Below are 922,746 nucleotides of genomic sequence, written 5' to 3'. Positions count from 1 at the left end.
ATTCCCGAAAGAATTACTTGATGAATTAGAAGAAAAAACAGGTCGTAAAATCATCGGTAATAAACCGGCTTCTGGAACTGAGATTCTTGATGAACTTGGCCAAGAACAAATGGAAACAGGCTCTTTAATCGTTTACACTTCTGCTGATAGCGTATTACAAATCGCAGCACACGAAGAAGTAGTGCCACTTGATGAGTTATATAAAATTTGTAAAATTGCACGTGAATTAACGTTAGATGAGAAGTACATGGTAGGTCGTGTTATCGCTCGTCCATTCGTTGGTGAGCCTGGAAACTTTACACGTACACCAAACCGTCATGATTATGCATTAAAACCATTCGGCCGTACGGTGATGAATGAATTAAAAGATAGTGACTACGATGTGATTGCTATCGGTAAAATCTCTGACATCTATGATGGTGAAGGGGTAACTGAATCACTTCGTACGAAGTCTAATATGGATGGAATGGATAAGCTTGTAGATACATTAAATATGGACTTTACAGGTCTTAGCTTCTTGAACTTAGTTGACTTTGATGCATTATTTGGACACCGCCGCGATCCACAAGGATACGGAGAAGCTCTACAAGAATATGATGCTCGTCTTCCAGAAGTATTCGAAAAACTAAAAGAAGATGATTTATTATTAATTACAGCAGACCATGGTAATGATCCAGTTCACCACGGTACCGATCATACACGTGAATATGTACCGTTATTAGCATATAGCCCAAGCATGAAAGATGGCGGACAAGAATTATCACTTCGCCAAACATTTGCTGATATTGGTGCAACGGTAGCAGAAAACTTCGGCGTGAAAATGCCAGAACACGGAACAAGCTTCTTAAACGAGCTAAAGAAATAGGGGGATAAACAAATGAATCGTGAACTTATTACAAAATCAGCTTCATACTTAAAAGAGAAATTTCAAGATACGCCACAAGTAGGACTAATCCTTGGATCAGGACTAGGTGTATTAGCAGATGAAATCGAGAACGCAGTAACAGTACCTTACAGTGAAATCCCTGAATTCCCAGTATCAACTGTAGAAGGACATGCAGGTCAATTAGTATTCGGTACACTTCAAGGTGTAACAGTAGTAGCAATGCAAGGACGTTTCCACTTTTATGAAGGATACGACATGCAAAAAGTAACATTCCCAGTTCGTGTTATGAAAGAACTAGGTGTAGAAACAGTTGTTGTAACAAATGCAGCTGGTGGTGTAAATACATCATTCGAGCCAGGCGATCTTATGTTAATTTCAGATCATATTAACTTCATGGGTACAAATCCATTAATCGGACCAAATGATTCTGAGATGGGTGTACGTTTCCCTGATATGTCTACATCATATACGACAGGGCTTCGTGAAATGGCGAAACAAGTCGCAGCAGACTTAAATATTAAAGTACAAGAAGGTGTATATGTTGGAATGACAGGTCCTGTATATGAAACACCTGCTGAAATTCGTATGCTTCGTACACTTGGCGGAGATGCAGTTGGTATGTCAACAGTACCTGAAGTAATTGTAGCGCGTCATGCTGGTATGAAAGTACTTGGTATTTCTTGTATTTCAAATATGGCAGCTGGTATTTTAGATCAGCCACTTCACCACGATGAAGTAATCGAAACGACAGAACGTGTTAAAGCTAACTTCTTAGCATTAGTAAAAGCAATTGTAAAACAAATGAAGGGGTGACCTCACAATGAGAATGGTGGACCTAATTGCAAAAAAACGTGACGGACATGCATTAACGACAGAAGAAATTAACTTTATTGTTGAAGGATATACGAATGGTGATATTCCTGATTATCAAGTAAGTTCACTTGCAATGGCAATTTTCTTCCAAGATATGAACGATCAAGAGCGTGCTGATTTAACGATGGCAATGGTAAATAGCGGTGATACAATCGACTTATCAGCTATTGAAGGAGTAAAAGTAGATAAGCACTCAACAGGTGGCGTTGGTGATACAACAACACTTGTATTAGGTCCATTAGTAGCCGCTTTAGGTGTACCGGTTGCAAAAATGTCTGGACGTGGTCTAGGACATACTGGTGGTACAATTGATAAATTAGAAGCAGTTCCAGGATTCCATGTTGAAATCGAAAATGATGAATTCATGCGTCTTGTAAATGAAAATAAAATCGCAGTTATTGGTCAAAGTGGAAACTTAACACCTGCGGATAAAAAATTGTATGCACTTCGTGATGTAACGGCAACAGTAAACTCAATTCCGCTTATTGCAAGCTCGATTATGAGTAAAAAAATTGCTGCTGGTGCAGATGCAATTGTTCTTGATGTAAAAACTGGAGCAGGTGCATTTATGAAAACAGATGAAGATGCAAAACGTTTAGCAGAAGCAATGGTGCGCATTGGTAATAACGTTGGTCGTAATACGATGGCTGTTATTTCTGATATGAGTCAACCACTTGGTGAGGCGATTGGTAACGCACTTGAAGTACAAGAAGCAATTGATACGTTACAAGGTAAAGGACCGAAAGATTTAGAAGAGTTATGTTTAACACTTGGAAGTCAAATGGTATACCTTGCTGGACAAGCTTCATCTTTAGAAGATGCACGTGAGAAATTAATTGAAGTCATGAACAACGGTAAAGCGCTAGAATCATTTAAAACGTTCTTATCAGCGCAAGGCGGCGATGCATCTGTTGTTGATGATCCTTCTAAATTACCACAAGCACAGTTTAAAATTGAAGTAGAAGCGAAGGAAGACGGTTATGTATCAGAAATCGTTGCAGATGAAATCGGAACAGCAGCAATGCTTTTAGGAGCAGGACGTGCGACGAAGGAATCTGAAATTGATTTAGCAGTTGGCTTAATGCTTCGCAAAAAAGTAGGGGACAGCGTGAAAAAAGGTGAATCCCTTGTTACCATTTACGCAAACCGTGAAAATGTGGAAGATGTAAAAGCAAAAATTTATGAGAACATGAAGATCTCTACAGACCACGTAGATGCACCAACTTTAGTGCATGGTATTGTAACGAAGTAATAAAAAAGGGCCAAGGAGTATTTCTCCTTGGCTTTTTTTGCTATTTTTTGTTTATAATAATAATGGGTGAAATTATGATTAGAATTTGTGCAATAACAAAAACAAATGAAGTATTATATGATGTTTCGCTAGAGGAAACAAAGAAAGACCATATTGTGTGGTATTGGCTAGATTTATATAAGCCAACGAAAGAAGAGTATACATACATCTTACAAGATCATTTTAAATTCCATCCTCTTGCGATTGAAGACTGTATAGAATATGTACAGAGGCCAAAAGTTGATTTTTATGATGGATATAACTTTTTAGTTCTTCATGCATTTGGTGAGGATGGATTAGAACCGCACGAGATTGATTTATTTATAAGTGATCGTTATATTGTTTCTTTCCACTTTTCTCACAATAATGCAATCGAACGAGTGTGGAAAACACTTGGAGAAAAGAAGCGTATTAAAAATAGTCCCCTGCACGTAGCACATACCATTATCGACCAAATTGTGGACGACTATTTTGCGCCTGTATATTACATTGAGGATCATTTAAATGCCATTGATGATAATTTAACGGGTGAGACAGCAGGAAGTGTGCTAGAAGAAGTATTTGATATACGTGCAGATTTATCGAAACTAAGACGTACAATCATTCCGATGCGTGATTTATTGTATCGTATTTTAAATTCGACTCGTTTTTACGGTATAAGTGATCATGAAATTTACTTTAAAGATATACATGATCATTTACTGAAACTGACAGAAATGATTGAGGCAAGCCGGGAGTTAACGGCAGATATTCGAGATAGCTATTTTTCATTAAACTCACATCATATGAATAACATTATGAAAACATTAACTGTATTCTCGACTATCTTCATGCCATTAACATTTATTGCGGGAGTATACGGAATGAACTTTACGCATATGCCAGAGCTTGGTGGACAATATAGTTATTTTGTTTGTCTACTTCTAATGGCACTAATTGGCGGTGGCATGATGGCTTGGTTTTATAAAAAAGGATGGTTTAAGTAAAAAAACACCGAGGAATTTTCCTCGGTGTTTTTACTTAACCAATAGCATGTAATACAAACATGGCTAAGAATAAGCATGTAACGATATACATAGACGGTGCGACTTCTTTACGCTTTCCAAGAGCAACTTTTAAGATAGGATAAGCAATAAATCCGAACGCAATGCCATCAGCGATACTATATGTGAGCGGAATCATGACGATAATTAAGAACGCTGGAAATCCTTCTGAAAAATCGTTCAGAGGAATTTGCTGAATGCTTGTAATCATCAGGCCGCCAATAATAATTAAGATTGGTGCAATGGCACTATCAGGAATTAGTTTGACAAACGGAAGTGCGAACAGTGATGCAAAGAATAACAACCCTGTAATGATAGACGTCAGACCTGTCTTTCCACCTGCAGTAATACCTGCGGCACTCTCTACTGTCGATACGGTAGGGCTTGTGCCAAATAGACCACATGTCATTGCTGAAATTGCATTGGCTTGGTAAGCACGTGGGAATTTACGGTCATCTTCTAATAAACCGTGCAGAAGTCCCATGTTCTCAAAAATAAGCACCATGCTTAAGGAGAATGTTGCAATCCAAAACGGTAAGGAAGAAAGTTTGCCAAATGACATAGCTCCAAACACATCGCCGTAACTCGCGAATGAGAATGAACTATTTCCGATTTGACTTGTATCAACAAGACCAAATAGCCATGCAATACCAGTTCCTATTGCAATCGTCCATAAAAAGCTTCCACGTACGTTACGAATAAATAGTACAAGTGCAATGATAAGAGTAAGTATTGTCGCAAGAACGACAGGGCTACTTAATTTACCCATTGCAACAGCAGTATTTGGATTCGAAACAACTAAACCACCTTTTTGCAATCCGATAAATGCTAAAAATAATCCGATGCCGACAGTAATAGCTTCCTTTAATGACTTTGGAATCGATACTGAAAGCACGCGAGCGATTGGTGTAAACGCAGCAATTGCAAAAATGATACCAGAGATGAAGACAGCCGCTAAAGCTTCCTGCCAAGTTAATCCGAGCGTATGCACAGCAGTGTACGTGAAGAATGCATTTACACCCATACCAGGGACAAGAATAGCAGGTGCATTTGCCCAAAATGCCATGAGCAGACATCCGACAAATGAACTGAAAACAGTTGCTAAAATTCCAGCTTCAAGAGGAATGCCAGCATCGGATAAAATGGATGCATTTACAATCATAATATATACGATCGTGAAAAATGACGTAACTCCAGCTAAAACTTCTTGTTTTGGTGATGTTTCGTGTAAACCTAATTTAAATGTTCTTTCAAGTATTCCTTTCATGTTAAACCTTCTTTTTCATATCCCTCTCCCACCCGTGATATCTCTTTTGTAAGAGCTCACCGTCCTTTATTATATCAGAACATCATGTTTTTACAACAAGGAAAATGATAACGTTTACTTATAAATGAAATTATTTATAAATACGTAAAAATCGCTCGTATTGTTGAAATGATTTCTAATTCTCCCGATTGAATGGGCGGAGCTGCTTGCGCATGTAAAGTAGCAAAGGACGCAACTTCTCGTGGTAATTGAGCAGATTCTTCAACGAATGAGAGTGGAACAGGATTAATGTTTAAATTGTATGTACTCGCAATAGCACGAGCTTTTTCTACCGCTTGTTGCAGAGCTTGAATGAGAGCTTGCTCATAATATTTATTTGGATGAGATATCCGAAAACGTAAACCTTTTGCTAAGTTTGCTCCATTTGAAACGGCTATATCATATACTTCCCCTGCTTTTTGTACATTTAAAACGGTAATTTCATACAAATGTTCCACACGGTATCCTTGTAGTAATGCTTTATCATTTACATATTCGTACTGGGGCGTAATCGTATATGAAATGGTTTCTATATTTTTGTCGGCAATACCTAGTTGTTTTAGTGCATCTAATAATTGTTGTGATTGCACTGCATTTTCTTCTTGTGCCTGCTTTACATTTTTATGATCTGTACGAATACCAATCGTTAATATAACAACATTTGGTTTTGCTTTTACAACACCTTCACCTTGCACTGTAATGGTAGCTTCTTTTCCAGTATTAGCTGTACGTACATTGTGTAAATAAGGGTTCATTCCACCTTGCATTTTCCATCACCATCCTTATTTATATGTATATGTGTGAACAAAAAAGAAATTTGTATGAAAAAGTTACATAAATGAGAATGTTAAAGAAAGAAAGCATATACAACGAGGGTATTTATAGATTATAATATGTGTAAATATGATAAAAAAGGGACGAGGCTAGTGAACGAAAAAAGAGAAACACTGATTTTAGAGTTATCCGGATCATTTCGAAAGATGATACGTTTATTACAAAATGATATTAATACACGTTTTGCAGAGCATATGCCATATAATGAATTTTCTGTATTACGCGCGTTATTTTTAAAGAGTCCACAGATGGCTTCGCAAATTGCGAGTGAAGTAAACGTAACCTCTAGTCATATTACAGCTGTTACTGATCGTCTCGTACGAAAAGGGTTTGTAGAAAGAAAGCGTTCAAATTCAGACCGTCGTATCGTGTACTTAGAAATTACAGAACACGGAAGAGAAGTAACTGAAAAACTTGAAGCTGTGCGTAAAGAGTATTATAAAGAGAGATTTAAAGGTTGGAGCGACCAAGAAATAGAAATGGTTTTAGATTTATTTGGCCGCGTATTATAATAAATGAGGATAGGAAGCGAAAGCTTTCCTATCCTTTTTCTTTTGAATAAAAACATTTTGAAACTCCAATACTTTAATTAAAAAGAATCGGAGTGAAAAATTATGAAACGTATTTCTATGCTTTTCATTATGATTGGAAGTTTTTTCTGCTTTAATCAATTCGCGGATGCCGCAACGCCTCTTCAAGTCGTTCAAAAAGAATTACAACATATTTCAAATAAGCAACCTGTTTTATATTCAAAACTATGGATTCGTTCAATGCAGAATGCTATTTTATTTCATCATAGTGATAACATTCGGCATGAAGATACGATTAGTAATGTAACAAAGTCTTCTCTTGTAAAAGTAAAACAACTTCCACTTCAGAAAGCATCGCAGTACATCCCGAGATTATCACAATATATTTCTAAGTTTGAGGCTGAGAATGTGCAAGTGTATTATGTTGCAGCTCGTTATGAAGTGAAAAAAGAAAATCCATATCAGTTAAATGGAATGAATTATTTTATGCAGGTGTTTATTCAACAAGGCGGAGAATGGAGAATTGCTGAAAGTATAGTTGCTCCAACAGATCAAATCGTGGCAAATGGTGACGGGTTTGGAACGAAGCAAGAAAAAGAATATGGGAAAAGAAGAGAGAATGTGAAATAACCTCCTTTTGAAGGAGGTTATTTCGTACGAAGTAAAAATTTTTTATTTATGAAATAGTTAAGTATTACATAGCTAAATACCCCTATTATTATGAATCCAGCATAATAACTTAATATCGGGTCATTTTTTCCACCTGTTAACCGGCCCCCTAATAGTGCGAAACATATTGTGACACACGGCATAAATAGACGGTGTAGTTTAGTGAATAATAATATTTTACCGTTATTTTCATTTTTTGTTCGATTATAGAAAAATACTCCTAACGGTAAAAGAATAAGAATATACAGAATCGGAGTGATAAGTTTCCAGATGGGTTGGAATTGGTGGTGTACCTTAACGGATTCTTTTAGATTATTAATGTTTACTTCTTTTACTTCTGGATTGAATGTATAAGATATATAAGTATTATTAGTAGGTGCAAAAACTTCAATGTTCTCTACATATGATGTGTAATTCGCTTTCTTAAGGAAAAATTCAGTTGTAGATATATTTGTGTGAATCCAAGTGAAATGAAACAGCAACATGCTTAGTCCAGATGGTAATATAATAAAAACTAAGCTTAATATACTATGTGAAATGACATTCCCAGCAATTGTTCCAATAAAAATGGCTATTGTAAAAATCGCAATCCATGTAATGGTAACATAACATAATAATGTAAGTATTGGCCCGAAAGATTGATATTGGTTAAACAGATTAATCTTTAGGGTAAAATACATTAAGATGATATTAAGGCTCATTATGAATATAATTGCAATTGTCCCGAACAGCCATTTAGAAAGAAAAAGTTCTTTTCTCGTGAATGGCATTGCGAATAACAGATAATCTGTTTGATTTTGTCTTTCCCAACTTATTAATGAACAAGCGAGTAATATGAAAGTTGGGATGAAGGGGATGATAAGAGTATCCCCATTTAAACTATAGCTGAAATAGTTTAAATGGTTTGCTGAAAGACTTGTTAGTTGAATCTGTAAATCATTAAAATAGCTAATAGGTAAAAACCAAAAACTACTACAAGCAAAGAGTAAAAGAATATACTTACTTTGCTTGTAATGATGTAACCATAAAGCCTTATAAAACATGTTATTCCTCCAATACCCAACATGTGATTATGTTGAATTTAGTTAATATTCCAAGTAAACTTCCATTTTAATATTTTAGGTAGGAAGAAATACATAATGAAACTAGTCACTAAAAATCCGATGTAAAAGCTAGACAATGACTGCGCGCGACTTAGCATTAAACCTCCAACAATCCCACCAAAGAAAATCGCACAAGCTAAAACTACCTTTTGTAGTTTCGGATATAATAAGTAGTTACCATTTCGCTCATTGGCTGAACGGGCATATAAATATATACCGAGTGGTAATAAAACAATGATATGCGCGATAGGTCCAATCAATGTTTTTGCCGATGGAATCTTTGTAAAGTTTGGTTCGTTATGACGCACTCCATCCTCATCGGTATAAGCATTTTGAGGATTGTAATCAAAGCGAATAGTAAAATCTTCTGCTGGACTAGAAATAAGTATGTTTTCCATAATATCATGTATACTACCAGTGTTCTCATGAAAGTCGGCATTCGAGTGAACAGCAATGACGCCTGAAATAAGTACTGGAAGTAATACTGGGAACATGAATAGAGCTGCAGTGAGAAATCCTTGCGATATAACATTTCCAGCGATTGTTCCTATACATAAGGCAAGTGTATAAATAGCGATTAATACAATTAACATGTATATAAAGTAACTATGGAATGGGGAGAATACTTGATATTTATTATGAAAAGTCAACTTTTTCATAATAGCAAGTAGTCCCCAGTTTAAAATGACAACAGCGACGATATTACAGATTCCAAACAACCACTTTGTTATATAAAGGTGTGAACGTTTAAATGGCATAGACCATAACAAGTCGCTAGCGTTATTTTGTCTTTCCCATCCAATTAACGTACAAGCTAGCAAGATAAGCACACTACCTAACAGTATGACGGGATTTATGAGTGTTAAATCAAAATTGTAATGATATACATAGTTCCATTTTTTATTGTCATTTAGAAATTGCTGCTGTTGAATAGAAGTCATATAGTAGTAATAGGACAAAGTATAGAAGCTGACGAGCCAAAATAACCATACAACATATTTACTTTGTTGATATGTTCTTAGCCATAGTGCTTTTTGAAACATAGGATCTCTCCTTTAAAAAACTTTATAATTTGTTAGGCGTGATAATACAACATAAGTAATGATTCCGGTTAGAAACAAACCGATATAGTAGCTAGGTAAGAAAGAAAAATGGTTTATTTTATAGCCGCCTAGTAATGCAAAGTAAATGGTTGTTCCCCATATCCATATTTTTAAATGTTTTTGGAAAATAAATATTTTTTGAGTGTTTTCATTTGGTGATCGTGTATACAAATATGTTCCAAGTAGTAAGTAAACTATTGTATAAAAAATAGGGACTAACATTGATTTTGCTAAATAATACGTATGAGATGCTGGATCCCTTAAAGTAGTTGAGTCATTTTCCTTTTTACGTGATTCAGGATTATAATGGTAATAAATCGTGAAGTTATATATTGGTGCAACTATATTTGTTTTTTTATTGATTTCATAAAGTTGTTCATATAGCTTATAATTTTTAGGGCCGGTAGCTTCTAAATGATTTATCGTAAAAGTGTACACTAGTGGAATAAATGTAAGTCCCATTAGTAGCCATGGAATACAAAAAACAATCTGGGAAATAATGCTTCCAGTAAAAGTACCGATGCAAAGTGCAGCTGTATAGACTGCAACATAAGAAACAATTGCATAAAGAAAGTATCGATGAAACGGACTAAATGATTGATAATCAAAATGAATAGTTGTTCTATAAATAACATACATAAGAATCCAATTTATAAGTAATGAGCTCACAATACAAAAGGAACCGAAAGCCCATTTAGATAAGAAAACATCTTTTCTTTTAAACGGCATCGTCATAAGTAGTGTATTAGATTGGTTACTACGTTCCAAACCTATTAATAAGCAGGCTAAAGCGATGATAAGAACAGTTAACCAAAAACTATTACCTTCTCCTGAAGTAAAGGTATAAAAATAATAATACTGTTTCCCTTTTTCTTGTAATTCGTAATATGCATCGAGTTGTCTTTGAGCACTGCTATAGTAGCCAAAAGATAACAAGTAAAGCGAACTAAAGAAGAATAGCAACACGGCATATTTCCCACGCTTCCAATTCCACATCCACAACGCCTTATGAAACATACCCATCCTCCTCTAGTGTCGTAACGAAGACATCTTCAAGTGACATTGTTAATTCTTCAATGAGTATAGGTTGCTCTTTATAAAACTTCTCCAGTGTTGTAGCCACATTTCCCTCGATTAAGATTGTATATACTTTTCCTGTTTGGTTTAATATTTTAATATTGCTTAAGTTTTCTAGTTTTTGAGGTAATGACCGCTCATAAGCTACTTGTATTTTTGCAAATCGTGATTTTGCATCGTCTAGTGATGTAATAGAAGATATAGTATGGCCTTTTAATATAATGATTGTATCTGCAATTTGTTCCACTTCATCTAAATGGTGAGTTGAGATGAAAATGGTAATCTCTTTTTCTGCAACCTCTCCAACGAGAAACTGTAAAATTTGCCTTTTCACAATAGGATCAAGTCCATTTGTCGGTTCATCTAAAATGATATATTCTGCCTTTGTAGAAACGGCTAAAATGATGGCAAGTAGTGCTTTCATTCCTTTTGAATAGCTACGAATTCGTTTGTTAGGTAAGTTAAAACGTTCTAATAGTTCATAGAAATATGCTTCATCAAATGCGGTATAAACTTCTTTATAAAATTTTACAATTTCTTTTACCGTATATCCGTTCAATATGTTAGTAGAATCAGGGACATATACGATTTTTTGCTTTATTTCAGGACTCTGATGAATGTTTGTATCTTCATATGTAACAGTCCCTTCATCAGGATCTAAAATACCGACCATCGTTCGTAATAAAGTTGTTTTCCCCGCACCGTTTCTTCCGAGTAATCCGATGATACTTCCTCTTTGTAATGTGAAAGAAACATCATCTAAAATCGTTTGATTATCAATTGTTTTCTTCAAGCTCGTCACTTTCAGCATCCGCATTTCCTCCAATCTCTTTGTAGTATGAATCTATCCAATCATGAATTTTATCTTTCGTAACACCAAGATAAGAGGCTTCTAATAGTAATTGATGAAATTGCTTTTCAACCATAGCGATTTTCCTTTCGTCTAATGTTGGGGTAATCGATTGGGATACAAATGTTCCTTTTCCTCGTAATGTTTCAATAATCCCTTGTCGCTCTAACTCTTGGTACGCTTTACTCACTGTATTTGGATTTATAACGAGTAAAGAAGCGAGTTCGCGTACAGAAGGTAGTTTGTCACTTGGAGCTAACATGTTCTTTAACACGAGTTCTTTTATATTTTGAACAATTTGTTCCCATATCGGAGTGTTGCTTCTTGGATCAAGTTGAATATGCAAGAGCAATGTCTCCTTTCTGACTTGTATTAAGTGTACTACTGTGTGTAATACACTTAATACAATATAGGTGATGAATGTATTTGTCAACTTGAAATTTTAGAAAAATATGGTATTAAAAAATAAAAAATTGGAAAAAATAGGTCTGATATAGAATGGAGGGTTAGTCATGAAGCGAGTTTTTGGAATACTTGTTTGTTTCATGTTATTGCTTTCTGGTACTTCAGTTAGTTTCGCACAATCTGAGAAAACGAAGCAGGAGAAAACAGAAGAAACAACGCCGAAGTTAGCGGAACAAGCGTCGTCAGCAATTGTAATTGAACAAGATACAGGTAAAGTTTTGTTTGATAAAAATCCAAATGAGAAGTTACCACCTGCTAGTATGACGAAGATTATGACAATGCTATTAATTATGGAACAAGTTGAAAAAGGAAAATTAAAACTAACCGATAAAGTTAGAGCAAGTGAGCATGCAGCTTCAATGGGTGGGTCACAAATCTTTTTAGAGCCTGGGGAAGAGATGACTGTAAATGAAATGCTAAAGGGTATTGCCATTGCATCTGGAAATGATGCATCTGTTGCAGTAGCGGAGCATATCGCTGGTTCAGAAGAAGGTTTTGTAAATATGATGAACAAAAAAGCGAAAGATTTAGGATTGAAAAACACTCATTTCCAAAACCCAACAGGTCTTCCGGCTAAAGACCATTATTCTACAGCAAATGATATGGCTATAATGGCGAGAGAATTAATGAAGTACCCACTTATTCGCAAATACACAGGTAAATATGAAGACTATTTACGTGAAGATACGGATAAGAAGTTTTGGCTTGTGAATACGAATAAGTTAGTACGTTTTTATCCTGGAGTAGATGGCGTGAAAACGGGCTTTACGACAGAAGCAAAATATTGTTTAACAGCATCGGCTGAAAAGAATGGAATGCGTGTTATTTCAGTTGTTATGGGTGCACCTACATCGAAAGAACGGAACAATCAAGTAACGAAGCTTCTTGACTATGCATTTGGTCAATATATGACAAAGAAATTGTATACACGAGGCGAAAAAATTAAGACTGTCCAAGTAGGAAAAGGGAAAAAAGAAAAAGTAGATTTAGTTGCGTCAGACAATGTGTCTCTTCTTATGAAGAAGGGCGAAAATATGGACAAAGTAAAGCAAGAAGTAATTGCTGAAAAGAAAGTGAAAGCGCCGATTAAAAAGGGCGATGCACTAGGTACACTTGTTATTAAAAAAGATAAAGATGTTTTATTAAAACAAACAATTGTAGCAAAAGAAGATGTTGCTGCAGCGAGCTGGTGGGAGTTATTTAAAAGAAGTTTTGGGATGTTTTCAACATCAAAATAGCGGCAAACATTTTGCCGCTTTTCTATTCGTATGAAAGTAAATAATTGCTGAATGGTTTCACTTTATGGCGAAATAGTTCTTCTTTTGTCAGTAGGAAGGATTCTTATGTTGAATCACGAAAATCTTTATGTATGTAAATGAGTAAAGTTTGAGCATAAGGAGGAAATCGTGTGAGTCTTTCCATGCAATTAGAAGTAAAACGTGACGTCCTATGTGTGAGACTAGCGGGTGAACTAGATCATCATACTGCTGAAGAGTTGCGAACGAAAGTAACAGATATGATTGAGACACATGGTGTTCATCATATTGTTTTGAGCCTAGAGAACTTATCGTTTATGGATAGTTCGGGTTTAGGTGTTATATTAGGCCGATATAAGCATGTAAAGGGATTAGGTGGAGAAATGGTTGTTTGTGCAATTTCACCGCCTGTTAAACGTTTATTTGAAATGTCGGGCTTATTTAAAATTGTTCGCTTAGAAGAAAGTGAAGCGCATGCGCTCGCGACGTTGGGGGTGGCATAAATGAGAAATGAAATGAACCTTCAATTTTCAGCATTAAGTCAAAATGAATCGTTCGCTCGCGTTACAGTAGCTGCTTTCATTGCGCAACTAGACCCAACGATGGAAGAACTTACGGAGATTAAAACAGTTGTGTCAGAAGCAGTTACAAATGCAATTATTCATGGGTACGAAGGAAATGCAGAAGGTGTTGTTTATATTTCTGTAATTTTGGAAGAAGCAATGGTGAAACTCACGATTCGAGATGAAGGGATTGGCATCTTTGATTTAGATGAGGCAAGACAACCCCTTTTTACAACTAAACCTGAATTAGAGCGTTCCGGAATGGGATTTACTATCATGGAAAATTTTATGGATGAAGTAGAAGTTATTTCAAACGAATCTTTCGGGACAACAATCCATTTGACAAAATACTTATCAAATAGTAACGCTCTATGCAATTAAGGAGAATAGCCTATGGACATAGAGGTCAAAAATGAGAAGAAGAAACCTCAGTTAAAGGACCACGAGCTAAAAGCGTTAATTCAACAAAGTCAAGATGGAGATCAACAAGCGAGAGATACAATCGTTCAAAGTAATATGCGTCTCGTATGGTCGGTTGTGCAGCGTTTTCTTAATCGAGGATACGAACCAGACGATTTATTTCAAATTGGATGTATTGGGCTCTTAAAATCGGTAGATAAATTTGATTTATCTTTCGACGTGAAATTTTCAACATATGCAGTTCCAATGATTATTGGAGAAATACAACGATTTTTACGTGATGATGGATCAGTGAAAGTAAGTAGATCTTTAAAAGAAACAGGAAATAAAATTCGAAAGATGAGAGACGAGCTTTCGAAAGAATTCGGAAGGGCCCCAACGATTAATGAAGTAGCCGAAGCGTTAGAACTAACGCCAGAGGAAGTGGTTCTTGCGCAAGAAGCGAGTCGAGCTCCTTCATCTATACATGAAACGGTGTATGAAAACGACGGGGACCCAATTACTATTTTAGATCAAATTGCAGATCAATCTGAAACGAAATGGTTTGATAAAATTGCTTTAAAAGAAGCAATTAGAGAATTAGATGAGCGAGAACGTTTAATTGTGTATTTGCGCTACTATAAAGACCAAACGCAATCGGAAGTAGCGGAGCGAATAGGTATTTCGCAAGTACAAGTTTCAAGACTTGAAAAGAAAATATTAAAACAGATGAAAGATCGAATAGATGAATAGCTATTCGATCTTTTTTTATGCCTTTACTAGGAGGAGATTGTAAACTTTCGTAAAAATTAACAGAATTTATTGATAATTTAGTAAATTTAAAATATAATCCAGGTATGAACTTGTCACAAAGGGGGAAGGAAATATGGAAACGAGGCAACAATGGGGAACGAGGGCTGGATTTATTTTCGCAGCGGTCGGCTCTGCCGTTGGATTAGGAAACATATGGCGTTTTCCTTATACAGCGTATGAAAATGGAGGAGGCGCATTCTTTTTACCGTACTTATTCGCATTATTAACGACTGGTATTTCATTATTAGCGTTTGAATTTGCTCTTGGGCATCGTCACCGTGGTTCAGCGCCACTTACGTTCTTCCGTATTAGTCCGCGTGCTGAATTCATCGGATGGTGGCAAATGTGTGTAACGTTTATCGTTTCAACATATTATGCAGTAATTATTGCTTGGTCTATTTCATATACGTACTTTGCAATTACTGGAGCATGGGGGAAAGACACGCAATCATTTTTATTTAAAGAGTACTTACATGTTGCAGATAAGCCAGGGCAGTTTGGGGGGCTTGTGCCGGAAGTATTAATTCCATTAGCTCTCGTTTGGATTATTGTGCTTGGCGTTGCATTCAAAGGAGTTAAAAAAGGAATTGAAGTGGTTAACCGCATTTTCATTCCTTTACTAGTTGTTATGTTCCTTATTATCGTAGTTCGTGCAGTGACGATGGAAGGTGCGATGCAAGGATTAGATGCATTCTTCAAACCAGATTGGAGTCGTATTTTTGATGGGAAGGTATGGCTTGCTGCTTATGGTCAAATTTTCTTTAGTTTATCTTTAGCATTTGGAATTATGATTACGTATTCTAGTTATTTACCGAAAAACTCAGATACAACAAATAATGCCTTTATTACTGGCTTTGCAAACTCAGGATTTGAATTATTAGCAGGGATTGGGGTCTTTGCAGCTCTTGGATTTATGGCAAACAATATGGGGGTACCAGTTGATAAAGTAGCAAGTGCTGGTGTAGGACTTGCATTCGTAGTATTCCCGCAAATTATTAATGAATTACCGATGTCACCGTTATTTGGCGTATTATTTTTCTTATCATTAACGGTTGCCGGGATTACATCTCTTATCTCGCTTGCCGAAGTATGTTTTGCTGCCGTATCTGAAAAGTTCAGCTTAAGCCGCCAAAAAACAATTGGAATTATGGGGACGCTTCTCGTACTAGTTTCTCTTGTTTTTGCAACACGTGGCGGGCTTATGTTCCTAGATGTTGTTGATTATTTCGCTAATAACTTCGGATTAATTTCAATTGCATTAGCGGAAGTAGTTACGATAGGGCTCATTCTACGCCGTTTACCAGTTTATCAAAATCACGCAAACTTCGTATCTGATATTAAGTTAGGGACGTTTTGGAGGGTGAGTTTACTCGTTATTACCCCGCTTATGTTAGGGTACATGTTAATTGATGGTACAATCCAAAATATTAAAAAGAACTACGGAGATTATCCAACGGAGTTTGTCGTAACATATGGTTGGTCAATTGCAGCAGCATTCCTTATCGTTGCACTAATTATTAGTCTAAAGAAATGGAATGCACAAATACATTCAGATTCTGCTAAGCTTGAAAAAGAATGGAAAGATCGGGGTGTTTCATAATGAGCGGATCAGCGATTATGATGATGGTTATTGGTATAGTAGTCATTTGGGGAGGACTCGCATTAAGTATTGCAAATTTATTTAAGAAAAAGGCATAAACAAAAAACATCTGTACCGAAACGGTACAGATGTTTTTTTGTGAAAAAATTGTATTAGAAAAAAATTCAATAACCATACTACAACTACGAGGAAGAGTGAAGAGGTGAATGGAAATTGGAACAAACAATTTATATTAAAATGCGTAATCGATTAAAAGTTTCGCCTACGTATGAAGTGAAGCTGGGTGATGTTGCTCAACTTGCGGGAGATGCTCTCGTAGTTCAGTCGCTACAGGATGAGGTAATTTACAAAATAACAGCGCATGATAAGACGCATGTCGTAATTGATGTGATGAAAATAATTGAGATTATTAGGCAAAAAGTGGCCCATATACAAATTAATTTACTCGGTTCTGGACAAACTCTTGTTGAAATTATATATGAAAAAAAGAAAGTACATCCAATTTTCTTCGGACTTGTATGGTTGTTACTGTTCATTGGAGCGGCCCTTGCGATCATTTATTTTCATGAAGATGTAAGCATGCAACAAGTGCACCAGCGCCTATATTACATGATTACGGGAGAATTTAAGGCACAACCACTTTTATTTCAAATTCCTTATTCATTAGGTCTTGGGTTAGGTATGGTCTTATTTTTTAATCATGTATTTCAAAAGCGAATTAATGAAGAGCCGAGTCCGTTAGAAGTGGAGATGTTCCAATATCAGCAGTCACTTGACCAATATGTAATTGTTCATGAAAACAAGGACAATATGAAACAACTTGCCGATGATTGAGTCTGGGCTTGTTATTTTAATTGGTTTAGCGGGAGGGATTGCAGTAGGTAGCGGCTATGTCGCATTTTTAGCTGTACTTGGTATAATCCCTCGTCTAGCTCAATTAACGAGAAGTGGAAAGCACATTCAATATTTTGAGTGGGCAGTTATCGCAGGTACGTTAACAGGGGCTTGGTGTAGTTTGAAAAACATTACATTTCAAACGTCGCAATATTGGCTTGTTATATTAGGGATATTTTGTGGCACATTCGTTGGAATGCTTGCAGCCGCATTAACAGAAGTGTTAAATGTTCTACCTATTTTAGCGAAACGAGTAGGGGTAGAGGAGAAAATTGTTGTTTTACTCGTTGCTCTTGTACTCGGGAAAGTAATAGGCTCGTTGTTTCACTGGATTTATTTCGTAAAGTAGGAGGCAATATATAAATGACAGGGCGAAAACTAAAGGATGATTACATAAATAAAGTGAAGGAGTACCATCCGAAACCAAATTATTTCATAAATTGTGTTAAAGCATTTCTTGTAGGTGGACTCATTTGTACTGTCGGAGAAGTATTGATGAAATTTTATATACATTATTTTCATTTCAGTGAACAAGAGGCAGGAAATCCGACAGTTGCAACACTTGTATTGTTATCGGCGATTTTAACAGGTTGTGGTGTATATGATAAAATCGGTCAATTTGCTGGAGCGGGATCGGCAGTACCGGTTACAGGATTTGCGAATTCTATGGCGAGCGCTGCGCTAGAACATAAGAGTGAAGGAATTGTGCTAGGGGTTGCTACAAATATGTTTAAGCTGGCGGGAAGTGTTATCGTTTTTGGGGTCGTTGGTGCATACGTTATTGGGTTAATAAGATATACTTTTAACATTTTTATGTCTTAAAGGAGGGGCTAGTATGAGGTTGACTGGAAAACAAACGTGGGTATTTCAAAATGATATTTATGTGAATGCAACCGGTACTGCTGTCGGTCCAAAAGAAGCTGAAGGCCCTCTTGGAAAGGATTTTGATATTTCATACGATGATTTACATTGCGGAGAGGAAAACTGGGAACTTGCTGAACGAAGATTAATGTCAGATTCAATTCAACAAGTCTTGCAAAAAGGAAATGTAAAAACATCACAAATTGATTTCTTTTTAGCGGGTGATTTATTAAATCAAACAGTGACAGCAAATTATGTTGCGCGTAAGTGGGGGATTCCCTTTTTAGGGATGTTTAGCGCTTGTGCAACCTCGATGGAGACTTTAGCGGTTGGATCAGCCTTTATAGATGGTGGATTCGCAAATCGTGTTTTAGCGACAGTAAGTAGTCATAATGCGACGGCTGAAAGACAGTTCCGTTATCCAACAGAGTATGGGGGACAAAAACCAGGAACAGCAAATTCCACTGTTACAGGTGCGGGATCCATATTAATTAGTAAAGAAAAAAGTGCTATTAAAATTACGGCAGCTACGATTGGAAAAGTGCAAGATTTAGGGATTGCAAATCCTTTAGATATGGGATCAGCGATGGCACCTGCTGCTGCTCACACAATTCAACAACATTTTGAAGATTTGAAGAGAAGTGCAGCAGATTATGATTTGATTGTTACCGGTGATTTATCAGCTATTGGGACACCAATCGCGAAACAACTGTTACTGGAAGAAGGTTATGATATTGGGCATATATATAATGATTGCGGATTAATGATCTATAATTCCGATCAAGAAGAAGTATTTGCAGGTGGTAGTGGCTGTGCTTGTTCAGCTGTTGTTACGTATGGTCATTTATTAAGCGAGATGCAAAAAGGGAATTTACAACGGATTTTTGTTGTTGCTACTGGTGCGTTATTAAGCCCGATGATGATGCAGCAGAAAGAAACCATTCCAACAATTGCACATGGTGTTGTATTTGAGAGAGTGAAGGGAGAGTGAATTGTGGATTTTATATATGCATTTCTTGTAGGAGGCGCTATTTGTGTAATTGGACAGGTATTGCTAGATTTCGCAAAGTTAACACCAGCCCATTTAATGGCTACCTTTGTAGTACTAGGAGCAGCTTTAGATGGATTTGGATTGTACGATAAGCTTATAAAGTTTGCAGGTGCTGGGGCGACAGTTCCGATTACAAGTTTTGGGCATTCCCTATTACACGGGGCAATGCATGAGGCAGAAAAACACGGATATATAGGGATTGGTATGGGTATGTTTAGTTTAACGTCTGCAGGCATTTCGGCAGCGATATTATTTTCATTTTTTATAGCACTTATATGTAAACCGAAAGGATAAATCAAATGAGACGAAGGGTTATTTTGGTCACAGATGGAGATGAATATGCAAAGCGAGCAATTGAGCTTTTAACGAAGGAATTTGGGGGAAGGTGTATTTCAGCATCACAAAGTAATCCAACCAAATTGACAGGGAAGAAAGTTGTTGAGCTTATTATGCAAACGCCATATGACCCTGTATTTGTTATGTTTGATGACAGTGGATTTATTGGAGAAGGATCTGGTGAAAAGGCTTTAAAATATGTAGCTACACATAAACAAATTGATGTACTGGGGATTTTGGCAGTAGCGTCTAATACACATCATTGGGAATGGGCACGTGTAGATGTAAGTGTAGATCGAAACGGGAATTTAACCGAATACGGTGTTGATAAATTTGGACTTCCAGATGGTGAAATTGGCAGAATTAGCGGAGATACAATTTATTGTTTAGATGATTTGAATGTCCCTGTCATTGTTGGAATTGGTGATATTGGTAAGATGTGTGGAAACGATGAATGGGAGAGAGGATCACCTATTACTAGAAAAGCAATTCAATTAATTTTGGAAAGGAGTGGATTTTATGACGAAGCCTAAAAAAGTGGATATCCCTATTTCATCTTTTTTGAGTGATAATGAAAATTATTTAAAGCAAACAGTTGGGCTAGGGGTTACATATGATGTTGGCATACGTAAATTTCAAATTTTAAATAAAGAAATTGGTGTGTTGTTTGTAAATGGACTTTGTGATACGAATTATATTATCCCTATTTTAGAAGAAGCGGTGGATACAAATGAAATAAGGGATGTAGAAGAAGATACAGTGAAGCTTTTAGAGAATCGCTTAATTCATCAACAAGTAAGTAAAGTGAAAACGATGGATGAAGTAATGCTCCAAGTATTATCAGGACTCATCATTATATTTGTGGAAGGTGAAACGGAAGCGTTTGCAATAGATGTTCGTAGTTATCCGGGCCGAACACCGACAGAGCCAGACACCGAAAAAGTAGTGCGCGGTGCGAGGGATGGATTTGTTGAAAATATCGTTGTAAATACAGCGTTAATCCGTAGAAGGATACGTGACCCGCGTCTTCGAAATGAAATGATTCGAGTAGGAGATAGATCGCAAACGGATATTTGTATTACATATGTACAAGATGTTGCAAATCCGGATTTAGTTAAGATTATAAAACAAGAATTAAATAACATCGATGTCGATGGAATTACGATGGCGGATAAAACAGTGGAAGAATTTGTTGTAAAGCAAAGCTATAATCCATTCCCACTTATTCGGTATACAGAAAGACCAGATGTGGCGGCGAATCATATATTAGAAGGACATGTGCTAGTACTAGTTGATACATCACCAAGTGCTATGATTACTCCAACAACATATTTCCACCATTTACAGCATGCAGAAGAATTTAGGCAAAATCCGGCTGTCGGTACATTTTTACGCTGGGTACGCTTTTTAGGTGTCTTATTCTCCTTGTTTTTACTACCATTTTGGTTAGTATTTGTATTTGATCCAACTCTTTTACCAGCAAATCTTGCTTTCATTGGGCCGAATAAGATGACGCATTTACCGATTTTATTACAAGTGTTGATGGCCGAAATCGGACTTGAGTTTTTAAGGATGGCAGCCATTCATACTCCAACGCCGTTATCGTCTGCAGCAGGATTAATTTCCGCTATATTAATTGGTCAAATAGCAATCGATGTAGGTTTGTTTGTACCAGAAGTTATTTTGTATGTAGCAGTTTCTATGATTGGTGCATATGCAACACCGAGTTATGAATTAGGACTTGGAAATAAGATTGGAAAATTATTTGTTATTATTTTAACCGGTCTCTTCCATGAGATGGGATTTGTAATTGGTATGACGATATTGCTTTTATTTTTAACATCGATAAAGAGTTTACAAACACCATACTTATGGCCATTTCTACCATTTGATTGGGGAGCTTTAACGAAGATTCTAATCCGCCCAACAATGTCTAGTTTAAAAGTGCGTCCAAGTATTGTAAGACCTCAAAATGTAAAAAGACAAAAATAAACGGGATTATACACCCGTTTATTTTTTTAGCAAAAATTTATTGTTTTTTAACAAAAATCAAACATTTTTTGTGTACACTTAGAGTAGATATTGTGTATGGAAGGGGAAGAGGACATGATTAAATTATTTGTAAGTGATTTAGATGATACGCTCGTTTACAATGTGAATCATATGCAAAAAGAAGATGAACGTGCAATTAGTTGGTTAGCTGAAAAAGGGACAAATATTTGTTTTGCCTCTGGCCGCTTTACTCATCGAATTGATGAAGTCGTAAATAGGTTTGCATTCCCGTATTACACAACGAGTTTAAATGGAGCGACGATGTTACTGCCGGATGGACAAATATTTCATGAATCAAGTTTTGAAGATGGGATTGCCCAGGAAATATATCGATATATCCATAAAAAAGGACTAGCAGATATTGTTTGTGCAAATGAGCAACGGTATACAAAAAGAAAGAATGAACATCATCATAATTTTGAAACGTATATGGGCGTGCATATTGCTGAGATAGAAGCATTAGAAGAGGAATTTGGTAAGACTGTACATCCTGCGAAATTGTTTGTTTTTGGGGAAGAAGAGACAATTGCAGCATTAGATAAAGAATTACGCGATACATTTCAGAGCGAAGCAGAAGTTTTTATGTCTGGTAAACGCTATGTTGACATTATGCCAAGGGGAGTAAGTAAAGGGAGTGCTTTAAGGCGACTGATGGAACATTTGCAAATTGAAGCAAATGAAGTTGCATGCATTGGAGATTCTTTCAATGATATTTCTATGTTTGAAGTAACCCCGCATTCATTTACTCTTCATCATGCTCATCCATATGTGAAGGAGAAGGCAAATCATGTTGTTCGTTCGGTTGAAGAAGCTGTTATGAAATTGCCGTTACTTGTATAAAAAAAGAAGCTCGTCACTGACGAGCTTCTTTTTACTTGAATAACGATTTAACAAAATCAATGATACTTGAGAAGAAATCTTTCACTTTATCTAGGAAACCTTGCCCTTCTTCAGATCCTAAAAAGGCAGAAACGTGTTCTTTTGCTTTATTTAACTGACTGCCAACTTGATTCCAATCGATATTAAGATTTTTCATTTTATCAAATAGCGCAACTAAGTTATCTAACTGTTCATCCGTTAATGTAATACCAAGTTGATCCGCAATTTTTTTAATTAATGAACGTAAATCTTCAGTCGTTTTTGGCTGTTCTTTGGCAATTTCTTCTTTAATTTTTGCAACAAGTTGAACTGCTTTTTCTTCACCAATTTTATCGCCGAGCTGGGCTGTTTGCACCATTTCTTCATTGGCTACTTTTTTTACTTCCTCAGGAATTGCTTTGTTCGATGTTGTTTCGTAGGCTTTCATTAAACCGGTTAAAGCAGCAGTTCCTGAAACTTTAAATGGTGCAGTAATTTGAATTTCTGCATCTTTTACACCTGCTGTAATAAGTGCGTTTGTGTACATTGCATCTGTTATTGAATTAATGTTTTTTGAACGTACAATGAGACCAGATCCTGGTTTTGTGTATGTAATCATAGAAGAGGAAATTGCTCTCGTACCAATTTGCGCTTTTGGAACAATCCCTTCTAGAAATTTATGTTCTTCCGCATTAGACACAGTAATGATTGTAGCATCTTTTGGTGCTTTCATTTCTTTTAACAGATCTTGTTTTTGTTGTTCAGACAAGTTTTCTCCTAGTGTAACAATTGATTCTCCTTCGATGATGTCTGCAAACGAAGCTGTTGGCATCATAAATACCGTTACAGCTAATAGCAGAGCTAGTAATTTCGTTTTCACGAAAAATCGCTCCCTTTCTCTTTCTAAAATTTTCGGGCAACACAGTTATTATAGTATATATTTCTTATTTGTCACCTAGCTTTTTCCACATTTCAAAAAAGAAGTATGTAGATTGTCGGATTCTTTTTGTTTCTAGTCATGAATGTGGTAATATAGTGCTGAGATAGTTGAAAGGAGACATATACATATGAAAACTTTAGGATACATATTAATGGAAAATGGTGAAAAAATCGATTTAGAATTTTTCCCAGAAGAGGCACCAAAAACAGTAGAAAACTTTAAAAAACTAGCAGAGCAAGGATTTTATGATGGTGTGACATTCCACCGCGTTATTCCTGGCTTCGTAAGCCAAGGTGGAGATCCAACAGGAACAGGTGCAGGTGGCCCAGGTTACTCTATCCCATGTGAAACTGATGGAAATCCTCATAGACACCTTGTAGGATCACTTTCTATGGCTCACGCTGGTCGTAACACAGGTGGTAGCCAATTCTTTGTTGTTCATGAGCCACAACCACATTTAGATGGTGTACATACTGTATTCGGTAAAGCGACAAGCGGTATTGAAACAGTATTAAACATGCGTCAAGGCGATGTAATGAAAGAAGTTAAAGTTTGGGAAGAATAAGTTAATGGGAAAAGAGAGCTATGGCTCTCTTTTTTGTTTTTTTTAATAGGAATGGGGATTTCGTTTGCGGTACATGATACAAGTAGTACTGTTATTGTAGTGAAAATATGGCGCGTATGAGAACAAAATTTTAACATATTACATAGAATACATTAGATTACATGTTTCAATAAATATTTTTTATTACATTTATTTCGCTAGAATTCATTTGCTCTCAGATGATGAATATTGAAGTGATAATGAGCGGTGGATGTTTCTTTTCGCTTTCATATAACAACGTTTCACCTTCTATCTATTTAGAAAAAATAGTACTGAAACATATATTTGACTTTCTTCTTTTCGCTTTGTATGATTATCAAGTTGTTTTAAGCCCTTCTCACTCTGTTGAAAATATTGTAAAATGAATGTGATATGAAAAGAGTGGTTGAGGGGATTAATAGTTTGTAACTTTTGTAAGAAGGGATAAGGGTTATGTTAATTCGTTTTAAAAAAAGTTATGAAAAGATTGCAATGGGGCTTCTTTCATTTATGCCAACGGAAAAAGATGTGAAAACATTACAATTGACTATGAAAGATTATGAAGCAAAAGATGATTGGCAATTGTATTTGTGGAAACAAAACGAAGATTTTGTTGGGATAATGGGGATTGTAAAAAAAGAGAATCAAGTTTTGGAAATTCAGCATTTGAGTGTGAACCCATCTCATCGTCATATGGGTATTGGGACGAAGATGGTACAAGAGTTAAAGAGCAAATTTCTTGAGTTTACAATTTGCGGAAATGAGCAAACAGCAAGTTTTTGCAAAAAGTGTAAAGGGCTTGAACAAAATATACATTCGTGAAAGCAGAGATAAGTAGTTTATTATCTCTGCTTTCTTTTTTGTAATTGCTCGTTTCGTTCAGTAATGACTTCTGTTCGATCACGTAATGTGTGCTTATGTACTATATATTCACTAGAAGAAGCATTCACGTCTTTCCAAGGGAGGTTTTGTTTCTGACATAATTCCATGCAATGCTTTTCTAATGTTGTATCTGATAATGGTAAAAATAACGGTGTGAAATTTTCTTCTTTCTGTATAGATTGCAATCTATCCTTGAGTAAGAATGGGAGTTGTGTGGCATTTATTCCTAAACGTAGTAAAGGTGCACTGTTTTTTTCTAAAATCGTTATGGCACTTTTCATCATCTTTTCTGCGCCATTCCAGTTAGAGCGTCTTTGATGGTATAAAGAAACTGCAATTTGAATGAGACCAACTAAATAATGATCGCGATCTCCTCTTGGTTTTTCTTTCCAATATTCTTCCAGTATTTCATGGCATTCAAAATAATCATAATCTCCGTGAAAATGAATTAAAAATTGTATGTATTCGGTAGGATACATGTTCTTCACCCCTGTTTAACGGTTATAAATACAAGTGTATCATAGAAATATGAACAATAAACGACTAGGGAAATTTCCCTAGCCGTTATTGTTCATATTAGCAGAAGCAAGCTGCCCCTACAATAATTAGTAAAATAAACAATACAACAAGTAATGCGAACCCACCGCTAAAACCGCAATCAACGTGACCCATAGTTTTTTGACCTCCTACATTGTTCTTACTACACTGTTATCATATGAAGCGATGGGCATGATGACATAGGCATCGGTCTATTTTTAATTAAATTTCTTAAAAAGGTTGGATAGAACATGAGTATGCTCTATACTTATGATGTTATAGAAAAAATGTGGTGGGATGCTTTGTGCAGTATAATTTTAAAGTAGAGGCTTTTGAAGGGCCTTTAGATTTATTGTTACATTTAATACATCGTTATGAAATTGACATATATAATATTCCTGTAGCGGAAATTACAGAGCAATATTTATCTTATGTTCATACGATGAAAGAACTACAATTAGATGTTGCAAGTGAGTATTTAGTAATGGCTGCGACTTTATTACAAATTAAAAGTAAAATGTTGTTGCCGAAACACGAAGAAGATGTACTTGATAACGGTGATGACTTTATAGATGATCCTCGTCAAGAATTGATGGAGAGGTTAATTGAATATAAGAAATATAAGCAAGTTGCTACTGAACTAAAAGAAAGAGAACTAGAAAGAGCACAGCTATATACACGTCCGCCAATTGATTTTACATCATTGCAACAAGAAGAGGAGACAAACTTGCCTCTTGATGTTACGTTATATGATATGCTAGCGGCATTTCAAAAATTAATGCGCCGTAAAAAAGCAAAGAAACCAGTAACAACACGTATTACTCGTCAAGAAATACCAATTTCACAGCGCATGACTGATATTTTAAAGCAGTTAGAAATACAAGGTGGTCGTCAAAGTTTTTATGATTTGTTTGTTGATGATGAACGGGAAATAATGGTTGTAACATTTTTAGCGGTTCTTGAGCTTATGAAAAATCAACAAATTATAATTGAACAAGAACATAATTTTGATGAAATTTTCGTATCAAGCTCTACTAAATCTGCATAGAGTTAGTATGGTAAATGAGATAGAAATAGTTATATCTCATGCTAGGTTTGAATGTATCGTTTGGAACAAGAGAAAAAATATTGAACCGAACGCATGAATTGTGATTCGGTTTTTTGATGTGTATTTTTATGGGAAAAATAGGAGGAAGGAGCTCGTAAAATGGATAGAGCAGAACAGAAATCAATCATTGAAGGGCTTTTATTTGTGTCTGGTGATGAAGGAATTTATCCAGAACAAATAGCGAAAGTCCTTGAAATTGAAGGAAATGAAGTAATCGATATTTTAGAAGAAATGCAAAAAGAATGTGAAGGTGTACACCGCGGCTTGCAAATTGTACAGTATGCAAAAGTATATCGTTTTGCTACAAAGAAAGAACATGCTTCATACTATCAAAAATTAATAGATATTCCAACAGCTGCTTCACTCTCTCAGGCTGCTCTAGAAACGTTAGCGATTGTGGCATATCGTCAACCGATTACAAGGACTGAAATGGAAGAGATTAGAGGCGTAAAAACCGATAAGGCGTTACAAACGTTAGTTTCACACTTACTTATAAAAGAAATGGGAAGAGCAGAAGGGCCCGGGCGTCCTATTTTATATGGAACAACGAAAGAATTTTTAGATACATTTGGACTGAAAACATTAGATGATTTACCGGCACTTTCTGAAGAGAATGAACAAATGAATGAAGCAGATTTATTCTTTGGTTCTTTACAGGAGATATCGAAATAAAAGCTTAGCATTTTGCTAAGCTTTTTTTGTATATCAATTTTATACCGTGCCATACTAATTGAAAAAAGGAGACGAGTTATGAGAAGTATGCGAAGTATCTTATTGCTAATTTCTGTTTTGTTATGCTTTTCTTTAAATAGTACATCGGCCAAAAGATATATGATGTCTATTCATACCGCGTCTCCTTTACATACGCAGCGGCAACATTTTGGTAAAATGAAAGTGAGTTTTTTAAAAGTTGGCCAAGGTGATGCAACACTTATTACATTGCCAAATGGACAAACGATGTTAATTGACGGGGGACCTTATGAAGCCGGTGAGGTTATCATTCAAAAACTAATCGAAAAAGGGATTAATCATTTAGATGTTATCGTCAGTACGCATCCTGATATGGATCACATTGGAGGATTGATTCCGATTGTCGAGCAAATGCCGGTATCACTTATATTAGATAGTGGAAAGACCTATAGTTCTTTTACGTATCACACATACCGGAATCATATTAAAAAAAGAGGAATTCCTTTCGTTTCAGTAAAAGAGGGACAATACATACCACTAGATCCGCATGTTTCCATACAAGTATTAAACAATGGGAAATCAAAAGATGAAAATAATGAATCTTCAATTGTGTTAAAGGTACGATACGGAAAAGCGGATTTTTTACTAATGGGTGACGCTGATGTGCGGACGGAAACGGAAATATTAAAGCAATTTGATGTACATGCAGATGTGTTAAAGGTGGGACATCATGGCTCATATACTTCAACAAGTGAAATGTTTCTTAAGAAAGTAGAGCCGCAGTTCGCAATTCTTTCATATGGAAGCAGAAATCCGTATGGGCATCCGCACCAAAGTGTAGTGAGACGCTTAAACAGACATGGTATAATGATATATGGAACAAATAAACATACAGTAGAAATGGAAACAGACGGCGAGCATATTACAATAGGCACTAGTGGATTAATGCCGTTACTTAAATGAGTAATAGGATACGAGGATATTCTCCCTTTTTGGAAAACTGAATAACATATATTATAATTGAGAGAGACGCAGCAAGTGTCCTTTTTGTTAAACAAAAAGGAAATTTCATTCGAATGTCTAGACAACTACTCGTGCATATATTAAGATGGAATTAGGCGAATAAGGTAATAATAACAAGTAGGTATTTCATGGGAAAGGATCGATGAAAATGAAAACGCAAGTTGTCATCAATGCCAAAATTTATACAGGTCAAGAAGTAGTGGAAAACGGATTTATTCGTTACGCAGAAACAATTAAAGAAATTGGTTTGATGGCTCAATATGTATCACAAGAAAATGAAGCGGTTTTAGATGCGGCAGGTAAAATTGTGATTCCAGGTATGATCGATGTTCATATTCATGGTGGATACGATATTGATGCGATGGATGCAAATAGCGATGGATTAGTAACTCTAGGTAAAGAAATGTTAAAAGAAGGAGTTACAACTTACTTCCCAACAACAATGACACAAGCTCCAGAAGCAATCGAAGCAGCACTACATGCTGCGAAGGAAGCGAAAGAAAAAGGAGCACATTTCGAATATATTCACTTAGAAGGACCGTATGTTTCAAAAAAACGTGCAGGTGCACAACCACTTGAACATATTGTTCCTGCGAATATTGAGCAATTTAAACAATGGCAGGAAGCAAGCGGGAATCTCATTAAATTAGTAACATATGCACCTGAAGAAGAAGGTGCGTTAGAGTTTGAGCAGTATCTTGCTGAAACTGGTGTTGTTGGCACAATGGGACATACAGATGCAATTGATGCGCAACTAAAAAATAGAAACATTACACATGCAACGCATTTATACAATCAAATGCGTGGATTACATCACCGTGAACCAGGGGTTGTTGGTCATGTGTTATTAAATCCAGATGTAATGGTTGAAGTAATTACAGATGGTATTCACATTCACCCTGATATGGTGAAATTAGCATATAAATTAAAAGGACCGAAAAAAGTAAGTGTTATTACTGACGCAATGCGTGCAAAAGGTCTTGAAGATGGATTATATGAGCTTGGCGGACAGCCAGTACATGTAAAAGATGGTAGTGCTCGATTAGAAGATGGAACGTTAGCTGGTAGTATTCTAAAAATGGATCAAGCTTTCCGAAATGTAATTGAATTTACAGGTTGTTCAATCGAAGATGCAGTACTAATGACATCAGTTAACCAAGCAGAAGAGTTTGGATTAAATCATAAAGGTGCATTAGCGGTAGGCAAAGATGCAGACTTTGTTGTGATGAATGAAGATTTACATGTATATGATACGGTTCGTTTAGGAATTCATATGAAGGAAGGGAAGTAATTAAATGAATATTCTTGTTGTAAAAACTCCAGAAGAACTAGCAGAAGCAGGTTATAAATTAATTGAAGAAGTTGTAAAAACAAAAGAAAATCCAACATTAGGAATGGCTACAGGAAGCTCTCCATTAGGTATTTATGCAGAAATGCGAAAAAATAAACTTGATACAAGCCGTGTAACCACTGTAAACTTAGATGAGTACGTAAATTTACCACATGAAGATAAAAACAGCTATCACTATTTTATGCAAGAACAGTTGTTTGATCATCTTCCATTTAAACAAACTTATGTACCAAACGGGATGGCAAGTGATTTAGAGGAAGAGTGCAAGCGTTACGAGGGCATTCTAGCTGCTAACCCAGTTGACCTACAGATTCTTGGAATCGGTGAAAACGGTCACATCGGATTTAACGAACCAGGAACACTGTTTAATTCTCCAACAAACATTGTTGAATTAACAGAATCTACACGCCAAGCAAACCTTCGCTTCTTCGAAAAAGAAGAAGATGTGCCAACTCATGCGATTACAATGGGAATCGGAAGCATTATGAAAGCGAAACAAATTCTACTTGTTGCTATGGGTTCTAAAAAGGCAGAAGCTGTTAAAGAATTATTGCAAGGTGAATATAGTGAAGCGTGTCCTGCTACAGTTTTACAACGTCATCCGAATGTAACCGTAATCGCTGATCAAGAAGCTCTATCTTTATGCAGTGAGGCGATTGCTGATGAACATCGACAAGTATTCACCATTTCCGATCTATTATCAGATTCAAGAGTGGGTGAAACAGCTAATTGAGGACGGCGAATGGAAGCCGGGAGATAAAATCCCATCTGAGAATGAACTTTGCGATAAGTTCGAAGTGAGTCGTATGACAATCAGACAGGCGATTAATAATTTAGTGGAACAAGGTTATTTATATCGGAAACGTGGAATCGGTACGTTTGTCCAACTTCCGAAAGTGGAACAAAAATTGCAAGGAATGACGGGATTCACAGAAGATATGATTTCTCGTGGGATGAACCCAAGTAGTCAATTACTTAGTTTCCGCCTAGTTCCAGCTACTGCGAAAATCGCAGACCGGTTGAGAATACAGGAGGGAGAGTCGGTTTATGAAGTGAGGCGTATTCGCTTAGCTGATGATGAACCGATTGCTTTTGAGACGACATATTTGTCGCCAGCTCTTGTAAAAGATATTAACGAAGAAATATTGCAACAATCTTTATATGAACATTTAGAGAAGAAACTGGGCTTTAAACTTGTTAGCGCTACTCAATCAATTGAAGCTTCAATTGCAACGGATAATGAAGCGGAACATCTGCATATTCCTAAAAAGGCGCCAGTGCTTGTAATGCGTCAATGGTCATATTCAGAAGGTGAAGTACCGTTAGAGTATGTGAAATGTATTTATCGTGGGGATCGTTATAAGTTTATTACAAACATCGCACGTAACAAATAATATATTTCAGTTCGTGAAGTACAGTTAATGTCAAATTGTTTAACATGTAAAGAAAAAATACGACTCATCCTTACAAGGAGTGAGTCGTATTTTTATTATGAGCAATTACTTGGTTAACAGCATCTTTAACTGTATTTACTACATAGTGAGCGTGTTCTTTTACTGCTTCATCTGCTTGAGACATAGCAAAACTGTGAGGAGTTAAAGAAAACATTGGGATATCATTATAAGAATCCCCTATGCAAGCAACTTCATCTGGTTGTATTTGAAACTCTTTTAATAAAACAGAAATAGCAGCCCCTTTACTAATATTAGGTGGCATTACATCTAAACATTGTTCTGCTGAAATGAATGTACTAACTTTTCCGTGGAATTTTTCATCAATTTTTTTCTGAAGGAGTTGTAAGCTTTCCTTTGTTCCACCGACAGAGATTTTATTTGGGAAAATTGTATCATCAATCTTCTGTAATAGATGCGGTTCTTCAACAGAAGTCATCGTGACTTGTTGTTCGAGCTCATGAATAAACGGTGTTTTCTCTTCAATGTAATAATTATGCTCATCACTTACATAACGAAAATAAGGATCTTCATTTGTCATTGCTAACAGATCAGGTAGAATACTTGAATCGAATGTTGCGGATAGTAGTTGCTCGTTTTCATGTGTGTACACGAAAACACCATTTACACTAATTCGATGGAAATTTGTATTTACAGCTTTCATTAAGTCTGCAATTTCATTATCAAGTCGGCCAGAAGCGAAACAAAGAATAACATTTTGCTCAGCAAGACTACGAAGTGCTACAAGATCCTGTTCGTCAATTAATCCTCCGTGTTGCATCATTGTACCATCGATATCACTTACAAACATTTTAATCATGTTGTTATCCCCTTTCTATGTACAGTTGCTCTTACATTATACGCATCATATATAAACATGTCTAAAAAATGAATTTTTATGAAATGGTAGATGTTTTACATTGACGACAAAGAAGAATGTTCTGTAACATAAAAGCAGGCTATTTAAGTACGAGGGTGGTGTTATATGAATAATTATCTAGAAATTAAAAAAGTTTTAAATAATAATGTCATCATTGCTAGCCATCCTGAACACGAGGAAGTAGTAGTGATTGGTAAAGGAATTGGATTTGGGAAAAAAGCGAAAGACGTATTGGAGCAAGAACAAATTGAGAAAATGTTTGTTTTAAAAAATGAACGTGATCGTGAACAATACAAACTGTTAGTGCCGCATATAAGTGAAAAATTAATTGAATTAATGAATGATATTATGTTCTACATTCAAGAAAAAGCAAAATCACCATTGAATGAACATATTCATATCGCTTTAACAGATCATATTTCTTTTGCAATTAAGAGATTAAAACAAGGACTTACAATTGATAATCCTTTTTTAGTTGAAACGAAAATGCTCTATCCAGAGGAATATGAAATTGCTGAAGGTGTTGTAGACCTTTTAAATTCTCGTTTGCAAATTATATTGCCAGAAGGAGAAATTGGGTTCATTGCACTCCATATTTACAGTTCACTTACAAATTCAGATTTATCTTCAGTTAATCAAAACTCCCGTCTTATTGCACAGCTTGTATCTTTAATTGAGACAAACTTACAAATTACATTAGACCAAGAAAGTATCCACTACTTACGCCTTATCCGTCATTTACAATATGCTATTGAACGGGTGAAAAAAGGGGAGAAAGTAGAGGAATCACAAAGCTTTGCTGATTTATTAAAGGCGGAATATCCCGTCTGTTATAATTTAGCTTGGAAGCTAGTAAAGGTCATGCAAAAAGAATTGCAACTTCCTGTGTATGAAGCAGAGAGCATATATTTAACGATGCACCTGCAGCGCTTAGTGAAAGCAGAGCATGTGTAAAAAGACATATATTTTTGTCTAAAATGAAAACGTTAAAAAAAATCATTGAATCGCTTACAATAGTTATGTATAATAACTAATGCAAAGTTATACAAATTTCGACAAACACATTAAGGTAAGTAACGAAAACGTTTGCCTTAATTATAGTGAACTTATAAGTAATCCTATTTTTGACACGTGTTACTGATTCGATCAGGCATGAGTGGAGAAAAGTAAGGAATGTAAGCTTGAGAAAGGGATATACTACCCTTTGTATAGCTATCGTTCTATCTTTTTTTCCTCATGTCTTTTTGGCGTTTGTCGGAAGGTATCAATATAGATAAGAGAGGAAGGGTTTCCATGTTTAAGAAGATCTTTGGTGTTCTTCAAAAAGTCGGAAAAGCGTTAATGCTTCCAGTAGCGATTTTACCGGCAGCAGGTATTTTACTTGGATTTGGTAATGCATTTCAAAATCCACAGTTAACAAATGTTATTCCTGCTTTAAAAGCAGATTGGTTCGTAATGGTAGCAAAAATTATGGAACAATCTGGTGATATTATTTTCGCTAACCTTGCATTATTATTCGCAGTTGGGGTAGCAATTGGTTTAGCTGGTGGAGACGGAGTAGCTGGATTAGCAGCATTCGTCGGCTACTTAATTATGAACAAAACGATGAGTGTGTTCTTAGAAGTAGATAAGCTAGTGAAAGTAACAAGTTCTGGAGCAGATCCAGTAAAAATTGGATTTGCTGATCCAGCATATGCAAACGTATTAGGAATTCCAACGCTACAAACGGGAGTATTTGGTGGTATTATCGTCGGTATAGTAGCCGCATATTGCTACAATAAATACTTCAACATTGAATTACCATCATACTTAGGTTTCTTCGCAGGTAAGCGTTTCGTACCGATCGCAACTGCAACGTTCTCTTTAGTAGTAGGTATTATCATGTGTTTCGTTTGGCCATACATTCAAGGTGGCTTAAATACGTTCTCACATCAAATGATTGATGCAAATAGAACAGTAGCAGCATTCATATTCGGTTTAATTGAACGTTCATTAATTCCATTTGGATTACATCACATTTTCTATTCACCGTTCTGGTTCGAATTCGGTCAGTACACAAATGCAGCTGGCGAATTAATCCGTGGTGATCAAAAAATCTTTATGGCACAGTTAAAAGACGGTGTAGAATTAACAGCAGGTACATTTACAACTGGTAAGTATCCGTTCATGATGTTCGGTCTTCCAGCAGCAGCATTAGCAATGTACCATGAAGCACGTCCAGAAAATAAAAAATTAGCAGCTGGTATTTTAGGTTCTGCTGCATTAACATCTTTCTTAACAGGTATTACAGAACCACTTGAATTTTCATTCTTATTCGTAGCACCAGTACTATTCGGAATTCATGCCGTATTCGCTGGTCTATCATTTATGACAATGCAAATTTTAGGTGTTAAAATTGGTATGACATTCTCTGGTGGTTTAATCGACTTTATGTTATTCGGGGTACTACCAGGCCGTACAGCATGGTGGTGGGTAATTATTGTTGGTCTTGTGCTAGCAGTTATTTACTACTTCGGATTCCGCTTTGCAATCCGTAAATGGGATTTAAAAACACCTGGTCGTGAAGTAGCAAATGCGAATGACGGTGCAGGAAAAACTGAAGCGGGTGAACTTCCTCGTGAAGTATTAGTGGCACTTGGTGGTAAAGAAAACATTGCTTCTTTAGACGCTTGTATTACTCGTTTACGTGTTCAAGTTAACGAACAAAAGAACGTAAACAAAGATCGCTTAAAAGAGCTTGGAGCAGCTGGTGTACTTGAAGTAGGAAATAACATTCAAGCTATTTTCGGACCGAAATCTGACACATTAAAATCACAAATTCATGATATTATGTCAGGTCGTACACCTCATGTTGAAAAAGAAGAGCCTGTAAAAGTAGAAGAAGCTCCTCAGCAAGTTGATGAAAACGAAACAATCGTTTCACCAATTGAAGGGAAAATCTTACCGATTACAGAAGTACCTGATCAAGTATTCTCAGGAAAAATGATGGGAGACGGATTTGCAATCGAGCCAACAGAAGGAACAGTAGTTTCTCCAGTTAATGGTGAGATTGTCAATGTATTCCCTACAAAGCATGCAATTGGCATTCAATCTGAAGGCGGAAAAGAAATTTTAATCCACTTCGGTATTGATACTGTAAAATTAAATGGTGAAGGTTTTGAAGCACTGGTAGCACAAGGCGACAAAGTGAAACAAGGACAACCATTATTAAAAGTAGATCTTGCATTTGTAAAAGAAAATGCACCATCTATCATTACACCAATTGTCTTTACGAATTTACAACAAGGACAACAAGTCGAATTGAAAAAAGATGGAAATGTTAAGAAGGGCGAAAACGCTATTATTGACATTCAGTAGGAATTTGACGCAAAATGTTTATAATTATAATAGGCGATGTGGTTGACCGAACATCGCCTATTATATACAATAGATGATGTAGTACTCACGTCTATACAACTAAAAAAATACTGTAATTTAAAGGAGATAAATTATCATGGAAAAAATCTTTAAAGTAACTAGCGACTCAGGAATTCATGCTCGTCCAGCAACTCTACTTGTAAACACTGCAAGCAAATTTGGTTCTGACATTAACTTAGAGTATAACGGAAAAAACGTTAACTTAAAATCAATCATGGGCGTTATGTCTTTAGGCATTCAACAAAACGCAGAAATTAAAATCACTGCAAATGGTGATGATGCAGCTCAAGCACTAGCAGCTATCGAAGAAACTATGAAAAACGAAGGATTAGGAGAATAATGACTCTTAACATTCAAGGGATCGCTGCATCAAGTGGGATTGCTATTGCAAAGGCTTTCAGACTTGAGAATCCTGAATTTAACATTGAAAAGAAATCAATTACAAACGAAGCTGCTGAAATTGCACGCTTAGACGCTGCGCTTGAGAAAGCAAAAACTGAATTAGAAGCTATTAAGGACCACGCTTTTGCTGAGCTGGGTGCTGATAAAGCTGCGATCTTTGAAGCACATTTATTAGTGTTAAATGATCCAGAACTAGTAAACCCAGTAAAAGATAAAGTAAATAGCGAAAAAGTAAATGCTGAATTTGCAATGGATGAAGTTGCATCAATGTTTATTTCTATGTTTGAAAACATGGATAACGAATATATGAAAGAACGTGCTGCGGACATTCGAGACGTAACAAAACGCGTTCTTGCACATTTACTAGGAATTAACTTCTCAAACCCTGGTACAATTTCTGAAGAAGTAATCATCATTGCTGAAGATTTAACACCATCTGATACAGCTCAGTTAAACCGTAAGTATGCAAAAGGTTTTACAACTGATATTGGTGGACGTACATCTCACTCTGCAATTATGGCTCGTTCTATGGAAATTCCAGCTGTTGTTGGTACGAAAGTTGTTATGGAGAAAATCCAAAACGGCGATATCGTAATCATCGACGGTTTAGATGGAGAAGTAATTGTTAATCCATCAGAAGAAACTCTTCGTTCTTTTGAAGAAAAGAAAGCGAAATTTGAAGAGCAAAAAACTGAATGGGCAAAATTAAAAGACCAAGCTACTGTAACAAGTGATGGACATCACGTTGAGCTTGTTGCAAATATCGGAACACCAAATGATGTACAAGGTATTATCGATAATGGCGGAGAAGGCGTTGGTTTATACCGTACAGAATTCTTATACATGGGCCGTGACAATCTTCCAACAGAAGAAGAGCAGTTCGAAGCGTATAAAGCAGTTCTTGAAGGTGTAAAAGAAGGTCAACCTGTTGTTGTTCGTACACTTGATATCGGTGGAGATAAAGAGCTTCCATACTTACATTTACCAAAAGAAATGAACCCATTCTTAGGATACCGTGCAATTCGCTTATGTCTTGATGAGCAAGATGTGTTCCGTACACAACTTCGTGCATTACTTCGTGCTAGCGTATACGGTAACTTAAAAATTATGTTCCCAATGATTGCAACTCTTGATGAGTTCCGTCAAGCGAAAGCAATCTTATTAGAAGAGAAAGCGAAACTTGTAGAAGCGGGTACAACTGTTTCAGATTCTATTGAAGTGGGTATGATGGTTGAAATCCCAGCTTCAGCAGTATTAGCAGATCAATTCGCGAAAGAAGTTGATTTCTTCTCTATCGGAACAAATGACTTAATTCAATACACAATGGCTGCAGACCGTATGAACGAACAAGTAGCTTACTTATACCAACCGTATAACCCATCTATTTTACGTCTTGTAAAAATGGTTATCGATGCTGCTCATAAAGAAGGAAAATGGGCTGGTATGTGTGGTGAGATGGCGGGAGATTCACTTGCTATCCCATTATTATTAGGATTAGGTTTAGATGAGTTCAGCATGAGTGCAACATCTATTCTTCCTGCGAGAACACAACTAAGCAAGTTGTCAAAAGCAGAAATGGAAACATTAGCAGAAAAAGCATTAATGATGTCAACTGCTGAAGAAGTTGTTGAACTAGTTAAAAGCATATAATCAATAAAAAAACCTGAGTCGATTTGAAATCGGTCTCAGGTTTTTTCTATGAGAAAAGTAAATCTTATTTTTTTACTATAGAGGATAAGGAACAGAATTAGATAGCGATTGCAACGATATCAGTTGGGCATACACGTAAAATACCAGTAAAAGTATTTCGGTTTTGATTGTTCTTATCGTCTTTATTGTTATCTTTGTTATTGTTATTACGAGCTAAAGCAGAGAAAAGAGCAACACCGTTAGCGAAACCTTCAAAAATTACATTGTTGAATGTGCCGTTACCTCTAATGCTTAAAAGAGAAAGCTCTGTTCCAACTGAAATGTTAGCAAGTACGTTACATACAGCAGGTCGTTGTGGTCTAACTTCTTCTCTCTCTTTCTCGCGATGTTCGCGATGGTCACACTCTCTTTCACGATGATGACAGTCTCTAAAGTTATCACAGCATCCAAATGATCCAAACATAATCCTCATCACCCCCTTCACACTTATAATCTATGTAAGTTCGGTAGTGAGTGACTGGACAGAGAGTGGAATTTTTTCTAGGGGATTTTCTCATTTTAAATGACTAGCTGGGTGTTTATTACGGGATGATGTTTAAAATAGGATAGATATCACAAAAAAGTGTAAGGACCACCGGAATGAATGAAATAGGTAGCCTTTACACTTTTTTGCTTTTATATAAAACGATGATATATACAGGAAGAGCTAAGAGTAGTGGTGCAATGGATCTTGCAGTATGTTTTTCCGCTTCTAATTGAAACGCTTCTTCTTTTGGGAATTGTAACACTGATATGTTTGCAGCATCGCCAATAAAATATAACAGCAGTACAGTTACTATGTAGCTTAAAAGTGCGATAAAGCTTCCGTATGAACTCAATGAAAATCCCTCTCTTGTTATCTATTTGTTATCATTGTATCATAATTGTAACAAAAACACACGGTTATATTTCGCTGTTTTAACAAATTTCGACACGAAACGCCATTTGTATTTATGGAAATAGCATAAAATTTACTATTTCTTTATGTATAGATGTCGAATAATACATTGTAATATTACGGATGTGTGACAGAAGAAAAAGAAACGAAGGTAATGAAATTACCTTCGTTTCTTTTTTATCCCGTATTAACAGGCAGTAAGGCCCTCGCATTGGTTAAAGGTTCACTTTATTATTTTGCCCATTCACTCACTTGTTCTACGCTCATTCGTGGTGCAGGGTGGCCTTTTAAAGTTGATTCACCAATTGTAATAAGCATAATTGGTACGTAACGAGATGAAACATTGAATTCTTCTATAAGTGCTTGTGGGTTGAAACCACCAATAGCACAAGTATCCCAGCCAGTTGCTTTAGCCGCAAGCATAAGTTGCATTGCTGCTAAAGATGCATTTGAAAAGGCTGCATCTCTTGGGAATTGCTCACGAGCATATGCAGACTCAATATTTTTAGCTAAGCGCTCTTTAGCTTCTTCTTTCATAAATCCTTGTTCTACAATTGGACCATAAACTGGTTCAACGTTTTTATAAGCTTCTAAATCACCTAAAATAGCGACTACAGCAGAAGCATCAAGTATTTGTTGTTGGTTATAAGCAATTGGATGTAATCGTTTCTGTACATCTTCACCTTGGAATACGAGGAATTTCCAGTGCTGCAAGTTCCAAGCAGAAGGTGCTTGAGCAGCTCCCTTTAAAATCTCGTGTAACTCTGTAGATGAAATTTCTTTCTCAGGGTTGAATGCACGTGTAGATGTGCGTTCATATAGAACATCAAAAAAATTATCGTTTGTCATTATATATCCTCCAAATTACATATCAAATTATGAAAAAATACATGTAGCATATTCTACTTACATTTTGTAAGTTATCGAATTTAAGAATATAATATCTTTATTTTAATTGTCAAGTTTTAAAGCGGAAGCTAGGGCATTCATACAAACGATACAATTCCGATAATCATACACTAAAAAAGGAATTTATAGAGTGAAAAAGAAAAGAGAACATTCTCAATTAGCTTGTTAATATGTATCCCTCACTCATTAAAATTTTTTGAGAGCAGCCTTTTATAAAATGTTTGTGAGGAATTCAGTAGAACAAGATATATGAAGTGAGTGAAGACTAGTGATGAACATACTACATTTTTTATTAGAGAATACGGTTTTCCAAAATGTATTACAAGATCTTCAGTTAAATGTCCTTTATATAGAAAATGGATGTACACATCAACAAACGATAGAAAATATTCATCCAAAATGTATGTTTATAGCAAATAGTTTTGAAGAAGGAGAATTATTGTTTCAGAGGACTAAACCACATATTGTAATTATGTATGTAACAGATTTTTCTCAAATAAAATATATAAAGAATATGTATAATCCACAGAGTACATTTATTGTCATTTGGGATCAACAGATAACAAGCGAATTTGCAGAGGTGCTTACGTTAGGAATACGTAATATTGTAATAGCCCCTGTGACTCCACAAATGGTGTTAGAGGAAGTGAATAAGAGTTTGTATCAGCTTTCTTTAGTACGGCAAGTAAGTTTGCAACAAGAACTACTTCAAACGATGTTTGATTTTCAAAATGATCTATTATTTATAGTAGAAGACGATGAGATTGTTGATTGTAATACAAACTTTTTAGAGTTTTTCGGATATGAAAATTTGTTTGCCTATCGTGAGCAACATTTAGTATTTGCTGAACATTTTATTAGAGAAAATGGATACTATTCAACAACCCATGATATAACATGGTTAGATGATACATTATCATATGATAGAAGAATTAAGATGTCCAATTATGAAGGGGAAGTGTCAACTTTTTTATTGCGTGCGACACCACTGCCAGAAGATTTATCAAGATTTATTGTGAAGTGTACAGAGATTACAGAATTAGATGAAATCTATCAAGAGCAAGAAAGGCTTGCGATGATAGATTCGTTAACAGAGATTTATAATCGTTTGAAGTTCCAGCAAATACTAGAGGCAGAATGGGATAATGCAATGCGTAACGATGAAAAAATAGCACTCATTTTATTTGATATAGATAATTTTAAAACAGTAAATGACACGTATGGTCATGATTTTGGTGATTTAGCGCTAATTCAGCTTGCAGAGCTTATGAAATCTAAAGTGGAGCAGCAACATGTATTTGCAAGGTGGGGAGGAGAAGAATTTATTATATTAGTAACGAATACAGTAGAAAAAGAGGCATTTCAGGTTGCGGAATCATTACGATTTTTCATCGAAACAAAGCAATTCTCAGGAATTTCGAAATTAACAGCCAGTTTTGGAGTTGCATTATATGAACAAGGGATTACAAGAGAAGAATTAATGCAACGAGCGGATATTGCATTATATGAAGCGAAAAAAAATGGAAAAAATCAAGTATGTGTATATAGAAAAGAAAAAAAATAATTTTTCGCAACAAATTGTTGCGATTTTTTTTTATTGTTTGATAATAGAATGTGAGGGGGATTTTGAACGAAGGAATTATGGAGGAACAATATGATAAAAAAAATAATGACGATAGCTTTGCTGTCTGCTGTAGTTGGTGGTGGAGTATACTATTTTCTCTATAGTCCCAATATAAAGGAAAGCACTGTATTGGCAACTAAAGTGAATCCTACTATTGAATCAGAAGTACAAGAGAATATAGAAGAAAAAGAAGAACAACAAATTGATTATGCTAGTATATCTCAAAAGTTAGATCAATATTTAATAGGAAAGCAATTTAATGGAACAGTTTTAGTGACAGATAAAGAGCATGTTATATTGAATAAAGGATATGGGTATGCTGATGTTCAAAATAAGATAGAAAATACGCCTCAAACTAAATATCGTATCGGTTCTATTACGAAAACAGTCGTGGCCACATCTATTTTACAGCTGCAGGAACAAGGGAAGTTAAATATTCAAGACAATGTAAATAAATATATTCCCTCTTTTCCGGTAGATAAAAATATCACCTTATATCATTTGTTAACACACACATCAGGTTTACCAGAAAGCGGAAAAGGGAAAGTGAATGCCGCTTCTCGTATAAACTTAGTAAATTGGATTGGAAGTCAAAAATTAGAATTTCCACCAGGCACAGGTTGGAGATATACAGATTATAATTATATGGTGCTTGCCTATATTATAGAAAGCATATCAAAAAAACCTTTAGGAGATTACATAAAAGAAAATATATTTACTAAAGCAGAAATGCATGAATCTGGTATGGGAAATATGGCTCAGGGAGATCAGTATTTTGCTAAAGGATATGTAAAGAAAGAGAATGTACTTGAACCTGCACAAAAATTGTTAATGGAGTGGTTATACGGATGCGGTGAGATGTATACGACAGTTGGTGATATGAAGAAATTAGACGAAGCGATTATAAATGGGAAACTTCTTTCTGAACAAAGTATACAAGCGATGTTTTCACCTTCAACAGAACGAAAATATGCATTTAGTTTTTACATATATCCGGATTATTTTCATAATCATGGTGTACTATCTGGTTGGAACACTTTCAATAATTTTAATAAAGAAAAAGGCACTTTTGTTATTTTATTTTCAAATGTGAAAAATAGTATAGATGATGATTTTAATAATGAGTTTCGAAAGATGGTAAGTGATTTATTAGAACAAAGGGGATGAGAAAATGGAACGTAAAAATGTATCAATAGGTTTCATCGGTATTGGTGTAATGGGAAAAAGTATGGTGCGTCATTTAATGCAAGACGGTTATAAAGTATATGTATATAATAGAACAAAAGCGAAGACAGACTCGTTAGTGCAAGATGGTGCAAATTGGTGTGATACACCGAAAGAGTTAGTAAAACAAGTTGATGTTGTAATGACTATGGTTGGATATCCACATGATGTAGAAGAAGTATACTTTGGGATAGATGGAATTTTGGAGAATGCAAATGAAGGTACGATAGCAATTGATTTCACGACATCTACACCAACATTGGCAAAACGTATTAATGAAATTGGTAAAAGTAAGAATATATATACGTTAGATGCACCTGTATCTGGAGGAGACGTTGGTGCGAAAGAAGCAAGACTTGCAATTATGGTCGGTGGCGAGAAAGAAATATACGAAAAATGTTTACCTTTATTTAGAAATTTAGGAACGAATATTCAGTTGCAAGGGCCAGCTGGAAGTGGACAACATACAAAAATGTGCAATCAAATAGCGATTGCTTCAAATATGATTGGAGTATGTGAAGCTGTTGCTTATGCGAAAAAAGCTGGACTAGATCCAGATAAAGTATTAGAAAGTATTTCAACGGGAGCAGCAGGTAGCTGGTCATTGAGTAATTTAGCTCCTCGAATGTTAAAGGGAGATTTTGAACCAGGGTTTTATGTAAAGCATTTTATGAAAGATATGAAGATTGCTTTAGATGAGGCTGAAAAATTGCAATTACCAGTACCAGGTTTAAGTTTGGCGAAGGAATTGTATGAAGAGTTAATGAAAGATGGGGAAGAGAATAGTGGAACACAAGTGTTATACAAAAAGTACATAAGGGGGTAAATGAGATGGATCTTCAAAAATTTGATGAGATGATTGATACTGTACAACGAGCAACTTGTATACAAATTAATGAAAAACAAAAAGAAGCTTTTAAACAAAAATATGATTTTGAGCCGAAATTCGAATATGGAAGAGATGAAAAGGGGCATTATGTTATTCGATCTTCAAAAAAGATGTTAGAAGAAATGGAATTTTATTTGGCATTGAAATATGATCGAGATGGAGTTGATCTATATATGCAAGCTGAGATTGACGGTATATGTCACGTATCTGTTAGCTATAGTGAAGACGTCTTGCACCTACAAGAATTGTTTCAATTTCTAGAAGAAAATAAATAAAAGTCCTCATTTGAGGACTTTTATTTATTTTTAATTTTATAATTATAAGCTAGAAGCCCGGCGGCATCGTTCGATTGGGAATGGAATAACTTGTGCGATATGATTAGGACCGAATTGTTTTGCACGAGCATGGCGTACTATATAAAATGCACACAGAATTGAAACAGGAATAGCACCGAATAAGCCGAAAAATAAAGCGCTTACACAAGATGCGACAAAACCTAAAACACCAACTTCCAACTCTTCCATAATAGCTCCTAGAATAACAGGAAGTGCTCCACACGTAACCCCTAGTATAAGTGCGATAAGTAAACTCATGATTATCCCCCTCTGTTTGCGATATTCTTTTCCTTATTAGTTAATTGTAGTATATCATATACAAAACAGAATTTTCAGAAAAAATTCAAAAAAAGTTCAATAAATGTTCAAAAAGTGTTAAAAAATTCGCTTAAAAAATAGAAGGAGAGATTGCTTTTGAATAGAAGGACTCATATGTTTGAGAAAATAAAAAATCAGGCTTATTTCATTTTTTGAAATAAGCCTGTTCCATAGGAGGATGTATATATGTAGAGTGAATAAAAGGTTGGAAAAGGGGATCCAAGTCCTTTTATTCAACTAACTACCTTAATAAATTGGAACCCAGCCTTCAGTTGTAACAAAAATACGAATAGCTACAACTTGACGATCATCTTGCAAGGTAAAATAATGTCTTGCATTTTCAGGAACAGATATGAGATCGCCTGGCTCAAGTTCAACGTCAAAGAACTTTCCATCTTTTCCTTCAATGGCAAAGATGCCATGACCACTAACAATAAAGCGAACTTCATCATCAGTATGATGGTGTTCTTTTTGGAAATTAATTAATAATTCGTCAAGGTTAGGTGTGCTATTTGAAAGTGAAATTACATCATGTGCTTCATAACCTCGGCGCGCTGAAACATCAGCGATTTCTTTTGAAAACACAGCTAATATTTCAGCTTTGTTTTCATCTGTTAAAGAGTAATTTTCATTTAAATGAGTAGGAAGTTTAGAAATGTTCCATTTCTCATATAAAACGCCTTCCTCTTGTAGAAATTTATATACTTCCACTTCATTTTCAATGCGAGTATTTACTTCATGAATACGAATTTGCGCCATTAGAAACGCCTCCTTGAATTGATAATAGTTTTATATGAAATTGGAATAAAAACTCATAAGCTTCTAATCTTTTCTTTGCATCAAAGCTATCTCGGCCCCATACGGTAATACCGTGGTTACGGATTAATACTGCTCCCGAATCTCCTTGTATGTGCTCGCGGAAGTTTTCTCCAAGCGTTGGGATATGGGCATGGTTTTCGATAATAGGAATGTGAATGGTTGCGCCTTCTTCCCAAATATCGAGAGCCTTAATAATTTCTTGGTTTTGAAGGGTGACTGCATCACTATATAAGTTTGTAATGACATTATTATCAGTTGTATGAACATGAAGTACGCACCCGGCATTCGTATTGTTATAAATATGTGTATGTAATATTGTTTCTGCTGAAGGGCGTAATTCAGTCTCTAATACGGGAACCCCTAGATGATCTACTAATAGAAAATCATCTGGAGTAGTTTTTGTTTTATCTTTACCACTTGCTGTAATAAGAAAAGTAAGTGGCTCATGGCTAACCTTTATAGAAATATTACCACTCGTTGCTGGAAACCAATTTCGTATTGTTAACTCTTTTTTTATCTCGCTTAAGTCATACCATTGACGAAAAAGTTGTTTCATGATTTTACCTCCACCAAATGTTTTAATTCAGTTTGAACATCATGGAATGTTTCAAACGGTGTATAAGCAATATCATTCTCTTCACACTTTGTAATAAGGAAGTCACGAGCAAATACTTTATCTGCTTGTTTCGCAGCTTGTAAATCAGTAATTGAATCTCCAATCACAATATGGAAGTCATTCGTATCACTTAATTTACGGATTAACGATGATTTGCATAATCCGCAATGATTTTGACAATGGTGATCACAAGGATGAGGCCACTTAACGGTAATGAATTCACTTGAAAAGTCTGTTTCATTACAGTAAATTTGCTCTTTTGGAATGATTCCTTGTAAGAGTGGATAGACGAAGAAATCCATTCCACCTGATATAACGTAAAAAGAAATGTTGTTTTCATTTACAAATTGTATAAATTCATGAAAGCCACTACGGATTTCAGCAGTTTCTATTAAAAATTGAATCATATCATCGTGTAGACTAGTAGGTATTAATTGAAATAATTGAGAAACACCTTCTTGAATAGACAGCTCTTGTGATAAAATTCTATTCTTTACTTCTTCCGCTTCTGGTGGTGCAAATTTTTCCATAATGGACATAATGTTATCATTATTTGTAATCGTGCCATCGAAATCACAAAATACTTGAATACTCATAATCTCACCCCATGAGAAGGATTTCCCCATATTTGTAGTGCACTATGCAAATTTATGTCATCTACTTCATGGAGTGGTGTATTTTGCAAAGTAGCATCAATTGCAGTACGGAAAGCTTTACCGCCGCCTTGCGCCCCGCTTGGATGTCCATGTATCCCGCCGCCCGCATTAATAACAACATCTTTACCGAAATCTCGTAGAATAAAGGGAACGAAACCAGGGTGAATACCAGCAGACGGAACAGAAAAACTCTTCTTGAAAAATGGATCGTCTTCAGTTAAATATTTTGTGATAGCAAGAGCTTCCTCTTTTTCTAGTGCAACACTTCCGTATGGAGATGGGAATAATGAAAAGTCAGCCCCAGCATAACGTAATAGCTTTCCAAGTAATAATGGAGATGAAACGCCATATAACTTGGATGCTGAGTAAGCACCACTTACAGCAGGGTGTGCCATAATAGGAACTGGGATTTCATCATCTTCTGCTAGTGATTGTAGTACATCTAGTCCGTAAGCAAATACGTTAAATAATAGAATATCAGCCCCAGCTTGCACGGCGCGTTTCGCATTTTCTTTTAAATCAAAAGTTCGACCTGTTAAATTTACGGCATATAACGTTTTATGGCCGTATGTTTCATATACGGATTGTAAAACCTCTTTTCCAGATACAATGCGTTTCGTAAGTGGTGTTAATGTATTCTCAAATAATATTTCATCATCCTTTACGATATCTACACCACCAATTGCTTGATCACGTAATTGCGTTTTTAAATACCCAATATTTCGTCCAATCATTCCTTTAAAAATGCTCATTAAAAGGGGACGCTCATGTACTTGTAAAAGATTTCGAATACCATCTATCCCGAACTTTGGACCAGGGAAATACTTTTTTAACTCGTCTGAAAATGTTAAGTCAATTAATTTCACTTCACCATCAAGTGACAGTTTTCCGAATGTAGTTGTTAAAATTGCTGGTAAGTCTGGACTGAAGTTTAATAACGGATATTCGATTTTAATAATCCCGCGTTTAACTTTTTTACGTAAATACGAATTGGTATGTTCTTGTTCAGCTAATTCTTCAACATGAATGACGTTGCCTTTATGCTGTTTTAATTGTTCTTGCAGTAAGTGTGGCAAGTGAGTCCAAGAGCCAATTGTTAAACCGAGTGCAATTTGCTCGGCCTTTTTTTCTAAGTTATGTGAATCATCATGGATTAAATACGTTGCTATAATTCCGCTCATTGTTAAAACCTCCTAGTTAAATAAAAAAACCTCTCAGCTAAGGAGAGGTTTTTTTACAACCAGCTCCTTATCTGTCAGCATAACGCTGCGAGAATTAGCACCGTGTCTACAATTGTAGATCGGTTGCCGGGTTTCGTCGGGCTCGTCCCTCCACCTGCTCTTGATAAGAAGTATTTAGAAATGTTTAAATTTTTAAGATAACTGAATTTTGTCAGATATTTTTCGTGTTGTCAATTACTTTTTGAAAAAATTTAATTTATCAATTCGATTAATGGCTTCTCGTAATCTATCTTCTGTATGTAAGAGACCAACACGGACATACCCTTCGCCATGTTCACCAAATCCAACACCAGGGGCAACTGCAACGTGTGCTTTTTCTAGTAAAATATCAGAAAATTGCTCAGATGTATAACCTTCTGGTACAGGAAGCCATGCAAAGAATGATCCTGTTGGAATGTCTACATCCCAACCAATTGAGTGACAAGCTGAAATAAGGGCGTTTCTGCGAGATTCGTAACCATTTACAAGGTCTACGACGCAAGATTGTGAACTTAATAGTGCTTCACGGGCAGCATCTTGAACTGCACCAAAAATACTAACATACATATGATCTTGTAATAAGTTAATTGTTTCAATGACACTTGCATTTCCCACAGCAAAAGCAATACGCCATCCAGCCATATTGAAAGTTTTTGATAAAGTGTAAATTTCAATACCTATATCTTTAGCACCGTCTGCTTGCAAGAAACTAACAGGCTTTTGACCATCGAATCCAATCGCACCGTAAGCAAAATCATGAACGACTAATATATTATGTTCATTAGCAAAATGAATCGTTTCATCAAAGAAATCTTTTGATGCAGTAGCACCAGTAGGATTGTTTGGATAATTTAAAAACATTAACTTTGCACGTTCAGCGATAGTGTCATCAATTTTCGTATAATCTGGTAAAAAATTATTCTCTGCAAGTAGCGGCATTGTTTCAAAATGTGCTTTTGCTAAAGCAACCCCCGATAAATAATCTGGATATCCTGGATCTGGAACGAGAATGGTATCGCCAGGGTTTGTAAAACAAATTGGTAATTCTACTAATCCGGCCTTTCCGCCAAACAAAATAGCAACTTCTGTTTTTGGATTTAATTTTACGCCGTATTCACGATTATAGAATGTTGCCACAGCTTCTTTTAAACTTTCATGTCCACGAAATGGCGGATATTTATGATGAATGGCCTTTTCAGCAGCGTCTTGCAAAGCTTTTACGATATGCTGCGGTGTTGGTTGATCTGGATTACCTTGTCCTAGATTAATAACATCGTGACCTGCTGCAACGACTTTGTTAACTTTTGCAACAAGTGAAGCGAAAAATTGTGTTGGCAATGATGTTACTATCTCAGAAGGTTGAAATAATTTCATACTTTCCACCTCTTTTGAAAGTTGTTACAATTCTAGTGACAAATGATATAATCTTTCCAGTATTTTGTAAAGAAAAAATTAAGAATGGGGCTGACAAAATGAAAGTCGCATGTATTCAAATGGATATTGTTTTTGGAGATGTAGAAAAAAATATTGAAAATGCTAAAAATAAAATAAGTGAAGCGATGAAAGAAAGACCAGATGTGATTGTCTTACCAGAACTGTGGACAACAGGATATGATTTAACTAGGCTTTCTGAAATTGCAGATAGGGATGGATTAGAAACGAAAGAAAAGCTGAAAGAGTGGTCGAAACAATATGGTGTACATATTGTCGGTGGTTCTATTGCGAAGCAAACAGAGCAAGGTGTTACAAATACAATGTATGTAGTAACTAATAAAGGTCAGCTAGTCAATGAATATAGCAAAGTGCATTTATTTCAGCTCATGGATGAACATAAATATTTAATCGCTGGAAATAGCACAGGCGAATTTAAGTTAGATAATATAGAGTGCGCTGGTACAATTTGTTATGATATTCGTTTTCCGGAGTGGATGCGTGTTCATACTGCTAAAGGTGCAAAAGTTCTATTTGTTGTAGCAGAATGGCCATTAGTTCGTTTAGCACATTGGCGTTTGCTATTACAAGCAAGGGCAGTTGAAAATCAATGTTATGTTGTTGCATGTAATAGGGCAGGAAAGGATCCGAATAATGAGTTTGCGGGTCATTCTTTAATTATCGATCCTTGGGGTGAAGTTGTTGTAGAAGCGAATGAAGAAGAATCAATTTTATTTGGAGAGCTTACATTCGAGAAAATTAAAGAGGTACGCAAAGGAATTCCAGTTTTTGCAGATCGTCGTCCAGAACTATACAAATAAAATGTTGACAAGTGATTTTTATTCTTGGTATAGTCTTCAACATAAAGTTAAAAATTCAAAAAATTATACAACTCTTATCAAGAGCAGGTGGAGGGATTTGGCCCGATGAAGCCCAGCAACCGACCGTAATACCATTGTGAAATGGGGCGTATATTTACGCCAAAAGGCACGGTGCTAATTCCAGCAGAAAGTAAAACTTTCTGGCAGATAAGAGGGGAGAAGATAAACTTCAAACCTCTTTCTTTGTGGAAAGAGGTTTTTCTATTTTAGAAAAACCTCTGAATAAAAAGGGGGAGAAGACGATGGGATATTATTCATTAACTGAAACGACAGCTATACAATATGCGAAAGAACACGATTATTTTGAAAAGAAAGCAAATGTAGTTTGTCATGAAATTGGAGATGGCAATTTAAATTACGTGTTCAAATTAGATGATGGAGAGAAGTCTATTATAATAAAACAAGCACTGCCATATGCGAAAGTAGTTGGTGAGAGCTGGCCATTGTCTATAAAAAGAGCAACGATTGAAAGTAAAGCATTACAAATTTTTGCGAAGTATGTGCCGGAATATGTGCCGGTAGTGTACAGTCATGATGAAGAGTTAGCAGTAACAGTTTTAGAAGATTTATCAAGACTAACAATTACAAGAAAAGGATTTATAGATGGAGAGGAGTACCCACTTTTATCCCAACATATCGGTCGTTTTCTAGCACATGTGTTATTTTATACTTCAGATTTCGGGTTAGAGACAGAAGAGAAAAGGGTACTAGAAGGTGCATTTGTAAACCCAGACCTTTGTAAAATTACAGAAGATTTAGTGTTTACAGATCCGTTTGGTCATTACGATACGAATGATTATGAACCAGATTTGCAGCTAGCTGTAGATGAACTATGGAGTGACAAAACTGTCAAACTAAAAGTGGCACAGTATAAATATAAATTTTTAACGAGAAAAGAAGCACTCATTCATGGAGATTTACATACGGGAAGTATTTTTTCATCACCTTCTGAAACGAAAGTGATTGATCCAGAATTTGCAACATATGGTCCATTTGGATTTGATCTTGGTCAATTTATTGCAAATTTATTATTAAATGCGTTATCACGTGAAGAGGAAAAAAGAAATGTGCTATTTTTCCATATTGAAAAAACATGGAGTTATTTTGTAGAAACTTTTACGAAGTTATGGATTGGAGAAGGTGTAGAAGCATATACGAAAGAGAAACAATGGTTGCCAATTATTTTGCAAAATATTTTTACGGATGCCGTTGGATTCGCTGGATGTGAGCTTATCCGTAGAACGATTGGCTTAGCGCATGTAGCTGATTTAGATGAAATAGCAAATAAAGAAACGAGAATTCAGGCTAAGAAACAAGCGTTATCCTTAGGTAAAGAACTAATAAAATATGAATCTAAGAACGCTGATATTCAACTGTTCCGAACACTATTCCAACAGACAGTTTCTGGAGGGGTAAAAGCATGAGTACAATTGTTACTATTCCGAGGTCTGTTAGTTGGAAAGGGGATGCTATTGCAGTATTAAATCAAACAAAGTTGCCACACAGTATAGAATACAAAACATTAACGACGATTGAAGAGGTATGGAAAAGTATTATCATGCTAGAAGTAAGAGGGGCACCTGCAATTGGAATTGTAGCTGCATTTGGTTTGGCGCTTGCATCCAAAAAATATAACACTGTACATATTGAAGAATTTCAAAAGAAGTTTAATAGAGATTGTAATTATTTAGGAACGTCACGCCCAACAGCAGTCAATTTATTTTGGGCAATCGATCGTATGAGAGAATCTATTCGAGAAATTACTACAATAAAAGAAGCACAAAAAAAATTAGAAGAAGAAGCGCTTCTCATTCAGCAAGAAGATGAAGCCGTATGCCGGAGTATTGGAGAACATGCATTAACATGTTTTAAAGACGATGATAACATTTTAACAATTTGTAACGCTGGCAGTATTGCAACTGCTAGATATGGTACTGCATTAGCACCGTTTTATATTGGGAAAGAAAAAGGTGTACGTTTACATGCGTATGCGTGTGAAACGAGACCGGTTTTACAAGGTGGGCGTTTAACAACCTGGGAATTAAAACAGGCAAATATTGATGTAACACTTATTACAGATAATACGGCAGCTCATGCTATTCAAACGAAAGAAATAAACGCGATTATAGTAGGAGCGGACCGAATTGTCGCAAATGGAGATACAGCAAATAAAATTGGAACAATGAATTTAGCTATATTAGCAAAGTATTTTGATATCCCGTTCTATGTTGCAGCTCCGCTATCGACATTTGATATTACGAAACAAACAGGTACTGAAATTGTTATTGAAGAAAGAGATGAAACAGAAGTTACGAAAATTTTTGGAAAACAAGTGGCGCCGATTGGAACTGATGTTTATAATCCTGCATTTGACGTAACGCCGAATGAATTAATTACAGGTATTATTACCGAGAAAGGCATTATACGAGGAGATTATGAACAGGAAATTGCATCATTATTTGAAAGACAAGCTAATACATAATAGCTTGTCTTTTTATGCCTAAATGTTTTCTTTTCTCTTATTTATATAATGAAAGGAGGAGAGAAAGATGGAAGAGTGGATCAGGATGGTAGGTAATGTAGGTTTTCCGATTGTTGTAACATTATATTTACTCCACCGTATTGAAAGTAAATTAGATGGGGTAATTGTTGCAATCGAGAAACTCCCTAAACAGTTACTAAAGTAGGAGGGCCCCTGGGATAAAAAATAAAGTTTGCTCTTTGTGAGCAAACTTTATTTTTTATTGAGCAGTATAACCACCATCAATAACGACAGCCTGACCAGTTATACCTTTCGCTTTTTCGCTCGCTAAAAACATAGCATAATCAGCGATTTCTTGTACTTGTAATAAGCGTTTTTGTGGTACAAGCGGATAAATAACATCTTCTAATACATTTTCAAGTGGTACATTTCGTGTAGTAGCTAAATCTTGTAGTTGATTACGTACAAGAGGGGTATCGACATAACCAGGACAAAGCGCATTAACGGTAATTCCGTGAGTAGCGCCTTCTAAAGCGGCAACTTTTGTTAATCCAATTACGCCATGCTTCGCGCTATTGTAGGCTGATTTTCCTGCAAATCCAACGAGGCCATTAATGGAGGCTACATTAATAATTCGGCCATACTTTTGTTTTTTCATGATTGGGAAGGCGTGCTTAATTGCGATAAAAGGAGCGATTTGCATAATTTTAATAAGTAATTCAAACTTTTCGGTTGGAAAATCTTCAATTGGTGAAACGTGTTGCATTCCTGCGTTATTAATTAATATATGTAATGAACCGAAATGATTAACCGTTTGAGAAATTGCAGCTGTAATTTCTTCTTCAGATGTAACATCACATTTTAAACCGATAGCCTGATAGCCTTCTTTTTGTAATTGTTCAGCAGCTTCTTTTGCACGGTCTTCAAGGCGATCGGTAATCACAACTTTTGCACCTTCTTTTGCAAAAGCGGTTCCCATTTCATAACCAATGCCACTTGCAGCACCTGTTAAAAAGACAACACGATTTGTAACCATGGTGAAAAACATCCCTTCGTAATAAAGTTCTCATATTGCTCTATTTAGAGAGCGGATAATAAAAATCCTGCAAAGATTTGGAAAAATATTGTTAGCTATCTTGTTTTACAAAATAGTCTCTGCTATACTACTTTGTAAAGCAAGATACTTACGCTTGTCTATCTTGTAAAACAAGATAGTGGGAGGATTTGAATTATGTCGACAAGTCAAATGCTGAAAGGGATTTTAGAAGGATGCTTACTTGCTATTATTTCTGAAGGTGAAATATACGGTTATGAAATGAGTGAAAAGCTAGCGAAGTATGGCTTTACAATGGCGAGTGAGGGAAGTATTTATCCGTTATTAATACGAATGCAAAAGGAAGGATTAATAACAAGTGTAATGAAGGAATCTCCATCTGGCCCAAAGCGAAAATATTATACATTAACAGAAAAAGGCGAGGAAGCACTTAATGAATTTATGGATCGCTGGGAAGCGATGCAAAGTAGTGTAGAGCGTCTACTTGAGGGGAAGGGGAGAAAAAAATAATGCTATCAAATGAAGCACAAAAGTTTTTATTAGATATGAGATTATTTTTAGTGGCAAAGGGTGTGAAAGAAAGCGATATTGAAAATTTTATAGAAGATGCAGAACTTCATTTAATCGAGGGTGAGAGTGATGGGAAATGTGTAGAAGATATTTTTGGAAGCTCACCGAAAGAATATGCAAATGAACTTGTAAAAGTAATGGAAAAGGATAGACAGGAAACGTGGAAGCAAATTGGTTTTACAGTAATGAATATCGTATCATTTTGGATCATTGCTTCTATCTTAATAGTGAATAACGGAATGTTACAGATATCAATTATTCAGTGCGTGGGGTATAGTTTGTCATTGATTTTAGTTGTTATGGGTCCTAATTTTTTATTTCGTAAAATGACCTTCGTAACAAGCTTTACAAAAACGTGGTTTTCTATGTGGTTTTTAGTTATGATTGCGCCAATGTTTTTAATAGGAGTTGTTACGATATTAGATGTGATTTATCCTACAAAAATGTTTACATTCACCCAAACGCAAAGTTATATATTAGCTGGAGCTATTTTTATTATTACAATAGCAATAAATATATATTTTGAAGGATGGTTTAAAAACTTATATTTAATCATTCCACTTTCAATTATGTTACTGTTTAAAACATTTACTTCGGAAGATCTCATGCCAATGTTATTTCAAATTATATGTTTATACGGAAGTTTGTTTATTTTAATTTTCCTTGAAATTATGCTGAAGACGAATAGAAGAGAAGCGGTTAAATAAGGGAGGGGTTATCATGCAGATTTCTAAAGAAGGAGAAAAGTTTTTAATCGATACGAAAGTGTATTTAATAACAAAAGGAATGAAAGAAGAAGATGTAGACGCCTTTCTAGAAGATGCAGAACTTCATTTAATAGAAGGCGAGAAAGATGGAAAGACGGTAAAGGATATATTTGGTGATTCACCAAAAGAGTATGCGGAAGAATTAGCGAAAGAGATGGAAAAGTATAAAGGCGGGAGTATAAAGAGTATTCTTGCGATGATAATTGGTATTGGCGGATATTGGCTACTAACTAATATATTATTTGAAAATCCTAATCATGAATTTACATTAACAAATGTACAGTTGATTGGGTATCCAATTGTTTTAATGATTACGATTGTAGGGACTATATTTGCTTTTAAAATGTCTTCATTTAAGAGCAAAGTAAAAGAATTTAGCATTATTTATGTAGCATCTTTGCTGCCAATTTTATTACTAGTATTATTAATGTTTATGAATAAATGGTACGGGACACCTGTATTGCAATTAACTACTATGCAAAGTTATATACTAGCTGGAGTGATTTTATTAGTGCTATTAATAGGTGAAGCGTACATACTTGGATGGATTGGAATATTAGCTGTTATCGTACCGTTATTTATTATGTTTGTATTTAAAGGGTTAGGAGAGAAAAATCCATACTGGGGAATGTTAGAATCTTTACTTCTGTACGGAAGTTTATATGTATTAATGCGATGGTCTTTTAAAAATGAAGAGAAAAAAACTGTAAGCTAGCTTTATATTAATAGAGAGCGAACTGAATTTTTTATTATAGAAAAAGGGCTGCTCTGGATATACAAAAAATTATTTCCAAAGAAATACTATATTTTGATTTTTAGAGGGATTCGGTTTAGGTGTATAGTGTATCCTTTGCAGCCGTGTTTTTGTTTATGGATTGGAATAAGTTGTTTTAAACAGTAACATGACGGTTACTGTTTTTTTCTTTGTAATAAAGAACTTTGTAAAGAGAGTGCTTTTTGTTCGTTCGTTAATAGTGACTGAATATGGACATTTTCAGGACGCGGGACTATCGGATACATAAGATTTGATGGAGAAGGATGGTGCTCCGAGCCAGTTGGGGAATGAGGATCTGCGTGAGTAAGTTTTCCATGAATACGTCTTGTAAATAAAATATGGCCGATTTCATGAGCGAGCGTATATATATTTTTCATAGGGGCAGCCGAATTTGTTAAAACGATATAACCAGTAAGCTGCTGTTGTTTTGCTAAAGAGTAAGCGCAGGCAATTACGGCTGTTTCTTTGAAATAATCACTGCCAATATAACAAATGTAAAGGTCGCATTCAGGAGCTTCATTTACACACGTTTGGAAAAAGGATGCTAATTTTTCCTGACTTTGAATAGAGTTTTTATAACTAATTTCACGGTCAGAAAAACGAAAAAGTTCATTTAAAATAATTACGTCTTTAATTTGAAATGTAATGGGGTGCCAAATTGATTCTGCAACTGCTAAATCTTTTGCGATGCGGTCATCAGAAATATCGGCGCCTGGAGTAATGCAAATACATATATTGACGTATGGATCCATAAGGAACACCTCAACTGAAAAAATTCTTCTTATAATATATGTTGGGAAAAGACCCGATGTATGGATAAACGCCTTGTTTATTACAAGTCGAAAAAATTTCATAGTTCTATAACGTAGTGTGATCATCTTTTTGATATAGTAAAGAAAAGGGGGAGAATATATGTATACATTAAAAATCGTTTCAGACAGAGAAGCTCTTTATCAATTTGCAAGTTATGTAGGAGTTGTACAAGGGGTTGAAGATGTATATGTAGAGGTGGGAGAACCTTTATATGAACATCCATTAATGAAGTTTTATGTACATATTAAGCTGGAGGAAACATATGAGCAACATAAAGCGTTACAAGAAATAGCAAGATTAGTAGAGTTAGGGCGTTTTACATATGTTCATTATCGTAATGATGAAATTGAAGAAGCTTTTGAAGCTGTAAAATATGAAAGTTTTAAGAAATAAGGGTGAAAAAAGGGAGGCGAAAGCTTCCTTTTTTTTCTTGGAAATTACATCAACAAAAGGAGAAAAATTTTGTTATGATAAGGGAGGGTGAGGAAAGGAGAATTTACATAATGGGGTATATTGAAGAGTTACGTAAAGTCGTTGGGACAAGACCACTTATTCTCGTTGGATCAGCAATAATTATACTAAATGATAATCAAGAAGTATTGCTTCAATATCGTTCAGATACATATGATTGGGGTGTACCTGGCGGCGCGATGGAACTAGGAGAAACGACGGAAGAAACTGCTCGCCGAGAATTATTCGAGGAGACGGGATTAACTGCAAAAATAATGCAATTTCTAGGTGTCTTATCAGGAAAAGAAGTATATTTTCGTTATCCTAATGGAGATGAAATTTTTAATGTTATTCATCTGTATCAGGGGCATCATGTGAGTGGAGAATTAAGGCTTGATCATGAGGGATTGAAGCTTCAATATTTTCCGGTAGATAAGTTACCAAAATTGAATGAAACGACAGAGAAAATTTTACAAAAATTTTTATATGCATTAACAGAATAGAAGGTTAATTCCTTCTATTTTTATTATATTAAATATTTTGATTTTTTAGTATGTTTATAGTATGATAGATGTAGACATACATCTTATGGAATTTCACCTAAAAACTGACTAGGGTACATAAGAGAGGGGCAAGTGCAAAATGCATAATGTTGTTATTACAGCTGCAGTTCGTTCGCCAATTGGAACTTTTGGAGGAGCGCTAAAAAATGTAACGCCAGTAGAATTAGCGGTTCCTGTACTTCAGGAAGCTGTAAAACGAGGCGGGGTAGAACCACACGAAGTTGATGAAGTAATTTTAGGTCATTGTATTCAAAGAACTGATGAAGCAAATACTGCAAGAACAGCTGCATTAGCGGCAGGATTTCCTGACACAGTTACGGGTTATACAATCCAACGCCAATGTTCTTCAGGTATGCAAGCAATTATGTCAGCTGCAATGCAAATTCAATTAGGTGTAAGTGATGTTGTTATTGCAGGTGGAGTAGAAGCAATGAGCTCAAGCCCTTATGCATTAAAACAGCACCGCTGGGGACAACGTCTACAGCACGGAGAAATTCGTGATACGGTGTGGGAAGTACTAGAAGATCCGATTCACCATATTATGATGGGTGAAACAGCTGAAAATCTAGTTGACCAATATGAAATTACAAGAGAGGAACAAGATGAAGTTGCGCTTCGTAGTCATACATTGGCGCTGCAAGCAATTGAGTCTGGATACTTTGACGATCAAATTGTTCCTATTACGATAAAAGAACGTAGAAAAGAAATAGTATTTTCGAAGGATGAACATCCACGTGCAGATATTACAGCGGAAAAATTAGCAGGATTAAAACCAGCTTTCCGCAAAGACGGATCAGTAACTGCAGGGAATGCATCTGGCCTGAATGACGGAAGTGCGGTTCTAGTATTAATGAGCGAAGAAAAAGCGAAAGAAAAAGGCTTACAACCGTTAGCTAGAATTGTTGGATACTCAGTAGCTGGAGTAGATCCGAAAATTATGGGTATTGGACCAGCACCAGCAATTCGTAAAGGATTAGAAAAAGTAGATTGGTCATTAGAAGATGCTGATTTACTGGAAATCAATGAAGCTTTCGCGGCTCAATACTTAGCTGTAGAGAAAGAATTAGGTTTAGACCGTGAAAAAGTGAATGTAAACGGTAGTGGTGTAGGACTTGGACATCCAATCGGTTGTACAGGAGCTCGTATTACGGTAAGTTTAATTCATGAATTGAAAAGACGCGGGTTAGAAAAAGGAATTGCCTCTCTATGCGTCGGCGGCGGTATTGGGGTAGCGTTATTTATAGAAGCACTATAAAAAAGAAGCAGCGATTGCTGCTTCTTTTTTACGATTCAAATAGATGCTGGAATAGTCGATCACGGTTTTCAAAGAACAGTTTCATCGTGTGATAATGCTCAGTGTCTTCTAATGTGGATTCATGAATCCCTTCTTGTGTTAAAGAGTATATAGTAGATTCAGGATAAGCCATTAAAATAGGAGAATGCGTCGCAATAACAAATTGCGAACCTTGTTCCGCTAGTTCGTGCATTCGAATGAGCATGGAAAGTTGTCTCATTGGTGATAGAGCGGCCTCAGGCTCATCTAAAATGTATAAACCTTGTCCTGAAAAACGATTCATAAATAAGGAGAAAAATGATTCACCGTGTGATTGGTTGTGGAGTGAGGTACCGCCATATGAGTCAATAATTGGATTTCCGCGTGCTTCTAAATCGGCATCCATTTCATCAATATAAGAAGCAACGTTATAAAATGATTCAGCGCGAAGAAAGAAACCGTCGCTTGGTGTATTGAAACTTTTGGAAATTCGCAGGTATTCATGTAAAGATGAATGTGAATCGTTTGTACTAAAGCGGAAATTCTTCGTTCCACCTTCTGGATTAAATCCTAAAGCAATAGCAATAGCTTCGAGTAATGTTGATTTACCGGTTCCGTTTTCTCCAATAATGAATGTTACATTTGGATGAAAAGCTAGAGATTGTAATGTTCGGATAGCGGGTAAACAGTAAGGATATGCGGAAAAACTAGGGATATTTTCTTTTTTTAATGTGACATTTTTTAAAAAGGGTACGTCAATCAATATATAAACCTCAATTCATAACGGATTTTGATTCTAAAAAAGCAGCAAATACAAGTGTAAGACAACTTGCGAATAAAATTGTATATTGAAGTGCACCAAAACCGATACCTTCCCAGCCAAAAGACAGTCTCTTCCATATGAAAATAAAAAGAACGCTTATAAAACCAACGAGAGCAGGCATGTATTTTATAATCTTGTAGTGCTTCCATAGAAAGAAGCTAATGTATGTACTTAAAAAAAAGATAAACAGAACAAGAAAAAAGACAAGTGTTAATGACACGTGAACCCTCCTTATTTTCTGAATATTTCATGTGGATTATAACATGTAAACTACCATATTCCAATGTGAAAATAAATATTGCATCAAGATCAATTCTCTCGTTATGATAGATGGTATTCTATTGAAGATATGAAAAGGAGTTAAAACATGCCGTTTACATTTGCACATCCAGCAGCAATTCTTCCTTTGGTGAAAAAGCGTTCTCAATATATTTCAGTAACGGCTCTTATATTAGGGAGTATGGCGCCTGATTTTGAATATTTTTTACACTTTAGACCGTATGGTGTTATTGGCCATACATGGCTTGGGTTCTTATATTTTAATTTACCTCTTGTATTTTTACTCGCATACATATATCATTACATTTTAAAAAAGCCGTTTATAACACATTTACCTAAACCGTTTGCTGGCTACTATACATATGCAGTAGATGAGAGGTGGGGGCTTCATACATGGAAGGATTTCTTTGTATTTTGCTATTCCGCTTTATTTGGTATGCTCACGCATGTTGTTTGGGATGCGTTTACTCATCATACAGGCTACTTCGTTATGAAAATAGCATTGTTACAAAGAGAATTACATAGTATTCCAGTGTATAAATACATGCAACACGGAAGTACATGTGTAGGTTTATTATTACTATTATACGTACTATGGAAGTATAAAGATGAAACAGGGAAAGATATTATGATAGCTTCAGAAAAAAGGAAGTATTGGGTTTCGTCAATCATTGTCGCAGCTCTAGTATTTATCGTTCACGCGTTTATAGATCCCTATTTTCATATTTTCCAAATAGGAGGTATAATAGTATCTGGACTGACAAGTTCGTTTTGTGGACTTCTCATTGTTTCTATAGTTTACAAAGCAAGGGACTAATTTACATTACTGAATGATAGTGTTAGGAGAAATTATATGATGAAAGCATGGAAAAGTATTTTTGTTTTATGTAGTTTTCTTCTTATGTTAAGTGGTTGCTTCCATCAAGAAGAAAAGAAAGCTGAACCGAAGAAGAAAGAATCTATTCCTGAAACAAAAGAATATGGTGGGCGTGAGCTGAAAAAAGTAGGACAAAAAGTGAAAGAAACAGGATGGGGTACTTTTAAATTAGAACAGATTCATTCGGTGAATCAAACATTTGAAGTAGCACCAATGAAAATTCACGTACAAGATGTGAAAGTAATCTCTTTATCGCAGATGAGTAAAGATGCAAAAAATACATTAAAAGTATATACGGCATTAACTCCTGAAGAAGTAAAGCGTAGATTAGGAGATAAAGTAAGTCAAGAAGATGCGGAGTTATATGCATCAATCAGTGGTACTGAGATTAGTGATACGATTCGTTACGTTGAAATAACATATAAGGTGGAAAATAGCGGGAATAAAAATATGCAATTTTTCTCTATGAATGATGTTGCGATTAATGATAAGCAACATTTTAAAGTAGCAACTCAAAACTTTTTATATGATGAAGATACGCTCGTTGGTACAAAAAATGTATCAAGAGAAGACTATAAGCCTGGTGAAACAAGAGATGGTATTATCGGCTTAATACTTGATGATGGAAAAGAAAAGGTAAAGGATATTAAGTTTACAACAGATAATGTAATCGCAGCAGATACAGAAACGCAAGATGTTGTAAAAGAGCCACAAACTTTTAACATCTCACTTTCTGAGTAAGAGTTTTTTTAAAATATGTAAGAAAAAACAGTCAGCGCTTAAACTATTATGCTGACTGTTTTTTCTGTTCTTCTATGTATGAATCTACACTTTGAAAAGGAACTTTAATTTTAAACGCATCTTTTTGTTCATTAAATTGCTTTTCATTATAAGGGCCAAACCGTTTATTATGCTTTACATCAATAATCCAATAATGCTCACTTTTTTTATTTGCAATTGCCCCGTCAGGGTTATTCGGATCTGATTTTTCCTCAATTTGTTTTGCAATAATGTATTTATCATCCCAAGCTATGTCTGTAAGTTTTGCAGGAATGTATTGCGTGGCATATACAGCATCTTGCGATGGGAAAAGTTCAAATGCATTTCCAGAAGTACGTATGAGTTCGTATTCATCGTTAATCGTATAAGTTATATGATTTGTATTTCCAGCACAACCGGCTAATAGGAATGCGACGAATAGGATTATCCATTTTTTCAATATGGGAACCTCCTTTATAATGCTGTTGTAACACATTGTACAAGAAAAGTAAGAGAAACGCTAGTTTACAATGTTTTTTAGAAGTGGTACGATGAGACGGGTAAAGAAGGATATGAAGGAGTCGACATAAAATGAAGTTAAAGATGCATCGTCCAGCGCTTGTAATGAATCGCATAGGTGCTTCACTAATTGACATGTTTTTAATCTCGGTTATGTATGGTGCAGTAGTAGCTATTATGACCGGAAATTATAGTGCTATTTTTAATCGCTTTAATATTAGTTTTGGTGATTATAGATATGATCTCGCAGTAGTTTTTATATTAATGGCGATATATTTTATTTTGGTACCCTTTATTTGGAACGGTGTTACACCTGGTAAAAAGGTAACGAGAATAAAATTAATTTCATTGAAGAGTGAAAAGTTAACATTACAAACATTAATTATAAGATTTTTTGTATTGTTATTACCGAACATATTGCTACTTGGAATTCCGATATTATGTAACGTATATATGATGTTATTCCGCAAAGATAATTGTGGTTTTCAAGATTTAATTACAAAAACAAAAGTGATAAGTCTTGTATAATAAAACAGAGACCTTTTTATACATAAAATAAGAGGGTCTTTTTTTATCCCGCTTTAATGGGCAGTAAGACCCCTACCTCAAAATTCAGCGAAAACAAAGAAGTTAGATGGGGGCCGGGCTGCCCATTAAAGTCCGATTGGTGAGGGCTAATAATCAGTGGGGGATGAAGAAAACCCCCACTGATTAAAGTTTCACTTTATTATTCAAATATATTTTAAAGGATATATAATAGGAAAAAGTTAATCCATATCATTTTTGGATTTAATAGATTGAAAATTAAGAAAATGTTATAATAATTAAAATAATATCTTTATATAATAAGGGGGAAATTGAAATGACTGGAGGTAGCGTAATCTTTTGGGGGATTTTAATTTTCATCGGTTTAGTTTTCGATCAGCGTAATAGTAAGAAAAAAGAAGAAAAAAAGTAACCGCTTACAATTAAATAAGCAACTTTTCTTGCTTGCAGACTAATCTCATAAAGCAGTATACTGAATAACGGTAAGACTTATAGAAGGGGTAATGAAAATGAAGCTTGCAGGAAAAGTTGCTATCGTAACTGGCGGTGGCATCGGTATTGGACGTAATACAGCTCTTTTGTTGGCTAAACAAGGCGCAAAAGTAATTGTGACGGACATTGATCAAGAAAGTGGACAAGCAACAGTAGAGGAAATTACGAATCTAGGCGGAGAAGCCCTTTTTGTATCCTATGATATGGAAAAGCAAGGAGATTGGCAACGCGTTATCAGTATTACTTTGAATGCATTCAGTCGCATTGATATGCTTTTTCAAAATGCTGGTTTATATAAAATAGATTCTATTTTTTCTCGCCAACAAGAGAACGATTCCAATGTACTTTGTATTAATGACGTTTGGATAGAGATAAAACAATTAACGTCATCTTTTATGAAACAGCAAGAAGAAGTGGTGCTGAGTGACTTACCGATTTTCGGTATTATTGGCACGAAAGGACAATCATTTCATACAGTAGAAGCCCTCGTATAATAATGAAAACCGCCCTCAAAATATGTGGACGGTTTTTTTGTATGTTATATAGTAGAAAATTACTTTTTAACGAATACGTTGTTCAGTTTGGCTATCAAAGAAATGCGCTTTATTCATATCCAATGCTAGTTTAATTTCGTCACCAGGTGAAAATGTATGTCTTGCATCAACACGTGCTGCAAAATCTTGATCTCCAAGTTTCATATATAAAATAGATTCAGCACCTAGTAACTCAGCAACTTCGATTTTTGTTGTAAAGGCAGTAGATTGTGAAGCTTCTAAAAATAAGAGTTCATCATGAATGTCTTCAGGACGAATGCCTAAAACAACTTCCTTATTTACATAGCCTTGTTCACGTAACATCTTCATTTTTCCTTCAGATACTTTGACCTTTATTGTATTGTCTATAACGAAATCGTTTTCAGTTAATTTACCACGGAAGAAATTCATCGCTGGAGAGCCGATAAATCCACCAACGAAAATATTTTCAGGTGTTTCATATACTTCTTTTGGAGTTCCGATTTGTTGAATCTTTCCATCTTTCATAACAACAAGGCGTGAAGCCATTGTCATTGCTTCTGTTTGATCATGTGTTACGTAAATTGTTGTCGTTCCAAGACGGTGGTGTAATTTAGAAATTTCTGAGCGCATTGCAACACGTAATTTCGCGTCTAAGTTAGATAAAGGCTCATCCATTAAGAAAACTTTCGCGTCTCGAACAATTGCTCTACCTAACGCAACACGTTGACGTTGTCCACCAGATAACGCTTTCGGTTTTCTATCTAAATATTGTTCCAGTCCTAAAATTTTTGCTGCATCTTTCACACGACGATCGATTTCATCTTTTGGTATTTTTCTAAGTTTTAATCCAAATGCCATATTATCATACACACTCATATGTGGATATAGGGCATAGTTTTGGAAGACCATTGCGATATCGCGATCTTTTGGAGGGACATCATTCATTAGCTTACCATCAATTGAAAACTCTCCTTTTGAAATATCTTCAAGCCCAGCCACCATTCGTAATGTTGTAGATTTTCCGCATCCAGAAGGACCGACGAATACGATAAACTCTTTATCTTGAATGTGTAAATTGAAGTCTGTTACAGCTGTTACGTTATTATCATATATTTTATAAATGTTTTCTAATTTCAGTTCTGCCATGGTATTTCCCCCTAGAAATAATTATGCAAACGTTTTCTTTGAGTTCATTATAAACTAATAGATTTAAAAAATAAACAAAAAAATAAAACGTTTTCATTTATTAGAGGAATATGAGTAATTTTCATATGTTTTCTTAGAAAAATAAGAACAAAAGTTGTAAGCGCTATTTTAAATTAAGATAGAATCTGTTATCATTCATTAATGAAAACGTTTGCGCCTTAAAAAAGAGAAAATCGAATTATTAATGAAATGGGGTAGCATAATGGAAAAACAATGGTGGAAAGAAAGTGTAGTATATCAAATTTATCCTCGTAGCTTTATGGATAGTAACGGTGATGGTATTGGGGATCTTCGTGGTATTATTTCAAAGCTAGATTACTTAAAAGAATTAGGGATTGATGTCATTTGGTTATCGCCAGTCTATGAATCTCCAAATGATGATAATGGTTATGATATAAGTGATTATTGTAAAATTATGAATGAGTTCGGAACGATGGAAGATTGGGATGAGCTACTACATGAAATGCATGAACGTAATATGAAACTTATGATGGACTTAGTTGTTAACCATACTTCTGATGAACATAATTGGTTTATTGAATCACGTAAATCAAAAGATAATAAATATAGAGATTACTATATATGGCGTCCTGGAAAAGAAGGAAAAGAGCCGAACAACTGGGGAGCAGCTTTTAGTGGATCAGCATGGAAGTATGATGAAATGACAGATGAATATTATTTACATCTGTTTTCTAAAAAACAGCCGGATTTAAATTGGGATAATGAAAAGGTAAGACAAGATGTTTATGAAATGATGAAGTTTTGGTTAGAAAAAGGAATTGATGGCTTCCGTATGGATGTTATTAATTTTATTTCTAAAGAAGAGGGCTTACCAGCTGTTGAAACAGAAGAAGAGGGATATGTTTCAGGTCATAAGCATTTTATGAACGGTCCAAACATTCATAAATATTTACATGAAATGAATGAAGAAGTATTGTCTCATTATGATATTATGACGGTTGGTGAAATGCCTGGTGTAACGACAGAAGAGGCGAAAATGTATACTGGGGAAGAACGAAAAGAACTGCAGATGGTATTCCAATTTGAACATATGGATTTAGATTCAGGAGAAGGCGGGAAATGGGATGTAAAACCATGTTCACTCCTTACTTTAAAAGAGAATTTAACGAAATGGCAAAAAGCATTAGAGTATACTGGATGGAATAGCCTGTATTGGAATAACCATGATCAGCCTCGCGTTGTATCTCGTTTTGGTAATGATGAAATGTATCGCATTGAATCTGCGAAAATGTTAGCGACGGTGCTTCATATGATGAAAGGAACACCGTATATTTATCAAGGAGAAGAAATCGGAATGACAAACGTTCGATTTGAATCGATTGATGAATATCGAGATATTGAAACATTAAATATGTATAAGGAAAAAGTGATAGAGCGCGGTGAAGATATAGATAAAGTGATGCAGTCTATTTATATAAAAGGCCGAGATAATGCTAGAACACCGATGCAGTGGGACGATCGGAATCATGCTGGATTCACAACAGGTGAGCCTTGGATTTCGGTAAACCCTAACTATAAAGAAATCAATGTGAAACAAGCGATCCAAAATAAAGATTCAATTTATTATTACTATAAAAAATTAATTGAGTTACGTAAAAATAATGAGATTATTGTGTATGGATCATATGATTTAATATTAGAGAATAACCCTTCTATTTTTGCATACGTAAGAACATATGGAGAAGAAAAACTTCTTGTCATTGCAAACTTTACGGCGGAAGAATGTGTATTTGAATTGCCTGAGGACATTAAGTATAGTGAAGCAGAGTTGTTGATACACAATTACGACGTAGAGAATGGATCGATAGATAACATGACATTACGTCCGTATGAAGCGATGGTATTTAAATTGAAATAAGAAAAATCCTTATACCACTTGGTATAAGGATTTTTTATTACCATTTTAAGATTGAGAACCCATATGGAGGAAGTGTAACTTGTAATACACTTGCTTCCGCTGAAAATTCTTCGTTTGTATAAATGTTAATAATTTTCTTTCCAGTAACATGGAGAGGGAGTGAAGCTGTAACATCACTATTAGTCGGATTTAAAACGAAAAAGATAGTTTCATCTTCATATGTTTTCGTATAAGAAATATAATTATGTTCATCATTTGCTTCGATGAATTGGAAAGTACCATGTCCTCCAAATGCTGTATATTGCTTTCGTAATGAAATTAATGTTTGTACATGTGTAAATAATAGATGATCTTGTTCTTTTGTATCCCAAATCATACATTTGCGGCAAGCTGGATCCATACCGCCGTCCATACCAATTTCGTCTCCATAATAAATACAAGGAGAGCCGATGAAAGAAAGATGGAATACATAAAGTAATTTTAATTTATTTTTATCTCCGTTACATGTTGTCAATATTCTTGGTGTATCATGGCTGTCTAATAAATGAAATGCTGCTTCATTTACGTTCATAGAGTAGGAATGTAGAGATTCTGTAATTTGTTTCATAAATTCATTTGCTTTAATGGAATCGTTAGCAAAGTAAGACAGTAGAGCGTTTGTAACAGGATAGCTCATTACAGCATCAAATTGATCTCCTTGTAGCCATGGAAGTGCATCGTGCCAAATCTCTCCTAAAATATATACTTCAGGATTTAATGTTTTTATCTCACTTCGGAATTCTCTCCAAAAGCTGTGGTCGACTTCATTTGCTACATCAAGGCGCCAACCGTCTATATTGAATTCTCTTACCCAGTAACGCCCAACTTCAAGTAAGTATTCTTTTACATCTGGGTGTGCTGTATTTAATTTAGGCATATACGGTGTAAACGCGAAAGTATCATAATTCGGAAGTGGCTCAGTTCTAATTGGAAATTCATGAATATGGAACCACTCTTTATAAGCAGACTTCTCGCCGTTTTCTAGTACGTCTTGGAATTTATCGAAAAAGTATCCACTATGATTAAACACGGCATCGAGCATTACTTTTATACCGTGTGTATGACATGCCTGAACGAGTTCTTTGAACGTTTCTTTCGTCCCGAATTGCGGATCGATTTCCATATAGTCAATTGTGTCATATTTATGGTTTGAATGTGCTTTGAAAATAGGTGTAAAATATATTCCTGAAATTCCAAGCTTCACAAGGTAATCAAGGTTTTGAATAATACCAGCAAAATCTCCGCCGAAAAAATTAGTTGGAGTTGGCTCAGCGCTGTCCCAAGGAAGAGTGTTTTCTGGATTTAGTGCACGATCACCATTCGCGAACCGTTCTGGGAAAATTTGATACCAAACGGTGTCTTTAATCCAAGAAGGTGCTTTGAATACATCATTTGCATGAATAAATGGAAAACAGAAAAAGTTACCAACGTCATCATTTGGAATGGTAGAGAAAAATCCGCGTTCTGCATAAATAAGCGTTTCTGTATCATTTTTTAATTCGAATCCATAACGTAAGCGCTTAAATTTCGGTTCGATAGAAATGGACCAATAATCAAACAATGCGGTAGAACCAGTTTTTTTCATCGGTGTATTTGATGTAATCCATTTCCCGTCTTTCCAGTCATAAGGATCACCGTAAATAAGAGTGGCGCTTTGAACATCGTCTCTTTGAGTACGTATTCGGATGTGAATCGTTTTTTCATCGTAAGCGTATGCGTAATTATCTTTTGGCCTATGATAAATGGCTTCTTTAAGCATATAGAAAATCCCCCTTTAATATCTCCATACATATTGTTCCCTTAAATATAATAATAAAGTATATGTTGCAAACGATTGCTTTTTGCATAGCTTTAATATTGCTTATAAGAGTAGTATTCATTTCATATAAAGTCAATGTATAAGGAGTGTAGTAATAATATTTTTAAATTAATATTTGCAAAATGAATAAAAGAATGTATAATGATAGACAAATAGCGCAAACGTTTTCATAGATTGAGATAGTGTTTGCGCTTCTATTAAACCATTCAATGCAAACGTTTTCAATTAGTAGGGTACATATACAACTTAGGGAGGTTTTTGGGATGAAGAAAGCATTATCATTATTAACGATTTCAGCATTATCAATTGGTATGTTATCTGCATGTGGACCGAAAGATTCAGGGAAGAAAGAAGAAAGTAAAGCAAAGAAAGATTACGATCTTCTCGTTTGGGAAGATGATAAAAAAGGTGTTGCTTTAGAACCAGCAGTGAAAAGCTTTGAGGAAAAATATAAAGTAAAAGTAAAAGTTGTTGAAATGCAAATGACAGATCAAGTGAAGAAGTTACGCCTTGATGGACCAGCGGGGACTGGACCAGATGTTGTAACATTGCCACATGATCAAATCGGAAACGCAGTAACAGAAGGTTTACTTTCAGAAGTGAAAGCTGATGATGCTGTAAAGAGTAAATTTACTGATTCATCAATAGCAGCACAGACATATAACGGGAAATTATATGGTTTACCAAAAGCAATTGAGACACCAATCTTTATTTACAATAAAAAATTAATGCCAAAAGCACCAGAAACGATGGACGAGCTGTTTAACTTCTCGAAAGAATTTACGAAGGATGGCAAGTACGGATTTTTAACACTAGGAGATAACTTCTACTTTGCTAATGCATTCATGGCAGGTATGGGTGGCTATGTGTTTGGTGAAAAAGATGGAAAGCCAAATGCAAGTGATGTTGGATTAAATAATAGCGGAGCAGTACAAGGTGCGGAATACCTTCAAAAATGGTACAAAGAAAAGTTATTCCCGAAAGGTATTATCGGTGAATCTGGTGGACCTGCTGCTGATGGACTATTTAACGAAGGAAAAGCAGCATCTATCATGAACGGACCTTGGGCGTTCCAAGCAATGGAAAAGAACGGAATTGATTATGGTGTTGCTCCAATGCCAAAATTACCAAATGGTCAACCAATGAAAACATTTGTTGGGGTTAAAGGATGGCATGTAACAAGTTTCTCTAAACAAAATGATTTAGCTACAAAGTTCACTGAATGGGTAACGAATGAAGAAAACGCAAAAATTCGATTTGAGAAAACAAAAGAAATTCCTCCAGTAAAATCAGTAATGGAAGATCCAATTATTAAAGATAATGAAGCTGCAAAAGCAGTTGCAACGCAATCTGAAAATGGAATTCCAATGCCAAACATTCCGGAAATGCAAGAAGTATGGAAACCAGCTGGAGATGCGCTTCAATTAGTTGTTACGGAGAAAGAGGCACCAAAAGCAGCACTTGATAATGCAGTGAAGCTAATTAAAGGTAATATTGAGGCAAATCATAGTAAGCAAAAATAAGGTGAAATTCGTGCCTCTAATATGAGAGGCACGAATTCTCTCCCAGAAAAAAGGGGGAAGGAACATGCAAACATTGGAACCAGCAAACGGCTTAAACGGTTCAAAACATAGGAAAATGGCAACCATGTTATCAATCATTCCAGGAATGGGCCAAATGTATAATAAACAATTTGTAAAAGGTCTTATTTTTCTAGTATTAACAGGTTCATTTATTGTAGCATTTGCTGATTTATTAAATATGGGATTATGGGGAATTGTAACGCTTGGTACAGAAGTTCCACGTGACCATTCTGTCTTTCTATTAGTAGAAGGAATCTTGGCACTCATTGTCATCGCGTTTGGACTCGGAATATATGCATTTAATTTATATGATGCATACCAAAACGGGAAGAAACGTGATATAGGAACTCCATTAAACTCTGTAAAAGAGCAATACCGTAATTTACTAGATCAAGGTTTTCCGTATTTAATGGTTTCACCAGGTTTTCTATTACTTATCTTTGTAGTTGTATTTCCAATCATTTTCGTAATTTTAATTGGATTTACGAATTATGATTTATACCACTCTCCTCCAGCTAAATTAGTAGATTGGGTGGGCTTCAAAAACTTTATTGATATCTTTACATTACCTATGTGGAGAGAGACATTTTTAAGCGTATTTTCTTGGACTGTCATTTGGACATTCGTTGCAACGACATTACAAGTTGCGCTTGGTATTTTCTTAGCGATTATCGTAAATCAGCCTGGTATTAAAGGGAAGGCAATTATTCGAACAATCTTCATTTTACCGTGGGCGGTCCCAGCATTCGTATCTATTCTTGTTTTCTCTGGTATGTTTAATGAAACATTTGGAGCGATTAACAATCAAGTATTGGCGTTATTCGGAATCGAAAAGATTGCTTGGATGACAGATCCGTTTTGGGCGAAGATTGCTTTAATTATGATTCAAACGTGGCTTGGATTCCCGTTCGTCTTTGCAATGACAACAGGTATACTGCAATCGATTCCAGGGGAGTTATATGAAGCTGCTACAGTAGATGGAGCTACAGCTTGGCAACAGTTTCGTAAAATTACATTGCCACTTGTTCTATATGCAACAGCACCAATATTAATTACGCAATATACGTTTAACTTTAATAACTTTAGTATCATCTATCTATTTAACGGCGGAGGTCCTGCTGTAGCTGGACAAGACGCAGGTGGAACGGATATTTTAATTTCATGGATTTATAAGTTAACGATGACTTCAGCGCAGTACGGGAAAGCAGCAGCTCTTACAATGATATTATCGTTAATCGTTATTACAGTTGCGTTATGGCAATTTAAGAGAACAAAATCATTCCAAGAAGAGGATATGATGTAAATGAATATTAAAAGACAAAAGATGTTACGTCTCTCATTAAGTTATTTCGTTATTTTCGTAATGTGTGCCATCATTTTCTATCCGTTATTATGGATTATTGGCTCATCGTTTAATCCAGGTGATAGTTTATCTGGATCAAGTATTATTCCACAAAATGCAACGTTAGATCATTATCGTAAGTTATTAGATTTAGAGAATAGTAATTATTTACTCTGGTATAAAAACACATTAAAAGTAAGTGTTATAACGATGATTTTCTCAGTGTTAGCAATTAGTTTTACTGCTTATGCATTTTCAAGATACCGTTTTGTTGGAAGAAAAAATGGTTTATTAACATTTTTAATTCTGCAAATGATTCCAAACTTTGCAGCGCTAATCGCTCTATACGTATTAGCACAGTTAACAGGGTTAATCGATACGCACATTGCATTAATTTTAATTTATGTAGGCGGGGCAATTCCAATGAATACATGGCTTATGAAAGGATATTTTGATACGATTCCGAAAGAATTGGATGAGTCAGCTCGTATGGATGGGGCAGGACATTTCCGTATTTTTTGGCAAATCATTATGCCACTTGCAAAGCCAATCGTAGCGGTTGTGGCGTTATTTACTTTCATCGGTCCATTTACAGATTTCATTTTAGCGAGTGTTATTTTGCGCACACCAGAAAATTATACGTTAGCAGTTGGCTTATATGAAATGGTAGCGAAGAAATTTGGTAATGAATTTACAACGTTCGCAGCGGGTTCAGTATTGATTGCAATCCCAATTTCAATTTTATTCCTATCACTACAAAAATACTTTATCTCTGGTTTAACTGCTGGAGGTACGAAAGGATGAAAAATGGGACGTTACGTCCCATTTTTCTTTTCATCGCCCTATAAAAAATTTTATAGGGCGATGAAAAGAGATTTGACATCACATATGAAAAGAAGTGAAATAAATAGTATATTATAGTATAGGAAAAAAGAGCTATATCCCTTACAATACATGGAGAGGGAGAATATGATAGGTTTTACAAGATAGACTCAATAAAAGTTAATGACTTCTCCTATTACTTGCAACGGGTGCAAGATAAAAATATATATAAAATGGCAGAGAAGTGAGAGGAGGGGGATTTTTATGACAGTTACAATTAAAGATGTGGCGAAGAAGGCTAATGTAGCACCATCTACCGTTTCTCGTGTAATTGCTGATAATCCAAGTATAAGTGAAAAAACAAAGCGTCGTGTTCGGAAAGTAATGAGTGAACTAGGGTATCATCCCAATTTAAACGCAAGAAATCTAGCTAACCAAACAACGAAAACACTTGGACTTGTTATGCCAAGTTCTGCAAGTAAAGCTTTTCAAAATCCGTTTTTCCCAGAAGTTATAAGAGGGATTAGTTCATTTGCACATGTGGAAGGATATGCGCTTTATATGTCGACAGGTGAAACGGAAGATGAAATTTTTAATGGTGTTGTAAAGATGGTACAGGGACGTCAAATTGGTGGCATTATTCTTTTATATTCAAGAGAGAATGATCGAATTATTCAATATTTGCATGAACAAAATTTCCCGTTTGTTTTAATTGGGAAACCATATGATCGCAAAGATGAAATTACATATGTAGATAATGACAATTATACAGCTGCAAGAGAAGTAGCAGAATATTTGATTTCATTAGGTCATAAACAAATCGCGTTTATCGGCGGTGGATCAGATTTACTTGTAACGAGAGATCGTTTGGCTGGTATGAGTGATGCTTTAAAATTAGCAGACATTGTATTACCAAAAGAGTATATTTTACATTTTGATTTTTCAAGGGAAAGTGGTCAACAAGCCGTTGAGGAGTTAATGGGGCTGAAGCAACCACCGACAGCAATTGTGGCAACGGATGATTTAATTGGACTTGGTGTGTTAAGTGCGCTTTCTAAAAAAGGATTCGTTGTACCGAAGGATGTTTCTATTGTAAGCTTTAATAATGCTTTATTATCAGAAATTGCGAGTCCGCCACTTTCGACAGTTGATGTGAATATATATCAACTAGGGTATGAGGCAGCAAAAGCTTTAGTGGATAAAGTAGAGAATGCGGAGTCTACTGCAAAGTGTATTATTATTCCTCATAAATTACTGAAGCGCCAAACTTGCGATCATTATGCATAAAAAAGCTAAGAGTTTAACTCTTAGCTTTTTGTTGTAGAAAGGCCTCTAATCGATCACAGCCTTCTTTTAAAGTTTCAATACTATACGCATAGGACAAGCGAAGATACCCTTCACCATATTCAGAAAATGCTGTCCCAGGAACGACAGCTAATCCAGCTTCTTTTACAAGATCAAGTGCAAAATCAAATGATGAAGATGTTAAATGTCCAACATATGGGAATAAGTAAAATGCACCTGTTGGCTTTTCAACTGTTAAGCCCATTTGAATGAGTCTATTATATACGTAATCACGGCGCTTTTTGTATTGATGACGCATCATTTTTGGTGCATCTTTAGCAGCTGTTAACGCTTCAATTGCAGCGTACTGAGCGATTGAAGTAGCGCACGTTACGTTGTACTGATGAACTTTTAGTATATGTCCTGCTAAATAGCTTGGTGCGAATAATAGACCGATACGCCAGCCAGTCATAGAATGAGATTTTGATAAACCATTAATGACGATAGTTTTTTCACGCATTTCTGGGAAATGGGCGATAGACGTATGCTTTTGTTCATATACAAGTTCGCTATAAATTTCATCAGAAAGGACGAAAACATTTTTATCTTTTAAAACATCTACAATATCTTGTAGTTCTTCTTTTGATAAAGTTACACCAGTTGGATTAGAAGGATACGGCAAAACGACGCATCTTGTTTTTTCTGTAATAGCATTCTCTAGTGCTTCGGCTGTTAAACGGAAGCCAGTTTCACGAACATCGATAAAAATAGGTGTTGCGCCGCATAATCGAATAATTGGTTCGTATCCTGGATAAATAGGCGCAGGTAAAATAACTTCTGTTCCTGGCTCTAAAATTGTTCGGAATGCTACATCAATAGCTTCACTGGCACCGATTGTAACGATGGTTTCGTTTTCAGGTGAATACTGTAAATCGTAGTTATCTTTTACAAAGTTACAAGCTGCCTTGCGTAATTCTAATAAACCAGCGTTATGTGTATAGCTCGTGTAATTTTCTGTAATAGCCCGTTTTGCCGCTTCTTTTACGAGAGAAGGTGTAGGGAAATCGGGTTGTCCAATTGTTAAAGAGATAAGATTATCATAGTTTTGAATCATGTTAGAGAATTGACGGATTCCAGAAATTTGGATGTCCTTTACTCTAGGATTAATGAATTGTTCCATTGTATCTCCCTTTCTTCCGTTTGAAAATTAAGTTCATTTTAACATATTTTCTATGATTTCGCTTGCGTATATGTTATGTAGAAAGAGAGAGAGAATAGAAAAAAAGCCGCTATAAGCGACTTTTTAATATCCGTACTCCCAATCTATTTCATCTTCATTCCATAGTACAGAGGATACTTTGCCAAGGTGAACAACTGATTCATTCACAGCACATGTGCAATTTTCATCTCCTGTTTTATGCTGTAACTCTTCATATACTGATTTTTCAACATTTTCTAGAACGACCAAATTTTCTTCTTTTAAAACAAGCGTAGTACCCGCCATATTTATCTTCCTCCTACTAAAATAATGATCACTTATTTGTAAACATAGATAGTATGGATTATATGCTGTATTTTGCTATAGTTGTCCGTCTCATGAAGTATTTTTTATTTTCTTTGTAATCCGTATTCATTGTATACTGCCCGGCAGAAATTTGGTACAGGGTTTACATTCATTTCGAAAATCTGTAACAATTATTATGTGTTGTTAACAAAGAATTAACAAATATGTTAAGAAAAATCAAAATTTTAAAACAAATAAAGCCGTAAAATGATATAATCATATCAAAATACATATAGGGGATGAGAGGCTATGGAGCTTATCCGTGATTTAATGATCCAAATTGCCATCATTATTTTGCCACTATTTTTATATGAAGCGATTCGCCTAAATCGTTATCAAGAAATGCCTCCGAAGCCGAACCGCTACTTTATTATGTTTCTATCTAGCGTTACACTCGTTCTCTCCATGACATACTCTATTTGTTTTGGTGACATTTGTGGGTATAACTTTCACCCAATCCCGATTGTTAGTGGTTTTTTATATGGTGGGATTGTTGGTTTAATCCCGGCCGTTATTTTTGTTTCATATGAATGGGCACTAAAAGGAATGAACCTTCTTCCAGTCATAGAAGTAATATTTCTATTAATCGTTCCATTATTTTTATCAAAGAAATGGTCTCTATTTTCAAGAGATAAGAAGCTAATTTTAGCATTTATGATTTCATCACTGTACGTACTTGTTTCTCTAGTGATTGGCATGATTACTGTTCTGTTAGAAACGGGGTTTACACCATATATTTCGCACATATATAGCGGATATATATTTGCTTCGCTTATTATGGTTATGACAATGGTATTTCAGGTGTACTTAACAGAATATTTAAATGAAAATGCAATACTGCGTACGGAGATGCAAAAGTCAGAAAAGCTTAATATTGTAAGTGAGTTGGCAGCAAGTGTTGCACATGAGGTTCGAAATCCGCTCACTGTTGTTCGTGGCTTTATTCAATTGCTAGAGAGTACGGAAGATGTGAAGAATAAGGATTATATGCGTCTCGTATTAGCAGAATTGGACCGGGCAGAACAAATTATTTCAGATTATTTAAATTTAGCAAGGCCACAAATTGAGAAAAAAGAACACATTTGCTTATCAGCTCAATTGATAGAAATGACAACTCTGATGTCATCATTTGCAGCGATGCAAGGTGTATATTTGCAAGTTGAGATTTCTGAAAGTCTTTATACGATCGGTGATAAGACGAAATTGAAGCAAGCTATTATGAATGTTGTTAAAAATGGTATTGAAGCAATTCAAGGAAATAAAGGATATTTAAAAGTAACGGCTATGCAAAAAGATGAAACGATTGTAATAAGAGTTAAAGATAGTGGTGTTGGAATGACGAAAGAACAGTTAGCAAGGCTAGGACAACCATATTATTCTTTAAAAGAAAAAGGAACAGGATTAGGGCTTATGGTAACATTTAGTATTTTACAAGCGCATAATGGTACGCTGGAATATAAAAGCGAAAGTGGGAAAGGGACTGAAGCGATTATTATATTGCCAGCTGTACGAAATAAGGAATAAAAGTTACCGTTGGAAGGTAACTTTTTATTTTATATAGGAAAAAATATATGATATTATTCAGTTGTTTTTTCTTGTTTTGTTCGGCTAAATAAACTTCTAAATGATTGGAAAAAGCTTTGTTCTTTTGAAGCTGCAACTAATCGTTTTGTTTCTTGAATTTCACGAATTACTTGCATAAGCTGTGCATCGCGGTTGCTGTCTTTATTATAAATTTGATTTACGAGTTTATTCATTTTTTCTTCTTGCTTAGATTCTCGTTTATACATATGATTCATTAATAAGTCCATCTTTTCTTTTTGCAGGGCATCTGTTTGAGCGGCATGATCTACTAACTCTTGTAGCATTTTTTCTTGAGAGCCTTCTTTTACATAGACTTGTTGCATCAATTCATCTAGCTTTTCATCTTTTAAACGATTTTGGGTAATAAGGGTAGAATTTTGATGAATAATTGCTTCATTTAATTGAGCGAGCATTTCAAGCTTTAACATGAACTCCTCAAAGTTACGCCCATCTTCTTTTTCTTTCGGTTGTATTTCTTGCGTATCTTGAATAACTGGTACAGGTGGGGCCTCTTTTTCTTTTAAAATAAGGGGTATCGTTTCTGAAATGTCTTCTTGCAATGTTGCAGCTCTTTCATGTATGGATTTCAATAGTTTTAAATCGTCCAATTTATAAATACGAGCATCAGCTGTTTTGGAAATCATATAACCATGTTCCTCTAGCAGTTGACTATATTTACGGACTATATGTTTTGGGATGCCTGTTTTATTCGTGACATCTTTCGTTTTATAGGTAGCTTCCATAATATTTCCTCCCCAAAAAGTATCGTATATATCATTTCAATCTTTTACGAGGACTTCCTTTGAAAAAGAATGTCGGAAGGTTATTAGTTTTCTACAGCATTAGTGAAAAGATGAAGAAAAAATGAGAGTTTTTGGCGGAATGACGAAGAAGAGCTAAAATAATGTCTGAAAACATATACAGGAGAAGTTTGTTATAATAACTGAGGAAAAGAAACTGGTAGAATCATGGAGGTATACATGAAGCAATTAAAAGGTATTATCATTTCAATTATTGCAATTCTTTCTATTGTAGTAGCGGTTTATGAAGTACTTGTTCCAGAGGAGACAAGTATCCAAAAAACAAATGCGTATGATCAAGTTCTAGAATTTCCGAAAGAGCGATATCCAGAGACAGGGAAACATATTACGGATGCTATAAAAGAAGGACATTCAGAAGTTTGTACAATCGACCGTGGCGGTGCTGCGGATAGAAGAAAATTATCGTTAGCTCCATACCCATCAAAAAAAGGGTATGATCGTGATGAATGGCCAATGGCGATGTGTAAAGAAGGCGGAAAAGGAGCACATATTGAATATATAAGTCCGGCAGATAACCGCGGGGCAGGGTCTTGGGTAGGAAATAAGTTAGATAAATACCCAGATGGTACGCGTGTGAAATTTGACGTAAAGTAGTAGTTACATATTTCATAATGAAGGAGAAGGGGAACGATGGAGTTAACAATTTCGTATTCGCAATTAATGTTGATGAACTATGACGGTGAGCAGCCGTACGTTGACTGGACAGATGAAGATTTTGAAAGAGGTTATGCGAAGGCGGATGGAACTGTTATTTTTGAAGCACTCTCTGATTATACTTGTGAAGTAAAAGTGACCCAAGGGAAACATATTGAAAAAGAAGAAGTGATTAGAACGGTTACAGTTCCTTTCACAGTTGAAAATGAATGTATCGTTGTAACAAGTATTCTTTCAAATAAATTTCAAATCCCTATTCCAAATGGTGAGTATACAGTTGTATTACAAGCAACTCCTCTTGAAGAACCAACGGATGATGAATTATATAAAATACAATACGAATTCTTTTTTGAAAGTAAAGAATAAAAAATGGGTTATCCTCAAAAGGATAACCCATTTTTGTTATGCGTTTGTTTTTAGTAGGGAACGAGCATCTTTTGCTGCTTGCACCATGTGTTCTAAAGCTGGAATAACTTCTTCTGTTCTTCTCGTTTTTAAACCACAATCAGGATTAATCCAGAAATATTTAGGATCGCATACTTCTAAAGATTGTTCTACGATTTTATACATTTCATCTTTACTCGGTACACGTGGGCTATGAATATCATATACACCCAGACCGATGCCTTTTTCATATGTTGTATGTTTTAATGTATCAATAAATTCACCGTGACTTCTTGAAGTTTCGATAGAAATCACATCTGCATCTAATGCACGAATTGCGTCAACAATATCTTCGAAGTTACTGTAACACATATGAGTATGAATTTGTGTTTCATTTGCTACAGAAGAAGTTGCTAAAAGGAAGGATTGTACTGCCCATGTAATATAAGCGTCCCAATCTTTTTCTTTTAGCGGCATTCCTTCACGAAGTGCTGGCTCATCGACTTGGATTACTCGAATTCCGGAAGACTCAAGTAATTCGATTTCGTGACGAAGAGCTAATGCAATTTGATACGAAACTTCTTTTCTTGGAATGTCATTTCGAACGAAGGACCAATTTAAAATTGTAACAGGTCCAGTTAACATTCCTTTTACAACTTTCTCTGTTAAGCTTTGTGCATAAACAGTTTCCTTAATAGTCATTCCGTTAATAAAGGCTACATCACCATAAATAACAGGTGGTTTTACGCAACGGGAACCGTATGATTGTACCCAACCGTTTTTAGTGAATGAGAAACCAGCAAGACGCTCACCGAAATATTCGACCATGTCAGTTCTTTCAAATTCACCATGTACAAGGACATCAAGACCAATTTCTTCTTGGTAACGAATCCATTTTTCTGTCTCTTTTTCAATAAATTGTTCATATTGTTCATTTGAAATAACACCGTTACGCCATTCTTTTCGCGTTTGACGAACTTCAGTTGTTTGCGGGAAGCTACCGATAGTCGTTGTTGGTAACAATGGTAACTCCAGGGCAACTTGTTGTAATTCGTAGCGCTTTTCAAATGGAAGAGGACGTGAAAAATCTTCTTCTTTTAGTGCTGTACGTGCTGCTTTCACATCTTCTCGGTTACGTGCAGCAGACGAACGAATTGTATGATGTACATTTCGGTATGTTTCCAGCTCATTACTAATGCTTTCTGTACCTTGAGTCAGAGCGGAATGAATAAGAACTAACTCTTCTAATTTTTGATTTGCAAATGCTAACGCATCAAATAGCTCAGTCGATAAGTGAGTTTCTTCTGTTTTATCGATTGGTGTATGCAATAAGCTACAAGAAGGCTGAACGATGAAATCTTTCGTTTGGACTTGTTTTTGTAACGTTGTAAATAACGTAAGAACTTCATCAAGGTCAGCTCTCCAGATGTTACGGCCATCTATACAACCGACAGCTAAAGTTTTATCAGCTGGGAATCCGTATTTTGAAATAGCATTTAGATTACCTTCTTTACCATGAACGAAATCTAATCCAATACCAGAGACAGGGAATGTAATAATTTCTTCATAGTTTTCTTCTACACTATCAAAATATGTTTGTAAAAGAAGAGTCGCATTTGGAACATCTTTACGAATAGCTTCATAAATTTCTTTTGCTTGTTGCACTTCTTCTTTCGTTAAAGAAGCGAAAATCGGTTCATCAATTTGAATGACTTGTGCACCAGCTGCATGTAGTTCTGAAAGCAGTTGTACGTATGGTGCAACTAATTGTTTTAAAATAGTAGCGAATTGTTCTTGTGTATAACCTTTAGCTAATTTCAGGAAAGTATATGGTCCTAAAATAACAGGCTTTCCATCTACTCCTAATTCTTGTTTTGCCTCTTCGTATAAGCGAAGTGGACGATTATCTTTTAAAGAGATTTGTAATCCCTCTTCATATTCAGGAACGATATAATGATAGTTTGTGTTAAACCATTTTGTCATTTCTGAAGCTACGTGATCTTTAGAGCCACGCGCCATTGCGAAATATACATCAAGGTAAGATGTAAACTCAGAAAAACGTGATGGGATAAATCCTAGCATATAAGCAGTATCCAAAACGTGATCATAATATGTAAAGTCGCCAACTGGAATGAGTTCAATCCCTTTTTCTTGCTGTACTTTAACGTGTTGAAGGCGAATTTCTTTCATCGTTGTTAAAAATTGTTTTTCATCGATTTTATTGGACCAAAAAGCTTCCAATGTTTTTTTCCACTCTCGTTGTAGTCCGATACGTGGATAACCTAAATTACTTGTTTGAATTGCCATTTCAAATTCCTCCCTAATTGAAAGTAAGCATTTCCGTTTACTAGGAAATACCTATAACAAAAAGTATAAAGGCATAGAAAATAAGCCTTCCTTTTTGTTTTAACACCTCATCATCATCCGTGAATCTATCAGTGTTGTTAAAACAGGCAGGTCTCCTGACTTATGCTTCATATAATTTCTTTCACCTTCCCGTTTTCACAGTGGCACTAAAAAGAAATCTCAGCATTTACAGTGGCGGGACCGTGTTGGATTTTCACCAATCTTCCCTTTTAAACACGAAACGAAATTTTCGTGTACCTATTTTCCTTTTGAAAGGAATTTAACAAGCGATATGATATTGAAACAAATTCTAACACAATTTTTGGAATTTTGTCTACTGTTTTAAAATAAGAAAATTCTAAAGTTTTTTATTTTTATTATTCGGATTCTTCTGTTTTTTCAGGCGAAGGGAAATGAAATGAAGAGCGATTAAGCATACAAAGAAGTATGTACTTGTATAGAGATAAGATGCTAGTTATGTTATTTAACAATTTGTCCGTATTCTGGAAGAAGGGAGGGAATTGGATGGCTCATTTTGAAATAGTAAGTTATCACAAGAAAGAACAAGGCTTCAAAGGTACATATACTAAGTTTATAGAAATGGGGAATTTCAATTGGAACAAAGTACACAAAATATTTATTCACCGCCAAAACATATAGTTTCAGCAGCCACAATTGTAATGAATGAAAAAAATGAAATCCTATTAATTAAAGGACCTAGAAGAGGATGGGAAATGCCAGGTGGACAAGTTGAAGAAGGAGAGTCTTTGAAAGATGCTGCAATAAGGGAAACGAAAGAGGAATCGGGTATTGATATTGAAGTTTTAAAATTTTGTGGAGTATTTCAAAATGTGAACCATTCAATATGTAACACATTGTTTTTAGCTAGACCAGTTGGAGGTAAATTAACGACTACACCAGAAAGTTTGGAAGTAGGGTTTTATCCTATTGAGCAGGCGTTAGAGATGGTGAATTTTATGAATTTCAGACAAAGAATTGAATATAGCTTGGATGAAAATCGACAACCTTTTTATATAGAGTTTTAAGAAATAATCTTCCATTATGGGACTATGGTGATGAAGAAATCCTTGTTATATTTTTGAGCGCAGTGAAGTATCTTATAACCAAAATTAAACAAGCATAATCCGTCCTAAATTAGAACGGGGCTATGCTTGTTTTAGATTATAAAATGAAATAACTTTATTATCTTTTACAGTTTCTTCTTTATAACCTCAACCTTCATTTTTATCAATTTCTGAAAGGCGTCCTGCAACTGCATCTGTAAGGAGGGTATTTAACCATTGTAATTCAACTGTAATATGTTCAATAACGCTTTGTAAAATATATAGTTGTGCACGTGGAATTTGTCCTTTGCTACAATCATAAATAGTTTGCATTTTATGTAAATATTGAATGGTATCATTTTTCTTTTTTTCTAAAATCGGAACTAACTCTTGGTCATCACCAAAATGAGCGAAAGAGAGTGCCGAATAAATTGGTTTATATATTTGATTTTTTGCTTCGAATTGTTTTAATAGTAACTTGTGAAATAATTGTTTACCTTCTTCTGTTATATGAAAGATTGTTTTATCTGGTCTATTCGTATCTCGAACAATAGTTGTAATACTAATTGCACCTTGCTTTTCTAATTGCTCGAAGGCGTAATAAAGTGATCCTTTTGCATATTTAATATAACAATCCATTTGTCTTTCTTTCATGATGTGTTGCACTTCATATGGATGTTTATCCCCTTCGAGTAGCAAACCGAGAATGACTAATTTCATGCTCATGCTATCTCAACTCCTATAAATAAAAACTTTATACATATTATAAACGGCATACCCTTTTTCATAAAGGGTATGCCGTTTCTTTTTTCTATACTAACTTACTTGCTTTTGTTTTTGTTTCGTTTTTGGACCTGTAAAGAGGCGTTCATTTCCCATAAGTAAAATACAAATAATACTTAGTACAGCGGGGATAAGTGCCCAGAAGAATGTGCTGGCAATAGATGTTGCTAGAGCCTCTTTAATACCAGTTAATATTTCAGCTGGAATTTTCTCGGTAGCACCTTGTGATAATAAGAAACTTGTGTCTCCACCTTTTGGAGCTAATTTTGCTAGTTCAGGAGGGAATACAGTGTTTAGTTTATCCGTAAAAGTATGATTTTGAATGGTACCAAAAATCGTTACACCAAGAGTCATACCGAGTGAACGGAAGAATGAGTTTGTTGATGTAGCAGAACCACGGTCTCGCATTTCTAACTTGTGGATAGAAGACATACTTAAAACTGAGAACGAGAAACCAACTCCAAGTCCAGTGAGAACCATAAATAGCGTTACAAGTAGACGAGGTGTATCCATTGTTAACGTGCTTAGTAAATAAATACCAATTACGAAGAAAACACCAGATACCATCATGATGTTACGATAACTTGTTCGAGAAGCTAACTGTCCACCTGTTTGACTTCCAATTACAGAGCCAACCATCATAGGTGTTAAAATTAACCCAGCATTTGAGGCCGAACCGCCAAGAACACCTTGAACGAAGATTGGGATATAAACTGTACAGATAATAAAAGCGGCACCATAGAAAAAGGCAACGCCTTGGCTAGCTGCGAATAAAGGCCTTTTAAATAGATGGAAAGAAATGATAGGTTCAGTTGCTTTTCGTTCTACGAAGAAGAAAATAATAAGCATAATAACTACTGTTGTAAATAAACCGATAATTACAGTGGAATTCCATGCATATTCTTTACCGCCAAGTTCTAAGGCAAACATTAAGCACACGATACTAATAACAAGTGTAATAGCGCCGGCCCAATCGATTTTTTGTTTTCTAAATTCTAGAGATTCACTGTAGTATTTAGTAATGAAGAAGAAGGAGATAAGTCCTAATGGAATATTAATATAGAAGACCCAATGCCAACTTATATAGTCTGTAATATAAGCACCTAATAGAGGACCGAATACACTAGATGTCCCGAAAACCGCACCGAATAGCCCTGTCATTTTTCCGCGCTTTTCTGGTGGGAATATATCGTACATAATTGTGAATGCGATAGGCATAAGAGCACCGCCACCGATTCCTTGAATTGCTCTATAAATACTTAGTTGCTCAATACTAGATGCTGTTCCGCAAAGTGCAGAACCGAATAAGAAAAGAATAAGACCACCAATATAAAATCGTTTCCGTCCGTACATATCAGAAAGTTTTCCGAAGATAGGCATCCCTGCCATTGTTGCTACCATATATGCAGACGTGACCCAAACGAACTTGTCAAATCCTCCTAGGTCCCCAACAATCGTTGCCATTGCTGTTGCAACGATTGTATTATCCATTGCCGCCATTAAAATACCAAGTAATAAACCTGCAACAACAAATTTTGTATTGTTGGAGTCTTTTTTTGATAATTGAGATTCCAAATATAACCCTCCTTTAATAATAAGTAAACTATATGAAGTTTTGAGTGCAGCGCATAAAAATGTAAAGTATAGTTCTTTCAAATCAATTTACACAAGTGCACAAGCCATAAAGAATATTATAGTCAAATTTGACTAAAAGGCAAACTTTTTCTTCCGTCAAAATATTCTGTTGTATGGACTGTGAAAGAGTGAGTAATACTTAATATTGGTATAAAGTCAATGAAGGAAATTGTAAAAAAATATTTCAGTAAGAATACCATCTGTGAACAGAGGAAAAATGGTTTTTTCTTTACATTGTCGAATAGGATAAAAGGAAGAGTAATAACTATATATCGTTTGTAACAAGCTTTATTAATATGGTGTAGAGAGGCAGAATAAGGTCGTATGGATATGATGCATCTGAAATGGGGTGAATATTATTATGAAAATATGGAAACGAATTTCGGATCAAGGAAGGCGTTCAATACCGCTACAACCAGTGTTATGGATTGATGGCTCAAAAAAGGAAAACGAATGTCCTAATGTAGCAGTTACATTGCAAATCCGTAGTATGTATAAAGAAAAATTTTCATATGAACTGACCTATGATGTAAATGACATACTTATTATTCGAATGGAAGTTGAAAATAAAGGAATGGAAATGATTTCACGAGTTGTAGTAAGTCATATGATTCGAGATTATTTTGCCTATATTCCAAACTCATTAAAGGCTGATAAGGGGATGAGTGAGTTCCTGTTTCAGCTTGTAAGATGGCGGATTGATAATTTGTTACCGAATGAGAAGGTAGAACTAATTTGTAAAATAAAAGCAAATAAAGATAAAGCACTTAAAAACGCATTATTTCAGGCTACATATACATTTCAATATAAAGGAGTATCATATGGTCCACTGCAAACAAATGAAGTTGTAGTGCGGCAATGAAAAAAAGGAACCTGTACGAAAGGTTCCTTTTTTTAATGGAGGTTGTGTTTTTTGAGTACTTTTTTTTGCTCGATTCCTTTTTTTCCTACATAATTATTTTTATCATTTCCCGACAGAAAACTCCCACCTCAAGGGATGGGTAGGACATGTTCCAATGAGTAGGTGGGAGCTGAATGACGGTTAGGCAACAGCCTAAAGGTTTTTCTTGGTGAAGAATCAGTATAAGGTACCGGTATCGTAATCAGTTCGTTCCTATAGAAAGAAAATGTTATAGCTCAGAGGAATTTTTACATCTACTAAATTGTTTCATTTGTATTTTTTTGAAAGGGACAGAGGACTTTCGACAAAAAAGAAGAAATAATACGTGATTAGTATTATTTGGTTATATCATGATATCGTTCTCATGCATATCGTGAAAAAGATTGTAAACAAATAAAAAAAGGAAGTGAGGTGAAAAGCGGTGCTTATCCATAAAGCGTATCAGTTTCGGATCTATCCTAGTTTAGAACAAAAAATAGCTATTACGAAAACAATTGGTTGTTCACGATTTGTATTTAACTACTTTTTGGAAAAGTGGAATGATAGATATAAAGAAACAGGAAAAGGGTTATCCTATGGTACTTGTTCTTCGCAATTACCTACTCTCAAAAAAGAATTTGTATGGCTAAAAGAAGTGGACAGTATCGCTCTTCAATCTTCTCTTCACAACCTAGCTGACTCGTATGCAAGATTCTTCAAAAAACAAAACAAAGCACCTCGGTTTAAATCGAAAAACAATAAAGTCCAATCCTATACAACGAAACATACAAATGGAAACATTGCGATTATAGATAATAAATTGAAGTTACCGAGACTTGGTCTTGTCAAATTTGTCAAAAGTCGTGAGATAGAAGGACGAATTTTGAGTGCTACTGTCAGAAGGAATCCAAGTGGAAAATATTTTGTCTCGATTCTTGCTGAAGCAGAAGTACAAGAATTGCCGAAGACCGATTCCGCTGTTGGTATAGATGTTGGTGTGAAAAACTTTGCTATTCTTTCAACGGGTGAGGTATTCGGTAATCCAAAATGGTCTCGGGTATTAGAAAAGAAACTCGCTCATGCCCAGCGTATTCTATCTAGACGTACAAAAGGCGGAGCGAATTGGAATAAACAGCGAATGAAAGTCGCTAGTATTCATGAACGAATCAAAAATGCAAGAACAGATTACTTGCAAAAACTCTCTACAAGGATCATCAAAAACCACGATGTGATTGGGATAGAAGATTTGCAAGTATCGAATATGTTACAGAATCACAAACTAGCGAAAGCGATTCAAGAAGTATCGTGGTCACAATTCAAAGCGATGTTGTTGTATAAGGCATGCTGGTATGGGAAACAAGTGATTGTGGTGTCAAAAACATTCGCTAGTTCCCAAACTTGTTCGTATTGCGACTACAAAAATAAAGATGTGAAAAGCCTGAACCTGCGTGAATGGAAGTGTCCTTCTTGTGGTATGTACCATGATAGAGATGTGAATGCAGCGGAAAATCTGAGAAAAGAGGCCATAAGGCTCCTAACCGTAGGGATTACGGGGATTGCCTACTCATAAAACTGAGGGATACCTTAGTGTTCGTAGGAATCCCCCACATCAAACAGTTCGTTAGAGTGTTAAGTGGGGGTAGTTCAAAACCACAATATAGGATAAAAAGAAAGGAAGCAACATTTACAATAGCGTCTATTTGATCGTTGGTAATAAAGTTCACTCCGAAAGAATTAAACAGTAATTTTAATGATAATAGAAAGCCTGCTAGTAAACGTATAATATCTGATAGATTTTCTTTTTGTAGCATACAAATCACCTCTTCCTAAAAACGATATATAGTATATATATGAAATGGAATAGAAATGGTAGACAAGCTTAAGCGGAAATGTACACTCAATATGTACATTTTTTATTTTGTAGAAAAACATAATTGTTATAGAAACATATATTGGTATAGAAGGGAGGGAAAGTATGAAACATAAAGGAAAGATTAGTGGATTATTACTTGGGAATACAGTGGCAGTTACAGAATGGATTGCGCTTCAGGATGTAATTACAAAACTGGATTCGCGATCATTTTATACCGTCTTTATTATTTATATATTGCAAATGATACTCAGCTATTATTTTGGACATTGGTATGATAAAAGAGCGAGTGGGCGTCTGGATACGGAAGTAGGAGGAATGGCAAGTAATGATTTTGTAGTTGATTTCTTTGAGAAAGTAGCTGCTTTATCAGAGCGGGATTCTCATAATATTACAGTGTACATTCTTTCTGTGAAAGAATGGAAAGGACTAAAAGAAACAGTGCAAGAAAAAAAATTGGAGGTGTTAGTACAAAAATTGGAGAGTACGATTGTAAAGACAATTCGTAAAGGAGATGTCGTTACTAAGTGGGATGAAAATAAGTATGTTATTGTGGCGATTGATAACGGACATGAAAAGTCGACAATAACAAACCGATTAATGAAAAGTATTGAAAGCGAAATAGAAAATGGCTTGTTAAGTATAACCTTATTATTTGGGGCTGCTAGTTATCCAATAGAAGGAAAAACTTTTGAAGAATTGTTAAGGAAGGCACAAAATCAATTGTACCAACATAGGGATTTGTAAGAAAACGAGTGAAACTTTGATTTAAAGAAATATGATATGAAGAAGTTTTAAATGTAACATTTTTTTGACTTTTATTACAAAAAGAACTTTTATTGTAATAAAAGTCTTTAAAAATATATGGAATAAGCATATAATTATGATGGATGTGTCAATGCATTTTGCACAATGTGTTTCATTTTAAAAGTGTAGAGGAAAGCATGCTCTACACTTTTCCTTTTTAGGGGATAATAAGAATAATTGTAAGTTGTTGCAAGGTAGCATTTAAACTGTGTAAAATGAACAAAGAAATTATTTGATAGAAAGCGGAAAGGGAATGATAGAATGATAGACGTGAGAGAACAACGAACATCTTTTATCAGGTGAATTATTACTGTTGTTCTTCAAATTATTATAGCTGTGATGAATTCCGTTGTACTTTTATGTAATACATAGTATGAACAAGTTTAAAAAGGTGCCAAGTAAAAGTATATGTAAAGATGGATACGAAATTACTATTGAGTTCAAAGAAGTAAAATGTAATTTCAAGTAATACAATTTGACAAGTATTAATAAATAATATCAATGATTTTCGTAGAAAAGGTGCGAGTGTGGAGTTTATAGAAGCGTATATAATTTTCATAGCTTTTTACACGATGATCGTATATAAGTAGGAGGAAAAGATGTTGAAGTATAGTAAATTAGCAATTGTAACTGCATTATCAATGACTTTATTAGCCGGTTGTTTCGGGCCGAAACCAGAAGAGGAATTATATGTTGCGTTTGAAAATGCTGCAAAGCAAGAAAAAACAATGTTTGAAGATGCAAAAAAACTTGAAACTTTAGAGAAAGAGGGACAAGAATTATATAACCAGATTGTTCAAGAGGGAAAAGATAATAATCAAACTGTTAAGGAAAAACTGAATCAAGCAGTGAAAAATACAGATGAACGAGAAAAAGTGCTTACAAAAGAAAAAGAATCTTTAAATAAGGCACAAGAAGAAGTGAAATCAGCAGATAAATATGTGAAGAAAATTGAAGATAAGAAATTGAAAGATCAAGCAGATAAAGTGAAAAGCACATATGAGAAACGACATGATTCATTTAACAAAATGTATGATAGCTATAGTAAATCGTTAAAACAAGAAAAAGAATTATATACAATGCTACAAGATAAAGGTACAAAATTAAAAGATATTAGTGAAAAAGTAAAAGTAGTAAATCAATCTTATAAAGATATTGAATCAGAAAAAGACAAGTTTAATGAATTTACGAAATCTTATAATACAGAAAAAATAGCGTTTTATAAACAAGCAAATATTAAAATTAAAGAAGAGAAAAAATAAAACAGTTTGGCCTACAATTGGCCAAACTGTTTTATTTTTTTGTATAAGTACGACTATACCATGGGACAGGTTCACTTAATTTTTTCTCTTGTTTCAGTGCTTCAGGACCAATATAATCTTGAAGTGTCTTTTTTGCTACTGTTAAAGATAAGTTTGTTTTCGGATTTCGATAGGAGGATTCAAGATGACCAAGATGTGGTAGGATTCGAAAATCTTCTTTTGTAGGAGGAATATGGAAAAAATAATCACCTAAACGGATAAGAACATCCGATTGTTGTTGGCTAAAGCGTGGATTTCTAGAAAAATGTAATCCTTCTTTAATAGCTTTTTTTTCAGCAATTAAGCGTTCTAAAGCCGTCTTTTTTAACCAATATAAATACTTCGGATTAGTTGCAGCTTTAGCATGACGATTCACAACGAAAATAGATTGAGCTAGTCGATTAATAGAATGTTGGTTTTGTAATTGAGATTGTGGTTGTGAAGGTTTCATATGGAATCTCCTTTCAATTTTTCATTATTATAACATAAATAAAATAGATTTTTATTATATGCAAAAAGTGATTGTATATATTTTCAATATTAAAGCAATATTGTTACAAAAAACAACTATTTTGTATAATAGTAATAGAATGTGCTTTAGAAATTTGATAATGAAAGAGTGAGAAGTTTGAAAGAAATATTAAAACAGCAATATGCAATTATAGATATTGGATCTAATACAATGCGTTTAGTTATTTATGAAAAGCAAAACGGTGGTTTTTATAAGGAGATTGAAAATACGAAAGTAGTTGCTCGGTTAAGGAATTACTTAATCGATGGTGTGTTGATTGAAGAAGGAATAGAGGTATTGTTACAAACATTATTTCAATTTCAAGAAAGTACACGATTCCACCAGTTGAATCATGTACTTTGTGTTGCAACAGCAACAATTAGACAGGCTGAGAATCAAGAGACTATTAAAAAGCTTGTTGAAGGACAAACAGACTTTACTCTTAGAGTATTATCAGAATATGAGGAAGCGCGTTACGGCTATTTAGCAGTTATGAATTCAACTTCGTTCTCTGAAGGAGTTACAGTAGATATTGGTGGAGGAAGTACGGAAGTTACATACTTTCGAAATAGAGAAATTTTAGAGTACCATAGCTTTCCTTTTGGAGCACTTTCTTTAAAGCAACAATTTATTAAAGAGGATATACCTACTGAAGACGAGTTGGAAAAGATTCAAACGTACTTAGAATATCAATTTCGAACATTACCATGGTTAATTGATAAGAAATTGCCTCTTATTGCAATTGGCGGTAGTGCGAGGAACTTAGTGAAAATCCATCAAAATTTAATTTGTTATCCTATAGCAGGGGTACATTTATATAAAATGAAAGAAGAAGATATTAAAAATGTGAAAGAAGAATTGGAAGCATTGTCGTTCATAGAACTTCAAAAATTGGAAGGATTGGCAAAAGATCGAGCAGATACAATTATTCCAGCAGTCGAAGTTTTTCATACGCTTGTTAACGTTATAGAGGCACCAGCATTTGTATTAAGTAGAAAAGGGTTACGAGAAGGTGTTTTCTATGAAGAGTTGACAAAAGATTTGGGGATTTCATATTATCCGAACGTAGTCGAAGAAAGTCTGTATTTATTATCACATGAATATGAAATGGATATGGAATTTGTAATTCAGCTTATTAAACATGGAAGATTGATTTGTCAACAGCTTGAGGAAACAGGGCTAATTTCTATGTCAGAAAAAGACTGGGAAGTATTCCATCAAGCAGCGAAAGTATTTAATATAGGTAAATATATAGACGAAGAAGCGAGTCGCTTACATACGTTTTATTTATTAGCGAATAAAACAATCGATGGTATGATGCATAAAGAGCGAGTTAGATTAGCGCTTATTGCGTCTTATAAATCAAAAATGTTATTCAAACAACACTTGTCCCCATTTGAAGGATGGTTCGATAAAAATGAACAAAAAAAAATTCGTCTATTAGGGGCTGTTTTACAATTTTCAGCAGCTCTAAATATAAGGCAAAGATCGCTTGTTGAATCGATATCTATAACAGATAGTAAAGATGGATTAGCATTTAAAATTGTATGTGAGCAATCGGCATTAGCGGAAAAAGTGCAAGCTGAAAAGCAAAAAAAGCAGCTGGAAAGAGTGTTGAAAACGACTATTCACTTATCCTTCGAATCAAACTGTTAAGTTGTACGGATGTCTTTACAAAAAATTAACACTTTGGAATATTGTAATTTGCTAAAATGAAAGTAACTAAATTATAGTAAAAAAGTTTCAAGGGAAGTGTGAAGAGGATGGAAATGTTGAAGGGGAATATAGTTAATTTAAATGATACAGCTTATTACAATAATCGAGAATTAAGTTGGTTAGCATTTAATGAACGTGTACTGCAAGAAGCACAGGATGAAACGAATCCGCTCTTGGAAAGATTAAAGTTTATTAGCATTTTCAGCTCAAATTTAGATGAATTCTTTATGGTACGCGTGGCAGGATTGAAGGATCAAGTGAGTGCTGGGTTTAACCAACCAGAAAATAAGGCTGGTTTAACACCAAAAAAGCAATTAAACAAAATTGCGATAAAGGCCCATGAATTAATGACTGTACAATATAATACGTTTAAAAATTATGTGTTGCCAGCGCTGGAGCTAGAAGGAATTGAGCGTTTAACATTCCATGATTTGACGAAGGAACAGAGAGAATTTATAGAAGAGTATTTTGATGAGCAAATTTTCCCAGTCTTAACACCTGTAGCTATCGATGCATATCGTCCATTTCCAATGTTATTAAATAAAAGTTTGAATTTAGCTACTCTTTTATATGATGAGAAACAAGTGGAGGAAGAAAACCGTACGAAGTTAGGAATTGTACAAGTTCCTTCATTACTCGAACGTTTCATATTTTTACCGAGTGAAGGGCAAAAGCATAAATTTATTTTATTAGAAGATGTAATTAGTGGTTTTACTCATAAATTATTTACAGGATATAATGTATCATCTGTTACTCGTTTCCGTATTACACGCAATGCGGATTTAACAATTCATGAAGAAGGTGCGAGGGATTTATTAAAGGTAATTGAAAAAGAATTAAAGAAGCGTAAGTGGGGAGCTGCTGTACGTTTAGAAGTTGGCAAAGAGCATATTGATGAAAGAGTATTAGCATTATTATATGAGGTGTTGGAAGTAAAAGATGAAGATGTGTATATAATGGATGGACCGCTAGATTTAACATGTCTATTTTCTTTATATAAAAAACTAGCTCCTTTATATGAACATTTAGTATATCCGGCTCTTATTCCGCAAAGACCTCAAGACTTAGGGGATGCGGAAGATGTATTTGAAAAAGCAATTGAGCATGATATTTTATTACATCATCCCTTTGAATCGTTTCAGCCAGTAGTTGATTTTGTCCGTGATGCGGCAGACGATCCGAATGTACTTGCGATTAAACAAACATTATATCGAGTAAGCGGGGATTCGCCGATTATTCAGGCGCTAAAAGTAGCGGCTGAAAAAGGAAAGCAAGTGACGGTATTAGTTGAGTTAAAGGCAAGATTTGATGAAGAAAATAATGTGCATTGGGCTAAAGAATTAGAAAAGGCAGGCTGTCACGTTATTTACGGTGTAAGTCATTTGAAAACACATAGTAAAATTACGCTAGTTGTAAGAAGAAAAAACGGAAAAATTGAAAGGTTCGTACATCTTGGGACTGGAAATTATAATGATGCAACAGCAAAGTTATATACTGATTTCGGGTATATTACATCACGAAAAGACTTTGGAGTCGATGCAACAAATTTCTTTAATTATTTGAGTGGTTATACAACAAAGCCACATTTTCATCATTTATCGGTTGCACCATTTGATATAAGAGAGCAATTTATGGATTTAATAGATGAAGAAATTCGTTATCATAGGCAATATGGAAATGGATATATTATTGCTAAGATGAATTCATTAACAGATAAACCATTAATAAAAAAAATGTATGAAGCATCACAAGCTGGAGTGAAGGTAGAGCTCATCGTTCGAGGAACATGTTGTTTAAGGCCTGGTATTCCAAATGTAAGTGAAAATATTCGGGTAGTTAGTGTTGTCGGGAGATATTTAGAACATAGCCGAATTTATTATTTCCATCATAATGGAGAGGAAAAGATATATTTATCTTCAGCTGATTGGATGACGCGAAATATGGAAAAGCGAGTAGAAATATCTTTCCCGATATTAGATATTGAAATGAAGGCGAGAATTAAGGCGATTTTACAGCTTACATTAGCTGATAATGTGAAAACGCGTGAACAAAATAAAACCGGTGACTATTATTATGTTATTAATAGTAGTACAGAAGAAATTGATAGCCAAGTGAAGTTGTTTAAGATGGCATATCAAAACACGGATGCTGAATAATGAGAACAAAGTAAAAAAACCTCTTAAAAAAAGAGGTTTTTTTACTTTGTTCTCTACTTATTATATGTTCTCTAAATAGAAGAATCTGTAGAGAGAATAGTTTTTATTGTAAGCATGTTAATAGATCATGGATTGGTTAAGAGAGGGAATAACATTGGTAGAATTGTTACAGTACATTAATAATAGTATGGTTGTTGACAAGGTCCACCATAACAAGGGAAAGGTGTTGGCGGTGGGAAAGGTGGTGAATATGGTGGGTAATACGGTCTAGGACCGAAAGCCAATGCTCCGCCGAGCAGTCCACCAGCAATGCCAGCTAGAAATGGGACGCCAAAAAACGGAAAGAAGCGTGAGTCGCCTACTGGACCAATAGGTGCTGAACGGACTGGGATTGGTTGATAATATGGATACATGAACAAACCTCCTTTATTGGACTCACTTTTATCATATGGTAAATGAAACGTGGATGAGCGCGTACAAGAAAGGATATGTAAGAAAATAGGCGAATTATTGCGAATGTTGGAGCGTGAAAATCGTAATTTCAGGTTTTGACATAAATCGGAATGGGACACGTGTTCTTCCAAGGCCTCGATTGACATAGAGAGCTAAATCTTGAATCGTATAGAAGCCCTCAACATAGTTTTTAGCAAGTGATGGGGTAATAATAGCGCCTACAAAAGGAATTTGTACTTGTCCGCCATGGCTATGACCAGAAAGTTGCAAGTTAACTGGATACTTCGCTATTTGAGGTGCAATATCTGGCTCATGAACAAGAACAATGTTATAAGTGTGTTCCCTTGCGTGCTGTAGTGTCTCCTCTAATTTAGGTTTCCCTAGTAGTATATCATCGAGCCCAAAAATGGAGATTTCACTATTATCCAGTAGACGAATTTTCTTTTCGCTATTTAGTAATAGTTCAAATCCAGATTCACGCATGATGTGCTCGTAGTATTCCGTCCCATATCCACCGTGATCGTGGTTACCATAAATAGAAAATTTACCGAAGGGTGCTTGTATATTTTTTAAAATAGATGCAACGAAAGGAGTGTCAGTATATGTTTGATAATTATCAATGAGATCACCAGTAAAAAGAACAATATCTGGCTTTACATCATTAATTTTAGAAACAATTTGAGATAAATGCTGGAGAGAGAAATAGTATCCAAGATGTAAATCGCTAAATTGAAGAATCTTCATACCATGAAAACTTTTTGGTATGAGCTGTGATGTAAGTGTATGTTCTGTCAAAGCGAGTAAATGAGGCTCAATATATTTAGCGTAATAGTATCCGATGCTAGTGGTTATAAATGAATATAGACAAGTGCGCATGCCAGTTTTTAAAAAATCTCTTCTTGTAATTTTCTTCATAAAAATATGAGTATACCTATTTGACTTATATGACATATGTTCGTTATATTTACAGGTTACTCAAATCTCCTTTCAGTTTATTTAAAATATATTTTAAATAATAAAAAAGTAGTATAGATTACGAAATAAACAAATGAAAAGAAACCTCTTTACGTTAAAATATCAGAAAAGTTTAAAAATATAAAGATTTCTATTAAATAAAATGATAAAATGAATGTGTATTCATTTTTTGGAGGGGATGTATGTGAAAGAAAAGGTAGTTATTATAACAGGTGGATCAAGCGGAATGGGAAAAGGAATGGCGATTCGTTTTGCAAAAGAAGGGGCACGAGTTGTTATTACAGGACGTACAAAGGAAAAACTAGAGGAAACAAAGTTGGAAATTGAACAATTTCCAGGACAAATATTACCTGTACAAATGGATGTAAGGAGTACGGATGATATTCAGAAAATGATTGAACAGATTGATGAGAAGTTTGGACGAATTGATATTTTAATAAATAATGCAGCTGGAAACTTTATTTGTCCAGCAGAAGATTTATCCGTAAATGGCTGGAATTCGGTCATTAATATTGTGTTAAATGGTACATTTTACTGTAGCCAGGCTGTCGGGAAATATTGGATTGAAAAAGGTATAAAAGGGAATATCATTAACATGGTAGCAACATATGCATGGGATGCAGGTCCAGGAGTTATTCATTCGGCTGCAGCGAAGGCTGGAGTATTAGCAATGACGAAGACGCTTGCTGTTGAGTGGGGACGTAAATATGGAATACGAGTAAATGCTATCGCACCAGGACCAATTGAACGTACGGGCGGTGCTGATAAATTATGGATTTCAGAAGAAATGGCTAAGCGCACGATACAAAGTGTTCCGCTTGGAAGGCTGGGTACGCCAGAAGAAATCGCAGGTCTAGCTTATTATTTATGTTCAGATGAAGCTGCGTACATAAATGGAACTTGCATGACAATGGATGGCGGACAACATTTACATCAATATCCATTTTAAAAGGGATGAGAAAAAATGAATGTTTGATTCATTTTTTCTGTGGTTAAATGTGACGGAATTGTGACATATGGAAGAAAAGTGTTTACAAGAGGTCATATATACGTTATATTTAAGACCTCTTTTTTCTTCATAGTAGAATTGCTAATTCCCCTTAGCATTTTACCCCTCTAATCCCTTCAGGAAAACTGAAGGGATTTTTTATTATTTTTCCGTAAATATCATGTTATAATTTTTGAAAAGTAAAGGGAGGGAAGCACGTTGATAGATGCATTAGATGTAATGAGTAACTTGGATAAAGTCCTTCCTTATTATCAAGCTATTTTTAGTGCTGATGAGCATACTGTAATCGGATATGAAGTAGTAGGACGTATTCAAACAGAAGAGGGCATACAAAGTTTAGCTTCTTTCTTTCATGATGATTCTATTCCAAGTGAGTTTCAACTGGAAGCGGATAACATTATAGTAGAAAAAGCTTTAAATCGTTATTTAGAAAGTGATCAAAAACTATTATTATTTATACATCGGAATGCTAACGTATTAATGAACGATGATGATGAAAGTTTACTTCAACTTTTATTGATGTATGAAGAGCAAGGTTTAAATTTGAAACACATTGTTTTAGAAATTACAGAACATGAATGTAAAGAAGATATAGAGCAATTTAATCATTTGCTTATGTATTATCGTACATATGGTATTCAAATTTCGATTAATAAAGTCGGAACGGGTACAAGTAATTTAGAACGTATTAGCGTGTTAGCGCCAGATATTTTAAAAGTAGATTTAACAAACTTAAGGCAAACTGCACTTTTACAATCTTATCAAGATATTTTATATTCTTTATCATTACTTGCTAGAAGAATTGGTGCGACATTGTTGTATGAAGAAATAGATGCTTTTTATCAACTACAATATGCTTGGAAAAACGGTGGTAGATATTATCAAGGTAATTATTTGAAAGAGTGCTTACCTGATTTTATTGAAACGAACGTTTTGAAAGAACGACTTGGTAATGAGTGTCATCAATTTATTCAACATGAGAAGAAGAAATTACAAAAAATTTATAATTTAACAGAAATGTTACGTGATCGAATTGGTGATGTTCTAGCTAAACAGAAAAAGAATGAAGATATAAATGATTGGTTATTACAATTTAGCCAAAGTGTATCACAGTATAGTTTCCGCATATTTATTTGTAACGAAGATGGTTTTCAACAATCAGGAAACGTTATGAAAAAAGATGGGGAATGGATTGTGATGCCTGAGTATTATATGAAGAACTGGAGTTGGCGTCCGTATTTTCTAGAAAATATTATGAAAATGCGTTTTGAGAATAAGGCCAGACTTTCAGATTTATATGCTGATATTGAAACCGGTGAGATGGTACGAACATTTTCTTTCCCAATTGATGATGAAAACTTTTTATTTATAGATTTATCGTATGAATATTTATATGAAGAAGATGTTTTATTTTAATGCACGAAGAGATTCGTGCATTTTTTGTTTGTTTTTATCATAAATTGGTAATAGTGAAAATGGTGATGAAAATGCTGTCTATCGTTGTAAAGATTTTACGAACGAAACCAGCCCTTTCTTGGCATAATCATTGTTACAATGAATACTACAAAGACAAGTTCTCTTAAAAGGAAGGTGAAAAAATGAGGAAATATGGAATATGGTTAGTTCTATTTGTATGCGTTGCCTTTCTAGTTGGTTATAGTGTCACAACTGTTTTAGGAAAAGAGGAAGTGAAAATCGATCAGAAAGAAGTGTTTACAACGATACAAAAAGGCTATGAAACCCAATTCTCAATTCGTGGGAAGCATTTGCCGATGAATAAGATGATAGAAACGTTATCACCATATTTTACAGAGAATTTCCTTCAAGTATTTACAGATGAAAATAGTAGAAGTGATAAACAAAGTGGTGAATATTTACTTCCGGCAAAAGAAGCACCGTTTTCTTTTCATTCAGAAACAAAAATGTCATATGATGAAGAGCATAAAATTTTATATGTATATGAGCGGGCAAAAAGTGGACAATATCAAATTGTAACATTGCAAAGAGATCAAGGGAAATGGAAAATGGCTGGATATCATGAAAGTCAAGAGCTTTTAACTGAAATAAAAAGATTACAACAATTATAAAGTAAAACTTTAATTGGTGGGGGATATTCACTTCTCACTGAGTAATAGCCTGTACCAATCGGGCTATTACTACTCACAAATATTGAATAAGAATAGGTTTTTACCTATTCTTATTCAATATTGAGTAGCTGTTGTAATTTTTCAATTTGAAAACCAGCAACAACTTCTCCATCAATTACAACTGTTGGAGTTGAATATGAATCATAGTCATATAAAAGACGATTGCGTGCAGCGGCGTCTTTTTTTACGTCAAATTCTTCGTATACAACGTTATTATGCTTTAAAAATTCTTTCACAATGACACATGGCGGACAATCAGGTTGTGTATAAACCTCAATTTTTTTCATTGTAATTCCTCCTTTTTTCTGTTTTTTATTATATTCTTCCAGTATAAAAATCGCAATAAAGAAGGGAAAAGATGTTCTTTCTGTTTTTTCCTTCGCATTTCGACAAATTTTTAGTTGAGTTTCTGGCCAATAACCTTTATCCTAGACTGTGGAACATTTTTTCTGTTATGACGGATAGAATGAGTATAGCTGTAAAACCTATTGGTAGGAAGATCAGAGAAAGGAGAGATTTCATGTCTCTACTCCAAGGAATTTTAACTCGACTTGTTAGTCTACAAGAACAAGCTGAAAGCGGTGAAGTAGCACAACGCTATTTTGAAGTGAACGGTGAGCGCAAATGTAGCGTGAAATTTTTCGATAAAAGTGAAATGTATGAGTTAGAAGTGTATCAACAAGGTGAAAAACCTCAAGTGTATCAATTCGATAATATCGACATGGTTGCAATTGAGATTTACGATATCATTTCTTGATACATATAAAAAAGGTGTTGCCATATGGCAACACCTTTTTTAGTTCTATTACTTTTTAGCATATATGTATAGGGATTTTTCATTTTTCCTACACTGGTAATAAAGTAACATTGTAATCAGTAGGGATTCTTCGTCCTATACTGATTATTAGCCATCACCAATTGGCTGTTTACAGATAGCAAAAGCGGGATAAAGATAACGAGGAGGTGTGTTGTATGGAACGTTTACCAGTTGTGATTTGTCCTAAATGTCACAATTCTGCTGAGATTATTCATGTATTAACGGCTCAATCGAATCAAAATGTAATTTATACGTGCCAAGTTTGCCATTATGTAATTCGAAATATTGAAACGAATAAAGGATAGGAAGTTATAATTTTTATTTTTGTCCCATACAATGAGAATACGAAAAGTCTGTCTAATTGAAAGGACGTGACTATGTGGCCGGTGAACATACATTTTATAATGTTTCAGAGAGACATTTAAATTTTGATATGGTCTTTAGCCGTATTTGTAGCTTCATTGAAAAGGATCCACGAAATTTATATCGCTTATCCATTGGGACAGACTCGCAAGCACATCAAAAGGATACGAGGTTTATTACGGCAATTCATATACATCGCGTTGGAAAAGGTGCCTGGGGGTGTTTACACCATAAATCAGTGAAAGATAAGCCAGCAACTTTACGTGAGAAAATATATTTAGAGACACAGTTTAGCCAAGAAATCGCATGCCTATTTACTCCAAAACATATACAAACAATATGGGATTTATTGCATCCATATGCTCAAGATGGGGCTGGATTTATAATGGAAATTCACTTGGATATCGGAAATGATGGTTTAACAAAAGAATTTATTCTAGATATGACAGCGAAAATTCAAGCAATGGGATTAACTGCAAAAATTAAGCCAGATGCTTATGCGGCGTTTAGTTATGCAAATCGATATACGAAATAAAAACAAATTTTATATATCTTTCACTAAAAACTGAATATTACATCTATTAAATAGGCTGGAAATTTTATATAATAAGAGTAACGATGCGAGTATAAGGAGAGGGGTATATGAAAAGGGAAGTTGTTTTAACAGAAGAAGAAGAGAGTTTGTTACTAGATATTTTATTTCAGCAAAATTATGCGAGTGAAATTTTAGCTGTGGAACTTACAGATATTGAGAATGGTTTAAAACGGACAGATGTGACGCAATATAAAAAAATTACAAGGTTATTTTACAGATTAAAAAATAAGGGGTATTAAGCGCTACCGGAACGGTAGTCTTTTTTTTGTGTTGTATGCTAAAATAGCTGTGTAATTTTGTTTTTATTGAAATAAAGTAAGGACAAAATAATAATATGAAAACGCTATCATAAAATGTGAATAGAGTCGGTGATTAAAAGTAGGAAAAAGGGAAGATGGGGGATGTAACATGATTAGTATTCCGAAAGACGAGTTTCAACAAATTTTTGTGAAAGATTTAATGATTTCATCAGAAAAAGTAGCACATGTCCAAATGGGGAATGGTTTAGAGCATGCTTTACTCGTTCTTGTGAAATCTGGATATTCGGCGATACCTGTTTTAGACCCGATGTATAAATTGCATGGGTTAATTAGTACTGCTATGATTTTAGACGGTATGTTAGGGCTAGAGCGCATTGAGTTTGAAAGACTTGACGAAATGAAAGTAGAACAGGTGATGAAGGAAGACATTCCGGTTCTTAAGTTAGAAGATTCATTTGCAAAAGCTTTAGAAATGACAATTGATCATCCTTTTATTTGCGCTGTCAATGAAGAGGGATATTTTGAGGGGATTTTAACGCGTCGAGCTATTTTAAAATTGTTGAATAAAAAAGTAAGACAACATAATCGATAATGTGAGAAAAGTGACTTCATAGAAGCGGAGAAGTCACTTTTTTTTCGTGCATATCAGTTGTGTATGTATTATATTTAAAAAGATAAAAAATATAAGAGTATATAGTTAAATTAAGGATGAAAAGCTTATTGAGATAAGGTGTATGGAAGCTAAGGAAAGAGGGAGAAAGTTGCAAATTGATGATTTTCAAATGATGGTTGTGTTAGCTCAGGAATCAAATATGAGAAAAGCGGCGGAACGTTTATTTGTTTCACAACCTGCGCTTAGTCAACGATTACAATCTATGGAGAAGCAATGGGGAATGAAGTTTTTTATTCGCTCACAAAAAGGATTGACAATTACACCTGAAGGGGAAAAAGTCGCAAATTATGCAAAAGAGATGTTACAAAAAGAAGAGGATATTAAAAGTGAGCTAGCTGTTTTTAGAACAGAAACTCACGGAACGTTAAAAATAGCTGTTGCATCAGTTATTGGTCAATATTGGCTTCCGCCCGTTTTGAAGAAGTTTGTACATAAATACCCTTCTGTGAAAATATCGCTGTTTACTGGCTGGAGTAGTGAGGTGCAAAAGCAATTTTATGAAGGGGACGTTCATGTTGCTATATTGAGAGGCACACAAGAATATAAAGGTCAGAAACAACAATTATTTGAAGATGAACTTTATTTAGTGGACAAAGAAATAAAAGATATTTCGATGTTAAAAGAAACAAATAGACCATTTATTCAATTTAAAAGTGATTCGACTTATTATGGACAAATACAAAATTGGTGGTATGGTTTATTTTCTAATCCGCCTAAGAGAACAATTGTGGTTGATCAAATTGAGACTTGCAAACAACTCGTTTTAAATGGTATAGGTTATGCTCTTTTACCTTCTACTGTTTTAAAAGAAGTACAGGAAAATATGTATAAAACACCTGTTCAATTAACGAGAGAAACATGGTTATTGACGAGTGAATCGGCCAGACAATTGAAGCAAGTACGGGCGTTTTTAGAAATTATAGAAGAAATTCAAATGGAAAAATAGGATTATTATCTTGCTACTCGCTCTATCGTTTGGTAGAGTAACATTATAAATGGATTTAGGAGGCAACAAGAATGAAAATGATGGACGCTAACGAAATTATTTCGTTTATTCAAAAAAGTGAAAAGAAAACTCCTGTAAAGGTATACATAAAAGGGGATTTAAAAGAAGTAACATTCCCTGAAACGGTACAAGCATTTGTAAATAAAAAGTCTGGTGTATTATTTGGAGAATGGTCTGATATTAAGACAATTCTTGATGAAAATAGCAAGCACATTGTTGATTACGTTGTTGAAAATGACCGTCGTAATTCTGCAATTCCAATGCTTGATTTAAAAGGTATTAAAGCTCGTATTGAGCCAGGCGCGATTATTCGTGACCACGTTGAAATCGGCGACAACGCTGTTATTATGATGAATGCAACAATTAATATCGGTGCTGTAATTGGTGAAGGTTCTATGATCGACATGAACGCGGTACTTGGTGGACGTGCAACTGTTGGTAAGAACTGTCACGTAGGTGCGGGTGCAGTACTTGCAGGTGTTATTGAGCCGCCGTCAGCAAAACCAGTTATTGTTGAAGATGATGTTGTAATTGGTGCTAACGTAGTTGTGTTAGAAGGCGTTACAGTAGGTAAAGGTGCAGTTGTAGCAGCAGGCGCTGTTGTAACTGAAGATGTGCCTCCATATACAGTTGTTGCGGGTACTCCAGCACGTGTAATTAAAGAGATTGATGAGAAGACAAAAGCAAAAACTGAAATTAAACAAGAGCTTCGTCAATTAAACCCAGAGAAATAAAAACAAAAAAAGCGTAAGAGCATAACTGGCTCTTACGCTTTTTATAGATAGAGGTGCAAAAAATGGCAGTAAGCAAATTCATTCAAATACGTAGAGACTTACACAAAATACCGGAAATAGGATTTAAAGAGTGGAAAACACAACAGTATATTTTAGATTACATAGGAACGCTTTCGAGTGAGTATGTGGAAGTGAAAGTATGGAAAACGGGTGTCATTGTTAAAGTAAATGGAAAAAATCCAGAAAAAATTATCGGTTATCGCGCAGATATAGACGGTTTACCAATTACCGAAGAAACTGGATATGAGTTCGCTTCTATTCATGAAGGAATGATGCATGCATGTGGACATGATTTACATACAACAATCGGTTTAGGCCTTCTAACAGCAGCTGTAACAGAAAGAATAGATGATGACCTTGTGTTTCTATTCCAACCAGCTGAAGAAGGTCCAGGAGGGGCTCTTCCTATGTTAGAGAGTGAAGAGTTAAAAGAATGGAAGCCGAATATAATTCTTGGTCTTCATATTGCACCTGAATATGCTGTAGGAACAATTGCAACAAAAGAGGGGCTATTATTTGCGAATACATCAGAGTTATATGTTGATTTAAAGGGGAAAGGTGGACATGCAGCCTACCCACATACTGCAAATGATATGATTGTTGCAGCAAGTCACCTTGTTACACAACTTCAATCCGTTATTAGTCGTAATGTGAATCCTCTTGATAGTGCAGTAATTACAATCGGAAAAATAACAGGTGGTACAGTTCAAAATATCATAGCAGAAAAGTCTCGGTTAGAAGGAACGATCCGAACGTTATCAGTGGAATCAATGAGTCGTGTTAAAAGTAGGATTGAGGCAATTGTTGCAGGTATAGAAGCTTCCTTTCAATGTGAAGCGGCCATTGACTACGGGGCGATGTATCATCAAGTATATAACCATGAAGCATTAACGAGAGAGTTTATGCAGTTTGTAAGTGAACAAACTGATATGAATGTAATTACATGTACTGAGGCAATGACAGGGGAAGATTTTGGTTATATGCTTCAAGAGATTCCTGGATTTATGTTTTGGCTTGGGGTAAATTCAGAATATGGTTTACACCATGCAAAATTAAAACCAGATGAAGAGGCTATTGAGAAAGCTATCGCATTTTTAGATCAATATGTGAAGTGGAAAGGGACTAGAAAGTAAACTTACTCGCCAAATTTGCGAAAATTTAAAGTGGGTACTTGTTAGTTCCAAGATGAAAACATCTTTTATATTTGTTTTGGATATACATCGGCATACAAATGGATAAAGTAATGAGCAGTGGTTTTGAGCCGCTGCTCATTATTCATTCTCGCTTATTGAGAAGATGATTAGTTAACTAGCTTATATATGTTTACATTTCGTGTAGAAAGTGTGTAAAATCAATGTGAAACATAGAAAAAAGGGTGGGGAATTACGTGCAAATTAGCAGTGCAATGTTGTGTTTCGTCTTATATGCGTATGTAATTATTGCGGCGGTGTATTTTGGAATAAGTTTTTATGCCTACCGTTTAGTAGATAATCATGAATATGACGAAACATATAAATGGGTGAAGAGATATTTATCACCTGTATTAGAAATTATGAATGGGTTTGTGCTTTTTTTATTTATTGGATTGATTGCTTTCTCAACGAGTTTAGTAGGGAATAAAACGACATTATTTGTACTAGGTATCATTATTTTTATGTTGTTAGGAATACGGATTGGTAACACGGTGTTTTGGAATGAAAGAAAAGTAGATGGTTGGACTGGAATGCTAATCCCGTGTATGTTAGCGGCTATCGTGACAAACATAGAGCATGAGTATTATCAATTGCATTTTTGGCTTATTATCGTTTTAACAATTCTTTCAGTTTTGTATATAAGTACGGTAGTACTAACATACATTGCACATGAAAAAGGTGATGTTAAAGGAACTCTCTTCTTTAGAGGACGAGCATTATTTTGGAGTGTTCCAACGATGGCGGTTATAGGGATTATTGCAATATTAGTAAATGGATACCAATTTACTAATTGGCAACTGTTTTTAGAGAATTGGTGGATTTTCATCATTTCGTTTATCGCTTTTTTAGGTGCAACACATTATTTATTCCATCAACATCATTATATATTGGCATTGCTATTCGCATTTACACAACTATTATTTGCTTTCTTCGGACAAGAAACGTTATTATTCGTTTTTGAAACATTTAGTTCATTTGGAAATATATTTGTATTTGGTATGTTAATTTTCAGTATCGCATTTTATTTACAACAGTATTTTTATATGCAAAAACAAAAATAAGAATGATATACAGGTTTTTGTAGCAAATCTAAAGTATGTTACAATAAAAATACATAGTATTCGATGTTATTGGAGGAATTCCTGTGGGTGAAAAAGAGAAAGAATTTGCTGTCATTGGGCTTGGACGTTTTGGTGGAAGTATTTGCCGGGAACTCGCTCAATTAGGTATGGAAGTAATGGCAATTGATTCAGATGAGGATAAAATTAATGAGTTTGCAAATATAGCTTCACATGCTGTAATCGCAGATTCGACAGATGAGATGGTATTAAAAAGTCTTGGTATTCGTAATTTTGACCATGTAGTCGTTGCTATTGGAGACAATTTAAATTCAAGTATTTTAACAACATTAATTCTGAAAGAGTTAGGTGTAAAAAATATTACTGTAAAAGCTCAAAATGATTACCATGAAAAAGTGTTAAGTAAAATAGGGGCAGATCACATTGTGCACCCAGAGCGTGATATGGGAAAAAGGATTGCTAATAATATTGCATCAAGTAATGTATTAGACTATCTTGAGCTTTCAGATGAGCATAGTATTGTAGAGATTATTGCAAATAAAAAAATTGATGGTCATTCTTTAATCGAATTAGATATTCGTGCGAAGTTTGGATTGAATATTGTAGCGATTAAACGTGGTAAAGAAGTTATTGTATCTCCTCGAGCTACGGAAAATATTCAAGCGGGAGATATATTAATTGTAATTGGTCATGACGATGAAGTAGATCGTTTTAAACACTTTTTAAGATAAGAGAAAAGGACAATACCATGAAGGTATTGTCCTTTTTCTTATATTTCCATAATGATTGGTAAAATCATTGGACGACGTTTCGTTTTTTCATATAGGAATGGTGCTAATGTGTCTGTAATTTCATTTTTAATTTCAGACCATTGTGTTGTTTTACGCTCCATTACTTTTTCTAAATGAGTTGTAATTAATGTTTGAGCATCATTAATTAAATCACTACTTTCGCGCATATACACGAAACCACGTGAGATAATATCAGGTCCTGCTGCAACTTTAAACTCTTTCATATCAATGCTTACAACTACAATAACAAGTCCTTCTTCAGAAAGAATACGACGATCGCGTAATACGATATTACCGATATCTCCAATACCATTTCCATCAATATAGACAGATCCGGATGGTATTTTACCAGCTACGCTTGCTTCATCTGAACGAAGAGCAAGAACATCTCCATTATCCATGATGAAACAGTTTTCTTCTGGAATACCACAATCATTTGCTAACTTCATATGCATACGTTGCATACGATATTCACCATGAATTGGCATGAAATACTTCGGTTTAATTAGACGAAGCATTAGTTTTTGTTCTTCTTGTCCACCGTGTCCACTTGTATGAATGTTTGACAGTTTTCCATGGATTACATCAGCACCAGCACGATACAACATGTTAATTGTACGGCTTACACTAATTGTGTTACCAGGGATTGGTGAAGAAGAGAAAACAACTGTGTCGCCAGGAATGATTTGAATTTGACGATGAGTACCATTAGCAATACGTGAAAGTGCTGCCATTGGTTCACCTTGACTACCTGTACATAAAATAACAACTTTATTAGCCGGCAGGCGGTTTAGCTGAGATGTATCTATGAATGTATCTTTCGGACAGCGAATATAACCAAGGTTTTGTCCGATTTCAATCGCTGCTTCCATACTGCGACCGAATACAGCAACTTTACGATTGTTTTCAACAGCGGCTTCAACAACTTGTTGTAGACGATGGATATTTGATGCAAAGGTTGCGAAGATAATACGACCTTCTACTTTGCGGAAAATATCTTGAATGCTATCACCAACACGGCGCTCAGACATTGTAAAGTTTGGAACTTCACTGTTTGTACTATCAGATAAGAGACAAAGTACACCGTCTTTTCCGATTTCAGCCATTTTTGTTAAGTCTGCTGGTTCACCAACTGGTGTGAAATCAAATTTGAAATCACCAGTATGAACAACTTGTCCTTGAGGTGTTTTCACAACAACTCCGTATGAATCTGGGATACTGTGAGTTGTACGGAAGAAGGAAACAGATGTCTTTTTAAATTTAATAACATCATCTTCTTGAATTTCATAAAGTTTTGCTTTACGAAGTAATCCGTGCTCTTCTAATTTGTTTTTGATTAGCGCAATTGCTAATTTCCCACCATAAATCGGGATGTTTACTTGACGTAATAAGTAAGGAATTCCACCGATATGATCTTCGTGACCATGTGTAATGAATAATCCTTTAATTTTATCTTCGTTTCGCACAAGATAAGTGTAATCTGGTATTACATAATCGATTCCGAGGAGTTCGTCTTCTGGGAATTTAATTCCAGCATCAATAATAATAATTTCATCTTGAAATTGAACAGCATATGTATTTTTACCGATTTCACCAAGTCCACCTAAAGCAAAAACGGCAGCCTGATCATTCTTTAGAAATTTCATATGACTATACGATTTCCGCTAATGTTAAATCAGCGTTTTCTTTTTCATATTCAAGATGAGCACCAGTAACAGACTGAACGAACTCGATATTATATGCGAACTTATTTAATTTCTTACGAACATCCTTTTCAGACGTAGCCTCTAAATATAAAACTTTTGTATTTTCACGTACTGGAACCTCAGTCATTTTGTCTTGATAAAATACTTTAAAAATCATTTGGAAAACCTCTCCTTGTCTATGTTTTGCATTATCTGTTACTTATTATAAAGCAAACAGTCACGATTTTCATGTTTTTTCGAATGAGAATGAAGAAAAAGCCCGAAATGGGCACAATTTAAGCGATTGTCTTTTTACGGACTAAATCTTTTAAATAACGCTTGAGCTTTTTCTTCAGCTTCTTCAGCATGATTACTCCTTCCTTTCCTTACTTTAAACATGCATATTACTAGTGAAAACTCCGTCTCTGATATAAGAAAGAAGACAAAAGTGAATGTTGAATCTTGTCCTTTCTCATACAGGGAAAGTTATTCTATAGTAACGATTAGTAGCCGTTAGTTATAGGTATAGTATGAGAAAGAATAGAAAAGAAAATTCATACGAACAAGTATCCACATTTTTTACTAATATATATATGCAGGTTTCATAAATAAGGTCAGAAAGTGAACGCTTTCTTCACAGATGTTTAATATGTTATACTTTTTTTTAGAATTTGAAAAGCGATAATCAAAATAGGAATATAGAGTAACGGAAAGGATTTTGACAAATGAATGATAAAATTGTCTTTTTTGATATTGATGGAACATTATTAGATCATGATAAGAAGATTCCGCAATCTACACGAGATGCAGTAAGACATTTACAAGAAAAAGGTGTGCATGTAGCAATTGCGACAGGACGTGCGCCATTTATGTTTGAAGATATTCGTGAGGAACTCAATATACACAATTATGTTAGCTTTAATGGACAGTACGTAGTATTTGAAGATGAGGTAGTATTTAATAACCCATTACATCCAGCTGCCTTACATAAGTTTACTCAATTTGCAAAACAAGAAGGATATCCACTTGTATATCTGGATCATCAAGAAATGAGAGCATCAGTGGAATATCATGATTATGTGAAAGAAGGTTTTGGAAGCTTAAATTTTGAGCATCCGGCATATGAACCTGATTTCTATGAGAAACGTAATATTTATCAAACGCTTCTTTTCTGTGAAGTGAATGAAGAGGAAAAGTTTATTAATCAGTATCCAGACTTTCATTTTATTCGCTGGCATGCATATTCAATGGATATTATTCCAAATGGTGGTTCAAAGGCAAAAGGAATTGAGAAATTCATTGAAAAATTAGGATTTAACCGTGAACAAGTGTATGCATTTGGAGATGGCTTAAATGATTTAGAAATGATTGAAGCAGTTGGGACAGGTATTGTGATGGGGAACGGTCATGAAGACTTGAAAAAACTTGCAAATCATGTGACGAAGGATGTTAGTGAAGACGGCATATATCATGGCTTAAAATGGGCTGGATTGCTATAAGTGAATATGGAACCCATTTCATATAAAAAAGGCGGAAGGTTTACTCCCGCCTTTTTTTATCGCTCTAGAGGTTTTGAATCGTCAGGAGCAGCAAATGGATTTTCTTTATTAATGTGGTCATAGAACATAATACCATTTAAATGGTCAATCTCATGCTGAAATACGATTGCTGGTAAACCTTTTAAACGTAATTTTAATTCCTCGCCGTTGATAGATGTTGCTTTCACTGTAATTCTTGTGTAACGAGGGACATAACCAGGTACTTCCCGGTCTACCGATAGACAGCCTTCCCCACTTTGTAAAAATGTACGTTCAACAGAATGACTAATGATCTTTGGGTTGAATAATGCATGACTATATAACGTACCGTCCGTATCTGTTACGTGAACTGCAATCATTTTCTTTGAAATACCGATTTGCGGAGCAGCTAATCCGATTCCAGGGCGTAAACTATATTTTTCAGCCATTTCAGGATCTTGGCTATTGATTACAAATTCAATCATTTCTTTAAGGGCAGTTGTATCTTCTTCGCTCGCCGGCATTGATACCTCTTCTGCAACTTTTCGCAAAATAGGATCTCCTTCGCGAATGACATCTTTCATTGTAAGCATATGTAATCTCTCCTTTCTTCTTTAGTCTACCAAAGGAGATGAAAAAAGTCATCGACAAGTAGGGAAGCACTTTGGAAAGCGTTTTACTATAGAATATTTATGTATATAAGTAAAAAAACAGACGGCAAAGCCGTCTGTTTTTTTCCATAGTTGTTTCATTTTACATTAGCGAATGCAAGCAGCACCAACGATAATTAAAAGAATAAACAACACAACGATTAAGGCAAAGCCGCGTCCAGACCCACCACAAGAATCGCCATAACCGTAGGAAGGATATGAACAAGTTGGATAGCAATATGAGTATCCGTACATGAGATGACCTCCTTTATCATTTCCCGCTAATATTGCGGTTACTATAATGTATGGAGGGAAGAGTAGAAATGTATGGGTAATTACCTATAAAAGGAAGAAGAGTTTGTATATTTTTGTTAAGAAGAGAGAAAAACTAAAGAGAATTAAATCGTTTACATATTATTCTAAGAGAAAAAACAAGTTAAAAAGGGAATAATATAACAGCAGGTTAATGCTTACTAATACAGATGTGAAAAATAAAAACACGTTTGTGTAGAAGAAACCTGCAGATTATTTATAAAAAAACGTATTCAAAGTAATTGACATCGTAATTAGAATAGTTGTAAACTAAAAAACGTGATCAAGATTGTATTAATATGTTTCTGAAAAAACATTAGTACAGATTGTTAGGTACACAAAATTATTCTCAACCGACAGATAAATTTGTTGGTTTACATTGTTGCGTTTTCAGTCTAGCTAATAGATAGTGAAAGCGTTTCAGAATATGGTTCAAGAGAGGAAGAGGTGAACGGAATGGGTACTAAAACAAAAAAGACCCTATTTAATGTTGATGAGCAAATGAAAGCTATCGCAGCTCAATTTGAAACATTACAAATTTTAAATGAAAAAGGCGAAGTTGTGAATGAAGCAGCTATGCCTGAATTATCAGATGATCAATTAAAAGAATTAATGCGCCGTATGGTGTATACTCGCGTACTAGATCAACGTTCTATTTCTTTAAACCGTCAAGGACGTTTAGGTTTCTACGCACCAACAGCTGGACAAGAGGCTTCTCAATTAGCAAGTCATTTCGCACTTGAAGCAGAAGATTTCATCTTACCAGGATATCGTGATGTGCCACAATTAGTATGGCACGGTTTACCATTATACCAAGCATTCTTATTCTCTCGTGGACATTTCATGGGTAACCAAATGCCTGAGAATGTAAATGCACTTGCTCCACAAATCATTATCGGTGCGCAAATCATCCAAACTGCTGGTGTTGCGTTAGGTATGAAACTACGTGGTAAAAAATCTGTTGCAATTACTTACACTGGTGACGGTGGTGCTTCACAAGGTGACTTCTACGAAGGTATGAACTTTGCAGGTGCTTTCAAAGCTCCAGCAATCTTCGTTGTACAAAACAACCGTTATGCAATCTCTACTCCAGTAGAAAAGCAATCTGCAGCTAAAACTGTAGCACAAAAAGCAGTAGCAGCAGGTATTTACGGAATTCAAGTAGACGGTATGGATCCATTAGCTGTATACGCAGCAACTGCTTTCGCTCGTGAGCGTGCAGTAAATGGCGAAGGCCCTACTTTAATCGAGACTTTAACATTCCGTTACGGTCCACATACAATGGCTGGTGATGACCCAACTCGTTACCGTACAAAAGATATCGAGAACGAATGGGAACAAAAAGATCCAATCGTACGCTTCCGTGCATTCTTAGAAAACAAAGGCCTATGGTCTCAAGAAGTTGAAGAGAAAGTAATTGAAGAAGCAAAAGAAGATATCAAACAAGCAATTGCTAAGGCTGACCAAGCTCCAAAACAAAAAGTTACTGATTTAATGGAAATCATGTACGAAAAAATGCCTTACAACTTAGCTGAACAATATGAAATTTACAAAGAAAAGGAGTCGAAGTAAGCCATGGCTCAAATGACAATGATTCAAGCAATCACTGATGCTTTACGCGTTGAAATGAAAAATGACCCTAACGTACTTGTGTTTGGTGAAGACGTTGGTGTAAACGGCGGTGTATTCCGTGCTACTGAAGGTTTACAAGCTGAATTCGGTGAAGATCGTGTAATGGATACTCCACTTGCAGAGTCTGGTATTGGTGGACTTGCAGTTGGACTTGCATTAGAAGGTTTCCGTCCAGTTCCAGAAATCCAATTCTTCGGTTTCGTTTATGAAGTAATGGATTCAATTTCTGGTCAATTAGCTCGTATGCGTTACCGTTCTGGTGGACGTTGGACTGCTCCAGTAACAGTTCGTTCTCCATTCGGTGGCGGTGTTCATACTCCTGAACTACATGCTGATAGCTTAGAAGGATTAGTGGCTCAACAACCTGGTCTAAAAGTTGTTATTCCATCTACTCCATACGATGCAAAAGGTCTTTTAATCTCTGCGATTCGTGACAACGATCCAGTTATCTACTTAGAGCATATGAAATTGTACCGTTCATTCCGTCAAGATGTACCAGAAGGCGAATACACAATTGATTTAGGCAAAGCTGATATCAAACGTGAAGGTACAGATGTATCTGTTATCGCTTACGGTGCTATGGTTCACGCTGCATTAAAAGCTGCTGAAGAACTTGAAAAAGAAGGTATCTCTCTAGAGGTTGTTGACTTACGTACAGTTCAACCATTAGATATCGAAACAATCATCGCTTCTGTTGAAAAAACAGGCCGCGTAGTTGTAGTTCAAGAAGCGCAAAAACAAGCTGGTATTGCAGCTAACGTTGTAGCGGAAATTAACGACCGTGCAATCTTAAACTTAGAAGCTCCAGTTGTACGTGTTGCAGCTGCTGATACAGTATTCCCATTCTCTCAAGCTGAGAGCGTATGGTTACCAAACCATAAAGATATTGTTGAAGCTGTTAACAAAGTAATGAACTTCTAATTTTTAGCTTTTCATGTGCAAAAGAAATCAGCACATGCTGGTTTCTTTTGTACATATTCCATAATAATGAAATGAATCAGGGGGCTGAATTCCGTGGCATTTGAATTTAAACTACCAGATATCGGTGAAGGTATCCACGAAGGTGAAATCGTAAAATGGTTTATTAAACCAGGCGATGAAGTAAACGAAGACGATGTACTTCTTGAAGTACAAAATGATAAAGCAGTAGTAGAAATCCCTTCTCCTGTTAAAGGTAAAGTACTTGAAGTACTTGTAGAAGAAGGAACAGTTGCAATTGTAGGAGATACATTAATTAAATTTGATGCTCCTGGATACGAAAACCTTAAATTTAAAGGTGACGATCATGATGCAGCTCCAAAAGCTGAAGAAGCAGCAGTAGAAGCTCCAGCAGCGGAAGCTACTCCAGCAGCAACTGCAGAAGTAGTAAATGAGCGCGTAATCGCTATGCCATCTGTTCGTAAATATGCTCGTGAAAACGGCGTAGACATTCATAAAGTAGCTGGTTCTGGTAAGAACGGCCGTATCGTTAAAGCTGACATCGATGCATTTGCAAATGGTGGACAAGCAGTAGCAGCAACTGAGGCTCCAGCAGCAGTAGAAGCTACTCCAGCAGCAGCGAAAGAAGAAGCACCAAAAGCACAACCAATCCCAGCTGGTGAATATCCAGAAACTCGTGAGAAAATGAGTGGTATCCGTAAAGCGATTGCTAAAGCAATGGTTAACTCTAAGCATACAGCTCCTCACGTAACATTAATGGATGAAGTAGATGTAACAGAACTTGTTGCTCACCGTAAGAAGTTCAAAGCTGTTGCAGCTGACAAAGGTATTAAATTAACTTACCTTCCATACGTTGTTAAAGCTTTAACATCTGCATTACGTGAATACCCAATGTTAAACACTTCTTTAGATGATGCTTCTCAAGAAGTAGTTCATAAACATTACTTCAACATCGGTATCGCAGCTGATACAGACAAAGGTCTATTAGTACCAGTTGTTAAAGATACAGATCGCAAGTCTATCTTCACTATTTCTAACGAGATCAATGATCTTGCTGGTAAAGCACGTGATGGTCGTTTAGCTCCGGCTGAAATGAAAGGTGCTTCTTGCACAATTACAAACATTGGTTCTGCAGGTGGACAATGGTTCACTCCAGTTATCAACCACCCAGAAGTAGCAATCCTTGGTATCGGCCGTATCGCTGAGAAGCCAGTTGTGAAAAACGGTGAAATCGTTGCAGCTCCAGTATTAGCATTATCTCTAAGCTTTGACCATCGTTTAATTGACGGCGCAACTGCTCAAAAAGCATTAAACCAAATTAAACGTCTATTGAATGACCCACAATTATTAGTAATGGAGGCGTAATAACAATGGTAGTAGGAGATTTCCCAATTGAATTAGATACAGTCGTTGTTGGTGCAGGTCCTGGTGGATACGTTGCGGCAATTCGTGCAGCACAATTAGGTCAAAAGGTAGCAATCATTGAAAAAGCTAACCTTGGTGGCGTATGCTTAAACGTTGGATGTATTCCTTCAAAAGCGTTAATCAATGCAGGTCATCGTTATGAGAATGCAATGCATTCTGATGACATGGGTATCACTGCAGAGAACGTAAAAGTTGACTTTACAAAAGTTCAAGAATGGAAAAACGGCGTAGTTAAGAAATTAACTGGCGGTGTTGAAGGCCTTCTTAAAGGTAACAAAGTTGAAATCATTCGCGGTGAAGCTTACTTCGTAGATGCTAACACATTACGCGTAATGACTGAAGATGCAGCTCAAACGTATACGTTTAAAAATGCTGTTCTTGCAACTGGTTCTACACCAATCGAAATTCCAGGATTCAAATACTCTAAACGTGTTATCAACTCTACAGGCGCTTTAAGCTTACCTGAAATTCCTAAAAAACTTGTTGTAATCGGCGGCGGTTACATCGGTATGGAATTAGGAACTGCATATGCTAACTTCGGTACAGAAGTTACTGTAGTAGAAGCTGGCGACGAAATCTTAGCTGGTTTCGAAAAAGCTATGAGCTCTGTTGTTAAACGTGCTCTTCAAAAGAAAGGTAACGTTAATATCCATACAAAAGCTATGGCTAAAGGCGTTGAAGAAACAGAAACTGGCGTAAAAGTTAGCTTTGAAGTTAAAGGTGAAATCCAAACTGTAGAAGCAGATTACGTATTAGTAACTGTAGGTCGTCGTCCAAACACTCAAGAAATCGGTCTTGAGCAAGTTGGAGTTAAAATGACTGACCGCGGCATCATCGAAATCGATGAGCAATGTCGTACAAACGTACCAAACATCTATGCAATCGGTGATATCGTTCCTGGACCACCATTAGCTCACAAAGCTTCTTACGAAGGTAAAGTAGCTGTTGAAGCGATTAGTGGCCATGCATCAGCAATCGATTACATCGGAATTCCTGCAGTATGCTTCACTGATCCAGAATTAGCATCTGTTGGTTACACTAAGAAACAAGCAGAAGAAGCAGGAATGACAGTAGCTGTATCTAAGTTCCCATTCGCTGCAAACGGTCGTGCGTTATCATTAAACAGCACTGACGGTTTCCTACAACTTGTAACACGTAAAGAAGACGGTCTTCTTGTAGGTGCTCAAGTTGCAGGTGCAGGCGCTTCTGATATTATCTCTGAGATTGGTTTAGCTATCGAAGCTGGAATGACAGCAGAAGATATCGCTCAAACAATCCACGCTCACCCAACATTAGGTGAGATCACAATGGAAGCAGCTGAAGTTGCTCTTGGAATGCCAATTCACATTGTAAAATAATTACAAAAAAACGTCTTCTAAATTTAGAAGACGTTTTTTCTGTGTTATATGCATAGAAAAATAAGAGGTGAATCTCTTCGATTCACCTCTTATTTTTATTCTTTATTTTCAAATTGATACATTTCTTTATTTGTACTAGTGTCATTATAAAGGAATAACACGATATCAGCATTTAGTTTTTCGAGGTCTTGTTTTATATTTTTACTTGCCGCAAATCGTGGATCAATAAATGTTGTTTGTTCAAACTCTTGTGCAAATAAAGGATAAGTTGCATCAGCATAAGAATCTTTAATAATGACAGCATGTAGTTTGTTTTTTGCATCTGGATTTAAGATATTTATCTGTGCATAGTCTGTTTGGTAAACAGAACTATAGTCTGGTGAAAGCTTATTTTTGTCCGCTGCAAAGAATTCCTTCATTGGCATTTGCATCGATTCTTCTGATTTTGGACCGAGATACACAGTGTAATTATCCCACATATTTGGGTTTTGCTTTAATTGTACATATGGGATTGTTTCAGGTGTTTTTATTAAATTGTACAGTTGTTTATTCCAACTACCGATAAATTGTCCATTCGGTTTTTCTGTAGTGATTTTATAATCATCTCGATTAACAGCATTACCTTTAACTATTTTAGATTCATTAGTAAGGTGATTCATTGTTTGTTCGTATGCATAAAATGCACCTTTCATATTCCAATGGTGATCGGTTTTAAAGTATAGATCTTCTAATTGTTCATGAGTAAATTCTTTTTGAAAAGTAGGAAGAACATCAATAACAGGAAAATTTATTTTCTGTAACTCTTGTACAAAGTAATCGCGATGCTTTTGATCGTACCCACGATCTACATATGGCGGGTATTTATACGAAAATGCCGTTAGTTTACTTGGAGCTAACAAGAAATAAAATTCTGTTTTTGGAAATTGAGTTTGTAAGTTTTCTAATTCATTAACAGATTGTTTAATTTGATTACGCATATCTATTTTGGTAGGTGCAGATAAAATGAAACCGTCATCTGCAACATAATTGTTATTTACGAAAGTTCGATTGAATTTCATTTGTAACTTTGTGTATGTTTCAATAAATCTGTCTCGTGCTGCAATGTGATCTGTAAAATGTAACTCAGTATCTTTGAAATATTTTCCGGATTTTATAGTATCGATAGTTAGGACTGGATTCAAAGCTAATTCTCTATTTTCAAAATCAGAAAAACTTTTTTTGTCCCAATATATTATTTTTCCGGTCCATATACACATTCCAAAAATAATAGCGAGAAATCCTGTAATTAATATACGATTAGTGAAATTTTTCATAGTTAGCCCTCCTTTAGAAGCGGAAGTAAATAAATGGATTGTAAGTTGCATTCGTTAAATACATCATAGTTATAATTAAAACACTCAAGTAATAAAGTGGAGATAAAATGACGACCTTTTTATTTGCTAATAGATTCTTGATCCAAGAGAAAATTGGAGCTGATGTAATAATAGCAAGTATAAAGATTCCCCAATAATTCATTACATAGAAATAACTCGTAATGTCAGTTAACGATCCATTTAATCCGAACATTGCTTGTAAAAATTTTGAGCAGTAGCTAAAATTATCAGCGCGGAAGAAAACCCAACCAATAATCACTAAAAACATAACGTATATGTGTTGAATCGGCCACCATAATTTTTGTAATATTTTTTCGAAACCAGCCTTTTCTAAAGCAATTAAACATCCGTAATAAATACCCCAAATCATAAATGTCCAACTAGCTCCATGCCAAAATCCGGTTAACGCCCATACGATGAAGAGATTACGATAGATTTTCATCGTAGATACTCGATTCCCGCCTAATGGAATATAAACATAATCACGGAACCAAGAACCAAGTGAAATGTGCCAACGACGCCAAAATTCAGAGATGGATTTGGAAATATATGGGTAATTGAAATTTTCTAAGAAATCAAATCCAAACATTTTTCCTAATCCAATTGCCATATCACTGTAACCTGAAAAGTCGAAATAAATTTGTAATGTGTAAGCGATCGCGCCAATCCAAGCGGTAGATACGCTCATTGTTGCTGGGTCCATCGCAAATATTTCATCAGCAATAGCTCCCAATTGATTCGCAATTAAAACCTTTTTTCCCAATCCAATGATGAAACGACGAATTCCTTCTGAAAACTTATCAGCAGTAACTGTTCTAACATGTAATTGATGAGAGATTGTATTATATCGAACAATTGGTCCTGCTACTAATTGTGGGAAAATGGTAAAGTATAGTGCGAGATCAAATAGATTTCGCTGGGCTGCTACTTTTTTCTTATAAATATCGATAATATAACTCATTGCATGGAAAGTGAAAAATGAAATTCCAATTGGCAAGGGGATTTTTTCGAGTACAATGTTTGTATGAAAAATTCCATTTATATTATCTACTAAGAAATTAGCGTATTTAAAATATCCTAGTATAGCAATGTTGACAACGATTGCTATAGTAAGAATGACTTTTCTATTTGCACTAGACAGTTGGTCCTTATTAAGCCAAATTCCGAACCAATAGTTGATGAAAATAGAAAAAAGCATTAGGAAGACATATATTGGTTCTCCCCAAGCATAAAATAATAAACTAAACAATAGAAGAACTATGTTTTGTAATTCTTTCCGTACGGAGTAGTACACGAAAAGAATGGCAGGTAAAAACAGGCATAAGAAAAACAAATTGCTAAATACCATGTATCATTAATTCCTTTCTATCTTATCTCTTTAAGGAGTATATCATGCGATAAATGAATAATCTATCTTATAGGAGATATAAGAGAAGTTATTGTTAAAAACGAGGGATATTCGCATTTGAATAGTTGGAGAATTTACAAAAGAAAAAATCCAACGATGAATTAGGTGGATTTTGGAAAAGTCTACTTTCAAAATGTTAAGAGGGAAGAGCTGAAGCATATAATAGGAAGAAGAAGGGGGTAACGCTATGAAAATTACGCTAGCTTCATTTTTTCATCTAGTTTTATGGAGTGGATTTTCAGCAGTGTTATTATTGTCAAGTCGTGATAAATTACATTATAAAATTTTTCTTTTTCTTATATTTTTGTACTTAGCGTATGTCATAGCGTATGTCATACTAAGTGCAAGGAGAAAAGCAATACTTCTTACTTGCACAAATAGTATGATCTTTCTAATCGTTTATTTTTGTTTTTAAATTAACGTTTATAGAAATACATTGTTCTTCCATTAAATAATTGTAATTCTCCTTCTAATTTCTTCGCTAGAAAACGGCAAAATTCATTTGCTTTTCCTTTATCACCAAATGTTGCATTAGGTGGTAAAGAAATCTGAATAAAAGATTGTTCCTTTTCTATACCAACACCAACATAAATGGAGTCATATCGATCGTGAGTAGATTGTAGTTTTAATGTTGTTGCTGATGTTTCTAAAATTTCATAAGGAAAAGCGGTATTTGTATAAGCGTAATTAATTTGAACACCAGTTTTGGAAGTAACTGTTTGATAGTAAAGAAAAAGTTGTTTTATATCATCTATTGAAACAGATTGTTGATTGGATTTAGGTACAAGCGTAATAAAGGCATGTTGCATATAAGTTCCCCCTAACTTAGTAGAATACTATTATTCTACATCCTACTGAATTTTTTGACAATTAAAAGGAGTATTCCTTTTTTTGTTTAATATACTAATGAAAGATGATGTAGAAAGGTGGAAACCGATGTTTGAAAAATTGTATGATGAGCATGAAAGTGTGAAGGTACGATTTTTGGGGTTTATGACACATGATACTCGTTATGATTTTGGTATTATTTATACAAATATGTTTTTTGGAAAGCCACTCATTGTTTGCATGCAAACAGGAAGATCTACTTTACTTGGACGAGATGATGTAGAGAATGTGCAACATATACAGGAAGTTTTCAAATTAGGATCAGAAGAGGAAGCGGCAGAGTTAGCTCAGTTTTTTAAATTTTTAGTCCCATCTACTTCTTTGCATGCGGAATATGAAGAATAATTAATATGAAACAGTCGTATGTATAAATATGGCTGTTTTTTCGTTTGAATATCGCATACTAATTTAAATTAAAAATATTCAATGTGTTATACTAAAAACCTATTGACGTAAAAAGTATAACATATTAAAATAAAGACAGAAAGTTAAGCGGTTACAAAAGTTTTTGGGATTATAAACTTAGGGGGAAATGAAAAATGGGAACGATCGTATGTCAAGATTGTGAAGGTACAATTGCACACTTCGAGGATGAGAAAGTAACGGTACTTTACGGGAAATGTGGATCTTGCGGATGTGATCACACAGAGCATACAAAAGCCCAATAATTGATAGGAAATGGACAGTTAAAAGTTTTTAGGACCATAAACTTAGGGGGAAATGAAAAATGGGAACAATCGTATGCCAAGTATGTGAAGGAACAATCGGTCATTTTGAAGATGAAAAAACGACAGTGCTTTACGGAAAATGTGGTACAAATTGTGACTGTGCTAATAAAGACAAAGCGAAAGCTTAATTATAAATAAGTAGATTATTATTAAAACTCAGGGGGAAATGAAAAATGGGAACAATCGTATGCCAAGTATGTGAAGGAACAATCGGACATTTTGAAGATGAAAAATCAACAGTACTATACGGGAAATGCGGATCTCATTGCGAATGTGACCATAAAGAACATACAAAAGCTTAAATAAGAAGAAGCGCCTACATATGTATATGTAGGCGCTTTTTTAATAAATTGTAGTTGTATGGCCAACTGTTGCAACGATTGCATCATCTCTAATCGGAATAAATCCTATCGATGTCTGTGGAGTGCTAGGCGAGGCGTAGTGGCTCATGAGGCGGCTATCAATACGGGTAATAGTATCGGTCAAGAAAGCTGAAATAAAAGCGTAAGGGACGCGTCGTTCATTTAACGCGTATATAATTTCTTCTTTTGTTTTTACACCTACGCCATGTCCGTAAAAAAAGAAATTTCCTAGATAGATAGTATTTTCTCCTTGCCACTCAATTGTAGCTGGATTCACTTGTGGATTTTTAAAATAAACGAGGTCGCCGGGAACTAGATCGCCACCCGTTTTTGTTATGAGCTTTAAATCTTGATCGTAGTCCCACGTATAAAGTAAAAGGTTTGCAAAGAGACGGTTGAACGTTTCTTCCTCATACAAGGATAGTAAAGCTTTGTAAAAAATAATGATCATAGCGGTGGCACATTCAGTTCCATATAGTTTTCCGTTTTTGAAAATATCTTGTATGGCAATGGAAGGGGGTATGTTTGGGAGGAGCTCGAATCCCCCAAGTGACGTTCTTTTCCAATATTGGGGGTTGCAAAAGGACTGTTGAAATGTGCGAAACTGAAATCCACTTTGAAAAAGTTCTAATGCAGAAGTAATAATATTCACTCGCAAATTGAGATCAAAGCTGAGTTCATCAGAGGTTCGGAAGGAATAAATTTCTTGATTTCCTGCCATTATCGATAAAATTTGTTGTTTCTCAGCTGCAAATGGCTCATATTCATTTGTGATATAAGGATGTACAATAGAACGGCCTATTACAATCATAATAGTATCCCCACCTATACATTACATTACTTCATATCGTATGAGAAAAGGAAAAAAGGGTGAAAGAAAAGCCTATCAACTGATAGGCTTGTACTCTTTAATCACACGTAATGTTTGTAATGTCATATCTTCAGGACCTTGTACAGGTAAACCCGCTTCTAAGTTTTTACGAATATACTCTAAGTTATCTTGTGTAATAATTTCCCCCGGAGTAAAGATTGGAATCCCTGGCGGATAAACCATAACGAAATCAGCTATAATACGACCTGCTGCATTTTCAAACGGAATGACTTCTGTTTCCGAATAAAAAGCATCTCGAGGAGAAAGTGCTAGCACTGGTATTTCTGGGATTTCTACTTGTATTTGAACACCTTTATCGGCTTTATTTCTAAATGTTGCTGCTAAATCTTGTAATGCTGCAATAAGTGTATTTGTCTCACTTTCTGTATCTCCGAAAGTGACAAGGCATAGTATGTTGTATAAATCGGAGAGTTCTACTTCAATGTTATATTGCTCTCTAAGCCATACTTCAGCCTGATGGCCTGTAATACCTAAATCTTTTACAGATACAATTATCTTTGTAGGATCATAGTTAAAAGTAGCATCCGTACCTAGCATTTCTTTCCCAGGACAGTAAAGATCCTCAATAGCATTAATAGCATCACGAACTTGTTCCGCTAATTGTATTGTTTGTTCTATGAGTGCTGTTCCTTCTGTAGCAAGACGTTTTCTAGCAACATCTAGGGATGCTAACAAGATGTAAGAAGTTGATGTCGTCGTAAGCATGCTAATAATAGATTGAACATGTTTTACGTTTACAAGGCCTTCCTTCACGTTAAGAATAGAACTTTGCGTTAAAGACCCTCCTAATTTGTGAACACTTGTTGCTGCCATATCTGCACCGGCTTGCATCGCTGACATCGGCAATTCATCGTGAAAATGAATATGAACACCATGGGCCTCATCAACGAGTACAGGGATATCGTAAGAATGTGCTAATTGGACAATCTGTTCTAAGTCTGCAGCAAAGCCAAAGTATGTTGGGTTAATAACAAGTAAGCCTTTCGCATCTGAATGCTCTTCAAGTGCCTTTTTGACAGATTGAATTGTGATTCCATGCGAAATACCGAGTTTTGGATCGATTTCAGGATGCATGAAAATCGGTTTTGCACCTGAGAAAATAATAGCTGACATTACTGATTTATGCACGTTTCGTGGCACTAGGATTTTGTCACCAGGACCGCAAACGCTCATCACCATTGTCATTATTGCACCACTTGTACCTTGAATAGAAAAGAAAGTATGATCCGCACCAAATGCAGCGGCTGCTAAATCTTGTGCTTCCTTAATCATACCTTTTGGATGATGTAAATCATCGAGCGGCGCAATATTAATTAAATCAATTGCTAATGCATTATGCCCAATAAATTCGCGAAATGTAGGATCCATACCTTGTCCTTTTTTATGACCAGGAATATGGAATTGAATTGGATTTCGCTTACTGTGCTCAACTAAAGCGGTAAACAATGGTGTTTCGTATTGGGACAATCTATACACCCCTTCTTCTTCATAATATTTAGTATTATTTGTTTTATATAATCCTGTTCTAAAAAAAGTTAAGTTCTTTTTTAGTATGAGGTTTGTTTTTCTGCCATTCACAAAAGTGTTTTTGAGATGGTAGGTTCACTTTGTTTTCTATAAAACAAAAGCATTATATCACCAATAATTATAGATGTATAGAAAAAAATATTTTTACAGTGGGTATGTTAAATAGTTATTTCCAATTATCTTATAGAGGAAGACAATTCCATCATAAGGAATAAATAGTGTATAATGCAAAGTGGCTATAGTGAAGAAGAAAAAATTCCTTTAAGATAGCATATTGAAATAAGAAGAAATGATAAATGAGGTGCAAAATGGAATATCAATATCCGCTAGATTATGATTGGTCAAATGAGGAAATGGTTGCAATTGTGAAGTTTTATGAAGCAATTGAGAAAGCATACGAAAAAGGAATTATAAGAGAAGAATTAATGGGATTATATCGTCGTTTTAAAGAGATTGTTCCATCTAAAGCAGAAGAGAAGAAAATTGATAAAGAGTTTCAAGAAGTAAGTGGATATTCTATATATCGTGCGATTCAAAGGGCAAAAGAAACTGAAGAACAAAAGCTTGTGAAAATGTAAAAAATATTTTGAAAAATAAAAACTGAAGTGATATAATGTGATAACAACTAAAAACGGACAATATAAATTGTCCGTTTTCTACTATCGATTACAAAGTGCATATAAAGGAAGGAGTGATTGCATCGTAGATTCAATCTTAGCAAGGAATTGTTCGTTGGTCATTGCTGAAAACTCCTCTGGTGATATATGAATACCAACTAATAATTCTGCTTTTTTTACAGTAGCTAGACGTTCAATCATTTTTTGTAAGTCTTCTGTTTCAAGTGTTCTATGTAATTTTACACTTGGTTTAGTATGGTCAATGGACCAAACGAAGTCATTTGGAATATTTGTTTTTAAATCATTTATATGTTCTAAGAAGGCGTGAGCCGTCTCCACTTTTTGTGGACACTCATAGATTAATCCAAAGTATATGAAGGCATGAGTACCCCATAATCCAATTTGGAAATGTGGTAGCATTTTATATCCGCGTTTATTTGTTGAAAAAGCAACCCAAGTATCGTTTGGTGGATTGACTTTGCGACGTGCATGTTTTGCTACATGATAAAAAAAGTTCTCATCAGTTTGTTTGGATAAATACGTTGCAAACTGTTCCCCTAAAGCTTCCAGCTTAGGATGAATGTTCGTTTTAATTGCACTCATTCGTTCTTCGAGACCATCAACTGTAAAGACCTCAAAATCAGTTGACTTGAATGTTTGTAGTGTCATGATTGTTCCTCCAACTCCTATTTTGCTTTTATTTTAGCATAGCTTGTACTATTCATAAAAAAAACAGCACAAAAAAATTTAAATAAAAAAATATAATTTTGTTGCATAGATGATTTATCCAACATAGTATAGTATAAAACAAAAAATCAGAAAATTGAATCAATTCTAGTCCGAGGGCAGACGAATATTGGGAGGAGGCAAATAATATGAGACAGGTGATTAATGCGTTAAAGAGAACAGATGCTGAAAAGAGAATACCGGTGCTACGTTTGGAGCTAGATTATGAATTAGCAACTTTATATGATGCGATGATGGAAAATGATAAACTGAAAAAAGAAGAGTGTGTACAAAAGTTAGAAGTGTTAAGACTTGAAATGATTCGTTTAGAGGCGTAATAATAGTATATGTATAAAAAATTAGTTGGTGCGAACCTTATAAAGGGTTCGTTTTTTCTGTGAACAGTATAGATCGGAGTGTTTAAACATGCAAGAAGTATGGAAAGACATCGATGCACACGCCAAACAGTGGATTCGAGATGCAGGAGAGTTTTTAATGGCATCAATGGAAAAAGCACTTATTATAGAAACGAAATCCAATGCAGCTGATTTAGTAACAAATATGGACCGAGAAATAGAACAGTTTTTAATTGGGAAAATTAAAGAAACATTCCCGAACCATAATATTTTAGGAGAAGAAGGTTATGGAGATGAGGTAACTTCGTCTGATGGGGTTGTTTGGTTAATTGATCCAATTGATGGCACGATGAACTTTGTTCATCAAAAAAGAAATTTCGCAATTTCAATTGGAATTTATGAGAACGGTATCGGAAAGGTTGGACTCATTTATGATCCAGTTCATGATGAATTATACCATGCGGTAAAGGGAGCTGGAGCATTTTGTAATGAAGTACCAATACCTTTATTGGAAAAAGGAACTATAGAGCAAGGTATTGTAGCTTTAAATGCGATATGGCTTACCGACAATCGATTGCTGAATAAGGAAAGTATGATGGCACTGGTTAAGAAAGCAAGAGGCACGAGATCATATGGTTGTGCAGCGTTAGAGATGGTATACGTTGCAACAGGAAGAATAGATGCATATGTAACGCCGAGATTATCACCATGGGATTTTGGTGGGGGACAGATAATTGTAGAGGAAGTTGGAGGCAAGGCGACAACATTTGCTGGATCCTCGCTTTCTATCGTAGAGAAGAGCAGCGTATTAGTTGCAAAACCAGGAGTGTATGAAGAGGTGTTACGATTTATAGCGGAGTAACAAAAAAAGTAAGAGGCTGTATAAGCGCTTCTTACTTTTTGACGTTATTGCGATTTACGCATTTTTCTTTTTGTTACAAAACCGTATCCAACTGTAACAAATGTGCCGATAATGCAAATAATAACACCGATGGGACTATTTTCAGCAACCATAATTCCGATACCGATTAAGAAAATAACACCGATAATTGCAGTTAATAAAAAGCGATATTGAATGTGTTCCATTTCTTCACCCTCCAATTTTATTTTACTTTCACAAAAGTAAGAATACAACTATATTTTCATTCTTGATTTTATTTTGATTGCCATTGTATCCCCTTCGCTCTTATAATAGAGAAGGATTAAAAAGACATTAGGAGTTGGACATGTTGAAAAAACGACAAGATTTACGAAATATAGCAATTATTGCCCACGTTGACCATGGTAAAACAACACTTGTTGACCAGTTATTACGTCAAGCGGGGACGTTCCGTGCGAATGAACATATTGAAGAACGCGCAATGGACTCAAACGATCTAGAAAGAGAACGTGGTATTACAATTTTAGCGAAGAATACTGCGATTCACTATGAAGATAAAAGAATTAACATTTTAGATACACCTGGTCACGCTGACTTCGGTGGAGAAGTAGAACGTATCATGAAAATGGTTGATGGTGTTCTACTTGTTGTTGATGCATATGAAGGTTGTATGCCACAAACACGATTTGTTTTAAAGAAAGCTCTTGAGCAAAATTTAACTCCAATCGTTGTTGTAAACAAAATTGACCGTGACTTCGCTCGCCCTGATGAAGTAGTTGATGAAGTAGTTGACTTATTCATCGAACTTGGTGCAAACGAAGATCAATTAGAGTTCCCAGTTGTATTTGCATCAGCAATGAACGGAACAGCAAGCTTAGATTCAAATCCAGCAAATCAAGAAGAGAATATGAAATCATTATTTGACACAATTATTGAACATATTCCAGCACCAGTTGATAACAGCGAAGAGCCACTTCAATTCCAAGTAGCACTTCTTGATTACAATGACTATGTTGGTCGTATCGGGGTTGGACGCGTATTCCGTGGTACAATGAAAGTAGGACAACAAGTTGCATTAATGAAAGTTGACGGAACTGTAAAACAATTCCGTGTAACGAAATTATTTGGTTACATTGGATTAAAACGTCAAGAAATTGAAGAAGCAAAAGCTGGAGATTTAGTAGCTGTTTCAGGTATGGAAGACATTAACGTAGGTGAAACAGTATGTCCGGTTGAGCATGAAGAGGCTTTACCATTATTACGTATTGATGAGCCGACACTACAAATGACATTCCTTGTAAATAACAGCCCATTTGCAGGTCGTGAAGGTAAATTCATTACATCTCGTAAAATTGAAGAGCGTCTTCGTTCACAATTAGAAACAGATGTAAGTTTACGTGTAGATAATACAGATTCTCCTGATGCGTGGATAGTATCTGGACGTGGGGAATTACATTTATCTATCCTAATTGAAAACATGCGTCGTGAAGGTTATGAACTACAAGTATCTAAGCCTGAAGTAATTATTAAAGAAGTTGATGGCGTAAGATGTGAGCCTGTAGAGCGCGTACAAATCGATGTACCTGAAGAATACACTGGTTCTATTATGGAATCTATGGGTGCACGTAAAGGTGAAATGTTAGATATGGTGAATAACGGAAACGGTCAAGTTCGCCTTACTTTCATGGTTCCAGCACGTGGTTTAATTGGTTACACAACAGAATTCTTAACATTAACTCGTGGTTACGGTATTTTAAACCATACATTCGATTGCTACCAACCAGTACACGCTGGACAAGTTGGTGGACGTCGCCAAGGTGTTCTAGTTTCACTTGAAACAGGAAAAGCATCACAATACGGTATTATGCAAGTTGAAGACCGTGGTGTAATCTTCGTTGAACCAGGTACAGAAGTATATGCTGGTATGATTGTCGGAGAACACACTCGTGAGAACGACTTAACAGTTAACGTTGTGAAAATGAAACAACAAACTAACATTCGTTCTGCGACGAAAGATCAAACTTCAACAATGAAAAAACCACGCTTAATGACTTTAGAAGAGTCATTAGAGTACTTAAACGATGATGAGTTCTGTGAAGTAACTCCAGAATCAATTCGTTTACGTAAAAAGATTCTTGATAAGAGTGAGCGTGAAAGAGCTGCTAAGAAAAAGAAATCTGTAGAAGCGTAAAATAATAGAACAGCTACCTTTGAGGGGTAGCTGTTTTTTTATTGTATTTATTTTTGGAATATTTACTCTTTTTTGTGGACAGTATTTTTTTTGCAGGTTACTCTTGTATTAAGTACATAAATAAAATTTGTTTTTTGTGAGAAAGGGGGATGAATGATGTTAGAAAGAATGTCATTTTTTGCGAAATTATGTAAAGTTGATGAAAATCCAGAACTAGGGATGTGGTTACTATATGGCACCATTATTATATTAAGCGCACTTGTGTATAATTTAGGTTTTGCAAGAAAACTATCAATAATAAAAAATATAGTGATATATATATCGTTAGCGATTGGGTGTACAGTTTTAACTTTCTTTGCAGTTTTTTTACCTGTTGGAGAGGGGCTTGTTGTAGCGGCAATTGTACTTGGGATTTATAGGTTGCGTTTACGTCAAGCAAGACAACAAAAAGCAGGGTGAGGGGGCGGATTTTTATGCGTTCAGTACAAGATGCACTATATAATTGGTTAACAATTAAAACAGTTGCCGAAGCACGTCCAGATGATCGTGCTGCAAAGGAAACATATTTGTTATTTCAAAATATGATATATGAAGAACATAAATTAAAAAATGTGGAGGTTAAAAAGAACGAAGAAATGTATTTGATTACATATGAAATGAATGAAGAAAAAAAAACTGCCAGGTTTCCATTAGAAGCTATTGATTGCTTTTTGGATCAAATGAATCGTGAACCTGAAAAATATAAATAAGTCCTTATCTATGTGATTAAGGACTTATTTACATTTTACCAATCGTCTTCGACTTTTTTATCACGATATAATCGGAAATTACCACTTGCATGACGTTCCATCGTACGTTCTGCAATTCGTTCCGAACATTCCATGCACATATATGTATGAATAGGGCGGTTACGCAGTTTTTTTGCCATAGGATTTTCATCATCTAACATATCTTTTTTATCACAAATCATACATTTGACTCTCATTTCGTCACCTCAATACGAATTCTATCAATATAAGTATATCATGGAAGTATAATGTTTTTGAATAATAGCGGGAAAAAATAATATTTTCGCAATTCGAAAAATAAGTTATGATAAGGATATATTAAGTATATTTGGAGGTGGAAATATGGCGAATGTAGTAGAGCCTACATTAACAGATGATTTAGTACAAACGTTACGTACAGAATGTATTGTTATGATAGCAACAACAGACTTCGAAAAACAAGTTCCTAACGTAAGTGCTATTTCTTGGGTGTATGCAGTGAGTAAAACTAGTATTCGATTTGCAGTAGATCAGCGTTCACGTATTGTGGAAAATATACGGCATAGTACTGGGGTGGTATTGACTATAATGGCGAATGAATCCGTATTTTCCATAAGTGGTGCAGGTGAAATTTTGACTGATAGAATGGAAGGCATTCCTCTAAAATTAACTGTAATAGAAGTAAATGTACAAGAAGTACGTGATGTTATGTTTTATGGAGCGAAACTTGCAACTGAACCAACGTATGAAAAAACATATGATATTCGCGCAGCGAAGAAGCTGGATAACCAGGTGTTAGTAGGAATAAAAGAATTATAAATGTGATAAATAAGAAAGTCAGTTATTAACTTTTGTAATCAGTTATTGTGATTTTATGTTAATAATTATAATTAAAAGTAATATATTGAATAGAAATGAATAAAAAATAAATAAAAGGTTTAATGGCTATGGATTTCGATTCTACCTCGTTTATACGGTACATATAATTATAACAATGGTTCGTCCATATTTTATGGATGAAACCCTTGTTCTACAAATTTAAAAGTGGAGTCAGGGGGTAACAGGTTGGATAAAATTTATGTGTTAGATACGAATGTACTTTTGCAGGATCCTTTATCTATTTTTTCATTTGAAACAAATGAAGTAGTGATTCCAGCAGTTGTATTAGAAGAGGTTGATTCGAAAAAACGTTATATGGATGAAGTAGGACGAAATGCTCGTTATGTATCTAAGTTAATAGACAAATTTCGTGAAATAGGAAAGCTGCATGAAAGTATTCCGCTAGAAAACGGCGGTACATTTCGTATAGAATTAAATCATCGTTCATTTGTTCAACTACAAGATATTTTTGTAGAAAAAACAAATGATAATCGAATTTTAGCTGTAGCAAAAAATTTATCTTTAGAAGAGCAAGAAAAAGAGGATGGGAAGTCTGTTATTTTAGTAAGTAAAGACGTGCTCGTCAGGGTAAAAGCTGATGCAATTGGTTTGAAGGCGGAAGATTATTTAAGTGATCGTGTAATTGAAGTAGATAATATATATTCAGGATTTTTAGAAGGGTATATATCAAAAGAGCAATTGGATTATTTTTATGAAAAAGGTGAATTACCTTTATCCGAAATTGCAAATCACCCTTTTTATCCAAATCAATTTGTAGTAATGAAAGATGCATTAGGGGGATCTAGTTCAGCACTTGGTATTGTGGATCACTTAGGTAAGAAGGTAAAGAAACTTATTTTTCACAATGAACAAGTATGGGGGATACGACCACGAAATGTGCAGCAAATTATGGGATTAGAATTGTTGCTTCGTGAAGATATTCCGCTAGTAACGTTAACAGGGAAAGCTGGTACAGGAAAAACATTACTAGCTTTAGCCTCGGGGCTCATGCAAACTGAAGATTTAGGGCTATATAAAAAACTACTCGTTGCAAGGCCAATTGTTCCAGTTGGAAAAGATATCGGTTATTTACCAGGAGAAAAAGAAGAAAAGTTAAGACCGTGGATGCAACCGATTTTTGACAATCTAGAGTATTTATTTAATACGAAAAAGCCAGGAGAGTTAGATGCTATTTTAGCTGGAATGGGTTCGATTGAAGTAGAAGCTCTTACCTATATACGCGGGAGAAGTATTCCGGATCAATTCATTATAATTGACGAAGCACAAAATTTAACGAAACATGAAGTGAAAACGATACTAACGAGAGTAGGAGAAAAAAGTAAAATCGTATTAATGGGAGATCCTCAGCAAATTGATCATCCGTATTTGGATGAGTATAATAACGGTTTAACATATGTTGTAGAGAAGTTTAAAGAGCAGCGTATTAGTGGGCATGTAAAGTTTGTTAAAGGGGAGCGATCGAATTTAGCTCAACTAGCAGCAGATTTATTATAAAAGGAGTGAGCTGAGGCTCACTCCTTTTTCTTCCAAGTATACACTTTAAATAATTGTAAATTTACGGATGTTACGGATTGGATTTTGTCTATTAGATCCATCATTGTAATATAGATGAACAGGTCCATCCTCTTTTAATGGCTTTCCTTCTTTTGAAAAACCAAGAATAGCATTTTCTACAGTTTCTAATGGAAGTATTATTGTTTGATCTACTGTTTCAATTTCGACTTGCGTAGCGTCATCTGAAATTTCGGCGTTAGCAAGGAATGGATGAAATGGTATACCGAACGTTCCAGTAATTAGCTGTTCTTTTTTATATTTCTTTACACTTTGTTGTATCGGTGGAAACGCAGCACCATCACGGATTTCGCGATCCCAATGTTCTGAAGTGTTTTTTAAATAAGCTTCTAGTTCTGATGTGTGTTCTCTTGTTTCATCAAAGTAAGTTGTTAAATCAACTTTTCGATCATCAAAGATCCAAACAGTTGGATCGATAGTGATTGGAAAACGAACTTTTCCATTAATAAATAAAATTTCGCTCATTGTTGTTCCCCCATTTGTGTTATACTCCCACTTTTCAGTATAATAGCATTAGACACGGTTGTCACAAAAAATGTTTCTATTGCAATTTACTAAAACTATCGCTAATATTAATAGATAGGAGAGAGTAGGACGGAAACGGAGGGAATCAATTTGGCGTCTGAGACAGTATCAAATCATCAGGAAAAGGCACTAGCCCTTCTACAAGCGGATGCGGAGAAGATTTTAAGACTTATTAAGGTACAAATGGACAATCTTACAATGCCGCAATGTCCATTATATGAAGAAGTGTTAGACACACAAATGTTTGGACTATCCCGCGAGGTCGATTTTGCAGTTCGCCTTGGTCTTATTGCAGAAGAACAAGGGAAAGCAATGTTAGGAGAGCTTGAACGTGAGTTATCTGCACTTCATGAAGCATTTACAAACAAACAACAATAACGGGTTCAAATAGGGGGGCTCAAACTGAAATAGTTTGGGCTTTTTATTTGTATAATAAAGCAGGAAGAATCAATGTACATATGGAATACAACAATAATTAAATTGAAACAGAAAGAGGAAATGAAATGAAAAGAGTATGGAAATCAATGGATTATTCATTATTACTTCCTCTTGTTATCTTATGTGTGTTGGGAGTTATAATGGTATATAGTTCTAGTTCCATTGTCGCGATTTCGTCGAAATATAACTGGCCAGCAGATCACTTTTTTAAAAAACAATTAGTTGCTCTTGCTATTGGAACGGTAATACTAGTGATTGTCGTTATAATCCCTTATAGATTTTGGAGAGAACAAATCGTTCTAGCAGCAATCGGGTTAGGGAGTCTTACCTTACTGACAGCAGCCTTAGTTTTCGGGCAGGTCATAAATGGTGCAAAAGGATGGATATTAGGTATACAACCGGCTGAGTTTGTAAAAATAACGGTTATTATTACGCTAGCAGCTTTTTTTGCTAAGAAACAAGAGAGGCAAACCCCTTTTTTCCAAGGAATAATACCTCCCTTAGTTATTGTCGGTGGATCGATGGTATTAATTTTATTACAAAATGACTTAGGGACTGACATATTAATAGGTGGAACAGTGTTAATCATGTTCTTCTGTTCAGGAGTTAATGTGAACTTGTGGATAAAAAGATTTTTATTAACATCTATCGTCTGGATTCCGGCGTTGTATTTTATCGGAAATTATAAATTAAGTAACTACCAAAAAGCTCGATTTTCAGTTTTTCTTGATCCATTTAACGATCCTCAAAATGATGGATTTCAATTAGTTAATTCTTTTATTGGAATTGCCTCAGGTGGATTAGGTGGTAGGGGATTAGGGAATAGTATACAAAAGTATGGCTATTTACCAGAGCCGCAAACGGATTTTATTATGGCGATTATATCTGAAGAACTAGGTTTTATAGGTGTAGCTATCATTTTAATCTGTCTACTACTTATTATTATTCGTTCGTTTAGAGTGGCACAAAAATGTAAAGATCCATTTGGAAGTTTAGTTGCAATTGGAATTGCAAGCTTACTTGGGATACAAACTTTTATTAATGTTGGTGGTATGTCTGGATTAATACCGCTTACAGGAGTGCCTTTACCGTTTATTAGTTATGGTGGTAGTTCTTTATTGGCTAATCTAATCTCGATGGGTATATTATTAAATATTGCTAGTCATGTAAAACGACAAGAGAAACAGCAAAATGAGGAAATGAAAGAAAGAGAGCAAGATGGACCACGTCTTGTTGTTGTAAAATAAAAAACACATTGTGCTTTAGAGCGCGATGTGTTTTTTATTTTTTAAAAATATTAAATATGATACATTAATTAGTGTTTACGATAAAAAACATATCACATTAAATCTAATGTGATATACAATTAAGTTGTTAGAAAAGGAAGAGGTATGCTATACTATTTTTGTGAAACAAAATGATCAGAAAACTTATCATTTGTTAAAAAATAAGGTATGATGGATAAAAATAAAGTGAAGCTTTCTAAGTATAATATAATGTAGAAAGTGAAGAACTTCACGCTCTTTATGGTGTGTATATATTTTATCTCTAGAGTGGTAGGAAAGTAGAGGGGGAAAATCATGACAAAGCTGCAACGTATTCAAAAAGTATTGGTAGCTAACCGTGGAGAGATTGCAATTCGTGTGTTTCGAGCTTGTTCGGAACTTGGATTAAAAACGGTTGCAATCTATTCTAAAGAGGATAGTGGTTCTTATCATCGTTATAAAGCCGATGAGTCCTATTTAGTTGGGGAAGGGAAAAAGCCAATTGATGCTTATCTAGATATTGAGGGCATTATTGAGATTGCGAAAAGTAATCATGTAGATGCAATCCACCCTGGATATGGTTTCTTGTCAGAAAATATTCAATTCGCAAAACGTTGTGAAGAAGAAGGGATTATCTTTATCGGTCCAAAGAGTAAGCATTTAGATATGTTTGGAGATAAAGTGAAAGCAAGAACACAAGCGCAGCTAGCACAAATTCCAGTTATTCCTGGTAGTGATGGGCCAGTAAATTCAATAGAAGAAGTCGAAGAATTTGCTGAAAAATATGATTACCCGATTATTATTAAAGCTTCCCTTGGCGGTGGCGGTCGTGGTATGCGTATTGTACGTACTAGTGAAGAATTAAGAGAGTCGTATAATCGAGCGAAGTCAGAAGCAAAAGCAGCCTTTGGTAATGATGAAGTATACGTAGAAAAATTCGTTGAAAAACCTAAACATATAGAAGTTCAAATTTTAGCAGATGAAGAGGGCAATGTTGTTCATTTATATGAGCGAGACTGTTCTGTACAACGTCGTCATCAAAAAGTTGTAGAAATTGCACCTAGTGTGTCACTTTCAGATGATTTGCGTCAGCGTATTTGTGATGCTGCTGTTAAGTTAACGAAAAATGTAAATTATTTAAACGCAGGAACAGTAGAATTTCTTGTAAAAGGTGATGAGTTTTACTTCATAGAAGTAAATCCACGTGTTCAAGTTGAACATACGATTACAGAAATGATTACAGGAGTGGATATCGTTCAATCGCAAATTTTAATAGCTGATGGACATGCATTACATAGTAAAATAGTGGGTGTTCCGAAGCAAGAGGAAGTAGTTGTACATGGATTTGCAATCCAATCTCGTGTAACGACTGAAGACCCATTAAATAATTTCATGCCGGATACAGGGAAAATTATGGCATACCGCTCAGGTGGTGGTTTCGGTGTTCGTCTTGATACAGGTAATAGTTTCCAAGGTGCTGTTATTACACCGTACTACGATTCTTTACTTGTAAAAGTTACAACATGGGCACTTACTTTTGAACAAGCTGCTGCGAAAATGGAACGTAACTTAAAAGAATTCCGTATTCGTGGTATTAAAACAAATATTCCATTCTTAGAGAATGTAGTAAAACATAAGAACTTCTTATCAGGAGAATATGACACTTCATTTATTGATGCGTCACCTGAACTATTCTTGTTCCCGAAACGTAAAGACCGCGGAACGAAAATGTTAAATTACATTGGGACAGTAACAGTAAATGGCTTCCCAGGAGTAGGAAAAAAAGAGAAACCAATTTTCCCGGATGCTCGTATACCGAATGTATTACACTCAGAGCCGATCCAAAATGGAACGAAACAAATTTTGGATGAGCGTGGAGCAGACGGATTAGTAAAGTGGGTACAAGATCAAAATCGTGTACTTTTAACGGATACAACATTCCGTGATGCGCATCAGTCATTACTTGCGACGCGTATTCGTACAAAAGATTTACATCAAATTGCAGAGCCGACAGCGAGAATGTTACCGAACCTATTCTCAGCGGAAATGTGGGGCGGTGCAACGTTTGATGTTGCATATCGTTTCTTAAAGGAAGACCCATGGGAACGATTACTAGATCTTCGTGAAAAAATGCCAAACGTTTTATTCCAAATGTTACTGCGTTCTTCAAACGCAGTTGGTTACAAAAACTATCCAGATAATTTAATTCAAAAATTTGTGGAATGTTCTGCTCAAGCTGGAATTGATGTGTTCCGTATTTTTGATAGCTTAAACTGGGTAGAAGGTATGAGAGTTGCGATTGATGCTGTGCGAGATACTGGTAAAATTGCAGAAGCAACAATGTGCTACACAGGAGATATTCATGATCCGTTACGTAGTAAATATGATTTAAATTACTATAAAAACTTAGCAAAAGAGTTAGAAGCATCAGGAGCACATATATTAGGAATTAAAGATATGGCAGGCTTATTAAAACCTAATGCAGCATATGATTTAGTTTCTGCATTAAAAGAGACGGTATCGATTCCGATTCACTTGCATACACACGATACGAGTGGAAATGGTATATTAACGTATACAAAGGCAATTGAAGCAGGTGTTGACATTGTCGATGTAGCAGTAAGTTCTATGGCTGGTCAAACGTCACAACCAAGTGCGAACACGCTATACTATGCATTAGGTGGAAACGAAAGACAGCCAGACGTTAATATAGATTCATTAGAAAAATTATCTCATTACTGGGAAGATGTACGTAAATACTACGCACCGTTTGAAAGTGGTATGAATGCACCCCATACAGAGGTATACATGCACGAAATGCCAGGCGGACAGTATAGTAATCTACAACAACAGGCGAAAGCGGTTGGTTTAGGAGATCGCTTCGATGAAGTGAAAGTAATGTACCGCCGTGTGAATGATATGTTTGGAGATATTGTTAAAGTAACGCCATCATCTAAAGTTGTCGGTGATATGGCATTATTTATGGTTCAAAACCACTTAACAGAACAAGATATTTTAGAGCGTGGGCATTCTATGGACTTCCCGGGATCTGTTGTTGAAATGTTCTCAGGAGATTTAGGTCAACCATATGGTGGTTTCCCGAAACAATTACAAGAAATTATTTTAAAAGGGAAAGAGCCATTAACAGTAAGACCGGGTGAATTATTAGAGCCAGTAGATTTCGACGCGTTAAAAGAAGAGCTATTCCATAAACTTGGACGTGAAGTGACGATTTTTGATGTCGTTGCATATGCATTATATCCAAAAGTATTTATGGATTACGAAAAAGTTGCTGAGCTTTATGGAAGTGTATCTGTACTTGATACACCGACATTCTTCTATGGTATGAGACTTGGTGAAGAAATCAATGTGGAAATCGAACAAGGTAAAACATTGATGGTAAAACTAGTATCAATTGGAGAGCCTCAGCCAGATGGAAATCGTGTTCTTTACTTGGAGTTTAACGGTCAACCACGTGAGATTGTTGTGAAAGACGAAAGTGTGAAAGCAACAGTGGCACAACGTGTGAAAGGAAACCGTGAAAATCCAAACCACATTAGTGCAACAATGCCAGGAACGGTTATTAAAGTAGTTGTTAAAGAAGGCGATGAAGTGAAAAAAGGCGATTCTATGGCAATTACAGAAGCGATGAAAATGGAAACGACAGTTCAAGCGCCGTTCAATGGTAAAGTGAAAAAAGTATATGTTAACGATGGAGATGCAATTCAAACGGGTGATTTACTGATTGAATTAGATCACTAAAATAGAAAAAGAGCTGTGTACATGCAGCTCTTTTTCTTTAGCCCGCTATTTGCTGGGCGGGCTAATAATCAGTGGAGGATGAAGCCCTCAATTGATTAAAGTTTCACTTTATCGCAAAAAATACCTTGCCAATTCGGCAAGGTATTTTAATTTGAATTTATTTTGTTTGTTTAGAAGTTGATTCAGCTTCTTTTGCATTCGCTTTACTTCTTGTACCTAACATAACTAAATAGCATAGTACAGCAAACAAGCAAGAAATGAATAGTGAATGTAATAATGCCATTGCTAAACTAGCATTTGTAAATACGACTAAAATTCCTACGATAGCTTGAAGTGTAACAAGGATAAATGAAATGATCCATCCCCAGTATACGACAGGCTGTTGTTTGTAATGGCGAATAGCGAGAATCATCGCGTATAGTATCCAAGCGAAAATTAACATCGCTGCAACTCTATGTCCCATTTGAACCCATTCATGGAGTTGAGTTGGCATAGGTCTATTTTTGCTACATAAAGGGAAGTCTGGACAGGCTAAGCTAGCTCGTTCGTGACGTACTAAAGCTCCTGTGTAGACAACGAGATAACAGTAAATTGTTACACCATAAATATGAAATTTCATTTTTTTGTCCATAATAAGTGAACGTGCATCAAATTTTTGGTCAATTTCAAAGATAAGACACGTTAATAAAATAACAGAAGCAAATGAAATTAAGGAAATACCGAAATGGATAGCGAGTACAGCTGGCATTTGTCCCCAAACAACTGCTGCAGCCCCCATTAATGCTTGTGCAACTAAAAATACGAAGGATAAAATTGCTAACGTTTTTGTTTCGCGCACATGTTTATAATATTTCCAGGACAAAATACAAAGGAGAGTGACAAGAATTCCTGCGGATCCTGATGTAAGGCGGTGACTCAGTTCAATAATAGTTTCCATTGATAAATTAGATGGAACAAATTCACCGTTACAAAGTGGCCATGATTTACCGCAGCCTTGGCCAGAACCCGTTTTTGTAACTAAGGCGCCTCCTAGTAAAACTATTAATAAATCAAGACTCGTAATGACTGCTAACCATTTAATAAAGCGTTGCAATCTCTTTCACCATCTTTCTGCTATGAAGTTATTGCGAAATATTTTCATTCCATTATGTATAGAATAAAACGCGCTAGTTCCTATGATATATAAAAAATAATAAAATAGCAAAGAAATGGCGGGGGAAGACAGGGGAGAGAAAATGGGTGTAGAAATAGGATATATAAGGAAAATTTTAGGGGGAAAATAGGCTATTTTGAAAAGAAATGGGGAGAATACGTGTTAAATATGACAAAAAAGTTTATGATAGAAGGTAACATCATGTTATGATAAGGACAAGTAAAAATTAAGTTTTTTATGTTCGACACAAAAAGTTCATGTTTTCTTCACAAAATGTTCGGGAAATATGATTTAATATATTGGAGTATGGGCGTAGATTAGTAGTAGAATGGGTTAACAATGTTTCTACTGTAATAATATTGCTATATAGAAGCGAAATATTTCATTCGAAATAGGCGCAAAAAGAAAGATGAAAGTTTTAAGAGGGGGTTAAAGTGATGAACCATGCAACAAGTGAGCTGCATGATGAGTCTGCTGTTACAAGTGTACCGGAAACAACTCGGTTACAAGATTTAAAAGCACTCGTTAAAATGGGGATTGTAAACTCAAATACACTTACTGTATTTACAGGATTTTGGTTGGCATTACACTTTAATGGATTAAGTGTGATGGACAATCTGGATAAGTTATTTTTTACAATCGTTGGTTCTGGATTAGTTATGGCAGGGGTATGTTGTTTAAACAACTACATTGATCGAGACATCGATCCATTAATGGAAAGAACAAAGACCCGTCCAACGGTTACTGGAAAGTATAAACCAGGATTTGCACTTACATTTGGATTAGTTATATTACTTCTGGGGTTTGTATTTTTATTATTAACAACACCAATGGCAGTGTTAATGGGGTTTATTGGTGCTTTCACATATGTTGTTCTATATAGTTTATGGACAAAGAGAAAGTATACACTAAATACTGTTGTAGGTAGTATCTCTGGTGCAGTTCCACCTTTAATTGGATGGGCAGCAATCGATCCATCTTTAGGCCATCCAATTGCTTGGATGCTATTTTTGATTATGTTTATTTGGCAAATCCCACATTTCCTTGCATTAGCAATGAAACGTGTTGATGAATATCGAAATGCAGGAATTCCAATGCTTCCTGTAGTTCATGGATTTGAAATTACGAAACGCCAAATTATGATTTGGACAGTATGTTTATTACCACTACCATTTTATATGAGTGGTCTAGGGATAACATTTATGGTAATTGCAACATTGTTAAACATCGGATGGATCGTTTTAGGATTTTATGGCTTCCGTAAGAAAGATGACATCAAATGGTCCGTACAAATGTTTGTTTATTCCCTAAATTATTTAACAATCTTATTTGTATCAATGATTGTAGTTACATTCTTCTAAGACAACGACATAATTGGATTTCTTTACGTTGAGATTTACTTTACTTAACTATAAAGTACAATCTAATTCACAAGGAAAGTGGGGGTTGTTTGTATGAAGAAACAGTGGCGACTGCTTTCGTTCGTTTCACTGCTGGCTTTACTGTTAGGGGGATGCGGTAAAGCCTTTCAATCTACTTTAATTCCGCAAGGAGAAGTAGCAAAAATGCAATATGATTTGCTCTTACTAGCAACTGCGATTATGGTAGGAGTAGTACTAGTAGTTACTATTATTTTTTTATATGTAATTGTGCGTTTCCGACAAAAGAAGGGTCAGGAAGATTATATTCCGGAGCAAGTTGAAGGGAATCACAAACTAGAAATTATTTGGACAGTTATTCCGATTATTCTTTTGTTAATCTTAGCTGTTCCGACGGTTACATATACATTCAAACTTGCTGATGTAAGTGCGATGGAGAAAAAGAATATTGATAAAGATACTATCGTTGTTGATGTAACAGCGAATCTTTATTGGTGGGAATTTTCTTATAAATCAGAAAAAATAGTAACTTCTCAAGATTTAGTCATCCCCACAGGTAAGAAAGTGTATTTGAATTTGAAGGGTGCCGATATTAAACATTCGTTTTGGGTTCCGTCTTTAGCTGGGAAAATGGATACAAATACAGATAATGTGAACAAAATGTGGTTAAAGGCAGATAAATCGGGCACTTATAATGGTTTTTGTACAGAATTTTGCGGCCCATCACATTCTTTAATGCAATTCAAAGTGAAAGCTTTAGATGAAAGCGAGTACAAAAAGTGGCTTGCTGATATGAAGAAGATTGATGGGAAGAAAGAAGTAGCTTCAACAAAGGCGCAAGAGGGCCAAGAAATATTTAATAAAAGCTGTATTGGTTGTCACGCAGTTGGATCTAATGATAGTAGACCACCTTCCGCTCGTATCGCACCAAACTTAGCAAACTTTGCGGATCGCGATATGGTTGCCGGTATTGCCGAAAACAATGAAGAAAACTTAAAAAAATGGCTGAAAGATCCTGAAAATATGAAACCAGGAAATAAAATGACTGGTAAATATGGCAACTTAACGGATGATCAAATTGATGCATTAAATGCATACTTACAAACGTTAAAAGTTGAAAAGTAAAGAGGGATTATTCGCGAAGGGGAGGTTGAAAACGTGAGTTCTGTAGCAAAAAAACAGGGGATGGGTGCTGTCATATGGGATTATTTAACGACAGTAGACCATAAAAAGATTGCCATTCTCTATTTAATTGCAGGTGGATTGTTTTTTGTAATAGGCGGAATAGAGGCTCTATTTATTCGCCTTCAATTAGCGATTCCTAACAATGCTTTTCTTGTTGGGGATGCTTATAATCAAGTATTAACGATGCACGGTACAACAATGATTTTCCTCGCAGCTATGCCACTCGTGTTCGCATTTATGAACGCTGCTGTACCACTTCAAATTGGTGCACGCGATGTAGCGTTCCCGTTTTTGAATTCACTCGGATTTTGGTTATTTTTCTTTGGTGGAGTATTTTTAAATTTAAGTTGGTTTTTAGGTGGAGCACCTGATGCAGGATGGACATCTTATGCATCTTTAGCTTTAGCCTCTAAAGGCCATGGTGTTGATTTTTATGTACTCGGATTGCAAATCTCCGGTATTGGTACATTAATTGGAGGTATTAACTTCCTTGTAACCATTATTAATATGCGTGCGCCAGGAATGACGTATATGCGTATGCCGATGTTTACATGGACGACATTTGTAACATCTTCGCTAATATTATTCGCTTTTCCGCCATTAACTGTAGGATTAGGACTTTTAATGTTAGATCGTTTATTTGGAACAAGTTTCTTTAATCCAGCATTGGGCGGGAATACAATTATATGGGAGCATTTATTCTGGATTTTCGGTCATCCAGAAGTATATATTCTTATACTCCCAGCTTTCGGAATATTCTCAGAAATCTTCGCGACATTTTCGAAAAAGCGATTATTTGGTTATTCATCGATGGTATTTGCGACAGTATTAATTGGATTCTTAGGATTTATGGTATGGGCGCATCATATGTTTACTGTTGGGCTTGGTCCAGTTGCAAATGCTATTTTCTCAGTTGCAACAATGGCGATTGCGGTTCCGACCGGTATCAAAATATTCAACTGGCTCTTTACAATGTGGGGCGGAAGTATTCGTTTTACGACACCGATGATGTGGGCAGTAGCTTTCATTCCATCATTCGTAATGGGTGGAGTTACAGGTGTTATGCTAGCCTCTGCACCAGCTGATTATCAATTTCATGATAACTATTTCGTAGTAGCACACTTTCATTATGTAATCGTTGGTGGTGTTGTATTTGGTTTACTTGCAGGGGCTCATTATTATTGGCCACTGATGTTTAATAAAGTATTGAATGAAACGTTAGGGAAGATAACGTTTTGGCTATTCTTTATCGGTTTCCATTTAACGTTCTTTATTCAGCATTTCCTAGGGTTAATTGGTATGCCACGTCGTTACTACACATATCTTGAAGGGCAAGGATTGGAAATGGGGAATATGATCAGTTCTATTGGAGCGGTGTTTATGGCTCTTGGAACGATTGTTCTTCTATTCAATGTAATTAAAACAACAGTATCAAAAGAAAAGGCTGGTCGTGATCCATGGGATGCACGTACATTAGAATGGACAATGCCAGCACCTACACCGGAATATAACTTTAAACAATTGCCATTTGTTCGCGGATTAGATCCGTTTTGGATTGAAAAACGTGAAGGGAATAAAGAGATGACAGCGGCGGAACCAGTTGGTGATATTCATATGCCAAATCCATCGTTTTCACCATTTGTCATTTCTTTAGGATTATTTATAGCGGCATTCGGTGCAATGTATATGCAGGGCGGAAAAGATAAGTTTTGGTTATTAGTAGCAATTATTGGTTTAATCATTACATTTGGCACGATGTTCCTACGTTCAGTAATCGATGATCATGGATATCATATTCATAAGGAAGATTTAGAAGATAAGGGGGGCAAGGCATAATGCATGTAGATGAAAAATTAACGAATGAAACATTTCCAGCAGAGCCTGAAAAAGCAACCCTTGAGGGAAAAAATAAGTTTGTCGGTTTTTGGTTATTTCTTGGAGGCGAAACAGTATTGTTCGCTTCCTTGTTTGGCACATATTTAGCGTTAAAAAATTCTACAAATGGTGGACCAACATCTCAAGAGATGTTCCAAATGCCACTCGTTTTCATTATGACGATGCTTTTATTAACGAGTAGCTTAACGAGCGTATATGCGATGTATCATATGAAAAACTTTAATTTTAAGAAAATGCAACTTTGGCTACTAGTAACAGTGTTGCTAGGTTTAGGATTTTTAGGGTTTGAGATATATGAGTTTTATCATTATACGCATGAATTTAAGCATACTATGAGAAGTAGTGCGTTTGGTTCCGCGTTTTATGCTCTTGTTGGTACGCATGGACTCCACGTATTGTTTGGATTGTGTTGGATTTTAACATTAATCTTTAGAAATGCGAAGAGAGGGTTAAATTTATACAATGCACCGAAGTTTTATGTTGCATCGATTTATTGGCATTTTATTGACGTAGTTTGGGTGTTTATTTTCACTGTAGTATATTTGATGGGAATGGTGGGATAAACAATGGCGATAAAGCAAACGAATAATCCTAAAGTTGATCTTGTTTATCGGAAGAGAAAAAGTGCGGAGGAAATGAAGCATCAAGTTATTACATTTGCATTAATGATTTTTTTAACATTAGTTGCATTTGCAGCAGTAGCATATCCGAAAACTTTTAGTCCGACTTTCTCAGTACCATTTATTTTACTATTAGCAGTGGTACAAGTAATTTTTCAATTGTATTATTTTATGCATATGAGTCATAAAGGGCATGAAGCGGCAAGTTTCTTTCTTTATTCTGGTCTGTTAATTGGGTTAATTACAATTTTAGCTTTTATGACAATTGTGTGGATTTGAAAAGTGAAAAATAAGGGAGCTTGTGTTATCACAGCTCCCTCTTCATATTATGTGAAAGGGTAACCTTAAGAAAGTGGGTGTGACAATGAGTAACTTGTGGATATTTGGTTTTCAAGCTTTATGGAGTCCAATCTTTTTATTATTTATGCTTTCGATTCTTATTGTGTACTTTTTAATTATTGGGCCATATAGAACGCGATTTGAAAATGCGACGAAGGTAAGTAAGAAGCAAATTTTTTATTTTACGACCGGGATTGTTCTTTTGTACTTTGTAAAGGGAGGGCCTATTGATTTAATTGGTCATATTATATTTAGTGCACATATGTTTGAAATGGCAGTCATGTATATTGCAGTTCCGCCGTTATTGTTACTTGGTATACCAGTTTGGTTATATAGTTATATTACTTCTTTTAAGTTCGTTCAAATTATATTAAAGGTATTCGCTAAGCCGCTAATTGCATTGTTTGTATTTAATGGCCTGTTTTCTTTTTATCATTTACCAGTTGTTTTCGATACAGTAAAACAAAGTCAAATTGCTCATCCTATTTGTCTCGCTATACTGTTCTTTACGGCAATCATGATGTGGTGGCCGATGCTAAATCCATTACCAGAATATCAAACGTTAAGTGATATAAAGAAACTTGGTTATATGTTTGCTAACGGTATATTATTAACGCCAGCTTGCGCGTTAATCATTTTTGCGACTGCGCCGTTATTTGCAACGTATACGGATCCGGCTGCTTGGATGAAGGCGATGGAACTATGTGTACCGGCGGGAACTTTATCAGATTTAAATATAACAGGACCAGAATTTTTACACTGGATGCCAGTCGTACAAGACCAACAAACAGGCGGCATCATTATGAAAATTGTCCAGGAAATAGTGTATGGTACAATTATCGGCTATGTGTTCTTTCGATGGGCGCGTCGAGAGCGTGAAAAGGATAAAGAGCAGTTACAGCAATTGCCGCCGTATTTGCAGACGAAATAAAAGTGAGTGCATCATAGATGCACTCACTTTTATTTTATTCAATGATTTGGAACTCTTTTAACTCTTTTTCGACATTTTGTAGGAGTTGTTCGCTTTTTTGAAGTACATTCGTTGGGAAAGTTTCACCATCGCCATATTCAACGCCGTGAGGATAATAATGTTTTCCTAATAAGGGAGGAAGTAGCTTTACTTCAGCGTGTCTGCTACCAATGTCGCCTTCAACAGCAAAACCTTGTACACGCAAATAATAAACATCGTTTAATATTTCGAATTTATAATCGTATGTAACCCGCTCATAATCCCATTGTCCAGCAAGTACAAAATGGTTCTTTTCCATAATCTCTGTTAATAGTGTTAAATCAACGACTGCCCCATTTAATTTCGTATTTGTAAATTGCATATAATACCTCCTCTTTTCATGTTATGTCATTATTTTTATAATAGTATGAATAATAAGAAAGTGCAATTCATATTGAGAGAAAAGGGATAATCCAGACTTTTTTTGCGAAAATATGATATAGTGAAAAGAGTACGGTACACACAAAAAAGGAAAGAAAAGGATTTGTGTATATCTCAATTTTATGTTTCGTGCAGGAGGTATATCGAGTGAAGAAATTATTGCGTATCGTAATGATTACATTTTTAATTTTAGCTATTGATTTATACGGGAAATTACTCGTTTCACAATATATATTAACCCCATCTCAATCAAAGCAAGAAAATAAAATTGTGAAAAAGAAAAAACAAGTAAATGAAGACTCTTCCGATACTGTTTTAAATATGATTGGTGGGGACTCTGAAAATTTATTAGCAAAATGGGGCGAACCATCTCGAATAGAGCCATCTGCTTACGGATATGAATGGTGGGTATACAATCAAGATTTAACTCAGTATGTGCAATTTGGAGTTGCGGAACGAAAAGTTGTAACGGCGTATGTTGCTGGAGAGCAAGTTAAGGTGCCGCCTTATTATATAAATGAAAAATATGAAGAAGTGTATAAAAAGAATCCACTCTCGCATGAGATTTCGTTAAAAAGAGGGAAAAATAGTTATCAATTTGAGTTATCTGACACGGAAGTGATGGAACAACCATTAATACCTGTAGAAGATGGCTGGGCACAATTATATTTTGATCATTTTACACATGAGCTTGTTGGTGTTCGTTATATGGATGATGAAACATTATTACGCCAAAGACCGTATCAGCTTGTTTATTCAGGTGAATTACTAGCTGAACAACCATTGACTCCAGATAAAATGAAACAAATAGAGAATGGGAATATGCAACAAATTTTTGATTTAACAAATATTATTCGAAGTCGTCATAAGTTACCGTTGTTAGCTTGGGATCAACAAACAGCAGATGTGGCTATAGGGCATAGTAAAGATATGAAGGATAATAATTACTTTTCACACGATTCACCTACACTAGGTACATTAGGAGATCGTTTACAGCGCGGGAAAGTAGGGTTTCAACTTGCGGGTGAGAACATAGCGGCGCAACATAGTGATGGAATTGCGGCGGTGCAAGGTTGGTTAAATAGTGAAGGGCATAGAAAGAATGTATTAAATGAACAATTTACAGGATTAGGTGTTGGGGTATACGATAAGTTTTATACACAAAACTTTATTCGAAAATAAAGTGAAATTTTAAGTTGTGTAGGGGACACCTCACGTTAAAGTACTTTGTATTCACTGAATTGTATGTGGAAATCTTACCGTATGCAAATAGCAGGATAAAAAGGTGCATGAATCGTCTAAAAATAGGCGAACCATGTGCCTTTTTTTTCTTACTATATAGTAGATATACATGAAGAGGTGAGGATTATGCCAACAACAAAAGGACCGTTACACCCATCGGTTCAACAGTTTAAAGAGTTTGTAAACCATCACCCTAAAATGGTTCATGAGGTTAGAAGTGGTCACAAAACTTGGCAACAGTTTTATGAAGAATGGTACTTACTTGGTGAAGAAGATCCAATATGGGCAACTTTCAGACCGGATGGAGCGCCAGCTTTTTCTTCGGTAAAAGAAAATAAACAAGAAAAGGAAAAAGAAAAAGATAATCGAACAGAAGAGGAAAAAACTGCTGATGTGATGGGACATATGCTTTCTTTCTTTAAAAAGCTAGATGTGGAGCAGATGCAACACCATTTAGCTAATGTGACGAGTGCTATTGGTAGTGTGCAACAAGTTTTTCAACAATTTCAAGGGAAGCCCGCGCGGCAAGAAGAAAGTACTTCCGAAAATAATCCATTTTTCTTTCAGAAGGATTAGGGGGAAAGCGGATGAGAGCAGAAATTATGGAGTTTATAAAGGCGGATGAGGATTTATCTCGCTATATTAGGGAGCAACCGTACTGGTATAGAAAATTAACGCGAAACCCTGAAGAAAAAGAGGCATTTGAGTTAGCGGCTATGCAACATTTCAAAAAAACGATACCAGATAAAGTTGAGAAATTTCAAAACCAATTGGCAGTGGCTTCCATTATGATCGATATGTTTCAGTATATGAAGCAGCAAAATACAACATAATTGGAAGGGAAAACTATGTCCGTCATGCAGAACTTTTGATACAATAGAAGCGGATTATTTAAAAAGGAGTTGCAGCATGAGCATGACGGAAATTTGTTTAGTACGACATGGACAAACTGATTGGAATTTTCAAGAGATTATTCAGGGACGTGAAGATATTCCACTTAATGAAGTAGGAAAGAAGCAAGCGAGTCAAAGTGCAACTGCTTTGCAAGCGGAAGCATGGGATATAATTATAAGTAGCCCATTAATTAGAGCACACGAAACAGCTAAGGAAATTGCAGGGGCTACAGGACTGGAATCGATTTTATTAGATGAGCGATTTGTTGAACGTAATTTTGGTGAAGCTTCTGGGAAGCCAGTTGCGACTGTTAGGGAGCTAATTGCAGAAGGTAAAGTAGAAGGTATGGAGCAAGATGAAGAGATTGTAACTCGTTGCTTTGCTGCTGTAAAAGATGTTGCAGAAACTCATTCGGGTAAACGTATTATCATTGTAGCTCATTCACATGCGATAAAAGCAATTTTACATGCAATTGCACCGGAAGATATTTCGTTTAAGACACCATTAAAAAATGCATGTATTAGTTACGTGAAAGAAAATAGTGGGAAATGGGATGTTCTGAAATATAATATTGCGGAACATATTAATGTATAATTATGTGCTAGAATTATATGGAAAATAGTTAGAGTGATATCTTTCTGTTTAGTGAGGCACTTCAATTAGTAGTTCTATTCTAAATGTGGTATGATGAATACTCGGAGGTGTCTCTCATGATTGTAGCGACGCTGGAAAGCGTATTGATATTAGATAAGGCAGAGCAGCTTGCAAAAGCGATCATCTGTTCAGATATAGCAGAAGATTATCGTAAGTGTTATAAAGAATTGCATGAAGATATGGAAGTTCAGACGTTAATTCAGCAATTTACAGCGATGAAAGAACGATATGAAGAAGTGCAACGTTTCGGTAAATACCATCCTGATTATACTTTCGTTTCGACGAAAATGAGGGAGTTAAAGCGTTCTATAGACTTACATGATAAGATTGCAGCTTTTAAACGAGTAGAAACAGCTTTGCAAAAGTTGTTAGATGAAGTTAGTGTAGCAATCGGTTCGGAGGTGTCTTCTTCCATCAAAGTTCCAACAGGAAATCCATTTTTTGATGCTGGTGGCTGTGGTGGTGGTTGTGGTACCGGCGGAGGTTGTGGCTGTAAAACGGGGTAAATCACCCCGTTTTTTAGAAGGTAGAAGAAAACGTATACAGAGTGTGTCCTGTAATGTCATAAATTTCTGATTGGTTTTCATAAAATATAAAATATATGTTTTTAAAAGGAGAAGATGGAGAAGATTATGTTCGGGCAACGACAAAGTATGATTGTTTATTTACATTCATTGAAACATGCCAAGATTTTAAGGAAATATGGTAACATACATTACATATCAAAACGCTTAAAATACGCAGTAGTATATTGTGATATGGAACAAATTGAGCATATGATGCAAAAGTTGAACAAACTTCCTTTTGTGAAAAAGATAGAACCGTCGTACCGCCCGTATTTAAAAACGGAATTTGAAAATTCACGTCCTGATCGGGCAAAAGAATACGATTATAGCTAATAAAAAAATCCCTTGCTAATTTTAGCGGGGGATTTTTTATTTGAAATAAATTGTTATTTCATTGGAGGAATGAAATTATTCATTCGTAAAATACCAATTAAATGATTGAAGAACAGTTCTTTTTCTGGGAAAGTTGTGGATGGCTTTACCGTAAAGGTAGTCACTTTTTTTCCTAGTTGTTCTGCTGTTTCTTCAAATAAAATGACGCGTTTACTCTTTTTATTTTCAAGTACAGGAATGCCTTCGCGACATATGTATAATGGCTGGAAATCACCAGTAGTAGTCGGTTTTAATATTACAACAAGTGAGCACACTTTTTTTTCATTTTTAATCGTTTCAAATTGTAACATATGTGTTATACGTTCTTGATTTGATTTGGCAATTTCAAGTAATTCATATAAATCAGAGTAGCCTTCTCCGAGTTCTATAAAGCGTTGAATCATATTTTTTCCTCCTCTTTCTTTTACTTACTGTACCATCTCACTTTTTAAATGAAAAGTAGACAAAGAAAAAAAACCCTGCAAAGCAGGGCCCTTCTTATACTAGCTTGTACTAGTAAGAAGGCAAAGGGAGAGGAGAAACCGGAGGAAGAACTTATGGGGAAACGTAAGTCTTCTCCGCGGTTGGCAACAACATCGAAGGTGATGTTGTTATAATTATTTATGTCCAATCTAAATGAAGATATACATCATGAAATTAAATTTTATGTTTGGCTTTTTATTTTTCTTTTTTTTATTTTATGATAGGATAAAAAAGGTAAAGTGAAATGAATAGTTCGTGTTAGCGAATAGTGAGATGAATACATAAAAATGCTGAGCGGTTATTTTAAGCTAAGTTCTTCTAGTGTTCGTTGAAAGATGAATGGAATCGTATAGTTTGGTAGCGGTTACTGAATGGAGAAAGGCTTTCTATAATTGCTCGATAGATTGAAATAAAGGTAGTGACAACAGATGAGAGTAGTTTCAGGAAAATGTAAAGGGCATCCACTTAAAGCGGTGCCAGGTAATACAACACGTCCAACAACAGATAAAGTGAAAGAATCAATTTTTAATATGATAGGCCCTTATTTTGATGGCGGTACCGCCCTTGATTTATTTGGCGGTAGTGGTGGTCTTGGAATCGAAGCAATAAGTAGAGGGATTGATAAAGCAATCTTTGTTGATCGAGATAATAAAGCGATAAAGGTAATCCATCAAAATTTAGAAAGTTGTCGAATCCAGGAACAAGCTGAAGTATATCGAAATGATGCAGAACGTGCGGTAAAGGCTCTTATAAAACGTGAAATATCATTCGATCTTATATTAATTGATCCTCCATATAAAGATCAAAAAATTGTATCTTTAATTAGTGTGATGGATCAACATGGATTGTTACATAGAGATGGATTAATTATGTCAGAGCATGGTAATGATGTGGTTTTACCTGAGTCTATAGGGAGACTTGTAAAAGTAAGAGCTGAAAATTATGGGATTACAGCAATATCGATTTATAAGTATGAAGGTGAGGGGACGGAATGACTAGTATAGCTATTTCTTCGGGAAGTTTTGATCCAATTACCCTTGGGCATCTGGATATTATTAAAAGGGGAGCAAAAGTATTTGATGAGGTATACGTAGTAGTTTTAAACAACTCGTCAAAAAAACCGTTCTTTTCTGTTGAAGAGCGCTTAGATTTAATTCGAGAAGCAACAAAGGATATCCCGAATGTAAAGGTAGATTCACATAGTGGACTATTAGTGGAGTATGCGAAAATGCGTAATGCAAACGCGATTTTACGTGGGTTAAGAGCGGTTTCTGATTTTGAATATGAGATGCAAATTACTTCTATGAATCGAAAATTAGATGAAAATATTGAAACATTTTTTATTATGACAAACAATCAGTATTCATTTTTAAGCTCGAGCATTGTGAAAGAAGTTGCGAGATATGGCGGAAGCGTAGTAGATCTTGTACCTCCGGTTGTAGAACGTGCTTTAAAAGAAAAGTTTCAAACCCCGTTAAAGTGAACGGGGTTTTTCTTTGTTGCTACGAAAAAATAATAAGATAACATATACATATAAACAAAATAATGTGAATATCGGTCCATAGTGCACAAAAGATGTCCAAATTTCATGCAATACAGAAGAATGATTTGGTAAAAATACGGGGATATCTTTTTGTATAGGTGAAAAAGAGGTTACTTTTTCATAAAATGGTTTCCAAAATATAAGAGTAAAAATAGGAGCAAGAATACTTTGAATAATTCGCGCGAAAAAATAGGGCTTAAATCGGATGTCTGTTTCAGCTAATATGCTAGCAACTTGTGCCTGAATAGAAAGGCCGCTAAATGCTAAAATAAAGCTTGTTACCATAGCTTGCTGCAGGAGGGGTGTTTCATTTACTTGACTAATCATTTGACTTCCGAGTGTCATTTCAAAAATGCCTGATAATATCGGAATGCTAAATTCTGTAGTTAGTTGGAAGAATGATAAAATATGTTGCATAATAAAAGAAAGTGATGCTGTAATATGAAATACAGTAATCATTTTATTTAAAACAGAGAATAAAATAATAAATCCACCAATCATAAGTAACGTTTGAATAGAAGAAACGATAGCGTCCCCAAGTAATTTTCCTATTGGTCTTTTTTCTTGCATGCGTGTCTCGTGTAGGATTGAAAAAGGGTTTTGAAAAGGACGTTTTTTAGTAGTATGTTTATCATTCGTGGGAACGTTGTTATTGCCGTAAAAACGCATCAATAACCCGACGGCAAAGTTACTTAAATAATGCGCGGCAGCTAATACGATTCCTAATTTTGGATTATTGAAAAAACCGATAGAAACAGCTCCAAAAATAAATAGTGGATTAGATGAGTTTGTAAAAGATACGAGGCGCTCTGCTTCGATTTGTGTTAGCTGATTACTTTTACGCAGTCTAGCGCTTAATTTGGCGCCAGCAGGGAATCCTGAAGCCATTCCCATTGCCCAGACAAATCCGCCTATCCCTGGAACGCGAAAAAGTGGTCGCATGAGTGGTTCTAATATAACACCTATAAATTTTACAACACCAATACTAATTAGAAGTTCCGCAATGATGAAAAACGGTAAAAGTGAAGGGAATACAACTTCCCACCATATATTTAACCCTCGAATGGAAGCTTGCAAAGCAGCTTGGGGGTGGAGTACAAGAGAAAAGGTTAAAAACAATGTTGATATGGTAAGGAAAGCCGTTTTCCATTTTTCATACATGTAAGTAAATCCCCCTTTGTCCCAAAAAACGTTCATTTCAGTATACGTGGATACGTGGTGAATTTAGACCATAAGTATGAAAAAAGGAATGAAAAAAAATAAAGGGTGAGAAAAATGAAAGAACCGAAAATTGGCTTAGCTCTTGGGTCTGGGGGCGCAAAAGGATTTGCTCATATTGGTGTTATAAAAGTTTTAAGGGAAAATGGTATACCGATTCATATGATTGCAGGAAGCAGTATGGGGGCTTTAGTAGGTACGTTTTATGCAGCTAGCTCAAACGTTGAAAGGCTGTATAAACTGGCAAATGTTTTTAAGAGGAAATATTATTTAGATTTTACGGTTCCGAAAATGGGATTTATTGCTGGAAAACGTGTCAAAGATATGATTAAAATGTTTACATATAATAAAAATTTAGAAGAGTTAGATATCCCGACGGCTGTTGTGGCTACTGACATCTTGAAGGGGGAAAAAGTAGTTTTTACAAGTGGTCCTGTTGCAGAGGCGGTGAGAGCTAGCATATCTGTACCTGGAGTGTTTGTACCAGAAAAAATAGATGGACGATTATTGGTGGATGGCGGAGTGATTGATCGCATTCCAGTATCGGTTGTGAAAGAGTTAGGTGCCGATATTGTTATTGCTGTTGATGTATCCCCGATTAAAGTGAATGGAGAGGTTACGTCTATTTATGATGTAATTATGCAGAGTATTGAAATTATGCAACATGAGCTTGTGATGAATCGGCAAATTGCATCGGATTTAATGATGCGACCAGCTGTAGAACAATTTAGTTCACGTGCTTTTACAAATATTGAAGACATTATTCGAGTTGGAGAAGTAGAAGCTGAAAAACATGTTGCAAATATTTTTTTATTAATTGAGCAATGGAAGGAGAAACATAATGTTTAAGCGTTTTCGGTTTATATATGCAATTTTAATAGGGGTTATATTGGCGATGTTACTTGTTTACGTACGTTTACCGTATTATGTAACAAAACCAGGAATGGCGGCCAAATTAGAGCCTTACGTTCAAGTGGAGGGTGGAACGAAAGAATCTGGTGATTTTATGCTGGTTACGGTTTCAATGGGACCAGCAAATGTGGTGAATTTAATAGCGGCACAGTTTAATAAATATACACATATTTCGAAAGCAGAAGAAATATTGCAAAAAGGTGAAAGTGATGAAGAATATCAATTTCGCCAAAATTATGCGATGAAAGATTCGCAAAATGCAGCGATCTATAATGCTTATAAACGTGCAAATCGTACTGTTTCTTTTGAAAATAAAGGTGTATTGGTTGCTGGTGTAGCGAAAGGGATGCCGTCAGAAGGAAAGCTTAAACTTGGCGATGTTATCGTAGCTGTCGACGGAAAAACATTTGAAAAGACGGAGCAATTTATTGAATATATGACAGGGAAAAAAGAAGGAGATACAGTAAATGTTGAGTACAAGAGGAATGGAAAACAGTTAAAAGAAGATCTAAATGCAAAGACCATTCCAAATGGAAATGGACGCGTTGGTATAGGGGTTTCTATCGTTACGGAAAGAGAATTAGTGGTAGATCCGAAAGTGAAAATTGATTCTCATGAAATAGGTGGACCATCGGCGGGCCTAATGTTTACATTAGAAATATATAATCAACTTGTGGAAGATGATTTAACAAGAGGGCATGAAATAGCTGGAACAGGGACGATTAATGAAAAGGGAGAAATTGGCCCGATTGGTGGTATTCAGCAAAAAGTGGTCGCTGCAAGTGATGCTGGTGCTGAAGTGTTCTTTGCGCCAAATGAAAAAGGTGCGGAGAAATCAAATTATAAAGATGCACTTGAGGCTGCGAAAGATATTAAAACAAAAATGAAAGTTGTGCCAGTTGATACGCTGGATGATGCATTACTGTATTTGGAAAAAATGGGCGAGAAAAAATAAACCTCTCTGAAAAAGAGAGGTTTTTTTATAGAAATTTTGCAGTTGATTCATCATAACGAATTGGATGGTGTGTTGCATCTTGTTTTAGTAGTTGTGTTCGTAATGGTTCTTGCATGATGGAGAAATATACAGAATTGGCTTTTCTCTCTATATGTAAAGTAGGATGGTCAAATGTTTTTGTATGGGTAAGGATGGGAAGTTCTATTTTTTTCTTGTTTGTTGAAAGGTAAGTTTGTCCTTTTTGTGACATGCCTAGTAGACGAATGTACGGTGCATGCTGCTCTATATTTGCGCTATGTATTTCTTCTTTTGTTGTATTTGTTAAAATGTGTGTACAAGCTCTTTGTAATCTAGTCCACGTGTAACGCTTCGTTTTTAATGATTCCATGAATGAATGGAAGGAAGAACTGGTTTGTATTTTTGATAAAATACGATGCTCTAAACCTTCTTCTATTTCATATATATGTCGTAAGTCTTCTGGAGACATCGTCATGAGTTTGTATTTAAAAAATGAAAAGTATTGTTCCCAATTATGTAATATCCCGTAGTTTTGTTTGTAGCTTGCTAAAAGAGAAGCAGTCGTTTTTGGGATAAAAGGTGCAATTTCTGCAAAAGAACTATTTTCGCTAAAAAGTTGCTTGCGAATACTAGTTGCGCTTGCAATATGTTGATCGCTAAATGTTTCATCATGATAATGAGATGCGAATCTTTTTATCGTTTGTGCTTGCATAGAACTATTTTGTAAGAAAATTGATTTCATGTATTGGAATCCTAATATGTTATTCGGTTGTGACATGTCTATGTTTTTTTCGGATGGTAAAATGTGTAGGAAGGCGTCAGATGTAGCTTTTGCGTAACTGTTACCCGCATTCATAAATTGCTTTACAAGACGATTAAAAGTCTCTTCTTCATTTTTTTGCACAGAGATGGTGTTATGAAAATTTTCGATTTGTCCATCTTCACTACCGAAACAAATTTCAGAAACGTGTAGGGCGTTTAAAATGGAAATAGCACCATTTGCAAAGGTTTCAGCCTTTTGTGTTGAAAAGGCGTATGGAAGCTCTACAACAAGGTCTACACCGCATGATAAGGCCATTTTGGTACGATACCATTTGGATAGGAGCGCTGGCTCACCACGCTGTAAAAAAGGGCCACTCATAACAGCGATTGTAATATCAGCGTGTGTTAACTTTTTTGTTTGTTGCACATGATAATCATGACCGTTATGAAAAGGGTTATATTCAACAACAATACCACTGGCTTTTATGGTAATCTCTCCTTTCGATGTAGCATCTTTTTGAAAAACGTGATACTCTATATATTATTTACTATGATGACTTCATTATAGTGTAAAGAAAAAACATTGACAAATATAAAATGGCTAGCTATAATTTTGTTTGTTGCCTTGAGGTGATATGATATGAAATGGTCCATCCATCAATTGAATAAATTGAGAAATAAAGGATTGACATTGGATGAGATGGTAGATGTAAGTGAGCTACAAGAGGTCGAGAAAGATATTCGTGAAATTAATCCTGTTCATGTAACAGGAAGGGTTGATTTTGGCTCCGGTAAGTTTACGTTCCATCTACATATAACTGGAAGCATGGTTTTACCATGTTCTCGCTCTTTAGTAGATGTGACATTACCATTTGACATTAAAACAACTGAGGTGTTCCAAACTTCACAAGAAGAATTTGAAACTGAAGCTGAAATTCATTGTTTAGAAGGAGAAGTACTTGACTTACTGCCCGTAATCAAGGAAAATATACTTTTGGAGATTCCAATGCAAATTTTCAGTGATGATGTTTCTGGTGGAGCACCGATGCAAGGTCAAGACTGGCAAGTGATTTCGGAAGAAAACAAAGAAAAGACTGTTGATCCACGATTAGCAGGACTTGCAAAGTTTTTTGACAAATAATCGGAAGACTGGTTTAGGCCTTCATATGAAAATAACTATTTCTTTTAAGGAGGTGGGAAGAATGGCTGTACCTTTTAGAAGAACTTCTAAAACAGTAAAAAGAAAGCGTCGTACGCATTTCAAATTATCAGTACCTGGTATGGTAGAGTGCCCAAGCTGTGGTGAAGCGAAATTAGCTCACCGTGTATGTAAAGCATGCGGTACTTACAAAGGTAAAGAAGTAATCAGCAAGTAATTGCGGGAAATAAACGTAGAAGGTATCTTCTACGTTTATTTTTTTTGTCTTATTCTTCATTTGTTGTATTCTATCTTTTCTAGTAACTGCATATGTTTAATAAAAAATGCATAGGGAGGACTAGAGAGATGGCGACAACAAGACAAGATGCTTGGACTGATGATGAAGATTTGCTTCTGGCAGAAGTAGTACTCCGGCATATTCAAGAAGGTGGAACGCAATTATCTGCCTTTAAAGAAGTGGGAAGACATTTATCTCGTACACCAGCAGCATGTGGCTTTAGATGGAATTCTTACGTTAGGAAGCAATACAAAGAACGTATCGAAGAAGCGAAGCAACTACGTAAAGTAGAAAATTATGAAGTGAAAGAGACAAAGGTATTAGAGCCCACGTCAATTACATTGAATGATGTTATTGATTTCTTGCAAAATTATAAAGATGAAAACTCCTTAATGGTGTTGCAACAGCAAATTGACTCGTTACAAACAGAGAGAGAGAGTCTTTTGGAGCGATTATCAGTATATGAGGAAGAATATAGAACATTGCTTGATTATATCGATCAAAAAAGAAGTGTAATGGTAGCAGAAAGAAATAGTGCTCGTTCGAATGGGAAATTAGAAAAGTTAAAGAAATAAAAAAACAGCTGCTATGTAGCTGTTTTTTTATTTCTTATGCAGACTCTTCATTTGTAACCGTATTCAAATTTGTTTCTGGGTTCCAAACATAAAAATCACCATCGGGTACTGATACAGGCTGGAAATTTAATTTATCCCAAAAACCAGCTGAATGGATACGTGCGATCGTTTTGATTGGGAACTGTAGCCCCTTCGCATAATTTACAAGCATTTCTCCAAATCCTTGTTTTTGGAAAGTTGGTAACACTTCAAGTTTATAGAGTTCTAGGTAAGTACCTGTAATTTCGAATGGTTCCCCGCCGTTCCGTTTCATATATAGACTCATACGTGCAATTAGTGATCCGCCATAATAAATACCGTAAAATGGAGATTCACTATCATTTTCAATAATATTTGCTTGTAATTCTTCTAACATGGATAGTTCTTGAGCTCCGCAACCTTTAAATTTTTTAAATTCGTCTAATGTTTTATAATTGATGAGCAAGCGCTCAACTTTTGGGAATCCCATAACATCACATCCTTTTCTTGTCTCGTTGAATGCAGAAAAGTAAAAATATTTATAATAATATTATAACTCATTTTTTTATTTTTATGAAGATTATAGTATATTTCTTTTATTATTTTTTTGAGGATTTGCTAAACTAAGAGTAGAAGCATATGAATAGGTAATATATACATATTGAAGAAGAGTTTGCATTTGTTTGTCAAAGAGCAATAAAATTGTAAACTGTATTCATATAATTGAGGAAGATAAAGTGAAACTGTAATCGGTGGGATTTGTTCACCTGTAGTTAATTATGATTCCGCACCAATCAGGTTTTTGCGGGATGAAAAGGGGGAGAGAAAAGGGACTTATGTATCGTGTTCGTACGAGTTCCTTGTGTGAAAATGAAAATCGGAGTTGTAGGACCAGGAGCTATCGGTTTATTGTATGCATTTTATTTAAAAAAAAGTAAGCAAGATGTTACGTTGTTTACAAGGACAGCTAAACAGGCTGAGGAATTGAATGCAACGGGTGTAACTTGTATGAGGGAGGGGAAATGTGAAACGGTATTCCCGCCTGTTTTACCAGTAGAAAGTATGATAGACCAGCAGTTAGACTATATATTTATTGCTGTTAAGCAATATCATATAACTGACATACTACCTTTTGTGCGAAGGGAATCCTCATTAATCTTTTTGCAAAATGGAATGTCGCATCTTCATGCTATGCAGCAAATCGGGAATGAAAATATTGCGGTTGGGATTGTAGAGCATGGTGCGAAAAAAGAAGAAGAACATATCGTTTATCATACAGGGATAGGTGTAACGAAGTTTGGAATCGTGCACGGCAAGTCTATGCAGTTTGAAAAAATATTTAATTGTTTTCCTTTTCCTCATTTTCCGATTCAAATAGAAGATGATTGGAAGAATGTTATGCACAAAAAATTAGTAGTTAATGTATGTATTAATCCGTTGACAGCATTATTACAAGTTCAGAACGGAGAGTTGATTACGAACCCTTTTTTTTATCGATTGATGGAACAAGTATTTCAGGAAGTCGTCTTTCTCGTTAAAGAAGAAAAAGAAATGGTATGGGAAATGGTACGCCGCATATGTGAAAGAACGTCTCATAATACATCATCTATGCTGGCAGATGTCAGAGCGAATAGACAAACGGAAATTGGTGCGATTGTTGGATATGTGATAGAAGAAGCTAAGAAACAGCAACGATCCGTTCCGACACTTCAATTTTTGTTCGATGCAATAAAAGGATTAGAAGTAAAAGAATAAGTGTAATTCTTTGCTTTTACGTGCAACATTGACTACAATGTGGATTGGTGAGAGAACAGGATACGAAAGGAAGAATTATATGGAGATAAAAGAGATCTCTGTTCCGCAACAAGGTGTTGTAGCGGACTATATGAACGGTAAAAAAGAGATACAGTCGTGTTTTGACTATATGTTAACAGAAGATGCTTTTAAACAGCGTGTACATGATTTGCGTGAGAGGGAGTTTTTCCGCCAAGATTTAGTAGCGCATTTATTAGAATATAATACAAAATTACAAGCGGGAGAAGCTACGATTCAAAATGTAAAAGCGCTTGGAGATGAAAATACATATGTTGTTATAGCTGGACAACAAGCTGGGTTATTAACTGGACCACTTTATACAATTCATAAAATCATTTCAGTTTTACAGCTTGCGAGAGAAAAGGAAGAAAGTTTAGGTGTTAAAGTTGTTCCTGTTTTCTGGATTGCTGGTGAAGACCATGATATGGATGAAATTAACCATACTTTTGTAACGAAGAATAAAAAAATAAAAAAGACTATTTTTCATGATCGTAATCCGAAAAAAGCGAGTGCTTCAGAGTCTGAGCTTTCTTTGGAAGACTGTAGAAAGTGGATTGAAGAAATTTTCAAAACATACCCTGAAACGAATTTTACAAAGGATGTATTGCAATTTATTGATGATTCTTTGGGGAAATCGAATACGTATGTAGATTTCTTTGGCCATCTTATTATGAAAATGTTCGTGAATTCTGGTTTAATTCTTGTCGATTCGCATCATCCTGAATTAAGAAAATTAGAAGTGCCGTTTTTCAAGCAAATTATAGGTAAGTATAAAGAAGTGCAAGAGGGGCTTCATAACCAACAGGAAGTAATTAAAGAATTAGGATATAAACCGATTATTGAAACAAAGTATAATGCAGTGCATATATTCATGGAAATTGATAACGAGCGAGTGTTACTTGAAGATAATCAAGGAAAGTTCGTTGGGAAGGATGGAGCGTATTCCTTTTCGTATGAGGAATTGATGGAAGAGATGGAGAGAAGCCCGGAACGCTTTAGTAATAATGTCGTAACGCGTCCTCTTATGCAAGAGTATGTATTTCCTACGCTCGCGTTTATTGGAGGGCCAGGGGAATTAGCTTACTGGAGTGAATTACAACAAGTCTTCCATACTATCGGTTTCCGAATGCCACCTGTCGTTCCGCGTATTACAATCACTTATATAGAGAGGGATATTGCGACAGATTTACACGATTTACAATTGCAAGACAGTGATCCGTTTTTAAATAACGTAGATACGCTGCGTGAAAACTGGTTATCTAATCAAATAGAGGAACCGATAGATGATCGATTTGTAGAGGCGAAAAAAGAAATAATTGATATTCATACCTCATTACAACAATTTGTGAAGAAAATAGATCCTGGATTAAGTACGTTTGCAGGGAAAAATGAATTCAAAATTAATGAACAAATTGAACTGTTGGAAAGAATGTTGAAAAGAAATGTTGAGAAAAAACATGAAGTGCAGTTAAATAAATTCCGTCGCATACAATTTGCGCTTCGTCCATTAGGGGCGCCGCAAGAGCGTGTGTGGAATGTATGTTACTATTTAAATCAGTTCGGTTTGGATTTTGTTGATCGTGTAATGGAAAACCGGTTTTCTTGGGATGGAAAACATCATGTTATAAAACTATAGAATCTTGCTCTTAGGAGCAGGATTTTATTTTTGTTCCGTTGAATTTACTGTGAAGTGAAATTTTTCTGAATTATTAATTTAAAAACGATGAATATCGTAATTATGCAGGATACTTAAATATATGACAAAATAGCACAAAATGTAAACGTATTATTATCTTTTTCGACAGTTTTTTATTTAAATTCCCGCAAAAGATGATAAAATTTAGTATATAATAAAAGAAAATAGCGATTTGTATAGTATGCTGCCTTTGTAGGCAAGTTAAATGAGTCGTTCTTTCATAGTATTTCGTTCTCTAATCGTGAAATGTGCGTTTAGGGGAAGAGATGCATTCAACATAATTAATTGGAAAAAGAGTAGGTGCAACAATGTTTAAACACGTAACAGTGCTTTTAAAGGAAACAGTAGACGGCTTAGATATAAAGCCAGGTGGTACATATGTAGATTGTACACTGGGGGGAGGAGGACATAGTTCTTATTTATTATCCCAATTAACTGAAGGCGGAAAATTAATCGCGTTTGATCAAGATGAGATAGCGATTCAAAATGCGAAAGAAAAGTTCTCTTCATACGGTGAGCAGTTCATAACAGTAAAAAGTAATTTCCGTTATTTATCTGAAAAACTACAGGAATTAGGTATAACAGAAGTAGACGGTATTTTATTTGATTTAGGTGTTTCATCCCCGCAATTAGATACACCAGAGCGTGGCTTTAGTTATCATCATGATGCACCGTTAGATATGCGAATGGATCAAGATGCCCCCTTAACAGCATATGATGTTGTAAATAGCTGGTCATATGAGCAGCTTGTAAGGATTTTCTTCCAGTATGGTGAAGAGAAATTTTCAAAACAAATAGCTCGGAAAATTGAAGCATATCGTGAGAATAAAGCTATTGAAACGACAGCGGAATTAGTAGAACTAATTAAAGAGGGTATTCCAGCTCCTGCTCGTAGAACGGGTGGACATCCTGCGAAGCGAGTGTTCCAAGCAATCCGTATTGCCGTAAATGATGAATTGAAAGTATTTGAAGAAGCGTTGGAATCTGCAATTGAGATGGTCAAGCCAGGCGGAAGAGTTAGTGTTATAACATTCCATTCTTTAGAAGACCGTATTTGTAAAACGACGTTTAAGCGAAATAGTACAACGCCACAATTGCCGCCAGGATTACCAATTATTCCTGATGAATTTAAGCCGAAATTAAAGCTTATTACAAGAAAACCGATTTTACCTTCTGATATAGAGTTAGAAGAAAATAATCGAGCGCGTTCTGCGAAATTGAGAATCGCTGAAAAACGATAAAAAGGGGAGAGAGGTATGAGTAACTTAGCTGTAAAGTACAAACAACAAGCGCAAGAAGAGGTACAGATTCAAACGCCCCCACAGCAGATGGTTCAACCAAAAGCTAAAGCGAAGATTACAAGAATCGAAAAACTGTTGTATGTAGCATTTATTGGCTTTTTATTGTATGCCTGTGTAGCGTTTATTGGAAATAAAGCAGGCCTTTATCAAGTTAATGTAGAAGCGGCGACGATAGAACAGAAAATTGTACAGCAGCAAAAAGAAAATCAAGAGTTACAGGCTGAAGTAGAGAAGTTGAGCCGCTATGAACGAATCTCTGAAGTTGCAAAAAAACACGGGCTAGAAATTAATGCGAATAATGTGAAGGGCCTCAAATAAGGCAATAGGTGTGAAGGGAAAATGAAGAGAACTATGACTAAATTTCATACCAATAAGGGAGCAGGGTACTTTATGATTTTATTCCTCCTGCTCTTTTTGCTATTGTTAGCCCGATTTTTTTACATACAAGCAACAGGATCTGTTCATAATCATGATTTGGATGAACTTGCTAAGCAAAAGCATAGTAAAACAGGAGTTCTAGAAGCGAATCGCGGGACGATTTATGATCAAAACGGTCATGTATTAGCGCAAGATGCAAACTCTTATAAACTTGTAGCGGAATTAAAAGGTGCGAATCCGGTTAAGGATAAAGAGGATACTGCAAAGAAAATTGCGGGAGTACTTGGAAAAGGTGAAGAGAAGATTTTAGATACGTTAAATAAAGAAGGTAGAAGTCAAGTGGAATTTGGGAAATTAGGCAAGGGCTTGACGAAAGAACAGAAGGAACAAATAGAAGCATTAAAATTGCCCGGCATATCCTTTATTACTGAAAATGCAAGAGTGTATCCAAACGGTGATTTCGCATCTTATGTCGTAGGTCATGCAAGACCTGATGATAAGGGGATTGCTATAGGGCAATTTGGTTTAGAAAAGAGTTTGGATAAGTATTTAGGAGCTTCTAACGGAAAAGTAGCTTATACAGGCGATCGTAAAGGTGTGTCTCTTGACGGCGGGAAAGTGAATGTAGAGGCACCTAAAAATGGAGATAATGTATATTTAACGCTTGACCAGCGTATTCAAAGTTATTTAGAAGACGCAATGAAAGAAGCGAGTAAACATTATGAACCAGAAAGTTTAATAGGGATTGTTGCGGATCCAAAAACAGGGAAAATACTAGGGATGTCTAGTAAGCCTAGTTATGATCCGAACCAAGAGAATAATAAGTACTTTTATAATGACGCAATTGCAAATGCATTTGAACCTGGATCAACAATGAAAATATTCACGCTAGCAGCAGCTATTAATGAAGGTGTGTATAAAGGGCAAGATTATTATCAGTCTGGTACATATCAAGTCGGAAACCGAAAAATAAAAGATCATAACGGCGGCGCTGGATGGGGATCTATCACATTTGATGAAGGGGTAGAGCGCTCTTCAAACGTAGCGTTTGCGATTTTAGGGGATCAAAAACTTGGTCCAGAACGTTTCCGAAAGTATATTCATAGCTTTGGATTAGATGAAAAAACGAACATTGATTTACCTGGTGAAGGTTCAAATACAATTATATTCGATCAGCAAATACAGCAAGTAACAACAGCATTTGGACAAGGTTCTACTGTAACACCAATTCAGCTTGTGCAAGCTGCAACTGCTATTGCAAATGATGGAAAAATGATGAAACCTTATACAGTTGATAAAATTGTAAATCCAATAACAGGCGAAGTGAAATTAGAACATAAGCCAGAAGAAGTGGGAAAACCTGTTACAAAAGAAACAGCAGCGCAAGTAAGACAGTTATTAGAACGCGTTGTTACATCGCCGAAAGGAACAGGAACTGCTTATAAAGTCGATGGTTATTCAGTTGGTGGTAAAACAGGAACAGCGCAAATTCCGGATGGAAAAGGTGGCTATATGACAGGAAGAGAGAATTATATATTCTCGTTCTTAGGTATGGCACCTATGGATGATCCGCAGCTTGTTGTATATGTAGCCGTTAAACGACCGAAATTGAAAGATGATGAGAGTGGCGCACAACCTTTAGCTGATATTTTTAAATATGTAACGAAGAATAGTTTAGAGTATTTAAAGATTAAGCCTAATGAAGTGAAAGATCCGAAGAAATATGTGAAGGAGCAGCAAACTGCTGTTCCAGATGTAACCGGAAAAACGATGGAAGAATCGAAAAAAGCTATTGATAAAGCAAAACTTCGTCCAATCGTATTAGGTGAAGGGAAAGTGCAGCAGCAAGTGCCGAAAGCGACTGAGCAAACATTGAAGGGTGACCGAGTCTTCTTAGTAGGAGATAAACCTACAATGCCAAATATACAAGGCTGGGCACTGCGTGATGTTATGAATTTAGCAAAAACGTTAAAGCTCAACTTAAAACCTACTGGTACCGGATACGTAACTGAACAAAGTGTGGCAGAAGGAACATTGTTGCAACCTGGTACAGAGTTAGGTGTAACACTTGTACCGCCACTTGAACCACAACAAGAAGCAGAAAAACCGTAATGGTAAAAGAGAAGAAGTTCTAATTAAATAAGTACAAGCATATATTGGAACAAGCTAGGCGTAAGGGAGGCTTGTTCCAATATGCGTGTATCAAATGTAACGGTTAGAAAACGACTTATTTTTATACTTATATCAGGTATACTTATTTTCACTATCATCGATATTCGTCTTGGATATGTGCAATTTTTTCTTGGCAATATGTTAACAGATCGTGCGAAGGATTCATGGAGTCGTAATATTACTTTTGAACCTGAACGTGGTAAAATTTTAGACCGAAATGGTGTGGAACTTGCTACGAATAAAAGTGCCCCAACTGTCTTTGTTGTACCGAGGCAAATTGAAAAACCAGCAGAGACTGCAGAGAAGTTAGCTGCAGTATTAGGTGTGGAAAAAGATGAGATTTATAAAAGAATTACAAAAAAAGAATCAATTGTAAGGTTAGATAAAGGTGGAAGGAAAATATCACATGATAAAGCGAAAGAGGTACGAGGATTAAGTTTGAAAGGTGTTTATATCGCAGAGGACTCGATCCGGTACTATCCATTTGGCAACTTTTTATCACACGTATTAGGGTTTGCAGGTAGTGATAACCAAGGTCTTATGGGACTAGAAAAATATTATGATAAAGAGTTAAATGGTGATGACGGTCATGTGCGTTTTTTTGCAGATGCAAAAGGACAAAGGATGCCTAATGTTGGTGATGATTTCAAAAAACCAGAAGCTGGTTTGAATTTAGGTTTAACAATTGATGCACGTATTAATAGAATTATGGAAAGAGAAATGAATATTGCAGAGTCGACATATAATCCAGATGGTATGATTGCGATTGCAATGAATCCGAAAAATGGTGAAATTTTAGGTATGTCGAGTCGGCCGAGCTTTGATCCAGCAGATTTTCAAAGTGTTTCTCCAGAAGTGTATAATAGAAATTTACCAGTATGGAGTACGTATGAGCCTGGTTCAACATTTAAGATCATTACGTTAGCAGCAGCCTTGAATGAAAATTTAGTAGACTTAGAGAAAGATACGTTTTATGATGATGGAGCAGCTGAAGTGGGTGGAGCTAGATTGAAATGCTGGAAAGCGGGAGGCCATGGTAGCCAAACGTTTTTAGAAGTAGTTCAAAACTCATGTAACCCAGGATTTATTGAACTTGGTGATCGTCTTGGTAAAGACCGATTGTTTAAATATATTCGTAATTTCGGCTTTGGACAGAAAACCGGAATTGATTTGCAAGGTGAAGGTAGTGGGATTTTATTTAATTTAGATAAAGTCGGTCCAGTCGAGCAAGCGACAACTTCATTCGGTCAAGGTGTTTCTGTTACGCCAATTCAACAAGTAGCGGCAGTAGCAGCGGCTGTAAATGGTGGAACATTGTACCAGCCGTATATAGCTAAGGAATTTATTGATCCGAAGAACAATCAAGTTGTAAGTAAAAAGACACCTGTGGAAAAAAGAAAAGTTATTTCCAAGGAAACTTCAGAAAAAGTTCGGTATGCACTAGAGAATGTTGTAGCAAAGGGATCTGGTAAAGGTGCTTTCATTGATGGGTATCGTGTAGGTGGAAAAACAGGTACGGCTCAAAAAGTGAAAGATGGTAAATATTTAGAGAATAATTATATAGTATCTTTTATCGGTTTTGCTCCAGCGGATGATCCGGAAATTGTTGTCTATGTTGCTGTTGATAATCCGAAAGGTGTAACGCAATTTGGTGGAGTGGTAGCAGCGCCAATTGTTGGGAACATTCTTCGTGATGCACTTCCTGTTATGGGCGTGAAACCGAGAACAGAACAAGTTGAGAGAGAATATAAATGGGGCGATATACCAACTGTGGAAGTTCCGAATTTAATTGGTATGAAAAAGAAAGATTTACAGACGCAACTCGTCGATTTGAAGCTTGATATAAGCGGAGACGGAGATAAAGTTATTAAACAATCCCCAGAAGCAGGAGCTAAAGTGAAAGAGGGCTCAAAAATTAGAATTTACTTCGGGAATTAAAGGTAACCTAGTACGTTTTATGGTACAATTGGTGGAAGTGAGTTCTTTATAGAAGAGTTACTTAATTTGAGACCGTAAGAGTTTCAATTATAAATAAGTCTATTTATTAGACACAGTAGCACTTACCTCCTATTTTATATATTTAGGAGGTAACGTGTTGCTTATTAAAAAAGAGATAAATACACAATGTAGAGAGGGTTTAGTGAAATGAAGTTGCATACACTTGTATCATGTTTGCATGATTTTCCAGTTGTTCCAAAAGAAAATCCAGAAATCACATCTATAGAAGCGGATTCACGTAAAGTGAAAGAGGGAAGCTTATTTGTATGTATGAAAGGATATACGGTTGATAGCCATGATTTTGCTAAGCAAGCAGCGGCACAAGGAGCGGCTGCTATTGTTGCGGAAAGACCAATTGATGTTGACGTTCCAGTTGTACTTGTGAAAAACACTTTTCGTTCGTTAGCGGTTTTAGCTGATTATTTTTATGGTCAACCAACACACAAGTTACATTTAATCGGAATTACAGGTACAAATGGAAAGACAACAACATCGCATATTATGGATGAGATTATGCGCGCACATGGTCATAAAACGGGGTTAATTGGAACGATTAATATGAAAATCGGTGATGAAACATTTGAGGTGAAAAATACAACACCAGATGCACTAACACTTCAACAAACATTTTCAAAAATGGTTGAGCACGGTGTAGATAGTACAGTAATGGAAGTTTCGTCACATGCTTTAGATCTTGGTCGTGTACACGGATGTGATTACGATGTAGCAGTATTTACAAATTTAACACAAGATCATTTAGACTATCATAAAACGATGGAAGAATATAAACATGCAAAAGGGTTGCTATTTGCACAACTTGGCAATAGTTATTATCATAATCGTGAAAAGTACGCGGTACTGAATAACGATGATGCAGTAACTGCGGAGTATATGAGAAGTACTGCGGCGACTGTTGTAACGTATGGAATTGATACAACAAGTGATATTATGGCCAAAGATATCGTTATGACGAGTGGTGGAACTACATTTACGCTTGTAACACCGTATGAAAGTGTAAATGTTACGATGAAATTGATTGGGAAATTTAATGTATATAACGTACTAGCGGCAACAGCGGCAGGACTTGTTTCAGGCGTAAGTTTAGAAACGGTTATTGATGTAATAAAGCAACTAGCTGGAGTTCCAGGACGTTTTGAAGTAGTTGATGGTGGACAAAATTATACAGTTATTGTTGATTATGCACATACACCAGATAGCTTAGAGAATGTATTAAAAACAGCAAAACAGTTTGCAAAAGGCGATGTATATTGTATCGTCGGTTGTGGCGGAGATAGAGATCGAACAAAGAGACCAATCATGGCAAGGGTTGCAACAAAATATGCAACTCACGCAATTTACACTTCAGATAACCCAAGAAGTGAAGAGCCAGGGGCTATTTTAGATGATATGGTGCAGGGTGCAAATGGGAATAATTATGAAGTAATTATTGATAGAAAAGAAGCGATATACCATGCAATTGCTAATGCGAAAGCTGAAGATATCATCATTATTGCTGGTAAGGGTCATGAAACGTATCAAATTATAGGTAAAGACGTTCATCATTTTGACGATCGTGAAGTCGCTAAAGAAGCAATTACAGAGCGTTTAAACAACGAAGAGTAACAACGTGAGAGGAGGACTACATGTGCTTGAGCAAGGTTTATTAGTAACGGCTGGGGTAGCATTCTTAATTTCTGTTGCCCTTTCGCCATTGTTTATTCCATTTTTAAGGAAATTAAAGTTCGGACAGAGTATTCGTGATGAGGGACCAAAGTCACATCAAAAAAAATCAGGGACACCGACAATGGGTGGTATTGTCATATATGTATCTATGATGGTAACTTCACTTATTATGGCAATTAAATTTAATCATTTAGGTGCAGAGGTTTCGTTATTATTATTAGTGACATTTGGCTACGGATTAATTGGATTTTTAGATGACTACATAAAGGTAGTTAAGAAGAGAAATCTTGGTTTAACATCAAAGCAAAAATTAGTAGGTCAGCTTGTTATTGCTATTGCGTTCTTTTTAATTGGAAAAGGGCAAGCGTTCCACACATACATCATGATTCCGGGGACAGACGTTAAGTTTGAACTAGGTTGGGCGTATTTTGTACTTGTATTATTTATGCTTATTGGTGGATCAAATGCAGTTAACTTAACTGACGGTTTAGATGGTTTATTATCAGGAACAGCTGCTATTGCATTTGGAGCGTTTAGTATTATTGCAGTCGCACAAGAGCAATTTGGAGTAGCGATATTCTGTATGGCAGTTGTAGGAGCTGTACTTGGATTTTTAGTATTCAATGCAAATCCAGCGAAAGTGTTTATGGGAGATACAGGTTCTTTAGCTTTAGGTGGAGCCATTGCAGCTGTAGCGATTTTATTAAAACAAGAATTACTACTTGTAATCATTGGTGGAGTATTCGTAATGGAAACTTTATCTGTTATTATTCAGGTCATTTCTTTTAAAACAACAGGAAAACGTGTCTTTAAAATGAGTCCATTACACCATCATTATGAATTATGTGGTTGGTCAGAGTGGCGTGTTGTTGTGACGTTTTGGTCTGTAGGATTTTTATTAGCTGTGTTAGGAATTTATATCGGGGTGTGGATGTAATTGAAAACTGTAACTGAATTTCAAAATAAAAATATTCTTGTATTAGGCATTGCAAAAAGTGGTTATGCAGCAGCTACGCTGTTACAAAAATTAGGGGCAAATGTTATTGTAAATGACGGAAAGCCTTTAGCGGATAATGTACTTGCTGCAGAATTACAAGCAAAAGGAATGGACGTTGTATGCGGTGGTCATCCTTTAGAATTGTTAGAGAGAAATATTTCTCTTGTAGTAAAAAATCCAGGGATCCCGTATTCTAATCCAATATTAGTAGCTGCGAAAGAAAAGCAAATTCCGATTGTTACGGAAGTTGAATTAGCATATCGTATTTCAGAAGCTCCATTTGTTGGGATTACGGGGTCTAACGGTAAAACGACGACGACAATGCTTACATTTGAAATGCTAAAAGAAGGACAAAAGCATCCTGTAATTGCAGGGAACATTGGAACTGTAGCGTGTGAAGTAGCACAGGATGCAAAAGAAAATGAAGTTGTAGTTACAGAACTTTCATCTTTCCAATTGATGGGAGTAGAATTGTTCCAACCTAAAATTGCTGCGTTTTTAAATTTATTTGAGGCCCACTTAGATTATCACGGGACGAAGAAGGAATATGGTTTAGCAAAAGCAAATATTTTTAAAAACCAAACAGAAAATGATTATAGTGTAATAAATGCAGATGATGCAGATGTTATGGCTTTATCTGCTTATAGTAAAGGGCAAAAAGTACTATTCTCGACAACGAAAGAACTTGAAGATGGTGCGTGTATAAAAGAAAATGCTCTTTATTTTAAAGGTGAAAAAGTTGTTGAAGTAGGCGATATCGTTTTACCTGGTCAACATAATTTAGAAAATATTTTAGCAGCGATGAGTATCGCAAAATTATTGGGTGTTTCTAATGAAGCGATTACGGCGGTGTTAAAACGTTTTACAGGTGTAAAACATCGTTTAGAATATGTAACAACTATTAACAATCGTAAGGTTTATAATGACTCAAAAGCAACGAATATGTTAGCGACTGAGAAAGCTTTATCTGCGTTTACACAACCGATTGTGTTATTAGCAGGTGGGCTTGATCGTGGAAATGAATTCGATGATTTAATTCCGTATTTCAAAAATGTAAAAGCGATTGTGACATTTGGACAAACAGCTCCAAAATTAGTAAGAGCTGCAGAAAAAGCGGGATTAGATACAATTGAAAGTGTCGATACTTTAGATGAAGCTGTAGTGAAAGCTTATGCTCATTCTACAGATGGCGATGTAATCCTTCTTTCTCCAGCATGTGCAAGCTGGGATCAATTTAAAACATTTGAAGAAAGAGGAGACATTTTTATACAAGCTGTGCATAAACTTATATAAAGTAAATCAAAACATCAGTAGGCTAACACCTACTGATGTTTTGTTACATAGGCAAAAGTTTCTGCCTAAAGAGGTGGTGTTTATGGGTAATGAAGAAAACGCCTGATTTTATTCTCATCATCGTTACACTTGCGTTGTTAACAATCGGAATGATTATGGTGTATAGTGCGAGTGCGGTTTGGGCCTCTTATAAAATGGGGGACTCATTCTTTTTTGCAAAAAGGCAATTGCTATTTGCAAGTCTAGGTGTAGTGGCTATGTTTTTTATTATGAAAATTGATTATTGGGTGTGGCGTACGTATTCAAAAGTAATTTTGCTAGTTTGCTTCATTCTTCTTATTCTTGTTCTTATTCCTGGAGTAGGACTTGTTCGAGGAGGAGCGCGAAGCTGGATTGGAATCGGGGCATTTTCCATTCAACCGTCAGAATTTATGAAGTTTGCGATGATTATTTTTTTAGCGAAATTTTTAGCGGAACGACAAAAATTAATTACCTCATTTAAACGTGGTTTACTACCAGCACTAGGTTTTGTATTTCTTGCTTTTGGAATGATTATGTTACAGCCAGATCTTGGGACAGGAACGGTAATGGTTGGGACATGTATCATCATGATATTTGTCTCGGGAGCAAGGGTCTTTCACTTTGCAATGTTTGGTTTGCTTGGTGTAGCAGGATTTGTAGGGCTAATTGCATCCGCACCGTATCGGATGAAACGTATTACATCATATTTAGATCCGTGGTCAGATCCGCTTGGAAGTGGATTTCAAATTATTCAATCGTTACTCGCAATTGGACCTGGTGGATTATTCGGGCTCGGACTTGGACAAAGTAGACAAAAATTTCTTTATTTACCTGAACCACAAACAGACTTTATATTTGCAATCTTATCTGAGGAATTAGGTTTTATTGGTGGTTCATTTGTGTTATTATTATTTAGTCTGTTATTATGGCGTGGGATTCGTATAGCTTTAGGAGCGCCAGATTTATATGGTACGTTTTTAGCAGTAGGTATTGTGGCGATGATTGCGATTCAAGTAATGATTAATGTTGGTGTTGTAACAGGATTGATGCCTGTTACGGGTATTACTTTGCCGTTTTTAAGTTATGGTGGATCAAGTTTGACATTAATGTTAATGGCAGTAGGTGTATTATTAAATATAAGTCGCCATTCTCGCTACTAAACCCTGTTTTATAAGACAGGGTTTTTCGTATGTGCGCGAAGAAACATGATGTATATAGAAATAAATACGACTGAAATCAGAAAAGAGAAGCGGAGGAGTTAGTAGTGCGTGTATTAGTAAGTGGTGGGGGCACTGGAGGTCATATTTATCCGGCTCTTGCTTTAATAAGAGAAATAAAAAAATTAAATCCGGAAGCAAGGTTTTTATATATTGGTACGGAGAGTGGATTAGAGAGCACAATCGTTCCAAAAGCAGGTATACCGTTTCAATCTATTGTTATAAGTGGATTTAAGCGTAAAATATCGTTAGATAATGTGAAAACGGTGATGCGTTTCCTAAAGGGTGTACAAGATAGTAAACGATATATTCGTCGTTTTAATCCGGATATTGTGATTGGAACGGGTGGATATGTATGTGGACCAGTTGTATATGCTGCGGCAAAATTAGGTATTCCAACTATTGTACATGAACAAAATAGTGTACCTGGTGTAACGAATAAATTTTTAAGCCGCTATGTTGATAAAGTTGCAGTTTGTTTTGAAGCGGCTGCAGAACATTTTCCACAGCCAAAAGTGGTAATGACAGGAAATCCACGAGCATCAGAAGTAATGGATCAGAATGGAATGAAAGGAAAACGTTCAGTAGGTTTATCTCTTCCTAAAAAGTCCGTACTTATTTTTGGTGGAAGTCGTGGGGCTAGACCGATTAACGATGCTTTCGTAGAGGCAATTGAACAGTTTGGAAATAAAAGTTACGAAATATTGTATGTAACCGGTGAAGTTCATTATGACAAAGTGATGGAAGCTGTGAAGCAAAAAGGGAATCCGAATAATGTTATTATTAAACCTTTCATTCATAATATGCCAGAGGTACTTACAGGTGTAGATCTTGTTGTTTCAAGGGCGGGAGCAACAACGCTTGCAGAATTAACAGCGCTAGGCAAGCCAAGTGTGTTAATTCCGAGTCCTTACGTAACAAATAACCATCAGGAAAAAAATGCGCGTTCTGTTGTCGATAAAGGAGCAGCAAAAATGTTACTTGAAAAAGATTTAACAGCAGAAACGCTTATTCGTGATATTGATGAAATTTTATTAGACGCCCAAACATTACAAAATATGAAGCTGGCTGCGGCAAAATTAGGTATTCCAGATGCAGCAAATAAGCTGTATGAAGTAATGAATAAGCTTGTAAAAAAATAACGTTAGGTGAACGCCCTGCATACTACTGTAATAAGGATAATTAGTATGGGGGAGATTGTTTATGGAGCAATTAGTAAATGAGCTTATAGAAGCAAATGTTGGTCGCGTGTTAGTGAATGAAGCGTTAGCACGTTATACCACTATGAAAATAGGTGGACCAGCTGATATTTTAATTGTGCCAAAGCATGTTGCCGGTATTGAAAAAACGTTGCAGTTAGTAAAAAAATATAAAACAAAGTGGACTGTAATTGGTCGCGGTTCGAACCTTCTTGTATCTGATCTAGGTATAGAAGGTGTCGTTATTCGTTTAGGAGAAGGATTAGACCACTTAGAAGTCGAAAAACATAGAGTAAGAGTTGGTGGTGGGTATCCCCTTATTAAATTATCAACTTTACTTAGTCGTCAAGGGTTATCCGGCCTGGAATTTGCCAGTGGTATTCCAGGAAGTGTCGGTGGTGCAGTGTATATGAATGCAGGAGCACATCAATCGGATATATCAAACATTTTATCAAAAGCTCTTATTTTGTTTGAAAACGGAACAATTGATTGGTTAACGCATGAAGAAATGGAGTTTTCCTATCGTACTTCTGTATTGCAAACGAAACGTCCTGGTATTGTTTTGGAAGCCGAGTTTCAATTGCAGGTAGGAGAGCGTGAAGGAATCGTAAGCGTCATGCAAAAGAATAAAGACTACCGCCGTGAAACACAGCCGTGGAATCATCCTTGTGCAGGAAGTATATTTCGGAACCCAATCCCATACTTTGCAGGAAACTTAATAGAAAAGGCGGGGCTTCGTGGTTATCAAATAGGTGGAGCTCAAATTTCTGAAATGCATGGAAATTTTATTATTAATACTGGGGGAGCCAGTGCGCAAGATGTCTTATCTTTAATTGCATTCATAAAACAAACAATCAAGGATAAATTTGGCGTAGAAATGCATACAGAAGTAGAAATCATTGGAAGATAACGGTTATTCGTTCCGCTCATTATCATTTATGTTATAATAAGAAGATAAGAACGGCATGAGGAACATGCCGTTCTTTATGTTACGTAGGGGGATCGTACATGAAAAATAGTAAAGTGATTAAACTACAGGATCGTGTACCAAAGTTAAAAAATCAACAGAAGAAAAACAAGAAAAATGTTAATCATCGGTTGATTTTATACATATCAATTTTATTTTTATTAGTGCTCTTTTTAATTTACTTTCGGTCTCCACTAAGCAATATCAAAAAGATAAGTGTGTTTGGAAATCATTATATGACAGATGAACAAGTGATGAAGGAATCAGGTGTGACGTATGATACAAGTTATTTCCGAGTGACAGCACATAAAGCCGAAGAAAACCTAACGAAACGAAAAGAAATTAAATCGGTAAATGTAAAAAAACGTTTTCCAAATAAAATTGATGTTCATATTGAAGAATATTTAACGATTGGTTATATAAACAAAGATGGGAAATTACAACCGTTATTAGAGAACGGGAAAACACTCGATGTACTTCCGAACGGAAAACTCCCTGTTGCAGCGCCAATTTTTGAACCTTTTAAAGAGGAGAAAATGAAGGAGTTAATTGCTGAGCTTGAAAAATTAACACCAACTATTTTAAGATCTATTTCTGAGATTCGTTATTCACCGACGAATGCGAATGAAGATCATCTTACTTTATATATGAACGAAGGATACGAAGTGAGCACTACGATTCAAAATTTCGCAAAGCGTATGGAAGCTTATCCGCTTATCCTAAAAACAATTGAGCCGGGTAAAAAGGTGTTAATTGACTTAGAAGTAGGGGCATATACGAAAGAATTAGGAGCGGAAGAAAAGAAAGAATAGAAAGATAGTTTTCACTACGTCATGGTAGAAAAAACGAAACGAATGTTCTGCTTGATGCATCTGAATTTACAAGAATGGTTCATTTGATGAAAAAGATGTAAAAATTCTTAGATTCATACTAGGATTGGTACAAGTTTCACTTTTCTATGAGTACATCTTAGTGTAGACTTATACTTGGCGGTAATCTTTACACTTGAAATAGAATTATTTCAAGATAAGCAGTTATTCACAGTTTACTGCGATATTCTTAAATGAATGTTAAATAAAAATAAGAAAAATATAGGGTTAAAAAAGGGAAACGTATAAAGACGTTGAATATTTTTCTTATAAATAGTAAAGTTGCGATTGTTGTTCCATATATTGAGTTGTATGGTATAAATAAAGAAGGAGGTGCCAAAGAATGAACAGCAATGAAATATATGTTAGTCTTGACATCGGTACATCCAATGTTAAAGTCATCATTGGTGAAATGGTTAATGACAGCTTAAACATTATTGGTGTTGGAAATGTAAAATCAAATGGTTTAAAGAAGGGATCGATAGTTGATATAGACGAGACTGTTCGATCAATTAAAAAAGCAATTGAACAAGCTGAGCGCATGGTGGGTATCCACATTGAGCAAGTTGTAGTAGGTGTCAATGCAAACCAGGTACAGCTACTTCCTTGTCACGGAGTAGTCGCTGTTTCAAATGAAGATCGTGAAATCGGGAATGAAGATGTCTTACGCGTTCTAGATGCAGCACAAGTTGTGTCAATTGCTCCAGAACGTGAGTTTATTGATGTGGTACCTCGACAGTTCATTGTAGACGGTCTTGACGAGATTAACGATCCACGCGGGATGATCGGTGTAAGATTAGAAATGGAAGGTACACTTATAACAGGCTCGAGAACTTTACTACATAACCTACTTCGTTGTGTAGAAAAAGCAGGTCTTGAAATAGTTGATATTTGTCTTCAACCTTTAGCGGCTGCAACAGTTGCTATATCTTCAGATGAAAAACATAGAGGAGTAGCCCTTGTTGATATGGGGGGAGGATCTACAACTTTATCTATTTTTAAAGATGGAGAGTTACAAGCGACGAGCGTATTACCGTTAGGTGGAGACCATATAACAAAGGATATTGCGATTGGGTTGAAAACTTCAACAGAAAATGCAGATCAAATTAAGTTGAAATATGGACATGCTTTTTATGATACAGCATCTGAAGAAGAGATGTTTACGGTTCCTATTATGGGAAGCGATCAAACAGAACAATATTCTCAGTTGGAATTATCGGATATAATAGAGGCTCGTGTAGAGGAAATTTTAATGTTTGTTCAAGATGAAGTGCGTAAGTTAGGAGTAAAGCAAGTAGCTTCTGGTTATGTACTAACTGGTGGAATTGCTTCTATGCCGGGTGTTCTTGATCTTGCATATGATATTTTACATGAAAATGTTCGTATAGCGACTCCTGATTATATTGGTGTGCGTGAGCCCCAATATACAAGCGGAGTAGGATTAATTAAACATTCTTATCAAAAAGCTAAATTACGTGGGAAAAATGTGCAGGAAAAGCAAGAACATTTTGAACCAGTACCAGCACCAGCACCAACGCCGGTACAACAGCAACCTGCGAAACAAAAAACTCGTAATCAAAACAATAATAATCAAAATGATGACCGTATGATGTCAAAAGTAAAACGTGTATTCCGTTATTTATGGGATTAAAATTGGACACGAAAAATGAGGTTCTAGGGGGATTTCGACATGTTAGAGTTTGATACTACTCAAGATCAATTAGCGAATATAAAAGTTATTGGTGTCGGCGGTGGCGGAAACAATGCTGTAAACCGTATGATTGAACACGGTGTACAAGGTGTAGACTTTATCGCTGTGAACACTGATGCACAAGCATTAAATCTATCAAAAGCTGAAACAAAAATGCAAATTGGTGGAAAATTAACACGTGGACTTGGTGCAGGTGCAAACCCTGAAGTAGGGAAAAAAGCTGCAGAAGAAAGTAAAGAACAGATCCAAGAAGCACTTCGTGGTGCAGACATGGTCTTCGTAACTGCTGGTATGGGCGGCGGAACTGGAACTGGTGCAGCTCCAGTTGTTGCTCAAGTTGCAAAAGAATTAGGTGCATTAACAGTTGGTGTTGTAACACGTCCATTTACATTTGAGGGACGCAAGCGTGCAACACAAGCAGCATCTGGTATTGCAGCATTTAAAGAAAATGTAGATACACTTATTGTAATTCCAAATGATCGCTTATTAGAGATTGTTGATAAAAATACGCCGATGTTAGAAGCGTTCCGTGAAGCAGATAACGTATTACGTCAAGGTGTTCAAGGTATTTCTGATTTAATTGCAACACCAGGTTTAATTAACTTAGACTTCGCAGACGTAAAGACAATTATGTCTAATAGAGGTTCTGCTTTAATGGGTATTGGTTCTGGTAATGGAGAAAATCGTGCTGCTGAAGCTGCGAAAAAAGCGATTTCTAGTCCATTATTAGAAACATCTATTGATGGAGCTCAAGGTGTTATCATGAACATTACGGGTGGAGCTAACTTAAGCTTATATGAAGTACAAGAAGCGGCAGACATTGTAGCTTCAGCTTCAGATCCAGAAGTAAATATGATCTTCGGTTCTGTTATTAATGAAGGATTAAAAGATGATATCGTTGTAACTGTAATTGCAACTGGTTTTGATGATAGTGCTGCGACGCAGCCACCAAAACCAATTATCCGTCCGACTGCGAATCACACGCAACAACAGCAACAGCAAGTAGCTCAACCTTCAAAACAACGTGAAGTTAAGCGTGAAATGAAACGTGAAGAGCCGGTTGTGCATGAGCGTCATACAGATTCAGATGACATCGATATTCCAGCATTCTTACGTAACCGTCGTAGACGATAAAAGAAAAGGAGCTTTCATGCTCCTTTTTTGTTTTATACAGGAAAAAGATCTGCTAAGCAGGTCTTTTTTTATTTTATATATATCGATTTATCCGGCTGTTTTTCGGGCAGTAAGACCCTCACCTGAAAATTCAGCGAAAGCAAAGAATTTAGGTCGGGGGCGGACTGCTCGTAAAAGCCTGATTGGTGAGGGCTGATTAAAGTTTCACTTTATATGTAAGCAAACAAGTATAGTATTCTATGAAACATATACTTTTATTTTTTACCGACAGATTCTGTCTAGAAAGCACAAAATAACAAAAAAACACCTCCGCAAATTGACACACTTTCCTATTGGATATGCATTATACTAGTCTCAACTCAAAAAAAGAGGTGAATTGTTTGGTTGTTTACGCCGACGTTGTTTGGTTGCTAAACGCCTGCATTGATTTTCTTTTACTTTTATTAACAGCTACCGTGTTAAAAAAGAAGATCAAAAGATGGAGGCTTGTGTTAGGGGCATTTATAGGTTCAACCATTGTTATTTTTGCCTTTACTCCTTTTGCTTCTATGATGACACATCCAATTATGAAACTACTGTACTCGTTACTAATTGTGTATACAGCATTTGGGTTTACAACGTTTAGAAATTATGCACAAACTGTTTTTACTTTTTACTTTGTAACCTTTATGGTTGGCGGAGGGTTAATTGGCACTCATTTCTTTTTGCAAACGAATGAAATGGTAAATGGATTGGTTCAATCTCAATCCATTTCTTATGGTGATCCAATTAGCTGGTTGTTTGTCGTTTTTGGTTTTCCAGTAATTTATTATTTTTCTAAAAAGCGTATTGAAAGCGTAGAGGTTACAAAAATACACTATGATCAAATTGTGAAATTGAAAATTCAATTAGCTGAAGAGGAACTAGAACTTGCAGGTTTAATTGATAGTGGGAACCAACTTTACGACCCGTTAACAAAAACACCCGTTATGATTATGCATATTTCATCATTAGAACATTGCTTGCCAGCGTGGTTAACAGAGCAAATTTATTCCAAAACAGAGATTCCTCAAATACCAGAGAATGATTCTGGGTGGGCGACAAAATTACGATTAATTCCTTTCCGAGCAGTAGGAGTAGAGAGTCAATTTTTATGGGCCGTTAAGCCAGACAGTGTGCAAATTGATTATGAAGGTAGTTCTATTGTAGTCAGCAAAGTATTGATTGGATTAAATACACAACAGTTGTCAACCAATGGAGAGTATCAATGTATTGTGCATCCGAAAATGTTAATTTCGCAAAAAGTAGTAATTGCTTAATAATGGGAGGCGGGATAATATGATGAAATTAAAATTTTATTTAGTATACCTTTGGTATAAAGTATTGTTGAAATTAGGAATTAAGACCGATGAAATTTATTATATTGGTGGAAGTGAAGCGTTGCCACCACCGTTAACGAAAGAAGAAGAGGAAGTTCTTTTGAATAAATTGCCAAAAGGAGATCAGGCAGCAAGGTCGTTACTGATTGAACGAAACTTACGGCTAGTTGTATATATAGCAAGAAAGTTTGAAAATACAGGGATAAATATTGAAGATTTGATTAGTATTGGAACAATCGGCCTTATTAAAGCGGTTAATACATTTAATCCAGAAAAGAAAATAAAATTAGCAACATATGCCTCACGTTGTATAGAAAATGAAATTTTAATGCATTTGCGCCGGAATAATAAAAACCGATCAGAAGTTTCTTTTGATGAACCGCTTAACATTGATTGGGATGGAAATGAACTTTTACTATCGGATGTATTAGGTACAGACGATGATATTATTACAAAAGATTTAGAAGCTACTGTAGATCGTCATCTTCTAATGAAAGCATTGCATCAATTAAATGATCGTGAAAAACAAATTATGGAACTCCGGTTTGGGCTTGCTGGCGAAGAGGAAAAGACGCAAAAAGATGTGGCAGATATGCTTGGGATTTCACAGTCATACATTTCGCGTTTAGAAAAAAGAATTATAAAAAGATTACGAAAAGAATTTAATAAAATGGTGTAAAGAATAAGACCAGCCGTTATCTAGGCTGGTCTTATTCTCTTTCGTTGTATGGGAAGAGACAACGAAAATGAAAAATGAAGAGAAAACCGCATGCATAAAATCCCCTTCAAAGGAAATACTTTACACTGTACAGCAACTCCCGATAGGAGGGAACACTTTGACGAGAAACAAAGTAGAAATTTGCGGTGTTGATACAGCTAAACTTCCCGTACTAAAAAATGATGAAATGCGTAAATTATTTCGTGAAATGCAAAGTGGAGAGATAAGCGCAAGAGAGAAATTAGTGAATGGAAACTTACGTCTTGTACTGAGCGTCATCCAAAGATTTAATAACAGAGGAGAATATGTTGACGATTTATTTCAAGTTGGTTGCATCGGACTTATGAAATCCATTGATAATTTTGATTTAGGCCAAAATGTAAAATTTTCAACGTATGCTGTGCCGATGATTATTGGGGAAATACGCAGATATTTGCGTGATAACAATCCGATTCGCGTATCTCGATCATTACGAGATATTGCGTATAAAGCGTTACAAGTAAGAGAGAAATTGATTGCAGAAAATTCAAAAGAACCAACAGCAATGGATATTGCAAAAGTGCTTGAAGTGACTCATGAAGAAATTGTTTTTGCTTTAGATGCGATTCAAGATCCAGTTTCATTATTTGAGCCGATTTATAACGATGGGGGAGATCCTATTTTTGTTATGGATCAGTTAAGTGATGAAAAACAAAAGGACGAGCAGTGGGTTGAAGAGTTAGCATTGAAAGAAGGAATGAAGCGTTTAAATGATCGTGAGAAAATGATTATTCGAAAACGTTTTTTCCAAGGAAAAACACAAATGGAAGTCGCAGAAGAAATTGGGATTTCTCAAGCGCAAGTGTCCCGCTTAGAGAAATCGGCTATTAAACAAATGAATAAGACGATTCAAGGATAAGGTTTCACCATTTATGGTGAAACCTTTTTATATGTAATATAGTTTGTCTTCGCTCATAGTAGGGAAGCTGTGTTCATATAATGAAAACCATATGGGGTTAGTGGAGGGTGCTTCCTGCAAATTTGAGAAACGGTGTTTTTTCAATTCGTCATATATAAGGGAGAGGATGAAAGTGATAAGAATTTCGGAGTTGCAGATGAAAGAGATAATAAATGTTTCAGATGGAAAAAGGCTTGGAAATATTGGAGATATCGAAATCGATATAAACACAGGGAAGATTGGGTCTATTATTATTTCCAAACAGGCACGCATGTTTGGGATTTTTGGGAAAGATGTAGAAATTGTAATTCCTTGGAAGGAAATTGTGAAAATTGGGGAAGATGTCATACTTGTTAGAGTAAATTCTGTTAATTCTGTAACAGAATCAATACAAACACCGACAATTTCATAAAGAATATTACAAATTCCTCTTTTTTTTCTGTTGGGATTATGAAAAAATAAAAGTATGGTAAAATAGACAGGAAGTACCATGCTTTTTTATGTTATTTTAATTAAAAAGGGGTCGCTTTGTTATGAGAGAACCATTTAAATATGTGGACGGTATACTGTATTTACAAGCGTGGAAAGAACTTGGAAACATTACTGCTGGATTTACGACAAAAGATGGTGGGATAAGTACGGGCTCTTTTCATGCGATGAATCTAGGATTACATGTGAATGATATCGTGGAGAACGTTCATGAAAACAGACGTATTTTAGCAAATAAGTTACAAAAACCATTAGAAAACTGGATTTGCTCTGAACAAGTTCATGATCATCATGTTGAAAAAGTAGGACAACAGGAAAAAGGAAGTGGCGTCTATTCATATGAAGACGGTATTTCAAAAACAGATGGCATTTATACGACTGATAATGATGCTCTTTTAACATCATGTTACGCGGATTGTGTTCCACTCTATTTTTATGCGCCATCACATGGTATGATAGGACTTGCGCATGCTGGATGGAAAGGGACTGTAAAAGAGATTGCAAAGGAAATGATTCAAAAATGGAATGCAGAAGGGATTTCAAGTGATGAAATTCATGTTGCAATTGGACCAGCAATTGGATCTTGTTGTTACGTTGTTGATGATAGAGTGTTAACAGCAGCAGAGCAAGTAGTAAACGGTTCTGTCCCTTATAAAAAAATTTCTGATGGGCAGTACGCAATTAATTTAAAAGAAATTAATCGTATATTATGTGTACAAGCAGGCATAAAAGAAGAGAATATTGTAATGTCATCTCTTTGTACAAGCTGTGAAGAGCAACTATTTTTCTCTCATCGTCGTGATCAAGGTAAGACAGGGAGAATGTTGAGTTTCATAGGTTTTAAGGAGGAAGAAAGCAAGTGACAGTACAAAAAAATTTAACAACTGTAAACGAAGCAATTAAGCAATCTTGCACACGAGCAGGACGTTCGTTGCAAGATATTAAACTCGTTGCAGTTACAAAAACGGTAGGAATTGAAAAGACAAACGAAGTTATTGAAGCTGGAATTATTGATTTAGGTGAAAATAGAAATGAAGGTTTCTTACAGAAATACGAACATTTCGGTTCAAAAGTGAATTGGCATTTTATTGGATCATTACAAACGAGAAAAGTAAAAGAAATCATTAATGAAATTGATTATTTACATTCGTTAGATCGTCTTTCACTTGCAAAAGAAATCCAAAAACGTGCTGATAAGAAAGTGAAATGTTTTATTCAAGTGAAAACATCATCTGAAGAATCAAAGCAAGGATTGGCAATAGAAGAAACTATTTCTTTTATTCAAAGTTTGCAAGAACTGGATAAGATTGAAGTGGTTGGACTAATGACAATGGCTCCGTTTACAGAAGAAGAGGAAGAAATCAGACGCTGTTTTAAGGAGTTACGTAAGCTACAAACAGAGGTGCAGGAGCTAGAATTATTACATGCGCCATGCAGAGAGTTATCAATGGGAATGTCTAATGATTACACGATTGCAATTGAAGAAGGTGCTACATATATTCGTTTGGGGACGATTTTAGTAGGAAAAGCGTAAAAGGAAGGAGAATCTTATTATGAGTTGGTCAAAAGTAAAATACTTCTTTTTTGATACACCGGAAGAAAAAGAAGCAGCTCAATATAGTTATGAAAAGGAGCAAACAGACATGAAGAAGCAGCAAGATCCGCCAGAACAACAAGATGTTACGTTTCCAAAAGTGCAACCGAAACAAAATGTTGTGAGCATTGAAACGGCAAAACAATCTTCAAAAGTTGTTTTATTAGAACCACGCACATATTCAGAAGCGCAAGGGATTGCGGACCATTTAAAAGGTAGACGAGCTGTTGTAATTAATTTACAACGAATGTCTACTGATCAAGCTGTACGTATCGTTGACTTTTTAAGTGGTACTGTATACGCTATAGGCGGGGACATTCAAAAAATAGGACCGAAAACATTTATGTGTACCCCTGAAAATGTAGATATTGTTGGTGCAATTTCAGAGTTGTTCGGTGAAGAAGAAGACACAAATATAAAGAGGTGGTAATACGCCATGGAAACAGTTTTAAGGCTTTTAGTTTATGCTATCGAGATTTACTCGTGGGCACTTATTATTTACATTCTCCTATCATGGTTCCCAGGTGCAAAGGAATCAACTTTTGGAGATATTCTTGCGCGTATTTGTGAACCGTATTTAGAACCATTTCGCAGATTTATCCCGCCGCTTGGTATGATTGATATCTCTCCACTCGTTGCGATTTTTACATTAAAGCTTGCTACGAAGGGTTTAGTAAGTATATTCGGTTATTTCTTATAGTAAGAGGTTAAATACATGAGCATCTATGAACATTTCAGACCCGATGAAGAGGTCTTTGTGGATAAGGTGTTAGAGTGGAAGCGAGTAGCGGAGTACCATCAAGTGAAGTTAACAGACTTCCTTGATCCAAGACAACAACAAATTGTCACTATGGTGATAGGACAAGGGGATGTTTCTGTACAGTTTGATGGTGCAACGCCTCATGCAGAGCGCAAAAGAGCACTCATTTATCCGGACTATCTAGTAGTAAATGAAGAAGAATTTCAAGTAGAAGTATTGGAAATTGACTATCCTTCCAAGTTTTATACGCTAGAACATAGGCAAATATTAGGTACATTTATGTCTCTCGGTTTAACGAGAGAAAAGTGTGGTGATATTTTGCTTCAAGAAGATCGTGCCCAAATTGTAGTCGCAAAAGAAGTTGTATCTTATATTGAGATGAACTTACAATCTATAGGGAAAGCGAAAGTTTCCTTATCGCCAGTGCAAGGAGAAAAAATTCTACAGATGCAAGAAACGTGGGGAGAGAAATCTGGAACGGTTTCTTCACTTCGTTTAGATGTTATGTTAGCTGAAATGTTACATATATCCAGACAAAAAGTACAACCTTTCATAAAAAATGGTTTAGTAAAAGTGAATTGGAAAACAGTGGAGCAAACTTCTTATGAATGTTATCCAGGAGATGTTTTTTCAGTGAGAGGATATGGGCGAAGTAAATTGTTTTCTGTAGAAGGTAGAACAAAGCGCGACAAATGGAGAATTTTGTATGGTATACTAAAATGATTGGTTTTTTAGAAGGAAATCCTCCTATTTTGTCGAAGAAAAGATATAATTGAAAGAGGAAATTTAGATAATTACTTGGAGGTGGCGTTGTGCCGTTAACACCATTAGATATTCATAACAAAGAATTTGGTCGCGGATTCCGTGGCTATGATGAAGATCAAGTAAATGAGTTTCTTGATCAAATTATCAAAGATTATGAATTAGTCATTCGTGAGAAAAAAGCTTTAGAAGAAAAAGTTGCGCAATTAGAAGGAAAGTTAGATCATTTCTCTAATATTGAAGATACGTTAAACAAATCGATCGTTGTTGCACAAGAAGCAGCGGAAGAAGTAAAACGTAATGCGCAAAAAGAAGCAAAATTAATCGTACGTGAAGCTGAAAAGAATGCAGACCGTATTATTAACGAAGCGTTAGTAAAATCAAGAAAAGTTGCTTTTGATATTGAAGAGCTAAAGAAACAAGCGAAAGTATTCCGCACTCGTTTCCGTATGTTACTAGAAACACAGCTTGAAATGTTAAACAACGATGATTGGGATAAACTAATTGAGTTAGAAGACGAAGTAGATGAACTGTTGAAAAAAGAAGAAACAGTGTAAGCTTGACGTTTTTCTCATTATTACATATAATTTTAAACAACATATTTATTAAGAAAAACGAAGATAGGGATAAGTACCTTTTCATACCTTATATAGCGAACTGAGGATGGTGTAAGCTCAGGATAAGGAGATAATGGGAATATCACCCTGGAGTTCCGCGCTGAACAAATAGAGTAAGCGTAGGCGTATATTCGCGTTAAGAATATAAAGAGGATTGTATACATATGTATAGGATCTACTAGGGTGGTACCGCGGGAGACTTTCTCGTCCCTTTTTGGGATGAGAAGGTCTCTTTTTTATTCCGTTTTTTAAGTGTTTCTTTTATACATGTAAGGAGGAATTGAGCATGGAGTACAAAAATACATTACTAATGCCAAAAACAGAGTTCCCAATGCGTGGGAATTTACCAAAACGTGAGCCTGCAATGCAAGAACAGTGGGCTGAAATGAATATTTATGAAAAGGTACAAGAACATACGAAAGGCCGTCCTTTATTTGTATTGCATGATGGCCCTCCATATGCGAATGGTGACATTCATATGGGACATGCGTTAAATAAAGTGTTAAAAGACTTTATTGTTCGTTATAAATCAATGACTGGTTACTGTGCACCATATGTACCAGGTTGGGATACACACGGTTTACCAATTGAGCAAGCTTTAACAAATAAAGGTGTAAAGCGTAAAGAAATGACAGTTGCTGAGTTCCGTAAGTTATGTGCAGAGTATGCATATGAACAAGTAGAACGTCAACGTGAACAATTTAAGCGTTTAGGTGTACGTGCTGATTGGGATAACCCATACATTACTTTAGAGCCAGCTTATGAAGCGCAACAAATTAAAGTGTTTGGTGATATGGCGAAAAAAGGTTATATCTATAAAGGGCAAAAACCAGTTTATTGGTCTCCAACGAGTGAATCTGCTTTAGCAGAAGCTGAAATTGAATACCAAGATAAAAAATCAGCATCTATTTACGTAGCATTCCCTGTAAAAGACGGAAAGAACGTATTAGAAGGTGATGAGAAATTCATTATCTGGACAACAACACCTTGGACGTTACCTGCAAACTTAGGTATTTCTGTTCACCCAGAACTTGAATACGCTATTGTAAAAGTAAATGATGAAAAATATATTATCGCTTCTGAACTATTTGAGACAGTTGCAAAAACGTTAGAGTGGGAAAATACTGAAGTTGTGAAAACGGTAAAAGGTAGCGAACTTGAGTATACAGTTGCAAAACATCCATTCTACGATCGTGATTCATTAGTTATGCTAGGAGAACACGTAACGACAGATGCAGGTACAGGTTGTGTTCATACAGCACCAGGACACGGGGAAGATGACTTCGTTGTTGGTAAAAAGTATGGATTAGAAGTACTTTGTCCAGTTGATGATAAAGGTGTATTAACAAATGAAGCACCTGGATTTGAAGGCTTATTCTATGATAAAGCTAACAAGCCAATTACAGAGAAATTAGAAGAAGTAGGCGCGTTACTGAAATTAACATTCATTACGCATTCATACCCACATGATTGGAGAACAAAAAAACCAATTATTTTCCGTGCGACAGCACAGTGGTTTGCATCTATTGAAGCGTTCCGTAAAGAATTATTAGAAGCTGTTGCGGAAACAAAATGGGTACCAGCTTGGGGAGAAACTCGTCTTCATAATATGGTTCGTGACCGTGGTGACTGGTGTATTTCTCGTCAGCGTGCATGGGGTGTGCCAATCCCTGTATTCTATGCAGAGAATGGTGATCCAATTATTACAGATGAAACAATTAACCATGTAGCAGATTTATTCCGTGAGCACGGTTCTAACGTATGGTTCGAGCGTGAAGCGAAAGATCTATTACCAGAAGGATTTACACATACAGGTAGCCCGAATGGTGAATTCCGCAAAGAAACAGACATCATGGATGTATGGTTCGATTCAGGTTCTTCTCACCAAGCGGTATTAGAAGAGCGCGATGACTTACAACGTCCAGCTGATTTATATTTAGAAGGATCTGACCAGTATCGTGGTTGGTTTAATTCTTCATTATCAACAGCAGTTGCTGTAACAGGTAAAGCTCCATATAAAGGCGTACTAAGCCATGGTTTCGTATTAGATGGTGAAGGACGTAAAATGAGTAAGTCGATTGGAAATATCGTCGTACCGAAGAAAATTATGGATCAATTAGGCGGAGACATTTTACGCTTATGGGTATCTTCAGTTGACTATCAATCTGATGTACGTATTTCAGATGATATTTTAAAACAAGTAGCAGAAGTATATCGTAAAATCCGTAACACATTCCGTTTCTTATTAGGAAACTTAGATGACTTTAAGCCAAGTGAAAATACAGTAGCTGTAGCTGAACTTCGTGAAGTAGATCGTTACATGTTAGTGAAATTAAATGACTTAATTACAAAAGTAAAAGAAGCATATGAAACATACGACTTTGCGGCTGTATATCATGCAATTCATAACTTCTGTACAATTGATTTAAGTTCATTCTACTTAGACTTTGCAAAAGACATTTTATACATTGAAGGTGCAAACCATGAAGATCGTCGTGCAATTCAAACTGTATTATATGATGTTCTTGTTGCGTTGACGAAACTTGTAACACCAATCTTACCGCATACGGCTGATGAAGTATGGCCATACGTTCCAGGTGTAACAGAAGAAAGTGTACAATTAACTGATATGCCAGAAGCTGTACAATTAGATGGTGCGGAAGAATTAAAAACAAAATGGGATGCATTTATGACATTACGTGATGACGTATTAAAAGCGTTAGAAGTAGCTCGTAATGAAAAAGTAATTGGTAAGTCATTAAATGCAAGCATTACATTATATCCAACTGCAGAAATGAAAGCTATGTTAGAGTCTATTAGTGAAGACTTAAAGCAATTATTCATCGTCTCTGAGTATAAACTTGGTGGCATGATGGAAGAAGCGCCAACAGATGCGCCGAAGTATGAGCATACAGCGGTTGTTGTTGCTCAAGCAACTGGTGAAACATGTGAACGTTGTTGGGTAGTTTCAGAAACAATTGGTAAAGATGCTGAACATGAAACATTATGTGAGCGTTGTGCAACAGTTGTTAAAGAAAACTATGTAAAATAATAAAAAAAACTGACTGTGCCTAAGTGCAGTCAGTTTTTTTATTGACGATATATTGAAATAACTTTCACTCTCTTTCCTATGAAGGAAAAATGTGTGTGAGGTAAGCATAGAAATTTCGGACACACTAATCGTACATTGCAGCTGGGAGGAATGTACACGTGAATGAAATGTATATGGAAATCAAAGAAGAATTGCAATTGATGCGAAAAGAGTTACAAGAGAGGCTAGCCAAAGAGGTCATGCACAAATATGATACAGAGTTTAGCGAAGAGCTTGGATATGAAATTAAGGAAGAGATAAAGAAAAAACTCCTATTACATGATATAAAAGAGGACTTAAAAGATGTAGAACGTGCATTATTTAAAATGGAAATAGATATGTATGGTATTTGTGAAGAGACAGGGAGATTAATTTCGGTAAAACAAATGAAGACGATGCCCACTGCCCGTACCATTCATGAATTTTTCTATGAAAAAGTAAATGTATGAATGCGCACAACGATATTATATTACCTTTTTTTAATTTATTTTATTCTTCTATAAAGGTTCATTGTGAAAAGGTTGCAGCTATGCTAAAATTTTGAGGTACACTGTCTTTGTGGGGGAAATGAAAATGATATATTATGTAATAGCGTTATTTGTCATTGCCATCGATCAAATATCGAAATGGCTAATTGTAAAGAACATGGAATTGGGTACGAGCATTCCGATTATCGATAATGTATTATACATAACATCACATCGAAATAGAGGAGCTGCCTGGGGGATTTTAGAAAACAAAATGTGGTTCTTCTACATTATTACAGTCGTTTTTGTAGCATTTATCGTAATTTATATGAAAAAATATGCGAAAACAGACAAACTTCTAGGAATTTCATTAGGTCTAATATTAGGCGGAGCAATTGGTAATTTCATTGATCGTGTATTTAGACAAGAAGTAGTGGATTTCATTCACGTGTATATTTTCTCGTACAACTATCCAGTATTTAATATAGCTGATTCAGCATTATGTATTGGTGTTGTATTAATTATTATTCAAACATTATTAGAAGGCAAGAAAACGAAGGAGTAATTGAATGAGCGAAGTAGTACAAGTAACAGTTGCAGAAGAACAAAAAAGCGAGCGAATTGATAAATTCGTTGCAGAAATAAACAGTGAATGGTCACGTTCACAAGTACAACAATGGATTAAAGATGATGTTGTTACAGTTAATGGAAAGTCGGTAAAAGTGAATTATAAAGTTAGAGAAAACGATGAAATTACAGTAACGATTCCTGATCCAGAAGAGTTAGATATTCAAGCAGAAGATATGAACTTAGAAATTTATTATGAAGATGCAGATGTACTCGTTGTTAATAAGCCGCGTGGTATGGTTGTACATCCAGCACCAGGTCATACAAGTGGTACGCTTGTGAACGGTCTTATGCACCACTGTACAGACTTATCAGGCATTAACGGTGTAATGCGTCCAGGTATCGTGCATCGTATTGATAAAGATACATCAGGCCTATTAATGGTTGCTAAAAATGATGTGGCGCATGAATCACTTGTAAATCAACTTGTAGCAAAAACAGTAACAAGACGTTACAAAGCGATTGTACACGGTGTTATTCCGCATGATAAGGGAACAATTGATGCTCCGATTGCTCGTGATAAGAAAGAGCGTCAAAGCATGACGGTTGATGAAAATGGTAAGCATGCTGTTACGCATTTCCAAGTGTTAGAGCGATTCAAAGATTTCACACTTGTAGAATGTCGCTTAGAAACAGGACGTACGCACCAAATTCGTGTTCATATGAAATATATTGGTTATCCACTTGCTGGAGATCCAAAGTATGGTCCGAAGAAAACATTAGACATGAATGGACAAGCACTTCACGCAGGTATTTTAGGATTTGACCACCCTCGTACTGGTGAATATATTCAGTTTGAGGCACCGATTCCAGAAGTGTTTGAAGATGCATTAAATATTTTACGAAAATAGTATTGACAAATCATAAGAAAACTGAGATACTGACAACAGTTAAATAATGATCCTTTAACACAGCCCCGTGAGGTTGAGAAGGTAACGGTTTGAAATACATAGGGTATGCTGTACCCTTTTTCAAAAGTCCTCTCGCACACGCTGAGAGGACTTTTTTTATACCATTACTCTCACGCAAGAAAAAAAGCTTGGAGGTGTAGAGCATGCAAGAGAAAGCAGTCGTTTTAGATGACCAAATGATTCGCCGCGCTTTAACACGAATTAGTCATGAAATCGTGGAACGAAATAAAGGTGTCGATAATTGTGTTCTTGTCGGAATTAAAACTCGTGGAATTTTTATTGCACAACGTTTGGCAGAACGAATTGGTCAAATTGAAGGAAAAGAAATGGAAGTTGGAGAGCTAGATATTACGTTATATCGTGATGATCTAACACTACAATCGAAAAACGAAGAACCACTTGTAAAAGGTTCTGATATTCCTGTAGATATTACAAAGAAAAAAGTTATCCTTGTAGATGATGTATTATATACAGGAAGAACAGTTCGAGCAGCAATGGATGCTCTTATGGATTTAGGTAGACCATCACAAATCCAACTGGCGGTTCTTGTTGATAGAGGTCATCGTGAACTACCAATTCGCGCTGATTATGTAGGAAAGAATATTCCAACATCAAGTGAAGAGCGTATCGAAGTTGATTTGCAAGAGACAGATCAACAAGATCGAGTAAGCATATACGATAAGTAAAGCCCTTTTAAATGTAGTCCTGTGAGGCTGCCAAAGGGTCTTGGCTTTCATATGTCAAATTTGGCATACGAAAGTGTAGGACTCTTTGTGCACAGGCACAAAGAGTTTTTTTATTGCAAAGAATTAAACTGAAGGAGGATGTAACAATGGAACAAAAGCCAGTGTTAGACGTTAATGAAGTACCGAAACCGGGAAAATGGTTATTTTTAAGTATACAACATTTGTTCGCGATGTTTGGATCAACAGTGCTGGTTCCGTTTTTAACAGGATTGAATCCGTCAGTAGCATTAATATCAAGTGGATTAGGAACGCTAGCGTTTCTTCTGATAACGAAAGGTCAAGTACCTGCTTATCTAGGATCATCATTCGCCTTTATCGCACCGATAATAACAGCGAAAACAGCAGGTGGACCTGGAGCAGCAATGCTCGGTGGTTTGTTAGCGGGACTTGTATACATCTTAATTTCACTCGGAATTAAGAAGTCAGGATCAGAGTGGATTATGAGATTACTTCCGCCAATCGTAGTTGGTCCAGTAGTAATGGTAATCGGTCTAGCTTTAGCACATACAGCAGTTAACATGGCGATGAACGGTGCGGATGGCAAATATAGCTTTACACACTTTTCAGTAGCGTTAGTAACATTAGCAATTACAATTATCTGCTCTATATTCGGAAGAGGGTTTTTCAGTATCATACCAGTGTTACTGGGCATTATCGGCGGATATATCTTCGCTTACTTCCAAGGGCTAGTAAACTTAAAGCCGATAGCTGAGGCAAAATGGTTCGTTGTACCAGATTTCACAGTACCATTTGTAACATATACTCCGGAATTTTCGTGGAAGATTGTACTCTTGATGGTACCAGTTGCACTAGTAACAATTTCAGAGCATATCGGACATCAAATTGTACTTGGAAATGTTATTAAAAGAGATTTAATTGAAAAACCAGGTTTACACCGTTCAATCTTCGGTGATGGAGTAGCAACATTAATCGCATCACTTATCGGTGGGCCACCGAATACAACGTATGGTGAAAACATCGGTGTGCTAGCAATTACGAGAGCATACAGTGTATACTTATTCATCGGTTCAGCAGTGTTCGCAATCATGTTCGGGTTTATCGGTAAGATTTCTGCACTGATTCATTCGATCCCAACACCGGTTATGGGTGGCGTATCAATCTTACTATTCGGTGTAATCGCATCAAGCGGATTACGCATGATGGTAGATGATAAAACAGACTTAAGTGACAAACGAAACTTAATGATTGCATCAGTAATACTAGTAATCGGTATTGGTGGAGCGGTACTTCACGTAGGAGAATCGTTCCAAGTAGAAGGAATGGCACTGGCAGCAATTGTAGGTGTACTGTTAAATCTACTACTACCAGAAACGAAACAAATAACACAATCTAAGCAGATTGCTTCATAATAATAACCTTTTAATTCAGTCCTGTGAGACCGGAAAGGGTGGCTTCTTTCTTGCACCCTAGTCTCACATGACTAGGGTATTTTTATACAAAGGTTGTTATAAATATACAAAAGTGGTAACATAAAAATCAGAAAGATGAGGGATGACGATGAGCCATTTGTTAACGATGAGTGAATTATCGGAAGTAGAAATTTCAGAAATCCTAAAAGACGCAGAAGATTTCGCGAATGGAAAAGAGAGCAAAACGACAGAGCAAACTTTTGTTGCGAACTTGTTCTTTGAGAATAGTACGAGAACGAGATTTAGCTTTGAAGTTGCTGAGAAGAGATTAGGACTTGAAGTTTTAAACTTTTCAGCTGATGCATCTAGCGTACAAAAAGGAGAAACTTTATACGATACGATAAGAACACTAGAATCAATCGGAACAAAAGCGGTAATCGTCCGCCATGAGCAAGATCGCTACTTCGATGAACTGAAAGATCAGGTAAATATCCCAATCTTAAACGCTGGAGATGGATGTGGAAACCACCCAACGCAGTGCCTACTCGATCTTCTTACAATTAAACAAGAGTTTGGAAGATTTGAAGGATTAAAGATTGCGATAGTAGGAGATGTTCGTCATAGCCGAGTAGCACGTTCTAATGCAGAAGCATTAACGAAACTGGGTGCAACAATTTACTTTGCAAGTCCAGAAGAGTGGAAAGATGAAGACAGCACATTTGGAACATACAAACCATTAGATGAACTTGTTCCAGAAGTGGATGTAATGATGTTACTTCGTGTACAACATGAGCGTCATGATCATTATGAAACAGACATTATGAAAGAGTATCATGAGAAACACGGATTAACAGTGGAAAGAGAAAAGCGTATGAAAGAAGGAAGCATTATTATGCATCCAGCTCCTGTAAACCGTGATGTTGAAATTGCAAGTGAACTTGTTGAGTGTGAGCGTTCACGCATATTTAAACAAATGGAAAATGGAGTTTACGTAAGAATGGCTGTACTAAAACGCGCCTTACCAAATGTATTAGGAGGAATGAAACATGAATTACTTGTTTAAAAATGGTCGTTATATGAATGAAGAAGGAAAAATCGTAGCAACAGATCTTCTCGTACAAGACGGTAAAATCGCTAAGGTAGCAGAAAATATTACGGCAGATAATGCTGAAGTAATCGAAGTGAACGGAAAGTTAATCGCACCTGGATTAGTAGATGTACACGTACATCTTCGTGAACCAGGTGGTGAACATAAAGAAACAATTGAAACAGGTACACTAGCAGCAGCAAAAGGTGGATTCACTACAATTTGTGCAATGCCAAATACACGCCCAGTACCAGATTGCAGAGAACATATGGAAGACTTGCAAAATCGTATTAAAGAAAAAGCGCATGTCAACGTACTACCATACGGAGCAATTACAGTACGCCAAGCGGGTTCTGAAATGACAGATTTCGAGACGTTAAAAGAACTTGGAGCATTTGCTTTTACTGATGACGGTGTAGGCGTACAAGATGCTAGCATGATGTTAGCTGCTATGAAGCGTGCAGCGAAATTAAATATGGCAGTGGTTGCGCACTGTGAAGAGAATACTCTTATTAATAAAGGTTGTGTACATGAAGGGAAGTTTTCTGAGAAACACGGATTAAACGGTATCCCATCAGTATGTGAATCTGTACATATTGCAAGGGATATACTGCTTGCTGAAGCGGCAGATTGTCACTATCACGTATGTCACGTAAGTACGAAAGGATCTGTACGTGTAATCCGTGATGCGAAACGCGCTGGAATTAAAGTAACAGCAGAAGTAACACCTCATCATCTAGTGTTATGTGAAGATGATATTCCATCAGCTGATCCTAACTTTAAAATGAACCCACCGCTTCGTGGAAAAGAAGATCACGCGGCATTAATTGAAGGTTTACTAGATGGAACAATCGATATGATCGCGACTGACCATGCACCGCATACAGCGGAAGAGAAAGCACAAGGAATTGAAAGAGCACCATTCGGAATTACTGGTTTTGAAACAGCATTCCCACTTCTATACACAAACCTTGTGAAAAAAGGAATTATTACATTAGAACAGTTAATTCAATTCTTAACAGAAAAGCCAGCTGATACATTCGGCTTAGAAGCAGGTCGCCTGAAAGAAGGCAGAACAGCTGATATTACAATCATTGATTTAGAACAAGAAGAAGAGATTGACCCAACAACATTCTTATCAAAAGGAAAAAATACACCATTCGCAGGTTGGAAATGCCAAGGATGGCCGGTAATGACAATCGTTGGTGGTAAGATCGCATGGCAAAAGGAGAGTGCATTAGTATGAAAAGACAACTTATCTTAGAAGATGGAACAGTATTAATTGGAAAAGGTTTCGGAGGAGAAATCGAAAAGTCAGGTGAGGTTGTATTTACAACAGGAATGACTGGATATCAAGAAACATTATCTGATCCATCATATTGCGGTCAAATCGTAACATTCACGTACCCATTAATCGGAAACTACGGCATCAACCGTGACGATTTTGAATCGATTCATCCATCTGTAAATGGTTTAATCGTAAACGAAATTTGTGATCACCCATCAAACTTCCGTAATGAAATTTCGTTAAATGATTACTTAAAAGAAAGAAATATCCCAGGCTTAGCAGGAATTGATACGAGAAAATTAACGAGAAAAATTCGTCAATACGGTACATTACGTGGACGTCTATGTAACATGGATGCAGATGTAGAATACATCGTGAGCCAATTAAAAGCGACAGTATTTACAGATCACGTGAAACGTGTATCAACGAAAGATCCATACCCAAGCCCAGGCCGTGGACACCGAGTTGTACTTGTAGACTTCGGAATGAAACATGGTATTTTAAGAGAATTAAATAAACGTGATTGTGATGTAATTGTAGTACCTTACAATACAACAGCAGAAGAGATTTTACGCCTTAGCCCAGATGGAATTATGTTAAGTAACGGACCTGGAGATCCAAAAGATGTACCAGAAGCAATTGAAATGTTAAAAGACATTATCGGTAAAGTTCCTTTATTCGGAATTTGCCTAGGACATCAATTGTTCGCTCTAGCATCGGGTGCGAATACAAGTAAGTTAAAATTCGGTCACCGTGGTTTAAATCATCCAGTAAAACATCTTGCAACTGGAAAAGTAGCAATTACATCTCAAAACCATGGTTACGCAGTAGAAGAAGAATCAGTTAAAAATACAGAACTTGAAATTACACATGTCGCTTTAAATGATGGAACAGTAGAAGGTCTTCGTCATACGAAGTTCCCAGCATTTACAGTACAATATCATCCAGAAGCTTCAGCAGGACCAGAAGATGCAAATGATTTATTCGAAGATTTCTTAGCAATGATTGAAAACTTCAAGAAAGAAGGGGAAGAGTTATGCCAAAACGCCTAGACATTAACACAATTTTAGTAATCGGATCAGGACCAATTGTAATTGGGCAAGCAGCAGAGTTTGACTACTCTGGTACACAAGCTTGTCAATCTCTTAGAGAAGAAGGTTACAAAGTAATCCTTGTTAACTCTAACCCAGCAACAATTATGACAGATACTGCAACAGCAGATAAAGTATACATTGAGCCTTTAACATTAGAATTCGTAAGCCGAATCATTCGTAAAGAACGTCCAGATGCAATCTTACCAACATTAGGTGGTCAAACAGGCCTGAATATGGCTGTTGAACTTGCGAAATCAGGCATACTTGAAGAGTGCGGAGTTGAAATTTTAGGAACAAAATTATCAGCAATTGAGCAAGCGGAGGATCGTGATTTATTCCGTACATTAATGCAGGAATTAAATGAACCAATTCCATCTAGTACCATTATCCATACGCTAGAAGAAGCACATGAATTTGTAAAAGAAATTGGATATCCAGTTATTGTTCGCCCAGCATTTACAATGGGGGGAACAGGTGGCGGAATCTGTAGTAATGAAGAAGAACTAATTGAAATCGTATCAGGTGGATTAAAACATAGTCCAGTAACACAATGTTTATTAGAAAAGAGTATTGCTGGTTGTAAGGAAATTGAATATGAAGTAATGCGTGATTCAAATGATAACGCGATTGTAGTATGTAACATGGAAAATATCGATCCAGTTGGAGTTCACACAGGTGATTCTATCGTTGTAGCACCGAGCCAAACATTAAGTGACCGTGAATATCAAATGTTACGAAACACTTCATTACGAATTATTCGTGCATTAGGAATTGAAGGTGGATGTAACGTTCAGCTTGCACTTGATCCACATAGCTTCCAATACTATGTAATCGAAGTAAACCCACGTGTAAGTCGTTCATCTGCACTAGCATCTAAAGCAACTGGATATCCAATTGCGAAGCTAGCGGCAAAAATTGCAGTCGGTTTAACATTAGATGAAATTATAAATCCAGTAACACAAAAAACATACGCTTGTTTCGAACCAGCATTAGACTATGTTGTTTCAAAAATTCCGCGCTGGCCATTTGATAAGTTTGAATCAGCAAACAGAACGCTTGGAACGCAGATGAAAGCAACTGGTGAAGTTATGTCAATCGGACGTAACCTAGAGCAATCATTATTAAAAGCGATCCGTTCTTTAGAACTTGGCGTTTATCACTTAGAGTTAGCGCATTTAAAAGAGCTTGATAAAGAGACAATGAAAAAACGCATTATAAAAGCTGATGATGAGCGACTGTTTATTGTAGCAGAAGCAATTCGTCAAGGTGTAACGAAAGAAGAGATCAACGATTGGTGTGAAATGGACTTCTTCTTCTTACAAAAAGTTGAAAACATCGTAAATATGGAACGCGAAGTAAAAGCAAATGTAGGAAATATGGAAGTACTACAATCTGCGAAAGAAATGGGCTTCAGTGATCACTACGTTGCAGCAGCTTGGAACAAAACAGAGCGTGAAATTTACGATATGCGTAAAGAAAGCAACATAACTCCTATTTATAAAATGGTAGATACTTGTGCGGCAGAGTTTGAATCTGCAACACCATACTATTACAGCACATATGGTGACGAGAATGAATCGGTTAGAACAGATCGTAAGAGTGTTGTCGTACTAGGGTCTGGTCCAATCCGTATCGGTCAAGGTGTTGAGTTTGACTATGCAACAGTTCACTCTGTATGGGCAATTAAAGAGGCTGGATATGAGGCAATCATTGTTAATAACAACCCAGAAACAGTTTCAACAGACTTCAGTATTTCTGACAAATTATACTTTGAACCATTAACAATCGAAGATGTAATGCACATTATCGATTTAGAAAAGCCAGAAGGTGTTATCGTCCAATTCGGTGGACAAACGGCAATTAACTTAGCTGCTAAATTAGAAGCTCACGGTGTGAAAATCTTAGGAACATCACTTGAAGATTTAGACCGTGCAGAAGATCGTGATAAGTTTGAAGCAGCTCTAACACAGCTTGGTATCCCGCAACCAGTTGGTAAAACAGCAACGACTGTAGAGCAAGCGGTAGCAATCGCTGACAAAATTGGGTACCCAGTATTAGTAAGACCATCTTACGTACTAGGTGGACGCGCGATGGAAATCGTATATCGTCAAGAAGAACTGCTGCACTACATGAAAAATGCGGTAAAAGTTCACGCTGATCATCCAGTATTAATCGATCGTTACATGGTTGGTAAAGAAATTGAAGTAGATGCAATTTCAGACGGTGAGAATGTATTCATTCCAGGTATTATGGAACATATTGAACGCGCTGGAGTTCACTCTGGTGACTCAATCGGAGTATATCCACCACAAAGCTTATCTGCAAAACTGAAAGAACAAATTATTGAACATACAATTGCACTTGGAAAAGGTTTAAATATTGTTGGATTACTAAATATCCAGTTTGTAGTATTTGAAGATCAAGTGTATGTAATTGAAGTAAACCCACGTGCGAGCCGTACAGTACCATTCTTAAGTAAAATTACAGGTGTACCGATGGCGAATGTTGCAACGAAAGTTATTTTAGGTCAAAATCTTGTAGAACAAGGATACGGAACTGGTTATCACCCAGAAGAGAAAGAAGTGTATGTAAAAGCACCGGTATTCTCATTTGCGAAACTACGTTCAGTTGATACAACATTAGGACCTGAAATGAAGTCAACAGGGGAAGTAATGGGGAAAGACTTAACACTTGAAAAAGCATTATACAAAGGGTTAGTTGCTTCTGGAATTAACATTCCAACGCACGGATCAGTAATCATTACTGTAGCGGATAAAGATAAAGAAGAGGCGATGGAAATTGCAAAACGTTTCCATGAAATCGGCTATAACTTATTAGCAACAGCTGGAACAGCACAATCGTTAGCAGAGCAAAACATTCCAGTACAAGTTGTAAACAAAATTGATTCTGAAGACTACAACTTACTAGACATTATCCGTCAAGGAAAAGCACAGTTTGTAATCAATACATTAACAAAAGGCAAACAACCAGCGCGTGATGGTTTCCGCATTCGCCGTGAATCAGTAGAAAATGGTGTGGCTTGCTTAACGTCACTTGATACAACGAGAGCAATCTTACGAGTACTAGAATCTATGACATTCTCAGCTCATTCAATGAAAGAAATTACGCAAACAAAGCGTCACGAGGTGGTACATGCATGATGCAAAAGCAAAATATGATCGTCGTTAATCAAAAAGAAATCGCAAAAAACATTTACGAATTAGTGCTTCAAGGAACGTTAGTACAGCAAATGAACGAACCAGGGCAGTTTGTACACATTAAGGTAGCAGAGGGCATTGCGCCCCTTCTGCGCCGCCCAATTAGTATTTGTAATGTAGATCAAGAGAAGAACGAATTTACAATGCTATATCGTGCAGAAGGACAAGGGACAAAAACATTAGCAACTAGAAAACAAGGTGAAATGGTAGACGTACTAGGACCACTAGGACACGGTTTTCCTGTAGAAGAAGCAGAAGCTGGTCAAACAGCTTTACTAGTCGGCGGGGGGATTGGCGTACCACCACTTTATGAATTATCACAGCGCCTTGTTGCAAAAGGTGTACGCGTAATTCACATCTTAGGTTTTCAAACGAAAGATGTCGTTTTCTATGAAGAGAAATTTGCAGAACTTGGTGATACGTACGTTGCGACAGTAGACGGTACACACGGCACAAAAGGATTTGTCACAGATGTAATTGATAATTATGGAATTGACTTTGATATTCTTTATTCATGTGGTCCGTTAGCGATGCTTCGTGCATTAGAAGGACGTTACAAAGAGAAAAAAGCTTATATTTCTTTAGAAGAACGTATGGGCTGTGGTATTGGAGCTTGTTTCGCATGTGTATGCCACTTACAAGAAGATCCAAGTGGACATTCTTACAAGAAGGTGTGTAGCGACGGACCAGTATTTCCAATCGGGGAGGTTGTACTATGAACAGATTGCAAGTTGAATTACCGGGATTATCATTAAAAAATCCAATTATACCGGCATCTGGATGCTTTGGATTTGGTCGTGAATATGCACAGTTTTACGATTTAAGTGTACTAGGATCAATCATGATCAAAGCGACGACAGAACAACCACGTTATGGAAACCCGACGCCTCGTGTTGCTGAAACACCGGGCGGCATGTTAAATGCAATCGGACTTCAAAACCCAGGGTTAGAAAAAGTAATGAATTCTGAATTGCCATGGTTAGAACAATTCGATCTTCCAATCATTGCGAACGTTGCAGGCTCACAAGCTGAGGATTATGTAGCGGTTGCAAAGGAAATTTCTAAAGCGCCTAATGTCCACGCGCTAGAATTAAATATTTCTTGTCCGAACGTAAAAACAGGTGGTATCGCCTTTGGTACAAATCCTGAAATTGCTGCTGATTTAACGAAGCGAGTAAAAGAGGTTTCTGAAGTACCTGTATACGTGAAGTTGTCACCGAACGTGGCAAACATTGTGGAAATTGCAAAAGCAATTGAAAATGCAGGTGCAGATGGTTTAACGATGATTAATACATTGCTTGGTATGCGTCTAGATTTAAAAACAGCTAAACCAATTTTAGCAAACCGTACAGGCGGATTATCAGGTCCTGCGATTAAGCCAGTAGCGATTCGTATGGTACATGAAGTAAGTCAAGCGGTTAACATTCCAATTATCGGAATGGGTGGTATTGAAACAGCGGAAGATGTAATAGAATTCTTCTACGCTGGTGCAAGCGCAGTTGCAGTAGGTACAGCGAACTTTATCGATCCGTTCGTATGTCCGACAATTATTGAAGAGTTACCAGCACTATTAGATGAATTAGGATTTGATCACATTTCGGAATGTCAAGGAAGGAGCTGGAAGCAAACATGTCACAGTCGTTAATCGTTGCACTAGATTTTCCAGGGAAACAAGATGTAGAGCAATTCTTGCGCCACTTTGAAGGGGAAGAGTTATTTGTCAAAGTTGGTATGGAGTTATTTTATAAAGAAGGCCCTGCAATTATTACGTACTTAAAAGAAAAAGGACATAAGATCTTTCTAGATTTAAAACTTCATGATATTCCGAATACAGTAAAAAGCGCTATGCGTAGCCTAGCTAGTCTAGATGTTGATATGGTAAATGTTCATGCTGCTGGGGGAAGCAGCATGATGAAAGCTGCGATTGAGGGATTAGAGGAAGGTAAGCAAGAAGGAAAAGAGAGACCGATTTGTATTGCAGTTACACAACTAACAAGCACTTCGGAAGCTATGATGAAAAAAGAGATCGGCATTGAGAAAACGTTAGAAGAAGCGGTTGCTCATTATGCAAAACTAACGAAAGAAAGTGGACTTGATGGCGTTGTTTGTTCAACACTTGAAGTTCCAAAATTACGTGAAGTATGCGGAAATGAATTTGTAACAGTAACACCGGGGATTCGTCTTGCAAGCGATGATGTAAATGACCAAGTGCGCGTAGCAACACCGAAACGTGCGAGGGAACTTGGCTCAAGCTACATCGTAGTTGGACGTAGTATTACAAAAGCAGAAAATCCGCTTGAAGCGTATAAAACAGTAAAACAACAGTGGGAAGGTGTAACAATATGAAAAAAGAAATCGCATCGCATTTATTAGAAATTGGAGCAGTATTTTTACAACCGAATGATCCATTCACTTGGTCTTCAGGTATGAAATCACCAATTTATTGTGATAACCGTTTAACTTTATCTTATCCAAAAGTACGTCAAGCAATTGCAGCTGGATTAGAAGAGTTAATTAAAGAGCACTTCCCAACTGTAGAAGTTATTGCAGGAACAGCAACTGCTGGTATTGCGCACGCTGCATGGGTAAGCGATCGTATGGATTTACCAATGTGCTACGTACGTAGTAAAGCAAAAGGTCACGGTAAAGGGAACCAAATCGAAGGAAAAGCTGAAAAAGGTCAAAAAGTAGTAGTAGTAGAGGACCTAATTTCAACTGGCGGTAGTGCAATTACATGTGTAGAAGCACTTCGCGAAGCTGGCTGTGAAGTATTAGGAATCGTATCAATCTTCACATACGAGCTAGAAGCAGGAAAAGAAAAACTAGAATCAGCTAACGTAGCATCATATTCTTTAAGCGACTACAGTGCATTAACTGAAGTAGCAGCAGAAAAAGGTATGATCGGACAAGCTGAAACGAAAAAATTACAAGAGTGGCGTAAAAATCCAGCTAACGAAGCTTGGATCACAGCGTAACACGAAAAAAGACGACCGCGGGGGAACGCGGTCGTTGTTTTTATATTATTGTTAAAAATTCATGTAAAGAACAGATAGTAGGAACATCACAATTGAGTTGCAAGTTATCCCGATTTAACCATACCCCTTGCATTCCAGCTGCTGTACTACTAATTGCATCTGTTTCTAATCGATCGCCAATATAATAGCAATCTTTCATTTCAAGATTCGATTGTAATACAGCTCTTTGAAAAATTTCAGGGTTTGGTTTCGATATACCAATTTCACTAGAAGTAAATATGCATTTGAAATATTGTAGAATGTTTAGAGCGGTTAATTTTTCGACTTGTTGTTCATAGTCACCATTACTAATGATACCTAGTGAGTGTCCACCATGCTGCAAGGTCTGTAATGTATAGTGTACATCTTCAAACAAGGTCCAGTTGTTCTTATATAGTTCTATATATTGATTGAATCTGTGCTGAGATTCTTCGGGTGATAAGTTTAATCCATATGTTTTAAATAAATGATACATTCGCATCCCTTGTTGTTCTTGAAAAGATAATTCCTTGGATAAAAATTTGTTGAAATATTCTTCGGATAATTCATGCCAGACTTTCGTGGCCTCTAATTCATTATCTGAAAAAATAGTACTATGTACTTGAAAGAAATCTATAATACCATTTCTTTCCGCGGCCTCATAATCAAGTAAAGTTCCATCAATATCAAAGAAAATCATATGACAATCTCCTCGTTAAAAACTATTTAGCGTTTTCCGCAACCTCATATCCTCTTACAAACAATAGTGTCATATAAGAAACAATAAATGAGAAGATGCTGTACATGCCAACCCAAAAGAAAAATTTTGGAGTAAAGGCGATAACACCTATTATTAAAAAACTAGCAAACGTTACAATCGGCATGACGTAATACGTTTTCGTCTTGCGTGTTCCAATAACAGAAACGATAAAGATAAGTAATGGACAAATTAATAAGACGAAAATCAATTCATTCATAGTTATGTCCCCTTTTCGAATGGAAGTAATCTGTTTCTCGTAAACGTTTTGAAATAAATACTCTCCTAATATAACTTCGCTAACATATACATAATCCCTTTTGAAAGTCCGCAATAAATGATTGATTTCACAATAAAAAAGTAAGCAAGAGAACACTTGCTTACTTTATAGCATAAACATCGCAACGATGGTGGTGACAATTAAGCCAATCACAACTGGTAAAAAGTTTCGGCGTGCAAGTTCAAACGGATCCACTTTACAAATGGCAGCGGCAGGAATAAGTGCCCAAGGAATTAAAGTCCCGCCTCCGGTCCAGATTGCAGCAATTTGCCCAAGTGCTGTTAATGTAGCTGTTCCATGCCCAAGTGCTGTTCCGAAAAGATTGGCAATTGAACCAGCAAGTGATATACCGGAAAAGCCAGATCCATCTAACCCTGTTATGACACCAACGATAGTTAATGTTCCCGCTGATACATATTGGTTTAAAGGAACAGTTTGAGATAAGGCGATTCCTAAGTCGTTAATGATTCCGTGTGAACCTTTCGGTAAATAATCCCCGATAATTTTTACAAAGCCGCTATCTCCTAAATAAAAGAGTGCAGCAATTGGAATAACTGGACCAAAGATTTTAAATCCAAACTGGAGCCCTTCTATAAAATAATCGGTCGTTTTATTTAGTCCATTACCTTTGTAGGCGATAAGGGAAATGATGATAATCATAATAACAGTCGTCCCACCGATAAGTGCAGTTGCGTCGCTGCCTTGTAGTTTAAATTGAATCATGCAAAGGATATCGATGGCATATATGATCGGAATGCAAATAGCGAGCCATTTTTTTGTCCGAGGAGATAATGAAGTGACCGTTTTAGAAGACTCAGTTGATGGAATAGACTCTTGCATTGATAAGCCTGTATGAAATTCTTTTCGTAAGAAGAAAAATGCGACCGAAGTTGTCACAATACCCATAATGATAACGAGGGGAACACTGGCAGAAACAACGCTTGAAACAGGAAGACCAGCAGCATCCGCTGTTAATTTCGGTGCACCTTGAATAACGAAGTCACCAGATAAGGCGATGCCGTGTCCGAATAAGTTCATAGCAATGGCAACTCCAATTGGCGGAAGACCGACGCGTACAGCGACGGGTAATAAAATAGCTCCCATTAAGGCGACAGCTGGAGAAGGCCAAAAGAAGAAAGAAATAGTCATCATTAAAAGGCCGATAATCCAGTAGGCGAGGGTAGGGGTACGAATCATCTTTGTAAATGGTGAAATCATCGTATCATTTATGCCGGTATGAACGAGTAGATTGCTCATTGATACGATAATGGAGATGATTAATATAGTTGGTAATAGCTCAGTAATAGCGTAAATGAAACTTTGAAAAATACCGCTAATGGCAAGAGGGATAGAACTTGTAGCGGTTAATGCCAATAGAAAGATAAAAACGATACAAATAATCGTCGTATCTTTCCGGAGAATAAAAAAGGCGATAATAGTGAGTAAACAAAGAATATAGAGAGCATGCAACAGCGTTAATTCAACTCCCATAACATTCACATCCTTTAGGCATTCGTGTAGTTTATTGTATGAAAGCAGTGAAAGTATGTGAGTATAGGAAAAAGAAAAAATGAAATTTCATGTACTGTTATGGTAAATGGATGTTACAATACAATTAATCCTAAAAATGGAATTTAAGGAGGGCTTATGCACAAAAAAATTGGGTTTTGGGGATTCGTTATATCTTGTAGTCTATTAATCATTTTAAACCTGTTTACAAACAATGAATGGATCAGTATCATACCTGTTTTCGGGTTTGTGTTTATACTTTTATATAACTGGGATGATATGAAACAATATAGTAAGAAAAGTATTGGAATTATGATAGGTATCATTGTTGTTTGCTCATTTTTCGTAGGGTTTATTTTAATAGAAGGGCAGAAACAAATGGAGAAAATGTCTATTTTTCAACAATGGATGTCGTCTGCAAAAGGTCTTTATATTGTCATTGTAGTAGTTATTTTTCTAAAAATTGTTATAAGCATAGCAAGTTACATATTAAAGAAGAAGTAGAATGGGGTAGTACGATTGAGAGAGAAAATAGGGTATTATGGCGTGCTCGTTTGTTTACTATTATCAGTTGTTTCAGGGCAATTTTTTAAAAGTGAATGGGTGCCAGTTATATTATGTATAGGAGTATTGATTTTTGCACCTATGTATCGCTGGAAAGAATGGAAGGCATATAGCCGAAAAAAGAAAATTGTTTTCAGTATCGAGTTTGTCGTTATAATTAGCACGATTCCATTTTTGTTATTGAAAGGAAATGAGATAATAGATGGAATTGTAATGTTTCAAGGCTGGTTATTTATTGCGAAATTGCTATATTTAATATGCATTATAATATTGGTAGCGGGAGTCGCTAAAAAAGTAAACGAAAAGTTATTCGTTAATGAATAAAAGAAAATGCCACCTTATCTGGTGGCATTTTCTCATTTTACTGAATGAGCTTTTTGCATCTTTTTAACTAAACGAATTTGTCCTCGATGATTGATTTCATCTTCAAATACGTGAAACCACTTAAAGTAGTTATTTGCTGGTTTGTCATACCAAAAGTCTGTCGTTTTAAATAACCATTCATCAGGTAACGATTGAAAAGTCTCGATCGTTTTGGAACGTACTTCTTGTAATGTGTTTATGTAAAATTCTATAGAGTTTCCTTTTATTTTCTCGCGGCCAAGAGCTCCTAACTCAATAGCAGGTAACCACCGTTCTAACTCAGCCTCCGTAGGTTCACGGTCTTCAAAAGTATGAATCTGGTAGTAAAATTCAATAGCGGCCATATGGTACAAAAGCATGCCGACTGAATTTGCTTCTTCATCATACAAATAATCAAGTTCTTCAATTGTTAAACCTTCCACCGCTTGCATTGTTGTATAGCGAGCATAATTCATCATGGAAACAAGTTTGGAAAATTCAGGCTGTAAACCATCTATTTTATCAATTACAAAATTCAATTTAAATTCCCCCTCTTTAAACGATGACTCCAGAGAAAGAATTCTATGTGCAACGAAAAACTCCTTTAAAAAGGCTATGATTTTAACAAGGGATAACAATTAGTTCCCGATTTGATTTTGTAATAACTTCATATCCGTCTTTTGTGATGACAATATCATCTTCAATTCTACAACCGCCCCAGTTTGGTATGTAAATACCAGGTTCAACGGTAACGACCATACCTTCTTCTAAAGTAGCTTTACTTTCTTGGGATAAGCGGAGAGGTTCATGAATTTCTAACCCAAGACCATGACCAGTAGAGTGTCCAAAATATTGACCGTATCCATGTTCTGTAATGTAATCTCTCGTTATATCATCGATACTTTTCGCAGTTTCCCCAGGTCTAATTGCTTCCGTCCCACGTTTTAATGCTTCTCGTACAATATTGTATATCTTTTTGAATTTTTCTGATGGTTCCCCAATTGCTACAGTACGCGTTATATCGGAACAATATCCATCGTAAAGTGCACCGAAATCTAATGTAACGACGTCGCCTCGTTCGATTATTTTATTTGATGCAACTCCATGAGGAAGTGAAGAACGGACGCCAGAAGCTACAATGATTTGGAAGGAAGAGGATGTAGCCCCTTTTTTTCGCATGAAAAATTCTAACTCATCTCTTACATCATTTTCACTAATTCCTGGTTTTAGAAACGTAAGGATGTGGTGAAATGCTTCGTCAGCAATATTAGCTGCGATTTTCATTGTTTCTATTTCAGGCGTGTCTTTAATGATACGAATATTTTCGATGATTTCGCACACTTGAACCATTTCCGCATGTACGTATTTTTGTAAGTTTTTATATTGTTGCAATGTCATGTTGTTTTCTTCAATTCCGAGTTTTTGAATGTTTAATTTCGATACTTGATTTGCAATTTCTTTTTCTAAATTTCCTGTATGCATAATAATTTCAGCATCTTTTATTTGTGATTTCGCTTGATCTACATAGCGAAAATCAGTGATAAAAACAGCTTTATCCGCAGAGATTAAGACGACGCCAGCGCTACCTGTAAAGCCTGTTGCATATTGGCGATTTTCTTTTTTTGTAATCAGTAATCCGTCAATTTCATAGTTTTGTAGTTGATTTTGAATTTTATTAATTTTCAAAGCCATGTTAATTCCCCCTATTCACAGTATTGAATAAAGCAAATAGCGTGCCAAAAAAATATTTTTAGAGAGAAGATAAAAGAAATTGCATATATTTTAGGTAGGGAATTTAGCCCATTATTTGTGGGTGATGGGCTGCTCGTGAAATACAGATTATTTCAATTATCAGTGGGAGAATGAGAAAATATCGACCGAAATTTCACTTTCTTTACAAGGTGTCAAAAAATTTATACAAATTCGAAATAGCACTGTCAATTTTTTTGACAATATGGAAGAGAAGGATAAGAGATTTTTTAGTATATATTTTGAAAGTATGTCCTTTGTTTTGTTCTAATATAAAATTTAATATATAAATAAATGATTGTTGTTGATATAATAGGTAATTGTTGGATTTCTCACGGAGATAGGGAAACGTAACGAATATGAAGGAATAAGGATTGTGGGTATATGAAGAAATTAAGTAAAGTAATGTCATTTTGCTTGGCGGCTAGTATGCTAGTTGTAACAGGTTGTGAAAAAAGTGAAAATAAATTTCAAGTAAATGAAACGATTGAACAGCTTAATGAAGCGCCAGAAGTGACAGAAAAAGAAGCGAAAAAGATTGTAAGAAAGAATGTAGATGCAATAGCAAATGCATTTAATGAGATGGAAAAAGAAAATGGATGGAGCCGAAATAATCCTGGAGATTTAGGAACAGCTAAAAAAGGCGTTAAGGGGTTAGTTTCAGATAAGTTTGTGGAGAAGGAGCTTCCAGGATTGCTTGATACATTTAACAGATCAAGAGAAACTGATATGCTACCATTTCCGATTCATATTGAGCCGGACGTGAGGATAACTTATTCACAGAAAAATGATGTTTTAAAGATTGAGACGCTTACTCTTGCAAATGATATGGGGAATGAAGCGGAGATGTGGGAATTTGTTTTAGTGTATACTGATGGAAATTGGTTAATGGATAAATGGTCATCAAATACGCCAGTAGATTTAAATTTAACTAAAGAAGAAGCTAAAGAACTTCTTAGAGTACAGGGTTTCAAGAATGTCTCTTTCGTTAGAGAAGAGAATAGTGGAAATAAAAAATATATTTTTAAAGAAAGTAACGGAGTAGTTGCTGTTGACGCCAAAAACTCGGTTATTACTCACAATGTAGATGATGAAGAGCAAGAAAAGGTAACGAAAAAGGATTTTATTCAAGAGCAAGAAACAGTTAAGGGGAATGATTCTAGTACTTATACTAGTTCAAAAAAAGAACCTTCGTTAGCGGTAGGTAAAACTAAGGTTTTAAATGAGTTAGCAGCTCTAGAAAACCAAGAAAAACATATAAATGCTATATCAACAAATGACATAGTAAATGAAATAGAAGAAAATTATCAACTGTGGGATAATAAACTAAATGAAATTTACAGCACATTAAAAAATACGATGTCAGCTGATGCGTTTCAGTCGTTGAAAACGAAACAAGTTGCATGGGTTAAAGAAAAGGAAAGTAAGGTTAAAGCCATTGCTACGGATGAAAATAATGGAACGATGAAATACATTGAAGCTGCAGATGAAAAATATAAGATGACAAAAGAAAGATGTTATGAATTAGTGAATGGGTACATGAACTAGTGTGAACGAATACAAAAAATGCGTTGCTCATAAGCAACGCATTTTTTTATATTTACGCTTTTAATTTCATTACAGTATCAGCATCCGGCGTTACATATACGGTTTGCTGATTGTCGTACGTAACAAAACCAAGTTTTGCACCACTCGGTTTTTTGACATGGCGTATTTTAGTGAAATCTACAGGAACAGAACTAGAATCTTTTGCTTTACTAAAATAGGCAGCGATTTTAGCAGCTTCTAACACAGTTTCTTCGGTAGGTTCAAGAGAACGAATGACAACATGAGACCCAGGGATATCTTTCGTATGTAACCAAATTTCATCACGACGGGCAAACTTCGTTGTTAAATAATCATTTTGTTTATTGTTTTTACCAACGAAAATCTCTGTACCATCACTTGCAAAATATTTATCTAATACTGGTTTGGTAGGCTTTTTCTTTGCGTTTTTCGTTTTACGATTGCGCATATAACCTTCTTCAGCTAATTCCTCACGAATTTCTTCAATATCTTTTGAAGAAGCAGCTTCCATTTGTTGAAGTAAGCTATCAAAATAAAGAATTTCTTCATTTGTTTTTTCGATTTGTTCTTCTACAACAACAACTGAATTTTTCGCTTTTTGGTACTTTTGGAAATAGCGTTGCGCATTGTCAGATGGTGTTTTTAAAGGATCTAATGTGATTTTTACAGTTCCGCCATTTTCGTCGTAATAGTTAACGACTTCAATATCTTTATCACCTTTTTTCAAAGCGTACATATTGGCTGTAAGGAGTTCTCCAAATAGTTGATATTTATCTGCTTTTCCGGCATCTTGTAATGTTTTTTCTAGTTTAATGAGCTTCTTCTCATTTTTATTTTTTTCGTTTTGCATAAAGCGCTCTAAATCATAAGCTTGTTGTTTTACACGGTCGCGCTCTGCTTTTCCGAAAAAGAAACGGTCTAGCAATTCACTAACAGATGAGAAGGTCTTGTCTTCTCCTTGCAAGTGTGCAAGAGGGAAAAGATAAAAGAATTCTTTCCCATTTGAAGTAGTCATTGTTGGTGAATATGTATGAGTTAGTAATGGTTTTTGTATGGAGAAAAATGCATCCGCTAATGCTTTTTCATTTACCATACCTGCTTTTTTTACTACTTCTTTTGCGAATAACGGCGATATTCCCGTAAAGGTGCCGACAAGCTGTTTATCCATGTTTCCAGATAGAAAGTCTAGCGGTCTAATAAATTCGTCATTTGTTTCAATCTGAAGTGGGTTAATTTTATGTTGTGCTGGTGGTGCAACATATTCCGCCCCGGCGTATACAGTTCGATGTCGGTTTACTGCTAGAGAAACGTGTTTTAAGCTATCTAAAATATTGTTTGTTTTTGTGTCTACTAAAATGATGTTACTATGTCGTCCCATTATTTCAATTACTAATGTTTTTAGCGATTCGTCACCAATTTCATTTCTGCTGCGAACTGTAATTTGAATAATGCGCTCTAAATCAATTTGTTCAATTTTTTCAATGAATCCACCTTCTAAATGCTTGCGAAGAAGCATACAAAACATTGGCGGAAGTGCGGGTGAATCGTAATTTTGATTTGTTAAGTGTAAACGTGCATATGTCGGATGAGCGGAAAGAATCAGTTTTTGATTTTTTCCGTTTGCTCGAATATGTAATAAAATCTCGTATTTTGAAGGTTGGTATATCTTAGAAATTCTTCCTGTGTAAAGAGAATTTGCAATTTCATGTGTAATTGCTCTTGTAAATAATCCATCGAATGCCATAAATGAACACTCCTTTCTAACTAAAAGTTAATTATAGCATTTTTTTGGACGAGGCTGAATAAGCTTTCAATAGAGTATGTCTGGAATCAGGAGGTCGATAGTGGGATGAACTGGTATGGAATGCGCGCACATGAAGTGGAAGAAAGAACGAATACGAATGTGAAGGTTGGACTTACAGAGAAAGAAGCAGAAGGGCGAATGGAAAAATTTGGTACAAATGAATTGGATGAAGCAAAAAGGCCTTCTGCACTGATGGTGTTTTTGGCGCAATTTAAAGATTTTATGGTACTTGTTTTATTTGGTGCAACAATAGTTTCGGCTTTTTTAGGTGAATACATTGATTCTATTGCGATTGTGGCAATTGTTATTATCAATGGTATTCTTGGTTTTTTTCAAGAAAGAAAGGCTGAAAAGTCATTGGAAGCTTTAAAAGAGCTAGCCGCCCCGCAGGTTACTGTGCTGCGGAATGGAAAGTGGGTAAAGGCACCGTCTAAAGCGCTCGTTTTAGGGGATGTTATTAAATTTTCTAGTGGTGATCGTATTGGGGCGGATGTACGTCTTGTTGAGGCATCAAGTTTATATATCGAAGAATCAGCTTTGACAGGAGAGTCAGTACCGGTGCAGAAGAAGGTAGAAGCTTTGCAAGGGCAAGATGTTTCAATTGGTGATCAAAAAAATATGGCTTTTATGGGTACGATGATTACACGAGGAGCTGGAACAGGGGTCGTTGTAGCAACTGGTATGAATACAGCGATGGGTCAAATTGCAAATATGTTACAAAATGCAGAGCAAATGGAAACACCACTGCAAAGAAGATTAGAGCAACTCGGAAAAATATTAATTATTGTGGCACTTATTTTGACAGCGCTTGTCGTATTAGCCGGTGTGTATCAAGGGAATGAAGTATATCATATGTTTTTAGCAGGCGTGTCGCTAGCTGTTGCTGCGATTCCTGAAGGATTACCAGCAATCGTTACAGTAGCTTTATCGCTTGGCGTACAGCGTATGATTAAAAAGAGGGCAATTGTAAGGAAGTTACCAGCGGTAGAAACGTTAGGGTGCGCTTCTGTTATATGCTCTGATAAAACAGGAACAATGACGCAAAACAAAATGATGGTAACACATATGTGGTCAGGTGGAGAATTATGGAAAGTGACGGGGCAAGGATATGAACCTAATGGCTCTTTTTTGAAAGGTGAAAAAGAATTCGATCCGGCTAAAACAAAAGCACTGTATCAACTACTTACATTTGGCTTACTATGTAATAACGCAAATATTATTCAAAAGAAAAAGGCGTATGTATTAGATGGAGATCCAACTGAGGGAGCGCTTGTAGCTGCAGCAATGAAAGCGGGGATAACGCGTGAGGCACTGAAAGGGAAATTTGAAATTATTCGTGAATTTCCATTCGATTCAACTCGGAAAATGATGAGTGTAATTGTGCGAGATAGAGAAGGGAAAAAGTTTCTTGTTACGAAGGGAGCACCAGACGTCCTCCTGCAAATGAGTCAAACGATTTTATGGGGAGATAAGCAACAACCGTTAAGTGAGTTATATAGAAAAGAAGTACAGGCAGCTATTCATAGTTTAGGTAGTCAAGCGCTTCGAACAATTGCAGTAGCATTTAAGCCGTTAAAAGTAACGGATTCTATTGAACATGAAAGAGACGTTGAAAAAGATTTTATGTTGGTCGGGATACAGGGAATGATTGATCCGCCAAGACCAGAGGTAGAACAGGCTGTAAAAGAGTGCAGAGAAGCTGGTATTCGAACAGTGATGATTACAGGAGATCATAAAGTGACAGCAATGGCAATTGCGGAACAATTAGGGGTTTTACCACCTGGTGGACGTGTTGTTGAAGGAGTAGAACTCGCGAATATGGATGTAGAGGAACTAGAAAGTGTTGTAGAAGATACGTATGTATTTGCTCGAGTATCACCCGAACATAAATTAAAAATTGTTAAGGCGTTGCAAAATAAAGGGCATATAGTAGCGATGACAGGTGATGGAGTAAACGATGCTCCAGCTATAAAAACAGCGGATATTGGGATAGCGATGGGAATTACAGGAACAGACGTTGCGAAAGAAGCTTCTTCTCTTGTTTTGCTAGATGATAATTTTGCTACGATTAAATCAGCAATTAAAGAAGGTAGAAATATATACGAGAATATACGTAAGTTTATTCGTTATTTATTAGCATCGAACGTAGGAGAAATTTTAGTCATGTTATTTGCAATGTTACTTGCATTACCGCTGCCGATGGTTCCCATTCAAATTTTATGGGTGAACTTAGTTACTGACGGTTTACCGGCGATGGCATTAGGATTGGATAAGGCGGAAGGGGACGTGATGAAGAGAACGCCGCGTCATCCGAAAGAAGGGGTATTTGCTAGAGGGCTTGCCTGGAAAATTATAAGCCGTGGTTTTCTAATTGGAGCAGTGACGTTAGTGGCGTTTATTATTGCATATAATCAACATCCAAATGAGCTGAAATATGCACAAACTGTGGCGTTTGCGACGTTGGTACTTGCACAACTTATTCATGTATTTGATTGCAGAAGTGAACATTCTATCTTCCACCGTAATCCGTTTGGGAACGTGTATTTAGTAGGAGCGGTTATCATTTCTTTACTGTTAATGTTAGTGGTTATATATTACCCACCGCTACAACCGATCTTTAGTACAATGCCAATACAAGCGAGAGATTGGTTGTTAATTGGAGGTTTGTCATCAATTCCGACCTTCTTATTAGTAGGTTCTTTATTAACAGGGAAAAAGGGGAAGAAGGAAAAGCCAGTATTATATAAGAAGGGATTAAACTTGAAATAGTCAATGATATGAAAATGTGATATAATTTACAGAAGGTAGTAGAGCCTTGTCTCTATTACCTTTTTCATTGAGTTATTTCATGGCTTGGATGTGATAAAAAATGATTTGTAGTATGACAGGATTTGGAAGGTCAAAAGTAGAAAATGATACTTTTCAAATTACAGTAGAAATGAAATCGGTGAACCACCGTTTTCTAGAGATGAGTATTCGACTTCCGAAGCAAATGATGGTATTTGAAGACAAAATTCGTAAAATAATTGCAGAACAAGTTCGACGTGGACGCATTGAAGTGTCTATTAGTATAACGGGTGAAGGGCTTGTTGAAAGAAAATTAAGTGTGAATTGGTCGCTTCTTGAGCAGTACCAATCGATTATGGAAGATATAAAAGGAAAATTTCAATTACAAGATTCTATTACACTTCAGCAATTAATGGCAATGCCAGAAGTAACAGCGATTGAAGAAGTAGAAAATGTAAATGAACAATTTGAGAACAGTTTATATGAGGCTGTTCGCCAAGCTGCTCATATGTTAAAAACGATGAGAGATGGCGAAGGAGAACGATTACATAAAGATATAGCGTATCGTTTACAAGAGATTCACAATTGTGTAAATGCAATTATTCCGCATGCACCGATTGTTACGCAAAAATATCGTGAACGATTAGAAAATCGCTTAAAAGAATTACATAATCAAGAACTAGATGAACAAAGATTGTTAACAGAAGTCGCAATCTTTGCAGAGCGTTGTGATATTCACGAAGAGTTAGTTCGTTTGCAAAGTCATTTAGAACAATTTCGTGAAACACTGCAGATTGAAGAGCCTGTTGGAAGGAAAATGGATTTCATCGTGCAAGAGATGCATAGAGAAATTAATACGATTGGTTCTAAGGCAAATGACTTAACAATTTCAAAATATGTTGTAGAAATGAAAAATAACCTTGAAAAAATTCGTGAACAAGTACAAAATATTGAGTAGCTTTCAAAAAATATATAAAGTTATACGTGGTGGAGAAATCGGATAGACTTACTAGGAGGCGCAAACTATGGCCATGCGGTTTTTAAATATTGGATACGGAAATATTGTATCTGCTCATCGAATTATTGCTATTGTAAGTCCGGAGTCAGCTCCTATTAAACGAACAGTACAGGAAGCACGCGAACATAATGCTTTGCTTGATGCTACGTATGGGAGAAAAACAAGGGCGGTTATTGTTATGGATGATGGGCATGTGGTATTAAGTCCAATTCAGCCAGAGACGATTGCACATCGTTTGAATAATAAAGAAGATTTAAGTGAGGAAGGGTAGGTTTTACATATTTATGAGAAGTAGAAGAGGATTGCTCATCGTTCTTTCAGGACCTTCTGGGGTTGGTAAAGGAACGGTTCGAAAAGAGCTGTTTAGTCATGAGGATACACGTTTTCAGTACTCCATTTCAGTAACGACACGTAAGCCACGTGAAGGTGAAGTAGATGGTGTGGATTATTTCTTTAAAGAGAGAGAAGAATTTGAGGAAATGATTCGTAATGAAAAATTACTTGAGTGGGCTGAGTTTGTAGGTAATTATTACGGAACACCGATTGACTATGTTGAAAAAACATTACAAGAAGGAAAAGATGTATTCTTAGAAATTGAAGTGCAAGGAGCAATTCAAGTTAAGAAAGCATTCCCAGAAGGTGTATTTATTTTCTTAGCACCTCCAAGTTTATCTGAACTAAAGAACCGTATTGTCGGTCGTGGTACAGAAACTGAAGATGTTATTGAAAATCGTTTAACGGTAGCGAAAGAAGAAATCGAAATGATGGACGCTTACGACTATGTTGTAGAAAACGATCAAGTTGAACTAGCTTGTGAAAGAATTAAAGCAATTGTGGTTGGTGAACATTGCCGCCGCGAAAGAGTAGCAAAATATTATAAAGAAATGACGGAGGGTCTATAATTATGTTAAATCCATCAATTGATTCATTATTAACAAAAATCGATTCTAAATATACACTTGTAACAGTAGCTGCAAAACGTGCGCGTGAAATGCAACTTGCTGATAACTGTGTTATCGAGCAACCTGTTTCTCATAAATGTGTAGGTAAATCACTAGAAGAAATCGATGCAGAAGTATTAAAATATGTACCAAGCGAAGGCAAAATCATCGATTAAGACATTCTTTTCGACAAATTAAAACATAGACTTTATAATTTTCTATGTAACGGTAACAACCTATTTACAAGTAGGTTGTTATTTTTTTACGATAGGGAAGAAATATTGGTACTGACGAGCTGGGAATTCTGTTTCAGTATTATAAGTTTGAAAAAGAAAGAGGACGAGCCATATGCTAAAAGGGAAAAAGATACTTCTATGTGTAACAGGAGGCATTGCGGTCTTTAAAGCGGCTGCGTTAACTAGTAAATTGACACAAACTGGTGCTATTGTAAAAGTAATGATGAGTGAGTCGGCAATGAAGTTTGTTACGCCTCTTACATTTCAAGCACTTTCTCGCCATGACGTATATACAGATACATTTGATGAGAAAGACTCAGCTGTTATTGCACATATCGATTTAGCAGATTGGGCAGATGTAGTACTTGTTGCACCTGCTACTGCCAATTGTATTGGGAAGTTAGCTGCCGGTATTGCAGACGATATGATTACAACTACTTTGCTAGCTACTACAGCCCCAGTGTGGATTGCACCTGCTATGAATGTGCATATGTATGAAAACAAAATTGTTCAAAAAAACATGATGACTTTAAAAACGTTAGGATATAAATTTATTGAGCCTGGAGAAGGTTTTTTAGCGTGTGGTTATGTAGCGAAGGGAAGACTAGAAGAACCGGAAGCAATTATTGCACGGTTAGAAGAGGCTTTTTCAGAACAAAAACCATTGCAAGGAAAAAAAATATTAATAACTGCTGGCCCAACTCGTGAAAAGATTGATCCAGTACGTTTTATGACCAATTTTTCTTCTGGGAAAATGGGATATGCAATAGCAGAAGTGGCAGCGAACTTAGGTGCTGATGTCATACTTGTTTCGGGACCGACAGCATTAAACCCGCCATTACATGTGAATACGGTACAAGTGGAATCTGCACAAGATATGTTGGAAGTAGTTCTGCAACAGTATCCAAACGTAGATGTTGTCATTAAAACAGCAGCAGTTGCAGATTATCGCCCGAAATATGTTCATGATAATAAAATGAAAAAGAAAAATGGTGATGCTGTAATCGAACTCGAGAGAACAGTAGATATTTTAAAAACGTTAGGTGAGATGAAGGACAAACAGTTACTAATCGGTTTTGCGGCTGAAACGACAAACGTAGAGGAATACGCAACAAAAAAATTACGTGAGAAAAATGCGAATATGATTGTTGCGAATGATGTAAAGGCGCAAGGAGCTGGATTTGGTACAGATACGAACATTGTAACAATGTATAGAAAAGATGGAGAAGTTATAGAGTTACCACTTTTAACGAAGAAAGAGGTTGCTCGTGAAATATTAAAGCAAATTGAAATGATGTTAGAAGATGATCGTCTATGAAATTTGCAAGTGTAATTGTTGATGTACCTGCACGTCAGACAGATCGACCATTTGATTATATTATTCCTAAAAAGTGGGAAGATATTGTCCAGACAGGCATGCGTGTAGTAGTTCCATTCGGCCCAAGAAAATTGCAAGGCTTTATTATTGGGATCAAAGATTCGGCTGAAGTAGAAAGTAAGAAATTAAAGACAATCCATGAAATATTAGATGTAACACCAGTTTTAAACGAGGAATTATTAAAGCTTGGATATTGGCTTACAAGCGAAACGTTATGTTATATGATTTCAGCTTTTCAAGTCATGCTCCCAACGGCGATAAAAGCGACGTATAAAAAGCGTCTACAACTTCGTAAACAAGAAGAAGTAGCACCTGAACTACTGTTTTTATTTCAGGATAAAGAAGCGATAGATTGGGAAGTTATTGAGACGCAGCCACATCTATATCGCACGATTCAACAAGAAATTAAAAATGGCACGATTGAAGTTGTTTATCAGGTAAAAGATAAAGTGCAAAAGAAGAAACAAAGAGTCGTCCAACCGGAGTTGCCAGAAGATAAATTAGAATTAGCAGCATTCGAACTGAAAAGCAAAAAACAACAAGATGTACTCTATTATTTTGTGGAAAATTATAAAAGTGTGCCGTTGAAAGTGATAACAGAAGAGTTGCAAATAACAGATGCTCCGATTAAAGCACTTGTTAAAAAAGGGCTTATCTCAGAAAAGTATGTGGAAGTATATCGGAATCCGTATGACGAGGATGATTTTGAACAAACGAAACCATTCCCACTTACGGAGGAACAAAAGCAAGTTATTACACCGATTTTATCATCAATTACAAATGAAACTTACAATCCATTTTTACTATATGGTGTTACAGGAAGCGGAAAAACAGAAGTGTATTTACAATCTATAGCAGCGGTGCTCGCGAAAGGGAAAGAAGCTATTGTGCTTGTTCCTGAAATTGCACTAACGCCTCAAATGGTAGATCGTTTTAAAGGTAGATTTGGCTCGCAAGTTGCGGTTCTTCATAGTGCGCTGTCTGTTGGAGAAAAATATGATGAATGGCGTAAGATTTTAAGAAAAGAAGTAAAAGTTGTAGTTGGTGCACGTTCAGCCGTATTTGCACCTTTTGAAAATTTAGGGATTATTATTATTGATGAGGAGCACGAATCGAGCTATAAGCAAGAAGATAATCCGAGGTATCATGCAAGGGATGTAGCTGTGTGGAGGGGACAATATCATAAATGTCCTATCGTTCTTGGTAGTGCAACACCGACACTTGAATCGTTTGCAAGAGCGAAAAAAGGTGTGTATGAATTACTAACGATGGAAAAACGTATGAACGAACAAGCTTTACCAACAGTAGAGATTATTGATATGCGTGAGGAACTTCGTGACGGGAATCGTTCAATGTTTTCGAAGGCACTGCATGAAAAAATAGCAGATCGATTAGAAAAGAAAGAACAGATGGTGCTCTTTTTAAATAGAAGAGGTCATTCTACATTTGTTATGTGCCGTGATTGCGGGTATGTTGTACAATGTCCGCATTGTGATATCTCGCTGACATACCATAAAATGAACCATCGTTTAAAATGTCATTATTGCAGTCACGAAGAGAATATGCCGACTGAGTGTCCTGCTTGTCAAAGTACATATATTCGTTTCTTTGGTACAGGTACACAAAAGGTAGAAGAAGAAATTACAAAACTATTTCCAGAGGCACGAGTCATTCGAATGGATGTAGATACGACAAGTCGCAAAGGAATGCATGAAAAATTATTAAAGGCGTTCGGGGAAGAAAAAGCAGATATACTACTTGGAACACAAATGATTGCGAAAGGATTAGATTTCCCTAAAGTAACGCTTGTCGGGGTTTTAACTGCAGATACGATGCTTCACTTACCTGATTTTCGAGCGAGTGAAAAGACGTATCAGTTATTGACGCAAGTAAGTGGACGGGCAGGCAGACATGAATTGCCAGGGGAAGTTATAATTCAAACGTATACGCCAGAACATTACAGTATAGAATTAGCAAAGAACCAACATTATGATGTGTTTTTTGATCAAGAAATGCAAATGAGACGAACAAGACAATATCCACCTTATTACTATGTTGTACTTGTAACAGTATCTCATCCAGAATTATTAAAGGCGGTGCAAGTGACGGAAAAAATTGTCGGTCATTTACGGGCGCACTGCACGCAGCAAACGATGGTGTTAGGACCGGTTGCTTCAGCAATTCCAAGGATAAAAGATAGATATCGTTATCAATGCATGATAAAATACAAACGGGAACCAAACTTAAAGAACGTGCTCAAAATGGTAAATGAACATTATCAAGCAGAAATGCAAAAAGAGCTACAAATCTCAATTGATTTTAATCCAACAATGTTAATGTAGCGGAGGGAAATATGGCAGTTTTAGAAATAGTAAAGCATCCAAATGAAGTGTTAGAAACACCATGCGAAAGAGTAATTAACTTTGATAAAAAGTTAGTGAAATTGTTGAAAGATATGCATGAAACAATGTTAATTGCGGACGGAGTCGGTTTAGCTGCGCCTCAAGTAGGTGTAAGCTTGCAAGTAGCGGTAGTTGATATCGATGATGAAACTGGGAAAATCGAGTTAATCAATCCATCGATACTAGAAAAACGTGGTGAACAAGTAGGTCCCGAAGGTTGTCTAAGCTTCCCGGGACTTTATGGTGAAGTGGAACGTGCGGATTATATTAAAGTACGTGCGCAAAATCGCCGAGGTAAAGTATTTTTACTAGAAGCAGAAGGATTTTTAGCACGTGCCATTCAACATGAAATCGATCATTTACACGGTGTGTTATTTACATCGAAAGTGACAAGATATTACGAAGAAAACGAATTAGAATAGGTATTAAAAGGAGCGGTTTTTTAATGACAAAAGTAGTATTTATGGGAACACCGGACTTTTCAGTGCCGGTGCTTCGTCGTCTTATCGAAGATGGCTATGATGTAATAGGTGTTGTGACGCAACCCGATCGTCCAGTAGGTAGAAAAAAAGTATTAACACCTACACCTGTTAAAGTTGAAGCAGAAAAACATGGTATTCCGGTGTTACAACCGTTAAGAATTCGTGAAAAAGCCGAATATGAACAAGTCTTGGCATTAGAGCCAGATTTAATTGTAACAGCTGCTTTTGGTCAGATTGTACCAAATGAAATTTTAGAAGCACCGAAGTATGGATGTATTAACGTCCACGCTTCTTTACTACCTGAACTTCGTGGTGGTGCACCAATCCACTATGCAATTATGGAAGGTAAAGAAAAAACGGGTATTACAATTATGTATATGGTAGAGAAATTGGATGCTGGTGATATCTTAACGCAAGTAGAAGTGGAGATTGAAGAGCGTGAAACGACAGGTTCTTTATTCGATAAGTTAAGTGAAGCGGGGGCACACCTTCTATCTAAAACAGTACCTTTATTAATCCAAGGTAAGTTAGAACCAATTAAACAAAATGAAGAAGAAGTAACGTTTGCATATAATATAAAACGTGAGCAAGAGAAAATTGATTGGACAAAAACAGGTGAAGAAGTATACAATCACATTCGCGGATTGAATCCATGGCCAGTTGCTTATACGACTTTGGCAGGACAAGTTATTAAAGTATGGTGGGGAGAGAAGGTCTCTATTACAGAGAAAGCTGAACCAGGTACAATAGTAGCTCTTGAAGAAGATGGATTTGTTGTTGCAACAGGGAATGAGACAGGTGTTAAAATCACTGAGTTGCAACCTTCTGGTAAAAAACGTATGAGTTGTTCACAATTTTTACGCGGCACAAAACCTGAAATTGGAACGAAGTTAGGAGAAAATGCATGAGTAAAAATGTTCGTGAGTTAGCTCTTGATGGCTTAATTCAAGTAGAAAAAAGTGGTGCATACAGTAACTTACTTTTAAACAATCTAATTGAAAAAAATGCAATTGATAGAAAAGATATTGGTTTGTTAACTGAAATTGTATATGGAACGATTCAACGTCGTGACACATTAGATTATTATTTACAGCCTTTTTTAAAAAAGAAGGTTGAGGCGTGGGTAAGAGTATTACTTCGTTTATCTTTATACCAAATGATTTATTTAGATCGAGTGCCCGAAAGAGCGGCTATTCATGAAGCAGTTGAAATTGCAAAGCGTCGCGGGCATAAAGGGATTGCTGGTATGGTAAACGGGGTATTACGTTCGATTCAGAGAGAAGGAGTACCTTCTGTAGATGAAATCAAGGATCCAGTAGAACGTTTGGCAATTGCAACAAGTCATCCAATGTGGCTTGTTCAAGACTGGGCATCTGAATATGGTTTAGAGACAGCAGAGAAAATGTGTGAAGTGAACATGTTACCCCCAGTACCAACAGCGCGTGTAAATGTTGATAAAATAACAGTAGAAGAAGCGATTGAGTTGTTGGCTAGTGAAGGTATTGAAGCGAAGCGCGGCGATTTATCAGAGGATGCAATTCAAATTGAAAGAGGGAATGTAGCGCATACAGATGCGTTCAAAAAAGGTTTTCTTTCTATTCAAGATGAAAGTTCTATGCTTGTAGCGCGCGCTTTAGAACCAAATGAGGGAGATGTAGTTCTTGATAGTTGTGCTGCTCCGGGCGGAAAAACAACGCACATTGCAGAGCGATTAAAAGGAACAGGTCAAGTTATGTCTCTTGATTTACATGCACACAAAGTACGTTTAATTAAACAACAAGCAGAGCGACTTGGTCTAGAAAATGTCGAAACAAAAGCATTAGATGCTAGAAAAGTGCAAGAACACTTTGCAAATGAAACATTTGATAAAATATTAGTAGATGCACCATGTTCTGGATTTGGTGTGATTAGACGTAAACCTGATATTAAGTTAGGTAAAAATAAAGGCGATAGTGAAAGATTATCGACGATTCAACTTGCAATACTAGAAAAAATAGCACCATTGTTAAAACAAGGTGGTCGCCTTGTTTATAGTACGTGCACAATAGAAAAAATAGAAAATGAACAAGTAATTAAGCAATTTTTACAAGAGCATCCTGAATTTGAATGGGATACTACGATAAAAGATCGCATGCCAGAAAAGTTAAATCCGTATATTGATGAAGGTCAAGTACGAATTTTACCGCATTATTTTGCAACAGATGGCTTTTATATTGCTTGTTTAAGGAAGAAGGTGTAGCATCGTGGAAACGACTGTGAGAAAACAAAAGAAAAATCTAGAAACGAAGAAACCATCAATTTATTCTTTACAACTTCATGAAATGCAAGATTGGTTAAAGGAACAAGGAGAACCAAAGTTCCGTGCAGGACAAATCTTTGATTGGCTATATAAAAAACGTGTGAAAAATTATGACGACATGTCGAATCTTTCTAAAGGATTACGCGATAAATTGTCGAATTCCTTTGATATTACTACTTTAAATACATTAGTAAAACAAACGTCTTCTGATGGAACAATTAAATTCTTATTCCAATTATATGATGGTTATTCTATTGAAACAGTGTTAATGCGACATGAATATGGAAATTCTATTTGTGTAACAACACAGGTCGGATGCCGTATTGGTTGTACGTTCTGTGCATCTACACTTGGTGGGTTAAAACGAAACTTAGAGGCTGGAGAGATTGTAGCGCAAGTAGTAGAAGTGCAACGTGCACTAGATGAAACAGAAGAACGTGTAAGTTCACTTGTTGTTATGGGAATTGGAGAGCCGTTTGATAATTACGACAACTTAATGTCATTCTTACGCATTATAAACCATGAAAAAGGAATTCATATTGGCGCAAGACATATGACAGTTTCAACAAGTGGAATTGTTCCAAAAATTTATAAGTTCGCTGAAGAAGATATGCAAATTAATTTTGCGATTTCATTGCATTCTGCAAATACAGAGTTACGTTCAAAATTAATGCCGATTAACCGTGCTTATAAGCTACCAGACTTAATGGAAGCTGTTAAATACTATGTAAATAAAACAGGGCGTCGTATTACGTTTGAATATGGCTTATTTGGAGGAGAAAATGACCAAGTTGAGCAAGCAGAAGAACTTGCTGCGCTTTTAAAAGGTGTAAAATGTCATGTAAACTTAATTCCGGTAAACTACGTACCTGAACGTGATTATGTACGTACGCCACGTGAACAAATTTTCTTATTTGAAAAAACGTTAAAAGATCGTGGAGTGAATGTAACAATTCGCCGTGAACAAGGTCATGATATTGATGCAGCCTGCGGTCAGTTACGTGCGAAGGAGCGTAAAGAAGAGACGAGGTGACGAGATGAAAGCCGTGTTTCTATCGGATAAAGGAAAAGTTCGTCAACATAATGAAGATAGTGCAGGAGTTTTTCACAATTTAGATGGAAATATTTTAGCGGTAGTAGCAGATGGAATGGGAGGTCATCGAGCTGGTGATGTGGCTAGCTCGATGACCATTCAATTATTCCATGATTATTGGAAGCAAACGCATAATATGAATGAACCAAAAAAAGTAGAAGAGTGGTTACATACGAGTGTTGGGATTATTAATGAGCGTATATATGAGTACTCTAAACAACATGTAGAATGTAATGGTATGGGAACAACACTTATAATAGCGATTTGTACGCCAAACTTTGTGACAATAGGTCATATAGGAGATAGTCGTTGTTATATGGTATCAGAGGGGAAAATCTCGCTTGTAACGGAAGATCATTCCCTGGTAAATGAACTTGTGAGACATGGTGAAATTTCAAAAGAAGACGCAGAATATCACCCGAAGAAGAATGTTTTGTTAAGGGCATTAGGAACAGAAGAAAAAGTCGGATTAGATGTGAAAACATTAGTGCTTGAGGAAGATGATCAGTTACTTCTTTGCTCTGATGGATTATCTAACAAAGTTTCTATTGCTGATATGCAACAAATTTTACAGCTAAATGAACAGCTTGAAACTAAGGGACAACGTCTCATTCAATTGGCGAATGATCGTGGCGGGGAAGATAATATCACCCTTGTTCTTATTGATTATGCGGGTTCGACAAACGAAAGTAGGTGAAGTGCAACGTGCTGATTGGAAAACGCTTAAATGACCGTTATAAGCTACTGAAAATGATTGGTGGCGGTGGAATGGCCAATGTGTATTTAGCTCATGATGATATACTTGGCCGAGATGTAGCGGTAAAAATATTAAGACTCGACTATTCAAATAACGAAGAGTTTATTAAACGTTTCCATCGAGAAGCGCAGTCTGTTACAACGTTGTCGCATCCAAATATTGTGAATATGTATGATGTCGGAGAAGAAGACGGTATATATTATCTTGTAATGGAGTATGTACCAGGACAAACATTGAAGCAATACATAATTGAGAGAGGGATGTTACCTATAGGAGAAGCTCTTGATATTATGGAGCAGTTAACATCCGCCATGGCACACGCCCATCACTTTGAAATTGTGCACCGTGATATTAAACCGCACAATATTTTAATTCGAGCTGATGGAGTAATAAAAGTAACAGATTTTGGAATTGCGACAGCTACAAGTGCAACAACAATTACACATACAAATTCGGTACTCGGTTCGGTGCATTATTTATCACCAGAACAAGCGCGCGGCGGGATAGCAAATAAACAATCAGATATTTATTCTCTAGGAATCGTTATGTTTGAGTTGTTAACAGGAAGACAACCGTTTTCTGGCGAATCTGCTGTTGCTATAGCTTTAAAACATTTACAAAGTGAAATTCCGTCTCCAAAGAGATGGAATGAAAATATTCCGCAAAGTGTCGAAAATATTATATTAAAGGCAACTGCGAAAGATCCGTTTCACCGATATCAATCTGCCAATGCGATGAAACGAGATATTGAAACTGCGCTATATCCAGAGAGGATAAATGAGCAGCCATTTTACATACCGGAAGATATGGAAGCGACAAAAGCGATTCCTATTATTCAACAAGAACAATTATTCGAAAGTGTAACTGATGAAACAATTGTTTTAAAAGGAAATAAAGTGGACGAACAAAAAAGAAAAGAAGAAACGGAATTAAATAAGAAGAAAAAAAGAAGTAATAAATGGATTAAAGTTTTAATAACGACATTTTTACTTTTAGCAATTGGAATAACGTTAGCGCTTACTGTTATTCCGGGATTCTTTATTCCAAAAGATGTAAAAGTCCCTGATGTGGCGGGTATGAAGTATGCGACAGCAGTAAATAAATTAGTTGAAAAGGGTTTTGAGGTTACGGAACCTAATATTGTATATACAGATGATGTTGAAGCCGGTGATGTGATAAAAACAGACCCTGTGGCAGGAAGAGTCGTGAAAGAAAACTCTAAAATTACTATCTATCAATCAGGCGGAAAAAAGAAAAGTAAGATGAGTGATCTCACAGGAAAAGATTTTGAGAGTATAAGGGCTGAATTAGAAGAAAAATATAAGCAAGTTACAATAAATTATATTGAAAATGATAGGCCAAAAGGTGAAATCGTAGAGCAAATTCCGACGCCGGATCAAATGGTAGTAGAGGCGGAACAAGAACTGAAAATTTGGGTAAGTAAAGGTCCTTATCAAATTAGACCAGGTGATTTCTCAGGATGGACTGAAAATAGCGTAAATGGTTATTTGAATGAGAGAAAACTAACTCCAGATATAAAACGAGAGTATTCCGATACTGTTGATAAAGGACTTGTAATTTCGCAATCTCCAAAACCAGGAACACCGTTAAAAGAAGGAGATAAAGTGACGATTGTCATCTCAGAGGGTCCTAAGCCGAAAGTAACGAAAACAGTGAAAGTGGATAATATTTCTATTCCGTATGAGTCTTCTATAATAGGTGAGAAAAAACCGCAAACAATAGAAATTTATAAAGAAGATATGCAACAAAAAATGGATAGACCAATTGAAACTAGAACAATTTCAGAGTCGGCAACTATTTCTTTAGAATTTGTAATTCAAGAAGGTACAAAAGGACACTATAAAATTGTACGAGATGGTATAACGATTATCGACAAAGAAGTACCATACCCAACTCAATAATAATGACTTCCATTTTCTTTCTAGAGGGGATGGAATGTATTACTCTTGCCTGTTATGCTGTCCACTTATAGTGGAATGTATAACAGGCAAAAATATATGATTCAAAAAGTTATAAAAGTGATACTGTTATAAATAATATGTTGAATTTGATGGTAGATTAAATATATTAACTTGTATATATGACGGGTTTTGAAATAAGTATTTAAAGCATTCTAATCCATTCAATATGAATTACAGGTTCACTTTATACAAAATAAAGGAGAATTATATGCCAGAAGGAAAAATTGTAAAAGCTCTAAGTGGGTTTTATTATGTGCAGCATGAAGAAGGGATTACCCAATGCCGCGGGCGTGGTGTGTTCAGAAAAAATAAAATTACACCACTGGTAGGAGACCAAGTTGTTTTTCAAGCAGATAATCCAAGTGAAGGATACGTGCTTGAGGTATTTGATCGAAAAAATGAACTTGTTAGGCCTCCTATTGCTAATGTTGATCAAGCAATTCTCGTTTTCTCAGCAGTAGAACCAGATTTTAATCCGGGACTGTTAGATCGATTTTTAGTGCTGATTGAATATCATAATATTAAGCCGATTATTTGCATTAGTAAGATGGATTTAGTGGATGAAAGAATGAGAGAGACTGTTGAATCTTATGCGAATGACTATCGTGAGATGGGATATGATGTATTATTTACTTCTATAAATACATCGGAAAGTATTGATATTTTAAAACCATTCTTAGAAGGCTGTGTTTCTGTTGTAGCAGGGCAATCTGGTGTTGGAAAATCTTCTATGCTTAACGTTTTACGCCCAGATTTAGAATTGAAAACGAATGATATTTCCTCGCATTTAGGACGCGGGAAACATACGACAAGACACGTAGAATTAATTGCGGTTGGAAGCGGACTAGTTGCAGATACACCTGGTTTTAGTTCACTTGATTTCATAGATATAGAGGTAGAAGATCTTACATATTGTTTTCCAGAGTTGAAAGAAGCGAGCCAATACTGTAAATTTAGAGGGTGTACACATCTTTCCGAACCGAAATGTGCTGTGAAGGCTGCGGTTGAAGAAGGAAAAATTACAGAATATCGTTATAAGAATTACAAACAATTCGTAGAAGAAATTAGAGAGAGAAAGCCGAGGTATTAGTTATGATTAAAATTGCACCATCGATCTTATCAGCAGATTTTTCAAAATTAGGGGAAGAGATTAAAGATGTAGAAAAAAGCGGAGCGGATTACATTCACGTCGATGTAATGGATGGACATTTCGTACCAAATATTACGATTGGACCATTAATTGTAGAAGCTATCCGTCCGATTACATCGTTACCATTAGATGTACATTTAATGATTGAAAATCCTGATAACTATATCCCGACTTTCGCAAAAGCGGGAGCGGATATTATTACTGTTCATGTAGAGGCGTGCCCTCATCTGCATCGTACAATTCAGTTAATTAAATCTCATGGCATTAAAGCGGGAGTTGTATTAAATCCGCATACGCCAGTTTCAACGATTGAGCATGTATTAGAAGATATAGATATGGTATTACTTATGACAGTAAACCCAGGATTTGGTGGGCAGAAATTTATCCATTCTGTATTACCGAAAATTAAACAAGTTGCAGAAATGGTTAAAGAGCGCAATCTAGAAGTAGAAATTGAAGTTGATGGTGGTGTAAATGCTGAAACAGCAAGACTTTGTGTTGAAGCAGGAGCAAATGTGCTTGTAGCTGGATCAGCAGTATACAATCAAAAAGACCGCGGTGAAGCAATTCGTGTCATTCGTGGATAATGAATGAACGAGTCTTTATCCCAGTGAAACTTCTAGTGTAGTAAGTTTTCACTATTTATAAAGGATAGAGAAAAAATATGTAAAAAGGCAATCTACCGAATGGCAGATTGCCTTTTTACAATGGAAGGGGAAGGAAACATGATTATTCATATTTTAGCGGGCGGACCTGCGGAATATTGTGCAGATTTTTCTCGATATGAAAGTGAGAAAGTAGTGTGGGCGGCAGTTGATAGAGGCGTATATCGTTTATTAAAAGGAGGAATTACTCCAGCTGTTGCGTTTGGAGATTACGATTCAGTTACTGAAGAAGAATTAGTATGGATGGGCCAGCAAACAAATGACTTACATATTGTTCCTCGTGAAAAAGATCAAACAGATTTAGAAATTGCGATTAACTGGGCGTTAGAACAAAATCCGACATTGATTCGTATTTTTGGTGCCACTGGTGGAAGGCTGGATCACGGTTTAGCAAATATACAGATGCTTTTAAGAGGGTTAGAAGTAGAGATAGAAATGTGTATTGTAGACAATAAAAATGAAATAAGCGTGAAAAAAGTGGGTACACATATAATTGAAGACAATAAAAATTTCCCTTATGTATCTTTTGTGCCGGTTACTGAAATAGTGGAAGGGATTACATTGCTTGGATTTAAGTATCCTCTAACTAATAAAACAATAGAATGGGGATCAACACTTTGTATTAGTAATGAACTCGTTGAGGAAAAAGGTACTTTTTCATTTACTTCTGGCATATTAATGGTGATAAGAAGCACTGATTAAAGAAACAATTTTGCTCCTTACATCATATAGTGAACAAGTGGAGTAATGGGGATTAGGAGGGAAACCATGAGATTTTATACAATTAAGTTACCTAAATTTCTTGGTGGAATTGTTCGTGCCATGTTAAATACCTTCAAAAAAGATTAAAAAAAGCACCTATTACCGGTGCTTTTTTCATTGTCATAGTAAAAAAAGAGCCTAGAGGCTCTTTTTTTTATTATTAAACACGTTCGATTTTGCCAGATTTTAATGCTCTAGCAGAAACGTAAACACGTTGAACTTTTCCGTCGATGCGTACGCGAACTTTTTGAAGGTTAGCGCCCCATTTACGTTTTGTAGCGTTCATTGCGTGAGAACGAGAGTTACCAGAACGAGCTTTTCTTCCAGTGATAGCACAAACACGAGCCATTTATATTTCCCTCCCTTGATACCTTACCATACGTAATTTTTCAATGTTAGTCTTTTTTGCGATGCTAAAAACACTACTATAATTTAACACAACTAAAAAGAGAATGCAACACCGTAGAAAAAAGAAATCAAGAAAAATTACTTGACACCATATGTCGATGATGAAAAGCTGAAATCAAGAAAAATTACTTGACATATTATAGTGGTACATGTTGTATAATAACAATGGACTATTTTGCTCATCATAAAAAATGTGATTTAAAACATAAAATATGAGAGTGAAAAGAAAGAACGATGGAATTTTCTTTAAAAAGATTATATGATAGTAACTAAAGTAGTCTAGCTCACTTTCACCATTTATGAAGGGGGAAACGAGATGTCAATTGAAATTAAAACGAAGTATGGTCAAATTGATATTAGTACAGATGTAATTGCAACAATTGCTGGAGGTGCCGCAGTAGATTGCTACGGTATCGTAGGTATGGCATCAAAAAATCAGTTAAAAGATGGTTTAACAGATATTTTACGAAAAGAAAACTTCACTAGAGGTGTTATTGTTCGTAAAGATGAAGATGAAGTACATATTGATATGTATATTATTGTGAGCTATGGTACGAAAATTTCAGAAGTAGCACATAACGTGCAGACGAAAGTGAAATATACATTAGATCAAACTGTAGGACTAGCAGTAGATTCTGTAAACATCTACGTACAAGGAGTTAAAGTAATAAACTTGTAATGTGCATTAAGGAGGAAAATCTGTGTCAATTCAAAAAATTGATGGGAAACGTTTATCACAAATGATCATGCAAGGAGCGAATAATTTAACAAATAATGTTCAGCTTGTTGATGCATTAAACGTATTTCCAGTTCCAGATGGCGATACCGGTACAAACATGAACTTATCAATGACTTCAGGCGCACGTGAAGTGAAAGAAAATCCTTCACAGCACGCTGGTAAAGTCGGCGTAAGTTTAGCCAAAGGATTATTAATGGGAGCTCGTGGTAACTCTGGTGTTATTTTATCTCAGTTATTCCGTGGTTTCTCTAAATCCATTGAACAAAAAGAAGAATTAACAACAGTTGATTTTGCTGCAGCTTTAGATGCTGGGGTAGAAGCGGCTTACAAAGCGGTTATGAAACCGATTGAAGGAACGATTTTAACGGTTGCAAGAGAAACGGGTAAATATGCAGTGACAGTTGCGAAAAAACAGCGCGACTTTGTTTTGTTTATGGAAGACGTTGTGAAAGAAGCAAATGCATCGTTAAATCGTACGCCAGATTTATTACCTGTATTAAAACAAGTTGGCGTTGTAGATAGCGGTGGTAAAGGTCTTGTTGTTGTATATGAAGGATTTTTAGCTGACTTAAAAGGAGAAACGATTTCTTCTAATGTGTCTGCCCAACCATCTATGAATGACATGGTACGCGCAGAACATCACCGTAGTGTACAAAGCCAATTGAGTACAGAAGATATAAAGTATGGATATTGTACGGAATTCATGGTGAAATTAGAGCCTGAAAAAATGAAGGAACATAATTTCTCTGAACAAAAATTCCGTGAAGATATTAGTGTATACGGAGATTCACTACTTGTTGTATCAGATGATGAGGTTGTTAAGGTTCATATTCATGCGGAACATCCTGGAGATCCTATGAATTATGGACAACGCTATGGTAGTTTAATTAAGATTAAAGTAGAAAATATGCGTGAACAGCATACTGCTTTATTAGATGAGCCTACTATGATGCCTGAGCCGACTAGCCAGTCTAAAGAGAAACAACCGTACGGTATCGTAACTGTAGCTATGGGATCTGGTATCAAAACTTTATTTGAGAGCATTGGCGCGACGAAAGTGATCGAAGGTGGCCAAACGATGAATCCAAGTACGGAGGATATTGTGAAGGCGATTGAAGAAGCGAACGCTGAAAAAATCATTATTTTACCGAACAACGGAAATATCGTGATGGCAGCAGAACAAGCAGCGTCAGTTGTTGATCAAGAAGTGATTGTGATTCGTTCGAAAACAGTTCCTCAAGGTATGGCTGCAATGTTAGCATTTAATCCAGTTGGAACGTTAGAAGAGAATGAAGAAAACATGAAAGAAGCTTTATCTCATGTGAAAACCGGTCAAATTACGTATGCGGTACGTGATACGGAAATTGATGGTGTAGCAATTCAAAAAGATGATTTCATGTGTATCGCAGATGGAAAAATCGTATCAACAAATGCTGAAAAAGTAGGGGCTGCAAAGCAATTACTAGAAGCACTTATTGATGAAGATTCTGAAATCGTAACGATTCTACAAGGTGAAGATGCGACTGACGAAGAAGTAGCTGAGTTAGTTGAATTTGTAGAAGAGAATTTTGAAGATGCAGAAGTAGAAGTACATGCTGGAAACCAACCGGTGTATTCTTTCATCTTCTCTGTAGAATAAGAAAAAATTCGTTTTGAAAATAAATGGATTACTTACTTGCTAATGGATAAGAAGTAGTAATATGAAGTTTATTACTAGTTTTTATTCAAAAGGCTAGCATATTGAAGATAAAAAAGAGCCTTGCTGCTAATAGTGAGGCTCTTTTCTTTCGTGTTGCTTATGATGGATTTGAGTAGTTTCTCTTAGAATGCCTATGATAGAATATATAAGGTGAAATAGAGCGATTACAGATGTCAATCGCGTTAATGGATAATGAATCAAAGAAAATAATGTGACGGAGCGTGAGAATCTTGAATGAAGTTGTACAAGTTCCTGTTACGGATGTAAAGGGAATCGGAGGAGAAACATCTGAATTACTACACGAGATGGGAATTTATACAGTTTCTCATCTATTAGAACATTTTCCGTACCGTTATGAAGATTATGCGATGAAAGATCTTGCTGAAGTAAAGCATGATGAACGGGTAACAGTTGAAGGGAAAGTTCATAGTGCTCCTTTACTACAATATTACGGGAAGAAGAAGTCGCGTCTTACGGTTCGTGTCCTCGTCGGTCGTTATTTAATTACAGCTGTATGTTTTAATAGGCCGTACTATAAGCAGAAGTTAAATTTAGATGAAACGGTAACGATTACTGGTAAATGGGATCAGCATCGTCAAACGATTGCGGTATCAGAGCTTCATTTTGGACCAGTTGCACGTCAACAAGAAGTAGAGCCTGTATACTCAGTGAAAGGGAAACTTACAGTAAAGCAGATGCGCCGTTTTATTGCCCAAGCATTCAAGGAGTATGGAGAATCTATAGTTGAAGTACTGCCTGATGGATTGCTTAGTCGATATAAATTATTGCCGCGTTATGAAGCGCTTCGGGCATTGCATTTTCCAGCAGGGCAGGAAGATTTAAAACAAGCACGTCGCCGTTTTGTATATGAGGAGTTTTTCTTATTTCAGCTGAAAATGCAAACATTACGGAAAATGGAGAGGGAAAATTCGAAAGGGACGAAAAAAGAAATTCCTTCAGCGGAATTGCAAGAGTTTATCGATGCACTTCCGTTTCCGTTAACTGGTGCACAGAGCCGGGTAGTAGATGAAATTATGAAAGATATGACATCTCCTTATCGGATGAATCGTCTGTTGCAAGGGGATGTAGGTTCTGGGAAAACAGTCGTTGCAGCGATTGGCCTTTATGCAGCGAAATTAGCACATTATCAAGGTGCTTTAATGGTTCCTACAGAAATTTTAGCGGAGCAACATTATCAATCGCTCGCAGAGACGTTCTCACACTTTGGCATGAAGGTTGAATTGCTAACAAGTTCTGTTAAAGGTGTAAGACGTCGAGAGATTTTGGCTAAATTAGAACAAGGAGAAATAGATATCCTTGTCGGAACACATGCTTTAATTCAAGATGAAGTTATCTTTCATAGGTTAGGTCTCGTTATTACTGATGAACAACATCGATTTGGTGTAGCGCAGCGACGGGTTTTAAGGGAGAAAGGTGAAAGTCCAGATGTATTATTTATGACAGCGACCCCAATTCCACGCACGTTAGCAATTACTGCATTTGGAGAGATGGATGTTTCTATAATCGATGAGATGCCAGCTGGTAGAAAGGTAATTGAAACATACTGGGCCAAACATGATATGTTAGATCGAGTTCTCGGTTTTGTAGAGAAGGAGATAAAAAAAGGGAGACAAGCATATGTAATTTGTCCCCTTATTGAAGAATCTGAGAAACTTGATGTACAAAATGCGATTGACTTACATAGTATGCTGACTCATCACTATCAAGGGAAATGTCAAGTTGGATTAATGCATGGAAGATTATCATCTCAAGAAAAAGAAGAGATAATGGGACAATTTAGTGAAAATAAAGTGCAAATTCTTGTGTCGACAACAGTTGTTGAAGTAGGTGTGAACGTACCGAATGCGACTGTAATGGTTATTTATGATGCAGAACGTTTCGGTTTATCGCAGCTTCACCAGCTCAGGGGACGTGTTGGGCGTGGTAGTGAACAATCATATTGTTTATTAATCGCGGATCCAAAATCGGAAACGGGAAAAGAGCGAATGCGTATTATGACCGAAACGAACGATGGATTTGTATTGTCAGAAAAAGATTTAGAGTTAAGAGGTCCTGGAGATTTCTTTGGAAGTAAGCAAAGTGGTTTACCAGAATTCAAGGTTGCTGATATGGTACATGATTATCGAGCGTTAGAAACTGCAAGACAAGATGCAGCATTACTAGTAGATTCTGAAGCGTTTTGGCATAATGATCAATATGCTTCGCTGCGTACTTATCTTGACGGGACAGGTGTGTTCCAAGGAGAGAAGCTCGATTAAAGGGAGGCGACAAAAGTTTTTGTTGCATTCTACTTTTAATGATTATATACTACTGTTAGTACCTAGTCATAAAAATGGATGGTGCGGTATGAAAAAAAGAAGAAGTAAAAAAGAAAGACAAGAATTATTACAACAAACAATAGAAACGAATCCTTTTATTACGGATGAAGATTTAGCAGAAAAATTTCAAGTGAGTATACAAACCGTACGTCTTGATCGTATGGAATTATCTATTCCTGAATTAAGAGAAAGAATTAAACATGTAGCTACGAAGCAACATGAAGAAGATGTGAAATCTTTACCGTTAGAAGAGGTTGTCGGAGAAATTATCGATATAGAATTAGATAGACATGCGATTTCTATCTTTGAAGTGAAGGTAGAACACGTATTTAAAAGAAATCAGATTGCCCGTGGGCATCATTTGTTTGCACAAGCAAACTCACTAGCTGTTGCAGTTATTGATGAAGAATTAGCTTTAACTGCAAAGTCTACCATTCGATACATTCGTCCTGTAAAATTAGGAGAGCGTGTTGTTGCAAAAGCACGCGTTGAAGATGTAGAGAATGATAAAGGACGGACCGTTGTAAAAGTGCGTAGCTTTGTTGGAGAAGAACTTGTTTTTACAGGCACTTTTGAAATGTATCGATCTAGTAATTATAGTGAGGAAGGTAACAACTTATGAAAATCGCAATAGATGCAATGGGCGGCGATCACGCTCCAAAGGCTGTCGTATTAGGAGCAATGAAAGCTATTAAGGAATATTCTGATTTACATATTACGTTAGTAGGGAAAGAAGAGGAAATTCGTCAATACTTAGCGAGTGAAGAACGAATTACTATACTTCATACAGATGAAAAAATCGAATCGACAGATGAACCAGTAAGAGCGGTTCGTCGAAAAAAACAAGCTTCAATGGTACTAGCAGCGCAGCAAGTGAAAGACGGCGTAGCGGATGCTTGTATATCAGCTGGTAGTACAGGAGCTTTAATGGCGGCTGGATTGTTTGTTGTAGGTCGTATGGAAGGAATTGAGCGACCAGCTTTATCCCCTACAATGCCAACTGTTGATGGAGAAGGTTTTGTTATGTTAGATGTTGGAGCGAACGTTGATGCAAAACCAATTCATTTATATCAATATGCAGTAATGGGATCTGTATACGCTGAGAAAGTAAGGGGAATTAAAAATCCTCGCGTTGGACTTTTGAACGTTGGAACAGAGGATGGCAAAGGGAACGAGCTTTCAAAACAAGTCTTTGCAATGCTTAAGGATGCCCCAATTAATTTCGTTGGGAACGTTGAATCAAGAGATTTATTGCAAGGTGTAGCAGATGTTGTTGTGTGTGATGGTTTTACAGGGAATGTAGCGCTAAAATCATTAGAAGGAACGGCACTTGCATTATTCTCTATGTTAAAAGAGCAGTTAATGAGTTCGTTTACGAGTAAATTAGCAGCAGCGGTATTAAAGCCAAAACTTATGGTATTAAAAGATAAAATGGATTATTCGGAGTATGGGGGAGCGGCATTGTTTGGATTGAAAGCTCCTGTCATTAAGGCTCACGGTTCTTCCAATGACCAATCGATATTTAGTGCGATTCGTCAAACGAGAGAAATGGTAGCGAAAGAAGTAATTCCTACTATTTCAAGTGTAATGGAGAAAGAGCCACTCCAATAAGAGGAGGATTTGAAATGGGAAAACTAGCATTTCTTTTTCCAGGCCAAGGTTCACAGGCGGTTGGAATGGGTAGACAGTTAGCGGAGAATAATAAAGAGGTTGCAAATGTGTTTGCAAAAGCAGATGAGGTGTTGCAAGATTCACTTTCAGAAGTGATTTTTGAAGGACCGCAGGAAAAGCTTACGTTAACGACAAATGCGCAGCCTGCCTTATTAACGACGAGTTTTGCTATTTTGACAGCTTTGAAAGAGTATGATATTACACCAGACTTTGTTGCAGGACATAGTTTAGGTGAGTATAGCGCTCTTGTAGCAGCGGGTGCAATAACTTTTGAAGACGCTGTATACGCTGTAAGGAAACGTGGGGAATATATGGAAGAAGCTGTTCCTGGCGGAGAAGGTGCAATGGCGGCTATTTTAGGTGCTGATCCACATATGCTGAAACAAGTTACAGAAGAAGTAACAAGTGAAGGATATGCGGTACAAATTGCTAATATGAATAGTACGAAGCAAATTGTGATTTCTGGAACGAAGCAAGGAGTCGAGATTGCTTCTCAAAGAGCGAAAGAAAATGGTGCAAAGAGAGCAATTCCGCTTAAGGTAAGTGGACCGTTCCACTCTTCACTTATGAAGCCGGCAGCTGAGAAGTTCCAAAGTGTCCTAAATGAAATTACAATTCAAGATACGAATATTCCTGTTATCGCAAATGTAACAGCAGACGTTATTACAAGCGGTACACATATTCAAGAAAAGCTAATTGAACAGCTCTATTCGCCTGTCTTATGGTACCCGTCCATTGAAAATATGGTGAGTCAAGGGGTAGATACATTTATTGAGATTGGACCTGGGAAAGTACTTGCTGGACTTATGAAGTCAATTGATTCATCAGTGAAAGCATATGCGATATATGATGAAGAGACATTAAAAGATACCATTTCAAATTTGAGAGGAGAAAACTGATGTTAAAAGGGAAAGTAGCATTAGTAACCGGCGCTTCACGTGGAATTGGTCGTGCAATTGCGATTGATTTAGCGAAACAAGGGGCAAATGTTGTAGTAAATTATGCTGGTAATGAGCAAAAGGCAAATGAAGTAGTTGATGAAATAAAGAAATTAGGTTCGGATGCAATTGCTGTAAGAGCAGATGTTGCAAATGCTGAAGACGTTACAAATATGGTGAAACAAACTGTAGATACTTTTGGACAAGTTGATATTCTTGTAAATAACGCAGGTGTAACAAAAGATAATTTATTAATGCGTATGAAAGAAGAAGAATGGGATACAGTTATTAATACAAACCTAAAAGGTGTATTCTTATGTACGAAGGCAGTATCTCGATACATGATGCGTCAACGTCATGGGCGTATTATTAATATCGCTTCTGTTGTTGGAGTAACAGGTAATCCAGGACAAGCAAACTATGTTGCTGCTAAAGCGGGTGTAATTGGATTAACAAAAACATCCGCAAAAGAGTTAGCGAGCCGTAATATTACTGTAAATGCAATTGCTCCTGGGTTTATTGCTACAGATATGACAGACGTATTAGATGAAAATATAAAAGCTGAAATGTTAAAATTAATTCCTGTGGCTCAGTTTGGTGAAGCGGAGGATATCGCAAATGCTGTAACGTTCTTTGCTTCTGATCAAAGCAAATATGTTACAGGTCAAACGTTAAATGTTGATGGCGGTATGGTAATGTAATAAAAGAATTGATTTCAGCTAGTTTTTTTGGCCAATATTTAATATAATATTTGAGGGGAGGTGAATGGAATGGCAGATGTTTTAGAGCGTGTAACAAAAATCATCGTTGATCGTTTAGGTGTAGAAGAAACTGAAGTAGTACCAGCTGCGAGCTTTAAAGAAGATTTAGGCGCAGACTCCCTAGATGTAGTAGAACTTGTAATGCAATTGGAAGATGAATTCGAAATGGAAATTTCTGATGAAGATGCTGAAAAGATTGCTACTGTTGGCGATGCTGTGACTTACATAGAGAGTCATCTATAATGCTTAAGTGAAGTCCCGTTTTTTAGCGGGGCTTCTCGGCTTATATCTGGAGGGACTTATGCCGTACCGAAAACATAGAGAAAAAAAATACGAAACAAAATATCGTGAAGCGTTTAAAGTATTTCAAGAAGAAATAGGTATTACGTTTTCAGATGAAAAATTATTGATTCAAGCATTTACGCATTCATCGTATGTGAATGAGCATCGAAAAAAACCGCATGAGGACAATGAGCGTCTTGAATTTCTTGGTGATGCTGTATTGGAACTCACTGTATCGCAGTATCTGTTTCAAAAATATCCGACAATGAGCGAAGGAGAGTTAACAAAACTACGTGCAGCTATTGTATGTGAACCATCTCTTGTTCGTTTTGCAAACGAATTGTCATTTGGTAGCCTTGTTTTATTGGGAAAAGGCGAGGAAATGACGGGTGGACGTGAACGACCAGCTTTATTAGCGGATGTCTTTGAAGCGTTTATTGGTGCCCTTTATCTTGATCAAGGGCTTGAAACAGTTTGGGGATTCTTAAAAGAAGTTGTATATCCGAAAATTAATGAAGGTGCTTTTTCTCATGTGATGGATTATAAGAGTCAATTACAAGAGTTGATTCAGCGTGATGGTAGTGGCAATATTGAGTATCAAATTTTGCAAGAAAAAGGACCGGCTCATAACCGAGAATTTGTGTCACGTGTTACGTTAAATAACGTGGCCCTAGGTCTTGGTAGTGGCAAGTCGAAAAAAGAAGCAGAGCAACAAGCTGCTGCAGAAGCATTGAAAAAATTAAAAGAACAACTATAAGGAATCCCCCTTTGAATGAGGGGGATTCCTTATGCATAGAATGAAACTTTCTTTTTGTTTGTGAATAAAGGGAAGGGAAATCCGTATAATAGCTCGTTTTTGTATAGATAACAGTTATAACAACGGAGAATAGGAGGAAGGCCTTTCGTGTTTTTAAAAAGATTAGAAATAGCAGGATTTAAGTCGTTTGCTGAGCGCGTATCTGTTGATTTTGTCCCAGGTGTAACTTCTGTAGTAGGACCTAATGGAAGTGGGAAAAGTAATATTACTGATGCGATTCGCTGGGTACTTGGTGAACAATCTGCAAAATCATTACGTGGTGCAAAGATGGAGGATATTATTTTTGCGGGCAGTGATACGAGAAGAGCAGTTAATGTTGCTGAAGTAACATTAACTTTAAATAATGAAGATCAACGTTTACCGATTGAATATAATGAGGTGTGTGTAACACGTCGTGTATCTCGTTCTGGTGATAGTGATTTTTATATTAATAAACAATCATGTAGATTGAAAGATATTATCGATTTATTTATGGACTCTGGTATGGGAAGAGAAGCTTTTTCGATTATTAGCCAGGGGAAAGTTGAAGAGATTTTAAGTAGTAAATCGGAAGAACGTCGTGGTGTATTTGAAGAAGCTGCTGGAGTGCTGAAATACAAACTTCGTAAAAAGAAAGCTGAAGCAAAATTAGCAGATACACAAGAAAACTTAAATCGTGTACAAGATATCATTCACGAATTAAGTAGTCAAGTAGAACCTTTAGAAAGACAAGCTTCTATTGCGAAAGATTATCTTGAGAAAAAAGAAGAATTAGAGAAAGTAGAAGCGGCGCTTATTGTACATGAAATTGAAGAATTACATGAGAAATGGGAAGCGCTTCGAAATCAGTTTGGACATAATAAAAACGAAGAAGCTAAAATGTCAACGCATTTACAAAAAGGTGAAGAAGAGCTAGAGGAATTACGAGGACAATTACAAGCAGTAGATGAGTCTGTAGATTCCTTGCAAGAAGTACTTCTTCTTTCTAGTAAAGAGCTAGAAAAGTTAGAAGGACAGCGTGAGTTATTAAAAGAGAGAAAACAAAATGCAACGACGCATTGTGCGCAACTAGAGCAGTTAATTGTTGAATTAACAGAGAAAGCTACAAGTTATGATGGTGAAATTGAATCCAGTACAGGAGTGTTGATGCAATTTGTAAATCAAGTAAAAGAGTTGGAGACGAAATTGCATGATAATGAGTTACTGCTTGCAACTTTTGCTGACAATTTAGAGGAACAAATTGAGAATTTAAAAGGTGACTATATTGAACTTTTAAATCAACAAGCTAGTCATCGCAATGAGTTATCTATGATTGAAGAACAATCTAAACAACAAAACTCTAAAAATGAACGCCTCGATGAAGAAAATGCGAAATATGTAGAAATGCGTATGGAAATTACCGCGAAAAAGACGAAGCTTGTGGAAAGTTATGAACAAGTGAAAGAAAAAGTAGCTGGTATCCTTTCGAATATACAAAAGACAGAAGCAGCACTTGGGAAATGCAAGACGCAGTATAGTGAAAATGAAACAAAACTGTATCAAGCGTATCAATTTGTACAACAGGCACGTTCTCGAAAAGAAATGCTAGAAGAGATGCAAGAAGATTATTCTGGTTTCTATCAAGGAGTACGTGAAGTATTAAAAGCTAGAGAAAATAAATTGCAAGGTATCGAGGGTGCTGTTGCAGAACTGCTAACAGTACCGGAAGAATATGAAATTGCAATGGAAATTGCTCTAGGTGCAGCAATGCAGCATATTGTCGTACAAAAAGAAGAACATGCTCGTAATGCAATTGCGTTTTTAAAACAAAACAAACATGGGCGAGCAACGTTTTTACCGCAAGCTGTTATTAAAAGTAGATCGTTATCATTTGAACAATTACGTATTGTAAATCAACACCCATCGTTTGTAGGTGTGGCCGCAGAACTTGTGCAATATAACAATAAATATGAAAATGTAGTTTCGAATTTATTAGGTACTGTTATTGTTGCAAAAGATTTACGCGGGGCAAATGAGTTAGCGAAACAACTGCAATACCGTTATCGCATTGTAACAATCGAAGGTGATGTAGTGAACCCTGGTGGTTCTATGACAGGTGGAGCGGTAAAACAGGCGAAATCTTCTTTATTAGGACGCCAACGTGAACTAGAAGAGTGGACGAGCAAGTTAACTGATATGGAAGAGAAAACAACGAAGTTAGAAAACTTTGTTAAAGCAGTAAAGCAAGAGATTCAAGAAAGAGAAGTGCAAATACGCGAACTAAGGCAAAGTGTAGAAGTAGAGCGTGTAGATGAACAGAAATTAAGAGAAGAAATTAATCGCTTAGAATTAGAAGAACATCGTATTAATGATCGTTTATCTATTTACGATTTAGAGATTGAAGGATTCTTACAAGATCAAGTGAAGATACAAGGGCGTAAAGAAGAGCTAGAAAAGATTTTAGCGACTCTTCAAGCAGAGATTACGGGATTAGATAGCAAAATTGTCGCTTTAACAAAACAAAAAAGTGAGCAGCATTCTTCGAAAGAAAAAGTTCAAAAAGAAATGACTGAGTTAAAAGTGTTGGCGGCTGAAAAGCAACAACGCTTATCTAATCAAAAAGAAAAAGTTGAACGATTGACGAAGGAAAAAGAAGAAACGGATGCAACGCTTGTCAAAACGAAAGAGGATTTAGCATTCTTAAAACAAGAAATGACATCGAATTCAAGTGGTGAAGAGCAAATTACGAATATGATTGAGAAGAAAGCATATGATCGTAATCAAACTTCAGAGTTAATTCGCTCTCGTCGTGAACAACGTATATCGTTACAAGAGAGAGTAGAACAGTTAGAGCGTAATCTGAAAGAAACAACAGGTAAGCATAAATACATTCTTGAGATGTTGAAAGATCAAGAAGTAAAAATAAACCGACTTGATGTAGAGTTAGAAAATAGATTACAACATTTACGTGAAACATATACAATTTCATTTGAAGCAGCAAAATTGAAGTATACAATGATAATGCCTGCTGAGGATGCACGTAAAAAGGTGAAACTAATTAAACTATCCATCGAAGAGCTAGGCACAGTGAACTTAGGGGCAATTGAAGAGTATGAGCGTGTAGCAGAGCGTCATACATTCTTATTGGAGCAAAAAGATGACCTAGAAGAAGCGAAAACGACATTGCACCAGCTTATTACTGAAATGGATGAAGAGATGAAAAAACGTTTCTCTACTACGTTTGAAGGAATCCGAATGGAGTTTCAATCGGTATTCTCTGAATTATTTGGAGGCGGTAGAGCGGATTTAGTCATGACGAATCCAGAGGACTTATTAAATACGGGTATTGATATTGTAGCGCAACCGCCAGGGAAGAAACTACAAAACTTAGGTTTACTTTCAGGTGGAGAGCGTGCTTTAACAGCAATTGCGCTGCTATTTGGTATTTTAAAAGTGCGTCCAGTTCCGTTCTGTGTACTAGATGAGGTAGAGGCGGCTCTTGATGAGGCGAATGTTGCCCGTTTTGCACAGTATTTAAAGAAATTTAGTGATGAGACACAGTTTATTGTCATTACACATAGAAAAGGTACAATGGAAGAGTCTGACGTATTGTACGGTGTAACCATGCAAGAGTCAGGGGTATCTAAACTTGTTTCGGTTCGTTTAGATGATGGAGAAGAACTAGTGGCAAGTAATTAGGAAGGATGGGACAGTATGAGCTTTTTTAAAAAATTAAAAGAAAAAATTTCAAAACAAACAGATACGGTAACAGAGAAATTTAAACAAGGGTTAGAAAAGACGAGGAATTCGTTTGCAGATAAAGTAAATGATTTAGTTTATCGTTATCGTAAAGTAGATGAAGATTTCTTTGAGGAACTAGAAGAAATTTTAATTGGTGCAGATGTCGGAGTTTCGACGGTAATGGAATTAATTGATCAATTGAAAGAAGAAGTGCAGCGTCGTAACATCCAGGATCCAAAAGAAGTACAAGCTGTTATTTCAGAAAAGTTAGTAGGAATTTACAAAGGTGACAGTGAATTTAGTAACGAAATTAATATGCAAGAGGATCAATTAACAGTTGTTTTATTTGTCGGTGTTAATGGCGTAGGAAAAACTACGACGATTGGTAAACTAGCACATAAATTCAAAACAGAAGGTAAGTCTGTCCTATTGGCGGCAGGAGATACATTCCGCGCGGGAGCAATTGAACAATTAGAAGTATGGGGCGATCGCGTTGGTGTAGAAGTGATTAAACAAGGATCAGGATCTGATCCAGCGGCGGTTATGTATGACGCTGTACAAGCTGCGAAAGCACGTAAAGTAGACGTATTACTATGTGACACAGCAGGGCGCTTACAAAATAAAGTAAACTTAATGAAAGAGTTAGAGAAAGTGAAGCGTGTAATTGAGCGTGAAGTACCGGGGGCTCCTCATGAAGTATTACTTGTTATTGATGCAACAACAGGACAAAACGGTTTAAGTCAAGCGAAAACATTCCGTGAAGCAACGAATGTTACGGGTATTGTTTTAACGAAGTTAGATGGAACTGCTAAAGGTGGTATTGTATTAGCGATTCGTAACGAAATGGATGTACCGGTGAAATTTGTTGGATTAGGGGAGCAAATGGATGACTTGCAGCAGTTTGATCCAGAACAATATGTGTATGGTTTATTTGCGAACTTAGTAGAAACAGAAGAAGTGTAAGTGAAAGAAGCGGTATTTTCCGCTTCTTTTTCTATAAAAAACATGTGATGTTAAGAAAAAAACTTGACACTCTTTTCTACTCCATGTAAACTAATTCATGTAAAGGGAAATCACTTAACAAAGGATGATCCAACATGCTCGAGAAAACAACGAGAATGAACTATTTATTTGATTTTTATCAATCGTTGTTAACGCAAAAACAAAGAAGTTATATGTCGCTTTATTATCTAGATGATTTATCTCTTGGTGAAATTGCGGAAGAATTTGATGTAAGTCGCCAAGCCGTGTATGATAACATTAAACGGACTGAAGCGATGCTTGAAGAATATGAAGATAAATTAGTATTACTTCAAAAGTTTCAAGAGCGACAGCGACTTGTTGCAAAGCTAAAACAGCTAATCAGCGAAGAAGAGCATGTGAATGAAGAAATGAAACAAGTTGTTGAAGCTATCGAAAAATTAGATTAGGAGGGCGGCAATATGGCATTTGAAGGATTAGCCGACCGACTTCAACAGACAATGCAAAAAATCCGCGGCAAAGGAAAAGTTTCTGAAGCCGATGTGAAAGAAATGATGAGAGAAGTTCGTCTAGCTCTTTTAGAAGCGGACGTTAACTTTAAAGTAGTAAAAGATTTTGTAAAGCGTGTGTCTGAACGTGCTGTCGGACAAGATGTAATGACAAGTTTGACACCTGGACAACAAGTAATTAAAGTCGTACAGGAAGAACTTACAGAACTTATGGGCGGAGAGCAAAGCAAAATTGCTGTTGCTAATAGGCCACCGACTGTTATAATGATGGTTGGTCTGCAAGGTGCGGGTAAAACAACGACGACAGGTAAGCTTGCGAATTTGCTTCGTAAAAAGCATAATCGTAAACCGATGCTTGTTGCAGCGGATATTTACCGTCCAGCAGCGATTAAACAGCTTGAAACATTAGGGAAGCAATTGGACATGCCTGTATTCTCTTTAGGAGATCAAGTAAGTCCTGTTGAAATTGCGAAACAAGCGATTGCAAAAGCAAAAGAAGATCATCACGATTATGTTTTAATCGATACAGCAGGTCGCCTGCATATTGATGAAGAACTAATGGATGAATTAGCGAAAGTGAAAGAAGTTGCGAAACCGGATGAAATTTTCCTTGTTGTCGATGCGATGACGGGTCAAGACGCGGTAAATGTTGCACAAAGTTTCCATGAACAGTTAGGTTTAACAGGTGTTGTATTAACGAAATTAGATGGTGATACGCGCGGTGGTGCGGCATTATCTATTAAAGCTGTAACAAATACACCGATTAAATTTGCTGGTATGGGTGAAAAACTAGATGCGATTGAAGCGTTCCATCCAGAGCGTATGGCATCCCGTATTTTAGGGATGGGAGACGTCTTAACATTAATTGAAAAAGCGCAAGCTACAGTTGATGAAGAGAAAGCAAAAGAACTTGAGCAAAAAATGCGTACGCTTTCGTTTACGCTTGACGATTTCCTAGAACAACTTGGACAAGTGCGTCAACTTGGACCGCTTGATGAATTGTTAGGAATGCTTCCTGGTGCAAATAAAATTAAAGGGCTGAAAAATGCGCAAGTTGATGAAAAACAAATTGGGCATATTGAGGCAATTATTCGTTCTATGACTAAATTAGAGCGAGAACAACCGGAAATAATCAATGCTAGTCGCAAAAAGCGCATTGCCAAAGGTAGCGGTACAACGGTACAAGAGATCAATCGTTTAATCAAGCAATTTGATGATATGAAAAAGATGATGAAAACGATGACTGGAATGCAAAAAGGTAAGAAAAAAGGACTAGGTGGATTGAAGTTTCCATTCATGTAAGGAAAAAAGATGGCTCTGTTAAGAAAAAATACTTTACAAAGCAATAGTCTTTTTGCTAATATAATTATCTGTGTGAAATAAATTCGGAGGTGCTTTATAAATGGCAGTTAAAATTCGTTTAAAACGTATGGGAGCTAAAAAAACTCCTTTCTATCGTGTAGTTGTTGCAGATTCTCGTTCTCCTCGTGACGGACGTTTCATTGAGGAAATCGGTACTTACAATCCGGTTGCTCAACCAGCTGAAGTTAAGATCAACGAAGAAGCAGCATTAAAATGGTTAGGAAATGGTGCTAAACCATCTGATACAGTTCGTAACTTATTCTCTAACCAAGGTATCATGGAGAAATTCCACTTATCTAAACAAGGTAAGTAATTGAGGCAATGACTATGAAGAAGTTAGTCGAGACGATTGTCAAGCCTCTTGTCGATCATCCTGAAGATGTAAAAGTTACACAGGAACTTTACAACGGAGAGATAAAGTATCGATTAACTGTACATCCTGAGGATGTTGGAAAAGTCATTGGAAAGCAAGGGAGAGTTGCGAAAGCAATTCGAATGCTCTTGTATTCAGTGGGACATCATAATGATGAAAAAGTAACACTGGAAATTCAATAAACGTAAAAAGGGCGAGGAGTTATTTCCTCTCCCTTTTTTAACATTTAAAGAGAAGTTGCATGTTCCATATATGAAATGGAAATGCTTAATTTATATAGAAACCAGGGGTGACATACTATTTATGACAAAGTGGTTTAACGTAGGGAAAATTGTAAATACTCATGGCGTAAGAGGAGAAATTCGTGTTATTTCTCGTACTGATTTTCCAGAAGAGCGATATAAAGTAGGAAACACATTATACATAAGTAACGAGAAAAGTACAGACTACCTTCCGGTGAAAGTAACTTCTCATCGTCAACATAAGACATTTGATTTATTAACATTTGAAGGATACAACAATGTAGATGAAGCAGAGAAGTTTAAAGGTTCTTTAATAAAAGTACCAGAAGAGCAGTTAGGTGAACTAGCTGAAGGCGAATACTACTACCATGAAATTATTGGTTGCAGTGTTGTAACGGAAGAAGGAGAAGCGTTAGGAACAATAAAAGAAATTTTATCTCCTGGTGCAAATGATGTTTGGGTAATTAAACGTCCAAAAGGTCAAGATCTATTAATTCCTTATATTGATGATGTTGTACTTCAAGTTAACATTGAGAATAAATTAGTAACCATTCATGTAATGGAAGGATTGCTATAATGAAAATTGACATCTTAACATTGTTTCCAGATATGTTTACGGGTGTGTTTGGATCTTCAATTTTAAAGAAAGCACAAGAAAAAGAAGCGGTAGAGCTTCGTGTTGTCAATTTCCGCGATTATACAACGAGTAAGCATAATAGCGTAGATGATTATCCGTATGGTGGTGGAGCTGGGATGGTATTAACCCCTCAGCCTATCTTTGATGCAGTGGAAGAGTTAACGAAGGAAACAGACCGTAAACCGAGAGTTGTTTTAATGTGTCCACAAGGAGAGCGTTTTACGCAGAAGAAGGCAGAAGAGCTTGCTGAAGAAGAGCATGTTATTTTTGTGTGTGGTCATTATGAAGGGTACGATGAACGAATTCGTGAGCATCTCGTAACAGATGAGATTTCTATTGGTGACTACGTATTAACCGGCGGAGAGTTAGCCTCTATGGTTATTACTGATAGTGTCGTGCGTCTTCTGCCAGGAGTGTTAGGAAATCATGCTTCACAAGTTGAGGATTCGTTTAGTACAGGTTTATTAGAACATCCTCATTATACACGTCCAGCTGATTTTCGTGGTATGAAGGTACCGAATGTATTAATGTCAGGAAATCATAAAAATATTGATGAATGGCGACACAAAGAATCACTACGTCGTACGTACACGCGTAGACCGGATTTACTGGAAGAACGAGAGTTATCTAAGCAAGAAGTGAAATGGCTAGAACAGATTAAAGAAGACAAGTAAGGGCTAGATATATTTTCTATTGCAACAGTCCTAGCAATATGCTATTATAACACTTGTGCTACTGAAATCAGTGGCCGTATTAACGATGTTCCGCTGTAATTTATTAAGACTTTATAAGAGCATCTGTTTAAAGGAGAGAATTTAATATGCAACAATTAATCGCAGAAATTACTCAAGGCCAATTAAAAACTGACCTTCCTTCATTCCGTCCTGGAGACACTTTACGTGTACACGTAAAAGTAGTTGAGGGAACTCGTGAAAGAATTCAGCTTTTCGAAGGTGTTGTAATTAAACGTCGTGGTGGCGGAATCAGTGAAACATTCACAGTTCGTAAGATTTCTTACGGTGTAGGTGTTGAGCGTACATTCCCAGTTCACACGCCAAGAATCGCGAAACTTGAAGTACTTCGTCGTGGTAAAGTACGTCGTGCTAAGTTATACTACTTACGTAACCTTCGCGGTAAAAAAGCACGTATTAAAGAAATTCGATAAGACATGTATGGGAGCTTGTAAATGCACAAGCTCCCTTTTTCCAATCTATATAAAATTTTGATATAATACGAGCAGCTTACATAATCGTGGAGGGGAAATGCATGAAGAAAGAAAAGAGTTCACTTTGGGAATGGATCAAGGCAATTTTGATTGCTGTTGTATTAGCGGGTGTTATTAGACAGTTTTTCTTTGCGCCAATTCTCGTAGATGGAGTGTCGATGGCGTCTACTTTACATGATCGCGATCGAATGATTGTCAATAAAATTGGTTATCACATAGGAGATCCGAAACGATTTGATATTATCGTATTCCGAGCTACGGAAGATAAGGATTATATTAAGCGCATTATCGGTCTGCCAGGCGATGAAATAGAGTATCGTAATGATAAACTATATGTTAACGGAAAGGCTTATGAGGAGCCGTATTTAGACAAGCAGAAAAAACAAATTGCTGACGGACCGCTTACATATGATTTTACTCTTGAAGAAATGACAGGGAAGAAAACTGTTCCAGAAGGTCAATTATTTGTTTTAGGTGATAATCGTCGTTTTAGTAAAGATAGTCGCTCAATTGGTACAATTTCAATGGACCAAGTGATTGGAAAAGCAAATATACTATACTGGCCGTTAAAAGATGCTCGTATTGTGAAATAAAAGAAAAAGAAGGTGGCAACATGGTAATTCAATGGTTCCCGGGACATATGGCAAAGGCTAGACGCCAAGTAACAGAAAAATTAAAGTTAATTGATGTTGTAATTGAGCTTGTAGATGCTCGATTACCTTTATCTTCTCGAAATCCAATGATCGATGAGATCATTACACATAAACCGAGGCTTGTTGTTTTAAATAAAGCGGATATGGCAGATGATCGTTTAACAAAGCAATGGATCGCATATTTTAAAGAAAAAGACCAAATGGCAATTTCAATTAACGCACAAGCTGGACAAGGTATGAAGGAAATTGCAGCAGCTTGTAAAGTGTTGGTGAAAGAAAAATTTGATAAAATGGCTGCAAAAGGTATTAGACCGAGAGCGATTCGTGCATTAATTGTAGGTATACCGAATGTTGGTAAATCTACGTTAATTAATAAGTTAGCGAAGAAAAATATTGCTAAAACAGGAGATCGCCCTGGTGTGACAACAGCTCAACAATGGATTAAAGTTGGGAAGGAAATGGAACTGTTAGATACACCTGGTATTTTATGGCCTAAATTTGAAGATCAACTAGTGGGTCTTCGTTTAGCGACAACAGGCGCAATTAAAGATTCAATTTTAAATTTACAAGATGTTGCTGTTTATGCACTACGTTTTATGGAGAAACATTATCCAGAACGTCTGAAAGAACGATATAATTTAAATGAAATTCCAGAAGATATTGTAGAGTTATTCGATGCAATTGGAAAAAATAGAGGCTGTTTAATGGGCGGCGGAATGATTGATTATGATAAAACATCTGAGCTTGTACTTCGTGAGCTTCGCGGTGGAAAACTTGGAAAAATGACGTTTGAAACACCGGAAGAGTTTGCAGAGCAGACAGAAGATGTAGAAAAAATAGAAGAAGTATAAGACGTGCGTTAGTGCGTCTTTTCTTTTTTGTATATAAAGGGAGTGGCATGAATGCAAAAAGTGACTATTCAAGAAGCTGAACGTTTACTGCATGAAATAATGAGTGAAGAAGATGATCGCTTTCAACTATTAATGAAAGACGAGCGGAAAGGGATACAAAAGCTCATTTTGAAGTGGCATAAACAAAAAGAGCTAGCGCAGAAAGAAAAAGAAAAGTTTTTCGAAATGTCTAGGTACGAGATTGCATTACGTGAAAAAGGGCTCACACTTATCGCGGGTATAGATGAAGTAGGGCGTGGGCCACTAGCTGGGCCTGTCGTGACGGCAGCTGTTGTCCTTCCGGAAGATTTTTATATTCCAGGGTTAAATGACTCGAAAAAGCTGAGTGAGGCGAAGCGAGAGCGTTTTTATGATGAAATCAAAGCACAAGCAATTGCAATTGGAGTTGGAATTGTATCACCACAAATTATTGATGAGATAAATATTTATCAAGCGACGAAACAAGCGATGTTAGATGCTGTTGCGAATTTATCTTGTGCACCAGAATATTTATTAATTGATGCGATGAAACTTCCTACACCAATTCCGCAAACATCCATTATTAAAGGTGATGCGAAAAGTATTTCTATTTCAGCTGCATCCATTATTGCGAAGGTAACGAGAGATCGTATGATGAAAGAACTTGGAGAAAAGTATCCTGCATATGGATTTGAACAACATATGGGATATGGTACAAAACAACATTTAGAAGCGATTGAAGCGCATGGAGTATTAGAAGAACATCGGAAATCGTTTGCGCCAATTAAAGATATGATTCAAAAATAAGCTGCGAATATGCAGCTTATTTTTTTATTTTGGTATATGAACATTACTATTTTCAAAAAAGAATAAAGCGATTTCAGTTTTCTGACACTTTATTGTAGACAGCGTGCCAATCATCTTATACAATGGCAATGTAATGTTTTTTAAACATTAAAAAACTTTTCGAGTAAAACAGGAAAACAGGGGAGGATGGGACTATGAATATCCATGAGTACCAAGGTAAGGCAGTCCTTAGAAGCTATGGGGTTAGCGTTCCGAACGGGAAGGTTGCATTTACAGTAGAAGAAGCTGTAGAAGCAGCGAAAGAATTAGGAACGGATGTATGTGTAGTAAAAGCACAAATTCACGCTGGTGGACGCGGCAAAGCTGGCGGAGTAAAAGTTGCAAAAAATTTAGATGAAGTTCGTACATATGCAGAGAGCATTTTAGGAACTACACTTGTGACACATCAAACAGGTCCTGAAGGTAAGGAAGTAAAACGCTTACTTATCGAAGAAGGTTGCGATATTAAAAAAGAATATTATGTTGGTCTAGTTTTAGATCGTGCAACTTCTCAAGTTGTTTTAATGGCATCTGAAGAAGGTGGAACAGAAATTGAAGAAGTAGCAGAACAAACACCTGAAAAAATCTTTAAAGAATATATTGATCCAGCAGTAGGCTTACAAGGCTTCCAAGCGCGCCGAATCGCATTTAACATCAATATTCCAAAAGAGCTTGTAGGACAAGCTGTGAAGTTTATGATGGGCTTATACCGTGCGTTTATCGAAAAAGATTGCTCTATCGCGGAGATTAATCCACTTGTTACAACAGGTAACGGTAAAGTTATGGCATTAGATGCGAAATTAAACTTTGATTCTAATGCTTTATATCGCAATAAAGACATTTTAGAACTTCGTGATCTTGATGAAGAAGATTCAAAAGAAATTGAAGCTTCTAAATATGACTTAAACTACATTCCTTTAGATGGAAATATCGGTTGCATGGTTAATGGTGCAGGTTTAGCGATGGCTACAATGGATATCATTAAACATTACCATGGCGATCCAGCTAACTTCTTAGATGTTGGTGGCGGTGCAACAGCTGAAAAAGTTACAGAAGCATTCAAAATTATCCTTTCTGACAAAAATGTAAAAGGTATCTTCGTTAACATTTTTGGTGGCATTATGAAGTGTGATGTTATCGCAGAAGGTGTTATTGAAGCGACGAAACAAGTAGGTCTTGAATTGCCTTTAGTTGTACGTCTTGAAGGTACAAACGTAGAGTTAGGTAAGAAGATTTTAAATGAGTCTGGCTTAAATATTGTTGCAGCAGAATCTATGGCAGACGGTGCACAAAAAATTGTTTCACTAGTGGGCTAATAGAAAGCGGGGGAGAAAAATGAGCGTATTAGTTAATAAAGATACAAAAGTTATTGTTCAAGGTATTACAGGTTCTCAAGGATTATTCCACACAAAACAAATGATTGAATACGGTACGAAAATTGTCGGTGGTGTAACGCCAGGTAAAGGTGGCACTGATATTGAAGGTGTACCAGTATTTGATACTGTAGAAGATGCAGTGAAAGCAACAGGCGCAAATGCTTCAGTTGTATACGTTCCACCCGCTTTTGCGGCTGATGCAATTATGGAAGCAGTTGATGCAGAAATCGATTTAGTAGTATGTATTACTGAAGGAATTCCTGTATTAGATATGGTAAACGTAAAGAGATATATGGCAGGTAAACATACACGTTTACTTGGACCAAACTGTCCTGGTGTTATTACGCCTGATGAATGCAAAATTGGTATTATGCCAGGTTACATTCATAAAAAAGGCCATGTAGGTATCGTATCTCGCTCTGGTACATTAACGTATGAGGCTGTACATCAGTTAACACAAGAAGGTATTGGCCAATCTACTGCTGTAGGTATCGGTGGGGACCCAGTTAACGGTACGGACTTTATTGATGCGTTAAAAGCATTTAATGAAGATGAAGAAACGCATGCTGTAATTATGATTGGTGAAATCGGTGGTACAGCGGAAGAAGAGGCAGCTGAATGGGTGAAAGCTAATATGACAAAACCTGTTGTAGGCTTCATTGGTGGCCAAACAGCGCCTGCAGGCAAACGTATGGGCCATGCTGGTGCAATCATTTCTGGTGGTAAAGGAACTGCTGCTGAAAAGATTAAAACGATGGAAGCTTGTGGTATTAAAGTAGCGGAAACTCCAGCGGTTATGGGCGAAACGCTAATCTCTGTCTTAAAAGAAAAAGGTCTATTTGAGACTTGTAAAAACTACTAATCTGTTGAAAGACACCTTCTTGCTTGAAGGTGTCTTTTTACGTAATTCTTGTTTACATAATAAAAATTATGGGTAAGGAGAATTAAGATGAAAAGAGAACGATTATTACATCTTCATTATTTTTTAGCAGATCATTGGAAGGCGATGGAAAGACTACTATATGTCGATCCTGAATTGAAGGGAATATACACTTTTAATGCAACACAAGTGGAATACTACACTGGAATATCCTCGAAAAAATCTTCAGAATTAGTACGTTTTCTTCAAAGTTCAAATCTCTCGCAATATATATCTTATTTAGAGAAAAATCGAATCTTTTATATGACTATCTGTGATGAAGATTATCCACAATTATTACGTGAAATACAAGATCCGCCCTTTGTGTTATATGGAAAAGGTGAGAAGGATTTTCTCAATAAGGCGAATAAATTAGCGGTTATTGGAACGAGAGAACCGACTTTATATGGGCATGAGAGTTTACAATTTATTTTACACCCATTATTAGAAAGAGAATGGCTTATTGTCAGTGGGTTTGCAAGAGGGATAGATACAATGGCTCATGAAATTACAGTAAGACGGCATTGTCCGACTATTGCAATACTAGGACATGGATTATCGTATATGTATCCAAAAGAGAATAGACATTTATATGAAACATGGAATGAATATATATTGTTATTAACAGAGTATCCGCCGCACTATGCACCGAAAAAATGGTATTTTCCAAAAAGGAACCGAATCATTAGCGGTATAAGTAAGGGTGTTTTAGTTGTAGAAGCGAAATCAAGAAGTGGAACACTTATTACTGCGGACCTTGCTTTAGAGCAAAATAGAGAGGTATTTGCACTTCCTGGACCTATATTTATAGATAGTGCATCAGGAACGAATCATCTAATTCAACAAGGAGCAAAACTAGTAAGAAATGCAGAAGATATCTTGGAAGAGATTTTAAATTAACCTTATATTTTCATGTTTTTATTAAACAATTATTGACAAATGGTAGAAAGGCACTGTATGGTATATTCATTCTTGATTGACAAAAACAAGAGAAATCAATAAGATTGATGAAGACTTGAATCCACCTCTTAAGGAGGCACTAGCATGTCAGATTACCTCGTAATCGTGGAGTCGCCTTCTAAGGCGAAGACCATTGAGAAATATTTAGGGAAAAAATACAAAGTTGTCGCGTCTATGGGACACGTTCGCGATTTACCTAAAAGCCAAATGGGGATAGAAGTAAAGAACAACTTCACCCCGAAGTATATTACCATTCGTGGTAAAGGTCCCGTCTTAAAAGATTTAAAATCAGCGGCAAAAAAAGCAAAGAAAGTCTATCTCGCGGCCGATCCAGACCGCGAAGGGGAAGCAATTGCTTGGCATTTAGCCAATACGTTAAATGTGGACGTTGAATCAGATTGCCGAGTTGTGTTTAATGAGATTACAAAAGATGCAATAAAAGAATCATTTAAACATCCTCGTGCGATTAATATGGATTTAGTAGATGCACAACAAGCAAGACGTATACTAGATCGTCTTGTGGGTTACAATATTAGTCCTTTATTATGGAAGAAAGTAAAAAAAGGATTAAGTGCAGGACGCGTACAATCTGTAGCAGTTCGTTTAATTATCGAACGTGAAAAAGAAATTCAAATCTTTGAGCCTGAAGAATTCTGGACAATCAAGACAGAATTTGTGAAGGGGAAAGACACATTTGAAGCAAGTTTTTACGGTGTAGATGGTGAAAAAGTTCAATTAACTAATGAAACGCAAGTGAATGAAATAATTGAACAAATGAAAGATAATGCGTTTTCAGTTGAAAATGTAACGCGAAAAGAGCGAAAACGTAATCCTGCATTACCGTTTACAACATCTTCCTTGCAACAAGAGGCAGCTCGTAAGTTAAACATGCGAGCAAAGAAAACAATGATGCTCGCGCAGCAATTGTATGAAGGGATAGATCTTGGCAAGCAAGGAACTGTAGGTCTTATTACGTATATGAGAACTGACTCAACACGTATCTCAGAAACAGCTCAAACAGAGGCGCGTACTTACATTACTGAGGCGTTTGGTGCGGAATACATAGGAACAGAAAAGAAGAAAGAAACGAAAAAGTCGAACGCACAAGATGCGCATGAGGCAATTCGTCCTACTTCGGTAATGAGAAGGCCAGAGGAACTAAAGAGTTTCTTAAGTCGTGATCAACTTCGGTTGTATAAACTGATTTGGGAGCGATTTGTTGCAAGTCAAATGGCGTCTGCTATAATGGATACTGTGACAGCTAGACTCATTAATAACAATGTTCAGTTCCGTGCAAGTGGATCGGTTGTAAAGTTTCCAGGATTTATGAAAGTGTATGTAGAGTCGAAAGATGACGGGGCTGAAGAAAAGGATAAAATGTTGCCACCTTTAGAAGTAGGGGAAACGGTATTTTCGAAGGATTTAGAACCGAAGCAACACTTTACACAACCTCCGCCGCGCTATACAGAGGCTCGTCTAGTAAGAACACTTGAAGAGCTTGGAATTGGAAGACCGTCGACTTACGTACCGACACTTGAAACGATTCAAAAACGTGGATACGTAGGTTTGGATAATAAACGCTTTGTTCCAACTGAACTTGGTGAAATAGTAATTGAACTTATTTTAGAGTTTTTCCCAGAAATTATTAACATTGAATTTACTGCTAACATGGAGCAAAGTCTTGATGAAGTAGAAGAAGGAAATGCGAATTGGGTAAAAATTGTTGATGATTTCTACGTAGGCTTTGAACCGCGTTTAGAAAAAGCGGAAAAAGAAATGCGTGAAGTGGAAATTAAAGATGAACCAGCTGGGGAAGACTGTGAATTGTGTAATCACCCAATGGTCTTTAAAATGGGTAAATACGGGAAATTTATGGCTTGTTCGAATTTCCCAGATTGTCGTAATACAAAACCGATTGTGAAAGAAATCGGTGTTACTTGTCCGAAGTGTGATAAAGGTCAAATTATTGAACGCCGTAGTAATAAAAAGAAACGTCTTTTCTATGGATGTGGTACGTATCCAGAGTGTGACTTTGTATCTTGGGATAAACCAATTGGTCGTAAATGTCCGAAGTGCGAAGGTATGCTTGTAGAGAAGAAGTTGAAAAAAGGCGTGCAAGTACAATGTATTTCGTGTGATTATGAAGAAGAACAACAAATGTGAGCGTAACTGCTCACATTTTTTTCGGGAAGAAAAGGAAAGGTGATTAATATGACAACACAAGTAGTAAACGTCATTGGCGCAGGTCTTGCAGGAAGTGAAGCAGCTTACCAAATTGCAAAACGTGGTGTCCAAGTAAAATTATATGAAATGAGACCAGTAAGGCAAACACCGGCTCATCACACAGATAAATTTGCAGAGTTAGTATGCAGTAACTCGCTTCGCGCAAACACATTAACAAACGCTGTTGGTGTTATTAAAGAAGAAATGCGTCTAATGGACTCTGTTATTATTCGTGCAGCTGATGAGTGCTCTGTACCAGCAGGAGGGGCTTTAGCTGTAGATCGTCATGAATTTGCGGCAAAGGTAACGGAGTATGTGAAAAACCATCCGAACGTAACTGTGATGAATGAAGAAATTACTGAAATTCCAGAAGGGCCTACTGTTATCGCGACAGGTCCACTTACGTCTCCTGATCTTGCTGCACAATTAAAAGAATTAACAGGTGAAGATTATTTTTATTTCTATGATGCTGCAGCACCGATTGTTGAGAAAGACAGCATTGATATGAATAAAGTATATTTAAAATCTCGTTACGATAAAGGTGAAGCTGCATATTTAAACTGCCCAATGACGGAAGAGGAATTTGACCGTTTTTACGAGGCTTTAATTGCTGCTGAAACAGTACCTTTAAAAGAATTTGAAAAAGAAATTTTCTTTGAGGGTTGTATGCCAGTAGAAGTTATGGCAAGTAGAGGAAGACAGACGTTAGTATTTGGACCGATGAAACCTGTTGGATTAGAAGATCCGAAAACAGGGAAAACGCCATATGCTGTTGTTCAGTTACGTCAAGATGATGCAGCAGGAACGTTATACAATATTGTAGGTTTCCAAACGCATTTAAAGTGGGGACCACAAAAAGAAGTGTTACAGTTGATTCCAGGACTGGAAAACGCAGAGATTGTACGTTATGGTGTAATGCATCGTAATACGTTTATTAATTCACCTAACTTACTTCGTCCAACATATCAATATAAACAACGTGATGATTTATTCTTCGCTGGTCAAATGACTGGAGTAGAGGGATATGTTGAATCGGCAGCATCAGGATTACTAGCAGGTATTAACGCTGCTCGACTTGTGAAAGGTGAAGAGCCGGTTGTATTACCATCTGTAACTGCAATGGGAAGTATGGCGAATTATATTACTGCGACAAATGCGAAAAACTTCCAACCAATGAATGCAAACTTCGGTCTGTTTGCACCGTTAGAGAAGAAAATTAAGAAAAAAGCAGAACGAAATGAAGCCTATGCAACACGCGCTTTAGAAACAATTCAAAATTTTGTAAATATTTAGTTAAATTTCTTGCAAAGGCTACTAAGTTGTGATACGATTTAGTAGCCTTTATTGAGGTGAATTGTGTGAATGTGAAGAAATTGTTACAATTATTCGTTGGATATTTACAAATTGAAAGAAATTATTCAAAATATACAATTGCAAGTTATCAAAATGATTTAGAACATTTTGTGCAATTTATGGAGCGAGAAGGCATATCCTCTTTTTTAGATGTTACATACACGGATGTTCGTTTGTACTTAACGACGTTGCACGATGAAAAGTTAGCCCGTAAATCTGTCGCAAGAAAAGTATCAAGCTTACGAAGTTTATATCGTTTTTTGATGCGTGAAGGTTATCGGAAAGATAATCCGTTTGCACTTGCGTCACTCCCCAAAAAAGAATTGTCAATCCCAAAGTTTTTATATGCTGAAGAATTAGAGGAATTGTTTGAAGTTTCTGATACGGAAACGCCGCTAGGTCAAAGGAATCAAGCTTTATTAGAATTGATGTATGCGACTGGAATCCGTGTGAGTGAATGTGTCAATTTACAACTTACCGATATTGACTTCGCGGTGGGAACAATTTTAGTAATGGGAAAAGGAAAAAAACAAAGGTATATTCCGTTCGGAAGCTATGCGCAAGATGCTTTAATTACTTATATAGAGAACGGGAGAAAACAGTTAGCTCACAAAACTGAAGAACACTCTCATATGGTATTTTTAAATGCGAAAGGCACGCCGCTAACAAGTCGAGGGGTACGCTATGTATTAAACGAACTCATTAAGAAAGCTTCACTGACAATGCGGATCAGTCCCCATATGTTAAGGCATACATTTGCTACACATATGTTAGATGAAGGGGCAGATTTACGTACTGTACAGGAGCTACTCGGTCATGAGAATTTGTCGACGACACAAATTTATACGCATGTCTCTAAAGAAAGATTGCGTTCGGTCTACATGAAGCATCACCCACGGGCATAAATTGCTTTTAAAGCTATAAAAACATATAAAGGAGTTTTTTCTATGGGAAATTTCCACGCTACAACGATATTTGCAGTTCATCATAATGGAGAATGTGCAATGGCTGGAGATGGCCAGGTGACGATGGGAAATGCAGTTGTAATGAAACATACAGCTCGTAAAGTCCGTAAACTTTTCCAAGGGAAAGTTTTAGCTGGCTTTGCAGGTTCCGTTGCTGACGCATTTACTCTTTTTGAAATGTTTGAAGGGAAATTAGAAGAGTACAATGGGAACTTGCAGCGTGCTGCAGTTGAGATGGCAAAACAATGGCGTGGCGACAAAATGTTACGTCAACTAGAAGCGATGCTCATTGTCATGGATAAAACAACTATGCTTCTTGTTTCAGGTACAGGAGAAGTAATTGAACCGGATGATGGTATTTTAGCGATTGGATCTGGTGGGAATTATGCGCTTTCTGCAGGTCGTGCTTTAAAACAATATGCAAGTGAACATTTAACAGCGAAGCAAATTGCGAAAGCGAGTTTAGACATTGCTGGCGATATTTGTGTTTATACAAACCACAATATAATTGTGGAAGAATTGTAGAATCGTAAGGGAGGCATTTTATATGCATTTACATTTTACTCCGCGTCAAATTGTGGAAAAATTAGATCAATACATTATCGGTCAAAAAGATGCGAAGAAAGCGGTTGCTGTAGCTTTAAGAAATCGATATCGTCGAAGTAAATTAGCTGAAAATCTACGTGATGAAATTGCGCCTAAAAATATTTTAATGATTGGACCAACAGGTGTTGGTAAAACAGAGGTAGCACGACGAATGGCGAAACTCGTTGGAGCACCTTTTATTAAGGTTGAAGCTACGAAATTTACAGAAGTTGGATATGTAGGTAGAGATGTAGAATCGATGGTACGTGACCTTGTGGAAACATCAGTTCGTATCGTAAAAGAAGAAATGGTAGTTAAAGTACAAGATAAAGCAGAAGAACAAGCGAACCAACGTCTTGTAGAAATCTTAGTGCCGAGTCCAGAGAAACAATCTGGATTTAAAAACCCATTAGAAATGCTATTTGGTGGTGCTCAAAATTCGAATCAAACATCTGATGCACAGGAAGATGTTGAAATCGAAAAGAAACGTCAAGATGTGGAAAGAAAGCTTGCTGCAGGACTTCTTGAAGATGAAATTGTATCGATTGAAGTGACTGAACAACAGTCTTCCATGTTCGATATGTTACAAGGAACTGGCATGGAACAAATGGGAATGAATTTCCAAGATGCATTAGGAAGTTTTATGCCGAAAAAAACAAAAAAACGTAAACTTTCTGTAAAAGAAGCAAGAAAACTCTTGACAAATGAGGAAGCACAGCGCTTAATTGATATGGATGAAGTTACACAAGAGGCTGTTTATCGTGCTGAACAGCTCGGGATTATTTTTATCGATGAAATTGACAAAATTGCTGGTAAGCAGTCGAATAGCGTAGATGTATCACGTGAAGGTGTGCAACGTGACATTCTGCCGATTGTAGAAGGATCGAATGTTGCGACAAAATACGGATCAGTAAAAACGGATTATATTTTATTCGTTGCAGCTGGAGCGTTTCATATGTCTAAACCGTCGGATTTAATTCCGGAACTGCAAGGGAGATTTCCGATTCGAGTAGAATTAACAAAATTATCGACAGATGATTTTGTTAAAATATTAATCGAGCCTGACAATGCGTTAATTAAACAATATATGGCTTTATTAGCGACTGAAGGTATAGAAATTGAATTTTCAGACGAAGCTATTCGTAAGATTGCTGAGATTGCTTATCAAGTTAATCAGGATACAGATAATATTGGAGCAAGAAGACTTCATACGATTATGGAGAAGCTCCTTGAAGATTTATCGTTTGAAGCATCTGAAATTACGTTAGAGAAAATAACGATAACGCCTCAGTACGTTGAGGAGAAATTAGCAACGATTGCTAAAAATAAAGATGTGAGCCAGTTTATTTTGTAATTGTGTCATCAGGTGACTCGCCCTAGTTTCCAAGTGATGAAAAAATATGTGAGTAACATGTAGGAGGAACTTTTGAAATGGAATTATTAGCAAAAACAAGAAAATTAAATGCGTTATTACAGAGCGCAGCAGGAAAGCCTGTAAACTTTAGAGAAATGTCTGACACAATGTGTGAAGTAATCGAAGCGAACGTATTCGTAGTAAGTCGTCGTGGTAAATTACTAGGTTATGCAATTCACCAACAAATTGAGAATGAGCGTATGAAACAAATGCTTGCAGAGCGTCAATTCCCGGAAGAATACACACAAAGCTTATTCAACATTACAGAAACATCTTCTAACTTAGATGTAAACAGTGCTTACACAGCATTCCCAGTAGAAAATAGAGAATTATTCGGTCAAGGTTTAACTACAATCGTACCAATCGTTGGTGGCGGTGAGCGTCTAGGTACATTAGTATTAGCTCGTCTTGGCCAAGAGTTCTTAGACGATGATTTAATCCTTGCTGAATACAGTTCAACTGTAGTAGGTATGGAAATCTTACGTGAAAAAGCGGAAGAAATCGAAGAGGAAGCACGTAGTAAAGCTGTTGTTCAAATGGCGATTAGCTCATTATCTTACAGTGAGTTAGAAGCAATTGAGCATATCTTCGAAGAGTTAAATGGAACAGAAGGTTTACTAGTTGCAAGTAAAATTGCTGATCGCGTAGGAATTACTCGTTCTGTAATCGTAAATGCATTACGTAAATTAGAAAGTGCTGGTGTTATTGAGTCTCGCTCTTTAGGTATGAAAGGAACATACATTAAAGTGCTAAACGACAAGTTTCTACAGGAACTTGCTAAATTAAAAACAAACTAATTTATAAAACTCTCCTCATTTTTTGAGGAGAGTTTTTTGTGTATAAAAGATTGCTGGTGTTGGCAAGTAGCGTCATAATCGTGTTTTTCGGAAAAGCTATGAATCGAATTGCATTTCTTTGCTTAAAAGAAATACAGGTTGGTAATACTAGAATTCGAGTGTGAATAAAGAAAGTTTTACATTCTTCGCATTTTCGACTTGATTGTAATATTTCAGTATGATATAGTAAGCAGTGGTGTCAGTACAAAGTACACACGTTTACTGATTTAAGTGTTGGTGCTACGTTTGTAGTTTCGCTTAGAGATGAAGTAAACGGAGGATATCAAAAACCATTTAGGAGGAACTATATTATGTCAGTAATTTCTATGAAGCAATTGCTTGAAGCTGGTGTTCATTTCGGACATCAAACTCGTCGTTGGAACCCAAAAATGAAGCGTTACATTTTCACAGAGCGTAACGGTATCTACATCATCGACTTACAAAAAACTGTGAAAAAAGTTGAGGAAGCTTACAGAACGATGCGCGACATCGCTGCTGAAGGTGGAGACATCTTATTCGTAGGTACTAAAAAACAAGCACAAGAAGCTATTAAAGAAGAAGCAACTCGTGCTGGTATGTACTTCGTTAACCAACGTTGGTTAGGTGGAACTTTAACAAACTTCCAAACAATCCAAAAACGTATCAAGCGTCTTAAAGACATCGAAAGAATGCAAGAAGATGGTACTTTCGAAGTACTTCCTAAGAAAGAAGTTGTTCAACTTAAAAAAGAGTTAGAGCGTCTTGAGAAATTCTTAGGCGGTATTAAAGATATGAAAGGTCTTCCAAGTGCATTATTCGTAGTAGACCCTCGTAAAGAGCGTATTGCAGTTGCTGAAGCACGCAAATTACACATTCCAATCATCGGTATCGTTGATACAAACTGTGATCCAGACGAAATCGATCACGTTATCCCAGCAAACGATGATGCAATTCGTGCTGTAAAACTTCTTACATCTAAAATGGCAGACGCGATCCTTGAAGCAAAACAAGGTGAAGAAACTGTTACTGCGTAACAAAGTTGGAAAGGTGATAAGGGGTTCGGCCTTTTATCACCTTTTTTAAGGTATAAACACCTTTATAAAAGGTATAAATACATATTTTAGGAGGATGAATAGTATGGCAATCACTGCACAAATGGTAAAAGAATTACGTGAAAAAACTGGCGCAGGTATGATGGACTGCAAAAAAGCTTTAACAGAAACTAATGGCGACATGGAGAAGGCAATTGACTTCTTACGTGAAAAAGGTATCGCGAAAGCTGCTAAAAAAGCAGACCGCATCGCTGCTGAAGGTTTAACTTTCATCGAAACAAACGGTAACGAAGCTTTAATCTTAGAATTAAACTCTGAAACTGATTTCGTTGCGAAAAACGAAGGTTTCCAAGCGTTAATTAAAGAATTAGCTGCTCACTTATTAGCTAACAAACCAGCTAACATTGAAGAAGCTATGGCTCAAACAATCGAAGGTGGCAAAACAGTAGAAGAGCACATCAACGAAGCAATCGCTAAAATTGGTGAAAAACTTACACTTCGTCGTTTCGAAATCGTATCAAAAACTGCTGCTGATGCATTCGGCGCTTACCTACACATGGGTGGACGTATTGGTGTATTAACAGTTCTTGAAGGTTCTACTGACGAAGCAGCTGCTAAAGATGTAGCAATGCACATCGCAGCAGTTAACCCTAAATACATCGACCGCGATGCTGTAACAGCTGAAGAAGTTGAGCATGAGCGTCAAGTATTAACACAACAAGCTTTAAACGAAGGCAAGCCTGAAAAAATCGTTGCAAAAATGGTTGAAGGCCGTCTTGGCAAATTCTTCGAAGAAATTTGCTTACTTGACCAAGCATTCGTTAAAAACCCTGATATGAAAGTTCGTCAATTCGTTGAGTCTAAAGGCGGAACATTAAAAGGATTCGTTCGCTACGCTGTTGGTGAAGGTATCGAAAAACGCGAAGACAACTTTGCTGAAGAAGTAATGAACCAAGTAAAAGGTAGTAACTAATAAAGATTAGGGAACACATTGTGTTCCCTTTTTTAAAATAAAGATGTAAGCAATTGGAGGTTCATTATGAGTAAACCGAAATATAATCGTGTCGTATTAAAGCTAAGCGGAGAAGCGTTAGCTGGGGAACAAGGATTTGGAATTAACCCATCTGTTATTAAATCAGTTGCGGAACAAGTGAAAGAAATTGCAGAACTTGATGTAGAAGTTGCTGTTGTTGTTGGTGGCGGAAACATTTGGCGTGGGAAAATCGGAAGTGAAATGGGAATGGATCGTGCTGGAGCAGATTACATGGGTATGTTAGCAACAGTTATGAACTCATTAGCTCTTCAAGATAGCCTAGAGAACATTGGAATTCAAACTCGTGTTCAAACTTCAATTGAAATGCGTCAAGTAGCAGAGCCTTACATTCGTCGTAAAGCAGTTCGTCATCTAGAGAAAAAACGTGTTGTAATCTTTGCAGCAGGTACAGGTAACCCGTATTTCTCTACAGATACAACAGCAGCACTACGTGCAGCGGAAATCGAAGCAGATGTTATCTTAATGGCGAAAAACAATGTAGATGGCGTATATAATGCAGATCCATCTCTTGACCCAACAGCTACGAAATACGAAACACTTACTTACTTAGATGTATTAAAAGAAGGTTTAGGTGTAATGGATTCAACAGCTTCTTCTTTATGTATGGACAATGATATTCCATTAATTGTATTCTCTGTTATGGAAAAAGGTAACATTAAACGTGCCGTTTTAGGCGAAAATATCGGAACAGTTGTAAGGGGGAAATAAATATGGGACAACAAGTATTGAAGTCTTCAAATGAAAAAATGGAAAAAGCAGTTGCTGCTTACTCTCGTGAATTGGCAACAGTTCGCGCAGGTCGTGCAAGCTCGTCTGTATTAGATAAGGTACAAGTTGATTACTATGGTGCACCAACACCTGTTGTGCAATTAGCGAACATTACAGTTCCAGAAGCACGTTTACTTGTAATTCAACCTTATGATAAAACTTCTATCGGTGATATCGAAAAAGCAATTTTAAAAGCAGATTTAGGCTTAAACCCTTCTAATGATGGAACTGTAATTCGTATTGCATTCCCTGCATTAACTGAAGAGCGTCGTCGTGATCTTGTTAAAGTTGTGAAAAAATATGCTGAAGAAGCGAAAGTTGCTGTTCGTAACGTACGTCGTGACGGTAACGATGATCTTAAGAAGCTTGAAAAAGCTGGCGAGATTACAGAAGATGATTTAAGAGGATATACTGAAGATATCCAAAAAGAAACAGATAAATATATTGCAAAAGTTGACGAAATCGCAAAAAACAAAGAAAAAGAAATTATGGAAGTGTAATAGCGATACCTTCGCAAATATGACCCTCTTCTTAAGGGGGTCTTTTTACACTTTTAGGCATACGTCTGCTTGCTGGAGGGTATGAATGATGTTTAAAAACTTTCCTTTTTTTAAAAGTAAAAAGGTCGCATCGTTTGATCATCTCGTTGAAAAAGTGAAAAAAGGATATATCCCAGAACATATTGCCATCATTATGGATGGTAATGGAAGATGGGCAAAGAGGAGAGCGATGCCTCGTATTGCGGGACATCATGAAGGCATGCAAGTTGTAAAGAAAATCACAAAATTTGCAAGCAAACTTAATGTAAAAGTATTAACTCTTTATGCTTTTTCAACTGAGAACTGGAAAAGACCTAAAAAGGAAGTTGACTATTTAATGAGGCTTCCAGAAGAATTTCTAGGTACATTTTTACCAGAATTGATTGAAGAGAACGTACAAGTCCGAGTAATAGGACAACAAGATCGTCTTCCTACGCATACACGCAGAGCGATGGAAAAGGCCATGGAAGATACGAAAGAGAATACGGGATTAATTCTTAATTTCGCGTTAAACTATGGAAGTCGAGATGAAATCGTTTCTGCTGTGCAACATATGGTGAAAGATAGTGAGGAAGGAAAAATTCGTGTTGAAGATGTAAGTGAAGAAATGCTTTCTTCCTATTTAATGACGAGTTCTTTACCTGACCCAGAGTTGTTAATCCGTACGAGCGGAGAGCTACGTATTAGTAATTTCATGTTATGGCAAATTGCATACTCGGAATTTTGGTTTACAGATGTGTATTGGCCAGATTTTACTGAGGAACATTTGCTAAATGCGATTACAGACTTTCAGCATAGAGGGCGCAGATTCGGAGGCGTGTAGAAAGAGAGGGTTTGGTAGTGAAACAGAGAATTATTACTGGAGTGGTTGCTGCCGCGCTATTCATTCCCATCGTAATTTACGGTGGCGTGCCTTTTACGGTTTTAGTGTATGCACTTGCTTCTATAGGTTTATATGAATTAATTCGTATGAATAAGCTTACGCTTATTTCAGTACCAACAGTTTTAGCTGCAGTATTATTATGGATTATTTTAATTCCAAGTAGTGCATCAGAACTGTTTACGCAGATTGGATTAGGTAAATTAGAAATCACATTTGTGATTGTTTTATTACTTTTATCATATACAGTCCTTTCTAAGAATACATTTACTTTTGATAATGCTTCATTTTTACTAATGGCAACAGCATATGTTGGAATGGGATTCCTATATTTGAATGAAACGAGAATATTAGGAATTAAATATGTGTTTTGTGCATTATTTGTTATATGGGCTACTGATTCAGGCGCATATTTCGTAGGAAAAGCATTAGGAAAAAGAAAATTATGGCCAGAAATTAGTCCTAATAAAACGATTGAAGGTTCATTAGGCGGCATCGTTTGTGGAATTGTTGTGGCAGTTGTTTATAATATGTTCTTCCCAGTTGAGGCTAATGTAGGGATTTTAATTGTGTTGACAATTATCATTTCTATTTTTGGACAAATTGGCGATTTAGTACAATCTGCATTTAAACGTCATTATGGCGTAAAGGATTCAGGTACGATTTTACCTGGGCATGGTGGTATATTAGATCGAACAGATAGTTGGTTATTTGTTTTACCAATTCTCTACTTCTTATTACAATATAATTAATAAATGAACGAGGGGTTGGAGTCATGAAAAACATTAGTTTATTAGGTGCAAGCGGATCAATTGGTACACAAACTTTAGATGTATTACGCTCGCACCCAGACCAATTCCGTCTCGTTGCTTTTTCTGTAGGGAAAAATATTGACTACGCAGTAAAGGTAATTCAAGAATTTTCTCCGCAAATCGTCTCTGTGCAAAGAGAGGAAGATGTTTTAAAATTACAAGCTGTTTCTGGTAATACAAAAATTGTATATGGTAGTGAAGGGCTTTTAGAAGTAGCATTACATCCAGATGCGGAGATTGTAGTAAATGCTGTTGTAGGTAGCGTAGGGTTGTTACCAACACTTCGTGCAATTGAGGCGAAAAAAACAATTGGAATTGCAAATAAAGAAACGTTAGTAACTGCAGGGCATCTTGTAATGGAAGCAGCGCGAAAACATAATGTTTCGTTACTTCCAGTAGATAGTGAACATTCAGCTATTTTTCAATGTTTGAATGGTGAAAATGAAAAAAGAATTTCTCGACTAGTTATTACGGCTTCTGGTGGAAGTTTCCGTGATAAAACGAGAGATGAATTGCATCATGTGACCGTAGAAGATGCGCTTCGACATCCAAACTGGTCAATGGGTTCGAAAATTACAATTGATTCTGCTACAATGATGAATAAGGGGCTAGAAGTAATTGAAGCACATTGGCTTTTTGGTATCCCTTATGAGCAAATCGATGTTGTTTTACATAAAGAAAGTATTATCCATTCTATGGTTGAATTTGAAGATCGTAGTGTAATGGCACAGCTTGGCTCACCTGATATGCGAGTACCAATTCAATACGCACTTACATATCCTGATCGATTGCCTCTTTCAGACACAAAACAGTTAAACTTATGGGAAATAGGAACGTTGCATTTTGAGAAAATGAACCAAGAACGATTCCGTTGCCTACGTTTTGCGTATGAAGCTGGAAAAGCAGGTGGAAGTATGCCAGCTGTAATGAATGCAGCGAATGAAGTAGCTGTTGAAGCTTTTTTACAAAAGAGAATTGGTTTCTTAACAGTGGAAGACCTCATTGAAAAAGCAATGAACCATCACAATGTCATTGCACGTCCGAGCTTAGAGGAAATTCTGGAAATTGATGCAGCCACAAGACGGTTTGTGATGGAACAAATTTAGCAAAGGTGGTTATGGAATTGAATACAGCGATTGCCTTTATATTAATTTTCGGTGCACTCGTATTTTTCCATGAGCTAGGGCATCTATATTTCGCAAAAAGAGCAGGTATTTTATGCCGCGAGTTTGCGATTGGTTTTGGTCCGAAAATATTCTCATTTGAAAAGAATGAAACGGTGTATACGATTCGATTGCTGCCCCTTGGTGGCTATGTAAGAATGGCTGGCGAGGATGCAGACACAGTTGAGTTAAAGCCTGGTAAAAAGGTTGGCCTTGTATTAAATGAAAAAGACGAAGTTGCGAAATTAGTTTTTGATGGATATGAAAAGTATCCAAATGTTCGCGTCATTGAAGTCGAACAAGCTGATTTAGAGCATAATTTAACAATTTCGGGCTATGAAGAGTACGAGGAAGAGCTTCAAACATTCCGAGTGAACGAGAAGGCACGTATTATTACTGCTGGTGAAGAAATTCAAATTGCTCCGTATAATAGGCAGTTTGGCTCTAAGAAATTAGGGCAACGTGCTTTAACAATCTTTGCGGGTCCTGCAATGAATTTCATTTTAGCGTTTGTTATTTTTGTGATTCTTGGATTTGTACAAGGTGTTCCTGTTGACAAACCAATGGTCGGAAAAGTAATGGAGAAAAGTGCAGCACAGCAAGCTGGATTAAAAGAAAATGATACAATTCAAGCAATCGATGGGAAAAACACAAGTACATGGAAAGATGTTGTTACCATTGTACGTGAAAACCCGAATAAAGAACTTACGTTACAAGTAAAGCGTGATAGTGAACAGTTTAATGTGAAAGTAACGCCAACGCTTGATAAAGAAGGTAAAGAAGAAATTGGTAGAATTGGTGTTTACACTCCAGTAGAGAAAACAGTAATGGGTTCTATTAAATCAGGTTTTGAACAAACATATTATTGGACGAAACTAATTTTTGAGTCTCTTGTGAAATTAGTAACTGGTCAATTCTCTATTAATGAGTTGTCAGGTCCGGTAGGAATTTATAATCTTACAGATCAAGTTGTAGATTATGGATTTACACGTGTATTAAATTTAGCAGCCGTTTTAAGTATAAACCTTGGTTTATTTAATTTACTACCAGTTCCTGCTTTAGACGGTGGACGTTTGTTCTTCTTCTTAATTGAGGCATTGCGCGGGAAACCAATTGATCGCCAAAAAGAAGGAATGGTGCACTTTATTGGTTTTGCATTATTAATGTTACTTATGTTAGTTGTAACTTGGAATGACATTCGTAAGTTTTTCTTGTAAAATAAAGTGAAACTTATAATGAAATAGAGCTCGTAGAATAAAATCCCTCACCTAACTCGAGGTGAGGGGTTTTCCTGCGTGTAAGAGTAAAATGAAGAGGTGCGAATAGATGAAACAAAGTATGGTATTCAGTCCTACATTACGTGAAGTTCCAGCTGATGCGGAGATTAAGAGTCATCAGTTATTACTTCGTGCAGGTTTTATGCGTCAAAATGCTTCTGGTATTTATAGTTTTCTACCATTTGGATTAAAAGTACTACACAAAGTAGAACGTATCGTTCGAGAAGAAATGGAGCGCGCAGGTGCTGTAGAATTATTAATGCCAGCGATGCAAGCTGCAGAATTATGGCAAGAGTCAGGTCGTTGGTATTCTTACGGATCTGAATTAATGCGTATGAAAGATCGTAACGCTCGTGAATTTGCATTAGGAGCGACACATGAAGAAGTCATTACGGATCTTGTACGTGACGAAGTGAAATCATATAAAAAATTACCGTTAACATTGTATCAAATTCAAACAAAATTCCGTGATGAACAAAGACCTCGTTTCGGTTTATTACGTGGAAGAGAGTTTCTAATGAAAGATGCATATTCTTTCCATGCTACACAAGAGAGCTTAGATGAAGTGTATGATCGTTTATACAAAGCATACTCTAACATTTTTGCTCGTTGTGGCTTGAATTTCCGTGCGGTTATTGCTGACTCTGGAGCAATGGGCGGAAAAGATACACATGAATTTATGGTATTATCTGATGTTGGTGAAGATACAATTGCATACTCTGATACATCTAATTATGCAGCGAACATCGAAATGGCTCCTGTTGTAGCTACGTATACGAAGAGTGATGAAGCAGAAAAGGCACTTGAAAAAGTAGCAACACCGGATCAAAAAGCAATTGAAGAAGTATCTGCTTTCTTAAACATTGAAGCTGACAAGTGTATTAAGTCTATGGTATTTAAAGTAGACGAGAAATTAGTAGTTGTACTTGTTCGTGGTGATCATGAAGTCAACGATGTAAAAGTGAAAAATGTATACGGCGCTTCAGTTGTTGAGCTTGCTTCTCATGAAGAAGTGAAAGAATTATTACATTGTGAAGTTGGTTCATTAGGACCGATTGGTGTAACAGGTGACATCGATATTATCGCTGACCATGCTGTAGCATCAATTGTTAACGGATGTTCAGGAGCGAACGAAGAAGGATTCCATTTTGTAAATGTAAATCCAGAACGTGACTTTAAAGTAAGTCAATATACAGATTTACGCTTCATTCAAGAAGGAGACCAATCTCCGGACGGAAACGGAACAATTCTTTTCGCACGCGGAATTGAAGTTGGTCATGTATTCAAATTAGGAACACGTTATAGTGAAGCAATGAACGCAACATTCCTAGATGAAAACGGAAAAACACAACCACTTATTATGGGTTGTTACGGTATCGGTGTATCTCGTACAGTGGCAGCAATTGCAGAGCAGTTTAATGATGAGAACGGTTTAGTTTGGCCAAAAGCTGTTGCACCATTCCATGTGCATGTAATTCCAGTAAATATGAAATCTGATTCGCAACGTGAAATGGGTGAAAACATCTACAACTCATTACAAGAGCAAGGATATGAAGTATTACTAGATGATCGTGCAGAACGTGCAGGTGTTAAATTTGCAGATGCAGATTTATTCGGCCTTCCAGTTCGTGTGACAGTTGGTAAAAAAGCAGACGAAGGTATTGTAGAAGTGAAAGTACGTGCTACAGGCGAGTCTGAAGAAGTGAAAGTAGAAGAACTTCAAACATATATTGCAAATATTTTAAAATAAGAAGAGGTACCTCGCAATGAGGTACCTTCTCTTTCTTTGTAAACGTATTTTGTAAAAGAAGAAGGGAGAAATCTTTCTTTGTAGTACGTTTCAATTTATAATAGCAAATGGAAGGAGAGTGCTTATGTCTTTAACAAATGAACAACAAGAGCGATTTCAAATTTTGCTCCAGCAGTTGCAAATACCAGATGACCTTATAAAACAATATTTACAAGGCGGTGGTATTGAAAGGCTCGTTATTGATAAAGCGAATAAAAGTTGGCATTTTGATTTACAAGTGCCACGTATTTTGCCTACAGAATTATATGAATTGCTAGAAACAAAGCTTAAGCAATCATTTTCTCATATTGCAAGAACAACATTTGCATTAGAAGCAGAGAATAAACAATTTACAGAAGAAGAAGTGAGGGCGTATTGGCCGCTTTGTACGGAACGAATTACATTTTCACCTATGTTTGCTTATTTAAAGAAGCAGCTGCCGCAGGTGAATGGAGTGAAGTTGCTAATAAATGTGAATAACGAGCTGGAATCTACTGCTTTAAAGAAAAACGTTGCGAAACCAGTAGGGGATCAATACGAAGCTTTTGGATTCCCGCGTTTTCAGTTAGACACACATATACAGCAAAATACAGAAGAAATGCAAAAGTTTCGTGAACAAACGCAGCAAGAAGACCGTGAACGTGTTATACAAGCTATGGAAGAAATGGCGAAGAAGCAAGCTGAAGAAAGTAGCGTTGTGCATGAAGGACCGGTTGTGCTTGGGTATCTTATTAAGCCAGATGAAGAGATTACACCGATGCGAGAAATTCAAGATGAAGAAAGAAGAAAAACAGTTCAGGGGTATGTCTTCCATGTAGAAACGAAAGAGCTTCGTAGTGGCCGTACGTTATTAACGCTAAAAATAACAGATTATACGGATTCAATTATGATCAAAATGTTCTCACGTGATAAAGAAGATATTCCTATGCTGCAATCCTTGAAAAAAGGAATGTGGGTGAAAGCGCGTGGTTCTGTTCAAAATGATACGTTTGTTCGAGATTTAGTAATGATTGCAAATGATATTAATGAAATAACAGGACCGTCTCGTAAAGATAAAGCGCCAGAAGGTGAAAAACGTGTAGAGCTCCATCTTCACACACCGATGAGCCAAATGGACGCTGTTACTCCTGTTTCTCGACTTGTTGCTCAAGCAGGTAAATGGGGACATGAGGCAATTGCTGTTACAGACCATGCTGTTGCGCAGTCTTTCCCAGAGGCATATTCTGCGGGTAAAAAGGCTGGGGTTAAAGTTATATATGGTGTAGAAGCGAATTTAGTTAATGATGGTGTACCGATTGCTTATAACGAAGCGCATCGTTTACTTGCAGAGGAAACGTATGTTGTTTTCGACGTTGAGACGACAGGTTTATCAGCTGTATATGATACTGTTATCGAGTTAGCGGCTGTAAAAGTAAAAGGTGGCGAAATTATTGACCGCTTTGAATCTTTCGCAAATCCACATCAACCATTATCTGCAACGATTATTGAGTTAACAGGTATTACAGATGATATGTTAACGGATGCACCAGAAGTGGACGAAGTGTTTAAAAAGTTTGAAGAATGGATGGGCGACCATACACTTGTTGCTCATAACGCAAGTTTTGATATGGGCTTTATTAACGTAGGTTTTAAAAAGGCTGGACTAGAAAAAACGAATAATCCTGTTATTGATACGTTAGAACTTGCAAGATTCTTATTCCCAGAAATGAAAAACCATCGATTAAATACGATGTGTAAAAAGCTTGATATTGAATTAACGCAACATCACCGTGCGATTTATGATACAGAAGCAACGGGATACTTACTTGTGAAAATGTTAAAAGATGTGATTGAAAAGGGATTTGAATATCACGATCAATTAAATGATAGCATGGGGCAAGGGGATGCGTATAAGCGTGGACGTCCAAGTCATATGACGTTACTTGCCACATCAGATGTAGGATTGAAAAATTTATATAAACTTGTTTCTTATTCTCACCTAAATTACTTTTATCGTGTACCACGAGTACCAAGGTCACTATTAAAAAAATATCGCGAAGGAATTTTAGTAGGAACGGCTTGTGATAAAGGTGAAGTGTTTGAGGCGATGATGCAAAAAGCTCCTGAAGAGGTAGAAGAAATTGCGCAGTTCTATGATTACATTGAAGTAATGCCTCCAGAGGTGTTACGTCATTTAGTAGAGCGTGAACTTGTTCGAGATGAGGGGCAATTAAAAACAATTATTTCTAATTTAGTAAAACTTGGTGAGACGTTAGATAAACCAGTTGTTGCTACAGGAAACGTGCATTATTTAGATCCAGAGGATGGAATGTATCGCAAAATTTTAGTTAGTTCGCAGGGCGGAGCCAATCCGCTAAACCGACATTCATTACCGCCTGTACATTTCCGTACAACGGATGAAATGTTAGAGTGTTTTTCATTCTTAGGTGAAGACGTTGCGAAAGAAATTGTTGTAACCAATACACAAAAGGTTGCATCATTAATTGGTGATGTTCATCCAGTAAAAGATGATCTATATACACCGAAAATTGAGGGTGCAGATGATGAAACGCGTGATATGAGTTATAAAATGGCGCGTAGCATTTATGGTGAAGAGTTACCTGAAATTGTAGAAGCACGTTTAGAAAAAGAATTGAAAAGTATTATTGGGCATGGATTCGCCGTAATTTATTTAATTTCACATAAGCTTGTGAAAAAATCGTTAGTAGACGGATATCTAGTAGGTTCGCGTGGATCGGTAGGTTCTTCATTCGTTGCAACGATGATGGAAATTACAGAAGTAAACCCATTACCACCACACTATGTATGTCCGAAGTGTAAGCAATCAGAATTCTTTAATGATGGTTCTGTAGGTTCTGGTTTTGACTTGCCGGATAAAGAATGTCCTGCATGTAATGTTCCATACGTGAAAGATGGACATGATATTCCGTTCGAAACGTTCCTTGGATTCAAAGGAGATAAGGTACCCGATATCGATTTGAACTTCTCCGGGGAATACCAACCACGTGCCCATAACTATACGAAAGTACTGTTCGGTGAAGATTATGTATACCGTGCGGGTACAATAGGTACAGTTGCGGAAAAAACCGCTTATGGGTATGTAAAAGGTTATGCAAATGATCATAACTTAACGATTCGAAATGCAGAGATTGACCGCTTAGTATCAGGATGTACCGGTGTAAAACGTACGACTGGACAGCATCCAGGTGGTATTATCGTTGTGCCAGATTACATGGATATTTTTGATTTTTCACCAATTCAGTTCCCGGCAGATTCAATAGGTGCTGAGTGGAGAACGACACACTTTGATTTCCACTCGATTCATGATAATTTATTGAAACTTGATATACTAGGGCACGATGATCCAACTGTTATTCGTATGTTACAAGATTTAAGTGGTATTGATCCGAAAACAATTCCAACGGACGATCCGGAAGTAATGAAAATTTTCTCAGGACCTGAATCGTTAGGTGTAACGGAAGAACAAATTAACTGTAAAACAGGTACACTTGGTATACCAGAGTTTGGTACGAAATTCGTAAGGCAGATGTTAGAAGAGACGAAGCCTACGACATTCTCTGAGTTAGTCCAAATTTCAGGACTATCGCATGGTACGGATGTATGGCTTGGTAATGCAAACGAGTTAATTTATAACGGTACATGTACGCTGAGTGAAGTTATCGGTTGTCGTGATGACATCATGGTATATTTAATCTATCAAGGTTTAGACCCATCATTAGCCTTCAAAATCATGGAGTCGGTTCGTAAAGGTAAAGGTGTACCAGAAGAATGGGAAGAGGACATGAAAAGTAATAATGTACCGGGTTGGTATATTGATTCATGTAAGAAAATCAAGTACATGTTCCCTAAAGCCCATGCGGCTGCTTATGTACTTATGGCTGTACGTATTGCATATTTTAAAGTGCATTTCGCGCTTCTATTCTATGCGGCATACTTTACAGTTCGTGCAGATGACTTTGACGTAGAGGCGATGGCGAAAGGCTCAGCATCTATACGTGTAAAAATTGATGAAATTGCACAAAAAGGTTTGGATGCAGCGCCGAAAGAGAAAAGTTTATTAACAGTACTAGAAATGACACTTGAAATGTGTGAGCGTGGATACTCATTCCAAAAGGTTGATTTATACCGTTCGCATGCAACAGAATTTATTATTGATGGGGATTCTTTAATTCCTCCATTTAATGCAGTGCCTGGACTTGGTACAAACGCAGCTTTAAGTATTGTAGAAGCACGCAAAAATGGAGATTTCTTATCAAAAGAAGATTTACAGCAGCGCAGTAAGGTTTCGAAAACAATTATTGAGTATTTAGATAGTCAAGGTTGCTTAGGCGATCTACCTGATCAAAACCAGTTATCACTGTTCTAATAGGTAGGAAAAGTCTTTGCAAATCAACATTTGCTATGGTATACTATTAACCGAGATAACCATGTCATGTATATTGTGTAAAAAAAAGAGTGGGGAAACCCACTCTTTCGTGTTACTATCTACGTTTTATTGATGTGGAGAGGTAAGAAATTTCTGTCGTATATACATATTTTGTTACAAGTTTTACTTCTTAAATTTGGTAATACTAAGACAGATATTCCCTGCTTAACGGCAGGGGCTTTTGTTAGCTAACGAGAAAGAATAAGATAGACCGTTTTATGGACGGAGTCTTTTCTTGTAAATGGTACATGACGGCAGGAAGGAGGCTGTTTATGGATAAGAAAGTCACAGAAGTAGTAGAAGCATTTGCGCAGCCAATCGTTGAAGAGTTAAATCTTGAACTTGTAGATGTAGAGTATGTGCAAGAAGGACAAGACTGGTTCTTACGCGTATTCATCGATTCTGAAAAGGGAGTCGACATTGAAGAATGCGGTGCGGTAAGTGAACGTTTAAGCGAAGCTTTAGATAAAGAGGATCCAATTCCTCATCTTTACTTTTTGGATGTATCATCTCCTGGAGCGGAACGCCCATTAAAGAAAGAGAAAGACTTCCAGCAAGCGGTAGGAAAACAAGTGGCAATTAAAACATATGAGCCGATTGATGGTGAAAAAATGTTTGAAGGAAAGCTACTTTCCTACGATGGTACTACAATTACACTATTATTAACAATTAAAACACGTAAAAAAGAAATCCAAATTTCAATGGACAAAGTTGCAAATGCGCGACTTGCTGTTACGTTTTAGTTAGAAGGGGGATCTTCATGAGCACTGAGTTGTTAGATGCCTTGCTCGTATTAGAGTCAGAAAAAGGAATTAGCAAAGATATTATTATTGATGCGATTGAAGCAGCGTTAATCTCTGCTTATAAACGCAATTTTAACCAAGCACAAAACGTTCGTGTGAGCTTTAACCCAGAAGTGGGAACAATTCAAGTATTAGCACGTAAAGACGTTGTTGATAATGTGTTTGATCCACGTCTTGAAATTTCTGTTGAAGAAGCAAGACAAATTAATCCAAACTATCAAGATGGTGACGTACTAGAAATTGAAGTAACACCAAAAGATTTCGGTCGTATTGCAGCACAAACTGCAAAACAGGTTGTAACACAGCGAGTGCGTGAAGCAGAACGTGGTGTTATTTACTCTGAGTTTAGTGACCGTGAAGAAGATATTATGGTTGGTATCGTACAACGTCAAGATGCTCGTTTCATCTATGTAAGCTTAGGGAAAGTAGAAGCTTTATTACCTGTAAGTGAGCAAATGCCAAACGAACAGTACAAACCACATGATCGTATTCGTGTATTCATTACGAAAGTAGAAAAAACAACAAAAGGACCACAAATTTACGTATCACGTACACATCCTGGTCTTTTAAAACGTTTATTCGAAATGGAAGTTCCTGAAATTTATGATGGAACTGTTGAAATTCGTTCTGTAGCACGTGAAGCAGGCGATCGTTCTAAAATTTCTGTACATGCAGAGAACATTGATGTTGATCCAGTAGGTTCTTGTGTAGGACCAAAAGGACAACGTGTACAACGCATTGTAGACGAACTAAAAGGCGAAAAGATTGACATCGTTCGCTGGTCAAATGATCCAGTAGAATATGTTGCAAATGCTTTAAGCCCATCACAAGTTGTTAAAGTACTTGTAGATGAAGAAGAAAAAGCAACAACTGTTGTTGTTCCAGACCATCAACTGTCATTAGCTATTGGTAAGCGTGGACAAAATGCACGTCTTGCAGCTAAATTAACAGGTTGGAAAATTGATATTAAGAGTGAGTCTGATGCGAAACAACTTGGTATTGTAACAGAAGAAGATAGCGTAATCGCATTCGGATTCGATTCAGTTGAAGACGAAATCGAATAGAGGTGATGAGTATGAGCAATCGAAAAGTTCCGTTACGAAAATGTGTTGCAACGCAAGAAATGAAATCAAAACGAGAGCTCGTTCGCATTGTTCGTTCCAAAGAGGGAGAAGTGTCCATTGATTTAACTGGAAAGAAATCAGGACGAGGTGCTTATTTATCAAAAGATAAAGATAGCATTCTTCAAGCCCAAAAGAAAAATGTTTTGGAACATCATCTAAAAGCGAAAATCGACGGTTCTCTATACGAAGAGCTTCTTGAGCTTGTTGAGAAGGAGTCGAAATAAGTGTCCGATTGGAAATCGTTTTTAGGACTAGCAAACCGGGCTCGGAAAATTATTTCGGGTGAAGAACTTGTTTTAAAAGAAGTACGAAGTGGCAAAGCAAAGCTTGTATTGCTATCTGAAGATGCGTCAGCAAATACTACAAAACGCATCATGGATAAAACGACGTATTACAACGTACCAATGAGAAAGGTCGAAAATCGACAACAATTAGGGCATGCGATTGGGAGAGATGAGCGAGTCGTTGTAGCTGTGTTAGATGAAGGCTTTGCGAAAAAGCTGCGTAGCATGCTCGATACAAATTACCGGGGGTGAAGGTATGAGTAAAATTCGAGTGCATGAATATGCAAAACAACATAATATCTCAAGTAAAGATCTTATGACAAAACTAAAAGAAATGAATATCGAGGTTTCGAATCATATGACAATGTTAGAAGATGAAGTAGTAAATAAATTAGATAATGCGTATCAAACTGAAAAACCTTCTGTTGCAGATGAGTTTGAAGTAGAAGAAAAAGTTGTTCGTAGTAAAAAGAACAGCAATAAGAAAAAGAAAAAAGGCAAAGGAAATGAAGACAAACGTCAAGATAACTTTGCTGGAAGACAACAAACACAAACTGTAGAAACACCAGATAAAGTTACTTTCTCTGGAAGTCTTACAGTAGGTGAGCTTGCTAAAAAATTAAGCAAAGAGCCGTCTGAAATTATTAAGAAGCTCTTTATGCTTGGAATTATGGCAACAATTAACCAAGACTTAGATAAAGATACAATTGAATTAATTGCTACTGATTATGGTATTGAAGTAGAAGAAGAAGTAGTTGTAAGCGAGACTGAATTCGAAACATTCATCGATGAGCAAGATGATGAAGAGAACTTAAAAGAACGTCCAGCTGTAGTTACAATTATGGGACACGTTGACCATGGTAAAACAACTTTACTTGACTCTATCCGTAATTCAAAAGTAACTGCAGGCGAAGCAGGTGGAATTACTCAGCATATTGGTGCATACCAAGTTGAAGTAAATGACAAGAAGATTACATTCTTAGATACGCCTGGTCACGCGGCATTTACAACGATGCGTGCACGTGGTGCGCAAGTAACAGATATTACAATCCTTGTTGTTGCAGCTGATGACGGTGTTATGCCACAAACAGTTGAAGCGATTAGCCATGCGAAAGCAGCTGGAGTACCAATTATTGTAGCTGTGAATAAAATGGATAAACCAGCGGCAAATCCTGATCGTGTAATGCAAGAATTAACAGAATATGAATTAGTTCCAGAAGCTTGGGGCGGAGATACAATTTTCGTACCAATTTCTGCAATCCAAGGTGAAGGAATTGACAACTTACTAGAAATGATTCTTCTTGTAAGTGAAGTTGAAGAATATAAAGCAAATCCAAACCGCTATGCAACTGGTACTGTAATTGAAGCACAGCTTGATAAAGGTAAAGGAACTATCGCGACATTACTTGTGCAAAACGGTACACTTCGCGTTGGAGATCCAATCGTTGTTGGTACTTCATTCGGACGTGTTCGTGCAATGGTAAGTGACATTGGTCGTCGTGTAAAAGTTGCTGGACCATCAACTCCTGTTGAAATTACAGGTTTAAACGAAGTACCACAAGCGGGAGATCGTTTCATGGCATTCGCTGATGAGAAGAAAGCTCGTCAAATCGGTGAATCACGTGCACAAGAAGCGTTACTTGCTCAACGTGGTGAGAAATCTAAATTAAGCCTTGAAGATTTATTCCAACAAATCCAAGAGGGCGATGTAAAAGAAATTAACTTAATTGTGAAAGCAGACGTACAAGGTTCTGTAGAAGCAATGGCAGCGTCACTTCGTAAAATTGATGTTGAAGGTGTTAAAGTTAAAATTATCCATACAGGCGTAGGTGCGATCACAGAATCTGACATCATTTTAGCTTCTGCATCTAATGCAATTGTAATTGGATTTAACGTACGCCCTGATGTGAATGCGAAGCGTACAGCTGAATTAGAGAATGTTGATGTTCGTTTGCACCGTATTATCTATAAAGTAATTGAAGAAATCGAATCAGCAATGCAAGGTATGCTGGATCCAGAATTCGAAGAAAAAGTAATCGGTCAAGCGGAAGTACGCCAAACATTCAAAGTAACAAAAGTTGGAACAATCGCAGGTTGTTACGTAATTGACGGTAAAATTACACGTGATAGTGGCGTGCGTATTATCCGTGATGGCGTAGTAATTTTCGAAGGACAACTTGATACGTTAAAACGTTTCAAAGACGACGTAAAAGAAGTTGCACAAAACTATGAGTGTGGTATTACAATTGAGAGATATAATGATCTTAAAGAAGGGGACATCATTGAAGCGTACATTATGGAAGAAGTGAAGCGATGATTATCGCTTCACTCTCATTCGAGTGTATGATTTACGATGTGCATTCTTTAAAAGAGAAACGAGCAATTTTGCAACGGGTGCTAACTCGTGTGAAGCAGCGTTATAACGTAGCTGTTTCAGAAGTAGGGCATCAAGATGTATGGCAACGTACAGAAATTGCAATTGTTTCTGTATCCTCTAATCGTGTTATTTGTGAAAAAGAAATGAATCGTGTACTTGAGTACATCGATTCATTTCCTGAAATTGAACGTACAATAACACAATTGGAATGGTATTGAATGAGGTGAAGAGTTATGAAATTACGTGCAAACCGTGTAGGCGAGCAAATGAAAAAAGAATTAGGCGACATCATCAGTCGTAAAATTAAAGATCCACGTGTCGGATTTGTTACAGTAACAGATGTACAAGTGAGTGGGGATTTACAAATTGCTACAGTGTATATTTCTGTTTTAGGTGATGAAGAACAGAAAGAAAGTACATTAAAAGGTTTAGCGAAGGCAAAAGGCTTCATTCGTTCAGAAATTGGCCAGCGTATTCGTCTTCGTAAAACACCGGAAATTTCCTTTGAATTTGATGAGTCTATCGGATATGGTCATCGAATTGATACACTTTTACATCAAATTAATAAAGACGATAAACGTGAAGAATAATGGATAGACATTTGTCTATCCATTTTTTCAATGCAAAATAAATTTTGGATAATTACTATGAAAGAATTATGATGAGGTGAACATATATGGAAGGTGTAGTATTATTACATAAGCCAAAAGGCATGACATCACATGATTGTGTATTTAAATTAAGAAAGATATTGCGTGAGAAACGAATTGGTCATACAGGAACATTAGATCCAGATGTAACAGGAGTATTACCTATTTGTGTAGGACGAGCAACGAAGATTGCACAATTTTTAACAAGTGAGACGAAAACATATGAAGGTGAAGTAACACTTGGATTTTCAACAACAACTGAAGATGCTTCTGGTGAAGTTGTTGAAACGAAACATGTAGATCATGTTATTACTCGTAAGGAAGTAGAAGGGGCTCTTGCTGCATTAACAGGTACGATTGAACAAATGCCTCCGATGTTTTCAGCTGTAAAAGTTAACGGGAAAAAATTATATGAATATGCAAGAGCAGGACAAGAAGTTGAACGTCCAGTTCGTACAATTACAATTCATGAATTTGTATTACTAGATGACCGTGAAGTGTTTGAGGGGGAAAATATTTCATTCCGTTTCCGTGTAACGTGTAGTAAGGGAACATATGTAAGAACGTTAGCAGTAATGATTGGTGAAAAACTTGGTTTTCCATCACATATGTCTCACCTTGTAAGAACAGCTTCTGGAGAATTTTTATTAGAAGATTGCATATCATTTGAAGAAATTGAAGAAAACGTGCAAAATGGAACAGTAGAGTCTATCTTCATTTCAATTGATGAAGCATTAAGTAAGTTCCCGAAAATTGTTGTAGATGAAAAGCAAGCAGAGAAAATAAAGAATGGTATGTTCTTAAAAAATGAATTGCAAATAACAGCACCATTTATAACAGTGTTTGATAAAAATGATCGCTGCCTTGCAATTTTTGAGCACCATCCAAAACACCCTGGTATGCTAAAACCGATGAAAGTACTTGTGAATAATCAAGAACTAAAGCTATAATGAATTATTGGAAGGATTATTACAGAAAAAGGTGAATTCAAGCGTGAAACTTATTCATTTAACTCATCCACATGAACAAAATAAATTAGAATTACCACCGACTGTAATGGCATTAGGATTTTTTGATGGCATTCATTTAGGACATCAATGTGTAATTCGAACTGCGAAACAAATAGCGGATGAACGGGGATATAAAAGTGCAGTTATGACATTTTATCCGCACCCATCTGTTGTTTTAGGGAAAAAGGAAGCCCATGCGGAGTATATTACACCAATGTGTGATAAAGAAAAAATAGTCGAAAACTTAGGGATCGATATATTATATGTTATTAAATTTGATGAATCGTTTGCAGGCTTATTGCCACAACAATTTGTAGATGATTATATTATTGGTTTAAATGTAAAGCATGTAGTAGCAGGGTTTGATTATTCATATGGACGTTTAGGAAAAGGAAAGATGGAGACTTTACCATTTCATGCAAGAGGGGAGTTTACACAGACTGTGATTGAAAAAGTTGAATTTCAAGAAGAGAAAGTAAGTTCTACAGCATTACGAAAGTTAATTCGAAATGGCGAAATGGAACAAATTCCATCTATTTTAGGTAGAGCATATACAGTAGGGGGAACGGTTGTACACGGTGATAAACGTGGACGTCAAATTGGTTTTCCTACAGCAAATGTAGGTTTAAGTGATGAGTATCTATTACCACCTGTAGGTGTTTATGCAGTGAGATTAAAGGTTCACGATGAATGGTACGATGGTGTATGTAATATTGGATATAAACCAACTTTTAAAGAAAATGAGCGTCAATTATCTATTGAAGTGCACTTATTTGAATTTAACAAAGACATATATGATCAAAATGTTACTGTAGAGTGGCATATGCGTATAAGAGAAGAGAAGAAATTCAATGGCATCGATGAGTTAGTTGAACAAATCGCAAAAGATAAGAAAACAGCACAAGAATATTTTGCGAACGAAAAGAATATACTTGCTTTTTCAAATGAAAAGTAGTATTCTATGTTATGTACTTTATGACAACCATTGCTTGGCATTGCGACTCACCGACGCTTGCTAGGTAATTGGGGGTTTAATTAATAGGAGGTGAAATAGGATGGCTTTAACACAAGAGCGTAAAAATGAAATCATTGCACAATTTAGAACTCATGAGACTGATACTGGTTCTCCAGAGGTTCAAATTGCTGTCCTAACGGAGCAAATTAACACTCTAAACGAGCACTTACGTACTCACAAGAAAGATCATCATTCACGTCGTGGTCTATTAAAGATGGTTGGTAAACGTCGTAACTTACTAACTTACCTTCGTAATAGCGATATCACACGTTACCGTGAATTAATCACAAAGCTTGGCTTACGTCGATAGTCAAAGAAGCGGGAATATTCCCGCTTTTTTGTTAGGTAAAAATATATCTACTACCCTTTATAGCTTACTTCATTTTCGGTAATACTAGAGGTAGAATATTGTGATATACTATCCATTTACATAGAAGAATTGAATACTTTAAATTGAGAGGGGTACTTAAATGAGTCAAGAAAAGCAAGTCTTCTCGATAGATTTAGCTGGTCGTCAGCTAACAGTTGAAACAAGTCAGCTTGCGAAGCAAGCGAACGGAGCAGTATTAGTAAGATATGGCGATACAGCGGTTCTATCTACAGCAACTGCATCAAAAGAACCAAAAAATGTAGATTTCTTCCCACTTACAGTAAACTATGAAGAGCGTTTATATGCAGTCGGAAAAATTCCTGGCGGTTTCATTAAACGTGAAGGTCGTCCAAGTGAAAAAGCAATTTTGGCAAGTCGTTTAATCGACCGTCCAATTCGTCCACTTTTCGCAGATGGTTTCCGTAACGAAGTACAAGTTGTCAGCATTGTAATGAGTGTTGATCAAGATTGTTCTTCTGAAATGGCAGCTATGCTTGGTTCTTCATTAGCGTTATCGATTTCAGATATTCCATTTGAAGGTCCAATCGCGGGTGCAACAGTTGGTCGTATTAACGGCGAATTCGTTATTAATCCAACAGTAGAACAGCAAGAGCAAAGTGATATTCACCTTGTTGTAGCTGGTACGAAAGATGCAATTAACATGGTTGAAGCAGGAGCAGATCAAGTGCCTGAAGAAACGATGTTAGAAGCAATTATGTTTGGACATGACGAAATTAAACGTCTAATTGCATTCCAAGAAGAGATTGTACAAGCTGTAGGTAAAGAGAAATCAGAAGTGAAACTTTATGAAGTTGACGCTGATCTTAATCAAGCTGTACGTGAAATGTCTGAGAAGGATATGCATTCTGCAATTCAAGTACATGAGAAACATGCACGTGAAGATGCAATTAACGAAGTGAAAAAGCGCGTAATTGAGCATTACGAAGCGCAGGAAGCTGACGCTGATACATTAGGACAAGTAAATGAGATTTTATATAAAATTGTAAAAGAAGAAGTACGTCGTCTTATTACAGTTGAAAAAATCCGCCCAGATGGCCGTAAAGGTGACGAAATCCGTCCATTAGCATCAGAGGTTGGCATTTTATCTCGTACACACGGTTCTGGTTTATTCACACGTGGACAAACACAAGCATTAAGTATTTGTACATTAGGTGCATTAGGCGATGTGCAAATTTTAGATGGTCTTGGTGTAGAAGAATCAAAACGTTTTATGCACCATTACAATTTCCCATCATTTAGTGTTGGTGAAACAAGACCGATGCGTGGACCAGGTCGTCGTGAAATTGGTCACGGTGCACTAGGAGAACGTGCTCTTGAGCCTGTAATTCCATCTGAAAAAGATTTCCCTTATACAGTACGTCTTGTATCTGAAGTTTTAGAATCAAATGGTTCTACTTCACAAGCAAGTATTTGTGGTAGTACTTTAGCAATGATGGATGCTGGTGTTCCACTTAAAGCTCCAGTTGCAGGTATTGCAATGGGTCTAGTTAAAACTGGTGAGCATTACACAATTTTATCTGATATTCAAGGTATGGAAGATCATTTAGGTGATATGGACTTTAAAGTAGCAGGTACAGCAAAAGGTGTAACTGCACTACAAATGGACATTAAAATCGATGGTCTATCTCGTGAAATTTTAGAAGAGGCATTACAACAAGCGAAAGTTGGTCGTGTGCACATTCTAAATCATATGTTATCTGTTATTGCAGAGCCACGTACTGAATTATCAGCTTACGCTCCAAAGATTATTACAATGACAATTAACCCAGATAAAATCCGTGACGTTATTGGGCCGAGCGGTAAACAAATCAATAAAATTATTGAAGAAACTGGCGTTAAAATTGATATTGAGCAAGATGGTACAGTATTCATTTCTTCAATAAATCAAGAAATGAATGACAAAGCTAAGAAAATTATCGAAGATATCGTTCGCGAAGTACAAGTAGGTGAAATCTACGAAGGAAAAGTGAAACGTGTTGAGAAATTCGGTGCTTTCGTTGAACTATTCAGCGGTAAAGATGGATTAGTTCACATTTCTGAACTTGCACTTGAGCGTGTAGGTAAAGTAGAAGACGTTGTGAAGATCGGTGATGTAATTACAGTTAAAGTTATCGAGATTGACAAGCAAGGTCGTGTGAATCTATCTAGAAAAGTATTGCTAAAAGAAGAGCAAGAAAAAGAAGCTGCTAAAGAAGAAAACAAACAAGAGCAGCAATAAGTGAAAGCCAGTTGAACTGGCTTTTTTTGTTATGTAAAAAATATGATTTATATATATTTTTATGTCAGTATAGGTATAGTTTTCATTATAACGCTCAAATTAACAAAGATAAGAAGAAAAAGGTATTTATATAGTTAATGGGAGGGTTTATATGAAAGCTCGTATATTGGCATACATATGTATATTCTTTTTATATGTCAGTGTAGGCTCTTATTCCGTTTTTGCACAGGATAACTTGTATGAAGAAATTCAAAAACATGCAAAACAATATGAGATTGCACCTCAAAATGCGATGATTGATAAAATATGGAAAGCAACACCGGGATATAATGGAAGACAAGTTGATATCGAAGCATCTTATAATAATATGAAGAAGCTAAAGAAATTTGATCAAAAAAATCTTGAATTCAAGGAAGTATCACCGAGTGTTCACTTAAAAGATTTATCACCAGCTCCAATTTATAGGGGACATCCAAATAAAAAGATGGTGGGATTAACAATAAATGTGGCATGGGGAAACGAGTATTTGCCGCGTATATTAGAGATATTGAAAAAACATGATGTGAAGGCGACTTTCTTTTTAGAAGGACGCTGGGTGAAAGAAAATTTGCGATTTGCAAAAATGATTGTCGATGCAAATCAAGAAGTTGGAAATCATTCTTACACACACCCTAATATGAAAACGCTATCGTCTGATGAAATACGAGACCAGTTACAAAAAACAAATCGAATGATTGAAGTTGCTACGAATCAAAAGGTGAGATGGTTTGCTCCGCCGAGTGGAAGTTTTCGGGATGAAGTTGTGAAAATTGCTGATGATTTCCAAATGGGAACGATCATGTGGACTGTCGATACAATTGATTGGAAACGACCTGATCCAGATGTACTATTGCAGAGAGTAATGAGAAAAATACATCCAGGTGCTATCGTATTAATGCATCCAACTTCATCTACAGCAGAAGCATTAGATACAATGATTGCAAAATTGAAGGAACAAGGATATCGAGTAGGGAATATAACAGAATTACTGGATGAAAAACGTGTGGATTAAATACATTTGCATGACATTCATCCTTAAACTTGTTATCATTAAATAATAGCACTTATTTAGAGAAACTGGCAGTAGGAGGAAAGTTTTTGATTAAAAAATATACTTGTAAAAATGGTGTAAGAATCGTTATGGAGAATATACCAACCGTAAGATCGGTTGCGATTGGTATTTGGATCCATGCGGGGTCAAGAAATGAAAATGAAAAAAATAATGGGGTTTCTCACTTTTTAGAACATATGTTCTTTAAAGGGACGGAAACACGTAGTGCACGCGAAATTGCAGAATCATTTGATAGCATTGGTGGGCAAGTGAATGCTTTTACTTCAAAAGAATACACTTGTTACTATGCAAAAGTGCTAGATGAGCATGCTAAATATGCTTTAGATGTATTAGCAGATATGTTCTTCAATTCAACATTTGATGAGGAAGAACTGAAAAAAGAGAAGAATGTCGTATGTGAAGAAATTAAAATGTACGAAGATGCTCCAGATGATATTGTACATGATATGTTAACGAAAGCAACATATGAAACGCATCCGCTTGGATATCCTATTTTAGGAACTGAAGAAACGCTTGATACGTTTACAGGTGATACGCTACGCCAATATATAAAAGATCATTACACACCTGAAAATGTCGTTGTTTCAGTTGCAGGAAATATTGATGAAGCCTTTTTACAAACGGTAGAGCAATATTTCGGTAGTTATGAAGGAACAACAAACCGTGAACAAGTACATAGCCCAATTTTCCATTTTAATAAGGTAGCACGTAAAAAGGAAACAGAACAAGCTCATTTATGTTTAGGATATAAAGGCTTACAAATGGGACACGAAGATATTTATAACTTAATTGTATTAAATAACGTTTTAGGCGGTAGTATGAGTAGCCGTTTATTCCAAGAAGTACGTGAGCAACGCGGGTTAGCCTACTCAGTATTTTCTTACCATTCTTCTTATGAAGATACAGGTATGTTAACGCTGTATGGTGGAACAGGTAGCCAACAATTAGATACACTGTATGACACAATGCAGGAAACATTAGAAACATTGAAAAATACAGGTATTACAGAAAAAGAGCTTATTAATAGTAAAGAGCAATTAAAAGGAAACTTAATGTTAAGCTTAGAAAGTACGAATAGCCGTATGAGCCGCAATGGTAAGAATGAATTGCTACTTCGTAAGCATCGTTCACTTGATGAGATTATTGAAAGTGTAAACACTGTAACGAAAGCCAATGTTGATGAGTTAATTCGTAACATGTTTACAGATGAATTCTCTGCAGCATTAATTAGTCCAGATGGAAAACTTCCAAAAGGAATAAAACTATAATTGCTTTATATAAAGTATGTAAAAATAACCGTATCTCTTTTAAATGAGATACGGTTATTTTTTTGGGATATACAGAATAGGTACTAATTATAGATAACTTACATTCATAACTTCTGTAGGGGGAGAGAGTATGCGATTAAGTGAATTAAGCGGTAAAGAGATCGTAAATTTAGAAAGAGCAGAAAAAATGGGGGTTCTAGGTTATGTGGATTTAGAAATTGATGAGAAGGATGGGCAAATACAGGCTCTTATCATACCAGCTGGAAAATGGGGAGGTTTTAAAAAGGAACCACAAGAAGTAAGAGTCACGTGGAGCCAAATTAAGAAAGTAGGGCATGATATGATCCTTTGTGATATTACAGATCGTCCAAATTCGAAGTGAAAGATGGCCATTTTGGTCATCTTTTTTTGCGCATTGCCCGTAAAAGCTCACAAGAATCGAGCTTTTACGGGCAATCAATTTCCTACGTAATGTCCTCTCATATGCGGAATTTTGAGGGGAGGTCTTTCTGCATACAAAGAGCGGGATCAATCATGTGTGCTTTTTGTTTTTCAATCACCTAAAACTCGTACATTACATATGATGTGGAGGAAAAAGAAAAAGTAGGCACTTTTCTTATAAATGACAGAAAAAGAAGGTGAATTAGGGAATGTTGACTGAGATGCATATTGCTGTCATAGGAGGAGATGCAAGACAGCTAGAAGTAATTCGCAAGCTAGTTGAATTGGATGCGAAACTTTCATTGATAGGGTTTGACCAGTTAGATCATGGCTTCACAGGGGCAGCAAAAGAAAGTATACAAAATTTAGATTTCACTTCTGTAGATGCAATTATTTTGCCAGTTGCAGGTACAAATGCCAAGGGAGAAGTAGATACTATTTTTTCAAACGAGAAAGTTTCTATAACGAAAGAACAAATTGAAAATACACCAGAACACTTTACTATATATTCAGGTATTGGCACGCCTTACTTGGAAAATCTCGTATCTACTACAAACCGAAAACTTGTTAAATTATTTGATCGTGATGATGTGGCAATCTACAATTCTATTCCAACTGTAGAAGGTACATTAATGATGGTAATTCAACATACCGACTATACAATTCATGGTTCCAATGTAATGGTTTTAGGATTTGGTAGAACAGGGATGAGTGTTGCCAGAGCATTTCAATCATTAGGAGCCCATGTCAAAGTTGGAGCAAGACGATCGGAACATATTGCACGTATTACAGAAATGATGTTTTCTCCTTTTCATATGCAAGACATAGAGAAAGAAGTAGGGAATATCGATATTGTCATTAATACAATTCCGCATCTCGTTGTGACAGCGAATGTCATTTCAAAAATGCCAGCTCATACGTTAGTAATTGATTTAGCTTCTAAACCAGGTGGTACCGACTTTAGATATGCGGAAAAAAGAGGAGTCAAAGCGCTGTTAGCACCTGGATTACCAGGTATTGTTGCTCCGAAAACAGCAGGACAAATTTTAGCGAACGTTCTTTCTCAGTTACTAGCAGAAGATGTAATCGCAAGAAAGGAGAATGGGGAATGAATTTAAAAGGGAAAAGAATAGGATTTGGTTTTACTGGTTCACATTGTACGTACGAAGAAGTAATGCCTCATTTAGAAAAATTAATTGCTGAGGGAGCAGAAGTACGTCCCGTTGTTTCTTACACTGTTCAATCAACAAATACGAGATTTGGAGAAGGGGCAGAGTGGATTAAAAAGATTGAAGAAGTAACAGGATTTAAAGCAATTAATTCCATCGTTGGCGCAGAACCACTAGGACCTAAAATTCCACTAGATTGCATGGTAATTGCACCGCTAACTGGCAATTCTATGAGTAAATTTGCAAATGCAATGACAGACTCTCCAGTATTAATGGCAGCGAAAGCGACGCTAAGAAATGGCAAGCCTGTCGTATTAGCTGTTTCGACGAATGATGCTTTAGGGCTTAATGGAGTAAATCTAATGCGCCTAATGGCAACAAAAAACATCTATTTTGTTCCATTCGGTCAAGATGCACCAGAGAAAAAACCGAACTCAATGGTAGCTCGCATGGAGCTGCTGGAAGATACAGTATTAGAAGCGCTGCAAGGGAAGCAATTGCAACCGGTTGTCGTAGAAAAATTCAGATATATGAATTAAAAAACGAAAAAAAACGGACAATTTTTGATGAAACCATCATTCTTACTGTAGAATATGATAAAATTAACGTTATTAAGATTAGAAGGGGTATTGTATACTCCTTCTGATTCTAAGTTATAGAAGGATTGGTATCTAGAAAGGGGCATAGTGATGGAAAAGCAAAAAACTTTTCATGTCGCTGTAGTTGGAGCAACCGGCGCAGTTGGTGAACAAATGTTAAACACTTTAGAGAAACGAGAATTTCCAATCGGGAAGTTAACGTTACTTTCATCTAAACGATCTGCAGGTAAGAAACTTGTATTTAAAGGCGAAGAATTTACAGTTCAAGAGGCAACTCCTGAAAGTTTTGAAGGAGTAGATATCGCACTATTTAGTGCTGGTGGATCTGTATCAAAACAATTAGCGCCAGAAGCAGCAAAGCGCGGTGCGATTGTTGTTGATAATACAAGTGCATTCCGTATGACAGAAAACGTGCCACTTGTTGTACCTGAAGTAAATGAAAACGACTTAAAAGAACATAATGGTATTATTGCAAATCCAAACTGTTCTACAATTCAAATGGTAGTAGCTCTTGAGCCAGTTCGTCAGCAATATGGTTTAAAACGAGTAATCGTTTCCACATATCAAGCTGTATCAGGTGCTGGTGCGGCAGCGATTGAAGAACTTCATGAACAATCACAAGCAATCTTAAATGGTGAAGAAGTGAAGGCAAATGTTTTACCTGTATCAGGTGATAAAAAACATTTCCAAATTGCTTTCAACGCGATTCCACAGATTGATAAATTCCAAGATAATGGATTTACGTTTGAAGAAATGAAAATGATTAATGAAACGAAAAAAATTATGCATATGCCAGAGCTAGAAGTAGCGGCAACATGTGTACGTTTACCAGTTGTATCAGGTCACTCTGAGTCTGTTTACATCGAAGTAGAAAAAGAAGGTGTAACAGTAGAAGAATTCAAAAACTTACTTGCAAATGCAGAAGGTATTGTACTGCAAGATAATCCAGAAGAGCAGTTATATCCAATGCCAGCTACTGCAGTAGGTAAAAATGAAGTATTCGTTGGAAGAATCCGTAAAGATTTAAATAACGATAAAGGATTCCATCTTTGGGTCGTATCTGATAACTTATTAAAAGGCGCTGCATGGAATTCTGTTCAAATTGCAGAGCGCTTAGTAAAATTACAATTAGTGTAAACGGCTAAGAGAAGGTGCAAAATATGAAAATTATTGTTCAAAAATTTGGTGGCACATCCGTACGTGATGAAAATGGACGTAAGCATGCGCTTCATCATATAAAAAAATCGCTAGATGCGGGTTATAAAGTAGTTACTGTCGTATCTGCTATGGGCCGTAAAGGTGAACCATATGCAACTGATACTTTGTTAAGTCTTGTAAATCAAGAGGAATCTCGCATTTCTAATCGTGAGCAAGATTTATTATTATCATGCGGAGAATTAATCTCAGCAATCGTTTTTTCTAACATGTTAAATGAGAATGGTATAAAAGCAGCGGCATTAAATGGTGCACAAGCTGGTTTTGTAACAAATGATGATTTTACGAATGCTAAGATTATTGAAATGAATTGCGATCGTATACATGAAGAGCTAGAAAATCTAGATGTAATCGTCGTTACAGGATTCCAAGGACAAACGAAAAAAGGTGATACGACAACACTTGGACGCGGAGGTAGCGATACTTCAGCTTCAGCTTTAGGTGTTGCGCTTCATGCTGAATATATCGATATCTTCACAGATGTAGAAGGTGTTATGACTGCGGATCCTCGCATTGTAAAAGATGCACGTCATCTTCAAACGGTAACGTACAATGAAATTTGTAATATGGCATATCAAGGTGCAAAAGTCGTTCATCCACGTGCAGTTGAAATTGCGATGCATGCGAAAGTACCACTTCGTGTACGTTCTACGTATTCTGATAGTGAAGGTACGCTTATTTCAGCATCGGATGGTGCGACAAAAGGCCGTGATGTAGAAGAACGTCCTGTTACAGGTATCGCTCATGTATCAAATGTGACGCAAATTAAAGTGCTTGCAAAAGAAACAGCATATGATTTACAACAGCATGTGTTTAAAGAAATGGCAAATGAAGGAATCAGTGTCGATTTAATTAACATTTCACCTACTGGGGTAGCTTATACGGTGAGTGATAGTGTATCAATTCGTGCAGTTGAATTATTAAAAAAACTTGGATATGAGCCAATTGTGACAGAGCATTGTGCAAAAGTATCTATTGTAGGAGCTGGAATGGCAGGGTACCCAGGGGTTACTGCGAAAATCGTTACAGCTTTAGCGGAAAAAGGTATTCAAATTCTGCAATCGGCAGATAGCCATACGACAATTTGGGTTCTTGTAAAAGAAACTGATTTAGTGGAGGCTGTAAATGCATTACATAGTGCGTTTGAGCTTTCAAAAGAAAAGCAACTGGAACAATAAGGAGTGAGACCATGATAGATTTTGGGACAATTGCAACCGCGATGGTAACTCCGTTTGATAAAAACGGAAATATCGATTTTGCAAAGACAACGAAATTGGTAAATTATTTAATAGATAACGGTACAACAGCAATCGTGGTAGGAGGAACGACAGGCGAATCTCCTACATTAACTTCAGAAGAAAAAGTAGCGTTATATCGCCATGTCGTATCTGTTGTCGATAAAAGGGTGCCCGTAATCGCTGGAACAGGTAGCAATAATACGCATGCTTCTATTGACTTAACTAAAAAGGCGACAGAAGTTGGTGTTGATGCAGTAATGCTAGTAGCACCGTATTATAACAAACCGAGTCAAGAAGGAATGTATCAGCACTTTAAAGCAATTGCTGAAAGCACGCCGCTTCCGGTTATGCTATACAACGTTCCAGGACGATCTATTGTACAAATCTCCGTTGATACAGTTGTTCGTTTATCAGAAATAGAAAACATTGTTGCGATTAAAGATGCAGGCGGCGATGTGTTAACAATGACAGAAATCATTGAAAAAACAGCGGACGACTTTGCGGTATACAGCGGTGATGACGGTTTAACGTTACCAGCTATGGCAGTTGGAGCGAAAGGTATCGTTTCTGTAGCATCTCATGTGATTGGAAATGAAATGCAAGAAATGATTGCAGCATTCCAAGCAGGGGAATTCAAGAAGGCGCAAAAATTACATCAATTACTTGTAAGAGTAACGGATTCATTATTTATGGCGCCAAGTCCAACGCCAGTAAAAACAGCGTTACAAATGGTTGGATTAGATGTAGGTTCTGTACGTTTACCACTTCTTCCATTAACAGAAGAAGAAAGAGTAACGTTACAATCTGTTATGCAATCTATCTCTCGTTAATAAAAAATGACCTAGTGTAGAACTAGGTCATTTTTTATTTGTATGAAAATCTTTGCTGCTCTTTTCTTACCTACATGAATACTTATAAGATTATTAACCGCTTTTTCATTATGTATTGCAATGTGTATAAGAAAATAATAGTACCCTTTTAAAAGGATCAAAAAATCATAGTTATTATAGAATAAATATTTGTATAAACGTAATAACCATCGCTTCTGTTTTTTAGAGAAATCCCCTCAAATGTGACGTAATTCATAAAAAAACTCCATTTTGTAAGTGTTTTTGTTCAATTCTAGAAAAATAAGTCTTGAAACTCCATATTATGAAATGCATTTAGCGTATGTATGGCTATTTCTTCAAAATAATATGGAGTATAAAATTGAAGTAAATATAAAGGAAATACGTTCGATACTTTTGTTATAATTCCGCTCTTTTACCTATTCTTTCGCACGATTTAACTTGTGTTCTATTTCTTGTATCAGGTATAATATGGCTAAGTAGCTTAGTACGGGTATGCTTAGCAAAATTGGTAAAAAATTATAATTTGATTACATTTTCATATCATATCGAATAAGATATTTGATTTATATAATGAAAGAGAGGTGAAACCTGGTTTAAAAAATAAACAAGGACATGATATCGCATAACGGTAAGGACATTCGTCTTGGACGGTGAATATATGGTGGTTGTAGAGTTTCCCCTGGTGTCTCTGCAATTTTAGTGAAATCAGTGTTTGAAAGATTTTTAAACCAGGCAACAACATGAAGAGAAAAGAGAATGAGTCTGTTAAAGTATTTGCTCTTGGTGGAGTAGGTGAAATCGGGAAAAACATGTACTGTGTTGAAATTGATTCTGAAATCTTTATTGTAGATGCAGGGTTAATGTTCCCGGGAGATGAAATGTTTGGAATTGATATCGTTATTCCTGATATTACATATTTAGTGGAAAACCAAGAGCGAGTAAAAGGTTTATTTATTACTCACGGTCATGAAGATCATATTGGTGGTATTGTTTACGTACTTCGTAAATTATCTATTCCAGTGTATGCAACGAAATTAACAGTAGGACTTATACAAGAAAAACTTGGCGAAGCGGGTATGTTAGGCCGTGTAGACTTAAAAACAATCGATTCAAATTCAACAGTAGAGTTTAATACTACAACGGTGTCATTCTTTGGAACGACACATAGTATTCCGGATTCTGTTGGTGTTTGTTTCCATACATCAAAAGGTGCGATTGTATATACAGGAGACTTTAAATTCGATCAAACTCCAATTGGAAATAGTGGAGCAGATATTGGGAAAATGGCGCAAATTGGAAACGAAGGCGTACTGTGCTTATTATCTGATAGTACAAATGCTGAGCGTCCAGGCTATACAGGTTCTGAAAAAGAAGTTGGTGTAGAAATTTCTAAAGTGTTCTATGGCGCAGAAGGACGTATTATCGTTGCTTCATTTGCATCGAATGTACATCGTATTCAACAAGTATTTGATGCAGCTGCTGAAACAGGACGAAAAGTAGCGGTTGTAGGACGTAGTATGGTGAAAGTAGTAGATATCGCAAGACGTCTTGGTTATTTAGATGTTCCAGAAGGTATGGTTATTTCACTACAAGAAGTAGACAATTTCCCAGAGAAAAAGGTAGCTATTTTAACGACAGGTAGCCAAGGTGAACCGATGGCGGCCCTTTCTAGAATGGCGAAGCAAGCTCATAAACAAATTTCAATTCGTAAAGGTGATACGGTTATTATTGCGGCTTCTCCAATTCCGGGTAATGAAATATCTGTATCGAAAATTATCGACTTGTTATTTAGAGCGGGAGCTGAAGTTGTTTATTACGGTGAAAGAAAAGTTCACGTTTCAGGTCATGGTAGCCAAGAAGAATTAAAATTAATGTTAAATTTAATGAAACCGAAATATTTTGTACCCGTACATGGTGAGTTCCGTATGCAAAAAGCACATGCATATTTAGCTGAAGATGTAGGTATTGCAAGAGAAAATATCTTTATCGTAGAAAAAGGCGATGTAATCGGTTTTGGTGACGATGAAGCGAACTTAGTTGGTAAAGTGCAAGCGGGCAATGTATTAATTGATGGATTAGGTGTAGGTGACGTTGGTAATATCGTTCTTCGAGATAGAAAAATGTTATCTCAAGATGGAATATTAGTAGTTGTTGTAACACTTGGTAAGGATGAAAAGAAAATTGTTTCTGGTCCAGAAATTATTTCACGTGGTTTTGTGTATGTACGTGAATCAGAAGCGTTAATTGACCGCTCTACAGAGATTGTACGTATGATTGTTGAGCAATCAATTAAAGAATATTCAATTGAATGGTCTATGTTAAAACAAAATATTCGTGAATTATTAGGACAGTTCTTGTACGAAGAGACAAAGAGAAAACCTATGATTTTACCGATTATTATGGAAGTTTAAAAAAGGTCACCTTTACGGGTGATCTTTTTTCTTTTTAAACTCTATCGAATGAAATTTATAACTTAAGAAATAATAGTGATATACGAGTGAAAGGGGATGCGATATGACAGAACGTGATCGTTATACAAATGAAGAGAAAGAGGCTGAGCCGAAAGAAACTGGAAAAGAAGCTTCAATAGTGGAAAAAATTCAACAGCTTGGACAAACGAATGTACCACAAATGAATGAATCGCGTATTCATTGTTTAACAATCATTGGACAGGTGGAAGGTCATGTTCAGTTGCCACCACAAAATAAAACAACGAAATATGAGCATATCATTCCGCAAATTGTTGCGATAGAACAAAATCCGAAAATTGAAGGTTTACTTTTAATATTAAACACGGTTGGTGGTGATGTTGAAGCAGGGCTAGCAATTTCTGAGATGGTCGCTTCGCTTTCAAAGCCAACAGTATCACTTGTTCTAGGCGGGGGACATTCTATCGGTGTACCGATTGCTGTCTCTACGGATTATTCATTTATTGCGGAAACTGCGACGATGACAATTCATCCTATTCGTCTAACAGGTCTTGTTATAGGTGTGCCGCAAACATTTGAGTATTTAGATAAAATGCAAGAAAGAGTCATACGATTTGTGACGAAGCATTCGAAAGTAACGGAAGATCGTTTTAAAGAGCTTATGTTTGCGAAAGGGAATTTGACGCGAGATATTGGAACGAATGTAATCGGCGGAGATGCAGTGAAATATGGTCTTATAGATGATGTCGGTGGTATTGGAAATGCAATTCGAAAATTGAACGAATTAATAGATGCACGCGGGGAGGATCGTGCAGAAGGGACAATGTTACAATGATTTTATATACAATTATGCCAGAGCAATTTGTCTATCCAGCTGATTATTCGCAATGTGAAAGCCAAAAAGTTGTAAATATAAACGGTGTTGAGTTAATGGTTTCTGAAGAAGAACACGGGTATTATTCTATTGTACGTGTGCTAAGTACGGATCCACTTCACTACTTAGAGTTTGAGCCTGGTCAGAAAATAACCTTTTAGCAAAAAGAAGGATTTTGTTTAGAAGCTATGGTATAATATAAAAAACAAGACGGTTGAGCAGCCATGAGAGGGCTGCTTTCTTCTGTTTATTTAACAATTTACAAGAAGTGTAAAAATAGAAGATATAAGACCTGAAAAAATAGAGAAAACAGTCATATAAGTAGAGCTTTTTTTCAGGAAGTTCTATTTACATGTAGAACACGAGGTGAAGAAATGGCAAAACAAAAGCAAAGAGGGACGAAGGCAAAAGCAAGACGCACAATAAAGCCAACTTTGTATTATGAAATCGTCGGTTTAACTCTTTTTGCACTTTCAATCATTACGATTTTACAGCTAGGCGTTGTAGGAAAATCGTTTGTGTTATTTTTTCGCTTCTTCTTTGGTGAGTGGTACATAATTGGTGTGTTAGGTGTAATAGCTTTATCGGTTTCGTTCGTTATAAAACGTGGATGGCCGAACCTATTAAATAAACGGTTAATCGGTTTTTATTTAATAGTATTGGCGATATTAATGTTTAGTCATATTACATTATTTAACCTTCTTACGAAAGATGGAGCAGTGCAAAATACTTCTGTTATTGTGAGTACGAAAGATAACTTCTTTCTTGAAATGAAAAAGGGTCCCGATAGCGTTCATTTAGGCGGTGGTATGTTTGGTGCGCTTATGTTCGCGACATGTTACTTCTTATTTGATGAAGTAGGAGCCTATATTATTGGAATTATTTTAGTGATACTCGGCATACTTTGTATAACAAATAAGCATATTGGGGAAGTACTTGCCCCTGTAGGAAGAATCCTTAGAAGTCAATTTGAAGTAATGCAAGGGGATTATAAAGATTGGAGATCCAAAAGAACGGCTGAACAAACAGAAAAGAAAAAAACAACGAGAAGCACAAGGAGCAAACGTGCTACAGAACAAGAAGAAATTATTGAGCCGATGGAAGAAATCTCAATTGATCCTCCCATTATTTCGAATTTCACTGAGAATTATCCAGTAAATGAAGAAGAGGATAAACGAATTGGCGAAGTACAGGAAGCAGAGTTGATAACTTCGCCGCCTATTGAAGAGGCTCCGCCTGTTGAAGAATCTAAGAAAAAGCGTGGAGAAAAAATCGTTGAATCGCTAGAGGGTGAAACACAAGCACCTCCTATGCAATTTTCAAATGTAGAAAATAAAGATTACAAGCTACCTGCACTTGATATATTGAAATTTCCTAAGAACAAGCAAGTTACAAATGAAAATGCAGAAATTTATGAGAATGCTCGTAAATTAGAACGTACATTCCAAAGCTTTGGAGTGAAAGCGAAAGTAACAAAAGTACATAGAGGTCCTGCAGTCACAAAATATGAAGTATATCCTGATATGGGAGTAAAGGTAAGCAAAATCGTTAGTTTAAGTGATGATTTAGCACTTGCTTTAGCTGCGAAAGACATTCGTATTGAGGCACCAATTCCCGGGAAATCAGCTGTAGGGATTGAAGTTCCGAACTCAGAAGTTTCTATGGTAACGCTTAGAGAAGTCCTTGATTCTAAGGCTAATAATCATCCAGAAGAGAAATTGTTAATTGGTCTTGGACGAGATATTACAGGTGAAGCTGTATTAGCCCGTTTAAATAAAATGCCCCATTTACTAGTAGCTGGTGCGACGGGTAGCGGGAAAAGTGTATGTATTAATGGTATTATTGTTAGTATTTTAATGCGTGCAAAACCACATGAAGTAAAATTAATGATGATTGATCCGAAAATGGTAGAGTTAAATGTATATAACGGTGTTCCACACTTATTAACACCAGTTGTAACAGATCCGAAAAAAGCATCGCAAGCTTTGAAAAAAGTCGTGAGTGAGATGGAGCGTCGTTATGAGTTGTTTGCTCATAGTGGCACGCGTAATATCGAAGGGTACAATGACTATATAAAAGAACATAATAGTCAATCAGAAGCGAAACAACCGGAATTACCTTATATTGTAGTCATTGTGGACGAGTTAGCAGATTTAATGATGGTTGCTTCATCGGATGTAGAGGATGCGATTATGCGTCTAGCGCAAATGGCCCGTGCGGCTGGTATTCATTTAATTATTGCAACGCAGCGTCCATCAGTTGATGTTATTACGGGAGTTATTAAAGCGAATATTCCATCACGTATTGCCTTCGCTGTATCTTCTCAAACAGATTCTCGTACAATTCTTGACGGTGGTGGTGCAGAGAAACTACTAGGTCGTGGAGATATGCTGTTTATACCAATTGGTGCATCGAAGCCTGTACGTGTACAAGGTGCGTTTTTATCAGATGATGAAGTTGAGAGAGTTGTAGAATATGTTATTGGTCAGCAAAAAGCGCAATATCAAGAAGATATGATTCCGCAAGATGTTCCTGATACGAAGCAGGAAGTAGAAGATGAATTATATGATGAAGCAGTTCAGCTCGTAGTGGAAATGCAAACAGCATCTGTTTCTATGTTGCAACGTAGGTTTAGGGTAGGTTATACGCGAGCTGCCCGTTTAATTGATGCAATGGAAATGAATGGTGTAGTAGGTCCGTATGAAGGTAGTAAACCACGAGAAGTGCTCATTAATGATGTACAAGAAAAAAGTTCATAAAAAAAGCCTAATTGTTTTTACAATTAGGCTTTTTTATATACTGGTTTTGTTATATACTATATTCAGTCGATAAGAAAGGGCTTACATTTAAAGGGATTCTTTAGAATACGAATGCTTTGAATATGTTTTTAATGAATGTTCGATATTTAATGTAGAAAAATGTTAAATTTTGTTGACACGTATGGGAGCAAGTGGTAAGATTACTTCGAAAAGAATCACTGCCTCATATAATCTTGGAGATAAGGTCCATAAGTTTCTACCTGGCAACCATGAATTGCTGGACTATGAGGGGAAAAGTGTGTAACAAAGGATGTAAGAGATCTTTGTGCCGAACTTTTTCTCGAAATGAGGAATGTTTATGGTGCAAAGTTTTTTTTATGCAGTAAAGAGTGAAAATTTCATCTTAAAAAATTATTAATATTTATTCGACAATTAAGCTTATTTTTAGTATTTAGCAATTTTGATTATGTTGTAAGTTGAAAAAAGAGAAAAGAAGTCTTACATCAGAGGTCGAATAATTGAAATGCGGGGGAGTCTTATGTCAGTAAAATCCGATAGTCGTCACCTATATTTACGGGTGATTGATCACATCAAAGAAAAAATTAAAGATGGAGCTTATAAGGAAAGACAGAAGTTACCATCAGAGTTTGATTTAGCGAAAGAACTTGGTGTAAGTAGGGCGACTTTAAGGGAAGCGCTGCGTATTTTAGAAGAAGAAAATGTTGTCATTCGTAGACATGGTGTAGGGACATTTGTAAATGCAAAGCCGTTATTTTCTTCTGGGATTGAACAACTTTCTAGCATTACAGATATGATTTCTAGTGTGGGGAAAACACCAGGAACTATCTTTCTATCATCATCCACAACAAGTTTAACAGAAGAAGAAAAAGAGAAGTTTAATAGTGACGAGGGTTTTAATGCAGTAATGATTGAGCGTGTGCGTACAGCAGATGGGGAACCTGTTGTATATTGTATCGATAAACTTGCAAAAGAAATCTTGCCGGATTTATCAGGATACAACGAAGAATCATTGCTTACAGTGATACATAACAATACGCATAAACGTATCACATACGCGGTTGCACACATTGAGCCAATTGGCTATCATCCGAAAATCTCACCGATTTTAGAATGTGAACCAGAAACAGCACTGCTAGTTTTAAAACAAATGCATTATGATCAAAATGATGAGCCAATCTTATATTCTATCAATTACTTTAGAGCTGACAAGTTTAGCTTCCACGTATTAAGAAAACGTATGTAGATAAGTTCCATTTTAGGGAGGTGACAGCAAGAAGTTAGGGACAGCAGCGTAAGAATAAAGATATATATATAATTTCAGGAGGGGTTTCTAGTATGAAGAAAAAAACAGGTCTTTTATTATCATTAACATTAGCAGCAAGCACGGTTTTAGGTGCATGTGGTAACTCGGATAAGGCGAGCAGTGACAAGAAAGAAGATAAAGAATTCAAAGTTGGTATGGTAACAGATGTTGGGGGCGTTGATGATAAATCATTCAACCAATCTTCTTGGGAAGGTTTGAAAAAGTTTGGTAAAGATAATGGATTAAAGGAAAAGACAAATTATCGTTACCTACAGTCTGAAAAAGAAGCAGATTATATTCCGAACTTAAAGAAATTCTCAAAAGATAAGTATGATTTATCTTTCGGAATCGGTTATAAATTAGAAGGTGCAATTAAAGAAGTTGCAAAAGAATCTCCAAAACAACAATTCGCAATCGTTGATACTGTTGTAGATGCACCAAACGTAACAAGCATTACATTTAAAGATCATGAAGGATCATTCCTTGTAGGTGCGGTAGCAGCTATGTCAACAAAATCGAATAAAGTAGGATTTGTTGGTGGAATGAAGAGTGATTTAATTAGTAAATTCGAGAATGGATTTAAAGCCGGTGCAAAGGCAGTAAATCCAAACATTGAAATCGTATCTGAATATGCGGAAGCATTTGATAAACCTGAAAAAGGTACAGTTCTTGCATCAGCAATGTATGGTCAAGGTGTAGATGTAATTTATCATGCTGCTGGTGGTACAGGTAACGGCGTGTTCACTGAAGCGAAAAACCGTAAGAAAAAAGGTGAAAATGTTTGGGTAATCGGTGTTGACCGTGACCAAAACCAAGAAGGTATGCCTGAAAACGTAACATTAACTTCAATGGTAAAACGTGTAGATATCGCTGTTGAAAAAGTAGCACAAGAAGCGAAAGATGGTAAATTAAAAGGCGGTAAAGTAGAAGCGTTTGGCTTAAAAGATGACGGTGTTGGTATTGCAAAAACAACTGATAACGTGAAAAAAGTTAACCCTGAAATTTTAACAAAAGTAGAAGAGTTTGAAAAGAAAATTACAGATGGTGAAATTAAAGTACCAGCTACAGATAAAGAGTATAAAGAATATGAAGCTTCTCTAAAAAAATAAATAGAGAAATAGCAAAGGTTAGTTCATAGAACTAACCTTTGTATGTATAAAACTTCCAAATTGCTTAATAAGTTAATAGTGTAATAGGGGAATGTTCCCTGTTAAAAGGAGGAACACAATGGAATACGTAATTGAGATGAATAACATTACGAAAGTATTCCCAGGCATTGTAGCGAATGATGATATTACGCTGCAAGTAAAGCAGGGAGAAATACATGCTTTACTTGGAGAAAATGGTGCAGGGAAATCCACATTGATGAATGTACTATTTGGTTTGTATCAACCGGAACAAGGTGAAATTAAAATTAAAGGAAAGTCTGTAAACATTACCAATCCAAATGTGGCAAATGACCTTGGTATTGGAATGGTTCATCAGCACTTTATGCTTGTTCATAATTTTACAGTTACAGAGAATATTATTCTCGGAAATGAACCGAAGAAAAAAGGGAAAATTGCTGTTGAGGAAGCTGCTAAAGAAATTCAAAAACTGTCTGAACAATACGGATTAGCTGTAGATCCATATGCGAAAATACAGGATATTTCAGTTGGTATGCAGCAGCGTGTTGAGATTTTAAAAACACTTTACCGTGGTGCAGAAATTTTAATATTTGATGAACCAACAGCTGTGTTAACACCGCAAGAAATTCATGAGCTAATTCAAATTATGAAAAAGCTTGTACAAGAAGGAAAATCTATTGTTCTTATTACACATAAGTTGAAAGAAATTATGGAAGTTTGCGATCGTTGTACGATTATTCGTAAAGGAAAAGGGATTGGAACGGTTGACGTTGCAAATACGGATGAAAATAAACTTGCGGAATTAATGGTCGGACGTCAAGTGAATTTTAAAACAGAAAAAATAGACGCGAAGCCAAAAGAAGAGGTACTTTCAATTGCAAATCTTGTTGTTCACGATGCACGTCAACTACCTGCTGTAAAAGGCCTTGACTTAACTGTTCGTGCGGGGGAAATTGTTGGAATTGCAGGGATTGATGGAAACGGACAAAGTGAATTGATAGAAGCAATTACTGGTTTACGAAAAGTTGAGTCAGGTTCTATTGCAATTAAAGGAAAAGAAATAACAAATTGGCCTGTTAGAAGGATAACGGAAGAAGGAATTGGTCATATTCCAGAAGATCGCCATAAACACGGCCTTGTTCTTGATTTTTCTGTTAGAGATAATATAGTGCTGCAAACGTACTATAAAAATCCGTTTTCAAAGAAAGGGATTTTAAATTTTAGTAAAATTACAGAAAAAGCAAAGGCACTTATTGAACAGTTTGATGTACGTACACCTAGTGAGCAAACGTTAGCGCGCGCTTTATCTGGGGGGAATCAACAAAAAGCAATTATTGCACGTGAAGTAGACCGTGATCCAGATTTATTAATCGCGGCACAGCCAACACGTGGTTTAGATGTAGGAGCAATTGAATTTATTCATAAGAGATTAATAGAGCAGAGAGATAAAGGAAAAGGTGTATTACTTTTATCTTTAGAGTTAGATGAAATCTTAAATGTTAGTGACCGAATTGCTGTTATTTATGAAGGGGAAATTGTAGCAATTGTTGATGCGAAAGAAACGAATGAACAACAGCTTGGATTGTTAATGGCTGGAGGAACAAAGAAGGAGCAGGTGGGTACAAATGGCTAAAAAACTTTTAACAGAACGAACGATAAATATTTTAGTCCCAGTACTATCCGTTATTTTCGGCTTACTTGTCGGAGCAATTGTAATGCTAGTTAGTGGCTATGATCCGATTGTTGGTTATAGTGCACTTTGGACAGGAATGTTCGGTAGCCCAAGTGCAATAGGTGAAACGCTTCGTACAATGATCCCGCTTATTCTTGCCGGCTTATCAGTGGCGTTTGCATTTCGTACAGGTTTATTTAATATCGGGGTAGAGGGTCAATTACTAGTTGGTTGGCTTGCAGCAGTTTGGTTCGGTTATGCAGTTTCGCTACCAGCTGTTCTTCACATTCCGTTATCTATTTTATTTGCAGCATTGGTAGGTGGAATTTGGGGTTTCATCCCTGGATATTTAAAGGGGAAATTTCAAGTTAATGAAGTTATTGTAACAATTATGATGAACTATATTGCGTTATACGTAACATATGACATTATTAAGCGTTTCTTGCACGAGGGTAATGATAAAACGTACGACATCAAAGCGAGTGCGTCATTATCTTCAGACTGGCTTGCTGCCATCACTGATGGTTCGCGCCTTCACTGGGGAATTGTTGTAGCAATTTTAATCGCTATTTTAATGTGGTTCTTATTAGATCGAACAACTTTAGGGTATGAATTAAAGTCGGTAGGATTTAATCAACATGCTTCCCAATATGCTGGTATGAAAGTTTCTCGCAATGTAGTATTCTCTATGACAATTGCTGGTGCATTTGCGGGGATTGGTGGTGCGATGGAAGGGTTAGGAACATTCCAAAGTATGACAGCAATGTCTTCGTTTACAGGAGTAGGATTTGACGGGATTGCCGTAGCCTTACTTGGGGGGAATAATCCGTTTGGTATTATCCTTTCAGCTTTATTATTTGGTGGTTTGAAAAGTGCTTCCCCTCAAATGAACTTTGAGGCAGATGTACCATCAGAGCTTATTAATGTGATTATTGCATGTATCATCTTCTTTGTTGCATGTAGTTATGTGTTAAGATGGGCGCTTACACGCATGAGCAAGGAGGGGAAATAAATGAGCTTTTTAGATATATTAGCCATTCTTGTGACGGGTACATTATATACATCAGCACCTATAATTTTTACAGCGCTAGGTGGTGTATTTAGTGAACGATCAGGTGTTGTAAATATCGGATTAGAAGGACTAATGCTATTTGGTGCATTTATTGGAGTTGTTACAAACTTATTAATGGGTGATACATGGGGAACGATGACTCCGTGGATTGCGTTATTATTTGCGGCGATTGGTAGTGGATTATTTGCATTACTTCATGCGGTAGCATCTATTACATTCCGAGCGGATCAAGTTGTAAGTGGTGTAGCGATTAACTTCTTATCTCTTGGATTAACGGTATTTGCAATTAAGAAGATTTTTGATAAAGGACAGACTGACTTTATTCAGTACCGTATTGAAAAGATTGATATTCCAGGCCTTTCGGATATTCCGGTTTTAGGGAAGGTATTCTTCTCGAACGTACCGATAACGTCGTATATTGCTATTATTTTAGCATTCGTTGTTTGGTATGTTATTTATAAAACACCGTTCGGTCTTCGTCTTCGTGCGGTTGGTGAGCATCCAATGGCAGCTGATACGATGGGGATTAACGTATATAAAATGCGCTATATTGGTGTTTGTATATCAGGCGTGTTTGCTGGAATTGGTGGAGCAATTTTTGCAATGTCAATTTCTAATAACTTCTCAGGGGCAACTATTACTGGACAAGGTTTCTTAGCGTTAGCTGCTATGATCTTTGGGAAGTGGAATCCACTAGGTGCATTAGGTGCAGCCCTATTCTTTGGTTTTGCACAATCGTTAAGTGTAACAGGTGGAACAATTCCTGTATTAGATCAAATTCCGAGTGTTTTATTAACGATATTACCGTATGTATTTACAATATTAGCACTTGTTGGTTTTGTAGGTCGTTCTGAAGCTCCGAAAGCATTAGGAACACCTTATGAAAAAGGAAAACGATAAGTATAAAAAAAGCTCGCACATTAGTGCGGGCTTTTTTACATAGACTATATTTAATACGGAATTTTACGATGTTCCTTACAAATGAAAGTTTTTAGAAAGAGCCTAATGTAAGTATAGTGAGGAAGAAAAGTTGATTTTTTATTTCTAAAAACTGTATATTGAAGAGGAATATTCCTACATACGTAAAGGAGGGCTATAAATGAAACTAATGGAACAACAGTTACATGAGTTAGGTGGTTTACGAGTACATATTATTCCAACAGATAAATATAAAACAAATACTTTTGTATTTCGTTTGAAAGCACCTTTAAATGAGGAGACGGTGACAGAGCGTGCCCTATTGCCATACGTATTGCAAAGTGCGACAGAAAAGCTTCCTTCTGTAATTCGTCTTCGTCAATATTTAGAAGAATTATACGGATCTTCTTTGGCAGTAGATGTAAGTAAAAAAGGTGAAGACCATATTATCTCTATTTATGTGGACATTGCAAATGAAGTATATTTGCATGATGCACCACCGTTATTTGAAAAAGCGCTTTCTATGTTATCGGATATAGTTTTACATCCGGCGACAGAGGGGCACGGTTTTCTACCTTCTATCGTAGAAAGTGAAAAAAGAGCGCTCTTGCAACGAATTGAAGCTACGTATGATGATAAAATGCGCTATGCAAACGAGCGTTTAGTTGAAGAAATGTGCAAAGTAGAACCGTATCGTTTAAGTGCAAATGGGAAAAAAGAGAGTGTTTCTTCTATTACAAATGAAAGTTTGTATCAATATTATCAAAAAGTGTTAGCGGAAGATGAAATGGATCTATACATTATTGGTGATATTTCAGAAAACGCAGTGGATCTTGTAAGTAAGTATTTTTCTATTTCAGCGCGTCCTGCGAGAGAAAGAAATGTACTTCTTCATAAGAGAAATAATGAAGAAAAAGAAGTTGTAGAAAAACAAGAATTAAAACAAAGTAAATTACACATCGGTTATCGTACGTTTATTACGTATAAAGATGAAGATTATTTTGCACTGCAATTGTTCAATGGATTGTTTGGAGGGTTTTCTCATTCGAAGTTATTCGTTAACGTTCGTGAAAAAAATAGTTTAGCCTACTATGCAGCATCCCGTTTTGAAAGTCATAAAGGCTTATTGTTTGTTATGTCAGGGATCGAAGCGAAAAATTATGAAAAAGCTGTTGAGATTATTAAAGAACAAATGTTAGCGATGCAAAATGGTGATTTTTCTGAAGAAGAGATGCACCAAACGAAAAGTGTCATTCAAAATCAAATATTAGAGGCGATTGATACACCGCGCGGATTTGTGGAAATGTTGTATCATGGTATTATTTCAGAGCGTACGCGTCCGGTTGAAGAATGGCTTACAGGTATTGAAAGTGTGACGAAAGAAGAGATTGTGAAAGTTGCTAAAAATATTGAACTAGATACAATTTACTTTTTACAAGGAACGGAGGGAGAATAAATGGAGAAAATTGTTTATGAGCAATTAAAAGAGACACTCTATTATGAAAAACTTCCTAATGGATTAGATGTATATATTTTACCTAAGCAAGGATTTAATAAAACATTTGCAACGTTTACGACAAAATATGGTTCTATGGATAATACATTCGTACCATTAGGTAAAGAAGAAATGATTCGTGTGCCTGATGGAATTGCTCATTTTCTTGAGCATAAATTATTTGAAAAAGAAGATCATGATGCTTTCCAATTGTTTAGTAAACAAGGAGCATCGGCAAATGCGTTCACATCTTTCACAAGAACAGCTTACCTTTTTTCATGTACATCAAATGTAGAACAAAATTTAAATACATTGTTAAACTTCGTACAAGAGCCTTACTTCTCTGAAAAAACAGTTGAAAAAGAGAAGGGGATTATTGGGCAAGAAATTCAAATGTATCAAGATAATCCAGATTGGCGCTTATACTTTGGTTTAATTGATAGCTTGTTTGTAAAGCACCCAATTAAAATTGATATTGCAGGGACAATCGAGTCTATTAGTAAAATTACGAAAGACCTATTATATGAATGTTATGAAACATTTTATCATCCGAGCAATATGTTGCTATTTGTTGTGGGTGCAATTGATCCAGAGAAAACAATGGATTTAGTACGTGAAAATCAAGTGAAAAAAGATTATAAAAATCAGCCAGAAATTGTACGTTCATTTGAAGAAGAACCAGATGAGGTAAATGAAAAGAAGAAAATTATTTCAATGCCTGTACAAACACCGAAATGTTTAGTAGGTATTAAGGCGACGAATTTAAAAGAAAAAGGGAAAGCCCTTTTAAAGCAAGAAATTGCGCTTACGTTACTTTTAGATTATTTATTTGGAAAAAGCTCTGTTCATTACGAATCTTTATATAACGAAGGGCTTATTGATGATTCGTTCTCATATGATTATACGGAAGAGAATAACTTCGGTTTTGCAATGGTTGGCGGCGATACGAAGCAACCTGATGAGCTGGAAGAGCGTTTGAAAGGTATTTTATTAAATACAAATTATGATCAATTAGATGAGGCGGCATTAGAACGAGTAAAGAAAAAGAAAATAGGTGGCTTTTTACGCTCCTTGAATTCACCGGAGTATATTGCAAATCAGTTTACACGATATGCATTTAATGAATCGAGTCTGTTTGAAGCATTAACAGTATTAGAAGGGTTAACTGTTCAAGATTTACAAGAAGTAGCGAAAACATTATTATCAGAAGAAAGAATGAGCGTTTGTCAGGTTTTACCGAAGAAATAAAAGGTTTCATAATAATACCCTCATCTTATCATTGATAAATTGTAAGATGAGGGTATTATTTATTTGTAGGATAAAGATTTTGTTGAGATAAGAGAGGAATTATATGAAAAAGTATGCATTAGTAACTGGAGGGAGCGGAGGGATTGGCTCTGCTATTTCAAAACAATTAATTCAAGATGGATATACAGTATATGTTCATTATAATAACAGTGAAGAGAAAGTGAATGAGTTGCAGAAAGAATGGGGTGAAGTGATTCCCGTTCAAGCCAATTTAGCTTCTGCTGATGGAGCAGAGCAATTGTGGGAACAAATTGAACAGCCTCTTGATGTTATCGTATATGCAGCTGGGAAGAGTATATTTGGACTCGTAACAGATGTAACGAACGATGAATTAAATTATATGGTAGAACTTCAAGTGAAGAGTATCTATAAATTATTATCAAAGGCACTGCCATCTATGATTCAGCGGAGAAGTGGCAATATTGTACTTATTTCGTCTATATGGGGACAAATTGGCGCATCATGTGAAGTGCTTTACTCTATGGTAAAAGGTGCACAAAATTCATATGTTAAAGCTTTAGCAAAAGAAGTATCATTAAGTGGAGTAAGAGTGAATGCGGTATCGCCAGGTGCAATTGAAACGGAAATGTTAAACGTATTTTCAGAAGAGGATAAGAATGGGATTGCTGAAGAGATTCCGTTAGGTCGATTAGGACTACCAGACGAAGTAGCGAAAACAGTGTCATTCCTCGTATCGCCAGGTGCATCTTATATAACGGGACAAATTATCGGAGTGAACGGCGGTTGGCATTGCTAAAAATTTCTTACATAAAAAATAAAAAACTGTACAAATTAAGCATGATTCTATTACTAAGTAGTGAGGTGCTTACACATGTCAGTTTTAGATAATTTTGATCAATGGAAGAGCTTTTTAGGAGAAAGATTAGAACAGGCATCAGGAAAAGGTCTTGATGGCGGTGCTGTATCAGATATGGCATTTCGTGTTGGGGATTATTTAGCAAATGAAGTAGAAGCGCGCAACGATCAAGAGAAATTATTGTCTGAGCTTTGGAAAGTTGCTGATGAACAAGAGCAACATACAATCGCAAACTTAATGGTGAAGTTTGTACAACATAAGTAAAAAATAGAGAGGAGATTCTCCTCTCTATTTTTTTTGTATAATAATAACGCGGGTTAGATTATACATTTAGCTTCCCTATTAAGGTGAAATCATATAATATAGTACGTAGGTGTAAAGTAAGCAAGGGGAGTGATCTTGGATGATTGAATGGTATTTTGAATATGAAATACATAAAAACCGACCTGGCTTGCTTGGTGACGTTTCTTCGTTAATCGGTATGCTCGGCATTAATATTGTCACAATTAATGGTGTAGATAATGCACGACGTGGATTACTCCTTATGTGTGATAATCAAGAGCAAATCTCTAGACTTGAATCAATTTTAAATACGATGGATAACATAACGGTAACGAAATATCGTCCGCCAAAGCTAAGAGATAAGCTAGCGGTTAGACATGGTAGGTACATACAACGAGATGCGGATGATAAGAAGACATTTCGATTTGTACGTGATGAATTAGGGTTACTTGTAGACTTTATGGCTGAAATCATGAAAAAAGAAGGTCATAAACTAATCGGGATACGAGGAATGCCTCGTGTCGGAAAAACGGAATCCATTGTTGCCGCAAGTGTTTGTGCAAATAAAAGATGGTTATTTGTATCATCTACTCTTATTAAGCAAACTGTTCGTAGTCAATTGATTGAAGATGAGTATAGCGACGACAATATTTTCATCTTAGATGGGATCGTGTCAACAAAGCGTGCTAACGAAAGGCATTGGCAGCTTGTTCGTGAAATTATGAGATTACCTGCAACGAAAGTTGTGGAACATCCTGACGTATTTGTGAGTCAGTCAGAATACACATTGGATGATTTTGATTATATTATCGAGTTGCGTAACGATTATGATGAAGAAATTCAATATAATTTAGTAGATGAAATTGAGCAAGGTACGCAAAATAATTTCTCTATGTTTGACTTTTAAAGAAATATTGAGGTGTTAGTAGTGACAGAATTAGGACAAAAGCTGAAAGAAGCAAGAGGAACGAAAGGCTTGTCTATTGATCAGCTGCATGAGATTACAAAAATTCAAAAGCGCCATTTAGTAGCGATTGAGGAAGGCAATTATGATGTATTGCCAGGAGCTTTTTATGCGCGTGCATTCATTAAACAATACGCAGATGCGGTTGGATTAAGTGGAGAGGAACTGCTTGTAGAATATCAGAGTACGATACCACAATCTGAAAAACGCGATGTTCCACAAGTATCAACAGGACAAAAAACACAAGAAACAATGCAAAAATCTTCATCATGGCCAATTGCAGATCATATGCCGAAAATTTTAGTTGCGTTGTTAGTAATCGCATTTGGAGTGGTAATTTGGTTTGTTTTCCAAGCGTTAACTGGAAAAGGTGATGAGAAAGTTCCGAACGCTCAAAGTGAAAAAATTGAGGTTAAAAAAGCAGAAAACTCTCCGTTAGATACAAAGAAAGATGAAGTGAAAGCGGAAGAGCCTAAAAAAGAGGAACCAAAGAAAGAAGAGCCAAAGAAAGAGGAACAACCAGCACAGCCAACTGGTCAACAAGAAGTGAAAGTAGTGGGGACAACTGGTAAAGTATCTACTTTGGAAATTCATAATAATAAAACATTAGAACTGGAAATATCGGGTAAAGGTGCGAGTTATGTAGATGTTAAAGATGATGCGGGGAAGGTAATTCTAAACACTACAGTACAAGAGGGTCAAATAGAAAAACATGATGTATCAACATTAAAAGAAGTGCGACTTAATATTGGAAATGCAACGAATATTGAAGTTAAACTGAATGGCCAAGTGGTCGCTTATCCATTGGATCCAGAAAAAGAACTTCACCAAAGATTGGTGATAAAAAACCAAGGGATAGAGCAACCTGCACAATAACAGTCATCGCTTCGATGACTTTTTTCAATGAACAAATGTTTTTGATATGATGGAGGAATAGCTGTGAATTTACCAAATAAAATTACAATATCTAGAATCTTCTTAATTCCAATTTTTATGGTAATTATGTTAGCGCCCTTTGATTGGGGTTCATACACAATTGGTGATGTTGATTTACCAATTCAACATTTAGTAGGGGCACTTATCTTTATTATTGCTTCGGCTACAGATTGGATTGATGGATATTACGCAAGAAAGTATAATCTTGTAACGAATTTAGGGAAGTTCCTTGATCCGTTAGCTGATAAATTACTTGTTTCAGCAGCACTTATCACGTTAGTTGAGATGCAATACGTACCTGCTTGGATCGTTATTGTAATTATAAGCCGTGAGTTTGCAGTAACAGGTTTACGCCTTGTACTTGCTGGAACAGGAGAAGTAGTGGCAGCAAATCAGTTAGGAAAAATTAAGACGTGGACACAAATTATTGCGATTGCAGCGTATTTATTACACGATGTACCTTTAAATTTAATCCATATTCCAGTTGCTGATATCTTTATATGGATTGCATTATTCTTTACTGTTATTTCAGGATGGGATTATTTCTGGAAAAATAGAGCTGCTTTTGTAAACTCAAAATAGAAGTTTATGGGGGAATTGGGATGAATGCTGAAATTATTGCGGTTGGAACTGAATTATTACTTGGACAAATTGCAAATACAAATGCCCAGTTTTTATCTGAAAAGTTAGCTTCAATTGGAATTAATGTGTACTACCATACTGTAGTTGGAGATAATAACAAGCGATTAAAGCAGGCGATTGAAGTTGCGGAAGAACGTGCTGACATACTTATTTTCACAGGTGGATTAGGCCCGACAAAAGATGATTTGACGAAAGAAACGATATCTACTAGTTTGGGTGGAGAGCTAGTGTATGATGAACAGGCATTAGCATCGATAAGCGAGTACTTTAAGCGTACAGGTCGCGAGTTCACAGAGAATAATAAAAAGCAGGCGCTCGTTTTAGATGGAGCAACTGTATTTGCGAATGATCACGGCATGGCACCTGGTATGGGGTTAAATAAGAACGGGAAAGTTTATATTTTATTACCAGGACCACCGAAAGAGATGAAGCCGATGTATATCAGTTATGTAGAGCCTTTTTTACGTAACTTTACAACAGGAGAAAACATTTATTCTCGTGTGCTTCGCTTCTTCGGGATTGGGGAATCTCAATTAGAAGTGAAAGTTCAAGATTTAATTGATGGACAAACGAATCCGACAATCGCCCCCCTTGCGAATGATGGAGAAGTGACACTACGTTTAACTGCCAAACATCAAAATGCTGATGAAGCGGCGAAACTCATTCAGCATATGGAAGATTTGATTTTAGAAAGAGTAGGAGAATTTTTCTACGGGTATGATCAAGAGTTTCTGCATGAAAAGGCGATAGGGTTATTGAAGAAAAAAGGATTAACTTTAGCGTGTGCAGAAAGTTTAACCGGTGGACTCTTCGGGAATCAAGTAACAGAAAGTGCTGGTGTGTCTTCAGTATTTAAAGGCGGTGTCATTTGTTATCATAATGATGTGAAGCAACATGTTTTACATGTACCTGAGGGAGTGTTATCTATTGATGGTGCAGTTAGTAAAGAATGTGCTCGTTATCTTGCTGAAAACGTTAAGGGTTTATTAAAAGCAGATATCGGCATTAGTTTCACTGGGGTAGCAGGACCGGATGCTTCAGAACATAAAGAGCCGGGAACAGTTTTCGTTGGATTGGCGATGAAGGATGAACCAACTGTAGTCTTTCCTCTTAATTTAAGTGGAAGTCGTCAACAAATCAGGGAACGTTCGGCGAAATATGGATTTTATCATTTGTATAAAAAGCTAGAAGAGATGTGAGTCTCTTCTAGCTTTTTTTAATGATTAAATTCAGTTTTATTTAATGGAAAATAAAAAAATCGAATAAATGTTCGATTTTTGTTGGCAAATTGAATTGAAAATAGGTATAATAAGATTAGCAATTCAGTTAAGGAGGAATTTTGAATGAGTGATCGTCAAGCGGCATTAGATATGGCGTTAAAACAAATAGAGAAGCAATTCGGTAAAGGTTCAATTATGAAATTAGGGGAACAAGCGGAGCGTAGAGTTTCTACAATTTCAAGTGGTTCTTTAGCACTTGATGTGGCACTAGGGGTAGGCGGATACCCACGCGGCCGTATTATTGAAATTTACGGACCTGAAAGTTCAGGTAAAACAACAGTTTCATTACACGCAATCGCTGAAGTACAGCGTCAAGGTGGACAAGCAGCGTTCATTGATGCGGAGCATGCGATGGATCCTGTATATGCACAAAAATTAGGCGTTAACATAGATGAATTACTATTATCACAACCTGATACAGGGGAGCAAGGACTAGAAATCGCAGAAGCGCTTGTACGAAGCGGCGCGGTTGATATTATCGTAATTGACTCTGTAGCGGCTCTTGTACCGAAAGCTGAGATCGAAGGAGACATGGGTGATTCACACGTAGGTTTACAAGCTCGTTTAATGTCTCAAGCACTTCGTAAACTTTCAGGTGCAATCAATAAATCAAAAACAATCGCAATCTTTATTAACCAAATTCGTGAAAAAGTTGGGGTTATGTTCGGAAATCAACTACAAGTTGCTTAATCGTAAAGATTAAGGAGTTTACCATGGGTTTCCCTTGCTAGTGATAGCATGTTAAAAAACCTTGTGAACCTTATTGCCTAAGGGTGTAACTATTCATATAGTTGCTAACGGTGAAGCCCACCATTATTTAGGGTAATACCGTGCCAAGCTTCATATTTATATGGGGAAGGTGTAGAGACTACCGAAAAGGACTTTTAGTTAACTGAGTAGGGTACGGCAGATGATAGGCTACTGCTGGAAGTGCAAGGCTCTCTGTAAAGAGATGAAGAGATAGTCCGGACTATAGAGATGGAAAATCTATAGATAGTGCCAGAAACAACTCCAGGTGGTCGTGCGTTGAAATTCTATTCAACAGTTCGTCTTGAAGTACGTCGTGCGGAGCAATTAAAGCAAGGTAACGACATCGTTGGTAATAAAACGAAAGTAAAAGTAGTTAAGAATAAAGTAGCACCACCATTCCGTGTTGCTGAAGTTGATATTATGTATGGAGAAGGTATTTCAAGAGAAGGTGAAATCTTAGATATGGCTTCTGAACTTGATATCGTTCAAAAGAGTGGTGCTTGGTACTCTTATAATGAAGAGCGTTTAGGACAAGGTCGTGAAAATTCGAAGCAATTCTTAAAAGAGAATACGGATTTAAGAGAGGAAATTGCCTTCTTTGTTCGTGATCATCACGGAATTGGTGAAGACTCTGGTGTGGAAGACACGGAAGATTCAAATCTTCAAGATTAAAAAATAAAAGACACGGTCCCGTGTCTTTTATTTTTAATTATTATGAAAGCGTTGTATATCGTTGGAAATAAAATATTTAATTTAACTAAAAGGCTATGCATAAAGAGGAATATATGCATTTTTTATATGAATAAACTGGAATTTACTAAGGTTTTCCAGGATAATATGCTGTCTGCTTTTTAAATTCATATATGTATTAGGGCTGAAGGTAAAGAAAGTAAAAGTAGACAACGCTTGACAATGAAAATTGCGATAGATACAATGAGAATGTATATTTTTTCTTATATACGAAACACTCTTCTCAAGAAGAGAAGTAATATTCGGAGTAAGACTTAAATCTTGCCGAAATAATAATATGACATTTTAATTGTGAAATGAAGAAAGTCCCTTAAAAAAGTGGGGCGACGGTCTTTGCTGTATGTTGGTATTCAATGTACATGCCGACAGTCTTTTTTCATTCATAGCAAGGGGAGGTGAAATCATGAGTAGTACTACAGTTTGGATACTCATCTCCATTTTGCTTGCAACAGTCGGTGCAGTTGTTGGCTTTTTTGTTCGAAAGTCTATTGCTGAAGCGAAGATTAATGGTGCAGCTAATGAAGCGAAACGTATTATAGACGAAGCGAATCGTGAGGCTGAAGCACTTAAGAAAGAAGCGCTTTTAGAAGCAAAGGATGAAATTCATACACTTCGTACAGAAGCTGAATTAGAAATTCGTGACCGTAGAAGCGAATTACAAAAACAAGAAAATCGTTTAATGCAAAAAGAAGAGAACCTTGATCGTAAAGACGAAACGCTCGATAAACGCGAGCTACAGTTAGAAAAGAAAGAGGATTCTCTTGTAGCGAGACAACAACAGATTGAAGAGTTGGAAAGCAAAGTGGGAGAGTTAGTTCAAAAGCAACAAACAGAATTAGAGCGCATTTCCAATCTGACACGCGAACAAGCGAAAGCAATTATTCTTGGTAAAGTAGAAAGTGAAGTTTCTCATGAAATTGCCGTAATGGTAAAAGAAAGTGAAGTTCGTGCGAAAGAAGAAGCGGATAAGAAAGCAAAAGAAATCTTATCTCTTGCAATGCAAAGATGTGCAGCTGATCATGTTGCTGAAACAACCGTTTCGGTTGTAAATCTTCCAAATGACGAAATGAAGGGACGTATTATCGGACGTGAAGGTCGAAATATTCGTACGTTAGAGACGTTAACAGGTATTGACCTAATTATCGATGATACACCAGAAGCGGTTATCCTTTCTGGATTCGATCCAATTCGTCGTGAAACAGCTCGTATCGCTCTTGATAAACTAGTACAGGACGGACGTATTCACCCAGCGCGTATTGAAGAAATGGTCGAAAAATCAAGACGTGAAGTGGACGAGTATATTCGCGAAGTCGGAGAGCAAACAACGTTTGAAGTGGGTGTTCACGGTTTACATCCAGATTTAATTAAGATTTTAGGTCGTTTAAAGTACCGTACAAGTTACGGACAAAACGTCTTAAAACACTCTATGGAAGTTGCATATTTAACTGGACTTATGGCAGCAGAGCTTGGTGAGGATGAAAAACTAGCAAGACGTGCTGGTTTATTACATGATATCGGTAAAGCGATTGACCATGAAGTAGAAGGTAGCCACGTTGAAATTGGTGTCGAACTCGCAACGAAGTATAAAGAGCATCCTGTAGTTATAAACAGTATTGCATCTCACCATGGGGACACAGAACCAACTTCTATCATTGCAGTTTTAGTTGCAGCAGCAGATGCATTATCAGCTGCAAGACCTGGAGCTCGTAGTGAAACGCTTGAAAACTATATTCGTCGTCTTGAAAAGTTAGAAGAGATTTCAGAGTCTTATGAAGGCGTAGAAAAATCTTTCGCAATTCAAGCAGGACGAGAAGTTCGTATTCTGGTAAAACCAGATACAATTGATGATTTAGAAGCTCATCGTTTAGCTCGTGATATTCGAAAACGTATTGAAAATGAACTGGATTACCCAGGACATATTAAAGTAACTGTTATTCGTGAAACACGTGCAGTGGAATACGCAAAATAAAGTGGTGAAACACCACTTTATTTTTTTGTGTTGGAATTGGTTAAAATAAAGGAAATTAGCATACAAGTGAAACAAACTTATCATACATATATTGTAAGGGAATCGCTTGAAGCTATAGTAATAAAAAATGTAGTACATAGGAAGGGTAAGACATATGAGAATATTATTTGTTGGGGATGTAGTAGGATCTCCTGGTAGAGGTATGATTCAACAATACGTACCGGCATTAAAGAAAAAATATACACCTACAGTAACCATTATTAATGGAGAAAATGCAGCAGGTGGACGTGGAATTACGGAAAAAATATATCGAAACTTTTTAGAATGCGGGGCACAAGCGGTTACACTTGGAAACCACGCTTGGGATAACCGTGAAGTATTTGAATTTATTGATGATGCAAAATATCTTGCAAGACCAGCTAACTTCCCAGAAGGAACTCCAGGAAAAGGACTTATCTTTGTGAACTGTAATGGAACAGAAGTTGCAGTTATTAACTTACAAGGACGTACATTCCTTCCTCCAATTGATTGCCCATTCCGTAAAGTGGATGAATTAATAAACATTGCAAAAAAACGTACGAATATTATCTTTATTGATTTCCATGCGGAAACTACAAGTGAAAAACAAGCGTTAGGTTGGTATGTAGATGGTCGTGCTACAGCAGTAGTAGGTACACATACACATGTTCCTACAGCAGATAATCGTATTTTACCAAGCGGAACGGCATATATCACAGATGTTGGTATGACAGGGCCTTACGATGGAATTTTAGGTATGGATCGAGAAGCAGTATTGAAGAAGTTTTTAACAAACTTACCAGTACGATTTGAAGTGACAAGTGGTAGAACACAATTAAGTGCAGTGCTAGTTGATGTGGATCCGAATACAGGAAAAGCTAAGAAAATTCAGCGTATCTTAATTAATGACGATCAACCATTTTTTGAGTAATTCCCGGGTAAATTTTAGAAAAGTTATTATTTTTTAATTTTTTAGAAAAATTGCAGAAATTTAGCAGGAATACGCGTCATTCCTCGTGAATATAAGTTAAAGTGAAATAATTGCTAATACTTTTTATAGAAACGAGGAGGAAACGCGGAATGGAAATATTAAAAGTTAAAGCAACGTCGGTCCCTAATTCTGTAGCTGGTGCACTTGCAGGTGTTATTCGCGAACGCGGAACAGCAGAAATTCAAGCCATTGGTGCAGGTGCATTGAACCAAGCGGTAAAGGCAGTAGCAATTGCAAGAGGATTTGTAGCGCCTAGTGGTTTGGACCTGATTTGTATCCCAGCGTTCACAGATATTATGATTGATGGGGAAGAGCGTACAGCAATAAAATTAATTGTAGAACCTCGTTAAGTTTAAACAACCTGTTTGCAGTATGCAAACAGGTTGTTTTTATAATGGAGGAATGGAAATGAAAATTTTTGATGCTCATTGTGATGTACTCTTTCAGTTATGGAGTGCACAGGGGAAAAAGAATTTTAAAAACGATCCGCAATTACATATTACATTTGAACAATTAAAGAAAAGAAAAGGGAGTATACAATGTTTTGCTATATATGTGCCAGAAACGGTGCTATATGAAAAACGCTTTGAAGTAGCATTACAGATGGTCGATATTTTTTATAATGAAATTTTATCATTACCGGGTGTGAAGTTTATTCAGACAAAAGATGATATTAACATGTTAAAACAGGACGAGATTGGAGCGATATTAACACTAGAAGGATGCGAAGCAATTGGAAAAGATGCAATGAAATTACGGTTGTTTTATCGTCTAGGAGTACGTTCTTTTGGACTAACATGGAATTATGCCAATTTATTAGCTGATGGTGCGCTAGAGGCACGTGGGGCGGGTTTAACGACCTTTGGTAAACATGTTGTACAAGAACTTAATACGTTACATGTATGGACTGATGTGTCTCATCTGAATGAAAGAAGCTTTTGGGATGTGATGGAAATTGCAAAAAATCCTATTGCCTCCCATTCAAATTGTATGAAACTTTGTCAGCATCCACGTAATTTAAAAGATGAACAACTTAGAGCTCTTATAAAGCGAAATAGCATGATTGGTGTTACTTTTGCACCGCAGTTTCTAACAAGTGAAAAACAAGCGAATATAGCGGATATAGTAAACCATATCGAATATATTTGTTCATTAGGTGGAGAGAACAATATAGGATTTGGTTCGGATTTTGATGGGATTTTAGAAACAGTTGTAAATGTATCAGCGTATAGAGAATACGAAAATGTAATAAATGAGCTTTGTAAACACTATGCAGCATCTACTGTAGAGCGATTTTTATATGATAATTTTGTGGAACGTATAAGCTTTTAAGATTTTTGTTTTAAAAATCCAGAAAAATTAGAATTAATTCATTTGATATTATTGCTTTTTTTAAGACCTAATACTAGAATGAAAAACAAAATAGCTTTATACTAAAGATTCAGGGAAATCAGAAGAGGCATAATTTGCGTCCGTTGTAGTTTATTTGTATAAAAAATGCTAAACTATTACTGTAAAAAAATACACTACAATGAATGCAGCCAAAAGGGGTGTAGGAGATGATTAGTCAACTTTCATGGAAAGTTGGAGGCCAACAAGGTGAAGGAATTGAAAGTACAGGAGAAATCTTCTGTATTGCATTAAACCGATTAGGGTATTACCTATACGGTTACCGCCACTTCTCATCACGTATTAAAGGCGGCCATACAAATAATAAAATTCGTGTAAGTACAACAGAAGTACGCGCGATCTCAGATGATTTAGATATTTTAATTGCTTTTGATCAAGAAACTATTGATTTTAACTTCCACGAACTACGTCCAGGTGGAATTGTAGTTGCGGATGCGAAATTTAATCCGACAATACCTGATAATACAGATGTAAATCTATATGTGATACCGTTTACAGATATTGCTTCAGAATTAGGCACATCATTAATGAAAAACATGGTTGCTGTTGGGGCATCAAGTGCGGTATTAGGATTAGATGAAACAGCTTATCTAGATGTTGTTGAAGAGATCTTTGGTCGTAAAGGAGAGCAAGTTGTTCAAAAGAATATGGACGCAATTAAGCGCGGCTCTCAATATATGAAAGAATTGCTAGGTGAAAAAGTAAACATGATGCAGCTTGAAAAAGCTGATGGTAAGAAACGTATGTTTATGATTGGAAACGATGCAATCGCATTTGGTGCGGTAGCTGGTGGGGCTCGCTTTATGTCTGCATATCCAATTACACCTGCATCTGAAATTATGGAATACTTAATTAAAAAATTGCCAAAAGTTGGCGGGACAGTAATCCAAACTGAGGATGAAATCGCAGCTTGTACAATGGCAATCGGTGCAAACTATGCTGGTGTTCGTACATTAACTGCATCTGCTGGTCCAGGTCTATCTTTAATGATGGAAGCGATTGGTTTAGCGGGTATTACAGAAACACCATTAGTAATTGTTGATACACAACGTGGTGGTCCAAGTACAGGATTACCAACGAAACAAGAGCAGTCTGATTTAATGGCGATGATTTACGGTACGCACGGTGAGATTCCAAAAATCGTAATGGCGCCAAGTACAGTTGAAGAAGCTTTCTATGATATTGTAGAAGCATTTAACCTAGCTGAAGAATATCAAGTTCCTGTTATTTTCTTAACGGATTTACAGCTTTCTTTAGGGAAACAAACAGTAGAACCGCTTACGTTAGATAAAGTGGAAATTCGTCGCGGTAAGCTTGATTTAGAAGCGGAATTACCAGAACGTGAAAATAAAGCATACTTCAAGCGTTATGAAGTAACAGAAGATGGCGTTTCACCACGTGTGTTACCTGGTATGAAAAATGGTGTTCACCATGTTACAGGTGTAGAACATGATGAAACTGGTAAACCATCTGAATCAGCAATAAACCGTAAAGATCAAATGGACAAACGTTTCCGTAAAATGGAGAACTTGAAGTTCAATACCCCTGTTTATAAAAATGTTAAGCATGAAGAAGCAGACGTATTGCTTGTTGGATTTAACTCAACTCGTGGTGCGATCGAAGAAGCAATGGGGCGCTTAGAACAAGAGGGTATGAAAGTAAACCATGCTCATGTGCGTTTAATTCACCCGTTCCCAACAACTGAAATCGATCCACTTGTGAAACATGCGAAGCGTGTTGTAGTGGTAGAAAACAACGCAACAGGTCAGCTTGCTAACATTATGAAAATGAATCTTGGTAACGGTGAGAAAATTTCTAGTCTTTTAAAATATGATGGGAACCCATTCTTGCCGAAAGAGATTTACAACGAATGCAAAAAAGGGGTTGTATTAAATGGCAACATTTAAGGACTTTCGTAACAGTGTAAAACCAAACTGGTGCCCAGGTTGCGGAGACTTCTCGGTGCAAGCTGCAATTCAACGTGCGGCAGCTAACGTTGGCTTAAATCCAGATGAACTTGCTGTTATTTCTGGTATCGGCTGTTCAGGTCGTATTTCAGGTTATATTAATTCATATGGTGTGCATAGTATTCATGGTCGTGCCCTTCCAATTGCACAAGGTGTAAAAATGGCAAATCGTGATTTAACAGTTATCGCATCAGGTGGCGATGGTGATGGATTTGCGATTGGTATGGGACATACAATTCATTCTATTCGTCGTAACATCGACATTACGTACATCGTAATGGATAACCAAATTTACGGATTAACAAAAGGGCAAACTTCACCACGTAGTGAAGCTGGATTTAAAACGAAGAGCACACCACAAGGTTCAATTGAGCCATCGCTAAATGTTATGGAAATGGCTTTAACAGCTGGTGCGACATTTGTGGCGCAAAGCTTTTCAAGTGATTTAAAAGAATTAACACAAATTATTGAAGCTGGTATTAACCATAAAGGATTTTCTTTAATTAACGTATACAGCCCATGTGTTACTTACAATAAAGTAAATACTTACGATTGGTTTAAAGAGAATTTAACAAAACTAAGTACAGTAGAGGGATATGATCCGTCTAACCGCATGATGGCTATGCAAACGTTAATGGAAAATAACGGATTAGTAACAGGTTTAATTTATCAAAATACAGCGCAACCTTCATACCAAGAACTTGTAAAAGGCTATAGTGAGAAGCCTTTAGTGCAAGCTGATTTAAATATGGATCAGAAAATGTTTGATGAACTTGTTGCTGAATTTATGTAATATAAGAAGAGGAGGTTGCCATGTGGCAACCTTTTTTCATGAGAAAAATATAGGATAGTCTTATTTACTTAGAAAATTCAGAATGGTAAAATAATATATAAATCGTTGTATGAAAATGGTGAGTTCATTGCTTATGAAATGTAAGATCCAAACAGAGCCTCTTTCTTGTTAAAATTGGCGAAACGCTTCATACTATGGTAATGTTTATAAGGATAAAGCAATATGCTTTTGGGTAGGACAAGAAGAAATGTTAAAAGGGAATGTCTATTTGTGTGTGGGGAAGACTTCATTTTTATGAATGATTAGATTGACTACTCAAGTTTCAAAGGACAAGTTATCTCTCAAGCTATCTAACCATTTTTGAAGTGAGTCAAAGCGCATTAAAATGGACTATAGAGTGTGTATAGTTAAGGGTGAAAGGAGATTACCGATGAACGAGCAACAACGATTAGCAAGTCAACAAGCAAATTCCTCTACGAAAAAAGAAGAGAAAGATTATAGTAAATACTTTGAAAGTGTATACCAACCACCTTCCTTAAAAGACGCGAAAAAACGAGGGAAAGAAGAAGTTAAAATTGAACGGGATTTTGGCTTACCTGAAGAGTTTCGCAATTTTGGTACAGGAAGAAAGTTCTATATTCGTACATATGGTTGTCAAATGAATGAGCATGATACGGAAGTAATGGCGGGTATTTTCACCGCACTTGGATATGAGCCAACCTTTTCAACTGAAGATGCAGATGTAGTTTTATTAAATACTTGTGCCATTCGTGAAAATGCTGAAAATAAAGTGTTCGGTGAACTAGGTCATTTAAAGTCTTTAAAACGAAGAAATCCGGACCTTTTAATTGGTGTATGTGGTTGTATGTCGCAAGAAGAATCCGTTGTAAATAAAATTATGCAAAAAAATCAGCATGTAGATATGGTGTTTGGAACGCATAATATTCATAGATTACCGTACATTCTAAAGGATGCAATGTTCTCGAAGGAGACGGTAGTTGAAGTTTGGTCAAAAGAAGGGGATGTAATTGAAAACCTTCCGAAAGTACGCCGTGGCGATATTAAAGCTTGGGTAAATATTATGTATGGCTGTGATAAGTTCTGTACATATTGTATCGTACCGTATACACGTGGAAAAGAGCGAAGCAGACGTCCAGAAGACATTATCCAAGAAATCCGCCATTTAGCTGCGAATGGTTATAAAGAAATTACGTTACTTGGCCAGAACGTAAATGCATATGGTAAAGACTTTGAAGATTTTGAATACGGACTTGGCGATTTAATGGACGAACTCCGTAAAGTTGATATTGCCCGTATTCGTTTTACAACGAGCCATCCACGAGATTTCGATGATCACTTAATTGAAGTGCTTGGAAAAGGTGGAAACTTAGTAGAACATATTCACTTACCAGTTCAATCTGGAAGCACAGAAATGCTAAAAATTATGGCGCGTAAATATTCACGTGAGCATTATTTAGAGCTTGTAAGAAAAATTAAAGACGCAATTCCAAACGCGGTATTAACGACTGATATTATCGTCGGTTTCCCAAATGAAACAGATGAGCAATTTGAAGAAACGATGTCGTTATATCGTGAAGTAGGATTTGATACTGCCTTTACCTTTATTTATTCTCCGCGTGAAGGTACACCAGCTGCAAAGATGAAAGATAATGTACCGATGGAAGTGAAGAAAGAACGTCTGCAACGCTTAAATACATTAGTAAATACGTTGGCAATTGAAAAGAATAATCGTTACAAAGGTCAAATTGTAGAAGTGTTAGTTGATGGGGAAAGTAAAAATAATCCAGAAGTACTCGCAGGTTATACTCGTACGAATAAACTTGTAAACTTCGTTGCGTCAAAATCTTTAATTGGTCAGCTTGTGAAAGTAAAAGTAACGGATGCGAAAACTTGGTCTCTTAACGGAGAATTAGTTGAAGAGCCGATTGAGGTGGAATAATAGATGAAAGTATATACGAAAGATGATATTGTTGAGCAAGCGAAAGAATTAGCAAAAATGATTTCTGAAACAGAAGAAGTTGATTTCTTTAAGAAAGCAGAGGCGCAAATTCATAAAAATGAAAATGTAAAGCGCGCAATTGATGAAATTAAAGCACTGCAAAAGCAAGCGGTAAACTTGCAGCATTACGGGAAATGGGAAGCTTTGAAAAAAGTAGAAGCTGAAATTGATGCATTGCAGGATAAGTTGGATAGTATCCCAGTTGTACAAGAATTTAAATCTTCACAAACATATGTAAATGACTTACTACAGCTAGTTGCCAGTACGATTTCTAACAACGTAACAGATGAAATATTAATTTCAACTAATGGCGATGTATTGAAGGGTGAAACGGGCGCAGAGGTAGAAAGTAAAAAAGGAAATTGTGGTTGTTAAAGAGATGTCGAATTGACATCTCTTTTTTTAGTGGGTTAAACGTAAGTTCTTCTCGAAAAAAGAATGACACATTCCGCTATTGTCACGCATATGATTAAGTGAATAGTGATTGAGGAGGGTTACGAATGTCCGAATTTAGAGAGATTATTACAAAAGCAGTGGTTGGAAAAGGACGTAAGTATACAAAGTCAACGCATACATGTGAATCGAATAATGAGCCAACAAGTATTTTAGGGTGCTGGGTAATTAACCACTCGTACGAAGCAAGAAAGAATGGAAAGCATGTGGAAATTGAAGGTTTCTATGATGTGAACACTTGGTATTCATTTGATGGTAATACAAAGACAGAAGTTGTAACAGAACGTGTGAACTACACTGATGAAGTGAGTATTGGGTATCGTGATAAAAACTTTTCTGGTGATGATTTAGAAATTATTGCTCGTGTCATTCAGCCACCAAATTGTTTAGAAGCTCTTGTATCACCAAATGGTAATAAAATTGTTGTGACTGTAGAACGTGAATTTGTAACAGAAGTAGTTGGAGAAACGAAAATTTGTGTAAGTGTAAATCCTGAAGGTTGTGTAGAATCAGACGAAGATTTCCAAATCGATGATGATGAGTTTGAAGAATTAGATCCGAACTTTATCGTTGATGCAGAAGAAGAGTAATAGAAAGCTAGGGAGAAGTTCTTCCTAGCTTTTTACTTTACATAAGTAGTGCTTGAATGACCATGATTCCTTATGAAATGTGCTATAATGAAGAAAGACTCCTGAAATAGGAGATATGGATGTCCGTGAAGTGTGACATATATGAATATAGATTATTATGTAAGAATTATGGAGGATAAGTATGACGCAATATACGCCTATGATACAGCAATATTTAAAGGTTAAGGCAGACTATCAAGATGCCTTTTTATTTTTCCGATTAGGTGATTTTTATGAAATGTTCTTTGAAGATGCGGTTAAAGCAGCTCATGAACTTGAAATTACATTAACGAGCCGAGATGGTGGTAGTAGTGATCGTATACCGATGTGCGGTGTACCGCATCATGCGGCTAAAAATTATATTGAACAACTTGTTGAAAAAGGCTATAAAGTAGCGGTTTGTGAGCAAGTGGAAGATCCAAAAACAGCTAAAGGTGTAGTGCGACGTGAAGTCGTACAACTTATTACGCCAGGAACGATGATGGAAGGGCGTACGATTGATGAGAAAGAAAATAACTTCTTAGCAGCATTAACACATTTTGAAGATGGATCGTATGCGTTAGCTTGTAATGATTTAACGACTGGACAAAATACAGTAACGTTGTTAACAGGTTCAGTAGAAGATATTTTATTAGAAGTGTATGCAACTGGTTCAAAAGAAATTGTTGTAGATTCTACATTTTCGAAAGATGAATTAAATAAATTAACTGAAACATTAAAAATGACGATTTCGTATGAAGATGCAACAACGATCCCAGAGGGATTAGAACATCTTGTGAAAAATGTTTCACAAGCAAAGTTAATTAAAGCAATTGGTCGCTTATTTAACTATGTAATAAGAACACAAAAACGTTCGTTAGATCACTTGCAACCAGTGGAAATTTATTATACGAACCAGTTTATGAAAATTGATGTGCATTCAAAGCGAAATTTAGAGCTGACAGAAACACTTCGAACGAAAGAAAAAACAGGATCGTTATTATGGCTATTAGATAAGACGAAAACGGCTATGGGTGGTCGTATGTTAAAACAGTGGATGGAACGACCGCTTATACAAAAAGAACGAATTGAAGAGCGTTTAGAAATGGTTGAAACATTTGTGAATGATTACTTCTTACGTGAAGATTTAAAAGAAAAGTTAAAAGAAGTATATGATTTAGAACGTTTAGCAGGGAAAGTTGCATTTGGTAATGTGAATGCACGTGACTTATTACAGTTAAGACGATCTTTACTTCAAGTACCAGCTATTTTAGAAGCGATTAGTTTGTTAGATAATGCTTATGCAGCAAGGTTAATTCAAGGCGCGGATCCATGTGAGAGCTTAACTGAATTACTAGGAAGAAGTATTCAAGAAAACCCACCGCTTTCTATTAAAGATGGAGATATTATTAAAGACGGTTATAATGACAAGCTTGATCAATATCGTTACGTTAGTAAAAACGGAAAAACGTGGATCGCTGAGCTTGAAAAACGAGAGCGTGATATTACAGGAGTTAAATCATTAAAAATCGGGTACAACCGTATCTTCGGTTATTACATTGAAGTAACGAAAGCGAACCTTGCAGCATTACCAGAAGGCCGCTATGAGCGTAAACAAACACTTGCTAATGCTGAACGTTTCATAACAGATGAGCTGAAAGAAAAAGAAACGTTAATCTTAGAAGCAGAAGAAAAAATTGTACAACTAGAATACGATTTATTTACAGCGCTTCGTGAAGAAGTAAAAGTATTTATTCCGAAATTACAGCATTTAGCGAAAGTAATTAGTGAATTAGACGTACTGCAAAGTTTTGCGACAGTTAGTGAAGAAGAACAGTTTGTAAAACCTGTACTAACAACGAAGCGGGAAATCTTTATTAAAGATGGTCGTCATCCTGTCGTTGAAAAAGTATTGAACGGGAAATTGTATGTACCGAATGATTGTATTATGCCAGAGAAGATGGATGTCTTTTTAATTACAGGACCGAACATGTCTGGTAAAAGTACGTATATGAGACAATTAGCACTTGTAACTGTTATGTCACAGATTGGTTGTTTCGTACCAGCAACAGAAGCAGTATTACCTGTATTCGATCAGATCTTTACGAGAATTGGTGCAGCGGATGATTTAATTTCAGGTCAAAGTACATTTATGGTTGAAATGTTAGAAGCGAAAAATGCAATTGCAAACGCATCAGAAAGAAGTTTAATTTTATTTGATGAAATTGGACGAGGTACATCTACGTATGATGGTATGGCACTTGCACAAGCAATCATTGAACATATTCATGACCAAATTGGGGCAAAAACGTTATTCTCTACGCATTATCATGAATTGACGGTGCTAGAAGAAAGTTTAGATCAACTGAAGAATGTACACGTTTCAGCTATTGAAGAGAACGGAAAAGTAGTATTCCTTCATAAAATTCAAGATGGAGCAGCAGATAAAAGTTACGGAATTCACGTTGCGCAACTTGCGGAGCTCCCAGATAGCTTAATCGCTCGTGCGAAAGAAGTGTTAGCACAACTAGAAGGACAAGAAGAAATTATTATTCCAAAGCGTGTAGAAGTGAAAGCGCAAGAGCAAGAAGTAATTCCAGAGCCTGTAGTTGTAAAAGAAGAACCAGTAGAAATCGAAGAAACAAAGGTAGAGACTGAAGAAGAATCGCAACTATCATTCTTTGGTGGAGAACAGTCTTCGAAAAAACAAGACAAGCCAGTTTTAGATGCAAAAGAAACGGCAGTACTTACGCAAATTAAAAAAATTGATTTACTTGATATGACACCTTTAGAAGCGATGAACGAACTGTATCGCTTGCAGAAAAAGTTAAAGAAAGGATGAGTAAGTAGATGGGGAAAATTCGCAAACTCGATGACCAACTCTCTAACTTAATTGCGGCAGGGGAAGTAGTAGAGCGCCCTGCCTCAGTCGTAAAAGAACTTGTGGAAAATTCTATCGATGCGAATAGTACATCTATTGAAATCCACTTAGAAGAAGCTGGTTTATCAAAAATTCGCATCATTGATAATGGGGATGGAATTGCAGAAGAAGATTGTATTGTCGCTTTTGAACGACATGCAACGAGCAAAATTAAAGATGAGAACGATTTGTTTCGCATTAGAACACTCGGTTTCCGTGGTGAGGCATTGCCGAGTATTGCCTCAGTTAGTGAATTAGAATTAATCACTAGCACAGGTGATGCGCCTGGTACGCACCTTATGATTAAAGGTGGAGACATTATAAAGCAGGAGAAAACAGCGAGCCGAAAAGGAACAGATATTACAGTACAAAATTTATTCTTTAATACACCAGCGCGTCTTAAATATATGAAAACCATTCATACAGAGCTTGGGAATATTACAGATATCGTGTATCGTATCGCAATGTCACATCCAGAAGTATCGTTAAAGCTATTTCATAATGAAAAGAAATTGCTTCACACATCAGGAAATGGTGATGTAAGGCAAGTACTTGCATCGATTTACAGCATTCAAGTTGCGAAGAAGCTTATTCCAATTGAAGCTGAATCTTTAGATTTCACAATTAAAGGTTATGTAACATTGCCAGAAGTAACGAGAGCATCTCGAAATTATATGTCAACGATTGTAAATGGTCGTTACGTTCGAAATTTCGTATTAATGAAAGCCGTTCAGCAAGGATATCATACATTATTGCCAGTCGGAAGATATCCAATTGGCTTCTTATCGATTGAAATGGATCCAATGCTTGTTGACGTTAACGTACATCCTGCAAAACTAGAAGTTCGTTTTAGTAAGGAACAAGAATTGCTAAAACTTATCGAAGAAACATTGCAAGCAGCATTTAAAAAAATAAAGCTCATCCCAGATGCAGGTGTAACAACGAAGAAAAAAGAAAAAGATGAAAGTGTGCAAGGACAGTTCCAGTTTGAGCATGCGAAGCCGAAAGAGCCATCTATGCCGGACATCATTTTACCGACGGGCATGGATGAAAAACGAGAAGAACCACTGGCAGTGAAACAGCCAGCGCAACTGTGGCAACCGCCGAAGCAAGAATGGCAGCCACCACAGTCGCTCGTAAGAGAAGAACAAAGTTGGCAGCCATCTACTAAACCGATAGTGGAAGAACCAATTCGAGAAGAAAAAACGTGGAGCAGTAACGATGAAGACTTTGAATTAGAGGAATTGGAAGAAGAAGTTCAGGAAATAGAAGAGATTGAAATGAACGGTAATGACTTACCACCGCTTTATCCAATTGGACAGATGCATGGAACATATATTTTCGCTCAAAATGATAAAGGCTTATATATGATTGACCAACATGCCGCGCAGGAACGTATTAATTATGAATACTTCCGTGATAAAGTAGGAAGGGTAGCGCAAGAAGTACAAGAATTACTTGTACCATACCGTATCGATTTATCTCTTACTGAATTTTTACGTGTCGAAGAGCAACTAGAAGAACTGAAAAAAGTTGGACTGTTCTTAGAACAATTCGGTCATCAATCCTTTATCGTCCGCTCACATCCAACGTGGTTCCCAAAAGGACAAGAAACAGAAATTATCGACGAAATGATGGAACAAGTCGTCAAACTAAAAAAAGTTGATATTAAAAAATTACGTGAAGAAGCAGCCATCATGATGAGCTGTAAAGCGTCCATTAAAGCAAATCAATATTTAACGAACGATCAAATATTTGCTTTACTGGAAGAACTACGTACAACAACAAACCCGTATACATGCCCGCACGGAAGACCCATTCTTGTGCATCATTCTACTTATGAGCTGGAGAAGATGTTTAAGAGGGTTATGTAGGGATACTGTTCATAGAGAAAAAATGGTTCCCAGTTATTTTAATAATATATAGAGAGAAATAAAAAGGAGCGATAGTAACAAGTCGCTCCTTTTTCATATAATTCTTTTGCAACTATATATATATAATTCATTTATAAACTAGAAATAATCTATTTGTAGTTTATATGTGTTTTCTTATTTTTTTGTAAAGAAAGAGGTTTTTAATTTACAGATTTATCGGAATTATGTAAAGTGTAGATAAAATCATAAAATGGGGTGTTCTTTATGTGTACTAGTTTGACATTACAGACAAAAAACGGTCAGCACCTTTTTGCAAGAACGATGGACTTCACATTAGATATGAATCAAGAAGTAATAATCATTCCTCGACATTACCAGTGGAATAATATAACTGGTGAAGTTATTAATACGAAACATGCTACGGTTGGAATGGGAATTAATCATCAAGGAAGGATCATTATGGCGGACGGAGTAAATGAAGCAGGTATGACATGTGCAACACTCTACTTTCCAGGATTCGCTACTTATAGTCAAAGCATAGATGACAACAATACGAATTTAGCTCCATTTGATTTTGTGACTTGGAGTCTCACACAATTTAATTCTGTAAAAGAGTTAAAGAAATCTGTAGATAGCCTTACCTTTTTGGATATACCATTACCGGATTTAGGACTTACGCCACCGCTACATTGGATTTTAGCGGATAAATGGGGAGATTGTATTGTACTGGAGCCGACAAATGAAGGGTTAAAAATGTATGATAACCCACTAGGAGTGATGACGAATAGTCCGGAGTTTAATTGGCATTTGCAAAATTTAAGACAATATATTGGCCTTAAATCGCAGCCATTCGCGCCAACTGAGTGGAGTAACTTACCATTAAGTGCTTTTGGTCAGGGATCAGGCTCAATGGGACTTCCAGGGGATTTCACCCCGCCATCAAGGTTTGTGCGAGCAGCATATGGTAAACAAAATATTCAAGGTATAGATAGTGAAGAAGAGGGAGTATCGGCCCTATTTCATATCTTATCAAATTGCGAGGTTCCTAAAGGCGGAGTAATAACAGAAGAAGGTGCATTAGATAATACCATTTATACAAGCGTAATGTGTATGGAGTCTGGAACATATTATTATCATACTTACGATTGTAGACAAATTATAGCCGTTCATTTATTTCATGAAAATTTAGATACAGATGAGATTAAATCCTATCCATTCCAGCGGAAACAAAAAATATTTTATGAAAACTAAGTAGCTTTGAAACTGTGTTTGGTAAATTTGAAAATATGTATAACAGAGCAATAAGGGCCTATATAATTCTCGGATGCTTCTTTAACTTTGTGATTCATCATAGAGCTACTCCTTTCTCCAATGCCTCCTACCACTAAAATTCTGCTGGTAGGAGGATTGGCTAAGAAATTGATTTTTAATTAAACTAGTTTTTATTTTTTCTAGAAGGCCCATTAAAGTACCATTAGGTGAAATAAGCATGGACGTACTCCATTTATAAATAGTAAAGAACAAAAAAGGTGTGGAAAATATCCATACCTTTTTTGTTCTTCTATTATCTATGTATAAAAAAGCGCTGTATATCAGCACTTTTTAAAAGTACATGAGTTGTATAAGAAAGATTTATTTATTACCTATAACTATACAAGGTCTAATATAGATTCTTATTTTATTAATTGTTATAAGGGCCTATAAGGTTATTTGTTTTTATTATTATTAATTTTTTCCGTATATAACACCTGTTCTTTATAGTGTTTTTTAATTGGGAAAGTATGTGTACCAGAGCCGTTTTTGAAGTTTTTATTGATGGGATTTTTTAGCGGGATTGTTGTAGTTTCAGTAAATTCATATGGGTAGTTTATTTTAGATTTATCTTCAAACATGAAAATGCCTCCTTTTAGGATTTCCTGAATTCTTTACTATAACATGATATGCATATAGATTTTTTTTGGACTAGTTATTTATAGAGGTTAATGGAATTTAATTCCGTACTTACTGAAATATTTCAAAGAAAAACAATGTGAGAAATGTATGATAATGATTTTTTTTCATTTATTAGTGAAGGGAATATTGCATATATATTCGTTATAAATTGTTTTTATAATATGGTTTATATAGGTTTTTCATGATAATATAATGCGGGAGATTATAGTGTTATTAGGTTATTAGGAACATTTAATGCTGTTTCAAAATTGAAAGGGAATTGAAAAAAAACTGAAACTTTTCTCATAAAAATTCAATCTTACTTGAAAAATGAAAGGAAAATGAAATTTTCCAAAAGATATTCTTTGTTAAGATAAAAAGCATACATACAAAAAGTATTGACATATCTTAAAAATGTATTTTCAAGATATAGTGGGGGAAAAGATGAGAGTAGAAAAACAATTAATAAAAAAGATGTATTATGAAACATTCCTAATGGAGAATGAAACGAAACCACCTCTTGACGTACTTGGGGAAGTTTATGTAAACGAAGAAAGAAATGAGATTTCTGATGGATCTTATATTCGTTTTGCACAAGGTGAGTTTTATTATCGTCATCAAGATTTTGAAGCTGCTATTTTTAAATGGGAAAAAGTTAGTAATGAATTAGCGCCGTGGGCACAAAAAAATATTGCGGATGCTTATTTCGAACTGAATCAATTATCAGTTGCTGAAAATGTGTATACTTCTATTACTACTGATAATAAAATATTGATGACCGAAATTGGATTACAATTACTTTCTCTTTACATAGAGCAAAATAATTTTGATTCCGCTTTCGCTGTTATTAAAGAAGCGGTTTCTTTAAATCCCGATTACCCGAATGTCACAAAAATTGCCCGTTCTTTTTATGAGGAGCAGCAAGATTTTGATAGTGCAGTAGAGCTTGCTGTGAATGAGTTAATTCGAACAGAATCTTATCCGTGGTTTGAGGTTTTAAAAGGATATATTGATAAAGGATTCACTAAACATATTTCACCAGATTATTTCTATGAAGTATTAGTTACGTTAAATAATGTAGATCAAGTACAATTTACGCAAATGGTTTCATCACTTTGGAATAGTTATAAAAATGAACAAAATTACTTAGTATGGCTTAATACAATAAATGAATTTTTCTTACATATTGAAATACATTCGTCCGATATATGGAACAAAATTTCTTCTCTTTACGAAGAAACGTACTTTGAATTAATTCAAGGTCAATATATGCTTACACAATTGCACGACATCATTCCCAACTTGTTAACAAATTGGTTAAAGGTAGTCAATCCATCTTATGCGGTATTTCCATCAGCAGCTGTATTGGCATGGGATGAGATTTTCCCTTCTAAAATAGATTCAGCAAATATAAAACATGCGGAAAACCTGTTGTTATATTCTATTAATCATGTGAATGGCTTAGAGTATAGTTTGCATCTTTTTGAATCTATTACAGGGTGGGCACAAGAGCATAATATAGAAATGGGTCACCGATTTAGATGGTTAGTTGGCGAACTCGCAGATTTAAGCACAAACCGCATTTTAGTAACAGGAACTTCAGGGAACGGAAAAACTACATTTATTAACTCTATATTAGGAGAAAATATAGTAGAAAAATCAATCTCAAATGTAGTAGTTTTAAAAAATGATGCTCATACAGAAATTAACGCCATAACAGACTCTGCAATTACAACAACGGAAGATGTAGCTGATTACCATAATATGATGTCCCAACACCATCAAACATATAGAGATAGAGCATGTGTGGAATTTAAATTACCATGCAGATTTTTAAGTGAAAATAAACTTACATTTGTAGTTACACCTGGCTTTAATAGAAATAACGATACTAGGGATGAGATATTCGAATATTTAAATTCTATAGACGAATTACTATTCGTCTTGAATGCGGATTCACCTTTTACTGACAAAGAACGTGACATTCTATTAAGCATTCAAGAACATACACCAAATTTACAAATTCATTTCTTATTAAATAAAATCGATAACATATACAGTGAAGCAGAAGTGAAAAGAGTGTTATATGATACGCAAGCTAGACTAAACACATATTTCCCGCATGCGAGAATTTTCCCTTACTCTTCGCTATATACAAGTAGTCAACAATTAAATGAGTTAACGGAGTTTATTCATTTAAACTGTAATCATAAAGATATCGATGTAGAACGTACTGAAAAGCTATTGTTTTTCATTCGAAAAACAATTACATATCTTTTGGATAAACGAGTGGAGAAAGAAAATAATTTAGTGGATGCGATTAATTGGAATGAAGATATGCTAGTGAAACTAAATGGTAGTATTAATAATCTTACTGCTTTTGAGAAGGAAAAAATTCATTTCATTACACAATCATATCGTACAATGAAAACTGAAATTATGAATGATCTTACTGAAAATATTCCGAAGTTATTACAGGGTTGTTCGGATTTAATTAGTGAAGAAAGTGATTTCGGGCATATGGATACGGAACTAAATAAAGCAATGAATGAAAGAGTGCATAAATACCTAGAACAAACGGTATTACCTAACCTTGCTCTTTCTATGCAAAATTGGATTGCAACTTCTAATAATGAGCTCCTTCAAAGTCAATCGTACCTAGAAGAACTTAGTGAAGGACTTAATTCTTTATTTGGAGAAAATCGAATACAGTTAGCATGTGATTTTAAAGTGCTTGATGACTGGCGCAGAGATACGGACAGAATGACGACTAGAATACAAATGGATGAAGTAAATATTTTACGTCGATTTACGCCAGCACAATTTTTACTGAAAAGTGCCGGTAAATTATTTGGAGTTCTTCCAAAAAACAAAACTATGCTATATAACAAATACAAACAGTATGTAGAAAATGAAGATTATACCGAGGTAACGGCTTCTATTATGAAGAAGTTTTTCTTGCAATTTGAGCTATTTGAAAACACGCAAGAGAGGGATATTCATATATTCTTTAGGAATCCATTTAATTCCTTGAAACAAGCTGTAGCAAACACTCATTTAGAAATACAAGAAAAACAAGAGATGTTACATCAAATGAAATCAAATCCTGAAGTCTACCATGATTCTATCAAGCTCTTTGAATTGAGATTACGTCAATGTGAAGTGATTTTAAATATAGGTGACGATCATACCTATACAGATGTAACTTTAGAAACAAGCGTAGAATAAAAAGTTCTTATATGACATTGCATCATATGTTATAAGAGAGTAAAAGGGAGCAACTGTAATGAGTTGCTCCCTTTTCATATTTAAATTATTTTTCAGTTTCTTTAATTTTCGTTTGTACTTCGCCAGTTTTAATTTTATTACTTTCTGAGAAACGTAATAAATCACCTTCAATGATTTTGTCAGACATTCGTAATTCATTTTGTGCACGGTTAATGAGTGCTTGTGCTTCTTTTTTTGGTAAATCCACAATTTCACCTGTTATGCGGTCATAGAAAGTGTTGTTTGTGTATGCATACTTGTCCGTAATAAAGCTACCATCACGTAAAACAACAAATCCGGTATATTCATCTGAAAACATATCATGGCCAAAACGAATATCGTTCGTAGTATCAATCCCAAGTAAATTTAGAATAGTAGGTTTCATATCAATTTGTCCTGTAGGCTTTGAAATCGTTTGACCTTCTGTTTGGCCAGGCATATGAATATATAAAGGTGTACGTTGTAAATTTAAAGTATCAAATTCTGTTATTAGATCTTTTTCTAAAAATTGTGCCATTGCGCGATTATGTTTTTCAGAAATACCATAATGATCACCATACAACACAATAATAGAATCATCATACATTCCCTCGGCTTTTAAACGCTCAATAAATTTTTTGATGGATTCGTCTAAGTAACGTGCTGTTACGATATAACGATCAAATACGCCATTACCAGAGTTATATGGTTCAATGAATTTTGTATCTTCATCATACGTAAATGGATAATGGTTCGTTAACGTAAGGAAACGAGCGTAAAATGGTTGATCAACAGTTTTTAATATATCTACTGATTGATCAAAGTATTCGATATCTTTTAATCCCCAATTTAAATTTGTTTCGGGCGTAATTTTGTAATCAAGTTCGTTATAGTAACGATCATAACCAAGAGCAGAGTACATAATGTTACGATTCCAAAATGTTGCGTTATTCGCATGGAATACAGAAGTGTAATAACCTTGCTGACGTAAAATTTCTGGAGTCGCAGTATAATCATTGTTTCCGTGTGTGAAAAATACAGCTCCTCGATTTAATGGATACAACGAAGTATCAATTAGAAATTCAGAATCGGATGTTTTTCCTTGCCCAGTTTGGTGGAAAAAGTTATCGAAGTAATAGCTTTCGTTTATGAATTGATTCAAGAATGGTGTAACTTCTTGACCGTTAACTGATGCGCCTATTAAGAAGGTTTGTAGGGATTCAAGAGTAACGACAATTACATTTTTTCCTTTCGCTGCACTAAACATGTTAGGATTCGGTTCACTTTGGTTTGCCTTTACGTAGTTTTCCGTTTCTTGTAATTTACTGCTATCAGCAAGTGCTTTTTGTGAGCCTGCTTTTACTTGTAGTGTTAAATCATATATTTGATGAGTGTATAGTCCTAAATTTTTAACAAGCATGACTCGGTCAAATGATCTCGTTAATAGTTCAGGTCGCTCTTTTTCTGCAAGATGTAAATTCGCAAAAAATACACCAATCGTTAAAAGAAAATATAGTAAGCGTGCCGGATGAGTTACACGTCCTGTTTGGAAGATTATTGATTTCTTCTTCAATAAAATAAAGAAGAAAATAATGTCTACGAATGCGAGTATAATTTTGTAGTTCAATATTTCTATAATACTGCCGCCTAATTGGCCGAAGTTTGATGTTTGCCCAAGTACTGGTAACGTAACGAAATCACTATAAAAATCATAGAACATTACATTCCCGACCAGTACGATTGTTAATAAGAAATTAATACATAGCGCGATATAATTTCTCTTTCCACCGGTTGCAAATAATGCTAATCCGACAAATGCTAATGATGTAGCGAGAGGGCTAATAAATAAAATAAGCTCTTGTGTAGAAGACTCAATTTTTAAATCAAAACTGAATCTTGTAATAAGATATGTTTTTAACCATACTGCTAAAGCAATTATTAAAACAAAGCTTATATTTTTCATTTGTAAATTGATTTTATTTTTCATTTTTACACCTTCTTCATACAAATTATTTAACTTGTGTTATATATTATGTTTTTATAACTATTAGAGTGTAATGAACCATTTAGCTTATGTTTTCTAAAGGTAATAATGTGAAGTATTCATATACGTACAATGAGGAATTTTAAAGCATAAATCTATTTTTTAGAAACTGAGCAGAAAAAGTCATAGTTGTAGTAAAAAATACTTATAGACATCCTAACATATTAAACACTATGATGATGTTACAAAATATCGAACAAATGAAAAGGGAAATGAATAGAGGCTTTTAAACCTGTTGACATTCAATTTGTTAGAATTGAATGTCAATGGTTATGTTAAATATGTATCTCATAAAATCCGGATTCTTTGCGGCAGAATTGTTAGTAAGCTATTACTATGGAAGTTAACATATTTGATTGCAATCTTAATGAAAGAAATTAAATATGAGATAAATATTTTCCAACATACAACCCACTTGCAGCAGCTTGAGATAATGAATGAGTGATGCCGGAACAATCTCCAACTAAAAATAGTCCATGCACACTTGTTTCAAAGTGGTTATTGATTTTTATCGTAGGAGCATAGAATTTTCCGTCAATTCCATATAATAAAGTATCTGTATCGATCGGTTCTTGGATGAATTGTTCTAAGCGTAATAAAAATTCTTTAAGTCCTTCAATATATAATGGAGGAATTTCTGTATTTAAATCTCCATAATCTCCTTGTAGTGTAGGTTGTACACGGTTATGTTTTATGCGGTCATCCGTTGTAGGTTGTTTATTTAGTAAATCCTCTAAGCGCTGAATAACAATTCGATCTCGTCCTTGGTTAATGTTTTTAATAATTGAACTTGCGTATATATTTGCTTCTTTGAGAGTTGAAAAATAGCACGGGATAAATAAAGTGAAATTTAAGTTAGGTGTGCCAGTTCCTTTCTCTCGAAAATTTTGACCGTCAGGCATAACTAAACCTTCTTCGTACTTTCTAATGATGCGTCCTTTCGGATTCATACAGTACGTAGTTGCTGTGAAGTGTTCATGCTCATAAGAAAGTTTAGTCTCAAATGTATCTTTTAATATAGAACGTAATTGGTGTTCTTTCATCTCTACTCGAATACCTAAATCTACACGAGTTTGTTCCTGAGAGATATGGAGAGAAGTGCACATTTCTTTTAACCAATCTGCTCCGGAACGTCCAGTTGCAAATACTAGTTGCTTAGATGTAATCGTTCCTTCATTTGTCTCTATTGTAAAATAATCTTTCTGTTTCATTATATGTTGTACATCTATATGAAATTGTATATTTATTTTCGTAAGTAAAAATTTATAGAGTTGCTGAAAAATCTCACTTGAAAGGGTAGTGCCAAGATGCCTTACTTCTGTTGTTAGCATTTGTAAACCACACGCTTCAGCTCTCTTATTGAGAGTTGGATTTTCTGTAGAATATTTTGAAACAGAACTTCCTCCGAACTGACATAGAATTTCATCTACTTCAGCCATGAGTTGTATAAAGCCTTCTTTACCGACTTTTTGCTCAAGTTCTCCGCCAAATCCGTTTGTATAATTAAATTTCCCTTCAGATTTTCCTAAACCGCCAAACCCAAAATATTTATCACATGTAGTACAAGTACACGCTTTTCCTTCGTCTAAAGGACAATGACGATCTTCTAGCGCTTTACCTTTATCCAGAATTAAAACTTTTTTGTTACTTTTAGCTAGTGAATAAGCCATAAAAATGCTACTTACTCCAGCGCCGATAATTGTAACATCATACATATTCTTTCACCTGCTAACGAATAGTTTGTTTTTCATTTTTTTAGTGTATAACAATTTTATGAAGTTAAGAAATAGATTTTATTAATAAAGAGGGAGTTTTTGATCTAGATGCTTTTTTATTTCACCGAGTGGAGGAGTAAACACAAATGTTTTTATTTGAAAGAAGAAGTATTTTTAAATGATCACTATGTCCTATGATTAATAAAATCTAACATATAAAAAACAGACCTTTTAAGTGAAGAGGTCTGTTAATGGTTTTAAATCTTATTTAGCAAACACATGGTTACCAATTATTGCTACTGTTTGACGTGTCGTAATCCATTTGTCTGTCGATGTTTTCGGATTATAGAAATAAAGCCAATCAGAATGTATTCCATTTGTGGAGATAGCCTCTTCTACTGCCATTTTTGCTTCTGGGCTTGCAGGCTGATTAATTCTTCCATCTGTAACAGGGGTAAAGGCATATCCGTATTTAATAGGTTCATAAATAACGCCTGTTATTGTATTTGGAAAACCTTTTGCATTTACACGATTTAGTATAACTTTTGCTACAGCCACTTTTCCTTTATAGGATTCGCCACCTGCTTCAGCAGTAACTAAGCGTGCCATTAAGTCTTTTTCTTTTTCTGAAATGCTTGAGTTAATTTTTAAATGTTGTCCTGTATAAAGCTTGTTTCCAGCTGTATTGTTAATTTGTTTTATAGATTGAACGGTAACATTGTAACGATTTGCTATCGTTTCTAATGAATCTCCCTGTTGTACTTGATAAATAATTTGTCCAGAAATGTTCGCAGGTTTGGCATTTTGACGAACGGTGATTTCATTTGAGTTCGTGGACCCTGGGATATTTAACTGTTCACCAATAAAAGTTTGATCGTTTCCTTTATTATTAGCCTGTTTAATAGATTGTATTGAAACTCCGTATTGTTTACTAATGCCCCAAAGTGTATCATTCTTTTTTACTGTATGAATGGTAGAAGCTTCAGCTGTACTTTGATGACATACGAATGTAATTGCAGCTGCAGATAAAGGGATTATATGTTTTATTTTTAATAATTTCACTGTAAATCCTCCTAGAAAAAATTAAGGCAAAAGGTTAAGTAATGTAGTTCAGAATGTTTACACATAATATTTTAATGTAAGTATATTAACACATATAAAATAAATAATCATTATAAGGTTCTCATTTATAGAGTGTAGAGTCCAAATATGAAATATTGCATATGAAAATACATTGAAGTTCATATTGCTGATTACTATAATCTATTTAGTAGAAAGGAAATATGTTATATAAATAAAATTATTATAGATTAATATAATGATTAAATATTATTAATAGGAGGAGTGATGTAATGAATATATTAAAAAGAATATCTATTTCAGCTGTAATCATTTCGACATTTTTAGGAATAGGGGAGACTGTCAATATTGTAAATGCTGATTCTATAGAACAACAGAGTAAATTAGGGATAGAACAAGAAACAGATAAGCAAATCATTGTAAAATTCAATGCGGATTTGAAATTACCATATGAAGATGGTATTGAAAAACAGATACAAGATCAAGCAAGCGATAAAGTACTAGAAGATCTTTTGGTAGAATATCCAAGTGTAACATTCACTCGCTTATTCACATCTGTAAGTCCAGAAGAAATACAAGAACTTGAAGTGAAAGCACCTAATAATGTATCTACAAGTTTATTAAGCTACTATATTCTTCAAACTCAAAATGGTGAGCAAAAAGAAGAACTAGTAGATAAGTTAAAAACATCTTCTTTAATAGAAGATGTGTATATGAAGAAACAAGAAAAAATAACACCACCGGAAGTGCAACCATTAAGTGTAGCTCTTAGCCCTAATAGCAATCCTAGATATAAAAAACAAGGTTACCTTGATGCGGCACCATACGGTATTAATGCGCCTTTTGCCTGGGGAGTCCAAGGTGGTAATGGAAGTGATATAACCTTTGTTGATATGGAATATGGATGGCTATTAAATCATGAGGATTTAATACATCAAAATATTGAATTAATGTCTGGGAGAAATATAGATCAGCATGTTGGACATGGAACGTCTGTACTAGGGATTGTATCCTCTGAGGATAATGAGGTTGGGAATATTGGGATTGCGCCAAAAGCGAAAGCGAAAGTGATTTCTCAAATAAGAGATAACGGACAGTATAATACAGCTGATGCAATATTAAGTGCTGTAAATCAGTTAGAAGCTGGGGATGTTTTATTATTAGAGGCACAAGCTTCCTTTGATGGATATGGTGATAAATATTTACCTGTTGAAATACAACCAGATATCTTTGATGCGATTCGTGCTGGTACAGATAAAGGTGTTGTTATTATAGAAGCTGGAGCAAATGGGTGGAATGATTTAGATCAATTTAAAGATAGAAATGGTAAACAAGTCTTAAATCGTAATAGTAAAGATTTTAAAGATTCAGGTGCAATTATGGTAGGCGCGGGTTCTTCATCTTTCCCTCATGAGCGTATGTGGTTTTCAAATTATGGAAGTCGGATTGATGTGTACGGGTGGGGAGAAAATGTAGATACAACTACAGCCGAGCAAAGTCGAAGTGCTGTAAATCTGTATACTTCAAGCTTTAGTGGAACATCTAGTGCTTCACCCATTATTGCAGGAGCAGCGACTTTAGTACAAAGTATTGCTAAAGAAAATTTAGGACAACCATATAGACCAAGTGAATTAAGAACGATATTAAGTAACCGTAACACTGGAACGAGATCTAAGGATCCATCTTCAGATAAAATTGGTGTTTTACCAGATTTGAAGTCTATACTAGTAGATTTAGGGTATGAACGAAGAGAACCGAACGGTGGGAATGAGTTACAAGTAACAGAAAATGAACCAAATAATGAACGTAGACAGGCAAATAAAGTCTCCTTTCATACACCAATGAAAGGAAAACTAGATAATCGTGATAAGGTAGATGTATTTACTTTCCAAATTGACTCACCCGAAAATATTAAAATTTCTCTACTAAATGAACAAAACATTGGAATGACATGGGTACTTCATCATGAATCAGATTTAAACAACTATGTAGCATATGGTGAAAATGAAGGGAATGTAGTTAAAGGAACTTATAATGCAAAGCCAGGTAAATATTATTTATATGTCTATAAGTATGAGAATAAAGATGGTTCATATGTATTGAACATAAAATAAACAAAAGGAACTTCAGATGAAGTTCCTTTAAATTTTTCTAATTCAGTATATGTGAATGATTTTTTAACTTTACTTCTATGCAATATTTCATATTGATAAAATGTTATTTATTTTTTATGAACTAGCTTATATTATATTCAATAAGTTTAATATAAAACAGAAAAAGGAGAAATAATAGTGAGCAATAAGAAATTTACTTTGAAATTATTCATATGTAGTATGATATTTATCACATCTGTATTTGCTTTACATGATAAGCGAGTCGTTGCAGCTAGCTCTGTTAATGAGTTTGAAAATTGGTCAAAATGGATGCAACCTATACCTGATAACATCCCGTTAGCACGAATTTCAATTCCAGGAACACATGATAGTGGAACGTTCAAATTACAAAATCCAATTAAGCAAGTATGGGGGATGACGCAAGAATATGATTTTCGTTACCAAATGGATCATGGAGCTCGTATTTTTGATATAAGAGGACGTTTAACAGATGATAATACGATAGTTCTTCATCATGGGCCATTATATCTTTATGTAACACTGCATGAATTCATAAGCGAAGCGAAACAATTTTTAAAAGATAACCCAAGTGAAACGATTATTATGTCTTTAAAAAAAGAGTATGAGGATATGAAAGGGGCAGAAGGTTCCTTTAGTAATACGTTTGAAAAAAATTATTTTGTTGATCCTATCTTTTTAAAAACAGAAGGAAATATAAAACTTGGAGATGCTCGTGGGAAAATTGTACTATTAAAAAGATATAGTGGTAGTAATGAATCTGGAGGATATAATAATTTTTATTGGCCAGATAATGAGACGTTTACGACAACTGTAAATCAAAATGTAAATGTAACAGTACAAGATAAATATAAAGTGAGTTATGATGAGAAAGTAAAATCTATTAAAGATACGATTAATGAAACGATGAATAATAGTGAGGATTTAAATCACCTATATGTTAATTTTACAAGCTTGTCTTCAGGTGGTACAGCATGGAATAGTCCATATTACTATGCCTCTTATATAAATCCTGAAATTGCAAACTATATAAAACAAAAGAGTCCTACAAGAGTAGGTTGGATAATTCAAGACTACATAAATGAAAAGTGGTCACCATTACTGTATCAAGAAGTTATAAGAGCGAATAAGTCACTTATAAAAGAATAAAGATGATGAGAGTAAGAAGCGATAAAATACGTCGATTCTTATTGAAAATACAGTGTATTTTGTAAACGGAACAATTATCGAGTTATTTCAATCGATGTTTCATTATGAAAAGACTAAACTTTTAAATCGGATTAATTTTAAGTGAAAAATGAGTATAATTAACTTTGTGAAAAAGCAACTGATCATAAGTGATCAGTTGCTTTTTATTTTCAAAGTGGATGAGCAAAAAAACATAAAAGTGGTTGGTCCGTTTTTTGCAAACATCCATTATGATAAGAGAAGAAAGGTAGTATGTTATTAACGTTTTAAAGAGGAAGTTCTTTATTAAAATAGATTGTCTTTAGAGAGGTGAAAATACAATGAGTTTTGCAATTTCACTAGTCGTTATTATTGTAATTGGATCGTTGTTTGGGACCGTGTTAGTTGCACGAAATGTGGAGGAGAATTACGGCAAGTCTACAAAGAGAAATGTGAAAAACTTATCAACTATTTATATTCTCCTTCTTTTCGTACTACTTGTTGGAGTAACGTGGTATGCAGTAGTGATTTAATAGTTTTGAAAGAACAAGGTTAACATTGTATATGATGGAGGAGTATGATTTTGATAAAAAATGAACGCCACGTTTTAATTGTTTTTCCGCATCCAGATGATGAGTCATATTGCGTGGCAGGTACAATTTTAGCTTATGGGCAGCGAAATGTTCCTCTTACTTATGTTTGCTTAACGTTAGGTGAAATGGGGAGAGCAATGGGGAATTCTCCTTTTGTAACACGTGAATCATTATATGCGATAAGAGAGAAAGGACTAAAGAAGGCTACAAATATTTTAGGGATTAAAGATGTACGTATGATGGGATATCGTGATAAAACTCTTGAATTTGAAACTCCCGGAGAGTTAAGACATGTCATAGAAAACTGTGTGGAAGAATTGAATCCTTCATTGGTCATTTCTTTTTATCCGGGATATGCAGTACATCCAGATCATGATGCAACAGGAGAAGCGGTAGCCGAGGCATTGGCTAATATTCCAGAATATAAAAGGCCAACATTTTATGCGGTAGCTTTTTCGAAGAATCATGAAGTAGAAATAGGACCTCCGCATTTTAAAAATGAAGTGAAAGAATATGTCCCCAAAAAGCTCGAGGCATTGCAAGCACATGCATCACAATTTGCGACGAAAGTAACGGAACTAAAAAGAGAGTATGAAGAAGGTGCACCGGAAACAGTAGAGTGGTTAGAAAAGGAACCATTTTGGATATATTCATTCAAAGATAAGAATAAGTGATGTTATAGCTGAAGGTGATGTATATGTATTTTGAATATAAGAATCAAAAAATTTCTTACAATATAGAAGGATCAGGTCCTGTTATATTGTTATTACACGGTCTTGGTGGGAACGCAAACAATTGGCTATATCAAAGGCAATATTTTAAAGAGAATTGGACAGTGATTTCTCTTGATTTACCGGGGCATGGGAAATCTGAAGGGTTGGAAATCCCTTTTAAAGAATACGCAAATGTTTTGTATGAGTTATGCAATTATTTAAAGCTACAAAAAGTAGTCATTTGTGGTCTTTCAAAAGGGGCTAGAGTCGGTATCGATTGCGCTATTCAATATCCAGACTTTGTTTCTAGCCTAATTGTTGTAAATGCATTTCCCTATTTGGATCCTGAAGATCGAAAAAAACGACTTGAAGTATATGATTTACTTAGCTTACATGATAATGGGAAAACATGGGCGGATACATTGTTGAAGGCGATGGGGGTAGCAAATAATGAAGTAATTGTCAGGGGATTTTATCAATCTTTACAGTCTATTAATCCGGTGCATATTCAAAGGTTATTTGCTGAATTAGTAGATTATGATCAAAGACCGTTTCTTTCAAATATTTCATGTCCTACTTTAATTATAAGAGGGGAAAATGATGATTTCGTTCCCGAGAAATATGTAAGAGAGTTTGAAAGACGTTTGAAAAATACAACTTTTATTGAGTTTAAAAATAGTGGACACTTACCTTATTTAGAACAGCCGACTAGCTTTAATATGACGGTAGAAAGATTTTTAAATCACGTAATAAATTAATACTATTATTACAGTGAATACTGTTATTAGCGAATCAAGGATAGTTCGTTTTGAAAGGAGGAAACAGGATGGAATGGAAACCAAATCGTGCAGATAAGACGCCTGTATATAAACAAATAGCTGATTATATTGAAAGGGGTATTTCTTCAGGTGAGTTTCCTTCTGACAGCAAGTTACCTTCTGAGCGTATGTTAGCAAAAGAATTGCAGGTGAACCGGAGTACAATAGTAGCTGCGTATGAAGAATTAAAATCACTTGGAGTAGTAGAACGGCAAAAAGGAAGCGGAACACGGGTGAATACAGACATATGGGGTGTTTCACATAAACGAATACCGAACTGGGGTAGGTATGTTGAGGATGGATCGTTCTTACCTAATGTGCCACTCGTTCAACAAATTCGAACGGAAATACAAAAAGATGACTTAATTAATTTAGCAAGTGGTGAATTGTCACCAGAGTTAATTCCAAGTGATAGATTCCGAACGATTTTGTCGGAGAAAACATTTATGGAAAACCTCGGTTATGACCATCCACTTGGAAATGAAATGTTGAGAAAAACAATTGCAGCACATGTTCAGCAATATAAACAAATTGAAGCCGATTCGAATGCTATCCTTATAACATCTGGAGCACAACAGGCACTTAATCTTATCGTTCAATGTTTATTAAAACCTGGCGATGCGATTGCAATTGAAGATCCGTCGTATTGTTTTTCATTACCGATGTTTAAATCCGCGGGCTTACAAATATTCCATCTACCTGTTGATCAGCATGGAATGAATCCAGATGATTTAATTGATTTGCATAAAAAGCATCGTATTCGCATGGTATTTTTGAATCCAGATTATCAAAATCCAACGGGAACAGTGCTTTCATTAGCAAGACGTAAAAAGATTTTAGAACTGTCTTCTGAATTTGGTATACCGATTGTAGAAGATGATCCGTATAGCTTAACGTCATTTAATGGAGAAGTGAATCCAACATTAAAATCAATGGATCAAAACGGGAATGTTCTTTATATAAGTTCATTATCAAAAATTGTTGCATCAGGATTACGTATTGGCTGGGTAATTGGCCCTACGCGTGTAATAGAACGTTTAGCGGATGCGAAGCAGCAAGTTGATTTTGGCCATAGCGTATTTACGCAGTGGGTGGCAAATCAATTTTTAGAATCAGAAGATTTTCATGCACATATTACAATGCTTCGTGAACAATTGAAAGAAAGAAGAGATGTGTTAATTAGAAAGCTTGAAGAAATATTGGGGGACCAGGTTGAATTTTTTGTTCCAGAGGGTGGAATACATTTATGGTGCAAAGTGCAAGGAACGTTTGATGAATATCATTTATTAGGCGAATCTATACGAAATGGTGTAGCGTTTGTCCCGGGTAGTGTTTTAGGTACTAAAAGTGAATATATTCGTTTTACTTTTGGGAGAGTAAATGCCGAACAAATTCAGCTGGGAATGACAAGGTTTGCTAAAACGTTAAATGAGATTTCATAATAGAGATGCGTAATGTTGAAATGAGGGAAAGAAATGAAGTACGTGACGCTTTTACTTCAAGTAGGCGTGCTATATGTATTTAGTTTAGTTGGTACGTGGATTCAGGGAGAATTCCATCTATCAATGCCAGGAAGTTTAATTGGGATGTTAATGCTGTTTCTACTCCTTGCTACTCGTATTTTACCATTAAAGTGGTTTGAGGAAGGGGCGGAAAAATTAATTGTCTTTTTACCGTTATTTCTAATTCCTTCGACAACAGGGCTGATGGAATATGGGTCTTTTCTTTTCAGTAAAGGGAGCGTTATATTTCTTTTAGTAGTTGTAAGCACGGTAGTAACTTTGATTATTTCAGGGTATATAAGTCAATTATTAGTAACATCAAAAAAATAAAATCGACAAGGTGCAAGATGCAAATGGTCTTAATTATTATTACTGTAGTAATGTATGTATTCGCGACAAAGTTATATAAAAAAATTCCGTTTCCATTTACGTTACCGGTGCTAACAGTTACAGCAAGTATGATTTGCTTATTTTTGATTTTTGGTATTTCTCATCAAGAGTATAGAGAAAATGGGGGGAATATTCTTTCCGGTTTATTGAGTCCTGCAATTGTAGCGTTAGCAATACCATTATTTAAAGAGCGAAACATACTTATGAAAAACTTTTTGTCGATACTTATCGGCGTAGCAGTAGGTATAGTGGCTTTAACGAGTATGAATGTAGTGATTGGCGGGATGTTAAATATAGATAAGGAACTCATATTAACGACACTGCCGCAATTAGCGACGATGCCTATCGCCATATCATTAGCGGATCAAATTGGCGGCATTCCATCTATGACTTCTAGTTTTGTAGTTGTTGCAGGAATAACAGGTGCTATTATCGGACCGACAGTACTGCAGTTTTTCCGAATAACAAGTACGATTGGTAAAGGAGTGGGGATGGGGTGCGCATCACATATTATCGGTGTGAGCCGCCTCGTGAAGGAAGGCGAGAAAGAGGCGACTATCGGTTCGGTAACGATGATTGTAACAGGAATACTCATTAGTATATTTATACCGTATGGAACGAAATTTTTATTTTAACATGTAATGGAGATGAGAAAATGACAACATGGTTTATAGTTACTTTATTTATTTTTGGAGCTCTTAAAGTACTCGTTTCTAGTATGCCAACTTCTGTTGTAGAATCAATTATTAGTAGATTTGAGTTGCATCAAAAACTTGAGGAAGAGAATACCTCTATATCGATAGATGGAAAAAATATAGAGGGAGAAATGAAACTACAAGTTATTCATGAATTTAATGAAGCTTTATTTTTAGATAAACATTATTTCCCACCGCACGGGGAAGGAACACCGATCGTTATTAACACGAAGAAAGGGAATAAAGAGATCAGGTTTTCTCTATATAGCTATGAGGAACATGTTGATGTAATCAAGCAATATAAGAAGAAAATCGTTGCCTACCGTTTACGTTCAAAAAGTCTTCAAAATCCCGCATCATTAGCAATAACTGAAGATTATGCTTAGGAAGAGATCTATAATGGTCTCTTTATTTTTGTATGAAATGATATACTTTCCAAATAAAAGAAAAGAAAATCATATAGCCGAATAAAGAGTATGTATGATTCCAATCCAAGCTATGAATAAATAAACCGAAGCTTTCAGCAACCTGTTCAAAAATACTGGCACAAATACCTATTGAAATAATAAATAGAATTCTAGAAACTGCAGATAATGTTTTTGAAATTTGTATGAAAATCGTTGTTAAAATCGGTAGTACAAACAAAGTAAAGCCGATGTTAACTGAAAATATGGAGGAGAATGGTCTAACTGGGAAAGAATATATTTGTTTCGCAACAAATAAAGCATCTAAGCAAGTTCCAATCGTAGAAGAGAGTAAGATTGTAACGACTAATGCGAAAAGGTTATTCTTCTTCTCGAAGAAGGACGTTTTTCTTTGCAAGAATAGCGAGTTCAATTTTTTCGAGCGTTTTACAGTAATCTTCTGTAATTTGTCCATTTATATTTTCCTCCTTATCTACTAAGTAATTTACAACTTGCCAGTCCGTAAACCAATCTTCACTGTCAACTGCTTCATGCTTCATATCTCGCCATGCATAGATGAGTGCAGGACTGTATATACGATAAGCGCCACTACGCAACTGGCATTTCTTTATTCGACGCTTATAAAACTCACGGGAGAAAGATTCATTTACACTTGAAAATAAATGAGGCCAGTAATCTTTCCTTGATCCTGTATGCGGATGGTGCTGGGCCCAGCTTATTATTTGAGATAAAACATGTGTGTCTCGAAATAATAATGAATACAACCTTTTTCCAATTAAGATTCGTTCGTGTAAGGAAGTGAAATGTTTCATTGTATCACCAAATAGTAATACTTTGTGTTTCTTATCATTTTCGTAGAATGGGAAAAGGATATGATTAAACTGAAAGAAATCAAAGAGTTTAAATCCAATACTATTAAGTACAGTCTTTTTAAATTGTATATTTTGTATCACTCTTTTTTCTAAGTAATTTTGTTCATTAATAATAGTTGCAATGGCTAATGTTTTTTTGTTACCTGTTTTCCAAAAATCATTCCACATCGTTTCCATAAATGTAGAAACATTTAGGTGAGGGAGAAGGTGAAATAGTTTTTGTGCTCTTTTTACACTTTGTTCATAAAGCAGAAATTGAGGATATACATCTTGGAAAATAAGCCAATTCCCTCTTTCTAAAAAAGAAAAAAATGTGATTTGATCTTTCTCTGATAAAATTTTCGTATATAAATCGCCCTTCAAATCAGTCATATTCCAACCGCCGTTACGTGATACCATATGCCCAAGTAGTGCCCAATGTATTTCTGGATATTGAATGTAAAATTGGTAGTATGCGCGTGTTCTTGTAACATTATTTTTATTTAGCTGTTCTGTTTGTATTTTTATGCTGTTGAGGATGAGTTGCTCTTCTTGCGTTAATTTATACATCGTGCCAGAATGAATGAGCTTGCTTTTTTGTTTCAATTCATTTTTTACATCAAATAGGGAGAGAGGCAATGCTTTGGAAAGTCCGTTATATGTATGATTTGAATTGCTTCGGTACATTCCATTACCTCCTTTTTTCATAAAATTAAACATGATTATTGGCTATGAATCATTCTATTTATTTTATTACGAGTATAAGAAATAAATGAGCGGTGTTTTTTATAAGGGTTTATATCATGCAAAAAGTATAAAAAGTCTTACTGTTGTGAGGGGAAATAAAAAACAGAAACTATGTTTAATAGTTTCTGTTTTTTTTATTTTGTCAATTAAATGTAACAAACGACGATTATGATTTAAATCAATTGAAAATAATTCAATAAATTTTATAAATACAATTTTAATTGAAATGTGTGGTAGGAGGAAAAGAAATGCTAAATAAAATAATTTTAATTACTGGTGGTACAGGTTCGTGGGGACATGAACTTATAAAACAACTATTAGAAAAATCACCGGAAGAAATTAGGGTTTTTTCAAGGAATGAAACGGTCCAGTTCGAAATGCAGCAACAGTTTATAAATGATGATAGATTAAAATTTATTATTGGAGATATTCGTGATAAAGATCAACTAGCCTATGCTTGCCAAGGTGTACATTATGTATTCCATCTTGCAGCTTTAAAACATGTTCCAGTATGTGAGTATTATCCTTATGAAGCTATAAAAACCAATATACATGGTACACAAAATGTAATTGAAGCATCTATACAGATGCAAGTAGAGAAAGTTATATATGTTTCAACGGATAAAGCAGCCGATCCATCAAATACGTATGGGATGACAAAAGCAATTGGTGAGAAGTTAATGGTTCATGCGAATGTACAAACGAAGAAAACAAAATTCATTTGTGTTCGTGGTGGAAATGTTTTAGGGACGAGTGGAAGTGTAGTACCGCTTTTTAAACAACAAATTAAAAAATCTTCACAAGTAGGGATTACCGATGCGAATATGACTAGATTTTTCTTAACAGTTGAAGATGCTGTTGGATTGTTATTTAAAGCCGTATATCAAGGTAGAGGCGGGGAAATCTTTGTTATGAAAATGCCGGCATGTAAAATAACAGATTTAGCAGAAATATTAATTGAAGATTCGGAAAAAGAAAACGTTAAGGTAAAAGAGGTAGGGATAAGACCGGGTGAAAAATTAAGTGAAATGCTTCTATCTGAGGTAGAGAGTAAAACAAGTATAAGTTTTGATCAAAATTATTTTGTGGTACTACCGACGATTCCTATAGAAGGACTTCAAGAATATTATTCTAGCTATCCGCTAGTGGATGTGAAGAGTTTTAGTTCTCAACAAGACTTAATTGCAAAACATGAGGTGAAACAAATGCTATTAAAAGGAGGGTTTCTGCAATGAAAAAAAATGCGAGCCTTTTAATAACTGGTGCAAATGGTTTCACAGGACGCCATGCTTGCCAATATTTTTTAGAGCAGGGCTTTCATGTAATTCCTATGTTTCAAAATCGTGCACATAGAGAAAAAATTAGAAATGGTATTACTTGTAATTTAACTAATAAGAGCGAAGTAATGAAGGTAATGAAACAAATAAAGCCAGACTACGTATTGCATTTAGCAGGAAGGAATTCAGTTATAGAATCTTGGACAGCTGCTCTTGAGTATATAGAGATTAATGTAATAGGAACGTTATATTTATTAGAAGCAATTAAGCAAGAAGCCTCGCATTGTAGAACATTAGTTATAGGATCGGCTTTGCAAGCAGATAGTATGAACGAAATGAAAATTTCAAATCCATATAGTTTAAGTAAAACGATGCAAGTCATTATTGCAGAAGCTTGGGGAGGATTAATGGATTCAAATATTATCATTGCAAAGCCCTCAAATTTAATTGGTCCAGGGGAATCGAATGGCATTTGTTCGATTCTCGCAAAGAAAATGGTAGATATAAAATCAGGTAGAAGTAAAGCCATTATTGAAGTAAACAGTTTGAAAGATAGTAGAGATTTTCTAGATGTACGTGATGCGATTAAAGCGTATCATGTGTTATTACGAGATGGAATAAATGGAAAACAATATAATATTGGATCAGGAGTAAAACGGTCTTTATTAGATGTACTAGAACAATACAAAGAATTAACTCAGCTGAATTTTCCCATAAAAGAAGCAGAGCATAGTGGGAGCGAATCAAATGAGAGTTTAGTAATAGAGGATATAAAAAGGTTAGGTTGGGTCCCAGAAATTCAATTCCATCAATCATTAAAAGATGTACTCGAGTATGCGAAGTGTAGTGAAATCTGCATTCAATGAAAAATAAAAAGGGTGTAAGAAATATATGAATGGCTATAAAACAATAGATAATCAAAATACGCTATTTTTTGTAATTGTTGATACGCTGGACTGGGAAGATGAGGAAGAGCATGTTTTGTGTATCTATGAGGTGATAAATAAATGTCGAGCCTATGTGGAAGGTAAAAAGGATGATAGGAAAAATCCAGTAATAGGTACAGGAACTAGGCCTGTAATTCGAGTCTTTGCTCAGTATGAATGTAGTGAGTATGGAAATGATTATTATGATCTCATTAAAGATTTTTTGCAGGATATAGGATTTGAGTTAAATGTTTATATAAATAATAGATAAGTATAAAACAAGATTTTTAATGATAAAGGTGGATATAAATTATGAATAAAAAGATTCTCTTTACTGGGGGCGGTACAGCCGGACACGTAATGATTAATATGGTATTGATTCCTAAATTTATGGGAAAAGGATGGGGAGTTGAGTATATTGGATCTCAAAATGGAATTGAAAAACTATTAGTTCAAAATGTGAAATACAATAGTATTTCAACGGGAAAGCTTAGGAGATATTGGGATTGGGAAAACTTTAAAGATCCTTTTAAAATAATAAAAGGTTGCATACAAAGTTATAAATTGATGAAACGAATAAAACCAGATGTTATTTTTTCGGCAGGAGGATTTGTGTCCGTTCCTGTAGTAATAGGAGCGTGGATGAATAAAGTACCCGTAATAATACGTGAACCAGATAGTACGTTAGGATTAGCAAATAAAATAGCATTACCTTTTACTACAAAACTATGCACAACATTTCCTCAGACAGGAGAAAATGTAAGTAATGAGAAGAAGGTTTATGTAGGACCAATTGTAAGGGAAGAAATTGAGAGGGGCAACATATTGCGGGGAAGAAGCTATTGTAAATTTCAGCAAGATAAACCAGTATTGTTAATTATGGGTGGGAGTCAAGGTGCTCAATGGATAAATGATATGGTAAGGGGAAGTTTAGAAACATTACTATTAAATTTTAATATTGTTCATATGTGCGGTAAAGGGAAGGTGGATTCATCTATTGGCATGGAGGGCTATATACAATTTGAATATATAGGGGAAGAGTTACCGCATATACTAAATATGGCGAGTGTTGTAGTTTCGAGAGCGGGTTCTACTGCTATTTCTGAATTGTTATTTTTGAAGAAACCGATGTTGCTTATCCCGTTAACTAACAGTTCCAGTAGGGGAGATCAAGTTTTAAATGCTGAATATTTTTCTCGACAAGGATATGCAGAAGTTATATTCCAAGACAAAGTAAGTACGAATGCATTCATACATGCAGTAAATAAGCTGTATACAAATAAGGAGAAATATATTCAAAACATGAATGGATATACGAAAACAAATGATGAGGGGATTCATCATTTAATAGATATAATAAATGAAGTGGTGAAGTAATAGAAATGTAAATAGAAAAACAAAAGGAAAGAAGGTATCTTCTTTCCTTTTTACTATATTTGTTCAAATTCATTATTATTTATTCCAATTAGCTATGTACTATGGGCGAATACCGTTTTCTAATAGCTCAGTAAATGCATTAATATGAATAGGTTTACTATAATAGTAACCTTGAATAAACTGACATTTATTTTTTTGAAGGAAATTCACGTGTTCTTTCGTTTCTACACCTTCAGCAATGACAGACATTCCTAATGTATTTGCTAATGTGATGATTGTTTTAATAATTTCCATTCCATCGTCACACGTTTCAGACATTGTAATAAATTCTCTTGGGATTTTTAACGTATCGATTGGATATAAAGGTAAGTAAGCTAGCGAAGAATAGCCTGTACCAAAGTCGTCGATTGAAATGTGAATTCCTAAACTTTTTAGTGTACGCAATTTTATCAATGTTTCTCGCTCATCCATCATTGCAATTCGCTCTGTTAGCTCAAGATCGAGAGAACTTGCTGGTAAACCTGTATTTGCTAAAGTAGAAGAAATAGACTTTACAAAATCTTCTTGTTCAAATTCTTTAGCGGATAAATTTACACCTATTTTTAAATGTGAATATCCGAGTGCGTGCCAACGATTCATTTGCTCACAAGCCTGCTCTAATGTCCATTTTCCTATTGGAATAATTTGTAGTGTTTCTTCTGCAATCGGAATAAACTCGTATGGAGAAATAACGCCTAATTCAGGATGATTCCACCTGATTAAAGCTTCTGCACCGATAATTTTATTAGATTCACTATCAACTTGAGGTTGATACAAAAGGAACAATTCTTCATTTTGTATTGCATTTGGTAAATCTTTTTCTAATCGCAATCGTCTTTCAATTTTCTTAGCGATAACATCATCATAAATAGAGACAGAGTTAAGTTCTTTTGCTTTCGCATCATACATGGCAACATTAGCGTTTTTCAGAAGTGTAGCGGTATCGATTCCAGAATGTGGATAAATAGCGATGCCGATACTAAGTGATAAAGTTAATGTATGCTCATGTATGACAAACGGTTTTTCTATGCTTTCAAATAATTGGTTACATAACTCGAATAAGGAATCTTCGTCAGTATAATTTTCAATTAAGATAGTAAACTCATCACCACCGATTCTTGACAGATGAGTATGTGATGGAAGACAGGATTGGAATCGCTTTGCTACTTCTTCTAATATGTAATCTCCTGACGAATGTCCAAGTGTATCGTTAATTGCTTTAAAGCGATCTAAATCTAAGTATAATAATGCGAACTCACTGTCTGTTGTTTTAGCATTTTTTATAACCCTTTTTAATTTGTTATGGAAAAAGGCACGGTTCCCAATTTTTGTTACAGTATCATGGAATGCTAAATATTTTATTTCTTCTTGCTGTTTTTTTAGTGCAGTAATATCTTTCACCATTATATAACTTCCTGAAATTTGTCCGTCTATTATAATAGGGACGATGGTAACGTATAAAGAATAAGTAAAGCCATCTTTATATTTAGAACTTAGTTGCAAGTAAGCCGATTCTTGTTGTTTCACTTTTTCTAACGCAGATGCTAGTTTATATTTGTCTTCATCTAAAATAATTGAAAAACATGTTTCGCCAAGTAACTCGTTCGTTGGTGCTCCAAGTAGTATACTTCCGGCTTTATTTACATTTAAGAATACTCCATTTAAATCAATTGTAAAAATAGGATCAGGGTGATATTCATATAACGATTTGAATTTTTGTTGTTTTTGAGATAGAGCCTCAGATTTATGAACTAAATCTGAAGTCCGTAAAGTAACTTTTTCTTCTAGTTGAGCATTAAATGCTTGTAGACGTTTTGTTAGAGTATTGTTTTGCATACCTGCAATAAAATGGCGAATAAGTACAAAAATAAAAACGATACAATTTCCTATAATGAGAGTGGAAGATGATGTTTGTTCTTTTAGTGTAAACCCGATTAGTATTGCAACGGCAAGATAGGGGAATACAACTAAAACTTTTTTTCCTAGTTTAGGGTGTACAATAAAGTAATTTTTATTGCTATTATAATCATCTGAAATAGAACCAGCTATTGCAATAAATAATATAGGTATTCTATATAAAAGACGTAATAATGTTATAGCATCCTTTGTTAAATGGCTACATAAGTAGAAATAAATATAGTTAAAAGTTGCAGAACTTATTAATACAAAAATAAAAATATAAATTTTCCGTTTAGACTTAAAAACAGTTGGACGGAAAAAGAGACTAACACCAAGTAGAATAAATAAAAGGTCTGCGATGGGATATAGAAAAGAAAGGAAAATATCTCCCAGTGAAAGGGTAAATATATTTAAATCTGGCTGATTAAATAAATACCATTCTAATGTGAATATGGAAATGAGTACGATACATAAATCACAAATAAAGAAAACTTTTTCCCATTTATCGCATTCTTTTAAAATTTTATAGCAGAAAGCGATAAGACAGAAAAATAGAAAAAACAGGTAAAATACATCAGAAACAGTAAAACGATGTATTGGAATTTCGAAAAAGGTATCCTGATATGTATATACTATTTTTCCTAATAAAAAACTTCCGATTGCTATTGTGATACATATCCAAAACGGATTTGAATTGACTTTTTTAGAATATATAGAGTAAATGAGTGAAATGAATGTAATGGCTTCAACGATAAGTGAAGCGAAGCGTACATTTAAATTTGAAAATTGAGTAGGGAACAGATAGAAAAACATAAAATAGATTGAATAGCATATCAATGTTGCAATTAATATACATAGTTGTAAATTTTTATTTAATTTCAATAAAATCACCTTCTTTAATTATGCACTATATTCGTAATATCTATACATAATAATATTATTTAAGAATTGTAACAGATTTCCTTATAAAAATCATGTTTATAAGGAAAGTGTTAAAAAGTGTAATACTTCTTAAAATTAAAAAAGTGTTGTTTTTAATAATATGTACTTCATCAAGATTTTAAATGGGAATTGTATATTTAGTCATCTTTTGAATTCTATAGGTTTTTTAATAGTTCGCAAGTGAATATGCATAATTGCATAAAGATAATACATTCAATTTTATATAAAATGTTTTTGTTATAAAGTATGAACTAAACTTTTGTATGTATTTATTCTCATACTAATGAGGGATTTCAAAAAGAGGTTACGTATATACAATAATACGTAAGCATGTATGAAATTTTTAGTATGGGAGGAAAAGCATGAAGAATTGGGTGGAATTTCGAATAGCACGTCCAACTGATCAGTTTGAAAAGGTTATAGAATTTTATGAAAAAGGATTAGGGTTAAAACGTATAGGTGAATTCTACGATCATGAAGGCTATGATGGGGTCATGTTTGGACTCCCAGATGAAGAATATCATTTAGAATTTACAAGACATATAGATGGGAGTCCATGTCCAGCTCCGACGAAAGATAATTTACTCGTATTTTATATGCGGGAAGATAGTGAAATGAAAAAGATGAGTAAAAGGCTGCATGCATTGGGATATGATGAGGTCGAACCTGAAAACCCATACTGGAAAGACAAGGGGATAACGATAGAGGATCCAGATGGCTGGAGAATTGTGTTGATGAAATTAGAAGAATAATGTGTGATGATGCTTGAAGTGCAAGTAGGAGGAAATACGTAAAAGAGCTTTCTTTTGAGGGGATACACTCATGGAAGGCTTTTTTGTTTGGAATCTGAAAAATAAAATTTGAAATTATATTCTGAAAAGTTGTAAAATAAGAACGTATATTCCTATTGGTTTAAGAGAAGAGTCTGTAAAGATAAATAGAAAAGTAGGGGGCTTTTTATGAAATGCCGGATTAAGGATACAGAAATATATTATGAAATCATTGGCGAAGGACAACCAGTCATTATTATACATGGCTGTGCACCTGATCATAGGTTAATGCAGAGGTGCATGGAATCAGTATTCGAAAAATATAAAGGTTATCAAAGAATATATATTGATTTACCTGGCATGGGGAAATCGAATGCTCCAGATTGGATAAATAGTTCAGATCATATGTTAGAACTGTTACTTGCATGTATTGAAGAAATCATTCCAACGAAAAACTTTTTATTAGTAGGAGAATCTTATGGGGGATATTTAGCTAGAGGTATACTCACAAAGCTGTTTGAAAGAGTTAATGGATTACTATTAGTATGCCCTGTTGTTGTAGCGGAGCAAGAAAATAGGATTATCCCTAATAAACAGATAATTGTACAAGATAGGGAGTTTTTAAATACACTAACTGCCACTGATAGAGAAGAGTTTTGCGAGTTAGCAGTGGTCGCGAATGAATATACATATACGAGATTTAAAGAGGAGATTAAGCCGGGACTAGATATTGCTAATTATGAATTTATTGAAAGGTTGCAAAAGAATTACTCTTTTACTATGAATTTTCATCATATGAAATATGAGAAACCCGTTCTTTTACTAGCTGGAAGACAAGATATCTCGGTAGGTTATCAAGACATTATAAGAATTATTGATGATTATCCAAGAGCGACATTAGCGGTGTTAGATATGGCAGGGCATAATTTACAAATTGAACAACCTGAAGTATTCGAGAGTTTAGTAGGCGAGTGGATTAGACGAACAAATCAACAAAGTTTATAAAAGATGAATGAATATTTTCAAGGAGGAAGTATGAGTACATATATCTATATGGTTAGACATGGTGAATCACCAAAATTGGAAGGAAATGAAAGAACGCGTGGGTTAACTGAGAAGGGACATATGGATGCCTGTCGAGTAACTGACATATTAAAAGAGGAGAGAATTGATACTTTTATTTCCAGTCCCTATAATCGGGCTACGTTAACGATAGAAAAAGCAGCCGATTTCTATGAAAAAGAAATAGTAGTATATGAAAATCTCAAAGAGTGTATGTTTTCAAATGAGGGCCAGATTATATCAGATAAAGAGGTGTATCCACTTGTAAAGAAGATGTTCTCTGATCCGGATTTTGCACTAAAGGAAGGAGAGTCATACAAGGATTGTCAGGTAAGGGTAGTGAAAGTGTTAAAGGAAATATTAATGAATTTTCAAGGGCAAAAAATTGTAATTGGCACACATGGGCTTGTAATGACTTTAATGATGAATTATTTTGATAAGCAATACGGGTTTGAATTTCTTATACATGCATCGAAGCCCGACATATATAAGTTGGAATTTAAGGATGAGCAATTAATGAATGTAGAAAGATTATGGATAGGAGATAGAAAGAATCTTTATCAACTATTTTTAGAATCTTAAATCAATAAGTAATTATTCAGTTTCTGAATAATAGAATTGGAATTTGGTTTAAGTAAACAATTTTTAATGTAACAAAACTCCAAACGCTGGATTTATATTCAATTGGAGAAAAAGATGTAGAATTTTGTCTTACGGTCCCCGTTTACTTTTCATTTCATTACATATAGGCTTTGTGGTGTAAAGGAGGAAATCACCTTTACACAAAATTTATAAGGAGGACATTGTGATGAAAAAGATTAAAAAGTTTGCGGGAGTTGCTTTAGCGGGGACGATTGGATTAAGTGGACTACTGTTTTTAGAACCAAGTGTAAGCGCTGCAGAAATACAGCAGGTGAAAGAAGAAAACTTCAATGCAATTGATGTAACGATGAATCAAAGTGAATTTTATGTATTGAGTGGTAGAAGTATTGATGTTCTTTCTGGGGATAAAGAAGCAATTCAGCTAAATAAATACACAATTCGTTTTAGTAAACCGGGGAAGTATGTTGTTAGAGTAAACGGTTGTATTTATGATGATGTATATACTTTTATTGTGAATAAATAGTATATATTCTTAAACTGTGGGATGAAAAAGAAACACCCTATTTGCGGTGAGAATCGTAAATAGGGTGAATTTATTTGGATTAAGCTGTACTTTAAATATGTTCACTAATGTTCTTTTTGCTATGTAAAGTATGTAAAAGTGTTTGAAACATCTTAAATGATTGTTGAAAGATTGGACTTTGAATAAAGGTGTACAGAAAAGTTACGATGAAAACAGGACCTCCTAGCATAAATCCAATAACGAGTACAACACATTCTACTATAATTCTAGCACGGCTAATAGACAGCCCTGTTTTGTCGGAAATAGTAAGCATGAATCCATCGCGAGGTCCAGCACCAATCCCAGCCGCAACGTACATCCCTCCCCCGATACCTGTAATTGCAATACCAGCAAATAAAATGAGTAAGTTTATCCATAAAAAATCACTAGCGTTTGGAAGGATATTTGATTGTAAGAAAAAGTCCATAATGGGACCGATAAGTAGTGCATTTAAAAATGTACCCACATTTATATATTTTCGATCTACTAGTAAAGAAATGAGAACGAGACATAATCCACATATGACACTCCACGTACCAATCGTCAATCCAAACCTTTGGTAGAGAGCCATGTTTAAAACTTCCCAAGGATGTAAACCGAGAAATTTAACTTTGACTGCAAGAGCATTTCCAAGGCCGAAAAAAATTAATCCTAAGAAAAAAAGAAAATAGCGAAAGAGAGTTAGCCTCATCTTTAAAACCTCCCATATTGTATAATTATGTATATTACATGTAAGAGTTTTAATGTACAAATATTACGACTTTTTAGCTGGTATTTATAATTTCTAAAATACAAATGAAATATATATTCGCAGTCAAAAAAGTTAAAATATTTCGTTTTAAGGACTATAATAGAGAGAGAAACATAAAAGGGAGTGAATGAGTTTGAAACAAGAACTTATTGAAAGATTTACGAGATATGTAAAGATTGATACACAATCAAATGAAGAAAGTCATACAGTACCAACAACACCTGGACAAATTGAGTTTGGTAAGTTATTAGTGGAAGAGTTAAAAGAGATTGGCTTAACAGAAGTAACGATGGATGATAATGGGTATGTAATGGCAACACTTCCTGCTAATACGGATAAGGATGTTCCAGTAATTGGCTTTTTAGCACATTTAGATACGGCAACAGACTTTACAGGGAAAAACGTAAAGCCACAAATTCATGAAAATTTTGATGGCAATGCGATTACGTTAAATGAAGAGCTAAATGTTGTGTTAACGCCAGAACAGTTTCCAGAATTACCATCATATAAAGGACATACGATTATTACAACGGATGGTACGACACTTCTAGGAGCAGATGATAAAGCTGGTCTGACTGAAATTATGGTTGCAATGAACTATTTAATACATAATCCGCAAATTAAACATGGGAAAATAAGAGTAGCATTTACACCAGATGAAGAAATTGGTCGTGGGCCAGCGCATTTTGATGTAGAAGCGTTTGGTGCATCATGTGCTTATACGATGGATGGAGGTCCATTAGGTGGTTTAGAGTATGAAAGTTTTAATGCTGCAGGTGCTAAGTTAACGTTTAACGGAACGAATACACATCCTGGAACAGCGAAAAATAAAATGCGTAACGCAACTAAACTTGCCATGGAGTTTAATAGCTATTTACCGGTAGAAGAGGCGCCGGAATATACAGAGGGTTATGAAGGATTCTATCATTTACTTTCTTTAAATGGTGACGTTGAGCAAAGTAAAGCGTATTATATTATTCGAGATTTTGATCGTGAAAATTTTGAAGCGCGTAAACATAACGTTGAAAATATTGTGAAGCAAATGCAAGAGAAGTATGGACAAGATGCAGTCGTTTTAGAAATGAATGATCAATACTATAACATGCTTGAAAAAATTGAACCAGTGAGAGAAATTGTTGATATTGCATATGAAGCGATGAAAAGCTTAAATATCGAACCAAACATTCATCCGATTCGTGGTGGAACAGATGGATCACAATTATCGTATATGGGATTACCAACGCCGAATATTTTCACAGGTGGTGAAAACTATCACGGTAAATTTGAATATGTTTCGGTAGATACGATGGAAAAAGCTGTTCAAGTTATTGTGGAAATCGCAAGACGCTTCGAAGAACAAGCTTAAAAAAACCAAGTAGTGCGGATGCGCTACTTGGTTTTTTAGTATAATACTCGCCACAAATAAAAAGTTGCGTAAGACTCCCAGTTGGTCCAATTTGCCGCAAAATCTTTTATTTCACGTTTAGTCGGTTTACTTTCAGAACCTGTTATATATTTAATTGCATTGTGTAAACCAACATCGTCAATTGGAAAAGCGGAAGGAAATCGTAAACAGCGCATTAAAACATAGTGGGCAGTCCACGGTCCTATACCATGTATAGCAGTTAATTGTTTTTCAGCTTGTTTCACGTCTTGTATTTGTAGTAAAGATTCTTTTGATAGTTTTCCTTCTGTAATAAGCTTTGCAATACCGATTACATATTCGCATTTTCTAGTCGTCATTTTTAAGTTTTTGAGATCTTCTACATGTAAATTGGCAATTGTTTCAGGAGAAGGGAATATCCAATGTTTTCTATCATTCCACTCTACATAATTTCCGTAGTGTTCGACTAATCTTCTTTTTAGTGTATAAGCATATGTGAGGTTAATTTGCTGACCGATAATTCCCCAGGAAAGTGCTTCAAATAAGTCTGGAATACCTAAAGTGCGAAGGCCATAATATTGTTCAATTGGTTTTTGAAGGAGTACATCATGTTTAGCTAATGTATAAAAGGGAGCTAAATCAGTAGTTAAATCAAACCACTCTTTCACATAGTTAGCTACAGCTTCGCATATCGATTCTTCAGATATATATAATTCTTCTAAAAAACGTATTTGAATATTTTCATCTGTATTCATACTAATTTCCACTAAAGGATTTACATCCTGAACAGGGATCACTTTATAAATTTTATTATCTTCAATGTGGAACATACATTCATTGTTAGAACGCGATAGATAGCGTAAATTTTCTTGGAAACTAAATTCTGTTGGAACTACTAAAGTTAATGCGCTAGTATGTTCTGCTGTCATATGCATTTACCTGCGACTTTTCTAATATAAGCAATTCTTTCTTCATTGCTAATCCACCTCTAAATCCGGTTAATTTACCATTCTTTCCAATAACACGATGGCAAGGAATCGTAATGAGAAGAGGGTTGGCAGCAATAGCAGTAGCAACAGCACGTACAGCCGTAGACTTTTGCAGCCTTTCGGCAATTTCTGAATAAGAATATGTTTTTCCATACGGAATTTCACGTACCGCATTCCAAACAAATAATTGAAAATCAGTTCCGTAAGCATCGATAGGGAATGTAAAAGTTTCTCGTTTGCTTTCCAAATATTCGGTAATTTCTTTCGCATATGATTGTAGATAATCTGGATTACAGGCCAATATATGTTGTGGCAATTTTTTTCTAGCCCATATATTTAGTTCTTCAAATTTTTCATCTTGAGATCCAATGAAGCATAGTCCGTTTTCTGTTGCAGCAATATGGAACTGCCAATTCTTATGTGTAAGTAGCGTCCAATAAATAAATTTATTTTTGTTGGAATTCATTATTATATCCTTCTTTCATTTCGTTCTTTTTTCGATATTCAGTAGGAGTAAATCCAGTTTTCTTTTTAAATAAAGTTGCAAAATACTCGGGGTTTTCTATCCCGACAGCATTACTAATTTCTTTAATGGATTGATTTGTTTGTAATAGCTGTTCTGCGGCTTTAACAATCTTGAACTGTTGTATATATTCTATTGGACTTATACCTGTTGTTTTTTTGAAAGTGCGTTGTAAATGAAATGGGCTACCATGGCACATTTCTGCAAGTATATCGAGAGTTAATAATTCATCGAAATGTTTTTCGATATAATCTTTAATTTGTTCTACCCACTCTTCATTAGGTAAAGTGATTCCACTTGGTTTACAACGTTTGCAAGGGCGAAAGTTTTCACTTAATGCTTGCTCTGCATGATGAAAAATTCGTACATTGTTTTTATTCGGTATTCTTGATTTGCATGACGGCCTGCAAAAGATTCCAGTCGATTTCACAGCATAAAAGAATTTGCTATCATAGGAAGAATCATTATGAATAATTGCTTGCCAATGCTCATTTGTTAACGTAATCCTTTCATTTTGCAAAGAACATCACCTCTGAAATTAGTATAACCTGAATAAAGTGCGTATGTATGTATTCACAAATGTAAGAGCAAGATTACAAAGGTGAAAATATGATTGTTTTTCTATTTTGTGATAGCATGAAATTTGAAAGTGAACATCAAGAGGAGGACTATAGGTGAAGTTAATTTCGTGGAATGTAAATGGTTTGCGAGCAGTTATCGCAAAAGGTGGATTTTTAGAATATCTTGAGGAATCAAATGCTGATATATTTTGTTTACAAGAGATTAAATTACAAGATGGCCAAATTGATTTAAATCCAGAGGGATACTATACATACTGGAATTATGCTGTGAAAAAAGGCTATTCAGGAACGGCTATTTTTTCGAAACAAGAACCGCTTTCTGTTACATACGGTTTAGGCATCGAAGAGCATGATCAAGAAGGCCGAGTTATTACTGTAGAATTCGAAGGTTTTTATATGATAACGTTATATACACCAAATTCAAAACGTGGATTAGAACGATTAGATTACAGAATGAAATGGGAAGATGATTTCCGGGCGTATATAAAACGATTAGATGAAAAGAAACCAGTTATTTTTTGCGGTGATTTAAACGTTGCTCATAAAGAAATCGATTTAAAAAATCCAAAAAGTAATCGTAAAAATCCTGGATTCTCTGATGAGGAACGAGAGAAATTTACACGTATTTTAGAAGAAGGATTTATTGATACATATCGTTATCTGTATCCTGATCAGGAAGGCGCATACTCATGGTGGTCGTATCGTATGGGAGCGAGAGCAAAAAATATTGGATGGCGTTTAGATTATTTTGTTGTTTCTGAAAGAATGAAAGACAAAATAACAGAGGCGAAAATTAATAGTGAAGTAATGGGATCAGACCATTGCCCAGTTGAATTACACATAAATTTCTAAAAAAAGAAGTATCTCCCTGACATTAGGCGGATACTTCTTTTTTATTCAGTTTGTTAAAATTTTTCAAATCTTTCTTGAAATAATTGCATATTAAATATATACTTAGTAACGATAATCATTATCAATGAAAAAGGTTATCAATGGATGAGGTGTAAAAGAATTATAGTTTAGGGGAAGTGAACGAGAATGAGTTCTGGATAGAATTATTAATCTAATGAAATATATATGTAAGACAAGTTTCATATAGTTAAATTTTATTGAGAATATAGTTTGAAAATTCGAGAGGAGATATATAAAGATGAACAAGAAGTTATTTACATTAGGGATGGTTACAGTATTAAGTGTAGGATTAGTAGCATGTAATAGCGCTGATAAAACTTCTGGGGAGCAAAAGCAACAGACAAAAGCTACGGAAACGAAAAAAGACGAAAAAAGAAAAATTACATATTTAGGTAAAGAATATACAGTGCCAGCAAAAGTCGATAAAATTGCGACAGCTAGTTTAGAGTCAATGGAAGATGCAGCGGTACTTGGTATTAAGCCGGTCGGTGCTATTACTGTTGGTGGTAAATTACCGAAGTATCTTGAAAAAGATTTAGAAGGTGCAAAATCTGTTGGTGAGAAGATGGAACCAAATTTTGAAACATTACTACAATTAAAACCAGATGTTATTACATCAAGTACGAAATTCCCAGCAGAAACAGCTGAAAAGTTCACGAAAGTAGCTCCGACATTCCCAGTATCGCACGTTTCAACAAATTGGGAAGATAATTTAAAGTTAATGGGAGAATTAACTGGTAAAAAAGATAAAGCAGAAAAGATTATTAAAGATTACAATACGGATGCTGAAAAAGCAAAAGCAAAATTAGGAGATAAGTTAAAAGACAAAAAAGTACTTGTCATTAGACTAAGAGCAAACGACTTATTCCTATACCCAGAAGGAGTATACTTTAATCCTGTAATTTATAAAGATCTTGGACTAACTGCTCCAGAACAACTTAAAACGGTAAAAGCACAAGAAAAGATTTCTTTAGAAAAATTAGCTGAAGTTAATCCTGATTATATCTTCTTACAATACGAGGCTAGTGAAAATAATAAACCGAAAGTGTTAGAAGACATTGAAAAGAATCCAATTTGGCAAAGTATGAATGCTGCGAAAGAAAAGAAAGTATTTGTAAACGTTGTAGATCCAATGGCACAAGGTGGTACAGCTTGGAGTAAAACAGCATTCTTAAAAGAAGCAGTGAAAAATCTATCTAAATAATACAATAAGTAAGGTGCGTTGAATGATATGCAGAAAACGAATACGGTACCAGTAACCATTTTATGTATAGCACCCATATTGATTTTATTTACGGTTATACTTTCTATTTTATATGGTGCGAAAAACATTGATGCTGAAACAGTGTGGAATGCATTATTTCATTTTGATTCAAGCGATGTAAATCATAATATTATTATTACTTCACGTTTACCAAGGGTAGTTGCAGCTCTTTTAGTCGGAGCATTTCTAGCCATATCAGGAGCACTTATGCAGGGGATGACAAGAAACTATCTTGCATCCCCTTCTATTATGGGTGTGACGGATGGTGCAGCTTTTGTTATTACACTTTGTATGATTTTTCTTCCGGGAATGTCATCAATTGGTATGGTTTTATGTTCAATGATTGGTTCTGCATTAGGAGCAGGTATCGTGTTTGGTTTCGGCTCGCTCCTTCAAAATGGCTTATCGCCTGTTAGGTTAGCGATTATCGGAACAGTTATTGGAACATTTTTAAGTAGTGTATCTGCTGCGATGGCTTCATATTTCCAAATTTCTCAAAATGTTAGTTTTTGGTTTAATGCAAAGTTAGATCAAGTGGACCCTAATGTAATTAAAATCACGATACCTTTTGGGGTAATTGGGATAGCTTTAGCATTATTAATATCAAAATCTATTACAATTCTTTCTTTAGGAGAAGAGGTATCTATTAATCTAGGACAACGTACAAAACTAGTTAAAGCGATGGCGATTTTATCCGTTATTCTTTTAACAGGAACAGCAGTTGCATTAGTCGGGAAAGTAGGTTTTGTAGGTTTAATTATTCCGCACATTACTCGCTTTATAATTGGGGTAGATTATAAGTGGATCTTGCCATGTGCAGGTGTTATTGGTGGAGTGTTCTTAGCATTATGTGACGTTTTGAGTAGATTTGTAAACTATCCATTTGAAACACCAATTGGCGTCGTTACCTCCTTAATTGGAATTCCGTTCTTCCTTTATTTAATCCGGACAAGAGGGGGAGAGAGACATGCCTAAAAGTTCAAGTCAACGTTTCGGAATGACAATGGGGATTATTATATTTTTAATTTTTGGTGCTATTTATATTAGTTTAACGAACGGTACGTTTGATATTACGATTACGGATGTATTTAAAACACTTTTTAGAATTGATCCAGTACCAGAACATGATCTAGTTATCTTTGATTTTCGTCTTCCACGCATCGTAATTGCTGGGTTAGTAGGATTAGGCCTCGGCGTTGCAGGTGCTGTTATTCAAGGGATTACGAGAAATGGATTGGCAGACCCAGGTATTTTAGGAGTGAATGCTGGAGCCGGCACAGCCATCGTTATTTTTATGTTTTTCTTTCAAGGGCAATTAAAAAGCACAGACTGGATGTCTATTATGATGATGCCAATGTTTGGTTTAGTCGGCGGATTAGGTGCAGCTATCATCATTTATCTGTTTTCATGGAAAAACGGTAAGCTAGATTCGCAACGTCTTTTATTAACAGGTATTGCAATTGGATCAGGATTTGGAGCATTTTCTATGTACTTATCACTCAAAATGAAGTCAACTGATTTCGAAATGGCTGCAGTTTGGGTGTCTGGAAGCATATATAGTGCAAACTGGAAGTATATTGTTGCTATGTTACCGTGGCTTATCATATTAATTCCGCTTATACAAAAGAAAGCTTATTTATTAGATTTATTTCAATTGGAAGAAACGAGTATTACAAGTTTAGGTGTTTCAGTTGAAAGAGAGAAATCTATTTTACTACTAAGTAGTATCGGACTTGTGAGCGCATGTGTTGCTGTTTCAGGAAGTATTGGTTTCATTGGACTAATGGCACCGCATATAGCGAAAAGGCTAGTTGGTATTCAGCATAAATATATCATTCCTACGTGCGGAGTAATCGGAATGTTCCTTGTAATTGCTTCAGACTTTATTGCAAAAACAGTGTTCACACCTGTAGAGTTACCAGTTGGAATCGTTATTTCTATTGTCGGTGTACCGTATTTCTTATATTTACTTTATAAGGCGAAAGCGTAAGAGGAGGAATAAAAGTGAGTATTTTAAGTGCAAAAAATTTAGAAACGAGTTATGAAAAGCTTACAGTGTTTCGCGATTTAAATGTAGAAATACAAGAAGGAAAAGTAACGACAATTATAGGGCCAAACGGGTGCGGTAAATCGACATTGTTAAAAACAATGGGAAGAATCTTAAAGCAAAAGAGCGGTAAAGTATATTTGCAAGGACAGGATTTAAATACAATTCCAACGAAAGAAATTGCGAAGCAGTTAGCGTTACTTCCGCAAACTCCAATTGCGCCAGGAGAGCTTAAAGTAGAAGAGTTAATTTCTTATGGACGCTATCCACATCGAAATAACGTAAATAAGTTAACTTCAAAAGATAAAGAAATGATTGATTGGGCATTAGAAATAACGAAAACTTCTGAATTTCGAACGAGACAAATTGCAAATTTATCAGGTGGTCAAAGGCAAAAAGTATGGCTAGCGATGGCTTTAGCACAAGAGACAGAAGTGTTACTACTAGATGAACCAACGACATATCTTGATATGTCTCATCAATTAGATGTATTACAAATTGTGGAGAAGTTAAATAAAGAACATAATTGTACGGTCGTAATGGTACTACATGATATTAACCATGCAGCAAGGTTTTCAGATGAAATTATTGCAATGAAGGAAGGGGAAATCGTTACAACTGGTAGCCCAGAAGAAATCATTACAAATGAAGTGTTAAAAGAAGTATTTCATATTGATGCGCGTGTCATGATTGATCCATATAACGGATCTCCTGTTTGCTTTGGATACGATAGCGTTGTATCTCAAGAAGAGAAAGTTGAAATATATGTAACGAGTTAAGAGGGGGGATATAGGATGAATACTACTATTGAAAAACAGCAGATTATAACATTTAATACAGAGCAGTGGAAAATGTATTCAAAACTAGAAGGTAAGGAATATCAAATTCATATTTCAAAGCCGAAGCAGCCAGCACCAGAGTCAGGCTATCCTGTTATATACGTATTAGATGGCAATGCTTTTTTTCAAACATTCCATGAAGCGGTTAAAATACAATCAGTTAGAGCAGAAAAAACAGGTGTTTCACCAGCAATTATAGTAGGTATTGGTTATCCAATTGAAGGGGCATTTTCGGGTGAAGAAAGGTGTTATGATTTTACACCTAGCGTAATTTCAAAAGATGCGCCTTTAAAACCAGATGGCAAACCGTGGCCTAAAACAGGAGGAGCACATAACTTCTTTACTTTTATAGAAGAAGAACTGAAGCCTCAAATCGAAAATGATTTTGAGATTGATAAAGGAAAGCAAACGTTATTTGGGCATTCGTTAGGTGGTTTATTTGCTTTACATATACTATTTACAAACGTAAATGCATTTCAAAATTATTTTATAAGTAGCCCATCTATTTGGTGGAATAACCAATCCGTACTTGAAAAAGAAGAGAACCTTATAAGTGAATTAAACAATGCTAAGTTTGAAACAGGAGTGTTCCTTACAGTCGGATCACTAGAACGAGAGCATATGGTTGTAGGGGCAAACGAATTATCAGAGCGCCTTCTCCAAGTAAAACACGATCAGTTTAGATTTACGTTTTATGAGGCTGAAGGGGAGAATCATGCATCAGTTGTGCCGACTTCTTTAAGTAAAGGATTAAGATTCATTAGTCACGTATAAATTGGAATGATTGTCTAATAAAATGCAAACAAAAGGCTATGGGGAAATTCTCCATAGCCTTTCGTTTGTTCAAGTAGAATTGTCCTTTTTGAACGTTTTGTTTCAACTTTTCGTCTAAAGAGACAAAAAGTTGTCACAATTCGGTCACAATTAGCATAAACATAAAATAGACGAAATGAACTTATTTCCAAAAAGGCTTGATTCATTCCATTCATGATTAGTAGAGCTGAAAAAGCATGGATTAAAAGTTCACTATATTCTCAAGGAGGTAGATCGTATGAAAACTATTCTTGCTATCGCTGGGCTTATTTGGGTTTTATCACATGGCATTCCAATTTATGAAGGAGAACAAATTCGCAGTGCTCTAAATAAAAATTTTAATGAATATCACATTATTGATCGGCAAGATAATGTTGTGACAGTTCGTGTAAATGACTGTTTTCATACGGTAACCGTTGAAGGAACTTCAGTAGTGAATGACACAAAAGTATGTGATCAGCAATAATTATATATAGGAAGAAAAAAGTCTCAATTTACACGTGTGTAAATTGAGACTTTTATTATTGTTTTTTGAAAAAAGGCAAGGGTATTATAATAATTGAGTCTGAGAAGCTAATAAGTTGTTAAGAATAAGCATAGAGCGGAAATATACTCATATGGGGTATCATACATAGATAATTAATGTTATAATTGGTATACTCGTAAAAGCAATCGTTTTATTGGATGAAGAGAAACTTTAAGAAGGTGATAATATGGATCATAAAGAGCATGAAGCGGTAACACATAGATCAGAAAAAGAAAAAGAACAAATTATAAATAGATTAAAGAGAATTGAAGGACAAGTCCGCGGTATTCAAAATATGATTGAAAATGATCGTTATTGCGTGGATATTTTAGTGCAAATTTCAGCGATTAATGCAGCAATGAAAAAAGTAGGAATGGGTGTATTAAAAAATCATACAAGTCATTGCGTTTCAGGTGCTATTAAAGATGGTAATGGTGACGAAGCAATTGAAGAATTAATGACAGTATTTGAACGTTTTTCAAAAGCGTAAAAACAAGCTAGTACGTCACTGGCTTGTTTTTTTGTTTACTTTTATATAGGATTTTGGGGTATTGGTATGAAAAAGTGTGTGTAAAATAAATTTTTAGAAAATAATTGAAAAATCATGATACAAAACCATTGATTACCTTAGGGGGGTATGGTAAGATGAAGTTGTAATTAACAAACAATGAAGAAACAAGAGGAGGATTTTAAATGGAACAGTTAACATTACAAGTTGAAGGTATGTCTTGTGGGCATTGTGTAAATTCAATTGAAAGTAGCGTGAAAGAACTAAACGGTGTTGAACAAGTGAAAGTTCAATTAGCAGAAGGAACTGTTGAAGTTACTATCGACTCAGCAGTTGTAACGTTAAAAGATATCGTTACTGTAATTGAAGAGCAAGGATACGATGTTCAATAATTATTTTTAGATATGGAAATAAATCGTACTTTATAGGAAGTACGATTTATTTTGCTAATAATTATACCTCATAAGGGTATATAGAGGTGAGAGACATGAATGAACAAAAAGAGGCCAATCTTCAAATATCAGGAATGACATGTGCGGCATGTGCAAATAGAATTGAAAAAGGTCTGAAAAAAGTAGAAGGTGTTCATGATGCGAATGTAAACTTTGCACTTGAAAAAACCAAAATAATGTATGATCCCCAAAAAACAAATCCGCAACAGTTTAAAGAAAAAGTTGAATCGTTAGGATATGGAATTGTAAGTGATAAAGCTGAATTTACTGTTTCAGGAATGACATGCGCAGCATGTGCCAATAGAGTAGAAAAGCGTTTAAATAAGTTAGAAGGTGTGAACGAGGCGACAGTAAATTTCGCTTTGGAATCGGCTACAGTAGATTTTAATCCTGATGAAATTAATGTAAATGAAATGAAGAGTGCAATTACGAAATTAGGATATAAATTGGAAGTGAAATCAGATGAGCAAGATGGATCAACTGATCATCGCTTACAAGAAATTGAGCGACAAAAGAAGAAGTTTATCATTTCGTTTATTTTATCATTCCCGTTATTGTGGGCAATGGTAAGTCACTTCTCATTTACATCGTTTATTTATTTACCTGATATGCTTATGAACCCTTGGGTGCAGCTAGCTCTTGCAACTCCAGTTCAATTTATCATTGGTGGACAGTTTTATGTTGGGGCTTATAAAGCGTTACGTAATAAAAGTGCTAACATGGATGTTCTCGTGGCACTTGGAACATCGGCCGCCTATTTCTATAGTGTATATTTAAGCATTCAATCTATCGGTTCTTCTGAACATATGACAGATTTATATTTTGAAACGAGCGCGGTACTTATTACACTAATTATTTTAGGTAAATTATTTGAAGCAAAAGCAAAGGGACGTTCATCAGAAGCAATTAAAAAGTTGATGGGTTTACAAGCAAAGACAGCTACAGTTGTACGAGATGGAACAGAAATGAAAATTTTAATCGAAGAAGTAGTAGCTGGTGATATCATTTATGTAAAACCTGGTGAAAAAATTCCGGTAGATGGTGAGATTGTAGAAGGAAAATCAGCGATAGATGAATCGATGTTAACAGGTGAAAGTATTCCAGTTGATAAAACAATTGGGGATGTAGTAATCGGTTCTACAATGAATAAAAATGGATTTTTAAAAGTGAAAGCAACTAAGGTAGGAAGAGATACGGCATTAGCTCAAATTATTAAAGTAGTAGAAGAGGCTCAAGGTTCAAAAGCTCCTATTCAAAGAGTAGCAGATCAAATTTCAGGTATTTTCGTACCGGTTGTAGTTGTGATTGCTATTATCACATTTGCAGTGTGGATGCTATTTGTTACACCTGGTGATTTTGGCGGAGCACTTGAGAAAATGATAGCGGTACTTGTTATCGCTTGTCCGTGTGCATTAGGTCTTGCAACGCCTACATCTATTATGGCGGGATCAGGAAGATCGGCTGAGTATGGCATTTTATTTAAAGGCGGGGAGCATTTAGAAGCAACCCACCGATTAGATACAGTTATTCTAGATAAAACAGGTACTGTGACAAATGGGAAGCCGGTGTTAACAGATGTAATTGTAGCAGATGGATTCCATGAAGAAGAACTACTACGTTTAGTAGGTGCGGCAGAAAAAAATTCTGAACACCCACTTGCAGAAGCGATTGTAGAAGGAATTAAAGAAAAGAAAATTGATATCCCAAGTTCAAAAACATTTGAAGCGATTCCGGGATTCGGCATCGAATCAGTAGTAGAAGGGAAACAATTATTAATTGGTACACGTCGATTAATGAAGAAATTCGATATTGATATTGAAGAAGTTTCTAAATCGATGGAAGCGCTAGAACGAGAAGGAAAAACAGCGATGCTAATAGCAATAGATAAGGAGTATGCTGGTATAGTGGCCGTTGCGGATACTGTAAAAGATACTTCAAAAGCAGCTATCGCAAGACTTAAGAAAATGGGTCTAGACGTTGTTATGATTACAGGAGATAATACACAAACCGCTCAGGCAATCGCTAAGCAAGTTGGCATTGATCACGTAATTGCAGAAGTATTACCAGAAGGAAAAGCAGAAGAAGTAAAAAAACTGCAAGCGCAAGGTAAGAAAGTAGCAATGGTTGGTGATGGAATAAATGATGCTCCTGCACTGGCTACGGCGGATATCGGTATGGCAATTGGAACAGGTACGGATGTAGCGATGGAAGCGGCAGACATTACGTTAATCCGTGGTGATTTAAATAGTATTGCTGATGCAATCTTTATGAGCAAGATGACGATAAGAAATATTAAGCAAAATTTATTCTGGGCACTAGCTTATAATGGGTTAGGAATCCCGATTGCAGCGTTCGGTTTCTTAGCACCTTGGGTTGCTGGAGCTGCGATGGCATTTAGTTCTGTATCCGTTGTATTAAATGCATTACGACTACAAAGAGTGAAATTAAAAAAATAAAAATCTATAGAGTAATTGCATATGCTTTTAAACAAAAAAACAATACTTTGAAATAAGTATTGTTTTTTGTTTATATAGAAAGAAAAAAGATATAATAAAGCAGAAATATTGAATACTAGAAGGTAGAAAAGTTAAATGATAGTTTAGTAAGGAGGTTCATATATGTTAAAAGAAACGATCATTAGAACATTCCATAAAGAGGATTTAGAACAAGTATTACAGTTGTTCTATGAAACAGTTCATACAATTAATGCAAAAGATTATAATGTATTACAGCTACAGGCATGGGCACCAGAGCGACTAGATAGAGAAAGCTGGTTACAGTCTTTAGAGAAGAATATTAGTTATGTAGCGGATCATACCGGTGTAATAGTGGGATTTGGGGATTATAATGATGAGCATTACGTAGATCGTCTATTTACGCATAAAGATTATCAAGGGAAAAGGATAGCGTCATACATACTACAGGAGCTAGAAAAAGAAGCAGTGAACTTGGGACATAAGGAGATATATACAGAAGCGAGTATTACAGCAAAACCTTTCTTTGAAAGTAACGGTTTTATTTGCATAAAGGAACAAAAGAAACAGCATAATGGTCAGATTTTTACTAATTATGTAATGAAAAAAATAGCCCTCTCATAAACGAGAAGGCTATTTTTTCATTATTTTACCGCTTCTTTAAGTTCTTTACCAGCTTTGAAAGCAGGTACTTTAGAAGCTGCGATTTGCATTTCTTCACCAGTTTGTGGGTTACGGCCTGTACGAGCAGCTCTTTCGCGAACTTCGAATGTACCGAATCCGATAAGTTGTACTTTTTCACCAGCAGCTAAAGTGTTAGTGATTGATTCTACTACAGTTTGTAAAACTACAGTAGCTTCTTTTTGAGAAATCTCAGCATTTTGTGCTACGTTTTTGATTAATTCTGTTTTGTTCATGTTTTTCACCTCATATGTAAATAATGCTATTTAAGTTGTTATTATAACGTATAAAACATTCGAGAACAAGTGTACGCACATATATTCGTAAAAAAAATGAAATTTGTAATATTTTTTAGAGCTACTGTATAGACAGTTCATTTAAGCGGATACAGATTTTTTCTTTAATTCGGTTTGCTCTTTATTGGAAGGTAATTTCTTATTATAAGATATGAAATAAGGTAATGCCACAAACAACATACCTCCTACTAAGTTTCCAAAGAAAACAAAAATGAAGTTTGGAAAATATTCAATCCAAGTTAACTGTCCAGCAAAAATTGCAGCTGGGATAACAAACATATTGGCTACAACGTGTTGAAATCCAATCGCAACAAAAGTCATAACAGGGAACCAGATGCCGATAATCTTTCCGATAAATTCTTTACTTCCTATACTGAGCCAAACGGCTAAACAAACGAGCCAATTACATCCAATTGCAGAAATGAAGGCTTGTAGTGGTGTATCTTGTAGTTTAGCTTGTGCAATAGAAACTGTTTTCGCTAAAAAAGCGCCCTCTGTTAATCCAACGATATGACCGAAAAAATAAGCTACGAATACAGCACCTATGAAGTTGCTAAACGTAACAATAATTAAATTTCGTATGAAATGAAATAAAGTAATTTTCTTTTGAAGCCAAGCCATAGAAACTGTCATCATGTTACCAGTTACTAGTTCACCGCCTGCAAGAATAACAAGTATAAGACCGATAGGGAATACAGCAGCGCCTAGAAAACTAGTAAATGATCCCCAAGACTTTGGCATTGTTCCAATAACATGAATATCGAGTAAATACCCTAATGCTATGAAAGCACCGCCAAAAAATCCGAGAATTAGCATAGGGAGTAATGATAAATGAGCCTTTTTTCTTCCGGAATTCGCAGCAAGTTCCGTAATTTCTTCTGGTGTAAATACAGACATGAATAATCTCTCCTCAATAAAATGATAGAATGAATAGAAGGAACATTTTTAAAAATCTATGTATTATAAAAATATGTTATGACTTCTGCATAAGTTTGTCAAAGTGAGTGGGGTAGAATTGGATATAACTAACATTGTTCGTGTTGTCACATTAATGTAACAATAAGGCTGTAGAGTACTTCTAGAGGTGAGAACATGAATACGCATCATGTAAAAAAAGAACAAAAAAAATCAATCATAAAAATATTCATAATCAGTTTTATAAGTATAGTAATGATTTCAGTAAGTTTGTATTTCTATGCGACAGAAATTGAACGAAAACTAGTAACAGTTACGTGGAATGAAATAGAAGCATCTACAATTCCTAAAGAGTTTAATAATAAAAAGATATTGCAATTCTCAGATGTGCATTTAGGGCCAGAATTTACACTGAAACAACTAGAAAATTTGGTGGAGAAGATGAATGCTCTACATCCAGATGTAGTAGTTTTTACAGGGGATTTAATAGATAAGTTTGGATCGTATAAGGCGGAAAGAGAAGAAGCAAAAGGTATATTACAAAAAATACATGCTCCCTTAGGGAAATATGCAGTGTTTGGGAATCATGATAGAGGCGGGGGAGGTAGTTTATTTTATAAAAAGTATATGGAGGAAGCTGGTTTCTCTGTGTTAGTAAATGAAATGCAAAAAATTAAAGTAGAAAACGGAAAATATATTACAATATCAGGTTTGGATGATTTCTTATTAGGAAAGCCGCAAATAGACTCGACTTTAAAACATGTGAGACAACAAGATTTCAATATGCTTTTAGTACATGAGCCGGATGTTGTAGACAAAGTAGCTCGTTACCCAGTTGATTTTCAAATGTCAGGCCATAGTCACGGAGGACAAGTTCAAATTCCTTTTATAGGTCCATTAATTACTACAAAATTAGCTGAGAGCTATGTGGAAGGTATGTATGAATTAGAAGGGAAGAATAAGCCGTTACATTTATACGTAAATCGTGGTATTGGGACAACCCGAATGCCTGTTAGATTTTGGAGTGTACCTGAACTTTCAGTATTTGTGTTAAAGCAAAATAGCAACTGACTATTCTAGAGTAGTAGGACTTTCAGAGAAAGTTCTCTTTTTTTATTAGTTAAACATGGAATATTATGTGAGTTTTATTTAAAGTGTTAACATGGAAAGGAATCTTTTCATCATGTAGAAGTGAAAAAGTAATTTACATAAATAAAAAACCAACAATAGATCATATAAAACCTATTGTTGGTTTTTTTATTATTTTTTCAAGGGAATCGCATCAAAATATGTTCTGTAGTTATTAGAGAATTCAAAGTTGTTTTTTGCATCCCAATTAATAGACCAGGACATTAGGCCGCGGAATGCAGGATAGCCACTCTGATTTGAAAGCTTATACTTTCCTCCGAAAGGAATTCCTTTAATGATATAATCTAAAGCTTTTTTCATTTCAGCTGGAGAAATATATCCGCCACTTGGAGCGGCAGCTGGTGCTGCAGGAAGTCCAATTATGACTTGATCCGAACGAAGAGCTGGGAAAATGTTATTTGTATTACCACCTACAGGAAAACCATGTAAGAGCATATCTGCCATAGCGACTTCGTAGTCTGCAGTACCTTGATTGTAGTTATTACCGTCCATTCCAATCCCGCTACCAGCGTTGTAGTGTTGAACGTGAATGTATGTTAGTTTGTCTTTCACTCCGTAAATAATCGGTAAATATGCACCCCAGATGCTTCCATATGCGCTATAACCGCCTTGAACATAAGCTGTTTCAGGAGCCATGCTTAATAGAAAATTTGTACCATAATGATCTGAGATTGTCCGAATAGCTGAAATAAGATTTACGATTTGAGGAGTCGTTGGGTTTTTGAAATTAGTGTCATTTCCGTTTAAGTAAATTCCTGATTCAAGGTCAATATCTATTCCATCAAAACCGTATTTATCAATTAGAGATTGTATGGAATGAATAAAACGTTGCTTAGCGGCATTATCAGGAAGTAAAACGACCCCATTTTGTCCACCTATTGAAAGAACTACTTTCTTTCCTTTACTTTTTAAATAAGCAATATCTGATTTGAAGTCTGCATCCGTACCATACACAGGAGAAAATTCAACAGTGGAACGATCGCCACCAGTTTCACCGAAAGATATATTGATTACATCCCATTTTGGTGAAACGTCTCTTAATTTAATAATGCCAGTACCATTATCGAAGTTATGCCAGTATCCAACGAGTAATTTTGATCCTAAATTGTTTGCTGCTTGTGCCTGAAAGGGAGCTAGTGGTAGCAGTAAGAAAATTACTAAAGTACAACAAATGAATTTGAACTTGTTTAACATATCAACACTCCTATACAAAAAGTTGTCTAGATGTATAATCTTGTTTATTTGATAATAACTGAAAATTCACTCTTTTGTAAGGTGACTATAATTTTCTCAACAATTGTGTATGGGAAATTATTAAACCTAATGAAATAATTTCTGAAGGAGGTCGAATTACGATTGTTAAATTCAGAATATTTTGATATATTTTAAAGTATAGGACAAGATTTTTCGCATAATACTCTTACATAAATTTCAAAATTAAGTTTGGAAGGGGATGTACAAGAGTTGGATAAAAATCTTAAGAAAGACCTCAAAATCCGCCACATTACAATGATCTCCATTGGTGGCGTAATAGGAGCTGGTTTGTTTGTTGGAAGTGGTGCGGTTGTGCATTCAGCAGGTCCAGGTTCTATCGTTTCATATGCATTAGCAGGACTTCTAGTTATTTTCGTTATGAGAATGCTAGGAGAAATGGCAGCTATTAATCCGACAAGTGGTTCATTTGCAACATATGCAAGAGAGGCAATTGGTCCATGGGCAGGTTATACAATTGGGTGGCTATATTGGTTTTTCTGGGTAATTGTTATTGCAATAGAAGCTACAGCAGGTGCTGGTATTATTCAATACTGGATTCCAGAAATCCCGCTCTGGTTATTAAGCTTAATATTAACGATTTTATTAACATTGACGAATGTTTTCTCGGTGAAATCATTTGGAGAATTTGAATATTGGTTTTCATTTATTAAAGTAATAAGTATTGTTTTGTTCCTTTGTCTTGGACTAGCTGTTATTTTAGGATTTGTACCAGGAACGGAAGCACCTGGCACTTCGAATTTAGTAGGTCAAGGAGGATTTATGCCAAATGGTATAAGTTCGGTGTTACTTGGAATCACCGTCGTTATATTTTCATTTATGGGATCTGAGATTGTTGCAGTAGCCGCTGGAGAGTCTGCCGAACCTGTAAAAGCCGTAAAAACAGCAACAAATAGTGTAATTTGGCGTATTCTCGTATTTTTCATTGGATCGATTGCTGTAGTTGTTACACTCCTTCCATGGAATTCGGCGAACATACTAAAAAGCCCGTTTGTGGCGGTACTGGAACATATAGGGATACCAGCGGCAGCGCAAATTATGAATTTTATCGTTTTAACAGCTGTACTTTCTTGTTTGAATTCGGGTTTATATACGAACTCAAGAATGCTTTTTTCAATGGCAGAAAGAGGAGATGCGCCAAAGGCATTTTTGAAATTGAATAGTAGTGGTGTTCCAGTTCGGGCGGTTTTATTTGGAACTTTCTTTGCTTACATTGGAGTTGTTTTTAGTTACATATCTCCAGATAAAGTATTTTTATTTTTAGTGAATGCATCTGGCGGGATTGCGTTACTCGTTTATCTCGTTATAGCAGTTTCTCATTTCAAGATACGTAAAAAAATGGGGAAAGCGGAACAACAAAATTTGAAAGTGAAAATGTGGCTTTTTCCGTATGTAACATACGTTACAATTGCTGCGATTATAGCAGTTTTAGTTGCAATGCTCGCAATTGAATCTTTACGTTCACAGGCACTATTAACGATGCTAGTTACTGTTCTTATCATAATTTCTTATTTTATTTTCAATAGAAACAAAAATAGTACAGTGTTGAATCCTAAAAGTAAAAATGAGGAATCTGTTCGATTCTAATTTCTTGTTTTAGAAGAGAGTTACACCCAATCATTGCTATAAAAGAATCATATATAATCATAGAAACAAGTAATTACTATTGTCATAGTGAATATAAACTTTTTTCTTGACTTTTTATACGAAGGCGAGCAGAATGGTAAAAAAGGAAGGGGGGATGACAATGGAAGAGTACGTATTAGAGCTATATAATCTGTTATATACGACAGAATGGCAAGATATTGTTTCGTTTCTAGGAATAATGTTTTGTATGAAAATCGTAATTGTATATATGGAAGAGCAAGGTATGTTCTATTCCTTCTCATCCCCATTCGATGTGCAGCGCGAGCCGTTGCCAAACTATGCCAAGATAAATTACGAACAAATTCCTTTTGTTATATTCTTTATGATTCGATTTATAACAGCAATTGTAAAGAAAAAGGAAAGTGACGATGAAGAGTGCCACTCAACTTGTAGTATAGCGACTGCTTTTTAAGCTAAATACAAGGAGGAGATTTATATGTGGTTTCGATTTCTTATGATTGGTTTCTTTTCATTAACAGCAATTTCTTTAATGGGATATCAAGTGTCTGAAATTTTTCAAGCATATAGCAATACGTTTTTCAACAAAAACTAATTACATTGCTATTTAAATAATAAAGCGATAAAATCCTTCTTAAGAAGTTTTATTAAGAAGGATTTTTTTCTTTGCTCTGTCTTACTGTGTCAAACTATTGTCACATTTACACTGTGAATAATATGTTAAAATAGTGAGGTTACGTATACATATTTGAAGGAAGAGGAGTGACCATTTTGGTGGATCAATCAACTAATCAGAAAAGCTATGCTCCTATTGTGATAACGCTTTCTGTAATTGTAAATGCGATTATTTTATTTTTGTTCTTTGGACCTGTTGGCTATGAAGGAGAAGTACATTTTGATGTAACGATTTTACCAATGTTAAATGCAATTTTTAATAGCTTTACGTTCGTGTTCTTATTAGCAGCTTTATACTCGATTATTAAGAAGAATGTGAAAATGCACCGCGGTTTCATCCTGGCAGCATTTACAACGACGTTGCTATTTTGTGTTTCTTATTTATCGTATCATTACTTGGCGCCGGCAACACATTTTGGTGGGGAAGGATTCATTAAATATGTGTACTTCATTATTTTAATTACACATATTATCCTTGCAGCAATTATTGTACCACTTGCATTGTTTGCACTTGTATTTGGTTTTACAAATCAATTAACACGTCATCGTAAAATTGTACGTTGGACGATGCCGATTTGGTTATATGTAAGTTTATCAGGTGTTATTGTTTACTTAATGATCTCACCTTATTACCAATAAAAAATCTCAGCCTGTAGGCTGGGATTTTTTTTGTTAGGCAAATATTTTTGTGAAATGAAAAAAATATGGTATACAAAAGTATAGTTGCTTTTCATATAGAAGGGATGGTAAGGGATATGCAAAATTTTGTATTTCGTAATCCGACGAAACTTATTTTTGGTAAAGGTCAATTAGAACAGTTAAAAACTGAAATTCCACAGTTCGGTAAAAAAGTTCTTCTCGTATATGGGGGAGGCAGCATTAAAAGAAATGGTATTTATGATAATGTACTTTCTATTTTAAAAGATATAAATGCAGAAGTATTTGAATTGACAGGCGTTGAACCGAATCCTCGTGTATCAACTGTAAAGAAAGGGATTCAAATTTGTAAAGATAATGGCGTCGAATTCATATTAGCAGTTGGTGGAGGCAGTGTAATCGACTGTACGAAAGCAATTGCTGCTGGTAGCAAATATGATGGAGATGTATGGGATATTGTAACGAAAAAAGCATTTGCTAGTGAGGCGTTACCATTTGGTACGGTGCTTACTCTTGCAGCAACAGGGTCTGAAATGAATGCGGGTTCTGTCATTACAAACTGGGAAACGAATGAAAAATATGGCTGGGGTAGCCCAGTTACTTTCCCGCAGTTTTCGATTTTAGATCCAGTCCATACTGCGTCTGTACCGAGGGATCAAACAATTTACGGTATGGTAGATATTATGTCACACGTATTAGAGCAATATTTCCACCACGGAACAAATACAGAACTACAAGATCGTTATTGTGAATCTGTATTAAAAACAGTAATTGAAACCGCTCCTAAGCTTTTAAGTGATTTAGAAAATTATGAGCATAGAGAAACCATTTTATATTGCGGTACTATGGCGTTAAACGGCATTTTAGCGATGGGAGTAAAAGGAGACTGGGCAACTCACAATATTGAGCACGCAGTTTCTGCGGTTCATGATATACCACACGGAGGTGGCCTTGCGATTTTATTCCCGAACTGGATGAAGCATGTCGTAGATGAAAATGTAAGTCGTTTTAAACAGTTCGCTATTCGTGTATTCGATGTAGAAACAGATGGGAAAACTGATCTAGAAATTGCGTTAGAAGGAATTGAGGCGTTACGTCAATTTTGGACTTCAATTGAGGCGCCGGTAACATTAGCTGATTACGCTATTGGGGAAAATGAAATTGATTTAATGGCGGATAAAGCGATGGCTTATGGCGAATTTGGTAACTTTAAAAAATTAAATAAAGACGATGTTTTAAGCATATATAAAGCTTCTTTATAAGTAAATCGAGCAAAGAAACCCATTTGATTGTTATATCGAATGGGTTTCTTTTTTTTTGTTTATAACTGTTAGTGATTGGTTTTGATTTTTTATGAGTGTTTATGGTTGATTTTTGTGATCGTTTTCATTATACTGTAATCAAAGAAGAGGTGAATGAAATGTTAACTCCTGAACGTCATCAAATGATATTGCAACTTGTAAAAGAGCTGAAGGTTGTTAAATTACAACAATTAGTGGAAAGAACAGAAAGCTCTGAATCAACAATTCGTCGTGATTTAGCGCAATTGGAAAAACAAAGGTTATTAAAAAGAGTTCACGGTGGTGCGGCTGTTTTAACAGGAAAAGGACAAGAGCCAACGATGGTTGAAAAATCATCCAAAAACATTCAAATAAAACAACAAATTGCGAAGCATGCGGCTAGCATTGTTGAACAAGGTGATTGTATTTTTTTAGATGCAGGAAGTACGACATTTGAAATGATTCCATTTTTAATAAATAAAGACGTTACTGTCGTTACAAATGGACTTATGCATATTGAAGCTTTAGTTGAAAATAATATTCGTGCATATTTACTAGGCGGAATGATGAAAAGTAGGACGAAAGCTTTAATCGGTGCTATGGCGCAGGAAAGTATGCAAAAGTATCGTTTTGATAAATGTTTTTTAGGCGCGAATGGTGTGCATGAACAACTTGGTTTTACAACACCGGATCCAGAAGAGGCGCTTTTAAAACAAATGGCATTAACATTAGCAAACGAAGGATATTTCTTAATTGATGAAAGTAAGTTTTCAGAAGTTGCGTTTGCGAAAATTGCCAATGTTGAAGAGGCAAATATTATTACAAACTATTTAGAAATTGATTTAGAAAAATATAAAAGACAAACCAATGTAATTGAGGCTGATAAACAATGATCTATACAGTTACTTTAAATCCATCTATTGATTATGTAGTACAAGTTAATTCCTTCGATTTAGGCGCAGTAAATCGAGCAGAGAAAGATATGAAATTTCCTGGAGGAAAAGGGATTAACGTTTCTCGCGTTCTTCATCGTTTAGGTGTTGAAAATGTAGCACTTGGATTTACTGGTGGATTTACCGGTCAATTTATTAAAGATGTATTACAGGCGGAAGGTGTAACGACAAACTTCGTCCAGGTAGACGGTGATTCCCGAATTAATGTGAAAATAAAAGGGCAAGAAGAGACGGAATTAAATGGGCAAGGTCCTGATGTGACAAAAGAGCAATTTGAACAATTAATGAAACAGATTGAAAGTATGAAGCAGGGAGATTGTGTTGTACTAGCTGGAAGTGTACCAACGTCTATTTCAACTACTTTTTATGAATCAATCGCAGCGCTCGGAGCTGAAAAAGGTATTCGTGTAGTAGTAGATGCAAGTGGAAGTGCACTGCAGCATGTAATTAAAAATAAGCCATTTTTAATAAAGCCTAATCATCATGAACTTGGTGAGTTATTCGGTGTAGAGATTTCCACAGTAGAAGATATTTTACCGTATGGGAGAAAATTAATTGAACAAGGTGTAGAGCATGTGATCGTATCAATGGCTGGAGATGGGGCTTTACTATTTACGGTAGAAGGTATATATGAAGCAACTGTTCCAAAAGGTGTTGTAATTAATTCGGTTGGGGCTGGAGATTCTCTCGTTGCAGGATTTGTAGGGAAATATGAACAGACGAAAGATATTGAAAAGGCATTTCAATATGGCGTTGCAACAGGGAGTGCAACAGCATTTTCAGCTGATTTATGTGAAAAAGAAAAAGTAGAAGAATTATTGTCGCAAGTAATTGTAACTAAGCGATAGGGGGAAGCAACATATGAAAATTACAGAACTATTAAAAAGGGATACAGTTATTATGAATTTGACAGCTTCAAATAAAGAAGCTGTCATAGATGAATTAGTTGAGAAATTAGACGGCGCAAATCGTTTAAATAGTAAAGCGGAATTTAAAGAAGCTATTTTAAAGAGGGAGTCACAAAGTACGACTGGAATAGGGGAAGGGATTGCAATCCCTCATGCGAAAACAAAAGCTGTTAAGCAACCAGCGATTTGTTTTGGTAGAAGTGTAAGCGGTGTCAACTATGAATCGCTTGACGGACAGTCAGCGCATTTATTCTTTATGATTGCTGCGAGTGAAGGGGCGAATAATACTCATTTAGAAACGTTATCGCGCCTATCTACATTATTAATGGATGAAGGGTTTCGTAAGCAATTATTAGAAGCAAAGGATGAAGAGGAACTTCTTCGTTTATTTGATGAAAAAGAGAATGAAAAAGAAGAAGAGGTTGAAGTTGTAAAACCAGAAGGAAATGAACCGTACGTATTAGCGGTTACGGCTTGTCCAACTGGAATCGCTCACACGTATATGGCAGCGGATAGCTTGAAAGCAAAAGCAGCAGAGCTAGGTATAGCAATTAAAGTTGAAACGAATGGATCAACAGGTATAAAAAACGGTTTAACGAAAGAGGACATTGAACGCGCAACGGCAATAATTGTTGCGGCAGATAAACAAGTAGAAATGAACCGTTTTGCTGGGAAACATGTCATTCAAGTGCCAGTCGCTGATGGGATTAGAAAAACGGAAGCGCTTCTTAATCGAGCTGTAAAACAAGATGCGCCAATCTTTAAAGGAATAAAGGAAGATGGGAAGATAGAGAGCACAGAGAAAGAAAAAGGGTTAGGAATTTATAAGCACTTAATGAACGGTGTTAGTAATATGCTTCCATTCGTTGTTGGTGGAGGAATTTTAATTGCACTAGCATTTTGGGTTGGTGGTATAAAAGCAGAAGGACCATTGGCTGAATTGTTAATGTCTATTGGTGGAGGTAAAACAGGGGCGTTTTTATTCCTCGTACCAATTTTAGCTGGATTTATTGCAAGTTCTATTGCTGATCGTCCTGGTTTTATGCCTGGTGTTGTTGGTGGATTTTTAGCAGCACATGCGAATGCTGGGTTTTTAGGGGGATTAATTGCTGGTTTCTTAGCTGGGTATGTTGTTGTAGGATTGAAAAGATTGTTCTCAGGATTACCAGTACAGTTAGAAGGAATTAAGCCTGTATTGTTATATCCAGTCTTTGGATTGTTGATTACAGGAGTTGTTATGCAAAAAGTAGTAATTCCGCCTGTAGTAGCATTGAATGAAATGTTAACAGGATGGTTAAATGGTTTGAACGGTACGAATGCTATATTATTAGGTCTTATTTTAGGTGGCATGATGGCAATTGATATGGGTGGTCCAATTAATAAAGCAGCATTTACATTTGGCATTGCTGCAATAGAAGCGCAGAACTTTGGAATTCACTCAGCAGTTATGGCTGGTGGTATGGTACCGCCATTAGCGATTGCATTCGCAACTACTTTCTTTAAATCAAAATTTACTGAAGCAGAACGTAAATCTGGTTTAACAAATTATATTATGGGGGCGTCGTTTATTACAGAAGGTGCGATTCCATTTGCAGCTGCAGATCCGATTCGAGTAATAGTAAGTTGTGTTGTTGGTTCAAGTATTGCGGGTGCATTATCTATGTTATTCCAAATTACATTACCAGCACCGCATGGTGGATTGTTTGTTATCGCATTAGTAAATAAACCGGTGTTATATATTTTCTCGATATTGATAGGGACAGTTATTTCAGCTCTTATGATGGGGATTTGGAAAAAGAAAGTTAAATAACATATGAAAAGGAGGAGCTTTTATTAGCTGCTCCTTTTTATTACAAAAAAGAAGGTTAATAATGGAAGAATGATGGATTTTGGTAAAAGATGTAATGAAATATGAATTTTTTGTAACAAAAAAGTAATACTGTAATTTTTTCTGGAAAAAAATTCTGGTGCTTGTATGTGGAAAATATATGAAAACTATTGGGAATTCTATTGGAAATAGAATTCATTAATATGGAAATTTATGTTACAACTCATTAATCGCATATTACGAATGGTTTGTAATTGTGTGATTTTTAAAAATCTCAAAAATCTGTTGCTATAATGAAAATACGAAAACAAAGCAAATGGAGGCTATTCATGAAAAAATTATTAGGTATAGCAACAGCAGCAGTTTTTGGTCTTGGGATTTTTGCGGGTTCTGCGAAAGCAGAAACGATTGTAACAACAGATGTATTAAATGTTAGAGAAAACCCAAATGTAGAATCAAAGCTTGTAGGTAAAATGTTGAGTGGAAATACATTAGATGTTGTAAATACAGAAAATGGATGGACAAAAATTAAATTAAATGGTCAAGAAGCGTTTGTGAGTGCCGAGTTTACAAAAAGTACATATTATGTAACAGCAGGCGTGCTAAATGTTCGTGCTGGAGCGAATACGGACTCTGAAATTCTTGGTAAACTTAATAAAAATGATGTAATTGAAACGACGAATCAAGTTCAAAATGAATGGTTACAATTTGACTATAATGGAAAAACAGGATATGTTCACGTGCCATTTTTAACGGGGACGGCACCTGTGATTGAAAAGAAAGAAGTTGTAACGCAAGAAGAAGCGCCGGAAAAAGTAAATACGCCAGTTAAAAATAATAAAGCAGTTAAGAGTAAAGAGTCTGTTAAGAATGTAGAATCAAGTAAACCTGTGGCAAAAGAGAAGCCAACTGCGAAACCAGTTGCAAAATCTACTGAAACAAGTGCGCCTGCTGGTGGACGTGAAATAACAGTAGAAGCGACAGCGTATACAGCGCACCCAAGTGAGAATGGTACGTATGGTGGTCGTGTATTAACTGCAATGGGGCATGATTTAACAGCAAATCCAAATATGAAAGTCATTGCTGTTGATCCTAAAGTGATTCCACTTGGATCAAAAGTATGGGTAGAAGGATATGGAGAAGCGATTGCTGGAGATACGGGTGGCGCGATTAAAGGAAATCGTATTGATGTTTTAGTTGGTTCAGATGGTAGTGCTGATAACTGGGGGCGCAAATCTGTAAAAGTGAAAGTTATAGAGTAGTATATATGCATGAATATGAAAGGCGGTTGCTTGAAAGTGTGTAAGCAACCGCCTTTTATGGATTATTGAAAAGGATAAATCGTTTTACCTGTAATAATTTTATATGCACTGCAAAATTGATTTTGAATATATTCTGTATTTTTATTTTCTGGATGTAATGTTGTTTCTTGGAGAGTAGAATGAAAAGAACGTAGCAAACAATTTAAGGCAAAGTATAATTCTTCTTGTGAGCAATTTTGTTCTTTTGTAGCAGTAGCTAAAATGAGGTCATTTGTTAAAGATGAAAAATTAAGGGTGGATTGTTTCATAGTCAACTCATCCTCTCGAAGGTATTTTTAATCATGTATATGCGGAATTGGACAAACTATGTTCTTTTTTATTTATAATTTCATGTACCGGAATGAAAGAACTTGCAATCATGCCGTTAAAATTGGTAAGATTGGATATAATCAATAGATGGAGTACATCACATAAAGAGAGTTGAATGATATGGGAGAAGTGCAACGTGAAAAAGTTGCTGTCATCATTGGGCCAACGGCTGTTGGGAAGACGAAGTTAAGTATTGATCTTGCTAAAGCGTTGAATGGTGAAATTATAAGTGGAGATTCCATGCAGATTTATCGTACGATGGATATTGGAACTGCAAAGGTGACGAAAGAAGAGATGGATGGAATTCCACATTATATGGTCGATATAAAAAATCCGGAAGAATCATTTTCTGTTGCCGAATTTCAAGAACGTGTTCGTAAGCATATTCGAGAGATTACAGAGCGTGGTAAATTGCCAATTATCGTTGGTGGAACTGGCCTGTATATACAATCTGTTTTATTCGATTATCAGTTTACGGATGATGCTGGTGATACTATATACCGAGCGCAAATGGAACAGTTAGCATTAGAACGTGGTGTGGAATATGTACATAAAAAGTTACAAGAAGTAGACCCGGAAAGCGCTGAGCGTATTCATGCAAATAATGTACGCCGTGTCATTAGAGCGTTAGAAATTTTCCACACGACGGGTGAAAAAATGAGTGATCAACTTGAAAAACAAGAAAACGAGTTATTATACGATGTTTCCTTGATTGGCTTGACAATGGATCGAGAAATGCTATACGATCGCATTAACTTGCGAGTTGATATAATGATGGACCAAGGTTTATTAAAAGAAGTAGAAGGATTGTATAATAGCGGGATACGAGATTGTCAATCTATTCAAGCGATTGGGTATAAAGAGATATATGATTATTTTGAGGATCGTGTCTCTTTAGAAGAAGCGGTATCACAATTAAAGACGAATTCACGTCGTTATGCAAAGCGTCAATTAACATGGTTCCGTAATAAGATGGATGTCACATGGTTTGATGTTACAGACGGTGAAAAAACGTCAGAAATTTTACGATACATAGAAGGAAAGTTACAACTAAAGTCGAATAATAGTAAGTAGAGAAAAAGAGGAGGATTCGACATGAAGCAATCAATCAATATTCAAGATCAGTTTTTAAATCAACTCCGTAAAGAGAATACGTTTGTTACGCTGTACTTATTAAATGGTTTCCAGCTTCGTGGATTAATTAAAGGATTTGATAATTTTACAGTCCTACTGGAAACAGAAGGTAAGCAGCAGCTTATTTATAAACATGCAATTTCTACATTTGTACCACAAAAAAATGTTTCAATTGAATTAGAGTAGTAATGAATTATTGTACATAACAAAAAAAGAGCGAGTTTCTCGCTCTTTTTTTATTTGCCATAAACAATAGATCGTGGAATTTAAGCGATTCTAAATACAGTAAGACGAATGTTAGTGTTGCCTGTTGCAGGGATCGTAATCTCGTTAAGAGTAGATTGGACAGAAATGTTTGCGCCAGCTCTTAACGTTTCAATTGTAGTAAATGAAAGTGAGTCGCCTATTAGATTTGAAGAGAAGTTGTCAGTTGCGACTGCTCCATTTATTGAAATTCCTACTCCAAGTGGGGCACATCCTGGTGCAGTGGTAGAGATGGATACGCTAATGACATAAATACCAGCGTTGATAACAGTAACTGTATCTGTGCCGTTGAAGGTAATGTTGTTTACGTTAATTGCAGTATTAAAAATGAAGTTGTTAAATTGGAGTACTGTTTGTTGAATGTTGTTTGTAACGACAATTGTTGCTACAGGGAAGCTAGGTCCGGTAGGCCCAGTAGGTCCAGTAGCTCCTATACCAGTGGCGCCGGTAGCACCTGTTGGTCCTTGAATACCTTGAGGTCCAGTAGCGCCGGTAGCACCAGTGTTCCCTTGAGCACCCTGAGGTCCAGTGGCACCCGTGTTACCTTGAGGTCCCTGAGGTCCAGTAGGTCCAGGAGGCCCACCAGAAGGTCCGGTAGGTCCGGTAACTCCTATGCCAGTAGCACCAGTGTTCCCTTGAACGCCTTGAGGTCCAGTGGCACCGGTAGCGCCAGTGTTCCCTTGAACACCCTGAGGTCCAGTGGCACCCGTGTTCCCTTGAGCACCCTGAGGTCCAGTAGCGCCAGTAGCACCAGTGTTCCCTTGAGCACCTTGAGGTCCGGTAGCACCAGTAGCGCCCGTGTTCCCTTGAACGCCTTGAGGTCCAGTGGCACCGGTAGCGCCAGTGTTCCCTTGAACACCCTGAGGTCCAGTGGCACCAGTGTTCCCTTGAGCGCCTTGAGGTCCAGTGGCACCCGTGTTACCTTGAGGTCCCTGAGGTCCAGTAGCGCCGGTAGCACCAGTAGCACCAGTGTTCCCTTGAACACCTTGAGGTCCGGTAGCACCAGTAGCGCCAGTGTTCCCTTGAACGCCTTGAGGTCCAGTGGCACCGGTAGCACCAGTGTTCCCTTGAACACCCTGAGGTCCAGTGGCACCCGTGTTACCTTGAGGTCCCTGAGGTCCAGTAGCGCCGGTAGCACCAGTAGCACCAGTGTTCCCTTGAACACCTTGAGGTCCGGTAGCACCCGTAGCGCCTGTGTTCCCTTGAACGCCTTGAGGTCCAGTGGCACCGGTAGCACCAGTGTTCCCTTGAACACCCTGAGGTCCAGTAGCGCCAGTAGCACCAGTGTTCCCTTGAACGCCTTGAGGTCCAGTGGCACCAGTAGCACCAGTAGCGCCTGTGTTACCTTGAGGTCCCTGAGGTCCAGTAGCGCCGGTAGCACCAGTAGCACCTGTGTTACCTTGAATACCCTGAGGTCCAGTAGCACCAGTAGCGCCTGTGTTACCTTGAACACCTTGAGGTCCAGTAGCGCCGGTAGCACCAGTGTTCCCTTGAACACCTTGAGGTCCGGTAGCACCCGTAGCGCCTGTGTTCCCTTGAACGCCTTGAGGTCCAGTGGCACCGGTAGCACCAGTGTTCCCTTGAACACCCTGAGGTCCAGTAGCGCCAGTAGCACCAGTGTTCCCTTGAACGCCTTGAGGTCCAGTGGCACCAGTAGCACCAGTAGCGCCTGTGTTACCTTGAGGTCCCTGAGGTCCAGTAGCGCCGGTAGCACCAGTAGCACCTGTGTTACCTTGAATACCCTGAGGTCCAGTAGCACCAGTAGCGCCAGTGTTACCTTGAACACCTTGAGGTCCAGTAGCGCCGGTAGCACCTGTGTTACCTTGAACACCTTGAGGTCCAGTGGCACCCGTGTTACCTTGAGGTCCCTGAGGTCCAGTAGCGCCGGTAGCACCAGTAGCACCTGTGTTACCTTGAATACCCTGAGGTCCAGTAGCACCAGTAGCGCCTGTGTTACCTTGAACACCTTGAGGTCCAGTAGCGCCGGTAGCACCAGTGTTACCTTGAACACCTTGAGGTCCAGTAGCGCCGGTAGCACCCGTGTTACCTTGAACACCTTGAGGTCCAGTAGCGCCGGTAGCACCAGTGTTCCCTTGAACACCTTGAGGTCCAGTAGCGCCGGTAGCACCAGTGTTCCCTTGAACACCTTGAGGTCCAGTAGCGCCGGTAGCACCAGTGTTCCCTTGAACACCTTGAGGTCCAGTAGCGCCGGTAGCACCAGTGTTACCTTGAACACCTTGAGGTCCAGTAGCGCCGGTAGCACCCGTGTTACCTTGAACACCTTGAGGTCCAGTAGCACCTGTGTTACCTTGAACACCTTGAGGTCCAGTGGCACCGGTAGCACCCGTGTTACCTTGAACACCTTGAGGTCCAGTAGCGCCGGTAGCACCCGTGTTACCTTGAACACCTTGAGGTCCAGTGGCACCGGTAGCACCCGTGTTACCTTGAACACCTTGAGGTCCAGTAGCGCCGGTAGCACCAGTGTTACCTTGAACACCTTGAGGTCCAGTGGCACCAGTAGCACCCGTGTTACCTTGAACACCTTGAGGTCCAGTAGCGCCGGTAGCACCTGTGTTACCTTGAACACCCTGAGGTCCAGTGGCACCAGTAGCGCCAGTGTTCCCTTGAGGTCCCTGAGGTCCAGTAGCGCCGGTAGCACCAGTAGCACCTGTGTTCCCTTGAGGCCCCTGAGGTCCGGTAGGTCCAGGAGGCCCGCCAGAAGGTCCGGTAGGTCCAGTAACTCCTATACCAGTGGCACCGGTAGCGCCCGTGTTCCCTTGAGGTCCAGTGGCACCAGTGGTGCCTGTGTTCCCTCGAGGTCCAGTGGCACCGGTAGCGCCTGTGTTCCCTCGAGGTCCAGTGGCACCAGTAGCACCTGTGTTCCCTTGAGGCCCTTGAGGTCCAGTAGCGCCCGTGTTCCCTTGAGGTCCAGTGGCACCAGTGGTGCCTGTGTTCCCTCGAGGTCCAGTGGCACCAGTAGCGCCAGTGTTCCCTTGAGGCCCTTGAGGTCCAGTAGCGCCCGTGTTCCCTCGAGGTCCAGTAGCGCCGGTAGCACCAGTAGCACCTGTGTTCCCTTGAACGCCTTGAGGTCCAGTAGCACCTGTGTTCCCTTGAGGTCCAGTGGCACCAGTAGCGCCTGTGCTACCTCGAGGTCCAGTGGCACCAGTAGCGCCAGTGTTCCCTTGAGGTCCAGTGGCACCAGTAGCGCCTGTGCTACCTCGAGGTCCAGTGGCACCAGTAGCGCCTGTGTTCCCTTGAGGCCCTTGAGGTCCAGTAGCGCCCGTGTTCCCTCGAGGTCCAGTGGCACCAGTAGCGCCTGTGCTACCTCGAGGTCCAGTGGCACCAGTAGCGCCTGTGTTCCCTTGAGGTCCTTGAGGTCCTTGAGGTCCAGTAGCGCCCGTGTTCCCTCGAGGTCCAGTGGCACCAGTAGCGCCTGTTGGCCCTGTAGGTCCTTGAATAAATGAAGCAGAATTAACTAGAGCGGTTTGTAATGCTGCTATTAATTTAAGAAGCTCTTGAAGTGTGCAAGGGTCAATTCGGAATAGTTTTGTAATGTATAGTAAATAATTAATTAGATTTTGAAGCTCGATAAATACAGCACTTGCTACGAAGGTTGGATTTTTTAATATAGTTATTAAATTTTTGATAATAGCTAACCCTTGTGCCTTCAGGGAGGAAGTAGCGTCTAGTGAACAAATAAATTTACTTAGTAGGTTCAATGTATCGATTAGATCTTCAATATTTTGAGGAGATGGATTTGCGAAAAGTTTTGGAATTATTTTTGTTAAATCGATAATGATTGCGCGGAATGTTCTAAGTTGTGCCTTAGTAACTGGGATTGATGGAGTATTTGGGATTCGTCCGGCGCTACTTGGAAAGCATGGTTTGGAGAATTTGTTCTGACTGTCGTTAAAATGAGACATTAAATCTCTCCTTTCTCATGAGGATATGAACGAAACTCATCATAGTAGATGCAAAAATTAGTTAAATGGTCATAGTAAAATCGTTTGTTTAAAGAAAAAATAGAAAAAACGCCTTAGGATAAGGCGTTTTTTCTATTTTCTGCGTATTGATAATATCGTTTGAGTGAAACTTTTGATTTAAATCCAACTAGTTTTATAATTTCTGATTCGGGAGTTTCTTTTTTTATTAAGTTTAAAATATAGGTGTTACGAAAGTGTTGTCCTGAGATTCCTTTGCGTAAATTAGCTCTAGATACTTCAAGGCGAATCATTTTTTGGATAGCGATTTCTGTTAATCCCTTTGGTGCATCATTTTCGTATACCCATCTGTATGTTCCGCGATTAAAATCAAATGCAATAAATAATGGATCATTACTATGGTATTTTGGGCGAACGGGCTCTGGGATGCTTTTGTAATAAGTATATAGTTGTTTTTTGTCTTCGCTAGTTAATGTAATTGTTCTTTCTATCCCTGCGGTTGCTGGGATAGATAATGTGTTCGTTTCAAAGTGGACGTGCTGCATAGTTAATGCTGTAAGATCCTGTAAGGATAATCCATAGTCGATTAATAAATTCAAAATAGCGATATTACGATCCATTAATAAAGGGCGCACAGGACGCTGTTTTTCTGAAAGTCCTTCTAATGAAGTGACTATATATTTTAATCTTTTTTCTTCATCAGATGAAATGAAATCCTCATTACGAAGTGTGCGGTCTGGTTGAATAGAAATTTCCATGTTCTTTAATGGATTAGGGATGTTTAGAAAGTGATGCATTCTATTTAATACAATAAATACACGGTGCATCGTTTTCTCTGAGTAATGTCGATTCTTTTTTAAGTCGGAAAAGTAATCTTCATAGTCTTTTGTACAAAGTGTAGCCCATATATTACTGGAAGGGAGCTTTTTGTTTTTTTCTAACCAATGTCCGAAATCTTCAATGTCATAAACATAACGTTTAATGGTTGAAGGTTTTCGGCCTTTATTCAATAAAAAAATAGAAAAGGCTTGTATTGTATCATGGAATTCCGTTGTCTCCATAGTCCCACCACCTTCATTATTTCTTATATTATAGCAAACTTTTCTGAAAATAGTCATTTGCAAGGGAGACAGGAATAATAATATTTGGTGAGTGGATAAAGTGAAACTTTAATCAGTGGGGTATTTGTTCATCTCCCTTGATTATTAGTTGAACCAATCGGGCATTTACGGGCAGTTATCTCTCGTCTAACTTCCTCGCGTTTGCTGAATTTTGAGGTGGGAGTCTTATTGCTTGTTCATGCAGGATAAAATGAGGTGAGTGTATGGAACAATCGATGCGAAAGAAAAATAATAATCAAATTAACATTGTGTTAAATCATCGAAAGAAAATTTCTTTACCGGCCGCGGAAAATAAAACGGTAATTTCAAATGAAACCACTACGAAACATGAGATGCTGCAAAGAATTGAAGAAGAGATGGGAAAGCTCGTTGGGATGGATGATATAAAAAAGATAATAAAAGAAATATATGCTTGGATTTATGTAAACAAAAAAAGACAAGAAATAGGGTTGAAGTCTGAGAAGCAAGTACTCCACATGTTGTTTAAAGGGAATCCAGGTACAGGGAAGACAACTGTTGCTAGAATGATAGGGAAATTGTTGTTTGAGATGAATATTCTATCAAAAGGGCACTTAGTTGAAGCTGAACGTGCGGATCTTGTAGGAGAATATATCGGTCATACAGCTCAAAAAACAAGAGATTTAATAAAAAAAGCAATGGGAGGTATTTTGTTTATTGATGAGGCGTATTCATTAGCTCGAGGGGGAGAAAAAGATTTTGGAAAAGAAGCAATTGATACGCTCGTGAAACATATGGAAGATAAACAACACGGTTTTGTATTGATTTTAGCTGGATATTCAAGAGAGATGAATCACTTTCTTTCATTAAATCCAGGTCTGCAATCCCGTTTTCCATTTATAATTGAATTTGCGGATTACTCGGTAAATCAGCTGTTAGAAATAGGGAAGAGGATGTATGAAGAACGTGAATACCAGTTATCGAAAGAGGCTGAATGGAAATTTAGAGATCATTTACATGCTGTAAAGTACTCATCGCAAATTACATCGTTTAGTAATGGAAGATATGTACGGAATATTGTTGAAAAATCGATTCGTACACAGGCTATGCGCTTGTTGCAAGAGGATACGTATGATAAATATGATTTAATTGGGATATCAAGTAGTGATTTGATGCTTGAAGAGGAGACGCACAGTACATAAACTGTGCGTCTGTTTTTTTGTATAAGTGCTGTTACTCTTTTTTTGCTTTGTCTTGATAAGATTTATGGAAACGTTCCATTTTAGCACTTTTTTCGTGTGCAGAATTAGGGTCATGTCCAATTTGACCTACTGAGCTTTTTTGAGCACCTTTATTAACATGGTTTGTCATTTGTATTCACCTCGCTTTGAGGATTAGTATAAACATTATGTAAAGAAAAACTCGTTAGAAAAGAAAAACCTCTTTACGTTCTGTAAAGAGGTTGGATTGCTATTTATGCACTGAACGTTCGTTTGTGTCTATACGTCTATGCGGTAAGTGCCATTTGTAGTGAATAGAAACCATGCGGAAGCAAACAATTAAAATGAATAAGGTGTATAAAGCCCAATCACTAACAATAATTTGAGCGCCGATTAAGAAACCTGCTAGAATCGTCCAAAAAGCATATACTTCAGCTCGAAGGACAAGAGGTTTTCTACGGGCTAAAAGATCGCGGATAATACCGCCGCCAATGCCAGTTAAAACAGCTGCTACGATCGTAGCGCTAATTGGTAAATTTAATTTCTGAGCATATAATGCCCCTTGTACGGCGAATGCTGATAAGCCGATAGCATCAGTGATGTTTTCCCACTTTTTCCAGTGTCTAATTAATTTATTTGGAAAAAGAAAAATAATTGTCATTGATAAAAGTGCGATTTGGAATAACATGTCTTGTTGCCAAAACGCGACAATCGGATAACCGATTAATAAATTACGAAGGGCACCTCCCCCAAATGCGGTTGCCATTCCTAAAATATACACCCCGAAAATATCATAATCCTCTTCCATTGCAACAATGGCTCCGCTTAGCGCGAAAGCGATTGTGCCTATGATGCTAAAAATCTCCCATGCCATGAATTTTCTCCCCCGCTAACTAGATGAAATGTGCTTCCTCTGCTATTATATTAGAAGGTTTAAATTTCGAAAAGGATGAGTGAACATATTTGATGGAAGAAAAAGAAAAAGTCATATTAGTGGGCTGTCAATTGCCGCAAGAAGATGATGAAAAATTTATGCATTCCATGAAAGAGCTTGCATCGCTAGCAAAGACTGCGCGAGCAGAATTGTTAGTGTCTACAACGCAAAAACGACCGAAGTTTCATCCGGCGACATATATAGGTAAGGGTAAATTAGAAGAGCTTACAATGTTAACTGAAGAATTAGAACCGGATGTTATCGTATTTAATAACGAATTAACGCCGAGTCAAATTCGGAATTTATCCTCGGTATTAGATGCGAGGGTAATTGATCGAACACAACTCATATTAGATATTTTTGCGCAACGTGCGAAGTCGAGGGAAGGTAAGCTTCAAGTAGAATTAGCTCAGTTGCAATATACAATGCCGCGTCTTATGGGGCAAGGATTGTCTTTATCACGTCTTGGTGGTGGTATTGGGACGAGGGGACCAGGTGAGACGAAACTAGAGACGGATCGTCGTCATATTCGATCACGTATTGATGAAATAAAGAAACAACTTGCAGTTGTTGTGGAACATCGGAAAAGATATCGTGAGAGAAGAAAAGAGAATAAAGTATTTCAAGTTTCGTTAATAGGATATACGAATGCGGGCAAATCTACGTTGTTTAATAGGTTGACGGAAGCTGATACATTTGAAGAAAACTTGTTGTTTGCAACGCTAGACCCGACGACAAGGAAAATGCCGTTACCTTCTGGTTATACAGTATTACTAACTGATACGGTTGGTTTTATACAGGATTTACCTACGTCATTAATTGCGGCTTTTCGTTCGACATTAGAAGAAGCTGGTGAAGCGGATGTTATTTTACATGTAGTTGATTCTGCAGATCCTAATTATGTAGGGCATGAAAAAACAGTAAAACAACTATTGTCAGAACTTGAAATTAATCATATTCCTATTATTACGTTATATAATAAAAAAGATGAATTACATCAAAACTTTATTCCGTTTCCGAAAAGTGACTTCTTAATGACTAGTGCTTTTGAAGAAAATGATTTATTACATATAAAAGAAGCGATAGAAACGAAAATGAAGGAAGAAATGAATTGTTATCAAGTGGAAATTCCTCCGAGTGAAGGTAAGTTGTTAACGTTATTAAAGACGGAAACGCTTTTAACAAAGATGGAGTTTTTAGAAGATAAATTTGTATATGATTGCGTAGGGTATATTTTTGCTCATTCATCGCTTAATGTGCAATTAAAGAGATTTTTAGTGAAAGAAGGAGAAAATAAAAATGTTTGATCGTTTGAAAAATGGAGAAAAAATTGCTCCAATCGTAAAAGAAGTAGAGAGCCAAATTACAGAAGTACATAAACGTGCGGATGAAGTAATTGAAAGTAACCAGTTTCGTGTATTAGAAAGTTTTCGTAAACATAAAATTAGCGATTCGCATTTTATTCCGACGACAGGTTATGGTTATGATGATATTGGCCGTGATACGTTAGAAAAAGTGTATGCGGATGTATTTGGAGCGGAAGCTGGTCTTGTTCGTCCACAAATCATTTCAGGTACTCACGCTATTTCTACAGCGTTATTCGGTATTTTACGTCCAGGTGATGAGTTATTGTACATCACTGGTAAGCCGTATGATACGTTAGAAGAAATCGTTGGTGTACGCGGAAAAGGTGTAGGTTCATTTAAAGAATATAATATTGGTTATAATGCAGTTCCGCTTACTGAAGAGGGGCTTGTTGATTTTGGAGCAGTTGCGGCTGCAATTCATAGTAACACGAAGATGATTGGTATTCAGCGTTCAAAAGGTTACGCTACTCGTCCGTCATTTACTATTTCTCAAATTAAAGAGATGATAGCGTTTGTTAAAGAAATTAAACCAGATGTTGTTGTATTTGTAGATAATTGTTATGGCGAGTTTATTGAAGAGCAAGAGCCATGTCATGTTGGTGCAGATTTAATGGCAGGTTCGCTTATTAAGAACCCTGGTGGTGGAATTGTTAAAACTGGTGGTTATATCGTTGGTAAAGAACAGTATGTTGAAGCGTGTGCATATCGTTTAACATCTCCAGGAATCGGTGCGGAAGCAGGGGCATCTTTATACAGTCTACAAGAAATGTATCAAGGTTTCTTCTTAGCGCCGCATGTAGCGGGACAAGCGCTAAAAGGTGCGATTTTTACAGCTGCATTTTTAGAGAAGTTAGGAATGAATACATCACCAGCATGGAATGCGCCACGAACAGATTTAATTCAGTCTGTTCAATTCGATGATAAAGATCGTATGATTGCATTCTGCCAAGCAATTCAATATGCATCTCCGATCAATTCTCACTTCACTCCATATGCCAACTATATGCCTGGTTATGAAGATGATGTAATTATGGCTGCGGGAACGTTTATTCAAGGTGCAAGTATTGAATTGTCAGCTGATGGTCCAATTCGTCCGCCTTATGTTGCTTACGTGCAAGGTGGGTTAACTTATTCACATGTGAAGATTGCGATTTGTTCTGCAATTGATGCATTAATTGAAAAAGAATTATTAACAATTTCTTAAGGGGAAGCTGTCGATTTCGACAGCTTTTTTCTTGTGAAAGTAATGATTTATTTCATTAGAAAAAAGAATGAAAAAATTTATAAAAAAATCATGTAAGAAAAGCTAACATCTATTGACACTAAACATAACATGGTATAAAATGAGAAACAGTTAAGGCGAAGGAGGAACTGAAATAATGAAAGAAGATAGACGTTCTGCCCCGCTGTTTCCTATTGGTATTGTTATGGATTTAACACAATTATCTGCACGTCAAATTCGCTACTATGAAGAGCATAATCTTGTTTCTCCAACCCGTACGAAGGGGAATCGTAGATTATTTTCATTTAACGATGTAGATAAGTTGTTAGAGATTAAAGACTTATTAGATCAAGGCTTGAATATGGCTGGTATTAAACAAGTGTTACTAATGAAAGAAAATCAAACAGAAACAGTGAAAGTAAAAGAAGAAACGAAAGAAATTTCAAAAACTGAGCTTCGCAAAATACTTCGAGATGAACTACAACATACAGGTAGATTTAATCGAACTTCATTGCGACAAGGTGACATTTCAAGGTTTTTTCACTAAAGAGAACTGATTCTGAAGGTGTTTAGAGGGACTAAGGAGGAATTTATAATGGCTAGGTACACAAAAGAAGATATTTTCCGTTTGGCGGAAGAAGAGAATGTAAAGTATATCCGTTTACAATTTACAGACCTTTTAGGAGTAATTAAAAACGTAGAGATTCCAGTGAGACAATTAACGAAAGCTCTTGATAACAAAATGATGTTTGATGGATCTTCGATTGAAGGTTTCGTACGTATTGAAGAATCTGATATGTATTTATATCCGGACTTAGATACTTGGGTAATTTTCCCATGGACTGCTGAAAAAGGTAAAGTTGCTCGTCTAATTTGTGACATTTACAATGCAGATGGCACTCCATTTGATGGAGACCCACGTAACAACTTAAAACGTGTGTTAAAAGAAATGGAAGCTTTAGGATTCTCAGATTTCAATCTTGGACCAGAGCCAGAATTCTTCCTATTTAAAGTAGATGAAAAAGGAAATCCAACATTAGAATTAAACGATAACGGTGGATACTTCGACCTTGCGCCGATGGATCTAGGGGAAAACTGTCGTCGTGATATCGTTCTTGAACTAGAAGAGATGGGCTTTGAAATTGAAGCGTCTCACCATGAGGTTGCTCCAGGGCAACACGAAATTGACTTTAAATATGCAAATGCAATTCGCTCATGTGATGACATTCAAACATTCAAACTTGTTGTAAAAACAATTGCTCGTAAACACGGTTTACACGCAACATTTATGCCAAAACCATTATACGGTGTGAACGGTTCAGGTATGCACTGTAACTTATCACTATTCAAAAATGGTGAGAACGTATTCTTTGATCAAAACGGTGACTTACAATTAAGTGATGATGCTCGTCACTTCATCGCAGGTATTTTAAAACACGCACCAGCATTTACAGCGATAGCAAATCCAACTGTAAACTCTTACAAGCGTTTAGTACCTGGATACGAAGCTCCTTGTTACGTAGCATGGTCTGCACAAAACCGTAGTCCATTAGTACGTATCCCTGCATCTCGTGGTATTAGTACACGCGTAGAAGTACGTAGTGTTGACCCAGCTGCAAATCCATATTTAGTAATGGCTACATTATTAGCAGCAGGTCTTGATGGAATTAAAAACAAATTAACTCCACCAGCTGCAGTAGACCGTAACATCTATGTAATGACAAAAGAAGAGCGCGAAGAAGCAGGTATCGTTGACTTACCAGCAACATTAGCGCAAGCATTAGTTACATTACAATCGAATGAAGTAGTATGTGGTGCACTAGGTGATCATTTACTTGAGCACTTCATTGAAGCAAAAGAGATTGAGTGGGACATCTTCCGCACGCAAGTTCACCAATGGGAACGCGATCAATATATGTCTCTATACTAAGAGACTTCAACCCTTGACACATAACGTGTTGAGGGTTTTTTATTTATCGGGTATTTTTATATGAGGAATAGAAAGGGCAAGCAAATTCCGAAATGTACTTGTTAATATCTATGCAAAATGAATATCATTTGAAAAAAGTGAATTGTTTAATATATACGACTTATTTTAATGGGTTAAAAAGCCTTGTTGAAATAAGTTTCAATACAAAGAAAAACTCCTCGATACTGCAGTAATAGGGGGTTTTCGTCATTTATCTACAGTGAATTATGAAGAATATTGTCGTAATTTTTGAACTGAAATTAAGAAGTGTTTAAACAAAAATAAATTATATTGACTCGTTCTATATAAAGAACTAAAATGACAGTAATTAGGGAGTTTTGTATATTCGAAAAATAAAAATAATAATCTTATTTTTGTTTTTTTATGGAATGTTCAACTGAAATCTCATTGGTATTAAATGAGGGGGAGAAGTAATGAATAAGGAAATAAATTTGAAAAATCTATTCACTGTAATATGGAAGAGGGTGTGGATACTACTATTGTTTACGACTCTCACAACGGTAGGAGGAGCCCTGTATAGTATGTATATGAAAACCCCTTTGTATGCTTCCTCGGCAAGGGTAATTGTTCAAGCTAACGCTGAAACGATGAATACATTGAAAGCAATGGTAAATGAGCCTGTAATATTAGAAAAAGTAGCTGCTGAATTAAATATGAACAGATCAGCAGGTGCATTAAGTGGGCAAATAAGTACGGAAAGTGTACAGGGTTCTCAAATTATGAGGATAAATGTAGTGGATATGGATCCTGTGCTTGCACATAAAATTGCAAATACTACAGCGGCTGTTTATAAGCAAGAAGTAGCAAATATACTGAATTTTAATAATGTGAGTATATTACCAGAGGATCCAGTTCAAAAGAATTCTATGCCCATAAATATAAATCACTTTAAGACGATACTAATCGCATTCACGTTAGGTATGGTGCTCAGTATCGGTTTTATTTTTTTATTGGATTCACTTGATGAGAGAATCAAATCAGAACGACGAATTGAACAATTGTTAGATATACCTGTTTTGGGTGGAATTTCTAAAATGAATAAGAAGAATAGGAAAGATAAATTTAGTGGGAAAAATACAGTGCTATTGGGGGAGGGAACGGAGTGGCATACAAAAATAGACGAAAAACAAATGAAGTTAAAGGAGAAAGTATAATTGCGTATACCGCCCCAAGATCGAAAATTTCGGAGCAGTATCGTTCGCTACGAACTAACATTCAATTATCTTCGTCGATTCATAAAAGTAGAACGATAGTGATTACTTCTCCGAGGTACGGTGAAGGAAAGTCAACAATTACAGTTAATTTAGCAGTCTCAATAGCGCAAAAAGGCGAAAAGGTATTGGTAATAGATGCGAATTTACGAACACCAACGATTCATGAAATGTTTGGAGTGGAAAATTCAATTGGATTAACTGACATATTGAACGGAAAAACAAATTTGGTGGGTGCTGTAAAAAAAACAAAGATGGAAAGTCTGGATGTATTAACTAGCGGTCCAGTGCCATTCAATCCGTCAGAAGTACTTAGTTCAGAGGCAATGGATATGTTGATTCAAAAGGCGATGGAACGGTATGACATCATATTATTTGACTCTTCTCCTGTATTAGAAGTAACAGATACGAGTGTATTAGCTGATAAGTGTGAAGGTGTACTTTTAGTGATTCGGTATAATAGAACTGTGAACGAAGATGCACTTGAAACGAAAAGGGCATTAAGTTTTACGAAAAGTAGAATATTGGGTGCAATTTTGAATGGGAAAGTATAAAGGTTAGTTTTAAATTAAACTTTCGTACGTGGAATTGTTCGTTATAAAGAAAAATTAATAGAATTGTGATGTGGTGATGTCTCCTAACCGCTATCAATGGAGGCACTCGATTATGCTGTGGGTTGTGAAAATAACCTTAGATGCCAGTCGTCAAAAGTGTAATGTGAGGGAGGGTTAGATGCCCATGTTTTATTAAAGTTTCTAACTATGTGTTTTTAATAAAGAGAATATAGTTAGGAACTTTAAGTTTGAAAGAGTTAAGTAAGGAATTGATTAAAGGAGGAAGTAATATGACGTATCGCCGGAGGATATCGTTATTGCTTTTAATGGATTCACTGATAGTATTAACTGCTATTTTTTTTAGTTATTTTTTTGTAAATGCTAGCTTCAGTGTTATCACTTTATCATCAGTAATTAGCTCTATCACTTTATTAGTTAGTCATCATTTGTTTGCTTTTATTTATAAGTTGTATAAAAAGGCTTTAGAATATGCAAGTATAGGAGAATTGCTAATTATATGCAAGGTTGTTACATATTCTATACTTACTACAGCGGCTGTGCAGCAACTAATCATGGGGAAAATGTATTTTCGATTGTTAGTTGTTACTTGGATGATTCATATTTTATTAATAGGTGGTTCTCGCTTTATTTGGAGAATGTACAGAGATATTTATTATGTAAAAAAAGGCGATAAGAAAAGAACGTTAATTGTTGGTGCTGGATCCGCTGGGACAATGGTTGCTAGACAGTTGTTGAAGAACAGTGCTACGGAATTAATGCCAGTCGCATTTATTGATGATAATATCAAAAAACATAATCTAGATATTTGGGGGATTCCGGTAATTGGTGGTATGAACCAAATTGATTATGTTATTAAAAAACTGAACATTGAAATGATAATTTTAGCAATTCCTTCGTTAAATAAAAAAGAAAGAAATATTATTTTAAAGGATTGTCTAAAAACAAATGTAAAAACGCAAATTCTTCCAATGTTAGAAGACTTAGTAACAGGTAAAGTTTCAGTGAATGAATTCAGAGATGTTCAAGTAGAAGATTTATTAGGACGAGATCCTGTAGAGTTAGATGTAGATATCATTTCAGATTATATAACTGATAAAGTCATTTTAGTTACTGGTGCAGGTGGATCAATAGGCTCAGAAATTTGTAGACAAGTTGCGAAATTTAAGCCGAAAAAATTGATTTTATTAGGGCACGGAGAAAACAGTATATATTCAATAGAAATGGAATTAAATGAAAAACATAATGATAGGAAAAGCGTGTTTATTCCAGAAATCGCAGATATTCAAGATGAAAAGAAGATGCATGTAATAATGAAAAAGCATCTTCCTCATGTTGTATATCATGCTGCTGCACATAAACATGTACCATTGATGGAAAACAATCCTGAAGAGGCTGTTAAAAATAATTTGATTGGGACTATGAATATAGCAGAGGCAGCAAGAACACATGGAGTAGGAACGTTTGTTATGATTTCGTCAGATAAAGCAGTGAACCCAACGAGTGTTATGGGGGCGACAAAGAAATTAGCTGAGATGGTAATACAACATAAAGATAAAATAAGTCATACAAAGTTTGTTACTGTACGATTTGGAAATGTCTTAGGGAGTAGAGGGAGTGTTATCCCGTTATTTAAGAAGCAGATTCAAAAAGGTGGACCAGTTACTGTTACTCACCCAGATATGGTTCGTTATTTTATGACAATTCCGGAGGCATCCAGACTTGTGGTACAAGCTGGTGCGTTAGCTAAGGGTGGAGAAATTTTTGTGCTCGATATGGGAGAACCAGTAAAAATAGTGGATCTTGCTAAAAACCTCATTCGATTGTCAGGAAACTCCGTGGATGAAATCGGAATAGAATTTACGGGTATACGCCCAGGAGAGAAACTTTTTGAAGAATTACTAAAAGAAGATGAAATGAATGAGCAGCAAGTCCATCCAAGAATTTATGTAGGGCAAGAAATGAATGTTCGTATAGAAGAAATAGAAAAAATAATTTCTGAATATACAGAATTAGATGGATTTGAACTAAGAAAGCGATTGTTAAATTTAGTGAATCAGCGTAAAACTTTAAAACTATTAATACCAGTATCAGGTTAACGACAAAAATTTATAATAAGACGGGTGCGTGGGATGGTGTCTAAAAAAGTTCTATTTTGTGCAACTGTGGATTATCATTTTAAAGCTTTTCACTTACCGTATTTGAAATGGTTTGCAGACCAAGGTTGGGAAGTACATGTTGCAGCAAATGGGAATATACACCTTCCGTATGTAACTGAAAAATATAATATTCCTATTCAAAGATCACCTCTTAGCATACAAAATCTTCATGCATATAACAAACTCAAATCAATTATTCATCAAAATAAATATAATATCATTCATTGTCATACGCCTATGGGAGGAGTAATTGCTCGTCTAGCTGCTCGGAAAGCAAGGAGGGAAGGGACGAAGGTCATATATACGGCACATGGATTTCATTTTTGTAAAGGATCACCGTTTATAAATTGGCTTTTATATTATCCAATTGAAAGAAGTTTGGCAATTAATACAGATTGTCTTATAACAATTAACCAAGAAGATTACCATTTAGCAGTTAAACATCGTTTTCAAGCGAAAGATATTAAACTCGTTCATGGTGTAGGGGTAGATATAGAAAGATTTACCACAGTAACTGAGACGGAAAAACAATCATTAAAGCTAAAATTCAACTATAATCCACAAGATTTTTTAATGTTTTATGCTGCTGAATTTAATAAGAATAAAAACCAAGTTTTTTTAATTCATGTATTGGTGCAATTGAAAAACGAGATTCCACATGCGAAGCTTTTACTTGCTGGCGAGGGACTGTTAATGGAAGAGTGCAAAAAAATAGCGGATCAACTAGGCGTGAGTAATATGGTTCATTTTCTAGGTTATAGAAGTGATATTGCTTCTTTACTACAAATGTGTGACATTGCAGTCGCATCCAGTCACCGGGAAGGCTTGCCAGTTAATATTATGGAAGCTATGGCTTGTGGGCTTCCGGTTATCGCTACAAGTAACAGAGGGCATAGAGAGTTAATTATTAATAATAAAAATGGTTGGACTATAGAACGCAATGACATACAGACGATGGCTGAAAGAATCAATTCTATTTCTAAAAATACTAAATTACAAGCGCAGTTTGGACAGTGTGGACGTACTATTATTGTGAATGAATATTCAGTTAATGAAGTGTTGAAAGAGAAAAAAGAAATTTATACAAGTTATATGGATGAAATGGAGGATTTAAATTGGGCACTCCATTAAGGGTATTACATGTAGTTGTAAATATGAATAGAGGCGGAGCCGAAACTTTAATTATGAATTTGTATCGTAATTTAGACCGCTCAAAAGTACAATTTGATTTTTTAACTTGTAAAGAGGGGGTATTTGATGAAGAGATAGTAAAGTTAGGCGGGAAAGTTCATAGAATTCCATACGTTACAGATGTTGGTCATAGAGGTTATATAAAGGCTTTAGATACTTTCTTTAGCGCTCATCCGCAGTATAAACTCGTTCATTCACATATGGATAAAATGAGTGGTTTTGTACTTCGTTCAGCTAAAAAAGCAAGGGTGCCAGTTAGGATTGCGCATAGTCATAATACTAGTAGTGAAGGTAGTACTGCTGCAAAAATTTATAAATGGTATGCAGGGAGATCTATAGACACATGTGCAACACACTTGCTAGCATGTTCAAACGCTGCTGCAAGGTGGTTATTTTCAGGTAAAGCTGATGTAGCTAAAATCTTAAAAAATGGAATTGATTGTGATAGATTTTTGTTCTGTCCAGAAATGAGACAACAAGTAAGAGAAGAATTACAACTTGAGCAAGACGTTCTTGTTATTGGCCATGTTGGAAGATTTGCTCAACAAAAAAATCATACTTACCTGATAGAATTATTCGCTCAGTTAACTCGATTTAGGCCAAATTCAATGCTTTTATTAGCTGGTGAAGGGCCACTTCGTGTGGAAATTGAAAATCACGTAAGGGAATTGAATTTGGAGAATCATATAAGATTTCTTGGGATACGAGCCGATATAGAGAGGGTACTTCAAGCATTTGATGCATTTGTTTTTCCATCCATACATGAGGGATTACCACTTACTCTCATAGAGGCGCAAGGAGTTGGTTTACCCTGTATTATATCAGATGCAATTACGAAAGAAGTGGACTTGGGAATGAACCTAGTTGAACATGTTCCTCTGACAGATAAAAAGGCTTGGATAGAAAAAATGAAAAATATAGAAATTAGTAATTTGTCGAGAAAAATACCAGCTCAAGTATTTTTAGACAAAGGCTACGATATAAAACATACGGCAGAATTAACTCAGGACTATTATTCAGTACTTTCGAGGTGAGGAATATGGAGAATTTAACGATTTTCACCCCTACTTATAATAGAGCGTATTGTCTTACAAATTGTTATGAGAGTTTAAAACGTCAAACATGTAAGAGTTTTATATGGTTAATAATAGATGACGGATCTAATGATAACACAAAAGAATTGGTCGATAGCTGGATAGCTGAAAAACAGATCAAAATTCTGTATCATTGGCAACAAAATCAAGGGATGCATGGTGCACATAATACAGCCTATGAAATGATTGATACGGAGTTAAATGTTTGTATTGATTCAGATGATTATATGCCAGATGATGCTGTAGAAAAAATCCTTTCTTTTTGGGGTAGCTATGGAAATGCTGAAGTTAGTGGAATAATTGGACTGGACTTGTATACAAATGGGCAAATAATAGGCTCAAAGTTACCAGAGAATCTTAAATACTCAACACTTTTCGATCTTTACAACAAACATGGTGTTACAGGTGATAAAAAACTGGTCTATCGCACACAATTGACTAAGAAATATCCATATCCTATTTTTAAAAATGAAAAATATGTAGGGTTAGCATATAAATACTACATGTTAGATCAACAATATGAAATGTTATTAATGAACGAAGCACTTTGTTATGTGGAATACATGGCTGATGGATCATCAATGAATATGCTAAATCAATATCGGAAAAATCCAAAAGGGTTTGCATTTTATCGTAAGGAACTGATGAAATTGTCATTTACTAATCGATTATTTAAGTATAGGCAAGCTATACATTATGTATCTAGTAGTATCATAGCGAAAAACAAAAGATTTATACAAGAATCGCCATGTAAAGGGTTAACACTGTGTGCACTACCATTTGGGGCAATCCTTTATAGTTACATTACAATGAAAACAAAAATGAAAGTAAACATTTAGAGATTTATTTAGTAAGTAAATGAGAGGAAATAATAATGACTATACTTTGGATGAATCTTGCTATAGTATTCATACTCGCATTTTTTGCAAGGTATTTTGCTATACCGGTCACTAATAGTCTTACATCGATAAAGCCAAATCAGTTTTTAATTTTGATGACGGCGCTATCTCTTGTATTAGTAGCGGGTCTTCGAAATAATATTGGGGATACTTATTTTTATATGCATGCATACACATCTACGGAGTTTAATTGGGAATACATCCAAAATAATAAAGATATGGGATTTAATATTCTGCAAATGATTTTACAAAAGTATACCGAGGACCCTCAGGTCATGGTTTTTGTTACGGCATTGATAACAAATATACTAATCGTATTCGTTCTATATAAGTATTCAAGGTTAATTGACTTAAGTTTATATGTCTATATCACGTCTGGGATGTACTTAACCTCAATGAATGGGATTAGGCAATATTTAGCTGCTGCTATTGTTTTTGCTGCGACCAAATATATTCTTGATGGTAACTGGAAAAAATATATGTTTATTGTTCTGCTTGCATCAACATTTCATCAGAGTGCGCTTGTTCTCATACCAATATATTTTCTAATTCGCAGAAAAGCTTGGTCAACAACAACGTTTATCCTTCTATTTTTAGCGGTGCTTATCGTTATAGGGTTTAATCAATTTTCTGAGATTTTCTTTGCAGCGATAGGGGATACTCAATATGGTCATTACAAAGATTTTCATGAAGGTGGTGCTAATATACTTAGAGTTGTTGTTGAGGCTGCACCACTCATACTTGCGTTCTTGGGTAGGGAAAGACTGAAAGAATTATTTCCAAAGAGTGATTATATTGTAAATATGGCATTACTAGGTGCAGTTTTTATGCTTATTTCAACACAAAATTGGATTTTTGCAAGGTTTGCTATTTATTTTGGATTATACCAGTTAATATTAATTTCTTGGGTTGTAAAGCTGTTCACTGAAAAAGATCAGAAGTTTGTCTATTATGCAATTTTAGTATGTTACTTTGTTTACTTTGTATATGAGCATGTGATTACTTTGCGGATTATTTATAAGAGTCACTTTTTTTGATAACAAAGGTTCAATATATGGAATTGATTATAGGATTGGGGTAGGTTTCAATGGTTAAGGCTAAAAAGGCCACAAGAGTTTTGCACATTGTCAGTGCTATGAATCGAGGTGGTGCTGAAACGCTACTAATGAATGTATATAGAAATATAGACAAATCAAAAGTTCAATTTGATTTTGTTTCACACAGAATTGAAAAGTGTGATTATGATGAAGAAATTGCAGTATTAGGTGGTAAAGTTTATAGAATTCCAAGTCTAGGTCAAGTAGGGCCTTTTGCATATATTAAAGAACTTACAAAGATAATGTCTGATAATCGATATGTAGCCGTACATGCACATACCGATTATCAAGGTGGCTTTGCTGCAGTGGCTGCGAAAATGGTAGGTATAAAAAAAAGGGTTTGTCATTCACACAGTAATAATTGGTCTCAAGGAGTTGGAATTAAAGCGCAAATTACTCTAAAAGTTTTGCAATCGATTATTAAATATGCTGGAACGGATTATTGTGCATGTAGTATTGAAGCTGCACGTTTTTTATTTGGTAAAAGAATAATTAATGATAGTAGGATAGAATTAATCAAAAATGGAATAGATATTAACCAATTTACTGATGTGGACATGAGGGATGTTGCCAGTGTGAGAAAAGAGCTTAATATACCAGATGAGGCGAAAATAATAGGTCATATTGGTCGGTTTTCAGAATCAAAGAATCATATTTTTATCCTACAAGTTCTAAAAGAAATATTAAAGAGTGATGTAAATTTTATCGCTGTTTTAGTAGGTGATGGTCCGTTAAAAAGCTTTATTGAATTGAAGGCAAAAGAATTGGGGGTTAACAACAATATAAGATTTTTAGGCGTGAGGAAGGATATACCGAGACTGTTGAAAGCATTCGATGTTTTCTTATTTCCTTCTTTATTCGAGGGTTTCGGTATTGTAACGTTAGAAGCGCAATGTTCAGGTACACCTTGTATTGTTGCGGATACAATACCTAAAAATACTGATATGGGCTTAGGGATAATGTCATTTATTAGCTTAGATGAAAAGCTTCAAGTATGGTCTGGAGAAATTAATAAAGCTTTATTAAAAGAAAAACCTGAAAGATCAAAGATAATTAACAATATATCAAAATTAGGTTTTGATATTAAAAGTAATATTCCTGATTGGTTATCGTTATATGGAATAGAGTGAGAGGAATATATAAGATAATTGTGTTTCATCAACATGTTACATAAACCAATCCGGATTATATTTGTAAAGAAAAATAGGGGGCTATCATAAGGAATGATAGAAGTTGATAATTAATTTTGTGAGGTATTTGATGATGAAAAAGAAAAAAATATTAATCACTTCTTTTGACATGGCAATCGGTGGTGTAGAACGAAGTCTGATTGGACTACTAAATAAAATTGATTACAACAGATATGACGTAGATTTAATGTTATTTAAACATGAGGGGGAATTTTTCTCGTTATTACCAAAAGAACCAAATTTATTACCAGAAATATCTCAATACACTACATTTAGAAAATCTATTGGGCAAATACTGCAGGAGGGTAATACATCTATGGGGATCATCAGATTGATAGCCAGGGTGATGGGTACTTTACATGGTAAGTGTATAAAGAGTGAAGAACCTGGATACTTGGTTATTCAATACGGGTGGAAAATGTCCCTATCATATCTTCCGAGATTAGAGGAAGAATATGACGCTGCAATTAGTTTTTTATGGCCTCATTATTTCATAGGAAGTAAGGTTCGAGCGAAAAGGAAGATTGGTTGGATTCATACAGACTACTTAAACATACCGCTGAATAAACGTATGGAGTATCAAATGTGGAGAGAAATGGATAATGTCGTAGCGGTTTCTGAAAGTTGTAGGGATTCATTTCTTAGTATCTTTCCTTATATGAATAAAAAATTAGATATTATCGAAAATATTATATCTCCTGAGTTTGTACGTGAACAATCGAATCAAGATGTTACGCATGTAATGCCATTAACTCCTAATCGCATAAAGCTTGTAACTGTAGGCAGGCTTTCACACGCTAAAGGGATTGATGATGCTATATATGCCTTTCGGAAATTATTAGATCAGGGATACGATGTTGAGTGGTATATTGTAGGGTATGGCCCTCAAGAGATTGAGCTTAAAATATTGATAAATAAACTGAAAATTCAGGATAGATTCTTTCTGCTGGGCAAAAAGATTAATCCTTATCCCTATATAAAAGCGTGTGATATATATGTACAACCATCTAGGTATGAAGGAAAGGCTGTGACAGTTCGGGAGGCACAGATTCTTGGGAAACCTGTACTTATAACTAATTTTCCAACTGCTAAAAGTCAGCTAGAGGATGGAGTAGATGGGTGTATTTGTCCAATGGGTATTGATGGGATTATCGAAGGGATAAAAAAACTGGTTGATGATGTCGATTTTAGAAATAAAATTGTAAATAATGCTAGTCAACGGAATTATGGTAATGAAGCAGAAGTAGAAAAGATATATAGGCTAATTGAGGATAATAGTTTAAGTTAAAAATCTTTTATTGGTTTTTAAAATATACTTGGAGGTATTATTTTCATGGATAATGTTTTAGTGTTAGATACGTCGGTCGGTTCTCTTAACAAGGGGGATGACATAATAATGAAGTGTGTAAGGTATCAGTTGTCTGATATAACTAAAAGTGCATATATTTTAACACTACCGACTCATGTTTCACCATTTCATTGGTATCAAGTAGCAAGAGGATCACATAGGGTAAAGCTGTATAGTAATGCTAAATATAAATTTGTAGGTGGTTCCAATTTACTTACAATGGACATGCTTACTCATTTCCCACAGTGGAATATTAATATGTTCAATTACGGTCCTTTGAAAGGTAGTATTCTAGTTGGTGTAGGTGCAGGGAAAGGTAATAAGATAAACGCATATACAAAAATGTTATATAAAAAAGTTTTATCACATGAATATATACATAGTGTTAGGGATGAAAGAACAAAAAAATTTTTAGAAGAAATGGGGTTAAAGGCTTTAAATACAGGTTGTGCAACAATGTGGTCTCTTACACCTGAGTTCTGTAAAGAGATTCCAACCGAAAAATCAGATTCAGTTATTTTTACACTCACTCATCATTTGAAAGACCTAGTAAAAGATCAATTATTAATAGATGTACTGAGAAGAAATTATAAAGATGTTTATTTTTGGATACAGGATGCGAGTGATTTTTTATATTTTGAAAGTTTAAGTAATACAGAAGATATAAAAGTTGTTCCACCTAATATAGAAGCTTATGAAAAAGTGCTCAATACAGATATTGATTATATTGGAACAAGATTACACGGTGGGATATTTGCGATGCGACATAAAAAGCGCACAATCATTATCTCTATAGACGAAAGAGCTAGAGGGATGAGTGAGACATATAATCTAAATTTAATCGAAAGAGCTGATTTTGATAATCTTGAAAAAATGATTAACTCAAAAATAATAACAGATGTTAAGGTGAATTTTGAAGTGGTAGATCAATGGTTAAAACAATTCTCAAATTAATAATACTCAAGAATTTGAAAGGTAACTTATTAGGAGGCTAAAATGAATACTATAATTCTTGATGAAGTTGTTGTAAAAAATAACAGGGTTGATTACTTTTTTAGCGTTAAAGGGAATTTACAAAAATATTTTAAAATAAATAATCATATGTTCCTTGAATATAACTATGATATATCTGATATTCCAAATAGTATTTTAGCTATTCCATTTGTTTCAAATGTAATTCCTCTTGTGTGGATCACTGATTCAACAATATTGATAAATGAATTAGATAAATCTTTTTATGAATGTCTCAATAATATAAAAACTGCATATCAAAATATGTTTCCTAGTGTCAGGTTTAAGGGTTCTATTGTTGTAGATAAAATTATAGATAATACCTATACTCCTGAACTCGAAGCAGCATCTTTATTTAGTGGAGGTCTTGATGCGCTTACTACATTTATAAGAATAAAGGACAAAAACCCATTATTAATTACTGAATACGGATGGCATGAAGATAATATAGAGGAAAGTGATGTGTGGGAGGCAGACAAAGAAAACGCTATAAATTTTGCAAAATGCCAAGGGTTAGAAAACATCCTTATACAATCTAATTATGGTACTTTTATAAATGCAGGAAATATTGATCATGACTTTAGGCGGAAATTAGAGGATACATGGTGGCATGGATTACACCATGGCTTAGCGATAATATCTGCAGCTATCCCAATAGCTTTCAAACTTAAGATAAAATGTATATATATTGCAAGCTCTAATTCTCCTTTATATGAAGTTACTTGTGCATCTGACCCTACAGTGGACAATGAAATAAGGTATGCATCAGGTCAGGTCTTTCACGATGGATATGAACTCAACAGGCAAAATAAGGTTAAGGTAGTTGTTGATCATTATTCGGCCATTAAGGAATTGGTTAATATCAGAGTATGTTTTAAAAATGAAGAAAATTGTTGTAAATGTGAAAAGTGCTTGAGAACTATTATGGGAATTATCGCTGAAGGTCAAGATCCTCGAAGTTATGGCTTTAATATTCCAAATGATATTTTTCGATACATTAAAACTTCTTTGGATAATGAGGTGAAGTTTTTTACAGATACATTCATTGTTATTTATTGGAATATAATTCAAGTTCGAATGAAGGAAAATTATAATAATATATTATATAAAGATTTACTAGATTGGTTTTTAGATTATGATTTCAAAGCACAGCGAAGAAAATCATTACTTAAGTATAGAGTAATAAAGTTCTTTCCTATTTTGAAGAGGAAGGTTGGTACTAAATTAAGTAGAATGTTTGCACAAAACAATTAGAAGTAGAAGGTATTATTATGAGAATACAAAATTCCCTGAAAAATATATTATTCGGTTTGTCAGGCCAAATAATTAGTATTAGTATGGGTTTCATTGTTAGAACCGTTTTTATTTATACACTAGGTATAGAATACCTAGGTGTGGAAGGACTTTTTACAAGTATATTAACTATGCTGTCATTAGCTAATTTAGGTTTTGATACGGCTATAATTTACAGTTTATATAAGCCTTTAGCTGAGAATGATAGTTGTAAAATACAGGCATTAATGAACTTATATCAAAAGGCATATAGATTAATAGGATTAATCGTTTTATTGATAGGATTATCATTATTACCATTTCTTCCTTACCTAATGAATGGCGAGACGACAATTAGTAATATTAATATTATTTATCTGCTATTTTTATTGAGTTCGGTTTCATCATATTATTTTGTGTATAAACAATCTATTATTATTGCTGATCAGCGTAATCACATTATTTCTAAAATACACAGTATATTTACAATTATGTCTCACTCTTTACAAATCATTTTATTAATAATCATCGGAAATTATATTGTAATATTAATGATCCAACTGGTATTAAGAGTAATTGAAAATATGTATATTGCGAATAAAGCGAATAAACTATATCCGTATCTACAAGAGGAAAATAAAGAGAATTTATCTAAAGAAGATAGAAAGCTTTTCTTTGAAAATTTGTATGCTCTATTGTTATACAAAATTAGTGGTGTGGTAATTAATGGAACTGACAATATTGTTATCTCTAAATTTATTGGGATTACTTGGGTTGGTATTTATTCGAATTATCTACTGGTTTTAAATACACTGAATACTTTATTGGGTTATTTGTTTTATTCTATTACTGCCAGTGTTGGAAATTTAAATGTAAAAGAAAATGAAGATGCACAATATTTTATTTTTCGTGTGCTTAATTTTGTTAATTTTTGGATATATGGATTCTGTACAGTTTGTCTTTGGAATTTAATAAACCCATTTATAACTTTGTGGTTAGGTGAGCATTATGTGTTTAATAAGTATATAATATTTGCCATAATATTGAATTTTTTCACTGCTGGAATGCAAAATGCTTCTACAACTTTTAGAGAAACCACTGGTTTATTTAAAAAGGGAAAATACAGGCCTATTATAGCGGCTGTTATAAATATTGTAGCTTCTATAATTCTCGCAAAACAAATAGGAATTGCAGGTGTATTTTTTGGCACTGTTATCAGCAGATTGTGTACCTATTTTTGGTACGATCCATATGTTATATTTAAATTTGTTTTCAAAAAATCGGTAAAATTATATTTTGTTAGATATAGTTTGTTTGGATTTCTGGTTTTTGTTTCTGTAATCATAACAGATGCTCTTGGCAATATCTTTTATACCGATATATTTATAAATATAGTAATACGCAGTATTTTGTGTCTTATTATTCCAAATGTAATTTTTTTAATTACGTTTAGAAAACATGAAGAGTTTAAATACTTACGGGATATAGTAAGACAAATTGCAAACAAAATTTCATCTAAGTTATTAATAAAAAAAACTTATTCCAAAAATATTAAAAATAGTTGAAGAGTGATATGAGGAATAATAGCTTTTGGGTATAGAAAATGTAAATGAATAAACAAAAAATGTCTAACTTAAATTAGTTCTCATGGTTTTATATAGTGAACGTGTGGATTTAGTCAATTTATTTTAGTGGAGGAAATTATGAACGAATGTAAAGGTATGGAGTCACATCTAACTGAATTTTCTGGATTAGTTTCAAAGAACTGTATTGAGAATACTACGGTTCCGCATACAGCATATATCTTACAAGTCCACAAAAATCCAGATCAAGTAAATGGGTTTATTGACCAAATTATCTCAGAAGAACAAGCCGATGTATTTGTTCATATTGATAAAAAAACACACAATGAGTTATGTAGGAAAATATTAAACAATCCTAATGTAGAAGTTTTGGATGAGAATATAGACGTAAAATGGGGTGATATAAGCCAGGTAGATGCTACGATTTTGTTGCTAAAAAAAGTATTAGATAAACAAAAAAGTTACGATTTTGTGTGCCTAAGGAGTGGTCAAGATTTATTGGTGAAAAACGGATTTAGAGATTTTCTATTAAATAATAAAAATAAAATATTTATGACAGCAAATCATATTGAAAGGAGTAATTCAGATGTTGCTTTTCAGAATATCAGTTGGCCAAAGGTAGCAAGGAAACAATACAATGTATTTCATCCTTTTAGAGTTTTTAGAAGAATAATTATGCGTTTGTATGGTTGGGGATTTAATATATTTCCCAACCCATATAAGTTACCTGAAGAGTTTTCACTTTATCACGGTTCATCCTGGTTTTGTATCCCTTTAAATATTGCAAGATATATTATAGATTTTTTAGAAAGAAATGAATGGTACTATGATGCTTTTAAAAATGCTTTATGTCCAGATGAATGGTTTTTTCAGACAATAATAATGAATTCGGAGTATAAATCACAAGTTGTAAATAATAATTTAATTTACTTGAGGTGGGGCCAGACTTTTAAAAACCGAAATCATCCGATTACCTTCACCTTGGAAGATATCAATTCAATAGAAAGCTCAGATCAATATTTTGCAAGGAAATTTGATCAAAACTTTGATAACTCAGTAATAGAGTACTTTATAAATAGAATAAAAATATAGCATGTAAATCGGCTATCATACTATACGTCTTTGTTCTTGTTGTTTTAACTTTTCGACTGTTTAACGGTAAAAATTTGAGATATAAAGTCACTTTATGTTCATCCGTTTTTATTTTTTTCTCTATAATTAATATCCAATCAATTTACCTCGCTAAACATAATATATAGAAAAACAAGAAAGAGGTGTAATTTGATTTGGCTAATCTGGGAGAACTTAGTGACGTAGATGTAACGAGCAAGATGCCTTCGAATAATGATATTTTGACTTATGATAGAACAAAATCAAAATGGGTTCCAAAAGGCCCAGAAGATACATTTAAATCAAACACATATTTGCTTGAATTAAATAGATGGAATGCTAAAAATGATGGCACTGATGCCGTTAACACTTCTCAAGGTATTAATAATGCTTTAAAGTGGGCATCTCAACAAGGATATACAGAAGTTGTATTACCAAAAGGAACGTACTTGATTGATAAAAATAAACCAATTGAACCACAAAGCTACCTAACGCTAAATTTGAATGGTGCAACTTTAAAAATGGAAACAAATAACTTGACGGGATATGCGATTGTAAGCTTCTGTAACAATCAAGTTTACTCTAGGGTTACAAATGGTATTATCCAAGGAGATAAAGATACGCATGATTACACTAGCGGAGGAACACATGAGGGAGGGTACGGAGTTGCAGTGGGGAGTTTTACTCAGGTTGCCGATGGAGGGAACAATACAAGATTTGTATCTTTAGATAATCTAGAGATTTTGAATTGTACAGGAGATGCTATTACACTTAACAGCACTTTTGGTCAGATTTCGCCATTCCCAACATCATTAGCTAGTTCATTTGAACAAGGCTCAATCAGTACAACAGATGGTTCGTTAGTAAGTAGTACGACAAAGATACGCTCCAAATTACAAATTGATATGAAGCAAGCGGCTATTGTAAAGTATGGTTATTTCGGTCTTTATGGGAATGGCTTTGGCGGGTTGGGTACCGATATAATATGTGATTATTATGATGTTATTTTTTATAATTTAAGTAACGCATTTATATCTGCTAAAGTTAATGTGCAATTTTTTGATGAAGTAGAAGTTCCTAATGGAGCAAGCTATGCTAAAATTGTTCTTCATCAAAGTACTGTTCCTGCTTCCACAAATTGTTTAATAAATGTTCGGGTCCCTTCTTTTTCTCAATATACTTATATTGAGAAATGCAACTTACATCATTGTCGTAGACAAGGGATTACTGTAGCTGGCGCAAAAAATGTGTATATTCGTGATAATGACATTCATCATATCGCAGGTACTGATCCACAAAGTGGAATTGATATTGAAGATGGATATGATTTGAACCAATATATCTATATTGAAAGAAATAATTTTCATGATAATCAAAAATATAACATTATTGTTGTCAATGGGAAATTTATTTATATAGTAAACAATTCCCTTATGAATACACTTTCAAATGCTTATGTTGGGGTATCGATTAATGGTGGTGCAGATAGAGTAATTGTAAGCGGGAATAATATCCGACTAGCAAAGGTCTTTTTAGCAGGAGATGTTATTTTCTCTAATAATTATGTGTATGGAGCACAAATAAATGCTCAAGGTGTATATGCAAACAGATCTATTAATATATTTGATAATGTTTTTTATAACAGTAAAATGATTATTGATACACCATTCCCATATGTAGTTAGGGTTGATTCTTGTCGCTTTTTTAATGATGTAGATAAACTTAACTCCTTGTCAACGATGTTTCAATGGACTCTAGAAGTGAAAAATGAACCACAAACGATATCAAATTGCGTATTTGAAGGACAAGATGTATTATATTTAAATTATTCAACAGCAGGAACATTTAAACCAGGATGGATTTTTGAAAATACAATATTTAAAAATGTGAAAACTCCAACTTTATTTGCGGGAACGTATACAAATTGTTTCTTTAAAGACATTGTGTTTTTAGGTGCACAATCAAGTACAGTAAATTCGTTAGAATTAAGAGAATGTAAGATCATTAGTACGGATATAAATAATACGTTACTTACAGTAAATAATTTCAAAACATTCAAAATGATTAATTGTTACATTGAAAAAACAAATGGAACAGTCTTAAATATTCAAAATGTGTCTGATGATATTATATTAAGCGGGAATGTTATAAAAATTACAAATGATACTCTTTCAAGATCTATTATTATTTTAGATGTAGCTTTTGCGGGGAAACAAGCAGTAATTCAAAATAATAATGTAACTGCTACGAACTTAACACAAGTAGGAATTGATAATAGAACAGCAAGTAATACTCTTCAACTTGTAATGAAAAATAATGTGTTAAATAATGCAACAATGATGATTACAGGAAAAGAATTTCTGCAAGGAAATATTGTTTACGGTGTGACGGATCCATACTACCGAATGTCAAGTATTCCAACATCAGGTTATTATAGATTAGGACAAGAAGTGAAAAATTCAAATCCGACTGCCGGGGGATATGTCGGCTGGATTTGTACGACAGGCGGATATGCAAATAATCAAACATGGGTAGCATCTAAATATTATTCGAAAGGTAGTAGAATTAATTGGGGTAATCATGTATATGAAGCGTTAAATGATGGTACGTCATATACAAATGTACCTACCTTTTCATCAGTTTCCGGTATTGTAGTTACTGATAATAATATTATATGGAAGGAAATTGGGTCATTAGCAGTATTCAAAACATTCGGATTTATAAACGAGTAATGTAGTTATTCATTTTTAGTTATTAATAAAAAAAGAAAAGCTATTTTTTCTTTTGATAAGCTGAAGCGCACCTCAAATGTTAGCTACATTTTAAGAATTGGAGGTGCATTTTTTTATGGCCAACCTATATGTTTGTTATATGTCAATTTTTCCAGAATTTATATATGTATCTAGATATCCTATCTTAATTTTTAATTGGTCAATAGTGCTTTTTCTGAGTTCATCATACATAAAAAATGATTTGTTTTTAATAGAATCAAGGGTGAAAGGAAGAGAAGCGGTAGCCCTTCCTTCTTTTTATTTATTATATTGATATGGTTTAGGAAAACGCTCTGAAAAATTTGAATGAGGGGGATAATTATATATGAAGAGACTTTTTGATTTGCTAGTTGCTTTGTCACTGTTGTTAATTCTCTCATTGCCTATTCTAATAATAGCTATTTTAGTTAGGATTAAGCTAGGCTCTCCGATCATATTTAAGCAACAACGTCCAGGACTGTATGGAAAAATATTCTACCTTTACAAATTTCGTACAATGACCGATGCAAGGGATAAGAATGATCAGCTCTTACCTGATCAAATGAGGTTAACCTCGTTTGGGAAATTTCTTAGAAAATATAGTTTAGATGAATTGCCGCAGCTTATAAATGTTGTAAAAGGTAATATAAGTTTAGTAGGACCGCGGCCATTATTAATGGGATACTTGCCGTTATATTCTAATGAACAAGCTAAAAGACATCATGTAAAGCCTGGAATGACTGGATGGGCACAGGTAAATGGGAGAAATAGCATTTCATGGGACGAAAAATTTAAACTGGATGTATGGTATGTTGAGAATCAAAGTTTTCTTCTAGATTTAAAAATTTTATATTTAACTGTTAGCAAAGTCTTAAAATCAGAAGGCATACAAAATGGTAGCCACGCAACTATGCCAATTTTTAAAGGGAGTATTAAACATGATGAAAAATAATATGAATATCTTGTTTACTAGTTCTGGTAGGAGAGTATCTTTAATAAAAAAATTTAAGGAAGTTTTTGAGAAAGAAAAAATGAATGGGAACATCTTTACTGCAGATTTAAAAGAAACTGCCCCGACTGTTCATTTTAGTGATAAGCATTTTATTGTTCCGAGAGTAGTAGAAGAAAATTATATAGAAGAGCTATTACAAATATGTCAAAAAGAAAATATTGGCTTAGTTATTCCATTAATTGATACGGAATTGATTCTTTTAGCTGAAAATAAGCGGATTTTTAAAGAACTTGATGTAAAAGTATTAGTTTCCGGGAAAGAATTAAATGAGATAGCTAATAACAAAGTAAATACTTATAACTTCTTTACTTCTCATAATATCCCCACACCTAAAGTATATAGTGATGAGGAGATTGAAAGAAAAGAATATCAATTTCCATTATTAATTAAACCTTATGATGGCAGTTCTAGTAAAGGTGTAACAAAAATTATGAATGAAAAGGAATTAGAATTCTTCAAGGGGTATATACCTAACGCTATGATACAAGAGTACGTTTCAGGAGATGAATACACTATAGATGTCCTAGTAGATTTTTATGGGAATATAAAAACTATTGTTCCTAGATTGCGTATAGAGACACGAGCAGGTGAGGTAAGTAAAGGTGTGACAAAGAAGGACATTCAAATTATCAAAGCAGCAGAAACTGTAATAAAAGCTCTCCCTAATCCTGTTGGCTGTATCACTTTACAATGTTTTAAAAAGGAAGATGGGCAGATTACGTTTATTGAAATAAATCCTCGTTTTGGTGGAGGGATTCCGTTATCGATTGAAGCGGGAGCGAACTTTCCACTATGGACAATTGAAATGTGTCAAGGAAAAATCTTTACAGAGCAAGATTTCAATTGGAGAGAAGAATTAACAATGCTTAGATATGATGAAGCAGTTTTTACGGAGAGTACTTAACATGGTGATCAAAGCAATTGTTTTTGACATGGATGATACTTTGTATAAAGAAAAAGATTATGTCGTAAGTGGCTTTAAAGCAGTGGATGATTGGATTAAAGTGAATCACAAGAAAACTGAATTTTATAATATCGCAATGCAGTTATTCAATTCGGGGGAAAGAAAATTAGTGTTTAATAAAACACTAGAAAAGTTAAACATTGATTATGATGAAAAATTGATTGTTAATTTAATAGAACAATATAGGATTCATAAACCAGATATTCAATTATTGGATGAAGCAGATTGGGTACTAAATAATTTAATTAATACCGTAAAAATAGGACTAATTTCAGATGGATATTTAGTTGCTCAAGAAAGAAAAATAAATGCATTAAACTTAAAAGAGAGAGTTCATTCAATAATTCTCACTGATAAGCTTGGAAAAGAATGTTGGAAGCCGAGCGAAATCCCATATGAAAAAATAAGTAAGGAATTACAGGTGCCTCATCAGCAATGTGTCTATATAGGAGATAATTTAAGCAAAGATTTTATAACAGCCAAGAAACTAAAATGGTTAACGGTTCACATTAATAGAGAGGATGGAATTTATCATAATCTTATTGTTGAGCAAGCTTATAAAGCACATTATACAATTGATAATTTAAGAAGATTACCTGATATACCAGTGTTAAAGCATATGTTTCTAGATACATAGTATTTAAATATGTATAAAGGATGTGTTTACATGCAAACAATTCAGCATAAAAAACGAATCTATCTCTCTGCACCGCACATGAGCGGAAATGAACAAAAATATATTAAAGATGCCTTTGACTCAAATTGGATTGCACCTCTAGGTCCAAATGTAGATGAATTTGAAAGAGAGCTTGCTTCTTTTGTAGGAGTTAAAAGTGGGGCTGCGGTTAGTTCAGGTACTGCTGCCATTCATTTAGCCTTACAATTATTAAATGTTCAAAAGGGGGATACAGTATTTTGTTCAAGTTTCACTTTTGTAGCGAGTGCAAATCCGATTGTTTATTTGGGGGCTGAACCAGTATTTATTGACTCTGAACCGGAAACATGGAACATGTCACCGCAAGCTCTAGAACTTGCGTTGCATGATGCTGATAAAGCTGGGAGATTACCAAAGGCTGTTATTCTTGTTCATTTATATGGTCAGAGTGCTAAATTAGATGAAATTCTTTCGTTGTGTAATCATTATGATGTTCCTATAATTGAAGATGCAGCAGAATCTCTAGGTTCTACATATAAAGGGAAAGCAAGCGGTACATTCGGAAAGTTTGGTATTTATTCATTTAATGGAAATAAAATTATTACAACTTCGGGCGGTGGAATGCTTGTTTCTGATGATGTGGAAGAATTAGAAAGAGCGAGATTTTTAGCGACACAAGCAAAAGATCCAGCACCACATTATGAGCATAGTGAAGTAGGATATAATTATCGAATGAGTAATATACTAGCTGGTATTGGAAGAGGACAATTAGAAGTGTTAGAAGACAGGGTGAAAGCTAGAAGATCTATATATAAACGGTATTACGAAGCGCTATCTTTCATACCAGGATTTTATTTTATGCCTGAATTAGAAAATACTCGTTCAAATCGTTGGCTCACTACATTGACAATTGATGAAAAGGAATCCGGGATCTCTATTGGAAAAGTGTTGAGAATTTTAGCAGAAGAGAATATTGAGGCACGTCCTACGTGGAAGCCACTTCATATACAGTCGCTCTTTAAAAGGAAGAAGTACTATCCGCACAGAAAAAATGAAGATGTGTCGCAGCACCTATTTCAAAGTGGTGTTTGTTTGCCTTCAGGATCTAATATGTTAGTTGAAGATCAACAAAGGGTCATTCAAGGCGTTTTAAAGGCTCTAGAAGGAAAGAAATAAAAAGTAAGTAAAAGTGGAATTTGATTTGTAAATGTACGAATAAAAGTTCTTTATAATGAATTTTTTTGTGAGAAATATTTGCGAATACTCAGTTTAAATTGACATAAAAAGGATATGGTGCTAGGTTTTAAATATCAAAATCTTAATCTACAAGCGAATTAAAGTAAATAATTGAGACGGTAATAAAATAAGTGGTTTTGTTCTTTAAAAAGAATGATAAAGAGGCATGTTTAACGAATTTAATATATAAATAGTATTTGTATTAACTTTTCATATATTAGGAGGGAAAAATGAGCGCTATAACTGGCATTATTCACTTTAATAACGAACCTGTATCAATTGAACATGGCACACGATTAATGAGTGACTTACAAAAGTACCCTACTGATGATATTCAAATATGGCGTAAAGAAAACGCTTTTCTGGGATGTCACGCACAATGGATTACACCAGAGTCAGTTGGTGAACAATTACCCTTCTATAATTATGAAAAACAACTGGTAATTACAGCAGATGCTATTATTGATAACCGTGATGAGTTGTTTGAAAAATTACAAGTAGATTATGCGGATAGAAAAAATATGACAGATAGTGAGTTGATTTTGCTCTCTTATGAGAAATGGGGAGAAGCAGCACCGAAATATTTGGTGGGCGATTTTGCCTTTATGATTTGGGATGAGAAAAAACAAATACTGTTCGGAGCTAGAGATTTTTCTGGGAGCCGAACACTTTATTTTTATCGTAGTGAGAATAAATTTGCTTTTTGTACTATCATAAAGCCGTTATTTACTCTACCATATGTTGAAAAAACATTGAATGAGCAGTGGATTGCTGAATTTTTAGCTATACCTGTAAATTTCGAGTCAGTAGATCCACAGCTAACAGTCTATAAATATATAGAACAGGTCCCTCCATCACATACTGTTTTGGTAAAGAATGGAAAAGTTGAATTTTCGCGATACTATATACCAACTGCTGGGGAAATGCTTAATTTAAAATCAAATGAAGAGTATGAAGAGGCGTTTCGAGAGGTGTATCAAAGTGCAGTGAAGGCACGTTTACGAACACATCACGAAGTAGGAGCTCATTTGAGTGGAGGGCTAGACTCAGGGTCTGTTGTTAGCTTTGCTGCAAAAGATTTACGCGCTGAAAATAAAAAATTACATACGTTTAGTTATGTTCCAGTAGAAGGTTTTGAAGATTGGACACATAAAGGTAGGATAGCTGATGAAAGACCTTTTATTCAATCAACTGTAGGGCATGTAGGGAATATACAGGATTATTATTTAGAATTGCCGGAGAGAAGCCCACTATCGGAAATTGATGATTGGCTAGAAACAATGGAGATGCCATATAAATTTTTTGAGAATACTTTTTGGTTGAGTGGAGTTTATGAAAAAGCATCTCAGCGTGACATAGGAGTACTCCTTAGTGGCCAAAGGGGTAATTGGACAGTATCGTGGGGGCCTATGTTAGATTACCAGGCAATGTTGTTAAAAAAATTACATTGGATTCGTTTTTATCGTGAACTACATTTGTATAGTAGAAACCTAGGAGTGAAAAAAGCACGTGTTTTTGAAGTGGTAAGAAGAAAAGCTTTTCCGTTTTTTCATCAGTTACTTTCTTCAGAGGAACAAGATGTTTTTCCTATAATAATCAATCCGGAATTTGCAAAAAAAATGAATGTTTTTGATAGACTCAAAGAACAGAATGTTGATATAACAGGTACTTCTATCTCAACTGCATATGACATGAAAAGAGAACAATTTGAAAAACCATATTATTGGAGCATAAATGGAACGTATGAAACGAAATTATCGTTACGTTATGCTTTATGGGATCGTGATCCTACAAATGACTTACGGATTATTCAATTTTGTTTGTCAGTCCCAGAAGAACAGTATGTTCAAAATGGTTTAGATCGATCTCTTATTCGCAGAGCCACAAAAAATTTCCTTCCTGATAAAGTACGATTAAATCAACGCGTCCGAGGTGTTCAAGGTGCAGATGGTGTTTACCGTATGACTCCATTTTGGAACGAATTTATTGAGGAAGTTCAAGAACTTAGTGTAGATCCAATAATCTCTGAATTTCTAAATGTAGAGGTAATTAAGAAAGCTATCTCAAAAATATGTAAAGAACCTCGACCAGAATATGCATTTGATTTAGATTTTAGAATTTTAATGCGTAGCTTAATCTTCTATCGATTTATAAAAAAAAATAATATGAAAGGAGGTGATACGTATGAAAAAGGAATGGAAACAACCTGTATTAGAAGTACTTAATATTAATATGACTATGGCGGGGCCAGGACATAAAACTCCTGACGCAATTCAACCTGATCCAGATGATCCAGTGAAGTATAGTTAAGTTGTTGAACAAATAAAGCTCTTATATAGTTTTATTATATAAGAGCTTTCAAAAAAATTGACAGTGTGGGGGGAATAGGATGATCGATTCGAGGAGAAATGTGTTATACAAAGCCTTCGGGTTAAAAATAGTAAGTGAAATCCCATTACCCGAGTTGTCTCAGCTGAATGAAAAGAAAGAGATGGCAGATGTTCAAATCGAAATAACTGATTTATCTGAACGGTGGGATAGATATGACGAATCACAACAAAAAACCATTGTAGTGGAAGATGATGTAGTGATGTTTCATGTTCCTCAAACTGCAATATTTTCTATCCAAGCGGGCGAGAAAATTACTTTTTCACCTATGTCAGAGGCGAAAGAAGATAAAATTCGATTATACATTCTGGGAACTTGTATGGGGGCACTTTTAATGCAGCGGAAAACACTCCCATTGCATGGAAGTGTAATTGCCATAGACGGGAAAGCGTATGCATTAATTGGTGATTCAGGAGCTGGAAAATCAACGTTAGCCTCGGCTTTTTTGAATGCAGGATATCAACTTTTAAGTGATGATGTAGTTGCTGTGTCTCTTTTGAATAAAAATACTGCAGTAGTTTATCCTTCTTATGCACAACAAAAATTATGGCAAGAGAGCATAAATGAGTTAGGAATGGAAGTAGCGCAATTTAGCCCTTTGTTTGAAAGAGAAACGAAGTATGCTGTTCCTTTGAATTCTCAATTTTTCCCCGATCCATTACCCCTTGCTGGTGTTATTGAATTAGTAAAAACACAGGGAGAAGATATTGAAATGATCCGTATAGAAGGTCTCACACGCTTGTGCAAGTTATACCAACATACTTTTAGAAATTCTTTGATTTCTAAATTAGGATTGATGGAATGGCATTTTGAAACTTCATCTAATGTTGCAAGTGGAATGGAGATGTTTCAATTAAGACGCCCGGATTCAAAATTTACAGCTCATGAGCTTGTGCAAGTTATTCTAAATACTATACAGAAAGGGAGTATGGTTGATGGTTGTTCATTCGAGAAACATATCATTAGAACATAATGTTGTACAGAGTGAAGGTAATATAGTAAGTGATATGGATGGAGAAAAAGTTATGTTAAATGTCCAAAAAGGAAATTATTATAACTTAGGTGAAATAGGCGGAGAAATTTGGGACCTTATTGAAAAGCCGATAATAATTAAGCAGCTTGTTACTATGTTAGTATCTAACTATGATATTGAACAAAAAGATTGTGAAGAACAAGTTCTTTCCTTTTTAGAGTGCTTATTTCAAGAAGGTTTAATTCAAATAAAAGATCAGCCTAATAGATAGATTTGTAATTTCAAAAGAACTGTTAGGAAAGGATTAATGAATATTGTGAAAAGAATAAGGGTATTTTTATCACTGAACATGGAAATAAAGCTTTTATTTTTAGAGGCTTTTATTTTTTTAGGGTGGGCACGTGTGCTAAAAAGTGTTACCTTTTCCAAAGTTGCACCTTCTTTAGGCGATTACATGAACGAAACAGCAGTTGTTCAAATTCAGCCACACGGGGATACACTAAAGAAGGTGTCTGAAGCTATTTCTATTATGAGTCGTTATACTTTTTGGGAAAGTCAGTGCCTTGTTAAAGCTATAGCTGGGATGAAAATGCTCGAAAAACGTCGCATTGAGAGTACTCTTTATTTAGGAACTGCTAAGGATAGTCATGGGGAATTAATTGCGCATGCATGGTTACGAAGCGGTTCTTTTTATGTTACTGGATCAGAAGGAATGGAGAAATTTACTGTTGTTGGATCATTTGCAAAGAGGCTGAGTGAGGACGCTATTAAAGGAGAATAAAATGGAGAAAGATTTTGGTCTTAATGTAGAGTTCATGTCTAAAGAATTGAAACTTCTTTTTACAATTTTGAAGTCACAAGATGATGAAACAATGCAAATTTACAGTAATGAATGGTTTTCGAATATTGATTGGGAGATATTTCTTGAGCAAGCTGTGCATCATCGTGTTTATCCGGTGATATATCAAAAACTTAAGCAGGTGGATGAGGAACTAATTCCTTCCTATGTTGTACAAACCTTGAATAGGAAATATAAAAAAAATACATTTCACATGCTTTATTTAAGTGCTGAAATGGAACAAATAAATAAACTATGTAATGAAAATGAGATTCGTATGATTTTTCTAAAAGGACCTGTACTATCTCAAGACTTATATGGAGATATTTCTTTACGAACATCCTGTGATTTGGACGTTCTAATACCAATGCAAAATTTAGAAGAAGTAGAAAAGCTACTTTTAGAACAGGGGTATGTAAAAGATGATTATATTCAAACGATATTAAATGATTGGAAATGGAGGCATCATCATATAACATTTTTTCATCCAACAAAGCAGATTAAGCTTGAGATTCATTGGAGGTTAAATCCCGGACCTGGTAAGGAACCTGGGTTTGAAGAGCTTTGGAAGCGAAAGAGAAAAAGTACCCTTACGAGTAATTCTGTATATATGTTAGGGAAGGAAGATTTATTTTTATTTCTTGTATCGCATGGTGCAAGACATGGTTGGTCCAGATTACGTTGGTTAGTAGACATAAAAAAAATTGTCGGTCAAGATCTTAACTGGAATGAGATTCATAAATTAATGAGAAAATATCAAGTGCTTCATTTAGGAGGACAAGCATTAATTTTGGTATCACAATTGCTAGGTTTACGGCTAGATGAAAGGATGACGGAATTAGTAGCTAAAAAACAGTCGAAGCAGTTAGCACAAGAAGCACTGTTTTATTTCAAGAAAATGATAAATTTACATTCAGAACCTGTTCCTGAAGAAGTACTTTCCTATCATAGTAGACATTTATTTTCACTGATGTCTAATCAGCAAAAAATTATATTTATTTTGAGCCAACTTTATCCTTATCCAATTGATGCAAAAACATTACCGTTACCTAAATTTCTTCATTTTTTATATTTTCCTTTACGACCGTTTTTATGTCTTTGGAGGAAAACAAAGAAGCTTGCTTTGTTATAGGGGGAACATCGATGAATCATATTATATATTTTATGAAGAAATTATACTCTTCAGCGGGAAAAATACTGTATGTGAATTTATTTGGTATGGTTTTAATAAGTTTACTTGAAGGGATAGGTATTATTTTATTAATTCCTATGATAAGTATGACTGGAATAATGAATATAGGCGAGGAGACTACTTTTATTGCACCTGTCTCTAGATTTTTGCAGGATTTTCCTAAAACAACAAGTCTAGTTTCTATTTTAGGTATATATATACTAATAGTGTTAGGTCAAAATTTACTACAAAGAAATATAACGCTAAGGGATGCGAGAACGCAACAAGCTTTTGTACGAGAATTAAGAATAGAAACATATAGTTTGATTTTAAAAGCAAAGTGGAGTTTTTTTTTAGAGAAAAGGAAAACAAATCTAATAAATATATTAACTACAGAATTGGCTCGAGTAAGTTATGGGGTTAATTTAATTTTACAATTGTTAGCTGCTGTTCTGTTTACATTTATACAGGTGGGGATTGCGTTTTTATTATCTCCCCAAATAACGATATTTGTTTTGGTCTTTGGCTTATTATTCTTGGTAGCTTCTCGTGTTTTTATAAAAAAAGCACGAATACTAGGCAGTAAGACCTCAGAATTGGCAAAAGACTATCTTTCTGGTATAACAGATCAATTTAATGGAATTAAAGATATAAAGAGTAATACTTTGGAAGCATCACGTTTAGACTGGTTACAATTTATAACTACAAAGATGAGAAATGAGCAAATGGAGTATATGAGAATAAGATCGAACTCGCAATTGTTTTATAAAGTTTCAATGGCTATATTAATTGCATTTTTTATATTATTATCGGTAAGTATATTCAAAGCTCAACCGGCCCAATTATTATTAATCATACTTATCTTTTCGAGACTTTGGCCACGATTTATGACAATTCAGTCCAATCTTGAACAACTAGCTGCAAGTATTCCTGCTTTTAAGTCATTATGGGAGCTGCAAGAGGAATGTAAGGAAGTGTTTGAAATGCAGGATATACATCAGCAAAAGCATATAAAGCCGATTTGTATTGAACAAGGTATTGAGTGTAAGGGTGTTCACTTTCGTTATAATAAGCAAGAATCTTTATACGCACTTCAAAATATTAATGTACAAATTCCAATAAATGGTATGACGGCCATTGTGGGACATTCTGGTGCAGGAAAAAGTACATTAATTGATGTATTAATGGGATTAATCCAGCCAGAAAAAGGTCAAGTGTTAATAGATGGTACTCCACTTATAACTGATAATTTATTGTCATTAAGACGGGCTATTAGTTATGTACCACAAGATCCTTTCTTATTTAATGCGAGCATAAGGGATAATTTATTGATGATTGAACCGAATGCAAGTGAGGAAGAAATTTGGGATGCATTAAGTTTTGCGGCCGCCGCTGAATTTGTACAAACACTTCCAAAGGGGCTTGATACACTGATTGGAGATCGTGGGGTGAGGCTTTCAGGTGGTGAACGTCAGCGACTTGTACTAGCTCGAGCTATTTTAAGAAAGCCATCGATTTTAGTATTAGATGAAGCTACGAGTGCATTAGATACTGAAAATGAAGTGAAAATCCAATCAGCAATAGAAAGATTGAAAGGAACAATGACTATTGTTGTGATTGCGCATCGTTTATCTACTATACGCAATGCAGATCAAGTCATTGTCTTAGGAAAAGGTGAAATTGTCCAAAAAGGTGAGTTTAATCAATTGGCTAAAGAGAGAAAAGGTGTATTCCGAAGTTTGTTAGGGGCACAAATGGAAGTTGGTTCTTAGAGGAGAAAAAGTGAATGAAGTTTTGTATGCAAGCAGTTCGAATCGAATAAAAGCCCGAGTAATGGTCAGTTATAACAAGATCTTATTCGGGCTTTTATTTGTACGTTTTCTACATTTAGGGAGTAAATATAAATGAGTACCTTGCAATGAATAATACTAAGTGGTATATTATGGATATAGCAGGTACCGTGTATTGAACAGTACTGAAATGAGAAAGGGGGATTGACCTTGAACGTTCAGTTTAAAAAAGGTGTGTTAGAACTGTGTGTTTTGGCACTTGTGAAACGTAAAGATTGTTACGGTTATGAACTTGTACAGCAAATCTCAAATAAATTTTTAATATCGGAAGGGTCAGTGTATCCTTTATTACGTCGTTTAACGAAAGAAGGGTATTTTCAAACGTATTTGAAAGAATCTACGGAGGGGCCGCCTCGTAAATATTATCAACTAACTGAGCAAGGGGAAACGCAACTAAATTTGTTAGTAACAGAGTGGCGTGATTTTGCAAAAGGCGTACAAGAAATTATTGAAGGGGTGGAATGGGATGAGTAAAGAACAGTTTCTTAAAGAATTATCAAGTCATCTTAGAAAGTTACCGGAAGAAGAGAGGAAAGATATTTTATTTGATTATGAAGAGCATTTTCAGTTTGGGAAAGAAGAGGGGAAAACTGAATCGGAAATAATAAAAGGCCTTGGCTCTCCGAAAGTAATTGCCAAAGACTTACTTGCTTTGTATCGCTTTGATGAAATGAAAAAGGACCCATCTACTTCGAATATAACAAGGGCTGTCATGGCAGCGATTGGACTTAGTTTGTTTAATTTCATTATTGTGTTAGGCCCGTTAGTTGCAATTATCGCTTTTATATTTTCTTTTTGGGTTGGTGGGATTGCTAGTGTAGTGACACCATTTTTTGTTATTGCAAAAGTATTTATGGGTACTTTTATATGGTTGGATGTATTCGTTAGTATAACGTTTGTTGGAGTAGGTTTGTTGTTATGTATTATCGCTTATTATAGTACGAAGTGGTTTAAAAAGTTATGCGTACGTTATGTAATATGGAACTTCAAAATGATAAAAGGGGAGTAGATGATGAAAAAAATATTGTTAGTAGCAATTGCTTGTATCATTATTGGAGTAATAGGGATTTCACAAACATATGAAAAAGCAGTACAAACTGCAGAACAAGGAAACAAAGAAGACGTTATTAAAAACGAAACATTAAAAAATATAGAAGTTAAGTTAGACGCTGGGGATATTGTTGTCCAAAAATCCCCCGACTCTTCTTTTTATGTAAAGCACACAGGAGATGCACGTAAACAAAAGGTTCGTATTGCCGAAGATGGTGACACATTAAAGATTATTGGGGAAAGAGAAAAAGGTGCTTCATTTGATTTTTCTTTTTACAATTTCAAGTTTCAAACGTCTACATTGACTATATTTGTACCAGAACGTTCTTACCATGAGATAAAAGTAAATTCATCTGCTGGACAAATAGAAATAAGTGATGTGAAAAGTGATCGTGTAACTGTTGGGACCCTCGCTGGAGAAGTGAATTTAAAACATGTCACAGCTAAGAGTGTGGAGGGATCTTCAAAAGCTGGTGAGGTGAACTTTAAAAAGGTAATCGGGAAGGTAATAGCGAAAACGGCCAGTGGGGAAGTGCATATTATGGATCATGATCCTAAGTATGATGTAGAGGCAAGTTCAACTGCTGGCGATGTAGATATTACCTTATTAGAAAAGCCGCAAGATGCAGTTATAACGGGGCAAAGCGCTGCTGGCGAGGTGATGATTTTTAATGAAGAAAATAAAAATATAACGATTGGCAATGGTAGTAAAAAGATTAGCGGTAAAACAGCTGCTGGCGATGTGACGATTGAAACTCGTTCATAAGAAATAGAATTATATGAAAATCTATCAAAATACAAAAAAGAAGATAATTACCGTATATAAATAAGGTAATTATCTTCTTTTATTATGCTTAATGTAAATCACGATATACGCCAATTACTTTTCCGATAACTGACACTTGTTTTAAAATGATAGGTTCTAATGAAGAGTTTTCCGGTTGTAGACGGAAATGGTCTTTTTCTTTATAGAAACGTTTAACAGTTGCTTCGTTATCTTCTGTTAAAGCGACTACAATTTCACCGTTGTATGCAGACTGTTGTTGGCGAACAACAACTAAATCCCCATCGAAAATACCAGCCTCAATCATACTATCTCCAGAAATACGTAACATAAACACTTGGTCTGCTCCAGCAACAATGCTAGCTGGAAGTGGGAAGTGATCTTCTACACTTTCAACTGCTGTAATCGGTAATCCAGCAGTAACTTTTCCGATAATTGGAACTTGAATAACAGATTGTGTTTCTGCATCCATTCGATCGTCACCTAAAATTTCAATTGCTCGTGGTTTTGTTGGATCGCGTCGAATATATCCTTTTTCTTCTAGTCGTGATAAATGTCCGTGCACTGTAGAACTAGAAGCGAGGCCGACCGCTTGACCAATTTCACGTACGGAAGGTGGATATCCTTTTTCTTGTACTTTTAGCTTAATAAAGTCGAGAATGTCTTGCTGGCGTTTCGTTAACTTTTCCATGTTTTCTAACACCTCGTTTTCTTTCATTTTTCTTATTAATAAGTATAACATGCGAAAAAACATTCTACAAACATAAGTTCGAACAAAAGGCGAATTTATGTTACACTGGAGGGAAATAATAGTGAGAAAGAGGGGTTCGTAATGAATGCAATTATTTATGCGCGTGTGAGTACAACGAAAGAAGCGCAAGAAACGTCATTATTACGTCAAAAAGATGAATTATTGCATTTAGCTGAGCGCTATCAAATGAATGTTGCTAAGGTAATTGAAGAACAGGCTAGTGGGTATACGATTGAACGTGACGGTATATTAGAAGTGCTGGATACCATTCGAGACGAACAAATTGATGTGCTACTCATACAAGATGAAACGCGCCTTGGTAGGGGGAATGCAAAGATTGCATTAATGCACTGTTTACATAAAGAGGGAATAAAAGTATACACGCATACGCATAATGGAGAATTACAATTATCGGATTCTGATTCGATGGTATTAGATATTATTGGTATTGTTGAAGAGTATCAAAGAAAGATTCATAACTTGAAAATTAAACGTGGTATGCAACGTGCAGTAGAAAAAGGTTATCGTCCAGAAAATAATTTGAAGAATCGTCATTTAAGCGTAGGACGAGAGAAGAAAGAAGTGCCGATTGAGGAAATTGTACGTTTGCGCAAGAGTGAACTTACTTTTGAAGAAATTGCGGCAACGCTTCGCGGCTTTGGTCATAATGTTTCAAAAGCGACTGTACATCGTAGATATGTAGAGTATACAAAGCAATTGCTTGATAAAGAGGACTAACTATTGTATGATAATAATCAGTTTTGAGTAAAAGGGGGATTCGAGATGCAAAGTCACGAACTCATTGAACGCATTAACTTCTTAGCGAAAAAAGCAAAGGCTGAAGGCTTAACTGAAGAAGAACAACGTGAGCGCCAATCGCTACGTGAACAATATTTAAAAGGATTTCGTCAAAATATGTTAAACGAACTTAAAGGAATTAAAGTTGTTAACGAAGAAGGTACTGATGTTACACCGGCGAAATTAAAAGCTTTAAAAAAGCAAGATAATGCAAAATTAAACTAAAAGATGGGCGAAGCCCATCTTTTTTATTTATTATATCCGTTATTTAATAACTTTCCAGTTATTATTGACTGATGCTTCTATCTTTTTGTGCTTCAATATATAGTTAGCGATAAGTTCAGACATATCTGTTGGTATGTCTTTTATTACGGGCTTATTTTGAAACATAAAGAAGTTTCCTCCGCCGCTTGCGCGATAATTATTCATAACGACGTCATATTCTTCATCCATATTAAGAGGAGCGCCTTTATACTGTAAAGATTCTACTCTCTCGCCAATAGGTTTGGAAATGTTTAATACGTACGAAATCCCTTCCCACATATCATAATTATAGTGCTGTGGCTTCGGTTCTATGAAGGTAGGGTTTACGATGATAGTTCCATCTGCATGTAATGTGAAATAAGAAGCAGAGAGTTCAAGGGCGTTTTTTATATCTGCTCCAGTTATTCTAATTACTTTTAATGTATTTGGATAAATATAATTAGAAACGATGTCACGCATTGTTACATGACCAGGGAAACCTGGAGATGTATTATGGAATAAGCTTGTACAAGAAATAGAAACATTAGTTATATCCATCTGTATCTTATTTATGAATTCAATAAAAGGATGGTCTTGCAAACGAGTTTGCATAGCGTCTGAAATTTGCATATCCCCATAGATTAGTCCAATAGGTTGATCGAGCCAATTTTGTGTTTTCTCTTCATAATCGGTAACCAAGGAAAGCATATGTTGGTCCGCTGCAATTCCTCGCACGGGCAATAATTGTGAATAACTCTCTTTTTTTACCCATTTTTGTTCTGTTTTCTCGAATGTTACTGTTATTTTTCCAACAGAGTGTCCATTGCATCCAGTCTGTAAAACTGTTACACCATTTATTACGGTGTGAGCGATTTCCCGGTGTTGGTGGCCTGTTAGTAAAATATCTATGCCTTCAATTTCATGGCACATTGCATAACCTTGGTTTTCACCTGTTAAAACTTCAGTCGGTACCCCGGTTTGTAAATCGTGTTCAAATCCTCCATGATACGCTACGACTAGTAAATCTGGTTGCTCTTGTTCGCGAATGTAAGAAACCCATTTTTTTGTTGTTTCTAATGCATCTTCAAATTGTAAATCTTGAATGTGATGAGGTTGTTCCCAATTAGGAATGTAATGCGTTGTCATTCCTAAAATAGCGATTTTTATATTTGATTCAATATGTTTTATTATATATGGTTTCCCGAAATAAGGTTCTTTTCTGTTTGTATCTAAAATATTTGCTGATAGATACGGGAAGTTTGCAGTAGAAATAGCATGATTTAATACGTCCATTCCATAATTAAATTCATGATTCCCGATAACTGCAGCATCATAACGTAAATAGTTCGCTAATAAGGACATTGGATTTTTCTTATCTTTTGCATATGTAGCGTAATGATAAGTAAAGGGTGTACCTTGTATGAAGTCACCGTTATCAATTAAAAGAACGTTTCTGTTTTCGGAACGTTCTTTTTTTATAAGAGTAGAGATTTTAGCTAAACCAATTTCAGCTTGAGAGTTATCTTGGTAGTGAATTGGATACACAGTACCGTGTATATCACTTGTTAATAAGATGTTTAAAATTACAGTTTGATTTTGATTCAATATCATTCACCTTTTCTATTGTTATCTACTAGTTAAGCATATCAAATATATGAAGAGAATTTTAATGAGAATGTATAGAATGTGTAAAGATTCTGTAAATAAACAATTATTAATAAAAATGTGTGATATATTTCTTCATGTTTACGGAAGGTAATTTATAACAACAAAAATGGAGGCTTTAATATGTTGAAAAAAGTTTTTGCAATGAGCACGACAGTTGTACTGGCGGCGGGATTATTAAGTGGCTGTGGAACGAAGGAATCTAGTGCAAGTAAAACTGAAGATACGAAAAAAGGTTATGTACCGAAGACGTTAAATGTACAATTTGTTCCTTCTCAAAATGCAGATACGTTAGAGGCGAAGGCGAAACCATTGGAAAAGCTATTAAGTGATAAATTAAATATCCCGGTAAAAGTTAGTATTTCAACGAATTACAATACAATTGTAGAAGCGATGGCATCTAAGCAAGTAGATGTAGGCTTTTTACCACCAACAGCATATGTGCTAGCACATGAGAAAAAGGCTGCAAACGTAATTTTACAAGCACAACGTTTTGGGGTGGATGATGAAACCGGAGCTCCTACAAAGGATTTAGTAGACTTTTATAAATCTGAGTTTGTAGTTAAGAAAGATTCAAATATTAATAGTGTAAAAGATTTAAAAGGTAAAAAAATTGGTTATCAAGATGTAACGTCATCAGCGGGATACGTATGGCCTGCGGCTGTATTGTTAAAAGAGGGTGTTGATCCGCTAAAGGATGTGAAACCTGTTACATTAAAAGGACACGATCAGTCGCTTATTGCACTTTTAAATGGTGATGTAGATGCAGCGGTTGTATTCCAAGATGCTCGTAATATTGTGAAAAAAGATTATCCGAATATATTTGATCAAACGAAAATAGTGAAATTTACAGAGAAAATTCCGAACGATACGATTTCGGTACGCTCTGATTTAGATGAAGAGTGGAGCAAGAAATTACAGGATGCTTTCATTGAAATAGGAAAGAATGAGGAAGGTCACAAAATCATTAAAGAAGTATATTCACACGAAGGCTATGTTAAATCTGATGATAGTAAATTTGATATCGTTCGTGAATATGGAAAGAAAGTAAAAACGCAATAATACATATGGAAATGGCGGCTAACTGGAAGGATTTATTTTCAGTTAGTTTGCCGTTTTGAATACATAGAAGGTAGGTAAGATGTGTGATAGAGTTTCGAAATGTTTCCAAAGTGTATCCGAATGGTACAAAAGGATTGAATAATATAAACTTGAACATTCAAAAAGGCGAGTTTGTTGTAATGGTAGGGCTGTCTGGGGCTGGAAAGTCTACACTTCTAAGATCGGTAAACCGTCTTCATGAGATTACAGAAGGCGAAATTATGATTGAAGGTGAGTCTATTACTGCAGCGAAAGGAAAAGGATTACGCCGCATGCGCCGAGATATTGGTATGATCTTTCAAAATTTTAACCTTGTAAAGCGATCAACGGTATTGAAGAACGTATTAGCTGGCCGTGTAGGGTATCATTCGACACTGCGTACAACGTTAGGGCTATTTCCAAAAGAAGATTTGGAGCTTGCCTTTCAATCGTTAAAAAGGGTGAATATTTTAGAAAAAGCATATGCGCGAGCTGATGAATTATCAGGAGGACAACAGCAACGTGTATCGATTGCTAGAGCGTTGGCGCAAGAAGCGAAAATCATATTGGCAGATGAACCTGTTGCGTCGTTAGATCCGCTAACAACAAAGCAAGTATTAGATGATTTGAAAAAAATTAATGAAGATTTTGGAATTACAACAATTGTAAACTTACATTCTATTGATTTAGCTAGGCAATATGCGACACGCATTATTGGATTACATGCAGGCGAAATTGTTTTTGATGGTTCAGTAGAAGAGGCAACGGATGAAAAGTTTGCTGAAATTTATGGAGACGTAGCGCAGAAAAGTGAATTATTAGAGGTGGCAGTTAAATGAATGACGTGACGATATATTCGAAATCGATACCGAGGCCGCCGAGTAAGTTGAAACATATGTTAACGGCTATGCTAGTCATTTTACTGTTGTGGGGAAGTAGTGTACAGGTCGACGCATCATTTTCAAAACTAGTAGTTGGTTTTCCTAATATGATTGATTTGTTAAAAGAGATGGTGCCGCCAGATTGGAGTTATTTTCAAGTTATTACAACAGCGATGTTAGATACAATACGTATGGCGATTATTGGGACGACTTTAGGAGCGATTTTAGCTATTCCACTGGCACTATTTGCGGCAAGTAATGTGTTTACTAGTACATTTTTATACGGTCCAGCTCGATTGATTTTAAATTTTATCCGAACAATACCAGATTTATTATTAGCGGCGATTTTTGTAGCTATTTTTGGAATAGGACCACTTCCAGGTATTTTGGCTCTTACTTTTTTCTCAATTGGGCTCGTGGCGAAATTATTGTATGAGTCAATTGAATCGATTGATCCAGGTCCATTAGAAGCGATGACTGCAGTAGGAGCAAATAAAGTGCAATGGATTGTTTATGGGGTAATGCCGCAAGTGAAAGCACATTTTGTCTCCTATGTTCTTTATACATTTGAGGTGAACGTACGTGCAGCAGCTGTTTTAGGTTTAGTAGGGGCAGGTGGTATTGGATTATATTATGACCGTACACTTGGGTTTTTACAATATCAACAAACTGCTTCTATTATTATCTATACTCTTGTTGTTGTATTGTTAATTGATTATGTAAGTACATTGTTGCGGGAGAAATTATAATGAGTAAAGCGACGTTAATCGTACCAAAACCGAAGAAACCGAGTGTGTATCGCTGGTTTATTTTTATAGCACTTACATTTGTTTATGTATGGGCTTTTTCAGGAGTACCGTTAGAGGGAATCAAAGATACGGCGGGAGAAATTACAAAGGCAATTATGACAGGTGTATTGAATCCAGATTGGGCATATGTATCTTTGCCAGATGGTGAAGATTTATTACATGGTTTAATTGATACGTTGGCAATTGCGATATTAGGTACATTTATTTCTGCCTTTTTATCTGTTCCATTTGCTTTTTGGGCAGCAACGAATATGAGCAGTGGGAAATTAACTTCAGGAACTGGAAAATTTGTACTTAGTTTTGTTCGTACATTTCCTGAATTAGTTATGGCTCTTTTATTTATAAAAGCTGTTGGACCAGGATCTTTTGCCGGAGTTCTAGCTTTAGGGTTACACTCTATTGGGATGTTAGGAAAACTATATTCAGAAGGAATTGAAAATATAGATAAGGGACCGACGGAAGCGTTAATAGCAACGGGTGCGAATCGCTTTCAAATACTTTGGTATGCAGTATTACCGCAAGTATTACCGGATTTTCTATCGTATACGTTATACAGGTTCGAAATTAATGTACGATCCGCTGCTATTTTAGGCGTTATTGGAGCAGGTGGGATTGGTACGCCTCTAATTTTTGCACTGAGTTCACGCAATTGGTCTCGTGTGGGGATTATTTTATTGGGCATCATTTTAATGGTAATTATCATTGATTATATTTCAAGTTCGATACGGAAGAAAATTGTATAATTTATTTTAAGCACCTATAAAAGGTGCTTTTTTATATAATAAGAATAATAAATGTGAGTAATAGGGGGGATAATTTGGCTTTACAGCATGAGTTTGTATTTGTTTCGAATGAAAAAAAAGGATTGGATTTTATAGATATAGATTGGATTGAACGTTGTTTTCTATATAAAGAAGAGGCAACGATAGATGAGTATGTTGTATTAAGTGATGAGCTAATCGTATATATATTAGATTTTACTCATTGGATTCCGACCTACTATCCAGCGAAAAGAGCAGAAGGATTTGGAATTCACTATTATGGTATTACGAAAATAGAACAGCAAGGGGCAGTGATAGCAGAACAATTATTTTGTTCGCTAGTTAGCATGTTTTCTTTAGCGCCAGAAACAATCGAATTGACAGGACAGTTTCAATGGGAAAATGATAAAAATACGGATGGAGAATATGAAAGATACGTATTTGATCGAGATAAATTATGCCAAGATTTACAGTCGTTTATTTATTTGCTTCGCAGAGTGAAAAATGGGGAAGGATATATTTTGCATTATGGAATTTGAAAATGATGAATAAATATACAGATAATTCCCTTTCTTTTTAAAATAAAAACAATGAAAAAGTATGTCATATTGAATGCCCATACATTCCAGAAAACCTTGATTTTTTTATGAAAAACCAAAAAAATATCAACATATTTGTCGATACATGTTGTATAATCTTGCGTGGGAAGCTATCATATAAATGTATAAAACGTTTACTAATATAAGCGAAGGGAAGAATAGCATGTCACATTCAATCGAACAACTTTCTATCAACACGATTCGCACATTATCCATCGATGCGATTGAAAAAGCAAACTCTGGTCACCCAGGAATGCCAATGGGTGCAGCACCAATGGCTTATACATTATGGACTCAATTTATGAAACACAATCCAAATAACCCAACGTGGTTTAACCGTGATCGTTTCGTATTATCTGCAGGTCATGGTTCAATGTTATTATACAGCCTACTTCACCTATCTGGTTATGATCTAACAATGGATGACTTAAAGAACTTCCGTCAATGGGGAAGCAAAACTCCAGGACATCCTGAGTACGGTCATACAGCTGGTGTAGATGCAACTACTGGTCCACTTGGACAAGGTATTGCAACTGCTGTAGGTATGGCAATGGCTGAAAGACATTTAGCTGCTAAATACAACCGTGATGCGTATAATGTAGTAGATCATTATACATACGCTATTTGTGGTGATGGAGATTTAATGGAAGGCGTTTCTGCTGAAGCATCTTCATTAGCTGCTCATTTACAATTAGGTCGTCTTGTTGTGCTTTACGATTCAAATGATATTTCATTAGATGGCGATTTAAATCGTTCATTCTCTGAAAGTGTAGAAGATCGTTACAAAGCATACGGATGGCAAGTAATCCGTGTTGAGGATGGAAACGATATTGAAGCTATCGCGAAAGCAATTGAAGAAGCGAAAGCTGACGAAAAACGCCCAACGCTAATTGAAGTAAGAACGACAATTGGTTTCGGTTCTCCAAACAAATCAGGAAAATCAGCTTCACATGGTTCTCCGCTTGGTGTAGACGAAACAAAATTAACGAAAGAAGCATATGCTTGGACTGCTGAGCAAGACTTCCATGTAGCAGAAGAAGTATATGACAACTTCCGTAAAACGGTACAAGATGTTGGTGAAACTGCGCAAGCAGCGTGGAACACTATGCTAGGTGAATATGCACAAGCATACCCAGAATTAGCAAACGAATTGCAAGCAGCAATGAATGGTCTTCTTCCAGAAGGTTGGGAGCAAAACTTACCAACTTATGAATTAGGATCAAAAGCAGCAACTCGTAATTCTTCAGGTGCTGTAATTAATGCAATTGCAGAGTCTGTACCATCATTCTTCGGTGGATCTGCTGACCTTGCTGGTTCTAACAAAACATATATGAATAACGAAAAAGACTTTACAAGAGATGATTACAGCGGAAAAAACATTTGGTACGGTGTACGTGAGTTCGCAATGGGTGCAGCAATGAACGGTATTGCATTACATGGCGGTTTAAAAACTTACGGTGGTACGTTCTTCGTATTCTCTGACTACTTACGTCCAGCAATTCGCCTTGCAGCATTAATGCAATTGCCAGTAACGTATGTATTCACACACGACAGTATCGCTGTTGGTGAAGATGGTCCAACACATGAACCAATCGAGCAATTAGCAGCGCTACGTGCAATGCCAAATGTATCTGTTATTCGTCCAGCTGATGGTAACGAATCTGTTGCAGCTTGGAGACTAGCTCTAGAATCTACAAACAAACCAACTGCTTTAGTATTAACTCGTCAAGACCTTCCAACATTAGAAGGTGCAAAAGACGATACGTATGAAAAAGTAGCAAAAGGTGCATATGTAGTTTCTGCAAGCAAGAAAGAAACAGCTGATGTAATCTTACTTGCAACTGGGTCTGAAGTAAGTCTAGCTGTTGAAGCACAAAAGGCTCTAGCAGTAGACGGCGTTGACGCAGCTGTTGTCAGCATGCCATCTATGGATCGCTTTGAAGCTCAAACTGCTGAGTACAAAGAATCTGTATTACCAAAAGCAGTAACAAAACGTTTCGCAATCGAAATGGGTGCTACATTTGGATGGCACCGTTACGTAGGTCTTGACGGAGATGTGTTAGGTATCGATACATTCGGTGCTTCTGCTCCTGGTGAGAAGATTATGGAAGAGTATGGATTTACTGTAGAGAACGTTGTGCGTAAAGTAAAAGAAATGCTTTAATGATTTTAGAAAAATCTCTCCGGCATGGAGAGATTTTTCTATGTAAATGAGTTTTTTCGACAGAAAAAGTTTTTTATCTCTCCGCAGTCAGACAATCATTGCAAAATTTCTTCTATATAATGAAGAGAAAAGGTTGTCCAGATTGGGAGGCGAAGGATGAAAACGTATGAATTGTATTTAATTCAAGAGGATATTGCGAAAGCTTACTTTGGTCGTGAATATTTGTTTTTTGATTTATTTGCTCGATTTTCAGAATCTGGGTCCCTTTCGGAAAAAAAAGTGTTATACAAACAAATGATGTATATAACGATGCCATTACAGGTAATGAAAATTCATCATAAATTAGAACAAGCTTTGCGCGTTCTTGGTAAATATGATCGAACACATCATACACATACACTTTATACAGGAGCGGAATACGGCGAAATAATGGTAAAACCACACTATATTCGCATGAATACCTCTGGAAATGTCTCTATGGAAACGACTTTCTTTGAGGTGTTAAGAAAGTGTGAATTAACATTTTTAGCTATGGATTATGAAAATACAAAGTACGGATGGCTGAATCCTCTAAAACAAGTACGAACATATGTGTAAAAAATGTCGAATTGTATCTTGTCTTATTGAAAAGGTTTTAGTACACTGTAAGGTAGACAACATGAAGGAGGAAAATATATGCCGATTTGGTTAGGTATTCTAGTGGGCGTAGTAGCACTAGTAGCAGGTGTGGCGTTAGGATTTTTCATTGCCCGCAAATACATGATGAACTACTTAGAAAAAAATCCACCAATTAATGAACAAATGTTAAAAATGATGATGATGCAAATGGGACAAAAACCTTCCCAAAAGAAAATCAATCAAATGATGAGCGCGATGAGCAAGCAACAAACGAAATAAGCGCTAAAAGACACTCGCTAAGAGTGTCTTTTCTTTTTGTTAGTTATGTAGTTTAAAACTTTTAAAAATTCTGTATTTTTGGTAAACTGAAAACATCGCTCATTTTAAGGGAGGAGGATAAAAATGAAGGTATTTATTAATTTAGCTTGGTTTTTTAAACAAGAAAAACGAGCGTACATAATCGGAATTATTATGTTATTTGGTGTCGCGCTTCTTGAACTTGTAGCTCCGAAAGTACTAGGTATTGTAGTAGATGAAATTAATAATGGAACATTAACATCTGAGAAATTGTTGAATTGGGTGATTCTGTTAGTAGTTGTAGGGATTACTATGTACATATTACGTTATTTATGGCGTATTATGATTTTTGGATCTTCGTTAAAACTAGCCCGTCAATTACGAAAGAATTTATATGAACATTTTACAAAGATGAGCCCATCTTTCTATCAATCACGTCGTACAGGTGATTTGATGGCGCATGCGACCAATGATATTCAGGCGATTCAACAAACTGCTGGATCGGGCGTTTTAACGCTTGTTGACTCTTTAGCCGTTGGTGGATGTGTACTCGTAGCCATGGGCTTTACAATTAGTTGGAAGTTAACATTGTTAAGCTTAATTCCAATGCCGATAGTAGCGATTTCGACAAACTATTATGGAACGTTATTACATAAAAGGTTTCATAAAGCGCAGCAATCGTTTTCGGAAATCAATGATAAAGTGCAAGAGAGTATGAGTGGGATGAAGGTAATTCGATCACTTGGACAAGAGAAAGAAGATTTACAAGCATTCCGAAAAAAGTCAGAAGATGTTGTACATAAAAATATGTTAGTTGCACGTATTGATTCGTTGTTCGATCCGACAATCTCACTTATCGTTGGATTTTCTTTTTTAATTGCAGTATGTTACGGATCAGTATTAGTTGTGAGAGGGGAACTAACTGTAGGTGATCTCGTTACGTTTACAACGTATTTAGGTACCCTCGTTTGGCCAATGTTAGCCTTTGGATGGTTGTTTAATATTATGGAGCGTGGGCGTGCTTCGTATGACCGTGTAGAAAAAATTCTCTCTCAAAAATCAGATGTAGTAAATAGAGAAGATGCCGTGCATACAATAGCGAGCGGTGATGTTACATTTGCGGTTGATTCATTTTCCTATAAGAAAAATGAACTGTTACAGCTAGAAGATGTTCATTTTGATTTAAAGAAGGGTGAAACATTAGGAGTTGTCGGACGTACAGGTGCAGGGAAAACGACTTTATTAAAATGTCTAATTCGGGAGTATGATCATTTTAATGGTGGATTAAAAGTTGGGGAGCGGGATATTCGCGATGTAACACTTTACGGTGTCCGTTCTGCCATTTCATACGTGCCGCAAGATCATTTTTTATTTTCAGCGAGTATTGGGGAGAATATTGCCTTCGGAAAGGCGGATGCTACATATAATGAAATTACCCGAGCGGCAGAGATTGCTTGTATTCATGATGATATCCTCCAATTTTCAGAAGGGTATGAAACAGTAGTAGGAGAAAGAGGTGTTTCGTTATCTGGAGGCCAAAAACAGAGGATTTCTATTGCGCGTGCTTTATTAACAAATGCAGAAATTTTAATTTTAGATGATTGTTTATCAGCAGTAGATGCAAAAACAGAAGAAACGATTTTAAATGCATTAAAGAGGGAAAGAGCAGGGAAAACGACGATTATTACTGCTCATCGTTTAAGTGCAATTCAACATGCTAATCTTATACTTGTTGTGGATGAAGGTAGAATTGTGCAACGAGGTACACATGAGCAATTAATGGAAGAAAACGGTTGGTATAAAGAGATGTATGAGAGCCAGCAGTTAGAAGCATTAGTTGAGAAAGGAGGCGTATGATGACTGAGAAGAAGCAGAGTGATTTAAGTAGATTGCTTTCTTATATGAAGCCATATAAGGGGTTGCTATCTTTAGCATTTATCTTTTTAATTGGTGCAACAGTAACTGAAATGATGGGTCCTTTTTTAATTAAACAATTTCTTGATGAACATTTAGTACCACGAAACTTTGATCAATCGGCACTTGTGACTCTATTTGTTGTATATCTCATTGCTCACTTATTAAAAGTATTATTTACTTATTTAGACTTATTGTATTTTCAAAATATCGCTTTTAAAATTGTTCAAGATATGCGTGTTGAAGTATATGATCATGTTCAAAAGTTGTCATTAAGTTTCTTTGATCGTACGCCGATTGGTACGCTCGTATCGCGCATAACGAATGATACGGAAGCAATTAAAGACTTTTATGTCAGTGTATTATCCACATTTGTCAAAAATGTAGTCTTTTTAATAGGTATTTTAGTAGCAATGTTTTTATTAAATGTAAAATTAGCTCTGTTTTCTCTCGTATTAATTCCAATCATGTTTGCAATTATGGTGCTATATCGTCGGAAAAGTGCAGCTTTTTATTTAGAAGTACGTAATCAATTGAGCGTGTTAAATGCAAAGTTAAATGAGTCTATTCAAGGAATGAATATTGTTCAAGTGTTCAGACAAGAAAAGCGTATGAGAAAAGAGTTTGAAGAAGTGAATAATAAACATTATAGTGCAGGGCGACGGACGTTAAAGTTAGACGCATTACTTTTACGCCCAGCAACGGATTTAGTTCATATTATAGCAATTGCGTTAGTACTTGGTTTATTTGGAATTGATGCGCTGAAGAGTCCTGTTGAAGTAGGAGTTCTATACGCGTTTGTTAACTATATACATCGTTTCTTCCAGCCTGTAAATGAGATGATGATGAAATTATCATTTTTCCAACAGGCACTTGTTTCATCATCACGTGTATTTCATTTAATGGATGAAAAAGATTTAGCGCCAGTTCAAAAAGGGGATGAAAATCCTCAAGTCGTTAATGGAGAAATTGAATTTAAAAATGTTACTTTTTCGTATGATGGAAAACGTGATGTTTTAAAAAATGTATCTTTTCACGTGAAACAAGGGCAAACGGTTGCTTTCGTTGGGCACACTGGTAGCGGAAAAAGTACCATTATGAATTTGTTAATGCGATTTTATAATATTAAGTCCGGAAATATTGTAATAGATGGTGTGGATTTAGAGGGATTTGAAGAACGAGAGATTAGAAAGAAAATAGGACTCGTATTGCAAGATGCATTTTTATTTGCGGGAAATGTAAAACAAAATATTCGTATGTACAATGAAGAAATTACAGATGAAGAAGTAAAAGAAGCGGCACAATTTGTGCAAGCCAATACGTTTATTGAAAAATTACCAGAGCAGTATGAAACAGAAGTAGTAGAAAGAGGTGCTGCATTTTCTAGTGGTCAACGCCAATTAATTGCTTTTGCTAGAACGATAGCAACGAATCCGAAAGTATTAGTACTAGATGAAGCAACAGCAAATATTGATACAGAAACAGAAGATGCGATTCAAACAGCATTACAGCAAATGAGAAAAGGAAGAACGACGATAGCCATTGCGCACAGATTATCTACAATTCAAGATGCGGATCAAATCTTTGTTATGCATCATGGAGAAATAGTAGAAAGAGGTACACATCAAGAATTACTGAGTGAACAAGGGTTGTATTATAATATGTATTTACTCCAAAATAAAGGAAGTTTACAAAAGGCCTTGTAATTACAAGGCTTTTTTATTTTGTTTATAAAATATGTTTGCTCTTTATGTCTATAGTATAAACGTCGTGACCCTTTAATAAAGTTGTACATATTGTATGTATACGAGATGAAAAAAATTGATAGGAGCTTTTATATGCAAGATAGATCTAGTTCAAATATTACGTTTATTGATGTGTCTCATTGGGAAGGGGATATTGATTGGAATGCAGTGAAAGGATCCGGTATTTCGGCGGCGTATGCAAAAGCGACAGAAGGTGTGAATATTCTTGATCCTACTTTGGTTCAAAATGTACAAGCAGCGCGGAATGCGAATGTATTAATCGGTGCATACCATTTTGCACATCCAGAACTAAATGATGCAATTTCAGAAGCGAAACATTTTGTGAGCATATTACAAAGCAATCAGACAGACTTAATGCCAGTTCTAGATTTAGAATCACCGATAGATCCGAGTAATAGTAATTTAACTGGTACTGCTATATCTAATTGGGCAAGAAGTTTCATAAATTATGTGAAACAGGCTACTGGAAAAGATGTCATGTTATATACAGGAGTTTGGTATATTAATGAGTTTGGAATTAACGGATTAAGTGATATTCCACTTTGGATTTCTAAATACTCTAGTACGCCGCCTGCTGATGCTGGTGGATGGACAGAGTGGACAGCATGGCAATACACAGATTCTGGTAAAATTTCAGGTGTAGTAGGAAATTGTGACGTATCAGCAGCGGTTTCATTAGAAGCTTTGCAAGGGAACGGAACAAATGGTGGTGGAAATGTTTCCCCTCCTAGTACTGCTACTGCAGTCTACGGCGTTGCTGTAATTAATGGCGATAATGTAAATTTACGGAGTGGACCTTCTTTGCAATCTAATGTAATCCGTCAGCTAAAGCGTGGCGAATCATATGAAGTTTTGAACGAACAAGGTAGCTGGCTTGCTTTAGGTGGAAACGAATGGATATACTATGATCCAAGTTACATTCAGTATAAACATTATGTGGCGACTATTACTGGTGATAATGTGAATCTGCGGGATGCTCCATCATTAAATGGAAATGTTATAAGACAGTTACATCATGGTGAGGCTTATAGAGTATGGTGTAAGCAAGATGGATGGCTTGGTTTAGGTGGAAATGGATGGATATACTATGATCCAAGTTATATTCAGTATGGTGTACAATAAAATGCACGTAAAAGGTATCTCGCCTGAGATGCCTTTTATTCTGCTATTTGCGAGCAACCTGAAACAATCCAATAGGGCATGGAAAAAATCGCTTATTACAGTCTCGCTTCATTAAAAATATGTAATTTTTACAAAGTGTATATTGAAAGCATAGTATAATATAATGGATGTTTATAAAAATAAATGAAAATGAAATGAAGGAGTAAAAATATGGATTATGTGCTAATAGGTGTGATTTTATTATTATTAGCTGTAGCATTCATGCTGTTCTATAAAAATAAACAGCTAGAATCAGAGAGTCAGCAAGTAGAATTTGAAAAGAAACAAGCAATTGAAACGTATGAAAATGAAATTGCAGCTACGGTTACAGAGCATAAAGAACAACAAAATACATTGAAAAATATGGAACAGAAGAAATACAGTGATTTACAAATAAGTGCAGCTAGAGAACTTGAAAATATGCGTATGATGAAAAATCAATTAGCTGTGCAACATAGTAAAGAACGTAGTGAAATGCAAGGAAAACATAGTAACGAAATACATATGTTTCAACAATTAATTGCAAATTTACGAGAGTATACGAAAAATGGAGCTGAAGTGAATACACACGAAACATTACATTATATGAAACGAGGCTTCGTAGAACAAGGCATAATACTAGATAATGAATTTCATATTATGCCGAATGTTTTTATTAGAAATCAGCACGGCGGAAATGATTTTCGAATTCATCATCTTGTCTTAAGTAAAACGGGCATGTATCTACTTGAGACGAAAGAATGGACAGGTAAATTAATTCATGGCTTAACGAAAGAAAATGCTAGTATATATTCATTTATGATTGATGAAATTGGCAAGTATCAACAAGAAGTAGAAAAAGAAGAGACGTTTGAATGCATAACAAGGGAAGGGTCATTAACGATACAAGTGAAAAATGAAGGGAATCCAGTATATAGAGCGAAGAAACTATCTCATATTCTATACAATTGTTTGAAAGAAATCCAAGTTGATATTGTAAAGGAAAACGTAAAACCAATTGTATATTTTTATAATGAGAGTGGGAAAGAAGTGCTAGATTTTTCTGAAGAAAAAACGCCGAGATTAAAAGATAGAGAGCAAATTGTAACGTTCTTCAGAAATGAGATCTTAACAGGGAAAGTAATATATACAGATCAGGAGTTAGAAAAGCTTCGAGAAATCATTAACCGGATGAATTATAAAATGAATTAAAAAGAGGTGGGCTTTCTGAGTGCTATATTAAGGGGTATTTTGTATGTTTATATTTGTTTGTATATACTAATGTATCTTGCGTTTATGTTTGTTATTGATTCGGTTCATATGTCAGTAAGTGTAAAAAGTATGTTTGTAGTAGTCATGCCATTTGCTATATTAGTTGTGATTCAAAAGTTCGTCTTACGTACGTCTATAAATCGTAATACAGAAAAGAAGCAAATGCTAGGTGTAATGATAGTAGGATGTATTCTATTGTTGGTGTGCACTGCACAATTAAGTATGAATACATACACCTCAAAGTTTAATCAAGATCGGTGGTTACATGCTGAAGAAAAACGGGTACATATGGTAGATGATCTAATGCGAAAATATAAATTAACAGGGAAATCAAATGAAGAAATTACAAAATTATTAGGAACGCCTACTGAAACAAGAAATGGAGAAGAAGGGATTATCACTTCGTACTATCTTGGAAATGAACGTGGCTTTATTTCAATTGATAGTGAACAGCTTGTTTTACAATTTGATAGAGATGGTAAAGTTATGGAATATAAGGTGCATAGAGATTAAAGAAACGTAGAAAGAAGCTATATATTATAGCTTCTTTTTATATTCCAATATAGTAAATGTAGGCAAATAGTAGTCATTCCTATCTATACGAATCGGAATGAGTCTGTTATATTGTAAATGGTTATGTAGTTTAATAGTTTACTAGATGATTTATATTTTAGTTGAGGAGGGGGAATTTAACACGAATTTAATTATGACGTGTTAAGTATTATGATGAAAAAAAGATTTTATAATGTTTTAGCTGCATCGATTGTATTTAGTATGGTAACGATTCCAAATTATTCCTATGCTAGCGAGCTTGAAAAAACTGTGACAGTTTCAACTGATGAACAAGCTTTAAAAAGTATTGAAAACCAAATGAAAGATGAAGATGGTCGAGGAGAAGATAAAGGAGTACAAAATGAAGTGCCAGGTGAATTTCTTGTACATATAGTGAAAGAGGTACCTTTATATGATTCTAGTAATCTTCAAAAAGAGACAGGGGTTCATATTTCGGATCAAGTCGTAAAAGCTGAGAAGAGAAAAGGAAACGCTTACTATGTTCGGACTTCATCCGGAACTGGATGGATACAAAATAGTGAGGGGAATGTAGAGGTTAAAGAAGTTCATACGTTATCAAGTGAAAAGTTAGTTATTAATGAAGAAACCTCTACATACTCTGAACCATTTACTTCATACAAAGAAGAAAATGTATTGGAGCCACAAATCATTCAAGTAATGGGACAGGCGGGAGAATGGTTCCAAGTAAAAATAAATAATGAGATGAAATGGATTTATTCACCTTCAGCAAAATTTGAAGGAACAAAAGCTTCGCTTATTCAAGAGGCAACACCAGCACGTACAAAACGTGCAGCAGTTATGTATGCTGCACCAATAGAAGAGAAAACAACGGATATTTATGGTGTAACTTTAAAAGAAATGATTGTACCAAAAGGAAATGAAAATATCCGTCCTGGTTATGCGATGAAGCCGAAGTATATTACGATTCATGAGACAGATAATTACCGTGTTGGGGCCAATGCTAAAAACCATGCAGTATATTTATATAACCAGGCAACGGGAACGGAAGATCGTTCAGCGTCTTGGCACTTTACGGTAGATGATAAAGAGATTTATCAACATCTTCCATTAAATGAAAATGGTTGGCATGCCGGAGATGGAGCGGAAGGAACTGGAAATCGAGAATCCATTGCGATTGAAATTGCTGTAAATGAAGATGGTGATTATAATAAAGCTGTTGAAAATGCTCGTAAATTAACAGCTTATTTAATGGGAGAATTACATATTCCTTTAGAAAATGTGAAGAAACATCAATTTTGGAGTGGGAAGAATTGTCCGGCTATTATGATTAAAAATAATGCGTGGGAACCATTCTTACAAGGAACAAAAGTTTATTATGATGCGAACCATAAAGATGATATAACAGGTGGTTGGTACGAAGCAGACATTCGTGAATTAGATAAACGCGGTATTATGGTTGGGGATGGAAAAGGCTCTTATTGGCCAGAGCGTCTTGTAACACGTGGTGAATTTGCGAATTTAATTTCAAGATCATTGCAGTTACCTGAAGGGTCATCGAATTTTAATGATTTAAATACAGCACACCCATCGCTAATAGATGGTATTAATCGTGCAGCAACTGCCGGGATAATAAGTGGTAGAGGGAATGGGACATTTGTTCCAAATGATACGATTAAACGAGATGAAGCTGTTATCATGATTGACCGTGCACTGCAATATAAAAAAATTAAAGGTAACTTAGTTCCATTACCATTCTCGGATCAAGATTTAGCATATGATAAACAAGCTGTACAACGTGTTTATGGATTAGGTATTGTAAAAGGAAATGAAAATAATGAATTTATGCCGAAAGGTTCTGCAACACGTGGAGAATCGGCAGCATTTATTAATAGAATGTTAAAAGTAATAGAAAGTAAGTAATGAAAAAGCATTCGCTGTTGCGAGTGCTTTTCTATTTTTTCAATACGTTACGGAAGGGAGAGAAAGGTTTTGGGGTGAATAAGGAATGAAAGCGGAGGTGAGGCATATATATAGATGCGTTGGGTTGTTTTTTATCGTGCATAAACGGGAAGCCCGATTATAATCAGTGCGGAGTGGACTAAACCTTTACTGATTAAACTTTTACTTTATCATATTGTAAAAATGAAGAGGAGGTAAGACGGTGAAAGCTATACCGACTGATGTCCTGAGTAAAGAACTGATGGAACGAGAAGGGGTTATATCTATTACAGTAAAGGAATTTGAAAAGATAGAAGTAGCTGGAGTAGTAGTCGCTGGTCCTGCGGTTATTTTGATTAATCAAGATTAAGTACATAGTATCAATCTAGACAAGTATGAAAGCATCCGTTCAGGGTGCTTTTGAAGTTTTCAATGATTATGACACTAGTTTTCGCTGGATGTATGTTATGGATGGAATAAAAATAATATAGCAAACTAATATGTTTTACGAATGAATTATGTAAGTAATTCATATTTCCCATATAAAAGGATTTGCTTTAATATAATGAGTGTAAAGTTCGAGTATTCGAAGTACTACTTGAATTATATCCCTATCCCTTTTCTAAAAATGCGAACAAGTTTTGCCCTATTCTATTCAATAATTAATTGCATAGAAATATATTGTTCGATGACCATTATGGAACGTACATAATGGGAAAATCCCGATCCTTAAAGAGGATGCCCCTAATCTTCATGTGAAAATATGATCGGATAAGAAAGCTGACCAATTTATGGTCAGCTTTCTTTTTGTTCAAAAGTTATTTCTTCTTTAATTTCTGTTTGCAATAGTAAAGCTTTTCCGAAACGACGTTTGCATTCCGCACGTACTTTTTCAATGGCTAGTAGCTGAGTAGTGGCGGGAACCGTTACGATAGCTTGGCGCGGTTTTCGATTTTCTTCACAAAAGACACATTCCACAACATATTTAGAAATCATATTTTCATCCTTCCGTTTTTAATTTCTAAGAAGGGATTGTCTATGAAGTTGATGTAAATTTTCGTCATTGTTTTACTATTTTCCTCTTTTTTCAAGGGGAAAATAAAAAGGAAGACGAATAGTAGTAGGGGAGGGATGTATATGGAAAGATGGGTAGGTTGTGCGGCAGTATGTGTAAACGAAAGAAATGAAGTTTTAATGGTGTTGCAAGGACAAAAAGGTGAAGAAAAAAGGTGGTCTGTTCCAAGTGGCGGGCTTGAAAAGGGAGAAACACTAGAAGAATGTTGTATTCGAGAAGTTTGGGAAGAAACAGGTTACAATGTGGAAGTTGTAAATAAAATATACGAAAAAGAAGGTATTACATACGGGGTTCCTGTATACGTTCATTATTATGTCGTTAAAAAAATAGGCGGTAGTATGAAAATTCAAGATCCTGATGAATTAATATATGAAATTGCTTGGAAGAGGATAGATGAGATGAAGGAATTAACGCTATCATTCCCGGAAGATTTCGAGATTTTAAATACATATATAAATAAAAAAGCGAGTGTTTAAACACTTGCTTTTTTAATGTATCCACGATAAGAAAAGCGGAACGATAACTAAACTAGCTCCCGCTGTTAAAAGCATAGATAAACTTGCAATCGTTCCTTCTACAGGACCGATTTCGAATGCTTTTGATGTGCCGGTTCCATTTGCACTCGTACCTAACATAATGCCTTTTGCGAGTGCTGTTTTAATACGACATATGCGTATGAGAGAAGGACCGAGCAATGCTCCTGTTAACGCAGTTAAAACAACAAATACGGCTGTTAATTGTGACATACCACCAATCATTTCTGAAATAGCCATTGCAATTGGTGTTGTTACAATATGAGGTGCTAAACTATGTTCTAACGATGAATCAATTTGAAAATAATTTGCTAGTAGTGCTGAAGTAATAACTGATAAAAACGAACCGACAATGACGTTAAGTAAGATAGCTATTCCATGTTTCTTGAGTAAGTCAAAGTATTTATAGATTGGCCATGCAAAAGCAACTGTTGCAGGCTTTAATAATTCAGTTAACCATTGACCACCTGTTTCATATGTTTCATAAGGTGTGTCTAGTCCGAGTAATAAAGCAATTAAAATAATAGGACAGACGAGAAGAGGAGAAAGTAAGCTCCAATTCCAGCGTTGATACATTTTCTTCGATATCCAATATGTGAATAGTGTTAATAATAAACAAAGAAAGCCGATCATTGTGTTGATCCTTTCCGCTTTAGTAGCAATTCTGTTAAGAGTCCCGTAACTAAGGTAACGCAAAGTGTGCTAATCATAATAATTAAAATGAGATCGATTCCATATTGTGATAGTGTATCTTTGTAGCGTATGACAGCGACTGCAGAAGGAATGAAAAATAAAATAAGTTCTTTTAATAAAAAGTCTGCTCCGTCTTGTATCCACTCTTTTTTCACTAGGTTAAATTTTAATGAAATTAATAATAAAAAAATACCAATTATACTTCCTGGAACTGGGAGGTGTGCCTGTTTTGCAATCCATTCACCTGTCCAAGCGAAACAAAATAATAATAAGATTTGTCCGCTTAATTTCCACCATTTCATACAGTAACCACCCCTTTCTTTTTTTACATAAAAATTGTAAAAAAGAATTAACAATTTCTACTATACGTTCATTCAAAAAATTTGTCTAATATATAAATTATATGTTATTAATATATTAGATGTATTAATCGAAAGTGAAAAGGGTGTCCAAAATGGAATTACGGCATTTGCAATATTTCGTTGTAGTGGCAGAGGAGTTACACTTTGGACGAGCAGCTGCTCGTTTACAAATGACACAACCACCGCTTAGTCAACAAATTCAGCAATTAGAAAAAGAAATGGGAGTTATGTTATTTTCAAGAACGAAGAGAAAGGTTGAATTAACAGAAGCTGGAGAAATGTTTTTAAAAGAAGTAAAAAAAGCGTTTGAACAAATTGAAAAAGCAGTAGAAATCGCACAAAGTGCCCAAAGGGGAGAAGTGGGCTCACTTTCAATTGGTTTTGTAGGTGCGGCGATATATGATATTTTACCATCTATCGTAAGGGAGTATAGAAAGAAATTTCCGAGAGTGTCTGTTGCACTACATGAACTGTCAACACCAGATCAGGTGCATGCACTTCACGATAACCGTATTGATATTGGTTTTTTACGTCCGCCAATTCCAACGCAATTGCTAGAGTTAGAACCAATTCAAAGGCTTTCTTGTACGTTATGTTTACCGAAGGCACATCCACTTGCTGAAAAGGATGAAATACATATTGAAGATTTAAGAGACGAACCGTTTGTATTTATTACAAGGCCCGTATGGCCAGCGTTATACGATACAATTTTATCACTTTGCCGTGACGTCGGGTTTAGTCCACATATTGTACAAGAAGCGACGGAATATCAAACAGTTATGGGACTTGTAGCGGCAGGAATTGGAATTACAGTAATACCTGTATCGGCAAATAAATTATATAAAACCGAGGTCGTATATAAAGAGTTATGTGATTCGAATTTTGTTGCAGAAATGTCAGTAGCGTACAAAAAAATGAATACTAATCCAGAACTTTTAGAGTTTTTGAAAATTGCAAGAGAGAAGAAAAGAATAGAAGTTGAGGATGAGATTAATTAATTTGTTTAAAAGTACACCTTATTAAACACTAAAGCGGAAATGCAATAGTATGGCATTTCCGCTTTAGTTTGCTTTTTTTAGTTCTATACTAAAGAGATAAACATGTTCGTTTTCTTGTAATAGTTGGTCAATAGCGTTTTTTTCCTCAAGCATTGGGATTCTTACGGTTTCTTTATTCGTTTTTATTATAGCTGTTAAAGTCGTTTTTTGATTATATTTTAATTTTATAGCAGATTGAAGAGTAGTAGATGCAGAGCTATTTATACTTGGGGGTGCTTCTTCAGGAACGAGCATGGAACTACCCTCAATATTAACATACCAAATTTGTTGCGCTTGTATATTTTTATTGAATTGGGATTGAGGTGGTAAAAAAGAAAGCTTTACTTTCTTTTTGGGAAAATGTGAGGTAGCTGTATTCACAATTTCGTTTGTTTTTTTACCATTTTGATAATAATCAATTGTAGCATGTATTTCATCTTTTTCATTTTTAAGTGTAACGCTATAAAATATGCTGTTTCCTTCTTGAAAAGGGGTCATTTGTAAAATAGAAGATTGCTCTTCTGTTAATTTGTATGGCTCAACAATTGCGATCTCATTGTGTTTAAGTGGGCTACAACTTGTGAGAAATAATAAAAACAAGATTGATAGTACTTTTATACGCATGAGATCCCTCCTTTTTACAATTATATTCTTAATATGATTTTTTTACCATTTTATTTTCTAGGACTAAAGACTTAGAACAAATTCAGATTGTAGTGCGATGTTTAAAATGTCATATTTTTATACACTTGTAGTATAGAATGAGTTTGTTATGAGGTAAGGTAGGGGAAGAACATATGTCTTTATGTCAGTTAGTGAGAAAAAATATAAGAACATTTGCTGCCAAAAGGATGAAGCAATTTATGTGGATTGCCATGAGTACTATGGTTTTGTTTTTTATGATATCGCTCCAGTTTAATAAAGGGGCAATTGGGGAGTTAGGGACTACACTTTTATTTCAAATGTGTTTTTACACGCTGTTTTTTATATTCATTGTTATATGTATTTTTACTACATATAAAATAACGTTTTCTCTTCTACAAGTGAGGAAAGAGGAAATTAAATCTTATGTAGCAGAGAATAGGAACGTACTATGTGTATTATGCCAGGAGCAATTATTTATTTATGGAGCAGCGTTTGTTTTTGGATTAGTTAATGGGATGTTATTTTTGAAATTATTTACGATTATCTTTATGAAAATAGCAGGAATACAAGGGATAAATAGTGCACCGATTACAATATATGCAATAGTAGTTGTTAGTATAATTATGATCGTGATCGTCTTATTATCGATGGTGCAATGTTTTCGATTTGTTCAAAGTTTACAAGATAAAAATTCATTTCATTTCAAGGAAAAGGCATGAGAAATCATGCCTTTTCCTATTTTACACATAAAAATAATCATGTTACAGTGTAAACACCTGACAAAGAATGGGAAGGAAAGGTTGTATAGAATGACAAATGAACAGTCGATTGTAAAGGTTGAGCGATTAACGAAGCGAATCGGTTCAAAGACACTTGTAGAAAATATTAGTTTCGAAGTTAAAAAAGGTGAAGTGGTTGGTTTACTCGGACCAAATGGTGCTGGAAAAACGACCTTAATGAGAATGATGGTCGGCATGATTCGTATGACAGAGGGAGAAGTTTGGATTGACGGCCAATCTGTAAAACAGCAATTTGAAAGTACTGCTTCGAAAATTGGAGCAGTAATTGAGGCACCGGAATTTTATCCTTTTTTGAGCGGCTATGAAAATTTAACATATTTCGGACGAATGAATGGTAACGTGACAGAAGAACGTATCGATGAAGTAGTGAAATTGTTAGGGATGGGACAAGTAATTGACCGCAAAGTAAAAGCATATTCACTCGGCATGAGACAACGTTTAGGAATTGCTCAAGCGCTTATTCACGATCCAGATGTATTGATATTAGATGAACCAACGAATGGATTAGATCCTAGTGGAATACATGAAATGAGAATGTACATAAAGAAAATTGCACATGAACAAGGAAAAGCGGTACTTGTATCTAGTCACTTACTTTCAGAAGTTGAATTAATGTGTGACAGAGTTATCATTATTCAGCACGGAGAATATGTGGCGACGCAAAATATTCAGCATAATCAAAGCGAAGAGATGGAGACAATCCGTATACGTGTAGATGATGCGAAGAGAGCAGCAGAATTGTTAGACCAAGATGTTTTAATAAAAGGTAATGATCTACTTATTACTGTAAAAGATGAAGAAATCCCAAATGTTATTCGTACATTGCTTGAGAAAAATATTCAAGTGTATCGTGTATATGAAGAAAGAAAAACGTTAGAAGAGCAATTTTTAGAATTAACAGGGGGAAAAGATATTGTTTAATTTAGTATATAACGAACTGTATAAAATATTTAAGCGAAAGCGAACGATTATTCCCTTTGCAGTTATTGCAGTATTAATAATTGGATTAGGATGGGTTACGGTAAAGTATCTAGAACCAGAAACAAAAGGATGGAAAGCCGATTATACAGAGCGAACTGTAGAAATTGAGAAAAAACTAGGCATGAAAAAAGAAGCTATTTTAGCAGAGCGATCTGGAGATGAGCTTGTAAAGGAATATCAGCTGAAGATGAAGTATTTGGATACAGATACAGCACCGGCAAGCAGTTCTCCGCTTTCTTTCATGAGAGATACAGGTTTTATCGTATTTCCAATATTGCTCCCATTTATCCTCGTGTATGCAAGTACAATTTTTGCGAATGAATATAGCTGGGGAACATATAAATTTTTAACGATACGACCAGCAAGTCGATTTAAAATTTTGACAGCCAAATTTTTAGCAATCGTGATATTTGCAGCATTATTGTTTATATTTAATATGATTTTCTCCACATTATGTGGGCTTGTTATTTATAAATTCCAGCAGCCTGCATGGAGCGAGTTTATTTTCCAAGACGGAAATATTATAAAACAAAATATTTTTGTAGAAGCTAGTAAGTATTATATTTTATCGTGGTTGCCGACCATTGTGTACGCAGCGTTTGCATTTATGATTTCTGTGTTAACAAGATCTAGCGGAGGCGCGATTGGTATTTCACTATTTCTTGCTTTATCAGGAAACATTGCATTATTAGCAGCAACTAGATATGATTGGGCGAAATATTTATTGCCAGCAAACACAGATTTATACAGTATTGCAAAGAATGGAAGTTTTATTGATGGAGTAACGTTCCCGTTTGCTTCATGTATGTTATTACTGTATTTATTTGTATTTTTAAGCATTTCCTATACCATATTTTTAAAACGTGATTTAACTTAATAAAAAAGGAGCCGTTAAGTATCTCTTAACGGCTCCTTTTTTTATGCAAATTGTTTAAGTGCTTTTTCTGCTAGCAAAGCGAAATACTCTGCACTTATAGGTAATGCTCGCTCGTCTACTGTAAAAGCTGGATGATGCCATTCATGCGTGCCACTCGATCCCATAAATACGAATGAACCAGGTATTTCTTGTTGATAAAAAGAAAAATCTTCTCCGGCCATTGACGGGGTAGGAGAGATGATATTTAAATTCATTGTTTCTGCAACTTGAGTCGATAAGTTTGTTAGAGATGTATCGTTTTGAACAGCAGGAGGACCTGCATAAAAACGAAATTCTGTTTTTACACCTAATGCATCAGAAATCCCTTGAATAATACGTCTCATTAGTGCAGGGATTTTTTCACGTGTTTCAGTTTGGAATGTACGTACAGTACCTTCCAGTGTTGCTTTTTCAGGAATAACGTTCCATGTATTTCCTGAATGGATGTTTGTAACACTAACGACTGTATTATGAGAGGAACTTATATTCCGGCTTACAATTGTTTGGAGTGCCATAACAATTTGAGAAGAGGCGACAATAGGATCTACCCCGGCATCTGGTACAGCTGCATGCGTACCAACTCCGTGAATTTCAATTTCAAATCGATCAACTCCGGCCATGAGTGGACCATCTTTAATACCGATTGTACCGACTGGTAAATCAGGTTTATTATGCATACCGAAAATAGCTTGCACATCACGTAAATGTCCGGCTTCAATTACTTTGCAAGCACCATCGCTACTCTCTTCAGCTGGCTGGAATATAAAGCGTACCGTTCCGCTAAGAGAAGATTCTTTTTCTTTTAATAAATAAGCGGCACCTATAATAGCAGCTGTATGAAAATCATGACCGCAAGCATGCATCTTGCCGTGAATTTTTGAAGCGTACGGCAGATTTGTTTCTTCTTGAATAGGAAGGGCATCAATATCAGCACGGATCGCTATAATCGGTCCGCTATGATTCCCTGAAATTTCAGCAATAACGCCTGTTTCTAAACTAGAATGTATAATCGTAATGTTTTTCTCTTCTAACCAATTCTTTATAGCTTTCGTCGTTTCAAATTCTTCGTATGATAATTCTGGATACTCATGCAAATTTCGACGAATAGAAATGAGTGCCTCCGTTAATTGTTCTAGATTTGCTGCCACTTATCATGCCCTCTTTCTTAAATAAAGTATTTACATTAAGTATACAATAAGAAAAGAGAGGATTCTCAAATGAAAATCCTCTCCCGTTTTATCCCGCTTTAATGGGCAGTAAGACCCCCATCTCAAAATTCAACGAAAGCAAAGAATTTAGGTGGGGGATCAACTGCCCATAAAAGTCCGATTGGTTCAACTAATAATCAGTGGGGGATGAAGCCCTCCACTGACTAAAGTTTCACTTTATGCTGCCAATTTTTTGTGTGTATGATGTTTACGATAACGTCCACGCATTGCATAAGCAATTTGCGGGATTGCAATACCAATTAAAATAAGTGATACACCGATCCATTGTGAAGATAGCACCGCTTCTTTTAAAACGAATACAGACATAATGGTTGTAACCGGTAGTTCTGCTGCACCAAGAATAGTCGCTAAGCCAGAACCGATCTTTGGAATACCAATTGTAAAGGCAATAGAAGGAATAACGATACTAAATGTTCCTAATCCTAAACCGTATTTCCAAAGTCCTTCAGAAATTGCACCGCTAAAAATAAATGTTGGCGGGAATACGATCATTACTAAAGTTAAAGCGCCAGTCATTAAGAGAACACCGCGTGGTAATGAAGGTACTTCAACAGCAACTTTTCCGCTTACGAAAATGTATGTTGCGAATGTAACAGCAGATAATAAACCTAGTATGATTCCAGTCATATCGAAATCACCCGCTGATTTTTCTAGTAAACCACTTGATAAAAATGTACCTGCAAGTAAGAAAATAACGGAAATTACCTTTTCTCTTGAAGGTAATGTCTTTGTTGCGACTGCTTCAATAATAATGCCGACCCAAACGAATTGGAATAAAAGTATAATTGCAATAGATGCTGGTACAGTTTTTAATGAAGCATAATAAAAAATTCCAGTGAAACTTGCAGATGTACCTGCAACGAATAAAATTAACGCTTGTTTTAATGGAACGCGATGTCTAGAAAATAGAAGTGTAATAGCAAGCAAAATAATCCAACCGAACAAATATTGGCTGCCAATTACCTCTCCAAGTGAAAATCCTTCTGCATATGCAAGTTTAACGAAAATAGCTAAAATCCCATAACTACACGCTCCTAATAAAACTAAAAGAGAATAACGAAGCATGAAAAATTCCTCCCATCTATATGAAATTGTTCCTAACGGACATATATAACTAGAGGGAAGTATACAAAATTAAAAATAAAGGGTCAAATAAAAGAAAAGTGTGACATTTTATAGAATAATAATAAAAGTATGATATTTATGCATAATCTTGAAATTAATAATAATAGAAGTATTATAAAATCAGCTTTGTATTGTATAAAGATAGCATTTGAAAAAAATATTTTTTAATCAATATGTATGTAGATGTACTCGTAACGTGCTAATCATTTGAGAAACTATGTTACCTTTGTTATGTTAATAACAAGTAGAGAAGTTTCGTAGTTCAATTGAGATTTTTCTATATAATAGAAGGAAATGAAAACGTTTTTTTAGAAACTGTGTGAAAGAGTAGTTTCTCTTATTATTACGTTGGAAAAGTGATTTCACGAATTGTTCATAGTATTTTTATATGTTTTTGCTACAATATGTAAGGAGAGGAGTGGAACAATGCAAGATATTAGTATTTTTTTAGCGTTTGGCGCCGGGTTTTTATCATTTATTTCCCCATGTTGCTTACCGCTTTATCCGGCATTTTTATCGTACATAACAGGTATGTCGGTTTCTGAGTTGAAAGAAGAAAATGCAATGCTTCGCAAGAGAAGTATGATACATACAGCGTTTTTCTTACTTGGATTTTCAATTATATTTATTGCAATTGGATTTGGTACAAGCTTTATTGGAGGTATCTTTACAGATTATAAAGATTTAATTAGGCAGTTAGGTGGTATATTTATCATCGTGTTCGGTCTTATTATTGTCGGCGTGTTTAAACCGAAATTCTTAATGCAAGACCGTAAATTTACGTTTAAAAATCGTCCTAGTGGCTATTTGGGATCTGTTTTAATTGGATTGGCATTTGCTGCAGGGTGGACACCTTGTACAGGACCTATTTTAGTATCTGTCATTGGATTAGCAGCAACGAACCCAGAATCAGCGATGATTTATATGATTGCATACATACTTGGATTTGCTATCCCATTTTTCGTGCTATCATTCTTTATTACAAAAATGTCTTGGATTAAAAGAAATAGTATGAAATTCATGAAAATCGGTGGATATGTTATGATTGTCATGGGTATCTTCCTATACTTTAACTGGATGACGAAAATTATCGTATATTTCTCAAGTTTATTTGGTGGTTTTACGGGTTTTTAGTATTATTCTGTGAAAATGTTGGAAATACTAACGGAAAAGCATATAATGAAAGTATATTTTGCATATAGCCACAAAAAAGGATGAGAAAATATGAACATAGTTGTTTTATCCAGTATCGTTGCTGTTTGTATGGCTGTCGGTGCGATGTTTATTCGTTTAAAAGCAGCTAAGAAACCTGCAACATTGAAAAAAATTATACTTCCGCCATTTTTTATGAGTACGGGCGCATTGATGTATGTTTTTCCTGAATTTCGATTAACTCCAGCAGAAATGTTAGAAGCAATTGGTGTTGGTTTGATTTTCTCTATTTTTCTTATTAAAACATCTAAATTTGAAATTAGAGGACAAGAGATCTATTTGAAGCGTTCAAAAGCCTTTGTTTTTATATTAATTGGATTACTTGTCGTGCGAATTGTATTTAAAACATACTTAAGTCAATCGCTTGATTTAGGACAACTTAGTGGCATGTTCTTCTTACTGGCGTTCGCGATGATTGTGTCATGGAGAATTGCTATGTACCGTTCCTTTACGAAATTACAAAAGGAAATGGAAAAAGAAGATGGTTTTTATAATGAAAAAGATATGAAATTAACTTAAAAACTGTATATGTATAAATAAAAAGACAGCGTTTTTTGACGCTGTCTTTTTATTTATATTGTTAACATCTTCTGTCCCAGCCACGTCGTATAAAACGTTCCCCATTAAAGAAACAATTTAAATTTGGTGATACAAAAGGACCGATAAACGGAATAATATTTGGTTCTGTAGTCTCATCAACAGGAATCGGTGGTTTAGTAGGATCAGGTCTAAGTGTATAGCGAACGCGGGCAGTATTTTGAATGAGACCGTTTCGTGGCTCTGCTGTTACTTGAACGATAAAACGGACAACAACGGATTCACCTGGATTAACCGTTCCAATAAGAATACCAATAGTTGGATTACTTCCAGGACGTGAAACGCCGTTTACTGTTACTGAATTTGGATAGAAAGTAACTTCGGGAGGAAGTGGATCGGTAATGAGTACATTATTTGCAGGAATAGCGCCATTGTTAGTAAAGGTAAGTGTATATGTGATGAAGTCACCTAGCGAGGCGCTATTTACATCTGCGGTCTTAATAAATGTGTTTGGTTCATTAGGGTTTACTTCTATCGTAATTGGTGGTGTTGTTGTCGTTGTTGTGACAGGTGGTCTAGTAGGATCAGGTTGAGAAGTATACGTAATGGACGCAATATTTGTAATCATTCTATTAGCTGGAAGTGTAATAACCTGTACTTGGAATGAAATAGTTACTGATTCTGTTGGATTAAGAGTTCCAACTGGAATTCCTGTGGATGGATTTGCGTTTGGAACGGGAATGTTATTGATTGTGACACTATTTGGAATGAATGACGTGCCGACAGGAAGTGAGTCTATAACAGAAATGTCAGTGATAGGAATTGTACCTTCATTTTGGAAAGTGATAGTAAATGTAATCGTATTACCTACTGAAACGATGGATTTATCAGCAGTTTTTATAGGATTAATAGTCCCGACGTTTACAGGAGTAGTTGTGGTAGGTGTAGGCTTAGTAACGGATACAGGTGGTTTAGTAGGGTCTGGTTGGTATTGGAAGGAAACGTTACCTTGGTTTTGAATTTCTCCGCTTGGTGGAATTGAAGTAACTAGGACACGGAAAGAAATCGTTGCGGATTCAGAAGGAGCAAGTGTTGAAATCGGGATGCCTGCTGCTGGATTTGCGGTTGGTTGCGGCACAGTGTTAATAGTAACACTATCTTGAATGAACGAAGTTCCGGCGGGAATTGTATCAGTTACCATTATATTATTAGCGGGAAGGGTACCTGTATTTTGGAGTGAAATCGTATACGTAATGATATCACCTAGTGTAACTGTTTCCGGCGTAGCTGTTTTTTGTGGATTTAATATAGCTGTATTTACATTCGTTGTGTTAATTGGAGTAGGGTCTGTAATGGTAATAGGAGGTTCACCAGGAACTGGTTCATATGTGAAAGTAACAGTTGCTTGATTTCGAATGATACCACCAGGTGGTACGCTTGTTACTCTCGCTTGAAATTGAACAGTAATTGTATCGTTCGGATTGACTGTACCTACAGGTATACCCGCTACAGGATTTGCTCCAAGGTCTGGAAAGCCATTTATTACAACGCTACCTGGAACAAATGTTAACCCATTCGCTAATGGATCAGTAATGATAACAGAAGTTGCCGGGACTGATCCGCGATTTTGGAAGGTTACGGTATACGTTATAATCTCATTTATATCTACAATTTGTTTGTCTGCTAGTTTGTTTGGGTTAGGAGTAGGCGTAATAACGGATACTTCAACAGTTGGAGTAGGGTCTGTAATGGTAATAGGAGGTTCACCAGGGTTTGGCTGGAATGTGTAAGTGACAGTTGCAGTGTTTTTAATAATACCGTCTGGCGGGAGTGCAGTTACAGTAACTTGATAAGTTAATGTAATAATTTGCCCTGGAGTTACAGTTCCGACATTTACACCACTATTTGGATTTGCCCCAGGTGAAGAAACACCATTTACCGTAACGCTATTCGGAATGAAAGTAGTACCAGTTGGAGTAGGATCTGTAATAATAACATCTGTCGCATTAATATTCCCGACATTTTGGAACGTAATTGTATAAGTGACAGTATCACCAAGGTTAATAATTTGCGGGTTTGCTTGTTTGTTAGGGTTAGTAGTAACTTCACTTACTTGCGTCTTCGTAGTAGGAGTAGGGGTAGTAACAGACACAGGTGGTCTAGTAGGATCTGGCTCATATTGGAATGAAACGGTCCCTTGATTTTCGATAAAACCTGTCGGTGGTATTGATGTTACTTGAACTTGGAACGTTACGATGACTGAAGTGTTAGGTGCTAATGTACCGATAAGAATTCCAGAACTAGGAATGATACCTGGTTCTGGAACGCCATTTATCGTAACGCTATTCGGAATGAAAGTAGTACCAGCTGGAATAGGATCGGTTACAAGTACATTTGTTGCTGGGACAGTTCCTGTATTTTGCAAGGAGATTGTATAAGTGATTGTGTCACCTAATAAAGCAAATGTTTTATCAGCAGATTTTGTAGGGTTCGTTGTTGCGGTGTTGACATTTGTAGTAGTAGGCGGTGTTGGAGTAGTTATCGTTACTGGTGGTTCACCAGGATTAGGTTGGAATGTGTAGGTGATAGTAGCTTCGTTTACAATAATTCCGTTAGGTGGTATAGAAACAACACGAACTTGGAAAGTTACAACGACCGATTCACTAGGGTTTAATGTGCCTAGAGGGACACCAAGAGCCGGATCTACATTACTAGTTGGAATACCGTTAATTGTAACGCTATTTGGAATGGAAGTAGTCCCTATTGGGATGGGGTCTGTAAAAACGATGTCTGTCAGTTGTACTGTTTGTAAGTTTTGGAAGGTAACGGTGTACGTAATAATATCACCTATATCAACGTTGTTTCGATCGGCTGTTTTTGCTGGGTTAATAATGCTATTAATGATCTCGGTATTAACTGGTGGTGTTGTCTCTGTTTCTGTAATAGGAGGTTCATTTGGATTAGGCTGAGATGTAAAGTTGACTGAACCAACATTTGTAACAACCCCATTAGGAGGTATATTTGTAATCGTTACTTGGAACGTGATGGTTATTATTTGATTAGGCTGTATTGTGCCGATAGGTATCCCAATATTTGGAGCAACACCTGGCTGTGGAATACCATTTACTGTAACAGAATCTATAATAAATTGTGTACCTACTGGTGGTGGATCAATGACGGATACATTTGTCATAGGAATATTTCCGATGTTTTCAAGAGTGATTGTATAAGTGAGTGCATCTCCAATATTGGCGATTTGCAAATCTACTGTTTTCGTTGATTCTAACTCTGCATTTTGTACAATTGTTTCTGCAATTGGAGTAGGTGTAGTTGTTGTAATAGGAGGGAGTGTCGGGTCTGGTTGAGACGTGTAAGTGACATTTGCTTCATTTGAGATGATACCATTTGGTGGTAAAGCAGTTATTTGAACTGCTAAAGTAACAGTCACTATTTGTCTAGGATTTAATGTTCCAACTGGGATACCTGTTTCTGGTGTCAAGTTAGGTTGTGAAATACCGTTAATCGTAATGCTACCAGGAATAAATGTAGTTCCAGTAGGGATAGAATCTGTAATGATAACATCAGTTGCAGGTATATTACCAGTATTTTGAAGGGTGATCGTATAAGTGAGTGTATCACCAATACTTGCAAATGCACGGTCTACCGTTTTTTGCGGATTCGGGTTAGCGGTACGAACAGGTAAGGTGACAGTAGGAGTTGTTACTGTTGTTGTAATAGGTGGTTCGCTAGGATTAGGTTGAGAAATATAGGTAACAACTGCTGTATTTTCTATTTTTCCGTTAGGTGGAATAGTATTTATTTGTACTTGGAACGTAACAGTGACGGTTTCACCAGGATTCACAGTACCGACGGAAATTCCTGTAAGGGGACTTACACCAGGTTGAGGAATATTATTTACTATAACGCTATTTGTAACAAAAGTTGTACCAGGTGGCAAAGAATCTGTAATTGTTACACCTGTAGCAGGTATAGTTCCTTGATTTGTAAATGTGACAGTATAAGTTACGATATCACCAATTTCTGCAAACGTAAGGTTTGCAGTTTTTGTTGGGCTTATGACTACAGTCTGAATAGGAGTCATTGTTTCAGGGGTCGTTTCTGTTTTTGTGACTGGAGGTAAGTTTGGATCCGGTTGATAATTAAATGTTGCACTTCCTTGATTGCGTATTTCTCCACTAGCAGGGATGTTTACTACTCGTACTTGGAAAGTAATGGTCGCTCGTTCGGATGGTGCTAAAGTTCCAAGTGGAATTCCTGATGTTGGATTGGTTCCAGGCTGAGGAATACCGTTAATCGTAACACTATCTGGAACAAATACAGTACCGGCAGGGATAGAATCCATCACGGTTATATTCGTAGCAGGGACAGTACCGGTGTTTTGAAATGAAAGCGTATAGGTAATAATATCATTTAATGCAACGAAGGAACGATCAGCTGTTTTTTGTGGATTTAGTGTTGCTGTATTAACTGCCGTTTCTGTTTCAGGAGTTGTAATAGTTGTTGTAACAGGAGGTTCATTTGGATTCGGCTCATATGTGAATGTTATATTTGCTTGATTTTTAAGGACTCCCCCGGGCGGGATGCTATTTACTATACCTTGGAACGTAACTGTAATACTTTGACCAGGATTTACAGTGCCGACTGGAATACCAATTTCGGGATTTTCTCCAAGCTGTGATGTTCCATTCACGACAACGCTACCTGGAACGAATGAAAAACCGGATGGAAGTATATCTTTCACAATAACATTTGTAGCGGGCACGGTCCCTCTATTTTGAAATGTTACTGTAAAAGTAATCGTATCTCCTAAATCAGCAATTTGTCGATCTGCAGATTTTGTAGTCGTCGGATTTGGATTGTTAATTGGGATGTTCACGCTTGGAGTGGTAGTAGTTGTTGTAACGGGGGGCTCACTTGGATTCGGTTGATATTGATAAGTGAAGGATGCTTGGTTTCTAATTATTCCATCAGGTGGTAAATTTGTAACGATAACTTGATAGGTGATTGTTTTTGTTTCCCCGACAGAAATAGTGCCAAGTTGTATTCCGAGTTCTGGATTGGAGCCAGGATTTGAAACGCCATTAATCGTAACGCTATTTGGAACGAAAATAGTCCCGTTAGGTGTAGGGTCTGTAACGACAACATTGGTAGCTGGAACTGTCCCATTATTTGTGAATGTGACCGTATAGGTAATCGTATCACCTATATCAGCAACTTGTTTATCTGCAGATTTTGTAGGTGCTGTAACAACGGTCCCAACTTGTGTTTCCGTTTTAGGAGTAGGGGTAGTTTTTGTAACAGGGGGTTCATTTGGGTTTACAATATGATTAAATGATACACTGCCCTGGTTTTCTATAAGGCCATTTGGTGGCACACTTGTAACTTGAACCTGGAATGTAATTGTTTTTGCTTGATTTGGATTTAAAGTGCCGATTGATATACCGTTTTCAGGATTACTGTTAGGTTGTGAGACACCATCAATCGTGACACTATTTGGAATAAAAGTTGTACCGTTTGGGATTGGATCTGTTAGTACAATATTCGTAGAGGGAACAGTGCCGTTATTTTGTAAACTAATTGTATACGTAATAACATCACCAATATCAACGAAATTACGATTAGCAGATTTTGTAGGGTTAACCGTAGCGGTATTAACAGCGACTGTAGTAGGTGCTGTCGGTTCGGTTGTTGTAACAGGCGGTTTTGTTGGATCTGGCTGATACGTATATGTCGTTGAAGCTTCGTTTGTAATAATACCGCCAGCAGGAATTTGTGTAACAAGAACTTGAAATGAGAGTGTTTTCGTTTCACCAGGATTAATTGTTCCAATTGGAATTCCTAGTGCTGGATTTGAATTTGGAACGGGAGCATTATTTAAGACTACACTGTTCGGAATGAATGTTGTACCAGCAGGAATTGTATCATTAAAAACTACATTCGTAGCAGGTATCGTACCATCATTAGTAAAGGTAATTGTATACGTAATAATATCACCAATATCAACAGTAGTTTTATCCACTGTTTTAACAGGGTTTGTAATAGCCGTGTTAACAGGAGTAGTGGTAGGTGGTGTAGGATTTGTTGTTGTAATAGGTGGTTTTGTTGGATCTGGTTCATACGTAAATGTTGTGGTTCCGATATTTCGGATTAAGCCATTTTCAGGGAGAGAAGTAACTTGAACTTGGAATGTAACTGTAGCGGTTGTACCAGCAGCGATTGTGCCAATTTGTATACCACCAGCAGGATTTACACCAGGTTGTGAAGTGCCGTTAATTGTGACGCTATTCGGAATAAATGTAGTGCCACTTGGAATTGGATCAGTTACAATAACGTTCGTCGCATCAATGTTTCCTGTGTTCGGTACAGTAATTGTATACGTAATAATATCACTAATATCAGCAATTTGTGGACTAGCTGTTTTTGTTGGATTTACAATTGCAGTTCGTACAGAAGTGTTAGTCGGAGGTGGCGTTGTCGTAGTGGTTGTTGGAGGCTCATTCGGATTCGGTTGCGACGTAAATGTTACATTTGCTTCGTTAGTAATCGTTCCGTTAGCTGGAAGGGAAGTGACTTGGACTTGAAATGTGACAGTTGTAGTTTGACCAGCAGGAATTGTACCTAGCGGAATATTTGTTGGAGTTACGCCAGATTGTGCCGTTCCATTCACTGTAACGCTGTTTGGAATAAAAGTAGTGCCAGTAGGGATAGGGTCTGTGATAGAAACGTTTGTCGCTGAAATATTACCGTTATTTGGAATAGTAATCGTATACGTAATGATGTCACCAATGTTCACAATTTGTTGGTTTGCACTTTTAGTTGGATTAATGATAGTAGCATTAATTTGTGTTTCAACTATATTACTTGTAGAGTTTCTGTTAATTGGTGGTTGGTTTGGTGGATTATATTGAAAGCTTGAAGTTGCACTATTTGGAATAGGGTTAGGTGTAGGGAGGGTATTTACTCGTACTTGGAAAGTAATTGTAGCACTCCCGTTTGCTGCAATCGTTCCTACATTTATACCAGTAGCTGGATTATCGGTAGTAGAAGTACCATTCACTGTAACGCTACCCGGTACGAACGATGTGCCGGCAGGAGGTGTGTCTGTAATGATAACATTATTAGCAGCTAATGGGGCTTGATTTGTGGCCGTAATTGTATACGTAATCGTATCACCGATAGTAGCAATTGTTTTATCTACTGCTTTTGTTAATGCGACATTAGCTGTGAAAATATCTGTATTCACTATATTACTTGTTGCTGTTCGATTAATAGTGGGCGCATTAGGAGCTGGCTGAAATGTGTATCCAAATGCTGCTACGTTACTGGCGACAGGTGGGGTAGGGATACTTGTTACATCTACTTGGAAAGTAATTGTAACAGAACCACCAGCAGGTATGTTATTAATAGGAATTCCAGTTGAGGGATCGCCAGCTGTTGGAGTACCATTAACAGTTACACTGTTTGGAACGAAAGTGGTGCCAGCCGGAATGGGGTCTGTAAATGTAACGTTTTGGGCAGGAAGTGTTCCGGTATTTTGGACAACGATTGTATAGGTTAAACGACTTCCTATTGTTGCAATTGCCATTCGATTCGTCCTTTCTAAATAAATTTAAATCCGATCAATAGTTAGACATTTACAAATAGCATCGATTCAAAATTTAAAACTGGTTCTATTTGTAAAAAAATATGAAAAATGTGCTCGTCATTGCATCCTATTCAAATATAAATGAATAGGAATAGGCAAAGACTTTTTTTTTGCCTAAATTAGCTCGTATGTATATAAATGGAACTTTTTCGTTTTGCTCGCATTAAATGAAATAGCGAGAAAATATTACTTTTACTAGAAAGGAAGTGAGGTTGTTGGCCTTCGTTCAAGCTTACGGAAAAAATGATAATTTATTTATGATGCATACGGGAAATACGATGGGAATGCGCGGTACTGCTAATACAAACTTTGCTTACAATGCACTTATAACATTAAATACTGACACCACTTTTGGAGGGGTTCCTTCATCAACAGATCCAAATACATTTGGAGGCACAACGAATGATTGGACATTAGATGGCTCATGGGCTGAATTAAATCCATCAACTACTATTGTTCCAGCTACCGCGGTTGTAGATTTTGCATTACTTGTTTGGTCCGGTGGATTGGATACGGCTGTTACAACCACTGTTGTTGATGCGAATCCTCCAAATTTAGTTACGCCTGATGGAACTAGTACACAAGTGACCATTAATTCAGCATGGTCATCAGAAGGGACGAATTTACCCTTTATAGCTAATGTTTATAATCGAGCAGCAGACGTTACATCTTTACTACAAGGGTTACCAAATCGAGCAGCAGGAAGATATAGCGTAACAAGATTACCTACACGTCAGCCAGTTGGATATGGTGCTGGATGGTCGTTGATTGTTGTATATCGTGATTCTTCATATCCAATGAGAAATGTGAGTTTATTTCCAGGTTTTTTATTATCAGGTACACCACAAACTCTTTCTGGATTTTTTACACCAGCTACAGGGACGGTGACAGCAAGAGCTTTTGTAATGGCGATGAATGGTGATCCGAATTTTACAGGTGATAATTTTCAATTGAATTCTGTGACATTAACGGGACCAAATAATCCATCAGGGAACTTTTTTAGAGGGCAAGTAAATGATATTAATGGGAATTTAAATACAATTGGTAGTTTTGCAGATCGAAATTTTTCTGGAACAACTACAAATGCAAATGCAAGAGCTGAATTTGATATTACAAATGTGAATGCAACAGGTTCTATTGCATCAAATACGACATCCACACAAGTGAATATTACAGGAACAGGCGATACGATTTATATAAGTGCGGTCGGATTACAAATAGACTTGGCAGAAGCTAGATTAACAGCCGTAAAATCAGTATCTGTAAGTTAAAAAAAAGATTGCTATAAGCTAGCAATCTTTTTTTATTAGAGGGATTTTGTTAATAAAGTTTTATAATTAGAATAATCAATCTCTTTTTCTTGTAGTTTTTTCACTAAAAATTTATGGTCGCGCTTTGGTGTAGCAATAATATACCCTTTAATAATTAAATCTTGTGTAATCTGAGAGGCTTTTTCTTGTAATGCTAGTTCTCCGATTTTTCCAGCAATTTTGGATTTAGCAACATCACGAAATAGTTCTGGAACAGGACTTACGAGCTCTTCTAACAATTGTTTTTGTTCGTCATCCCATAAATGCCTAGTTTTATTAATATAGTGCTCTTCCCAATCTAAAATAGACATACCATCTTCTTTTGGTAGTCGTTTTAAAAATTTTCTGAACATAAAGTATCCACCGATAGACATAAGTCCTAATAAAATAACAGTCCATAGCACAATAAACCAACTGAACCATCCTTCGAGCAAGCGTATCCCCCCTTAATGATTGCGGTTTTCTTTTATTCATATTATAAACAGTGAGATTCATAGAAAGCAAGAACGCTTGGTCATTTTGACCAAGCGTTATCATTTAAACAAAATATAGTTGTTCAACACATAAATTGTTACTATCATCTTCTACATATTCAATGATTAATGTGCCAACTTTACGATCTTTATCTTTAGTTGTGAAAATAGAGTAAGAAGTAAAACGTGCTGTTGATAGGCCGCTTATATGTGTAGGTAAAGAAATGTAGTCGTTATCGCGGAAGAATTCCATCAGTTCAATATCCTCAAATTCTTTTCGGTCAACTTGTTTGTTTGTATAGCGGCGTTGAAGTTGTTTTAAAGACTCATTCCAAGAAATTGCTTTTGTATCGTATACCATTGTTCTATCTCCTTACTGTATGTAATCATTAAGAACATACGTTCTAAACTAGTATACTCTTTTTATTAGAAAAGGGAAAGCAAAAAATAATGTAAGCTTGGATTCCCAAGCTTACATTATTGATGCGTCCGTCATAATCTCTATTTTTATTATAAGTTACATAAGAATAAGAAACAAGATGATATATATATTGTTGATAGTATTGAAAATTCTGTATATTATAGATGTACTAAAGTACAAAGGAATGAGAGGAATGGCGTATGTAATTTCACTACAAGGACCGATGGCAAGCGGAAAAACAACATTGGCTAAAAGGTTAGAGCGATGTGGGCTTTCAGTTATATATGAAAATCCTTATCCAATTATAGAAAAGCGAAAGCAATTAAATTTGGATATGAATTCAAAAGAAGGGTTTATAGTAAATCAAAAAATGTTTATCGAAGCTAAAATAAAGGAGTTTCAAAATGCGAAGGGTTCAGACGTTATTTTTGATCGTGGACCTGAAGATATTGAATTTTATACACTTTTTTATCCAATGATTATAGGGAAAGAGTGGGATATAGAAACTGAATTGAAAGATGAATTATATAAATTAAGAGAATGCCGTTCAGATTCTATTTTTTATTTAGATGTGACGAAAAAGAATGTATATGATAGAAAAAATAACGATAGAACAAGAAACAGAAGTACATTTGAGGAGCAATTTAAATTAGTAGAAATTGAAAAAGATTGGTATAAACAATTTCCTGTAACTTATGTGGACACAAATAGATTAACAGTGGACGAATTAGAGATATATTTTATGAGATGGTTGAAGGAGAGAGGATTATGAAAAAAATACTTTTATTTGTATATCCTACATTTGCGGAGTTTGAAATAACGGTAGCTACGGCGCTGCTGAAAAATAAATTTGAAATCATTACAGCGAGTATAACAAAAGAATTGATTATAAGTGAAACAGGTTTGCAAGTGCAACCACATATAGAATTAAGTGAAGTGCGTGTAGAAGAATATGAGGGGATTATTATTCCAGGCGGAGACGCAATACATATGAAGGATGCTGAAGCGCTCTTTACAGTTATTCGTCAATTTCACGAACAAGAAAAATTAGTAGCTGCTATTTGTGCTGGACCATATGCGCTAGCAAAAGCAGGCTTATTCAAAGCAATCTCGTATACGGTGACTATGGATTATCAAAAATTAGATTGTTTTCCAGTGGAGAATTTTGTATATGAAGGGGTTGTGCAATACTCAAATATTATTACAGCGCAGGGGCATGCATTTGTACCATTTGGAATAGCGATTGCCTCTTATTTTGGAGTAGCAAATGAACATAATATAAATTTTTATGGTGGTAAGGGCAATGTGATGATGGAGAAACTTTTACCTGAGAATGTATAAAAGCTAGCATTTGCTAGCTTTTTTCTTTTTGACATCGATAAATGGCTAACGTTTTCGGATCGCGCCATATACCGTTATGAAGTGACAATTCATTTTCTACTGCTTCTTTTAGCCATTCCTTCATTTCGGCGTAAAGGTGTGTATTATCAGGTATATTTAGCGACGGAAACATACTAGAGATATAGTTTACAATTGGAGTAGCATGATGAAAAACGAGAGCATTATGAATCACTTCTTCTTCAACAGTTGGAAAAACAGACTGTAATATCTCTTTACCATTTTCTAAACAAAATGGAGTAACAGATGATGTTGTTTTCGGCAAATCAAATGCTTCTAACATACGGTTACACATTTCAACTATACGAGGTAATGTAACGTTAGAATTTGTTGTAGCTAAAAGTGAGCCACCAGGGCGAATTACTTTGTGGAATCCTTGAATTGTTTTTTCGACATCTTTCATGTGATATAACATATGTCTTGCGACGATCCAGTCGTAGCAATTAGCTTCAAAAGGAAGATTACCAGCATCACCTAATTTCCATTCAATTATGCTATTCTTTATTGCAGCTTCAGAAAGCATCGTTTTCGATTGATCAAAACCGGTTAGTTTTCCTTTATGGCCGTTAGTTTGCAAAAGGGAAAGGAAATTTCCGTTAGCACACCCAACCTCTAATATTTTTTCGTCACCTTGAAGTTGTAAATGTTCCATGACGAATTCATCTAAATTCACTTGCTTTTCTTCGTAATGTTTATGTGTATCGATACGAGTTTGTAAATGGTTGCTTACGTTGTACTGGCGTTTTACATCATTCATTTTTTCGCATTCCACTTTCGTACAAAATTGCTGAATCGCATGTGTTAATACATCGGTTTTCTTTAAACCTTCGTAATGAAGTGCAGCTTCAAACCTTTCAAGTAATTTTTCTTCAATTCGAAAATGAATATCTTTTCGTTTCGTCATTGAAATATAACCCCTTTGCATTTGTTAGTGAGACTATAGCACACCTGAAAACTTTGTGTGAATAATTTGTGTACACAAATGAAGGAGATGAAAAAATTGTTTGAATGTGAGTTTAAACTATTGACGATTTAACCGTTTTCATATATTCTTAAATTAAGAAATATTCAAATAATTAAAAGAAATGAGAGAGTCACATGCTTCTTCAAGGAACACATCGAATTGGTCGTATGGCCATGCTGTTGGCACTTGCGGATGAGAATGAAAGCCCTGTATTATCTATTCCGAAAGGTTGGAAGTATTGTACAGGGAAAGTGGGTTCGATGAATTCGCAAAAAGTTGTAGCAGCAATGGAAACAGCGGCTAAGAGCAACCAAGTTATTGAAACAGACGTTTACAGAGAAACACATGCACTTTATCATGCAATTATGGAAGCTTTGTACGGAGTGACGAGAGGTCAAATTCAGTTAGCAGACGTTCTTCGTACAGTAGGACTTCGATTTGCAATTGTGCGCGGTACACCATACGACGGAAAAAAAGAAGGCGAATGGGTTGCTGTTGCATTATATGGAACGATTGGTGCACCTGTAAAAGGATCTGAGCATGAGGCGATTGGTTTAGGAATTAATCACATATGATTTGCCCATAGTCTATTAGTTAGAAGGGGGCCTTACTTTTTTTAGGACAGAAGTCTGTCTTAAAAAGATAAGGTCCCCTTTTGCCTTTTTAAGGAGGAAAAAAGAATGATTACGTTAACAGGACATACATTGACAATTGAAGAAATGAAGAGGTTGTTACTTGAAGGAGAAGGTGTAACAGCTTGTCCAAATAGTATGCAAAAGGTAGCAGAGTGCCGCGAAGTAGTTGAGAAAATTGTAGAGGATGGAAAAGTCGTTTACGGTATTACAACTGGATTTGGAAAGTTCAGTGACGTGCTTATTCAAAAAGATGATGTAAAGGCACTTCAACACAATTTAATTCAGTCACATGCATGCGGAATAGGCGATCCATTCCCTGAAGAAGTATCACGCGGTATGTTAATTTTACGAGCGAACACGATGCTTAAAGGGGTATCTGGCGTTAGACCGCTTGTTGTAAATATGCTACTTGAGTTTGTAAATCGTAAAATTCACCCAGTCGTTCCGCAACAAGGTTCACTTGGAGCGAGTGGCGATTTAGCACCTTTATCTCATCTTGCACTTGTATTATTAGGCGAAGGTGAAGTGTTCTATAAAGGGAAACGCGTTCATGCGATGGTTGCTCTTACAGAAGAAGGTCTTGAGCCGATTGAACTTGAAGCGAAAGAAGGTCTTGCATTAATCAATGGTACGCAGGCGATGACAGCTCAAGGAGTTCTTTCTTATATAGAAGCGGAAGCAACGGCTTATCAAGCTGAATTCATTGCTTCGATGACAATTGAGGGGTTACAAGGCATTATTGATGCATTTGATGAAAATGTTCATAAAGCACGTGGTTATAAAGAGCAAGTGGAAGTAGCGAGCAGAATTCGTGACATCCTTCACGATAGTAAGTTAACAACAAAACAAGGAGAACTACGAGTACAGGATGCATATTCACTTCGCTGTATCCCGCAAGTACATGGTGCTTCTTGGCAAGTTTTAAATTATGTGAAAGAAAAATTAGAAATTGAAATGAATGCCGCAACAGATAATCCACTAATCTTTGATGGCGGAGAAAAAGTAATTTCGGGTGGCAATTTCCATGGTCAACCGATTGCGTTTGCAATGGACTTCTTAAAAGTAGGAATGGCGGAACTTGCAAATATTTCAGAGCGTCGTATTGAGCGTTTAGTAAATCCGCAATTAAATGATTTACCTCCATTTTTAAGTCCAGAACCAGGACTTCAGTCTGGTGCAATGATTATGCAATACGCAGCAGCGTCATTAGTTTCTGAAAATAAAACGTTAGCACATCCGGCGAGTGTTGATTCAATCCCGTCATCAGCTAACCAAGAAGATCACGTAAGTATGGGAACAATCGCTTCACGCCATGCACATCAAATTATTCAAAACGTAAGACGTGTTCTTTCAATTGAAATGATTTGTGCAATGCAAGCAGCAGAATATCGCGGTATTGAAAACATGAGTACAGTGACGAAGAGCTTCTATCATCAAGGTCGTCAGCAAGTACCTTCTATTACAAATGACCGCATATTCTCAACGGATATTGAAAATATTGCGTACTGGTTAAAAACGAATTATTCGATAAAAGAAAGATTAGATGTAAACGCAGCACTATAAAATGAGAAAAGGGAGAGATTGAAATGGAAAAAGTTAAACAAACAATTCGCGCGCCAAGAGGTACTGAGTTACAAACGAAAGGGTGGGTTCAAGAGGCAGCACTTCGTATGTTAATGAACAATTTAGATCCTGAAGTTGCTGAAAAACCAGAAGAATTAGTTGTATATGGCGGAATTGGCCGTGCAGCTCGTAACTGGGAAAGCTATCAGGCGATTGTAGATTCATTAAAAACGTTAGAAAGCGATGAAACATTACTTGTTCAATCAGGAAAACCAGTTGCAATCTTTAAATCACATGAAGATGCACCTCGCGTTCTTTTAGCGAACTCAAACTTAGTGCCGAAGTGGGCGAACTGGGATCACTTCCGTGAACTAGAGAAAAAAGGTCTTATGATGTATGGACAAATGACAGCAGGTAGCTGGATTTATATTGGAACACAAGGTATTTTACAAGGAACATATGAAACGTTTGGAGAAGCGGCACGTCAACATTTCGATGGTTCATTAAAAGGTACATTAACACTTACTGCTGGTTTAGGTGGTATGGGTGGTGCACAACCTCTTGCTGTAACGATGAATGGCGGTGTTGTTATTGCTATTGACGTTGATAAACGCAGCATCGATCGTCGTATTGAAAAGAGATACTGTGATATGTATACAGAATCGTTAGAAGAAGCATTAGCAGTTGCGAACGAGTATAAAGAGAAGAAAGAACCGATTTCTATAGGCTTATTAGGAAATGCGGCAGAGATTTTACCAGAACTAGTGAAACGTAATATTACGCCAGATTTAGTCACGGACCAAACATCTGCTCATGATCCATTAAACGGTTATATTCCAGTTGGTTACACGTTAGAAGAAGCAGCAAAACTTCGTGAAGAAGATCCAGAACGTTACGTACAATTATCAAAAGAAAGTATGACAAAACATGTGGAAGCAATGCTTGCAATGCAAGCAAAAGGCGCAATTACATTTGATTACGGAAATAACATTCGCCAAGTTGCTTTCGATGAAGGCTTGAAAAATGCATTCGATTTCCCAGGGTTCGTTCCAGCATTTATCCGTCCATTATTCTGCGAAGGAAAAGGACCATTCCGCTGGGTAGCACTTTCTGGTGATCCAGAAGATATTTATAAAACAGACGAAGTTATTTTACGTGAATTCGCTGACAATGAGCATTTATGTAACTGGATTCGTATGGCACGTCAGCAAGTTGAGTTCCAAGGTCTTCCATCACGTATTTGTTGGCTTGGTTACGGTGAGCGCGCGAAATTTGGTCGCATCATTAATGAAATGGTTGCAAATGGTGAATTATCAGCACCGATCGTTATCGGCCGTGACCATTTAGATTGCGGATCAGTAGCATCTCCAAACCGTGAAACAGAAGCGATGAAAGACGGTAGTGATGCAGTAGCAGACTGGCCAATTTTAAATGCATTAATTAACAGTGTAAACGGTGCGAGCTGGGTATCTGTTCACCACGGGGGTGGCGTTGGTATGGGCTATTCACTTCACGCTGGAATGGTTATCGTTGCAGATGGAACAGAAGCGGCAGCAAAACGTATTGAGCGCGTATTAACTTCTGACCCTGGTATGGGTGTTGTTCGTCACGTTGATGCAGGATATGACTTAGCTGTGGAAACTGCGAAAGAAAAAGGCGTTAACATTCCAATGATGAAATAAGGAGGAGAAAACATGCTGGACACTTTACTAATAAATATCGGTCAATTACTAACAATGGATCAAGAAGATGGCTTGTTAAGACGGGAAGCGATGAACACGCTTCCTGTTATCGAAAACGGTGTGATTGGAATTGAAAACGGCGTAATTACTTTCGTTGGAACAGCGGAAGAAGCGAAAGGATTACAAGCGAAAGAAGTTATTGATTGCGGCGGGAAAATGGTTTCTCCTGGTCTTGTTGATCCGCATACTCATCTTGTATTTGGTGGATCTCGTGAAAATGAAATCGCACTAAAATTGCAAGGAGTTCCGTACTTAGAAATTTTAGAACAAGGCGGAGGTATTCTTTCAACTGTAAATGCAACGAAACAGGCGTCGAAAGAAGAACTTGTTCAAAAAGCGAAATTTCATTTAGACCGTATGCTATCTTTTGGAGTTACAACTGTAGAAGCGAAGAGTGGTTACGGATTAGATGATGAGACAGAATGGAAACAATTAGAGGCAACTGCGCAATTGCAAAAAGAGCACCCAATTGATTTAGTTTCTACATTTTTAGGTGCTCATGCAGTTCCGAAAGAGTATAAAGGTAGATCAAAAGAATTTTTACAATGGATGTTAGACCTACTACCAGAAATGAAAGAGAAGCAATTAGCTGAATTCGTTGATATTTTCTGCGAAACAGGCGTGTTCTCTGTCGAAGAATCGAAAGAGTTTTTATTAAAAGCGAAAGAGCTTGGCTTTGATGTGAAAATTCATGCTGATGAAATTGATCCTCTTGGTGGTGCGGAAGCAGCGGCTGAAATTGGTGCAGCATCAGCGGACCATTTAGTTGGCGCTTCTGATAAAGGAATTGAAATGCTTGCAAACTCTAATACAGTGGCGACTTTATTACCAGGAACAACTTTCTATTTAAATAAAGAAAGCTTTGCTCGTGGCCGAAAAATGATTGATGAAGGTGTTGCAGTTGCGCTAGCTACAGACTTTAACCCAGGTAGTTGTCCAACTGAAAACATTCAGCTTATTATGAGCATCGCAATGCTCAAGCTGAAAATGACACCAGAAGAAGTTTGGAACGCGGTAACAGTTAACTCTTCTTACGCAATTAATCGTGGGGATGTAGCTGGGAAAATTAGAGTTGGTCGCAAGGCAGATTTAGTTTTATGGGATGCTTACAATTATGCTTACGTACCGTATCATTACGGCGTAAGTCATGTAAATACAGTATGGAAGAATGGTAATATCGCATATACAAGAGGTGAACAATCGTGGAGCACGGCCACTATTTAAAGAAGAATGCAAAGTTTATTGATCGTGAAGTGACAAAATGGAGTGAAATGATTAAAGATTGGGAGGAAGGCGTGGAAATATTCGGTGCTGCCTTAATTGGAGCACCCCTTTCTAAACCATCTATTAGTCATTCAGGAGCGAGCTTTGCTCCAAAAACAATTCGTGCGATGTTAGATGCATATAGCACGTACGCAATTACAGAAGAACATGATATGAAGGAAAGTGTTTTATATGATTGCGGTGATATTACGATGCATGTGACGGATATAAAAGAAAGTCATAACCGAATTGCGAAAACAGTTGGTCATGTAACGAAAGTAAATCCGAACATGATACCAATCGTTCTTGGCGGGGATCACTCGATTAGTTTTCCCAGTATAACAGGATTTGCAAACAGTAAAGGAAAGGTCGGGATTATTCAATTTGATGCCCATCATGATTTACGTAATTTAGATGATGGTGGCCCATCAAATGGTACACCGTTCCGTAGTTTACTAGAAAATGGTGTCATTACAGGAAAACAACTCGTTCAAATCGGAATTCGCAATTTTTCAAATGCGCGAGCGTACCATGAATATGCAAAAGAACATGGCGTGACAGTGTATACAATGAAAGATGTACGAGAGCGAGAAATCAAAGATATTATGACGGAAAGTATTGAAGTATTAAGAAAGCAAGGCGTGACTTCTGTGTACATTTCTCTTGATATGGATGTACTAGATCAAGCGTTTGCACCAGGTTGTCCAGCAATTGGTCCTGGCGGAATGGATAGTACGACTTTACTTGATGCGATTGAATTTCTTGGTAAAGAACCGCTCGTTCAAGGAATGGATATTGTAGAGATTGATCCAACACTTGATTTTAGGGATATGACGAGCCGAGTAGCTGCGCAAGTGATTATGAGTTTTCTTTTAGCGAGAGAAACAGTCCGTAAGCAGGTTAGTATATAGTCGTGAAATTAATAGAGAATATTTATCGATGCTGTATAAAAAACACATTACTACTCATATGTAGTAATGTGTTTTTATGTAAAAAGAGCAGGTGAAATTAGAATGTATATATGTGTGGAAAAGTTAATAAGATTGCGGGTTTTTAGTGATATTTTACGAATTTATTTTCTTAGTTCGAAAGGATTGACATGAAAAATAATTTTATGATAAAATAAAAATTTTGCTAAAAAAGTAATTGTGTGATAAGATTGAGAAGGTTACCATATATGGAGGTGGATTATTTGTTTCAAATTGGCGATAACATTGTTTATCCAATGCACGGAGCAGGTATAATTAAGGCCATAGAAGAGAAGGAAATCGCAGGAGAAAAACAACAGTATTATGTTATAAAAATGTCGGGTAGTAATATGGAATTAATGATTCCTGCAGGGAGAATATTGAGCTCAAATATACGACCAGTCACGGATATAACGGCGATAGCACACATATTGGATATTTTTCAACATGGAGAATCTGATAGATTACTTACGTGGAAACAAAGGTATAAATTGAACACTGATAAAATAAAGACGGGTAAAATACAAGAAGGTGCTGAAGTTGTACGTGATTTATTACGTATGCAGAAAGAAAAAGCACTTAATGCAAGCGAAAAGAAAATGTTAGATAACGCACACGAATTTTTGATTAGTGAACTGGGATTAATTGAAGGTATCACAGAAAGTCAAATAAAAAGCTTTTGTTAAGATTCATTAAAAATAATGTAGTACATCCCAAAAAAGATTTTGAATTTTTTGGGAACATAATTATAGAAAATTAATCATTTCAAAGACATTCAACTCTTTCAAACCACTTTTAGAGCATTAACCTCTTTTGTTATTACTACAATCAAATCCATTTTTATTTTTTAATTCTTTATGAATGTTCGAAGTTTAATTAAATACTTCGATAGAATAGTTACTTGATTTTTGCAATCCTGATTCACACTGGCACGGACGAGGAGCCGTAAGGATGAAAGAGAGGTAGGGCTTTCATTGTTTTAGGTTTATAAGTTATTATTTTTAGAAGAATACTGAACCACTTTCACTTCTATTGTTAAAGTTTTTTATATGTGAAGAGATAATAATTGTTTATTTTCTTTATATAAAAGAGATAAACGAATTGTTAGCCATATATGGTCAACTCAAAAAGGTTTCCTGTCTAGGAAACCTTTTTTTATTTGTATCATTCTATTTTTTAATATTCGAATGTTTGATGGTAAAGGCGTATAAATTGACGTTACTATCTAAAAGTAAGTATGATGCGTTTATAGTAAGAATTTTTTAGGGGGAAGAAAAATGACAAGTTCAAATAATAAAGCAGCAAGTATTTATGAAGGAACAAATATAAACGCTTGGGGATCTTTTAAAAATATTGAAGAAACAAAGTTGTTTAATCCGATTCGAATTGGATCTTGGTCTCTTCGTAATCGCATAGCGATGGCACCGATGACGAGATGTTTCGCAAATTATGAAACGGGAGTAGTTGGTACTGATGTTGTTGAGTACTATAGAAAGCGTGCAGCTGATGGAGTTGGATTAATTATTACAGAGGGAATCGTTATTAGCCCAAGAGCAAAAGGTAATCCAGGAGTACCAGGAATTTATACACAAGAACAAATCGATTCGTGGAAGCCTGTTACAGAGGCAGTACATAAAGAAGGCGGAACGATTATTGCTCAAATATGGCACGTTGGACGTATGAGTCATCACGAAATAATTGGTGGGCAAATGCCGCAAGCGCCGTCTGCAATTGCTGCAGAGGGAAATGTTCCGCGTTTTCGTAAACCGTTCGATACGCCAGAAGCAATGACGTTAGAAGAAATACAAGAAGTGATCGGTCAATATGCACAAGCTGCGAAGAATGCGATTGAAGCTGGTTTTGATGGAGTAGAAATTCACGGTGCACATGGATATTTAATCGATCAATTTACTTATGAGTTTGCAAATAAGCGTACTGATAAATACGGCGGAGACTTAAAGGAAAGGTTAACGTTTATGAAAGAAGTAACGGCGGCTGTAATAGAAGCTGTTGGAGCTAATAAAACACTTCTTCGTTTCTCTGCTTTCAAAGGTGATAATCCTACTTATATGTGGGAAAACCCTGAGCTTGCAATTGAAACGTTTATAAATATGTTCAAAGAAGTTGGATTAACGATGATTCACCCTTCAACGATGAATTATACGGCAGTTATTGCTGACGGAAAGAATTTTCATCAATTAGTAAGAAAATATTGGGATGGTACGATCGTAGGAGTAGGGAATTTAAATCCGAAAGAGGCTGAAGAAGCGTTGCAAGAAGGAACGATTGATGTAGCGGCATTCGGAAGACCTTTAATTGCTAATCCAGATTTTGTTCATCGAATTAAAAATGCTGAAAGTTTAGTTGAATATGATGCGAAAGAGCATCTTGTTACATTAATTTGAATAAAGATAAAAGGAGAACACATCAGGTGTTCTCCTTTTATTATGGATTTTCATAGGAGGAAGCGGGATGAGTGAAACGCTACTCGTTATTATTAGTATATTGCTCTTATTCATGCTACTATTAATCATTTTTTTTATTATTACATTTTTTATTAAAAAACGGACGCATCATTCTATATTAAAGCTACATCCATACTTAGGAAGGATGCGTTATTTACTTGAAAAGATAGGGCCGGAATTTAGGCAATATTGGTTTGATCATGATACGGATGGAAAGCCTTTTTCACGGTATGATTTTCAAAGTGTAATGTTTTTAGCGAAGTACCGTTCTGAAATACTTGGCTTTGGATCAAAACGAGATTTTGATACATCTGGTTATTATATTGCTAATACATTATTTCCGATATTAACAGAAGAATTAAGTGTGAATGTAGCGCAAGGACGTGAAGGGAAAAAGTATGTGATTCATAAAGAAGGTTTATTTTCACGAAGAGAAAAATTGACAGCGGATACAACGAATCTTTGGTTATATGAAGAAGATGATGCGGTTATCGTCGGTGAAAATCGTAAATATCCATGGAAACTGTATGGCATGTTTGGAGCATCAGCAACTTCTTACGGTGCGATTGGCGAAAATTATATATTAGCGAGTGGATTTGGTGCGAAGATGGCTGGCGGTTCGTGGATTAATACGGGAGAAGGTGGTGTAATACCGGAGCATTTACATACAGGTGCAAATATCGTTGCGCAAATTGGTCCGGGTTTATTTGGTTACCGTGATGAGGATGGTAATTTTTCAATGGAGCAATTCATGGAGAAAGCGAAAGAAAGAAATATTAAAGCATTCGAATTGAAATTTGGGCAAGGGGCTAAAATACGTGGCGGTCATCTAGAGGGACAAAAAGTAAATGAGAAAATTGCTTCTGTTCGAAATGTACGAGAAGGAGAAACGATTAATTCACCGAATCGATTTTCATTTTTAAATAATGCAGCAGATACACTTTATTTTATTCAGCAGTTGCAAGAAAACGGAGGTAAACCTGTCGGTATGAAAATTGTAATTGGACAGCTGGGGCCGTTGGAAGATTTATTCAAATCGATGAACGAGTTAAACATCTATCCAGATTTTATTACAATAGATGGTTCAGAAGGTGGATCAGGTGCAACATATAAATCGATGGCAGATAGTATGGGGATGCCGCTTATTCCAGCGTTACTGACATGTATTGATACAGCGAATCATTATGGTGTTCGGGACAAATTTAAAGTGTTTGCCTCGGGGAAATTAATTACACCAGATAAAGTGGCAATTGCTTTAGCTATTGGTGCTGATGCTATAAATTCAGCACGCGGGTTTATGATGGCAAGTGGCTGTATTATGGCGCTTCAATGTAATTCGGGGCAATGTCCATCTGGTGTGGCGACGACGAATCCTCATTATCAAAAAGCGTTAGATCCGTATGAGAAGAAATGGCGCGTAATGAATTATGTTGTTAGTATGAGATATAGTTTGTTCTCACTTGCGGCAGCAGCGGGAGTAAAGAGTCCACGCCATTTAACGAGAGAGCATATTGTGTTTAAAGATGAGGTGGGGCGGGTGGTGCCTCTTTCGGAACTGTTTCCTACTAGTAAATAGAAAATAAGCCATGTTTAATAGATTAAAAGTCATACATTTGTATGGCTTTTTAATTTGGAAATGAGGAGTGAAAAAGTGTATGATGTATTTTCTGAATATTTTTACTTTAATTTGTGTTGAAAGCCGGGTAATCCACTGGGATAAAGGCGTTTATAAAGGTTTTTACATGTAGTGAAATTGGCTTGTTCACTTGAAAGAACAAAAAATGTTTGTTAAGGTAGGGAACCATAAGCGAAAACAAGAAAATAGAAAAAGTCATCTTTCGAAATTTTGAATGGCTTATGTAACTAAGGGAGAGATTGGGTGAAGATTGAAATTATGGTTTCGCTTGCTATTTATATGGCAGGCATGTTGTATATCGGTTATTGGTCTTATAAGAAGACATCCGATTTATCAGATTATATGTTAGGCGGAAGGGGACTCGGTCCAGCAGTTACCGCTTTATCAGCTGGTGCTTCTGACATGAGTGGTTGGATGCTAATGGGATTACCTGGTGCGATGTATGCAACAGGATTATCAAGTGTATGGATTGCGATAGGTTTATTAATAGGTGCTTATGCAAACTATGTAATTATTGCCCCACGTTTGCGAACGTATACAGAAGTGGCAAATGATTCAATTACGATTCCAGACTTTCTAGAGAATCGATTTAAAGATCGTACGAAAATACTTCGTTTTGTCTCCGCTATCGTCATTTTAGTATTTTTCACATTTTATGCGTCGGCTGGTTTAGTTTCAGGTGGACGTTTGTTTGAAAATTCTTTCAACCTAGACTATAAGATTGGTTTATTTGTAACTGTAGGTGTCGTTGTTGCTTATACACTATTCGGTGGCTTTTTAGCAGTAAGTTGGACTGACTTTGTGCAAGGATGTATTATGTTTATTGCTCTTGTATTAGTGCCAATTGTTGCTTTTACAGATGTGGGCGGTGTAACAGAAACATTCAATACAATTAAACAAGTTGATGCATCGCATTTAGATATGTTTAAAGGAACTACAATTCTTGGGATTATTTCATTTTTAGCATGGGGTCTTGGGTATTTTGGTCAACCACATATTATTGTCCGCTTTATGGCGATTACTTCTATTAAAGATTTAAAAACTTCTCGTAGAATCGGTATCGGTTGGATGACGATTTCAATTATAGGTGCAATGCTTACTGGTCTAATTGGTATTGCTTATTACACTAAAAATAATGCGACGTTACAAGACCCAGAAATGGTCTTTGTAACATTCTCAAACATTTTATTCCACCCGTACATTACAGGGTTTTTATTATCAGCTATTTTGGCTTCGATTATGAGTAGTATTTCCTCGCAATTACTTGTTATTTCAAGTGCAGTAACAGAAGATTTCTATAAAACATTTTTCCGTCGTGACGCAAGTGACAAAGAACTTGTATTTATCGGTAGACTGTCAGTATTAGTAGTAGCTATGATTGCAGTTGCTTTAGCGTATCATCCAAGTGATACAATTCTAACACTTGTCGGTTATGCTTGGGCGGGATTTGGTTCAGCATTCGGACCCGCTATTTTATTAAGCTTATATTGGAAGAGAACGAACAAATGGGGCGTTCTTGCTGGGATGATTGTAGGTGCAGTAGTTGTAATTACTTGGGTACAAATTCCAAGTTTAAAAGCAACTATGTATGAAATGGTACCTGGATTCTTCTGTAGCTTATTAGCTGTTATTGTTGTAAGTTTATTAACGAAAGAACCAGTGAAAGCAATTCATCGTGAATTTAATGAGATGGAAGCAGTGCTGGAAGAGGAAACGAAATAAATTGCAAAGAGAGTAAACTAAATTGGTGTTTACTCTCTTTTAATTAAAAATGAAAATAAGGACTTATTGACAATAAAAAATAAGTAACTTATAATAAATCTTGAGTTCGAGATAAATAATAGTTCAAATCAAGATTTATTGTGATTATAGAATGAGAAAATATTTTTTGTATAATATCTCGAATTCGAGATAATTCCGATAAGTTAGACGCTGATGTGTAATTTTATAATTAATATCTTGAATTCGAGATAAAATCATAACGATGGATTTTACTTTGCAGTATGGACAAAATGAATAATGAATTTGAATGTGTAAAAGTTTTTAAAATGAAATAAAAAGGGGCGGAGAAAATGGAAAAGAAAACGATGGGAATTCATCACATTACAGCAATCGTAGGACACCCACAAGAAAATGTAGATTTTTATGCTGGTCTGTTAGGTTTACGTTTAGTGAAACAAACAGTGAATTTTGATGATCCAGGCACGTACCATCTTTATTTTGGTAATGAAGGAGGGAAGCCCGGAACAATTATTACGTTTTTCCCATGGGCAGGTGCTCGTCAAGGAATTATTGGTGACGGTCAAGTAGGAATCACTTCTTATGTCGTACCAAAGGGCGCAATGGAGTTTTGGGAAAATAGATTAGAAAAATTCGATGTTTCGTATACAAAAATGACTCGATTTGGAGAACAATATTTAGAATTTGATGATCCACATGGCTTGCATATAGAATTAGTTGAAAGAGAAGAAGGCGAATTAAATAATTGGAGTTTTGGAGAGGTTACACCAGAAGTAGCAATTAAAGGATTTGGCGGTGCTGTTCTTTTATCTGCACAACCTCAAAAAACTGCTGAATTGTTAGAGCATGTTATGGGTCTTGAGAAAATTGGAGAAGAAGGTGAATTTGTTCGATTCCGTTCTTCTGCTGATATTGGAAATATTATCGACTTGAGATTATCAACAATCGGGCGTGGTCAAATGGGTGTTGGTACAGTTCATCATATTGCTTGGAGAGCGAGTGATGATGCTGATCAATTAGATTGGAAAGAGCTTGTGTCTCGTTTTGGATATCACGTAACGCCTGTACAAGATCGCAATTATTTTAACGCAATTTATTTTAGAGAACACGGCGAAATCCTATTTGAAATTGCAACAGACCCTCCTGGTTTCGCTCATGACGAATCGTTAGAGACGATGGGTGAGGAATTAAAGTTACCGGAGCAATATGAAACACATAGAAAACAAATTGAACAAACACTTTTACCATTTGAAGTGAGAAATTTAGACGAAAAGTGATTGAAAGGGGAAAAGATTATGATGAAACATGTTTTTCAAAAAGGAAAAGATACGTCAAAACCAGTGTTGTTATTACTTCATGGTACAGGTGGTAATGAATTAGATTTATTACCACTTGCAGAAATAGTTGATCCGGAAGCATCTGTATTAAGTGTTAGGGGAAATGTATTAGAAAATGGCATGCCACGTTTCTTCCGTAGATTGGCAGAAGGCATTTTTGATGAAGAAGATTTGATTTTCCGTACGAAGGAATTAAATGAGTTTTTAGATGAAGCTGCAAAAACATATGAATTTGATAGAAATAACATTGTAGCTATCGGTTATTCAAATGGAGCAAACATTGCTGCAAGCTTATTATTCCATTACGAAAATGCATTAAAAGGCGCTGTGCTCCATCACCCAATGGTGCCTAGAAGAGGAACACAATTACCTAATTTAGCAGGGAAATCCGTGTTTATTGCTGCTGGGACAAATGATCCGATTTGTTCATCAGCAGAGTCAGAGGAATTGAAGGTATTATTAGAAAGTGCAACTGCAAACGTAACAATGCACTGGGAAAATAGAGGTCATCAATTAACAATGGGTGAAGTAGAAAAAGCGAAAGAATGGTATGACAAAGCATTTTAAAAAAGAAGCATCTGCTAACAATTAGCAGATGCTTCTTTTATTATTTACGACTGAATCGCAAGATGAGATGAAGAAAGTGGCAATTGAATATCAACGATTGTACCCTTATTTAACTCGCTTGAAATGTGTAATTTACCATGATGTTCTTCAATTATTTTGTAACACATCATTAATCCTAGTCCTGTTCCTTTTTCTTTCAAACTATAAAACGGTTCGCCCAGACGAGAGATACGATCTTCTGGGATACCGCAACCTTCATCAATAATCCGTATTAAAATGAAAGCATCATCAAATGGTTTTGTTTGGATGTAAATATTTCCGCCATTTGGCATTGCTTCTATTGCATTTTTTAATATGTTTATAAAAACTTGTTTTAATTGGTTACCATCACACTGAATATCATGTTTGCAATCAAAATGATCCATAATGATATGGACACTATGCATAATAGCAGTTGGTAAAATAAATGTAACTACTTCTTCAATTAAAGTTTGTATGTTACAAGTTTGGATAGATAATACTTGTGGTTTAGACATCGCCATAAATTGACTTGTAATAGATTCCATCTGTGAAATCTCACTTAACATAACATCGATATACCATTTTTGCTCCTCATTAATTTCAGGGAGTAGCAATGTTAGAAAACCTTTTAGAGAAGTGAGTGGATTTCGAATTTCATGGGCAATTCCAGCTGTCAGTTGTCCGACTACTGCGAGCTTTTCTGATTTTCGTAATAACTTTTCTGTTTCTTTAAGTTCGGTAACGTCTCTACCCATTACGATAAGACCTTTACGCGAGCCGTCAGGATGATAGAGAGGAACTTTCGATATACTTAAGATTAAGTCGAAATCATCTCTATGAATAATAAATTCCTCACCATGAAGAATTTGTCTTTGTTGCCACGCTAGTTCATCAACTTCTTCACAATGTAAAAAAGCTTCTCGGTACGCTTCATTATATTGAATGAGTTCACTATCTTTTTTCCCGTGGTAAGGTACATGGTGGAAATTGAAGCAAGAAAGTGCGTAGTCATTTGCTTCAAGCCAGCGCCCTTCATGATCCTTAAATATAACGAACGCAGGCATGGAGTTCACTAATGTACGTAATCTCTTCTCGCTTTCTTTTAGCATGTTCTCAATTCTTTCTGATTTTTCAAGAGGCTTCATAATGGCATATACGCCAGTTAGACGATTTTGGACAAATATAGGAACTAGTTTAGTCACGACGTCTAATAAGAATCCATTTTTATGATAAATAGATAACATATACTCTTGTTGGTTATCCGCTTTAGTATTCTTTATATTTTGTAATACTTGCTCAGAAATATGAGCTTCTAAAATAGAGGTAATATTTTTCTGTTCTAATTCTAAAGAAGTGTAACCTAATATTCTTTCGACAGAAGGGTTCGTATGTAGAATAACTCCCTCTAAGTTCAATGAAATAATACTATCAGGATTGTGCTCGAACAGAGATGCGTACATTTCTGCTGAAGAACGATCTTGTATATGGTTTCGCAAACGTCCAGAAATGTTCAGATGACGTTTTCTTTGAAATGATGAATATTTTTTACGACTCATAATAGTTCCTCCGTACAAATAGCATCTAAAAAGATTTTTCTATTCATAACTATAATATAGATGCAATGTATATTTCTATAAAAAATGGAAGTTATATAATGAATTTTGTTTTCTTTATTTTGGAAAAGTGCGTATAGGGTGGTAATAAGGGGAGCTTATATTGTTTTATAAAGCATTTGTAAGTTACAGAAGTAGGTTTTCCTTATAATATTAGGATAGAAGAGGGGGAGAGAAAATGAGAAATTATATTCAAGGTATTGATCATGTACAAGTAGCTGCGCCTGTAGGGTGTGAAGAAGAAGCACGAGATTTTTATAGTAATAAAATTGGTATGGAGGAAATCCCGAAGCCAGAGGAATTAAAGAAGCGCGGTGGCTGTTGGTTTAAGTGTGGAAATCAAGAGATTCATATTGGAGTTGAGCAAAACTTCAATCCAGCTAAAAAAGCGCATCCGGCTTTTTATGTTTTAAAAATTGATGAATTTAAAGAAGAGTTAATAAAGCAAGGTATTGAAGTAATAGATGATCATGCACGACCAGATGTAATTAGATTTTATGTGTCAGATCCGTTCGGAAATCGAATTGAATTTATGGAAAATAAAAACTAGGTGGAAATCCACCTAGTTTTTTAACCTTTTCTAAACAATCCTAATACTTCAACCGTTTCTGTAATGTTAACGAATGCATGAGGATCAATTTCAGAAATTGTTAATTTCATACTTGCTAATTCTTCACGAGAAACGACTGTCATAAGTACACGTTTCTTTTCGCTGGAATAAGCACCTTCGCCATCAAGTAATGTAATTCCACGTACAACAGTTGAAAGAAGTTGTTTTTTCATTTTTTCTGCTTCATTTGTTACAATCATAAGTGTAACCTTTCGATGTTTCGTATGAATAGCATCAATAACTTTACCAGTTACATAAATGGAAAGTAAGCTAGTAAGAGCAACATCCCAAGTGAAGAAGAATCCTGCAATGATTACAACGACTGCATTTAAAATAATAAGGAATCCGCCAAGTTTAATGTCACGTTTGCGAGACAACAACATACCGATAATATCAAATCCACCAGTTGATCCATTACAGTTAAAAACAAGACCGATACCAGCTCCGGCAATGACACCACCAAAGATAGATGATAAAAGTGGATCTGTTGCTACGACTTTCACTGGAACATAGTATAATGCAACAGATAATACAATAACAGAGATAACAGTGTTAAAAATTACTTTTTTTCCAAGACCTATGTATCCTAAAATAAGGATAGGTAAGTTTAATACGAAGTTAATAATACCTGTGTTTACAGGAGTTACAATCCCTAAAATAATAGCAATTCCGCCAATTCCACTACTTAAAATTTTGTGGGGGATAAGGAAAAGATTAAAGGCAATCGCAATAATAATAGAACCAATAATAACACCAAGAAATCTGACCATCTCTTTCCCGTCCTTCACTAAAAAATTCATATTATTTCAAGATTATATATGATATTGAAAGTTTTGGGTAAAAACAGTTTATTTCGGAAAATTAGATTAATCAAAAGAATTTGAGTATTTTATCATTTGAAAGGGGATACAGTTGTGAAGATAAAAACATATCAACAGAAAAGCCCGTTGAAGCAAGAATGTGAGGATTCTTATTTTTGTAATGAAGAAAAAAAGATTTATGGTGTATGTGATGGGGCAACACCACTCGTCCTGTTTCGTGATGAAAAGGGACATAATGGAGCATACATCGCTTCACATGTATTTGCAAGTTATTTTAATTCATTCCGCGAAAATCATAGTTTACCAGTTGCAGTTGCAAAAGCAAATGAAGCATTGCAAAGCAAAATGTTAGAATATGAAGTAGACATGAGAAAGAAAGAGCATTTGTGGTGTACATGTATTGCGGCAGTTCAAATAGATGGTGAGAAAATTGAATATGCGCAGTTAGGGGACTGTATGATTGTCGCAATACTTCAAAATGGAACGATGCAAGTATTAACGAAAGACACAGTCGAAGGAATTAGTAAACGAGCAAAAAAGAAGAGAGAAGAAGATCGTCAAAAAGGGTTATCTGTACCAGAAGAACATGTTTTTCAAGATGTGAAAGAACAGTTAAAATACAATCGTTATCTTGCGAATATGCAGGGGGGGTATTCCGTTGCAAATGGAATGAAAGAAGCGATACATTATTTACAACATGGGGAATTACATGTAGATGAAGTGAGCGGGATTTTTATTTGTTCAGATGGGTTATTCCACCCAGATTGGCCACTCGAACAAACTGTTTCATATATAAGAGAGAATAGTATAAATGAATATGTAGCAATTATTGAAGAGCTAGAAGGGGAAAAGAGAATAAGACCAGATGATAAAACAATGATGATTATTGATTTGTAAGGGAGGATATTCAAATGGAAATTAAATGTGTTAACTTAACATTTCAAGATGAATTAGTTCCTTTAGAAAAAGTAAATAAACTGATTATCCACCATACATCCGAAGATGGATGGGATGTCTATAAAACACATGAATTTCATCAAAAAGTAAGAGGCTGGAGCGGGATCGGTTACAACTATTTTATTGAAGAAGATGGAACTGTAGTTGAAGGACGAGGTTTACATATTGGAGCACATGCGAAAGATAATAATAGAGATACAATTGGAATATGCATGACGGGTAATTTTGATAAATATGATCCAACTATTGCACAAATGAATGCATTATATTTTTTATGTAAAATGTTTATGAGGCAGTTTGCTATAAAGAAAGAAAATATACTAGGTCATAGGGAGTTAGAAGGAGTTACAAAAAGTTGTCCTGGCAGTCGATTTTCTATGGTAGAGTTAAGAAACGAACTATCTTAAATATAGAGGAGTAAGAAATAATGATGAATATAAAAATACCAAATGATAAAAAAGAAGAGCTTGTAGCACAAATTCAGCAATTTTTCGTTGAAGAAGATTTAGATGGAATTGGGCGTTTCCAAGCAGAACGTTTAATTGAAGAAATGATTAAATTAGTAGGACCGTTTGCATACAATCAAGCAATAGGAGACGCTAGAAAGCTTGTAACAGAGAAACTATCTAATATTGAAGAAGATTTGTATGTGTTAGAGAAGAGTGAAGGGAAGTAAACTTTCGCCAATTATAAAATAAGTATTTACCACGGCTTCTTTCCGATGTTTTATTTGGAAAGGGCCGTGAAATTGTTTTTGACCATACAAAATAAACCTTTTCTTTTTTACCAAAAGGGATCCTAGAATTTAAAAAACGTTATTCTTTCTTAACAAGCTAGATGAGAAAGAATAACGTTTTTTTAGATTGAGATTAAAAATATATTATCTTAATTTTATCTTTTTTTAATAATTTGTTTATGGGCAATTTATAGTTGCTATTTATAATTCCTATATATAACAGCTATGGGTACTACGAAAAAGAACTTTGGAGGTGTAATAAGGGGAATTGAAAATTTGTATCCAATTCGCTGTAATAAAAATTTAAAACATGAATTGCTCACATAGAATTTTCTTTTGGAAGATAAGTGGTGTAATTCTTTGTTAAATGAAGGAAGGTATTGGGGAGCTATGAATAAAACAATTTTAAAAACATGTATTATATCAGCAGTTATAGGCGGAAGCCTATTAAGTGAAATGAATGGAGAGGTGAAAGCAGAACAGGTTACACCTCAAACGAGTCATACTGATGTATTCAAAGATGTTCCAAAGGGGCACTGGGCATATGAGGCAATTCATCAATTAACAGGTGAGAAAATCATTTTTGGCTATGATGATGGAAGATTTGGTTTTGGAGATAACGTAACACGCGAACAGGTTGCAGCTTTAATGTATCGTTATTTTAATATGGAAGAAAATAAAAATTATCAAAACCCATACGGTGACGTAAGTGAAAATTCAACAAGCTATATAAAGGAAATTTTATCTTTAACAGAAATGGGTGTTTTTACGGGTGATGAGCATGGAAACTTTAGACCGAAGGCATCCTTAACACGCGCAGAAATGGCACAGGTTCTTACAAATGCTTTTCATTTAAAGGCAAAGAGTGATCATACTTTTAATGATGTTTCAACGAACTCATGGGCAAGAAATGCAATTAGTGCTGTTCAAACAAATAATATTGCAAAAGGAGTAGGAGAAGGGAAGTTTGCTCCAAGTATGGATGTGACACGTGAACAGTACGCACAATTTTTATACAAAGCAATACAAGAAACGAAAAAAACTGAACAAACGAAAGGGCAGCTACTAACTAGTATACTTGGTGAAACAAATTGGCAAGGGACAAAAGTCTATGACAAAGATCATAATGATGTAACAAAAGAAAATCAAAATTTCATTGGGCTTGCAAAATATGATGCTAAAACTGCAAGGTATGAATTTTTTAATGCAAATACAGGAGAGAGTCGTAATGATAGCGGCACCTTTTTTATAACGAATGATGGAAAGAAAAGAGTGTTAATTTCTGAAACGCAAAATTATCAGGCAGTTGTTGAATTAACGCAATTAGATAAGGAGAAATTTACATATAAAAGAATGGGGAAAGATGCAAAAGGGAACGATGTAGAAGTGTTTGTTGAACATGTTCCTTACCATGAAAAAGAACTTTCTTTCACGCGACCTGATAAAAACTTAGAAAGTTCGACGGGAAAAATAGTTACAGAAGTTGATGGAGATGAAATTTTATCTAGTACACTATGGAACGGAACGGTGGTATTAGACGAACAGGGTAATAATGTAACAAAATACAACTCAAACTTAATCAGTCTAGCAAAATACGATAACCATACAAATAAATATGAGTTTTTCAATGTGAATACAGGAGAAAGCCGTGGAGATTATGGTTTCTTTGATGTTGTACATGGTAATAAAATAAGGGCTCACGCTTCGTTAGGAAATAATAAATATGGTGCGGTCCTTGAACTTACAGAGTTAAATAAAGAGAAATTTACGTATACAAGAATCGGGAAAGATGCGAATGGAAAAGATATAAAAATCTTTGTTGAGCATGAACCGTATACAGGTGACTTAAAACCAAATTTCACAAAGTAAGATGTAAAATAGTTGTTTATAGACAAAAAGATGCCTGAAGGCATCTTTTTATCGTTTTAAAATAATTTTATGGACAAATATAAACTATAGTAACTTACTACTTGCCCAACCATACATCCTGGTTCTTTTTTATTTATTCTCTCTATGCTCTTTATATTCATGAACTTTCTCTTTTACATTACCTACAGTATCTTTAGCAGTGCCTTTCACTTTATCCCATTTTCCTTCAGCTTGTAATTTCTTATTATCAGTTACTTTTCCGACAACTTCTTTTACTTCGCCTTTTACTTTATCAATGGCACCTTCTACTTTTTCTTTTAAACCATGATCATGCTTAGTCATACACTTCTCCTCCTTGTAGTTTGATTAGAATTTTCTTTTCATATTGCAAGTTGAATGATGTATCTAGTAACAGCGTAACAAATTCAGTTTGAATATTCAAATGATTAATAGGATAGAAAAGGAATTGTTATAGAATGTATAAGATTGTAATGGAAGGAGAAAGAATGTAAATTACATGTCCTTTGCAGTCCATATTGATTTTGTATAAGCAATTTTCATATGGGCACGTTCCATATTATTTTGACTGCCGCTACCGAACTTTGCTTGCCCAATTATTAACTTACAATTGGATTCAATAGCTGTTTCAATTCGTTTTTGAATTAATGCAGTATGACAGCCTTTACGTTGAAATTCTGGTAAAGTAGCAGATGCAGCTAATGAAGCAACACCGTTATTTATATAGAGAACGCCTATACTAGCAGGAGTGTTTTGAACTTCGGCTATGAAAAAATGCCAGCCGGGTTTATTGTAGAGAATTTCGTTATTTTGACGGACGCCATCTTTTGTAAAGGATGGCATATTAAATCCACGTACATATATGTCTGCAAAAATATGAAATTCACTTTCTTTCAGTTGGCGTACTCAAATGTTAGAAGGAAGCACGGATGGATCCTCTCTCGGTATACTATATAAAGCGGTATGGAAGCCAGATTGGTAAAAATCTTTTTGCGATAAGTATTGAAATAATTCAGCTGTACCTTGAGCGGGTGTAATTTCAAAACGACAAGGGATTTGTAGCGATTGATAATAAGAGATGATTTCATCTATCTCATCTGTATTTGTAAATGTAGTACCTTTTACGGTATTAAAAGCAGGACCAGCAATTATTTTTGATGAAAAGGCAGTGGCGTTCCCGAATTTTTTCATTTGTATTTGCATTGGGTTTCCACTTGTTGCTTGTAGTAGCACAAATCTAGAAGAAAGCATATGTATTTCTGCGTTTTCTATTTCTTGTGCTGTATTGAGCGTCATAATTGTACTCATAAAATTCCTCCGTTAATTAATATATTTCATAGTACATATACGATGTTTGTTTTGAGATTCCTGTTGAAAGGTAAGAGAATAAGAGGTTTTTTGGAAGGGAAATGGAAGTGGATTGTCGAAGGGAGTGAAAACAGATTAAAGGTGGTGCTCTCATGAAACAGAAAGACGTGCAGACATGCTCTAATTGTGGTTCTCAAAACATAGGGGAAGGTGAGTTTGTCGGATATGCACAAATACGGAAAAAGGAGACGATGTTCACATCTTCACCAGTAGATGCTTATATTTGTACAGATTGCGGGAATATCCTTTTATTAAAAGTACGACATTATGAAAAGTTTAAGCAGAAGCCGTTATGATTATTGAAAAGTGTTTTTATTAAGGAAGTTAATAGGAGTAATATTTTACATATATATGAATATGCCTTATATAAAGAGATGACAACATATACTGTGTGGGATGCTTATTAATAGTTGCACAACATACAAAAATGTATAGAAGAAATTGTGAATTAATATGAGAAGGAAAATTAGTTCTTCTTGGAATATTTCATATCGAAAACTCCTTTAAATGAATAAGGGGGTTTTTGTATTTTTATAGCAAAAATTACCTTTAATTGTTATAATTGGTTATTGGGATGGAGTGTTTTTATTCACACCATAATCATAAAAGAAAACTAGCTAAATCGTATACAAAACCGCTATTTAACACAATCGCAACCGTAAGTTGACAAAGTGCAACCGCAGGAAGATAGAGATAAGGGCAATGTTTACATACAATTTAGGTAAGAAAACAAAGGGGGACACACATATGGGATTTGGTGAAAAGCTTTTTAAATTAAGAAAGGAAAAGGGCCTTTCTCAAGAAGCATTAGCTGAAAAATTAAACACAACAAGGCAAGCGGTTAGTAAATGGGAAAACGGTCAAGGTTTTCCAGAAACTGAAAAGTTAATAATGATTGGAAATGTTTTTGAAGTATCACTCGACTATTTATTAAAAGAAACTGCAGAGCAAAGTAAAGAAAATGTGGATGGCTATTATGTAAGTCAGGAAATGGCAGAAGGGTATATAGTGTACGGGCAAAAGATTTCAAAATATATAGCGTTAGGATTTAGTTTGCTTATTTTGTCTACAATACCGTATTTATTATTTAAAGAAAATACAACAATGTCGACATTCCTTATCATTATCATTGCTGTCCTTGGAATTGGAGCAATGATGGTACCTGCAACAATAGAAGAGAGTCGATACAATGTATTGAAAAAAGAAGAACTACTATTTGATCAAAACTTTCTAAAAGAATTGACAAAAAGATATGCGATTATTAAGAAGAAGTATGCTGCAGTGATGATTGTTGGATTTTGCTTTATAGCCGCAGGCACAATACCGTTTTTGTTTGAGGAAAAACATATCACTTCAGGAGAATTAGTGCAGTATTATCCGTACTGTGTTGTACTTATTGCAATTGGAGTCTATCTTTTTGTTCGTGTTGTAGGAGTGTGGGAGATGTATCGAATTTTAGTAGAAAATAAGGAATACAGTAATCGTTTTATTTTTAAAATGAAAAAGAAAGTAAGGAAAAAGGTAGATAGTTTATAAAAAATAAAAAACATGTTTCGAATCAACGTATTCAAAACATGTTTTTTTATCGTTCTGAATTATTTCCAGAGGAATAATTCAGAAAATACAGAAAAATTTCGTAATCATTTGTGGAAGTCTGTTATAATAAATGAAAAATGAAAACGCTTTAAAGGAGGATGTAACCAATATGATGATGAATGTACCGCTAACAATTAGTTCTATGATGGAAAGAGCAGAAAAACTGTTTTCAAAGAAAGAAATTGTTTCACGGACACATGATACAATTACGACGTTAACGTATAAGCAGTTAGGTGAAAGGACGAGAAGGCTTTCCAGTGCGTTAAAAAAATTAGGAATTAAAGAAGGCGAGCGTATAGGAACATTAGCGTGGAATCATCATCGACATGTGGAAGCGTATTTTGCTATTCCTGGTATTGCTTCCGTTTTACACACAATTAATATTCGTTTATCTCCTCAACATATTTCATACATTATTCAGCATGCAGAAGATCGAATTCTACTTATTGATGAAGATCTCGTACCGCTCGTTGAAAAAATTCAATCTGAATTATCAACTGTACAAGCCTACATTATTATGACTGATAAAGATGAACTCCCAGAAACTTCACTGGAGCCTGTATATCATTATGAAAAGCTATTAGAAGAAGGCGATCCAACTTTCCAATTTGTTAAAGATATTGATGAAAATACACCTGCTGGTATGTGTTATACGTCAGCGACTACAGGAAATCCAAAAGGTGTTGTATATACGCATCGTAGTACTGTTTTGCATTGTATGGCACTCGGTTTAGCGGATACAGCTGCTTTATCGGAAAGTGATGCGGCGATGGCGATTGTACCGATGTTCCATGTGAACGCTTGGGGACTACCTTTCGCTGCTACTTGGTTTGGAACAAAACAAGTTCTTCCAGGACCGATGTTTACGCCAAAAATTTTATTAGAAATGATTCAATCAGAAAAAGTGACGTTAGCGGCCGGTGTACCGACAATTTGGCTCGGTGTATTACAAGAGTTAGAAAATAATAGTTACGATTTATCTAGTATGACGAGAATACTATGCGGTGGTGCAGCTGCTCCGAAGAGCGTTATTAAAGCGTTTGAACAGAAACACAATGTTCCGTTCATCCATGCATATGGTATGACTGAAACAAGCCCACTCGTAACACTTGCACGTTTAAAAAGTTATGAAACAGAATTATCGTATGAAGAGCAATTAGAAATTCGATCAAAACAAGGGTATCTTGTTCCTGGTGTAGAGATGAAAGTAGTCGGTACAAATGGTGAAGTGAAGTGGGATGGTACGGAGATGGGAGAACTATGTTTACGAGCACCATGGATCGCTGAAAGCTATTATAACGATGATCGTACTGTCGAAGGTTTTCGTGATGGTTGGTTGTATACAGGAGATGTCGTTACGGTTGATGAGGAAGGCTGTGTGAAAATCGTTGACCGTACGAAAGATGTTATTAAAAGCGGAGGCGAATGGATTTCTTCAGTTGACCTTGAAAATGCTTTAATGGCACATGATGCTATATTTGAAGCAGCTGTCGTTGCGGTTCCTCATCCGCAGTGGCAAGAGCGACCAGTTGCCTGCGTTGTTCAAAAGAAAAATAGTACAGTAACAAAAGAAGAAATATATGAGTTTTTAAAACCACAGTTTGCGAAGTGGTGGCTACCAGACGATATTATATTTATGGAAGAAATACCGAAAACATCTGTTGGGAAGTTTTTAAAACAGGCGCTTCGGAAAGAACTTGAGCATTTGCATAAAGAGAAATAATTGAATTCACATTTGTAAACTAATAAAGAAAACAAGTTGACAAAAGCTGAATAGAAAGATAATATAACTCCTATAATATGTTACCTAAAAAATATTTTAAGTTTACAAATAGGAGAAGCAAATATGAATACAAAAAACTTAGTTTTCGTCGCTTTATTTAGTTCTATTATGGGAGTTTTAGGGTTAATACCTCCAATTGCTCTTTCTATTACACCAGTTCCAATTACATTACAATCACTTGGTGTTATGCTTGCTGGTGGGTTGTTAGGATCACGTCTTGGAGCATTAAGTCAGCTTATTTTCTTACTTATTGTAGGAGTAGGAGCACCATTACTTGCTGGTGGACGCGGTGGCCCAGGGGTATTTGTTGGACCAAGTGCAGGATATTTACTTGGTTATATCGTTGGAGCGTTTGTCATCGGTTATTTAATTGAGCGTTTACGTGAAGTTTCTATAATAAAGGTATTATGTATTAATATAATTGGTGGTATTTTCGTAGTTTATGTATTTGGTATTATTGTACAAGCTTTCGTAATGGATATTTCTATATGGCAGACGATGAAAGTAAGTGTCGTATTTTTACCAGGTGATTGCATAAAAGCGATTATAGCAGCGATTCTTGTAACGAAATTACATCGTTCATTGAAACATATTATTACGCCTGCTCTAAAGAGTGGGAAATATACAAATGTGGGATAAGAAAGAGAAGAAACACGTTCAATGCGTGTTTCTTTTTATTATTTTGTAAAGGAAGGACGTCTCAAATGGGAATTACAAAAGAATATAAAAAGCATGCCTCTTTACAATCAAATAAAATAGCGATAAAGGAAAATGATCGAGTTTTAACATATAAAGAATGGTTTGAGTCAGTATGTAAAGTAGCAAACTGGTTGAATGAAAAAGAATCGAAGAATAAAACGATAGCAATTGTATTAGAAAATAGTATCGAATTTTTACAACTATTTGCTGGTGCTGTTATGGCTGGATGGGTTTGTGTGCCATTAGATATAAAGTGGAAACAGGATGAGCTTAAAGAAAGAATTGCAATCAGTAATCCAGATATGATTGTGACAGAGCGATATAAGGTAAATGATCTACCGGATGAAGAAGCAAGATTAATAGAAATTGATGAGTGGAAACGTATGATAGAGAACTACCTGCCTACATATTACTCTGTAGAAAATGTACAAGATGCTCCGTTTTATATGGGGTTTACATCAGGATCGACTGGGAAGGCAAAAGCATTTTTACGTGCACAACAATCGTGGGTTCATAGTTTTGATTGCAATATACAGGACTTTCATATGAAAAAAGAAGATTCAATTTTAATAGCTGGGACGCTCGTTCATTCTCTTTTCTTATATGGCGCAATAAGTGCATTATATGTAGGGCAAACGGTGCACGTTATGAGAAAGTTTATTCCAAATCAAGTGTTGGATAGGTTAGAAATGGAACATATCTCGGTCATGTATACAGTTCCGACAATGCTAGAATCTTTATATAAAGAAAACAGAGTAATAGAAAATGAAATGAAAATTATTTCGTCAGGAGCGAAATGGGAAGCTGAAGCGAAAGAAAAAATAAAGAGTATATTTCCTTATGCACGAAAATATGAATTTTACGGTGCATCGGAACTAAGTTTTGTAACAGCATTAGTTGATGAAGAGAGCGATAGAAGGCCAAATTCAGTAGGAAAACCTTGTCACAATGTGCAAGTTCGAATATGTAATGAAGAAGGAGAAGAAGTGCAGAAAGGCGAGATTGGAACTGTTTATGTGAATAGTAATCAGTTTTTTATGGGATACATATTGGATAAGGTTTTAGTTCCAGAGTTGACTGAAGATGGCTGGATGACAGTACGAGATGTAGGTTATGAAGATGAAGAAGGCTTTATTTATATTGTCGGTAGAGAGAAGAATATGATTTTATTTGGAGGAATTAATATTTTCCCAGAAGAAATAGAAAGTGTATTACATAAACATCCAGCCGTTGATGAAATAGTTGTAGTTGGTGTGCAAGATAGTTATTGGGGTGAAAAACCTGTCGCCATCGTAAAAGGTAGTGCTACGAAACAGCAATTAAAAAGTTTTTGCTTACAACGATTATCCTCGTTTAAAATACCGAAAGAATGGCATTTTGTAGATGAAATACCTTATACAAATAGCGGGAAAATTGCTCGTATTGCAGCAAAAAATATGATTAAAAACTGGGAGAAGATATATGAATAGAGCGGTTATTGTAGAAGCGAAAAGGACGCCCATTGGTAAGAAGAATGGGATGTTTAAAGATTATGAAGTTCAGCAATTAGCAGCGCCGCTTCTTACGTTTTTAAGTAAAGGAATTGAGAGAGAGATAGACGATGTTATATTAGGGAATGTTGTTGGGCCGGGAGGGAATGTTGCAAGATTATCTGCTTTAGCGGTGGGAATTGGCTATCATATTCCTGGTGTAACGATTGATCGGCAATGTGGTGCTGGATTGGAAGCGATTCGCACCGCATGTCATTTCATTCAAGGCGGGGCAGGGACTTGTTATATTGCAGGAGGAGTAGAGAGTACAAGTACATCCCCTTTTCAAAATAGAGCGCGATTTTCACCAGAAACAATTGGTGATCCTAATATGGGAGTAGCAGCTGAATATGTTGCAGAGCGTTATAATATAACGCGAGAAATGCAAGATGAATACGCTTGTCTTAGTTATAAACGGACACTGCAAGCATTAGAAAATGGATATTTACAAGATGAAATACTTTCTATTAATGGATCTTTTGACGAAGCTATAAAACGAGAAATGAAGTATGAAAGAATGATTAAAAGAACTAAGCCCGCATTTTTACAAAATGGTACAGTAACGGCAGGTAATTCGTGCGGTGTAAATGATGGAGCATGTGCCGTTCTTGTAATGGAAGAGGGGCAAGCCCGAAAATTAGGATACAAGCCTGTACTTCGTTTCGTTCGTAGTGCTGTAGTTGGAGTGAATCCAAATCTTCCGGGGACTGGTCCGATATTTGCGGTGAACAAATTATTAAATGAAATGAATATGAAAGTAGAGGACATCGATTATTTTGAAATAAATGAAGCGTTCGCTTCAAAAGTTGTTGCTTGTGCAAAGGAGTTACAAATTCCATATGAAAAATTGAATGTCAATGGTGGAGCGATTGTGCTTGGTCATCCGTACGGTGCATCTGGAGCTATGCTTGTGACACGTTTGTTTTATCAAGCGAAAAGAGAGCATATGAAATATGGAATTGCGACGTTAGGAATTGGTGGTGGAATAGGGCTTGCGCTATTATTTGAGAAAGTAGAAGACTAGTGAGGTATTAACTGTACTATGATTAATAGGGGATAATTAGTTCTATATATGAGTGAATATCCTCTTTTAGTAACCAAAAAACAAACAACTATCATTCTATATTTTTGAGTTACCTGAGGTTAAATTTGTAAGCCTGAGCCTCAGAAAATTGGTATAATGTAGTAATATGGGTGGAAGATGGGTGGAAGATGGAAAAGCTGATATTAGTAAATTGAGCATAAAAATTTCATATGCATCCAGATAAGTATTAATAACATTTCTCTCTCTGAACATAAAACTATACATATATTATGATAGGTAATATAGGCGTTATTCTTATTATATTGCTCTAAAATAATTAAACCAGTTTATTTGAAGAAAGGAATGAGAATATGAACATTGGCGAACGGATTCGACAAATACGTATGCATAAAGAATTCACGCAAGGGGAAGTAGTATCAGGGATATGTTCTATAACTTATTTAAGTAGAATTGAAAATGGACAAATTAAACCTTCAAATTCTGTTTTAAAAAAAATCGCTAAAAATCTAGATATTGATTACAACTTTCTTGTAGGTGTAGATTATGAGGATATTGAAGCTAAGATTCTTGAAATATGTAATAGGTATAAAAATGATAATATTATAAGCTCTAAAGACTTATCATCTTTAGAGTTGTATGTTCGCGATACAGACTCTATTCTCTTATTATTAAAGGCCTATGGTGTTTTAATATACTATCATTCTCGAAATAATAACTTATTACATGTAGCAACGATTGTAAATGAGGCTTTGCAAGTAATTCCAAATCAAGTAGCCTCCCCATATACTCAAGACTTTATATATTATTTAATGGCTCGAGGTCATTATTTTTCTAATAAACAAGACTATATGACTGCGAATGAAATTTATATGCAGACAGAGAGTTTACTTGGTTTAGATGAAACTAGGCTACACGCTGATATATATTATAATCTAAGTCTAACAAATCAAAGTCTTTATAAAGATCAAACGATTAGTCGTTTGTATGCTAAAAAAGCCTACAGATTGTATGAAAAATTAAATGTAGAAAATCAAGTAATAAACATTCTTATAATTATTGCATTACAATATCAAAAAGATAATCTATCAGAGAAAGCTCTTGAATCTTTAAAACAAGCAGAAATTAAAGCAGAGGTTAGCGATAATCCTATGTATTTACCTTTAATTGCATATAATTATGGGAAAATATATCAAGGATTAAAAGATTACACCAATTCTATTAAATGTTATGAAAAAAGTTTACAGACTAGCAATCTTTATCCAGATCAAGCTCAAAAAATATACGCAGTAAGAAACTTAATAGAAATTTATATAGAATCTAAAGACTGGAAAATTGTTAATAAACTGATGGATGATGCATTAGAAATGTTAGCAATTTCTGATATGCCACACGCATATGTTGAAATATATGGACTTAAGGGGAAAATATCCAAATTAAGGGGCGATAATCATGGATATGAGAAAAATATGCAAAAAGCTATTGAAAGGGGTCTAGAAAAAAAGCAATATCCTCTAGTTCGTGAACTCGCTACTGAACTAGGAAACTATTTTTATGATAATCGCGCTTATAAAATGTCAGCAAAGTACTTGAAAATATCTAGTCAACTCCCCACTTAAGCTACGCCTAAGTGGGTTTTTTTATGTATTGATCTAATAGGGAATTAACACCAGTAAAACTACTATGTTTATAACGCTCCCATTCAAGTACATTACTTTCGTCAAATATCTAGTTAGGGGAGTAAATCCTTCTGAAATTTTCAAAAAGGTAAAATATCAAGTTTAAAACAATTGATATTTCGCTAAAATTTTAATGGAATTTTACTAATTGTTATTAACATAAATGAACATGTATATTTTAAGTACAGAAACTCAAACAGCAAGGAGGGAGTTATTCTGATGCAAGAGAAAAAATGATCTACAAATATGATAGACAATATAAATTATCATTTGAATTAGAGTAAAGGTTATAATCAATATTTTAAAATCCTTTCAAATGAACGTGAAGTATTGCCATATTATGTTTATAAACACTCATAGCGGAAACATACATCACAAAAAGAATGGATGAAAAAGACAGTATTTAAGCAAATGCAAATGAGATGAACAAAAAAATTGATGGCACTGAAGATACAATGCAGCATACTTTACTTAATAAATAAGAAAGAGGGATACATATGAAAAGCAACGAAACGGGAACTAAGCGAAAAGTAGTAAGATATACGGGTGGAATTGCAATACTTTTATTATTGATATCCTTTATATATCAATGGAAAAATGGTTTAGAGGTTGATACTACTGAAAACTTCAGTCTGGCATTAGTTGTTGCCATTTTCCTTTCTAGTTTTATTCCTGAAAGAAAAAGAGATAGTTAAATAATTGAATAGGCAATTGGGATCTATTTCTCAATTGCCTATTTATGTAAATATAAATTCAAACTAAGAGATAAATGCTTAATATCGGTGATTACATACTTGAATAACAACTAATTTCTATTCAATATTTAATTATCTTTTAAAGTTTTTTAGATTTAGGCCTTGATAGTAGTGCTACTAGTTTTCTACTCTTTGAGGAATATAAGCGTTGCTACCAGGCTTCGCTTTTATTTCATTCCAAGCAGTAATCGCATCAGCTTTTGATTTCCCTTTGTTATTTGGGTCTTCGAAAAAGTCGCGAGTGAAACGATTGTATTCAAACTGCGCGCTGATAGTTGTTTTATAAGTAGGATCTTTTTTTCGTTCGTTTTCTTCATACCAAAACGTTATCGCGTCTTCATATGTTTTTCCAACATTCTCTTTAAAAAACTTTTGAAGAGCTACTGTAAAGCGGAAGTTTGCTCCGATTTTTTCTTTGAAAAAAGCACGAACATCTTCGCTACAGCGGTGATTGTTAGTAATAATCGTTTGAGGGGAAAGGTCTTTATAAGAGAGAGAAGTTTTACTCGCCTTTTGACCAGAGCTGTTTTTTAATATTTTACCAGTATGTAAATAATGTGAGATACGCTCTGTTATTTCAACCTTAGAGCCACTAGCCGGCAAACCATGCTCACGACAAAATGTTTGCAGTTCTGCTTTTAACCAATAATAGTTTTGGAAATCTTCAAGTGATATAAATTTTGTTAAAGTTGGACGCATGAATGTAACAACTTCTTTCTTCCATAATTTTCTTTAATTATAAAACATACGTTCTTTTTATGGAAGGATTAATTTGTAAATATAACGGGAAGAGGAGATTGCATATGGAAAATGTAATGCAAGTTCGTGTTACGGGAATTTTAATTGAAGATGAAAAGATTTTGTTAGTAAAGCAAAAGGTTGCTAATCGCAATTGGTCTTTACCTGGAGGAAGGGTAACTAACTGTTACGATTTATTTAATCAATTATAACTAAAGTTAATTAAATCTATCAAACCTCATTGAATCTATCGAACGTATGTGCTATTGTAGATTCAATAAGGTAGGAATAATAATGAAATTTTCACGAGTTAGTCAAGTATCGGAATTAACAGGTTTGTATCCTAGTAGTCTTAAGAGAATGCTGGTGGAACACGCTACTATTCAGAAGAACAAACCTTTCATTATCTGAAAGGTGAGTGCCCGAATAATTGCACAGTAAAGGAGTTAAATTCTGATGATATTGGCGAAGAAAGTCAGACTGATTCCAACCCCTGAACAAGAAAAAGTGCTTAGAAACCATGCCGGTGCTGCAAGATTTGCTTATAACTATTGTAAAAGAATGAGTGATAGATACTATAAGCTATTTGGAAAATCTATTTCACAGTTAGCTTTACAGAAACGATTTACAAAGATCAAGAAGCGAAAGAAATATGAGTGGTTAAAAGACATCAATGCACAAGTTCCCAAACAGGCTTCAAAAGATTTTGATACGGCGAGAAAAAATTCGTTCAAAAAGTACAAAAATGGTTCTCACACTTCTTATAAATCCAAAAAAGATTTAATCCAAGGATTTTATGCCAATTATGAAAGACTGATTATAGGAAAAAAAGTAGTTCATATTCAGTCCATTGGAGAAGTGAAAACAAGCCAACAACTACCAAGAAACAAAAAACCATCTAATCCAAGAGTTACATTTGATGGGCGTCACTGGTGGATTAGTGTAGGGTTTCAAGAGGATTTTGCATCCCAAGAACTAACCAATGAGTCGATTGGTGTGGATGTTGGTTTAAAAGAGCTTTTTGTAGCTTCTAATGGTATGAAAGAACGAAATATAAACAAAGATGCCAAGGTTAAAAAACTTTTGAAAAGGAAAAAGTTAGCACAAAGAGATATGTCTAGGAGATTTAAAAAAGGTGTAAAAATTCAGTCTGCCGGATATGAAAAAGCTAAAGCTGAGCACCTGCGGTTATCTAGGAAAATTATTAATATCCGAAATAATCATATCCATCAAGCAACAGCTAAGTTGGTGAAAACCAAACCAATGAGGATTGTTGTGGAAGACTTACCTATCTCAAACCTGTTAAAAAACAAAAAACTATCGAAAGCATTTTCATTTCAAAAATTAAACTTCTTCTTTCAATGTTTATCATACAAGTGCGAGAAGTATGGCATTGCGTATGTAAAAGCTGATAAATGGTTCGCCTCAAGCAAGATTTGTTCATGTTGCGGAGTAAAATACGACCATTCAGTTCAACCAGAAGGACAGTGGAGTTTAAAGATTCGTGAATGGGACTGTGTTGGGTGCAATAGCCATCACGATAGAGATGTAAATGCTTCGATAAATTTATCAAGATGGGTAAAATAAAAGCTTGATAATGTGAGGTAACGATACTGCCTCGTGTGGAGTGTTATACCCCTCGTCCCTTCGGGGTTGCGAGAACACGATGAAGCACTAACTTGTGTAAATTTGATTAAATTGTATAGATTTAGTTAAGTTTATCGTATCGGTAGAGAATGGTGAAATGTTAGAAGAAGCGATGATTCGAGAAATGAGAGAAGAAACAGGATTAGAAGTTAAAATTAAGAAGCTACTCTATGTTTGTGATAAACCAGATGCTAGTCCATCTTTATTACATATTACATTTCTGCTTGAAAAGATTGAAGGTGAAATTACGCTACCTTCTAACGAGTTCGATCATAATCCGATTCATGATGTGCAAATGGTACCGATTAACGAATTAAGTCATTATGGTTTTTCGGAAACTTTTATAAAACTGGTAAATGAAGGGTTTGCAAATGCAGGGACTTATCAAGGATTGAAACGAAATATTGGTTTGTAAATATAGTTGAAGGATAGCTGTTAGCTATCCTTTATAAACATGTTTTACACAGCTGACTGTAAAGAAGAAACAAGTTGGTTTAAAAACTCTTCTCCGGTCATAACCGCTTTTCCGCCGCCGCGCGCACTCTTTTTATTTCCGCCACCTTTTCCTTCAATAGCAGGAAGAGCTTCTTTTAAAAGTGAGTTCATATCAAGTGTGACTGTCTTTCCGCAAGCAAGAATACATTGTAATTTGTCCTCATTTTCAATAACGAAATATGTAATGGCATGCTCTTGTTGTTCTGTAATAATAGCAGAAAGTTTTGCGATTTCTTGCATAGAACGATTTGTAAATACTTTAGAAATAAGTATGCCAGCATGTATTTCTGAAGGCTGTTGCAGTAGTTCGTTTGCTTCTGCATATAATACTTTTTCATTCATTGTTTGTATTTTTTTTTCGTTTTCTTTTTGAGAAGTGAGAAGTTGTGCTACTTTTTCTGGAATATCATTCTCGCTACTGTTTAATTGTTTAGAAACACCTTTTATAATTTGTTGCTGTTGCCCCATTAATTTAAGTGTGCGCCAACCAGCGATAAACGTTAATCGTATGCCACCTTTATTACGCTCCCATCCTAATACTTGAATAGGACCTACTTCACCTGTATATTTCGGATGTGTTCCGCCACAGCCGTTGTAGTCGAAGTTTTCAATTATAACAACACGTATATTTTCTGTTAAAGTCGGTTCTTTACGAAGCGGCAATGTTTTCGCTTCTTTTAAGTTCATCCACTGGATGCGGATTGGATGGTTTTCAAAAACAATTTTGTTTGCAATTTGTACTGCTTTTTCAACTGTTTCTGCATGCAGATTTTCTGTTTCTAAATCAATTGTTACCGTCTCTTTACCAAGATGGAATCCAATTGTAGGTATGTTAAAATAGTCCCAAAAAGCAGCGGATAAAATGTGCTGAGCTGCATGTTGCTGCATATGATCAAAACGGCGCTCCCAATTGATTTTACCTTCAACTTCTTTTGTATGTAATTGTTCTGTAATGAAGTGGCGGATTTCTTCATCGACTTCTTCAACATCGATTACTGCAATGCCATTTAAAGTTCCAGTATCATGGGGCTGCCCGCCACCTGTCGGATAAAATGCCGTTTCGTTTAAAACAACGTATAAGTTACCGTCTTTATCATAATCTTGCTTTATAATTTTAGTAGTAAAGTCTTTCTTATAAGTGTCAGTGTAATATAATTTTTGCTTCAATTTTCTTTCCCCTTTCGTGTTCAATAGTTTCATTGTAAAGCAATTGAAATTAGTTTCCTAATATTTCAGAAGAAAGAAACTATTTTTAGAATTTTCTTGCTATAATAAGGAAAAGAAAATGCGGGGGTGGAATGAATATGTTATATGAAAACGGCGTAGATAAACTACTTAGTTTAAGCAAAAATATTTCTGAATTGTATCGAGAATTAAATGAAATGACCCGGATTTTAACGGACTGTAATCGAGAAAGTGTGAAGTTCGATCGGTTATACGTAAAAGAGGTACTGTGGAAGAAAGAAGATGTAATAGAGAAATATGACCAGCTACTTGTGCAACTTTGTATAAATGAATGCTTTGATCTAAAAAGTGTCATTACAGGGGAATATAAGTATACATATGAAGAAGTAGAAAGTATCGTTTTACAATTTAATGAGAAATACAATGTCGTAATTTTAATTAAAGATGTTTGTAAAGAATTACAGTTTACATACGGCATAGATATGGATATAACGAGAACAACTCGAGTATCAACAGCTCAAGTATAAAAAGGGAAAAGAAAGCAGAACCTTTGCTTTCTTTTTTTATGTAAGAACAGGGAGAGTAGGTTTTTTAGATGAAGGGGAAGTTGCAAAATATTCATCCGTTAGGAATGACAATTATAATAGGGACTTTATTTGCGAGGTTTGCCACGTCAATGAGCATTCCTTTTTTAGCAATTTATTTAACGACTGTGAAAGGCGTATCAGCTGGAATGACGGGTGCTATTATCGGAACGAGTGCACTTGTTGGAGTATTTGCTAGTTTTATCGGAGGGAATTTATCGGATCGGATTGGCCGAAATATGATTATAATATGGTCCATGATCGTTTGGGTGTTTGTATTCATAGGTTTTTCACTTGCAGATCATGTTTTAAGTTTCTTTTTATTAAATGCTTTGAATGGATTATGTAGGTCCTTTTTTGAACCGACGTCAAGAGCATTATTATCAGATTTAACGAAACCAGAGTATCGTTTACTCGTATATAATTTGCGTTACGGTGCAATCAATGTTGGAGTAGCAATTGGCCCACTTGTCGGATTACAAATTGGAAGCGCAAAATCAACAATTCCGTTTTTAGTAGCAGCTGGAGTATACATTCTATATACAGCTATTTTAGCGTTCCAATTTAAGAAGTATCCAATTGAAAAAAAGAAAGTAAATACAGAAAAACCTGTCACAATGTTAAATGCAATTCGGATTTTGCGAAAGGATGTCGTATTTTTAGTTGCATTAGTCGGTATTATTTTGAGTAATTGTGGTTTTTCTCACTTAACGACAACAGTATCTCAATATTTTGCAAATGCACATATATTTCAGGATGGAGTGAAATTATTTTCATATATGTTAGCTTTAAATGCGATTGTTGTAGTCGTAATTCAATACCCTGTTATTCAAATGTGTAAAAAGTATACACCGCTAGTATCCATTATGGTTGGAACTTTATTTGTGAGCGGAGGATTGTTTGGATTTGGAATGGTAGAATCTATACTAGGTGCTGCCATTTGCACAATTATTTTTACCATTGGAGAAGTTCTCATGTTTTCAATGACGGATGTATTTATAGATGGTATAGCTGTTTCACATTTAAAAGGCACATATTTTGGAGCAATGGGATTTTCAGGAATTGGAGCAGTAATTGGTCCATGGATTGGGGGAGTACTTCTCGATTACTACGGGTACCAAAATGGATTTATTGTCTTTTCAGCGCTAGCTATATTTTCAACTGTAGCATTTCCTGTACTTTTAGTTACAAAAGGTTTATTGAAAAAAAGAGATGATAAAAATTGTAATTTAGAATTACATGCGAAATGAAATAAGCCCCAGCAGACGGCTGGGGCTTATTTTTGTATTTATCCCGCTATTTGCGGGCAGTAAAACTTCCATTGATTAAAGTTTTACTTTATTTTACTTCTCAATTTGAAAAAGAACTTTTTCTTCATGTTTATTAGCAACTTCATTTTTCGAAATATGAATGGCTAAATATCCATTCTCTAAGCAGGCTAGCATCTTCTTATAAATAATAGTAGCGGGTAAAGGAATGATCCGCTGTAAAGAACTATTATTATGAAGTATGCAAATATTTAGGCCTGTCTCCATCTTTTTAATAACTACATTTTGTTCGGATACATTTGGTACATCTGTTTCCAAAATGTATTCTTGTTCAGTTTCGCAAAGGTCAATATGAATTTGATTTGGGAAACTAAAGTTACTACAAGAATCAGAACAAAATTGATCCATCCATTCTTCGAAACCATCAACATGAAAAAGACAATCCTTCTTTTTCTTGCCCATGTAAGACACCCTCCGTAAAATCTCAATTCATACTATGTTATGCATGAATGAAGTAGGGGTGAAGAATAAATGGAAAAATATAAACATTGTATGTGGCAAAGGTAGCTAGTGTGAGCCTTTTGTTTTACATATCATGATGTGCATGATTTTTTTGGCGTGAATGGTTACGGTTTTTTACTTTATGAGATCCGCTTAATGGTTCAGGTTGTCCCTTTTTTTCTTTTGCTTCACGATTGTTTTTTCCCATTGTATGTGACACCTCCTCTTTCTCTTTAGAATGAGAGAAGTTTGCAAATTTATACGAGAATGTTTTTAGAAAAAAAGGTAAAGATAAATGGGACTAACTATTATGGAAAGGGGATTATATAATGCCATATCATAAAGATAAACAACAAGCTTTTCAAGCAGCGCAGCAAGGGGTTACACAAGCAGAAAACGCATTTAATAACATTGTGAAAAATGATCCAAACTACGGTCATGATTTAAAAGAGTTACGCCAAGAGGTTCAGGAAGCGTATGAACAAATTCAAAATGCATTAGAGGTAGCTTCAGAAACACAACGCCCACAACTTGAGCAATACGAAAATAATCTCCAAAACATTATGCGAAATGTAGATCAATTAGAAAAGTAAATGAGGTTGTTGTGTATTCGACAACCTTATTACTTTGACGAACGTTATGCTAAAAAAGAAGGTTTTTTTATTCGTTTTTTGTTTATTATGCGCAGTACATATATTTCAAGTTGAAAAAGTGGAAGCGAAAATGTTGCTCAGAAAAGAGCTAGAACCAACGGGCTATGTAACGTGGGAAGTACCTAATAATGAAAAGATTATTGCCATTACATTTGATGATGGACCAGATCCAACTTATACACCACAAGTTTTACATTTATTACGTCAATATAAAGCAGAAGCGACATTTTTTATGATTGGATTTCGAGTGCAGCGTAATCCATATTTAGTGAAACAAGTGTTAAAAGAGGGACATGAAATTGGAAACCATACGATGAATCATTTGTATGCGAGTAATTCATCAGACGAAAAATTAGAAAATGATATTTTAGATGGGAAGAAATATTTTAAAAAATGGGTGAAAGAACCTTTGCTATTCCGTCCACCTGGCGGATATATTAACGATGCTGTATTTAAAACCGCGAAAGAAGCGGGTTATCAAACGGTTCTATGGTCGTGGCATCAAGACCCGCGTGATTGGGCAAATCCAGGGGTTGAATCCATTGTAAATCATGTAGTGAAAAATGCTAAAAGTGGAGATATTGTATTGTTACATGATGGAGGAAATGATCGTAGTCAAACAGTAGCAGCGTTAGCAAAAATTTTACCTGAGTTGAAAAAACAAGGCTATCGATTTGTAACGGTTTCAGAATTACTACGTTATAAACATTAGAAAAAATCCCAAAAGGAAAATGGACCTTTTGGGATTTTTCGTTACTGGTTCTTTTTACGTTTCTTATTATTTTGTCGCTCTGCTGGAGTTAAAGGCTCGTTTGCAAATTCTTCATTGAAACCAGCATCTTGTCCTTGTGCAGATGCCGCATTCATTCCTGAAATAGTATGATTTGCTTTTCTTTTACCCATTTTATTTCACCTCTATAACATTTTTTTGTGTGTTGAATGATAAGCAGTTCATAGTATGTATGAACTGTAAGCAAAGCGCTAATAGAGCACTTTACTTTATGGTAATAGTATTCATAAGGAGCATGAACATTATTCAAATTTAGAAACATAAAGAAAACTTATGATAATCTATAAGTTTCTTATTATTTACTTATTTAGAAAGTTGTAATAAGATATTATCGTAAGGTATTGAAAAGTTTGTCTACATTTTATATTCAGACAACTTAGTCACGTTTAACAGGGGGGAAACATAATGGTCAAACATAATCCATTTCAATCACGTGCAACTTTTGAATTAGATGGAAAAACGTATCATTATTATGATTTGAAAGCGCTTGAAAACGCAGGGGTTGGCAACGTATCTCAATTACCATATTCCGTGAAAGTTTTACTTGAATCAGTACTTCGTCAAGTAGACGGACGTGTAATTACAGAAGAGCATGTTACAAATTTAGCGAAATGGGGAACGAAAGATGTGCAAGATATCGATGTTCCATTTAAACCATCTCGTGTAATTTTACAAGATTTCACTGGTGTACCGGCTGTTGTTGATTTGGCTTCGCTTCGTAAAGCAATGGCAGATATGGGCGGGGATCCTGATAAAATTAATCCAGAAATTACTGTAGACCTTGTAATTGACCACTCTGTACAGGTTGATAGAGCGGGTACGGCAGACGCGCTTGCATTCAACATGGACTTAGAGTTTAAACGTAATGAAGAACGTTATAAATTTTTAAGCTGGGCACAAAAATCATTTGATAACTACCGTGCAGTTCCACCAGCTACAGGTATTGTACACCAAGTAAACCTTGAATATTTAGCACCAGTTGTTCATGCTGTGAAAAATGCTGAAGGTGACTTAGTTGCATACCCAGATTCATTAGTTGGAACAGACTCACATACAACAATGATTAACGGTATCGGCGTTCTTGGATGGGGCGTTGGTGGTATTGAAGCAGAAGCAGGAATGCTTGGACAGCCTTCATACTTCCCAGTACCTGAAGTAATCGGTGTGAAATTAACTGGTACACTTCCAAGTGGTACTACAGCAACAGACGTTGCATTAAAAGTAACACAAGTATTACGTCAAAAAGGTGTAGTTGGTAAATTCGTTGAGTTCTTCGGTAATGGACTAAAGAGCATGCCTTTAGCTGACCGTGCAACAATTTCAAACATGGCACCAGAATATGGCGCAACTTGTGGATTCTTCCCAATCGACGATATTTCATTAGAATACTTACGTTTAACAGGTAGAGATGAAGAGCAAATTCGCGTTGTGGAAGAATACTGTAAAGCGAACGGCTTATTCTATACAGCGGACAGCAAAGATCCAATTTACACTGATCTTGTTGAAATTGATTTAAATACAATTGAATCTAACCTTTCTGGACCGAAACGCCCACAAGATTTAATTCCACTTTCAGATATGAAAGATGCGTTCCACAAAGCTGTTGTAGCACCAGTTGGAACACAAGGACTTGGATTTAATGAGCAAGAGTTCGATAAAGAAGTGAAAGTTACATTAGAAGATAAAGAAGTAACGATGAAAACAGGTGCAATTGCAATCGCTGCAATTACAAGCTGTACAAATACATCAAACCCATACGTATTAATTGGGGCAGGTCTAGTTGCGAAGAAAGCAATTGAAAAAGGACTTGTAGTACCTGAGTACGTAAAAACATCATTAGCACCAGGATCTAAAGTTGTTACTGAGTACTTAGATAAATCAGGTTTAACAACATATTTAGATCAATTAGGTTTCCAAACAGTTGGTTACGGCTGTACGACTTGTATCGGTAACTCTGGTCCATTAGCAGAGGAATTAGAAGAAGCAATCGCAGCAAATGATTTATTAGTAACATCTGTTTTATCTGGTAACCGTAACTTCGAAGGTCGTATTCACCCGCTTGTAAAAGCAAACTACTTAGCATCACCACCACTTGTTGTGGCATATGCACTTGCAGGTACTGTTGATATTGACCTGAAAAATGATGAAATCGGTAAAGATGCAAATGGCAATGCTGTATACTTCAACGATATTTGGCCATCAGCTAAAGAAATTGAAGATGTAGTTCAAAGTGTTGTTACATCTGAACTGTTCAAGAAAGAATATGCACAAGTATTTAACAGCAATGAGCGTTGGAACGAAATCCAAACTTCAAATGAAGCTCTATATACTTGGGATAATGATTCAACTTATATTCAAAACCCACCATTCTTTGAAGGTTTATCAAAAGAGCCAGGTGAAGTTGAAACGTTATCAGGCTTACGCATAGTTGGTAAATTTGGTGATTCTGTAACGACAGACCACATTTCACCAGCAGGCTCAATCGGTAAGCACACGCCAGCTGGACGTTACTTATTAGAAAACGGCGTACAACCAGTTGAATTCAATTCTTACGGTTCTCGTCGTGGTAACCATGAAGTTATGATGCGTGGTACATTTGCGAACATCCGTATTAAAAACCAAATCGCACCAGGAACAGAAGGCGGATATACAACACATTGGCCAACTGGTGAAGTGACATCTATCTATGATGCTGCTATGAAATATAAAGAAGAGGGCACAGGCCTTCTAGTTGTTGCTGGTAAAGATTACGGTATGGGAAGTTCTCGTGACTGGGCTGCGAAAGGTACAAACTTATTAGGTATTAAAGCAGTAATCGCAGAAAGCTTCGAACGTATTCACCGCAGTAACTTAGTGTTAATGGGTGTGTTACCACTTCAATTTAAAGATGGCGAAAGCGCTGAAACATTAGGTCTTGTTGGTAACGAGTCATTTGAAATTCAAATTGACAAAACAGTTAGACCACGCGATCTTGTAAAAGTAGTTGCAACTGATGCAGATGGCAACGAAAAACAATTTGAAGTAGTAGCTCGTTTCGATAGTGAAGTTGAAATTGACTACTACCGTCACGGTGGTATCTTACAAATGGTTCTTCGTGAGAAAATTGAAGAGTCTAAAGTGTCGAACTAAATAATTGAAATGAACGATAAGGAAGCTAACAACTGTTAGCTTCCTTATTTTATGAAAAGGGATGAAACCATTTGGTTTCATCCCTTTCTTTTTACTTTAAAAAATGGAGGAAAGGTCATGAAAAAATATAAAAGAATATTGTTACCGTTACAGAAAGAAAAAATGTTAGTAATAGCAGCTGTATGCAGTGGATCCTTCGCAGCTATTTTAAACTTATCTAGACCGATTTTAATGGGATTAATTGTAGATAACCTTATTCAACGGGAGTTAAAGGAGGTGTATTTTTACATTACTTTGTTTACAGTTAGTCGCTTGCTGATGTGGGTGAACAATCTTTCATTTGATTATATAAGCTCCAAAGTAAGTGAACGAATATTGCGAAAGATGCGTATAGATGTATTACGCCATTTTTTCTCATTACCGTTTGAAGAGAGTGAGAAGATTAAACAAGGAGAGTTAGAGACGTTAGTTGTGTCTGATATTCCAAACTGGGTCAGATTGTATGGTTCTATATTAATAGAATATATACACGCCATTGCGCAATTTATAGGTGCGTTCATAGCACTACAACATATAGATATCATGTTCATATTATGGGTAACTCCGTTTTTATTTTTAAGTGCAACGGTTCCGGTGGTGATGGGGAAAAAGGTAAGAAAAATTGCAAGCGTTGCTCAAAGCGATCAATCAAGTGTTGTAGAGATGGTGTCACAGTTTGTAAATGGAGCACAAGATTTACGTAGTTTGCAAAAAGAAAAGTGGGCCATTCGCTTATTTAAAGGAGTAACAGCCCGATCTTATAAAACAGAAATAAAGAAGACGATGATGCAACACTGCATTGGAGTAGTTGGAACGGTGATTGAAACGGGAGCGTATATCGTTGTTCTCATTATAGGCGCGCAAAAAATAATGAGGGGGGAAATGGAAGTTGGTTCACTTGTTGCCGTGTTAGCCACAATTGAAATGCTCTTTTTTCCAGTTCGCTACGTTGGCAATTTATTAATGATGACACAAGTTGCAGTCGCTTCGGCAAACAGAGTTTTTTCTTTTTTAGATAAACGAGGGGCAGATAGTAAGGTAGAAAGAGCGATGGGGATGACGGTAACAAATGTTTCATTTCAGGCAAGTGATGGAGAGAAATGCAGAATTAAGAATATTGATTTGCAAATTTATCCTGGTGAACTCGTTATTATTGTAGGAGAAAGTGGTGCAGGAAAAACAACGCTTTTAAAATTAATGACAGGGTTGTATAAACCATCTAACGGTAGCATTGCTTATTATGGTAATAAGGCTCGTATGACGACAGTGTGGCAAGAACCTCGTTTCTTTCGGACGACAGTAGAAGAGAATATGTATTTCAGAGAAGCGTATTTAGAAAATCAATTAGAAAAAAATATTGAACTTGTAAATATGAAATCGATTATTAGAGATTTACCTGAGGGGGTTGAAACTGTACTACATAAAAGTGGAGAAGAGCTTTCGGGAGGGGAAAGAAAACGGCTTGCATTATTGCGAGCCATTGTTTCAAATCCAAATCTTATTATGTTAGATGAACCGACTGCGGGATTAGATCCGAGTAATCAAGAAACTGTTTGGAATATGATAGAAGGATTAGGAAGCGGGGTCACGAGAATTGTGGCGACACATGATGTAGAGAGGGCGATGATAGCGGATTGGGTTGTTGTCATGAATAATGGAAGTGTTGTGGAATGTGGGGACCCTAAAGAATTACTAACATATAAGTCATTTTTCAAAAAGATGTTAATAAAAAGATAAGAGCGACATAGTGCTCTTATCTTTATTCACTCGTATTAAGTTGATACGTATAAGACTCAGTATCGTTAGCGTCAAACTCTTTCACCAGAGTAAGTTGGTTTGTATCTGGATTATATTTGAAAATTTTGACCGTATGTTCGCTACTTAGAGAGGGGTTATATTCTTGAATAGCGAATGTATTTTCGGCAATCTGTGTCATATTACTGGTCGAAACATTTTCTGTAGAATCATGATTTGTAGAAATTTCAACGACTTTTTTACTATTGAAAAATAAAAGAACAATTACTAAAACAACTAAACATATCCGTATATGACGAAGTTCTTTACTTATAGGATGTTCTCCCAAAATAATCATCCTTTCTATAACTACTGTATAGTAGTGGTAGTCATAGTCGTCGTGAAGAAACTAAGAAAACCAAGGCCAGCTAATAGGATAAATGAGATTAAAGCGATATAGAGGCAAATACGTCCCACTTGCCTTTTTTCAGGATCTTTACTGAAGAGCGAGATGATCCAAGTAATAATGCCGATTGGGGAAAATATAAAGCTAAGAATATATAATAGTATTTTTTCAAATAAATTCATAAAAACATCATCCTTTTTGAAATTTCTATACGTGCAGTTTTCTTCTTATTAATGCTGCTGTTATGTAGGAAAGTACGGAATAAACAGCACTAAAAACAATCCAAGCATCAAAGTTTTGTAAAGCTAGGTGTATGTCAAATTCAGAGACGATAATGAAAAATATAAAAGGGACAGTAAAAGAAATAATAATAGCAGCCCATTTAAATTTGTATAGCAAACTGCTCAAACAAATACATAGTAATGGTAAAGTGAAAAAAACGAAAGTGAAAGGGTTGATAAGCAATTGTAAAATACATATCACCTCGCAGTTTTTGTATATATTTCTAATTATATGATATAAAGGTAAATATTTCATTTAAATTACAAATATTCCGATTATTTCGACTGTGAATATTTCCAAGCTCGTCCGTATAAGCTAAAATAAGGTATATAGTATTTTGTTGATTAAGTTATAAGAAGACAAACACGTTAGGGTGATATAAAATGTGGCGGAAGTTTACGATTATTGTAGTGTTACTTTGTTTAGCCGGATATGCAGCTTATGAACAGTTTGGTAAAAACGATCAGGTGGTACAAGGGAAGCAAGAAAAAAGTGAAGCTGCTATGAAAGAGATGATTGCAAGTAATGGTATTGAAATAGGGAAGAGTGCTCCGGACTTTACATTAATGAAGTTAGATGGAACGGATGTAAAGTTATCGGATTTAAAAGGAAAGAAAGTGATTGTAAACTTTTGGGCAACGTGGTGTGGACCTTGCCAGCAAGAAATGCCTGATATGGAGGCTTTCTATAAAGAACATAAAGAAAACGTAGAAATTTTAGCAATAAATTATACACCTTCAGAAAAAGGTGGGGGCGTAGAAAAGGTAAGTAATTTTGCTAAGGAAAAAGGAATTACTTTTCCTATTTTATTGGACAAGAATATTGATGTAACGACAGCCTATAAAGTCATTACGATCCCAACTTCGTATTTTATAGATACGAAAGGTGTCATTCAAGATAAGTTCATTGGACCGATGACGCAAAAAGAGATGGAGAAACGGATTGATAAATTAAAATAACGGTGAAAAGGTAGAAGTGGAAAGTTACCATTTCTGCCTTTTCTTTTTCACGTAGTGATAGCAGCATGTTATGATAAAAGAAATATAAACGTTTAGAGATAAAGGAGTGTATGGAGTGGGGAATATATCCTTACCGTTAGATTATGTTGTAATTGATTTTGAAACAACAGGATTTAACCCTTATAATGATAAAATTATTCAAGTCGCAGCAGTGAAATATAGTAATCATGAACTAGTAGATCAGTTTGTTTCCTATGTGAATCCAGAGCGTTCAATTCCGGACCGAATAACGAGTTTAACAGGTATTACAAATTATCGTGTTTCAGATGCACCGACGATTGAAGAAGTATTACCTTTATTTTTAGCATTTTTACATACAAATGTAATTGTCGCTCATAATGCATCTTTTGATATGCGTTTTTTGAAAAGCAATGTAAATATGCTTGGGCTGCCTGAGCCTAAAAATAAAGTGATTGACACTGTGTTTTTAGCAAAGAAATATATGAAGCACGCGCCTAATCATAAACTTGAAACGTTAAAGCGAATGCTTGGCATTCGTTTAAGTTCTCATAATGCATTTGATGATTGTATTACGTGTGCAGCTGTTTATCAAAAATGTGCATCTATTGAAGAAGAAACAAACAGGAAATCGGACACGGAAGTACTTGATGAAACAGCAGTATATGAAGCAGTAAAAAAGATACTTGTACGAAATAAACGTGATATCGAATGGATTCGTTGTATGAATGTAGGAAGTTATTTAGACATAAAAGCTTTTTACCCAGTTATGAGAGTAAAAGTAAAAGGGCGAAAGAAATACGTATTAACAGAGATATTAGAAGATGAAGTGAAGGAAATATGTACGAGTTTAAATTGTGAACCGGCGTTAAAAAGTGAAGTTGGTAATACGAGAATTATGCTTAATACCTTAGAGGACGTTCTGAAATTAGAAAGTTATATTTTAGAACAGTATGATTTTGTACTGAAAGCGCTAAGTGAGTATAAACAAAGTGAAATGAATGCAGATGAAAAGTTAAAAGAGTATTTAAATATGATGGTATAAAAAACTCTGTGTACAAGAAGTTGTACACGGAGTTTTTTTAGGAGTACTAAAACATAAAATTTTCTTACAAATCTGATTAAAGAGTTTTTCATTTGCTCATACTATGTATAGTAAGAATGCGAAGGAGAGAGGGTGAACAGCATGAGAAGAAGTCGCCGTAAATCATTTGACGAACTTGTGAAAGAAAATAAACAACAATTATTAAGCGATCGTGATGCAATCGATCGTATTGAAGAGCGTATTGAAAAACGTTATGAAATGAAACTTTTTAAGCAAGCTGAATAATTCTTAACACTAGTACGATACTAGTGTTAAGGAGGCGATAGTAATGGGTAATCCGAAAAAGAATTCAAAAGACTTTGCACCGAATCATATTGGGACACAATCAAAAAAAGCTGGTGGCAATAAAGGCAAGCAAATGCAAGACCAAACAGGTAAACAACCGATTGTTGATAACGGTTAAAAAGGGAGGATGTTGTCATTCTTCTTTTTTGTGACGGATTTTTAATAGTAAAAAAGGGCTGACTTTTGTCAGCCCTTTTTCGTAATCGTAAAATTTTCAACGAGTAAACGCCAATTTTGCGGGAATGGTAAACCGATCTTCCAGTAACTAATACCACCAATGCCTTGTTCTTTCATTAAGTTGAATTTACTTTGAATAGATCTCGAATCTTCAAACCAAACTTCGTGTTGTATGCCGTTTTCGTCAAAGTAATTGAAATGTGGAGCTTGAGCTGTGAAATCATAGCGGATAGGAACATTGTATTTACGAGCTAGTGCAACAGCTGCGACAGAGCTAACTGCTTTTGCTGGCGGATTCCCTTGTTTGAACGGAAGTTTCCAATCGAATCCGTATAAATTTTGCCCCATCATAATTTTTTGGGGAGGCATTTGAGATTTTGCGTATTGAAGTACTTCTTTTACAGGACCGATAGGAGATATAGCCATCGGTGGTCCGCCTTGCCAACCCCAGTCGTATGTCATAATAACGACGAAATCAACAATTTGTCCTTGTGCTTTATAATCGTGAGCTTCGAAAAATTTCCCTTTTTGATTGGAACTTGTTTTCGGTACAAGCGTTGTACTTAATGTGTATCCGTTAGGTAATCGTGTTTTCACATTTCGTAAAAAACGATTATACGATTCGCGATCTTCAGGTGCCACGCTCTCGAAATCAAAATGAATGTCTCGCATACCGTACTTCTCAGCGGTTTGCAAAATGTTTGTAATAAATTTGTTTTGAATTGTTGCGTCCCGTAAAATAACTGATGTCAGATCGGCACTGAAATTTCCATTTTCAATATTTGTAATAACGAGCATAGGGATGGTTTTGCCTTGCGTTGCAATATTAGCGATTTTAGCTGTTTCAGTTGGCTCTTTTAACGTACCATCTCTTTTTGCCTCGAAACTGAAGTAAGCTAAGTATGTTAAAAATGGATTAATAGCACGCGTAGCACTAACTAAACTTTCTTTAATAGGTATAGTTGAAGGTTGTAAATAAGCGATGGATTCTACTGCTCGTTTTGTCCCTTTCGGTATATATAATTGCTGCCCGACATGGAGAATGGATTTTAAAGATAAGTTATTCACTTTAGCTAAGCTAGCGAGAGGAACGTTATATGTTTGAGAAATTCGATAGAGGCTATCGCCAGGCTGTACATAATAATTATTCCCTTTCGTATTCACGATGAGTGCCTGACCAACGACGAGTGTTTCAGATGGATTTAGTCCATTGTCTTTTACTATTTCATCAGGTGTTGTTCCATATTTTGATGCCAAGCTATATACGCTATCACCGCTACGAACAGTTACAATTTGAATCATATGCTTGCTCCTTTCGGTAAAAGATTCACTGTTTTTATTTTATTTTTGATTCCGCTGTATTATGATTAAATGTATGCAAGGTAGCAGAAGTGAAAGAAGGCGAATAGAAATGTTTGTAGCAGAACATGAAGTTGAAATCCGTTATGCGGAAACAGATCAAATGGGTGTTGTTTACCATTCAAACTATTTGGTGTGGCTTGAACTAGGCCGTACTAAACTTATACAAGATTTAGGGTTTTCATATGTTGAAATGGAGAAAGAGGGAATTATTTCTCCTGTGTTAGACTTGCAAATTTCATATCGTAAAGCGATGCGCTACGGTGAAAAAGCAATTGTGAAAACGTGGGTGGACACTGTGAGTCCGCTTCGCGTTGTATATGGTTATGAAATATATAACGGTGATGGAGACCTTTGTATTACTGCAACTACGACGAATATTTGTGCGAAAAAAGAAGGGTTCAGGCCCGTATCATTTAAAAAGTTATATCCTGAGTGGTATGCGAAATATGAGGAAATTAAGAAAAAATAAAAAAAGTGTGGCTTCTGCCACACTTTTTTTATTTTTCATAATTAAATTGCGGGAAATCATCACCATCGTTAAATGTAACAGATAAATTATGTCCATCGAAGAACCACTCATCATCGCCTTCAATAAAGAAGTTAATACCTTCTTCTTGAGTTTGAACAGCAGGATGTGCAGGGTCATCTTTACGAATACCTAAAGAAAGTCCTTTTTGCACAGTACTGCAACCGCCGTATTGTACGAAAAGGCGTAGTGTTTCACCCGATTGTAAGTTTAATTCGTTTTTATACCATTGTGCTGCTTCTTTTGTTACGGAAAGATTCATGTATAGTTCCTCCAAATTATGTTGCTTTTTCTTTAGTATAAAAAATAACGCAAAAAGACGCTATTAATATGCTTCACGTTTTCTTTTTGCGTTATGTGGGTTACGATCTTATTTTTGCTTTTTTGAAAAGTTTGCTTTCGGTTCAGTTTTATTTATAATTCGTCCGATATTTGCACGGTGTTTATAAATAACCATACCTGCTAATAAACACATCGCAATAATGAAGATTTTATCCCCGCTAACAATGGATGCAATAACAGCAACAACGGCTGTTACCATAGAAGAAAGTGATACGTATCTTGTTGTAAATAAAAGGCTGAAAAAGACAACAGCTAATATTGCAAAAACAACTGGAGAGTAGCATAATAGCACGCCAGCAGAAGTTGCAACAGCTTTACCACCACGGAATTTTGCGAAAATCGGATACACATGTCCAAGAACAGCTGCTAATCCGAACCATAGTGGATGAACATCTAATCCGAAAATAATCGGTAGGCTTGTTGCTAATGTACCTTTTAAAATGTCAGCAATTGTAACGATAAAACCTGCTTTTTTCCCTAGTGTGCGGAATGTATTTGTTCCGCCTAGATTACCGCTTCCGTGCTCACGAATATCGATTCCGTAGCCGATTTTTCCAACGACTAGTGCGAATGGAATCGAGCCAAGTAAGTAGGCAACGATAAATAAAAGATATGTAGTAACCATAAGTTCAGTCTCCTTTATTCAAATGTGTTGATAAAGGGTAAAAAGAGTTTTTCCCGTATATTGTACCATACATTTGTAAAGAGCACATTTCTTTTTTGTAAATGAAAAATTCATTATTTCGTGAAAAAAATTTCACAGGAATGTTACATTTCTCACAGAAACACCAAGACTATATGTAGTAACATTTTAATCAAAAGACAACAACATATTGGTGGAGGGTTATAAATGTTACAACGAAATGTACGTGGAGAAGAATTAATGAAAGTGTTTGAGACGATTGTCCACGGTAGTGAGCAAGATTTAATGCAAGAAAATGCAAATGTAGATGGCCGCTCTCCAATGGGAGTAATGGGAACGTTCGCATCAGAGAGTGCGAAATATTATGCAGTTGAAAATTTATTGTCAGATCAAGTAAAAAAAGCAATAAATCAAAATATATTATATCCACATGATTTAGATTTTTATGCGACAGGAACGACGACTTGTTCGCAAATTCCGTTAGCTCAAATGCTTGCGAACGGTTTTCATACCGGACATGGGCATATGAGACAGCCGCAGGATATTAAAAGTGCCTTGGCTCTTTCGTCTATTATTTTTCAGGCGAATCAAAATATGCAGCACGGTGGTCAATCATTTGCACTCTTTGATATTGATTTAGCTCCATATGTGAGAAAAACAGTAGCGAGACATAAGAAACGATTACAGTCATATCCGCTTACGAAAGAACAAATAGATGAATTTGCATGGAAAGAAACAGAAAATGATACGTATCAGGCGTGTGAAGCTTTCGTTCATAATTCCAATAGTATGCATAGTAGGGGAGGAGGACAAGTACCGTTTATTTCTATTAATTATGGAACGGACACATCAAAAGAGGGGCGGTTATTAGTTAGACAGCTTTTAAAAGCAACACAAGCTGGTCTTGGTAAAGGAGAAACACCAATTTTTCCTATTCAAATTTTTAAAATGAAAAAAGGTGTGAACTTTGAAGAATGTGACCCGAACTATGATTTATTTGAATTAGCGTTAGAGACAACGGCTGAACGATTATTCCCTAACTTTTCATTTTTAGATGCGCCATTTAATGCCGTGCATTATGACGGGCGACCGGAAAGTGAAGTATGTTATATGGGATGTCGTACCCGTGTTATGTCTAACATACATGGAGAAGAAACAGCGATTGGAAGAGGCAATTTATCATTTACGTCTATCAACTTAGTGAAATTAGCGTTAATTAGTGGTTCAAAAGAAGCATTTTTTGAAGCGTTAAATTATTACTTAGATTTAGGAATCCAGCAATTATTAGAAAGATTTGAGTATCAATGTACGAAGCGAGCAAGAGATTTTCGATTTTTATATTCGCAAGGTGTATGGCGCGGTGGAGAAAAGTTACATCCTGAAGATTCTGTAGCATCTATTTTAAAGCAAGGGACCTTAAGTCTTGGTTTTATTGGTCTTGCGGAGTGTTTAGTAGCTTTAACAGGAAAGCATCATGGAGAAGATGAAGAATCATGGAAACTTGGGTATGAAATCATTTCCTTTATGAGAGAGAGAACGGATAAAGCGACGGAAGAACATGAACTGAATTTCTCAGTAATTGCAACTCCTGCAGAAGGATTATCAGGGAAGTTTGTGAAAAAGGATAGGGAAGAATTTGGTGTGATTAGCGGTATAACGAACCATAATTATTATACGAATTCATTCCATATCCCAGTTTACTATAACATTCAAGCGATAAATAAAATTTGTTTAGAAGGACCTTTCCATGCCCTATGTAACGGGGGACATATTACGTATATTGAACTAGACGGAGCAGCTATGCATAACAAACAGGCGTTAAAACAAATTGTACGAGCGATGGCAGATCATGGCGTTGGATACGGTTCAATTAATCATCCAGTTGACCGTTGTAAGTGCTGTAGTTACCACGGAGTTATTGGTAATGAATGCCCCAGCTGCGGAAATGAAGACGAGGCTAATATAGAAAGAATTCGCCGTATAACAGGTTATCTTGTAGGAGATATGTCGAAGTGGAATAGTGCAAAACGTAGTGAAGAGATGGATCGGGTGAAGCATAAATGAAAGTGATGAACATCATTCATGATAGTGTAGTAGATGGAGAAGGGTTGCGGACAGTCGTGTTTTTTGCGGGCTGTCCGCATCGTTGTTTCGGCTGCCATAATCCGAAATCGTGGAATATTTGTAATGGAACTGAAATGACAGTAGAAGAAATTGTGAAAGAGATTGCAAGTAATCCATTAACTGATGTAACATTTTCAGGTGGAGATCCATTTTTTCAAGCTGCTGAAGTGAAAAAAGTAGCAAAAGCAGTGAAAGATTTGAAAAAAAATCTGTGGATGTATACAGGTTATACGTTAGAAGAGATACAGAGTTCTCAAAATAATGATATGATAGAGTTGTTACATTATGGGGATGTTTTAGTCGATGGAAGATTTGAAATCGAGAAAAAAGATTTAACACTTCCATTTCGCGGAAGCTCCAATCAACGTATTATTCGATTGAAAGAGTAAAAAGGCGGGATAGATGATATGAATAAAACAGTATTACTTGTTGAAGATGAAAGAAGACTACGTGAAATCGTTAGTGATTATTTTCGTAATGAAGGCTTTGAAGTAATCGAAGCAGAAGATGGAAAAATAGCGTTAGAATTATTTGCAGAGCATGAAATAGATTTAATTATGTTAGATATTATGTTACCAGAAATAGATGGATGGTCTGTCTGTAGACGAATTAGAAAAGAATCAGCAGTACCGATTATTATGCTGACAGCACGTTCAGATGAGGATGACACATTACTAGGGTTCGAATTAGGTGCAGATGAGTATGTAACGAAACCTTTCAGTCCGAAAGTGTTAGTAGCTCGAGCGAAGACGTTATTGAAACGTGCGGATGGCGTGGTAGGAGTAGCGGAAGAAAATACTATGTCCTTAGCTGGAATAGAAGTAAATCGTCTATCTAGAACGGTGCTAGTAAATGGAGAAGAAATTATATTGACACATAAGGAATTTGAACTTCTTGTTTATCTAATGGAGAACAAAGGAATTGTGTTGTCACGTCAACATTTATTAGATCAGTTATGGGGATATGATTACTACGGTGATGACCGAACAGTTGATACTCATATTAAAAAACTACGAAATAAGCTAGGAGATAAAGCGAAGCATATCGGTACGGTTATTCGAGTTGGTTATAAATTTGAAGAATAACCTTGAAAATACTATGTAATTTGGCTTTGGGATATAGCAAATTTATACTCTCTTTTGTAGGTGGAATGTACAAAAAATACTTTTCTTGTCTACAATGTTAGATAAGAGTATTTTTTTAATTGGATTTCACGATGAGTTCACAAGAAGGACACAAACTGTGACTATACTAAAAGTACGAATTCACCAGAGAGGGGAAATAAAACATGGGATATTACGACGGACCGAATTTAAATGAAGAGCATAGTGAAACGAGAGAAGTGAGAAAATCAGGCGGTAAAAAAGGTTATTTTTTCACAGGTTTAGTCGGAGCGGTAGTTGGAGCTGTCACAATTAGTTTTGCAGCACCATATATGCCATGGGCTCAAAATAATGGAGCGGCCGTATCATCATTCAGTTCGGATTCAAAAGTTGAAGGTACTGTAGTTCCTGTTGTTAATAAAGCTAAAAATGAAACTGATTTACCTGGTATGATTGAAGGCGCAAAAGATGTTGTTGTAGGTGTTATTAATATGCAACAAAGCATTGATCCATTTGCAATGCAACCAACAGGCCAAGAACAACAAGCTGGTTCAGGATCAGGTGTTATTTATAAAAAAGCAGGAAATAAAGCATATATTGTAACAAATAACCACGTAGTAGATGGTGCAAATAAACTTGCTGTAAAATTAAGTGATGGTAAAAAAGTAGATGCAAAATTAGTAGGGAAAGATCCTTGGTTAGATTTAGCTGTTGTTGAAATTGACGGGTCTAATGTAAATAAAGTTGCCACTTTAGGTGACTCAAGTAAAATCCGAGCTGGTGAAAAAGCAATTGCAATCGGTAACCCACTAGGGTTTGATGGAAGTGTAACGGAAGGTATTATTAGTAGTAAAGAACGTGAAATTCCAGTAGATATTGATGGCGATAAACGTGCGGATTGGAATGCTCAAGTTATTCAAACAGATGCCGCGATTAATCCAGGTAATAGTGGTGGTGCGTTATTTAACCAAAACGGTGAAATAATTGGGATTAATTCAAGTAAAATTGCACAACAAGAAGTTGAAGGAATTGGATTTGCTATTCCAATTAATATCGCAAAGCCAGTTATTGAATCACTTGAAAAAGACGGTGTAGTGAAACGTCCAGCTCTTGGAGTAGGTGTCGTTTCATTAGAAGATGTGCAAGCTTATGCAGTAAATCAATTGAAAGTACCAAAAGAAGTAACAAACGGCGTTGTATTAGGTAAAATTTACCCAATATCACCTGCCGAAAAAGCTGGCTTAGAGCAATATGATATTGTAGTAGCATTAGATGATCAAAAAGTAGAAAATTCACTTCAATTCCGTAAATATTTATATGAAAAGAAAAAAGTAGGCGAAAAAGTAGAAGTTACATTCTATCGTAACGGTCAAAAAATGACGAAAACAGCTACTTTAGCAGATAATTCAGCTACAAAGAATCAATAATTGAAATAAAAGAAAGTCTCTTTCATATTGAAAGAGACTTTCTTTATCGGCTATACTAAAGGAATAGGAGGGATAAATTATGACAATTGAAAACCCAACTCGTACGGAAATTGGTGAAGTATTAAAGAAAAGCAAAACGATTGCAGTTGTTGGATTATCGGATAAGCCAGAACGTACATCGTATATGGTTTCAAAAGCAATGCAAGATGCGGGGTATCGCATTATTCCGGTAAACCCAACAGTAGATGAGGTACTTGGAGAAAAAGCGGTTTCTTCACTAAAGGATATTAAGGAACATGTTGACATTGTAAATGTATTCCGCCGTTCAGAATTTTTAATGGATGTTGCGAAAGAGTTTGTAGAGATTGATGCAGATGTTTTTTGGGCACAATTAGGAGTACAAGATGAAGATACATATAAACTGTTAAAAGAAAAAGGCTATACTGTAATAATGGATCGTTGTATTAAAGTAGAACATGCGATGACAAAGTAGTATAGATTTTAAAGAGAGAAAGATTGATTCAGCCCTCGTTATAGATAAGTAGGGCCGATGAACGAGGTGTTCATCATGAGATTTTTTAAAGGCTGTTTTTGGGGATTGTTACTCGTTATCCCATTTTGGATATTGATCATTTGGATCATGATAAAGGTGTGGAATGTGTAATCTTGGCATACATATCCATTTCTCGTTGACAAACGATTATTTTTCTGAAATAGTAGCCTAGAGGAATCCTTGTGAAAAAACAAGGATTTTTCTATTGAAAATGGTATATAAAAGAGATAAGATAACTTGCCAAAACTATAGTCGAGGCGTTATTCTATAATAGAAACATATGTTCTGATTTGATTAGGAAAGGGGCAAGGAGTTTGGCGAAGCATCAGTTCCAATATAATGAAGATGCAATTCAAGTGCTAGAAGGACTTGAAGCCGTTCGAAAACGCCCGGGTATGTATATCGGGAGTACGGATAGCCGTGGATTGCATCATTTAGTATATGAAATAGTAGATAACTCCGTTGACGAAGCGTTAGCGGGATTTGGCGACGAAATTTCTGTCGTAATACATAAAGATAATAGTATTAGCGTTATAGATAAAGGGCGAGGAATGCCTACGGGAATGCATAAACTTGGGAAACCTACACCTGAAGTTATTTTAACTGTACTTCATGCTGGTGGTAAGTTTGGTCAAGGTGGTTACAAAACGAGTGGTGGTTTACATGGTGTTGGGGCATCAGTTGTAAACGCCTTATCTGAATGGTTAGTCGTAACGATTAAGCGTGACGGAAATATTTATGAACAACGCTTTGAAAATGGCGGTGTGCCTGCAACGACGTTAGAGAAAATCGGGAAGACGAAAGAGTCTGGTACGACAATGCATTTCAAACCAGATACAACGATTTTCAGCACGACAAATTACAATTATGAAACATTATGTGAAAGATTACGTGAATCTGCATTCTTATTAAAAGGGATGAAAATCTCAATAAAAGATGAGCGAAATGATTTAGAAGATGTCTTTCATTATGAAACAGGAATCGAAGCTTTCGTTTCATACTTAAACGAAGAAAAAGATTCAATCCATCCGGTAGTATATTTTACTGGTGAACAAAATGGAATTGAGGCAGAGCTAGCATTCCAATTTAACGATGGCTACTCAGAAAATATTCTTTCGTTTGTAAATAACGTACGTACAAAAGATGGTGGAACACACGAAGCTGGTTTTAAGACAGCAATGACTCGTGTGTTCAATGAGTATGCTCGTAAAGTATCGTTATTAAAAGAAAAAGATAAAAACTTAGAAGGTACAGATATTCGTGAAGGTGTAGCGGCTATCGTTTCTGTACGTGTACCAGAAGAAGTACTTCAGTTTGAAGGACAAACGAAGGGGAAACTAGGTACAAGTGAAGCTCGTTCTTCAATTGATGCCATTGTATCAGAGCATTTAGCTTACTTTTTAGAAGAAAACCCGGATGTTGCTACACTTCTTGTGAGAAAGGCAGTGAAAGCAGCGCAAGCACGTGAGGCTGCTCGCAAAGCGAGAGAAGAAGCACGTACTGGTAAAAAGAAAAAGAAATCAGAAGGTACATTAAGTGGTAAGTTAACACCTGCACAATCACGTAACCCGCAAAAAAATGAACTGTACCTAGTGGAGGGTGACTCTGCCGGTGGTTCAGCGAAACAAGGCCGAGACCGACGTTTCCAAGCGGTATTACCATTACGTGGTAAAGTAATCAATACAGAAAAAGCAAAACTTGCTGATATCTTTAAAAATGAAGAGATTAATACAATCATTTACGCTATTGGCGGTGGTGTAGGGAATGAATTCGCTGTTGAAGATATTAACTACGATAAAGTTGTCATTATGACCGATGCCGATACAGATGGAGCTCACATTCAAGTATTGTTACTAACGTTCTTCTACAGATATATGAAACCACTTATCGAGGCTGGCAAAGTATTTATTGCACTTCCACCTTTATATAAAGTAAGTAAAGGAAAAGGGAAAAGTGAAGTAATTGAATATGCATGGTCTGATGAAGAGTTAGATGGTGTAACAAAAAAAGTTGGTAAAGGCTACATGCTACAGCGTTATAAAGGACTTGGCGAAATGAATGCCGATCAATTATGGGAAACGACAATGAATCCTGAAACACGTACGTTGATTCGTGTGAAAATTGACGATGCATCAAGAGCGGAGCGCCGAGTTACGACATTGATGGGTGATAAAGTAGAACCACGTCGTAAATGGATCGAACGAAATGTACAATTTGGTATGCAAGAAGAAGGAAATATTTTAGAAAATGAAATGATTATGGAGACGGAGGTGGAATAACATGCAGGCAGAGAAGTTTCATGACCTCCCGCTTGAAGACGTGTTAGGTGACCGCTTTGCACGTTATAGTAAATATATTATTCAAGACCGTGCCCTTCCAGATGCGCGTGACGGTTTAAAACCTGTACAAAGACGTATTTTATATTCTATGTATGTAGAAGGAAATGTACATGATAAAGCATTTCGTAAATCAGCTAAAACAGTTGGTAATGTTATCGGTAACTACCATCCACACGGTGATTCCTCTGTATATGAGGCGATGGTACGTTTAAGTCAAACTTGGAAAGTACGTAATGTTTTAGTTGAAATGCATGGTAATAATGGTAGTGTGGATGGCGATCCAGCAGCGGCAATGCGTTATACGGAAGCCCGCTTATCACCAATTGCATCTGAGTTGTTACGTGATCTTGATAAAGAAACAGTAGAATTTGTTTCAAACTTTGATGATACGAGTGAAGAACCTGTTGTGCTTCCAGCGATGTTCCCGAACTTATTAGTGAACGGATCGACAGGAATTTCAGCTGGTTATGCAACAGAAATTCCTCCGCATCACCTTGGGGAAGTAATTGATGCGACGATGATGCGTATTGATAAGCCGAATAGTACTGTTGATGATTTATTAACAGTTATGAAAGGACCAGATTTCCCGACCGGTGGTATTATTCAAGGGATTGATGGTATTAAAAAAGCGTATGAAACAGGAAAAGGTAAAATTATTATTCGCGGGAAAGCTGAAGTTGAAACGATTCGTGGTGGAAAACAACAAATCGTAATTACTGAAATTCCTTATGAAGTAAATAAAGCGAACCTTGTTAAAAAAATGGATGAATTACGTCTAGACAAAAAACTAGATGGAATTGCTGAAGTACGTGATGAGACAGATCGTACAGGTCTTCGCATTGTTGTAGAGCTGAAAAAAGAAGTAAATGCTGAAGGTATTTTAAATTATTTATATAAGAACACAGATTTACAAATTCCATATAACTTTAATATGGTGGCGATAAATAATCGTCGTCCTACACTTATGACGTTACCAAAGATTTTGGATGCATATATTGGACACCAAAAAGAAGTTGTAACAAAACGTTCTCAGTATGAATTACGAAAAGCAGAAAATCGTCAGCATATTGTTGAAGGTTTAATGAAAGCATTATCAATTTTAGATCAAGTAATCGAAACGATTAGAGCTTCTAAAGATAAACGTAATGCGAAAGATAACTTAAGTGCCAAATTCGGCTTTACAGAAGCACAATCAGAAGCAATCGTTTCGTTACAATTATATCGTTTAACAAATACAGATATTACAGCACTGGAAAAAGAAGCGGATGAATTAAGTACAAAAATTGCAGAATTACAGGCAATTTTACAAAGTGAAAAAAGACTTCTTCAAGTTATTAAAACAGATTTGAAGAGAGTAAAGAAAACATATAGTGATGATCGCCGTGCTATTATTGAAGAACAAATTGAGGAAATTAAAATCGATGTGGAAGTGATGATTCCGCAGGAAGATGTCATCGTTACTGTAACGAAAGAAGGATATGTGAAACGAACAGGTTGGCGTTCGCATAATGCATCGAACGGGAAAGACTTCGGTATGAAAGAGGGTGACATCTTACTGGAGCGATTCGATACGAATACGACAGAGACAGTCCTCTTATTTACGAATAAAGGAAACTATATATATCTGCCAGTATATGAAATGCCAGAAATCCGTTGGAAAGATTTAGGTCAACACGTTGCGAATCTCGTTTCACTCGAGCGAGATGAAATGATTATTTGGGCGACCGTCGTACCGAATTTTGAAGAAGAAAAACGATTTATCGTATTTGTAACAAAGAATGGCATGATTAAGAAAACAGAATTAAACCAATATAAAGTACAGCGTTATTCAAGGGCGTTCGTTGCTGTAAACTTGAAAAAAGATGATGAAGTAGTAGATATATTTGCAACAGATGGAACGAGTGATATTGTTCTTGCAACCTATGGTGCATATGCACTTATTTTCCATGAAGATGAAGTAAGTCCAGTTGGTGTAAGGGCCGCTGGTGTGAAAGCAATTAATTTAAAAGAAGATGATTATGTCGCTTCTGGTAAACCGTTAAATGGTGAAAAAGATCAACTTATTCTTGTTACGCAGCGCGGTGCTGTAAAACGTTTAAAAGCATCAGAAATTGAGAAATCAACGAGGGCGAAGCGAGGCCTTGTTATTTTCAAAGAGTTAAAACGTAATCCATACCGTATTGTTGGTATTGAAATTGTTCGAGATGATGAACTAGTTTACATGAAGACAGAGAAGCACATCGTAGAAGAAATTGATCCGAAAGCGTATCGAAATAAAGACCGGTATAGTAACGGTAGTTTAGTACTAGATGTTAATGATACTGGTGAAGTTATTGAAACGTGGACGAAAAAACGACCGGAGTAAAGTGAAAGCATCTTGCTATGAATAATAGCAAGATGCTTTTTTCTAGGCAAATTATTATGTCCAAAACAATAATCTTGTTATAATAACTGAATGAAATCGTTCTCATAAAGTGGAGATTTTCTTTATCCCCACTGATTATTAGTTGAAGCCGGACAGATGGAGGGGCAATATGAAAAAAATAGGTGTAGGGATTGTAGGATTTGGTTTTTCTAGTACAACATTTCACATCCCATTATTAGAAACGATAGAAGAATACGATATTCGTGCTATTTTATCTTCAAAAGAAGAACTAGTGAAACAAGTATTACCAAACGCTGAAGTTGTTGGCACAATTGAGGAATTAGTAAATCTTGCTGATATTGACTTAGTGGTCATTACTTCACCGAATACGACTCATTTTCCGTATGTAAAAGAAGCAATTTTACATGGTAAGCATGTAGTTGTGGAGAAACCATTCGTTGTTTCAATTGAAGAAGGGGAAGAGCTTATTTCGTTAGCAGAGCAACATAATGTGGTTTTAAGTGTATATCATAATCGTCGTTTTGATAATGATTTCTTAACGATAAAGAAATTGTTAGAAGAAAGTAGAATAGGAAATGTATACGCATATGAAGCGCATTTCGATCGTTTTCGCCCGAATGTACGTGATCGCTGGAGAGAAAAGAATTTACCAGGATCAGGTATACTATATGATTTAGGATCGCATTTAATTGACCAAGCACTATCATTATTTGGGAAACCAGATGCGATAAGTGCAGATGTGATCAAACAACGACCAGGTGCAGAAATTGATGATTACTTCCATGTTATCCTTCACTACGGTGTGAAACGTGTCACTTTACATAGTAGCAGTTATGTTAAGCAAGCAGGTCCACACTTTACACTGCATGGAGATAAAGGTTCTATCGTGAAATACGGCATGGATTCACAGGAAGAACAATTAAAAAATGGAATGAAGCCAGGCGATAACAGTTATGGAGCAGACGCTGAAGAGAATTTTGCTACTTTAGATGTTGAAGAAAAGCTAGAGCGTATTCCGACAGAAGTTGGCTGTTATGACATGTACTATAAAGGTGTAAGAGATAGTATTGTAAATGGTGAAAAACCACCTGTAACAGCACAAGAAGGCTTAGAAGTTATTAGGCTTATTCAATTAGCGATTGAAAGTAGTGAAACAGGTAGAGTTATCACTGTAAAATAAAAAAGACGCGAATTTCGTGTCTTTTTTATTAGGGAAATGTGAAAATGACTAATTATTTAGCTTAATCGTTTGTCATACATTAGCTGAATTTGTATGCCGTAAGGATCTTCAATAATCCCATATGCTTCACTAAATATATTTTTTTCTAGTGGAGCGATTACCTTCACGTTCTTATCGGAAATTAAATTATTATAAAACCTTTGTATTTCTTCTAAATTAGCGCTTTGAATGCAAAGTGACATATTATTTCCAACGTTATAACGTTCAGTAGGATTCATTGTATCTTCTGCTATCATTAGCTTTGTATTTCCGATTTGTAAAACAGAGTGAGCAATATGATCCTTATTTTCACTTGTAATTTTAAAAGAACGATCTCTTTTCGCCAGTTCTTCATACGTAACAATCATTAACTTCTTAGCTTCTAAATTGCGTGTATAAAAATTAATTGCCTCTTTTGCATGCCCATTCATTGAAAGAAAAATAGCTATTTCTAATGTCATACATATACAACTCCTTTATTAGTTAATAATTATAATATAGACTAAAAAGGTTTCAATACATGACACCTTTCGGGAGGGAAATATGAAAAAAACGGAACGAATTAATGATATGCTTATTTTCTTAAATAATAAAAGGCATTTTAATTTAAAGGATTTAATGGTTAGATATGCTATTTCTAAAAGTACAGCTTTACGAGATATTCAATCATTGGAAGAAATAGGTGTACCAATATATTCTGAATTAGGTAGAAATGGAAGTTATAAAATTATAGAAAATAGTGTGTTATCGCCAATTTATTTTAGTGTGGATGAAATGTATGCGTTATACTTTTCGATTCTCACATTAAATGGATACAAGACAAAACCATTTAATATAGAAAGTATTGCGCTTGAAAATAAATTTAAGCATGTATTACCTGAAAATGTGAGTAAAAATATTTCAATTATGGAACGAACACTTTCTTTTGAAGTAACAAATCATAGTAATTTTAGTCCGTTCTTAAAAGAAATTTTACAGGGGATTTTTGCTGAGCGAGTTTATCATTTAACATATTTAAAAAAAGATGCGGAGAAAGTATTGGTCGCCCAATTTATTCGAATCGAATCTAAATTTGGCCAGTGGTATGCTAAAATCTTTAACTTTGAGACAAATCATGTTCAAATCATTAGATGTGATAAAATTCTTTCTATTGAGGAAACAAGCAATACGAATCCAAAAAATCTTGAAGAATTGTTAAGTTATCTTACTAATTTTCATAGAAAGCCTGATGCAACTGATTTTATTGTCATTGTTAATCAAAAAGGAAAAGACATTTTTGATAAAGAGAATTATCCTTCTATGAAGATAAAAAAAGAAAATGAAAATTATAGTATAACAGGCTATTTTAACAAGGAAGAAGTTGAGTTTATTTCAAGTTACTTTCTGAATTTCGGTGAAACAATTATCTCCATTCAGCCAGTTATGCTAAAAGAGTTAATCTATAATAAGGTATTATCTATAAAGCAGCATTTAACTTCTATAAGATAAATTTTGACATGAAAAAGCCCTTGTGATTTAAATATCTAAAGGGCTTTTTTGTGATGTTATTTGTTCTTTAGAAACATTATTTTTCTGGGACGGACAGTCCATAAAAGAACATCGTAACGATATCTTGTATATGTTTTTCGCGATCTCCTTCAAGAAGCTGTGCTCCAAAATCATCACCTAATTTAGTGAACATTTGAATGTATAGCAACATCATTTCTTTAGTCAGGTGAGGGTTAATTTCATTTTTTTGCTGTGCTTGTTCTAATATTTCTAAATACCAAGGTAGGATTTTTTCGTTTTGATAACTATAAATAAACTCTCGGAGCTCTTCATCTCTTTGCATCATTTGTAGTAACATATCTGGCTGAAATAACCCACCAGTATTCATTTTTCTTACAATCATTTTTTGCATCATATCATGAAAAGGTAATTTTTCCGCTGCAAGATCTTTATAATATTGAAATTCAGATATAATAAACTCTTGTATAAGCTCTCGAAATAACGCTTCTTTACTTCCGAAATGATTATAAATGGTAACTTGAGAAACGTTTGCTTTTTTTGCAATATGTTCTATTTTCACTTCATTAAATCCACGTTCTGAAAATAATAAGAAGGCGGCCTCTTTAATGGCACGTTTTTTCTTTTCTTTCACTTTTTCAAAGCCGTTCAATGCAATCACCTCAATTAAAATATACAAGAAAAAATAATGGAAAACAATAATTTTGAAATATGGACATATAAATATTTCAAAAAGTTGTTGCGAATATGAAAGATGAGGAGTACAATAATTTTGAAATATCACATATTTAATATTTCAAAAAATGAGGTGGAATTATGATTTCAGTTCAAAATGTCACAAAACAGTTTTCAAATGGAAAAGGTTTGTTTCATATTACATTTGATGTAAAAGAAGGAGAAGTATTCGGTTACTTAGGACCAAATGGTGCCGGGAAATCCACAACGATTCGTAATTTAATGGGATTTATAAAACCGACAGATGGCAAAGCGACAATTTTTGGATTAGATTGTTGGAATGAAGCAGCGAAAATTCAAAGAGAAGTTGGCTATTTACCAGGAGAAATCTCTTTTATTGAAGGAATGAACGGATTAGAGTTTTTAAAGTTAATGCAAGGAATGCGTGGGCTTAAGGATACGAAAAGAAGAGATGAATTAATAGAACGTCTGCAATTTGATGTGAAAACGCCGATTCGAAAAATGTCTAAAGGAATGAAGCAAAAAGTAGGGATTGTTGCTGCTTTTATGCATGATCCAGAAGTGTTAATTTTGGATGAACCGACATCAGGGCTCGATCCACTTATGCAGCAAGTATTTATAGATTTAATAGTAGAGGAAAAACAAAGAGGAAAAACAATTCTTATGTCGTCGCATATTTTCACTGAAATTGAGCGTACGTGTGATCGAGTAGCGATTATTAAAGATGGTCGCCTTGTAACGGTTGAAAATATTCATGATTTACAAAGTATGAGACGACAGGTAATAGATGTAACCGTATCATCGCAAGAAGAGATTGAATCTCTGGCGCAATGTAATTTGCAATTTGAAGCGGTGAAAGGAAGAGAAGCATCGATTATTGTACAAGGAAACTATCAAGCTGTTTTACAAACACTTTCAAACTATAATGTAACGGCACTTCAAACGAGAGCAATGGATTTAGAACATTTATTTATGCATTATTACGATAAGAAAGAAGGGGTAAAGCATGAATAAGCAATTGTTTTTAGCTAGTTTGAAAGAAACACAAAAAAGTATTTTGAGTTATGCAACCGGTGCAGCTCTATATTTATGGTTGTTAATTTGGATATTCCCTTCAATGGTATCGGCGAAAGGGTTAAATGAATTAATAAGTGCTATGCCTGATAGTGTGAAAAAAATTGTTGGCATGGAAAGTCCTATTCAAAATGTAATGGATTTTTTAGCTGGCGAATATTATAGTCTATTGTTTATTATTATTTTAACAATATTTTGCGTAACAGTTGCAACACATTTAATTGCTCGTCATGTAGATAAAGGAGCAATGGCATACTTGCTAGCAACACCTGTATCTAGAGTGCAAATTGCAATCACACAAGCGGCTATTCTTATATTGGGACTACTAATTATAGTAACTGTTACGTATGTAGCGGGTATAGTAGGTGCAGAATGGTTTCTACCAGATAATAACTTAAATAAAGAATTATTCCTGAAGATAAATGTAGTCGGAGGGCTCATATTTTTAGTCGTTAGTGCTTATTCCTTTTTCTTTTCTTGCATATGTAATGACGAAAGAAAGGCACTTAGCTATTCAGCAAGTTTAACTATTTTATTTTGCGTAACAGATATGGTAGGTAAATTAAGCGATAAGTTAGAGTGGATGAGAAATATATCATTATTTACGCTATTTCGTCCGAAAGAAATTGCTGAGGGAACGTATAATATATGGCCAGTGAGTATAGGTTTAACTGCTGGAGCCCTTTGTATTTTCATCGTAGCAATTGTAGTGTTTAGAAAGAGGGATTTACCGTTGTAGAGTAGAAAGTCCACTGATAGAGTGGGCTTTTTTTGATGAGGAGGAAGCGAATGAATCATTTGTTCCGGGTTCAGCTATATGTAAATGATATTGAGAAGTCATTATTGTTCTATGAAGAAGTAATTAGTTTACAGTTGTATAAAAGAAGTATGCATGGAGCACGTTTTAATCATGACCAGTTTTCTTTATTATTAGTCAGTGATTCAAGATTGAATGAAAATCACTATTTTTACAATCGAAAAGAAATGAAGGGGAATGGCTTTGAACTAATTATTGTTGTCAATCGGATTGAAGAAGTATATGAACGTTGTAAAGAGAAGCGGTGCACAATACAAGAAGAAATTCAAACGTATCCGTGGGAGATGAGGGGATTTAAAGTTACGGATCCAGATGGATATTTCCTTAGAATTACATCTGAGTAAAGGTAAACATGAAGAATGTTTATCTTTTTTTATGAAAATATTCAAAAAAATGAACCTTTTTCTAGGCTCATCCGTCTAATACATGTAAAGTTAAATTTGAAGTGAGGATGAAACAGGAGGAGCAATTGTGAAAGTAATCCCTTTATATAAAATGATTGTAAAAGAAGAAACCGATGTTTCTTTAGCGAAAAAAGGTAATCATGAAGCGTTTATGGCGCTTATACATACAGAAAAAGTGAAGATGTATCGCATTGCAAAGGCTATGTTACGTGATGAGACAAATATAGAAGATGCGATACAGGCAACAATTTTAAAAGCCTATGAAAATATTAAAAAATTAAAAAAAGAAGAGTTTTTTCAAACTTGGTTAATTCGAATTTTAATGAATGAGTGTAACAATATTATTAGAGCGTATAAAAAGGTAATTGTGACAGAAGAGAATGATTACAATATGAGTGCGTGTGATCAGTATGAAGATATAGATTTGTGTAATGCGATTCAATCGTTACATGAAGAATTAAGAGCTGTTACGGTGCTTTATTATTATGAAGATATGAATCAAGAGAGTGTAGCGAAGCTTTTAGAAATACCAAAAGGAACAGTGAAATCGAGATTATCACGTGCGAGGGAACAACTGCAAAAACAATTAAAGATGGAATAGGGGGTGTATAGGATGGATAACGAAAAATTATTCGATGAGAAATTAAAAAAGAGAATAAAAGAAGAGAATGTGATAGTACCGGCAGAGTTAAATGAAAAGATTAATCGTACACTACATAATCTTCCGGTAAAAAAGAAAGGTTACAGAGTTTATATGATGGTTATAAGTGCTGCTATTCTAGCGCTTTCAATCGTATCTATGTCGGAGTTCTCTGATCAAATTTTTGCTCAAAATGGCGGAGTATTTCAATATGTAAAGAAAAAGGCGTTTTCTGATTATGAAAATGAAGAGGAAATAAAATTGAATATAAATTATCCAGATAAAGAAAAAATTCATGAAAAGATGCTGGATTCTATTGATCATTTTAAAAACATTTCAGGACAATTTGAAGAATATTCTAGCTCGTCAAGAATTGCTACAACATACAAATATGTGATTGATACGGAGCAACAAAGTGGGATCTCTGCGAAAGAAGATAAACTAGCGAAAAAACGAACAATTATATATAACGAGGGCAAGAAAAAAGAATTTGATGATGAAAAGTATACATATAAAGAGACAAAATGGAGCCCAAAAGAAAGAAACTATGAACTATTAAAATTAAATCCTACGGAAAGATTATTGAGAAAATCAGGCGAGAAAAAAAGATATGATGATGAATATGTGGGATTTGCTAAGTATAGTATTCAATCAGAATTTGCTGATCTATTAATTCGATATAAAGATTGGAATTATAAAGAAACGAAGTATCTTGGACTGGATTGTTACAAAATAGAAGGGACAATAAACATAGAAATGCCTGTAAGTACATCTGAAGATTTAAAAGGAAAATTTGAAATGGTTGTAGAGAAAAATACGGGGATTATGCTAAAGTTTCTTAGTTTCCACGAAGGTATGATTCAATATTCGATTACGACTGAATGGATACAAATAAACAAAGGATTGAAAGAGAATGTATTTCAAAAGGATAGCGCTAAGTATGAAAAATTGAAAAACATATTAGATGAATAGAAAACGGAGGGAACTATATGGAGAATACCTCTTCTTCAAGAGAAAAGAAAAATAAAAGAAAATATAAAAAGACAATGATAATAAGTGTATTGTTAGTAGTATTACTATTTGGCGGAGTGGGATATGGTGTTTATGTGTATATGAAAACTTCTAATCTCGTACAAAAATCTAGTTTACATTTAGCACGTGGTGAAAAATCACATTTACGTGAGAAAGCCGTAAAACCAATTGCAAATAATGTTTCACTTTTAATTATGGGAATTGATGAAAATCAAGAACGACAAAAGGAGTATAATGGTGCTTTTCATACAGATGCGCTACTGCTAGCTACTTTTAATAAAGATGATAAGACAGTGAAATTAACGAGCATACCACGTGATACATATACATATGTTCCAGTTGAAAAGAAAAAAGATAAAATAACGCATGCATATGGAAGTGGTTTCGTTAAAAATGGTAAAGATGGAGGACCACAAGCTTCAGTGGAAGCGGTAGAAAAATTGTTACAAGTGCCTGTTGATTATTTTGTGAAGTTCAATTTTAATGCATTTACTAAAATTGTTGATGGGTTAGATGGGATTGAAGTAGATGTCCCAGTTGAATTTACGGAGCAAAATAGTAAAGATGAGCCTGATGCGATTCATTTGAAAAAAGGACTACAAAAATTAACAGGGGAAGAAGCACTTGCACTGGCAAGAACGCGTCATATTGATAGTGATGCAATGAGAGGTCAGCGCCAACAGCTTGTTATTGAAGCGATGTTAAGTAAATTAAAAAGTGTAGGTTCGATTACGAAATTAGAAAAAATGGTTGAGGCGGTTGACGGTGATTTTAAAACAAACTTAGTAATGGATGATATTTTATCATTTTATAAGTACGGTTTAAACGGTTCAGTTGAAAAAATACAATTAGCTGGTGACGATTTATATTTACCTAACGGTCCAAATGGGCAACGTGTATATTATTATAACCCTAATAAAAGAGATCTACAGAGTTTGAGTAATACGCTTAGAACACATCTAGGACTAAGTGAAAAGCAGATTGAAGAGAATTGAAGCAGGCGTAATGTCTGCTTTTTATTTTTGTAGAAAAGAGGTTTGTTACGATATACATTATTTATTAACAATAATTTACAACTGTTTTATAGTGGAGGGATATAAAGGCTATTAAATCAATACATAGAATTCAATGAGATATAGTGTTTCGAAATATTATGGAATTTTTATGAATATTACTGTAAAAAAATAATTTTTTAAAAATTTTCAATAATAACACTTTACAAAACTCAAAAAATTAGTAGAATAATAGTTAATAAGAATCTTCAGATAAATATATAAAGAAAAACAGAATTATCAGAAAATTCTTAAATGAGAGCGTTAAGAATTAGGGAGGGTACAGAAAGTGAAAAAGAAAAAAATCAAAAAACTAACAGCGGTTGTAGCACCAGTTTTAGCAATGAGTATGGCATTGACAGCATGTTCTACATCAGGTGGAGATAAGAAGACAAGCACAAATTCTAGCTCTGGTGGAGATAGCAAATCAGAAGAAAAATTAGCAGCGAAACAAGTGCTAAATCGAACAGAAACGAATGAGATTCCAACAATGGATACTTCGAAAAGTACAGATACTTTAGGTTCTCAAATGTTAGGGAACACAATGGAAGGTTTATACCGATTAGATAAAGAGAACAAACCAATCCCAGCTGCGGCAGAGTCAAGCGCGAAGAGTGAGGATGGTAAAAAATATACATTCAAATTACGTAAAGATGCAAAATGGTCAAATGGTGATCCTGTAACAGCGAAAGATTTCGTATTTGCATGGCAACGTCTATTAGATCCAAAAACAGCTGCTGAGTATGCATTTATCGCATTCCCGATTAAAAATGCAGAAGCAATTAGCCAGGGGAAAGCAGAAGTTTCTACATTAGGTGTAAAAGCGGTTGATGATCTTACACTTGAAGTAGAATTAGAACAAGCAGTACCATACTTCTTAAACTTAGTAGCATTCCCGTCATATTATCCACTAAATGAAAAGTTCGTAAAAGAAAAAGGGGATAAATATGGTTTAGAATCTGATACGACAGTTTATAACGGCCCATTCGTTCTTACTGATTGGAAACACGAACAAGGATGGAAACTAAAGAAGAATGATCAATATTGGGATAAAAAGACTGTGAAATTAGATGAGATTAACTTTAGTGTTGTAAAAGAGCCAGCAACTCGTGTGAATTTATACGATAGTGGCCAAATTGATTTCTCTTTACTGACTGGAGAATTCGTTGACAAATATAGAAATAATAAAGAAGAGTTTGGAACATATTCAGAACCAAGTACATTTTTCATACGTTTAAATCAAAAACGTGGTGGGCAAGATACACCATTAAAGAGCCAAAAATTACGTGAAGCAATTGCTTTATCGATTGATAAAAAGAATTTAGCGAATGTTATTTTAAATGATGGATCGAAACCAGCTGATTACTTAGTACCTAAAGGGCTAGCAAGTGGACCTGATGGTAAAGATTTCCAAGAAACATTCAAAAATGGTATTAAGCCAGATGCGAAAAAAGCAGCTGCTGCATGGGAAGAAGCGAAAAAAGAACTTGGAAAAGATCAAGTTACAATTGAGTTTTTAAACTATGATACTGGTAATGCGAAAAAAGTTGGGGAATATGTAAAAGATCAAATTGAGAAAAACTTAAAAGGTGTAACAGTAAATATTAAACTGCAGCCGTTTAAACAAAAACTAAAATTAGAATCGGATCAAGATTATGATATTTCATATGGTGGATGGAGCCCAGACTATGCAGATCCAATGACATATTTAGATATGTTTGAATCTAAGCACTCTCACAACCAAATGAGCTACTCTGATGCGAAATATGATGAAATGGTTAAAAAAGCCGGCGGAGAGTTAATGAGTGATGCGAAGAAACGTTGGGAAGAACTAGGAAAAGCTGAAAAATTATTACTCGAGCAAGATGTAGCACTTGTACCATTATATCAAAACGCTAGATCTTATGTAATGAAACCGACTGTAAAAGGGGTTGTTAAACATAATATTAGTCCGGAGTACAGCTTTAAATGGGCTTATGTAACTGAAAAATAATAAGTTGAAAAAGCATTCCGAAAGTAGACTACTTTTGGAATGCTTTTTTATTATGAGATTACATGTAAACAAACCAATAAGTACAAGTGGAATGGTATGTTGATAGTAAATGAGGAAAATTTTTATAATTGTTACTATAAAAATTTTCCTCATTTACTATCACAAAAAAATAATTTTTAGAATATTTTAAAAATAACTTTACAAAACCTGAAAAATTAGTAGAATATTAATTAATAAGAATTTTCTGATAACTAGTTATTAGAAAATCTATCAAAATTAGTTTCGTACATATAATTGGGGAGGGTACAAAAATGAAGAAAAAGATGAAAAAGTTCACGGCGGTTGTAGCGCCAGTTTTAGCGATGAGTATGGCGTTGACAGCGTGTTCTGGATCTGGTGGGGAGAAGAAATCAACTACGACGTCTAGTGGTGGTGGGGAAGAGAAAAAATCTGAAATTAAATACGCAGCGAAACAAGTGTTAAATCGTACAGAGAATCAAGAAATTCCGACGATGGATGTTTCAAAATCTACTGATACATTAGGTTCTCAAATTTTAGGGAACACAATGGAAGGTTTATATCGATTAGATAAAGATAATAAGCCGATCCCAGCTGCAGCAGAATCTAGTACGAAAAGTGAGGATGGCAAAAAATATACATTTAAATTACGTAAAGATGCAAAATGGTCGAATGGCGATCCTGTAACGGCGAAAGATTTCGTATACGGTTGGCAGCGCTTACTCGATAAAAATACAGCTGCAGAATATGCGTTTATTGCTTTCTATATTAAAAACGCAGAAGCAATTAATAAAGGTGAAAAACCTTTAACAGATTTAGGAGCAAAAGCGGTAGATGATTATACGCTAGAAGTAGAATTAGAAAAACCAGTACCATATTTCTTGAATTTAATGGCATTCCCGTCATACTATCCTTTAAATGAGAAATTCGTAAAAGAAAAAGGTGATAAGTTCGGTTTAGAAGCAGATACAACGTTGTATAATGGACCGTTCGTTATGGCTTCATGGAAACATGAACAAGGATGGCAGCTAAAGAAAAATGATAAGTACTGGGATAATAAGACTGTAAAATTAGAAGAAATTAACTACAGTGTAGTAAAAGAAGTTGCGACGAAAGTAAACTTATATGATACAGGATCAATTGATTTCACACTATTATCAGGAGAATTTGTTGATAAATATAAATCAAACAAAGAGGAGTACGGTGAGTATTCAGAAGCAAGTACATTCTTCTTACGTTTAAATCAAAAGCGTAACGGACAAGATACACCGTTAAAGAGCAAAAAACTACGTGAAGCAATCGCATTATCAATTGATAAAAAAGGCTTAGCAAATGTTATTTTAAATAACGGTTCAAAAGCAACAGATCAATTAGTACCAAAAGGACTTGCGACAGGACCAGACGGTAAAGATTATCAAGATACATTTAAAAATGGTCTGAAATATGATCCGAAAAAAGGTGCAGCAGCTTGGGAAGCAGCGAAAAAAGAGCTTGGAAAAGATCAAGTGACAATTGAATTACTAAGCTATGATGATGGAACTGCGAAAAAGATTGCTGACTACTTTAAAGATCAAATTGAGAAAAACTTAAAAGGTGTAACGGTTAACACGAAAATTCAGCCGTTCAAACAAAAATTAAAATTAGAGTCAGCACAAGATTATGAAGTTTCGTTTGCAGGTTGGAGCCCAGATTATTCAGATCCAATGACATTTATTGATATGTTTGAATCGAAGAGCCCATATAACCAAATGAGTTATTCGAATCCAAAATACGATGAAATGGTTAAACAAGCGGGTAATGAATTATTGTCAGATCCGAAGAAGCGTTGGGAAGCTTTAGGGAAAGCAGAAAAATTATTCCTTGAAGAAGATGCAGGATTAGTTCCTTTATACCAAACAGGAAGAGCGTATGTAATGAAGCCGAATGTAAAAGGAATTGTGAAACATAACATCAGTCCAGAATATAGCTTTAAGTGGGCTTATGTAACGGAAGGGAAATAATAAAAAAGAGTGTGTTTAAAAGTAAATAATTCACTTTTAACACGCTCTTTTTCTATTCAATTAAATAGAGAAGAATAAGAAAAGTAGTACTGACATATAGTAGATGGGGGAGAATCTGTATAGTAGTAATAGTAAAATACATAGTTACTATGAAAATAAAATAATGGAAACTTCAAAAGTGAGGATATTTACCAAGATGTTAATTGGTGAAAAAGTATTAATAACTAAGTTCATAGAAAATCTCTCAAAGTTAGTTTCGTACATATAATTGGGGAGGGTACAAGAATGAAGAAAAAAATGAAAAAACTAACGGCAGTTGTAGTGCCAGTTTTAGCAATGAGTATGGCGTTAACAGCATGTTCTTCTGGATCTGGTGGGGAGAAGAAATCGACTACAACGTCTAATAATGGCGGGGAAGAGAAGAAATCTGATATAAAATATGCAGCGAAGCAAGTGCTAAATCGTACAGAAACGAATGAAATTCCGACGATGGATACTTCTAAAAGTACAGATACACTTGGCGCACAAATTTTAGGGAATACAATGGAAGGTTTATATCGCCTTGATAAAGATAATAAGCCAATCCCAGCTGTAGCAGAATCTAGCACAAAAAGCGAGGATGGTAAAAAGTATACATTTAAATTACGGAAAGATGCAAAATGGTCAAACGGTGATCCAGTAACGGCGAAAGATTTCGTATTTGCATGGCAACGTCTCGTAGATCCAAAAACAGCTGCTGAGTATGCATTTATTGCTTACTATATTAAAAATGCAGAAACAATTAATCAAGGAAAAGCAGAAGTTGCTACATTAGGTGTAAAAGCGGTAGATGATTATACACTTGAAGTGGAATTAGAAAGACCAGTACCATACTTCTTGAACTTAATGGCATTTGCGTCATACTATCCATTAAATGAAAAGTTTGTAAAAGAAAAAGGGAATAAGTTTGGTTTAGAGTCTGATACAACAGTATATAACGGACCGTTCGTTCTTACTGATTGGAAACATGAGCAAGGCTGGAAATTAAAGAAAAATGATCAGTATTGGGACAAAAAGACTGTAAAACTAGAAGAAATTAACTATAGTGTAGTAAAAGAACCGGCTACTAGAGTGAATTTATATGATACAGGTGCGATTGATTTCGCCCTTTTATCAGGAGAATTTGTTGATAAGTATAGAAATAATAAAGAAGAGTTTGGTGCGTATTCGGAAACAAGTACGTTTTACTTACGTCTAAACCAAAAACGTGGCGGGCAAGATACACCGTTAAAGAGCAAAAAATTACGTGAAGCAATTGCATTATCAATTGATAAGAAAGCTTTAGCGAATGTCATTTTAAATGATGGTTCAAAACCAGTGGATTACTTAGTACCAAAAGGTTTAGCGAGTGGACCAGATGGTAAAGATTTCGCAGAAACGTTCAAGAATGGTTTAAAACAAGACACTAAAAAGGCAGCGGCAGCTTGGGAAGAAGCGAAAAAAGAACTTGGAAAAGATCAAGTAACAATTGAACTGTTAAATTATGATACTGGTAATGCGAAAAAGGTTGGGGAGTATGTAAAAGATCAAGTTGAAAAAAATCTAAAAGGCGTGACAGTAAATATTAAACTGCAACCATTTAAGCAAAAGCTAAAATTAGAATCAGACCAAGATTATGATTTTTCATATGGTGGCTGGAATCCAGATTACGCGGATCCAATGACGTATCTTGATATGTTTGAAACGACAAATTCTCAGAACCAGATGAGCTACTCAGATTCAAAATATGATGACATTATTACTAAAAGTAAGACAGAATGGATGGCTGATGCAAAAAAACGTTGGACAGAGTTAGGGAAGGCAGAGAAATTGTTACTTGAGGAAGATGTAGCGCTTGTACCTTTATATCAAAGTGCTAAATCATATGTTATGAAACCAAATATAAAGGGAATTGTGAAACATAATATTAGTCCGGAATATAGCTTCAAATGGGCGTATATTGAAGAGAAATAAAAAAGAGAAGAGCATTTTCAAGTTGCGGTATTTATAGCACTTGAAAATGCTTTTTCTATGCACTTTTATTCCTTCCTCGAATATATAAAATTAAAAAGGGAGAATCCCATGGAACGAAATGCTTACATCGATTTCCTAGCTTATTACGGAATAGGGAGTGCTCACCCTGGTGGCTTTACGTTAACAAAACAATTGTTGACGCAACTACCTTTTAGATTTGGAGCGAATGTCCTTGAGATAGGGTGCGGTACGGGGAAAACAGCCGCGTATATGACAAAAGAATGTGGTTATAAAGTAACGGCGGTTGAAAAGAATGAGATTATGATTCAAAAGGCGAAAGATAGATGGTTAATTGAAGGACTAGACATTCAGTTAATTGAAGGGAATGTAGAGCAATTACCTTGTGTGCATGATTCATTTGAGTTCATACTCGGAGAATCGATACTCGCTTTTACGGAGAAAGAAATGGTGATCTCAGAGTGCTATCGTGTATTACAGAAGGATGGCAAGCTAGTTGTCATTGAAATGATTATTGACAGGCACATTGAGAAGAGTGAGGAAGAAAAAATTGCCCAATTATACGGGATGAAAGACCTATTAACTGAGAATGAATGGGTGCAATTATTTCAGAAAGCAAATTTTAAAAGAATTACAATTGCTGGCGGTGGTACAATTGCAGAAACAATCTCGGGCTATATAGAAGAGCCAGAATGGAATATATCCGCGCATATTCCCAATGAATTATATGAGGCATGGGTACAGCATGAAAATGTACGACTTATGTACCAACATATTTTAGGTCATCGTATTTTTATATGTGAAAAATAAATAAAAAGAGTTGGCTAAAGTTAGTCAACTCTTTACTATGTTAAATGAAAAATAATGCAGCTAATGTAATTCCGAAGATGAAACCAAATCCGAGTTCAACGCCCCATCCACAACCGCCGCCTCCCCAGCCGCCGCAATTACCGCAACCACGACCGCCACATCCACAGCCGCCGAATCCACCACCACCACAACCAAATCCACAGCTATCACATCTGCTAATGCCGCCGCAAAGATCACAGCCACCGTTTGCATAAGCATCATAGTATCCAAATCCTGTATCAAAAGATGAGCGCTGTTGCACTGGTTCAATCCATACAGAGCTTTTTGTCACATCAATTATTTTACCTAAATGAATGCGACCATCACGATCTTCAATTCGAACGACTTTACCGAAATAACGTTGGCACGTATCGTAACATTTTTGTCTATGCATGTTCTTTCCTCCTTCCCCATTACAGTAATACGATATGTAAAGGGGACAAGTGCGGCTTGTACGAATGCCCTATCTATCATAATTGTTATAGGAAAGGGGAAATATAGGAGAAGGATATATAAGGAGGAAAAGGCAATGAAATCTACAGATCAGTTTCAGACATACGAAGTACCGTGGGAAGAATTTATTGAAGCATTGCGAGAGGAAATGAAGAAGCAAGTAGGGGCAGATATAATTGATACAGTAGTTTGCAATTTAGAAGATGGCTTTGAAGTGTATACATATGTGCAGGGGGATTTGGGTTTTGAATATAAGGAAGCACTTGAAAGAAAATACGGAAGCGATGCAAAAACTCCTAATGTGCTAACAATTATGTTATTAGCTAGTATTTATAGTACAAGTGAAGAGAAAATACGCTTGCATGCGGATAATAAAGATAATCCGGTTGTTGAAGTGTATGTGAAGCAATGAAACACGCTGTGAAAGGCGTGTTTTTTATTTTTATGATAAAATGTTAGAAAATTAAGAAAAGTGGTGATGGTTTGGAAATTAAACATCTTAATTTAACAGTTTCAGATGTAGTAGCTGCTAGAGAGTTTTTAGAAAAATATTTTGGTTTAACTTGTAGTGGAACAAGGGGAAATGGCTTTGCAGTTTTGCGTGATAATGATGGGTTTATATTAACATTAATGAAAGGGAAAGACGTACATTATCCACAAACATTTCATGTAGGGTTTCCTCAAGAAAATGAAGAACAAGTAAATAAGATGAATCAAAGATTGCAGGAGGATGGCTTTTTGGTCGAACCTCCTAAGCATGCACATGCGTATACGTTTTATGTTGAAGCACCTGGTGGATTTACAATTGAAGTGATGTGTTAATTCAAAATCAAACTTTTTGTTATGTGTTTTCAATATGAAAAGTAGGAAAAGTCTGTTTTAAGTGTAGAGCTTAAACAGGCTTTTTTACTTATAGTATCGGATAGAAAACGCTAGAAGGAATCATATTCAGTTTATATAACTGTTTACATAATAAAGTTATGCCATGTTAGTTGTCCTAAAATACAAGTCATATATCTTGTTTCCTCTCATAAATTTAAACATAGGAATTTGTCTACAAAGGTGGCGAAGCCTCATCATGAAAATTCGAATTTGTGCCACATTCATGTTGTTTCTATTTATATGGTTACATCCTTTTTGGACTTTTGCAAAAGGAGAGGAGGCAAAGGAAAGGGTCGTTTCACTTGTATATGATGATTCGGGCAGCATGAGAAATAACGATCGCTGGAAATATGCCAATTACGCTTTGCAAAGTTTAGTTGCGCTATTAGATGAAAAAGATAAATTTTCTTACGTTCCAATGAGCAAGCCGAATGATCCGTTAAACATTTCGTTAACGAAGGATAAGAGACAAACAGAAATTGAGGGAATTGGAGCGTGGAAAACGTATTTAAATACTCCGTTTAGCGCAGTAGAAACGGCGATGCAATCAATAAAAAAGGAAGCAGATATAGATGGAAAACGTGAATTTTGGCTTATTGTCTTAACTGACGGGGCATTTAATGATTTAGAGAAAGATAAGGTTGGCGGAAAAGAACAAATCTTGCAGAAGTTAGCACAGTTTAAGAAGGATATGGATGCAAAAAAGATCTCATTACATCCAATTTTAATTACAATGGAAGAGGATTTAGGACAGCAAGAAAAGGCACAACTAAATACCTTTAAAGAGATATGGAAGAAAGAGATAAACGGAGTAGCGATGCCATCTAGTGGAGAGGATGGTATTGTAAAAAGCGTCAATCAAGTGGCTGCATTAGTTGCAAATCGTGATCCGTTCTCTTCTGTTGAATCGATTGTAAAAACGAAAGTAGTAGGGAAGAAAGTAGAGATTACAACACCATTTCCATTAAAGCGTATGACGCTTGTACGACAATCGCCTTCTCTGCCCGATTATCAGGTCACACAAATTTCTAAACCGTTACAATTACAATCTTCCTATTCCATACATGCACCAGGAGAAGCGAAATTATTCGGAAATATAGTTCATATCAGTACGGAAAATCAGGAAGTTATTAAACCAGGAACTTATACGATAGAGGTGGATCGAGATATTGAGAAAGAAGGACTACAAGTACTAGTTGAACCAGCGCTTAACTATACTGTTTCTACTTATGACAAAGATGATCGTAGTCAAAAAAATGTGGAAGAAATGTACGAAGGTGTTACCGCTGTTATTGAAGCGAAGCCTACCGAATTACCAATTCAGTCTTCATATTTTCAGGCAGAAGTAGAAATAGACGGAAAACAGTACCAGATGAAGTGGGACGATAAAAAACATGTATTTTACTACGAAACGAAGATTGATAAAGGGTTAGTGCGCGGGAAAGTTCATATGAACATAAAGGGATTTTACAGACAGACGAAAGAATTTAAAGTCGAAGTAACGGAAAAACCAAAATTATCACTGCAAACTATTACGAAAGATTATGAAGAAAAAGTAACAAATTTAGAGAATAGTAAACCCTTTATTATACAACCACAGTTAGATGGTAAGCCGATGACAGAAGGGGCTGTAAAGAAACTAATAAAATCTACTGGTGTCACATCTAAACAATCAATCAACTATGAAATAAAACAACATGGTAATCAAATTTATATTTATCCTCGACCTCATTACTCCGACACATTCAATTTTACAGATACCGGCACCGTAGAAGCTACCATCGTAGTGCAGGATTCAAAATTACAAGAAGTAAAGAAAAGTATTTCACTTCATATTCAAAATGCACCGTTTTATGAAAAATATGCGCTTATCTTTAAGTTTGTTATTCCTATCACTTTATTACTGTTAGTAGTAGGAATAATCGTTTTAGGATGGATTGTTCGTCCAAGATTTCACCGGAAAGCACTATTGTATTACGAATGGGATCAAGAGGTAGCGAAAGATTGGTTATATCAATCTGAACCAGAGTTACTTAAAAATAAATGGTGGAAGCACTATTTTGGCATTCCGTTTAGGGCAGAAAGAAAGACTGTGCAATCTGTTACGTTTATAGCAAAGAAAGGATCGAAATCAATATTTGTAGCGAAAGAGTCACAAGTAGTAGGAATGATTATTGATGGGATGTTTATAACAGAGGATGAGGTTGGAATGGAGCATAAGACGCTATATCCAAATGAACTTTTAGTAATTGATAGAGGATATGGTAAAGAGATTTACAGGTACGAGTGTGAATAGTAGATAGGGCAAAGAGGGGTATTTTAGCTTTCCCTCCTCTTTTCAAACAAGCAAGAATAGGAAGGTGGTTCACATGACGTTACAAGTTCCAACGATATTAATTGGTTTAGGTGGAATCGGTAGTACTGTAACACATCAAATATATGAAAGACTACCTGAGGAGCGCCGAAAAAAGGTAGCAATGCACGTATTTGATACAGATGTGAATACATTGAGTAAATTTGATCATATTCGAAAGTTTAAAACACAAACGAGTTCAAGTAAAACGCCAAGAGAGTATATTGCGGGAGATCCAACGATTCCCGAGTGGTTTCCGATGGACCCTACAATACTTGATAAACCACTGACAGAAGGGGCAGGACAGTTACGCGTCATTTCCCGTTTAGCGTTACGAGCTGCGATGAAAGAAGATAAATTGACCTCCTTTTGGCAAGAAATTGAGAAGATTTTTCCGGTTACAAGCGATCAAACCGAATATGGAGTGCGTGTCATTATAGTAACATCACTAGCGGGCGGAACAGGTTCAGGGATGTTTCTACAAATTGCATTATATTTACGTGAAATGCTTCGGAAAAAACTGCAGCATCACAACATTTTAATACGCGGTGCGTTTCTAATGCCGGATGTGTTAGTGAAAACGAGAACGGTTAGTGCGAAAGAGTTTGAAACGGTGCAAGCAAACGGCTATGCATCTTTAAAAGAATTACATGCCATTACGCTTGGTTCTACGGGGGAATTATCAAAACGCGGTGGCGTCACGATTGAATTAGAGTATCGTCCTGATCAAGTAGATGAAGACGGAAGAACGAATCATACGATTAAACAGCATCATTTACCGTACAATTATTGTTTCTTATACGATTACGAAAACTTACATGGACACCATCTGCACAATTTATCGGATTATATGGAGCAAATGGCAAATACGATTTATTTACAGTTATTTAGTCCGATGTCTGCAAATCATTTTGCACAGGAAGATAATCAAATTCAGCAATTAGCAGAATCGAGCGGGAAAGGGCGATATTGCGGGGCAGGAACAGCAAAGATTATTTATCCGTATGAGCACGTGTTAAAATATTGTGCTTTAAAATGGGCAGTGCAAGGTTTAGATGAATCTTGGCTTCATTTAGATCAACTGTTTCAAGAGAAGAAACAAAGATACGATCAAGATGTAAAACGTGGTATGCAGCGTGAAAAGCCAGAGCGTGGGAAGAGTTATTTAGAAGATTTAGAACATCTTGCTACTCGTCCAGAGCAAGCTCATATTTTCTATAGACAAATGTATAATGAAACGCGTGAAGGAGCAGAAGGCGGTAAGGTTGGAGTTGCGAAATCTAAACTGTTTTTAGAAGCTGTAGAAAGTTATGTACAGCGTACGGTGCAAAAAGATGAGGAATTAAATCGTCTGCAGCATGAGTGTAAAATTTCGGCTGCGAAACTGAAAATGATGGAACAAATGAAAGGTGAAGTAGCAAGGGTGGATCATGCGGTTCGTTTATATGCGTATGCGATTCCGAGCCGTGTACATGAACATGTAACGACACTTTTATATGACATGATTGAATCAGACCGTTTTTCACCGAGTGGTTCTGAAGGCCAGTCATATCAATTAAATACATGGTTTTTAAAGAAAACAGATCCAGTTCATCCAGTAGCAACTCGTTTTATGTTGTATGAAATTCGAAAGCAGTTAGTCGAAAAAATGAATCGACTACACGAAAATAATGAACAAAAGCGTAATTTAATTCAAAACTACGATAAGAAATTTAATGTGAGTAACATTGATGGAACGGTAACAGCTGTACGCCGAGTAGAAATTGCGCAACAACAAGGTTGGTTTGGAAAAATGATGAATAATCAGCAGCGTTTATTTAAAAAGGAATTTGAAGATATTGTAACGCAGTACGTACACAAATTAAACGAATACCGTAAAGAAATGCTATTAGAACTCGTGTATCAATCACTATATCAAGCAGTTAATAAAATGATTCAATATTGGGAAAGGTTTTTTGATAATTTACACGAAACACGTGAAAATCTATTGTTCGAAATTCAAAAACGAAGCAAGGAATTTGAAGGGAAAACAAACCCAACGAATGTATACGTATTAGCTGAAGAGAAGTTACAAGAAAAAATATGGCAAGATATGCAGCAACATTTAAATTTAGGAGTATTACCGAAAGATATATCTGCGGAAATTTATATGAGTTTATACGGGGAATATTGCCGGGATGCGAAAACAGAAGAGATTCAATCGAAAAAGGTAGAAGACTTTTATCGTGAGCACATACTAAGTTATTGCTATGATGAATTACAAATACGCTATCGCGATAAGTTAGAACTGAATATCGTTGAGGCGTTACGAAAAGAAGCGGATTATAAGAAGCGTGATCGTGATGAATACGTCCGTGAAAAAATTGAAGACTTGTTCCATTTAGCTAGTCCATTTGTGCCGAAAGTTTCACATCATAGGGAATTACAATATTGGGGTATACATCCATCTTTAAAGAAAGAACTACAAGAGGAATTAATTCAAGAAATGTTTAAAGAAAAAGATACAGTACATGAAGCTTTTTCGCCATTTGAAGTCATTTGTTATCGTGCGCATTACGGTTTATCGTTGCAAGACTTTCCTAAGCTTTCGTCTGGACACATTGCAAATGGATTTATGAATGATAAAGGTGATTATTTTCAGTCATACTATCGCCGTGTAAACAAGTTGAATAGTAAAAAATCTAGTTTAACGCCGCATTTAGATAAGTATTGGCACTTACCAGCATTCATGCCAGACTTAAATGCAACACAAACGAAGTTGGATTACGATAAATGTAATCGAGCTCTTCTATACGCGTATATGTATCGCTGGATTAGTTTAGTTGCTGTTGATGGTCAGTTCGTGTATCAATATAACGGCGTTGGGCGTAGCTTCTTAATTCAGTCGATGGGAAAAAATATTTCAAGTGAAAGTTACAAATTACACAGGGCATTGCTTCATAATCCGTTTATTTATGAAAACATCTTGTCCAGATTTGAAGAAGAACAAGAAAAAGCTATGATACAGGGCGGACATTTATATACACATCCGTTTGTATTAGGTGCTCAAGATATTAGGTGGCTTCGTAAAGAGCATGTCCATAATATTTTAGATATGATTTTAATGTATGATCGTGAAGCGAAATATGACCCAACGCTAGAAGAAACTTCTGATGAATTATTAAGGCTATTCCTTGATGAAATTGAGTTGTATTTTCAAAACTATTACGGTACAGGTGCCGATATGGTTGCAAAGAAAGAGAAAGAAATGTTTATTAAACAATTGTGGGATCGTTCGTATGCGAAAGGATATGTAGACCCAAATAGTGCTCCTTATAAAAAGTGGCAAAATTTATTAAGCGTTTATGATGAAGAGGAAACACCAAAAACGAATGTTTAATGAATGAAAAGGGAATCCTTAAAAGTGGCAATACAACTTTAGAAAAGAGGGATTCCGATGCCGTTTTTAGGAAGTGTATATCAAATATTTGGATTGTATCCAGAAATTTATTATGGAATGATTTCAGCTGAACTTGCGGAGCAGCAAAGATTAGAACAAGCGGAAAACGAAGAACCAGAAACAGAAGCGTAACTGTATAAGAAGTTTCAAAATAAAAATGATAACACGCTACTTACTCTTTACACGTATAAGAGTAAGTAGCGTGTTTTTTCTATTTAATGATCCCGTTTTCTAAAATTTTAATAGTAGGAGTTACTTTCACATTAGCTTTTGAAAAGGCACGTGGCCAATCATCTTCGACAGTTTTCCATTCTTTAAATTGAAACGCTCTCGCATAATCACCAAATCCAAACGGATCAAGTTGCTGCTTTTGAATGTTGTGGATTAAATCGTTTAAATCTTTGTTTAGCTGTTTTGTAATAAGAGAGGTTAATTTCTTTCTATCTTTGTCTATATCCATGTTGAATGTAAGTTCAGATACGGAAACTTTAAAATCCATTGCAATATTAAATTTGAAGTGATTATCGTTATAACCTGTGTGAATGTCACGGTTCATGCTAAGAACATTTATTGTTACGAAATCTTTGCCTTCTGTATCTTTTAAATCACTATTACGTTCAACTTGAGTAGAAGGGATCTTCATTGTAAGAGAAACTGGTGTATTGGCCTTCTTTTGTAATAGAAGAAGGAGGGCACTTTCATATCGATTTAAAGACATCTTATAGATTCCGCGAGAAGTTAATAGTGCGGAACCGGTAACGATAATATCTTTTTTTCCTTTTTTTATTTCTGAGATAGCAGGTGTTATACCTTTATTAAAAGTTTGCCTATGAAATTCATGGAATGTCGTAAACGCGGTTCGATTGTATAGTTTGTTCGTATTAATTAAATCTGTTAAATACTCAGGAAGTGCAGGCTTATCTTTAAAGTTATTATATATAACGGAAGAAATTGGACCGTCAACTGCAACCATGCGCATATTTCCAGTATTTTTAGGGTCGCGATACCAAACATCAAGGTAAGGCATAGCGCCTTCTTGTTTTAAAAACTTCGTGCTAAATAAAATGAGCTGTAACTTTTCTGTAGATACTAAACCGCTACTTGAACTATTAAATGTTGCTTTTGCTTCTCGAGGGGTATGTACTGTCGCTTCATGAGCTTCGTATTTTTTCTCCACATCTTCATTAAAAATAGGGTTTACGTGGTACACAATTAATTTTCCTTTTGCTTTTGCGTCAAACCCATAAATTAATGAAATGGATTGTTTTTCTAAGTCGAGCCGATCTCCTCCACATCCTGTTAAAAAGGTTATGAGAAAGCAAAATATAGTGAAAATAAAGCGTCTCATTTAAATTTTTCTCCTTTTCCAATGCTGATAAAGTGTCATGTATAAGAGAAATACGACTGGGAATAGAAAAACGATAAAATAACTTGCAGTTCCCCAAAATTCTCGTAATGCACTTATTTGATACGAGGATGGGATATAAAAGAATAAAACGAAAACACACCCGAATAATAAAAACAAAACAGGCAATGAACTCCCTTTTTTGTTAAGTAATTGATTGATTCCATCTGAAGCAGTGAAAATATAGGGAATGCAAGAATCAAAAATAATGAAGAGATAAAATGACAAAAAGATAATTTCAAACCGTTCCAGAAATGAAAAGTGAAAGGGTGTAACAAGAGAAAGAGTGGGCCATAAAAACTTTGTTATACCATCCGGGCTAAAATAAACAAAAGAGACGAACGTGACTTGAAGATAAACAAATAGCGTAATCAAATTCGCAAGAACGATTCCTTTTTTTGCAGATGATTTATTACTGAGGTAAGGATAAAGGACAAATGCAAACTCAAATCCGAGAAACGCAATAATAGTTGATTTTACTGTGTTGAAAACGGGCATCCATCCCTCTTTCAGGAGAGGAAGAAGATAAACCCAATGCCCGTCTTTAAGCGGGATAAATAATAATAATGGCATCCAGAGCGTAAAGAAGACAGTAAAAACAGCATAGCGGCTAATAATAAGAACACCTTTACATGCGAGCATAAGCATTGGAATAGATAGTAACATCATAATTAAAAACATGGGAGATCTAGGTAAAATCCAAATGTGAATAACGTATAAGAGGGAGAATATTAAAGAAACAGCTGCAAGTACAGCATATAAAATCCAAAGTAGCATCGCTATTTTTCCTAGCCATTTCCCAAAATTACGTGTTAACACATCAAGTAAAGAATAACCAGGATGTTTCGCCATAATTTGTATAATGCAAAGACTTACACAAGTAGTTATAGCCCACCCAATAATAATTGACATCCAGCCATCGGTATTGGCTCCTTGTGCAACTTCACGTGGAAGTGTGAGTACACCAAATCCAACTTGAACACCACTAATTGTTAGAATGTATTGAAATAAAGTGATCTCCCTCTTTGCGCGATTTGTCACTTCTTTTCCTTCCTTTCCTTCATATCTCGTTGTCGGTTTTCTTGTTTCAAGTTAAGAGAGAGTGGTCGTTTTTTCATTATTTTCCATGGGGAACGTATGAGAATGTCTTTTAAATCCGAAGCAAATGACGGAGAAAAAGGACTACCATATGGTACACCAAGTGATTCCATAGAAAGAATATGGATGATGATAACTGCCATTCCGACCATAATGCCAATGACACCAAATAAAGAAGCGATTACCATCATTGGGAATCGAAGAAGCCGAATTCCTGCCGACATTTCCATATTAGGAATGATGAAAGAAGCGACTGCAGTAATAGATACGACGATAACCATAACATTACTTACGATTCCTGCTTGAACCGCGGCTTGTCCAATGACAATCCCTCCTACGACGCCGATCGTTTGTCCAACGGGACCAGGAAGCCGAACCGCAGCTTCGCGGAGCATTTCAAGTACTAATTCCATCAAAAGTGCTTCTAATATAGGAGGAAAAGGAATTTTAGCTCGAGATTCTCCAATTGTTAACAATAATTTAAGTGGAATCACTTCATAATGAAAGGAAATCATAGCAATATAAAGAGCTGGTGCAAATATTGCAATAAATAATCCAGTGAAACGAAGTAATCGAATGAAAGATGGAATCATTGGCCTAAAGCTGTAATCATCTATCGTCTGAAAAAAAGCTGAAAAGGTCATAGGTCCAATTAATACGCCTGGTGAGCGATCTACAACAACAGCAATTCGTCCATCCAAAATATGATGGGCCGTTGTGTCAGGGCGTTCAGTGATAGATAATTGCGGAAAGAGAGTATAGGAATTATCTTCAACAAATCCTTCTAATTCTCCGGTAGTAAGAATGGCATCCACTTTAATGGATTCGATACGGCATGCCATTTCTTGTACGACATCTTCATTTGCAGTGTCTGCTAGGTATAGCAAAAAAACCTTTGAAGTAGCTCGTTCACCAACAGTGAATTCCTTCACTTTCAATTCGCGATTTGGAATATAGCGACGAATAAGTGCAAGACTGTCGCTCGCTACTTCATTAAAACCTTCGTGTGAGCTTTTTATGGAAGTTTCTGTAGTCGGTTCTTCAATACTCCTTTTTGGTGCAGATTGCGTATCTAGTTCTAAAGCTGTAAGTTGTCCATTAATGAATAAAATGCTTTTTCCGTGTAAAAGGGACTGTTCAATGTCTGCCCACTGCTGAACTTTCTTTATATTCCCGATTGTAACGGAGGATTCCCAAAAATCGTCCTCATTCCACTCTTTAAATAGGAGTGGGCGAAGAATATCAATGTTAATAACAGTTTTATCTACAAGTCCTTCCATATATATAAGTGCAGCTTCTTTGCCGTTTTTTAACGGAAAAGTGCGTGTAATTAATTCTGGAATACCGCTAAACAGTTTGGACAAGTGCTTTAGATTAAGGGAAAGAGAAGAAGAAATAGATTTTTTTAATTGGTGATCAGCTTGCTCTTGTGCAGAAAAAGATTTTTCACCACGTATCCATTTATTATAAGACCCCATTTGTTCGCTTACTCCTTGTCATGTATTATCCCACTTTAATGGGCAGTAAGACCCCCATCTCAAAATACAGCGAAAGCAAAGAATTTAGATGGGGGATCAACTGCCCATAAAAGTCCGATTGGTTCAACTAATAATCAGTGGGGGATGAAGAAAACCCCCACTGATTAAAGTTTCACTTTATATGGGTTATTATGGATAGTTCTATGCGGACATATGCGTAGTTTAAATTTTATATTGTATATTTTTAACTTTAACGCTATAATTATAGTGTTAAAGATGGAATCGTGATATGACCTGTTATGAATCTATCGTTTTATTTATGAATAAATGGATTGGTATTTTAGCAAGATGTGCTAATAAACTACTCCACCATGATAATAACGTGCCGAAATGTGGTGCGTATATTTTCGTGGTGGAGTTTTTTTATTCTCAAAAAGGGGGAAAGACCATGAATAACAACATGGTTCATATTACAATTGACGGAAAAAAGTATACAGCGGAGCCTGGTTCAACGATATTGGGTGTTATTAATAAGAACGGGATTGAACATCCGCAAATTTGTTACGTGCCAGAAGTAGATCCTATTCAAACATGTGACACTTGTATTGTAGAAGTTGAGGGAAAGTTAATGCGCTCTTGTTCGACAGTGGTGACGGAAGGTATGAACATTGAACGTAATTCTACTCGTGCAAAAGAAGCACAAACAGAGGCGATGGATCGGTTACTAGAAAATCATTTATTATACTGTACGGTATGCGATAACAACAATGGGAACTGTAAACTGCATAATACAGCAGAATTAATGGAGATTGAACATCAAAAATATCCTTATGAACCGAAAGTAGATGTAAGTGAAGTTGATATGACGCATCCGTTTTATCGCTATGATCCCAATCAATGTATTGCATGCGGTCAATGTGTTGAGGTATGTCAAAACTTACAAGTAAATGAAACGTTATCAATAGACTGGGAAGCGGAACGCCCACGAGTTATTTGGGATGAAGGAGTAAATATTAATGATTCTTCATGCGTGAGCTGTGGTCAATGTGTAACCATTTGTCCTTGTAATGCTTTAATGGAGAAAACGATGCTCGGTGAAGCTGGATTTATGACGGGATTAAAACCAGATATTCTTGAACCGATGGTAGATTTAATTAAAGAAGTTGAACCTGGATATAGCGGCATTTTTGCGGTATCAGAAGTGGAAGCGGCCATGCGTGATACTCGTACGAAGAAAACGAAAACAGTTTGTACATTTTGTGGCGTAGGTTGTTCATTTGAAGTGTGGACGAAAGGGCGTAAAATCCTTAAAGTACAGCCTTCTTCTGATGCGCCAGTTAACGCAATTTCTACTTGTGTAAAAGGAAAATTCGGTTGGGATTTCGTAAATTCTAAAGAAAGAATTACAAAACCTTTAATTCGTAAAAATGGAACGTTTGTTGAATCTACATGGGAAGAGGCACTAAATGTAGTTGCAAGTAAATTAGGATCGATTAAAGAAGAATACGGTAAAGATGCTATCGGTTTTATTTCTTCATCAAAAATTACGAATGAAGACAATTATGTGATTCAAAAATTAGCTCGACAAGTATTTGAAACGAATAATATTGATAACTGCTCACGTTATTGTCAATCACCAGCGACAGACGGATTATTCCGTACAATTGGTATGGGCGGAGATGCAGGAACGATTAAAGATATCGCAAAATCCGGTCTTGTTATTATTGTAGGTTGTAATCCGACAGAAGGTCACCCTGTTTTAGCTACACGTATTAAACGTGCGCATAAATTACACGGACAAAAATTAATTGTCGCTGATCTTCGTAAAACAGAAATGGCAGAGCGTTCAGACGTCTTTATTAGTCCAAAACAAGGAACAGATCAAGTGTGGTTAATGGCTGTTACGAAATATATGATGGATCAAGGTTGGCACGATCAACGATTTATTGATGAGAATGTAAACTTCTTTGAAGATTTCAAAGAGAGTCTGACAGAATATACACTTGAATATGCAGAAGAAATGACTGGTATTTCAAAAGAAACACTTATTCAAATGGCTGAAATGATTCGTGATGCAGATGGTACATGTATCCTATGGGGTATGGGAGTAACGCAAAATACGGGTGGTTCTGATACTTCCGCTGCGATTTCAAATTTACTTCTCGCAACAGGTAATTATCGTCGTCCAGGTGCTGGTGCATATCCACTTCGAGGTCATAATAACGTACAAGGTGCTTGTGATATGGGTACTTTACCAGGATGGCTTCCTGGATATCAGCACGTGACTAACGATATGGAGCGTGCGAAATTTGAAATGGCTTACGGAGTGAAAATTAATAGTAAACCAGGTCTGAATAATATTGAAATGCTTCATGCAATTGATGAAGGAAAAATGAAAGCTATGTATCTTGTTGGAGAGGATATGGCTCTTGTAGACTCTAATGCGAATCATGTACATGAAGTGTTATCAAGCCTTGATTTCTTCGTTGTGCAAGATGTTTTCTTATCTAAAACTGCTCAATATGCAGATGTTGTATTACCGGCAGCACCGTCTCTTGAGAAAGAAGGTACTTTCACAAATACAGAGCGCCGTGTACAAAGATTGTATCAAGTTCTTCCTACGCTTGGAGATGCGAAGCCAGACTGGTGGATTGTGCAGGAGATTGCGAATAAATTAGGTGCAAACTGGAATTATAGCCATCCAAGTGAAATTTTTGCTGAAATGGCAAGTTTATCACCACTATTCTCACAAGCAAACTATGAAGTACTTGAAGGATGGAATAGTTTCCATTGGGGAAGTTTTGATGGAACAAATACACCACTTCTGTTCCAAGATGGATTTAACTTCCCAGATAAAAGAGCTCGTTTTGCGATTGCTGATTGGGTACGTCCAGCTGAATTCCCAGCGGAGTTCGATCTTCACATTAATAACGGTCGTATGCTTGAGCATTTCCATGAAGGGAATATGACAAATAAATCAACAGGTATTCAAACGAAAGTACCTGGTGTTTTCGTTGAAATCTCTCCAACGCTTGCAAAAGAACGTGGAGTGAAAACAGGTTCATTAGTTCGTCTTGTCTCTCCTTTTGGAGCATTAAAATTACGCGCACTTGTAACAGATCGTGTAAAAGCGAATGAATTATATTTACCGATGAACTCTACAGATAATGAAACAGCAATTAATTTCTTAACAGGTCCTGCAGTTGATACGCGTACAAACACACCTGCTTATAAACAGACGAAAGTGCGTATGGAAGTGCTAGAAGTTGAGGGCGAAAATCCGATGCCAAAAGCGAACCCACGCAATAAAAAACGTCACCCTCAAGCTGGTATTGAGGTAGATCGTAAGTGGGCACGTCCAGGGTATGTGCATTTAACGGATAAGTAGGAGGAGAAAAATATGGCTGCACCTATAAAAATGATTCAAAAACAAGAATTAACTGAGGAAGAAATAAAACAGCAAAAATTAGATGATTTAAAAGAACTTCTAGCTAATAATGAAGAAGCTTTAAATCAAATGTTTAATATTGTCGGTGAATTAAATGACATCGGAATGCTAGAAGCCGCAAATTCTATGCTAAAAGCGAAAGAACCAATCGCAAAAATCGTTCTTGGCCAAGTGACTCGTGAGCCTGTTACAAATTTAATTAATAATATGATGGGTGCTGCAGGTGCTTTAACAGAACTTGATCCGGAACTTACGAAAAAGCTTATAGGTAGTTTATTAGTAGGACTGGAAGAAGGTAATGAACATCTAGAGAGTAATAAAAAAGTAGGGGTATTCGATCTTATGAAAGTATTGAAAGACCCAGACATTAACCGCGCTATCGGGTTTGGGCTTCATTTCTTAAAAGGTATGGGGAAGGGGTTAAAAGACGAATAATCTTCATGAAGTGAATCTTTTTGCCCAAATGTTTGTACGAAATATTTTGGGCGGAAGGCTCATTTTGGTAAAATATATAATAAAGTAAAATGAGGATTTTTTGGAGGTATAATTGTATGTCAAAAAAAGTACATGAATTTAATGATATGATACGAAAACTTCGAAAGGAACTTTTCGGAAAAGGACCGGAACGAATTCATACTGTTTTTGCTGAAAATATGGCGATTGCGACCCTTTACGGAAACTTAACACCTACTGAAAAATTCATTTCAAGTACGATGGACGGTGCGGAAATGGTTCATTTGGCTAGAACGAAAATGATTCAAGAAGTGTATGCTGCGAATTCCCGTGAACATTTGGAGGAACTTGTTGGAGCGAAATTAGTGAATTTATTTTCAGATATGAAAGTAGAAGAAGATATTGCAGTTTCGGTATTCGTTTTTGATAAAAATATAACGTGAGAGAAGGATACTGATCGTGAAACCGATACAGGTAGAAAGAGAAATCTTTCGTTATGAACAAGGGGCGTTTAAACATATAGAGGACAGCATTGTAACAGAGTTTCCAGTCACGATTAAAATGAACGGACAGGAGTTTGTTACAATGGTTAGTACTCCAGAATATATAGAAGATATGGTAATAGGCTTCTTAGCATCTGAAGGAATCATTCGGAAGTATGAAGATATTGATGACATATGGGTACAAGAGAAAGAAGGATTTGTACATGTCACAACGAAAAAAGTGAACCCGTATTACGAACAAATGCAAAATAAACGTTATATTACTTCATGCTGTGGTATGAGTAGACAAGGATTTGTTTTTGCGAATGATGCACTAAGCGCGAAAAAAATGAATGGCGTACATGTACAGGTTGCTACAGAAGACTGTTTTCGTTTAATGAAAGAAATGCAGCAATCTGCAGAGACATTTCGTCATACAGGCGGTGTTCATAATGCATCTTTGTGTGATGTGAATGCTATTATTTTAAGCCGAATGGATATTGGTAGACATAATGCATTAGATAAAATTTACGGTTATTGCTTAAAACATAATATTTCTATGAGCGATAAAATCATTGTTTTTAGTGGTCGTATTTCTTCGGAAATATTATTGAAAGTTGCAAAAATTGGTTGTGAAATTATACTTTCAAAATCAGCTCCAACTGAGTTGGCTTTGCAGCTAGCAGAAGAATTAGGCATTACTACGATAGGATTTATTCGGAATCAATCCTTAAATGTATATACACATCCAGAGCGTGTTTTAAATATAAAATAAGTAAAAGCGAGGCAATAAATATGAAATCTGTCACATTAGACAAACTACAACGTCCTTTAAAGGATTTACGTATTTCTGTTACTGATCGCTGTAATTTTCGCTGTCGTTATTGTATGCCAGAAGAAATATTTGGTCCTGATTATTCGTTTTTGTCTAATGATAAAATTTTATCTTTTGATGAGATTGAAAGGATAACACGTATTTTTGTTTCTTTAGGTGTAAGAAAGTTACGAATTACGGGCGGAGAACCGTTACTTCGAAGAGGTCTTCCGCAGCTTATTGAGCGCCTTAATAAAATAGATGGTGTGGAGGATATCGGTTTAACAACCAATGGATCGTTACTTAAAAAGTTTGCTCCTGATTTATATAAGGCGGGTTTATCACGTGTGACAGTTAGTTTAGATTCCTTAGAAGAAGATCGCTTTTTCTATTTGAATGGTAATAGAAGCAAAGTGCAAAGGGTTCTAGAAGGAATACAGGCTGCAGCTGAAGTTGGTATGAAAATAAAAATAAACATGGTCGTTCAAAAGGGAAAAAACGAACAGGACATTTTGCAGATGGCACAATACTTTAAGGAAAATAAGCATATTCTTCGTTTTATTGAGTATATGGACGTTGGGAATTATAACGGTTGGGAATTAAAAGAGGTCGTCTCGAAACAAGAAATAGTAGATGCGATTCATCAAGTTATGCCATTAGAACGGATAGAAGCGAATTATGCAGGTGAAGTTGCAACTCGTTATCGTTATATTGGAAGTGATGAAGAGATAGGTATTATTTCATCCGTAACAGATTCCTTCTGTTCCTCATGTACGAGAGCACGTATTTCTGCAGAAGGAAAATTATATACTTGTTTGTTCGCTTCTAAAGGAAATGATTTGAGAGAATTACTTCGATCTGAATACACTGACGATGAAATAACATATATCGTGCGTGATATATGGAACAACCGAGAAGATCGTTATTCAGATGAACGCTTAAGTCATACAAGTAACAAAAGAGCGCCTAAAATTGAAATGTCACATATTGGTGGTTGATATAAGAGTGACGCTTTGAGGAAGTATATACAAAATGGAAAATGTGCAACGGTTGTAGATTTTCTATTTTATAGTAAAAGTGATGATTGATATCTCTGTAAAAGATGTGCAGAGAAATTAAGCAGCATTCAAAAACCTTTATTTTGAGGAGGTTTTTTGAAGCTGCTTTTTTATTTGGAGAAAATGGAGGAATTGGTAATGGCATTTCATAAACCGGAACAAATTGCTGAGCTTGTAATTGAGGCCGGTGTTCAAAAAGTAAGTCAGACGTTGCCAGCAATGCTTATTCTCGGTTTTTTAGGAGGAGCGTTTATTTCGTTAGGTTTTTTGCTTAACATTCGCGTTTTAGGTAATTTACCTGAGCGCTGGGGTAGTTTAGTCAATATTGTAGGAGGAGCGGTTTTTCCTGTTGGATTAATGCTCGTCGTATTAGCAGGAGGAGAATTAATTACCGGAAATATGATGTCACTTTCTATGGCACTTTATGCAAAGAAAATTACATTGGTAAGTGTACTAAATAATTGGGTTTGGATTACTTTCATGAATTTCGTGGGAGCTATTTTTGTTGCGTATTGTTTCGGTCATCTTGGCGGATTAACAGAGGGAGATTATTTAAATAAAACGGTAGCGATAGCAGAAGGAAAGTTACATGAAACGTTTGGGAGAACTTTAATTTTAGCAATTGGTTGTAATTGGCTCGTTTGTCTTGCACTTTGGCTCGCTTATGGGACGAGTGATTTTGTCGGAAAAATAATTGGAATTTGGATTCCAATTATGGCATTTGTCGTGATTGGATTTCAGCAAGTGGTAGCAAATATGTTTGTTATTTCAGCAGTTATTTTTGCAGGTCATTTGACGTGGATGGATCTTGCTAGAAATTTTGTTCCTGTTTTTATCGGAAATGTAATTGGGGGAGCTGGATTTGTTGGATTTGCTTACTTTGCTTGTTATCAAAAACAACATTCTAATATGAAATAGAGTTCGTGAGAGGAAGGGTATGTAATGGCTGAGCGGTATTCACGACAACAGTTGTTCAAACCGATTGGGAGTAAAGGACAAGAAAAAATTCGAAATAAACATGTGTTAATTGTAGGAGCAGGCGCATTAGGAAGTGCAAGTGCTGAAAGTTTCGTACGTGCAGGTATCGGCAAGTTGACGATTATTGATCGTGACTACGTTGAATGGAGTAATTTACAAAGGCAACAATTGTACTCTGAACAAGATGCGAGAGAGAAAATACCGAAAGCAACTGCTGCAAAAAATCGGCTAGAACAAATTAATTCGGAAGTACAAATACATGCTTTCGTAATGGATGCAGTTGCAGAAAATATGGAAGACCTATTAAAAAATGTAGATGTAATAATTGATGCAACAGATAATTTCGATATTCGATTTGTAATAAATGATGTATCACAAAAACATAATATCCCGTGGATATACGGTTCTTGCGTTGGATCGTACGGTATGAGTTATACAATTATTCCGCAAGAGACACCATGTTTACATTGTGTGCTGAAGAATGTTCCTTTTACAGGTATGACATGTGATACCGCTGGAATTATTAGCCCGACTGTTCAAATCGTCGCAGCATATCAAGTGGCGGAAGCATTCAAAATTTTAGTAGGAGATTCCGCGGCAATTAGAAAAACATTTTTCATGTTTGATATATGGAGTAATCAAAGCCATTTTATAAAACTAGGGAAAATCAAAACAGACGATTGCCCTTCGTGCGGCTTAAATCGAACTTATCCTTATTTATCATACGAAAACCAAACGAAGGTAGCTGCTTTATGCGGAAGAAATACAGTACAAATTAGGTCAGTAGAAAATAGAAAGTACGATTTTGACGATATAGAAAAAGTATTAAACAAACTAGGGAAAGTAGATCGGAATCCGTATTTACTATCTTGCCAGCTAGATGATTACCGCGTCGTTATTTTTCGAGATGGTCGTGTTTTCATTCATGGTACAAATGATATTTCGAAAGCGAAACAATTATATTATCGCGTATTCGGTTAATAGAAAGGGTTGTCAATAATGGAAAGAAGAGTGCCAATTACGGTTGAAGAAGCTGTTCGTAAAGTAATGGGATTTGCTAATGAGGGATTAAAGGAGTTGCTACCTATTGAATTAGCTTACGGGCGTATATTAGCGGAGGATTTAGTAGCTGACCATGATGTTCCTTCATTCAATCGTTCACCGTATGACGGATTTGCTATTAGAGCAGAAGATACGAAGGTAGCAAGTTATGAAACGCCAATTGTGTTTGAAGTAATTGGTGAAATTGGTGCGGGATCAATATTCCACGAGAAAGTAGGTCCGTTTCAAGCAGTTCGAATTATGACGGGAGCGCAAATTCCGAATGGGTGTGATGCGGTGGTTATGTTAGAGCTGACTCATCAATATGAGAAAGTTGGTAACAATTATATGGAAGTGAAGCGATCATTCAAAACGGGCGACAATATCTCTTTTCAAGGTGAAGATGCTCGTAAAGGAACGGTTCTTGCAAAAAAAGGATCATACATTCATCCGGGTATTTCGGCTCTTCTTGCTACGTTCGGTTATAGTGAGGTGCCAGTGGCGAGAAAGCCTGTAATTGGATTGTTAGCGACTGGTAGTGAATTACTGGATGTAAATGATTCACTACAGCCAGGGAAAATCCGAAATAGTAATACGTATATGATATTGTCTCAAATTCGAAGAGCGGGCGGCAGAGTAAAATATTTCGGGAAGTTTAGCGATGATTTTCATACATGTTTCACAGCTGTAAAAGAAGCGTTAAGCCAAGTAGATATGCTCATTACAACAGGCGGTGTATCAGTAGGGGATTACGATTATTTACCAGCTATTTACGAAAAATTAGATGCCTCTGTTCTTTTCAATAAAGTTGCAATGCGGCCAGGGAGTGTTACGACTGTAGCACAATTAAACGGCAAGTTATTATTTGGTTTATCAGGAAATCCATCTGCTTGTTACGTAGGATTTGAATTGTTTGTAAGACCTTGTATTCGGACGTATATGTTTAATGAAAAAGCACATGTGAAAAGAGAAAAAGCGTTATTAGGAGAAGATTTTCTAAAACCAAATCCATTTACAAGATTTGTACGAGCAAAACTGAAATATAAAGAAGGGCAATTAATTGCTTATCCGTCAGGGTTTGATAAATCTAGCTCGGTTTCTTCCTTAGCAGAGACAAATATATTTATTGTACTTCCAGGTGGTACAAGAGGTTATAAAAAAGATATGTTCGTAGATATTCTCTTACTGGAAGATAATGAAGGTAGTGAATGGCCTGGGACATTTTATAAAGTGAAACTTTAATCAGTGGGGGGGGGCTTCATCCCTCACTGATTATTAGTTGAACCAATCGGACTTTAATGGGCAGTTGATCCCCCACCTAACTTCTTTGCTTTTGCTGAATTTTGAGGTGGGGGTCTTACTGCCCATTAAAGCGGGATAAAGTGAGAGGTGTTTCTAATGGGACAAGCACTATTTGAAATTGTAGATATACCGATTTTAGTTGAAGAAGTAACGAATAAAGTCGCAAGAAGAGAAGCAGGTGCAATTACAACGTTTATTGGTACGGTGAGAGAACTTACAAAAGGAAAACGAACGCTACATTTAGAGTACGAAGCATATAAACCGATGGCAGTAAAACAACTTACAAGAATTGGTGAAGAAATAAATGAAAAGTGGCCGGACGCAAAAGTAGCAATTACGCACCGTGTAGGGCGGCTAGAAATCATGGATCTTGCGGTAGTCATTGCAGTTTCATCACCGCATCGTAAAGTAGCGTATGAAGCGAATGAATACGCGATTGAACGTATAAAACGCATCGTCCCAATTTGGAAAAAAGAATTTTGGGAAGATGGAACGATGTGGATTGGAGATCAACTTGAAAATACGGCATATCCAGAAGGAAAACCGAAGAAGGAAGAATGAGAAGATGATTACAATTTTATTGTTCGCAAATTTGCGTGAGGAAGTCGGATCGGACCGATTCGTAATTTTAGAAAAACGAGAAATGACAGTTCAGCAATTAAAAGAATGGCTGAAAGCAAGTTATAGTTTACAATCGCTTGATAAAGTGATGGTGGCTGTGAATGAAGAGTTTGTAACGAATGAAGAGATGATAAAAGCTGGAGATATAGTCGCATTAATCCCGCCTGTTAGCGGGGGATAAAAAGCTTTTTCGCCAAGAAAATGTTGTATATAAATTCGAATACGAGAAGGGATGAGTGCTATGATTACGCAAGAACAAATAATGAACGCATTAAAACATGTAGAGGATCCGGAGTTACACAAAAGTATTGTAGAATTAAATATGGTTAGAAATATACAAATGAATGGAACAGAGGTTAAACTTGAAGTAGTGCTAACGATTCAAGGTTGTCCATTAAAGGCAAAAATTCAACAAGATGTGGAAGAGTCTCTTCAGGCAATTGGTGCATCTAAGGTAGATTTGACATTTGGTTCTATGACACAAGAAGAACGAGCTTCGCTAACAGAGAAGTTAAAGAAAAATACGAGAACAGAAACTGGTATGCCGAGCATGCTTCGTCTTGATTCAGGGGTACGATTTATTACTGTAACGAGTGGTAAAGGTGGGGTTGGAAAATCAACAGTGACAATTAATCTTGCAACTGCTTTAGCTCGTATGGGCAAAAAAGTGGGGATATTAGATGCAGATATATATGGTTTTAGCATTCCAGCTATGATGGAAACGAATCAAAAACCGACGATGATTGATCAAACAGCAATTCCGGTCGTTAGTCATGGTGTTAAAATTATGTCGATGGGATTTTTTACGGAAGGAAATAACCCGGTTATGTGGCGCGGACCGATGTTAAATAAATGGATTCAAAATTTCCTTGCGAATACGCATTGGGGAGAATTAGATTATTTACTTCTTGATTTACCACCTGGTACAGGAGATGTTGCTATTGATGTTGCAGCAATGATCCCACAGGCGCAAGAAATTATCGTTACAACACCACACAATGTAGCTTCATTCGTAGCATCTAGAGTAGGTGTTATGGCAAAACATACGAAACACGAAATTTTAGGGATTGTAGAAAATATGGCTTATTATGAAGAACAAGATGGATCGAAAAACTATCTCTTCGGAAAAGGTGGCGGCGAAATGCTTGCAGAACAATTGCAAACAGAAGTGATCGCGCAAATACCTTTTGCAAAACGAGAAGAAAACAACGGTTCATCTGTATATGATGAAGACTCTCTTGTAGGAGAAGTGTTTACATCGTTAGCGGAGGATATTATTTATAAAGGATAGAGGGGGAAGTTTAGTATGGCTTGTAATATTGATCATTCTATGGAAGATGTAATGAATAAGCTTGAAAGTCAAAAGGATTTTTTACCGGAAGTGATTTTTAAAGAGGTAAAGGGATTTTTGCAAGGGAATCATTCACAGGAAATATTAAATGATGTCTTTCATCTTCTAAAGAAGTATGACTTAGTGAGTGAAGAAGAACGAGAGATGAGAAATACTCAATTATTGCTGATTATAAAATAAATACGCTTGGGCTTTTGTTTTTGTGCAGAAGGGGTGAATGTAATGAATATGAAAAAGATAATTGAAATGGTAGAAGCAACTAAAGTGACCGACGAAGAATTATCGATTTCTACTTTACATCAAAAGCTTGTGAAGCTGTATAGTCAAAAAGATAGTGTAGAGTATACGGAGTTATTAAAATATATTTTATCATTATCCGTGCAGCTGAAGCTGAATCTCGTATTGAAATACTTTGGTGTGCGTCCGGTTACTGCTGCAGATGAGCGTATGCAATTTCAAGAGATATTTAAATGTTTAGCTAACAAAGATGAAAATGGCGAATGGTTTCTAAATTTCGTTTCTTTATATATAGGACTAATTGTAGTTCTTCATTTTGATGAAAAAGAGATTGAGAGAAGTTTTTTCGATGATATGGTAGTGGGTGAAGGGAAGGAAATATAAGGTTCTGCTCATAACATCCTTCTTTTTAATAGCTATAATTGGCCTTTTGATTGGCTATGTAAATATGAAGGTAACTCATTAATAAAAAGTGTTCTTCAGTTGTTCCCATCGTTTTTTCATGTTACCATTAAGCGAATTTTTCATAGGGAGAGAAAGCGATGAAATGGATTTATTTTATTATTATTAACGTTATAGCTTTTAGCCTTATGGGGCTTGATAAACGAAAAGCGAAGAAGAAACAGTGGAGAACGCCAGAAAGTACGTTGTTTTTATCAGCGGCAGCTGGAGGCGCAGTTGGTGCTTGGATCGGTATGTATATGTTTCACCATAAAACACATAAAAAGAAATTTGTTTTCGGTATACCGTTACTTGTCGTTATAACAGTATGTTTACTTTTTTTTGTATGAGCAATGTCGAAAGAATTGCAGATTGATTATTGGTAAAGTGAGCATGTGGGACCGTATAATGGAGAAAAACGAGAAGAGGAGAAAAAGGAAGATGGGGAGTCAATCAGCACAGCAAAAAAAAGGGATTATATATGCGGCTGGTGCTTATACGATGTGGGGAATCCTACCAATCTATTGGAAATGGGTTGAGGAAGTTCCAGCAGATGAAATATTAGCACACCGCATCGTTTGGGCGTTCGTTTTTATGTTACTTGTATTAGGTGTTACGAAGAGATTTCGTCAGTTTATTGGGGAGTTCGTGAATCTTTTTAAACGACCTAAATTATTAATGTCATTAACAATAGCTTCGGTCTTGATTAGCGGAAACTGGTTTGTCTACATATGGGCCGTTAATCATAATCATGTCATTGAAGCCAGTCTCGGATATTATATTAATCCACTTATTAGTATTTTACTTGGTACAGTTGTATTAAAGGAAAAGTTAAACTTTTGGCAATATGTTGCAGTTGGTTTAGCTGGCGTAGGTGTTATCATTTTAACAGTGCGTTTTGGATCTATTCCGTGGGTTTCTTTATCACTTGCCTTTTCATTTGGATTATATGGATTAACGAAAAAATTGTTAAATTATGATGCGACAATTGGTCTTACGATGGAAACGATGTTAGTGACGCCGTTTGCGATCATTTATCTCGTTATGACAGGAGTACATGGTTTCGGCTCATTTGGATCTATTTCCATGTTATCGACGTTACTATTAATAGGAGCAGGAATTGTTACAGCTTTACCACTTTTTTATTTTGCAAAAGGGGCACAACTTATTCCGCTTTATATGGTAGGCTTTTTACAATATATTGCACCAACAATTAGTTTAATTTTAGGTGTATTCGTATTTGGGGAGCATTTCACATCTACTCATATGATGGCATTTTTCTGTATATGGATTGCATTATTTGTCTTTTCAATAGCAAAAACAAAGTTTTTAGTGCAGAAACAACCGAAATTTATAAAAAATAAATCAGCAAAAGTATCATAATGCGTAGTATTTTCTACGCATTTTTCTTTATACTGATACTATATAGAATTTCCATTATAGTCAGTAGGGAGCTGAGAACGTGGAAACAATTTTACATAATGATCCGCTTATGGCCGCTGTAATTTCATGGTTTTTAGCACAATTAACGAAAGTAGTCTTTAAATTATTCAAAACGGGTGAATTTGATTTTGCAAAGTTTTTCGCTTCAGGTGGGATGCCAAGTTCTCATGCTTCAACTGTTACAGCACTTGCGACAGGTGTTGGTGTTGTGGAAGGTGTGGAAAGTTCCATGTTTGCGATCGCTGCTATTTTTGCCATTATTGTTATGTATGATGCTTCAGGAGTAAGGCTCGCGGTAAGTAAACAAGCGAAAATATTGAATGAGTTTTTTCACGGTAAACAAACAGAATATAAGAAGTTAAATGAACTTGTCGGGCATACACCGTATGAAGTAGTAGTCGGTGCTTTAGTAGGGATAATTGTCGGAGTGGGATATTGTTTATGAGCAGAACATTTTATATGTTCTGCTTTTCTTTGTTTTCATACATATTCAGCTACCTTTTTGAATATCGTTATACGGATTTCGAAAGGGTGGGTGAGTAACTTGTTATTATATGAAAAAGTGCATGAAGAGATAGCAAGAAGAACAACTGCACTTCAAACGATGCAACGGCGAGATGGAACGTGGCACTTTTGTTTTGAAGGAGCACCATTAACAGATTGCCATATGATCTTTTTATTAAAATTATTAGGTAGAGATAAAGAGATAGAGCCATTTGTAAAAAGATTAGCATCACTTCAAACAAATGAAGGAACATGGAAATTATATGAAGATGAAGTAGGTGGTAATTTATCTGCTACAATTCAATCTTATGCTGCCTTACTTGCTTCAAAAAAATATACAAAAGAAGATGCGAATATGAAGCGAGCCGAAATGTTTATAAATGAGCGTGGCGGGGTAGCGCGTGCTCATTTTATGACGAAGTTTTTATTAGCGGTTCATGGAGAATATGAATATCCTTCGCTCTTTCATTTGCCAACACCAATTATGTTTCTCCAAAGTGATTCACCTCTCAGTATATTTGAGTTAAGTAGCTCAGCGCGTATTCATTTAATTCCGATGATGGTTTGTTTAAATAAAAGATTTCGAGTAGGGAAAAAGTTACTGCCAAATTTAAATCATATTTCGGGAGGGGGCGGGGAATGGTTTCGAGAGGATCGGTCTCCGTTGTTTCAAACGTTAGTAAGTGATGTAAAACAAATTATATCGTATCCACTATCTTTACATCATAAAGGGAATGAGGAAGTCGAACGTTTTATGAAAGAACGTATTGATGAGAATGGAACGTTATATAGTTACGCAACTGCCTCGTTTTATATGATTTACGCTTTACTCGCGTTAGGACATTCTCTTCAATCATCAATCATTCAAAAGGCTATAACCGGGATAACATCTTATATATGGAAGATGGAAAGCGGGAATCATTTGCAAAACTCGCCTTCAGCTGTATGGGATACGGCTTTACTCAGCTATGCGTTACAAGAGGCCCAAGTACCGAAAGATAATAAGATGATTCAACATGCAGTAACATATTTATTAAAAAAACAGCATTCAAAAAAAGCTGATTGGAGCGTACATGCACCAGCGCTTGCGCCAGGCGGTTGGGGTTTTTCGGATGTGAATACGACAATCCCTGATGTTGATGATACAACAGCGGTATTAAGAGTATTGGCAAAAAGTAGAGGGAACGAAAATGTAGATTATGCTTGGAAGAAAGGGGTTACTTGGGTTAAAGGATTACAAAATAATGATGGTGGCTGGGGAGCATTTGAAAAAGGTGTGACGAGCAATTTATTAGCAAATTTACCAATCGAAAATGCAAGCGACATGATTACAGATCCTTCTACACCAGATATTACAGGAAGAGTGTTAGAGCTTTTCGGGACATATGCGCAAAATGAATTGCCAGAGAAACAAAAACAAAGTGCAATAAATTGGTTAATGAATGTACAAGAGAAAAATGGATCATGGTATGGAAAATGGGGGATTTGTTATATATATGGTACGTGGGCGGTGATGACCGGTTTACGGTCACTCGGCATTCCATCTAGCAATCCATCATTGAAACGAGCAGCTTTATGGCTTGAACATATACAGCATGAAGATGGTGGCTGGGGGGAATCATGCCACAGTAGTGTGGAAAAAAGGTTCGTTACTTTACCATTCAGTACACCATCCCAAACAGCATGGGCGTTAGATGCTCTCATTTCTTACTATGATAAGGAAACACCAGCAATTCGAAAGGGTATCTCATATTTGCTTGCGAATCGTTATGTGAATGAAAAATATCCTACTGGAACAGGTTTACCAGGTGGTTTTTATATTCGTTATCATAGCTATGCCCATATATATCCGCTACTTACTTTGGCACATTATATAAAAAAATATCGAAAATAAACCGAGAGAATACCTCTCGGTTTATTTTGTTGGGTAGTAGGTCCCTGTTGAAAAGAATAAGGTTGTGCTTTCCTTATTTTTCTGTTGACTGGCGTTTTTGACGTGCATCAGCGGCATTTGCACGTGCGTTTGCTTCTAAGTCATTGTGGTCAGCGAGTTCACGAGAGAACTCAACATCAATGCCATCAGCAGCTTTGTTTTGTTTGAAATTTTTTTTGTTCATTCGACACAATCTCCTTGTGTTTTATGCGACGTTGCAAAGTTAGTTTGACACAAATAGACTTTTTTATACAAAGAGGAATCGGAAGGCAAAAAGCCGAAATATACAGTATAAGTAATAGAAATGGGGGATAGGGATGGAGTTTTTAAATGGGAAAACAGCTGTTGTAACAGGAGCTGCACAGGGAATTGGAAAAGAGATTGCAAGGGTTTATGCAAAATTAGGGGCGAAAGTATTAATTAGCGATGTAAATGAAGAAAAGCTACAAAAAACGACACGTGAGTTATCGGATGAAGGCTATGAAGTGAGTTTATATCGATGTGATGTGAGTAATCAAAATGAAGCGAAGTCATTAATTGAATATGCGGTTCAAAAATTCGGTACATTACATATTTTGGTGAATAATGCTGGGATTACAAGAGATGCAATGTTACATAAAATGGAGAAGTCTTCTTGGGAACAAGTATTACAAGTGAACTTAACTGGTGTTTTTTATTGTATGCAGCCAGCGCTTCTTTACATGAGACAACAAGGGTATGGACGCATTATTAATATATCTTCAATTAGTAGAGAAGGAAATATAGGCCAAGCGAATTATGCTGCTACAAAGGCAGGAGTTGTAGGTTTAACGAAAACAGCGGCGAAAGAAGTTGGAAGTTTCGGTATTACATGTAATGCGATTTGTCCAGGCTTTATGGATACAGATATGACAAAAACGATACCAGATAAAGTGAAAGAAAAGATGGTTGGTGCGATTCCAGTAGGTAGAATTGGAACGCCAGAAGATATTGCGAACGCAGCGGCCTTTTTAGCATCAGAATACGCATCCTATATTACAGGAGAAGTATTAAATGTGAGCGGTGGACTGCAAGTTTAAAGGAATACATAATGAAAAGAACCTGACCGGATAGGTCAGGGTCTTTTTCGTTAGTTCAAGTTGAGCCAAACACTCTTCACTTCTGTATAGTTATTTAATGCGTAAGATCCCATTTCACGGCCAAGACCGGATTGTTTAAATCCTCCAAATGGAGATGCTGCATCAAAGACGTTATAACAGTTTACCCATACAGTACCAGCGCGCACTTTACTTGCAACATAGTGTGCTGTTTTAACATTTTCTGTCCACACACCAGCCGCTAAGCCGAATTGTGATTTATTTGCACGTTCAATTACTTCATCAATATCGTTAAAAGGTATTGCAGAAATAACTGGACCGAAAATTTCTTCTTTTGCGATCGTCATTTCGTCATTTACGTCAGCGAATACTGTAGGAGAAACGAAGTAGCCTTGATCGAATGGATTACTTCCTCCGCAAAGTACTTCAGCGCCTTCTTCAATCCCTTTTTCAATGAAGCCCATTACACGTTTTTGTTGTTCTTCAGAAACGAGAGGACCGATTGTAGTTTCTGGACTTAGACCAGCGCCTTGATTTAATTTTTTAGAATAAAGGACGAGATCAGCCATGACATTATCATACATTTTCTTTGGAACAAATAAGCGTGATCCAGCAGAGCATACTTGTCCTTGGTTAAACATAACACCAGAAAGTGCACCAGGAATCGCGCGAGATAAGTCGGCGTCTGGTAAAATAATGTTCGGTGATTTACCGCCAAGCTCTAAAGTAACACGTTTTAATGATTCAGAAGCTTGTCGCATAATTTGTTTACCGACTGGCGTAGAGCCAGTAAATGCAATTTTATCAACGAGTGGATGATTAACAAGAGCTTGTCCAGCTGATTCACCGAATCCAGGAACGATATTAATAACGCCTTTCGGGAATCCAGCTTCTTCAATTAATTCAGCTAAGTATAGAGCGGATAGTGGAGTTTGTTCTGCAGGTTTTAAAACGATTGTACATCCTGTAGCAAGCGCTGCTCCCATTTTCCACATTGCCATAAGAAGTGGGAAGTTCCAAGGAATAATTTGACCGACGACACCAACAGCCTCATGGCGTGTATAGTTAAAGTAATCACCGGAAACAGGAATTGTTTGACCAACGATTTTCGTAGCCCAGCCAGCATAATAGCGCATATGTTCAATTGCAAGTGGTATGTCTGCTGCCATTGTTTCACGGATTGGCTTTCCGTTATCTAATGTTTCGAGCTGTGCAAGCTCTTCTTTATGTTCTTCCATTAAATCAGCTAACTTGTACATAAGACGGCTTCGCTCAGCAGTGCTCATGCGAGACCAAGGACCTTCGTCAAAAGCCATGCGAGCTGCAACAACAGCTTTATGAATATCTTCGCGACCAGCCTCAGAAACGACGGCAAGTGTTTCGCCGGTTGCTGGGTTAGGTGTTTTAAATGTTTTTCCGGAAGCGCTTTCAATGAAAGATCCATTCACATATAACTTTTTTGTACCTTGAAGAAACTTTTCTACCTTTTCATGAAGATTTACAGCTAGTTGACTCATTGTATAACCCCCTTGAAAATATAATGTAAACGCAGTACGAGACGGCGTTTATTCCGAAATCAAGGATGTGGGAACTAGATGGAAAGCCTCTAATTTAAATCATAATTAACAAATACTGAAAATTCAAATTTCATTTGTGTTACAATTGTAAAAAATATGTAATGTAAGAGAATCTTCTATATGAATTTAAAAAATCCTGCTTGTTTTTGCTTTCTAGTAGGAAAAACTAGAAGAACAATGGTACAATAATACATCGTGAGAGGAGGGAGAAAAATGAAGGATTATCATGATGATCCACGCTTTCGAATCGCCCATAGAGAAGCGTTAATTGGTCTTGGACTTGCTATTATCAATTTTATAATATGGTACGGATTTGCTTATGGGCTTGGTAGTAAAAATCCAAGTGAATATACATATGTATTCGGTTTTCCAGCATGGTTTTTTTATAGCTGTATCGTTGGATTTGTCGTTATGGTTATTTTACTTAGTTTAGTTGTTCGTTTTGTATTTCAAGATATTTCACTCGATGAGGAAGAAAAAAGTGAGGAATAATAGATGAATTGGTATGTAATCATTCCAATGATAATTTCATTTATCGTTGTATTTTTAATTGGTGTATATGCTTCAAGACGCGTACAAGCGACTGCTAATAATAAATTTTTACAAGAATATTTTCTTGGTGGTCGTGAACTTGGCGGTTTATTATTAGCGATGACAATGATTGCTACGTACGGTAGTGCTAGTAGCTTTATTGGTGGTCCAGGTATTGCGTACAATATGGGCCTCGGATGGGTATTATTATCTGCGATTCAAGTTGTAACAGGGTATATCGTTTTAACGGTTATCGGTAAAAAGTTTGCAATTATCGCTAGGAAGATGGAAGCCATTACGCTTATCGATTATTTAAAGGGAAGATACAATAATAAAGCAGTTGTTATACTTTCTGCGTTATGTATTATTATCTTTTTATTTTCAGCAACAGTAGCTCAATGGGTCGGCGGTGGCCGATTAATTGAGTCGCTAACGGGTCTATCTTATACAACAGCACTATTTCTATTTACTTTTTCAGTACTTGTGTACGTATTAATTGGTGGATTTCGTGCAGTTGCTTTATCAGATACGTTATTAGGAATCATTATGTTAGTTGGAACGACAATCATTTTAATTGCTACTGTCATTGCTGGTGGTGGAATTGAAAAGATTATGCAGGAACTTGTTCAAATCAATCCGAATTTAATTACACCGTTCGGAGCGGATGGTAGTTTAACGAAATCATACGTAACATCATTTTGGATTTTAATTGGAATTGGCGTTGTTGGATTACCGCAAATTAGCGTGCGTGCTATGTCTTATAAAAATTCAAAAGCTATGCATCAAGCATTAATAATTGGAACGGTTGTTGTAGGTACAATTATGATTGGTATGCATTTAACAGGTGTATTTGCACGAGTCGTACTTCCGGGTATAACGGTACCGGATAAAGTCATGCCGCTACTCGCGATGGAAGTGTTGCCACCCTGGTTAGCCGGTGTTTTCTTAGCTGCGCCAATGGCAGCAATTATGTCTACAGTAAACTCGTTATTGTTACTTGTAAGTTCATCAATTATTAAAGACATATACGTGAATTACATAAATAAAGATGCAGCAGACAGTACGATCAGAAAAGGAAGTTTGTGGATTACGGGTATCGTAGGGCTGCTCGTTTATGCAGCAGCTATTAAACCACCAGATTTTTTAATATGGTTAAATTTATTTTCTTTCGGTGGATTAGAAGCAGCATTCATTTGGCCAATCGTATTGGGGCTATATTGGAGAAAAGGAAATGCAACAGGAGCGCTTGCCTCTATTTTAGTTGGGGTAGGTTCATATATGTGTATTCACCTTTTCTATCCAAATCCGTTCGGTATACATACAGTTGTCTTCCCAATTTGTTTTGCATTTATCGCTTATATCATTGGAAGTATGAGTGCTGTGAAGAAAAACAGTATAGGTTAGAGGAAGAACGTAGTCCTTATAGAGGACTGCGTTTTTTTATGTGAATTTATTCTTTTTTATTCTGTATATGTAAGGTTATTCATAAATTAATAACAATTGAGGGGATGGAGTTGAGGTCGATGAAAAAAGTATTATTTTTGGGAGACCCGGGAATTGATGACTCTTTAGCCATCATGTATGGAATTATGCATCCTGATATTGATATTGTTGGTGTTGTAACCGGATATGGAAATGTAACGCAAGAAAAGGCGACAAGTAATGCAGCATATTTGCTGCAAATGGCAGGGCGAGAGGATATACCTGTTATTAATGGTGCGAAAATCCCTTTATCCGGAGATGTTACAACGTATTATCCAGAAATTCATGGGGCAGATGGATTAGGGCCAATTAAACCACCAAAAGCTTTTGCGCCAAATATAAAATCTTTTTGTGCTTTTTTTGATATTCTTGAAAAGTATAAAGGAGAATTAATCATTGTGGATGCTGGTAGATCAACGACACTAGCAACAGCATTTATTTTAGAAAAGCCGATGATGAAATATGTGAAAGAGTATTATATAATGGGAGGTGCTTTTTTAATGCCTGGCAATGTGACACCAGTCGCAGAGGCGAATTTTCATGGTGATCCGATTGCGTCACAATTAGTTATGCAAAATGCCAAGAATGTGACATTAGTACCACTTAACGTTACGTCTGAAGCGATTATTACGCCAGAAATGGTGAAATATATTACGAAACATTCTAAAACGAATTTTAATAAATTAATTGAACCAATATTTACGTATTATTATAAAGCGTATAAAAAGTTAAATCCAAAAATAACAGGTAGCCCAGTACATGACGTCGTTACAATGATGGTCGCGGCGAATCCGTCCCTTTTAGATTATGTATATCGCCGAGTCGATATAGATACAGTTGGAATTGCGAAGGGGGAAAGTATTGCTGATTTCCGTCCTCAACCTGACTCAAAAGCTTTAAAGAATTGGGTGCGAATTGGTTGGTCGTTACATTATAAAAAATTTCTTGAAGACTTCGTGAAAATTATGACGTAGACATAATAGGAGAATACAAGTTAAAATAATGGAGACGGTTATTTAAATAACCGTCTCCATTATTTTGTTTTTTAGATAAATAGAGAAGAGTTACACAATAGGAGAGGAATTTTACTTGAAAAAAACTATAGTATGCGCAGTAATTGTGGGTATTTTCGTTTTGCTAATATCGGGTAATTTTTTAGTGAAAAAAGTGTGGAGTTCAAATAATGATGATGCGCAGTATATCGCATCATTTATTGAAGAACATAAAGATGAAAAAAATAGTGCACTTCTAGTAAAGAGAAATGATAAAGTTGTTTATTCTGTAAATCCAAATGTTGTATTGCCAGTTGCTAGTACGATGAAATTAATCGTGGCGCTTGAATATACGAAACAAGTTACAGAAGGGAAAATTGACCCGTCTAGTTTTGTTTCCATTAATGACCTGAATCGTTATTACGTACCGAATACAGATGGTGGTGCACAAGATAGATGGCAAAAGTATTTGCAAAAGACAGACAAGATAACAGAAGGAGCAGTTTCTTTAGAAGAAGTGGCAAGAGGAATGGTCAAATTTAGTTCGAATGCGAATGCTGAATATTTAATGGAAGTGTTAGGATTAGATAATATTAATCGGAATTTACAAAGTTTATCACTTCCAGCACATCAGCCGCTATTTCCGATTGTTTCATCTTTATACATCCCTGGATATTTGCATAAAGAACTACATGTTCCGAAATATAAAATAGAGAAAAAGTTAAAAGAAATGTCTCAAGAGCAATATCGTGAATATGCGATGATTATTCATGAACGCTTAAAAAAGAAGGGACCATTATTACAGAAGGAAATTCCTCTTTATTTAGAGGAACGTTACGATAAAATTTGGTCAGATCGATTACCAGCAGCTTCTGCAAATGATTATATGGTACTGCTTCAAAAGGCAAATCATAAAGGTGGCCTAACAGACGCAGAAGAAAAAGTGTGGGCGAATATCGTTGAAACTGATATGAGTGCTAAGAAATACCGTAAAACATTTAGACATGCAGGGCAAAAAAATGGCTATACGCCATGGACAGTTACAAAAGCAGTTTATGCGATGGATAAACGCGGGAACTGTACAGAAATTGTGTTCTTAGCAAATAATTTAAATGAGGACGACAGTGCGGAAATACGAAAACATTTAGCGAACTTACATTTCCAAGTGTTGCAAAGTGATAAGTATGATGCGACTTTTATTAAGTAAACTCGGTGCAGAGGGCGCCGAGTTTATTTTTATCCCACTTTAATGGGCAGTAAGACCTCCACCTCAAAATTCAGCGAAAGCAAAAAATTAAGATGGGGGATCAACTGCCCATAAAAGTCCGATTGGTGAGGGCTGATTAAAGTTTCAATTTATGTGCAAGCACTTTTTTTCTATCTCTGGGTATGATGGGTAGTAATACTTAGGTGAGAGGGGAAAAGGTGATGAAACAAAGTAAAGAAGAGTTTATAAAGAGTGAAGGCGCTGATTTCCCTGGGAAAACATATGTCGATTGTGTATTACAACATGTATTTCATTTTCAGCGAGATTACTTATTAAAAGATATGTTTCAAGTGCATAAAGCGCATATTGCAATGCTGACGGAAGAGAATTTAATGAAAAAGGAAGAAGCTAAAGTTATATTACATGCACTAAAAAAGATAGAGGGAATTCCAAAAGATCAATTGCTATATACAGAACAGCATGAAGATCTCTTTTTTTTAGTGGAACATTTAATTTTCCAAGAAGCGAAATGCGATTTTGTAAGTAATATGCATATTGGTAGAAGTAGAAATGATATGGGTGTAACGATGTATCGCATGAGTTTAAGGCGGTATGTACTACGATTAATGGAGCATCATTTGTTATTGCAAGAAAGTATATTGCAACTTGCCTATGATCACAAGGAAACGATTATGCCAGCTTATACACATACACAACCAGCACAGCCAACAACATTTGGTCATTATATGTTAGCGATTTATGATACGATGCAAAGAGATTTAGAACGAATGAAACGAACGTACAAACTTTTAAATCAATCTCCAATGGGAGCTGCGGCTCTTTCTACAACAAGTTTTCCGATTAAACGAGAGCGAGTTGCCAATTTACTTGGGTTTACTAATGTAATTGAGAACTCATATGATGCTGTTGCTGGAGCGGATTATTTATTAGAAGTTAGCTCGTTACTTATGGTAATTATGACGAATACGAGCAGATGGATTCATGACTTCTTACTATTAGCGACGAAGGAATATGATGGTATTACTGTTGCGAAGCCATATGTACAAATTAGTAGTATTATGCCGCAAAAGCGAAATCCAGTTTCAATTGAGCATGCGCGTGCAATTACGAGTAGCGCTTTAGGAGAAGCATTTACAGTATTTCAAATGATCCATAATACGCCATTTGGTGATATTGTCGATACGGAAGATGACTTGCAGCCGTATTTATATAAAGGAATTGAAAAGACCATTCGTGTTTTTTGTATTATGAATGCAGTGATTCGAACGATGAAAGTAGAAGAAGAAACGTTGAAAAGTCGTTCTTATAAACATGCAATTACGATAACTGATTTCGCAGATGTTTTAACAAAAAACTATGACATTCCATTTCGGCAGGCACATCATGCAGCGAGTGCTATTGCGAAAATGTCATTGGATCAACAAAAGGAGCTACATGAATTACATTTAAAAGATGTAAATATATACTTACAAGAAAACTTTAAAATATATTTATTAGAAAAAGAGTGGGAAGAGATTGTATCGCCAGAAGCTTTTATTCAAAAAAGAAATGTATATGGTGGACCGAGTAAAAAAGAAATGGAGCGCATGATTAAAAATCGAAAAGAGACATTTCAAAATGAAGAAGAGCTATTTGAAAGGGAAAAACAAGAAATTTTACAAGCTGAAAATGATTTGAATACGTTAGCTTTGAACATTATTGAATCGTAAAAGAAGGATTTAGAGAATTAATCGCCAATACTTTATGAAACTATAAATAGAGAGAAGAGATTGTCGATGATTCAATTACATGTATATGAAGAGATTCTTACTTTTAAAGAAGAAGTTATGCCATTTTTGGAAAAGAATGAGCAGGAAAATAATCTCATATTAGGTGTATTACAAATGATCCAACAACCGATATTTATGGGGGTAGTAAAACAAGAGGAAGAAATTGCAGTTGTATTTCTTCAAACAGAAGAGAAGAAACAAATCATTGTTGCTACGTCTGAAATTGCGGAAGAGGACATCGTGGAACTTGCAAAGGAACTAACGAAAGTATATCCAAATGTTCCTGGATTAATTGGTAATAAGAAAGTTGTACAGAGATTAGCGGAAGAGATTGCGGCGATAGAAAATAAGAAAACGAATGTTGCAATGGAGCAAGGTATATATGAATTAAAGCAAGTACAGAAAAAGTGGAACGGAGATGGAATCTTTCGAGAAGTAAGTAGTGAGGAGCTACCATTAATAGAACAGTGGATATATCAATTTTGCGAAGATGTGAAGCTTCCTACTACGAAAGAAGAAGCGAAACAAACCGCCCATACATTAATTACTAATCGTCGTCTTTTTGGTCTAGAAGTAGACGGGAAACTTGTTTCTGTAGCTGCAAAAACGAGACCAACTACAAATAATATAACAGTTAATTTCGTATATACGCCGAAAGAAGAACGGAAAAAAGGGTACGCATCTAGTTGTGTCGCTGCACTTAGTCAACGTATGTTAGACGAAGGTTACAAAACAACGACTTTATATACGGATCTAGCAAATCCGACATCAAATAAAATTTACCAAGAGATTGGTTATGAACAAATTGCGGAATCTGTACTTATATTTTTAGAGAAATAAAATGAAAGGCACGCTATTAGAGCGTGCCTTTTTGTTATTCATCAATTCGAATTACTTCACCTTGCGGGAAATTCTCAGTTTCTAGTAAGCTACGAATTGCTTTCGCAACGTATTCAGGTGATAGTAGTTTTCCTTCTTCTTTTAGTGTGATGAAGCGATCTAAATGTATGAAGTCTTCTTTATTTGTTTCACGAATTTGTGCTTGCATACTTGTATCAACAACACCAGGTGCAAATGCGACGATTTTTACCGGATATTCTTTTTCTGCTTCTTCGGTTGCTACGCACTGTGTAAACATATTTACACCAGCTTTCGTCGTACAATAAGCGCCCCAGCCAAAGTAAGGATTTTTTCCTGCACCAGATGAAATGTTAATAACGCGTTTATCTACTTTCCAGTCTTTCGTATGTTTCATGAAAGTGGAGGTAAGAATCATAGGTGCAAGTAAATTAATTTGAACGTTCGTAATGAGCAGTTCGCTTTCAGCTTTTTCTATTGGTTTCATTGGTGCGAGTGTACCAGCGTTATTAATTAAATGAATAGAGGATACAGTGTCTTCTGGAATAGATGAAATGATTTCGTTAAAGTTCGTTTCTAAATTATGTACATCTTGAAGATCTAAGGAGTGGAAAATACAATTGCTGTTATATTGCTCTGCGAGTTTCGTAAGTTCTTTATTTTCTCTTCTAGAAATAGAGATGATACTCGTGTTTTCTTCTAACAATTGCGCAGCAATTGCTTCACCTAAACCTTGTGAAGTTCCTGTTACGATAACATAACGCATAGTGTAGTAAGCTCCTCTCGTATGTGCGGAATTTTGTTGGACAAAGTACATTGCATAGTTTGTCTACATTTTATAGTATAGAGCACTTTTTACTATAATTGAAATGAGATGATTGTGTGCCTTTTATAAATCGTTTTACAACAACAGTACCTGGTGCCGTCACGTTCACTGGGAATACGCTGGGACTTAGTCCTACATCACCTGCACCAGGTAATATTTTTGGTACACTTGCTGTGTTTACGACAGTAAATACAGCGTTGCAAGTACCAGGATTCCCAGCAGGGACAACAGATGAGTGGCAATTGAATTCTTCAAGTGCAATTTTAAATCTTCCAGCGGGAAGCAGTGTGTTATATGCAGAATTAGTTTGGGCTGGTACTTTCCGGACTGATACGGAAGATGTTTTACCTTTTTTAAATGATAACATTACATTTACAACGCCAGCAGGGACGTTTTCTGTTACGCCAGATCCTGCTACCGCGCAACAAGGTTCAGTAGGAAACCAATTTTATTACGCTCGCTCTGCTAATGTAACGAATCTTGTTAGTGCAGGTGGGGCAGGAACTTATACAACGGGTGCAGTGCCAGCCGCAAGAACTTCATCTGATCCAACTATCAGTCGTTCGGCTGGTTGGACACTTGAGGTTGTTTATCAAAATGCAAGTTTGCCACTTCGGAATTTGTCAGTTTATGCAGGTCAAGAAATTATCGATGCTTCATCACCACCGGTTGATGCTACTATTTCAGGATTTGCTACCCCAGCCACAGGAGTTGTAACAGGACGAGTGCTCGTAACTGCTCAAGAAGGTGATTCTAACATTGTTGGAGATCAACTTCGCTTTGGACCGAATGCAAATGCTACAGTTGCATTATCCGGCCCGAGAAACCCTGCTAATAATTTCTTTCAGTCACAAATTTGTAACGACATTGGGGAGTTAGATACAACTGGAACGTTTGGAGATTTGAATCAGCCATTAGGGATAGCTTTAGCGGTCCGAAGGCAAGGGTGGGATATTACAAATGTAAATGCCTCTGCATCATTAGTAAACAATCAAACGTCAGCAACGGTTCGATTCGTTACAAATGGAGATGGATACGCTGCAGCTGGTTTTGGGGTTCAAATTGATGCAACGGGGCCAATTATTAATCCTGCTAAATCGGTCAATAGAACAGTTGCAGGAGTTGGGGATATTCTTACCTACACAATTACAGTTCCTAATACAGGTACGGGAAGTGCAGAAAATGTTATATTACAAGACAGTATTCCGAACGGAACGACGTTTGTTACAGGTAGTGTAACAGTAGGGGGAGTAACACAGCCAAATGCGAACCCTGCTAATGGAATTAATTTAGGCACAATTCCAAATAATACGCAAAGAGTTGTTACATTTCAAGTGCGAATAACATCGTTCCCAAACCCAAATCCTATTTCAAATCGTGCAATGGTCTCATATCAATTCCGTCCTTTTGTCGGTAGTCCACCTATTACTAGTATGTCTTCTTCAAATACAGTACAAACGACAGTGAATCAAGCAACTATAAGTATGCAAAAATCTGTAGATTTACAGACCGCAACACTTAATGATGTATTAACATACACGATTAATGTGACGAATAATGGAAATGTCACTGCAAATAATGTTGTTTTTGTTGATAGTATCCCTGGTGGAACAACATTTGTTCCGAATAGTGTTACAGTGAATGGAGTAGCACGTCCAGGAGCGAATCCAGCAAGTAGTATTAATCTAGGAAGTATTAATGCTTCGCAAACGACTGTAGTGCGTTTTCAAGTTCGAGTAACATCTAATCCACTTGTTAATCCAATTCCGAACCGTGCGAGTACGACATTTAACTTTACGCCAGTACCTGGTCAACAACCAGTTTCAGGGCAAGCGACAAGTAATACTGTAGTTACTACTATTAATATAGCTGATATAAGAACGAGAAAAACAGTGGATAGAGCTTTTGCGACAGTGAATGACGTTCTTACGTACACTGTTACAATTGAAAATATAGGGAATGTACTGGCGACGAATGTTATTTTTCAAGATCCAATCCCAATTGGAACGACTTTTATCGCAAATAGTGTAACTGTAGATGGGGTTTCACAACCTGGAGCAAATCCTTCGACTGGGTTTGCGGTAGCAAATATTTCTCCAGGTGGAAGTAGGACAGTGCGTTTTCAAGTCCGAGTGACATCTACGCCATCAGGAGGTACAATTGCGAATCGCGGAAATGTATCTGCTAATTTCGTCGTTAAACCGAATCAACCACCGATAACGATTAATAGACAAACGAATACAGTTGTGACACAAGTGAATACAGGCGGTTTAAATGTAATAAAAGAAGTGAATACAACGCAAGCAGCAGTCGGTGACACTTTAACGTACACGATTGCCGTCCAAAATACAGGAAACGTTCCATTAACAAATGTATTTTTCCAAGACCCTATTCCTTCTGCTGTTTCATTTGTTGCAAATTCTGTAACAATTAATGGAGTACCGCAAAGTGGATTGAGTCCAAATACAGGATTTTCTCTTCCGAATATTTCTGCGGCTCAAACCGTTGTAGTCACATTTGACGTATTAATTGTACAGGATCCAGAAAATGAAGATATTTTAAATCAAGCAAATGTAACAGCGAGTTTTCAGGTGAATCCGAGTGAACCACCAGTAACAATCAATGTTCCGAGTAATGTTGTGAATACAACAGTACAATCAGGGAACTTTGAAGTTGTGAAATCAGTGAACACGGATGTTGCAACAGTAGGGGATGTTTTAGTATATACAATCGAAATTATAAATGCAGGTAGTGTACCAGCTACAAATGTATTTTTCCAAGATTCAATTCCACAAGGGACATTATTTATTGAAAATAGTGTAGTTGTTAATGGTGTTTTACAAGAAGGGGCAGATCCAGAACTTGGATTCCCATTAAATAATTTGCCTACTGGCACGAGTGCAATTGTTACGTTTGAAGTATTAATTGATGAAATTCCCCAAGGAAATAATGTCGTAAATAATGCGAATGTAACTGGAGATTTCCTTGTAAATCCAACAGAGCCACCAATTACTGTAACAGTACCAAGTAATACTGTTATGACAGTGGTGAATTCTTCAGGGTTAAATGTAATGAAGAGTGTAAGCGCTACTGAAGCAGGAGTAGGAGATACGTTAACGTATACAGTTCGTATACAAAATAGTGGAACGGTAGCAGCGACAAATGTGTCATTCCTTGATCCAATTCCATCAGGAACCACTTTTGTAGTGAATAGTGTAACAATAAACGGGATATCTCAACCTGGTTTAAACCCAATAACTGGATTTTCACTTGCTAATATTCCAGTAGGAGGGATGGTAACAGTTACTTTTCAAGTGACGATCACGAGTGTACCACCAAATAGAGTTCTTCCGAATAATGCGAATGTAACTGCGGATTTCCAAGTAAGTCCTCTCCAGCCACCAATTACAATTGTAACGATTAGTAATATTGTTGTGACGCGAGTAAATGTGGGATCACTTAATGTAATGAAGAGTGTAAATACACCACAAGCAGGAGTAGGAGATACGTTAACGTATACGATTCTTATTCAAAATACAGGAACTGTTCCTGCAACGAATATTATTTTTCAAGATCCAATTCCGTCGGGTACTGCGTTTGTAGCAAATAGTGTGACGATAAATGGAGTTGTTCAACAAGGTGCGAATCCTATGGCAGGATTCCCAGTACCGAATATTCCGGTCGGACAAACGGCTACGATTACGTTTCAAGTTACAGTGACGAGTGTTCCGAGCGGTGGAAATATAAGAAACCAATCGAACGTTACTGCAAGTTTTCTTATAAATCCTGCAAACCCTCCAATAACGACTGTTACGAATAGTAACTTTGTAGTGACGCAAGTAAATACAGCTCGATTAAATATACAAAAATCTTCATCTGTACAACAAGCTGCACTTGGAGAAACTTACACGTATTCTATAGTCATTAGAAATAATGGAACGGTAACAGCGACGAATGTGTCATTCCTTGATCCAATTGCTCTAGAAACAACTTTTGTAGTAAATAGTGTAACGATAAATGGAACGCCTCAACCTGGATTTGATCCAAATATAGGTTTTACGCTTCCTAATATCGCTGCTGGAACAGCATTGACTGTAACGTTCCAAGTAACAGTAGTTGCGCCATCCACACGAGGAGCTGTACTAAACACGGCATCTGCTACAGCTACTTTTTTATTAAATCCTTTACAGCCCCCTGTAACAACGACGAATACAAGTAATACGACAGTAGTTACAATACCATTACCTCCTCCTGGTGAAGTAACACCAATAAAAACAGTAAATGTTGCCGCTGGAGCTGTTGGAGATGTATTAACGTATACAGTGCTAATAACGAATGTAGGAATTATTCCTGTTACAGATGTACTTTTTCAAGATGTCATTCCGGAAGGGACAACGTTTGTTGACAATAGTGTAACGATAGGTGGAATACAGCAACTTGGATTAAATCCAGAAATAGGCTTTACAGTTAGTCCATTATTAAATGCTGGAGCGAGTATTTCTGTAACGTTCCAAGTGACGATTACGGAAATTCCAGATAATGAAGTGATATTAAATGATGCTGACGTTACGTTTACTTCACAACCGAATCCGCAAGAACCGCCAATTACACAAACAATATTAACAAATTTAGTTGTTACGACCATCAATGTAGCGTCTATCTTCCCGTTAAAATTAGTAGATAAAGAGGCGGCGACGGTTGGGGAAATATTAACTTATGATGTCCTAATTTTTAACTTTGGAACAGTGCCGGCAACGAATGTTCAATTTCTTGATTCAAGTACGAGTGGTGTAGCATTTGTACCAGGAAGTGTGAGTATAAACGGCGTCCCGGAACCTGGATTAGATCCGTTTATAGGCTTTACAGTTCCCGATATACCTGTAGATGATTTTGTGCTTGTCACATATCAAGAGATGGTAACGAGTATTCCTCAAGGGGGGACAGTTGTAAACTTTGTAGATGTTACGGCTACATTTGCTGTAAGTGAAACAGAGCCGCCTATTACTGAGACAACGACAAGTAACACGACATTAACAGAAATAAATGAATCTGGTTTGAATGTTTTAAAATCAGTAAGTCAACCAATCGTTGCAGTAGGCGATACAATCACTTATACAACAGTAGTTCAAAATACGGGAACAGTGATAGCGACGAATGTTCAATATAGTGATGTATTACCATCCTCTATAACATTCGTACCGAATAGTGTAACGATAAACGGTGTGTTACAGCCTGGATTAGACCCTAATACTGGCTTCTCACTTCCGGATATAACTCCAGGTGGAAGTGTAGAAGTCACATTCCAAGTAACAGTTGTTAGTGTTCCATCAAACGGAACGATTGCTAATACAGCGAATGTTATGGGAAGCTTTATATTAGTACCAGGAGAACCACCAGTTATAGTGAATCAGCCAAGTAACACAACACTTACAACTGTAAATAGAGGACGATTAAATGTTATTAAACAAGTAAATAAAGCAGCTACTCTCGTTGGAGATGTATTAACGTATACGGTTCAAATAACGAATACAGGAACAGTACCAGCTAATAATGTACAGTTTATTGACACGATTTCAGCAGGAGCGTCATTTGTACCAAGTAGCGTAACGATAAATGGAACCCCGCAACCAAATTTAAATCCGATTACTGGCTTTGGAGTTGGAGATATACTCGTTGGTGAAACGGTTATAGTGACGTTTCAAGCAACGGTTACAAATATCCCATCATCAGGAACAATTACGAACGTTGCAAATATAACGGGAAGTTTTACTTTAGTACCAGGAGAGCCACCAGTTGTAGTAACGGAACCGAGTAATACGACAATCACAAGGGTAAATAGAGGTAGATTTAACGTTATTAAATCAGCAAATAAAGAAGCAACACGGTTAGGGGATACGTTAACTTATAGTGTGCAAGTTACAAATACAGGAACGGTAACTGCGACAAATGTACAGTTTATTGATATTCCATCGCCTGATTTAGAATTCGTTCCAGGAAGTGTACAAATAAATGGGATTCCACAAATAGGTTTAGATCCTTTTGTAGGCTTTTCATTACCGAATCTTGCGGTTGGAAATAGCGTATTAATAACGTTCGAGGTAACTGTAATCGCAATTCCACCTTCTAATAGTATTATGAATACAGCAAGAGTAACTGGTGATTTCGAATTGATTCCAGGAGAACCACCGTTCACAATTACAAACTCAAGTAATACGACAGTCACACCAGTAAATAGAGGTAGTTTAGATATGCTGAAAGAAGTAGATCATCCAATTGTTGGAGTAGGAGAAACAGTAACGTATACTGTTCGTATATTAAATACAGGTACTGCTGATGCGATGAATGTTCAGTTTATAGATGTGTTATCTCAGGAAGCTGAATTTGTTCCAAATAGTGTAACGATAAATGGAGTTCCGCAGCCGGGGTTAAATCCGCAGGTTGGATTTACGATACCAGATATTCCGGTTGGTGAGACTGTACTTGTAACGTATGAAGCTACGATTACAAGTTTTCCGGATGGTGGTACAGTAGTAAACGTTGCTGGAGCGTTAGCAGAGTATATTTTAGTACCAGGAGAGCCGCCAATTACGGTAATGGACACGAGTAATACTGTTATTGTAACGGTAAATACTGCAATTTTATTTGTTGCAAAAGGAGCGGATTTTGAAGTAGCGATGGTAGGAGATGTTGTCACTTATGGAATTGCTGTTATTAATGACAGTACAGTTCCTGTGACGAATATTGTTTTAACAGATATCATTGATCCGAATACGTTATTTATAAATGGCACAGTAACAGTAAATGATGTACCTCTTCCATTTGCTAATCCGAATACTGGTATTCCGTTAGGTGATTTTCAGCCAAATGATGCAGCAATTATTAATTTCCAAGTTGTAATAACAGGAGGGCAAATAAATAATCTAGTTACAAATACTGCTACAGCGAATGGGTTTGCAACTGTGAATCCAAATGAACCGCCTGTAGTAGTTGAAGCTGATAGTAACACAGTTGTTATCCCGTTTATTACTCAAAATGTTTCAACGACAGTCGTAAAAACGGCAGATCATCAAACAGCAACGATAGGCGATATTATTACGTTTACGACAGTTATTACGAATACGGGGGATACTGTCATACAAAATATTCGTTTTCAAGATATGTTAGATAGTAGTGTTCGATTTGTTCTTGGAAGTGTAACGGTTGATAATACGCCAGTGCCAAATGTAAACCCAGTATCAGGATTTCTTATAGGAAGTTTAAATCCAGGTGAAGCACGGACAGTTTCGTTCCAAGTAGTAGTTCAGAGCGCGCCAAGTGGTTCAGGGAATTATATTAATCAAGCGAGTATCCGTTTCGAACACCAAGTAGGTACAGTGTTACCACCTGTTACACAAATAATAGAAAGTAATATTGTTGTCATACCGTTCGTCCCAACAATCGAACAGATTTGTGAAACAAACTTTAATTGCTTAGATATAATTCCATTTCAATGTTCTCCGTGTAATCAGTTGCACGGGCATAAAAAATAAAACAAAAAAGAGCATCCTAAAAGAATAGGATGCTCTTTTTATGTGTATTGATCATATAGATTCATTTTCGGGCGAGGTAAAAAATTCGTTAATTTTGTTGGAAAGTAGAAATGGAATGGCTCCTTTTATAACAGAAATATCCCAGTCCCACCATGCGAGATTTTCTAGTTTTTCAATGATTTCCTGTGGGAAACGATATCGAACAAATTTTGCAGGATTACCAGCTACAATTGCATATGGAGGTACGTCTTTTGTAACTACACTCTTTGCGCCGATAATGGCCCCGTTACCAATCGTAACACCAGATAAAACGCAGGATTGATAACCAATCCATACATCGTTGCCGACTACGATATCACCTTTTGAAGAAGGGTGACCAGTAATATGTGCTCCTTCATCAAAAAGTGCGTTAAATGGATAAGTCGTTATCCAGTCCGCGCGATGTTCACCACCAAGTATGAAAACGACTTCTTCTCCTAATGAGCAAAACTTACCTATTTTTAATTTTGTTTCATCATTCCAAGAAAAAATAGTTGGCCCTACTTTACTATAAGTATAATCACCAATATCATATTTATTATATTCAGGTTTTTGATTTAAATATAACATAACGAATTTAGCATCCTCTCTAAAGCAAGTAATGGATATGGAACATTATATGCAGTTTGGAATAAGTCGAACTGTGTTGTATGAATTGGTAATGCACAAATATAGTAGTAGACGCAACGAATAAAAAAGGAGTGGAATGAATGATATACGAAATGAAGTTATATAATAAACCTTTTCAATCAATTCAATCAGGAAAAAAAGTATATGAAGTACGTTTATATGATGCAAAACGTCAGCCTATAAAACAAGGAGATCATATTGTATTTACGAACCTTACGACAGCAGCAACGATGACTGTAAAAGTAACGGAAATAAAACGATACGAAAGCTTTAAAGCAATGTACGAACAAATTGATAACAAATTATGGGGTTGTGAAAATGATAGTTTAGAGGAAATGTTAGAAAGTACATATAAAATATATACGAAAGAACAAGAACAAAAGTGGGGAACAGTTGCGATTGGTATTGAGGTAATAAAATGACAAGAAATCGCGGCGCGGCTATCATTGTGCAGGAAGGGAAAATTGCTCTTATAAAACGTATCCGAGAAAATGAAACGTACTATGTTTTTCCAGGCGGAGGAATTGAAAAAGGAGAAACACCTGAAGAAGCAACGAAGCGAGAGGTTTATGAAGAATTAGGGGTACATATAGAAGTGGATCATCTTATTGCGAAGGTGGAGTATAAGGGTACGGAGTATTATTTTAATGCCCATATTACTGATGGGATTTTCGGAAGTGGTAAAGCTGAGGAATTCGAGCTGAAAGATAGAGGAATTTATATTCCGTTGTGGTTGCCGATACACGAGTTGGAAAAAGTGAATATAAAACCGTATGAAGTGGTCGGAAGTATATTCAATCATTATAAAAAAAATAAGGTCTGACAACATACAAAAAAAACCATTGACATAGTCTTCTGATTTAAGTATTGTATTCGAGTATGTTTATAATCAGGAGGTTTATATGAGCAGTCAAACAACTACACATCATGTGAAAATGACAACAGCGGATCCATCTGGAATTGGACTATTTGGATTAGCGATGGTAACACTTGTAGCATCATCTCAAAAGTTAGGCTTAACAGATGGCGTTTCACTTGTATTACCATGGGCAATCTTTTTAGGAGGATTCGCACAAATCTTTGCGTGCATTCACGATGCAAAGCATAACAATACGTTCGGTACAACAGCATTCGGTGCATACGGCCTATTTTGGTTAGGTGTTGGAATGACTTGGTTAATTCAACTTGGAGTATTTGGCGAAAAATTAGCACAAGCTGCAGATTCAAAACAGCTTGGTGTAGCCTTTATTGGATATTTGATTTTCACAATCTTTATGACAATTGGTGCAATGGAAACACATAAAGTATTATTTATGATTTTCGTCCTTATTGATTTCTTATTTATTGGTCTTTCATTAAGTACTTTAGGTGTTATGCCGCATGCAATGCATAATTTAGCAGCGTATTCTGAACTATGTATTTCATTATTATCTTTCTATGGTTCAGCAGCAGCAGTGTTAAATACACACTTCGGAAAAGTTGTTTTACCAGTTGGAAAGCCGTTTGGTATTTTTAAAAAGTAATAAAAAAGCACAGATGATTGTATAGTCATCTGTGCTTTTTTGTATGAAGTAAACGGAAATAATAAAAAATATAATTGAAATTGATTCTCATTATTAATATAATGAGAATGAGAATCATTTATTGTAAGAGGGGGATGCCGAAGTGGCGAAAATTTTAATAGCTTATGCAAGTATGTCAGGAAATACAGAGAGTATTGCTGATTTAATTAAAGTTAGTTTAGATGCTTTTGATCATGAAGTAGTATTACAAGAAATGGAAGGCATGGATGCAGAAGAATTGTTAGTCTATGATGGAATTATTTTAGGATCTTATACGTGGGGCGATGGTGAGCTACCATTTGAAGCGGAAGATTTCCATGATGACTTAGATAATATAGATTTATCAGGGAAAAAAGTAGCGGTATTCGGATCAGGAGATACGGCGTATGAACTGTTTTGTGAAGCGGTAACGATATTTGAAGAGAAACTTGTAGAACGCGGTGCAGAGCTTGTACAAGAAGGGTTGAAAATTGAACTAGCTCCAGAAGATGAAGAGGATGTTGAAAAATGCAGTAATTTTGCAATTGCATTTGCTGAGAAGTTCTAAGAATGGGAGTGTCAACGTGGAGACAATGCTAAGTGCGACCGCTATCACAAAGTTAAGAGATGGAAAACTTATGTTAGCTACTACATACAATGGCTTATTTATTGAACAAGACGGAGAATGGAAACAAATTTTAAATGGTTTTCAAAAACGAATTAGGGATTTACATAGCGAGGATAATGTAGTGTATGGTGTAGGGGACGAAGGGATTTTTATTCGTAGTATGAATGGTGGAGAGAACTGGACGGTGCAGCGTTTTCCAACAAAAGCAACGAGTTGGAATGTGTGTAGTAATGTACAAGGAACTGTCATTGCTCATGGAGATAAAACGTTGTATCATTCGAATGATTTTGGTTCGACATGGGAAACCATTCATCCATTTCTTGAGTATGGTGGCGAGGCACCATCTATTCGATCGTTATTTTTATATAAACATTACTTATTTATCGGTACGAAAATACATGCTAAATATGGTGGTGTTTGGCTCTTTAATTTGGAGACACGTAAATTAAAGAGGATTAAGGTCGTGATGAATCAGATGATCTCAGCGTTGACTTTACACAATTCTTATATAGTAGCAGCCAGTGGGTCGTGCAAGGGGAGTAGCGGGAATATTTCTTTTTGTAAAATAGATGAAAGTATTGATAGTGAAAAAATATATTGGCACACATGTCAAAGTGAGCAGAAAGCAAGTAGCTATTTAGCCTTAAGTGTAGATCAACATGTGCTATATACAACGTCAACGCAAAATAAGGCGGGGATTAGTACGGTTTGTCGTGTACTCCTAGAAGAAGGACTTGTTACAGTATGTGACTCAGTTAAAGGGCATGGCTGGCGCATCGTTAACCAAAAAGAGGGCTATGTTGTAGCTGGATCAGGTGAATCAAAAGCAATGCATCGGAAGAAAAAAGTTATATAGCAAAAAAAACTTTGCTTTTATTATAGTGATATGATATATTATATCTAAACCATTTTACTTTTAATAATATAGAGATTTAAATGAGCTGTAACTTCCGAGGAGGATAGCAATGTTAAATCTCCTCTGGGGTTGCAGTTTTTTAATGTCTGAAGTATTATTGTAAAGTGGTTGAAAATGAATATGTACATATAGGTACATTGTAGGAGGATTTTTTAAATGCAAAACGGTAAAGTAAAATGGTTTAACTCAGAAAAAGGTTTCGGTTTCATCGAAGTTGAAGGCGGAGAAGACGTATTCGTTCATTTCTCAGCTATCCAAGGCGACGGCTTCAAAACTTTAGAAGAAGGTCAAGAAGTTACTTTCGAAGTAGAACAAGGTAACCGTGGACCTCAAGCTACAAACGTTAACAAGAAGTAATTATGGAAAAAAGAAGGGCTTGCCCTTCTTTTTTTTTGCATTTTTTATTGAATAGCCTCCCATGTACATAGCATAATGAGATTGAATTTTCGTTTTTTAGACGAAGTATTTCATGCATAAAGTGCATGAATGAATAAATAAATACTGAAAATAGAGTATGTGTGTGAAAAGGAATGTAGAAAGAGGTAAATAAATTGGAAAACGCTACACATTTTATTGTGTTTGATATAGAGAGAAATTTTAGGCCGTATAAATCAGAAGATCCGTCAGAGATAGTTGATATCGGAGCTGTAAAAATAGAAGTAAGTACAATGAAGATAATTGGAGAATTTTCAGAGTTAGTAAAACCGAGTGCACGTCTTACTCGGCATACGACAAAATTAACGGGAATTACAAAGGAAGATTTAATTGGTGTGGAGAAATTCCCGCAAATTATAGAGAAATTTATTCAGTTTATCGGAGAAGACTCTCTATTTGTTTCGTGGGGAAGAGAAGATTATCGTTTTCTATCTCATGATTGTACGTTACACGGTGTAGAATGCCCATGTATGGAAAAAGAGAGGAAATTTGATTTACAGAAATTTGTTTTCCAAGCGTATGAAGAACTATTTGAGCATACACCAAGTTTACAATTTGCAGTAGAACAGCTCGGTTTAACATGGGAAGGGAAGCAACACCGAGCTTTAGCAGATGCTGAAAATACAGCCAAGATACTTCTTAAAGTATATAGCGAGAGAGATATTTATAAACGGTACAAAAGGCATGGTGAACTTGAACTTGTAGAGAACGGAAAACTAACAGAAAAAGCGAAAAAAAAGATGCGAAAATGGGTATTTAAAGAATTGAGAAAAAATACAGAGCGTCCTTTCGTTTGGAGTACATTTGAAAGTAGTGACACGTGGGAAAATATAACGGAAAGATACTATATAAGTGAATCTACAATAGAACGATTGAAAAAGCATTTTCCTACGGCGGTTAGAAAGGCGGAAAGGCAGATTAGGCAATTGGCTGAGATGGAGGAGAATGTAGAGGTTAAATGACATTCTCCTCTACTTCTATCTACATAAATTTTACATTATTGTGTTGAGGGATAAATAAAGTATTCATATTAAATAGGAATGGATTTGTTGGAATTGGGCCGTTATAATTGCTTTGAAAATTAAGATATGGTAAAAAATCGAAATATATTAATAAGAACTCATAGTAATGAAAGAGGGTAGGGTTAAATGGAAGCAACCTTTAACATTTTAACCGTTTTAGTTTTTGGGATAATATTTACTACACTATTAGCACTAATTACACTTCCTTTTATAGCCCCAAAAAAGAATTGGAAAACGCTTAATATATCTTTAAATCATGGTGTAATAAAGATTAAAATCGAAGAGTAAGGTAAGAGTTTTATATAAGGGAGTTGTGATAATGATAGACTTGGATATCAAAGACGTCAACGTACAGATGGAATTAAATGGAGTCTTTTGGAATGAGGATGGGATTGCTGAAATGACCGTGACTACAAAAGAAGAGCATTCTATTCTTCTTCGCCTAGTAGTTGACTTAGAAAGTAAAACTATTAGGGCGACGAGTGCCGAAATAGTGAATGGATTCTGCCCTCTGTGTAAACAGAAAAGGGACGAGTGTAGTGAACTGAATGACTTACAAAACAAAATGGATATTTTAGAAGAAGCTTACGATTGGGTAAGAGAGCATCCAGAATATCGTTTTCAATTATCTTTTTACGAGTACAATAAATTTGAGGTAGTAAAGTGAAATTTTCATTTTAAACACATACATAGTGACTACTCTAATGGAAAAACGCTTGTACAACAAAGGAAGGAATCTACTAGATTCCGCAACAAATGTCATCTTGAGTTAAAAAAATTAAAAAATAAGTATATATTGTTATAAAACAGAGCAACCGATTCTTAGTAGAATCGGTTTTTTTATAAATATCAACTATGCCCCAAATAAAAGAGCGCTTGTTAACAGCGCTCAGGAAAAATAGTTATATGGAAGCATTTATCCCGCATTAACGGGCAGTAAGACCCCCCATCTTAAAATTCAGCTGAAGCAACGAAGTTAGGTGGGGGATCAACTGCCCGTAAAAGCCCAATTGGTTCAACTAATAATCAGTGGGGATAAACAAAACTCCTACTGATTCAAGTTTCACTTTATTCAATCCCGTTCGGGTCATAAGAATACTGCTGCTTATTCTCAATCCGTTCAATCACATCTTGCAACTCATCCGGCTTCAGAAACTCAATTGGAGAGAAGCCTTTCTCAAACGTAAGTGTATCAGCCTCAATCATTAATACGTATCGGTCATTTACCTTTGCGATATGTATTTGATCCCCGAAATCAGCGAGCAGGGCCTTTACAGAGATATGGTCTGCTTTTAGCTTTAATTCCACTTCAGGAGCATGCTCGACGATTTGAGCTGTAGCTTCCATTACTTCTTCGGTTGAAAATTGTTCCATAATTTCACGTTTCGGACTAGCAGCCCATACTTCCATCGCTTGGTCGAATTGTTCGCGTTCTTCCGTACCTTCTTCAAATACATCTTCAATTTGGTCGTATACCATGTCCATTACTTGTGTTTTCATAATTTCAGGCATAGAGCGTTCATACTCGACGAACTTTAAGAAGTCTTCAAAGTAGCGGGCGTGTGATGCTTGGTGTATTTTTAGTTCGCCAGGCTCCACCATACCTTCTTCAGGCATGTACGGATATTGGATAGATTTCATGTTTTTTGTTGTTATGGCCATTTCAACGTTACGAATCAGTGTAGATTCATCTGAAATTGAAGCAACTTTCGGTTCAAAGTCACATTTCATAACGAAAACGAATGGATCATCAAAGTATTTGCGTAGTTTTGCTTGCGCAATTAGAAATACACCACCGCGTACAGCACTTGTGTCAAGATATGTATAAACGAGAGGTTCGCTCATATCTTTGAAGTTTTCTTTAGTTTCTGCAAAGCGAATGCGATTAAATAGGTTGTAATGAGGGTTTGAATCAAGTTCGTGTCCTTCTTCTACAATGAAGCGACCGATCTTTGTCGGAGCTTGTTCTGTTTTCGCATGACGTTCTACTTTTCGCTTTGAAATTTTTAATAATTCACCATTCAAAAATTCTTTTAAGGAGCTATCTTCATATTCTTCAGCGTCTAATGTTTGAAAATGTTTGTAACGTTTATCAACAGCTTCACCTTTTCCTTCTACTTGTACAACATAAAAAGAAAGATAATTTATTTCAAAATCCATATTTATCACCTTGTTTCATTTCATTAACTCTTATCAGTATAGAGATGGAAAAAACTTTCGTCAATTTATATAAGGAAGGGGGGGCCCCTTCCTTCACATATTTTTTATCTTTGAAATTAAAATCCGTCTTCTAATGCTGAAAATGGAATGTTCAGTCTGTTTTCTACTGTACGTAAACGTTGGTTTAAGCGGTTTAATCTACGTGTATGACGCTCAACCGTGTTTTCTAATTGACGTACTCTTTGCTCAAGCTCATTTACTCGTCTTTCTAGTTGACGGTTTCCAGTACCAGGAAAAGAGATTGGAAGTTGGAATTGTCGATTTTGATCATATGGATTAACTTGTTCTTCTGGATCTATATATTGTTGGTATTGTGCCTGTAAATCATATTGAGGCTGATAACCATGTTGGTTATATGGATCGTATGGATTGTAGGGGTACATAAAAACATCCTCCATTTCTTTTAAATAGGTTAATTCACCATAATGTATGTGTAAAAGCGGAGTGTGGCACGGCAAATACCTATTTATGTTTACAGGATGTTTCTTTGGAAATAAGAATATGGAGTTTTTACATTTGTATTTCGTTTGTTTTATGGTATATACTGGATAATATAATGAGGTTACATAAAGGTTACAATTCAATCAAACTCAAACTTTTGTGTAAATATGTATAGACATTTGGAAAAGAAAAGGGTAATTTATATAGAGTAAAAAATAACTTGTAACAATTTATAAATATATTGTAAAATGATTGTAACAAAACATACATAAAAATGAAATAATACATAAAAGTAATATTGGGAAAAAGGGGAGAGTATATTGTTCCGTAAAGTAAAGGGTATATTAGTTGGGGTGTTATGTGTAGCTATAGTGAGTGGCTGTGGTGCAAAAGTAAGTGATGTTGCATTAGTAAGCGATATTGGTGGCCACACGGTAGAGGCTAAAGCAGAGGTACAGGATTCTATTAGTTTAGTTGATGGTCGAACTGGTACGGAAGTAAAAAAGCTAGATTTATCAAGTCTAGGTTATTTTGAAGACGAAGCAAAATTTAAAAAATCGGTAGAGAAGGTTGCTAAGGAAGTTGGTAAAAACGTTGACAAAAAGATGGTTCCTTCACGTTTAGCACCTGATGGAAGTTGGCAAGAAGGAAAGCCTTCTTTTGAATTAATGGAAAAAGAGTTAGTAAATAAATTATTAAACGTTGGTATGTGGGATTCTTCATATCAGTTACCTATTGTTGAGAAAAAACCTACCGCAACATTAAATGATGCACAAGGGAGTGGCACGGTAATTGGAAGATATGAAACGAATTTAGGTGGCTCAACAGGTGGTCGTATTGAGAATATTCGTTTGTCAGCAGCGAGCATAAATGGAGTTGTATTAGCAAAAGGAGACAGTTTCTCTTTCAATGCATTAATTGGTGATACAACGCCGGATAAAGGGTATCAACTAGGAAAAGAAATTGTAGATGGTAAATTAGTAGATGGATATGGTGGCGGTGTTTGTCAAACATCATCAACTTTATACAATGCAGCAGATCAAGCTGGTTTGAAAATGGTAGAGAGAACGACACATTCTAAAACGGTTGGTTACGTTCCACAAGGAAGAGATGCTACAATTGCATATCCATACTTAGATTTAGTATTTGAAAACACGAATGATGCACCTGTGAAGCTTTATATGGGCATTCAGGGTGGAAAGTTAGTTGCTGAAGTACATAAAATGAAATAATAATCTATAAAAAATAAAACCATTATTTCTATGTTTAATAGAAGTAATGGTTTTTTGGCGTTTATCTCGTATTAATAGAACCGCTCAAGATTTAGTATACGTGAAGAAATTTGTAGGAAGAAAATATATTATAAAAGGTAATGGGTTTAATTCTTAGTTTTCCTATTGACATTATAGATGATTAACTGTATTCTTCATAATAACAATAAAAAATGGAAAAATTTATTAGTTTTCTTATCGAGAGAGATGGAGGGACTGGCCCGGTGAAATCTCAGCAACAGACTATAAAAGTACTGTGCTAATTCCAGCAAACGTATAATGCGTTTGGAAGATGGGGGGGAAATGGATTAACATTCAACTCTTCTTATATGTGTAAGAAGAGTTTTTTGTTTAGAGAGGGGGGATAAAATGAAGTTTGATGTAGCATATTTTTTTGAAAGTTTTCCGCAATTATTTAAGTATGTATACATAACTTTAGGGATTACTGTAGTTTCAATGCTTATTTCCTTTGTTATAGGCGTCGGTTTGGCTATTGTAACAAAGAATAAAACAAAATTTTTATATCCTATTGCAAGGGTGTATATTTCTTTCTTTAGAGGAACGCCGTTATTAGTTCAATTGTTTGTATTGTATTTTGGATTACCACAAATATTTCCGACATTTACAGTGCTTACAGCAATGCAAGCAACTTTAATTGGCCTAAGTTTAAATAATGCTGCGTATTTATCAGAAATTATTCGAGGTTCATTAAATGCTGTGGAATCGGGGCAAATGGATGCTTGTTTATCAGTCGGGATGACCAAGGCGCAAGCGATGCGACAAATTATTTTTCCGCAAGCTATTCGTGTAGCGGTACCGTCACTTGGAAATAATTTTGTTGGATTGTTAAAAGAATCTTCGTTATCTTTTGCTCTTGGTGTGGCTGAAATTTTAGCGCAAGCGAAAATGCTAGCGGCACAATCGTATCGTTATATGGAAAGTTATTTAGCGGTAGCGATTGTATATTGGATTATTACAATCGTAATTAGTTGGGGACAGAAAAAGTTAGAAAAGAAACTTGATGCACCATATTTGTAATAGAAATGAGGTGATATATGTGATTGAGATAAGAGGTTTGTATAAGTCTTATAAACATAATGAAGTATTAAAAGGAATTTCACTTACTGTAAATAAAGGAGAAGTCGTAGTCATTATCGGGCCTTCTGGTTCTGGAAAATCAACATTATTAAGATGTTTAAACTTATTAGAACAGCCGAATGATGGCAGTATTAGAATTGAAGATTTAGAGATTCATACGAAAAAACTTTATAAAAAAGAAATAATACAATTACGTCAAAAAACGGCTATGGTTTTTCAAAATTATAATTTATTTAAAAATAAAACAGCATTGCAAAATATTACAACAGCATTAACGGTTGTACAGAAAAAAAGTGAAGAAGAGGCAAAGGGAATAGCGAGAGAAATATTAAAGCAAGTAGGCTTAGCTGATAAAGAAAGTTTTTATCCAACAATGTTATCAGGAGGACAACAGCAAAGGGTAGGGATTGCTAGGGCAATGGCTTTAAATCCGGCGGTTTTATTGTTTGATGAACCGACTTCTGCACTTGATCCAGAATTGGTGAATGAGGTACTACAAGTTATTAAAGATTTGGCAAGACAGCATATAACAATGGTTGTTGTTACACATGAAATGAATTTTGCAAAAGACGTGGCAGATCGCGTTATTTTTATGGCTGATGGAATTATTATAGAGCAGGGGACGCCGAAAGAGATTTTCCGAAACCCACAAAATGAACGTACGAAAAAGTTTTTACGGCAATTAAATGCTTCTGAAGAGGGCAATCACTTCGTTATTTAGGAGGAAGAGTTATGAGAAAATCGTCATTATTATTAACACTAGCATTAACTTTATCAGTTGGAGTTTTGTCTGCTTGCGGTTCGGACACAGCAAGTAACAAGAAAGATGAAAAAGTAGTGAAAGTTGGGACTTCTGCAGGGCGTAGTCCATTTATATTTAAAGAAGGCGAGAACGTAAAAGGTTTTGATGCTGAAATTATTGAAGCGGCTGCTAAAAAAGCTGGGTATAAAGTAGAATGGAATGTTTCTGATTTTGAGGGGTTATTCGGTTTATTAGATTCAGGTCGTATTGATACAATTGCAAATGAACTATCAGTTTCTCCGGAAAGGAAAAAGAAATATGATTTTTCAATTCCATACGTGTACTCAGGATCTGTTTTTGCGGTGAAGAAAGATAACCATACAATTAAATCGTTAGAAGATCTAAAAGGTAAGACTGTAGGTGTTGGACTTGGTACAGCAGGAGAGCAGGAGTTAAAAGCATTAAATAAAAATAATGCTTTTACAATTAAAACATTCTCAGAAGATCCGACAGCCGAATTAAATGAAGTAGGACTTGGTCGTGTCGATGCTTATTATAATGATAAAGTTCAAGTAGAAACGACAATTACAAAAGCAAAACTAGATAATATTAAAATTGGATTTGGCCCACTTGAATGGGGAGAGATTGCATTTCCATTTGCTAAAAAGAGCGAAAAGTTGGAAAATATAAATGAAGCATTAAAAGAGTTAGAGCAAGATGGCACATTAAGTGAGATATCGAAAAAATGGCTAAAAGTTGATGCTACGAAAAAACAAAATTAAGGTGTGTTCGTTGAATGGTGCTATCACCTATCAACTAATATAAAAAATAAAGGGAAATAGAGAGGGAGTTATTCATGATACAAATTCATCCGCAAACACGTATTGGCCATGTTGAATTTAAAGTGCAAGATTTAGAGCGCCAAATTGCTTTTTATGAGAGTGTAGTAGGCCTAGAAGTAATTAAACAAGAGGGGAATAAAGCATATTTATCAGGACAAGGTGGAAAGAACACGTTACTTGTTCTTGAAAAGTTAGAGGATGGGGTACTGCAAGAGCCACGTACGACTGGTATATATCATGTAGCCTTTTTAGTTCCGACTCGTGAAGCCTTTGCTTCGGCTTTATTTGGGGTGATTCGTAACAAGAATGTAATTGATAGCCCAGCTGAACAAGAAGGGCGTTATACATATTCTAATGAAATTTTACCAATCTCAAGGTTTAATAGTGCAAGTGATCATACGTATAGCGAAGCGTTTTATTTACAAGATTTAGAGGGAAATGGTATTGAAATTTACGCAGACCGTCCGCGTGATCAATGGGGAGAAGGACCAGGAGGAAGTACGCCGCTAGATTTAAAAGAACTGGCAACACTCGTTGATTATGAGGCTGATGGATTACCTGCTAATACTGTCGTTGGGCACGTACATTTACGAATAGCTGATGTAGAGAAGTCACATGAGTTTTATGTAGAGACAGTAGGATTTGAAGTGCAACAACGCGAAGATGACTGCTTATTCATTTCAGCAGGAGGATATCATCACCATATAGGTGCAAATACGTGGAACGGCGTAAATAATCCACACCCACCCGCACATGCAACTGGACTTAAAGTGTATACAATTGTATTACCGCATAAAGAAGCGTTAGATGAAGTGAAAGAAAGATTAATAGAAAAACAACATAAAATAAACGAAAATACAAACGGATTTACAGTAGTGGATCCTAGCGGTATTACAGTGCAGTTTGAAATAGAAGCAGAATAAAAGAAGTCGGAAGGTGTATAATCACTTTCCGGCTTCTTTTTGATATGTAATCCAAGTAGCACAAGGATTGAAAGGAAAGGATTTTAATATTTCCATTGCATGTATACTCGTTGAATCGAATTCACCTTGAATGAAAGAATAACCGTGTTTACTTGCATACATAGCTTGTTTGAAAACGAGAAGTTTCAGTAAGGATAAATTTTCTGTAGTGTGAGTCCCGCCCCATCCTAGTTCTACTGTAGTATCCTTTTCTGATGTATGGAGGAAAGAGTACGCAATAATTTCATTCTCTTCATCTATTATTACAAAGCTCCCATTTAGTAATGCGTCATCAGCTAAGATCTGTTCTTTCCAAGCTTTGAGCGGGAATGAGGCAACCGGATTTGCTAAGTGAGTATCCTCATAATTCGTTTTTACTAAGTGAGCTAGCTTTTCAAAGAAGCTATTATTGGACAAGATGTTTGATAAGCTTTGTACATCATAATTTGAATGAAGCATTGTATCGATAGGGATGATTTTTTGTACGTCTAGTATTGGCATATAAGTTCTTCGGATTTCCGTAAAATTATGTTCTTCATAATAGGCTTTTAAATGAGCAGATGTTTCCCATATAGAGGTTTGTAATGGTAATTCGAAGTTTTCTCGTTTTAGAATCTCGTTTAATAAAAATTGTTCTATGTGTAGCTCTGAATAGAAAGGGTTCGTATATATTCGAAAGTATGTGCAGTATGGATGGAAGCTACTGCTCCAGGTGAAAAAGATGCCTACTACATCTTTTTTATAGCAGGCAACATACGCACATTTTGTTTTACTATCTCGTAATAAGTTAAATAGATAAGAGTCTTCATTATATAAATCAATAAGTAGTTTTACTTTTAGCTCGTTACTTCTACTATATTTCTCTATAATAAGATTATTTTCATTGGATGACTTTTTCATAGCTCAATCCAAAACCTTCTTACTACATTTCCATCTTCTTCAGTGAAATCATCATCACGAAGTCCACCGTTATGTAAAATTGTTTTTTCAGAAGCAGTATTCACTTCGTCGCAAACGACAAGTACTTTCTCGATGTTTAATTCCTTCGTTTTTTCTAGCGATAATTCTAATAACTTCGTAGCATAACCTTTTCTTCTTTCAGAAGGGCGAATGCCATAACCAATATGACCTCCAGCGTTAAATAAATGTTCGGTTAAACTATGACGTATATTAACAGCCCCTACAATTTTATTTTCATCTGTGACGAGCCAATATGTAGAGTCTGGTACCCAAGATTCAGGAAGATTTATGCCGTTATGCGCATCGTGAAGTTCTTGAATCATTGCCGTGAAATTAGATGGATCTTTTGAGATAACCCATGGAATCATCGTTTCACCACTATTTTTCCATTCTTTATAAAAATCTAAGTATTCTTCTTGTAAATCGGTAGTAGGTGTTAGTAAAGAGACGTTCATTGTTGGTAATCCCCTTTATTTATGTAGTATTTTAAAAAATTATGATACAAAATGAAAGCGTTTTCTAAACTTTCTCAACCTCATTTTATGCAATCCATATCTCGTTTTTAAATGGAAAGTACAGTTTATGATTTTTCGTATAAAAAGTAGGTTGAATTCAATTTATGTTAATATTAAAAATATTAACATAAATCACCTGGGATATTAAGTGTATTTTAATGAAATGCTTTTATATCGATAAATAGATGTGTGTGATAATTTTTGTTTTATCTATCTATAATGAACGAAAGGGGGAAGGACTCGTGAGTGTAGATGTTGATCTAATTATACGAATCGGTGTTGCGGGTTTGTTAGGAGCAATAATTGGTATTGAAAGGGAAATTCGATCAAAAGAGGCGGGATTAAAAACACATTTCCTAGTAGCGGTAGGAAGTGCTTTAATAATGGTCGTTTCAAAATATGCCTTTTCAGATATTATGAATGAGGAACATATGGCTCTTGATCCGAGCCGTATTGCAGCGCAAGTTGTTAGTGGTGTAGGGTTTTTAGGTGCAGGTACAATTATTATACAAAAGCAGGCGGTGAAAGGATTAACGACAGCAGCTGGTCTATGGGCTACAGCCGGAATTGGATTAGCAATTGGTGCTGGCATGTATGTAGTAGGGATTGGAGCGACGATTCTCGTTTTAATTGGTTTAGAGATTGTGAGTCGTATTTTTAAGGTGCAATTTTTATTTCCGCAAAATATAACAGTGCAAATGTGTATAAATAAACATGAAGCGGTACAACAAATAGTAGAAACACTACAAGTGAAAGGTATTCCAATACTTTCATATGAAGTAGAAGCTTTACAGCAAGGTACAGAAATAGTTTATAAGGTAGGGATGCAGCTGAAAAATATATCGTCAGAAGAAAAGAATGAATTTATTCAGCATATGCAAACATTACCGGAAGTTACGTTTATAAAGTTAAAATCATAGCGTTGAAAACGAGGATAGATGTAGCAGGAATTTCGCTATTATCTATCTTTTTTTGATATAAAATTCACATAAAGTCAAGTGTTAATTTTGCTAGGCATGGATACGTGTGTGAACGTTCCCTTATTTTTTCTCAATACAGAATAAAAAGTAAGAATAGTAAAATAATGGTGCGGGACACTAAAAAATGTAAGGTAGGGGAGAGCATGAAAGGCTATTCAAAAAAAGTGTTAGTAGGGGTAAGTTTTGCTAGTTTAATGTTAGGGAGTTTCCAAGGGAGCACATTGGCAGAAAGTACAAAGGGAGAGCAAGTTTCTTATCGGAATGTGCTCAAAATGGAGCCAGTTGGTGTACAATTACCAGTGCAAGAATTAGCTCATTCATCAAAAGTGCTTGAAAATAAGTCTTTTGAGAAAAGGCTACAATTTGCTGATTTGTCGCAAAGACCGCCTGAAGTGAAAAAAGAAAGTAAGCAATTAGCTGCAGCGAAAACTTATACAATTGCTGAATTAAATCAATTAAGCAATCAGCAGTTAGTAGATTTACTTGTAACAATTGATTGGGAGCAAATTACGGGTCTATTTCAATTTAATAAGGATAGCCTTGCATTCTATCAAAATGATAGTAGGATGCAGGCAATTATTGATAAATTGAGGCAGCAAGGACAAGCCTATACGAAGGATGATTCAAAAGGGATTGAAACTTTAGTAGAGGTATTACGATCAGGATTTTATTTAGGATTTTATCATACAGAATTAAGTAAACTAAATGAGCGGAGCTATCATGATAAATGCTTGCCTGCATTAAAAACGATTGCGAATAACTCGAATTTCAAACTCGGTACGTTAGAACAAAATAGAGTTGTATCATCATACGGAAAATTAATAGGAAATGCTTCGAGTGATGTGGAAACGATAACATCAGCTGCAAAGATTTTTAAACAATATAACGATAATTTTTCTACATTGGTAGAAAATCTTTCAGCTGGAAATGCGATTTACGATATTATGCAAGGTGTGGATTACGACATTCAATCGTATTTGTACGATACGAGAAAGGCACCGAAAGATACAGTATGGTACCAAAAAATTGATAGCTATATTAATGAATTAAGTCGTTTTGCCTTAATTGGAACGGTGACGGCGAAGAATGGTTGGTTAATTAATAATGGTATTTATTATACGGGTAGACTTGGTACGTTCCATAGTACAGGAACGAAAGGATTGCAAGTTGTAACAGACGCGATGAAAATGTATCCGTATTTAGGAGAGCAATATTTCGTAGCGGCTGAGCAAATCGCGACGAATTATGGCGGGAAAGATGCAAATGGAAATGTTGTTAATTTAGATCAAATACGAGAAGATGGGAAGAAAAAATATTTGCCGAAAACGTACACGTTTGATGATGGTGCAATTGTTTTAAAAGCTGGAGATAAAGTGACAGAAGAAAAAGTAAAACGTCTATATTGGGCGGCAAAAGAAGTGAAGGCACAATTCCATCGTACGGTTGAAAGTGATCAACCTTTAGAAAAAGGAAATCCTGATGATGTATTAACGATGGTTATTTATAATAGTCCAGCTGAGTATCAATTTAATCGTCAATTATACGGATATGAAACGAATAACGGTGGCCTTTATATAGAAGGAACAGGTACGTTCTTTACTTATGAGCGTACGCCAGAAGAAAGTATTTATAGTTTAGAAGAATTGTTCCGACACGAGTTCACGCATTACTTGCAGGGTAGATATGAAGTACCAGGACTTTGGGGACAAGGTAAGATGTATGAGAATGAGAGACTATCTTGGTTTGAAGAAGGGAATGCGGAGTTTTTTGCAGGGGCAACGAGAACAGATAATGTTGTACCGAGAAAGAGTATTATAGGAGGGATATCTTCAAATCCAGCAGAACGTTATACGGCAGAGCGAACGTTAAATGCAAAGTATGGAACTTGGGATTTCTATAATTATTCCTTCGCTTTACAATCTTACATGTACAATAAGAGATATGATATGTTTGACAAAATTCATGATCTTATTAGAAAAAATGATGTAACAGCATATGATGCATACCGTTCTGCTTTAAGTAAAGATGCGAATTTAAATAAAGAGTATCAAGATTATATGCAAATGTTAGTCGATAACCGTGAGAAATATAATGTTCCATTAGTATCAAATGATTATTTAGCAACTCATGCACCAAAACCAGTTTCAGATATTGCGGCAGAAATTACAGCAGAAGCAAAATTAAGTAATGTATCAGTTAAGAAAAATAAATCACAGTTCTTTAATACATTTACACTACAAGGAACGTATACAGGTACTACTGCAAAAGGGGAATATGAAGACTGGAAAACAATTACACAAAACGTGAATGATACGTTAAAACGTTTAAGTGCAAAAGAATGGACAGGCTATAAAACAGTAACAGCGTATTTTGTAAATTATCGTGTGAATGCATCTGGACAATTTGAATATGATGTTGTATTCCACGGTATTAATACAGAAGAAGGTGCTGTGAATAAAGCACCAGTTGCGGTTATAAATGGTCCATATAGCGGAAATATAAATGAAGCAATTTCGTTTAAAAGCGATGGATCAAAAGATGAAGATGGAAAAATTGTTGCTTATAAATGGGAGTTTGGTGATGGTACTGTAAGTAATGAACAAAATCCGACTCACGTGTATACAAAAGAAGGAACATATACGGCAAAATTAACAGTAACAGATGACAAAGGATTAACAAATACGGTTACAACGAATGTAATGGTTCAAAAGAAAGAAGATAACAGTGTAGAAAAAGAGCCAAATAACTCATTCCAGACAGCGAATAAATTGCAATTAAATCAAGTTTTACGTGCTAGTTTAGGAAATGGTGACACGAGTGATTATTTTGAAATTAATATAGAAACGGCGAAAAACCTACAAATTAATGTAACGAAGGAAAATAATATCGGAGTAAACTGGGTTCTTTATTCAGAAGCAGATTTAAATAATTATGTTACGTATGCCCAGCAAGAAGGGAATAAGCTAGTAGGAAGTTACTACACGTATCCAGGAAAATATTATTTGCATGTGTATCAGTATGGCGGTGGAACAGGGAATTATACGGTAGAAGTGAAATAGTAAAAAGGTCGCCGTGAGTGGCGACCTTTTTTTATGCGTTATACAAAAATTTCAAATGAAATTTATAAAAGCTTGATAGGCGATACCAATGGAAAATACGGTAGCTACCATATGTGCAGTCCATTTAGGCATATTTAATTTCAATACTGTATTGTACAAGATTCCATATACGATACAAATGATTAATATAAATGCAATGAATTGAAGAACTAGAAAAAATAGTGGTTGTTCTAAAGAATTAATATCATGTTGTTCCATTTATTCTCACTTCCTTTATTTAATATATTAATATAATTTATTCGCAAGTGGAAGATTTATTTCTATAAAGTACCAAAAATGTGATGTGAAAGGTATATTGGTAATTACAAGAATTGATGCAAACTATAGTATAACGCGTAAAAAAGGTCGCCATGAATGGCGACCTTTTTTACACGTTATACCCAAATAACTTTAAATCTTCTCCAGAGTCTGAAACTATCTTTTCGAACTGCAATCCTATTTTTTCTAAAAGCTTTCCTGAATTGATGTTATCGATAGTAGTAATTGCTACAATTCGTTTCAGACCGAGCTTTTGTACACCGTAGTCTATTACAGCAGAAGCGGATTCAAAGCCATACCCTTTTGAACGGAATTTCTCTAAAAAGGCAAAGCCGATATCAACATCTTTTAATGAATCTCTTTTAATAAGACCGCACATACCAAGTGGAGTGAAATCTTCTTTTCGCTCTACTAAGTAAAGACCAAAGCCCATTTTATTATACATATCAACTGGTCCATTTAAGATGTATTTTTTTGCATCGTCTAAGTTTTTAATCCTTTTATCACCAATAAACTGAATCCATGCAGGATCGTTTACTAATTCAAGAATAAATGGAGCGTCTTTTATATGAAACCAGCGAAGAACGAGTCGTTCAGTTTCAAGAACTATCAATCCATTGCACCACCTTTAACATTTATAATAATTAGTATGGATTGCCTAATACGAAATCGCAACATATTTTAATAGAGTCCTGCTTGTTCACATAAAGTTCGTTTGTTTTGTATAAAGAGATATTTTATAATTAGGATTGATTGTAAAGAGTGAGATGCTTATACAATAACTCCTAGGTAACTAGGAGTTTTTACTATATAACTATCATTATTACTAAATATGACACACTACACATTCTACTCAAGGAGGTACATAATGAAAAAATTATATAATGCATCGTTTACGTATTTGATTATCGGTTTATTATCCGGAATTTTCGCTAGGGAGTATGGAAAGTATAAGGGGATTGTAGGATCTACTTTGTTAAATCTTTTGCATACACATACACTTGTACTTGGCTTTTTCTTCTTTTTAATTGCTTTAGGATTAGCAAAAGTATTCGCGTTTCATGAAGCGAAAAGTTTTAATAAGTGGTTTGTTGTACATAATATCGCATTAATTTTAATGTTAGGTTCATTGGCTGCAAGAGGGCTTCTTCAGCTAAATGGAGCGGACTTTAAAGGGTTAACTTATATTGTTGGGTTTTCTCATTCATTGATGGCAGTTACTTTAATTTGGTTTATGCTGTTAATAAAGAAGTCATTTAAAATATAGTTTTCTAGAAAAGAACTTGCAATAGTTATTGCAAGTTCTTTTTGTTTATTCGACAGTAGGAATCAAATTTTATATGTATAAAACTTGAATTATTTAATTTTTCGGATTATTATGTATGAAATAAGTTAACATATTTTGTAATTCGAATTTATAGGAAGTAGGCGAGTATACGATGGAAATAACGGTAGAGCGTTTAGTAAATGAATTAAAGGGTGTACTTCCCGAAGATCGAGTAGTTGTAAATACGACAGTAAGAGAGTTACATAGTAAAGATGAATCTTATCATGCTAGTAGTTTACCTGATGTAGTAGTTTTTCCGAAAACGACTGAAGAGGTTAGTAGATTAATGAAAGTAGCGAGTGAGCATAAAAAACCTGTCGTTCCTTTTGGGGTAGGTTCTAGCTTAGAAGGACATGTCATTCCATATGAAAAAGGAATTACAATGGATTTTTCGCTTATGAATAAAATACTCGAAATAAGAGAGAAAGATTTTCTAGTGAAAGTACAGCCGGGAGTGACTCGCTCTCAACTTAATAAAGAATTGAAAAAGTATGGATTATTTTTTAGTGTAGACCCAGGAGCAGATGCAACGTTAGGTGGAATGGCTGCCACAAATGCGAGCGGAACGACAGCGGTTAAATACGGGGTAATGCGTGATCAAGTTCGTGATTTAGAAGTCGTTCTTGCTGATGGGGAAGTAATACATACGGGAAATTTAGCAGCGAAGTCATCATCAGGTTACCACTTAAATGGTGTTTTCGTAGGATCAGAAGGGACACTCGGATGCTTTACAGAGTTAACATTAAAAGTATATGGCATACCAGAACATGTTATGGCTGCGAGAGCATCGTTTTCAACTATAAATGATGCAGTAGAAGCTGTTATTAATATACTACAAGCGGGTATTCCAATTGCGAGAATTGAACTTGTAGATGAATTATCTATGAAACAAGTAAATCATTATAATGAAACAAGTTACAGAGAAGAACCTACACTGTTTTTAGAATTTCATGGCAATGAAGCTGGGCTAAAGCAAGATATTGAATTCACGAAGGAAATTGTTTTTGATCATAAATGTAAAGAAGTTGCTTTTGAAACGGAAACTGCGGCGAGAAATAAATTATGGGATGCACGGCATAATCTAGCATACTCTTACGTTCATAGCTATCCTGGTAAAAAGCTTATGAGTACAGACGTATGTGTACCAATTTCAGAATTAGCTGGCGCAATCCAACATGCGAAAGAGACGTTAGATAAAGTAGGCCTTGTTGGCGGTATTCTTGGTCATGTAGGAGACGGGAATTTCCACGTGCTCTTAATGATAGATCCAAACGATAAAGAAGAAGTGGAAAAGGGCGACGAAATAAATGAAAGTATCGTTTTATATGCTCTTAAACGAGGTGGGACGTGTACGGGAGAACATGGCGTTGGAATCGGAAAACGGAAGTACCAAGAAGAAGAACATGGGGCGGCATTACTCGTAATGGAAAAAATAAAGAAAGCTCTTGATCCGCAAAATATTTTGAATCCGAATAAAGTTTTTCAGTTGAAGGATAGGGGATGATGGGGTGAAAGTACTAGAAGCGATAAGTAATATAGCTGGAAAGTATTTTGCATTTTGGGTTATTTGTATTGCAGCAATTGCATATTTCATTCCTGGACCATTTCTCGGGTTAACTAGTTACATAACAATTTTACTCGGGGTTGTAATGTTTGGGATGGGATTAACATTAAAGGCTGTTGATTTTAAAATCATTGCTACAAAACCATTGCCAGTTATTATCGGTGTATGTGCTCAGTTTATTATTATGCCACTTGTCGCATACGTAATAGCCTACGTTATGAATCTGCCAGCTGAATTAGCAGCTGGATTAGTGTTACTCGGTTCGGTACCCGGTGGCACTGCATCAAATGTTATGGTTTATTTAGCAAAAGGGAACTTAGCGTTGTCTATTGCAATGACGTCATTATCAACGTTACTAGCACCGATTGCTACACCTCTTATTTTATTATTACTTGCAGGACAATGGATGCCAGTAAATGCTATGTCTATGTTTCTTTCTATCGTACAAGTCATTATCCTACCTATTATTTTAGGATTAGTAGTGAAGAAGTTTTTCCCTACAACTGTTACGAAAGGAATGACTGTTATCCCTTTAATATCAGTTGTAGCAATTATCATTATAGTTTCTGCAGTTGTTTCAGCCAATGTAAGTAGCATTACTTCTTCAGGCCTTCTCATCTTTATTGCAGTTATGCTCCATAATGCATTTGGCTTTTTACTCGGATATATAACAGCGTTCGTACTTGGGCTAGACGAAGGGACAAGAAGAGCTATTTCAATAGAAGTAGGAATGCAAAATTCAGGATTAGGTGTTGCGCTGGCAACAGCACATTTTGGACCAGCAGCTGCACTTCCAAGTGTATTAGCAGCAGTATGGCATAATATTGCAGGGCCGATTTTAGCAACCATCTGGTCAAAAAATGCAAAGAATACTTTTAGTGATGAAAATGTATCGGTAAATATAGAAAAATAGGAATGATGAGTAATGCAAAAACGTATTGTACATATTGAAGGGCTTGTTGTTTTGTTAGCTGCAATTTATTTGTATTCAATATATGAATTTAGTTGGATTATATTTTTTGTATTCCTTTTAGCTCCGGATTTATCAATGTTGGCGTATGGGATAAATAATCATGTAGGTGCTAAAATTTATAATATTTTTCACACATATAATATATCGATAGTAATAGCTATCATAGGTGTATATTTTAAGGTAGATACCGTTATAATGATTGGCTTAATATGGACAGCGCATATTGGAATGGATCGAATGTTTGGATATGGACTAAAATATGAGACGGATTTTAAGGATACTCATATTCAGAGGTTATAATTGTTTTTGAGGAGAAGGATACGTTGAAACAGACAATTACTATTGAAGAATATAACATCAAATGGGAAAATGAATTTAATAAATTACAAATTATTATTAACAATGCAATGGAAGAACTTGTTTTGTCCGTTGAACATGTGGGTAGTACAGCTGTTAAAGGACTTGTATCAAAACCAATATTAGATATTGATATAGTAATAGAAGAGTACGGAATTTTTCTTGAAGTAGTAAAAAGACTTGAAACAATAGGGTATTACCATCAAGCAGACTGGAGCTTCAAAGGAAGAGAGACGTTTGGCAGAAAGGACGCTTTCGTTCCGTGGAGTGAAGAAAATACAGCTTGGATGGAACATCATTTATATGTGTGTGACAAAAATAGTGAAGAGTTAAGAAGACATATAGTGTTTCGGGATTACCTTCGTGAACATGAAGATGTTGCTGTTGAATATGGACGTTTAAAGGAAGAGTTAGCAAGAGAATCGAAAAATAGAGCGAGCTATAGTGAAGGTAAGACGGCATTTATTACAAATATATTGGGGAAAATAAACTAAGGTCGCATTGAGTACATGCGGCCTATTCTTTTTTATTGAAAGCTGCCACTATAAAATAATGACAAACTGTCCCTGTTGATTGATGCGATTACTAAATATAATAGGAAATAAATTAGAAAAGATCGGAAAAGAGGGAGTTTATGTACATACCAAAATATTTTGCAATACAAGATGAAGAGATGAAGTACGAAATAATGGAACAAAATAGCTTTGCGACATTATTTTCTCAACGTAACGGGGAACCATATGCAACGCATTTGCCGTTGTTGCTAAATAGGGAAACACTCACGTTACATGGTCACTTCGCACGGCCGAATGAGCAGTGGAGAGATATTAGGAATCAGCAAGTACTAGCTATCTTTCAAGGACCGCATAGTTATATCTCTCCGTCATGGTATGAAACAAAAAATGCAGTACCAACCTGGAATTATGTTGCAGTACATGTATACGGTGAATTAGAAATTGTTGAGGATGAACAGGAATTAATTGACTCTCTTCAAGAATTAGTACATACATATGAAGATTCAAAGAGCACGTACTCACTAAACGATGTAGATCGGAATTATATGGCAGGATTAAGTAAGGGAATAGTTGGGTTTAAAATAAAGATAAATAAAATAGAAGGAAAAGCGAAGTTAAGTCAAAATCATTCTGTAGAGAGGCGAAATTTAGTCGTGGAAAAACTTGAGAAAGTTGGTAGTGAGGGGAGTAGGGGGATTGCAGGGTTGATGAGAAAATACAGTTTACTTGAAAGGGAAACATTCTAAATAAGTGTATTTAAAAAGACCTTCTTAATTGAAGGTCTTTCGTTTTTTAAAGTGTTTTTTCAGCTGTTGTTGAGTTATAGTCTTTACCTACGTCAACGGATTGAACAAAGTCAGGTTTTTGTGGTGCAGGGAAATGTTCATGTCCAGCTTGGCTTGTCAGATTAACATTTAACCCATAAGAAAAAATACCAGTAAATGCAATACCTAAAGCGATTTTACCAATTGTTTGCTTCATTTTCATAACCTTCTTTCATTCTTTTTTTTAGCTTCAATACTGCTGTAAAAATACTGACTAGCTTTTTCGAAGAGTTCCTTTTTGTGATATAAAGTGGCTATTTTCTCGCAATAATCAGAAGTATAACTGAATAAAGATTCTTCATTGAAATAGTCAATTCCTTCTTGTATAATTCGCTCTAATTGTTCTAATTCAAATTTATTTATAATAGCTTCTAAAATATTAAAATGATGTTTATATTCCTCATTGTTTAGTTGTAAAACAATTTCTTTACCAGTTTGAATGTATTTATTTGCAAACTCCATATTTCCTAGTTTTCCATTTTCTTGTGCAAGTAAGAATAATGCCTTAAAGTGTTTTGGCATTTTTTCTATTACTTCTGAAAGTTGACGAATGGCCTGTTCTGACAAGTTTTTATTCGCATAGAGTGTACCTAGGTTATTTCGTACATGAAGAAGTAAAGACTCTTCGTTGTTTTTTTGTAATATATCGATGGCTGTATAGTATAATTCCTCAGCTTTTTCATAATGACCAACTGCTACATAAGATCCGCCTAGTACACTTAAACAGGAGGTTATATTTCTTTCGCATTCATTTAATGTTTGAAAAATTTCTAATGCCTTAGTAGCATATACGATGGCTTGGCTTGGTTGCTGCATCTGAAAATGATATACTGCATATCGGTAATAGAAATCAGCCTGTTCCACAGTAGAAAGGCTAGCTAAAGATGATTTTGCTTTTTCGAAATAATCCTCAGCTTTTTCAAATTTGTTTAATGCAGTAAAGTAAATGGCTTTGTAATAATTGTATAAGTAGGATAGTTGTAAATCAGCTGGGATAGTAATAGCATCAATTGCATCAAAACTACCCTTTGTAATGGATAGTCCATCAGTGAATACTGCATAACGGAATTTTAATAAGTTAAAAAATAAATGGTAAGATGAGTTTAAACTATCTTCTTTTACAAGAATTTCTTTGTGCTCTTGAGTTGCTGCATGATAGCAGGTTTGTGCTTCTGTAACATTTTGAATTAAGATTGCGTGATACCATGCCTCTAAGTGTTTCGTTGCGTATGTACTTCCAGTTAATAAGGTATTCATAAAATCCCCCCTCAGAATAGTCTATTGAGTTTTGTCTATAATGTTATCATATAAATATGTGAAAATAACGAATATTCACTTGATAAATAATTTTCTTTTAAAAGAGAAAATTTCGGTGTTTTAACTTATATAGTATTTATTTTTTAGGTGAGAAATTAAATATGAACCTAAAAAAATCCCCTTCATGCATGAAGGGGATTTTTTTAAATGTGTTCACCATGATCTTCAAATTTAGGAATTGGTAGATCAGCATGTCCCTCTTGCTTAGGAGCCGGGAAATCGGCATGCCCTTCTTGCTTAGGAGCTGGTAGATCAGCATGACTGTCTTGCTTAGGAGCTGGTAGATCAGCATGACTGTCTTGCTTAGGAGCTGGTAGATCAGCATGCCCTTCTTGCTTAGGAGCCGGGAAATCGGCATGACTGTCTTGTTTAGGAGCTGGTAGATCAGCATGACTGTCTTGTTTAGAAACAGGTGGTCTTCCATGATCTGCTTTTACTACTCCGCCATCCCCAATATTTACATTCAAAAAACCAAAACTAAGTACTGATAGCCCTAAAATAGTTGTACCAATTTTTCTTTTCAAATCGCATCTCTCCTTATAGGATATATATTTTGTTATTCGTTTATAAATTTAGACAGAATAACAAAGATCGTAATGAGAGATTAACCTCTGAAATTACGATACTACATACTTCTATGTAATATTTTGTAAAACCTCCTGTTATTTTGAAAATTAAGGGGAAAATTTCGACAAAAACACCACTATTTCAAGTGGTGTAGGGAAATGAGTATACGGATTATAAATATAAGCCATCAAGTCCCGCAAAAAGTACGATAAGGACGATTCGTAGGCGCAGGTGGAACGCAGTATTCTTCTTGATCTGCAGCATACGCATAAGGATTAGATAGCGCTTCAAGAAGTTTCTCCATTACGCTATAGTCGCCATTTGTGACAGCTGCTTCTAGTGCCTCTTCTACGCGGTGGTTTCTTGGGATGATGGCAGGGTTATTATTTTTCATCATTTCGTAGGCGTTTTCTTTCGATTCTTCTTGTCTTTCTAATCGAGATTGCCATAGTTTGTACCATTCTTTAAATTCAGGACTTTCAAATAGAGCTGTATTTTCGATCGTATTAAGAGTTAATGAACGGAATGCATTTGTGTAATCTGCTTTAAATTTCTCCATCATTTTTAAAAGTTGCTCAATAAGTGATTGATCTTGTTCCTCGTTGCTAAATAGTCCTAATTTCTTTTTCATTCCAAGGAACCACTGATTTTCATACTGTACGCTAAATTTAGAAATTTCGTCTTGAGCAATTTTTAATGCTTCTTCTTCATCTTCGTGCAGAATCGGTATTAAAGATTCTGCTAATCGTGCCAGATCCCATGCGGCCATATATGGCTGATTCCCATATGCGTAGCGACCTTGTGTATCGATCGAGCTAAATACAGTTCCTTGGTCGTAATTATCCATAAATGCACAAGGACCGTAATCAATTGTTTCTCCACTGATTGTTATATTGTCAGTGTTCATTACGCCATGGATAAATCCAACAAGTTGCCATTTAGCGATGAGATTTGCTTGTTTTTTTATGACTTCTTGTAGCAATGCAGTATATCGGTTTTCATGAGCTTCAATTTCTGGATAATGCCTGTTTATTGTATAGTCAGCTAGTGATTGAAGATCCTCGATAGAACCACGAGCTGCAGCATATTGAAATGTGCCGACACGTATATGACTGCTAGCGACTCTAGTTAAAATTGCTCCAGGTAACTTTGTTTCACGATATGTTGGCTCGCCAGTTGTGACAACTGCTAAACTGCGAGTAGTCGGAATATCAAGTGCATACATTGCTTCACTAATAATATACTCACGTAGCATCGGACCGAGTGCAGCGCGACCATCACCGCGGCGTGAATACGGAGTAGGGCCAGAACCTTTTAGCTGAATGTCAAAACGTTTACCTGAAGGGGTAATTTGTTCGCCAATTAAAAGGGCACGACCGTCGCCTAACATATTAAAATGTCCGAATTGATGACCGGCATACGCTTGTGCTAATGGGTGAGCTCCTTCTGGGAGTGCATTACCAGCGAAAACTGCAATTTCAACTTCTTTTTTCAATTCTTCAGGATTAAAGCCAAGAGATATTGCTAGTGAATGATTTAGTTTAATTAGCTCCGGTGAACTTACGGGAGTAGGGGGGATTTCTGTATAAAATGATTGTGGTAAAGTCGTATAACTATGATCTAAATTCCAACCAGCTTCATTTTTTTTAGTCATTGTATCTCCTCCTTGTTTATTTTTTATTATGTATTTGTACGTATGTATTCTTTGTAAAATTAGCTAAAAGTATAATATGATATTTCCCCTTGCAATCTATTGTAAGGACTTCACTGCACTATGTCTATTTAACAGCAAATATAAAAACTCCATTTTTTTAAATGGAGTTTTTATTATTACTTAATTTTTACGATTATTTTTCCTTTTGCTCTTCCAGCCTCTGAATATTCCATTGCTTTTTGAGCATCTTCAAAAGGGAAAACTCGATCGATTATCGGTTTGATTTCACCAGCTTCAATATAGTTTGCGATAGTACGTAATTGATCTCCGCTTGGCTTCATAAATAAAAATGAATATTGCGCATTATGCTTCTTTTCAAGTGCAGTAAGTTTGCTACTTGCTAATGAAAATAAGAGTGTTTTAAAAAATCCAGAACCAAATTCTTTACCGAAACGAGCATTTGGCATTCCTGAAACGGAAACAATGTTGCCGCCGTTTTTTATAATGTTGAATGATTTTTCAAGTGTTGTACCGCCGATTGTATCAAATACTGCATCATAATCTTTTAGCATTTCTTCAAATTTTTCTGTTTTGTAATTAATAATTTTATCTGCGCCAAGAGACTTTACTAAATCAGAACCAGCTTCACTAGCAGTCGTTGTAACGATAGCACCCATTATTTTTGCTAACTGAATTGCGAAAGTGCCAACCCCGCCAGAGCCAGCATGAATTAAAATCTTTTGTCCTTTTTGTAAGTGCATAATGTCATGTAGTGCTTGATATGATGTTAAGCCAACGAGTGGAATCGACGCCGCTTCCTCAAAACTTAAATTTTTTGGTTTTAAAGCTATATCATCCTCATGAATGGCTATATATTCTGCGAAAGTGCCGATCTTATTTTTTCTTGGACGTGCATATATTTCATCGCCGACTTTAAAACGAGTCACTTTTGATCCAACCTTTACGATAACACCGGAAAAGTCATTCCCAAGGATTAGGGGCATTTCATATTTAAGTAACATCTTCACTTTTCCATCACGTATTTTAAAGTCAATCGGGTTAATACTAGCTGCATGAATTTCTGCGAGCACTTCATGCTCATTTATTTCAGGAGTAGGTACCTCTGCTATACGCATTGGAACTTTCCCGTATTTATCAATTATCATTGCTTTCATTTCTTATACCTCCAAATCTCAATAAAAGTTGTGCAATAGCTTTTCAATATCTAATACAAGATTTTTTAATAAACCTAATTTTGTACGTATATCAATATAATAAAAGTTTTTTGTGCCTTCTTTTCGCATTAAAATAATATCGGCTTCTCGTAAAATTCTAAGGTGATGTGATACCGCTGGTCGAGAAAGGTGTGTTTTTTTCGTAATTTCGCCTACACGTAATCCGGTTTGACATTCCGTTTCCATGAGAACGAACAAAATAGCTTGACGTGTTTCATCGCCAATTGCTAATAATACTTTTTGAGAATCAATAAAATCTTTTTTTATAACATTTAATTGTTCTTGTTTATTCATTTCAATCACTTTACCTCCAAAAAATTAGTCGAAAGGTTTAAGATGATGAACCATTACATCGATACGGTAATGCTACATGATTGTTGAATGAGCTGCAATATTGGGAAAGAAAATCGAGACGAATGAAATTATATGTGTTGATAATGATAGGGGATAAAAAAGGGTTACATACTAGAAGGCTTGAAGTTTAAAAAAATAAGCAGTCGTCCCCTGTATAACTTATAGGGTTACGACTGCTTATCATGTTTTTATTATTTTAGTGTTTACTAAAGTGAGTTGTTTCGTTTTACTTTTTCATACACGCATAATTCAAGCAGATTATAGATGTATGAAAAAGTAAAAGTAATTTGGGGCGTAATCTATCTATATGATAATTTAAAATGAAATATAAGTCTATATCTTTGTTGTTTTTTTGATTATATTTATATCACTGAGCTCAGAACAATGATGGGAGGGTAAATATATGAAATCGAATTACGTACCAGTTTTAATTGTTGGAGGAGGATTATCAGGGTTAGCATCTGCGTTATTCCTTGCAAAACATAACGTTGATTATTTACTGATTGAAAGGCACTCGTCTACTGCAATTCATCCGAAAGCAGGTGGAATCACTTTTCGTACGATGGAGTTATTTCGAGAATTAGGTTTAGAACAAAAAATTAGATCGGCGGGGAAAGCATTAGAAAATTGTCGGGGAAGAATAGCGGTTCATACAATAGCTGAGGCAAATAAGGAAGAATTGGCAAAAATGAGGGCCACTCAGTATGGAAACGATGAAAAGTTACTTCAAAAAATAGAAGAGATTAGTCCATCAAAACAAACGGCTTGTTATCAAATTATTTTAGAATATATGATGTTACAAGAAGCGAGATCATTAGGCGGAGAATTATCTTTTTATCATGAATTAGTTTCTTATGAACAAAATGAGCAAGGAATAATAGCAACGATTCGGAATCGTGAAACGGAAGAAGAAAGTATTATTCATTGTGACTATGTAATTGCAGCAGATGGGGCAAAAAGTAAAATACGTGAGCAGCTAGGGATAAGTACCGAGGGACGCGGTACAATCGGTGGCTATTATATGAATATTTATTTTGAAGCAGATTTAAGTGAGTTTATACAAGGTGATGCATTTGGTTTTACTATGGTACTTCATCCGGAAGTTCTTGGTGCACTTATTCCAGTTGATAATGAAAGAAGATGGATTTACCATGTATCCTACGATCCATTAAAAGGAGAGCGACCAGAAGATTTCACTATAGAACGCTGTAAACAAATTATTCAAACCGCAATTGGAAGCACAAATATTGAGGCAGAAATAGTAAGTGTTTTACCGTGGGAAGCGACTGAAAGTACTGCTACAAAATTTCAAGATGATCGAATCTTTTTAGTTGGTGATTCAGCACATATTATGCCACCAACTGGAGGATTTGGTTCAAATACAGGCATACAAGATGCGCATAACTTAGCTTGGAAATTAGCAGCTGTTATAAAAGGAAAAGGAAACCCAAAATTGTTAGAAACATATCATAAAGAGAGATATCCTGTTGCAAAATTAACGACGGATTATGCGAGTAGTTTATTGTTCCGTGCTGCGAATAGAGAAGAAGGCAGTTTGAATAATATGGATGGTTTAGCTGTAACTGTTGGGTATCAGTATCGTTCTGAAGCGATAGTAGATGACTCAGCTACTCCACATAGAATGGATATCGTAGATTTGAGCGGAAAGCCTGGAACGCGAGCACCACATTTCTGGGGAACATATGATGGAAAAGAAATTTCTATACTTGATTTATTAGGAAATGATTTTGTGTTACTTATTGGAGCAGAAAATCGCGATTTGACCGAGTGTGTACAAGATGTTTCATCTAAATTAGGAATAAATATAAAAGTTTACAGCGTTGGTTTAAGAGGAGACTTTATTACTCAAGAAAATGTTTTTCGTGAATTATATGGGATAGAGAATGAAGGAGTTGTACTAATTAGACCAGATGGCTTTATTGGATGGCGTTCGGCAAAAGCGGTGATAAATCCAGATGTAATGCTGGAGGAGGTAATGAGTAATTTATTATGTCGTTTTTAAATAATTACGGAAGCATTGTTTTATATACTTCATTTTACTGAAAAAATAATATTCACAAATTTTAATAGGTTTGGTATGATTAATTTCGACAAGTTAATCGAGGCCGGAGATGTTTGAGATAAGCCATAAATTTATTTAGGGATACAGAAGTGTCCTTTAAATAATTTATGGCTTTTTTTATTGGTTGAACCGTACACAATAGGGAAGTTACATGTGGAAAGGAGGGATAAAGAAAATAAATAGTTTTCTATATTAATAACATAGGGAAAGTATATTCGTAAGACTGAAATTTTAATATAAGCTTATAAAAATAATGAAAGTATATCTTCTATTTCGTGTAAATCTCATTAACTTGTTGAAATTTGCAACGTAGGAAGGGTTAGAAGGATGAGAAAAATTATTAGCGTGTTAGTTATTTTCTTTATGATGGGAAGTATTTATGCCGGGGGAGCTGTTCATGCAAAAGCAGAAGGGAAGCATGAATGGAATACGAATAAGTTTTTAAACATTGCACATCGCGGAGCAAGTGGACATGCACCTGAGCATACTTTTGCTTCTTATGATCTTGTGAAAAAAATGAAAGCGGATTATTTGGAGTTAGATATTCAATTAACTAAGGATGGCCAATTAATTGCAATGCATGATACAGCAGTTGATCGTACTACAAATGGAACAGGTGAAGTACGAGATAAAACATTAAGTGAAATAAAAAGTTTAGATGCAGGATCTTGGTTCAATAAGGCTTATCCAGAAAAGGCTAAGCAAGAGTATGTTGGGCAAAAAGTTCCGACTCTTGAAGAAATCTTCCAAAAGTACGGAAGAAGCATGAAGTATTACATAGAAACAAAATCACCAGATGTGTATCCAGGAATGGAAGAGAAATTGTTAGCGTTGTTAAATAAATATAATTTAGTAGGTCAAAACATGTCTTCTAGCCGTGTTATGATTCAATCATTTAGTAAAGATAGTTTAACAAAGATTCATAGTATGAATAAAAATATTCCGTTAGTTCAACTGCTTTGGTATTATCCAAATGAAAACAATGAGATTGTTGAATGGTCTGGAATTACACATGAACCGAAAAGTGTAACGAATGATGATTTTCAAGAAATTAAAAAGTATGCAGTTGGTATTGGGCCAAACTTACGTAATGATAACGGAGAACTAATTATTGATGAGTCATATATGAAAATGGCTAGAAAAAATGGACTGTTAATTCACCCGTATACAATTAATGAGAAACCAGATATGAGATTGTTAATTAAATGGGGTGCTACAGGAATGTTTACAAATTACCCTGATCGATTACATAGTGTGTTAAACGAAAAATAAATAGGAGAAAAGGTATACCGCCGTTTTGGTATACCTTTTCTATTATGCTAGATTATAGTAGTAGGATACATATTCCTCTAAACCTTGAACTTCTTTTTCAGGTGGTTCAATACCGCCTTTTTTACCGTAGCAAACATTTCTCAAGTATTCTCCAAAAATCATGGAGCGACTCTTTTCATTTTTCATCCAGTTATATCTATTAATTATAAACTCACCATCGAAACTTGTATCAAATGTAAATGGAATACAAGTAACAGTATTAGGTAGATGTTTTTTTAATACTCTATATTGTCGACCAGCTCCTAAACTTTTACATACAAAGAGTAACCGATTAATCTTTGTGAAATCAAAAATCTTTTTCGCTTCAATTACATTAGCGATAGAATGGAGGGAGTTTTTCTCGAACATGATAGCGTCTTTTGGTACGCCATGTTCAATTAATTTATTTACAATTACTTCTGCTTCTGATAAATCCCCGTAATTCCAGCTCGGATGTTTCATGCCATGCAAACTAGTACCACCTGTAACGATAATTTGGTTTCCTAAACCTTGTTGATAAGCTTTTAGAGGAGCTTGCCAATTGCCAGGATGAGAACCGCCGAAAACGAAAATGGCATCACATTTTTGTGGTGTAATTTCTTTTAGAAAAGTGATTTCTGTAATTTGATCGATTTGTTTTTTCGTAAGAGTAGGGACATCAGGATATTTAGGGATTACCATTTGAAAACCTCCTATATAGTAAAATGACAAATTCATTATATAGCGATTTTGTTAAGTGAAAAAAGAGAAGCTTTTAATTAGAAAGTTCCCCTTTTAAGATAACTCTCCAATAAACCAAATTTCTTTTTCATCGATTGTATCCTCATCATAAATGATCTCTTGGAAGTGTAAGGTTTGGAAGGGAGGGCAAATTGAAATCCCCCATGTCTTCCACAAATCAGACTCATTTGAAAGAGAAATCCATTTTTGAAATTCACTATTTCTATTAAAGAAATTATGAAAGTACCCCTCATTTTTAAATATAATAATTTGCGAATCCCACAAACTTTCTATAGAAATGAAAACAACAACTCGATATGTATGTGTATCGCTCGGTTTTATTTTTATCCTTTCCGGCAAGAAGACTCCATCTGATTTGTGTTACGGGTGAAACCTAACAATTCAGGTGGAGATGAATTGCCGTCAGCAGGTAGGCTGAACGCTTTTGTTTCGCTCATAACAATTTTTGAGGGCGAATGTTTGTTTCTTTTTGTCTTACGATATTATGTAGATAAGAAGGGAATAGATTGTAAGGCAACGAAATTAGATAATGATTATCATTCAGCTACTTAAGCCAAAAGTAATGAATACGCTTAATGAACTTTCTAAGAAAGGTGGTGAAAACAATGGCTAGAAAGAAAGCGGTGAAAGTATTACGTAAACAAAAGAAAAGAGAAAACATGCAACGATTCACGCAGAAACAGAATATCGGACGAGCTTGCCTGACTGCAAAAGAATTTCGTTTACTTCAGCGCATGTCGCATAGTTCAAAAGCACTGCGAAATGTTGGGTTGTACACGATAAAACAAAGTTATTTGAACGATAATAAAATAGCTACTGTAAAAGAAGTGGACAATGCTATGCAGGCTGATATGAACTACTCGGGCGTGCAATCAAACTCTGTTCAAGCGATTCGTAGAGCCTTATTTACAGAAGTGAAGAGCTTTTTTAAAGCGTTGGAACAGTGGAAGAAACATCCTGAGAAGTTCACAGGTCGTCCGAGGTTTCCGAATTATTCTCGTTCCACTGACAAACGAATCATTGAAATCTATCAAGTGCCAAAAGTGGATGAGAACGGGTATTGGATCATTCCGATGAATGTTGTATTCAGAAAAAAATTCGGTTCTATTAAAATACGTATGCCTAAAAACGTGAAAAATAAAAAAATCTCCTACATTGAGATTGTACCGAAGCAAAAAGGTCGGTTCTTTGAGGTGCATTACACATATGAAATGCACATTTCTCAAATGAAGAAACCATCCACGACTACGAGTAACGCTTTAGGTTGCGATTTAGGTGTAGACAGATTAGTAAGTTGCGTGACCAATACAGGTGATACATTCTTAATTGATGGAAAAAAACTAAAATCCATTAACCAATACTTCAACAAAACGATACGTAATTTGCAACAGAAAAATATAGAAAATGGACTTTCTAAACGCGTTGTAACGAATAAAATCGCTGCACTTTGGCATAAACGAGAACGACAAATACATGGTTACATTTCACAAACGGTAGGCTTGTTGTTCAAAAAAGTGAAAGCATTTGATATAGATACGATTGTCGTAGGGTATAACACAGGTTGGAAACAAAACTCTGATATGGGAAAAAAGAATAATCAAACATTTGTTCAAATTCCATTTCATAAACTGATGGCAGCGATTGAGAATAAGTGTGTAAAAGAAGGCATCCGATTTTTGAAACAAGAAGAAAGCTATACTTCAAAAGCTAGTTTTCTGGATAAAGATCTGGTTCCAGTTTGGTCTAAGGATGATAGGACTCAGTATCGCTTTAGCGGCAAACGAACCACTCGTGGTCTGTACCAAAGTAAAGCAGGAACATGTCTCCACGCTGATATTAATGGTGCGCTGAATACATTGAAAAAATCAAGATTTGTAGAATTGGATGACAATCTCAAAGTGAAAACGCCGATTCTATTAGAAGTGCAAAAACGTAAGGCAGTTGCCTCGTGCATAGCTTAGTGGGTGCGTCAACCATCCATGTGTACTCGACTTGTCGGGGCTTGTAGCACACGCCGGATTCATCTGAGTGGTGGCTTCTTCTGTAAGGAAGAACTGCTCTTTTTCGAAAGGGTGGTGCAAGTGGGAAAACAATCGTTCGTTGCCAGTACCAACCAAAAACATACTTGGGGTGTTACCATAAGGTGGCATGAATGCTAGAGCGTCAAACTGTCTAGCGATAGACGAAAAGACCTAGCGTTCTAACTCAAGCCCCCACTGAAACGTTTTATCTCAGTGGGGGTAGTTGACTAAATGCTGTGCTTGATTTAATAAGGTTTGTATACACAATCGTTTTACTTTTCTAGGCGTTTTACACGAATCGATAAAAGCTTGGGAAACTGGTAAAGGCATATACCAATATTCATCGTTATAGAAAGCAGAAGGGAACGTTTTTGTATGTTCTTCAATTCTCTGTATCATCGTGTTTGTTTTACGCTTCATCCCACGTATTTTCTTTACACGCATTGTTAAATCATCTCCATAAATTTTTGTAATGCAGCTGAGTGATATATATCTTTTCTAGAGATAAAAGTAGTAGGAACTTTTTTGAATGTATTTGGTAAAGGATTGAATGATAAGTTATGTTCATGCCCCTTTAAAATTGATTTCATCATAATCGCTACACCCATATTTGATTTTACACAGGCGAGTATTGCTTCAATTGTTCCGAACTCTAATACTCGTTTAGGCGAGATGCCTTCTTCTTGAAGCCAGTCTTCTAATAAACTTCTATAATAGCAACCGTGACTAAAAGCGAGTAAATTCATATTTTCTATGTCTGTAAGGGCGGATAAAGGTTTTTTACTAATGAGAACTAATTCTTCTTCACGAAATACATTTGTATGAAGTTCAGTATGCTGAGTAGATCCTGCTATAAATGCTCCGTCTAGTTTTCGTTCTAGCACTAGCCTAATTAGTTGTTCGGTCGTATTTGTTTCTAAAGTTAATTCGACTTCTGGGTATTTTTCATAATAGGCCGTTAATATAGATGGCAGCCTTACCGCGGTTGTAGATTCTGTACATCCGATTTTCAAAGTACCTTTAGGATCAGTTCCATTACTTTGAACCGCTTTTATAGATTGATCCATTAAGTGGGTAATTTGTTTAGCGTATGTTAATAAAATCTCACCGTTAGAAGTTAAAGTTACACCTTTTCCGTTACGATAAAATAAAGGCACACCTAATTCATTTTCTAGTTGTTTCATACGCATTGTTACGCCTGATTGTACATAGTTCAAATTTTTCGCTGCGTGAGAAATATTACTTTCCTTTGCAACTTCGTAAAATACAGTTAAATCTTTTATGTCCACGCATCATCCCTCCGAAAAGGTATCATTTTTTTTGATGGATTATATGATGAATCTTTATTTTATATGATATCAAAACTTTCATACAATGGAAGAAGGGAGGGGTTATTTTGTTAATCGAAGAGAGGATGAATAGTGCTTATAAGTGGATGATGTTAATTGTTGCGACGATTGCTCAAACAACAGCGACACTTATAACATATGGTGTCGGAGCTTTCGCTTTATTTTGGAAAGAAGAATATGCGCTTACGAATATGGAAAGTGGATTGTTAGTAAGTGTTGTAAATATTGGACCGTTATTTTGTATGCTTTTTGTTGGGCGGCTACTTGATCAATATAATGAAAAGTTGTTAATTTCTATCAGTTCATTTTTACTAGGAGGTTCGTTTTTACTAACTAATATAGTAAACGGGTTTAATGGTCTGTTATTTGTACTTTTATTAGTAGGAGTGTTTTATAGTGTGTCCCAGCCGGGAGGAAGTAAAGTGATTTTAAAATGGTTCCCAAAAGAAAATCGTGGATTAGCAATGGGAATAAGGCAAGCTGGTATACCGATTGGTGGCGCATTAGCGGGAGTGCTAATCCCGTTTCTAACAATACAATATAATGTGACTTACGCGATAAATAGTGTGGCATGCATTTGTATAATTGGAGGAATGTTATTTTTTATTTTTTATAAAGAGCCACATGTTCAAGAGGATGCAAGGAAAGAACATATTAAAATTTCTTTTTGGATGCAGCTAAAAGTAGTGATATGTAAAAAAGAGTTGTATCCAATATATATAACGGGTATTTGCATGATTTCATTGCAAATGGTGTTAGTTGGGCACGTCATGAAATTTTTAGTAAGGGAAGAATCCATTACATCTATTGTAGCCGGAACAGTATTTTCAGTGATGTTCTTTTCTGGAATGATTGGTCGTGTTGTATTAGCAGCTATTAGTGATGTGTTTTATAAGGGGAATCGGCACACGCCATTATTTATAGCTGTCTGTGCTTCTATCGGCTTGATTCTATTGTTAGTCATGAGCATGCATACAGTAACGAGTGGAGTATTGTATGGTGTAAGCGCATTGTTAGGCTTCTTTTCAATTGGTTGGTTTAGTCTTTTTATCGTTGAAGTTGCTGAATTGGCAAGTGAAGGATCTGTGGGAATAACAGTTAGTTTGGCACTTACATTCAATCAAATTGCGATTATTGTTGCACCTGTTTTATTTGGTTATATTGTCGATGAGAAAGGGTATACGTATGCGTGGTTGTGTATAGTGATATTATTAAGTATCTCGGCAGTGAGTTTATATCGTAAAAACAAAAAATAAAAGAAAGTTAGTAATGTAAATTTTTTATGAAGAAAGTCTAAAGAAATGCCGAATGAGCGACATTTCTTTTTTTATATGTTGTATAATCAAAATACAAATGAGATTCGTTTTCATTCGTGTTCATTGCCTCATTTGAAATTGCCTGTAACTTTAGCCATAATGAGTTGTTTTTCTGTATCGCTATGTCCATGATTTATTTTGTTTAAAAATTTTTCAGCAGCATTTCCTTTTAATATAATAATTTATTTTCCGTAATATTCAATTAAAAATATATATTTTTTGTTACCCTATAATGAAACATCATATCATCTAAACGATTGCGTTTATCAGTATTTTTCATGTTTATAACTCCTTTTTGATAATGTGTAACAAATGTTACATAAGATATTGAAATTATAGTAGGGTGTATCCGATTGTAAGGTGGAAATTTTGCAAGAAAGAAATACAATAGAGAGTAGTCAAAAACTGAATATGAGAAAAAGGAATCTAGTTTAATAAGGTGAATAATAGATAGATAATAATATAAAGTATCTGAAAATTAATAGATATAGAATAGAATGGATGCGCGTTAAGTGAAACTAGATAAAAGAGGGTTCCTATTATGCTAAAGAAATGGTTAATTGTTTTCTTTATTTTTGCTATTTTTTGTGGGAGTGTTGTTGCACTAATACATGCAAATAAAGGTAAGAAATATGATATAAAAGCATTTTCTAATGTAAATAGTAAGCAAAAGGGCAATATGCAGGAAGTTGATGCAAATGAGAAAAAGCGTTATGAAGTTGCAGCTGGAAAGCTAGATCAATATTTAAAAGATAAAGGATTTAATGGAAGTGTTCTTGTAGCTAGTAAAGATCATGTGATTTTACGAAAAGGTTACGGGTATGCGAATGTGGAAGATAAAGTAGTAACAACGCCAAGAACGAAATATCGCATTGGTTCTATTACGAAAACAGTCGTTGCAATATCTATTATGCAGCTAAAAGAAAAAGGGAAGTTAAATATTGAAGACAATGTAAATAAGTATATTCCATCGTTTCCGGCAGATAAAAACATTACGTTGCGAAATTTGTTAACACATACGTCAGGGTTACCAGATCAGGGACAAGGTAGGGTTGATGCGGCGTCACGACTAAAGTTAGTAACGTGGATTGGGGCGCAAAAATTACAATTCCCTGCAGGGACAGGATGGCGATATACAGATTATAATTATATGGTACTTGCGTATATTGTAGAAAAAATAGCAAATAAACCGCTTGCTGAATATGTGAAAGAAAATATTTTTACTCCTGCTGAAATGCATGAATCTGGAATGGGTGCAACTCTCCCTGAAGATATTTTTTTAGCAGAAGGTTATACGAGAAAAGATAATGAGTTAATAGCTGCACCCCGCTTAAAAATGAACTGGTTGTATGGGTGTGGTGAAATGTATACGACTGTTGAAGATATGAAAAGACTAGATGAGGCTATTATGGATGGAAAGTTGATTTCTAAACAAAGTGTATCAGATATGTTTACTGCATCACCTGTAAGAAAATATGGATTTAGTTTCTATACTAATCCAGATTATTATCATAATCATGGTGTATTAGCTGGTTGGAATACATTTAATAATTTTAACCGGGATAAACGAACGTTTGTAATATTATTCTCTAACGTACAAAATGGTATGAATGATACGTTTAATCAGGAGTTTAGGAAAATGGCGAATGATTTAATAGAAGGAAAATAATAATTTTAAAAGTCGGTATTGATATGTAATTATCAATACCGACTTTTTTATTTGGGAATGTTCAGCTTTCTGAAGAAGTAACTATGAAGGGGGAATATTAGAATAATTTTATATAGGAAGTTAAATGATATGAATGTTAAATATAGGATAGTTTCTGCGTGAAGTTCATCTATCATATTGAATTTATTCGAGAAATTAATTGGTAAATTTTACATTACTAAAAAGCTTGAGCTTCACACTATGTGAAGCTTTACATTATTAAAGTAACGAACAGGAGGTTAGAAAAATGAAAAAAGCAGTAAAGTTTTGCTTAATAGCTACATTATCTACAACGATTATTAGTGGATGTTCTTTGGAAGGGAATAATGAAAATGCTAAAGGGAAAGAGAATGGAAAAGTAGAGGTACAGAAAACCGTCGGGAAATATACGATGCCCGATGAAAAAGATAAACATGAAGGTACATGGCTACAATGGCCTCATGAATACACATATGGTGAAGAGTATAAGCAGGAAGTTGAACCGATTTGGGTTAAGATGGCAAGTACTTTAACTGAGGGTGAAAAAGTCCACATTGTTGCATATGATGAGGAGGAAAAAGAGCGAATTAATAAGCTCTTAATTGATAAAGGATTGAATATGAGTAAAATTGATTTCTTTATCGCCCCTACTGATGATGTATGGGCAAGAGATAGTGGACCAATTTTTGTTTATGACAATAATAAAAATCTAAAAATATTAGATCCAGCATTTAATGGTTGGGGGAAGAAAACTCCTTATAAAAATGATGCTCGTATACGTGAAAATGTTAGTAAACAATCAGGGATCGAAAGAATTGACTGGGGGAAATTTGTCCTTGAAGGCGGCGCGATTGAATTAGACAGCAATGGGACTGCTTTATTAACTCGAAGTGCAGTAACGAATAAAAATAGAAATCCTGATTTATCAGAAAAGGAAATCGAAAAATATATAAGTGAGCTTGGGGTGTCGAACTTTATTTGGTTAGACGGAGTACCTAATTTAGATATTACGGATTTTCATATTGATGGATTTGCTAAATTCCATAATAAATCTACCATTGTAACGATGAAAGAAGATGACCTAGCCGAATGGGGTTTGTCTAATAAAGATATGGATAAATTGTTAGATGCAAAAAATGCATCAGGACAGAAATATAAGTATGAATACTTACCCCTTAGTAAAAATAAAGTTACTTTAGAAAATGGAAAAGCTCTCGATTATAAGGGGTCATATATTAATTATTATATTGGGAATACAGTAGTGTTGGTGCCTAATTATAATGATCCGAATGATAAAATCGCAAACGATACGATTCAGAAATTATATCCAGATCGTAAAGTAGTCGGTATTGATGTGAGAGAGCTTTATAAAAATGGCGGTATGATTCATTGTGTGACACAACAACAACCGATTGCATTGAAGTAATAGATTGGAATTTCGTTATGTTGCTTTTGAGACAAAATAGGTGAAATCCTAATTTTACCTATTTTGTCATTCCTAATTATCTAAAAAAATAAATTTAAATATAATGATAAAAGAATTATGGTGTGTATTCGCTTTTCGTTTTATATAAAAAAGGAGAAAATGTTTGTGTTAAAGAACTTAAAAATAGTATTTTCGTTTTTCCCTATCGTTCTACAGTACATTTTAAATGTAGCTTTGATTTGTTTAGGGGTTGTATTAAGTGTGTTTCTTATGAAAGAGGTCATTCAATTTATACAAGAACTGAAATTAAATGGTGAAGAATCTAGTTATCATTTAATTGATAGTATCGTCGTATTCTTTTTATATTTTGAATTTATCGTAATGATTATAAAGTATTTTCAAATGAATTTTCATTTTCCATTACGTTATTTTATATATATAGGTATTACGGCTATTGTTCGTCTCATTATTATAGACCACGATAGTCCAATAGATTCGTTGTTATATGCCTGCGCGATTCTTGTATTAATTAGTGCTTTATTCATTGCAAATTCTAAAATAATGCGTCGTGATTTAGAAGAGTGAACATTTGTTATTTAAATCAAAAAAAGGTGTTTTATCTTTTCGTAAAAAGGAGTAACCGTATTGAAAGAAATAATTTTAACCAGTTGTCTAATGATAGGGTTTATGATTCTACTATTCAATTGTATACTTTCATAATTTAAAAGAATAAAAAGTAAAAAAGAAAGAGGCTTTTGTAAATATGGTACATTACAATAATCAAAATAGTTTACATCAAATATTTACATTAAAGGGAACGGTAATAAGAGATATTTTCCCGCAAATTTTATTATATATATGTGTTTCAACGGTAGTAACTGTAATTCATTATTATTATGCAGCAATAAAAATGAATCAAACTCCTTGGGTAATTGTTGGTGGGGCTTTAGGTTTACTGTTAGTTTTTCGTACTAATACTGCTTATGATAGATATTGGGAAGGTAGGAAGCTGTTTGGCACGCTTGCTGCCTCTACTAGAAATTTAGCAGTTAGCTTTTTATGTCATTGGGAGTCTGGAGAGGGAAAGACGGATCAGGAAAAACTAAAATTTTTACATTTATTAATGGCTTTTCCAAAGATAGCGAAAGGACATTTGAGAGATGAAAAAGATTTATCTGAAATAAAATCATTGCTTGATATTTGTTCTGAGAAGGAAAAAGAAATGTTGACGGAGTCTATTCATTTACCGATTAGTATAGTTTTTATGTTAAAAACTATACTATCAAAAGGTTTGAAAACGGGTCAAATTCATCCAAATACAATAATTAATATGGAAGCTGATTTGAATAATCTGCTTACGGCTGTGGGTGGATGTGATCGTATCAAAACAACGCCTATTCCTTTTGCATATTTCGCTCATATTAAAATTTTACTGCTCATATTTTGCGGGACTTTATCGATTGGTCTTGTTGATAGTCTTGGGTGGTTTACAGTACTTGCAACTACCTTTATAAGTTTTGCATTTATAGGAATTGAAGCAATAGGAGTTGAAATTGAGGATCCATTTGGTCAGGATCCAAATGACCTTCCGTTAGAAGGAATTTGCATAGGAGTAGAAATGCATTTAGTGAATTTATATAATCAAAACAAATTATTAGAAGTAACTGATTTGAATCGTGATAAAAAAATTATCTAATCATTAATTGTGTATAAGGATGAAATATTTAATGTTGTCATGGAATGTTCTATTTTAAAATCCTGTCAAGAGTCAATTTTTCGCTCAACCACGGCTATATATTTTTTATATAAATATATAATATTTCTCCGTGCTATAATCCATTCATGAAATGTGCACGTTTTGAAAATTGTTATGAAAAGAGAAATAGTTGGCATAGTGAAACTAGTTATTTAACCATTATTAAAAAGTGAGGTAAATATTGTGGAACAAAAATATAATGGAATTATTTTTACTGCAATACCAGATAAATCAAATGAATATTATCGTCCTTTTTATGAAGACCTGGTTTATTTTAATGAATACTTAAATGAAAATAAATCATTTACTGATCATCTTGTCTCTTTATCTGTTGAAGAGCAAGATTTTCATACAAGCTTTTTTGAGTATGATGATATTTGGTTAAGGGATGTTGCACCAGTTGTAACAAATCATTTAGTTAAATTTAAATATCAACCAAATTACTTACCGAAAGATCAATGGCGATATTTAGATCAACAATTTAATAAATGGTTGAAAAAGAACGAATTTGAATATGTGAAATCTCCATTGATATTAGACGGTGGAAATCTTATTTGGAATAAAAAAGATACTGTTATAGTAACGGAACGCATATTTGATGATAATTATGATTGGACGGAAGAAGAAATTATAGAGCAACTGGAATGGGATTTGGATGTAAGCCGCGTTATTATTATTCCTGCTGAAGAAGGGGACGTACTTGCACATGCAGACGGAATGGTTAAATTTATTGATGAACATACGATGTTTATTAGTGATTTTTTAGGTGATCATGAATTTAGACATAATGTACAAGAGATTATTCAAGAGCAAATGCCAGAAGCTAAATTTATAGTTGTTCCCTCGTCATATACAGAGAAAGGGCAATATGATCAAGAAATAGCGTCGGCAAAAGGTTTGTATATAAATATGTTAGAAACATGTGATACGATTTACGTTCCTAAGTTTGGATTAGCTAAAGATAGGGAAGTATTACGATATATTCAACAGCATACTGAGAAACAAGCTATTCAAATCCATGTAGGAGAAATATCGACAATGGGAGGCGCAATCAATTGTTTAACATGGTATTGTCCTCATCATTTGTTACCTTCAAAAATGAAAAGATTGAACAATCAGAATGAAGATTTTTCAGTTAGGAAGATTTTTGATTGGTTTTAAAATAAGCGTATAAGAAAATGTATTCAAGGGGTAAGTATATGTATACAATTACTGAGTTTTCGCGGATTTGTAAAATGAGTACACGGATGCTAAGGCATTATGACAAAGAGGATATATTAAAACCAGCATATGTGAACCCGGAAAATGGGTATAGATATTATGAGCAAGGGCAGTTAGAAATAGCATTGAAAATAAAAAAGTTAAGGGAGTATAAATTCCCTCTACCGAAAATTAAAATCATTCTTCAGTCGTCAGATCAAGATTCATTTATTAAGCATATGCAAGCACAAATTATAGAGTTATCTCATGAAGTAAAACAAAATTTACAGGTTATTTCAGAAATGAATGAAATGGTAAATATGAATCATGCTTTAAATACTGCTCCCCATAGAAATTACGATATATTAGTGGGAATGAGAAATGAAATAACAGTAATTTCTCAAAGACTGCAAATAAATATTGATGATATGGATGATTATTTTTATGACTTATATGAAAAAGTACAAAAGCATGACTTACAAATAGTTGGTTCGCCCTCTACAGTCTTTTATGATGAAGAGTATATCCCGAATGAAAGCGATATTGAATTAAGAATTCCAGTTATGCATGAGAACGATAAAGACGTAGTACAAGAATATGAAATAAAAAAACTAAATCCGCATCAAATCGTTACTACTATGCATTATGGAAGTTATGACTATATAGGTTACGCTTATATAGCGTTAGAAAAATGGATTGAAAGAAATGGTTATGTAATAGAGGATTCACCATATGAGGTTTACATCAAGGGATCTGAATGTGATTGTTTAGTAGAGGAGTATGTGACACAAATTTGTTTTTTAGTGATGAAAATAAACTGAGAATAAGGATTGACATTAACATTATGTCAATCCTTATTCTATTTATGTAAGTAATTCATCATAATAAAAAGGAGAAAGAATATGAAAAAAATAATCATGATTATTTGCCTTATTCTAAGTATGACATGGGTTTCAGCATGTACTCCTGGAGGAGGAGAAGGTGAGAATGGTAGTTTTGTTCTACCTAAGGAGTTGCCTAAAAATGTAGTGTTTAAAAATGGTACCATCTATACTTCAAATGGAAAGCAAGACATTGTAGAGGCTATAGCCGTTAAAGAAGGGAAAATTACATTTGTTGGTTCAAACAAAGATGTAGAAGGATTTATAAATGAAGATACAAAAGTGGTGGATTTACAAGGACGTTTTATACTCCCTGGTTTTGTGGACAATCATAATCATATATTTGAGGCGAAATCACCAGCAGCAGGGAATTGTAGTGTCTCACCAGATGCTTTGCTTCAAGAACAACGCTCGTATTTAAAGGCTTGTAAAAAAGATGTGAAAGATGGCGAATGGGTAAGTGGAACAGGATTTAGTTTGGAAGAGCTGTTAAAAGATATGGACGAAAAGTCAGAACAACAAACGCCATTACAAGTTCTTGATGAGTTATTTCCTAATAACCCTGTATTAATTATGGAAAGAACTTCTCATTCTGTATGGGTTAACACAAAAGCATTGGAAGTAGCGGGAATAAATAAAGAGACGAAAGATCCGCAAGGCGGAAGAATCATCCGGGATCCAGAAACAGGAGAACCTTTCGGGCTTTTGTATGATACAGCAGGGGATATCATAATGGAAAAAGCATGGAATTCTCAGCCTAAACTCTTTGAAAAAAATTATGAAGGTTTGTTAGACGGTTTAGATGAGGTTGCGAAGAATGGAATTACTACAGTCGGCGATGGGCGTCTCTATTGGAAACGAGGCTGGTTAGATGTTTGGAATAAAGTGAACGATGAAAAAAAGTTAACGTCACGAGTAGTACTGCGTCCATGGGTATATCCGAACTTAAATGAAGCAGAACAAATGGAGTATTTCAAAAAAATTAAGCGTGATGATGTATCATCTCGAATGCTTATCAATCAAGTGAAGATGTATAGTGATGGAATTAGCATTAACAGTACAGCTAAAATACTAGAAAAATATAAATTTGAGTGGTTTAAAGGAACACCATATGGTTTGAACTATATTCCAGAAGAAAAAATGAAATGGTGGTTGACGGAACTGAATAAAATTGGTTACGGTGCACTCATTCATACAATTGGAGATGGCGGAGTAAGAGAGAGTTTAAATGCAATTGAAGCAGCGAAAAAAGAAGGGGCGAATCAGCCTTATACACTTACGCATGTTGAAATGGTAGAAGATAGTGATATAAATCGTTTTGCTAAGTTAGGTGTTAGCGCTGATTTCCAAGTAGGTCATGATTTTGCAGAAGATCCTAAACAAAGCTGGGCAAGTACGTATTTTTCAGATCAACAGATGAAACGAATTATGCCGTTAGGACGTATTTGGAAAACAGGAGCAAATGTATCACTTAGTAGTGATTGGGATGTAAATGAACTAAATCCACTTGTGACGATTTCGAATGCGCTAAGTATTGAAGAGAAAGGCTTATCTGATATATATGCAGCTATTGATGCTTATACGATTAAGCCCGCCAAAGCATTAGGCCTTGATAATATTACTGGTTCAATTGAAGTAGGTAAATCAGCCGATATGATATTACTAAATGAAGATATTACTAAAATGAGTGTCGATAAGATTCCAGATGCAAAAGTTTTAGTGACGGTTTTACAAGGAGAAGTAGTGTATCACAAGGAGAAATAAAGAGACACCTTATAAAGTAGTTGCAAGTACATGAATATATTTCTGTTGACCTTAACACGATGTCAAAGTTTAGACTAAACTTACATTCGAAGAAGGGGTGAACACGTATGAGAAATATAGAAAATAGTTTGTTTTATATGCCAGCTGAGTGGGAAAAGCATGAGGGGACATGGCTCCAATGGCCTCATGATAAAGCTCATAGAGGTGAAGGTTACAGGGCTAAGCTAGATGATATTTGGGTAACGATGGCAAAGGAGCTTCATTACGGAGAAACTGTTCATATTGTTGTATATGATGAGGAAGAAAAAGTACATGTCCAAACGAAGTTACTGGAAGCGAAAGTGGACATGGATAAAATTTACTTTTTAATTGAAAAAACGGATGATATTTGGATAAGAGATAATGGACCGATTTTTGTAAAAGATAAGGAAGGCAATCTCTGCTTAACACACTGGATTTTTAATGGGTGGGGTGAGAAATATCCGTATGAAAATGATGCTGTTATTTCGGAAAAAATAAGTGAAACGTATAGTATTCCAAAAGTTAATGCTAGTGTCTGTCTAGAGGGCGGAGGAATAGAGATAAACGGAAATGGGACCTTAATGGCGGCAAAAACTTCTATTATAAATGAAAATCGAAATTCTACAATAAGTCAGGAAGAGATTGAAATAGAGTTAACGAAGTATTTAGGGGTAACGAATTTTATATGGATAACGGGCATTCGCGGTGAGGATAATTATGATGAAGATACGGATTACCATATTGATGGGGCAGCACGTTTTGTAAATGAAAATACAATTCTTTATGAATATGATCCTTTCGGGGAGAGTGAATCGTACCTTTTGGAGGCGTACGAAAAGCATTATCAAGAATTGAGACAATCAAGAAATATAGATGGAAAACCATTTCAGCTCATACCAGTACCGGTGACAAGAAAAGTGGTAAAAGAAGCAGACTGTAAGGGTTCATATTTGAATTTTTATATTGGAAATGAGGTTGTATTAGTTCCTATATATGGTGATGAGCATGACAAATTAGGGCTTCAAATCATTGAAGGACAGTTTCCAGGAAGAAGGATTGTTGGTATTTATGTAAATGAATTGTTTGCGTATGGTGGCATGATTCACTGTGTCACGCAGCAACATTTGGCATAAAGTAACCGAAATGAAAAAAGCATGCAGAGTATATACTCTGCATGCTTTTTATAATGCTGAAAACTCTTCCACAAGTGAGCTGAAACGATTTAGTGCACTTTCAATCGGTTCTGGCGTAGTTAAATCAACACCAGCTTTTTTCAGTAAATTTAATGGATAGTCCGAACTTCCACCTTTAAGGAATTCAATATAATGTTTTTGAGCATTTGGATCGCCGCTTAATAACTTATCGGCAATTTGGATTGCAGAAGCGAACCCAGTTGCATATTTGTACACGTAAAATGGACGATAGAAATGCGGTATTCTAGTCCAGCCGTATTTTACTTCTTCGTCGAATACGAGAGAGTCGCCATTATACTCTCTAAACAAGTTTTCATAAACTTCGCTAAAGACTTGGGCATTTAATGGTTTACCTTGCTCAGCCATTGAATGTGTGATTTTTTCAAACTCAGCAAACATGATTTGTGTAAAGAAAGTGCCTTTAAATTTCTCGATGAAATGGTTTACTAAATGATTACGTACAGCAGCATCTTTTGCTTCTTTTAATAAATGATGAATTAATAGCACTTCATTTACTGTAGAAGCGACTTCTGCGACAAAAATAGTATAGTGTGCAGAAATTCTTGGTTGGTATCCGTGTGAGTAGTGCGTATGCATACCGTGTCCACATTCATGGGTGAGAGTGAAAAGGCTATTTAAATCATCGTGATGATTTAAAAGAATGAAAGGATGAACGCCGTATACACCAAAGTTATAAGCGCCGGAACGTTTTCCTGGTGTTTCTCTTACGTCGATATAGCGTTTATCTTTAAAGCTTTTTAATGTTTCAATATATTCTTCGCCTAATGGAGCTAGTGATTCAATCATCATGTCAAATGCTTTGTCATATGGAATGTCTTGTTTTACACCAGCTACTAAATCAACGCCTAAGTCGTATTGACGTAGTTCATCCACATTTAATTTTTCTTTTCGAAGTTCATTATAAGTATGTAGTGATTGAATATTTTTTTTCGTCGTCTCAATTAAATTTTCATAAACTTCTTTCGGAACCATGTCGCCAAATAATGACTTTTCTAAAGCTGATGGATATTTTCTTAGCTTTGAAACAGTAACATTATTTTTAATAGCAGCAGATAAAGTAGAAGCGATAGAATTCTTTAATTGAACGTATGGTTTGTAATAAGCTTTATAGGCTTCTTTACGTTTCTCGCGATTTTCATCTTCTATTAACTTTGCATATATACCGCGCGTTAAAGTTACTTTTTCTCCATCATCAGTAGTCACTTCACCAAATAGTATATCTGCATTATTTAACATGCCATATGTATGTTGTGGGGAGGAGAGTGCTTCGCCCATTTGTGATAAAATCTCTTCTTGGTCCTTATTCAATACGTGTTTTTTATAACGGTACAATTCAAATAAGTCTTCTTTATAATATTGTAAACCTTCTGCTGCTTCTATGTAAGAATGTAATGTGTCTTCATCTACGCTAAGTAAGAATGGGGAAAAGAAAGATTTAGCCGCACTTACTTTCACATGTAATTGTGATACTTTATCAACAAGAGATTGAGCGTCAGTATCGCGCGTATCAAGATCAGATTGTAATCGTGCATAAGCGAACATTAAAGATATTATGCTAGAAGTTTCTTCACTCTTTGTTAAATAGGCTAATAAACTATTGCCATCGTGAATGTTTCCATTAAACTCGTGTAATTCTTTCGTTAATACTTCAATTTTATGGAAGTCGCTTTCCCAATCTTCAATTGTATGGTAAATATCTGTTAAATCCCATTTTTCTTTATCATCTACTTGTAGTCGATCTTTAAGTTCAGTCATAATCATTTCCTTTCTAAATATGTAGTTATATTCCTATATAACTATGAAATACAACAAATTGCAAAAAATCCCTGCTGAAAATTAAAAAGCCTTGCTAAATGGCAAGGCTTAAAAAATTATAATGTAATTCCGAATTTTGAATGTAAAAGATTTTTATATTGTACATCTGTAACGTTTTCTTTCGTTTTTTTACCGTTTTTCGCTATTGTCAGACTATCCTTTGTTAAAGATGCATGCCCATCTTCAGTTAGTTTTACAATAAGAGGTACTTTGTTAAATGGTGAGCTCTCATGTTCAACGATAATTTTTTGTGCTGCATTTGCTTTTTCTTCATTCACTTCTTCTATATAAAATGCATAGCCTAACGTCCAATCATCAGCAGAAGATTGATCCAAAAACTCATTATTTTTACGCATCTCTAAAATATAGTTTCCCTTTTCGGTCATTTCTTTACGAATACGATAATCTCCTGTAACGGAGTGAATGACTTCACCTGAGAAAGGGACAGGTGCAAGAGGTAAGTATGACCCAAATCCTACTTCAATTAAATAAAGTTCATTATGATGTGTTAAAACGGTTGCGATATGGCCAGAATCAACAGCCCATATAGAATTTGCAGTATTGTACACTGTTCCTGAAACGAGATGAACATCAAATCCAACGTCTTTAAGGAAGTAATACATAGTAGGATTGAGTTCATAACAAAGACCGCCCCGGTTGTTTACTAAAATTTTTTCTTTTAGATTTTCTTTTGATATTTCTGTAAAGTTGTTTTCGAGTATATTTAAGTTTTCAAAAGGGACAGTTTGCGCCATCGCGTACATAATGTTAGATAAATCTTCAAATGAAACGTTGTGTTTTTCTTCTATATGTAATCTTGAAAAAAATTGTTTTTGAAAGTCCGTCATAGAAACCCCTCCGTTATGCTTTTATAGATAAATTGTAAACAATCTTGAATAAGATGTGAAATAAAAACTATGGTGTAGTATTTGGTGAATATGTGAAGTTAGACTAAAAAATAATGTGGGAGAGTGAGAGATTGCTACTTTACTAATTGTAGAACGAATATTATAATAATTTCGATAAACTATGCAAACGTTTTCTTGGGAGGGGATGTTGTAAATATGTTAAAAAAAATAACAGTAGTCGGCTTATCGGTTGTTTTGTTTTTACCTAGTATACATGGGGGAAGTAAAGTGTATGCAGATACGGTTAACAATGGAACGTTAATGCAATATTTTGAGTGGTATGCTCCGAATGATGGGAATCATTGGAACCGCTTGCATTCAGATGCTGGAAATTTAGCTCAGAAAGGAATTACATCTGTTTGGATACCGCCTGCATATAAAGGAACTACGCAAAATGACGTAGGATATGGAGCATATGATTTATATGACTTAGGGGAATTCAATCAAAAAGAAACGGTACGAACAAAATATGGGACGAAAGCACAATTGAAATCTGCAATCGAAGCTTTACATAAGCGAAACATCGATGTATACGGCGATGTAGTTATGAATCATAAAGGTGGAGCAGATTATACTGAAAATGTAACGGCTGTTGAGGTAGACCGTAACAATCGAAATGTTGAGGTATCAGGTGATTATGAAATTAATGCATGGACGGGGTTTAACTTTCCTGGGCGCGGAGATACTTATTCTAATTTCAAATGGAAATGGTATCATTTTGACGGAACGGATTGGGATGAAGGAAGGAAATTAAATCGAATTTATAAATTTAGGGGTATAGGTAAAGCGTGGGACTGGGAAGTGTCTAGCGAGAATGGAAATTATGATTATTTAATGTATGCAGATCTTGATTTTGATCATCCAGATGTTGCGAATGAGATGAAAAATTGGGGGACGTGGTATGCGAATGAATTAAATTTAGATGGCTTTCGTTTAGATGCTGTTAAACATATTGATCATGAATATTTACGCGATTGGGTAAATCATGTCAGACAGCAAACAGGGAAAGAAATGTTTACGGTGGCTGAATATTGGCAAAATGATATTCAAACTTTAAATAATTATTTAGCGAAGGTCAATTATAATCAATCTGTATTTGATGCACCACTGCATTACAATTTTCATTATGCTTCAAAAGGAAATGGGAATTATGATATGAGAAATATTTTAAATGGAACAGTAATGCAAAATCACCCTGCACTTGCAGTTACTCTCGTTGAGAATCATGATTCTCAGCCTGGACAGTCATTGGAATCTGTAGTAAGTCCGTGGTTTAAACCGTTGGCATATGCATTTATTTTAACTCGTGCAGAGGGCTATCCTTCAGTTTTCTATGGTGATTACTATGGGACAAACGGAAATAGTAGCTATGAAATTCCAGCGTTAAAAGATAAAATTGATCCAATTTTGACGGCACGAAAAAACTTTGCATATGGTATGCAGCGTGATTATTTAGACCATCCAGATGTAATTGGATGGACAAGAGAAGGTGATGGTGTACATGCGGATTCCGGTCTAGCAACATTAATCTCAGATGGACCAGGAGGATCAAAGTGGATGGAAGTTGGAAAGAATAACGCAGGGGAAGTATGGTACGATATGACGGGTAATCAAACAAATACTGTAACAATTAATAAGGACGGATGGGGGCAGTTCCATGTAAGTGGAGGATCAGTTTCCGTATATGTTCAGCAGTGAATTGGTGATAAAAAAGAAGAGGAAGACTGAAATATAAGTCATCCTCTTCTTTTTATATTTTTATCATCCCTAAATTTTTATTTTCATAAATGAATTAGTCGACTTTTAAAACAACGAGAGATGCGTTGGAATAAATAATATCACCTGTGGCTTCTCTTATTCGGACTCGAAGAACGTCTTCTTGGGTTAAAGGTAATAGATCAGTTCTGGTGGATGTAGCTCTTACCCCAGAACCACCACCAACTCGTGTTTCAATCGCGAATTGAATCGAATCGTTTATTGTAAGATTTAATATGCTAGATGAAATAGCTTATATCGCAAATACGATTGAAAAGGATACAGCGTATACACCAGTTATTCCAATTCCAGTAAAACTTGTCGAACCGGTAGGTCCTGTGATTCCAGTGGGTCCGGTCGGAAATGTAAATGGTGGAATTGGTGGTAGTGTGGGACCAATTAAATCGGGTTCAAGAGCAGGCCCATGTAAAATGATGTATTGTTCGCTCATATAGTAACCTCGTATGATTGCTTGTCATAATTATTAAATGTATTAGGGAAATTAAATATTAGTATGTTTTCAACATGATTTTCATAGATATTATATTTGCTTTACGGTAAAATGAATATAGTGTAAAATTACACTATAAGTGTAAAGTGATAATAAATGGGTGTTTTTATACTAGTGGTTATTAAAAGAAGTTCTTTATATAAATCGTAATTTAAAATCCATAAGGACATTTCTGTATAGGAAGTAGTAGCAAAAGGAGAGGCAATATGAAAAGAAAAATAATGAAATATAGCATAATGTTTAGTTTATTACTATTAACATCATGTGATATATCGGATGAAGAAATGGAACAAAAAGCACAAAGCTATACAAAATTGGAGCATGGTATTTCTGTAAAACTAGATCGAATTGAAATAGCCGACCAAGGTAAGGATTTTTTAGGTCCAAACAGACGAATAGCTTATGTACAGCAAGTAGATGAACCATATTTACAATTTCAAATATGGTTCGATGGACGAACCTCTCCAAAGGTAGAGAATGATAATTATAAAATAAAAAAAGGAGCGAACGATTTACGAGAAAGGTTCAATACATATTATGAAGAAAAAAGGAATAATACCATACTTACTTTCGATCGAATGCAGACAGGAGATATTATTTTCGGCAAGGATGAAGAGAAAAAAATATCGAAGAAGCATCCGAAGCATTATGTTACGGCGGTTTTCAGAAGTAATACTGTTTTAGATGTAAACAATTCTGCACATATGGAAACATTAGCGGAGCTTGCAAGAAGTATTCAGGAATTTAATAAAACGATTGAAGATAGTAAGAGTAGTGTGGATGATATAACGATTCAGTTGCCAAATGTTGATAAGGGTGTATTACAACATATTGCAGTAGATTATATAGTAACGGCTGAAGATGCGAAAAAGACCCTTGAGAAAAAGGTAGATTATATGAAAGTTTTACAATCTGCAAGGGAATAGCATGACACCTTTACTTCTCACAAAACATATAGTATGATGATTTCAGTAAATTAGATTTCAATGACTATAATATAAATTAATGAGAGGTGCTTTTTGTGAGTGCGGTAGGTACTAAATAGGAAAAATTTAATGAAATAAATCGGATAAGACCAGGGGATTTTTATGTATATCATACCCCTAATTTTGTCATGGATTTATTTCGATACCTATGAAGATACCTACAATACTTTATAAAGCGTGTAATAGGAGGATTGCCATCCGTTTTTTATGGCTTATTTCCTCATATGTTATTACACATGCCTTGTAAATGTAAAAGCTGCGGTATCCCCGCAGCTTTTTTGTATATATTTTTAATGTATAAAAATGGTAATTGAATAATGTAGAACTCATTGGAATCTAATGAGTAGGTATCTTCATTGATGATGGAAATCAATCATAGTGAGGAGAAACAAAATGAATACGATGACTTTTGAAAAGTTACAATATAACGAATTAAAGGAAATAGTGAAATCATATTGTGTCAGTGGATTAGGTAAGGAATTATTAAATAAATTAGAGCCGAGTACCAGTATAAAAGTAGTGAGGAATCGCTTGAATGAAACGACAGAAGCACGAGCTATAGTAGATGCAGAAGGGCATGTTCCTTTCTTTGGTATTTCAAATATCGCAAGTACAATTCAAAAATTAGAAAAAGGGATGATTTTAGATCCTGAAGAGTTAGTAAGTGTTTCAGATTTTTTACGCGGCTGTAGAAAGATTAAAAAGTTTATGTTAGATAAAGAATTTTTTGCGCCAGTATTAGCTTCTTATGCAAATTCAATGACTGAATATAAAAGTATTGAAGAGGAAATCAACTTTTCCATTAAAGGCAATAGTATTGATGCAGCTGCGAGTAAAGAGTTAAAACGAATTCGCAATAATATCGATTCGGTAGATGGAAAAATAAAAGAACGTTTAACGAAGTTTTTAAATAGTAGTGCAAATAAGAAGTATATTCAAGAATTCTTTATTAGTAAGAAGGATGATAGGTATACAATTCCAATTAAATCTTCTTATAAAAATCAAGTTGCGGGAAGTATAGTTGAAGCGTCTGCTAAAGGTTCTACTGTATTTATAGAACCGCATACGGTTACAAAGTTAAATGCGGAACTTGCAAGTTTGAAAGCAGAAGAAGCGATGGAAGAGTATCAAATTTTAGCGACTTTATCAGGGATGGTAGTAGAAAATATTTATCATATAAAAATTAATATGGAATTAATTAGTCAGTATGATATGGTATTTGCGAAAGCGAAGTATAGTAAATCAATCGATGGAATAGAGCCGAAATTAAATGACCATGGCTACATTCATTTAGTAAATTGTAAACATCCGCTTTTAAGTGGAAAAGTAGTACCGTTACACTTTGAAATCGGTCAAAACTACCGTAGTTTAATTATTACCGGACCAAATGCAGGTGGGAAGACAATTGTATTAAAAACAATCGGGCTACTAACATTAGCGACAATGTCAGGCTTGCATATTGCTGGAGATAAAGAAACAGAAATTGCTATTTTCGAAAATGTATTTGTAGATATTGGTGATAATCAAAGTATCGAAAACGCACTAAGTACATTTTCATCTCATATGAAAAATTTATCTGAGATTATGAGGATGTCAAATAATAATACGTTGCTACTATTTGATGAAATAGGAAGTGGGACTGAACCGAATGAAGGGGCAGCACTTGCAATTTCTATTTTAGAGGAGTTTTATCTTGCAGGATGTATTACAGTTGCGAGTACGCATTACGGTGAAATTAAACGATTCTCAGAAATGCACGATGATTTTATGAATGCAGCAATGCAATTTAATAGTGAGACACTAGTACCACTTTATAAATTAGTAATCGGTAAATCAGGTGAAAGTAATGCACTTTGGATTGCGAATAAAATGAACGTAAAAGAGAGTGTACTGCAAAGAGCGAAAGCATATATGGAAAATAAAGAATATGCTTTAGAAAAACTGAATGAAAGTAAAATTAGAAAACCAAAATTTGTGCAGGAAAAAAGAGAAAACCATTACGAGTACAAAATCGGCGATCGTGTAAATTTATTAGATTATGATGATTTTGGTATCATTTATAAGGAAACAGATAATTTCTATAATGTCGTTGTATATTATAACGGTGAATTCGTTGAAGTAAACGTAAAACGTATTACTTTAGAGGTAGCAGCAAAGGAATTATACCCAGAGGGATACGATTTAAATACACTATTTGTCGATTATAAAGAAAGAAAAATGCAACATGATATAGAGCGCGGATCGAAAAAAGCGCTTCGTAAAATCCAAAAAGAAATAAGAAAGAATAGAGGATAATATAGAATGGTAACGATTAGACAAGAGCAAAAAAACGATTATACAAAAACAGAAGAAGTGGTACAACAAGCATTTTTACATGAAGAATTTAGTGATAAAACAGAACATGAACTTGTAAAACGTATTAGAGAATGTGACGCGTTTATTCCTGAATTATCAATCGTTGCAGTAGATGAGGAAATCGTTGGTCACATTATGTTATCGAAAATTACGATAGAACAGGATGGAACTTCTGTAGAATCATTAGCACTTGCACCGGTTTCAGTTGCTAGGGGTCATCAGAAAAAAGGAATTGGTGGAAAACTTATTGGAGTTGCGTTAGAAAAAGCGAAAGAACTTGGATACGGATCGGTTGTAGTATTAGGACATCCAGAGTATTATCCGAAATTTGGTTTTAAGAAAGCAAGTGAGTGGAATATAAAAGCACCATTTGAAGTGCCTGAAGAGGTATTTATGGTAGTGGAATTAAGAGAGAATGCTCTGGAAGGTGTAGAAGGAGTTGTACAGTATTCGAGTGCATTTGCTGAGTAGGAATATCAGTTAAGGAATGTAATCATAAAAGATGCTATCTTTTTGTAGGGATATACAGAAAGATAGCTTTTTTTATTAAGCAAATTCACTTGCGTATATTTTGCTCAATGAATAATTAAGATGGTAAAATTGATATAGCAATGTAAAGGGAGAGAAAAGGATGAAGAATCGAGAAACAGATAGCAATGAGAATGTAGTTACGTTATATGTTACAAGACATGGTAAAACAATATTAAATACGAATCATCGCGCGCAAGGTTGGGCAGACTCTCCATTAGTAGAAAAAGGTGTGGAAGTTGCCTCTAATTTAGGAACAGGATTAAAAGATGTTCATTTTGCGAATGCGTATAGTAGTGATAGCGGCCGAGCGATTGAAACTGCTAATTTAGTATTAAAATATAGTGAGCAATCAAAATTGAAACTAGAGCAAAGGAAAAATTTACGAGAATTAAATTTTGGTATTTTTGAAGGTGAAAAGCTTGAAAATATGTGGGATGTGGTTGGAAAAGCTGCGGGTGTTACATCACCAGAAGAACTTATGAAGTTTTCTATTCAAGAAGTGATTAATCTGATTAGAGCAGCAGATCCTACGAAACAAGCGGAAGATTGGGAATTATTTTCTACTCGTATAAAAGTAGAGATTGATAAAATTAGTGAAGAAGCTGCTGCAAATGGAGGTGGCAACGTTTTAGTTGTTGTTCATGGGCTTTTGATTACTACATTAATTGAAATGCTAGACAGTAGTAAAACAAAACTTGGAGTAGAGAATGCAAGTGTAACGAAAATTTTATATAAAGACGGGGAATATATCGTCGAGTCTGTTGGAGATATGAGCTATGTTGCAAAAGGGAAAGAAAGTGTGGAAATATAATTAAATCTCAAATAGAAATAAGAAAAGGAGGCTAGAAAATCTAGCTTCCTTTTCTTATTTCTATTTATAAAATTAGGTTGGGGTATTTTAGTGAAAATATCCATTATGTAGAGTGTTTCTTTGTTCAACAGTTGGATCATTTAATTGAATAAGGCTATTTTGTTGAAAAGGATATCTCCAATTTTTAACGAATACAGGGTTATAAATAAGAAAAAGTGGTGAGATAAATAGGGAGAGAATTTAATTTCTTTTTGGAAAATAAAACGGAAAAATGTATCATTAACAAGCTTCAGAGCGCGGGATGTGTTTTCGCAGAAGATGAGGCCCGGTTACTTATGTCAGAGGCACAAACACCAGAGGACCTAAAGAAAATGGTGGAAATGCGAGCTGGTGGTTTACCACTTGAATATGTTGTTGGATACGCAGCATTCTGTGGATTGCGGATAGAAGTGGACCGAGGTGTTTTCGTGCCTCGTCAACGTACAGAGTTTCTTGTTCACCAGGCAAAAGCTCTGTCATGTTTTGATGATATCGTCGTTGATCTATGTTGCGGGTCAGGGGCTGTGGGTGTAGCTCTGGTGGAAGCTTTAGGACGAGTTGAATTGTATGCTGTTGATATTGACCCTATCGCAGTAAGATGTGCAAGCCGCAACGTAACAAATTTCGGTGGACATGTTTTTGAAGGTGACTTGTATAATGCCTTGCCTCATTCACTTAAAGGTCGTGTGAATACCTTAGTTGCAAACGTACCATATGTTCCTACCAAGGCAATAAAGCTGCTCCCACAGGAAGCTCGCCTACATGAACCAAAGATAGCGCTTGACGGGGGAGAGGATGGACTTCACATTCAGCGAAGAGTAGCAAAAGAAGCGTTTCTCTGGCTAGCACCGGGAGGTCATCTTTTAATAGAGACGAGTGAAATGCAGGCAACTCAGACCTTTGAAATTTTTGCTGATGCTGGGCTTACTCCGAAATTGGTTAGAGATGAGGAACTAGACGCTACTGTCGTTATAGGAGTGAATTCTCGTTTTTAGCATAAATTAGTACGTAGTTTTATTTACAAATGAGTACAAAATTTATTTTAAATTTACACGTGCCCGTTATTTGAAGAAGAAAGGACATAACATATGTTATGTCCTTTCATTTATTAATTGTTTCAATTTAGGTCTTGATAAAATCGAATCTAGATTCCTTTTTAAATGGGAAGGATTAAGGGATTAATAAAATCTTCCCTGTACTTTTTCTGCTCTCTAATAATTCATGGGCACGGGCACCGTCTTGTAAAGAGAATGTAGTAGGATTTGCGATTTTTACTTTCTCAGCCATAATCCATTCGAATAATTGAGAGGAGCGTTCTTTTCTCTCTTCATAAGATGTAAGCACGTTCCAAAGGTCTCCGCCAGTTAAAGTTTTTGAAGTATCCATAAGCATACGCGAATCAACGGGCGCAGGATTACCGCCGGCCATTCCGTAAAATACGACAGTACCACCAGTTTTAGTTGTGCTAAAACTTTCCTCTAACGTAGAACCTACTGATTCATATACAACATTTACTCCATCACCGTTTGTTATTTCAAGTACTTCCGCAGGCCATGCTTCCGTATATAAAAATACATGATCAGCACCAGCTAATGTAGCTATTTGTGCTTTTTCTTTTGACGACGTTAGGCCGATTACTTTTCCGCCTAGTAGTTTAATGATTTGAATAAGAAGTTGCCCAACACCACCAGCTGCGGCATGTACTAAAGCTATATCATCTTGTTTTATTTGATAACTATCTTTCGTTAAATAATGTGCTGTTAGACCTTGCAATAAGACAGAAGCGGCTGTTTCAAAAGAGATAGCATCTGGAAGCTTAATTGCTTTCTCAGACGGAACAGCAACTAGCTCTGCATTTGCAAATGGGACATCAGCAAATGCAATGCGGTCTCCGGGACTGATCGTAGTAACGTCAGCTCCTATTTTTTCAACAATACCAGCTCCTTCATAGCCTAATATATAAGGTGGGTTACCAGCGAGATGATAATCGCCGCGGCGTCTATAAATATCAGCGAAATTTAAACCGATTGCTTTCGTACGGATAAGAATTTCATTTGGTTGTATGATTGGGTCATGTATTTCCTTATATTGTAGTACATCCGGACTTCCAAATTGTTCAAAACAAAGTGCCTTCATATGGAATACCTCCATTTGTATTGTTTGTCGATGCTCTTTATCATACAATACAAATATCAATAGACAAAGAGGATTATTTCGATGAAATCAATCGGAAATATCGATTGAAAAGAGGGATGATAAATGGAGATAAAACAATTAATTACATTTAAAGTAGCGGCAGACACTTTGAATTTTACGCAAACTGCGAAGAAATTAAACTTTGCTCAATCGAGCGTAACGGCGCAAATTAAAACGTTAGAAGCCGAGTTAGGTACGCCGTTATTTGAAAGATTAGGGAAACGTCTTTTTTTAACTGAAGCAGGCAAAAAGTTTCAATTATATGCCGACAAGATGATTGCACTCAGTAATGAAGTGAAAATGGCTGTGAAAGATGATGAGGAAATAGCAGGTACGTTAATAATCGGTGCGCAAGAGAGTCAATGTACATATAGGCTCCCATCTATATTAAAGAGGTTTAAAGCACAATTTCCTCAAATAAAGCTTATATTTAAACCAGCACATTCCAATAAAGATGCGAAGGAACAATTGATGGAGGGAAAAGTCGATCTTGCCTTTATTTTGGACGAATGTAAAACAGAAGATGCTTTACATGTGGAGCCGCTTATGAAAGAAGAATTAAGTGTAGTAGCTGCTTCAGGGCATCATTTACTCGAGCAAACTTCCGTTTCTATAAAAGATTTAGAAAGGGAAACACTTTTGTTAACAGAACTTGGTTGCTCGTATCGAACTCTATTTGAAGAGCTATTTCGTACAGAAGGTGTGTATCCAGCAAATAAAATTGAGTTCGTTAGTGTCGAGGCAATTAAACAATGTGTTATTGCAGATTTAGGAATAGCGGTTTTACCGGCAATAGTAGTAGAAAAAGATATACGAGAGGGTACGATAAAAGAGTTACATCTAGAAAATACTATCAATCCAATTTTCACACAAATTGCTTGGCATAAAGATAAATGGATGACAGTGCCACTGCAGCAATTTATTGATGTGACGAGGGAGTTTTTTACGACGGATTAAGTGGAGAAATATTTATTTTATATAATAGTAAAAATGGCAATTTTGTATTAAGAACCGATGCTTGCATGAAACGAGTATCGGTTCTTTTATGTTTTAAATAAAGGATGTTATAAAATGTGTATTTCTCAACTTTTTTTCTTAGACGGATACGTAAATTTCTTTGTATATTCCAATAATCATAAGGGAATTTACAACATTTATTCGTTTCTGTAAGATGCTCTAGGAAGCATGAAAGGAGGGGCGTACATAGGGGATAGATTGTCTTAATTATACGTACTTATTTTGAGGGAGGAAATTGAAAATGTTTAAAAAGCTAATGAAAGTATGTGCGTTAAGTGTAGTGAGTGTAGGGGTATTATTTAGTTTCCAAGGAAGTACATTTGCAGCTACCGATTTAAGTAGTTACTATGACGGGAAAAATCCGGCTACAACGAAAGTATACGGAGGAAGTACAACGTGTGATGCAGATGGATTTAATGCAAAGTCTACAGCAGTGTATGAAGGTAGTAAAAAAGTAGGAACAGTGTATTTACGTTACAGTAATAAATGTCACGCGGCATGGTCTAAGCTTGTTTTAGATCAACCAGCACCTTCTGTTTCTGGAGGAGTATATGCTTACGCTGTTATTAATAAATATAAAAATGGTGTATTCCAAAAATCAGTAGATTCTAATAGTGGTAATGGAGCAATTAAAACGGGGCAAACGAGCACGTATACAGGAATGGTATTTGATTTAACTGCTGATTTTGGTTATACAGCTGATGCTGAAGCAGTGACGATTAATAATGGTTACGGGAAAACTGGACGTTATTAATAAAGGAGTGGAATTCTATGAAGCTTTTTAAAAAGGTAAGCGCATGTCTTTGTCTGGCATTGCTCGTTGTAATTAGTATGTTTAGTACGACGAATAATGATAAAGCATTTGCAGAAGACCATTCATATGATGGAAAAAGCCCTTACTACAATAGCTGTGATCAATCAGCAGTAACGAAAGAAAAGAAGTGGATTGATTCTAATTCATATGTGGAATTAAAATTTAGCACGACGTGTAAAACAGCGTGGGCAAAAGTTACTGTAACTCGTGCAGCGGTTTATAATAACGAAGCTGATGCAAGGATCGTCAGAAAAACCGATGGAAAGGCATATACTTGCGGAAGTGCTGGAGGAAATGGTGTTGTGAATAAAGGGCAAACATCATGCTATACGCCAATGGTCTATGATTTAGATCCAAGAAAGGCACAAGCGCAGGGGAAACATGCCATTCCGAATAGTGATGCTTATAATTATGCGGAGACTATTTGGTATTAATACGATTATAAATGTGTTAAGAGCTGTTATTTGATATAAAAAAGAAAGAGCCTTACTACATTTTATTGTGGTAAGGTTCTTTAAAATTGTTTCATAGATTAAGTACAGTCATTTACAAAGGTCTCTCTATAATCGCTTTTAAGTATGGCCATAATAATTTCATCTGAGTATGTATCGTTATAAAATAAAGATTGACGTAAGGTTCCTTCTTTTACAAACCCAACCTTTTCATAAGCTCTAATTCCGCGTAAATTATGGCTAAATACTTCTAACTGTAACCGATTTAATGATAGTTGTTCAAAAACAAATCTTAAAACAATTGTAATTGCTTCAGTTCCATAGCCTTTTCCTGTTAACGCTATGGAAAGCATTGATATTCTGAATACTGCTCTTTTGTTCTCCTCTTCGATATCTAAAATCGACAACTCTCCAATCATTTCGTTAGTGCTTTTTAAACAAATAGCGAAATCATAGCGACTTGAATCATTATTTATGTGATCTATATGTGTTTTAATTTGCTCCAATGAAAAAGTAGACTTGGTTCCAGTCATATATCTTATTTCTTCATCCATTGTACTTTCTAATATAATGGGTGCATCTAGCTGACAAAGAGGTCTTAAATAAATTCTTTCACTCTCTAATCTCATTATAATTTTCTCCTTAAGGTTAGTAATTATATAAAAACTTCTTGGGAGTTTTATTTTGTGTATTGTTTGAAAAATATGATTATTAATTTGATATTACATGTATTTTATGATGATATGGTATACCTAAAATAAATAATAAAAGTTTTATACACAACAAAATACAGCATTAAACTTTTTGCTATTATCATTATTATTGTTTTTCATTCCGCTTTTAAATGAAAACGAGTTTTTTCTAGATAGTTTAAGTAGAAAATAAGTATGTACCACTAATCTGCATCATAGTTCAACAAGAACTAAATAATTTTATCGACACTTTAAAAGAGCGTGTTTTGATCATTTTTCAAAATAAGCCCTTTCTTTTTGTTTATTCCCGATTAATGGATAGTAAGACACCATATTCGAGTCGCGAATGAAGCAAAGTAGGTAGGGGGAAGTTTGGCCACTCATAAAAGCTGGATTGAGTATGGAAGTTCCTTTAGGGTTTTGGAATAATTTAACATAAGTTGTTTTCTTTCATCCAAATTTATGCTGTAATTAAAACAAAGGAGGCAAGTAAATGGGGAAAGAAATTAAACGATATGTAATGTGCACTTTAATATTTACATGGATACTATGGGGGCTACTAATTAACTTAATAAAATTTAACATTACGACATTTGGTACACCGTTAGCGATGATAGTATTTGTTTTTGGGGGAATCATGCCTGCAATCGTTGCAATTAGCTTAAAGAAAAAATATGGATCAAAAGAAGAGTTCAGAGTGTTTATAAAAAATGTTGTTAATCCTAAGTATCATTTTTTATGGTATATTCTAATCGTTGTTTTGGCTTTTATTAGTTGTTATCTGCCAATAATATTTGGTGGAGCAACGATGCAAAAACCATTATACGTGGCAGTGCTTAGTTTTCCAATAATGATCGTTGGTGGTGGTCTTGAAGAAATCGGATGGAGAGGATTCTTACAGCCTGCCCTTCAGAAAAGGTTTTCGGCATTTTTTAGTACGATTATTGTGAGCTTTATATGGGCTATTTGGCACTGGCCGTTATGGTTTATTCCGGGCACGAATCAAACTCAAAGGGATTTTATAGCTTTTATAATTACGACAATTGCCATATCGTTCTTATTAACTACAATTTATAACGCAACTAAAAGTATTTTTATGTGTCTAATTTTCCATGCGCTTCTTAATTCTTTTTGGAGTGTGTACGTGCCAAATGATAAAGTGTTACCAGCATTTTCAACTTTTATTTTCGGAATTTTCGTGTTTATTTTATATAAAGTCGTAATGAAAAGAAAGAACCATTTATTGATTAGGTAATTGAAATAATAAAAGGAAACATATTAATATATTTTTTTATGGATATGAAACTAATTAATAAGAACACGACACAAACATAATTAAAATATAATACAAGTTTGTGTCGTAAAAAAATTGTAAAACTATAAACAACATTAAAAAGAATGAAGAGCCTTTCTATATACATAAACAATGTTAACGACAGTTCTAGTAGCTCATTTGTTAGAATAATCGAATTAACTAAGATCTGTATCAGGAGGATTGTATCCAAGATGACGAGCCATAGATACAATTTGTCCTTTATGGTGAAATTCATGTGTCTCCGTATGAGTTAAAAGCCATAACGGTGTTGTGACCCAAGGTTCTTTTTGCCATTTCACTTCATTTGCTATATTTTCGAGCCAGCGGTCATTGTATTCATCTAAAAAACGTAGTACAACCTCATCTACTAACTTAAATCTAGCACGGACTTTCTCGACATCTGCATGCTCAATTTCAGCATCACGAGCAAATGAAAAATTTGCTCGATTTTGTTTGAATGCGAACGATCCAAGCCAGTATCGATAGCAATCGGCTACATGAATATGTGTCTTTATAATGCTACCGCTCCCGAAATTCGGAACAGTGCTATGTAATTTTTCTAGTGGGATTTCTTCCAAAAATGAAAATAGAGTTTCTCTTGTAGCGCTAATAAGATGATATTGCTGTTTTAAAACATGTAACATGTAATTGACACTCCTCTATTATTTACTAAACTAACCGTGTAGTAAGTAATTCTATATTTATTAGGGGTGAACCTTTTAAATATTTTTACTAAGCATATTAGATGTATTTCTTCATTGTTTCTGATAGATTAAACAAGGTGAAACTTTAATAAAATGAACATTCTTAGTTCATGATAAATGGTACATGAAGAAGGAGAACGATTAAATGAATAGACTAGTTGGTTTAAAACAATTTGAAATAACGCGCGGGGCATTACTTAAATTTATGGAGACGTTAGATGATAAAACTGCGGATACGCAGCCAGATGGCTTTAACAATACAATTCGCTGGCATATCGGTCATGTATTAACGGCAGCAGAAGTTTTCATGTTTGGAAAAGAATTCAAACAATTACCAACTGAATATCCAGGCATGTTTGGGTATGGATCAAGACCATCTAAATGGAAAACAGAAGGACCGTCATTAGAAGTATTAATGGCCCAATTAAAAGAACAAGCAAAGCGTATTAACGAAATTCCAGCAGAAGCATTTGAGAATAAAATGCCAGAGCCGTTCCTAGGACTAGAAACAGTTGGTGAGCTTTACGGTATGATGCTTTATCATGAAGCAGATCATATTGGTCAGATGAAGGCGATGGAACGTATTATTAAAGTAGGAAAATAAATATGTAAAAAGGTCCTACAGTTTTAAAATTATTAAGAGCTAAATTAAAAATACTAAAAATAGAAAAGCCCTAACATATTATACATGGCTAATATGTTAGGGCCTTTTGTTTTTGGTCATGAGTTTTCTTGAGTAGAAATAACTAGAGTTCCATTAACGGTCGTTTATGGTTAGATGAACTACTCGTATCTTTGTATGTAATGCACATTTTTTGAGATGTAATAAAAGATGGAATAGTTGTATCAGGAGCTTGTAAAATTTCTGGTATCTGCTGTCCCGTATGGAAGAATCTCGTATATTTTTGCAGCAAGTGCTTGGGGAGATTCCTTTGTCCCTCTTTTAAGCCAATCGTTAACAATATTATAGATACCACCTGCTAAAAATAGGATCTGCATTCTACTTATTTCATGATTGCGCGTAATATCTGCTTGAAAGACCTTTTCCATTGTGTAATTCAAATAATCAAGCATCATATTAGATATATTTGAATCCAGCAATTTTCCTGATGGTTTCTGTGCAGACACAAATCCCTCTATGATATATTCAATAATTAGCTGCATACTTTCATACGGATCCAAACTATCAACCTCATTCAAGAATTGTTGAACAATTTCATCCACAGATACTTGCACGACGTCGTAAACGTTGCGGTAGTATTTGTAGAATGTGACTCTGGCAACTCCAGCCTTTTTACAAATAGCTGTTACAGTTATATCTTGCAGTTTATGTTCGTGCAACAGGGCGCTTAATGCCTCCATAATGTATGTCTGAGAGTGTATACTGTCTTCCCTTGACTTTCTCAAAGCTAACACATCCCTTCATTCTGTTCGTTTTAAGTGAAAATCATCACATAGTGCTTGAAAGATGAAAATCCACTGTTATACTTACACATGTAAGTACAATTGTTAGCATGGTGATAACAATTGTATAAAAGGACATTATTGCTGTCAATGTGTACCATCTTCTTTGTTTCCTATTGGCAATTTGGCGCCATTCTGCAAGCTATAAATAGGGAGATATATTCGGATATAATTTATAATTAAAATTTTATAATACGTATATATAGATTATTAAAATAAATGTAAGTGTATTTCTAGATTGCAACGTAATAACAAGAAAAATTTTTGACAAGAATAGGGTGAGTTTTAATTGGCGAAATATTTGTATAATTTAGGGTGTTGGGCAGTAAAACATAGGATAAAGATTGTATTCGGTACACTTGCAATTCTTATTGCATTAGTGCTTTTTGCAATCAACATGGGTTCCGCTTTCAGGGATGAGCTGAGCATTCCAAACACACCGGCAGATAAAGCAGGAAAAGTAATTGAAAAAGAGTTTAAAGAGATGCAACCAGCAGGTGTCCAAGTAAAAGTAGTGTTTAAAGCACAAAAAAACGAAACTTTGGAGTCAGCGGGAGTACAACAGAAAATTGCAGAAGTTCTTGATGAGATAAAAAAAGATTCAGCGGTTGATTCTGTGGTAGCACCGATGCAACTGCAGAATCTTAGTAAAGATAAGAAAATTGGATATGCAGTTGTTACGTACAAAATGAAAGCGGAAAAGGTCACAGGAATTTCTAAGGATAAGCTTTTAAATAGCATTGAAACAACAAGGGATGCTGGCATTCAAACGGAGTTATCAGGAAGTGATATTAAGTTTTCTGACTCAGATACTTCAGGTATGACTGAAATTGTCGGAGTACTTGTTGCCTTTGTAGTCTTGGCATTTACCTTTGTGTCTTTTCTGGTAGCTGGATTGCCAATTCTCACTGCGATAATTGGATTAGCGATTGGGATGCTAGGAATCATGATTGGGACCAATTATGTGGAAATCCAATCAGTTTCTTTATCCTTGGCTGCTATGCTGGGACTCGCAGTAGGCATTGACTATGCGCTCTTCATTATCAATCGTTTTAGACAGCAACTTGCAAAAGGAGATTCTGTTTCGGAATCTGTTGCCATCGCAACGGGAACAGCAGGAAGTGCTGTGATCTTTGCAGGGTTAACAGTTATTATAGGTCTTTTGGGACTGTCTGTTACAAAAATCCCATTCTTGATAGCGATGGGCGTATCCGCAGCCTTTACTGTGCTTATAGCTGTGTTGCTTTCTGTCATCATATTACCAGCAATCTTAGGTCTTGTCGGCCATAAGATTGCACCATCTAAACAAAATCGATTCTTGCAAAAGATGACTGGGGCAGGTAAGAAACATGCTGGTTCAAATAAATGGGGAGAGTTTGTCATAAGACGTCCTCTGATTGTTACAGTTTTTGCAATCGGACTACTTGTAGTAATTACGATTCCATTTTTCCATATGAACCTTGGTCTTCCTTCTGATGGAACAACAAAGTCTACAGAAACAACAGAAAGAAGAGCATATGATTTATTGACGGAAGCATATGGAGAAGGAGTTCATGCCTCTTTAGTGGTAGTGGCAAAATCAGAGGAAGCAACAACTGAAATGCAAAATGCTATGAACACTATTGCAAAAGAATTGGGTAACCTATCTGACGTGAAAAGTGTGACACCAGCCATTCCTGGGCCTTCTGGAAAGATTTATATGATTTCCGTCGCACCAAAAACAGGGCCTGACGATACAAAGACAAAGGATTTGGTAAAAGCGATCCGGGACAGATCGAACCAGACCGAGAAAGAAAATGGAATTGAACTAATGGTAACGGGGACAGCAGCGATGAATATTGATATTGTGCAAAAGCTAAGTGATGCCTTGCCAGTTTTTGCTGCCCTTATTGTGGGACTTGCATATGTACTCTTAGTTCTAGTGTTTAGATCTCTGCTCATTCCATTAAAAGCAGTATTAGGGTTTTTGCTTTCACTTGGTGCTACGTTGGGAGCTGTGGTATTTTTCGTGCAGGATGGGCATTTCCAAAATATATTTGGTTTCCCGGCAGCCGGTCCAATCTTAGCCTTCTTGCCTGTCATTCTGATTGGCATTCTGTTCGGACTCGCCATGGACTATGAGGTGTTCCTAGTGAGCAAGATGCGGGAAGTATATACGCATACAGGCGACCCGAAGAGAGCTATTTTAGAAGGAATGCAAGAGAGCGGTAGAGTCGTAGTCGCAGCAGGGTTAATTATGATGTCTGTATTTATTGGATTCATGTTGGCACCTGATACTATCATTAAATCCATAGGCATGGCACTTACATTCGGTGTTTTCTTTGACGCATTTATTGTGAGAATGACAATCGTGCCCGCGGTCATGACTCTAATGGGTAAGTCAGCATGGTACTTGCCAAAATGGCTGGATAAAATGTTGCCTAACATTGATGTTGAAGGAGAAAGCATTATACATCACAAGGAGGACAAAAGTGAAAAGATATATAAACAGAACAATTAAAGTTAATTCATAGTTGTATTCAGTTAAAAAACCGCTTCTCTATAAAAGAGAAGCGGTTTTTTTAGAAAAAGTATGTAGCATCATGTCATTCTGTATTTCCGAGCTTGAGCAAGGAACATATATCTTTTTTTATTACCATCAACACTTTCTGTACTTTTATAATATCCTTCTTCTTAAAGCATAAGATTATATATTAAAATAGAATTTTTTATAGAGTTTATAATTTTAGAATGTATAAAAAAGAGGACATTATCATCAATATCTTTTCGACGCCTTCAACTGTTTGAGTTGCGTAACAATCATAATGCTAATAACAACGAGTAAAAACCATGAGCTAATTTTGCTTAAGTGAACGAGATTCCACGCTTCTCTTTGATTTGGATATTGCCATGCTCCGAAAAATGTTGCGATGTTTTCCGCAATCCAAATGAAGAACCCGATAAGGAAGAAGGAAAGAACGAGTGGCATTTTATATGTAACGCCTCGTAATGAAAATTCCACAAATGTTCGAAAGAAAACGATGAATAATAGTAAAGTTAATACCCATCTAAAGTCATATAGAAAATGATGTGTGAAAAAATTAAAGTAAATCATTGCTCCTAGCGGTACGGCAAAAATAGCCCTCGGCCAATGGTGCATTTGTAAATGCAATCTTCTCCACGCTTGGCATATGTAACTGGCAACACTTGCATACATAAAACCACTGTAAAGCGGAACTCCAAAAACTTTTGAATAAGCTTCTTCTGGATAACTCCATGAACCGAAATGTACTTTATATATTTCTAGTAGAAGGCCGATGAAATGGAAGACAGTAATTACTTTTAATTCGTCTTTCGTTTCAAGTCCAGTTTTGTACATAATCCACTGCATGAGAAGACATACGATGAGTATGAAATCGTAGCGGTATAACCCTGGGATAGAAATGATTTTTGATAGGGCTAGTGTTAAGAAAATAACAACTGGGAATAAGCAAGATAATGCTTGCTCGTAAGTGAAGTGTAGTAGTTGTTTTATATAGAACATTGTGTCACCTTCGATATTTTTGTTAGAAAACTCAAAATAATGACTAAGTATACTACAATTTAAAAAATAAGCCAGTAGTTTATTTTGCATGTATTTGTAAGTTTTAGACAGGAATTGTAATAAGTATTTTAATATTTAACGAAGTAAAAAAATAGTTTGCTATTTCAAAAAAGTGGGGATATAATATCTAAATGAAAATGATAATTATTATCAGTAATGATTATAAATTAAAAATAATTATAAAAAACAACTGAATATAAAGGATGAAATGAAACATGTTACATAAGTTTGCTGTACATGCTGGCAATAATCGCTGGATACATATTAAGTTCATATGTTTCATGAGCTTAACAATTTTATGTTTAATCGGATCTATATTTTTAGCTATTGCATTCGGTGCAAAGGATATCCATTTGCAAACTGTATGGGCAGCGGTTTTTGATTATAATCCGAAAGTAACGCAGCACCAAATTATTTATGAATTAAGGCTTCCAAGGGTAATTGGTGCAGCAGTGGTAGGAGCAGCTTTTGCGGTCGCAGGGGCAGTTATGCAAGGAGTAACACGAAACCCATTAGCTGATGCAGGTGTGCTTGGAATAAATGCAGGTGCGATGTTTGTAGTTGCACTTAGTTTTGCCTTTTTCCCGCATATGCCATATTCCTATTTAATGATTGTTTCCTTTATTGGAGCGGTTTTAAGTACAGTACTCATTTTTATTATCGGGTCAGCAACATCAGGCGGATTAACACCGATGAGGTTAACGATTGCAGGGGCAGTTATGGCCGCACTTTTGCATTCGTTAAGTTCAGGTGTCGCGATTTATTATGACTTAAGTCAAGATTTAGCGTTTTGGTACGCTGGTGGTGTTGCAGGGGTTAAGTGGGAGCACTTGAAATTTTTAGTTCCTATTATTCTCATAACCATTCTTTTTGCGACAGTGATAGGGCGGTCTATTTCACTCATATCAATGGGAGATGACGTCGCTACCAATTTAGGAGTAAAAACGAACCGAACGAGAATACTAGGGATGATTATAGTAGTCATTCTGGCAGGTGTATCTGTTTCAGCTGTTGGTTCTATCGGATTTGTAGGACTTGTTATTCCGCATATTGCTAGAAAATTAGTTGGTGTGAATTATCGACTCATTATTCCTATGTCAGCGTTATTAGGAGCTATGTTATTAGTTTTAGCTGATTTAGGGGCAAGAACAGTAAACCCTCCTAAAGAACTTGCGATAGGAATTATGGTAGCTCTTGTTGGAGTTCCGTTCTTCCTCTATATAGCACGTAAAGTTGGGAGGGAGCTATAAGTGAAGGATCTTTTGAACACAGATAAAAAGAGAGCTATTACTGTAACTACAATTTTTGGTTGTATTAGTATCGCTGTCATTTTAATTAGTTTAAATACAGGGACACTAAGCATAGCGCCACTTAAAGTAATTCAAACACTTTTCGGTTATGGTGATTTTGAGAGTGCAACAGTGCTATATGATTATCGTATGCCAAGAATTATAATCACAATGTTAGCTGGTATTGGGCTTGGGATTTCCGGTGCGATTTTACAAGGATTATCACGTAATGCACTTGCAGACCCTGGTATTTTAGGATTACATTCAGGTGCATCTTTCGGGCTAATTATATTCGTTACTTTCTTTCATTCTATTAATGAGAATGCATCGATTTTAATACCGTTATTTACATTTGGCGGGGGAGCATTAGCTGCATTTTTAATTATTATACTTGCGAGTGATCGATCAAAAGGCTTACTTCCTATTAGACTCATTCTCGTTGGTATTGCTGTTTCAGCTGGCTTTGGTGCGATTTCGTTATTTTTCTCCCTCAAATTAAATGATGAGACATATACATTCGCTTCTAGATGGTTAGTTGGTAACGTGTGGGGAAGGGATTGGATTCATGTCCTAGCATTATTACCTTGGATTTTCATACTAACCCCGTATGCATGGCTAAAATCTAAAACGTTAAATGCATTGTCACTAGGTGATAGTGTGGCAGCAGGACTTGGTGTTTCTGTTCAAAAAGAACGGTTACTTCTTTTAGCTACAGCGGTTGGATTATCTTGCGCGAGTGTATCGATGGCAGGGGGGATTGGGTTTATCGGTTTAGTTGCTCCGCATATTGCAAGAAAGTTAGTAGGTACTACCTATCAACATTTCCTGCCACTAGCTGGCATTATCGGAATGATTATTTTAGTGCTAGCAGATACGATAGGTCGTTCTATATTCGAGCCAAATTCTATTCCAGCTGGTGTAGTAGTGGCAGCTTTAGGAGCACCGTATTTTCTTTATTTACTTACAAAAACAAAATAAATACTTCAAAGAGGAGAGCATATGAAAAAGAAACTTACTATTTTATTTAGCATGATGTGTATTTTAGTATTAGCAGCATGTGGCCAAACGAAATCTAATGAAGAGGCAACGAAAAAAACTGAAAAAAGTAATGATCCGAAAATCGCTTCTATGTCCATTCACTTAACGAATAATTTACTGGCATTAGGAATTACACCTGTAGGTTCTGTTATTGGAGGAGATTTAAAAGATTTCTTACCGCATGCAAAAGAGCAGTTGAAAGATACGAAGAAACTTGGTGTTGTAACGGATCCGAATATGGAAGCATTACTTCAATTGAAGCCAACTGACATTTATGTGGATGAAAAATACGCGGGCAAAGATTTAGCGAAATACGAAAAAATCGCAAAAACACATTCTTTCAATTTAGATGAAGGTACGTGGAGAGATCAGTTAAAACAAGTTGGTAAACTTGTAAACCGTGAGAAAGAAGCGGATACATATATTCAAGATTACGAAGAGCAATCAAAACGAGTAAAAAGTTTAATAGATAAAGAATTAGGTAATAACGAAAAAGTAATGGCAATTCGTGTTACTGCAAAAGAATTACGTGTGTTTAGTACGAAAAGACCGATGGGACCCATTTTATTCCAAGACTTAGGCTTACAACCTGCAAACGGTGTAGAGAAAATTGATGGAAACCGTCCTTTCGAAGTCATTTCACAAGAAGTATTACCTGACTTTGATGCAGATGCTATTTTCGTTGTTGTAAACAGAGATGATAAGGCAAAAGCTGCATTTAAACAACTTCAAGAAACACCAATTTGGAAAGACTTAAAAGCAGTTAAAGGTAAGCACGTATACATTATTAATGACCAACCATGGCTTGACTATTCTGCTTTAGGTAACAAAATGGCAATGGATGAAGCGGAGAAAATGTTTACGAAATAATATCGATTCGTCGTTAGGAAGATCCTCTAAATTTTGAGGGTCTTTTATTATTGTTAGAATAAATGAAGAATTATACAATGAATGTAATTCAATGTAGAGGAGATGTGCCAATGTCAGCGCTTATTGTAAGTATCCCGTGTATAAAGCAGTTTATAGAATAAAGGGATAAATAGGCTAATAATTATCCCTGTTATTAAAAAAGGGGAGTTTGAAATGACAATGAATCTTTTTCAAAATAAAACGATTAAATTATCAGCTATTAGAGAAGCAGATGCTGAAGTAATGGCTATGTGGCAAGAAGATAGTGAGTATGTAAGAAATGTAGATACAGATGTAGCATTCCCGCAATCGATACAAGAAATAGCAAGTGATGGGCTATTAAAGGGACGGAGATCGAATAGTGTTGTTTTCATGGTAAGGACAGTTCAAGATGATCGCTTAATTGGTTTTGTTGCAATTCATGGCATAGAGTGGAATAACAGAACGGGTTTATTAGCAATCGGAATAGGAGATGCAAATGATAGAGGGAAGGGATATGGAAGAGAAGCGATCCATCTTATCTTAAAATATGCTTTCTATGAATTGAATTTGCACCGCGTTGGCCTCGATGTTATTTCTTATAATAAAGCTGCTATTGAGTTGTATAAAAAAATGTGTTTTCAGATAGAAGGCTGTATGAGAGAAGCAGTTCAAAGGGATGGGAAGTGTTCTGATCGGATTATTATGGGGATATTGCGGGAGGAATGGATAGAGATGCAAGGTAAGAAAGTATATTCGAAATTATATATGTAGTATGCAGGAGATGTAACTGCAATTGGCGAAATTTTACATTGAACTGATTGAATTTATAAGGGGCTATGCAAAATGAATTTAGAAAAAGTAAAACCAGTAAATGAAGAGGTCGCTGAATTAAAGGAATTAATTAAAGAATTACACGGAAGTGTACATCAACTTCAAAGTGAAGTGCAGCAGCTAAGGCACGAAAGACCGGTTGTTGAAGTGAGAAAAGGTGTTCAATTATCACCAGCAATCGTTGGACAAATTGGTGGTATGATATTAGGTGGATTAGCAATTATCGGTATATTTTGGTGATGAAAAAAGGTATGCAATTTAGAGCTGCATACCTTTTTCTTTGTCGTTATTTATCGGTAAGTCGATATAATTTCACGCACTTCAACTTTTACATTAAATAACGTAGATAAATATAAGCGTGTGATAATAGTAATGCAATGATTGTTAACGGTAAACCAATTTTTAAGAAGTCCATATAGGAGAAAGCATGTCCTTCACGTTTTGCAATACCAGCAACGACTACATTTGCGGATGCTCCGATTAATGTTCCGTTTCCTCCTAAGCAAGCTCCAAGTGATAACGCCCACCATAGTACTTCGATTTGCGGAGAGTCGACAGATAATCCGAGTCCTGTAGCTAAATCTTGAATAAGCGGGATCATCGTTGCGACAAAGGGGATATTGTCAATTGTCGCAGATGCGATGCCTGATACCCACAAGATAAGTATCGCAGCGAAACCGATATCGCCATTTGTTACGTCGAGTACTTCTTTTGCGAGTGAAGAAATAAGTCCGATATCAATTAACCCGCCAACGAGAACGAATAGTCCAGCAAAGAAGAAAATGGTTACCCATTCAACGTGGGCAAATACATCTTCAATATCATGTTCTTTTACTCCAATTAGCATAAGAAGTGTAGCGCCTGTCATCGCGACAACGGCAGCGTCTACATGAATAACAGAATGAAGGATAAAGCCTAAAATAGTTAGTCCCAAAATCGTGATTGATTTTAAAAGGAGGCTTTGATCTTTAATATAATCTTTTTCGTTTAATACCATAAGTTTTTCGATTTGCTCAGGTGTTGTTTTTAGTTTGTTACGATACATAAAGTAAATAATGCCAAGTGTAACGATAGAAATAATAATTACGATTGGAGCTAAGTTCAGTAAAAAGGCATTAAAATCTAAATGCTTGTTTGCTGATCCAATCATAATGTTCGGTGGGTCACCAATTAATGTTGCTGTTCCGCCTATATTTGAAAATAGCACTTCCGAAATCAAATAAGGAACAGGGTTTACTTTTAAAATACGTGTAATGGACAGTGTAACAGGAACGATTAGTAAAACGGTTGTTACGTTGTCCAAAAAGGCAGAACCGACAGCGGTTAATAGGGATAGTAATAATAAAATGCGGATTGGTTTTCCGCCAGCTGCTTTTGCCGCTTTAATGGCCACAAATTCAAATACGCCTGATTGACTCGTAATATGTACGAGAATCATCATCCCAATTAAAAGGGTGATCGTTTCCCATTGAATATGTGATGTGAAAGCGGTATGTAAATCTACAACTCCAAAAATAATCATAATAGCAGCGCCGAATAGTGCAATTACAGCACGATTCAATTTCTCAGAAATAATAAATCCGTACGTGATTAAAAATACGGCAATTGCAAAATAATATTGCCAATTTGCTACTTCATGTGCTGATTGTTCCAATCATGTCACCTTCTTTAAAGTATGTATTCAATTGTCGAAATGTATCTCGCTGCATAAATACGGGATAAAATATATTGTAGCAAATTCAAAAAAGAAAGAAAACTATTTAACAAAGTGAAGGAAAAAATATGATTTTTACATATCATATAAAAAATATAAAAAACACAGTGCAAATTATTAGGAAAAGTGGGCGTTGTCCTCTAATATAGAGATAGCAATTTACATTATTTTTGCGTAAAATGGTTTAAAGAGGTGAATTCCGATGGAAATAGTAAAAGATAGTTCTCTTATTCAAAATGAAATTGAACGTTTTGTAAATAAAGATGTATATATTCATTTAGAAACAACGAACGGAGCGTATGCGTCACACTTTAATGAAAAGATGATGACAGTTGGAGCATTCATTCGAAATGCAATTATTCGCTTTGAGCGCGGGAAGATTACTGGAACGAATCCATACCGAGTTGGTTTGAAAATGGATCATGGTTGGGTATATGCAGAAGGTATTACGCACTGGGAAGTAGACGATAAAGAGCGTTTATTACTTGCAGGGCATGATAATCAAGGTCGCTTAGCAGTTGCACTTGAGTTAAGCTTAACACCATTTAAGTAAGAAGGAGGGAAACTTATGGAGAGACATGTACTTGTTGTATTTCCGCATCCAGATGATGAAGCATTTGCGGCGGGAGGAACAATTCGCTTATTAACAGATCAAGGAGTACCTGTAACGTATGCGTGTGGTACTTTAGGACAAATGGGACGTAACATGGGGAAAAACGTATTCGCTAATCGTGAAACGATTCCAAATATCCGTGAAAAAGAATTAAAAGATGCATGTGAAGCGATGGGAATTCAAGATTTAAGAATGCTTGGTTTCCATGATAAAACGTTAGAATTTGAAGATGTTGATTTCGTTGCAGATAAAATTGAAGCAATAATTCAAGAAGTAAATCCATCTCGAATTATTACATTTTATCCAGAGCACGGCGTACATCCAGATCATGATGCATTTGGCCGCGCAGTTGTTCGCGCTGTATCACGTATGCCAAAAGAAGAACGTCCAGTCATTCATGCAGTTGCGATTACGAGAAACCGCGAAGCTGTCTTAGGTGAACCGGATGTTGTAAATAATATTAGTGAAGTATTCGAGCATAAATTAGCTGCACTAGGTGCGCATCGTTCACAAACAGAAGCGATGTTAGAAGAAACACACGCAAAAATCAAAAACAAAGATGCAGCAACATTAAAATGGCTGCAACTTGAACAATTTTGGACTTATAAATGGGAGTAGGCTAGAAGGGAACCTTCTAGTAGCTCTTACATAGAAAAAGCATCGTCATTTGTGACGGTGCTTTTTTAGTGAACAATTTTTATTCTCCGCTAATTGCGAGCAATCTTTACTTTATCCCGCATTAACGGGCAGTAAACCTACCACCTGGAAATTCAGAAAAAGCCAAGAAGGTAGGTGGAGGCGGACTGCCCGTAAAAGCCCGGTTGGTTCAACTTATAATCAGTGGGGATGAATAAAACCCCCGCTGATTAAAGTTTCACTTTATCTCGTACTCCATTCTTTCACGAATTCATCATGATATGCTTCGCTCCAATGGTATGGCTGCAACTCTTTTAACGGTTTAAAAATAACATCTTGTTTAGAATTTGTAATGGCGCATAGTACTTCTGGCCCCCAATAAAATAAACGTTCTTGGCATACACCACAAGGTGATAATACTTTTAACTCAGAATGCTCATTTTCTCTTGCAAGACAAATCGAATGTGTAACTTTCTTATGAAATTTATGTGCTTCTAAAATAGCACCTGTTTCCATACAAAGTTCTGTTGAAGCATTGATTACATCTGGGGCAACACTTGTATAAATGGATCCATCTTCTACACGAATTGCAGCAGCTCCGCCCCAATTATGCGGATACCTTTGTTCAATTAAATTTTTTACTGCATCATATAATTGTTGTTCAATGCTCAATTGTATTTCCTCATTTCTGCTTAATTTTCGATTCAATGACTGTTATTTTTTTAGTAATACCGTTAAAAAAGAATAGACACTCAATTTCAAACTATAAACGCAAGAATTATTTTTCATCTGCATACTTTTCCTCTAAGGCAATTAATAGAGGAATTGATATAGTTACAAGAATGATTAAAGTGGTTATAAAAGATTTAGAAAGAGAAAAAGAACCTTCGATTAAAGGTGATAAAAACTTGAATGAAAGTATACTAGTTATTAAGGAAACTACTAAAAAGCTAAAAAGAGACACATTTTTATTTTTGATAGATGTTTCTATAAAATCTTTAAGACAGCTTATGACGACAAATATAGTTAATATAATAAGAGAAATAAAATAATGTGTTACATTTGTCATACTAATAGTAGGATCGTCTATTATGTAAGCAAGTAACTTAGATATTAACATACCTCCAAATAATAAAATAATAAAAGCAAGTAATCCTTCCGATGTATAAGTGCTGAAATTATCTTTCTTGTTAAAGAGTTTATAATTCAGAGTAGATTGGCTTATTTGAATTAGGAATAGGGTAATAATCCACACATAATATACAATTGGTAATTCTCCTGAGAATAGAGAAATTAGGAAGTTTATTACTGTCCTTAAAATTTCAATCATTACAAAAGTCCTCCTGTTTGTAAGTATTGCGACATTAAAATATGCTAGTCTATCGTGCAATGATTCGATCTATCAATTCAAACTATTCCTAATTATTCCATAAAAAGGTGGTAGCATCAAGTTATCTTTTTAACAAATACTCTAAGGCCTAGCACTAGAAAAAGAAACGCAATATGTAATATAATTGAAAAAGCATATATTAAAATCAATGTTAATATTACCCTCCTATAAGTATTAACATACGTAATTGAGGTGTTTTCTTTGTTGTTTTATGATCGAATTTCTATAATGGCCCCTCCTGTTCCGTAGCTTAGGAAAGTCTTTTTATTTCTGAGATTTTCAAAGTTATAGGAGGGTATGAAAAATGAAAAAAGTCTCAGTACCATCACTTGTGTTAATGATTATTCTTGTGGCATTTCCGCAAATTAGTGAAACGATTTACACACCGTCTTTACCACACATTTCAAAGGCATTACATGTAAGTAATAATGAGGTGCAGTTAACACTTAGTGTGTATTTTGCTGGATTTGCTTTAGGTGTATTTTTTCTTGGATGGTTATCAGATATAATTGGCCGTCGCCCGGCAATGTTATTTGGAATTGTCGTATATGGCGTTGGGAGTTTCTTATGCTTTATTGCAAATTCCATTGAAGTTTTATTGCTAAGTCGTTTTATTCAAGCGTTTGGAGCAAGTGCTGGTTCAGTTGTGACACAAACGATTCTTCGTGAAAGTGTTGAGGGGCATAAACGCCACGTTATGTTTGCTCAAATTTCGGCAGTTATTGCTTTTACACCAGCGATAGGACCGTTAATTGGTGGCTTTCTTGATCAAATGTTTGGATTTAAAATCGTATTTTTAAGTTTAGTAGTTATGAGTGTCGGAATTTTTCTGTATACGTTTGTTTCTCTTCCGGAAACAAAGACGGACTCAGTAACGAATAAAATAAATGTGCTTTCAGTCTTGAAGGGGTTAATTACAAATCCGAAAGTAGTAACATATGGGTTATTAATTGGAGGAGCGAATGGTGTTTTATTTAGCTATTATGCAGAAGCGCCGTTTATCTTTATTGAATACTTTCAGTTATCGCCTAGTATGTATGGATTTTTAGGAATTGTTGTTGCTTCCGCTTCTATTATTGGAGCGAAAGTTTCAAAACGATTGCTTGCTACTTATAAACCAGAGAAGATTATATATATCGGTTGTCTTGTAATGACAGGGGGAGCTATCCTTTTATCTGTTATTACGTTTGTTGGATCAAATCCGAATATAATATATATGATTGTATTTTTAGTAGCGATGTTTATATTGCTATTAGGAATTGGGATAGCGTTGCCTAACTGTTTAAGTTTAGCGTTAGTAGATTTTCAAGATGTTATTGGTACAGCAGGAGCATTGTTTAGCTTAGGCTACTATGTAATTGTGACGATGACAATTTGGGGAATGAGCCAGCTTCATACGGGATCGTTACTCGTGATGCCACTTTATTTTTTGGCTATTGTAGTTATAATGTCAATGTTTACTAAAGTGTTTATTTTAGGTAAACAAACTTCAAAAATGATTTAAATATGAAATGGTAAAAGAGTCTCATTTTTTAATGAGACTCTTTTATATTTTATGAAAATGATTAGTGGATATACGAACAAAAATTAAAGGTATTGTTGATTGATTTAAGTGTAGTTATATTTTTCTTAAAGTAGGGGATGGAGATAGAGAATTTTTAGTTGTGATAACGCGATAAAAAAGAGATACAGAAGTTAGTGACTTTGTAGTTTACTAATATATTAAATTTATACGTGATGTGTTAATTGTATGTGTAATCAATTATAGTACAAACTATAATTAGTGAAGTATATACAGTATGAAACCGAGGAAGAAATACTCTCCTCGGTTATTTATATTGTAATAATATTCATGCCGGAATCATATTGAATAGATGTATTTTATTGTTAATTTAGTTAAAAATTAATCAGACTTATGTATAATAATCTACTGAAAAAATAATTGAACTTTTCAGATAAATGAATTAATATAAGGTAAGTAATTTTAAGATTTATAGAATATTGGAAGATGAAAGGTTTTGAGAATTTTGTAAGGGGCAAAAAAACGATTTTAGGATAGCTTTAAAGTTAGTCTAAAATGACGTTTGCTTCATCATTTTCAGGCCGAAAAGAATTAGGGGAAAGCATCTTGTTTTAAAATGCGGCTATGAATCATCTAAGAGGGGGAAATGAAGTGGCAAACAAAGAATTGAAAAGAGGCTTAGAAGCACGTCATATTCAAATGATTGCTTTAGGCGGAACGATTGGTGTTGGCTTGTTTATGGGGTCAGCCAGCACGATTAAATGGACAGGTCCGTCAGTAATGCTTGCGTATGCAATTGCAGGTATTTTTATCTTCTTCATTATGCGTGCGATGGGTGAAATGTTGTATATGGAGCCGAGTACAGGTTCATTTGCGACGTTCGGTCATAAGTATATTCATCCGTTAGCTGGTTATATGACAGCGTGGAGTAACTGGTTCCAGTGGGTTATCGTTGGGATGTCAGAAATCATTGCGGTTGGGGCATATATGAAATATTGGTTCCCGGATTTACCAGCTTGGATACCAGGTGTAATCGCGATGGTTATTCTTGGCGCAGCTAACTTAATTTCTGTTAAGTCATTTGGTGAATTTGAATTTTGGTTTGCAATGATAAAAATCGTTACGATTCTATTAATGATTATTGCGGGATTTGGACTTATTTTCTTTGGAATTGGTAACGGCGGAGAAGCGATTGGTATATCTAATCTTTGGGCAAATGGCGGTTTCTTTACAGGTGGTTTTTCAGGATTTTTCTTTGCATTATCACTTGTAGTTGGTGCATACCAGGGTGTGGAATTAATCGGGATTACTGCTGGTGAGGCGAAGGATCCGAAGAAGACACTTACAAGAGCGATTCAAAGTACAATTTGGCGTATTTTAATATTCTATATTGGTGCTATTTTCGTTATTGTAACTGTGTATCCGTGGGATCAATTAAGTACAATTGGTAGTCCATTCGTAGCAACTTTTGCGAAAGTTGGTATTACGGCTGCTGCAGGACTTATTAACTTCGTTGTTATTACAGCGGCGATGTCTGGTTGTAATAGTGGTATTTATAGTGCGGGACGTATGCTTTATACGTTAGGTGTCAATGGACAAGCGCCGAAATATTTCACGAAACTTTCTGGAAATGGTGTACCTTTATTCGGTACAGTTGGCGTAATTATCGGTTTAGCGGTTGGTGTTGTATTAAGTTATATTGCACCGAAAAACTTATTCGTATATGTATATAGTGCAAGTGTACTTCCTGGTATGGTACCATGGTTCGTCATTTTAATTAGTCAAATTAATTTTAGAAAAGAAAAAGGGGCAGAGATGAAAGATCATCCGTTCAAAATGCCATTTGCTCCTGTTACAAACTATTTAACAATTGCCTTTTTAATTATGGTATTAATCGGAATGTGGTTTAACGATGATACACGTATTTCACTAGTTGTAGGTATTGTTTTCTTAGCTATCGTAACAATTAGTTTCTACGCTTTCGGAATAGGGAAACGACCTCCGCTAGATGTTCCAAATAATCAAGAGATTTCAAGTAAATAAAGATAGTAAAAAGTCCGATCTCTTATTTAGAAATCGGACTTTTTGTTATTAAAACTTTTCTAAAACGATTTTCCCAATTGTACTTCCTCTTTCAAGCAGTGCATGTGCTTTCTTTACGTTTTCAGCGTTAATTGGTGTGAATGTTTCATTTAAAGTAGTTTTTAAAATGCCTTCATCTAGTAGTTCACTTACTTTATTTAATAGTTCGTGTTGCGTAATCATATCGCCAGTTTCATACATTGCTTTTGTGAACATAAACTCCCAAACGAATGTAGCGCTTTTACTTTTTAAAATACCCATCTCAAGAGGGTGCTCATTTTCTACGATAGAGCAAATTTTTCCTTGTGGTTTAATAAGCTCACATATTGCTTGCCAATGTTGATCTGTATTGTTTAAGCAGAAAATATAATCTACATCTTTTAGCCCAAACTCTAATATTTGATCTTGTAAAGGTTGGTGATGGTTAATAATATAATCAGCACCGAATTTTTCAACCCAGTGTATCGTTTCAGTGCGGGATGCAGTTGTAATTACATTCAATCCAGCCCATTTCGCCAGTTGAATGGCAATCGAGCCAACACCACCAGCACCGCCTATAATTAAAATGTTTTTAAATGTATTCTCATCTTTCTTATTATAATCAATACCTAAACGTTCAAATAAACCTTCCCAAGCTGTAATAGCTGTTAAAGGAATTGCTGCAGCTTCAGCATCATTTAATGTTTTAGGTTTCTTACCAACAATTCTTTCATCAACTAAATGGTATTCACTATATGTACCTTGTCTCGTAATGCTTCCAGCGTAAAACACTTCGTCGCCTTCTTTAAATAAGGTACAACCTTCGCCTGTTTGTACGACTACACCACTAGCATCCCAGCCAAGTATTTTTGCTACATCTTCTTTTTTATCTTTCGGAGAGCGAACTTTTGTATCAACCGGGTTAACGGAAATAGCGTTAATTTTAACGAGTATATCTCTTCCTGTAGCAACAGGTCTTTCAACTTCAATATCAATTAAACTGTTTTCTTCTTCAATAGGTAAGTATTCATGTAAACCAATTGCTTTCATTTGTATTCCCTCCATTAAAGTAAGAGTCATTTTCTCTTTTATTATAGATGGTGAAATGCCATTATGTAAAAAAGTACACTCTTTTTTATTTATGCTGGTATGAAAGTGTGGAAGGAGTTTGTTTCTAAAAAGCAGAATTTTTTACTGTGTTACTTTATCTCAAATTAAATGTAAAGGTGGATACATAATGACAGTAAAGAAGCTTTATTTCATCCCAGCAGGCCGTTGTATGTTAGATCATTCTTCTGTTAATAGTACGCTTTCGCCGGGGAATTTATTGAATTTACCTGTATGGTGTTATCTTTTGGAGACAGAAGAGGGGCTTATTTTAGTAGATACAGGTATGCCAGAAAGTGCGGTTAATAATGAAAACTTGTTTGAAGGGACATTTGTAGAAGGGCAGATTTTACCGAAAATGACTGAAGAAGATAGAATCGTAACTATTTTAAAACGTGTAGGGTATAAGCCAGAAGACCTTCTATATATTATTAGTTCTCACTTGCATTTTGATCATGCAGGAGGAAATGGTGCTTTTACAAATACACCGATTATTGTGCAGCGTGCTGAATATGAGGCGGCACAACATAGTGAAGAATATATGAAAGAATGTAAATTGCCGAATTTAAACTACAAAATTATTGAAGGCGATTATGAAGTTGTACCAGGAGTTCAATTATTGCATACACCAGGACATACTCCAGGGCATCAGTCATTATTAATTGAGACGGAAAAATCCGGTCCTGTATTATTAACGATTGATGCATCTTATACGAAAGAGAATTTTGAAGATGAAGTGCCGTTTGCTGGATTTGATCCAGAATTAGCTTTATCTTCAATTAAACGTTTAAAAGAAGTTGTGATCAAAGAGAAGCCGATTGTTTTCTTTGGGCATGATATAGAGCAGGAAAAGGGATGTAAAGTGTTCCCTGAATATATATAGTGCAAACAGTCATGAGCTCATTTGCTCATGACTGTTTCGTTTAAATAATTTTTTTAAATAAGTTATAAACTTTTTTTGAATTATCTTCATTTAATTGATAATACGTAAGGTTTACATCATCAGGAGTATCTTGCTGAGCAATCATCACTTCGTTGTTGTGATGGTCAACTACCCATATGAAATATTTTTTATAAGTTCCATCTTCGAAAGTAATCCACATATCACAGTCTATTAAATCTGATCCTTCTTCATCTAATGTTAATTTTCCTTTTTTGGCTGTATCCATACTGTTAATGAATGCCTTTAATTCATCTGTTTTTGTAAGAAAGATATCCTTTTTTGTTTTAACTGACTCGACATGTATATCTTTTATTTCCTGTTTTCCTAAAAAGACAGGGGGCTCATTTGGGTCTCTTTGCGTTGAAATGATAGTAGCTTTCTTCTTTGGTTTATTTGCTGTATAGAAATCTTGAATAGATTTTCCCGAGTTGAAAAACCATACGATACCAAAAATAATCAAGGCGCTACCTAGCAGTAAAATGATTTTTTTAATAGAATATTCTCCTCTCTATTACTTCGTATGAAGAGCTTTTCTATTAATATATGATAGGGAAGCGTAAAGTATTATAGTTGAACTTGGTTATGTTTCACAGTTTTTATCGGACGATCCACGAGTAAATTGTAAGTGAGTCCGATTAGTACGAAAATGCCACCGACGACTTTGCCCATTGAGAGTTCGTGTGACAAGATGAAATCAATGATAGTTCCCGCAAATAATTGTCCGATAAAGATGAGTAACGTTAAATAAAATGCTGATATTTTAGGAGTAATATAGTTTGATAACGAAATGACGATAACGCCTACTAATCCGCCTAAGTACACAGCGATAGGAATAGATTGTAACGTTTGCATTGGAATATACAATGAATCTGAACTGAAAATTAAAAATAATGTAGAGAAAAATAATCCAGTAATATAATTAAAAAACGTGCCTTCCCAATTTCCGATTTCCTTTGCTAAATTCGCGTTAATAATTCTAGCAACAACGATAGAAACACCAGCTAAAATAGCGATTGTAATATATAACATTTTTCTGCCTCCATTAATAAATTGTCATGATTATAATTCCGGAAGAGATGAAACATAATCCAATTAGTTTTTTCTTTTCAAACTTTGCAACTTTCATTCCTAATAAGCCGAAATGGTCAATAACGATGGAAGCAATAGATTGACCGAGTAAACTTAATGCGATTGTAATAGAGGCACCAAGGACGGAGAAACTTATATTATTAAAAAGAACAGTGAATACCCCAATCGCTCCAGCACTATATAAAAAAAGTGGAATACTTTTATCAAAATGGATTTTATGTTTGTTTATGATTAAAACGAAAATAACTGCAATTAAACCGACAAGGTGAATGACAACACTTGCTGTATACTTGCCGATTAACTCAGATAAAATCCCATTCAATGGGAGCATAACGGCGATGAGCACACCAATAAAGACAGAAAGAAAGTTATACAATGTAATATCCCCTTTGTATTTCATATTTGTAATGACTGTATCATGCTGAAATTGTGTATTACTATGACATATGTCATAGTGGAAGAAGAAAATTTTGATTACAATGGGGATGAGTTGTAAAGGCGGGGGAACTATGAAGAAAGTATGTAATTCTATTAAATTAGCAGAGTATATGAAACAAAATAATATTGATTCATTTTTTAGTAATGATATGAAGCAGTATATGGAACTTATATTTTTTAAAAAGAATGAATTTATTTGTAGAGAAAATGAAGAGATAGATTATTTATATTTTTTCGTTGAAGGAAAAGCGAAAGCGTTTAATACATTAAGTAACGGGAAATCTGTATTGTTATGTTTTTATGATAGTTTGCAGCTGTTAGGAGATGTGGAGTTAATTCATTCTCAAAAGACTGCTTCAAATGTACAAGTAATGGCAGATTCATATTGTGTTGGTTTACCTTTAGGAAAAGTGAGAAATCAACTATTTCATGATGCGAAATTTTTAAGATGTATTTGCGGATCGTTAGCACATAAATTAAATCGACTTTCAAAAAATAGTACAATTAATTTACTATATCCACTTGAAAATAGGCTTGCGAGTTACATGTTAGCAGCAGGGGAACGAGCGGTGCAGCACGGAAATAGAATTGTATTTAGTGGGAATTTAACGGAAACAGCTGAATTGTTAGGAACGAGTTATCGGCATCTATTACGTACATTAAATATTTTTTGTGATAAAGAGATTATAAAGAAAAACAATGGTTGCTTTGAAGTAGTGAATGTGGATGTTTTGAGGGAATTGGCGGCAGATGTTTATAAATAGGAGGAGAGTATAAATGATTACACCTATATTTAGGATTTTTGATATTGAAAAAGCAAAGCTATTTTACATAGATTTTTTAGGATTTAAACTGGATTTGGAACATCGGTATGAGGAACATATGCCATTATATATGCAAATTTCGTTACAGGATGCTGTAATACATTTATCAGAGCATCATGGGGATGCTTCGCCAGGTGGTGCGATTCGTGTGAAAATAGCGGATTTAAAAAGTTATTATACTATTTTATCAAGTAAAGATTATGAGTATGCAAAACCTGATATAGAGAGAACACCGTGGGATACAATGGAATTAACTGTGATTGATCCGTTTTCAAATAGAATTATATTTTACGAGGAGAGGGCTTAGGCTTACCAAGCAATCCTTTATTAGATTGGACTGTTGCGTTAATGGCTTGGCGAATAAAATAAAGAACTATCATTGAAGATATGGAGCAAAAAAATAGATCAGTAGCAACAGCAGCTACTGATCATCCATATGTACATGAATTAGGAGAGGTCAAACATTTATTAACTTTATTATAATAGATTTTCACGAATAAAAAAACTGAAAATTCTAATTTTGTGTTGAGAAAGTTTTTTGTATCGAAATATATGAAAAAATAGGGATTTTTATTAAAAGAAATAATGATGTTTATATTTTAGTAAATTATGATATAGTCTAAAGGATAAGTATTTCCATAAATGTGATTTCATTAATGTTAATCACATCTATGTGAAGGAGGGAGAAGTAATTATGAAGTTTGATGATCAACGCCTACTAGGAGTACGATTAGGATCAGTACTTGTAACAGAGGAAAATCAATATTTAGTAATTAAGAAAAAAGATCATTATGCATTATTAAATATACATACTTTAGAATGCACACATGTTGAAGTGCAACTAGAACATATTGAAGAAATGTTGCGGGAAGATTTCCAAGAAAGTATAACGGAGATTATCGCACCGGAACATATAAAAATTGTTGCGAAAAATGTAATATAAAGAAAGAAGCTGAAAGGAGCAGCTTCTTTCTTTTCATTATAAGGATAACGTTTTTAAAACGTCACCAATAATCCCTTCCATTTGATGAACGCCGATGTCAGTGTTCGTCATAATAATGGCACCATTACCTCGGTATGGATAGCATACTAGCATACATTGAAATCCAACGCCCCATCCAAGTGAATGAATTTGTAAGTCTTCGTTAGAATCATCTAGAAAGATACCTAATCCAGTCCATTTTGAGCAACCTTGAGGAGAAAGCATATCTTGTATTAATTTTTGAGAAAGTTTTAGTTTGCCCTTTCTTTGTAAGGAATGAATGATTTCGATAACTAAAGCTGATAAGTCTGTTGGTGTTGTCCAAATACCTGAAGCAGCTGCGAATGGATAAAATGGATATTTTTCATCTGTGACAATCCCATCCTTATTATGCCCGCAAGCAAAGGTCTCCATTTTATTTATATCTGCAGTAGAGAATAGCATGCTATTTTTCAGTTGGAGTGGCTGAAAGATATATTCTTCAAGTAAAAGATTGAATGGTTTTCCAGTTATATCTTCAAGTAGTAGTTCAATAATACAAAAGTTTGCATCGGAGTAGTGAAATTCGCTTTCTGGTTTATAAGTTATTTCTATCGGTACTGGGCAATAGGATGTTTTACCGGCAAGGAGTTCAGACATGTTTGGTCGCCCTTGTGCAAATGTATAATGTTCAAAACTATTAGGAGGGTCAATAATTCCAGATTGGTGACTTAGTAAATTTCGCAACGTGACTTTTTTCTGTGAGGTAAATAGATTGGTAGGTATGTTCCAAGATGCGAGTCTATCATTTACGTCTTCATCTAAATGCACGATTTCTTGATCTGATAACGTTAGTACGAGCATTGCAGTGATGAATTTACTAATAGAACAAGAATTGAATATAGAATCCGTAGTGACAGTTCTAGTTGTTCCAGATTCAAGTGTTCCGAAAGCAGCAACTTCGTCTAGTGTGCCATCACGTATAATGGCAAGACTTAAACCTGCAACGGAATATTGTTTCATTTTCTCGTATATGTTGTTACTTATTAAGTTCATAGGGACTCCTTTCTCTAAAAAAGACAGAATGTTAGTTCTATTATACAGTAGTTAATAGAGAGAATGAGAGAAAAAAAAAAACTTCATCTTTTATCGATGAAGTTTTTTAGTTAATTCGAAGTGAATGCTTTAAAAAATTTATCTCGGTACATGTACATTAACCATGAGGCTGTTAGTAAGGAAATAATATTTTGTTTGTTTTGAATTGGCGCATTGAAAACAAGCCAGCCAACGATATCAAATAATAAATGTAGTGCAAATGAAAGAACTACAAATTGTAGTAACGTCTTAAAAAATCTTTTCATAATGTGTCTCCCTAAAATAAAAGGTTTTATCAACAGTGTTGTATATTACTATTATACATTAAATGTTTCCTGTGGTAAAATTTACATAAGTTAGTGAAATAAAACAAATGAAAGCTAATGAGGAGGAATAGTCATGGAATTTTGGATGATCATACCGATAGCGGTCTTTGGGTTTATTTATATTGCTGAAAAATTAAATAGAATTGAAAAGAAAACGGATGCACGTTTAAAGAGGATGGAAGATAGATTACAGCTAATTACGAAAGAAATGGGAATTATAGATAGAGAACCTGAAATTAATAAAGAGTTGCGTCAGCTTATGGAAGAAGGAAAAACAGTTACAGCAGTTAAGAGAGTAAGAGAGGCTTTTGGTTTTTCCTTAGTAGAAGCGAAGCAATATGTTGATAAATTATAAAAAAGATCATCCATTTGGGTGATCTTTTTTCACTGTACCATACGTGTATTTACATAGGCAGCGATTATAACGTGGCCAATTATAATGATAGGAAATAAGATTTTTGCATTAGGAGTAGTGAAGACACTGCCAATTGTGGCAATAGCACCAGCAGTTAAATTATAAAGACCCACTATTTTTGATAACTTCATTTTATCTAATACACGGCGTTCGTTGAATCCTGATAAGAGCCAAGTGTATTGCTTTACTCCGATGAAATAGGCTAGTGCAAATGAAATGATTGCTAGTATGAATAATGATGGGGAAGCGAAGAGAGTCATTGAAAACACCTCCGTTAAAGGGCTGTAAATAAATTATAGTATGGATGTTATAATTTAACAAAATTAAAGCGTACAAAATTTGTGCGCTTTTTAATAATGTTATGAAAAATATGTAAGAAAAGATGGAACAAACATTTGAGATGAATTGTCTAATATAGGTAATAACTATTTTGTTTGAAAGAAAGGGTGGAGAGAATGAAAAAGAGTACGTTATTAAAAGTAGGGGTATGTGTAAGTTTATTAGGATTAACTCAATTTGGTAGTACAATTTCTTCTGTACAAGCGGAACAAAATCTAGAGCAAAAAGTAATAAAAAATGAGACAGGAACTATTTCAATTTCGCAGTTAAACAAAAATGTATGGATTCATACTGAGTTAGGTTATTTTAACGGAGAAGCAGTCCCTTCGAACGGTCTAGTTCTTATTGCTTCTAAAGGGTTAGTACTTGTCGATTCTTCTTGGGATGATAAGTTAACGAAGGAATTAATAGAGATGGTAGAAAAGAAATTTAAGAAGCGCGTAACGGATGTCATTATTACACATGCGCACGCTGATCGAATTGGTGGAATAAAAACATTGAAAGAAAGAGGCATTAAAGCGCATAGTACAGCATTGACTGCAGAATTAGCAAAGAAAGATGGATATGAAGAACCACTTGGAGACTTACGGAGCATTACGAATTTGAAGTTTGGAAATATGAAAGTAGAAACGTTCTATCCAGGGAAAGGACATACAGAAGATAATATTGTCGTATGGTTACCGCAATACAATATTTTAGATGGAGGCTGTTTAGTGAAATCAGCGTCCGCTAAAGATTTAGGAAACGTCGCTGATGCTTATGTAAATGAATGGTCTACATCGATTGAGAATGTGCTGAAGCGATATGGAAATATAAATGCAGTAGTGCCTGGTCATGGGGAAGTAGGGGACAGAGGATTACTTTTACATACATTGGATTTATTGAAATAAAAAATTATGGGAATATAAAAGCGAGGAGAAACAATTTTCTCCTCGCTTTCTTCTAGCTATATTTAAATGCGAAGCCTGCATACGTTATTGAGATTTTAATTCCAAGTATACAAATACCAGTACCGTCATAATTGCTATAACAACGTAAGTAGCATCAAGCATTATAAGTGTTTTTAAAGTTTCAGTCATTCTCATTCACCCCTGGTATAAAAATATAAACATAATCTCTTGTTAATTAGATAAGAGATTACAATGTGCATGAAATTTCTTAAGTAGATTCTATATAAATATATCATATAAATAATGTAAACATTGTAAAGATAGTGTAAATGTATTGTAAAGAAAAAGGGGGCTCATCATGTTTATAAATCTTTTTGTTTGTAAATACTATGTATCTCTCAAGTGCCAGGTAGAAAACAGTTATAACATGTGAAAAAAACTTACTTTGACACATCAATCACGATGCTAGTTGTTACTACATTTTCCTCTATTACTTCTACCTGTACTTGTTCATCGTTTCTCCAATTGATATTGAAGTTGTCTGTCGTATACATTTCCTTAAGAGTGACATCTTTATATTTTTCTAAAATGCTACCTCTTTTCCCATAATAGATTCTTACAGTTGAGCTGGGACTTGGCCCTTTTGATTTTATTGTTTCTCTAAGCTCGATAATATTTATGAGATTTGGAGATTCACTTTTTTGAAAGGTAAAGGAACTGACCACTTTTTGTACCTTCTTAAAAACAGGACCATTGGATTTATTTGATATGTTAAATTCCACAACTTCAGGTACGGATTCTTTTTCTCGTAGCGTTATCGTTGCCTCATAATCATTTTTCCAATCTATGGAGACATCTGAGGAGTCGAGACGTTCCCCGTCATTTGCAATACTTGTGTCAAAATGTTCCCATAAGCCGTATTTAATTCTGACGGGAGTGGGACCAAGAGAAGAGTCTGAATCTAGTTTCACTACTTTAATCGTATTTTTATTATTTGGAGAATGACTTTTTTTAAGTGTAATGTCCTGTAAATACAAAATGTAAGACAAACAGCCTACTACTAAAATAATTGGAATTACGATACGTAAGGCAGTAATGTGACGTCTCCGTGTGGCTTTTTTCTTAGTGCTTTTACTATTTTGTTCAAGTTCTTTTTCAATACTCGTTTGAACCGTTACTTTTGGCGGGCGAATAAGCCACCAAATGAAAGCTATTAGTAGTAAGCAAAGAGGTATTCCTTGAATAAAGAAAAAACCTTTCCAAAAATCTAGTCTCGTACTATACGGTGAATCTGTTGCCATCACCCCTATAAAAAGTGCCATTGGACTTGCAAGTATATTTATCCCTAAACCGATCAATACGAATGAAAGATTTTTATTCCTAATTTTTCGTGACCCAGCCATAATAAACAGAAATACTGCAATACCGAGTATAAGAAACAGTATTCCGTAATAAACCATCATATATACCATATTATCCCTCCATAACTTTAATTGTACCATCAGTAAGGAAAATTTTGTGAAATGTTAGATGGATATGATATTTGTATTCTTTAAAAGTGCATCGATATATGATGCAAATAAATCATGTGCAAGTATGAATATCAGAAGACAGTAAAAATATTATGTCAACAATGTGAACTGTCACAAATTTTTATATGTTATTGTGATTGATATCACATCCTTTTTTTCAAATGGGTATTATGCTTGATTTGTAAGGAATGATTGGGAGAGGGTGGGATAATCATGTTTTGTTATCAATGTGAACAAACGCCAACAGGCGGATGTAAAGTGATAGGTGTTTGCGGTAAGAATGAAACAATTGCAAGTTTACAAGATACGATTGTGTTTGGATTAAAAGGAATTGCTGCTTATCGTACACATGCTGCACAGCTAGGGTATACGGATGCATTTGTAGATGCTACGACGCAAGAAGCATTGTATATGACATTAACCAATTCTAACTTTAACGAACAAGAACATATTGAAATGGCTATGAAAGTAGGGAAATCGGCTTTACGAGTGATGGAGTTGTTAGATGCGGCACATACGAATCATTTTGGTGTTCCAGAGCCTGTTCAAATTACACAAAACCATGTAGAAGGTAAAGCAATTGTAGTTACTGGTCATAATTTATTTGCATTAGAAGAGCTATTAAAACAAACAGAAGGAAAAGAAGTTAATATTTACACGCATTCTGAAATGTTGCCAGCACACGGTTATCCGCAGCTGAAAAAATATAAACATTTAAAAGGGAACATCGGTAAGGCATGGTATGATCAACGACGTCTTTTTGAAAAATTTACAGGGGCCATATTAGCGACAACGAACTGTGTGATGCCAATTAAAGGATCATATTCTGATCGATTCTTTTCATATGATATTGCCGGTTTAGAGGGTGTACAAAAAATTGAAAATGATGACTTCACGCCGTTGATTGAAAAAGCGCTAGAACTTCCAGAAGTACATATGGAGTCGGATGAACAGTTAGTAACAGGATTCCATCATAATACAGTATTATCATTAGCTCCAGAAATTATTGAGGCCGTAAAAGAAGGAAAGATTAAGCGATTCTTCGTCATCGCAGGTTGTGATGCACCAGGAAAAGGCGGAAAATATTATCGTGAATTAGCAACGTCACTTCCACCAGAAACAGTTATTTTAACGACTTCTTGCGGGAAATTCCGCTTTAATGATGTGAGTTATGGTGTTGTACCTGGTACGGATATTCCGCGTTACATTGATTTAGGACAATGCAATAACTCAATTTCTACAGTGAAAATAGCGGCCGCTTTAGCAGATGCTTTCCAATGTGAAGTGAATGAATTACCAGTAAGTATTGTCCTATCATGGTTTGAACAAAAAGCGGTTGCCATTTTACTTGGGCTATTTAGTCTTGGTATCCAGGATATTCGCATCGGTCCAAAGGCGCCTGAATTTATTTCACCTGGCGTGCTTGATGTATTACAAGAAACATTCGGTTTGAAATTGATTACAAATGCAGCGGAAGATATGGAAATGATGTTATCGTAACAAAAGGATGATCTGTCTTATTAAGAGAAGAAGAGCTAACCTATAGCGCCCCAAAACAAAAATGTAGAATATTTGTTTTGGGGTATTTTCTTTTCTTAGCGGGATAGGTAATAGTTGATTTTAGAAAAATATAAAAATCAAGTTGACATTTACAACTACTCAGTCATACAATGTAGAAGTAATAGGTGATACTGAGTAGCGTTGTTTCTCAAAATATTTTCAGTAAACAATAGGTAAGAGCGGATTTTAGAAAAATTTTGAAAAATGGTTGACATTCATTGCTACTCAGTCATACAATGTAGTTGTAATAAGTAATACTGAATAGTGTGGTTTCACTCAAAAACTATTCAGTAAAAATTCGCCTTAGTACTCTGTGATACTGAATATAAGTCAGACAGAATAGGGGGTAAAGGAGGATCAGGATATGGAGAATTTAACTGAAATGCTGAAAGGTTCACTGGAAGGGTGTGTACTGGAAATCATTAGCCGCCGTGAAACATATGGATATGAGATTACCCGCCACCTGAATGATCTTGGATTTACTGAAGTTGTAGAAGGGACGGTTTATACTATCCTCGTACGATTAGAAAAGAAAAAGCTTGTAAATATCGAAAAGAAACCATCAGATATGGGACCGCCTCGTAAGTTTTACTCATTAAATGAGGATGGTCGTCAGGAGCTTGAATTGTTTTGGGAAAAATGGGATTTTTTATCTTCAAAAATTAACGTCTTGAAGTCAAACTAGCCTCATAATATAAAATGTTTCGGCACATAATTGGAGAGTCTCTTGTTCTGCTTTATAAAAAAGGAGGAAAATAAGATGTTGGAAATGTTTAAAAAATTAATTGGTGATAAAAAAGAGTACAAAATGATGATGGCACGTGTTGGAGCACTACCGGAAGATTATCAGTTTGTGTTTAAGAAAATTCAAAACTACATGTGGAATTTCTCAGCGGGTAATGGGATGGATATGCTGCACATACAGTATGAATTAATCGACTTGTTTGAAGCTGGTGCAGCGGAAGGCAGACAAGTGCTTGATATTACTGGGGAGGACGTAGCATCTTTTGCTGATGAACTTGTGGCAAATGCGAAAACGTACGTCTCCAAGTATCGTGAAGATTTGAATGAAAGCATTATGAAGAAATTGAGAAAAAAATAAGTGGAATAAGTCATACCGACTGATTAGCTGGTTACCAATGTGAAATGCCGCCATCGCTATTCAGTTATATTTTTAAACCACTACTAAGTAATACAGATTATCAGTGATACTAAATAGAGGGTATAGGTAATTTATTTTATAAGGGGGAAAAAGTATGAGTAATGCAGCGATTTCTGTAAAAGGGATAAAAAAATCTTTTAAAGATAAAGAAGTCTTAAAGGGCGTGGATTTTGATGTGCAGCGTGGCGAAATTTTCGCGCTGCTAGGCTCAAATGGAGCGGGCAAGACGACAACGGTCAATATCCTTTCGACGTTAATGAAACAAGATGATGGTGAAGTAAGTATTTGTGGTTTTGACGTCCAGCGTCAATCAGATCATGTTCGGCAAAGCATCAGTTTGACAGGGCAGTTCGCAGCTTTAGACGGCATGCTTACTGGGAGGGAAAACTTGATAATGATTGCCAAGTTACGTGGTGTTTCTAGTCCTGCCCAAGTTGCTGACAATCTACTTGCAAGATTTAGCCTGACAGATGCGGCCAACCAAAGAGCAGATCAGTATTCAGGCGGGATGAAGCGCCGACTTGATATCGCGATGAGTTTGATCGGGGCACCAGCAGTTATTTTTCTTGACGAACCAACGACTGGACTTGATCCGGAAGCGCGGATCGAAGTGTGGAATACAGTTAAGGAACTTGCTGGCAGCGGCACAACTATCTTGCTCACGACGCAGTACTTAGAGGAAGCCGAACAACTAGCAGATCGTATCGCTATTTTGCATGGTGGAAAAATTATTACGACGGGTACTCTTACTGAACTGAAAGAGATGTTCCCGCCAGCAAAAGTGGAGTATATCGAGAAGCAGCCGACATTGGAAGAAATTTTCCTTGCGATTATCGGTAAAAAGGGGGAGTTGTAAATGAAAAGCAAAACAGGGGTATTACTAGGGCGCTTAATGCGTAATATTATGCGTAGTCCGGATACAATTATTACTGTAGCGATTACACCGATTATGATGATGCTATTATTTGTCTACGTGTTTGGCGGCGCAATAAAGACAGGAACGGATAACTACGTTAATTATTTATTGCCGGGTATTTTGCTAATGGCCATCGCATCCGGGGTAGCTTACACTTCTGTACGATTATTTACGGATGTAAAGAGTGGGCTGATGGCGCGTTTCATTACGATGCCTATTAAGCGCTCATCGATATTGTGGGCTCACGTTTTAACCTCTCTTGTTGCTAATGTACTTACTATCGTGGTGGTTATTCTCGTTGCGCTCTTAATGGGCTTTCGTTCTAGTGCTAATATGCTAGATTGGCTTGCGGTAGCGGGAATACTGGGTATGTTTACGTTAGCGCTAACATGGCTAGCTATCATTCCAGGGCTGACAGCGAAGTCTATGGAAGGGGCGACAGCATACTCTTACCCACTCGTTTTTCTTCCATTTATTAGTTCGGCCTTCGTCCCTACCGAAACGATGCCAAAAATTATTCGTGCGTTTGCAGAGAATCAGCCTGTCACTTCAATCGTGAATGCGATTCGTGCCCTTTTATATGAAGGGACTGTTGGCAACGATATATGGATTGCACTCGCTTGGTGCATAGGCATCATGATCATCTCTTACTTTTTCGCTAGTAAAGCATTTAAACGTCAGTTAGGGTAAAGTGAATGAAATCTACCGAAATAATATATATTTGAAAAAGCACGGGAAGGTTTTCCGTGCTTTTATTATTTGTTGCACATTCATGGTAGAAAATATGGGCAACTGGTAACGAATTAAACTCAATATTTTGAGGTTTAACTGATCAATCCTTATGGGGAATATAAACATAATCGCGCTTGTAAATCGTTTAATACTTCTTCAGGCATTTCCCTGATTGTAATATCTTTCCCTAGGAAAAGTAGCCAATTTGTTATTTCATTCACTGCATCGGAATTGTTAACATCGATAAATGTTTTTAAAATGGCTGTAGATTGATAAGGATTTGTGTAAGATATTGAAACTTTGAAAGGGTGATATTTTTTGAACTGGGTAATTGCTTTCGGACCAAGTTCAAGTACCAGGTTAATAATTTTGTCTTTCTTACTGAGTTTTTCTAAAATTTTTTTCTTATTTAGCCTCTTTTTTGTTGTGTACGGTTCGATATTGATAAGGTCATCAACAGGAAACAGCAGTTTCTTTTCTTCTTTTAAGTCAAATCCTTCAATGATCCAATGGCTTTTTTCTTGATAAAGGTGTAATAGATAAATTGGATAAGACTGGATTTCATCTTCTTCTTTGACAGTAATCAATAAATGTCTATCCAAAAGAAGGATTTCGATGAGTTTTTCTAACATAGGATGGGGGAGGTCAGAAAGCTCAAGTAGATCAGGGTTATGTGGGTTAGTCCCTTCAAAAAGAAAAAGTTGATTTAAAAGAACAAGATCGTCTTGCTGAGTTTCAGAGATGAGTCCTAATAGTTTTTCGGCTAAAGATTGACGACTTTTTAAATAGGGCAGTTGTTGGTTTCTTGTAGCCATAAAGGCAATAAAAAGAGCTTTTACTTCGTTATCAGTAAAGCGAACAACGGGCAGGATAGAATTATGCATGACAAAATATCCACCAGTTCTTCCAACTTCAGCGACAAGTGGCATGCCCATAGCTTCAATTTCTCTAATGTCTCGAATAGCTGTCGATCGTGATATGTTAAATTCTCGTATGATTTCAGTAATTGTAAAGTGAGAGCGATTGTTGATATACCGCATAATTGTATTAATCCGTTCAACTTTTTTCATTGGAGTCTCCTAAACAGTATCATTTTTTGACATGATTTAAAGTTATTATAAACTCATCAGATGAAAAGATAAATCGTTTGATTTATTTTAAAAAAAGGAAGGTATCAAATATGAAAAATTATACGATAGAAGAAAAAGATAGCTTTATTGTGTTAGGCATTGGAACTGAAATTAAGAGTGACTATACAGACTTTGCTGGAATCAATAAAGAAAAGGAAGACTTTTGGTCAGCTGTTAAAGAAGATGGAAGGTTGGACACTTTAAAAGCTCTAGCTACAAACGAATACATTTTTTCTGTGAGCGAAGCAGTGAATAACAAGATGATGTATTATGCTGGTGTCATGACAGAAGCACAAATAGAAGAAGAATCTAGAGTGATCCAGTTTCCGAAGGGAGAATACTTAGTAGTGAAAGGGGAAGATAAAACGGCTGAAGAGCTAAGTAATAAGCTGACTGGCATCGCCTTCGGTCAAGCTTTACGAGAAGCAACAGATTTTGCTTATGTTGGTGGGCCAAATACAACAGTTGAGATGGGGCAAAGAGACGGCTTAGTATTTGGTGAAATGTGGATTCCGGTTGTTAGGAAGTAAAGTGATAAAAGGTACGAATATGGAAAGTAGTGGCTAACAATCTTGAATTGTTAGCCTTTTTGACATGAATATAATATTCATATACTGCTACACATTATGTTCTGATAAAATGGAATAAAAGGAAATTAATGTAAGGTGGTGGCAGATTGAATAAAAGACGGATATTTGAGCTATTCATAGTAGCGTTTGTTTTTCTATTCCTTCATGTAAGTACATATACCAATGAGAAATTTAACGATAAATTTGGTTCTTTTACTTTCATTGTTCTACTTCTTATGGTTTATATTTACGCTTTATTTATAGAGCGGTATTTTGAGGATATACAAAAGTGGGTTCGAAATATCACAATTTGTTTTGCTTTGTTAGTAGTTGCTGTAGTGTCAATGTGGATAGGGTACTTTTAAACCTTAACTTAATTGATCTTTTCTTTCCTCAGTCATGATAAGATTTACAATAGAAAGTTTTATGTAACATGAAGGGGGAAGATTCATGGTCAGCTTTAGTACGTTGTTAGCATTTGCAATTGTTTCACTTAGCATGGTTTGTTCACCTGGGCCTAATATGATTTATCTTACCTCTCGTTCCATTACGCAAGGACGTATGGCGGGATTTATTTCTCTCTTGGGCATTATGCTCGGATTTGTAATTTATATAATCGCAACAATGTTCGGACTTACAGTTCTATTCCTTGCAGTACCCGCTGTCTACGAAGCAGTCAAGTGGGCAGGTGCTGCTTACTTGCTTTGGCTCGCCTGGAATTCGATAAAACCGGGTGCTACTTCTATTATGGAACCTCGTACTATTTCTAATGAGCCACCAAGGAAATTATTTTTGATGGGGCTTATGACTAATCTTCTCAATCCAAAGATTGCTATTTTGTATGTGTCACTGTTACCTCAATTTGAAGATCCTGAGAAGGGATCGTTGCTTATACAAGGTGCAGTTTTAGGCCTTACGCAAATCACTGTTAGTTTTATAGTCAACCTTCTAATTGTGTTTACAGCAAGTAAAATTGCTACATGGTTTGGCACACGCCCAACGTGGCTGCGAGTACAACGTTGGCTTATGGCAAGTGTATTAACGTGTCTTGCTGTACGTCTTGCTTTTGAACGTCGACAGTAGGAGTATCTAAAAATTTGAAGATCTTTTTTAATGTTACGGAAGGAATGTCATTGTTTATTTTAAGGGTAGGATAAAAAGTAGAGGTATGTGAAGACTATACAACGATAAATGAAATTCCTACTTACTAGCGATAAGTCAGTTTTTATATAAATATACGAATAAACCCTTCTCATAAACAGAAAATACTTTTTATGAGAGGGGTTTATTCAATTTAATGCTATTAAAAATGGAATAAAAGCAATGCAAGTTCTCACTTATCTAGAATAAGTGAAAAGATGATGTTTTATTTGTTCAATAAAATACTGATGGTGTATATTATCGTTCGATACTCGACTTGCCATAATAGCGCCCTCCATTGAAGATGCAAGAAAAGAAGCGAGCGATCTAATGTCTATATCTTCTTTAAGTTCATGTTTCTCTATTCCTTCTTTTATGAGAGAAGCCATTAACATTACTGTATCATCATAACCTTTTGCTGCTGCTGTTTGTAATTCTGGAAATACTCCAGTACTTTCAATTGCGCTATTAAGCAATGGACAGCCTCCAGCAATAGGGGGATTATTAGCTGCATCTTGATATACAAGGAAAATGGCAAGGATTTTATCAATTGCTGTCTTTTTATTTTCCATTGCTTTATGAAAATGCCTCCACATAATCTCACCACTTTTGTCGTAGGCAGCAAGGACAATTTCTTCTTTATTTTTGAATCTACGATAAATAGATCCTTTAGGTAGTTCAGTAGCTGTCATTATATCCTGAATGGATGTGCGAGTTATCCCATTAGTATTAAATAAATATAAAGATGTTTCAATAATCTTTTCTTTTACTGTATCAACTTTAGTCATGCTTTGTAGTCCTCCTAATAAAAACGGGCTTAATATTCCAGGTAATGATTATCCTCTATTTTCTTAATTTTTTGTAAGTATAAATAAGTTTGGAGCAAAATATATCGTACCAATTCCTATCTAATTGAAACCTCAAACTGCATTGTCTATACCATTCGAATGAATTTTCTGTCAAAAATACTATAACCAGTTGGTTAATTCAGTCATATTATACAACTAATTTTACCGTATAGACATATGAGTATTATATATAATTTTAATTAATATGTTTAGCTAAAATGTTTGAACTACTCCCATTTTCACTTCGTTTCATTAGGATATCTTGCGGTTAAAAGCCGTATTACTTCATACTATAAAAGATTAATCGTTAATAATGAATGAGTACTGGAACTTGATTGTAAAAAAGAAGCTGATATATAAATTTATTTTCTTTTTACCGTTTTGATTTTGTTAATAATTTATAAAGGGTTTAAAAAAATAGAAACTTATAGTATCATTAGTTTTCGGACCGGACCGTTCGGTTCGAAATTTTATATGAGTATATTTTGAAGGAGTACGTTATGCAGAAAGAAAATTCAAAGATTCTAAGTAATTTAATTATGGAGGTAATAAAGTGAACTTTATTAAAATGAATACAAAAGAACTTATTATGCTAATAGTTTATACACTGTTTGTACCATTTCAAATTGGCTTGTTCATATTATTTGGCATATCCCTTTTAACTGACATCAATTTATTTGAATCAGAATTTGCTCTTAGTGCCATCGGTTTGACTGTACCTGCTATTGTGGGAATAATATTCTTTAGGAAAGAAATTATTGAAAGTTTTACTTATTTTAAAGAGAAGACAATTTTGAAAATAGTAAGTATTCCTATGGTGGTTTTATTTACGGTAATTGTAGAACAGATTGTTATGCGTTTTCTAGCAACTGGTCAGCCAGAGAACCAAGAACAGCTCTTTGAAACGGGCGCGGAGATACCTCTTATATTTACATTGCTGGTATTTGGTATTCTAGGTCCGATACTTGAAGAAATTATATTTCGTCATATAATATTAAATCGTTTTTCACATTATATTGGTACTGCTATTGCATCTATCATTTCGATTATAATTTTTACACTTCTTCATACGAACCAGCTTTCGGATATTGCTATTTATTTACCTGGTGCAGTGATACTTACTGCGGCTTATCTTATTTCTAAAAGATCCCTTGCATATGTCATGGCGATACATATATTAAACAATTGCCTTGGTTTCATACTGTAAGCAATTAGCCTTGCATCAATTACAGAGTTAAAAAACTAGAGACAGATATTGATAAATCATTAGACAGCCAACTAATGATTTATGTAATTCCTTGTACGTCGAAAAACCACAGTTTGGGTGTAAACTGTGGTTTTTTTATAGAGAGACCGAACACATCGTTATCAATCTAAACTCATACAACTTCAATTCTTATTTGGTTAGCTTGATAGAGATGTGGCAAGAGCCCTAATACATTTAAATTAATATGTTCATATTGTTTTAGATAATTTTTTTATTAAAAATTGATATATGTAATGTATAACAGATATGTAATTTTCTGCTACAATCCCTGCACATAATGAAGAAAAGTATAGTAGAAAATGTTTGGATTTAATTACAAAGGCATCAGAGGCATATAAAAAGAAAACCATTGATTAGTCTTTTTCAAATCAATGGTTTTTATTTTTGAAATAAATAAATATTTTTTATAAAAAATATTTTTTGACCCCCATAAAACTTTGTATTCCTACGAATATATATTAGTGAAGAAAATTAATAGAAGAAAAATGATGATGAAAGAATATTGAAGTGTTAATAAAATTACTAGATTAAGTGGGCATCCGAAATAAAAGGATGAAATTACCAATAACATAGAGAAGAGTTATTCAAGTATTGCAGATAAAATAGAAAAGGAGCAAGCAAAACAAGCGGAAGAAAATAAGAAAGCACATTAAAATATAGGCTTAACTATAGTGCCGAGAGAAAAGAGCAATCATTAGGAAAACGGTGAAAAAAGTTAGTCGCGAAAAATATAAGTAACAGCAAGAGGACAAACCTCAAGAAAAGTACTAACAAAATGTGGTTGAATGGTCACTTGTTTAGTGACCTTTTTGCTATTTGAAGGAGGCTGGGAGATTACTAGTGTTGAGTTTAGTAATGAAGATCCTAAGAAAACCGAAAATAGAAGATATCGTATGTGATATACAAAACAACGGAGGAGATAAGGAAGCATTTATCGTACAGTATCAGCCTTTTATTAGAAAATCAATATCGTCTGTCTGTCGCCGATATATTACAGAACAGGATGATGAATATAGTATTGGACTTTTTGCGTTTAACGAAGCAATTGAACAGTATTCATATAAAAAAGGAAAATCTTTTTTAGCGTTTGCTGATCTTCTTATAAAAAGAGATGTAATTGACTATATACGTAAGGAGTCTAAACATAACTTTGTCTTTTTAAAAGAAGATGAGCAAGAGGAAATGTTAGAAATGCAAGTATCGCTCACGGAGTATATGAAAGAGATGGAAAACAGTAACCGTAAGGAGGAAATTCTTCATTTTCAAAGTGTGCTAGCTGAGTTTAAAATCACATTTTCAGAGCTTGCTAAAGAATCTCCTAAGCATCGTGATACGCGTGAGCACCTAATAGAAATTGTGAAGATTATTATAAAAGAAGAGGAAATGATGGAAGAGCTGTTCCGAAAGAAAAAATTACCCTTAAAAGATATTGAACCACGTGTTAGGGTAAGTCGTAAAACGTTGGAACGACATAGAAAATACATTATTGCAATGTGTATTATTTTTGCAAACAACTATACATATATTCTTGATTACATAAGAGGGGAAAAGCATGATGAATAAAGGAATTGTGATGGATATAAAAAAGCAAAACGTAGTTGTTTTAACTCCAAATGGAGAGTTTATTACGTTTAAAAGAAAAGCGCACCCATACATGATAGGAGAGGAAATCTCGTTTAACAAACAAGAACAAAGAGCTCCGCGTTTTTCAATACCACGTTTCTTAAAGCCTGCAACAGTCATTGTTGCTGGTTTTCTATGCGTATTGCTGTTTTTCTACAATCAGCCAGAAGAAAAAGTGTTTGCTTATGTCTCAGTTGATATAAATCCAAGTTTAGAGGCAAGCGTAACGGAGGATCTTCGTGTTATAGATTTACGAGCTTGTAATGATGACGGAAGGCGTATTTTAAAAGAAATGAAAGGATGGGAAAATGAGCATCTGCAAGATGTAATACGTACGATTATAAAGCAGAGTCAAGAGGATAAGTACTTAACAAATGATAAGAAAGTTATGCTAACAGCTGTTGCAAAGGACAAATCGCTAGAACCACAGTTGGAAAAAGCTTTGCAAGAATTAAAGAAAGAGTATGAGATAAAACATATTACAGTTGAATATCAAAGCAGTACGTTGCAAATGCGGGAGGATGCCAAGAAAGCAGGAGTTGGAACGGGCGTTTATATAAAACAAGAGAATGAGAAGAAAAAATCGCTTACGCCACCTGTACCGCCGTCTAATCAAGAAAAGCAAAAGTCATCTTCTGATGCATCATCGGACGCACCTCCTGTAAAAGAAGAAAGCAACGAGAAGAGAGAGTATATAGAACAAAAGCAATATAAGGAACAACAACCGAAGCAGATAAAAGAAAATAATGAGAATCAGCAAGAGAACAATGGAAGAGGCTCGCAAGGAAATAATGGGCACCAGCAAGAGAATAACGGAAGAGGCTCGCAAGGAAATAATGGGCACCAGCAAGGGAATAATGGGAATCAGCAAGGGAACAACGGAAGAGGCTCGCAAGGAAATAATGAGCACCAGCAAGAGAACAATGGAAGAGGCTCACAAGGGAATAATGGAAATGGTCAAGGAAACAACGGAAGAGAATCACAAGGGAATAACGGAAATGGTCAAGGGAACAACGGAAGAGAATCGCAAGGGAATAACGGAAATGGTCAAGGGAACAACGGAAGAGGCTCACAAGGGAATAACGGAAATGGTCAAGGGAACAACGGAAGAGACTCGCAAGGGAATAACGGAAATGGTCAAGGAAACAACGGAAGAGAATCACAAGGGAATAATGGAAATGGTCAAGGGAACAACGGAAGAGGGCCGCAAGGGAATAATGGAAATGGTCAAGACAACAACGGAAGAGACTCGCAAGGGAATAATGGGCACCAGCAAGAAAATAACGGTAGAGGGTCTCAGTAAGGAAGATCCCTATTACATAATATCGAGTGAAAGAAAAATCTATAGAATAGGGAAGATTCCCTCCGTCTGAAAGGACTTTTTAATATTTTTTTAAAATGACGGACATAAAATCGTATATCCTTTCGAATTATATATATGGATATCATTAAAAGTTATATAAAAGGGGAGAAAAAATATGAAAGAAATGTATGAAGAAATCACTGAAGTATTAAAGGTGTTGGCGCATCCGGTCCGTTTATCATTAGTAAAAATAATGCTTGCAAAAGGTCCTATTAACGTAACGACAATGTATGAAATGTTACAAATGCCTCAAAGCACAATTAGTCAACATTTATCAAAACTAAAAGCTACTAAAGTCGTTACAGGTACTCGGAAAGGGTTAGAAATTTATTATGAAGTAACGGATAATCGTACAAAAGCGATTTTATTAAGCTTGGCTTAAAGGGTGACTGTTTAGACTTCAAAAGAAAGTACTACAGTAACTATAATTTTCTTAGTAACGTTAGTCGTATTTGTTGTTGTTGTTTTTTCTATTTGTCTAATGTATTTCATTATTTGGGTCTTGCCGTATCACTATCAAGCTAAATTTAAAATGGACTGTAAAAATGAAAGTTTTCTTATTAAGGTCTTTTTGTTAGCTTGATAGTGATGTGCCGTTCCCACTAGTCTGTAAAGAAATGGGTACGTTTTTTTAGTCATGCAATCTTTTGATTTGATGATCTTTTCCCCATTCACATAGTTCATCCATAATTTGCATTAAAGATTTTCCGTACTCGCTTATTGTGTATTCAACCTTTGGTGGTACTTCTTGATATACAGTACGATGGATAATCCCGTCAGCTTCAAGTTGCCGAAGTTGTTGTGTCAGAACTTTTTGCGTAATGTTTGGGATTTCTCGCCGGATTTCATTTGTTCGCATTTTTCCATCCATCAAAACACATAAAATATGAACTTTCCATTTTCCACCGATAACATCAAGTGTCGTTGCAATTGGGCAGTCTTCATTTTGATTCATATAACACCTCCAAAGGTACTTTAAGGTTCCTATAGCACTTTAAAGTACGTACTTTTCAATTATATGTGACTCACTCATACTAATACGTAAAGGATTGAATAATTTGAAAAGGGGATGGGAAATGATGAGAACACTTGTAATTGTAGCACACCCTGATATTGAAAAATCAAAAATTAATAAAAGATGGATAGAAGAACTTGAGAAACATTCGGATGAAATTACGGTGCATGAATTATATAAAGTAGCACCGAATTGGGAGTTTAATGTGGAAGAAGAGCAAAAGCTATTAGTAGAACATGACCGATATATATTTCAATTTCCGCTTTACTGGTATAGCTCACCACCATTATTGAAAAAATGGTTTGACGATGTATTAACATATGGATTTGCTTACGGATCAAAAGGAGATAAGGTGAAGGGGAAAGAATTTGGTTTAGCTATTTCTATAGGTGGATTAGAAAAAGACTATGAAAATAGCGGAATTACGATGGATGAGTTGACGAAACCATTTCAAGCTACGTGCCTATATACAGATATGAAATTTATACCTTCGTTTTATTTATACGGTGCTGAATATAAATTAAGTGATGAAGAGATTAATAAAAGTGCGCCTGAGTATGTACGATATGTGATGAATAAACAGTATTCTAATATATAAAAGGGAATAGCCATTTACTTGTTAAGTAGATGGCTATTTTTATTGTTTTTATATTCACTAAGTGTAATCTTTAGTAAATTAATAGTTAATCTGGTAAAATAAAAAACCTAACATATATAAAGGGGAGTTTTACTTGAGAACGATACAAAAATTATTACAAAAAAGAGCAATGCAGTCACCAAATTTGGAAGCGCTTGTAGGCGGAGAGAAAAGGTATTCGTTTCAACAGTATAATGAACGAGTAAATCAGCTTGCACACTATTTGTTACAGAATGGTGTACAAAGAGGGGATCGTATTGGAATACTATGCAAAAATAATCATCCGTTTCCAAGCGTTATGATGGCAAGTTTAAAAATTGGAGCTGTATGTATTCCACTAAATCATCAGCTTACTGCTTATGAATTAGAAACGATTGTAAACGAAGCAAAACTAAAAGTGTTAGTTATTGATGAAGAATTTCATGAAGTTTTAAAGATTGATGCTGTAAAAGAAATTCCTTATGTAATTAAAACGACAGAAGAAGGCTTTGGTTCATTTGAATTAACATTACAAGAACAGCCAATGACAGAACCGAACGTAGAAGTTCATGAAGATGATGATGCGATTTACTTATTTACTTCAGGAACGACTGGACAGGCAAAAGCATGTGTAATTGGACATAAAAACTTACATCATTATTTTACTGAAATTGCGGGCCAAAGAGAATTTCCTGCAGGTGAACGCTTTTTATCCGTGCATCCTTTATTTCATATGAGTGGCGTGCTGTCTATTTTAAATTGTATTTATCATGGTGTTACGATGATCTTCTTAGCTGATTCGAATCCTACTCTTATTTGGGATAAGATTGAAGAAGAGAAGATTACGACGATGCTTGCGTTCCCAGCTGTTTATAGCTACATGCTTGATGAGCTAAATAAAAAGGAACGAAACATTTCAACTTTTAAAGTAGCACAAAGCGGTGGTACAAAAGTGCCAGAAACACTTATTCAAAAATATATGGAAAAAGGAATTTATATGGTGCAAGGCTATGGGAGTACAGAAGGTTGGGTTGTAACTTCATGGCATTCAATGATGGGAAAAGAAAAGATGTCTTCTGTAGGGAAAACATTGAAACATGTAGAGTTAAAAATTGTCCATCCAGAAACAGGTGATGAACTAACAACAAATGAAGTCGGAGAGATTCATGTAAGAAGTCCATACATGTTTAAAGGGTATTGGAATAATGAAAAGGCAACAAAGAAGGTAGTAAAAGATAATTGGTTTAACATGGGCGATGCTGGCATGATAGATGACGACGGATTCCTGCATATTATGGGAAGATATAAAGACGTTATCATACGTGGTGGTGATAACGTATATCCAGATCAAGTAGAAGATGTCATTCATGAACTACATGGTGTTTTAGAAGTTGCAGTAGTTGGAGTTCCAGATGACTTTTGGGGAGAGATTCCGACAGCGTACATTGTAAAAGATATGCAAACGCCTTTAACGGAAGAAGAAATTATACAGCACTGTAAAGAAAAACTAGCAAGTTATAAAATACCAGAAGTTGTATTTATGGAAGAATTACCGAAAAATGCTTTAGGGAAAGTATTGAAGAGGGAATTAAGAGAAGATGCACTTGTAAAATAAAAAGTGATTAGATGATGAGGAATCCAGTTATGTACAAAGCATAACTGGATTTTTTGTTTATGATTCTGTTAGTGTATATTGTTAATATTTGAAACTTTTTGTTTATTTTAGTGTAATATTGAAAATAAAGGAAGTTAATTAATTTCAGTACAAGGGGGAGAAAATGTGGCTATAAAATTAGAATCTGAGCATTTATGTATATAACCTTTTACCAATGATGATGTATGTAGAATTAAAGAATTAGCTAATGACAAGGAATTAGCCAATATTCTTGGGCTTCCACACCCATATAAATTGGAGTTCGCGCAAGATTGGGTTGATATGCAACCAGAACTTATAAGGCAAGGAATCGAATATCCTTTAGGAATCATTTCTAAAGAATCAAGAGAAATTGTAGGTACAATTACACTAAGAATTGACAAGGGTAACAATAGAGGTGAACTTGGTTATTGGATTGGTAAAAATTATTGGGGAAAGGGTTTTGCAACCGAGGCTGTAAATAGAATGATTCATTTTGGTTTTATTGAATTAGGTCTAAACAAAATTTGGGCATCTGCTATTTCCAGAAACAGATCCTCGATTAAGGTGTTAGAGAAGTCGGGCTTACGTAAAGAAGGCACATTAAGACAGAATAGATTTTTATTAAATACATATGAAGATGTTGATGTTTATGGAATATTAAAGACAGAATATACCGTTTTAAATCATAGATAACATTGGTAGTGTGATGGCAAAAGGAAACCCTCCAGAACGGGGTTTCCTTTTTGTATGTCTTAAAAATCGGCATTGTAGTTTAACAGAGTTTTGTTTATCAAAAACATAATAATTTACTGGATTTTGTATTTTGTGTAAGATAATAAAGAATATTCAATTAATAATCCGGGGATGAGAGGTAAATGAAGTTACCATTATTAGAAGTAGAAACAGAGAGACTTATGATCCGTCCGTTCCAAAAAGATGATTATGAAAGTTGGTTAGATGGATTTAATAAGAGGCTGCGATCTCAATATAAATACGATGATGGTTATCATGACATGTCGTCTTCAACAAAAGAATGGTTCACGGAATGGATAAGAGGGTTTGATGAAGCAGCACATCGAGATGAGATGTATGTATTAGGTATTTTTCGTAAAGAAGACGGGGCTAATATTGGAAAGCTAGAGCTAATAAAAATTTTACGTATAGATTATCAATGGGCGATGATGGGGTATTCCATACATAATCAATACTGGAAAAATGGATATGGTATTGAAAGTGTGAAAGCTGCGTTATCGTTATTTTTTAATAGTCTTCATTTTCATAGAATTGAATTACATATACATGTTGATAATGAGCCATCCATTCGTCTTGCGGAACGAGCAGGTTTTTCTTTTGAATGCAAGAGAGAGGCATTTTCTTTAGAGAAGGATAAATGGATGGATTTTCTTATTTATTTTAAAAATAAGGAGATGGAAATATGAGAGTTCTAATTACAGGTGGAAATCGTGGATTAGGGTTACAGTTAGTAAAAGTATTTCATGAAAATGGGCATATCGTTTATCCGTTAGTTAGAACTGAGGTTGCAGTTACGCAATTGAAGCAAATGTTTAGTTGTAGATGTTTTCCTATATTGGCAGACTTATCGATTGATGAGAGTACGGGGCAAATTAAGAACCAGCTTAAGGAATATACAGAGTTATTGAGCCGGGTGTGGGGGAATTAAAGTGGTGAAGTACGATCTTACAGTTGTTCAAAGTTTATTTGGTCCTTCGAAAAAAGTATTAAATGGTTTACCAAATGCAGTAACGATTGAAGAGATAGAAGAAGATGCCCTTTATAACGTACAAACCTATAAAGAAAAGATAAGTAGATTTGAAGAAATTTGTTTTAATTGGGAGTTAAAAAGAGCGAGTATTGTATTAAATAAGAGGTTTAGTAGTTATAACTCAAGTGCAAAAGTGTTACTTGATTCTGGTTTTTCTTTGTATGCCGCAAAGATAGAAGTATGTAGAGAATTGAACAATGTAGAAGAGCTTGAAAGACAATATACATATCGATCAATAGCAGAAGGAACGTTATCGGAAAAAGAATTTAAACATATTTGGGAACAATGTATGTCGGGTTCAGGGAATCAAACTTCAATTTTAACTATCGATGATCATTTTTATTCAGTGCAAACAGAGTTAGGTAAGGGCTGGGAAAAGTCATGTATTGTTTTTTATGATAAAAATGAGCCAATTGGTATGTCCATACCGCATATAGAAATTGGAACAGAAAGTGAAGGACGGTTATTTTATTTTGGGGTAATGCCTTATTGTCGCGGGAAAGGAATTGCTTCCCATATGCATCTTCAATCGTTGCATATGTTAAAGGAAATGGGGGCTACTTATTACATCGGAGGCACACATACTTCAAATGAAAAGATGCAGAGGATATTTTGGAGAAATAATTGTTCGTTGAAAACGGAGATAGAGCTTTATTATAAAATTTTTAAAGAAGGTTAGGGGAAAAGAAAATGAAGACTATAAACGTATTTCATTATGACGCATTTACGAATAAACCAAATATGGGGAATCCAGCAGGTATTGTAGTAGATGCCGATGGATTAACGGAAGAGGAAATGCAACGTATTGCTGAAAAAGTTGGATTTAACGAAACGTCTTTCGTTCTTTCTTCAGAAGTAGCGGATATAAGAATGTGCTACTTTACATCTGGTTTTGAAATGGATTTATGTGGTCATGGGACAGTTAGAACAATATTTGCCTTGCGTGAAAGAGGTTTATTAGAAGAGAAAAATAACCTTACGATTGAAACGAAGGCCGGGATTTTACGGGTAGTTAATTCCTCACCTAACTTCTCTGCTTCCGCTGAATTTTGAGGTGAGGGTCTTACTGCCCGGCGAATAGCGGGATAAAAAAGAAAGCCCGGCATACATCCGGACTTTCTTTATCTGTTCAATACTTCAATATACGAAGCATCTCCAGTTGTTCTTAAAGCGGAGCGGAAATTATTATTTTCTAACGTTTCAGCAACTTGTTTTAATTGCTGGGCATCATCATGATGAATAATTAAACTGTCTGCACCACTTTCTTCTATATGAATATGTTCGACATTTCCGATGGCATCATGTACAGCTTTTAAAAATTCAGGTTTCATAGTGACCTCCTATATGTATGTAACGTTGTTGTTAGTATTTCCCTATTTTTGAAATATAAAAGTAAATGAATTTTTGTTATATTATGATTTTAGAAGGTGTTTCCTATTTGTTTGTCAAAGAATAGTAAAGTTGTCTTTTTAATTGAAGGAATCTTCGGAATTAAAGGGTGAGAGAATGGAAATCTCAATAATCGCTACACAACTTGTTAAGGAGAATGTTATTTCACAGTATCCAAATAACGTAAAAGTGCTAAACGGGGGAACGACAAGTACTGTATATTTGTTGGACGAAAAATATGTTGTAAAGCTGAATGAAGCGGAAGTAATACGGGAAGAAGCTAATTTTCTTTCTTTTTATGAGGGGAATACGTTGTTTTCAAAGCTTTTGTATAAGGAACCTTTCCATAAGTATATTGTGTATTCTTTTCTTGAAGGTAGTACTTCTTGCGAACAAGGGCATAAACGAAGTACGCTTCGTACACTTGTAAAAGAAGTTATTAATAAGTATGAAATAGTTTCACGTATAGATGGCTGGGGATGGAAAGAAAGTCCGGTTCAATCTTGGCATGAATTTTTAACGACAAATGTGATGGAAGCTCATGAAAATGTAAAACGTTACATAAGTGAAGAAGAGTATAGAACGGTTCTTAAGTTAGCAAATAGGGACGCTGGAATAAATCAGCCGTTTTTATTACATGGTGATCTTGGATTCCATAATTTTATATTTCAAGAGAATAAACTGCATGGTGTAATTGATCCTTTACCAGTGTTAGGAGGTCCTATATACGATTTAATTTACGCGTTTTGTTCAACTCCGGAAGATTTAACAAAAGAAACGATTAATTATGCGATGAAACAGTGTGTATTTCACAGAAAAAACCGTGATTTATATGAAGAAATAGTCATAGGATTATATTTGCGTATAGATACATGTGTAAGACACCATCCGACAGATTTAGAAGATTATTTAGCAGCTTGGCGTTATTGGATGGATGAAATTGATCTGGCTTTATAGCACAAATATTTTTGGGGGAGATGGTGAGATGAATGTTGCAGAAGCGAAAAAGGAGTTAGCAATCAAAACGAAGAGAGGCTTACCGATTATATTAGCCGGCGTTTTATTCTGGATAGTTATGAGTATAACGGGCTTTGTTCTTTCTGAAAAACAAGTGGTGTGGGTATATTTAATCGGTATGGGATGTGTATTTCCTTTCGGTTTAATGATAGCTGCTATATTGAAAATTGATATGTTTGCGAAAGGAAATCCGTTAGGGACTTTAGCTGGAATAATTGGTGGGATAAATGTATTAAATATTCCGTTTGTATTACTTGCCTATTTTCAATTTCCGGAATGGTTACCTTTTGTAGTAGCGATGTTAATAGGTGTTCATTTTGTACCGTACGTATGGATTTATGAGAGTAAAAGTTATGGTGTATTGTCAGTAGGGACTGTGTTCGTAACGTCAGTTTGCGGGTTTCTTTTTGCAGACAATGGATTTACTGTAATTCCATTGTCAGTTACAGCTGTCTACTTACTGACTCTAATAGGTTTAGTAATTGAAAATAAAAAATTAGATCACTATCAACAAAAATCAGCTTAATAAAAATATAGGGACGGGGGAATTATTATGAAAAATTTCGTTTGTACAACGTGCGGCGTACAGTATGCGGCGAGTGTAGAGGAACCGGTGAGTTGTCATATTTGTGATGAAGAAAGGCAATATGTTAATCCGAAAGGGCAGTCTTGGACGACTTTAGAAAACTTGCAAATAAGTGATACATATAAAAATGAAATAATTGAAGAAGAAAATGGGCTTTATAGTATTACGACAAAACCAGGGTTTGCGATCGGTCAAACGGCATTTGTAGTGACAACAGAATCATATCGATTACTATGGGACTGCATTACTTATTTGGATGAAACGACAATTGCGAAAATAAAAGAGCTTGGCGGATTAGATGCGATTGCATTGTCTCATCCTCATTATTATTCAACGCAAGTAGAATGGGCAGAGACATTTGATGTACCAATTTATATACACGAAGATGATAAAGAGTGGGTGATGCGCCCGAGTAGTCGTATTATTTATTGGTCTGGTGAGTCTTTACAATTAGCTGATGGATTGGTCATTCATCGTTTAGGAGGGCATTTTAAAGGTGGTTCTGTCTTACATTGGGAAGAAGGTAATGATGGGAAAGGAATTTTGTTAACAGGTGATATTATTCAAGTTGTAGCGGATGAGCGGTGGGTGAGCTTTATGTATAGCTATCCAAATTTAATTCCATTACCAGCGAGAAAAGTGGAAGAAATGGTGAATCGAGTGAAGCCGTTACAGTTTAATCGGTTATACAACGCTTTTCATCGCGTAGTAAAAGAGAATGCAAATGAGGCAGTGGAACGTTCTGCTGAAAGATATATTAAGGCGGTAGAAGGTAAGTTATTTCATACGTAAAAAGTAATTTGATAAACAGCAAAGCACTGGATGCTTTGCTGTTTTTATAGTATTGAAATGTCGTTGTTCGTCGGTAAGTGGATATAATGAAAAATCCTTGATATATTTCAAGTTGTGATCGATATATTTGAAAAATCGTCGATATAATTTCATGCACCCAAAAAGAGCAGATAGAAAAAAGCAAAGCGATATCACTTTGCTTTTCATTGTTTTTAGTAGTCAGTCTAGAAATGCTTGTTGCAATGCTTTCAGTCCATCGCTGTAGATGCTATGAAACAGATTTATTGCCTCTTCATCACTAACCTCAACAGGAGTGAATGTACCAGACCACTCTACTAACGATGTGTTACTTTCAGTGCCTTCTTTCACCTGGATTGTAGATAGATAATTAGTGACTGGGAATGGTGAATTCATAATTGAATACGTGTAGTAGCGTTCTTTCTCATTGAATACTTCTAAGCGTTCTATAATTGTATCACCATCTGGATTAGCTAGATGACGTACGCGACCGCCTTCAGTTAATTTACTGCTAGGTATATACGGTAACCAGTCTGGAAGGGAGTTGAAACCTCCGATTAATTGCCATACTTGTTCAGGTGAACCGAAAATTTCCATAGATGTAGTAGTATGTGCCATGTTCATTACGCTCCTTTTTATCTCGATATTTGCGAGCAAATAATCAGTGGGGGATGACCCCACTGATTAAGGTTTCAAATTATTTTACGTTGATAGGTAGTGGTGCATTAGGTGCTACTAGTTTTTGTTCGCGCATTTCTTCCCAGAATGCCGCTGGAATTACTGTGTTTAAGGCGTTTTGATCTTCTACAATTCGTTCCGGTTTACTTGCACCAGGAACAACAGCAGCAACTGCTGGATTCGCTAGTGAAAATTGTAATGCAGCAGCTTTGATGCTAATTTCATGACGATCTGCAAGAGTTTGGATTTTCTCAACTTTTGCAATAATTTCTGGTGATGCTTTTTGATATTCGAAGTGAGCACCTCCAGCAAGAATACCTGAGCTATATGGGCCACCAACAACAATATCCATATTATGCTTAACAGCTGCAGGCATTACTCGTTGCAATGCACGCTCGTGGTCTAGTAATGAATAACGACCAGCTAGTAAGGATATATTTGGCTTCGCTTCTTCTAAATCAAGCATAAGTTCAATTGATTCTACTTTGTTTACTCCAAGCCCCCAGCCCTTAATAACTCCTTCTTCACGTAAACGTGTTAGCGCACGGAATGCTCCTGTTCGAGCTGTTTCAAATTGTGAAATCCACTCATCACCATAAAAGTCTTGTGCTAAATCATGAATGAAAACAAAGTCTAGACGATCTGTTTTTAAACGTTTCAAACTTTGCTCGATAGAACGAAGTGTTGCATCTGCGCTATAATCATTGATCATTTTATTTTTACGACCAAATTCGAACAGTCCACCTTTTTCACCTAAATCACGTGCAGATGGATCTTCTAGTTCATCTGAAATCGTTCGACCTACTTTTGTGCTCAAAAAGTAATCATCACGATTTCTTTTTGATAGTGCTTCGCCAAGACGAATCTCCGCTAAGCCAGATCCATAAAGGGGAGCTGTATCAAAGTAACGAACGCCATTCTCCCAAGCAGCATCCACTGTAGCGATTGCTTCTTCTTCTGGGATATTACGGTACATATTTCCTAGTGGTGCTGTACCAAAACCGATTTTTTCTTTTAGTAATTTACTCATTATAGATATCCTCCTAAAATGTATTTGAAAATTAATTAATGATTGTGAAAATCAATATATGTCATTGCCTCGTCTGACAAAAGGCATGATGAAAGTATATAAACAGTTAAAAAAGTAAGTTAGCACTAAAAGGTAACAGGGGTAATTTCTAACACTGCATGACTCACTCAACTCTTACAAATGCTATTATGAAATGTATTTTACATAATGAAAAGTACGTACTTTAAAGTAATATAGATACTAAAAAGTAATACAGGTACTTTTTAGTGCCGTACTACTCATCTGCTGTTTACGTATGCTATTATGAAACATGTTTAATACAATAAAAAGTACGTACTTTAAGGTGCTATAGATACTTAAAAGTAATATTTAAATCTTTAGCTTAATTACCTTATAACATTATTAAAGGAGATTTTTATATGAAAACATACAATATTCCTGTAGAGGCGACTTTAGAGGTTATCGGTGGGAAGTGGAAAGTAGTTATCCTTTGTCATTTAAAGAAAGACAAAAAGAGAACGTGCGAATTAAAACAATTAATGTCTGGTATTACACAAAAGATGTTAACACAACAATTACGTGAATTAGAAGAAGACGGTGTAATCGAGAGAAAAGTGTATAACCAAGTGCCGCCAAAAGTAGAGTATTCTTTAACGGATTACGGTCATTCTTTAGATTCTATACTGGATTCTCTTTGTCACTGGGGAGAAAATCATCTCGACAAGAATGGGAACACGTCTATGCTTATAACAGCAGCAGAATAAAGAAGAAAAAACGAGCGATAATACGCTCGTTTTTTCTTTTAATTTGTCATGTATATAGAGGGGGAGGGGTAAGCGGCATAATTACTTTTTGGTAATATAGGTACTTTTTTGTGCTGTAGGAACAAAAATGTGCCGTATAGAAAATTATCTGTTTTTACGTAACAATAGAGAAGAAATTTAGTAAAAAGGAGGGGAAATCGTGTGAAACAATATAATATACCGATAGAAGCAACTTTAGAAATTATCGGTGGAAAGTGGAAGGTCGTCATTTTATGTCACTTAACGAAAGGAACGAAGCGAACGAGTGAGTTGCAGCGTCTAATTCCTGAAATTTCTGTTAGAATGTTGACGCAACAATTACGTGAGCTGGAAGATGATGGTGTGATTACACGTGAAATCTATAAAGAAATTCCGCCCCGAGTAGAATACTCCTTAACTGATTATGGGTGGTCTTTGCAAAATGTATTAAATCAATTGACCGTATGGGGAGAACGATGCATAGATAGAAAAAATAGTAAAGTTAAGTGAAATCTATATATGTAATATTGAAAACATCACCTAATGATGAGGTGGTGTTTTTTAGTATAAAAATTTAGAAAGTAAAAGTAAGGATCTATGCCATATTAACAACTGTTTAAGCTGTGATGAATGATTGATTAAAGTTTTAATAGGAACTTAAAAGTGCCTTCATCACTTTAAAGTACGTACTATGCTTCATAATATAACCGTTTTATAATGACACTCGTAGCAAGAAGTCGTAACGGTTTTAAGCTATGTTCAAAAAGACTTATTAACTAGAATAGTTTTTTATTCAATTTTTTAGTAGGAGATGTTTATATGGTTGAAGAACTTTTTTATAAAAAAATACTCAAAAATCTTTTTTTAGATCCAGTTCAAATTACACTTTGGAATGGAGAAACAATCCAATATGGAGAAGGGGAACCTCAATTTCATGTAACATTCCATAAGCCGCTTTCAAAAAAAGAGATTGCTAAGGATCCTTCTATTGCATTCGGTGAAGCATATATGAATGGGGACATTGAAATAGAGGGTAACCTTGAAAAAGCAATTCAATCTATTTATAAAAGGCAGGATAGCTTTTTAGGTGATAGTAAGTTGCAATATTTCAAAAGTAAATGGAATTTCTCAAAACAAAAAAATAAAGATGATATTGCTCATCATTATGATATTGGGAACGATTTCTATAAATTATGGCTTGATGAAACGATGACGTATTCTTGTGCATATTTCCAAAATGAGCAAGATTCTTTAACGACAGCTCAGCATAATAAAGTGCATCATATTTTGAAAAAGTTGAACCTTCAAAAAGGTGATACGCTATTAGACATTGGTTGCGGATGGGGTGAGCTAATTACAGCTGCCGCTAAACAGTACGGTGTAAAAGCGATGGGAGTAACGTTAAGTGAGGAACAATATGCAAAAACTTCCGAGAGAATTAAACAAGAGGGACTTACAGATTTAGTTGAAGTATCCTTACTTGATTACCGCGATATTAAGAATCGTAAATTTGATAAAATTGTTAGTGTAGGTATGATTGAACATGTAGGAAAAGACAACATTACGCAATACTTTGAAACAGTGAATACACTACTAAATGACGGTGGGATTTCTCTACTTCATTGTATTACTTCTCCAGCCAATGGTGGTGCTACGAATGGTTGGATTGAAAAGTATATATTCCCTGGTGGATATGTTCCTGCTGTTAACGAATTAATCACGAACATGACAAACGAACAATTTTTCATTGTTGATGTGGAAGGCTTACGTAGACATTACGGGAAAACATTACAACATTGGGCTCAAAATTTTGAAAACGTACTGGAGGAAGTTCGTAAAACGAAAGATGAGCGATTCATTCGTATGTGGCGCTTATATTTAAATGCATGTGCAGCTTCGTTCTTTACAGGTAATATTGATTTACATCAATTTGTATTTACAAAAGGTATTAACGATACAATTCCGATGACACGTTCTTATATGTATGAATAAGAGTGTGATCTAATAGCTCTTAAACAATGTTTAAATTTATAAATCCATAACTTAAAGTAAAAAGTCGGGATGAAAATCGAAATGATTTGTATCCCGACTTTTTACTTTATTATATACATTTAAAATCAAAACTATATACTTTTAATAATAAAGATATATAATAAAAATAGAAACGAAATTTTATGAGCAAGGAAGTTGAAGAATATGACATTAACAATGGGCTTTATTGGATTTGGAAAATCAGCCAACCGCTATCATTTACCTTATGTAAATACACGTAAAAATATAAAAGTAAAAACGATTTTTGGCCGCCAAATTAGTGAAGAATTAGCGGCTCCATATAAGAGTAAAGGTGTTTATTTCACTACTGATTTGGACGAATTGTTGAATGACAAAGAAATCCAAGTAGTGACAATCTGTACGCCAGCACATACGCATTACGAATTAGCGAAAAAAGTTATACTGGCCGGGAAATCGGTTATCGTTGAAAAACCATTTTGCGATACAGTAGAACATGCGAAAGAATTATTAGCTTTAGGACGAGAGAAAGGTGTAGTAGTTATGCCTTATCAAAACCGTCGTTTTGATGGTGATTTCTTAGCAGTTAAGCAAGTTGTGGAACAAGGATTCCTTGGTGATATCGTTGAGGTTGAATCACATATTGATTACTTCCGTCCTGGTTCAATCACTCACGAAGGTCCAAAAGAAGAAGGTTCATTTTATAGTTTAGGTATTCATACGATGGACCGTATGATTTCACTATTTGGCCGTCCTGATACGTTGACATATGATATTCGTAATAATGAAGTGGAAGGTGCGGTTGATAACTATTTTGATGTTGGTCTACATTACGGAAATCAGCTGAAAATTAAACTAAAAACGAACCATATTGTAGCAAAAGATTATCCACGCTTTATCGTTCATGGAACAAATGGATCGTTTATTAAATACGGTGAAGATCAGCAAGAGAATGATTTGAAAGCGGGTATCATGCCTGAGAGTTCAGGATTTGGTGAGGATTCTCCGATGTACTATGGAATTGCTAAATATCGAAATGCAAACGGTGATTGGATTGAAAAACAAATTAAAACGCCGCTTGGTGATTACGGTCGTTTCTATGATGCAGCGTATGAAACAATTGTAAATGGTGCACCAAAACTTGTAAAAGACGAAGAAGCGGTAACGAATATTGAAATCTTAGAAAACGGATTTGCTGCTCCATCACCTTCAGTTTACAAACTTGAGGCTTTAAACTTGAATGAATAGAAGAGGGAATACAGTATAAAGGAGGTATGGAAATGGCAAGCGGATCAACACAAGTAAAATACCTCGGCATTTACCAAAAAATTAAACAGCAAATTTTAGACGGTGAATATAAAATTAACGAAAAAATTCCAAGCAGTCCCATCCTTGCTGAAGAATTTGGCGTTTCAGCCCTTACTATTAAAAAAGCGCTGGATTTGTTAGTTAGAGACGGATACATCATCCGTCGGCGCGGAAGTGGAACAGTCGTTCAAGATTGGCGTCAGCAGGAAAAGGCACGGATGATTCAAACTTTAACAGGTACAAAAGCTGTTTATGGCAGCGAGGTAGAAAGTAAAATTATCGAGTTTACGATTGTCGGAGCCGAGGAAATCATTGCTGAAAAATTGGGCATTTCAGTAGGGGATTTTGTATATAAAATCATTCGCCTCCGCATCATTCACAGTATTCCGACGATTATGGAGCATACATGGATGCCTATTTCGGTCATACCGGGTGTTGAGGTTTCTGTTTTAGAGGAGTCGATATATTCACACATTCAAAATAAACTAGGTCTTGAAGTAGGGACATCCGTTGTCAGGGTCAAAGGAGTTCGTCCAGATGGTAGGGAAAAACAGTTTATGAACTTAACACATCAGGATTTCCTAATGCGAGTCGAACAGGTAGCCTATTTAACGGACGGACGCACCTTCGAGTACTCTTACGCTGATCATCTGCCGGAAACCTTTGAATTTGAAACAGTTATTACTGCAAAAAATTATAAAGAGACATAAAAAATAGGTTGGGGCAAGTATTGCCTCAACCTAATTTCTGTTTTTAATATAGTAGGAACAGTTATTATTCATCAGCTGTAATAAGCATGGATGTGTTCCCGTTTTTTTCAAGATGAACTTCCCCCCAACTGCAGAGGGAATCGAGTATGGCTCCTAAAGACGAACCGTAATTAGTTAAAGAATACTCTACTTTCGGTGGCACTTGGTCATATACTTTTCTTTGGATTACATCATCTTCTTCCAGTTCACGTAATTGCTGTGTTAACATTTTTTGTGTAATACCAGGCATTAAACGTTTTAATTCGCTCGTTCTTTTTGTACCTTTTTTTAAATGACAAAGGATAACAACTTTCCACTTTCCACCAATAACTTCTAAAGTCGCTTCTACAGGAATATTGTATGTTTTCATAAAAAACTCCTTTGATAAATTTAGATTATAGATTTGGATTCACAAACTATAATTATTTCTTTTTAGTGCCTATAATACTTTAAAGTGCGTACTATTTATTGTGCTAAATATCGTTCATAATAACCGATGTAAGAGAGAAATAAGCAGAACGGCACTTGAAAATGCATACGTTACTTTTTAGTACCTATAATACTTTAAAGTGCGTACTTTTTATTTTGCTAAATATATTTCATAATAGCACATGTAAGTAAGAAATGAGTAAAATGTATTTTGAAGTGCATTGGAAATTGGTTCGCCATAACGCTATGGAGAAGTTCACACAAAAAAATAATTAATTACTCCAAGACTTAACAGTTGATTAATCTTACTGTAATGTTTAAAATTACAGTAAGATTTTTAAAAGTGAGTCGTCATCGTCTGTAAAATGTAGTTTCAATAATTTTATAAAAGTAGCATGAAAAGAAACGAATAGTAGAAATAAACGAAACATTGCCGAATAAATAATATTACGTGTATTTGTTTCTAAACTGTAATCTTTTTTAATACATTTCAATAACTGATATTTAAAATGTACGTTTCATAAAGAACATTAAAGGAGTGAGTGAAATATGGTGGTTTTATATACAACAGCAAGCTGTAGTTCATGCCGAAAAGCGAAAGCATGGCTGGAGGAGAATCAAATTGATTATACTGAAAAAAATATCGTATCCAATTCTATGACAGTGGATGAACTTAAATCCATTCTTCGTTTAACTGAAGAGGGTGCTACTGAAATAATTTCAACTAGATCCAAAACTTTTCAAGACTTAAATATAAATATAGATGAGCTTTCGCTGAATGAATTTTATAAATTAATAATTGAGCATCCGCTAATGTTACGTCGTCCAATTATGCTGGACGAGAAAAGATTACAGATTGGTTTTAATGATGAAGAAATTCGTAAGTTTTTACCACGTAGCGTTCGAACATTTTTGAACATTGAACTGCAAAAGCTGGCTAATTAATAAGTAATATTTTTTAGGAAAAGTTGTATGAAAGGAGGAAGCAGAAAATGATAGAAGTATGTGTTACAGTCAATTATAACGATAGAAATTATCAAACAAATGTTATTGTAAGTAAAGATACGATATGGACAAAAATTAAACAATTGGCAGAAGAACAAGTGAAGAAACAATGGAGTCTTTAAATGTATTTTTAACTTAAAAAGCTAAATGAAGTTATGGCATTTATTTCTTTATGCTAAGAGTGGTTCTTATATATTTTAACGCTCAACTAACCTATCTGTAATATTTATGGCTACAGTATGTTAATATATGAGAAACAATATTTTTGATCGTAGGAGGAAAACAATGAACAGCGACTTTACCTTGGCCATACACAGTTTAACTTATTTAGCTTTACAGCCAGACCGGATGTCAACAAGTAATGCTATTTCAGAAAGTGCAGGTGTTCATCCAGTACGCATTCGCAAAGTGCTAAGTTTGTTAAAAAAATATAAGTTTATACAATCAAAAGAAGGAACTGGTGGCGGTTTTATTTTTGCCCGTGATTTAAGTGAAATTAATCTTTGGAATATTTATCAAATAACCTCTGAAGGTGCATTGCAGCCGAAGTGTCCAGAATCAAATGATCAGTGTATTGTAGGTTCGAACATGCGGAAAGTTCTTTTTGCTATTTTCTTAGGTGCGGAAGAACATCTAGGTGAATATTTAAAGAATTATACAATGAAAGAAGTTGTTGATCTTATCAATCAAGAACGTTAAGCGGCTTAATTATTATGTAGCCGTGAGTTCTTAATACTTAAGTGTAACGAAAAGTATTACAGTTTAATTTCGTTTTTATATATTTTTTATCGTCACAAAAAAATTATAAGAAGGTGAAAAAATATGATGTCAAATAATAATCATGTTTTAAAAGTGGGAGATTGGGTTCGTGGAATATCCAATGAAGGTGAATTTATACTTGGTTACATTGCATCACTTGATGACGTAGAAGATATAGTTACAGTTAGTATTGTGAAACGTGACAATAAGTACACAAAAAACGAAGCGATTTTACTCTTTAGTAAACACGTTAACAAACTCCCTGAATCAAAGGTAATCAATAAGGAGCAAATCCTTTATCTTATAGATCTTGCATTATTAACAGGGGATGAAGAATGGTTTATTGAGCTTTCTACAAAATTAAACTCGATAAAAGAGCTAGTTAACGAGGGGGTTTAAAGATTATATTATCCTGAAGAATGATCAAAAAAACTAAAATTAAGATGACTGTGAAATGATTTGTTTGCCCACTCCTGATAATGATAATTATGTCAATGAGCTGTCCGATATCGGCAGCTCATTTTACTTTTTCATTTAGCAAAATGTTAGAGGTTCTCTAGTTACCATCAAGTTAAATAATGTATATGAATGCAATGTCGATAATATATATCCCGAAAATTGGTTTATACATTTAAAAAGATATTTCTTTTTAACCACGTTAATTATTTAGTGGAATATCTTTTTTAAATTAAAATAAAATTTTTCGATAAAGAAAAATATAAATGTTTTTAAAATGAGTAGCTTAAATAAACAATATTTTACTGTATTTTATGCTGATTAATTCCGTTATAAGTGATAGGAACAAGGGTTGCATGCTAACTGTAAAATATTATCCATGTAAAATTATATCCAATTAATATTTCTGAAAATATAAAAATATTAATTTTATAAATATACACGTTATAATGAGGGCGTCGAGAGAAATTTTATTATCTCTGGAGAAAATATAAAAAATGCGATTACTAGTAAGAAAGGTGTGTGGTTAGAGGCGAAATGTATGTAAAGTGCTTCAGTGGCTTGTGTAATCAATACCATAAATGCTGCCGAAGCGATTAAAGTGATGTATAGAATTGAGAAAGAAATGCCTCATAAATGAAGAGAGGCCGGTTTATCTAAAATTACTGTTAAAAGTAAAAAGAGAAACCATTAAAGTAATACACTGTTATTAGAAATGTTGCAACGTATTATATGAAGTCTATTCAATATTGTTCTCTTAAGCGGTCTTTATATAAAGAGCGGATATTATGAGTAAACTTTTTTGTGAACGCTAACATTTATGTTAGGACGCTAACTAGCGAATGTTTCAATTTGGATTCATTATGATGAAGGACATACAATGTGGGGCAACTTGTAAAGAATTCATTATCCCAAAAGGTAAATATTTGTTAGCTATAAAGAGAGACGCAGGAATAGATACAAGGGGGAGTTATTATATGAACGGGAATACTGCAAAGAAAATAGAAGTTCAAGCTGAAAATACCGCACTAAAAAATGAGCAATATGCAGATCCGAAAAAGTGGCATAAGCAGGATACTACATGGGCACTCAGCCTATTTGGAACTGCAATTGGAGCAGGGGTGCTCTTTTTACCGATTAATGCAGGTTCAGGTGGATTATTATCATTACTACTAATTACATTGCTTGCATATCCAGTTATGTATTACTCACATAGGGCACTTGCTAAAATGATATACGCTTCTAATTCTGCTGATGAGGGGATCACAGGTACAATTAGAGAGTATTTCGGAAATAAAGCAAGTATCATTTTTAACATCGTATATTTCGTTTCAATTTATACAATCGTACTAATGTATTCGGTTGCGCTTACAAATACTGCAAGTAGTTTTATCGTGCATCAATTGCACATGCCAGAGCCTCCAAGAGCTATTTTATCACTTGTATTAGTTCTTGGTCTTATCGCTATATTGAATTTTGGTCAAGATATTACTGTAAAGATCATGAGTATGCTAGTGTATCCATTCATAGCTTCTCTACTGTTTATTGCAATATCTTTAATTCCACAGTGGAATACGTCAATGCTTAGCTTCTCAGCTGTTTCTACTACTTCAACAGGAACAGGATATTTTGGAACAATATTGTTGATTCTACCAATCATCGTATTCTCATTTAATCATTCACCTATGATTTCATCATTTGTTGTGAAGCAGAGAGCTACGTATGGCATAGATGCTACTGATGCTAAATGTGCGCAAATACAAAAAGTTTGTTATATCATGACATTCGCTGTAGTTATGTTCTTCGTTTGGAGTAGTACATTAAGCTTGACTCCAGAGGATTTAAAAATGGCAAAAGAGCAAAACTTATCAATTCTTTCATATCTTGCTAATGAGCTTAATTCACCTGTAATCACGATTGCAGCTCCAATCATTGCTTTTGTGGCTATTACAAAGTCTTTCCTTGGCCATTATATCGGAGCGTTTGAAGTAATGCGTGACATGATTATTAAGTTCGGTAAATCACGTGGGAAAGTAATTGAAGAAAAAACAATTAAGACAATCGTTCTTACTTTTGTTGTATTATCATGCTGGTTTGTTGCTTATACAAATCCAAGTATCCTTGGACTTATTGATTCTCTAAGCGGTCCATTAGTTGCTGCTATCTTATGTTTATTACCAATGTATGCAATCAATAAAGTACCAGTACTAGCTAAATACAAAGGGAAAATGAGTAACGTATTTGTTATTATTGTAGGTGTACTTACTGTTTTAGCAAGTATTAAATCATTATTCTAATTCACGATTTTTAGTTCTAATATAAAATAGAACGATTTTGGGACAGGCTTCTCCGTTTGGAGAGTCTGTCCCTTTTTAAATTAGTGAGAAAAGGTCATCTTTTACTAAGACTCTTTTCGTACATAAGGTTGCTTTATTACGTTACAATTTTATCTTATTGACTTTATAAGATAAAATTGTAACTAAGGGAGATGATTCTAAGTTGAGTAAACTGAATATTAGTACAACGGTTTCGGGAGATATAATTGTTACCCGTCTTATCGGCAAGATTAAAACAGATGATGTGTATGAATGGTTTAATGGATTCGAGCAGGTTTGTCAGCAATTCATTTCCGAAGGACGGAAATACAAATTGCTGGTCGATAGAAAAGGATACATACCAGATCATTTTTCTGTTCAAAAAGCATGGAAAGAGAAGTTTTTCAATGAAACGATTTTGAATCACAGTAAGGCAATTGCTTTTCTCCTTGAAGAAGGGGAGATACTGAATTATTTACAACAGTCCAATACAAAAGAATCTGTAAAATTTTTCGATGATTATGAAGAAGCATTCCTTTGGTTGAATGGATATCCTATATAAAACTTTTAGTGAACCAGTTGCTTAAGCAACTGGTTTTTTATGCTTGTAAGTAGTATCCGGAAGAAAACTTCTATACGAAATGTTTAGCATTAGAGGACATACATTTTTAATGCGTTAAATATAATTCATAATAGCACCAGGAAGAAGAGTATACGCTTTACAGTAGAAAGCTCGTACGATAGAGTCACAGAAATTCAAAAATATCAATGTGGCATAAAGTGAGTAAGGGGGATAAACATATGAGTACTTCAAATTTGAATGAAATAAGTAAACAAATTTTAAAAGAGGAGGAAACGCTTCAATTTTCCTCTTTTACAAATGAAGATGCCTTGCAACTAGGTTTATTTATCGTTGAAACAGCAAAGCGAGAGGGAAAATTGATTGCTGTTGATATAACAAAAAACGGTGTGCAATTATTTCATTTCAAGATGACAGGGACAAATGAGGAAAATACGAAATGGATTGAGCGTAAAAAACGAGTTGTTTCCCTGCATGATCATAGCTCGTATTATATGCAGATACAAAGTGAAATAACTGGAATCTCATATAATGAAAAATATCTTTTAGATACTTCGGAATATGCTGCGTTTGGTGGATGCTTTCCTATCAGGATAAAAAACGTAGGGGTTATTGGAATGATAACAGTTTCAGGATTACCACCAGAAGAAGATCACGAATTGGTAGTAAGAGCAGTTAAAAATCATTTGAACTAATAGTTGTAACTAGTCAATAGATAATTAATTTTAGGGGGCAATACTATGCCATTAATCGAGCTAAATACTTGGCCAACGATGTCAACAGAAGAAAAAAAGGAATTCGTTTATGAAGTAACTGAACTTACAATAAAACTATTAAAAATTGTCCCTGACAAAATTCAAGTGTTGATAACGGAACTTGAGAAAGAAAATTGGGGTAAAGCTGGGGCTGTAGCAAGTGATGCTACCTTTGCTGAGAAAAGTAGGGTGTCCGATTGGGAGACAAAAGAGTCTTACGATACACCAGGTCGTAACGTTAATGGAATGGCTATTATTAAGATTGATATATGGAATACATTTGATCAAGAGACAAAGGATAAGTGGGTAAACGAACTTACACAAGTAACATCTAAATATACTCATGCACCTTTGGATAAAGTGCTAATTCTTATTCGTGAAATGATTCCAGGGAACTGGGGACAAAGTGGTGTAACAGGAGCTAATGCAGATTTCCTTTCCAAAAGTCGTACATTTTAATCATTAAATAAAAAAGGCAAAAATGAACACATTTCTGTTCGTTTTTGCCTTTTTATTATTTGTCTGTGGTAATGAACATGATCCTTTATATGTTTAAGTAATGTTCTCTAAAGTTGCCTCTACGGGAAAGTGTATTTCTTCATTTGAAAGTCTTTTTCATGGAATGTAGATTTCAATTTTTGAGCAAAATAAGTTAGGTTATATAAATGTTACTTTTTAGTACCTATAGTACTTTAAAGTACGTACTTTTTATTATGTTAAATATCATTCATAATAGCACATGTGAGAGGGAAACAAGCTTTATGGTACTAGTAATTAATTATGTTACTTTTTAGTACCTACAGCACTTTAAAGTACGTACTATTCATTATGTTACATGTATTTCATAATAGTACATGCAAGAGAAAAGTGAGACGTACGGTACTAAAAAGTACCTATCGTACTTTAAAGTGCGTTCTTTAAAAAGAGAATGAAACCATTCATAATAGCGTTTATAGAGATTAAATATATTTTTTGAAAGATAAAAGGGCTTTTTTATCATACTATTACGATAGGGATTATAGGGAATAGGGGGAACTCAATTGAATTCATATACAGTATCGTCTTCAGAAGTTCAGACGAATCGAAGAAGTATATTTGCTTTATTAGCGCTAGCAATTAGTGCGTTCGGGATTGGGACAACTGAATTTGTTAGTGTCGGTTTATTACCATCTATTTCAGAAGATTTACATGTGTCGGTTACAACAGCTGGTTTAACAGTTTCTTTATATGCGTTAGGCGTAGCGTTTGGTGCTCCAGTATTAACGTCATTAACAGCTAATATGTCACGAAAAACGTTATTAATGTGGATTATGATTATTTTCATTATTGGTAACGGAATCGCAGCGGTAGCAACAAGCTTCACTGTATTACTTATTGCGCGAATTGTTTCTGCACTTTCGCATGGTGTGTTTATGTCAATTGGTTCAACGATTGCTGCGGCACTCGTACCAGAAAATAAGCGTGCTAGCGCGATTGCCATTATGTTTACTGGTGTAACAGTTGCAACTATTACAGGGGCACCAATTGGAACATTTATTGGTCAACAATTTGGCTGGAGAACATCATTTTTAGCAATTGTGGTAATTGGAATTATTGCCTTAATCGCGAATAGTATTCTCATTCCATCTAATATGAAAAAAGGTACGTCTGTATCATTCCGCGATCAGTTTAAATTGATTACGAACGGAAGGCTGTTACTTGTTTTTATCATTACTGCATTAGGATATGGGGGAACATTCGTAACATTTACGTATTTATCTCCGTTATTGCAAGAAGTAACAGGATTTAAAGCTAATACGGTTACTATCATTTTATTAGTGTATGGAATCGCCATTGCAATAGGGAATGTGATTGGCGGAAAATTATCGAATCATAATCCGATTCGAGCGCTATTTTACATGTTCTTTATTCAAGCGATTATATTATTTGTTTTAACATTTACAGCACCATTTAAGGTAGCTGGGTTAATCACAATTATTTTCATGGGACTATTCGCATTTATGAATGTCCCAGGGTTACAAGTATATGTCGTAATGTTAGCTGAAAGATTTGTACCGAGTGCTGTCGATGTTGCATCGGCAATTAATATTGCGGCGTTTAATGCTGGGATTGCTCTTGGTGCTTATTTAGGTGGTATTGTAACGAATTCGTTAGGGTTAATTCATACGGCTTGGGTAGGCGGCATTATGGTAGTAGGTGCTGTTGTTTTAACAGCATGGAGTATGTCATTAGAAAAACGAGATCAGGCAAAATAAAAGGAGAGAAAATAAAATGAAAAACTTACAAAGTAAAACAAAATTGCATAACGGTGTAGAAATGCCTTGGTTCGGTTTAGGTGTATTTAAAGTAGAAGAAGGACCAGAACTTGTAGAAGCGATTAAAGCAGCAATTAAAGCAGGGTACCGTAGCATCGATACAGCGGCGATTTACGGAAATGAAACAGCTGTAGGTGAAGGAATCCGTGCAGGTATTGAAGCGACTGGAATTTCAAGAGAAGAATTATTTATCACTTCAAAAGTATGGAATGCAGATCAAGGATATGAAGAAACAATCGCTGCATATGAAGAAAGTTTAAAAAAATTAAAACTAGATTATTTAGATTTATATCTTGTTCACTGGCCTGTAGAAGGGAAATATAAAGATACGTGGAGAGCGTTAGAAACACTTTATAAAGAAAAGCGTGTACGTGCAATTGGCGTAAGTAACTTCCAAATCCATCATCTGCAAGATGTAATAAAAGATGCAGAAATTAAGCCAATGATTAACCAAGTAGAATATCACCCTCGTTTAACACAAAAAGAATTACAAGCTTTCTGTAAAGAACAAGGTATTCAAATGGAAGCATGGTCACCACTAATGCAAGGTCAATTATTAGATAATGAAACATTACAAGCAATTGCTGAGAAACACGGTAAAACAACAGCGCAAGTTATTTTACGTTGGGATCTTCAAAATGGAGTAATTACAATTCCGAAATCAACGAAAGAACACCGCATTATTGCAAATGCTGATGTATTTAACTTTGAATTAACGAAAGAAGATATGGAAAAAATCGATGCGTTAAATCAAAATCATCGCGTTGGTCCAGATCCTGATAACTTTGATTTCTAAGATTAAAGAATGAGTAAAAAGAGTGCAAAGTTGCACTCTTTTTTTATTTTCTATTCAATAAAATGTTTCTGTGTATATTATGACTTTTAAATTACTTTAGGTGATCTAAAGAACTGATTTTAAGACAGTATTAAAGTTTGACATGTGATCATGCATTCTATAATATATATGCTATAGCATATATATTATAAGTTATTTGGAGGTGGCATATGGACTTATATGAGTTAACAGGGTATTTTGTTCATTGTAATGATGTGAAGTTAACAAATTATTTAATGTAAGTTATTAATCATATATTCCTTATAAAATTTACCTTTTATATGCTATAGCATATAAAAATCACCTCTTAACTTGTAATGGCAAAAATTAAAATAATATAGAAGATATATTATGAAACGAGGAGATTTTAGTTATGGGAAAATTTATATTAGCGTTTGATAGAGAACTTGTAATTGCAGAAAAAAAAGACTCAACATGGAGCGTCCAATCACAGTTTGTAGGTGCTAATCCAGTTGCGTTAGCTTCTGATCCATACGACCAAGAAAGAATGTATTGTGGTACTTTTGATAGGGGATTATGGAGAAGCAAAGATGGAGGAAGTTCATGGGAAGCGATTGGAACTTTACCTTCTTTTGGTGAAGTGTTCCCAGCCGATGCTATTCATATGAGAGCTATTACAGCAGTTTCTGTATCTCCAGCGAAGGGTGATGACGGTAACGGAATCGTATATGTAGGAACTGAACCGAGCGCCATGTTTGTATCTAAAAATGGGGGAGACAGTTTTGAGCTGCTAACTGATTATCGACAAATGCCATCGTATTCATCATGGTTCTTTCCTCAACGAACATATACGCACCACGTAAAACATATTGAAATTGATGCTAATAATCCAGAAACTATTTATACAACGATTGAGGTAGGAGGATTAATTAAAAGTGTAGATGGCGGTATGACATGGACTGAGGAAAAAGAGGGGAACTATCCTCAAGATATTCACATTCTTAAATCACATCGCAATGCCCCAAATCGTTTATACGGGGTGTTAGGTGATTCATTCTTGAAAGAACCAGGTCAAGAGTATGCGGAGAGTAATGATGGAGGTAAGACTTGGAACTATATGTGTAGTGGGCTAAAGCATCATTACGCATATCAAATGGCAGTTAACCCAAATGACCCAGAAAATATTATTATTGCGACATCGTCAAATCCACACGTAGCACATGATTACAATAATGGAAATTGTGAATCATATATTTATAAGAAAGAAAAAGATCAGCCTTGGGCAGAAATGAATGCAGGTTTACCAGCTCCTAAAGGAACAATTATACCAGTATTAAAGGCAACAAGTGATGGAACGTTCTATCTGTTTAGCAATAAAGGAGTGTATCAGTCAGTAGATGGTGGTTCAAATTGGACATCATTAGAGATTCCTTGGGAGAATAGATTTATGGAACAACATCCTTATGAGATGTTAATTATTAAATAAGTGACGGATATAGTTTTTACTACTATTCATTGGTAATGTTTAGTTGAATTTAAATTAAAAATGTAAAAAGCCAGGTAATGCGTTATTCATGCTACCTGGCTTTTTTGCTGGTTAAAGTTATATTTGTGTAAATATGAAACACGCAGGATATATGAATAGAGAATGGGTAAAATAGTATCGAATGATCACTAGATTGTATCAATGATGTTATAAGACGTTTTTTAGGTAAACTGAAGTGGTTTAAATGAAGCTGTCTAGTTAGATTTAGAATGAATGGCAAATTGGTGTTATGGAGTTCAATGATTTAAAAATGAACTCTTTTAAACGCATATTATCTTTGAGATGTATCATTTTGAAGAATATTAAAACTCAGGAGGAATTGAATTATGACAAAAGATTTCTACACTGCATTGAAAGAAAGACGTACTTATTATGGGATTAATAAAGAGGTACAAGTATCGGATGAAAAAATTAAAGAAATCGTGGAGTTTGCTGTGAAATATACTCCATCCGCTTTCAATTCTCAAACTGCGCGATTAGTTGTATTATTTGGTGAAGCTCATAATAAATTATGGGATATTACAACTGAAACATTAAGAAAAATAGTTGGAGATGGAGATTTTTCAGGAACACAACAAAAAATGGATTCTTTTAAAGCTGGTTATGGAACAGTACTATTCTTTGAAGATGAGGCTATCGTTAAATCGCTTCAGGAAAAATTCGCTTCATATGCTGAAAACTTCCCAATTTGGTCACACCAAGCATCAGGTATGCACCAATTAGTCGTGTGGACAGGTTTAGAAGCAGAGGGATTAGGGGCATCTTTACAACATTATAATCCATTAATTGATGATGAGGTAAAACAAGAATGGAATGTTCCTGCTAACTGGAAACTAATTGCACAAATGCCATTTGGTAATCCAACAGCTGCCCCAGGTGAAAAAGAATTCCAACCATTAGAAGAGCGTGTGAAATTTCACAAATAATTAACTGTTCTCTAAAGGATAGTTTTAAATTAATATCCTAATTAGGATGAATAAATACAAACATTTTTGTTGAAAAAGAATCCATTTTCAAAATGGATTCTTTTTTATGTAGTAGAAAAATAGTCTTATTTATAAATTAATTAGTAATTCTTTGAGACGTATATATTTTATATAGAGGAGAAACAATAATTTCTAGAGACAGGAGTGTAATAGTGACTATGTAGGAGGGGTAGAGGTGATGAAAAAATGGATATTTTATTAGCGATTTTACCAGCGTTATTTTGGGGGAGTATTGTACTCTTCAACGTTAAATTAGGCGGAGGGCCCTATAGTCAAGTACTTGGAACAACTTTTGGTGCACTTCTTTTCTCAATAGGTATTTATATTTTTGTAAAACCAGTGTTAACGCCTATGGTAATTGGGGTAGGAATTGTATCAGGGTTATTTTGGGCATTGGGACAAGCTAACCAATTAAAAAGTATTGATTTAATTGGGGTTTCTAAAACAATGCCTATTTCAACCGGGATGCAATTAGTTTCAGCTACTTTATTTGGGGTAATCGTATTTCATGAATGGTCCACAACTGTGTCTGTGATATTAGGTATTTTAGCACTTATTTGTATCATAATCGGAATCGTTCTCACATCACTCCCGAGTCCAGAAGAGAAACAACAAGCGCAAGCAGGGAACTTAAAAAGAGGAATTTTAATTTTATTGGTGTCTACTTTTGGCTATTTAGTTTATGTAGTCGTAATACGATTATTTAACATAGACGGATGGTCGGCATTATTGCCACAAGCGATTGGCATGGTGTTAGGTGGAATCCTGCTAACATTTAAGCATAAACCATTCAATAAATATGCGATTCGCAATATTATTCCTGGCTTAATTTGGGCAGCCGGAAATATGTTTTTATTTATTTCACAGCCGCGTGTAGGGGTTGCAACAAGTTTTTCCCTTTCCCAAATGGGGATTGTAATCTCGACATTAGGTGGCATTTTTATTTTAGGTGAAAAGAAAACAAAACGTCAGTTTAATGCGATTATCATTGGAATTATTTTTATTGTCGCAGCTGGAGTTATGTTAGGAATTGCAAAAGGATAACGAGGAGGAAAAAAATATGTATACAGATTTAAAAGGAAAAGTAGTTGTTATTACAGGTGCTGCAAAAGGTCTTGGAAGAGCAATGGCAGTTCGTTTTGGAGAAGAACAAGCAAAGGTTGTAGTAAATTATCGATCTGATGAATCGGAAGCGAAAGAATTAGTAGACGAGATAAAAAAAGTAGGGGGAGAAGCTATTGCGATAAAAGGAGATGTAACAGTCGAATCGGATGTTATTGATCTCGTGCAGTCAGCTGTGAAAGAATTTGGTACACTAAATGTCATGATTAATAATGCGGGTATTGAAAATCCAGTACCTTCACATGAAATGCCCTTAAGTGATTGGAATAGAGTAATTAATACGAATTTAACAGGCGCTTTCTTAGGAAGCCGAGAAGCAATTAAATATTTTGTGGAGCATGACATTAAAGGTAGTGTTATTAACATGTCAAGCGTTCATGAGCAAATTCCATGGCCATTATTTGTTCACTATGCAGCGAGTAAAGGTGGTATTAAGTTAATGACTGAAACATTAGCACTGGAATATGCACCAAAAGGAATTCGTGTGAACAATATTGGACCTGGTGCCATTAATACACCGATTAATGCTGAAAAATTTGCAGATCCAGAAAAACGTGCCGATGTTGAAAGTATGGTTCCAATGGGATATATCGGAGAGCCAAAGGAAATTGCAGCGGTAGCGGTATGGCTTGCTTCTTCACAAGCAAGCTATGTAACAGGTATTACACTGTTTGCTGATGGTGGCATGACTCTATATCCATCCTTCCAAGCTGGACGCGGATGAGTAATTGTATAACAAGATTTTTTTTTCAGAGATTATAGAATCAGTTCTTTAAATTGATTTTTTACTTTAGGAATATCTTTCAGAGTGACGGATATAATGAATCTCATATAAAAAATCATGTAACAAAAATATAGATTGATGTTTATATGAAATTTTTATATTAAAACAAAGGGGCATCCAATTAGAGGGTGCCCTTGTTTAATAGTTTTTAGTTTTAACGATGGTAAGTTACTGGAAATTGTTGATGCCATTGTTGCCATGTTTGATGAGGATAATGTTGATGCCATTGATTCCAATTCATATACTGTGGCCACATTGTATGATGCCATTGTTGCCATGTTTGATGAGGGTGGTGTTGATGCCATTGTCCCCAAGATACATAATGAGCAGGGTACATTGAATTCTCAGCTCCTTTATAAAGAATCTATATATTTTATGTTTTTTTACTTATAAAGAGCTTGTTTCTGTATAATATGGGCATCTTGTATTAGAACCCGATGAGCTGATGATTTATTTGGAAATGGTTACACAAGATAATTTAAAAGGAATTTATTAGGGGAATAATAAAGAGCTTGGAACAGCGGAGAATTATAATTTTCGTCTCGAAAAGTTAACTAGGGCTAAATGGTTTAAGCATGAAGTAATCAAATAGATAAAACATGAACAAAAATGTTATTTTAATCTAAAAGATAATTAGGGAAAAGTGGAAGAGGGTGGCGTCAGTAATGACACCTTGCGCTAGCATATTTACGTATATAGCTGAATAAAGGAAAAAGCAATTACTAAACATATTCCAAAAGAACAAGGCTGGAAGTTAGCAACTACTATTAAGGACTTCAGAGTTATTACTTGTAAAAAAGATTACATGGGTGAGTTTAAGTACTTTTACATTAGAAGCTCAGGGCTAAATACCATTAGTGATATGTGTTTGTGTCAGTTTCTAGAAGTATTTGCAATATACAGTACCCAATTTCATGAAAGTATATGTTAATAAAAACGAAAATTAGGTCCTACGTGTAATGGAGGCGGAGCATAAAGCTACAGTTATAGTGTAAATGAGAAAGAAAATGTTATACGAAAGTGGATTTAATAAAAATTCATTTGTTTTTACTAAAGGAAAAGCAGTTAGCAAAAGCTAACTGCTCTGTGAATAAGAAGAACACAATGGTTATTCGTATTCAACCTTGGTGTATCTATAGTATTAACATGTATTTAAAAATCATTCAATAAAAAAGCAGCTAGCAAAGGCTAACTGCTTCATTTAAATTTATTGAAACAAACCAACTTAATTATTGATTAATCAACCACGTCCAGCTTGGAAAGATGGATATAGAGTCATGCCACCATCAGCAAACAGTGTAATACCTGTTACATAGCTTGCTTGTGAAGAAGCAAGCCATGCTGCTACTGCTGCAATTTCCTTTGGTTCTCCGATATATCCCATTGGAACCATACTTTCAACATCGGCACGTTTTTCTGGATCTGCAAATTTTTCAGCATTAATCGGTGTATTGATAGCACCAGGTCCAATATTATTTACACGGATTCCTTTTGGCGCATATTCTAGTGCTAATGTTTCTGTCATTAGCTTAACGCCACCTTTACTTGCTGCATAATGAACAAATAATGGCCATGGAATTTGCTCGTGAACGCTTGACATGTTAATAACACTACCTTTAATGTCATGCTCCACAAAATATTTAATTGCTTCTCGGCTTCCTAAGAAAGCGCCTGTTAAATTCGTATCAATTACTCTATTCCAATCACTTAAGGGCATTTCATGTGAAGGTACTGGATTTTCAATACCTGCATTATTAATCATGACATTCAGTGTACCAAATTCTTTCACAGCAGATTGAATTAGATTAATCATATCAGATTCAACTCTGACATCTCCTTGTACAGCAATGGCCTCTCCACCAGCTTGCTTAACTGCTTGTACTACTTCATTTGCTTCTGATTCGTTTGAATAATAATTAATTACAACTTTGGCTTGTTCTTCTCCAAAACGAATTGCCATTGCTCTTCCAAGACCAGTTGCACCACCTGTAATAACCACTACTTTTCCTTTTAAATCTGTATACATAATTTTTTCCTCCTCTTTATCCTTTTGCAATTCCTAACATAACTCCAGCTACGACAATAAAGATAATCCCAATGATAATCGCATTAAACTGACGTTTTGTTTTCTTTTCACCTAAAATAAAAATTCCACCTAAAGTTGAGATTACAATCCCCATTTGGGAAAGTGAGAAACTTGTGGCCACCCCAACACGTGGCTGTGAAATAAATAAAAACATATTTCCAGCTGCCCAAATTAAGCCAGGAATAATATTACGAATCGCATATTTATTAAATGGTTGATGCTTAAATGTTAGCATCAGTCCACCTAACACCATGCCGATCGCTTGTGGTAATAACGCCGACCATCCGTCTATACCGAATAGGCGAATAATTACTACATATACTAAGTAACCAAGAGTTGAGATTAATAACATCACAATCCCTTTTTTGAAATTTCCTGCTTGTTCTTTGTTTTTCTCCTCTTTACTTTGAAGAGATGTGAGAACGATTCCAACGATGATACATATAAGTGCAAGAACACCTAATATAACAGACGTTGTTGTGGACCATTCATGAAATACAATTACTCCAAATAAAGTAGCTGAAACTAATTGCATCCCTGTTGAGATAGGCATCGTTTTAGAAACACCCATTAAATCAACGCTTTTCAATTGATTTGCTTGTCCTACTGCCCAAAATAGGCCTGAAATAATCCCGATAATTATAACCATTGGTGTCAAAACGGGCTTCATAAAAATATAAACACCGATAGAAAAAACTAGGGCGCCAAGGGTAGTACCTAGGATTTGACTGTAGGGTCCGCCACCTAGTTTAACGTTGAAGAGTACAATACTTCCCCAAAATAAGGCTGGTAAAATCGCTAATAAAATATCCATTTTTTAACCTTCCTAAAACATATTTATTTAGCTGAATTCATATAAGAGACAGCAAGTGTAGTTTGTTTGGTATCTAATTACTTCCTCCTTATTATTTAAAATAAGAACCTATTTAAAAATATATTTTTAAATAATTTATATTAAATATATTTTTGTTAATAGGTTACTTTATGTAACCAATAATAACTACACAACAATTTTATGTCAAGCATTAATTTTCAATTTTAAAGGGTTAAATAAAAAAATTGTAAAAAGCAAATGAAATAGACTTGCTTACTACGAACTTCAATCAATATAGCTGAAGAGGGCACATATTTTGGAGGTTAGGATGTATCCCTTGTTAGGAAACTCTCAAACTGTAGTGAATGGGATAACTACTAAAAAGTTTGTTAAATTGTATATTCCTTTTGAGAAAATAATTAGAGATACTCAAAATGTATAATGAAAAGAGTTGGTAGCATCTTTATTGCTAGAAGGATTTGTTTGGGTATTTATGGAAATTGCGGTGTTCTTTTATAATCAAAATTGGGATGTTGAAAATATGGTTCTTCTTGTAGTTTATGGTTACTTTATGCTTTCACTAAGTGAACCTCCTTAATACTTCTCTAATGAAATTGAAATATTCCTCTTTTTCTGTTGCAATATGAATCTATCTACACAAGAAAGAATTATTATCTATTGTTTGATGCACCTTTAGTCATCATTCCTTTACTAAATTGTTGAAATACTTCAAATGGTTGTGATGCTAATGTAGTTAATTTAAATAGGGGATGTGATTTTTCTTTTTGATATAAACTATTAGACATAATAAATTTCCCTCTCTTTTTGAATGATTTAAATATACTTCCCAGTAAAAAAAAATTCTCAATCCAAGATAAATAAAAGATAAAGGTAATACAGATATATAAATGTGTAAAAATTCTAAAGGAAGTGAGACTATGCAATCACATCCAAACGAATGGATTCCGGTTATATCGTTGGAGCAAATGACTAATAAAGAATATGACGTTTTAATTGTTGGTAGCGGAGCAGGAGGCGGGGCGGTTCTATGGAGATTATGTGAACAATGGAAAAATAAAAAGAAACAAATTGGTCTTCTGGAAGCAGGGGATTTGCTTTTGCCCACTCATGGGCAAAATCTTCCGACAATGAATATTGATCGGTTTTTAAACAATTATTTTCCTAAAGTCGCAACACCTATCGGGAAGCGGTTGCCCCAATATCCGGAAGCAACACTGGTTTTTGCTCTTGGAGGCAGAACCTTGTTTTGGAGTACAGCATCTCCCCGAATGCCTGCTTTTGAAATGGAAAAATGGCCTGTGACAGCAAACGAGATGAAATTCTATTATGTTATCGCAGAAAAAGTAATGAATGTCACTCCGTTTTTCGCCCGAGGATCATCTATGCAAAACATCATGTTAGAGCGTCTTAAGAAAAATGGATTTCCGGAAGCTATAGACTTACCAATGGCTGTTAATCTTAAAGGAACACAACAAGGACAAATTGGTTCCGATGTTTTTTTTAGCTCAATCCATTTTTTAGCCTACGCCTTGAATTGGAGGGCTTTTGATTTAGCAGTCAATTCTCGTGTCGTTCAAGTAGTAATCGATCAAGGAAGAACAGTCGGAGTTCACGTGATTTCTCCTGATAAAAAGTCCTATTTCATTAGAGCAAAAACAGTTGTATTATCAACGGGTGCTCTAGAAACACCTCGAATTTTGCTTTACTCAGGAATCCAAGGACCAGCAATTGGCCATTATTTGACGAATCATTCTCTTCTTAGAGCTATAGGGAAAATAAACCGTAGAAACTTTTCAGAGGAACTAGGAAACTTAGTGATAAATATTCCTCAAACAAAACAATCTCCTTTTCAAATTCAAATGCTCGGATCGGAAAAATACTATGCTTATCAGCCTTTTGAGGAAAAACCATTTCTTGAGGAAGTGAAAATCGCGATAAATACCTTTGGTAAAGTAGAATCCAGATTTGAAAATAGTGTATACTTAGACCCTACTGAACGTGATGAATATGGTATACCACAGATTCAAATCAGCTTTTCTTACAGTGAAGCAGACAATAGGATCATCCAACAAATGGCGCAAGCTAAGATACAAGCTACCTTAGCTATGAAATTATCCTTGACTTCACAAGACAATAGGCCTCCAATCTCTCTAATGTCTCCTGGAAATGATTATCATGAGTCAGGTACATGCCGTATGGGTGATGATCCTTTAACTTCTGCAACCAATCAATTTGGTCAAATTCATGGCATTCCGGGTCTTTATGTAGCTGATAATAGTGTACTCCCTTCCATTGGAGCAGCTAATCCTACTTTAACTACAATTTCATTGTCTATTCGTACGGCTGATTACATTATCCGACAACTAGGGTAAAATAGAGTGATTTACTTATATAAATTTCAATACATAATTGAACGTATAAAGAAATTTTGTACACAGCATGTTAACTGCTGCTTTCGAATTTTACTTCAAATAGCCTCTTTTGTGGGGGCTATTTTTTTGCGTATCGTGTTTTTTCTAAATGCTGAAGATATTCCAAGTTGCACGAGATAGTTAGGTTATTGAAATTAAATAAACATAAACAAGCTATCATGGAATTGATAGCTTGTTTATGTTTATCCCGCTTTAATGGGCAGTAAGACCCCCACCTCAAAATTCAGTGAAAGCAAAGAAGTTAGGTGGGGGATGAAGAAAACCCCCACTGATTAAAGTTTCACTTTATTTATAGTGCAAAATAGCAATTACATATTATTTGAATCAGCAGCTAATTGTAGACTATAAGGATCTGGTTTTGAAATCACCTTATTTTTTAGAGTTACGTATTTAAAAATATTTAGCAATTTCTTTCGCTTTAAGAATAGCATTTTCCTTAATTTCTAATGCTTTTTCAGGAAACTTGTTATGCCCCTCAATAAAGATACCCTCAAAAGATGAAGTTCCAAAAAACTCCATCATAACTTTTAAATAGCGGTGCCCCATTTCTTTTGATGCTTCTGGTCCATTAATATAAATATCGCCACTCGCTTGAATGTGCAATGCTTTTTTACCTGTTAATAATCCAACTGATCCTTCTTTTGTATATTTGAATGTTTTTCCAGATACAGCTACAGCATCTAGATATGTTTTTAAAATGGCAGGGATGGAGAAATTCCACATAGGAGTAACAAACACATATTTATCAGCTAAGACAAACTGCCCACCTAATTCAGCTAGACGTCCGACTTTTGAAATTTCAATAGGTGTTAATTCGTGCAATGGAGTCCCGGATCTAAGTTTATTCCATCCATTAAAGACATCAGCATCCAGATATGGAATATCAGCCTTATATAAATCAAGATGAACGATTTCATCATTAGGATTTAGTTTTTTATAAGATTTAATAAATTCTTTTCCAACCGCCATACTGTATGATTGAGTATCATCAAATGGATGGGCTGTAATATAAAGAAGATTTGCCATATATTTATTCCAGCCTTTCTAAAATGAGGTCAGTTATTACTTGAATATTAAACAGTGTAAATTTTATAAGATAAATTGTCCATTTATTGAACTTATTAAGTATAACTTTTAGTGAATTATACTTTGTCTTTGCTTGAGAGTTATTTCGTTTGTGAATATGAAAGGAGATCTACATTTATTCTTTCATCCAGCTTTCTGCCCATTGACTAATTGGTCCCAGAATTTCCCCTAATGCTGCGCCTTTTTTGGTAAGTGAATATTCTATTCTTACAGGGCGTTCTGCGAGTACATGCCTTACCACTATATCGTTATCCTCAAGTTCTTTCATTCGTTCTGTGAGCATACGTTTACTCAAATCTGGAATCATTGAATGAATCTCACTAAAACGTTTAGGACCACTCATTAGTACATAAATAATTAATCCGGTCCATCTTTTACCTATTAATTCAAAGCTTCTTTCTATTTTAGGTTCTATATCTCGTTGATTATTCATTTCTCACACCTCCGTGCCAATAAATTGTAATTGTGTGTTTATATATGTATTGTAACCATATAAATTATATCAAACAAATAGGATAATTCCGTTATTTATGTAGGAAATCATAAATAATTAGGGGGAAAGTAATCTACGTATTTCTATTTTAATAATATTTTTTTATAATGTGAAGGTTTCTCTGTATTATTTCTAATTAATATGTAAATTTGATAATTTTTTATTTAAGTAAATATTTCTTGACGTTAAACTAACTAAAGATTATTGTGGTTATATAAAATATATGCTAAATAAAAGTAATTAAATAAATTATTGTTATTTGATGATGGGATTGAATCTTTTTCAAGAATTGTCCTCTATAAAAGGTGGAGTAGAGAATGGTATAGATGACATTTATATTATTCGGGGAAAATCGGCGTTTTAGCTGAAAAGGGAAGTTTTCCTACACTCTACAATTTACATGCGAATCCAAAAATTCCCTCGATTGATTTCTATCATTGGTTGAGGGGAAGAGAGATGTTGAATATTTAGGATACATTAAATGGTAAAGATTCATTAGAAGTACAAGCTGTTCAACAAGCTTTTAAAGCAGCTTATATTTAATACGATTGTGACGAATTATAAACCCTTTCATTTTAATATAATGATTCATTTGGATGTATAGACAAAAACCTTGTAGAATTTTTCTGCAAGGTTTTTTTAGAATGTTATGTTACAGATGTGTTATATAGTTTTTTAGTTAATTAGGAAAAAAATAATCCTATAACTGTATGTAAGAATGTGTAATTTTACACTCTTTTCTATGATAGAAAAGGATACTATGTTAGTAAATATAAAGAGTTAGAAATTATAGTTTATAGGGCACTTTTTTGTTCCTATGGAACTTTAAAGTGCGTAATTTTCTTTATCGTTAATATATATCATAATGGTATTTATTAGTTGGTTTTAGCTTTACTCTGCTGTTGATGTGATTTTTTAACATGACAATGATTAGAATCAGAATTATCGAGTAGATCTAAATGATGATAATTTCGATTTTTAATTCAGTACAGAGTGAAATAGCTACATAATTTTCGTTTATACTTTTTTGAAAAAAGGGTGGATCTGCTTATTTTCTGTTAAAGATAAGAGAAGTGAACCACAATATAAACGTAATTATTTATTCAAACGTAAGTCAATCATTTAGCACATGAATTTGGAGGAATCTATATGCATATGCAATTAAAAGGAAAAACAGCACTGGTAACTGGATCTACGGCAGGGATTGGAAAAGCAATTGCCACTTCATTAGTAGCGGAAGGAGCTACTGTACTTATTAATGGACGCCATGAAGAAAATGTTAATCAAACGATAAACGAAATTCGAGCGCAGTATCCTGATGCTATCCTTCAACCCGTAGTAGCTGATTTAGGGACAGAACAAGGGTGCCAAAATGTGATTAAAAAGTACCCTGAAGTAGACATTCTTATTAACAACTTAGGAATTTTTGAACCTGTAGAATATTTTGATATTCCTGATGAAGATTGGTTTAAATTGTTTGAAGTCAATATTATGAGTGGTGTTCGACTTACTCGCTCGTATTTAAAACAAATGATTGAAAGAAAAGAAGGAAGAGTCATCTTTATTGCTAGCGAAGCAGCTATTATGCCATCTCAAGAAATGGCTCATTATAGTGCGACTAAAACGATGCAACTCTCACTTTCTCGCAGTTTAGCTGAGCTGACGACAGGAACGAATGTGACTGTTAATACTATCATGCCTGGTTCGACTTTAACGGAAGGAGTGGAGACTATGTTAAATAGTCTTTATCCTAATGAGCAATTGACAATAGAAGAAGCTGAGAAGCGATTTATGAAAGAGAATCGACCAACCTCTATTATTCAAAGACTTATTCGACCAGAAGAAATTGCAAATCTTGTCACTTTCTTAAGTAGCCCACTTTCTTCAGCGATTAATGGTTCCGCGTTGCGAATAGACGGGGGATTAGTACGTAGTGTATTTTAATAAATTAAAAACAACATAGTATTCTGTAGAAGGTAAAGATGGTAAGACAAATAAATTGTATTTTACTCATTAATAGAAATATACAAAAAGCAAATTGCGACATGAAAACAGCCGGATTTTCTACTATAAGAAAAATTCGGCTGTTATTTTTTACTTGTTGTAAAGGATGGAAGCTTTTAGCGTTGTGGTATTTCTTAAGAAAAAGATAAGGCAAAGCGATCCCGCTGTTATTTTCCTACAACAAACATTTGTTATTTGTATTATTTAGTGAAAGTCACCAAACGTTTTTCAACACTATTTTTCCTATTGCTTTATTTGATTCCAAATACTCATGTGCTTGTGCAACTTCATCAAACGTAAAAGGTTTAGAATCTAGCAATGGTCTAAGGTGTCCTTCTTCTACTATTTGCGTTAGTTTAGTTAAAATTCCCCCGCAAGCGTCACGTTTATCTGTATGTAATATTTTTAACGCCATAAAAGTAACGTGCAGAGTAAGTCCTTTTGCGTGTAAAGGAGAGAGGTCATGGGTTGAACGAGCTGCAATTGTTACGACAGTTCCATTAACTGCGGCAGCTTCAAAAGAATGATCGAGATTCTTGCCACCTACCGTATCAAATATAACTTCAAATCCGTTGCCATTTGTATGTTTTTGCACATATTCTTGAACAGATTCTTCTTTATAATTAATAGCTATGTCGGCTCCTAGACGATGGGCTATTTCCATTTTGTTTTGCTGAGAAGCTGTTGTAAAAACTTTAGCACCTGCCCATTTAGCTAATTGAATGGCTACGTGTCCTACGCCACCAGTAGCTCCATGAATGAGAACATATTGACCAGGTTTAATATTTGCACGATCAAATAAAGCTTCCCAAGCTGTAATTGCAACTAATGGTAGAGCAGTTGCTTCTTCCATTGTTAAATTGTTAGGTTTGTGAGCAATCAGTCGTGCATCAGCAAGCATAAATTCTGCAAGTGCCCCCCCAGTTTCTTTAAAACCTCCGGCACATCCATATACTTCATCCCCAGATTTGAATTTCGAAACGCCTTCTCCTACTTCAATAACAATACCAGCTACATCTCCGTGTAATATAGCTGGAAACTCAGGAGCGACTGCTGAAACGGCACCACTACGCATTTTAGTATCGATTGGATTTACACTTGTTGCTTTTACATGGATTAGAACATGACCTGGTAAAAGTTTCGGTTTTGAAACTTCTTCTAATTGAAATACAGATGAATCCCCAAAAGAATGGATAATTTGTGCTTTCATTGTTTATACCTCCTGTTTGTGGTTATAGCATAGCAAAGTACAAAAATAAGTATAATATTTTGAATTTGGTTAGTGAGGGCTGATTAAAGTTTCACTTTATTATTACTCACTTAGTATAGGTACTTAAAAGTGCCTACATCACTTTAAAGTACGTACTGTTATTGATGTTACGAGCGATTTATAATAACACTCGTAGCACAAAGAAAGTTATAACGATTACAATCGGCAACAATTTGGTGATACAGTATTGCTCATGAATTTTGAGAAGAAATATGAAAAGTAAAGAAAACTATAGATTTATATGAATGAAGGAGAGTGAGTGAAACACATGGAAAAGTTTGCGAACCATTTTGGATATAATCGTATGTTTGCGAAAGATCAACTTACATTAGGAGTTCACATTCCGATTGAAAATTATCAGTTTCATGCTCCAACGATGGAAAAACAAGTAGAGTTAGTGCAAAAAGCAGAACAATATGGTTTTACAGGTGTATGGCTTCGCGATGTATTGCTGCAAGACCCTGATTTTGGCGATCCTGCAACAGGTCAAATTTACGATATGATGATTTATTTGACGTATTTAGCAAGCAAAACAGAAAAAATCGCATTTGGAACGTCGGCAACTGTATTATCGCTTCGCCATCCATTGCGTGTGGCGAAAGAAATTGCGACATTAGATCAACTGTTTCCAGAAAGAATTATGCTCGGCGTTTCATCCGGTGACCGACGTGCTGATTTTAAAGCGTTAGGTGTTAGTCATGAAACAAGAGGTGAAAAGTTTAGGGAAGCGTTTGCTTACTTGGAAGAGATTTTGTATAAAAACTTCCCATCTATCCAGTCGACGCTAGGAGAAGTGCATGGTGCAAATTTAGTCCCAAAACCGTCTAAACATGTTCCAACCTTTATTACAGGTTTTAGTCAGCAAAATATGGACTGGTTCGCTGAACATGGAGATGGATGGATGTATTATCCACGTAGTCCAGTACATCAAGCAGCAGCAATTGGACAATGGAGAGAACTAGTAGAGGATTATCATCCAGATGTATTCAAACCATTTATACAACCGATGCATTTAGACTTATCTGAAGATCCAAATGAACGTCCTACGCCGATACGTTTAGGTTACCGTACAGGACGTAAGGCACTAATTGAATTACTTGATATATATAAAAGTATTGGTGTGAATCATTTATTCCTTGCTTTATTTGATGGTCAACGTCCAGCTGACGAGGTATTGGATGAGCTAGGAGAAGAAGTACTACCTCATTTCCCAGCATTGTAAAGGAGTGGAAAGAATGAAAGCGATAGGACTTATGCAATATGGAGATAAAAGTGTACTACAAGAGATTGAAATGAAAACACCCCTATTGGGAGAAAACGATGTACTGATTGAAGTATATGCAGCTGGTGTAAACCCCGTGGATTGGAAAATACGTGAAGGTTTACTTCGTGATGTAATTTCTTATGACTTCCCACTCGTTTTAGGATGGGATGTTGCAGGTGTAGTTGCTAGTATAGGGCCAAACGTAACAGCATTTAAAGTGGGGGATGAAGTATATAGTCGTCCAGATATTGAACGAAACGGTACTTATGCAGAGTACGTGGCTGTAGATGAGAAATATGTCGCGAAAAAACCGAGAAATCTATCTTTTGAAGAAGCAGCATCAATCCCTCTTGTAGGTTTGACAAGTTGGCAAAGTTTAGTGAAGTTCGCTAATGTTCAAAAAGGTAATAACGTTTTAATTCATGCTGGATCTGGTGGGATTGGTACGTTTGCTATTCAGCTAGCGAAAAGCTTCGGTGCACATGTTGCAACAACGACTAGTACGAAAAACATGCAGTTTGTAAAGGATCTAGGTGCTGATACTGTCGTCGATTACAAAACGGAAGACTTTTCTCTACTTCTGCATGATTACAATATTGTATTTGATGTGTTAGGCGGGGATGTACTAAAGGATAGTTATAAAGTGCTTGCACAAAATGGAAAGTTAGCGTCTATTTATGGTCCGAAAGGTATGGAAATTCCGCAAACTGAAATATCTATAGAGAAAAATATTCAGGCTGAACACATATTTACTGACCCTAACGGATATGAACTTTCTTTTATTACAGAATTAATTGAGGGCGGGAAGATTAAACCTGTTGTAACGCATGTGTTGCCTTTACATGTAGAAGGCGCAAAAAAAGCACATCACATAAGTGAGTCAGAACGTGCTCTTGGCAAAATTGTATTGAAAAAACATTGGTAAAGTATGAGGTTTTAGAGACAGTATGGTGCTAAGTAGCGAATGAGCTTATATATTCTATTCTAGCAATTGTTTTAAAAGGGAGAGAACAAATGGATTCAATGACATTTCTTTTACCCCGCATTAACGGGCAGTAAGACCCCCACCTTAAAATTCAGCGATATCATAGAAGTTATGTGGGGGCAACTGCCTGTAAAAGCCCGATTGGTTAGGGCTGATAATCAGTGGGGGATGAACAAAACCCCACTGATTAAAGTTTCACTTTATCCGGAGCGACAGGGGATTTAGCGAAACGCAAAATTTACCCTGCTTTATACAAACTATTTAGTAATCAAAATATACCACAATCTATTTCGATTATTGGTATTGGCAGAAGGGTAATGTCAGATGCGGAATTTCAAACAAAGGTAGAACAATCCCTTGCTACATTTTCTAGAATATCTACTGATGACGAATCAGAAGTAGAAGAATTTATTAGCACATTTCGTTATTGTCAATTAGATACAGCGAATATAGAGGACTATCAAGATTTATTGCGTCTTGTAAAGATGCGTGAAACAGAATTAAACATTCCTAAAAATCGCATGTTTTACCTATCTGTTATACCAGAAGTATTTGATGTAATTGCTTTAAATATTAAAGAAAGTGGATTATGGGCTACAAAAGGATTGAACCGTCTCATTATAGAAAAGCCTTTTGGTCATAATGTAAAATCTGCTCGTGAGTTAAATACGAAGGTAATTAAAAGTTTTGATAAAGCTGATATTTATTGTATTGATCATTATCTTTGAACATGAATGGTAATTAGGAATACTCCAAGAAAAGTATTACGGAATAAAAAATATTTAATTCAAGACATTTTTATTGACGATGATAATTTATGTGGTTAATATACTAGACGTAAGGTTATCTAATTACTAAAAGTAATTAGATATAAAATGTTTTGTTAAATTCTATAAATAAGTAAGTTGTGGTAGAAATGCTTTGAATTGCCACTATTAATATTGGGGACAATTAGAAAGCGAAAGGTATAAAAAGAATTGGAATTTGATAACTCTTTGTTTTTTATAAGACATGAGCTTCTGTACAATTCATTTTTAATGTATTGACAAGGATTATACAACAAGAGGGGGACTAAAATTGGAATCAATGACCTTTGTTTTATTTGGAGCGACAGGGGACTTAGCGAAACGAAAAATTTACCCCGCACTATATAACTTATATAGAGATCAAAAGCTTCCAAAGCAAATATCCGTTATCGGGCTTGGGAGACGTCAAGTATCTCATGTAGATTTTCAAGGAAGAATAAAAGAATCAATAGAGACATTTTCCCGTCATAGAGAAGAAGGTACTCCAGAACTTGAAGGTTTTTTAGATAATTTTCGCTATTGCCCATTAGATGTGAGTAAGCCGGAAGACTATGAGAGATTATTACAAGTCGTTCGTGAAAGGGAAGAAGAATTACATATTAAAGGTAATAGAATGTTCTATCTTTCCGTTGCTCCTGAATTTTTCGAGACAATCGCTTTAAATATTAAGGAAAGCGGACTTGATAAAACGGATGGATGGAAACGTCTGATGATCGAGAAACCGTTTGGGCACGATCTTAAATCTGCGCGTGAGCTTAACGATAAGCTTAGTCGAACGTTTGAAGAAGACGAGATATACCGTATTGATCATTATTTAGGTAAGCCGATGATTCAAAACCTTGAAGCACTTGAATTTGCCAATCCTGTTCTCCAATCAATTTGGAACAAAGAGCATATAGCGAATGTACAAATTACAGCTAGTGAAACAGTTGGGGTTGAAGAAAGAGCAGGATATTATGATCAAGCTGGAGCCATTCGAGATATGGTTCAAAATCATATGTTACAAATATTAATGATGACTGCTATGAATCTGCCGGAAAAAATTAACGCATGTGAAATTCGAGAGGAAAAACGAAAGGTAATGGAGACGCTTCGTAAAGTGAAAAAAGAAGACGTTCAGAACCATATTATTCGTGGACAATACTCTTCAGGAGAGATAAAAGGCGGGCAAGTTGTAGCATATAAAGAGGAGCCGGGAGTAAATCCTTCATCTAACATAGACACATTTGTTACTGCTCGCTTGTGGATCGATAATCCATTTTGGACTGATGTTCCCTTCTATATACGAACAGGTAAAAGAATGAAAGAAAAGTCTACTCGTATTGTAATCGAATTTAAAAATACGTTAAAACAGCAATATCAAGATAATAACCCAAATGCAGAACCTAACTTATTAATAATTGAAATTAGCCCAGGTGAAAATGTTTCATTACAGTTAAATAGTAAAAATCCATTGAAAAATGGAGAGATTGAACCGATGCGTATTAACTTTACTTGCGAGCAAGCGGATGTGGGAGTACCTGAAGCGTATGAAAGACTCATTCATGATGCTGTGAGTGGAGACGCTACATTCTTTGCACATTGGAGAGAAGTTGAACTTTCATGGGAATGGGTACAACCAATTCTTGAAGCATTTGAGGAGAACTTATTACCACTTCATGAATATGAGTCTGGTTCATATGGTCCAGATGCGTCTAATGAATTATTGCAAGAGAGTGGATTTAAATGGTGGTTAGATCAAGAAACGGAAAAATAAGTACTTTTTTTAATGAAGGTATTTAGGGGGACGATTACTATGACACAAAACATAAATCAATTAGCAGTGAATACACTTCGTACGTTATCAATTGATGCTATTAATGCGGCAAATTCAGGTCATCCAGGTCTTCCGATGGGAGCAGCACCAATGGCTTATGCATTATGGGCGAATCATTTGAATCACAATCCTAATCATCCAAAATGGTTTAACCGTGATCGATTCGTTTTATCGGCGGGACATGGATCGAGCCTACTATATAGCTTACTTCATTTAGCTGGATATGACGTTTCGATTGATGACTTGAAAAGCTTCAGAAAGTTAAATAGCAAAACACCAGGACACCCTGAGTTTGGTCACACTTCTGGAGTTGAAGCGACTACAGGACCGTTAGGACAAGGAATTGCCAATGCTGTCGGAATGGCAATGGCAGAAGCGCATTTAGTAGCGAAGTTTAATAAGGATGGTCACTCTATTATAGATCATAATACGTACGCTTTAGTTGGAGACGGTGATTTAATGGAGGGTGTCGCTTATGAAGCGATGTCAATGGCGGGGCATATGAAACTTGGCAAGTTAATTGTGCTGTATGATTCAAATGAAATTTCACTTGATGGTGAATTAAACATTGCTTTTTCTGAAGATATTCAGAAAAGGGTAGAATCTGCACATTGGCAATATGTAAGAGTTGAGGATGGAAACGATGTTGATGCTATTACAAAAGCGATTCAATTAGCGAAAGACAATACGGACCAACCTACTCTTATAGAAATTAGAACCATTATAGGTTACGGAAGTCCAAAAGTTGCTGGAACGAACAAAGCACATGGTAACCCGCTTGGAGTAGAAGAAGCGACAGCGACAAAACAAGTGTATGGTTGGCATTATGAGGAAGACTTCTTTGTGCCGGAAGAAGTAACAGCTCATTTTAATGAACTGAAACAAAGAGGTACTGAAAAAGAGAACGAATGGAATGAGCAGTTCAACTTATACAGAGAGTCGAACCCTGCACTAGCAGATGAATTAGAAAAAGCGATTACTGGTGAGGTTTTAATCGAAGCGAAAGACATTTTATCCTTCGATACTGATAAAACGATTTCAACTCGCGTTGCAAGTGGAGAAGCTATTAATCATTATGTGAAATCGATTCCTTCTATTTTCGGTGGAAGTGCAGATCTTTCGCATTCTACGATGACAGATATAAAAGGTGAAGCAGTGTATGCGGTAGAATCGTATGCTGGCCGAAATATATACTTTGGTGTACGTGAACATGCAATGGGCGCGGCAGCGAATGGACTGGCTCTTCATGGAGGAGTAAAACCGTTCGTAAGTACATTCTTTGTATTTAATGATTATCTTCGTCCATCCATTCGACTTGCTGCATTGCAAAAGTTACCTGTTACTTACGTATTTACACATGATTCGATCGCTGTAGGAGAAGATGGTCCAACGCATGAACCAATTGAACAATTGGCAGCTCTTCGGGCAATTCCTGGTTTAACAGTTATCCGCCCATCAGATGCAAATGAAACAGCGAGTGCTTGGGCGTATGCTTTACAGCAAACGGATGGTCCAGTCGTTTTAGTACTTAGCCGTCAAAATTTACCGGTTTTTCATGAAACGAAAGCGAACATAGAGAATCTTTCTAAAGGAGCTTACGTATTAACACAAACGAATGAAAATCCGGATGTAATTTTAATTGCGACAGGTTCTGAAGTTTCTTTAGCTGCTAGTGCGAAAGCAAAATTAGAAGAAGAACAAGTTTCTGTTCGCATCGTTGCAATGCCGAGTTGGGAGCTATTCGATCACCAATCGAAAGAATATAAAGAATCTGTTCTTCCGTCTTCTGTAACGAAACGAGTATCGCTTGAGATGGGTGTATCTCTTGGATGGGAGCGTTATGTAGGACAAGAAGGAAAAATATTATCGATTGAAACATTTGGAGCTTCAGGAACTGGAGCTGAAGTCATGAATCTATTTGGATTTACGACAGAAAATGTTGTTCAAATTACAAAAAATGTGTTGAATTCTTAAGCTATGAATGTGAATACCTTTCTGGACAGATCAACTTATCAATGCTGAAAGGTATTCAAAATCGTAGTGATATGAATTTTTAATAAAAGATGATTTGAGGAGGAATTATATTATGCAAGTAGGATTAATTGGTTTAGGTAAAATGGGATTAAATTTAGGGAAAAATTTAATGGATCATAAACACGAGGTAGCAGCATTTGATTTAAATTCAAGTGCAGTGGAAGAAATGAAAGAGTACGGTGCTACAGGTACATCTAATTTAAGTGAACTTGTTCAGTCATTACAATCACCAAGAATTCTTTGGGTTATGGTACCACACGCTGTTGTTGATTCTGTTATTGATGAGGTTACACCACTTTTATCAAAAGGAGATATTTTAATTGAAGCGGGTAATTCACATTATAAAGAGTCAATTCGCCGATATGAGCAACTAAAGAAAGATGGCATTCACTTTATGGATGCAGGAACTTCTGGCGGAATGGAAGGCGCTCGTAATGGTGCTTGTTATATGATCGGGGGAGATCAAGAAGCTTGGGACATCGTTGAACCTATCTTCCGTGATACAGCTGTAGAAAATGGGTACTTATATGCTGGAAAAGCTGGTAGTGGTCACTTCTTAAAAATGGTTCACAACGGAATTGAATACGGTATGATGGCTGCTATTGGTGAAGGATTTGAGATTTTAGAGAAAAGTGAATTTGACTACGATTATGAAAAAGTATCAAGAGTATGGAACAACGGTTCAGTAATTCGCTCTTGGTTAATGGAGTTAACTGAAAATGCATTTTCTAAAGATGCGAAACTGGATGAAATTAAGGGCGTTATGCATTCCTCTGGTGAAGGAAAATGGACAGTAGAAACAGCATTAGACCTTCAAACAGCAACTCCTGTTATCGCAATGTCTCTATTAATGCGCTACCGCTCATTAGACAATGATACATTTACAGGAAAAGTTGTAGCAGCTCTGCGCAATGAATTTGGCGGACATGCAGTAGAAAAGAAATAAAGTGAAACTTTAATAAATAGGGGCTTTATTCCATACCAATCGGGCTTTTACGGGATAAGCATATTAAACATGTAACTCATCAACGTTTAAAAACTGGAGGGAATTGATCATGAAATTTTTTATTGATACTGCAAATCTTGAGGACATAAAAAAAGCATATAAACTTGGAGTTTTAGCTGGTGTTACAACGAATCCTTCTTTAGTAGCAAAAGAGGGCGTTAAGTTTGAAGACCGTATCGCAGAAATTTGTCAGGCAGTACCTAAAGTTGAGTCTGTTTCGGCAGAAGTAACTCCAGATGCTGTTACAGCTGAAGAAATGATTGCTCAAGCAGAAGAATTAATTAAAATTAACGGTGGCGATAAAAACGTCACGATAAAACTTCCAATGACGCTAGCAGGATTAGAAGCTTGTCGCTATCTTACTGAAAAAGGTGTGAAAACGAACGTTACACTTATTTTCACTGTGAACCAAGCACTTTTAGCTGCTCGAGCGGGTGCAACGTACGTTTCTCCATTTTTAGGACGCTTAGATGATATTTCTGAAGATGGTGTATTATTAGTTGCTAAAATTGCTGAATTATTCGATGTTCATCAATTAGATACACAAATTATTGCGGCTTCTGTTAGACACCCAGATCATGTAACTCGTGTAGCGATGGCAGGTGCTCATATTGCAACAATTCCTTATAAAGTAATTGAACAACTTGCTATGCACCCATTAACAGACCAAGGTATTGAGAAGTTTGCTGCGGATTGGGCGAAAGCTCCTAAATTATAATGCATGAAAGTGAAGGTGCTTTCCGAAAATTGCTTTTCATGAGAGGACAAATCCTAAGTAACTTCATCGTTTAAACTGGATCCTGAGTTTGTAGTCTTACTACGTGAAAACAGCAGAGAAGAAAGTGTCATTCACTTTTAAAAAAGGAAAAATTGATCGCGCGAAGCGTTTATCACAATAACATTATAATTATGGAAGAGAAATCCCCTTATCAGAGAGGTGAGTTAACATGTATCTCTGATAAGGGAGATTCTTTTTGTATAAATTATTATTTTGTGAAGATGATTTGTATATCGATATATAAATTCTTACTCATGAAAGAACTATATAGGTTCTCTTAATTGTATAGCAATTTTGAAAGGGTTTACATAAAGGGGTGGAACTGCGTATGAATATGTACCTTTTAATGATTACATTATTATCAATCGTAATTGTTATTTTAGGGGTATCGTGGTGGAGATGGCATGCATTTATTAGTTTAACGATTGCAAGTTTGTTTTTAGCAATTATGTCTGGGATGCCAATGGATAAAATAGTGAGTGCTTATGAAACGGGAGTCGGCAGTGTTCTCGGGCATTTAGTAGGTATTTTAGTATTAGGTACAATTTTAGGGAAAATGATGGCAGAGTCAGGTGCTGGAATGCAAGTGGCAGAGTTCTTTATTAAATCCTTTGGAATAAAAAACTTACCATGGGCTATGTTAATTGCAGGTTTTATTATTGGAATTCCGGTGTTTTTTGAAGTAGGCATTTTAATATTATTGCCGTTAGTAATTTCAATTCATAAAACTACGAAACAAAACATTTTATTGATAGCGTTACCAGCAATTGCTGGGCTATCTGTCGTACACGGCCTTGTTCCTCCACATCCAGGGGCAATCGTTGCAATTGGTATTTATAAAGCGAACCTTGGGAAGGTACTATTGTATTCACTCATTATTACATTTTTTGCAGCGATTATTGCTGGTCCTATATTCGCGAAATGGATTCACAAACGTGTAATTCCTGAAAATGAGCCAGAATTGATTCGTGTAAATACAAAATCAACGAAATTACCAGGAATAGGAGTTTCATTTTTAGTTATTTTGTTACCTGTGCTGTTAATGGTTTTAGCTGCAGCAGCTCCTTATGTGCCTCTTTCTAATACTTTGATGAAGATTGTCACATTAATCGGTAGTCCTATCATTGCGCTATTAATTGCATGTTTTGCAGCGTTTTATTTTCTTGGATTTCGTCAAGGTATCGATAAAAAGGCTATTAAGAAGGTAACAGAAGATAGCTTATTACCAATCGGTTCAATTGTTGCGATTATTGGTGCTGGCGGCGGATTTAAGCAAATTCTTATCGATAGTGGTGTAGGGAATGCTATTGCTCAAATGTCTGAGCATTTAGCTCTATCTCCAATAGTATTAGCATTTATGGTAGCTGGATTAATTCGAATTGCGACAGGATCAGCGACAGTCGCCTTAACAACAGCAGCTGGTATCGTTTCGCCAATCGTTGAAAATACGACAGGTGTGAATTTAGAGTTGCTCGTCATTGCAACGGGTGCAGGAGCACTCATGTTTTCACACGTAAACGATGCTGGGTTCTGGATGGTAAAAGAATACCTAGGTTTAACAGTGAAAGAAACATTTAAAACATGGACGGTATTAGAAACATTACTTTCATTTATCGCTTTTGGAGGAGTTTTACTACTCGACATGTTTGTTTAACATAAAGATACTTTTATATGAATTTAGAAAGACAACTTTAGCACATAACGTTATGAATAGATAAAATAAATATATTTTTATGGTTCTTATATGATTAGGATACGGTAGCAATTTTTTGTTAGGAGGAAGAAATGGTGAGCTCAAAATATATGATTGGTGTAGATATTGGGACAACTAGTACAAAATCAGTTCTATTTTCTACTGATGGATCTGTTATTGCAAGTCATGGAATTGAATATCCTTTATATTCTCCTACGCCTGAAACAGCAGAACAAGACCCAGAAGAAATTTTTCATGCAGTAATAAATACAATTAAAGAAACTGTACGATCAAGTGGTGTACAGCCGAATGATATTCTTTGTGTTTCTTTTAGTTCGGCAATGCATAGTATCATTGCTGTAGATGAGAAGGGAAAGCCGTTAACGAGATGTATCACTTGGGCAGATAATAGAAGTGCAAGCTGGGCAGAGAAAATAAAGAATGATATGAATGGTCATGAAATATATTTACGGACTGGGACCCCAATTCATCCGATGTCACCACTTTCGAAATTAGTTTGGTTACAGAATGAGCAGGCAGAATTGTTCGCAAAAAGTTATAAATTTATTTCTATTAAAGAGTATGTTTTCTATAAGTTATATAAGGAGTATGTAATTGATTATTCTATAGCGTCAGCAACAGGAATGTTTAATTTGAAATCTTTAAAATGGGATGAAGAAGCTTTACATGTTGCGGGAATTACAGATGAAAAGCTTTCTAAACTTGTTCCAACGACACACAGCTTAATAGGATTAGATGAAGACCTTGCAAATGAGATGAATGTACTTGTTTCTACTCCTTTTATAGTAGGAGCGAGTGACGGAGTACTATCCAATTTAGGTGTAAATGCAATTGATCCTGGTGTTGTGGCTGTTACAATTGGTACAAGCGGTGCGATACGTGCTGTAATAAATCGTCCTGTAACAGATCCAAAAGGTAGAATTTTTTGTTATGCCTTAACTGAAGACCATTGGGTAATTGGTGGACCAGTTAATAACGGTGGTATGATTTTTAGGTGGGCTCGTGATCAATTAGGTACTTCAGAGATTGAGCTTGCGAAGCGTTTAGGAAAAGATCCATATGAAGTGCTTACTGAAATAGCGGCAAAAGTGAATCCGGGATCTGACGGTTTATTATTTCATCCGTATTTAGCAGGGGAAAGAGCTCCTTTATGGAATGCAAATGCACGAGGATCTTTCTTCGGACTTGGGTTGCATCATAAGAAAGAACATCTTATCCGTGCTGTTTTAGAAGGAGTAATTTATAATTTATATACCGTTCTTCTCGCTTTAAAAGAGCTAATTGGCGAACCGAAAAAAATTCAAGCGACAGGCGGTTTTGCAAGATCGGAACTTTGGAGACAGATGATGGCGGATATTTTCCATCAAGACGTATATGTTCCGGAAAGTTTTGAAAGCTCTTGCCTAGGAGCTGCAATCCTCGGTTTATATAGTTTAGGTGAAATAGATACATTATGCGTAGTATCTGAAATGGTTGGGGCGAATTTCCACCATGAACCAAACATGGAAAGTGTGGAAAAATATAAAGATTTAACACCAATCTACATTCGTCTGTCCCGTCAATTGGAAGAAGAATATGAAAGTATAGCAGCGTACCAAAAAAAGTGGGTTTAAAGGCTATTTAACAGGAAAATATGGTAACGTATAAAGAGGTACTCCAATTTTTTTAGGATACTCTTTCAACATAAAATATTTTAAGAAGTACGATGTGCGAAAAATATAGGGAGAGAGGGTTATGAAAATGAAGGATAACAAAGAGTTTATTGGATATGTTGGAACGTACACGAAAGAAAATAGTGAAGGAATATATAAGTTTACTTTAGATACGGAAGCAAAAAAAATTAGTAATGTAACACTTGCGGCAAAGCTAGATAATCCTACATATGTAACGATTAACCGAAAGAATGAATATCTCTATTCCGTTGTTAAGGAAGGAAAATCTGGTGGTGTAGCTGCTCATTCGATTGATAGTAAAACAGGAGAGCTAAAGGAAGAAAACAGACAAGTGGTAGAAGGGGCTTCTCCTTGTCATATTAGTGTTGATAGTGGAAATCACACGGTAGTTACAGCAAATTATCATAAAGGAACGATTGAGTCTTTCGCAGTAAATGAAGAAGATGGATCTGTAAATCCTGCGACCTCTATTATAACGCATAAAGGTTCAGGTCTGAATAAAGAAAACCAAGAAAAACCACATGCACATTACGCGGGATATACGCCAGATGAAAAATATGTGGTGGGTGTTGATTTAGGGATAGATAAATTAATTACGTATGATATAAAAGGTAGTACATTAACAGAAGTGAATAGTTTATCTGTAAATCCAGGGAGTGGCCCGAGACATATTACTTTTCACCCGAATGGAAAGTATGCGTATGTGATGACGGAGCTTAGTTCAGAGGTTATTGTGTTAACATATAATCCAGCAGAGGGAACATTTACAGAATTACAGTATATTTCTACGATTCCAGAAGAATTTGATGGGAATAGTCAAGGAAGTGCGATTCATATTTCATCTGACGGCCGTTTTGTATATGCAGGTAATCGTGGTCATAATAGTATTGCTGTTTTCAGTGTGGATCAAAATTCAGGTCAGCTTACATTTGTTGCACATACATCTACAGAAGGAAATTGGCCGAGAGACTTTGTGCTAGATCCTACTGAAAAGTTTCTTATTGCTTCAAATGAAAAGTCGCATAATCTTGTGTTATTTTCAAGAAATGAAACGACAGGAAAGTTAACGCTTATCCAATCTGATGTTGTTGTACCAGAGCCTGTTTGTGTGAAGTTTTTAAACGTTTAATTTGTCATTGGTAGAATTTCTATATGTCCCAAAAACAGTAAAAAAGCAAAGCGATATCGCTTTGCTTTTTTCTATTTCTTCTTCGGTCTACGTACTAGTTCGCCGCCACAGTTTGGACAAACGTTTTCTCTTTTTTCTGTACATGGTGCACAAAATGTACATTCATATACGCAAATGTAAGCTTCAGAATTTGGTTCGAGAGATTGATCGCAAATTTGACAGTTTGTTTTCATTTGTAGTGCCATAGTAAGTCTCCTTTTAATTTGAATATTTATAATTTAATTATAATTCATTAGATAGAGACTGTCTTTTTCAATTGAAAGGAAATTGCAGGATAAAGTTATGAATTGAAATGAAAGATGCTATTTTATTTTAAAATTGATTATTTAGTGCAGTTGGAATATTATGAAATAGTTAAAAGACAACAGGGGGTATACATTTTGACTAATCATAACGATCATTTAAAAGCAAACTGCGAAAAATGTTTCGGTCTATGTTGCGTGGCGTTACCATTCGCAGCATCGGTAGATTTTGCGGTGAATAAAGATGGTGGGAAGCCATGTTCTAATTTGCAGTCGGATTATAAATGTAGCATACATAAAAATCTTAGAGGAAAAGGTTATAAAGGTTGTACAGTATTTGAGTGTTTCGGTGCTGGGCAGAAGATTTCGCAAGTTACATTTAACGGGATTGATTGGCGGGAAGATGCTAAGCATGCGAGAAAAATGTACGATGCTTTTCCAGTTATGCATCAGCTTCATGAAATACTGTGGTATTTGAATGAGGCTATTCTATTGAAGGCGACACAATCGATTCATAAAGAATTAAGTAAAGCGATTGAAGAGACAGAGCAACTTTCGAATTTAAATGCGGACGAGTTAATGAAAGTAAATATCCCGTTACACCGTGCAGAAGTGAATGTGTTACTTTTAGAAACGAGTGAGTTAGTTTGGAAGGAAATGAATGCAACGCGTAAGAAACGAATTAGTCATCGCGGAGCAGACCTTATGGGGGCAAATTTGAAGAAGAAAGATTTGCAAGGAGCGAATTTAAGAGGGGCTTACTTAATTGCGGCTAACTTAAATGGAGCAAACTTAAGAGGAGCAGATCTTATCGGAGCAGATTTGCGAGATGCAGATATTCGCGGAGCAGATTTTACAAATAGTATTTTTCTGACGCAAGTTCAAGTTAATGCGGCGAGAGGGGACAAACATACGAAATTACCGAAATTATTGTCCCGTCCATCGCATTGGAGTGCGTAAAGCGTGTATACGAACAGGCAGAGATTAAAAATCTCTGCCTGTTTTTTTCATTTCTTTTCAAAAGTAGTAATTAAAACGCTACATATAATAAGAGTACCACCAATAAAAAAGTTACTATTTAATGTCTCATTTAAGAGCAGCCAACCGAGCAATGATCCAACGATAGGTTGGAAGAAGAAAAATAATGATCCGATGCTTGCGTCCATTAATTCTAATCCTTTATTCCAAAGGAAAAAGGCACCTGCCGTTGAGACGACACCTAAGTAAATTACGCCTAATATTACGTACGTATTTACTGTTTCGATAGAGGTTGATTGTAGTTCCCATATCATAAAAGGTGTAATGAAAAAGAGTGAAAAGAATATGGCGTACGTTGTAATCACTAAAGATGAAAATCGAACTGAAGCAATCTTTACATAAATGGATAGTAAAGCCCACGTAATAGCGGCACCGACTAATATGATTGTACCGATAAAATAGGAGTCAATTTCAATATCCCATCCAATGACGATAATGACGCCGATTGTCGCTATGATAGTAGATAGCAGTCTGCGAGCGGTTAGCTTTTCTTTTAAAATGATCGCTGCAAATATAACCATAAATGCAGGTGTAGCTGATGTTACTAGCGAGCCTGTATGAGCGTCCGATAATTTTGTTCCGATAAATTGACATGTAATCGAAATGAAGTATCCGATAAATCCAATCCAAGCGAATAAAAGCCAATCTTTTTTGTGAATGGTTACTTTCTTCTTTTGCTTTTTCTCAGCTATTTTCAAAATTGCATATAAAACAACAAAAGCTATGATAAAGCGTAGCCAAACGAGTGTCAGTGGTGGGATAAAGTCAAGTACGTATTTACTAACAACATACATACCGCCCCATATACTAGCTGCTAATGATAAACATATAGCTCCTAAAATTGTTTGTTTCATGTAAAGTACCTCCGTCTATTTTTAGGGTATTATGAGTTCCCTAAGACGAGGCATAGTGTTATGTGTTATATGAATGCCCGCCTTAGTTTATAGGCGGCCTACAGGTTGATCGTTTTCGAATGAAGTGTTGTAGTACATGAGTGCATTCCTCCTTCATAATTTTATAATGACATTATAACTTAATTTTCAGTTTATTGGGGTGTTTCTTTAGAAAATGGAAATGGTGGTTGTCTAAGAAAGCATAGTATATGGTAGAAAAACATATTTTTAAAATAAAAGAAACCAATGACATAACTGATAAGTATAGTAAGAGTAGGATGAAAAAGTAGATTAATAGAGAACGAGGAGGAGATTGTTATAACTACAACCGTTATTTCTCATTTTTATAACGAAGAATATTTATTACCGTGGTGGCTTGCTCATCATACGAAACTGTTTGATCATGGCATTTTAATTAATAAAGGTTCAACAGATCGTTCGGTTGAAATTTGTAAAAAATTCGCACCACACTGGGAAGTGCGAGATTCTGCAAATCCAGAATTTGATGCACTAGCGACAGATCATGAGGTGATGATGGCAGAACAAGAAGTAAAGGGATGGAAAATGATTTTAAATACGACTGAGTTTCTTTGTGTACAAGATAAAAATCAGTTTTGGAAATCACTGAATGAATTGGGAGGGAGAATGTATTGGCTGGAAGGGCTTATTATGGTCGATGATCTTAACTATAATTATCCGGACCTTAACTTTGGAATACCTTTAGTGAAGCAGCGATTTCACGGTTATTTGCCAGAAGACTGGGCGTTATGGAGAAGAGGCAGATTTATTCATAATCATGCACACGGGAGTTATACGGTTGGAAGACATTTATCTGCGCATGAATCTATGATTTATCCGCCTCTTGCGTGTATTGCATGGTTTGGTTTCAGTCCGTGGAATGATGCGATGAGAAAGCGGAAATTACAAATTGGTCCGACTCTTTCTGAAGCTAGTAAGCATGGGGGAATGGGAACGCATCATATTATAACACCTGAAAAATTAGAAGAATGGTATAAGGATTTAGCGAGAGGAGCGAAGGATTTACGTTTTAGTGAGGCGTATCGTTATGCTTTTTTATAAATGATTCCCACCATAAAATTGTTTCTTCGATTCCTGTATTTAGATTGTATGTTGGCTTCCAGTTTACTTCATTTTTTAAACGCTCTACATTAACGCCGACGAATAAAGGTTCATCTTTAGAGAAAGGGATGGCACCTAGTTTAATGAAATGTTCTTTTCCTATCTTTTTAGCAATGATAGAAGCTAATTCTTTAATTTGTACAGATTGACCAGAAGCGATATTGATTGTGCCTGTAACGTCGTGCTCCAATACTGTTACGAGAGCATCAGCGACGTCACCCACATGGAGGAAATCTCTTGATTGTTTTCCATGTGTACATAGTGCTTCCTCATTCTTTAATAAGGAAGTGATAATGTTAGAAACGAGCCGATTACCTTGTTCGTGAGGGCCATACATATGGAAAATGCGGCCCCAACACATGCTGAGGCCTGTTTGCTCAGCGTATGATTGTAGCCAGGAATGTAGTGCGTTTTTACATAATGAATACGGGGTTTTATAGGAAAGAAGCGGTGAATCTTCAAATAGTACGCCGTTAAACCATTCATATTCTGCGCCAGTACCTGCAACAACAACTCGCTTTCCGCCGCATATTGTGAAGTGTTGAATTAATGAGATGCTGGATGCAAGCCAATAGTAATTATGAATAGATACATAACACGCTGGCGGCACTGCTTCCCAAGCTAAATGAATGAGATGACTAGGCTTCATGTCGTAAATGAGTTTTTTTACTTCTTCATCGCAAAGTAAGTTTACTTTATGCCAATGACAAGAAAGGTGAGAGGGTTTATTTGTATTGTAAGTGGCGTGCACTTCATAGCCCTTTTGTATAAGAGAATTTACAACATATTTACCAATCCATCCACTACCACCTGTTATAAGGATTTTTTTCATGGCTCAATTACCTCAACTTCTGGTATCGTTACTAAAAATTTGCCGCCCCATTCACGAATGAAAGAGCATTCTTTCATAATTTCATCTTTCAAATTCCAAGGAAGTATGAGAATGTAATCAGGTTTTGTACGCTTAATTTCTTCTGGAGATTGTATTGGAATGCGGGTACCTGGTAGAAGGAGATTTTGTTTGTGAGGGTTTTTATCTACTGTATAAGCTAGAAATTCTTTTCCTATCCCGCAATAATTTAAAAGGGTGTTTCCTTTAGCAGGAGCACCGTAACCGATAATTTGTTTGCTTAAAGCTTTTGCTTCGATAAAAAATTTTAAAATATTTATTTTCAATTGTTCGATGTGTTTAGAGAAAAGGAGATAGCAATCTAATGTATCTAGCCCGTGATCTACTTCTTTTTGGATTAAGTTTGTAACATTGGAATGGATAGTGGATGAGTCATTATGATGGTTTATAAAAATACGCAATGAACCACCGTGCGTTGCAAGTTCTTCTACATCGACAATTTGTAAATGATGATGAGCTAAAACTTTTTGAAGACTTATAAGTGAGAAATAGGAGAAGTGCTCATGGTAGATTGTATCAAACTGTTTACATGATATGAGATTTAATAAGTGCGGGAATTCAACTGTTATCGTGCCATCTTGTTTTAATAACGTTTTTAAACCGGCGACAAAATCATGTAAGTTCGGAACGTGTGCCAATACGTTATTTGCGACGATTAAATCTGCTTGCGGTAACTTTTTTGCTAAATTATTGCTAAAAAAATTTACTTCAGTAGGAATTCCTTTTTGGATAGCGATTTCTGCTACATTTTTTGCCGGTTCAATTCCTAGTGTTTCGATATGTTCTTTTTGAAAGTATTGTAATAAATATCCGTCGTTACTCGCAATTTCAATTACTTTCGAATGGTTTGTTAAGTTAAAACGCTTAATCGCCATTTCTACATATTGCTTAGCGTGTAGTAGCCAGCTTGATGAGTAAGAACTGAAGTATAAATAGTCATGAAAAATATTGTGCGGGGATTCAAATTCATCTAATTGTACAAGTAAACAAGAGTTACAAACAAATGTGTGCAGCGGATAAAATGGTTCCATTTTATATGAGTTTTCAGGAGCTACAAATGAGTTAGCGAGAGGGGAAACTCCTAAATCTAAAAAAGTATTTGTGAGTAATGAGTGGCAAAAACGGCATTTTTTCTGTTCCATTTTATAGCCCCCTTATAAATTTTTGAATGCATCGATTTGTTGTCGCGTGAAAGATTTCATATTTTCACCAGATGCATATTTTTTGTACCAATCAACGGTCCAAGCGATAGAATGGTCTGTTGATAACTTAGGTGTCCAACCGAGTTTATTTATTGCTTTTGTACTATTGAGTGTTAAGATAGGTGATTCATAAGGTGTGTTTGTATGAGGAGAAAGGATTGTTAGTGGTCGATTCCATAATTTCATTATAGATTGAACGACATCATGAACGGTTCTGTTAGGTTCATTCATCGGACCGAAATTCCACGCTGCTGCATATTCAGCGTCTTTCCACAGCTTCTCAGCTAAAAGGATATAGCCATGTAAAGGGTCTAATACGTGTTGCCACGGGCGAATAGCGTGTTTGTTTCTAATATTTAACGTACCATCTTGTAAATATGCACGAATGACATCTGGGAATAATCGATCTTCTGCCCAATCACCACCGCCGATGACGTTACCTGCTCTTACTGAGGCAAGTTTTTGAGTATGAGTGCGGAAGAAGGATTTTTGATAGGAAGTTGCAACTAGTTCAGCACACGCTTTACTAGCGCTATAAGGGTCGAAACCACCTAGCCGGTCACTTTCCACGAATGCCCGGTTACCGCTCCCGTCATTTTCATAGCATTTATCACTTGTAACATTAATGATACTACGTATACTTTCTATCTGTTTTGCGGCTTCTAATACGTGAACAGTCCCTAAAACATTCGTTTTAAATGTTTCGATAGGATTTTTATATGAAGTGGTGACGATTGGCTGGGCTGCTAAATGAAATAGTATGTCAGGGTTGTGTTGCTGTAGGGCATGGAATAAAGAATCGTAATCTGTAATGTCGCCATGAATTGTTATGCACTCTTTTGCTATGTTACCTTGTTCAAAAAGGTTAGGAATGGATGGGGGATGAGAAGAAAAGCCAACTACTTCTGCACCTAAAGAAGTTAAAAAAAGGGTGAGCCATGAGCCTTTAAAGCCAGTATGTCCCGTAATAAATACTTTTTTCTTATTCCAAAAAGATGATGAAGACATATTACCAAACCTTCCACGGAGCGTTATTACTTTCCCATAGCTCGACTAATTTATTTTTATCGCGCAATGTATCCATCGGATGCCAAAAACCAGTATGTTGATATGCGGCTAATTTGTTTTTGTTTACTAACTGAACTAAAGTGTCTGTTTCAAAAACTGACTTATCTCCACTAATGTAATTGAAAACATCAGGATTTAAAACGAAAAATCCACCGTTAACCCATCCACCATCCCCGAGTGGCTTTTCTTGAAAAGATGTTACAGACTGTTTATCTAATACGAGAGAACCAAATCTACCAGGAGGTTGTACGGCTGTAACAGTAGCCGTTTTGCCGTGTTTTTTATGAAATGCAATGAGTTCTTTTATATTTACATTACTTAATCCATCGCCATAAGTGAGGCAGAAAGGTTCGTCCCCGACGTAATTTTGTATTTTCTTAACACGTCCACCCGTTTCGGTATTTAGACCAGTATCGATTAGTGTAACTTTCCACGGTTCTACACGATGAGAATGGTTAGTAATTGTATTATCGCTTAAATGTATCGTGAAATCGGACATGTGTAGGTTGTAATTTAGAAAGAACTCTTTAATTGCATATCCTTTATAGCCTAAGCAAATAATAAACTCTGTAATGCCGTAATGGCTATACAAACTCATAATGTGCCACAGAATAGGTTTTGTTCCAATTTCAATCATAGGTTTTGGTTTTAAATGTGTTTCTTCCCCAATCCTTGTCCCGTATCCACCAGCAAGAATAACAGCTTTCATTTTTTCCTCCTAAAATAAAAATTTATAATATATACAGTATTCATATTGTATGCAAATGGTTTTCGTTTTGACTAAGTGCGTAAAATGTGTGGAGCATGAGAGGATGAGAAATATTAAGGTTTGAATTTAGGGAATAATTGTTGATACTCAGGGTGATTACGTAGATCTTGTGTTATGTTACTAAGCTCTAAAAATCGAGTTTCGAGTTCCTCAGAGGACCGTCCATAATGAGTTTGAAGTCCCATTTGAACACCTGTTTTTGAAAGGGTAGGTGTTATTTGTAATTTTCTTGCCCTTGTAGGTTCGTTCCAAGGGCTAAAATAAAATTTAACAATAAATGAAGGGGAGTTATAAACTATATGATGATGCCGAGTAAAGTGTCTACCAGGGAAATATGCGCCATCAAGATGGTTGTGTATAAATCGCCAAGCACATCCGATTTCTGGTTTATAAGGAAAAAGACCGTGGTATCGTTGCTCTACTAATGGAATAGAATATCTTAGTTTTGAATAATTGTAATCATGCTTATCAATCATGACAATCATTCTAATCGCATACATATTTTGACCTAGCGTATGAAGTGAAGAGAAAAATTCTTCTGCATTATTACAACAAAGAAATTCTGTAGTATTTAATACAATCTTCCAACCTAAAACTTCTCGCTCAATTTCCATTACTTCCATATCAGTATTAGTGGGATCAAAATCAAGGAATTTTGAATCTCGTACTTCCCATTGGGGAGCAAATAATTTACAAATCTCAACGGAACGATCTGTAGAACCTCTATTAATTAATATGCCATGGTCAAATATTTTTTTATGATGCATAAGCCACCATGGCAATAAATACTCTTCGTTATAAAAGTGAGAGATAATAGTTTTAGTAATTTCAATCTCCTCCGATAGCATAAATAATAATTCTAATTAAATATTATTATCATATGTTTTTAATTAAGAAAGGTTGAAAGAAACTTATGCTTTCATTCTTTTTATATCCTAGTATATATATGTTAAAAAATAATGTTATGTAGATTGTGAATTTACTAAACGCTAAAATGGTATGTAGAATTGTGTATGAATTATGAATAATAAACCGTCACGTTTGACTGTACAGTTTATGTATTGTATGATAGTAGTAATATAAACAAGGGGGGAAGATCGTTGGGAAGGTGTATCGAATCGGACAGTTGGCTCTCATGGCTCACGTGTCGAAACGAACGATTGATTATTATACGAATCTAGGAATCTTAAAAGCGGAGCGATCTCAATCTAATTATCGCTATTACGACGAAACAGCATTTGAGACATTACAATTTATTGAGAAGTGCAAAGAAATGCATATGCCGCTTTGTGAGATTAAAGAGAAAATCGAGGAGAAGAAGAAGCTGCTCGGTATCAATGAACACGTTTCGAAACAAGTGAATGAAGTGACAGACCATATTCATCGATTAGAAGCAGAGTTAACGGAGTTAAAGCCGCTTTTAGATGGATTGACTGATTCACAACGTGAAAAAATATCGAAATCTTTATCTGGTCAAACGACAGCTTTAATACAGACACTTGCTCTATTATTATAGAAAAAAGTGAAATCCGACCTCTTTAATTTTTGTATCGGGCTATGTTTTCTAATGAACAAATAAGAAAACATTATAGTATACAGGAGGTGGACACCTTAGTTTTTTAAACTAAGGGGATTCATTGGAAATATTTAATTTAGTCATGGTTGCGATTTTAATCGCATTTACTGGATTTTTCGTAGCAGCAGAGTTTGCGATTGTAAAGGTACGTTCAAGTCGTATCGATCAGCTTGTTGCGGAAGGAAAACGCGGTGCTTTAGCAGCGAAAAAAGTAACAACAAATTTAGATGAATATTTATCTGCTTGTCAATTAGGTATTACAGTTACAGCTATGGGATTAGGTTGGTTAGGTGAACCGACAATTGAAAAGTTACTACACCCGTTATTTGAGAAATGGAACTTAAATCCTTCTGTTTCATCAGTATTAACATTTGGTCTTGCTTTTATGTTAATGACGTATTTACACGTTGTAGTAGGGGAATTAGCTCCGAAAACGATGGCAATTCAAAAGGCTGAAAAAGTAACGTTGTTATTGGCAACACCGTTAATGATGTTCTATAAGATCATGTATCCGTTTATTTGGGTATTAAACGGTTCAGCTCGTGTTGTAACTGGTCTATTCGGTTTAAAACCAGCTTCAGAACATGAAGTAGCTCATACAGAGGAAGAATTACGCCTTATTCTTTCAGAGAGTTATGAAAGCGGCGAAATTAACCAAGCTGAATACAAGTATGTAAATAACATTTTTGAATTTGATAATCGTATTGCAAAAGAGATTATGGTACCGCGAACAGAAATCGTTGGTTTCTACCTGGAAGATTCAGTAGAAGAACACATGAAAGTAATCCAAAATGAGCGATACACACGTTATCCGATTTTTGGAGAAGATAAAGATGATATTATCGGTATGGTCAATGTAAAAGATTTCTTTATTCGATATATGACCGAAGATCAAAAGGATTTATCATCTATTCGCTCGTATATGCGTCCGATTATTGAAGTGATGGAAACGACTCCAATTCACGATTTATTACTTCAAATGCAGAAGAAGCGAATTCCGATGGCTGTTTTATATGATGAGTACGGAGGAACAGCAGGGATTGTAACGCTTGAAGACATCTTGGAGGAAATCGTCGGTGAAATTCGTGACGAATATGATGAAGATGAAGCACCACCAATTCAGCATGTGAATGAGCACCATAAAATCGTTGATGGAAAAGTGCTTATTTCAGAAGTGAAAGACTTGTTTGGATTACACATTGAAGAAGACGATGTGGATACAATCGGTGGCTGGATTATGATGCAAAATCATGAAATTGAAGAAGGACAACATGTTGAGGCGGAAGGTTATGCATTTAAAGTGTTAGAAAAAGACGCTTACCAAATTAAGCGTGTTGAAATTCGCAAAATGGAACAAGAGCAAGAAGAAGAGAAAGCAGCAACTGTGTAAGTTGCTGCTTTTCTTCTAACGTATAAAAAATGCGAAATTAGGAGCGGATATTTTGATTCAAGCAGCCTTACGTGTATATCGATTACAATTGTATGTGATCTTTAGTGGTTTACTACTTATGTGGACGATTACTCCGTTTGGAAAACAAGTAACAGGGTTTGGTATCGGATTAGCTGTAAGTGCATATTGTCTTTGGTTATTAGCTCGCAGAGTGGAGAAACTCGGAAAAAGTATCGTAATGAAAGAAAAGGCTCCTGGATTAGGAGTTTTAAACCGATTTGCAGCAGCCATTTTAGGAGCCATTATCATGTATGAAATTGAGCATGAAATGGAAATGTGGGCATTTGGTACAGGCATTTTAGGTGGTCACTTTTTAATGATTGCAAATTTAGCCTATGCGAATATACAGTTAGTGAAAGAGGAAGAGAAGCAAAGGGAACATGCTTCGAAAAACATAGAGCTATGATGAAAGGGGCCTAATGAGGTTCCTTTTTGTGTTTAAAGCGAGCTAATGAAAGGAATCAAATTTACGACAAATATAATACGCTTCTTTTTTACGTTTTTCAATAGTATGAAAAATATTGTGAAAAAATTTAAAAAGCCATCGATTTCTAAAGGTTATGTATGTTATTATGACAAAAGACTTTTTGAAAGAGGTGGATACCAATGTTACAAGCGTTACTTATTTTTGTGCTTCAAATTATTTACGTTCCAATTTTGACAATCCGTACGATTTTGCTTGTAAAGAATCAAACAAGATCCGCTGCTGGTGTTGGATTGTTAGAAGGAGCTATTTACATTGTCAGTTTAGGTATTGTGTTTCAAGATTTATCAAATTGGATGAACATCGTTGCCTATGTCATTGGCTTTAGTACAGGACTATTATTAGGCGGTTATATAGAGAATAAATTAGCAATTGGTTATATTACGTATCAAGTTAGTTTACTAGACCGTTGTAATGAATTAGTAGATGAATTACGTCACTCTGGATTTGGCGTTACAGTATTTGAAGGTGAAGGTATTAATTCAATCCGCTATCGCTTAGATATCGTTGCAAAGCGTTCTAGAGAAAAAGAACTGTTAGAAATTATTAATGAAATTGCACCGAAAGCATTTATGTCTTCTTATGAAATCCGTTCATTTAAAGGCGGATATTTAACGAAGGCGATGAAGAAGAGAGCGTTAATGAAGAAGAAAGATGAACATGCATCGTAAAGAAAAGGGAATAGTGCAGCTTTAAAAGTACGGCATAATCCCCCATATAAAAAAGAGAGGAATCTAGTTTGAAAAAGATTCCTCTCTTTTTTTTATGAAAAATATTTATTTGTTAATTCGAAAAACTAAATCGTATAATTATTTTTTTTACTCATCCTCAAATTAATGATTAGCCACACAACTTGAATAAATATCGGTATGATAAACGCGATTAATAAAACGATAAGTGATATGGATTTAATTTCGGGTGTTTGAGTAACACCAGCACCATCAACATCTCGTAGCCAAATAATAGCGGCCCATACTCCAAAAAGGATAATCCAAAATATGTTACCAATCCACCAAGAAATCCATCGTTTTTTCATATTAGCACCCCTTACATTTACCCTTTGTTAACAGTATATTTTCGTTCGTTGTATTTATAATGAAACAACTTTAAAATTAGTTTTTAACTGTATATCTAACTTGTTTAAACGTTACCATTTCTCCATCCTTATCATCATCTTTCGTTTGCAAAAGTTGAACTTTTGGTTTGTAATCTGTCCTATGAGCATGCTCGATATCTTTAATGTTGAGTTTGTAAGGTTCACCATTCTTTATTTTTTGTTCCAATACTTGTTTATTGGCAACATAAATAAAAGTTATTTTATTTTCATCAATACCTTCAGTCTTAATTTCTAATTCATTATCTTTTGTTGTAATCGTTGGTGTTAATAGTTCCATACTGCCACTACCGGTTTCTAAAGAATTTTCTACTATAGTTGAACATCCTGATAATGTGATTCCAGTGAATAGAAGAACAATTAATTTCTTTTTCATAACATCCCTCGATTTCAAGTGATTTGTGATTTTGGCATTGCTAGGCTGCTAGTGAGGTACGTAAATGTTTAGTTAGCACCTTTCTTGATTGTACCATAATATGTAAATTTAAATGGGCTGTATTTTCAAATTAAGGGAGATTGAAAAGTTTACTTATCGCTGTAAATCCGTGTGTTTTAGCTTCTATTTCAATCGAAATATAGACAGGAGAAAGAAATTTTTTTATAGAAATTACAATTTTTGTATTTTACAATAATGATATGAAATAGATGAATTTATTCACTTCGGAGGTAGTTACTTGAACATTAACGAGAAGGCAATTGAAATGTTTGAACAAAATGAATATGAGGAAGCGATGGAACTGTTTCAACGAGCGGTACACGAATCTAGAGGTGTACAATCCCTCAATAATCTTGCTTGGATGTACTTTTATGAGGAAGAGGATAATGATAAAGCTCTTGAATTAATAAAAGAAGTTGTTAAGTTGAATCCTTCCTCATACTTTCCTTATAACATCTTAGGGGACGTTTACATAAAACAAGAAAAATGGATAGAAGCGAAAGAAGCACTACAAAAATCTATTTCGATTCAACCATCGGATGAAGCATATCACAATGTAGCTGTAGCTCATTATAATCTTGGAGAACTGGAAAAAGCTTCGGAATTTTTCTTGCGAGTTGCAGGGGATTCGGACTATATCATGTATAACTATGTAAAATGTTTAATTGATTTAGGACGAACGACAGAAGCGAAAGAGAAGTTAGATGCTTTTAACAGGAAAGTTGATGATTTTGTAGGGGAAATTAATGTAGCGGATTTATATGTTGAATTGAATTGTTATAACGAAGCAATTGAGTGTTTTGAAAAGGGATACAAGGAAGATTGGAAAAGCCCCAATTGGATTGTTAGATTTGTTTATGCTTTATATAAAGCTAATAATTTCTCCCGTATAAATGAAGTGATACGGGAATCTATTGAAGCGAAGACAGCAGAAATAGAAGATGTTCAGAATGAAGAAGTAGAAGAAAACTGGACAGAAGAAGATAAGAAAGAGTTAATTGAGGAATATACAGAAGAGAATAATTGTTATAAAACAATGATAGAACGTATCAAATCTGGATATGTTCCAGGGTTGGAATTTGAAACGGATTATATAGGGGGTTGTTATTTATTTGGTTGTAAAAGACATAATCATCTTGAATATGAAGAATAAAAAAATTCGACTGTCAAATATGATGGTCGAATCTTTTTATTATAGGTCGTTTGTCTAAAGGTATCATCTCGACTTAAATTTGTTAAAGATGTTTCGTATCATTACATAGGCATGTATCCTCCTTAGGGAATCCTTTTTTTATATTTAAAATATGTAGTGAAATAAAACCAATAAGTCCTATTCCGCCGAAAATAAGCCATGGTGTATACATTCCGTTTAAGTTGGATGTAAAAGATGTACCCGTATAATTACCGATGATAAAACCAAATGCAAGTGATAGTTGATAGAATCCGAAGTAAGTAGCTGTATACGATTCGTTACTGTAATTTGCAATAGCGATATCAGCGTTAGGTAATACGAGTGTTTCACCGGTTGTAAATAAAATTACACAAATAAATAGCCAGTAGGGGTGTTGAAATAAAGGAATGAGTAAAAAGGAAATGCTCATTAATAAAACACCGTATTTAATAATCGAAAGTGTGTTGTATTTGTGAAAGAGCTTTCGAAATAACACCATAAATATGACGCCTGTTATTGCATTTATCGTAATAACGAGTGTAGCAAGCTGATTGCTATTACTAATGTTTTTCATATGAAGTGGAAGTGCGACAGTAAGCTGAGTAAACATAATATAGAAGAAAATCATGATAAATGAAAACAGAAGAAAAGGCTTGTTTTGTAAGATAGCCTGTATTCCTAATGTAATAGACGTGTTTTCAGTAGTGACTTGGAAGTGATTTTTAAGTAAGTAAAAGATAAAAGCGAATAACAGCATAAGTGATCCTGTTAGAGAGAAGGCATAGATTGGATCAAGTAAGAGTAAGAACCCTCCTGCAATTGGTCCGATTATTGCACCACAATTAAAACTAAGGTTTAAATATGTAAATAAATTTTTTCTCATATGAGCTGGTTGTGAGCCGAATATGGCGCGAGCAGCAGGTTCGTAGAATGCAGTTCCGAAGCCAATAAGTGCAGAAGAAATAGAAATTGTATAGAAATCAGAGCATATTCCTAAAGCGATAAATCCGATTCCTCTTAAAAATAATCCAGCTATCATCATAATGATATAGCCTATTTTGTCAGCAATTAATCCTGAGAATAAAGGGATAACTCGTGATGTGATTGTCATAACCGTCAATACTGTTCCTACTTGAATAGCTGAAAAATGAAGAAAGGTTAATAGATAAATAGCTAAAAATGCGTATACAGCAAAATACCCGAAAGACATAAAAAATGAAGAAATAAGCATGAAACGTATTGGTATTGAGAAATTTTTCATATAACTCCTCCTAACTATGTAACCAATAAAATTATTTGATGGTTAACTAATTTATATTATAATTATACATAAAGTCAGAAAAAAGTGAATTTTAAGAAGAAGGTGGATGGAATTGAATCAAAATGCACCAAATGAACTAGAATATATTCGGAGATTTTTAAATACATGGAAAATACCAAACGATACGAGAGAGCCGATTGACTTGCTGCAAACAGAAGAGGATATAAAGCTTTTTATGAAAGAACATTTTCATGAAGAACCTCCATTTCATACGATAGAGGAATTAAAAAGTTTTCGAGAAGGTATTCGGCTGGCAATTGAAGGTGGAAAATCATTGCAAAAGTGGTTAGAGAAATACCCATTTCATGTACAGGTAAAGGAAGACATGAAAGGTATTACATATGGGCCTGTGCACGAAGAAAATGTATATACAAAAGTATTAAGTATTGTTTTAATGGCTGTTCAAGAAAAATTGTGGGGTAGGTTAAAAGCATGTCCAGATTGCCGCTGGGTATTTTATGATCATTCGCGAAATGGAAGTAAAAGATGGTGCGGTATGTATGCTGGAGAAGAAGGAGGAAGAGCGTGCGGGACAATCGCCAAAGTGAAAAATTACCGTGCGAAGAGAAAAGGAAGATCGGATTATAATGTGTAATTTATATTAGAGGAATAAAATGGAATGGGGGAATGTGGAGTATGAAAGATACACAAATGTTAGCGTTAAATAAAAAGTGTTGGGATACAGTAGCACCATACTTCTTTCAAGTAGATTGTTTACCGAAATATGGCCCGTATACAGCGTCTGAAGATGAGATTCATTTGTTCGATTCAATTAGAAATAAAAAGGTTCTTGATATTGGATGTGGAAGTGGGCATTCGTTGCAATATATGGCAGAATATGGGGCAGAGGAAGTATGGGGGCTTGATCTTTCAAGTGAACAAATTAAAACAGCGAATGAAACGTTAAAGAGTTGGAATCCAAAGTTAGTATGCGGAGCAATGGAAGAGGAAGTGGATATTCCGAAAGGGTATTTTGATATTGTATACTCCATTTACGCATTAGGATGGACTTCGAATTTAAGAAAAACGTTGGAACTGATTTATTCGTATGTAAAGCCAGGAGGAAGTTTTATTTTTAGTTGGGAGCACCCAGTATATTCAAATTTACAGTATGGTACAGAAAAAATTGCTTTTAAGTCTTCTTATCATGAGGAAACCCCTATTACGTTTGAAACATTTAAAGGGGAAAATGTACAAGCGACATTATATAAGAGAAAAATAAGTACATACATAAATGAGTTAAATAGAGCGGGATTTACAATTGAGAGAATAGAAGAACCTGAACCATCGAGCTTATTTGATGAAGAACGAGCTGAACCTTCTACGAAATATTATTCTTTATATAAAGCTAGAATGGTGCCAACTACTTTTATTATTAAGGCGAGAAAGTAAAGTGTTTTATAAAAAGAAGCCTATCATTTCAAATAATTGAAATGATAGGCTTCTTTATTTTTAAAAAATGAGGTCAGGTGTGTACTTTTCAGATACAAATGCATTTCATATAAAAGGTGTAATTATTTTTGGGAGGGGGATTGTTGTGCGTCATCATAGAAAGTGCAAAAAATTTGGAGTGGCACTGCCTCTTCCGCCTATAGGAGCAACTGGCCCTACTGGTGATAGTGGCCCAAATGGTCCAACTGGAGGGCATGAGGGGCCGGTCGGGCCTCCAGGAATCACTGGACCTAGAGGAGCAACTGGTCCACAAGGTCCTCAAGGTATCGAGGGAATACAAGGTCCACGAGGGACAACAGGAGCTCAAGGAATACAAGGTGCCATTGGTGATACCGGAGAGCAAGGAATTACTGGTTCGATTGGCTTACAAGGTCCTCAAGGATTAATTGGAGAGCAAGGTCCAGTTGGTGATATTGGATTACAAGGAGTAGAAGGTATACAAGGAATTACAGGCCTTGCCGGTAGTCAAGGTCAACAAGGTCCTCCGGGGATACAAGGAGAAATTGGAGAACAAGGACAAACGGGCGCACAAGGAATACAGGGAGAAATAGGTGTAACCGGGATATTAGGTGTAACAGGCCCACAAGGTCCCCAAGGAGCACAAGGAATCCAAGGGGAGGACGGAACGACAGGTATACAAGGAGAAGAAGGTCCACAAGGCATACAAGGAATTACTGGAGAGCAAGGACACCAAGGTGATCAAGGAATACAAGGAGTAATTGGCCCAACTGGTTCTACTGGAATACAAGGACCTCAAGGGATAAGCGGAATAAAGGGGATAACAGGTGTAATAGGTCCTCAAGGCCCACAAGGTGGTCAAGGAATACAAGGAATAAATGGATCCACAGGTTTTCAAGGAGCAAAAGGAGCACGAGGTATAACAGGAGCAACTGGAAGTATGGGTATGCAAGGACCAGAGGGACCTCCGGGTGCTCCGACGGGAACAACAGGTCCAATTGGTCCATCTAGTGGAGTGACTGGTCCATCTGGCCCACCCGGCCCACCTGGGGGTCCAACTGGTCCAACAGGTGAAACCGGTGCGCCGGGTGTAACAGGCGGAACTGGTGCAATCGGAGTGCAAGGGTTACAGGGTATAACTGGTCCCACTGGCCCTCAAGGTGTAAGGGGAGCCCAAGGGTCCCAAGGTGTAGTAGGTGTTTCTGGAATACAAGGTGCACAAGGTCCTCAAGGTAACCAAGGAATAATAGGAGCAACAGGTGCAGAAGGTCCCCAAGGAACTCAAGGTCCACAGGGAGAAATTGGTCCAACAGGTGCAGAAGGTCCTAAAGGTGTGCAAGGAATACAAGGTATAACGGGTCAGGCAGGAGCACAAGGAATACAAGGAGTCCAAGGAATAATCGGTCCCACAGGCACAACAGGAGCGGCAGGAGCCCAAGGTCCACAAGGAATACGAGGGGAAACAGGAGCAGCTGGAGCACAAGGGATACAAGGTCCTCAAGGAATACGAGGAGAAACAGGAGCAGCTGGATTGCAAGGGATACAAGGTCCTCAAGGAATACAAGGGGAAATTGGATTAACTGGTGCGCAAGGTGCTCAAGGTTTTCAAGGAGTCCAAGGAATAATCGGTCCAACTGGTGCGATTGGTTTGCAAGGTCCTCAAGGAACACAAGGTATAGTAGGCCCAACAGGAGCGCAAGGTTCTCAAGGTATGCAAGGGATACAAGGAATAATCGGTCCGACAGGTGCACAAGGAATTAGAGGGCCCCAAGGAAATCTAGGAGAAAACGGGATAACGGGACCACAAGGAGTGCAAGGAGCGCAAGGTAATCAGGGACCTGAAGGACCACAAGGAAATGTTGGGATTGCGGGGGGAACTGGAGAAACAGGAGCGACAGGAGAAACAGGGGCGACCGGTGCACAAGGAATACAAGGTGCTCAAGGGATTATGGGGATACAAGGAAATACAGGAATGACAGGACCTACCGGTGCAACAGGAGTAACCGGAATACAAGGTGTGCAAGGTATTCAAGGAATACAAGGTCCAACTGGAGTAAGGGGAATAACAGGGGTTAACGGTAGTATAGGTCCAGCTGGAGCGCAAGGTAGTCAAGGGCCGATTGGAGCTGTAGGACCTACTGGAGTAACTGGTAGTCAAGGGCCTATAGGTTTTTTAGGAATTGTAGGTGCAACAGGAGCGACTGGCTTACCTAGCGGTGGCGGTTATTTCTTTTCTACCTCAACAAGTGCAATTGCAGCGAATGCATTAGTACCAATTAATTCCGGATCTACAGTTTTTGGTTCTGATGTGAGTTTAACAAATGCAACAACTGTAACGTTAAGTACGCCAGGAATATATTTAGTAAGCTATTATTTTCAAGGTGATCCAAATGGGGGGAATGAAACGATTTCCGTGAGGCTTACTTTAAATGGAACGCAAGTCGCAGGAAGTTTTATTTTTTATGTTACAGGAGGGACTTTTGTATTAGAACCAGCGATTTCTAATACGATGGTCATTAATGTTGCTTCTTCAAATGCTACTTTATCTTTGCAAAATGGCCCATTAGTTATTGGGCATGTAACGACATTATCTGGTGTGATAACTGCTAGTTTAAATGTATTAAAAATAGTTTGACACGTTAGTTATAACGGGGGGAGATGCTTGTGAGGGATCGAGATAAGTGTAGTAAGTTTCAAGCACCTATTCCTTTTCCAGCGTCAGGTATTACGGGTCCAACGGGTCCAACGGGTCCGACAGGTTCTTTAGGTGGACCGACTGGACCACAAGGAATACAAGGCGTACAAGGGCCAATTGGTCCAACAGGTCCTACAGGAATTCAAGGAGTACAAGGGGTGCAGGGAGAAATTGGTTCAACGGGTCCAACTGGTTTAACAGGACCACGGGGTGCTCAAGGTATTCAAGGACCGATGGGGGAACAAGGTCCACAGGGAATTCAAGGTGTTCAAGGTCTGCAAGGAGAAAGGGGACCGACTGGCCCAACTGGAATACAAGGTATACAAGGAATACCAGGGCCAATGGGAGAAACAGGTCCAACTGGAATACAAGGTATACAGGGCATGCAAGGTGAAATTGGGCAGGCTGGTCCAACCGGAATACAAGGTATACAAGGAGTGCAAGGTGAAATTGGTCCGACTGGTCCAACGGGAAATACGGGTATACAAGGTGTTCAAGGGAATTTAGGAGGTAGTGGATTACAAGGTGTAACAGGTATACAAGGTATTCAAGGTCCGATGGGGCCGACCGGTCCAACAGGTTTACAAGGAATACAAGGAGAACAAGGGCTGATGGGACCAACAGGTGCAACTGGTGTTCAAGGTTTACAAGGTCCACAAGGTGATATGGGCCTAACCGGCCCAACCGGTTCTCAGGGGATACAAGGAGTGCAAGGTGTAATAGGACCAACAGGGGCAACTGGCTTGCAAGGTGATCCAGGTCCAACAGGATCGACAGGCTTAACTGGAGTAACTGGTCCAACAGGATCTGCAACGGGTCCAACGGGAGCAACCGGTCCAACCGGTCCGCCAGGAGGCCCAACCGGTCCAACGGGTCCAGCCGGATCACCGGGAGGTCCAACCGGTCCAACTGGAGCAACGGGGGCAACTGGGGCGACAGGAGCAACAGGCGCGACTGGAATCCAAGGAGTACAGGGAATACAGGGACCGACAGGGGTAACAGGTTTAACAGGTTTGCAAGGCGTACAGGGTCCAATGGGGGCAACAGGTCCAACGGGTGACCAAGGGATTCAAGGTCAACAAGGAGTAGAGGGAGCAACCGGCCCAACCGGAATACAAGGTTTACAAGGAGTACAAGGACCAATAGGAGCAACAGGCCAGGCAGGTCAACAAGGAGTGCAAGGGGCACAAGGGCCAATTGGTCCAACAGGCCTGCAAGGAATCCAAGGAATACAAGGTGAGCAAGGAGTAATGGGAGCAACTGGCCCAATAGGCTTACAAGGTCTGCAAGGAATCCAAGGCCCAATCGGTCCAACTGGTCCTCAAGGTTTACAAGGAGTGCAAGGTCCAAGTGGAATCACTGGTCCAACCGGCCCTCAAGGAATCCAAGGAATTCAGGGGCCACAAGGAGGTATAGGTCCAACCGGTGCGACTGGAATTCAAGGAGTGCAAGGTCCAGAGGGGCCAACAGGTCCAACGGGTGCAACAGGCCCGCAAGGAATACAGGGAATCCAAGGAATCCAGGGTCCAACCGGTCCACAGGGCATTCAAGGTCTGCAAGGAATTCAAGGTTCGATTGGTCCAACAGGCCCAACTGGACCTCAAGGAATACAAGGAATAACTGGATCAACAGGTCCAACCGGTCTAACAGGGGGAACAGGACCGACGGGAGCAACTGGTCCACAAGGAATACAAGGAATTCAAGGGCCAAAAGGGGTAACGGGGCAGGTGGGAGCAACGGGACCGACGGGAGCAACCGGTCCACAAGGAGTGCAAGGAATTCAAGGTCCACAAGGGATAACGGGTCCGACGGGAGCAACCGGCCCTACGGGAGTAACAGGTCCACAAGGAACCCAAGGAATTCAAGGCCCACAAGGTGTGACGGGAGCAACCGGAGCAACCGGAGCAACTGGTGCGACTGGTGCAACAGGACCAACAGGAATCCAAGGCATACAAGGAATAACAGGAGCGACAGGGGGAACGGGAGTAACAGGCCTAACCGGTGCCACGGGCCCAACAGGCTTAACAGGAGCAACCGGATCATCTGCAATATCAACAGGGGGCGGTTATTTCTTTTCTACCTCTACAAGTACAATTGCGGCAAATACTAACATTCCAATTAATTCGGGATCCACTGTATATGGAGCAGGTGTATCTTTAACTAGTGCCACGACTGTTACAGTATCGACGCCGGGAATATATTTAGTAAGCTATTATTTCCAAGGTGACGCGAATGGTGGGAATGAGACTGTATCTGTTAGGTTGCTGTTAAATGGAACACAACTAGCAGGGAGTTTTCTACAAAACGTAACGACATCAACTGTAGTAATCGAACCAGCTATTTCCAATACACTTCTTGTGAATGTAACGAGTGCCAATTCAACATTCGTATTACAAAATGGCCCGTTAGCTGTAGGGCATGTGACCACTATAGCGGGTACCATTACAGCAAGTTTAAATGTAGTGAGAATTTTATAAGAAATATAAAAAACACAAGGAATGTCTGTATAGACACACCTTGTGTTTTTCTCTTTATCTTTTCGGTTGAAAAATATGTTGAAAGAAGTATTTGTGATGTAAGTTATCTACAACTTTATTTGCTTGATATGTGCGGTGTTGTTCGAGTCGAAGTCTTTGCTCCATCATTTTGATTGCGTGATCAGATAAACGTAACATTATACATGTCTCCTTTTCTATAAATATAGGTGTCTATTGGTATCGATTCCATATTTATAATTAAGGAGGTACACTGTGTAACATAGGCAAAAAGCACCTTCCTCTCCCATTACGCTTACGAGGTTAGCTGTCGGACTCGGGAAGTGAGAGTTTCCCTACTTAAATAAGATTCGCCCCAAGTAGCATAGCTACAAAAATGGTTCCCCCGCTCCAAAAAATTGGACTCAGCAAAAGGTTTTATAAAGTAAAAGATAACATAAATAAATTAATGAGTCAAACTATTTTTTGTTTTCTGATTTTTCGAGAGAGGTTAAAACCACACCATCGGGTAATATGATATCCTTTATTTCAATAAAACCATGTTTTTTATATAAAGACAGAGCAGGGGTATTTTCTTTCCCTGTTTGTACAATATATGTTTGGGAAGGGGAGAACATGTCAAATACATATAGTAGTAGTTTGGTGGCAATTCCTTTATGAAAATGATGGGGGGATACTACTAAACGATGAATATCAACTTTCTCTTCATCCATTTTAAAAGAAATAAACCCGGCAAGTGTTTCTTCATAAAAATAGCCGTAAAACATTTCATCACATGATTGAATGTCGGCTACAGTATCATAAAGACGAGGGATAGCGGTACTATTTATATATTTCGCCTCGATTTCATAAGCGGGTATTTGAATGTTTAAAATAGAAGTAGCGGTGTTGTGAGAAGTTGTAATTAATTTTTGAATCATAGGGTAAAACCTCCTTGTAGACTTTATTTTCATAGATTTGACAACATTTTTCTTTATTGGATATAATAATTATAATAGTTACATAACAATTTAGTATGAAAAAGAAATACACCATAATAGAAATGGAGGGCTAAAGATGGGATGGATTATCACATTAATAGTTGGTGCTATTATAGGTGCAATTGCAGGTTCTATAACGGGTAAAAATTTTCCAGGTGGTATGTTCGGAAATATTATCGCAGGTTTATTAGGTGCTTCGTTAGGTGGTAGATTATTTGGATCTTTTGGGCCATCTTTTGGTGGGATTCATGTCGTGCCAGCATTATTAGGGGCAATCGTGTTAATTCTTATTGTATCATTTGTAGTGAAAGCTGCAAGGAAATAAAGACATAGATCGTGATGGAAAGCCCTGAATAAGGGCTTTTCATCATTCGAAGAGGTGGTTTCGTTGGAAAAAGTAAATATAAGAAAAAGAGATAAGTTGAAAAAGTTTTTTAGAGAGCAAAATTATTTAGCGGTGTTACTTGGCTTTGCGTTATTGTTTATTAACATATTATTGCTAACGAAAATTTCTTTTGTGTTTACTCCGTTTATCGTCTTTTTAAAAACAATTTTCTTCCCGGTATTATTAGCGGGTGTGCTATTTTATATTTTGCATCCATTCGTTTCGCTTTTAGAAAAGAAAGGTGTTTCAAGAATCGTATCAATCGCTTCTATATATATAATAGTACTAGGATTATTTGTGTTTTTAGTTGTAACAGTAATTCCGATTATTAAAGATCAAATTGATGCATTAATAGATAACTTACCGTATTTCGGTCATGAAATTGAACGAGCAGCACGTAGATTTGGGGAAAGTAATTTACTAGGGAAAATTCAGGAGAATTTAAATATTGATGTAGCGAGTATGGTAAAAGACTACACAGTTGATTTTACGAAGTCGTTATCATCAGTAACAGGAAATGTAACTGGATTTTTAAGTACTGTTACAGAGGTCGTTTTAACATTTGTAATGGTTCCGTTTATATTGTTCTATCTTTTAAAAGATGGTGAGCAATTACCGAATCATTTCTTAAAGTTTATTTCAGAACAAAGACACCCAGCAGCGATGAGAATACTAGATGATATGCATTATGCGATTAGCTCATATATTAGAGGACAAATTATCGTTAGCTTGTTTATCGGTATTATGCTATTAATCGGTTATCTTATCATTGGTATTAAATACGCGGTACTACTTGCAATTCTAGCGATGATTGTAAATATCGTTCCGTACGTAGGACCAATCATCGCGATTACACCAGCTTTAATTATCGCGTTTATTGACTCGCCGTCAATGGTGTTAAAAGTAATTATCGTTATGATGATTGTACAATTAGCAGAAGGTAAATTCATTTCTCCGCAAGTCATGGGGAAAAAGTTAGACATTCACCCGATTACTATCATTTTCATTATTTTAACTGCCGGAAATTTATTTGGTATTATGGGGATTATTTTAGCGATTCCAGGGTATGCGATATTAAAAGTGTTAGTAACGCACGGTTATCGATTTGTTAAGTTGAATACGTGAAAAAAAGAGCTAAAACAGGTAATACTGTTTTAGCTCTTTTTTATTTGTAGTTTTGTTATAGTAAACACATTCATTTTATGCGTAGGCTTTTAATTCAATAATAGGTAGATTGCTTTCTTTTAGTTTGTAGTCAAATATTAAATCGTCCATGCGAAAATTAGCATCTACTTCAAGAGAAATGAAAGTACCTCCAATTTCTACTTGATTTCCGTTCTCATTTTCAAAAGTGAGCGCACCGTCAAACGTTTCTATGTACTCATCGCAGGTGTATACATATATAGCGATAGGTGTGAAATGTATAATTACCCCTAAAGTATCATCTTGAATTTTATCATCGGATTTAAACACATCAATCTTAAACGTATCATTCTTTTTATTAAACCAACCCATGACATCACCTCGTTTTTGTATTGCAAATCGGTTCTGCATATATTGATTATATATTATTCGGAATAAATTGGTAATCACTATTGCTAAAACCTAACAAAAAAAGAAAATTCAGTTTTAGGTGAACGAGAAATGTGATAAACTGTAAAAAATAACGAAAAGCAATGAAAGAGAAGAGTACATATTCAAAAATTTTCAGAGAGCTGATGTGTGGTGGGAATCAGTAAGGGATGAATATGGAATGGGCCCTGGAGCTTCTTGCTGAAATGAGTAGGCAAAGACGGTTACTTCACGTTAAGAAGTTGAAGCGAGCTATGAATGATAGCTAATGAAGGTGGTACCGCGGGAGTCTCTCGTCCTTTTTTAAGGATGAGAGGCTCTTTTTATTTTGAGAAAGGAGGAGTTAGGTTGAGTGAAAAAATAATGTTAACAGGAATTAAGCCGACAGGTTTTCCGCATTTAGGGAATTATATTGGTGCGATTAAACCTGCGTTGCAAATGTCAAAGAGTAATGAAGGAAAAGCATTGTACTTTATAGCTGATTATCATGCGTTAAATGCTGTACATGATCCAAGTCAGTTTAGTAGTTATACGAAAGAGGTAGCAGCTACTTGGTTATCACTCGGACTTGGAGAAGATGTTATTTTTTACAGACAAACAGAAGTGCCGGAGATTTTAGAATTAGCTTGGATATTAGCTTGCCTAACTCCGAAAGGTCTTATGAATCGTGCTCATGCGTATAAAGCGAAGGTGGAGCAAAATAAAGAAGCGGGGTTAGAAGTCGATGCGGGAGTGAATATGGGATTATATACGTATCCGATTTTAATGGCGGCTGATATATTATTATTCCAAGCAACTCATGTACCTGTCGGAAAAGATCAAATTCAGCATATTGAAATAGCGCGTGATATTGCGACGTATTTTAATCATACATTTGGCATGACATTTACGCTTCCGGAGTATGTCATACAAGAAGAGGGTGCCATTTTACCTGGCCTTGATGGAAGAAAGATGAGTAAAAGTTACGGAAATGTAATCCCATTATTCGCAGAACAAGAAAAACTACGAAAGTTAATATTTAAAATCAAAACGGATTCTTCACTTCCAAATGAACCGAAAGAATTAGAAACGTTATTTATGATATATAAAGAATTTGCGACAGAAGATGAAATGCAGTCCATGCGTGAAAAATATGAAACGGGAATCGGGTGGGGCGATGTGAAAAAAGAGTTGTTTCGCGTTATAGACCGCGAATTAGCTGGTCCCCGTAAGAAATATGAGATGTATATGAATGAGCCGAATTTATTATACGAAGCGTTAGAAAAAGGTGCTGAGCGTGCAAGAGAAATCGCGAAGGTAAATTTAGCGGAAATTAAAAAACGGATTGGATTTGAGAGGGGACGCTGAGCGTTCCCTTGTTTTTTTATAAAAAAATCGAACGAAATTTCAATTTGTTACCAATATAGAGTGAGGAGGGATAGAAATGATTACAACTTTCGAGTTAAAAGTGTTGTTATTCCAAATAGGAACAGAAATTGTACCACCTAGTAATCTAAAAGAAAAAATTTTAATTCAAGTTAATCTAATGGAGGAAATAACATTTAATCATGTTGAGGTGAATAAAGATGAGTGAAATTGTATTAGCAGTTCAAGGTTTAAGTAAGACTTATGAGAATGTAGATACAAATGTTAGAGCTTTACAAAATGTATCTTTGGAGTTGAATAAAGGAGAGCTCCTTGCCGTGATGGGAACGAGTGGGTCTGGGAAGAGTACATTACTTAACATTCTTGGTGCTCTAGATAAGCCTGATGAGGGGATTATCTATGTAAATGGTGAGGTACCTGAAAATATGTTCATTGAACCGCATGCGACAGAGTACAGAAGGGATAACATAGGATTTATTTTTCAGTCATTCCATTTATTAAAGGATTTATCTGTAGAAGAAAATATTGCGTTACCCCTCATATTAACAGCTGATTCAGAAGAGGAGATACGAGAAAAAACAAATAAAATATTAGATGTTCTTGGTTTAGTAAATTGGAGAAATCATCGACCAGCTCAACTTTCTGGGGGACAACAACAACGTGTTGCAATTGGTAGGGCATTAATAACATCCCCTCCAATTGTTCTTGCAGATGAGCCTACTGGAAATTTAGATTTCAATACTTCTAATGATATTTTACGAGTACTAGTTGATATGAAACAAAGATTTAATCAAAGTATGATTCTTGTTACTCATGATCCTCATATTGCTACGTATGCAGATCGGGTTCTCTTCTTTCATAATGGAGAAGTTGTTGATGATTATACGTGTTCTCATGGAGTAAATGATATGAATATTATTTTAGATAAATTTAAAAAATTAATGGAGAAATCAAAATGATAAACTCAGTACGGGGATTAAGTTTACGCTTTTTTAAGACGAATAAATTTACTGCTATTTCCTCTATAGTTAGTGTCATGTTGGCTGTTTCTCTAATTGTTACGATGATTGTATTTTCGAATCATGCGAAACAGTCTGTTATAAATGAAGTTAAAAATTTATATGGAGATATGGACTTATCTGTTGGATATAACCCTGATCAAAATAAATTGATGGATAAATCTTTACTAAAAAATATTAAGGAACAAGAAAATATTGAATACATGTCAAAAGTATTAGTAAATCATTTGCAAGTGAATAAATTGAATACAGCTATTTATACAGTAGGTGTTCAAAATGATTCGTTATCTAAAAGTCGATATCACTTCTCTAAAAATCTATCAAATGAGGAAGTAACATTAAATGATGGATTAGCGGAAACTTTACAAGTAGAAGTTGGGGAAAGGATTGAAATAGAAAATAAATCCTATGTAGTAAAAGAAGTGTTACCTGATATAGAAGCTGGAGGTTCAGCTCCGGATATACTTGTTTTATCAGAAGGTGCAGTGAAACAGCACGTATATGAAAAAACAGGTAAACACAATGAGGCTACTTATGTGTTGATAAAAGCAAAAGAGAATGCCGATGTATTAGCATTATCTAGTCAAATTCATAAAATAGACAAAGAATTAAGAATCGATATTGCTGAGGAAGATGAGTTTTTAAAAAGTAACTTAGCGTCATTACATATTTTTATAGTTATTGTATCTGTATTAATACTTATTATTACATCGTTATTATTAATATCTAATTTTGAAGTGTTTTTATATAAATATAAAAACCAATTTGCTATTATGCGATCAATGGGAGCAACAACGAAACAAATGTTTACAGTTATATTTATTCAATGTAGTGTAATTAATTTCTTTGGTGGAATATTTGGTTTGTTACTAGCTGTAATAAGTAACCGTTTTTTACAAAGTTGGCTAGAACAGTTATTTGCTTTTCAAATTAATTCGATGAGTTTTGACTATAAAATAGCGATTGTAACAATGATTTGTAGTATCTTTTTTATTGAATTGTTTATGTTATATCCTTCATACAGAAGTTCGAAAATATTACCAGTAAAGCTTATGCGCGAAAATGAAGAATCCGACTTTTCTAATGAAAAAACACGCAGTATGATGGGGAAAGTCCTTTTAATTTGTAGTATATTTTTAACTGTTTTTGGTGGCTTTGTAGCAAATACAGGAGATACACAGGCGATAGTGATAGTAATTGGATCTATATTTCTCGTTTTAGGATTGTATGTTTTATTTCCTATTTATCTTTCTTCGATATTAGAATTATGTCTACCTATGATGAAAAAAATATTTGGAAGGAATACATTTGTTGCTATTAAAAATGTAATTCCGCAAGTAAGGAAAAATACATTTGTTATCTTAATGATAAGTACAATGATGGTGATAGTTGTCTTTGGCTCCACTATATTTAAAACGATGCAAAAAAATAATGAAAGATATTTAAAACGAGAATTTCCAACACATATTGTTGTGGAAAATCGTTTGAATAATGATTCAACCATTACTTTACCTCATACACAAAATATATTTAAAGAAATAAGTAGTGTAAAAGGAGCTAGTACAATTAGTACGAACTCACTGGCAGAATTAAAACAAGGTGAAAATTATATTACTTTTGACTATAATTTAGGTGATTTAAAGGAAATGGAAAAGCAAGGATTACTGCCAGAAGTACCTGCCAATTTGGAGAATAGTATAATTGTTACAAAAGAGTTAGCGGAGCGGTATAAACTTCATGTAGGTGATATCGTTCAATTGGGTCTATTTTCAGAACAGGAACAAAAAGTTAGATCGACTAGTAAGGTAGAAATCGGATTAATTGTTAATGAGCTACCGAATTCTCCTTCAGTACTTATGGATTGGAGTAATGTAACATATAAACAAGATTATACAGTTTTTGAGCGTGCATTTATTAGTTCAAATAATGAGAGGGAGACGTTGGAGCAATTAAAGAAATTGAAAGCTCAATATCCACAATTAAAAATAAGTAGTTATACTCAATCGTTAAAACAATCTAGTTTAATGTTTCAGCAAAGGTGGTCCATCTTCATTGTTGTTATTGTAGTAATTTTGTTTAGTGTAACATTAGGGGTATGTAATACACTTATAAATAATATTCAATCTAAAAGAAAAGAGTTTGCTATTTTACGAGCAATAACAGTTAAGAAAAAAGGGATTGTACAAGTTATTTTGACGCAAGTTAATTTATATGTACTTATTGGGATTATACTAGGGGCTGTTATAGGCATATTATTAACCTACATGGTAAGTATAATAGATCGTACACCTTTATTTTTTGATTTCAAACTTATTGTAACGGTAATAGCGGGGATGTTCGGAATAGTCCTTATTATTTTTATACCTTTTGCTAATAGAATAGGAAAAAGGGATATTGTTCAAGAGTTAAATAGGGATAATAAATAAAAGAGGTTAACCCAAGTAGCTATTCAGCTACTTTTGGGTCAATCTCTTTTTTATTAACAATTGATTTGCATATTGGTGTGCTCATTCATAAATATATAGTGCAGTATATTAGTTAAATGCCACCGAGTAATATCATTAGGTGAAGTAAGGAGTTCGCATTTCTTTTTCAAACTTATTAGTTGCATATGTTAAAAAGTATGCTACTATAGGGTTACTTATTAAACTTGTTTAATAAGTATAATTAAAGTCACTTATTAAAGAAGTTTAATAAGTGGGGTTCATTTGATTACGAAGGAGAGGAGTGTATGAAAACGGAGAAAGAAAAGATGTTAGCGGGAGAAATGTATATTGCGGATGACGAAGAATTAGTAGCTGATAGGGTGAAAGCAAAACGTTTAAAACGCCTTTATAACGAGGCGATGGAGACAGGAGATAAGAGGCGTTACACTTTATTAAATCAGCTTTTAGGTTCTTCAGCTGATGGAAAAGCCCAAATTAATCCTGATTTTCGCTGTGATTACGGCTACAACATACATGTTGGAAAGAGCTTTTTCGCTAATTTTAATTGTGTAATTTTAGACGTTTGTGAAGTTCGAATCGGTGATCATTGTATGTTTGCACCTGGAGTTCACATTTATACTGCTACTCATCCTTTACACCCGGTAGAGCGGAATTCTGGCAAAGAATATGGGAAGCCTGTAAAGATTGGTAACAATGTTTGGGTTGGCGGGGGAGCTATTATTAACCCTGGTGTTTCAATTGGAGATAACGCTGTAATTGCTTCAGGGGCAGTTGTGACAAAAGATGTACCTCATAATGTAGTAGTTGGTGGTAACCCAGCTAAAGTTATTAAAACGATAGACTTATAGAAATCGTTTTTCATGGGTATATGAATAAACTGGTGTCGTATCGTATAGACAATGTGAAAGGTGTTTTATTATGAAGAAAAATAGTGCGGACAATTGTACAAAGACATTACTTGCTTCTTGAAACGCTCTTTTTCTCTTATTTGTTTTGCCGGGTTTTTCGTTTGCTGTAAGTTTCTATCATCGGTTATACAGCCTTTTTAGTCGGCTGGTATACTAGGGGAATCATTCGGAACACGTAATACCTTGCTAGCTGTTTTATTATTTGCTCTGTTATCTGGAATTGTATGAATACATGAAGCGAAACAGAGAGTGCGTGCAGCGGAAATATATCATCTTTATTGCTTTAGAAAATGATGTATGATATATTGTCAACGCAACTTATTAAAAGTGTTTAATAAGTATGTTGATTAAGGTGGTGAGCAATTTGAGTGAGCAATTTGTTACTCAAAAATCGATTAAAGAGACGATCCTTCGCGGCATACGTACAGCTCTTTTAGAGCGAGGTAGTGCAACGAAAGTTGAGCTTAGTAATGCATTAGAAATTAGTTTTCCAACGATAAGTAAATTTATAGAAAATATGAAACAAGACGGTGAAGTCACTTTAGTAGGTTTAGATGATTCAAGTGGCGGAAGAAGAGCGAAACGATATGCTTATAATCCAGAATATATGTTAGGTTTAGCGATATTTTTAGAAAAAAATGAAACAAACTATGCAATTTTCAACTGTTTAGGGGAAGTAAAAGAACAAGGAAGTACTTCAAGTATGTTAATTGATACGGGCGTAAATCTATTATCTAAACATATTGAAGGTCTTATCGATACATTCCCGAAGATAAGCTCTATATCAATTGGTGTGCCTGGTTCGGTTGATAATGGTCGTATTTTTTATATTCCTGGATATGAAAAGTTCCAAAATTTTAATTTGAAAAGTCATTTGGAGGAACAGTTTTCTATACCAGTAGTAATAGAAAACGATATGAATGCTGCTGTGCTTGGTTATTATAAAACTGGAAACTATGACAATTCCTCTCTTGTATATTTATATTCAGGTCAAAATGGCCCAGGTGCAGGTATTATGGTAAATGGAGATGTCGTACGCGGAAGCACATTTTTCTCAGGAGAGATATCTTTCGTCCCGCAGTATGATAATAAAAATTTCTTGCAAGCTTTGAGAAGTGAAGATTCGAATAATCCAGAGGAATATAACATAGATGCTATTACTCGTTTAATAGCTACATGTATAGCTATTATTAACCCTCATGGATTCATCTTCTGTGATGATGAAGTAAACCAGTTTGTAATAGATCAAATTGTAAAAAGTTGTCCGCAGTACATTCCGGCAGAACATATTCCGAAAATAACAGTGAGCAACTGGAAAGAAGATTATTTATATGGGCTAAAAAGCCTTGGACTTGATCTTATGATTACGAGAACAAATAAAGAAAATTAAATGTACTGGCAATGAAGCATCCAATTGCCAGTTGAATAACATAAAAGAAAAGGTGCCAATTATGAAAATTGAACATGTAGCAATTTGGGTGAATGATTTAGAAGGAATGCGTGATTTCTACAAACTGTACTTCGGTGGTGAAGAAAATAGCTTATATCACAATCCGAAAAAGCAGTTTGAATCTTATTTTATAACTTTTGAAGGTGGTGCGCGTCTAGAACTTATGAAGCAGGTAGGGATAGATGAGAAAGTACAAATACAAACAATAGGATATGCGCATATTGCTTTTTCTGTAGGTAGTGAAGAAAAAGTGAACGAATTAACTAGTACATTAAGAGAAGCAGGATACGCTGTGTTAAACGGTCCGCGTACTACAGGGGATGGTTACTACGAAAGTGTAGTAAGTGATCCTGAAGGAAATCAGATCGAGATAACGATCTAACGTTTTATTTACTAAAAACGAATAAAAATATAAAACTTTGTTGTTCCCCGAATTGTTTTACAAGAAACCTATTATTTCTGCAGAAAGGGGGACATACCACATCGCTATCAAGCTAAGCTCGTACAACGTCAATTATAGTAGGAGTTGTTTCTTTTTTCTAAAGGCTATGTGTAGGAAATTTAAAGATTTACACGCGAAATAAACCCTAACGGGTTTCATTTTTTTGATTTAAGCCGCTTGATTATCAGACATGGTACAATTGTAAACGACACCTAATATATCAAAGACTGTTTTCTTCTCATACCTATGAGATTTTCGCCCGTTTTGCTGTAGGAGATTGAACAGGCGAAGTAACACCTTTGATAATTCTTGGGTGTCTTTCTGTATCGCTTGGAAAAGAAGAAAGTAATCTTTAATCATATATATGGCCTTATATTCACTCAGTTCTCGTTTCTTTTTCATAAGAAGTAATTGCCGCATTTGAAACATGGTAGAAGAACAAAGTAGAATGGCAATCAATTGCCCATACAAATGGCATTCCAATCGTTCTCGTTTTATCTTTTTACAATGATGGATATGAAAGAATGACTTCCACGTTTTAAATAAAATCTCGATTTGCCAACGTAAAGAATACCAATCATGTACTTGTCCCAGCGGGACAATATCTGTAGGGGTATTTGTCATATATATATTGATACCACTGAGTCTTTTACTACGAGGAGAATACTTCATTCCTTTCTTTTTTTCCCTTACAGTTTGATCTTGTAATCGTTTTTGTTGTTGTTCTTTTGTTAGTCGATGAACTATCACACGAGTTGGGACTTTATCAGCCATTCCTACATAAGCGTTGGATATTTCACATGTTTGTCCTGGTTGAAGGGAGTTCATTAAAACCTCCATATCTATCTGGATATACTCTGTACCTTTCTTGATTCTGCCATCTTGAAAATAATCAGGATTAGGATTTTTTTGATAGATACGTGTATTCGATTTGATACGTGAGATATAATAAGCCTTTTTCTCTTGTATATGTTGAAGATCTTTCAAATGAAAATAACCTAAATCTCGGATACATAAATCATTTTCTGTTATAGTTGGGACACACAGGGAACCGTAGGTTCGATCATGTTGTTTACCTGGACCTGTATGAATATGAAGGAACTGTCCACTTAATAAATCATACTCAAGCTGAATCTTTACTCCCGCTGTATGGCTGCATCCACCTGCACCTGGATAAACGAATGAAAAGGGATCTGGAAGTTGAAATGCAGTTGAATCTAAAATACGAATACGCTTGAAAACAGAAGTATATGGAAAGGAAATAGGTATAGATGAGGTCAATTTTTGGTTTAGTAGTTCAGCTAGTAGGTGTTGTAAAAGTTGGACGGCTGCTTTATTAAATCGTTGATTCAGTCCCTCAGGACTGATAAGTACTGAGGTTGATGCTTCTAAACAGCTAGATAACTGAGTTAAAGAAGTCATAGCTATATTTTGACTCACCCATACACAGAAGGCTACTAAATCTTTTGCTTGATACTTACTAGTTCGTTGTACAAAACCAACATCTTTAGCAAGATTCCGTAAGGTATTTGGAGATAAAAGGCTTTGAATCTCCTGAGCAAATAGTTTTAATTCGTCAGAGACAGAAATAGACATAAAAAACGCCATCCTTTCCTATAATTCTACAGAAAGGATAACGTCTTTTTTGCTTTATGGATAGTGAAAAACCGTAATTACTTTTATATAATCGGTGTCGTCAGAAGTGACTTGATTTTTTAAGTATGAAAAAGTTTTCCCTGTAAAGCTTTTATATACCGATCAGCAGATTTTTGAACAGACTTATTTGCATCCTCGACTATTACTCTATGAAATGCATTATACAAGCGATTAAAAGGTAAGTCTTTAATCTTATCTACCATTTCTTTTACTTTATTAGCTGGTAACGGAATTAAATTTGGATAACTATACATAAAACTTACCCACTGACGATCTGCAACAACTTGGATGATATCACCTGTCAGAAGAAGACCTTTTTTGTCACTGCCATCTTTCCAATGTAAAATAGCTCCCCCTTTAAAATGTCCTCCCAAACGATAAATTGTAATCGCATCAGTTAATACCAAAGATTCTCCAGACCAGAAAATAATTTGTTTACTTGAACGATTTACCCACTCTTTATCATCTTCATGAATATAAATTGGAATATTAAAAGTTTCTGCCCATTCTACTTGTGTAGAATAATAGTGAGGATGTGAAAGTACAATTGCTTGTATACCTCCCAGTTTATGTATCTCTTGTATTGTATTTTCATCTAAGTAAGTAATACAATCCCACAAAACATTAAAATTTTGACTTTGTATTAAATAAGCTGTTTGCCCAATTGCAAATTCAGGTTTTGTAGTAATACTATATAAACCAGTTTCTTCTTTTAAGATTTCATTTTTATATAATTTACTTTTTTGCATTTTTTCAAGAGTAGTCCATGATTGTCCAGATGGATTAATATACTGCCTTTCTTCATTACAAATTATACAATCAGAAGGAACTTCTTGACTTTTAGAATATTGAACGCCGCATGTAGTGCAGATGTAATTTAACATATGTATGCCCCTTTGTTATAAACTTTCTCACAAACTAATTATAAACTTTAAACTGAAATTAATCTATTTGTATATTGAGAATCTTTAAAAATGTTTATATATACTCGCCTTTTAGTTAACAAACCACCATTTATCAACAGTAAATCTCATTAGCAGGCATCAAATTATATATCCTTGTTCTCCTTTTCTAATAAACATTTTATATCATTTCTAAAGAATTTAAGTTCATTTTTTGTTTTGGGGGTGACTTAATTTCTTAGCTTGATAGCGATGGGGTCCCGCCAGCTATCAAGCTAAAATTTTATAGTACCCCCCATAATGAAAATTCTATTCATTATTAACTACTGATAACGAGAATTATGTGAAATATGCCCTTTTATAAAAACTATTAAGGTAGGATTTTTATTTTTGGATATATAAACCATTTATTTAAAGGTATAATATGGTTTATATTCTATGGACTGGGGTTGAATGAGTGAGTATTATAAATACAAAAGGTAAAATTAAAAAAACAAAAAGAAAAGTATTAATAACTATACTTACTATGTTAGTAATTATAATTGGATTTGGATATTGGAAATTTTTTAGTTTGCAAGGTGTTCCAAAAGGTGAATTAATTCGAACAGTGAAATCTCCAGATGGAAAATATCTCATTAAGACTTATTTTCATAATGCAGGATCATTAAGTGCGGATGCTGTTAGGGGTGAATTAGTTAACCTTGATACAGATTCAGAGAAAAATATATATTGGAACTATCCAGATACGGATCCATATATCCAATGGGTAAATAAGAATATTGTTAGAATTGGAGATCAAACTTTAGATATTTCACAGAAAGAAACCTATGATTGGCGTGATGATGATAAGCACGTTAAAGAAATGCCTAAACAATTTATTAGATAAAACAAGAAAAATTAAATTTATTCAATTTTATTTGTTTAACCATAGATAGGATTATATGAGTGAAAAGTCCCTTTAGATCTTCTAAATGGACTTTTTTTTAGGTTTCTAGATACGACTACTGATAAATTGATGTTATATTAAGAAGTCTCGCTACATCGTCATCAAGCTTTGAAACCGATGGTTCCCCAAAACGAAAAAACGAGCTAACTTCTCATAGTTAACTGTGGAGAGATAATAATTTTGTTTTGTGAGTCCTTCAAAATATTGAAAAAATGGAGATGGTGTTATTTGTTGTTTAAGTTGATGACTCTAAGATACCAGTTTAATTGACCTGATAGCGATGTATCCGTACTCCTAAAGAATTCACCTTTGGCATCAGGGAAATTAAATAGGGTGATAATTATTATAAGTGGATTAGGTTTCTTGCGAATTTTAAATTAAAGGTCTTATCCAAAGTTGAGAAAAATCCACATACCCAAAATATTTCATCTTAATATTCGTTAAGTCTGATGAAAAAGGAATTTGACGTGTTTCATAGTATAAGGGAATCATAATAGAGGATTCTATCAGTTCTTTTTCAAGATTCTTATTTAATAAAGGCCACTCTTCAAAATGTGTATGTTTGTATTTAGATAGTTGGTTTCTTAGTGATTTATTTGTTTTTAAAACTTTAGCCAATGGTGAATATCTAGCTGTTAAAAAATAATAAAATGATATCTCTTGATTCATCTCGAATACTTCACCATGAATAAAAAGGTCGACTTGTTCATTAAGTTTTTCATCCCTAAGATAGTTTTCAAATGGAACCCATTTAACTTGAAAAGGTATATTTTCTTTTTCTAAGATATTCATTAACCATTTTGTGGTTGCTTCTGTATACTGAGTAGCTTTTATAATAAGTGGTTCTTTAAATTCAGGACGTTTTCTTTTTGGGATATTGATTTGATGATCTATGTCTTTTAAACAGCTTTTAATATTTGGGATTTTTTGAGAATCATATTCATGAATATGATTTATATTGTTAGCGATAATAGAATGTAAGTAATTACGAACATCTATGTGCTGAATGGAAGAATCGCGCCAAGCATTCATAATTATAACGCCAAAACCGGAATTCCTTTCTACTTGAAAAGTAGAATTACATTTATGGTGTTTGGAAGATTGATAAATAGTATCAAATTCCAGAGGGACTTGAATGAATTCTACTGTATCTAGCAAAGGTCTTTCTTGAAAATAATCATGAAATGCTATCAATGATGTTTTCTCCAGGCTATTCTCTCCTATATAAAAACCACCGCTTCCTATGATTTGACCGTTATTTTCTTTATAAATACTTGTATTTATCATACATAACATTTGTAAACAATAACTACACCCCTTTGGGTAATGTATATCAAGAATTAGTGGTGATACAACTTCTATTTTTTCTATGGGTGCCCATAAGTCTTTATAGTATGTATGACTGCGTAATTTTGAGAGACATAATTTCACATCAGACGCTGTTAAGATGGAGCCATCATGAAATTTTATAGACTTTTTTAAATATAGTCTAAGCGTAGATGGAGTTAAATCCCAACTGTGAGCTATTTCAGGGAATATGTTCCCCTTTTCATCCATATAAACAAGTCGATTAAAAACATTCGCAACAATATGTGCACTATGTACATCGGCAGCCTCGAGCGGATGTGTTGTTAAAAGGGGCTTCCTTCTAGGAATAATTAATTTGTCATCTGAATTATGTATATAGCCAAATTTTGAATGAAACTTAGTCATTAAGCGTAGTTTACTGTTTGGAGACCAATTATATAGTAAATATTTACTACTTTTTTCAACAGGCTGTTGGTCCATAATTTCCATTACTTGTGACTCATAGATTTGTTCTACATTTTTCAACCATTGGAGAGAGGAGGGGTTTCCTCTACCTTTTCCAGGAATGAAAGTTAGCCAACCTTCGTCCATCCATTTATGTAAGTAACGTACGGTTTGCTTTGTACTTAAATTTAAAAAATCTGCTAGGTCTTGTATTTTTATATTTCCAGAAGAAAATGATTGCCATAGATTCAGTAAAGTTTTATCCATTTTCCTATCTCCTTTTATAAGTGGACATGTTTTTCTGAAGGTGTCCATTTTTAATTTGATAAGTCTAGTTTAATATAACATTAGACAAGGGGAGGAGATACGATGAATTGGAAAGAATTTGAACAAAATATAAAAGTACGCTTAATTACATCATTTTTTAATCGTGCTGTTACATCAGCAGTAATGCCTTTTATGGCATTGTTTTTTGCTCAAGAAATAAATAAAGTATGGGCTGGTTTATTTTTAATCTTAACGGTTATGTTAAGTTTTTTTTCAAATTTAATTGGAGGTTACATTTCAGATCGATTTCAACGAAAGAAAATCTTATTGTTAACTTCTTTTTCTAGTACTTTGATGTTTTTATTCATGACTTTAAGCTTATATCCGACAGATAAGATGATTTGGTTATTTGCAATCGCTTATGTAGGTTTTATAATAACTAGCAGTCTTGGGCGTCCATCCATGCAAGCTATCATCATAGACTCAACTACACCGAAAAATCGAAAGGCTGTCTATACAATTGACTATTGGCTTATGAATCTTTCTATGGCAATTGGTGCAGCATTAGGTGGTTTTTTATACATTAATCATCAACAAGAGTTGTTTATACTACTGACTTGTGTTTCTGCTACAGTACCGATTGCTTATAAAATTTGGCTAGTTACAGAAGTTAAAGAGTGCTTAGAAAAAAGGCAGGAAAATATAGTACTGGATCTAATTCAAAATTATAAAATTGCTATTCAAGATAGAGCATTTTTAAGAGTTGTAATAGGGTCTACTTGCATATTTGCGGCAGAGTTTTCTTTAAACAGTTATATTGGTGTACGACTTTCAGAAACATTCAATCCAATAAGCATTGGGGACTTTGAAATAGTAGGAGTGAGGATGCTAAGTATTCTTAATATACAAAATATGCTTTTAGTAGTATGTTTAACATTTATTATAAATAAATTTACAGATCATATAAGTGGGAAAAAGGCGTTACTTTTAGGTCTTGTGCTCTATGGGATAGGCTATGTGGCAGTAACATCTTCAAACACTTGGTACGTACTAATTATTTTTAACTTTATTGCTACTGTTGGTGAACTTGTTTACTCACCAATCAGAAATGCAGAACAAGCTAATATGATTCCAGCTGACAAGAGAGGATCATATTCAGCCTTTGCGGGTCTATCAGATATTGGAGCGGACCTAATTGCAAGAATGACTATTATCGTCGGTGCATTCTTAATTCCTACGATGATGTCTGTTTATATTGGTATGATTGTAATAATAGGGGCATTCTTCCTATATAACGGTCTGTTTGTTAGAACTAGTAGTCAATCACAGGAAAGATTGAATAAAATTTTAATATAATATAGTACTTAAAATGAAATATACACTATTCTTTCTATAGAATCGTAGGATAGGTGTGTAAAGAGGGAGAATACAAATTTGGAGGAATTATCATGGTAAAATATATTTCGATTCTTGGTTCAACTGGCTCAATTGGTACGTCTGCATTAGATGTAGTCACTTCTCATCCGGAACATTTTAAAATTATTGGTTTAACAGCAAATCACAATATTGACCTTCTCGAACAACAAATACATACATTTCACCCTCGAATTGTAAGCGTAAGCACAAAAGATTTAGCAGATGCACTTCGGAAGCGAATTTCTACGGACACAAAAGTCACATATGGAACAGATGGATTAATTGAAGTTGCAACTTACCCTGATTCTAATCTTGTATTATCTTCAGTTGTCGGTGTCTCTGGTCTCCTTCCAACAATTGAAGCATTAAAAGCGAAAAAAGATATAGCAATTGCGAACAAAGAAACATTAGTTGCAGCAGGGCATATTGTGACAGATTTAGCGAAACGAAACGGCTGCCGCTTAATTCCAGTAGATAGTGAGCACTCTGCCATTTTTCAATGTTTAAATGGGGAAAATACTCAAGAAATTGAGAGGCTTATTGTTACTGCTTCAGGCGGTGCATTTCGAGATAAAACACGTGAGGAAATGGAAATCTTACAAGCTAAAGATGCCTTAAAGCATCCCAACTGGTTAATGGGAGCAAAACTAACCATTGATTCAGCTACATTAATGAACAAAGGCTTTGAAGTTATGGAAGCACGTTGGTTATTTGATATCCCGTATGAGAAAATTGATGTTTTAATTCATAAAGAAAGTGTTATTCATTCTTTAGTTGAATTTATAGACGGATCCATCATGGCACAGCTCGGTGCTCCTGACATGAGAATGCCAATTCAATATGCATTCCATTATCCAACTAGATTACAATCAAACTATAAAAAATTAAACCTACTAGAGATAGCTAGCCTACACTTTGAAAAACCAAATTTCAAAAAATTCCCTTGCTTACATTATGCGTATGAATCAGGGAAAATTGGTGGTACAACACCAGCTGTCTTAAATGCAGCAAATGAAATTGCAAATGCGCTATATTTACAAAATAATATTTCGTTTTTTGATATCGAAAAAACAATTTATTCTACTCTTGAAGCTCATCATAGCACTGCAAATCCAGATTTGGAAACAGTATTAGACGCCGATCGTTGGGCTCGTGAATATGCAAACGAATTATTAATTAGAAAATGAAATAAGAGCTAGAACAGAACTCGTCTTTTTTAGCTCTCCATTTTACGTGTTCTTTTGTTTTTATACATTTACGTTTGTGGAATTGTAAAGAAATGTGTTTAAGATATCGCATGCAGAAGGATTTATAGTAATTATTAGTTATGCTCATTGGGAAAGTCCTTTTTAATTAATATAAGCTATATACGGAATAAAGAAAACTAAAAAAATTGGAGGTAATTATGAAAACTTTCATATATATGGTTAGGCACGGAGATTCACCAAAGTTTGGAAAAGAAGCAACAAGAGGATTAACCGAAAAAGGAAAATTAGATGTTCAACGAATAACAGATATATTACAAGGTGAGGGGATCGACGTTGTTATCTCGAGTCCATACAATCGTTCAATTCTAACTGTTCAGCAGTTAGCGAAGCAAATAGGACAAGAAGTTTTAGTATTTGAAGACTTAAAAGAGAGAATTTTTATTGCTGAAGAGGAACGAATGTCGGATAAAGAATTATTTCCTTTGATAGAAAAGTCATTTTTAGACCCCGACTTTGCTTTAACGGGAGGAGAGTCTAATGTCGACTGTCAGAAACGTGCTATAAAAGTCTTAAAAGAATTATTAAACACCTATCGAGGACAGAAAGTAGTAGTAGGCACTCATGGAGCTATTATGACGTTGATGATGGGGTATTATGACAGGAAGTATGATTTGAATTTTTTACTACAGACATCAAAGCCAGATATATATAGAATGGAATTCAATGGACAGGAATTGGTGGAGGTTAAAAGATTGTGGGAAATTTCATAGATTGACTTTATTCATCCATAGCTTTTCCTAGTGACGTGTATTATAAGCAATAGGGTTACTGCGGTAACTCTTTTTCTTATGCCACTGACGGGGGACTGATTTCAAAAATCTAAAAAATTCGGTTTCTTAGCGTACAAAATTCACGTTTTGTTCTTGCTATCCCGAGGTGAAATGGGAGGGGATGTTTTTGAACAGGATATCTTTAAAGCTATTTTTTAAATCAATCCTATTTTTTTTCATATGTGGTATTGTTGTTTTTTCTATATTTCGGATTATTTTTGTCTGGAGTGTTTCGACAGGATTAGGAAGGGATGATATAGTCGGATTTTCTGATAATAAGTATGTAATTGGACGTCCACCTGTTAGCTATAATTTATATAAAAAAGATAGTGGAAAAACTATATTAGATAATGTTATTGGTTATAAAAAGTGGAAAACCAAAAGCTATGTTCGGAATGAAGTTGAATTTGTAGTGATAGATGAGATAAAGGGTAGCTATGAACTGTATAAAATAGAAAACGCTTCTGAAAAGGATATAGAACGGCTGAAAGAAATGAAGAAATTAGAATAATAGAGACTATCTGAAAGGTAAAGAAGCACACTTGTTATTGTTAAATCTAAAAAATAGTTTAGAATAATAACTGAGTTTTGTTTCATGAAAAGAGTTATTATTAAAATATAGTATTAGTGGGTCAGTCCCATCGCTATCAAGCTAATATTTTGAAGCACCACCCAAACAAAAATTTTACCTTTCGACAGTTATATTTGAGAATTAAGCTCATTTTTTCGTTTTGGGGTGAATCTGTTTTCTTAAGTTGATGGATGTGGGGACATACCACTGAGTGAGTCAATTTTTATTTTCTGTATATATTGCTTATTTGTATTTTTAATTGGAGTGATGAAAATCGCGAAGAATCCCCTCAATAACTGGATGAAGAGTACTAGGTAATTTATCAAGCGGAAAGAAACGCAATTCTTTTGATTCTGTTTGATCACATACAAACTCACCATTGAATTCTCGGCAAATATAAACAACGAGTACACCATGTACTTGATCGCCGTTTGGATAGATTTGAAAGTAATCTGGTCCAGAGTATGTACGGAATAGTTCTGGATTTTTAATAATAAGTCCAGTTTCTTCATATACTTCTCGCTTTAAAGCGTCTTCTAATGTTTCGTTATATTCTAATGCGCCACCAATAATGCCCCAGCGGTTAAAATCTGTACGTAGCTGCAACAGTACTTCATCTTTTTCATTTAAGATAATGGCGTGTGACCCTATTAAAATAAGTGGTTGATTTCCTACTAAATTTCTCATGTCTTCAATATAACCCATATTTTTTCTCCTTACATTTAATAATAATTAGGAAGTTCTTTTAACATTCTTTCTGTTTTACGTGCTGTATAGGCTAAGTTATGATCATCTTTCGTTCTGAAAAATAATGTACGTAAAAAGGTTTTAATGTTAGCACATAAAATACAATACTCATTAAGCGAAAGGCGTTTCCTAATTTGGGGAAGCCTTTTTATTTTTTTATGAATAATAGAGACTAACTCGTCTTGTGGGAAGTCATGATACAGCATTGCTAGTAACGGCGTAATAATGCGTTCGTCTTCATTATTATGAAAAAGATCCGATGGGATAAAAATTTTATTTAATAAACAATGAATTAATTCTTCATACCATTCAAAGGTCGTATAGGAATTGTGAACAATTTCAGTAAAGGCATCAGATACGTGGGCAATACAATGAGCCCATCCTTTATTTTCGATATAGCCTCGAAAATCTGTTTCTAAGTTTGTGTATGTAATGAGTTTGTTTTTTATTTCTTCGATATCCTCCTCTGTAAAAAAGTAGTGCGAGTTAGCGAATTGGAGTATTAGCGCGATTAACGAAACAGTGTAAGAACGTGTGAAAACCCCATCTGTATGTGGGGAGTGAATGTCACAATATAAATACTCATCACTTAAACAAGTTTGCAGAAGTAATTTCAGCTGATCATCCATAAGGAATTCATGATGAATGAAATAGGAAAAGCATTTATATATAAGTTGGTAACGAACGTAACTATCAGTCGTTCCGACATACTGAAGCATGTTCAATGTTAACACATTAATATCTATATGTTGCAGTTGCGTATAGTCATTTTGTTGTATAAGCTCTAACTGTTGTTGCAATGCTGAAATATCCAATGGAGAACCTCCTCCGCACTTTAAAGATGCGATGTTTTCTAGTATTCTATATATTCAAGGACAATCCTGCTCATGCAAGGAGAACAAGTAGAAATTCGAGTATGACATAGATGAGGGAAGTATATGATGACTATAGAACAGTTAGAAAAACATTTTAAAATAAGAAGAAATGCTTCTTCTATCATGATAAAAGAAAATAATGCAGAGCCTTTTACAGAAGAGCAATTAAAGGAAATCATGCAGTATTGCGTTACTGAGGCTGAAAAAGAGGGAATAGAAAATTTACATTTTGAGATTTCTTCAAAAAGTCCAAATTATGATGTGTATAAAAAATGCTTCGGAACGTATGCATTTGAATATGTTACTGAAAACATAATTGTATTTAAGGATATATATGAAGTAGAAGATGTAGAAAGTGAAATTGATTTTAAGCTTATTGAAGAAGTAGGAGAAAATAATTTTTATTCTCTTTGGAACGAAGTGACGGGAGAACAAATCGATTATGATCAATTTGTAAATATGATGTTGCAAGAAATTGGTGAGCAATGGAAAGAGCATTGTTTAACAGCGAGTATCAATGAAGAGCCGATAGGAATTGTAATCCCGCATATTGAGAGAGGTACGTTAGAAGAGGGGAAACTCATGTATTTCGCAGTCGCTCCAAATATGCGAAATAAAGGGTATGAAGCAGCATTCTTTACAGGAGCAATGTTTGTCTTAAAAGAAATAGGTGCATCTTATTATATTGGCGAGACAAATGTACAAAATGAGTGGATGAAGGATGTTTTTGAAAAGAACGGATGTCAGTTGCTGGGTAGTACTGAGCGATATGTGAGGAAGTTTTAGGAGGATGAATGGTGTATACTCTCGAACTCGTATAGCGGGAGGGGACTATATATGTTAAAGCAATCTATGCATTCATTCGTTTTACTGTATCCAGATGTATTGTTAGAGAATTGGAAAGTTGAAAAGGTTTCAGAACGTTATGAAGGTGAAAAGTGGGAAACTTTTTGGTTTCAGGTTGTTACTCCAACTGGAATGTTTCGGGTAAAAGAGTTTTTTCTAGATATAATGGAGCCAGTATTTCCGGATAGTTGTATTTCTCAAGCAAAAGGAGATTGTTTTCAATATAAATGGCTTGTGTATTGGAAAGGTGTAAATTATAAAGGAAAAGAAAGTTACGTTACATCTCGATGGAAAACACAAATTGAAGTTTCTGTTGATAGCGGATATATAAACCAAGATGAAATGGAACGATTTCTAATTGAATTACAACCGGTAAATATGGAGCTTGCGAAAAGGATATTACATACACCATTTCACTTATTAAGCTTTCAAGCGAAGAGAGGTAAAATGGGTGAGATAGGAAGATGTCGTGAGTGGAATGCTCCCGAAGACGTATCCTATGTTAAATTATCAATTCATGAAAAGTTAAGTTGGAAACTTGAATCAGTTGGTTTCGGAAATGATGAAATACAGTATGTATACTGGGACGAAGATAGTAAACTATACGCACTTTGGGTTTGTCGGCATAAAAACAAAGCGTACTATCCTGTTTCTTCTTGGACAATGAATTATGGCCCAAAACAAATTATAAATGGATTAGAGTTTTATTCGAACCCTGATCGCGGGACAGTTGTATATGAAGATTTGGGTGATGAACAAATTACATACGTATTTCGAGGGAATCCGTGTACAACTTATGAACAAGTAAAAGAACTTCTTGCCTATTTGTAAGATAAAAAGAAAAATGAGAACGACAAAATAGATATTTCTATAATACAATAAAGAAAGATTCGATTATATAAGAAAGCGTTGGTGAAAGAATGGAGCAGCAAAGAAATTGGTTACAAGCGACTGTAAAAAGAAATGAAGATAATACGTTATATATAAAGTGGGAAAATAATATAGAAGAAGTTCGTATTTACTGGAGTACTTCACCAGATCATATCGAAGAAAATGGAGAATTACTTGCAACGGTAAATGGAGAGTCATCATGTACAATTGAAAACCCTAGTGAAAATGAGCGTCCATATTTTAGACTAGTAGGAAGTAATGGACAAGCAGTGACAGTAGCTGAGCGTAGATTGCCATTACAAGGCGCGTTTAACTTCCGTGATATGGGAGGATATGAAACGACTGAAGGCCGTAAAGTAAAATGGGGTAAGTTGTACCGTTCTGAAGAATTAGCAGGACTAACAGAGTGGGATATCGACTATTTACAAAAGTCTGGCTTAAAGCTAATTTGTGACTACCGTACAGACTTTGAAGTGAAGCATAAGCCGAATCCAGAGATTACAGGTGCTCGTCAAGTGTGCCTACCAGTTATGCAAGATTTAGCGAAAGACTTGAACATAAATGAATTTTTCCAAGTTGGTGACCTTTCTATGTTAGGGAAGCCAGGTGAGTATCTTGTGAAAATGAATCAAGATTTCGTAAGTGGTAATGAAGCATTCGTGAGCTTCTTAAACTTAGCGCAAAACCCGGAAAACTTACCGTTAGTAAACCACTGTACAGCTGGAAAAGACCGTACTGGATTTGGATCAGCATTATTATTGCTTTTACTAGGTGTACCAGAAAAAACAGTAATGGAAGATTACTTACTAAGTAACGGCTTCCGTGAAAAGTTAAATGAAAAAATGATGGCCTTTTTAGGTGCAAAACTTCAAAACGATGAAAGTAGAGCGATATTAGGTGCGATGTTTGAAGCTCGTGCTGAGTATTTACAAGCTGCGATTGATGAAGTGAAAAAGCAATACGGTTCAGTTGAAGCGTATGCTGAAAAAGCACTTGGCTTTACGAAAGAGTCGTTAGAGGAAATGAAAGTGTTATTGTTAGAGGATAAATAAGAAGAAGGGAGGCTAACTGGATTAGCCTCCTGTTTCTATTATGAAATTTGTCGTTGCCTTATTATTCCTATGATAACTGGAATAGCTGTCCCAATTAACAATATCGGTAAAAATAATTTTCCGAAACCACCGCTCCAATCTAGAGCGATTGAAATGGTTTCAAATTGGATGAAAGCAAAAATAAGTAAACAGACATTTTTTAATTGATTTAGCATTTTTCTACTATTTAAATAAAACTCTTTAGCATTTGATTCATTCAGTCTTTGTGGATAGTTATGTACTTCTGGAAACTTTTCTAAAGTCTGCATTAAAAGGAGTATGAATAGTCCTATTCCTGGCAAAAGCAAAAGTTCCCACTTTGATCCCCAGCGATCTACAGCCCCATATGCGTTATAATGTGCGGGCACTTCCTCGGGCAATCTTCCCCAAATGATGATCAAAAAAATGATTGATCCAAAGAACAATGAATATCCAATGATATCTCCAATCCATTCACTTTTTGTTTTTTGGATTTGTACTTTAGGTCTTTCCCATGAATTTACTATGTTTTTCCGCCCCTTTCTATTCCTTTATTATCTTTTTAAAAATTAGATTCATTATCCAAATTATCTCAAATTTATAGTATTTTCACAATTAATTATTTTTGAATAACATGACTTGTGTTCCTTAAACAACTGTAAGATTTCTATACAGCTACTATTCATAAAGGAAAAAAGTTCGACTTAAGGGCGAATTAATGAGAAAATACAAGTTGTAAATAACGTACTAGTTGAGGAGATCATAATGAAATATAAAGTTATATTATTCGACGTAGATGATACATTATTAGATTTTCCTGAAACGGAAAGAAATGCATTGCATAACGCGTTTATACAGTTCGGGATGCCTACAGGGTATAATGATTATCTTGCAAGTTATAAAGAGATTAGTAATGGATTATGGAGAGACTTAGAAAATAAAATGATTACGCTAAGTGAATTAGCGGTAGATCGATTTAGACAACTATTTGTGCTTTATAATATAGAAGTAGATGCACAGCAATTTAGTGATGTATACCTTGAAAACTTAGGGAAAGAAGTACACCTTATAGAAGGTGCAGTGCAATTATGTGAGATACTACAAGATTGCAAGTTAGGTATTATTACGAATGGATATACGAAGGTGCAACAATCGAGAATTGGAAATTCGCCTTTATGCAATTTCTTTGATCATATTATTATTTCAGAAGAGGTTGGTCATCAAAAACCAGCACGTGAGATTTTTGATTATGCATTTGAAAAGTTTGGGATTACTGATAAATCAAGTGTACTAATGATTGGAGATTCGCTAACTTCTGATATGAAAGGCGGAGAAGATTACGGCATTGATACGTGTTGGTATAATCCAAGTTTGAAAGAAAATAGGGCAAGCATTAAGCCGACTTATGAAGTGAAGAGCCTGCTACAAATTTTAGAAATTGCGGAAGTGGCGAAAGAAAAGGTAGCTTCATTTTAAATGTGTTGATATTTGTTGGATCGTCGATATAATTTGAGTTGCGGTCAATATATAAGTATGATCGGTGTAATAACTAGAGGTGAGTGAAAGATGTTAACGTTTTTATTTGAGTTAGACAAGGCTATTCCGCAGAAGGATGAGCCAAAGTATGATGCGTATACAAAGGGTTTTATTGAAGGGGATTTAACGATTCACGCGAGTGATAGCGTATTTTTTCAGAAGTCATGTATGAAGGTCGCAGAGCTCGGCATTTATTTAGGACAGTGGATGGAACAAGTGCAACACGGTCAAAACGTACATATGAATTATGAAACGAGTGACCGTGAGGAAGTAATTCTCGGCTTCTTTTATGAAGAGGACGATCAGTGGAGAGTTTCTTCTAGTTGGCAGCAATTTGAACTTCAAGAGCGTATATCCACTACAACATTAGTAGAGAGCGTCGGGCGTTATTTATATGAGCTAAATAAGGAACTGCGCGCGATAGAATATCCTGTGACGTTTGATCAGTACTTAAGAGGAGAGCGAATGATGCAGCTTTCTTACAAACGACTGTGTGATAGTAAAGCGGATACGACGTCGATAGAAGTTTACAATGAAAGCGAAAGAGTAGGCGCAGTACGGGGCTATTATAAAAATACGTTGATGAAAGTGCTAGACTTTATTCCGAAGGTTGGTAGTAATATCATTTACGAAATAAAGGATAGTAAGGACAATATTCGCGTCATTGCAAAGGATGTAAGTAGGCAGCGTCAAAGAAGGATTTTAGTAACGTACATTGATCATAATGATGCGAAGCATGAAATACTTGTATGTGACGGAAAGTTACTAGATGCAAATTTCTTATTTACCTTTACATATAAGACAGAAGAATATGTTGTTCATAAAACTACAATTGGGCTTGGGAAGTTATTACGAAACGGCTATGTAATCGCAGATTGGAATATTCGTCTAGAGGAAGATATGTATGATATTGAGATGACTGTATATGATGAGGGTTATATAGAGGATCAATACTTATTATTAGGCGTATTTCATGCTGTTTTGTATGGGTGATAAATGAGAAATACCGGTGTTCTTTGTAAAAAGAATGCCGGTATTTTTAATTAATCCTCAAAAATAAAAATCTCATCAATCGTACTATGAAGTGCCTTTGCTATATCGTGAGCAAGCTGCAAGGAAGGGTTATATTTACCTTTTTCGAGATGGCTAATTGTTTCACGGCGTACACCAACAGTTTTCGCTAAATCTTCTTGTGTCATGTTCGATTTGGCGCGGTATTCTTTTATTTTCGTTACGAACGCCATGGCGCATCTTCCGTTTCATCAACAGGTTTATCGTAAAAGAATATAGAGAAGCCGAACGTAAGAATGAGTGTGCTGAAAATAAGAGCGATATCAATCTCTTGTAGCGTCGGATTTGGAAATAACATTTCAATAAACATAATGATAGCGGTAGTTAGTAATGTAACGATAAAGGCATTACGGCACGATTTATTGACGATTTGTTCAAATAGTTCATCGTGTTGAACCGTTCTATACGTTGTAAAAAAGGAGAAGAAACAAAACATAGTAAACAATCCTTTTTCATAAAAAAAGCCGAGAAATCCGAAGAAACCGAGAAATCCTAAATATTTAATCCAAGTTGTTTTCACGATAGATTCTCCTTTCAATGTTAGAAATAAAGTGAAACTTTAATCAGTGGGGGTTTTCTTCATCCCCCACTGATTATTAGTTGAACCAATCGGACTTTAATGGGCAGTTGATCCCCCACCTAACTTCTTTGCTTTCGCTGAATTTTGAGGTGGGGGTCTTACTGCCCATTAAAGCGGGATAAATCACATTATGTTATAAATATATCACATATAGAAATGTGTGATAATAATAGTTTTCCAATTCTTTTCATAATAATAGTAAAAAGAGGAAATATACTGCGAAATAAAGAGGATAATATTGTAAAATGGTTGTAAGGAAGGGGAGGAAGGAATGCTAACTTGGATCATGATCGTTGTATTACTTGTAGTCATTACTGTAGTGGCAACGGTGTTAATTGGGCGGAATGGTGATGCGAATTATAGTAAAGCGACAAAAGGGAATATTAAACGGCTGACGATAATCTATATTTTACTAGCTGTCGTTTTAATCGTTGGATTAGGCGTGTATATTTATTTTAAAGGTTAAAAAAACTGAAAAAATATAAAAATCTAAAAATAGAAGTATGCTATAATATTGATATAGTTATTTGGTAATTAAGGAAAGGATTGGATGGAATGATTGAAATTACGAATGTGTCGAAAAGTTATAATGGGTCTACCTATGCAGTAAAAGATTTAAGTTTATCTGTGCCTAGTGGAGAAATCTTTGGATTTTTAGGACCGAATGGTGCGGGTAAATCAACGACAATTAAGATGATTACTGGTATTCATGGGGTGGACAAAGGAACGATTACGATTAACGGTAAAGATATTATGAAAAATCCGATGGAAGCGAAAAAGACGTTTGGTTATGTTCCAGATAGCCCAGATATGTTTTTACGATTAAAGGGAATTGAATATTTAAACTTTATGGCAGATATGTATGAAGTGCCGAAAGAAGTACGACAAGAGCGAATTGAGTCTTTAGCGAAGAAATTTGATCTTTACAATGCGTTATCGGATCAAATTCAAAGTTACTCGCACGGTATGAGACAAAAAATCGTTATTATTGGTGTGCTCGTGCATGAGCCAGATGTATGGATTTTAGATGAACCATTAACAGGACTTGATCCGAAATCCGCATATATTTTAAAAGAGATGATGAGAGAACATGCGGATAAAGGAAAAATCGTATTTTTCTCGACACACGTATTAGAAGTGGCAGAAAAAATATGTGACCGCGTTGCAATTATTAATAAGGGAAATCTTCAGTTTAAAGGGAATTTAGATGAAATGAGAGATCATTTTAAATCCAATGAATCACTTGAAAAAATGTTCTTGGAGATGACGGGCAATGAGTAAAATTTGGACGTTAACGAAAGTATTATTGAAATTAAATTATGCAGATTTTATAACAGATAAGAAGAAGCGATGGGCGTATGTCTTTTCATTTGCAGCCATTTTATTTGTCGGCTTTTTAATCTTTGGTTCGATGACGCACGGAATGTATGAAGGGATGAAACATTTAGGGCAAGACCCAGGAATGATTATCGCAATGGGGCTTGCAATTGCGAGTATATGGGTATTTTTAATGAGCATAACGAACATTTTAACTGTATTTTACTATAGTAATGACATTGAAATGTTATTACCATTACCATTGAAACCAGCACAGATTATTTCGGCAAAATTTTTAACGGTATTAATTACACAATACGTAATGAGTTCATTTATTTTATTACCAATCTTTATTACGTATGGGTTAAAAAGTGGCGCATTTATTACATATTACATATACATGATTTTTATTTACTTACTTTTCCCGATTGTGCCGTTAGTATTAGCTTCCTTACTGATGACAGTTATTATGAGGTATACAAATATAGCGAAAAATAAAGATCGAGGCAATATATTTATTGGAATCGTAAGTATACTATTTATTGTAGGAATTAATGTATTTTTACAGTGGAAAAATAAAAGCTCGTTTTCTGAAGATGCACTTACGAATTATCTTGCGAACAACCAATCTTCACTTTTAGTACAAATGACTAATTATTTTCCAACTACATATTTCGGAGCAGTGGCATTAGTAGAAAATGCAAATTGGAAGGGTCCTTTATACGTAATCATCTTTGCACTTATTTCATTTGTATTCTTTGTGTTGTTTTATTACATTGCAGAGCGTACATATTTAAAAGGGGTTATTGGACTTTCAACGAGTACAGCAAAAAAAGAGGTTATTTCAGCAGAAGGTTTACAGAAATCAACGGTACAAAGTTCACATTTAAAAGCGTATGTGAAAAAAGAATTTAAAACGTTATTCCGTACACCACAATTTTTCTTAAATTGTATCGTACAAACTTTCGTTATGCCGATTATGTTATTCTTTGTTTTATTCGTGCAAGATGGAAACTTAAAGTGGATCACAGGGTATATTGATAATCCAAAATCAGCAGGTCTTGCAATTGGCGTTGGTCTTTGTGCATCGTTATTTTTAATGGGAAGTAACGTTATCGCAACAACATCATTTTCAAGAGATGGAAGTTCATGGTTTGTGAATCGTTATTTACCAGTAAAAGCTTCGGATATCTTTTTTGCAAAAGCGATAACGGCTTGGTTAATTAATGTGTTCATTCTAGCAGTATTCGGTATTACGATGGCAGTTGTAGCAGGAGTTTCACCAGTATTCATGATCCTTTGGTTTTTACTAAGTGCGAACGGGTTATTGTTAATTAATTTAATTGGTACACGCTGGGATGCACAAACTGCAGATATACATTGGGATACAGAGCAGAAATTATTTAAGAGCCGATATACAACTTTGTGGAATTTTTTAGCTAATATCTTTATAGCTTTAGTTATTGTAGCGGGAGTAAGTTTATTATACTTCTTCCTTCAAGTAGGACTGTGGGTTATGTTCATTGTTTTATTTGTATTGTTTACCATTGCCAACTATATTTTAATTAAAATATTAAAATTAGGTGCAGAACGCATATTGGCAAATATTGAATAAAAAGATAGATCCTCTGTATTCGTGCAGGGGATTTATCCATAGATGGAGGAGAAAAGGTGAAGAAAATAGCAATTGTAACAGGGGCAACTCGTCTGAATGGAATTGGTGCAGCTGTATGCAAGGTGCTTGCTCAAGAAGGGATAGACATTTTTTTCACGTACTGGTCTCAGTATGATAAAGCGATGCCGTGGGGAATGCATGACAAAGAGCCCTTTTTGTTGAAAGAGGAGATTGAAAGTTTAGGTGTTCGATGTGAAATGGCAGAAATCAATTTATCGCAGTCGTATTCGCCAAATCGTTTGTTTTATATGGTCTCAGAACGTTTAGGTGATCCATCTATTTTAATTAATAATGCAGCATATGCTACTCATACGAGAATTGAAGAATTAAATGTAGAACAGTTAGATAAACATTACACAGTGAATGTCCGTGCTACTATGTTATTAAGTTCATTATTTATTAAACATTATGCGCTGAAAACGAGTGGCAGTATTATTAATCTTACGTCAGGGCAGTCATTAGGACCAATGCCTGATGAACTAGCATACGTAGCGACGAAAGGAGCAATTGAAGCATTTACAAAATCAGTAGCACCAGTTGCGATGGAGAAGGGGATTACAGTAAATGCAGTTGATCCAGGACCAACGAATACAGGATGGATTACAGAGGAGCTGAAACATCATTTAGTATGGAAGTTTCCGCAAGGTAAAGTAGGAGAACCGGCGGATGCAGCACGCTTAATTTCTTTTTTAGTAAGTGAAGAAGCAAAATGGATTACGGGTCAAGTTATTCATTCAAATGGTGGTTACTCATAAATATATTATGTTAACAACTATTGAGAAACAAAAAAATGAAAGAAAATTTTATTTTTTTGTTTAAATAAAATGTCAGTAAAGATAAAAATTTGATAGGAGAGTATATCGTCATATGAAGATAGTATTTCTTCATGTGACAATATACTCTTTTTCTTTTGCTAGAGCGGAGAAAAATGTAGTAGAAGAAACTCGAATGTTCAAATAGGTTTATCAGTTTTTGTACGTATTATTATGAAGATTACTGTCGGAAAGATGGTAATTCATATGAAAAGGGATTTTTTAAGGGGAAATCGAATCGTAAAGGGGAGGATAAATAAAGTAAACATAGGGGGATTTATATGAAAATGAAAAAGGTCGCTATCGCATCGATAACAATTGGTACAATGCTTACTATGGCAGCTTGTAGTCCTTCAGCAGATAAAGAGAAAGACAAGAAAGAACAAGTAACAGCGCAAAATGAAGGAGAAGCAAAAACGACAAGTGCAGATGAGACATCAAAAACAACGAAAGATAATGAAAAAGAAACAAATACTTCTTCAAATGAAAAAACAGATAAAGATGCAAAAAATACGAAAGAATCATCAGGAACAGAAAGTAACGGTAAAACATCATCTCAAAATGAGAATGTGAAAACAAAAGAAAAAGAGACGACAGGAAAAACGAATGATCAAACGACTAGTGGAAAAACGACAGATCAAAGTACAAGTACAAACGCAAACGGAAAAACAACGAAAGATTCAAAGAAAAGCGTAGCTGTGAAAACAAATGTTAAAGAAGTTGCTGCATTAATTGAAAGCTTAGACAAGCAATTAGCTGCAAACCCTAAATTAGAAACAGTAAATAAACTTGGAAAACAAATTAATGAAAAGTGGGATGTAATCGAGAAAGAGTTAGAAGCATCACATCCAGCTGAATCTAAAACAATCGGACAAAGTATGTATCCGTTAATTGTAGGAGCGGAGAAAGAAAAAATTGATATTAATAAAATGAAATCATTAACGACGAAAACGAAAAAAGATTTAAATCAGTTATTGACGAAACTTTCGTAGTTTCAAAAGCCTACTTGTGAGTAGGCTTTTTTTAATTTGTTTCGATATTGTTCATTTTCGGTGGGCGTTAAGAAATTCATTTGAAAAGAACATCCCGATGAACAAAATAAAACCACTACGGACAATTCACAATGATAATTGTGACGCTAGCCATTGTTCCAGGAGAATCGAGAAGTGAAGCAGTAACGATTACTGTTCCAGGTCCATTTGCGGATAGAAATACAGCGGTAAAGTTACCAGATGCATTGGTGATGGTAGCAAGGGGAACCATGAAAGCAAGAGAAGGATTACTAAATGAAAAGCTGACTACTACCCCTGCAGCAGGACTACTATTTACTAATACTTGACCCGAAAAAAATAAAGTATTATTTCCTTGGGTGGATACACATGCTGTGGTTGCATTAGAAGTTAAGGTAATAGATGCAGGTCCAGCAGGAAGATTAAAACCAGTAGGCCCAGTAGCACCGGTGGGCCCAGTGTTTCCGGTAGGCCCAGTGTTTCCGGTAGGCCCAGTGTTTCCGGTAGGCCCAGTGTTTCCGGTAGGCCCGGTGTTTCCGATAGGTCCAGTGTTGCCAGTAGGCCCGGTGTTTCCGGTAGATCCAGTGTTTCCGGTAGGTCCAGTGTTGCCAGTAGCTCCGGGAGAACCAGTGGGTCCTGTAGGAAATTGAAAAGGTGGAACAGGTGGAAAGGTAGGCCCAATTAAACTTGGATTTAGTGCAGCAGAAGATAAGAACTTGTCCATTATATTTCACCTCTGAAAAGATCGTATTACTAATAGTAAATGTAGAAGTAGAACAAAGTGTTATGGACAAGTGATTGTATTTCAAGATTTTTGCGGCTAGCGTGGTGGGAAGAGAAACTAGCCGGAGTAGCATACTGAATTTTTGATGTAGCAACAATTCCTGTTGTGCGGCCCGAACGTATTGCACCTTCTAAGACGTTGGAAACTGGACGAAATTTGCATTCTTCTTCAACAAAAACTCTCCTCACATAAAACCTATTTGCCTTTTTAAGTTGTACGGTCATGTCAATAAAAAGAATCTTCTCTTTATTTTATGGGAACCATTTATAAAAAGGATGGTGATAAATATGACAATCGATCGAGTTTGTACAATTGGGCCAGCAAGTAATAATCAAGATACGTTAGCGCAGTTAATAAACAATGGCATGAAAATAGTGCGGTTGAATTTATCACATGGCACGCATGAAAGTCATAAAGATATTATTCATTTAGTCAAATCGTTAGATGATTCTATTAAAATTTTAGGCGATGTACAAGGTCCTAAAATAAGGTTAGGTGAAGTAAAAGGAGAACAAATTACACTTCAGGCGGGAGATTCTTTTACTTTGCATACGCAGCCAGTTACAGGGAGCAATAAGGAAGCAAGTGTTGATTATGAAGGAATCGCGAATGATGTGAAAGTTGGAAGTAGAATTTTAATGAATGATGGTGAAGTTGAGTTAATCGTTGAGAAGGTAAGTATGGATAAAATAGAAACAAAGGTGAAAACAGGTGGTAATATCTCCTCTCATAAAGGGGTGAACTTACCAGGAGCAATCGTTAGTTTACCAGCTATTACAGAGAAAGATAAAAAAGATATTCAGTTTCTTTTAGAAGAGGGTGTCGATTTTATCGCATGTTCTTTTGTGCGAAAAGCTGATCACATAAAAGAAATACGTGATTTTATACAGCAGCATAAAGAAACTTCGCCAAATTTAATTGCTAAAATAGAAACGATGGAAGCAATCGAGAATTTTCAAGAGATATGTAAAGAAGCAGACGGAATTATGATTGCAAGGGGCGATTTAGGAGTAGAGTTGCCGTATCAATTTATTCCACTCTTGCAGAAAATGATGATTCAGGAATGTAATCGAACGAATACATATGTTATTACAGCAACTCAAATGCTTCAATCTATGGTAGATCATTCTATTCCAACAAGAGCTGAGGTGACTGATGTGTTTCAAGCTGTGCTAGACGGGACAAATGCTGTTATGCTTTCTGCTGAAAGTGCATCCGGCGAGCACCCGGTTGAGAGTGTAAAAACATTGCGTCTCGTTTCTGAATTCGCTGAGCATGTGAAGAAAGATGGTCCTTTTGTGATGAAAGATGTACTGGAATTGCTGCATGAGTCTCTATATGAGTGATAAAGTGAAACTTTAATCAGTGGGGGGGTTGTCCATCTCCCACTGATTATTAGTTGAACCAATCGGGCTTTTACGGGCAGTTGATCTCCTACCTAACTCCTCCCCATTTGCTGAATTTTGAGGTGGGAGTCTTACTGCCCGGCGAATAGCGGGATAAATAAAAAGAGGGCGGATATGCATCCGCCCTCGTGTTTTTCATTCCTATTCTTCTTGTTCTTGCTCATCCAAAATTTTATCAAAAGCAGCAGATACTTTATCAAACTCTTCATCATTTTCAATGTATGAAAACTCATTATCTTCTTCTACTTTTAAAAAGAAAATATCAATGTCTTCCTCAGATTCTGTTTGAATGTCCTCTACGAAGGCAACTGCGATATATTCAGCACCTTCAACATCCATCGCTCCAAGTACTTCTACTTCCTGATCCTCATTATTCTCATCACTAAGTGTAAACACTTCGCCAACTTCAATATCAGACATATTCATTCTCCTCCTGTTCAACTCTAAAAAATAGAGCGTTTAAACTGCATACATACTAATATATCTTTCCATGAAAAATCAATTTCATACATTGGAAAAACAACTGATTCTTCTTTAGAGTACGTAAATAGCTATAAGGAGTTTTATTAGTGAGTGCTATATTACTTAATCCATTCAACAATTGTATCCATAGTCTGTCTTGTTTTATCACGCTTTGGATCTTCTTTACGGTAACCAAAGGCAACCATAACAGACACTTCAAGATTATCGCCTTGTATAATACCTTCTTGACGAAGTAAAGAATCTACTTTCTCTTTATCAAATCCTTCTATTGGACAAGAATCAATGCCAATTTGAGCTGCACTCGTCATCATATTACCTAAAGCGATATAAGATTGCTTAGATGCCCAATCAAATACAGCACGATCGGATTGTAATAAGTTAAAATCTGATTCCTGGAACTTTTTGAAGAATTCATATCTAATTTTCTGAGTGTCTTCAGGTAATCCAATAATATCGTTCATCATATATTTAATATACTCTGCATCATAATGCATATCTTTAATATTTCTTGAAAGAACAATAACAAAGTGACTAGCTGTTGCAAGTTGCCCACCAGCGCCCCATGAATACGGTTGTAGTTTTTCTCTTAATTCTTTATTTTGTACGACAATAAATTTCCATGGTTCATAACCAAAAGAAGAAGGAGATAATCTGCCTGTTTCTAAAATGAATTTAAAATCCTCTTCTGAAATTTTGTGCATAGGATCGAACTCCTTACATGCATGTCTGAAATGGAAAGCCTCCATAATTTTTTCTTTTGTAATTTGTTTTGTATTTGTCATAAAAGTCCCTCTTTTCATTAATTTGTTTTTGTAAGTAAATTATATTTTTAAAGTAACATAGATACAAGTACGCACATTTATGTGTTATAGTATCAAAAAAGATACTATTGGTAAGGGAAGGGATTTATGATGGATTGTTCGAATGAAAATAATATGAATTACCCATTTCTAAATAAATATTCTTGTCCAGTGGAAGCTATGGTTGAGGTTATTGGTGGAAAATGGAAAGGGGTTATTTTGTATCATTTATTAGATGGTACAAAGAGATTTAATGAATTAAAAAGATTAAAACCTAATATCACACAAAGAATGCTAACACTACAGCTGAGAGAACTTGAAGCGGATGGCATTATACATCGTGAAGTGTACCGTGAAGTGCCTCCGAAAGTAGAATATTCGTTAACGGAACTTGGTGAATCACTGCGTCCAATGATTCTATTAATGATGGAATGGGCAACTCATAATATGGAGAAAGTTTTGGAGAGTAGGAATACGAAAAACAATAGTTAAGAGTTGTAGAAATAAAAGGTGTTTTCCATGCGGGAAGACACCTTTTATTTCTATATTTTTTACTTTTTAACTTCAACTGCTGAAATGGCTACTACTGCACCTACTATTAATTTTTTAAGCATGCATTCATCTCCTTTAAACTTAGATATTTTTGTGTAACTAAAATGTATGTTAATTCATCTTAATTGTAAATATTTAGAATTTCGTAAAATTAAAACAGAATATTCTTTTATTAATTTGAAGTAAGGAATACAAATTTAAATAAAAAAGATTTACTTAAAAAGTAAATCCTTTTTGGGTGTTAGCAATAAGTTTAGTTTGTAAGATTAATTTTGTAATTTGCTAACCTAATTCAAAACTCTACTGATTAAAGTTTTATTTTATCCAGCTATGAATCATACACTTCTTTTGCATTCATAGAAACAGCGTCTAATAAAAGGAAAACGGCCGCTATAATATGTAGAACGATGTCTATATAAGGAAAGAAGGCAATGAGAGTAACGATAATACCGATATAATGAGGGGACGTATTCATGCCTGCTTTTTTAGATAATAAAATAGTAGTGATATGTAAAGCAATCAATAGTAGTAAAGGTATCCCATAAAGGTTAACACGACTTAGAAATAAAAAACAAAAAGGAATCAATAAAAGATGATAGATCCCTGTGGTCCACTTTAGTGCTTGTATGTAAGTTTTCAAAGTAAATCCTCCTAAAATCATTCATATCTATATATTACCAAAAATAATAGGTGATTGGATATTAAATACTTGTGGTTTTTAGTAGAATGTAATTATTTTATGTAAACTAATTGTTTCGTTATCTATAAAATAGAAAAACCACCCAAACGAGGGTGGTTCGTATTATAAATAACTATTTAAAGAAGAAAGGGGAACCTTCACCTCACTACCTTCCTTCATATTCCGCAGCACAACGGTTTCTGTACTAAGTTCTTCTTCTCCAATAATAAGCACATAAGGGATATTCTCTTTATTTGCATAATTAAGGGCGCGTTTTAATTTGCGTCCTGCTAGTTCGAGTTCGACTTTTAAGGAAGTGGTAGCACGTAATTGCTGGGCAATTTGTAAACATTGTAATTCTGTCCCGAGTGGGATGATAAATACATCCGCTGTAGATGATATCGTTTCTTTCTGTGAGAGTGCTGTATAAATAACGTCTAAACCGAATGAAATGCCGACTGTTGGATAGCTCATATTATCGCCACGGAATGCCCCAATAATATTATCGTATCGACCGCCGCTACCAATGCTGGATGTAATTGAGGCGTTTTTTAGAAAGATTTCATATACGGTGCCTGTGTACATTGTAAGTCCTCGTGCTAAAAATGGATTGAATATAGCATTCTCATTTATTCCAAGGGCGATTAAATATTGCTGTAATTGTTGTAATTCGTTTACTCCATCGGTAACGAGTGGAGTATTGAAAGATTCTTTAAAGTCAGCAATTGTAAGCTCTAGACAAGATAAAACGGTATTACATATCGTATCAGCCATTTCTTCAGAAATTCCGCGCTCTAATACATCTTTTCTTACACCATCAATCCCAATCTTTTCGATTTTATCTAATGATAAAATGACGTCACTCGTTCGTTCAGTAGGGATGTTAATGGACTCGAGAATACCATTTAACAATTTTCGGTTATTATATTGGATCGTTACTTCTAAGTTTAACGTTCGGAACAGTTCAAACGCCATGCTCATAAGTTCCGCTTCTGCCATAACTGATTCTACACCGACTATATCAACGTCACATTGAATGAACTCACGAAATCTTCCTTGTTTAATTGGCCCATCTCGAAATACTTTCCCAATTTCATACCGTTTAAAAGGAAGGCGGATGTTCGGATTCATTGCCACGACTTTTGCGAATGGAATGGTTAAATCGTAGCGTAAGGCAAGGTCGCGTTTTCCTTGATCCCTAAGCGTATATATTTCTTTTAAAATTTCATCGCCACCGCCGTACTTGTAAGACATAAGCTCATACATATTTAACGTTGGTGTTTCTAACGGTTTACATCCGTATCGTTCGAACGTGTCTTCACAAGCTCTTTTAATTTTATTTCGCAACACTTGTTCCTCTGGTAAATAGTCTTTCGTTCCTTTTACATTTTTCATTTCCATTATAATCACTCCTTTTTTAAATTAAAGAAAGCTATGCAGGTATAAAAATACCCACATAGCTTTATGAACGCTTCGTGGGTCAACAGGAAAAGCCCTGTACCCACGAAGAAAAAATTTTCTTCGGATACACGGCGTTACGTATGATGATGAAGTTGGAAAGAAGTATTAATATTTCGCATGACAAATCTCTCCTTAACATAAGTTTTTCCAAATTATATCAGATGATTTTTGAATTATCAATATTTTTAGTTTTGAAATATACGTGAAGTTATGTAGGAGAAATGGAAAAGGGTGTATAATAAAACTTAATAATATGAAATAACCTTTTAAGGAGACCGTTATGAAAAAAGATAAAACAAATGCGATGCGAATATTAGATAAAGAAAAAATTGAATATTCGATGATGTCATATGATCCAGACGATGGAAAAATTGATGGTATATCAGTAGCTGAAAAAATTGGACGAGAAGTGCGAGAAGTATATAAAACGTTAATCGCTCAAGGGAATAGTAAAAATTATCATGTGTTTATCATCCCGGTAGATGAAGAACTAAATTTAAAAGCTGCTGCAAAAGCGGTAAGTGAAAAAAAGATTGAAATGATTCCTGTAAAAGATATTACGAAAGTGTCAGGATACATTCGCGGTGGTTGTTCACCAGTAGGGATGAAGAAGTTATTTTCAACATGCATTGATGAGAGTGCGCAATCGCTTGAAACGATCATAGTAAGCGGCGGGAAAATTGGTATACAAATCGAGCTGAAAGTGGATGACTTGGCGAACGTGACGAGAGCACAGTTTGGTGAAATAACGAAATAATGATACATAGGAAAAGAAGTTCTAGTTTTATTAAATTTAGATAATGGTTTATAGGGAAATTAGTCTGTTTTATCTTAGAAAGGTGTAGATTTTTTTGAATACAAAATTAATCATAGTAGAAGGGCTTCCTGGCTTTGGGAAATCCACCACTGCAAGCTTGCTTTACGATATTCTAATTGAAAAAAATATTGACGTTGAGTTATTTCTTGAAGGGAATCCAGACCACCCTGCTGATTATGATGGGGTATCTTGTTTTGATAAAAGTGAATTCGAAAGTTTGTTAGTGAATAGTGGTGATTTTAGGGCAGTAATTAGTGATAGAGCCACGAAGCGTGAAAACAATTATGTATTGCCATATAAAAAAATTAGAAGTGAATACAACTCTAATTTTCCTGAAAATTTATTAAATACCATTTTCAAAAATGATATTTATGAATTACCGCTAGAGAGGAATATTGAATTAATAACTGAAAAATGGAGGGATTTTGTTGAAATAGCCAACACCGAAAATAAAATTTATATTTTTGAATGTTGCTTCATACAAAATCCATTAACAATCGGGATGGTTAAATATGGTGAAAAAAAAGAGAAAGTCATAAGTTATATTAATGCATTAGCGAAAATCATAGAGAAATTAAATCCAGTATTGTTTTATATAGAACAAGATGATTTGGAATTCTCATTCAGAAAGGTATTTAATGAAAGAGATAAAGAATGGTCTGCTGGATTTATTGAGTATTATACAAATCAAGGGTATGGGAAAATGAAAGGCTATCACGGTTTAGACGGAACAATTAAAGTTTTAGAAGCAAGAAGAGATATTGAAAGAGAAATATTTAATATGTTAAATATAAAAAAGACAAAAATTGATAATTCACAGTATGAAGCTATCAAATATAAGTCAATGATAATTGAAAAATTGAAATCACTTGAAATTCTAGATTAAAGTAGTGTTTTAATTGAGCCAGAAACTAAAAATTTTTAACTTCCGCTTTTGAAAATTATGCAAATAAGCTGTTCACTGGATTTACATAGAAAACTGTGTTGAAATGAAATGTTTGATTTTGAAGTACTTCAAAATCTTAACTAGATGGCTATGTATCGGTACCCCACAATAAAAAGGAAGGAACATATCAAATATGTTCCTTCCTTTGATTTTATCCCGGGTAGTAAGACCCCCGCCTCAAAATTCAGCGGAAGCAAAGAAGTTAAGTGGAGGTCGGGCTGCCAGTATTTTGGAAAAATCCCACGCTAAGAGTATGCAAGATTTTATACAGTTTTTTGGCTAATCCAGTAACAAACAAGAACGCTAAAATCGCGTTAGGATAGGAATGTATAAAAAATGTATAGATTCATAGAACTAAAAAAAGATTCCCTTGTGAGAGCAGGGTTCTCCTTTTTCTTTACTACTGATAATAGGACGTTATGTTAACTTCACATGTATATAATATACAGGAAAAATTTTCTTATAAGCGCATTATCTAAGTGATACAATTAGGAAAAGGGAGGTATATGTATGAAAAAGGGTTCTATAAGAAGAATATTCCTGAAGGAATGGACGTTTACTCTGGTACTGATAACAATTTTCCTTAATGTTTATATCCAAAAAACAGGTATAGCACACATTTCCCTTCTCAAATTACTGTTTATTCCGATTATCTTTATCGTTGCTCATTTCAGAGATAAGAAATTTGCAAAGTATGCAAGTTAAGCATAGGAGGGGGCAACAACATTTCGCGAATTTTGTAGGCTAAGGCATAAGGTAGTCATTGATTGAAAAAATTTCCTAGGATTTTATAAATACAAAAACCCACGAGGAATATTCTTTAAAGGAGAGTAATTACTTTATGTTAAGAGAATGGATAAATAAGGTGAAAGAACCTAAGTGTATTCATAAATATAACTTTATTAAAACTCAAGATAGTGAAAATTTTAAAACAGGACAGATCGGTACAGTTAGTTTTTATAAGTGTGAAAAGTGTGGAAAAGAAAAGATTGAATATAAATATAACAGTGATATAAATAGTGACTATTGGAATATATAAGGTAAATTGTTTAATGAAACGGAGATTTACTAATATTAATTATTCACTATCAAAAATGAAAAAAAGATTGCTGTAATACTAAAAATTAGCTTCCTATAACGAAAATCATGCAAATAAGCTGTTCACTGGATTCCCATAGAAAACTGTGGTGAGATGAAATGTTTGATTTTGCAGCACTTCAAAATCTTAGCTAGATGGCTATGTATCGGATCCCAAAATAAAAAGGCAGGAACATATCAAATATGTTCCTGCCTTTCATTTTAGAGAGATGTTTCCTAACAGTTGATTTTGTTAACGAAAGTCGACTTTAAATCCATATTTTGTATAGAATATAGTACATATAATAAAAGTATGAGGTGATACAGTGAGAGAGATTCAGATTCATAAAATTATTGCGGATAAGAGAAAAGAAAAAGGAATTACACAAGAAGAGTTAGCGGCGTATATCGGTATTACGAAGGCATCTGTTTCCAAATGGGAGACGGGGCAGAGTTATCCAGATATAACATTTTTACCACTGTTAGCATCGTACTTTCACATAAGTATTGATGAACTAATTAGTTATACACCACAAATGGAGCAGGAAGATATTAAAAATTTATATCATAGACTCGCAGAAGCTTTTAGTGAAAAACCGTTTGATGAAGTGATGATAGAGTGCAGAGGAATAATTAAAAAATATTATTCTTGTTTTCCATTTTTACTTCAAATGGGACTACTTTTTATTAATCACCATATGTTAACAGAGGATACGGATAAAAGAATTGAAATTTTAGAAGAGGCAATGCATCTCTTTAGAAGGGTGCAGGAAGAAAGTGATGATGTTTCTCTTGTGAAAGAGGCGGTATCGTTTCAAGCAACTTGCTATCTTATACTCAATAAACCGGATGAAGTATTGCAATTGCTTGGCGAAACGATACGTCCTAACGTTCCAGAGGAAGATCTAATCGCACAAGCGTATCAAATGCTTGGAAATGCTGAAAAGGCAAATGAAATAATGCAAATTAGTATGTATCAACATTTAATACAACTCGTTGCGACAATACCGAATTATGTAGTAGTAAATGCCTCAAGCGCTGAAAAGGTAGAATTGATTTTAAATAGAGCTTTTATGTTAATAGACGTGTATGAAATAGAAAAACTACATCCCAATATGACTTTAAAAGTATACTATGCTGCTGCACAAGTATATTGCATGCAAGGGAATTTTGAAAGAGCATTAGAAATGTTACGGAAATATGCAGCGGTTTGTGCGGCGAGCTTTACAGTAAATAGTCTACATTTACATGGAGATTCCTATTTTGATGCGATTGATGGATGGTTTGCAGAGTTTCCACTTGGTGCTAAAACAGTTAGAAATGAAGAGATTATAAAGCGAAGCATGTTACAAAGTATTGCAGAGAATCCAGTTTTCGCTCCTGTTAAAGATGTAAGAGAGTATAAAAATATAATAGCGAGTTTGAAATTTAAATTAGATATAACTGAATAGAAGGAGGGTTCATATAATGACCTTTGACGAATATGGAGTAGCGATAAAGAGTGAATTTACGTTGCAAGGTACAATTACTAAACCAAAAGCTGATGGGAAGTATGCGGCTGTTGTCATTATTGCTGGATCTGGGGAGATTGATCGTAATGGAACGATATTACCGTTAAAGCTTGAGTCGAACATATATATAGATTTAGCCCATGTAATTGCGAAGCTTGGAGTAGTAACGCTCCGCTTTGATAAGCGCGGAGTAGGAAAGAGTGACGGAGAAATTCTGAAGACTGGAATGTGGGATTTAGTTAGTGATATAGAGGCCATGATTACGTATTTAAAAGCACAACCATTTGTTGATTCGGAAAATATCATTTTAGCTGGTCATAGTGAAGGATGTATGTTGGCAACAGTAGTAAATGCAAGAACACCAGTTAATGGACTCATCCTTCTTACAGGAGCTGCGGAATCATTAGAAGAGGCTACGAAAAGACAAAGAGAGATTATTTATAAAGAGTTAAAAGAGCAAAAAGGAATAAAAGGAAAGTTAATGCGTCTTCTCAATATTGAGAAGCGAGGAGAAAAGCAGGCGCAAAAAGCAACAGAGAAAATGATAAACTCAAAAAAAGATATTGTAAAAATTGGTTTTAAGCCAATGAATGCAAAATGGCTTAGAGAGCATTTTCAGCATGACATCTATAAAGATTTACAACAAGTAACATGTCCAGTGCTAGCGATTGCTGGTGATAAAGACTTTCAGGCGAATCCTGAAAAAGCGAAGCGAATTGGTGATTATGTGAAAGGTGATTCTGAAGTATATGTAATAAAAAATATGGATCATACCTTGAAATATTTTGGGGGTGATTTTAAGGCGTTGGAATTTAAGAAGATTTATGCGGAAGGTGCAGATAAGCCACTTCACCCGCAGCTGGAAGAAATCATTGTGAATTGGATGGATACGCATTTTGTCTCGCCGCATGCTGGTAGTAAGACGCCCTTATCTAAATTAGGTGGAGAGTAACTGCCTGTAAAAGTCCGATTGGTGAGGGTTAATTAAAGTTTCACTTTATATAGGCATTTAGGGTACCGTCTAACGGAAGACTTAATTTCAGTATATTTTTCTGGACTTATCGTTCCGGAAAAAATATACTGAATTATATGATAGGAGGTGTTATTAAATGGGGAGAAAGATTAGTTTTAACAAAGAACAAGCTTTAAATAAAGCGATGCATTTATTCTGGGAGAAAGGTTATGATGCTACATATATATCAGATCTTATTGAAACGATGGGCATAAGTCGCTCTACTCTCTACGATAGTTTTGGAGATAAGGATGCATTATTTAAACTGGTTTTAGAACAGTATAAAAACTATGGATCTCAAAAGAGAAGTTTACTTTTTAGTGGGATAGACATGAAAGAATCACTTACATCCTTTTTTTATCAACATATTGAAAAATGTTATTCAGATGACATTCCAAAGGGGTGTATTATAACAAATTCTTCACTGCTTATTGGAAAAATTGATCCTGCCATAGAAGAAATACTCATAAATGATTTTAATGAACTTGAAAAAGTATTTAAGCAAGTTATCGAAGAAGGAAAAAAGAAAGGCGAAATTTCACAAGAGGCTGATACTGAATTAGTTGCATATTCTTTATTAAGTTTAAATCATAGCCTTAATATAATGGCCAAATATAAAAAAGAGAAATATCTAGCCTATAATTTAGTGGATAAGACTATTGAAGAACTATAGTCTTTCTTTTTTAATGATTTCGGAATGAACGTTCCAAAAAGGAAAGGGATGATAACGTTGACTAAAAAGACAAATTTTCTAATATTCATTTTGGCAATTAGTTGTGGATCACTTGTTGCAAATATTTATTATGCACAGCCAATTGTGCAATTCATTGCAAAGGACTTGAATATCTCCTCTGATTTATCTGGATTGCTCACTACTTTGACACAAATTGGGTATGGATTGGGATTGTTTTTTATCGTACCAATGGCAGATTTATTCAAAAGTAAGAAAATAATAGGGATTCTTATCGGGCTTACTATTCTTTCATTAATTGGTACGCTAATTTCGACGAATGGAATTCTTTTTTTACTATTAACAACTATAATTGGCATTGGAGCCTGCGCGGCTCAAATGTTAGTTCCGCTAACAATGAGGATTGTGCCTATTGAAGAGACAGGTAAATATGTGGGGAAAGTAATGAGTGGTTTATTGATTGGGATTATGATTGCTCGTCCATTATCTATCGGAATAGCTGAGTGGTTTGGCTGGAGAATGGTATTTCTTTTTTCATTAATAGTCTTAGTTGTTGTCTTACTGTTAATTATAAAATTTTTACCCAACTATGAAGTAATATCGACTAGTAACATGTTATATCCAAATTTAATAGCTTCTATGGTAAAACTACTACTACATACTTCTTCGTTACAACAAAGAGCTTTTTATCACGCATGTTTATTCGCAACATTTAGTCTGTATTGGACAGTTATTCCAATCTTATTAAGGTCAGAGCCGCTACATTTCTCAAATAATGAAATTGCATTGTTTGGCTTTGTTGCAATAGCTGGAGCTTTATTAACTCCTACTATTGGTAAAATCGCAGATAAAGGCTATATATTTACAATGACTAATGTATCAATGGTACTCGTATTTTTATCTGTCGTACTATTGTTTTTTGTTCAAGATCATTCACTATTTAGTGTAATTTTAATACTTATCTCAGGGATTTGCATCGATATTGGTGTAGCAGGAAATTTATTATTAGGCCAAAAAGTTATCTTTAGTTTGAATCCGGAGATAAGAAACAGGTTGAATGGATTATATATGACTATTTTCTTTTTGGGAGGAGCTTTTGGTTCGTGGATTGGAAGTTATACGTATTATAAAATTAATAGTGAAGTAGCTTTACTCATTGGAGCAGCTTTTCCTTTAATCGCCTTATTCGTTCATTTCATAAAGAATAATACAAAAAAAATATGGAAAACCAAAAGTAAATACATATCTTGACTATTCATTTTTCTAAAAAGTCAGGGTTAAAATTCAATTTTGGGATATCTTTGATGGGCATGGGGATCGTCACATGTCCATCAAGCTAATTAAAGTTTCTTTTACACAGATAGAAAGGAATTGAAATCATGAGAAAATCAATAAAAAGTGAATTAATTGGAATGTTTATCTTTAATGAAACTTTTCATTCTTATAAGATAATGGTGAAATAATAGGTAGAGAGTTACATAGTTTTAACGTATTATCCGAAAGAAATCTCCTTCCTGGGGCGTGTGAAAGGCGATAGTCTAGCGGTAGGTGGATTTAGTTTAGTATTTAGAATATAAGTTTTTTGGTGGTATTTTTTACTTTTAGATGGATGAAAAAATAATTAATCTTTTAAAAACGAACATTAAATATAATTTCAGTAAAAATATTCGCATTTATATTGCGTGAGCACTAAAAGTTTGATATATTACCAATATAATAATTTTATACATAATTACTCGTATATACTCGGTAATATGGTCCGAGCGTTTCTACCTAGTTCCCAATGAAAGAACTGGACTACGGGTTAAAGTAGTCGGTTGTGCTGTTCAATGAGCGCTACCGATCTATAATTTTGCATTTGTTTTACCTTATGCTTAATTAACTTTGACTATCGTAGTTCTAGAAAGTAGAGATTCTTCTACAATTTCTAGAACTTTTTTGTTTGGACCAAAAGTATCGAGTATGGAAAACAACAAGAGAAAGAGGAGATTATTTATGAAGAAGAATACGTTGAAAAAATGTGCTGACCTAGTAACTACTGCTGCATTGTCATTCTCGATACTTGCGGGATGTAATGTGAGTCCGAAACAAGTTGAGGCAAAAAGCAATCAAAAACCAATATTAATTCAAGGTCCAATGCCGATAGAAGCTGAAAAGTTTGCGAAAAGGCTAAAAAATGTGAAGGAAGAAAAATCTGGAACTTTCGTATTTTATAAAGGAACTGTCGATAATTATCCTGTAATCGTAGCGAAAACCGGTAAAGGAATGGAAAATACAGCAGCCGCTACAGCAGTGGCTATTGAAAAATATAAGCCTATAGCGATTATTAACCAAGGAACATCAGGTGGACATGATCCTAATTTAAATGTATTTGATATTGTTTTAGGAAAAAAAGTCGCGAATATAGGTTCATTAAAAACAACAAATATGGATGAGAATCAAGGGATTGAACCGACAAAATGGATTTCAATGGACTTAATGGCTTCTGAAGGAAGTGCAGGAGAAGATCCAAATGCTGAGAAAATCCGATACTACGAGGGAGATAAGGATTTACTTGCAGCAGCTAATGCGGTAAAAGATAAATATACAAAAGGTAAAGTGGTTGAAGGGACTATAGGTTCAGCAGATCTTTGGAATAATGAAGTGGATAGAATTAAGTGGTTCCATACAAAATACGGAACATCTGTAGAAGAAATGGAAGGTGCTGCAGCGGCGCAAATTGCAAAAGCTTACGATGTACCATTTTTAGGGATTCGAGTATTATCTAACAATAAAACAAACGGCGGAAAATACAATCCAAATACAGCGGCGGCAAATCAAGAATATGTATATGAAGTAGTTAAAAAATATATAGATTCAATGCAAAGTAAATAGTAGTAGTTCTGTCCCAGCATAAACGTCAAGTAACTGTAAATGTTTTCGAGATGGATAAAATTGTCTTAGGAATGGTAGTTGAAAAAGAAAAGCTTGTTTCTTATAAAAAATATAAGAAACAAGCTTTTTATTTAAAATAAATTGGGTAATTAAACTATAACATCAATATGTATTGTTGAATATCATAATAATATAATGGAGGTGATGTTATATGGCTCTTACTACAGGACCAATTGAAAACGTAGGAAATCAACCTGCTAATGCAAATAGAGTTAGGGTGAAGATCCTTAACCGTACTGCGGGCCCACTTACTGGAGTAGCTAGAGTATTTAGACTTGACGGTTCATTAGCATTAATTGAACAGGTAAACTTCAATGTGAATTCTAATGCTTCTACTTTTGCAACTCTAAGTCTAGTTCATCCTGCTTTTGGACAAGCATTTGAATATGAAGTTCAAATTGTTCCTAATCAACCTGGTGGACTTTATAGTGTTTATGGACTAACAGCTGAAAGTGTTATCATTACTGCACAACGTGTTGTGAACTCAGAATTGACACAGTTTCTTTAATTAAAATAGATTGGTGCCTTACATGGTATCCAATCTATTTTTGTACTTATTTTTCAGAGGAAAAAGGGTTTTACACAAAAAATAAAGACAGTTATAGAAAAAAGAAAAGTCGAACGATTTATCAAATATGCGTAATTGCATAAAAAAATTGAAATTTATAAGTTAACATTAAACTACTTTTTAATTGTAAAGAATATTTTAATAATCATTACTAGAGAAGGATATTCCTTGAGAAGTAGATAAACCAAAAGTTTGGAAATAATACAGACTCAATAGAGTTTTGTATTAAATAAAAAGAAAAGGATGGGTATGGCTTTCTAAAAGTTTTTGGGGGTTAGAAAGCATTTTGTAGTTAATAGCTTCAAATTATATTTTAAAGGGGAAATGGGTATATGAAGTTTCGAAATACAAAGCTTGCTATGGTTACACTATCTTCATTTTTTATTTTAGGTACTGCATCTCTTTCATTTACAAATATCATACACGGTGAAGTAGCTTCTGCATCACCACAAGAGATTACTGTAAAAAGCTATGGTAATACATATTATAATAATGCAATAGGAAAAACGGGTTTAGAATTAAAGAAGGAACTTCATAATATTATTGATGATCATACAAAGTTATCATACAGTGCGGTTTGGGAAGCACTAAGAGATACTGATGAAGATCCAAATAATAAAAACAATGTGATACTCTTATATACTGGGCGTTCGCAAGGGAAACTTACGAATGGTTCAGGAGTTGATAATTGGAACCGAGAGCATGTTTGGGCAAAATCTCACGGTGATTTTGGAACGACTGCAGGAGCTGGAACAGATTTGCATCATTTAAGAGCGACGGATGTATCTGTAAATAGCTCACGTGGAAATCTGGATTTTGATAATGGTGGTGTGAATCATTCGGAAGCGACAGAATGTAAATACGATAGTGATTCTTGGGAACCTCGTGATAGTGTAAAAGGAGATATCGCTAGAATGCTATTTTACATGGCTGTTCGTTATGAAGGAGACAACGGCGAAATAGATTTAGAACTAAATGAAAAGGTGAATAACAATAAAGACCCATACATGGGCAAACTATCCGTTTTACTAAAATGGAATGAGCAAGACCCGGTCGATGATTTAGAGCGAAAGCGTAATGAAGTGATTTTTACGAAATATCAACATAATCGTAATCCTTTTATTGATCATCCGGAATGGGTAAATAAAATTTGGAACTAAAATACTTAAAGGTATTTTACTTTGAGAGAAGGGATTGATCACTATGATCAATCCCTGTTTATATCTATACTAGAATAAGTGATTTTTATAGGGTTGGAGAGGAGAATAGGATAGATATTTTATCAAGTTAAGTATAATAAGAGTCTTTTAATACGGTCCCCACTCAATATTCACGCCAACAATAAGAAAAATAAGTCCGATGATAAACCAAATGAATGCAAGTGGAGCCATGAATCGAATCCATTTTCCGTAAGAAATGCCGCTCGCTGCGAGTACGCCCATTAAAACACCGGAAGTTGGATTGAGGCAGTTCACTACACCTTCTCCAAGCATAACAGCTTGTACTGTAACTTGGCGTGTAATGTGCATGAAATCGGCAAGTGGAGCTAATATCGGAATGAAAATAACAGATTCTCCTGTCCCAGATGAAATGAGGAAATGTAATGCGGCACTACTTACATACATGCCGATAACGCCAAATACAGGACTTTGTCCTTCGAGAGATTGTGCGAGCTGATTCACAATTGTATCAAGTAATTTGCCTTGTTCTAGAATGACTGAAATACAACGAGCCATTCCGACGATCAAAGCACCGTAAATGAGATTTTGGCAGCCTGCTAGAAAAGTAGAAGCGATATCGTTCGCTTTCATGCCACCTATTATTCCCGCTGTAATTGCTATGAAAATAAAAGTAGCGGTCATTTCGGCGTCTGTCCAATGTAGACGGAAAGCACCTATTAAAAATGCAATTAATGATAAAGCTGAAACGAGTAAAATTAATTTATGACGTATTGTCCAAGGAACTTCAGTTTTCTCCGTTTCTTTCTCACTTGAAAGAGCATTACTTGGAAACCAGTTGTCTCCGAGTATGCTTCCTTTATTCAATTTTTTTAATCGTTTTACATACCAATTAATATATAAAATGGTGGCAATTAAAAAAGAGATATAGATTGCTGTGCGTAAACCAATTCCCGAAAACATAGGAAGTTCTGCGATTTTTTGTGAAATGCCTAAAGGTGAGGGAGATAAAATAGTAGCATTAAAACCAGCATAAGTGCCTAAATAAATAATTGCTACGCCGACGATAGCGTCCCATTTTAATGTGCGTGCAACGATGATGCCGATGGGGATAAAGCCGATAACTGAGTTAACGATAATGCCAGTCGTTCCGAGAATAGAAAAGAGTGCAGCGACAATACAAATGAAAAGTAATTGCTGATTACGAAATTTGTTAATCACATGATAGATTAAACCGTCAAGAGCACCTGTTTTTTCAAGAATGGCAATAGCTCCACCTGTAAATAAAATTAAGAAGATGATAGGAGCAGCAAGCGTCATTCCTTTTTCAATAGCGGTAAAAAAAGAAACAAATCCTACTGGCGATTGTGGAACAGAATGATAACTTCCTGGTATTGTCGTTGTAACAGTACCATTTGTAACTCTTTTAAACTCTCCAGCAGGAACGAAATATGTAGCTATTGCACAAAGTAAGGCAATAAAAAATAGTAGTACGTACGCGTCAGGCATTTTAAATTTTCGTTTGCTCGGCTGCTTTTTTACCTCGGTCTGTAATTGCATAAAAGCCCTCCTTTTTCACTTGGTTAATTTTTAATATTCTGAAATTTATCTGTGAAATAGATTATAATAAAGGTGGCTTCTTAAGGCAATAGTTTTTCTGTCCTTTTCTTACACATACAAATTCTTGCAACATTAGACAGGGAAACGAAAAGAATCAAAGAATATGTTATATAGAAAGAATAAGGAAAAGAGGGAAAAAGATGTGGAAAACTACCGATCTATGTGATGAATTTGAAAAGGAATTACAAATATGTCGCCAGTCTTTTCGGTCGTTTGGGAAGAAGGAACAGTTTTACGGGAAAATTGCAACGGTAAAAGTGAAGGATGATAATGTACTAGTGAAGGAAGGATTGCAAACACTACCAGAAGGAACGGTATTAGTTGTTGATGGCGGAGCTTCTACGAATTGTGCGTTACTTGGTGATAACTTGGCAGCTATTGCGGAGGAAAGAAAGCTGGCAGGAATTATTGTAAATGGATATGTTCGAGATTCTAGTGAACTAAAGAATATTAATATTGGCATTTTAGCGTTAGGTACAATGCCAAATAGAAGTGTAAAAGAGGGAAAAGGCGAGAAGAATATTTCATTGCAATTTGGACAAGTAGAATGGAAAGCGAATGAATATGTGTATGCGGATGAAGATGGCGTTATTATTAGTGAAAAGAGTTTGCATCGTTAAAGGCTAGTAAGTTACTATTCTTAGAAAATAAATCCGATAAAGCATGGACAAAATTCTTTGTCAATAGTAAAATAATACAGAAATTTAAAATTAACAGAATGTATAGGTTTATCGTTTTACGATAACTGAAATGGAAGTAAGTAGCGCCTGGAAAAGTGAATGTTATCACAATGATACGTTCATAAACAAAATTATTTTTCCTATACAAATATAGCCGCGAATGATGCGGGTCGGAGGTGTTGCACAGTTTGTTCGACACTTATAAAAAAAGAGTGTCAATTGCACGCCCTTGAGGGGCCTTTTTTTGTGTAAATAGTAATAAGGGAGGAAAATTTGGGATGGCAATGTTGAAAAAATGGCTGCTTACGTCGTTAATGGCAGTTACACTTGTATTTGTTTCTTTTGCGAATACAGTACATATTACGTTTGCTGAAGGAAATACAGCAAAACTTGCAATTATTGGTGAATCACAAAAGGGCATTATGTTGTGTCCGAAAGAAGAGCAGATTACAGATGGGGAAACAGCTTTAAGTTTGCTGCAAAAAGTCATGGGGGACAAAGTAACAGCAGAGACGATGTCTTTTGGAACGTATGTTAAAGGCATTGATGGTTTAATGGCTGGGGACACAAGCGGCTGGTTGTATGATGTAAATGATAAATCTGCAGAAGTTGGAGCAGATAGTTATAAATTAAATGCTGGAGATGTTGTTGTCTTTCGTTTTGTTGCAGACTGGAGCAATATGAGCCAGGAAACATTACAGCAAACATTAGATAAATTTGGTACTTGTAAAACTGTAGAAGAACCAAAGACAGATGATCCAAAACAAGAAAAACCAGAAGAACCAAAAACGGATGATCCGAAACAAGAAAAACCAGAAGAACCAAAAACGGATGATCCAAAACAAGAAAAACCAGAAGAACCAAAAACAGATGATTCAAAACAAGAAAAGCCAGAACAACCAAAGCAAGAGAACATTCAAATTCCAGCAGCGCAAATAAATGACGCGATCTCTAAGACATCTGAAAAGATGTTACAAGATGGAATTGAAAGTGATTGGGTAGCTTTAGGCCTTTCTCGTTATGGGAAGAATGTTCCAATTGAGGCGAAATTAAATTATGTTAAGTCAGTAACTGAAAAAGTAGAAAAGCGCATTAACCGTTTTTCAGCGACAGATTTAGCTAGAACGATTATTATGATGAATGCAATGAATGCAGACCCTACAAAGGTAGGCGAACATAATTTAGTTCAAAAATTGTACGAATCAGATAAAGTGAATTCTGTTACAGGCTATACATTTGCTTTACTTGCATTTGATACGAAGAAGTATGAAGTTCCAGTGAATTCAAAATGGAATCGAGTTGCTTTAGTAGATGCACTTCTACATGCACAGCATACAGATGGCGGCTGGACTTACGATAGTGCAAGTAGTAAAGACAGTGCTAGTAGCGTTGATGTAACAGGTATGGTTTTATCAGCATTAGCTCCTTATCAAGGTCGACCAGATGTGAAGCCAGCTGTAGAAAAAGCTGTTGCCTATTTATATAACGCACAACTAGAAAATGGTGGTTTCTCTGCTGATGGACAAGAAAATTCTAATAGTGTTGCGCAAGCGATTATTGGATTATCACTTGTGAAAGATGTAGATGAAAATCGTCTACATAAGGCAATGCAAAATCTACTATCATATCAACTTCCAAATGGTGAATTCAAATGGTTACCAAGTGATCAAAACGGTAGCGGAATGGCTACAGAGCAAGCATTCTTAGCTTTACTTCAGTTTAAAGACCTTGGGAAATCGATTTATGACTGGTCAAGTGTATCTGTTCCTGAAATCGATAAGAAACCAAATGTGGATTCAGAAAATGTTGTAGTAGAAAAAGAAGTTACTGAACAGCCACAAGAACAAAAACAAGAAGAAACGAAAGATGACACGCTAAAAGTTGTTGTCGATAATGAACCGGTTAAAAATGGAAAATCTGGAAACGGTAGCACGTTACCAAAAACAGGAGCATCTTCTCATAGTGCAGCTACAGAAGTAGGTATGGGTGTATTATGTATTGCTTCTGCATATGTATTATGGAGACGTAAAGCAGCTTAACAAAAATTAGGAGCAATCATTTGCTCCTAATTTTATTATGAAAGGTGAGAGACAACATGAGTAAGATGAAGTGGTTTATTTCTTTCGTGCTTTCACTTGGGCTACTTGCCGGATGTGAAGAGGCAGCTGTAAAGCCTGAGAAGAAAGTAGAACCAAAGCAAGAAGAGGTAGCAAAACAAGAAGAGAAAAAAGATGAAGCGAAACCGGAAGAAAAACCGGAGGAAAAACAAGCTGAACAAGAGCAAAAGCAGCAAGACGAGCAGAAAGAGAAACAAGAACAAAAAGTAGAAGAGAAGCCGAAAGAAGAAAAGCCACAGGCACAACCGGAAGTAAAGAAGGAAGAAAAACCTCAGGAACAGCCTGCTGTTAATAAACAACCAGAACAACAAAAAGCACAAGAAGAGAAACAGCAACAATCGAAAGCGCCCGAAGTAAAAGAAGAAGCGAAGGTTGTGAATCAGCCGAAAGAAACACCGAAGCAGGAGCAAAAAGTTGATCCGAATAAAGAGGAGAAAACGATACCGACTCCGATCGTTCCAACTCCTGAACCCAAAAAACCAGATCCAGTACCAGAACCTAAAGCAAAACAAGTTACTATCTCAGTAAAAGGTGATAAAGGCTACTTATTAGGTGCGAAAAAGGTTGATGTACAAGACGGCGATACAGTGTATAAAGTATTGCAACGTACAGGTTTAGATGTGGATGCAATGGGCTCTAAAGGTGATATTTATGTAAAAGGTATTAATGATTTATATGAAAAAGATATTACAGATACTAGTGGATGGAAATATCGTGTGAACGGTGCGTTTCCAAACCATAGTGCAGGTGTAGTAACAGTTAAACCAGGAGATACAATCGAGTGGGTGTATGTATTAAAATAAGAAAGGCATTCGGTAAAGGACTATGAAAATAAGTTTTTCTTCTTTACATCCTTTTGTGAATTTTTTCTATTATATCGGGGTGATGATACTATGTATGATGTGTCTTCATCCTCTTTTTTTAATTGGAGCAATACTATTAATCGTTATAATAAATATAATGCAAGGGAATAGCGAAAAGATTAGAAAGATGTTACCGAGCACAATCATTTTCTTTTTTATGGTCATTTTATTTAATTCGTTATTAACGCATAGAGGTCGAACTACGTTATTTTGGTTAGGTGATAGCCGTATTAAGCTTGAGGCGATTATGTTTGGAGTAGTAATGGGGTTATTACTAGTTGCGATTATGTTTACGTTCGCTTCGTATAATGATATTATTTCAAGTCATAAATTTTTATATTTGTTTTCTAGAATTTCACCGAAAGTAGCATTGTTAACGATGATTACAGTGAGGTTTGTTCCTTTGTTTATGAGGCGATTACAGAAAATAACACTCGTCCAAAAAACGAAAGGTGTACAAGTAGATGCAGGTTCAATTGTGGAACGAGTGAAAAATGGTATGCAACTATTGCAAGTATTATTAATTTGTTCGTTAGAAGATGCGCTGCAAACTGCAGATTCTATGCAAGCTCGTGGATTTGGTGTAACGAAGCGTACGACATATATTCGGTATAGAATGGAAAAACGCGATTGGTACACGCTCAGTTATTTAAGTATTCTATTTATAATTGCTATTGTATGTAGTACATATGGCGGAGGAAAGTTAATCATTTATCCGAAAGTCGAATCTATTCTATTTCAGCAATACGATGGAATGATGTTTGGCGTATTTACGATGTTTATTAGTTTACCAATTATAATGGAAGGAAGGGAATGGATATGGTGGCGCATGCAGAAATAAACAATTTATCATTTGTATATGCTGATGAAAACGAATATGCGTTACAGCATATTTCTCTTTCTATTCAAAAAGGAGAGTTTATTACACTTGCCGGCGGATCAGGATCTGGAAAGACGACTTTATTAAAACATTTTAAAAAAGAGTTACTTCCGATCGGTACACGTTCAGGAGAAATTTTTTATGATGATGTTTTATTAGAGGAAGTACCAGATCTATTATCCGCACAAGAAATTGGAATGGTATTTCAAAACCCAGAAAATCAGCTCGTAATGGATACAGTGATTCAAGAATTAGCATTTTCTTTAGAGAATGTTGGATTACCATCACATATTATTCAAAAACGAATAGCAGAGCTCATTAGTTTCTTAGGATTTCAAGATTTATTGCACCAATCTGTTCATACGTTATCTGGCGGGCAAAAGCAGCTTGTCAATTTAGCGGCTGTACTAGTTATGCAGCCGAAATTATTATTATTGGATGAACCAACGGCGCAGTTAGATCCAATTGCAGCGAAAGAATTTTTAGGATTGTTAAAACGTATTAACGAAGAACTTGGCATTACGATCGTTTTAAGTGAACATCGTTTAGATGAAGTGATACCACTTGCTACGCGCGTTATTTGTATGAATAACGGCCGAATCGTGTATGATGGTAGTCCAAAAACAGTTATAGCGAACATGTGGGAAGTTGAAAAGTTCCGTCCATTTATTCCGCAAATTCCAAGATTGTTTTTAGAGTGGAATGCGAAAGATATTCCGTTTACAGTGCGAGAAGCGCAAATGAAACTGAATAACTTGTCAGCGATATCATATGTGAATGAGCCAATAGCACAAAGTGAAAAGCACGAAGTTATTTTAAGTGCAGAGCATATTTCGTTTCAATATGAAAAAAATAGTCCACTTATTTTACGAGATTTAACCGTATCGATTGAAAAAGGAAAATGGGTAGCTCTCGTTGGAAAAAATGGTACAGGTAAATCTACACTGTTAACGATTTTAGCGGGATTGCAAAAAGCGAGAAGAGGGAAAGTAAAGTGGAATGGGAAAGTGATACATAAAATTGATTCGAAAGAACGATTTAAAAGGATCGGGTATGTATCACAACATCCGTACTATCATTTTACATTTGAAACAGTGTGGGAAGAAGTGTATGAACGAGCGCGTGAATTATACGGAGAACAAGGAAAAGAAATAGCAGAAGATATGCTAAAACAGTTTTGGTTGAGCTCGCTTAAAGAACGCCATCCGCATGATTGTAGCGGGGGAGAGCAACAATTACTTGCGTTATGTACAACGTTATTATCAAAGCCAACTTTATTATTACTGGATGAACCGACAAAAGGATTAGATCCATGGAAGAAAGAAAGAGTAGGAGAGCTATTTAGGAAGTTACAACAAGAAGGTACAACTATTGTAATGGCAACGCATGATATTGAGTTTGCAGCAAAATACGTTGATCAATGTATGATGTTATTTGATGGAGCGGTTATTATGAATGATGCACCGAAAGAGTTTTTTAGTGGAAACTTCTTTTATACAACATCTATTAATCGATTCATTCGAAAAGAGTTGCCATATGCATTAACGTGGGAGGATGTGTACGAAGCGTGTCCAAGCGATATGTTGCATTCATAATAGGTATTTTTGCAGTTATTATAGGCACATTACTCTTTACTACACTTATCATGGATGGCTATTACATGTTAAGTAGTTTGTTTTTATTAGTTGTTATTATGTTACCGTTTTATATCCGCTTTGAAAGGAAGGCGTTTGTTTCACGTGAAATTGTTCTCGTTGCTGTGTTAGCGGCAATTGCAGCAGTAAGCAGAGTACCATTTTCTATTTTACCAAGTGTACAACCGACTTCTTTTGTTATTATCGTTTCTGCAATCGTATTTGGAAGTGAAACTGGTTTTATGATCGGTGCAACAGCAGCTATCGTATCTAACATTTTTTTAGGACAAGGTCCGTGGACGCCGTGGCAAATGTTTTCATGGGGGATGATTGGTTTTATAGCTGGATTACTTCGAAATACATTTTTAATGAAAAAGCTATGGGGAAGACTACTATACGGATTGTTTGTTGGATTTTTATTTGGCTGGATTATGAACTTCTGGGGGCTTCTCGGTTTTATACGTGAGGCAACGTGGGAAGCTGTCATTTCGTATTATGTTGCAAGTTTTTATTTCGATTTGAGCCATGCGATTTCGAATGTTATTTTCTTACTATTATTTAGTACGTCTTGGATTACGATTCTTACAAGATTCAAAAAGAAATATGGCATATTAGATAAGCATAACATGGCATAGAAAAGCATATTCATATAAGGTAGGGTCGCGACTTACATATTCGTTTGCCTCTTTCATGCTTCTTACATATTGTAAGGAGCATTTTTTATTGTCAAAAAATCGATTCAATATATGTCCGTTATTATATGAAATTATTTGTATAATAGTAGGTGAGAACTATTTTCAAAAGGGAGGTGTATAGTTAATGAAGTTAGTTATTCCGAAGCAACACGGTGCATGGGCCATGCTCGTTATACCATTTCTATTAAGTGTCATAATTGGGAAACCTACTATGTATCATATTCCATTGTTTTTAGCTTGGTTCTTTATCTATTTAGCTACATATCCATTTCTTACGTACATAAAGCAAAGACGAAAAAAAGAGTATTTACATGCAGCAATTGTATATTTTATCATTGCTTTCGTATTTGGGATGATTTCTCTATTATATGAATGGCGCATTCTTTTATTCGTAGCAGTAATGATTCCATTATTTATAGTAAATATGTATTACGCTCATCAAAAAAATGAAAGAGCGTTACTAAATGATATTAGTGCGATTATTGTTTTCTGTATTGGTGGTTTAGTTAGTTATTATTTTTCAATGAAACTTATAGATAAAACAGCATTATTTATTGCACTTATATCATTTTTATATTTTTTAGGAAGTACGTTTTATGTGAAAACGATGATTCGTGAGAAAAATAACCCGAAATATCGTCTTATATCGTGGGGGTATCATATTCTATTAACAATCATCGTATTTGTTATCAATCCGTGGTGTTCTCTTATTTTTATACCGAGTGTCATCCGAGCAATTATGTTGTATGGTAAAAAGATTTCTATTATAAAAGTAGGGATTTTAGAAATTGCTAACTCTGTATATTTTTTAATTATAACGGTAATAATTATGAAGTATGCCATTTGAAAAAGCTTCCCACCTTATGATGGGAAGCTTTTTCAATCTTGTTCTAAAATGTGAACCGTGTAATCACAACGTTGAATAGCTTGTTCGATCGCATAAAGGGATTGTTCAATACGTGCGCGATTAAAATCTTTTTCAACGGTCTGTAGTGCTGCTTCTAAACAATGTTTTGCTTCTTGTAATGATTGAAAAGAATCTTGTACATATCCGCGAGCATTTTCGTGCATTTTATATTCCTCCTTGCATATTCATATATGTATAGTATGAGCAGTAAAGAATAAAATATTATTTGTTATATTTGTTTGACAATTAAAATGAAATTACGTATAGTAAGAATTAAGTGAATATTTTCTTATCCAGAGAGGTGGAGGGACTGGCCCGATGAAACCCAGCAACCGCGATGCAGGTGCTAATTCCAGCAGAACATATTTGTTCTGGGAGATAAGACGAAGATATATACGTAACTTCTTCTTATCGGAGAGGTTTTTTTGTTGCAAAAAAACCGATTACGAAAATTTATAGTAAGAAGAAAGGGGTTGCGAAGTACTGTGACACTCGAAAAATACGTAAAACTGCGTAGTACAGTTTATGAATATATGATAGAGCAAGATAAGCCAATATCATTGTTAGATATTCAAGAACATATCGTTTCGCATCATGAAGGAAAATTCACGAAAAAGATGTTACATCAATTTTATTTATCAAGACTATTAGATGAACTGAAACTGGATGGGAAAATTACATTAGCTGATGAATATCTCTATACTGAAAAAGGGGTATTTTATAAGGCGGGAAAAGGGAGCTAAGCTCTCTTTTTTTTGAAGTATGTAGAGTAAAAGACTGCTTAAGCAGCCTGATACAAGGGAATGGTGTTGAGTGTGTAGTGTCAAAGATTGAATGTGCCTGAAAGAGGCACTTCATATCGGCTGCAAATGAAAAGAGACACCTCCGCCGAATAGGTGTCAGTCGTTTTGTCATATAGACTTGCTATTTGACAGTTATTAGAATAACATGCAGGGGTTATAGAAGTCAAAAGGGAATTAAAGGAAGAGGTGCTGTTATGTACGCTTACTTATTACAGGATATAACGAAATGGATTCCTAAGTACATTTTGGATAAAGGGTATGAATATTATGAAGAGGGACATGTAGAAGATGTTGAAATACAAGACAAGAAAATATTTGCTTTCGTTACTGGAAATGCAGGAAACTATGAAGTGATTATTGATCTTGAAGATTTTACAGAAAGTAGCTGCGAATGTCCATATGAAAACTATTGTAAGCATATGGCCGCAGTTGTTTATGATATTCAAGGTGCTGGTGAGAGTACGGTGAAAGAGAAATTGAAAGCTTTAGACAAGGAAGAGTTACTTACCGTATTAAACCGTTTATTACAAAGTTCAAAAAACGTGCAAATTGTAGAGAAGATGTTAAAGAAGGGGAAACTTTAACTTATAGAGGGAGTTGTTTTGTAGTGAATGTACTAATTGTATACGCTCATCCTAGTCCTTCCAGTTTTAACGCGGCGATTTTAAAGCATGTGCAAAAAGGATTACAAGAAACTAATCATTCGGTTACGGTACTTGATTTATATAAGGAACAATTTGATCCAATCCTTGTATTTAATGAGGAGAAAAAAAGACGTGATTTAGTAAATGAAGAAGAAACAGCTCGGTACAGAACGTTAGTGGAAGAAGCAGATACGCTTCTCTTTATATATCCAGTATGGTGGTGGGGGATGCCTGCTATTTTAAAAGGATTTATTGATCGTATTTTTGTTGCTGGATTTGCTTATAAATATGAAGGAGCCCTGCCGAAAGGCTTATTGAAAGGTAAGAAGGCATGGGTAATTAATACGTTAGATTCACCGTTATGGTACGTCGCCCTATTATATCGATCAGCAGATTGGATTATGCTGAAGCGAGGTGTGTTACGTTTTTGCGGCATTCGCGATATAAAACGGTCAGTTTTTCAATCTGTGAAAACGAGTAAAGTAGAGAAGCGGGAAAAGTGGTTATTACAAATAGAAGAAAAGGCTCGTACATTATGAGTGAAATGGAACGTATAATAAAGTGCTGCAATTATGATAACGAACTTTTTCGTACATATATTAATTGCTTACTTCAATTGAAGAAATGTAGTGAAACGTTTCAACAAATTCAAATACAATTAAGAAATGATTACTTAATAAGAGGGATTTGTGAAAGAGAAGTGGATGAGGTAGTAAGAGGAAGTAAAGAATATGATACGTATTTTCTTCCTAAAGCGTTACAGTGGAATTTCCTTAAAAACAATCCACATTTAATTGAAAAAGTATGTGAAGACTTTTTTGCATTTGAGGCGTTATATCTTACGGAGATAGAGTGGGAGGACGTAATAAATTGCGTGGGAAATAAGTGATTTATTATGTAAAAAAGCTAGTATAAAACTAGCTTTTCGTTTAAATAAATAAGAAGCATAGACTAATGATAAATCCTGCATATAGTAAGTTAACAACGCAAAATCCCATAATATCACGAGCACCTAAACCAGCTATCGCTAATGCCGGTAATGCCCAGAATGGTTGAATCAAATTCGTCCAAGCATCGCCCCACGCAATTGCCATTGCTGTTTTTGCAGCAGGTACACCAAGTTCAGCACCAGCAGGAATCATAATGGGTGCTTGCACAGCCCATTGACCGCCACCAGATGGAACGAAAATATTAACGATGCCAGCACTTAAAAAAGTGAAGAGCGGGAAAGTCGTTTCGTTTGAAATGCTAATAAAGAAATTCGAAATAGCTCCTCCAAGTGAAAGTCCTTCACTATTTGCTCCAATCATCATTCCCATAATTCCAGCATAAAACGGAAATTGAAGTAAAATACCAGAAGCACTTTTCGTAGAGTCTGAAAAGGCACGAATATATTGAATCGGAGTACGATGGAAAATAATTCCAGAAATTAATAACATAAAAATAACGATGTCTAGCGTAAGGTTAAAGCCTTTCGTATAAAAGTAATTGAAAATATAAATGAGACCTAACAATCCAACGCAAAGTGTAATAATGATACTATTTTCCATTTTTTCGGCGAATGTATTGTTTCCTACTTCTTGAGCGGCAGCTTCTTCATGGAATACGCTAGGATCTACAGTTATCGTATGTTTTTCATCTGGATGCATCGCTTTATTAATGAGAGGCATCGTAACGAGAAAAATAATAACTGGAACGAGAGCGTATGGTGAGAATAGCGTTTCTGTTATGGGAATCGCTTCTTTAATACTTCCAGCGGTCGTTTTAATTAACGTTTCACCACCAGTTGCTAACGTAAGAGGGATAGAAGCAGAAAGTCCCGCATGCCAAATGAGAAATCCAGAGTAAGAAGAAGCAATGGCTAGTCTATAATCTAATCCTTCAAGTTGCCTTGCCACTTCTTTTGCATATAAAACAGATACAACAATACCAAATCCCCAGTTTATGTATGCCCCTAGTAAACTTACGATTGAAATGGCAATAATACCTTGTCCATTCGTTTTCGGTAGTTTGGCCGCTTTCGTTAATCCTTTTTTAATGAGGGGAGCATTTGCTAAAGCAGATCCTGTCACGAGTACAAGTGCCATTTGCATAGAAAAGGCGAGAAGTCCCCAAATTCCATTACCCCAATGATTAATCATTTCCACAGGTGTTTGGTGAGTCGCAAACATGCCGAAGAAAATAACAAAAACAGTTAATAAACATGATAAAATAAACGGCTCTGGCAAGAAACGTTGCACTAAGGCGACGCAACCATTTGTAAAAGAACGAAACAAAATAGATCAACCTCCTTATGTATATGTATTACAATTATTCGAGGTTGATTTTTGGATTACCTTCAATATACTGAAAAATAAGATAATTATACGGATAGAGAAAATAAGAGCAAGATTATTGCGAATATACTATTATAGTATATAAATGTCTAGTATTTGCACCAAAAAACAAAAAGGGAATCCAAAATAACTATTGATTTGAAATAATATCAGTTGTAAAATAGTAGTGAATATTCTTAATTTTGGAAATGAGGGGTGTTGTAATGAACAAAACGAAATTGTTTATTGGATCTTCTTTAATGATTGCTATGTTAAGCACATCAGCTTTTCCAGCTTCTGCGGATTCCCTAGTTACAAATGATATTACACAACAACAAAAACCAATTAATTTATTATCAAACGAGGAAATTCCTGGAGTTAAAATTATTGATATTACTAGAGAACAATATGTTAAAAACGTAGCAAAGAATGAAAATATCTCATATAAAGAAGCTGATAAACTTGTTTCTGCTAGAACAGCTCAAAGTTTAAGTAAAATAAACCCTACTGCTGCAGCTAGTAGTAATGTTGTTTGGAGACAAGCTTCTTGGACACAAACTTATTCTGGAAATTCTAGTTTTAAAGCTGATTTAGAAGGTAGTTTTGAAATTTATTCTTCTGGATCTTTTAGACAAATTAATAGCTCTACTGTTGGTTCTTCTCTTTCTGCGGGTAAATATTCTGCTACTTGGGCACAAAGTAATTCTTGGAAGACAACGGCATATCCAACGATTAGTGTGACATTGGGAGTAACGGGTAAATTTTTTACAACAGTTAGTAATTCAGGTGGAGTAAGTGGTGGGATTGCAGGGTTTTCAGTTAGTAGTACTAGTACTACTAGTGTTACGTACGTTTCAAATGGTATGACAATTCAAAGAGAATATAGTGTTTACTAATAGGTGGTAATAAATCGATGAAAAAAAAATGTGGAATAATCATATTGGTTTTGTTTTTTATTTTGAGTGCTTGTTCTAGTAAAAATAATACTACTTTTAAACAAGCAGATATTGAAAAGGGAATAGTGTATGAATTACTTTCTAAAAATACAAATACGAACACTGAAATATCTTATAAAATAAAAATGACGAATAATACCGATTATGTTATTGCGCAAAATAATGTTATGTTTTCATTTCCTAAATCCCCAACAAAATCTGGTCAAACAACTAATCCATTTAAAGTGTTAGCGAAAGGTAATAAATTAAATATTAAACCTGGGGATAGTGTTGTTTTGGAAGTATCATTTTCTCCTGATTTTTATTCTGAATTTAAAAATACAGAAGTGTCTAAAGCAAATCTATATATAACAGGTTATATCGATAAATTAGCTGATGAAAATCATTTTGATTTTATTAAAAGTATTAATTTAGATTGAAAAAGTGAGCTATTTAACATGTTAGTGTTGAGTAGCTCACTTTTTATTTAGTGTGATGGATATGAGATACGAAATTTGGTAGATAAAATAAGAGCTTGCTACTAACAAATGTACTTTTGAACCATTGTGATGAGGCGAGGGGATTTTCAAATCTGGAGTAATATAATTGATTCAAATAAAACATCCCAACAAGAAAAAGCTTCCACTACTGTGGAAGCTTCTCTAAATGATGTGCAATATCAATATACATATTTGAGTAAACTGAATGGATTTCATTACTTGGTGTAGCGTTAGAAGAGAAGTGGACAATGATCAAATTTGCTGTCGGATCGATGTAAAGAGTTTGTCCGTAACTACCTAACACTTCAAAAGCATCTTGTTCATTGTGCGGAATCCACCATTGATTATGATAAGAAATGGAAGCTCCAGGACCAACTGCAAGTTCACCTTCTTGGACATTTTTTATATCTTCAGAAATAGAAGAAGGGAGAATTTGTTTTCCGTTATATTCCCCGTTGTTTAATAGTAATTGCCCGAATCTCGCCATATCTCTAGCGGTTGCATTTAAGCCTGCGCTTGCTTGTTCTACTTTTGTTTCATCTGTAACGTAATACGCGTTTTCTTCCATACCAATTTGAGACCATATTCGGTCGCTAACATTTTCCGCCAATGATTTACCAGTGATCGATCGAATCACCCAAGCGAGTGTTTCAGCTGATCCGTTATCGTAAGAAAAATCGGAACCAGGCGGTTCAGTTTCTTCTACTTCTCGTAACATATCATAAATTTTCATCGGGCCGTCGTAGTTTTTACCTCGAGGCAAAATATTGCTCGCTAAATATAGTTGTGCATCTTGATTTTCTAACGCTGGATGTTCATATCCATGAGTAGGATATTCTACAGAAACTTGCATGTCCATTAATTGCTGAAGTGTGGCATTACCGAACGGTGTATTTTTTAATTCTTTTATATATGTGTCAGCTGTTTTTTCTAAGTCAATACGGTTTTCTTCAGCGAGGGATTGTATAATTGCACCAGTAAAGACCTTCGCTAATGACGCCATACCATGAGGTTCACTCTCTTTATACCCATTGAAATATCGTTCATATACAAGTTGTCCATTGTGTACAACGACAAAAGCATCCGTTTTATTATCGTCTAAAAGTTTTTTTAGAGGAGTCGTTCCAAATCTACGCTCTACAGCAAAATCGTCTAAGTTTTGTAATGCAGTAGAGAAGTGGGAAACGTGATCCGGGTTATTATTTACCTCATTAATTAAAGTGAATTCTTTCATATGTGTATATGACCAACGTAAGTAAGGATCATCTAACCAATTTTTCTTCGTCACGTTATTTTTCGATGGGATTGTTTTATTATGTTTGAAGTATGTAAAACCGAGCCCTGTAATTACAAATATAAATGTGATTATGAGTAAGAGTAGGGGAGATTTTTTTAGTTTCATAGGGGTCCCTCCTTTTTATTTCTATTATAAGTATACGCTTCTAGTGAAAGAAATACAAAATAAGGAAAGTAAACGGGGAAGTTTACTTTCCTTATTCATGTTAAGCGGAAACTTTTCCGTCTGTATGTTGTTTCTTGAATTTTTGTTTTCGTCCATGTAATCCATAATAGAGAAGTAAAGTGAATGCAACGATAATAGCTGCGATGAAATACATATTATGGTAACTTGATTTCGCTGCGACGATACCTAAAATGAAAGAACCAAAACCGAGACCACTATCAAAGAATGAGAAGTAAGTAGCTGTCGCAGAACCCCGTCGATGGTTTGCAGCGGCAGAGATCGCAATCGTTTGGAAGCTTGGAATTAATGTTCCATAACCTAAACCGATTAGCATACCTGCACCAAGGAACCAAAACGGAGTTTGCGCTTGGCTTAAAATGAACATCCCAATTGTGAAAATAATGATAGCTGGGTAAACAAGTACATTTTCACCGAAGCGATCGAAAATCTTTCCTGTAAATGGACGAGAAATTACAACAACGAGTGCGTATAAAATAAAGAAGTAACTAGCAACTTCTCCTAAACCGAGCTCTTTCGCATAAATAGGAATAAAGGATAAAATACCACTATAAGAAAAGGCTAAAACAAATCCTGTCAGAGCGATCGGAATAGAGGCTGGCTCGATTAAGTCTTTCCATTTCATTTTTTCTCGTTTTTGTTTGCTCACTGGTACTTCATGCGGAATATTTACAAGTAGTCCTAATAAAAATGCAAGCAATGAAAATACGGAACAAACGATAAATAGTACAGTAAATGAAAAATGAGAAATAATTGTTAAACCTAAAAAAGGACCAATTACCATCGGCAAACTCATAAATACGCCGAAATAGGCAAGTGCTTCGCCTCGTCTATGAGCTGGTGCAACATCAGTTACAATTGTTCCTGTGGCTGTTGTTGCCATACCGAACCCAATACCATGTAAGAAGCGAAGGGCAAGTAATAAAAATAAACTTTGCGCACCGAAATACATAACGGTAGCAGCTAAAAATAATGAAAGTGAAATAAATAAAATTTTCTTTCTTCCTAATTCATCAAGCCATTTTCCTGTAAATGGTCTACATAAAACAGATGAAATAAGAAAAACAGTTGCAACTAAACCAATTTCCTCAGGTTTTCCTTTTAGGCCGTCTATTACATAGATAGGTAAAGTAGTCATAAGCATATAAAATGTTAAGAAGAGAAATAGACTACTAAAACAAGTTCCGAGGAAATCCTTCGTCCAAAGTTTCTCACTTTGCATCGTCATCCCTCCAATTTAATCTAAGTTTTTAATGATTTGTTGTAACACTTGAAATGCTTGGTGTAACTCATCTTCGTTAATACCTTCTAGTGTCTTTTCTTCAAAAGTATCAACTTCTTCTTGCCATATCGGAATCATTTTTATCGCTGTTTCTGATAAAGAAATGAGCTTCTCACGGCGATCTTTTCCTTCAGTACGAATAATCCAACCCATCGTCTCCATACGTGTTAACGTACGAGTCATCGTTGGTGATTCAACATTTAAATACTGACATAATTCTGTTTGTGTACAAGAACCGGTTTGATTAATGCGGAAAATAACAGCCCATTGTGCACTAAATAGCCCAGTTGGAGATACACGTTCATTAAATTTCTTTGTGAATTTTCGAGAAGTCTGGCTGACAATGTGAAAAAAATGTTGTTTTTCGTCCATATAGTTAGATCCTTTCAAATTAGTTACCTAGCTAACTATATACTTTTTTATTATAATTGTCTAGTAATAGACATGTTGATTTATGTAAAAATTTCGTATAGGTTTTATGTTGAGAACATACATTCTGCATGTTATTCTTTAAGTAAGTAAAGAATTTTCTTTCTATTAAAAAGAATGGGGGAACTTGTGATGATTAAGCCTGCAACAATGGAGTTTGTTTCACTATCGAACGGAGAAACGATTGCGTATCAGGAAGTTGGAAGGCAAAATACAGAAATTCTTGTACTCATTCACGGGAACATGACATCGTCACAACACTGGGATTTAGTTATTGAAAAGTTGCAAGATCAATACCATATTTACGCTCTTGATTTAAGAGGATTTGGCCAATCAACATATAATCAATCGATAGATTCATTACAAGACTTTGCAGAAGACGTAAAACTATTTATCGATCAATTAAAACTAGAGAAATTTTCATTAATGGGCTGGTCAATGGGTGGTGGTGTTGCGATGCAATTTACAGCGAATCATCCAACGTTTGTCGAAAAGTTAATTTTAGTAGAATCAGTGGGCATGAAGGGATATCCAATTTTTAAAAAAGATATAAACGGGCAGCCAATCGTATCAAGTTTAGTAAAGACGAAAGAAGAGGTTGCACAAGATCCCGTACAAATTGCTCCAGTGCTAGATGCGATAAAAAATATGAATAAATTATATTACCGTACAGTATGGAATCTATTAATATATACACATAATCAACCTGAACCGGATCGTTATGAAAAGTATTTAGACGATATGTTAACGCAGCGTAATTTCGTAGATGTGAATTATGCGCTCATTACATTTAATATTTCGGATGAACATAACGGGGTTGTAGAGGGAAATAAACAAATTCATCATATTAAAGCTCCAACACTCGTCATACAAGGTGACAGAGATTACGTCGTACCGCAAGTAGTCGGTGAGGAATTAGCAAAACATTTACCAAATGCAGAGTTGAAGATATTAGAAGATTGCGGACACTCACCGTTTATAGATTGCTTAGATGTATTTATAAAACATGTTGAGGATTGGTTAGAATAGGAATAATCCCCGAAAGTAAAAGTATTGCATATACTATAACATTTGTATGCAAAAGGGGAGAGTATCAATGCATCACCCATTTTTAGTCGTTTATTCGCCATATAGTCATCATGCATATACAAAAATGGTGATAGATCCGCTGTATATGCAAGTTTCACCAGCTGTGGTTCCTTTACAAATGCAACATACGCAGCCACCAATTACTAACGCACAGCAATACGCATACGGAACTGCATTTTATAAAAATCCGTATTTTAAGCAATTTCATAACAACGTGAAAGCGCAAGTTTGGGAAGGATAAGAAGCTAAAAGATTCATTCTTTTAGCTTCTTTTTTATTGGTAATATTCGTACACGCATTTGAAGAAACAGTTTATAATGAAAAGGGGAAAGCATGAGAAGGAGAGGGACAGGAATGTCAATGCGTTTTACATTTTGGATTATGGTTGGAATCGTAGCAATCTCAGGTTTGTCACAAGGGATGCTCTTACCGGCTATTGCAATGATTTTTGAACAAGAAGGGGTTAGTTCAAGTATTAACGGTATTCATGCGACGGCATTATACATTGGGATATTAGTTATTTCACCGTTTCTTGAAAAACCGATGCAAAAGTTTGGGATGAAGCCAATTATCGTTATTGGTGGGTTTCTCGTTATTATTTCATTATTCTTTTTTACACAAACCTTTTCATTTTGGGTATGGTTTATTCTTAGATTTTTAGTTGGAGTCGGAGATCATATGCTTCATGTCGGAACACAAACATGGATTACAACAACATCAGACCCGAGTAAAATTGGTAGACAAGTATCGATATACGGTGTATTCTTCGGAATTGGTTTTGCCGTTGGCCCATATTTAGCAAGCACTGTGCAGTACGGTCTTGCAACACCGTTTATTATATCTACTATACTTTGCTTAATAGGTTGGCTTTTGTTACTGCCAACGAAAAATGCATTCCCAGCGCAAGATGAAAGAGAAGTGAAGAGCGAATCATCATTTTCTCGTTATAAACAAGTTGTTGGATTAGGATGGATTGCGTTACTTGGCCCGCTTGCATACGGCGTACTGGAAGCAATGTTAAATAGTAACTTACCAGTATACGCGCTTCGTAAAGGATGGTCTGTTTCAGAGGTATCCTTCTTATTGCCAGCGTTTGCGGTTGGGGGCATCATTACACAAATCCCACTCGGTATATTAAGTGATAAATACGGAAGAGATCGTATTTTAACGTGGACGTTCAGCGTAAGTACGGGCATTTTCTTACTTGCAGCAGTATTTGATCAATATTACTGGATCGTCTTTGCCTGTATGCTGTTAGCTGGTATGGTCATTGGATCGTGCTTCTCATTAGGTCTTGGATTTATGACAGATTTATTACCGAGACATTTACTACCAGCGGGTAATATATTGTCTGGAATCGCCTTTAGTTTAGGAAGTATTATGGGACCTGTATTAGGAGGCGTATTTATAGAAAAAATACAGTATACAAGCTTTTTTATTGCGGTTATGATTATAATAGGAATTCTCGCAATGGTATATATGGTCTACATGAAGAATCAATTCGCATCAAGAAAAATAGAAAGTAGGTTAGGGCATGACAAAACAACCTAATAAAAAGAAATTTGAAGTACTCGAAAACGAAACAATTACAGACTGCTTAGCACGTATGGAACAAGAAGGCTATGTACCGTCTCGTCGCATGGAAGAGCCAATCTTTCATGAAGTGAAGAAAAACGGCAAAACAGAAGTTGAACCGTGCGGTAGAAAGATTGTTTTTGAGGGGAAATTGAAGTAATACGTTATATAAAAAGAATTTTCTTTTGGGTACAAGCAAGATAAAACATATAGTCACATAAAAAAACGCTGTTGATTTCAATATCAATAGCGTTTTTATTTTTAACAAATATATAGATCAAAATGAATTTCTGCTTGAATGGAACTAGCAAAATTAATAATCTCTTTTTGCAAATACATTGCGGGTGATTCGTTATTCTCCACTTGAATCACTACCATAAAAAGAAATTCTAAATCATATTTCTTCTTAAGCTGTATTAATTGTTCTGTTTTCTCTTTAAGTGATTTTAGAATAACATGCAACTGATTATTTATATCGTATGATTCTTGGTATCCAGTGCTTAAAGTCCAATCCGTTTCTTTTCTATATAGGGTTTTGGTGGATACAAGATTCGGATTATCACGTCTTGCAACAACATCTCCTTTTTTATAAGTTCTTGTAGGCTCGATATTTAGGGCTTCAGTAATTGCTTCAAGGGGGAATATATCACCCGTTGCACTAAAATAAGCCATAACTTTGGTTTTATCCAGAATGGTTCCTCCTCTATTATTAAGATGTTATTTATATTACATTATAAAAACTTACAAATGTATTTACTAGAATGTAAATGTTTTTTTTATTGAATTTCGGCGTTGGGACATGAATGATAAAGCTAGATATACATACCTTTGTAGGAAAGAACAATTATACAAAAGTAGGATGCTTAAAAATATATTAATTTGTATGATAAAAACAAAATATAATTTAAAAAATCAGAATGTAGGGGAGGGAGCAATATATAATGATACAAAGCATATATGAAACTCATTTACATGTAAGAAATTTAGAAAAAGCGATAGATTTCTATCAAAATAAGTTAGGATTAACAGTAGCAAAAAAACTATTGAAAAGACGAGTTGCATTCTTTTGGGTAGGAGAACGTAAAGAGCAAATGATCGGGTTATGGGAAATGGATATGAATAAAGAGTTTGAGACGAAACACTTCGCTTTTCGTGTAGATTTAGAGTTTTTAAATGCTTCAAAAGTATGGTTAGAGAAGCGTGGAATAGAGGTAGTAGGGAGTCAAGGGAAAGGAAATCGAGAGCCAATTGTTCAAAGATGGATGCCAGCTGCAAGCGTATATTTTCTAGATTGTGATGGAAATAAATTAGAGTTTATTTCTATATTACATGATGATCCAGATGAATTAGAATATGCAACGTATTTAAGTGAATGGGATGCTGAGCATCAAGAAAAATAAAGTTTAAACAGTAGGAGTTTTATAGCTTTGGATTATATTAAATAGATAGAGACAAATAAAATCCCTCAAGAAAAGACATGTTCTTGAAGGATTTTTTATTATATATTTATATTGTTTGTAACTTATTAATTATATTCATGATTAGATATTTCAGCGCGTTGAATATAACCATCAGAGAAGCTGAAATAAAGATAATAGCTTCCTCGATTATATATAAAGCCTTCGCTAGTCATATCCCCTCCGATTTCATCGGGTTCACCAAACCACTCTTTTAATTGATTGATAGTTATATCCATTTTTACCCATATGTATCTTGCGTCCGAAGGGTACATGTCAATATTATAATCGCCGTATACTGCTATATTAGGTGCATCACATTCTGTACATGGTGCTTTTTTCAAAACATCAGGCACTCCATATTCTTTTTTTACGTCAGATAGATCTTTACCCAATGAATTTAATTTAAATGGACCAAACGTTCCATTCTGTAAAGCGGTTGTTAGCATTTGTTTCAATTCTTCTTTTGAATTGATGTTGAAATTATAATCTCTGTTTTTTGCTATTGCATTATATAAAAATTGCGCATACTGCTCACGCTTTACAATCGTATTTCCAATAAAATTACCTGACTCGTCACCTTGTGCTATACGGTTACCACGCACTGCATTTACAGATTCATAGGCCCAATGACCTTTTGGTACATCTTTAAAGTTCCCTTGTCCTTTTAATTCTAAATGAAATGCTTTTTGTAATACTACTGCCATCTCATAGCGAGTTAATACATCATCTGGACGAAATGTACCTGTGCCATCACCTTTCATAATTCCAGCTTGCGCAATGGCTTTAATATCTTTTTCAAACATATGATTCGTAATATCACTAAACATATTCCCTTGTTTATCGTCTGCTTTTAAACCTAAATATCGATTGACTAAAGAAGCTACCTGTCCTCTAGTAACGTTGTCCCCAAAACCAAATTTACCATTTCCATATCCCTTATAAATCCCTGCTGCTGCTAAGTAATCAATAGCAACTTTTGACCAGTGGTCCTTTGGTACATCTGTAAATACAGTGTCATTATTGCTAACTACCGTATAGTTTTTTTCATTAACGTTTGTTTTCGTAGTTGTTTCTGCATTTACTGTGCCTACCATCGTTGTAGTTGCTAGTGCTGCGGTTAGTACGAAGCTAAAAAACTTTTTAACTTTACTTGTTTTTCTGCCCATTTGTGAACCCCCTTGTTATATGAAACGAATTGAATAACCTAAACATTTAATATAATTTAATGTTTACATCGTGATTATAACATGTAATTAACGAATATTTACCATAAATTTCTATGGAATAAATGTCTATTTTTCTAACTTGCATGAAACTTAATCATCTTATTTATAAATCAATTCAACAAAAGCATATAAACTCCTTTTCGCTATTTGTGAACAGTAAAACGCGTCTTTTTTCAATCTACGATAGAAGACAGAACGTATATTTGGTATAATCAAAACATACTATATGAAACGATGTACATGAGTTTGAGATTTATGTAATAAGGTAAGGAATACATAACAATAACTACGCTATAAGATTCAGTTCATGTTATACAAATTAATCGTTAGAAAGGAAAAGAAGTATGAATCAAATTTCATTTGAAGATTTATTTGAAGAAGAAAACGAAAAAGAAAAGGTGGAGGTAGCTGAAATACCAGTACCTTTATCGCCATTGCAAAAAGCTATATTGGAATTAGTGGATTCTGAAGAAATAAGTGCTCTTGAGTTATGCGAACAATTAATACGAGCTGGAAAAATATCAGATGAAAGATTCACAACGAATAAGCCAAAAGCATATGGAGAAGTATGCTTACTATTAGAAGGCTTTGTTAAAGAAGGAAAGCTTATTTTTGTCAAAAGTGATGAGAAAAGAGATAGAGTTTATAAATTGAATGAAGAAGTTTTTAACGGATAAGGTGTACAAGGGGAATTTATACATTTTTCTCATCAAAAAGGTGTCAATCTTGCTTAGATTGACACCTTTTTGATCATTTAACATCTAACATACTTACGTTTGAAACCAAGTCTTCCTCTATCAAGTTCTTTCTGAATACTTTCTGTAGCATTTAGCAAACTGCTCTTTTTATTTTCACGTTTTATTTCAACTATACCAACTTCTTTTGCGATTTCGACTGACTTTTCGTGTAGTGGCACATATGAAATTGCTACCGTGTTTAGGAAATTATTCATAGCGGATTTTGTTCGTTCTGGCGAATCATGAATCGTATTTTTCACCATTTCAAGCATAGCGGCAATTTTGCTTTCGACAAATTCGTTGTCTTTGCGATTTCCTAAAAGCCAACAGTAGCAACTCCAGCCTGCAGACATTCGTAGCTCGTCTCCACTTGCAATCCATTTGTCAGCAACATCTTGTGCAATATTTGACTCTGATAAAGTTACTGCCACTACATAATCGGACAACATATAAAAATATGCTCCGTCTATCCAGCGATCAAAATCCGATTCACTCATAGCTTTCGGATCCGCAATAATGCCTGCAAAGTACATAGCATCGTAGTTACCTGTCGCATAAAGTTCTTCAGCTAATTCTTGATTTAATTTAATTTTTTTAGCGATTGGTTTCATCGCACCTGTGGATACGCCGAAAACTGGCTCGTGTGCTCCATTAGATATGTATATTTTTTTTGTTCTTTCTTTACCAAGGGCCTCAAGCTCTTGCATAACTGTTTTAAAATCCATTGCTGTGCACTTCCTTTCTTAATATAAAGACCATTTTAATTATAAGTATCTAGCCTATGTTTTTTATCATGTCTATCATACTTCTTAATTTTAAATCTTAAGTGAGTAGGATGTCTATTTTCTGTAATTTATCGATAACTCAGTTAGTTATTTTGAAAGTTTAGCTTTTTATAATTGTGAGGGTATTATATCAAAGTAAATGGGAAGAAAATACAGAGATATAGCTTTTTACATAGATTTTTGGGATGAGGGGATGATATCTTTGGCTCCTTCGCGGTATTATCATGTTATTATTTGGTAAGGGGATAAATGGAATTTAAATGTAAGTATGAGGAGTTGCTTATAAATGATAAAGAAATTTACTAGAGTGGTACTAATTACGGTGATGCCAATCAGTTTAATTATGGGTTGTGGGAATGCTGAAAAAACTAAAGCACAAGAGACGAAAGCGGTGCAATCTGAGAAAAAAGACTATATGGATTATTCATATGGTAGCAAAGGTATATTAGTAAGCAGCAAAGCGAAAGAACGTCAACAATACGAGATTGGATTTATAGATGACAACAAGTTAATAGGAATTGATGAAAATATTGAGGACTGTATTATTTTAGATAATAAAGATGAAGCAAGTCTCGTTTGGAAACAAATAGAGCGTGGATCCATTATTGAAGTGCAATATGGTAAGAATCGCAATGATATTGTAGGCGTGCAATTAGTAGGAGATCGTGAGTCATACGAAATTAGTGATAAGTTTGATCGAAATACGATAAATGAGATCGTCGAAAATGTTAAAGAGAATTTGTAATAGATGTATGTCGCTAGTATAGAATCTATTATCATGCAATAGTGAATCGTATACATAATAGTTTGGAATCAACGACATTTTTTATATGAAAATGCCGTTGATTTGTGTTAAAAAGTACATGCTATTCTATAGTTTTGTAGAAAAACACGTATTAAATATAAATAAATTATTCTTCTTTCAGCTTTGATGATCGCCGTAAGGTTATTATCCAAAATAAAAGAGCACAAGCACTAACAGATACACCTAAAAATGTATCTTACAGTTATTTTTCAAGAATTAATTACGAAGGGAATTCGATCAGGTGAACTACAAAATGATTTGAACGCTAAAGCAGTAGCGCAAACATTAGTTACGTCCTTAATTGGATTAACAGTGTTAATGAAATCACGTCCAGAACGTTCTGTTATAGATAATTCGGTATCTATAATAGTGTCGTTAGTAAAATGATTTTTGGGTGAGGTGTTAATCAGCAAATTAGATACTAAGAAAGTCGATTCCTTATTAACATAAGAAATCGACTTGTTATAATTATTTATTTTGTAAGTTATCTTTCCAAAAATTATAGCTATTATCAATAACATCTTTTAATTTGAAATAGTTTTCCCAAGTATCTTGCACATGGTAGAGAGTTTCGCCTTCATCTATAAAAATATTACTGTAATCATTTATATATTTCCAGTCCTCGTCGTGGTTAAAGTAGTACATTGCGAATCGGTTGCCCTCATCATTTAACATGTCATCTGCTAAAACGCCATCCCAGTTCATATAAATTTGTGTGCCAGTCATTTGTCTAAGTTTAAACTGGTCAATTTCGTCTTGAGACTCTTCTTCAAATTCTTGACTACATAAATGATGTTCAATTATCCATCCTAAAAACATACCAGTATGTACAAAAGCTTGATCGATTGGTAAGTCCTCAGGAAAATTACCTTCATAATGGTACTTCGCTTTATCATAAACAATCGTATGTAACAATCAGCTCATCCCCTTTAACGTATTATCTCATAAACTCGTACTGTTTGTTTTAATATTTTAACTATGTTTTCAAGTCATTAGATTATTTGAGTTTGAATATATCATTGAGATTGTAAAGGTTATTTACTTAAACTGACGGGCAATAATGATCAATTAAAAAGAAAGGTAAAGTTAGCGAAAAGGACAAGGGTTGAAGAACGTATGGATTCATTCATTGTAATCCATTATAAGGTTTTTACGTGGCGTGTTATTTGAGAAGTAAGAATGATTTCATCAAAAAAATCCATTGGAGTTCCAATGGATTTATACATTACAATTTTATCGAGACCTCATTCAACATCATAACAAATTATAAATAAACAGTCTATATTTTGGGTTGGATTTTTTATATAGTTTGGTTGACAGCAAAACTTAAGAAAAGGGGTGTTATTCATTGGGACACACTTATCACCTTGATCAATCTGATTTACAGGAGTATATGCAAAAGGTATTTGGTACCAGTTATTTGGTTTCTAATGTAACGAAAATGCATGGCGGTGCACAAAAGGTAGTCTATAAGATTGACTGCAGCAATGGATTTTCCAGCGTTCTGTATGTGTGGGATCTTACCATGAATTATTTTCAAGAAGAAATAGCAAACGGAGATATACATGAACAATCCTATAGTAGTGATTTATTTGAATTAAATAACAAGTATTTAATGCAACAGGGAATTCAAACCCCCATTCTCTATGATCTAAATAAGGAAAGAAACCGTTATCCTTATGATTATGCTCTCGTTGAATATGTAAATGGACAAAAGGCAGAAGTGTATTTTCAAAATTCTGATTCGTATGTAAAAGATAAAGTGTTTCAGCGGTTAGGAGATATGCTGACAGGCATGCATGCCAATGAGAGAAATACTCATGGGAAAGTGAATCAAAGTGGAATCAACACGAAAAAATGTCATCACTTGCAAATGAAGCATGCAAAAAAAGATTTAGATTACGCATCCCAACATATTGACAGCATCAAGGCAAGTCATAGCAAGCTACTCGATACATTGTACGAGCTTGAATCAAAAATTGAGCCAAGAAATCGATATGGATTTATACATGGGGAACTAGGCCCTGATCATGTATTAATTAATGACAAACTAGAACCTTATTTGATTGATATCGAAGGAGCAAAGTTCTTTGATATTGAGCATGAGCACAGTTTTTTACAGTTTCGATTTGGGGATTATTATCGATATTTAAAGAATGATACTCTCGATCCCAACAGGATGTTATTTTATCGGTTACATCATCATATATCCTTAACTTCAGGCGGCTTGAGATTGCTTCACAGAGGGTTTCCGAATCAACAGTTTGCAAAAGATCTAACCGATTATCATTCTCATTGTACACTGCGTTTTATTGAAGGGTGATGTCTTTAAGTTAAATATTATTTTTCCTTATAACGACAAAACTACCATGATAGTAGTTTTGAAAAATTATAAAGATACTTCTTGTTGAAGAAAATCAGTAAAAGGTATCCTCATCTATTTTTGAGAAGTAGTAGTGTGTATGAGGAGAAGTGCTTTTGACGACATTTGCAATTGGTTATAAAATAATGTCTGTTAAGGGATTATATAGAAACTATCATTCACCTGCTGGGGAAAGTATTTATAAAAGGGTGGAATAAACATATTTTTATACATAGTAGATTCATAGTCTTTCACGAATGAGAAAAAATAAAGGGAGGTTAGGATACTTATACGAATTGTGTAGGTATTTCATACAGCAATGAATATTAAAAAACGAGTAATCACACTATCAACAAGTTTAGTAATGTTAGGGAGTGCACCTTTAGCGATATCAGCAGAAGAGAATAAAAATCTTCAAACGGATCAACTTCGTATCGCGCAAGGGGAGAGTGGGACGAGCGGATTAAGTTATTCTGATTTTAATCTAGAAACTCCAGATTACATGCAAATTAATGAAGCGGAAGTATCAGAGAATGAGAAAATTCTTCTAGAAGAATATAAGCATAAACATGATGAAACAGAAGAGTTACATAAAATGAAGGAAGCGAAAAAAGGTCAAGTAGCGGAAGATGAAGCTATTTCAAACATTGAAAAGGCATTTGAACATGTAGACGGTCGAAATGATGGTTCTACTCGCGAAATGAAACCGGTTGAAAGGCCAAGAGCTATTCAATATAGTGCATCGACGACTACAAAGAAATATGGAACACTGGCAGGTACTCCATTTGTAGAGTGGATTGTTCCAGCAGGAAATCCTGATATTCGCCCTGCCAATCCGATGAAAGCACGTTACATTACAATTCACGAGACTGCAAACACAGCCCGCGGTGCGAATGCTGAAAATCATGCGAAGTATTTGTATAAACAAGCAACTGAAGGTACGTTCCGAACTGCTTCATGGCATTTTACTGTAGACGATAAACAAATCTATCAGCACTTACCAACAAATGAAAATGGTTGGCATGCAGGAGATGGTGATGGATCAGGAAACAGAGAATCAATCGGAATTGAAATTTCAGTTAACCAAGATGGAGATTACAATAAAGCGTTAGAGAATGCGAAGCGACTTGCAGGATATTTAATGAACAAAGAAGGAATTAGCGCAGATCACATTTATAGACATCAACAATGGAGTGGAAAAAACTGTCCTGATATTTTAATTTCTCGTGGGAATTGGACTAACTTCGTACAAGGTATTCAATGGTATGCAAATGTTAACGCACAAATTGACTCGCCGTTACAAGAAAGAAACGAGCTATTTGATTCAAATGAATTTAATCCAGCTGAACCTAGCATGGAGCTAGTCGTTAATGGTGACGGTATAAACGTACGTAGCGGTGCAGGAATTGAACATCCTACCGTTCGTAAAGCTTCAAACGGAGACCGTTACAAAGTGTTAGCAGTTAAAAACGGTTGGTACAAAGTAGGAAATGGAGAGTGGATCTTCTATAATCCAAGTTGGATTAAAATTAACTATAATGTACTAAAAGAAGAAGTACAGAAGCCAAAAGATGATATTACAGGTGGATGGTTTGAGGGACATATTCGTAAACTACACAGTCTAGGTATTATGCACGGAGAAGGAAATGGTGTATTTGCGCCTTATCGTAATGTAACGAGAGCTGAGTTTGCGACATTAATCTCAAATGCTCTTAAACTACCAGAAGGAAATAAGTCATTTGTAGATATTAACAAAGCGCACCCATCACTTCATGACGGTATGAAACGTAGTGCAAGTGCAGGAATTATTAGCGGTCGTGGCGGAGGTATTTTTGACCCGAATGCACACATTACTCGTGAAGAAGCATCTATCATGATTGACAACGCATTACAGTATAAAGGTGTTACAGGTGAACTAGTCGCATTACCATTTAGGGATAAACATTTGATCACATACAAACAGCCTGTTCAACGATTATACAGCCTACAGGTAGTTACTGGTGTTGGGAATAATGAGTTTAATCCTAAAGGTACAACAACTCGTGGTGAGGCAGCTGCCTTTTTAGTGAAGATGTTAGATGTAAGTCAAAAATAGAAAGAATGGCAAAGGAGCTATCCAAAATGAAAATTTGGAACAGCTCCTTTTTATTTTAGCCCCTATGAAGCCCCTTCCAAGCCCCTTATAAGCACCTACCAAGTAATAAATCACTAAGAAAAAACAAAACAAAAACAACTACAAGAACAAAAAAGCGCGGAAAAATAAAACCGGTGTTGTAGTAGTTAAAAAAATTTGGAATTCAAATGCAAAAACAAAGCGCTCATTCCTATATGTATATTGAAGGATTGAAATCTGCCTTTTTATGAATGCAAGGGGGAGGTAAACATATGGCGGTGTACCGTAATGTGCAAGTGAACTTTTGGCAAGATGAATTCATATTAGATTTAACGCCAGAGGAGCGTTATTTTTACATATATTTGTTAACTGGTACGAAAACGAAGCAATGCGGTATATACGTATTACCGAAGCGTGTGGCAGAACTTGAAACAGGCTACAATATGGAGACTGTTGAGAAGTTATTACATAGGTTTGTTGAATACGGAAAGATTTTATACGATGCGGAAACGAAAGAGTTATACATACTAAATTGGCTACATTATAACCCTATTTTAAATACGAATATAGAGAAGTGTGTGTTACGTGAGTTAAAGACTGTAAAAAATAAAGAGTTCATACATATGTTTTTACGTACATGTCTTGAAGAAGAATGGAAGATTCCGTTGTTATTACAGCATTTTGGTATGCCGAAAGAAGAGGATAATAGTAGTTTAGAAGTAGTTGCTGAGGAGAAGGAAGAAGGGATAGAAGATGATACTCCGCATAGTGAAGTTTATAAGTTTTATGAACAACATATAAGTAGTCTATCCCCATATATTGTGAAAGAATTGAAAGAGTGGATACAAAAAGTTTCAGGAGAGACAGTACTAGAGGCGCTTAAAATTGCGTTTGAACAGAATAAGCGAACATTTGCTTATGTGAAGGGAATTTTGAGGAATTGGTGTAAGAAAGGGAGAGTAGATTTCATTGAAGGGAAGGGAGGTCTACATAAGAGTCAGGTATGTAGTTTGCATGATCCATAGTATGAGAAAGTATGGGTTTTTCAGCTTTTCTAAAAGGTTCTTCCTTAAATAGAAGCGAATAGTTTGAGAAAGGAGGGGTTATATGGAAGTCGTCATAAAGAAGAAACGAACTAGAGGTAAGAGAATTTTTATTTGGTCTAGTAGTATCGTTCTGTTGTTAATTATCTGCACAGCGATTTTTTTGAACATATATACGCTTAGATCTGTGCCAAAGATAGATGGAACGATAAAGCTAGAGGATCTGCAACGTGCTGTTCAAGTAAAGCGGGATAGTAAAGGGGTACCGCATATTAAAGCGGAAAATGCACATGATTTATATTTTTCGCAAGGGTATGTACAAGCGCAAGATCGTTTGTTTCAAATGGATTTAAGTAGAAGGCAAGCTTCTGGGATGTTGAGTGAAGTTGTAGGGGAAGCAGCTGTTGATCGAGATAAATTGTTTCGAACGCTCGGTTTACGGAGAGCAGCCGAAGCGTCTGTTAGTCAATATGACGGAGAAGCGAAATATGCCCTGCAGTCATTTGCTGATGGGGTGAACGCTTTTATACGCGAAGCGAAAGAGGAAAAGAGATTGCCGGTTGAGTTTACTATATTAGGTTATGAACCTGCTGAGTGGTCAATTGTGGATTCTTTAACGATTGGAAAGTATATGGCGTTTGATTTAGGTGGACATTGGCACGGACAGGCATTTCGATATTGGGCGCTGAAAAATTTACCGAAAGAGCAAGCAAATGAGCTATTTCCTACATATCCGAAAGATGCGCCTAGATTGTTAGCTGAACTGGAAAATACAAATGTGAATGTAGCACAAAGTTTTGCAAAAACGATCATTCCGCCTGAGTTTAACGGTAGCAATAACTGGGTCATAAGTGGTGAGAAGAGTGCATCTGGTAAGCCGATTTTAGCAGATGATCCTCATTTATCTCTTGCGACGCCTTCTATTTGGTATCAATCGCAACTTGAAATGAAAGGTTTGAATGTGAGTGGCGTTATTTTTGCAGGAGTACCGGGTGTTATATTAGGTCACAATGACAAAATAGCATGGGGCGTTACGAATACTGGTCCTGATGTACAAGATTTATATATTGAGAAGAGAAATCCTAATAATGAAAATGAATTTTTGTATAACGATAAGTGGGAAAAAGCTACAGTTGTTGATGAATCGATTAAAGTAAAAGGCGGGAAAACAATTCCGTATAACGTTACGGTTACGAGGCATGGTCCAGTCATTTCAGAGTTTGCGGATAAGGGGAAAGAGAAAACGAAAACAGTATTCGCTTTGAAATGGACTGCTTTGGAGCCTTCCGCTGAATTAAAGGCTGTATTAAATATGAATAAGGCGAAAGATTGGAATGAGTTTGAAACGGCACTTCAAGATTTTCATACACCAACTCAAAACTTTGTATTTGCATCAAACGACGGCACCATCGCTTATAAAGCGAATGGAAATATACCAGTGCGTAAAAAAGGTGATGGTAGTTTGCCTGTACCAGGATGGACAGACGAATATGAATGGGAAGGGTATATCCCGTTTGATCAACTTCCAAAAGTAATAAATCCAAAACAAGGGTTTATTTCAACGGCGAATAATAAAATTGTGGATGATAATTATCCGTACCATATTAGTAATACGTGGGCGCAGCCATATAGACAAATGCGTATTCAAGAATTTTTACAAGAGAAGGAAAAGTATACGGTGAAAGATTTAGAAGAGTTACAGATGGATCAAAAAAATTTATACGGGAAAGAATTTACTCCTATATTGTTAAAAGAGTTAAATAAAGTATCTTTAAATGAAGTAGAGAAAGAAGGTGTAAAACAATTAACAAAGTGGAATTTTTATGATAGTAAAGATGAAGCGGCACCATTACTATTCCATTTATTAATGAAAGAGATTTCGAATACGTTATTTTCAAAAGAAATACCGAAAGATGTGATGGAGTTATTTGAAGGGAAGTCACAAGTAGTTGATGAATTGATTCGAAAAGAAGTGGCAGGAGAAAATAGCGCTTGGTTTACGAAGTACGGAGGATTCACAAAAGTTGTGCATACATCGTATGAAAATGTAATGAAGAAATTACAGAAGGAATATGGACCGAATGTTGCGGAGTGGAAGTGGGGCGATTACCATCAACTGGCGTTCACACACCCAATTTCAAAATCATCTAGTATGTTAGCACTACTTGCATTTAATCGCGAAAAACCAGTTCCAATTGGCGGAAGCCAAGTTACCGTTCAAGCAGCGAGTTACGGAGAAAACGGTATTGTTAATCATGGAGCTTCTTGGCGATTCGTTATTGATACGAAAGATATGTCAAACGGTTATCATATCGTAGGGCCAGGACAATCGGGACATTTTAGAAGTGATTGGTATCATGATCAAATCGATGATTGGGTAAACGGAACGTATCATACGACTACATTGAATACGGATGGGATAGAGGGGAAGGTGTTAACTTTAGAGCCGAAGTGATAATATTTCCACTGATGAAAACTGTTAAATTAGAACATAACCAAGTTTTTAAGTAATTTTAATAGCCTACTATCAGTTAAATTGATAGTAGGCTTTTGTATTTTAGAGGATAAAATTCAATGATTTTATTATGACAAAACAGTATATGTTTTAACATTTCCTTATACGATAACGGGCCTTATGTACTCTGTTACAAAAGAAATCACACAAAGCGTTCTGTTTCTTTGTTACTCATTTTTATACACCGAAAACCATTTTGTTATTCAATAATGCCAATTTCTAGAGCCTTTTGAACAGCTTCTTCTTTGTTACGGACTCCTAACTTTGTATAAGCTGTGGAAGCATAATTTCTGACTGTGCCACTCGATAAATATAATCTTGATGCTATGGTAGTGTAACGAAGTCCTTTTGCTACTAGCTGCAATATTTCTATTTCCCTAGCTGTTAGCTCATAAGCGGTTGCTTTTGAGTGTGGTGTCTCTTTTGGCTCATCAAACTTCTCAAATATTTTGTGAGACATTCCCTGATCAATTAGTGTCCCACCTTTGTGAATAAGTCGGATCGTATTAGCAAGCTCCAACGTTTCAATAGATTTAAGTAAAAAACCATCCGCACCGTTGCGAAGTGATTCCAATGCCTGTTCGGTATCTTGAAACGTTGTAAAAATCAATACGCGGATATGTGGCCATTGTTGCTTAATCTTTTTGGTTGCTTCGACTCCATCCATGTGCTGCATATCTAAATCCATAAGTATAACATGGGGTTGAAGGCGCCCACACAAATCGATGGCTTGATTGCCATCCTCAGCCAAGCCGACTACATTTAAATCTTCATATCTATCGAGTAGTGTCCTCAAACTTTCCCGAACAAATGGCTGATCGTCTACAATTAACAAACGAATAAGTCCATCTTTTATTTCAGTTTGTCGCGGTATGGTGCATGTAACAAGCATTCCTTCCTCTGGCTTTGTATATACAGACAAATGACCTTGCAAGTTCATTGCCCGTTCTTTCATCGCATTCATACCGAAGCCTTCCTGCCATTCTACATTTCCTTTTCCGTTATCTTGAACTTCTAACCTCGTATATTGTTCGTCAAACTGCAATGAAACTATAATTTCAGTCCCCTGACCATGACGTACTGCGTTCGTAAGGGACTCTTGTAAGCAACGAATGAATGCGATCTTTGCTTGCCGAGATAGTTGATATTCCTCTCCGAATGTCCTAAAACTTACATTTACCTGAGCGTGCTCCTGAAATTCGGCTCCAAGATTTTGTAGAGATTGAATTAAGGAAGGCGATTGACACGGAGAATCCATTTGATGTAGGTAACCTCTCACGTCCTCAATACTTTTACGTCCCATTTCAAGCAGAGAGTCTAGCCTCTGTATACCCATTTCAGTAGCAAGTTCGGTACGCAACGTTTCCATCCCCATAATAATAGAAGTATAAGCGTGACCAACTGTATCATGAAGCTCACTCGACAGTCTGTTCCGTTCTTCTGCCAGTGTAATGCGTTCAATCTGAGACATATATTGCTCAAGTACCGCGTTTTGTTTACGAATTACTTCATTTTGCTTATGATTGGCGATTAATAAATGAAAGGCGAATCCCATTACATAAGCGAATCCATAGTAGGTGACCATAGTCCAATAGCTATTACTTGGCGCAACAGCATAGAAAATTCCAGTTGTTATAAAAACTGTTGTTGGAGCTGTCCAATAATAGGACAAATGCTTACTATTTACAGCAATTAGAAACACTGATATAAGAAATATGTTGTAAGCTTCCGGAAATAATGAGGTTAAATATATACATTGTCCACCATATAGCAGTATTTCTGTGAACAAGTAATATTTGTAATTGAACAGTAAGGCTACCCATGGAACAGAGAAGGCAATAATTTCCCAAAGAATAATAATCCAAAGTGGCAATGTTAACCCATCCTGAAAACTTAATGTAGCTAGGATGATAGACACACTAGTAAGTAGACGTATCCCTAACATAATCCAATCGTACCAAAACCAATACTTAACCATATCTAACAAGTCATTTACCCCCTAAGTAGCCTACCTTTTTACTTCATATATTATAATTTAATCCTTCATGCCTATTATACTTTTAAATTTAAAACTGCGATACTACTCAAAGATTGCAAACTTCTATCGATTTAGTTGCCGGATCATGCTACGTGTATAACCCCCAAGTTTCTTAGTCAAACGATCCACTATTTTAATACTTATGGCGGTAAATGCTATACCCATAAACATTACAAAGAGTGACTTGGCAAACGTATCTATCTGTATGAATATAATATTCATTTCGATGTATTGATACAGTAGTGGTGCCAACAGCAACATAAGTGGCATTACATAAAAAATGATTGCGCTAATGAGACTGAACATACCAATTACTAATTTCTGCATTAACCAAAAGACAGCAGACCAATTGCGACGATCAGTAAGCACTAATTTTACCTGAACCCAGTTCGATGTATCTATTGTTATACTTCTATCATAAGAGTCTGTTGAAATATCTGTATAAATTTTCGTCTGTATGCGCTCGAATTGGATAAAAGGTGTCGTAGTCTGTAGTACGCGTATAACTAGTGGAATCCCAATTACCGTAAATGAAAGGGTGAAGCTGAATAGCAGAGCTATTAGATAAAAACAAAAATAAAACAATCCTGTAACGAAAGTTAGCAATAAAAAATAACCATTCTGGATGAATCTTGATTTCATAAAGTTCTCGCTCCTATCTATGTAATAACCGAATTGTACTGCTTTTTTTGTCATTCACACTAGTGTAAAAGTGTCATATGACATTTTTAAATGATGCTAAAAAGGGGAGAGTAACCTACTTCTGGTTAAAAAAGATGCTTATATGAATCACCATAAAACAATCCCGTTCTTGCAGATGCAAGAACGGGATTGTTTTGTACTTTTATTTAATATGAGATGGACTTGTTTTTCGAATATGAAAAATAATATCAAATTGCTCAAGCAATGACTTATCAAAGTATGCCGATTCGTTCGGTAAGAGTCGTGCCCCTATACTTAGTAATGGTCTTTTTCCTTTAACCCATTTCTCTGCGGGCCCTTTAAGGTGACGGTTATCCAATAAAAACATGTTATATGGTACTTTTCCGAGGGTATAATTGAAACTATTTACATTTTGTGGAATCGAATCCGTTATAATCTTATCTCCGGTGTCGTTGTATAAGGTGAAATCTCCCTCCGTAGTTGTACTGCCAATTGTGACATAATTATTGTCTAAACGTTCCTTCAAATACTGCCCCGCAACATAAGGGTATAATTTCTCATCGATAATTCCTTTAGCTATATGAATATTGTGTCCCCATACCATCGTTTTACCACCCAATGTCTCTTGTGCCCACATTGCATGATCGGCCAAGTATTGCTCATGTAGCTTTAACACACTTGGATAGTCGTTAGGAATTAGCATTGTAGTATATTTCTCTATTACACTTGCCGTTGCTTTCGCCCAGATGTACTCGGGTGAAACTAATTCTGTTTTGGCTTGCCCATTTTCATCTTTTAATAATTTGGCTACTCTCTCAGCGTTTGCTTTGAACTTTTTCTTTATTTCAGGGGCGAGGTCCATATACTCCTGTACACCTCCATTAAAAGCCGACAATGCTTTATAATTTTCTTCTACTTCTGCCAGCAAATCTGGTCGATGCAGCCTTACATAATCAATTACTGTATTAAAGCAACCTTGGTCCAATTCCTTTAAGTCGAGCCCAATAAATTGGATCTTTTTTTTATTGGATGGATCAGCATTATAGTCTTTCATCCACTCAATCATGGCTATAATTTCATCAGTAGGATATAACAAGTTTAAAAATTCCCTAGGATTTCCTTTTCCTGTTTGGATATATTCATTTAGTTTTAAGCCGTTTCCCCAATCTTCTTCCATTGTGAAATTTGTAAAACCCATCTCAGTAACCAAATATTTCACAAGTCGAAACTTCATAGTGAAAATTTCAGAGCTTCCATGAGTATTCTCTCCTAATCCTACATATTGTGCGCTCCCAATCATTTTCTTAAGTGGTTTTAAATCTTCAAATGATTTTGATGGCTCTATCGTTTTTAATGGGTAAGCCTGTGATTGTATGGATTTGACTATATTTTTTTGGATTGATTGACCTGAATTTTCGACTGCTACTGTTTGAGCCTTGCCTACTTCTACACATCCTGTGACTAATAAAGCTGTACTAACCATTGCAATTATGCTTTTCTTATTCATTTTTTCCACCTCAATTGAATTATTTGTAAAAGCAAGATTGATTCATGTACTTGCACGAATCAATTGCCTTAATTCAATTGTTATCTATCCCATATCATATTTTCTAGTTACATATTGTCATAAGGTTAATTGACACAAATCATAGATTAATCATTACACTTTTGTACTATCGGCTATGACAACTTATAAATAATAATTGCATGGATGAGTCATAAGTAAGACTAGACTATAAATTGGGGAGGGATTTTAAAGATGAATGAATTTGTATACAAAAATATTTTTTATTCTAAGTTGTGTCTGTAGAAATGACAAGAAGTAAATTCGATAAACAAGTGAATTATAGGGGAAGGGCGGATTACAATGATATTACACGCAAAATCGTTCCACAATAAAGATAAAATCCAACGTGCTAAAATAGGACTTCAACTCTTTCTGAGTATCTTAATCATTACTTCTATTATTTTAAATGTAGGAGTAATAATTACGGAAAGTAGGGCGCTTATTGTGGTATATATGTTTACCCCAGCATTATCTTCTATTTTGACTCGCATAATACTGAAAGAAGGGTTTAAAGATGTATCTTTTAGTCTCGGTAACTTAAAGATATGGAAGGGGATCGGTTTTGCTCTGCTAATCCCTATGATTATTTGTGGAATTACTTATTCTATCGCCTGGTTGAGTGGAATTGCAGGGTTTCAGTATCCCGAAGGTGGTATGATGTTAGAACCGATCTACAATATGCTTGGGCTTCATTATGTAACGGCACCATTCAGCTTCATTTATCTAGTAGTATTGAGCGGCATTTTCGGAAGTTTGCTTAACTTAATCCCAGTTTTGGGAGAAGAAATGGGTTGGCGAGGTTATATGCTCACAAGGCTAGTCGATGCAGAGTTTTCACGGCCCATCCTTACTAGTGGATTGATTTGGGCAACGTGGCATGTTCCAATAGTTATTGCTGGTCTATATGTAGCGGGACCATCTGTCGTTCTTTCAGTACTTGGTATCTATCTTTGTATTGTACCATTCGGTTATATTATAGCTTATTTACGACTTATCACAGGTAGCATTTGGCCTTCGGTTATCATCCATGCTACTTGGAATGTCATTATTCAAGGACCTTTCACACGTGCAAGTACAGGGTATCAAACTGAGATTTGGATTGGAGAATCTGGCTTGATAACCGCTATTATTATATTAATTACTGCAATAATTACGTCTCGAATAGTAAATTTCACGAAATAGCATATGGATGTGTTGTAAATTCAATTAGTGAAATATGACGAGGCGCAATTATGGATGCTCAAAGACATGGAAGTAATACAAATGAGATTCTTATTTCTGCTGAGAACTATTGAGCAGATGAAGTACGTGATTGCTCGTGAATTAGGAGTCACATTAGGACTGGATACATCAGCACGTGCAAATGGTTCTGTCGGTGGAGAAATAACAAAACGCCTTAGTTCGAATGGCCGAAGAACAGTTAACAGGACAATATAGGTTACAGTAAGTTAAGGTGATAAATAAAAGAATCTATATATATTTAAATGGATTCTTTTCAGACTGTGGAGAAAATCTTCTCCACAGTCTGTTTTTGTGTAAAAAGAGGAGTAAGGACTTCGGGAAGAAATACAACGGATGCTGAATTAAAGCATGGATTCAATCCTTCTGATTTCATCAGTACTCCAGTTGAAGATTTTTACGATAAGTATAGCATTTTTTTATTTTGAGGATATAATTTTAACTTCGCTTGACGAGCATGTGGCGTTATCCTATTATGTTTTTCTTACGACCATCAATCGAATACCAAAAATTATATTATTAATGAAAGAAATATATTTTTCGGAAATTTGTTGTTTTTGTTAATTTAATATTTAAATGTATAATTGTATTGAATAGATAAATTATTGACAAAGAGAGGGGCCTATAAAATCAATTTCATTGCAAAATTAATAAACCGCTTATTTTATAATACTATCAGTATAAAAACGTGATGTCTTTTATGACAAACGGGGTTATTTTTAAAGTTGTGGGTTATTTACGAAGTCAGTTCATTTTTCTAATGAGGAATTGGAGCTGTTTTTATGATGGGATATACTTTTACTTTTAGGAACGGATATTTTCAAATGATAACCATTAATGAAATAATGATATGTTATAATTTTCATAATATATATGCAAAGAAGGGATGGAATGAGCACACAAATAAAGGTAACACCGGAACAATTAGAACAAGCTGTTAAAACCGTAAGAAATACGAGATCATCATATAGAATATATACATAAAGATTTATACTTTCAAATTGAGTATATAGCTTCTCAGTGGAGCGGAGCAAGCAGTGATCGTTTCTATCAGATGTTTAATGAAGCAAAGCCAAAGATGTTTAACATTTTGTAAGAATTAGATAAAATCGCAGTAGAATTAGAACGTGCAGCGGTTAAATTTCGAGATGCGGATGAATTGTATGCTGGTAATTTAGTTGACTCTGATATTCAAGAAGGAGCCATGTTTGGAAAGCTCCCTCCAAACTCAGAAGAGTCATTTTTTAATAAAAAGGATTTAAATGCTGCGTCGACTGTTATTTCTGCTGGATTTATAGATGGTGTTGTAGATGCATGGGAAGGATTCGTGACTTTAGGAGATAAAGAAACTTGGTTAAATATGCAAGATATGATTGTAAACTATAGTGAGACTATTCCTCCTGCATGGAACACTCTATCAGATACATTTATGAATAATTTTTGGAATGGAGATCTGGAAAGCAGAGAACATTATGCAGCTTACCAAGCCTTGGTGAACTGTAAAATTACGTTTTTCTAGTCGAACCCAGAACCTCTAAATAATGCTGATTGTACATAATCCCTAAGATGTTCCCAAAGGGATCGACCACAGAAGCAGTAATAAACCCCTCGCCGCGCTCTGTGGGTGCCTCGTATTCTTTCGCTCCCATAGATAGCAGATAGTTGAAAGTTGCTGCTACATTATCGACGTGCCAGTACACTACAGCACCGGCCGGTCCTGTCGCTGAACCATTGGGCGCATAGCGGCTATCAATCAGCCCCAGCTCGTGTTGGTAATCGCCAAGACGAAACTCGGTATATCCTGGACGTTCGAAGTAAGGTTTGATGCCCAACAGCTCGGCGTACCACTTCTTTGCCGCTGCTAGATCATCCGTCCAAAAACTGACTGTGGTTAATCCTCGTAATATCTGTGTGTCACTCATAATCGATTTCCTCCTTAATGTTGAGTAGTACGTCCCGATGCTATACTAGATAACAGCTTCTGAATAAACTTCAATTTACTTATGAATATTCCTTTCTATTATTCAAGAAAATGAACCTTTAACCGAATAAAATCACTGGAATTTTTAAATACCTTTATTGTAAATGTATCAATTTTATTTGTAATTAAACAATTGTATTATTACTTAACAGCAGAGGGAATCTACCTATTACTATAATATTGATATCCATTATATACATGAGTATAATAATATTAATAATGTCAGAGCATGCTCTGAACAGTTAGCGTTATAGGGGTATAACAGATGACATTCATTTTTAAAATCATAAAATCGGATTCACTTATATGAAAGATAAAAGTCCTCCTAATTTTAGGCGGGCTTTTATCCTCGAACAAGAATATTTTCAATCGAGAATGGAGGTTGAAAATATGAAAAATATAAAAAGGTTAAATTTTTGACTTTCAATAAAGTTGCTTAACAGTAGACTAAATAAATGAAAAACAATATATTTATAGGTTAGTAACCAGATCTTGTTAAGTCGTATGTACTATTTTTAGTTTAGCTTTGCCCAGAATGTACACCAATTAATCTCGCGAATTACAAGAAAACTATTATTGAAATGAGGCATGCATTGTGAAGTTGGACGTGAATGAGTTAGCAGAGTATCTTTCCAATAATCCTTTCCGAGTAGAAGGAGTATATCGTTATGCTAAAAATACAGGTGTGCCTTGTGCTGAGTCTACAGATTCTTTCCCAGGATTTGTATTTCCACTTACAGGGAAGACGCAATTTCAATTTAATGGTACGCCGTATACCCTTTCCCCAGGAAAAGTTATACATGGGGGGGCAAAAATGACATTAGCCCATAAAATGCTTGGTGAAATAAATTGGGAATATATTCTTGTTTTATATCGGATAAGCAATTCAGAACGAGAAGACTCTGGCTTTACTCATCAGCATTTTGAATTATTAACAGGACAATCTCCTCGTCTTGTCGAATTACTTATGCGTCTTTGGGATGTGTATAATCAGCGTGGAGGCATTTCAATGTTTCAGACCGAAATGCTGTTTCGCGAAGCGTTGAATGAAGCTTTATTAAGTGTTGTCAATAGAGAAAACAGCTATGAGTCGCATACTTTATTCGAACGAATATCTAGTTACGTTCATAAATGCTATTATAAAGATATTACAATAAATTCGCTTACAGAACAAAATAATGTTAATCGAAATCGTCTTTCTTACGTGTTTAGAAAGCATGCAGGTATGGGACCAGCAGAATATTTATTGAACTATCGTATAAAGATGGCTCAAAAAATGTTATGTACAAGTGGTGTGCCTGTACAACAAATTGCGCAGGCTGTTGGAATCGCAGACCCTTTTTATTTTAGTAGAGTTTTCAAGAAGCGAGTTGGTATTTCGCCTACTAAATATCGCGAGAAGTTCATCAATAATCCATACTAACGTCAACAGGGGTCTATTCTTATTTGAAAATCACTGTTCTATACTTATGGAGAGCTAAAGGAAATATTAGATTGAAAGAACTTTCATTGAAATCAATCCTTTGTACGATCTGAATGAAAAGTTCTGGCCTGAGCATTTTCTTTTTAAGCGTAATGACGACTTTTTACTTAGATTACTGTAATATAGTGGAAGTTAAAAATGAGGAGGGATTATTATCCATTACGAACCTATTAAACTAAATGACGAATTATCTAAAATTAACGATTATTGGTATCCACGAGTGATTGGTGAACTGAATGATGATCAAATTCAGCTTTTTAAAGCTAATGGAGATTTTATATGGCATGAGCATCCTAATACGGATAAGCTATTTATTGTGCTTGAAGGGGAGATGTTCATCGATTTTCGTGATGGAAAGGTGAAAATTTCTAAGGGCGAGATGTTTATTGTCCCGAGAGGCGTTGAGCATAAACCCTTCACTGAAAAGGAATCCCACATCATGTTGGTAGAGCCTAAAAGGGAAATGGATTGATAATTGTATCTAATGTTTCGTTGGCAGATAAGAAAGTGTAGATACAATTGAGAAGTTAGGATTTAAATGCTCTATTATGGAATAAAGCATGTATCTTTAATTGATATCCTATTATAGAAATATTATGCAGTAACCTTTTCCTTATTAATTCGCTCGTATTCCTATTCTAATATCTAAAATAAAAATACATCACTATTAAATAGTGATGCATTTTTATTTTAGAAAGAATCGTTGTACGTAGCTGTACGAAAATGAGGTTCTCTTTAATTAATAGATTTTGTATTGAAAATCGTATTCAATATATGTAACTACAACGATTTATTTATAGCAAAGTCATACTTATGAAATTTATAAGAGAATCAATTACTGGCAGGCTAGCCTATCTATCTTGTCTATTTTTTATGTACTATGTATTTAGTTCTGTAAATCTATAGAATTTTAGTTTAGAGTTTCTTGTCCCAATTAAGTTCCCAAAATGAAAGTTTAGAGTTTCTTGTCTTTGTATGTAAAAAGACATTCATGAAGGATCTACTTTCTTGTCTAAAAAATATCAATTTTCATGTTCTTGTACAGTTATTTCTTTTATTGTTAAAAATATAGTTATCTAAATAGAATTCCTATTTGTATTTCATAAAAAAATATCACCACTTCCTTATTACATCATATAAGGTTATTATAATAACTGGAGTATTAATATTTACTAAGTTAATTATTGTAGGGAGAGAACTTAATAGTATGGACATTTTGATAACAATTTTAATGTTTGCTTCAATCAGTTTATTAGTATACTCACTAATACAAAAAATAAGAAAAAAACCAGCTATCATATGGCTGAAAATCGCTGGTATATCATTCGGTCTTGCTTTAATCATATCTGGATTTTCTGTTGGAGTAAGAGGTGGATTTGCCGCAATAACGTTTATTATTGGAGCATGCACTACAGTAAAACTAATTTTACAATTTGTAAAAAAACAATCCGGAAAATTAAAAACTTTCATTGTGGTTCTTATTGCATTTACCACATATACCATACTAGACAATGTAATTCCATATAGTACAAGTGTTGAAAGTAGCGATGGAAATGTTACAAGTCAAAAGAAACCTGCTGTAGATGTGGGGAAAGTAGATGCAAAAGAAGAATCTAGAGAACCTACTCACAAACAGTATAGCACGGAAGAAATTAAATCATTGTTTACTATCGGTATGAGTATAAAGGAATTTGAAGAAAAAAAAGAAGACAGCAAGTTAAAAGTTCGAAACTATAACAATTACGATCCAGCTGGATTATACACATTTGATACTAAAGATGGGCAAATTGTAGTAGTGGTATTAAATGCAAAAGAGGTTATTAAAGTTGAAACGTTAACTGACGAAGCTTCTTTAGGAAATTTCATTAAAGATGAAGAAAATAGAATGAATGAAGAAAAAAGAGTTGCAAAAGAAGAAGCTGATAGAAAGCTAAAAGAATCATACGAAAATAGTAAACAGAAATTAGAAGGATCTGGTGATTCTGTCACAAATAAAGTTAATCTAAAGTCAGGTTTGGCTTTTTTTGATTTTAATAATGCAGGTTCAAGAAACTTTATAATACATTTAAAAGATTCTAGTGGCAAAGATGTTGGATTGTTAGTAAATACAATAGGTAGTTATAAAGGGAAGGTATCAGCTACGATTCCGGCTAGTGGGGAATATTATTTAGAAGTGAAATCGAGTGGCGATTGGAATGTAGCAATAACGCAAGAAACACCACTTGTATCAGAATCGGTTCCAGGGACAATTAACGGGCATGGTGATGATGTAGTATTCATTAATATCCCAAGTGGAAATCATATTGTTAAGTTAAAACATACAGGTTCAAGAAACTTTATTATTAAAGTGAATGATCAGAATTTATTAGTCAATAAAATTGGTTCTTATGAAGGTTCTTCTTCTCACGTTTTCAAAGATTCAGGGATGTATAGTTTTGGAGTAAAAGCAGATGGAGATTGGAGCATTACAATAGAATAGTACTATAAGGGTGGCCACAAATATAGTTATAGCTTTAAAATGAAGTTTAAATTAAAAACCTTCGTTAAATTTAATGAAATATTGATTTAAGAAGTTTTTTGGGAATCTTAGATTAAACCCTTGTATAAAAACTAATTTTATATGTCTAACACGAGAATCTATTTTGATTAATCTTTTTTCAAAATGGATTCTTTTTCTTTATCGTAAAACATGTTTTTATGCAAAAGGCGTTCAAATCTATATTGCAGCGGAAGGACGATGCTTCGTTTTATCTTGTAATCAATATGTTAATAAAGATATGTATCCTGTCGATTTAGCCTGTTATGAAGACTTACTATCCTCTCCTGATGAGATGTGTCCTGGGGGGAGTGCAATTGTTGGTCCTTTAGGGGAATATATTAAAGAACCTGTTTTTGGAAAAGAAGATATTCTCATAGCAGATCTTGATTTACGAGATATAGCATACAGTCAATTTGATTTTGGTGTAGTAGGTCATTATTCAAGACCAGATGTATTTCAACTCTTAGTAAACAAGGAGAAAAAAAGAACGTAAAATGGGAAAGGTATGAATGAATAATAAAATTGTTTACTTTTGATCTGAAAAATAAGAGCCATAGTACATTTGAAATGTAATATGGCTTCTAATTTTGAATACTCACTTGCTCTCCCTATTGTAAATAATTTCGAGTCTGATATATCAGTATTGTTTACTTTATCGTATACGTGAAACAATGTACTTACATTAACGGAGCAGGTTAATTAAATAAGTAGAACAAAACCATCCTATGTAGGATGGTTTTGTTCTTTATCATAAATTTTTGAGGTGGAAGTGTCTATTAATAGGTGTTCTACTATGTTTTTAGTGATTGGTATAAAGTAATTAAGTATTATTCCTCCTAAACAGACAGTTAATAAAGTTCCAATGCCAATTGGACCATTAAAAATAAATGCCACAATCAAGAATATGAGATAAATAAATGTTCTGGATAAAAATATATTTGTTCTAGTTAATTCTTGTATGATTAATGTCAATCTGTCTACTGGAACCGCTGCAAAATTTGTGTGTAAATAAATTGCGGTGCCAAATCCTATAACAACTAGGCCGATTATAAAACAAACAATTTTACTATACCATAGTTCAGGTGATATCACATTTTTCAATAAGAATAGCCACATATCGATACCGATACCTGTTATAAAAGCTGTTAATATCCCCAAAACTTCAGGTCTTTGTTTTTTTAAAAATGAATTACAACCGATCAATATGAAAGCTAGAATGATTTCCCAACTGCCTACTGTTAGCCCCACGCTTTTGGATAGTCCTACCAAAAGTGCATCAAAAGGTGAAGTTCCAAGGTCTGATTGCATAGTGAGAAAAACACCAAAGGTTAATATTAAAATTCCTAATACATAAAGAACATATTTTACTTTACTCACCTCTTTATATTTTTATTGCAAATACAACAATAATGAGTTATGTTTAATATATAAGCTTTTTGTTGTATTTGCAATAAAAAACAGTTGAGGAGTTAATTATGAAAGAGATTCTTCGTGAAATTGGTAAGATTGCAAGAGCATTAGATTCTATTAGTAATATAGAATTTAAAGAATATGACCTCACAAAAGGGCAATATTTGTACCTTGTACGAATATGTGAAAACCCGGGAATCATTCAAGAAAAGTTAGCGGAGATGATAAAAGTAGATCGAACAACAGCTGCACGCGCTATAAAAAAACTAAAAATAAATGGATTCATCGATAAAAAAGATGATGAACATAACAAAAAAATAAAAAAACTTTTCCCAACAGAGAAGGGCAAGAATGTTTATCCTTTTATAAAAAAAGAAAATGATTATTCTAATATGGTTGCATTAAATGGATTTACAGAAGTGGAAATGGAGACCCTATTTAACCTTCTTCAAAGGGTGAGGGGAAATGTAGAAGTTGATTGGGAATTTGTTAAAAAAGGAAACAAAAGAAATTATTGATTATATAAATTTTTTTGCATTTGCAACAAAAAAACAAGAGGTGAAATTTTATGGGTTGGAATTTAAAGAAATTTGACGAGTTAACAAATATTGAACTATACAATCTTTTAAAAGAAAGAACTTTAGTTTTTGTGGTTGAACAAAATTGCCCTTACCCAGAAGTTGATGGTAAAGATCCTTTTTCATATCATCTTTTTAAAGAAAACAATGGAGAAATCATTGCATATTTAAGGATTGTACCTGCAGGTGTTTCTTATCAAGAAATTTCCATTGGAAGAGTCTTTGTAAAGAAGGAATATAGGGGACAAGGAATTGCAGAGGAACTTTTAAAAAAGGGGCTAGATTTTATCCAAAATGAATTAAAAGAAAAAACTGTTAAAATTCAAGCCCAAGATTATTTGAGAAAATTCTATAGTTCCTTTGGTTTTCAAACCATATCTGAAACATATTTAGAAGATAACATCCCTCACATCGATATGGTTTTACAAAGATAACAAAACTGATCATTATTGGGGGGGCGTTAGAGTTATCTTAAGATGTAGAAGAGATTGTTAAGAGTTACACTTAAACAAACGGGTCGCTATTTTAACACAAAAAATTAAAAATCGGTTCCTAAATATTGTAAAGGAATCGGTTTTTATGCTCCATTTAGCTTAACGTTGTAAATCCGCATTTTCCTGACGCTCCTCCTACTAGTGGTAATGCCATTATCTTATTTAATATATTTACAAAAGGAATTGGTTTAACCAAAGCGCTTTTAATCATAGCAAAATCAATTAAATTTTGTTTCTTACTAAACATTGAAAGGGTTACTTGGGAACCTAAAGAGAAACTTTTGCCACAACAGACTTACCTTCTCTTTTTTCTTCTATTTTATTGTCACTAAACAAAAGGGCCCATAATTAATTGTAAATATATAACAGTATCTACCTAATACGAAACTCAAAAAGACACCTTGAAATAAGGTGTCTTTTTGAGTTTCGTATTAATATTAATTCCATATTATCATCTCTTTTTTCTTTTCTACCATATCTACTATACAAGCTGCTAATTCCCGAATCCCATATTCTATTTTATCTTTATTTACCTTGGAGATACTGATCCGAATGGCCTTTTGCTTACTTCCTTCTAAATACATTCGAGATGCATTATCTACATAAATGCGTTTTTCTTTTAACAAATCAATCAACTTGTCCATGTTTATATGTGAAGGTAAGAAAATAGTAAGATACAAACCACCTTGTGGTTTCGTAAATTCTATATAATCTGGTAAATAAGAAGAACAAGCATTTAATAAGGTATTCATTTTATTAATATACAATTTTTTAACATTATCTACATGATAATGAAACATGCCACTTTTTAGATAAATTTCTAAAGCACCTTGTGAGAGTGTCGATGTATTAAAATCAGAAACAAATTTATAATTTATAAATGAATCAACCATCGCTTCAGGTAGTATAACTGTTGCAATCCGTAATCCTGGTACAAAGACCTTCGAAAAACTTTTAACATAAATGACCCTTCCATTAGGTTCATATGCAAATAATGGATCTGCTTTTGAATTCTCATCAAATTCAGCCAAATAATCATCTTCTACAATGTAAACATCATACTTTTCTGCAAGAGCGACCATTCTTTTCTTATCTTCATTTGTATAATGATGGCCAAGTGGATTATGAAATCTTGGCATAGTATAAAAGAATTTAATATCTTCGTCTTGGAACAAAGCTTCTAGTTTACCAAAATCAATACCATCCATTGTTAAATCAATTCCTAGTATCTCGTTTTGATTTAACTGTAAGGTATTTATCATACCATAATAGGTAGGTTGCTCAATTAATACTTTTTTCTTTCCGTTTAAGAAAGGCATGATTGATAAGATATTTAACGCTTGTTGTGACCCCGAAGTAATAACAAGTCGCTCAGGCTTCGTAAACACTTGTGAATGATGTAAGTAATTTATTAACTCTTTTCTCAACGAGAGTAACCCTTGCGGCTCACTATAAGCGAATATTTGTATTTTATAATACTCGATTGCCTTGTTGATACAATGCTGAAAATCTTCATACGGCATGGTTCGTTCATCAGGACCTACAGACAAAAAATCTACATCATGCGTTTCATCAGGTACTATGTGTGTATGAACGACGTAATAACCACTTTTAGGTTTGGAATAAACAATATGTTGTTTTTCTAATTCTAATAATGCTTTTACAACCGTATTTTTACTACATTGAAATTGATCAGCCAATGTTCGGATAGAAGGTAATTTATCTCCAGCTTTAAAATGCTTATCTTCTATTTGTTGTTTCAACCATACTAAAATACCTCTATATTTTGAAATCATATAAATTCTCCCTGTAATCTGTACCACGACAGACATGAAATTCTACTATATAGAAAAAAATTATTAACAATTATAATCATATTTAATTAGCTTAAACAGTTTAATGATAATTATGATGTACATTCATGTATTTGTGAAGGGGGGATGAACATTAAAATTCTATGTTGTTACTTTTAAATCATCAAAACATTCAAACCTACCAAGAATTATAGTAAAAAAGAAAAGTTATGTTGAAAATATTGAGAAAGAAACAAAATGGATAAGAGGCGGACTATGGTGTAAAAGTGATTGATGTTACAAGCTAATATATAACATATAAATCATTTAATCGTTCAACTGTTTTAGTTCAACATATGAAATAAATTTGATAACCAATCCAAGTAGAATTTATGGTGTATGAATTACAAATGTGAGAATTTTTTCTGATTGAACATTTGTTACCAATTGTTTTAGTCACTCAGTAGTTAACATGCAATGTCAACAGTATTAAATGGAGGAGTTATGAAGAAACAGCAAGGAAAGAAACAAGAGAAGAAAATAAAAAATAATAAACAGAATAGACGTATATCTATCCGATTAAATATAATGTTTCTTTTCGTATTTTTACTATTTTCAGCTATTATTATTCAACTGGGAAAGGTGCAAATTATTGATGGTGAGACCTATAAGAATCAAGTGGAGAAAAATGAGAATGCGACAACGAGTATTCCAGTCCCACGTGGACATATTCTAGATCGAGAAGGAAACGCTGTTGTAAATAATCGTTTTATTCGCACGATTACGTATACAAGGTTAAAGAGTGTAACGAGTGATGATATTTTCAAAGTAGCAAATAACCTTGCAAAAGTACTTGAAATACCTGATAAAGATCTAAGTAAGTTAACTGAGACGGATAAAAAGGATTTTTGGATGCAATTAAATAAGAAACACGCGGAATCACTGGTCACAAAAAAAGACATAGAAAAATATAAAGAAAAAGGAATTGAAGGGAAAGAGCTAGATAAAAAAATAGAAGACTTAAGGCGAAGTCGTATAACAGAGGAAGAATTGGCAGAGCTAACAGCACAAGATTTAAAGGTATTAGCTATTAAAAGTAGAATGAGCTCAGGTTATCAATTAACACCTCAAATTGTGAAAAAAGATGCGACAGATGAAGAATATGCAAGGATAAGTGAACATCTCGCTGAATATCCAGGGGTAGATGCAACAGTTGATTGGGAACGTAATTATGTGAATGGGGAATTGTTCCGCTCTGTATTAGGAAATATTACAAGTAGCGAAGAAGGTTTACCAAAAGAAAATTTAGACTCATATTTAGTACGCGGATATAACCGAAATGAGCGTGTAGGGAAAAGTTATATTGAACAAAAATATGAAGATGTACTACATGGTACAAAAGAAGAAGTTAAATATATTACGAATAAATCAGGTAACATCATAAACACGGAGAAGGTTTCTAAAGGGAAAAGTGGCAATAGTTTAACACTAACAATAGATATGGAATTACAAAAGAAAGTAGAAGAAATTATAGAAAAACATTTGAGAGCATTTAAAACTTCAGAACCATTAATGGATCGAGCTTTTGTTGTCATGATGAATCCGAATAATGGACAACTTTTATCTATGGCGGGTAAAAAGATTGTACAAAAAGATGGGAATATAGAACTTCAGGATTTAGCATTAGGTAACATGACGACTTCATATGAATTAGGATCCTCTGTAAAAGGAGCTACGGTATTAACCGGATACCAGACAGGTGCTATTCAACCAGGAACGCAATTTTATGATGCGCCTATGAAGTTTAAAGGTACACGAGTTAAGAAATCTTGGAATGTATCTGGATTTGGTAGTATTAATGAATTGAGAGCTTTACAAGTATCTTCAAATGTCTATATGTTCCATACAGCTTTGAAAATAGCAGGAGTTAATTATGTACCAAATGGCTCGTTATCTATTAAACAAGAAGCATTTGATACAATGCGTTATTACTTTAAACAATTTGGTTTAGGAGTTCAGACAGGGATTGATTTACCGAATGAAATTACAGGACAAACTAGGAAAGTAGATAGTCAACCTGGATTTCTACTCGATTTCGCCATTGGACAGTATGATACCTATACACCATTACAATTGGCACAATATGTTTCAACTATTGCAAATGGTGGATTTCGAATGCAACCTCAAATTGTAAAAGAAATACAAGAACAACCAATAAAACAAGAAGAGGTTGCTAAAGTTATACGTTCTATAGAACCAGTGGTATTAAATCGAATAGATATGAAGACTGAATATATTGATCGAGTAAAGGAAGGCTTTAGATGGGGATTTCAAGAAGGGGATGGAACGGGTGTAAAGTACTTCAAAAATGATCCATACAAGCCAGCTGGGAAGACAGGGACAGCCCAAACGGTTTATGGTGGAGATGACCCAATTGGGAGAAATGAAAAGGGAGAACGGATAGAGTGTTACAACTTAACATTAGTTGGATATGCTCCAAATGATAATCCGGAAATATCATTTTCAGTAGTAGTCCCGTGGCTAAAACATGATAATAAAGGAATCAATTCTATGATTGGAAAGGAAGTTATAGACGCATACTTTGACTTGAAAAAACAGCGTATAAATGGTGGTGCGCCTAGCATAGAATCACCAAATAAAAATCAGTAAAATTATAGTTTTCTTGTAAAAAGATATCCTTTACCAGGGTTAGAGAGACTCTGTTTATATAAAGTTCTTCTAAACTAAATAAAAAACATTAAAAATTAAAAGGAGAAATAGCAACTATCATTGTTACTATTTCTCCTTTTTTTATTTTGTAACGTCTAATGAAATGAAATCAAATCAATTCAAAGGAATATCATGATGTTCATTACCCAAAATTACTTATCTATTATTTGTCATTTTAATTATTCTAAATTGTACAGTTTTACATCTTACATGAATTCTGTACCATGACAGATGCAAAAATCTGTCCTATAGATAAAGTTTGATATCAGTTAGAATCATAATTAATTAGCTTATTCAGTTTAAATATAAAGTACATTTTTGTATCTATAGAAGGAGGTGTGATTGAAAAACAATATAAGAACAGGAATGTTACTTGATGTTATTTGTTTTCGTTTAACACTACCTGTTACTAGAAAAGCCGTACCTTACTTTGGTGCGACAGTTGCTGGATTAAGTAGAACGGGCATTGTAGTAATAATACCCACGAAAAGGCCATTGATTATTGCGATTCGAACTGTACTAGCCTTTCCACTATTATCAACCTACACTATGAAATCGTTACCTGTATCATAAGGTGGCATTGCAATAGTTGGTAAGAATGGTTCTACGTTAAGAAGAAAGCGTACTATAAAAAGCATATACTTATAAATCAGGTAACAAGTTTATAAAAAGCTAATTAAATATTTCAGTTATAAGTATTATAAAAAATTCAATTGAGGAAAATGAAATACAAAAAAATGAATGTTACAAGTTCACTCCACCCTTAATACGTGGGATCTTAAGGTGTATCTAGTTATTCATGAAAAGAAAATTGAAAGTTATGGAGGGACTAACAAGTAATGAATGATGAACAACTTACAGATATATTCAAGGCACTATCAAACAAAAATCGCTTAAGGATAGTACAACTGTTAAAAGATCCAGAAAAAAACTTCCCTCCTCAATTTCCTAATCAAAAAGGAGAAGAATTTCCAGGAGGAGTTTGTGCAGGGGATATACAAGATAAGATAGGTTGGGTTCAATCAACAACTTCTCGACATTTATCATCGCTGCAAAAGTGTGGCCTTCTAGAGAATAAAATTGTGGGAAAGTGGTCTTATTATCGAAGAAATGAAAAAGTAATTAAACAGTTAGATCGCTTCATTCGTAAATTCTTGTAATACAAAAATTTTAATATAGTAAAAATTGTTTAAGGAAGTGAAGACATCATGAAATCAGCTCTAAATAAAATTATTATCTCCTTTATTTTTGCAGTAGGAGGGATGATTTTTCTTCTATTTAATTTAAAAGGAGAGCAAGATTGGATCTTAAGTTGGATAGGGGTATTACTGGCATATCTATCTTTGGCCATTTTAAATGATCTATATAATAAAACAGTTTATTACAAAACATTTCCTAAAATATTAAAAAGAATTTTGTTTATTTCTTTCAATGCTTCAGTATTAGGAATAGTAATCGGTATATCATACCAGCTATTAGGAAAATGGGATCTTAATATAATGATGTTTTATTGGATAATAATTTTATTATTACATCTAATTACTATATTTACATTAGGTACCCTAACACTTTTGAATTGTAATAATGAAAATTATAGCTTGCTATATAAATTTATTATACTTTTAAATATTTTCCTTACTTTAGGACCAGTATTATATCCAGTAGTTATAACTATTATTGGAAACGGAATAAACAGTAGTGCAGGGAATTAAATTTACAAACGTAAAATGAGTTTGTTAAAAAAATCTATTATCTAATAGGATGGTAAAAACTAAACAAGAAAATTAAAGAAATACAATAGGTAGATGAATTGTGTATTTAACCATTGATGCTGGATTAGGGAAATGTGCAGCCTACTTATTAGATATATTTAAGAAAAAGAATGTGGAAGCCACATTCTTTTTCATTGGAGATAATCTGAAAAAGTTCTCTTATTCCGTAAAGTAAGAACATATAGCGCACTAACAAAACTTATAAGGGATGGAATAAGATGCTCTATATGAAAGCACTCATTGAGCATAAAGATATTGGAGGTAATAGAAGTGAACGCTAGGTTTTGCAAGAGATTTATTGTAATAATAACAGTGCTTACATTATTTTGTAGCATGGTTGTTACGTCAGGTAGTGCATCAGCGGAGACATCGCCTGCTATAGACGTAAAAGCAGGATCAGCCATTTTAGTAGAAGCACATTCCGGGAAAATTTTATATCAAAAGAATGCAGATGAATCATTAGCAATTGCTAGTATGACAAAAATGATGAGTGAGTATTTAGTTCATGAAGCGGTGGATAAAGGAAAACTTAAGTGGAATCAAAAAGTTAGAATTTCTGAATATGCACATAAAATTTCCCAAGATCGCTCATTATCAAATGTTCCATTAGAAAATGGTGGCTCTTATACGGTATATGAGTTATATGAGGCAATGGTGATTTACTCAGCAAACGGTGCAACAATTGCTTTAGCTGAAGCGATTGCTGGAAAAGAAGTCGATTTCGTAAAAATGATGAATGCTAAGTCGAAAGAGTTTGGTATGAAAAATTATAAATTTGTAAACTCTACAGGCTTAACAAACTACGATTTAAAAGGACACTACCCCGAAGGGACAACTCCAGAAGACAATAATAAAATGTCTGCAAGAGATTGTGCGATTTTAGCACAACGTCTCATTCGAGATTTCCCAAATATATTAGATACAGCAAAAATCCCCAAAAAAACATTTCAGAAGGGCGGCAAGTATCCAATTGAAATGGTGAACTTTAACTGGATGTTAAAAGGTTTAATTAAGCAATACGAAGGTGTAGATGGCTTGAAAACAGGAACTACTTTAGAAGCCGGCGATTGTTTCACCGGTACAGTAGAAAGAAACGGCATGCGTTTAATCTCTGTAGTGATAAAAACAAACTCTCATACAGCACGTTTTGATGAAACAAAGAAATTATATGATTATGGGTTTGCGAATTTTGAAGTCAAGAAGGTTTATGAAAAAGACTCAGTGATACAAGGGCATGAAACAGTGAGAATAGGAAATGCAAAAGACAAAGATGTATTTGTTCAAGCAAAGCAAGCTGTTTCACTTCCAGTGCAAAAAGGCAACAAAGACGTTTATAAAAAAGAATTTAAAGTATTGAATGAAGAACAACAAGCACCTATTAAAAGAGGTGTAACAATTAGTCAAATGAATATATCGCCTCAAGATAGTACAGATCCTGGGTTCTTATCAGGCAAATCATTACAAGTAGACCTTGTAACAAAATATGAAGTAGAACAAGCAAATTGGTTTATACGCTCTATGCGGGCAATAGGATCTTTCTTTAGCGGTATGTGGAATAGTGCGGTTGATATAGTAAAAGGATAGCTTTATAGGATAAGAATAAATATTAGCAGAAAAGAAAAGGTTTTATAGTAGGATAGATTCTTTTATGAATGAAAGCTAATTCAGAAGAAGTGATTAAACATTTGGCGTAATAACTTATATAGTTATGTATGAGTTAAGTGAAGAATAGAGAAGTTGATTAAGTAATAGACAGTGAATTAAGAATGAAGTAAGCCAATTGCTAAAGAAAATCGATGAAATGTACTTTAGAGAATTTTTCTGAAATTAGTAGGAAACATTAGGGAGAAACATGTTACTGATAGAAAGTGGTCACAATATGTGAGCACTAGAGTTGTAACGCGGGAAACTAAGCTCTCGTCTCTTATTTATTAGAGACGAGAGCTTTTTAATTGGAGGTTAAAAGAATGCTTGAACAGAATAAAAAACTCACCTTAAATATTTTGCTTGGAAACCTGTTTATGGTTTCTTTAGGGCTTGGGTTAGTGATTCCTGTCCTCCCAAGGTTAATAAATGAACTTGATATCAGTGGTTCAACAGCTGGTTATTTAGTGGCTGTATATGCGATCACGCAATTTATTACGTCGCCTTTTTCAGGAAAATGGGTGGATCAATACGGTCGTAAGCCGACAATTATGTTAGGATTACTAATATTCGCTGTTTCTGAATTATTATTTGGACTTGGAAAAAATGTATATGTATTATTTGTTTCACGAATACTTGGAGGGTTCAGTAACGCATTCATTTTCCCTGCCGTTACAGCGTTTATAACAGATGTCACGTCTGAAAATAAGCGACCAAAGGCAATGGGCTATATGTCGGCAGCTATTAATACTGGATTTCTTATTGGACCAGGAATCGGTGGTTTTTTGGCTGACATCAATATGCGAATGCCTTTTTTTATAGCAGCCCTATTTGGAGCTTTTTCAGTAGTTTTTTCTTTTTTATTATTGAAAGAACCTAATGAATTCGAAGAAAAAAATGAGCAAAAAGAAATGGAGATAAAAGGGAATGAATATTTCAAGCAGGTTTTTCAACCTATGTATATAATAGCTTTTTTAATCATTTTCATTTCCTCTTTCGGCTTAACTTCGTTTGAGTCTATATTGTCTTTATACGTTAACCATAAATTCAATTTTTCACCAAAAGAGATTGCTAGTGTCGTATCAGTTAGTTCAATTATTGGGATGATTGGTAAAATATTCCTTTTTGAACATTTTACCAAAAAAATAGGAGAAATTGCTCTTATTCGTTACTCTTTGGCACTGGCAGCTATATTTATATTTCTAATGACGGTTGCGAATTCATATGCAACAATTTTGTTAACCTCATTATTGTTATTTGTAGGATTCGATTTTATACGTCCATCCGTCACAACTTATTTATCAAAAATTGCAGGTAATCAACAAGGATTTGTCGGTGGGATGAACTCAATGTTCACCAGTATAGGAAATATTGGGGGACCAATTGTAGGTGGCACTTTATTTGATATAAATATAAATTTTCCATATTATTTCGCAACAATAGTAATAATATGTGGAACCATTCTAACAATATTTTGGAAAAAACCAGTCAGTTTATAAAGATTATATAACTTTATTTAAATTCTAGAAAAAATCAGTTCGTCTTCTAATACAACTACATTAAACTTTACAAAGAAAAATAGTGACTATCTTAGTTGCTATTTTTCTTTGTAATTTGTAACGTTTTATGAAGTCATATTAATTAAAAAGGACTTGGTACTAATTCTATATTGTATCGTTATATGTTTCCTTTGAAATCTGTACCATGACAGGTGTGAAATTCAATGGTATGGAAAACGATCGATATCAGTTAGAATCATAATGTATTAGCTTACCCAGTTTAACTACAAATTACATTTATGTATCTATAAAAGGAGGATCGAATGAAAAACAACATAAGAAAAGGAATGTTACTTGGTTGTATTGGTGTTATTTGTTTTAGTCTTACACTCCCAGCAACAAGAACGGCCGTACCCTACTTTGGCGAGGCAATTGTTGGGTTAGGTAGAGTTGTCATTGCAGCAATAATAGTAGGTATTATTTTTATTAAAAACCAAGAAAAAATACCAAATAAAGACCAAATGAAAAGCCTATGGATTGTTGCTATTGGTGCTGTACTTGCTTTTCCATTATTATCAACCTACGCAATGAAATCGCTGCCTGTATCACACGGAGCCATTGAGGTGGCATTATTACCACTTGCAACAGCTGGCTTTGCGACGTGGAGGGGGGGAGAGCAACTTTCCAAGCGTTATTGGATTGCAAGTATCATTAGTACAATAACTGTTTTTCTTTATGCTGGGTATCTTGGATTAGGCCAATTACAGATGGGTGATATAGCATTAATTGCAGCTGTATTAATTCTCGGTTTAAGCTATGCAGAAGGAGGCAAACTTTCAAAGGATCTTGGAAGTTGGAAAGTAATCGCATGGGCGAATTTAATCGGTGCTCCTTTCTTTATAATTCCTGTTGGACTAAGCATATCCAGTGATATGCTTCAAGCGCCTATAGAGGCCTGGATTAGCTTATTCTACTTAGCTATCATAAGTCAATTTTTAGCATATATCGCTTGGTACGGCGGCATGTCTTTAGGTGGCATTGCAAAAGTTGGTCAGTTGCAATATTTACAACCATTTTTAATGATTATTTTTTCAGTTTTATTCTTAGGTGAATCAATTACATGGCTAACAATTGTCTTAGCTTTTATTGTTGTCATCTGTGTAATTGTGGGTAAAAGTGAACCTTCAACTAAGAAGGAATCTTACTATGAAAAGCATGTAATTCATAAATAGGGTGTCAAATTTATACCAAGCTAATTAATTATTTCAGTTAGAAACATAATAAAAAATTCAATGTCTTAGAAGTGAAATTCAAACAAATTAAATATTAGATATTCACTCCTCTTTAATAGGGTGAATCTTGAGATATATTTAGTTATCTATGAAAAGAAAATTAAAAGTTACGAGGTACTAAATCGTAAAGGTACTACTAAATCGTAAAGGTACTACTAAATACAAAAAGTGATTGAGGATAGTACAGCTTTTATAATATCCAGAAAAAACTTACACTTTCAATTTGTTAATCATGGTAAAACTAAACAACATGAAGTGGAATAATAGGATAGAAAGAAGAAATAATGTATGAAAATTAGGCTTAAGAAAAAGAGAGTTATAAGTGTATTACTAGCTATTATAGTAGTAGCGATAGGTTATTACATGTTTCAATCTATTACGAATCCTAAGCTAGTAAATGCGGCAGAAGGAAACAGCGTTCAACAAGTGAGCAGTCTACCTAAAAATGAATTAAAAAAATCAATACCTAATCGTTTTGATGGCAAAGAAAGAAAAGTTGTATATTTAACTTTTGATGATGGACCAGGAAAATATACATCTAATCTATTAGATGTATTAAAGAGAAATAATGTGAAAGCAACATTCTTTTTAATTGGTAACAATGTGAAAAGGTTCCCAAATTTAGTGAAACGAGAGCATGTAGAAAACCATTATGTGGGCATGCATAGTATGACACATGATTTTAAAAATCTATACATCAATCAAGAATATGTTAAAGAAATGAAAGAGGACCAATCTTTAATTAGACATGTTATTGGAAACTCACCGAAATTAACACGGCCACCATATGGATCAATGCCTGGCTTAAATGAATCACTTCGAAATCAAGTGATCGGAAATGATTTAAAAGTATGGGATTGGACAATTGATTCTTTAGATTGGAAATACAATAAATTACCCGTTGATGTAGCAGCTGCAAAGATTGTTCAAAATGTCTTAGCAGGTGCGACGTCTTCAAAAGAAATTGTTTTAATGCATGATATTCATCCACAATCTGTTGCGGCAGTTCCAGCAATTATAAAAGGGTTAAAAGAAAAAGGGTATGAATTTGAAGCTTATGATGAGAATAATCATTTTCCAATAAACTTCTGGCATGATAATCGTATATAAAAAGATATGTATTAGTTAAAAGAAACTCAGAATGAAATTGGCAATTTATATAGGGTTTATATATTAGTAAGAGCGTGTTTAGATAAATAGATGAAAACACGCTCTTTTTATTGTGCTATTTTTCGTTAGAAATTGAAGTTAATACTTTCATGTCTTTGGACAATAGCACATTAAGATAGGAGGGGAGTTTAACTCACATCCCCTGAAGTGTTCGTTAAATCCCGATTTAATGAACACTTGGATAATATACGTATCTCTCTCCCTTCTTTATTTTTTAACTAAAAGAATTAATTATAGGTATAATGTTCATGAAGTAATTATTACTTTGTACACAGTTAAGAATTTATTTGTATGATGGTGTAATTTTTGAAAGGAGAAAAAAGGAATTCTTAACTGAAAAGATAGATAATGAAGTAAATGTAATACAAACAAAAATGAATTTGGATAAAAATGTTTTGATACATTTATGAGTATAAAAATTTATTTATACGAAAAATATAATTTAATTAGGTCGTTAGAAGGAATACAATAATTTCAATCGTATCAGGGCGAAAAAGGAGCGGAAATACGCTCCTTTTTTATTTACCTTACTATTTTTAGGAGGTTAGTATGAATAAGGTGTGAATAAAGGATGAATAGCATTTTTTTGGATGAAAATTCCACCCTTTTTTGTATGGAATATATGTGAAACGTTGTATAGAATAAGCAAGTATGTCAAAAATAATAGGAGGGAAGTTGTGAAGAGAAATAAGAGTTTAGTAAGTTTTTTAGGAGTGTGTATGATGTTGTTTTCATTTTGTTTCCAAGGGAATGTACAGGCAGATGTGAATACTGTTCAATCTGGAAAAATAAAGTCAGGAAACGTAACGGTATGGGAAGTTGGAAATGTATCGAAAGTATTAGCAGATGTGAATCGCTTTAATTTAAATACAGTAAATGTACCGATTCAAGTTGATATTCCGAATGTTACTTCTACTAATATGGTAATTAATCAAGCGCAAAAGAAAAAGGCTATTATTTTAATTCAAGAATTATTAAAGCGTAATATTCAAGTTATAGTGGAACCGTTCCCGTATATTCAGCAAGGAAATGTTGGGGAAACGGAATGGAATCCTAGTAATATTAATGATTTCTTCTGGAATTGGAAAACGGTTATTCTACAAGACATCTTTCATTCGATTACAAGTAAATACAATGTGTATGGAGTCAAGATTGCCTCTAATTTCGTGAATATGGAATATGCAGAGGGATACTGGAGCGATACGATTGATTTTGTTCGTAAGCAGTATAAAGGAAATGTTTTGTATCAAATGAATTGGTGGTTAACAGCAAGTTGGGATCTTTCGTATGAAGCGAAGTTTAAAGAGAAAATCAATCGTCCATATTTAAAAAAGGTGGATATTGTAAGTATCGATAGTTGGTTCGAAGTTTCAGGGAAAAGAAATCCAACATATGAAGAAGTAAAGAAAAATTTATTTGCGACGACAGTGTATAATCGTGGGCAAAATGTTGTGCAGCAATTGGAACAATTACATAAAGCAACAGGAAAGCCGGTTTATTTTGGTGGATTTAACGTTCCGGCGCGTGAACTTGGATTACAAAATCCGTGGAATCCAGATGTAACAAATGTGTTTTCAAAAGATGTACAACGAAACGGGTGGCGTGCTTACCGAGAAGTGTTAGAAACGAAACCGTATTTTAAAGGTTTTTCTATTTGGTTTATTGGCTCTCATAATAGTACGCATGCGTACCAAATCCATAGTAAAGAAGCAGAAACAATTATACATGGCTGGTACCGAAAATAATTTTAATTAAATAGGTAAGTTTTGAATTTTACCACATATATTTCTAGTGAAAGGCCTTTCACCATCTTATCACCTAGGGGGCAATCATAATGAAATTTTTGTCTTACCTTACAGTAATTTTGGTGATTCTTGGCGGTTTGAATTGGTTATTTGTAGCGTTAGATTACAATGTAGTTGAGAAATGGTTTGGTTCAATGCCGGCGCTTGTGGACACTATTTATTGGCTCTTTGGTCTTTCTGCTATTTATCAAATTTTTGATCGGTTCTTTACGAACAATTAGCTATCATTCTTTTACTATTAAAGTGTTAAGTACGATTATGTACTTAACACTTTTTTGTATGTTTATAAAAAATAGTTTGCACATGCAAGCGATTCCATTGCGTCTTGCGCCGTAATAATAGAAAACAAATTGACCATATATTATATTTTAGGTTATAATTCAGAAAGTTTAAAAAATAATAAAATGAGAAATAGGGAGGTTATTAGGGTGATGGAGAGAGTATATAATTTTTCAGCTGGACCATCAATACTCCCTTTGCCAGTTTTAGAGAAAGTGCAAAAGGAGCTTGTAAATTATAACGGGACAGGCATGTCTATTATGGAAATGAGTCATCGATCTTCTTATTTTCAAAGTATTATAGATGAAGCGAGTAACTTGCTTCGTGAATTAATGAGCATTCCTGATGAGTATGAAGTACTGTTTTTACAAGGCGGTGCGTCATTACAATTCTCTATGATACCGTTAAACTTAATGAATACGTATAAAAAAGCAGGGTACGTATTGACTGGCTCATGGTCTAAAAAGGCGATGCAAGAAGCTGAAAAAGTAGGAGAAGTACAAGTGATTGCTTCTTCTGAACAAGCGAAATTTACTACAATTCCTAAACTGGATGGTTTACGAAATGATGAAAAACTAGATTATGTACATATTACGACGAACAATACAATTGAGGGTACGAAATATGTGGACATTCCACATTTAGATAAAGTACCGCTCGTTGCGGATATGTCCTCAAATATTTTATCAGAACAATACGATGTTACGAAGTTTGGTCTTATATATGCGGGAGCGCAAAAGAATTTAGGGCCAGCGGGCTTAACGATTGCTATTATAAAAAGAGATTTAATTGGGGGAGCAGATCGCTCTTGTCCTACGATGTTAAACTATGAAACTTACAGCAAAAATAACTCCTTATATAATACACCGCCAACCTTTAGTATTTACGTAACGAAACTTGTACTAGAGTGGTTGAAGGAGCAAGGCGGGGTATCTGCGATTGAAGAACAGAATAGAATGAAATCTTCACTTCTTTACAATTTCTTAGATGAATCAAAATTGTTTACTTCACCAGTTGATCTTGCGTATCGATCACTTATGAACATTCCGTTTACAACACCATCAGAAGAGCTGAACAATGAGTTTTTACAAAAAGCGAAAGAACGCGGCCTTGTTACGTTAAAAGGACATCGCTCAGTCGGGGGTATGCGCGCTAGTATTTACAATGCGATGCCAGTACATGGCGTACAGCAATTAGTAAATTATATGAAGGAATTTGAGCTTGAGAATAGATAGGGAGATGGGGATATGTTTCGTGTTCAAACGTTAAATCAAATTGCGGAAAAAGGTTTGCAAGTACTTAGCGGAGATCATTATGAAGTAGGGGATAGAATGGACCACCCAGACGGTATTTTACTTCGCAGCTATTCTTTACATCAAGAAGATTTTTCAAAAGACTTAAAGGCGATTGCAAGAGCTGGTGCAGGTGTAAATAATATTCCTGTTGAGCGATGTACGGAAAAAGGGATTGTAGTATTTAATACACCAGGAGCGAATGCCAATGCAGTAAAGGAACTTATTATCGCCAGCCTTATTATGTCTTCACGTAACATTATTAACGGAGTAAGCTGGACGAAAAATTTAGAAGGTGAAGAAGTACCGCAGCTTGTTGAATCAGGAAAAAAACAATTTGTCGGATCAGAAATTGCAGGGAAGCGTCTAGGGGTTATCGGCCTTGGCGCAATCGGTGCTTTAGTTGCGAACGATGCGTTAGCTTTAGGAATGGACGTTGTCGGATATGATCCTTACATTTCAGTTGAAACGGCATGGCGCCTTTCTACACATGTGCAAAGAGCATTTAGTTTAGATGAAATTTTCGCAACGTGTGATTATATTACCCTTCATATTCCACTTACGAATCAAACGAAGGGGATTATTGGTGAACACGCTGTAGAAAAGATGAAAAAAGGTATGCGTTTATTCAATTTCTCTAGAGGAGAACTTGTAGATGAAAAGGTTCTTCAAAAAGCGTTAGAAGAAGAGGTTATTGCGCACTACGTAACAGACTTCCCGAATGAAAATGTGATAAAGATGAAAAATGTAACAGCGACGCCTCACCTTGGTGCATCTACCTCTGAATCGGAAGAAAATTGTGCGATTATGGCAGCGCGCCAATTACGTGAATATTTAGAGACAGGAAATATTCGTAATTCAGTCAACTATCCAAACGTAGAATTACCGTATATCGGAAAGAAACGAATTACGATTATGCATCAAAACGTTCCGAACATGGTAGGACAAATTACTGGATGTTTAGCAGAGCATCATATTAATATTGCCGATATGATTAATCGTAGTAAACATTCTTGGGCGTATACAATGATTGATATTGATAACGGAATTGATGATATAATAAAAGAGAATATAGTGGAAAATATAAGCAAAATTACAGGTGTTGTAGCCGTTCGAATGATTGTGTAAAGGAGAGAGGAACTTGGCAAAAATCCGACCGTTTCGGGCCATTCGTCCAGTAGAAGAAAAAGCAGCGGAAGTTGCAGCTTTACCGTATGACGTATTAAATAGTGAAGAAGCAAGAGAGGTTGTAAAAGGGAATCCGTATTCTTTCTTACACGTTGATAAAGCAGAAATTGATTTAGACCTGGCACTTTCACCGTACGATGATCGCGTATATGAAAAAGCAGGTGAAAATTTAAATCGACTTATACAAGAAGAAGTATTCATTCAAGACGAAGAGCCAGCGCTATACATTTATGAACTGACGATGCAAGGAAGAACGCAGTCAGGCCTTGTCGTTTGTACATCTATTGATGAGTATGAAGATGATACAATTAAAAAACATGAAAGAACGCGTCATGAAAAAGAACTAGATCGTATTCGCCATGTAGATGTGTGTGATGCAAATACAGGTCCTATCTTTTTAACGTATCGTACAAAAGAAGAGATAAAGCGTTTCATTTCCAGCTGGAAAGAAGAACATGCGCCAATCTATACATTTACAGCAGAAGACGGCGTTAGGCATGTTGCGTGGAAAATAGCTGATGAAGAAGTAGTTGCAAGTTTAGTAAACTTATTTGAAGATATTCCTAATCTGTACATTGCAGATGGGCATCACCGCTCAGCATCAGCGGCGAAAGTAGGGCTAATGCGAAGAGAACAATATCCGAATTACACAGGAGAAGAAGAGTTTAATTTCTTCCTATCTGTTTTATTCCCTCATGATGAATTATCCATTTGGGACTATAACCGAGTTGTAAGAGATTTAAACGGCTTATCAGAAGAACAGTTTTTAAAACAAATCACGCAATACTTTTATGTAGAAGAAGCATCATTTTCACCGTATAAACCAAATGAGCCAAAAACTTTTGGAATGTATGTAAATGAGAAGTGGTATAAGCTTACAGTGAAAGAGGAAACGTTTGATGCGAATGATCTCGTTAAAGGTTTAGATGTATCTATTCTGCAAGATCATTTATTAAGCCAAGTACTTGAAATACACGACCCACGATCTGATTCACGCATCGATTTTGTCGGAGGAATCCGCGGATTAGAGGAACTAGAACGCCTTGTAAAGAGCGGTGAATATAAAGCAGCATTCGCATTATATCCGACATCAATGGAAGCTTTGCTAGCAATCGCAGACGCTGGAGAAGTTATGCCGCCAAAATCAACGTGGTTTGAACCGAAACTGCGCAGCGGGTTGTTTGTACATTCATTAAAATAAATAGACTTCTTTAGATTGAAAAACCGAAATGATTATAGTTTCGGTTTTTCTTATGTTAAAAGTGTTTTTGAGGAGGGGTAGGGATGAAATTACAAGTAGGCGAAAAAATCACCTTTGAGCGAACTTTTACGAAAGAGGACGTTATTTTATTTACGGAAGTATCAAAAGATGAAGGTGTTCATCATGTTACGCCAGATGAGCAGGGGAGATTTGTTGTACAGGGGCTGTTAACATCAACGCTGCCTACAAAAATTGGCGGTGACTATAACGTACTAGCTCGCAAGATGGATTTTGAATTTTTACGTCCTGTTTTTAGCGGTGATACAATTCGTTGTGACGTAACCATTGAACAATTTGAACCCGATGAAAAACATCGCACAAAAATTATTGCGATGTTTATATGTAGGAACCAACTTGAAAAGGAAGTTATGAAGGGGAGTTTTTCGGGGATTATTCTTTAATGGGGAGGAACCAAGTAAAAAAAGTGGGGGGATTGCCCCACACTTTTTTTTAGTTCACGCTACTCTCTAAAATAGAGAAAGACCCATTTTCACAATCAATTTCTGCCATTGCGCCGTAAGGTAAAATGAACTTCGGTTCGGTATGGCCAAAATTTAAATTATAAAGAATCGGCAAATCTTCTAAGTTATATTCCCTCATAACTTTCAGAATTTCATGTTTATATTCTTCATAATATTGTTCATCTTTCGGTTTACCGAAGATGATACCTTTTGCTTTTTGCAGAATGCCTTGCGCTGCATAATTTCGCAACCAATATTTTATATAGCTTGGTTCAGGATGATCTTCAGATGTTTCAAAGAAAAGGATGCTATTCTCCCAATGTTTGTTCTCAGGCCAAAGCTCCGTTCCTTTTGCAAATTCCAATACTTCTATACAACCACCAATTAAGCGTCCTTGTACAGTGGTGGAGCCTTGAAGTAGCTCATATCCTTTGTTTTGTTGCATCGTACGTCTTGTATCCTTATTGACCTCTATCCATTCTAAACGCTCACTCGTCCATTCATGAGCTGGTTGAATTTCGCCAATCGTTTCATTTGAAAAGAGAGTTCGATTTACCATTTCAATTGTATATGGATCCATCTCTACATTTTCGGCAAAATCGGTTAAAATGGCTGGACCGTAAAAAGAGGAAACTCCTGCTTTATGACAAAACAAATGTGAAACGGTAACGTCAGAGTACCCCATAAAAATTTTCGGGTTTTCACGTATTACATTAAAATCTATATAAGGAAGCAAACGGATGCTATCTTCACCGCCAATATTCGCAATAATTGCTTTCACGCGCGTATCTTTAAAAGCTGTCATTAAATCTTCCGCGCGAGCCTGTGGATTGTTATAAATGAATTCGCTACCTTTTAAACTATTTGGCATTGGGACAACCGTAAGACCGAAAACGTCTTCTAATCTCTTTACTCCTTGTTCATAACGCCACCTTATCTCAGAATCGCCTGCGCCTCCCCATGAAGGGCTTACTGTTGCCACGATATCACCTGGCTGTAATCTTTTTGGTTTCTTTAACATGTTAACTCCGCTCCTACATAATATAATGGACTACGACTATACAAACTGTAGCATTGAAAAATATGATGCATCACATTATTTTCTTCATCATCAATTCGTTTACCTGCTGGTATTCAAGAATGTAGCACTCGTGTTAAATATATTTAAAAGTTACAGTATGCAACATTGCATAAGAAAGATGGTTGCTATTTTACATAACCTGTAACTATAATAGTTACAGGTTGGTCGTATCCAATCAAAAAATAAAATCATCATGAATGGAGATGTTTCATAATGGGTATGAAAAAATTAATTTTAGCAGGTGCTTTAGGGATCATAGCATTATCAGGAACGAATTTACCAGGATTAGAACTGTCAAAAGCGAGTGCGGCTTCTATTGAATCGAATTTCTCGACGTTAGAAGGACGAGTAATAGAAGTAGATAAAGGCGTGATTGTTGTAAAATCAAAGCAATATGAAGAACCTGTTAGTGTATACATGGATTCCCTTTCAAATGTGAAGGTAGGGGATGAAGTAAAAGCTACTGGATCCATGATGCGTAATTTCACGGAATACATGATTGCAAATACAGTTGAAAATACTTCAAATAAATTAGGTATGCACATGAAAGAAGATGGCTCTCCTGATTATGTGATTGGGGAAGTATCAAAAGTAGGAACGATGGAAGAGGAGGGAGACGGTTCTACTAAATATGTCGTAGTTGAGTATCCATCACTAAGCGGGAAGAAAGTTATCATTGATGTTTTCTTAACGAAGGGACAAGTATTTCATACGGGTGAGAAAGTGAAAATTGATATGAAGTATGTGGGCTGGGGCGGAAGTTCTATTAACTGGAACACAACGGATCATATTGAAAAAGTGTATGAGGTAAAGAGCAACGCTGAAAATAATGATGATGTTTGGATTTGGTCTTAATTAGACTCTTATAAAAATGTATCATGCAGTACCCATCGAATGATCATATGTATGATCATTCGATGGGTACTTTTTGTTTATTTTATATTCGGTATTAAGGTATATCATTGGATCTATAATAATTTTAAAGCGGGTATACAGTTGAATTGGATAAAACTATTCAGACAAGTGTTTTAACGTACTGCTTATGCATTGATTTCATTCAAAACTGCGGCTCTATTCGTCGTAAATAATAAATAATTTTGTTTTACTGTTTTGATTAAAATCCGATCTGTTGTAGCGTATGCTGTTCCAATTCGGATCACGTTTTCTTCTTCTACACCAGCATAGGTTTCATCTTCTGTAACTTCAATAATTTCACTTAATGGAATTTGAATCTTAGCTAGTTGCCATGAAATAATTAATTCTCCATCTGTTTTTTTGACATCGATACCTAGCATGTTACCAAGACCTTTCTGTATTAAAATATCGCTATTAATTTTATTATACAGATTTAAAGGTTTTATTTCTATTGTGAAATTTGATTTTTCAATTTTTTCACAAGGTATCGTACTACGAACAAAAAAGGGTATCCGCTAGCACCTGCAATCTTTCTGAAATGAAGACGATCTTTTTTATTTTGTGAATTTTTGAGAATAAGAGATTTTTGATTAGAATATGATGTTTAAATCGGAGCAAATTTAAAAAATACAATAATGAAAGAGGTGTTTATATATGGAGAGAGATGAGAATTATTTACGAGCTAAAAAAAGGGTCGAGAATTTACAAGCGTTTTACATTCATTTAACGGTTTATATATTAGTGAACTTAATGCTTTTTATGATAAATATAATCTCTGATTCAAGTAAATTATGGTTTTTATATCCACTTGCAGGTTGGGGAATCGGTATCGTTATACATGGTTTGACAACTTTTCCAGTTGGGATATTCGGAAAAGAGTGGGAAGAACGAAAGATTAAAGAATATATGGAGAAAGATAAGTAAATTTATTATTGGAATGTAATTTGATTATTCTATTTTCAGAATAATGATGAGCATAGGTTATCGTTTTGCTTCAGTATAGAAAAATGGGATAAAAGGCAGTAAGGTGTGACACTGTGGTAAAGACCTTACGGAGGATTTCCATTCATATAAATCTCTTAAAAAAACAAAGATGCGAAGTCTCTTCTATGACTTCGCATCTTTGTTTTTTGTTTAGTAGGATGAATAAACCATTCTCGTATTCACATAAGCGGCTAATAACGATGGAGAAGTGAAGAAATCCATAGCTACACCTTCAAAATGAATTCATGTACATTCTATAAATCGTTGAGCTCTTTTAGAAAGCTTCCGATCTTTCCGCCATATAATCGATGATTCAGACTGATAAGGAAAATCCATTACATCTACTATTTTTATAAATTCTTGCGGGATATGAGATACAGCGCTTTTAGGTAAGATAGAGGCGCCGATTCCAGTCATGATAAGCATAAGGATAAATGCTGAGTCAGGACATTCACATGCTATATTTAATTGAATACCAAGGTGCTTGCATTCATCAATGACGAGCTGATGATAACTGTTTTCTGTATCTTTATGTAAAAGTAAGAGGGGAATATGACTTAATTCGGTTAGAGGGATTGGAAGTTGTGAGTGATAGAGTTCCCATTTAGCAGGCATGACTAATACGAATGGTTCCTTTGATAAACTAATACTAGAAAAAACATCTTTATTAAAGGGCGCGCGCAACATAGCAAGTTCGATATTCCGATTTTCTAATTGCTCTATTAAATATAAAGGGCCACCTTCCCATATTTTTAAATTCACATGTGGATAGTTATCTTGAAAATAGCGAATTTTTTCAGAGAGAAAAGGAATGCAAGAATGGAATGCTCCAATAGAAAGATTACCCCTTAGCCCTTCATCGGTATCTTTAATTTCCGTAATGGTTTCTTCTAATTGTTGAATAATGTTTTTGGCTTTCGTATATAAAATTTTGCCTTCTTCAGTCAAATGCATATTTCGACCGTTTCTTTCAAATAAGCTTACTGATAATTCTTGTTCTAGTAGCGATAGTTGTCTACTTAAAGGTGGCTGTGCCATATGAAGCCGTTGGGCAGCACGGGTAAGCTGTTTTTCTTCAGCGATTACAGTAAAGTAACGAAGTTTTCTTATATCCATTTCAAAGTCCCTTCTATACCTTTTTTGTATACAAAAACAACCTTATAGATAGTTTTCATATAATATCCCACATGATATCATAAACAAAAAGTTTTAAAAATAGAAAATTCTAAAAATTTAAAATTCAATTCGGTAGAGTTACAACTTGAATATAGATTGTATCGTTTTGAGGGGGGATTATTATGAAAGTTTCGTTATTTATTACTTGTTTATCAGATGTGTTTTTTCCTCAAGTAGGTAAAAGTGTCGTAGAAATTATGAAGCAATGTGGAGTGGAGCTAGATTTCCCTGAAGGACAGACTTGTTGCGGGCAACCAGCTTACAATAGCGGATATCAAGAAGATGCAAAACTAGCAGCAAAGCAAATGATAAAAGCATTTGAAAATAGCGAATATATTGTAACGCCTTCAGGTTCTTGCGCAAGCATGGTTCATCATTATTATAAAGAGATGTTTAAAAATGATAGTGAATGGTATGAAAAAGCGGTTCATTTAGCGGATAGAACGTATGAGTTGACGGATTTTTTAATAAATGTACTTGGAAAAAGTGATTTGAAATCTAAGTTGGTTGAGAAGGCTGTTTTCCATCAATCTTGTCATATGAGTCGTGCGCTTGGGATAAAAGACGAGCCCCTAAAGTTATTATCGCAAGTAGAAGGCCTAGACGTAAAAGAATTACCATATTGCCAAGATTGCTGCGGGTTTGGTGGTACTTTTGCAGTGAAAATGAGCTCGATTTCTCAAACGATGGTCGATGAAAAAATAAAACATATTGAGGCGGCAGATGCAAATCTGTTAATTGGAGCAGATATGGGATGCCTTATGAATATTGGAGGAAGGTTGCGCAGGGAAAATAAAAATATGCAAGTGTTACATGTAGCAGAAGTACTGGCGAAGGGGCTGAATAAATGAGTGTGGCGGGGGAACAAGGATTTTTGAAAAGAGTAGATAAAGCGTTGCACGATCCGCAGATGAGAAGCGCAGTACCATTGACACAAGATAGACTTCGGACGGGACGGGAACAAGCTACACATGAATTAGGAAATATAGAAGAGTGGCGTGAGGCAGCATCTGAAATTCGGATGCATACAATTGAAAATTTAGATAGTTATTTGGAACAATTAGCTACTAATGTTCGGAAAAATGGGGGACATGTTCATTTTGCTTTCAAAGCAGAAGATGCCGTATCGTATGTTTCTGAAATCGCAAGAAAAAAAGGAGCGAGAGCAGTAATTAAGTCAAAGTCTATGGTTTCAGAAGAAATACACCTTAATAAAAACTTAGAAGAGATAGGGGTAAAAGTAGTAGAGTCTGATCTTGGGGAGTACATTATTCAATTAGCTGGAGAAACTCCATCCCATTTAATTGCTCCAGCTATTCATAAGAAGAAAGAACAAGTAGCAGAGCTTTTTTCTAAGGAAGCGGGAAGGAGTATCCCAGTTGATACGAATCAATTATTACAATTTGCTAGGGAGCAATTGCGTAAAGAGTTTTTAGAAGCTGATATTGGTATTTCCGGTTGTAACTTTGCGGTAGCGGAATCTGGATCAGTTGTTCTTGTAAGTAATGAGGGGAATGCTCGTCTTACTACGACATTGCCAAAAGTTCATATTGCTATTATGGGGATGGAACGCCTCGTTCCGACATGGAAAGATCTTGATGTAGTCGTTTCGATGTTAACAAGAAGTGCGACAGGCCAAAAGATTACATCTTATGTAACTGGAATTAATGGCGCACGTTTATCTGAAGATATGGATGGACCTGAAGAATTTCATTTAATTATTCTAGATAATGGTCGTTCTGATATTTTAGGAACTGCTTATGAAGAGGTATTAAAGTGTATAAGATGTGGAGCTTGTGTAAATGTTTGTCCTGTGTATCGAAATATTGGGGGCCATGCTTATGGAAGTGTGTATAGCGGACCAATTGGGGCGGTACTAGCACCTTTATTAGAAGGATATGAGGAATTAAAAGAATTACCTTTTGCATCAAGTTTGTGCGGAGCGTGTACAGATGTTTGTCCCGTGAAAATTCCATTACATGACCTTCTCATTGAACATCGTAAAGATGTGGTGGAACAAGGGTTTATAACGAAATTTGAGCAGCTGGCCTTTAAAGGTTTCACGTTTATGGTGAGTCATCCATTCGTTTATGAGAAAGCTATTAAAATGGCACATACAGGTTTATCGATATTTGCAAAGGATGGTTATATTGCGAATGGCCCAGGCCCATTAAAAGGTTGGACAGAAAGTAGAGATTTTCCAAAACCTGCGAAACAATCATTCCGTGATTGGTGGAAAAAAGAAAAGAGGGATTCATAATATGAATACGGATGTACAACAATCTTTTTTAAACAATATCGCACGTAAACTAAACCGAGAACGTCGCTCGGGGGTCACTCCTCCTATGTGGAAAAACAATCCACTCAGACACTTTCCTAAAGAGATAGATCACGAAAGTTTAGTAGAGCAGTTTATTGCAAACCTGAATATTTTACATACAGAAGTAAGTCATATATACCGTTCAGAAATAGAGAGTGCACTTCAATATGTTCTACATAAATTTAATGTTCAATCTGCGGTGTATTGGGATGATGATAGATTACATCAGCTTGAAATAGGAAAATATTTAACAGGAAATTTCGTTTCTCATCGAATTTGGCAAAGTAAAGAAGGGGGAAGAGAACTACGGGATTATGCAGCTCAAGTGGACATGGGAATTACATATGCCGAAATGGGACTGGCTGAGACTGGAACAGTTGTTTTATGGAACGGTGGTGGACGCGGACGTTTAGTTAGCGTTTTGCCAGCAGTTTATGTAGCGATTCTCTCAGAACATACAATTTATAGACGTTTAACTGAAGGAGTAACTAGCATTCACGAACAAGTTTCGAATGGATTACCTGCCTGTATTAATTTTATCACTGGACCGAGCCGGACAGGTGATATTGAGATGGAATTAGCTTTTGGAGTTCACGGCCCCGGAAAGGTTCATGTCATTTTATTAAAGGATTAGAGAGAAAAACAAAAGAATACGAGGGGGAGTGGGGATTTTGATGAAGAATAAATTTCGTTATTATGTCTTTACAATGCTCACGTTTATTACGATGGTAAATTATATTGATCGAGGGGCTATCGCTTATGCGCAGTCTTTCATTATAAAAGAATATGGCTTTGACCCCAAGGAATGGGGCGCTATATTAGGGTATTTTGGTTATGGTTACATGATCGGTTCTTTATTAGGAGGTATTTTTTCAGATAAAAAAGGACCGAAATTTGTATGGATCGTAGCAGCAACCGCTTGGTCTATTTTTGAAATTGCGACCGCTTTTGCTGGAGAAATAGGGATTGCTATTTTTGGAGGGTCTGCTTTAATAGGATTTGCTATCTTCCGCGTTTTATTTGGCTTAACAGAAGGGCCATCTTTCGCGGTTTCGAATAAGACAGCAGCAAACTGGGCAGCTCCAAAAGAAAGAGCTTTTCTAACATCCCTTGGTTTTGTTGGTGTTCCGTTAGGTGCAGTATTAACGGCGCCTGTAGCGGTTCTGTTGCTCTCTTTCACTAGCTGGAAAGTAATGTTTTTTATCCTCGGTACAATTGGGATCGTATGGGCGATTATTTGGTATTTTACATTTACGAATATGCCCGAGGATCATCCACGAGTGACAAAAAAAGAACTAGCTGAAATACGAAGTACAGAAGGTGTACTTCAATCCATAAAGGCAGAGAAAGAAATTCAAAAAGAGCCATGGTACTCCTTTTTTAAAGTTCCGACATTCGTTATGGTTACGATAGCATATTTTTGCTTCCAATATATCAATTTTTTAATATTAACTTGGACACCGAAATATTTGCAAGATGTATTCCATTTTCAATTATCCTCCCTTTGGTATCTTGGGATGATTCCTTGGCTTGGGGCTTGTATCACATTGCCGTTAGGGGCGAAGCTATCTGATCGTATTTTACGTAAAACAGGGAATCTTCGTTTAGCTCGAACAGGGTTACCAATTATTGCTTTATTACTTACAGCGGTTTGTTTTAGCTTGATTCCCGCGATGGACAATTATGTAGCTGTATTAGCGCTTATGTCGCTTGGAAACGCCTTTGCCTTTTTACCGAGTTCATTATTTTGGGCGATTATTGTCGATACGGCTCCTGCATACTCAGGAACATATAGTGGAATTATGCATTTCATCGCTAATATCGCGACAATCTTAGCCCCGACTTTAACTGGATATTTAGTTGTAAGTTATGGTTATCCTTCTATGTTTATCGTAGCTGCCATTTTGGCCGCTATTGCAATGGGGGCAATGTTATTTGTGAAACCAGGGCAGCAAACGAAGAATGAAAGCTTATTTAACTGGAGTAATAAGAAGGGATTAGAGGAACCTCGTGCTAATTTTGAATGAGTAATGAAGTGAACTCGAATAGTGGCATATGAAAAGACTCCTGAATTTGCATACTAAGTATGCGAATTCAATGGAGTTTTTTGTTTGAAGAAAAAAGTAGAAAGTGAAATGATCAATGAAACAAAAAGCATATGAATGAATCTTTTTTTCGAATATACATGAAAAAAGTGCGAGGAGACAGAATGTAGAATTCAATTAAGAGGATATCAGTGATAGTAATCAATACTGAGGTATAAGCGGGGATAAAATGACATATGAATCTCTATGATCACACGCTTGATGCGAAGTTTATTCTATAGCTTCGCCTATTTGCTTTGTATTCAAATTTTGCGCGAGTGAGAGTGTTTATATTCATTTTTTAGGCTGAATGGCTCGTGAAATCAAAACTTTATTTGTAGTACATAATAAATACAGTTGTTTTACTTTTTAATGGCATGTGGATGTAGGATGAAGTTGACTTATTACCCTATATTAAAATAAAAATAAACCACTGTTCGATTTGAATATTCCACGATATAATGGTGAGAGTTTATGACAGAATAAATATTTACATAAGAAGTGAGGTACTGTATGAAAAAAAGAACGACAGACATTATTTTTATTATTATCGGTGCATTTCTTTTTGCGTTAGGTGTCAATTTGTTTGTTATCCCGAACGAGTTTGGTGAGGGTGGAGTAACTGGTATCACGATTATTACGTATTATTTATTTGAATGGTCACCAGGCTTAGTTAACTTAATTTTAAATGCGATTTTGTTAATAGCTGGTTATAAATTTTTAAATAAGATTACAACAATTTATACGATTATCGCTGTAGTTACGAACTCGCTATTTCTTCATTTGACAGAAGGCTGGACGATTGCTTCGGATGAAATGCTCGTAAATGCCATTTTCGGAGGAATATTTATCGGGTGCGGGATTGGTCTTATTATTCGCGTTGGCGGAACAACTGCAGGTACAACCATCTTAGCAAGGATGACACATAAATATTTAGGATGGAGCATTAGCTACGGTCTACTGTTCTTCGATTTAATCGTTGCGTTTTCATCTTATTTCATTATTGGTGCAGAAAAACTGATGATAACAATTATTATGCTATATGTAGCAACGAAAGTGATGGAGTTTGTAATTGAAGGTTTAAATCCGAAGAAGGCTATTACGATTATTTCTGATAACCCGAATGAAATTGCTGGGAAGGTCACTACGTTAATGGGCAGAGGGGTTACGGTGTACTCAGGTCATGGCTATTACACGAAAACTCCGAAGGAAATTCTTTATGTTGTTATTAATAAGCAAGAAGTAGTGAAGCTAAAACGGATTGTTCAAACTACGGATCCAGCTGCGTTCATCGCTATACACGATGTTCGTGACGTATTTGGAGAAGGATTTGTTGATATTTCTAAAGCTTAGAACTTATTTTTCATTAAAATAATCTTAATACTAAAACGTAAGAATCTATTTTGAATAATCTTTTTTCAAAATAGATTCTTTTTCTTTTTCTTGCAAAAAAACCAATTGTTTCTTAATGTAAGAAATGTAGAAGGATGAACAAGAGAGGGTTTAATGAAGATGATACATATTTTATTAGCTGATGATGATAAGCATATTAGAGAGTTGTTACATTACCATTTACAAAAAGAGGGGTTTAAAGTTTTTGAAGCAGAAGATGGAAAGATAGCGCAAGGCGTATTAGAGAAAGAGAATATTCACCTTGCGATAGTGGACATTATGATGCCGTTTGTTGATGGCTATACGTTATGTGAGGAAATCCGGAAGTATCATGATATACCGGTTATTTTATTAACTGCGAAAGATCAGTTAGTTGATAAAGAAAAAGGATTCATTTCTGGTACGGACGATTATATTGTAAAACCATTTGAGCCAGCTGAAGTCATTTTCCGTATGAAAGCATTACTGCGTCGTTATCAAATGCTGAGTGCTGATATTATTACACTGCACGGTACAACAATTGACCGAAAAGGCTTTGAAGTGAAGTGTAACGGTCAAACGATTCTGCTTCCATTAAAGGAATTTGAATTGTTATCACAACTGGCTAGTTATCCGGGAAGAACATTTTCAAGAGAAGAATTAATTGAATTAGTATGGGGAATGGATTTTGAAGGAGATGAACGAACAGTTGACGTTCATGTGAAGAGGCTACGAGATCGTTTCTCAAAACGAACGGATGATTTTCAAATTACGACAGTACGCGGACTCGGTTATAAGTTGGAGTTGAAATAAAATGAAATCACTTTACTCTAGATTTGTTTTTATGACGGTTGGAATCATGCTACTTAGTAGTATTATCGGTTTTTTATTAACAAATGTGTACTATCAAGTGAAGTTAAAACCGTATAACAGTGAAAAGATTTTAATGTATGCGGAAGAGGTAAAATCGTTATATGAAAAGCAAAGTGAAGAAAACAAAGACGCGTACTTACAGTCTATTGCGAAATTAGGATATGAAATTTACATTGTAGATGACAAAAAGAATGGAAAGCGTATCGGTAATGCGTTTCGTAAAACGTCAATTAGTGATGATACCGTTCATAAAGTATTGCAAGGGGAAACGTTTAACGGCGTTTCCACATATCCAACGCGCCTCTTTATTACAGGGTTTTTCGATAATGAATTAATAAATAGTGTCGGTGTACCAGTGCAACACAGTGATAAACAGTACGCTTTATTCATTCGCCCTGACATTCAGAACCAATTTGGCGAGATGAGAATTTTTCTAGCGGTATTACTCGGTTTCATCGTTGTATTAAGTATTATTTTTATAGCGATTGCAGCAGGTTATATCGTTCGTCCGATTCGCACATTTACGAAAGCGACGCAAAAGATTGCAAATGGTGAATATGATATCGAATTAGATGAAAATCGAAAAGATGAAATTGGTACATTGGCAACTAATTTTCAAAAGATGACGAAAAGTATTAAAGAATTAGATGAGATGAGACAAGAATTTGTTTCTAACGTTTCTCACGAATTCCAATCGCCGCTTTCTTCCATTCAAGGGTTCTCAAAAACGTTACAGTCAGAAGAGATAAGTGTGGAAGAAAGAAACCATTACTTACAAATTATTGAGGGCGAAAGTAAGCGAATGTCTAGTTTATGTAAACAGTTACTTACGCTAGCTTCACTAGATAAAGAAGAGAAAGTATTACAAATAAAAGAATTCAATTTGCAGAAGCAAATTAAAGACGTCATTTTTATGCTCGAATGGAAATGGCGTGAAAAAGATATCGCCGTTGAATTTGATGTGCCGGATATTACAATACAAGGTGATGAAAACTTACTTCATCAAGTATGGAGTAACATCTTTACGAATAGCATTAAGTTTTCAAACGACGGCGGAACGATTGAATTTGTTGTAGAAGAATTAGAATCAAGTGTGATGATCTCTATATCAGACAACGGAATCGGTATGGAAAGAGAAGAAATGGACCGTATATTTGATCGTTTTTACAAAGTAGATACAGCTAGGGCAAGAAACGTAGAAGGCAGCGGTTTAGGGTTATCGATTGTACAGAAGATTGTGGAACTGCATCAGGGGAACGTTTCAGTGTATAGCATGAAAGGGGAAGGGACTACTGTTCAGGTGGAGCTTCCGAAATAGATGGAAGAGGCTGTTTGGAAACAGCCTCTTCTTTTTTGTCATTTTGTTTTGGGAGATCGCTGATATATTTTCGCTTATCCCGCTTTAATGGGCAGTAAGACCCCCACCTCAAAATTCAGCGGAAGCAAAGAAGTTAGGTGGGGGATCAACTGCCCATAAAAGTCCGATTGGTGAGGGCTAATAATCAGTGGGGGATGAAGAAAACCCCCACTGATTAAAGTTTCACTTTATGTGTAAAGTGACAAAAAGTTGTTTGAAAAAATGCGAGTCATTCTATTCCGTAATCGGGCCATATTCTTGAATAACAATTTGTGATTAATTTGGATATCGATGTGAATAAATAGGGGTTGTGAAGGAATGTACTTATGGTAACAAGTCAGATTAGTTTAGGAAGGAATATTATAAATAAAATGGAATAATAAATTGAACAACGGAGTTTATAGATAAATTATGTAACTAGGCATCAATTGTTTCAATACGAAAAAACTATTAGAAATGAGGGATTTTTAGATGACACACCCCGCATTAATAATGTACAAATACCACGTATGGGCAAATGGAGTGATAATTGATCGTTTAAAAGAACTACCACAGGACATTTATCATAAGGAAATTCAGAGTGGTTTTTCTTCGGTATCAAAGGTGTTGTCGCACATTTACCTTACAGATTACGCATGGTTTGACATTATCTTAGGTAAAAGTATGAATGAAGCAATGATGTCTACAAACCAATTGAGAGAACAGGTGGAAACGAAAAATATTGAGGAAATGAAAAAAATATTTCAAGACTTATCCGAACGAAACAAAGCCCTTTTAAACAGTCAAGAAGATATTGATAAGGTGATAGTGGTGAACAACCCATATGCTGGGTTGCTTGAAACTTCTATTTCTGAATCAGTACTTCACGTTGTCACCCATGGTTCTTATCATCGTGGCAATATAGCTACCATGTTGCGGCAAATGGGGCAAACCTCCGTTATGCAAGATTTTGGACTTTACCTATATTCAAAATAAAACAGAGTTACTCAAGCGCAAATCTCCTTTAAATGGTTCCGTTTTTAAACCGGTGCGTTAGTCAAAAGGAAACAGGAAGCAATCAAAATCATCATCTTGGTTTTCCACAAATGGGCGCTATTGTTGAATAAAACTTAGATGTTCAAACGACTTTATTGTTATATTTTTTAGTGTAGTAAAGTATCTTACATACAAAATGAAACAACTATATTTTTAACCCCGTTCTAAATTTAGAACGGGGTTATGCTTGTTTGAGCTTTTTAAATTAAATAATTTTATCATAACTAAACATTACGTATTAGATAATATTTTCTTTCTGCTATAAAGCCGTGCCTTTCTCGCGCTCTACTTTAAACCGTGCTCCAAAAGTATCCGCTGTAATTTCATCAGCTTTCGGTAATGATCGTAATTTCGGGTGAAGTAGTCATTTAAGAAAACTGAATAAAATCCCGATGTTTCGTAAGTAAAAAAATATTTGAAAAATGTGAGTCCTACTATGCTACAATTGGACTAATTTGTGGCATAAGATTAGCAGGGAGTTTAATTGAAAATGTAGAATCTCTACAGAGTTATAAGGATTGTATTAAAACTTGAACCGTGTAGGGAGGAAATTACTTTGAAACGAATTGATTTGTTATTAAACGTACTAGATTCAACATTCGATAAAGAGAGTTGGTATGCACCGTTTAAACATGCTATAGAAGGACTTACAGCCGAACAGGCTATGTGGAAACCATCTGGTGAGGAAACGAATACCATTTGGGAGAACGTTAATCATCTCATTTATTACAAAGAGAGGCTTGCTGCAAACTTGGAAGGCCGTGAATGGACACACAACCTTGACGGTAATGACACCTTTTATCTTACTAAGCAATCTAATGATGATACGGAATGGAAGGAAGTCGTTGAACGTTCTGAAAATGCCCAGTGTAATTTAAGGCAGGTATTAAGCGTGATTTCTGAAAAAGAGCTTGAACAAAATTCACTTGAGGAGAAATTACTGGACATCATGCTTCATGATGCTTATCATACAGGCCAAATTATTCAATTAAGGAAAATGCAGGGGTCTTGGCCATCAAATCGTTAATTGAACGTTTTAGTTGGTGCTATTGTTATATTTTTAGTGAAGGGTTTTTCATTCAAAATTAAATAACTACAAACATAACCCCGTTCTATATTTAGAAAGAGGTTATGTTTGTTTCTGCTATAAAGCCGCACCTTTCCCACTCTCTACTTTAAACCGAACCCCAAAAGTATCCGCTGTAATTTCATCAGCTTTCGGCAATGCTCGTAATTTCGGATGAAGTAGCCATACGAGAGAAATAAATAAAATCCCGATGCTAGCGAGCGCGAAAATGAGTTGACTACTGAATACATTTGCGGAGTATCCACCAATTAAAGAACCGAACGGCATAGCAATTGTGCCCATACTTCGCATGACTGAATTGATGCGCCCGATATATTGATTTGGGATTACAATTTGACTAATTGTCGCAAATAATATGTTCGTGGCACCAATTGGAATCCAAGCTAGGCCGAATAAGAGAATAGACAACCACTGAAACGGTACGATCGTAGAGAGAAACCAAAAGATAGCGCCAGTCGCAAAGCCAATAATAGAGACACGGCCAACATTACGTTTACCAACCCATGAACTGAATAATGCACCGATGAGACTACCTGCTGATATAGCAGCTAAGAAGAACCCGTATGATTTCACGCCTCCTAAAGAATCAGCGAAAGAAGGGAGTATAGCCATCGTCATACCGATTGAAAAATTAGCGACTACTGAACCGATTAAGAATACGCCCATTAATGAACGGAAGACGATCGAAAAACCTTTTTTTAAATCAGTGAAATATTGTTTAGTTGATAGCGATGTATTGGTTTCTGCTTGCTTTGGCATTTTTAATGAAAAGAACAAAAGGGCAGTAATCGCGAATGTAAAGGAGTCGATTACATATAAAGTAATTGCGCCAAATAGTGCCACTAATATTCCAGAAAACGTCGTACAAATCAAATCAATTCCTTGATACGCAAATGAGAAGAGTGAATTTCCTATTAATAGTTGTGTTTTATGCAGTAGAAGTGGTAAAGCTTTTGATTGTGCGGGATAGGCGAATTGTTCGATAAAGGCTACGATAGGCATGATGATAAGTAGTAGTTGGACTGTTAGTAGGTCGAAGTAGTGTGTAATGGGAATGATTAAAATAAGAATGCATTGCAAAACTTGTGTGATGACGAGGGTGTTTTTGATTGAACATCTATCAACGAATGGACCAGTAAGAAATTGTAGTGCAGAAGGTAATAATGTAAGGAAACCAGCTAACCCAGAATAAAAGGGATTACCACTTAATTTGTATACGAGCCACATCGCTGCTACATAATACAAGCTATCTCCTATGTTTGTAAAAATTCTCCCTAAAAACAATAAGAGGAAATTCCGGTTTTTCAATATGTCCATTTAATCTACTCCTTTATAAAAATTTTATTCGGTAAAATAAATTTGACCGTTGGTGTAAAAAAAATCGTATTACGATTTTTCTTCTTTTTTAACAAATCGCTGCATTGCTCGTTCGTCGATTTGAAGTGCAGTAGTAGAAATGTAATAAGATTTACTATTTGGATCATTATCCGCATCTTTTGTAATCTCGTTTAATTCACCCATCAATTCATAAAACTTTTTCACCCACACTTGAAATTGTTCGGGCGTAGCATCAAATTCCCAGCAAGATGAAACATAATTCCATTCAGCTGGGTCTTCACTTACTTTTCGTAATGTAAAAGCTTCTTCTGGTGCAGCGAGAATATGGCTTTTCGTCATTTCTGTCATTTGTAAAAAGATTTGGCGACCTGATTCGCTTAACATTTCTAAATGAGGCAATAGATCTGCGGCAGGGGTGAAGCCTTTAGCAACAGATTGATAAAACTTTTGAATGATACCATTCTTTTCTTCTGTATAAACAATTTCTATAAAACCATTCTTTTCTAATTCTTTTAAATGATAATGAATTTTAGCCCTTGAAATGCCGAATTTCTCAGATAGTAATTGTCCTGTATAAGGACGTTCGCATAGACGCATCATCATTTCGACACGTAGTGGATCGCTTATTGCTTTTAGTTGGCTATAAGTAGTGAGTGTTAACATGGGCTTCAAAATGATCGACTCCTTAAATGAAATTACTCGGTCAAGATTATTTGACTGAATTGTATCAAGGATTTTAGTTATTTTCAATACTTTCTGAAAATTAAATCTTCCCCTCTGTAATCTTCTGTTCATATTCCGTTCATATTTCTTTTTTATGATAAGTGCATAGAAAGTAAGAGGAAGGAGCGAGCGAAATGTTTTTAGCTCTGCGTGAATTAAAACAATCAAAATTAAGATACGGATTAATCGGACTGATTATGGTGTTATTATCATTTTTAGTTCTTGTTATTTCAGGATTAGCAAATGGACTATCATATGATAATGCTTCATCGATTCAAAATATGGAGGCAAATAAGTTCGTTTTAGCGGATGATGCGGAAAATAAATTACTTCGTTCACAAATTAAGAAAGATGATGTAGATAACGTAGTAAATCAAGCAGGCGAGAAAGAGGCAGTTCCGTTTCGTGTGAAAGTTTCAACGTATGAAAAGAAAGATAGTTCGAAAAAAGTTGATGTCGCTATTTTCTCAAGTGAACGTGATTCATTTTTAGAACCGAAAATTGTAAAAGGCGAGAAATTAGGTACAGCAAATAACGAAATGGTTGCTGATGAATCAATTAAAGAAAAAGGAATCGATATTGGAGATACAATTATCGACCCTGTTTCAAAGAAAGAATTTACAATCGTTGGATTTACGAAAGACCAAATGTTTAGCCATACACCAGTCGTTTATGTAAATGAAGACGTATGGGGCGCTATTTCACAACCAAACCAAAAAGATTATAGTGCAATTGCACTGAATACAGATAAAGAAATTAAAAATGCACATGTTATCGACAAAAAAGAAGTACTGCAAAGTATTCCAGGATTTAAAGAAGAGCAAGGAACATTAACGATGATCATTGCATTCTTACTTGTTATCGCTGCGTTACTAATCGGTGTATTCTTCTACGTTATTACACTGCAAAAAACACAGCAATTAGGTGTATTAAAAGCAATCGGTACGAAGAATTCTTATTTAGCAAATAGCTTAGTCGTGCAGGCGTTATTCTTATCAGTCGTTGCGATGGTAATTAGTATTGTCCTTGTACAAGGATTAGAACAAATTTTACCAGCGGGTATGCCGTTCTTATTAACAACACCGATGATTGCACAATATGCAGCAATCTTTATCGTAATTAGTATTTTAGGAACACTTATTTCGTTATACCAAGTATTAAAAGTTGATGCATTAGAAGCAATTGGAGGCGGGATGTAATGACTTCATTATTGAAATTAGACAAAGTAAGTAAAGTGTACGGAGAAGGGAATACGGAAGTAACAGCCCTTCATCCGATGTCGCTTGATGTGAAAGCTGGGGAGTTTATCGGAATCGTCGGTCCTTCTGGATCAGGAAAAAGTACGTTATTATCAATCGCGGGTGCATTATTATCACCTTCAAAAGGGGATATTTACATTCGTGAGAAAAATATTACGAAGTTATCGGAAAAGGAAATGACAGACATTCGTTTGAAAAAAATCGGCTTCATTTTCCAATTCGCAAATCTTGTTCCATATTTAAATGTAAAAGAACAATTACTTTACATTGCAAAGCTAAAAAAAGACAATAAACAAGAATCAGAAAAGCGTGCGGATCATTTATTAGCGGCATTTGGATTAGGCGAAAGAAAAAAACACTATCCAAATCAATTATCTGGTGGGGAAAAACAAAGGGTAGCAATTGCTCGTGCGTTTATGAACAACCCAGACTTAATATTAGCAGATGAACCAACGGCAAGCTTAGACTCAAAACGTGCACGTGAAGTCGTGGAAATGATGAAACGTGAAGTGAAAGAAAGTCAAAAAGCAGCAATTATGATTACGCATGATGAAAGAATGCTTGATGTATGTGATCGTATATTGACACTTCGAGATGGGAAGTTAATATAAAGAAAAAAGACAATCGCACAAGTGTGCGGTTGTCTTTTGTATAAGTGCTTTATTTTGAGAATAATGTTTTAATTTTATTACGCGTAAGTAATAAAACGCCGCCTAATACAGATAACATACCTAAAGCCATATCGTTTGATTGCTCACTACCAGCGTTAGGGAGTTCTCTAGCATTATTGTTTGTGTTTGTAGTACCAGTCTTTGTTTCAGTTTGTTTTGATTGAGATACTTCATTAATTTTGTTATCTACATTTTGCTTCGTTGTATGTACCTCAGCTAATTTGTCTTCAATTTTTTTCTCAGTATGTTTAAAGTCGTTAATTTTAATATCTAAGTCTTGTTTTTTCTTTGTTAAATCATCTGAAACAGTTTGTTTCGATTGTTTTATCTCGTTAATTTTATTTAGTAATTCTTCTCTAGCTTTTTGTAATTCAGCAAGTTTGTTTTTTACATCTTGTTTAGCTAGTTCTAAGTTAGCGGAAAGACTATCTAAATTGCCTTTAATTTTCTTAAGTTCTTCTAACGTGTTACCAGTATTCGGCTTATTTTCTTTTAGCTCAGCAAGTTTGTCCTCAGCAGTTTGTTTCGCTTTCTTTAACTCAGCTAATTTTTCATCTACTTGTTTTTTAACTTCCTTAAGTTCAGTAACCTTTTGATCGATGTTTTCTTTATGTTGCTTAATTTCATTCACTTTTTCATCGACAGTTTGTTTATGTTCTTTAATCTCATTCACTTTGTTATCGATATTTTGCTTATGTTCTTTAACTTCAGCAACTTTGTCTTCTACTTGTTTTTTATGCTCTTTCATTTCAGCGATTTTATCTTCGGCAATTTGTTTGTCTTGCTGAAGTTTTGCATCTAACTCTTCTTTACGTTGTTTCATTTCGTTAATTTTTTCATCAGCAACTTGTTTACGCTCATGTAGTTCATTAACCTTTGTATCAACATTTTCCTTAACTTGGTTAAGTTCATTCAATGTTTGATCCACGTTTTCTTTGTGCTGCTGCAATTTCGCATCTAACTCTTGTCTATGTTGCTTAATTTCAGCTAATCGATCTCCCGTACTTTGCTGAGGAGTAGCATCAGTTACTTCCGCATGAGCAGAGTTTGCGCCAGCAATCATTGCTAAAGCTAGTGTAGACGCAGCAATTGTTTGTTTTGTTTTCATATTTTTGTACCTCTTTCCTATGAATGCACTCTATTGTGTAAAATTGAGCATATAATAATAGATTATTACATCATTATATACCATGTACGATGTCTAGAGGAAGTATTTGCATAATAATCTATCATTATGTAATTCTCATAGTCTCCTATTTTGGAGTAGGGGACAAATCTTTAACAAGATGCACAATTTCTTCTATAGTAAAGTTTATATCCTTGCTATTGCGAATAACAAACAAATAATCAGCCTCGTTTTCTATAGGATCTACTACATCTTCTTGTAGTGATTCAGACTGTTGTCGATCGAGTACTTCTTTGAAACTAGAATAACTGCCTCTAAAAATATTCGTACTTCGCGTGCTTCGAGCTACTCTTTCGTAAAGTACATCATCTGGAATATCAAAATGAACGAGTATGCGTACATAGTCTTCTTTTGGAAACAATTCATTTAGCAAATACATCCGGCCATTTCGGCTTCTATTTGAGTTGCAAATAATAAGGTGTAAATTTGTATGTTCTTTTGCATAATCAACAATGAATTTCGAAAGGCCGTGTTTAAATGTATTAGCGCCTTCAGCCGGCTGTAATTTTTCATAATGCGTGTTAATAAATCCAGCTTGGTTATCTTGATCCATAACGAAAGAGTGGGGTAACTCTTTTTCTAAAGCTTTTGCAAATGTAGTTTTACCGCTGTGTGTTTTTCCTACCGTAATAATGACGAATCGTTTCATATTGGCCTCCATGTTTGTTGTTATAATTTGGTACATTCTGTGCGAATCGATAATTTTCCTGCTAGAGAATATACAAAGTGACGGAGTGATAGTAGGCTGGAAACTTGACAAAAAAACTTATTTATGCTATAATTTACCAATATAAAAATAAAGTGTATAATAGGGTTCTCCTGGCCAGGGGAACCCTATTTTTGTTGTGAAAATGAAGGAGTGTATGTGCATGAAAAAAGGTGAAGCAAGTGTAACGTCGCTAGTATCAGCTTTCGGAAGGGCGTATCATAGTGAATTTGATCTTCCTAAAATTTTTGATGATTATGTAGCTAAAGATTTCATTTCACAAAAAGAACGTAACGATATTGAAACGAATATGGTTCAAGGGATCCATTTTTTCAATACAGACATTGCAGAGAAGTTTCAAGATAATCCACAAGAAATATTAAAATGGATTACACAAATTCAATTATCACCAACACCTTTGGCACGCGCGGCATATTGTGAAAGAGTATTACTACATGAAATTATATTAGGCGCAAAACAATACGTCATACTCGGTGCCGGCGTAGACACATTTAGTTTTAGACACCGAGAGTTAGAAAATGAAATAGAAATATTTGAAGTGGATCATCCTTCTACACAAGCGTTTAAAATACAAAGAGTGAAAGAAGCAGAGTATGAAATGCCAAGCAATCTTCATTTTGTTTCGATGGATTTTACTAAAGATTTCTCGAAGCAAAAATTAGTAAATGAAGGATTTGAAAATAAAAAGACTTTCTTTAGCCTATTAGGTGTTACGTACTATTTAACGAAAGAAGAGCTTTCTAGTTTAATAGAATGCTTATTCGAGATGGTTCCAGAGGGGAGTTCTATCGTTTTTGATTATCCGGATGAAAACTTATTTACGGAAAAAGGACTGTCCAATCGAGTTGAAAATATGGTGAAAATGGCTGCGGTGGGCGGAGAACCGATGAAAGCGTGTTTTTCTTATACCGAAATGGAAGCACTGTTAGAGAAGGCGGGCTTACTCATTTATGAGCACTTATCACCAGAGGATATTCATACATTATATTTTGAAGGACGAAACGATTATTTAGAAGCTTTTGAGACGGTGCATTACGTGCATGCGGTGAAGAAGTAGAGGATCATTATTGTGAATTTTTAGTGTAATCAATCGAGATTTCTTAAGAAAGAAGAGATTTTTTCATTTTTATTGTACACATGAATCAGTTTACTTTAATAGGTAGATTAAAATACACTATGATATGATTAGTATTGGATTTCTTAATAAGGGGGTTTTTAAATGACGCCAGAACAAATTGTTAGAGAATTTTTTGAAGAAGTACGTTCAGGGAAGAATCCTGATTATTCAAATCAGTTGATGGCAGAAAAAGTATTGGCACATCAAATTGTATCTGAAGAAGAACAAACAGTTTGCAGAACACCTGAAGATTATGCTGAACATGTAAGAGAGATGATTGAAGTATACGGTAATTTTTCTTTAGAAATTCAAGAGTTTTTAGTACAAGGAAGTAAAGTATATGTACGTTGGAAACAAGTAGGTATGCATGTAGGAGAAATCGATGGATATGAACCTACAGGACTTCCAATCATTGAAATAGCAAGTGCAGTGTATAGAGTAGAAGATGGAAAAATTGCAGAGTATTGGATTCAAATTGATAGGTTAGGAATTCAAAACCAATTAGAGCGCAATAAAAATATTCAGTAGTTAACTTTTAAAGCTATAAGTAGGCATGGGGAGAAATCTCTGTGTCTTTTTTTATGAAAAATAAGAGAGTGAGTTGGTGTAAGTGAAAGGTTATTGGAAGGGGAATTCGCTGGTTTAAAGAATATGTAGTATGAATGTAAAAGTCAAGTAGCAATGATAAAGGAGAACGTGATGTACACAATTGGACAAGTTGCTAAATTTTTAGATGTATCTAGAGATACTTTGAAGTTTTATGAGGAAAAAGATTTGGTCAAGCCACAGCAAAATATTGAGAATGGATATAGAAAATATAATCATTTTGATATATATGATATTACAACGGTCAATTTCTATAGGGAAATGGATATCGAAATAAAAAAAATTCAGGAATTAAGAAAAAGTAAGAGTATAGAGGGAATAAAATCATTGTTAGAAGAGAAAGAACAAGAAGTTTTAGAGGAGATAGAATATAAAAAACTTCTTTTAAAAAAGCTTCAAATTGTAAAAGAAAATTGCGAAAAAACAACGCAATTCTTAGGGAAATACGTAGTAAAAGAAATGAAGCCATTAGAAGTAAACGGAGAAATAGAGCATTTTACTGCGTATGATGAATATGAATCTTTGAAAAAGAATACGGATAGTTTAAAAAAAGCAGTTACTTTAACATCTTTACGAAGAGTTATAAGTTTTAATAAAGAAGGTATTATAGAAGATAAATTTATAATTGTAAGAAAAGTAGAAGACTTTGATAAAGGATTAGAAGGGGAAATTCTATCGCATCCAAAATGTATTTATACAGTTATTGAAGATGGAAGATGGGCAACTGGTGGGAAAAGTATTGATCATAATGTGGAATCCAGTTTAAGAAAAGCAGCAATAGAACAAGGCTATGAGCTTTTGGGGCTAGTGTATATAAACATATTACTTACCACGTATGAAGATGAACTTGAGCGTATATTTTTAGAAATATATGCACCTGTAAAATAATGCAGACATGTATTGACCTGTGAGTAACCCCCAGGTTTAAGCTGAGAGTATCTGTAAATATAAATACTATTATGTTTACGAAATACTTAGTTTGAAATGGGGATTGTGCATGAATAGGGAAAAGAAACTAAAAAAACCAGTAGCGAGTTTTATTGTACTAACCAATATCATTTTTCTACCAATTTTTTTGCTTGTAGGTGCTATAAGTATACTAGGATTCCCAGCATGGGTTTTTGATGTAGTGTTTTGTATATCGTCTTGGTCCTCAACTTTTGCTTTTGCCGTGCTATTTAAGAAAATCTATCCGGGGCAGAGCTTGATACAGTTTGTAAAAGAGAAATTCAAGAATAAACTTAAATTTTCTGTGATTATTACTACAATTATGATTCAAGTCTTCATATTTTTGATAATTTTATTTCTCGTATCTAAAAATAGTAAAGTAGACTCTATTTTTACTGTCTCTTCATGGGGAATGCTAATCTATTTCTTTGTTAAAAACTTTCTTGCGGGGCCATTGGGAGAAGAACTAGGATGGAGAGGCTTTGCACAAATTGAACTTCAAAAGAAGTATTCACCATTAAAAGCTTCGCTAATTATTGGTTTTTGGTGGGGAATGTGGCACCTACCTATTTGGTTTACTACAGGATTTGTAGGAGTTGATTTATTCAAATATATATTATTTTTTATGATTTCTATCATATCCATTAAAATCGTCATGACTGCATTTTATAATTTAAATCAAAATTTAACCATTCCAATCATTATCCATCAATTCTTTAATTTCTTTATTGGTATCATAAACGGAAACTTAATCGATCTAATCATGTATAATGCGATTTTTTATTTAGTAGTTGCAGCTGTTTTAATTGTTGTGAACCCAAAGAGAGTTCTGTATGGAGCGGAAGATATAAATAGCAGGAATGGAAAGTATTAAGTACATTGCTATCGGAAGGCGGGGAATGATGAAGAATTATATAGGGGTAGCCGCTGCCATAAGTATCTTTATCCTTTCAATTGTTTTTCTATATTTTAATCCGTATAACGATCAAGTACTTGATAAGGAAGTATATATCACTGTATTTTTCATGTTCTTACTTCCTTCTTTTCTAGCAGTAATTGCGGCAGTTGTTAGGAAAAAAACTTTTATGATTGCTTGCTGCATTTGGATGTTGCCAGGAACTCTTTATTTAGGTGTAGCGGCGATACCTAGTTTATGGAATACATACGTTATATTTTTCATAATGTATTGTTTAGCTATTGTTTGGACGGAGAGGAGAAATGCTTAAAGAAAGTAGTTCTCTATTTTTATTAATATATTGAAATGGTAGTGAAGGGACGAAGGTGTAATGAAGCGAAAACTATCGGAATTAGCGGATATACTAGTCAACCATTCTACGAAAGTGCAACCTGGTGATCAAGTGTTGATCCAAAGTGTTACAGAGATAGACCCCGCAGTCGTTCGTGAAATTATTAAGTCAGTGGAAAAAGCAGGTGGATATGCGCATGTATCAATGCGTGATGTGTCTGTTACGAGGCAATTAATTGTATCGGGATCTGAAGAACAATTTAAGTTATTGGCAGATTGGGAGTGTTATCGATTAAGTAAGATGCAAGTGTATATTAATCTCCGTAGTCCTAGAAATGCATATGAATTAACAGATGTACCATCAGAAAAAATGAAGTTATATCAAAAGACATTTGGAAAAGCGCATAGTGAAGCAGTGTATAAAACGAGATGGGTGACAACTCGCATTCCGAATGCGGCTTCTGCGCAAGAAGCAAATATGAGCACGGAGGCTTATAAAAAATTCTACTATGATGTATGTACGCTAGATTACAATAAAATGTCAAAAGCAATGGAGCCATTAAAAGAATTAATGGAAAAGACGAAACGAGTGAGGATTATTGGAGAAGGAACGGATTTGGAATTTTCCATTGAAGGGATAGGTGTTTTAAAGGGGGATGGTACGGATAATATCCCGGATGGTGAAATATATACAGCACCTGTCAAAGATTCAGTGAATGGCGTAATAACATGTAACACAGTATCTGTTCAACAAGGTTATGCGTTTCAAAATATAAAGTTACATATGAAGCATGGGAAAATAATAGAGGCATATGCCAATGATACAGAGCGAATAAATCGAATTCTTGATACGGATGAGGGAGCAAGATATATAGGAGAATTTGCACTAGCGTTTAATCCCTACATATTACACCCGATGAATAATACGTTATTTGATGAAAAAATAAATGGTAGTTATCATATAGCAATTGGAGATTCGTTACAAGGCGCAGATAACGGGAATACATCAGCGATACATTGGGATTTAGTAAACATTCAAAGACAAGAGTATGGCGGTGGTGAAATTTGGTTTGATGATGTATTGATAAGAAAAGATGGGCGTTTTATTTTACAAGAGTTATTTGGATTAAATGAAGAAAATTTGAAAAGGTAAAAACTACGTTTATGTAAGTAGGTTACATAAAATAATCAATCTTTTTCATGGGAATTTAAGGAAGACGAAAGAACCCCACACATTTTAATCAAAATGTGTGGGGTTCTTTTTTTTTTATAAAATAAACATTTGTAGTGTGGAATATATCTAATTAACCAAACTAGTATTGTAGGGACATTAACTGAAACTATAAATATAACTGCATGTCTATCCTTTTTATGAATCTAATTGCCCGTGGATAAAGGACAATAATAGTAGAACTTTGATTTTCATTACAATTTTGTAAGGTTAAGTAATAAAAATCGATAGAATGGGATATTAGAATGGGATACTCTGATTGGTGGGTAGAATATTCTGAAAAAAGGGGTAGAGCAAATGAAGAATAGGCAAAAAGCGTCGATAATATGCAAAAGTATTTTATGTTTAATGATTTGTATATTCATTACGAATGAAGCATGGTTTACAAATGTGGCGAGGGCAGAATCGGGCACGTTGACTGATAGAAGTATAGAGGATTTCAAAAAAAAGCTGGATGAACAGGTACCAAAATGGCAGGAGAATTATGAGGTACCAGGGGTTGCAATAGGGATTGTACATGAGGGGCGTATTACTTATACACTTAATTACGGTTATGTAGACAAAAAGACAAAAAAAGCGGTGAGTGATGATACATTGTTTCAAGCTGGTTCCATATCTAAAAACCTTACAGCGTGGGGAATCCTACATCTTGTAGATGAAGGTCGTTTATCACTAGATGATCCCGCTGAAAAATATCTGACCAAATGGAAAATACCTAATTCAGAGTTTCATAATAATGAAGTCACAATAAGAAGATTGTTAAGCCATACAGCAGGGCTGTCTGCACATAAAGGATACCTCGGGGTTGCACCAGGAAAACATCTTAATTCTATCGAGGAGTCTCTGTCTGGAAAAGGATGGCTTAATGAACCAGTGGAGGTTACCAATAAACCAGGTTCAGAAACAATATACTCTGGTGGCGGATATACAATTTTACAACTTGTAATGGAAGAGGTTACCGGAATACCGTTTGATCGTTATATGGAAGAACAAATTATGAAACCTTTAGGAATGAAATCTAGTTCATTCTTACAACGTCCTGAAAACCATAACTTGTCGAAAGCTTATGGATATTTTGGAGAGGAGCTCCCTAGTTATCAATTTACCGAACAGGCTGCTGCAGGTCTTAAGACAAATGTTACCGATATGATGACATTGATACTTGCAAGCATGGATGCAAATAATAAAGGGAATGGTGTCATCAAAAGTGAACGTGTTACGGAAATGCAAAAGCCGGTATTAGGGGAAAATGGTTTAGGTATATTTGAAAAAAAACTATCTAATCAATGGAAATTAATTTATCACTCTGGTGACAATCGAGGGTGGCATTCTTTTTATGGTTTCATTCCTAATACAAAGGATGGATTGGTAATCCTTACGAATAGTGAAGGTGGTATAGACCTGCGACAGGATATTTACCACGCATGGATTGAATATGAAACGGGAAAATTACCTGAAAGTTACTTCTCTCTAGCTGAGCAGAGAAAAAACAACTCTATTACATCAATTGTTATTGGAGCCACACTTGGTTTATATTTGCTGCTATTTGTAATTAGATTGTACAAAGGTAGAAGAACTTTCATTTTTAAGCAAGAAAAGAAACCTTACATAAGATTAGTAGTTAGGGTATTTTTACTTAGTATTACTGCTATCCTCGTTTTTTGTGCTGCCTACTTGTGGAGAGTTTTCAGCTTGAATTCCGGTAATACAATAAATTTTATTCTAATAATGGTATGGATTATAACATTATTAATTAGTGGATTTTTCCCGAAAATTAGAAGTAATAAAAAACAACGTATGAAAATAAAAGATTTAACATCAAAATTTACACGTATGTAATATAAAAGGCTAGAAAGCTAGATTGGCGTGAATCGCTAATTGTGGTTTGCAAAAAACGACAAAATCTCTTAAAAAACACTTAACTTTTAACTCCATCTATCTTTACAATCCCTCCTTATAATGTGAATTGGACAAGCACCTAAGAGAAAGCAGAGCATGTCAGTTTGTACATTCTATTATTAAGGGGAGAATTTGTATGAAAAAGACAGTTGCTTCGTTAGCAGTTATGGCGGCATTATTGCCGACGTTTTCAGCACATGCGGAAGGGAAAGAGCAAGTTCGAAAATCAGCTACAACTTTTAATGTTATTAGTGATATTCAAGGGGATTTAGGAGACTTTGATCATGTGTTAAAAGATATGAACAAAGTGATGCCACTTTCTAGAGCACTTATTATGAATGGGGATATAACGTCAACTGGACAACAGTCACAATATGATGATGTGAAGCGTGTGCTAAACAAAAATAAGCATCCAGAGAATGTATGGTCAACTGTGGGGAATCATGAGTTTTATGCTGGTAAATGGACAGCTGATGGGAAGCTCTCTCAAAGTACATGGCCAAATGGTGTAACGGAAGAAACGTTATTCAACCGCTACTTACAATTTAGCGGGCAAGAAAAGGTATATCATAAAAAAGAATTAGACGGTTATCCGCTTTTATTTTTAGGAACTGAAAAATATATGAAATACCACGATTCAAAAATGTGGGATGAAGTATTTATGAGTGATGATCAACTAGGTTGGTTAAAACAAAATTTAGAAGACTACAGTCAAAAAGATAAAAATAAGCCAATCTTCATTTTCTCTCATCACGTTTTACCTGATACAGTATCTGGATCGAGGCAATCACCGTACTTACAAGATTATTTAAACATCGATAAGTTGTACGATATATTAAAAGACTATCCGCAAGTTGTTTTCTTCACGAGTCACACGCATTGGGATTTAAACTTACCAGATTGGGCTGGTAAAAAGAAAATTGCAGGCGGAGATAAAAAAGGATTTACTGTAGTAAATACAGGCGGAATTGAAACGGGCTGGATGTCAGCCGGACCAAATGGCGGAGAGAAGACTGCTCCTGATGGTTATTCATTTAAACAAGGGCTACAAGTGAAAGCATATGGTAACGATGTAATTGTAACAGCTTACGACTATAAACGTGATAAGGATATAAAGAAGCTATTAATTAGTGATGCGAAGGTCGCACAAATGGCACCAAATGTAACCGCTGATGATAGTAAAAATATAATCGTCGGTGCAACGGAGTATATGGAGTACTCTATAGAAGGAACGAGTGAGTGGAATACGTATAATCTAGGGAATCCACCAAAATTTGATGGGGATAAAATTGTATATGTACGACATAAAGGAGAAATGAATTTAGAACCAGGATTAACGCAGCTACTTCGATTTTCGGCAAATAAGTGATTGGTAAGAGCCTACTTTTGAATGAGTGGGCTCTTTTTGTTTTGTCACTTTTTGTTGGTAAGTCGATATATTTGAAAAATCGCCGATATAAATTTCATGTACCGTAATGAATTTTATATCCTTAATGCAATTTCATGCACCAAAACCGAATTCCAATACATTTTTCCCCCAGAAAGATGACTTCATCATTTTTACATGTAATAATAGTATCGTTACATACATTGTGAAAGAAGTACAAAAGGAGCGTTATTCATGAATTTAGCTAAATTCCCGAGAAAAAAATATACAGAGTCATATACACCAATTGAAAAATTAAACAATTTTTCTGAGACACTTGGTGGGCCGACTATTTATTTTAAACGAGATGATTTACTTGGTTTAACAGCAGGCGGTAATAAGACAAGAAAGTTAGAGTTTCTAGTCGCGGATGCACAGGCAAAAGGTGCAGATACGTTAATTACAGCAGGTGGTATTCAGTCAAACCATTGCCGTCTAACGCTTGCAGCTGCGGTAAAAGAAAAAATGAAATGTATTCTTGTATTAGAGGAAGGGCTTGAGCCAGAAGAGAAGCCAGACTTTAACGGAAACTATTTCTTATATCATTTACTAGGTGCTGAAAATGTAATTGTTGTACCAAACGGAGCAGATCTTATGGAAGAGATGCATAAAGTAGCGAAAGAAGTTAGTGAAAAAGGTAATACACCATATGTAATACCAGTTGGTGGATCAAATCCTACTGGTGCAATGGGATACGTTGCTTGTGCGCAAGAAATTATGGCACAATCATTTGACCAAGGAATTGATTTCAGTACAGTTGTTTGCGTAAGCGGTAGTGCTGGTATGCACGCTGGTTTAATTACTGGTTTTGCTGGAACACAAAGTCACATTCCTGTAATCGGAATCAACGTAAGTAGAGGAAAAGCAGAACAAGAAGAGAAAGTAGCAAAACTTGTAGAGGAAACTTCAGCTCACGTTGGTATTCCGAACTTTATCCCTCGTGAAGCTGTTACATGCTTTGATGAATATGTAGGACCAGGTTACGCGTTACCAACGCCAGAAATGGTGGAAGCAGTTCAATTGCTTGCGAAAACAGAAGGTATTTTACTGGATCCAGTGTATACAGGTAAAGCAGTAGCGGGACTAATCGACTTAATTAAAAAAGGTACATTTAATAAAGAAGACAACATTTTATTCGTACATTCAGGTGGCTCACCAGCTTTATATGCGAATACATCTTTATTTGCGTAAGTGTAAAAAAGCATTGGGTATCCAATGCTTTTTTGTTATATAATGGAATTATTAGGGGTGAGGGGGGAAGTATATGAGTTCAAATGTAAAATGGATTATATACACGATACTCAGCATTTCTATTTTACTAATTTTATTTGTGGCTTATGGAGTTTATTTATCTTTCACTTAAGTGAAATGGTAACCAAACCAAAGGAAAAATAAAATGATTGCTGTGTTAAATAGAGTAAAACATAAACCGATAATGGCTACAATTTTTTTCTCAGTACGGCTACAAAAAGAGATGACCGCTAATAGGATTGCTAGAATAGCGGAAGCTAATATGAAGTAGGCGAAAGGCACGACATATTGTACTCCAACTCGGTCTAAAATAGGTGTGAAGAGAAAGAGATTAATAGTAACGAATATACTTACAATGAGAAACGTATAACTTTTCCAAGTGTATGTTTGTAACTGCATGGAACGATACTCCTTTCTCTTTAATATTTCTATTTTTAAGTTTAAATTAATTACCTTTATTTTACAAATTAAAATATTTTGTATGAAAAAGAGGGTATTAATATGAAATTTAGAAATTGGTCTCTAGTTATTATTAGTATCTGTATATTCATAATAACCGGCTGTTCAAATGTACTAGAAAATGAAGATCAAAGAATCGAAGTGCAAAAACGTATTGGTGATAATGAATATGAAGATCTTAAGGTAGTGACAGATAATAATGAAGTGTTGCAAGTAAAGAAAATATTACATGATACTACTTTTGAAAATAAAAAAGTGGAAATGTCTCGTCCAGCTGATTATCACTTTATTTTTCAATTTAAAAATCCGAACATAGAGGCGAAAGCTGTGTTGTATCAAATTTGGGTAAGTGCTGATAAGGAGAAATTGGAAATAAAGGTGGGGGATAATCAGTACGCTCTATTAGAAGGGAAACATGCAACCACTTTATTTCAAATCGTACAGGGGAGAAGTTAGCCGAATAAACGTATATAGAGTTATAGGAATTCAGTTCGTATTTTTCATTTTGAGAGATACTTATTTTTCAACAAAAATAGTTATCTTTTTATATTGGAATAAATATTGAGAATCGGATAAAATGGAAATTGGACATTGACTTGATGAGCATAGGTTTCTACGCTTATAAGCAGATTCATGCACCTTAAGGTGTGCAGTAATCTGCCAATGAATAATAAAATTAGGAAATATATTGTTTTTACAAAGATTCGATGTTATGTTTAATTTTCTTAATATAATATTTCCCTTATATAGGAGTGGCTATTTGAAGAAGTTAATATTATTAGTTTTATTGGCTACATGCTGCCTCACCATTGCAGGATGTTCTAATAATAGGATTACAACAAAGGATGAGTCTAAAACTTCAACACCTGTAAAGATTAAGCGTATCAATAAAGCGTGGTACAAACATATATAATAGTTTAAAGAATCTTGAAATTGTTGATGATAAAGATTATAAGGTGAAATTAGTTAGGCCGATAGTAAATGTTGTGAAACATGGCGGAAAGCAGGGAGCATGAGTTGCATTTAAATGTATATAATATGCGACATTAAAATAGTCACAAAAAAGAGTCTACATGTAGTCCTTTTTTTGTGGATATTTTTCATAAATAATAAACACCCTATGGTGCTTCCCTCTGATTTGAACGATCTGAAAAGTATTTTATCAAGTTAAGTAGTATCGTTCTTCAAAATTTGGCGAATACGAGGGGCACGTAATAGCTCGATTGTTGTGATCCTTTTTCACTTTATCTATCATTTTTATATATCTTACTATTAAAAAATCTAACTTTAATCGATTAAATGAGATAAATTCTGGTTAAAAACAATGAAATTTTAGGAAAAATAAGGTACACTATTCAATGGTTTTGGTTTAAAAATCAATTGACGTTTATGTATACGGGGGAAAGATTGATGAACAATAATTCAGTAAATGAATCTGTTGAAGAAGTTGAGAAAAAACGGGTAAGAACAAAAAAGCGTTTTACAAATTGGAAACTTATCGCAGCGGGTGGCGGTGTAGTTGCAATTCTTATTGGGGGATTGAGTTATTACCAGGCAACTCACTTCAATTCAAATGTTACGATTAATGATACAAAAGTCGGTGGTTTGAGCGCTGATCAGGCAATACAGAAATTAAAGACGTCTGGACTAGCAAACAAAGTCTATATTGATCAACAACAAATTTTAGATGAACAAGATACAAAAACGGAACTGACGGAAAAAGACTTGCCACAAGTTAAGAAACTATTAAAAAGCCAGTGGACATTTTTCCCTTCTACAAAGGAAAAAGATTATTCATTGTTACCAAAAGAAGCGGATCAGTATCGTAGTGAAACGATGAAAAAACTTGTAGAAGAAAAGCTTGTTTCTATGAATGAAAATTTAAAAGCGCCTCAAGATGCTATGGCGAAGCTCGAACAAGGAAAAGTTGTAATTTCGAAGAGCATTGATGGAAAACAGTATGACGTTACGAATCTACTAAAAGATTACGACAAGCAGAAGCATAAAAGCGAAATTCATCTGAAGTCTGCATACATACAACCTATTAAAGAAGACGATCCAATCATCAAAAAAGAAGAGAAAGCATTACAGAATCTTCTTGGGCAGTCTGTTGATTATAAAGTGCAGAATGAAGTGTATTCATTAAAAGCGAAAGATCTAATTCAAAATGCGTCTATGTCAAAGGATATGAAAGTGACAATCGATGCAAGCGACATTAAGAATAAGATTACTGAAATTAATAAAGCTAAATCTACATTACATAAAGACTTCGCTTTTAAAACACATTCTGGCTCAGTTATTTCAGTCAAGGGACAAGGATACGGCTGGGCACTAGATGTGGAAAAAGAAACAAAACAAGTTCAACAAGCCTTTGAGAAAGGTGAAAAATCGCTTTCTGCTTCTAATATTCACGGAAATGGTTGGGAGAAGGAAGGTATCGGCTATGAAACAACATCGAATAATGGCATCGGAGACACATATGCGGAAGTCTCTATTGCAGATCAACAAATTTGGATTTATAAAGATGGAAAATTAGTCGTTACAACAAATGTAGTAACGGGTAAACATAGCACGGGTGAAGATACATCACCAGGTGTGTGGTACGTTTTATATAAACGAACTCCATACACGCTGAGAGGCAGCGCAGTAGGGAAAGCCGATTATGCAGTGAAAGTAGATTACTGGGTCCCATTCACAAATAGTGGTCAAGGGTTCCATGATGCCGGCTGGCGAAAAGACTGGGGAAATAATGCTTATGTAACAGGGGGATCAGGCGGGTGTGTAAACCTTCTTCCTAATGTTGCAAAAACTGTATATGATAGTTTGAACACGAATGATCCAGTTATTGTGTACTAGAAAATAGCTACGTATTAAGAAACAAATAAAGCGGGAAATCTTACTTGATGGTATATGAAAAAACACCTCTTGCATTCGCATACTAAGTGTGCAAATGTAATGGAGGTGTTTTTATTTGAAGACAAGAGTTCATTGTTTATAAAAAACAAAGTGGGAAGAGATTGAGATGAAAAATAGGTATACAAATAATCAATAAAATTGACATTGAATATCATTTTCACTTAATATAGAATCGTTGCATTTAATTAGACATGACTTTTTATTAATATAATAGATTTCTAATAAGATATCCCATTTAAGAATTAAAAAGTAGGAAAGGGTAATATAAAAATGAACTGGAAAAAAGGCGGATTATGGATTATTATTTTTTTCATTGTAAAAGGTACAATTTCTACACTTTTAATCGTTACAGGTGCTAAATATTTTGATTTGTCATTTATGCAGATTCTCGTACTAATACTGATTTTATTACTGATTTCTCTCATAAGTCGAAAATTGCTGCATAGACATAAACAAAACAAAAAGCAAAAAGAACTAAATATATAATAATGAAATGAATCCGAATAGTGGTATATAAAAAGACACCTCTTGAATTCGCATACGAAGTATGTAAACTCAATGGAGGTGTTTTTCATTCGAAAGTAAAGTTTTATGATTTAGAAGAAATAAAATGAAAAAGGGTGGTCATTCAAATCGATAATCGCTTTGAATAATTAATTACAATTCGGAGAGTGCTCTCTGGACTTTCAGACGATAGTCTTTATTACCAAGTATTTTTGATTCGAAAGAATTCATATTATTTCGAATGAGCATTCCCTGCCACACATTTAGTTTGTCTGTTAAGATAACCATTTCAATCTTATCGCTAGTATGATTTTCTGAGTATAATGCGTCGTTTGCTATAAATGCAGTTGATCCACCTTTTGCACCAAGATGAACAAAACGCTTATGGTTGCCTTCGTTCATCTGCATTGGCCACTCAAGTAAATCCCTTGCTGTTTCAGCAGCTTTCACTGGAAGTTGATCATTTGATATAATTGCTAATAACTTCCCATAATCATTAGCTGATGCACCAATTAGACGATCGGACCATACTCTTTGTAAATCTAAGGACAAATCAAATGAATAGTCTTCACTTTTGATCGTTCCTTTTTTCATTTGCTCACTTAAATCTTTCGCTAATTTCCGGTATTTCTCAATCGGCATCGCATCAAGCTCTTTTACTAATTTTTTGTTCTCTGTTGATCCACTTTTCAAGTGCTCTGAAATTAAGAGGGCACTGACAATCGGATAGACTTCCTCGTGTTGCGTAAGTCCAAGGGATTTTGCCCGCTCATTGATAGCTGTTGCGCCAAGCACATCAATAAGATAATCTGTATTGGCATTAGAGCTATAGCTTATCATTCCTTTTGCAACGTCATGTAGCGTTACTGCATTATTTTTAACTTTTTTTTCACTATCTATCGATTTCAGCCACTCTTCATGTGCATTACCATCCGTACCTTTTAAATAATAACGGGTTAACTCATCAAGTGACACAGTGCTATCTTTATCCAACAAGCCTGCATCAACCTGCATCGCATATTCTACAGCTATTAGCATCTTCACTGTGCTTGCCAATGGTCGAACGACATCTGATTGATAAGTAATTAATTCAACACCATTTTCAGCCAAGTAAAAAGATGTTGTTTGCGGATTGTCTTTCAAATGGTTCAGAACGTAATCAGGATTGTCTCGGAATGTATAGTAGCCTGCAATGCCTAAGATAAGAATAATCGAACCATAAATCAGTAATCTCTTCTTTGTATATGTTTTTTTATCGAATATAATCATTGCAACAAAACCGACCACAACTGCAAGTAAATAATTCACATTGAAAAATAAAACGGCAATGATAATTGTTAGCACAATTACTAACGTCACAATAACTTTTCTAATTTCCTCTTTTGTCCTGTTCTCTTTTTTTAGTAAAGGCAAAGGTGCTGTAATTAAAATTCCTAATATCCCAATCCAAGCCCAAATATTCATACTGCCAACCCCTTTCTTACGATATATAGAAGTAACTTAATATTTTCTTCTTAGTACCGTTATGATGGTTGTATGAAGGATCATTAAACCTGAGATTAAAAACCAAATAACTAATTTATATGTAGCATAATCTAGGTGACTAATGAATTGGTCATACAATTCGATCAAAAACCATCCCAAAGGCATTAAAGGAAATACAATACCATAGGATTTATTTGAAATGCTCTTCCCGCGCTCATCCTTATTCTCTTCGCCCATTTCGAATTTCAGTGAAATAAAGACTGCAATAAAGAAAATAATTACATAACTAATACGAAGAATAGCTAGAAAAATTTCCATATTTATTTCTCCTCCTCTATTTCATATTGAAAAACTTCATGTAAATCCACATTGAACATGAGTGCTATGTCATAAGCTAATTTTAAAGATGGATTATATCTGTTTTTTTCAAGTGAAATAATTGTTTGGCGACTTACACCGAGCTTATCAGCAATCTCTCTTTGTGATAATCCTCGTTCAGCTCTTAATACAACAATCCTATTACGAATCTTTCTTTCGTTACTTAACGGCATCTCAGCTCACCTCTTATATTTAAAAAGGTAATATATTTTTGACCTAAAGTAAAGTTTTTTTTACATTTAGGATGAAATATATTACTTGTATTACTGTGGGTATTAAAAGTATGTATAGAATCTATAAAAGAACTAAACTAGGATGGAATTTTAGTATTAAAAAAGTAAAGTACATAAAAAACTGCTTTTTCCTATGTGGACATTTAGAAATGAAAAATCAATGGAAGCGAAAAAAGATGACTCGTTTTATGCTAAAATTCACTTAGTGTATATTTTCGTTAAAATGTGGGTGGGACCCCATCACCATCAAGCTAAGGGTATCATGACGGTATATGCGAGTGTATTTTTGAGGAATTTCTACGACTACACTAAAAATGTGCATAACAAATAAACCTACCAAGAGGTGTTTTGAAAAATATTATGCGACTTTGAAACTCTTTAACAACGTACACTCATACATAACGCCGAGGATATCAAAGACTGTTTTCTTTTCGTAACGATGAGATTTCCGTCCGTTTTTCTCTAAAAGGTTGAACAGACGTAGGAAAATCTTTGATAATTCTTGGGTGCCCCTTTGTAATCCTTGGTAAAACAATAGATAATAATTCTTTATCATATAAATGGATTTGTATTCACTTAACTCTTTCTTTTTCTTATCCAAGAGTAACTGACGCATTTTAAACATAGTAGATGTACAGAGTAAAATGCTAATAAGTTGCCCATATAAATGGCATTCTAAGCGTTCCTTCTTAATTTCTTTGCACTTGTGAATTTGAAAGAAAGATTTCCATGTTTTGAACAAAATTTCAATTTGCCAGCGTAATGAATATAAATCATGGATATGTTTCGTTGGAACATTTTCTGCAGAAAGATTTGTAATATACACGTTGATTCCACTCAACCGTTTACTTCGTTCTTTGTAGGTAATACCTTTCTTTTTTTCTTTTTTGGCTTGTTCTTTCAATCTTTTCTCTGTTTGTTCCTTTGTTAATCGATGAATAATAACACGCGCTGGTAATTTTTGATACTGTCCAATGTATGCTTCTGAAATTTCTAGTGTTTGACCAGGGGGCAATTGATTCATGAGTTCTTCCATATCTAATTGAATATAGAGTGTTCCTTTCTTCACGGTCCCGTTTCGAAAATACTCTGGCTCATCATTCTTACGATAGATTCGAGAATTTAATTTCAAACGTGATATATAGTAAGCTCCTTTATCATGGATCTTCTGTAAGTCATGTAAGTCAAAATAGCCTAAATCTCTTATATACAAGTCTTTTGGTTGAATGGTTTTCAGGCTTTTTGAACCAAAGGTTTTATCATTTTCTCTTCCTTCTCCTACATAAACGTACAGGAACTTCCCACTCAATAAGTCATACTCCAATTGAATTTTGACACCGGCCGTATGACTACTTCCACCTGAACCTTGATAATGTGAAGAAAACCTATCTGGAAGCTGAAATGTTGTAGAATCTAGAATTCGAATACGCTTAAATATTGTGGTATATTGATGAATTATTTCTTGTGTTGAATGAATTCTTTGGGTTAGAAGGTTAGCTAGAACTTGTTCAAGAAACTTTACTGCGGAAGCATTAAATCGTTGATTAAGTCCTTCAGGACTGATAAGAACACCTGTAGATACTTCTAGACAGCTACATAATTGCGTGAGTGATGTACTTGCGACTTGTTGGCTAAGCCATACACATAAAGCAACTAACTCCTGTGCTTGATATTTACTCTTTCGCTGAACAAATCCTTTTTCTTTGGCTAGGAGTTCTAGATTATGAGGTGACATATGTCGTTGTAATTCTTCAGCAATCGGTTGAAGTTCGTCAAGAATTGAAAGATTCATAAAGAAACGCCATCCTTTCCTATAATTCTATAGAAATCACTTCATTGTTGCTGTATGGGTAGTGTAAAATCTTAGCTTGATATCAATCTAACGTGACCCAAAATGGCGGACAACCTACATTAGATAAAATACCAAAATATACCTTTAAAATGATATAATAAAATATAGAATACTATACATGAAACTACAGGAGGCTATTAATGGATAAAATTTTTGAACATATGAAAACCAGGTTTATTTTAATGTGGGCTATTATCTCTTTTGCAATAATGATGTTTATTTTGCCTTTATTATTCACAGGAATTCCTAAAGATGTAAAGTTGAATATTGCTCTTATTATTTCAATTTATGCTATTCCTATGTTTTGGATTGGTTTTAAATTTAAAAGATATAATATCTCGTTTAAAACTTACTTGTCAAAACCATCTTCCTTTTCTTTCAAAAAAATTTTTGCATCAGC

General features: G+C 35.5%; 897 protein-coding genes, 29 pseudogenes, 8 riboswitches and 2 other annotated features (2 of these 936 cut by a window edge). Of the genes and pseudogenes, 700 read left to right on the top strand and 226 right to left on the bottom strand.

All coding sequences use genetic code 11. The features are described from left to right. The 4 genes from deoB to corA all read left to right on the top strand — a co-directional run. Positions 1-865, top strand: the 3' portion of a protein-coding gene (gene deoB, locus ACHZK0_RS19840) for a phosphopentomutase (RefSeq protein ID WP_061679094.1). The gene continues 320 nt to the left of window position 1, outside the view; 865 of the gene's 1,185 nt are visible here — the last part of the coding sequence; its start codon lies beyond the left edge, outside the window; the stop codon is at positions 863-865. A 12-nt stretch (positions 866-877) separates the two neighbouring features. Further along, positions 878-1,699: a purine-nucleoside phosphorylase gene (locus ACHZK0_RS19835; protein ID WP_395760820.1), complete on the top strand. Its 822-nt coding sequence runs from the start codon at positions 878-880 to the stop codon at positions 1,697-1,699. Between the two features lie 7 nt (positions 1,700-1,706). Then, positions 1,707-3,011: a pyrimidine-nucleoside phosphorylase gene (locus ACHZK0_RS19830; RefSeq protein ID WP_061679095.1), complete on the top strand. Its 1,305-nt coding sequence runs from the start codon at positions 1,707-1,709 to the stop codon at positions 3,009-3,011. A 62-nt stretch (positions 3,012-3,073) separates the two neighbouring features. Further along, the gene (corA, locus tag ACHZK0_RS19825; RefSeq protein WP_061679123.1) at positions 3,074-4,036 is read left to right on the top strand and encodes a magnesium/cobalt transporter CorA; all 963 of its coding nucleotides are present in this window, start codon (positions 3,074-3,076) and stop codon (positions 4,034-4,036) included. Between the two features lie 34 nt (positions 4,037-4,070). On the opposite strand, the gene ACHZK0_RS19820 is transcribed toward corA, so the two are convergent. Then, positions 4,071-5,360: an NCS2 family permease gene (locus ACHZK0_RS19820; RefSeq protein ID WP_270340008.1), complete on the bottom strand. Its 1,290-nt coding sequence runs from the start codon at positions 5,358-5,360 to the stop codon at positions 4,071-4,073. Positions 5,361-5,494: 134 nt separating this feature from the next. Next, positions 5,495-6,166 carry an SIMPL domain-containing protein gene (locus ACHZK0_RS19815; RefSeq protein WP_262740636.1) on the bottom strand — a complete coding sequence of 224 codons (672 nt, stop codon included), beginning with the start codon at positions 6,164-6,166 and terminating at the stop codon, positions 5,495-5,497. A gap of 159 nt (positions 6,167-6,325) precedes the next feature. Between ACHZK0_RS19815 and ACHZK0_RS19810 the strand changes: the two genes are divergently transcribed. Next, positions 6,326-6,745, top strand: coding sequence for a MarR family winged helix-turn-helix transcriptional regulator (locus tag ACHZK0_RS19810; RefSeq protein WP_262740637.1), 420 nt, complete (start codon positions 6,326-6,328; stop codon positions 6,743-6,745). A 102-nt stretch (positions 6,746-6,847) separates the two neighbouring features. After that, complete coding sequence (locus ACHZK0_RS19805) at positions 6,848-7,393, top strand: hypothetical protein (RefSeq protein ID WP_002199436.1); 546 nt, start codon at positions 6,848-6,850, stop codon at positions 7,391-7,393. Between the two features lie 17 nt (positions 7,394-7,410). Here ACHZK0_RS19805 and ACHZK0_RS19800 read toward each other — a convergent pair whose 3' ends face one another. Genes ACHZK0_RS19800 through ACHZK0_RS19780 form a run of 5 tightly spaced genes read right to left on the bottom strand, consistent with a single transcriptional unit; the run spans position 7,411 to position 11,911 of the window. Beyond that, positions 7,411-8,475 (bottom strand): ABC-2 transporter permease, encoded by a 1,065-nt coding sequence (locus ACHZK0_RS19800; RefSeq protein WP_395760819.1) that lies wholly within the window; start codon positions 8,473-8,475, stop codon positions 7,411-7,413. A 38-nt stretch (positions 8,476-8,513) separates the two neighbouring features. Beyond that, positions 8,514-9,578, bottom strand: a complete 1,065-nt coding sequence (locus tag ACHZK0_RS19795) for an ABC transporter permease subunit (protein ID WP_395760818.1) — start codon at positions 9,576-9,578, stop codon at positions 8,514-8,516. Positions 9,579-9,590: 12 nt separating this feature from the next. Next, entirely contained in the window at positions 9,591-10,655 is a 1,065-nt protein-coding gene (locus tag ACHZK0_RS19790; RefSeq protein WP_395760817.1) for an ABC transporter permease subunit, read from the bottom strand. After that, a complete protein-coding gene (locus ACHZK0_RS19785; protein WP_395760816.1) occupies positions 10,645-11,526 on the bottom strand; it encodes an ABC transporter ATP-binding protein in 882 nt (293 codons plus the stop codon). Before ACHZK0_RS19785 ends, ACHZK0_RS19790 begins: the two co-directional genes overlap by 11 nt. Then, positions 11,492-11,911, bottom strand: a complete 420-nt coding sequence (locus ACHZK0_RS19780; RefSeq protein ID WP_270340017.1) for a GntR family transcriptional regulator — start codon at positions 11,909-11,911, stop codon at positions 11,492-11,494. The genes ACHZK0_RS19785 and ACHZK0_RS19780 overlap by 35 nt, the downstream gene beginning before the upstream one ends. A 166-nt stretch (positions 11,912-12,077) precedes the next feature. On the opposite strand from ACHZK0_RS19780, the gene dacF reads away from it, so the two are divergent. From dacF to ACHZK0_RS19710, 14 genes are all read left to right on the top strand, one after another. After that, positions 12,078-13,268, top strand: coding sequence for a serine-type D-Ala-D-Ala carboxypeptidase DacF (dacF, locus tag ACHZK0_RS19775; protein ID WP_000831998.1), 1,191 nt, complete (start codon positions 12,078-12,080; stop codon positions 13,266-13,268). A gap of 170 nt (positions 13,269-13,438) precedes the next feature. After that, positions 13,439-13,789, top strand: a complete 351-nt coding sequence (gene spoIIAA, locus ACHZK0_RS19770; RefSeq protein WP_000059133.1) for an anti-sigma F factor antagonist — start codon at positions 13,439-13,441, stop codon at positions 13,787-13,789. Further along, positions 13,790-14,230 (top strand): anti-sigma F factor, encoded by a 441-nt coding sequence (gene spoIIAB, locus ACHZK0_RS19765; RefSeq protein WP_001243399.1) that lies wholly within the window; start codon positions 13,790-13,792, stop codon positions 14,228-14,230. 12 nt (positions 14,231-14,242) lie between these two features. Continuing rightward, positions 14,243-15,001 carry an RNA polymerase sporulation sigma factor SigF gene (gene sigF / locus ACHZK0_RS19760; RefSeq protein WP_000350734.1) on the top strand — a complete coding sequence of 253 codons (759 nt, stop codon included), beginning with the start codon at positions 14,243-14,245 and terminating at the stop codon, positions 14,999-15,001. A gap of 133 nt (positions 15,002-15,134) precedes the next feature. Continuing rightward, the gene (locus tag ACHZK0_RS19755) at positions 15,135-16,661 is read left to right on the top strand and encodes a sodium-dependent transporter (protein ID WP_088022506.1); all 1,527 of its coding nucleotides are present in this window, start codon (positions 15,135-15,137) and stop codon (positions 16,659-16,661) included. Continuing rightward, on the top strand, positions 16,661-16,759 hold the full coding sequence (locus tag ACHZK0_RS19750; protein WP_000016826.1) for a methionine/alanine import family NSS transporter small subunit: 99 nt from the start codon (positions 16,661-16,663) through the stop codon (positions 16,757-16,759). The genes ACHZK0_RS19755 and ACHZK0_RS19750 overlap by 1 nt, the downstream gene beginning before the upstream one ends. Positions 16,760-16,874: 115 nt before the next feature. Beyond that, positions 16,875-17,495 (top strand): stage V sporulation protein SpoVAA, encoded by a 621-nt coding sequence (gene spoVAA / locus ACHZK0_RS19745; protein ID WP_262740642.1) that lies wholly within the window; start codon positions 16,875-16,877, stop codon positions 17,493-17,495. After that, complete coding sequence (gene spoVAB / locus ACHZK0_RS19740) at positions 17,488-17,904, top strand: stage V sporulation protein SpoVAB (RefSeq protein ID WP_395761737.1); 417 nt, start codon at positions 17,488-17,490, stop codon at positions 17,902-17,904. The genes spoVAA and spoVAB overlap by 8 nt, the downstream gene beginning before the upstream one ends. A gap of 14 nt (positions 17,905-17,918) precedes the next feature. Next, positions 17,919-18,377: a stage V sporulation protein AC gene (gene spoVAC, locus ACHZK0_RS19735; RefSeq protein WP_061679106.1), complete on the top strand. Its 459-nt coding sequence runs from the start codon at positions 17,919-17,921 to the stop codon at positions 18,375-18,377. A 13-nt stretch (positions 18,378-18,390) separates the two neighbouring features. Beyond that, positions 18,391-19,407 (top strand): stage V sporulation protein AD, encoded by a 1,017-nt coding sequence (gene spoVAD / locus ACHZK0_RS19730; RefSeq protein ID WP_262740643.1) that lies wholly within the window; start codon positions 18,391-18,393, stop codon positions 19,405-19,407. Between the two features lie 3 nt (positions 19,408-19,410). Beyond that, positions 19,411-19,761, top strand: a complete 351-nt coding sequence (spoVAE, locus tag ACHZK0_RS19725; RefSeq protein WP_270340020.1) for a stage V sporulation protein AE — start codon at positions 19,411-19,413, stop codon at positions 19,759-19,761. A gap of 5 nt (positions 19,762-19,766) precedes the next feature. Further along, entirely contained in the window at positions 19,767-20,336 is a 570-nt protein-coding gene (locus ACHZK0_RS19720) for a stage V sporulation protein AE (protein WP_262740645.1), read from the top strand. Next, on the top strand, positions 20,323-21,795 hold the full coding sequence (spoVAF, locus tag ACHZK0_RS19715) for a spore germination protein SpoVAF (RefSeq protein ID WP_061679110.1): 1,473 nt from the start codon (positions 20,323-20,325) through the stop codon (positions 21,793-21,795). The genes ACHZK0_RS19720 and spoVAF overlap by 14 nt, the downstream gene beginning before the upstream one ends. A gap of 96 nt (positions 21,796-21,891) precedes the next feature. Beyond that, a complete protein-coding gene (locus tag ACHZK0_RS19710; RefSeq protein ID WP_262740646.1) occupies positions 21,892-22,695 on the top strand; it encodes a Cof-type HAD-IIB family hydrolase in 804 nt (267 codons plus the stop codon). A 31-nt stretch (positions 22,696-22,726) separates the two neighbouring features. Here the strand turns inward: ACHZK0_RS19710 and ACHZK0_RS19705 are convergent, their stop codons facing one another. Beyond that, entirely contained in the window at positions 22,727-23,593 is an 867-nt protein-coding gene (locus ACHZK0_RS19705) for a DUF1002 domain-containing protein (protein WP_000850509.1), read from the bottom strand. Between the two features lie 187 nt (positions 23,594-23,780). Here ACHZK0_RS19705 and ACHZK0_RS19700 point away from each other — a divergent pair, with 187 nt between their 5' ends. From ACHZK0_RS19700 to ribT, 3 genes are all read left to right on the top strand, one after another. Continuing rightward, a complete protein-coding gene (locus tag ACHZK0_RS19700; protein ID WP_000853785.1) occupies positions 23,781-24,218 on the top strand; it encodes a peptidylprolyl isomerase in 438 nt (145 codons plus the stop codon). 221 nt (positions 24,219-24,439) lie between these two features. Continuing rightward, on the top strand, positions 24,440-24,622 hold the full coding sequence (locus tag ACHZK0_RS19695) for a hypothetical protein (RefSeq protein ID WP_262740674.1): 183 nt from the start codon (positions 24,440-24,442) through the stop codon (positions 24,620-24,622). A gap of 67 nt (positions 24,623-24,689) precedes the next feature. Next, the gene (ribT, locus tag ACHZK0_RS19690; RefSeq protein ID WP_000908397.1) at positions 24,690-25,058 is read left to right on the top strand and encodes a GNAT family N-acetyltransferase RibT; all 369 of its coding nucleotides are present in this window, start codon (positions 24,690-24,692) and stop codon (positions 25,056-25,058) included. Between the two features lie 20 nt (positions 25,059-25,078). On the opposite strand, the gene ACHZK0_RS19685 is transcribed toward ribT, so the two are convergent. Next, positions 25,079-25,597 (bottom strand): DUF309 domain-containing protein, encoded by a 519-nt coding sequence (locus ACHZK0_RS19685; RefSeq protein ID WP_071721270.1) that lies wholly within the window; start codon positions 25,595-25,597, stop codon positions 25,079-25,081. A 97-nt stretch (positions 25,598-25,694) separates the two neighbouring features. Further along, entirely contained in the window at positions 25,695-25,790 is a 96-nt protein-coding gene (locus tag ACHZK0_RS19680) for a YjcZ family sporulation protein (RefSeq protein ID WP_000510194.1), read from the bottom strand. Between the two features lie 169 nt (positions 25,791-25,959). Here ACHZK0_RS19680 and scpA point away from each other — a divergent pair, with 169 nt between their 5' ends. The 6 genes from scpA (at position 25,960) to phnF (ending at position 31,221) form a co-directional block, all read left to right on the top strand. Beyond that, complete coding sequence (scpA, locus tag ACHZK0_RS19675; protein WP_061679113.1) at positions 25,960-26,703, top strand: segregation/condensation protein A; 744 nt, start codon at positions 25,960-25,962, stop codon at positions 26,701-26,703. A gap of 159 nt (positions 26,704-26,862) precedes the next feature. After that, the gene (scpB, locus tag ACHZK0_RS19670; RefSeq protein WP_262740647.1) at positions 26,863-27,435 is read left to right on the top strand and encodes a segregation/condensation protein ScpB; all 573 of its coding nucleotides are present in this window, start codon (positions 26,863-26,865) and stop codon (positions 27,433-27,435) included. Positions 27,436-27,513: 78 nt separating this feature from the next. After that, the gene (locus ACHZK0_RS19665) at positions 27,514-28,416 is read left to right on the top strand and encodes a ComEC/Rec2 family competence protein (protein ID WP_262740648.1); all 903 of its coding nucleotides are present in this window, start codon (positions 27,514-27,516) and stop codon (positions 28,414-28,416) included. Between the two features lie 208 nt (positions 28,417-28,624). Beyond that, positions 28,625-29,767 (top strand): N-acetylglucosamine-6-phosphate deacetylase, encoded by a 1,143-nt coding sequence (gene nagA, locus ACHZK0_RS19660; protein WP_002107769.1) that lies wholly within the window; start codon positions 28,625-28,627, stop codon positions 29,765-29,767. Positions 29,768-29,771: 4 nt separating this feature from the next. Beyond that, a complete protein-coding gene (gene nagB / locus ACHZK0_RS19655) occupies positions 29,772-30,560 on the top strand; it encodes a glucosamine-6-phosphate deaminase (protein ID WP_001024205.1) in 789 nt (262 codons plus the stop codon). Then, positions 30,490-31,221: a phosphonate metabolism transcriptional regulator PhnF gene (gene phnF, locus ACHZK0_RS19650; protein ID WP_002194085.1), complete on the top strand. Its 732-nt coding sequence runs from the start codon at positions 30,490-30,492 to the stop codon at positions 31,219-31,221. The genes nagB and phnF overlap by 71 nt, the downstream gene beginning before the upstream one ends. A gap of 70 nt (positions 31,222-31,291) precedes the next feature. Here phnF and ACHZK0_RS19645 read toward each other — a convergent pair whose 3' ends face one another. Further along, on the bottom strand, positions 31,292-32,098 hold the full coding sequence (locus ACHZK0_RS19645; protein WP_270340026.1) for an HAD family hydrolase: 807 nt from the start codon (positions 32,096-32,098) through the stop codon (positions 31,292-31,294). Between the two features lie 165 nt (positions 32,099-32,263). On the opposite strand from ACHZK0_RS19645, the gene glcT reads away from it, so the two are divergent. The 4 genes from glcT to ptsP all read left to right on the top strand — a co-directional run bounded on the left by glcT (position 32,264) and on the right by ptsP (position 37,627). After that, positions 32,264-33,112 (top strand): glucose PTS transporter transcription antiterminator GlcT, encoded by an 849-nt coding sequence (gene glcT / locus ACHZK0_RS19640; protein ID WP_242253856.1) that lies wholly within the window; start codon positions 32,264-32,266, stop codon positions 33,110-33,112. A 339-nt stretch (positions 33,113-33,451) separates the two neighbouring features. Then, a complete protein-coding gene (gene ptsG / locus ACHZK0_RS19635) occupies positions 33,452-35,515 on the top strand; it encodes a PTS glucose transporter subunit IIABC (protein WP_270605911.1) in 2,064 nt (687 codons plus the stop codon). A 136-nt stretch (positions 35,516-35,651) separates the two neighbouring features. Then, on the top strand, positions 35,652-35,915 hold the full coding sequence (gene ptsH, locus ACHZK0_RS19630; protein WP_000411080.1) for a phosphocarrier protein HPr: 264 nt from the start codon (positions 35,652-35,654) through the stop codon (positions 35,913-35,915). Then, positions 35,915-37,627: a phosphoenolpyruvate--protein phosphotransferase gene (gene ptsP / locus ACHZK0_RS19625; RefSeq protein WP_000174214.1), complete on the top strand. Its 1,713-nt coding sequence runs from the start codon at positions 35,915-35,917 to the stop codon at positions 37,625-37,627. Before ptsH ends, ptsP begins: the two co-directional genes overlap by 1 nt. Before the next feature lie 97 nt (positions 37,628-37,724). Here ptsP and ACHZK0_RS19620 read toward each other — a convergent pair whose 3' ends face one another. The 3 genes from ACHZK0_RS19620 to ACHZK0_RS19610 form a co-directional block, all read right to left on the bottom strand. Beyond that, positions 37,725-38,090, bottom strand: coding sequence for a DUF3915 domain-containing protein (locus ACHZK0_RS19620; protein WP_270605912.1), 366 nt, complete (start codon positions 38,088-38,090; stop codon positions 37,725-37,727). A 196-nt stretch (positions 38,091-38,286) separates the two neighbouring features. Beyond that, positions 38,287-38,505 carry a hypothetical protein gene (locus ACHZK0_RS19615; RefSeq protein WP_000100490.1) on the bottom strand — a complete coding sequence of 73 codons (219 nt, stop codon included), beginning with the start codon at positions 38,503-38,505 and terminating at the stop codon, positions 38,287-38,289. Between the two features lie 290 nt (positions 38,506-38,795). Beyond that, positions 38,796-39,413, bottom strand: a complete 618-nt coding sequence (locus ACHZK0_RS19610) for a nitroreductase family protein (RefSeq protein ID WP_063260901.1) — start codon at positions 39,411-39,413, stop codon at positions 38,796-38,798. A 331-nt stretch (positions 39,414-39,744) separates the two neighbouring features. Between ACHZK0_RS19610 and ACHZK0_RS19605 the strand changes: the two genes are divergently transcribed. The 4 genes from ACHZK0_RS19605 (at position 39,745) to ACHZK0_RS19590 (ending at position 43,485) form a co-directional block, all read left to right on the top strand. Continuing rightward, positions 39,745-41,037, top strand: coding sequence for a GGDEF domain-containing protein (locus ACHZK0_RS19605; RefSeq protein ID WP_048546224.1), 1,293 nt, complete (start codon positions 39,745-39,747; stop codon positions 41,035-41,037). A 90-nt stretch (positions 41,038-41,127) separates the two neighbouring features. Next, the gene (locus ACHZK0_RS19600) at positions 41,128-42,264 is read left to right on the top strand and encodes a serine hydrolase domain-containing protein (protein ID WP_270605913.1); all 1,137 of its coding nucleotides are present in this window, start codon (positions 41,128-41,130) and stop codon (positions 42,262-42,264) included. Positions 42,265-42,268: 4 nt separating this feature from the next. Continuing rightward, a complete protein-coding gene (locus ACHZK0_RS19595; protein ID WP_262740652.1) occupies positions 42,269-43,147 on the top strand; it encodes an NAD(P)-dependent oxidoreductase in 879 nt (292 codons plus the stop codon). Between the two features lie 5 nt (positions 43,148-43,152). Then, positions 43,153-43,485, top strand: a complete 333-nt coding sequence (locus ACHZK0_RS19590; protein ID WP_097816943.1) for a DUF3909 family protein — start codon at positions 43,153-43,155, stop codon at positions 43,483-43,485. 42 nt (positions 43,486-43,527) lie between these two features. Here the strand turns inward: ACHZK0_RS19590 and ACHZK0_RS19585 are convergent, their stop codons facing one another. The 6 genes from ACHZK0_RS19585 to ACHZK0_RS19560 all read right to left on the bottom strand — a co-directional run bounded on the left by ACHZK0_RS19585 (position 43,528) and on the right by ACHZK0_RS19560 (position 48,548). Continuing rightward, complete coding sequence (locus ACHZK0_RS19585; protein WP_000054671.1) at positions 43,528-43,803, bottom strand: hypothetical protein; 276 nt, start codon at positions 43,801-43,803, stop codon at positions 43,528-43,530. Between the two features lie 306 nt (positions 43,804-44,109). Beyond that, positions 44,110-44,622 (bottom strand): 1,2-dihydroxy-3-keto-5-methylthiopentene dioxygenase, encoded by a 513-nt coding sequence (locus tag ACHZK0_RS19580; RefSeq protein ID WP_270605915.1) that lies wholly within the window; start codon positions 44,620-44,622, stop codon positions 44,110-44,112. Further along, on the bottom strand, positions 44,600-45,238 hold the full coding sequence (locus ACHZK0_RS19575; protein ID WP_262740654.1) for a methylthioribulose 1-phosphate dehydratase: 639 nt from the start codon (positions 45,236-45,238) through the stop codon (positions 44,600-44,602). The genes ACHZK0_RS19580 and ACHZK0_RS19575 overlap by 23 nt, the downstream gene beginning before the upstream one ends. Further along, positions 45,235-45,894: a 2-hydroxy-3-keto-5-methylthiopentenyl-1-phosphate phosphatase gene (locus ACHZK0_RS19570; protein ID WP_262740655.1), complete on the bottom strand. Its 660-nt coding sequence runs from the start codon at positions 45,892-45,894 to the stop codon at positions 45,235-45,237. Before ACHZK0_RS19570 ends, ACHZK0_RS19575 begins: the two co-directional genes overlap by 4 nt. Then, positions 45,891-47,135 carry a 2,3-diketo-5-methylthiopentyl-1-phosphate enolase gene (mtnW, locus tag ACHZK0_RS19565; RefSeq protein ID WP_262740656.1) on the bottom strand — a complete coding sequence of 415 codons (1,245 nt, stop codon included), beginning with the start codon at positions 47,133-47,135 and terminating at the stop codon, positions 45,891-45,893. The genes ACHZK0_RS19570 and mtnW overlap by 4 nt, the downstream gene beginning before the upstream one ends. Before the next feature lie 64 nt (positions 47,136-47,199). Next, a riboswitch (SAM riboswitch) is annotated at positions 47,200-47,305 on the bottom strand. Positions 47,306-47,369: 64 nt separating this feature from the next. Beyond that, positions 47,370-48,548 (bottom strand): pyridoxal phosphate-dependent aminotransferase, encoded by a 1,179-nt coding sequence (locus ACHZK0_RS19560; RefSeq protein WP_262740657.1) that lies wholly within the window; start codon positions 48,546-48,548, stop codon positions 47,370-47,372. A gap of 14 nt (positions 48,549-48,562) precedes the next feature. On the opposite strand from ACHZK0_RS19560, the gene ACHZK0_RS19555 reads away from it, so the two are divergent. From ACHZK0_RS19555 to ACHZK0_RS19540, 4 genes are all read left to right on the top strand, one after another. Then, positions 48,563-49,426 (top strand): carbon-nitrogen family hydrolase, encoded by an 864-nt coding sequence (locus ACHZK0_RS19555; protein ID WP_262740675.1) that lies wholly within the window; start codon positions 48,563-48,565, stop codon positions 49,424-49,426. A gap of 71 nt (positions 49,427-49,497) precedes the next feature. Continuing rightward, positions 49,498-49,640, top strand: a riboswitch (SAM riboswitch). Positions 49,641-49,728: 88 nt separating this feature from the next. Then, a complete protein-coding gene (gene mtnK / locus ACHZK0_RS19550; RefSeq protein ID WP_395760815.1) occupies positions 49,729-50,910 on the top strand; it encodes an S-methyl-5-thioribose kinase in 1,182 nt (393 codons plus the stop codon). Continuing rightward, a complete protein-coding gene (gene mtnA, locus ACHZK0_RS19545; protein ID WP_262740659.1) occupies positions 50,907-51,968 on the top strand; it encodes an S-methyl-5-thioribose-1-phosphate isomerase in 1,062 nt (353 codons plus the stop codon). Before mtnK ends, mtnA begins: the two co-directional genes overlap by 4 nt. Positions 51,969-52,035: 67 nt before the next feature. Further along, the gene (locus ACHZK0_RS19540; RefSeq protein ID WP_000393345.1) at positions 52,036-52,173 is read left to right on the top strand and encodes a YvrJ family protein; all 138 of its coding nucleotides are present in this window, start codon (positions 52,036-52,038) and stop codon (positions 52,171-52,173) included. Positions 52,174-52,227: 54 nt separating this feature from the next. On the opposite strand, the gene ACHZK0_RS19535 is transcribed toward ACHZK0_RS19540, so the two are convergent. Beyond that, entirely contained in the window at positions 52,228-53,004 is a 777-nt protein-coding gene (locus ACHZK0_RS19535) for a 3-hydroxybutyrate dehydrogenase (protein WP_262740660.1), read from the bottom strand. Positions 53,005-53,199: 195 nt separating this feature from the next. Here ACHZK0_RS19535 and ACHZK0_RS19530 point away from each other — a divergent pair, with 195 nt between their 5' ends. The 4 genes and pseudogenes from ACHZK0_RS19530 to ACHZK0_RS19515 all read left to right on the top strand — a co-directional run. After that, the gene (locus ACHZK0_RS19530; protein ID WP_000107987.1) at positions 53,200-53,532 is read left to right on the top strand and encodes a PadR family transcriptional regulator; all 333 of its coding nucleotides are present in this window, start codon (positions 53,200-53,202) and stop codon (positions 53,530-53,532) included. Beyond that, positions 53,532-54,299, top strand: a complete 768-nt coding sequence (locus ACHZK0_RS19525) for a DUF1129 domain-containing protein (RefSeq protein ID WP_395760814.1) — start codon at positions 53,532-53,534, stop codon at positions 54,297-54,299. The genes ACHZK0_RS19530 and ACHZK0_RS19525 overlap by 1 nt, the downstream gene beginning before the upstream one ends. Positions 54,300-54,312: 13 nt before the next feature. Then, positions 54,313-55,074 (top strand): DUF1129 domain-containing protein, encoded by a 762-nt coding sequence (locus ACHZK0_RS19520; RefSeq protein ID WP_395760813.1) that lies wholly within the window; start codon positions 54,313-54,315, stop codon positions 55,072-55,074. Positions 55,075-55,101: 27 nt separating this feature from the next. Beyond that, a pseudogene (locus ACHZK0_RS19515) lies at positions 55,102-55,253 on the top strand (DNA-binding protein); the annotation flags it as partial. A 15-nt stretch (positions 55,254-55,268) separates the two neighbouring features. On the opposite strand, the gene ACHZK0_RS19510 reads toward ACHZK0_RS19515, so the two are convergent. After that, positions 55,269-55,886, bottom strand: coding sequence for an ImmA/IrrE family metallo-endopeptidase (locus tag ACHZK0_RS19510; RefSeq protein ID WP_097864712.1), 618 nt, complete (start codon positions 55,884-55,886; stop codon positions 55,269-55,271). A 160-nt stretch (positions 55,887-56,046) separates the two neighbouring features. Between ACHZK0_RS19510 and ACHZK0_RS19505 the strand changes: the two genes are divergently transcribed. The 3 genes from ACHZK0_RS19505 to ACHZK0_RS19495 all read left to right on the top strand — a co-directional run bounded on the left by ACHZK0_RS19505 (position 56,047) and on the right by ACHZK0_RS19495 (position 58,215). Continuing rightward, positions 56,047-56,340, top strand: coding sequence for a DUF3928 family protein (locus tag ACHZK0_RS19505; protein ID WP_395760812.1), 294 nt, complete (start codon positions 56,047-56,049; stop codon positions 56,338-56,340). 110 nt (positions 56,341-56,450) lie between these two features. Further along, positions 56,451-56,900, top strand: coding sequence for an NUDIX hydrolase (locus ACHZK0_RS19500; RefSeq protein WP_000540530.1), 450 nt, complete (start codon positions 56,451-56,453; stop codon positions 56,898-56,900). A gap of 139 nt (positions 56,901-57,039) precedes the next feature. Next, positions 57,040-58,215 (top strand): acetyl-CoA C-acetyltransferase, encoded by a 1,176-nt coding sequence (locus ACHZK0_RS19495; RefSeq protein WP_061680446.1) that lies wholly within the window; start codon positions 57,040-57,042, stop codon positions 58,213-58,215. A gap of 28 nt (positions 58,216-58,243) precedes the next feature. Here ACHZK0_RS19495 and ACHZK0_RS19490 read toward each other — a convergent pair whose 3' ends face one another. Both ACHZK0_RS19490 and ACHZK0_RS19485 read right to left on the bottom strand, forming a co-directional pair. Beyond that, positions 58,244-58,996 carry an AAA family ATPase gene (locus tag ACHZK0_RS19490; RefSeq protein WP_262740663.1) on the bottom strand — a complete coding sequence of 251 codons (753 nt, stop codon included), beginning with the start codon at positions 58,994-58,996 and terminating at the stop codon, positions 58,244-58,246. Between the two features lie 10 nt (positions 58,997-59,006). Next, complete coding sequence (locus ACHZK0_RS19485; protein WP_262740664.1) at positions 59,007-59,276, bottom strand: hypothetical protein; 270 nt, start codon at positions 59,274-59,276, stop codon at positions 59,007-59,009. Between the two features lie 147 nt (positions 59,277-59,423). Between ACHZK0_RS19485 and ACHZK0_RS19480 the strand changes: the two genes are divergently transcribed. After that, positions 59,424-60,152, top strand: a complete 729-nt coding sequence (locus ACHZK0_RS19480; protein ID WP_270340057.1) for a DUF4184 family protein — start codon at positions 59,424-59,426, stop codon at positions 60,150-60,152. Between the two features lie 36 nt (positions 60,153-60,188). Continuing rightward, positions 60,189-60,953 carry a hypothetical protein gene (locus tag ACHZK0_RS19475; RefSeq protein WP_262740666.1) on the top strand — a complete coding sequence of 255 codons (765 nt, stop codon included), beginning with the start codon at positions 60,189-60,191 and terminating at the stop codon, positions 60,951-60,953. A gap of 46 nt (positions 60,954-60,999) precedes the next feature. On the opposite strand, the gene ACHZK0_RS19470 is transcribed toward ACHZK0_RS19475, so the two are convergent. Further along, positions 61,000-61,431, bottom strand: a complete 432-nt coding sequence (locus ACHZK0_RS19470) for a DUF3997 domain-containing protein (protein WP_262740667.1) — start codon at positions 61,429-61,431, stop codon at positions 61,000-61,002. A gap of 131 nt (positions 61,432-61,562) precedes the next feature. On the opposite strand from ACHZK0_RS19470, the gene ACHZK0_RS19465 reads away from it, so the two are divergent. The 3 genes from ACHZK0_RS19465 to ACHZK0_RS19455 all read left to right on the top strand — a co-directional run bounded on the left by ACHZK0_RS19465 (position 61,563) and on the right by ACHZK0_RS19455 (position 63,022). After that, positions 61,563-62,018, top strand: a complete 456-nt coding sequence (locus ACHZK0_RS19465; RefSeq protein WP_270605921.1) for an RDD family protein — start codon at positions 61,563-61,565, stop codon at positions 62,016-62,018. Positions 62,019-62,352: 334 nt separating this feature from the next. After that, positions 62,353-62,448, top strand: coding sequence for a flagellar motor protein (locus ACHZK0_RS19460; protein WP_395760811.1), 96 nt, complete (start codon positions 62,353-62,355; stop codon positions 62,446-62,448). Positions 62,449-62,512: 64 nt separating this feature from the next. Further along, entirely contained in the window at positions 62,513-63,022 is a 510-nt protein-coding gene (locus ACHZK0_RS19455) for an SDR family NAD(P)-dependent oxidoreductase (RefSeq protein ID WP_000218416.1), read from the top strand. Between the two features lie 66 nt (positions 63,023-63,088). Here ACHZK0_RS19455 and ACHZK0_RS19450 read toward each other — a convergent pair whose 3' ends face one another. Next, positions 63,089-64,189: an ABC transporter ATP-binding protein gene (locus ACHZK0_RS19450; protein WP_262743224.1), complete on the bottom strand. Its 1,101-nt coding sequence runs from the start codon at positions 64,187-64,189 to the stop codon at positions 63,089-63,091. A gap of 262 nt (positions 64,190-64,451) precedes the next feature. Between ACHZK0_RS19450 and malL the strand changes: the two genes are divergently transcribed. Continuing rightward, positions 64,452-66,128 (top strand): oligo-1,6-glucosidase, encoded by a 1,677-nt coding sequence (malL, locus tag ACHZK0_RS19445; protein WP_262743225.1) that lies wholly within the window; start codon positions 64,452-64,454, stop codon positions 66,126-66,128. Between the two features lie 37 nt (positions 66,129-66,165). Here the strand turns inward: malL and ACHZK0_RS19440 are convergent, their stop codons facing one another. After that, positions 66,166-67,926 carry an alpha-glycosidase gene (locus ACHZK0_RS19440; RefSeq protein WP_262743226.1) on the bottom strand — a complete coding sequence of 587 codons (1,761 nt, stop codon included), beginning with the start codon at positions 67,924-67,926 and terminating at the stop codon, positions 66,166-66,168. 323 nt (positions 67,927-68,249) lie between these two features. On the opposite strand from ACHZK0_RS19440, the gene ACHZK0_RS19435 reads away from it, so the two are divergent. The 4 genes from ACHZK0_RS19435 to malR all read left to right on the top strand — a co-directional run bounded on the left by ACHZK0_RS19435 (position 68,250) and on the right by malR (position 73,020). Beyond that, positions 68,250-69,509: an extracellular solute-binding protein gene (locus ACHZK0_RS19435; protein ID WP_061678308.1), complete on the top strand. Its 1,260-nt coding sequence runs from the start codon at positions 68,250-68,252 to the stop codon at positions 69,507-69,509. A 64-nt stretch (positions 69,510-69,573) separates the two neighbouring features. Further along, a complete protein-coding gene (gene malC, locus ACHZK0_RS19430) occupies positions 69,574-70,872 on the top strand; it encodes a maltosaccharide ABC transporter permease MalC (protein WP_061678307.1) in 1,299 nt (432 codons plus the stop codon). Next, positions 70,873-71,715, top strand: coding sequence for a maltosaccharide ABC transporter permease MalD (gene malD / locus ACHZK0_RS19425; protein WP_262743227.1), 843 nt, complete (start codon positions 70,873-70,875; stop codon positions 71,713-71,715). A gap of 282 nt (positions 71,716-71,997) precedes the next feature. Then, a complete protein-coding gene (malR, locus tag ACHZK0_RS19420) occupies positions 71,998-73,020 on the top strand; it encodes a maltose operon transcriptional repressor MalR (protein ID WP_061678306.1) in 1,023 nt (340 codons plus the stop codon). A 13-nt stretch (positions 73,021-73,033) separates the two neighbouring features. Here malR and ACHZK0_RS19415 read toward each other — a convergent pair whose 3' ends face one another. Both ACHZK0_RS19415 and ACHZK0_RS19410 read right to left on the bottom strand, forming a co-directional pair. Beyond that, complete coding sequence (locus ACHZK0_RS19415) at positions 73,034-74,197, bottom strand: aminotransferase A (RefSeq protein WP_262743228.1); 1,164 nt, start codon at positions 74,195-74,197, stop codon at positions 73,034-73,036. A gap of 123 nt (positions 74,198-74,320) precedes the next feature. Beyond that, on the bottom strand, positions 74,321-74,521 hold the full coding sequence (locus ACHZK0_RS19410) for a hypothetical protein (RefSeq protein ID WP_000929281.1): 201 nt from the start codon (positions 74,519-74,521) through the stop codon (positions 74,321-74,323). A 309-nt stretch (positions 74,522-74,830) separates the two neighbouring features. Between ACHZK0_RS19410 and kinB the strand changes: the two genes are divergently transcribed. Beyond that, positions 74,831-76,105, top strand: coding sequence for a sporulation sensor histidine kinase KinB (kinB, locus tag ACHZK0_RS19405; RefSeq protein ID WP_270606045.1), 1,275 nt, complete (start codon positions 74,831-74,833; stop codon positions 76,103-76,105). Positions 76,106-76,158: 53 nt separating this feature from the next. On the opposite strand, the gene ACHZK0_RS19400 is transcribed toward kinB, so the two are convergent. After that, complete coding sequence (locus ACHZK0_RS19400; RefSeq protein WP_061678303.1) at positions 76,159-76,908, bottom strand: DUF3967 domain-containing protein; 750 nt, start codon at positions 76,906-76,908, stop codon at positions 76,159-76,161. 237 nt (positions 76,909-77,145) lie between these two features. Between ACHZK0_RS19400 and nucA the strand changes: the two genes are divergently transcribed. Together nucA and comJ are read left to right on the top strand one after the other, a co-directional pair. Then, positions 77,146-77,580 carry a DNA-entry nuclease gene (gene nucA / locus ACHZK0_RS19395; RefSeq protein WP_262743308.1) on the top strand — a complete coding sequence of 145 codons (435 nt, stop codon included), beginning with the start codon at positions 77,146-77,148 and terminating at the stop codon, positions 77,578-77,580. A gap of 36 nt (positions 77,581-77,616) precedes the next feature. Further along, positions 77,617-78,006 carry a competence protein ComJ gene (gene comJ, locus ACHZK0_RS19390; protein WP_071721316.1) on the top strand — a complete coding sequence of 130 codons (390 nt, stop codon included), beginning with the start codon at positions 77,617-77,619 and terminating at the stop codon, positions 78,004-78,006. 36 nt (positions 78,007-78,042) lie between these two features. Here comJ and metE read toward each other — a convergent pair whose 3' ends face one another. Continuing rightward, complete coding sequence (metE, locus tag ACHZK0_RS19385; RefSeq protein WP_262743309.1) at positions 78,043-80,331, bottom strand: 5-methyltetrahydropteroyltriglutamate--homocysteine S-methyltransferase; 2,289 nt, start codon at positions 80,329-80,331, stop codon at positions 78,043-78,045. A gap of 127 nt (positions 80,332-80,458) precedes the next feature. After that, positions 80,459-80,647: riboswitch (cobalamin riboswitch) on the bottom strand. Positions 80,648-80,984: 337 nt separating this feature from the next. On the opposite strand from metE, the gene ACHZK0_RS19380 reads away from it, so the two are divergent. Continuing rightward, entirely contained in the window at positions 80,985-81,416 is a 432-nt protein-coding gene (locus ACHZK0_RS19380; RefSeq protein WP_270606043.1) for an NUDIX hydrolase, read from the top strand. A gap of 186 nt (positions 81,417-81,602) precedes the next feature. On the opposite strand, the gene ACHZK0_RS19375 is transcribed toward ACHZK0_RS19380, so the two are convergent. After that, the gene (locus ACHZK0_RS19375; protein ID WP_262743311.1) at positions 81,603-82,160 is read right to left on the bottom strand and encodes a PadR family transcriptional regulator; all 558 of its coding nucleotides are present in this window, start codon (positions 82,158-82,160) and stop codon (positions 81,603-81,605) included. A 90-nt stretch (positions 82,161-82,250) separates the two neighbouring features. Next, positions 82,251-83,792 (bottom strand): MDR family MFS transporter, encoded by a 1,542-nt coding sequence (locus ACHZK0_RS19370; protein ID WP_262743312.1) that lies wholly within the window; start codon positions 83,790-83,792, stop codon positions 82,251-82,253. Between the two features lie 421 nt (positions 83,793-84,213). Here ACHZK0_RS19370 and ACHZK0_RS19365 point away from each other — a divergent pair, with 421 nt between their 5' ends. Continuing rightward, a complete protein-coding gene (locus ACHZK0_RS19365; protein ID WP_063260475.1) occupies positions 84,214-84,714 on the top strand; it encodes a hypothetical protein in 501 nt (166 codons plus the stop codon). Between the two features lie 460 nt (positions 84,715-85,174). After that, positions 85,175-86,302, top strand: coding sequence for an IS200/IS605 family element RNA-guided endonuclease TnpB (gene tnpB / locus ACHZK0_RS19360; protein ID WP_395760810.1), 1,128 nt, complete (start codon positions 85,175-85,177; stop codon positions 86,300-86,302). On the opposite strand, the gene ACHZK0_RS19355 is transcribed toward tnpB, so the two are convergent. After that, positions 86,280-86,543, bottom strand: a complete 264-nt coding sequence (locus ACHZK0_RS19355) for a hypothetical protein (protein ID WP_395760809.1) — start codon at positions 86,541-86,543, stop codon at positions 86,280-86,282. The two genes, tnpB and ACHZK0_RS19355, sit on opposite strands and share 23 nt — an antisense overlap. A gap of 164 nt (positions 86,544-86,707) precedes the next feature. On the opposite strand from ACHZK0_RS19355, the gene ACHZK0_RS19350 reads away from it, so the two are divergent. After that, positions 86,708-87,349 carry a diguanylate cyclase domain-containing protein gene (locus tag ACHZK0_RS19350; RefSeq protein ID WP_063260474.1) on the top strand — a complete coding sequence of 214 codons (642 nt, stop codon included), beginning with the start codon at positions 86,708-86,710 and terminating at the stop codon, positions 87,347-87,349. A 659-nt stretch (positions 87,350-88,008) separates the two neighbouring features. Beyond that, a complete protein-coding gene (locus ACHZK0_RS19345) occupies positions 88,009-88,671 on the top strand; it encodes a YkyA family protein (protein WP_073516289.1) in 663 nt (220 codons plus the stop codon). Positions 88,672-88,702: 31 nt separating this feature from the next. Here ACHZK0_RS19345 and ACHZK0_RS19340 read toward each other — a convergent pair whose 3' ends face one another. Continuing rightward, positions 88,703-89,161 (bottom strand): YkyB family protein, encoded by a 459-nt coding sequence (locus ACHZK0_RS19340; protein WP_000804861.1) that lies wholly within the window; start codon positions 89,159-89,161, stop codon positions 88,703-88,705. A gap of 177 nt (positions 89,162-89,338) precedes the next feature. On the opposite strand from ACHZK0_RS19340, the gene ppx reads away from it, so the two are divergent. Beyond that, positions 89,339-90,877, top strand: coding sequence for an exopolyphosphatase (gene ppx / locus ACHZK0_RS19335; RefSeq protein ID WP_395760808.1), 1,539 nt, complete (start codon positions 89,339-89,341; stop codon positions 90,875-90,877). Between the two features lie 107 nt (positions 90,878-90,984). Beyond that, a complete protein-coding gene (locus ACHZK0_RS19330; RefSeq protein WP_097816912.1) occupies positions 90,985-93,093 on the top strand; it encodes a polyphosphate kinase in 2,109 nt (702 codons plus the stop codon). A 176-nt stretch (positions 93,094-93,269) separates the two neighbouring features. On the opposite strand, the gene ACHZK0_RS19325 is transcribed toward ACHZK0_RS19330, so the two are convergent. Both ACHZK0_RS19325 and ACHZK0_RS19320 read right to left on the bottom strand, forming a co-directional pair. Further along, positions 93,270-93,506 carry a hypothetical protein gene (locus ACHZK0_RS19325; RefSeq protein ID WP_395760807.1) on the bottom strand — a complete coding sequence of 79 codons (237 nt, stop codon included), beginning with the start codon at positions 93,504-93,506 and terminating at the stop codon, positions 93,270-93,272. A gap of 94 nt (positions 93,507-93,600) precedes the next feature. After that, the gene (locus tag ACHZK0_RS19320; protein ID WP_262740439.1) at positions 93,601-94,461 is read right to left on the bottom strand and encodes a metallophosphoesterase; all 861 of its coding nucleotides are present in this window, start codon (positions 94,459-94,461) and stop codon (positions 93,601-93,603) included. A gap of 244 nt (positions 94,462-94,705) precedes the next feature. Between ACHZK0_RS19320 and fadH the strand changes: the two genes are divergently transcribed. The 3 genes from fadH (at position 94,706) to ACHZK0_RS19305 (ending at position 97,617) form a co-directional block, all read left to right on the top strand. Next, positions 94,706-95,470, top strand: coding sequence for a 2,4-dienoyl-CoA reductase (gene fadH, locus ACHZK0_RS19315; protein ID WP_061678289.1), 765 nt, complete (start codon positions 94,706-94,708; stop codon positions 95,468-95,470). Between the two features lie 258 nt (positions 95,471-95,728). Further along, the gene (locus tag ACHZK0_RS19310) at positions 95,729-96,946 is read left to right on the top strand and encodes an EAL-associated domain-containing protein (RefSeq protein WP_000564301.1); all 1,218 of its coding nucleotides are present in this window, start codon (positions 95,729-95,731) and stop codon (positions 96,944-96,946) included. A gap of 182 nt (positions 96,947-97,128) precedes the next feature. Beyond that, positions 97,129-97,617 (top strand): DUF3993 domain-containing protein, encoded by a 489-nt coding sequence (locus ACHZK0_RS19305; RefSeq protein WP_061678288.1) that lies wholly within the window; start codon positions 97,129-97,131, stop codon positions 97,615-97,617. Between the two features lie 110 nt (positions 97,618-97,727). Here ACHZK0_RS19305 and ACHZK0_RS19300 read toward each other — a convergent pair whose 3' ends face one another. After that, the gene (locus ACHZK0_RS19300; protein WP_000717880.1) at positions 97,728-97,964 is read right to left on the bottom strand and encodes a glutaredoxin family protein; all 237 of its coding nucleotides are present in this window, start codon (positions 97,962-97,964) and stop codon (positions 97,728-97,730) included. A gap of 233 nt (positions 97,965-98,197) precedes the next feature. On the opposite strand from ACHZK0_RS19300, the gene ACHZK0_RS19295 reads away from it, so the two are divergent. From ACHZK0_RS19295 to ACHZK0_RS19250, 10 genes are all read left to right on the top strand, one after another. Continuing rightward, the gene (locus ACHZK0_RS19295; RefSeq protein WP_000055151.1) at positions 98,198-98,434 is read left to right on the top strand and encodes a YkuJ family protein; all 237 of its coding nucleotides are present in this window, start codon (positions 98,198-98,200) and stop codon (positions 98,432-98,434) included. 215 nt (positions 98,435-98,649) lie between these two features. Continuing rightward, complete coding sequence (locus tag ACHZK0_RS19290) at positions 98,650-98,799, top strand: hypothetical protein (protein WP_000440533.1); 150 nt, start codon at positions 98,650-98,652, stop codon at positions 98,797-98,799. A gap of 74 nt (positions 98,800-98,873) precedes the next feature. After that, a complete protein-coding gene (locus tag ACHZK0_RS19285; RefSeq protein ID WP_000896653.1) occupies positions 98,874-99,392 on the top strand; it encodes a ribonuclease H-like YkuK family protein in 519 nt (172 codons plus the stop codon). Between the two features lie 107 nt (positions 99,393-99,499). Beyond that, positions 99,500-99,691, top strand: coding sequence for an antirepressor AbbA (abbA, locus tag ACHZK0_RS19280; RefSeq protein ID WP_000818083.1), 192 nt, complete (start codon positions 99,500-99,502; stop codon positions 99,689-99,691). Between the two features lie 169 nt (positions 99,692-99,860). Beyond that, positions 99,861-100,304: a cyclic-di-AMP-binding protein CbpB gene (cbpB, locus tag ACHZK0_RS19275; RefSeq protein ID WP_016086509.1), complete on the top strand. Its 444-nt coding sequence runs from the start codon at positions 99,861-99,863 to the stop codon at positions 100,302-100,304. Positions 100,305-100,446: 142 nt separating this feature from the next. Further along, entirely contained in the window at positions 100,447-101,331 is an 885-nt protein-coding gene (locus tag ACHZK0_RS19270; protein WP_061678286.1) for a LysR family transcriptional regulator, read from the top strand. Positions 101,332-101,402: 71 nt separating this feature from the next. Further along, positions 101,403-102,125, top strand: a complete 723-nt coding sequence (dapD, locus tag ACHZK0_RS19265; protein ID WP_073516277.1) for a 2,3,4,5-tetrahydropyridine-2,6-dicarboxylate N-acetyltransferase — start codon at positions 101,403-101,405, stop codon at positions 102,123-102,125. A 62-nt stretch (positions 102,126-102,187) separates the two neighbouring features. Beyond that, on the top strand, positions 102,188-103,318 hold the full coding sequence (locus tag ACHZK0_RS19260) for an N-acetyldiaminopimelate deacetylase (RefSeq protein WP_262740438.1): 1,131 nt from the start codon (positions 102,188-102,190) through the stop codon (positions 103,316-103,318). 254 nt (positions 103,319-103,572) lie between these two features. Continuing rightward, entirely contained in the window at positions 103,573-104,439 is an 867-nt protein-coding gene (locus tag ACHZK0_RS19255; RefSeq protein WP_097816908.1) for a cytochrome C oxidase assembly protein, read from the top strand. A gap of 83 nt (positions 104,440-104,522) precedes the next feature. Next, on the top strand, positions 104,523-105,188 hold the full coding sequence (locus ACHZK0_RS19250; RefSeq protein WP_000504032.1) for a potassium channel family protein: 666 nt from the start codon (positions 104,523-104,525) through the stop codon (positions 105,186-105,188). Positions 105,189-105,226: 38 nt separating this feature from the next. On the opposite strand, the gene rnjA is transcribed toward ACHZK0_RS19250, so the two are convergent. Then, complete coding sequence (rnjA, locus tag ACHZK0_RS19245; protein WP_144564914.1) at positions 105,227-106,894, bottom strand: ribonuclease J1; 1,668 nt, start codon at positions 106,892-106,894, stop codon at positions 105,227-105,229. A 4-nt stretch (positions 106,895-106,898) separates the two neighbouring features. Then, the gene (locus ACHZK0_RS19240; protein ID WP_000576434.1) at positions 106,899-107,111 is read right to left on the bottom strand and encodes a DNA-dependent RNA polymerase subunit epsilon; all 213 of its coding nucleotides are present in this window, start codon (positions 107,109-107,111) and stop codon (positions 106,899-106,901) included. A 547-nt stretch (positions 107,112-107,658) separates the two neighbouring features. On the opposite strand from ACHZK0_RS19240, the gene ACHZK0_RS19235 reads away from it, so the two are divergent. Further along, positions 107,659-108,432, top strand: a complete 774-nt coding sequence (locus ACHZK0_RS19235) for a Cof-type HAD-IIB family hydrolase (RefSeq protein ID WP_061678282.1) — start codon at positions 107,659-107,661, stop codon at positions 108,430-108,432. A gap of 56 nt (positions 108,433-108,488) precedes the next feature. On the opposite strand, the gene def (ACHZK0_RS19230) is transcribed toward ACHZK0_RS19235, so the two are convergent. Together def (ACHZK0_RS19230) and ACHZK0_RS19225 are read right to left on the bottom strand one after the other, a co-directional pair. Continuing rightward, positions 108,489-109,043 carry a peptide deformylase gene (def, locus tag ACHZK0_RS19230; protein WP_395760806.1) on the bottom strand — a complete coding sequence of 185 codons (555 nt, stop codon included), beginning with the start codon at positions 109,041-109,043 and terminating at the stop codon, positions 108,489-108,491. Positions 109,044-109,208: 165 nt separating this feature from the next. Continuing rightward, positions 109,209-109,289 (bottom strand): annotated as a pseudogene (locus ACHZK0_RS19225) (YjcZ family sporulation protein); the annotation flags it as partial. Between the two features lie 579 nt (positions 109,290-109,868). On the opposite strand from ACHZK0_RS19225, the gene pdhA reads away from it, so the two are divergent. The 4 genes from pdhA (at position 109,869) to lpdA (ending at position 114,766) form a co-directional block, all read left to right on the top strand. Next, positions 109,869-110,984, top strand: coding sequence for a pyruvate dehydrogenase E1 component subunit alpha (gene pdhA, locus ACHZK0_RS19220; RefSeq protein ID WP_000536893.1), 1,116 nt, complete (start codon positions 109,869-109,871; stop codon positions 110,982-110,984). A 3-nt stretch (positions 110,985-110,987) separates the two neighbouring features. After that, on the top strand, positions 110,988-111,965 hold the full coding sequence (gene pdhB, locus ACHZK0_RS19215; protein ID WP_000068166.1) for a pyruvate dehydrogenase complex E1 component subunit beta: 978 nt from the start codon (positions 110,988-110,990) through the stop codon (positions 111,963-111,965). A 93-nt stretch (positions 111,966-112,058) separates the two neighbouring features. Then, positions 112,059-113,348 (top strand): pyruvate dehydrogenase complex dihydrolipoyllysine-residue acetyltransferase, encoded by a 1,290-nt coding sequence (gene pdhC, locus ACHZK0_RS19210; protein ID WP_000863412.1) that lies wholly within the window; start codon positions 112,059-112,061, stop codon positions 113,346-113,348. Between the two features lie 5 nt (positions 113,349-113,353). Beyond that, positions 113,354-114,766 carry a dihydrolipoyl dehydrogenase gene (gene lpdA / locus ACHZK0_RS19205; protein WP_061678278.1) on the top strand — a complete coding sequence of 471 codons (1,413 nt, stop codon included), beginning with the start codon at positions 113,354-113,356 and terminating at the stop codon, positions 114,764-114,766. 95 nt (positions 114,767-114,861) lie between these two features. On the opposite strand, the gene ACHZK0_RS19200 is transcribed toward lpdA, so the two are convergent. Next, positions 114,862-116,079, bottom strand: coding sequence for a DHHW family protein (locus ACHZK0_RS19200; protein ID WP_270340150.1), 1,218 nt, complete (start codon positions 116,077-116,079; stop codon positions 114,862-114,864). A 13-nt stretch (positions 116,080-116,092) separates the two neighbouring features. Further along, positions 116,093-117,487: an MBOAT family O-acyltransferase gene (locus ACHZK0_RS19195; protein WP_270340152.1), complete on the bottom strand. Its 1,395-nt coding sequence runs from the start codon at positions 117,485-117,487 to the stop codon at positions 116,093-116,095. A gap of 247 nt (positions 117,488-117,734) precedes the next feature. Between ACHZK0_RS19195 and ACHZK0_RS19190 the strand changes: the two genes are divergently transcribed. Then, on the top strand, positions 117,735-117,962 hold the full coding sequence (locus ACHZK0_RS19190) for a hypothetical protein (protein ID WP_064474945.1): 228 nt from the start codon (positions 117,735-117,737) through the stop codon (positions 117,960-117,962). Between the two features lies 1 nt (position 117,963). Here ACHZK0_RS19190 and ACHZK0_RS19185 read toward each other — a convergent pair whose 3' ends face one another. Then, positions 117,964-118,356 (bottom strand): DUF1885 family protein, encoded by a 393-nt coding sequence (locus tag ACHZK0_RS19185; protein ID WP_073516266.1) that lies wholly within the window; start codon positions 118,354-118,356, stop codon positions 117,964-117,966. A 127-nt stretch (positions 118,357-118,483) separates the two neighbouring features. Here ACHZK0_RS19185 and ACHZK0_RS19180 point away from each other — a divergent pair, with 127 nt between their 5' ends. The 4 genes from ACHZK0_RS19180 (at position 118,484) to ACHZK0_RS19165 (ending at position 119,465) form a co-directional block, all read left to right on the top strand. Next, complete coding sequence (locus tag ACHZK0_RS19180) at positions 118,484-118,780, top strand: DUF3055 domain-containing protein (protein ID WP_262740445.1); 297 nt, start codon at positions 118,484-118,486, stop codon at positions 118,778-118,780. Between the two features lie 194 nt (positions 118,781-118,974). After that, complete coding sequence (locus ACHZK0_RS19175; protein WP_000536778.1) at positions 118,975-119,103, top strand: GapA-binding peptide SR1P; 129 nt, start codon at positions 118,975-118,977, stop codon at positions 119,101-119,103. A gap of 59 nt (positions 119,104-119,162) precedes the next feature. Further along, entirely contained in the window at positions 119,163-119,291 is a 129-nt protein-coding gene (locus ACHZK0_RS19170) for a GapA-binding peptide SR1P (RefSeq protein WP_000536800.1), read from the top strand. Between the two features lie 45 nt (positions 119,292-119,336). Next, positions 119,337-119,465 carry a GapA-binding peptide SR1P gene (locus ACHZK0_RS19165; RefSeq protein ID WP_000536796.1) on the top strand — a complete coding sequence of 43 codons (129 nt, stop codon included), beginning with the start codon at positions 119,337-119,339 and terminating at the stop codon, positions 119,463-119,465. A 40-nt stretch (positions 119,466-119,505) separates the two neighbouring features. On the opposite strand, the gene ACHZK0_RS19160 is transcribed toward ACHZK0_RS19165, so the two are convergent. Together ACHZK0_RS19160 and speA are read right to left on the bottom strand one after the other, a co-directional pair. Next, on the bottom strand, positions 119,506-120,336 hold the full coding sequence (locus ACHZK0_RS19160; RefSeq protein ID WP_262740433.1) for a protein-glutamine gamma-glutamyltransferase: 831 nt from the start codon (positions 120,334-120,336) through the stop codon (positions 119,506-119,508). A gap of 75 nt (positions 120,337-120,411) precedes the next feature. Further along, positions 120,412-121,884, bottom strand: a complete 1,473-nt coding sequence (gene speA, locus ACHZK0_RS19155) for an arginine decarboxylase (RefSeq protein ID WP_061678273.1) — start codon at positions 121,882-121,884, stop codon at positions 120,412-120,414. Positions 121,885-122,252: 368 nt separating this feature from the next. Here speA and ACHZK0_RS19150 point away from each other — a divergent pair, with 368 nt between their 5' ends. Further along, a complete protein-coding gene (locus ACHZK0_RS19150) occupies positions 122,253-122,522 on the top strand; it encodes a UPF0223 family protein (protein WP_000456541.1) in 270 nt (89 codons plus the stop codon). Between the two features lie 81 nt (positions 122,523-122,603). Here ACHZK0_RS19150 and ACHZK0_RS19145 read toward each other — a convergent pair whose 3' ends face one another. Beyond that, complete coding sequence (locus ACHZK0_RS19145; RefSeq protein WP_262740431.1) at positions 122,604-123,230, bottom strand: YktB family protein; 627 nt, start codon at positions 123,228-123,230, stop codon at positions 122,604-122,606. Between the two features lie 206 nt (positions 123,231-123,436). On the opposite strand from ACHZK0_RS19145, the gene ACHZK0_RS19140 reads away from it, so the two are divergent. Together ACHZK0_RS19140 and ACHZK0_RS19135 are read left to right on the top strand one after the other, a co-directional pair. Next, on the top strand, positions 123,437-123,625 hold the full coding sequence (locus ACHZK0_RS19140; protein ID WP_001250166.1) for a hypothetical protein: 189 nt from the start codon (positions 123,437-123,439) through the stop codon (positions 123,623-123,625). An 88-nt stretch (positions 123,626-123,713) separates the two neighbouring features. Continuing rightward, entirely contained in the window at positions 123,714-124,505 is a 792-nt protein-coding gene (locus ACHZK0_RS19135; RefSeq protein ID WP_262740430.1) for an inositol monophosphatase family protein, read from the top strand. 44 nt (positions 124,506-124,549) lie between these two features. Here ACHZK0_RS19135 and ACHZK0_RS19130 read toward each other — a convergent pair whose 3' ends face one another. Continuing rightward, a complete protein-coding gene (locus ACHZK0_RS19130) occupies positions 124,550-124,729 on the bottom strand; it encodes a DUF5325 family protein (protein ID WP_000400130.1) in 180 nt (59 codons plus the stop codon). A 140-nt stretch (positions 124,730-124,869) separates the two neighbouring features. Between ACHZK0_RS19130 and typA the strand changes: the two genes are divergently transcribed. The 3 genes from typA (at position 124,870) to ACHZK0_RS19115 (ending at position 127,463) form a co-directional block, all read left to right on the top strand. Further along, positions 124,870-126,714: a translational GTPase TypA gene (gene typA, locus ACHZK0_RS19125; RefSeq protein ID WP_000914755.1), complete on the top strand. Its 1,845-nt coding sequence runs from the start codon at positions 124,870-124,872 to the stop codon at positions 126,712-126,714. 156 nt (positions 126,715-126,870) lie between these two features. Then, on the top strand, positions 126,871-127,173 hold the full coding sequence (locus tag ACHZK0_RS19120; RefSeq protein WP_000893660.1) for a YlaH-like family protein: 303 nt from the start codon (positions 126,871-126,873) through the stop codon (positions 127,171-127,173). Positions 127,174-127,187: 14 nt separating this feature from the next. Continuing rightward, a complete protein-coding gene (locus ACHZK0_RS19115; protein ID WP_262740429.1) occupies positions 127,188-127,463 on the top strand; it encodes a hypothetical protein in 276 nt (91 codons plus the stop codon). A gap of 35 nt (positions 127,464-127,498) precedes the next feature. Here the strand turns inward: ACHZK0_RS19115 and ACHZK0_RS19110 are convergent, their stop codons facing one another. Further along, the gene (locus tag ACHZK0_RS19110) at positions 127,499-127,699 is read right to left on the bottom strand and encodes a YlaI family protein (RefSeq protein WP_001995040.1); all 201 of its coding nucleotides are present in this window, start codon (positions 127,697-127,699) and stop codon (positions 127,499-127,501) included. A gap of 145 nt (positions 127,700-127,844) precedes the next feature. Between ACHZK0_RS19110 and ACHZK0_RS19105 the strand changes: the two genes are divergently transcribed. Both ACHZK0_RS19105 and ACHZK0_RS19100 read left to right on the top strand, forming a co-directional pair. Next, complete coding sequence (locus ACHZK0_RS19105; protein ID WP_262740428.1) at positions 127,845-128,300, top strand: pyridoxamine 5'-phosphate oxidase family protein; 456 nt, start codon at positions 127,845-127,847, stop codon at positions 128,298-128,300. Positions 128,301-128,546: 246 nt separating this feature from the next. After that, positions 128,547-129,875 carry a PhoH family protein gene (locus tag ACHZK0_RS19100; protein ID WP_000358079.1) on the top strand — a complete coding sequence of 443 codons (1,329 nt, stop codon included), beginning with the start codon at positions 128,547-128,549 and terminating at the stop codon, positions 129,873-129,875. Between the two features lie 45 nt (positions 129,876-129,920). On the opposite strand, the gene ACHZK0_RS19095 is transcribed toward ACHZK0_RS19100, so the two are convergent. After that, on the bottom strand, positions 129,921-130,418 hold the full coding sequence (locus ACHZK0_RS19095; protein ID WP_262740427.1) for a peptidyl-prolyl cis-trans isomerase: 498 nt from the start codon (positions 130,416-130,418) through the stop codon (positions 129,921-129,923). A 150-nt stretch (positions 130,419-130,568) separates the two neighbouring features. On the opposite strand from ACHZK0_RS19095, the gene ACHZK0_RS19090 reads away from it, so the two are divergent. The 3 genes from ACHZK0_RS19090 to pyc all read left to right on the top strand — a co-directional run bounded on the left by ACHZK0_RS19090 (position 130,569) and on the right by pyc (position 135,943). After that, complete coding sequence (locus ACHZK0_RS19090; protein WP_000135698.1) at positions 130,569-130,856, top strand: YlaN family protein; 288 nt, start codon at positions 130,569-130,571, stop codon at positions 130,854-130,856. Between the two features lie 125 nt (positions 130,857-130,981). Then, a complete protein-coding gene (gene ftsW / locus ACHZK0_RS19085) occupies positions 130,982-132,163 on the top strand; it encodes a putative lipid II flippase FtsW (protein WP_262740426.1) in 1,182 nt (393 codons plus the stop codon). Positions 132,164-132,496: 333 nt separating this feature from the next. Continuing rightward, positions 132,497-135,943, top strand: a complete 3,447-nt coding sequence (gene pyc / locus ACHZK0_RS19080; protein ID WP_262740425.1) for a pyruvate carboxylase — start codon at positions 132,497-132,499, stop codon at positions 135,941-135,943. Between the two features lie 157 nt (positions 135,944-136,100). Here the strand turns inward: pyc and ctaA are convergent, their stop codons facing one another. Continuing rightward, the gene (gene ctaA / locus ACHZK0_RS19075) at positions 136,101-137,036 is read right to left on the bottom strand and encodes a heme A synthase (protein ID WP_061678266.1); all 936 of its coding nucleotides are present in this window, start codon (positions 137,034-137,036) and stop codon (positions 136,101-136,103) included. Between the two features lie 497 nt (positions 137,037-137,533). On the opposite strand from ctaA, the gene ctaB reads away from it, so the two are divergent. The 6 genes from ctaB to ctaG all read left to right on the top strand — a co-directional run bounded on the left by ctaB (position 137,534) and on the right by ctaG (position 143,446). Beyond that, the gene (gene ctaB, locus ACHZK0_RS19070; protein ID WP_001015058.1) at positions 137,534-138,457 is read left to right on the top strand and encodes a protoheme IX farnesyltransferase; all 924 of its coding nucleotides are present in this window, start codon (positions 137,534-137,536) and stop codon (positions 138,455-138,457) included. A gap of 93 nt (positions 138,458-138,550) precedes the next feature. Beyond that, a complete protein-coding gene (coxB, locus tag ACHZK0_RS19065; RefSeq protein WP_000745278.1) occupies positions 138,551-139,600 on the top strand; it encodes a cytochrome c oxidase subunit II in 1,050 nt (349 codons plus the stop codon). Between the two features lie 60 nt (positions 139,601-139,660). Then, positions 139,661-141,496 carry a cytochrome c oxidase subunit I gene (gene ctaD, locus ACHZK0_RS19060; RefSeq protein ID WP_175562475.1) on the top strand — a complete coding sequence of 612 codons (1,836 nt, stop codon included), beginning with the start codon at positions 139,661-139,663 and terminating at the stop codon, positions 141,494-141,496. Beyond that, a complete protein-coding gene (ctaE, locus tag ACHZK0_RS19055) occupies positions 141,496-142,119 on the top strand; it encodes a cytochrome c oxidase subunit III (protein WP_000557861.1) in 624 nt (207 codons plus the stop codon). The genes ctaD and ctaE overlap by 1 nt, the downstream gene beginning before the upstream one ends. A gap of 3 nt (positions 142,120-142,122) precedes the next feature. Beyond that, positions 142,123-142,455 carry a cytochrome c oxidase subunit IVB gene (ctaF, locus tag ACHZK0_RS19050; protein ID WP_000985699.1) on the top strand — a complete coding sequence of 111 codons (333 nt, stop codon included), beginning with the start codon at positions 142,123-142,125 and terminating at the stop codon, positions 142,453-142,455. 85 nt (positions 142,456-142,540) lie between these two features. Next, positions 142,541-143,446: a cytochrome c oxidase assembly factor CtaG gene (ctaG, locus tag ACHZK0_RS19045; RefSeq protein WP_262740424.1), complete on the top strand. Its 906-nt coding sequence runs from the start codon at positions 142,541-142,543 to the stop codon at positions 143,444-143,446. A gap of 34 nt (positions 143,447-143,480) precedes the next feature. Here ctaG and ACHZK0_RS19040 read toward each other — a convergent pair whose 3' ends face one another. Continuing rightward, positions 143,481-143,846, bottom strand: a complete 366-nt coding sequence (locus ACHZK0_RS19040; protein ID WP_262740423.1) for a YugN-like family protein — start codon at positions 143,844-143,846, stop codon at positions 143,481-143,483. A gap of 206 nt (positions 143,847-144,052) precedes the next feature. Between ACHZK0_RS19040 and ACHZK0_RS19035 the strand changes: the two genes are divergently transcribed. The 6 genes from ACHZK0_RS19035 (at position 144,053) to ACHZK0_RS19010 (ending at position 147,594) form a co-directional block, all read left to right on the top strand. Then, a complete protein-coding gene (locus ACHZK0_RS19035; RefSeq protein ID WP_073516246.1) occupies positions 144,053-145,087 on the top strand; it encodes a CAP domain-containing protein in 1,035 nt (344 codons plus the stop codon). A gap of 186 nt (positions 145,088-145,273) precedes the next feature. Then, positions 145,274-145,723, top strand: a complete 450-nt coding sequence (locus ACHZK0_RS19030) for a YlbD family protein (protein WP_262740422.1) — start codon at positions 145,274-145,276, stop codon at positions 145,721-145,723. Positions 145,724-145,734: 11 nt separating this feature from the next. Then, the gene (locus ACHZK0_RS19025) at positions 145,735-145,980 is read left to right on the top strand and encodes a YlbE-like family protein (protein WP_001200991.1); all 246 of its coding nucleotides are present in this window, start codon (positions 145,735-145,737) and stop codon (positions 145,978-145,980) included. Between the two features lie 82 nt (positions 145,981-146,062). After that, a complete protein-coding gene (locus ACHZK0_RS19020) occupies positions 146,063-146,635 on the top strand; it encodes a histidine phosphatase family protein (protein WP_262740443.1) in 573 nt (190 codons plus the stop codon). Between the two features lie 116 nt (positions 146,636-146,751). Next, on the top strand, positions 146,752-147,201 hold the full coding sequence (locus ACHZK0_RS19015; RefSeq protein ID WP_097816891.1) for a YlbF family regulator: 450 nt from the start codon (positions 146,752-146,754) through the stop codon (positions 147,199-147,201). A gap of 126 nt (positions 147,202-147,327) precedes the next feature. Then, the gene (locus ACHZK0_RS19010; RefSeq protein ID WP_061678315.1) at positions 147,328-147,594 is read left to right on the top strand and encodes a YlbG family protein; all 267 of its coding nucleotides are present in this window, start codon (positions 147,328-147,330) and stop codon (positions 147,592-147,594) included. Positions 147,595-147,647: 53 nt separating this feature from the next. Here the strand turns inward: ACHZK0_RS19010 and ACHZK0_RS19005 are convergent, their stop codons facing one another. Then, positions 147,648-148,037 (bottom strand): DUF7147 family protein, encoded by a 390-nt coding sequence (locus tag ACHZK0_RS19005; RefSeq protein ID WP_000616014.1) that lies wholly within the window; start codon positions 148,035-148,037, stop codon positions 147,648-147,650. 507 nt (positions 148,038-148,544) lie between these two features. Here ACHZK0_RS19005 and rsmD point away from each other — a divergent pair. Next, positions 148,545-149,111: a 16S rRNA (guanine(966)-N(2))-methyltransferase RsmD gene (gene rsmD, locus ACHZK0_RS19000; RefSeq protein WP_001266982.1), complete on the top strand. Its 567-nt coding sequence runs from the start codon at positions 148,545-148,547 to the stop codon at positions 149,109-149,111. Next, on the top strand, positions 149,108-149,599 hold the full coding sequence (gene coaD, locus ACHZK0_RS18995; protein ID WP_000200598.1) for a pantetheine-phosphate adenylyltransferase: 492 nt from the start codon (positions 149,108-149,110) through the stop codon (positions 149,597-149,599). The genes rsmD and coaD overlap by 4 nt, the downstream gene beginning before the upstream one ends. Here coaD and ylbJ read toward each other — a convergent pair. Next, positions 149,591-150,820 carry a sporulation integral membrane protein YlbJ gene (ylbJ, locus tag ACHZK0_RS18990; RefSeq protein ID WP_270340212.1) on the bottom strand — a complete coding sequence of 410 codons (1,230 nt, stop codon included), beginning with the start codon at positions 150,818-150,820 and terminating at the stop codon, positions 149,591-149,593. The genes coaD and ylbJ overlap by 9 nt on opposite strands. A 114-nt stretch (positions 150,821-150,934) precedes the next feature. On the opposite strand from ylbJ, the gene ACHZK0_RS18985 reads away from it, so the two are divergent. Further along, positions 150,935-151,726 carry a patatin-like phospholipase family protein gene (locus tag ACHZK0_RS18985; RefSeq protein WP_061678258.1) on the top strand — a complete coding sequence of 264 codons (792 nt, stop codon included), beginning with the start codon at positions 150,935-150,937 and terminating at the stop codon, positions 151,724-151,726. Further along, on the top strand, positions 151,719-152,744 hold the full coding sequence (locus tag ACHZK0_RS18980; protein ID WP_262740420.1) for a SepM family pheromone-processing serine protease: 1,026 nt from the start codon (positions 151,719-151,721) through the stop codon (positions 152,742-152,744). Before ACHZK0_RS18985 ends, ACHZK0_RS18980 begins: the two co-directional genes overlap by 8 nt. A 25-nt stretch (positions 152,745-152,769) precedes the next feature. On the opposite strand, the gene ACHZK0_RS18975 is transcribed toward ACHZK0_RS18980, so the two are convergent. After that, positions 152,770-154,011, bottom strand: coding sequence for a nucleotidyltransferase (locus tag ACHZK0_RS18975; protein WP_262740442.1), 1,242 nt, complete (start codon positions 154,009-154,011; stop codon positions 152,770-152,772). 153 nt (positions 154,012-154,164) lie between these two features. Between ACHZK0_RS18975 and ACHZK0_RS18970 the strand changes: the two genes are divergently transcribed. The 3 genes from ACHZK0_RS18970 to ACHZK0_RS18960 all read left to right on the top strand — a co-directional run bounded on the left by ACHZK0_RS18970 (position 154,165) and on the right by ACHZK0_RS18960 (position 155,535). Further along, complete coding sequence (locus ACHZK0_RS18970) at positions 154,165-154,665, top strand: YceD family protein (RefSeq protein WP_061678255.1); 501 nt, start codon at positions 154,165-154,167, stop codon at positions 154,663-154,665. Positions 154,666-154,726: 61 nt separating this feature from the next. Continuing rightward, on the top strand, positions 154,727-154,900 hold the full coding sequence (gene rpmF / locus ACHZK0_RS18965) for a 50S ribosomal protein L32 (RefSeq protein WP_001984764.1): 174 nt from the start codon (positions 154,727-154,729) through the stop codon (positions 154,898-154,900). 128 nt (positions 154,901-155,028) lie between these two features. Then, positions 155,029-155,535, top strand: coding sequence for an RsfA family transcriptional regulator (locus tag ACHZK0_RS18960; protein ID WP_242240099.1), 507 nt, complete (start codon positions 155,029-155,031; stop codon positions 155,533-155,535). Positions 155,536-155,569: 34 nt separating this feature from the next. Here ACHZK0_RS18960 and ACHZK0_RS18955 read toward each other — a convergent pair whose 3' ends face one another. Further along, positions 155,570-156,043 carry an N-acetyltransferase gene (locus tag ACHZK0_RS18955; protein ID WP_000506704.1) on the bottom strand — a complete coding sequence of 158 codons (474 nt, stop codon included), beginning with the start codon at positions 156,041-156,043 and terminating at the stop codon, positions 155,570-155,572. A gap of 374 nt (positions 156,044-156,417) precedes the next feature. Here ACHZK0_RS18955 and panE point away from each other — a divergent pair, with 374 nt between their 5' ends. The 39 genes from panE (at position 156,418) to pyrE (ending at position 200,113) form a co-directional block, all read left to right on the top strand. Continuing rightward, positions 156,418-157,308, top strand: coding sequence for a 2-dehydropantoate 2-reductase (gene panE / locus ACHZK0_RS18950; protein ID WP_395760805.1), 891 nt, complete (start codon positions 156,418-156,420; stop codon positions 157,306-157,308). 79 nt (positions 157,309-157,387) lie between these two features. Next, on the top strand, positions 157,388-159,004 hold the full coding sequence (gene bshC / locus ACHZK0_RS18945; RefSeq protein ID WP_262740418.1) for a bacillithiol biosynthesis cysteine-adding enzyme BshC: 1,617 nt from the start codon (positions 157,388-157,390) through the stop codon (positions 159,002-159,004). 368 nt (positions 159,005-159,372) lie between these two features. Continuing rightward, positions 159,373-160,305, top strand: coding sequence for a 16S rRNA (cytosine(1402)-N(4))-methyltransferase RsmH (gene rsmH / locus ACHZK0_RS18940; protein WP_061678251.1), 933 nt, complete (start codon positions 159,373-159,375; stop codon positions 160,303-160,305). Positions 160,306-160,320: 15 nt separating this feature from the next. Further along, positions 160,321-160,683, top strand: a complete 363-nt coding sequence (gene ftsL, locus ACHZK0_RS18935; RefSeq protein ID WP_000067082.1) for a cell division protein FtsL — start codon at positions 160,321-160,323, stop codon at positions 160,681-160,683. A 72-nt stretch (positions 160,684-160,755) separates the two neighbouring features. After that, the gene (locus ACHZK0_RS18930; RefSeq protein WP_262740441.1) at positions 160,756-162,855 is read left to right on the top strand and encodes a penicillin-binding protein; all 2,100 of its coding nucleotides are present in this window, start codon (positions 160,756-160,758) and stop codon (positions 162,853-162,855) included. Between the two features lie 81 nt (positions 162,856-162,936). Then, positions 162,937-164,853 (top strand): stage V sporulation protein D, encoded by a 1,917-nt coding sequence (locus tag ACHZK0_RS18925; protein WP_061678249.1) that lies wholly within the window; start codon positions 162,937-162,939, stop codon positions 164,851-164,853. 207 nt (positions 164,854-165,060) lie between these two features. Further along, positions 165,061-166,536, top strand: coding sequence for a UDP-N-acetylmuramoyl-L-alanyl-D-glutamate--2,6-diaminopimelate ligase (gene murE, locus ACHZK0_RS18920; protein ID WP_270340227.1), 1,476 nt, complete (start codon positions 165,061-165,063; stop codon positions 166,534-166,536). 22 nt (positions 166,537-166,558) lie between these two features. Beyond that, complete coding sequence (gene mraY, locus ACHZK0_RS18915) at positions 166,559-167,533, top strand: phospho-N-acetylmuramoyl-pentapeptide-transferase (RefSeq protein WP_000893058.1); 975 nt, start codon at positions 166,559-166,561, stop codon at positions 167,531-167,533. Beyond that, positions 167,534-168,886 carry a UDP-N-acetylmuramoyl-L-alanine--D-glutamate ligase gene (murD, locus tag ACHZK0_RS18910; protein WP_270606033.1) on the top strand — a complete coding sequence of 451 codons (1,353 nt, stop codon included), beginning with the start codon at positions 167,534-167,536 and terminating at the stop codon, positions 168,884-168,886. It abuts the gene before it with no gap. Positions 168,887-168,975: 89 nt separating this feature from the next. Beyond that, positions 168,976-170,067 carry a stage V sporulation protein E gene (spoVE, locus tag ACHZK0_RS18905; protein WP_000753515.1) on the top strand — a complete coding sequence of 364 codons (1,092 nt, stop codon included), beginning with the start codon at positions 168,976-168,978 and terminating at the stop codon, positions 170,065-170,067. A 104-nt stretch (positions 170,068-170,171) separates the two neighbouring features. Continuing rightward, the gene (gene murG / locus ACHZK0_RS18900; protein WP_395760804.1) at positions 170,172-171,266 is read left to right on the top strand and encodes an undecaprenyldiphospho-muramoylpentapeptide beta-N-acetylglucosaminyltransferase; all 1,095 of its coding nucleotides are present in this window, start codon (positions 170,172-170,174) and stop codon (positions 171,264-171,266) included. A 61-nt stretch (positions 171,267-171,327) separates the two neighbouring features. Beyond that, positions 171,328-172,233, top strand: coding sequence for a UDP-N-acetylmuramate dehydrogenase (murB, locus tag ACHZK0_RS18895; protein ID WP_262740414.1), 906 nt, complete (start codon positions 171,328-171,330; stop codon positions 172,231-172,233). A 98-nt stretch (positions 172,234-172,331) separates the two neighbouring features. Continuing rightward, positions 172,332-173,102 (top strand): cell division protein DivIB, encoded by a 771-nt coding sequence (gene divIB / locus ACHZK0_RS18890; RefSeq protein WP_242240078.1) that lies wholly within the window; start codon positions 172,332-172,334, stop codon positions 173,100-173,102. 400 nt (positions 173,103-173,502) lie between these two features. Beyond that, positions 173,503-174,810 carry a cell division protein FtsA gene (gene ftsA, locus ACHZK0_RS18885; protein WP_001087544.1) on the top strand — a complete coding sequence of 436 codons (1,308 nt, stop codon included), beginning with the start codon at positions 173,503-173,505 and terminating at the stop codon, positions 174,808-174,810. Positions 174,811-174,849: 39 nt separating this feature from the next. Further along, the gene (gene ftsZ, locus ACHZK0_RS18880; protein ID WP_000888981.1) at positions 174,850-176,004 is read left to right on the top strand and encodes a cell division protein FtsZ; all 1,155 of its coding nucleotides are present in this window, start codon (positions 174,850-174,852) and stop codon (positions 176,002-176,004) included. A gap of 380 nt (positions 176,005-176,384) precedes the next feature. Then, positions 176,385-177,302 (top strand): sigma-E processing peptidase SpoIIGA, encoded by a 918-nt coding sequence (gene spoIIGA / locus ACHZK0_RS18875; protein WP_061678244.1) that lies wholly within the window; start codon positions 176,385-176,387, stop codon positions 177,300-177,302. A 19-nt stretch (positions 177,303-177,321) separates the two neighbouring features. Next, positions 177,322-178,041, top strand: coding sequence for an RNA polymerase sporulation sigma factor SigE (gene sigE, locus ACHZK0_RS18870; protein WP_000976947.1), 720 nt, complete (start codon positions 177,322-177,324; stop codon positions 178,039-178,041). A 157-nt stretch (positions 178,042-178,198) separates the two neighbouring features. Further along, positions 178,199-178,978, top strand: a complete 780-nt coding sequence (gene sigG, locus ACHZK0_RS18865) for an RNA polymerase sporulation sigma factor SigG (RefSeq protein WP_000197753.1) — start codon at positions 178,199-178,201, stop codon at positions 178,976-178,978. A 166-nt stretch (positions 178,979-179,144) separates the two neighbouring features. Next, positions 179,145-179,429 carry a YlmC/YmxH family sporulation protein gene (locus ACHZK0_RS18860; RefSeq protein ID WP_262740411.1) on the top strand — a complete coding sequence of 95 codons (285 nt, stop codon included), beginning with the start codon at positions 179,145-179,147 and terminating at the stop codon, positions 179,427-179,429. Between the two features lie 121 nt (positions 179,430-179,550). Beyond that, on the top strand, positions 179,551-180,369 hold the full coding sequence (gene pgeF / locus ACHZK0_RS18855; protein ID WP_262740410.1) for a peptidoglycan editing factor PgeF: 819 nt from the start codon (positions 179,551-179,553) through the stop codon (positions 180,367-180,369). Continuing rightward, entirely contained in the window at positions 180,366-181,040 is a 675-nt protein-coding gene (locus tag ACHZK0_RS18850) for a YggS family pyridoxal phosphate-dependent enzyme (RefSeq protein ID WP_098870616.1), read from the top strand. Before pgeF ends, ACHZK0_RS18850 begins: the two co-directional genes overlap by 4 nt. Before the next feature lie 19 nt (positions 181,041-181,059). Then, positions 181,060-181,530, top strand: coding sequence for a cell division protein SepF (locus tag ACHZK0_RS18845; RefSeq protein ID WP_262740409.1), 471 nt, complete (start codon positions 181,060-181,062; stop codon positions 181,528-181,530). 6 nt (positions 181,531-181,536) lie between these two features. Beyond that, a complete protein-coding gene (locus ACHZK0_RS18840; RefSeq protein ID WP_132131167.1) occupies positions 181,537-181,800 on the top strand; it encodes a YggT family protein in 264 nt (87 codons plus the stop codon). Between the two features lie 15 nt (positions 181,801-181,815). Then, positions 181,816-182,583 carry an RNA-binding protein gene (locus ACHZK0_RS18835; RefSeq protein WP_097816875.1) on the top strand — a complete coding sequence of 256 codons (768 nt, stop codon included), beginning with the start codon at positions 181,816-181,818 and terminating at the stop codon, positions 182,581-182,583. A gap of 89 nt (positions 182,584-182,672) precedes the next feature. After that, positions 182,673-183,179, top strand: a complete 507-nt coding sequence (gene divIVA, locus ACHZK0_RS18830) for a septum site-determining protein DivIVA (RefSeq protein ID WP_001131611.1) — start codon at positions 182,673-182,675, stop codon at positions 183,177-183,179. Between the two features lie 51 nt (positions 183,180-183,230). After that, positions 183,231-183,454, top strand: a binding site (T-box leader). Positions 183,455-183,525: 71 nt separating this feature from the next. Continuing rightward, positions 183,526-186,291: an isoleucine--tRNA ligase gene (gene ileS2 / locus ACHZK0_RS18825; protein ID WP_262740408.1), complete on the top strand. Its 2,766-nt coding sequence runs from the start codon at positions 183,526-183,528 to the stop codon at positions 186,289-186,291. Between the two features lie 158 nt (positions 186,292-186,449). Then, positions 186,450-186,779 carry a TraR/DksA family transcriptional regulator gene (locus ACHZK0_RS18820; protein WP_270606031.1) on the top strand — a complete coding sequence of 110 codons (330 nt, stop codon included), beginning with the start codon at positions 186,450-186,452 and terminating at the stop codon, positions 186,777-186,779. Between the two features lie 124 nt (positions 186,780-186,903). Continuing rightward, a complete protein-coding gene (lspA, locus tag ACHZK0_RS18815) occupies positions 186,904-187,362 on the top strand; it encodes a lipoprotein signal peptidase LspA (RefSeq protein ID WP_000642179.1) in 459 nt (152 codons plus the stop codon). Between the two features lie 4 nt (positions 187,363-187,366). Next, positions 187,367-188,275 (top strand): RluA family pseudouridine synthase, encoded by a 909-nt coding sequence (locus ACHZK0_RS18810; protein ID WP_242240070.1) that lies wholly within the window; start codon positions 187,367-187,369, stop codon positions 188,273-188,275. A gap of 203 nt (positions 188,276-188,478) precedes the next feature. Continuing rightward, positions 188,479-189,021 (top strand): bifunctional pyrimidine operon transcriptional regulator/uracil phosphoribosyltransferase, encoded by a 543-nt coding sequence (gene pyrR, locus ACHZK0_RS18805; RefSeq protein ID WP_001156490.1) that lies wholly within the window; start codon positions 188,479-188,481, stop codon positions 189,019-189,021. A 146-nt stretch (positions 189,022-189,167) separates the two neighbouring features. After that, on the top strand, positions 189,168-190,451 hold the full coding sequence (uraA, locus tag ACHZK0_RS18800; RefSeq protein ID WP_262740406.1) for a uracil permease: 1,284 nt from the start codon (positions 189,168-189,170) through the stop codon (positions 190,449-190,451). 148 nt (positions 190,452-190,599) lie between these two features. Next, positions 190,600-191,514 (top strand): aspartate carbamoyltransferase, encoded by a 915-nt coding sequence (gene pyrB / locus ACHZK0_RS18795; RefSeq protein WP_000018864.1) that lies wholly within the window; start codon positions 190,600-190,602, stop codon positions 191,512-191,514. Then, complete coding sequence (gene pyrC, locus ACHZK0_RS18790) at positions 191,498-192,784, top strand: dihydroorotase (protein WP_061678235.1); 1,287 nt, start codon at positions 191,498-191,500, stop codon at positions 192,782-192,784. The genes pyrB and pyrC overlap by 17 nt, the downstream gene beginning before the upstream one ends. Then, positions 192,781-193,878: a carbamoyl phosphate synthase small subunit gene (locus ACHZK0_RS18785; RefSeq protein ID WP_000828668.1), complete on the top strand. Its 1,098-nt coding sequence runs from the start codon at positions 192,781-192,783 to the stop codon at positions 193,876-193,878. The genes pyrC and ACHZK0_RS18785 overlap by 4 nt, the downstream gene beginning before the upstream one ends. Beyond that, a complete protein-coding gene (carB, locus tag ACHZK0_RS18780; protein ID WP_097816870.1) occupies positions 193,863-197,081 on the top strand; it encodes a carbamoyl-phosphate synthase large subunit in 3,219 nt (1,072 codons plus the stop codon). Before ACHZK0_RS18785 ends, carB begins: the two co-directional genes overlap by 16 nt. Beyond that, positions 197,078-197,857, top strand: coding sequence for a dihydroorotate oxidase B electron transfer subunit (gene pyrK, locus ACHZK0_RS18775; protein ID WP_000983359.1), 780 nt, complete (start codon positions 197,078-197,080; stop codon positions 197,855-197,857). The genes carB and pyrK overlap by 4 nt, the downstream gene beginning before the upstream one ends. Then, positions 197,854-198,783, top strand: a complete 930-nt coding sequence (gene pyrD, locus ACHZK0_RS18770; RefSeq protein WP_001081057.1) for a dihydroorotate oxidase B catalytic subunit — start codon at positions 197,854-197,856, stop codon at positions 198,781-198,783. Before pyrK ends, pyrD begins: the two co-directional genes overlap by 4 nt. Beyond that, complete coding sequence (gene pyrF, locus ACHZK0_RS18765; protein WP_000083495.1) at positions 198,768-199,484, top strand: orotidine-5'-phosphate decarboxylase; 717 nt, start codon at positions 198,768-198,770, stop codon at positions 199,482-199,484. The genes pyrD and pyrF overlap by 16 nt, the downstream gene beginning before the upstream one ends. Further along, a complete protein-coding gene (pyrE, locus tag ACHZK0_RS18760; RefSeq protein WP_063260442.1) occupies positions 199,481-200,113 on the top strand; it encodes an orotate phosphoribosyltransferase in 633 nt (210 codons plus the stop codon). Before pyrF ends, pyrE begins: the two co-directional genes overlap by 4 nt. 40 nt (positions 200,114-200,153) lie before the next feature. On the opposite strand, the gene ACHZK0_RS18755 is transcribed toward pyrE, so the two are convergent. The 3 genes from ACHZK0_RS18755 to ACHZK0_RS18745 form a co-directional block, all read right to left on the bottom strand. Then, positions 200,154-200,831, bottom strand: coding sequence for an HAD family hydrolase (locus ACHZK0_RS18755; protein WP_270340262.1), 678 nt, complete (start codon positions 200,829-200,831; stop codon positions 200,154-200,156). A gap of 22 nt (positions 200,832-200,853) precedes the next feature. Next, a complete protein-coding gene (locus tag ACHZK0_RS18750; RefSeq protein ID WP_001003934.1) occupies positions 200,854-201,108 on the bottom strand; it encodes a YbeF family protein in 255 nt (84 codons plus the stop codon). A gap of 165 nt (positions 201,109-201,273) precedes the next feature. Beyond that, on the bottom strand, positions 201,274-202,659 hold the full coding sequence (locus ACHZK0_RS18745) for a hypothetical protein (RefSeq protein ID WP_262740404.1): 1,386 nt from the start codon (positions 202,657-202,659) through the stop codon (positions 201,274-201,276). 156 nt (positions 202,660-202,815) lie between these two features. Here ACHZK0_RS18745 and ACHZK0_RS18740 point away from each other — a divergent pair, with 156 nt between their 5' ends. Beyond that, positions 202,816-203,181 (top strand): YoqO family protein, encoded by a 366-nt coding sequence (locus ACHZK0_RS18740; protein ID WP_262740403.1) that lies wholly within the window; start codon positions 202,816-202,818, stop codon positions 203,179-203,181. Positions 203,182-203,196: 15 nt separating this feature from the next. Further along, entirely contained in the window at positions 203,197-203,565 is a 369-nt protein-coding gene (locus ACHZK0_RS18735; protein WP_262740402.1) for a YoqO family protein, read from the top strand. A gap of 32 nt (positions 203,566-203,597) precedes the next feature. Here the strand turns inward: ACHZK0_RS18735 and ACHZK0_RS18730 are convergent, their stop codons facing one another. Next, the gene (locus ACHZK0_RS18730; protein ID WP_262740401.1) at positions 203,598-204,122 is read right to left on the bottom strand and encodes a DinB family protein; all 525 of its coding nucleotides are present in this window, start codon (positions 204,120-204,122) and stop codon (positions 203,598-203,600) included. Between the two features lie 82 nt (positions 204,123-204,204). Next, positions 204,205-205,275 carry a M24 family metallopeptidase gene (locus ACHZK0_RS18725; RefSeq protein WP_270340268.1) on the bottom strand — a complete coding sequence of 357 codons (1,071 nt, stop codon included), beginning with the start codon at positions 205,273-205,275 and terminating at the stop codon, positions 204,205-204,207. Positions 205,276-205,716: 441 nt separating this feature from the next. On the opposite strand from ACHZK0_RS18725, the gene ACHZK0_RS18720 reads away from it, so the two are divergent. After that, complete coding sequence (locus tag ACHZK0_RS18720; protein WP_262740399.1) at positions 205,717-206,880, top strand: lysozyme inhibitor LprI family protein; 1,164 nt, start codon at positions 205,717-205,719, stop codon at positions 206,878-206,880. 52 nt (positions 206,881-206,932) lie between these two features. On the opposite strand, the gene ACHZK0_RS18715 is transcribed toward ACHZK0_RS18720, so the two are convergent. Next, complete coding sequence (locus tag ACHZK0_RS18715; protein ID WP_016086580.1) at positions 206,933-208,642, bottom strand: Rqc2 family fibronectin-binding protein; 1,710 nt, start codon at positions 208,640-208,642, stop codon at positions 206,933-206,935. 105 nt (positions 208,643-208,747) lie between these two features. Between ACHZK0_RS18715 and ACHZK0_RS18710 the strand changes: the two genes are divergently transcribed. From ACHZK0_RS18710 to spoVM, 17 genes are all read left to right on the top strand, one after another. Further along, complete coding sequence (locus tag ACHZK0_RS18710; protein ID WP_395760803.1) at positions 208,748-211,471, top strand: calcium-translocating P-type ATPase, SERCA-type; 2,724 nt, start codon at positions 208,748-208,750, stop codon at positions 211,469-211,471. Positions 211,472-211,571: 100 nt separating this feature from the next. Further along, entirely contained in the window at positions 211,572-212,447 is an 876-nt protein-coding gene (locus ACHZK0_RS18705; protein WP_270340271.1) for a YicC/YloC family endoribonuclease, read from the top strand. Between the two features lie 67 nt (positions 212,448-212,514). After that, positions 212,515-212,778 (top strand): extracellular matrix/biofilm regulator RemA, encoded by a 264-nt coding sequence (gene remA, locus ACHZK0_RS18700; protein WP_001251456.1) that lies wholly within the window; start codon positions 212,515-212,517, stop codon positions 212,776-212,778. A gap of 13 nt (positions 212,779-212,791) precedes the next feature. After that, positions 212,792-213,409: a guanylate kinase gene (gene gmk / locus ACHZK0_RS18695; RefSeq protein WP_001257740.1), complete on the top strand. Its 618-nt coding sequence runs from the start codon at positions 212,792-212,794 to the stop codon at positions 213,407-213,409. Between the two features lie 2 nt (positions 213,410-213,411). Then, positions 213,412-213,624 (top strand): DNA-directed RNA polymerase subunit omega, encoded by a 213-nt coding sequence (gene rpoZ, locus ACHZK0_RS18690; RefSeq protein ID WP_000933965.1) that lies wholly within the window; start codon positions 213,412-213,414, stop codon positions 213,622-213,624. A gap of 172 nt (positions 213,625-213,796) precedes the next feature. Beyond that, entirely contained in the window at positions 213,797-215,002 is a 1,206-nt protein-coding gene (coaBC, locus tag ACHZK0_RS18685; protein WP_262740396.1) for a bifunctional phosphopantothenoylcysteine decarboxylase/phosphopantothenate--cysteine ligase CoaBC, read from the top strand. Further along, positions 214,999-217,404, top strand: coding sequence for a primosomal protein N' (gene priA, locus ACHZK0_RS18680; protein WP_270340274.1), 2,406 nt, complete (start codon positions 214,999-215,001; stop codon positions 217,402-217,404). The genes coaBC and priA overlap by 4 nt, the downstream gene beginning before the upstream one ends. 11 nt (positions 217,405-217,415) lie before the next feature. Continuing rightward, positions 217,416-217,886, top strand: a complete 471-nt coding sequence (gene def / locus ACHZK0_RS18675; protein ID WP_262740394.1) for a peptide deformylase — start codon at positions 217,416-217,418, stop codon at positions 217,884-217,886. Between the two features lie 23 nt (positions 217,887-217,909). Then, the gene (fmt, locus tag ACHZK0_RS18670) at positions 217,910-218,854 is read left to right on the top strand and encodes a methionyl-tRNA formyltransferase (RefSeq protein WP_262740393.1); all 945 of its coding nucleotides are present in this window, start codon (positions 217,910-217,912) and stop codon (positions 218,852-218,854) included. Beyond that, on the top strand, positions 218,851-220,185 hold the full coding sequence (rsmB, locus tag ACHZK0_RS18665; RefSeq protein ID WP_071721380.1) for a 16S rRNA (cytosine(967)-C(5))-methyltransferase RsmB: 1,335 nt from the start codon (positions 218,851-218,853) through the stop codon (positions 220,183-220,185). Before fmt ends, rsmB begins: the two co-directional genes overlap by 4 nt. A 4-nt stretch (positions 220,186-220,189) precedes the next feature. Beyond that, positions 220,190-221,278 (top strand): 23S rRNA (adenine(2503)-C(2))-methyltransferase RlmN, encoded by a 1,089-nt coding sequence (rlmN, locus tag ACHZK0_RS18660; RefSeq protein WP_000450538.1) that lies wholly within the window; start codon positions 220,190-220,192, stop codon positions 221,276-221,278. A gap of 4 nt (positions 221,279-221,282) precedes the next feature. Next, positions 221,283-222,035 carry a Stp1/IreP family PP2C-type Ser/Thr phosphatase gene (locus ACHZK0_RS18655; protein ID WP_262740392.1) on the top strand — a complete coding sequence of 251 codons (753 nt, stop codon included), beginning with the start codon at positions 221,283-221,285 and terminating at the stop codon, positions 222,033-222,035. Between the two features lie 8 nt (positions 222,036-222,043). Further along, a complete protein-coding gene (gene prkC, locus ACHZK0_RS18650) occupies positions 222,044-224,017 on the top strand; it encodes a serine/threonine protein kinase PrkC (protein WP_395760802.1) in 1,974 nt (657 codons plus the stop codon). 268 nt (positions 224,018-224,285) lie between these two features. Continuing rightward, a complete protein-coding gene (gene rsgA, locus ACHZK0_RS18645) occupies positions 224,286-225,167 on the top strand; it encodes a ribosome small subunit-dependent GTPase A (protein ID WP_001113938.1) in 882 nt (293 codons plus the stop codon). Positions 225,168-225,169: 2 nt separating this feature from the next. Continuing rightward, on the top strand, positions 225,170-225,814 hold the full coding sequence (rpe, locus tag ACHZK0_RS18640) for a ribulose-phosphate 3-epimerase (protein ID WP_395760801.1): 645 nt from the start codon (positions 225,170-225,172) through the stop codon (positions 225,812-225,814). A gap of 99 nt (positions 225,815-225,913) precedes the next feature. Next, positions 225,914-226,594, top strand: a complete 681-nt coding sequence (locus ACHZK0_RS18635) for a thiamine diphosphokinase (RefSeq protein WP_262740390.1) — start codon at positions 225,914-225,916, stop codon at positions 226,592-226,594. A gap of 66 nt (positions 226,595-226,660) precedes the next feature. Further along, positions 226,661-226,741 (top strand): stage V sporulation protein SpoVM, encoded by an 81-nt coding sequence (gene spoVM, locus ACHZK0_RS18630; RefSeq protein WP_001213599.1) that lies wholly within the window; start codon positions 226,661-226,663, stop codon positions 226,739-226,741. Between the two features lie 73 nt (positions 226,742-226,814). Here the strand turns inward: spoVM and rpmB are convergent, their stop codons facing one another. Continuing rightward, positions 226,815-227,003, bottom strand: coding sequence for a 50S ribosomal protein L28 (gene rpmB, locus ACHZK0_RS18625; protein WP_000124776.1), 189 nt, complete (start codon positions 227,001-227,003; stop codon positions 226,815-226,817). A 375-nt stretch (positions 227,004-227,378) separates the two neighbouring features. Between rpmB and ACHZK0_RS18620 the strand changes: the two genes are divergently transcribed. From ACHZK0_RS18620 to ACHZK0_RS18175, 90 genes and pseudogenes are all read left to right on the top strand, one after another. Beyond that, positions 227,379-227,741, top strand: coding sequence for an Asp23/Gls24 family envelope stress response protein (locus tag ACHZK0_RS18620; RefSeq protein ID WP_000021109.1), 363 nt, complete (start codon positions 227,379-227,381; stop codon positions 227,739-227,741). 22 nt (positions 227,742-227,763) lie between these two features. Beyond that, entirely contained in the window at positions 227,764-229,440 is a 1,677-nt protein-coding gene (locus ACHZK0_RS18615) for a DAK2 domain-containing protein (RefSeq protein ID WP_061678214.1), read from the top strand. 290 nt (positions 229,441-229,730) lie between these two features. Beyond that, positions 229,731-231,779 (top strand): ATP-dependent DNA helicase RecG, encoded by a 2,049-nt coding sequence (recG, locus tag ACHZK0_RS18610; protein WP_262740389.1) that lies wholly within the window; start codon positions 229,731-229,733, stop codon positions 231,777-231,779. Between the two features lie 88 nt (positions 231,780-231,867). Continuing rightward, positions 231,868-232,461 carry a transcription factor FapR gene (gene fapR / locus ACHZK0_RS18605; RefSeq protein ID WP_000747352.1) on the top strand — a complete coding sequence of 198 codons (594 nt, stop codon included), beginning with the start codon at positions 231,868-231,870 and terminating at the stop codon, positions 232,459-232,461. Next, on the top strand, positions 232,458-233,450 hold the full coding sequence (plsX, locus tag ACHZK0_RS18600; RefSeq protein ID WP_262740388.1) for a phosphate acyltransferase PlsX: 993 nt from the start codon (positions 232,458-232,460) through the stop codon (positions 233,448-233,450). Before fapR ends, plsX begins: the two co-directional genes overlap by 4 nt. Positions 233,451-233,464: 14 nt before the next feature. Continuing rightward, positions 233,465-234,409 carry an ACP S-malonyltransferase gene (gene fabD, locus ACHZK0_RS18595; RefSeq protein ID WP_262740387.1) on the top strand — a complete coding sequence of 315 codons (945 nt, stop codon included), beginning with the start codon at positions 233,465-233,467 and terminating at the stop codon, positions 234,407-234,409. Continuing rightward, on the top strand, positions 234,409-235,149 hold the full coding sequence (fabG, locus tag ACHZK0_RS18590; RefSeq protein WP_061678211.1) for a 3-oxoacyl-[acyl-carrier-protein] reductase: 741 nt from the start codon (positions 234,409-234,411) through the stop codon (positions 235,147-235,149). The genes fabD and fabG (ACHZK0_RS18590) overlap by 1 nt, the downstream gene beginning before the upstream one ends. Positions 235,150-235,218: 69 nt before the next feature. Then, entirely contained in the window at positions 235,219-235,452 is a 234-nt protein-coding gene (gene acpP / locus ACHZK0_RS18585) for an acyl carrier protein (RefSeq protein WP_000786062.1), read from the top strand. 58 nt (positions 235,453-235,510) lie between these two features. Continuing rightward, positions 235,511-236,248 carry a ribonuclease III gene (gene rncS / locus ACHZK0_RS18580; RefSeq protein ID WP_001146868.1) on the top strand — a complete coding sequence of 246 codons (738 nt, stop codon included), beginning with the start codon at positions 235,511-235,513 and terminating at the stop codon, positions 236,246-236,248. Between the two features lie 147 nt (positions 236,249-236,395). Then, positions 236,396-239,965 carry a chromosome segregation protein SMC gene (gene smc / locus ACHZK0_RS18575; protein ID WP_395760800.1) on the top strand — a complete coding sequence of 1,190 codons (3,570 nt, stop codon included), beginning with the start codon at positions 236,396-236,398 and terminating at the stop codon, positions 239,963-239,965. A gap of 15 nt (positions 239,966-239,980) precedes the next feature. Then, the gene (gene ftsY, locus ACHZK0_RS18570) at positions 239,981-240,970 is read left to right on the top strand and encodes a signal recognition particle-docking protein FtsY (RefSeq protein WP_000007660.1); all 990 of its coding nucleotides are present in this window, start codon (positions 239,981-239,983) and stop codon (positions 240,968-240,970) included. 134 nt (positions 240,971-241,104) lie between these two features. Next, the gene (locus ACHZK0_RS18565; protein ID WP_000891061.1) at positions 241,105-241,437 is read left to right on the top strand and encodes a putative DNA-binding protein; all 333 of its coding nucleotides are present in this window, start codon (positions 241,105-241,107) and stop codon (positions 241,435-241,437) included. 12 nt (positions 241,438-241,449) lie between these two features. Further along, entirely contained in the window at positions 241,450-242,799 is a 1,350-nt protein-coding gene (gene ffh / locus ACHZK0_RS18560) for a signal recognition particle protein (RefSeq protein ID WP_000863466.1), read from the top strand. Between the two features lie 100 nt (positions 242,800-242,899). Beyond that, a complete protein-coding gene (gene rpsP, locus ACHZK0_RS18555; RefSeq protein ID WP_000268750.1) occupies positions 242,900-243,172 on the top strand; it encodes a 30S ribosomal protein S16 in 273 nt (90 codons plus the stop codon). Positions 243,173-243,186: 14 nt separating this feature from the next. Further along, positions 243,187-243,414: a KH domain-containing protein gene (locus ACHZK0_RS18550; protein ID WP_000737399.1), complete on the top strand. Its 228-nt coding sequence runs from the start codon at positions 243,187-243,189 to the stop codon at positions 243,412-243,414. A 121-nt stretch (positions 243,415-243,535) separates the two neighbouring features. Next, positions 243,536-244,051: a ribosome maturation factor RimM gene (rimM, locus tag ACHZK0_RS18545; RefSeq protein WP_000170282.1), complete on the top strand. Its 516-nt coding sequence runs from the start codon at positions 243,536-243,538 to the stop codon at positions 244,049-244,051. Continuing rightward, positions 244,051-244,785, top strand: a complete 735-nt coding sequence (gene trmD / locus ACHZK0_RS18540) for a tRNA (guanosine(37)-N1)-methyltransferase TrmD (protein WP_061678208.1) — start codon at positions 244,051-244,053, stop codon at positions 244,783-244,785. Before rimM ends, trmD begins: the two co-directional genes overlap by 1 nt. A 146-nt stretch (positions 244,786-244,931) precedes the next feature. Continuing rightward, positions 244,932-245,276, top strand: coding sequence for a 50S ribosomal protein L19 (rplS, locus tag ACHZK0_RS18535; protein ID WP_001186518.1), 345 nt, complete (start codon positions 244,932-244,934; stop codon positions 245,274-245,276). Positions 245,277-245,377: 101 nt separating this feature from the next. Beyond that, positions 245,378-245,929: a signal peptidase I gene (gene lepB / locus ACHZK0_RS18530; RefSeq protein WP_000711857.1), complete on the top strand. Its 552-nt coding sequence runs from the start codon at positions 245,378-245,380 to the stop codon at positions 245,927-245,929. Positions 245,930-245,949: 20 nt separating this feature from the next. Beyond that, entirely contained in the window at positions 245,950-246,840 is an 891-nt protein-coding gene (gene ylqF / locus ACHZK0_RS18525; protein ID WP_000236692.1) for a ribosome biogenesis GTPase YlqF, read from the top strand. Between the two features lie 51 nt (positions 246,841-246,891). Further along, positions 246,892-247,665 (top strand): ribonuclease HII, encoded by a 774-nt coding sequence (locus ACHZK0_RS18520; RefSeq protein ID WP_088097494.1) that lies wholly within the window; start codon positions 246,892-246,894, stop codon positions 247,663-247,665. A gap of 194 nt (positions 247,666-247,859) precedes the next feature. Continuing rightward, the gene (gene sucC / locus ACHZK0_RS18515) at positions 247,860-249,020 is read left to right on the top strand and encodes an ADP-forming succinate--CoA ligase subunit beta (protein WP_395760799.1); all 1,161 of its coding nucleotides are present in this window, start codon (positions 247,860-247,862) and stop codon (positions 249,018-249,020) included. Between the two features lie 19 nt (positions 249,021-249,039). Then, complete coding sequence (sucD, locus tag ACHZK0_RS18510) at positions 249,040-249,942, top strand: succinate--CoA ligase subunit alpha (RefSeq protein WP_000115178.1); 903 nt, start codon at positions 249,040-249,042, stop codon at positions 249,940-249,942. A gap of 87 nt (positions 249,943-250,029) precedes the next feature. Further along, positions 250,030-250,899, top strand: coding sequence for a DNA-processing protein DprA (gene dprA, locus ACHZK0_RS18505; protein WP_262740384.1), 870 nt, complete (start codon positions 250,030-250,032; stop codon positions 250,897-250,899). 144 nt (positions 250,900-251,043) lie between these two features. Continuing rightward, positions 251,044-253,122: a type I DNA topoisomerase gene (topA, locus tag ACHZK0_RS18500; protein ID WP_088097492.1), complete on the top strand. Its 2,079-nt coding sequence runs from the start codon at positions 251,044-251,046 to the stop codon at positions 253,120-253,122. A 48-nt stretch (positions 253,123-253,170) separates the two neighbouring features. Further along, positions 253,171-254,475, top strand: a complete 1,305-nt coding sequence (trmFO, locus tag ACHZK0_RS18495; RefSeq protein WP_000211998.1) for an FADH(2)-oxidizing methylenetetrahydrofolate--tRNA-(uracil(54)-C(5))-methyltransferase TrmFO — start codon at positions 253,171-253,173, stop codon at positions 254,473-254,475. A gap of 65 nt (positions 254,476-254,540) precedes the next feature. Then, positions 254,541-255,440: a tyrosine recombinase XerC gene (xerC, locus tag ACHZK0_RS18490; protein ID WP_262740383.1), complete on the top strand. Its 900-nt coding sequence runs from the start codon at positions 254,541-254,543 to the stop codon at positions 255,438-255,440. A gap of 42 nt (positions 255,441-255,482) precedes the next feature. Continuing rightward, positions 255,483-256,025, top strand: coding sequence for an ATP-dependent protease proteolytic subunit HslV (hslV, locus tag ACHZK0_RS18485; protein WP_000526271.1), 543 nt, complete (start codon positions 255,483-255,485; stop codon positions 256,023-256,025). 22 nt (positions 256,026-256,047) lie between these two features. Beyond that, positions 256,048-257,439, top strand: coding sequence for an ATP-dependent protease ATPase subunit HslU (gene hslU / locus ACHZK0_RS18480; protein WP_061678204.1), 1,392 nt, complete (start codon positions 256,048-256,050; stop codon positions 257,437-257,439). A gap of 77 nt (positions 257,440-257,516) precedes the next feature. Beyond that, the gene (gene codY / locus ACHZK0_RS18475) at positions 257,517-258,296 is read left to right on the top strand and encodes a GTP-sensing pleiotropic transcriptional regulator CodY (protein WP_000421290.1); all 780 of its coding nucleotides are present in this window, start codon (positions 257,517-257,519) and stop codon (positions 258,294-258,296) included. 350 nt (positions 258,297-258,646) lie between these two features. Continuing rightward, positions 258,647-259,348: a 30S ribosomal protein S2 gene (rpsB, locus tag ACHZK0_RS18470; RefSeq protein ID WP_000111485.1), complete on the top strand. Its 702-nt coding sequence runs from the start codon at positions 258,647-258,649 to the stop codon at positions 259,346-259,348. Positions 259,349-259,451: 103 nt separating this feature from the next. Next, positions 259,452-260,339 (top strand): translation elongation factor Ts, encoded by an 888-nt coding sequence (gene tsf / locus ACHZK0_RS18465; RefSeq protein WP_395760798.1) that lies wholly within the window; start codon positions 259,452-259,454, stop codon positions 260,337-260,339. A 66-nt stretch (positions 260,340-260,405) separates the two neighbouring features. Further along, on the top strand, positions 260,406-261,128 hold the full coding sequence (gene pyrH / locus ACHZK0_RS18460) for a UMP kinase (RefSeq protein WP_000042667.1): 723 nt from the start codon (positions 260,406-260,408) through the stop codon (positions 261,126-261,128). A gap of 2 nt (positions 261,129-261,130) precedes the next feature. Then, the gene (frr, locus tag ACHZK0_RS18455) at positions 261,131-261,688 is read left to right on the top strand and encodes a ribosome recycling factor (protein ID WP_000531505.1); all 558 of its coding nucleotides are present in this window, start codon (positions 261,131-261,133) and stop codon (positions 261,686-261,688) included. An 85-nt stretch (positions 261,689-261,773) separates the two neighbouring features. Further along, complete coding sequence (uppS, locus tag ACHZK0_RS18450) at positions 261,774-262,550, top strand: isoprenyl transferase (RefSeq protein WP_000971311.1); 777 nt, start codon at positions 261,774-261,776, stop codon at positions 262,548-262,550. Positions 262,551-262,567: 17 nt separating this feature from the next. Then, on the top strand, positions 262,568-263,359 hold the full coding sequence (gene cdsA / locus ACHZK0_RS18445) for a phosphatidate cytidylyltransferase (protein WP_000813582.1): 792 nt from the start codon (positions 262,568-262,570) through the stop codon (positions 263,357-263,359). 23 nt (positions 263,360-263,382) lie between these two features. Further along, positions 263,383-264,525, top strand: coding sequence for a 1-deoxy-D-xylulose-5-phosphate reductoisomerase (gene dxr, locus ACHZK0_RS18440; protein ID WP_061678201.1), 1,143 nt, complete (start codon positions 263,383-263,385; stop codon positions 264,523-264,525). A 17-nt stretch (positions 264,526-264,542) separates the two neighbouring features. Continuing rightward, the gene (rseP, locus tag ACHZK0_RS18435) at positions 264,543-265,799 is read left to right on the top strand and encodes an RIP metalloprotease RseP (protein ID WP_377919263.1); all 1,257 of its coding nucleotides are present in this window, start codon (positions 264,543-264,545) and stop codon (positions 265,797-265,799) included. Between the two features lie 109 nt (positions 265,800-265,908). Next, complete coding sequence (locus ACHZK0_RS18430) at positions 265,909-267,609, top strand: proline--tRNA ligase (protein WP_377919264.1); 1,701 nt, start codon at positions 265,909-265,911, stop codon at positions 267,607-267,609. A gap of 124 nt (positions 267,610-267,733) precedes the next feature. Next, on the top strand, positions 267,734-272,035 hold the full coding sequence (locus ACHZK0_RS18425) for a PolC-type DNA polymerase III (protein ID WP_395760797.1): 4,302 nt from the start codon (positions 267,734-267,736) through the stop codon (positions 272,033-272,035). A 332-nt stretch (positions 272,036-272,367) separates the two neighbouring features. Next, positions 272,368-272,838, top strand: a complete 471-nt coding sequence (gene rimP, locus ACHZK0_RS18420; protein WP_000359099.1) for a ribosome maturation factor RimP — start codon at positions 272,368-272,370, stop codon at positions 272,836-272,838. Positions 272,839-272,855: 17 nt separating this feature from the next. After that, complete coding sequence (nusA, locus tag ACHZK0_RS18415; protein WP_000102596.1) at positions 272,856-273,962, top strand: transcription termination factor NusA; 1,107 nt, start codon at positions 272,856-272,858, stop codon at positions 273,960-273,962. A gap of 11 nt (positions 273,963-273,973) precedes the next feature. Next, a complete protein-coding gene (gene rnpM / locus ACHZK0_RS18410; RefSeq protein ID WP_262740378.1) occupies positions 273,974-274,246 on the top strand; it encodes an RNase P modulator RnpM in 273 nt (90 codons plus the stop codon). Next, positions 274,247-274,558 carry a YlxQ family RNA-binding protein gene (locus ACHZK0_RS18405; protein ID WP_001286520.1) on the top strand — a complete coding sequence of 104 codons (312 nt, stop codon included), beginning with the start codon at positions 274,247-274,249 and terminating at the stop codon, positions 274,556-274,558. 4 nt (positions 274,559-274,562) lie between these two features. Next, complete coding sequence (gene infB / locus ACHZK0_RS18400) at positions 274,563-276,623, top strand: translation initiation factor IF-2 (RefSeq protein WP_262740377.1); 2,061 nt, start codon at positions 274,563-274,565, stop codon at positions 276,621-276,623. Then, complete coding sequence (locus ACHZK0_RS18395; RefSeq protein WP_000582364.1) at positions 276,620-276,901, top strand: DUF503 domain-containing protein; 282 nt, start codon at positions 276,620-276,622, stop codon at positions 276,899-276,901. Before infB ends, ACHZK0_RS18395 begins: the two co-directional genes overlap by 4 nt. Before the next feature lie 15 nt (positions 276,902-276,916). Further along, a complete protein-coding gene (rbfA, locus tag ACHZK0_RS18390) occupies positions 276,917-277,273 on the top strand; it encodes a 30S ribosome-binding factor RbfA (protein WP_000776444.1) in 357 nt (118 codons plus the stop codon). Between the two features lie 86 nt (positions 277,274-277,359). Then, positions 277,360-278,283, top strand: coding sequence for a tRNA pseudouridine(55) synthase TruB (gene truB, locus ACHZK0_RS18385; protein ID WP_395760796.1), 924 nt, complete (start codon positions 277,360-277,362; stop codon positions 278,281-278,283). A 43-nt stretch (positions 278,284-278,326) separates the two neighbouring features. Then, complete coding sequence (gene ribF, locus ACHZK0_RS18380; RefSeq protein WP_262740376.1) at positions 278,327-279,298, top strand: bifunctional riboflavin kinase/FAD synthetase; 972 nt, start codon at positions 278,327-278,329, stop codon at positions 279,296-279,298. A gap of 100 nt (positions 279,299-279,398) precedes the next feature. Continuing rightward, on the top strand, positions 279,399-279,668 hold the full coding sequence (gene rpsO, locus ACHZK0_RS18375; RefSeq protein ID WP_001229392.1) for a 30S ribosomal protein S15: 270 nt from the start codon (positions 279,399-279,401) through the stop codon (positions 279,666-279,668). Positions 279,669-279,828: 160 nt separating this feature from the next. After that, positions 279,829-281,967 carry a polyribonucleotide nucleotidyltransferase gene (gene pnp / locus ACHZK0_RS18370; protein ID WP_097816845.1) on the top strand — a complete coding sequence of 713 codons (2,139 nt, stop codon included), beginning with the start codon at positions 279,829-279,831 and terminating at the stop codon, positions 281,965-281,967. 151 nt (positions 281,968-282,118) lie between these two features. Next, on the top strand, positions 282,119-283,018 hold the full coding sequence (locus ACHZK0_RS18365; RefSeq protein WP_262740375.1) for a polysaccharide deacetylase family protein: 900 nt from the start codon (positions 282,119-282,121) through the stop codon (positions 283,016-283,018). Between the two features lie 86 nt (positions 283,019-283,104). Further along, entirely contained in the window at positions 283,105-284,346 is a 1,242-nt protein-coding gene (locus tag ACHZK0_RS18360) for a M16 family metallopeptidase (protein ID WP_000593004.1), read from the top strand. Between the two features lie 130 nt (positions 284,347-284,476). Continuing rightward, entirely contained in the window at positions 284,477-284,728 is a 252-nt protein-coding gene (locus ACHZK0_RS18355; protein WP_060631972.1) for a YlmC/YmxH family sporulation protein, read from the top strand. Positions 284,729-284,996: 268 nt separating this feature from the next. Next, a complete protein-coding gene (gene dpaA / locus ACHZK0_RS18350) occupies positions 284,997-285,899 on the top strand; it encodes a dipicolinic acid synthetase subunit A (protein ID WP_000954736.1) in 903 nt (300 codons plus the stop codon). Continuing rightward, positions 285,896-286,495, top strand: coding sequence for a dipicolinate synthase subunit B (gene dpaB, locus ACHZK0_RS18345; protein WP_001049480.1), 600 nt, complete (start codon positions 285,896-285,898; stop codon positions 286,493-286,495). Before dpaA ends, dpaB begins: the two co-directional genes overlap by 4 nt. A gap of 150 nt (positions 286,496-286,645) precedes the next feature. Then, positions 286,646-287,692: an aspartate-semialdehyde dehydrogenase gene (gene asd, locus ACHZK0_RS18340; RefSeq protein ID WP_061678191.1), complete on the top strand. Its 1,047-nt coding sequence runs from the start codon at positions 286,646-286,648 to the stop codon at positions 287,690-287,692. Positions 287,693-287,715: 23 nt separating this feature from the next. Further along, positions 287,716-288,948, top strand: a complete 1,233-nt coding sequence (dapG, locus tag ACHZK0_RS18335; protein ID WP_395760795.1) for an aspartate kinase — start codon at positions 287,716-287,718, stop codon at positions 288,946-288,948. 11 nt (positions 288,949-288,959) lie between these two features. Beyond that, entirely contained in the window at positions 288,960-289,838 is an 879-nt protein-coding gene (dapA, locus tag ACHZK0_RS18330; protein WP_395760794.1) for a 4-hydroxy-tetrahydrodipicolinate synthase, read from the top strand. A gap of 761 nt (positions 289,839-290,599) precedes the next feature. Further along, positions 290,600-292,270: a ribonuclease J gene (locus ACHZK0_RS18325; RefSeq protein WP_270606022.1), complete on the top strand. Its 1,671-nt coding sequence runs from the start codon at positions 290,600-290,602 to the stop codon at positions 292,268-292,270. 103 nt (positions 292,271-292,373) lie between these two features. Then, positions 292,374-293,123: a translocation-enhancing protein TepA gene (tepA, locus tag ACHZK0_RS18320; protein WP_097816842.1), complete on the top strand. Its 750-nt coding sequence runs from the start codon at positions 292,374-292,376 to the stop codon at positions 293,121-293,123. Further along, on the top strand, positions 293,120-293,323 hold the full coding sequence (locus ACHZK0_RS18315; RefSeq protein ID WP_262740371.1) for a YlzJ-like family protein: 204 nt from the start codon (positions 293,120-293,122) through the stop codon (positions 293,321-293,323). The genes tepA and ACHZK0_RS18315 overlap by 4 nt, the downstream gene beginning before the upstream one ends. A 213-nt stretch (positions 293,324-293,536) precedes the next feature. Further along, a complete protein-coding gene (locus ACHZK0_RS18310) occupies positions 293,537-295,921 on the top strand; it encodes a DNA translocase FtsK (protein ID WP_262740370.1) in 2,385 nt (794 codons plus the stop codon). Positions 295,922-296,124: 203 nt separating this feature from the next. Further along, positions 296,125-296,226: riboswitch (purine riboswitch) on the top strand. Between the two features lie 233 nt (positions 296,227-296,459). Continuing rightward, positions 296,460-297,185: a GntR family transcriptional regulator gene (locus ACHZK0_RS18305; protein WP_262740369.1), complete on the top strand. Its 726-nt coding sequence runs from the start codon at positions 296,460-296,462 to the stop codon at positions 297,183-297,185. A gap of 92 nt (positions 297,186-297,277) precedes the next feature. Next, positions 297,278-298,354 (top strand): BMP family lipoprotein, encoded by a 1,077-nt coding sequence (locus ACHZK0_RS18300; protein ID WP_132131188.1) that lies wholly within the window; start codon positions 297,278-297,280, stop codon positions 298,352-298,354. Between the two features lie 118 nt (positions 298,355-298,472). Further along, on the top strand, positions 298,473-300,005 hold the full coding sequence (locus ACHZK0_RS18295) for an ABC transporter ATP-binding protein (protein ID WP_071721404.1): 1,533 nt from the start codon (positions 298,473-298,475) through the stop codon (positions 300,003-300,005). Further along, on the top strand, positions 299,998-301,056 hold the full coding sequence (locus ACHZK0_RS18290; protein WP_001085261.1) for an ABC transporter permease: 1,059 nt from the start codon (positions 299,998-300,000) through the stop codon (positions 301,054-301,056). The genes ACHZK0_RS18295 and ACHZK0_RS18290 overlap by 8 nt, the downstream gene beginning before the upstream one ends. Beyond that, a complete protein-coding gene (locus tag ACHZK0_RS18285) occupies positions 301,057-302,016 on the top strand; it encodes an ABC transporter permease (protein WP_098585701.1) in 960 nt (319 codons plus the stop codon). It abuts the gene before it with no gap. 199 nt (positions 302,017-302,215) lie between these two features. Beyond that, positions 302,216-303,490, top strand: a complete 1,275-nt coding sequence (gene yfmF / locus ACHZK0_RS18280) for an EF-P 5-aminopentanol modification-associated protein YfmF (RefSeq protein WP_395760793.1) — start codon at positions 302,216-302,218, stop codon at positions 303,488-303,490. Then, positions 303,491-304,777 (top strand): EF-P 5-aminopentanol modification-associated protein YfmH, encoded by a 1,287-nt coding sequence (gene yfmH, locus ACHZK0_RS18275; protein ID WP_262740367.1) that lies wholly within the window; start codon positions 303,491-303,493, stop codon positions 304,775-304,777. Between the two features lie 103 nt (positions 304,778-304,880). Continuing rightward, positions 304,881-305,594 (top strand): elongation factor P 5-aminopentanone reductase, encoded by a 714-nt coding sequence (ymfI, locus tag ACHZK0_RS18270; protein WP_395760792.1) that lies wholly within the window; start codon positions 304,881-304,883, stop codon positions 305,592-305,594. Positions 305,595-305,669: 75 nt separating this feature from the next. Beyond that, on the top strand, positions 305,670-305,918 hold the full coding sequence (locus ACHZK0_RS18265) for a DUF3243 domain-containing protein (protein WP_000114455.1): 249 nt from the start codon (positions 305,670-305,672) through the stop codon (positions 305,916-305,918). 139 nt (positions 305,919-306,057) lie between these two features. Continuing rightward, positions 306,058-306,843 (top strand): DUF3388 domain-containing protein, encoded by a 786-nt coding sequence (locus ACHZK0_RS18260; protein ID WP_000574107.1) that lies wholly within the window; start codon positions 306,058-306,060, stop codon positions 306,841-306,843. 21 nt (positions 306,844-306,864) lie between these two features. Next, the gene (locus ACHZK0_RS18255) at positions 306,865-307,776 is read left to right on the top strand and encodes a helix-turn-helix domain-containing protein (protein ID WP_242250707.1); all 912 of its coding nucleotides are present in this window, start codon (positions 306,865-306,867) and stop codon (positions 307,774-307,776) included. Positions 307,777-307,839: 63 nt separating this feature from the next. Continuing rightward, positions 307,840-308,418 carry a CDP-diacylglycerol--glycerol-3-phosphate 3-phosphatidyltransferase gene (pgsA, locus tag ACHZK0_RS18250; protein WP_001052972.1) on the top strand — a complete coding sequence of 193 codons (579 nt, stop codon included), beginning with the start codon at positions 307,840-307,842 and terminating at the stop codon, positions 308,416-308,418. 20 nt (positions 308,419-308,438) lie between these two features. Continuing rightward, the gene (gene cinA / locus ACHZK0_RS18245; RefSeq protein WP_262740365.1) at positions 308,439-309,677 is read left to right on the top strand and encodes a competence/damage-inducible protein CinA; all 1,239 of its coding nucleotides are present in this window, start codon (positions 308,439-308,441) and stop codon (positions 309,675-309,677) included. 144 nt (positions 309,678-309,821) lie between these two features. Beyond that, positions 309,822-310,430, top strand: a pseudogene (gene recA, locus ACHZK0_RS18240) (recombinase RecA); the annotation flags it as partial. Positions 310,431-310,757: 327 nt separating this feature from the next. After that, positions 310,758-311,180 (top strand): annotated as a pseudogene (locus tag ACHZK0_RS18235) (recombinase RecA); the annotation flags it as partial. Positions 311,181-311,661: 481 nt separating this feature from the next. Then, entirely contained in the window at positions 311,662-313,227 is a 1,566-nt protein-coding gene (gene rny, locus ACHZK0_RS18230) for a ribonuclease Y (protein WP_016086643.1), read from the top strand. 154 nt (positions 313,228-313,381) lie between these two features. Next, positions 313,382-314,176, top strand: coding sequence for a TIGR00282 family metallophosphoesterase (locus ACHZK0_RS18225; RefSeq protein WP_001221093.1), 795 nt, complete (start codon positions 313,382-313,384; stop codon positions 314,174-314,176). Positions 314,177-314,325: 149 nt separating this feature from the next. After that, the gene (gene spoVS, locus ACHZK0_RS18220; protein WP_000404341.1) at positions 314,326-314,586 is read left to right on the top strand and encodes a stage V sporulation protein SpoVS; all 261 of its coding nucleotides are present in this window, start codon (positions 314,326-314,328) and stop codon (positions 314,584-314,586) included. Between the two features lie 58 nt (positions 314,587-314,644). Beyond that, the gene (locus ACHZK0_RS18215) at positions 314,645-315,568 is read left to right on the top strand and encodes a dipeptidase (protein WP_270340317.1); all 924 of its coding nucleotides are present in this window, start codon (positions 314,645-314,647) and stop codon (positions 315,566-315,568) included. A 227-nt stretch (positions 315,569-315,795) separates the two neighbouring features. Beyond that, positions 315,796-317,553: a 2-oxoacid:acceptor oxidoreductase subunit alpha gene (locus ACHZK0_RS18210; RefSeq protein ID WP_262740363.1), complete on the top strand. Its 1,758-nt coding sequence runs from the start codon at positions 315,796-315,798 to the stop codon at positions 317,551-317,553. Next, positions 317,540-318,406, top strand: a complete 867-nt coding sequence (locus tag ACHZK0_RS18205) for a 2-oxoacid:ferredoxin oxidoreductase subunit beta (protein WP_000190158.1) — start codon at positions 317,540-317,542, stop codon at positions 318,404-318,406. The genes ACHZK0_RS18210 and ACHZK0_RS18205 overlap by 14 nt, the downstream gene beginning before the upstream one ends. A 430-nt stretch (positions 318,407-318,836) precedes the next feature. Beyond that, a complete protein-coding gene (miaB, locus tag ACHZK0_RS18200; RefSeq protein ID WP_270340319.1) occupies positions 318,837-320,366 on the top strand; it encodes a tRNA (N6-isopentenyl adenosine(37)-C2)-methylthiotransferase MiaB in 1,530 nt (509 codons plus the stop codon). 3 nt (positions 320,367-320,369) lie between these two features. Beyond that, on the top strand, positions 320,370-320,801 hold the full coding sequence (locus tag ACHZK0_RS18195; RefSeq protein WP_000870464.1) for a RicAFT regulatory complex protein RicA family protein: 432 nt from the start codon (positions 320,370-320,372) through the stop codon (positions 320,799-320,801). Positions 320,802-320,926: 125 nt separating this feature from the next. Next, positions 320,927-321,469 (top strand): outer spore coat protein CotE, encoded by a 543-nt coding sequence (gene cotE, locus ACHZK0_RS18190; protein ID WP_001288800.1) that lies wholly within the window; start codon positions 320,927-320,929, stop codon positions 321,467-321,469. Positions 321,470-321,650: 181 nt separating this feature from the next. After that, complete coding sequence (gene mutS / locus ACHZK0_RS18185) at positions 321,651-324,329, top strand: DNA mismatch repair protein MutS (RefSeq protein WP_395760791.1); 2,679 nt, start codon at positions 321,651-321,653, stop codon at positions 324,327-324,329. Between the two features lie 8 nt (positions 324,330-324,337). After that, positions 324,338-326,281 (top strand): DNA mismatch repair endonuclease MutL, encoded by a 1,944-nt coding sequence (mutL, locus tag ACHZK0_RS18180; RefSeq protein ID WP_395760790.1) that lies wholly within the window; start codon positions 324,338-324,340, stop codon positions 326,279-326,281. 264 nt (positions 326,282-326,545) lie between these two features. After that, entirely contained in the window at positions 326,546-327,532 is a 987-nt protein-coding gene (locus ACHZK0_RS18175) for a choloylglycine hydrolase family protein (protein WP_262740353.1), read from the top strand. Positions 327,533-327,987: 455 nt separating this feature from the next. Here ACHZK0_RS18175 and ACHZK0_RS18170 read toward each other — a convergent pair whose 3' ends face one another. Next, entirely contained in the window at positions 327,988-328,173 is a 186-nt protein-coding gene (locus ACHZK0_RS18170) for a hypothetical protein (RefSeq protein ID WP_000461128.1), read from the bottom strand. A 484-nt stretch (positions 328,174-328,657) separates the two neighbouring features. Between ACHZK0_RS18170 and ACHZK0_RS18165 the strand changes: the two genes are divergently transcribed. Further along, positions 328,658-331,441, top strand: a complete 2,784-nt coding sequence (locus ACHZK0_RS18165) for a dynamin family protein (protein WP_262742775.1) — start codon at positions 328,658-328,660, stop codon at positions 331,439-331,441. An 85-nt stretch (positions 331,442-331,526) separates the two neighbouring features. On the opposite strand, the gene ACHZK0_RS18160 is transcribed toward ACHZK0_RS18165, so the two are convergent. The 3 genes from ACHZK0_RS18160 to ACHZK0_RS18150 all read right to left on the bottom strand — a co-directional run bounded on the left by ACHZK0_RS18160 (position 331,527) and on the right by ACHZK0_RS18150 (position 336,280). Beyond that, positions 331,527-333,446 (bottom strand): LTA synthase family protein, encoded by a 1,920-nt coding sequence (locus tag ACHZK0_RS18160; RefSeq protein ID WP_395760789.1) that lies wholly within the window; start codon positions 333,444-333,446, stop codon positions 331,527-331,529. 434 nt (positions 333,447-333,880) lie between these two features. Next, positions 333,881-335,218 (bottom strand): NAD(P)/FAD-dependent oxidoreductase, encoded by a 1,338-nt coding sequence (locus tag ACHZK0_RS18155; RefSeq protein ID WP_270344166.1) that lies wholly within the window; start codon positions 335,216-335,218, stop codon positions 333,881-333,883. A gap of 264 nt (positions 335,219-335,482) precedes the next feature. Next, a complete protein-coding gene (locus ACHZK0_RS18150) occupies positions 335,483-336,280 on the bottom strand; it encodes a cell wall hydrolase (RefSeq protein WP_270344165.1) in 798 nt (265 codons plus the stop codon). Positions 336,281-336,570: 290 nt separating this feature from the next. Here ACHZK0_RS18150 and ACHZK0_RS18145 point away from each other — a divergent pair, with 290 nt between their 5' ends. From ACHZK0_RS18145 to ACHZK0_RS18100, 10 genes and pseudogenes are all read left to right on the top strand, one after another. Beyond that, positions 336,571-338,412: a S8 family peptidase gene (locus ACHZK0_RS18145; RefSeq protein ID WP_395760788.1), complete on the top strand. Its 1,842-nt coding sequence runs from the start codon at positions 336,571-336,573 to the stop codon at positions 338,410-338,412. A 177-nt stretch (positions 338,413-338,589) separates the two neighbouring features. Further along, the gene (gene plcA, locus ACHZK0_RS18140) at positions 338,590-339,579 is read left to right on the top strand and encodes a phosphatidylinositol diacylglycerol-lyase (protein ID WP_375811962.1); all 990 of its coding nucleotides are present in this window, start codon (positions 338,590-338,592) and stop codon (positions 339,577-339,579) included. Between the two features lie 31 nt (positions 339,580-339,610). Further along, positions 339,611-339,724, top strand: a pseudogene (locus tag ACHZK0_RS18135) (GntR family transcriptional regulator); the annotation flags it as partial. Between the two features lie 214 nt (positions 339,725-339,938). Further along, positions 339,939-340,130: a hypothetical protein gene (locus ACHZK0_RS18130; RefSeq protein WP_061678165.1), complete on the top strand. Its 192-nt coding sequence runs from the start codon at positions 339,939-339,941 to the stop codon at positions 340,128-340,130. Positions 340,131-340,183: 53 nt separating this feature from the next. Continuing rightward, positions 340,184-340,864 (top strand): bacillithiol biosynthesis deacetylase BshB2, encoded by a 681-nt coding sequence (gene bshB2 / locus ACHZK0_RS18125; protein WP_395761736.1) that lies wholly within the window; start codon positions 340,184-340,186, stop codon positions 340,862-340,864. Positions 340,865-340,887: 23 nt separating this feature from the next. After that, on the top strand, positions 340,888-341,661 hold the full coding sequence (locus ACHZK0_RS18120) for an alpha/beta fold hydrolase (protein WP_270344162.1): 774 nt from the start codon (positions 340,888-340,890) through the stop codon (positions 341,659-341,661). 68 nt (positions 341,662-341,729) lie between these two features. Further along, on the top strand, positions 341,730-343,163 hold the full coding sequence (locus ACHZK0_RS18115) for a PLP-dependent aminotransferase family protein (RefSeq protein ID WP_262742782.1): 1,434 nt from the start codon (positions 341,730-341,732) through the stop codon (positions 343,161-343,163). Between the two features lie 33 nt (positions 343,164-343,196). Then, positions 343,197-343,553 (top strand): CidA/LrgA family holin-like protein, encoded by a 357-nt coding sequence (locus ACHZK0_RS18110; RefSeq protein WP_262742783.1) that lies wholly within the window; start codon positions 343,197-343,199, stop codon positions 343,551-343,553. A 23-nt stretch (positions 343,554-343,576) separates the two neighbouring features. Then, positions 343,577-344,248, top strand: a complete 672-nt coding sequence (locus ACHZK0_RS18105; RefSeq protein ID WP_395760787.1) for an LrgB family protein — start codon at positions 343,577-343,579, stop codon at positions 344,246-344,248. Positions 344,249-344,268: 20 nt separating this feature from the next. Then, positions 344,269-344,694, top strand: a complete 426-nt coding sequence (locus ACHZK0_RS18100) for a YfmQ family protein (protein ID WP_061678161.1) — start codon at positions 344,269-344,271, stop codon at positions 344,692-344,694. Between the two features lie 22 nt (positions 344,695-344,716). Here the strand turns inward: ACHZK0_RS18100 and ACHZK0_RS18095 are convergent, their stop codons facing one another. Next, positions 344,717-345,187 (bottom strand): CBO0543 family protein, encoded by a 471-nt coding sequence (locus ACHZK0_RS18095; RefSeq protein WP_395760786.1) that lies wholly within the window; start codon positions 345,185-345,187, stop codon positions 344,717-344,719. After that, positions 345,093-346,271 (bottom strand): DUF2515 domain-containing protein, encoded by a 1,179-nt coding sequence (locus ACHZK0_RS18090; protein WP_395760785.1) that lies wholly within the window; start codon positions 346,269-346,271, stop codon positions 345,093-345,095. Before ACHZK0_RS18090 ends, ACHZK0_RS18095 begins: the two co-directional genes overlap by 95 nt. Positions 346,272-346,579: 308 nt before the next feature. Here ACHZK0_RS18090 and ACHZK0_RS18085 point away from each other — a divergent pair, with 308 nt between their 5' ends. From ACHZK0_RS18085 to ACHZK0_RS18070, 4 genes are read left to right on the top strand one after another with little or no spacing between them, the layout of a single operon-like run. Continuing rightward, positions 346,580-347,566, top strand: coding sequence for a UDP-N-acetylglucosamine 4,6-dehydratase family protein (locus ACHZK0_RS18085; RefSeq protein ID WP_262742787.1), 987 nt, complete (start codon positions 346,580-346,582; stop codon positions 347,564-347,566). After that, complete coding sequence (locus ACHZK0_RS18080) at positions 347,563-348,474, top strand: NAD-dependent epimerase/dehydratase family protein (protein WP_395760784.1); 912 nt, start codon at positions 347,563-347,565, stop codon at positions 348,472-348,474. The genes ACHZK0_RS18085 and ACHZK0_RS18080 overlap by 4 nt, the downstream gene beginning before the upstream one ends. A 25-nt stretch (positions 348,475-348,499) precedes the next feature. Then, complete coding sequence (locus tag ACHZK0_RS18075) at positions 348,500-348,805, top strand: DUF6572 domain-containing protein (RefSeq protein ID WP_395760783.1); 306 nt, start codon at positions 348,500-348,502, stop codon at positions 348,803-348,805. Between the two features lie 41 nt (positions 348,806-348,846). Next, positions 348,847-349,911, top strand: coding sequence for an undecaprenyldiphospho-muramoylpentapeptide beta-N-acetylglucosaminyltransferase (locus ACHZK0_RS18070; RefSeq protein ID WP_395760782.1), 1,065 nt, complete (start codon positions 348,847-348,849; stop codon positions 349,909-349,911). Between the two features lie 99 nt (positions 349,912-350,010). On the opposite strand, the gene ACHZK0_RS18065 is transcribed toward ACHZK0_RS18070, so the two are convergent. Then, positions 350,011-352,731, bottom strand: a complete 2,721-nt coding sequence (locus ACHZK0_RS18065; protein ID WP_395760781.1) for a putative bifunctional diguanylate cyclase/phosphodiesterase — start codon at positions 352,729-352,731, stop codon at positions 350,011-350,013. 422 nt (positions 352,732-353,153) lie between these two features. Here ACHZK0_RS18065 and ACHZK0_RS18060 point away from each other — a divergent pair, with 422 nt between their 5' ends. The 4 genes from ACHZK0_RS18060 to ACHZK0_RS18045 all read left to right on the top strand — a co-directional run bounded on the left by ACHZK0_RS18060 (position 353,154) and on the right by ACHZK0_RS18045 (position 355,749). After that, on the top strand, positions 353,154-353,543 hold the full coding sequence (locus ACHZK0_RS18060) for a VOC family protein (protein WP_395760780.1): 390 nt from the start codon (positions 353,154-353,156) through the stop codon (positions 353,541-353,543). Positions 353,544-353,750: 207 nt separating this feature from the next. Next, the gene (locus ACHZK0_RS18055) at positions 353,751-354,566 is read left to right on the top strand and encodes an alpha/beta fold hydrolase (protein WP_395760779.1); all 816 of its coding nucleotides are present in this window, start codon (positions 353,751-353,753) and stop codon (positions 354,564-354,566) included. A 30-nt stretch (positions 354,567-354,596) separates the two neighbouring features. After that, positions 354,597-355,205 carry a histidine phosphatase family protein gene (locus ACHZK0_RS18050; RefSeq protein ID WP_262742485.1) on the top strand — a complete coding sequence of 203 codons (609 nt, stop codon included), beginning with the start codon at positions 354,597-354,599 and terminating at the stop codon, positions 355,203-355,205. A gap of 226 nt (positions 355,206-355,431) precedes the next feature. Continuing rightward, complete coding sequence (locus ACHZK0_RS18045) at positions 355,432-355,749, top strand: hypothetical protein (protein ID WP_262742484.1); 318 nt, start codon at positions 355,432-355,434, stop codon at positions 355,747-355,749. Positions 355,750-355,840: 91 nt separating this feature from the next. On the opposite strand, the gene ACHZK0_RS18040 is transcribed toward ACHZK0_RS18045, so the two are convergent. After that, a complete protein-coding gene (locus ACHZK0_RS18040; RefSeq protein WP_061678148.1) occupies positions 355,841-356,479 on the bottom strand; it encodes a YczE/YyaS/YitT family protein in 639 nt (212 codons plus the stop codon). Between the two features lie 193 nt (positions 356,480-356,672). Here ACHZK0_RS18040 and pepT point away from each other — a divergent pair, with 193 nt between their 5' ends. Beyond that, positions 356,673-357,905 carry a peptidase T gene (gene pepT, locus ACHZK0_RS18035; protein WP_262742483.1) on the top strand — a complete coding sequence of 411 codons (1,233 nt, stop codon included), beginning with the start codon at positions 356,673-356,675 and terminating at the stop codon, positions 357,903-357,905. 35 nt (positions 357,906-357,940) lie between these two features. On the opposite strand, the gene ACHZK0_RS18030 is transcribed toward pepT, so the two are convergent. The 3 genes from ACHZK0_RS18030 to ACHZK0_RS18020 are packed head-to-tail and all read right to left on the bottom strand — an operon-like array spanning position 357,941 to position 359,955. Beyond that, positions 357,941-358,852 carry a DNA-3-methyladenine glycosylase family protein gene (locus ACHZK0_RS18030; protein ID WP_262742482.1) on the bottom strand — a complete coding sequence of 304 codons (912 nt, stop codon included), beginning with the start codon at positions 358,850-358,852 and terminating at the stop codon, positions 357,941-357,943. Next, on the bottom strand, positions 358,833-359,378 hold the full coding sequence (locus tag ACHZK0_RS18025; RefSeq protein ID WP_395760778.1) for a methylated-DNA--[protein]-cysteine S-methyltransferase: 546 nt from the start codon (positions 359,376-359,378) through the stop codon (positions 358,833-358,835). Before ACHZK0_RS18025 ends, ACHZK0_RS18030 begins: the two co-directional genes overlap by 20 nt. Further along, positions 359,359-359,955, bottom strand: a complete 597-nt coding sequence (locus tag ACHZK0_RS18020; RefSeq protein WP_262742478.1) for a bifunctional transcriptional activator/DNA repair enzyme AdaA — start codon at positions 359,953-359,955, stop codon at positions 359,359-359,361. Before ACHZK0_RS18020 ends, ACHZK0_RS18025 begins: the two co-directional genes overlap by 20 nt. 154 nt (positions 359,956-360,109) lie before the next feature. Here ACHZK0_RS18020 and ACHZK0_RS18015 point away from each other — a divergent pair, with 154 nt between their 5' ends. The 11 genes from ACHZK0_RS18015 (at position 360,110) to ACHZK0_RS17965 (ending at position 370,475) form a co-directional block, all read left to right on the top strand. Next, entirely contained in the window at positions 360,110-360,868 is a 759-nt protein-coding gene (locus tag ACHZK0_RS18015; RefSeq protein ID WP_000767604.1) for an exodeoxyribonuclease III, read from the top strand. Positions 360,869-361,166: 298 nt separating this feature from the next. Beyond that, positions 361,167-362,132 (top strand): iron-hydroxamate ABC transporter substrate-binding protein, encoded by a 966-nt coding sequence (locus ACHZK0_RS18010; RefSeq protein WP_395760777.1) that lies wholly within the window; start codon positions 361,167-361,169, stop codon positions 362,130-362,132. A gap of 27 nt (positions 362,133-362,159) precedes the next feature. Continuing rightward, positions 362,160-363,167 (top strand): FecCD family ABC transporter permease, encoded by a 1,008-nt coding sequence (locus ACHZK0_RS18005; protein WP_262742475.1) that lies wholly within the window; start codon positions 362,160-362,162, stop codon positions 363,165-363,167. After that, positions 363,160-364,182: a FecCD family ABC transporter permease gene (locus ACHZK0_RS18000; protein ID WP_061678140.1), complete on the top strand. Its 1,023-nt coding sequence runs from the start codon at positions 363,160-363,162 to the stop codon at positions 364,180-364,182. Before ACHZK0_RS18005 ends, ACHZK0_RS18000 begins: the two co-directional genes overlap by 8 nt. A 14-nt stretch (positions 364,183-364,196) precedes the next feature. After that, positions 364,197-365,018, top strand: coding sequence for an ABC transporter ATP-binding protein (locus ACHZK0_RS17995; protein WP_002014663.1), 822 nt, complete (start codon positions 364,197-364,199; stop codon positions 365,016-365,018). 15 nt (positions 365,019-365,033) lie between these two features. Continuing rightward, positions 365,034-365,852 (top strand): alpha/beta hydrolase, encoded by an 819-nt coding sequence (locus tag ACHZK0_RS17990; RefSeq protein WP_395760776.1) that lies wholly within the window; start codon positions 365,034-365,036, stop codon positions 365,850-365,852. A 277-nt stretch (positions 365,853-366,129) separates the two neighbouring features. Beyond that, positions 366,130-366,357: a hypothetical protein gene (locus ACHZK0_RS17985; RefSeq protein ID WP_000849103.1), complete on the top strand. Its 228-nt coding sequence runs from the start codon at positions 366,130-366,132 to the stop codon at positions 366,355-366,357. Positions 366,358-366,604: 247 nt separating this feature from the next. Further along, the gene (locus ACHZK0_RS17980; RefSeq protein ID WP_000349636.1) at positions 366,605-366,907 is read left to right on the top strand and encodes a metal-sensing transcriptional repressor; all 303 of its coding nucleotides are present in this window, start codon (positions 366,605-366,607) and stop codon (positions 366,905-366,907) included. Positions 366,908-367,110: 203 nt separating this feature from the next. Then, entirely contained in the window at positions 367,111-367,317 is a 207-nt protein-coding gene (gene copZ, locus ACHZK0_RS17975) for a copper chaperone CopZ (protein ID WP_270343935.1), read from the top strand. 95 nt (positions 367,318-367,412) lie between these two features. Beyond that, positions 367,413-369,833 (top strand): heavy metal translocating P-type ATPase, encoded by a 2,421-nt coding sequence (locus ACHZK0_RS17970; protein WP_395760775.1) that lies wholly within the window; start codon positions 367,413-367,415, stop codon positions 369,831-369,833. A gap of 162 nt (positions 369,834-369,995) precedes the next feature. After that, positions 369,996-370,475 (top strand): GNAT family N-acetyltransferase, encoded by a 480-nt coding sequence (locus ACHZK0_RS17965; protein ID WP_262742469.1) that lies wholly within the window; start codon positions 369,996-369,998, stop codon positions 370,473-370,475. Positions 370,476-370,495: 20 nt separating this feature from the next. On the opposite strand, the gene ACHZK0_RS17960 is transcribed toward ACHZK0_RS17965, so the two are convergent. Together ACHZK0_RS17960 and ACHZK0_RS17955 are read right to left on the bottom strand one after the other, a co-directional pair. Then, on the bottom strand, positions 370,496-370,768 hold the full coding sequence (locus ACHZK0_RS17960) for an HU family DNA-binding protein (RefSeq protein ID WP_001043902.1): 273 nt from the start codon (positions 370,766-370,768) through the stop codon (positions 370,496-370,498). Positions 370,769-370,909: 141 nt separating this feature from the next. After that, positions 370,910-371,725, bottom strand: a complete 816-nt coding sequence (locus tag ACHZK0_RS17955) for a formate/nitrite transporter family protein (protein WP_262742468.1) — start codon at positions 371,723-371,725, stop codon at positions 370,910-370,912. Between the two features lie 195 nt (positions 371,726-371,920). Here ACHZK0_RS17955 and ACHZK0_RS17950 point away from each other — a divergent pair, with 195 nt between their 5' ends. Beyond that, complete coding sequence (locus ACHZK0_RS17950) at positions 371,921-372,814, top strand: metallophosphoesterase (protein ID WP_262742466.1); 894 nt, start codon at positions 371,921-371,923, stop codon at positions 372,812-372,814. A gap of 189 nt (positions 372,815-373,003) precedes the next feature. Here the strand turns inward: ACHZK0_RS17950 and ACHZK0_RS17945 are convergent, their stop codons facing one another. Next, complete coding sequence (locus ACHZK0_RS17945) at positions 373,004-374,086, bottom strand: chitinase (protein ID WP_395760774.1); 1,083 nt, start codon at positions 374,084-374,086, stop codon at positions 373,004-373,006. A gap of 270 nt (positions 374,087-374,356) precedes the next feature. Here ACHZK0_RS17945 and gabP point away from each other — a divergent pair, with 270 nt between their 5' ends. The 8 genes from gabP (at position 374,357) to entD (ending at position 383,332) form a co-directional block, all read left to right on the top strand. After that, positions 374,357-375,751: a GABA permease gene (gene gabP / locus ACHZK0_RS17940; RefSeq protein WP_262742463.1), complete on the top strand. Its 1,395-nt coding sequence runs from the start codon at positions 374,357-374,359 to the stop codon at positions 375,749-375,751. Positions 375,752-375,884: 133 nt separating this feature from the next. Then, entirely contained in the window at positions 375,885-376,223 is a 339-nt protein-coding gene (locus tag ACHZK0_RS17935; RefSeq protein ID WP_262742462.1) for a hypothetical protein, read from the top strand. Positions 376,224-376,540: 317 nt separating this feature from the next. Next, positions 376,541-377,083 (top strand): DUF420 domain-containing protein, encoded by a 543-nt coding sequence (locus tag ACHZK0_RS17930; RefSeq protein WP_000228316.1) that lies wholly within the window; start codon positions 376,541-376,543, stop codon positions 377,081-377,083. A 116-nt stretch (positions 377,084-377,199) separates the two neighbouring features. Beyond that, a complete protein-coding gene (locus ACHZK0_RS17925; RefSeq protein WP_262742461.1) occupies positions 377,200-378,363 on the top strand; it encodes an iron-containing alcohol dehydrogenase in 1,164 nt (387 codons plus the stop codon). A 158-nt stretch (positions 378,364-378,521) separates the two neighbouring features. Then, positions 378,522-379,274: a DeoR/GlpR family DNA-binding transcription regulator gene (locus ACHZK0_RS17920; protein ID WP_395760773.1), complete on the top strand. Its 753-nt coding sequence runs from the start codon at positions 378,522-378,524 to the stop codon at positions 379,272-379,274. After that, positions 379,271-380,182, top strand: coding sequence for a 1-phosphofructokinase (pfkB, locus tag ACHZK0_RS17915; protein WP_262742459.1), 912 nt, complete (start codon positions 379,271-379,273; stop codon positions 380,180-380,182). Before ACHZK0_RS17920 ends, pfkB begins: the two co-directional genes overlap by 4 nt. Positions 380,183-380,195: 13 nt before the next feature. After that, positions 380,196-382,052, top strand: a complete 1,857-nt coding sequence (locus ACHZK0_RS17910; protein ID WP_262742457.1) for a PTS fructose transporter subunit IIABC — start codon at positions 380,196-380,198, stop codon at positions 382,050-382,052. Between the two features lie 347 nt (positions 382,053-382,399). Beyond that, complete coding sequence (entD, locus tag ACHZK0_RS17905) at positions 382,400-383,332, top strand: cell wall-binding protein EntD (RefSeq protein WP_262742456.1); 933 nt, start codon at positions 382,400-382,402, stop codon at positions 383,330-383,332. Between the two features lie 62 nt (positions 383,333-383,394). Here the strand turns inward: entD and ACHZK0_RS17900 are convergent, their stop codons facing one another. Continuing rightward, positions 383,395-383,640, bottom strand: a complete 246-nt coding sequence (locus ACHZK0_RS17900) for a hypothetical protein (protein ID WP_395760772.1) — start codon at positions 383,638-383,640, stop codon at positions 383,395-383,397. 181 nt (positions 383,641-383,821) lie between these two features. On the opposite strand from ACHZK0_RS17900, the gene miaA reads away from it, so the two are divergent. Further along, positions 383,822-384,775, top strand: a complete 954-nt coding sequence (gene miaA / locus ACHZK0_RS17895; protein ID WP_063260641.1) for a tRNA (adenosine(37)-N6)-dimethylallyltransferase MiaA — start codon at positions 383,822-383,824, stop codon at positions 384,773-384,775. A gap of 21 nt (positions 384,776-384,796) precedes the next feature. After that, positions 384,797-385,021: an RNA chaperone Hfq gene (hfq, locus tag ACHZK0_RS17890; RefSeq protein WP_000813896.1), complete on the top strand. Its 225-nt coding sequence runs from the start codon at positions 384,797-384,799 to the stop codon at positions 385,019-385,021. 80 nt (positions 385,022-385,101) lie between these two features. Here hfq and ACHZK0_RS17885 read toward each other — a convergent pair whose 3' ends face one another. Both ACHZK0_RS17885 and ACHZK0_RS17880 read right to left on the bottom strand, forming a co-directional pair. After that, the gene (locus tag ACHZK0_RS17885; RefSeq protein ID WP_395760771.1) at positions 385,102-389,022 is read right to left on the bottom strand and encodes a Gly-Xaa-Xaa repeat protein; all 3,921 of its coding nucleotides are present in this window, start codon (positions 389,020-389,022) and stop codon (positions 385,102-385,104) included. 113 nt (positions 389,023-389,135) lie between these two features. Next, a complete protein-coding gene (locus ACHZK0_RS17880) occupies positions 389,136-390,101 on the bottom strand; it encodes a tyrosine-type recombinase/integrase (protein WP_262742813.1) in 966 nt (321 codons plus the stop codon). Between the two features lie 263 nt (positions 390,102-390,364). On the opposite strand from ACHZK0_RS17880, the gene spoVK reads away from it, so the two are divergent. Beyond that, positions 390,365-391,321 carry a stage V sporulation protein K gene (spoVK, locus tag ACHZK0_RS17875; RefSeq protein ID WP_048525539.1) on the top strand — a complete coding sequence of 319 codons (957 nt, stop codon included), beginning with the start codon at positions 390,365-390,367 and terminating at the stop codon, positions 391,319-391,321. Positions 391,322-391,352: 31 nt separating this feature from the next. Here the strand turns inward: spoVK and ACHZK0_RS17870 are convergent, their stop codons facing one another. Beyond that, complete coding sequence (locus tag ACHZK0_RS17870) at positions 391,353-391,490, bottom strand: hypothetical protein (protein WP_063260593.1); 138 nt, start codon at positions 391,488-391,490, stop codon at positions 391,353-391,355. Positions 391,491-391,589: 99 nt separating this feature from the next. After that, entirely contained in the window at positions 391,590-392,213 is a 624-nt protein-coding gene (locus ACHZK0_RS17865; RefSeq protein ID WP_048544241.1) for a trimeric intracellular cation channel family protein, read from the bottom strand. A 92-nt stretch (positions 392,214-392,305) separates the two neighbouring features. Here ACHZK0_RS17865 and hflX point away from each other — a divergent pair, with 92 nt between their 5' ends. From hflX to ACHZK0_RS17705, 32 genes and pseudogenes are all read left to right on the top strand, one after another. Further along, complete coding sequence (gene hflX / locus ACHZK0_RS17860; protein WP_262742828.1) at positions 392,306-393,580, top strand: GTPase HflX; 1,275 nt, start codon at positions 392,306-392,308, stop codon at positions 393,578-393,580. Continuing rightward, positions 393,573-394,844: an aminotransferase class I/II-fold pyridoxal phosphate-dependent enzyme gene (locus ACHZK0_RS17855; protein ID WP_000460296.1), complete on the top strand. Its 1,272-nt coding sequence runs from the start codon at positions 393,573-393,575 to the stop codon at positions 394,842-394,844. The genes hflX and ACHZK0_RS17855 overlap by 8 nt, the downstream gene beginning before the upstream one ends. Positions 394,845-395,019: 175 nt before the next feature. Beyond that, positions 395,020-395,409: a transcriptional repressor GlnR gene (glnR, locus tag ACHZK0_RS17850; RefSeq protein ID WP_000656784.1), complete on the top strand. Its 390-nt coding sequence runs from the start codon at positions 395,020-395,022 to the stop codon at positions 395,407-395,409. A 48-nt stretch (positions 395,410-395,457) separates the two neighbouring features. Further along, complete coding sequence (glnA, locus tag ACHZK0_RS17845) at positions 395,458-396,792, top strand: type I glutamate--ammonia ligase (protein WP_262742815.1); 1,335 nt, start codon at positions 395,458-395,460, stop codon at positions 396,790-396,792. 473 nt (positions 396,793-397,265) lie between these two features. Further along, positions 397,266-398,006: a YveK family protein gene (locus tag ACHZK0_RS17840; protein ID WP_262742816.1), complete on the top strand. Its 741-nt coding sequence runs from the start codon at positions 397,266-397,268 to the stop codon at positions 398,004-398,006. Then, complete coding sequence (locus ACHZK0_RS17835) at positions 397,955-398,617, top strand: CpsD/CapB family tyrosine-protein kinase (protein WP_262742817.1); 663 nt, start codon at positions 397,955-397,957, stop codon at positions 398,615-398,617. The genes ACHZK0_RS17840 and ACHZK0_RS17835 overlap by 52 nt, the downstream gene beginning before the upstream one ends. Positions 398,618-398,907: 290 nt before the next feature. Then, a complete protein-coding gene (locus ACHZK0_RS17830) occupies positions 398,908-400,734 on the top strand; it encodes a polysaccharide biosynthesis protein (RefSeq protein ID WP_395760770.1) in 1,827 nt (608 codons plus the stop codon). 33 nt (positions 400,735-400,767) lie between these two features. Continuing rightward, entirely contained in the window at positions 400,768-401,925 is a 1,158-nt protein-coding gene (locus tag ACHZK0_RS17825; protein ID WP_395760769.1) for a glycosyltransferase family 4 protein, read from the top strand. Then, positions 401,910-403,019, top strand: coding sequence for a glycosyltransferase family 1 protein (locus ACHZK0_RS17820; protein ID WP_270607683.1), 1,110 nt, complete (start codon positions 401,910-401,912; stop codon positions 403,017-403,019). The genes ACHZK0_RS17825 and ACHZK0_RS17820 overlap by 16 nt, the downstream gene beginning before the upstream one ends. A gap of 5 nt (positions 403,020-403,024) precedes the next feature. Further along, a complete protein-coding gene (locus ACHZK0_RS17815; protein ID WP_395760768.1) occupies positions 403,025-403,918 on the top strand; it encodes a glycosyltransferase family 2 protein in 894 nt (297 codons plus the stop codon). 35 nt (positions 403,919-403,953) lie between these two features. Further along, on the top strand, positions 403,954-405,015 hold the full coding sequence (locus ACHZK0_RS17810; protein WP_395760767.1) for an EpsG family protein: 1,062 nt from the start codon (positions 403,954-403,956) through the stop codon (positions 405,013-405,015). Between the two features lie 50 nt (positions 405,016-405,065). Beyond that, a complete protein-coding gene (locus tag ACHZK0_RS17805; RefSeq protein ID WP_377919308.1) occupies positions 405,066-406,205 on the top strand; it encodes a glycosyltransferase family 1 protein in 1,140 nt (379 codons plus the stop codon). A 133-nt stretch (positions 406,206-406,338) separates the two neighbouring features. Continuing rightward, positions 406,339-407,553: a glycosyltransferase gene (locus ACHZK0_RS17800; protein ID WP_395761735.1), complete on the top strand. Its 1,215-nt coding sequence runs from the start codon at positions 406,339-406,341 to the stop codon at positions 407,551-407,553. A gap of 45 nt (positions 407,554-407,598) precedes the next feature. Beyond that, positions 407,599-408,567, top strand: a complete 969-nt coding sequence (locus ACHZK0_RS17795; RefSeq protein WP_088029249.1) for a polysaccharide pyruvyl transferase family protein — start codon at positions 407,599-407,601, stop codon at positions 408,565-408,567. 42 nt (positions 408,568-408,609) lie between these two features. Beyond that, positions 408,610-409,878 (top strand): peptidase, encoded by a 1,269-nt coding sequence (locus ACHZK0_RS17790; RefSeq protein WP_395760766.1) that lies wholly within the window; start codon positions 408,610-408,612, stop codon positions 409,876-409,878. A 17-nt stretch (positions 409,879-409,895) separates the two neighbouring features. Continuing rightward, the gene (locus tag ACHZK0_RS17785) at positions 409,896-411,461 is read left to right on the top strand and encodes a lipopolysaccharide biosynthesis protein (RefSeq protein WP_395760765.1); all 1,566 of its coding nucleotides are present in this window, start codon (positions 409,896-409,898) and stop codon (positions 411,459-411,461) included. 138 nt (positions 411,462-411,599) lie between these two features. Further along, positions 411,600-412,571 carry a beta-1,6-N-acetylglucosaminyltransferase gene (locus ACHZK0_RS17780; RefSeq protein ID WP_395760764.1) on the top strand — a complete coding sequence of 324 codons (972 nt, stop codon included), beginning with the start codon at positions 411,600-411,602 and terminating at the stop codon, positions 412,569-412,571. Positions 412,572-412,810: 239 nt separating this feature from the next. Beyond that, positions 412,811-415,321, top strand: a complete 2,511-nt coding sequence (locus tag ACHZK0_RS17775; protein ID WP_377919556.1) for a right-handed parallel beta-helix repeat-containing protein — start codon at positions 412,811-412,813, stop codon at positions 415,319-415,321. 364 nt (positions 415,322-415,685) lie between these two features. Next, positions 415,686-416,291: a sugar transferase gene (locus ACHZK0_RS17770; protein ID WP_377919314.1), complete on the top strand. Its 606-nt coding sequence runs from the start codon at positions 415,686-415,688 to the stop codon at positions 416,289-416,291. Between the two features lies 1 nt (position 416,292). Beyond that, a complete protein-coding gene (locus ACHZK0_RS17765) occupies positions 416,293-417,255 on the top strand; it encodes an ATP-grasp domain-containing protein (protein WP_395761734.1) in 963 nt (320 codons plus the stop codon). Between the two features lies 1 nt (position 417,256). Further along, entirely contained in the window at positions 417,257-417,952 is a 696-nt protein-coding gene (locus ACHZK0_RS17760; RefSeq protein ID WP_395760763.1) for an HAD family hydrolase, read from the top strand. Positions 417,953-417,982: 30 nt separating this feature from the next. Next, on the top strand, positions 417,983-419,146 hold the full coding sequence (locus ACHZK0_RS17755) for an aminotransferase class I/II-fold pyridoxal phosphate-dependent enzyme (protein ID WP_395760762.1): 1,164 nt from the start codon (positions 417,983-417,985) through the stop codon (positions 419,144-419,146). A 290-nt stretch (positions 419,147-419,436) separates the two neighbouring features. Continuing rightward, a pseudogene (locus ACHZK0_RS17750) lies at positions 419,437-421,365 on the top strand (asparagine synthase-related protein); the annotation flags it as partial. Positions 421,366-421,390: 25 nt separating this feature from the next. Then, positions 421,391-421,516 carry a paeninodin family lasso peptide gene (locus ACHZK0_RS17745; protein ID WP_120450774.1) on the top strand — a complete coding sequence of 42 codons (126 nt, stop codon included), beginning with the start codon at positions 421,391-421,393 and terminating at the stop codon, positions 421,514-421,516. 79 nt (positions 421,517-421,595) lie between these two features. Continuing rightward, the gene (locus ACHZK0_RS17740; protein WP_395760761.1) at positions 421,596-422,567 is read left to right on the top strand and encodes an aldolase; all 972 of its coding nucleotides are present in this window, start codon (positions 421,596-421,598) and stop codon (positions 422,565-422,567) included. Further along, a complete protein-coding gene (locus tag ACHZK0_RS17735) occupies positions 422,530-422,838 on the top strand; it encodes a lasso peptide biosynthesis PqqD family chaperone (protein ID WP_395760760.1) in 309 nt (102 codons plus the stop codon). The genes ACHZK0_RS17740 and ACHZK0_RS17735 overlap by 38 nt, the downstream gene beginning before the upstream one ends. Before the next feature lie 36 nt (positions 422,839-422,874). Continuing rightward, entirely contained in the window at positions 422,875-423,348 is a 474-nt protein-coding gene (locus ACHZK0_RS17730; RefSeq protein ID WP_395760759.1) for a lasso peptide biosynthesis B2 protein, read from the top strand. Between the two features lies 1 nt (position 423,349). Beyond that, positions 423,350-424,537, top strand: a complete 1,188-nt coding sequence (locus tag ACHZK0_RS17725) for a nucleotidyltransferase family protein (RefSeq protein WP_395760758.1) — start codon at positions 423,350-423,352, stop codon at positions 424,535-424,537. 11 nt (positions 424,538-424,548) lie between these two features. Further along, a complete protein-coding gene (locus ACHZK0_RS17720) occupies positions 424,549-426,348 on the top strand; it encodes an ABC transporter ATP-binding protein (protein WP_395760757.1) in 1,800 nt (599 codons plus the stop codon). A 228-nt stretch (positions 426,349-426,576) separates the two neighbouring features. Then, positions 426,577-426,900, top strand: coding sequence for a PadR family transcriptional regulator (locus tag ACHZK0_RS17715; RefSeq protein ID WP_001102620.1), 324 nt, complete (start codon positions 426,577-426,579; stop codon positions 426,898-426,900). After that, on the top strand, positions 426,893-427,435 hold the full coding sequence (locus ACHZK0_RS17710; RefSeq protein WP_087981581.1) for a DUF1700 domain-containing protein: 543 nt from the start codon (positions 426,893-426,895) through the stop codon (positions 427,433-427,435). Before ACHZK0_RS17715 ends, ACHZK0_RS17710 begins: the two co-directional genes overlap by 8 nt. Beyond that, positions 427,436-428,242, top strand: a complete 807-nt coding sequence (locus ACHZK0_RS17705; RefSeq protein ID WP_395760756.1) for a DUF4097 family beta strand repeat-containing protein — start codon at positions 427,436-427,438, stop codon at positions 428,240-428,242. Between the two features lie 88 nt (positions 428,243-428,330). Here ACHZK0_RS17705 and lexA read toward each other — a convergent pair whose 3' ends face one another. Continuing rightward, positions 428,331-428,951, bottom strand: coding sequence for a transcriptional repressor LexA (gene lexA, locus ACHZK0_RS17700; protein WP_016086752.1), 621 nt, complete (start codon positions 428,949-428,951; stop codon positions 428,331-428,333). A gap of 141 nt (positions 428,952-429,092) precedes the next feature. Here lexA and ACHZK0_RS17695 point away from each other — a divergent pair, with 141 nt between their 5' ends. Together ACHZK0_RS17695 and ACHZK0_RS17690 are read left to right on the top strand one after the other, a co-directional pair. After that, positions 429,093-429,749 carry a recombinase family protein gene (locus tag ACHZK0_RS17695; protein WP_061677970.1) on the top strand — a complete coding sequence of 219 codons (657 nt, stop codon included), beginning with the start codon at positions 429,093-429,095 and terminating at the stop codon, positions 429,747-429,749. Positions 429,750-429,794: 45 nt separating this feature from the next. Continuing rightward, positions 429,795-430,034: a DUF896 domain-containing protein gene (locus tag ACHZK0_RS17690; RefSeq protein ID WP_001190582.1), complete on the top strand. Its 240-nt coding sequence runs from the start codon at positions 429,795-429,797 to the stop codon at positions 430,032-430,034. A gap of 39 nt (positions 430,035-430,073) precedes the next feature. Here ACHZK0_RS17690 and ACHZK0_RS17685 read toward each other — a convergent pair whose 3' ends face one another. Continuing rightward, positions 430,074-431,657, bottom strand: coding sequence for a bifunctional metallophosphatase/5'-nucleotidase (locus ACHZK0_RS17685; RefSeq protein ID WP_395760755.1), 1,584 nt, complete (start codon positions 431,655-431,657; stop codon positions 430,074-430,076). A 183-nt stretch (positions 431,658-431,840) separates the two neighbouring features. On the opposite strand from ACHZK0_RS17685, the gene ACHZK0_RS17680 reads away from it, so the two are divergent. The 15 genes from ACHZK0_RS17680 to ACHZK0_RS17610 all read left to right on the top strand — a co-directional run bounded on the left by ACHZK0_RS17680 (position 431,841) and on the right by ACHZK0_RS17610 (position 447,860). Continuing rightward, a complete protein-coding gene (locus ACHZK0_RS17680; RefSeq protein ID WP_000915073.1) occupies positions 431,841-432,779 on the top strand; it encodes a phosphate/phosphite/phosphonate ABC transporter substrate-binding protein in 939 nt (312 codons plus the stop codon). 83 nt (positions 432,780-432,862) lie between these two features. Continuing rightward, a complete protein-coding gene (gene phnC, locus ACHZK0_RS17675; protein ID WP_061677974.1) occupies positions 432,863-433,636 on the top strand; it encodes a phosphonate ABC transporter ATP-binding protein in 774 nt (257 codons plus the stop codon). Continuing rightward, on the top strand, positions 433,633-434,427 hold the full coding sequence (gene phnE, locus ACHZK0_RS17670; RefSeq protein ID WP_262742943.1) for a phosphonate ABC transporter, permease protein PhnE: 795 nt from the start codon (positions 433,633-433,635) through the stop codon (positions 434,425-434,427). The genes phnC and phnE (ACHZK0_RS17670) overlap by 4 nt, the downstream gene beginning before the upstream one ends. Next, positions 434,427-435,230, top strand: coding sequence for a phosphonate ABC transporter, permease protein PhnE (phnE, locus tag ACHZK0_RS17665; protein WP_262742944.1), 804 nt, complete (start codon positions 434,427-434,429; stop codon positions 435,228-435,230). The genes phnE (ACHZK0_RS17670) and phnE (ACHZK0_RS17665) overlap by 1 nt, the downstream gene beginning before the upstream one ends. A gap of 74 nt (positions 435,231-435,304) precedes the next feature. Continuing rightward, positions 435,305-435,787, top strand: a complete 483-nt coding sequence (locus ACHZK0_RS17660; protein ID WP_270606940.1) for a coproporphyrinogen III oxidase — start codon at positions 435,305-435,307, stop codon at positions 435,785-435,787. Positions 435,788-436,010: 223 nt separating this feature from the next. Then, on the top strand, positions 436,011-438,011 hold the full coding sequence (gene tkt / locus ACHZK0_RS17655) for a transketolase (protein ID WP_262742945.1): 2,001 nt from the start codon (positions 436,011-436,013) through the stop codon (positions 438,009-438,011). 156 nt (positions 438,012-438,167) lie between these two features. Then, positions 438,168-438,608 carry a sporulation inhibitor of replication protein SirA gene (gene sirA / locus ACHZK0_RS17650; RefSeq protein WP_000860645.1) on the top strand — a complete coding sequence of 147 codons (441 nt, stop codon included), beginning with the start codon at positions 438,168-438,170 and terminating at the stop codon, positions 438,606-438,608. A 78-nt stretch (positions 438,609-438,686) separates the two neighbouring features. Next, a complete protein-coding gene (locus ACHZK0_RS17645; RefSeq protein ID WP_001123316.1) occupies positions 438,687-438,908 on the top strand; it encodes a YneF family protein in 222 nt (73 codons plus the stop codon). Positions 438,909-439,031: 123 nt separating this feature from the next. Beyond that, a complete protein-coding gene (locus ACHZK0_RS17640; protein ID WP_262742946.1) occupies positions 439,032-440,783 on the top strand; it encodes an ABC transporter ATP-binding protein in 1,752 nt (583 codons plus the stop codon). Beyond that, positions 440,783-442,546, top strand: coding sequence for an ABC transporter ATP-binding protein (locus ACHZK0_RS17635; RefSeq protein ID WP_270606939.1), 1,764 nt, complete (start codon positions 440,783-440,785; stop codon positions 442,544-442,546). Before ACHZK0_RS17640 ends, ACHZK0_RS17635 begins: the two co-directional genes overlap by 1 nt. A 132-nt stretch (positions 442,547-442,678) precedes the next feature. Next, entirely contained in the window at positions 442,679-443,728 is a 1,050-nt protein-coding gene (locus ACHZK0_RS17630; RefSeq protein ID WP_395760754.1) for a GH25 family lysozyme, read from the top strand. A 210-nt stretch (positions 443,729-443,938) separates the two neighbouring features. Further along, positions 443,939-444,958 carry a nuclease-related domain-containing protein gene (locus ACHZK0_RS17625; RefSeq protein ID WP_262742949.1) on the top strand — a complete coding sequence of 340 codons (1,020 nt, stop codon included), beginning with the start codon at positions 443,939-443,941 and terminating at the stop codon, positions 444,956-444,958. 6 nt (positions 444,959-444,964) lie between these two features. Beyond that, positions 444,965-445,531: a hypothetical protein gene (locus ACHZK0_RS17620; protein ID WP_270606937.1), complete on the top strand. Its 567-nt coding sequence runs from the start codon at positions 444,965-444,967 to the stop codon at positions 445,529-445,531. A 213-nt stretch (positions 445,532-445,744) separates the two neighbouring features. After that, positions 445,745-447,472, top strand: coding sequence for an S-layer homology domain-containing protein (locus ACHZK0_RS17615; protein WP_395761733.1), 1,728 nt, complete (start codon positions 445,745-445,747; stop codon positions 447,470-447,472). Between the two features lie 241 nt (positions 447,473-447,713). Continuing rightward, on the top strand, positions 447,714-447,860 hold the full coding sequence (locus ACHZK0_RS17610) for a BC1881 family protein (protein WP_000644411.1): 147 nt from the start codon (positions 447,714-447,716) through the stop codon (positions 447,858-447,860). 425 nt (positions 447,861-448,285) lie between these two features. On the opposite strand, the gene ACHZK0_RS17605 is transcribed toward ACHZK0_RS17610, so the two are convergent. After that, positions 448,286-448,486 carry a DUF3903 domain-containing protein gene (locus tag ACHZK0_RS17605; protein ID WP_061677984.1) on the bottom strand — a complete coding sequence of 67 codons (201 nt, stop codon included), beginning with the start codon at positions 448,484-448,486 and terminating at the stop codon, positions 448,286-448,288. 141 nt (positions 448,487-448,627) lie between these two features. Between ACHZK0_RS17605 and ACHZK0_RS17600 the strand changes: the two genes are divergently transcribed. Then, entirely contained in the window at positions 448,628-449,041 is a 414-nt protein-coding gene (locus ACHZK0_RS17600; protein ID WP_063260632.1) for an NUDIX hydrolase, read from the top strand. A 12-nt stretch (positions 449,042-449,053) separates the two neighbouring features. On the opposite strand, the gene ACHZK0_RS17595 is transcribed toward ACHZK0_RS17600, so the two are convergent. After that, the gene (locus tag ACHZK0_RS17595; RefSeq protein WP_000578956.1) at positions 449,054-449,731 is read right to left on the bottom strand and encodes an LrgB family protein; all 678 of its coding nucleotides are present in this window, start codon (positions 449,729-449,731) and stop codon (positions 449,054-449,056) included. Next, positions 449,728-450,093, bottom strand: a complete 366-nt coding sequence (locus tag ACHZK0_RS17590) for a CidA/LrgA family holin-like protein (RefSeq protein ID WP_000872363.1) — start codon at positions 450,091-450,093, stop codon at positions 449,728-449,730. Before ACHZK0_RS17590 ends, ACHZK0_RS17595 begins: the two co-directional genes overlap by 4 nt. Positions 450,094-450,245: 152 nt before the next feature. On the opposite strand from ACHZK0_RS17590, the gene alsR reads away from it, so the two are divergent. Continuing rightward, the gene (gene alsR, locus ACHZK0_RS17585; protein WP_098830576.1) at positions 450,246-451,151 is read left to right on the top strand and encodes an acetoin biosynthesis transcriptional regulator AlsR; all 906 of its coding nucleotides are present in this window, start codon (positions 450,246-450,248) and stop codon (positions 451,149-451,151) included. A 63-nt stretch (positions 451,152-451,214) separates the two neighbouring features. Here the strand turns inward: alsR and ACHZK0_RS17580 are convergent, their stop codons facing one another. Next, complete coding sequence (locus ACHZK0_RS17580) at positions 451,215-451,814, bottom strand: histidine kinase (protein WP_270342502.1); 600 nt, start codon at positions 451,812-451,814, stop codon at positions 451,215-451,217. Between the two features lie 173 nt (positions 451,815-451,987). On the opposite strand from ACHZK0_RS17580, the gene ACHZK0_RS17575 reads away from it, so the two are divergent. The 3 genes from ACHZK0_RS17575 to ACHZK0_RS17565 all read left to right on the top strand — a co-directional run bounded on the left by ACHZK0_RS17575 (position 451,988) and on the right by ACHZK0_RS17565 (position 454,493). Next, the gene (locus ACHZK0_RS17575) at positions 451,988-452,554 is read left to right on the top strand and encodes an ABC transporter permease (RefSeq protein ID WP_262743471.1); all 567 of its coding nucleotides are present in this window, start codon (positions 451,988-451,990) and stop codon (positions 452,552-452,554) included. 90 nt (positions 452,555-452,644) lie between these two features. Further along, positions 452,645-453,556: an ABC transporter ATP-binding protein gene (locus ACHZK0_RS17570; RefSeq protein WP_262743470.1), complete on the top strand. Its 912-nt coding sequence runs from the start codon at positions 452,645-452,647 to the stop codon at positions 453,554-453,556. Continuing rightward, positions 453,549-454,493, top strand: coding sequence for an ABC transporter permease (locus tag ACHZK0_RS17565; RefSeq protein ID WP_262743469.1), 945 nt, complete (start codon positions 453,549-453,551; stop codon positions 454,491-454,493). Before ACHZK0_RS17570 ends, ACHZK0_RS17565 begins: the two co-directional genes overlap by 8 nt. A 41-nt stretch (positions 454,494-454,534) precedes the next feature. On the opposite strand, the gene ACHZK0_RS17560 is transcribed toward ACHZK0_RS17565, so the two are convergent. Together ACHZK0_RS17560 and ACHZK0_RS17555 are read right to left on the bottom strand one after the other, a co-directional pair. Beyond that, positions 454,535-455,680, bottom strand: a complete 1,146-nt coding sequence (locus ACHZK0_RS17560) for a M20 peptidase aminoacylase family protein (protein ID WP_395760753.1) — start codon at positions 455,678-455,680, stop codon at positions 454,535-454,537. 237 nt (positions 455,681-455,917) lie between these two features. Then, positions 455,918-456,826, bottom strand: a complete 909-nt coding sequence (locus ACHZK0_RS17555; RefSeq protein ID WP_046954537.1) for an EamA family transporter — start codon at positions 456,824-456,826, stop codon at positions 455,918-455,920. A 326-nt stretch (positions 456,827-457,152) separates the two neighbouring features. Here ACHZK0_RS17555 and ACHZK0_RS17550 point away from each other — a divergent pair. The 3 genes and pseudogenes from ACHZK0_RS17550 (at position 457,153) to ACHZK0_RS17540 (ending at position 458,617) form a co-directional block, all read left to right on the top strand. Next, positions 457,153-457,296: pseudogene (locus tag ACHZK0_RS17550) on the top strand (peptidase T). A 16-nt stretch (positions 457,297-457,312) separates the two neighbouring features. After that, positions 457,313-458,020 (top strand): cytochrome c-type biogenesis protein CcdA, encoded by a 708-nt coding sequence (gene ccdA / locus ACHZK0_RS17545; protein ID WP_097844375.1) that lies wholly within the window; start codon positions 457,313-457,315, stop codon positions 458,018-458,020. A 90-nt stretch (positions 458,021-458,110) separates the two neighbouring features. After that, entirely contained in the window at positions 458,111-458,617 is a 507-nt protein-coding gene (locus ACHZK0_RS17540; protein ID WP_001028640.1) for a CcdC family protein, read from the top strand. Between the two features lie 61 nt (positions 458,618-458,678). Here ACHZK0_RS17540 and ACHZK0_RS17535 read toward each other — a convergent pair whose 3' ends face one another. Continuing rightward, positions 458,679-466,241 (bottom strand): hypothetical protein, encoded by a 7,563-nt coding sequence (locus tag ACHZK0_RS17535; protein ID WP_395760752.1) that lies wholly within the window; start codon positions 466,239-466,241, stop codon positions 458,679-458,681. Positions 466,242-466,516: 275 nt separating this feature from the next. Between ACHZK0_RS17535 and ACHZK0_RS17530 the strand changes: the two genes are divergently transcribed. Continuing rightward, on the top strand, positions 466,517-467,572 hold the full coding sequence (locus ACHZK0_RS17530) for a hypothetical protein (protein ID WP_262741339.1): 1,056 nt from the start codon (positions 466,517-466,519) through the stop codon (positions 467,570-467,572). A gap of 35 nt (positions 467,573-467,607) precedes the next feature. Here ACHZK0_RS17530 and ACHZK0_RS17525 read toward each other — a convergent pair whose 3' ends face one another. Together ACHZK0_RS17525 and ACHZK0_RS17520 are read right to left on the bottom strand one after the other, a co-directional pair. Continuing rightward, positions 467,608-468,045: a DUF2621 domain-containing protein gene (locus tag ACHZK0_RS17525; protein WP_063262434.1), complete on the bottom strand. Its 438-nt coding sequence runs from the start codon at positions 468,043-468,045 to the stop codon at positions 467,608-467,610. A gap of 103 nt (positions 468,046-468,148) precedes the next feature. Beyond that, positions 468,149-468,445: a hypothetical protein gene (locus tag ACHZK0_RS17520; RefSeq protein ID WP_262741338.1), complete on the bottom strand. Its 297-nt coding sequence runs from the start codon at positions 468,443-468,445 to the stop codon at positions 468,149-468,151. 253 nt (positions 468,446-468,698) lie between these two features. Here ACHZK0_RS17520 and ACHZK0_RS17515 point away from each other — a divergent pair, with 253 nt between their 5' ends. Together ACHZK0_RS17515 and ACHZK0_RS17510 are read left to right on the top strand one after the other, a co-directional pair. After that, complete coding sequence (locus ACHZK0_RS17515) at positions 468,699-469,277, top strand: AAA family ATPase (RefSeq protein WP_270342488.1); 579 nt, start codon at positions 468,699-468,701, stop codon at positions 469,275-469,277. Further along, positions 469,274-469,846 (top strand): DJ-1/PfpI family protein, encoded by a 573-nt coding sequence (locus tag ACHZK0_RS17510; RefSeq protein WP_262741336.1) that lies wholly within the window; start codon positions 469,274-469,276, stop codon positions 469,844-469,846. Before ACHZK0_RS17515 ends, ACHZK0_RS17510 begins: the two co-directional genes overlap by 4 nt. Before the next feature lie 13 nt (positions 469,847-469,859). Here the strand turns inward: ACHZK0_RS17510 and ACHZK0_RS17505 are convergent, their stop codons facing one another. Beyond that, positions 469,860-470,807, bottom strand: coding sequence for a class I SAM-dependent methyltransferase (locus ACHZK0_RS17505; RefSeq protein ID WP_262741335.1), 948 nt, complete (start codon positions 470,805-470,807; stop codon positions 469,860-469,862). 194 nt (positions 470,808-471,001) lie between these two features. Between ACHZK0_RS17505 and hutP the strand changes: the two genes are divergently transcribed. The 11 genes from hutP (at position 471,002) to ACHZK0_RS17450 (ending at position 484,783) form a co-directional block, all read left to right on the top strand. Further along, the gene (gene hutP / locus ACHZK0_RS17500; RefSeq protein ID WP_000926516.1) at positions 471,002-471,442 is read left to right on the top strand and encodes a hut operon transcriptional regulator HutP; all 441 of its coding nucleotides are present in this window, start codon (positions 471,002-471,004) and stop codon (positions 471,440-471,442) included. Positions 471,443-471,547: 105 nt separating this feature from the next. After that, positions 471,548-473,065, top strand: a complete 1,518-nt coding sequence (gene hutH / locus ACHZK0_RS17495; RefSeq protein ID WP_000631839.1) for a histidine ammonia-lyase — start codon at positions 471,548-471,550, stop codon at positions 473,063-473,065. 23 nt (positions 473,066-473,088) lie between these two features. Further along, positions 473,089-474,747: a urocanate hydratase gene (gene hutU, locus ACHZK0_RS17490; RefSeq protein WP_144488119.1), complete on the top strand. Its 1,659-nt coding sequence runs from the start codon at positions 473,089-473,091 to the stop codon at positions 474,745-474,747. 12 nt (positions 474,748-474,759) lie between these two features. Then, positions 474,760-476,031: an imidazolonepropionase gene (hutI, locus tag ACHZK0_RS17485; protein ID WP_270342479.1), complete on the top strand. Its 1,272-nt coding sequence runs from the start codon at positions 474,760-474,762 to the stop codon at positions 476,029-476,031. Next, complete coding sequence (gene hutG, locus ACHZK0_RS17480) at positions 476,010-476,981, top strand: formimidoylglutamase (RefSeq protein ID WP_262741332.1); 972 nt, start codon at positions 476,010-476,012, stop codon at positions 476,979-476,981. The genes hutI and hutG overlap by 22 nt, the downstream gene beginning before the upstream one ends. A 281-nt stretch (positions 476,982-477,262) precedes the next feature. Continuing rightward, positions 477,263-477,724: a CarD family transcriptional regulator gene (locus ACHZK0_RS17475; protein WP_262741340.1), complete on the top strand. Its 462-nt coding sequence runs from the start codon at positions 477,263-477,265 to the stop codon at positions 477,722-477,724. Between the two features lie 591 nt (positions 477,725-478,315). Further along, positions 478,316-479,443: an alkene reductase gene (locus tag ACHZK0_RS17470; protein ID WP_395760751.1), complete on the top strand. Its 1,128-nt coding sequence runs from the start codon at positions 478,316-478,318 to the stop codon at positions 479,441-479,443. Between the two features lie 67 nt (positions 479,444-479,510). Next, on the top strand, positions 479,511-481,079 hold the full coding sequence (locus ACHZK0_RS17465) for an FMN-binding glutamate synthase family protein (protein ID WP_262741330.1): 1,569 nt from the start codon (positions 479,511-479,513) through the stop codon (positions 481,077-481,079). Positions 481,080-481,382: 303 nt separating this feature from the next. Further along, positions 481,383-482,861, top strand: coding sequence for a sodium/proline symporter PutP (putP, locus tag ACHZK0_RS17460; RefSeq protein ID WP_262741329.1), 1,479 nt, complete (start codon positions 481,383-481,385; stop codon positions 482,859-482,861). A gap of 350 nt (positions 482,862-483,211) precedes the next feature. Beyond that, positions 483,212-484,156 carry a ring-cleaving dioxygenase gene (locus ACHZK0_RS17455; RefSeq protein WP_262741328.1) on the top strand — a complete coding sequence of 315 codons (945 nt, stop codon included), beginning with the start codon at positions 483,212-483,214 and terminating at the stop codon, positions 484,154-484,156. Between the two features lie 18 nt (positions 484,157-484,174). Continuing rightward, the gene (locus ACHZK0_RS17450; protein WP_262741327.1) at positions 484,175-484,783 is read left to right on the top strand and encodes an alpha/beta hydrolase; all 609 of its coding nucleotides are present in this window, start codon (positions 484,175-484,177) and stop codon (positions 484,781-484,783) included. A gap of 44 nt (positions 484,784-484,827) precedes the next feature. Here ACHZK0_RS17450 and ACHZK0_RS17445 read toward each other — a convergent pair whose 3' ends face one another. Continuing rightward, positions 484,828-486,360, bottom strand: coding sequence for a BA3702 family sensor histidine kinase (locus ACHZK0_RS17445; protein ID WP_270342476.1), 1,533 nt, complete (start codon positions 486,358-486,360; stop codon positions 484,828-484,830). Between the two features lie 235 nt (positions 486,361-486,595). Here ACHZK0_RS17445 and ACHZK0_RS17440 point away from each other — a divergent pair, with 235 nt between their 5' ends. Then, positions 486,596-486,967 carry a VOC family protein gene (locus tag ACHZK0_RS17440; protein ID WP_063262450.1) on the top strand — a complete coding sequence of 124 codons (372 nt, stop codon included), beginning with the start codon at positions 486,596-486,598 and terminating at the stop codon, positions 486,965-486,967. 20 nt (positions 486,968-486,987) lie between these two features. On the opposite strand, the gene ACHZK0_RS17435 is transcribed toward ACHZK0_RS17440, so the two are convergent. Next, positions 486,988-487,797, bottom strand: a complete 810-nt coding sequence (locus ACHZK0_RS17435) for a YitT family protein (protein WP_000251342.1) — start codon at positions 487,795-487,797, stop codon at positions 486,988-486,990. Positions 487,798-487,923: 126 nt separating this feature from the next. Between ACHZK0_RS17435 and ACHZK0_RS17430 the strand changes: the two genes are divergently transcribed. The 4 genes from ACHZK0_RS17430 to ACHZK0_RS17415 all read left to right on the top strand — a co-directional run bounded on the left by ACHZK0_RS17430 (position 487,924) and on the right by ACHZK0_RS17415 (position 491,410). Further along, on the top strand, positions 487,924-488,745 hold the full coding sequence (locus ACHZK0_RS17430; protein ID WP_262741325.1) for a protein phosphatase 2C domain-containing protein: 822 nt from the start codon (positions 487,924-487,926) through the stop codon (positions 488,743-488,745). A 14-nt stretch (positions 488,746-488,759) separates the two neighbouring features. After that, entirely contained in the window at positions 488,760-489,212 is a 453-nt protein-coding gene (locus ACHZK0_RS17425) for a peptidoglycan recognition family protein (RefSeq protein WP_262741324.1), read from the top strand. 20 nt (positions 489,213-489,232) lie between these two features. Then, a complete protein-coding gene (locus ACHZK0_RS17420) occupies positions 489,233-489,481 on the top strand; it encodes a DUF2164 domain-containing protein (RefSeq protein WP_262741323.1) in 249 nt (82 codons plus the stop codon). A gap of 450 nt (positions 489,482-489,931) precedes the next feature. Beyond that, complete coding sequence (locus tag ACHZK0_RS17415; protein WP_262741322.1) at positions 489,932-491,410, top strand: DUF4822 domain-containing protein; 1,479 nt, start codon at positions 489,932-489,934, stop codon at positions 491,408-491,410. Positions 491,411-491,539: 129 nt separating this feature from the next. On the opposite strand, the gene ACHZK0_RS17410 is transcribed toward ACHZK0_RS17415, so the two are convergent. Both ACHZK0_RS17410 and ACHZK0_RS17405 read right to left on the bottom strand, forming a co-directional pair. Beyond that, complete coding sequence (locus tag ACHZK0_RS17410) at positions 491,540-491,752, bottom strand: CsbD family protein (RefSeq protein WP_061678565.1); 213 nt, start codon at positions 491,750-491,752, stop codon at positions 491,540-491,542. 171 nt (positions 491,753-491,923) lie between these two features. Next, a pseudogene (locus ACHZK0_RS17405) lies at positions 491,924-492,736 on the bottom strand (GNAT family N-acetyltransferase). Positions 492,737-492,888: 152 nt separating this feature from the next. On the opposite strand from ACHZK0_RS17405, the gene ACHZK0_RS17400 reads away from it, so the two are divergent. The 9 genes and pseudogenes from ACHZK0_RS17400 (at position 492,889) to ACHZK0_RS17360 (ending at position 501,819) form a co-directional block, all read left to right on the top strand. Further along, complete coding sequence (locus tag ACHZK0_RS17400; protein WP_000810209.1) at positions 492,889-493,092, top strand: hypothetical protein; 204 nt, start codon at positions 492,889-492,891, stop codon at positions 493,090-493,092. A 3-nt stretch (positions 493,093-493,095) separates the two neighbouring features. Then, positions 493,096-493,200 (top strand): annotated as a pseudogene (locus ACHZK0_RS17395) (N-acetyltransferase); the annotation flags it as partial. Positions 493,201-493,543: 343 nt separating this feature from the next. Further along, entirely contained in the window at positions 493,544-494,332 is a 789-nt protein-coding gene (locus tag ACHZK0_RS17390) for a helix-turn-helix domain-containing protein (RefSeq protein ID WP_262741320.1), read from the top strand. A 169-nt stretch (positions 494,333-494,501) separates the two neighbouring features. Then, entirely contained in the window at positions 494,502-496,115 is a 1,614-nt protein-coding gene (locus tag ACHZK0_RS17385) for a long-chain fatty acid--CoA ligase (protein ID WP_262741319.1), read from the top strand. Between the two features lie 123 nt (positions 496,116-496,238). Then, complete coding sequence (locus ACHZK0_RS17380) at positions 496,239-496,814, top strand: biotin transporter BioY (protein ID WP_262741318.1); 576 nt, start codon at positions 496,239-496,241, stop codon at positions 496,812-496,814. 65 nt (positions 496,815-496,879) lie between these two features. Then, a complete protein-coding gene (locus tag ACHZK0_RS17375; RefSeq protein ID WP_395760750.1) occupies positions 496,880-498,343 on the top strand; it encodes an acyl-CoA synthetase in 1,464 nt (487 codons plus the stop codon). After that, positions 498,336-499,427, top strand: a complete 1,092-nt coding sequence (locus ACHZK0_RS17370; protein ID WP_395760749.1) for an acetyl-CoA C-acyltransferase — start codon at positions 498,336-498,338, stop codon at positions 499,425-499,427. Before ACHZK0_RS17375 ends, ACHZK0_RS17370 begins: the two co-directional genes overlap by 8 nt. 371 nt (positions 499,428-499,798) lie before the next feature. Then, a complete protein-coding gene (locus tag ACHZK0_RS17365; RefSeq protein ID WP_262741315.1) occupies positions 499,799-501,064 on the top strand; it encodes a helix-turn-helix domain-containing protein in 1,266 nt (421 codons plus the stop codon). Positions 501,065-501,621: 557 nt separating this feature from the next. Then, on the top strand, positions 501,622-501,819 hold the full coding sequence (locus tag ACHZK0_RS17360) for a hypothetical protein (RefSeq protein ID WP_000840055.1): 198 nt from the start codon (positions 501,622-501,624) through the stop codon (positions 501,817-501,819). Between the two features lie 177 nt (positions 501,820-501,996). Here ACHZK0_RS17360 and ACHZK0_RS17355 read toward each other — a convergent pair whose 3' ends face one another. Continuing rightward, a complete protein-coding gene (locus ACHZK0_RS17355; RefSeq protein WP_262741314.1) occupies positions 501,997-502,578 on the bottom strand; it encodes an SAP domain-containing protein in 582 nt (193 codons plus the stop codon). A gap of 104 nt (positions 502,579-502,682) precedes the next feature. On the opposite strand from ACHZK0_RS17355, the pseudogene ACHZK0_RS17350 reads away from it, so the two are divergent. The 3 genes and pseudogenes from ACHZK0_RS17350 to ACHZK0_RS17340 all read left to right on the top strand — a co-directional run. Further along, positions 502,683-502,802: pseudogene (locus ACHZK0_RS17350) on the top strand (NUDIX domain-containing protein); the annotation flags it as partial. Between the two features lie 271 nt (positions 502,803-503,073). Beyond that, a complete protein-coding gene (locus ACHZK0_RS17345) occupies positions 503,074-504,204 on the top strand; it encodes an RNA-guided endonuclease InsQ/TnpB family protein (RefSeq protein WP_395760748.1) in 1,131 nt (376 codons plus the stop codon). 145 nt (positions 504,205-504,349) lie between these two features. After that, positions 504,350-504,679: pseudogene (locus ACHZK0_RS17340) on the top strand (NUDIX domain-containing protein); the annotation flags it as partial. A 44-nt stretch (positions 504,680-504,723) separates the two neighbouring features. Here ACHZK0_RS17340 and ACHZK0_RS17335 read toward each other — a convergent pair. Then, positions 504,724-505,926: an alanyl-tRNA editing protein gene (locus ACHZK0_RS17335; protein ID WP_395760747.1), complete on the bottom strand. Its 1,203-nt coding sequence runs from the start codon at positions 505,924-505,926 to the stop codon at positions 504,724-504,726. A 137-nt stretch (positions 505,927-506,063) separates the two neighbouring features. Here ACHZK0_RS17335 and ACHZK0_RS17330 point away from each other — a divergent pair, with 137 nt between their 5' ends. Further along, entirely contained in the window at positions 506,064-506,471 is a 408-nt protein-coding gene (locus ACHZK0_RS17330; protein ID WP_061678575.1) for a hypothetical protein, read from the top strand. 68 nt (positions 506,472-506,539) lie between these two features. Beyond that, a complete protein-coding gene (locus ACHZK0_RS17325) occupies positions 506,540-507,778 on the top strand; it encodes an MDR family MFS transporter (protein WP_270343944.1) in 1,239 nt (412 codons plus the stop codon). Between the two features lie 93 nt (positions 507,779-507,871). Here the strand turns inward: ACHZK0_RS17325 and ACHZK0_RS17320 are convergent, their stop codons facing one another. Together ACHZK0_RS17320 and ACHZK0_RS17315 are read right to left on the bottom strand one after the other, a co-directional pair. Continuing rightward, positions 507,872-508,258, bottom strand: coding sequence for an Hsp20/alpha crystallin family protein (locus ACHZK0_RS17320; RefSeq protein ID WP_000516737.1), 387 nt, complete (start codon positions 508,256-508,258; stop codon positions 507,872-507,874). A gap of 124 nt (positions 508,259-508,382) precedes the next feature. Then, on the bottom strand, positions 508,383-508,505 hold the full coding sequence (locus tag ACHZK0_RS17315; protein WP_000517650.1) for a small acid-soluble spore protein P: 123 nt from the start codon (positions 508,503-508,505) through the stop codon (positions 508,383-508,385). Between the two features lie 121 nt (positions 508,506-508,626). On the opposite strand from ACHZK0_RS17315, the gene ACHZK0_RS17310 reads away from it, so the two are divergent. Then, the gene (locus ACHZK0_RS17310) at positions 508,627-508,890 is read left to right on the top strand and encodes a hypothetical protein (RefSeq protein WP_001146295.1); all 264 of its coding nucleotides are present in this window, start codon (positions 508,627-508,629) and stop codon (positions 508,888-508,890) included. A 46-nt stretch (positions 508,891-508,936) separates the two neighbouring features. Continuing rightward, on the top strand, positions 508,937-509,662 hold the full coding sequence (pdaB, locus tag ACHZK0_RS17305; protein WP_262741309.1) for a polysaccharide deacetylase family sporulation protein PdaB: 726 nt from the start codon (positions 508,937-508,939) through the stop codon (positions 509,660-509,662). 41 nt (positions 509,663-509,703) lie between these two features. Here the strand turns inward: pdaB and sspO are convergent, their stop codons facing one another. Further along, on the bottom strand, positions 509,704-509,853 hold the full coding sequence (gene sspO / locus ACHZK0_RS17300; protein WP_262741308.1) for a small acid-soluble spore protein O: 150 nt from the start codon (positions 509,851-509,853) through the stop codon (positions 509,704-509,706). A gap of 292 nt (positions 509,854-510,145) precedes the next feature. Here sspO and acnA point away from each other — a divergent pair, with 292 nt between their 5' ends. Both acnA and ACHZK0_RS17290 read left to right on the top strand, forming a co-directional pair. Next, the gene (acnA, locus tag ACHZK0_RS17295; protein ID WP_395760746.1) at positions 510,146-512,869 is read left to right on the top strand and encodes an aconitate hydratase AcnA; all 2,724 of its coding nucleotides are present in this window, start codon (positions 510,146-510,148) and stop codon (positions 512,867-512,869) included. Between the two features lie 117 nt (positions 512,870-512,986). Beyond that, positions 512,987-514,645, top strand: a complete 1,659-nt coding sequence (locus tag ACHZK0_RS17290) for an ABC transporter ATP-binding protein (protein WP_395760745.1) — start codon at positions 512,987-512,989, stop codon at positions 514,643-514,645. A gap of 22 nt (positions 514,646-514,667) precedes the next feature. Here the strand turns inward: ACHZK0_RS17290 and ACHZK0_RS17285 are convergent, their stop codons facing one another. Further along, positions 514,668-515,000 (bottom strand): YmzC family protein, encoded by a 333-nt coding sequence (locus ACHZK0_RS17285; protein ID WP_395760744.1) that lies wholly within the window; start codon positions 514,998-515,000, stop codon positions 514,668-514,670. A gap of 11 nt (positions 515,001-515,011) precedes the next feature. Then, positions 515,012-515,230 carry a hypothetical protein gene (locus ACHZK0_RS17280; protein ID WP_242241835.1) on the bottom strand — a complete coding sequence of 73 codons (219 nt, stop codon included), beginning with the start codon at positions 515,228-515,230 and terminating at the stop codon, positions 515,012-515,014. Between the two features lie 483 nt (positions 515,231-515,713). Between ACHZK0_RS17280 and ACHZK0_RS17275 the strand changes: the two genes are divergently transcribed. From ACHZK0_RS17275 to sspN, 4 genes are all read left to right on the top strand, one after another. Further along, on the top strand, positions 515,714-516,289 hold the full coding sequence (locus ACHZK0_RS17275) for a TlpA family protein disulfide reductase (protein ID WP_262741305.1): 576 nt from the start codon (positions 515,714-515,716) through the stop codon (positions 516,287-516,289). Positions 516,290-516,404: 115 nt separating this feature from the next. After that, positions 516,405-517,352, top strand: a complete 948-nt coding sequence (locus ACHZK0_RS17270) for a 3'-5' exonuclease (RefSeq protein WP_270343946.1) — start codon at positions 516,405-516,407, stop codon at positions 517,350-517,352. A gap of 141 nt (positions 517,353-517,493) precedes the next feature. Then, entirely contained in the window at positions 517,494-517,637 is a 144-nt protein-coding gene (locus ACHZK0_RS17265) for an FbpB family small basic protein (RefSeq protein ID WP_001254697.1), read from the top strand. Between the two features lie 43 nt (positions 517,638-517,680). After that, entirely contained in the window at positions 517,681-517,815 is a 135-nt protein-coding gene (gene sspN / locus ACHZK0_RS17260) for an acid-soluble spore protein SspN (RefSeq protein ID WP_000527987.1), read from the top strand. 68 nt (positions 517,816-517,883) lie between these two features. Here sspN and ACHZK0_RS17255 read toward each other — a convergent pair whose 3' ends face one another. Beyond that, complete coding sequence (locus tag ACHZK0_RS17255) at positions 517,884-519,176, bottom strand: glycosyl hydrolase family 18 protein (protein WP_395760743.1); 1,293 nt, start codon at positions 519,174-519,176, stop codon at positions 517,884-517,886. A 109-nt stretch (positions 519,177-519,285) separates the two neighbouring features. On the opposite strand from ACHZK0_RS17255, the gene ACHZK0_RS17250 reads away from it, so the two are divergent. Further along, a complete protein-coding gene (locus ACHZK0_RS17250; RefSeq protein ID WP_000495809.1) occupies positions 519,286-519,705 on the top strand; it encodes an acyl-CoA thioesterase in 420 nt (139 codons plus the stop codon). A 28-nt stretch (positions 519,706-519,733) separates the two neighbouring features. On the opposite strand, the gene ACHZK0_RS17245 is transcribed toward ACHZK0_RS17250, so the two are convergent. Both ACHZK0_RS17245 and plsY read right to left on the bottom strand, forming a co-directional pair. Continuing rightward, on the bottom strand, positions 519,734-520,024 hold the full coding sequence (locus ACHZK0_RS17245) for a HesB/YadR/YfhF family protein (RefSeq protein WP_001054449.1): 291 nt from the start codon (positions 520,022-520,024) through the stop codon (positions 519,734-519,736). Positions 520,025-520,132: 108 nt separating this feature from the next. Then, complete coding sequence (gene plsY, locus ACHZK0_RS17240) at positions 520,133-520,729, bottom strand: glycerol-3-phosphate 1-O-acyltransferase PlsY (protein WP_000258967.1); 597 nt, start codon at positions 520,727-520,729, stop codon at positions 520,133-520,135. Positions 520,730-520,954: 225 nt separating this feature from the next. Between plsY and ACHZK0_RS17235 the strand changes: the two genes are divergently transcribed. The 8 genes from ACHZK0_RS17235 to ACHZK0_RS17200 all read left to right on the top strand — a co-directional run bounded on the left by ACHZK0_RS17235 (position 520,955) and on the right by ACHZK0_RS17200 (position 531,859). Then, a complete protein-coding gene (locus ACHZK0_RS17235) occupies positions 520,955-522,811 on the top strand; it encodes an anaerobic ribonucleoside triphosphate reductase (protein WP_395760742.1) in 1,857 nt (618 codons plus the stop codon). Further along, positions 522,808-523,260 (top strand): anaerobic ribonucleoside-triphosphate reductase activating protein, encoded by a 453-nt coding sequence (gene nrdG / locus ACHZK0_RS17230; protein ID WP_000867061.1) that lies wholly within the window; start codon positions 522,808-522,810, stop codon positions 523,258-523,260. Before ACHZK0_RS17235 ends, nrdG begins: the two co-directional genes overlap by 4 nt. A gap of 18 nt (positions 523,261-523,278) precedes the next feature. Further along, the gene (locus tag ACHZK0_RS17225) at positions 523,279-523,956 is read left to right on the top strand and encodes a response regulator transcription factor (RefSeq protein WP_061679915.1); all 678 of its coding nucleotides are present in this window, start codon (positions 523,279-523,281) and stop codon (positions 523,954-523,956) included. A gap of 203 nt (positions 523,957-524,159) precedes the next feature. Continuing rightward, positions 524,160-525,401: a S1C family serine protease gene (locus ACHZK0_RS17220; protein ID WP_151634193.1), complete on the top strand. Its 1,242-nt coding sequence runs from the start codon at positions 524,160-524,162 to the stop codon at positions 525,399-525,401. A gap of 79 nt (positions 525,402-525,480) precedes the next feature. Further along, on the top strand, positions 525,481-525,894 hold the full coding sequence (locus tag ACHZK0_RS17215; RefSeq protein ID WP_000151391.1) for a CoA-binding protein: 414 nt from the start codon (positions 525,481-525,483) through the stop codon (positions 525,892-525,894). A 374-nt stretch (positions 525,895-526,268) separates the two neighbouring features. Further along, positions 526,269-528,233 (top strand): DNA topoisomerase IV subunit B, encoded by a 1,965-nt coding sequence (parE, locus tag ACHZK0_RS17210; RefSeq protein ID WP_242255587.1) that lies wholly within the window; start codon positions 526,269-526,271, stop codon positions 528,231-528,233. Between the two features lies 1 nt (position 528,234). Continuing rightward, positions 528,235-530,658, top strand: a complete 2,424-nt coding sequence (parC, locus tag ACHZK0_RS17205; RefSeq protein WP_262741300.1) for a DNA topoisomerase IV subunit A — start codon at positions 528,235-528,237, stop codon at positions 530,656-530,658. Between the two features lie 169 nt (positions 530,659-530,827). Beyond that, the gene (locus ACHZK0_RS17200; protein ID WP_270343947.1) at positions 530,828-531,859 is read left to right on the top strand and encodes an oxidoreductase; all 1,032 of its coding nucleotides are present in this window, start codon (positions 530,828-530,830) and stop codon (positions 531,857-531,859) included. 56 nt (positions 531,860-531,915) lie between these two features. Here the strand turns inward: ACHZK0_RS17200 and ACHZK0_RS17195 are convergent, their stop codons facing one another. Continuing rightward, entirely contained in the window at positions 531,916-532,359 is a 444-nt protein-coding gene (locus ACHZK0_RS17195) for a VOC family protein (RefSeq protein WP_262743456.1), read from the bottom strand. 82 nt (positions 532,360-532,441) lie between these two features. On the opposite strand from ACHZK0_RS17195, the gene ACHZK0_RS17190 reads away from it, so the two are divergent. Continuing rightward, complete coding sequence (locus ACHZK0_RS17190; RefSeq protein ID WP_262743455.1) at positions 532,442-533,386, top strand: helix-turn-helix transcriptional regulator; 945 nt, start codon at positions 532,442-532,444, stop codon at positions 533,384-533,386. A gap of 76 nt (positions 533,387-533,462) precedes the next feature. Here ACHZK0_RS17190 and ACHZK0_RS17185 read toward each other — a convergent pair whose 3' ends face one another. Beyond that, complete coding sequence (locus ACHZK0_RS17185) at positions 533,463-534,083, bottom strand: TetR/AcrR family transcriptional regulator (RefSeq protein ID WP_262743454.1); 621 nt, start codon at positions 534,081-534,083, stop codon at positions 533,463-533,465. A gap of 137 nt (positions 534,084-534,220) precedes the next feature. Between ACHZK0_RS17185 and ACHZK0_RS17180 the strand changes: the two genes are divergently transcribed. The 10 genes from ACHZK0_RS17180 (at position 534,221) to ACHZK0_RS17135 (ending at position 545,950) form a co-directional block, all read left to right on the top strand. Next, complete coding sequence (locus ACHZK0_RS17180; RefSeq protein WP_061679907.1) at positions 534,221-535,114, top strand: ABC transporter ATP-binding protein; 894 nt, start codon at positions 534,221-534,223, stop codon at positions 535,112-535,114. Next, positions 535,107-535,913 carry an ABC transporter permease subunit gene (locus ACHZK0_RS17175; protein ID WP_395760741.1) on the top strand — a complete coding sequence of 269 codons (807 nt, stop codon included), beginning with the start codon at positions 535,107-535,109 and terminating at the stop codon, positions 535,911-535,913. Before ACHZK0_RS17180 ends, ACHZK0_RS17175 begins: the two co-directional genes overlap by 8 nt. Before the next feature lie 50 nt (positions 535,914-535,963). After that, positions 535,964-536,335 (top strand): VOC family protein, encoded by a 372-nt coding sequence (locus ACHZK0_RS17170; protein ID WP_262743452.1) that lies wholly within the window; start codon positions 535,964-535,966, stop codon positions 536,333-536,335. Positions 536,336-536,462: 127 nt separating this feature from the next. Then, positions 536,463-536,996: a sigma-70 family RNA polymerase sigma factor gene (locus ACHZK0_RS17165; protein ID WP_144535205.1), complete on the top strand. Its 534-nt coding sequence runs from the start codon at positions 536,463-536,465 to the stop codon at positions 536,994-536,996. A 12-nt stretch (positions 536,997-537,008) separates the two neighbouring features. Beyond that, complete coding sequence (locus ACHZK0_RS17160) at positions 537,009-538,007, top strand: anti-sigma factor (protein WP_262743451.1); 999 nt, start codon at positions 537,009-537,011, stop codon at positions 538,005-538,007. Positions 538,008-538,024: 17 nt separating this feature from the next. After that, complete coding sequence (locus ACHZK0_RS17155) at positions 538,025-539,062, top strand: LCP family protein (RefSeq protein WP_395760740.1); 1,038 nt, start codon at positions 538,025-538,027, stop codon at positions 539,060-539,062. A 346-nt stretch (positions 539,063-539,408) separates the two neighbouring features. Then, entirely contained in the window at positions 539,409-541,112 is a 1,704-nt protein-coding gene (locus ACHZK0_RS17150; protein WP_270342877.1) for a peptide ABC transporter substrate-binding protein, read from the top strand. A gap of 311 nt (positions 541,113-541,423) precedes the next feature. Then, a complete protein-coding gene (locus tag ACHZK0_RS17145) occupies positions 541,424-543,130 on the top strand; it encodes a peptide ABC transporter substrate-binding protein (RefSeq protein ID WP_262741579.1) in 1,707 nt (568 codons plus the stop codon). Positions 543,131-543,415: 285 nt separating this feature from the next. Next, entirely contained in the window at positions 543,416-545,122 is a 1,707-nt protein-coding gene (locus tag ACHZK0_RS17140) for a peptide ABC transporter substrate-binding protein (RefSeq protein ID WP_262741580.1), read from the top strand. A 108-nt stretch (positions 545,123-545,230) separates the two neighbouring features. Then, a complete protein-coding gene (locus ACHZK0_RS17135) occupies positions 545,231-545,950 on the top strand; it encodes a class I SAM-dependent methyltransferase (protein WP_395760739.1) in 720 nt (239 codons plus the stop codon). Positions 545,951-545,990: 40 nt separating this feature from the next. Here the strand turns inward: ACHZK0_RS17135 and ACHZK0_RS17130 are convergent, their stop codons facing one another. Continuing rightward, positions 545,991-546,383 (bottom strand): hypothetical protein, encoded by a 393-nt coding sequence (locus tag ACHZK0_RS17130; protein WP_098342909.1) that lies wholly within the window; start codon positions 546,381-546,383, stop codon positions 545,991-545,993. Between the two features lie 135 nt (positions 546,384-546,518). Here ACHZK0_RS17130 and ACHZK0_RS17125 point away from each other — a divergent pair, with 135 nt between their 5' ends. The 5 genes from ACHZK0_RS17125 (at position 546,519) to ACHZK0_RS17105 (ending at position 553,248) form a co-directional block, all read left to right on the top strand. Beyond that, the gene (locus ACHZK0_RS17125) at positions 546,519-546,854 is read left to right on the top strand and encodes a hypothetical protein (RefSeq protein ID WP_262741582.1); all 336 of its coding nucleotides are present in this window, start codon (positions 546,519-546,521) and stop codon (positions 546,852-546,854) included. Positions 546,855-546,925: 71 nt separating this feature from the next. Continuing rightward, positions 546,926-547,264 carry a VOC family protein gene (locus ACHZK0_RS17120; protein ID WP_270342887.1) on the top strand — a complete coding sequence of 113 codons (339 nt, stop codon included), beginning with the start codon at positions 546,926-546,928 and terminating at the stop codon, positions 547,262-547,264. Positions 547,265-547,520: 256 nt separating this feature from the next. After that, a complete protein-coding gene (locus ACHZK0_RS17115; RefSeq protein ID WP_395760738.1) occupies positions 547,521-549,620 on the top strand; it encodes a vWA domain-containing protein in 2,100 nt (699 codons plus the stop codon). Between the two features lie 73 nt (positions 549,621-549,693). Then, on the top strand, positions 549,694-553,056 hold the full coding sequence (locus ACHZK0_RS17110; protein ID WP_270342894.1) for a tubulin-like doman-containing protein: 3,363 nt from the start codon (positions 549,694-549,696) through the stop codon (positions 553,054-553,056). 57 nt (positions 553,057-553,113) lie between these two features. After that, positions 553,114-553,248, top strand: coding sequence for a hypothetical protein (locus ACHZK0_RS17105; RefSeq protein WP_001116178.1), 135 nt, complete (start codon positions 553,114-553,116; stop codon positions 553,246-553,248). Between the two features lie 79 nt (positions 553,249-553,327). Here the strand turns inward: ACHZK0_RS17105 and ACHZK0_RS17100 are convergent, their stop codons facing one another. Genes ACHZK0_RS17100 through ACHZK0_RS17090 form a run of 3 tightly spaced genes read right to left on the bottom strand, consistent with a single transcriptional unit; the run spans position 553,328 to position 557,097 of the window. Further along, entirely contained in the window at positions 553,328-554,464 is a 1,137-nt protein-coding gene (locus tag ACHZK0_RS17100; RefSeq protein ID WP_270342899.1) for a Ger(x)C family spore germination protein, read from the bottom strand. Then, a complete protein-coding gene (locus ACHZK0_RS17095) occupies positions 554,465-555,562 on the bottom strand; it encodes an endospore germination permease (RefSeq protein WP_262741586.1) in 1,098 nt (365 codons plus the stop codon). It lies immediately after the preceding gene. Next, positions 555,559-557,097: a spore germination protein gene (locus ACHZK0_RS17090; RefSeq protein ID WP_262741587.1), complete on the bottom strand. Its 1,539-nt coding sequence runs from the start codon at positions 557,095-557,097 to the stop codon at positions 555,559-555,561. The genes ACHZK0_RS17095 and ACHZK0_RS17090 overlap by 4 nt, the downstream gene beginning before the upstream one ends. Positions 557,098-557,545: 448 nt before the next feature. Here ACHZK0_RS17090 and fdhF point away from each other — a divergent pair, with 448 nt between their 5' ends. From fdhF to ACHZK0_RS17005, 17 genes are all read left to right on the top strand, one after another. Beyond that, a complete protein-coding gene (fdhF, locus tag ACHZK0_RS17085) occupies positions 557,546-560,485 on the top strand; it encodes a formate dehydrogenase subunit alpha (protein ID WP_262741588.1) in 2,940 nt (979 codons plus the stop codon). A 12-nt stretch (positions 560,486-560,497) separates the two neighbouring features. Then, positions 560,498-560,980: a DUF1641 domain-containing protein gene (locus ACHZK0_RS17080; RefSeq protein WP_000729894.1), complete on the top strand. Its 483-nt coding sequence runs from the start codon at positions 560,498-560,500 to the stop codon at positions 560,978-560,980. 116 nt (positions 560,981-561,096) lie between these two features. After that, positions 561,097-561,441 carry a DUF2294 domain-containing protein gene (locus ACHZK0_RS17075; protein ID WP_000039580.1) on the top strand — a complete coding sequence of 115 codons (345 nt, stop codon included), beginning with the start codon at positions 561,097-561,099 and terminating at the stop codon, positions 561,439-561,441. Positions 561,442-561,457: 16 nt separating this feature from the next. Continuing rightward, positions 561,458-562,255: a formate dehydrogenase accessory sulfurtransferase FdhD gene (fdhD, locus tag ACHZK0_RS17070; RefSeq protein ID WP_262741589.1), complete on the top strand. Its 798-nt coding sequence runs from the start codon at positions 561,458-561,460 to the stop codon at positions 562,253-562,255. Positions 562,256-562,275: 20 nt separating this feature from the next. Continuing rightward, positions 562,276-563,292 (top strand): GTP 3',8-cyclase MoaA, encoded by a 1,017-nt coding sequence (moaA, locus tag ACHZK0_RS17065; RefSeq protein WP_061678488.1) that lies wholly within the window; start codon positions 562,276-562,278, stop codon positions 563,290-563,292. 198 nt (positions 563,293-563,490) lie between these two features. Beyond that, positions 563,491-564,270, top strand: a complete 780-nt coding sequence (locus tag ACHZK0_RS17060) for a formate/nitrite transporter family protein (RefSeq protein WP_061678487.1) — start codon at positions 563,491-563,493, stop codon at positions 564,268-564,270. 24 nt (positions 564,271-564,294) lie between these two features. After that, positions 564,295-565,311: a molybdopterin-synthase adenylyltransferase MoeB gene (locus tag ACHZK0_RS17055; protein ID WP_395760737.1), complete on the top strand. Its 1,017-nt coding sequence runs from the start codon at positions 564,295-564,297 to the stop codon at positions 565,309-565,311. A gap of 18 nt (positions 565,312-565,329) precedes the next feature. Beyond that, positions 565,330-566,613: a molybdopterin molybdotransferase MoeA gene (moeA, locus tag ACHZK0_RS17050; RefSeq protein WP_395760736.1), complete on the top strand. Its 1,284-nt coding sequence runs from the start codon at positions 565,330-565,332 to the stop codon at positions 566,611-566,613. Between the two features lie 156 nt (positions 566,614-566,769). Next, complete coding sequence (gene moaE / locus ACHZK0_RS17045; RefSeq protein ID WP_262741592.1) at positions 566,770-567,234, top strand: molybdopterin synthase catalytic subunit MoaE; 465 nt, start codon at positions 566,770-566,772, stop codon at positions 567,232-567,234. 4 nt (positions 567,235-567,238) lie between these two features. Then, complete coding sequence (gene moaD, locus ACHZK0_RS17040) at positions 567,239-567,475, top strand: molybdopterin converting factor subunit 1 (protein ID WP_185914090.1); 237 nt, start codon at positions 567,239-567,241, stop codon at positions 567,473-567,475. A 60-nt stretch (positions 567,476-567,535) separates the two neighbouring features. Beyond that, positions 567,536-568,585 carry a P-loop NTPase gene (locus ACHZK0_RS17035; RefSeq protein WP_395760735.1) on the top strand — a complete coding sequence of 350 codons (1,050 nt, stop codon included), beginning with the start codon at positions 567,536-567,538 and terminating at the stop codon, positions 568,583-568,585. Between the two features lie 15 nt (positions 568,586-568,600). Beyond that, a complete protein-coding gene (locus ACHZK0_RS17030) occupies positions 568,601-568,825 on the top strand; it encodes a hypothetical protein (protein WP_270342919.1) in 225 nt (74 codons plus the stop codon). A gap of 42 nt (positions 568,826-568,867) precedes the next feature. Further along, positions 568,868-569,266 carry a hypothetical protein gene (locus ACHZK0_RS17025; protein ID WP_395760734.1) on the top strand — a complete coding sequence of 133 codons (399 nt, stop codon included), beginning with the start codon at positions 568,868-568,870 and terminating at the stop codon, positions 569,264-569,266. 158 nt (positions 569,267-569,424) lie between these two features. Beyond that, the gene (locus tag ACHZK0_RS17020) at positions 569,425-569,673 is read left to right on the top strand and encodes a DUF1294 domain-containing protein (protein ID WP_395760733.1); all 249 of its coding nucleotides are present in this window, start codon (positions 569,425-569,427) and stop codon (positions 569,671-569,673) included. A gap of 91 nt (positions 569,674-569,764) precedes the next feature. Then, positions 569,765-570,706: an EamA family transporter RarD gene (rarD, locus tag ACHZK0_RS17015; protein WP_063262506.1), complete on the top strand. Its 942-nt coding sequence runs from the start codon at positions 569,765-569,767 to the stop codon at positions 570,704-570,706. Between the two features lie 79 nt (positions 570,707-570,785). Next, positions 570,786-571,211, top strand: a complete 426-nt coding sequence (locus ACHZK0_RS17010) for a divergent PAP2 family protein (protein ID WP_061678478.1) — start codon at positions 570,786-570,788, stop codon at positions 571,209-571,211. Positions 571,212-571,310: 99 nt separating this feature from the next. Beyond that, entirely contained in the window at positions 571,311-573,164 is a 1,854-nt protein-coding gene (locus ACHZK0_RS17005; RefSeq protein ID WP_262741594.1) for a prenyltransferase/squalene oxidase repeat-containing protein, read from the top strand. Positions 573,165-573,237: 73 nt separating this feature from the next. Here the strand turns inward: ACHZK0_RS17005 and ACHZK0_RS17000 are convergent, their stop codons facing one another. Then, the gene (locus ACHZK0_RS17000) at positions 573,238-573,387 is read right to left on the bottom strand and encodes a YfhD family protein (protein WP_001035806.1); all 150 of its coding nucleotides are present in this window, start codon (positions 573,385-573,387) and stop codon (positions 573,238-573,240) included. A gap of 133 nt (positions 573,388-573,520) precedes the next feature. Between ACHZK0_RS17000 and fabG (ACHZK0_RS16995) the strand changes: the two genes are divergently transcribed. Next, the gene (gene fabG, locus ACHZK0_RS16995) at positions 573,521-574,261 is read left to right on the top strand and encodes a 3-oxoacyl-ACP reductase FabG (protein WP_061678476.1); all 741 of its coding nucleotides are present in this window, start codon (positions 573,521-573,523) and stop codon (positions 574,259-574,261) included. Between the two features lie 50 nt (positions 574,262-574,311). Here the strand turns inward: fabG (ACHZK0_RS16995) and dhaS are convergent, their stop codons facing one another. After that, a complete protein-coding gene (dhaS, locus tag ACHZK0_RS16990) occupies positions 574,312-575,796 on the bottom strand; it encodes an aldehyde dehydrogenase DhaS (RefSeq protein WP_061678475.1) in 1,485 nt (494 codons plus the stop codon). 273 nt (positions 575,797-576,069) lie between these two features. Between dhaS and ACHZK0_RS16985 the strand changes: the two genes are divergently transcribed. From ACHZK0_RS16985 to ACHZK0_RS16960, 6 genes are all read left to right on the top strand, one after another. Further along, positions 576,070-576,348 (top strand): YhdT family protein, encoded by a 279-nt coding sequence (locus tag ACHZK0_RS16985; RefSeq protein ID WP_000656242.1) that lies wholly within the window; start codon positions 576,070-576,072, stop codon positions 576,346-576,348. Positions 576,349-576,351: 3 nt separating this feature from the next. Beyond that, on the top strand, positions 576,352-577,791 hold the full coding sequence (gene panF / locus ACHZK0_RS16980; protein WP_073515856.1) for a sodium/pantothenate symporter: 1,440 nt from the start codon (positions 576,352-576,354) through the stop codon (positions 577,789-577,791). Between the two features lie 119 nt (positions 577,792-577,910). Next, entirely contained in the window at positions 577,911-578,843 is a 933-nt protein-coding gene (locus ACHZK0_RS16975) for a nucleoside hydrolase (RefSeq protein WP_262741596.1), read from the top strand. Positions 578,844-578,958: 115 nt separating this feature from the next. Next, on the top strand, positions 578,959-580,068 hold the full coding sequence (locus tag ACHZK0_RS16970; RefSeq protein ID WP_270342935.1) for a serine hydrolase: 1,110 nt from the start codon (positions 578,959-578,961) through the stop codon (positions 580,066-580,068). Between the two features lie 221 nt (positions 580,069-580,289). Beyond that, positions 580,290-581,798 carry an argininosuccinate lyase gene (gene argH / locus ACHZK0_RS16965; RefSeq protein WP_262741598.1) on the top strand — a complete coding sequence of 503 codons (1,509 nt, stop codon included), beginning with the start codon at positions 580,290-580,292 and terminating at the stop codon, positions 581,796-581,798. 66 nt (positions 581,799-581,864) lie between these two features. Continuing rightward, complete coding sequence (locus ACHZK0_RS16960) at positions 581,865-582,698, top strand: GNAT family N-acetyltransferase (RefSeq protein WP_262741599.1); 834 nt, start codon at positions 581,865-581,867, stop codon at positions 582,696-582,698. Between the two features lie 34 nt (positions 582,699-582,732). Here ACHZK0_RS16960 and ACHZK0_RS16955 read toward each other — a convergent pair whose 3' ends face one another. Beyond that, positions 582,733-583,482, bottom strand: a complete 750-nt coding sequence (locus ACHZK0_RS16955; protein WP_262741600.1) for a (S)-benzoin forming benzil reductase — start codon at positions 583,480-583,482, stop codon at positions 582,733-582,735. A 116-nt stretch (positions 583,483-583,598) separates the two neighbouring features. Here ACHZK0_RS16955 and ACHZK0_RS16950 point away from each other — a divergent pair, with 116 nt between their 5' ends. After that, on the top strand, positions 583,599-591,071 hold the full coding sequence (locus tag ACHZK0_RS16950; RefSeq protein ID WP_395760732.1) for a hypothetical protein: 7,473 nt from the start codon (positions 583,599-583,601) through the stop codon (positions 591,069-591,071). A gap of 51 nt (positions 591,072-591,122) precedes the next feature. Here ACHZK0_RS16950 and ACHZK0_RS16945 read toward each other — a convergent pair whose 3' ends face one another. After that, positions 591,123-591,680: a CatB-related O-acetyltransferase gene (locus ACHZK0_RS16945; RefSeq protein WP_262741602.1), complete on the bottom strand. Its 558-nt coding sequence runs from the start codon at positions 591,678-591,680 to the stop codon at positions 591,123-591,125. A gap of 140 nt (positions 591,681-591,820) precedes the next feature. Here ACHZK0_RS16945 and ACHZK0_RS16940 point away from each other — a divergent pair, with 140 nt between their 5' ends. From ACHZK0_RS16940 to ACHZK0_RS16905, 8 genes are all read left to right on the top strand, one after another. Next, the gene (locus ACHZK0_RS16940; RefSeq protein ID WP_395760731.1) at positions 591,821-592,162 is read left to right on the top strand and encodes an ASCH domain-containing protein; all 342 of its coding nucleotides are present in this window, start codon (positions 591,821-591,823) and stop codon (positions 592,160-592,162) included. After that, positions 592,159-592,563: an NUDIX hydrolase gene (locus ACHZK0_RS16935; RefSeq protein WP_262741603.1), complete on the top strand. Its 405-nt coding sequence runs from the start codon at positions 592,159-592,161 to the stop codon at positions 592,561-592,563. Before ACHZK0_RS16940 ends, ACHZK0_RS16935 begins: the two co-directional genes overlap by 4 nt. Positions 592,564-592,642: 79 nt before the next feature. Then, positions 592,643-593,263: an acetate uptake transporter gene (locus tag ACHZK0_RS16930; RefSeq protein WP_048560369.1), complete on the top strand. Its 621-nt coding sequence runs from the start codon at positions 592,643-592,645 to the stop codon at positions 593,261-593,263. A 142-nt stretch (positions 593,264-593,405) separates the two neighbouring features. Further along, on the top strand, positions 593,406-593,849 hold the full coding sequence (locus ACHZK0_RS16925) for a flavodoxin (protein WP_001062768.1): 444 nt from the start codon (positions 593,406-593,408) through the stop codon (positions 593,847-593,849). Positions 593,850-593,865: 16 nt separating this feature from the next. After that, positions 593,866-594,765 (top strand): WD40/YVTN/BNR-like repeat-containing protein, encoded by a 900-nt coding sequence (locus ACHZK0_RS16920; protein ID WP_270606678.1) that lies wholly within the window; start codon positions 593,866-593,868, stop codon positions 594,763-594,765. Between the two features lie 216 nt (positions 594,766-594,981). Further along, positions 594,982-595,182, top strand: coding sequence for a cold shock-like protein CspB (gene cspB / locus ACHZK0_RS16915; RefSeq protein WP_001179148.1), 201 nt, complete (start codon positions 594,982-594,984; stop codon positions 595,180-595,182). A gap of 194 nt (positions 595,183-595,376) precedes the next feature. After that, positions 595,377-596,222, top strand: coding sequence for an exonuclease (locus tag ACHZK0_RS16910; protein WP_262741605.1), 846 nt, complete (start codon positions 595,377-595,379; stop codon positions 596,220-596,222). A gap of 379 nt (positions 596,223-596,601) precedes the next feature. Beyond that, a complete protein-coding gene (locus ACHZK0_RS16905) occupies positions 596,602-596,949 on the top strand; it encodes a hypothetical protein (RefSeq protein WP_395760730.1) in 348 nt (115 codons plus the stop codon). A 401-nt stretch (positions 596,950-597,350) separates the two neighbouring features. Here the strand turns inward: ACHZK0_RS16905 and ACHZK0_RS16900 are convergent, their stop codons facing one another. Both ACHZK0_RS16900 and ACHZK0_RS16895 read right to left on the bottom strand, forming a co-directional pair. Continuing rightward, positions 597,351-598,442 (bottom strand): DUF3900 domain-containing protein, encoded by a 1,092-nt coding sequence (locus ACHZK0_RS16900; RefSeq protein ID WP_395760729.1) that lies wholly within the window; start codon positions 598,440-598,442, stop codon positions 597,351-597,353. 116 nt (positions 598,443-598,558) lie between these two features. Then, complete coding sequence (locus tag ACHZK0_RS16895) at positions 598,559-598,885, bottom strand: hypothetical protein (protein WP_141435038.1); 327 nt, start codon at positions 598,883-598,885, stop codon at positions 598,559-598,561. A 378-nt stretch (positions 598,886-599,263) separates the two neighbouring features. On the opposite strand from ACHZK0_RS16895, the gene ACHZK0_RS16890 reads away from it, so the two are divergent. The 5 genes from ACHZK0_RS16890 (at position 599,264) to ACHZK0_RS16870 (ending at position 603,819) form a co-directional block, all read left to right on the top strand. Next, positions 599,264-600,175: a VanW family protein gene (locus ACHZK0_RS16890; protein WP_073515839.1), complete on the top strand. Its 912-nt coding sequence runs from the start codon at positions 599,264-599,266 to the stop codon at positions 600,173-600,175. Between the two features lie 231 nt (positions 600,176-600,406). Further along, a riboswitch (SAM riboswitch) is annotated at positions 600,407-600,513 on the top strand. A 70-nt stretch (positions 600,514-600,583) separates the two neighbouring features. Further along, entirely contained in the window at positions 600,584-601,252 is a 669-nt protein-coding gene (locus ACHZK0_RS16885) for an amino acid ABC transporter permease (protein WP_073515838.1), read from the top strand. Between the two features lie 19 nt (positions 601,253-601,271). Further along, positions 601,272-602,033: an amino acid ABC transporter ATP-binding protein gene (locus ACHZK0_RS16880; RefSeq protein ID WP_262741608.1), complete on the top strand. Its 762-nt coding sequence runs from the start codon at positions 601,272-601,274 to the stop codon at positions 602,031-602,033. 11 nt (positions 602,034-602,044) lie between these two features. Next, entirely contained in the window at positions 602,045-602,836 is a 792-nt protein-coding gene (locus tag ACHZK0_RS16875) for an amino acid ABC transporter substrate-binding protein (protein WP_395760728.1), read from the top strand. A 74-nt stretch (positions 602,837-602,910) separates the two neighbouring features. Continuing rightward, complete coding sequence (locus ACHZK0_RS16870; protein ID WP_262741610.1) at positions 602,911-603,819, top strand: VOC family protein; 909 nt, start codon at positions 602,911-602,913, stop codon at positions 603,817-603,819. 21 nt (positions 603,820-603,840) lie between these two features. On the opposite strand, the gene ACHZK0_RS16865 is transcribed toward ACHZK0_RS16870, so the two are convergent. Continuing rightward, positions 603,841-604,758 carry a GNAT family acetyltransferase gene (locus ACHZK0_RS16865; RefSeq protein ID WP_395760727.1) on the bottom strand — a complete coding sequence of 306 codons (918 nt, stop codon included), beginning with the start codon at positions 604,756-604,758 and terminating at the stop codon, positions 603,841-603,843. Next, entirely contained in the window at positions 604,755-605,273 is a 519-nt protein-coding gene (locus ACHZK0_RS16860) for a GNAT family N-acetyltransferase (RefSeq protein ID WP_262741612.1), read from the bottom strand. Before ACHZK0_RS16860 ends, ACHZK0_RS16865 begins: the two co-directional genes overlap by 4 nt. A 302-nt stretch (positions 605,274-605,575) precedes the next feature. Between ACHZK0_RS16860 and ACHZK0_RS16855 the strand changes: the two genes are divergently transcribed. Continuing rightward, on the top strand, positions 605,576-606,253 hold the full coding sequence (locus ACHZK0_RS16855; RefSeq protein ID WP_097819537.1) for an MgtC/SapB family protein: 678 nt from the start codon (positions 605,576-605,578) through the stop codon (positions 606,251-606,253). A 203-nt stretch (positions 606,254-606,456) separates the two neighbouring features. Beyond that, entirely contained in the window at positions 606,457-609,372 is a 2,916-nt protein-coding gene (colA, locus tag ACHZK0_RS16850; RefSeq protein WP_262741613.1) for a collagenase ColA, read from the top strand. Between the two features lie 51 nt (positions 609,373-609,423). On the opposite strand, the gene ACHZK0_RS16845 is transcribed toward colA, so the two are convergent. Beyond that, the gene (locus tag ACHZK0_RS16845; RefSeq protein WP_270607512.1) at positions 609,424-609,630 is read right to left on the bottom strand and encodes a hypothetical protein; all 207 of its coding nucleotides are present in this window, start codon (positions 609,628-609,630) and stop codon (positions 609,424-609,426) included. Positions 609,631-609,799: 169 nt separating this feature from the next. Next, positions 609,800-610,303 carry a GNAT family N-acetyltransferase gene (locus ACHZK0_RS16840; protein ID WP_395760726.1) on the bottom strand — a complete coding sequence of 168 codons (504 nt, stop codon included), beginning with the start codon at positions 610,301-610,303 and terminating at the stop codon, positions 609,800-609,802. A gap of 255 nt (positions 610,304-610,558) precedes the next feature. On the opposite strand from ACHZK0_RS16840, the gene ACHZK0_RS16835 reads away from it, so the two are divergent. The 6 genes from ACHZK0_RS16835 to ACHZK0_RS16810 all read left to right on the top strand — a co-directional run bounded on the left by ACHZK0_RS16835 (position 610,559) and on the right by ACHZK0_RS16810 (position 615,172). Next, on the top strand, positions 610,559-610,957 hold the full coding sequence (locus ACHZK0_RS16835; RefSeq protein WP_000737904.1) for a DUF2871 family protein: 399 nt from the start codon (positions 610,559-610,561) through the stop codon (positions 610,955-610,957). Positions 610,958-611,129: 172 nt separating this feature from the next. Then, positions 611,130-612,521, top strand: a complete 1,392-nt coding sequence (locus tag ACHZK0_RS16830; protein WP_270607516.1) for an FAD-binding oxidoreductase — start codon at positions 611,130-611,132, stop codon at positions 612,519-612,521. A 4-nt stretch (positions 612,522-612,525) separates the two neighbouring features. Continuing rightward, on the top strand, positions 612,526-613,494 hold the full coding sequence (locus tag ACHZK0_RS16825) for a bile acid:sodium symporter family protein (protein WP_395760725.1): 969 nt from the start codon (positions 612,526-612,528) through the stop codon (positions 613,492-613,494). A 12-nt stretch (positions 613,495-613,506) separates the two neighbouring features. Then, a complete protein-coding gene (locus tag ACHZK0_RS16820) occupies positions 613,507-613,854 on the top strand; it encodes a DUF4260 domain-containing protein (protein ID WP_270607520.1) in 348 nt (115 codons plus the stop codon). Positions 613,855-613,877: 23 nt separating this feature from the next. Beyond that, positions 613,878-614,405 carry a GrpB family protein gene (locus ACHZK0_RS16815; RefSeq protein WP_395760724.1) on the top strand — a complete coding sequence of 176 codons (528 nt, stop codon included), beginning with the start codon at positions 613,878-613,880 and terminating at the stop codon, positions 614,403-614,405. 140 nt (positions 614,406-614,545) lie between these two features. Further along, a complete protein-coding gene (locus ACHZK0_RS16810) occupies positions 614,546-615,172 on the top strand; it encodes an FMN-binding negative transcriptional regulator (protein WP_395760723.1) in 627 nt (208 codons plus the stop codon). Between the two features lie 46 nt (positions 615,173-615,218). Here the strand turns inward: ACHZK0_RS16810 and ACHZK0_RS16805 are convergent, their stop codons facing one another. The 6 genes from ACHZK0_RS16805 to ACHZK0_RS16780 all read right to left on the bottom strand — a co-directional run bounded on the left by ACHZK0_RS16805 (position 615,219) and on the right by ACHZK0_RS16780 (position 620,326). Continuing rightward, positions 615,219-615,407 carry a hypothetical protein gene (locus tag ACHZK0_RS16805; protein WP_270716848.1) on the bottom strand — a complete coding sequence of 63 codons (189 nt, stop codon included), beginning with the start codon at positions 615,405-615,407 and terminating at the stop codon, positions 615,219-615,221. Positions 615,408-615,409: 2 nt separating this feature from the next. Then, complete coding sequence (locus tag ACHZK0_RS16800) at positions 615,410-616,507, bottom strand: tetratricopeptide repeat protein (RefSeq protein ID WP_270716846.1); 1,098 nt, start codon at positions 616,505-616,507, stop codon at positions 615,410-615,412. 203 nt (positions 616,508-616,710) lie between these two features. Next, complete coding sequence (locus tag ACHZK0_RS16795; protein ID WP_395760722.1) at positions 616,711-617,091, bottom strand: hypothetical protein; 381 nt, start codon at positions 617,089-617,091, stop codon at positions 616,711-616,713. Positions 617,092-617,321: 230 nt separating this feature from the next. After that, a complete protein-coding gene (locus ACHZK0_RS16790; RefSeq protein WP_395760721.1) occupies positions 617,322-618,788 on the bottom strand; it encodes a protein adenylyltransferase SelO in 1,467 nt (488 codons plus the stop codon). 176 nt (positions 618,789-618,964) lie between these two features. Then, a complete protein-coding gene (locus ACHZK0_RS16785; protein ID WP_395760720.1) occupies positions 618,965-619,963 on the bottom strand; it encodes an NADP-dependent oxidoreductase in 999 nt (332 codons plus the stop codon). An 18-nt stretch (positions 619,964-619,981) separates the two neighbouring features. Next, positions 619,982-620,326, bottom strand: coding sequence for an ArsR/SmtB family transcription factor (locus tag ACHZK0_RS16780; protein ID WP_377919403.1), 345 nt, complete (start codon positions 620,324-620,326; stop codon positions 619,982-619,984). Positions 620,327-620,780: 454 nt separating this feature from the next. On the opposite strand from ACHZK0_RS16780, the gene ACHZK0_RS16775 reads away from it, so the two are divergent. Continuing rightward, a complete protein-coding gene (locus tag ACHZK0_RS16775) occupies positions 620,781-622,400 on the top strand; it encodes an FAD-dependent oxidoreductase (protein ID WP_395760719.1) in 1,620 nt (539 codons plus the stop codon). 387 nt (positions 622,401-622,787) lie between these two features. After that, positions 622,788-623,732, top strand: coding sequence for a glycerophosphodiester phosphodiesterase (locus ACHZK0_RS16770; protein ID WP_262743266.1), 945 nt, complete (start codon positions 622,788-622,790; stop codon positions 623,730-623,732). Between the two features lie 42 nt (positions 623,733-623,774). On the opposite strand, the gene ACHZK0_RS16765 is transcribed toward ACHZK0_RS16770, so the two are convergent. Continuing rightward, complete coding sequence (locus ACHZK0_RS16765) at positions 623,775-624,452, bottom strand: YdcF family protein (protein ID WP_395760718.1); 678 nt, start codon at positions 624,450-624,452, stop codon at positions 623,775-623,777. Positions 624,453-624,545: 93 nt separating this feature from the next. Beyond that, positions 624,546-624,839, bottom strand: a pseudogene (locus ACHZK0_RS16760) (DUF3916 domain-containing protein); the annotation flags it as partial. A 278-nt stretch (positions 624,840-625,117) separates the two neighbouring features. On the opposite strand from ACHZK0_RS16760, the gene ACHZK0_RS16755 reads away from it, so the two are divergent. Further along, entirely contained in the window at positions 625,118-626,473 is a 1,356-nt protein-coding gene (locus ACHZK0_RS16755) for an RNA-guided endonuclease TnpB family protein (protein WP_395760717.1), read from the top strand. 282 nt (positions 626,474-626,755) lie between these two features. Here ACHZK0_RS16755 and ACHZK0_RS16750 read toward each other — a convergent pair. Then, a pseudogene (locus ACHZK0_RS16750) lies at positions 626,756-626,977 on the bottom strand (DUF3916 domain-containing protein); the annotation flags it as partial. Positions 626,978-626,979: 2 nt separating this feature from the next. Beyond that, positions 626,980-627,822 (bottom strand): LysR family transcriptional regulator, encoded by an 843-nt coding sequence (locus ACHZK0_RS16745; RefSeq protein WP_262743263.1) that lies wholly within the window; start codon positions 627,820-627,822, stop codon positions 626,980-626,982. A 125-nt stretch (positions 627,823-627,947) separates the two neighbouring features. Here ACHZK0_RS16745 and ACHZK0_RS16740 point away from each other — a divergent pair, with 125 nt between their 5' ends. Then, a complete protein-coding gene (locus ACHZK0_RS16740; protein ID WP_395761732.1) occupies positions 627,948-629,138 on the top strand; it encodes an MFS transporter in 1,191 nt (396 codons plus the stop codon). A gap of 128 nt (positions 629,139-629,266) precedes the next feature. Here ACHZK0_RS16740 and ACHZK0_RS16735 read toward each other — a convergent pair. Beyond that, positions 629,267-629,478 (bottom strand): annotated as a pseudogene (locus ACHZK0_RS16735) (hypothetical protein). Between the two features lie 261 nt (positions 629,479-629,739). Between ACHZK0_RS16735 and ACHZK0_RS16730 the strand changes: the two are divergent. From ACHZK0_RS16730 to ACHZK0_RS16695, 8 genes are all read left to right on the top strand, one after another. Continuing rightward, positions 629,740-630,867 carry a serine hydrolase domain-containing protein gene (locus ACHZK0_RS16730; protein ID WP_262743262.1) on the top strand — a complete coding sequence of 376 codons (1,128 nt, stop codon included), beginning with the start codon at positions 629,740-629,742 and terminating at the stop codon, positions 630,865-630,867. 286 nt (positions 630,868-631,153) lie between these two features. Continuing rightward, entirely contained in the window at positions 631,154-632,311 is a 1,158-nt protein-coding gene (locus tag ACHZK0_RS16725; protein ID WP_270342575.1) for an agmatine deiminase family protein, read from the top strand. A 165-nt stretch (positions 632,312-632,476) separates the two neighbouring features. Next, a complete protein-coding gene (gene psiE, locus ACHZK0_RS16720) occupies positions 632,477-632,896 on the top strand; it encodes a phosphate-starvation-inducible protein PsiE (protein ID WP_270342579.1) in 420 nt (139 codons plus the stop codon). A gap of 178 nt (positions 632,897-633,074) precedes the next feature. Next, entirely contained in the window at positions 633,075-634,007 is a 933-nt protein-coding gene (locus tag ACHZK0_RS16715; RefSeq protein ID WP_270342583.1) for a bestrophin family protein, read from the top strand. 243 nt (positions 634,008-634,250) lie between these two features. Further along, positions 634,251-635,228: an agmatine deiminase family protein gene (locus tag ACHZK0_RS16710; RefSeq protein WP_270342587.1), complete on the top strand. Its 978-nt coding sequence runs from the start codon at positions 634,251-634,253 to the stop codon at positions 635,226-635,228. Between the two features lie 38 nt (positions 635,229-635,266). Further along, the gene (locus ACHZK0_RS16705; protein WP_395760716.1) at positions 635,267-636,088 is read left to right on the top strand and encodes a MerR family transcriptional regulator; all 822 of its coding nucleotides are present in this window, start codon (positions 635,267-635,269) and stop codon (positions 636,086-636,088) included. A gap of 81 nt (positions 636,089-636,169) precedes the next feature. Beyond that, positions 636,170-637,912 carry an amidohydrolase gene (locus tag ACHZK0_RS16700; RefSeq protein WP_395760715.1) on the top strand — a complete coding sequence of 581 codons (1,743 nt, stop codon included), beginning with the start codon at positions 636,170-636,172 and terminating at the stop codon, positions 637,910-637,912. A gap of 107 nt (positions 637,913-638,019) precedes the next feature. Further along, positions 638,020-639,066, top strand: coding sequence for an agmatine deiminase family protein (locus tag ACHZK0_RS16695; RefSeq protein WP_395760714.1), 1,047 nt, complete (start codon positions 638,020-638,022; stop codon positions 639,064-639,066). Between the two features lie 48 nt (positions 639,067-639,114). Here ACHZK0_RS16695 and pepF read toward each other — a convergent pair whose 3' ends face one another. Together pepF and ACHZK0_RS16685 are read right to left on the bottom strand one after the other, a co-directional pair. Further along, positions 639,115-640,902 (bottom strand): oligoendopeptidase F, encoded by a 1,788-nt coding sequence (gene pepF, locus ACHZK0_RS16690; RefSeq protein ID WP_395760713.1) that lies wholly within the window; start codon positions 640,900-640,902, stop codon positions 639,115-639,117. Between the two features lie 116 nt (positions 640,903-641,018). Continuing rightward, on the bottom strand, positions 641,019-641,810 hold the full coding sequence (locus ACHZK0_RS16685; protein ID WP_262742978.1) for an arylamine N-acetyltransferase family protein: 792 nt from the start codon (positions 641,808-641,810) through the stop codon (positions 641,019-641,021). Positions 641,811-642,026: 216 nt separating this feature from the next. Between ACHZK0_RS16685 and amyS the strand changes: the two genes are divergently transcribed. Next, entirely contained in the window at positions 642,027-643,568 is a 1,542-nt protein-coding gene (gene amyS, locus ACHZK0_RS16680; RefSeq protein WP_395760712.1) for an alpha-amylase, read from the top strand. 94 nt (positions 643,569-643,662) lie between these two features. Here amyS and ACHZK0_RS16675 read toward each other — a convergent pair. After that, positions 643,663-644,076, bottom strand: a pseudogene (locus tag ACHZK0_RS16675) (exosporium leader peptide-containing protein). Positions 644,077-644,342: 266 nt separating this feature from the next. Between ACHZK0_RS16675 and ACHZK0_RS16670 the strand changes: the two are divergent. From ACHZK0_RS16670 to ACHZK0_RS16650, 5 genes are all read left to right on the top strand, one after another. Further along, positions 644,343-645,062 carry a hypothetical protein gene (locus ACHZK0_RS16670; protein WP_262742976.1) on the top strand — a complete coding sequence of 240 codons (720 nt, stop codon included), beginning with the start codon at positions 644,343-644,345 and terminating at the stop codon, positions 645,060-645,062. A 453-nt stretch (positions 645,063-645,515) separates the two neighbouring features. Then, positions 645,516-647,417 carry an endonuclease MutS2 gene (locus ACHZK0_RS16665; protein WP_395760711.1) on the top strand — a complete coding sequence of 634 codons (1,902 nt, stop codon included), beginning with the start codon at positions 645,516-645,518 and terminating at the stop codon, positions 647,415-647,417. A gap of 6 nt (positions 647,418-647,423) precedes the next feature. After that, positions 647,424-647,948: a GNAT family N-acetyltransferase gene (locus tag ACHZK0_RS16660; protein WP_262742974.1), complete on the top strand. Its 525-nt coding sequence runs from the start codon at positions 647,424-647,426 to the stop codon at positions 647,946-647,948. A gap of 160 nt (positions 647,949-648,108) precedes the next feature. After that, positions 648,109-648,819, top strand: coding sequence for a histidine phosphatase family protein (locus tag ACHZK0_RS16655; protein WP_270608013.1), 711 nt, complete (start codon positions 648,109-648,111; stop codon positions 648,817-648,819). A 251-nt stretch (positions 648,820-649,070) separates the two neighbouring features. Beyond that, positions 649,071-649,853, top strand: coding sequence for a putative protein N(5)-glutamine methyltransferase (locus tag ACHZK0_RS16650; protein WP_270342607.1), 783 nt, complete (start codon positions 649,071-649,073; stop codon positions 649,851-649,853). Between the two features lie 175 nt (positions 649,854-650,028). On the opposite strand, the gene ACHZK0_RS16645 is transcribed toward ACHZK0_RS16650, so the two are convergent. Beyond that, positions 650,029-650,994 (bottom strand): quinone oxidoreductase family protein, encoded by a 966-nt coding sequence (locus ACHZK0_RS16645; RefSeq protein ID WP_395760710.1) that lies wholly within the window; start codon positions 650,992-650,994, stop codon positions 650,029-650,031. A 123-nt stretch (positions 650,995-651,117) separates the two neighbouring features. Here ACHZK0_RS16645 and ACHZK0_RS16640 point away from each other — a divergent pair, with 123 nt between their 5' ends. The 3 genes from ACHZK0_RS16640 (at position 651,118) to ACHZK0_RS16630 (ending at position 653,319) form a co-directional block, all read left to right on the top strand. Continuing rightward, complete coding sequence (locus ACHZK0_RS16640) at positions 651,118-652,011, top strand: LysR family transcriptional regulator (RefSeq protein WP_395760709.1); 894 nt, start codon at positions 651,118-651,120, stop codon at positions 652,009-652,011. A 301-nt stretch (positions 652,012-652,312) separates the two neighbouring features. Then, positions 652,313-652,825, top strand: coding sequence for a DUF2690 domain-containing protein (locus tag ACHZK0_RS16635; RefSeq protein WP_395760708.1), 513 nt, complete (start codon positions 652,313-652,315; stop codon positions 652,823-652,825). A 17-nt stretch (positions 652,826-652,842) separates the two neighbouring features. Beyond that, positions 652,843-653,319 carry a DUF2690 domain-containing protein gene (locus ACHZK0_RS16630; protein ID WP_377919424.1) on the top strand — a complete coding sequence of 159 codons (477 nt, stop codon included), beginning with the start codon at positions 652,843-652,845 and terminating at the stop codon, positions 653,317-653,319. A 98-nt stretch (positions 653,320-653,417) separates the two neighbouring features. On the opposite strand, the gene ACHZK0_RS16625 is transcribed toward ACHZK0_RS16630, so the two are convergent. Then, the gene (locus ACHZK0_RS16625) at positions 653,418-653,966 is read right to left on the bottom strand and encodes a GNAT family N-acetyltransferase (protein ID WP_395760707.1); all 549 of its coding nucleotides are present in this window, start codon (positions 653,964-653,966) and stop codon (positions 653,418-653,420) included. 556 nt (positions 653,967-654,522) lie between these two features. Between ACHZK0_RS16625 and ACHZK0_RS16620 the strand changes: the two genes are divergently transcribed. Further along, positions 654,523-655,284, top strand: a complete 762-nt coding sequence (locus ACHZK0_RS16620; protein ID WP_262743173.1) for a CPBP family intramembrane glutamic endopeptidase — start codon at positions 654,523-654,525, stop codon at positions 655,282-655,284. A gap of 215 nt (positions 655,285-655,499) precedes the next feature. Here ACHZK0_RS16620 and ACHZK0_RS16615 read toward each other — a convergent pair whose 3' ends face one another. Next, positions 655,500-655,988: a DinB family protein gene (locus tag ACHZK0_RS16615; protein ID WP_395760706.1), complete on the bottom strand. Its 489-nt coding sequence runs from the start codon at positions 655,986-655,988 to the stop codon at positions 655,500-655,502. 205 nt (positions 655,989-656,193) lie between these two features. Here ACHZK0_RS16615 and ACHZK0_RS16610 point away from each other — a divergent pair, with 205 nt between their 5' ends. Further along, on the top strand, positions 656,194-656,652 hold the full coding sequence (locus ACHZK0_RS16610; RefSeq protein ID WP_395760705.1) for a DinB family protein: 459 nt from the start codon (positions 656,194-656,196) through the stop codon (positions 656,650-656,652). Positions 656,653-656,894: 242 nt separating this feature from the next. On the opposite strand, the gene ACHZK0_RS16605 is transcribed toward ACHZK0_RS16610, so the two are convergent. Beyond that, complete coding sequence (locus ACHZK0_RS16605; RefSeq protein WP_087954937.1) at positions 656,895-657,410, bottom strand: TetR/AcrR family transcriptional regulator; 516 nt, start codon at positions 657,408-657,410, stop codon at positions 656,895-656,897. A 391-nt stretch (positions 657,411-657,801) separates the two neighbouring features. Between ACHZK0_RS16605 and ACHZK0_RS16600 the strand changes: the two genes are divergently transcribed. Next, complete coding sequence (locus ACHZK0_RS16600; RefSeq protein ID WP_395760704.1) at positions 657,802-660,012, top strand: MMPL family transporter; 2,211 nt, start codon at positions 657,802-657,804, stop codon at positions 660,010-660,012. A gap of 255 nt (positions 660,013-660,267) precedes the next feature. On the opposite strand, the gene ACHZK0_RS16595 is transcribed toward ACHZK0_RS16600, so the two are convergent. Next, the gene (locus tag ACHZK0_RS16595) at positions 660,268-661,035 is read right to left on the bottom strand and encodes a DUF817 domain-containing protein (protein WP_395760703.1); all 768 of its coding nucleotides are present in this window, start codon (positions 661,033-661,035) and stop codon (positions 660,268-660,270) included. 275 nt (positions 661,036-661,310) lie between these two features. Between ACHZK0_RS16595 and ACHZK0_RS16590 the strand changes: the two genes are divergently transcribed. From ACHZK0_RS16590 to ACHZK0_RS16570, 5 genes are all read left to right on the top strand, one after another. After that, entirely contained in the window at positions 661,311-662,345 is a 1,035-nt protein-coding gene (locus ACHZK0_RS16590; protein ID WP_087967459.1) for a FecCD family ABC transporter permease, read from the top strand. Continuing rightward, a complete protein-coding gene (locus tag ACHZK0_RS16585; protein ID WP_395760702.1) occupies positions 662,346-663,362 on the top strand; it encodes a FecCD family ABC transporter permease in 1,017 nt (338 codons plus the stop codon). A 21-nt stretch (positions 663,363-663,383) separates the two neighbouring features. Next, positions 663,384-664,292, top strand: a complete 909-nt coding sequence (locus ACHZK0_RS16580; RefSeq protein WP_016086945.1) for an iron-hydroxamate ABC transporter substrate-binding protein — start codon at positions 663,384-663,386, stop codon at positions 664,290-664,292. Between the two features lie 213 nt (positions 664,293-664,505). After that, positions 664,506-665,084, top strand: a complete 579-nt coding sequence (locus ACHZK0_RS16575; protein WP_395760701.1) for a GNAT family N-acetyltransferase — start codon at positions 664,506-664,508, stop codon at positions 665,082-665,084. A 72-nt stretch (positions 665,085-665,156) separates the two neighbouring features. Further along, a complete protein-coding gene (locus ACHZK0_RS16570; protein WP_395760700.1) occupies positions 665,157-665,384 on the top strand; it encodes a hypothetical protein in 228 nt (75 codons plus the stop codon). An 88-nt stretch (positions 665,385-665,472) separates the two neighbouring features. Here ACHZK0_RS16570 and ACHZK0_RS16565 read toward each other — a convergent pair whose 3' ends face one another. Beyond that, positions 665,473-666,798, bottom strand: a complete 1,326-nt coding sequence (locus ACHZK0_RS16565; RefSeq protein WP_088029411.1) for an ArsB/NhaD family transporter — start codon at positions 666,796-666,798, stop codon at positions 665,473-665,475. Between the two features lie 262 nt (positions 666,799-667,060). On the opposite strand from ACHZK0_RS16565, the gene ACHZK0_RS16560 reads away from it, so the two are divergent. Beyond that, positions 667,061-667,411, top strand: coding sequence for a YojF family protein (locus tag ACHZK0_RS16560; RefSeq protein WP_000407039.1), 351 nt, complete (start codon positions 667,061-667,063; stop codon positions 667,409-667,411). Positions 667,412-667,426: 15 nt separating this feature from the next. After that, the gene (bshB2, locus tag ACHZK0_RS16555) at positions 667,427-668,089 is read left to right on the top strand and encodes a bacillithiol biosynthesis deacetylase BshB2 (protein ID WP_000439466.1); all 663 of its coding nucleotides are present in this window, start codon (positions 667,427-667,429) and stop codon (positions 668,087-668,089) included. A 261-nt stretch (positions 668,090-668,350) separates the two neighbouring features. Here the strand turns inward: bshB2 (ACHZK0_RS16555) and ACHZK0_RS16550 are convergent, their stop codons facing one another. Together ACHZK0_RS16550 and ACHZK0_RS16545 are read right to left on the bottom strand one after the other, a co-directional pair. Further along, positions 668,351-668,779, bottom strand: a complete 429-nt coding sequence (locus tag ACHZK0_RS16550) for a cytidine deaminase (RefSeq protein WP_262743166.1) — start codon at positions 668,777-668,779, stop codon at positions 668,351-668,353. A gap of 106 nt (positions 668,780-668,885) precedes the next feature. Continuing rightward, positions 668,886-669,437 carry a DUF5823 family protein gene (locus ACHZK0_RS16545; protein ID WP_395760699.1) on the bottom strand — a complete coding sequence of 184 codons (552 nt, stop codon included), beginning with the start codon at positions 669,435-669,437 and terminating at the stop codon, positions 668,886-668,888. 364 nt (positions 669,438-669,801) lie between these two features. On the opposite strand from ACHZK0_RS16545, the gene ACHZK0_RS16540 reads away from it, so the two are divergent. Together ACHZK0_RS16540 and ACHZK0_RS16535 are read left to right on the top strand one after the other, a co-directional pair. Continuing rightward, on the top strand, positions 669,802-671,001 hold the full coding sequence (locus ACHZK0_RS16540) for a multidrug effflux MFS transporter (RefSeq protein ID WP_395760698.1): 1,200 nt from the start codon (positions 669,802-669,804) through the stop codon (positions 670,999-671,001). Positions 671,002-671,670: 669 nt separating this feature from the next. Further along, a complete protein-coding gene (locus ACHZK0_RS16535; RefSeq protein ID WP_270606992.1) occupies positions 671,671-673,062 on the top strand; it encodes an amino acid permease in 1,392 nt (463 codons plus the stop codon). Between the two features lie 48 nt (positions 673,063-673,110). Here ACHZK0_RS16535 and ACHZK0_RS16530 read toward each other — a convergent pair whose 3' ends face one another. Further along, positions 673,111-674,130, bottom strand: coding sequence for a zinc-binding alcohol dehydrogenase family protein (locus ACHZK0_RS16530; RefSeq protein WP_395760697.1), 1,020 nt, complete (start codon positions 674,128-674,130; stop codon positions 673,111-673,113). 187 nt (positions 674,131-674,317) lie between these two features. Here ACHZK0_RS16530 and aiiA point away from each other — a divergent pair, with 187 nt between their 5' ends. Continuing rightward, a complete protein-coding gene (gene aiiA, locus ACHZK0_RS16525) occupies positions 674,318-675,070 on the top strand; it encodes a quorum-quenching N-acyl homoserine lactonase AiiA (protein ID WP_061677651.1) in 753 nt (250 codons plus the stop codon). Positions 675,071-675,110: 40 nt separating this feature from the next. Here the strand turns inward: aiiA and ACHZK0_RS16520 are convergent, their stop codons facing one another. The 3 genes from ACHZK0_RS16520 to ACHZK0_RS16510 all read right to left on the bottom strand — a co-directional run bounded on the left by ACHZK0_RS16520 (position 675,111) and on the right by ACHZK0_RS16510 (position 676,619). Continuing rightward, entirely contained in the window at positions 675,111-675,605 is a 495-nt protein-coding gene (locus ACHZK0_RS16520) for a hypothetical protein (RefSeq protein WP_270342672.1), read from the bottom strand. Between the two features lie 89 nt (positions 675,606-675,694). Continuing rightward, complete coding sequence (locus ACHZK0_RS16515; protein ID WP_097819482.1) at positions 675,695-676,159, bottom strand: DMT family transporter; 465 nt, start codon at positions 676,157-676,159, stop codon at positions 675,695-675,697. 13 nt (positions 676,160-676,172) lie between these two features. Then, positions 676,173-676,619: a DMT family transporter gene (locus tag ACHZK0_RS16510; RefSeq protein WP_002028123.1), complete on the bottom strand. Its 447-nt coding sequence runs from the start codon at positions 676,617-676,619 to the stop codon at positions 676,173-676,175. A gap of 109 nt (positions 676,620-676,728) precedes the next feature. Between ACHZK0_RS16510 and ACHZK0_RS16505 the strand changes: the two genes are divergently transcribed. From ACHZK0_RS16505 to ACHZK0_RS16495, 3 genes are all read left to right on the top strand, one after another. Next, complete coding sequence (locus ACHZK0_RS16505; RefSeq protein ID WP_262741818.1) at positions 676,729-677,421, top strand: cyclic nucleotide-binding domain-containing protein; 693 nt, start codon at positions 676,729-676,731, stop codon at positions 677,419-677,421. Positions 677,422-677,434: 13 nt separating this feature from the next. Next, entirely contained in the window at positions 677,435-677,788 is a 354-nt protein-coding gene (locus ACHZK0_RS16500) for a glyoxalase superfamily protein (protein WP_395760696.1), read from the top strand. 387 nt (positions 677,789-678,175) lie between these two features. After that, the gene (locus ACHZK0_RS16495) at positions 678,176-678,424 is read left to right on the top strand and encodes a hypothetical protein (protein WP_001969234.1); all 249 of its coding nucleotides are present in this window, start codon (positions 678,176-678,178) and stop codon (positions 678,422-678,424) included. A 36-nt stretch (positions 678,425-678,460) separates the two neighbouring features. Here the strand turns inward: ACHZK0_RS16495 and ACHZK0_RS16490 are convergent, their stop codons facing one another. Beyond that, on the bottom strand, positions 678,461-679,498 hold the full coding sequence (locus ACHZK0_RS16490) for a serine hydrolase domain-containing protein (RefSeq protein WP_395760695.1): 1,038 nt from the start codon (positions 679,496-679,498) through the stop codon (positions 678,461-678,463). Between the two features lie 110 nt (positions 679,499-679,608). Further along, entirely contained in the window at positions 679,609-679,803 is a 195-nt protein-coding gene (locus ACHZK0_RS16485) for a hypothetical protein (RefSeq protein ID WP_262741815.1), read from the bottom strand. Positions 679,804-679,936: 133 nt separating this feature from the next. Between ACHZK0_RS16485 and ACHZK0_RS16480 the strand changes: the two genes are divergently transcribed. Next, positions 679,937-680,218 carry a hypothetical protein gene (locus ACHZK0_RS16480; protein ID WP_088029435.1) on the top strand — a complete coding sequence of 94 codons (282 nt, stop codon included), beginning with the start codon at positions 679,937-679,939 and terminating at the stop codon, positions 680,216-680,218. A 29-nt stretch (positions 680,219-680,247) separates the two neighbouring features. Here the strand turns inward: ACHZK0_RS16480 and ACHZK0_RS16475 are convergent, their stop codons facing one another. Beyond that, positions 680,248-680,538 (bottom strand): DUF3784 domain-containing protein, encoded by a 291-nt coding sequence (locus ACHZK0_RS16475; protein ID WP_262741814.1) that lies wholly within the window; start codon positions 680,536-680,538, stop codon positions 680,248-680,250. A gap of 195 nt (positions 680,539-680,733) precedes the next feature. On the opposite strand from ACHZK0_RS16475, the gene bla2 reads away from it, so the two are divergent. Next, positions 680,734-681,507, top strand: coding sequence for a BcII family subclass B1 metallo-beta-lactamase (gene bla2, locus ACHZK0_RS16470; protein ID WP_262741811.1), 774 nt, complete (start codon positions 680,734-680,736; stop codon positions 681,505-681,507). A gap of 440 nt (positions 681,508-681,947) precedes the next feature. Here bla2 and ACHZK0_RS16465 read toward each other — a convergent pair whose 3' ends face one another. Next, positions 681,948-682,979 (bottom strand): MFS transporter, encoded by a 1,032-nt coding sequence (locus tag ACHZK0_RS16465; protein ID WP_262741810.1) that lies wholly within the window; start codon positions 682,977-682,979, stop codon positions 681,948-681,950. Positions 682,980-683,252: 273 nt separating this feature from the next. On the opposite strand from ACHZK0_RS16465, the gene hcp reads away from it, so the two are divergent. From hcp to ACHZK0_RS16440, 5 genes are all read left to right on the top strand, one after another. Next, a complete protein-coding gene (gene hcp, locus ACHZK0_RS16460) occupies positions 683,253-684,539 on the top strand; it encodes a hydroxylamine reductase (RefSeq protein WP_395760694.1) in 1,287 nt (428 codons plus the stop codon). A 424-nt stretch (positions 684,540-684,963) separates the two neighbouring features. After that, on the top strand, positions 684,964-685,284 hold the full coding sequence (locus ACHZK0_RS16455; RefSeq protein WP_395760693.1) for a PadR family transcriptional regulator: 321 nt from the start codon (positions 684,964-684,966) through the stop codon (positions 685,282-685,284). A 75-nt stretch (positions 685,285-685,359) separates the two neighbouring features. After that, positions 685,360-685,701: a DUF1048 domain-containing protein gene (locus ACHZK0_RS16450; RefSeq protein ID WP_000891990.1), complete on the top strand. Its 342-nt coding sequence runs from the start codon at positions 685,360-685,362 to the stop codon at positions 685,699-685,701. A gap of 154 nt (positions 685,702-685,855) precedes the next feature. After that, positions 685,856-686,617, top strand: coding sequence for an ABC transporter ATP-binding protein (locus ACHZK0_RS16445; RefSeq protein WP_395760692.1), 762 nt, complete (start codon positions 685,856-685,858; stop codon positions 686,615-686,617). Next, positions 686,618-687,367: an ABC transporter permease gene (locus ACHZK0_RS16440; RefSeq protein WP_395760691.1), complete on the top strand. Its 750-nt coding sequence runs from the start codon at positions 686,618-686,620 to the stop codon at positions 687,365-687,367. 149 nt (positions 687,368-687,516) lie between these two features. Here the strand turns inward: ACHZK0_RS16440 and ACHZK0_RS16435 are convergent, their stop codons facing one another. Further along, entirely contained in the window at positions 687,517-688,479 is a 963-nt protein-coding gene (locus tag ACHZK0_RS16435) for a helix-turn-helix transcriptional regulator (protein ID WP_395760690.1), read from the bottom strand. A 110-nt stretch (positions 688,480-688,589) separates the two neighbouring features. Between ACHZK0_RS16435 and ACHZK0_RS16430 the strand changes: the two genes are divergently transcribed. The 3 genes from ACHZK0_RS16430 to ACHZK0_RS16420 all read left to right on the top strand — a co-directional run bounded on the left by ACHZK0_RS16430 (position 688,590) and on the right by ACHZK0_RS16420 (position 690,191). Then, positions 688,590-689,069: a GyrI-like domain-containing protein gene (locus tag ACHZK0_RS16430; protein WP_000801029.1), complete on the top strand. Its 480-nt coding sequence runs from the start codon at positions 688,590-688,592 to the stop codon at positions 689,067-689,069. A 146-nt stretch (positions 689,070-689,215) separates the two neighbouring features. Further along, complete coding sequence (locus ACHZK0_RS16425) at positions 689,216-689,473, top strand: DUF3963 domain-containing protein (RefSeq protein ID WP_395760689.1); 258 nt, start codon at positions 689,216-689,218, stop codon at positions 689,471-689,473. Between the two features lie 85 nt (positions 689,474-689,558). Further along, the gene (locus ACHZK0_RS16420; RefSeq protein ID WP_262741803.1) at positions 689,559-690,191 is read left to right on the top strand and encodes a LysE family translocator; all 633 of its coding nucleotides are present in this window, start codon (positions 689,559-689,561) and stop codon (positions 690,189-690,191) included. 254 nt (positions 690,192-690,445) lie between these two features. Here ACHZK0_RS16420 and ACHZK0_RS16415 read toward each other — a convergent pair whose 3' ends face one another. Beyond that, positions 690,446-691,036 (bottom strand): TetR/AcrR family transcriptional regulator, encoded by a 591-nt coding sequence (locus tag ACHZK0_RS16415; protein ID WP_395760688.1) that lies wholly within the window; start codon positions 691,034-691,036, stop codon positions 690,446-690,448. Between the two features lie 613 nt (positions 691,037-691,649). On the opposite strand from ACHZK0_RS16415, the gene ACHZK0_RS16410 reads away from it, so the two are divergent. The 5 genes and pseudogenes from ACHZK0_RS16410 to ACHZK0_RS16390 all read left to right on the top strand — a co-directional run bounded on the left by ACHZK0_RS16410 (position 691,650) and on the right by ACHZK0_RS16390 (position 695,731). Then, entirely contained in the window at positions 691,650-692,303 is a 654-nt protein-coding gene (locus ACHZK0_RS16410) for a CPBP family intramembrane glutamic endopeptidase (protein ID WP_395760687.1), read from the top strand. 312 nt (positions 692,304-692,615) lie between these two features. After that, positions 692,616-692,711 (top strand): annotated as a pseudogene (locus ACHZK0_RS16405) (glycosyltransferase family 2 protein); the annotation flags it as partial. A 492-nt stretch (positions 692,712-693,203) separates the two neighbouring features. Next, positions 693,204-693,926: an RNA polymerase sigma factor SigI gene (gene sigI / locus ACHZK0_RS16400; RefSeq protein WP_061680273.1), complete on the top strand. Its 723-nt coding sequence runs from the start codon at positions 693,204-693,206 to the stop codon at positions 693,924-693,926. Beyond that, positions 693,919-695,289, top strand: a complete 1,371-nt coding sequence (locus ACHZK0_RS16395; RefSeq protein WP_395761731.1) for an anti-sigma factor domain-containing protein — start codon at positions 693,919-693,921, stop codon at positions 695,287-695,289. Before sigI ends, ACHZK0_RS16395 begins: the two co-directional genes overlap by 8 nt. 175 nt (positions 695,290-695,464) lie before the next feature. After that, complete coding sequence (locus tag ACHZK0_RS16390; protein WP_071736354.1) at positions 695,465-695,731, top strand: ArsR/SmtB family transcription factor; 267 nt, start codon at positions 695,465-695,467, stop codon at positions 695,729-695,731. A gap of 249 nt (positions 695,732-695,980) precedes the next feature. Here ACHZK0_RS16390 and ACHZK0_RS16385 read toward each other — a convergent pair whose 3' ends face one another. Continuing rightward, a complete protein-coding gene (locus ACHZK0_RS16385; RefSeq protein ID WP_001072996.1) occupies positions 695,981-696,304 on the bottom strand; it encodes a winged helix-turn-helix transcriptional regulator in 324 nt (107 codons plus the stop codon). 124 nt (positions 696,305-696,428) lie between these two features. Here ACHZK0_RS16385 and ACHZK0_RS16380 point away from each other — a divergent pair, with 124 nt between their 5' ends. The 7 genes and pseudogenes from ACHZK0_RS16380 to ACHZK0_RS16350 form a co-directional block, all read left to right on the top strand. Next, a complete protein-coding gene (locus tag ACHZK0_RS16380; RefSeq protein ID WP_262741825.1) occupies positions 696,429-696,962 on the top strand; it encodes an NAD(P)H-dependent oxidoreductase in 534 nt (177 codons plus the stop codon). 133 nt (positions 696,963-697,095) lie between these two features. Next, positions 697,096-698,595, top strand: coding sequence for a class I adenylate-forming enzyme family protein (locus tag ACHZK0_RS16375; RefSeq protein WP_395760686.1), 1,500 nt, complete (start codon positions 697,096-697,098; stop codon positions 698,593-698,595). Between the two features lie 165 nt (positions 698,596-698,760). Next, a pseudogene (locus ACHZK0_RS16370) lies at positions 698,761-699,309 on the top strand (GNAT family N-acetyltransferase). A gap of 182 nt (positions 699,310-699,491) precedes the next feature. Next, a complete protein-coding gene (locus ACHZK0_RS16365; RefSeq protein ID WP_270607012.1) occupies positions 699,492-700,055 on the top strand; it encodes a GNAT family N-acetyltransferase in 564 nt (187 codons plus the stop codon). After that, positions 700,052-700,294 (top strand): annotated as a pseudogene (locus ACHZK0_RS16360) (short-chain dehydrogenase); the annotation flags it as partial. The gene ACHZK0_RS16365 and the pseudogene ACHZK0_RS16360, both read left to right, overlap by 4 nt. Before the next feature lie 7 nt (positions 700,295-700,301). Further along, positions 700,302-701,078 carry a GNAT family N-acetyltransferase gene (locus ACHZK0_RS16355; RefSeq protein WP_395761730.1) on the top strand — a complete coding sequence of 259 codons (777 nt, stop codon included), beginning with the start codon at positions 700,302-700,304 and terminating at the stop codon, positions 701,076-701,078. Positions 701,079-701,089: 11 nt separating this feature from the next. Next, a pseudogene (locus tag ACHZK0_RS16350) lies at positions 701,090-701,410 on the top strand (PhzF family phenazine biosynthesis protein); the annotation flags it as partial. Between the two features lie 110 nt (positions 701,411-701,520). Here ACHZK0_RS16350 and ACHZK0_RS16345 read toward each other — a convergent pair. Continuing rightward, the gene (locus ACHZK0_RS16345; protein ID WP_088097127.1) at positions 701,521-701,730 is read right to left on the bottom strand and encodes a hypothetical protein; all 210 of its coding nucleotides are present in this window, start codon (positions 701,728-701,730) and stop codon (positions 701,521-701,523) included. A gap of 175 nt (positions 701,731-701,905) precedes the next feature. Here ACHZK0_RS16345 and ACHZK0_RS16340 point away from each other — a divergent pair, with 175 nt between their 5' ends. Genes ACHZK0_RS16340 through ACHZK0_RS16330 form a run of 3 tightly spaced genes read left to right on the top strand, consistent with a single transcriptional unit; the run spans position 701,906 to position 704,183 of the window. Next, a complete protein-coding gene (locus tag ACHZK0_RS16340) occupies positions 701,906-702,745 on the top strand; it encodes an aminoglycoside phosphotransferase family protein (protein ID WP_262741795.1) in 840 nt (279 codons plus the stop codon). Positions 702,746-702,773: 28 nt separating this feature from the next. Beyond that, a complete protein-coding gene (locus tag ACHZK0_RS16335; RefSeq protein ID WP_270343538.1) occupies positions 702,774-703,331 on the top strand; it encodes a DUF7010 family protein in 558 nt (185 codons plus the stop codon). A gap of 27 nt (positions 703,332-703,358) precedes the next feature. Beyond that, the gene (locus ACHZK0_RS16330; protein WP_262741793.1) at positions 703,359-704,183 is read left to right on the top strand and encodes a hypothetical protein; all 825 of its coding nucleotides are present in this window, start codon (positions 703,359-703,361) and stop codon (positions 704,181-704,183) included. A gap of 219 nt (positions 704,184-704,402) precedes the next feature. Here the strand turns inward: ACHZK0_RS16330 and ACHZK0_RS16325 are convergent, their stop codons facing one another. Together ACHZK0_RS16325 and ACHZK0_RS16320 are read right to left on the bottom strand one after the other, a co-directional pair. Next, positions 704,403-704,819 carry an SRPBCC family protein gene (locus ACHZK0_RS16325; protein WP_262741792.1) on the bottom strand — a complete coding sequence of 139 codons (417 nt, stop codon included), beginning with the start codon at positions 704,817-704,819 and terminating at the stop codon, positions 704,403-704,405. Positions 704,820-704,898: 79 nt separating this feature from the next. After that, positions 704,899-705,909 (bottom strand): aldo/keto reductase, encoded by a 1,011-nt coding sequence (locus ACHZK0_RS16320; protein ID WP_262741791.1) that lies wholly within the window; start codon positions 705,907-705,909, stop codon positions 704,899-704,901. Positions 705,910-706,328: 419 nt separating this feature from the next. Between ACHZK0_RS16320 and ACHZK0_RS16315 the strand changes: the two genes are divergently transcribed. The 5 genes from ACHZK0_RS16315 to ACHZK0_RS16295 all read left to right on the top strand — a co-directional run bounded on the left by ACHZK0_RS16315 (position 706,329) and on the right by ACHZK0_RS16295 (position 710,719). After that, a complete protein-coding gene (locus ACHZK0_RS16315) occupies positions 706,329-706,673 on the top strand; it encodes a winged helix-turn-helix transcriptional regulator (RefSeq protein ID WP_000860818.1) in 345 nt (114 codons plus the stop codon). Positions 706,674-706,874: 201 nt separating this feature from the next. Further along, positions 706,875-707,201 carry a winged helix-turn-helix transcriptional regulator gene (locus ACHZK0_RS16310; protein WP_000816333.1) on the top strand — a complete coding sequence of 109 codons (327 nt, stop codon included), beginning with the start codon at positions 706,875-706,877 and terminating at the stop codon, positions 707,199-707,201. A gap of 309 nt (positions 707,202-707,510) precedes the next feature. Next, complete coding sequence (locus ACHZK0_RS16305; RefSeq protein WP_395760685.1) at positions 707,511-708,683, top strand: cyclopropane-fatty-acyl-phospholipid synthase; 1,173 nt, start codon at positions 707,511-707,513, stop codon at positions 708,681-708,683. Between the two features lie 204 nt (positions 708,684-708,887). Then, positions 708,888-709,949, top strand: coding sequence for an oxidoreductase (locus ACHZK0_RS16300; RefSeq protein ID WP_262741789.1), 1,062 nt, complete (start codon positions 708,888-708,890; stop codon positions 709,947-709,949). A gap of 32 nt (positions 709,950-709,981) precedes the next feature. Continuing rightward, positions 709,982-710,719, top strand: coding sequence for a GntR family transcriptional regulator (locus ACHZK0_RS16295; protein WP_240587785.1), 738 nt, complete (start codon positions 709,982-709,984; stop codon positions 710,717-710,719). Between the two features lie 64 nt (positions 710,720-710,783). Here ACHZK0_RS16295 and ACHZK0_RS16290 read toward each other — a convergent pair whose 3' ends face one another. Next, positions 710,784-711,128 carry a winged helix-turn-helix transcriptional regulator gene (locus tag ACHZK0_RS16290; RefSeq protein ID WP_240587786.1) on the bottom strand — a complete coding sequence of 115 codons (345 nt, stop codon included), beginning with the start codon at positions 711,126-711,128 and terminating at the stop codon, positions 710,784-710,786. Between the two features lie 608 nt (positions 711,129-711,736). Between ACHZK0_RS16290 and spxA the strand changes: the two genes are divergently transcribed. The 14 genes from spxA to gdh (ACHZK0_RS16220) all read left to right on the top strand — a co-directional run bounded on the left by spxA (position 711,737) and on the right by gdh (ACHZK0_RS16220) (position 724,546). Beyond that, a complete protein-coding gene (spxA, locus tag ACHZK0_RS16285; RefSeq protein WP_088097117.1) occupies positions 711,737-712,132 on the top strand; it encodes a transcriptional regulator SpxA in 396 nt (131 codons plus the stop codon). 47 nt (positions 712,133-712,179) lie between these two features. Further along, a complete protein-coding gene (locus ACHZK0_RS16280) occupies positions 712,180-712,314 on the top strand; it encodes a BA3454 family stress response protein (protein WP_000573531.1) in 135 nt (44 codons plus the stop codon). A 163-nt stretch (positions 712,315-712,477) separates the two neighbouring features. Further along, a complete protein-coding gene (gene saiR, locus ACHZK0_RS16275) occupies positions 712,478-712,891 on the top strand; it encodes an Rrf2-family transcriptional regulator SaiR (RefSeq protein ID WP_262741788.1) in 414 nt (137 codons plus the stop codon). A 123-nt stretch (positions 712,892-713,014) separates the two neighbouring features. Continuing rightward, a complete protein-coding gene (locus tag ACHZK0_RS16270) occupies positions 713,015-713,350 on the top strand; it encodes an IDEAL domain-containing protein (RefSeq protein WP_262741787.1) in 336 nt (111 codons plus the stop codon). Positions 713,351-714,384: 1,034 nt separating this feature from the next. After that, positions 714,385-715,704, top strand: a complete 1,320-nt coding sequence (locus ACHZK0_RS16265; protein WP_395760684.1) for an aromatic amino acid transport family protein — start codon at positions 714,385-714,387, stop codon at positions 715,702-715,704. Between the two features lie 175 nt (positions 715,705-715,879). Further along, positions 715,880-716,284, top strand: a complete 405-nt coding sequence (locus tag ACHZK0_RS16260) for an STAS/SEC14 domain-containing protein (RefSeq protein WP_262741823.1) — start codon at positions 715,880-715,882, stop codon at positions 716,282-716,284. Between the two features lie 206 nt (positions 716,285-716,490). Continuing rightward, a complete protein-coding gene (locus tag ACHZK0_RS16255) occupies positions 716,491-716,997 on the top strand; it encodes a heme-degrading domain-containing protein (protein ID WP_395760683.1) in 507 nt (168 codons plus the stop codon). A gap of 45 nt (positions 716,998-717,042) precedes the next feature. Next, positions 717,043-717,516 (top strand): tautomerase family protein, encoded by a 474-nt coding sequence (locus tag ACHZK0_RS16250; RefSeq protein WP_001128309.1) that lies wholly within the window; start codon positions 717,043-717,045, stop codon positions 717,514-717,516. Between the two features lie 581 nt (positions 717,517-718,097). Further along, the gene (locus tag ACHZK0_RS16245) at positions 718,098-719,312 is read left to right on the top strand and encodes an MFS transporter (protein ID WP_262741785.1); all 1,215 of its coding nucleotides are present in this window, start codon (positions 718,098-718,100) and stop codon (positions 719,310-719,312) included. Positions 719,313-719,328: 16 nt separating this feature from the next. After that, positions 719,329-720,168 carry an aldo/keto reductase gene (locus ACHZK0_RS16240; RefSeq protein WP_395760682.1) on the top strand — a complete coding sequence of 280 codons (840 nt, stop codon included), beginning with the start codon at positions 719,329-719,331 and terminating at the stop codon, positions 720,166-720,168. 412 nt (positions 720,169-720,580) lie between these two features. Beyond that, entirely contained in the window at positions 720,581-721,654 is a 1,074-nt protein-coding gene (locus ACHZK0_RS16235) for a WD40/YVTN/BNR-like repeat-containing protein (RefSeq protein ID WP_395760681.1), read from the top strand. Between the two features lie 386 nt (positions 721,655-722,040). Continuing rightward, a complete protein-coding gene (locus ACHZK0_RS16230; protein ID WP_262741782.1) occupies positions 722,041-722,640 on the top strand; it encodes a nitroreductase family protein in 600 nt (199 codons plus the stop codon). 246 nt (positions 722,641-722,886) lie between these two features. After that, positions 722,887-723,744, top strand: coding sequence for a RhaT/GlcU family sugar-proton symporter (locus ACHZK0_RS16225; protein WP_395760680.1), 858 nt, complete (start codon positions 722,887-722,889; stop codon positions 723,742-723,744). 16 nt (positions 723,745-723,760) lie between these two features. Next, positions 723,761-724,546, top strand: a complete 786-nt coding sequence (gdh, locus tag ACHZK0_RS16220) for a glucose 1-dehydrogenase (protein ID WP_395760679.1) — start codon at positions 723,761-723,763, stop codon at positions 724,544-724,546. A gap of 214 nt (positions 724,547-724,760) precedes the next feature. Here gdh (ACHZK0_RS16220) and ACHZK0_RS16215 read toward each other — a convergent pair whose 3' ends face one another. The 4 genes from ACHZK0_RS16215 to ACHZK0_RS16200 all read right to left on the bottom strand — a co-directional run bounded on the left by ACHZK0_RS16215 (position 724,761) and on the right by ACHZK0_RS16200 (position 728,312). Then, on the bottom strand, positions 724,761-724,943 hold the full coding sequence (locus ACHZK0_RS16215) for a hypothetical protein (protein WP_395760678.1): 183 nt from the start codon (positions 724,941-724,943) through the stop codon (positions 724,761-724,763). Positions 724,944-725,846: 903 nt separating this feature from the next. Next, positions 725,847-726,632: a glucose 1-dehydrogenase gene (gene gdh, locus ACHZK0_RS16210; RefSeq protein WP_395760677.1), complete on the bottom strand. Its 786-nt coding sequence runs from the start codon at positions 726,630-726,632 to the stop codon at positions 725,847-725,849. Positions 726,633-726,648: 16 nt separating this feature from the next. Next, the gene (locus tag ACHZK0_RS16205; RefSeq protein ID WP_395760676.1) at positions 726,649-727,506 is read right to left on the bottom strand and encodes a GRP family sugar transporter; all 858 of its coding nucleotides are present in this window, start codon (positions 727,504-727,506) and stop codon (positions 726,649-726,651) included. A 671-nt stretch (positions 727,507-728,177) separates the two neighbouring features. Further along, positions 728,178-728,312, bottom strand: coding sequence for a hypothetical protein (locus ACHZK0_RS16200; RefSeq protein ID WP_262743532.1), 135 nt, complete (start codon positions 728,310-728,312; stop codon positions 728,178-728,180). A 132-nt stretch (positions 728,313-728,444) separates the two neighbouring features. On the opposite strand from ACHZK0_RS16200, the gene ACHZK0_RS16195 reads away from it, so the two are divergent. Beyond that, the gene (locus ACHZK0_RS16195) at positions 728,445-729,899 is read left to right on the top strand and encodes a GMC oxidoreductase (protein ID WP_395760675.1); all 1,455 of its coding nucleotides are present in this window, start codon (positions 728,445-728,447) and stop codon (positions 729,897-729,899) included. 450 nt (positions 729,900-730,349) lie between these two features. On the opposite strand, the gene ACHZK0_RS16190 is transcribed toward ACHZK0_RS16195, so the two are convergent. Both ACHZK0_RS16190 and ACHZK0_RS16185 read right to left on the bottom strand, forming a co-directional pair. Continuing rightward, positions 730,350-730,985 carry an FMN-dependent NADH-azoreductase gene (locus ACHZK0_RS16190; RefSeq protein WP_262743534.1) on the bottom strand — a complete coding sequence of 212 codons (636 nt, stop codon included), beginning with the start codon at positions 730,983-730,985 and terminating at the stop codon, positions 730,350-730,352. A gap of 175 nt (positions 730,986-731,160) precedes the next feature. Next, positions 731,161-731,478: a winged helix-turn-helix transcriptional regulator gene (locus ACHZK0_RS16185; RefSeq protein WP_071711631.1), complete on the bottom strand. Its 318-nt coding sequence runs from the start codon at positions 731,476-731,478 to the stop codon at positions 731,161-731,163. Positions 731,479-732,687: 1,209 nt separating this feature from the next. Between ACHZK0_RS16185 and ACHZK0_RS16180 the strand changes: the two genes are divergently transcribed. Next, positions 732,688-733,482 (top strand): SDR family NAD(P)-dependent oxidoreductase, encoded by a 795-nt coding sequence (locus ACHZK0_RS16180; protein WP_395760674.1) that lies wholly within the window; start codon positions 732,688-732,690, stop codon positions 733,480-733,482. Between the two features lie 274 nt (positions 733,483-733,756). On the opposite strand, the gene ACHZK0_RS16175 is transcribed toward ACHZK0_RS16180, so the two are convergent. Continuing rightward, complete coding sequence (locus ACHZK0_RS16175) at positions 733,757-734,752, bottom strand: zinc-dependent alcohol dehydrogenase family protein (RefSeq protein WP_262743521.1); 996 nt, start codon at positions 734,750-734,752, stop codon at positions 733,757-733,759. Positions 734,753-735,080: 328 nt separating this feature from the next. Between ACHZK0_RS16175 and ACHZK0_RS16170 the strand changes: the two genes are divergently transcribed. From ACHZK0_RS16170 to ACHZK0_RS16125, 10 genes are all read left to right on the top strand, one after another. Beyond that, the gene (locus ACHZK0_RS16170; protein ID WP_262743523.1) at positions 735,081-736,034 is read left to right on the top strand and encodes an LLM class oxidoreductase; all 954 of its coding nucleotides are present in this window, start codon (positions 735,081-735,083) and stop codon (positions 736,032-736,034) included. 13 nt (positions 736,035-736,047) lie between these two features. Continuing rightward, the gene (locus ACHZK0_RS16165; RefSeq protein WP_395760673.1) at positions 736,048-737,001 is read left to right on the top strand and encodes an NADP-dependent oxidoreductase; all 954 of its coding nucleotides are present in this window, start codon (positions 736,048-736,050) and stop codon (positions 736,999-737,001) included. A gap of 296 nt (positions 737,002-737,297) precedes the next feature. Beyond that, positions 737,298-737,789 carry a glucose-6-phosphate dehydrogenase gene (locus tag ACHZK0_RS16160; protein WP_262743522.1) on the top strand — a complete coding sequence of 164 codons (492 nt, stop codon included), beginning with the start codon at positions 737,298-737,300 and terminating at the stop codon, positions 737,787-737,789. Positions 737,790-738,138: 349 nt separating this feature from the next. After that, complete coding sequence (zwf, locus tag ACHZK0_RS16155) at positions 738,139-739,623, top strand: glucose-6-phosphate dehydrogenase (RefSeq protein ID WP_262743032.1); 1,485 nt, start codon at positions 738,139-738,141, stop codon at positions 739,621-739,623. A gap of 39 nt (positions 739,624-739,662) precedes the next feature. Beyond that, entirely contained in the window at positions 739,663-741,657 is a 1,995-nt protein-coding gene (tkt, locus tag ACHZK0_RS16150) for a transketolase (protein WP_395760672.1), read from the top strand. A 112-nt stretch (positions 741,658-741,769) separates the two neighbouring features. Further along, the gene (gnd, locus tag ACHZK0_RS16145; protein ID WP_262743034.1) at positions 741,770-742,663 is read left to right on the top strand and encodes a phosphogluconate dehydrogenase (NAD(+)-dependent, decarboxylating); all 894 of its coding nucleotides are present in this window, start codon (positions 741,770-741,772) and stop codon (positions 742,661-742,663) included. Positions 742,664-742,772: 109 nt separating this feature from the next. Then, positions 742,773-743,441: a fructose-6-phosphate aldolase gene (gene fsa, locus ACHZK0_RS16140; protein ID WP_000667692.1), complete on the top strand. Its 669-nt coding sequence runs from the start codon at positions 742,773-742,775 to the stop codon at positions 743,439-743,441. A 388-nt stretch (positions 743,442-743,829) separates the two neighbouring features. Continuing rightward, positions 743,830-745,155 (top strand): gluconate permease GntP, encoded by a 1,326-nt coding sequence (gntP, locus tag ACHZK0_RS16135; RefSeq protein WP_262743035.1) that lies wholly within the window; start codon positions 743,830-743,832, stop codon positions 745,153-745,155. A 131-nt stretch (positions 745,156-745,286) separates the two neighbouring features. After that, complete coding sequence (gene gntK, locus ACHZK0_RS16130; protein ID WP_262743036.1) at positions 745,287-746,828, top strand: gluconokinase; 1,542 nt, start codon at positions 745,287-745,289, stop codon at positions 746,826-746,828. A gap of 121 nt (positions 746,829-746,949) precedes the next feature. Then, positions 746,950-748,017 (top strand): lactonase family protein, encoded by a 1,068-nt coding sequence (locus tag ACHZK0_RS16125; protein ID WP_395760671.1) that lies wholly within the window; start codon positions 746,950-746,952, stop codon positions 748,015-748,017. 71 nt (positions 748,018-748,088) lie between these two features. Here ACHZK0_RS16125 and ACHZK0_RS16120 read toward each other — a convergent pair whose 3' ends face one another. Continuing rightward, positions 748,089-748,262 carry a DUF1272 domain-containing protein gene (locus ACHZK0_RS16120; RefSeq protein ID WP_001207873.1) on the bottom strand — a complete coding sequence of 58 codons (174 nt, stop codon included), beginning with the start codon at positions 748,260-748,262 and terminating at the stop codon, positions 748,089-748,091. A gap of 195 nt (positions 748,263-748,457) precedes the next feature. Between ACHZK0_RS16120 and ACHZK0_RS16115 the strand changes: the two genes are divergently transcribed. After that, the gene (locus ACHZK0_RS16115) at positions 748,458-749,279 is read left to right on the top strand and encodes a pentapeptide repeat-containing protein (protein ID WP_283790538.1); all 822 of its coding nucleotides are present in this window, start codon (positions 748,458-748,460) and stop codon (positions 749,277-749,279) included. 47 nt (positions 749,280-749,326) lie between these two features. Here the strand turns inward: ACHZK0_RS16115 and ACHZK0_RS16110 are convergent, their stop codons facing one another. Next, on the bottom strand, positions 749,327-750,211 hold the full coding sequence (locus ACHZK0_RS16110; RefSeq protein WP_395760670.1) for a DMT family transporter: 885 nt from the start codon (positions 750,209-750,211) through the stop codon (positions 749,327-749,329). A gap of 333 nt (positions 750,212-750,544) precedes the next feature. On the opposite strand from ACHZK0_RS16110, the gene ACHZK0_RS16105 reads away from it, so the two are divergent. After that, positions 750,545-751,330 carry a glycosyltransferase family 2 protein gene (locus ACHZK0_RS16105; protein ID WP_395761729.1) on the top strand — a complete coding sequence of 262 codons (786 nt, stop codon included), beginning with the start codon at positions 750,545-750,547 and terminating at the stop codon, positions 751,328-751,330. Here ACHZK0_RS16105 and ACHZK0_RS16100 read toward each other — a convergent pair. From ACHZK0_RS16100 to ACHZK0_RS16080, 5 genes are all read right to left on the bottom strand, one after another. Continuing rightward, positions 751,299-752,222 (bottom strand): NAD-dependent epimerase/dehydratase family protein, encoded by a 924-nt coding sequence (locus ACHZK0_RS16100; RefSeq protein ID WP_395760669.1) that lies wholly within the window; start codon positions 752,220-752,222, stop codon positions 751,299-751,301. The two genes, ACHZK0_RS16105 and ACHZK0_RS16100, sit on opposite strands and share 32 nt — an antisense overlap. Next, positions 752,219-753,442, bottom strand: coding sequence for a methyltransferase domain-containing protein (locus ACHZK0_RS16095; protein ID WP_395760668.1), 1,224 nt, complete (start codon positions 753,440-753,442; stop codon positions 752,219-752,221). Before ACHZK0_RS16095 ends, ACHZK0_RS16100 begins: the two co-directional genes overlap by 4 nt. A gap of 12 nt (positions 753,443-753,454) precedes the next feature. After that, positions 753,455-754,510 carry a CDP-glucose 4,6-dehydratase gene (gene rfbG / locus ACHZK0_RS16090; RefSeq protein ID WP_395760667.1) on the bottom strand — a complete coding sequence of 352 codons (1,056 nt, stop codon included), beginning with the start codon at positions 754,508-754,510 and terminating at the stop codon, positions 753,455-753,457. A 1-nt stretch (position 754,511) separates the two neighbouring features. Next, positions 754,512-755,279 carry a glucose-1-phosphate cytidylyltransferase gene (rfbF, locus tag ACHZK0_RS16085; RefSeq protein ID WP_262743043.1) on the bottom strand — a complete coding sequence of 256 codons (768 nt, stop codon included), beginning with the start codon at positions 755,277-755,279 and terminating at the stop codon, positions 754,512-754,514. Positions 755,280-755,392: 113 nt separating this feature from the next. Then, positions 755,393-756,187, bottom strand: coding sequence for a glycosyltransferase family 2 protein (locus ACHZK0_RS16080; protein ID WP_262743044.1), 795 nt, complete (start codon positions 756,185-756,187; stop codon positions 755,393-755,395). A 260-nt stretch (positions 756,188-756,447) separates the two neighbouring features. Here ACHZK0_RS16080 and ACHZK0_RS16075 point away from each other — a divergent pair, with 260 nt between their 5' ends. From ACHZK0_RS16075 to ACHZK0_RS16060, 4 genes are all read left to right on the top strand, one after another. Then, complete coding sequence (locus ACHZK0_RS16075) at positions 756,448-756,855, top strand: MerR family transcriptional regulator (protein WP_000285637.1); 408 nt, start codon at positions 756,448-756,450, stop codon at positions 756,853-756,855. 121 nt (positions 756,856-756,976) lie between these two features. Next, entirely contained in the window at positions 756,977-758,305 is a 1,329-nt protein-coding gene (locus ACHZK0_RS16070) for a hemolysin family protein (protein WP_071720708.1), read from the top strand. 52 nt (positions 758,306-758,357) lie between these two features. Then, positions 758,358-758,771, top strand: a complete 414-nt coding sequence (locus ACHZK0_RS16065; protein WP_000613582.1) for an ATP synthase subunit I — start codon at positions 758,358-758,360, stop codon at positions 758,769-758,771. Between the two features lie 200 nt (positions 758,772-758,971). Then, the gene (locus ACHZK0_RS16060; RefSeq protein WP_000938441.1) at positions 758,972-759,520 is read left to right on the top strand and encodes a DUF2179 domain-containing protein; all 549 of its coding nucleotides are present in this window, start codon (positions 758,972-758,974) and stop codon (positions 759,518-759,520) included. Between the two features lie 125 nt (positions 759,521-759,645). Here ACHZK0_RS16060 and ACHZK0_RS16055 read toward each other — a convergent pair whose 3' ends face one another. Both ACHZK0_RS16055 and ACHZK0_RS16050 read right to left on the bottom strand, forming a co-directional pair. Next, a complete protein-coding gene (locus ACHZK0_RS16055) occupies positions 759,646-759,885 on the bottom strand; it encodes a DUF3923 family protein (protein WP_270344109.1) in 240 nt (79 codons plus the stop codon). Between the two features lie 76 nt (positions 759,886-759,961). Continuing rightward, on the bottom strand, positions 759,962-760,357 hold the full coding sequence (locus ACHZK0_RS16050; protein ID WP_270344108.1) for a hypothetical protein: 396 nt from the start codon (positions 760,355-760,357) through the stop codon (positions 759,962-759,964). Positions 760,358-760,637: 280 nt separating this feature from the next. Between ACHZK0_RS16050 and ACHZK0_RS16045 the strand changes: the two genes are divergently transcribed. Beyond that, positions 760,638-761,552, top strand: a complete 915-nt coding sequence (locus ACHZK0_RS16045) for a tetratricopeptide repeat protein (RefSeq protein WP_270607098.1) — start codon at positions 760,638-760,640, stop codon at positions 761,550-761,552. 82 nt (positions 761,553-761,634) lie between these two features. Here ACHZK0_RS16045 and ACHZK0_RS16040 read toward each other — a convergent pair whose 3' ends face one another. Then, entirely contained in the window at positions 761,635-762,831 is a 1,197-nt protein-coding gene (locus tag ACHZK0_RS16040) for an MDR family MFS transporter (protein ID WP_395760666.1), read from the bottom strand. A gap of 112 nt (positions 762,832-762,943) precedes the next feature. On the opposite strand from ACHZK0_RS16040, the gene ACHZK0_RS16035 reads away from it, so the two are divergent. The 4 genes from ACHZK0_RS16035 (at position 762,944) to ACHZK0_RS16020 (ending at position 769,473) form a co-directional block, all read left to right on the top strand. Continuing rightward, positions 762,944-763,486 (top strand): CGNR zinc finger domain-containing protein, encoded by a 543-nt coding sequence (locus tag ACHZK0_RS16035; RefSeq protein WP_395760665.1) that lies wholly within the window; start codon positions 762,944-762,946, stop codon positions 763,484-763,486. Positions 763,487-763,527: 41 nt separating this feature from the next. Further along, on the top strand, positions 763,528-764,283 hold the full coding sequence (locus ACHZK0_RS16030) for a class I SAM-dependent methyltransferase (protein ID WP_395760664.1): 756 nt from the start codon (positions 763,528-763,530) through the stop codon (positions 764,281-764,283). A gap of 145 nt (positions 764,284-764,428) precedes the next feature. Further along, positions 764,429-766,936: a collagen-like protein gene (locus tag ACHZK0_RS16025; protein WP_395760663.1), complete on the top strand. Its 2,508-nt coding sequence runs from the start codon at positions 764,429-764,431 to the stop codon at positions 766,934-766,936. A gap of 23 nt (positions 766,937-766,959) precedes the next feature. After that, positions 766,960-769,473: a BC_3345 family exosporium-associated protein gene (locus ACHZK0_RS16020; protein WP_395760662.1), complete on the top strand. Its 2,514-nt coding sequence runs from the start codon at positions 766,960-766,962 to the stop codon at positions 769,471-769,473. A gap of 54 nt (positions 769,474-769,527) precedes the next feature. On the opposite strand, the gene ACHZK0_RS16015 is transcribed toward ACHZK0_RS16020, so the two are convergent. Together ACHZK0_RS16015 and ACHZK0_RS16010 are read right to left on the bottom strand one after the other, a co-directional pair. Further along, complete coding sequence (locus tag ACHZK0_RS16015) at positions 769,528-769,671, bottom strand: hypothetical protein (protein WP_000945246.1); 144 nt, start codon at positions 769,669-769,671, stop codon at positions 769,528-769,530. A gap of 96 nt (positions 769,672-769,767) precedes the next feature. Next, a riboswitch (cyclic di-AMP (ydaO/yuaA leader) is annotated at positions 769,768-769,911 on the bottom strand. 38 nt (positions 769,912-769,949) lie between these two features. Beyond that, a complete protein-coding gene (locus ACHZK0_RS16010; protein ID WP_395760661.1) occupies positions 769,950-770,411 on the bottom strand; it encodes a GNAT family N-acetyltransferase in 462 nt (153 codons plus the stop codon). Positions 770,412-770,547: 136 nt separating this feature from the next. Here ACHZK0_RS16010 and ACHZK0_RS16005 point away from each other — a divergent pair, with 136 nt between their 5' ends. Together ACHZK0_RS16005 and ACHZK0_RS16000 are read left to right on the top strand one after the other, a co-directional pair. Continuing rightward, positions 770,548-770,796: a GlsB/YeaQ/YmgE family stress response membrane protein gene (locus ACHZK0_RS16005; protein WP_000539721.1), complete on the top strand. Its 249-nt coding sequence runs from the start codon at positions 770,548-770,550 to the stop codon at positions 770,794-770,796. 63 nt (positions 770,797-770,859) lie between these two features. Beyond that, entirely contained in the window at positions 770,860-771,981 is a 1,122-nt protein-coding gene (locus ACHZK0_RS16000; RefSeq protein WP_141435058.1) for an AI-2E family transporter, read from the top strand. 75 nt (positions 771,982-772,056) lie between these two features. On the opposite strand, the gene ACHZK0_RS15995 is transcribed toward ACHZK0_RS16000, so the two are convergent. Then, positions 772,057-772,371 (bottom strand): hypothetical protein, encoded by a 315-nt coding sequence (locus ACHZK0_RS15995; protein ID WP_395760660.1) that lies wholly within the window; start codon positions 772,369-772,371, stop codon positions 772,057-772,059. 152 nt (positions 772,372-772,523) lie between these two features. After that, positions 772,524-772,732: a binding site (T-box leader), on the top strand. 5 nt (positions 772,733-772,737) lie between these two features. Here ACHZK0_RS15995 and ACHZK0_RS15990 point away from each other — a divergent pair. The 8 genes and pseudogenes from ACHZK0_RS15990 to ACHZK0_RS15955 all read left to right on the top strand — a co-directional run bounded on the left by ACHZK0_RS15990 (position 772,738) and on the right by ACHZK0_RS15955 (position 779,999). Further along, the gene (locus ACHZK0_RS15990; RefSeq protein WP_395760659.1) at positions 772,738-773,775 is read left to right on the top strand and encodes a tryptophan--tRNA ligase; all 1,038 of its coding nucleotides are present in this window, start codon (positions 772,738-772,740) and stop codon (positions 773,773-773,775) included. A gap of 76 nt (positions 773,776-773,851) precedes the next feature. Continuing rightward, positions 773,852-774,001 (top strand): hypothetical protein, encoded by a 150-nt coding sequence (locus ACHZK0_RS15985; RefSeq protein WP_270344100.1) that lies wholly within the window; start codon positions 773,852-773,854, stop codon positions 773,999-774,001. After that, positions 773,994-774,752 carry an ABC transporter ATP-binding protein gene (locus ACHZK0_RS15980; protein WP_395760658.1) on the top strand — a complete coding sequence of 253 codons (759 nt, stop codon included), beginning with the start codon at positions 773,994-773,996 and terminating at the stop codon, positions 774,750-774,752. Before ACHZK0_RS15985 ends, ACHZK0_RS15980 begins: the two co-directional genes overlap by 8 nt. Beyond that, on the top strand, positions 774,749-777,238 hold the full coding sequence (locus ACHZK0_RS15975) for an FtsX-like permease family protein (protein WP_395760657.1): 2,490 nt from the start codon (positions 774,749-774,751) through the stop codon (positions 777,236-777,238). The genes ACHZK0_RS15980 and ACHZK0_RS15975 overlap by 4 nt, the downstream gene beginning before the upstream one ends. A 305-nt stretch (positions 777,239-777,543) precedes the next feature. Continuing rightward, positions 777,544-778,107 (top strand): maltose O-acetyltransferase, encoded by a 564-nt coding sequence (locus ACHZK0_RS15970; protein ID WP_395760656.1) that lies wholly within the window; start codon positions 777,544-777,546, stop codon positions 778,105-778,107. Positions 778,108-778,277: 170 nt separating this feature from the next. Further along, positions 778,278-778,395 (top strand): annotated as a pseudogene (locus tag ACHZK0_RS15965) (MFS transporter); the annotation flags it as partial. A gap of 136 nt (positions 778,396-778,531) precedes the next feature. Then, on the top strand, positions 778,532-779,557 hold the full coding sequence (locus ACHZK0_RS15960) for an ROK family transcriptional regulator (protein WP_143881341.1): 1,026 nt from the start codon (positions 778,532-778,534) through the stop codon (positions 779,555-779,557). A gap of 61 nt (positions 779,558-779,618) precedes the next feature. Next, positions 779,619-779,999, top strand: coding sequence for a VOC family protein (locus ACHZK0_RS15955; RefSeq protein WP_087996249.1), 381 nt, complete (start codon positions 779,619-779,621; stop codon positions 779,997-779,999). A gap of 228 nt (positions 780,000-780,227) precedes the next feature. On the opposite strand, the gene ACHZK0_RS15950 is transcribed toward ACHZK0_RS15955, so the two are convergent. Next, complete coding sequence (locus ACHZK0_RS15950) at positions 780,228-781,655, bottom strand: IS4 family transposase (protein ID WP_088114245.1); 1,428 nt, start codon at positions 781,653-781,655, stop codon at positions 780,228-780,230. A gap of 119 nt (positions 781,656-781,774) precedes the next feature. Further along, entirely contained in the window at positions 781,775-782,599 is an 825-nt protein-coding gene (locus tag ACHZK0_RS15945) for an MBL fold metallo-hydrolase (RefSeq protein WP_086390278.1), read from the bottom strand. Between the two features lie 475 nt (positions 782,600-783,074). Here ACHZK0_RS15945 and ACHZK0_RS15940 point away from each other — a divergent pair, with 475 nt between their 5' ends. Continuing rightward, entirely contained in the window at positions 783,075-783,503 is a 429-nt protein-coding gene (locus ACHZK0_RS15940; RefSeq protein ID WP_000022547.1) for a DUF5412 domain-containing protein, read from the top strand. Positions 783,504-783,935: 432 nt separating this feature from the next. On the opposite strand, the gene ACHZK0_RS15935 is transcribed toward ACHZK0_RS15940, so the two are convergent. Then, complete coding sequence (locus tag ACHZK0_RS15935; protein WP_000361822.1) at positions 783,936-785,582, bottom strand: ABC transporter substrate-binding protein; 1,647 nt, start codon at positions 785,580-785,582, stop codon at positions 783,936-783,938. A 102-nt stretch (positions 785,583-785,684) separates the two neighbouring features. On the opposite strand from ACHZK0_RS15935, the gene ACHZK0_RS15930 reads away from it, so the two are divergent. The 4 genes from ACHZK0_RS15930 to ACHZK0_RS15915 all read left to right on the top strand — a co-directional run bounded on the left by ACHZK0_RS15930 (position 785,685) and on the right by ACHZK0_RS15915 (position 789,547). Then, positions 785,685-786,938 carry an MDR family MFS transporter gene (locus ACHZK0_RS15930; protein WP_270607259.1) on the top strand — a complete coding sequence of 418 codons (1,254 nt, stop codon included), beginning with the start codon at positions 785,685-785,687 and terminating at the stop codon, positions 786,936-786,938. A 92-nt stretch (positions 786,939-787,030) separates the two neighbouring features. Continuing rightward, the gene (locus tag ACHZK0_RS15925; RefSeq protein WP_087952159.1) at positions 787,031-788,185 is read left to right on the top strand and encodes a 1-deoxy-D-xylulose-5-phosphate reductoisomerase; all 1,155 of its coding nucleotides are present in this window, start codon (positions 787,031-787,033) and stop codon (positions 788,183-788,185) included. Positions 788,186-788,403: 218 nt separating this feature from the next. Continuing rightward, positions 788,404-788,976, top strand: coding sequence for a histidine phosphatase family protein (locus ACHZK0_RS15920; RefSeq protein WP_395760655.1), 573 nt, complete (start codon positions 788,404-788,406; stop codon positions 788,974-788,976). 187 nt (positions 788,977-789,163) lie between these two features. Next, positions 789,164-789,547, top strand: coding sequence for a hypothetical protein (locus ACHZK0_RS15915; protein ID WP_078214456.1), 384 nt, complete (start codon positions 789,164-789,166; stop codon positions 789,545-789,547). Between the two features lie 315 nt (positions 789,548-789,862). Here ACHZK0_RS15915 and ACHZK0_RS15910 read toward each other — a convergent pair whose 3' ends face one another. Then, the gene (locus ACHZK0_RS15910; protein ID WP_262741719.1) at positions 789,863-790,312 is read right to left on the bottom strand and encodes an NUDIX hydrolase; all 450 of its coding nucleotides are present in this window, start codon (positions 790,310-790,312) and stop codon (positions 789,863-789,865) included. A 17-nt stretch (positions 790,313-790,329) separates the two neighbouring features. Next, on the bottom strand, positions 790,330-791,169 hold the full coding sequence (locus ACHZK0_RS15905; protein ID WP_395760654.1) for a DUF2785 domain-containing protein: 840 nt from the start codon (positions 791,167-791,169) through the stop codon (positions 790,330-790,332). A gap of 123 nt (positions 791,170-791,292) precedes the next feature. Here ACHZK0_RS15905 and ACHZK0_RS15900 point away from each other — a divergent pair, with 123 nt between their 5' ends. From ACHZK0_RS15900 to ACHZK0_RS15890, 3 genes are all read left to right on the top strand, one after another. Then, positions 791,293-792,015 (top strand): GNAT family N-acetyltransferase, encoded by a 723-nt coding sequence (locus ACHZK0_RS15900; RefSeq protein WP_270341543.1) that lies wholly within the window; start codon positions 791,293-791,295, stop codon positions 792,013-792,015. 51 nt (positions 792,016-792,066) lie between these two features. Beyond that, positions 792,067-792,906, top strand: a complete 840-nt coding sequence (locus tag ACHZK0_RS15895; protein ID WP_395760653.1) for a hypothetical protein — start codon at positions 792,067-792,069, stop codon at positions 792,904-792,906. Positions 792,907-792,995: 89 nt separating this feature from the next. Beyond that, positions 792,996-794,018, top strand: coding sequence for a tyrosine-protein phosphatase (locus ACHZK0_RS15890; RefSeq protein WP_395760652.1), 1,023 nt, complete (start codon positions 792,996-792,998; stop codon positions 794,016-794,018). 38 nt (positions 794,019-794,056) lie between these two features. Here ACHZK0_RS15890 and ACHZK0_RS15885 read toward each other — a convergent pair whose 3' ends face one another. Further along, on the bottom strand, positions 794,057-794,482 hold the full coding sequence (locus tag ACHZK0_RS15885; RefSeq protein ID WP_395760651.1) for a DUF1648 domain-containing protein: 426 nt from the start codon (positions 794,480-794,482) through the stop codon (positions 794,057-794,059). 319 nt (positions 794,483-794,801) lie between these two features. Here ACHZK0_RS15885 and ACHZK0_RS15880 point away from each other — a divergent pair, with 319 nt between their 5' ends. Both ACHZK0_RS15880 and ACHZK0_RS15875 read left to right on the top strand, forming a co-directional pair. Next, positions 794,802-795,512 (top strand): YjjG family noncanonical pyrimidine nucleotidase, encoded by a 711-nt coding sequence (locus ACHZK0_RS15880; protein WP_395760650.1) that lies wholly within the window; start codon positions 794,802-794,804, stop codon positions 795,510-795,512. A 90-nt stretch (positions 795,513-795,602) separates the two neighbouring features. Continuing rightward, positions 795,603-796,565 carry a cytoplasmic protein gene (locus ACHZK0_RS15875; protein WP_262741724.1) on the top strand — a complete coding sequence of 321 codons (963 nt, stop codon included), beginning with the start codon at positions 795,603-795,605 and terminating at the stop codon, positions 796,563-796,565. Positions 796,566-796,615: 50 nt separating this feature from the next. Here the strand turns inward: ACHZK0_RS15875 and ACHZK0_RS15870 are convergent, their stop codons facing one another. Next, positions 796,616-796,816: a helix-turn-helix transcriptional regulator gene (locus tag ACHZK0_RS15870; RefSeq protein WP_061678929.1), complete on the bottom strand. Its 201-nt coding sequence runs from the start codon at positions 796,814-796,816 to the stop codon at positions 796,616-796,618. Then, complete coding sequence (locus tag ACHZK0_RS15865) at positions 796,804-797,163, bottom strand: DUF3796 domain-containing protein (protein WP_395760649.1); 360 nt, start codon at positions 797,161-797,163, stop codon at positions 796,804-796,806. Before ACHZK0_RS15865 ends, ACHZK0_RS15870 begins: the two co-directional genes overlap by 13 nt. 331 nt (positions 797,164-797,494) lie before the next feature. Here ACHZK0_RS15865 and ACHZK0_RS15860 point away from each other — a divergent pair, with 331 nt between their 5' ends. The 7 genes from ACHZK0_RS15860 (at position 797,495) to ACHZK0_RS15830 (ending at position 802,687) form a co-directional block, all read left to right on the top strand. Beyond that, positions 797,495-797,689, top strand: coding sequence for a hypothetical protein (locus ACHZK0_RS15860; protein ID WP_061680295.1), 195 nt, complete (start codon positions 797,495-797,497; stop codon positions 797,687-797,689). A gap of 89 nt (positions 797,690-797,778) precedes the next feature. Next, positions 797,779-798,504 carry an ABC transporter ATP-binding protein gene (locus tag ACHZK0_RS15855; RefSeq protein WP_000570199.1) on the top strand — a complete coding sequence of 242 codons (726 nt, stop codon included), beginning with the start codon at positions 797,779-797,781 and terminating at the stop codon, positions 798,502-798,504. Beyond that, a complete protein-coding gene (locus ACHZK0_RS15850) occupies positions 798,497-800,155 on the top strand; it encodes a putative ABC transporter permease subunit (RefSeq protein WP_375810382.1) in 1,659 nt (552 codons plus the stop codon). Before ACHZK0_RS15855 ends, ACHZK0_RS15850 begins: the two co-directional genes overlap by 8 nt. A gap of 56 nt (positions 800,156-800,211) precedes the next feature. Continuing rightward, positions 800,212-800,970 (top strand): SDR family oxidoreductase, encoded by a 759-nt coding sequence (locus ACHZK0_RS15845; RefSeq protein ID WP_395760648.1) that lies wholly within the window; start codon positions 800,212-800,214, stop codon positions 800,968-800,970. A 338-nt stretch (positions 800,971-801,308) separates the two neighbouring features. Further along, entirely contained in the window at positions 801,309-802,019 is a 711-nt protein-coding gene (locus ACHZK0_RS15840; protein ID WP_262741182.1) for a hypothetical protein, read from the top strand. Positions 802,020-802,150: 131 nt separating this feature from the next. Further along, positions 802,151-802,366 carry a hypothetical protein gene (locus ACHZK0_RS15835; RefSeq protein WP_262741183.1) on the top strand — a complete coding sequence of 72 codons (216 nt, stop codon included), beginning with the start codon at positions 802,151-802,153 and terminating at the stop codon, positions 802,364-802,366. A 45-nt stretch (positions 802,367-802,411) separates the two neighbouring features. Continuing rightward, a complete protein-coding gene (locus ACHZK0_RS15830) occupies positions 802,412-802,687 on the top strand; it encodes a hypothetical protein (protein ID WP_395760647.1) in 276 nt (91 codons plus the stop codon). A 17-nt stretch (positions 802,688-802,704) separates the two neighbouring features. Here ACHZK0_RS15830 and ACHZK0_RS15825 read toward each other — a convergent pair. Continuing rightward, positions 802,705-802,761: pseudogene (locus tag ACHZK0_RS15825) on the bottom strand (exosporium leader peptide-containing protein); the annotation flags it as partial. A 77-nt stretch (positions 802,762-802,838) separates the two neighbouring features. Then, a pseudogene (locus ACHZK0_RS15820) lies at positions 802,839-802,994 on the bottom strand (alkaline phosphatase); the annotation flags it as partial. Between the two features lie 102 nt (positions 802,995-803,096). On the opposite strand from ACHZK0_RS15820, the gene ACHZK0_RS15815 reads away from it, so the two are divergent. Beyond that, the gene (locus tag ACHZK0_RS15815; protein WP_395760646.1) at positions 803,097-804,167 is read left to right on the top strand and encodes a pyruvate kinase; all 1,071 of its coding nucleotides are present in this window, start codon (positions 803,097-803,099) and stop codon (positions 804,165-804,167) included. A 201-nt stretch (positions 804,168-804,368) separates the two neighbouring features. Here ACHZK0_RS15815 and ACHZK0_RS15810 read toward each other — a convergent pair whose 3' ends face one another. Beyond that, positions 804,369-804,653: a DUF1292 domain-containing protein gene (locus tag ACHZK0_RS15810; protein WP_073515676.1), complete on the bottom strand. Its 285-nt coding sequence runs from the start codon at positions 804,651-804,653 to the stop codon at positions 804,369-804,371. 155 nt (positions 804,654-804,808) lie between these two features. After that, entirely contained in the window at positions 804,809-805,492 is a 684-nt protein-coding gene (locus tag ACHZK0_RS15805) for an NAD(P)H-dependent oxidoreductase (RefSeq protein WP_270607234.1), read from the bottom strand. A gap of 129 nt (positions 805,493-805,621) precedes the next feature. Between ACHZK0_RS15805 and ACHZK0_RS15800 the strand changes: the two genes are divergently transcribed. Further along, the gene (locus tag ACHZK0_RS15800; RefSeq protein ID WP_395761728.1) at positions 805,622-806,002 is read left to right on the top strand and encodes a winged helix-turn-helix transcriptional regulator; all 381 of its coding nucleotides are present in this window, start codon (positions 805,622-805,624) and stop codon (positions 806,000-806,002) included. Between the two features lie 388 nt (positions 806,003-806,390). On the opposite strand, the gene ACHZK0_RS15795 is transcribed toward ACHZK0_RS15800, so the two are convergent. After that, positions 806,391-806,702 (bottom strand): hypothetical protein, encoded by a 312-nt coding sequence (locus ACHZK0_RS15795; protein ID WP_395760645.1) that lies wholly within the window; start codon positions 806,700-806,702, stop codon positions 806,391-806,393. Positions 806,703-806,864: 162 nt separating this feature from the next. Next, the gene (locus ACHZK0_RS15790; protein WP_395760644.1) at positions 806,865-808,142 is read right to left on the bottom strand and encodes a histidine--tRNA ligase; all 1,278 of its coding nucleotides are present in this window, start codon (positions 808,140-808,142) and stop codon (positions 806,865-806,867) included. Between the two features lie 340 nt (positions 808,143-808,482). Here ACHZK0_RS15790 and ybaK point away from each other — a divergent pair, with 340 nt between their 5' ends. The 10 genes from ybaK to ACHZK0_RS15740 all read left to right on the top strand — a co-directional run bounded on the left by ybaK (position 808,483) and on the right by ACHZK0_RS15740 (position 818,918). Continuing rightward, complete coding sequence (ybaK, locus tag ACHZK0_RS15785; protein ID WP_395760643.1) at positions 808,483-808,959, top strand: Cys-tRNA(Pro) deacylase; 477 nt, start codon at positions 808,483-808,485, stop codon at positions 808,957-808,959. A gap of 94 nt (positions 808,960-809,053) precedes the next feature. Continuing rightward, positions 809,054-809,905: a hypothetical protein gene (locus ACHZK0_RS15780; protein WP_395760642.1), complete on the top strand. Its 852-nt coding sequence runs from the start codon at positions 809,054-809,056 to the stop codon at positions 809,903-809,905. Positions 809,906-810,806: 901 nt separating this feature from the next. Then, positions 810,807-811,004, top strand: a complete 198-nt coding sequence (locus ACHZK0_RS15775) for a hypothetical protein (protein ID WP_395760641.1) — start codon at positions 810,807-810,809, stop codon at positions 811,002-811,004. A gap of 364 nt (positions 811,005-811,368) precedes the next feature. Then, positions 811,369-812,493 (top strand): helix-turn-helix domain-containing protein, encoded by a 1,125-nt coding sequence (locus ACHZK0_RS15770; protein WP_395760640.1) that lies wholly within the window; start codon positions 811,369-811,371, stop codon positions 812,491-812,493. 16 nt (positions 812,494-812,509) lie between these two features. Next, on the top strand, positions 812,510-813,505 hold the full coding sequence (locus tag ACHZK0_RS15765) for an alpha/beta hydrolase family protein (protein ID WP_395760639.1): 996 nt from the start codon (positions 812,510-812,512) through the stop codon (positions 813,503-813,505). Positions 813,506-813,662: 157 nt separating this feature from the next. After that, positions 813,663-814,238, top strand: coding sequence for a TetR/AcrR family transcriptional regulator (locus ACHZK0_RS15760; RefSeq protein ID WP_395760638.1), 576 nt, complete (start codon positions 813,663-813,665; stop codon positions 814,236-814,238). A 48-nt stretch (positions 814,239-814,286) separates the two neighbouring features. Further along, positions 814,287-815,507 carry an MFS transporter gene (locus ACHZK0_RS15755; protein ID WP_270607388.1) on the top strand — a complete coding sequence of 407 codons (1,221 nt, stop codon included), beginning with the start codon at positions 814,287-814,289 and terminating at the stop codon, positions 815,505-815,507. A 465-nt stretch (positions 815,508-815,972) separates the two neighbouring features. Then, a riboswitch (purine riboswitch) is annotated at positions 815,973-816,076 on the top strand. Between the two features lie 175 nt (positions 816,077-816,251). After that, positions 816,252-817,130 (top strand): 5'-methylthioadenosine/S-adenosylhomocysteine nucleosidase, encoded by an 879-nt coding sequence (locus tag ACHZK0_RS15750; protein ID WP_395760637.1) that lies wholly within the window; start codon positions 816,252-816,254, stop codon positions 817,128-817,130. A 211-nt stretch (positions 817,131-817,341) separates the two neighbouring features. Then, on the top strand, positions 817,342-817,698 hold the full coding sequence (locus ACHZK0_RS15745; protein ID WP_001229419.1) for a hypothetical protein: 357 nt from the start codon (positions 817,342-817,344) through the stop codon (positions 817,696-817,698). Positions 817,699-818,090: 392 nt separating this feature from the next. Then, positions 818,091-818,918 carry an endonuclease I family protein gene (locus ACHZK0_RS15740; RefSeq protein ID WP_395760636.1) on the top strand — a complete coding sequence of 276 codons (828 nt, stop codon included), beginning with the start codon at positions 818,091-818,093 and terminating at the stop codon, positions 818,916-818,918. 147 nt (positions 818,919-819,065) lie between these two features. Here the strand turns inward: ACHZK0_RS15740 and ACHZK0_RS15735 are convergent, their stop codons facing one another. Then, a complete protein-coding gene (locus tag ACHZK0_RS15735) occupies positions 819,066-820,496 on the bottom strand; it encodes a YfcC family protein (RefSeq protein WP_270607384.1) in 1,431 nt (476 codons plus the stop codon). Positions 820,497-820,696: 200 nt separating this feature from the next. Here ACHZK0_RS15735 and rraA point away from each other — a divergent pair, with 200 nt between their 5' ends. From rraA to ACHZK0_RS15700, 7 genes are all read left to right on the top strand, one after another. Further along, complete coding sequence (gene rraA / locus ACHZK0_RS15730) at positions 820,697-821,176, top strand: ribonuclease E activity regulator RraA (protein ID WP_262741199.1); 480 nt, start codon at positions 820,697-820,699, stop codon at positions 821,174-821,176. A 338-nt stretch (positions 821,177-821,514) separates the two neighbouring features. After that, positions 821,515-823,275, top strand: coding sequence for a DUF4430 domain-containing protein (locus ACHZK0_RS15725; RefSeq protein WP_395760635.1), 1,761 nt, complete (start codon positions 821,515-821,517; stop codon positions 823,273-823,275). A 56-nt stretch (positions 823,276-823,331) separates the two neighbouring features. Next, positions 823,332-824,156: a DUF4430 domain-containing protein gene (locus ACHZK0_RS15720; RefSeq protein ID WP_395760634.1), complete on the top strand. Its 825-nt coding sequence runs from the start codon at positions 823,332-823,334 to the stop codon at positions 824,154-824,156. 22 nt (positions 824,157-824,178) lie between these two features. Beyond that, complete coding sequence (locus tag ACHZK0_RS15715) at positions 824,179-825,057, top strand: energy-coupling factor transporter transmembrane component T (protein WP_262741202.1); 879 nt, start codon at positions 824,179-824,181, stop codon at positions 825,055-825,057. Beyond that, entirely contained in the window at positions 825,030-826,691 is a 1,662-nt protein-coding gene (locus ACHZK0_RS15710; protein ID WP_262741203.1) for an ABC transporter ATP-binding protein, read from the top strand. The genes ACHZK0_RS15715 and ACHZK0_RS15710 overlap by 28 nt, the downstream gene beginning before the upstream one ends. After that, on the top strand, positions 826,664-827,365 hold the full coding sequence (locus tag ACHZK0_RS15705; RefSeq protein WP_262741204.1) for an ECF transporter S component: 702 nt from the start codon (positions 826,664-826,666) through the stop codon (positions 827,363-827,365). The genes ACHZK0_RS15710 and ACHZK0_RS15705 overlap by 28 nt, the downstream gene beginning before the upstream one ends. Before the next feature lie 184 nt (positions 827,366-827,549). Further along, the gene (locus ACHZK0_RS15700) at positions 827,550-828,272 is read left to right on the top strand and encodes a YwiC-like family protein (protein WP_395760633.1); all 723 of its coding nucleotides are present in this window, start codon (positions 827,550-827,552) and stop codon (positions 828,270-828,272) included. 32 nt (positions 828,273-828,304) lie between these two features. Here ACHZK0_RS15700 and ACHZK0_RS15695 read toward each other — a convergent pair whose 3' ends face one another. Further along, the gene (locus tag ACHZK0_RS15695) at positions 828,305-828,496 is read right to left on the bottom strand and encodes a hypothetical protein (RefSeq protein WP_000544998.1); all 192 of its coding nucleotides are present in this window, start codon (positions 828,494-828,496) and stop codon (positions 828,305-828,307) included. A gap of 122 nt (positions 828,497-828,618) precedes the next feature. Continuing rightward, positions 828,619-828,717, top strand: a riboswitch (SAM riboswitch). Between the two features lie 40 nt (positions 828,718-828,757). On the opposite strand from ACHZK0_RS15695, the gene ACHZK0_RS15690 reads away from it, so the two are divergent. The 4 genes from ACHZK0_RS15690 (at position 828,758) to ACHZK0_RS15675 (ending at position 830,668) form a co-directional block, all read left to right on the top strand. Then, complete coding sequence (locus ACHZK0_RS15690) at positions 828,758-829,075, top strand: hypothetical protein (RefSeq protein ID WP_132133026.1); 318 nt, start codon at positions 828,758-828,760, stop codon at positions 829,073-829,075. A 254-nt stretch (positions 829,076-829,329) separates the two neighbouring features. After that, entirely contained in the window at positions 829,330-829,719 is a 390-nt protein-coding gene (locus ACHZK0_RS15685; RefSeq protein ID WP_063261482.1) for an SWIM zinc finger family protein, read from the top strand. A gap of 23 nt (positions 829,720-829,742) precedes the next feature. Then, positions 829,743-830,318 (top strand): NAD(P)H-dependent oxidoreductase, encoded by a 576-nt coding sequence (locus tag ACHZK0_RS15680; protein WP_395760632.1) that lies wholly within the window; start codon positions 829,743-829,745, stop codon positions 830,316-830,318. Next, entirely contained in the window at positions 830,315-830,668 is a 354-nt protein-coding gene (locus ACHZK0_RS15675; RefSeq protein ID WP_395760631.1) for a group-specific protein, read from the top strand. Before ACHZK0_RS15680 ends, ACHZK0_RS15675 begins: the two co-directional genes overlap by 4 nt. A gap of 40 nt (positions 830,669-830,708) precedes the next feature. Here the strand turns inward: ACHZK0_RS15675 and ACHZK0_RS15670 are convergent, their stop codons facing one another. Further along, entirely contained in the window at positions 830,709-832,055 is a 1,347-nt protein-coding gene (locus ACHZK0_RS15670; RefSeq protein ID WP_395760630.1) for a short-chain fatty acid transporter, read from the bottom strand. Positions 832,056-832,318: 263 nt separating this feature from the next. Between ACHZK0_RS15670 and ACHZK0_RS15665 the strand changes: the two genes are divergently transcribed. Beyond that, positions 832,319-832,990 (top strand): hypothetical protein, encoded by a 672-nt coding sequence (locus tag ACHZK0_RS15665; RefSeq protein WP_395760629.1) that lies wholly within the window; start codon positions 832,319-832,321, stop codon positions 832,988-832,990. A gap of 17 nt (positions 832,991-833,007) precedes the next feature. After that, positions 833,008-833,469 (top strand): hypothetical protein, encoded by a 462-nt coding sequence (locus ACHZK0_RS15660; protein ID WP_098872631.1) that lies wholly within the window; start codon positions 833,008-833,010, stop codon positions 833,467-833,469. Between the two features lie 205 nt (positions 833,470-833,674). Here ACHZK0_RS15660 and ACHZK0_RS15655 read toward each other — a convergent pair whose 3' ends face one another. From ACHZK0_RS15655 to ACHZK0_RS15645, 3 genes are all read right to left on the bottom strand, one after another. After that, positions 833,675-834,931: a serine hydrolase domain-containing protein gene (locus ACHZK0_RS15655; protein WP_395760628.1), complete on the bottom strand. Its 1,257-nt coding sequence runs from the start codon at positions 834,929-834,931 to the stop codon at positions 833,675-833,677. 100 nt (positions 834,932-835,031) lie between these two features. Next, on the bottom strand, positions 835,032-836,231 hold the full coding sequence (locus ACHZK0_RS15650; protein WP_061679220.1) for an MFS transporter: 1,200 nt from the start codon (positions 836,229-836,231) through the stop codon (positions 835,032-835,034). 15 nt (positions 836,232-836,246) lie between these two features. Then, positions 836,247-836,663, bottom strand: a complete 417-nt coding sequence (locus tag ACHZK0_RS15645) for a MarR family winged helix-turn-helix transcriptional regulator (RefSeq protein WP_071725225.1) — start codon at positions 836,661-836,663, stop codon at positions 836,247-836,249. Positions 836,664-836,837: 174 nt separating this feature from the next. Between ACHZK0_RS15645 and ACHZK0_RS15640 the strand changes: the two genes are divergently transcribed. From ACHZK0_RS15640 to ACHZK0_RS15625, 4 genes are all read left to right on the top strand, one after another. Continuing rightward, on the top strand, positions 836,838-837,749 hold the full coding sequence (locus tag ACHZK0_RS15640; RefSeq protein ID WP_141434966.1) for an alpha/beta fold hydrolase: 912 nt from the start codon (positions 836,838-836,840) through the stop codon (positions 837,747-837,749). A gap of 67 nt (positions 837,750-837,816) precedes the next feature. Continuing rightward, entirely contained in the window at positions 837,817-838,050 is a 234-nt protein-coding gene (locus ACHZK0_RS15635; protein WP_262741210.1) for a hypothetical protein, read from the top strand. Positions 838,051-838,163: 113 nt separating this feature from the next. Continuing rightward, positions 838,164-839,360: an MFS transporter gene (locus ACHZK0_RS15630; protein WP_262741211.1), complete on the top strand. Its 1,197-nt coding sequence runs from the start codon at positions 838,164-838,166 to the stop codon at positions 839,358-839,360. After that, complete coding sequence (locus tag ACHZK0_RS15625; RefSeq protein ID WP_262741212.1) at positions 839,344-839,544, top strand: NETI motif-containing protein; 201 nt, start codon at positions 839,344-839,346, stop codon at positions 839,542-839,544. The genes ACHZK0_RS15630 and ACHZK0_RS15625 overlap by 17 nt, the downstream gene beginning before the upstream one ends. Positions 839,545-839,645: 101 nt before the next feature. On the opposite strand, the gene ACHZK0_RS15620 is transcribed toward ACHZK0_RS15625, so the two are convergent. Continuing rightward, the gene (locus ACHZK0_RS15620; protein WP_395760627.1) at positions 839,646-840,056 is read right to left on the bottom strand and encodes a DUF4279 domain-containing protein; all 411 of its coding nucleotides are present in this window, start codon (positions 840,054-840,056) and stop codon (positions 839,646-839,648) included. A gap of 269 nt (positions 840,057-840,325) precedes the next feature. On the opposite strand from ACHZK0_RS15620, the gene ACHZK0_RS15615 reads away from it, so the two are divergent. Continuing rightward, positions 840,326-840,784: a VOC family protein gene (locus ACHZK0_RS15615; RefSeq protein ID WP_395760626.1), complete on the top strand. Its 459-nt coding sequence runs from the start codon at positions 840,326-840,328 to the stop codon at positions 840,782-840,784. 125 nt (positions 840,785-840,909) lie between these two features. Here the strand turns inward: ACHZK0_RS15615 and ACHZK0_RS15610 are convergent, their stop codons facing one another. Further along, positions 840,910-842,010: an S-layer homology domain-containing protein gene (locus ACHZK0_RS15610; RefSeq protein ID WP_395760625.1), complete on the bottom strand. Its 1,101-nt coding sequence runs from the start codon at positions 842,008-842,010 to the stop codon at positions 840,910-840,912. A 404-nt stretch (positions 842,011-842,414) separates the two neighbouring features. Here ACHZK0_RS15610 and ACHZK0_RS15605 point away from each other — a divergent pair, with 404 nt between their 5' ends. Beyond that, positions 842,415-842,747, top strand: coding sequence for a DUF3895 domain-containing protein (locus ACHZK0_RS15605; RefSeq protein ID WP_270341637.1), 333 nt, complete (start codon positions 842,415-842,417; stop codon positions 842,745-842,747). 77 nt (positions 842,748-842,824) lie between these two features. On the opposite strand, the gene ACHZK0_RS15600 is transcribed toward ACHZK0_RS15605, so the two are convergent. Continuing rightward, complete coding sequence (locus ACHZK0_RS15600) at positions 842,825-843,532, bottom strand: DNA alkylation repair protein (protein WP_262741217.1); 708 nt, start codon at positions 843,530-843,532, stop codon at positions 842,825-842,827. 346 nt (positions 843,533-843,878) lie between these two features. On the opposite strand from ACHZK0_RS15600, the gene ACHZK0_RS15595 reads away from it, so the two are divergent. Together ACHZK0_RS15595 and ACHZK0_RS15590 are read left to right on the top strand one after the other, a co-directional pair. Further along, complete coding sequence (locus tag ACHZK0_RS15595) at positions 843,879-844,337, top strand: hypothetical protein (RefSeq protein WP_395760624.1); 459 nt, start codon at positions 843,879-843,881, stop codon at positions 844,335-844,337. A gap of 246 nt (positions 844,338-844,583) precedes the next feature. Next, positions 844,584-844,784 (top strand): annotated as a pseudogene (locus ACHZK0_RS15590) (TetR/AcrR family transcriptional regulator); the annotation flags it as partial. Positions 844,785-844,865: 81 nt separating this feature from the next. Here the strand turns inward: ACHZK0_RS15590 and ACHZK0_RS15585 are convergent. Further along, positions 844,866-845,312, bottom strand: a complete 447-nt coding sequence (locus tag ACHZK0_RS15585) for a hypothetical protein (protein WP_262741219.1) — start codon at positions 845,310-845,312, stop codon at positions 844,866-844,868. Positions 845,313-845,790: 478 nt separating this feature from the next. Between ACHZK0_RS15585 and ACHZK0_RS15580 the strand changes: the two genes are divergently transcribed. The 4 genes from ACHZK0_RS15580 to ACHZK0_RS15565 all read left to right on the top strand — a co-directional run bounded on the left by ACHZK0_RS15580 (position 845,791) and on the right by ACHZK0_RS15565 (position 852,370). Beyond that, positions 845,791-846,720 (top strand): aminoglycoside phosphotransferase family protein, encoded by a 930-nt coding sequence (locus ACHZK0_RS15580; RefSeq protein ID WP_262741252.1) that lies wholly within the window; start codon positions 845,791-845,793, stop codon positions 846,718-846,720. Positions 846,721-847,078: 358 nt separating this feature from the next. Further along, positions 847,079-848,854 (top strand): S-layer homology domain-containing protein, encoded by a 1,776-nt coding sequence (locus ACHZK0_RS15575; RefSeq protein WP_395760623.1) that lies wholly within the window; start codon positions 847,079-847,081, stop codon positions 848,852-848,854. Between the two features lie 290 nt (positions 848,855-849,144). Beyond that, positions 849,145-849,897, top strand: a complete 753-nt coding sequence (locus tag ACHZK0_RS15570) for a DnaD domain-containing protein (RefSeq protein WP_395760622.1) — start codon at positions 849,145-849,147, stop codon at positions 849,895-849,897. Positions 849,898-849,979: 82 nt separating this feature from the next. Next, positions 849,980-852,370 (top strand): penicillin acylase family protein, encoded by a 2,391-nt coding sequence (locus ACHZK0_RS15565; protein ID WP_395760621.1) that lies wholly within the window; start codon positions 849,980-849,982, stop codon positions 852,368-852,370. A 259-nt stretch (positions 852,371-852,629) separates the two neighbouring features. On the opposite strand, the gene ACHZK0_RS15560 is transcribed toward ACHZK0_RS15565, so the two are convergent. The 3 genes from ACHZK0_RS15560 to ACHZK0_RS15550 all read right to left on the bottom strand — a co-directional run bounded on the left by ACHZK0_RS15560 (position 852,630) and on the right by ACHZK0_RS15550 (position 856,638). Continuing rightward, a complete protein-coding gene (locus tag ACHZK0_RS15560) occupies positions 852,630-854,417 on the bottom strand; it encodes a response regulator (protein WP_395760620.1) in 1,788 nt (595 codons plus the stop codon). A 114-nt stretch (positions 854,418-854,531) separates the two neighbouring features. After that, the gene (locus ACHZK0_RS15555; protein ID WP_262741225.1) at positions 854,532-855,110 is read right to left on the bottom strand and encodes a sensor domain-containing protein; all 579 of its coding nucleotides are present in this window, start codon (positions 855,108-855,110) and stop codon (positions 854,532-854,534) included. A 202-nt stretch (positions 855,111-855,312) separates the two neighbouring features. Continuing rightward, positions 855,313-856,638: an erythromycin esterase family protein gene (locus ACHZK0_RS15550; protein ID WP_395760619.1), complete on the bottom strand. Its 1,326-nt coding sequence runs from the start codon at positions 856,636-856,638 to the stop codon at positions 855,313-855,315. A 360-nt stretch (positions 856,639-856,998) separates the two neighbouring features. Between ACHZK0_RS15550 and ACHZK0_RS15545 the strand changes: the two genes are divergently transcribed. The 3 genes and pseudogenes from ACHZK0_RS15545 to ACHZK0_RS15535 form a co-directional block, all read left to right on the top strand. Then, positions 856,999-857,880 (top strand): type II CAAX prenyl endopeptidase Rce1 family protein, encoded by an 882-nt coding sequence (locus ACHZK0_RS15545; protein WP_395760618.1) that lies wholly within the window; start codon positions 856,999-857,001, stop codon positions 857,878-857,880. Positions 857,881-857,930: 50 nt separating this feature from the next. Beyond that, positions 857,931-858,145, top strand: a pseudogene (locus tag ACHZK0_RS15540) (small, acid-soluble spore protein, alpha/beta type). Between the two features lie 683 nt (positions 858,146-858,828). Further along, a pseudogene (locus ACHZK0_RS15535) lies at positions 858,829-859,420 on the top strand (WXG100 family type VII secretion target); the annotation flags it as partial. A 22-nt stretch (positions 859,421-859,442) separates the two neighbouring features. Here the strand turns inward: ACHZK0_RS15535 and ACHZK0_RS15530 are convergent. Then, complete coding sequence (locus ACHZK0_RS15530; RefSeq protein WP_395760617.1) at positions 859,443-859,859, bottom strand: VOC family protein; 417 nt, start codon at positions 859,857-859,859, stop codon at positions 859,443-859,445. A gap of 654 nt (positions 859,860-860,513) precedes the next feature. On the opposite strand from ACHZK0_RS15530, the gene ACHZK0_RS15525 reads away from it, so the two are divergent. The 4 genes and pseudogenes from ACHZK0_RS15525 to ACHZK0_RS15510 form a co-directional block, all read left to right on the top strand. Continuing rightward, complete coding sequence (locus ACHZK0_RS15525; protein ID WP_395760616.1) at positions 860,514-861,341, top strand: helix-turn-helix transcriptional regulator; 828 nt, start codon at positions 860,514-860,516, stop codon at positions 861,339-861,341. Positions 861,342-861,621: 280 nt separating this feature from the next. Next, positions 861,622-861,873: a cupin domain-containing protein gene (locus ACHZK0_RS15520; protein WP_395760615.1), complete on the top strand. Its 252-nt coding sequence runs from the start codon at positions 861,622-861,624 to the stop codon at positions 861,871-861,873. 735 nt (positions 861,874-862,608) lie between these two features. Beyond that, on the top strand, positions 862,609-863,880 hold the full coding sequence (locus ACHZK0_RS15515) for a tripartite tricarboxylate transporter TctB family protein (RefSeq protein ID WP_341519392.1): 1,272 nt from the start codon (positions 862,609-862,611) through the stop codon (positions 863,878-863,880). Between the two features lie 205 nt (positions 863,881-864,085). Then, a pseudogene (locus ACHZK0_RS15510) lies at positions 864,086-864,453 on the top strand (nitrilase-related carbon-nitrogen hydrolase); the annotation flags it as partial. 210 nt (positions 864,454-864,663) lie between these two features. On the opposite strand, the gene ACHZK0_RS15505 reads toward ACHZK0_RS15510, so the two are convergent. Beyond that, positions 864,664-865,248, bottom strand: coding sequence for a YczE/YyaS/YitT family protein (locus ACHZK0_RS15505; protein ID WP_395761727.1), 585 nt, complete (start codon positions 865,246-865,248; stop codon positions 864,664-864,666). Positions 865,249-865,415: 167 nt separating this feature from the next. On the opposite strand from ACHZK0_RS15505, the gene ACHZK0_RS15500 reads away from it, so the two are divergent. Then, a complete protein-coding gene (locus tag ACHZK0_RS15500) occupies positions 865,416-865,868 on the top strand; it encodes a MarR family winged helix-turn-helix transcriptional regulator (RefSeq protein WP_395760614.1) in 453 nt (150 codons plus the stop codon). Positions 865,869-865,918: 50 nt separating this feature from the next. Further along, positions 865,919-866,362 (top strand): GNAT family N-acetyltransferase, encoded by a 444-nt coding sequence (locus ACHZK0_RS15495; RefSeq protein WP_053512695.1) that lies wholly within the window; start codon positions 865,919-865,921, stop codon positions 866,360-866,362. 199 nt (positions 866,363-866,561) lie between these two features. On the opposite strand, the pseudogene ACHZK0_RS15490 reads toward ACHZK0_RS15495, so the two are convergent. After that, positions 866,562-866,740 (bottom strand): annotated as a pseudogene (locus tag ACHZK0_RS15490) (alpha/beta hydrolase); the annotation flags it as partial. A gap of 119 nt (positions 866,741-866,859) precedes the next feature. Continuing rightward, positions 866,860-868,218 carry a PLP-dependent aminotransferase family protein gene (locus tag ACHZK0_RS15485; RefSeq protein WP_395760613.1) on the bottom strand — a complete coding sequence of 453 codons (1,359 nt, stop codon included), beginning with the start codon at positions 868,216-868,218 and terminating at the stop codon, positions 866,860-866,862. A gap of 501 nt (positions 868,219-868,719) precedes the next feature. Here ACHZK0_RS15485 and ACHZK0_RS15480 point away from each other — a divergent pair. From ACHZK0_RS15480 to ACHZK0_RS15410, 15 genes are all read left to right on the top strand, one after another. Then, positions 868,720-870,885, top strand: a complete 2,166-nt coding sequence (locus tag ACHZK0_RS15480; protein WP_395760612.1) for a peptidoglycan D,D-transpeptidase FtsI family protein — start codon at positions 868,720-868,722, stop codon at positions 870,883-870,885. A gap of 402 nt (positions 870,886-871,287) precedes the next feature. Beyond that, positions 871,288-871,518 carry a hypothetical protein gene (locus ACHZK0_RS15475; RefSeq protein WP_395760611.1) on the top strand — a complete coding sequence of 77 codons (231 nt, stop codon included), beginning with the start codon at positions 871,288-871,290 and terminating at the stop codon, positions 871,516-871,518. Between the two features lie 266 nt (positions 871,519-871,784). After that, complete coding sequence (locus ACHZK0_RS15470) at positions 871,785-872,105, top strand: ArsR/SmtB family transcription factor (RefSeq protein ID WP_395760610.1); 321 nt, start codon at positions 871,785-871,787, stop codon at positions 872,103-872,105. Between the two features lie 48 nt (positions 872,106-872,153). Continuing rightward, on the top strand, positions 872,154-872,657 hold the full coding sequence (locus ACHZK0_RS15465) for a DUF3902 family protein (protein ID WP_341519399.1): 504 nt from the start codon (positions 872,154-872,156) through the stop codon (positions 872,655-872,657). 100 nt (positions 872,658-872,757) lie between these two features. Continuing rightward, a complete protein-coding gene (locus tag ACHZK0_RS15460) occupies positions 872,758-872,892 on the top strand; it encodes a polysaccharide deacetylase family protein (RefSeq protein WP_167496993.1) in 135 nt (44 codons plus the stop codon). Between the two features lie 95 nt (positions 872,893-872,987). Next, entirely contained in the window at positions 872,988-874,301 is a 1,314-nt protein-coding gene (locus tag ACHZK0_RS15455; RefSeq protein WP_395760609.1) for a D-alanyl-D-alanine carboxypeptidase family protein, read from the top strand. A gap of 383 nt (positions 874,302-874,684) precedes the next feature. Continuing rightward, on the top strand, positions 874,685-875,860 hold the full coding sequence (locus tag ACHZK0_RS15450; protein WP_395760608.1) for an MFS transporter: 1,176 nt from the start codon (positions 874,685-874,687) through the stop codon (positions 875,858-875,860). A gap of 323 nt (positions 875,861-876,183) precedes the next feature. Then, on the top strand, positions 876,184-877,092 hold the full coding sequence (locus ACHZK0_RS15445; RefSeq protein WP_341519402.1) for a DMT family transporter: 909 nt from the start codon (positions 876,184-876,186) through the stop codon (positions 877,090-877,092). Between the two features lie 348 nt (positions 877,093-877,440). Further along, the gene (locus tag ACHZK0_RS15440) at positions 877,441-878,262 is read left to right on the top strand and encodes a peptidoglycan-N-acetylglucosamine deacetylase (protein WP_395760607.1); all 822 of its coding nucleotides are present in this window, start codon (positions 877,441-877,443) and stop codon (positions 878,260-878,262) included. A gap of 737 nt (positions 878,263-878,999) precedes the next feature. After that, entirely contained in the window at positions 879,000-880,067 is a 1,068-nt protein-coding gene (locus ACHZK0_RS15435; protein WP_395760606.1) for a glycoside hydrolase family 113, read from the top strand. Positions 880,068-880,156: 89 nt separating this feature from the next. Next, positions 880,157-880,348, top strand: a complete 192-nt coding sequence (locus ACHZK0_RS15430) for a DUF378 domain-containing protein (protein ID WP_000670802.1) — start codon at positions 880,157-880,159, stop codon at positions 880,346-880,348. Between the two features lie 210 nt (positions 880,349-880,558). Then, positions 880,559-881,641 carry a 3-phosphoserine/phosphohydroxythreonine transaminase gene (gene serC / locus ACHZK0_RS15425; protein ID WP_063261413.1) on the top strand — a complete coding sequence of 361 codons (1,083 nt, stop codon included), beginning with the start codon at positions 880,559-880,561 and terminating at the stop codon, positions 881,639-881,641. Between the two features lie 12 nt (positions 881,642-881,653). Then, positions 881,654-882,826, top strand: a complete 1,173-nt coding sequence (locus ACHZK0_RS15420) for a 3-phosphoglycerate dehydrogenase family protein (RefSeq protein WP_262741230.1) — start codon at positions 881,654-881,656, stop codon at positions 882,824-882,826. A 13-nt stretch (positions 882,827-882,839) separates the two neighbouring features. Continuing rightward, the gene (locus tag ACHZK0_RS15415; RefSeq protein ID WP_270606471.1) at positions 882,840-884,087 is read left to right on the top strand and encodes a DUF1015 domain-containing protein; all 1,248 of its coding nucleotides are present in this window, start codon (positions 882,840-882,842) and stop codon (positions 884,085-884,087) included. Between the two features lie 83 nt (positions 884,088-884,170). Next, a complete protein-coding gene (locus ACHZK0_RS15410; protein WP_270341664.1) occupies positions 884,171-884,548 on the top strand; it encodes an enoyl-CoA hydratase in 378 nt (125 codons plus the stop codon). 49 nt (positions 884,549-884,597) lie between these two features. On the opposite strand, the gene ACHZK0_RS15405 is transcribed toward ACHZK0_RS15410, so the two are convergent. After that, on the bottom strand, positions 884,598-885,629 hold the full coding sequence (locus tag ACHZK0_RS15405; RefSeq protein ID WP_395760605.1) for a S66 family peptidase: 1,032 nt from the start codon (positions 885,627-885,629) through the stop codon (positions 884,598-884,600). 273 nt (positions 885,630-885,902) lie between these two features. Here ACHZK0_RS15405 and ACHZK0_RS15400 point away from each other — a divergent pair, with 273 nt between their 5' ends. Then, the gene (locus tag ACHZK0_RS15400) at positions 885,903-886,544 is read left to right on the top strand and encodes a hypothetical protein (RefSeq protein WP_226545194.1); all 642 of its coding nucleotides are present in this window, start codon (positions 885,903-885,905) and stop codon (positions 886,542-886,544) included. A gap of 185 nt (positions 886,545-886,729) precedes the next feature. Here ACHZK0_RS15400 and ACHZK0_RS15395 read toward each other — a convergent pair whose 3' ends face one another. Next, entirely contained in the window at positions 886,730-886,984 is a 255-nt protein-coding gene (locus ACHZK0_RS15395) for a hypothetical protein (RefSeq protein WP_270606468.1), read from the bottom strand. A 274-nt stretch (positions 886,985-887,258) separates the two neighbouring features. Between ACHZK0_RS15395 and ACHZK0_RS15390 the strand changes: the two genes are divergently transcribed. After that, positions 887,259-887,528 carry a 2TM domain-containing protein gene (locus tag ACHZK0_RS15390; protein ID WP_226545196.1) on the top strand — a complete coding sequence of 90 codons (270 nt, stop codon included), beginning with the start codon at positions 887,259-887,261 and terminating at the stop codon, positions 887,526-887,528. Between the two features lie 303 nt (positions 887,529-887,831). Here ACHZK0_RS15390 and ACHZK0_RS15385 read toward each other — a convergent pair whose 3' ends face one another. Further along, positions 887,832-888,704 (bottom strand): LysR family transcriptional regulator, encoded by an 873-nt coding sequence (locus ACHZK0_RS15385; RefSeq protein ID WP_262741235.1) that lies wholly within the window; start codon positions 888,702-888,704, stop codon positions 887,832-887,834. Positions 888,705-888,886: 182 nt separating this feature from the next. Between ACHZK0_RS15385 and ACHZK0_RS15380 the strand changes: the two genes are divergently transcribed. The 8 genes from ACHZK0_RS15380 (at position 888,887) to ACHZK0_RS15345 (ending at position 897,744) form a co-directional block, all read left to right on the top strand. After that, positions 888,887-889,615: a (Fe-S)-binding protein gene (locus tag ACHZK0_RS15380; RefSeq protein WP_262741236.1), complete on the top strand. Its 729-nt coding sequence runs from the start codon at positions 888,887-888,889 to the stop codon at positions 889,613-889,615. Next, positions 889,612-891,024 carry a LutB/LldF family L-lactate oxidation iron-sulfur protein gene (locus ACHZK0_RS15375; RefSeq protein WP_262741237.1) on the top strand — a complete coding sequence of 471 codons (1,413 nt, stop codon included), beginning with the start codon at positions 889,612-889,614 and terminating at the stop codon, positions 891,022-891,024. Before ACHZK0_RS15380 ends, ACHZK0_RS15375 begins: the two co-directional genes overlap by 4 nt. 1 nt (position 891,025) lies before the next feature. After that, positions 891,026-891,718 (top strand): LutC/YkgG family protein, encoded by a 693-nt coding sequence (locus tag ACHZK0_RS15370; protein ID WP_262741238.1) that lies wholly within the window; start codon positions 891,026-891,028, stop codon positions 891,716-891,718. A 40-nt stretch (positions 891,719-891,758) separates the two neighbouring features. Further along, positions 891,759-893,111 carry an MFS transporter gene (locus ACHZK0_RS15365; protein ID WP_395761726.1) on the top strand — a complete coding sequence of 451 codons (1,353 nt, stop codon included), beginning with the start codon at positions 891,759-891,761 and terminating at the stop codon, positions 893,109-893,111. Positions 893,112-893,681: 570 nt separating this feature from the next. After that, on the top strand, positions 893,682-894,521 hold the full coding sequence (locus ACHZK0_RS15360; RefSeq protein WP_000747488.1) for a YitT family protein: 840 nt from the start codon (positions 893,682-893,684) through the stop codon (positions 894,519-894,521). A gap of 153 nt (positions 894,522-894,674) precedes the next feature. Continuing rightward, on the top strand, positions 894,675-895,352 hold the full coding sequence (locus tag ACHZK0_RS15355) for a response regulator transcription factor (protein WP_262741239.1): 678 nt from the start codon (positions 894,675-894,677) through the stop codon (positions 895,350-895,352). 1 nt (position 895,353) lies between these two features. After that, a complete protein-coding gene (locus ACHZK0_RS15350) occupies positions 895,354-896,730 on the top strand; it encodes a sensor histidine kinase (protein WP_395760604.1) in 1,377 nt (458 codons plus the stop codon). Between the two features lie 510 nt (positions 896,731-897,240). Further along, positions 897,241-897,744, top strand: coding sequence for a DinB family protein (locus ACHZK0_RS15345; RefSeq protein WP_395760603.1), 504 nt, complete (start codon positions 897,241-897,243; stop codon positions 897,742-897,744). Positions 897,745-898,063: 319 nt separating this feature from the next. Here ACHZK0_RS15345 and ACHZK0_RS15340 read toward each other — a convergent pair. Continuing rightward, a pseudogene (locus ACHZK0_RS15340) lies at positions 898,064-898,207 on the bottom strand (MFS transporter); the annotation flags it as partial. Between the two features lie 153 nt (positions 898,208-898,360). Here ACHZK0_RS15340 and ACHZK0_RS15335 point away from each other — a divergent pair. Beyond that, a complete protein-coding gene (locus tag ACHZK0_RS15335; RefSeq protein ID WP_262741241.1) occupies positions 898,361-898,831 on the top strand; it encodes a DinB family protein in 471 nt (156 codons plus the stop codon). A 117-nt stretch (positions 898,832-898,948) separates the two neighbouring features. Here the strand turns inward: ACHZK0_RS15335 and ACHZK0_RS15330 are convergent, their stop codons facing one another. After that, complete coding sequence (locus ACHZK0_RS15330) at positions 898,949-900,208, bottom strand: MFS transporter (RefSeq protein ID WP_395760602.1); 1,260 nt, start codon at positions 900,206-900,208, stop codon at positions 898,949-898,951. Between the two features lie 69 nt (positions 900,209-900,277). Further along, entirely contained in the window at positions 900,278-900,901 is a 624-nt protein-coding gene (locus ACHZK0_RS15325) for an ArsR/SmtB family transcription factor (protein WP_395760601.1), read from the bottom strand. Between the two features lie 185 nt (positions 900,902-901,086). Between ACHZK0_RS15325 and ACHZK0_RS15320 the strand changes: the two genes are divergently transcribed. Together ACHZK0_RS15320 and ACHZK0_RS15315 are read left to right on the top strand one after the other, a co-directional pair. Then, on the top strand, positions 901,087-902,151 hold the full coding sequence (locus tag ACHZK0_RS15320) for an ABC transporter permease (RefSeq protein ID WP_270341691.1): 1,065 nt from the start codon (positions 901,087-901,089) through the stop codon (positions 902,149-902,151). Beyond that, the gene (locus ACHZK0_RS15315; RefSeq protein ID WP_098586245.1) at positions 902,151-902,822 is read left to right on the top strand and encodes an ABC transporter ATP-binding protein; all 672 of its coding nucleotides are present in this window, start codon (positions 902,151-902,153) and stop codon (positions 902,820-902,822) included. The genes ACHZK0_RS15320 and ACHZK0_RS15315 overlap by 1 nt, the downstream gene beginning before the upstream one ends. Positions 902,823-902,871: 49 nt before the next feature. Here ACHZK0_RS15315 and ACHZK0_RS15310 read toward each other — a convergent pair whose 3' ends face one another. Together ACHZK0_RS15310 and ACHZK0_RS15305 are read right to left on the bottom strand one after the other, a co-directional pair. Further along, complete coding sequence (locus ACHZK0_RS15310; protein ID WP_262741246.1) at positions 902,872-903,990, bottom strand: LPXTG cell wall anchor domain-containing protein; 1,119 nt, start codon at positions 903,988-903,990, stop codon at positions 902,872-902,874. A gap of 145 nt (positions 903,991-904,135) precedes the next feature. Further along, complete coding sequence (locus ACHZK0_RS15305; protein WP_395761725.1) at positions 904,136-904,729, bottom strand: ATP-binding protein; 594 nt, start codon at positions 904,727-904,729, stop codon at positions 904,136-904,138. A 208-nt stretch (positions 904,730-904,937) separates the two neighbouring features. On the opposite strand from ACHZK0_RS15305, the gene ACHZK0_RS15300 reads away from it, so the two are divergent. From ACHZK0_RS15300 to ACHZK0_RS15260, 9 genes are all read left to right on the top strand, one after another. Then, positions 904,938-905,852 (top strand): class I SAM-dependent methyltransferase, encoded by a 915-nt coding sequence (locus ACHZK0_RS15300; protein ID WP_395760600.1) that lies wholly within the window; start codon positions 904,938-904,940, stop codon positions 905,850-905,852. A gap of 162 nt (positions 905,853-906,014) precedes the next feature. Beyond that, positions 906,015-906,440 carry an ester cyclase gene (locus ACHZK0_RS15295; RefSeq protein ID WP_270606462.1) on the top strand — a complete coding sequence of 142 codons (426 nt, stop codon included), beginning with the start codon at positions 906,015-906,017 and terminating at the stop codon, positions 906,438-906,440. Between the two features lie 171 nt (positions 906,441-906,611). Further along, a complete protein-coding gene (locus tag ACHZK0_RS15290) occupies positions 906,612-907,406 on the top strand; it encodes a MerR family transcriptional regulator (protein WP_395760599.1) in 795 nt (264 codons plus the stop codon). 109 nt (positions 907,407-907,515) lie between these two features. Then, entirely contained in the window at positions 907,516-908,340 is an 825-nt protein-coding gene (locus ACHZK0_RS15285; RefSeq protein WP_395760598.1) for a CPBP family intramembrane glutamic endopeptidase, read from the top strand. A gap of 28 nt (positions 908,341-908,368) precedes the next feature. Next, positions 908,369-908,692: a hypothetical protein gene (locus ACHZK0_RS15280; protein WP_395761724.1), complete on the top strand. Its 324-nt coding sequence runs from the start codon at positions 908,369-908,371 to the stop codon at positions 908,690-908,692. Positions 908,693-908,752: 60 nt separating this feature from the next. After that, positions 908,753-909,865 (top strand): aminopeptidase, encoded by a 1,113-nt coding sequence (locus ACHZK0_RS15275; protein WP_395760597.1) that lies wholly within the window; start codon positions 908,753-908,755, stop codon positions 909,863-909,865. 375 nt (positions 909,866-910,240) lie between these two features. Next, positions 910,241-911,782 (top strand): serine hydrolase domain-containing protein, encoded by a 1,542-nt coding sequence (locus ACHZK0_RS15270; protein ID WP_395760596.1) that lies wholly within the window; start codon positions 910,241-910,243, stop codon positions 911,780-911,782. A gap of 196 nt (positions 911,783-911,978) precedes the next feature. Further along, complete coding sequence (locus tag ACHZK0_RS15265; protein ID WP_395760595.1) at positions 911,979-913,211, top strand: DUF4073 domain-containing protein; 1,233 nt, start codon at positions 911,979-911,981, stop codon at positions 913,209-913,211. Positions 913,212-913,463: 252 nt separating this feature from the next. After that, positions 913,464-914,459, top strand: a complete 996-nt coding sequence (locus ACHZK0_RS15260; protein ID WP_395760594.1) for a D-cysteine desulfhydrase — start codon at positions 913,464-913,466, stop codon at positions 914,457-914,459. 168 nt (positions 914,460-914,627) lie between these two features. On the opposite strand, the gene ACHZK0_RS15255 is transcribed toward ACHZK0_RS15260, so the two are convergent. After that, positions 914,628-914,918, bottom strand: a complete 291-nt coding sequence (locus tag ACHZK0_RS15255) for a hypothetical protein (RefSeq protein ID WP_270341705.1) — start codon at positions 914,916-914,918, stop codon at positions 914,628-914,630. A 102-nt stretch (positions 914,919-915,020) separates the two neighbouring features. Between ACHZK0_RS15255 and ACHZK0_RS15250 the strand changes: the two are divergent. The 3 genes and pseudogenes from ACHZK0_RS15250 (at position 915,021) to ACHZK0_RS15240 (ending at position 918,380) form a co-directional block, all read left to right on the top strand. Beyond that, positions 915,021-915,442 (top strand): annotated as a pseudogene (locus ACHZK0_RS15250) (hypothetical protein). Positions 915,443-916,388: 946 nt separating this feature from the next. Continuing rightward, positions 916,389-917,834 (top strand): L,D-transpeptidase family protein, encoded by a 1,446-nt coding sequence (locus ACHZK0_RS15245; RefSeq protein WP_262742763.1) that lies wholly within the window; start codon positions 916,389-916,391, stop codon positions 917,832-917,834. A 330-nt stretch (positions 917,835-918,164) separates the two neighbouring features. Beyond that, entirely contained in the window at positions 918,165-918,380 is a 216-nt protein-coding gene (locus tag ACHZK0_RS15240) for a hypothetical protein (protein ID WP_088096967.1), read from the top strand. 171 nt (positions 918,381-918,551) lie between these two features. On the opposite strand, the gene ACHZK0_RS15235 is transcribed toward ACHZK0_RS15240, so the two are convergent. From ACHZK0_RS15235 to ACHZK0_RS15220, 4 genes are all read right to left on the bottom strand, one after another. Further along, positions 918,552-919,862, bottom strand: coding sequence for a serine hydrolase (locus ACHZK0_RS15235; RefSeq protein ID WP_395760593.1), 1,311 nt, complete (start codon positions 919,860-919,862; stop codon positions 918,552-918,554). 36 nt (positions 919,863-919,898) lie between these two features. Continuing rightward, entirely contained in the window at positions 919,899-920,201 is a 303-nt protein-coding gene (locus ACHZK0_RS15230) for a hypothetical protein (RefSeq protein WP_061677752.1), read from the bottom strand. A 2-nt stretch (positions 920,202-920,203) separates the two neighbouring features. Continuing rightward, the gene (locus ACHZK0_RS15225) at positions 920,204-920,434 is read right to left on the bottom strand and encodes a helix-turn-helix transcriptional regulator (protein WP_061677751.1); all 231 of its coding nucleotides are present in this window, start codon (positions 920,432-920,434) and stop codon (positions 920,204-920,206) included. Between the two features lie 418 nt (positions 920,435-920,852). Beyond that, positions 920,853-922,286 (bottom strand): IS4 family transposase, encoded by a 1,434-nt coding sequence (locus tag ACHZK0_RS15220; RefSeq protein ID WP_395760592.1) that lies wholly within the window; start codon positions 922,284-922,286, stop codon positions 920,853-920,855. A gap of 200 nt (positions 922,287-922,486) precedes the next feature. Here ACHZK0_RS15220 and ACHZK0_RS15215 point away from each other — a divergent pair, with 200 nt between their 5' ends. Further along, positions 922,487-922,746: the 5' portion of a lysostaphin resistance A-like protein gene (locus ACHZK0_RS15215; RefSeq protein ID WP_395760591.1), read on the top strand. Its footprint extends 583 nt past the window's final position; only the first 260 of its 843 coding nucleotides appear in the window; it begins with the start codon at positions 922,487-922,489; its stop codon lies off the right edge, out of view.

Source organism: Bacillus sp. 3G2 (assembly GCF_044324725.1).
Classification (GTDB): Bacteria; Bacillota; Bacilli; order Bacillales; family Bacillaceae_G; genus Bacillus_A; species Bacillus_A mobilis.
Note: the sequence above shows the minus strand (reverse complement) of the source record. Positions and strands in the feature narration are given on the sequence as shown.

Excerpts from the sequence above, each read along its gene's own strand:
- ACHZK0_RS19835 (WP_395760820.1), top strand. The coding sequence starts at position 878 with ATGAATCGTGAACTTATTACAAAATCAGCTTCATACTTAAAAGAGAAA.
- ACHZK0_RS19830 (WP_061679095.1), top strand. The coding sequence starts at position 1,707 with ATGAGAATGGTGGACCTAATTGCAAAAAAACGTGACGGACATGCATTA.
- corA (WP_061679123.1), top strand. The coding sequence starts at position 3,074 with ATGGGTGAAATTATGATTAGAATTTGTGCAATAACAAAAACAAATGAA.
- ACHZK0_RS19820 (WP_270340008.1), bottom strand. The coding sequence starts at position 5,360 with ATGAAAGGAATACTTGAAAGAACATTTAAATTAGGTTTACACGAAACA.
- ACHZK0_RS19815 (WP_262740636.1), bottom strand. The coding sequence starts at position 6,166 with ATGCAAGGTGGAATGAACCCTTATTTACACAATGTACGTACAGCTAAT.
- ACHZK0_RS19805 (WP_002199436.1), top strand. The coding sequence starts at position 6,848 with ATGAAACGTATTTCTATGCTTTTCATTATGATTGGAAGTTTTTTCTGC.
- ACHZK0_RS19800 (WP_395760819.1), bottom strand. The coding sequence starts at position 8,475 with ATGTTTTATAAGGCTTTATGGTTACATCATTACAAGCAAAGTAAGTAT.
- ACHZK0_RS19795 (WP_395760818.1), bottom strand. The coding sequence starts at position 9,578 with ATGTTTCAAAAAGCACTATGGCTAAGAACATATCAACAAAGTAAATAT.
- ACHZK0_RS19790 (WP_395760817.1), bottom strand. The coding sequence starts at position 10,655 with ATGTTTCATAAGGCGTTGTGGATGTGGAATTGGAAGCGTGGGAAATAT.
- ACHZK0_RS19785 (WP_395760816.1), bottom strand. The coding sequence starts at position 11,526 with ATGCTGAAAGTGACGAGCTTGAAGAAAACAATTGATAATCAAACGATT.
- dacF (WP_000831998.1), top strand. The coding sequence starts at position 12,078 with ATGAAGCGAGTTTTTGGAATACTTGTTTGTTTCATGTTATTGCTTTCT.
- spoIIAB (WP_001243399.1), top strand. The coding sequence starts at position 13,790 with ATGAGAAATGAAATGAACCTTCAATTTTCAGCATTAAGTCAAAATGAA.
- sigF (WP_000350734.1), top strand. The coding sequence starts at position 14,243 with ATGGACATAGAGGTCAAAAATGAGAAGAAGAAACCTCAGTTAAAGGAC.
- ACHZK0_RS19755 (WP_088022506.1), top strand. The coding sequence starts at position 15,135 with ATGGAAACGAGGCAACAATGGGGAACGAGGGCTGGATTTATTTTCGCA.
- ACHZK0_RS19750 (WP_000016826.1), top strand. The coding sequence starts at position 16,661 with ATGAGCGGATCAGCGATTATGATGATGGTTATTGGTATAGTAGTCATT.
- spoVAB (WP_395761737.1), top strand. The coding sequence starts at position 17,488 with ATGATTGAGTCTGGGCTTGTTATTTTAATTGGTTTAGCGGGAGGGATT.
- spoVAC (WP_061679106.1), top strand. The coding sequence starts at position 17,919 with ATGACAGGGCGAAAACTAAAGGATGATTACATAAATAAAGTGAAGGAG.
- spoVAD (WP_262740643.1), top strand. The coding sequence starts at position 18,391 with ATGAGGTTGACTGGAAAACAAACGTGGGTATTTCAAAATGATATTTAT.
- ACHZK0_RS19720 (WP_262740645.1), top strand. The coding sequence starts at position 19,767 with ATGAGACGAAGGGTTATTTTGGTCACAGATGGAGATGAATATGCAAAG.
- spoVAF (WP_061679110.1), top strand. The coding sequence starts at position 20,323 with ATGACGAAGCCTAAAAAAGTGGATATCCCTATTTCATCTTTTTTGAGT.
- ACHZK0_RS19710 (WP_262740646.1), top strand. The coding sequence starts at position 21,892 with ATGGAAGGGGAAGAGGACATGATTAAATTATTTGTAAGTGATTTAGAT.
- ACHZK0_RS19700 (WP_000853785.1), top strand. The coding sequence starts at position 23,781 with ATGAAAACTTTAGGATACATATTAATGGAAAATGGTGAAAAAATCGAT.
- ACHZK0_RS19695 (WP_262740674.1), top strand. The coding sequence starts at position 24,440 with ATGAATATTGAAGTGATAATGAGCGGTGGATGTTTCTTTTCGCTTTCA.
- ribT (WP_000908397.1), top strand. The coding sequence starts at position 24,690 with ATGTTAATTCGTTTTAAAAAAAGTTATGAAAAGATTGCAATGGGGCTT.
- ACHZK0_RS19685 (WP_071721270.1), bottom strand. The coding sequence starts at position 25,597 with ATGTATCCTACCGAATACATACAATTTTTAATTCATTTTCACGGAGAT.
- ACHZK0_RS19680 (WP_000510194.1), bottom strand. The coding sequence starts at position 25,790 with ATGGGTCACGTTGATTGCGGTTTTAGCGGTGGGTTCGCATTACTTGTT.
- scpB (WP_262740647.1), top strand. The coding sequence starts at position 26,863 with ATGGATAGAGCAGAACAGAAATCAATCATTGAAGGGCTTTTATTTGTG.
- ACHZK0_RS19665 (WP_262740648.1), top strand. The coding sequence starts at position 27,514 with ATGAGAAGTATGCGAAGTATCTTATTGCTAATTTCTGTTTTGTTATGC.
- nagA (WP_002107769.1), top strand. The coding sequence starts at position 28,625 with ATGAAAACGCAAGTTGTCATCAATGCCAAAATTTATACAGGTCAAGAA.
- nagB (WP_001024205.1), top strand. The coding sequence starts at position 29,772 with ATGAATATTCTTGTTGTAAAAACTCCAGAAGAACTAGCAGAAGCAGGT.
- phnF (WP_002194085.1), top strand. The coding sequence starts at position 30,490 with ATGAACATCGACAAGTATTCACCATTTCCGATCTATTATCAGATTCAA.
- ACHZK0_RS19645 (WP_270340026.1), bottom strand. The coding sequence starts at position 32,098 with ATGATTAAAATGTTTGTAAGTGATATCGATGGTACAATGATGCAACAC.
- glcT (WP_242253856.1), top strand. The coding sequence starts at position 32,264 with ATGAATAATTATCTAGAAATTAAAAAAGTTTTAAATAATAATGTCATC.
- ptsG (WP_270605911.1), top strand. The coding sequence starts at position 33,452 with ATGTTTAAGAAGATCTTTGGTGTTCTTCAAAAAGTCGGAAAAGCGTTA.
- ptsH (WP_000411080.1), top strand. The coding sequence starts at position 35,652 with ATGGAAAAAATCTTTAAAGTAACTAGCGACTCAGGAATTCATGCTCGT.
- ptsP (WP_000174214.1), top strand. The coding sequence starts at position 35,915 with ATGACTCTTAACATTCAAGGGATCGCTGCATCAAGTGGGATTGCTATT.
- ACHZK0_RS19620 (WP_270605912.1), bottom strand. The coding sequence starts at position 38,090 with ATGTTTGGATCATTTGGATGCTGTGATAACTTTAGAGACTGTCATCAT.
- ACHZK0_RS19610 (WP_063260901.1), bottom strand. The coding sequence starts at position 39,413 with ATGACAAACGATAATTTTTTTGATGTTCTATATGAACGCACATCTACA.
- ACHZK0_RS19605 (WP_048546224.1), top strand. The coding sequence starts at position 39,745 with ATGAACATACTACATTTTTTATTAGAGAATACGGTTTTCCAAAATGTA.
- ACHZK0_RS19600 (WP_270605913.1), top strand. The coding sequence starts at position 41,128 with ATGATAAAAAAAATAATGACGATAGCTTTGCTGTCTGCTGTAGTTGGT.
- ACHZK0_RS19595 (WP_262740652.1), top strand. The coding sequence starts at position 42,269 with ATGGAACGTAAAAATGTATCAATAGGTTTCATCGGTATTGGTGTAATG.
- ACHZK0_RS19590 (WP_097816943.1), top strand. The coding sequence starts at position 43,153 with ATGGATCTTCAAAAATTTGATGAGATGATTGATACTGTACAACGAGCA.
- ACHZK0_RS19585 (WP_000054671.1), bottom strand. The coding sequence starts at position 43,803 with ATGAGTTTACTTATCGCACTTATACTAGGGGTTACGTGTGGAGCACTT.
- ACHZK0_RS19580 (WP_270605915.1), bottom strand. The coding sequence starts at position 44,622 with ATGGCGCAAATTCGTATTCATGAAGTAAATACTCGCATTGAAAATGAA.
- ACHZK0_RS19575 (WP_262740654.1), bottom strand. The coding sequence starts at position 45,238 with ATGAAACAACTTTTTCGTCAATGGTATGACTTAAGCGAGATAAAAAAA.
- ACHZK0_RS19570 (WP_262740655.1), bottom strand. The coding sequence starts at position 45,894 with ATGAGTATTCAAGTATTTTGTGATTTCGATGGCACGATTACAAATAAT.
- mtnW (WP_262740656.1), bottom strand. The coding sequence starts at position 47,135 with ATGAGCGGAATTATAGCAACGTATTTAATCCATGATGATTCACATAAC.
- ACHZK0_RS19560 (WP_262740657.1), bottom strand. The coding sequence starts at position 48,548 with ATGAAATTATTTCAACCTTCTGAGATAGTAACATCATTGCCAACACAA.
- mtnK (WP_395760815.1), top strand. The coding sequence starts at position 49,729 with ATGGGATATTATTCATTAACTGAAACGACAGCTATACAATATGCGAAA.
- mtnA (WP_262740659.1), top strand. The coding sequence starts at position 50,907 with ATGAGTACAATTGTTACTATTCCGAGGTCTGTTAGTTGGAAAGGGGAT.
- ACHZK0_RS19540 (WP_000393345.1), top strand. The coding sequence starts at position 52,036 with ATGGAAGAGTGGATCAGGATGGTAGGTAATGTAGGTTTTCCGATTGTT.
- ACHZK0_RS19535 (WP_262740660.1), bottom strand. The coding sequence starts at position 53,004 with ATGGTTACAAATCGTGTTGTCTTTTTAACAGGTGCTGCAAGTGGCATT.
- ACHZK0_RS19530 (WP_000107987.1), top strand. The coding sequence starts at position 53,200 with ATGTCGACAAGTCAAATGCTGAAAGGGATTTTAGAAGGATGCTTACTT.
- ACHZK0_RS19525 (WP_395760814.1), top strand. The coding sequence starts at position 53,532 with ATGCTATCAAATGAAGCACAAAAGTTTTTATTAGATATGAGATTATTT.
- ACHZK0_RS19520 (WP_395760813.1), top strand. The coding sequence starts at position 54,313 with ATGCAGATTTCTAAAGAAGGAGAAAAGTTTTTAATCGATACGAAAGTG.
- ACHZK0_RS19510 (WP_097864712.1), bottom strand. The coding sequence starts at position 55,886 with ATGGATCCATACGTCAATATATGTATTTGCATTACTCCAGGCGCCGAT.
- ACHZK0_RS19505 (WP_395760812.1), top strand. The coding sequence starts at position 56,047 with ATGTATACATTAAAAATCGTTTCAGACAGAGAAGCTCTTTATCAATTT.
- ACHZK0_RS19500 (WP_000540530.1), top strand. The coding sequence starts at position 56,451 with ATGGGGTATATTGAAGAGTTACGTAAAGTCGTTGGGACAAGACCACTT.
- ACHZK0_RS19495 (WP_061680446.1), top strand. The coding sequence starts at position 57,040 with ATGCATAATGTTGTTATTACAGCTGCAGTTCGTTCGCCAATTGGAACT.
- ACHZK0_RS19480 (WP_270340057.1), top strand. The coding sequence starts at position 59,424 with ATGCCGTTTACATTTGCACATCCAGCAGCAATTCTTCCTTTGGTGAAA.
- ACHZK0_RS19475 (WP_262740666.1), top strand. The coding sequence starts at position 60,189 with ATGATGAAAGCATGGAAAAGTATTTTTGTTTTATGTAGTTTTCTTCTT.
- ACHZK0_RS19465 (WP_270605921.1), top strand. The coding sequence starts at position 61,563 with ATGAAGTTAAAGATGCATCGTCCAGCGCTTGTAATGAATCGCATAGGT.
- ACHZK0_RS19460 (WP_395760811.1), top strand. The coding sequence starts at position 62,353 with ATGACTGGAGGTAGCGTAATCTTTTGGGGGATTTTAATTTTCATCGGT.
- ACHZK0_RS19450 (WP_262743224.1), bottom strand. The coding sequence starts at position 64,189 with ATGGCAGAACTGAAATTAGAAAACATTTATAAAATATATGATAATAAC.
- malL (WP_262743225.1), top strand. The coding sequence starts at position 64,452 with ATGGAAAAACAATGGTGGAAAGAAAGTGTAGTATATCAAATTTATCCT.
- ACHZK0_RS19440 (WP_262743226.1), bottom strand. The coding sequence starts at position 67,926 with ATGCTTAAAGAAGCCATTTATCATAGGCCAAAAGATAATTACGCATAC.
- ACHZK0_RS19435 (WP_061678308.1), top strand. The coding sequence starts at position 68,250 with ATGAAGAAAGCATTATCATTATTAACGATTTCAGCATTATCAATTGGT.
- malC (WP_061678307.1), top strand. The coding sequence starts at position 69,574 with ATGCAAACATTGGAACCAGCAAACGGCTTAAACGGTTCAAAACATAGG.
- malD (WP_262743227.1), top strand. The coding sequence starts at position 70,873 with ATGAATATTAAAAGACAAAAGATGTTACGTCTCTCATTAAGTTATTTC.
- malR (WP_061678306.1), top strand. The coding sequence starts at position 71,998 with ATGACAGTTACAATTAAAGATGTGGCGAAGAAGGCTAATGTAGCACCA.
- ACHZK0_RS19415 (WP_262743228.1), bottom strand. The coding sequence starts at position 74,197 with ATGGAACAATTCATTAATCCTAGAGTAAAGGACATCCAAATTTCTGGA.
- ACHZK0_RS19410 (WP_000929281.1), bottom strand. The coding sequence starts at position 74,521 with ATGGCGGGTACTACGCTTGTTTTAAAAGAAGAAAATTTGGTCGTTCTA.
- kinB (WP_270606045.1), top strand. The coding sequence starts at position 74,831 with ATGGAGCTTATCCGTGATTTAATGATCCAAATTGCCATCATTATTTTG.
- ACHZK0_RS19400 (WP_061678303.1), bottom strand. The coding sequence starts at position 76,908 with ATGGAAGCTACCTATAAAACGAAAGATGTCACGAATAAAACAGGCATC.
- nucA (WP_262743308.1), top strand. The coding sequence starts at position 77,146 with ATGAAGCAATTAAAAGGTATTATCATTTCAATTATTGCAATTCTTTCT.
- comJ (WP_071721316.1), top strand. The coding sequence starts at position 77,617 with ATGGAGTTAACAATTTCGTATTCGCAATTAATGTTGATGAACTATGAC.
- metE (WP_262743309.1), bottom strand. The coding sequence starts at position 80,331 with ATGGCAATTCAAACAAGTAATTTAGGTTATCCACGTATCGGACTACAA.
- ACHZK0_RS19375 (WP_262743311.1), bottom strand. The coding sequence starts at position 82,160 with ATGAGCATGAAATTAGTCATTCTCGGTTTGCTACTCGAAGGGGATAAA.
- ACHZK0_RS19365 (WP_063260475.1), top strand. The coding sequence starts at position 84,214 with ATGAAAATATGGAAACGAATTTCGGATCAAGGAAGGCGTTCAATACCG.
- ACHZK0_RS19355 (WP_395760809.1), bottom strand. The coding sequence starts at position 86,543 with ATGCTACAAAAAGAAAATCTATCAGATATTATACGTTTACTAGCAGGC.
- ACHZK0_RS19350 (WP_063260474.1), top strand. The coding sequence starts at position 86,708 with ATGAAACATAAAGGAAAGATTAGTGGATTATTACTTGGGAATACAGTG.
- ACHZK0_RS19345 (WP_073516289.1), top strand. The coding sequence starts at position 88,009 with ATGTTGAAGTATAGTAAATTAGCAATTGTAACTGCATTATCAATGACT.
- ACHZK0_RS19340 (WP_000804861.1), bottom strand. The coding sequence starts at position 89,161 with ATGAAACCTTCACAACCACAATCTCAATTACAAAACCAACATTCTATT.
- ACHZK0_RS19330 (WP_097816912.1), top strand. The coding sequence starts at position 90,985 with ATGGAAATGTTGAAGGGGAATATAGTTAATTTAAATGATACAGCTTAT.
- ACHZK0_RS19325 (WP_395760807.1), bottom strand. The coding sequence starts at position 93,506 with ATGTATCCATATTATCAACCAATCCCAGTCCGTTCAGCACCTATTGGT.
- ACHZK0_RS19320 (WP_262740439.1), bottom strand. The coding sequence starts at position 94,461 with ATGAAGAAAATTACAAGAAGAGATTTTTTAAAAACTGGCATGCGCACT.
- ACHZK0_RS19305 (WP_061678288.1), top strand. The coding sequence starts at position 97,129 with ATGAGGAAATATGGAATATGGTTAGTTCTATTTGTATGCGTTGCCTTT.
- ACHZK0_RS19300 (WP_000717880.1), bottom strand. The coding sequence starts at position 97,964 with ATGAAAAAAATTGAGGTTTATACACAACCTGATTGTCCGCCATGTGTC.
- ACHZK0_RS19295 (WP_000055151.1), top strand. The coding sequence starts at position 98,198 with ATGTCTCTACTCCAAGGAATTTTAACTCGACTTGTTAGTCTACAAGAA.
- ACHZK0_RS19290 (WP_000440533.1), top strand. The coding sequence starts at position 98,650 with ATGGAACGTTTACCAGTTGTGATTTGTCCTAAATGTCACAATTCTGCT.
- abbA (WP_000818083.1), top strand. The coding sequence starts at position 99,500 with ATGAAAAGGGAAGTTGTTTTAACAGAAGAAGAAGAGAGTTTGTTACTA.
- cbpB (WP_016086509.1), top strand. The coding sequence starts at position 99,861 with ATGATTAGTATTCCGAAAGACGAGTTTCAACAAATTTTTGTGAAAGAT.
- ACHZK0_RS19270 (WP_061678286.1), top strand. The coding sequence starts at position 100,447 with ATGGAAGCTAAGGAAAGAGGGAGAAAGTTGCAAATTGATGATTTTCAA.
- dapD (WP_073516277.1), top strand. The coding sequence starts at position 101,403 with ATGAAAATGATGGACGCTAACGAAATTATTTCGTTTATTCAAAAAAGT.
- ACHZK0_RS19260 (WP_262740438.1), top strand. The coding sequence starts at position 102,188 with ATGGCAGTAAGCAAATTCATTCAAATACGTAGAGACTTACACAAAATA.
- rnjA (WP_144564914.1), bottom strand. The coding sequence starts at position 106,894 with ATGAAATTTCTAAAGAATGATCAGGCTGCCGTTTTTGCTTTAGGTGGA.
- ACHZK0_RS19240 (WP_000576434.1), bottom strand. The coding sequence starts at position 107,111 with ATGATTTTTAAAGTATTTTATCAAGACAAAATGACTGAGGTTCCAGTA.
- ACHZK0_RS19235 (WP_061678282.1), top strand. The coding sequence starts at position 107,659 with ATGAATGATAAAATTGTCTTTTTTGATATTGATGGAACATTATTAGAT.
- def (WP_395760806.1), bottom strand. The coding sequence starts at position 109,043 with ATGCTTACAATGAAAGATGTCATTCGCGAAGGAGATCCTATTTTGCGA.
- pdhA (WP_000536893.1), top strand. The coding sequence starts at position 109,869 with ATGGGTACTAAAACAAAAAAGACCCTATTTAATGTTGATGAGCAAATG.
- pdhB (WP_000068166.1), top strand. The coding sequence starts at position 110,988 with ATGGCTCAAATGACAATGATTCAAGCAATCACTGATGCTTTACGCGTT.
- lpdA (WP_061678278.1), top strand. The coding sequence starts at position 113,354 with ATGGTAGTAGGAGATTTCCCAATTGAATTAGATACAGTCGTTGTTGGT.
- ACHZK0_RS19200 (WP_270340150.1), bottom strand. The coding sequence starts at position 116,079 with ATGAAAAATTTCACTAATCGTATATTAATTACAGGATTTCTCGCTATT.
- ACHZK0_RS19195 (WP_270340152.1), bottom strand. The coding sequence starts at position 117,487 with ATGGTATTTAGCAATTTGTTTTTCTTATGCCTGTTTTTACCTGCCATT.
- ACHZK0_RS19190 (WP_064474945.1), top strand. The coding sequence starts at position 117,735 with ATGAAAATTACGCTAGCTTCATTTTTTCATCTAGTTTTATGGAGTGGA.
- ACHZK0_RS19185 (WP_073516266.1), bottom strand. The coding sequence starts at position 118,356 with ATGCAACATGCCTTTATTACGCTTGTACCTAAATCCAATCAACAATCT.
- ACHZK0_RS19180 (WP_262740445.1), top strand. The coding sequence starts at position 118,484 with ATGTTTGAAAAATTGTATGATGAGCATGAAAGTGTGAAGGTACGATTT.
- ACHZK0_RS19175 (WP_000536778.1), top strand. The coding sequence starts at position 118,975 with ATGGGAACGATCGTATGTCAAGATTGTGAAGGTACAATTGCACACTTC.
- ACHZK0_RS19170 (WP_000536800.1), top strand. The coding sequence starts at position 119,163 with ATGGGAACAATCGTATGCCAAGTATGTGAAGGAACAATCGGTCATTTT.
- ACHZK0_RS19165 (WP_000536796.1), top strand. The coding sequence starts at position 119,337 with ATGGGAACAATCGTATGCCAAGTATGTGAAGGAACAATCGGACATTTT.
- ACHZK0_RS19160 (WP_262740433.1), bottom strand. The coding sequence starts at position 120,336 with ATGATTGTAATAGGCCGTTCTATTGTACATCCTTATATCACAAATGAA.
- ACHZK0_RS19150 (WP_000456541.1), top strand. The coding sequence starts at position 122,253 with ATGGAATATCAATATCCGCTAGATTATGATTGGTCAAATGAGGAAATG.
- ACHZK0_RS19145 (WP_262740431.1), bottom strand. The coding sequence starts at position 123,230 with ATGACACTACAAACATTCAAGTCAACTGATTTTGAGGTCTTTACAGTT.
- ACHZK0_RS19140 (WP_001250166.1), top strand. The coding sequence starts at position 123,437 with ATGAGACAGGTGATTAATGCGTTAAAGAGAACAGATGCTGAAAAGAGA.
- ACHZK0_RS19135 (WP_262740430.1), top strand. The coding sequence starts at position 123,714 with ATGCAAGAAGTATGGAAAGACATCGATGCACACGCCAAACAGTGGATT.
- ACHZK0_RS19130 (WP_000400130.1), bottom strand. The coding sequence starts at position 124,729 with ATGGAACACATTCAATATCGCTTTTTATTAACTGCAATTATCGGTGTT.
- typA (WP_000914755.1), top strand. The coding sequence starts at position 124,870 with ATGTTGAAAAAACGACAAGATTTACGAAATATAGCAATTATTGCCCAC.
- ACHZK0_RS19120 (WP_000893660.1), top strand. The coding sequence starts at position 126,871 with ATGTTAGAAAGAATGTCATTTTTTGCGAAATTATGTAAAGTTGATGAA.
- ACHZK0_RS19115 (WP_262740429.1), top strand. The coding sequence starts at position 127,188 with ATGCGTTCAGTACAAGATGCACTATATAATTGGTTAACAATTAAAACA.
- ACHZK0_RS19110 (WP_001995040.1), bottom strand. The coding sequence starts at position 127,699 with ATGAGAGTCAAATGTATGATTTGTGATAAAAAAGATATGTTAGATGAT.
- ACHZK0_RS19105 (WP_262740428.1), top strand. The coding sequence starts at position 127,845 with ATGGCGAATGTAGTAGAGCCTACATTAACAGATGATTTAGTACAAACG.
- ACHZK0_RS19095 (WP_262740427.1), bottom strand. The coding sequence starts at position 130,418 with ATGAGCGAAATTTTATTTATTAATGGAAAAGTTCGTTTTCCAATCACT.
- ftsW (WP_262740426.1), top strand. The coding sequence starts at position 130,982 with ATGAAAAGAGTATGGAAATCAATGGATTATTCATTATTACTTCCTCTT.
- pyc (WP_262740425.1), top strand. The coding sequence starts at position 132,497 with ATGACAAAGCTGCAACGTATTCAAAAAGTATTGGTAGCTAACCGTGGA.
- ctaB (WP_001015058.1), top strand. The coding sequence starts at position 137,534 with ATGAACCATGCAACAAGTGAGCTGCATGATGAGTCTGCTGTTACAAGT.
- coxB (WP_000745278.1), top strand. The coding sequence starts at position 138,551 with ATGAAGAAACAGTGGCGACTGCTTTCGTTCGTTTCACTGCTGGCTTTA.
- ctaD (WP_175562475.1), top strand. The coding sequence starts at position 139,661 with ATGGGTGCTGTCATATGGGATTATTTAACGACAGTAGACCATAAAAAG.
- ctaE (WP_000557861.1), top strand. The coding sequence starts at position 141,496 with ATGCATGTAGATGAAAAATTAACGAATGAAACATTTCCAGCAGAGCCT.
- ctaF (WP_000985699.1), top strand. The coding sequence starts at position 142,123 with ATGGCGATAAAGCAAACGAATAATCCTAAAGTTGATCTTGTTTATCGG.
- ctaG (WP_262740424.1), top strand. The coding sequence starts at position 142,541 with ATGAGTAACTTGTGGATATTTGGTTTTCAAGCTTTATGGAGTCCAATC.
- ACHZK0_RS19040 (WP_262740423.1), bottom strand. The coding sequence starts at position 143,846 with ATGCAATTTACAAATACGAAATTAAATGGGGCAGTCGTTGATTTAACA.
- ACHZK0_RS19030 (WP_262740422.1), top strand. The coding sequence starts at position 145,274 with ATGCCAACAACAAAAGGACCGTTACACCCATCGGTTCAACAGTTTAAA.
- ACHZK0_RS19025 (WP_001200991.1), top strand. The coding sequence starts at position 145,735 with ATGAGAGCAGAAATTATGGAGTTTATAAAGGCGGATGAGGATTTATCT.
- ACHZK0_RS19020 (WP_262740443.1), top strand. The coding sequence starts at position 146,063 with ATGACGGAAATTTGTTTAGTACGACATGGACAAACTGATTGGAATTTT.
- ACHZK0_RS19015 (WP_097816891.1), top strand. The coding sequence starts at position 146,752 with ATGATTGTAGCGACGCTGGAAAGCGTATTGATATTAGATAAGGCAGAG.
- ACHZK0_RS19010 (WP_061678315.1), top strand. The coding sequence starts at position 147,328 with ATGTTCGGGCAACGACAAAGTATGATTGTTTATTTACATTCATTGAAA.
- ACHZK0_RS19005 (WP_000616014.1), bottom strand. The coding sequence starts at position 148,037 with ATGATTCAACGCTTTATAGAACTCGGAGAAGGCTACTCTGATTTATAT.
- rsmD (WP_001266982.1), top strand. The coding sequence starts at position 148,545 with ATGAGAGTAGTTTCAGGAAAATGTAAAGGGCATCCACTTAAAGCGGTG.
- coaD (WP_000200598.1), top strand. The coding sequence starts at position 149,108 with ATGACTAGTATAGCTATTTCTTCGGGAAGTTTTGATCCAATTACCCTT.
- ylbJ (WP_270340212.1), bottom strand. The coding sequence starts at position 150,820 with ATGTATGAAAAATGGAAAACGGCTTTCCTTACCATATCAACATTGTTT.
- ACHZK0_RS18985 (WP_061678258.1), top strand. The coding sequence starts at position 150,935 with ATGAAAGAACCGAAAATTGGCTTAGCTCTTGGGTCTGGGGGCGCAAAA.
- ACHZK0_RS18980 (WP_262740420.1), top strand. The coding sequence starts at position 151,719 with ATGTTTAAGCGTTTTCGGTTTATATATGCAATTTTAATAGGGGTTATA.
- ACHZK0_RS18970 (WP_061678255.1), top strand. The coding sequence starts at position 154,165 with ATGAAATGGTCCATCCATCAATTGAATAAATTGAGAAATAAAGGATTG.
- rpmF (WP_001984764.1), top strand. The coding sequence starts at position 154,727 with ATGGCTGTACCTTTTAGAAGAACTTCTAAAACAGTAAAAAGAAAGCGT.
- ACHZK0_RS18960 (WP_242240099.1), top strand. The coding sequence starts at position 155,029 with ATGGCGACAACAAGACAAGATGCTTGGACTGATGATGAAGATTTGCTT.
- ACHZK0_RS18955 (WP_000506704.1), bottom strand. The coding sequence starts at position 156,043 with ATGGGATTCCCAAAAGTTGAGCGCTTGCTCATCAATTATAAAACATTA.
- bshC (WP_262740418.1), top strand. The coding sequence starts at position 157,388 with ATGGAGATAAAAGAGATCTCTGTTCCGCAACAAGGTGTTGTAGCGGAC.
- rsmH (WP_061678251.1), top strand. The coding sequence starts at position 159,373 with ATGTTTAAACACGTAACAGTGCTTTTAAAGGAAACAGTAGACGGCTTA.
- ftsL (WP_000067082.1), top strand. The coding sequence starts at position 160,321 with ATGAGTAACTTAGCTGTAAAGTACAAACAACAAGCGCAAGAAGAGGTA.
- ACHZK0_RS18930 (WP_262740441.1), top strand. The coding sequence starts at position 160,756 with ATGATTTTATTCCTCCTGCTCTTTTTGCTATTGTTAGCCCGATTTTTT.
- ACHZK0_RS18925 (WP_061678249.1), top strand. The coding sequence starts at position 162,937 with ATGCGTGTATCAAATGTAACGGTTAGAAAACGACTTATTTTTATACTT.
- murE (WP_270340227.1), top strand. The coding sequence starts at position 165,061 with ATGAAGTTGCATACACTTGTATCATGTTTGCATGATTTTCCAGTTGTT.
- spoVE (WP_000753515.1), top strand. The coding sequence starts at position 168,976 with ATGAAGAAAACGCCTGATTTTATTCTCATCATCGTTACACTTGCGTTG.
- murB (WP_262740414.1), top strand. The coding sequence starts at position 171,328 with ATGGAGCAATTAGTAAATGAGCTTATAGAAGCAAATGTTGGTCGCGTG.
- divIB (WP_242240078.1), top strand. The coding sequence starts at position 172,332 with ATGAAAAATAGTAAAGTGATTAAACTACAGGATCGTGTACCAAAGTTA.
- ftsA (WP_001087544.1), top strand. The coding sequence starts at position 173,503 with ATGAACAGCAATGAAATATATGTTAGTCTTGACATCGGTACATCCAAT.
- ftsZ (WP_000888981.1), top strand. The coding sequence starts at position 174,850 with ATGTTAGAGTTTGATACTACTCAAGATCAATTAGCGAATATAAAAGTT.
- sigE (WP_000976947.1), top strand. The coding sequence starts at position 177,322 with ATGATGAAATTAAAATTTTATTTAGTATACCTTTGGTATAAAGTATTG.
- ACHZK0_RS18860 (WP_262740411.1), top strand. The coding sequence starts at position 179,145 with ATGAAAGTGATAAGAATTTCGGAGTTGCAGATGAAAGAGATAATAAAT.
- pgeF (WP_262740410.1), top strand. The coding sequence starts at position 179,551 with ATGAGAGAACCATTTAAATATGTGGACGGTATACTGTATTTACAAGCG.
- ACHZK0_RS18845 (WP_262740409.1), top strand. The coding sequence starts at position 181,060 with ATGAGTTGGTCAAAAGTAAAATACTTCTTTTTTGATACACCGGAAGAA.
- ACHZK0_RS18840 (WP_132131167.1), top strand. The coding sequence starts at position 181,537 with ATGGAAACAGTTTTAAGGCTTTTAGTTTATGCTATCGAGATTTACTCG.
- ACHZK0_RS18835 (WP_097816875.1), top strand. The coding sequence starts at position 181,816 with ATGAGCATCTATGAACATTTCAGACCCGATGAAGAGGTCTTTGTGGAT.
- ileS2 (WP_262740408.1), top strand. The coding sequence starts at position 183,526 with ATGGAGTACAAAAATACATTACTAATGCCAAAAACAGAGTTCCCAATG.
- lspA (WP_000642179.1), top strand. The coding sequence starts at position 186,904 with ATGATATATTATGTAATAGCGTTATTTGTCATTGCCATCGATCAAATA.
- ACHZK0_RS18810 (WP_242240070.1), top strand. The coding sequence starts at position 187,367 with ATGAGCGAAGTAGTACAAGTAACAGTTGCAGAAGAACAAAAAAGCGAG.
- pyrR (WP_001156490.1), top strand. The coding sequence starts at position 188,479 with ATGCAAGAGAAAGCAGTCGTTTTAGATGACCAAATGATTCGCCGCGCT.
- uraA (WP_262740406.1), top strand. The coding sequence starts at position 189,168 with ATGGAACAAAAGCCAGTGTTAGACGTTAATGAAGTACCGAAACCGGGA.
- pyrB (WP_000018864.1), top strand. The coding sequence starts at position 190,600 with ATGAGCCATTTGTTAACGATGAGTGAATTATCGGAAGTAGAAATTTCA.
- pyrC (WP_061678235.1), top strand. The coding sequence starts at position 191,498 with ATGAATTACTTGTTTAAAAATGGTCGTTATATGAATGAAGAAGGAAAA.
- ACHZK0_RS18785 (WP_000828668.1), top strand. The coding sequence starts at position 192,781 with ATGAAAAGACAACTTATCTTAGAAGATGGAACAGTATTAATTGGAAAA.
- carB (WP_097816870.1), top strand. The coding sequence starts at position 193,863 with ATGCCAAAACGCCTAGACATTAACACAATTTTAGTAATCGGATCAGGA.
- pyrK (WP_000983359.1), top strand. The coding sequence starts at position 197,078 with ATGATGCAAAAGCAAAATATGATCGTCGTTAATCAAAAAGAAATCGCA.
- pyrD (WP_001081057.1), top strand. The coding sequence starts at position 197,854 with ATGAACAGATTGCAAGTTGAATTACCGGGATTATCATTAAAAAATCCA.
- pyrF (WP_000083495.1), top strand. The coding sequence starts at position 198,768 with ATGTCACAGTCGTTAATCGTTGCACTAGATTTTCCAGGGAAACAAGAT.
- pyrE (WP_063260442.1), top strand. The coding sequence starts at position 199,481 with ATGAAAAAAGAAATCGCATCGCATTTATTAGAAATTGGAGCAGTATTT.
- ACHZK0_RS18755 (WP_270340262.1), bottom strand. The coding sequence starts at position 200,831 with ATGATTTTCTTTGATATTGATGGAACTTTACTTGATTATGAGGCCGCG.
- ACHZK0_RS18750 (WP_001003934.1), bottom strand. The coding sequence starts at position 201,108 with ATGAATGAATTGATTTTCGTCTTATTAATTTGTCCATTACTTATCTTT.
- ACHZK0_RS18745 (WP_262740404.1), bottom strand. The coding sequence starts at position 202,659 with ATGGGAGTTGAATTAACGCTGTTGCATGCTCTCTATATTCTTTGTTTA.
- ACHZK0_RS18740 (WP_262740403.1), top strand. The coding sequence starts at position 202,816 with ATGCACAAAAAAATTGGGTTTTGGGGATTCGTTATATCTTGTAGTCTA.
- ACHZK0_RS18725 (WP_270340268.1), bottom strand. The coding sequence starts at position 205,275 with ATGGCTTTGAAAATTAATAAAATTCAAAATCAACTACAAAACTATGAA.
- ACHZK0_RS18720 (WP_262740399.1), top strand. The coding sequence starts at position 205,717 with ATGAAGAAATTAAGTAAAGTAATGTCATTTTGCTTGGCGGCTAGTATG.
- ACHZK0_RS18715 (WP_016086580.1), bottom strand. The coding sequence starts at position 208,642 with ATGGCATTCGATGGATTATTTACAAGAGCAATTACACATGAAATTGCA.
- ACHZK0_RS18710 (WP_395760803.1), top strand. The coding sequence starts at position 208,748 with ATGAACTGGTATGGAATGCGCGCACATGAAGTGGAAGAAAGAACGAAT.
- ACHZK0_RS18705 (WP_270340271.1), top strand. The coding sequence starts at position 211,572 with ATGATTTGTAGTATGACAGGATTTGGAAGGTCAAAAGTAGAAAATGAT.
- remA (WP_001251456.1), top strand. The coding sequence starts at position 212,515 with ATGGCCATGCGGTTTTTAAATATTGGATACGGAAATATTGTATCTGCT.
- gmk (WP_001257740.1), top strand. The coding sequence starts at position 212,792 with ATGAGAAGTAGAAGAGGATTGCTCATCGTTCTTTCAGGACCTTCTGGG.
- rpoZ (WP_000933965.1), top strand. The coding sequence starts at position 213,412 with ATGTTAAATCCATCAATTGATTCATTATTAACAAAAATCGATTCTAAA.
- coaBC (WP_262740396.1), top strand. The coding sequence starts at position 213,797 with ATGCTAAAAGGGAAAAAGATACTTCTATGTGTAACAGGAGGCATTGCG.
- priA (WP_270340274.1), top strand. The coding sequence starts at position 214,999 with ATGAAATTTGCAAGTGTAATTGTTGATGTACCTGCACGTCAGACAGAT.
- def (WP_262740394.1), top strand. The coding sequence starts at position 217,416 with ATGGCAGTTTTAGAAATAGTAAAGCATCCAAATGAAGTGTTAGAAACA.
- fmt (WP_262740393.1), top strand. The coding sequence starts at position 217,910 with ATGACAAAAGTAGTATTTATGGGAACACCGGACTTTTCAGTGCCGGTG.
- rsmB (WP_071721380.1), top strand. The coding sequence starts at position 218,851 with ATGAGTAAAAATGTTCGTGAGTTAGCTCTTGATGGCTTAATTCAAGTA.
- ACHZK0_RS18655 (WP_262740392.1), top strand. The coding sequence starts at position 221,283 with ATGAAAGCCGTGTTTCTATCGGATAAAGGAAAAGTTCGTCAACATAAT.
- rsgA (WP_001113938.1), top strand. The coding sequence starts at position 224,286 with ATGCCAGAAGGAAAAATTGTAAAAGCTCTAAGTGGGTTTTATTATGTG.
- rpe (WP_395760801.1), top strand. The coding sequence starts at position 225,170 with ATGATTAAAATTGCACCATCGATCTTATCAGCAGATTTTTCAAAATTA.
- ACHZK0_RS18635 (WP_262740390.1), top strand. The coding sequence starts at position 225,914 with ATGGCAGATTGCCTTTTTACAATGGAAGGGGAAGGAAACATGATTATT.
- spoVM (WP_001213599.1), top strand. The coding sequence starts at position 226,661 with ATGAGATTTTATACAATTAAGTTACCTAAATTTCTTGGTGGAATTGTT.
- rpmB (WP_000124776.1), bottom strand. The coding sequence starts at position 227,003 with ATGGCTCGTGTTTGTGCTATCACTGGAAGAAAAGCTCGTTCTGGTAAC.
- ACHZK0_RS18620 (WP_000021109.1), top strand. The coding sequence starts at position 227,379 with ATGTCAATTGAAATTAAAACGAAGTATGGTCAAATTGATATTAGTACA.
- fapR (WP_000747352.1), top strand. The coding sequence starts at position 231,868 with ATGAAAAAAAGAAGAAGTAAAAAAGAAAGACAAGAATTATTACAACAA.
- plsX (WP_262740388.1), top strand. The coding sequence starts at position 232,458 with ATGAAAATCGCAATAGATGCAATGGGCGGCGATCACGCTCCAAAGGCT.
- fabD (WP_262740387.1), top strand. The coding sequence starts at position 233,465 with ATGGGAAAACTAGCATTTCTTTTTCCAGGCCAAGGTTCACAGGCGGTT.
- fabG (WP_061678211.1), top strand. The coding sequence starts at position 234,409 with ATGTTAAAAGGGAAAGTAGCATTAGTAACCGGCGCTTCACGTGGAATT.
- acpP (WP_000786062.1), top strand. The coding sequence starts at position 235,219 with ATGGCAGATGTTTTAGAGCGTGTAACAAAAATCATCGTTGATCGTTTA.
- rncS (WP_001146868.1), top strand. The coding sequence starts at position 235,511 with ATGCCGTACCGAAAACATAGAGAAAAAAAATACGAAACAAAATATCGT.
- ftsY (WP_000007660.1), top strand. The coding sequence starts at position 239,981 with ATGAGCTTTTTTAAAAAATTAAAAGAAAAAATTTCAAAACAAACAGAT.
- ACHZK0_RS18565 (WP_000891061.1), top strand. The coding sequence starts at position 241,105 with ATGCTCGAGAAAACAACGAGAATGAACTATTTATTTGATTTTTATCAA.
- ffh (WP_000863466.1), top strand. The coding sequence starts at position 241,450 with ATGGCATTTGAAGGATTAGCCGACCGACTTCAACAGACAATGCAAAAA.
- rpsP (WP_000268750.1), top strand. The coding sequence starts at position 242,900 with ATGGCAGTTAAAATTCGTTTAAAACGTATGGGAGCTAAAAAAACTCCT.
- ACHZK0_RS18550 (WP_000737399.1), top strand. The coding sequence starts at position 243,187 with ATGAAGAAGTTAGTCGAGACGATTGTCAAGCCTCTTGTCGATCATCCT.
- rimM (WP_000170282.1), top strand. The coding sequence starts at position 243,536 with ATGACAAAGTGGTTTAACGTAGGGAAAATTGTAAATACTCATGGCGTA.
- trmD (WP_061678208.1), top strand. The coding sequence starts at position 244,051 with ATGAAAATTGACATCTTAACATTGTTTCCAGATATGTTTACGGGTGTG.
- rplS (WP_001186518.1), top strand. The coding sequence starts at position 244,932 with ATGCAACAATTAATCGCAGAAATTACTCAAGGCCAATTAAAAACTGAC.
- lepB (WP_000711857.1), top strand. The coding sequence starts at position 245,378 with ATGAAGAAAGAAAAGAGTTCACTTTGGGAATGGATCAAGGCAATTTTG.
- ylqF (WP_000236692.1), top strand. The coding sequence starts at position 245,950 with ATGGTAATTCAATGGTTCCCGGGACATATGGCAAAGGCTAGACGCCAA.
- ACHZK0_RS18520 (WP_088097494.1), top strand. The coding sequence starts at position 246,892 with ATGCAAAAAGTGACTATTCAAGAAGCTGAACGTTTACTGCATGAAATA.
- sucC (WP_395760799.1), top strand. The coding sequence starts at position 247,860 with ATGAATATCCATGAGTACCAAGGTAAGGCAGTCCTTAGAAGCTATGGG.
- sucD (WP_000115178.1), top strand. The coding sequence starts at position 249,040 with ATGAGCGTATTAGTTAATAAAGATACAAAAGTTATTGTTCAAGGTATT.
- dprA (WP_262740384.1), top strand. The coding sequence starts at position 250,030 with ATGAAAAGAGAACGATTATTACATCTTCATTATTTTTTAGCAGATCAT.
- topA (WP_088097492.1), top strand. The coding sequence starts at position 251,044 with ATGTCAGATTACCTCGTAATCGTGGAGTCGCCTTCTAAGGCGAAGACC.
- trmFO (WP_000211998.1), top strand. The coding sequence starts at position 253,171 with ATGACAACACAAGTAGTAAACGTCATTGGCGCAGGTCTTGCAGGAAGT.
- hslV (WP_000526271.1), top strand. The coding sequence starts at position 255,483 with ATGGGAAATTTCCACGCTACAACGATATTTGCAGTTCATCATAATGGA.
- hslU (WP_061678204.1), top strand. The coding sequence starts at position 256,048 with ATGCATTTACATTTTACTCCGCGTCAAATTGTGGAAAAATTAGATCAA.
- codY (WP_000421290.1), top strand. The coding sequence starts at position 257,517 with ATGGAATTATTAGCAAAAACAAGAAAATTAAATGCGTTATTACAGAGC.
- rpsB (WP_000111485.1), top strand. The coding sequence starts at position 258,647 with ATGTCAGTAATTTCTATGAAGCAATTGCTTGAAGCTGGTGTTCATTTC.
- tsf (WP_395760798.1), top strand. The coding sequence starts at position 259,452 with ATGGCAATCACTGCACAAATGGTAAAAGAATTACGTGAAAAAACTGGC.
- pyrH (WP_000042667.1), top strand. The coding sequence starts at position 260,406 with ATGAGTAAACCGAAATATAATCGTGTCGTATTAAAGCTAAGCGGAGAA.
- frr (WP_000531505.1), top strand. The coding sequence starts at position 261,131 with ATGGGACAACAAGTATTGAAGTCTTCAAATGAAAAAATGGAAAAAGCA.
- uppS (WP_000971311.1), top strand. The coding sequence starts at position 261,774 with ATGATGTTTAAAAACTTTCCTTTTTTTAAAAGTAAAAAGGTCGCATCG.
- dxr (WP_061678201.1), top strand. The coding sequence starts at position 263,383 with ATGAAAAACATTAGTTTATTAGGTGCAAGCGGATCAATTGGTACACAA.
- ACHZK0_RS18430 (WP_377919264.1), top strand. The coding sequence starts at position 265,909 with ATGAAACAAAGTATGGTATTCAGTCCTACATTACGTGAAGTTCCAGCT.
- ACHZK0_RS18425 (WP_395760797.1), top strand. The coding sequence starts at position 267,734 with ATGTCTTTAACAAATGAACAACAAGAGCGATTTCAAATTTTGCTCCAG.
- rimP (WP_000359099.1), top strand. The coding sequence starts at position 272,368 with ATGGATAAGAAAGTCACAGAAGTAGTAGAAGCATTTGCGCAGCCAATC.
- nusA (WP_000102596.1), top strand. The coding sequence starts at position 272,856 with ATGAGCACTGAGTTGTTAGATGCCTTGCTCGTATTAGAGTCAGAAAAA.
- rnpM (WP_262740378.1), top strand. The coding sequence starts at position 273,974 with ATGAGCAATCGAAAAGTTCCGTTACGAAAATGTGTTGCAACGCAAGAA.
- infB (WP_262740377.1), top strand. The coding sequence starts at position 274,563 with ATGAGTAAAATTCGAGTGCATGAATATGCAAAACAACATAATATCTCA.
- ACHZK0_RS18395 (WP_000582364.1), top strand. The coding sequence starts at position 276,620 with ATGATTATCGCTTCACTCTCATTCGAGTGTATGATTTACGATGTGCAT.
- rbfA (WP_000776444.1), top strand. The coding sequence starts at position 276,917 with ATGAAATTACGTGCAAACCGTGTAGGCGAGCAAATGAAAAAAGAATTA.
- truB (WP_395760796.1), top strand. The coding sequence starts at position 277,360 with ATGGAAGGTGTAGTATTATTACATAAGCCAAAAGGCATGACATCACAT.
- rpsO (WP_001229392.1), top strand. The coding sequence starts at position 279,399 with ATGGCTTTAACACAAGAGCGTAAAAATGAAATCATTGCACAATTTAGA.
- pnp (WP_097816845.1), top strand. The coding sequence starts at position 279,829 with ATGAGTCAAGAAAAGCAAGTCTTCTCGATAGATTTAGCTGGTCGTCAG.
- ACHZK0_RS18365 (WP_262740375.1), top strand. The coding sequence starts at position 282,119 with ATGAAAGCTCGTATATTGGCATACATATGTATATTCTTTTTATATGTC.
- ACHZK0_RS18355 (WP_060631972.1), top strand. The coding sequence starts at position 284,477 with ATGCGATTAAGTGAATTAAGCGGTAAAGAGATCGTAAATTTAGAAAGA.
- dpaA (WP_000954736.1), top strand. The coding sequence starts at position 284,997 with ATGTTGACTGAGATGCATATTGCTGTCATAGGAGGAGATGCAAGACAG.
- dpaB (WP_001049480.1), top strand. The coding sequence starts at position 285,896 with ATGAATTTAAAAGGGAAAAGAATAGGATTTGGTTTTACTGGTTCACAT.
- asd (WP_061678191.1), top strand. The coding sequence starts at position 286,646 with ATGGAAAAGCAAAAAACTTTTCATGTCGCTGTAGTTGGAGCAACCGGC.
- dapG (WP_395760795.1), top strand. The coding sequence starts at position 287,716 with ATGAAAATTATTGTTCAAAAATTTGGTGGCACATCCGTACGTGATGAA.
- dapA (WP_395760794.1), top strand. The coding sequence starts at position 288,960 with ATGATAGATTTTGGGACAATTGCAACCGCGATGGTAACTCCGTTTGAT.
- ACHZK0_RS18325 (WP_270606022.1), top strand. The coding sequence starts at position 290,600 with ATGAAGAGAAAAGAGAATGAGTCTGTTAAAGTATTTGCTCTTGGTGGA.
- tepA (WP_097816842.1), top strand. The coding sequence starts at position 292,374 with ATGACAGAACGTGATCGTTATACAAATGAAGAGAAAGAGGCTGAGCCG.
- ACHZK0_RS18315 (WP_262740371.1), top strand. The coding sequence starts at position 293,120 with ATGATTTTATATACAATTATGCCAGAGCAATTTGTCTATCCAGCTGAT.
- ACHZK0_RS18310 (WP_262740370.1), top strand. The coding sequence starts at position 293,537 with ATGGCAAAACAAAAGCAAAGAGGGACGAAGGCAAAAGCAAGACGCACA.
- ACHZK0_RS18305 (WP_262740369.1), top strand. The coding sequence starts at position 296,460 with ATGTCAGTAAAATCCGATAGTCGTCACCTATATTTACGGGTGATTGAT.
- ACHZK0_RS18300 (WP_132131188.1), top strand. The coding sequence starts at position 297,278 with ATGAAGAAAAAAACAGGTCTTTTATTATCATTAACATTAGCAGCAAGC.
- ACHZK0_RS18295 (WP_071721404.1), top strand. The coding sequence starts at position 298,473 with ATGGAATACGTAATTGAGATGAATAACATTACGAAAGTATTCCCAGGC.
- ACHZK0_RS18290 (WP_001085261.1), top strand. The coding sequence starts at position 299,998 with ATGGCTAAAAAACTTTTAACAGAACGAACGATAAATATTTTAGTCCCA.
- ACHZK0_RS18285 (WP_098585701.1), top strand. The coding sequence starts at position 301,057 with ATGAGCTTTTTAGATATATTAGCCATTCTTGTGACGGGTACATTATAT.
- yfmF (WP_395760793.1), top strand. The coding sequence starts at position 302,216 with ATGAAACTAATGGAACAACAGTTACATGAGTTAGGTGGTTTACGAGTA.
- yfmH (WP_262740367.1), top strand. The coding sequence starts at position 303,491 with ATGGAGAAAATTGTTTATGAGCAATTAAAAGAGACACTCTATTATGAA.
- ymfI (WP_395760792.1), top strand. The coding sequence starts at position 304,881 with ATGAAAAAGTATGCATTAGTAACTGGAGGGAGCGGAGGGATTGGCTCT.
- ACHZK0_RS18265 (WP_000114455.1), top strand. The coding sequence starts at position 305,670 with ATGTCAGTTTTAGATAATTTTGATCAATGGAAGAGCTTTTTAGGAGAA.
- ACHZK0_RS18260 (WP_000574107.1), top strand. The coding sequence starts at position 306,058 with ATGATTGAATGGTATTTTGAATATGAAATACATAAAAACCGACCTGGC.
- cinA (WP_262740365.1), top strand. The coding sequence starts at position 308,439 with ATGAATGCTGAAATTATTGCGGTTGGAACTGAATTATTACTTGGACAA.
- rny (WP_016086643.1), top strand. The coding sequence starts at position 311,662 with ATGAGTAGTACTACAGTTTGGATACTCATCTCCATTTTGCTTGCAACA.
- ACHZK0_RS18225 (WP_001221093.1), top strand. The coding sequence starts at position 313,382 with ATGAGAATATTATTTGTTGGGGATGTAGTAGGATCTCCTGGTAGAGGT.
- spoVS (WP_000404341.1), top strand. The coding sequence starts at position 314,326 with ATGGAAATATTAAAAGTTAAAGCAACGTCGGTCCCTAATTCTGTAGCT.
- ACHZK0_RS18215 (WP_270340317.1), top strand. The coding sequence starts at position 314,645 with ATGAAAATTTTTGATGCTCATTGTGATGTACTCTTTCAGTTATGGAGT.
- ACHZK0_RS18210 (WP_262740363.1), top strand. The coding sequence starts at position 315,796 with ATGATTAGTCAACTTTCATGGAAAGTTGGAGGCCAACAAGGTGAAGGA.
- ACHZK0_RS18205 (WP_000190158.1), top strand. The coding sequence starts at position 317,540 with ATGGCAACATTTAAGGACTTTCGTAACAGTGTAAAACCAAACTGGTGC.
- miaB (WP_270340319.1), top strand. The coding sequence starts at position 318,837 with ATGAACGAGCAACAACGATTAGCAAGTCAACAAGCAAATTCCTCTACG.
- ACHZK0_RS18195 (WP_000870464.1), top strand. The coding sequence starts at position 320,370 with ATGAAAGTATATACGAAAGATGATATTGTTGAGCAAGCGAAAGAATTA.
- cotE (WP_001288800.1), top strand. The coding sequence starts at position 320,927 with ATGTCCGAATTTAGAGAGATTATTACAAAAGCAGTGGTTGGAAAAGGA.
- mutS (WP_395760791.1), top strand. The coding sequence starts at position 321,651 with ATGACGCAATATACGCCTATGATACAGCAATATTTAAAGGTTAAGGCA.
- mutL (WP_395760790.1), top strand. The coding sequence starts at position 324,338 with ATGGGGAAAATTCGCAAACTCGATGACCAACTCTCTAACTTAATTGCG.
- ACHZK0_RS18175 (WP_262740353.1), top strand. The coding sequence starts at position 326,546 with ATGTGTACTAGTTTGACATTACAGACAAAAAACGGTCAGCACCTTTTT.
- ACHZK0_RS18170 (WP_000461128.1), bottom strand. The coding sequence starts at position 328,173 with ATGTTTGAAGATAAATCTAAAATAAACTACCCATATGAATTTACTGAA.
- ACHZK0_RS18165 (WP_262742775.1), top strand. The coding sequence starts at position 328,658 with ATGAGAGTAGAAAAACAATTAATAAAAAAGATGTATTATGAAACATTC.
- ACHZK0_RS18160 (WP_395760789.1), bottom strand. The coding sequence starts at position 333,446 with ATGAAAAATAAAATCAATTTACAAATGAAAAATATAAGCTTTGTTTTA.
- ACHZK0_RS18155 (WP_270344166.1), bottom strand. The coding sequence starts at position 335,218 with ATGTATGATGTTACAATTATCGGCGCTGGAGTAAGTAGCATTTTTATG.
- ACHZK0_RS18145 (WP_395760788.1), top strand. The coding sequence starts at position 336,571 with ATGAATATATTAAAAAGAATATCTATTTCAGCTGTAATCATTTCGACA.
- ACHZK0_RS18130 (WP_061678165.1), top strand. The coding sequence starts at position 339,939 with ATGAGTTTTGCAATTTCACTAGTCGTTATTATTGTAATTGGATCGTTG.
- ACHZK0_RS18120 (WP_270344162.1), top strand. The coding sequence starts at position 340,888 with ATGTATTTTGAATATAAGAATCAAAAAATTTCTTACAATATAGAAGGA.
- ACHZK0_RS18115 (WP_262742782.1), top strand. The coding sequence starts at position 341,730 with ATGGAATGGAAACCAAATCGTGCAGATAAGACGCCTGTATATAAACAA.
- ACHZK0_RS18110 (WP_262742783.1), top strand. The coding sequence starts at position 343,197 with ATGAAGTACGTGACGCTTTTACTTCAAGTAGGCGTGCTATATGTATTT.
- ACHZK0_RS18105 (WP_395760787.1), top strand. The coding sequence starts at position 343,577 with ATGGTCTTAATTATTATTACTGTAGTAATGTATGTATTCGCGACAAAG.
- ACHZK0_RS18100 (WP_061678161.1), top strand. The coding sequence starts at position 344,269 with ATGACAACATGGTTTATAGTTACTTTATTTATTTTTGGAGCTCTTAAA.
- ACHZK0_RS18095 (WP_395760786.1), bottom strand. The coding sequence starts at position 345,187 with ATGGACAAATTACAGAAGATTACTGTAAAACGCTCGAAAAAATTGAAC.
- ACHZK0_RS18090 (WP_395760785.1), bottom strand. The coding sequence starts at position 346,271 with ATGTACCGAAGCAATTCAAATCATACATATAACGGACTTTCCAAAGCA.
- ACHZK0_RS18085 (WP_262742787.1), top strand. The coding sequence starts at position 346,580 with ATGCTAAATAAAATAATTTTAATTACTGGTGGTACAGGTTCGTGGGGA.
- ACHZK0_RS18080 (WP_395760784.1), top strand. The coding sequence starts at position 347,563 with ATGAAAAAAAATGCGAGCCTTTTAATAACTGGTGCAAATGGTTTCACA.
- ACHZK0_RS18075 (WP_395760783.1), top strand. The coding sequence starts at position 348,500 with ATGAATGGCTATAAAACAATAGATAATCAAAATACGCTATTTTTTGTA.
- ACHZK0_RS18070 (WP_395760782.1), top strand. The coding sequence starts at position 348,847 with ATGAATAAAAAGATTCTCTTTACTGGGGGCGGTACAGCCGGACACGTA.
- ACHZK0_RS18060 (WP_395760780.1), top strand. The coding sequence starts at position 353,154 with ATGAAGAATTGGGTGGAATTTCGAATAGCACGTCCAACTGATCAGTTT.
- ACHZK0_RS18055 (WP_395760779.1), top strand. The coding sequence starts at position 353,751 with ATGAAATGCCGGATTAAGGATACAGAAATATATTATGAAATCATTGGC.
- ACHZK0_RS18050 (WP_262742485.1), top strand. The coding sequence starts at position 354,597 with ATGAGTACATATATCTATATGGTTAGACATGGTGAATCACCAAAATTG.
- ACHZK0_RS18045 (WP_262742484.1), top strand. The coding sequence starts at position 355,432 with ATGAAAAAGATTAAAAAGTTTGCGGGAGTTGCTTTAGCGGGGACGATT.
- ACHZK0_RS18040 (WP_061678148.1), bottom strand. The coding sequence starts at position 356,479 with ATGAGGCTAACTCTCTTTCGCTATTTTCTTTTTTTCTTAGGATTAATT.
- ACHZK0_RS18030 (WP_262742482.1), bottom strand. The coding sequence starts at position 358,852 with ATGACAGCAGAACATACTAGCGCATTAACTTTAGTAGTTCCAACAGAA.
- ACHZK0_RS18025 (WP_395760778.1), bottom strand. The coding sequence starts at position 359,378 with ATGAATTCCAACAAAAATAAATTTATTTATTGGACGCTACTTACACAT.
- ACHZK0_RS18010 (WP_395760777.1), top strand. The coding sequence starts at position 361,167 with ATGAACAAGAAGTTATTTACATTAGGGATGGTTACAGTATTAAGTGTA.
- ACHZK0_RS18005 (WP_262742475.1), top strand. The coding sequence starts at position 362,160 with ATGCAGAAAACGAATACGGTACCAGTAACCATTTTATGTATAGCACCC.
- ACHZK0_RS18000 (WP_061678140.1), top strand. The coding sequence starts at position 363,160 with ATGCCTAAAAGTTCAAGTCAACGTTTCGGAATGACAATGGGGATTATT.
- ACHZK0_RS17990 (WP_395760776.1), top strand. The coding sequence starts at position 365,034 with ATGAATACTACTATTGAAAAACAGCAGATTATAACATTTAATACAGAG.
- ACHZK0_RS17985 (WP_000849103.1), top strand. The coding sequence starts at position 366,130 with ATGAAAACTATTCTTGCTATCGCTGGGCTTATTTGGGTTTTATCACAT.
- ACHZK0_RS17980 (WP_000349636.1), top strand. The coding sequence starts at position 366,605 with ATGGATCATAAAGAGCATGAAGCGGTAACACATAGATCAGAAAAAGAA.
- copZ (WP_270343935.1), top strand. The coding sequence starts at position 367,111 with ATGGAACAGTTAACATTACAAGTTGAAGGTATGTCTTGTGGGCATTGT.
- ACHZK0_RS17970 (WP_395760775.1), top strand. The coding sequence starts at position 367,413 with ATGAATGAACAAAAAGAGGCCAATCTTCAAATATCAGGAATGACATGT.
- ACHZK0_RS17965 (WP_262742469.1), top strand. The coding sequence starts at position 369,996 with ATGTTAAAAGAAACGATCATTAGAACATTCCATAAAGAGGATTTAGAA.
- ACHZK0_RS17960 (WP_001043902.1), bottom strand. The coding sequence starts at position 370,768 with ATGAACAAAACAGAATTAATCAAAAACGTAGCACAAAATGCTGAGATT.
- ACHZK0_RS17955 (WP_262742468.1), bottom strand. The coding sequence starts at position 371,725 with ATGTCTGTATTTACACCAGAAGAAATTACGGAACTTGCTGCGAATTCC.
- ACHZK0_RS17950 (WP_262742466.1), top strand. The coding sequence starts at position 371,921 with ATGAATACGCATCATGTAAAAAAAGAACAAAAAAAATCAATCATAAAA.
- ACHZK0_RS17945 (WP_395760774.1), bottom strand. The coding sequence starts at position 374,086 with ATGTTAAACAAGTTCAAATTCATTTGTTGTACTTTAGTAATTTTCTTA.
- ACHZK0_RS17935 (WP_262742462.1), top strand. The coding sequence starts at position 375,885 with ATGGTAAAAAAGGAAGGGGGGATGACAATGGAAGAGTACGTATTAGAG.
- ACHZK0_RS17925 (WP_262742461.1), top strand. The coding sequence starts at position 377,200 with ATGCAAAATTTTGTATTTCGTAATCCGACGAAACTTATTTTTGGTAAA.
- ACHZK0_RS17920 (WP_395760773.1), top strand. The coding sequence starts at position 378,522 with ATGTTAACTCCTGAACGTCATCAAATGATATTGCAACTTGTAAAAGAG.
- pfkB (WP_262742459.1), top strand. The coding sequence starts at position 379,271 with ATGATCTATACAGTTACTTTAAATCCATCTATTGATTATGTAGTACAA.
- ACHZK0_RS17910 (WP_262742457.1), top strand. The coding sequence starts at position 380,196 with ATGAAAATTACAGAACTATTAAAAAGGGATACAGTTATTATGAATTTG.
- entD (WP_262742456.1), top strand. The coding sequence starts at position 382,400 with ATGAAAAAATTATTAGGTATAGCAACAGCAGCAGTTTTTGGTCTTGGG.
- ACHZK0_RS17900 (WP_395760772.1), bottom strand. The coding sequence starts at position 383,640 with ATGAAACAATCCACCCTTAATTTTTCATCTTTAACAAATGACCTCATT.
- miaA (WP_063260641.1), top strand. The coding sequence starts at position 383,822 with ATGGGAGAAGTGCAACGTGAAAAAGTTGCTGTCATCATTGGGCCAACG.
- hfq (WP_000813896.1), top strand. The coding sequence starts at position 384,797 with ATGAAGCAATCAATCAATATTCAAGATCAGTTTTTAAATCAACTCCGT.
- ACHZK0_RS17885 (WP_395760771.1), bottom strand. The coding sequence starts at position 389,022 with ATGTCTCATTTTAACGACAGTCAGAACAAATTCTCCAAACCATGCTTT.
- ACHZK0_RS17880 (WP_262742813.1), bottom strand. The coding sequence starts at position 390,101 with ATGGAGACAACGGAATTCCATGATACAATACAAGCCTTTTCTATTTTT.
- spoVK (WP_048525539.1), top strand. The coding sequence starts at position 390,365 with ATGGAACAATCGATGCGAAAGAAAAATAATAATCAAATTAACATTGTG.
- ACHZK0_RS17870 (WP_063260593.1), bottom strand. The coding sequence starts at position 391,490 with ATGACAAACCATGTTAATAAAGGTGCTCAAAAAAGCTCAGTAGGTCAA.
- ACHZK0_RS17865 (WP_048544241.1), bottom strand. The coding sequence starts at position 392,213 with ATGGCATGGGAGATTTTTAGCATCATAGGCACAATCGCTTTCGCGCTA.
- hflX (WP_262742828.1), top strand. The coding sequence starts at position 392,306 with ATGGAAGAAAAAGAAAAAGTCATATTAGTGGGCTGTCAATTGCCGCAA.
- ACHZK0_RS17855 (WP_000460296.1), top strand. The coding sequence starts at position 393,573 with ATGTTTGATCGTTTGAAAAATGGAGAAAAAATTGCTCCAATCGTAAAA.
- glnR (WP_000656784.1), top strand. The coding sequence starts at position 395,020 with ATGAAAGAAGATAGACGTTCTGCCCCGCTGTTTCCTATTGGTATTGTT.
- glnA (WP_262742815.1), top strand. The coding sequence starts at position 395,458 with ATGGCTAGGTACACAAAAGAAGATATTTTCCGTTTGGCGGAAGAAGAG.
- ACHZK0_RS17840 (WP_262742816.1), top strand. The coding sequence starts at position 397,266 with ATGAATAAGGAAATAAATTTGAAAAATCTATTCACTGTAATATGGAAG.
- ACHZK0_RS17830 (WP_395760770.1), top strand. The coding sequence starts at position 398,908 with ATGACGTATCGCCGGAGGATATCGTTATTGCTTTTAATGGATTCACTG.
- ACHZK0_RS17825 (WP_395760769.1), top strand. The coding sequence starts at position 400,768 with ATGGTGTCTAAAAAAGTTCTATTTTGTGCAACTGTGGATTATCATTTT.
- ACHZK0_RS17815 (WP_395760768.1), top strand. The coding sequence starts at position 403,025 with ATGGAGAATTTAACGATTTTCACCCCTACTTATAATAGAGCGTATTGT.
- ACHZK0_RS17810 (WP_395760767.1), top strand. The coding sequence starts at position 403,954 with ATGACTATACTTTGGATGAATCTTGCTATAGTATTCATACTCGCATTT.
- ACHZK0_RS17805 (WP_377919308.1), top strand. The coding sequence starts at position 405,066 with ATGGTTAAGGCTAAAAAGGCCACAAGAGTTTTGCACATTGTCAGTGCT.
- ACHZK0_RS17800 (WP_395761735.1), top strand. The coding sequence starts at position 406,339 with ATGAAAAAGAAAAAAATATTAATCACTTCTTTTGACATGGCAATCGGT.
- ACHZK0_RS17795 (WP_088029249.1), top strand. The coding sequence starts at position 407,599 with ATGGATAATGTTTTAGTGTTAGATACGTCGGTCGGTTCTCTTAACAAG.
- ACHZK0_RS17790 (WP_395760766.1), top strand. The coding sequence starts at position 408,610 with ATGAATACTATAATTCTTGATGAAGTTGTTGTAAAAAATAACAGGGTT.
- ACHZK0_RS17785 (WP_395760765.1), top strand. The coding sequence starts at position 409,896 with ATGAGAATACAAAATTCCCTGAAAAATATATTATTCGGTTTGTCAGGC.
- ACHZK0_RS17780 (WP_395760764.1), top strand. The coding sequence starts at position 411,600 with ATGAACGAATGTAAAGGTATGGAGTCACATCTAACTGAATTTTCTGGA.
- ACHZK0_RS17775 (WP_377919556.1), top strand. The coding sequence starts at position 412,811 with ATGCCTTCGAATAATGATATTTTGACTTATGATAGAACAAAATCAAAA.
- ACHZK0_RS17770 (WP_377919314.1), top strand. The coding sequence starts at position 415,686 with ATGAAGAGACTTTTTGATTTGCTAGTTGCTTTGTCACTGTTGTTAATT.
- ACHZK0_RS17765 (WP_395761734.1), top strand. The coding sequence starts at position 416,293 with ATGAATATCTTGTTTACTAGTTCTGGTAGGAGAGTATCTTTAATAAAA.
- ACHZK0_RS17760 (WP_395760763.1), top strand. The coding sequence starts at position 417,257 with ATGGTGATCAAAGCAATTGTTTTTGACATGGATGATACTTTGTATAAA.
- ACHZK0_RS17755 (WP_395760762.1), top strand. The coding sequence starts at position 417,983 with ATGCAAACAATTCAGCATAAAAAACGAATCTATCTCTCTGCACCGCAC.
- ACHZK0_RS17745 (WP_120450774.1), top strand. The coding sequence starts at position 421,391 with ATGAAAAAGGAATGGAAACAACCTGTATTAGAAGTACTTAATATTAAT.
- ACHZK0_RS17740 (WP_395760761.1), top strand. The coding sequence starts at position 421,596 with ATGATCGATTCGAGGAGAAATGTGTTATACAAAGCCTTCGGGTTAAAA.
- ACHZK0_RS17735 (WP_395760760.1), top strand. The coding sequence starts at position 422,530 with ATGGTTGTTCATTCGAGAAACATATCATTAGAACATAATGTTGTACAG.
- ACHZK0_RS17730 (WP_395760759.1), top strand. The coding sequence starts at position 422,875 with ATGAATATTGTGAAAAGAATAAGGGTATTTTTATCACTGAACATGGAA.
- ACHZK0_RS17725 (WP_395760758.1), top strand. The coding sequence starts at position 423,350 with ATGGAGAAAGATTTTGGTCTTAATGTAGAGTTCATGTCTAAAGAATTG.
- ACHZK0_RS17720 (WP_395760757.1), top strand. The coding sequence starts at position 424,549 with ATGAATCATATTATATATTTTATGAAGAAATTATACTCTTCAGCGGGA.
- ACHZK0_RS17710 (WP_087981581.1), top strand. The coding sequence starts at position 426,893 with ATGAGTAAAGAACAGTTTCTTAAAGAATTATCAAGTCATCTTAGAAAG.
- ACHZK0_RS17705 (WP_395760756.1), top strand. The coding sequence starts at position 427,436 with ATGATGAAAAAAATATTGTTAGTAGCAATTGCTTGTATCATTATTGGA.
- lexA (WP_016086752.1), bottom strand. The coding sequence starts at position 428,951 with ATGGAAAAGTTAACGAAACGCCAGCAAGACATTCTCGACTTTATTAAG.
- ACHZK0_RS17695 (WP_061677970.1), top strand. The coding sequence starts at position 429,093 with ATGAATGCAATTATTTATGCGCGTGTGAGTACAACGAAAGAAGCGCAA.
- ACHZK0_RS17690 (WP_001190582.1), top strand. The coding sequence starts at position 429,795 with ATGCAAAGTCACGAACTCATTGAACGCATTAACTTCTTAGCGAAAAAA.
- ACHZK0_RS17680 (WP_000915073.1), top strand. The coding sequence starts at position 431,841 with ATGTTGAAAAAAGTTTTTGCAATGAGCACGACAGTTGTACTGGCGGCG.
- phnE (WP_262742943.1), top strand. The coding sequence starts at position 433,633 with ATGAATGACGTGACGATATATTCGAAATCGATACCGAGGCCGCCGAGT.
- phnE (WP_262742944.1), top strand. The coding sequence starts at position 434,427 with ATGAGTAAAGCGACGTTAATCGTACCAAAACCGAAGAAACCGAGTGTG.
- tkt (WP_262742945.1), top strand. The coding sequence starts at position 436,011 with ATGTCACATTCAATCGAACAACTTTCTATCAACACGATTCGCACATTA.
- sirA (WP_000860645.1), top strand. The coding sequence starts at position 438,168 with ATGAAAACGTATGAATTGTATTTAATTCAAGAGGATATTGCGAAAGCT.
- ACHZK0_RS17645 (WP_001123316.1), top strand. The coding sequence starts at position 438,687 with ATGCCGATTTGGTTAGGTATTCTAGTGGGCGTAGTAGCACTAGTAGCA.
- ACHZK0_RS17640 (WP_262742946.1), top strand. The coding sequence starts at position 439,032 with ATGAAGGTATTTATTAATTTAGCTTGGTTTTTTAAACAAGAAAAACGA.
- ACHZK0_RS17635 (WP_270606939.1), top strand. The coding sequence starts at position 440,783 with ATGACTGAGAAGAAGCAGAGTGATTTAAGTAGATTGCTTTCTTATATG.
- ACHZK0_RS17630 (WP_395760754.1), top strand. The coding sequence starts at position 442,679 with ATGCAAGATAGATCTAGTTCAAATATTACGTTTATTGATGTGTCTCAT.
- ACHZK0_RS17625 (WP_262742949.1), top strand. The coding sequence starts at position 443,939 with ATGGATTATGTGCTAATAGGTGTGATTTTATTATTATTAGCTGTAGCA.
- ACHZK0_RS17615 (WP_395761733.1), top strand. The coding sequence starts at position 445,745 with ATGAAAAAAAGATTTTATAATGTTTTAGCTGCATCGATTGTATTTAGT.
- ACHZK0_RS17605 (WP_061677984.1), bottom strand. The coding sequence starts at position 448,486 with ATGATTTCTAAATATGTTGTGGAATGTGTCTTTTGTGAAGAAAATCGA.
- ACHZK0_RS17600 (WP_063260632.1), top strand. The coding sequence starts at position 448,628 with ATGGAAAGATGGGTAGGTTGTGCGGCAGTATGTGTAAACGAAAGAAAT.
- ACHZK0_RS17595 (WP_000578956.1), bottom strand. The coding sequence starts at position 449,731 with ATGATCGGCTTTCTTTGTTTATTATTAACACTATTCACATATTGGATA.
- ACHZK0_RS17590 (WP_000872363.1), bottom strand. The coding sequence starts at position 450,093 with ATGAAATGGTGGAAATTAAGCGGACAAATCTTATTATTATTTTGTTTC.
- alsR (WP_098830576.1), top strand. The coding sequence starts at position 450,246 with ATGGAATTACGGCATTTGCAATATTTCGTTGTAGTGGCAGAGGAGTTA.
- ACHZK0_RS17580 (WP_270342502.1), bottom strand. The coding sequence starts at position 451,814 with ATGCGTATAAAAGTACTATCAATCTTGTTTTTATTATTTCTCACAAGT.
- ACHZK0_RS17575 (WP_262743471.1), top strand. The coding sequence starts at position 451,988 with ATGTCTTTATGTCAGTTAGTGAGAAAAAATATAAGAACATTTGCTGCC.
- ACHZK0_RS17570 (WP_262743470.1), top strand. The coding sequence starts at position 452,645 with ATGACAAATGAACAGTCGATTGTAAAGGTTGAGCGATTAACGAAGCGA.
- ACHZK0_RS17555 (WP_046954537.1), bottom strand. The coding sequence starts at position 456,826 with ATGCTTCGTTATTCTCTTTTAGTTTTATTAGGAGCGTGTAGTTATGGG.
- ccdA (WP_097844375.1), top strand. The coding sequence starts at position 457,313 with ATGCAAGATATTAGTATTTTTTTAGCGTTTGGCGCCGGGTTTTTATCA.
- ACHZK0_RS17540 (WP_001028640.1), top strand. The coding sequence starts at position 458,111 with ATGAACATAGTTGTTTTATCCAGTATCGTTGCTGTTTGTATGGCTGTC.
- ACHZK0_RS17535 (WP_395760752.1), bottom strand. The coding sequence starts at position 466,241 with ATGGCAATTGCAACAATAGGAAGTCGTTTAACCTATACAATCGTTGTC.
- ACHZK0_RS17520 (WP_262741338.1), bottom strand. The coding sequence starts at position 468,445 with ATGGTATACGATACAAAAGCAATTTCTTGGAATGAGTCTTTAAAACAA.
- ACHZK0_RS17515 (WP_270342488.1), top strand. The coding sequence starts at position 468,699 with ATGGCGTATGTAATTTCACTACAAGGACCGATGGCAAGCGGAAAAACA.
- ACHZK0_RS17510 (WP_262741336.1), top strand. The coding sequence starts at position 469,274 with ATGAAAAAAATACTTTTATTTGTATATCCTACATTTGCGGAGTTTGAA.
- ACHZK0_RS17505 (WP_262741335.1), bottom strand. The coding sequence starts at position 470,807 with ATGACGAAACGAAAAGATATTCATTTTCGAATTGAAGAAAAATTACTT.
- hutP (WP_000926516.1), top strand. The coding sequence starts at position 471,002 with ATGCTTCTTCAAGGAACACATCGAATTGGTCGTATGGCCATGCTGTTG.
- hutH (WP_000631839.1), top strand. The coding sequence starts at position 471,548 with ATGATTACGTTAACAGGACATACATTGACAATTGAAGAAATGAAGAGG.
- hutU (WP_144488119.1), top strand. The coding sequence starts at position 473,089 with ATGGAAAAAGTTAAACAAACAATTCGCGCGCCAAGAGGTACTGAGTTA.
- hutI (WP_270342479.1), top strand. The coding sequence starts at position 474,760 with ATGCTGGACACTTTACTAATAAATATCGGTCAATTACTAACAATGGAT.
- ACHZK0_RS17470 (WP_395760751.1), top strand. The coding sequence starts at position 478,316 with ATGACAAGTTCAAATAATAAAGCAGCAAGTATTTATGAAGGAACAAAT.
- ACHZK0_RS17465 (WP_262741330.1), top strand. The coding sequence starts at position 479,511 with ATGAGTGAAACGCTACTCGTTATTATTAGTATATTGCTCTTATTCATG.
- ACHZK0_RS17455 (WP_262741328.1), top strand. The coding sequence starts at position 483,212 with ATGGAAAAGAAAACGATGGGAATTCATCACATTACAGCAATCGTAGGA.
- ACHZK0_RS17450 (WP_262741327.1), top strand. The coding sequence starts at position 484,175 with ATGATGAAACATGTTTTTCAAAAAGGAAAAGATACGTCAAAACCAGTG.
- ACHZK0_RS17445 (WP_270342476.1), bottom strand. The coding sequence starts at position 486,360 with ATGAGTCGTAAAAAATATTCATCATTTCAAAGAAAACGTCATCTGAAC.
- ACHZK0_RS17440 (WP_063262450.1), top strand. The coding sequence starts at position 486,596 with ATGAGAAATTATATTCAAGGTATTGATCATGTACAAGTAGCTGCGCCT.
- ACHZK0_RS17435 (WP_000251342.1), bottom strand. The coding sequence starts at position 487,797 with ATGGTCAGATTTCTTGGTGTTATTATTGGTTCTATTATTATTGCGATT.
- ACHZK0_RS17425 (WP_262741324.1), top strand. The coding sequence starts at position 488,760 with ATGGAAATTAAATGTGTTAACTTAACATTTCAAGATGAATTAGTTCCT.
- ACHZK0_RS17420 (WP_262741323.1), top strand. The coding sequence starts at position 489,233 with ATGATGAATATAAAAATACCAAATGATAAAAAAGAAGAGCTTGTAGCA.
- ACHZK0_RS17415 (WP_262741322.1), top strand. The coding sequence starts at position 489,932 with ATGAATAAAACAATTTTAAAAACATGTATTATATCAGCAGTTATAGGC.
- ACHZK0_RS17410 (WP_061678565.1), bottom strand. The coding sequence starts at position 491,752 with ATGACTAAGCATGATCATGGTTTAAAAGAAAAAGTAGAAGGTGCCATT.
- ACHZK0_RS17400 (WP_000810209.1), top strand. The coding sequence starts at position 492,889 with ATGAAACAGAAAGACGTGCAGACATGCTCTAATTGTGGTTCTCAAAAC.
- ACHZK0_RS17390 (WP_262741320.1), top strand. The coding sequence starts at position 493,544 with ATGGGATTTGGTGAAAAGCTTTTTAAATTAAGAAAGGAAAAGGGCCTT.
- ACHZK0_RS17385 (WP_262741319.1), top strand. The coding sequence starts at position 494,502 with ATGATGATGAATGTACCGCTAACAATTAGTTCTATGATGGAAAGAGCA.
- ACHZK0_RS17380 (WP_262741318.1), top strand. The coding sequence starts at position 496,239 with ATGAATACAAAAAACTTAGTTTTCGTCGCTTTATTTAGTTCTATTATG.
- ACHZK0_RS17375 (WP_395760750.1), top strand. The coding sequence starts at position 496,880 with ATGGGAATTACAAAAGAATATAAAAAGCATGCCTCTTTACAATCAAAT.
- ACHZK0_RS17370 (WP_395760749.1), top strand. The coding sequence starts at position 498,336 with ATGAATAGAGCGGTTATTGTAGAAGCGAAAAGGACGCCCATTGGTAAG.
- ACHZK0_RS17365 (WP_262741315.1), top strand. The coding sequence starts at position 499,799 with ATGAACATTGGCGAACGGATTCGACAAATACGTATGCATAAAGAATTC.
- ACHZK0_RS17360 (WP_000840055.1), top strand. The coding sequence starts at position 501,622 with ATGAAAAGCAACGAAACGGGAACTAAGCGAAAAGTAGTAAGATATACG.
- ACHZK0_RS17355 (WP_262741314.1), bottom strand. The coding sequence starts at position 502,578 with ATGCGTCCAACTTTAACAAAATTTATATCACTTGAAGATTTCCAAAAC.
- ACHZK0_RS17345 (WP_395760748.1), top strand. The coding sequence starts at position 503,074 with ATGATATTGGCGAAGAAAGTCAGACTGATTCCAACCCCTGAACAAGAA.
- ACHZK0_RS17330 (WP_061678575.1), top strand. The coding sequence starts at position 506,064 with ATGTTATATGAAAACGGCGTAGATAAACTACTTAGTTTAAGCAAAAAT.
- ACHZK0_RS17325 (WP_270343944.1), top strand. The coding sequence starts at position 506,540 with ATGAAGGGGAAGTTGCAAAATATTCATCCGTTAGGAATGACAATTATA.
- ACHZK0_RS17320 (WP_000516737.1), bottom strand. The coding sequence starts at position 508,258 with ATGGGCAAGAAAAAGAAGGATTGTCTTTTTCATGTTGATGGTTTCGAA.
- ACHZK0_RS17315 (WP_000517650.1), bottom strand. The coding sequence starts at position 508,505 with ATGGGAAAAAACAATCGTGAAGCAAAAGAAAAAAAGGGACAACCTGAA.
- ACHZK0_RS17310 (WP_001146295.1), top strand. The coding sequence starts at position 508,627 with ATGCCATATCATAAAGATAAACAACAAGCTTTTCAAGCAGCGCAGCAA.
- pdaB (WP_262741309.1), top strand. The coding sequence starts at position 508,937 with ATGCTAAAAAAGAAGGTTTTTTTATTCGTTTTTTGTTTATTATGCGCA.
- sspO (WP_262741308.1), bottom strand. The coding sequence starts at position 509,853 with ATGGGTAAAAGAAAAGCAAATCATACTATTTCAGGAATGAATGCGGCA.
- acnA (WP_395760746.1), top strand. The coding sequence starts at position 510,146 with ATGGTCAAACATAATCCATTTCAATCACGTGCAACTTTTGAATTAGAT.
- ACHZK0_RS17290 (WP_395760745.1), top strand. The coding sequence starts at position 512,987 with ATGAAAAAATATAAAAGAATATTGTTACCGTTACAGAAAGAAAAAATG.
- ACHZK0_RS17285 (WP_395760744.1), bottom strand. The coding sequence starts at position 515,000 with ATGATTATTTTGGGAGAACATCCTATAAGTAAAGAACTTCGTCATATA.
- ACHZK0_RS17280 (WP_242241835.1), bottom strand. The coding sequence starts at position 515,230 with ATGAATTTATTTGAAAAAATACTATTATATATTCTTAGCTTTATATTT.
- ACHZK0_RS17275 (WP_262741305.1), top strand. The coding sequence starts at position 515,714 with ATGTGGCGGAAGTTTACGATTATTGTAGTGTTACTTTGTTTAGCCGGA.
- ACHZK0_RS17265 (WP_001254697.1), top strand. The coding sequence starts at position 517,494 with ATGAGAAGAAGTCGCCGTAAATCATTTGACGAACTTGTGAAAGAAAAT.
- sspN (WP_000527987.1), top strand. The coding sequence starts at position 517,681 with ATGGGTAATCCGAAAAAGAATTCAAAAGACTTTGCACCGAATCATATT.
- ACHZK0_RS17255 (WP_395760743.1), bottom strand. The coding sequence starts at position 519,176 with ATGATTCAAATTGTAACTGTTCGTAGCGGTGATAGCGTATATAGCTTG.
- ACHZK0_RS17250 (WP_000495809.1), top strand. The coding sequence starts at position 519,286 with ATGTTTGTAGCAGAACATGAAGTTGAAATCCGTTATGCGGAAACAGAT.
- ACHZK0_RS17245 (WP_001054449.1), bottom strand. The coding sequence starts at position 520,024 with ATGAATCTTTCCGTAACAAAAGAAGCAGCACAATGGTATAAAAACGAA.
- plsY (WP_000258967.1), bottom strand. The coding sequence starts at position 520,729 with ATGGTTACTACATATCTTTTATTTATCGTTGCCTACTTACTTGGCTCG.
- ACHZK0_RS17235 (WP_395760742.1), top strand. The coding sequence starts at position 520,955 with ATGTTACAACGAAATGTACGTGGAGAAGAATTAATGAAAGTGTTTGAG.
- nrdG (WP_000867061.1), top strand. The coding sequence starts at position 522,808 with ATGAAAGTGATGAACATCATTCATGATAGTGTAGTAGATGGAGAAGGG.
- ACHZK0_RS17225 (WP_061679915.1), top strand. The coding sequence starts at position 523,279 with ATGAATAAAACAGTATTACTTGTTGAAGATGAAAGAAGACTACGTGAA.
- ACHZK0_RS17220 (WP_151634193.1), top strand. The coding sequence starts at position 524,160 with ATGGGATATTACGACGGACCGAATTTAAATGAAGAGCATAGTGAAACG.
- ACHZK0_RS17215 (WP_000151391.1), top strand. The coding sequence starts at position 525,481 with ATGACAATTGAAAACCCAACTCGTACGGAAATTGGTGAAGTATTAAAG.
- parC (WP_262741300.1), top strand. The coding sequence starts at position 528,235 with ATGCAGGCAGAGAAGTTTCATGACCTCCCGCTTGAAGACGTGTTAGGT.
- ACHZK0_RS17200 (WP_270343947.1), top strand. The coding sequence starts at position 530,828 with ATGAAAAAAATAGGTGTAGGGATTGTAGGATTTGGTTTTTCTAGTACA.
- ACHZK0_RS17195 (WP_262743456.1), bottom strand. The coding sequence starts at position 532,359 with ATGACATTAGAAATAGCTATTTTTCTTTCAATGAATGGGCATGCAAAA.
- ACHZK0_RS17190 (WP_262743455.1), top strand. The coding sequence starts at position 532,442 with ATGAAAAAAACGGAACGAATTAATGATATGCTTATTTTCTTAAATAAT.
- ACHZK0_RS17180 (WP_061679907.1), top strand. The coding sequence starts at position 534,221 with ATGATTTCAGTTCAAAATGTCACAAAACAGTTTTCAAATGGAAAAGGT.
- ACHZK0_RS17175 (WP_395760741.1), top strand. The coding sequence starts at position 535,107 with ATGAATAAGCAATTGTTTTTAGCTAGTTTGAAAGAAACACAAAAAAGT.
- ACHZK0_RS17170 (WP_262743452.1), top strand. The coding sequence starts at position 535,964 with ATGAATCATTTGTTCCGGGTTCAGCTATATGTAAATGATATTGAGAAG.
- ACHZK0_RS17160 (WP_262743451.1), top strand. The coding sequence starts at position 537,009 with ATGGATAACGAAAAATTATTCGATGAGAAATTAAAAAAGAGAATAAAA.
- ACHZK0_RS17155 (WP_395760740.1), top strand. The coding sequence starts at position 538,025 with ATGGAGAATACCTCTTCTTCAAGAGAAAAGAAAAATAAAAGAAAATAT.
- ACHZK0_RS17145 (WP_262741579.1), top strand. The coding sequence starts at position 541,424 with ATGAAGAAAAAGATGAAAAAGTTCACGGCGGTTGTAGCGCCAGTTTTA.
- ACHZK0_RS17140 (WP_262741580.1), top strand. The coding sequence starts at position 543,416 with ATGAAGAAAAAAATGAAAAAACTAACGGCAGTTGTAGTGCCAGTTTTA.
- ACHZK0_RS17135 (WP_395760739.1), top strand. The coding sequence starts at position 545,231 with ATGGAACGAAATGCTTACATCGATTTCCTAGCTTATTACGGAATAGGG.
- ACHZK0_RS17130 (WP_098342909.1), bottom strand. The coding sequence starts at position 546,383 with ATGCATAGACAAAAATGTTACGATACGTGCCAACGTTATTTCGGTAAA.
- ACHZK0_RS17125 (WP_262741582.1), top strand. The coding sequence starts at position 546,519 with ATGAAATCTACAGATCAGTTTCAGACATACGAAGTACCGTGGGAAGAA.
- ACHZK0_RS17115 (WP_395760738.1), top strand. The coding sequence starts at position 547,521 with ATGAAAATTCGAATTTGTGCCACATTCATGTTGTTTCTATTTATATGG.
- ACHZK0_RS17110 (WP_270342894.1), top strand. The coding sequence starts at position 549,694 with ATGACGTTACAAGTTCCAACGATATTAATTGGTTTAGGTGGAATCGGT.
- ACHZK0_RS17105 (WP_001116178.1), top strand. The coding sequence starts at position 553,114 with ATGCCGTTTTTAGGAAGTGTATATCAAATATTTGGATTGTATCCAGAA.
- ACHZK0_RS17100 (WP_270342899.1), bottom strand. The coding sequence starts at position 554,464 with ATGAGACGCTTTATTTTCACTATATTTTGCTTTCTCATAACCTTTTTA.
- ACHZK0_RS17090 (WP_262741587.1), bottom strand. The coding sequence starts at position 557,097 with ATGGGGTCTTATAATAAATGGATACGTGGTGAAAAATCTTTTTCTGCA.
- fdhF (WP_262741588.1), top strand. The coding sequence starts at position 557,546 with ATGAATAACAACATGGTTCATATTACAATTGACGGAAAAAAGTATACA.
- ACHZK0_RS17080 (WP_000729894.1), top strand. The coding sequence starts at position 560,498 with ATGGCTGCACCTATAAAAATGATTCAAAAACAAGAATTAACTGAGGAA.
- ACHZK0_RS17075 (WP_000039580.1), top strand. The coding sequence starts at position 561,097 with ATGTCAAAAAAAGTACATGAATTTAATGATATGATACGAAAACTTCGA.
- moaA (WP_061678488.1), top strand. The coding sequence starts at position 562,276 with ATGAAATCTGTCACATTAGACAAACTACAACGTCCTTTAAAGGATTTA.
- ACHZK0_RS17060 (WP_061678487.1), top strand. The coding sequence starts at position 563,491 with ATGGCATTTCATAAACCGGAACAAATTGCTGAGCTTGTAATTGAGGCC.
- ACHZK0_RS17055 (WP_395760737.1), top strand. The coding sequence starts at position 564,295 with ATGGCTGAGCGGTATTCACGACAACAGTTGTTCAAACCGATTGGGAGT.
- moeA (WP_395760736.1), top strand. The coding sequence starts at position 565,330 with ATGGAAAGAAGAGTGCCAATTACGGTTGAAGAAGCTGTTCGTAAAGTA.
- moaE (WP_262741592.1), top strand. The coding sequence starts at position 566,770 with ATGGGACAAGCACTATTTGAAATTGTAGATATACCGATTTTAGTTGAA.
- moaD (WP_185914090.1), top strand. The coding sequence starts at position 567,239 with ATGATTACAATTTTATTGTTCGCAAATTTGCGTGAGGAAGTCGGATCG.
- ACHZK0_RS17035 (WP_395760735.1), top strand. The coding sequence starts at position 567,536 with ATGATTACGCAAGAACAAATAATGAACGCATTAAAACATGTAGAGGAT.
- ACHZK0_RS17030 (WP_270342919.1), top strand. The coding sequence starts at position 568,601 with ATGGCTTGTAATATTGATCATTCTATGGAAGATGTAATGAATAAGCTT.
- ACHZK0_RS17025 (WP_395760734.1), top strand. The coding sequence starts at position 568,868 with ATGAATATGAAAAAGATAATTGAAATGGTAGAAGCAACTAAAGTGACC.
- ACHZK0_RS17020 (WP_395760733.1), top strand. The coding sequence starts at position 569,425 with ATGAAATGGATTTATTTTATTATTATTAACGTTATAGCTTTTAGCCTT.
- rarD (WP_063262506.1), top strand. The coding sequence starts at position 569,765 with ATGGGGAGTCAATCAGCACAGCAAAAAAAAGGGATTATATATGCGGCT.
- ACHZK0_RS17000 (WP_001035806.1), bottom strand. The coding sequence starts at position 573,387 with ATGAACAAAAAAAATTTCAAACAAAACAAAGCTGCTGATGGCATTGAT.
- fabG (WP_061678476.1), top strand. The coding sequence starts at position 573,521 with ATGGAGTTTTTAAATGGGAAAACAGCTGTTGTAACAGGAGCTGCACAG.
- dhaS (WP_061678475.1), bottom strand. The coding sequence starts at position 575,796 with ATGAGTCAACTAGCTGTAAATCTTCATGAAAAGGTAGAAAAGTTTCTT.
- ACHZK0_RS16985 (WP_000656242.1), top strand. The coding sequence starts at position 576,070 with ATGAAGGATTATCATGATGATCCACGCTTTCGAATCGCCCATAGAGAA.
- panF (WP_073515856.1), top strand. The coding sequence starts at position 576,352 with ATGAATTGGTATGTAATCATTCCAATGATAATTTCATTTATCGTTGTA.
- ACHZK0_RS16975 (WP_262741596.1), top strand. The coding sequence starts at position 577,911 with ATGAAAAAAGTATTATTTTTGGGAGACCCGGGAATTGATGACTCTTTA.
- argH (WP_262741598.1), top strand. The coding sequence starts at position 580,290 with ATGAAACAAAGTAAAGAAGAGTTTATAAAGAGTGAAGGCGCTGATTTC.
- ACHZK0_RS16960 (WP_262741599.1), top strand. The coding sequence starts at position 581,865 with ATGATTCAATTACATGTATATGAAGAGATTCTTACTTTTAAAGAAGAA.
- ACHZK0_RS16955 (WP_262741600.1), bottom strand. The coding sequence starts at position 583,482 with ATGCGTTATGTTATCGTAACAGGAACTTCACAAGGTTTAGGTGAAGCA.
- ACHZK0_RS16945 (WP_262741602.1), bottom strand. The coding sequence starts at position 591,680 with ATGTTATATTTAAATCAAAAACCTGAATATAATAAATATGATATTGGT.
- ACHZK0_RS16940 (WP_395760731.1), top strand. The coding sequence starts at position 591,821 with ATGATATACGAAATGAAGTTATATAATAAACCTTTTCAATCAATTCAA.
- ACHZK0_RS16935 (WP_262741603.1), top strand. The coding sequence starts at position 592,159 with ATGACAAGAAATCGCGGCGCGGCTATCATTGTGCAGGAAGGGAAAATT.
- ACHZK0_RS16930 (WP_048560369.1), top strand. The coding sequence starts at position 592,643 with ATGAGCAGTCAAACAACTACACATCATGTGAAAATGACAACAGCGGAT.
- cspB (WP_001179148.1), top strand. The coding sequence starts at position 594,982 with ATGCAAAACGGTAAAGTAAAATGGTTTAACTCAGAAAAAGGTTTCGGT.
- ACHZK0_RS16905 (WP_395760730.1), top strand. The coding sequence starts at position 596,602 with ATGATAGACTTGGATATCAAAGACGTCAACGTACAGATGGAATTAAAT.
- ACHZK0_RS16900 (WP_395760729.1), bottom strand. The coding sequence starts at position 598,442 with ATGGATTTTGAAATAAATTATCTTTCTTTTTATGTTGTACAAGTAGAA.
- ACHZK0_RS16895 (WP_141435038.1), bottom strand. The coding sequence starts at position 598,885 with ATGTACCCCTACAATCCATACGATCCATATAACCAACATGGTTATCAG.
- ACHZK0_RS16885 (WP_073515838.1), top strand. The coding sequence starts at position 600,584 with ATGAAGTTTGATGTAGCATATTTTTTTGAAAGTTTTCCGCAATTATTT.
- ACHZK0_RS16875 (WP_395760728.1), top strand. The coding sequence starts at position 602,045 with ATGAGAAAATCGTCATTATTATTAACACTAGCATTAACTTTATCAGTT.
- ACHZK0_RS16870 (WP_262741610.1), top strand. The coding sequence starts at position 602,911 with ATGATACAAATTCATCCGCAAACACGTATTGGCCATGTTGAATTTAAA.
- ACHZK0_RS16865 (WP_395760727.1), bottom strand. The coding sequence starts at position 604,758 with ATGAAAAAGTCATCCAATGAAAATAATCTTATTATAGAGAAATATAGT.
- ACHZK0_RS16860 (WP_262741612.1), bottom strand. The coding sequence starts at position 605,273 with ATGAACGTCTCTTTACTAACACCTACTACCGATTTACAAGAAGAATAC.
- colA (WP_262741613.1), top strand. The coding sequence starts at position 606,457 with ATGAAAGGCTATTCAAAAAAAGTGTTAGTAGGGGTAAGTTTTGCTAGT.
- ACHZK0_RS16845 (WP_270607512.1), bottom strand. The coding sequence starts at position 609,630 with ATGGAACAACATGATATTAATTCTTTAGAACAACCACTATTTTTTCTA.
- ACHZK0_RS16835 (WP_000737904.1), top strand. The coding sequence starts at position 610,559 with ATGAAAAAATTATATAATGCATCGTTTACGTATTTGATTATCGGTTTA.
- ACHZK0_RS16830 (WP_270607516.1), top strand. The coding sequence starts at position 611,130 with ATGGAAATAACGGTAGAGCGTTTAGTAAATGAATTAAAGGGTGTACTT.
- ACHZK0_RS16820 (WP_270607520.1), top strand. The coding sequence starts at position 613,507 with ATGCAAAAACGTATTGTACATATTGAAGGGCTTGTTGTTTTGTTAGCT.
- ACHZK0_RS16810 (WP_395760723.1), top strand. The coding sequence starts at position 614,546 with ATGTACATACCAAAATATTTTGCAATACAAGATGAAGAGATGAAGTAC.
- ACHZK0_RS16805 (WP_270716848.1), bottom strand. The coding sequence starts at position 615,407 with ATGAAGCAAACAATTGGTAAAATCGCTTTAGGTATTGCATTTACTGGT.
- ACHZK0_RS16800 (WP_270716846.1), bottom strand. The coding sequence starts at position 616,507 with ATGAATACCTTATTAACTGGAAGTACATACGCAACGAAACACTTAGAG.
- ACHZK0_RS16790 (WP_395760721.1), bottom strand. The coding sequence starts at position 618,788 with ATGACTAAAAAAAATGAAGCTGGTTGGAATTTAGATCATAGTTATACG.
- ACHZK0_RS16785 (WP_395760720.1), bottom strand. The coding sequence starts at position 619,963 with ATGAAAGCAATGATAATTGATAAATACGGGAAAGTTCCAATGCGTATA.
- ACHZK0_RS16775 (WP_395760719.1), top strand. The coding sequence starts at position 620,781 with ATGAAATCGAATTACGTACCAGTTTTAATTGTTGGAGGAGGATTATCA.
- ACHZK0_RS16770 (WP_262743266.1), top strand. The coding sequence starts at position 622,788 with ATGAGAAAAATTATTAGCGTGTTAGTTATTTTCTTTATGATGGGAAGT.
- ACHZK0_RS16765 (WP_395760718.1), bottom strand. The coding sequence starts at position 624,452 with ATGGTAATCCCTAAATATCCTGATGTCCCTACTCTTACGAAAAAACAA.
- ACHZK0_RS16755 (WP_395760717.1), top strand. The coding sequence starts at position 625,118 with ATGGCTAGAAAGAAAGCGGTGAAAGTATTACGTAAACAAAAGAAAAGA.
- ACHZK0_RS16740 (WP_395761732.1), top strand. The coding sequence starts at position 627,948 with ATGAATAGTGCTTATAAGTGGATGATGTTAATTGTTGCGACGATTGCT.
- ACHZK0_RS16730 (WP_262743262.1), top strand. The coding sequence starts at position 629,740 with ATGCTAAAGAAATGGTTAATTGTTTTCTTTATTTTTGCTATTTTTTGT.
- ACHZK0_RS16725 (WP_270342575.1), top strand. The coding sequence starts at position 631,154 with ATGAAAAAAGCAGTAAAGTTTTGCTTAATAGCTACATTATCTACAACG.
- ACHZK0_RS16715 (WP_270342583.1), top strand. The coding sequence starts at position 633,075 with ATGGTACATTACAATAATCAAAATAGTTTACATCAAATATTTACATTA.
- ACHZK0_RS16705 (WP_395760716.1), top strand. The coding sequence starts at position 635,267 with ATGTATACAATTACTGAGTTTTCGCGGATTTGTAAAATGAGTACACGG.
- ACHZK0_RS16700 (WP_395760715.1), top strand. The coding sequence starts at position 636,170 with ATGAAAAAAATAATCATGATTATTTGCCTTATTCTAAGTATGACATGG.
- ACHZK0_RS16695 (WP_395760714.1), top strand. The coding sequence starts at position 638,020 with ATGAGAAATATAGAAAATAGTTTGTTTTATATGCCAGCTGAGTGGGAA.
- pepF (WP_395760713.1), bottom strand. The coding sequence starts at position 640,902 with ATGACTGAACTTAAAGATCGACTACAAGTAGATGATAAAGAAAAATGG.
- ACHZK0_RS16685 (WP_262742978.1), bottom strand. The coding sequence starts at position 641,810 with ATGACGGACTTTCAAAAACAATTTTTTTCAAGATTACATATAGAAGAA.
- amyS (WP_395760712.1), top strand. The coding sequence starts at position 642,027 with ATGTTAAAAAAAATAACAGTAGTCGGCTTATCGGTTGTTTTGTTTTTA.
- ACHZK0_RS16670 (WP_262742976.1), top strand. The coding sequence starts at position 644,343 with ATGAAAAGAAAAATAATGAAATATAGCATAATGTTTAGTTTATTACTA.
- ACHZK0_RS16665 (WP_395760711.1), top strand. The coding sequence starts at position 645,516 with ATGAATACGATGACTTTTGAAAAGTTACAATATAACGAATTAAAGGAA.
- ACHZK0_RS16660 (WP_262742974.1), top strand. The coding sequence starts at position 647,424 with ATGGTAACGATTAGACAAGAGCAAAAAAACGATTATACAAAAACAGAA.
- ACHZK0_RS16655 (WP_270608013.1), top strand. The coding sequence starts at position 648,109 with ATGAAGAATCGAGAAACAGATAGCAATGAGAATGTAGTTACGTTATAT.
- ACHZK0_RS16645 (WP_395760710.1), bottom strand. The coding sequence starts at position 650,994 with ATGAAGGCACTTTGTTTTGAACAATTTGGAAGTCCGGATGTACTACAA.
- ACHZK0_RS16640 (WP_395760709.1), top strand. The coding sequence starts at position 651,118 with ATGGAGATAAAACAATTAATTACATTTAAAGTAGCGGCAGACACTTTG.
- ACHZK0_RS16635 (WP_395760708.1), top strand. The coding sequence starts at position 652,313 with ATGTTTAAAAAGCTAATGAAAGTATGTGCGTTAAGTGTAGTGAGTGTA.
- ACHZK0_RS16630 (WP_377919424.1), top strand. The coding sequence starts at position 652,843 with ATGAAGCTTTTTAAAAAGGTAAGCGCATGTCTTTGTCTGGCATTGCTC.
- ACHZK0_RS16625 (WP_395760707.1), bottom strand. The coding sequence starts at position 653,966 with ATGAGATTAGAGAGTGAAAGAATTTATTTAAGACCTCTTTGTCAGCTA.
- ACHZK0_RS16620 (WP_262743173.1), top strand. The coding sequence starts at position 654,523 with ATGGGGAAAGAAATTAAACGATATGTAATGTGCACTTTAATATTTACA.
- ACHZK0_RS16615 (WP_395760706.1), bottom strand. The coding sequence starts at position 655,988 with ATGTTACATGTTTTAAAACAGCAATATCATCTTATTAGCGCTACAAGA.
- ACHZK0_RS16610 (WP_395760705.1), top strand. The coding sequence starts at position 656,194 with ATGAATAGACTAGTTGGTTTAAAACAATTTGAAATAACGCGCGGGGCA.
- ACHZK0_RS16605 (WP_087954937.1), bottom strand. The coding sequence starts at position 657,410 with ATGGAGGCATTAAGCGCCCTGTTGCACGAACATAAACTGCAAGATATA.
- ACHZK0_RS16595 (WP_395760703.1), bottom strand. The coding sequence starts at position 661,035 with ATGTTCTATATAAAACAACTACTACACTTCACTTACGAGCAAGCATTA.
- ACHZK0_RS16590 (WP_087967459.1), top strand. The coding sequence starts at position 661,311 with ATGTTACATAAGTTTGCTGTACATGCTGGCAATAATCGCTGGATACAT.
- ACHZK0_RS16580 (WP_016086945.1), top strand. The coding sequence starts at position 663,384 with ATGAAAAAGAAACTTACTATTTTATTTAGCATGATGTGTATTTTAGTA.
- ACHZK0_RS16575 (WP_395760701.1), top strand. The coding sequence starts at position 664,506 with ATGACAATGAATCTTTTTCAAAATAAAACGATTAAATTATCAGCTATT.
- ACHZK0_RS16570 (WP_395760700.1), top strand. The coding sequence starts at position 665,157 with ATGAATTTAGAAAAAGTAAAACCAGTAAATGAAGAGGTCGCTGAATTA.
- ACHZK0_RS16560 (WP_000407039.1), top strand. The coding sequence starts at position 667,061 with ATGGAAATAGTAAAAGATAGTTCTCTTATTCAAAATGAAATTGAACGT.
- bshB2 (WP_000439466.1), top strand. The coding sequence starts at position 667,427 with ATGGAGAGACATGTACTTGTTGTATTTCCGCATCCAGATGATGAAGCA.
- ACHZK0_RS16545 (WP_395760699.1), bottom strand. The coding sequence starts at position 669,437 with ATGATTGAAATTTTAAGGACAGTAATAAACTTCCTAATTTCTCTATTC.
- ACHZK0_RS16540 (WP_395760698.1), top strand. The coding sequence starts at position 669,802 with ATGAAAAAAGTCTCAGTACCATCACTTGTGTTAATGATTATTCTTGTG.
- ACHZK0_RS16530 (WP_395760697.1), bottom strand. The coding sequence starts at position 674,130 with ATGAAAGCAATTGGTTTACATGAATACTTACCTATTGAAGAAGAAAAC.
- aiiA (WP_061677651.1), top strand. The coding sequence starts at position 674,318 with ATGACAGTAAAGAAGCTTTATTTCATCCCAGCAGGCCGTTGTATGTTA.
- ACHZK0_RS16515 (WP_097819482.1), bottom strand. The coding sequence starts at position 676,159 with ATGTTATATATTACAATCGCTATTTTAGCTGGTGTTTCTATCGTTGTT.
- ACHZK0_RS16510 (WP_002028123.1), bottom strand. The coding sequence starts at position 676,619 with ATGAAATACAAAGGGGATATTACATTGTATAACTTTCTTTCTGTCTTT.
- ACHZK0_RS16505 (WP_262741818.1), top strand. The coding sequence starts at position 676,729 with ATGAAGAAAGTATGTAATTCTATTAAATTAGCAGAGTATATGAAACAA.
- ACHZK0_RS16500 (WP_395760696.1), top strand. The coding sequence starts at position 677,435 with ATGATTACACCTATATTTAGGATTTTTGATATTGAAAAAGCAAAGCTA.
- ACHZK0_RS16495 (WP_001969234.1), top strand. The coding sequence starts at position 678,176 with ATGAAGTTTGATGATCAACGCCTACTAGGAGTACGATTAGGATCAGTA.
- ACHZK0_RS16490 (WP_395760695.1), bottom strand. The coding sequence starts at position 679,498 with ATGAACTTAATAAGTAACAACATATACGAGAAAATGAAACAATATTCC.
- ACHZK0_RS16485 (WP_262741815.1), bottom strand. The coding sequence starts at position 679,803 with ATGAAAAGATTTTTTAAGACGTTACTACAATTTGTAGTTCTTTCATTT.
- ACHZK0_RS16480 (WP_088029435.1), top strand. The coding sequence starts at position 679,937 with ATGGAATTTTGGATGATCATACCGATAGCGGTCTTTGGGTTTATTTAT.
- ACHZK0_RS16475 (WP_262741814.1), bottom strand. The coding sequence starts at position 680,538 with ATGACTCTCTTCGCTTCCCCATCATTATTCATACTAGCAATCATTTCA.
- bla2 (WP_262741811.1), top strand. The coding sequence starts at position 680,734 with ATGAAAAAGAGTACGTTATTAAAAGTAGGGGTATGTGTAAGTTTATTA.
- ACHZK0_RS16465 (WP_262741810.1), bottom strand. The coding sequence starts at position 682,979 with ATGGTATATATGATGGTTTATTACGGAATACTGTTTCTTATACTCGGT.
- hcp (WP_395760694.1), top strand. The coding sequence starts at position 683,253 with ATGTTTTGTTATCAATGTGAACAAACGCCAACAGGCGGATGTAAAGTG.
- ACHZK0_RS16455 (WP_395760693.1), top strand. The coding sequence starts at position 684,964 with ATGGAGAATTTAACTGAAATGCTGAAAGGTTCACTGGAAGGGTGTGTA.
- ACHZK0_RS16450 (WP_000891990.1), top strand. The coding sequence starts at position 685,360 with ATGTTGGAAATGTTTAAAAAATTAATTGGTGATAAAAAAGAGTACAAA.
- ACHZK0_RS16445 (WP_395760692.1), top strand. The coding sequence starts at position 685,856 with ATGAGTAATGCAGCGATTTCTGTAAAAGGGATAAAAAAATCTTTTAAA.
- ACHZK0_RS16440 (WP_395760691.1), top strand. The coding sequence starts at position 686,618 with ATGAAAAGCAAAACAGGGGTATTACTAGGGCGCTTAATGCGTAATATT.
- ACHZK0_RS16435 (WP_395760690.1), bottom strand. The coding sequence starts at position 688,479 with ATGAAAAAAGTTGAACGGATTAATACAATTATGCGGTATATCAACAAT.
- ACHZK0_RS16430 (WP_000801029.1), top strand. The coding sequence starts at position 688,590 with ATGAAAAATTATACGATAGAAGAAAAAGATAGCTTTATTGTGTTAGGC.
- ACHZK0_RS16420 (WP_262741803.1), top strand. The coding sequence starts at position 689,559 with ATGGTCAGCTTTAGTACGTTGTTAGCATTTGCAATTGTTTCACTTAGC.
- ACHZK0_RS16415 (WP_395760688.1), bottom strand. The coding sequence starts at position 691,036 with ATGACTAAAGTTGATACAGTAAAAGAAAAGATTATTGAAACATCTTTA.
- ACHZK0_RS16395 (WP_395761731.1), top strand. The coding sequence starts at position 693,919 with ATGAATAAAGGAATTGTGATGGATATAAAAAAGCAAAACGTAGTTGTT.
- ACHZK0_RS16390 (WP_071736354.1), top strand. The coding sequence starts at position 695,465 with ATGAAAGAAATGTATGAAGAAATCACTGAAGTATTAAAGGTGTTGGCG.
- ACHZK0_RS16385 (WP_001072996.1), bottom strand. The coding sequence starts at position 696,304 with ATGAATCAAAATGAAGACTGCCCAATTGCAACGACACTTGATGTTATC.
- ACHZK0_RS16380 (WP_262741825.1), top strand. The coding sequence starts at position 696,429 with ATGAGAACACTTGTAATTGTAGCACACCCTGATATTGAAAAATCAAAA.
- ACHZK0_RS16365 (WP_270607012.1), top strand. The coding sequence starts at position 699,492 with ATGAAGTTACCATTATTAGAAGTAGAAACAGAGAGACTTATGATCCGT.
- ACHZK0_RS16345 (WP_088097127.1), bottom strand. The coding sequence starts at position 701,730 with ATGAAACCTGAATTTTTAAAAGCTGTACATGATGCCATCGGAAATGTC.
- ACHZK0_RS16340 (WP_262741795.1), top strand. The coding sequence starts at position 701,906 with ATGGAAATCTCAATAATCGCTACACAACTTGTTAAGGAGAATGTTATT.
- ACHZK0_RS16335 (WP_270343538.1), top strand. The coding sequence starts at position 702,774 with ATGAATGTTGCAGAAGCGAAAAAGGAGTTAGCAATCAAAACGAAGAGA.
- ACHZK0_RS16330 (WP_262741793.1), top strand. The coding sequence starts at position 703,359 with ATGAAAAATTTCGTTTGTACAACGTGCGGCGTACAGTATGCGGCGAGT.
- ACHZK0_RS16325 (WP_262741792.1), bottom strand. The coding sequence starts at position 704,819 with ATGGCACATACTACTACATCTATGGAAATTTTCGGTTCACCTGAACAA.
- ACHZK0_RS16320 (WP_262741791.1), bottom strand. The coding sequence starts at position 705,909 with ATGAGTAAATTACTAAAAGAAAAAATCGGTTTTGGTACAGCACCACTA.
- ACHZK0_RS16315 (WP_000860818.1), top strand. The coding sequence starts at position 706,329 with ATGAAAACATACAATATTCCTGTAGAGGCGACTTTAGAGGTTATCGGT.
- ACHZK0_RS16305 (WP_395760685.1), top strand. The coding sequence starts at position 707,511 with ATGGTTGAAGAACTTTTTTATAAAAAAATACTCAAAAATCTTTTTTTA.
- ACHZK0_RS16300 (WP_262741789.1), top strand. The coding sequence starts at position 708,888 with ATGACATTAACAATGGGCTTTATTGGATTTGGAAAATCAGCCAACCGC.
- ACHZK0_RS16295 (WP_240587785.1), top strand. The coding sequence starts at position 709,982 with ATGGCAAGCGGATCAACACAAGTAAAATACCTCGGCATTTACCAAAAA.
- ACHZK0_RS16290 (WP_240587786.1), bottom strand. The coding sequence starts at position 711,128 with ATGAAAACATACAATATTCCTGTAGAAGCGACTTTAGAAGTTATTGGT.
- spxA (WP_088097117.1), top strand. The coding sequence starts at position 711,737 with ATGGTGGTTTTATATACAACAGCAAGCTGTAGTTCATGCCGAAAAGCG.
- ACHZK0_RS16280 (WP_000573531.1), top strand. The coding sequence starts at position 712,180 with ATGATAGAAGTATGTGTTACAGTCAATTATAACGATAGAAATTATCAA.
- saiR (WP_262741788.1), top strand. The coding sequence starts at position 712,478 with ATGAACAGCGACTTTACCTTGGCCATACACAGTTTAACTTATTTAGCT.
- ACHZK0_RS16270 (WP_262741787.1), top strand. The coding sequence starts at position 713,015 with ATGATGTCAAATAATAATCATGTTTTAAAAGTGGGAGATTGGGTTCGT.
- ACHZK0_RS16265 (WP_395760684.1), top strand. The coding sequence starts at position 714,385 with ATGAACGGGAATACTGCAAAGAAAATAGAAGTTCAAGCTGAAAATACC.
- ACHZK0_RS16255 (WP_395760683.1), top strand. The coding sequence starts at position 716,491 with ATGTGGCATAAAGTGAGTAAGGGGGATAAACATATGAGTACTTCAAAT.
- ACHZK0_RS16250 (WP_001128309.1), top strand. The coding sequence starts at position 717,043 with ATGCCATTAATCGAGCTAAATACTTGGCCAACGATGTCAACAGAAGAA.
- ACHZK0_RS16240 (WP_395760682.1), top strand. The coding sequence starts at position 719,329 with ATGAAAAACTTACAAAGTAAAACAAAATTGCATAACGGTGTAGAAATG.
- ACHZK0_RS16235 (WP_395760681.1), top strand. The coding sequence starts at position 720,581 with ATGGGAAAATTTATATTAGCGTTTGATAGAGAACTTGTAATTGCAGAA.
- ACHZK0_RS16230 (WP_262741782.1), top strand. The coding sequence starts at position 722,041 with ATGACAAAAGATTTCTACACTGCATTGAAAGAAAGACGTACTTATTAT.
- ACHZK0_RS16225 (WP_395760680.1), top strand. The coding sequence starts at position 722,887 with ATGGATATTTTATTAGCGATTTTACCAGCGTTATTTTGGGGGAGTATT.
- gdh (WP_395760679.1), top strand. The coding sequence starts at position 723,761 with ATGTATACAGATTTAAAAGGAAAAGTAGTTGTTATTACAGGTGCTGCA.
- ACHZK0_RS16215 (WP_395760678.1), bottom strand. The coding sequence starts at position 724,943 with ATGTACCCTGCTCATTATGTATCTTGGGGACAATGGCATCAACACCAC.
- gdh (WP_395760677.1), bottom strand. The coding sequence starts at position 726,632 with ATGTATACAGATTTAAAAGGAAAAGTAGTGGTTATTACAGGTGGTGCA.
- ACHZK0_RS16205 (WP_395760676.1), bottom strand. The coding sequence starts at position 727,506 with ATGGATATTTTATTAGCGATTTTACCAGCCTTATTTTGGGGAAGTATT.
- ACHZK0_RS16200 (WP_262743532.1), bottom strand. The coding sequence starts at position 728,312 with ATGTCTAATAGTTTATATCAAAAAGAAAAATCACATCCCCTATTTAAA.
- ACHZK0_RS16195 (WP_395760675.1), top strand. The coding sequence starts at position 728,445 with ATGCAATCACATCCAAACGAATGGATTCCGGTTATATCGTTGGAGCAA.
- ACHZK0_RS16190 (WP_262743534.1), bottom strand. The coding sequence starts at position 730,985 with ATGGCAAATCTTCTTTATATTACAGCCCATCCATTTGATGATACTCAA.
- ACHZK0_RS16185 (WP_071711631.1), bottom strand. The coding sequence starts at position 731,478 with ATGAATAATCAACGAGATATAGAACCTAAAATAGAAAGAAGCTTTGAA.
- ACHZK0_RS16180 (WP_395760674.1), top strand. The coding sequence starts at position 732,688 with ATGCATATGCAATTAAAAGGAAAAACAGCACTGGTAACTGGATCTACG.
- ACHZK0_RS16175 (WP_262743521.1), bottom strand. The coding sequence starts at position 734,752 with ATGAAAGCACAAATTATCCATTCTTTTGGGGATTCATCTGTATTTCAA.
- ACHZK0_RS16170 (WP_262743523.1), top strand. The coding sequence starts at position 735,081 with ATGGAAAAGTTTGCGAACCATTTTGGATATAATCGTATGTTTGCGAAA.
- ACHZK0_RS16165 (WP_395760673.1), top strand. The coding sequence starts at position 736,048 with ATGAAAGCGATAGGACTTATGCAATATGGAGATAAAAGTGTACTACAA.
- tkt (WP_395760672.1), top strand. The coding sequence starts at position 739,663 with ATGACACAAAACATAAATCAATTAGCAGTGAATACACTTCGTACGTTA.
- gnd (WP_262743034.1), top strand. The coding sequence starts at position 741,770 with ATGCAAGTAGGATTAATTGGTTTAGGTAAAATGGGATTAAATTTAGGG.
- fsa (WP_000667692.1), top strand. The coding sequence starts at position 742,773 with ATGAAATTTTTTATTGATACTGCAAATCTTGAGGACATAAAAAAAGCA.
- gntP (WP_262743035.1), top strand. The coding sequence starts at position 743,830 with ATGAATATGTACCTTTTAATGATTACATTATTATCAATCGTAATTGTT.
- gntK (WP_262743036.1), top strand. The coding sequence starts at position 745,287 with ATGGTGAGCTCAAAATATATGATTGGTGTAGATATTGGGACAACTAGT.
- ACHZK0_RS16125 (WP_395760671.1), top strand. The coding sequence starts at position 746,950 with ATGAAAATGAAGGATAACAAAGAGTTTATTGGATATGTTGGAACGTAC.
- ACHZK0_RS16120 (WP_001207873.1), bottom strand. The coding sequence starts at position 748,262 with ATGGCACTACAAATGAAAACAAACTGTCAAATTTGCGATCAATCTCTC.
- ACHZK0_RS16110 (WP_395760670.1), bottom strand. The coding sequence starts at position 750,211 with ATGAAACAAACAATTTTAGGAGCTATATGTTTATCATTAGCAGCTAGT.
- ACHZK0_RS16100 (WP_395760669.1), bottom strand. The coding sequence starts at position 752,222 with ATGAAAAAAATCCTTATAACAGGTGGTAGTGGATGGATTGGTAAATAT.
- ACHZK0_RS16095 (WP_395760668.1), bottom strand. The coding sequence starts at position 753,442 with ATGGAACAGAAAAAATGCCGTTTTTGCCACTCATTACTCACAAATACT.
- rfbG (WP_395760667.1), bottom strand. The coding sequence starts at position 754,510 with ATGTCTTCATCATCTTTTTGGAATAAGAAAAAAGTATTTATTACGGGA.
- rfbF (WP_262743043.1), bottom strand. The coding sequence starts at position 755,279 with ATGAAAGCTGTTATTCTTGCTGGTGGATACGGGACAAGGATTGGGGAA.
- ACHZK0_RS16080 (WP_262743044.1), bottom strand. The coding sequence starts at position 756,187 with ATGCTATCGGAGGAGATTGAAATTACTAAAACTATTATCTCTCACTTT.
- ACHZK0_RS16060 (WP_000938441.1), top strand. The coding sequence starts at position 758,972 with ATGTTACAAGCGTTACTTATTTTTGTGCTTCAAATTATTTACGTTCCA.
- ACHZK0_RS16055 (WP_270344109.1), bottom strand. The coding sequence starts at position 759,885 with ATGAAAAAACGATGGATTTCTTGGTGGATTGGTAACATATTTTGGATT.
- ACHZK0_RS16040 (WP_395760666.1), bottom strand. The coding sequence starts at position 762,831 with ATGAAAAATTTCTCAATACCAATACGTTTCATGCTTATTTCTTCATTT.
- ACHZK0_RS16030 (WP_395760664.1), top strand. The coding sequence starts at position 763,528 with ATGAAAGATACACAAATGTTAGCGTTAAATAAAAAGTGTTGGGATACA.
- ACHZK0_RS16020 (WP_395760662.1), top strand. The coding sequence starts at position 766,960 with ATGCTTGTGAGGGATCGAGATAAGTGTAGTAAGTTTCAAGCACCTATT.
- ACHZK0_RS16015 (WP_000945246.1), bottom strand. The coding sequence starts at position 769,671 with ATGTTACGTTTATCTGATCACGCAATCAAAATGATGGAGCAAAGACTT.
- ACHZK0_RS16010 (WP_395760661.1), bottom strand. The coding sequence starts at position 770,411 with ATGATTCAAAAATTAATTACAACTTCTCACAACACCGCTACTTCTATT.
- ACHZK0_RS16005 (WP_000539721.1), top strand. The coding sequence starts at position 770,548 with ATGGGATGGATTATCACATTAATAGTTGGTGCTATTATAGGTGCAATT.
- ACHZK0_RS15995 (WP_395760660.1), bottom strand. The coding sequence starts at position 772,371 with ATGGGTTGGTTTAATAAAAAGAATGATACGTTTAAGATTGATGTGTTT.
- ACHZK0_RS15990 (WP_395760659.1), top strand. The coding sequence starts at position 772,738 with ATGAGAGGCTCTTTTTATTTTGAGAAAGGAGGAGTTAGGTTGAGTGAA.
- ACHZK0_RS15985 (WP_270344100.1), top strand. The coding sequence starts at position 773,852 with ATGATTACAACTTTCGAGTTAAAAGTGTTGTTATTCCAAATAGGAACA.
- ACHZK0_RS15980 (WP_395760658.1), top strand. The coding sequence starts at position 773,994 with ATGAGTGAAATTGTATTAGCAGTTCAAGGTTTAAGTAAGACTTATGAG.
- ACHZK0_RS15975 (WP_395760657.1), top strand. The coding sequence starts at position 774,749 with ATGATAAACTCAGTACGGGGATTAAGTTTACGCTTTTTTAAGACGAAT.
- ACHZK0_RS15970 (WP_395760656.1), top strand. The coding sequence starts at position 777,544 with ATGAAAACGGAGAAAGAAAAGATGTTAGCGGGAGAAATGTATATTGCG.
- ACHZK0_RS15955 (WP_087996249.1), top strand. The coding sequence starts at position 779,619 with ATGAAAATTGAACATGTAGCAATTTGGGTGAATGATTTAGAAGGAATG.
- ACHZK0_RS15950 (WP_088114245.1), bottom strand. The coding sequence starts at position 781,655 with ATGTCTATTTCTGTCTCTGACGAATTAAAACTATTTGCTCAGGAGATT.
- ACHZK0_RS15945 (WP_086390278.1), bottom strand. The coding sequence starts at position 782,599 with ATGTTAAATTACATCTGCACTACATGCGGCGTTCAATATTCTAAAAGT.
- ACHZK0_RS15935 (WP_000361822.1), bottom strand. The coding sequence starts at position 785,582 with ATGGATAAAACTTTACTGAATCTATGGCAATCATTTTCTTCTGGAAAT.
- ACHZK0_RS15930 (WP_270607259.1), top strand. The coding sequence starts at position 785,685 with ATGAATTGGAAAGAATTTGAACAAAATATAAAAGTACGCTTAATTACA.
- ACHZK0_RS15925 (WP_087952159.1), top strand. The coding sequence starts at position 787,031 with ATGGTAAAATATATTTCGATTCTTGGTTCAACTGGCTCAATTGGTACG.
- ACHZK0_RS15920 (WP_395760655.1), top strand. The coding sequence starts at position 788,404 with ATGAAAACTTTCATATATATGGTTAGGCACGGAGATTCACCAAAGTTT.
- ACHZK0_RS15910 (WP_262741719.1), bottom strand. The coding sequence starts at position 790,312 with ATGGGTTATATTGAAGACATGAGAAATTTAGTAGGAAATCAACCACTT.
- ACHZK0_RS15900 (WP_270341543.1), top strand. The coding sequence starts at position 791,293 with ATGATGACTATAGAACAGTTAGAAAAACATTTTAAAATAAGAAGAAAT.
- ACHZK0_RS15895 (WP_395760653.1), top strand. The coding sequence starts at position 792,067 with ATGTTAAAGCAATCTATGCATTCATTCGTTTTACTGTATCCAGATGTA.
- ACHZK0_RS15890 (WP_395760652.1), top strand. The coding sequence starts at position 792,996 with ATGGAGCAGCAAAGAAATTGGTTACAAGCGACTGTAAAAAGAAATGAA.
- ACHZK0_RS15880 (WP_395760650.1), top strand. The coding sequence starts at position 794,802 with ATGAAATATAAAGTTATATTATTCGACGTAGATGATACATTATTAGAT.
- ACHZK0_RS15875 (WP_262741724.1), top strand. The coding sequence starts at position 795,603 with ATGTTAACGTTTTTATTTGAGTTAGACAAGGCTATTCCGCAGAAGGAT.
- ACHZK0_RS15870 (WP_061678929.1), bottom strand. The coding sequence starts at position 796,816 with ATGGCGTTCGTAACGAAAATAAAAGAATACCGCGCCAAATCGAACATG.
- ACHZK0_RS15860 (WP_061680295.1), top strand. The coding sequence starts at position 797,495 with ATGCTAACTTGGATCATGATCGTTGTATTACTTGTAGTCATTACTGTA.
- ACHZK0_RS15855 (WP_000570199.1), top strand. The coding sequence starts at position 797,779 with ATGATTGAAATTACGAATGTGTCGAAAAGTTATAATGGGTCTACCTAT.
- ACHZK0_RS15850 (WP_375810382.1), top strand. The coding sequence starts at position 798,497 with ATGAGTAAAATTTGGACGTTAACGAAAGTATTATTGAAATTAAATTAT.
- ACHZK0_RS15840 (WP_262741182.1), top strand. The coding sequence starts at position 801,309 with ATGAAAATGAAAAAGGTCGCTATCGCATCGATAACAATTGGTACAATG.
- ACHZK0_RS15835 (WP_262741183.1), top strand. The coding sequence starts at position 802,151 with ATGATAATTGTGACGCTAGCCATTGTTCCAGGAGAATCGAGAAGTGAA.
- ACHZK0_RS15815 (WP_395760646.1), top strand. The coding sequence starts at position 803,097 with ATGGTGATAAATATGACAATCGATCGAGTTTGTACAATTGGGCCAGCA.
- ACHZK0_RS15810 (WP_073515676.1), bottom strand. The coding sequence starts at position 804,653 with ATGAATATGTCTGATATTGAAGTTGGCGAAGTGTTTACACTTAGTGAT.
- ACHZK0_RS15805 (WP_270607234.1), bottom strand. The coding sequence starts at position 805,492 with ATGACAAATACAAAACAAATTACAAAAGAAAAAATTATGGAGGCTTTC.
- ACHZK0_RS15800 (WP_395761728.1), top strand. The coding sequence starts at position 805,622 with ATGGATTGTTCGAATGAAAATAATATGAATTACCCATTTCTAAATAAA.
- ACHZK0_RS15790 (WP_395760644.1), bottom strand. The coding sequence starts at position 808,142 with ATGGAAATGAAAAATGTAAAAGGAACGAAAGACTATTTACCAGAGGAA.
- ybaK (WP_395760643.1), top strand. The coding sequence starts at position 808,483 with ATGAAAAAAGATAAAACAAATGCGATGCGAATATTAGATAAAGAAAAA.
- ACHZK0_RS15775 (WP_395760641.1), top strand. The coding sequence starts at position 810,807 with ATGTTAAGAGAATGGATAAATAAGGTGAAAGAACCTAAGTGTATTCAT.
- ACHZK0_RS15765 (WP_395760639.1), top strand. The coding sequence starts at position 812,510 with ATGACCTTTGACGAATATGGAGTAGCGATAAAGAGTGAATTTACGTTG.
- ACHZK0_RS15760 (WP_395760638.1), top strand. The coding sequence starts at position 813,663 with ATGGGGAGAAAGATTAGTTTTAACAAAGAACAAGCTTTAAATAAAGCG.
- ACHZK0_RS15755 (WP_270607388.1), top strand. The coding sequence starts at position 814,287 with ATGATAACGTTGACTAAAAAGACAAATTTTCTAATATTCATTTTGGCA.
- ACHZK0_RS15750 (WP_395760637.1), top strand. The coding sequence starts at position 816,252 with ATGAAGAAGAATACGTTGAAAAAATGTGCTGACCTAGTAACTACTGCT.
- ACHZK0_RS15745 (WP_001229419.1), top strand. The coding sequence starts at position 817,342 with ATGGCTCTTACTACAGGACCAATTGAAAACGTAGGAAATCAACCTGCT.
- ACHZK0_RS15740 (WP_395760636.1), top strand. The coding sequence starts at position 818,091 with ATGAAGTTTCGAAATACAAAGCTTGCTATGGTTACACTATCTTCATTT.
- ACHZK0_RS15735 (WP_270607384.1), bottom strand. The coding sequence starts at position 820,496 with ATGCAATTACAGACCGAGGTAAAAAAGCAGCCGAGCAAACGAAAATTT.
- rraA (WP_262741199.1), top strand. The coding sequence starts at position 820,697 with ATGTGGAAAACTACCGATCTATGTGATGAATTTGAAAAGGAATTACAA.
- ACHZK0_RS15725 (WP_395760635.1), top strand. The coding sequence starts at position 821,515 with ATGGCAATGTTGAAAAAATGGCTGCTTACGTCGTTAATGGCAGTTACA.
- ACHZK0_RS15720 (WP_395760634.1), top strand. The coding sequence starts at position 823,332 with ATGAGTAAGATGAAGTGGTTTATTTCTTTCGTGCTTTCACTTGGGCTA.
- ACHZK0_RS15715 (WP_262741202.1), top strand. The coding sequence starts at position 824,179 with ATGAAAATAAGTTTTTCTTCTTTACATCCTTTTGTGAATTTTTTCTAT.
- ACHZK0_RS15710 (WP_262741203.1), top strand. The coding sequence starts at position 825,030 with ATGGATATGGTGGCGCATGCAGAAATAAACAATTTATCATTTGTATAT.
- ACHZK0_RS15700 (WP_395760633.1), top strand. The coding sequence starts at position 827,550 with ATGAAGTTAGTTATTCCGAAGCAACACGGTGCATGGGCCATGCTCGTT.
- ACHZK0_RS15695 (WP_000544998.1), bottom strand. The coding sequence starts at position 828,496 with ATGCACGAAAATGCTCGCGGATATGTACAAGATTCTTTTCAATCATTA.
- ACHZK0_RS15685 (WP_063261482.1), top strand. The coding sequence starts at position 829,330 with ATGTACGCTTACTTATTACAGGATATAACGAAATGGATTCCTAAGTAC.
- ACHZK0_RS15675 (WP_395760631.1), top strand. The coding sequence starts at position 830,315 with ATGAGTGAAATGGAACGTATAATAAAGTGCTGCAATTATGATAACGAA.
- ACHZK0_RS15665 (WP_395760629.1), top strand. The coding sequence starts at position 832,319 with ATGAACAAAACGAAATTGTTTATTGGATCTTCTTTAATGATTGCTATG.
- ACHZK0_RS15660 (WP_098872631.1), top strand. The coding sequence starts at position 833,008 with ATGAAAAAAAAATGTGGAATAATCATATTGGTTTTGTTTTTTATTTTG.
- ACHZK0_RS15655 (WP_395760628.1), bottom strand. The coding sequence starts at position 834,931 with ATGAAACTAAAAAAATCTCCCCTACTCTTACTCATAATCACATTTATA.
- ACHZK0_RS15650 (WP_061679220.1), bottom strand. The coding sequence starts at position 836,231 with ATGCAAAGTGAGAAACTTTGGACGAAGGATTTCCTCGGAACTTGTTTT.
- ACHZK0_RS15645 (WP_071725225.1), bottom strand. The coding sequence starts at position 836,663 with ATGGACGAAAAACAACATTTTTTTCACATTGTCAGCCAGACTTCTCGA.
- ACHZK0_RS15640 (WP_141434966.1), top strand. The coding sequence starts at position 836,838 with ATGGGGGAACTTGTGATGATTAAGCCTGCAACAATGGAGTTTGTTTCA.
- ACHZK0_RS15635 (WP_262741210.1), top strand. The coding sequence starts at position 837,817 with ATGCATCACCCATTTTTAGTCGTTTATTCGCCATATAGTCATCATGCA.
- ACHZK0_RS15630 (WP_262741211.1), top strand. The coding sequence starts at position 838,164 with ATGTCAATGCGTTTTACATTTTGGATTATGGTTGGAATCGTAGCAATC.
- ACHZK0_RS15625 (WP_262741212.1), top strand. The coding sequence starts at position 839,344 with ATGACAAAACAACCTAATAAAAAGAAATTTGAAGTACTCGAAAACGAA.
- ACHZK0_RS15620 (WP_395760627.1), bottom strand. The coding sequence starts at position 840,056 with ATGGCTTATTTTAGTGCAACGGGTGATATATTCCCCCTTGAAGCAATT.
- ACHZK0_RS15615 (WP_395760626.1), top strand. The coding sequence starts at position 840,326 with ATGATACAAAGCATATATGAAACTCATTTACATGTAAGAAATTTAGAA.
- ACHZK0_RS15610 (WP_395760625.1), bottom strand. The coding sequence starts at position 842,010 with ATGGGCAGAAAAACAAGTAAAGTTAAAAAGTTTTTTAGCTTCGTACTA.
- ACHZK0_RS15605 (WP_270341637.1), top strand. The coding sequence starts at position 842,415 with ATGAATCAAATTTCATTTGAAGATTTATTTGAAGAAGAAAACGAAAAA.
- ACHZK0_RS15600 (WP_262741217.1), bottom strand. The coding sequence starts at position 843,532 with ATGGATTTTAAAACAGTTATGCAAGAGCTTGAGGCCCTTGGTAAAGAA.
- ACHZK0_RS15595 (WP_395760624.1), top strand. The coding sequence starts at position 843,879 with ATGATAAAGAAATTTACTAGAGTGGTACTAATTACGGTGATGCCAATC.
- ACHZK0_RS15580 (WP_262741252.1), top strand. The coding sequence starts at position 845,791 with ATGCAAAAGGTATTTGGTACCAGTTATTTGGTTTCTAATGTAACGAAA.
- ACHZK0_RS15575 (WP_395760623.1), top strand. The coding sequence starts at position 847,079 with ATGAATATTAAAAAACGAGTAATCACACTATCAACAAGTTTAGTAATG.
- ACHZK0_RS15570 (WP_395760622.1), top strand. The coding sequence starts at position 849,145 with ATGGCGGTGTACCGTAATGTGCAAGTGAACTTTTGGCAAGATGAATTC.
- ACHZK0_RS15565 (WP_395760621.1), top strand. The coding sequence starts at position 849,980 with ATGGAAGTCGTCATAAAGAAGAAACGAACTAGAGGTAAGAGAATTTTT.
- ACHZK0_RS15555 (WP_262741225.1), bottom strand. The coding sequence starts at position 855,110 with ATGAAATCAAGATTCATCCAGAATGGTTATTTTTTATTGCTAACTTTC.
- ACHZK0_RS15550 (WP_395760619.1), bottom strand. The coding sequence starts at position 856,638 with ATGAATAAGAAAAGCATAATTGCAATGGTTAGTACAGCTTTATTAGTC.
- ACHZK0_RS15545 (WP_395760618.1), top strand. The coding sequence starts at position 856,999 with ATGATATTACACGCAAAATCGTTCCACAATAAAGATAAAATCCAACGT.
- ACHZK0_RS15530 (WP_395760617.1), bottom strand. The coding sequence starts at position 859,859 with ATGAGTGACACACAGATATTACGAGGATTAACCACAGTCAGTTTTTGG.
- ACHZK0_RS15515 (WP_341519392.1), top strand. The coding sequence starts at position 862,609 with ATGGACATTTTGATAACAATTTTAATGTTTGCTTCAATCAGTTTATTA.
- ACHZK0_RS15505 (WP_395761727.1), bottom strand. The coding sequence starts at position 865,248 with ATGCAATCAGACCTTGGAACTTCACCTTTTGATGCACTTTTGGTAGGA.
- ACHZK0_RS15500 (WP_395760614.1), top strand. The coding sequence starts at position 865,416 with ATGAAAGAGATTCTTCGTGAAATTGGTAAGATTGCAAGAGCATTAGAT.
- ACHZK0_RS15495 (WP_053512695.1), top strand. The coding sequence starts at position 865,919 with ATGGGTTGGAATTTAAAGAAATTTGACGAGTTAACAAATATTGAACTA.
- ACHZK0_RS15485 (WP_395760613.1), bottom strand. The coding sequence starts at position 868,218 with ATGATTTCAAAATATAGAGGTATTTTAGTATGGTTGAAACAACAAATA.
- ACHZK0_RS15480 (WP_395760612.1), top strand. The coding sequence starts at position 868,720 with ATGAAGAAACAGCAAGGAAAGAAACAAGAGAAGAAAATAAAAAATAAT.
- ACHZK0_RS15470 (WP_395760610.1), top strand. The coding sequence starts at position 871,785 with ATGAATGATGAACAACTTACAGATATATTCAAGGCACTATCAAACAAA.
- ACHZK0_RS15465 (WP_341519399.1), top strand. The coding sequence starts at position 872,154 with ATGAAATCAGCTCTAAATAAAATTATTATCTCCTTTATTTTTGCAGTA.
- ACHZK0_RS15450 (WP_395760608.1), top strand. The coding sequence starts at position 874,685 with ATGCTTGAACAGAATAAAAAACTCACCTTAAATATTTTGCTTGGAAAC.
- ACHZK0_RS15445 (WP_341519402.1), top strand. The coding sequence starts at position 876,184 with ATGAAAAACAACATAAGAAAAGGAATGTTACTTGGTTGTATTGGTGTT.
- ACHZK0_RS15440 (WP_395760607.1), top strand. The coding sequence starts at position 877,441 with ATGAAAATTAGGCTTAAGAAAAAGAGAGTTATAAGTGTATTACTAGCT.
- ACHZK0_RS15430 (WP_000670802.1), top strand. The coding sequence starts at position 880,157 with ATGAAATTTTTGTCTTACCTTACAGTAATTTTGGTGATTCTTGGCGGT.
- serC (WP_063261413.1), top strand. The coding sequence starts at position 880,559 with ATGGAGAGAGTATATAATTTTTCAGCTGGACCATCAATACTCCCTTTG.
- ACHZK0_RS15420 (WP_262741230.1), top strand. The coding sequence starts at position 881,654 with ATGTTTCGTGTTCAAACGTTAAATCAAATTGCGGAAAAAGGTTTGCAA.
- ACHZK0_RS15410 (WP_270341664.1), top strand. The coding sequence starts at position 884,171 with ATGAAATTACAAGTAGGCGAAAAAATCACCTTTGAGCGAACTTTTACG.
- ACHZK0_RS15405 (WP_395760605.1), bottom strand. The coding sequence starts at position 885,629 with ATGTTAAAGAAACCAAAAAGATTACAGCCAGGTGATATCGTGGCAACA.
- ACHZK0_RS15400 (WP_226545194.1), top strand. The coding sequence starts at position 885,903 with ATGGGTATGAAAAAATTAATTTTAGCAGGTGCTTTAGGGATCATAGCA.
- ACHZK0_RS15395 (WP_270606468.1), bottom strand. The coding sequence starts at position 886,984 with ATGCTAGGTATCGATGTCAAAAAAACAGATGGAGAATTAATTATTTCA.
- ACHZK0_RS15390 (WP_226545196.1), top strand. The coding sequence starts at position 887,259 with ATGGAGAGAGATGAGAATTATTTACGAGCTAAAAAAAGGGTCGAGAAT.
- ACHZK0_RS15385 (WP_262741235.1), bottom strand. The coding sequence starts at position 888,704 with ATGGATATAAGAAAACTTCGTTACTTTACTGTAATCGCTGAAGAAAAA.
- ACHZK0_RS15380 (WP_262741236.1), top strand. The coding sequence starts at position 888,887 with ATGAAAGTTTCGTTATTTATTACTTGTTTATCAGATGTGTTTTTTCCT.
- ACHZK0_RS15375 (WP_262741237.1), top strand. The coding sequence starts at position 889,612 with ATGAGTGTGGCGGGGGAACAAGGATTTTTGAAAAGAGTAGATAAAGCG.
- ACHZK0_RS15370 (WP_262741238.1), top strand. The coding sequence starts at position 891,026 with ATGAATACGGATGTACAACAATCTTTTTTAAACAATATCGCACGTAAA.
- ACHZK0_RS15365 (WP_395761726.1), top strand. The coding sequence starts at position 891,759 with ATGAAGAATAAATTTCGTTATTATGTCTTTACAATGCTCACGTTTATT.
- ACHZK0_RS15360 (WP_000747488.1), top strand. The coding sequence starts at position 893,682 with ATGAAAAAAAGAACGACAGACATTATTTTTATTATTATCGGTGCATTT.
- ACHZK0_RS15355 (WP_262741239.1), top strand. The coding sequence starts at position 894,675 with ATGAAGATGATACATATTTTATTAGCTGATGATGATAAGCATATTAGA.
- ACHZK0_RS15350 (WP_395760604.1), top strand. The coding sequence starts at position 895,354 with ATGAAATCACTTTACTCTAGATTTGTTTTTATGACGGTTGGAATCATG.
- ACHZK0_RS15345 (WP_395760603.1), top strand. The coding sequence starts at position 897,241 with ATGACACACCCCGCATTAATAATGTACAAATACCACGTATGGGCAAAT.
- ACHZK0_RS15330 (WP_395760602.1), bottom strand. The coding sequence starts at position 900,208 with ATGGACATATTGAAAAACCGGAATTTCCTCTTATTGTTTTTAGGGAGA.
- ACHZK0_RS15320 (WP_270341691.1), top strand. The coding sequence starts at position 901,087 with ATGTTTTTAGCTCTGCGTGAATTAAAACAATCAAAATTAAGATACGGA.
- ACHZK0_RS15315 (WP_098586245.1), top strand. The coding sequence starts at position 902,151 with ATGACTTCATTATTGAAATTAGACAAAGTAAGTAAAGTGTACGGAGAA.
- ACHZK0_RS15310 (WP_262741246.1), bottom strand. The coding sequence starts at position 903,990 with ATGAAAACAAAACAAACAATTGCTGCGTCTACACTAGCTTTAGCAATG.
- ACHZK0_RS15305 (WP_395761725.1), bottom strand. The coding sequence starts at position 904,729 with ATGGAGGCCAATATGAAACGATTCGTCATTATTACGGTAGGAAAAACA.
- ACHZK0_RS15300 (WP_395760600.1), top strand. The coding sequence starts at position 904,938 with ATGAAAAAAGGTGAAGCAAGTGTAACGTCGCTAGTATCAGCTTTCGGA.
- ACHZK0_RS15295 (WP_270606462.1), top strand. The coding sequence starts at position 906,015 with ATGACGCCAGAACAAATTGTTAGAGAATTTTTTGAAGAAGTACGTTCA.
- ACHZK0_RS15290 (WP_395760599.1), top strand. The coding sequence starts at position 906,612 with ATGTACACAATTGGACAAGTTGCTAAATTTTTAGATGTATCTAGAGAT.
- ACHZK0_RS15285 (WP_395760598.1), top strand. The coding sequence starts at position 907,516 with ATGAATAGGGAAAAGAAACTAAAAAAACCAGTAGCGAGTTTTATTGTA.
- ACHZK0_RS15280 (WP_395761724.1), top strand. The coding sequence starts at position 908,369 with ATGAAGAATTATATAGGGGTAGCCGCTGCCATAAGTATCTTTATCCTT.
- ACHZK0_RS15275 (WP_395760597.1), top strand. The coding sequence starts at position 908,753 with ATGAAGCGAAAACTATCGGAATTAGCGGATATACTAGTCAACCATTCT.
- ACHZK0_RS15270 (WP_395760596.1), top strand. The coding sequence starts at position 910,241 with ATGAAGAATAGGCAAAAAGCGTCGATAATATGCAAAAGTATTTTATGT.
- ACHZK0_RS15265 (WP_395760595.1), top strand. The coding sequence starts at position 911,979 with ATGAAAAAGACAGTTGCTTCGTTAGCAGTTATGGCGGCATTATTGCCG.
- ACHZK0_RS15260 (WP_395760594.1), top strand. The coding sequence starts at position 913,464 with ATGAATTTAGCTAAATTCCCGAGAAAAAAATATACAGAGTCATATACA.
- ACHZK0_RS15255 (WP_270341705.1), bottom strand. The coding sequence starts at position 914,918 with ATGCAGTTACAAACATACACTTGGAAAAGTTATACGTTTCTCATTGTA.
- ACHZK0_RS15245 (WP_262742763.1), top strand. The coding sequence starts at position 916,389 with ATGAACAATAATTCAGTAAATGAATCTGTTGAAGAAGTTGAGAAAAAA.
- ACHZK0_RS15240 (WP_088096967.1), top strand. The coding sequence starts at position 918,165 with ATGAACTGGAAAAAAGGCGGATTATGGATTATTATTTTTTTCATTGTA.
- ACHZK0_RS15235 (WP_395760593.1), bottom strand. The coding sequence starts at position 919,862 with ATGAATATTTGGGCTTGGATTGGGATATTAGGAATTTTAATTACAGCA.
- ACHZK0_RS15230 (WP_061677752.1), bottom strand. The coding sequence starts at position 920,201 with ATGGAAATTTTTCTAGCTATTCTTCGTATTAGTTATGTAATTATTTTC.
- ACHZK0_RS15225 (WP_061677751.1), bottom strand. The coding sequence starts at position 920,434 with ATGCCGTTAAGTAACGAAAGAAAGATTCGTAATAGGATTGTTGTATTA.
- ACHZK0_RS15220 (WP_395760592.1), bottom strand. The coding sequence starts at position 922,286 with ATGAATCTTTCAATTCTTGACGAACTTCAACCGATTGCTGAAGAATTA.